Source organism: Vibrio pomeroyi (genome assembly GCA_041879425.1).
Classification (GTDB): domain Bacteria; phylum Pseudomonadota; class Gammaproteobacteria; order Enterobacterales; family Vibrionaceae; genus Vibrio; species Vibrio pomeroyi_A.
In genome coordinates this window covers 1,960,828-2,883,573 of record CP090854.1, presented here as the reverse complement: position 1 = coordinate 2,883,573, position 922,746 = coordinate 1,960,828, and the positions used below count along the sequence as shown (strand labels likewise).

Below are 922,746 nucleotides of genomic sequence, written 5' to 3'. Positions count from 1 at the left end.
ACTTAGATTTTCTCTACCGAATTACGGCGCACCAAAGTTGGCGAGAACATCATTGGTTCTGCTGAGGTGTCTTCACCTTTGGCTAGGTTCAAGGCAAGTCGTGTTGCTTTCTCAGCCATCATTTGAATTGGGTAACGAATCGTAGTCAGCTTCGGATGAACATAGCGAGCAATTAAGCCATCATCGAATCCGATGATCGACATTTTCTCTGGCGCTTGGATTCCGTTTTCATCGAGTACAGACAAAGCACCTGCCGCCATGTAGTCGTTGTAAGCCACAATACCAGTGATTGGCAATGACTTAGTCAGCAGGTTTGTCATCGCATATTCGCCACCATCACTGGTTGGCAGAGCCTGTTCAACATAGCTTTCAGATAACTCAATACCATACTCTTTTAGCGCGGCTTGGTAACCTTCAACACGCTCGTTGGCATCTTCAATGCTTGAAGAAGAGGCGATACACGCAATGTTTTTGTGACCATGTCGGATTAAGTATTCAGTCGCGAGGAAGGCGCCTTTCTTGTTATCTAGAAAGATACAGCGATTGGCAATTTCTTCGATGTAACGGTTGATCAGCACTAAGCCTTTCACTTCTTTAGAGTAAGCAATCAGCTCCTCGTCAGTCAGGCCTTTCGAGTGAATGATTAGGGCGTCACAGCGACTGTTGATCAGTAGCTCAATCGCTTGTTGTTCTTCTTCACGATTGTGAGAACCATTGCCCACCAAGATATGTTTGCCGTTCTCTCTGGCAACGTTGTCGACCGATTTAACTAGCGTGCCAAAGAAAGGATCGGAAATATCACCCACCAACACACCGACGGTATTGGTGCTTTGGCTTACGAGCGCACGGGCATTGGCATTCGGGCGATAGCCGAGTTTAGCCATCGCTTTAGTGACTGACTCAATAGAGCTAGCACTGGCCTTCGGAGATTTGTTGATCACCCGAGATACGGTTGCGACTGATACACCGGATTCTTTTGCGACATCCTTGATTGTTGCCATATTTAACCTCTATATATTGCTGCATCTATTTAACACCGACAATGAGTGCAAGGCAATCAAACTCTCATTTTACTTCCGGTAATGAGATCTTTACCGCTTGTAATTATTAGGCTTAATGCTAGTGTAAACATTTACATTTCACTTAATTTTAGTAAAAGATTTAATGAGTGAAAATCAATCAATATAGGAAGTGAGAAATGGATACTGTCTCTTATGGCGACTTTGCTAAGTTAGAAATGCGTGTGGGTAAGATCATCGAGGTTGTGCGTCATGAAAACGCAGACAAGCTTTACATCGTGCAAGTAGATGTGGGTGAGAAGACGCTACAAACAGTGACCAGCCTAGTCCCTTATTACACAGAAGAAGAGTTGATGGGCAAGCAGGTTGTTGTGTTGTGTAATTTAGCGAAGGCCAAGATGAGAGGCCACACTTCTGAATGCATGTTGCTGTGTGCGGAGACGGATGATGAATCTGAAAGTGTATTGCTGACACCTGAACGTGCAATGCCAGCGGGTATTCGAGTGGTTTAAGCGGTTTATTTTAGTCGGTGAGCCTATTCGTTATAAGCTCATCGATTTTTCTGTTTTCAAAGCTCCAAAGCCCTCAAAGACTAGCTGCGAACACTCAGTATCAAACCATCAATCACACTGTGGTGGTGATCAGATACGCCAGCAAGATTGCCGTATTTGGGCTGGTGGCGATCATTTTCTAATGGGTGGTGCCAACCTTGTGTATGTTTCACAAAGTGCGCCGCAAAGCTTTCAGATACTTCTAGGCATCCTGCCATAACGGTATCGACATAGGTTTGAACTATAGGGCTGTTTTCACAAGGCGCTTGAATCTCGTCTTTGATGTATACCCAGATCGATTGATCCGTTTTAAAGTCAGTTTGGCTCTCTATCTGAACAGCTTTTAATTCGATACGGTGATAACCGCGTTCACGACGATCAAATTCAGCCAATGCCACATCATCCACTTCAAGCAAAACACCGTTCACTTGCCCTTCACCAAGGTTGACGATCAAAGGGGATAACACGTAACTGTCATCGATCTTACTCCAATGGCGCACTAAGCCATGAACAATCGCTGGGATCGCTTGACCTGTTTGACCGGTAAGTTGACGTGAAGATGAGTTGATCAAGCTGCCATAACCAAAAATATACATCGCGTTCCTTGTCTGTTCTTTTGTATTTGAGACTAGTCTTACTATATGTGGCGAGATGGCAAAAGTCAGTAAGTTTCTATTTATACACCTATATGTCTTTATGACTCTTTTGGTTGTGTGTTTTTGACCTGTTTATTGGCTAGTGAATCTCGTGAGTGGCTGTTTTTACTGGCTTTATCGAATTGGCGCGTTTCATGCAATGTGATCTGCATATGGCATCGAATTTGATGCACACCAAATTTGGTTTAGGTAATACCTTGGCCGCTTATCTGAGAATTAGGAGCGAGTTTGTTAAATATCACAGATAAAAGTGTAGAAGACGCGATTCCAGCCTACCTGCGTTTAGGCTTTCGACCTTTCTTCTTTTTGGGCAGTCTCTATGCCGTGATTGCGATTGTGGCTTGGGTCATCATGTTCCAAAACGGTCAGCCAGAGATTTTAAACGTTCCCGCACTGTGGTGGCACGTGCATGAGATGCTGTTTGGTTTTTCGATGGCGATTGTTGTCGGCTTTGTGCTTACAGCCGTGCAAACTTGGACGGGCGTTAATGGCACCAAGCATTATCGATTAGCTGTGCTCGTCGGATTGTGGCTGGCACCTCGCATTCTGTTTTGGACACCGGCTCCATTGTGGCTGATCTCTTCGATTGAAGCGTTGTTCTTAATCTTCGCGGCTTACGAGATTGGTTTTCGTGTCGTGAAGTCGAAAGGTTGGAAGAACCTGTTCTTCGTACCGCTGTTTATATTGGCTATCGTGGCGAACTTTGCGAGCTACGCGACCATTAAAGGTATGCCTCCATTTCCTTCATCTGCGGTATGGCAAGCGATGTTGTGGTGGTTTACGTTGTTGCTGTCTGTAATGGGCGGACGAGTGATTCCATTCTTTACCGCTCGTCGCTTCGACTTTGAGAAAGCGCAACCATTGGTGTGGTTGGAATGGTTGGTAAACTTACCTTTGGTAGGGCTGTTTGTTCTGAGCTTCTTCCCACTCACCTTTGCTCAAGTAGGCAATGAATTAATGGTGTTTGCTGGCGTGACTCAGTTAGTCCGCTTTATCCGTTGGAAGCCTTGGACGACGTTATCTGAGCCTTTGGTGTGGTCACTGCATGCGGCTTACTTGTGTATCCCTCTAAGCTTACTGCTACGTGGTTTGTTAGATAACCCATTTGCGAGTCATAACATGCTGCACCTGTTTGCGATTGGTGGCTTGAGCGGTTTGATTCTTGCGATGATTACTCGCGTGACCATGGGACACACTGGTCGTGCAATTTACAAAGGGCCAAGCATGGCGCTAGCCTTCTCAGCGATTTTTATTGCCGCGTTAGTTCGTAGCTTAGGCGTGACTTTCTTCCCTGCTTATCTGTTTGAGATGGTTAACATCAGCGCAGGTTTATGGACGTTGGCGTTTGGTCTGTTTATCTGGAAATTTGGCATGATGCTATTAACACCACGAGTGGATGGTCATCCGGGTTAAGTTAATCTCAGCCTATTGATTAAAAAAGGGAAGCGTTGAGCTTCCCTTTTTTGATCGTGTTGAAGAGTACGGTCACTCCAATAAATCATTCACTATTCGCTGCAAGATATTGGCGTATTTGGGTAATGAGGTCTTCTTTGGCATGAGGGGAGATGAAGCTCGCCTCGACGGCGTTAATGCTGAACTGCGCTAATTCTTGATGAGTGAGTGGGTGTGTATTGGCCACGGCTAGAAAGTTGTCATTCATGTAGCCACCAAAGTAAGCAGGGTCATCGGAATTGATGGTGACACACAGCCCTTTTCGTAGCAGTTCAACAATGTTGTGGTCTTGCATGGTATCGAAGACTTTTAGCTTGGTATTCGATAGCGGGCAGACTGTGAGTGGAACACGCTTTGCTGCCAGCTCTTCGACTAATTCAGCATCCTCGATACAGCGAACCCCATGGTCAATTCGAGTAATGCCCAACAAGCTCAACGCATCGATAATGTTTTGTGCGGGGCCTTCTTCTCCGGCGTGTGCGACGGTTAGAAATCCTTGATTGATGGCTTCTTGGAAGACATGTTTAAACTTCTCTGGCGGGTTGCCTTGCTCGGATGAATCTAGCCCAACCGCAATGATTTTGTCTTTGTAAGGAAGGGCTTGTTGGAGTATCTCGAACGCGCTGTCTTCATCAAGATGACGCAGAAAACACATGATAAGTTGGCTGCTGATCCCGAGTTCCTGTGTGGCTTGCTCTAGTGCTTGGGTAATGCCGCCTACAATCGTGTCAAAAGCGATGCCGCGTTCCGTGTGGGTCTGTGGGTCGAAGAATATCTCAGTGTGAACCACGTTATCTTGTTGGCATTTTAATAGGTAAGCCCACGTCAGATCGTAGAAATCTTGCTGGTGGATCAGCACGTTGGCACCTTGATAATAGATGTCGAGAAAGGACTGAAGATTGTGGAATTGGTATGCGTCTCGCACTTGGTCTGGGTTTTCAAAGGGAATCGACACGTTATTTCGCTTGGCGAGCTCGAACATCAGCTCTGGTTCTAATGTGCCTTCTATGTGTAAGTGCAGCTCAACCTTCGGTAAATTTTTGATGAAGCTATCCATAGCAACTCCTTAGCTATTTTAATTATGGGCGGAGTAGGTGAGATGTTTGTGCCTAACAATATGAAGTCTTAGGCGGTTCATTTATCTCTGTTTGAGCATAGTTCATTTCATTGTGGTCGATAAAACAGTGCCGAAATTGGTGCTGAACAGAGGCTTGCTAAGGAATTGAAATGAGCCGCAAACGATTTGCAGCATAGGAGTGTGATCCGCTGCAAATATTTGCAGCAATATTCATTGATTTGTGCTCTAATACCGCGCTTACCAAGGGATGGTGTTAAAAGATGCTCACTTAGATGGAGTTATCAAAGTTGACCGATCCCTTAATGATCTCCCTTAGGAAAAAATAGAACATGTCTAAGAACAAAAAATTTGATATCCGCCTTACAGAAAAACGCAACGGTTGGTGTGCAGAGATTACTCGTCAAGTAACGTCTCGCAGCACAACAGTATCTAAGCGTGAGTCTGGTTTCGAAACTGAAGCTCTTGCACAAGAGTGGGCAGAGAAAGAGCTAGCATCTTTCATCGCAAACCAAGCTGAACGTAACGAGCGTAAATCAGAACAGCGTAAAGAGCGTGACGAACTGCGTCACACTAAAGAGCTTAAAGCTGAGCAAGCACGTGAAGCACGCGCTAAAGCTCGTGCAGAAGAGCAAGAAGACGCTGAATAATTCGGTGCACGATTAACTTATAGGTTCCTTAATTTTAAGATAAGGGACTTATAAAAAAAGCCCCAATATAGTCACCTATATTGGGGCTTTTTCGTTTGTGGAGTTCGTTTCTATTTTGCCTAAGACCGACGGTTTTAGCTTGAGCCTTGGCTTGTCGCTTTTAACGTCGATCTCTTAAGCTTTAATCAGTTATTCAGCGCCGTTAGCCAATCGTCTTCTGCTACTTCTTCTATGTAGCTCTCTACAGATTGTCCCACTTCTTCATCGTCTTGCTTGAAGTAAGCGATGTGGAACACAGCATCACCTTCGTTTACTAAAGGCAGAGTCTGCTGACCAATCACGATACCGCCTTTGGTCGTGATCACTTGGCCTTCTTGGTGACCCAGCGGAGAACTGATGTAAGCCAGAGTTTGCCCAGCTTCAACCTGTTCGCCCAGTCTTACCATATTACGCAAGATGCCGTCTGATTCCGCGCGGATCCAGCTGGTTGATTTACTCAATACTGGTTCTGGCAACTTCTTACGGTTCGGGCGCAGCATGCCGATTTCTTTCATTACTTGGTGAATGCCCAAGTAGCCAGCACGAATCGCTAGGTGATCGAAACGCAGCGCTTCACCACCTTCGTAAGTTAATACAGGAATACCAAGTTTTTCTGCTTCGCTACGCAGTGAACCGTCACGCAGTGGAGAATCAATAATCACTGGTGTCGCGAACGCTTTCGCGATGCGCATCGTTTCTGGGTTCGATAGGTTTGCACGAATCTGTGGCAGATTGGTACGGTGAATCGCGCCCGTGTGTAGATCCAAGATGTAATCACAGTGCTTCGCCACGTTCTCGAAGAAAGTGTAAGCGATACGTGATGTTAGCGATCCTTTCTCACTACCTGGGAAGCAACGGTTTAGGTCGCGACGGTCTGGTAGGTAACGAGACTTATGGATGAAGCCGAACACGTTAACGATAGGCACAACAATCAAGGTACCCTTCAGTTTCTTTGGATCGATAGCGTTCGTCAGTTGTCGAGCAATCTCAACACCGTTTAGCTCATCGCCGTGGATCGCCGCGTTTACCATCAGTGTTGGGCCCGCTTGGCGACCGTGAATGATTTCAATCGGGATCGAAAGTGGAGAGTGCGTGTAAAGCTGAGCTGCTTGCAGTTCAATCTCCATTCGTTGTCCTGGCTGAACAGTATAACCAAGTAATTCGAATGGTTGATTAGGTTTTAGTCTTGCCATTTAGGTTGTTCTCAACATGGTGATAATTCGTTAACACGGAATGTATCAATCGTTGATTTTTAGTACGAATCAATCACTTTACGGTCACGATAAAAGTTTTTTATGAAGGGGCTTCAGAATTGGTTTCCGTTTTTGATTTGGTGAATTAGAGGGTGTTTCAAATTGTGAATTTCCTGACAATACATTGATTTAACTCTGATATTTGTTGTTTGCTTACTTGGTATTATCCATCGCCATTTTTTGGCGGCCAAATTCAAATATCGAGATAAAAATGAAAAAAACAATTTCAAAAGTCGTTGCACTGGCGGTGGTTTCTGTCGCTTTATCTGGCTGTGTTGGTAGTAACGCAGTAACGGGTTACCTAATGAAGTTCAACGTTAAGGCTGTTGATAACCGTTACGCACGTGGTGGCTTGAACATGCTACTTGCACCTGCTTACGGTCTAACGGTTGCTGCTGATTACCTGGTATTCAACTCACTAGAGTTCTGGACTGGTAGCAACCCACTGACTGGTTCTCCTCACATCTTTGATACAAAGACTGACACTTACCTAGACATCAACCATCAGTTGGATCCGTCTCTGACGGAAGCACCTGTTGGTCCTATCACGAGTGCAGATGTGATCGAGAAAGGTCAAATGCAGCAGATTGATGAAAACACGATCCAAATGGACATTACTTACCAGTCTGGTGAGCGTGCGACGTTAATCGGTGTTCGTGATGGCGAGATGGTGACGTACTTCATCGATGGCGAAGTTGTGGCACAAACTTCAATTGATGAGCTAGAGAGCTACGCAGCTTCACGCGCTTAATGTTTTAGCTGATCGCAAAGCTTAGATACAAAAACAGGTACTCATTGAGTACCTGTTTTATTTTGTGTCGATGAATAGTATTTACCGTGAAATCCTATCTATCGAAAACACAATGGTTTGAACTATGCTTTTTCTGGAATTGCTTCTAGCAGCGCAACCATTTGGTTCCAGAATAGCTCAACGGTGTCGATCTTCACTTTCTCATCTGGAGAGTGAGGGAACTTGATCGTTGGGCCGAAAGATACCATATCCATGTTCGGGTAAGGTTCTTTGAATAGGCCACACTCAAGACCAGCATGGATAACCATGATGTTTGGTTTGTGACCGTAGATACCTTCGTACATGTCGCGGAAGATGTGCATGATTTCTGAATCAGCGTCTGGCTTCCAACCTGGGTAAGCGCCAGAGAACGCGATGTTCGCGCCTGCTAGTTCAGCAACAGAGTTCAGCATGCCTTCAACTTGCTTACGACCAGAGTCGATCAGAGAACGAATCAGGCAAAGTACAGTGATTGAGTTCTCTTCTGTTGTGATAACACCAACGTTTAGAGAGGTTTCAACAACACCTTCGATCTCGTCACTCATACGAATCACGCCGTTTGGCGCAGCGTTTAGTGCAGCGATAAAGCGAGCTTGGTCTGCTGCTGCTAGAGCGCCCATTTCAACCGAAGCTTCTTCGTTGAAAGTAACAATGCTGTCTTCTACTTTACCTAGCTCTGTTGAAAGAAGCTCTGTGTAGTAGTTGTATAGCGAAGCCAGTTTCTCTTGGTTTGCAGCAGGTACAGCAACCGTTACGAAGCCTTCACGAGGAATCGCGTTACGAAGGCTACCACCTTTGAACTCTACGATGCGTAGGTCTAGTTCTTTCGCGTGACCAGCTAGGAAGCGAGCAAGCAGTTTATTCGCGTTTGCACGACCAGTGTGGATGTCACAACCAGAGTGACCGCCTTTAAGGCCTTTTAGCGTTAGCTTACGTGTTACGAAGCCAGCAGGAACTGCGTTACGTGCCACATCGAATGTCATTGCGCCGTCGATACCGCCAGCACAACCCATGTACACTTCACCTTCTTGCTCAGAATCGGTGTTAAGAAGGATATCGCCTTCTAACCAACCCGCTTCAAGACCGAAAGCGCCTGTCATGCCTGCTTCTTCGTCTACTGTTAGTAGAACTTCGATAGGGCCGTGCTTGATTTCGTTTGAAGCAAGTACTGCCAAACAAGAAGCCATGCCCATGCCGTTATCAGCGCCAAGCGTTGTGCCTTTTGCTGTAACCCACTCATCATCGATGTATGGTTGGATTGGATCTTTAGCGAAGTCATGAACGGTGTCTTCGTTCTTTTGTGGAACCATATCGATGTGAGCTTGTAGCACCACACCTTTTTTGTTTTCCATACCCGGCGTTGCTGGCTTCTTGATGAATACGTTGCCCGTTGGGTCACGACGTACATCTAGGCCTTGCTCTGTTGCCCAAGCAATAATGTATTGAGCAAGCTCTTCTTCATGCTTTGAAGGGTGTGGGATTGAGCAAATCTTATCGAAGAACTGCCAAATAGGGGCAGGGGATAATTTACTGATCTCAGAATGGAATTCAGACACGGATGACTCCTTTTTTATTTAATAACCATATATTTAGGATTTTTATAGGTAAAAACTTAGAACAAAAATCTAAAATATGGGTCTATTTTGATGGCAACAGCATACCACTAGAGTGTTTTGACGAGTAGCACTTCTAAACCTGAAATGCCTCAAATTTTGAACGCCATCTTGGTCATTTGATCTTAAATAAGTGCGTTGATGCTTATAAATGGTGCAAGCAAACGTTTGTTTAAGTCTATTCTGTAATTTAATTACAAAATTAAGTTTGCAAAATAACCATAAATGGCGAAAAGTGTGACCTGAAGCAAAAAATACTTGTAATCTTTTTTCTTTGAGGTATATTAATAACCAACTTCTGAAGTGAAGAGTAAATGCTCAAAGGATGAGTCCGTTTTATCGCCTCCAAGGAACCGAGAAATCAAATTCGTTTTTTATTGATTTATTAAGGTGATAGTTATGAAAGGTTTACCATCTGCAATGTTCTGGCTTAACAGCTCTGTTTACACTAGCAACTTTGCATACCCTACAAGCTTCGGTTACTAATACCGTAAGCATGTAACTCGAACAGTTTTGTTCACCCCTATATATTGGAATTCTTTTACAGCCCTTTTGGTTGACAGATTCTACCGCCACTCAGTTTTGAGTGGCGTTTTTTTTGCCTGCTACTTTTCCAAACCGCTTTATCTTGTCTCTTTTCCTGCTGTTCTGCGTGGTTGTTTTTTAAACGCCAAAATATCAATTTGCGCCTTATTACTGATCCTGTTGAAAAATACACAACTCTTGTGGGTTTGAATTCAGAATTTAATGGCTAGATTCTCTATCAAAATAACCGATGGTCGAAAAAGCAACCAACATTCTTTATTGGGCTAAATGGCTTTAATTAACTGTTTATTATGGTTATTTCTTGGTGATTACTTCGTTTTTAATCGCTTTGTTTCATACGGCATTCTGATAAATATCGATTAGAGCCTTAATTCTATCTGGAATTTGTTATTTGATAACTTTATAATCCACAGCCAATCGATTACGCAACCGTTTACTTTTTACCCTTATAGGATTCGATAATGTTCGAAAAGCTATTCAAACTCAGTGAAAACGGCACCAATGTGCGCACTGAAATCATCGCAGGTCTAACAACCTTCCTAACAATGGCTTACATCATTTTTGTAAACCCAATGATTCTAGCTGATGCTGGTATGGACCATGGCGCTGTATTTGTAGCAACCTGTTTAGCGGCTGCTATCGGCTGTTTCATCATGGGCTTTGTTGCTAACTACCCAATCGCTCAAGCACCAGGTATGGGTTTGAACGCATTCTTTACCTACGCAGTAGTTATGGGTATGGGTTATACGTGGCAAGTTGCTCTGGCTGCGGTTTTCGTATCAGGCGTAATCTTCATTTTCTTAAGTATCTTTAAGATCCGTGAATGGATTATCAACTCGATTCCTATGTCTCTACGTGTTGGTATCTCTGCGGGTATCGGTCTTTTCCTAGCGTTTATTGCACTGAGCAATGCTGGCATCGTTGTTTCTAACCCAGCAACTAAAGTATCTCTGGGCGACATTACTGCGATTGCTCCTATCCTAGGTTCATTAGGCTTCTTCCTTACGATTGCTCTTGTTCACCGTGGTGTGAAAGGCGCAGTAATGATTGCGATTCTAGCGATCACGGCTCTTGGTATTATTATTGGTGACGTTCAATACGGCGGCATCATGTCTACACCACCAAGCCTAGCTCCTACGTTCATGCAGCTTGATTTCTCTGCTGTATTTGAAATCGGTATGATTTCAGTAGTATTCGCATTCTTGTTCGTCGATTTGTTCGATACTGCGGGTACGCTAGTGGGTGTTGCAACGAAGGCAAACCTAATCAAAGAAGACGGTAAACTTCCTCGTCTAAACAAAGCACTGCTTGCTGACTCTACAGCAACGTCTATTGGTGCATTGCTAGGTACATCAAACACAACTTCTTATGTAGAGAGTGTTGCAGGTGTCGCTGAAGGTGGTCGTACAGGTCTAACAGCGGTTGTTGTTGGTATCTTATTCCTACTGGCTCTTTTCTTCTCGCCACTTGCAGGTATGATTCCGGCTTACGCAACATCAGGCGCGCTTTTCTATGTAGCAATTCTGATGATGTCTGGCCTAGTTGGCATTGATTGGCGTGATCTTACGGAAGCTGCACCAGTCGTGGTAACATGTCTGCTAATGCCGCTGACGTACTCTATCGCTGAGGGTATCTCACTAGGTTTCATCGCTTACGCTGCAATTAAGCTGCTAAGTGGTAAAGGTCGCGACGTTTCACCTGCTGTGTGGGTAATGTCGGCTATCTTTATTCTTAAATACATTTTCGCTTAATCGTCTAGATTTCTGCTTAATCGCTGAAGGGGCTATGCACGACATAGCCTCTAATAACATGACAAAATTATTAGGTTTTATACTATGAGCAACAAATTCGTTATCACTTGGGACAACATGCAGACTTACTGCCGTCAACTAGCTGAAAAGCAAATGCCAGCAGAGCAGTGGAAAGGTATCTGGGCGGTAAGCCGTGGTGGTTTGGTTCCTGGTGCAATCTTGGCTCGTGAGCTAGGCATTCGTCACGTAGATACGATTTGTATTTCTAGCTACGACCACGATCACCAACGTGATATGACAGTAGTTAAAGCACCTGAAGGTGACGGCGAAGGCTTCCTAATCGTTGAAGACCTAGTGGACAGTGGTGACACTGCACGCAAGCTTCGCGAAATGTACCCGAAAGCGAAACTGATCGCAGTATGTGCAAAACCATCTGGCGCACACCTACTAGACGAGTACATCGTAGATATCGCTCAAGATACATGGATTGAGCAACCTTGGGATACAAGCCTAAGCTACGTTGAACCAGTAAATCGCAAGTCAAAATAAGCGTAAACTTAGTTTTTTGAGAAATGACCCTTTATAGGGTCATTTTTTTTTATATGATTAGTGACAACCATTTCTTATTAAGTATCCCAATGTCTGAATCAGAAGAAACGAGCTCGAACCTTTCGGAAACCTTGTTTGTAAAACACAAGCAGGCCAAAGAGACCTCAATGCTGACACAATACATGCCAAGCTCTGAAGCGTTATTGGATGAGAAGCGTGAACAGCAAAATTTATCTTGGTATCGAAACCTAAGACGTCTTCAGTGGGTATGGCAAGGCGTTAACCCAATTGAGCAAGAGGCGGTATTGTCGCGAATCGCATCGTCAGACAACTCACGCACAACCGATGAGTGGTTGGATACCGTGATGGGCTACCGCAGCGGCAACTGGGCATACGAGTGGACCAAGCTAGGCATGCAACACCAGAACCGTTCTCATGAAAAGAGCGGTGAAGAGATGGCGGAAGAGTTGTTCTCGGCGTCTTTGTGTTTCAGCATTGCGGGCTACCCACACCTAAAGAACGATAACCTGGCGGCTCAGGCTCAGGTATTGGCAAACGCGGCCTATTCGGAGGCGATTAAGCACACCAAGCTGATCGTTAAGCAGATTGAGGTGCCTTACCAGAACAAGAAGATCAAAGCGAATTTGCACCTAGCGAAAACAGATAAGCCTCAACCGGTTGTTATCGTGAGTGCGGGCTTGGATAGCTTACAAACAGATATGTGGCGTTTGTTTAGGGATTATTTAGCACCTAAGAACATTGCGATGCTGACGGTAGACATGCCATCGATAGGTCATAGTTCTCATTGGCCGTTAACGGAAGACTCTTCATGCTTACACCAAGCGGTATTGAATGAGCTACCGAACATCCCTTGGGTTGATCATCACAAGGTGGGCTTATTTGGCTTTCGCTTCGGTGGTAACGCTATGGTGAGATTGTCGTTCGTTGAGCAACAGAAGATCAAAGCGTGTATATCTCTTGGTGCGCCTATCCACGATATCTTTGTTCATGCCGATAAACTTAAGCAGATGCCGAAGATGCACTTAGATGTGCTGGCTTCTCGCCTTGGTAAAGGTGCGGTGGATATTAATAGCCTTTCTGGGCAGTTGATGGCGTGGTCACTTAAGGTGCAAGGGCTGCTGTCGAACAGCAAAACCCGTGTTCCTATCTTGGCATTAGCCTTAGAAGGGGACCCAGTATCACCACCAATGGATAATCAACTGGTTGCTATTTACAGTGATTACGGTAAAGCGAAGAAAATCAAAGCTAAATCAATTACACAAGGTTATGAGCAATCCCTCGAATTGGCGATAAAGTGGCTTGAGGATGAATTATTTAGATGACATTTCTCCGAAATTAGTTAAGCATGAAAAGTGTACAGATTAAGTACCTGATACTCAGAGAAAATTTATAAAATCCAACTGCGTATTTTCTACGTATTGCAGTCTGAGTAACGTCATTCTTAACATTGAAAACGGAGATTCAATATGTCAGAAGTGACACAAGAACCAACGCATTATCGCTTGTTAAACGTTTTAAAGGCCATTGGTCCTTATTTGAGGGAGCCGCAATCAGAAGAAGGCCACTATCTTTTTGATTGCTTGTCTGTGTGTGTGAACGATAAAAAATCACCAGAAGAACGTGAGTTCTGGGGTTGGTGGTTGGAATTGGATAAGTCGGAAGAGGGATATTCGGCGAAGTACAACATCGGTAAATACAACATTGAAGGCAACTGGGATTCTTTACCACTGCCTAAAAAGGCGGTCGCTGAGGTGTCTCGAACTCAAGAAGCCTTCCACCAAAAACTGGTTGATGAACTTCAAAGTAAGTTTGAAATCAGTATTCAATTAGACGAAGAGTCTGTCGAATTCGTCTGATTTTAAAGGTTACTCTTCTCTATAAAGCAAAAAGGTGCGATTTCGCACCTTTTCTACTTGTGAATTCCCCTGTTGATTGCTAAAACATCACCTCTTATTTGTTTTATCCATAAAAGACTTCATGACAACAAATCATCAAAGCGGGACAACAACACAGCGTAAAACTGTCGTTGTTAAACTGGGTACCAGTGTCTTAACTGGTGGAACATTGGCATTAGATCGTGCTCACATGGTTGAGCTGGTTCGTCAATGTGCTGAATTAAAAAAACAAGGCCACTCTGTGGTTATGGTTTCGTCTGGCGCAATTGCAGCAGGACGTGAGCACCTTGGTTACCCCGCACTTCCCAACTCAATGGCGAGCAAACAGTTGCTTGCGGCAGTTGGGCAAAGCCAGTTGATTCAAGTTTGGGAGTCTTTGTTTGCTATCTATGGCCTTAAAATTGGCCAGATGCTACTGACTCGTGCTGATCTTGATGATCGCGAGCGTTTTTTGAATGCACGTGACACGATCAACGCACTCGTTGAACACGACATTATTCCGGTCGTAAATGAAAACGATGCAGTAGCGACCAACGAAATTAAAGTGGGCGACAACGATAACTTGTCGGCACTGGTTGGTATTTTATGCGGTGCGGATAAGCTTTTACTGCTAACTGACCAAAAAGGCCTGTTTACGGCTGACCCTCGTAAAGATCCGAATGCTGAGCTCATCAAAGAAGTGAAAACGATTGATGACACACTGCGCAAGATCGCAGGCGGCAGCGGTACAACGTTGGGTACTGGCGGCATGGCAACAAAACTGCAGGCGGCGGATATTGCTCGTCGTGCCGGTATTGAAGTTATTATTGCAGCAGGCAGTGCTGAAAACGTGGTGTTCGACTCACTGAGTGACAACCCACAAGGCACACGTTTCCTACCGTTAGCTGAAGCGCTTGAAAACCGTAAGCGTTGGATTTTAGCTGGCCCTGCTTCAGCAGGCGATATTGTGGTCGACGATGGCGCAGTAAACGCCGTTAACACCAAAGGCAGCAGCTTGTTGGCAAAAGGGGTTATTCGAGTTCAAGGCGAGTTTTCTCGTGGTGAAGTCACCCAAGTCACAGACAGTAAAGGCAAGGTAGTGGCGCGTGGTATCGCTAGCTATTCAAGCCAAGACCTAGCAAAAATAGCAGGCAAGCACAGTAAAGATATTGGCGACATTCTTGGTTACGATTACGGGTCAGAAGTCATTCACCGTGACGACCTTGTTGTAATCCAAGAATAGCTCGTGATGAGAAGGCGAATCGCCTTTTTGCATCCAAAGACAGACAGAATTTAGGGAGAGTTAAACGTGGATTTAACTAACATGGGTATCGCAGCAAAAGAGGCTGCTTTCCACCTAGCGACCGCATCTACGGCGCAAAAGAATAAAGCATTGGCGATCATCGCTGATGAGCTAGAAGCAAACGCAGCAACGATTTTAGAAGCGAACGCGAAAGACATCGAATTAGGTCGCGAAGCGGGTTTAACTGACGCACTGCTTGATCGTCTACTTCTTAATGAAGAGCGCTTAACAGGCATTGCTAACGATGTTCGTAACGTGATTAGCCTGAATGACCCGGTAGGTAGCGAGATTGACAGTAAAGTACTGGAAAACGGTATGTCACTGTCTCGTCGTCGTGTACCACTTGGTGTGGTTGGTGTTATCTATGAAGCGCGTCCTAACGTAACCATCGATATTGCTGCACTGTGTCTGAAAACAGGTAACGCAAGCATCCTACGTGGCGGTAAAGAGACCTTCTTCTCGAACATGGAGCTGGTTAAAGTAATCCAGTCTGCACTAGAGAAAGCGGAACTTCCTGCGGCTTCAGTTCAGTACATTGAGAAACCGGATCGTGAATTAGTATCTCAATTGCTTAAACTGGACGACTATGTGGATATGATCATCCCTCGTGGTGGCGCTGGTCTGCACAAGATGTGTAAAGAGAACAGTACTATTCCAGTTATCATCGGTGGTTTCGGTATCAGCCATATCTTTGTTGATGAGAGTGCTGATCTTGAGAAGTCTGTTGATGTGGTTGAAAACTCAAAAGTTCAACGTCCATCTGCATGTAACTCATTGGATACGCTGTTAGTGCATGAAGCGGTTGCTGAAGCTTTCCTTGCTAAGCTAACACAGCGTTTAGCAGGCAAAGTAACCTTGGTTGCTGACTCGAGTGCAAAATCATTGCTCACTGGTTTTGAAGACCAACGTGATGCGGTTGAAGGCGACTTTGATACTGAATGGCTAAGCTACACGCTGGGCGTGAAAGTGGTTGCGGACGTTGCAGAAGCGATTGACCATATGCGCGTACACAACGCGAGTCACTCAGACGCAATCATGACTAACAGTCTAGAAAGCTCTGAGCGCTTCATTAACTCGGTAGGTTCTGCTGCGGTTTACGTGAATGCATCTACTCGCTTTACTGATGGTGCACAGTTTGGTTTAGGTGCAGAAGTGGCGGTATCTACCCAGAAACTGCATGCTCGCGGACCAATGGGTTTAGAAGAACTGACAAGCTACAAATGGGTGGGCAAAGCGAACTATTTAGTTCGAGGTTAACGTTCTCGTTAATTTTCCTCCTCAGCTCATTTAGAAATTGCTATCGCGTAGCAATAATCAATGAATCACCACACAAAAGGGCCTTAATTGGCCCTTTTTCTTTCCTAACGTTTGGCAATTCCGTTACACTGATATTCAATTATTTGGAGGTGATATGCATTGTCCTTTTTGTTCAGAGAACGACACTAAAGTAATCGATTCAAGACTGGTAGCCGATGGCCATCAGGTTCGTCGTCGCCGTCAATGCCTTGCATGTAGCGAACGTTTTACTACGTTTGAATCGGCAGAACTTGTGATGCCTAAAGTCATTAAGTCGAATGGAAACCGCGAACCATTTAATGAAGATAAAATGGTCGGTGGTGTTCAGCGCGCCCTAGAAAAACGCCCAGTGAGTGCTGATGCAATTGAACTTGCGATCAGTACGATTAAGTCACAACTCCGTGCAACTGGTGAGCGTGAAGTACCAAGCGAGATGATCGGTAATCTTGTGATGGGCCAATTGAAAGAATTGGATAAAGTGGCGTACATCCGTTTTGCCTCTGTTTACCGCAGCTTTGAAGACATCCGAGAGTTTGGCGAAGAAATCGCTAAATTAGAGGACTAACCCCTCAATCATGTCTAATTTTACTCCCCTAGATTTTCAAATGATGTCGCGTGCTATTCAATTAGCGAAACGCGGCATTTACACCACTGCGCCAAACCCAAATGTGGGCTGTGTCATCGTACAAACCGATGGTCAGATTGTTGGTGAAGGTTTTCATGCTAAAGCGGGCGAACCTCATGCTGAAGTGCATGCCATGCGAATGGCCGGTGATAAGGCAAAAGGCGCAACAGCTTACGTTACGCTAGAACCTTGTTCTCATTATGGTCGAACGCCGCCATGTGCTGAGGGTTTGATTAAGGCTCAAGTTTCGAAAGTGATTTGCGCCATGCAGGACCCAAACCCTAAAGTCGCAGGGCGTGGCATCAACATGCTACGTGATGCGGGTATTGAGGTTGAAATCGGTTTGCTTGAGCAAGATGCTCTCGATTTGAATCCTGCATTTATCAAGCGTATGCAAACAGGCATGCCTTTTGTTCAGCTTAAGATGGCAGCCAGCCTTGATGGGCAAACTGCATTGGCAAATGGTCAAAGCCAGTGGATCACATCGCCAGAAGCGCGTCGTGATGTTCAGAATTATCGAGCAAAGTCCGGTGCGGTGTTATCAACTAGCCAAACGGTGATTGAAGACAACGCATCGCTGAATGTTCGTTGGGCTGAATTACCAAGCAGCGCTCAAGCTAATTACGCTGAAGACGAGCTACGTCAGCCGATTCGCGTGATTCTTGATCGCCAAAATGAGCTGCGTCCTGAGCTCAAGCTATACCAATCGCCAACACCCGTATTAAGAGTCGCAGAGGCATCGGCTGATATAGAAGTCGGCACTACTGAGACAGGTCAGCTAGATTTGCACGATCTGATGCGCCAATTACCTGCCAATCATATCGACCATATTTGGGTCGAAGCGGGCGCCACGTTGGCAAAAAGCTTGATTGAAGCACAGCTGGTGGATGAGCTAATCCTCTATTTAGCACCTAAACTTATGGGCAGTGACGGACGAGGTTTGATGGGCGCATTAGGGCTCACCTCAATGTCTGATGTGATTGACCTAGAAATTAAAGATGTTCGACAGGTTGGTGTGGATATTCGCATCGTAGCGAAACCCGTATTTCGAAACCGAACGTAACGAAACGATAGTGGAAACAAATCCGCTCACTAGATACATGTCGTTGACAACAAAAAGAGTTTTAAAATGTTTACAGGAATTGTAGAAGCCGTAGGTACATTGAGTGCAATCACTCCCCGCGGAGAAGACATCACCGTAACGGTTAACGTTGGTAAGCTTGATATGGCTGACGTTCAGTTAGGCGATAGTATCGCTACCAATGGTGTTTGTTTGACGGTTGTTGAGTTCAACGACCACAGCTACAGTGCAGACCTTTCGCTTGAAACCCTGAAAAAAACGGGTTTTGTCGATTACCAAGCAGGCGACAAGGTGAACCTAGAGAAAGCGATGCTACCGACGACTCGTTTCGGTGGTCACATCGTATCGGGTCACGTGGATGGCGTGGGCGAGATTGTTGAGCGTAACCAAGTTGGCCGTGCCATTGAGTTCTGGGTAGAAATGCCGGCTGAAATCTCAAAGTACGTAGCTCAAAAAGGTTCGGTAACTGTTGATGGTATTAGTCTTACCGTGAACGATTTACGTAAGAATGCATTCAAGCTGACGATCGTTCCTCATACCTCGTCAGAAACCACCATCGACCAATTCAATGTCGGTCGTAAAGTGAATTTAGAAGTCGATGTGCTAGCACGCTACATGGAGCGTCTACTTCAAGGCCAACAGCAAGAGTCTGAGCCTGAATCTCGATTGACGATGGAATTCTTACAGCAGAATGGTTTTGCCTAATCGTTGAGACAAAGTGCGTTAAGCATCACTTTGTAAAGCGAAGCAATATCATCAGGTTTAAATAGTGTCGGTTCTAGGAAGCAGAACCATTTCAAAGGATATAGAACAATGCCAATTAGTACTCCTCAAGAAATTATTGAAGACATTCGCCTAGGAAAAATGGTTATCCTGATGGATGATGAAGATCGCGAAAATGAAGGCGATCTGATCATGGCAGCAGAACATGTTACGCCAGAAGCTATTAACTTCATGGCGATGTACGGCCGTGGTTTAATCTGTCTAACGCTGACTAAAGAGCGCTCAAGCCGCATGGGTCTTGCGCCTATGGTTCAAGACAACAATGCCCAGTACACAACAAACTTTACGGTTTCGATTGAAGCTGCTGAAGGTGTGACGACGGGTATCTCTGCATCAGATCGTGCTGTTACGGTTCAAGCTGCAGTAGCGAAAGATGCAAAAGCGGCTGACCTTGTACAACCTGGTCATATCTTCCCACTAACAGCGCAAGACGGAGGTGTTCTGACTCGCGCTGGTCACACAGAAGCAGGTTGTGATTTAGCTCGTCTAGCAGGCTGTGAACCAGCATCGGTTATCGTTGAGATCCTTAATGACGACGGCACTATGGCGCGTCGCCCTGATCTTGAAGTGTTTGCTGAAAAGCACGACATCAAGCTAGGCACGATTGCTGACTTGATCGAATATCGTAACAACACAGAAACCACGATTGAGCGTGTTGCACAGTGCCACCTACCTACTGAGTTCGGTGACTTTGAACTCGTGACTTACCGTGACACTATCGATAATCAAATCCACTACGCAATGCAAAAAGGCGACCTAACGGGCGAAGCTCCACTGGTTCGTGTTCACCTGCATGATACCTTCACCGATCTACTTCATTCTGATCGTGGTACTGAACGTAGCTGGTCGCTAGATAAAGCGATGAAGCGTATTGGCGACGAAGGCGGCGTGTTGGTGATTCTTGGCAACGAAGAGTCGTCTGATTCTCTGATCCACAAAGTGAAGACGTTCGAAGCTCAAGATAAGAACGAACAACCAACGATGGCTAAGAAGCAAGGTACTTCGCGTCGTGTTGGCGTAGGCTCTCAGATTCTACAAGACCTTGGCGTTCATGATATGCGTTTATTGTCTTCAAGCACTAAGCGTTACCATGCACTAGGTGGTTTTGGTCTTAACGTGGTTGAATACGTTTGTGAGTAACCACTCACATATTGATTTGTAGCAACACAATCAATGATGACTCTGATTGCTCTTTTGGTTATGAATTAGGCCAAAAGAGCACAGTCGCTAAGCTTAATTTTTCGTGCGTTAAATGCAGATGCTTAGCGACTTGTTGTTCCTATACGCTTGGGAGCAGCACTGCGTTATCATCTTTACATCTCCGGTGTCTGTTCTGCTAAATTAGCATTAGATATTGCTCACAGTTTTGTGCTAGAATCCGGCGATTCTCACTTGATGAAAATAGTTAAAGGAAGGCTTATGAAAGTGATCGAGGGTGGCTTCCCAGCGCCAAATGCAAAAATTGCTATCGTTATTGCTCGTTTCAACAGTTTTATTAACGAAAGTTTACTTTCTGGTGCAATCGATACTTTAAAGCGTCACGGACAAGTAAGCGAAGACAACATCACTGTTGTTCGTTGCCCTGGTGCAGTTGAACTTCCACTTGTAGCGCAGCGCGTTGCAAAAACAGGTAAGTTCGATGCGATTGTATCTCTTGGTACAGTAATTCGTGGCGGTACGCCTCATTTTGACTATGTTTGTAGTGAATGTAATAAAGGTTTGGCACAAGTGTCTCTGGAATACTCTCTTCCAGTAGCGTTTGGTGTTCTTACTGTTGATACGATCGATCAAGCTATTGAACGCGCAGGAACCAAGGCTGGTAATAAGGGTGCAGAAGCAGCACTTAGCGCACTTGAGATGATCAACGTTCTTTCTGAAATCGATTCCTAATGGGGGCCAGTGTGAAACCAGCCGCACGTCGTAACGCACGTCAATTTGCTCTACAAGCAATTTATTCTTGGCAAATTACTAAAGAAAATATTGCTACCGTTGAAGAACAGTTCTTATCTGGTGGTAAGTATGATGAAGAAGAGCATCATGCTGCAGAACCTGCACTTGCTATGCCAGAAACAGACGTTGCATACTTCCGCGACCTGCTAACTGGTGTTGCTCTTAGCCACATGGAACTTGATAGCAAGCTTCGTCCATTCGTATCTCGTCCTATGCAAGATCTGGATCTGATGGAACTAGCGCTTCTACGTTTAGCTATGTACGAGATGACTCGTCGCGAAGATGTACCATACAAAGTGGTTATCAACGAAGCTATCGAACTTGCGAAAGTATTCGCAGCAGAAGACAGCCATAAGTTTGTTAACGGTGTGCTTGATAAAGCTGCACCGCACGTTCGTAAGAAATAAGACGTTCGTATATTGAATCTAAAGGTCAGCTTTTATGCTGGCCTTTTTTGTAACTAAATTTCTGTAATACCAATAATTACAGTGATTTTTATGAAGACTAAAGATAGGGCATGTGATGTCTGGCGAATTTAACCTGATTGAAAAATATTTTGTAAATCGACAACCACAACGTAAAGACGTACATCTGGCAGCAGGCGATGATTGTGCTTTGGTTAAAGCACCGAGCAATGTTGAGATAGCGATCAGCACGGACACCTTAGTCGCGGGCACTCACTTCTTAGCGGAAGCGAACCCGGCTTGGGTCGCACACAAGGCCTTGGCGTCTAACATTAGCGACCTTGCTGCTATGGGCGCGACACCTGCATGGGTTTCATTTGCGTTAACCATGCCGGAAGTTGATGAAGCATGGCTTGCCCCATTTTGTGATTCATTTTTCAAACTGGCTGACTACTTTGGTATCCAACTGATTGGTGGAGACACTACCAAAGGCCCGCTGAGCTTGACGCTTACTGTGCAAGGCTTTGTTCCAGAAGGTCGAGCGCTACGCAGAGATGGTGCGAAGGTTGGTGATTGGATTTACGTAACCGGTAATCTGGGCGACAGCAAAGCTGGGCTAGAGGTGTTATTGAACCCTGAACAGAACAAAGCTAAGCCTTATGCTCTTGAGCTTGAAGAGAGGCACTACATCAGCTCTCCACGAGTGCTAGCAGGGCAGGCGCTTGTGAACCTTGCTTCGTCCGCGATTGATATTTCTGATGGTGTGATTGCTGACCTCAAGCATATCCTGAAGCGTTCAGAAGTTGGTGCAAGCATTGATGTGAGCACGTTGCCTATTTCTCAAGAGTTACGCCAGTTTGCACCTGATATTACTGCAGCGCAGCAGTACGCATTGACCAGTGGTGAAGAGTATGAGCTTTGCTTTACTGTGCCGGAAGAAAATAAAGGTTCACTGGAAAGTGCTTTGTCACACACTGGAACAAAAGTCACCTGCATTGGCCAGATAAGACCTGTAGAATATTTTGAATTACACAATAATGGTGAACCATTAAGTTGGAGCTTAACTGGTTACGATCACTTTAAGGTTAATTGATGACAAACCCACTATCTGCAATCTCTCTTAAAAACCCTTGGCACTTATTAGCAACGGGGTTTGGCAGTGGCTTATCGCCTATTATTCCAGGAACCATGGGCACGCTTGCGTCTATTCCGTTGTACTTATTGTTGGTTCAATTGCCTTTCCCGGTTTATGTTGCCATCGTTGTGGTAAGTTGCATTATTGGTATCAAGATCTGCCAAGTCACATCTGATGATATGGGCGTACATGACCACGGTTCTATCGTATGGGACGAGTTCGCCGGCTTTTGGATCACTATGGCCCTAGTGCCAATGTTGAACATCCCTGCTGATGATTGGAAATGGCTGTTAACTGGCTTTGTGCTATTCCGTTTCTTCGACATGGTTAAGCCTTGGCCAATTGGTTGGTTAGATGCTCGAGTTCATGGCGGTTTAGGTATCATGATTGATGATATCGTGGCGGGTATTATGGCGGCGATTTCGCTGTATGCTGTGGCGCATTTTGCAGGTTGGCTAGTTTAAGAATAAGGCTGTATTTGCTATAAAGATTTAGATATAACGGCTTAAGCTAAAAGTTAAAAAAACAAGGGATTACAATGTCTAAGAAGGTTTACTGCATCGCTCAATTTCAGCCAAAAGAAGGCAAACTGAACGAGCTGTTCGAGGTTTTAAAATCACTGGAGCCAAATACTCTACGTGAAGATGGTTGTATTCAATACACAGTAACTCGTCACATTCAGAGCCCGTTTGCTGAAGGTCAGAGTTTCCCAATTGCTTTCAATGAAATCTGGGCAAATAACGAAGCGTTTGAAGCGCATTGCCAACGCCGTGAGATTCAACAGTTTTTCCAAGAGCAGTGTGTTGAAGAGACTGGCTTAGTTGAGAACTTCAATGTTGCTATCTACTCTGATGAACCAGAGAACTATGATGCACCTGTACTTAAGCCTTGTTGCTAAGCTGGCTTAATTGCTATTAACTACTAAGCTAAACAGCTAAACAGCTAAACAGCTAAACAGCGAATAGTTTATCAGTTAGCAGATACTAAAAAGGTTGACCCTAGGGCCAACCTTTTTTGTTTATCGCTTATGCAGTTTACTTACGAAAGCTATTTAGCAAGGTAGTCAGAGATAGATTTCTCAATACCTTTCGCATCTAAGCCAAGCTCTTCATGCAGCTCGCCTTGAGTACCTTGAGCAATAAACTTGTCTGGCAGACCAAGGTTCAACACTGGCATTAGCAGCTTCTCTTGCATCAAGAACTCAATTACACCCGCGCCCGCACCACCTGCGATGGCGTTTTCTTCGATAGTAACCAGTACATCGTGGTCAGCAGCAAGTTGTTTGATCAGAGCTTCGTCTAGCGGCTTCACAAAACGCATATCTGCAACCGTCGCATCAATAGCGTCAGCGGTTTGCAGTGCGCTCTCAAGGAAGGTACCAAAGCTTAGGATAGCGACTTTCGAGCCATCTTTTGCTTTCGCACTTTCACGAACGATACGACCTTTACCAATCTCAAGCGCAGTAAACTCACTTTGAATTTCAGTACCCATGCCATTACCACGAGGGTAACGAACGGCACTTGGACCTGTGTGTTGGTGGCCTGTGTATAGCATTTGGCGACATTCGTTTTCATCGCTTGGTGCCATGATCACCATGTTTGGAATACAACGCATGAAGCTTAGATCGAACGCACCTTGGTGTGTTTGACCATCGGCGCCGACAAGACCTGCACGGTCAATCGCAAACATCACCGGTAGATCCATGATAGCCACATCGTGGATCAGTTGATCGTAGCCACGTTGCAGGAACGTCGAGTAGATAGCTACAATCGGCTTATCACCCGCAATCGCCATACCAGTTGCTAGCGTCACAGCGTGCTGCTCTGCAATTGCAACATCGAAGTATTGCTCTGGGTATTCTTTCGAGAAACGCACCATGCCAGAACCTTCACGCATTGCTGGCGTGATCGCCATTAGCTTAGGATCTTGCGCGGCCATATCACACAGGAAGTCGCCAAAAATCTTAGAGAAAGTTGGTTTAGAGCTGGTGCTCTTAGGCAGACTTGAGTGTGCAGGATCGAACTTAGGTACACCGTGGTAGCCAATTGGATCTTTCTCTGCTGGCTCGTAGCCTTTGCCTTTCTTGGTCATGATGTGCAGGAACTGAGGGCCTTTAAGGTCTCTCATGTTCTTCAGCGTTTTAATCAACTCATTCACATCGTGCCCGTCGACCGGACCAATGTAGTTAAAGCCTAACTCTTCAAACATGGTGCCAGGAACAACCATGCCTTTTAGGTGTTCTTCTGTACGACGAACGAGCTCTTTAATCGGCGGAACGCCAGATAGCACTTTCTTGCCGCCCTCACGAATAGACGTGTAAAGACTGCCAGAAAGAACTTGAGCTAGGTGGTTGTTCAGAGCACCTACGTTTTCAGAGATCGACATCTCGTTATCGTTAAGGATAACCAGCATGTCATTGTGAATATCGCCTGCGTGGTTCATGGCTTCGAATGCCATACCTGCAGTAATCGCGCCGTCACCAATCACACTCACGACTTTACGATTCTTGCCTTCTTTCTTCGCACTGATTGCCATGCCGAGAGCAGCACTGATCGATGTTGAAGAGTGACCAACAGAAAGCGTGTCGTATTCGCTCTCTTCACGCCATGGGAATGGGTGTAGTCCATCTTTTTGACGGATAGTCGACAAGCGGTCACGACGACCAGTAAGAATCTTGTGCGGGTATGCTTGGTGGCCAACATCCCAAACCAATTGGTCAAAAGGCGTGTTGTACACGTAGTGCAGAGCTACTGTTAGCTCTACCGTACCTAAGCCTGACGCTAAGTGACCACTTGACTGGCTCACTGAGTTAAGAAGATAGGTGCGTAATTCATCACAAAGCTGTGTTAGCGTCTCCTTCGGAAGAAGACGCAAATCCTCTGGCTTATCAGCCAAAGCAAGAGTTGGGTACTTTGATATATCAAGAGTCATAGGTAATGCGCGCTTATTGTCTTAGTTCTTGCGCTCGATGACGTATCGGGCGAACTCTTCGAGTAACTGGGTATTGTATGGGATTGCAGCTAAAGCTTGAAGCGCTTCCTGTAGCAGAGATTGCGCTTTTTCTTGAGCGCCCTCTAAACCTAACAAAGAAGGGTAGGTGCTTTTGTTTAAATCTTGGTCAGAACCCTGTGGTTTACCCAACGTTTCAGTGTCGCTAGTAATATCTAAGATATCGTCTTGAACTTGGAAGGCTAACCCGATGGCATCGGCGTACTTGTCTAATTGAGGCAGCACTTCAAACGCTTTCTCACCAGCAGCAAGTGCACCTAAACGAATCGCACTCTTCATCAGAGCGCCCGTTTTATTGCGGTGAACTTCTTCCAGTTCTTCTAGTGTGACAGCGCGGTTTTCTGCTTCAATATCAAGCGCCTGACCAATACACATACCTTGAGCACCAGAGGCTTCAGCTAGGCGTTGAATCATTCGAACGCGATTGCTTTCCCCGTCAGCACTTAATGTGCCTTCCGCAAGTATAGTAAACGCGAGAGTTTGTAGTGCATCGCCGGTTAAAATTGCGGTCGCTTCATCGTATTTGATGTGACAAGTCTGATGGCCACGACGCAGTTCGTCGTCATCCATTGCTGGAAGGTCGTCGTGAATCAGAGAATAGGCATGAATACATTCGACTGCAGAGGCTGGAGTATCGAGCTCTTCAGCGGTACAACCGAGCATGTCCCCTGTAATGTAGACAAGAAATGGACGTGCGCGTTTACCGCCTAAAAGTAATCCATAACGCATCGCGTTGATAAGATTCTGATTTTGGTGTGGTAGGCGATCAAGCCAAAGGTTCAATTGCTCGTTATTACGTGCTTGATAAGACAATAAAGTCTCGATCATAGGGGATCTCATACAATTCGTTATTCAGGTTGTGGGTTAAAGTCACTCAGCTCTGCATTTTCATCATTTTGCAGTAGGATGCTAACACGTTGTTCAGCATCGTTTAGTTTACTTTGACCGGCACGAGCGAGGGAGATGCCTCGTTCGAATTTTTTCAGCGCATCATCTAAAGCTAGATCACCATTTTCTAGTTGATCAACCAAGCCATCAAGCTCTTCGATTGCTGCTTCAAAGCTCATATTTTCAGGTTTCTTAGTAGCCATAATAAATCTGCGTTTGGAAAGATGAACGAACGTTACCCTAGGCCGCTGATATGGTCAAATGTAACCAATAAATTTTGCTAGAAAGTTCGTTTTTAAGAGGCTTCAAGCCACTTTCATTGAATAACCCCACCTTTATCGAGTTTATGACTGGCTGATAAGAGCAAAGCGGGTAATAGTTGTGATTCAAAAACCAAAAGTGTGATACTTAGGCCAAGAATTTACTAAAAGATCTTATAGTCTTGCCGATAAAAAGATTATCGTCGACATAGAGCTACAAAAAAGCATGAGGAGTGCTCAGTGGATTTAGCAACCCTAATAGGTTTGATTGGTGGATTTGCCTTTGTAATCATGGCAATGATCCTAGGTGGAAGCCTCGGGATGTTCTATGACACGACATCCATTTTGATCGTGGTTGGTGGTTCAACATTTGTTGTTCTAATGAAGTTCACCATGGGGCAGTTCTTTGGCGCGACCAAAATTGCCGGCAAAGCATTTATGTTTAAAGCCGATGAGCCTGAAGATTTGATCGCGAAAGTGGTTGAGATGGCAGACGCTGCTCGTAAAGGTGGCTTCTTAGCACTTGAAGAGATGGAAATCAGCAACAGCTTCATGCAAAAGGGCATCGACTTATTGGTGGATGGCCATGATGGTGATGTGGTGCGTGCTGCACTCCAAAAAGATATCGCATTAACGACAGAACGTCACGAGCAGGGCGCGAAAGTGTTCTCTGCATTCGGTGATGTTGCCCCTGCAATGGGTATGATTGGTACCTTGGTTGGTCTGGTAGCCATGCTTTCGAACATGGATGATCCTAAAGCGATTGGTCCTGCGATGGCGGTGGCACTTTTAACCACACTATATGGTGCGATTCTTTCGAACATGGTGTTCTTCCCAATCGCCGATAAACTTGCGCTGCGCCGTGACCAAGAGACACTCAACCGTCGTTTGGTGATGGATGGCGTGTTAGCGATTCAAGATGGCCAGAACCCACGAGTTATTGATGGTTACCTCAAGAGCTACCTGAATGAAGGTAAGCGCACGATTGATGGTGAACCGGCGTAAGAGGAGTTTAAGATGGATGAAGAGAATCCATGTAAATGTCCTCCTCCGGGGTTACCTCAATGGATGGGGACATTTGCTGACTTGATGTCACTGCTGATGTGTTTCTTCGTACTGCTGCTCTCATTCTCTGAGATGGACGTACTGAAATTTAAACAGATCGCGGGCTCGATGAAGTTTGCGTTTGGCGTACAAAACCGCTTAGAAGTAAAAGATATCCCGAAAGGGACCAGCATTATTGCACAAGAGTTTCGCCCTGGTCGTCCAGAGCCGACACCGATCGATGTGATCATGCAGCAAACCATTGATATTACTCAGCAGACGCTGGAGTTTCATGAAGGTGAATCTGAGCGCGCTGGTGGCACCATGCGTGACCAAGGCAAGATGACCGGAGGCAAGTCGCCAGAGGTTTCGACTCACGACAATCAAAACTCTGAGTCAGACCAACAACAACAACAGGCTGAAGCTCAATCGCAAGAGATGGAAACCTTGATGGAGAGCATCAAGAAGGCGTTGGAACGAGAAATCGACCAAGGCGCGATTGAGGTTGAGAATCTTGGTCAACAGATTGTGATTAGAATTCGTGAGAAGGGCGCATTCCCGTCGGGTTCTGCTTTCTTACAGCCTAAGTTCCGACCTCTGGTGAGACAGGTGGCGGAATTGGTTAAAGATGTTCCGGGTATTGTTCGAATCTCAGGGCACACCGATAACCAAAGACTTGATTCTGAGCTGTATCGTTCGAATTGGGACTTATCATCACAGCGAGCAGTATCTGTTGCTCAAGAGATGGAAAAGGTTCGCGGGTTCTCTCATCAACGCTTGAGAGTACGCGGTATGGCCGACACAGAGCCTGTAGAGCCAAACGATACTGAATGGCAACGCAGCCTAAACCGCCGCGTAGAGATCAGCATCATGCAGGGTGAGCCGCTATACAGTGACGAAGTCCCAGCTATCTCTCAATAGTATCGAGATCTGAGTTATATCGAGTGATTAAATAAACCAGAAAGCCCAACCTTATGATGAGGTTGGGCTTTTTATCTTTTCGTTAGTTCTTAGCTGATCATTATGTTGTGCATCCATCACACTGCCGATAGCGAGCAGAGGTGCTATTTTTAATAAGGTGCGTATTTATTACTGGTGCCTAAGCAAGCACTCTTTTCCTTGTTTCACTTTCTCATGTATAATTCGCGCCCTTAGATTTAGATATGATCTACTCTTGCTTCAAGTGCTGTGTAAATTCTCTAATTTACTTGGCGAAGAGCCTTTTAAAAATTTTGAACATTAATGTTGTGAAAGTACTATGAAATTTATTGTTAAGCCCCATCCGGAAATTTTTGTAAAAAGTGAATCGGTGCGTAAGCGCTTCACAAGGATTCTAGAGTGCAACATTCGTAACGTTATTCAGCATCGCTGTGAAAGTGTTGCGGTATTCAACCGTCGTGACCATATCGAAGTGACCTCTGAGAGTGACCAGTACTACACAGAAGTGTTAGAGGCTTTGACTCACACTCCTGGTATTCACCACTCTCTTGAAGTTCAACAGTCTGAATTCAAAGACTTGCACGATATTTACGAGCAAGTACTAGAACGCAGCCGTGCTGACATTGAAGGTAAGACTTTCTCTGTTCGTGCTAAGCGTCGTGGTAAGCATGACTTTACGTCTATCGAGCTAGAACGCTACGTAGGCGGCGGTCTAAACCAAGCGGTTGAGTCAGCGAAAGTTCGACTTAAGAACCCAGACGTAACGGTTAAGGTTGAAGTGGCTAACGACAAACTTAACCAAGTACTGGCTCGTCACAAAGGCCTTGGTGGTTTCCCTCTTGGTACTCAAGAAGACCTACTAAGCTTGATCTCTGGTGGTTTTGACTCTGGCGTTTCAAGCTACCTGCACATCAAACGCGGTTCTAAGGTTCACTACTGTTTCTTCAATCTTGGTGGCCCTGCGCACGAGATTGGCGTTAAGCAAGTGGCTCACTATCTATGGAACAAATACGGTTCATCTGCAAAAGTGAAGTTCATCTCTGTAGATTTCGAACCGGTTGTTGCTGAGATCCTTGAGAACGTAGAAGACGGCCAAATGGGCGTTGTTCTTAAGCGTATGTTCATGCGTGCTGGTGGTATGGTTGCAGAGCGTTTTGGTATTGAAGCGTTAGTAACCGGTGAGGCACTAGGTCAGGTTTCTAGCCAAACGCTAACTAACCTTCGTCACATCGATAACGTGACAGACACGTTGATCCTTCGTCCGCTTATCAACTGGGACAAAGAAGACATCATCGATCTTTCTCGTATCATCGGTACTGAAGACTTCGCGAAAGTAATGCCAGAGTACTGTGGTGTTATCTCTAAGAAACCAACAGTGAAAGCGAAGAAAGGTAAACTAGAAGCAGAAGAAGCTAAGTTTAACTTTGAAGTACTGGATCAAGTGATCGAGAACGCTCGTGTTATGGATATTCGTGACATTGAGAAAGAGAGCCAAGAGCAAGCACCTGAAGTTGAACAAGTTCAGGCTGTTGCTGACCACGCTATCGTTCTAGATATCCGTAGCCCAGACGAAGAAGACGAAAGCCCACTAGAAATCGATGGTGTTGAAGTGAAACACCTACCTTTCTACAAGCTAGCGACTCAGTTTGGTGACCTTGACCAAGGTAAAGAGTACCTACTGTACTGTGACCGTGGCGTTATGAGCCGTCTGCAAGCACTTTACTTGCAAGAGCAAGGCTTCAAAAACGTTAAGGTTTACCGTCCATAGTTAGCCTTTGATGGTATGACTTCGGTCTGAGAACACATATGAAAAGCCGCTTACTGAAAAGTAAGCGGCTTTTTATTTATCGGTTGATTGTCATTTTGTCGTTGATAAAGTGGTTTGGCTTCCTTGCTCGTACGGTTTTTTGTCGTAAAAACAAGGCTGTGTGATAAAAAGAATTGAGGTGAGAGTTGTTACCAAAATGTGCAATGAAGTGCTTATATTTGTGTGCGTATGATTGTTTACGTAAGCGGGCGTTAAATTTTGTGATTAGAGTGAGAAAATAGTAAGGATTAATTAGCACAGCTATTGATAAACTTGTTGTTACTTTTCTCTGGGCATAAAAAAACACCGCCATATAGGCGGTGTAAACAAATTTGACAGACAGGTCAAAATAAATACAGGAAGTATATGCCTCGTTTCAGGGTATAACTGCAACAAAACATTTGGTAGAACTCTACCCAACTCGAAAAGTACGAGTTTGCAAACACAACATCGCAGGAGCTAAGCCAATTGATTCTAGAGAGAATCAAGCCGTTCAGGCTAGCTGCTGCGGAATGAAATATAGAATTTCTCTGGCCGCTAGGCAATGGACAAATTATAATGTTTCAGATAAAAAAAACTAATGCTTATTTAGAGAGTAACTATGTCTCGTCGATTACCCCCATTAAACTCGTTAAGAGTGTTTGAAGCCGCTGCTCGACACTTGAGTTTTACGCGTGCTGCAGAAGAGTTGTTTGTTACTCAAGCTGCGGTTAGCCACCAGATCAAAGCACTTGAAGAATTCTTATCTTTGAAGCTTTTTCGTCGAAGAAACCGTTCTTTGTTGCTAACTGAAGAAGGGCAAAGCTACTTCTTAGATATCAAAGATATTTTCACATCACTCGCAGAAGCCACTGACAAAGTGCTAGAGCGAAGTGAGAAGGGTGCATTGACCATCAGCTTACCGCCAAGTTTCGCCATTCAATGGTTAGTACCAAGGCTTGCCGACTTTAATCAGCAAGAACCTGATATCGATGTACGAATCAAAGCTGTGGATATGGATGAAGGCTCGCTAACGGATGATGTCGACGTTGCTATCTATTATGGTCGAGGCAATTGGTCGGGTCTAAGAGCCGACAAGCTGTATCAAGAATATCTGATTCCGCTTTGTTCTCCTTCAGTGCTGCTAGGAACAAAACCATTAGAATCTCTAAGTGATTTGGCATGCCATACGCTATTGCACGATACCTCTCGAAAAGATTGGAAACAGTTTGCTAAACAAAATGGCATCGATGGAGTTAACGTAAACCACGGGCCGATCTTCAGTCACTCAACCATGGTGCTTCAAGCGGCAGCCCATGGGCAAGGCATTGCATTGGGTAACAACGTTCTCGCACAACCAGAAATAGAAGCAGGTCGCTTGATAGCGCCGTTTGATGAGGTGTTGGTGAGTAAGAATGCCTTCTATGTAGTGTGTCACGAGAAACAAGCCGATATGGGTCGAATCGCGACCTTCCGTGATTGGATGCTAGCGAAAGCGCAAAGTGAACAAGAGGAGTTGCTGGATGAATAACATCATTATTGATGGTGAAGACAACCCAATCACCTTTATCTTCGCACACGGCGCGGGTGCAGGTATGGACCATGAGTTCATGCAGTCGGTAGCCAAAGGATTAGCCTTTAAAGGGATAAGAGTGATTCGTTTCAATTTCCCTTACATGATCAAGCGTGCTGAAGATGGCAAACGTCGTCCACCTGATAGAGCCCCTAAGCTACTTGAAGCCTACCAAGAGATCATCGAACAAACCAATGCTGACAAACTTGTGATTGGTGGTAAATCGATGGGAGGGCGCATGGCAAGTCATCTGTCTGAAGTGGATAAAGTGGCTGCTATGGCGTGTTTGGGTTTTCCTTTCCATCCGCCGGGCAAACCAGAGAAATACAAAGGCGAACATCTCGCTGAGTTAACTAAGCCGTGTCTTATTTTACAAGGCGAGCGCGATACCTTTGGTAAGCGTGAAGAGTTTGCTGACTTCAATCTGTCGGATTCAATTCGAGTTGAATTTATTCCCGATGGCGACCACAGCTTCAAGCCGCGCAAGAGCTCTGGCTATACGGAACAGCAGAACATCGCGTTAACCGTTGAAAAGCTATCTGCGTTTATCAAAGAGGTGTTGAATGAAAAGTAAGTATTTACTCACTTTCGCAGGCATTTCTGGTGCGATCGCTGTGATGCTTGGGGCATTTGCTGCACACGGTTTGAAAGCCATCTTGCCTGAGTATCTTTTGGGTGTGTTCGAGACGGGTGTTCAGTACCAATTTATCCATACTCTAGCTATATTGGCGTGTGGCGCTCTGCTACAGATGAAACTTGGCGCTAAATCACAAAAATATTTTTTCATTGCGGCAATTTGCTTTATCATCGGCATCCTTTGTTTTAGTGGCAGCCTTTATGGGCTAGCACTGACAGGAATAAAATGGTTTGGCCCTATAACACCGTTTGGTGGTCTACTATTTATCATTGGTTGGGGAGTCTTCTCCTTCGCTGCTTTGAATATAAAAGAGGTAACTCAGTGAAACACGTACTACTTTATTGTCGCTCTGGTTTTGAAAAAGAATGTGCTGGCGAAATTCAAGACAAGGCAACACAACTGGAAGTGTTTGGTTTTCCTCGCCTAAAGAACAATACAGGCTTTGTATTGTTTGAATGTTACCAAGCAGGTGAAGCAGATAAGTTGATCAAAGAGATCGATTTCCAATCACTGATCTTTGCTCGTCAAATGCTAGCAGTAGCAGTTGAAATCAAAGACCTGCCAACCGATGACCGTATTTCTCCAATTCTTGAGGCGCTTTCTGAAAAAGAAGGCTTCCCACGTTGTGGCGATATTCGTATCGAAACGCCAGATACTAACGAAGCAAAAGAGCTATTGAAGTTCTGCCGTAAGTTTACCGTGCCAATGCGTCAAGCAATGCGTGGCAAAGGCTTGATGACTGCTAAAGACAACGCTAAGAAGCCAGTACTGCACTTGTGCTTCATCGCTCCGGGTCACTGCTTTGTGGGTTACTCTTACCCATCGAACAACTCACAGTTCTTCATGGGCATTCCTCGTCTGAAATTCCCATCAGATGCGCCAAGTCGTTCTACATTGAAGCTAGAAGAAGCGTTCCACGTATTCATCCCTCGTGATGAGTGGGATGAACGTCTGGCTCCGGGTATGTGGGGTGTTGATTTGGGTGCGTGTCCAGGCGGTTGGACTTACCAACTGGTTAAGCGTTCGATGTTCGTTCACTGTGTTGATAATGGCATGATGGCAGACAGCCTAATGGAAACGGGTCAGATTAAGCACCACATGGTGGATGGCTTTAAGTTCGAACCAGACCGTAAGAACGTCACTTGGATTATCTGTGACATGGTTGAGAAGCCAGCTCGCGTTGCACACCTTATGGGTGAGTGGATCATCAAAGGTTGGGCACAAGAAGCGCTATTCAACTTGAAACTGCCAATGAAAGGCCGTTACGATGAAGTACTGCAGGATATCGAGAACCTAAAAGTGTTCCTTATTGAGAACAAAGTGAAGTTCAAGATGCAAGCTAAACACCTTTACCACGATCGCGAAGAGATCACGGTTCATATCCAGTCGCTTTCAAACATCTCACCGCACTAATATTTACGTTAGTGCCGGTCTCAGTATCGAGATAAAGAAAATGCTCCTTTAAGGGGCATTTTTTGTATCTGCAGTTTGGCAATTGCTCAGTTAAATCCATTGTTACAGTCGTGAAAAGTCGCATTAATGAGCCAGCTATGGGTGTTATGACTGTCAACACAGCGGGCATGAAAATCGCTAAATATCTTACATCAGCGGTGATTTGATATGAAAAAAGCCGTAAGTGATCGAGACATACGGCTACCTAATTCAGGGGTGATACGAAGAAGGGTTTATTCAAAGATTCAGCAGCAAAACGAAGTAAGTTTTACAGCCAGAACATCCTAATCGAATTCTGTTTTATTAAAAGTAAGGGAACGTAAGTAAAGAATGTAAATGATAAGAATTATCATTCAAATTGTGTAATATTCACGCCTCCTCACTCGAATCTATAAAATATAAAAATAGAATATGAAACTTAAAGCATTGTCAGTGGCCGTTACGGTTGCCTTAACTTCATTTACAGCGCTTGCTGCTGACGAACAAGAAACCGTTGTTGTTATCGGTTCTGCCCTTGATCAACTTGTTCAGACTGAAATCAACTCTGACACCCTTGAAAAGAAACAAGCATCAGACATTAAAGACGTTCTGAATACTATGCCAAGCGTAACGGTAGACGGAAACGCACGTTACTCTCGTAAAGTGTATGTACGTGGTATGGAAGACAAATTTGCCGTAGTGACCATTGATGGTGCGCGTCAAGAAGGCCAACTGTTCCACCACTCGGGTGATCAGGCGATTGACCCAGCCATGCTTAAGCGTGCTGAAATTGAACTAGGTGGTAACTCTGCGCTGTCTGGTTCTGGTGCGATTAATGGCTCGTTTAGCTACGAGACTAAAGATCCAAGCGACCTTCTTAAACCGGGTGAAAGCATTGGCGCTCGAGTTAAAACCAGCTACCAAACCGCTTACGAACGTTTCGCAACCAACGTTGCTGTGTACGCAAAAGTGAACGACAAGCTTCAGTTCATGGGTATTGCAAACTACTCAGAAGATGGCGACCTGCATATCCCAGATCAGGAAGCGGTGACTTCAAAGCAGGGCGAACTGAAATCTGGCTTGGCTAAGATTGTTTTCATTCCCAATGATGCCAACGAATTCAAGCTGACTTTCAACCGATACAACGATGGCGGTAAGCGTCAATTATCAGGTGAGAAGGCCGGTGCTCTGTATGCTGATGATGAACACAACTACCACTCGCTCAACCGCGATACTGTGACTCTACAGCACGAATACGATGCAGGTAGTGACTTGGTACATCTGAAAACCAATATCTACTACAACCGTCAGTACATGGATCGTGATGCGCTTGTTGATACGGCTTGGGATAAAGATGCGAACGGTAACTGGATTAAAGATGGCACGATTGCTATTCCTGATCGCGAATACAATGTGACGACCATTGGTGGTGACATCCGTAATATCTCTTGGGTTGGCGAGCATGAGCTGACTTACGGTCTTGATGGTTATAAGGCTGAGCAGTGGATTGACGCGGGTGACGGTGTTTACCAAAGCGGTTCTAAGCAAGGTGAAACCAAGAAGTACGGCATGGATGGCGGTACGGTCACTGCTTACGGCCTTTACCTACAAGACATGTATGAGTTCAGCGATTTCCGTTTAACAACAGGTTTGCGTTACGACGTTCATAAACTTGGTGGTGTTTACGATGGTGATTTCGATCAGTTGTCTCCGAAATTCAAAGGTGAATACCAAACCACGGATAACCTAAAACTTCGTGTGGGTTATGGTCGTCTGTTTAAAGGTGCGTCATTGCCAGAAGCATTAACGATGAAAGCGGCACCTGATGTTAACCAGTCTGATACTAAGGCGATGACGGGTAACAACTACGAAGCGGGTTTTGATTATGAACTGACGCGCTTGCTTGCTGCTGACTACGCTATCTTAGGTTTCACGGCTTACACCTACAACCTTGATAACCAAATGCACCCAACCAAGAACAACTCAACACTGGCAAACCAGTATGATGTTGAAGTGTGGGGTGTGGAAACAGTATTGAGCTACGAGCTAGATTCTCTAAGCGTATACGCGAACCACTCATACTCAGACGGTGACCAGAAAGATCTAGAAAATGGCAAGACCAGTCATATGAGCAAAACAGGCATTCACAACTTCAAAGCGGGCTTCAACTACAGCCTAAACAGTGAGTTTGTGTTTGGTTGGGATTCTCGATTCGTTCCGGGTAATGACTACATGGACGAAGATGGTGAACAAGTGAAGCGTGCTGGTTTTGCAACACACAACATTTGGGCGGCTTACACCCCTACGTTTGCTAAAGACCTAGAGATGAACATCGGTATCGATAACCTACTTGATAAAAAATACGCAGAGCACACTGGCTTTGGTATCTCTTGGGGCTCTGATAAGTACACCAGCTACGAAGCCGGTCGTAACTTCAAAGCTTCTATCGCTTATAACTTCTAATCATCCGATTGAGTCCGCTTAGGCGGGCGCCGTAAATAACAAAAAGCCTTAGTGTCGACTAAGGCTTTTCTGTATCTGAGGTTTTGTGAAAATAGAGATCTTGTATATGAGAGCTAAGCGTTCGCTTCGTAGCGAATATCTTGCAGGTTAAAACCTAAATCGATGTCTGTTTTCAGCGCTGAAACCAGCTTACATAAACGAGCTGACTCGATGTGTTCATCGAACTTCTTGCGGTATTTTTTCGGCAAGTCTTCTGCTTGATAAGCGCTTTCAATATCTGGGTAGGTGGTTAATATCTCTTTTGCCGCTTTCGGGCCGACACCTGGAATCCCCGGCACTTGGCTAGAGCTGACACCGGTTAAGCCCCAGTAATCAGCAAGCTGCTCAGGCTTTACACCAAACTCCGCTTCGATAAAGGGTTTGTCTAACCAGCGATGTTGGAAGTAATCACGGATCTGGAGTGTTGGTGATAGCAGTTGGCAGTAGCCTTTATCTGTAGAGATAATGGTGACGGTTTCGCCGTGATCAGCCACTTTCTTTGCCAATGTTGCCACTAGATCATCCGCCTCATCACCATCGGACAGTAACGAGTCAATACCTAATTCCCACCAAGCTTGTTGTATCGCATCAAGGCCTTGCATGAGTGGTTCTGGCATCGGTTTACGATTCTGTTTATAAGCTGGCAGTACTTCAGCACGCCAGCCTCGATCTTGTAAGTGATGATCAAACACCGCGATGATGTGGGTTGGCTTAGACTCAGAAAGAATTTTATTGAGAGTACGAGTTGTCGTGGTGATGGTTCTTGCTATATCGGTTGGATCCGGCTGAACAGAGTGCACGCGTCGGATGAGGTTTAAGGCATCGATAATAACAAGATGGATAGACATAAGTTTCCACTAAATAGGCAATAAAAAAGGGGCTGCTAGCCCCTTATAGTAACGTATCAGTTAATGAGTTGAAACGTTAGCGACGTAAACGTCATAACCTGATTAACTTTATGCCTGCCAATTGGTTATCAGTTACTTGGTCAGAACTTGCTTAGTTATCACTTACTCGGTAACCAGTAAATGAGTGTACCTAATCACTGGGTGCAATTTTATAACAAGGCACATAGTCAGTACCGCCCGGCAGTTTCATTCGATGCTGTTCAACAAAGTCATTCAGCAGTTGGTCCATTTTGGTCATTAGCTCTTTGTCGCCATCGATAATGAATGGGCCGTGCTTTTCTATTTCTAGAATACCTTCAGCTTTGACGTTACCTGCAACAATGCCAGAGAACGCTTTACGTAAATTGGCTGCTAGGCTCTCTGTTTTTTGGTCCATATGAAGATCCAGTGCCGCCATAGACTCATGGGTTGGATCGAACGGCAGTTGGAACTCTGGCTCAATATGCAGTGACCAGTTGTAGCTGTACGCGTCGCCAGTCTCTTTACGGTGAGAGCGCACATCTGGCATCGCTTGCTTCATAATCTTCGCTGCGCGTGCTGGGTCATCAATCACGATCTCATAATGTTTTTGTGCATCAGGACCTAAGGTTTCGCCAATGAACTTATCAATCGAACGGAAGTAAGCTTCGCTCTCTTTCGAACCCGTCAACACAATCGGCATTGGCTGTTCAGCGTTATTTGGGTGCATCATGATCCCTAAGATGTACAGCAGCTCTTCGGCCGTTCCTGGACCGCCCGGGAAAATGATGATGCCATGCGCCATACGAACGAAGGCTTCGAGACGTTTCTCGATGTCTGGCATGATCACCAGTTCATTCACGATCGGGTTTGGTGGCTCAGCCGCAATGATCGAAGGCTCAGTAAGCCCTAGATAACGATGATCAGTATAACGTTGTTTTGCGTGACCGATTGCAGCACCTTTCATTGGGCCTTCCATCGCGCCCGGTCCGCAACCCGTACAGATATTCAGTTCACGCAGGCCAAGTTCATTACCCACTTCACGTGTGTATTGGTATTCGCTGGCATTGATTGAGTGACCACCCCAACAAACGATCAGGTTTGGCTCGATGCCCGGAGTCAGCGCGCCTGCGTTTCTCAAAATACCAAATACTAAGTTGGTGATGTGAGTGGCGTTGGTAAGGTTGAGCCTTTGGTTATCAGCCAAGTGCATGTTGACGTAAACAATGTCACGCAACACGGAAAATAGGTGTTCTTGGATGCCCTTGATGATTTCACCATCGACAAAGGCATGCTCAGGTGGGTTGCTCAGTTCGAGCTTGATACCACGCTCACGGCGGACGACTTCGACATCGAACGACAGATACTTGTCGAGCAACTCTTTGGAGTTGTCGGTGTGGCTACCTGAGTTGAGTACCGCTAACGTACAGTTACGATACAGTTGGTACAGATCACTAGACGCGGTTTTCTTAAGACGCTCAACCTCAAGTTGAGAGAGTAAATCCATGCTACCGGCAGGGCTGATATGAGTGATCATAGTGCCTCCTTGTTGAAAAGAGCAGGGGACGTTGAAGTGACCCTCTGGCTCGAGAGTGAGAAGCAAACGTTGAAAGTGTTTGGTTAAGGGTGAGAGAGTTAACCAGACGAAACGGATACGACAGCGTTGCTTAATGGCTTTTGTAAACTTGCTTAATAGCTCATATGTATCGGCTTAAGAGCGACTATACATAGGTTTAAGAGCGACTTTACAGCATTGCTTGCCAAGAATGCTTGTTAAGCGAATGTTAATCATTAGCTTAGCAAACATTGAGGGAAATGGTATGTGATAAGTATTTGAAAAAATGAAATAAATTAAATCTAGGGCAGGTCTAGTTCCAAACCAACTGGTTAGTACCGCGCTGTTTTGCTTTATTTAGCGTCTTATTGAGTCGCTCTAGCACTTCTTCAGGTGTATCTGATTCTTTAAATTGAGTACTCGCAGCGCATAAGGTAATCGTGATTTGTTGGTCACGGAACTTAAACGGTAGGCGACTAACTTGAGTCTGGATGTTTTGAATCACCTGATGGCAATATTCATCGGTTTGCTCGGGTAGCAACAAGATAAACTCTTCACCAGAAAAGCGAGCCACAGTATCGGTGGTGCCGGTTTCTTTGGTGATGGTTCTAGCGATGATCTTGAGTGCCTTGTCGCCTGCGGTATAACCAAAGCTATCGTTAATGGCTTTGAAGTTATCGATGTCTAGCAGTACCACACGCAGTGAGTGCTGCGCGCGAATCCAGCGGCGGTATTCAAGCTCTAAACGATCGGTAAACGCGGTACGGTTGTAGACCTTAGTCAGAGGATCAAGCAGCATACGCTGAGCCTGATCTTCCAAGCGCTTACGGTAATCTTGGGTGACTTCATAGAGCGAGTCTAACTGAGTCTTGCCGTAACTCATTCTCTCTATTAGAGCTTGTTCTTTCTGCTCCGCGTGATTCAATCTCTCTGAAAGCGAGGCGATTTCACTGAGTAGGGGATTAATCGACATCTTTAAGTTATCGACGTCTGTGGCTTTATCCACTGAGCTTTGGCTTTTAGAAACCAACTCATTCAATTCTGAATTCAGACCTTGGCGGTGCTCGAAGTAGCTTTGGCTCTGGTCGGCATTTTGGTCTGCGGTTTTGATGCTAGACGCAAGTGAAGAGTTAAGCTGATCAATAAACTGTTCAGACTTTTTACGTTCTAGATTAGTGCCTTCAATAACCAGCTTGAGAATTTGAAGCGTCAGCTCAAGTAGGTTTTGTGTGGAAACACCAAGCAGTAGTTTTGCTCGAATATCGGTAAGCAGATCACCCGATTCACCTTCGAAGTCGAGTTCAGTGATCAGATGTTGTAATTCGTTTGATAGGTCGGAAAGGAGTTCTTGCTCTGGAGATTGTGCAGCGTCGGCAAAATGGGTGCGTGAGTTGTTCGCCATAATCTTTATGGCACGCTCATAAATACCGAGAAGTTTCATGGCATGGTCGACTTTCTGACTGCCATTGCATTCGGAGAAGCTAAGTAAGTTTCGTAGGTCGCGTTTCAACTGCGCTGGTAAACCAGTGATGCGTTGCAGCGTTTCCCCACTGTGCTTAATGCTATCGTCCAGATATCCGTTCTGTTTATCCATAGCCAACGTTTTCTGCTTAAGCATCCTTTCTAATACTGCCAGCTTTGGGATCATTGAGCTAATGTCTTTTTGCTTTTCTAGCTCTTCCCTAAGGGCAATGAGGTTTTCATCTAAATGGCTGTTACTGCCAACACATGCATCACTTAAAGATGTGACGATACGCTTTAGAACTTTCTGTTCTCGAATAAATTTGAACGAGGTGTCTCTTTGCGTCAAACGGACCTGCTCCAACTGAGATTTCAGCTGGTGGAGTTGCGCCTGAATGTCTTTTTCAAGAATGCCCATAGATGTATTAATTAGCGCCGCGTAGACCGATCTCGATCATTTTGATGAAATTCCGTTACATCGATAATAACAAAACTAAAAATAAGGTCACGACTTGCAAGTCTTAACCGCTCGCAAATCAGTCATCTTTTAGCATTTTTTTGATGTTGTCCTCATTCTGGTACGACGATTGTATTTTTATTAACCCTTGATTAATCGCATGTTTACACGCTTCTCTTATGTTACCGGTTGCAAGGCTTGCCGCTGGTGCATTGTCGATAGCTTTGAGGTATACCCACTGGCTGCTGCGCTCTTTGAGACTTATCTCACGCGCTAGGTTGGTCGACATCAATAACACGTCAAGCAGCTCTTGATCGTTAATCGCGGTGTAAGCTCGTGGTAAGAATGGGTAATCCGCGATGCCCATGCGAACGGTTCGATTGATGTTGCGTTCTGGTTCGAAATTATTCACCCAAGATTGAATCTTCTTGAACATCGCCTCAGGTGACAAATCACGGTCTGAGTTAGGTTCGATATAAAGCAGGTTGGCGTCCGAGAAGTGGTACACACGAGCAGGGCCTTCCAGCTTTGATTTTAAGAACTCACCAAAAGCGTCTTCGAGCTCGAGACCCGCTTTGTAACCATTTTGCGTGTACATGTTGCGTAGGAACGGCAAATCAATCATCACGAAACGTAAACGATCGTTGAGTGGTTCATGAATCAATTCACCCATCTGCCATTGCTCAAAGGTTTGGCTTGTTTGCTCTAATGAATTTGAAAGCTTCGCATTGAGCATTCTTAGGTTCGGAAGTTTTGAACGTGAGTGCGTAAACAGATCGGTGCGCAGCGAGTCCACTTCCTTGGCTAAGGTTTGAATGATGTAGCCGCGACGCAGCACAAAGAAGAACAAGATAATACTGAACAAGAATAGGGCGAACGATATCTTCTGGAACTTGCGATGCTCCAGTTTGTATTTCTCTAGCTCTTGCGCCTGACCAGCGTAGTGTAGGGTTTGTTCGGCAAACTCTTTCTGTTGGCGGAAGGCATCTTCACCAACACGGTTGAGTTTTTGCTGCTCTAAAGAGACAAGACTGTTGTACTGCTTAAGGTTAGCCAACGCCTGTTGCGGACGACCAGCTTGCTCATAACCTAGAGATAGTAAGTAGTATGAACGTTGCGATAAACGCATGTTCTCGACCTGACGCGAGATCTCAAGCGCACGTGTCGCATGCTTGATGACATCTTCGCTCTCTTGCAGGTGATAAGCCAAACCTGCCGATAGCAGTGCAGCGCGGCCTTCCAGTTTCGGAATGTCAGTGTACTCCAGCAGTTCGAGGGCACGGGTTAGGTACTGCTCTGCAAGAGGGTAGTTATAAAGACGTAAGTAGGTTGCCGATAAACTTAGACGAATATCAATGACTTGGTAGATGTCTCGGTCGGTACTCTCGTGATCCAGAACATTGAAAAAGTGTACTAAGGCAAGGTTGTATTTACCTTGGAAGAAGTACACATCACCCATCTTTTTAAGCACTTGTGCTAATACGGGGGAATTTTCAAAGTTGTCATAAAAATCAGCAGCTTGAGATAGGTGTTCTAGTGCTTTATCTAATACTTGTCGTTCAAAGAAAAGCTGTGCCAGTAGACGGTTTACTTTAGCCAAACGAGAGCTCAAGTTGCCTTCTACCGACTTCCAATAGCCATACAACAACTCAGATAGCGCGTGGTTGTACTCTTTGTGGTTCAGGTAAAACTCACCAACTGAGATGTGGTAGTCGATGGTCACTTTTTCAGAGTAACGCTGGTCGAGATAGGTCTTTGCTTCTTGGTAGAACTTTTCCGCTTCATCGATCTTGTTATCGTAAGAGGCGATATCGGCTTTCAACATGATCAAGCGATAGGTAATACCTTCCGTCAGACGTAAGGTTTTATTCACCGATTCTAGGTTTGTTTCAATATTGGCAAGATCTGCCTTTGCTTTGGCTGACTTTCGGTCACTTAGCCAAAGTAAGCGTACTTTTAGGATCTCTAGATCCAGTTTTAGGTACTCAAGCTTATAGGTTTTCGCAAGCTCAGAGGCTTTGTCGATGTGCTGAATTGCAATACGAATGTTGCCAAGGTTGTACTCGGCTTTCGCTAAGATCTTGTAGGCATCGATGCTGCTGTTTGGCGTTCGAATCGAAGAGTCTGTCTCTTCGCGAGAAATCGCCGAAGGGCTTTTCTCGCGCTGATCAGAAAGGACACGAAGCGTTAGGTAGCTGTTGGCCATTTGTTTTGCTTGGCTCGGCTCGATCTCAACCAAGTTATTGGCTTCGTTGAGCAGCGCCGATGAATAGACCGACGCATTAACCGATGTGCTTAAGCTTAAAATAAATAGGCTAACGACGTATAACCAACGCATTTCAATGTCCCTTTAAAGATGAGGTAGTTCCAATAAGTGTGTGTCTTGAGCCTATTATTGGCGAGCCATACGCTTGTTGTGGCTTGGTCTATCTTGCTCTGTTGAACGGTATGGGTTGATATCCAGACCACCACGACGCGTGTAACGTGCGAATACGGTTAGCTTCGATGGGCCACAGTATTTCATTATGTCAGTGAAGATACGTTCAACACATTGTTCGTGGAATTCGTTGTGTTCACGGAAAGAAACTAAATAGCGTAGCAGAGCTTCACGGTCAATTTGCTTACCTGAATATGCGATCTCAACGCTGCCCCAATCCGGTTGGTTGGTGATCAAACAGTTCGACTTCAATAGGTGGCTGTGCAGTGTTTCTTCTACTTCCTGTTCGCCAGCAGCGCCTTCAAGCAGTGATGCTTCAAAGTCGTAGCTAGTGATTTGGATGTCTTGGTTGTCGATACATTCGCCTTCCATCGTTACGATAGGTTGGTTGGTGTAGTCGGTTACTGAGTTTACATTCACAATGACGGTTTCGCCTGCACATGCTGACAAATCTTGGGTCAGTCGCTCAGTTACTTGTTCCCAGTTTTCGAATTGAGTCTGGTTGTAGCTGTTTAGGTACAGCTTGAAAGATTTTGATTCAATTAAGTTTGGGCTCGTTGCTGGGATGAAAACTTCACCCACGGCGACTTGTGGTAGGCCATTCGTGTTTAGCCACGAAAGTTCGTACATCGTCCAAATATCATGACCAACAAAAGGCAGTTCACCGTTTAGCGCAAGATCATCACGATTCAAGCTACGAGGTACTGGTTGCAATAAACTTGCATCGTATTGGTTAGAGTACTCAGTTTTTTGGCCTAGGGTTAAACCCGCTAGCTCTTTTGCGTCAGAATATTTGCTCATACTTTCGTTTCAAATTCGATTAGAATGGGGTCGATTTTACTGAATCCCCATTACCCTGTCATTAAGTCATCGCCTAATCGACACGGAAAGGGCTCGGATTCTATTTATTATTTTGTGTTTAGGAGATTTTCATGACTCAACGTGCTCAAGACGCACTACTTTCTTTTAGTCAGCGATACGTTGACGCGTGGCAACAGCAACACCAAAGCTTACCTCGCAATGAGGAGTTGGTGGACGTGGTATCGCCATGTGTAGAAGAAAAGAGCGGCGATGCCGTGTTATGGAAGCACTATCCACGTGAGCAATTCGCGGATTTCACCAACGTAGAAACGGGCATTGAGTTGACGCTGCACGAAGACATAAAAACCTTCTACGGTGCGCAATACAGCGCAGACATGAACGCGACCTTCGACGGTAATGAACTGACTCTATTACAGATTTGGAGTGATGAAGACTTCGAATGCCTACAAGAAAACATCTTAGGTCACCTTGTGACTCAACGTCGCTTAAAGCTAAAGCCTACGGTTTTTATCGCCGCGACTGATGCAGAGCTAGATGTTATCTCTATATGTAACCTAACGGGCAACGTGATTTTAGAGCGCTTAGGCACCAAAAATCGTGATGTACTAGCCGAGACATTGGCAGAATTTTTAGAAAAGCTACAACCAGCGGTATAAATAGATGTACGTACTAGAACTTCAATTTGAGTGTTTTGATAACACAACGGTAAGCGCTGTCGACAAGGCTGTTAATGGCTTAATGGATGCACTTCGTTATAACGGACAGGTGCTGGGTCGAGAGTTTCCTATCGTGATGGGGGACGGTGAGTTTTATGTTCGTGTTGTCTGCCCTGAGCAAGACAGCTTACATCCGCGTAACCACTCAGATTTCGTAAAAGTGTGTTTTGATCGCTTGTCTAACGCGAGCCTGCTTGCGCCTAAAATGCGTTTGCTTGGCCGAGACCTGAACTCTGAAGAAGTGGCTGAAGACGAAGCGCCTAGCTGGCAGGTATTGTACACGACGTTCGTTCATACCTGTTCACCGCTACGTAGTGGCGACAGCTTGTTACCGATCCCTCTGTACCGCAACCCGCCAACCTTCAATGGTGACCATAAAGCCGTGTTGAAATGGCAGACTGAATGGCAAGCCTGTGATGAAGTCCAAATGGGTGGTGGCTGTCGTGCTGAACACGCAACTCTGACTGAGATCAGCGATACCAAAAGCGTGTTGTTCAAACGCGGTTGGGGCTTAAGAGGACGCATTGAATATCTTACGAAGATCCCGACTTATTACTACTTGTACCGCGTGGGTGGCATCAGCTTAAAAGCTGAAAAAGAGCGTAAATGTCCTCAATGTGGTGGCGAATGGCTGCTAGATGCGCCGATCCACGATATTTTCTATTTCAAGTGTGATGACTGCCGTCTGGTATCAAACATCTCTTGGGATCATCTTAAGTAATCCGTAAAGCTTAATTATCGATTCAAGGTATCGAAGTGTTAGTCAATACTTCGATACTTATACCTCTGTTTTCTCCCTGCTAGCTTCTCGTCTGTTTCTCTTTCTCTTTCTTTGACCTCCATATCGAGCATTAATCAGTATTGGGCTTTGCCAATATTGTCGAACCTATTCAGCTCTTAAATGCACACATTCTGTGCTGTATGTCTCTCTGTAGTCTCCATACATTCACCAGAATAATTCCACACCCATCAACTTTTGATTATTTCAATAGTTAACTGGATCACAGTAATCAATCAGTTCCCTTTCAATTTATATTCCTCTCAATATAAATGGGATCGATCCCATGGGAATGTTCCCATTTATAAAAATAACGTAATTCTAGATCTTAAAGGAATGGACGATGAAACTGTTACCTATTGCTGCTGCACTCTCTACTGCTTTACTTGCACCTAATTTATACGCTGATGAAACCACGCCATTGGAGTTTAATGGCTACATGCGCGGCGGCGTTGGCCTGAGTAATGAAGGCGGTTCAAATAGTAAATGGGAGGTGAGTAAAGTTGGACGACTCGGCAACGAAAATGACCTGTATGGCGAGTTTGGTTTTAGAAAAGAAGTGTATGCTGAGGACGACGTTTCATTTTTAGTTGATTCCATGTTGTCGTACTGGCAAGGCCAAGATGAGAACGCCGCGGATAAAAGCGTTGATGTAGTTCAGCTCAATGTTCAAGCGGTAGGGCTTTTTGAAGACAAAGATATTGGCATTTGGGCGGGTGAGCGCTATTACCAACGTCATGATGTACACATCGTTGATAACTACTACTGGGATGTGAGCGGTATTGGTGCGGGTGTTGAACACATCAATATGGGACCAGGTAAATTATCGGTGGCTTTGATTCAAGACACAGTGATAGGCGATGTGTTTGATGGCAAAGAGACCACAGCCATGATTGCGGATATACGTTATGCGGGTATTCCATTGTGGAACAATGCGGATCTTGAGGTCGGTATTGATATGAACTTTGCCAATGAAAAGCAGGGTCAAACGGTGGACGCAGATGATAGCGTGATGCTGACAGCCAGCCTAAATCAAAACCTAGCGGGTGGTTTCAACAAAACCATTCTCCAAGTGGCTAACTCTGGTTATGCCGAGCAGATGACAACCTTTGGTACAGGTAAGGGTATCGTTCGTGATGCAAATAACAACGATGCGGATGGCTTCCGATTGATTAACTGGGGTGTGCTTGCGATTGGTGAGAACATCGAATTTGGCCACACGGTTCGTTATGCGGCGTCATCGGGTGTTGGTGCGAATAACAGTGATGATGAGTCGTTCAGTGCAGTAATCCGTCCGCTTTATAAGTGGGACAAGCGTATGCGTACCATTCTTGAAATTGGCGGCTTTGTGGAAACCATTGATAACCAAGACGGCGCGGGTGGTAAGTTTACCGTCGCTCAGGCTTGGGTTCCGCAAGTGGGTTTCTGGTCACGTCCTGAATTTCGTATTTTTGCGACTTACCTAAATGATGCGGAAAACGATAATGCCTTCGGTGAAGGTAAGAACAGTGAAATGAGTGTTGGTATGCAAGTGGAAGCTTGGTGGTAAACCGAGCCTTTCTAACTAAATTCGGTACATAAAAACTGCCGTAAATAAAAAAGGGGCTGACGTTGTGTCAACCCCTTCGGGTATCTATACAATGCTGCAGTTTAGGTGATTACCAACCTTTAACTACGCCACCTTGGAAGATATCAGAAGCTGCGTTGTACACTTCTTCAGTTTGGTAAGCTTTAACGAAGTTCTGTACGTTTTCAGCGTTTAGGTTGTCTTCACGAGAAACGATTAGGTTTACGTAAGGAGAATCTTTGTCTTCAACGAATACGCCATCTTTTTGTGGAGTCAGGTTGATAGAACTTGCGTAAGTTGTGTTGATGATAGAAAGCGCTACATCATCAAGAGAACGTGGCAGTTGTGCAGCGTCTAGTTCAACAATCGTTAGGTTTTTAGGGTTCTTGACGATGTCACGAACGGTTGCTAGAAGACCAGCACCTTCACGAAGCTCAAGAAGACCTTGTTGCTCAAGAAGCAGTAGAGAACGACCTAGGTTTGTTGGATCGTTTGGTACCGCAATACGAGCACCGTCTTGGATTTCGTCTACAGATTTTACTTCTTTAGAGTAACCAGCAATTGGGTAAACAAACGTGTTACCAGCGATAGTCAGTTTGTAACCACGGTCAGCCACTTGCTGGTCTAGGTACGGTGCGTGTTGGAATGCGTTGATGTCGATAGAGCCATCATCCAGTGCCGCGTTTGGTGTTACGTAATCCGTAAAAGTAACCAGTTCAACGTCTAGGCCGTACTGCTCTTTTGCTACTTTAGCTGCAACTTCAGCAACCTGAGCTTCAGCACCTGCCATTACGCCAACTTTTACTTTAGAAGTATCCACTTCTTTATCACCACAACCTGCTAGTACTAGCGCTGATGCCGCTGCTGCGATAGTAAGTAAACCTTTAAGGCTAAATTTCATAATAATCTCCTTTTAATAAATCTATTTAATTTGGTTCAGACGACTCTTGTCTTAGAGAGTTTGCGTTTTAACGCTGAGTCTTTATCTGTGGTCAACGCGGCGAACTAATGAATCACCGATTGATTGAATAATTTGTACAAGCACAATCAACATCACTACCGTTACAGCCATGATGGTCACATCGTAACGGTGGAATCCGTAACGAATCGCGACATCACCTAGACCACCGCCACCAACCGTACCTGCCATTGCCGAGTAGCTCACCAGTGTCACTAGCGTAATCGTTACTGAGTTGATAATAGTCGGTAGTGCTTCAGGAAGCAGAACCTTATTGATGATTTGTGTTGGTGTTGCACCCATCGATTGAGCTGCTTCCACTAGACCTGTTGGTACTTCAAGTAGTGCACTCTCGATAAGTCGAGCCACGAATGGGATAGCGCCAATTGTCAGTGGAACAATCGCAGCTGTTGTACCGATGAAAGTACCAATCAGCATCTTAGTCAGTGGGATAATCGCAACCATCAACACTAAGAAAGGTACTGAACGACCCACGTTCACAATCGCACCTAGAATCTTGTTTACTTTGGTGTTCTCTAACAGGCCACCCTTTTTAGTCGTGTGTAGAATCACGCCTAATGGAATACCGACAGCAAAGCCAACAATGCCCGCAACTGCAACCATATAAAGCGTTTCGCCTGTTGCGCCTAATAGAAGGTTACCGTTAAGGCTGATCCAGTCAGCAATCTCGTTGAAACTAAAGGACATAACCAAGCACCTCTACTTTTACATTGTTGTCGCGTAAGAATTGGATAGCAGCATTATCATCTGCTTCATTACCGAACAGTTCAGCAACCATCATGCCGAACTTCACGCCGCCGGCGTAATCAAGGTCAGAGCTTAGAATGCTGACATCGATATTGAATTTGCGTGCAATCTGAGTCATCAGCGGAGCATCAACCGTTGCGCCCGTAAACTCTAGGCGTACCAGTGGGTAGCTGCTGTTTACGCGAGTCTCTTGCAAGCGTGCTTGGTAATCTTCAGGAATCGTCAGATCCAGCGTTGAACGAATGAATTGATGCGCTAGTTCAGTCTTAGGGTGAGCAAAGATGTCACCAACTGTGCCTTTCTCTACCAATTCACCACCACCAATGATCGCCACTTCGTGACAAATACTTTTCACTACATCCATCTCGTGCGTAATCAGCAGGATAGTGATGTTCAGCTTGCGGTTGATTTCACGCAGCAGCTCAAGAATCGATTGAGTGGTTGCAGGATCCAGTGCGCTGGTCGCTTCATCACACAGCAGTACTTTCGGGTCTGAGGCCAGTGCGCGAGCAATCGCAACACGTTGCTTTTGACCGCCACTTAGGTTTGCTGGGTAAGTATCACGTTTATCCGCCAAGCCAACGAGTTCAAGTAACTCACTCACTTTCGCTTCAATAATCGCTTTATCTTTACCAGCAAGTTCTAAAGGCAGTGCTACATTGTTAAATACAGTACGAGAAGACAGCAGGTTGAAGTGCTGGAAAATCATGCCGATGTTACGGCGCGCTTCGCTAAGTTCAGATTTGCTGAGTTTTGTCAGGTCGATACCGTCAACAATCACTTCACCTGAAGTTGGAGCTTCCAACATATTTACACAGCGGATTAGGGTACTTTTGCCTGCACCTGAAGAGCCGATGACTCCAAAGATTTGACCTTGAGGAATGTGGAGGTTGATATCAATTAAGGCATTGATTTCTTTAGTGCCTTGATAAAAAACCTTGTTGACTTGATTCACTTTAATCATAGAGAAACCCGTGCAGGTAGAACAGAATAATATGTCGATAGCTCGCTCGATTTACAGACGATGCTATGGTGTTCTATGATCTAAGTCAATAGATATTTTTACGTCTAGACGGCTAAACGTCGATTGTATGGCTAAGCTGGAAACAAATCGTTAACGAACGCAAAACTAAATAGATAGTGATGAAGCAAATAAAGCGTGTAATAATTAATGATTAATAGAGAGTTGATAGAGAACAAAATTTTGTCTAAACCTGCTGTTTTTTTAGATCGTGATGGTGTGATTAACGTTGATCACGGCTACGTACATGATGAGCATGACTTTGAATACATCGACGGTGTGTTTGAGGCGGCGAAAGCGTTTAAAGATATGGGCTATTTATTGGTGCTAGTGACTAACCAGTCAGGCATTGCTCGTGGCATGTTTAGCGAAGACCGTTTTCTTTCTTTAACGCAGTGGATGGATTGGAACTTTGTTGATAACGGTGTCGAGCTCGATGGCATTTATTACTGCCCTCACCACGCTGAGCACGGCATTGGTGACTACAAGCAAGATTGTGAATGTCGTAAGCCAAAGCCAGGTATGTTCATTTCTGCTCGCGACTTTCTGAAGATTGATATGGCTAACTCTGTGATGATTGGCGATAAGGCTGAAGACATGATAGCTGCAGAAGCCGCAGGTGTTGGCACTAAAGTATTGGTAAGAAGCGGAAAGCCAATCACTGAAAAGGGTGAAGCGCTAGCTAGTGTGGTACTTGATAGCATTAAAGATGTACCTGCTTTCTTAAAAGGCTAAGCGTTTATTTGCCACCTAAGGTATATACCTATCACTAGGCACTTGCTTATCAATTAGGTTTTTCTAACCTGAGTCTAAACTAAGTGTCATTGACTATATAAAGATGAGGAACGAAGTATGAAAGCTATGTTGGTAGCATCTCTATGTACGGTAGCATTGGTCGGGTGCTCTAAATCAGCAGCCCCTGATAGTGCAGCATCGGATAATCAATTCGTGACTTATCAATGTGAGTCTGACGTTTCGTTTGATGTGGCTTACCTTAGTAATGAAAAAGCAGTACTGCGTTTACCTGATAACGAGTACCAATTGACTCAGGTACCGGCAGGATCAGGAACCAAATACATCCTAGATGATGGCACCTCTGAGATGATTAACAGCATCACTTTGCGTACTAAAGGTGACGACGCACGCCTCGAACTTGGCCGTGTGGTCTATCGTAATTGCCAAAAGTAAATCATAGTAAGAACTGCTATAATTTACAAACAGTTAAGTGAGGGAGCCTACCCTCACTTTTTCTTCTCTTCCCTTTAACGTTAGACTTTTTATGAGCAAAAAACTCACTATTCTCGATATTGCTAAGCTGTCCGGTGTTGGTAAGTCAACCGTATCTCGCGTTCTGACCAATGATCCTAAAGTGAAACCTGAAACCCGTGAAAGGGTGGAAAGAGTAATTCAAGAATCTGGGTACACGCCTTCAAAGTCAGCGCAGTCTATGCGTGGTGGCAGTCAAAAAGTTATCGGCGTGATCATCTCTCGTTTAGATTCTCCCTCTGAAAACAAAGCCGTTAGCACCATGCTAGCTGAATTGTATCGAGCGGATTACGATGTGGTGATCATGGAAAGCCAACTCGACAGAGACAAAGCCAACGAGCACCTTCAGGTTCTTAAGCGTCGTAATGTGGATGGCATCATTGTATTTGGCTTTACGGATTGTGACATTCCCGCAATCGAAGCGTGGGAGCACAAGGCCGTGGTTATTGCTCTGGATACCGAGAACGTAACGTCGATTAACTACGATAACCAACAGGTGATCAATAGTGCGTTAGCGCATCTGTCGGATCAGGGGATCTCCGATGTCGGCTTTATTGGTGTTGATCCTAGCGACAAATCAACCGGTGAGCTGCGTCTTAAGGCTTATCTCGATTGGTGCGAAAGCACTGGAGTGATTGCGAACTATCGTACTGGTCAGCTTCATCATGAAAGCGCTTATCAGCTGGTGGATGAAGTACTGACTCCTACAACTCAAGCACTTGTTTGTGCCAGTGACACATTGGCTCTTGGCGTGATTAAGCGTCTACAAGAACTACAACGTGAAGATGTGGTTGTAACAGGCGTTGGTGGCAATGATCTTCTCTCTTTCTTGTTCCCTCGTGTCTTTAGCATTGATCCTGGGTATCAATCTGCAGGTAAATTGGCGGCTAATCTATTGATCTCTCAGCTTTTAGGCAATTCAGAGATCTCTCATCACACCCAATCTCCGATTCTATAATCCACTCAATTAAGCGAAATCGAGCCGCTTAGATTAAAATTAGAGTGTGATCTCTTTCAATTAATGGGACTGTTCCCATTTTAATTTATCATTCATGCGGGCATTATAATAACCGTGATTGGGAATGTTCCCATAAATCTAAATCTTGAGTGGTTATTGCTACATGGTTTAGATGAGTAATTGAATGAAACCAGGGTGGGGTAGTATGAGTAAGATAGCGAAGCAAGACGTTGCGCGTCTTATCGAGTTAGTCGGTGGCAAAGAGAATATTGCGAGTGTCAGCCATTGTCTGACTCGACTGCGTTTTGTATTGAACGATACAGAGCAAGCGAACAAAGCAGAACTAGAAAAGCTGAAGCTGGTAAAAGGCTGCTTTACGAACGCAGGTCAATTCCAAGTCGTGATTGGCACAGAGGTTGATGAAGTGTACGCACTTCTGATTGAGCAAACGGGTAAAGAGGCGTCATCAAAAGATGAGTCTAAGCTTGCTGCTCGTCAGAACATGAACTTCCTTGAGCGTGGTATCTCCCATTTAGCCGAAATTTTCGTACCACTGCTGCCTGCCATCATTACTGGTGGTTTGATTCTTGGTTTCCGTAATGTGATTGGCGACATTCGCATGTTCGACGGCAAAACCCTCGTTGAAATCAGCCAATTTTGGGCAACCGTTCACTCTTTCTTGTGGCTGATTGGCGAAGCGATTTTCTTCTTCCTACCGGTTGGCGTGTGTTGGGCGACGGTTAAGAAGCTCGGCGGAACCCCTATTTTGGGTATCACGCTCGGTGTGACCTTGGTTTCTCCGCAGTTGATGAACGCGTACATGATAGGTAAATCGGTACCTGAGGTGTGGGACTTTGGCTTGTTCGTGATTGAGAAGGTCGGTTATCAGGCACAGGTGATCCCTGCGATGCTAGCGGGTGTGGCTCTGGCGTTCATTGAGACTAACCTTAAGCGTATTGTTCCTTCTTATCTGTACCTTGTTGTCGTGCCATTTGTATCGATTATTTTGTCAGTGATTCTAGCTCATGCCTTCATTGGTCCATTTGGCCGTATGTTAGGCGATGGCGTGGCATTTGCGGCTAAAGCGGCAATGACGGGTGACTTTGCGATTCTTGGCTCTGTGGTATTTGGCTTCCTATACGCACCTTTGGTTATTACAGGTATTCACCACACAACCAACGCAGTCGACCTACAACTGATGCAAGACTTAGGCGGCACACCAATCTGGCCTTTGATTGCGCTATCAAATATCGCACAAGCTTCAGCGGTTGTTGGCATCATCATCTTAAGTAAACGCGAAGGTGAACGAGACATCTCGGTTCCAGCAGCAATCTCTGCTTACTTAGGTGTAACAGAGCCAGCGATGTACGGCATCAACCTTAAATATAAATTCCCAATGCTGAGCGCAATGATCGGCAGTGCTGCAGCGGCAGCAATCTGTGGTAGTGCCGGTGTGATGGCGAATGGTATCGGTGTTGGTGGCTTGCCGGGCATCTTATCGATTCAACCGCAATATTGGTCTGTTTACTTAATTGCGATGCTGGTGGCGATTGTACTACCCGTCACGTTAACACTGTTCTTCTATAAACGAGCACAGATGAAAGGCGAGCTAGAAACCGCTAACGCGTAATGCATTAAATAAGCGATGACTCCAAAGTGAGTCATCGCTTTTTCTCTTAGTTATAGCTTTTTCTTTTAGTTATAACGGCTATTCGACCATGATTCACATGGTGATTTTTATTTTATATTTTCTGGTAAGTGAGTGTTAGAGATGGCGATGACTGAGCATGATGAAAGTTGGTGGAAAACCGCAACCATCTATCAAATCTACCCAAAGAGCTTTTGTGATAGTGGAAGTAAAGGTACTGGCGATATCAAAGGGATCATTTCAAAACTGGATTATCTTAAACACTTGAGTGTGGATGCAATTTGGTTAACCCCAGTTTACGCATCCCCAATGATCGATAACGGCTACGATATTTCAGATTACTACGCGATTAACCCGCAATTCGGCACCATGGAAGACTTCGACCTATTGCTGGCTGAAGCGCACCAACGTGGTATCCGTATCGTAATGGATATCGTGGTAAACCACACCTCAACCGAACATGCGTGGTTTCAGTCTGCATTGGGTGACAAAAACAGCCCATACCGCGACTACTACATCTGGAAAGATCCTGTAAACGGTCAAGCTCCCACCAACTGGCAGTCTAAGTTCGGTGGTAATGCATGGGAAATGGATGAAGCGACTGGGCAGTATTTCCTACACCTATTCGCGAAAGAGCAGGCCGACCTCAACTGGGAGAACCCGGTTGTACGCGAAGAAGTGAAAGACGTCATCAGCTTCTGGGCTGAGAAGGGTGTTGATGGCTTCCGCTTGGATGTGATCAACCTGATTTCGAAACAGCAAGATTTCCCTAACGATGATATCGGTGATGGTCGTCGTTTTTACACTGATGGCCCACGTGTGCACGAATACCTGAAAGAGATCAGCGAAGCGGTATTCCAGAAATACGGCAGCGTGACAGTAGGCGAGATGTCTTCAACGACACTCGAGCATTGCCAGCAGTACTCAAACATTGATAACAGCGAGTTATCGATGGTATTTAACTTTCACCACCTTAAGGTGGATTACACCAATGGCGAGAAGTGGACTAATGCGCCGTTTGATTTCTTACAGCTCAAGTCGATCTTCAATCATTGGCAAACAGGCTTGAACTGCAAGGGGTGGGGGGCATTGTTCTGGTGTAACCACGACCAACCGCGAGTGGTGAGCCGCTTAGGTGATGATCAGCAGTATCGTGTTGAGTCGGCCAAGATGTTGGCTGCGTCTGTCCACATGATGCAAGGTACGCCGTATATCTATCAAGGTGAAGAGATTGGCATGACCAACCCAGGTTACACAGAGATCAGCCAGTATCGTGATGTCGAGAGCACCAACATGTACGACATCATGGTGAACCGTGATGGTGTGGCGCATCAAGATATGATGGCGATTCTGGCGCAGAAATCTCGTGATAACTCTCGCACGCCGATGCAGTGGAACAGCGAAGCGCATGCTGGTTTCTCGCAAGCTCAGCCGTGGCTAGATGTTGCAAATAACTATACTGAGATCAATGCTGAGCAAGCGCTGGAAGACAAAGACTCTGTATTTTACTTCTACAAGAGCTTGATTGAGTTACGTAAAGAAGTGCCAGCGATTACTCATGGTAGTTATCAAGATTTGTTGCCTGAACACCCATCGGTATTTGCGTATTCTCGCGAAAGTGATAACCAGACTTTGGTTTGTATTAACAACTACTACGGTGAAGAAGCGGAATGCGTTTTACCTGAGCGTTTTGAGATGATGAAGGCTAAGAGCCTGTTGTCCAATTATCATGTGAGCGAGAGCTCAGTTAAGTCTCACTACCAAGTGCTACGACCTTATGAGACGCGCATTCTCTTGATTGAAGGTTAACCTTGTTTCACTTCAATAAGCCTAATTCTTATCCCCCTTAAAGGATTAGGCTTCTACAAAGGCTTTGGAGTGCTCCCCAAAGCCTTTTTTATTGCTTGTGGTTAGTCAGCTGCTACGCTCAGGTTCAGTGAATCTAAGTCAGGGCTAGCTAATCGAAGTCAGTACCGCTGCTGATTCATCGATCGTAGATTGTTCTACAGACATCAACTCAATCTGTTCAATTAAGCCGATGCTTGGGTTGAACCAGCGCTCTGATGATGTGCCAAATTCTGCCGAATCCATGCCTTCACAGTTGATGTAGTAGGTGTTTTTCTCTGTAAGGTTAGCCGCTTCGATTGATTTATCAGAGATTTTGAAACTCTTACGTACGCCTGTTTCTTCAATATGTTGTTGCCATGTGACTCGGCATGACGCATTCGTTGGAAGGCTTGAGACCCACGAGTGGTCTTCAAAGTCATTCAGCATGTTAGCGACAGCTTCACCATCTAACGTCATTTGTAATGAAACGGTTTCCTTACTGATATCAATGATTGGGTTACTCTCTTTTACGTCAGCACCTTTTAAACGGAAAAGAGGGCTGCTGTGCATAACGGTTGTGATGTATTGGCTACCAATAAAGTAGGTATTGGTGATTTCGTGTAGACCGCGGTCAGGGCCTGAAAAATAAATGCTGCCGCCTTCTTCTGTACCTTCAACATTCGTCATGATGTCTTCAGAAACATAAAATTCGGTGATGCCGTAGTTGATTAGGTCATTGATAACTTGCACTACTGCTTCATTGCCTGTCTCCTCTTCTAACCCTGCAATGATGAGTTCACCGCTTAAAGGAGTGAAGTTCATTGTCATCACGCCTTCAGTCTGACCATCTTTGGTAAATGAGTAGCTCAATGTTGTTTCTGGTTTAGGGGCAAATATAGAGCTCGCAATTGGGTAATCCACCTGATTACTTGGACCTTTGTTACCATCTGTTGAACCTGAAGAAGAGCCACCTCCGCCGCCACAGCCATAAAGAGCAAAGAGAGAAGTCGCAAGCAGCGTCATGGATTTTTTCATGTTGAGCATTCCTAATATAGTTGGCCTAGAGCGGCCTGATGTTTTTAGGAATGCTATTGGTGAGAGAGTTAATAGGGCAAAAAATGAAGATACATAAGATCTTAATTTATATTTAAGCTTTTGTTTTTAAATGTTTTATATTTCTTTATTCGGAAAGTTGATGACCGACATTCGTGCAGTAGTTAAGCATTAGGTTTTCCCACTGCTTAATAATAAGTGGCTCTTTGATGCTCAATTTTAGATTTTTCCAAGGCTGGAGACAGGTCGATTTCGACTCAGGTTTGGATAAGCGAGCAAACAACTCTTCAGAAGGAACCACTCGCAATAACGCGACTAAGGATTCCATGTAGTTGAGGCGAAACTTATCCATGTCCCCTTGCTTGTAAGCAATATGGGAAATCATCATATAGACAAGTGCGTTCTCAATGGTCGAGTTGCCCGCCGTATTGGTCAGAAATTCCTTCGCGGTTTGCAGGTCTCTTAACTTGAAGTGAATAATCCCAAGCCAGAGTTTTAGCTCGTCGGGAATCAACTTAAAACGCGTTTGTACCAGGCTAGTGAAGCTAATAAGACGCTGGTGGTCAGTCTCAAACAGAGCCAGTTGTCGAGCAAGCAAGGTTGAAGTCATCACGTTGAGTGGCACGCTATCAAGTTTCATTGTTTGCCCGTCAAGCAAGCGGCTCAGCTCTTTATCACTGACAGACCACTCTGGTGATAGGGGAGCAGGCAAAGCGAAATAGTTCGCTAGCTCTCTATTTATCTCCATTAAGTCTTCACTGAGGTTATCAATCTCTATTGAGTAGACACCGCGGAAAGCAAGTTTGCCTGAACTTGGATAAATAAGGCTGACTTTAGCCGCAAGGCGTGTATCTACTTCCTGATCTTTCAATTGAATATTGAGCAGGTAATCACTGGTGCGCATGTTTTTGGCACCCGGAAAGAAGGGCGTGCTGTCTATTGGGTCTACGAAGTAACTTGGTGCGTCTTGATTCGCTAAATCGGTATAAGCGTATTCAATTTGTTGTTGAAGCAGCAACGCTTTAACGGCTTTGCGATGCGTTCTCGCATTGTCTCCAATGGCATCGATACGGTTTAGCAGTAGCTCGACCTTAGGAATCAGCCTTTGTGTGCGTTCAAGCTCTGAGGCTTGGTTTGAAGAATGCCAAAACATATAGCCTAAAGTCGCAGTGCTTATCAGCAACACAACAGAGAGTGACAGTAACAAAAGATTAAACGGTGATGTCTTGTTACTTGGTTGAGGCTGTTCAGTTACCTCAAGGGTTTCGGGCTGTGCATTGGCCAAACTCACAGAGCTAGGGTTAAGGAAGTACCCTTTGCGTGGGTAGGTGACCAAGATCTTAGTCGCATCACTTTCTGGTAAGTACTTCTGCAGCACAGAGCGCAGTGTGCTGATCCTGTTAGTAAGCACATTCTTCGAGATGAAGTTACTTTGCCAAACCGACTCTATGATCTGCTCAGCTGCGAGCGGTTCACCCACGCTAGTCAGAAACAGTTCGAGTAATTCAATAGAACGAGGTTCTAGATCGATGACCTGCTCGTTGCAACTTAAGACACGTGTCGCGGGGTTGAATTCTAAACCTTCAATAGAGATCGAGGTTTGAGTGTCTTTGGCACTAGAGAGGTAATCTTGCATAAGAAAAGAGAGGGTAGCTTATAAAAGCTAAATACTAGCTGTTTTTGTTATGAAAAACAGCTAGTAATTCATTGGTTGGATAGCTGGCGCTAAGACGCGTAGTTCACTGAATAACGCGTAGGCTTGTGATTCATCGCTAATACGATGTTCAATACCGCAGTGCCTAATACAGAAACCGCAATCACCCAAGGCGATACGAAGAAGAATGATGCAAACAAAATACACGCATCAATAGCCATTTGGGTTTTGCCCACTGAGATACCGTAGCGATCTTGAATGAACAAACACAAGACGTTGAAGCCGCCCAAGCTTGAGCGATGACGGAATAAGATCAGCATACCCAAGCCCATCAACAGGCCGCCTGCAACAGCACAGTAAATCTCATTATGAACTTCTAACGAAATCACCAAGTATAAATGATCGGCAAACACAGACACTAAAGCCCCTGATATGGCACTGCTTATTGCGAAGTGACGGCCAAATCGTTTCCATGCTAATAAGTAGAATGGGCAATTAGCAATAAAGTACAAAATACCAAAGGTTACCGGCATAAATTGACTCAAAAGCAGAGCCAAGCCAGTAGTGCCACCAGTAAGCAGGTTCGCTGACTGTAAAAAGAAGACGCCTAACGCCACTAAAAACGTGCCAGTGAGGATTGCTACCCAATCTTCTTTACGTGAGTGTTTTTCCATCGTTTTTATAATTACCTAACCAATAAAGGTGTGCATAGTAGAGAAAAACCTTAGCTTTCGGTAGCTAGAGGGGCAAAATTAAGGTAAACCTATGTAATCTGCGTTTTACAGGGTGTAAATCGTAAAATTGACAGTAAGCGTCATCTTTGGTTGGATAAGCTTAATAACCATGATGAATCTTATTTGTGATTATGAAAAAACTGCATGATAAAATTGCAATTAGCTCTTTATGACCTAGATCAAATTATGTAGAATGCGTCACATCAAAACGGTGACGGAAACGTTTGCTTTCGGTCGTTGTGTGGTTTTTTTGAAACTTTCAGTACAATCTGAGTCAGGAGATACAGATGCTTAAGCGTGACATGAACATTGCTGATTACGATGCGGATCTATTCGCAGCTATCCAAGAAGAAACTCTTCGTCAGGAAGAGCACATCGAACTTATCGCTTCAGAAAACTACACAAGCCCACGTGTAATGGAAGCTCAAGGTTCTCAGCTAACAAACAAATACGCTGAAGGCTACCCAGGCAAGCGTTACTACGGTGGTTGTGAGTACGTAGACAAAGTTGAAACTCTAGCAATTGAACGTGCATGTGAACTATTTGGTGCAGAGTACGCAAACGTACAGCCTCACTCAGGTTCTCAAGCAAACAACGCTGTATACATGGCACTACTAAATGCAGGCGATACTGTTCTAGGTATGAGCCTAGCGCACGGTGGTCACCTAACTCATGGTTCTCCAGTAAACTTCTCTGGTAAGCTTTACAACATCATCCCTTACGGTATCGATGAAGCGGGTCAAATCGATTACGAAGAGATGGAAAAGCTGGCTATCGAGAACAAGCCTAAAATGATCATCGGTGGTTTCTCTGCTTACTCTCAAATCTGTGATTGGAAGCGCATGCGTGAAATCGCTGACAAAGTAGGTGCTTACCTGTTCGTAGATATGGCTCACGTAGCAGGTCTAATCGCTGCAGGTGTTTACCCGAACCCAGTTCCACACGCTCACGTAGTAACTACAACGACGCACAAAACGCTTGCTGGTCCTCGTGGTGGTCTAATCCTTTCTAACGAAGGCGAAGATCTTTACAAGAAACTAAACTCAGCAGTATTCCCAGGCGGCCAAGGTGGTCCTCTAATGCACGTTATCGCTGGTAAAGCAGTAGCGTTCAAAGAAGCTCTAGAGCCAGAGTTCAAAGAATACCAAGCTCGCGTAGTTGCTAACGCAAAAGCAATGGTTGCTGAATTCCTAGCACGTGGTTACAACATCGTTTCAGGTTCTACAGAGAACCACCTGTTCCTAGTTGACCTAATCGACAAGGACATCACAGGTAAAGAGGCTGATGCAGCACTAGGTGCAGCGAACATCACTGTGAACAAGAACTCAGTACCAAATGATCCACGTAGTCCGTTCGTTACTTCAGGTATCCGTATTGGTTCTCCTTCTATTACTCGTCGCGGTTTCTCAGAAGCAGACGCGAAAGAGCTAGCGGGTTGGATCTGTGACATTCTAGATAACATGGGCGATGAGTCTGTTATCGAAGCGACTAAAGCAAAAGTACTAAATATCTGTAAGCGTCTACCGGTTTACGCTTAATTTTTCTTCGTAGTAATTTGAACTTCGTTGTCGAGCATGCTCACTTACATCCGTAAGCTCCGCGTGCTCTCCTAGAATTTCAAACGACTACTTTGAAAAATACTTTTAAAGGGGCTCATTGAGTCTCTTTTGTTTTAGGGAAAGGTGCTGAAAACTCCGCACCTGTTCCTTGAACTTAAGCTATTTGATTGAAAGTACGATTTGAAGGGCTCCTTGTTAGGGGCCTTTTTGGTATCTGTCGGTATGGAGTTGGGTTATCTGAGAATGCAGAAAGGCAGGTACTAAAAAGGGCTGATGTTTGCACATCAACCCTTTGCTGTTTGTTGGTATCGGTTTTACTTTTTGATGCTCAGTAAAGTACCTGACTTACATCTAAACGAGTAGTAGCTGCGGCTCTCGTTGAATTTGCCTAAGCCTTCGCCATCGCAGTAGTCGATGTTGATATCACGCATTACTTCTAGTGTATCTTCGCTGTTCAAAGCGAATTTAGAACCATCAGAACAGACGATACGAATTCGCTCATCATGGCTTACTGAGTAGATATCGACTTCGGTATTACACAGCTCAAAAGAGGCTTCACGAAAGTTGTCTTGCTGTGTATTTGAAGCGCAACCTGCAGTCAGTGTTGCAGCGAAAACTGCCAAAAGTCCGAGTCTTTTCATTGTTAATCCTTCGCTATCATCAGATTGGGTGATGAGTTTTATATGCTATTTGAGGTAGCCTATACAACAATACGCTTCGGTTCAAGGAGCGTTCGTTGACTCTAAGATATAAAAGTATAGATGTAGACAGATAATTTATAACTGGTTAACTACATGTTTATCCAATACGTATCACCAATAAAAAAGACCAACACTGAGGTTGGCCTTTCAAAATCAAGTTTGTTTTAAATGACTATCGAAACTGTTTGGCTTCTGGAAGGAACTCAAAACCAGCAGACGCAAGTTTAGCGATCAATGCTGCTTTGTCGATTTCGTAGAAGTTGACCACTCGATCCAAGTCACCACCGAAGTCGTCACGCAGTTTCATGTTGACGATACTCATCAACATCACTGGATCCATCTTTTCAAAATTAGCGAGGTTCATATTAGTCCTCGAAATCTGAGATCAGCAGATTGGCTGCGGCAAATGCAGCGCGATCACGTGCTTCTTTAGGAAGAGATTCATCTGCAGCAAGGTCATTCAATGTTTTTACCGCGCAGGTGATCGCTTTAGGGATATAGCCTTGGTCGCCACTGCCAATTTGAGAATACAGTTCACGCACCAAATCACAACAATCGTATACTTTCATTTTTATACCTAACCAAATGATAACTGATCTCAATATACACATAGAGATAAGCAAAAACAAAGTGGATCTGATTAAGTTCAGAGTTAGTTTGTTCTTGCTCAATATCTCATTCTGTTAATGCTCAGCGTATCACTTTGCTAGTCTGCTACTTAGCGTGTATTTGCGGCTTAGCATGATATTTATTGATTAGCCTAATATTGACCGCTTAACCAGATATCTGCTGTTCAAGTTGATAAGTAACTTCATCTGCAAGGTTGAGTTGCTTAGCTAACTCTTTGAGGTAGGCCTTCTCCATAAAATTCTGCTCGTCAGCCACAATCAAAGAGGCTAAGTAGATCTCACTCGCTTGTTGAGGTGAAGTTGCGAGCTGAGCAATCTCACTTGGGTCGAGTGGCTTGTGCAGTTCTTCAGAGACCAGTTTAGTCAGTTGATAGTCCGCGCCCATATTTTCGACCGCTTGCTCGATCTTTGCCATCTCCTCCTCATCGACATGACCATCGGCTTTGGACGCAGCAATCATCGATCTTAGAATCAGCACACTATGGTTTGAGTCGTTCTCATCAAATTGAGCTTGTTCGGCATTCGGTGTTTGGCCTTGTTTAGACTGATAGTCGTTGTAGACTTTGTAAGCGAGAGCGCCAAGTGCTGCTGCGCCACCAATACCAACGGCTTTCTTACCCATTTTCTTGGTTTTCTTCGAGCCCATTAACGCACCTAAGAGTCCTCCGCCAACTGCGCCTGCACCGAAGGCTCCGAGTGTACTTTTGTTGATACTCTTGTCATTGCTGCCTTGAGTTAGGCCACTTAAACTTGAAGACCCTTGTGAAAGTTTCTGAGTGCCTTGTTTAACGAGATCTGATTTAAGTGCTTGGTTCAGTAAGCTTTTGATATCCATCGATACCTCCAATGGTGAGCATGTCCAAAAAGTTGATGACACCAATATACGGATTTAAAGATGAACAGGGGATTAACTTACGTTATTTACTCTACTGATAAATAGAAGGGAGTTTGAAGAGAAACGACAGGCACAAAAAAGGCCACCTAATGGCAGCCTTTCAATGTTTATCTAGCGAGTAACCAATTATTTAGTCAATACAGACTTATTCAGTTACTTAATTACTAAGCTAGTTGAGCTTTAAGGTGCTCGATAACCGTGTCCATTGCGATAACTTCTTTATCACCAGTACGACGGTTTTTGTATTCGAAGTTACCTTCGTCCATGCTGCGATCGCCGATAACGATAGTGTGAGGGATACCCACTAGCTCGATATCTTTAAACATAACACCTGGGCGCTCTTTACGGTCATCGAATAAAACTTCGATACCCATAGCCGTTAATTCAGCGTATAGCTTCTCAGCGGCTTCTTTAACACGCTCAGATTTGTGCATGTTCATTGGTACGATAGCAACTTGGAATGGTGCTAGTGCGTCTGGCCAAGTGATACCGAATTTATCGTGGTTTTGCTCGATAGCCGATGCAACAACACGAGAAACACCGATACCGTAACAACCCATTTCTAGGATTACGCTCTTACCATCTGGACCAAGCACGTTACAGTTCATTGCTTTAGAGTAAGTATTACCTAGTTGGAAGATGTGACCAACTTCGATACCGCGCTTAAGTTGGATAGTACCTTGACCACATGGGCTAAGGTCGCCTTCAACAACGTTACGTAAGTCTTCAACTTGAGCAAGCTCAACGTCACGACCCCAGTTAATACCGAAATAGTGCTTACCGTCTACGTTTGCACCAGCGCCGAAGTCGCTCATTACAGCAACAGAGCGGTCAACGATGAATGGTAGCTCTAGGCCAACAGGGCCAAGTGAACCAGGACCTGCACCAACAAGTGCACGGATTTCTTCTTCAGAAGCCATCTCTAGTGGAGAAGCAACCTGTGGAAGGTTTTCTGCTTTCACTTCGTTAAGCTCGTGGTCACCACGGATGATTAGAGCAATGATATCTGCTTCTACTTCATCAGATGCTTTAACGAATAGAGTCTTAACTGTCTTCTCGATTGCTAGACCGTGTTGTTCTACAAGCTCAGCAATTGTTTTTGCGTTTGGCGTATCAACCAGTTCCATCTCTTGGGTTGGCGCTGCAACTTCTTCAGTAGGAGCGAGTGCTTCTGCTTTCTCGATGTTCGCTGCGTAATCAGATTCAGAAGAGAATGCGATTAGGTCTTCGCCGCTTTCAGCAAGAACGTGGAACTCTTGAGAGCCGCTGCCGCCGATTGCGCCAGAGTCAGCTAATACTGGACGGTATTCAAGGCCCATGCGGTCGAATGCTTTACAGTAAGCATCGTGCATCGCTTGGTAAGACTTTTCTAAGCCTTCTTTGTCGATATCAAAGCTGTACGCATCCATCATAGAGAATTCACGTGCACGCATTACGCCAAAACGAGGGCGGCGCTCATCACGGAATTTAGTCTGGATTTGGTACAGGTTTAGAGGTAGCTGTTTGTAAGAGCTAATCTCGTTACGTACTAGGCTCGTCACTACTTCTTCAGCTGTTGGGCTAAGAACGAATGGACGAGAGTGACGGTCTGTGAAACGAAGTAGCTCAGGGCCCATCTTTTCAGAACGGCCAGTCTCTTCCCAAAGCTCAAACGGTTGAACTACGGGCATCAAGATTTCAACGGCACCTGCATTATCGATCTCTTGGCGAACGATATTTTCGACTTTACGCAGTACACGTAGACCAGTAGGTAGCCAAGTATATAAACCTGAAGCTAGCTTACGGATCATACCTGCACGTAGCATCAGCTGGTGGCTGATAACTTCTGCGTCGTTTGGAGTCTCTTTCAGAGTAGAAAGAAGGTAGTTACTGGTACGCATTCTATGGTATCCGTTTCATCATTGATAAAAGAAAATTTGCTGCAGTGAGTGACAACAGCAAATCTGATATAGCCGCATATAATATCAGCCTATTTGGGATCTCAAAAGCGTTCAATGTCAGTTACATTGATGAAAAGCGCTTCAACAACGAATTTCACGTTAAGATCGAACAAATTTACCGCATATTCCTTACTGTCTGGCTTGCCTTTTTTATAGGCAGGACGTGGATCTTGACCAAGCACTTCTTTGATCACCTGAATGATATGGCGTGCCTGCGGGTGTTGTGCCAGTTTTGCTTGGGCTTGCTGTGAAAAGTTCACATCTAGCACTTCTGGTTCATCAGCGGCAAACCCTCCTAATGCATCAGGAATCGAATCCGAGTAGGGGATATAAGGTTTGATGTCGATGATAGGCGTGCCGTCGACGAGATCGACACTGCCCAAGTCCAACCAAGTTTGTCCCTTTTCTTGAGAGACACCTTTGAGCTCAACCGCGGACATACCAATCCCATTCGGTCTGAATGTCGCACGTGATGCGAACACACCGATGCGTTCATTACCACCAAGCCGAGGTGGTCTCACTGTTGGTTTCCAGCCCGATTCAAGATTCTTGTCGAACAGAAACAACAGCCACACATGGCTAAATTGCTCGATGTTACGAACAGATTCAAGGCAGTTTGCCGCGTCAACCAGCCTGACTCTTGAGGTGGATGTTGGCACCAATCTAGGTTGCCTTGGTACTGCGAACTTCTCTTTATAAGGAGACTCTATAAAGCCAATAGGTTCAATGGAGTGCATGATTAGACGCTCTCTAATTACGATCTATGGCGGAAAAATATCATAAATTCGCTTGTTTTTCTTTTGATAATGACTATCATTTGCAATGTTATAACATAGCAAGTTAACTATTTAGGGAAAGACAATGAAACCGAATATCCACCCGGACTACCGCACAGTGGTGTTCCATGACACCAGCGTTGATGAGTACTTCTTAATCGGCTCTACGCTGAAAACAGACCGCACTATCGAATGGGAAGATGGCAATACTTATCCTTATTTCACTATTGAAGTGTCGTCAAAGTCGCACCCTTTCTATACCGGTAAACAGAGAGTGCTACATAAAGAGGGACGTGTTGCGAACTTCACTCGTCGTTTTGGTCAATTAGGTAAGGGAGCGAAATAAATGAAAGTCGTGAAATCACTGAAAAGTGCAAAGAACCGTCACCCGGATTGTCAGATAGTAAAACGCCGAGGCCGCCACTATGTTATCTGTAAAACCAACCCGAGATTCAAAGCGGTTCAGAAATAAGCCGTCAATTTGATGTGACACGTGTGTAAAAAACGAGGGGAAAGTCAAACTTCATTCATTTGCCTGCTTTTCTTTTCCCTCAAGAGGAACCTGATTAAAGATAGAGAGTTTATTTAGCGTGCGATGTGTTTTATTTTCAAGTGAATCAATAGGTTATATCGTTAGTTATATTTGTAGTGAATGCGTAGTTGTGAATTATAAATCTAGATTTTGTATTTAATGTAGATTTATTTGCTAATTAATTGTTCAAATAGAGTTAAAAGTCGTCGTTTGTTACACATTTTGTAACATTTTGAATTTCTAATTGATAATTTTGTCGCGTACCCTTCGCTGGCAATTTGAACATTTTTGTCACAATTGCATAGGAATCACTACAAGGAGGGAACTGATGAGTTCATCAGCTTCAATAAAAAACAACTCGCCAAAGAAACCTATTTTTACCCGTTTTCTCGATGGTGTTGAGTATTTGGGGAATCTATTACCCCACCCGATCACTCTTTTCGCAATCTTCTGTGTCGCTATTCTAGTTACTTCAGGTATCGCTGGATATTTTGAAGTATCTGTTATGGACCCTCGTCCAGAAGGTGCCCCAGGTCGTGCTGCTGACGGCATGATCTACGTTGTAAGCTTACTTAATGCTGAAGGCTTACAGCTCATAGTTACTAATCTAGTGACAAACTTTGTTGGCTTTGCGCCATTAGGTACTGTGCTTGTTGCAATGCTAGGTGTAGCGATTGCTGAGCACTCAGGTCTATTATCTGCGGCGATGCGTGGCATGGTAATGGGCGCATCTAAGCGCATGGTTACGGTAACCGTAGTTTTTGCCGGTATTATCTCTAACACGGCTTCTGAGCTTGGTTATGTAGTACTTATCCCGCTTGCAGCAATGCTTTTCCACTCTTTGGGTCGTCACCCATTAGCGGGTCTAGCGGCAGCATTTGCTGGTGTATCTGGTGGTTACTCTGCAAACCTTCTAATCGGTACGGTTGATCCACTGCTTTCTGGTATTACTACAACAGCAGCACAGATGATCGACCCGACTTATAACGTTGGTCCTGAATCAAACTGGTACTTCATGTTTGTTTCTACTTTCTTCATCGCGATTACAGGTGCATTTGTAACTGAGAAGATTGTTGAACCAAAACTGGGTAAATACAACGACGAAGAAGCGTCTGAAGATTTATCAAATGATTCAATGGGCAAGCTAACAGACGTTGAGAAGAAAGGTCTTAAGCTAGCGGGTATCGCAGTATTAGCGGTTTCTGCTCTTCTTGCATGGACGATTGTTCCAGCTGACGGTGTTCTACGTTCAGCAGCCGGTACGGTTTCGGGCTCTCCATTCCTGAAAAGTATCGTAGCGTTCATCTTCGTATTCTTCGCAGTTCCTGGTTTTGTTTACGGTAAAGTTACCGGCACAATGAAAACAGACCGTGATGTAATTAATGCAATGTCTAAGTCTATGTCTTCAATGGGCATGTACATCGTACTTGTGTTTTTCGCTGCTCAGTTTGTTGCTTTCTTCAAGTGGACTAACTTCGGTCAAGTATTCGCAGTTGCAGGTGCTACGTTCCTACAGGATATCGGCCTAACGGGTCCAATGTTGTTCTTCGCATTCATCCTAATGTGTGGCTTCATTAACCTGATGATCGGTTCGGCTTCTGCTCAGTGGGCAGTAACAGCACCTATCTTCGTTCCAATGCTAATGCTAGTAGGCTACGCACCAGAAACGATTCAAGCGGCTTACCGTATCGGTGACTCAACAACGAACATCATTACTCCAATGATGAGCTACTTCGGTCTTATCCTTGCTGTAGCAACGCGTTACATGAAGAACCTAGGTATTGGTACTCTGATCGCAACTATGCTTCCATACTCAATCGTATTCTTGGTTGGTTGGAGCTTAATGTTCTACGTTTGGGTATTCGTATTTGGCCTACCAGTAGGTCCGGGTGCTGCAACGTACTACACGCCTTAGTAAGCTGTGATGGGCGAACATTTTGATTCGCTATCAACTTAAACTATGAGATACCAAAGAGCCTGCATTGATGCAGGCTCTTTTTATTGGAGTCTGCAAATTCTTCAAGCCTACAAACTTACAACCCCGTAAAACGATAGGTCACACCCAATTCAAATGACCAACCTAAATCTCGCTGGATCAAGTCGCTGTTGCTGTTGTGATGTATTAAGTCAGCTCGTGCGATACCAATCCAAGTGGGTGTGAACTCATAAAGTCCGATTAACCCAGCTTGATAGACAAAGGTTGACCCAGACTCAAACTGTCTCAACCCAGAGGAAGAAGCTTCGGCGTTAGAAATGCCGTAAAGATGATTTGAGAGCTTCTTGTCTCGATAATCGACTTCTAGGTAAGGCGTAATAGTGAATGGCTGGGTCCACGTTTCTAACGTTCTGCCTAAGTGAAGTTGAACTTCGTAGCCGTTATGTTCTGAAGTCACGTCGTGTAAATAGGTGAGACGTGCGCCTACCGTGCCTAAGGTTATCCCTAACTCTCCATTGCCATCTCTGTCTTGAATACCATTAGGCAGATCAACGAAGGTGCCTGACACCTCAGCAAAGCGCCAGTTTCCTGATAACCCCACATAAGGTAGCAGTTGCCAATTGGCGAGGCTGCCATCAATAAAGCCTTTCGGGCCGGAATAGAAGAGGTTGGGTGTTGCACCGAATTGAGGAGAACTTTTAGTGGAGAAAACACTTTCACCATAGGTGATGCTGCCTCCTATGATTCCGTATTCTTCATCGGCAAAGGAAAGTTGAGTGCTGCAAACAAGAATGGATAGCGAGAGGGCGATTCGACGAACCATAATCAATACTCCGTTATTGTAATAAATATCAAGAACGGAGTATGTCGATTAAAATTTCATCTGAGCTACTGCGACTAAGAGATGGCTTTGAACTATCTCTTCATAAGAAAAGTCGAGGTTAGCGTTTTGCTAGCAGGCGATCGAGATGGTTGGCGAACTCACGACGGTCGGTTTGAGAAAGGGTGCTTGGTCCGCCAGTTTGGATGCCACTTGAACGCATGGTTTCCATGAAATCACGAATGTTGAGACGCGCTTTAATGGTTTCTTTGGTGTAAAGCTCACCGCGCGAGCTCAGTGCCAGTGCGCCTTTGGTGATCACTTCGTCTGCCAGAGGGATGTCTGAAGTAATGACAAGGTCGCCTTTCTCTGTTCGTTTTACTATTTCGTTGTCGGCGATATCGAAGCCACTTGGTACTTGAATAGAGTGGATGTTCACTCGTTTTGGTACAGGAACAACGTGGTTTGCGATGAAGGTGCATTCAACACCAGTTCGCTCAGCTGCGCGTACGATGGTTTCTCGGATAACCTTGGGACAAGCGTCCGCATCAACCCATATCTTCATAGTGTTCTATTTCTCAGTTAGCTTATTGTTCAGTTAACTTAGCTTCAAGCGTGGCAACACGAGCGGTAAGTTCTAGGATTTGCTTTTCCAGTTGGCTAACACGGTCTAGTGCTGGCTCTTCTTGTGTCGCGACTTCAACTTTAGGTACGCGATTCGCACTTTTCCAGCTCTTGATGGTTGTGATTAAAGCAGGCATTGGAACCGATGTACTCATGCGAGCTTTTACTAATGCAACAGTCGGCTCTTTGCCTTGTGCTTGCAGTCCTTCAAGCACCGATTTCAACTCTTCAGAAACATCTTTTGTCAGCATGTTGACCTCCATTTTTAGTCTTTGGTCATTTTACTCGCTCCGGTGGATGATAGCGAATCATAAAACATCCCATGGCGTGTGAGAGATCTCTTACAAAGGCTGTGAGATAACACGAATACTTGTCTAGAGAGATTGATATGCATATGGTTAAGGTGTTGAATTTTAATTGTTTTATATAATTAACAACTCGGTTGAATTCAAAGTGTGATGCAAATCTATTGTCCGAAACCCTAAATCGCGTAAATTAAACCTTGTCGGAAGGATTCTGACACGGAACAGGAAAGCACCAAGGATTTGGTTATCTTCAGGATGAAGATTTGGTTACTTAGGATGAGTGATCAAGCATGGAGCGTAAGGACATTGTAGGGATACAGTCAGTTAACAGGAAGTTAGCTGCAACGGAATGACAATGGACACCTTTAGGATTAAAGGGTTGGATTAGCATCAGGACGATGTAAAGGACACCGCTCACGGAACAAGTGATGTGCGCTAACTAGGATTGTTAGCTTTCAGGATGATTGGACACCGCTAGGACGGCGAAGTAAAGGAAAGAGCTGAAGGATTACAGCCACTATTATGGATGATGCATGGAGCATTAATTAGTAGCCGGACTGCTGCGAGTAAGACCCTAGCCCTGACACTTCGGTGTCGGGGCTTTTCTTTTTCTGAAGCTTTCTCTGTCTAGAAGGCTCTTTTTATCAAGAGTTTTTTCATCTAAGAGCGCGACATCTGCTTTTCTGCTAATGGTCAACACAAGGAGTGTTTTATGACGATAGCAACCTCAAGAACGCTGTTGGTACCTTATACTGAACAGCTAGAACTCGACTTTATTAAGTTAAACTGCTGCCCCATTAATCGTGCTGAAATGAACGGGCCGCACTCTGTTGCTTCTGCGAAGCACCTTTTTCAAGAAATACTGCAAGACAACGTCGGCTTCTGCCGTGCGATCATCCATAACCAAACTCGTGAATATCTGGGACATGTCTTTATTTCATCTGATAAAGGCAGGCATGAACTTGGTTTTATTTTGGATAAAGAACACTGGAATAAAGGTCTTGCGAGTGAAGTGCTAAAACCTTTCTTTAGCTTGGTGTGTTTTGAAGAGCACTTAACGAATGTCGTCGCAACCGTTAATGTCGGCCATAACCCATCCATTAAGTTGTTAGAAAAACTCGGCTTTGCATTTAAAGAGACCAAACAAGATCAGTTTGGCCCTTATCATGAATATCGCTATACCGCGTATTGTGACGTTACATTCTATGAGGCTGTAGCTCAAACCGCATAGAGCGGAAGCCAACCATGGTCAGCTTGCCTTGGTACAGGTCATCACCTAATGCTGAAAACTCAAATTGGTACACAGTATGCCAGCGCCAAATCGTGGTTAACTCGTGGCGCATCTTAAGCTTATGACCACTAAAAGCGACACTCAACAACTGTAAGTCCAGTTCTTTACACTTTCTCGCAATGGCAGCCTTCGCAAGCTCTGATTGCCTGCGCTGCTGCCAAAATAAAAAGCAAAAGAAGCACAGAAACAAAATAGCCAATAAGTTATCTATCATTTAATCCATACTTCCTTTTTTATCTCTTCATTCCAATTGTGATAGTTGCGCGTTTTGATGAGTGACAGAGTGAATCTCTTTATTAGCTTATTTAGCTTTAGCCGCTTGCTGCAGTTCGACCAGTGCATTTGCAAGTTCTGGTGATGGGTTTGAGTTCAGTAGCGGTAAAAATACCATTCTCAGAGTTGGAATCATCACTAAATCTGCAAATAACTGATTGAACAAGTTTTGGTTGCCTGTTTGTGCGAGACGCAGCAAGAATTGCTCAGCAATCGCAGGGTCTTGCAGTGCGTGCCAGCTACGACCAGCCAAACCAATTAATACCTCTTGGTGACTTAAACGTGGGCTCGCCAGAACTTGGTTAATTACGGCATTCGTTGTGTTTTGCTCAGCACCAGAAAGGGCACGAACCAATGCAGACAGCAAGAATAAATCCGGTTCTTGACTGTTAATCTCATTTTCAGCCATCTCTTGTAAGCGTTGAGCCAGCTTGTCATTGATTTGCGTGTGCTCAAGCGCCCCTAGTGTTGCGTATAGAGGTTCTGATGGCAGTTTGTTCAATGCTTTGCGAATCGCGACACCGTTTTGTTGGCTGCCTAGGCGAGCACACATATCGGTGATGCCTTGAAGACCAACCGTTTTCCAGTTGTCCCAACCTAAATCGCCAGTGAAGTAGTGTTGAGCGTGTTCGTAGTATTGGCTCGTTGCCAGGTCCAAACCTGCTCTTACTTGGCTATGGAACACGGCCATCTTGTCTTCTGAAGGCTTAAACGTGTATGGGTTGTTAGACAGCTTTTGTTGTTGCTCTTCGCTGATCTCGCCGCTTAGACGTGTGCCCATCGCTTCGATAACAAACTTAAGGAAGTTGCCGACATCGCCTTGATGCAATAGGCCTCTTTCGTCCAGCTTGAACTTTAGGAACCAAATCCAAGGCTGCTTGTGTTCGTTCCAGTAACTAATGGCTAAGTGAGCTTGTTTCTGAAGTGGAAATGGGTACGGCTGTTTCCCTTGCTCAACATCAGAGAATAAAGTGTTGTCGATCTTCTGAATGCGACGACCTAGGTCGTAGATATCGTATTGGCAACCGCTATTCTTGAGTAACTGAGTGAGCGTGTGAATCGTTTCCATAGTAATAAAGCTCCTAACTTTCTTTCCTAAATAGATGGTACTCTATGCCCCAATTTCAAGGTCACTAGATAAATAACTTGGTGAAAAATGACAGCTGCCACAAAGTTACCTCTTTTACTTCAACAATTAGAACAACAAATGCGCCAATGTTCGCTGTGGAGTGATGTTCCACCTTCGGACGAAGCTCTGGCCAGTGTTGAACCTTTCGCGATTGATTCGTTACAACCGGAAGAGTGGTTACAGTGGATCTTCATTGTTAAGATCAACGCAATGATGGATGCACAAATGAGCCTACCCAAGGGCTTCGCGATTCATCCTTACTTTGGTGAAGTATGGAAAAATGAGGCAGACAAGGCCGAACTGCTAGTGACGATTCAGAGCATTGATGAGGTATGCACGTAATGTTAGAGATCATTTATCAAGATGAGTATTTTGTTGCGGTGAATAAGCCTGCTGGCATGCTGGTGCATCGCTCATGGTTGGATAAACACGAGACTCAATTTGTGATGCAAACACTGCGTGACCAAATTGGTCAGCACGTATTTCCTCTGCACCGTTTAGACCGCCCAACGTCTGGCGTATTGGTGTTTGCTCTGTCGAGTGAGGTAGCCTCTGAGGTGATGCCAATGTTCGCTAACCATGAGATGCAAAAGACTTACCATGCAATTGTTCGTGGTTGGATAGAAGAGGGCGATACGCTCGATTACGCGCTCAAGGTTGAGTTGGATAAGATCGCTGATAAGTTCGCGAAAGAAGACAAAGAAGCACAAGAGGCGGTGACAGTCTATGAACCGCTAGCAAAAGTCGAAGTGCCATATTCAACAGGGCGTTTTCCGACTAGCCGCTACTGCTTGGTTGAGATGATGCCAAAGACAGGTCGCAAACATCAGCTGCGTCGTCATATGGCTCACCTAAGACACCCAATTGTTGGTGATACCTCACATGGTGATGGTAAGCACAATCGACTGTTTCGTGATGATTTAGATTCGCACCGTTTGTTACTGCATGCGTCTGAATTACGCTTCATTCATCCTTTTACTAAAGAAGAGTTGGTCATGAAGGCTAGCCTAGATGAAACGTGGTTAAGGTTGTTTGAAACCTTTGAGTGGGACACCAACTTAATCAATACTAAAGCGTGTTCGTCTAAGTAAAAGCACTCGCATGTAAGTAAGCATAGAAAGTAGAGTAAAACAAAGGGCTGATAGTGATATCAGCCCTTTTTAATGTTTGTGAGATCTGAGCATAACAACTAATGGTTGTTAGTTGTCTGTTCTCTGGATCATTTTAGTTTTTCTAGATCGGCTTCGATCTCAGAGATCTTGCTCGATACTACTTTTTCTAGGTGGCGCAAGTCAGTAAGGATCTTCTGCTTCACATCCATCTCAGTGGTTGGTGTCGGTTTGGTGATCTTGTTCAGTTCATCAATCACAAGAGTGAGGTTGCGGTTTATCTCAGTCACTTCTTTGTATTGATTATTGCCACCGCTAACAAGCACACTTTTTACTTGTCGTGGGTACTTAAACTTAACGCTTTTCGCGAACAGTTCACCTTTCTGCTTACGAAAGTAAATCTTCAGGATATCTTTGTGCGCTTCTTGGCGAAGGGAGTAACGTTCAATCTGTTTAGGTTCGTGGATACCTAAGCCAGTGAGGTTTGGATACATAAGCGACCTCTAGTTTATGAATGTAATACTTTTATGTAATTGACTTAATCAATGTAGCAGCCTAACGACGAGCTAGATAGTTGATATCTGGGAATTGATTGTAAGTTGTGGGCAAGATCGCTCTCTATCTTTCCCCACATTTATTCGATGGTTAGATTCTCTTTTTAAGGCGCAAGTTCAGAAACATGTTCCGTTAATCTTTCTCTCAACGCTTGCTCTTGTTCTTCAGAAAGCCTTCCTCCCGCTTCACTGGTCAGAATGAACAAATCTTCTGCTCGTTCACCGATAGTGGTGATTTTTGCGCCGTGCAAATTAATGTCTAACTCAGCAAAAGTCGCACCTACTTGAGCCAATAGCCCTGGTGTATCTAGTGCTCTTAACTCCATTAAGGTGCGCTTTTTGCTCTTGGTTGGTAGGAACTCAACCAAAGTCTTCACCTTGAAGTGCTGTAAGTTACGAGGTGTACGGCGTGTCTTGATCTTCGTTGGACGGCCATCAGCCAGAACATGAGTCAGGTGCTTAGCTACGGCTTTGTGCCTCGCTTCATCAATCGCTTCACCATGTTGGTCAAGTACGATAAAGGTATCCAAAACATGACCATCTTTGCTGACCATGACCTGAGCGTCGTGAACGTTAAAGTTACGTCTATCAAGCTCGGCAACCACAGTCGCGAAAAGTGCTGCTTGGTCTTTGCAGTAAACGAATACCTCAGTCCCGCCACGCGTCGCTTTTTTGCTGATCAGCACGAGCGGTTGGCTTGGGTCTTCTAGGCGAAGTAAGTGCTCACAGTGCCAAGCGATTTGTTTGTGGGTGTGACGTAAGAAGTAGTCTGCTTTGAAGCGTTGCCACAACACTTCAATTTCACGAGCGGTGAACCCCTCTTTACGCAACAAAGCTGACGCCATTTGTTGGTTGTGACGAATACGGTCTCGTACATCGACAGGGTTTTCTAAGCCGCGACGCAATGCACGCTGTGTTGAGTGGAATAGCTCTGCTAACAGGGTGCGTTTCCAACTGTTCCAAAGCTCTGGGTTGGTTGCACAGATGTCGGCGACGGTTAAGCACACCAGTAGCTCTAATGATTCTTCATCACGCACTTTCTTGGCGAACTCGGTAATTACATCAGGGTCGTAGATATCACGACGCTGCGCAGTAACAGACATCAATAGGTGGTTTTGTACTAACCATGCTACTTGCTTCGCTTCTGGCTTCGATAACCCATGTTCAATACAGAAAGAGTAAGCCTCAACCGCGCCAATCTCTGAGTGGTCACCGCCACGTCCCTTACCAATATCGTGGAAGATAGCCGCAAGGATCAGCAACTCTTTCTTCTGCACGCGAGGATACACTTCACAACAGATAGGGTGCTTGTCGTGGTTTTCAACTTGGCTAAAACGATTGATGTGTTTGAGAAGGCGAATACTGTGTTCATCAACGGTATAAACATGGAACAGGTCAAACTGCATCTGACCGACAATCTGGCTCCATTGTGGCAAGTAAGCCGAGAGTACGCCCAGTTTGTGCATCAAGCTAAAGGCTTTGTGCAAAGCATTAGGGTGACGAACCAAGGCCATGAATTTCTCGCGAGCCTCTGGAATCGTATGCAGGAATCGGTTTAATCGACGACGTGCCGTACGCAGCTGTCGCAATGTTGGTGGGCTAACGCCTTCGATAGAGGAGTCATTCGCGATATGGATAAACATATCGAGAATGGTTTCTGGTCTAGCTTGGAATAGAGCAGGCTTGCGTGCTTCAATCAGTGAACCACGGCGCTGGAAGTCATTGTCGAGAATCTCAGCGTCTTGAGTCTGACCACCATTAATGATCGCTTGATCGAATAATTTAAGCAGCATCTTGTTGAGTTCTGCGACACGACGAAGCGTGCGGTAGAACTCTTTCATCATCATCTCGACGCCACGGTTGCCTTCGCCCGTATAACCTAAATGTTCAGCGACTTGAGCTTGATGAGCAAACGTCAGGCGGTTGTCGTAGCGGCGCAATTCAATATGCAGCGCAAAGCGAACACGCCATAGGAAATCTTGGCACTCAACAAGCTCACGATACTCGGCATCAGTCAGAAAGCCGTACTTACTCATCTCAAGCAAAGATGTGGCACCGAAGTGTCGACGCGCAACCCAGCTCAGGGTATGGATGTCTCTGAGTCCGCCCGGAGTCGATTTGATATCGGGTTCAAGATTGTAAGTGGTGTCGTGGTAGCGAGCGTGACGCTCTCTTTGTTCTTGAATCTTAGCCTTATAGAAAGTCTCACTTGGCCAAAATGAATCAGAATGAATCTTCAGTTTTAACTCTTGGAAGGTGTCTTCACTGCCGCACAATAAACGCGACTCTTGCAGGTTAGTTGCAACGGTTAAGTCATCAATGCCGATATCAAGACATTCGGCAATGGTACGAACCGCGTGGCCGACTTCGAGTCTTAAATCCCAGAGTAGGGTGATGAACTGGCTGACTTTTTCACCGAGCGCTGGTGGCAATGTTTTCTGCGAGACGATAAGGATATCAATGTCAGACAAGGGGTGAAGTTCACCACGGCCATAACCACCTACCGCGACGAGTGATATATGAGGCAGTTTGTTGAATCCAAAATGTTCCCATAGTCGATTAAGAAGCAAGTCCATGTATTCGGAGCGCAGTAACACTAAGTCGGTAACTGGGTGATGATTCAGGAATTCATTTTTTTGATACTGCGTGAAGATCTCGAGCTGATTTTTTAATTCGCAGATTTCAATTTGTTCGTCATTGAACGTAAGAGGGCATTGATAAGGCATAGGGTCTGCTATCCGTGCAAGCAAATGAGAATAGTAAACAATTTAACAGAAGCTGATGGAAAATCGAAATTGAGTGGGTAAAAAAAATATCCTCGACAGAGCGAGGATATTTTTAGAAGGCTGATGCGTTCAGTTCGATGAACTAAGCGTTCTTCATGATACGTGGAATTGTATCGTCGCTGCGTAGTGTGAGTACTTCACAACCTGTATCAGTCACAACCAGTGTGTGTTCCCACTGCGCCGAGTTTTTGCTGTCTGCTGTGTACACTGTCCAGCTATCTTGGTCATCAAGACGACAGCCAAACTTACCAGCATTGATCATTGGCTCGATAGTGAAACACATGCCTGCTTTTAGCACAGTGCGGTCGTTGTTTTTGTAGTGAACCACTTGTGGATCTTCGTGGAACTCAGAACCGATGCCGTGACCACAGTAATCTTTAACAATAGAGAACTTCGCACGTGGGTTGTTCTTGTTGTTTGTTTTGATGTACTTCTCGATAGCGGTACCGATTTGGCCAAGTTGAACACCTGGCTTAACTTGGCGCATGCCTTCGTAAAGTGCTTCTTGAGCAACCATGCACAGACGTTTGTTAGCCGGTGATACTTCACCCACTAGGAACATCTTAGATGTGTCACCGTGGTAGCCTTGTGGACGAGTGCTTAGATCTGCGTTTTCGTCATCAGGAACAATCACAGTGATATCAACGTTTAGAATGTCGCCATCTTTCAATACTGCAGGTTTGAATTGACCTGTGCTGCCAGTCTCATCTTGTGACGCTGGAATACCGTGGCACACAATGTGGTTGATAGACGTACAGATTGACTTAGGGAAACCGTGGTAATCAAGTGGTGCTGAGTATGCGCCTCTTTCTAGAGCGTACTCGTGACAGATTTGGTTTAGCTCTTCTGTCGTTGTACCCACTTGAATGTGAGGTTCAATCATCTCTAGAATTTCAGAAGCCAGCTTGCCGGCGACGCGCATTTTTTCAATTTCTTCAGCAGTTTTAATTTTTACAGCCATTGCATATCTCTTAATTTGGTAGCACCTAAGTGTGCATATTGGGGCTATTCTATCAGTGCAGCAATTTAGCGCAACATTCCCATATCCGTACAATGCTGGTGGATACTTCTCAACCTGAGTGAATAATGTTCGGTTTGTTGATACCGAAGCGATTGGAAAGGGACACTATTTATAGAGGAAATTCGCCTTTAGGGATCAGTATAGCAGTCGCCATTTTTAGATTTTTTTCTAGCCATAGATAGACAAAATATGGTATAAAGCGCGCCGGACATCAGGACTGTTTTCTTCAATTGGCGAAACTGACTTTGTGTCTACTAACTTATATCTTTAAATCACACACATTCCGACACATGTTCCGGGGTGCCTCAACAACACGAATAACGGCTGAAAAGTGGTTAGTTGTTAGGGGTCGGATTCATGGGGGATGTGGAGGCCTAACCCCATAGAGGATTTTAAAATGGCAACTGTATCAATGCGCGATATGCTTAAAGCTGGTGTTCACTTCGGTCACCAAACTCGTTACTGGAACCCAAAAATGAAGCCATTCATCTTTGGTGCTCGTAACAAAGTACATATCATCAACCTAGAAAAAACTGTACCAATGTTCAACGACGCTCTAGCTGAAATCGCTAAAGTTGGCGAGAAGAAAGGTAAAGTTCTTTTTGTTGGTACTAAGCGCGCTGCATCTGAAGCTGTTAAAGAAGCTGCTATCAACAGCAACCAGTTCTACGTTAACAACCGCTGGTTAGGCGGTATGCTAACGAACTACAAAACTGTTCGTCAGTCTATCAAGCGTCTGAAAGAACTTGAGGCGCAAGCTCAAGACGGTACTTTCGACAAGCTTACTAAGAAAGAAGCTCTAATGCGTACTCGCGAAATGGAGAAGCTAGAGAAGTCTCTTGGTGGTATCAAGAACATGGGCGGCCTACCAGACGCTCTATTCGTAATCGATGCTGATCACGAACACATCGCAGTTAAAGAAGCAAACAACCTAGGTATCCCAGTTTACGCTGTAGTTGATACTAACTCTAACCCAGACGGCGTTGACTTCGTTATCCCAGGTAACGACGATGCAATCCGTGCAGTACAGCTTTACCTAAACGCTGCTGCAGACGCGGTTAAAGAAGGTCGTAACAAAGATGTTGCTGCTGTAGCTGCTGAAAAAGATGGTTTTGTAGAAGCTGAATAATAGCGGCTCTGAATCACGCTTGGCTTAGCTAATTTAGATTTTGAAATCTTTATTAAATGTAAGCTAAGTTATAGTTAGATCGGGGGCCTCATTTTGGCCCCTGATTTTTACCTTATTTTCGAATCAACCGAGGAATAGAGAATGGCAACTGTAACTGCTGCTCTAGTTAAAGAACTTCGCGAGCGCACTGGCGCTGGCATGATGGAATGTAAGAAAGCGCTTGTAGAAGCAAACGCTGACATCGAACTAGCAATTGAAAACATGCGTAAATCTGGCGCAGCGAAAGCAGCTAAGAAAGCTGGTAACGTTGCTGCTGAAGGCGCAATCATCATCAAAGAAGAGAACGGCGTAGCTGCTCTTCTTGAAGTTAACTGTCAAACTGACTTCGTAGCAAAAGATGCTAACTTCACTGCATTCGCAGAAGAAGTTGCAGCTGCAGCAGTAGCTTCTCAAGCAACTGTTGAAGAGCTACAAGCACAGTTCGAAGAAACTCGCGTTGCTCTAGTTGCAAAAATCGGCGAAAACATCAACATCCGTCGCGTACAATACGTTTCAGGTGTTGCACTAGCTTCTTACCGTCACGGCGAGAAAATCGGTGTTGTTGTTGCTGGTGAAGGCGAAGCTGAAACTCTTAAGCACGTTGCAATGCACGTTGCTGCATCACGTCCTGAGTTCCTAAACCCAGAAGACGTACCTGCAGACGTAGTTGCTAAAGAGAAAGCAGTTCAAGTTGAAATCGCTATGAACGAAGGCAAACCAGCTGAAATCGCAGAGAAAATGGTTGTTGGCCGTATGAAGAAATTCACGGGCGAAATCTCTCTAACTGGTCAAGCTTTCATCATGGAGCCTAAGCAAACTGTTGGCGCTATCCTTAAAGAGAAAGGCGCTTCAGTATCTAACTTCGTACGTCTAGAAGTTGGTGAAGGCATCGAGAAAGCTGCTGAAATGAGCTTCGCTGACGAAGTTGCAGCGGTACAAAAAGGTTAATCCTTAGCGTATTGTTTGAAAAAAGACCGTGGCCATTGCTGCGGTCTTTTTATGAATAGTGAATTATTTTTTGCTCGCAACGTTAGCTGTTATGAATGCGAACTGACATGTTCAGTTTTTATCCATGACTGTTAATCATCAACTCTTTGGAAGGTAAACTCCATGACTACGAACCCTAAACCAGCGTATCAACGTATTCTGTTAAAACTTAGCGGTGAAGCACTACAAGGCGAAGAAGGTTTTGGTATTGACCCGACGATCCTTGATCGTATGGCTCAAGAAGTAAAAGAATTGGTTGAACTAGGTGTTCAAGTAGGTGTTGTTATCGGTGGCGGTAACCTTTTCCGTGGTGCAGGTCTTGCAGAAGCTGGCATGAACCGCGTTGTTGGTGACCACATGGGTATGCTTGCAACGGTAATGAACGGCCTTGCAATGCGTGACGCTCTACACCGTGCTTACGTAAACGCACGTGTAATGTCAGCAATCCCTCTTAAAGGTGTGTGTGACGACTACAACTGGGCAGATGCAATCAGCCAACTACGTCAAGGTCGCGTTGTGATCTTCTCTGCTGGTACTGGTAACCCATTCTTCACTACAGATTCAGCTGCATGTCTACGTGGTATCGAAATCGAAGCTGACGTAGTTCTAAAAGCGACAAAGGTAGATGGTGTATTTACTTCTGACCCTGTAGCAAACCCAGACGCAGAGCTGTATGATACGTTGTCTTACAACACGGTTCTTGATAAAGAACTTAAAGTAATGGACTTGGCTGCATTTACGCTAGCACGTGATCACAAAATGCCAATCCGCGTATTTAACATGAATAAGCCAGGCGCACTACGTCGCGTGGTTATGGGTGAAACTGAAGGTACATTAATCAGCGACGCTGACTAATTTTTCGGGCTTACTGAAGGTTATACTTCGGTAAGCTTATCCTTATCACTCCAAATAAAAAGCTTTCTTGAAGAAAGAACATAATCAAGGTGAAATTGTGATTAACGAAATCAAAAAAGACGCTCAAGAGCGCATGGTAAAAAGTGTTGATGCACTAAAAAACAGCCTGCAAAAGATTCGTACAGGTCGTGCACACCCAAGCCTACTTTCTGGTCTTACTGTTGAGTACTACGGTGCTCCAACTCCTTTGACTCAAGTAGCTAACGTTATCGCTGAAGATGCACGTACACTAGCTATCACAGTGTTTGATAAAACACTGACTCCTCTAGTAGAAAAAGCAATCCTAACATCTGACCTAGGCCTAAACCCTATGTCTGCTGGTACGGTTATCCGTGTTCCACTTCCACCGCTAACGGAAGAGCGTCGTAAAGACCTAGTTAAAATTGTTCGTGGCGAAGCTGAAGGTGGCCGTGTTGCTATCCGTAACATCCGTCGTGACGCAAATGGCGATCTAAAAGCGCTTCTTAAAGATAAAGAAATCTCTGAAGACGAAGATCGTAAAGCACAAGACGAAATTCAAAAGCTAACTGATGCTGCGGTTAAGAACGTAGACGAAGTTCTAGCAACTAAAGAAAAAGAGTTGATGGAAGTTTAATTTTCCCTATTCTTTTCTTTCCGGAAAAACGCTGTACTCACGGTGCAGCGTTTTTTTATGCTACTCTGTTCGACTATTAGAATTTGATTCACTCTTTTATGCATAATTCTCAAGCGTTCACAGACTCTCTTCCTAAACACATTGCTATCATTATGGATGGTAATGGTCGCTGGGCAAAAGCTCAGGGCAAGCCTCGCGTCTTTGGTCATAAAAACGGTGTTCAAGCCGTTCGTAAAACCATCTCTTCTGCAGCCAGACTTGGCATCAAAGCAGTAACTCTTTTTGCATTTAGTAGCGAAAACTGGCGTCGTCCTGAAGAAGAAGTCGGTATCTTGATGGAACTGTTTATTTCAGTGCTATCGAGTGAAGTAAAAAAGCTTCATAAAAATAATCTACAACTTCGTGTTATTGGTGATAAAAGTCGTTTCAATGATCGACTACAAAAGAAGATAGAAGAAGCGGAAGCTTTGACTAGCACCAATACAGGTATGGTTATTAATATTGCAGCTAACTACGGCGGTAAGTGGGATATCCAGCAAGCAATGACCTCTATTGCTCAACAGGTAAAGTCTGGCGATATTAATGTAGATGACATTGATGAAGCTATGATTACACAACACCTGACGATGGCAGATATTCCTGAGGTTGATCTACTTATCCGTACCAGTGGCGAATGCCGCATTAGTAATTTTATGCTTTGGCAGTTGGCTTACGCCGAAATGTATTTCACTGAACAATTCTGGCCAGACTTTAATGAAGACAGCTTAGTAGAAGCTGTGACTTGGTTTGTTAACCGTGAGCGTCGTTTTGGATGCACCGGTGAGCAAATTAAAGCTCTGATGGACAGTTAATAAGGATTTTTTGGTTTGAAACAACGAATTATTACGGCGTTGATTTTGGCTCCCCTAGTTATTCTAGGAATTTTCGAGTTATCACTTCCCACGTTTATTCTTTCATTAGTAGTTATTTCGCTATTGGGATACTGGGAGTGGACTCAATTTGTTGAAAGCAAATCGCGTTATCTAGCGTTGATTCCTACGGTTGTGGTAAGTGCTGCAAGTTTTGCTTTTATCCCTTTTGATGCATTTAGTCTCAATAATTTATCGAGCGCTCACTACGCCATTCTAACGATTGGTTCGATTTGGTGGGTAATCGCAAGTGGCATGGCTGTGACTTATCCTAAGTCTATGCCGGCATGGAAAGATTCCTCTCTTCTTCGTCACGCCTTTGGTGTACTGACCCTGCTGCCATTCTTCTGGAGTGTGGTTATCCTGCGTGCTAATGGTATTGATGTAGACCCTTACCACGGTGCGAAATTGGTGATGTTTGTTTGCTTGCTCGTTTGGGCTGCAGACAGCGGTGCTTATTTTGCAGGAAAGAGTTTTGGTAAACGTAAAATGGCGCCAGCAGTAAGCCCTAACAAGACCATTGAAGGTCTGATTGGTGGCATTATTACTGCGGTGATCGTGGCTTGGATCTTCGCTGATTTATTTGATATCCAATTCACCAGCCCGCTTCACATGATTGTTATTACCCTTGTGACCGTCGTTATCTCTGTTCTTGGCGACCTTGTTGAAAGCATGTTTAAGCGTGTTTCTGGGGTGAAAGACAGTAGTAATCTGATTCCTGGTCATGGTGGTATACTTGATAGAATAGATAGCTTAACGGCTGCATTCCCTGTCTTTGCTCTGCTTTATTTAGCATTCTAATTAAAAGGGCAGTGATTCTGCCCTTTATTACATTTCTACGGTCATATGTGATGCGAAATCTAACTATCCTTGGCGCTACCGGCTCAATTGGTGCAAGTACCCTAAAAGTCGTTGAGCAAAACCCAGATCTCTATTCGGTTGTTGCACTGGCTGCCGGCTCGAATGTTGAAAAGATGCTGGCGTTAGTTGAAAAGTGGCAACCGAGCTATGTTGCTATGGCTTGCCCTGATGCTGCATCTCAGTTGACTGAAATCTTGTCTGCAGATTACCCAAGCGTTAAAGTCCTTTCAGGCTCTGAAGGCATGTGTCAGATTGCTTCTTTAGAAGACGTGGATACAGTAATGGCTGCGATTGTTGGTGCAGCAGGTCTACTTCCTACGATGTCTGCGGTTAAAGCGGGTAAGCGTATCTTGCTTGCTAATAAAGAAGCTTTGGTGATGTCTGGGCAGCTGTTTATCGACGCCGTGGAAAAATACGGTGCAGAACTACTTCCGGTCGACAGTGAGCATAATGCTATTTTCCAATGTCTTCCGCAGAATGTACAAACCAACCTAGGTCGCTGTGACCTTGAAGAAAATGGCATTAACCATATCCTTCTGACTGGTTCTGGTGGTCCTTTCCGTTATACCGACGTGGCTGAACTCGAATCAGTGACTCCTGAACGTGCAATTGCACACCCTAACTGGTCTATGGGTCCTAAGATCTCTGTCGATTCTGCGACTATGATGAATAAAGGGCTAGAGTACATTGAAGCGAAATGGCTATTTAATGCTTCTCAGGAGCAGTTAAAGGTCATCATTCACCCGCAATCCGTGATTCACTCTATGGTCCAGTACAAGGATGGCTCTGTGCTTGCTCAAATGGGCGAACCAGATATGGCAACGCCAATCGCTTTGACGATGTCTTACCCTAATCGTACCGAGGCGGGTGTTAAGCCTTTAGACTTTACTAAAGTGGGCGAGCTTACCTTCTTAGAACCAGATTTTAGTCGTTACCCGTGTTTGAGATTAGCGATTGAAGCGTGCTACTTAGGTCAGCATGCAACAACAGCTATTAATGCGGCAAACGAGATTGCGGTCGATGCTTTCTTGAACAATCAAGTGAAGTTTACCGATATTGCTGTCATTAACGAACACGTTATGAGCAAAGTATGTGAACAACATAACTCTGAGGGCTTAGATAGCTTGGAAAGCCTTCTCGAGCTCGATAATATGTCTCGTCAAATAGCCATTCAATTTATTAAAGAGCAGCTAGCATGAGTGGAATTCTGTGGAACTTCGCATCTTTTATCGTAGCGCTTGGCATTTTGGTCGCTGTTCATGAGTTTGGACACTTCTGGGTTGCTCGTCGTTGTGGTGTGAAAGTTGAAAAATTCTCGATTGGTTTTGGTAAATCAATCTGGAGTAAAGTGGGCCGTGATGGCACTGAATACAGCTTGTCAGTGATTCCACTGGGCGGCTACGTTAAGATGCTCGATGGTCGTGTTGATGACCTTTCTGAAGATGAACAGCAATACGCTTTCGACAAGAAGCCGCTTTGGAAACGAACGGCAATTGTGGGTGCAGGCCCGGCATTCAACTTTATCTTTGCAGTGTTCGCGTATTGGTTAGTATTTTTGATTGGCGTACCCGCGGTTAAGCCCGTGATTGGTGAAGTCACTCCGCAATCTATTGCTGCACAAGCCGGAATTGAAACTGGAATGGAACTTAAATCTATTTCAGGAATCAAAACCGCAGATTGGGAATCAGTCAATATGGGTTTGATATCACACATTGGTGATCAATCGATGACAGTGACGGTTGCTTCTCAAGACGACATCGGCTTTGAGCAACAAATGACATTGGATATTTCAGACTGGTCGTTCAACCCAGAAACTGAATCTGCGATGACAACGCTGGGCTTTAGACCGTATTCTCCAGAGATATCGACGGTGCTCGCTCAAATCATTGATGATGGCGCTGCATACGACGCAGGTCTTGAAGCTGGCGATAAAATTGTCGAGATTAACGGGCAACCTATTGAACAGTGGCAGTCGGTTGTTGAGTTAATTCGTGCAAACCCAATGACATCATTGGACTTGGTGGTATTGCGAAATGGCGCTGAGCAGTCATTGGTTATGACACCGAAAAGTCGAGAGCTTTCTGATGGTTCGACAATCGGCTATGCAGGTATTGCTCCGGAAGTCGCAGAATGGCCAGAAGATTATCGCTTTGAGTTACAATTTGGTGTAATTGAGTCTGTAGGAAAAGCATTTGATAAAACAGGTCAAATCATTGGTTTGACACTGACAATGCTTAAGAAGCTCATCGTTGGTGATGTTGGCTTAAACAACTTGAGTGGCCCTATTTCAATCGCTAAAGGTGCAGGTACAACCGCCGATTATGGTCTGGTTTACTTCTTGGGCTTTTTGGCTCTGATTAGTGTTAACTTAGGGATTATTAATTTGGTTCCGCTGCCTATGCTTGATGGCGGACATTTGCTGTTTTTCGCTATTGAGGCCGTTACTCGTAAACCGGTACCTGAGAAAGTTCAGGAAATGGGATACCGAGTGGGAGGGGCAATCCTCTTCTCATTGATGGCTCTGGCAATATTTAACGATTTTACTCGTCTGTGAATGGTTTCTCACAGGCATTGGTAGTAGCAAGGAATAATTAGAATAAGTATGGCGATTAAGCAAATTCTGTTCGCAAGTCTATTGGCCACTAGTGTGGCTGCGAACGGAGCACAAAACTTTGTAGTTCAAGATATCAAGATCGAAGGTTTGCAGCGTGTTGCACTTGGTGCAGCTCTACTGAAAATGCCAGTACGTATTGGCGATGAAGTGGATGAAAGCGATGTGTCTGAGATCATTCGTGCATTGTATGCTTCGGGCAACTTTGAGGACGTTAAAGTACTTCGTGATGAAGGTGTATTGATTGTTCAAGTTCAAGAACGACCGACCATTGCAAGCATCTCATTCTCTGGTAACAAAGCGATTAAAGAAGAACAGCTTCAGCAAAACTTAGATGCGTCAGGTGTTCGTGAAGGTGAAGCTCTTGACCGCACAACCCTGAGTAACATTGAGAAAGGCCTTGAAGACTTTTACTACAGTGTTGGTAAATACAACGCGACAGTAAAAGCGGTTGTGACGCCTTTGCCGCGTAACCGTTCTGACCTTAAGTTTGTGTTTACTGAAGGCGTATCCGCTAAGATTCAGCAAATCAACTTTATCGGTAACGAAGTCTTCTCTGACGCTGACCTGCTTAGCCGTTTTAACCTCAACGTAGACGTTGCGTGGTGGAACTTCCTGGCGGATGAAAAATACCAGAAGCAAGTTTTAGCGGGTGATATTGAAGCGCTGAAATCGTACTACCTTGACCGTGGTTACCTTAAGTTTAAGGTAGACTCAACTCAGGTTGCGATCTCTCCAGACAAGAAAGGTGTTTATATTACGCTTGGCCTAGATGAAGGCGAAGCTTACACCGTTAAAGATGTGTCGTTCCGTGGTGAGCTGATTGGCCGTGAGGCTGATTTTGATGCTCTAGTACCATTTGAAGATGGTGATACGTACAACGGCTCTTCTGTGACTTCACTAGAAGAAGGTGTAAAACGTATTCTTGGTGAGTCTGGTTATGCTTACCCACAAGTTCGTACTATTCCTGAATTCAATGACGAGACGAAAGAAGTTTCGCTTGTGATCAATGTAGAAGCGGGCAGCCGTATCTACGTTCGTGATATTCGTTTCACAGGTAACAACTCGACAAAAGATGAAGTGTTACGTCGTGAAATGCGTCAAATGGAAGGCAGCTGGCTTAACTCTAAATCGATTGATACGGGTAAGAGCCGTCTTAACCGTTTAGGTTTCTTCGAGACTGTGGACGTACAAACAGTACGTGTTCCTGGCAGTGAAGACCAAGTGGATCTAGTTTACAACGTTAAAGAAGCAAACTCGGGAAGCATTAACTTTGGTGTCGGCTATGGTACTGAATCGGGTGTGAGCTTCCAGGTTGGTCTTCAACAAGACAACTTTGCGGGTTCTGGTAACCGTGTTGGTGTAAGTGCCATGATGAACGATTACCAAAAGAACGTGAGCTTAGACTACCGCGACCCATACTGGAACCTTGATGGTGTGAGTTTAGGCGGTAAGATCTTCTACAACGAATTTGAAGCATCTGAAGCGGGTATCGTCGACTATACCAACCAAAGTTATGGTACTAGCTTAACATGGGGTTTCCCTATGGATGAGCTGAACCGTATCGAGTTTGGTGTGGGCTATACGCACAACAAGATCGGTAACGTACCGACTTATATCCAGGTTGAACAGTTCGCGAGAAGTATCGACCAATACGGTGACGAACATATCTTAACTGATGATTTCGATATCAATATTTCATGGACGCGTAACAATTTGAACCGTGGTTTCTTCCCAACTGAGGGTAACCACCAACGTGCTTTCGCTAAAATGACGGTACCAGGCTCTGATGCTCAGTACTTCAAAATGCAGTACGATGTAAAACATTACATCCCGCTGACCAAAAAGCATGAGTTCACACTATTGATGCGTGGCCGATTAGGCTATGGTAATGGTTATGGTCAAACGGATGGTAACGATAACTTGTTCCCATTCTACGAGAACTACTATGCGGGTGGTTTTACAACCCTACGTGGTTTTGGCTCTAACTCGGCAGGTCCGAAAGCCGTTTATGGAAGTAGCACAGGTAACAACCCAACCTATGATACCGCTACGGATGATTCAGTTGGTGGTAACGCGGTTGCCTTGGCAAGTTTAGAGTTAATCGTACCTACGCCGTTTGCTTCTGATGAAGCACGTAGCCAGATTCGTACCAGTGTCTTCTTCGATATGGCAAGTGTATGGGATACCGAGTTCGTAGACCGTGGCGCACCTAATAGTGGCAGCCAGTACTACTACGATTACTCTGATCCAACGAATTACCGTTCATCTTATGGTGCAGCCCTTCAATGGATGTCACCGATGGGCCCACTGGTTTTCTCTCTAGCGAAACCAATTAAAATTTACGAAGGTGATGATGAGGAATTCTTCACATTTACCATTGGTAGAACTTTCTAATATTTAAAGGACAATATTTTGAAAAATATGATTAAAGCAGCAGGTTTAGGCCTTGTAGTTCTTAGCTCTTCTTTCTTTGCAACAGCTGCTGAAGCTGCGCAAAAAGTGGGTTATGTAAACACTGCACAAGTATTCCAGGCTCTACCTCAGCGTGAAGTTGTTCTTCAAAAAATGCAGGAAGAGTTCAAAGACAAAGCAGCTGAGCTACAGAGCATTCAAGCTGAAGCAAAAACGAAGATTGAAAAGCTTAAGCGTGATGGCGAGCTACTAGGTCCTGACGAAGTTGAGAAGCTACGTATCGAAGTAGGTCAACTAGACAGCAAGTACAAAATCAAAGCTCAAGCACTAGAAAAAGCAAGCCAACGTCGTGAAGCACAAGAGAAGCAGAAGCTATTCAAAGTGATTCAAGATGCTGTAACGAAAGTTGCAGAGAAAGAAGGCTACGACATGATCGTTGATATTCAAGCTCTGCAATACGGCAAGCCAGAATACAACATCTCTGAGAAAGTAATTAAAGCACTGAAATAAGTTTTATGAAGAATCTGACTTTAGCCGAATTGGCAACGATTACCGGGGGAGAGCTACACGGAGATGGTACTATTACCGTTTCAGCCGTCGCTCCTATGGATAAAGCGCAAGAAGGTAACATTACGTTCCTTTCTAACGTGAAGTACAGCAAGCACCTAGGTGACTGTAAAGCATCCGCTATTATGGTTAAAGAGAGTGAGCGTGAACTGTGTAAGACTAACGTGATTGTGGTTAATGACCCTTACGTTGCTTTTGCGAAAGTTGCTCAAGCGCTTGATACTACTCCAGCACCCGCTGCGGCTATTGCTGATTCAGCTTCGATTGCAAGTGATGCGACCATTGGACAAAACGTGTCTATTGGTGCAAACGCTGTGATTGAGTCTGGTGTTGTTCTTGGTGACGATGTAATCATCGGCGCGGGCTGCTTCATTGGTAAAAACGCAAAGATTGGTGCTGGTACTAAGCTTTGGGCTAACGTAAGCATCTACCATGAAGTAGTGATTGGTGAAGCGTGTTTAGTTCAATCAAGCACGGTGATCGGCTCTGATGGCTTTGGTTATGCGAACGAGAAAGGCGAGTGGGTTAAGATCCCGCAAGTGGGTTCTGTTCGCATTGGTAATCGCGTAGAAATCGGCGCGTGTACTACTATTGACCGTGGTGCGTTAGATGACACAATCATTGAAGATAACGTTATCTTAGACAACCAACTTCAAATTGCTCACAACGTTCACATCGGATATGGTTCTGCTCTTGCGGGTGGTACTATCATTGCAGGCAGCACGACGATAGGTAAGTACTGTATTATTGGTGGCGGCAGTGTGATTAATGGTCACATTGAAATCGTTGACGGCGTTACAATCACCGGTATGGGGATGGTAATGCGCAGCATCACTGAGAAAGGCATGTACTCTTCGGGTATTCCTTTACAGCCAAACAAAGATTGGCGTAAAACAGCAACGCGTGTTCATCGAATTGATGAAATGAACAAGCGTTTGAAAACCGTTGAAAAACTTATCGAGAAGAGCGCGGAATCATAATTCCAGCATTTCTAATAAAAGGCTCGCGTACAGCGAGTCTTTTTCGTTTATAATCCTTCTAATTAAATAAAGAATATATATAGGAATACGACTTTGACTACTGAACAGACAACGATGAACATTACTGAAATTCAGGAACTATTACCTCATCGCTACCCATTCTTAATGGTTGATCGTGTGACTAGCTTTGAAAAAGAAAAAACACTGACTGCGATTAAGAATGTCTCTGTTAACGAACCTCAGTTCACAGGCCACTTCCCACAACTTCCTGTATTCCCAGGCGTGTTGATCTTAGAAGCAATGGCACAAGCAACAGGCCTTCTAGCATTTAAATCTTTTGGTGCGCCTTCTGGCAACGAGCTTTACTACTTTGCAAGTGTTGATAAAGCAAAATTCCGTAAGCCAGTCGTACCTGGTGACCAACTGGTTATCGAAGTTGAATTCTTAAAAGAGCGTCGTGGTATTGCATCGTTCAACGGTGTAGCAAAAGTTGACGGCGACGTTGTATGTTCAGCTGAACTTAAATGTGCTCGTAGAGAGTTTTAATATGATTCATGAAACAGCGAAAATTCACCCGGCAGCAGTAATCGAAGGTGATGTAACTATCGGTGCTAACGTGACGGTTGGGCCTTTCACTTATATTGCTGGTAATGTGACCATTGGCGACGACACAGAAATCATGTCGCATGTTGTGATCAAAGGTCACACTACCATTGGCAAAGAAAACCGCATTTTCCCACACGCTGTTATCGGTGAAGAAAACCAAGATAAGAAATACGGCGGCGAAGACACGACGGTTGTGATCGGCGATCGCAACGTAATTCGTGAAGCGGTTCAAATCCACCGTGGTACCGTTCAAGACAAAGCAACCACTGTAATTGGTGATGACAACCTACTTTGTGTTAATGCTCACGTAGCGCACGATGTTATTGTTGGTAACCATACTCACATTGGTAATAACGCTATTCTTGGCGGGCACGTAACGGTAGGCGACTACGCTGGTGTTATGGCACTGTCTGCGATTCACCCATTCTGTTCAATTGGTGCTTACGCATACATTGGCGGCTGTTCTGCTGTTGTTCAAGATGTACTTCCGTACGTACTTGCACAGGGTAACCATGCTGCTCCATTCGGTCTTAACCTAGTGGGCTTGAAGCGTAACGGCTTTGAGAAACCAGAAATTCGTGCACTACAGAAAGCGTACAAAGAGTTATACCGTTCAGGTAAAACGCTTGAAGAAGCGAAAGCGGCTTTAGTTGAAATGGCGAAAGAGTTTACTTCGGTGGCTCCTATGCTAGAAATGCTAGAGAACTCTGAGCGCGGTATTATTCGTTAATACTGGATGTGGTTGTGTACCAATCCGCGCAAGTATGACAATAATTACTTAATCAGATTGGTATAACAAAAAGATCGCTAATCATTAGGCGATCTTTTTTGTTTTAGGCAAGAAGGGAATTGGAAAACTATGGCACAGCAAGAAGCAGCAACCAACAGCAAGGGCTTTGTTTCGAATGAACCACTGCGCGTAGGTATCGTTGTCGGAGAACTCTCTGGTGACACGCTTGGTGAAGGTTTTATCAAAGCGATCAAATCGCAGTACCCGAATGCTGAATTCGTCGGTATTGGCGGACCAAAAATGAAGGCGCTTGGTTGTGAGTCTCTTTTCGAGATGGAAGAGCTGGCTGTCATGGGCTTAGTTGAAGTACTTGGCCGTTTACCTCGCTTATTAAAAGTGAAAGCGGAGCTGGTGAAGTATTTCACTCAAAACCCGCCAGATGTGTTTGTGGGTATTGATGCACCTGACTTCAATCTAAGACTTGAACTCGATCTTAAGAACGCTGGCATTAAAACGGTTCATTACGTGAGCCCTTCCGTGTGGGCTTGGCGTCCTAAGCGTATCTTTAAAATCGACAAAGCGACCGACTTAGTTTTGGCTTTCCTACCATTCGAGAAAGCGTTTTACGATAAATACAACGTTGCCTGTGAATTTGTTGGTCACACGTTGGCTGATGCAATTCCTTTAGAACCAAGCAAACAAGATGCACGTGAGCTATTAGGCTTAGATCAAGACAAGCAGTGGTTAGCCGTATTGCCGGGCAGTCGAGGTGGTGAGATGGGTTTGATCGCTCAACCATTTATCGAAACGTGCCAGCGCATTAAGCAAAAATACCCTGATATCAATTTTGTTGTTGCGCTCGTGAATGAGCAGCGCAAAAAACAGTTTACTGAAATCTGGCAAGCGACAGCACCTGAGCTTGAATTTACGTTAGTCGAAGATACGGCAACCAACGTGATTACCGCTGCTGACTCTGTGCTTCTGGCTTCAGGCACTGTGGCTCTTGAGTGTATGTTACTGAAGCGTCCGATGGTTGTTGGCTACAAAGTGAATAAGCTGACTGGCTATATTGTGAAGAAGCTAGCGATCACTGAGTTCGTATCACTGCCGAATATTCTGGCTGGTGAAGAGATCGTGAAAGAGCACATTCTTGAAGAGTGCCACCCAGACTTCTTGTTCCCATCTGTCGACAAAATGCTATCAGCCGACAATAGTGCATTGATCGAACGTTTTACTGAGATGCACCACTGGATTCGTAAAGATGCTGATAAGCAAGCCGCCAACGCGGTGCTGAAATTGATCGGTCGAGAGTTTGTTGAATCATAAAGTGCCACTCCATCAAGCCTGAATTATAAGTTACAAAGAGAATTGTCATGGCAGTAAAAGAGAAAAAAGAGCTTCCTCCGTTTGAATATCCGCAAGGTTACCAGTTGTTTGCTGGTGTGGATGAAGTAGGGCGCGGGCCATTGGTAGGCGATGTGGTGACTGCTGCGGTTATCCTCGATCCAAATAATCCAATCGAAGGCTTAAACGATTCAAAAAAACTGTCTGAGAAAAAGCGCCTTGCTCTGCTTCCTGAAATTAAAGAGAAAGCCTTGGCGTGGTCGGTTGGTCGTTGTTCACCACAAGAAATTGATGAGTTGAACATTCTGCAGGCAACCATGGTCGCCATGCAGCGCGCTATCGCTGGGTTGAGCGTTCAGCCTGACATGGCACTGATCGATGGTAACCGTGTTCCTCAACTTCCAATGGACGGCCTGGCTATTGTAAAGGGCGACTTACGAGTAGCAGAGATAAGTGCGGCGTCTATTATCGCTAAAGTAGTTCGTGACCAAGAGATGGAAGAACTCGACAAACTACATCCAGAGTTTGGTTTTGCGAAACACAAAGGATACCCAACTAAAGCGCATTTCGAAGCGATTGAAAAACATGGTGTTACCGAGCATTACCGTAAGAGCTTTAAGCCAGTAAAACGTATTTTAGGCATTGATTAAACTCTATATAGTAGAGCTTAGCTTCGAATAAATTTGCTTACTAGCAGTAGAAAAAAATAGAATACACACAGTTGTAACCCTAGGCTCAAACCTAGAATTCAGGAAAAATAATGTCAGATCCAAAATTTGTTCACCTACGCGTACACAGTGACTTTTCTATGGTGGATGGCCTCTCTAAGGTGCCGCCATTAGTTAAGAAAGTCGCTGAAATGGGTATGCCTGCTCTAGCACTTACCGACTTTACCAACCTTTGTGGTTTGGTTAAGTTCTACGGTACTGCTCATGGGTGCGGGGTTAAACCAATTATTGGTGCTGACTTCTTGATGCAGTCTCCAGAGTTCGGTGACGAGTTGACCAAGCTCACCGTCATTGCAACCGACAATAAAGGTTATAACAACCTAACGCTGCTTATCTCAAAAGCGTACCTTCGTGGTCATGTGCAGCATCAGCCTGTTATCGATAAAGAGTGGTTGATTGAGAATGCCGAAGGCCTAATCATCCTATCGGGTGCGAAAGAAGGTGAGATTGGTAAAGCGTTGCTGAAAGGCAATCGTGAACTGGTTGCAAGTAATGTCGAGTTTTACAAAACATACTTCCCAGACCGTTTCTATCTTGAACTGATTCGTACCGGACGTCCGGATGAAGAGTCTTACCTGCACTTTGCGTTGGAACTGGCTGAGCAAGAAGACCTACCTGTTGTTGCAACCAACGAAGTAGTATTCCTAACTGAAGATCTTTTTGATGCCCATGAAATCCGCGTTGCGATTCATGATGGTTTCACTATGGTCGATCCTCGTCGTCCTAAAAATTACAGCGCGCAACAATATCTTCGTAGCGAAGAAGAGATGTGTGAGTTGTTCTCCGATATCCCTGAAGCACTTGAGAACAGTGTTGAGATTGCCAAGCGTTGTAATGTAACGGTTCGTCTGGGCGAATACTTCCTGCCTAACTTCCCAACGGAAGGTTTGGCGATTGAAGACTTCCTGATCAAGAAATCTGAAGAGGGCCTTGAGCGACGTCTCGCGTTCCTGTTCCCAGATGAAAAAGTGCGTGCTGAGCGCAGGCCAGAATACGATAAGCGACTCAAGATCGAGCTCGAAGTTGTCAACAACATGGGTTTCCCAGGTTACTTCTTGATCGTAATGGAGTTCATCCAGTGGTCAAAAGATAACGATGTGCCAGTAGGTCCTGGCCGTGGTTCTGGTGCCGGATCTCTAGTAGCCTACGCTCTGGATATCACCGATCTCGATCCACTTGAATACGATCTACTATTCGAACGTTTCTTGAACCCAGAACGTGTCTCGATGCCCGATTTCGATATCGACTTCTGTATGGATAAGCGTGACCAAGTAATTGATCACGTTGCCGAAATGTATGGTCGTGATGCGGTATCTCAGATCATCACCTTTGGTACCATGGCGGCGAAAGCGGTAATCCGCGACGTAGGCCGTGTACTGGGTCACCCGTTTGGTTTCGTTGACCGAATTTCAAAGCTTGTGCCGCCAGATCCGGGCATGACGCTTGAGAAAGCTTTCCTTGCTGAACCTGCATTGCCAGAGCTTTACGATGGCGATGAAGAAGTTCGTGAACTGATCGATAAGTGTCGTATCCTTGAAGGTTGTACGCGAAACGCCGGTAAACACGCGGGTGGTGTTGTAATCTCACCAACCACGATCACTGACTTTGCACCAATCTATGCCGATGCTGAAGGTAACTTCCCAGTAACGCAGTTCGATAAGAATGACGTTGAAACGGCTGGCTTGGTTAAGTTTGACTTCTTGGGCCTGCGTACCCTGACCATCATCGACTGGGCGCTAGGCCTAGTGAACCCACGCTTGAAGAAAGAGGGTAAAGAGCCGGTTCGTATCGAGTCGATTCCTCTTGATGACCAAGCGTCGTTTAACCTATTACAAAACTCTGAAACCACCGCGGTATTCCAGCTGGAATCGCGTGGTATGAAAGACCTGATCAAACGTCTACAGCCCGATTGTTTTGAAGATATCATCGCATTGGTAGCCCTGTTCCGTCCGGGTCCTCTGCAATCAGGCATGGTAGATAACTTTATCGACCGTAAACACGGACGAGAAGCGGTTTCTTACCCTGATGAAACGTGGCAACACGAATCACTGAAAGAGACACTAGAACCGACCTACGGCATCATCTTGTATCAAGAACAGGTAATGCAGATCGCACAGATTCTGGCGGGCTATACGCTTGGCGGAGCGGATATGCTGCGTCGTGCGATGGGTAAGAAAAAGCCAGAAGAGATGGCGAAACAGCGTGGTACCTTCAAAGAGGGTGCTGAAGCCAATGGTGTTGATGGCGAACTTGCCATGAAGATCTTTGACTTGGTAGAGAAATTTGCGGGCTATGGCTTTAACAAATCTCACTCGGCTGCATACGCACTGGTTTCTTACCAAACGCTGTGGTTGAAAACGCACTACCCAGCGGAATTTATGGCTGCGGTAATGACGGCGGATATGGATAACACTGAGAAGGTTATTGGCCTTGTTGATGAGTGTTTCCGTATGAAGCTCAAACTGCTTCCACCTGATATCAACTCGGGCCTGTACCGCTTTAACGTGGATGAAGATGGCGCGATTGTTTATGGTATCGGCGCTATCAAAGGGGTTGGTGAAGGTCCTATCGAAGCGATCATCGAAGCGCGCAATAAGGGCGGTTACTTTAAAGACTTATTCGACTTCTGTGCACGCCTTGATCTGAAGAAGGTCAACAAACGTGTTATCGAAAAGTTGATTCTATCCGGTGCCTTAGATAGATTAGGTCCTCACCGTGCAGCGATGATGGCTTCATTGCCGGATGCGGTTAAAGCGGCAAGCCAACATCACCACGCTGAGTCCTTTGGACAGTCGGATATGTTCGGCGTGTTGACCGACGCTCCGGAAGAGGTTGAACACAAGTATACCCAAGTGCCTAAGTGGCCTGAGAAGGTTTGGCTTGAGGGTGAACGTGAAACGCTTGGCTTGTATCTAACGGGCCACCCGGTTAACGCTTACATCAAAGAATTAGCTAAGTACACCAGCTGTCGTTTGAAGGATGCCACGCCAACGCGTCGTGATCAGTCATTAACGATTGCAGGTTTAGTGATTGCGGCTAGAGTGATGACCACTAAACGCGGTACACGAATCGGTTTGATGACACTTGATGATCGATCTGGCCGAATGGAAGTGATGTTGTTCTCAGATGCGCTCGATCGCTACGCAGAATTGCTCGAAAAAGACAAAATTGTGGTCGTTTCTGGACAGGTCAGCTTTGATGACTTCAACGGTGGGCTTAAAATGTCCGCGCGCGAGGTCATGGACTTAGGAAGCGCCCGTGAAAAATATGCTCGTGGGGTATCGATATCTATCGACCAATCCCAGATTAATGGTCAATTTTTTGAACGCTTTGGTCAAATCTTAGAACCTTATAGAGCCGGAACGGTCCCAGTCAATGTATACTACCAACGTGCCGACGCTAGAGCGCGGTTAACATTGGGCACAGAATGGCGCGTGACGCCAAGTGATACATTACTAGACGAATTAAAACAGCTGCTTGGAAATAGCCAAGTAGAACTCGAATTTAACTAAAATTTAGCTCCATGACTGTGGAACTGAATCAACAAGGATTCATAGATGAGCCTGAACTTTCTAGAATTTGAAAAGCCTATCGCTGAACTTGAAGCAAAAATCGAAGCGCTACGTGACGTTTCGCGTCACGGTGGTGACACAGCGGTAGATCTAGACAAAGAAATCGAACAACTAGAGAAAAAAAGCTTAGAGCTTAAACAGAAAATCTTTAGTGACTTAGGTGCATGGCAGGTAGCTCAACTTGCTCGTCACCCTCAACGTCCTTATACAAAAGATTACCTGGAGCATGCATTTACAGAGTTTGAAGAGATGGCGGGCGATCGCGCTTACGCTGACGACAAAGCTATTGTGGGTGGTATGGCTCGTCTAAATGGCCGTCCTGTTATGGTTATTGGTCACCAGAAAGGTCGTGAGACTAAAGAGAAAGTGATCCGTAACTTTGGTATGCCAAAGCCAGAAGGTTACCGTAAGGCACTACGTCTAATGGAAACCGCTGAGCGTTTCAACATGCCTATCATTACTTTCATCGACACAGCGGGCGCATACCCAGGTGTTGGTGCTGAAGAGCGTGGTCAATCTGAAGCTATCGCGAAAAACCTTAAGGTTATGGCTGGTCTTTCTGTTCCAGTTATCTGTAACGTTGTAGGTGAAGGCGGTTCTGGTGGTGCACTAGCGATTGGTGTTGGTGACTACGTGAACATGCTTCAATACTCTACGTACTCAGTAATCTCTCCAGAAGGTTGTGCTTCAATCTTATGGCGTGATTCAGACAAAGCACCACAAGCGGCTGAAGCGATGGGCCTAATCGCTCCTCGTCTTAAAGAGCTTGAGCTTATCGACGAAATCATTCCTGAGCCTCTAGGTGGCGCGCACCGTGACCCAGTTCAGACTGCTCAGAACATGAAAGACATGCTAGTTAAACAGTTAGAAGAGCTAGAGCAGTTTGATAACGAAACGCTTCTTGAGCGTCGTTACCAGCGTCTGATGAGCTACGGCTACTGCTGATAAGTTGCCTTAGCGATAAGGTCTGCTTAACGTAACAAGTTGATGAAAGGGTTGGACTCAGTGCCAACCCTTTTTTATTATTAAAACATTCTCTCTTTACACACGACCTCTTGGTTTATTCACCTCATGACACACTTAATTGAAACCTTCACATCCGTACTTAACCAAAGCGCACTTAAGCCTCGTCGGTTAGTCGTCGCTTTCAGTGGTGGTGTCGATTCACATGTGTTGTTGGAGTTAGCAGCCCAATATACCCAAGCGCACGACATTGAGTGCCATGCGGTTCATGTTCACCATGGCCTAAGCAAGAATGCCGATCACTGGGCAGAACAATGCCAAACATGGTGTGGTGCTTTGTCTATTCCACTAGCTATTGAGCGAGTGTCGCTGGATGTTAACTGTGGGGAAAGCATAGAAAAGCTCGCCAGAGATGCTCGATACCACGCCTTCAAACAACACATTCAATACGGCGATGTACTTGTCACTGGTCAACATATCGATGACCAAGTAGAGACTTTCCTGTTAGCGTTAAAACGAGGCAGTGGTCCGAAAGGCCTTTCTTCGATGGCTAAAGTGATGCCGTTTGCTGATGCTCATATTGTTCGCCCACTGCTATCGGTAACCCGAACCGAGATTGAAGCAGCCGCTCATAACATGGGCTTAACGTGGGTAGAAGATGAAAGTAATCAGGACACGCGTTTTGACCGAAACTTTATCCGTCATCAAGTGACTCCGGTGCTGACTGAGCGTTGGCCTAGCTTTCGTGAATCGGTCAGTCGCAGTGCTCAGCTTTGTGCGGAGCAAGAGTTATTGCTCGATGAGTTGCTTGAATCACACTTTCAGCAAGCTTTGGGAGATAACCAGAGCTTAAGTATTAAGGCGTTATCTCAACACTCAGACTTGTTACGAGCACGACTGCTAAGAATGTGGTTGAGTCATTGTAATCAAGCAATGCCGAGTCAAAAACAGCTCAAGCTTATCTGGAATGAAGTAGCGTGTGCTCAGGCTGATGCTAATCCTAAACTGGTGTTGAATGATGTTGAGGTTAGGCGCTTTAATCATCAGCTCTATATAGTGAAAGAGACTAAGGACTTGTCGAGTTGGCATGCCGATGTTGTGCTTGGTGATAGCTTGCAACTGCCCGATGGTTTAGGGAAGCTACATTTCATGCCGTCACAGAGTGATTCTGTATCGAATGGTCGTAACTCGCAAAACTTCAGTTTGAAGGACTCAAGCGGAGCGCTACGGGTGGTCTTCAACCCTGAAAGGTTATCAGCGCATCCTATTGGACGCGGCCATAGTCGAAAGCTCAAAAAACTCTTTCAAGAGTACCAAGTACCCAGCTGGTTACGACGCAGAACGCCAATATTAATGGATGGCGAGCGAGTGATCGCTGTTTTAGGCTTATTCGTAGATAAAAACTACGAAGGTCAAGATTGTGAAGCGCTTTGGAGCAAGTAGAAAAAGTTTGTGTCACAATTCGACGTCACTTTAATAAAAATAATTAATGGAATATGCAATGAAGAAAATTACACTAGGATTAGTTCTTGGATTTGGACTATTGAGTGGTAACGCTCTGGCGGGTGATGTTGCTGCGGGTCAAGCTAAAGCAGCAATCTGTGCGGCATGTCATGGTGCTGACGGTATCGCAGTGATCCCAGGTTATCCAAACCTTAAAGGTCAAAACGAGCAATACATCGCTTCATCAATTAACGCATATAAGAACGGCCAGCGCACCGGCGGTTTGGCCGCTGTAATGCAGGCTCAAGCTTCAATGCTGAATGATGAAGATATTGCTAATCTAGCCGCTTATTACGCAAGCCTTAAGTAAAACCTTCTTAAAGCGCTGATTAAACAAGATGATAAATTTCGAGCCAGAGCTTTAAAGCTCTGGCTTTTTTCATTGAATGTTTACTATAGCTAACCGATAATGAGCCATTCGCACAGTTTAAGGGATGAACATGAAAAAGATTGAAGCCATTATCAAGCCATTCAAACTTGATGATGTACGTGAAGCACTTGCAGAAGTGGGTATTACGGGTATGACAGTATCTGAAGTTAAAGGCTTTGGACGTCAGAAAGGTCATACTGAGCTATACCGCGGCGCAGAGTACATGGTCGACTTTTTACCTAAAGTGAAATTGGAAATTGTTGTGACCGACGAAGTGGCTGACCAATGTGTTGATACCATTATCGAGACGGCGCAAACAGGCAAAATTGGCGACGGTAAGATCTTCATTACTGACGTTGAACGAGTAGTACGTATTCGTACTGGCGAAGAAGACGAAGACGCCGTATAAAAAAACTATTACCCTAAAAGGAGCGTTTATCGCTCCTTTTTCATTTCTGGTAGGGTGCTGTATGTTTAAGAAAACCATCATTGTTATCGTAGTCTTGATAACACTCGCTGTTGCTAGTTTTCATCTTATCTTCGTGATCCCGAATAAACCCAATCTGATCACCTCTTCTCAAAATACCAGCAATGATATCTACAGTTGCTACCAAAATTCTGAGCCGAAAGCGATTGATGTGTCAGATGGGTTAAGCCTCACCGTCTGGAACATCTACAAGCAGAACCGCAACAACTGGCAGAGCGAGCTGAATAAGTTCTCGGCGGGAAGTGATTTAGTCTTATTGCAAGAAGCGAGCATGACGGATGGGCTTCGCCAATGGGTGACGAGTGGTCAATGGGGAAGTACTCGTGTGAATGCGTTTGAAGCTTTCGAACAAAGTGCTGGCGTGCTCAACCTAGCGACTCATTTACCAATAGAAGCGTGTGCTTATACCCACGAAGAGCCTTGGCTTCAACTGCCTAAATCGGCACTTTGGTCTCGTTATCAGTTGAGTAACGGTGAAGAGCTAGCGGTGATCAATATTCACGCGGTGAACTTTACGTTTGGTACGGAAGATTACGAAGCTCAACTCAAAAGCTTGACCGACAACCTGCAAAAATACCGTGGTGCTGTCATCTTTGCGGGAGACTTTAATAGCTGGAGCGAAGCGCGCTTTACGGTATTGAAAGATGCTTTGGAAAAGGTTGGGTTAACCGAGGTGGCGTTTGAACCAGATAACCGAACTCAATTTATGACGGGTTTGGTACTCGACCATGTGTTCTATCGAGGGCTAGAGGTAGAAAAAGCAAAAGCGCCCATGACGGACGCTTCTGATCATAACCCAATGCTAGTGACCTTTAAGGCGAAGTAGCTCACTCAGTCACTCGGTAGGTTTACTAACTTGTTCTATTTTCTGGGTTATTTACGACACTAAAATGTAGATAGCCCAGATTAGGTAGTAACCCACCCACGGCAAGCCTGAAATTACCAATGCTTGCCCGCGTTCAAACTCAGTCCAAGTTAGTACGGCTGCGTAGCCAAGCACGATGTACCAAGGTAATAGCAGTGGTAATGAGCTTGCAAACTGAGACCAGTCGCTGGTTAGAGGTAACTTGATTAAGCCGTTTAAGCTGTTCAGGTCAGCCGCATAGTTCATCACATGGCCGTGCTTGAGAATTAGGCTTGCGTAGCTCGCTACATCACCTAACACAGCAGGGAATATCACAACCGATGCCGCTGCGAACCAGCGCCAAAAGCTATGCTGATGTTGGCTTGGCTTAGTTGCTAGATTAAACCAGAACGCCAACAGAACGATGGTTAATGTTCGGCCAAATACATCGTTGATGATCTCACTTGCGAGTAGGGTATTGCTGTCAAGTAACGCCAATTGGTCAGGGTTAGTTTGAGCCAGTTGTTTTGATAACTCTGAGCTTAACCAAGTAAAATCTACATTCGAAAAATAAGCACCCCAAAATAAAAATGGGCTGAGTATTAATACGACGTAGGGTTGCCATCCCCAAGCGCTTCTTTGATAAAGCGCTAAGAAACAAGCTGTTGGTGATCGGAATATATCCAACAGCATGACGAGTGGGTTACTTGACGGGTTCATACACTTACCTTAGTTACATCAACATACAGCTTCAGTTTTTGTCCTGGCTGTAGGTATTTCTTGTTCTGCAAAGTGTTCCATTTTACAACATCTGCACTTTTTACTTTGAACTTTGATGCAATACCGCTGACTGTGTCACCTGATCTTACGTTATAGAAGATCGTGCGGATGATGGCGCCGTCTGAACCATTCTTCCAAATGACCAGTTCTTGACCAACTCTAAGGGTGTCGCGTGGTCCCATACCGTTCCACTTAGCCAGTGATTGGTGAGATACCTTATTTGCGCGTGCAATCGTCCATAGGCTGTCACCACTTTTTACTGTATGGCTGAGCTTATATTGCCCACGACTTTTAGACTGTGTGCTTGCTAGGCGGTTTGAAGCGCTTAGTGCGTATGTCTTGTCGTCTTTGGTTGAGGTTGGGATAAGCAGGTGCTGGCCAATACGAATATTGTTGTTGCTCAACCCGTTTGCAGAGCGAATCACTTTGCTGGTGGTGTTGTATTTGCTTGCCAGTACGCTGATGCTGTCACCCGACTGAACTTGGTAACGTACCAACTTCATGCCTTTGCCTTTATTCGCTGCGACTTCTTTGTTGAATTTTTCAACTGAGCTGATAGGAAGCAGTAATTGTTGGTGCTTCTCAGGCGATGTCGCCCACTGGTTATAAGCTGGGTTGTAGCCTTGCAGTTCTTTGACTGGAATGCCTGCGTAGTTAGCAGCAATCGCTAGATCAAGTTGCTCTTCAGGGTTAACCAGAGTCAGTACCGGCTTGTTTGGAATCGCTGGGATATCAATGCCGTACTTTTCTTGGTTAGCAATCACGTCTGCTAGTGCCAGTAGTTTAGGTACGTAGCTGCTGGTCTCTTTTGGCAGATCCAGTGAGAAGAAGTCGATTGGCTTACCAAGCTTCTTGTTCTTACGGATAGCGCTGTTTACACGACCACCGCCACTGTTGTAGGCCGCAATTGCGTGTTGCCAGTTACCATCAAAACGCTTGTTAAGATCGGTTAGGAAGTCTAATGCCGCATCAGTAGAAGCAGCAACGTCACGACGGCCGTCGTACCAGAAGTTCTGTTCTAGTCCGTAAGCTTCGCCAGTGCCAGAAATGAACTGCCATAGGCCAGCAGCGCTGCCGTGAGAATATGCAAATGCATCAAATGAGCTTTCAACAACCGGCAACAGTGCCAGTTCTAAAGGCATATCTCTTTCTTCAATCTTAGTAGTGATCAAATAAAGGAAAGGTTCAGCTCGTTGTGAGACGGTTTTTAGATGACTAGGGTGCTTTAGATACCAAGTTCGGTAGTAGTCGACCTTCTTTTGGTCTGGCACTTCCATTTCAAGTTGCATCGCAATGCGTTTCCAAACATCTTCTTGTGTTTGAGGAGTAACGACTGGTGCTTCAACTTTTGGTTCTTCTTTGGTCGCTTCTGATGAAACGTTCGCTTGAGAAACTTCTTTAGTAGGAGATGTGTTGGTTTGCTCGGAAGCTTGGTCTGGATTCTCTGACTGAGTTAATTGGCAACCAGAAAGTAGTAATACCAAAGCCCAGCTGTACTTAACTCGCATGTTACAGCCTTTTTAATAAACGGCCGATGATAATACTTGCCACCCCCTATGAGTGACAAGTCTGTATTTGTTAAAATTCGTTCTTCCACGCACGTAAAGCGGTGAATACTGATAGAGGATCGGTCTGTTCGGTACGATTAGATACTGATTTGACTACACTTGGTTCGGTGTAACGCAAGAAAGGGTTCACAAACTTCTCTTGTCTCAAATTTGTGGGGATGGTCGACTTATTTTGAGCACGTAGTCGGTTCACTTGGTCGCGATATTGCTGCAAATGTTGGTTATCAGGCTCGACGGCAAGTGCAAAAGCGATATTGGCTGCAGTGTATTCATGTGCACAATACACTTCTGTTTCTTGAGGCAGCGCTGTGATCTTATTCAGCGCATCGAACATCTGTTGTGGTGTGCCTTCCATGATTCGGCCACAGCCTGCTGAGAACAACACATCACCACAAAATAGCTTGGCATCACCCACATAGCCAATATGACCTGCAGTGTGTCCACTGAGCCCTAACACGAGAAACACTTCACCAAACAGCTCTAACTGGTCACCATCATCAACCGGATGCGTTAATGTTGGGATAGGTTCATTTCGAGGGCCAACAACATCGACGCCGGGAAATTGTCTTACCAGCTCTGGAACGCCACCAATGTGATCGTGGTGGTGGTGTGTAATCAAGATTGCATCTAAAGTTAGCTCATGGTTCGCTAAGTACTCTAATACTGGAGCCGCATCACCAGGGTCGACGACAGCACAACGACGATCGCTATTTTCAATCAGCCAGATGTAATTGTCGTTAAATGCAGGTATGCTTTTGATATGTAACATTATTGGTTCTCCAGTCACTTTCAGTGCGACAGAATAAGTGAGACAGATTATTGATGAAGCCAGCACGTAGCAGAAAGAAGTTTGAACATCCCTACACTTGGGCACAGTTGCACAATGGGGATTGGTTGAGAGAATCTATTCAAACTCGACTCGATGAGTGGTGCCCAAAGCTGTTTGGTTACCATATGCTCAAGCTCGGCGGCCTCAGTAGTGAGATTTCTAGCTGCACATGCAACATTCAACATCAAGTAAACCTAGATATCCAGAACCCATTACATAATGTGATAGCGGATGGCTATAATTTGCCCTTCTTGGAGAAAAGTTTTGATGTTGTGGTGCTCAGTCATCAATTAGATTATAGCAATGACCCGCATCGATTATTGAGAGAAGTCGACCGAGTGATGATGGACGATGGCTATATCATCATTACCGGCTTCAATCCTTTCAGTGTGACGGGGCTCGCCAGTTTGATGCCTTGGAGAAAGAACAGCTTGCCTTGGAGTGGGCGCATGTACACGCCAAATCGAATTAAAGATTGGCTCGGTGTGCTTAATTATGAAGTGATTCATTGTGATACCTACGCGTTGTTTCCGATGAGTAAGTATCAAGCGATGTGGACGTGGTTGGAGAACGCTTTAGGTGGTTGTGCCTCTTTTGCTGGCAGCCAATACTTTATTGTTGCTCGTAAACGTACTTATCCACTCAAACCTATCAAGCCGCATTGGCACCTTAAGCGACGCTTCTCTCCTGTGGGAGCAAGTTTTAGAACCAACTCTCGTCGTTCAGTGCATTCCACAAAAGCACCATACCCGTTAAAAACAGAAAAAGCCGACTCGTAGTCGGCTTTTCATTTATCTGTCCGTTTAAGAAACTATAAATCTGCTTCGAAACGTACATCTCATTTCAAAAGGTGATTAACTTGGCTGATAACCCGTGTCTTCTTGAGTTGGGTTCTCTGCGGCCGTTCTTGCTAAATCATCACACATTTCGTTTTCTCTGTGTCCGGCGTGTCCTTTAACCCATCGCCAGTCAACATTATGACGTGCCGTTTCTTTATCGAGCCTTTGCCACAAGTCGGCATTTTTAACCGGTTTTTTATCGGCAGTCTTCCAGTCACGTTTTTTCCAGTTGTGAATCCACTGTGTGATGCCTTGGCGCACGTATTGGCTATCCGTGGTCAGAATGACGGAGCAAGGCTCTTTGAGGGTTTGCAGAGCCACGACAGCGGCGAGCATTTCCATACGGTTATTGGTTGTTAGGGTAAAACCTTCCGCTAATGTCTTTTCGACTTTTTTGTAGCGAAGTACGATGCCATAGCCACCCGGGCCAGGGTTACCTAAACAAGAACCATCAGTGAAAATTTCAACTTGTTTCGTCATGATTTGATACTATTACCTCAAGCACATTATCGGCATAGTCTGACACAGTTATCCTTATGAATACCAGTAGCACTCCAGAACAAACCACGAACGAAAAAAACAGTTCGAACGAAAATAAGCGCATCGTTGTACTCGATACCGAAACCACCGGTATGAATACAGAGGGTGGCCCTCACTATATGGGGCATCGCATCGTTGAGATTGGTGCAGTAGAGATCATTAACCGTAGGCTGACCGGACGTCACTTCCACGTCTACATCAAGCCCGATCGTGCGATTCAAGAAGAAGCGATTGGCGTTCACGGTATTACCGATGAATTCTTGGTGGACAAGCCAGAATACCAAGATATACATAAAGAGTTTCTCGACTTTATCAAAGGTGCTGAGCTGGTGGCTCATAACGCACCCTTCGATACGGGCTTTATGGACTATGAGTTTGAGAAGCTTAATCCCGCGATAGGTAAAACGGATGACTACTGTAAAGTTACCGATACCTTGGCAATGGCGAAAAAGATATTCCCGGGTAAAAGAAACAACCTAGATATCTTATGTGACCGTTACGGTATTGATAACTCGCACCGTACTCTCCACGGCGCATTACTCGATGCGGAGATCCTAGCCGACGTCTACTTATTGATGACGGGTGGCCAAACTTCACTGCAATTTAACGCTGGCCAACAAGAAGGCGAAGCCGAAAGCATACGAAGAGTAGAAAGTGGTCGAAAATCCCTAAAGGTTTTACGAGCTACGGCCGATGAAGTAGAAGCGCATCAAAATCGTTTAGACCTCGTCGAGAAAAGCGGAAGCTGCCTTTGGCGTCAGTAGGGAGAAAGTATGTTAAGGGTATTGGCTACCGGTTACTTATTGCTGTTAAGCTTTAGCTTACATGCGGCAATGGAATCCGTAATGAGTTTATTGGACAACCGTTTTCGCGTTGATCCCAGTATTGAACAAGTCACCTTTGTGATTTATCGAGCCGATAACTCTAAACCTGTCGTTTTGGTTCGCCCTGACGGCAAGAAATACTACTCTTGGCGTAATGCTGATAATGTCCGTTGGTACGAAGAGTCGTCCATGGACATTATCTCTATCGACAAGCCGATGCCAGGCCCTTGGCAAGCGGTCGGTAAAGTTTCCCCTAAGAACAACATCAAGCTCCTGTCTCACCTTGTTTTGGACGCTAATGAATTTCCAGACAAGTTGTATCAAACCGAACACATCAAATTTACCGCTCGTTTGACCTCAGACGGTAAACCTCTTGTGCTGCGTGATTTTCTCGATCGCGTGAAGCTTAAGGTGACGTTTACTAAGTTTGTCGAAAACGAAGAGTCTTTAGTGAGAGAAGCCCGCCCTGTACCTGTTGTGATGGGCGAGTTTGCTGACGATGGTGTGGATCTCGACGAGAAAGCGGGAGACGGTGTGTTTACTGTGTCACTGCCGATTGATATTGAGCCGGGTAAATACCGCGCGCGTATTACTTCTGGCAATGGCGTGTTCTTGCGAGCGCAAGAGCAAGAGGTTTTAGTTTACCCAACACCGATTACCACTACCTTAATTCAGTCTCGTAAAGAGGGTTTACCTCACACCATTGTGGTGTCTGGTGAACAAGGTATGATCGCACCGAGCTCTTTAGCGGTTCACGTTGAGCATAAAGCGCCTGATGATTATGTAACGTATAAGCAAGGGCAAGCTGATGTGAATGCAATGAAAGTGCCTTTAGAGGTGCCTTACAATGGTGAGCTGGGGATTTATAACTGGTCTGGGATGGTTTATGCCACTGACGCCTCAAGCCAGCGTCCGCTGATCTTTCCGATTACCGAGCAGTCGTACAGTGTTGTTGAAGATATCGACTTAGCAGAATCTCGACGCCTTCAAGAAGAAGCACTTGCTGAACAGAAGCGTATTGCTACGGAATTAATGATTCTTCAAAAGCGTGAAGATGACAGGCAGCGCAGCATGATCATTATCGGAGTGGGTAATGTGGTCGCCATTCTATTAGGCTTACTGATTTGGTTTGTGATTCGTAAAGTGACAGCCAAGAAAAGATCTCAACCAGAGATGCAACTCAAGGCGCCAAAGTAATTCGCTTAGATGATTAGGTTGTCTAGAGAGGATAAGCCTCTAAAGGTATAGCATTAGAATTTGTGACAACGATGTCATGAACAAAAAAACGGGACTCATAGGAGTCCCGTTTTCGTTTCTATTGCAAAATCTAGGCTACGTTATCAATCGATTGGCCTGGATATTGTGGCTTTGCTGCTAGCTCCTCTGGAGAGAAGTCATCAACATTAATCGTGTACAGTCTGTGTTGTTCTGCACTGATCAGAAGGTCAGCCTCTTCTTGGGTTAAGATGCCTTTTTCTAAGCCTTGCTCAGCAACAAGATCCAGTCTCAGGAAGGCGCGTTTTTGATGCGTCTCTTTGCAGACTTTATCGAACAGAGGTTCAGCTTGAAGAATCACTTCTAGTGCTTTCTCAATCTTACCAACCGCGTTGTATTGAGTGTCCGCTAAGTATTGGCCACGACCGATACGTGAACGTGTTTCGCTTGGTGTTTGCAGGATGTGCGCAACTTGGCTATCCAGCTTGTCGTTTGGTGCGCGACGAATGCGACCAAATGGCATGAGCACAACACGCAGCAGGCGACCAACCACTGGGTTAGGGAAGTTTGCTAAGAACTCATCAATCGCCACCTCAGTTTGACGTAAGCTATCCTGCATACCCCAATGTACTAGCGGTAGATCTTCAGCGTGTCTACCTTCGCTTTCAAAGCGTTTTAGCGTTGCCGAACCTAAGTACAATTGACTCAGGATGTCACCCAGTCTTGCAGATAGGCGCTCTCTGCGTTTCAGTGAACCGCCTAACACGGCCATTGAAATATCAGACAATAGCGCTAGGTTTGCACTGTAACGATTTAGTTGTTGGTAGTAACGTTGTGTTTGTTTGTCAGTTTTATTGGCTGGCGTTGGCGTATCTGAACCACGGCCATCGGTTAAACCAAACCACAAACTGCGGACTAGGTTACTCATCGTAAAGCTAACGTGTCCTGCTAACGCTGAATCAAATTTACCCAGAGCATCGCTGCTTTCAGAATAAGCTGCTTCCATTTCGTTAAGAACGTAAGGGTGACAACGAATCGCGCCTTGACCATAGATGATCATTGAGCGAGTCAGGATGTTTGCACCTTCAACCGTAATTGCAATTGGAGAGCCTTGGTAGCCACGCGCTAAGAAGTTCGATGGACCCAAGCAAATACCTTTACCGCCTACGATATCCATTGCATCAATGATGCTGCGTTGTCCACGGTGAGTACAGTGGTACTTCACGATAGCAGAGATAACTGAAGGTTTTTCACCAAGATCGATACCTGAAACAGTGAGGTTACTTGCAGCATCCATTACATAGGCATTACCAGCTAGGCGTGCAAGTGGCTCTTCAACCCCTTCCATGCGACCAATAGGTTGTTTGAATTGACGACGGATACGAGCGTAAGCGCCAGTAGCAAGTGCGGCTGTTTTGATACCACCTGTTGAGTTTGAAGGCAGTGTGATACCACGACCCACCGACAGGCATTCAACCAGCATACGCCAACCTTGGCCTGCCATTTTCTGACCACCAATGATGAAATCGATAGGGACGAAGATATCGTCACCATGAGTTGGACCATTTTGGAAAGGTACATTGAGTGGGAAGTGGCGGTTGCCAATCTCAACGCCTTTTAAATCTGTTGGGATGAGAGCACATGTGATGCCAAGATCTTTTTGGTCACCAAGTAGGCCATCTGGGTCGCGCAATTTAAAGGCCAAGCCTAAAACCGTCGCGACTGGCGCTAGAGTGATATAGCGCTTGTTCCAAGTTAGGCGCATGCCCAGAACTTCTTCACCTTGCCACTCACCTTTACATACCACGCCGTAATCAGGGATAGAACCCGCATCCGATCCTGCCTCTGGGCTCGTTAGGGCAAAACAAGGGATTTCTTTACCTTCAGCTAAGCGAGGAAGGTAATGGTTTCTTTGTTCTTCTGTTCCGTAGTGTTGTAACAGCTCGCCAGGGCCTAATGAGTTAGGTACGCCAACTGTCGATGATAATACGCTAGACACGCCCGTTAGCTTCTGTAGAACCAGAGATTGAGCGTAAGCTGAGAATTCTAAACCGCCGTATTTTTTCTTGATGATCATGGCGAAGAATTTATGGTCTTTCAGGTATTGCCATACTTCTGCTGGCAAATCAGCAAGTTCATGTGTCACTTGGTAATCGTTGACCATTTCGCACACTTCATTGACTGGACCATCTAAAAACGCTTGCTCTGCTTCAGAAAGTTTCGGATCAGCGATGTTCTGCAGCTTCTTCCACTCAGGCTTGCCCTTGAACAGCTCTGCTTCCCACCATACTGTGCCTGCTTCTAGTGCTTCTTTTTCTGTCTGAGACATCGCCGGTAGAACTTTCTTAAATAAAGAGAGTGCTTTTTGACTGATTAAAGTTTGGCGAATAGTTGGAACTGCAAACATCGCAACGGCTAGCAAGTAGCATAGCCAGCCGGTGACAGCCACGCCGCCAAATAGTGTTAATGCTACCATCGCGCCAGTTAATACGATTAACGCGCGTACCAGACTAACTCTATGGTAAAGACAGACGCCTAAGATGGTTGTCATGCCGAGTAGGGAGAGCAATATGTTCATGATCGATTTCCTTTTCAGAGATCACTTATCGTTATGATTTTAGGTAAGAGGTCTAACCAGTTAAGTGTAAACAAAATATTAAATATTTGTAAAACTCTAAATTGGGTAAAAAGTGATCTTAATAGAGTTAAAATTCTAATTGTGAGAGGTTGGTGGTGAATAATTGGACGGTTCTGCAGTGAGATATTAATTAAGGTGGCAATCTTTGGGCTTAAGTGTCGACACTATTTCATGTTTGTGGGTAAACTCAGGTAAAAGAGGGAAAAATCCTCAGCTCTCATTTCACGTACCTTAAGTTGCGTAAAAAAATATAAGAGATAAGCCTTATGTACCAAGACCTAATCAAAAGTGAATTGAACGAAGCTGCTGACGTTCTTAACAAGTTCTTGAGTGATGATCACAACATTGCTCAAATTGAAGCGGCTGCAAAACTGATTGCTGACTCATTCAAGCAAGAAGGCAAAGTGCTTTCTTGTGGTAACGGTGGCTCACACTGTGATGCGATGCACTTCGCGGAAGAGCTAACAGGCCGATACCGTGAAAATCGCCCGGGCTACGCTGGCATTGCGATTTCAGACCCTAGCCACTTATCTTGTGTGAGTAATGATTTTGGCTACGACCACGTATTTTCTCGTTATGTAGAAGCGGTAGGTCGTAAAGGCGATGTGTTGTTCGGTCTGTCGACTTCAGGTAACTCTGCCAATATTCTTAAAGCGATTGAAGCGGCTCAAGCGAAAGGCATGAAGACCATTGCATTGACGGGTAAAGATGGTGGTAAAATGGCGGGTTGTGCGGATATCGAAATCCGAGTACCACACTTTGGCTACGCAGATCGCATCCAAGAAATTCACATTAAGATCATCCACATTGTGATTCAACTTGTTGAAAAAGAGATGGAATAATAGTTTTACAGACATGGAGCCTAGCTTTATGGCTCCATTGGTTTTAATAGGGAGTAGATTAAACCATGTGTGAATTGCTCGGTATGAGCGCGAATGTGCCAACTGATATTTGTTTTAGCTTTACTGGTCTTATGCAGCGTGGAGGCAATACTGGCCCACATCGTGATGGCTGGGGTATTACCTTTTATGAGGGTAAGGGTTTTCGCACCTTTAAAGATCCGAATCCGAGCTGTGAATCTAAGATCGCTGAGTTGGTTCAAAACTACCCAATTAAAAGCCAAGCTGTTGTCAGTCATATCCGTCAAGCTAACCGTGGTGGCGTTAATCTAGAAAATACACACCCTTTTACCCGTGAGCTTTGGGGACGATATTGGACTTTTGCTCACAATGGCCAATTATCAGATTACGATGATCTGGTGAGTGGGCGTTTTAGATCTGTTGGTGAAACGGACAGTGAGCTCTCTTTTTGTTGGCTACTTAAACAACTAGAAGAACGTTTCCCTGAACCGCCTCAAGACATGGAAGGTATGTTTCGTTTCGTGGCTGAGTGTTGTGACAAGCTACGCGACAAAGGCGTTTTCAACATGTTGTTGAGCGATGGTGAGTACGTGATGACTTACTGTACCAACCATTTGTACTGGATAACCAGACGCGCACCTTTTGGTAAAGCGAGCTTAATTGATGAAGACGTTGAGATTAACTTCCAAGAAGAGACCACGCCGAATGATGTGGTGACGGTCGTTGCAACTCAACCTCTTACGGATAATGAACAGTGGTTTAGAATGAAGCCGGGCGAATACGCACTGTTTCATTTTGGCGAGCTGATTGGCAACAACCATAAAGCGTTGGAAGATGTTGCTTATGCGCCGAAAAAGGTCGCGAGCCAAGCACCGACAGAGCCATTAAGCTAATACTATAAATCGTATTGCTTAAACCCGAACAAGCAAAAGGCCGCTTACTGCACTAATCAGTCAGTAAGCGGCCTTTTTGTTTTTAAGCAATTTATCGCGTGAGAGTCGTTTGACGAATTACTCTTCTGCGTAACCGTGTTTACCTAATGCCTTACCGTCTAACACTGCCTGCCCATTGACCATTGATAAACGCTCTTCCGCGAACCACTTGCAGACTATAGGGTAAATGCAATGTTCTTGAGTCAGTACTCGACTTGCCAGCATATCAGCATCATCATCTTCAAATACCGGTACCTTAGCTTGTAAGATCACAGGGCCGCCATCGAGCTCTTCGGTAACAAAGTGGACGCTAGTACCGTGTTCTTTGTCTTGCGCGTCAATGGCACGCTGGTGTGTGTGTAGGCCTGGGTATTTCGGTAACAGAGAAGGGTGGATGTTGACCATTTTCCCTGCATAGTGACGAACAAACTCTGAACTCAGGATTCGCATGTAGCCAGCGAGTACGATTAAATCTGGCTGGTAAGCATCGATCTGAACCATTAATTCATGGTCAAACTCTTCACGTGAACCAAAATCTTTTGGATTCACTGAATGAGCGTCAACACCTGCGGTTTTCGCTCGCTCTAATCCAAAAGCCTCTGCTTTGTTTGAGAAGACAGCCTCAACTGACGCATCAATCATATCGCTATCGCAGGCATCCAAGATTGCCTGTAAGTTACTTCCGCTTCCTGAAACTAACACAACGATGTTTTTCTGAGAGTGACTGGTTTTATTTGAGTGATTGTTTTTCATAGAGTGGGTCATACGATTGATTAACTCAACTGTTTACAATGTACCTACATAAACTAAGGTTTTCTGCGGGCCAAATAGCAAAATGAGGACCATTAGGTCCTCATTGATTAACTAAGTAAGTGAGCGTATCACTTATTTGATTTCAACTTGCTCTTCGCCAGCTTCAGCGTTTGCGATCTCACCGATAACCCAAGCGTTTTCGCCTTCAGCTTTCAGTAGTTCAACAGCAGCGTCTGCTTGATCTTTAGGTAGAGCAACAACTAGGCCAACACCACAGTTGAAAGTGCGGTACATTTCGAATGTCTCCACGTTACCTTTCTCTTGTAGCCAGCTGAAGATAGCAGGCCATTCCCAGCTCTTACCATCAATCACTGCTTTAGTACCTTCAGGAAGTACGCGTGGGATGTTTTCCCAGAAACCACCACCTGTGATGTGCGAGATAGCATGAATGTCATGCTCAGCAATCATCTTAAGTGCTGATTTGATGTAAATCTTAGTTGGTTCTAGTAGGTGTTCACCGATAGTGCGACCTTCTAGTTCTTCGTTCTTATCAGCACCAGAAACTTCTAGAACTTTACGAATCAAAGAGTAACCGTTTGAGTGTGGACCGCTTGAGCCAACAGCGATAAGTGCGTCGCCTGCTGCTACTTTAGTACCGTCGATGATGTCAGCTTTTTCTACAACGCCAACACAGAAGCCAGCTACGTCGTAGTCGTCGCCTCCGTACATGCCTGGCATTTCAGCCGTTTCACCGCCGATTAGTGCACAACCAGCTTGAACACAACCTTCAGCGATACCAGAAACAACGTCTGCTGCTGTATCTACATCTAGCTTACCTGTTGCGTAGTAGTCTAGGAAGAATAGCGGCTCACCACCTTGAACGATTAGGTCGTTCACACACATTGCCACTAGGTCGATACCAATGGTGTCGTGTTTTTTCAGATCCAAAGCAAGGCGAAGTTTAGTACCAACACCATCAGTACCTGAAACAAGTACCGGCTCTTTGTATTTCGTTGGAAGTTCACATAGGGCGCCAAAGCCACCAATACCGCCCATTACTTCAGGGCGACGAGTGCGTTTAACAGCACCTTTAATACGGTCTACTAGTGCATTACCTGCGTCGATATCAACACCAGCGTCTTTGTAGCTTAGAGAAGAAGTATTACCACTCACGGGATAGTCCTCGAACTTAAGTTGGATGTGAAAACGGCGCTATTCTAACAGGGCTTGATTACGAAGAGCAAACGTTTGCGCGGTTTTTTTTATTAGAATAAAGATTCTGAAATAACCACAAAGTTCGTGTATAATCTACAGGTTTGTTTAAATATTGCCGGAGTTGGAAATGAAAGTTGTTGAAGTGAAACACCCGCTAGTAAAACATAAAATTGGCCTGATGCGTGAAGGTGAGATTAGCACTAAGCGTTTTCGTGAGCTAGCGACAGAAGTGGGTAGCCTTCTAACATACGAAGCGACATCAGACTTTGAAACTGAGCGTGTAACTATTAATGGTTGGAACGGTCCAGTTGAAGTTGACCAAATTAAAGGTAAAAAAGTAACTGTAGTGCCAATCCTACGTGCTGGTCTAGGCATGATGGACGGCGTTCTTGAGCACATCCCAAGTGCACGTATCAGTGTTGTTGGTATCTACCGTGACGAAGAAACGCTTGAGCCAGTACCATACTTCAACAAGCTTGCATCTAACATCGACGAGCGTATTGCTCTAGTGGTAGACCCAATGCTTGCGACAGGTGGTTCTATGATCGCGACTATCGACCTGATGAAAGAGAAAGGTTGTAAGCACTTTAAGATTCTTGTGCTTGTTGCTGCTCCTGAAGGTATCGCTGCTCTAGAAAAAGCGCACCCAGACGTTGAGCTTTACACAGCTGCAATCGATGAGAAGCTAAACGACAAGGGCTACATTGTTCCTGGTCTTGGCGATGCTGGTGATAAGATCTTCGGTACTAAGTAATTCGGTTTCAGCTTAAGTGACTCTAAATCGTTTCTTAACTCGCTGAATTAGCCGTATTAATAAAAAGGGAGAGCATTCAATGCTCTCCCTTTTTTGATCTTGTTGGTTTGTGGTTCTTTTGAATCTAGCCTTACCGATGGATTAATCGATTTGAGCTTTGTCTACCACAGTGTTGTCACCTAGCTCTTCTGGAAGCACTAGGTTAAGTAGAATCGCCACGATACCGCACAAGCTTACGCCCTGTAGGCTGAAGTCACCGATACCAAAGGCCATGCCGCCAATACCAAAGACTAAAGTAATGCCCACAATCACAAGGTTACGTGATTTATGCAGGTCAACGTTGTTCTTGATAAGCGTGTTAAGACCCACTGTTGCGATAGAGCCAAACAGTAGAATCATGATGCCGCCCATTACAGGAACCGGAATCGTTTGAAGTAGTGCGCCTAGCTTACCAACCAATGCAAGAACGATGGCTGTTACAGCAGCCCAAGTCATGATTACTGGGTTGAATGCTTTCGTCAGCATTACTGCGCCTGTTACTTCACTGTAAGTAGTGTTTGGCGGAGCGCCCAGCATAGAAGCTGCGATTGTCGCCACGCCGTCACCTGTGATGGTGCGGTGTAAGCCTGGCTTCTTAAGGTAGTCTTTGCCTGTTACGTTAGAAATCGCAAGCATGTCACCAACGTGCTCAACGGCAGGTGCAATCGCAACAAATACCATGAAGAAGATAGCGTTAATGTTGAACTCAGGTGCTGTGAAGTTTGGCAGTGCCAACCAAGACGCTTGAGCTACTGGTGTGAAGTCTACCGCGCCGTATACCAAGCTAGTGATGTAACCCGCAACAATACCACCAAAGATAGGCAGTAGTTTTAGGAAGCCTTTCGAGAATACACTGATGACAATCGTTACTAGCAGTGAAATCGAAGAGATCCACAGTGCTGCGTCGGCATCAACAAGCTGAACCGCACCATCGCCAGTCTTACCAAGCGCCATGTTTACCGCAACAGGTGCCAGACCTAAACCGATAACCATGATCACAGGGCCAACGACGACGGGTGGAAGTAGCTTATGAATGAAGCCAACGCCTCTTACTTTAATCAGTGCACCCATCAATACATACACAACACCTGCCGCCATTAAGCCACCCATGGTTGCGCCAACGCCCCATGTTTGAATACCAAACATGATAGGAGCGATGAATGCAAAAGAAGACGCTAAGAAGATTGGCACTGAACGGCGTGTAATAAGTTGGAATAAAAGGGTACCGATACCTGCGCCAAAGAGTGCAACGTTAGGATCAAGTCCTGTTAGTAGCGGCACGAGTACAAGCGCACCAAAAGCTACGAACAGCATTTGCGCACCTTGCAAAGCATTTTTCATGATATGTCCTTAAAAATGGTCGTTATATGAAAAGTGAAAAATAAAATTCGCGGGATTCTATCACTTAGCAATCGATTGCTACACCAGATAGATCAAATTTATTTATCTTAGTGATGTTTTATATCCATCTAAGTTCGGAAAATTCAGTTTATAAGTTAGCGATTTATCATGGCCAGGTGATATTTTGTGGTTATTAAACACAGTGGGCGCTATCGACCTTGCCCCTCAATCCATAGTTGCTTATCATCAAGGCACAAGCTTTGAATATTAGGATCAATATGCGCTACATAGCATTGTTGTTGATGGGACTATTAGCCTCTCCGAGTTATGCCTTAACTCAAGTAGATATCTTTAGTGCTGAAGTTGCGATTAACGCTGAAGACAAACAGCCAGAACAAGTGGCAAGAAATACAGGTATGGAGCAGGTATTGATACGTGCGACTGGCCAAACTGATGTCGCTTCAAATGAAACGATTCAAAAGGCCATGCGCAAGAGTGCGCAGTACATGTCTCAAATGAGTTTTGGCGAAAGCAATGACCAATCAACATTGCGTATGCGTTTTAACGGTGCTCAAATCCGTTCTCTATTAACTCAAGCGCAATTGCCGTATTGGCCTGATACTCGTTCAAACATCTTGGTTTGGCTCGTAGAAGAAGACAGCTACGACAAAAATATTGTGTGGGAGCACTCGAACTCACAACTGGCTGCAGGCTTACAAGCGAACGCAAAAGAGCGTGGCTTGCCTTTGACGCTGCCTGTTGGTGATTTTGATGATATTACGGGTATTGCGACTTCTGATTTATGGGGAAGCTTTGTCACGCCAATCAGTAAAGCGAGTCAACGCTACCCAGTTGATGCTGTATTGGTGATTAAGGCTCAATCTTCAGGTCTACGTTGGACTCTGTACGACCAAAAACCAAGTCAATTGACGAGCGCACCAACATCGCCAGTGAGTGGTTCTTTATCGGGTAACAGCGCAACAACGTCTAAGAAGCTCGTCGACCAAATTAGTAACTACTACGCAGGCAAGAGTGCTGTGACGGTAGCAAGTGAATCATCAGAGTCGATTTTAACGCAGTTTATTAGCTTGAATAATGCTCAAGACTTCTTCCAGTTAGAGAACGCACTTAAGCGTCTAAACTCGGTTGCAAGCCTAGATATCCTTAAGATCCAAAACAACGAAGTGACTTTCCGTATTCACTTATTGTCGACTCAACAAGAGTTTGAACAAGAAGTTGAAAGCATCCGTCAAGTCGCGAAAGTTGAAGAGTCTTATATCGAGCCTGAGGTTAGCCCTGAGTTTGAAACGCAAGACAACACTATGTCTGTGGGTGATGACTCAACGAGCACAGTGACAAGCGACGAAACCGACTCAGGCGTGCAAGTGATTAAGGGCAACGAGGTATCTACAGATACTGAGCTAACCAGCGCTTCTGATACAACGTTAGATGAATCCAATACTGAAGAGTTAACTATCACTGCGCCAGTACATGCTAAGCCAAGCTTGGTCTATGAATGGGTTCGTTCGTAATTGTCTGCTGACATCAATGATTAAACCTAAACATTAAAAAAGCCCTGCAAGAGCGATCTTGAAGGGCTTTTTGTTTATCTAACGTCAGTTCAAGAGTAACGAATCAATATTACTGCTCGAATTTCGCTTTCTCTTTCTTTTCTACTTCAGAAAGGCGCTTCAGCTTGATGCCTAACTCTTTTGCACGAAAACGAGTAAATAAGATATTACCCACAAAGCCTAATGTCGTTAGAAGCAGTTCTACAGCCGCTAGCAAGCGTTCACCACCGTCTATATACAAGATGGTTAATGCATGTAGGAAGTAGAGCATTAAGACGAAGTTTGCCCAAGCATGCGTGTAAGGTTTAGCCGCTAGAATGCCCGGTAATGGCAGTAATAGCGGTACCGCCCAAGCAATCGCAAGCGTGGTATTACTCAGATGTGGATGCGGGGAAAGTGTCATCTGCCACGCCACGACCCAACCTAATAGTAATAAGTTGCCAGCTAAAGCAAGGTAGCGAAATAACTTTGTCTTGGGGGACATCGCCCTCTCGGCCATATACATCATTGAGAAATTCCCTTCTGGTTGATGGCGATGCGCGCTAAGCGTTTACCTAGATTCTGTGCCAACTCAATCTCTTCTTTGCTCAATGCAGCACTCTCTCCGGTACTGCTTGCACCGTAAGGTGTGCCACCGGTTTGAGTGGTGTGCAACGCAGGTTCTGAGTAGGGGATGCCTACGACTAACATGCCATGGTGAAGAAGTGGCAACATCATGCTTTGCTGTGTCGTCTCTTGGCCACCATGCAGTGATGAAGAAGAAGTAAAAACACAAGCTGGCTTATCGATAAGATCGCCATTGATCCACAGTGATGTCGTGCTATCCCAAAAGTGCTTCATTGGCCCTGCCATGTTACCAAACCAAACCGGACTGCCTAGCGCTAACCCATCACAAGAGCGTAACTCTTGTAATGTTGCAATTGGGTCGGTTGGCTGATGACGCGAATCGGGCTGCTCTTCTACTGTGTACACGTCGTTCACTGTTCTCAGCATAGCTTCACACTCAGAGATGGACTCCACCCCTCGTGCAATCTGTCTTGCTAAAGCTTGTGTGTTGCCGTGACGGCTGTAATAAAGAACAAGAATGTTAATGCTCATATTGGATTACAGAATCTCTAATACTTGCTCTGGTGGACGACCAATCTTTGCTTTGTTGTTCGCAACAACCACAGGGCGCTCGAACAGTTTTGGATTGGTTGCCATTGCTGAGAAAAGATCTTCATCAGTTACTGATGCATCACCCAAGTTTGCTTCTTTGTAATCCGCTTCTTTGGTACGCATCATCTCGCGAACACTGTCAAAACCCAGTTGAGTGAAAAGCACTTTCAGCTGCTCAACAGTTAAAGGCGTATCTAGGTACTTGATAACTTCAGGCTGTACACCGTTTGTTTCAAGTAGTTCAAGCGTTTGACGGCTCTTTGAGCAACGTGGATTATGATAAATCACGACAGACATGGTTCTTCCTCATTATTATTTTTGATTTCGTTATTCAGTAGAAGTCATTCGAGTGGCTTCATTGTATTCGTTGAGCGTTCTTTTTTTGTTACGAGTCTTTGCTAATCAATCCTACTTATTGCAGTGACAAGAAACGTTCACGCTGAATCATCAGCTGATCAATTCGAGCGTCGTAACGCGCTTGCTTTAGACTGCCTAGTTCTGCGATTTGGCTCGCCTGCGTGTAATACTGAATCGCTTTGTTCCAGTTGGCTTGTAGTGCCAAAATTTCTGCTCGAGCGGCAAGATCTTCGTCGCTGTTCCCAAGACTAGTGTTCGCTTTTGAAAGCAGGTGCCAGCCGTTGGTGTCGTTCGGGTTATCGTGCGTATAACGCTGCAATACGCGAACGGCTTCTGTAAGATCTTCTTTTTCGATTAAGGCATTCGCATAGTTAATGGTCAGAACTGGGTTGTTTGGTTGACGAACCAGCGCAGATTTAAGTTCTTTAATTGCAATCTCAGGCTGTTTTTTCTCAATGTGCAGATCGGAAATAGCATCTAAATAAAACAGGTTGGTCGGATCGCTGTTGATAAGCTTGGTCAGAATAGGCTCGGCTTTGTCTAGTTTCTTAGAGTCGAGATAAACCAGTGCTTGTCCGTATTCTAAAGATGGGACGATCTCTTTTGGTGCCTTTTTCAATTGACGTGAAAACCAGTCAAGTGACGCATCATTGTTGATACCTGCATAGCGCGCCACGATGCGGGCTCTTGCTAGGTGGTAATCCAGTGATGGAGCCAACTTCAATGGAGGATAGCTGCGTGCACGAGCGCGAGAGTCCGTAATACGGTCTTCTGGTAATGGGTGAGTCAGCAACATTGGTGGTGGTGTGCTTGCGTAGCGGTATTCGTCCGCTAAACGGCCGAAGAAACGTGGCATTGCATTCACATCAAAGCCAGCTTTTGCCAGTGTGTTGATACCAAAGCGGTCAGCTTCTTTCTCGTTGCTGCGCGTGTAGTTGATTTGGCTTTGCATGTTACCCGCAGTTGTTGCGGTTAAGGCTGCAATACCTGCTTCAGGGGCTGCAATCGCCAGTAACACTGAAGCCGCAAGTGCAGCGATGGTCGCTGGAGAACGACGAGCTTGATCTTCCATACTACGTGCTAAGTGACGCTGGGTAACGTGCGCGATTTCGTGTGCTAAGACAGATGCGAGTTCACTCTCGGATTGTGCGTGCAGGAATAGCCCTGAGTGCAAAGCCACATAACCACCAAAGAATGCGAAGGCGTTGATGTTGCGATCACGGATCATAAAGAACTGGAAAGGTGTCTTTACGTCATTTGCGTTCGCGACCAAACGGTGGCCCAGTGTATCGATATAAAGGTTTAGAACCGGGTCATTAACAATGGGCTGGCTGCTTCTGATGATGCGCATGTAGGCATCACCATAGATTAGTTCTTGGTCAATAGAGAGTGTGCCGCCAGCAGCGGTACCGATATCTGGTAGCTCCAAACTGTTGGTATTCGCCAACGTTGGGGTGCTTAATGTAGCTGCGATGCATAAGCAAGCAATTGAGCGAGCGCGTTTAAACATATTAGTCAGTAATACTCCGTTTCTTCTGACAGTAAGACAAGTGCGATGCAAATTGGTTCTTTATTTGATTTAACCTTTGCCAAGTGCGTGCGCTATCATGAAGGAAGATGAATGAATGATGGCGCGTTTTCAAAAACAGATTACAATACGACCCTTATAATAAGCATCGGGCTCAAGAATGACACCTAATATTCTAGATTTACGCCGGGAGCGCTGTCCAATGGCGCTATTATTAGCCAAGCGTCACAGTGTAAAGTTAGAAGTAGGGCAAACATTGTCAATTTATGTCTCTGATATCAGCTCGATGAAAGATATTGTTACGTTTTTATCTAAGCAAGCCTATGTCGTCGTCACTGAGGTTTGTTCTAATTACCACCATCTCCTCGTCACTAAAAAGGAATTGCAGTCAAATGCTTGAAATGGTCAATCGTTGGTATAAACGACGTTTCTCTGATCCCCACGCTGTCAGTTTGGTTGCCATCATTCTATTCGGCTTTATTACCATCTACTTCTTTGGTCACCTTATTGCGCCATTATTAGTGGCCATTGTGTTGGCTTACTTGCTTGAGTGGCCTGTTACCCAGCTTCAAAGACTCGGTGTTCCAAGAACTCCATCTGTGATGTTGGTGATCATGATGTTCTTTAGCGTGATGTTACTAGCGCTGTTTGGACTGGTACCAACGATTTGGGAACAAGTGGGTAACCTTATCAATGATATTCCAAGCATGTATGGTGGCTTGCAGAAGTTTATCGCAACCATTCCTGAGCGTTACCCTGAGCTAGCAAACCTGCAGATCGTTGAGTCGATTGTGTCTAACGCGAAAAACAAAGCACTAGGCTTTGGTGAAAGCGTTGTGAAAGGCTCTTTAGCTTCATTAGTGAGCTTGGCAACGTTAGCGGTTTACCTAATTCTTGTACCACTGCTTATCTTCTTCCTTTTGAAAGACAAAGAAGAGATGATCAGAATGGCAAGTGGCGTTCTACCTAAGAACCGCCGCCTGGCGACCAAGGTTTGGGTTGAGATGAACCAACAAATCTCGAACTACATTCGAGGAAAAGTGTTAGAAATTCTAATCGTTGGTGGCGTGAGCTACGTGACCTTTGCGATTCTGGATTTACGTTACTCAGCACTACTAGCTGTCGCGGTGGGTTTCTCGGTTCTAATTCCGTATATCGGTGCTGCGGCCGTGACGGTTCCAGTGGCAATTGTTGGCCTGTTCCAATGGGGCCTAGAGCCTCAGTTCTATTGGCTATTAGTTGCTTACGGCATCATTCAAGCTCTAGACGGCAACGTATTAGTGCCGGTTCTATTCTCAGAAGCTGTGAACCTGCACCCAGTCGCGATTATTGTTGCAGTATTGGTGTTTGGTGGTCTGTGGGGATTCTGGGGCGTGTTCTTTGCTATCCCACTGGCAACGCTAGTGAAAGCGGTTTGGAATGCCTTACCGAGTCATGCATTAGACGATGACCCTGAGCACTCGCACTAATTAGTGTCTTAACTTAAGCACTAACGAATACCCATTACGAAGAAGGCCGAATCTCAGTGAGATTCGGCCTTTTTAATTTGGTGTGTTGCTGAGGTTTATTCAGTTAAAAAGCTTTCTTTAACTTAGTGCTTTAACCAAAATCGACCATTAAGCTTCCTGATTGAAGTACTCTAGAACCACTTCGTGGTGAGTTTTGGTTTTGAACTTGTTGAAGACGTGTTCAATCTGACCTTCTTCATCAATTAGGAAGCTAATACGGTGCAGACCATCGTAGATCTTACCCATGAATTTCTTTTCACCCCAAACGCCAAACTGTTCAGCAACGCTGTGGTCTTCGTCAGACAGTAGTGTGAAGTTTAGAGATTTTTTCGCAACGAAGTTTGGTAGGCGTTTTACCGGGTCAACACTCACACCCAAAACAACCACGTTCAGGTCATCAAGCTGTGCTTTGATATCACGCAGGCCTTCTGCTTGCACAATACAACCTGGAGTCATTGCTTTTGGGTAGAAGTAGAAAAGTACTTTTTTACCTTTGAAGTCACCAAGAGATACGATATTGCCATCTTGATCTGGAAGAGAAAAAGCAGGTGCTGGAACACCAGCCGTTAGCGTATTCATGACATTTCCTTTTTAAAGACTGTTTTTGATAAAGTTGAGCGAGCCTTGGACTGATAGGCTCTGACACAGCGAATTGAATTCTTCTTGTAGCTGCATCAAATTACATTCTGATTGCACAGAAGCGGTAATAGAGATATGGAATTGGTCGTTATCGAGCTGAACCTTGGACTTATTGATGGTTTGCGCGCTAAGCGAATCGAGGCCGATGTTTCGGTCTGCGAAGAACTGAGTGAACTGCTCGGTTAGGCCGAGTTTGTCGTCTGACTCAACGAAAACTTCTAGCGTGTAGGAGTTCTCAATAACATCATGAGGCGAGGTTCGCTTCATAATCGTAATCAAGTCGTGCTCTTGACCAAGCAAGGGCAGGGTGGTTTCAACGCGGGTAATGTTATTTGCCTTTCCAGACAGTAGCATGATAAGCGTAAATTCTTCGCCAAACAGAGCGATACGGCTATCAATAATGTTACAGCCTGATTGGGTGACTAAATGAACCACTTGGTTGCATACACCTGGGCGATCAGTGCCCACAGCTGTGATTACTAGATGTTGAGTCATAAAATCACGTCTCTATATATTCCATTGATGCTTGCATGTTAGCACAGTTAGCCTGAGGAATAAGCGTATGGGCGGGGCTTTTTATGAGGCACCTTGCGTCTAATTGGTAACAAATGATAGGAATATCGAGAGCGTTAAAAACTGAGATGATAAAGTGAGGCGACAGCTTACTTGTTACTGACATCCAGTGATGCGCTATCCGCTAGATTGAGCGCAGGTTACCCAAATTTCAGGTATAACGCCGTTAGAAGTCGTTTTACCTCAAACATACGACAATATTTACTGCAGATGTTGCCGCTAAGCCACTTTAATGTCTTGTGTTTATTGATTGGCTTACAGTAACATGCAAAAAGAATAAATTAAGGGAGATAGACATGTTTTCAGGAAGTATCGTTGCGCTAGTTACGCCATTTAACGCAGATGGCGAAGTGGATTTCGACAGCCTTAAAAAGTTGGTTGATCACCATGTTGCTGCAGGTAGTGATGGTCTGGTTGCGGTTGGCACAACAGGTGAGTCTTCAACACTCACAATTGAAGAGCATGTCAAAGTCGTCAATAAGATCGTTGAATTTGCTGATGGTCGTATTCCTGTTATCGCTGGTACGGGTGCAAACGCAACTCACGAGTCAGTGCTATTCAGCCGTTTACTAAATGGTTCTGGTATTGCTGGTTGCCTGAGCGTAACGCCTTACTACAATAAACCGACTCAAGAAGGTTTGTACCAACACTACAAAGCGATTGCTGAAGTAAGTGACGTTCCTCAAATCCTATACAATGTACCGGGTCGTACTGCTGTAGACTTGTTACCAGAGACGGTTGCTCGCCTTGCTGAGATCGAAAACATCGTTGCACTTAAAGATGCGACGGGTGATCTCGACAGAATTGCAATTCACCGTGAACTTTGTGGCGAAGACTTTATCTTACTAAGTGGTGATGACTTAACAGGTCTAGAATTTGTTAAGCGTGGTGGCGATGGCGTGATCTCTGTAACTAACAACGTTGCAGCCGCTGATATGGCAACCATGTTCAAACTAGCGAAAGAAGGTAAGTTTGAAGAAGCAGAAGCGATCAATGAGCGTTTGATGCCTCTACATAAGAATTTGTTCGTTGAGTCTAACCCTATTCCCGTAAAATGGGCGGTTCATAAAATGGGTCTGATTGCTGAAGGTGGCTTACGTCTACCGCTGACTGAACTGTCAGAACCAGCTCAACCTGTTGTTGCTCAAGCAATGACTGAAGCGTGCATTTACTAAAACGTATGAAGTGATGCCGAAGCGAACCTTCGGCATTTAGGAGTATAAATGAAGTATTCTCACCAGCTAGTGATTGGGTCACTGGCTGTTTTCGTTCTTACAGCATGTTCTGGTAGCCCGACTCAACGTCGCCAAGCCAAAGATGATTTCGAATACTTAGAAACACCTGAGTTTTCACAATGGCAGTTGCCTGAAGATGCTCAGCCTCAGTTCTACCCAAATTTTGATATCCCAAGCGGTGAATTCAGTGGTGGTACAGGTCGTGAAGTGGATATTCGTCCACCACAACAAGTGCTTGAGCTGATCCCAGGGGCTCGTGCTGAGCGTCAAAATGGTGAAGTAACACTATGGCTTCTTCGCGCTGAAGAGGCAGACCGTGTATGGCAAACCGCTGTAGACATGCTAACTCAGCGTGGCATTGGCATTCGTGAGCAATCAGATAATGAGATTGAGACTGATTGGGTAACTTGGGTTTCTGAAGATGAAGATGTAGAGATTGGCAGCCGCTACTCTATCTCTCGCTTCCAAGCAAACAATCGCCACGGCTTCAAGATTAACCTAATTGATTGGCGTGAAGGCTCTGAAGTTAAGCCTGTAACGGCTACCAACAAAGAGCGTTACAACGCGTTCCTAACTAACTTAGTCATGGCTAAGTACGATGAAAACCTTCGTGCTGAAGCGGCGCTGAAAGCGCAAGAGTTGGTGAAGCGTATTCCAATTTCAATTGGTGCTGACCGTAGTGGTTTCCCTGTGATTATTGCTCGTACACCATACAATGTATTCTGGCAGCGTCTGCCAAGCTTGTTGCCTGCTATGGGCTTTGAGCTTGAAGAGCGCAACCAGTCTCAAGGTACAGTGAAAGCTAAGTACGCCGCGCCAGATGATGAGTTCTGGGAAGAAATTGGCCTACAGCCTATCGACTTAGCTCCAGGCACTTACAACTTCCTATTTGGTGACCTTGGCAACCGCACGTCGATCAACGTAACGGATGCATCAGGTAAGCCAGTAGAAGAAGAGCTGCTTAAATCAATGGTTCCGGTACTCGCGCATATAGCTGACCAAACCAAAGATGACAAAGAAGCGAAAGCTGAGTAGTCGCATTTAAGCCGTTTCAGAGCTGAGTAAAATCAGCTCTGTGATTAGCTAAAGCCAATAAAAAAGAGGACACACGGTGTCCTCTTTTTTTTGTATTCGTTTTCAGCAGTCTGTTGAGCAACCAGGCAGGATTTCCAAAGCAAAAAGGCTAAACGTCTTTGCTGTCTTTGGACTCTTCTTTTTGAGCTTTCTCTTGATTCTGCTTATCCAAGCGATTGAGCTTATCTAAGTCTCGCTCTGTTTTACCACGACCAGTCAGATCCATATTGGCGGTCTGTTTGAGAGCTGCGATGTTACCCACCACAACGCTAACCACGATGATGATGATAACCCAAGGGTTTGTAAGCCACTCCAACATAAGCGCTCCTAATGGCTGATGTTCGCTACGAAGCGCGCATAGATCTCGTCTAGCTGCTCCATAATAATCTCATACCCTAATATTGGCTTAGATTGGAGTTGCTTGCCAAGTAAAGTGGGAGATAACTGTGATAAACACGACTCCGAAACTCTACGATGGCTAATATGCCAAGGTTCTATCGCCACACCACCCAAATCTTGGCTGTAAGGAAAGAAGAACCCAAATTGCGCAGCATGAGCCGATAGCCACTCGTAAAACGCTTGCTGGTGGCCAGTTAGGTATTCCCATGGTTCTAATTGCAGCTGTATGCCTTCAGGTAAGTGGTTGCGAGCAAAGACATCGAAGTCACAACCCCAATGGTGACGACTCGCACCGGGAAGCGCAGACCATCTCAGGATAGCCGATAGCTTTTGCTGTTCAGTCAGTGTTGATGGATCAAGAGGTTGGCTTTCTGAATCTAATATCGGAGCTTCGCCAGAAAACTTACGGTTCCAAATCAGAGATTGCCTTTCATAGTCGCGAAAGCCACTGGCAATCTCCATTTTAAAACCAGCGAGCTGAGCAGCTTCAATCAAATTGTGCAGGTCATTTTTAACCTCACTGTGGACCAAGAAGGTCTTGGTGCCGATCAGGCTAGGCTCTAGATGAGAATCTGATTGCCCGGTAAGCTGCTCTGGGGTCATAACGAGCCTCTCAATAATTAGATGCTATGAATCGCTGATGAAAGACTATTTAGCGAACAGGTTCACTAATGTTCTTTCGTACATGTCAGTTAGCTTTTCTAAATCAGCTACTTTCACGCATTCGTTAACCTTGTGAATCGTTGCATTCACAGGCCCTAGCTCAACCACTTGTCCGCCCATACGCGCAATAAAGCGACCATCAGACGTACCACCAGTCGTTAGTAGTGCAGGTTTAACATCATTGACGTGACCCACAGCATCAACAATAGCATCAAGCAGTGAACCTGCGTCTGTTAAGAACGGGTCGCCATTGAATGTCCACTTAAGGTCGTATTCGAAATCATACTTGTCGAGTGTCGTTGTGATGCGCTCAACGATGATGTCGTTGCTTAGTTCGGTACTAAAACGCAGGTTAAACTGAACATTAAACTCACCAGGAATCACGTTTGAAGCGCCAGTACCCGCACTCACATTTGGAATCTGGAAACTGGTTGGTGGGAAGTAATCATTACCTTTGTCCCACTCAGTTGTTGCAAGCTCATTAATAGCAAGCAGAGAGCTGTGTACTGGGTTGTTTGCTAGGTGAGGGTAGGCAACATGACCTTGTGTACCCTTAATCGTTAGATCGCCTGTTATAGAGCCACGACGGCCGTTCTTTACAACGTCACCCACAAACTCAGTACTTGATGGTTCACCAACAATACACATGTCGATGTTCTCACCGCGTGCCATCAGTGTTTCAACAACACGTACGGTACCGTTGATGAATGGGCCTTCTTCATCCGATGTGATGAGGAAACCGATTGAACCTGTGTGGTCTGGATGCTCCGCAATGAACTGTTCTACCGCAACAATCATTGAAGCCAGAGAGCCTTTCATGTCTGCTGCGCCGCGGCCATGTAGGAAACCGTCTACGATAGTCGGTTCGAATGGTTTAGTGTTCCACTGCTCAATCGGGCCTGCAGGAACAACATCAGTGTGGCCTGCAAAGGCAAACAGAGGTGCTTCGGTACCACGACGAGCCCAAAAGTTGGTAGTATCTTCAAATACCATTACTTCGATTTCAAAACCGAGTGCTTTTAAGCGATTAATCATCAGTTCTTGGCAGCCCGCGTCTTCAGGGGTTACCGATTGACGGCTAATGAGGTCTTTTGCCAGAGCCAAAGTTGGGCTATCTGTCATCCTTGAATTCCTTGTTTAAATAAAACGTCTAGTCATTAATTTCAGGCGTTGAACAGAGGGAAGTTCAACGCTTTGTTATCTGTTCTAATATCGCTGATTACGCAAAAATAGCAGCGTATTGGTCTGCTTTGAAGCCAATATGAAGCTTGCCATCGACTTTCAAGATAGGACGCTTAATCATTGCTGGTTGTTCAACAAGCAGAGCGACGGCTTTTTCTTCCGTTAATGTGTCTTTTTGCTCTTGAGAAAGTTGGCGATAAGTCGTACCACGTTTGTTTAGCACAAGCTCCCAACCAAGCTCTGAACAGAAGCTTGTTACTAACTCTTCTGTGATGCCTTGTTTGCGATAATCGTGAAATTCGAACTCGATACCTTCAGCTTCGAGCCATTTCTTTGCTTTTTTGATGGTGTCGCAATTTGGGATACCAAACATAGTGATAGTCATTATTCTTCCTTTGGGTGATTTTATTTCATTGTTATGAGTTGAATCCTATCAGGAAGCAGCAATTCAGACAAAATAGAGTGAGGAATATTTCATTGAGCGAAAAAAAACAGTAAGAAAATGTCACTATTGGAGACTTATTGATCAGCCTCAACATGTTGTCAGCGAAAAAAGAAATAATTGAGTTGCACATATATAGGAGGTGTCAATGGAGTTGAGTCCTGTTTTTGCAAGGCGGCTATATTTAGCATTGTTAGTCGAAAGCCTTGATAGGCCAAATGTGCCTAAACTCATCGAAAAAACGGGTTGGCCTCGTCGTACTATTCAAGATGTACTCAAGGCGTTACCGGGGATCGGTATCGAACTTATGTTTGTTCAAGATGGGCGACGTCATAATGATGGTTATTACCAGTTATCCGACTGGGGACCATTTGACAGTCAGTGGGTTCTAGAACGTAAAGGCGATATAGCAACAAGCCTTGGATTTAGTGCATAAGCCAGCGAAAGCTGGCTTTCTTTTGGGCTTCATAAAATCGAAGCATACCGATATGCCGATTTAATTGCTTACTCACACAGGTAGGCTGTACCGAGCATAGTCACGGAAGTGCTGAAATCTTGAGGTAGGGTAAAGATAACGGTGTCTGCGCCTAGCTCAATGGCATTCGACTTAAGTTCATTCACCGCACCTTGAATCAGGGTGTCATTGGGAAAGAACAAGTAGCTGTACCAGTGGCCTTCGCTACCAGTGACTTCCCCTTTATACTCACACTGCTCGATGTTAATCAGGCCATGGTAATCCATTTGTACCTTGTCCGCTTTACTATGAGGCGTTGATGTGGGTGTGGTACACCCGAGTAACATGCTACTCATAGCCAAAGCGGCTAATTCCTTTTTCATACGTTTACCCTGCTATTGCATCAAATAAATCGCGAAGCCTACCCAGCTTGCAATCAGTAGTAACCACGGCAGTTTATTGGCGTGATTTGATGATGTATCAACACTTATTTCAACCGTGTCTTCTTGGTTTTGGTTAGCTTGTTGAGTCTGCTTCTCTTTCTGTACGCGCTTCTTCGCTTTATCGGCTTGGCGGCTGCGTTCTTTTTGCTGTTTCTTATACAGTGCGATGCCTTTCTCGATACCCTGCGCAATCAGTTTAGTTTGTTCTTTGGTTTGAGCTGGCTTTTGAGTCGCTTTGGCTATCTTCAGTGCTTCTTGTTGAGATTCAACAGACGGCGTATTAGTTTTCTTTTTCATACTGAGTTCGATAATTAAAACGGATTGGCTACTAAGATAACGCAAAGCTAGTTAAGTATGAATGATTTGCGTTAAAGTGTTGGTTTGAAAATAAGTGAAAGTGAGATTTGTGCGGTACTCCATAGAACAATACGACAAGCACGGCTTTTTGAAAGCCCCAATCTTGCTCTGGTTAGGTTGGCTGTTTCTTGCGAAAGCCTTGGTCGTTTTCATTGTTGCAGGCGCAAGCCGAGAATCGGGAACCGATATCCTTGAGATAATCTACCCAGACCATCAGATGTTTTATGTTGGAATTGCATTGAGTGTTCCTAGTTTGCTACTGATGTGGTTATTTGGGCTAAGATCTCCAGATAGAAAACGCCTTAACAAAGTCGTTTCATGGGGACGCGGGGTGACCATTATGGCTATCTTGGCACAGAGCTCCCATACGATTTATTTAATCTATTTGGATAACGGATGGTTTCGTTGGTCAAATGGCATCACCCTATTGTTGCTGCTGTGGTTAGCGCTTTATCTAACTAATAGCCATGCTGCAAGGGATTGCTTTAAAGTGGTTGAGCTCGAAGACTGATTCTCATCAAAACATTTGTCCCATTCACAATTATACTTAGAAGCTAAAACTGGAAGGAATAATCTATGCTTAATGTTTCAAATGAGCAGCCTAACGTTCAAAGTGCTATTTTGCCTGAAGCTGGGCCTTTCGCTCTTTACGTTCAACTTAAAGTGAACGCTAACACTGCTAATGTACTAGCAGAAATTCAAAAGCTTCCGACTCTAATCGACGAGCTAAACCAAACTCAACCTGATGCAAACCTAACGGCGTCGGTTGCGTTCTCAAAAGCTTTTTGGGATAAGTTCGAGCAAGCAGCTCCCTCTGATCTAATTGATTTCCCTGCGCTTGGTGAAGGTGATGTTACAGCACCGAGCACACTGTCTGATGTTTTGATTCACTGTCACTCAAACCGACATGATCTGCATTTCTTCATCCTACGTAAATTGCTATCTGAAGTAGCAGCAGACGTGGAAGTTGTGGATGAAACTTACGGTTACCGCTTCCTAGACTCACGTGACATGACTGATTTCGTTGATGGCACTGAAAACCCGAAAGATGCACAGCGCGCTGAAGTGGCGATTGTTCCTGAAGGTGAATTCGCAGGTGGTAGCTACGTGATGGTTCAACGCTTTGTGCATAACCTACCTGCTTGGAACCGATTAAACGTATCGGCGCAAGAGAAAGTGGTTGGCCGTACTAAGCCAGATTCTATCGAGCTAGATGATGTTCCAGCGGCGTCTCACGTTGGCCGTGTGGATATCAAAGAAGAAGGCAAGGGCCTTAAAATCGTTCGTCACAGCCTGCCTTACGGCACAGCAACGGGCGATCACGGCTTACTGTTCATTGCTTACTGTAACGTTCGTCATAACTTTGATGCGATGTTAGAGAGCATGTACGGCGTAACCGATGGCAAAACAGACCAACTGCTTCGCTTTACTAAAGCCGTTACTGGCGCTTACTATTTTGCTCCTTCAACTGAGATGTTGAGTGCATTAACGATTAAGTAAGTCGTCTCAAAAAGAATAAATAAAGGGAGCCTCAGGGCTCCTTTTTTATTAAAGCTTTATATGAATTGGTCGATATAAGAGCAATCGTGAGTTCTATTCATCTTTTTGTAAGTGAAGGTCTATGGCTATAACTGTTAATACAAATGTCTCAGCGCTGGTGGCTCAGAGAAACCTCTCTAATGCTAACAACATGCTGAACCAATCTTTGGAGCGCTTAGCTTCAGGGAGTCGTATTAACAGCGCTAAAGACGACGCTGCAGGCCTACAAATCTCGAATCGACTTGAAGCGCAGATGAGTGGTATTGATGTCGCAGTTCGAAATGCGAATGATGGCATCTCTATTATGCAGACCGCAGAAGGCGCGATGAACGAAACTACCAATATCATGCAACGCATGCGTGACTTGTCTCTACAAGCGAGCAACGGTTCAAATAGTCAGTCCGAAAGAGCGGCGATTCAAGAAGAAATTACTGCCTTAAACGATGAGCTGAATCGTATCGCAGAGACCACTTCATTTGGTGGTAAAAAGCTGCTTAACGGTAGTTTTGGTAGTACCTCATTTCAGATAGGTGGCAGTTCTGGTGAAGCGGTTCAAATCGGCCTCAAAAACATGCGTACCGATGACATCAACATGGGCGGTTTTAGTTATGTCGCGAACGGCATGGCCAATGACTCGTGGGAAGTAAAACCCAACCAGAATGATATGACGATGTCGTTTACCGATCGTTTTGGTCAGCCTCAAGAGATCACCATTAATGCGAAAGCGGGTGACGACATTGAAGAGTTGGCGACCTACATTAATGGTCAAACGGATCTGGTTTCGGCTTCGGTTAATGATGATGGGCAACTTCAGATCTACATGTCTGGTGAAGATACCGCAGGCACGATTTCTTTTTCAGGTTCGTTAGCCAGTGAGCTTTCGATGTCAGCGGGTTATTACGAATCTGTCGATGACATCAATGTGACCGATGTGGGTGGCGCGCAGCGTGCTGTTTCTATTTTAGACACAGCCATGAAGTATGTGGACAGTCATCGTTCTGAATTAGGCGCAATGCAAAACCGCTTTGATCATGCGATTAATAATCTCGAAAATGTTCATGAGAACTTGGCGACATCAAATAGCAGAATCAAAGATACCGATTACGCCAAAGAAACTACTCAAATGCTTAAGCAACAAATTTTGCAGCAGGTGAGCACCACCATACTGGCTCAAGCAAAGCAGGCGCCGAACCTTGCCTTAACCTTATTAGGCTAGTAAATCACCTCTAATCTTATAAAGACATTTCAGCTTAATCAGTCCATTTGGTTAATTAGAATACAAATTATCGCTCGGCCGACTTCTCGGCAACTTTAGCGTTTTTCTCATCTTTTTTTGATATTTTTACTGCCAGTCACGCTTTTTTCTCCTTAATCGCTATTTCTTTAATTTTGTTGTTTTTTTCCTAAAGGTTTCGCCAATCACGCCGTTATTAAAAGTAACTTAGAGATAACTACTTGGTTTTCCGAGACGTCGGAAACCGCTATACCGGAAAATCAATTGGAGAAGTCACCATGGCAGTGAATGTAAATACAAACGTATCAGCGATGACAGCGCAACGTTACCTAAACAACGCAAACAGCGCACAACAAACATCAATGGAGCGTCTAGCTTCAGGTTCTAAAATCAACAGCGCAAAAGATGACGCTGCAGGCCTACAAATCTCGAACCGTTTGAACGTTCAGAGTCGTGGTCTTGATGTTGCTGTACGTAACGCGAACGATGGTATCTCTATTGCACAAACTGCTGAAGGTGCAATGAACGAGACAACGAACATCCTGCAACGTATGCGTGATTTGTCTCTGCAATCTTCAAACGGCTCAAACTCAAAATCTGAGCGTGTAGCGATTCAAGAAGAAGTAACAGCACTGAACGACGAGCTAAACCGTATCGCGGAGACGACGTCTTTCGGTGGTAACAAGCTGCTTAACGGTACTCACGGTACTAAGTCATTCCAAATCGGTGCAGACAACGGTGAAGCGGTAATGCTTCAACTGAAAGATATGCGCTCTGATAACGCTCAGATGGGTGGTAAGAGCTACCAAACTGAGAACGCGAAAGACAAAGACTGGAACGTTCAAGCGGGTTCTAACGACCTGAAATTGTCGTTCACTGATAACTTTGGTCAAGCACAAGAAATCGACATCAGCGCAAAAGCGGGTGACGACATCGAAGAGCTAGCGACTTACATCAACGGTCAACAAGATTCTGTTAAAGCGTCAGTTACTGAAGACGGCAAGCTACAAATGTTCACAGGCAACAACAAAGTGAGCGGCGATGTGTCTTTCTCTGGCGGCCTTGCTGGTGAGTTAGGTATTCAAGCAGCTAAAGATGTAACGGTTGATACTATCGACGTAACATCTGTTGGCGGCGCACAAGAGTCTGTAGCAGTCATCGATGCGGCACTTAAGTATGTAGACAGCCACCGTGCTGAGCTAGGTGCTTTCCAAAACCGTTTCGACCACGCAATCAGCAACTTAGACAACATTAACGAGAACGTTAACGCATCTAAGAGCCGTATTAAAGATACCGACTTCGCGAAAGAAACGACTCAGATGACTAAGTCTCAGATCCTTTCTCAAGCTTCAAGCTCGATTCTTGCTCAAGCGAAGCAAGCTCCGAACTCGGCACTTAGCCTACTAGGTTAATCGATTGAAAAGCCACGTTGACCAATAGTGTTGACGCAAGGCTTCCACAAATTAGCTCGTGGTGAGAGATGAGCGCTAAACAGACCCAGCTTCGGCTGGGTTTTTTATTGCCTGTAATTTGGCGAAGTGGAGAATTTAGGGCGGTGGTAAAGGCCAAAAGCGAGATTCCCTATCACGTTCGTTCCTCACTGTAGGGAATGACGGGGATAGTGTGGTATTGAGCTTTTGCTTACTTCAATCTAAGCCTTTAGTCGTCATCTCAGAATCGAGTAGAACGAGGTATCAGAGATCTGTTGTTTGTTAAAAATCACAAGTGTAATTCGATGTATGGACGAAATGCATTGAATAGCGCTTAACAACGTTTAGTTAAAACCTAATCGAATAGTAGGGTGTAAACGGACATTGTAGTTGTGATTCGTTGAGAGAGCTTGGAGAGGTATTTCGGTGTGATAGTCAGTAATACTATCTGAGGTCTTGAACAAATACAGCAGGCACAAAAAACGCCACCCTTAGGTAGCGTTTTAATTAAAGCAGATAAGTAATTGAGATTACTTAGTTACTTTAAGAACTGGAGTTTCGCCAACAGTTACAGAACCAGAAAGCTTGTTCAGCTCTTTGATTTCGTCCATGTTAGAGATAACAACTGGAGTAAGCGTAGATTTTGCTTTCTCTTCTAGAAGCGCTAGGTCGAAAGTGATGATAGTGTCACCAGCTTTAACAGATTGACCTTCTTCAGCTACACGAGTGAAGCCTTCGCCTTTAAGTTCAACAGTATCGATACCGAAGTGAACGAAAAGCTCAACACCGTCGTCAGACTCGATAGAGAATGCGTGGTTAGTTTCGAAGATCTTACCGATAGTACCGTTAACTGGAGCTACCATTTTGTCGCCAGCTGGTTTGATCGCGATGCCGTCACCAACGATTTTTTCAGCGAAAACTACATCTGGCACATCTTCGATGTTTACGATTTCACCAGAAAGAGGTGCGATGATTTCGATTGCACCAGCATCAGCGCTGTCATCAGATACAAGCTTTTTCAGTTTGTCAAACAGACCCATTGTGTCATGCTCCTAACGTTTAGTTTTATTCTGTAGAATATACTATACCAATCTAACAAATTAGACGACTATTTTTAGCCGTCTAACGTTATTAAGCGATCGGCGATTACTGAGTTTTCTCAGCGATGAACTTTTCTACGCAAGCTTCAATTTCAGCAGCTGTTGGTAGAGATAGTGCTTCGTCAGCCATAGCTTTAACTTCAGCGAAGTTAGAGTTACGGATTACTTTCTTAACTTTAGGGATAGAGATACCGCTCATAGAGAACTCATCTAGACCCATACCAAGAAGAAGTAGCGTTGCACGCTCATCACCAGCAAGCTCACCACACATACCAGTCCACTTACCTTCAGCGTGTGATGCGTCGATCACTTGCTTGATTACTGTAAGAACAGCAGGAGATAGTGGGTTGTATAGGTGAGAAATCATTTCGTTACCACGGTCTACCGCAAGAGTGTATTGCGTTAGGTCGTTAGTACCGATAGAGAAGAAAGATACTTCTTTCGCTAGGTGGTGTGCGATTGCAGCTGCAGCTGGAGTCTCAACCATTACGCCGATTTCGATTTCTTCATCGAAAGCTAGGCCTTCAGCGCGAAGTTCAACTTTGTACTCTTCGATTGCTTTTTTCAGTTCACGGATCTCTTCAACAGAAATGATCATTGGGAACATGATACGTAGTTTACCGTGTGCAGATGCACGTAGGATGCCACGTAGTTGGTCACGTAGGATTTCACGACGATCCAAGCTGATACGTACTGCACGCCAGCCTAGGAACGGGTTCATCTCTTGTGGAAGGTCCATGTATGGTAGGTCTTTGTCGCCACCGATATCCATAGTACGGATAATTACTGACTCGCCTTCCATTGCTTCTGCTACTTCTTTGTAAGCAACATATTGCTCTTCTTCAGTAGGAAGCGCGTCACGGTCCATAAATAGGAATTCAGTACGGTACAGACCAACGCCTTCACCGCCGTTACGCAGGATACCGTCACAGTCTTTTACTGTACCGATATTGCCGCAAACTTCTACACGGTGACCGTCTAGAGTTTCAGCATGCAAATCTTTTAGTTTTGCTAGTTCAGCCGCTTCTGCTTCGAAATCTGCTTTGATTTTCTTAGCTTCTGCTAATTCAGCTTCAGAAGGGTTGATGATGATCTTGTTGTTCATCGCGTCTAGCACAAGCATGTCGCCGTTCTTAACTTGCTTAGTGATATCGTTAGTACCAACGATAGCAGGAAGCTCAAGAGAACGTGCCATGATTGAAGTATGAGATGTACGACCGCCGATGTCACAAGCGAAACCAAGAACGTAGTCTAGGTTGATTTGTGCAGTTTCAGATGGCGTTAGGTCGTAAGCAACTAGGATAACTTCTTCATTGATGTCTGCTAGAGAAACAATGTTAATGCCTAGTGCATTTTTAACGAAACGAGTACCGATATCACGGATATCAGTTGCACGTTCTTTTAGGTACTCATCATCAAGAGACTCTAGTGCAACAGCTTGCTCTTCGATCACAGTGTGGATCGCGTTGTCTGCGTGCATCTTGTCTTTCTTGATGAGTGCTAAAATCTCTTCTTCTAGCTCTTCATCTTCAAGCAGCATGATGTGGCCTTCAAAGATTGCTTCTTTTTCTTCGCCAAAAGTTTCAAGTGCTTTTTGCTTAACAACTTCAAGTTGTTGAGAAGATTTGTTACGAGCGTCAAAGAAACGCTGTACTTCTGCTTCAACTTGGTCGTCAGAGATAGATTGAGTGTTTAGGACAATTTCATCTTCTTGAAGTAGTAGTGCTTTACCGAAAGCAATACCAGGAGATGCTAGGATGCCTGAAATCATAGCCTTACCTTAGTTGTTCAACTGTAAACGGGAGAGTGTGTGACTTTAAGTCGTCGACTAATGTCGCGCTTATTCCTATCTATTTCGAACAAAGCCACTTTGCTGTGCAAAATGGCTTTGAAAGAAGGAGACCGTATTAGTGTAGTTGATCCATAAGAGCAACTAGGTGGTCTACTGCTTGCTGAGCTTGAGGACCTTCAGCTGAAATAGTAACGTTAGTACCTTTTACTAGGCCTAAAGTTTGTAGTTTGAACAGGCTTTTCGCGCTAGCGCTTTTGCCGTTAGAAGTCACTGTGATGTCAGCGTCGAAAGATTTTGCTTCTTTAACGAACTGTGCAGCTGGACGAGTGTGAAGACCGTTTTCTGCTGTGATTTCTACTTGCTTCTCGTACATTTTATATACCCCAATTAATTTATTTTTTGTAAGTTTGTAACCAGATTAGCTTAACTGCTTTAGCCCAAATGCGCTAGAGGCTAGTACGCCATGTTCGTGTTAGAACTTAGACTGGTTATAAATTTTTATCCAGCCATGGTCGTCTTTTGTTGAGTACTCATGACTTTCAGAATTTGTTTATTGCTTCTTTTATTTTGAAGCGAAAAATAAAACAGACCCGATATTACCAAAGGTGGGGCAGGGATCAACAAAAAAGCCCCTAAACGGGGCTTTTTTGGACGAAAAATTGATTTGACCACATATTATTGTTGGTTCTCTTTTTCCGTAAAGATGCCAGCAAATAGGGCTGTACTTAGGTAACGTTCACCAGAGCTTGGTAGTACCGTTACGATAGTTTTCCCTGCAAATTCAGGGAGTTCTGCGATTCTGTTAGCGGCTACCACAGCTGCACCAGATGAGATGCCAGCAAGGATACCTTCTTCTTTCATTAGGCGTTGAGCCATCTCAATCGCTTCTTCAGAAGTTACCGATTCTACGCGGTCAATAATCTCTAAATCTAGGTTTCCAGGGATGAAACCTGCGCCGATACCTTGAATTTTGTGCGGAGCTGGCTTGATTTCTTCACCTGCAAGCGCTTGTGCAATAACTGGAGACTCAGCCGGCTCAACCGCTACTGAAGTAATCGCTTTGCCTTTTTCACCTTTAATGTAACGACTTGTACCAGTGATAGTACCGCCCGTACCAACACCCGCTACAAACACGTCGATTTCGCCGTCTGTTGCTTCCCAAATCTCAGGACCAGTTGTCTGCTCGTGAATCTGTGGGTTAGCTGGGTTGTTGAACTGTTGAAGTAGTAGATACTTGTCTGGGTCTGAAGCAACAATCTCTTCTGCTTTAGCAATCGCGCCGTTCATGCCTTTTGGTGCTTCAGTTAGCACTAGGTTTGCGCCGAGTGCTTTAAGCAGCTTACGACGTTCTAGGCTCATTGACTCCGGCATAGTTAGCGTTAGCTTGTAACCGCGCGCCGCAGCTACGAATGCAAGAGCAACACCAGTGTTACCACTAGTAGGTTCAACAAGCTCGATACCTGGCTTCAGAGTACCTGCTTTTTCCGCTTCCCAGATCATGTTTGAACCGATACGGCACTTTACACTGAAGCTTGGGTTACGAGCTTCGATCTTAGCTAGGACGTTACCTTTGCTTACTTTGTTAAGGCGGACTAGAGGTGTGTTACCAATCGTTAGGGTGTTGTCTTCGTAGATCTTGCTCATGCGATATTCCTTCATTTAATGACAGAACTAAACGTAGTATATCAATCACTTTACCGTCTAGTGTCTTTCGATGTTTGTTCAGCTTGAATTTAGATTAAACAAGTTGAAAAAAAGGTAAAAGGATTAAAAAGTTATATCATATAGATATGTAGCAGAATTGACGCCTATCTTTATTGAAATCAGAACTTCAAAAAGATAGGCGAAACTAGGAAGTGTAGGCCGGGTTAGAGACGAGAACTTATAGACGTGAGCGTAGAGCTTGGTCTTTAAACTCAGCGACCCACATTGCCGTTGCGCCACAAACGGCAACGGGCATCACAATCAGGTTTAAAATTGGAATAGTAGTGAAAACAGAAACAAGCGCACCGAAGCTGTAGCTCTTACCTTGTTTTTGTTTCAAATTGTTTCTCATGTCATCGAACTTGATTTTATGGTTATCGAACGGGTAGTCAGCGTATTGAATCGCTAACATCCATGCTGTGAAGATGAACCATAAAAACGGTGCAACGGTTTGTCCTAGTGCTGGAATTAACAAAAGTAGGAATAAACCGATCGCTTTTGGCAGAACGTAGACAAGCTTGCGCCATTCTCTCGCTAATATGCGTGGGGTATCTTTGAGAACATCAAGCAAACCATCGTCATTGACTTTTTTACCGCTCAGCAACTCTTCCACTTTTTCTGCGAGTAAACCGTTGAACGGTGCGGCAATGAAGTTAGCGAGCGTACTAAAGAAATACGAGAACGTGGCCAAGACGGTTAAGACAAGTAACGGCCATAAAAGGTATGACAACCAAGACAAGAAACTTGGCAATGCACCAATCCAACCTTCAATCCAAGTGTTTAGATTGGAAAAGATATAAAACAAGGCACCACCAACAAGCAACACGTTAGCGATCAGAGGAAGTAGTACAAACTTACGAATGCTCGGTGATAAAGCGATTTTTATTCCGAAAATAAAATAGCCAAAGCCTGAGCGTGGAACAGATTCAATAGTCATATTTAAATTAGGTCACATGTGAATTTGATTAAATAGCAAACATGTCTAGTGTACTCGACCGAAATTAAGAAAAAAAGCGTGGCGAAAATCACACCATGTAAGGAACTAATTGTATTAAGTTGTTCTAAAACAGTGGCTACTTTTGATAGAGTAGTGAGATTGGCCAAATTAACCCAACTTAGTGACAGCGTCTTTATCGCTAGTTGACTAAGAAAGCTGAGAGCGAAAAATGCAGGAATTGCGATTTGTACTCATTATTGTTGGCGCACTAGCTATCGCCGCATTATTGTTCCACGGTCTGTGGACGAGTAAAAAAGAAGGGAAAGCAAAGTTTGGTGATAAGCCGCTTGGTAAGCTTGATAACGATAGCTTAGATGAAGCAGAAACTATCCCAAATCGTTCATTCGCCCCAGAAGATGATTTTGAGATAATCCGAAAAGAACGTAAAGAACCGGATTTTGCTGTTTCGCCATCTGCGACTGATCCTCTGATCGATTCAGATCCACTTACAGCGCCACAAGTGAAAGAAGCTCACGAAGATGACATCGAATTGAATGATCTTCCTTCTTTCAGTGTTGAAGACCCAATCAAGGTTGAGAGTGAACCGGAAGAGCTTGAGGAAGAGAAGGTTATTGAGCCTGAAGTTCCAAGCTTTGAGTTGACCGACGAACAAAAAGAAAACCATGCAGGCTTTAAAGAGCAGTACGGTTCGTTTGAAGAAACTTCTGAGACGGTTGATGAGCCTCTTGTTCCAAACGAAACGTTCACTCAAAGTGAGCCTGTTGTTGCGAAAGCAGTCGTTACTCCACAAAGTGCACCTGTTGAAGAAACGAAGCCAGATGAAGAACTTGGATTAGAAGTTATCGTTCTTAATGTTCACTGTGCTGGAGAGATCCCATTCGTGGGTACTGAGCTGTTCCGCAGCATGGAAAACAACGGGTTAACTTATGGTGAGATGTCTATCTACCACTGCTTTGCACAATCGAGTGACGAACCAAAAGTTATTTTCAGCGTAGCGAACATGATGCAGCCAGGCACGCTAGAACATGACGATCCTGCTGACTTCACGACGAAAGGTATTTCGTTCTTTATGACGTTGCCTTGTTACGGTCAAGCTGATCAAAACTTCAATGTAATGTTGAGTGCGGCGCAGAAAATTGCTGATGATATGGGCGGAAATGTTTTGGATGAGTCACGTAACTTAATGACACCAAACCGTTTGTCTGACTACCGCAAGCAAATCAGAGACTTTATGACGGCATCGAACGCCTAGCCGTATTGTTTAGCCTTGTAAATAATCTATATTTATAGAAAAGGGCTCCTAAGGGAGCCCTTTTTGATATTTCAATCACGATAGAGAATGATATGAAAGAATCGATTCAAGTTACCTTAGAGCAGTTAAGAGAAACTCTGCATTATCACGCCGTTCGTTATTACGTAGAAGATAGCCCTGAGATCCCTGATGTCGAGTACGATCGATTAATGCAGCAATTGCTAAAGATCGAAGAAGAGAACCCAGAGCTTGTAACGGTGGATTCACCAAGCCAACGTGTTGGCGGTCAGCCTTTAGATGGCTTCACGCAAGTGACTCACGAAATCCCAATGCTTTCTCTAGACAATGCATTCTCTGACGAAGACTTGGATGCGTTTAATAAGCGTATGTCGGATAGAGCACCAACCGCGAACCTCAAAACTTTCTGTTGTGAGCCCAAGCTTGATGGCCTTGCTGTGAGCTTGCTCTATGTGAATGGCACTTTAGTTCAAGCTGCGACTCGTGGTGATGGTGCGACTGGCGAAAACATTACAGAAAACGTACGTACGATCAGTTCGATTCCGCTTAAGTTACAAGGCGAAGGCTGGCCTGAGCGTATCGAAGTTCGTGGTGAAGTATTCATGCCAAAAGCAGGCTTCGACAAATTAAATGAGATGGCGTTGAAGAAAGGCGAAAAAGTCTTTGTTAACCCACGTAATGCCGCAGCAGGTAGTTTGCGTCAACTTGATTCTCGTATTACAGCGAAACGTCCGCTGGCTTTCTATGCCTACAGTGTTGGTGTTGTAGAGGGCGCTGAGCTTTCTAATAGCCACTATCAACGTTTCTTACAGCTGAAAGGTTGGGGTTTACCTATGTGCCCTGAGACTAAGCAGCTTAGCTCACTTGAGGACGTAAAGGCTTATTATCAAGATATCATGACTCGTCGCGATGCTCTGGCTTATGAGATCGATGGTGTGGTTATCAAAGTCGATGATATTGCCGCACAAGAAGTGCTTGGCTTTGTTGCTAGAGCTCCTCGCTGGGCGATTGCTTACAAATTCCCAGCGCAAGAAGAGATCACTCTGCTTAACGATGTTGAGTTCCAGGTAGGCCGTACGGGCGCTATTACGCCTGTTGCTAAACTGGAACCTATCTTTGTTGGTGGTGTGACGGTGAGTAATGCCACGCTACACAACGCTGATGAGATTGCTCGTCTAGGTGTGAAGGTAGGTGATAGCGTTATTATTCGTCGAGCTGGTGATGTAATTCCACAGATCGTCGCGGTTGTACAAGATCGTCGTCCTGAGACAGCGAAAGATATTGTTTTCCCTGATGCTTGCCCTGTATGTAGTTCTGCCGTTGAGCGTGTTGAAGGTGAAGCGGTAGCGCGTTGTACTGGCGGTTTAGTGTGTCAGGCACAGCGTAAAGAAGCACTTAAACATTTTGTTTCTAGAAAGGCGCTAGACGTTGATGGGCTAGGCGTGAAAGTAATTGAGCAGCTTGTTGATCGCGAAATGGTCGAAACACCAGCTGACTTGTTTAAGCTCAGCGCTGGCGTGATTACTGTCCTTGACCGAATGGGGCCTAAATCGGCACAAAACGTCGTGAGTGCGCTGAATAAAGCTAAAGACACGACATTAGCGCGTTTCCTCTATTCACTCGGTATTCGTGAAGTCGGTGAAGCGACAGCGATGAACCTAGCGCAACACTTTAAGACGCTGGAACTGGTTCAAGCAGCGACTCATAAACAGTTAGTCGAAGTGTCAGATATTGGCGACATTGTTGCTAGCCATATCACCAGCTTCTTCTCACAAGAGAAAAACAGAGCGGTCGTCGATCAGTTGATAGAGCTAGGTGTGAATTGGCCAATCATCGAAGAAGCTGCCGATGATCAAGAGCTACCATTAGAAGGCAAAGTCGTTGTTTTAACAGGTTCATTGTCGCAATTAGGTCGAAGTGAAGCGAAAGCTGCGTTACAAGCATTAGGTGCGAAAGTGACGGGTAGCGTATCGAAGAAAACTGATATCTTATTTGCTGGTGAAGCTGCGGGTTCTAAACTAACTAAAGCACAAGATTTAGGAATCGAAATAAGAACCGAAGAAGATCTAATTGCCCTTATATCGTAAGTAAATTCAGATAAAAAAAGCTCAAAGGCACTCCTTTCAAGGGAGTGCCTTTTTAGTTTTTGCTATAAATTAGCAAGCTTTTTGTTTGTTGAGAATTTTGTTCCTATACGAAGTCTCAAATTAGGACAGTGATGGTGCTCAACATTAATGAAATGCTGTTCTAGTTGTACTTAAAATGCGAGTCATATCTATTTTTATAAAAGGCACTTTCATTTAACTTATTGTTTTTATTTGAAATTGCTGTTTTTGGTTGTGAGCTTTTCATTTTATCGATCTGGATCACTAAGTACCTACTAAATTTGCACCAACTCATATTTTTTTAGATGAAAATTAAGTTCTCATTGATCTTTTTGAGGGCGAAGTTAGTCTTAATGCCATGGATGCACGATGTGTATACCCAGAAAGGAAATAGAGAATTCAGTGTTAAGGGTTCTCAAACAAGAAAAGGTATTTCTCTCTACGGCGGCCAACTTTAGGCGGGAAATATTCAAACAGCTATATCCATTTTTAGGAGTTTTATTCCATGGAAAACAAAATTTTCAAACGTACTCTACTAGGTGCATCCGTTGCACTTTTATCGACAGGCGTAATGGCGAAAGAAGTTGGTATCAACTCTGACTTCAACGTTGACGTATACGGTGTTGCAGCTATCTCAATGGTTAACTACAACACGACTGATAACAACAACAACAGCAAGGGCTTTGTCGTAGAGAACGAATCTCGTATCGGTTTCCGTGCTCATAAAGATATGTTTGATGACGTATTAATCACAATGCAGATCGAATCTGGTTACGTAGATAGCACAGACTGGTCTCACGGTGGTGTTTCAGGTGGTGTGCTAGGTTTCCGTGATACTTTCATCGGTGCTTCTGGCTCTTGGGGTAACCTACGTGTCGGTCGTGTTCTGACACCACTATACGAAATCGTCGACTGGCCATTCTCTAACCCTGGTCTAGGTTCTGTATTCGATTGGGGCGGCATCAACGGTCACTACGATCGTCAATCTAACCAAGTTCGTTACGATTCAGCTAAATTTGGTGGATTCTCTTTTGCTGCTTCTGTTGGTCGTGATGACGATAACAATGGTGGTGGTAACGCTACACGTGATGCAAGCTTTGCTGGCGCAAGTGCTAAATACAGCTTTGAAAAAGTAACTTTGATGGGTGCGGTTGAATCTGGTACACGTGTGACTCCTGCCGTTGATGCTGGCTTTGAGTTTAACCCAGAGACGGGGATTGCAGACCCTGTAGCTGCTGCTGCGGAAATTAAAGACGATACATTTGCATACATCGTTGGTTTTGAAGCTAGCCTACCTGCAGGTTTTGGCTTCGCAGCAGCTTATAAAGGCGAAGAGCTAGATAACAGCATCCGCAAAGTAACTCAAGATTCTTACTCAATCATTGGTCAATACTGGAACGGTCCAATCGGTTTCAAATTAGGTTACGCAGCTAACCTTGAGTCTGAAACAAACGGTAAGAAAGACGCTAACTCAGACAGCAACACTATCTCTGGTCAGCTAATGGCTGTTCATAACGGTTTCGTACCTTACCTACGTGTAGCGGGTCGTACTGTTGGTGACGCTGATACAGATATCGTAACTCGCGTTGGTCTTGAATACGGTTTCTAAGCTAGAATCTTCAGCTTAAACAGTTAGATAAAAATCAAAACGCTGGTAAATTTTGTTTGCCAGCGTTTTTCCATAGTGAATATAAGGAATTAGTCATAATGAATAAAGTTAGTGTGGTTGTATTATCATTATTTTTGGGAGCTTGTAGTTCACTCGATTCACAAAGTAATTTTGTAGACTCAGTTGCAGATGTACAGCCAAAAGGTGGCTACATTCAAGTGACTGGCCAATCTTACGTAGCGGAAAGTAAAGCGAATGTCGGGGCAGACATCCTGAAATCTTCACTCTACTTTACATACAACAAAGAAGTAACGCAGAATTCGGCTCCAGAATCTTCCATTACCATGGATGTAAGCTATTTCCAGAGCTATAAAGAATACGAAACCGTTAGCTTTTTTGGTAAGACGATAGACCTTGAAGAGAGACAACTTCCAAGAGAGAGCTGTAGTGAACACTGCACAAAGACTCAATATATTAAATTTCCATTGAGCGAAGCTGACATCCAGCAAGCAAGAGAAAAGAACTTAGAATTTACACTTGATGGACAAAACTCAGTAATGAGTACAACTTTCATTGTGCCGAAAGCGTATATCGACACAATATATAATGGCGCAAATAATCATACAGCTATTGCTGTTGCTCCAGTAGCGGTACCTGTTGCGGCTGTCGTTGCTGAAGAACCAAAGGCGTCTCAAGCTCAAGAGATGGTTAACTATTGGTACGGTGAAGCAACAAAAGAAGAGCAAGCTGCAGTAACAGATTGGGCATTCAAGAACCGTAAGAACGCTAACCCAGCGTCACTAGAAGGCTCAAAAGAGATCGAAATGGTTTCATACTGGTTCAACAAGCTAGACAGTGAAGAAAAATCTCAAACTATGATTTGGTTGTTAGAGCAAGAGTAAGCCTTTAACGTTACGCCCTAACTATGTTTTTCAACCGCAGTATTGTATAACAACAGTACTGCGGTTTTTCATTTTAGGCTTACAGGTAAGATTGTGAATATTGGTGAAGTAGCGAAGCGTGTTGGTACAACAGCGAAATCAATTCGTTTTTACGAAAGTAAAGGCATGATGAGTCCTCCACATCGTTCAGAAAACGGCTATAGGCAATACGGCGAGATTCACATCGAACAGTTAGAGTTTGTACTAAGAGCTAAAATGGTTGGGTTTACCCTTGATGAGTGTAAATCACTGGTTGAGTTGGCAATGAATCCCAATAGAGAAAGCTACGAGGTAAAAAAGAAGGCAACGCAGAAGTTAGACGAAATAGAGTTGAAGCTTGCTGAATTGAACAAGATGAAAGCTCAACTGCAATCTTGGGTTCATGACTGCCCTGGTGATGCTTCCACGGAATGTCCTATCTTAAACAATCTATCTGGCCGCAGTTAGGTTGTGTCAGTTATAAATAATCGTCAGGCCGCAATTACATTACTAGCCTGACTTTAGTCTCCTATCACAGCACTTTTCCGCCGTAATGTTTACAGATCAGTAATGGTACGTGAGTGACGGCATTACCATCTGAACATTTTACAATAGGCCCCATGTTTCCGTTACCAGGAGACTGACTGCTCGCGAGAGCGCTTCCGAATGATAAGCTGAAAATAGCCGTTAGAATTATTAAAAAATGTCTCATACAAACTCCATTAGGTTTATCTCTGATTGAGATAATTGAAAGTATGGACAAGGAAAAGAAAATTTCAAAAATCTGACGGACTTAACATTTTTAATAATTATAATTAAGCGAGAGTCAGGCTAATTATTCATATATATCTTGGGTAAGAAATCTGGCTTTCTTATACCTTTTTAGCTTAATCAAACTTTTTAGCTTTTCGAAATAAGAACTTATTTTTTTTTCAATTCAATCTATCGCAATGATAATTCGAATATTATTAAGGTTCAAAAATAGAAAAAGCCTGCATTTATTGAAAATGCAGGCTCCTTATAGCACTTGATTATAAAGGTTCTACTATTAGAACTATTCCGTCTAAAGCGACAATCTTAATTTCGGTGCCAGATGGAATATCTTGACTCGCCTTCGCAGACCAAGAAGAGTCTCCGAACTTAATTCGACAGCTACCTTTCTTTACGTCTTCACTTAGAATAACGGTTTGACCTACCAGTTGCTTTTCTCTTTGGTTTAACTCTCTCCCTGCATCAGATTGCTTGTCATTCGAGAGTTGTCTTCTCCACCACAACCACGTCGTGATAAGTGAGAAGCTAGCAAAGGATAGCCATTGCATCTGCCAACCAATTGGTAGAGCACCCAAAAGTGCACCGACCAGCATGGCAGATATGCCTATCCATAAAAAGTAACCAGCGGTTCCAACCAGTTCAAGTGCAAGCAGTGCTAGACCAAATGCCAGCCAGTGCCAGTGGTTTACTTGTTCTAGTAATTCGACCATAAATTAGTCCTTACTACCTTTGTCATTCTTATGCGCAAACATCTCTGCAATACCAGCGACAGAACCCATTAGGCCTGTTGCTTCAAGTGGTAGCATGATGATCTTGCCGTTTTCGGCTTGACCTATTGATTTCAGTGCGTCGGTGTAGCCTTGTGCAATAAAGTAGTTTACGGCTTGCATGTCACCTTGAGCGATCGCCGTAGATACCATTTCAGTGGCTTTCGCTTCTGCTTCTGCAGCACGTTCACGAGCTTCTGCTTGAAGTATCGCGGCTTGTTTTTCACCTTCCGCTTTCAGGATCTCTGACTGCTTGTGACCTTCTGCTTTTAGGATCTCTGCTTGCCTTACGCCTTCTGCTTCTAAGATATCAGCACGTTTGTTTCGTTCTGCCTTCATCTGAGCATTCATCGCAGCGGTAAGATCGGCTGGTGGTTGTACGTCTTTAATCTCAATACGTGTAACTTTTACCCCCCAAGGGTTAGTTGCTTCATCGACGATGTTAAGCAATTTGGTATTGATCATGTCACGCTGGCTGAGCATTTCATCCAGTTCCATAGAACCCAATACAGTACGGATATTGGTGAGGGTTAAGTTACGAATCGCGTGCTCAAGGTCGTTCACTTCATAGGCCGCTTTAGGGGCATCGATAACCTGAACAAAACACACCGCATCAATAACTACGTTCGCGTTGTCTTTAGAGATGACCTCTTGAGCTGGTATGTCGAGAACACGCTCCATCATGCTGATGCGTTGTCCAACTTTATCAATAAACGGAATGATCAAGTTTAAACCCGGTCTTAGGGTATGCGTGTAGCGACCGAAGCGTTCTACCGTCCAGTTATTGCCTTGCGGAACGGTTTTTACTCCGGCGAAAATAAATAACAGTGCGACGACGGTAAAGACGCCAATAGTAATCAATGTATCAATAGCCATACAAAATCCTTTGCAAGTTTAAGTTTTTGATAGTTCATTATTGATACTGGCTCATATTTAAAATCGGAGCAAATTTATAAACGAAAAATGGGCCATAAAATATTGATTTTATGGCCCATTTGGCATTATTGTATTCGATAAACTAATTGATTGAATTGTTAGTTTTCGATGTGTTTGACAACGCTTAACTTAACTGGCGTTGACGATTGCTAGTAAAGCAGAGAGTACAACTGTCGACGGTATTTACTCGCAACCGGATTGCCTTGTCCAAGCGCACTCAAGATATCCATGAATTCTTTTTTCATGTCACCATCGAGAGTATTAAGATCTTTTGCTAGGAAAGACCACAGTAGGTCCATTGCTTCTTCGCTACGGTTCACTTGGTGGTATTGCAGAGCTAATTCAGAGGCCGTTTTAGCATCGCTTGGGTTTTGCTGAAGAGCGGATTCTAGTGCTTGAATCTCAGGGCTGTCTGCTGCCTGTTTATGAAGTTCCAGCTTCGCAACTAAGCCTTTGTAGTAGTTGTCTTGGTACTCAAGTGGGATGGTTGCTAGCTGAGTTTCAGCAAGGTCAAACTGTTGTGTTTCTAATAAACACTCTGCTATCGCCAGTTTTACTTCACCTTTGTTTGTAAGCTCTGCAGGAAGCTGTTGCATTGCCGCCAAAGCTTGAGTGTGATCGCCTGCTTGCATTAACTCAAGAGCTTGGCGCAGTGCGAGTTCATCTTGACTAGGAAGGTGTTTGCTTAGCATCTCTACAATCGCGTCTAAGCTTTGAGGACCACCCAGTCCGTCGACAGGTTGACCGTTAACAAACAGTGCAATCGTAGGCAGTGCTTGAACACCAAATTGGCTAGCAATCGCTTGTTCTTGCTCGCAATTCAGTAGGGCTAATGTGAAAGCACCGTTGTATTGCTGAGTTAATGTTTGGAGTTCAGGAATGACTTGGGCGCTCTCTTGGCTCATTGGTGCCCAAAAATGGATGAGTACAGGGGTCTGCATCGAACCTTCTAATACTTGACGAAAGTTCTGCTCATTAAGTTCAACAATATGCGGAGATTGCATTTACGTTCCTTGAGGTTTGTTTTGTGGATACGATGCAAATATGGGGTGAGAAGTCGGTAACTTCAAGATCTAACTCAGTTATCTCAGATAAAAAGCGCCAAAAATAGAAAAACGCCATGCTTCGATGTTGATAGAGTTGTTATCTCAACACGGAAGACACAGCGTTCTCATTGAGGTGGTCAGTGAGGTATTACTTAAGATATTCAAAACAGAATAAACAACGTAATAGCCAAACTCACACCTACCCAATTAAGGCGGTTTAAAGTCATGAAATATCCAGAGGTAGCTTCATCAATTGGGAATAATTGATGATATAGGCTAAATCATGACATCTTATTGTTACGAATAAATTACATCGTTACATTAAAGTTTGCGACTGTGCATTCAAAGTTAGTAATTTATGCTGCTTTTCTCAAAATAGGGTCTAGCAAGCGGCTTGGTAGGAGCCTTTTTAACACTGCGAACACCTTAGTTGGTGTCGTCACTCGGTACCTTAACTTAGGTTTATCGGCTGTCAGCGCGTGAAAAACGGGTTCAATGCAGCTTTCTGCAGGCAAAACAAAAGCGTTATTCGATGACTCTTTTTCAAGTCGGTCTTTTTGCTGTTGGTAAGCTTCTTGGTGGGCACTGCCTTCGATGCGTATCCACTTATTGAAGGCCTTTAGGGCGTTGGTTCTAAACTGGGTTTCGATAGGACCGGGTTGAAGTAATGAAATGTGTATGCCACTGCCATGCAGTTCTAAACGCAGAGTGTCAGTCCAACCTTCGATTGCGAATTTTGAAGCGTTGTAAGCACCGCGATATTTCATAGCGGCGAAGCCTAACACTGAACTGTTTTGTACGATTCGTCCTTCGCCACGTTCACGCATGTGCGGAAGGATCTGGCAAACGAGATGGTGCCAACCGAAGAAGTTGGTTTCGAATTGCTCTCTCAGTCCTTGAGTCGGTAAGTCTTCTAGCGCACCTGCTTGGCCGTAAGCGCCGTTGTTGAATAATCCATATAGCCCGTTAGGTGCGAGTTCAATAGCAAGCTTGGCGCCATGTTCAATACTTTCTTGGTTGGAAAGATCGAGTTGAATGCAGGTGAGACCTTCATCTTGAAGGCGTTGAACATCTTGTGGGTCACGACAAGATGCAATGACATGAAAACCGCGCTGTTTCAGTGCATGAGCGCATGTATAGCCAATACCCGTTGAGCAACCAGTGATAAGAATCGACTTGTTCACGCTTAATCCTTTATTAGAGTCTCTATGACTCTAGGGTAAAGAATTAGTCTTGATGTTGTAACAAGTTTTTTAGTGCAGGCTCGATTCTTGAGTAACTAAAAATGAATCCCATTTCGGTGAGCTTCTTTGGTTTGGAGCGGATGCTATCAAATAGCAAACACGATGATTCTCCCATCAGAAGTGACATTGCCCATTTTGGTGTGAACAAGAAATGCGGTCGGCCCAATTGTTTGGCTAACGTACTGCTGAACAGTTTGTTAGTCACAGGGTGCGGCGCACACATATTAAACTCGCCTTGAGCGTGAGGAATCGACAACAAGTGGTTAATGGCTCTCACCATATCTAGCATGTGAATCCATGGCATGTACTGTTTGCCAGAACCTAGAGGCCCACCTACGCCAAGTTTGTAAGGCATAAGCATCTTCTTTAATGCTCCGCCATTTTCTCCCAATACAATCCCCGTTCTGAGTAGTATCACTCGCGTGTTATCTGACTGAGCTCGCTTAGCTATTTCTTCCCAGTGAGCACAAACCTTATGAGGGAAGCTGTCATCCTCTACTCGTAATGATTCATCAAACGGGTGTTGTTGTTGATCGCCATAATAACCGACGGCTGAACCACTAATGAAAACCTCAGGCGGATTGCTGCTGGCATGAATTAACTCGACCAACTTTTCTGTGATGTGCCAGCGGCTACTGCAGATTCTCTCTTTTTGTTCTTCGCTCCAACGCTTGTCGGCTATCGGTTCGCCAGCAAGGTTAACCACCACATCGAAGTCATTAAGATTGCTCAGTTCGTCAAGGGATTGAATGTAATGAAGGTTGTTCTGGTTCAGGTGATTTAGATTTTGCTTTGCTTTTTCAGGGCTCCGCGTCAGCAATGTCACATCGTCAGTGTTCCAGCTTTTAACCAATTCAGAGCCAATAAATCCAGTACCACCAGTTAACAATATCTTCATACCAATCTCCTTATTAAACATAATTATAGACATGGCTTGTTTTTAATCGCCAATCAATACGAAAAAATCACTATAACGATCAGTTGGTTTCAATCGTGTGATACCCAAATTACGCCTTTTAAAATTAAAGAATGAGTGAAATAAAATTCATTTGGCCAAGATGTGTACCGTTATCACACTTATGGATTTTACTCGGATATGTTACCAACTGCGTAATATTTATCACATAAGGAATGATAAGGATTTGCCATGATTATTAGTAACTAATAACCCGACACAATTTCAGCGATAAGGAGTGGTGATGGCAGCAGTACTTGCTTTGTTTCGAGCCATGCTAGGTAGCCTCCGAGATCTGTTGCCGATTGTCGCGGTGATCGCCTTCTTTCAGCTCGCTGTGTTGCAAGAGCCGCTTCCTCATCTGTTATCAATTCTAACTGGCTTAGTGCTGGTGGTCTTTGGGTTGACCTTCTTCATATTTGGCCTAGAAATGGGCCTATTTCCAATCGGTGAGTCTATGGCTCAAGCCTTTGCTCGCAAGGGGAGTGTGTTCTGGTTACTGACATTTGCTTTTTGTTTGGGCTTTGGAACAACCATTGCAGAACCTGCGTTAACTGCGGTGGCGGCTGAAGCTGCGGAAGTGGCCGCCGAGGGAGGTGTTATCCCCAATAATCTTGATGAAATGGAAGAATATGCAGATGGTCTGCGTTTTACCGTAGCATTGTCGGTTGGTATTGCCATCTTACTTGGGGTATTGCGAATATTAAAAGGTTGGCCAATTCAGTACATGATCATCGGTGGTTATATTGGCGTGGTAGTACTTACCGCTTTCGCCCCTGAAAATATCATTGGGATAGCGTATGACTCTGGTGGGGTGACAACATCAACCATCACCGTTCCGTTGGTCACTGCATTAGGAGTGGGCTTAGCTTCAGCAATCAAGGGCCGTAATCCAATGATCGACGGTTTCGGGTTGATCGCCTTTGCGTCACTGTTGCCGATGATGTTTGTCATGGTCTACGGGATGGTGGCGACATGATCAGTGCTCAGCAGTTTATCGACACCTTTTTAGGCACCGTGATGGATGTGATTCCGATTGCGGTGATCATCTTTGGTTTTCAGTTAGCGGTGCTACGTAAACCTGTGAACAATTTAGCCAAGGTGCTGATTGGTTTTTTCTACGTCATCCTTGGTTTATCTCTTTTCTTGATGGGATTGGAACTCGCGTTGTTTCCCTTAGGGGAGACGATGGCCATGCAACTGACCGAACCTAGCTTTCTGACTGATTTTAAGGTTAGCTCTGGCCTGACATTAGCTTGGTTTGATTATTACTGGGTTTACCTTTTTGCATTCTGCATTGGTTTTAGTACCACGATCGCCGAGCCTTCGTTGATTGCGGTGGCGATTAAGGCAAATCAAGTCTCAGGCGGCAGTATCAGTGTTAATGGGCTGAGAGTCGCAGTTGCACTAGGAGTGGCTATCGGCATCTCACTCGGAAGCTATCGGATCGTTGCGGGCGATCCGATCCATTACTACATCATTTTTGGCTATGTTGTCGTGGTTATCCAAACCTTTTACGCCCCCAAATTGATCATCCCATTGGCCTATGATTCTGGCGGAGTGACGACATCCACCGTGACCGTTCCATTAGTGACGGCGTTAGGGCTAGGCCTCGCTTCAACTGTACCTGGGCGAAACCCTGTGATTGATGGCTTTGGGTTGATTGCTTTCGCCAGCTTATTTCCGATTATTTCAGTGATGGGCTATGCCCAAATAACACAATGGTTAAACCGTTTACACACCTCTAAGGAGAGCAAAGATGCGCTTTAAACTTATCTTAGCGTTTGTAGAAGAGAGCAAGACAGACAGTGTGCTCGATGCCGCGCGTGATGCGGGCGCAACTGGAGCAACGGTGATTAACAATGCCAGAGGGCAAGGCTTAAACCAAAAAACCACCTTCTTTGGCTTAACTTTGGAGGTGCAAAAAGATGTGTTGCTGTTTGTCGTCGAAGAGCATTTGGCGAGACATATTTTAGAAACCATTGGTGAAGTCGGAGAGTTCGACCAAGAGTCAGGACAAGGCATTGCTGTTCAGATCGATGTTGAGGATGCGGTCGGGGTCGCGCACCAAGTCGAAACACTAACCAAGGTTGTGGAGGATGAGCTATGAATACGGGTGAGACAATTCGAGTAAGCGATGTAATGGCTAACACTTATGTGATTATTGATGGGCTAACGACGGTGTTAGAAGCGATTGAGATGGCAAAAAAGCACAAAGTAAAAGCCATCATCGTCGATAAACGCCATGAGGATGATGAATACGGCATCGTGTTGATGAATGATATCGCTAAGAAAGTGTTAGCCAAGAACCGATCGCCTAAGCGCACTAACGTTTATGAAATCATGACTAAACCGGCTTTGAGCGTGTCTGCCGATATGAATGTGAAGTATTGTGCACGCTTATTTGAGCGTTTTGGTATCAGTCGTGCCCCTGTGGTCAGTGACCATAAAATAGTCGGTATGGTTAGTTACAATAATATCGTGATCAACGGTATGGCGAGAGATGACGTGTAGCGGTTAGATACGTACAATAGGCTCACAAATTTTATGGAGAAGTACGTGTGAAATTATTTTTTGCTTCAGACCTACACGGTTCGCTGCCAGCAACAGAAAAAGTACTAGAGCTATACCAAGCCTCTGGTGCGCAATATTTGGTTCTATTGGGTGACATTCTGAATCATGGTCCAAGAAACCCGATTCCAGAGGGATACAACCCGCCGGCGGTTGCAGAGAAGTTGAATGCGTTTTCTCAAGAGATCATTGCCGTTCGTGGTAACTGCGACAGCGAAGTGGATCAGATGCTGTTGTCTTTCCCAATGATGATGGATTACTCATGGGTACTGCTTGAGTCAGGTCAGCGTATCTTCTTAACTCATGGTCACCTGTACAACACAACGAAGCGACCAGCATTGAAAGCGGGCGATATTATTGCTCACGGCCACACCCATATCCCAATTGCTGAATACCAAGATGATATCTTTATTTTCAACCCTAGCTCAGTGACATTTCCACGAGAAGGGCACGCAGCAAGCTATGGTCTATATGAAGACAACACCTTCAAAGTGATTAGCCTTGAAGGTGACCTGATTGTGAGCGGTGAGCTTTAAATGACAAAATCGGTCGCGTGGCTTTACTTTGAATCTACGTGGCCGAGGTCTTTGTCTGGAGCAATGATGTTCCGTACTCTTTGCTTCAGAACTTTAGCCTCAGGAAAACCGCCGTCCGCTTTTCTTTCCCAAATCTGTATCCCATTACAAAAGATCTCGAATCGTCCGCCCGTATCAGGGTGCAGACTGACTTGTTCTATCTCTTCACTGAAGGTGTGTAGCAATTCTTGGCACAACCAACTTGAGCGAAGCATCCAATTGCATTGACGGCAATAGTGTATGGCTATCGTCGCTTTCAATATTGTTGTCGTGGTTGGATTTGATTCCGTATTCATAGCTAATCCTTTTAAATTCTATATCAGTAGTTTGATACCGACGGCAAACGTCAATATTTCAAAAGCGGTTTTGACGAGCTGATTGCTTGAACGGTTGGCAAGAAATGCACCGAGGCTTCCGCCTATAAATGAGCTAAGTAGAAGTATGGGTAGCCACAACCAGTATATCGGTGCACCAGCTTGTACGATTGCGATACCGCCGATGCCATTCCAGAACAGACCAACACATATCATGGTGAGTGCCACTGCCTGCTTATAAGTGAAACCAAACCAGCGAACAAGAAACAAGGTCACCAACAGCCCTGATCCGGCAGTGAGCGAGCCATTGATGATGCCAATCAGCGCAAGCCCAATGCCACCAATAATCCAACCTTTAGTATCTCTATTCTTGAGTTGTTCCTCTTGTCCCAATTGCTTCTTTAGTAGGGAATATATGCCCAGCGCTAAGATCATCGCCCCAAGCAGCTTTTGTGCAATATCATCTGGAATCAGTAAGACGATATTTGCTCCAATAACAACGCCGATGCTGCCAACAAGGATCAGGTAGCAACAAATTCTCCAGCTGAGCGTGCCGCTTTTAATATGCGTATAAGCAGCGCCCAAACCTAGAGCGACACTGGCGACTTTATGTGTTGCTAAGGCGACCGAAAAGGGGAGGCCAAGAAAGATAAGCAGTGGGAATTGAAGTAGCCCGGCACCACCACCCGATAAGGAGGCGAGGGTATTGGCAATCAATGAACCAAAAAAGAGGGCAAGTGAGTTTATCCAATCCATAGAATTTCGTACTTGTAAGTTTTAGATAACAAAAAGGGGCATCATGCCCCTTTTCTATTGGTTTACCGCTTCATGGTATTCAGCTATTGATACACAGTAAATAGCTTTCCAATGTTAGTTTGAAAACAACACTGTTGAACCGTGATTTAAGCTAGTCAATAGCAGTGCTTTCGGGTTAACGATGTCGATACGTCGGCTTTGTTCTGCATCCATCTTAATAACCTGAGTGATCAGTTCGAGCTGCCCTTCCGAAAAATCTTGGCGCTGAGCAGAAGTCACATCTTTAAACTCTGTTGGTGAAACCAAGAGGTAGTTGTCGTTGATATCCCACTGACCCGTTTCCGAAATATTGATGACATTCGCAGGCTCAGTTTGAGTACCATACAGTCTAACCACTGACATTCTCAGATATGTACCATTTGGTAGGTATTTCGCATTCGATGACAGTTCAACTTTGCGAAGTGGGCCGATTGAGTCAGCTTGTTTGTTATCGCTAATCAGAGTGACCATCTTAGATTGCCATTCATGTGCAGTAAGTAGGCGCTCTACTTTTGCATCGCTTCCCCAATATAACCAACCACTCAAAAATGCAGATAGAACCAGTAAAATAATCGATACTTTTAATTTCATGTTACTGACCACCGTTACAAATGTCGTTTACATCCGACTGGTTTGCGTAAATTCTTAGGGTTACATTCTCGCTCGAGTAGTCTTGCGGGTGAATGTAGTTGAGGGCAAGGTTGTTGGTTTGTCCACCAGTTGCAATTACTTCAGTCGGCTTTAGCATGCCAGTGTGATTGGTGTTGTAACGCAATACACATTTCTCTATCGCTGGCAGCCAACTGCTAAGATCTGGGTGGTTAACTGGTGATTGAACCTTTACGCCATCCACTTCAGCTAATGTTTTGAACTCTGATTCTGCCGGGTTAGTAAACGTTAAAACGAGAATCGGCATGATGAAAGCAATAAGCAGCAACCAAAACGTTAACCACTTATTTGTGCTTTTAACCGGAGTTGCAGCAGGAGATCGAGCTGGTTCAGCTTCGACATTGGTTTCTTGAACCTTTGCTACTGGCTCTGATTCAACCGTTTCAGTGATCGCTTCTTCAGTCGCTGTAGGCGTCGCAAACGTCAAGATAGGTTCTACGTCATTTTCGGTAATTTCAGCAGCTACTGGCTGATCATTTGATGAAAGTGGTGCAGAGCGCTCAACGGTTGCAATAAATTGATAACCGCGTTTAGGCACTGTCTTTACGAATTCTGGGGATTTGGTCGAATCTTTCAGCATCTTCCTTAGTGTCGATACTGCTTGCGTTAAGCTAGAGTCATCAACCTCAAAGCCTTGGTCTCGCCAAACATACTCGTGTAATTCATTACGAGTGATAACTTCATTGGGTCTTTCCGACAGCATCAGGAGAATGCGGCTTTCATTGCTGCCAAGGCGTACGACTTCGCCGTCGCTCATTTGGTCAACAAGTGAGTTGCTGTTTGGATCGAAGACAAACCGCTGTGCGAGAATAAACTTTGTGCCGATATTGCTCATTGAATTCTTCTACTTTTGGATGATTTGGGGTGCGAAATAGACAAATCTCAGGTGAAGTTCAGTTAATTCTTCACCAAATCATGGCTTCTTTTATGTTCTTTTATATTTATCAGACTCAAGGATAATAAAAACAGATCAAAAAAACAGTGTTTTTATGATTTTTGACCTTGAATTTACATTTGTCATCCTCATGTTAATGAACATAAGAGTGGCATCAAGTGTTACGCCCCTATGGTTATTCAACATAAAGTATAGATGTTTTGGAGTAAAAATGAGCGAAACGGCAACGCAAAATAAAGAGACTCGTGGCTTTCAATCTGAAGTAAAACAACTACTTCATCTAATGATTCACTCACTGTATTCAAATAAAGAAATCTTCCTACGTGAGCTGATCTCTAACGCATCTGACGCGGCTGACAAGCTTCGTTTTCAAGCCCTATCTAATGGTGACCTTTACCAAGGTGATGCTGATTTAGGTGTAAAACTTTCATTTAATGCTGAAGCAAATACCTTAACGATTTCTGATAACGGTATCGGCATGAGCCGTGACAACGTTATTGAGCATTTAGGTACGATTGCTAAATCAGGCACTGCAGACTTCTTCTCAAAGCTATCTGAAGACCAAAGCAAAGACTCTCAATTGATTGGTCAATTTGGTGTTGGTTTCTATTCTGCGTTCATCGTTGCTGACGCGGTAACGGTTCGCACACGTGCAGCTGGCCTAGCAAACAATGAAGCCGTTCAATGGCACTCTGCTGGCGAAGGCGATTACACCATCGAAGACATCACTAAAGAATCTCGCGGTACTGACATCATTCTGCACATGCGTGAAGACGGTAAAGAGTTCTTAAACGAATGGCGCCTGCGTGAAGTGATTGGTAAATACTCTGATCATATCGGTATCCCTGTTTCTATCTTCACAGCCGTGAAAGATGACGAAGGTAAAGACACCGAAGAGAAGCATTGGGAACAGATTAACAAGGCGCAAGCGCTTTGGACTCGTAACAAATCTGATATCGAGAAAGAAGAGTACCAAGAGTTCTACAAGCACGTATCTCACGACTTTGCTGATCCACTGACGTGGAGCCACAACAAGGTTGAAGGTAAGAACGACTACACAAGCCTGCTTTACATTCCAGCTAAAGCACCTTGGGACATGATGAACCGTGACCATAAGAGCGGCTTAAAGCTTTATGTGCAGCGTGTATTCATCATGGATGATGCTGAACAGTTCATGCCATCTTACATGCGTTTCGTCCGCGGTTTGATTGATTCAAACGATCTGCCTCTGAACGTGTCTCGTGAAATCCTGCAAGATAACAAGGTGACTCAGTCTCTTCGTGGCGCATGTACTAAGCGTGTACTGACTATGCTTGAGCGCATGGCGAAGAATGACAACGACAAGTACCTAGAGTTTTGGAAAGAGTTTGGCCTAGTGATGAAAGAAGGCCCAGCTGAAGACATGGCGAACAAAGAGAAGATAGCGGGTCTACTTCGTTTCTCATCAACGGAAGTGGATTCTGCTGAACAAACTATCAGCCTAGAATCTTACGTTGAGCGCATGAAAGAAGGCCAAGATAAGATCTATTACCTAACAGCAGATAGCTACGCAGCAGCTAAGAACAGCCCACACTTGGAGCAGTTTAAAGCAAAAGGTATTGAAGTGGTTCTAATGTACGATCGCATTGATGAGTACGTAATGAACTACCTAACTGACTTTGATGGTAAACAATTCCAATCGATCACAAAAGCGGGCTTAGACTTAAGCAAGTTTGAAGGTGAAGAAGAGAAAGAGAAGCAGAAAGAGACTGAAGAAGAGTTCAAGTCTGTTGTAGAGCGCACTCAATCTTACCTTGGTGGCCGTGTTAAAGAAGTTCGCACAACATTCAAGTTAGCAACAACACCAGCTGTTGTTGTGACTGACGACTTCGAAATGGGTACGCAAATGGCTAAGCTTCTTGAAGCCGCAGGTCAAGCGGCACCTGAAGTGAAGTACATCTTCGAGATTAACCCTGAGCACGCTCTGGTTAAACAGATGGCCGAGGAAGCAGACGAGCAAGCGTTTGGTCGCTGGGTTGAGTTGCTACTTGGTCAAGCGATGCTGGCTGAAAAGGGCTCAATGGAAGATCCGTCACAATTCTTGGGTGCAATCAACGAGCTACTGACAAAGCGTTAGTCTTTCGACTTTAGGTTAAGCCAACAATTGTAATAAAAAGCTCGCAAATGCGGGCTTTTTTTATGAACGTCGCTGAAAATCTATTAAACGTGGTCAACGTCACCGTTATCGTCACAACAAATGTTGCCGATACATTCTTTAGTCGTAAATTCAGCCAAATTGAATATTAATGTGATAGAATGCTCGACCTAATCAGCTGGAGCTAGGAACTAACTTCTTCCAGTTGTATGATTTTTAAACGTTATACCGAAACTTACCGTTTTGCTTCTGTTTACAGTTTTGCTTAACCTCAGCTGTTACCTAACTTTTCCTGTTTATCTTAAATATGAACGAGGAAGGTGGGATAGTGAGCTTCGGTATAAATCATAATTTTATAAGAGGATTAAACATGCGCATCATTCTTCTAGGTGCTCCTGGCGCGGGTAAAGGTACTCAAGCTAACTTCATCATGAACAAATTTGGTATCCCTCAAATTTCAACTGGTGACATGCTACGTGCTGCTATCAAAGCGGGTACTGAGCTTGGTAAGCAAGCAAAATCAGTAATCGACGCTGGTCAGCTAGTTTCTGATGAAATTATCCTTGGTCTTATCAAAGAGCGTATCGCTCAAGATGACTGTGAGAAAGGTTTCCTACTAGACGGTTTCCCACGCACAATCCCACAAGCTGATGGCCTAAAAGAAATGGGCATCGCTGTTGATTACGTTGTTGAATTCGACGTAGCTGACGATGTGATTGTTGAGCGTATGGCTGGTCGTCGTGCTCACCTTCCTTCAGGCCGTACATACCACACTGTGTACAACCCGCCTAAAGAAGAAGGTAAAGATGACGTAACTGGCGAAGAGCTAGTTGTACGTGATGACGACAAAGAAGAAACAGTTCGTGCACGTCTAGGCGTATACCACGATCAAACAGCTCCGCTTATCTCTTACTACGGTAAAGAAGCTGAAGCAGGCAACACTCAGTACCTTAAGTTTGACGGTACTAAGCAAGTTGCTGAAGTTAGTGCAGAACTTGAGAAAGCACTAGCATAATTGGCTAACAGCCAGTTTTAGAATTTGATATATTGGAAGCGACCTTAAGGGTCGCTTTTTTTGTTTCAATTTTTAGTACGATACCAATCTAGATAATTTGATTGCACATCATTCAAGACGAAACCGTTTTCGATGAAGGTGGCTCACAATCGAGAGTAGATGTTGTGATATCCCATTTAAAGAATGATTATTCAGACATTTAGTGGGAAGCAATGATCTTAAACTTATGCAGATTAGTATATTCCTTTCCAGAAAATCACATATTGGTCTCAGGTATCTATGGAAAATAATAAAAAGCAGGGCGTTTTACTGGTGAACTTAGGTACGCCAGATTCTGCGACCCCAGCTGGCGTTCGTCGATTTTTGAGTGAATTCTTGCACGACAAGCGAGTAGTGAACCTAACTCGTTGGCTTTGGTGTCCTATTCTGCATGGGGTGATTCTTCCTATTCGTTCACCTAAGGTCGCGAAGCTATATCAGTCGGTTTGGATGGATGATGGCTCACCTTTGCTCGTTTACTCGCAGAGACAAGCGGAAAAGCTAGAGAAAAAATTAGAGATGCCGGTTGCATTGGGAATGACCTATGGTAACCCAAGCCTTAAGACGGGTATCGAACAACTGATGGAGCAGGGCGTAGAAGACATCATTGTATTGCCTTTGTACCCTCAGTACTCAGGCACAACAACAGCGGCTGTTTCTGATGGCTTAACCAAAGCTTTTAAGCAGATGCCTGTAATCCCAAGCTATCGCTTTATTCGCGATTACTATTCACACCCGAGCTATGCCAAAGCACTGGCTGAAAGCGTTCGCAGTCATTGGGATAAAAATGGCAGAGCCGATCACTTGGTTTGTTCGTTCCACGGCATTCCGAAGCGCTTAGCTGATGAAGGCGATATTTATCCGCAACACTGTGAAGCTACGACAAAACTGCTTGCAGCAGAGCTAGGTTTATCTGAAGAAGGCATCACCATGACCTACCAATCTCGATTTGGTCGAGAGGAGTGGTTGAAGCCTTACACAGACGAAACGCTAGAGTCATTGCCAGGAAAAGGTATTAAGAAGATTGATATCATGGCTCCTGCATTCTCGGTGGATTGCTTGGAAACATTGGAAGAGATTTCAGACCAGTGTAAAGAGACTTTCATTGACGCTGGTGGTTCTGAGTTTAGCTATATCATGTGTCTTAACGACAGAGACTCACATATCGACATGATGGCTGAACTGGTAGCGCTTCATCGCTAACTGATGTGTCGATTGAATAGATAACAAAAGGGCTGCTCATTGAGCAGCCCTTTTTGATCTTGATGTTTCTTCTTGAAATGGATCTAGAGATTAAGCAACAGAGGTTTCTGCTGTCTCAGCTTTTGGCTCTGCTTCAAGCGTCATGTTGGTTTCTACACCATGCATCCATGATACAAGCTTACCAGCACAAAGAAGCAGTAATACGCCACTAATTGTTGCTGTAATCGCGATACCACCAAAGATAGACATCGCGCCAAGCTCACCAACGTGAGAACCCACTAGGCCTGCTACGTAGTTTGCAACCGCATTGAAGCCGAACCAAGCACCCATCATTAGTGATGCTAAACGAAGCGGAGCTAGCTTAGTGACCAACGACAGGCCAATAGGCGATAAACAAAGCTCACCAAGGGTATGGAAGAAGAATGCACCGACTAGCCATAACATCGATGTTTTCACTGTTAGGTCGCCACCTTGCTCCATTACCGCGCCCATCATGCACACAAAGCCAAGTGCTAAGAAGAACAACGCCATCGCAAACTTAACAGGTGAGTTTGGTTCACGCTTACCTAGTTTCACCCAAAATGCAGCGATGATCGGTGCAAGTGTAATGATGAAGAATGGGTTTAGAGATTGGAACCAAGCAGCTGGAACTTCAAAACCACCAATCATACGGTCAGTATATTGTTGAGTGTAGATGTTCATTAGGCCGCCAGCTTGTTCAAAACCAGCCCAGAACACGATCACGAACAGACCCATAATCAGAATCACTTTTAGTCTGTCGAATTCTTCTTTAGTCAGTGGCGCTTTCTCTTTCGATTTGTTCAGCTCTTTTGCTCGAGCAGCCGCAGGTACAGAACCGATGTTGCCTAACCAAGATTGAGCCATCGTCATTTGCATGATCAAGCTAATAACCATACCAATACCAGCAGCCAAGAAGCCTGCTTTCCAACCGAATGAATCCACTGCTGCACCCGAAATCAAGCCACCAAGTAGTGCGCCTAAGTTGATGCCCATGTAGAAAATGGTGAAAGCACCATCACGACGGTTATCGCCTTCTTGGTACAAGTCGCCAACCATGGTCGAGATGTTTGGCTTAAACATACCGTTACCACTGATAAGCAGTGCTAAACCAAGGTACAGAGCGTTGACTTGGTCTAAGCCAATAAAGCCGTTAGGTAGAGCCAGTGTGAATTGGCCTAGAGCCATCAATACACCACCAATTAGGATCGATTTACGTTGTCCTAGGTAGTTATCGGCAATCCAGCCACCAATTAATGGTGTGATGTAGACTAAACCTGTGTAGATACCGTAGAGATCTAGTGCGTCTTTTGTTGACCAACCAAGGCCACCATTAAGGGTGGTATCAGTTAAGAATAAAACAAGAATTGCACGCATTGCATAGTAGGAGAAACGTTCCCATAGCTCTGTGCTAAATAGTAGAAATAGGCCTCTAGGGTGGCCAAAGATGTTGTGAGTGCTTGGCATAAGTTTTACTAATTTTAGGTATTAAAAGATTTTATAGTCACTTATGTATACAGAGTGGAATAACCATCTGCAATAGGTGTCTTTTATGGTTACGATAACTTATTTTTATAAGTTTATGAAAATAAGGGATTTTCTGTGCGATGTCACCCAGATAATGCGTGCTGCAAACTAATTTTCCAGTTTTGAGCTGGATGCGTAGTGAGCGTTTCAAAAGAATTACCGAATAGCAAAAGTGAAATACATTGGCTTGTTGTATCATTCTTGGCTTTATATGGTATGGTATGTTTTATTGGTATGGCATACATACGCTTACAAGAATGCGCCTTTTTATCTGTAAATGATCCCTGTACAATGCTTAACCACTTTTCGGACCTATGACTTTTTGTTGATAAGTTGGTCTGTTACGCATAATTTCTTGCTTATCAGTCTTCATTTTATTAACGGTGATTAAACCGTTTTAGGCTTGTGGTAAAATGTCCAAAAATAGAAAATGGCTAGTAAAATGAAACGTTGGTATTTGCTCTACTGTAAGCGTGGTGATCAAAAACGCGCTCAACAGCACCTAGAAAATCAGGGGGTAGAGTGCTTTTACCCTCAAATAGAAGTCGAAAAGGTGGTTAGAGGGAAAGAGAAGCAGGTCAAAGAGCCGCTGTTCCCGTCTTACATCTTTGTTCGCTTTGACTATGAACAAGGTCCTAGCTTTACGACCGTTCGTTCAACGCGTGGTGTAGTCGACTTTATTAAGTTCGGCGCAAGACCGCATGAAGTCCAAGGTGACTTAGTTTTTGAACTTAAAGAGTTTGAGAAGTGTTGCAGTAACGAAACTGAAGATTGCTGTGTTGAGTTTGAATCTGGGCAGGTGATTAAGATTAAGAGTGGCCAGTTCGCTGGCATTGAAGCGATTTTCCATCAGAAAGATGGTGAAGCTCGCTCTATTATGCTCGTAAAAATGATCAGCCAAGTGGTTCCTATCAGTATTGAGAACGAAGCACTGCAAGCTCACGCATAAATGCAACAATAAAAATAGGCTTAAAAATAAAAAGGCGCATCATGCGCCTTTTTTAGTACTTAGAATTTACCAATCGTCTTAAGCGTTGTAAGCATCGTTGTGAACGGCTTGTACTGCACGGCCAGATGGGTCAACACAGTTTTGGAAAGACTCATCCCATTCGATAGCTTTTGCTGATGAACAAGCGACAGACGGACCACCAGGTACACACTCTGCTGCTGATTCTAGCGGGAACAACTCTTCAAAGATTTCACGGTAAGCGTAGCCTTCTTTGGTTGTTGGCGTGTTGTAAGGGAAACGGAACTGGGCGGTTTCCATTTGCTTATCCGTTACTTTCGCTTCAGCAGTTGCTTTCAACGTATCAATCCAATCGTAGCCAACGCCGTCAGAGAACTGTTCTTTTTGACGCCATGCGATTGAATCTGGTAGGTAGTCTTCAAAACACTCACGTAGGATGTGTTTCTCCATCTTACCGTTACCACACATCTTGTCCTCAGGGTTCAAACGCATTGCCACGTCGATGAACTCTTTGTCCAAGAATGGTACACGGCCTTCAACGCCCCATGCAGCCAACGATTTGTTTGCACGAGCACAGTCAAACATGTTCAGAGCCAGCAGTTTACGTACTGTTTCTTCGTGGAACTCTTTCGCGTTTGGCGCTTTGTGGAAATACAGGTAACCGCCGAAAATTTCATCCGCACCTTCACCAGAAAGTACCATCTTGATGCCCATCGCCTTGATCTTACGAGCCAGCAAGTACATCGGAGTTGATGCACGAATCGTCGTTACATCGTAAGTTTCGATGTGGTAGATAACGTCACGGATTGCGTCTAGGCCTTCCTGAATCGTGTATGTCATCTCGTGGTGTACAGTACCGATCTTGTCAGCCACTTCACGAGCAGCGATAAGATCTGGAGCACCTTCTAAGCCAACAGCAAATGAGTGCAGTTGTGGCCACCAAGCTTCAGATTGCTCATCATCTTCAATACGCATTGCAGCATAACGTTTCGCTACTGCTGAAGTAATTGATGAATCTAGGCCACCCGATAGAAGTACACCATAAGGTACGTCAGTCATTAGTTGGCGTTTAACCGCTGCTTCTAGTGCTTCAGTAAGCTCTTCTTTGCTTGTGCTGTTGCCTTGAACCGCTGCATATTCGTTCCAATCACGAATGTAGTAACGCTGAGGCTCTGCATCTTTAGAAGAGTAGAAGCTACCAGGAGGGAACTCACTGATTGTTTTACACACTGGAACCAATGCTTTCATTTCTGAAGCAACGTAGTAGTTACCGTGCTCATCGTAGCCTTGGTAAAGCGGGATGATGCCGATGTGGTCGCGGCCTACTAGGTATTCATCTTTCTCTTCATCGTATAAAACGAAGGCGAAAATACCGTTAAGTTCTTCTAGTAGGTCGGCACCCATTTCTTGGTATAGCGCAAGAATCACTTCACAGTCAGAATCTGTCTGGAATTGGTACTTGTCTTCGTAGCGAGCACGAAGTTCTTTGTGGTTATAGATTTCGCCGTTTACTGCAAGAATATGCTTTTTGTCTTGGCTGTATAGTGGTTGAGCACCACTGTTTAAACCAACGATAGCTAAACGCTCGTGAGCAAGGATTGCTTTTTCACCAGCATAAATGCCAGACCAGTCTGGACCACGGTGACGAAGCTTTTTAGACATTTCTAAAGCAATTGGGCGAAGTGCTGCGGCATCACTTTTAATGTCGAGAATGCCAAATACTGAACACATAGAACTTCCTTTTAAATAATTTCTAAATCAACTGTATTCAATTTGCCATTCTGGCTAAAAAAAGCAACCGGATGTAAGCAAAAAAATAATATAAAGGGGGTTAAGTTAGAAATTATCTAATTATTGATTGGTTTTGGTGTTTGATATCTAATTGCAGTTGGTTTTTTATACGAAAACCTCTCAAAAGTGCAAAAATTCGCAATTTTGAGAGGATTTGAAGAGGGCGTTTTAGGCTAGATTTTATTGATGTTTGGGTTTAACTGTTCGCATACGTGGCGAGCAAAACCACTACCCGCTTCACTATAAATATTAAATGCCGCATCAACACCGTTTTCTTTGAGCGTTTCGAGTTGATCCGGATATTCAGCAATCGCCGCAATTTGACCTTTGAAGTTTCGAGATTTCAACTGGTCTAAAGCGGTTTGATTACCTTGGTGGTGAGGCATCGCCAAGATCACTAATTTTACATTGGCAGTATCTAAGATACGTTCCCAGAAGTCTGGGTCAGTCGCGTCGCCAGAAATCACGTTTCTGCCATGGCTTCTGTGGTTGTGTGCTGCTTCTTCACGAACTTCAACACCTAGGCTGACTTTGCCATAGCGAGAGCGTAATTCGTCATAAGCACCAGTACCAATTCGGCCCATACCAAGAATAAGCACTTGTGCTCGGCCCGGGTCAATTCGCTTATCACGTCGGTGAAGCTTTTCTGACGCATGCTCTTTCAGCCATTTACCTGACTGCTGATAAAGCTTGTGACCAGCTCGGTTTAAAGGTGCAGCGATTAGGAAAGACAGTGAAACTGCAATCGCGACGGCAACCAGAATATCACCCGACATCCAACCCATCTTGAAGGCGAGGCCACCAACGATGAGGCCAAATTCGCTGTAGTTAAACAGTGATAATGAGGCGAGTAGAGACGTTCGAACACGGAACTTGAAGCGGTTGAGTACCAAGAAGTAGAGAACACCTTTCACTGGCAGCATCAGTAAGAACAAGATTGCAAGCATAAAGCCTTGAATGGTTGGTTGCTCTGACAAACCAATATTCAAGAAGAAACAGACAAGGAAAAGCTCTTTAAGATTAAACAGCGATTTTGATAACTCTGAGGCTTTTGGGTGACCAGCAAGTAACATACCTAGAACAAGAGCCCCCAGGTCTGGTTTCACACCAACCAAATGGAATAAACCAGCACCGACGACTAATGCGAAGAAGATGCCGGAAAGAACTAGCATCTCGCCGTGACCAACCCAATCGAGCACTTTGTAGAACAGTGGGCGTAGTAAGGGCAGGGCAAACAGAGCAATCGCATACCACTCAGGTATTTTGCCTGTAGAAGCCGTTAGGAATACTACGGCGAAGATATCCTGCATGACCAAGATACCAATCGCCAACGTTCCGTAGGTCGCATTCATTTCACCTTTCTCTTGCAGAGTCTTAACCGCAAATACCGTACTAGAGAATGAAAGAGCAAAACCGAGCAGAACGATCTGTTCTACCGACATGGCAGCCAGCGATGAAATGCCTAAGAACTTAAAACCAAACAGGGCGACGGCGAAAAACAGAGTGGACAAAAGGTTGTGGATTGTCGCGCCAGCCCAGATCTCTTTAGAGAGTAGGGTTTTGATGTCGAGCTTTAAGCCGATAGTAAATAGAAGCAGCGTGACACCAAGGTCAGCTAAAGTAATGATGGTGTCATTGGTTTCAAAGCCAAAGGCAAAAAGCCCAAAGCCTGCAACCAAAAAACCAACTAATGGGGGAAGGTGACATTTTAAAGCAATAAATCCTGCGATAAACGCAGTGGATATTAATATAAGTTCCATAACTTGTTGTTGTAGTTCCCTAGCTTAAAAAAACGGGCCGTGTTTATACAAACACGGCCCGCGGAAAATCAGAATTATTTTTCTTTAATCTTCGAGAAGCTTCTGCAGCAACACACCGTTGAGCATGGCGCGCTTAATCATGGCAAAAGCTCCCATCGTAGGATGTTTATCGATCTGAGATGCTACAATAGGCAAGCCGCTATGGAAAGTCGTTAACGACTGATTCTCTACATTGCGCTTAATTGCAGGGAAAACAATCTCTTGTGCCTTTGTAATATCACCTGCGATGATAACTTTTTGAGGGTTAAATAAGTTAATCGTCATGGCGATCGCCTTACCTAACTGGTTTCCTACTCGAACTAAGCTTTGTTTCGCCAGTTCGTCACCATTGATTGCATGGTCACACACATCTTGAATCGTAATACGGTCAAGCTCTGTTAAAGAAGACTCATAGCCTTGTTTAATCAGTTTTTGAACTCGTTCAACGATTGCTGGGTTTGCTGCTACGGTTTCAAGACAACCGAAGTTACCACACTGACATTGCTCGCCTAGCGGATCGATTTGGATATGACCAATCTCACCTACGTTGCGGTTGTGACCTAAGAAAACCTGACCGTTCACGATAATACCTGCGCCGGTACCACGGTGAACACTCACTAAAATAGAGTCTTGGCTGTCTTTACTTGCACCGAAGTAGTGCTCAGCAAGCGCCATTCCTCGAACATCGTTACCCACAAAACAAGCGACATGGAATGTGTCGCGAATAATGTCGCTTAAAGCAAGGTTATCGATATCCGTGTTTGGCATGTACTCAACAACACCAGTCGTTGGGTTAACCAAGCCTGGAAGAGTAACGCCAATAGCAATCAGCTGATCGATCTTTGGTTGGTGTTCAGCAATGAAAGCCTTCAAATTATTAACCAAGCCTTGGGTAAGGTCTGACTGGTCTGAATAATTCAGGTCTTGCTGTTGGAAAGCCAACTCACGACCGCCTAGGTCATGAAGGCTTATTTGAATATAGTCTCGGCCTAAGCGCACTGCGACAGAATGAAAAGGTTCTACTTCTGTGGTTAGGGAGATAGCGCGTCTACCGCCAGTAGACGCTTGCTGCGCAACCTCTTTGATTAGGCCGCGCTCTAAAAGTTGGCGGGTAATTTTTGTAACACTTGCCGGTGCGAGTTGGCTTACATCAGCCACTTGTATACGACTGATAGGCCCTTGTTGGTCTATTAGTCGGTATACCGCCGCACTGTTTAGTTGTTTAACTAAGTCTACGTTACCTATTTGTCCGCCATTCATACTTAATTGTGCTCGTATTGTCCATTAACAACAGTCGCTTTAACGTTAAAGTCTCGGTCAAATACAGCTAGGTTTGCAACCATGCCTTTTTTGATTCGACCTAGCTTGCTTTCTACACCGATAGCCGTAGCTGGGTATAGCGTAGCCATGCGAAGAGCTTCGTCTAAAGCGATACCAGCGTGCTCAACTGTATTCTGAACTGCTTCAATCATAGTCAGAGCTGAGCCGCCCAGTGTGCCGTTTTCATCAACACACTTACCATCTCGGTAATATACTTTCTTACCGACAAAAATAAAGTATTCCATGTCAGCACCTGCAGGAGCTGTGGCGTCCGTCACTAATACGAGCTTTTCTCCCTTGATTTTGTGCGCAATTCGAATGTTTGCGTAATCAACGTGGAAGCCATCGGCGATGATACCTGCGTATACTTCTGGCGTGTCGTAAATCGCGCCAACAACGCCGGGCTCACGGCCAACCATCGGTGTCATTGCATTGAATAGGTGAGTCGCGAAAGTAATACCAGACTCGAAACCTTGACGCGCTTCTGCATAAGTTGCATTGGTGTGGCCAATAGAAACCACTACGCCCGCTTTCTGAAGACGTTCGATGTGTTCAGGATCGTTAAGCTCAGGCGCTAAAGTTACTTTTGCAACAAGGTCGCTGTTTTCACAGATAAGCTCAATCATTTCGTTATCAGATTTACGAATGTGATCGACGCTGTGGATGCCTTTTTTCGCAACGTTTAGGTACGGACCCTCAAGGTGCAGACCTAAAGACTGGTTCTGGTACTGATTGTGGTATTCACGAGCTGCTGTGATAACCGCACGCATGTCTTCGTCTGAAGAGGTGATAAGCGTAGGTAGGAAGCTAGTACAGCCTGATTTAAGGTTTGCTTTGTGCATGATCTGCATAGTGTCTGCAGTGATCTCATCGTTCAGCATTACACCACCACAACCGTTCAGTTGTAGGTCAATGAAACCTGGGCTTAGGTTTGCTCCGTCTAGGTCGCGAACCTCAATTCCTTCTGGCAATTCAGAGATAGGGCAGACTTTTTTGATCAGTTCGTTTTCGATCACTACAGCATGATCGGTCAGAACATCACTACCAGTGTAAATTTTACAGTTACTTAGCGCGTACATAGTCAGCTAATCCTTATTTCGTGAGATCTTTAAAAATTCTTCGTTACCTAAATGGGTACTTAGTTTGCGAGCATCATTTACGTAACGATTTATCTTTTATGGGCAAACGGCTTCAAAATGGGAAGCGATTTTAAGTGTTTGAAAAATATGTGAACAATTCATTTTATTTATAAGTTCAGGCTCAGAGTTATCAGTGGTTTATCTGGCATTGCTTGCCTCAAATAACCCGCAGTTAGCCCAAACATTAGATCTAGATTTTATCTATAAATGTTCATTTTTTTGAATGATAAAATAAGTTTTATGATCTCGCTAGCAAAAACCTCTGGATTTGGTAAAAACTGGTGATTACGATCACAAATGGTAAGGTTTTAATTTGCGGAGCAAAATTAATTGAATACACTGAATAGGACTAAATTGAGCGACTAAAATAAGTTTCTCAAACGAATTCTAAAAAATCCTATAGGGGGAAACAACTGGTGAATATTCTAGGATATGCACAGAAGCTGGGTAAGGCATTAATGCTACCTATCGCAACGCTTCCGATTGCGGCGCTTCTATTACGTTTAGGTCAAGGCGATCTACTTGATATTCCATTTATGGCGCAAGCTGGTGGTGCTATCTTCGGTAACCTACCATTGCTATTTGGTCTAGGTATCGCGATTGGTCTTTCTAAAGACGGTAACGGCGCAGCAGGTCTTGCTGGTGCAGTTGCTTACTTCGTACTAACAGCTACAGCAACGACAATTAACGCAGACGTTAACATGTCATTCTTCGGCGGTATCTTCGCAGGTATCATCGCAGGTCACTCTTACAACGCTTTCCACGCTACACGCCTTCCTGAGTGGCTGGCATTCTTCGCGGGTAAACGTTTAGTCCCTATCATGGCTGGTCTATTTGCACTTGTTGCAGGTGCTGTGTCTGGTGTGGTTTGGCCTGGTGTTCAATCTGGTCTAGACGCACTGGCTCACGCAGTATCAACGTCTGGCGCTATCGGTCAATTCGTTTACGGTACTCTTAACCGTGCACTTATCCCTGTAGGTCTACACCACGTATTGAACTCATACTTCTGGTTCGGTATGGGTACATGTCAAGAAATCATCGTTGCTGGTCAAGGCGCATTCGCTAACATCACTCAACTTTGTGTTGACCCATCACTAGCTAAAACTCTAGTTGTTGGCCAAGAGCACACATTCACATTCGCTAACTCTGTAACTCCAGAAATTACTACTGTAGTTAAAGAAGTGACTGAAACAGTTAAATCTGGCGACCTACACCGTTTCTTCGGTGGCGATAAAGGCGCTGGCGTATTCATGAACGGTTTCTTCCCTGTAATGATGTTCGGTCTACCAGGTGCTGCACTTGCAATGTACCTAGCTGCTCCTGCTGAAAAACGCAGCCAAGTTGGTGGCGCACTATTCTCAGTAGCATTCTGTTCATTCCTAACAGGTATCACAGAGCCGCTAGAATTCATGTTCGTATTCCTAGCTCCTGCTCTATACGCAATGCACGCTGTATTTACTGGTCTGTCTCTAGTAGTTGCTAACATGTTTGGTACTCTGCACGGTTTCGGTTTCTCTGCTGGTCTAATCGACTTCGTATTGAACTGGGGTCTAGCAACTAAACCATTCGTACTTCTACTAATCGGTCTAGGCTTCGGTGCTCTATACTTCTTCACTTTCTCTTTCGCAATCCGCGCTTTCAACCTGAAATCGCCAGGTCGTGAAGATGATGATGAAGCTGCTGCAGCTCCTGCTGGTGAAGCTCCAAAAGGCGACCTTGCACGTCAATACCTGAAAGCTCTAGGTGGTCACGACAACCTAACTTCAATCGACGCTTGTATCACTCGTCTACGTCTAACTCTTAAAGACCGCTCTGTTGCAGATGAAGTTGTTCTTAAGAAACTAGGTGCTAAAGGTGTGGTTAAACTAGGTGAAAACAACCTTCAGGTTATCCTAGGCCCACTAGCTGAAATCGTAGCTGGCGAAATGAAAGCTATCGGTGCAGGTGAAGACCTATCTGATGTAAAACTTCCATAGTAAGGGAAGTACTTAACTAAGACGTAAAGTTACTCTTAAGTAAGTTTCAAATTGAAAGCCTCCCACATGGGAGGCTTTTTTGTGCCTGCCGTTTAAGGCCAGCGAACACGGTTCGTTCTATTCTTCATCGAATAGCAGAAATAATCGCAATTAACGGACGGTTCTTATTGTGCAAAGGCGAAGAATTGTGGATGATTAGCAACAATGATCTTTCTATCTTTGACTTGCGCTATAAGCGTCCGTTTTCTTGGAGATGAAAGATAACTTTCTCTGACAATACTAAATACATAGAGGTGCTATAGATGAGTGAAGCTGAGGCTCGTCCATCGAATTTCATTCGCCAAATTATCGATAAAGATTTAGCGGATGGTACACACAGTAGCGTGCATACTCGTTTCCCGCCGGAGCCGAACGGCTACCTGCACATTGGCCACGCTAAATCTATTTGCTTGAATTTTGGTATTGCTCAGGACTACCAGGGACAATGTAATCTTCGTTTCGATGATACAAACCCTGAAAAAGAAGACGTTGAATACGTTGAGTCAATTAAGAATGATGTAAGCTGGTTAGGCTTTGAATGGTCTGGTGACATTTGTTACTCATCAAACTACTTCGATACGCTTTACGCTTATGCTGTGGAATTAATTAATAAAGGCTTAGCGTACGTTGACGAGCTAAGTCCTGAGCAGATCCGTGAATACCGTGGCACGCTAAGAGAGCCAGGTAAAGCGAGCCCGTACCGTGACCGTAGCCCAGAAGAGAACCTAGCGTTATTTGAAAAAATGCGTGATGGTGGCTTTGAAGAAGGTAAAGCGTGTCTGCGTGCTAAGATCGACATGAGCTCTTCATTCATGGTGATGCGCGATCCTGTTATCTACCGTGTTCGTTTTGCTCACCACCATCAGACGGGTGACAAGTGGTGCATTTACCCAATGTACGACTTCACTCACTGTATCTCTGATGCGTTAGAAGGTATTACACACTCTATCTGTACGCTTGAATTCCAAGATAACCGTCGTCTGTACGATTGGGTTCTAGATAATATCACGATCGATTGCCAACCTCGTCAGTACGAGTTTAGCCGTCTGAATCTTGAATACACAGTGATGTCTAAGCGTAAGCTGAACCAACTTGTGGTTGAAAACCTAGTTCAAGGTTGGGATGACCCACGTATGCCTACTATTTCTGGCCTACGTCGTCGTGGTTTCACTTCTGCGTCTATCCGTGAATTCTGTAAGCGTATCGGTGTGACTAAACAAGAGAACATGATTGAATTCGGTTCACTTGAATCTTGTATCCGTGACGATCTGAACGAAAATGCACCTCGTGCAATGGCCGTTCTGGATCCAGTTAAGATCGTGATTGAAAACTACGATGCGGATCAAGTAGAGACACTAACGATTGCTAACCACCCGAACAAACCTGAAATGGGCACTCGTGAAGTACCGTTTACTCGCGAAGTGTGGATTGAGCGTGATGACTTCCGTGAAGAAGCAAACAAGAAATACAAGCGTTTGGTTCTAGGTAAAGAAGTTCGTCTACGTGGTGCTTACGTGATTAAAGCTGAGCGTATCGAGAAAGATGCGGAAGGCAACATTACGACTATCTTCTGTTCTTACGACAACGAAACACTAGGTAAGAACCCAGCAGATGGCCGTAAAGTGAAAGGTGTTATCCACTGGGTATCTGCTGATAAAGCATTACCTGCTGAGATTCGTCTTTACGATCGTCTATTCACTGTGGCAAATCCAGCCGCAGCTGATGACTTTGCAGCAACGCTTAACCCTGAGTCGCTTGTTACGCTAAACGGTTTTGTTGAGCCTAGCCTAGCGGAAGGTGCAGCAGAGCAAGCGTACCAGTTTGAACGTACAGGTTACTTCTGCGTAGATTCGAAAGACTCTAAAGCAGACGCGCTAGTGTTCAACCGTACGGTTGGTCTACGCGATACTTGGGGTAAAACTGAAGCTTAATGCTTGAGTGCTTAGCTTGTTAAAAGCAACCCAAGAAAAAACCGGCCTAGAGCCGGTTTTTTTGTGTCTGAATAATATGGGGTAAGCGTTGGAGAATCGTACTTATGTAGTGACCATATAAAAAACGCCGGCCTAAGCCAGCGTTCAGTATTACTTCTTCGGTTTGTGTGCGTCAGGGTTACCTTTGCAATCTCCGGTAATACTTTTTCCGTACAAGTATAAACTGTGGTTAGTCAGTTTCACGTTGTAACGTTCTGCGATTTCTTTCTGTCTCTCTTCGATGATGTCATCAGAGAATTCGATAACTTCGCCACAATCTAGACATACTAGGTGATCGTGGTGGTGCTGTGTTGAAAGTTCAAATACAGACTTACCGCCTTCGAAGTGGTGGCGAGTTACAATGCCAGCGTCATCGAATTGGTTTAATACTCGATAAACGGTCGCAAGTCCGATCTCTTCACCTAGGTCGATCAGCTTTTTATATAAATCTTCAGCACTAATATGTTGGCAGTCTGGTTGTTGTAATACTTCTAAAATTTTGAGCCTTGGGAGGGTCACTTTAAGACCAGCATCTTTTAGCGCTTGATTATTGTCTGACATATACTTTCCTGTTGATGATCTGCAGCAATTAACAGAATTCAATATTAATACCATTATAGTTTAGTCAGGCATAACAATAAACCACGAACTTCAAAGGGTTACTAATCGACATCACAATCTGTTTTGTAAATTGGAAGTATCTCACTTATAGTGGAGGTACGACCAGTCAAGGTGGCGGTAATTCTAATATGAACACGGAATGTTGTTATGAATAAGCAACTTGCAAAAATATACAAACCAAACATCGTAAAATTCGCTCTTAATATTTGGCCTCCGTTCTGGGGAGCGGGCATTAAGATAGCGCATATAAGTTCAGACTTCAGGGTAGTAAAGACAGTGCTCAAGCTACGTTGGTGGAACAAAAATGCCAATCGTACTCAATATGGCGGCAGCATATTTTCCCTGACGGATCCGGTTTACTCATTGATGTTAATGGGAATTTTGGGTGAGCGATATTATGTTTGGGACAAGGAAGCGAGCATTAATTTTATCAAACCTGGTCAATCTGACTTGTATGCCGATTTCGAAATAAGCCAAGGGCAACTGGATGAGATCTATCGTCAGACACAGCTCGGTGAGAAGTGTTTTCCTGAGTTTATTATCTATGTGAAAGATAAGCAGGGAAATGTGGTATCAGAAATTCAGCGTACGCTTTATGTAAGAAAGAAGCCCCAATTTAGAGATGATGACGAAGTACTAGAAGCTGAGTGCTAATTGGTCACCATTGAATAGCAAAAAACCTCCCAAAAGGAGGTTTTTCATATCTACATAGTTGTCATTAATTGTAACAATTAACAACCGCTAGAGAATTAGTCTTCTAGCTCTGCTAGGCACATTTCTTCGTGGATTTGTTTAACCCAGTTAGATACACGCTCATCAGTTAGCTCAGGTTGACGATCTTCATCGATACATAGACCAACGAATTGGCTGTCATCGCCTTCAACTAAACCTTTCGATGCTTCGAATTCGTAGCCTTCAGTTGATGTGTAACCTAGGATAGTACCGCCTTTCGCTTCAACGATGTCACGGATAGTACCCATAGCATCACAGAAGTATTCTGCGTAATCTTCTTGGTCGCCACAACCAAAGATAGCAACAAGCTTAGTTGAGAAATCAATAGCTTCTAGCTCAGGGAAGAAGTCATCCCAATCACATTGTGCTTCGCCGTAGTACCACGTAGGGATACCAAGCAGCAGTAGATCGAAGTTATCGATATCTTCTTTGCTGCTTTTTGCAATGTCTTGAACGTGAACGAGCTGCTTGCTCAATTGCTTTTGAATCATCTTAGCAACAGCTTCAGTGTTACCTGTATCGCTACCAAAGAAGAGACCTACACTTGCCATAGAATCATTACCTTTCATTTTGTCTGTTGTCGGTGTAATAAAGTTCGGAAGGGAATCGTTAGATCCCGGTTCCTTCCCAGCTTAGTTGGATTATCCCTTTGGCGATAAAACCTGCACAGCCAAGGAAAAGTACTAACCACACAATGCGACGACCAAATGGAGGAACATTTCCTTGCTTGAGAACGTCCTTAATTGCCATACCGATTAAAAAGAAAATCGCGGCAAATAGGAGATCTAAACCAACAGATTCAATGATGTTCATGTAGTCGTAAAGCATGGGAACCTTATATACCAATTTTGCTTGGGCGCACTATATCACTGTTGCGAGATAAAGTTAATGTGCAGTGATTACTCAGCTCTCATTTATCTGCATGAAAAAGCGCGCTTAAGCGATGAATTTTCGAATTGCTCTGAGTACTTCTGCTGGCTTTTCTGCGTGTAGCCAGTGACCCGTATTCGCAATGACGTGCGCCTTTGCGTTAGAAAATTGCTGCTGAACCGCGGTTTGGTGTTCAGCCGTGAGATAGTCAGAGTTCCCACCTTTTATTAGCAAGGTTTTGACCGAGGTTTTGTCGATCGGTTCCCAGCCAATGATGTGTGCGTAATTTGCGAGTAGGGATGCGACGTTAAAGCGCCACTCCATGACGCCTTGCTCTGATTTAAACAAAGATTTGGTCAAGAACTGGCGAACGCCGTCTATTTCAATATGTTTTGCGAGTACTTTAAGTGCTTCGGAGCGAGAAACTGGTTTTTCCTCTATCACGGCTTGCAGGCCAGCGAATACGTTATCATGGCGGCTCTGAGTGTACGCAACCGGTGCCATGTCCAATACAACCAACTTACGCAGTTCGAGATGTTGAGTGAGTGCCATCGCGACTTTGCCACCCATAGAGTGACCAATCACAGTCACATCTTCTAGCTCAAGATCATTCAGTAGTTGAGCCACATCTTGTGCCATCGCTTGATAGTTGTGAGTGTCACTATGGAAAGATTGGCCGTGGTTACGTAGATCGATACTAAGCACTTGATGATCGGCTTTTAGATCCCTAGCGAGCAAGCCAAGGTTGTCCAGATTACCGAATAATCCATGGATCAAAACAATGGTGTGACCCTCACCTTCAATTTTATAGTTGAGCTGTACTGACATTTTTATCTTATTCATGGTGGGTTTGACGTAGAGTATCCGCGCGGATCTCGCTATAATCCCCCAGAGTTTAAACATTGAGATTGTGAAAAGCGAATGAAAACAATTGAGGTTGATGAGGACCTATACCGTTTTATTGCGGGTCAGACAGAACGTATTGGCGAAAGCGCTTCAGATATTCTGCGCCGCTTGTTACAGGTTGATAGCCAAGGCATGGTTCCGATCGAAGAGATCGTTGAGCCAAAAGGTATCGTTGTTAGCAAAGAGGTAGGCTTTACTCCAGAGAAATTCGATGGCGTTAAAGAAATGCGCTCACTACTAATATCAGATGAGTTTGCATCACTAAAGAAAGCCATTGATCGTTTCATGCTTGTGTTATCAACACTGCATAAAATCGACCCTTTAAGCTTTTCAGAAGCAACTCAAGTAAAAGGCCGTAAGCGTGTTTACTTTGCAGACAACGAAGCGACGTTGCTAGCAAACGGTAACACCACTAAGCCTAAAGCTATTCCACAAAGTCCTTTTTGGGTTATTACTAATAACAATACAAGCCGTAAAAGACAGATGGTTGAGCAGCTTATGAGCCGCATGAGTTTCCAAGCAGAATTGATAGAAAAAGTAACAGGTTCAATTTAACGAAATCTGATTTAAACCTCATAATATCCATGGATAAGAAGATATTATGAGGTTTTTTTGTTTTTTAATTTTATATATAAGGATGTCGAAAAATGGCTATGCACCCTCGTGCTGGGCAAAAAGCTCAGCAGGAAGATCTTCATAATATTCCGGCTTTAGTGGCTAACTATTTCTTACAGCAACCGGATGCTACCAACCCAAATCACAAAGTACTGTTCGGTACTTCAGGTCACCGTGGTACAGCAGACAAATCAACATTTAACGAAAACCACATTCTAGCGATTGCACAAGCGGTTGCTGAGGTTCGTGCCGAGCAGGGTACAACAGGCCCACTTTTCTTAGGTAAAGATACTCACGCTCTATCTGAGCCTGCGTTCTCTACGGTTATCGAAGTGCTTGTAGCGAACGGTGTTGAAGTTATTATTCAAGAAAACAATGGCTTTACTCCAACACCGGGTATCTCGCACGCGATTCTTACGCACAACCTAGTGAATGATAAAAAAGCTGACGGCATTGTTATCACGCCTTCACATAACCCACCACAAGACGGCGGTATTAAATACAACCCGACACACGGTGGTCCTGCTGAAGCTGAATTGACTCAAGCGATTGAAGACCGTGCGAACGTGATCATTGCTGAGCAAATGCAAGGTGTTAAGCGCACTCCTATCGCACAGGCTAAACAGTCTGAGTTAGTGAAAGAAGTGGATCTGGTTGCTCCATACGTTGCTGATTTGGTTAACGTGGTTGATATGGAAGCGATCCAGAAAGCAAACATCAAGATTGGTGTAGATCCACTGGGTGGCAGCGGTATTGATTACTGGCGCCAAATTGGTAAAGCGTACAACCTAGATCTTACTTTGGTAAGTGAAGCGGTTGACCCTTCTTTCCAATTCATGTCTCTAGATAAAGATGGCGTGGTTCGTATGGACTGTTCTTCTCCATACGCGATGGCAGGCCTACTGGCTCTTAAAGACGAGTATGCACTAGCGTTTGGTAACGACCCTGATTACGATCGTCACGGCATTGTGACGCCAAAAGGCCTAATGAATCCAAACCACTTCCTAGCAGTTTGTATCGACTACTTATACCGTAACCGTGAAGGTTGGGGTCAAGACGTTGCTGTTGGTAAAACACTGGTATCAAGTGCATTGATTGACCGTGTTGTTGCTGACCTAGGTCGCGAACTTTGTGAAGTGCCAGTTGGTTTCAAATGGTTCGTTGATGGCTTATACAATGGTCAGTTTGGTTTCGGTGGCGAAGAGAGTGCGGGTGCATCTTTCTTACGTAAAGACGGAACGCCTTGGTCAACAGATAAAGATGGCCTAATTCTTTGCTTACTTGCGGCTGAGATCACAGCGGTAACGGGTAAGAACCCACAAGAGTACTACGAAGAGCTTGCTGCTAAACACGGCGAATCTAAGTACAACCGTATTCAAGCGGTAGCAAATGGCGCACAAAAAGACGTGCTGAAGAAGCTGTCTCCAGAGATGGTTTCTGCTGAAACACTTGCTGGCGATGCGATTACTGCTCGTTTAACGCATGCTCCTGGTAATGGCGCTGCGATTGGTGGCCTTAAAGTGACAACTGAGAACGGTTGGTTTGCTGCTCGTCCGTCAGGCACTGAAGACATCTACAAGATCTACTGTGAAAGCTTTAAAGGTGAAGAGCACCTAAAAGCAATTGAAGCAGAAGCTCAAGAGATTGTTAATCAAGTATTTGCAGCCGCGGGCCTATAATCGAATCTCGATTACTAGAGTTGCTAAGTAAATAGAAGAAGGGTTGATGTGAAAGCATCAGCCCTTTTTATTTGTCTGTGAGTAAGTAAGCAGCTAAGACTAAGTCAACTCAATGATGAATGGATTAGCCGTGTGGCCAGCTTTGCGGCATTACAAACCAGAATTGACCAGACTGGGTTTGTCCATGAACAAAGCGATCACCAAACTCATTGATAGGTTTACCGCTGAAGTCATCTGTCCCAGCTGCCCATTGTTCTTTGGTGAGCGGGTAGAGCGCTTCAGTGATTAGATGAGCTTGGTTTTGATAGCACCAAAAACCGTTTACTTGGCTTGGATTAATATCGTAACCTAAACATGCAGTAGGTACGTTTTGCTTTAAGAATGGGTTGGTATATAGGCGCCCTTGCATCAGAAGGTGTTTTGAGTCGACCTCGATATCTGGATACTGCTCAATAAAGGCGGCTGAAGATGACATTCCAAGCTGGTGGCTGAGCATTCTATCGAGTTTCTTGTCCAATTGATCATGAGAGTTAGGGCCAAACCATGTCTGCTCATGAAGTAGGTAAAACTTAATCGCGACTTCCCAGTGTTCTAACTTTTGGTTGTTCGCGTCTTCGAGAATAAAGTCGATAGCACCTAGTGTTCTACCCTCAACATTAATCTGAATCTCATCGTGCTTGATTGAATAATTATCCGAAGCAGCGATGACTTGTTCACATAAGTGTTGGTAGAGAAAGCCTAATCTAGGGTTACCATTATAAGTGTGTGATGTATCGAGTGCTTGGTGGCTTGAGAATGCACCGAGATCAGAAATGGGTGGCTTAATTTCCAGTAGTGGTGGTGAGCCAATCACCCATTGGTAAAAACGTTGCAGTTCAGTCATCGGTTCCTCGTAAACTTTAGTCATCTGTTCTTAATAAACAGAGGGCAGGGCTTTCGACATTCTACCCGTAAATTGATATAACGACGTTATTATAAAGGTAAGCTGGAAATAAAAATGAATAACTTACAATTAGAAAAGCTACTGAACGAAAAATTGCAGCCACAGCAGATTAAAGATTACTGCCCTAATGGCCTTCAAGTCGAAGGTTCTTCTGAAGTGAAGCGCATCGTTACTGGTGTAACAGCTTCTCAAGCGCTGATTGATAAAGCGGTAGAATTGAACGCTGATGCTTTGTTGGTTCATCACGGTTTCTTTTGGAAAGGTGAGTCAGAGGCAATTCGTGGCATGAAAGGCAAACGTATTCGTACTCTGATTAAGAATGATATCAACCTGTTAGGTTATCACTTACCTCTCGATATCCACCCTGAACTCGGTAACAACGCTAAGCTCGCTGAACTGCTTGATATTGAAGTAGAAGGTGGCTTGGAAGGGCACCCACAATCGGTTGCAATGTTTGGTAAGTTGAAAACACCAATGACAGGTGCTGAGTTTGCCGAAAAAATCGACCAAGTTCTAAATCGTAAGCCACTGCATATCGCTCCAGAAAATCAAGACAAAATCATTACGACTGTCGGCTGGTGTACTGGCGGCGGTCAAGACTACATTGAGCTTGCTGCCTCTCAAGGTATCGATGCGTTTATCTCTGGTGAAATTTCTGAGCGCACAACCTATTCAGCGCGTGAGCAAGACATTCATTACTTTGCTGCTGGTCACCACGCGACAGAACGTTATGGCGTGAAAGCACTAGGCGAGTGGTTAGCAGAAGAGCACGGCTTGGATGTTGAGTTTATCGATATCGACAATCCAGTTTAAGAACAGATGCGGGATTAGGGATACGTTTAGAGAGTATCCCTTAAACCTTTGGGGAACTTCGTAAGTTTTTCTATACGCTTCGTGAGATCCCCAACTCGCTCGTCCCTCGCTCTCGGGGATGACGGCATAGTTCGTTTCTATCGTCATTCCCTAGACTGACGAAGGAAGGAGTAGGGAATCTTTTCGATAGTACCTTTGACAAGGTGTAATAGAGATTCAAAATGTTGAGTATCTCGTATCTCGTATCTCGTATCTCGTATCTCGTATCTCGCATAAAAGAAAAGGGTTGATGTTAATACATCAACCCTTTTTGATTTCATTCGATTAGAAAATCTGAAACTTTACTATTCGCGCTCGTGTAGAGCTTGGAAATCACGCTGCTCTTGACCAGTGTACAACTGACGAGGACGACCGATACGGTTTGTCGGATCGCTGTGCATTTCGTTCCAGTGTGCAATCCAACCAATAGTACGAGACATCGCGAAGATTACAGTAAACATTGATACTGGAATACCGATTGCTTTCAGAATGATACCTGAGTAGAAATCTACGTTCGGGTAGAGTTTCTTAGAAACAAAGTACTCATCAGACAGAGCGATACGCTCAAGTTCCATTGCTACGTCAAGTAGTGGATCTTGGATGTTTAGCTCTTTCAGTACTTCGTGACACGCTTCGCGCATTACCGTTGCACGTGGATCGTAGTTCTTGTAAACACGGTGACCGAAGCCCATCAAACGGAATGGGTCATCTTTGTCTTTTGCTTTCGCAACGTATTCTTCAATGTTATCTACGCTACCGATCTCTTCAAGCATACGTAGACAAGCTTCGTTTGCGCCGCCGTGAGCTGGGCCCCAAAGTGATGCGATACCTGCTGCGATACACGCAAACGGGTTAGCACCAGATGAACCAGACAGACGTACTGTAGACGTTGAAGCGTTCTGTTCGTGATCAGCGTGTAGTGTGAAGATTTTATCCATTGCACGAGCAACAATAGGGTTCACTTCGTACTCTTCACATGGGTTTGCAAACATCATGTGTAAGAAGTTTTCAGCGTAGCCTAAGTCGTTACGTGGGTAGATAAACGGCTGACCGATTGAATATTTGTAACACATTGCTGCCAGTGTCGGCATTTTTGAAATCAGGCGGTAAGCCGCAATCTCACGGTGTGTATCGTTGTTGATATCAAGTGAGTCGTGGTAGAACGCCGCTAGAGCGCCTACAACACCACACATTACAGCCATAGGGTGAGCATCACGACGGAAGCCGTGGAAGAAACTAGCAATCTGCTCATGCACCATAGTGTGACGTGTCACGGTAGTCTTGAACTTTTCGTATTCAGCTCGAGATGGGGCTTCACCGTAAAGAAGTATGTAACATACTTCTAAGTAATCAGCGTTATTGGCAAGTTGGTCAATTGGGTAACCACGGTGTAGAAGGATACCTTTTCCACCGTCAATAAAAGTGATTTGAGACTCACAAGATGCAGTGGCAAGAAAACCAGGGTCAAAAGTGAAAAAACCATTAGAACCTAGTGTACGAACATCGATCACTGGAGTACCAAGTACACCTTCCGTAATCGGCAGCTCGATTGGCGCTTGACCTTCAATGTGAAGGGTAGCTTTCTTATCCGCCATAACAATCTCCTTTGTTTATTATTAATCCGTCCAGGATGTTTATGTGCCATTTTTTTACTGGTCTTACGTGGGAAAGTCAATTTTTCTACAGCTTTGTGTGCACTTGTTAGTGTTTTTTACATTAAATTCGTTAAAAATCTGGTCTGTGTAGCATTATTTGTTACATCAATTGTATTAGAATGTTGCCAGCCGTATAGTGGCGCTGAAAAGTTTGGTTAAAACCTTATAAATGCAAGGCTAAGAAGAAATGTGAGGTGTCTTTCTTAATCTGGCAGTTAACAATTATTTTACAATTATCTAAGGCTCAACTTCAGTTATTTGTTAAGTTAATGTTAAATTTTGAAGGTTTGCGATCAAATTTTGTCCATAACAATATCATAAGGTTATTTAATGACCATAATGCTCAATGGAGCTGAGTGAGCAAGCCCGTGAAAGAAAGAAAGACAAGACCTGTTAATTTAGATTTACAGACCATCCACTTTCCTATCACTGCAATAGCTTCCATCCTACACCGTGTGTCTGGGGTGATAACTTTTGTCGCGATTGGAATTCTGCTTTGGTTACTATCCACTTCCCTCTCATCCCCAGTAGGCTTTATGGAAGCTAGCGACATTGTCGACGGTTTCTTCGTGAAGTTTATTCTGTGGGGCATTCTAACCGCTTTGGCTTACCACATTGCTGGTGGTATTCGTCACCTTCTTATGGACTTAGGTCACTTTGAAGAGCTGGAATCTGGCGCTAAGAGCGCTAAGGTTGCATTCGCAGCAACGGCGGTATTGTCTCTACTAGCGGGGATCTTAGTATGGTAAACAACGTTTCTACTTTTGGTCGTAATGGTGTTCATGATTATCTACTGATTCGTGCAACTGCCATCATTATGACTCTTTACACTATCTACCTAGTGAGCTTCTGTGCTTTCTCTGGTGATATCTCTTACGCATCTTGGACGCAATTCTTTGGTGGAACCTTCACTAAAGTCTTCACCATGTTAGCGCTTACTTCTGTTTTGGTTCACGCGTGGATCGGCCTATGGCAAGTACTAACTGACTACATCAAATGTGCAAAACTGCGTGTTGGTCTTCAAGTCGGTGTTGTTGCAGTTCTTCTTGGATATTTCTTCTCTGGTCTGTTTATTTTGTGGGGTGCGTAAGTGACTATTCCTGTTCGTGAGTTTGATGCCGTAGTTATCGGCGCTGGTGGTGCAGGTATGCGTGCCGCACTGCAAATTTCTGAGCAAGGCCTATCTTGTGCATTGCTTTCTAAAGTTTTCCCTACTCGTTCTCATACGGTTTCAGCACAAGGCGGCATCACTGTTGCTCTTGGTAACGCGCACGAAGACCATTGGGAACAACACATGTACGACACCGTTAAAGGTTCTGATTACATCGGTGACCAAGACGCTATCGAATACATGTGTAAAAACGGTCCTGAGTCGGTAATCGAACTTGAAAAAATGGGCCTGCCTTTCTCTCGTTTCGAGAACGGCACTATTTACCAACGTCCTTTCGGTGGTCAATCTAAAAACTTTGGTGGTGAGCAAGCGGCTCGTACCGCAGCTGCAGCCGACCGTACTGGTCACGCACTGCTTCATACGCTTTACCAACAAAACATTAAGCACAAAACGACGGTTTTCTCTGAGTGGTATGCACTGGATCTTGTTAAGAACGAAGACGGTGCAATCTTAGGTACAACTGCGCTTTGTATGGAAACGGGCGAAGTTTGCTACTTCAAAGCGAAGGCAACAATCCTTGCTACTGGTGGTGCTGGTCGTATCTACGCTTCGACAACTAACGCACACATTAACACTGGTGATGGTGTTGGCATGGCGATTCGTGCTGGCGTTCCAATGCAAGACATCGAAATGTGGCAGTTCCACCCAACGGGTATCGCTGGCGCAGGTGTATTGGTAACGGAAGGTTGTCGTGGTGAAGGTGGTTACCTTCTTAATAAAGACGGCGAACGCTTCATGGAACGTTACGCACCAAATGCTAAAGACTTAGCAGGTCGTGATGTAGTTGCTCGTTCAATGATGGTTGAAATCCGTGAAGGTCGCGGCTGCGATGGTCCTTGGGGTCCACACATCAAGCTGAAGCTTGATCACCTAGGTAAAGAGACACTTGAATCTCGTCTTCCTGGTGTATGTGAATTGTCTCGTACCTTTGCTCACGTTGATCCAGTAAAAGAGCCAATTCCAGTAATCCCTACATGTCACTACATGATGGGTGGTGTTCCAACACAAGTTTCTGGTCAAGCTATTAAGCAAACTGAAGATGGCACTGATGTTGAAATCCAAGGTCTATTTGCTTGTGGTGAAATCGCATCAGTATCAGTACACGGTGCAAACCGTCTAGGTGGTAACTCACTACTTGATTTGGTGGTATTTGGTCGTGCAACAGGTCTACACCTAGGTGAGACTCTGAAGAAGCAAGACGAAGCGAAACCAGCAACTGAAGCAGATATTGAGCGTTCTCTAGAACGTTACAACCGTTGGGAAAATAGTACTGACGGCGAAGATCCAGCGCAAATCCGTAAAGATCTTCAACAATGTATGCAGAATAACTTCTCAGTATTCCGTGAAGGCAAAGCAATGGCTGAAGGCCTAGAAGAGCTTAAAGCGATTCGCGAGCGCCTGAAGAATGCACACCTATCTGACAAGTCGACAGAGTTCAACACTCAACGTATCGAGTGTCTAGAGCTTGAAAACCTGATGGAAACTGCATTCGCAACAGCGGTTGCTGCAAACTTCCGTACAGAGAGCCGTGGCGCACACGCTCGATTCGATTTCCCTGACCGTGATGATGAGCAATGGCTATGCCACTCTCTTTACAACCCAGAGTCAGAGAGCATGACTAAGCGTGGTGTAAACATGGAGCCAATCCATCGTGAAGCGTTCCCACCAAAAGCACGTACGTACTAAGGAGATATGACCATGAAACTGAATTTCTCTTTATACCGTTACAACCCAGATGTTGACCAGAAGCCTTACATGAAGGAATACACCCTAGAGGTGGATGAAGGTTCAGACATGATGCTTTTGGACGCGCTTATTCTGTTGAAAGAGCAAGATCCAACTATCTCATTCCGTCGCTCATGCCGTGAAGGTGTATGTGGTTCGGATGGTTTGAACATGAATGGTAAAAACGGTCTGGCTTGTATCACTCCATTGTCTGCGCTTTCTGGCCAAGACAAGATTGTGATTCGTCCGCTGCCTGGTCTGCCTGTTGTTCGTGACCTGATTGTAGACATGACTCAGTTCTACGATAACTACGAGAAAGTGAAGCCATTCTTAGTGTCTGATGGCAATGTACCACCGGCACGTGAAAACTTACAAAGCCCTGATGAGCGCGCGCATTTAGATGGATTGTACGAATGTATCATGTGTGCATGTTGTACAACATCTTGCCCATCGTTCTGGTGGAACCCTGACAAATTCATCGGACCAGCAGGCCTACTTGCAGCGTACCGTTGGCTAATTGATAGCCGAGATACAGCGACAGACGAACGTTTGTCCGATCTTGATGATGCATTTAGCGTTTTTCGTTGCCATGGCATCATGAATTGTGTAAGTGTTTGTCCTAAGGGATTAAATCCGACGAAAGCTATTGGTCACATCAAGACCATGTTGGTGAATCGTTCGGTTTAAGTTATATAAAAATTGCCGCCCTAGAAGTTTTGGGGCGGCCTTTTAATAGCTCGGCATAGACCGCAGCAAACGTGAAAACTACTGGTTAAGGGAAAATATGCACAACGGCGTGATGAAGGCATGGCTCGAGTCTTCACACTTGGCTGGCGCCAATGCAACGTACGTAGAAGAACTCTATGAACTGTATCTAAGTGACCCAGATTCGGTAAGTGACGAATGGAGAAGTGTTTTTGAAGAACTGCCTGTGCAAGCTTCAGAGACAGTGGAACAACCACACTCTCGTGTTCGTGAATACTTCCGTCGACTCGCTCAAGAAACAAAGCATTACAGTGTCCAAGTTAGTGATCCAGATGTCGATGCGAAACAAGTAAAGGTTCTGCAACTAATTAATGCTTATCGATTCCGAGGGCATCAATCAGCAAATCTAGACCCCCTAGGTTTATGGAAAAGAGATACAGTTGAAGAGCTGGATCCTTCTTTCCACACTCTTACCGAAGATGACCTCAATGAGACGTTTAACGTCGGCTCTTACGCGATTGGCCAAGAGACGATGGTACTTAAAGATTTATACAAATCTCTAAAGCAGACTTATTGTGGTTCTATTGGTGCTGAATACATGCACATGACAAATACAGAGCAAAAGCGTTGGATTCAACAACGTTTAGAGTCTGTATCTGGTCAACCCTCTTTCAATAAAGAAGAAAAGCAAGCTTTCCTAGAAGAGCTAACTGCAGCTGAAGGTCTTGAGCGCTATCTTGGTGCGAAATTCCCAGGCGCAAAACGCTTCTCATTGGAAGGTGGTGATGCGCTTATCCCAATGACGAAAGAAATTATTCGTCATGCTGGCGGACAAGGCATGCGTGAAGTTGTTGTTGGTATGGCTCACCGTGGTCGTCTAAACATGTTGGTCAACGTGCTTGGTAAAAAGCCACAAGACCTGTTTGACGAATTTGCGGGCAAGCACGATGACACGTGGGGTACTGGTGATGTGAAATACCACCAAGGCTTCTCTGCTGACTTCGCAACGCCAGGCGGCAACGTCCACTTAGCACTTGCATTTAACCCATCTCACTTAGAAATCGTAAACCCGGTAGTTATCGGTTCAGTACGAGCACGTCAAGATCGCCTTGGTGATAGTGATGGTAGCCGTGTACTTCCAATTACTATCCACGGTGACTCAGCTATCGCTGGTCAGGGTGTAGTACAAGAGACGTTCAACATGTCTCAAGCTCGTGGTTTCTGTGTAGGTGGTACGGTTCGTATCGTTGTAAACAACCAAGTCGGTTTTACAACGTCTAACCCACGCGATACTCGTTCTACGATGTACTGTACTGATATCGCGAAGATGGTTCAGGCTCCGATTTTCCACGTTAACTCTGATGATCCAGAAGCGGTTGCGTTCGTTGCGCGTCTTGCATTGGATTACCGTAATACGTTTAAGCGTGATGTTGTTATTGATTTGGTTTGTTACCGTCGCCACGGTCACAACGAAGCCGATGAGCCGAATGCAACACAGCCTCTGATGTACCAAAAAATCAAGAAGCACCCAACACCACGTAAGCTTTACGCTGACGTGCTAATGGAGCGCGGTGAGTTTGGTATTGATACAGCAACTCAACTAGTTAACGAATATCGTGATGCACTTGATCACGGTGAAGTTGTGGTTAAAGAGTGGCGCCCAATGGCACTACACTCTGTGGACTGGTCTCCTTACCTAGGTCACGACTGGAACATCGAATGGGATAACAAGATTGATATCGAGCGCCTGAAAGAGCTTGGTACCAAACTTTGCCAATACCCAGACAGCCATAAGCTGCAAAGCCGAGTCAATAAACTGTACAACGATCGTACTGCCATGGTGAATGGTGAGAAACAAGTCGATTGGGGTATGGCTGAAACTCTGGCTTACGCAACACTGGTTGATGACGGTAAGCGTATTCGTATCTCTGGCCAAGATTCTGGTCGTGGTACGTTCTTCCACCGTCACTCAGTACTGCATAACCAATCAGATGCAAGCACGTATGTTCCTCTTGCGAACATCCATGACAAGCAAGGGCCATTCCAAGTGTTTGACTCGGTATTGTCTGAAGAAGCGGTACTGGCATTTGAGTATGGTTACGCAACAGCAGAGCCAAGCGGTCTAACCCTTTGGGAAGCACAATTTGGTGACTTCGCAAACGGTGCACAAGTTGTTATCGACCAATTTATTTCGTCAGGTGAGCAAAAGTGGGCACGTCTATGTGGTCTAACTATGCTGCTTCCTCACGGTTATGAAGGTCAAGGCCCAGAGCACTCTTCTGCACGTCTTGAGCGTTACCTTCAGTTATGTGCTGAACAAAACATGCAGGTTGTTGTTCCTTCAACACCGGCTCAGGTTTACCACATGATTCGCCGTCAGGTTGTTCGACCAATGCGTCGTCCTCTGATCGTAATGTCACCTAAGTCATTGCTTCGTCATCCTCTGTGTACTTCTTCTCTTGAAGATTTGGCAGAAGGTACGTTCCAACCAGCTATCGCAGAAATTGATGATCTGGCTCCTGAGAACGTAAAACGCGTCGTGTTCTGTTCAGGTAAGGTTTACTTTGACCTGCTTGACCAAAGACGTAAGAACGAGCAAGACGATGTCGCTATTGTGCGTATTGAGCAACTTTACCCGTTCCCTTACGAGGACGTGAGAGCTGCAATTGCACAGTACACGAATGTAGTCGATTACGTTTGGTGTCAAGAAGAGCCACAAAACCAAGGTGCTTGGTACAGTAGCCAACATAATTTCCGAGCTGCTATCCCAGTGGGTGCTGATATTCAATACGCAGGTCGTCCTGCATCAGCATCACCAGCTGTTGGCTATATGTCGGTACACTTGAAACAACAAAAAGCGTTAGTTGACGACGCTTTGACCCTACTTAAGAACTAGAAGTAAAAGGAAAATACGCACATGACAATTGAAATTCTGGTTCCAGATTTACCTGAATCTGTGGCTGATGCAACAGTTGCTACTTGGCACAAAAAACCGGGCGAAGCGGTTGCACGTGATGAAGTCATTGTAGATATCGAAACAGATAAAGTAGTTCTAGAAGTACCGGCTCCTGAAGCGGGTGTTCTGGAAGCTATCATCGAAGAAGAAGGTGCTACAGTACTTTCTAAACAGCTTCTGGCTAAAATCAAGCCGGGTGCTGTCGCTGGTGAACCAACGAAAGATACAACTGAAGATACAGAAGCTTCTCCTGATAAGCGCCACAAAGCGGCTCTTACAGAAGAGAGCAACGACGCACTAAGCCCAGCTGTTCGTCGCTTGCTTGCAGAGCACAACCTACAACCAGCTGACGTTAAAGGCACTGGTGTTGGTGGTCGTATTACTCGTGAAGACATCGACGCACACCTAGCAGCAGCAAAAGCGGCTCCGGCAGCAGCATCTGCACCAGCAGTTGAAGCGCCAGCAGCAGCTCGTAGCCAAAAACGCGTGCCTATGACTCGCCTACGTAAGACAGTTGCAAATCGTCTTCTAGAAGCGAAGAACAGCACAGCAATGCTGACTACTTTCAACGAAGTGAACATGAAGCCAATCATGGACCTTCGTAAGCAGTACAAAGACCAATTCGAGAAGCGTCACGACACGCGTCTTGGCTTCATGTCTTTCTACGTGAAAGCAGTAACAGAAGCGCTAAAACGTTTCCCAGAAGTGAACGCTTCTATCGACGGTACAGATATCGTTTACCACAACTACTTCGACATCAGCATGGCAGTATCAACGCCACGTGGTCTAGTAACTCCAGTACTGAAAGACTGTGACACACTAGGTTTCGCTGACATCGAAAAAGGCATCAAAGAGCTAGCAATCAAAGGCCGCGACGGCAAGCTAACTGTTGATGAGCTGATGGGCGGTAACTTCACTATCACAAACGGTGGTGTATTTGGTTCTCTAATGTCTACGCCAATCATCAACCCGCCTCAAGCGGCAATCCTGGGTATGCACAAAATCCAAGATCGTCCAATGGCTGTTGACGGCAAGGTAGAGATTCTACCAATGATGTACCTAGCGCTTTCTTACGACCACCGTCTAATCGATGGCCGTGAATCAGTTGGCTTCCTAGTGACCATCAAAGAGTTACTAGAAGATCCTGCACGTCTGCTATTAGACGTTTAGTATCGCTAAAACGTCTAGTTAGCCCAGTTAGCTAGACGTAAAAAGTTTCAAAGGCTAGGCTGCTCAACGTCTGGCCTTCACTTGAACTGTAAAGCCATTAGAAAATGGACAGCAGTTTATTTGAGAAGACCCTACAGACGTAACACAGGAAACTGTGTCGTTATGGAAATAATAATCCCTTAAGGGAAAATAAACGGAATATCAAAATGAATTTGCATGAATACCAAGCCAAACAGCTGTTTGCAGAATTCGGTTTGCCTGTACCAGAAGGTTTCGCATGTGATACTGCACAAGAAGCTTTCGAAGCTGCAGGTCGTATCAGTACAGCCAAGAAAGTCGTTAAGTGTCAAGTACACGCTGGTGGCCGCGGTAAAGCGGGTGGCGTAGAGCTACATGACACGAAAGAAGGCGTTAAAGAGTTTGCACAAAAGTGGCTAGGCAAAAAACTAGTAACTTACCAAACAGACGCTAATGGTCAGCCTGTAACAAAGATCCTAGTTGAAGAAGCATCGAACATTGCTAACGAGCTTTACCTAGGTGCTGTTGTTGACCGTGCAACGCGCAAAATTGTATTCATGGCGTCAACTGAAGGCGGTGTGGACATTGAGAAAATCGCTGAAGAAACTCCAGAGTTGATTCACCAATCAGCGATCGATCCTCTAGTGGGCCCTCAAGCTTACCAAGGCCGTGAACTTGCGTTCAAACTTGGTCTAGTTGGCGATCAAATTAAACAGTTCGTTAAGATCTTCATGGGTCTTGGCCAAATGTTCTCTCAGTACGACCTAGCTCTACTAGAAATCAACCCGCTTGTAATTACTGGCGAAGGCAACCTGCTTTGTCTAGACGGCAAGATCAACATCGACTCAAATGCGATGTACCGTCAGCCTAAACTACGTGAAATGCACGATCCATCTCAAGAAGATGAGCGCGAAGCACACGCAGCACAGTGGGAACTGAACTACGTAGCACTAGATGGCAACGTTGGCTGTATGGTTAACGGTGCAGGCCTTGCGATGGGTACGATGGATATCGTAAACCTACACGGCGGTAAGCCAGCAAACTTCCTTGATGTAGGCGGCGGCGCGACAAAAGAACGTGTAGCTGAAGCATTCAAGATCATCCTTTCTGATGACAATGTTAAAGCTGTACTAGTAAACATCTTCGGTGGCATCGTTCGTTGTGACATGATCGCTGAAGGTATTATCGGTGCGGTTAAAGAAGTTGGCGTAACAGTTCCTGTAGTTGTTCGTCTAGAAGGTACTAACGCAGACCTAGGTCGCGAAGTACTTGCTAATTCTGATGTTGATATCATTGCAGCTGAATCTCTAACAGATGCTGCTCAGAAAGTTGTTGCTGCTGCGGAGGCTAAATAATGTCTGTATTAATTAACAAAGACACTAAAGTAATCTGTCAGGGTTTCACTGGCGGTCAAGGTACATTCCACTCAGACCAAGCTATCGCATACGGTACGCAAATGGTTGGTGGTGTTTCACCTGGTAAAGGTGGTCAAACTCACCTAGGCCTTCCAGTATTCAACACAGTACGTGAAGCAGTAGAAGTAACTGGCGCAACAGCAACAGTTATCTACGTACCAGCTCCTTTCTGTAAAGATGCAATCCTAGAAGCGATTGATGCAGGTATCGAACTGATTGTAACGATCACTGAAGGTATCCCTACAACAGACATGATCGACGTTAAAGTGAAGCTAGAAGAAACTGGCGTTCGCATGATCGGTCCTAACTGTCCAGGTCTTATCACTCCAGACGAGTGTAAGATTGGTATCATGCCTGGTCATATCCACAAGAAGGGTAAAGTAGGTATCGTATCTCGTTCAGGTACTCTGACATACGAAGCAGTTAAGCAAACAACAGATGAAGGCTTTGGTCAGTCTACATGTGTTGGTATCGGTGGTGACCCAATCCCAGGTTCAAACTTCATTGATATCCTAAAACTTTTCCAAGAAGACCCAGAGACTGAAGCAATCGTAATGATTGGTGAAATCGGTGGTACTGCGGAAGAAGAAGCGGCTGAGTTCATCAAAGCGAACGTAACTAAACCAGTTGTTTCTTACATCGCTGGTGTTACTGCTCCTCCGGGTAAACGTATGGGCCACGCAGGCGCAATCATCTCTGGCGGTAAAGGCACTGCTGAAGATAAATTCGCGGCACTAGAAGCAGCAGGCGTTAAGACAGTTAAGTCTCTTGCTGACATCGGTAAAGGCCTACGTGAAATCACAGGTTGGTAATCAGCTAACTTTTATCGAATGAGATAGAAGTTAACTGAACGATATTAAAAAGGCTTGGTCACTGACCAAGCCTTTTTTGTATGTTTTCAATGATACGAGATACGAATCGTATGACTACGCTCGGGTCTTCACCATTTGAGATAGCATAAACATCGCAGCTGCACTGATAACCACAGAAGGGCCTGCAGGCGTGTCATAGAACCAAGACAAGCTTAATCCACCGAATACAGAGATAGAGCCAATAATCGATGCGAGGAATGCCATCTGCTCAGGTGTATTGGAGAACTTCCTTGCCGTTGCTGCAGGAATAATCAGTAGCGATGTCATGATCAACGCACCCACAAACTTCATACCGACAGCAATCACGATACCAACAAGCAGCATCAAAATCAGACGCATTAAATCGATGTTGATGCCGTCAACAGCCGCGAGATCTTCGTTAACGGTTGTTGATAATAGTGGTCGCCAAAAGATAGCCAGTACCAGCCCTATCACAGCAGCACCCGCATAGATGAATACTAAATCAGTCGGAGATACCGCCAGCAAGTCACCAAATAGGTAGCTCATCAGATCAACGCGCACATTATCTAAGAAGCTGACAGCAACCAAACCGAGTGATAGCGCACTGTGCGCCAAAATACCGAGTAGGGTATCGGTCGCGACTAGCTTTTGTTTTTGCAATGTCACGAGCAACACAGCCAGCATCAAACAACAGATCAGTAACGCAAAGTACAAGTTAATGTTGAACAGGAAGCCAAGCGCTAAGCCCATTAGAGAGGCGTGTGCAAGCGTGTCACCAAAGTAAGCCATCTTGCGCCACACCACGAACGAACCCAGTGGGCCAGCAATAAGAGCAATGCCTAAGCCTGCAAGAATAGAAGGTAGAAGAAACTCAAGCATTAGTGGTGATGTCCGTGTTTATGGTTGGAGCAGTCGTGCACATCCCCAGAAACTGGCTGGCCTGCCAAGTCATGGTGATGGTGGTCATGTTGGTGGTGGTAGAAAGCCAAACTCTCTTGAACCGCAGTACCAAATAGCGCGATATAAGAAGGATGATGTTTAATATCAGCCGGTGCACCAGAGCAACAGATGTGGTGATGTAAACAGATCACATCGTCTGTTTTTGCCATCACTAAATGCAAGTCATGTGAAACCATAAACACAGCGCAACCGAAGCGGTGACGAATGGAATCTATCAGGTCGTAAAGATCGATTTGGCCTTGTACATCAACACCTTGTGCGGGTTCATCAAGAACGAGCAGATCGGGTCTTTTCAAAAGAGAGCGAGCGATCAGCACGCGTTGGTTTTCGCCACCGGACAATTGATGCATATTACTTTTCATCAGGTGTTCAGCGCCCACTAGCATCAAAGATTCTAGAATTTCTTGTTTGCTGAATTTTCCGGTTAGCTTAAGAAAACGCTCTACATTAAGAGGCAGAGAGTCGTTCAACTTTAGCTTTTGAGGAACGTAACCAATTTTTAGTTTTTTTGATTTGGTGATCTTTCCGGAATATTTGTGCTGGAGCCCTAGTAGTACCTTAACTAAGGTTGATTTTCCCGCGCCATTTGGCCCAATTAGGGTAGTGATTCTGCCACGCTCTAAATTTAGAGAGATGTTGTCTAAAACTTTTCGACCGTCAAATTCGACGCTCACAGAATCTAGTTGGATTAAGTTATCCATGAATAGAACTCATTTGCAATTCGCTAATGTTATAATGTAACATTTACCTCAAGCCTAAGCTACTTTTCTATTATCGAGGGATTATGTCACGTTCATCTTTTATACTTGCTACTTTGCTTTTAGCGCCAAGTGTTGCAAGTGCCAATACTATTTTAACAAGTTTTAAACCAATTCAAATGATTGTGACGGAATTAACGCAAGGCGTTAGTGAACCGGGCGTGTTGATGAACAGCAACGCTTCACCGCACGATTATGCGCTTAAGCCATCTGATGTGAAAAAGGTTCACAGTGCAGACATGGTCGTTTGGTTCGGCCCTGACCTAGAAGCTTTCTTGACGAAAGTGATTGGTTCAAAAGAGAACGTTATCCAGATCAGTGAGATCCCTGGCATTAACTTGAGAGAGTTCGGACATGAAGAGCATGATCACGATGCTCATGAAGGCCATAACCACGGCAGTCATGACCCTCACTTCTGGTTAGGCATCGATCAAGTTGAGGTAGCTGCAAAATACATCTCAGCTAAGTTGATTGAATCTGATCCTGATAACGCAATGGCGTATCAAGAGAACTTAGATTCATTCTTGATTACTCTGAAAGAAAAACAGCAGTCAATTCGCGAGCAACTTGCGCCAGTAAAAGATAAAGGTTACTACGTGTTCCATGATGCGTATGGCTACTTTGAGCAAGAGTTTGAGTTGAATAACCTAGGTCACTTCACGGTAAGCCCTGAACGTAAACCGGGTGCAAAAAGCCTAATTGCTATCAAGAAAACCCTAGTACGTGAGAATGTTCAGTGTGTGTTCTCTGAGCCTCAGTTTACGCCTGCTGTCATCGAATCAGTGACGCGCGGAAGCAATGCGAAGCAAGGTCAACTTGATCCAATCGGTTCAACCGTTGAAGTGAAGAGCGGAAGTTATTTCGATTTTCTTCAACAAGTTACAGACAGCTACACGAGCTGCCTAAGCGCTAAGTAATCGCTAGGGAGTATTCCTTACTCTACTTTGCTCTCGTTAATTTATGAATCATGCCGCTTTTTGCGGCATTTTCGTGACCGCTAAGATAAAACCTTCCAACAAATCGCAAACCTCCTTTCTCCTTTGTTAATTTCCGCTAAAATAGAAAGATAATAATAAGCACAAAAAAACTCAGTTTTTGTTGAAGCAACGATAAGCCGTTGTGGTTAACGAAATTTCACGTGTTGTTGCTGTTCAGGATTAAAAGTTGTATCAGATTATCTTCAGAATGTTCATGTTAATGAGCATTTCATTTAGCGTTCTTGCGGTAAATACATCACCTTCTGTTTTCTACCCTTTGCCCGTTCAAGCGCAAGGGAACTTTCTTGCGGCCAAAAATCTATACCTCGGTGCTGGAGGTGGGCTTTGGGTCCATGATGTTCATGGAAAAGTGCTTTTTTATGATGGACGAACACTGCTTCCGAGAAAGGGCAGTTTGTTGCAGTTTTCCTCTGAAAACGTGGCGTTCCTGAATGATGAGTTTTGGACTTTTTTCGATAATGAAGTGTACCGACACAGTCCGGGCATTGGTAACGAACTGGCGTTTAGCTTAAGCCCAGGCGCTGAGATCTCGAACATAGGTGCGTCCGGCGACCATATATGGGTGACCGATGGCAGTAATTTTTACACCTACAATACTCAAACCTTAGAATTTAATACCTACTCATTGCTCAAGTTGTATCGCTACAACAACAGCAGTGACATTTCGATCAATGACGCTGAGTGGGTACTATCAAAATGGGTGCTAGCGACCAGTTCAGGCGTTTACCTTTCTGAAAATCAAGAATTTACCCATGTCACAGCATCAGAGAAGAATCATATAGAGACGGTCTATTTTTCGAATGCGAGACGTGAGTTAGTGATTGGCACCTTGAAGGGGGCGGTGATCGTCGATCTTGCGAATCCAGAGAAAGAGGTAAAAGTCAGTGGCTCTCATGTTCTTTCACTGGCTGAAACCTCAGACCAATATTGGATAGGTACCGAGCACGGCTTAATTAGTTACAACTTTATTACGGGGCACATTAAGCGATTCGATCAGGCGACTAACCAAGACTTCTCGTTACCGGGTGAGAAAATATACTCATTAATTAACGACCACGCTGGTGGCATGTGGGTGGCGACTAATAATGGTATCCGCTATTTCTCACTGTTCAGTAAGACATTCTCAAGAACACCATTAACCGGAATGGGGATGCACTCGAGCAGTGTGGTGATCAACAAAGTGCAACCTGTTAGTGACCACTTATCTTGGGTTGCTTCTTCAATGGGGCTCTATTTTGTCGATTCTCAAAGCGAAGAGCGTCCGGTTCGTGTCTATTCGAATTCAGTTCAGGATTTTGTCATCTTTGGATCTTCAATTTGGTTGGCGACCGAAGAAGGCATTATTAGCTTTAATACCGATACACTAGAACCTGAAGCACTCGATTTACCGAGAGCGATCGATGGAGTGCACGTTGAGAATTTTGCGCTCCAATCTAACAACCTGCTTTGGATGACCTCTGGGCAGAACCTTTATTCTCTTTCCGTTGATACGATGAATTTAACGGGCTATGGCATTGATTGGTTAGTCGATAAGTTTTTGCCAGCTAAAATCACCGATCTCAATATAGGGTTGCAAGGTCGAGTCTATATAGGCACAGACCACGGTTTCTATTCTTTTATTGATAAGCGAATCAGCTTTAGTCGCTCAAGCGAACGATTTGGCAAAGTCGTCGATATTGAAAAAGCCAAAGATGGGGCGCAATGGTTCGCAGGCAGTTACGGCGTGTATCGAATTCCATATGACAGTTCAGCGATTCAAGAGATCACCCTCGTTGAAGATAACATTAGCCCTAACTGTTTGATCAGCGATGACAATGGCGTGTGGTTAGGGTCTTCGAAAGGCATCAGTTACTACGGTTTAGATGGTCAACTGCATAAACACATCGGCTCTCCTTTTGGATTGATTACCAACGAACTGGCTGAAGGTGCGTGTGCGTTGTTTTACAGTGAAGAGAGTCAATCTTCACGGCTCGTTTTAGGCTCAAAGTATGGTGTGGTGAGTGCATTATCGAATGAGTTATTGGTATCCACGACCCCTCATAGTCGTGCATTGCTGAGTAAGATTAGTGTCGACCAACAAACGGTATCCTTGGGTGGTAAGACTGCCGACTTAGCTGAGATCCCTTATGGTTCATCGATTGGCTTCAAGCTAGGTATTCTACCAGCGACTTTTGCTCCTGCTATGGAATATCGACTGAGTGATGATGAACCCTGGAGTGAGTTTGAAGGGGGCTTGTTAACGCTCGATCATCTTCTCCCTGGGGACTACACACTCGAAGTAAAGCCAGTGAAGGACTCGCATTATCGTTTTGTCTCAACCAATCAAAGCTTCTCGATTGCAGAACCTTGGTATCTGAGTAATTGGGCGGCAGCGAGTTCTCTTATCTTGCTCATCTGTGTCGTGATTATCTTGGTTTTTTGGCGTTCCCGTTATGTTACTTTTGCCAACAGACACTTAAAGGCGCAAGTTGCACTAAAAACGGATCAGCTGAGACATCAGAGTCGTATCTTGTTGACGACCAATCAACAGCTTAAAAAGCAGCTATCGGTTAAAAATGCGCTTGTGTCTCACACCGCTAAAGAACTCTCTTCTGAAGTGAATAATATCGCGGCCATGCTCCCGAATTGGAATGATGAACAAGGGAAGTCACCTATCTTGACCTTGAAGAATGGCTTAGCTCAGTTGAGTAATAGCCAGCAAGGTGAGGGCGCGGTTTGTTATGACATGATTTTAATCTTGGAATCGGTGCTTAAGGCTTGGAAAGATGATTTAGCGAAAGCCGGCATTGAACTGGACATTAAAGTTGAGACCAAGCAGCGACATGTCTCCTTACTGTATTTTAATCTCGATATTATCTTCAATAGCCTAGTGGCGAGCATCATCAAACGTAACTTTAAGTCGCAGAGCATGGTTGTGCTAGTTGAAGAAGTAAAAGGGCACCTTGTTGTTACGATTCGAGATCATGGGATGCCTTTCCCTAAATTAGCGTCAAGCATCAGTGATAACAACGGTAAGTCGACCGACCTTAATATTGAGAAGCTTCCTTTATTGATGAATCAGAGCGGTGGTGAGTTGAACGCCTTTGTGTCTGATTCTCAGAACAAGGTTCAGCTTTCTTGGCCGATTGAATATCAGATGTTGGATGATCTTGAGGCAAGCACCATAGAACAGATTGAAACCATTAAGCTTGCGGCTTCAACACCAGAACAACAAAAGCTGACCGCTGAACAAGAATGGAAAAATAAAGTGTCGCAGCTTGTCAGTGCGCACTACGCTGATGCAGAGTTCGGCACTGCAACTGCTGCTAAGTATCTGTTCATGTCGGAGAGAAGTTTACAGAGGCGATTTAAGTTGGCTTACAACAAGACATTTAAAGAACACTTGAATGAAGTGCGTCTCGAACATGCATGTGAGCGGTTACTTGCAGGAGAGAAGATCTCAGACGTTGCGTTTGACTCGGGCTTCAATGACCCTTCTTACTTTAGCCAAAGGTTTAAGCATCACTTTGGTATGTCTCCGTCTAAGTTTGCTGAAAACAACGAAGAGTAGTGCACGCGGATTCACTCTACTTTCACATCGATAAATATACTCTAAGCCTCGACATTCGTGTCGGGGCTTTTTTATGCTCCTACGAGATACGAGATACGAGATACGAGATACGAGATACGAGATACGAGATACGAGAATTGGGAATTTAGAAATATGTTTGGGATAAACAAGAGGAAGAAAAAAAATATCGTGGTATAGCCGGGGGGACTATACCACGGGTGCCAAAGACACCTTCGCTTGCTGCCGGAGTGATATGGCAAGCCACATCACCTCTGGAATAAAATTAAAGAGAAGGAGTTTCTCTTCGATGGAGTAACTATACGTCTGCCCACTTATTTTACTTATAAAATTAACGACAGATGGCCATGAGAAAACCGACATTATCTTAAGCTGTTGATAATTAATGGTTTGTTGTTGTTTTTGGTAATTTGTACTAGTGAGGTAGTTCTCGTTGTATGTTGAAAGTAACGTTTTTGACGTAAACGTTTTTAACGAAATTTACGAGCATGTATTTTCGAAAACATTGATTTCACACAATAGAATTGTGGTCATGTATGTGTATCATGCTCGTAATAACAATCTTTCTCATTATCAGTCACGAATTGGGTACTTATGAAACTCTCACAACTAGAGCAAGGCAAAGCGGCTTCTATTGTTGCACTAACAGGTTTAACACCAGAAGTTAGAAAAAAACTCATGGTCATGGGCATGTTGCCAAAAACCGAGGTGACTCTGATTCGTCGTGCACCTATGGGTGATCCGCTTCAAGTTGAAGTGAGAGGGGTTTCAATCGCCATTCGTGAAAGCATCGCAGAACAAATCGAGGTTATCTAAATGGATTATCAAGTTCTAACCGTTGGTAACCCGAATAGTGGTAAAACAACATTATTTAATGCACTGACTGGTGCTAAACAGCACGTTGGTAACTGGGTTGGTGTAACCGTAGAAAAGAAGACGGGCGTATATTCGCACGCTGGTGATCAATTCCAGCTTACCGACTTACCAGGTATCTACGCACTAGACAGTGGTAATGACGCGAACAGCATCGATGAGTCGATAGCATCTCGCGCCGTTCTTACTCATCCGGCAGACGTGATCATCAATGTGGTAGACGCAAGCTGTCTGGAACGAAGCTTATACATGACATTACAACTGCGAGAATTGGGTCGCCCAATGATCGTGGTATTGAACAAAATGGATGTACTAAAGCGTGAGCGTCAGGTGATTAACCTTAAAGCGCTTGAGAAAGAGCTTGGTTGTCCAGTATTAAGCTTGTCTGCAAACGACAAAGGCCAAGTGGTTCGCTTTAAAGAACGCCTACATAAATTGCTTGTTCAAGGTGTGAGCCTTGATCCTATCTCTATTGATTACGACGCAGCATTAGAAGCTCTTATCCCTTCTGTTGAATCACAATTTGATGATGCTGATGTTTCTCACCGAGCTCTGGCAATTCGTGCTTTAGAAAATGATTACTTGGTATTGAATGGACTGGCTCCTCAAACTCGTACTCAAATTGATGGCGTACGTCTTGGTGCTGACTTTGATATCGACCTTGCAGTCGCTGACGCGAAATACACATTCTTACATGACCTTTGTAAACGAGTGCGTCGTAGTGAAGGCAAGCTAAGCCGCAACTTCACAGAAAAAGCAGACCAATTCATCCTGAACAAATGGGTCGGTATTCCTTTCTTCTTTGTGATCATGTACCTGATGTTCATGTTCTCTATCAATATCGGTAGTGCGTTTATCGACTTCTTTGATATCGGTGTTGGGGCAATCTTGGTTGATGGTGGACATCACTTATTAGATGGTCATTTGCCTGTTTGGCTAGTCACTATATTGGCTGATGGTATCGGTGGTGGTATTCAAACCGTTGCGACCTTCATTCCGGTTATTGCAGCTCTTTACTTGTTCTTAGCAGTGCTTGAAAGTTCAGGTTACATGGCGCGTGCGGCATTTGTACTTGATAAAGTAATGCAGAAGATTGGTTTGCCGGGCAAAGCGTTTGTACCACTGGTGCTTGGTTTTGGCTGTAACGTACCTTCAATCATGGCAACTCGTACTCTTGACCAAGAACGCGAACGTAAACTGGCAGCATCAATGGCGCCGTTTATGTCATGTGGTGCTCGTCTTCCGGTATACGCACTGTTCGCCGCTGCATTCTTCCCAGGTGCTGGACAAAACGTGGTATTCGCTCTGTACATCATGGGTATTGTTGCTTCTGTGTTTACGGGTCTGTTTCTTAAGAACACCATTTACCCAGGTAGCAGCGATAGCTTAGTGATGGAAATGCCAGATTACGAATTGCCGACAGTGCAAAACGTGATGCTAAAAACATGGCAAAAACTGAAGCGTTTCGTACTTGGTGCAGGTAAAACAATCGTGATGGTTGTGGCAATCCTGAGCTTCTTGAACTCGCTAGGTATGGATGGCAGCTTCGGTAATGAAGACAGCGAGAACTCTGTGTTGTCTAAAGCGGCACAAGTTGTGACTCCTGTGTTCCAACCAATTGGTATTACTGAAGAAAACTGGCCTGCGACGGTTGGTATCATTACAGGTATCTTCGCAAAAGAAGCCGTTGTAGGTACGTTAAACAGCCTATACACAACGCCTTCTGATGAAGAAGCGGCTGAATTTGATTTAGCAGCAAGCTTGCAAGAAGCGGTGATGACGATTCCTGAAAACCTGTCTGGTCTGAGCTACTCAGATCCACTAGGTATTGAAGTGGGTGATTTATCAGACTCTGGCTCAGTGGCTGAAGATCAAGAAGTCGATTCATCTATCTTTGGTAACCTGAAAGACAAGTTTGTTTCTGGCCATGCGGCATTCGCATACTTGATTCTTATCCTGCTTTACACGCCTTGTGTTGCTGCGATGGGTGCTTATGTACGTGAGTTTGGTCAGACGTTCGCACGCTTCATTGCAGTTTGGACGATGGCGCTTGGCTACTTCGGTGCGACTTTCTATTACCAAGCGGCAAACTTTGCTGCACACCCAGTGACAAGTGCTGTGTGGATGGTGGTAATTGCTGGTGGCTTTGTGGTGACATATCGCGTGTTCAAGAAAATTGGTAACAAGCAGAAAGCGCTAGAGGTGCAAGTCGTATGATCTTAACTGAACTTCATCAATACATAGACAGCCAAGGTGTCGCGGCTCGTAAAGAGCTTGCTGCAAAGTTTGGCATGAGTGAAGATGGCGTCGATGCGATGTTGGGTGTGTGGGTCAAGAAAGGGAAAATTTCTCGCTTGGTTGATACTAACAAGCATGGTCATACAACGCGCATTCGTTACACCATTAGCAAACAAGATGGTTTGTCGCTTAACGTGATGATGTAGTTCAGATCTGCATACACTCGTTGAAAACGGCGAGGTTAGAAAATTAAAAAGCCGCTTATCTATTTTAGATAAGCGGTTTTTTGTTATGTGTCTTTTCTGAACTCTCTGGTTTGAAGCTTAACGAGAGGCTCGAATTACGCTTTCTTGAAGATAGAGCTCAGTGACAGCACGTTTTGAATACGGGTCAGAATAGCGGCTTGATCTTCTTCACTGCGTTGCTCGCCTTTGGTGTTACCCCATACAGGACCTGGCCATGCGATGTCATCTTTGAAGCGTGCAATATGGTGAATGTGCAGTTGAGGCACCATATTACCTAGCGCGCCTAGGTTTAGTTTGTCTGGTTTGAATGTGGCTTCTAGAGCTTGGCTTACCGCTTGAGACTCATGTAAGAACTGCTGTTGTTCTTTCATTGGTAAGTGGTGTAGTTCTTTTAAGTTGGCACGTTTTGGTACCAAGATAACCCAAGGTACAGCGTTGTCTTTGTGCAGAAGTGCAAGGCTAAGTGGGAATTCGCCAATAACGGTGGTGTCTTTTGCCAATTGAGGATGAAGTTCGAAGCTCATGATCTTTCCAATTAATTGTTTTACTTGAGTATAAGGTTGGAACAGAGATGTGGCTAGCGCTTCGCTCTCAATAAGCAGATTCCCTATCACGTTCGTCCCTCACTGTAGGGAATGACGGGTGGGGATAGTGACAACGAATTGGTTTGTTGGTGTTACGTGCTTTTAGGATACTCCCTATCGCGTTCGTTCCTCACTGCAGGGAGTGACGTGTTGGGGAGAGTGATAACGATTTGGTTTGCTGTTGTTACGTGCTTTTCGGATATTCCCTATCACGTTCGCCCCTCACTGTAGGGAGTGACGGTTGGGAAAGTGATAACGAATTGGTTTGCTGTGGTTACGCATTTTTGGGAGATTCCCGGTCACGTTCGTCCTTCACTGCAGGGAATGACGGGGGAGGAGAGTGATGGTGCATCATTGATGCTGTCTTGGATTCACGACTCCCATTCCCGTCATCTCCTAGAGCGACGAAGGAGCGTAATAGGAGATCTCTTGTTGAGGATGTTGGTGGGTAACAGAACGTGCTAAGTAAACGTAACCGCCAGATAAAACAAAAGGTTGACGCTTTCACGTCAACCTTTCTAATTATCTCGAATCTCGAATCTCGAATCTCGAATCTCGAATCTCGAATCTCGAATCTCGAATCGCTTACATACGCTCTAGAGTATCGATGCCTAGAAGCGATAGACCTTGCTTGATTGTCTTCGCAGTTAGTGCAGCAAGCTTCAGACGGCTCTGTTTAACAGTTTCATCTTCAGCAACTAGGATAGGGCATGCTTCGTAGAAGCTAGAGAATTGACCTGCTAGTTCGAATAGGTAGCTACACATGATGTGTGGTTGACCTTCACGAGCAACAGACTGTACCGCTTCTTCAAATTGTAGAAGTTTCGCGATAAGTGCTTTCTCTTTCTCTTCAGTGATTTTGATTTCACCTTCAAGAGAGTCCATAGAAACGCCAGCTTTAGCGAATACAGAAGCAACACGAGTGTACGCGTACTGCATGTACGGTGCTGTGTTACCTTCAAACGCAAGCATGTTGTCCCAATCGAACACGTAGTCAGTAGTACGGTGCTTAGAAAGGTCTGCGTACTTAACCGCTGCCATTGCAACTGTGTTTGCGATCGCTTTCTTCTCGTCTTCTGCTAGTTCAGGGTTCTTAGATTCGATCAGCTGTGCTGCACGAACTTCTGCTTCATCAAGAAGGTCAGCAAGACGAACCGTACCACCTGCACGAGTCTTGAATGGCTTACCGTCTTTACCTAGCATCATGCCGAATGCGTGGTGCTCAAGAGAAACAGATTCTGGGATGTAACCTGCTTTACGAACGATAGTCCAAGCTTGCATTAGGTGCTGGTGTTGACGTGAGTCGATGAAGTAAAGAACGCGGTCTGCGCCTAGTTCTTCAAAACGGTATTTTGCACAAGCAATGTCGGTTGTTGTGTAAAGGAAGCCGCCGTCACGTTTCTGGATGATAACGCCCATTGGGTCACCATCTTTGTTTTTGTATTCGTCTAGGAATACAACTTGTGCGCCGTCATCTTCTTTAGCAAGACCTTGCTCTTTCAGATCCGCAACGATAGTTGGCAGCATGTGGTTGTACATGCTTTCGCCCATTACGTCATCACGCGTTAGAGACACGTTTAGACGATCGTAGTTGCGTTGGTTTTGAATCATTGTAACGTCAACAAGCTTCTTCCACATTTCTGCGCAGAACTCGTCGCCGCTTTGCAGTTTAACAACGTAGCCACGTGCTTTAACTGCGAACTCTTCGTCTTCATCGTAAAGCTTTTTAGATTCACGGTAGAAGCCTTCAAGGTCAGCAAGTTCCATTGAAACTTCACCAGATTCAGCCTGAACGCGCTCAAGGTTTGCGATAAGCATACCGAATTGAGTACCCCAGTCGCCGATGTGGTTAGCACGGATAACGTTGTGGCCTAGGAATTCTAGAGTACGAACAACTGCATCACCGATGATCGTTGAACGTAGGTGGCCAACGTGCATTTCTTTAGCAACGTTTGGCGCAGAGTAATCCGCAACAATAGTTTGCGTTTCAGCAACGGCAACACCAAGGCGAGAGTCAGCCAATGCTGCGTCTGCTTGTTTTGCTAGGAAAGCTTCATCTAGGAAGATGTTTAGGAAACCCGGACCTGCGATTTCAACTTTAGACGCGATACCGTCTAGGTTTAGAACGTCCAATACTTTTTGAGCAAATTCTCGTGGGTTAGTGCCTAGTCGTTTAGCAACGCCCATAACGCCGTTTGCTTGGTAGTCACCAAACTGTGGTTTTGCAGATTGACGAACAGCAGCAGGAGAGCCTGCAGGTGCGCCAGCGGCTTCTAGAGCCTGAGATACTTTGTCATTAATAAGTGCTTGGATATTCACACGCGTTTCCTTCAATTCAAGGATGATAAGAGTGGCCGTTAATTCTTGGTCATTAAATTGGTTAATTATGCTTCTAGTTAACGATTTAATGCCAAAATCAGCAGCAGACTCTGTTTAAGTTCACAGAAATGGCGGTAATCATACCAATTTTGTGCGGTTTCTTATAGGTCGAATTGATAGAAAATTAACATTTCCTCAGGGGTTTTTGACAAACAACTTTTGCCAAGCCGAGTTTGAATGTTTAAGGAGTCGAATGAGCATACTTATTGAGTATATTTTGCCAAAGCAACGCTTGTTGAAGAAAGCAAAACTGATAACATGCTGCCATAAATTGGAGAACACAGACAATGACGATGAGCCTCAAGCAAGCCGAACTCGAACCACAACAAATGATTGCCCGCCTTGATACGTTTATGGCGAAAATTGAGAACCTAGGAAATACGCTGGGTTTGGATTTAAGCTTTGCTGAAGCGGATCATATTGCACTAAGAATCAATGAAACTGAGCTGGCGAAATCTGCGCACCAAGCATGGTCTGAGTACGGTTCTACGATTTCAGAGGCGATGATCAACGGTCGTCCAATTGTGGTGATTGCTTTTGATGAACCACTGCAAAGCCTTGGTTGGAAGATTGAATACTTAGAGTTGCCATACCCGGCAGAAGGCAAGATTTACCCGAGCCAAGATTGGGAACACGTTGAGTTCGTGATTCCTTCTCATGCACAAACGGCTGATGAATATTTAGCGGATCTTAAAGAGACTTACCCAGAGTTCGCGGTTAAGTTCGACTCTTTAGCGGAGCAAGGTATTAAGATCAAACTCTCTAGTCCGAAAGGCGAGGGTGAACGTTTGAATAACCCAACGGTTGCATTTAAACATCAAGGGGTTTGCATCAAGCTGCACCCACATTCATTGAAGAAGATTGTGGAGTCAGAGCAGGCTTAGTCGAGAGTTAACAAGAAAGAGATTCCTGATCTCGCTTAGGCTCGTCGGAATGACGGATACGAATTGGACTTGTGCCATGCTGTCACTCGGTTTAGCCGACGTTTTTCGAGTTGTAGCTTTTGTGGATTAGAAAACACGTCATTCCCGATAGCGACGAAGGAGCGTGGTCGGGAATCTCATAAAGCTAGTCTTATCATCAGATACAAAAAACGCGCAATGGGTTAACCCTATTGCGCGTTTTTTATTGGGTGCTAACTGTAAGTCGGCTTTACATAAGCAACTTACAGAATCACAGTCTTGTTGCCGTAAACAAACACGTGATCGTTGATCACCTTGTTTAGCGCTTTACTTAGAACATTCTTCTCTACGTCACGACCCGCTTGCGCCATGTCTTTCGCGCTGAAGTTATGATCCACTGGAATAACGTCTTGCTTAATGATTGGGCCTTCATCGAGATCGTTTGTCACGAAGTGCGCCGTTGCGCCAATGATTTTTACGCCGCGCTCATAAGCCTGCTGGTATGGCTTAGCACCAATGAATGCAGGCAAGAAGCTGTGGTGGATGTTGATGATCTTGTGGTTGTACTTTTCAACAAACCCCGGAGTCAGCACTCGCATGTACTTAGCCAAAACAAGGTAATCAGCCTCGTATTGGTCAATCACTTCTAGCATTTTCTGCTCATGCTCTTCACGGTTCATACCTTCGTGTGAAACATGGTGATAAGGAATATCAAAACGCTCGGTTAGGCTTTGTAGAATGTCATAGTTGCCAACAACGGCTGCGATTTCCACGTCTAAACTGCCATCGAAATTCTTCATTAGAATGTCGCCAAGGCAGTGCGCTTCTTTGGTCACAAGAATCACAACACGTTTGCGAGAAGAGCTCATTAGCTTACGTTTCGCATTCTCTGGCAGCGCTTGGTCTAAATCGGCTAGCAAGGTTTCGTCATTGAAGTAACCCTCTAGCTCCGTGCGCATAAAGAAGTGACCGCTGGTGTTATCTACGAACTCATTGTTGTGCACAATATTGAGTTGGTGTTTGTAACAAATGTTGGTGATCTTCGAGATGAGGCCTGGGGCATCAGTACAATGTGTTAGTAAAGTTTTTCTTTCCATTTGCATCTTACTTCCATGAAATATTTTTATTCTTTAAATTAAATGCAGGCCGTCGAACGGTGAACTGAGCCGCAATATCACCGTTATAATTAATCTATTATCAAGTTGGTTTCAACAAATTCTGCTGCTCATTTATCGCTTTGATAAATTGTTTGATGTGGAAATATCAGTTTTTAGATAGGAAAACAGGCAGAAGCTTCATTTTTAAAGTTTTGACCGTAGTACGCATTTGAACTTCAACCGAGGCATTTACGCCTTGGCCAAAAATAGAGGTGATACTTATGGATAAAGAGTTACTAGCAAAAAAACTGTACTGCAAGCGAGTGAATTCATTGGCGGGTGGTACGGAGTTAGATGGTAATGTTTTAGATGAAATGTGGGAAAGTAAAACCTCACCAACTGATGCTGCGAAAGCCATGCAGCCTTGCGAGAACCAATTTGAAGGCGCCCCTTGGTTGTCGCGTTACCTCAGCCGTAAATAAAACCCTTTCTTTGATTTCTGTTCCTTTCTCTTTTCAGGACGCTCAGACCAAATCAAACTAAACCAAACACCTCCGGTGCGAAGTCATTCTTGATTCGCGCCGGCTCACTAAACCTGCCATAATTCGCCTTCACTTTTTCTAAACTTCGTACTCTATGATATCTAAAACGTTTTCTGCTGATGGCGCTCTGGGCAAAGCAATCCCTGGGTTTCAACCAAGACAAGCTCAGTTAGACATGGCTGAAGCGGTTTCACAAGCTATTGAAAAACAAAGCCAATTGGTTGTTGAAGCGGGTACAGGTACCGGTAAGACGTTTGCTTACTTAGTGCCTGCGCTGCTTAGTGGCAAGAAAACCATCATTAGTACGGGGTCTAAAAACCTTCAAGAACAGCTGTTTCATCGCGATTTACCGCTAATGGTCGATGCGCTTGGCTTTTATGGTCAGGTTGCGTTACTCAAAGGACGTTCTAACTATTTGTGTTTGGATAGGCTGAGTCGCCAAATGATCGAGAGTCATGGCACTCACACCGATCCCACATTGCTAGCACAATTGGTGAAAGTTCGTAGTTGGTCGTCTGCGACACAAACGGGTGATTTAGGTGATTGTGATGATATTGCAGAAGACAGCCCAATTATTCCTACGATTACTTCTACCAACGACAACTGCTTAGGTAAAGAGTGTCCAAGCTATACCGATTGCTTTGTGCTTAAAGCGCGTAAAAAAGCGATGGATTCCGATGTGGTTGTCGTAAACCACCACCTGTTCCTAGCCGATTTAGCGATCAAAGAAACTGGATTTGGTGAGCTAATCCCAGAAGCCGACGTGTTTATCTTCGATGAAGCGCATCAGCTTCCCGATATTGCCAGCCAATACTTTGGTCAGTCTGTGTCGAGCCGACAGATTAATGAGCTCGCTAAAGACATCGAAATCGCCTACCGAACTGAAGCAAAAGACATGCGACAGTTACAAAAGGTGGGTGATAGGCTCGTTCAGTCTGCCGCCGATTTACGCATTGTATTGGGCGATACTGGCTTTCGTGGTAACTGGCGTGAGGCATTAAAATCTGAGTCGATTGCACGAGAACTTGTTCGCCTACAAGATGCGCTGCAACTGGCCGTCGATGTATTGAAATTAGCCTTGGGTCGAAGCCAACTGTTAGACACGGCTTTTGAACGTGCAAACATGATTAAGTCACGCATTGAACGTGTGTGCGATGTGTCGATTACGGGATACTCTTATTGGTATGACACCACGCCAAGGCAATTCGCTTTGCACATCACACCACTGTCGGTAGCGGATAAATTCCACGAGCAAATCGAACTTAAACCGGGCGCTTGGGTATTTACCTCAGCAACCTTGGCGGTGTCGGATGATTTCGACCACTTTACTTCGCGACTTGGCTTAAAGCCGTCGGCTCAGTTTTCACTGCCGAGCCCATTTGATTATCCGAATCAGGCACGTTTATGTGTGCCTCGCTATCTTCCAGAACCGAATAGCCCGGGTTTGGCCGATAAGCTGGTTCGAATGCTGACACCTGTGATCGAGCAAAACCAAGGCCGCTGTTTCTTCTTGTGTACTTCCCACAGCATGATGAAAGAGTTGGGCGAGCGATTCCGAGAAACCCTCACGGTTCCCGTTCTATTGCAAGGTGAGACAAGTAAGCAAAAAACCTTAACCGAGTTCATGGAATTGGGTAACGCATTGCTCGTAGCGACAGGCGCTTTCTGGGAAGGGATAGATGTTAGGGGCGATGCATTAAGCTGTGTTATCATCGATAAATTGCCCTTTACGGCCCCTGATGACCCTTTACTTAAGGCTCGAATCGAGGACTGTAAGCTAAAAGGGGGTGATCCTTTTGCACAAGTACAGTTGCCAGACGCGGTGATTACCTTGAAGCAAGGTGTCGGCCGATTGATACGTGATAAGCGCGATAATGGCGCTTTGATTATTTGCGATAACCGATTGGTGACTCGCGATTACGGTGGCATATTTTTGGCGAGTTTACCGCCTATCCCTCGTACACGTGACTTAGGGGTCATTAAAGAATTCTTAGCTAAAGACCATTCAACCGCTGCCGAATAACTGGCATTGTTGAGTTTAGCCATTATTTCTAGATTAGATAACGAATATTTGAGACACAAATGAGCGCGAAAATTCTTGCAGTAGATACCGCAACTGAAAACTGTTCAGTTGCATTAGTAATTGGTGACCAGGTGTTCGCACGTAGCGAAGAGGCTCCTCGAGACCATACGAAAAAAATTCTACCTATGGTTGATGAAGTACTGAAAGAAGCGAATGTCGCTTTAACCGATATCGATGCTATCGCGTTTGGTCAAGGTCCAGGCAGTTTCACGGGCGTACGTATTGGTATTGGTATTGCTCAGGGCTTGGCTTTTGGTGCGGATTTACCAATGATTGGTGTCTCTACACTGGCAGCGATGGCGCAAGGCAGCTACCGTAAATTTGGTGAAACTCACGTAGCAACAGCGATTGATGCACGTATGAGTGAAGTGTACTGGGCTCGTTATAGCCGTGAAGAAGACGGTCGTTGGACTGCGGTTGATGCTGAGTGTGTTACACCACCAAGCGAATTGGCTGCGCAGCTTGAAGCGGACTCAGAAACATGGGCAAAAGTCGGTACAGGTTGGGAAGCGTACGCAGAACATATGGATACGCTAGCGATCAACACCAAAGGGTGTGAAGTGCTATTCCCAGAAGCGCAAGATATGGCGTTCCTTGCTCAATTTGCTTACGCAGAAGGTAAAGCGGTTGCTGCTGAAGAGTCTGAACCAGTTTATCTTCGTGATAAAGTGACTTGGAAGAAACTGCCAGGTCGCGAATAATTTTTACAAGGTTCTGATGCAAATCAGATCTAAATGCGTATTATTTAGATTTGAGAGGGCAGATATTTAGTCATGGTATCAATTAACAACTTACCTCCTTCTTCGATAGGCAGCACGTCTAAGCCTAATCGAATCAAAAAGAAGGAGCAGGCAAAAAAATCTGATGCTAGCACTGCGGTTGGACAACCAACTAAGGTGGCTAATGCTGTTTCCCACTCTATTCGTCAAGTTAAAGAGTCTGAACTTCATAAGGCTCAAATCCAGTATGATCTTCCAGAAGGCCGAGGACGTAGGGCTATGGAAGAGTATATGGATGTAATGAATCAGGCGAAGAAAGAAGAACTTGCAAAGCTTATCGGTGTCGATATCTACATCTAGAGCTTGTTATTAATGCCTGTTTAAGGACCAGAACCATGTCAAATTACTTATATAAAATTCGCTTAATTGCCCTTTCTCTTGGTATCTTGGTGCTTGCAGGGTGTTCATCACTACCTAGCGAACTCGAAGCAAAATCAGAGCCTGTTATTAGCGATTATCAACAATGGGTCGACCAACTGCCGGATGCCAAAAGCGTTCGATTAGGTGGTGTAATATCTAAAGTAACCAACTTAAAAGATAAGACTCGAATCGAAGTCGCTAATATGCCGATTTCTAGTAACGGTAAGCCAGATCTAGACGCAGAGCCAAGCGGACGTTTTGTCGGTTATATTGAAGGCTATGTTGAGCCTCTAAGCTTTGCAGAAGGTCGCCTGATTACTTTGGTTGGTCAATCAAGCGGAAGTGAAGATGGAAAAATAGGGGAATACCCTTACACCTTCCCTGTGATGCAAGTGGACAACCAAAGACTGTGGAACATTACGGAGCGTGTCGTTGTAAACGATTTTGCACCAACCTACTACTCATGCAGAAGCTTACATTGCCGCAGTTTCCAAACGATGCCAAGACAAGGTCGAGTGATACAGGACGTAGAGTAGCTCACTTTGCTGGCTCTTGATTACTAGAGGTTGATTACGCAACCAGATGGAATTAGATGCTTGATGATTGAAAAGTCATACTCTCTTGCGAGCGGGAAGCTTGCAACACAGCAGATAGGTAACCCAGAAACGACCGCTACGACGGTCGTTTTTATTCATGGGTGGTTAGATAACTCCGCGAGTTTCTCTTCTGTTCTCTCTAATCTCGAAACGCTTTCACCCAACTCTCACTTGGTTGCGATTGATCTCTTTGGTCATGGCTTTTCGTCGCATAAGTCTGGCAGTTACTACCCGTTTCACGACTATATTGATGATTTGCACCAGTTGGTGACTAAATTATCGCCAAACAGACTGGTACTGGTAGGACATTCACTTGGTGCATTGATCGCAAGTTGCTATAGTGCCGCCTTTCCTGAAAAGGTGTCAGGATTAATTCAAATTGAAGGTCACGGACCTCTTTCAGAAGCTCCCCAAGAAACAGTTTCTCGCTTGAGAGATGGGGTACTCAGTCGTCTTCGACAGCGAAGAAAGCCTTCACGTCCTCTGGCAAGTCTTGAGGATGCTATTAAGCTGAGAGCTCACGCCAATCAAATCAATGCTGAATTAATTGCTCCTATAGTAGAGCGAGGAATTGTCGAGTTAGATAACTCTTGGCAATGGCGATGCGACCCTAACCTAAAATGTGACTCGTTATATCGAATGTCACAGGCGCACGCTGAAGCGATTATGGCGGCTATTGAATGCCCTCAATTAATAGTTTTAGGAAATGATGGATTCCGACATTTGCAGCATAATCGCTACAAATCAGCCCATAGTCCTCTAAATATAGAGACTGTTCCTGGCGGACATCATTGCCATTTAGAGAGTCCAGAGTTAGTTTCTGAGCTAATTCTTGGTGTAGTTAACAAAATTTAAACAAGTGTTTGAGCCTTTTAGTGCTCATGCACTAAAGCTGTGCTGTAATACCGCAATGATAAAAAGCGGCGAAACAGTCGTCAGCTGATAAACGAGGAGTAACATAGTGGATAAACCTTGGCTTTCACGTTATCCAAGTGACGTACCAGAGACGATCAACCCAGATCAGTACCCATCTCTTGTTGAAATGTTTGAACAGTCGGTACAGAAGTACGCAGACCAACCAGCATTCGAGAACATGGGCTCAATAATGACGTTCCGTAAGCTTGAAGAGCGCAGCCGTGCTTTTGCCGCTTACCTGCAGAATGATTTGAAACTGAAGAAAGGCGATCGCGTTGCACTGATGATGCCAAACCTGCTGCAATACCCAATTGCACTTTTTGGTGTACTGCGTGCTGGTATGATTGCAGTGAACGTCAACCCACTGTACACACCTCGTGAACTTGAACATCAACTGAACGATTCTGGTGCAAAGGCGATTGTTATCGTATCTAACTTTGCTAGCACGCTAGAGAAAGTCGTTGATAACACGCCAGTTAAACACGTTGTACTCACCAGCCTAGGGCAAATGCTGCCACGCGCTAAAGGTACAATTGTCGACTTCGTAGTGAAATACGTAAAAGGTATGGTACCTAAGTACGATCTACCGGGCGCTATCTCATTCAGAAAAGCACTTCACAAAGGCCGTCGTCTTCAGTATGTGAAACCGTTCATGGCGGGTGATGACATTGCTTTCCTACAGTACACGGGTGGTACTACGGGTGTCGCTAAAGGCGCAATCCTAACGCACCGCAATATGATCGCGAACGTACTTCAAGCGAAAGGGGCATACGGTCCTGTTCTGCAAGAAGGCCGTGAGCTGGTGGTAACGGCACTGCCGCTTTACCACGTATTCGCACTGACCGTAAACTGTTTACTGTTTGTTGAAATGGGTGGTCGCAACCTTCTTATCACCAACCCTCGTGATATTCCTGGCTTCATTAAAGAGCTGCAAAAGGTGCCGTTTACCGCGATTACTGGCGTAAACACTCTATTCAATGCACTTGTGAATAACGAAGATTTCCACGAGTTGGATTTCAGTAACCTGCGCCTATCGGTTGGCGGTGGCATGGCGGTTCAACGCTCTGTTGCTGAGCAATGGAAGAAAGCGACAGGCATCCACTTGCTGGAAGGCTATGGCTTAACCGAGTGTTCACCACTGGTAACGGGTAACCCATACGACCTTAAAGATTACACGGGCGCTATTGGCCTGCCTGTACCATCAACAGAAGTTCGTATTGTTGATGATGAAGGCGAAGTCGTTGCCAATGACCAAGTGGGCGAGTTGCAAGTTCGTGGTCCTCAAGTGATGCAAGGCTACTGGCAGCGTCCAGAAGCGACCAAAGAAGTGATCGACCAAGACGGTTGGCTATCTACGGGTGACATCGTTAAGTTTGATGATGAAGGCTTACTGCACATTGTTGACCGTAAGAAAGACATGATTCTTGTGTCTGGCTTTAACGTTTACCCGAATGAGATTGAAGATGTAGTGGCACTACACGGCAAAGTGCTCGAAGTAGCGGCTATCGGTCAACCTCATGAAGTGTCAGGTGAATTGGTTAAGATCTACGTCGTGAAGCGCGATCCTAGCCTAACCAAAGAAGACATTATCGCGCACTGTCGTGAACACCTAACGGGTTACAAGATCCCTAAACTGGTTGAATTCAGAGAAGATCTTCCAAAGACCAACGTAGGTAAGATCTTACGTCGTGTGCTTCGTGAAGAGAACGATGCTGAATTGGCTAAACGCGCGAGCGAATAATCAGCGAGTTTATGGGTAACCACTACTCGAGAAACCATAGCACGAGAAACTATTGAGGCGCTTAATCTAAGCGAGCGCTGAAAAATGGTGTTAGAATGCCGACAGTTAATGTCGGCATTTTTGTATCCGGCGATCAAATAGAAACCAGTGAGAGTTTTTGTGGATTATCAAATCATTACCCAATTGAAAGACCTTGAGCGAGTTTGCCAACAAGCACGTGAAGCCGATGTCGTTATGCTTGATACGGAGTTCGTTCGTACCAGAACCTATTACCCTCAATTAGGCTTGATTCAGTTATTTGATGGTGAAACTCTGTCACTGATTGACCCTATTGCTCTTGGCGAAATGACACCATTTGTTGGATTGTTGAAAGACGCTTCAGTATTGAAAGTGCTGCATGCGTGCGGTGAAGATTTGGAAGTGTTCCAGAACGCATTTGGCTGCACACCAACACCAATGGTGGATACGCAAATCATGGCGGCTTTCTTAGGTCATGGTTTATCAACGGGCTTTGCTGCTCTGGTTTCAGAGTTTGTTGGTGTTGATCTCGATAAGAGTGAATCGCGCACTGATTGGCTGGCTCGTCCGCTTTCTCAAAAGCAATTGGACTACGCAGCGGCAGATGTGCACTACCTAATGCCAATGTACAACAAGCTTCTTGAAAAAGTGATGGAAGCAGGCTGGTGGGAAGCGGCTCAACAAGAGTCTGACCTACAAGTTGCTAAACGTATTCGTAAAGCAAACCCAGACAATGCTTACCTTGATATCAAAGGTGCATGGCAGCTCAAACCTAAACAGTTAGCTATCTTAAGACCGTTAGCGACTTGGCGTCTAAAAGAAGCAATTAAGCGTGATTTAGCGCTGAACTTTGTCTTCAAAGAACAAGACCTATGGGCTGTGGCTCGATTCGCAATGAAAGATCCTAAGCACATGGAACAGGAAGGTTTTGATTACCGTTCTGTACGTCGCCATGGTGCGAAGATCAGCTCAATCGTGAAATTGGCTGAGCACACGCCAGAAGAAGAGTACCCAGCACCAGTAGAACGTCTAATGGACTTCCCGGGTTACAAGCAAATCTTCAAAGTGTTGAAAGATGAAGTGAAAACAGCATCACAACACAGTGGCCTAGCGACCGAATTTTTGGCATCGAAAAAGCAACTTAACCAAGTGTTAAGCTGGGTTTGGAAACACCAACGTAACCCTGAAAAGCTACCTGATGTCATGCAAGGTTGGCGTTTAGATGTGGTTGGCGAGAAGCTGAATAAAGCGATTAAGTAACCTATTATCGCGATAAAGGTTAGTCAGTTTCAGATATAAAATGCAGACACAAAAAAGAGAGCCTAGGCTCTCTTTTTTATTGGCTCCTCAAAACCACCGCCTAGGGCGGTGGTGATTGTTCCTTGAGGCTATAGCCTGAAGAAGTGCCCATGTTAGAAGTAACCTCTTATTCACCACAAGTAAGAGGAAACAACCACATGGGCGATTACAGAAGTTCATCACATGTCTATTGGCGTTGCAAATACCATATAGTTTGGACTCCAAAGTACAGATATAAGATTTTGAAAGATAAGGTAGGAAAGGAGCTTTATCGTTCAATCTATATTTTGTGCAATATGAAAGACTGCGAAGTTTTAGAATTAAACGTTCAACCAGATCATGTTCATCTTGTTGTCATTATTCCTCCCAAGTTATCAGTATCGAGTTTGTTAGGAGTTTTAAAAGGCCGAACAGCAATTCGACTTTTCAATAGATTCCCACATATACGTAAGAAATTATGGGGAAATCACTTTTGGGCTAGAGGGTATTTTGTAGATACGGTCGGTGTGAATGAAGAAGTCATTCGGCGATATGTACGACACCAAGATAAGCAGGACATAGAGTATGAACAACAATTACAGTTATTGAAGAACTGATAGCGCGGACGCCCCCTTTTAGGGGGTTATAAAGCAAAACCGCCTTCTAAGAAGGCGGATATTTTTTTAAATCTGCTTACTACTTACAAGATAGTGAAGACTACTTATCGTCTTCTGGTAGCTTAACGTTCAACTCTAATACAGAGATGTCGTCATCTTTGTGTTCGAAAGTAAGATCAACCATTGATGGATCCACTTCAACGTACTTTGCAATACACTTCAAGATGTCTTCTTTCAGTTGCGGCAAGTACGATGGAGCAGGGTCGTCATGACTGCGGCGCTCAGCAACAATGATCTGCAAACGCTCTTTGGCTAGGTTTGCGGTCGTCTTTTTCTGTGGTCTGAAAAACTCTAGTAATGACATTGCGTATTAGCCCCCGAACAGTCTTTTGAAGATGCCTTTCTTCTGTTCCGTTAAGAAACGGAAGTCCACTTGGCTACCTAGTAGTCGCTCTACAGTATCATTGTAAGCCATACCTGCGTCGGTTGCTTCGTCAAAGATAACTGGAACACCTTTGTTCGATGCGTTCAGTACCGCTTGGCTTTCTGGAATCACGCCCAGTAGAGAGATGTGTAGGATCTCTTCAACGTCTTCAACACTCAGCATCTCACCTTGAGTTACACGTGCTGGGTTGTAGCGAGTCAGTAGAAGGTGAGTTTTCACTGGCTCTAAACCGTCTTCAGAACGACGAGATTTAGAGTCAAGAATACCTAGAATACGGTCTGAGTCGCGTACAGAAGAGACTTCAGGGTTAGTCGTTACAATCGCTTCATCAGCAAAGTACAACGCCATTAGAGCGCCTTGCTCGATACCCGCAGGAGAATCACAGATGATGAAATCAAAGCCCATTTCATCCAGTTCATCAAATACGCGACGAACACCATCTTTGGTTAGTGCGTCTTTATCACGAGTTTGAGACGCAGGAAGAATGAACAGGTTTTCTGTGCGCTTGTCTTTGATCATCGCTTGGTTCAGCGTAGCTTCACCATTGATAACGTTAACGAAATCGTAAACAACACGACGCTCACAACCCATGATTAAATCTAGGTTACGCAGACCGATATCAAAGTCGATAACTGCGGTTTTCTTCCCTTTTAAAGCCAGACCTGAGGCAATAGCTGCACTAGAGGTCGTTTTGCCTACCCCGCCTTTACCTGACGTTACAACGATAATGCGTGCCATTATTTTTTCCTTTTATTTCTCTTATATTGCGAGGACGTCAACGTGTAATACATCGTTTGCCATACTGAACATGGTTTTCTTCTGCCAGTACTCGCTTTCAATTTGATCGCTGAGCCAGTAATTTCCTGCAATAGAAACCAGCTCGGCTTGTAAATCATTACAAATTATTTTTGCTTCAGTTTGACCACTTGCACCTGCAATTGCGCGGCCGCGTAATGTGCCATGAATATGGATGCTGCCATCGGCAATCACTTCTGCGCCTGCACTCACATGGCTGAGTATCAATAGATCGCCATCTTTCGCATAAACCTGCTGACCAGAACGAATAGGGGTTCGAACCACCTTAATCGGTGCCATCTTAGCGGGTACTTGCGATGGAGACTTACTTGCCGTCATGACTGCAAAGCCTGCTTCTTTCGCTAGATTTTGCATACGCTTATCAGAGCAGCCAGCCACGCCAACCGGGATCATACCCGCTTGAGAGATACCATTTTTCAGTTGCACAAAATCGATATCGCCTGCGACTTTACTGATGTTGATAACAACAGGCGCAGCAGCGAAAAACGTGGGTGCTTGGTCTACCTTCTCCTGAAGAAAAGACACTGCATTTTCGACTTGATCATCGGATAAGTGCAAAACAGATAGCGTAAAGCTGCTACCTTTTAGATCTGGGTTACTAGACATCGAAAAACTACAGGACCTCAATAGCGAATTGGTACAATTTCTTTATCAATAAAATAAAGGGCATTGCCTGAAACTAGGTTTATCATGTTATATTCCCAAACCAAGCACAGCAAGTAATCTTGTTGTCAAATGGACGTTTTGTTCCCAATATTTCCCTAACATAAACTATTGATCTCGCAAGTGAGAGTTTTGTAGTCATAATCAATTAAAAGGTTTGTCATGCTGTGTTCTATATATAAAAGCTCAAAGAAAGAAGGAACATACCTTTATATCCCTAAGAAGGATGATTTTTCACAAGTTCCTGACGCATTGATGCAAATGTTTGGTAAACCTAGTTTTGTAATGGTAATTAAAATGGATGGCCGTAAACTGGCTCAAGTGAACATCGAAAAAGTGAAAGAATCACTGAATACCGATGGTTTCTTTTTGCAGGTTCCGCCACCACCAGTTAACGAACTTGAGCTTCATAAAGAGCGTAAAGCTCAACAGAAATCTCAAGACGAAGAGTGATAGCCACCTCAATTCAAGGAGGAGTGATCGTTGAGTAAATTTTCGAAAACCATATTGGCTGTGTCAGCATTACTATTGGGTAATAGCCTGACCATTAGCTCAGTACACGCTGAAGAATTGAGCTTCGAACAATATGTAGAAAAACTAAAGCAACAAGGCCGTGAAGAAGGCGTTTCTGAAGCGATCATTGATGAAGCCTTTGATGGTGTAACGTTTAAGCCAAGAGCGGTGAAAGCCGACAAAAACCAACCTGAGAAAAAGCTGACTCTGGATGAATACATCCCACGAGCAGTACCAGATTGGAAAGTGAAGCAAGCCCGCTCTCTTTATAAGAAGCATTACACAGCGCTAAAGCGTATTGGTGATGAATATGGTGTTCAACCAAGATTCATTGTCGCGCTATGGGGCGTTGAGAGTAACTTTGGTAAGTTCACCGGTAACTACAGTGTTATCGATGCGCTAACGACCATGGCTTACGAAGGGCGCAGAGAAGCATTTTTCCGTAGCGAAGCAATGGCGGCGTTGAAGATTCTTGATCAAGGCCATATAGCACCAAAAGAGATGAAAGGCTCTTGGGCGGGTGCGATGGGCCAGCCTCAGTTTATGCCAAGCTCATTCTTAGCGTTTGCCGCTGATGGTAATGGCGACGGTAAGAAAGATATCTGGGGCACTGAAGAAGATGTGTTTGCTTCGGCAGCCAATTACCTTAGCCAATCAGGTTGGGATGATAAGTACACTTGGGGCCGTCAGGTTCACGTACCGTCAACCGTGTCTATTGATTTGCAAGGCCGAACTGAAGACAAAGCGAAGTACTTAAAAGAGTGGTCTGAACTCGGTATTAAGCGCTACGACGATCGCCCACTGCCGACACTTGATGAAGACATTAAAGCTTGGTTGATTATGCCGGATGACGAAGCGGGTCGTTCGTACCTCATTTACAACAACTACAATGTGTTAATGAAGTGGAATCGTTCTTACTACTTTGCTTTGGCAGTTAGCCACCTAGCAGACAGAATTAAGTTTGATTAATCGACCTAATTTGATTAATAGATTTAGCTTGCTTTGATAGCAATTGGCCTACCATAGGCAGAACGAACTAAAGGACTCTTCGGAGTCCTTTTTAGTTTATATTTCAGAGATTTAAGAAGGTGGCCTCGTGCTAACAGATAGAGCTGCACAGATGGTGATATTCCATGCGTTAATTAAGTATGAAGGCTTTACCAGTGCTGCAAAAAGCTTGAACGTTTCGGTGTCTCACATCAGTAAGCAAGTTGCTTTGCTTGAAGACTCAATCGGCATCAAGTTGGTACAACGAACCACACGTAGCCTAACGCTGACCGAAGCCGGAGAAGTGTTCTATCAGCACTGTGAACAGCTGTTCAACACGGTAAAAGCGGCTCAAATGGATATGGACAGCCAGCGTGATGACATTTCTGGAATATTGCGTGTTGGGTTGTCACAGTCATTTGGCACTTTACATATCATTCCTGCGATTGATCAGCTCAGACAGCTTTATCCTCAGCTTAGAATCGAGGTTCACTTGTTCGATTACAAAGTGGATATGATTGAAGAGCGATTGGATCTCTGGATCACCAATAACGAAGATTTGCCCGAAGGTTACATTGCGCAGCGATTAGCGGACAGCCAATTTGTGGTGGCAGCATCGCCGGATTATCTGATTAAAGCGGGGACTCCACATGTGCCTTCTGATCTCATTGACCATAACTGCCTTATCTATCGCAGCCGTGAACGAGATTACACATCTTGGGCGTTTGATAATGGCCAAGAGAATCTTAGCGTTAAAGTAGCGGGTGATTACTCGGTGGATTTAGCTGAGGCAGTGCGAGACGCAGCCGTATCAGGATGGGGCGTGGCTTACTTAGCAACTTACCTAGTAAAAGAAGAGTTTAGAACGGGCAAATTAATCCAAGTTTTGCCGGAATGGCGAGCTAGCCAATTAATGCCATTTTATGCTGTGTATCCGAGTCGAAAGAACATGCCGAAGAAGCTTTCTGCGGTGATTGAGTTCATCAAAGATCATATCGGATCGCCGACATACTGGGATGAAAACCTGAAAACTTGCGTTGAACTGCATCGTTAACTGTTTCCAAATCTATAAATATAATTTCTATATGGAAAAAGTATGGTTTTTAATCAAACTTAATTATTAAAATTCAATAACTTAATTTATATCATTACTTAAAGGTGATTACCCCAACATCACGTTAACAACCGCCACTTGCCGCAAACGATTTCCTCTATAGAATGCGTCGCCTTTCCTATCTACAACTTTTAGGTTGACGCACATGGCTTCGCTACTTGGAATTATCACTATTTTAGTTGCCGCTTGGTTACTATCTACGGACAGAAAAAATATTCCACTAAGAACAGTCTCTTTGGCTTTCTTATTACAAATCTCATTCGCGCTGTTGGTTCTATATGTACCAATGGGTAAAGAAGCGTTGAATGCAGCCACAGGTGCGGTATCTAGCTTGATCAACTACGGTCAAGAAGGGATTCACTTCCTATTTGGTGGCCTTACGAATAACGGTTTCGTTTTCGCGATTAACGTTCTGGGCATCATTATCTTTTTCTCTGCACTGATCTCGGGTTTGTACCACATCGGCTTTATGCCAAAGGTGATCAACCTTATCGGTGGCGCGCTGCAGAAGTTCTTGGGCACAGGCCGTGCAGAATCATTGTCTGCAACAGCGAACATCTTTGTGGGCATGATTGAAGCACCATTGGTAGTTAAACCTTACTTGAAGCACATGACAGATTCACAACTGTTTGCTGTGATGGTGTGTGGTTTGGCTTCTGTTGCTGGTGGTACTCTTGTCGGTTATGCATCGCTAGGTGTTGATCTAAACTACCTGATCGCAGCGGCATTCATGTCTGCACCTGCTGGTCTATTGATGGCTAAGATCTTAGTACCAGGTAGCGCAGATGACGCTCAAGAAAATATTGAGTCTGATGTTGAAATTCCACGAGCAACAAACGTAGTTGAGGCAATGGCAGATGGGGCTATGTCTGGACTTCGTATTGCCGTTGCGGTGGGTGCGACACTTCTAGCCTTTATCAGTGTGATTGCAATGCTGAATGGCTTATTAGGTATTGTTGGTGGCTGGTTTGGCGTAAACCTAAGCTTCGAGCTAATCCTAGGTTATGTGTTCGCACCCGTTGCATGGCTGATTGGTGTGCCATGGTCTGAGGCTGTGGTTGCAGGCTCACTGATAGGTAACAAGATTGTCGTGAACGAGTTCGTGGCCTTCATCCAGCTAATGGATGCTAAAGAAGCGCTAAGTGAACACTCACAAGCGATCGTTACCTTCGCACTGTGTGGCTTCGCTAACATCTCAACAATGGCGATTCTGATTGGTGGTTTGGGCAGCTTGGTACCAGAGCGTCGCTCTTTCATCTCACAATACGGCTTTAAAGCAATTTGTGCAGGTGTGTTTGCTAACCTAATGAGTGCAGCGATTGCTGGTGTGGTACTTTCTCTGTAGTTAGATGATAAGTACCGAGTGGATGAGTCAGTCACTTTATTTCCCCATAGTAAAGTAACTGATTAATCACAATAATATTCGGTTAGCACGAAAAAGAGAGCCTATAGTTTAATGACGTAGGCTTTCTTGTTTCAGCAAATAGGTTTGTATCACAGGGTGTGGTACAAATTTTTAGGGGCACAAATGGATTTGTCGATTACTTCTTCTTTGGCGTTAATTGGACTCTTGTCGTTAGCTTGTCAGCTACTCGGCTGGCGTTTGCGTCTTCCCGCGATTCTCCCTCTTCTCATCGTTGGTCTGTTGTTAGGCCCCGGTTTAAATATCCTTAATCCCGATGTTATTTTCGGTGATGTTCTATTTCCGCTGATTTCATTAGGTGTTGCCATCATTCTGTTTGAAGGCGCATTGACCCTGAACTTTAAGGAAATTAGAGGCCACGGCCGGATGGTGACTCACCTCGTGAGTTTCGGCATGTTGATTACATGGGCATGCATTGTTGTCGGTGCTTACTATTTTGTGGATTTCAGCTGGCCGTTAGCCGCACTGTTTGGTGCCTTGGTGGTGGTGACCGGGCCGACAGTGATTGTCCCTATGCTTCGCAGTATTCAGCCTAAGTCTTCTCTAGGCAGTATCTTGCGATGGGAGGGGATAGTGATTGATCCCATTGGCGCTCTGTTTGCGGTACTGGTTTATGAATACATAGTCTCCTCTGCCGACCCGACAGGGCATGTACTTTCAGCTCTGGGGCTAACCTTAGCCATTGGTTTAGGCTTAGGGATCATTGGTGGCCATTTGATTGCCAAGATGCTGCAAGGGCATTGGGTGCCTCACTATTTACGTAATGTGGCGGTGCTGACCCTAATGTTGGCGGCGTTCTCGTTTTCTAATGACTTGAGTGAAGAGTCGGGCTTGCTAACCGTGACCATCATGGGGATCTGGCTTGCCAATGTGAAAGGCTTGGATATCGAAGACATCATCGAATTCAAAGAAACCCTGACCGTATTACTCATTTCTGCGTTGTTTATTTTGCTAGCCAGTCGACTCGATTCGGGGACTTTCCTCTCGATAGGTTGGGGCGGTATTGGTTTATTAGCGGTGGTTATGCTGGTGGCTCGCCCGTTAAGTGTGTGGATCAGCGGGATCGGCACGGATCTTACCTCGGCAGATAAATGGTTTTTGAGTTGGATGGCACCTCGTGGGATCGTTGCGGCCGCGGTTTCTTCTCTGTTCGCGATTAAACTGCAAGAAAAGCAATTGATTGAGGGGGCAGATCTGCTCGTGCCAATGGTGTTCTTAGTCATTATTGGTACGGTTGTGATTCAGAGCTTAACCGCGAGCTGGTGGGCGAGAAGGTTAGGTGTGACTCAAGAGAAAGCGCAAGGGGTGCTCTTCTTTGGCGCAACTCACTTCGCAAGACAGTTTGCCAAGGTGCTAGCGACTCACAATATCAATAGTATGCTTGCCGATACAAACTGGGAGAGCATTCGTTTGGCGAGGATGGATAATTTGAATGTCTATTTTGGCAACCCAGCCTCAAGCCATGCCGAAAATAACCTGGAATTGGACGGGATAGGGCGTGCGATGATCGTCTCGCCTTATCGTCAAACCAACCCGTTAGTCAGCATGCATTACCAAGACGAGTTTGGTGCCAATAAGGTGTTTGAGCTTGAATCGTCAGGGACTAAGCATGAAAGGCATCAAGTGAGTCGCGATGGTAATCGAAGTTTGTTTTCGGAAGGGATTACCTACTCCAAGCTTAATTCGTTAATGGCACAAGGCAGTCAAATTAAGAGCACAGGTTTAACCGAGGCATTTGACCTTAATGAGTTTAATACTCTGTACCCGAAAGCGATTCTACTGGGTGTGATTACTAACGGTGACTTTCGCTTAATTACACAAGGTTCTGAACTGGAAAAACTGATATCAACGGAGTGTGAGATCATCAGTTTGTTGCCACCGTCAGACCAGACAGAAAAAGTTGAGACTCCAGACAAATAGCGAGTCCTCTTTATCAAAAGCGATTAGTTTTGTATCTAAAACGAATCGCTTGATATCAAAAAAGACGCAACGTTCTTCACGTTGCGGCTTTCCATTTATACTGTCATTCGCAGATTTGTCGTTCGCAGATTACTTAGAGTGAAATTGCTCACAAGCGATCATGGTGTTTTCGATTAGGCTCGCAACCGTCATTGGACCAACACCACCTGGTACTGGCGTGATGAAGCTTGCGCTTTCTTTCGCGACATCGTATTCAACGTCGCCCACAAGCTTGCCAGATTCTAAACGGTTGATACCAACATCGACCACAACGGCACCTTTCTTAATCCAAGCACCCGGAATGAAGTTAGGCTTACCAACGGCAACCACAACAACGTCTGCTTGACGCACGTGGTCTTCAAGGTCTTTGGTAAAACGGTGACACGTCGTTGTTGTACAACCCGCTAGAAGCAATTCTAGGGTCATTGGACGACCTACGATGTTTGATGCGCCAACAACAACCGCGTGCTTACCACGTAAGTCGATGTTGTAACGGTCAAGCAGCGTGATGATGCCTTTTGGTGTACAAGAGCGAAGCTTAGGCATACGCTGAGCCAAACGGCCAACATTGTATGGGTGGAAGCCATCAACGTCTTTCTCTGGCGTGATGCGCTCAAGAACGTGAGTGCTATCAATTCCTGCTGGTAGAGGCAGTTGAACCAGAATACCGTCAATCTCTGGATCTTGGTTCAGTTGGTCTACTAATGTTAACAGTTCATCTTCTGTCGCAGTGGCTGGCAAATCGTAAGATTTAGATACGAAGCCAACTTCTTCACACGCTTTACGCTTACTTCCAACGTAAACCTGAGAAGCAGGGTCTTCACCCACTAAAACAACCGCTAGGCCCGGAGCGCGTAATCCAGCTTCAGTACGAGCTTTTACACGTGCAGCAACTTCAGAGCGAACCGTTTGAGAAATTAGCTTTCCATCAATATTTTGAGCAGTCATGAATTTCCTTAGTATTGATATTCAAGTTAGTGGCTGATGTTTTTGGCGCATTATTCCAGAAAATCTTTTTGATTACCATCAAGCAAACGTTTGCTTTGGTCTATTTTCCAACACTTATATGTTTGTTGCCCTTTTTTTACTCACTTAGATCAGAATGTTACATAAAGCCGTTGCTTTACTGATTCGAATTCGTATAATTCGTTCCTGTAGCGCGCCCTTAGCTCAGCTGGATAGAGCACGTCCCTTCTAAGGATGTGGTCGAAGGTTCTTATATTAGGTTAATTCTGGTGTAATGAACTGGCAAGTTTGCAAAGCGGTCGTGATACCAAGTTTGGTGCAATGAAGGCCAAACGAAAAACAATTTGAATTTCGTTTTTTAACTAGTTATAGTTTAAGAACTAAATAATGCGCCCTTAGCTCAGCTGGATAGAGCACGTCCCTTCTAATTGGCTAGTTTATACTAGCATTCAGGTTGGGCCTCTTTTTGGAAACGATAAGAGTGTAAGACGTCAAATTCGGGGAAACCTTACTTTTACGAGTTGGCAATCCCGAGCCAAGCCCAGTTATACTGGGAAGGTGTAGAGACTAGACGGCGTCTACCTAAAGCTTTAAAAGCTATGGTAAAGGGATAGTCCAGCGCACAAAGCCTCTATAGGTGGTAGCGAAAGCTATAGTGTGATGAAGGATGTGGTCGTAGGTTCGAATCCTACAGGGCGTGCCACTTTCGAAAAGCCAGTATCTATTAGTTTAGATACTGGCTTTTTTCGTATGCCTGCTAGAAAATTTCCCATCATTTAAAAACTAATAAGCCAACGAATCCTTGCTTCTCTATGTCATTGCACCAAAGTAAAAATACTGCTAGCTTATATAAAGTTACTTAGGTTAATTATTGGTGCAATGGACTTATGCCTAGAAAAACAAAAAATCTAGCCAAGAGAGAGTTAAGAGATTCAGACGGCGTGGTGTTTTATTCATACAGATCGAATAACACAGGTAGGATTGTTGAGCTTGAAGAGCATATAAATGCAATGATTTTGAGTAGCCAACCATACAATACAGTTAAAGCTAAGGCTTCTGATCTTGCTAAATTCTATGATTACTTTATCGAGGCATCGATAGTGATGCACTCAGAAGAGTACAACAACGCAGTTAGTGACAACCCCGCCATAGCAGCAAGTCATGAACTCAGAAGTACATTGACGTTAATTTTTGCTGGGTACGCCTCATTTCTACTTGATGGGAAGCACTCTAAAAACCCTTTAGCAAGAATATGTGCTGAGAACTTAGACTCTAGTCCTCTAAAAAGAGCTTCTGTCAGTCGCATGATATCTAGTTTGTGTGATTTCGTGTCCGCGTCAAATGCCCTTGAGCATAGTTTGCAACGCCAGCGCAATGTGGATGGGTTAATAGATGTAGAACAAGGATTAACTGCTGTTGGTCAAGAGCTTGGAAAAGTCAGGCACTTATCATACAGAGAACGCGCTACCTTAGTTGAAAGGTCTTACATGGCATCTTGTATATCTGGTGGTGCAAAGGTCACAATGATTAAGAACTTTTTTAAACTTCCATCCACACCAAAAGCAGAACACGATAAGTTCTTTCCCCTTGAATGCGTTGGGCAATTCTATATCAATGTCAAAACCCATCGCGATAGAGCCATATATGCACTTTGTTTTGGAGGTGGATTGCGCATCTCTGAGGCAGCTTCTATCAGGTTTCAAGATATTGACGTAGTAAAAGAACGCGTCAAGCTACACGACAAAGGCACAATCAGTTATTTAGAGTCAATTAGTTACACTAATGTAGCAGGTAAATCCATTGACCATTACTCAGTTCACTTGATTGAGCCGTTTAAGACTCTATTTTTTGAAGAGTTAACACTTTATTTGGAAAATGAGCGCCCGGAATCGGGTTCTGAATATCTCTTTTTACAGTCGCGTGGAGTCAAAAATAAACTCACTGAGGAAATGGTTTACCCTCCATATTTTCACTCAAAAGAGAGCACCATCAGTGAGGCTTGGAATCGTAATCTTACAAGAGCGGGTTTGACAGACGAGATTTTCGATGAACTTGGAACTCACTCAATGCGTCACTTCTATGCGGTCTTTATGCGCAACTTTGCTCCGCGTCCTGAAGGCGGTCAGGGTTATTCAGATCAGGAGATTCAGTACTATATGCGCCACTCTGAATTCAAGAGCACTAAAAAATATTCCAAGGAAAGCTTTGTGAAAATGGCGCAAAAGATTGAAGAAACAAACAAAGCATTGATGGAGCATGAAACCGCCTTTTACGAGGGTAGGCCTACCAACAAGTTCACTATGATCGAAAAGCAGAGTAAAAAATTATGATCTTCAACGATAACTTCACAACAGACAGTTTCAGAACGATTGTTGACTCCTTTAGCATTAAATTAAAGGAGAGTTGCGATAGTGCCTTTCCTGCTTCATACAAACGAAAATTTAAAGGTGCTGACGATGGAAGTGATGATTGTATTGCTACCTTAATTAAAATATCCCAACTGCAACTTGATGAAATTAAAGATTTTTTGGTGGAAATGGAAACTCTGCTGAAAATGGAGGTTCGTGGCGATACTAAAGAAAAATATCTTCCTGTGTTGGACAAACTGGTACCATCATCCAATAAGATTAGACCGAATGACATCTTCAATCGCATGCACAATATGCGCCTCTTTGTGTCTTATCTTGCTTTGCAAAAACTTGTAGCATTGAACCCAATGGTAGGTTCCCACCCTAAATCAGCAAATGCTGCGATACGTATTAGCACTACAGCTATGAGCCAATTTATCCCACCGCTGGCCAGTGATTTCTGGCTTGGTGCGACAACGAAGCGATTTGAAACCAACGTCTCGTGCATACAAGTACCATCATTCAAAAAATGGTATGCGAAGTATATTCAATTGGAAAACTTGTCAACCGATAAGCTCAATCAGTCTTTCAAGCGACTAGCGGACATTATTGTGGCTCATGGAATTACAGACGCAAATGAAATAACCGTGGATGTTTTGCTCAGTTATCATGACGATTTAATGAAGCATCATAACAACAGCCCAGCCAGTTACAATATCAGCCCTGCGATTGACTTGCTAGTTCGCGCAGAACTTATGAGTGAAAACGATATCTACAATGAGTTCATCGATAAGCGAGTTGCAATACAGAGGGTTACAAAGCCAGTATCAAATACAGCAGTATACGGTGAGAAATCGAGCAAGTTATGGAGCTTGGTCGGTAAAAATGTTCAAGGAATCAAAGAGATCGCGGTTCCTACAAGAGATAGAAAAACCCTTATAGATTATGGTTACTGGTCTGGTAAGGGAGGCAGTGATGCAGCATTTTACCCCGAGCAACTGAATGATGATAATTTTTGGATAGCTGCGCAACATGACTATATTCGTGCAACCTCAAATGAAGCTGCAACAGTCAAACAAAAGAAAATGCGACTCAGTATTCTGAATAAGTACCTATTCTCGTATCTACCCGCTTACTTTAATACTGACTTTTTCGGAAAATTTATCTACCCAGAGCGACCAGAAGATTTGCTGCATAGTATTTACGTTCAGCGGAGCAATGTCTTTGAAATTGAAAATCGAGACAAATTTACAGAGGGCTTTCAATACCCAGTAACGCTTCAACAGTTTGTCTATGATATGACCTCTGCTGTTCACCGAGATGATACTAAAAGTAACAACAGTGGTAGGGATGCTTTGCTAATCATCAGCAATTTTTTTGATTATCTTACTACTTTAGATTCGGGGTTGGTGCAGAACTTTAGAAACCCTCTTGTAGGAAAGGCTAAGGAAAAAAAGGGTAACAGGTATGTGAAAAATACCAAGTATGTCTTTGGTTTAGAATATTGGCTTGGTTTGCGTAGTTTTTGTAAAGAGGTCACAAATCAGATTCTAGAGGAGTCACAGAGAGCGATAGAAACAGGCGTAAATTGTAGGAACTATGTTGTAGTAGATCGAAATGTCAATATTGACGGTAGCGTTCCTATGAAAATAGGTAGAGTAAACCTAAGCCAAATGCCTCAGATAAAGCTGGTTAAGAATGATGCGGTCAGGAAGAAATTAGGCACTAAAGATGAGAACGTGTATATCCACAATCACATCGCATGGTCTCTAATGAATTTAGGCCTTCACTCTGGGTTGAGAAGGTCAAATGCTATTTGGCTGGATGATCGAGAGTGCTTCAGTTTATATTCTCCCAATGGTGGTGCTTACCAACAGTTGATAGTGACAAACGATAAGGCAAAAAATGAGTCGTATCCGGTCACTGTATCTAAAGAGACGATGGAGATTTTAGTCAAGGTATATAAGATCAAAAAAAGGGCAATGGAGTCCAACCCGAGTATTTGTGGTGAAATTCCATATGGTGGTTATGAGGACTCTAAATGGGGAAATGTCTCACCATTATTTAGAATAAAAAAGTTTCATAACGACGCCGCGTGTCCTCACTTTTTTAGTGAAATGATCAATGAGTATGAAGCGTTCCTAACCCGAAATGGTGTTAGCTTTGAGCCTACAACACTCTTTACCCCTGCACTTAACTATTCAGTGAATGAGTTCCTACACCTTACGAGTTTAGGCGAGTTTGATACAAAACTATGTGATATTTCAGTTTCATACCATGATTGTCACAAGGCCGTTGCATTTACACCTGTCATTAGAAAGACTCGAGTAACACCGCACTCATTGCGAACTATGACGGTCAGTGTTTTTGCACCAATTTTAGGGTCGAATGTGGTAGGTAAATACTTGACTGGTCAGTCTGAAGCGACAGTAGACTTCTATACAAAAAGTTTACCTGATAGCGCATCAAAGGAACTGATTAATCAGATAGTTACGATCATAGATGATGCTAAGGCAAACGATCAGAATGCCATACTGTCTGTGCGTGATCTGGAAATTAACCAGCAGGCTTTTGAGAAGGAATTGAATGATTCACCAAGTAAGACAATAGATAAGTATAACGCTCAATCGGTAAATTTCGATATGGGAGAAACTGTAATTCAACTCAACGGACTTACCGAGTTGGGGAGAGCTAACACCAACAACATTGCTTACTTCCGTACCCACATTTGCCCTACAGGTGGAGAATGTCCTAAAGAAATTATTAATAGCATTGGTGAGAAAAACTGCCATGCATGTCCATTAACTGTGTGCACAAACAACAACCTCCCTGCGATCAGTTCAACAATTCGTCTTTTGTGTGATGACATTAAAACAATAAATACAAAGTTAGATAACTTTGAAATGCTTGAGACAGAAAGAAAAGAACTCGAAAACGAGAAAATGGAGTGTGTTATCAAAGCATCATATTGGGAAGTGCGTAAGAACGTGATCGAAGATGCTAACGCCAATGTTAACGGTATCTATTATGTGTCTGACGATGGCTTACAACTATTGAATTCAATGAAAGCTCATGGTGCCAGTGAGCAAGAAATGCTCATGTTAAGACTAAAAGAGACGGAGGGGATTCCGCATTTGCATAGTGATAAGCTAAAAATGCAAGCATCAAGACTTAGAAGAAAAATAGAGGTTAGGGCTAAAGATCGAGTGGGCCAGTCTGCTGATGATCTGTCTGATATAGAGTATTTAGTGGCAGTGGCAAAAACGAAGGCTGATCTTCGAGGATTAACCAATAATGAGATATTGGCTCTGATGAGTACCGGAAACCAGAGGTAGCGTTATGGCAACTTTAATAGAGCGGAAACAATCTCTTGCGAAGAAGCGGGTTGAATTTATTGAGAAAATTCTTGATGAGTTAAAAGCATCAAATTCAAGGTTCGCATCGTCGCGTAAACTTTCGGAGTATGTGGCACAAAAAATGACAGAGTATGGGATGCCTGTCGATAGTTCCACATTGAGGAGGTCAGGTAGTCGATATAAGGCTCTGATCGATAACTTTGTTGGTAAGAAAGAGGAAAAGCCTGACGCAAAGGTCAGGCTCGAATTAAAGGTCAGACAGCAAAAGTTGGATATAGAGAGGCTGACCTCACGGGTGGATGAACTCAAGCATGAAGTCGATGGGAAAGAGAATGAAATTCGGTTGCTGTTAGTTGAAGTGCAGGACAAACGAAACAGTGCTATAGCCTCTATTGCTCCACCTAAGGCCACAACATATACACAATCTGAATTAGCTACGATCAAACAATTGCATGAGAGTGACAAAGCGCAGCTAAGTAAGGCTCTTGAAGTTATCGAAAATTTACTAAAACCTGAACTTCGAACAGCGCAAAATGCGGAAGGTTCTTTCGTGGTTAAGAATGGTAAAGTCATTGACTTGCTGACGGATAGCGAGCTTTTCAATATGGAAAACCTACCTGACTATTTCAAGGACAAATAATCATTCCGTATGCTGGCTTTCTTGAAAAACTGTCCATAAAGGTACACTTTAGTTACACAAAAACAGCACCTGCCGAGGTGCTGTTTTTGTGTGTAACATAAGGTCTATTTTTGTTTGTTGACAGCCTGTAACTAAATGCGTAGTGTTTTTGTTACGATACCTCGGCGATTTCATTTATGACAACTCAAAAAGTCGGATACATACGAGTGTCCAGTGCAGAGCAGAACATTGACAGGCAATTAGTCGGTATTGATGTAGACAAACTATTTGTAGAGAGAATGTCTGCTAAGACTGTTCGAAACAGACCCGTACTCACAGAGTGCATTGAGTACCTTCGTTTAGGCGACGAGCTTTATGTTCACTCTATTGATAGGCTAGCTAGGAACCTCCTCGACCTTCAAAGCATTATCGAGATGGTAAACGATAAAGGCGCTTCGGTTATATTTCTAAGTGAAAAATTAGAGTTTTCAACTAAAGAAGATCCTTTTGCCAAATTGACGATGCAAATGCTCGGGGCATTCGCTGAGTTTGAGCGAAAGCTGATTAATATTAGGCAGCGTGAAGGTATGCAAGCAGCAAAAGCAAAGGGAAAAAATATTGGTCGCCCTTCTTTATCTCAAGATGTAGTTCAGGCAATCCGACAAAAAGCCAGTGCAGGTATTCCCAAGTCACAGATTAGCAAAGAGTGTGGTGTATCTCGACAAACAGTGTATCGCGTGCTCGGTGCTAAAAACACGTAAGGAATAGGAATGGCAAACGGTCAACAGTTGGCTCAAGAAAACTTGAACAAGTTCGAGATATGGAAGGCCACTAAGTCTGATTTGGATTATAGGAGCATGATTCATCGAGGTAAGCTCAACCGAGGTGAGATATCAAAGCAAGCTGATATAGGCAAGTCTGCATTTAGACAAAACCCTGCCCTTGCCAAAGCCCTAGAAGATCTAGAGAACTACCTGCGTAGTGTAGGAATTCTTCCTAGTCCGGTTGGAAAATCATCCGCCACTAGAGCATCCCCCAGTAAAGAGCGAGACAAGAGTGCTTCTAAAGTTAGGCATCTAGAGGCTGAAAATAACAAGTTGAGGTCTGAGATATTGGAGCTTAAAGCCAAACTGGCTCGTTATTCCGAGCTGGAAGATGTCATCAATACGATGGGTAATATTTTATGAATGTGTCATCTCGGTATTACGTCAGAGTCACAACAGTATACGGCTTGAGAAATGGTATGTACAGATTCAATGGTATGTTCGTGCGGATCGAGGACTATGTAAACCGTGTACCAGCTAAATCCTATGCTTCGGTAGAAGTAAGCGAAAAGAAGCTCAATGCTGAACCGAGAGCAGGTCAGGTATGGGAGTTGTTAGGAAATGTGGACGAGAAGGCTGTAAACCATCGTGGTTATGAGCTTACACAATATTCTTTTACCCAACCGGAAGCTGTTATGGTGCTACCAGAAACAGTAGAAGAGTTTATTCAATTTGTTTCTAGGGAGCCAGATTTTGAGGGTATTGGAGAGATTAAAGCGCGAAGAGTCTTCGAAGCATTTGGGGTAAAGTTATTTGAGTTACTTGAAACAGGAGAAACGAAGGAGATAAGTGACCTATTCACTCCTCAACTGGCAAGTAAGCTCGCAGAAGGGTATCGAAAATACGAAAACCTAAACGATGCTCTCTATTTTGCAAAAATGGGCATTCCGCCATTAGTTCAGCAAAAGCTTTTTAAGTACCACAAGTCTGAGGCTGTACAACAGATAAAACAAAATCCTTATTTGTTACAGCACTTTGGTGTCTCATTTAAAGATACAGATACATTAGCAACTGAAGCTTTCAAAATAGATCTGTATGACCCGCGAAGAATGAACGCAATAGTTGAAAAGGCAATGCATCAGCACTGTAAGGAAGGGCACACAGTCGCTCAAATTGACGAGCTGTGGCACTTGGTTATGGAAGTTTGTGAGGATGATGAAAATTTGGCTGAGGAGTGTCTTATAAATGCTCACAGCTCGCTCGCTATCTATTACAACGATAAGACTCAGCAGATTCACCATACTGGCCTGTACATCATGGAGAGCGTGATCGCCAAGCGTATAAACTATTTGGTGAACTTAGGGAACGGGTGGCGCTCTGGGGCTGATGAGGCCTACAAAAATGCAGTAGCTCAATTCAAGTTCCCTTTAACTGAGAAGCAAAATGAAGCAATAATTCGGAGTCTTGAGCATCACGTATTTATCCTAACAGGTGGAGCTGGCACGGGTAAAACAACTGTAATGAAGGCAATTGTCGATAGCTATATGGCTCTTGACTTCAAAGTGTACGGAATTGCACTTAGTGGTAGGGCAGCAAAGCGATTGCATGAGTCCATCCTAGTTGAAACTCAAACGATACATAGATTCTTGATGCTGAATGACGCAGATATCAATAGCCATGAGTCAACGTTACTTGTGATTGATGAGGCATCTATGGTTGATGTGCCTAGCCTCTATAAATTAGTTATGAAGCTGCCGAAGAGTACACGAATCATATTCGTAGGAGATGATGAGCAACTACCGCCTATCGGCGCAGGGCTAGTTTTGTCGGAGTTGATACAGTATGGAGATCTACCAAGAACGCACCTTGACGTTGTTCGTCGGCAAAAGGTTGAAACGGGTATTCCTGACTATGCAGATGATATTAGGAATTCGAGAGTTCCAAAGGAACTGAATTATAAGAATGTTTTCTTCACCGAAACCAGTAGGGCTAATATCGTCAACGACATAGTTGATTTATATCTCAAGTTGAAAGCCAGTACTGATGTTCAAGTCATATCACCAACAAGAAAGATTGCCAGTGAGGTTAACCAACTTTGTCAGGCAATAGCGAACCCTTATGGAAAAAAATTTTTGATCATATCTCCCGAAGGGCTAGTTGAAGATATTGGACTCAGGTTGGGTGACCCCATCATCTTTACAAGAAATAACTATGAGATTGACATACAGAATGGGACTTTAGGTAAGATTATTGAACTCCACGATAAGGAGAATAAAAGTATCTTGGCTAGGGCGAAAATTGATACAGGGCGAATCGTTGAGATCAAGTTGGAGATCTTGGATGATATCGAACTCGCGTATGCTATCACGTTGCACAAAGCTCAAGGAAGTCAATTCCCAACGGTAATCGCACCCATCATAGATCACCGACTCATAGATAAGTCGTGGGTATACACCGCCAACACAAGGGCGTCTGAAAATATGTATTGGTTGGGCAGTGAACAGGCATTCGCCAAGGCAATAACGTCTCCGACAAAAGTGAGTAGGAGAAAGGTTTATTTGGCTGAACTATTACGGAACTCATGTTAGTCGGTTAAAGAACGTGTCTGGATGTAAGGCGAATTTATGACGATGTTAATAGGGTTGACGCTATTAGAAAGTCAGTTCTATTTTTCTCAACGACAGCCTTACGCTGTGATTGAATTTCTATCGTTTTAAAAATGTATAGCTGTTAAAAATAAATTTAGTGTGACTAAAAAAGTAAGGCAGATAATAGACTGCCTTGTAACTAAATTTGCTGTTGACTCTTATTTTAATTAATCAGTCATGTTATAGTCTCTGCCTGATAGAAAATTAAGTGCGTCAATTTTTAGCTTCTGATATTCTTCTTTTCTTGGTGATTTTTGAATATCAACATCTAGTCTGGCTCGAACTAAATTATCGTTATCTAATATTTCATTAAGATAGTCTGGTTCGCAGTTAATCAATAGTTGGTAACGCTCTTCTAGTTTTAAAAACCAATTTTTAACATTGTTTTTGTTATGAGTCGCTTCAATCCTGAATAAATCCAAGTTTCTATCTATATTACTGCTCTGATTAATTACTTTTACGTCGATTGCATCAATGTTTCTACCTTCGTCAAAAGTATAGTTAAAGTCAAAAAGTGTATTCTGCTTTATCCCATCTATATATGGATGTACATAGCCGAGCATTGATTTTGCTTTTTTGTACTTTTGATTGCATCGATTACCAGAAGGTATCAGGTTTGAGAGTGTCAATGCGAGAAATGGAAATTTTGATTTCGGGAAAAAGTGGTCTAGGTCTGGTCTTGTTTCCGCGCCTTCCTCATTAATGGTTTCTATATCCTCATTGTTACAATACGGGCATATATCCAAATTCATACTGTTAGTGATCTCTCGCCCAAAAATTTGTGACATTGCATTGTAATTAAACAAGTTAGGAAAATCATTTACCCAATCTGGATATAGCCTTTTAATTTCATCATTCAATATATGATTGCCAGACATCATTGAATTTAGTAAAGTTAATTGCTCCTTAATTTGAGACGCTACAGTTGTACCTTGCATATCATTAATTATTAAAGGTAAGTAGATAGATTGTCGCTCATTTGACAACAGTTGAAGGTCATCAATAACTCTTGTATGGATGGTTCTTATTCGATCTTTATCTACATTTTTTCTAATCGGCATTGACACAACTGATGGGTCTAAGTCGATATCTTTGAGGTAATATTCAAGGCAATATCTTTCTGATAATACGTATAAATGATCGTAAATAGTGAATATTTTCTCATCTAATTGTTCTGCGCCACATAGCACTAAATCATGGATAAATTCCTCAGAGAATATTTCTAATATACGTTCTTGATCTACTTCTGGTGCTGTTAATATCATATTGTTAAATAAAGGGATCAACCTTTCTGTAATAACATTTGTCACATAGCGGCTCAGAAAGTCTTCACTGTAAGTAGGGTTAATTTTTATCATGCGAACCTAATATCAATTTTTGTATATTTTTGCTCTTAATTTTCTTTATCAGTTCGGTGTCTTTTTTGGTAAGTGTATTGTTATTTGAGCGAGTTAACAATTGGTTAATCGCTCTTTTAGAATGCTCACCGAATGTTGAATTAAGGTGCATCCCTTCTACATAAAGATCAGTAATATGAGAAGCAAATCCAAAAGATTCTACCACTTTAGTTTTACCATTAATTCTATCAAGAGAGACTATGTCTTCTGGCAAAAAGTCACTAATTATTATGGGTGAGTGTGTGCTTAAGATGATTTGAACAGTGTCACTTGGAAATTCTACTTTTATGAACTCGAGCAATTCAGAAAAAAAAGTCCTTTGCCAGTCTGGATGTAGATATAGGTCTACTTCGTCCATGACTATTAGATGATTATTAACGTTATGATTTTTTTGGTTATGGATGTACTCATATAACTCAGAGAATATGTTTAATTTTGCAAACTCACCTGTACTAAACCCAATCCATCCATATTTGAAGTTATTTAACAGCAAAGAAGGAAGCGTTGAAATGTTGTTTGCTAGTTCAATTATTAAATCGGCATTAAAGGTCGATAATTCATTTTTTTTATCCAAATTAAATTCATAAATGAACATGTTTATTATATTTGAAATTCTACCAAGATTATCGAGTACTTCTTGGAACTTCAGCATAATAATTGGTGAATCAAATTTAATAATATCATCTCTACTATCGATGCTTGATTCGCCTCTTACTTTATGTAGTATATTTGTTACATAATTTGCACTTAAATCTCCATTTGTCATCCCGATGAGAAGCCTAATAAAAAACTCATCTCTATTGCTCTTTTTAATGATGGTAAGTTTAGATAAATAATTACAAATTGATAAAATATTTGCCCTCATTAATTGAGAGCCGATATTTTGTATTTCTTCTAAGTTGATACTGCAAAAACGGGTTTCGAGGTGATGGCTTAGAATATCTAAATGTTGTTTGGATTGTATATGCTTCGATACAAATTCTTCGTCATTCAATAATGATTTTAAGTAAGCTGTTGAAGAAGCACTAAATTGAAACGTGAATTTGACTTTAGGTTGATCCAAATTATTGAAAGAAGTACTAGTATTGAAATATTGAATTAGCCTGTTTGTACGCTGAGCAATAACTTTTTTGCTTCCTTTTACATACTGTGAAAGGGACATGTCATAAATGAATGAATTGGATCTTCTCTTGATCGAAAATTCATTAGTCTCTACGCCTGTTAAATTGTTTGCTTTAATAAATTTAATTTTATGACGTTTGACAAATTTGGATAAATCTTTTTCTATAGTATAGTTTTTGTTGCTTGAAATTGAACTCTCATTTATATATAAATTGATAGGGAAGATATGATATGTTTCTGTCGTACTTTCGAACCAAACAATAACTCCACTAGAATCAGTGCCTTCATACGCGACTTCTAGAAAATCAAGGATAGTGCTTTTGCCTACACCATTTTTTCCAATTATGGCACTACACTCTAACCCTTGATAGTAATCAAGCTCATTTGAACAGAACTGTAGGTTTAATTGATCGCTTGAATAATTACACTTATGTGATCCATTGATCGGTATATCAATGTTTTCTAGTGCTCTATGGTTTTGAATATGAAGAAAAGCTAATTTCATTCGATCATCGCTATTGTACGTTTTATCAATGAATTAATACTACTAAATTTCAGAGTGTTATTGAATAGGTGGAGATTTTTCAATCCATGTTTTACTAACTTACTCAGTTATCTAAATTAGCTTTGCCCAGTTACTTGTTACGATGAGAGTAGAGCGACTGCACGCTCTAGTCATGGCCTTGTTGTACCCAAAGCGTATTGTTCTCGTTAGTGTCAGCAACCTATCCCTGCTGTCATGTGTTTGCTCACCAAGGCATACCTATTGATTTAATGTGTTCAGCAATCGAGGTTGCTCTAGCGGGGTTCTGAGCTAGGTACTCCAAAGGTGTCGTACCATCAAATGGCTCACTATTATTGTGCATGCCCATGAATTCTTGTTGGTTAACGGGGTTGTTGAATGCCATTAATAGGGACTCATGTATGTGCTCAAGCAAAGCATCATCGATACTTGACGTAATAGTGCTTGCCTGTTGTTTCGTTGCGCCCCATTTGGTCAATAATTGCAGTGTTCTATCCATGTCTCATACCCTGTGATTTAGCTATATAGGAAAGTTCTTCACAAATTGGGGCGTATTTAGCTATATAGGAAAGTTTTACATCATCTTGGTTCCTTTACTATTAACCAGTAGCTCAGAATTATCACTCATTCAAGTACAGCTCAGCCATGCCATCGAGCTTACTTTTTACTTCTTTCCAATGCGGCATAACACTCGTCAGCAAGCGCCAAAACTTCTCACTGTGGTTGTGCTCGGCGATGTGGCAAAGCTCATGCAGAATCACGTAATCAATACACTCCTTAGGAGCTTTGATTAGATGAGGATTGAGCATTAAATTGCCTTTAACGGAGCAGCTTCCCCATTGCTTGGTCATAGGTAGAACACGAAAACTAGGAATGTCTTTTACCCATGTGGCCTGAGGTAGTAGTTCAGATAAGCGTTCATGGAAAATCCGTTCAGCGCGAACTTTGTACCAGTTGCGCACCAATGCTCGAACCATGGCCGTTTTGTCATCGTTAAACCGAGTCAAGGTCACGAGCAATTTGCCACGAGTCATCTTCACCGAAGGAAGAGCTTCTTTGTCTTCTACAATTTTTAAAACATAGCGGCGACCAAGATAAAATTGCATTTCACCGCTAACATACTGTTTAGGTTGGACGTATTCCAGATGTCCACGAAACTCTTTAAGCGCTTCATAAATCCACTTGGCACGTTTCATTACTGCTTGGTGGATATCATCGCGCTCCGCATCTTCTGGAGATGCTACTACCACTTCACAGTTGGGATGAACCTTGATGGTTATTCTACGTTTCTTGCCTTCTAGGTGAGGCTTACGCACAACCTCATAGGGAACAGCCTCGTCGCCATAGACAAAGCTGTACTCCTCTTTGTTACGTTCTTTAGAGCTTACCGATGTCATTAATGGTGGCCTGCTACGCCAAGACGGGTAATCTGAATAACATCAGCAATAATTATCTTAGCTGTATCCATGCCAATGGCTTTAAACAATACAGGCAACAGCTTGCGGCGGATTTGGTTTTCAATCTCTTGTGGGTTGATTGAGAACTCAGCTACAGAAGCCGTAACAACATCATCTATTTGCATCGCATAGTTAAAGCGCTCATCTTCACTCAGGCTATTGCCTTCATCCAAGTGCTTTAGGAACAGACCAAAGTAAGCTTGCACATGGCGCTTAATTTTAGGGTCTAGATCTGAGAAGCGATCCGTTGGTATGCCGTCGACTTTACGCTCTTTCACTTGCTGTTCAAAATCAGCAAATAGCAGGTATTGCTTTACAGGCGCATCGAACATCTCTTTGGCTTGCTGGATCGCCTGTTTGAGCAGCTTCGAGAAATACTCTTGAGCATAAGGGTCATCGGCAAGATCTTGCTCAATCATCTTAGTCACACGGCCCGTGATTTTGTCTTTCTGGTTCCGCGCTTCATCGTCACTGAGCTGTTCTGGCTGGATGTTCTTGCCCATATTACCAACCAGATAAGCACCTTTAGACTCTTGGATCTCAACACCACCGATGTGCTTGTCTAACATTGTGCGGATGTTTTCAGCATATTCATCGTAATCAACCGTTTCCTCGGCATCTTCACGAACTTGCTTACGCAGTTCAGCCATGGACTTGAGTGTTTTCTTGTAGAGTTCACGTTTGTCATCGAAGCTTTTGTCTTCGAAGTATGTCGCCGATTGCAGCGCCACTTTTAAACAGTTAGAGAAAGCTGTTAACGTCGAATAAAAATCTTCTCGCTTTTTCTGATTGGTATCGGTGAGCTGTCCGTCAATAGTATCGATTTTTGGAGCAAGTACTTGGCGCAAAGCCGCACCGTCTTGTTTATTCGCCACTTCAGCAAAAATCGCCCAAAGTTCACTGTATAAACCCGGTAGTTTTTTGTATTCCGTATCCATTCGGCTATACAAACCTTTAAGGTCATCGATATCAAATCCACCTTGGGTACGCTCGGCTAAATCTTGGTAATCGGCGATAGTGGCATCTAGCTCTTTTAAAATACCTCGGTAGTCGATGAGATAACCAAACTCTTTCTTCTGATGCAGACGGTTAACGCGAGCGATAGCTTGGATTAGGTTATGCTGTTTAAGAGGTTTGTCGATGTAAAGCACGGTGTTTTTTGGCTCGTCAAACCCTGTCAGTAGCTTATCAACGACGATCATGATGTCTGGGCCATCATCGTGACCAAACTCTTCTACGATACGTTTGGTGTATTCCTTCTCATCTTCGCTACCAACGTTCTCTTTCCACCAGTTCTGTACCACATCCTTGCTTTCACCATCGACCGTATCGTGTCCCTCACGGGTGTCTGGCGGTGACATGGCAACAACCGAGGTCACTTTGCCAATTTGGTCGAGAAGCTTCTTATATTGGATTGCAGAGGCTTTTGAGTCACAAGCAAGCTGACCTTTTAAACCTTGGCGCTTAAAGTTTTGAAAGTGATCTGAGATATCGTGAGCGATAAGCTCAATACGGCCTTCGGTTTGATATATTTGGCCTTTTTGAGCGAACTTCTTCTTTAAGTCTGTGCGTTGCTTTTCGGTGAGCTTATCAGTGATGCGATCAAACCAAGCATCAAGAGCTTTATCGTTAGTGCTTAACTCGGGCACTCGCTCTTCATATAGCAGTGGGGTAACGGTTTTGTCTTCCACCGCTTGCTGCATGGTGTAAGAGTGGATGATTTTACCGAACTTGTTTTCAGTCTTGTCATCTTGTAGTAGCGGTGTACCCGTGAAGCCGATATAAGCCGCTTTGGGTAGGGCTTGCTGCATACGAATGTTGTTTTCACCGTTTTGGCTGCGGTGTCCTTCATCAACCAGAACAATCATATCAGGGCTGTCGTTGTAGCACTCTTCCAGTTCAATCGCGGTGCCAAATTTGTTGATGATGGAGAAGATAATACGCTCGTTACCTTTACCAATTTGTTCTGCAAGGCGTTTACCTGTGGTTGCCATGGCAGTTTTACGATCTTTTTCTGACAGCGCACCACCGGAGACAAAGGTACGTGCTAGCTGATCTTCCAAATCAACACGGTCAGTAACGACAACAACACGGCATTTGGCGAGTTCTTTAATCCAAATCAGTGCCTTGGACAAAAACACCATGGTAAAAGACTTACCAGAACCTGTAGTATGCCAAATAACACCACCATTACGTGCGCCTTTCTCATCGAATGAGGTAACACGTTCAATCAGGGCTTTAATACCGAAGACCTGCTGATAGCGAGCAACGATTTTCCCTGCTTTTTTATCGAATAGGGTGAAGAGCTGGGTCATTTCCAAAAGGCGGTCATGACGAAGTAGTGATACCAACAAGCGATCTTGGTCAGTCACTACTAATTCACCGCCTGCAATCAGCGATAGGTATTCATCACGTACTTTGGCAGAGCGGTGACCAAATAGCCGATCTAGTTGCGCTGGTGAAAGTGCCGTGTTTTTAAGACGTTCAAAAGTGGCATCGGTTATCTCTTCTTCCTTCCACTTCGCCCAGAATTTGCTTGGTGTACCACACGTACCGTACAAGCCTTCGTGTCCATTCACCGACATCAGCAATTGGCTATAGGCAAACAGGTGTGGGATCTCATCGACTTTTTGGTTGCGGATGTTTTGTGAAATACCCTCGGAAACCGTAGGCTTGCCTTCATGAGAAGAGTCAGGACGCTTGGCTTCAATCACCACCCAAGGTAGGCCGTTCACAAAGCAGACAATATCGGGAATACGATGACCCGTTCCATGAGCATTTTCTACTTCTAGCTCTTCGGTAAAGTGGAACTGGTTGTTCTCAGGCGTTTCCCAATCAATGACATTGATCGTTGGGCTGGCTTTCTTACCATTAACAAACTCGGTTACGCCAATGCCATAGGTCAGGGCGTTATACAGTTTTTCATTGGCCGCTTTCAGCCCTTCGTTCATAGCAGGGTTGGCAAGCTCATGGACAATTTTATCGATGGCCGCTTCTGATAGGTGATGATCTTTCCCCATGAATGAGTAGGTTTTGTGCTTGAGTACATCACGCAGTACATCAGGCAAAATAACGGTAGAAAGATTGCCACGCTTAAGGACACATTCGCTCGGAGGAATGAATTGATAGCCAAGGTTAGTCAGTAAAGTAAGTGCAGGTATTTTGGCGCTTTGCTCTTCTCGGAAGTTGGGTAAATTGCTCTTATCCATTCTTGTTCCCTTTCGTCGCCATACTCATCATCTCTGCCATCGGCATTTTAGGCCCCTGTTCTTGGCTTAAAAGTCCAGTCTCGGAGCGACTAAACAGTGCTTGTAAAACAATGTCGCGAGACTCTTTATCTATCTCCGACTCATGTGTTAGGGATAGGTACAAGTAAGTTAGCTGTTCTCGTTCTTCAGCATCTCTCATTAAGTGAAAAGAACTAAATGTCACTTTAGCTAACACCCGAACAATAAAAGTAAATACTGCTGCAATAGATCCAAAAAGGATCGCACCTTGGAGTGTGTTTAGTTTGAGCTTCAAATCTTGAGCGGATAACCAGTCTTTGAAGAAATCGACACCAACTACTAGAGCTATAACACAGATTGCACCAAGCAAAATTGCCGCAATAAAACCTTGAGTACGATATCTTTCTGCCGCAGTTTTCCAATACTCTGCTGGTTTTTTTAGACGTAACTTCTCTTCGTAAGTTTTCTCTAACTCAGAGATAGTTTCTGCCCAAGTATGTAGATGGTCATCAAACGATTTGTTTTGTTTGCGAATCGCTCTAGCATTTAACTTTTTATTGACTCGATGTAGTTTGGTTGAACTTACTTTTATTTCAGACCCCCACTCTTGAAAGTCAGTTTTTAGCTCCGATACTTCAGAAAACAACTCATCTTTTGAGTCAGCAAAAGCATTGCGCAGATGCCCAAGAGAGACTTTTTCACCATTTCTTCTTCTGGTTATATCGGAGGCTTGATTTAAGAACTCATAGCCTAATAAAGCTCCGTTAAATGCATCAATGTTGTTTTGATTCATCGTGACTTTGTTTCTAATTACAAGGTCAATAAAGGCTTTAGCAACATTAGGGTTATGTTCAAGGAAACACTGAATGTAAGGTTGGACGCTTGGATGCCCACTCCACAGCCAATGCTGTTGGAGTGGTACATAAACATTTTGTCGAAGTTGGTTTAGTTTTTGCTGAAGAGCGTTGTCATCCAATTGGTCAAGCTCATCTAACCAGTTTTCTATGTTTGTGGTAAGGGTATTCAAGTAACTGAACGAATTAACAGTCGCATCATTAAGGTTGTGCTTCGCTTTAATCGTTTCCGACTGCTCTTTCCACATATCTCGTTCTTTTTGAGCGAAGTCATAAAGGGATCGTAGGTTAGTAAACTCTTTACGGAAGCCTGAGATGTCGGTAAGAGTAATCTTAATATCTCTATCTGGGATCATACGACATTACTCCACATGGACGCGACGCTTACCCGTCAACAACTGTTGCATCAACGCCTTTTTCTCTTGCTTAAAGTGAGCAAGCTTGGCTTCGAGCGCTCCAATTTCTTTGTCAGCAATGGTGAGAACTGAGGCGATTTGTTGTTGCTCACCGATAGAAGGTAAAAGTAGATTCATTTTACCTAAATTTGTGCGAGAAACTCGACTCCTAGTAGAACCACCACACAGCGTCGATACAGTGTAAAGGGTATGATCTAGACTGAAGTAATAACTAAGATACTTTGGAGAGGACTTTGCTCCATCAACTCGCATGATGGTTACATCAACAGATGTAAGCATTTTTGCTTCCCCAATATCAGGAACAACGCAAGCTCGACCTGCTGGTTCAGCGAGTCGGCAAATCAATAAATCGTTAACCTTTACTTCATTACATTTCAACTCTATAAAACTGGTCTCTGAAATGAATTTCCTATTTTTGTTTTTAAAGCAGCCAACTCCAATGTTGCCTGTTTGTATTAAACGACAACCTGATTCAGCGATATAAGGCGACTCAATCCAATCACCATCAGTAAAGTTGCCTTTACCTTGTTTAGCTATAGAGGATAACGTAACCTCTTCCCACTTCCCGTCAAACGCCTCGCCCGTTTCAGGATTCACTAAACGCTTCTTACCCGTCAAAAGCTGCTGCATCAGAGCTTTTTTCTGTTGCTTACTGGTTTCAATTAACTTTTCTGTGGTGGCAATCGCTTTGTCCCAAGTTGAGAGGATTTTGGCGATTTTTCGTTGCTCTGGGAGCGGGGGAGTCAGTACAGGAAACTCTTTTAATTGCGTAGAATTGATACTTGCCAAATTTGTACTTCGTTTAGCACAACTCAAAAAATATGTTTTACCGTAATTACTACCTGATAATGCGCCTAAGAAGTACGGTAACAATACTTTCTGATTCGGACGCACAGCAAATACATGATTCTGATTAAGACATGGTGTTATTTGACCTTGCCATACATCACCACGCCCTAACTTGTCAAAGTCCCCCCCCTCAGTCATCAACACATCACCAACTTGCAATGAGTATCTTTCAAGCTGATGGCGTTCAATTTGGATAGTCTTCACCTCAGAAAGATCAATATATCCATCTTGTACGTTCGCTACTCTAAGGTATGGCACTTCAATAGGATCTTTTAAGCCTTTTTTACCTTTGGCTACGCCTGTTTTAATCTCTGCTACTTTCTCAAGAGGCTTCCTTTCCCAACCATTAGGCACCATAACCCAACTCCTCTAGGTAACCCGCCATTTCAGATTCAAGGTCAGCCAGTTCACTTTGTAGCGCCAAACGCTCACTACGCACAGCAACTAGATCAATTTCTTCCTCTTCTTCAAAGGTATCGACATAACGAGGAATATTGAGGTTGTAGTCATTCTCGGCAATCTCTTCGAGCGTAGCTAGGTACGAATATTTATCGGTAGTTTCACGCGCCTTGTAGGTATCAACAATCTTCTGAATGTTTTCAGGTGTTAATTGGTTCTGGTTCTTGCCTGATTTGAACTCACGAGAGGCATCAATAAACAGTACGTTCTTATCATCCTTTTGCTTTTTGAACAGCAGAATTGCAGCAGGGATACCTGTACCAAAAAACAACTTCTCAGGTAGACCAATTACGGTGTCTAGCAAGTTTTCATCAATTAATTGCTTACGGATTTTGCCTTCGCTTGAAGCGCGGAACAGCACACCATGAGGTACTACTACGCCCATTCTTCCAGATTGCGGTTTAAGCGTCTCAATCATGTGTGAGATGAACGCATAGTCACCTTTAGTCTTTGGCGGGATACCACGGCGAAAGCGACCGAAGTGGTCGTTGCCCGCATCTTCAAAACCCCACTTATCAAGGCTGAACGGTGGATTCGCCGTCACTACATCAAAGTGCAGCAGACCGCCTTCTTTGTCTTGCAGTTTAGGATTGCGAATGGTGTCGCCCCACTCAATGCGGTGGTTGTCTTCACCGTGTAGGAACATGTTCATCTTCGCCAGTGACCAAGTAGAGCCTATCGCTTCCTGACCAAACAGCGCGTACTGCTTTGAGCCTGAAAAATTGTTCTGTACTTGCTTACCGCACTTCATCAATAGTGAGCCTGAACCACATGCAGGGTCACAGATGCTATCGCCTTGTTGTGGCTCTAGGATGATAGATAGTAGATCCGATACCTCTGGTGGGGTATAGAATTCACCTGCTGATTTACCGCTGCCAGCAGCAAAGTGTTTGATGAGGTACTCGTAGGCGTTACCAATTACGTCCAGTGACCCAACGCGGCTTGGGCGCAGGTTTAGCGTATCTTTGCCAAAGTCTTCCAGTAAGTGGCGTAGAATGTCGTTTTTCTGCTTTTCATCACCCAACTTATCAGTGTTAAAGCTGATGTCTTGGAACACGTTCTTTAGCTTGGTGCCATTGGCTTCTTCAATCGCGTGCAACGCTTGATCGATACGAGACCCGTTACCTGCTTCGTGGCGAGATTCGTATAAGTCCCAGAAAGTAGCACCTATTGGGATTTGGAATGATTGAGTGCCCATCATCTCAGCGATTAGCTCTGGCTCATCACCGTACTCAGCTTTCAGCTCATCGTATTTGTCTTGGTGGACATCAGAGATGTATTTCAAGAATAACATGGTCAAGATGAAGTCTTTGTAGATAGATGGGTCTACTGTTCCTCGGAAGGTGTCACAGGCAGCCCATACGGCTTTGTTAATCTCATCTTGGTTGATAGGTGTGTGTGGCATAGTAGTACTGACTCAAAAATGCGCTAGTGATAATTGCCGAGATTTTAACACGAAATGTGTTGAAAATGATTGATATGTGTTGTGCTGCCTAGAAAAGTTAAATCACTAAGGGGGAAAGCCTTTTCTTCCCCCTTAGTGCAATATCTATCTAATCTGGATATTGCTTTGTCTTTGAATGGTTCGAGGCGTTTTGCCCTTTGGTACGCATGGAACGGTAAATGGTTCGTTGATGTTACCTGAGGCTGGTAATGGGATGTTATTTCCATCCTCATCCTTCTTGTAGCGTGCAACACGCCGAACGCTGATCTTATTGCCAGCGATTGAGATGCCTAGGTGCATATTCCAACCCTTAAATATTGCTGCTAGCTTGCACAACAACGCATAGGATGTTGACTCATGTACCAATGATTGTAGGTAGTTGCGCACTTGGTATTCAACATCCTCCTCAGACTCTAGACCTATGGAGGAGATCACTCTAGTTAGGTAGGACTCTGGTGTTAGAGGCAGCTCTTTTATCGGTAGCTCTACTAATTTTTTCTTTATGAGATAATGTGCAAACGCGTAAATAGCCTCAGAGGCTTGGCTTTCTAATCTGTGTCGTTTGACCACTTCACTGACAAATGCTACCGAGAGTGCCAGCTCGCTATTTTGTTCTACAAACGCGAGAATTTGTGCTGGAGCAAATGACGTGCCTTGTGTGCCTCGAAATGCAAATGGATTTCTTGTCTCTTCGAATGCCTTGGCAAGCATGGCCACACGCGATAATACCGAAGGGCTAACCTCAACCCCCGCCATTTCGAGAACTTGAGAGCGAGTTCGATTGTTACCTACATCAATGTGGGCAAATGAGAGATCATCCGTTACACCATAGGTGACTGGAGCAATAAATCCTGATTGAGATTCGCATGATGCCTCTAGTCGATGGTGTCCATTTAGGATCTCACCATCACTAGAGATGATGATGGGTTCTCCGGTCAGACACCATTGTTTGTTTTTCATCATCTCAGCATAAGCTTTTACTCTGGCTCTGCTGATTGTTCTATTTTTATGGTCTGGATTGATTGCACCTCGTCTAGAGTGTTGGAGCATATCGCGAGCTAACTCTGGACTTATATAAATATCAACGTGTTTTAGGCCAGTTTTTACGGTTTTGATCCCAGAGTAATATTTCGCCTTCTCTTGAAAGATATCTGTAACTAACTTTGGCGGCATGACTGTACTCGAATCGCCAATCAGATGTCGGGAACTTGCGAGATAGGTGGTTGGATTTGGGGTTTCACCAAAACGATCAAACAGTGTGTCGATAATTGATGCCTCGACATGTTCGTCAGAGATTTCATCTTGTTTAATTTTGGTGGCTTTAGTTGTCATAGGGCAATCCTCACAATGACGTGTGGCAATATAGTGCTCATTAGCAAAAATTGGTTTAATATCGAACTTTAATTATTGATCCGACATGCATGTCGGATCAAGTTTTGATTTTGTTCTAGAGTGGAATTGTCAGTTAAACAGGTCAAAGCATTTGAATCATATAGAGAATAAAATTAGTGGGGTTTTGGTTTCCACTGAAGGGCGAACGCACAAAGTACTCATCACTACTATGCCTACGGTTGAGTTAGCGAACTATTTTTCTACAGATAGGTTATTGCCCAGTCTTAATTGGGTTTCTGATGTTGCGGTAAACGCAAAAAATGCTGAGAGAGTGCAAGCCATTCAAAACCAACTTGAAGCGGTTGTTAATGAAAATGCGATAAGCGCACCGTTGGTATTGACGTTTGCAGTTGTTGGTAAGCCCCGTTTCGAGCGAGCCTCCCATCAACGCATAAACTTATTCTATAGTCCAACTAACACATGTGTAGTTGGTAACCCATTAGGGGTGGTTGCTACTTGTAAGTTGTTGGGACAAAAATCATTTCTATTCAGCTCAAGACTAAGTGTTAAGGAAGCTAATCAGCGCAGTGAGTTTCGACAGAGATTTGCAATGGAGCGTGTTGAGGTTCGAGTGATCTTTGATGACGAAAATGGCTTTGATGAACATCAGGTCGTTAAGTTATTTAAACAGAACCGTATTTTTGATGCTCCGATCAATCTTCCGCATATCAGCGAACGTGAAGTTTTGCTGTCAGAGGATCAGTTTTCCCTAAAGCGTCAGGTCGAGCAGCTAATTCAGCAAACAAGTCTCGATTCTTTTGGTGGTGTTAGTTTTGATTCTAGGCATGTGAAAAAGTCGGATACTCATATCACAACCCAGTACATTTTGTTTAAGTTACTTGTTGGTGCAGTGGCGGGCATTGGTACTCAGGAATACAGCAAAATGTCGAAGGATTTGACGCTACCAAATGGTGAGCAACTTTCTTCGGTTCTATCTCATGATTGTGTCAATCGAATCGCCATTTTTCTAAGAGCATGGTTAGAGCCACTGAAAAATGCATTTGTTGACGACCGTTCTGGATACCATCTGTCCCCACAAATTTGGCAGGCTATCGGTCTGACTTTTTATCACCTCAACCAAGATGGTGTCACCAATGACGACTTGGTTGCCGCAGGTAATACACTAGGTCAACTTGAATACGGCAAGAAAGCTAGACACTGGGAAAACTGTTCTGTCATGGATTTGGATGCTAGGGGGCGTATTTATAAAAACGCTGCTAGTTCAACTCGACTGTTTAGAGCTGGGTTAACTGATTATTTTGTACAGGTTGTGGGTAGTGGTGGACTACGCTAAAAAGGAACATCTAACTAAGGTAGCGACTGATTGAATGCTATCAGCTATGACTTAATGCTATAAAGATAAGCTGAATAGTTATGCAAGGTTTTATTATTCACTATTTTGAATAATTTTTCATTTAGGGATTGTTGAGAACAGTTGCCGAGTTAGCACACGAAATAATGATCATGGCACAGTAAAAGGTAACATTAATTGCACCAGTGGTGCAATTAATGAGGTGTGTGGGTTTGATTGCACTTTTATACAGAAAATCTAGGGCTGACTTATGTTTGGATGAAATTTCCACTCACTCACTCACTAGTTGGGGTTGAGATTAACCTAATATAAGGGTTCGAATCCTTCAGGGCGTGCCATTATTTAAAGAAACCCGATAACTCTCAGAGTTGTCGGGTTTTTTGCATTTCAGAGCGACTTAAAATTCTTTTTACTTGTTCTTCTGCGTACTTGTGTCGACTTCTGCTAAACCGCTACGATCTGTGGAATATATCGAAGTCCCAGCATCGTGCATCCATCTTCTAAGTAATTGTCCGTCACCACATCGAAACCGAATTTACCATAGTAGTCTTTAAGGTGTGCTTGTGCCGAAATAAAAATAGAGCAGTCAGGGTAAATCTTGCGAGTCGCATCGAAGCTCACTTGCATAAGTTGATTACCAACCTGTTTTCCTCGGTAGTCTTTTGCAACGATCACTCGGCCGATACACACATCGTCAGCATCTGAATCGAGTAGAGGAAGAACATCCACTGGGTATCCAAGCTTTTGAGCCATAATACGGCTGTAAGCGACCAGACGTTCGTTCTCATAACCCATGACGTGATAAGTCTCGGGATGGTTATCTTTGCCATCCAAATCACTGTAAGGCGTGTTCATATCCACGATAAAAATATCGACTCTTTGCTGCAAGAAATCATAGAGCTCTTGAACAGACAGATCCGCAAATTTTTTAACTCTCCACTCAATCATTATTCTTCTCCTTATTATTGTGGGCTACAACATAGAGAGTATTTAAAGCGAGTTCATTAACCTTTGTTAATTGGTCAATGTTACTGGTGAAAACGCCCACTTTAAAGCGACGCTCGTTTCCACTCATTATTCATTTCGTTCGACCTATGTAATAGAAAGTTAAAATTGTTCCTTTTTTGGGGTTTACATCATTTGGTAATAAAGCCACTATGAATTCACGAAGAATAGACAAGTAAAGCTGTTCACCAGTGGGTTTAGGAATCAAACCTTCTGCTCAATAGCTGATTTAGAGGAAGTAATGGCAGGAAACAGTATCGGACAACATTTCCGCGTGACCACGTTCGGAGAAAGTCACGGTATCGCACTAGGATGTATCGTAGATGGGTGCCCACCAGGATTAGAAATTACCGAAGCAGACCTTCAAAGAGATTTGGATCGTCGTCGCCCCGGTACTTCTCGCTATACAACGGCTCGCCGTGAAGCGGATGAAGTGAAAATCTTATCAGGTGTATTTGAAGGCCAAACTACGGGTACTTCTATTGGTCTATTGATTGAAAATACAGACCAACGCTCTAAAGACTATTCCGAAATTAAAGACAAGTTCCGCCCTGGCCACGCTGACTATACGTACCATCAAAAGTACGGTGTGCGTGATTACCGAGGTGGTGGTCGTTCTTCAGCTCGTGAAACTGCAATGCGTGTTGCTGCAGGTGCAATTGCGAAGAAATACCTAAAACAAGAATTTGGTGTTGAAATCCAAGCTTACCTTTCTCAAATGGGTGATATCTCAATTGAGAAAGTGGATTGGAACGAGATTGAAAACAATGCTTTCTTCTGTCCTGATGCCGACAAAATACCAGAATTTGATCAACTGATTCGTGACTTGCTAAAAGAAGGCAACTCGATCGGTGCGAAGATTCAAGTGGTTGCGACTAAAGTGCCAGTAGGCCTTGGTGAGCCAATCTTTGATCGTCTAGATGCTGATATCGCGCACGCTCTAATGAGCATTAACGCTGTGAAAGGTGTTGAGATTGGTGATGGCTTCGATGTTGTTAATCAACGCGGTAGTGAACACCGTGACCCATTGACTCCAGAAGGTTTCAGCAGCAATCATGCTGGCGGTATCTTAGGTGGTATCTCTACTGGTCAAGATATTGTGGCAAGCATTGCGCTTAAACCAACATCAAGCATCACTGTACCTGGTGACACAATCACTAAAGATGGTGAAGCAACGCAGCTAATCACGAAAGGTCGTCACGATCCATGTGTTGGTATCCGTGCGGTACCTATTGCAGAAGCAATGCTGGCTATCGTGCTGCTTGACCACTTGCTACGTCATCGCGGTCAGAACTTTGGTGTGACAACTGAAACGCCACAAATCTAATTCTGCTTCTGTTCATTCAGAATAGAATTGAAACTGATTTGATAAAAACAAAAAAGGGTTGCTTCGTAATGAAGCAACCCTTTTTCACATTAGCAGGATTATTCGTCCGGTTAGCGACTTTCGCCATAAAAGACCGCTAGCAACTTAAGGCTCCTAATCCATTAATGCACTGAGCTTTCAGGATCAAGCTGGAACGAAGGCAAACGCCATTTGAATCTTACCGCCGCCATGCGCAGCAAGTAACCAACTACAAGCGTCACAATGGTCGCCGTTACGTCGTTGATGCCAAGCTCAAGTAAACCTAGGTACAAACCTGAAGCGACAAGTGCGACAGAGGCATACAGCTCTTCATGCAACACCAATGGTGTTTGACGACAGATAAGGTCGCGTAATAAGCCACCAAAGACACCTGTCACCAGTGCAGATACCATGCAAATCATCGGGTGCAGACCCATAGTCATCGCTACTTTGGTACCAATGATACTGAATACAATCAGGCCTAAGGCATCTAAACGAATGAATAAGCCTTTCAGCTTGATTACCCATTTAGCCAGTCCGGTTGTAATAACACCTGCGATACAGGTGATTGCCAGATACTGAGGGTTTTCAACCCAACCTAAAGGGTAATGGCCAAGTAAGATATCTCGCACCGTACCGCCGCCAATTGCCGTTGCACTCGCAACCAACATTACACCAAACCAGTCCATTTTTTGTTTGCCAGCACTGAGAGCGCCGGTCATGGCTTCTGCCGTGATGCCAATGATATACAAAACACTTAGTAGCATTGCTGTAGCTCTATGATTTAGGTCTATAAATTTGAGTCTTATAGGCCTTAGGGATATAAAAATGAAGCGCGAGTGTAGTAGTAAAAATGCTTGTTGACGAATGAATATTTGTACCGTGAATGGGCGTTTCAGATTAGCTAAACTAATCATTCACCTTAAAGTGGTGTAATCTGGGAATGGCAATCGATTGTCACTGAAAAGTATAATGATGAACCTGATGTCATTACGCTTGATAGGGCTTTACCGAGCGCTTAAAAAAACGCAAAATGCCCCAGTTCTTTTTACTTAAATTTGATTTTATGACACACCAATATTCAGACATTATCGATATCTTCAATCAGACCTTTTTTGAAAGCTTTAATACCAAACTAGAGCTAGGGGCTGATGAGCCGATCTATTTGCCTGCTGATGACACTATCCCACATCATCGAATCGTGTTCGCACGTGGCTTTTACGCCTCTGCACTCCATGAGATCGCACACTGGTGCGTTGCTGGCCCTGAGCGTCGTTTACTGGAAGATTTTGGTTATTGGTATGAACCTGACGGTCGAACGGAATCGGTTCAAGCTGAGTTTGAAAAAGTAGAAATTCGCCCACAAGCGTATGAATGGATCATTGCGATGAGCGCAGGCTTTCCTTTTAATGTCAGCTGTGACAATCTACACGGCGATTTTGAGCCAGATCGTTTGGCCTTTATGAATAAAGTACACAGCGAAGTTATGGGTATCTTTGAAGTGGGCTTCCCGCCTCGCGTAAAAATGCTCTCTGAAGCATTACGCAGCTTCTACGGTGTAGAACCTTTATGTGCTAGCCAATTTATTGTGAAATAAGAGAATATTATGATTATCGAATTTGAAGAAAAACTACTTGAAGTAATTGATGCTCGCATTGAAAACGCATCAGACGACGAACTGTTTGCTGGTGGTTACTTACGTGGTCATATTTCTCTGTCAGTGGCTTCATGTGAAGAAGAAGGCATTGAAGACGTAGCTGAAGTAAAAGCACGCATCGAGAAGAGCCTTGATGACGCTCGCTCTGAACTAACGCCAGCAGACCGCACTATCGTTAATGACCTATGGGTTGAACTGCAAAACCAAGCTTAATCGCTGGTTATTTATCATTATCCGCTCAGTCCCTTCCTTTTCATTTTGCTGAGCAGTGAATAGTTTGAGACTCATTCGAAATTTTTGAATGAGTCCGTTCAATCCTTGTGATGGTTCCATTTTCTGATTACGTTATTCTAATCCCACTTAACGGAATTACAGAAAAGGTCACGTCATGAAAGTTATCGCATTTGGCGCAAGCACAAGCTCTACCTCTATCAACAAAACTCTAGCAACTTACGCAGCTAACTTGATTGAAGGTGCTGAAGTCAAAGTTCTAAACATCAACGATTACAACGTTCCTATGTTCAGTGAAGACACTGAAAAAGAGATTGGCCAAGCGGAAGGCGCTCAAGCATTCTTGCGTGACCTAGCAGAAGCGGACGCATTTGTTATCTCTTTCGCTGAGCACAACGGCCACTACCCTGCAGCGTACAAAAACCTATTTGACTGGGCGACACGTATTGAACGTTCAGTGTTTGGTGAGAAGCCTGCGGTTTACCTAGCGACATCTCCTGGCCCAGGCGGCGCACAAACAGTACTTGGCGCAGCGACAGGTTCAGCGCCATACTTTGGCGGTAACGTTAAAGCGTCGCTTTCAGTGCCTAGTTTCTACGATAACTTTGATTTTGAGTCGGGTTCAATCAGCAATGAAGAGATTGCACAGCAGATTAAAGAAGCCGTCGCTAAGCTTTAACTCTTATTCGTGCTTAAACCCAGTAAAGTCGTTTGAAAGTTTAAGTCATCAGTTACAAAAAGCCCGAGAGACATAACGTCACTCGGGCTTTTTCATTACAAATACTCTGAATTTACGAACGAGTAGTCCGTCAGCTATTGATTGGCTTTCGCTTGTTTATCTGCAACCCAGCCAGCGGTTAATGCTTTCCCTTTACGCAGCCTGCGCACCCACATTCTGCTCGGGTGAATGGCTTCAAGCACATCAATAGGCAAAGGAAGTGGATCGCCACAGATTTGCGATGCTAATACTTCAGCTAACAATGGAGCAGAGCTTAAACCGCGCGAACCTAGCCCGATAAAGCAGTACAGGTTAGGGAAGCTTGTGACTGTTTGAACATCATCAACCGAGTCACGCTGTGGGTTAAAGTTGTGCAGGTCTTGGTATTGCTCTTTGATTGCTTCGAAATCACCCACATTGCCGACAAATGGCAAGTGATCACGGCTCACACTACGGATACCTTGGCGCGCTAGGTTGCCACTGGTGTCGACATCTTTTGTCCACGCTTGGTCTGGTAGCGATCCGTGCAGGCGCTCACCATTATGTTGCTGAACCTCAATATCAAACTCTTGGTCAATATTGGTTTTGTCGTAGTTAGCGCCGATACAGTGGTGGCCGTTATTTGGATTTTTCGGCGTTAGGTAACCATCAAAACACAACACGGTTTTTAACTTGGTTAAGTTTTCAGTGGTCGGAATATGGCTTACTTGGCCTTTAACCGGCGTTAGAGGTACAGGTTGAGTCTGCTCAAACTGGGTGAACTTGTGGCCGTTCGCAACAACCACTTGGTCGTGCTTGGTTTGAATCTCACCTTGAGGTGTCTCAATAGTGAGTTGCCATTGTTGCTCTGTTTCTAACCACTCAAGTTGCGTCACTTGATGTTGATAGTGCGTACTAACTTGGTTGGTCTCTTCTAACTTTTCGATCAAGCCTTGTGTCAGTTGCAGAGGGCTTAACCAACCACCCAGTGGGAAGTAAACACTCTCTTTATCAACCGGTAGGCCAATCTTTTCATTCGCTTGTTCTGGCGATAAACGCTGAATCAGATCTGTATGGAAATTGCCTTCCAACATGCGATTGAGCTTCTTAGTCGAACCTTTATCCCACATCAGAATGTTCACGCCACACCAGCTGTGGTCAAACTGAATAGACTGCGCCGCCTGATTGATGAACTGGCGAGCAAACAGTAAGCCAGGACCAAACACGCGAGAAACGTTCGATGTCGCTTCGCTTAACAAGGGGTAAATTGCACCTTGGTTGTTGCCTGAAGCATTGCCCGCTGCTTGTGGGTGCTCGCAATAAAGGGTGATGTTTTTACCACGGCGGCTCAACGTTTTAGCGAGTGCTGCACTAGCAACACCACCACCAATGATCGCGATGTCTTTCGAGCCACTGTGTGCTGATAGACCATACCAAGGTTTGATGTTGGTGTGAGCATGCTTTTCGCCCAGTCGGCCAGCAATCATTTCGCGTTTAGTGCCAAAGCCTTTAACCTTCTTCATTTCAAAGCCAGCTTCAATCAAACCACGACGAACAAAACCAGCGGCAGTGAAGGTCGCACAGCTACAATCTTGTTTAGCCAGCTTGGCCATGCCGTTGAATAGGTTTTGATTCCACATCTCAGGGTTTTTGCTCGGTGCAAAGCCATCTAGGAACCAAGCATCTACTAAACCTTGTTTTGGTGTAGGCACGTTAGGCATACAGTCTTTGATATCACCAAACCATAAATCGAGCGTGATAGCGCCATCGCCCAGCACGATACGGTGACATTCCGGCAGGGCGATAGGGTAGTGTTCTTGGAGTTGCGTCGCATACTCGGCTAATTCTGGCCACGATTGATGTGCTTTGATGAGATCCTCTTTATTTAAAGGATATTTTTCAAAACTGATGAAATGTAACTCTTTGGTAATAGCTTGAGGGTTATCTTTAAGGAAAGTATCGAACCATTGCCAAACCGCAAGAAAGTTAAGACCTGTGCCAAAGCCGGTTTCTGCAATGACAAAACGACGTTGTTGATGTTCAATCCAACGCTCTGGAAGGTGGTTTTGCTTTAAAAAGACGTAGCGAGTTTCTTCCAAACCGTTAACATTGGAGAAGTAAACGTCGTCAAATTGGTCTGAAACTGGCGTGCCAGACTCATTCCATTCCAGTTCTGCATTAGTAATTGAAGTCATAAAATCTATCATTTTGTGATTTGAAGCGATATGTTGGTAGGGATTGTACGAATTTCTAGGAAAGCTGACCACTTTTGTTAGGCTTCTTAGTTATCATCTAGCTGAATTTAGAATTATAGGAATGTCACATGAAACGAGTCGTAATCACCGGTATGGGTATTGTTTCAAGTATCGGTAACAACGTCGAAGAAGTTTTAGCATCACTGAAAGAGGGTAAATCTGGTATTACCGCTTCAGAGCAGTTCAAGGAAAATGGCTTGCGCTCTCAAGTTTGGGGTAACCTAAAAATGAACCCAGCTGACCATATCGATCGCAAAAAAATGCGCTTTATGGGTGATGCGGCGGCATTCGCATATCTTTCAATGGAGCAAGCAATTGCTGATTCTGGTTTAACAGAAGATCAAGTATCTAATGACCGCACGGGTATCGTTGCGGGTTCAGGTGGTGCTTCTTCACTTAACCAAGTAAACGCAGTAGACATCATCCGTGAGAAAGGCGTTAAGCGTGTTGGTCCATACATGGTTCCACGTACAATGGCTTCAACGGTTTCTGCTTGTCTAGCAACTCCTTTCAAAATCCGTGGTGTGAACTACTCTATGAGTTCTGCATGTGCAACATCTGCACACTGTATTGGTCACGCAATGGAGCTTATCCAACTTGGTAAGCAAGACGTAGTATTCGCTGGTGGCGGTGAAGAACTTGATTGGTCTCTGACTATGATGTTCGACGCAATGGGCGCACTTTCTACTAAGTACAACGACACACCTGAGCTGGCTTCTCGTACTTACGATGCAGACCGTGACGGTTTCGTTATCTCTGGTGGCGGCGGCATGCTAGTAATCGAAGAGCTTGAGCACGCAGTGGCTCGTGGCGCAAAAATCTACGGTGAGATCGTAGGTTACGGCGCAACTTCAGATGGCTACGACATGGTTGCTCCTTCTGGTGAAGGCGCGGTTCGTTGTATGAAGATGGCTATGCAAAACGTTGATGGCGTTGACTACGTGAACACTCACGGTACTTCGACTCCAGTTGGCGACGTGAAAGAGCTAGGCGCTATCCAAGAAGTATTTGGTGGCAACAGCCCAGCAATTTCTGCAACGAAAGCGATGACAGGTCACGCTCTAGGTGCTGCTGGCGTACACGAAGCGATTTACTCAACGCTAATGCTAGACAACGGCTTTATCGCTCCAAGCATTAACGTTTCTAACCTAGACGAAGCAGCTGCTGGCCTAGACATCGTAACTGAAGCTCGCGAGCAAGAGCTAACTACAGTTATGTCTAACAGCTTTGGTTTCGGCGGTACAAACGCAACGCTAGTAATCAAAAAGTACCAAGCTTAATTTAGGCTTGAGTCAGATATATAAAGGTTAATCGTTAACGGATTACGCGAGTGTAGATTCAACACGCACAGGTAACTCATTAACCATGAACCACAGAACAAAGTTTTTTAAACATAGATTGAAAACCTAGGTTTAAAAGTTGAAAGGTTTCCAGAGCTTGATCAGTAGTAACTTAGTTAGTACTGGTTGAACAGACGCAAGACTCTGTCTCCTGGAGAGCGAGATAGGATCCTTTTGTTCTGGATGTTTGCCCGATTGTTTATTCAATCGGGCATTTTTCGTTTTAGGCTTGGATAATAAAATCAGATTAGGGTAGTTAATCCTCATCTCAACAAGCCTTTAATCATAATGTATTCCATTTGCTACTCGACACCGTGTGTGGAATTTTGCACAATCATTTCAATTCACATTTAGGTCGATAGACCCCAACAAAAGTACTCGCCAAATGAAAATCTTAATCGACGAAAATATGCCTTATGCTGAAGCGCTTTTTAGCCAGCTAGGGGAAGTGACAATGAAGTCTGGTCGCACACTCACTGCTGACGACCTAGTTGACATAGACGCATTAATGATTCGCTCAGTCACCAAGGTGAACGAGTCGTTGATCAGCAAAGCCAATAAACTGAAGTTTGTAGGTACTGCGACGGCCGGTATGGATCACGTCGACCAAGAGTTGATGAAAGAGCGTGGCATTTTCTTTACTGCGGCACCAGGCTGTAACAAGGTGGGTGTGGCAGAGTATGCGTTCAGTTCAATGATGGTGCTTGCGCAGCAACAAGGCTTCTCTGTGTTTGATAAAACGGTCGGCATTATCGGTTGTGGTCAAGTGGGCAGCTACTTAGCAAAATGCCTAGAAGGTATTGGTATTAAAGTTCTACTGAACGATCCTCTTAAAGAACAAGAGGGTGACACTCGTGAGTTTACTGACCTAGATACACTGCTTGAGCAATCAGACGTTATCACGCTACATACGCCAATTACTAAAACCGGTGAGTTCCCAACTCATCACTTGATCAATGAGCAAGTGCTCAACAACTTCCGTGCTGATCAAATCCTGATTAATGCCGCTCGTGGTCCTGTCGTGGATAACCAAGCGTTAAAAGCTCGTTTACAAAAAGCGGATGGTTTTACTGCGGTTCTGGATGTGTTTGAGTTTGAACCTGAAGTCGACATGGAATTACTTCCGTTGCTTGCTTTCGCAACACCTCACGTAGCGGGCTACGGCTTAGAGGGCAAAGCGCGCGGTACGACCATGATCTTCAACAGCTATTGCGAGTTTTTAGGTACGGAACAACGTGCTTATGCAAGCGATCTTCTGCCGACGGCACCTGTGCCTCAAATGAAATTAGATAGAGCTTGGGACGAAGCAACACTGCACAATTTGACTCAGTTGATCTATGATGTGCGCAAAGACGACGCCTTATTCCGTCGCAATATCTCTACGCCGGGTTCTTTTGACAAGATGCGTAAAGAATATTGGGACCGCAGAGAGTACAGTGCTGTCGAGTTAACGGGCGACGAATCTTGCAATTTAACGCCGTTATCTAAACTCGGTTTTATGGTAAAGCCAACTTTATAAAAGAGAGAAACAATGAGCCAAGAATTTAATATTGCTATTTTAGGTGCGACTGGTGCGGTTGGTGAAACCATTCTTGAAGTACTTAAAGAGCGTAAATTCCCTGTCGGTGAACTGCACTTACTAGCAAGTGAACGTAGTGAAGGCAAAACTTCCCGTTTTAACGGCAAAACAATACAAGTACAAAACGTAGAAGACTTCGACTGGTCTCAAGTACATATTGCGTTTTTCTCTGCTGGTAGCGAGCTTTCAGAGCGTTGGGCTCCAATTGCTGCGGATGAAGGTGTGGTTGTTATCGATAACACATCACGCTTCCGTTACGAATACGATGTTCCTCTGGTTGTGCCAGAGGTGAACCCTGAAGCGATTGCTGAGTTCCGTAACCGCAACATCATTGCGAACCCTAACTGTTCTACTATCCAGATGGTTGTAGCACTAAAACCAATTCACGATGAAGTGGGCCTTGAGCGTATTAACGTTTCAACTTACCAATCTGTATCTGGTGCAGGTAAGCCGGGTATCGATGAACTAGCAGGTCAAACTGCTAAGCTCCTTAACGGCATGCCAGCTGAAAATTCAGCGTTCTCACAGCAGATCGCGTTCAACTGTATTCCTCAAATCGATGAGTTTACTGAGAACGGCTACACGCGTGAAGAGATGAAGATGGTTTGGGAAACTCAAAAAATCTTTGCTGACTCTTCAATCACAGTGAACCCGACGTGTGTTCGCGTACCTGTATTCTACGGTCACGCTGAATCTCTACACATTGAAACTCGCGCGCCAATTGGTGCAGAGCAAGTGGTTCAGCTTCTTGAGAACACAGAAGGCGTTGAAGTATTCCAAGCGTTAGACTTCCCAACTCAGGTTCGTGATGCTGGTGGTAAAGACCACGTAATGGTTGGTCGTATTCGTAACGACATCAGCCATCACAGCGGCGTGAACATGTGGGTGGTTGCTGATAACGTTCGCAAAGGCGCAGCGACAAACGCAGTGCAAATCGCTGAAGTTCTGATTCGCGATTACTTCTAAGCTTTACTGCTTTGATAAACAAGCCTCACTCTTTAGTGGGGCTTTTTTAATCGATTGAAAATATTGTTAGCCAAATTGTGTGAAATTGCTGCGAATATTGTCGCTGCAACACATTTTTTGTTTTCATCTCTATAGTTTTACGTCATTTATCCGATATATTTAATAGATCATCACTTTATCCGAATTTAAGCACCTAGCTGAGCCTTTTATGTTTCAAATTTTCAAGCAGTGGTTAATGCCTTTTGCCGTTATCATTGCGACTCAGATTTCCGTTGTTCGTGCAGATTCCATTCGAGTTGTTGGGCCTGATGGCCAAATACAATCAGCGCCTACGTTTTCAGAACCTCTCTCAAGAGCGCAGTCAAATAGCGCTGAGCCTTCTCGTTTCTATGGTCCAACTCGTGGTTCAGAGACGCTGTGGTCTATCGCCTCAAGATTACGTCCGGATAACTCCGTTTCAGTCCAGCAAACCTTGTTGGCGATTTATCGCTTAAACCCGCAAGCGTTTGAAAACCAGAACATCCATAGCCTTTTGCCTGCTAGCAATCTGCGCGTGCCTTCTTTAGAGCAAGCGCGAGCAAGTTCGACGCAGCAAGCCATCAATATCATGAATTCGCACCTAGCGAAGCTTGATGACCCGGCGACGAAACCTGCAGCTTCAAAGCCAAAAGCAGCGCAAGCCTCAAATCAATCGGATACTGGTTCGAAAAATACCCCACAGGCAAAACAAGCCAACTCAACTGAAGCCGCCAAGAAACCGGCCTCTCTTGTTCCATCATCTCCAGCGAAAGAGATGAATAAACTTGAGAAACAGTTAGAGCTTTCAGAAACAGAATTACTTTCACTTGAAGAGAAGAACCATCAACTCCGCTTAATGCTGTCGAATGTACAGTCAGAAGTGGATGTGCTGAAAACAGAACTCAGCGATGAAGACCGTATCCGCAGTGAAGTTGAAAAGTTATTGGCGGAAGAGCGTAGAAAGAACGCTGAAATTGAAAAAATGGCACCAAGTGCGATGGATCAACTGTTGTCTAACGGTTGGTTAGTGGCTGCACTGGCGATTATTCCCGGCCTTCTGCTTGGTTTAATCATTGTTGTGCTATTAGGTCGCCGCTCTAAAAACGATGACCAACAACAAACAACGCAAGATCAACCGATTCAACCTGAAGCAAGCAGTGTTGCGCCTATCACTCTAGGCGACGAGATTGACGACCTTGATAACGAGCTGTCTCTCGATGATGAATTGTTTGGTACGGAAGATGACGCCAATAAGCTGTTTGATGATCAAGCTCTGGCTGAAGAAGACGATGTATTTGCAGGTTTAGACGAATCGGATCTCGATTTCAATCTTGACGGTGAAGATGATGATCCGTTTGCCAGCATTGGCGAAAACGGTGACTTAGACACTAACTTCGATGATCTGGACTTAGACAGCAATAACGGCATCAGTGTTAATGGCGAAGAGAAAGCGCTTGGTCTTGAAGAGATGGAGCGCGCACTCGATAAAACGGCAGAAAGCGCTCTAGATTCTGATGATGTCGATTTTGACCTTTCTGATGATAACTCAATGTCTGCTGACGACATTGAAGCTTTGCTATCTCAAGAAGCTGAGACGGAAGATTTAGGTTCCAATGAGCTAGACCAATCTCTGCTAGACGATCTGTTCGCTCTTGATGACGAAGATGATGATAGCTTCGATATCGATGCTTTGATTTCGGAAGAGCAAAATGACTCGCCTTCGACGAGCACCACTCCAGCTACCGATGATTTCGACATTGATGCGCTTATCTCAGAACAACAGAGTGATGCTAAGCCAGCCGATTTGAGCAATGACGAATTCGATATCGATGATCTGATCTCTGAACAGCAGACTCCACAGCCAGTAGTACAACCCGCAGCGCCAAGTGTAGAAGACGATATTGATGACATCTTTGCTCAGGTTGCCGCTCAAAATGATCAAAACGACCCTTTCAATCTTGATAACGATGATGAAGTTACCAAAGACTTGAATAGCGGTTTGGCATCGGATGATGATATCGAAAACATCCTGTCTCAGTTTGATAAGCCAATCGTAGACGAAGAAACTCAAGACAGCGTTGATCTGCTTGATGAGCAACTGGCAGGCGATGACGTAGACCTAAGTAACTCGACAGACCTTCTTGATGAGATGCTAGGAGACGATTCGGATGATGAGTCTGAAAGCGAACCTCTTGGCTTTGATTCTTTGTCTGAGCTTGAAGAGCTTTCTGGCCTATCGACGGACGATGAGCTAAACATTGCGGAAGATAGCACGGAAACTTTAGATGAGCTGATCGGTGATTCTGACGATGATGACTTTGAACTCGATGAAGATAGCACCGATCTGCTTGATGATTTCCTTGATAGCGAATTGTTAGCTGATGATGCATCAAGCGATGAAGCGAGCGAGAAGGGCACGGAATCTTTAGACCCGTTTGATGATCTACTAACAAGCGGCATTGAAGACGAGCTTGAATCAGAAGAGCAGACGTTTGATAAAGAGTTAGACGCGGCCTTTGATTTTGAAAAAGCCAGTGATGAACCTATTAAAAACTCAGATGCTGAGACAACTCCATTACCGTTAGAGCCTTCTGAAGCCGAACCAGAGCAAGCTGAGGACGTTAGAGAAACATCACAACCTGAACAAATTAACGATGAGTCATTAGATTTAGAACAAGAGCAAGACAACTCTGAGCCAGAAAGCGATGATGTTAAGCCACAAAACGATGAAGCCTTTAATCGTGATGACTTTATCGATGACCTATTTGGTGTAGCACCAGCAACAGATGCTCTTCTTGATGATTCACTAGAAACCACAGACGAAGCATTGATTGATGAATTGATGACGTCTGACGACAGTGATGTATTGGAAGCGATTGAAGAGCCAGTTGAAGACCTAGTTCAAGAGTCAAACGAAAAGTCTCCTGAACCAGAGCAAACATCAAGTTCGGATGCTTTAGATTCATTACCGGAACAAGCAGAACCGTCTGTTGAAGATAACGAACTGGATTTTGATTCGTTATTATCTGAACATTCTGATGTTGAAGAACCCGCTTTCGCTGAGTTAGAACAAGAAGCGCTTGAGCCGAAAGCAACAGATACACCAGACAGTCACGAAGAAATCGCGCCTAGCTATGAAAACCAAACTTCAACTGCGTCATTGAGTGATATATCGGAAGACGAAGAAGAGACGGTTGAAGATTGGTTAGCAGAAGCAATCGACGATGTAGAGTCTCCTGCGAACATCGACTCTGATTTCGACTTTGAGCCGAAAATTCAAGGTAGCGATGAATTTGAAGATGTCGTTGAATCCTTGCCAGAGCCAGAGCCAGAGCCAGAGCCAGAGCCAGAGCCAGAGCCAGAGCCAGAGCCAGAGCCAGAGCCAGAGGCAGAGCCAGAGCCAGAGCCAGAGCCAGAGCCAGTTCGTGCTGCAAATATGCCAGAAATCATTCCAAATGAATTCGGCGTACCAGAAGACGACGATTGGCTGATTGAAGATGAGACGACTGCTCCACAAGCATCAACAGAAAATGACGTAACACCAGAGTCTGTAGCACCTGTTGTTGAACCTAAATTAGACGCTGAACCGCAAGTTGAAGCGACGCCACAAGCGGAAGTAGCAGAACAAGAAAGCGACGAAGAATTCTCGTTTGATGACTTTGAGTTGCCAGAGTTTGGTGAAGAAGATGCACTAGCAGAAGCTGATGCTGTTGCACCACCAGCAGAAATAGCGGAACAAGAAAGCGACGAAGAGTTCTCGTTTGATGACTTTGAGCTGCCAGAGTTCGGTGAAGAAGACGCACTGGCAGAAGCTGATGCCGAATCAACACCAGAACCAACAGTACCTGCTGTTGAGCTTCAACCAAGTGTTGAACCTCAAGCTGAAGCTAAGATTCAAGACGATGAAGAGTTTTCGTTCGACGACTTTGAGTTGCCAGAGTTTAGTGAAGAAGACGCACTAGCAGAAGTTGATGCTGAATCAACACCAGAACCAGTAACACCTGCTATTGATTCTCAACCAAGTGTTGAATCACAACCAATAGCAGAGCCTCAACTAGATACTGCACCACAGGCTGAAACTGCGAAACCAGAAAGCGAAGAAGAGTTCTCGTTTGATGATTTTGAGCAGCCAGAATTCGGTGAAGAAGATGCATTAGCTGAAGTGGTGAGTGAACCGGATGAAGCACAGTTAGAGCAAGACTTATCTGATGGTACTGAGAAGTTCGAATTCGATGACCTTGATCTGCCTGAATACGATGAAGAGAGTGCGAAAGCTGATTCTGTCTTAGACGATATTGAGCAAAGCAGTGCTGAGCCTGTAGCAGAAGATGAAGGTGTAGAGTTCGATGAGCTTGATTTACCAGAATACGGTGAAGATGAAGCCATCTCTGATGCGTTTGCTGAGAAGCCAACACCGCTAACCTCTTTCAGCCCACAAGGCGAAGAGCAAGATGCTTTGCATGATTTGTTCTCAAACCCGCAAAGCTTCAGTCATGCTGATGATTTATCGGATGCTGAAGAGTCTGAACTGGCTGGCTTTACACAGCCAGAGCTATCATCGAATACTCTTTCAGAATCAAACCTAGCGCCATCAGCGCCAACGGCGGTTCAAGATGAACCACTAGAAGGCTTTGATGATTTTGATGAGACTGCGTTGGCTGAGTTGCTTTCGGAAGACGTTCAAGATTCTGTCGACAACATGTTCGACAAACCTCTTGATGCAACATCGATTGATAGCGCAGGGCTAGATATTGATGCAATGCTTGAAGTGGGTGGCGAAGACTGGAAAGGCTTTAACTTAGCGCCAGAGCAGCAATCGAGCATGCACAATGATGTACCTGATGATCAGCAAGAGATTTGGGCATCGGCAGAGCAGCAAGCTGAACCAAAAATCAAAGAAGAGAATTGGGGACAGCAAGACAACTTAACCGAATCAGGAAATGGTCGTGATAAACAATACATGACCATCGATGAACTGATGGCGCAAGTCGAGCAAGAAGGCGAAGAGGTCATTAATCCAGATGATGAAGAATTGAAGCTGGATGTTGGCCTAAATGAATTCCCAGATGTGATCGGCGATATTGGCAACTATGATGTCGATAGTAATGCAGAGGCTGCAGGTAAGCTTGATTTGGCTAAAATCTACATCGAGATGAGTGACCCTCAGGGCGCGATTAAGCTGCTAGAAGAGGCGATTGTTGACGGAAGTGATGACATTCGCCGCGAGGCCAAGAATCTCATCGACACGTTAAACGGTCGATAAGCTCAGCGAAACGAAAAGGGTAGCATTGGCTACCCTTTGTTTTAGGTGAGGGTAAGAGTCGTCGTTTTATTTGGTTTCTTAAAGCTAGCCAAGGACGATGGTGAGTGTTTATTGAAGTTTTAGCCCCATCCTATTTGGGCTAGCACTCATTTCCGTATATACTTCTCGCCCATTTTCAAAGAGAACAAGAACATGAAAATTGCTTTAGGTATTGAATATAACGGTACCCACTACTTTGGTTGGCAGCGCCAACGAGACGTGAAAAGTGTCCAAGAAGAATTGGAAAAGGCTCTTTCAGTTGTCGCGAATCACCCAGTAGAAGTTATGTGCGCAGGTCGTACTGATGCCGGTGTTCACGGTACGGGACAAGTCGTTCACTTTGAAACTAATGTCGATCGTAAAATGGTGGCATGGACAATGGGCGCGAATGCCAACATGCCAAAAGATATTGCGGTTCGTTGGGCGACTGAAGTTAATGAGGATTTCCATGCTCGTTTCTCAGCGACTGCACGCCGTTACCGCTACATTATCTTTAACCACGCACTGCGCCCAGGCATTCTGAATTCAGGTGTGAGCCATTACCATGGTCATCTGGATGAGAAAAAAATGCATGAAGCGGGCCAGTACTTGTTAGGCGAGAACGACTTCACTTCATTCAGAGCGACACATTGTCAATCTCGTAGCCCATGGAGAAACATGATTCACTTAAACGTGACTCGTCATGGTCATTACATCGTAATTGATATTAAAGCGAATGCGTTTGTTCACCATATGGTGAGGAATATTACTGGTAGCCTTATTGCGGTAGGTAAAGGTGAGCAGAAACCAGAGTGGATCCAGTGGCTTTTAGAGGCTAAAGATCGAAAAGTGGCGGGTGCGACTGCAAAAGCGGAAGGCTTGTATCTGGTGGACGTTGATTATCCTGAACATTTTGAACTACCACGAGAGCCAATTGGCCCTCTATTTTTACCGGATAATTTGAACTAAATGTGAGACTTAGGTTCAAAAATTATTACGGTTTAGTGCGTAAGATAGTCCCAGAAAATAGGTACAACCAGTTTTTTATCTACAGTCGCTGTTTTATGTGCTTTAATTCCCACGCATAATTCCCAAATTTATTTCTTTCGCAATCAAGCGGAAGAATCGAAACAAAAAGGTCTTCCATGAGTTGGCTTGAAAAGATTCTAGAAAAAAGCAACATCGTAACATCTCGTAAAGCGTCTATCCCTGAGGGTGTTTGGACTAAATGTACTTCTTGTGAGCAGGTTCTTTACCATGCTGAGCTAGAGCGTAACCTAGAAGTATGTCCAAAATGTGATCATCACATGCGCATGAAAGCACGTCGTCGTCTGGATACATTCCTAGACAAAGGTGAGCGTGTTGAACTAGGTACTGATCTTGAGCCACAAGATAAGCTGAAATTTAAAGATTCTAAGCGTTACAAAGAACGTATCTCTGCTGCACAGAAAAATAGTGGTGAGACAGACGCACTAGTTGCAATGAAAGGCGAACTGCTTGGTTTACCTATCGTAGCGTGTGCTTTTGAATTCTCATTCATGGGCGGCTCAATGGGTTCTGTTGTAGGTGCTCGTTTTGTGAAAGCGGTTGATGCTGCAATTGAAAACAACTGTGGTTTAGTTTGTTTCTCTGCAAGTGGTGGTGCGCGTATGCAAGAGGCGCTTATGTCTCTAATGCAAATGGCGAAAACCAGTGCTGCTCTAGAGCGTTTATCTGCGAAAGGCCTACCGTTTGTATCAGTAATGACTGATCCAACAATGGGTGGTGTTTCTGCAAGTTTGGCAATGCTTGGTGATATCAACATTGGTGAGCCAAAAGCACTGATCGGTTTCGCTGGACGTCGTGTAATCGAGCAAACTGTACGTGAAGACCTTCCTGAAGGTTTCCAACGCAGTGAGTTCCTACTAGACCACGGTGCTATCGACATGATCGTTGACCGTCGTGAGATGCGTCAGCGCGTTGCAAGCCTTGTTGCTAAAATGACCAACCAGCCTTCACCATTAGTAGTTTCTGTGAACGATTCACCGAATGAAGCTACTTATGAAGTACCAGAAGCGCCAGAAAAAGGGTAAAGTACCTTCTAACAAACCAACTTTATTATGGTTATGAGTTAGATGAGTCAACAACCTATTCCTCAAGCCACATCCTCTTTGGAGATGTGGCTTGATTATTTATCAAACATCCACACCAGTGCTATTGATCTTGGATTAGACCGAGTTCAGGCCGTCGCCTCTAAGGCAAACCTCACCAAACCTGCTCAACACGTCATTACTGTTGCCGGAACCAATGGCAAAGGCTCAACGTGTGCCCTGATGGAAGCGATTCTATTGGACGCTGGTTATTCTGTTGGTGTCTACAGCTCTCCTCACTTAATTCGCTATAACGAACGTGTTCGTATCAACGGCCAAGATCTCTCTGATGAGAAGATGGTTCAGTCTTTCGATTTCATTGAGAAAGAACGTGGCGAAATCAGTCTTAGCTTTTTCGAATACGGCACTTTAGCCGCGTTACGCGCATTTCAAACGGAAGCGGTCGATGTCGTGCTATTGGAAGTAGGGCTAGGCGGTCGTTTAGATGCAACGAATATCGTTGATCATGACGTGTCTGTGATTACGAGCTTGGCTGTCGACCACGTTGATTGGCTCGGTGATGATATTAATGTGATTGGCTTTGAGAAAGCGGGTATTTATCGTAGTGGTAAGCCAGCTATCTGTGGTCAACCTAAGCCACCGGCTACGGTTGCAGCGCACGCTGATGATATTAAGGCTGAGTTCTACCAAGTAGGCATTCAATACACCTACGATGTGGATGGCGACACTTGGAACTGGCGCAGCGGTGCATTCCAATTAGAATCTCTACCTATTCCAAGCCTACCGCTACCAAACGCAGCAACCGCGTTGATGGCATTAGGCACTTCAGAACTTAGCATCAGTGATGTGAATGTCGTTAATGGTATGAAGAACGCACAGCTTCCTGGGCGTATGCAGCAAATTAGCGATCATCCTGTGATTGTTCTTGATGTGGCACATAACCCACATTCAGCCGAATACTTTGCACAGCAAGTAACGAAGCAATACGCAGGCAAAAATTTACACGTTGTAGTCGCTATGCTTCATGACAAAGATATTCCAGCGACATTGGAAGTATTAGCACCTATCACAACACATTGGTACCCAGCCTCATTGCAAGGCCCACGTGCGGCAACAGCCGCTGAATTGTGTAAAAGCCTACCTGAAGGAGTAGAGCAGTATTCAAACCCTGTCTCAGCGTTTGAAGCGGCTTTAGCTTCTGTTCAAGGCGACGATGTTGTGTTGGTGGTCGGTTCTTTCCATACCGTAGGCGAAGTCTTGGAGCATTGGCAGAAAAAAGGAAACTAAATGGCAAGTAAATTCCAAAGCCGATTAGTCGGCACCATCATTTTAGTGGCCATTGGCGTGATTGTATTGCCAGATGTGCTCGATGGTAAGAAGCTCCACTATAAAGAAGAGTTTGCAAGCATTCCGATTAAGCCAGAGCTTGATAGTAATGTTGAAGTGTTTGAAGTACTCGATCCCGTTGAAGATCAGATAGCGCTACCGGACTCTCCGGTTGAACGTGTGGTCGAAAGCGGTGTTGATGATAATTCAGATACGCAAACGGCGTCGGTTTCTGAAAAAGAAGCAGACAAAGTGGCAGTGGTGGTTAAGCCGGTACCAGAAAAAAATGAATACCAAGACAGCGCTTGGATCATTCAATTGATGGCTTTAAAGAATGCTGACAACGCAAAAAACGTTGTTAAGGATTTGCAGAAGCGTGGTTACCAAGCTCACACCAAGCAAGAAAAAACTTTTACGCGAGTAATTATTGGCCCGGATGTGTCTAAATCCAAACTTGAGCGACAAATTAAGGAATTAGAAAAAATTACGGGTTCAAAAGGCCAATTGCTCAAATTTAAACCGTTAAATCCATAAGAAAACGTTTGCGTCAGCGTTTTTTCTGTTAAAATGCGCGCCAACTTAAGATGAAGAATTCATGAATTGGTTAGATTTTGTCATTTTAGGCGTGATCGGCTTTTCTGCCGTGATCAGTTTAGTTCGTGGTTTCGCTAAAGAAGCCTTGTCACTCGTAATTTGGTTTGGAGCATTTTTCATTGCTAGCCAGTACTACGCTAAATTAGCGATGTACTTCACCAATATCGAAGATGAGATGTTTCGAAACGGAACTGCGATAGCAGCATTGTTTGTTGCAACGTTAGTTGTTGGTGCCTTAGTTAACTATGTCATCGGTCAATTAGTTCAGAAAACAGGCCTGTCAGGTACAGACAGAATCCTCGGTGTCGTCTTTGGCGGCTTACGTGGTGTTTTGATTGTTTCTGCAGTGTTGTTTTTCATGGATGCGTTTACTGCATTCCCAAGTTCTGAGTGGTGGAAGAATTCGCAGTTGGTTCCGGAGTTTAGTCGAATCATTGCGCCGTTCTTCGAGCATTTACAAGCAACATCTAGTTTCTTATCTGGCGCGCTCTAGCGCCAGTTAATGTCGAAAAATCGAGGATTAGGACATGTGTGGTATTGTTGGAATCGTGGGTTCAACACCTGTAAACCAGTCTATTTATGACGCTTTAACGGTATTGCAGCATCGTGGCCAAGATGCCGCTGGTATTTGTACCATAGAAAGCAATCGTTTCCGTCTGCGTAAGGCGAACGGTTTAGTAAAAGATGTTTTTGAAGCAAAACACATGCAACGCCTCCAAGGTAACGTTGGTATTGGCCATGTTCGTTACCCAACAGCAGGTAGCTCAAGCGCGTCGGAAGCTCAGCCTTTCTACGTAAACTCGCCTTTTGGCATCACATTGGCTCACAACGGCAACCTAACGAATGCAAACGAAGTTCGTGAGAAGTTGTTCGAGAAAGACCGTCGTCATGTAAACACAACGTCGGACTCTGAAGTTCTACTGAACGTATTGGCTCATGAGATCGATACCGTTAAAGGTAACGTGACTTCTGACGACGTTTTCCGTGCTGTATCTAACGTACACCGCACGATTCGTGGTGCTTACGCAGTAACGGCAATGATCATCGGCCACGGTATGATCGCATTCCGTGACCCACATGGCATTCGTCCACTGTGTCTTGGTAAGCGTGAAGTTAATGGTAAAACAGAGTACATGGTTGCATCTGAATCGGTAGCACTTGATGCTGTTGGTTTCGACTTCATGCGCGACGTAGCACCGGGTGAAGCTATCTACGCAACGTTCGACGGTGAACTTTTCACTAAGCAATGTGCAGACAACCCACAACTAAACCCATGTATCTTTGAGTTTGTATACTTTGCACGCCCAGATTCATTCATCGACAAAATCTCGGTTTACAGCGCACGCGTTGAGATGGGTGAGATGCTAGGTAAGCGTATTAAAGAAGAGTATGCAGACTTAGATATTGATGTAGTTATCCCAATTCCTGAAACATCGAACGATATTGCGCTACGCATCGCTCAAGCGATCAATAAGCCATACCGTCAAGGTTTCGTGAAAAACCGTTATGTTGGCCGTACGTTCATCATGCCTGGTCAACAACAGCGTAAGAAATCGGTTCGTCGTAAGCTGAATGCAATCCGTTCTGAGTTTAAAGATAAGAACGTTCTATTGGTTGATGACTCTATCGTTCGCGGTACCACATCAGAGCAAATCATTGAGATGGCTCGTGATTCGGGTGCAAACAAAGTTTTCATGGTTTCAGCGGCTCCAGAGGTTCGCTTCCCTAACGTTTACGGCATCGATATGCCGAGCGCAACTGAGCTGATTGCTCATGGTCGTGACAACGAAACGATTTGTAAGCAGATTGGCGCAGACGCTTTGATCTTCCAAACGCTACCAGACTTAATCTCTGCAGTAGGTATGGGCAACCAAGACATCTCTCGTTTTGATACTTCGGTATTTAACGGGGAATATGTAACGGGCGATATCGACCAAGCGTACCTAGATTTCCTAGACTCTTTGCGTAACGACGACTCAAAGGTTCAACGTGAGATCCAACAAGATCTAGCTAACCTAGAGCTACACAACGAAGGCGCTTAGTTTTCGTTAGTATTGAAAATATAAAAAACCAGAGCATTGGCTCTGGTTTTTTTGTTTTTGGGATAGGGGATTAATCTAATGAATGTGGTACGCGATCACAAAATCAATAAACAATCTAACTTTCTCTGGCAGGTGGTCTTTGTGGTTATAAAGCATGTAAATATCACGAGGGTTAGCGCTCCAGTCTTCTAGGACTTGCACTAAGCTGCCATCTTCAATGTATTCACGAATCATCACGTCAGGCATCAGGGTGATACCTAGACCTTCAGAACACGCTTGTCTCACAACATTTAGCGCGTTCGCATTGAAACGACCTTTCTCGCTGTTCACCACCGTCTCTTCATTCGAATTGCTCAGCTGCCACTTAATCAGTGGGTAGCCTTTTAGAAGAGAATGGTTAGCCAGCTCTTCAGCGTGGCTTGGTGCCGGGTTCTTCGCTAAGTAGTCAGGGCTAGCAATAAGAATATCTTTTACTTCACTGATCTTTCTTGCGATTAGGCTTGAGTCACGTTGTGGGCCTACGCGGAAAATTACGTCCCACTCGGTTGGATCAAGCTGATCGGCTTGGTTGTTCATCATCAACTCAATATTGATATCAGGGTATTGAGTCATGAAGTCGCTGAACATTGGCATCATCATGCGCTTGGTCAGGTTGGAGGGTGCCGTAATACGAATCTTACCGGAAGCTCCTTTACACACGTCCGTGAGCTCTTCTGCAGTAGAAGACAGACGTTGTAATAGCGGAGAGCATTCATTGAAAAAACGTTCGCCAGCCTCTGTTAAAGAGAGTTTACGCGCGTGTCTATTGAGAAGCCTCAGGTTCAGTGAGTCTTCTAAGGCTTGGATGCGTCGTGTAATGGTCGCAACCGGAATCATAGTCTTGCGCGATGTTGCGGTGTAGCTCCCATTTTCAACGACGAGTCGAAAGAGGTTTAAATCATCTAATTTCATAAATCCAGACACATTTGTTTACAATCTCATCTAATTTATACGTAACAGTGAGATCAATGTTTGCGTTACGTCAACTCGTTGCATTATTTACAAGTATTCCAACCCTCGTCACGAATTACCAGTAAAGAGTGCAAATTTGTGTATTTAGCATTTTATTACTAAGTTTTATATTAGTTCTTAGAACAGATAACAATAATAATTCGACTTAGTTTTGTGAGGTTATAGATTATGTACAAAACTCACAGTCAGCCAGTAATGACCTCGGCTCAGGAAGTAATTAACCAAAAATGCGTAATGTTGGTTGATGATGATCCTATTTTTCGCCGTATAACCAGCGCGTATTTAGACAAGATTGGTTATAAAGTGGTTGAGGCTGAAAATGGGCTGGACGCTCTGCAGAAACTTAGAGACTCAGCACCAGATTTAATTGTGTGTGACTTATCAATGCCGATCCTGGATGGCATCGAGCTTGTAGAAGAGCTCAGTTTAGAATATCCGTCACTGCCTATGATCGTCGTGTCTGCTACCGACGACATGTCTGATGTGGCAAAAGCATTGCGATTTGGTATTAAAGACTTTTTGGCAAAACCTCTAGAGGATCACGGTCACTTAGGAAGTGCGATAGCGAATACGCTAAAAGATTCATTCGACAATATTTCAGACCAACGAGATTTTTCAAGCCAATGGTTCTGTGTGGATGACGGAGGAGAGATCCCCGAAGACCAAGAGCTGCATTGGCATCTTAATTACCTACAAGATAACCCGAGCGCGGCAAAAGACTTACTGCATGCCTTGCTCCCTGAAAAAGACACAAGACAAGGCTCATGGCGTTGTAGTTACCGACTGCTGCAATCAACAGAGATGATGCCTCTCGTGTTTGATTACGCTTGGATGATGAATGGGCAATTTGCCTTTTACCTCGTCGATTCGTCTTCTTCTGATAATGGCAGTTCAGCGTCAACACTGCTGGTGAGAGCCTTATTCCACGATTACATAAGAAATCGAAAAGATTTTAATGTTGATCTCAAAGATATCGCGGAGATTCTAGAGAAGGGGATCGAGTGTTCGAAATGTGCCACGCCCGTTAATGCTTTGTTTGGTGTCGCCAATCTTGCCGAGGGTACCATCTCTATTTTGCCGGCGGGTTTAGATGGACGTTGGTCGAATGGTGAGATGAATCAACACATTGCCGCAGGTGAGCGCTTAGGCGAAAACTGTAAGAAGAATTTCATTACGAGAGACTTGCCGATTGAGCAAGGCTGCCAACTTTCATTAAGTCTGCTTGGAGCAGCGAGTTTTAGTTTAGACATACATCAAGGGTCTACCGATTAACCCTATATTTCCTCGGTTTTTGTGAATAATTGATTAAGGTATAGTTGCGCAAATGGTGTGGCTATGCCTTTTTTGTTAAATGTCGATTTAGCAAAGCGGGTTTGGTTCGCCAGATACTTACCTTTACTAACAAAAACAAGAAGCAATCATGGCAGATAACAAAGACTTTCAAGACCCGTTTAATGTATTCTACTTTTTAGGATTTTTAGCCGCATTTTTAATGATTCCATTGCTACCAGCAACACTTACGTTGATCCGTGTATTCAATGGTTACGCAACATTCTAGTTAAGCTGTCATTGCCGATTGGTGATAGCTGACTCAAGGAGGCCACAATTAGCGTTCGAGTTTTAAGCCTGAATATAGCTGGTGGCCTTTGCATATTTCTCGCAGTTCTAGGGATAGTTTTACCTGTTCTGCCAACCACTCCTTTTCTCCTTCTTGCTAGCGCATGCTTCATGCGAAGTAATCCGAAAGTTCATAAATGGATGCACGAGCATAAAACGCTGGGTCCTTTACTGAACAATTGGTACCAACACGGTGCCGTCACCAAACAAGTTAAAGCGCGCGGCGTATTCTTTATCTTGTTGAGTTTTGCATTATCCATCTACTTTGCCCCTATCATTTGGGTCAAGGCTTTCCTAATTTGTGTACTTGTTATTCTTCTCACATGGTTTATGCGACTTCCAACCCATGAGTTGGTTGCTGACAGCAAAGAAAATCACTACCATTAAGCCAATGTGCCTGCTGTTATAGCGGGCGTTTATTATTTCAGCAATCAGGGTTATGACTCTCGTTGCAATGAATACCAATCGTACCTTTCCTTAATTCCAAGCGTTGATGTTTGATTCGTTAACGAGAGTTTGGAAAGCGGCCTAATGAAGTGCATAAGATTATGAACACAGAAAAAATCTCTCTGATCAAAGCAAGTATCAAAAGCATTCCTGATTACCCTAAAGCGGGTATTTTGTTCCGTGACGTAACAAGCTTGATGGAAGACCCAGCCGCTTATAAAGCGACAATCGACCTGCTAGCGGAAACATATAAGGACATGGGCTTTACTAAGATCGTTGGCACTGAAGCTCGTGGTTTCTTATTTGGTGCGCCTTTGGCACTAGAGCTAGGTGTTGGCTTCATCCCTGTTCGTAAACCGGGCAAACTGCCTCGTGAAACTGTGGCACAATCTTATGAGCTTGAGTACGGCACAGATACGCTAGAAATCCATACTGACGCTATCGTTGAAGGCGATAAAGTGTTGATGGTTGATGATTTGCTAGCAACGGGCGGTACGATTGAAGCAACAACAAAGTTGATTCGTCAGCTAGGTGGTGTGGTAGAACACGCTGCATTTGTTATTAACCTTCCAGAAATCGGTGGTGACAAGCGCTTACAAGGCTTAGGTCTAGAAGTGTTTAGCATCTGCGAATTCGACGGTCACTAATCCTTTTCGGAATTATTCATGAGCTATCTTGCGTTAGCGCGAAAATGGCGACCAACCAAATTCAAAGAAGTGGTTGGTCAAGCCCATGTTTTAACAGCATTAGAGAATGCCCTTAGCCAGAATAGGTTGCACCATGCATACCTGTTCAGCGGTACACGAGGTGTTGGTAAAACAACCATCGGCCGTTTGTTTGCTAAGGGACTCAACTGTGAAACAGGCATTACCTCAACCCCTTGTGGTGAATGTGCAACCTGTAAAGAGATCGATGAAGGTCGCTTTGTTGACCTGCTAGAGATCGATGCGGCATCACGTACAAAGGTAGAAGATACCCGCGAGCTTCTGGACAATGTTCAGTACAAGCCGGCACGTGGTCGCTTCAAGGTTTACCTTATCGATGAAGTACACATGCTTTCTAGGCACAGTTTCAACGCGCTTCTAAAGACGTTAGAAGAGCCGCCTGAGTATGTGAAATTCTTGCTCGCAACGACTGATCCACAAAAGCTTCCTGTGACGATTCTGTCGCGTTGTCTGCAGTTCCATCTTAAGCCGATCAGCGTTGATAATATTCACGAGCAGCTCGATCATATTCTTGAACAAGAAGATGTGACGTCTGAGTCTCGTGCGCTTGGAATGATTGCTCATGCTGCTGATGGCAGTATGCGTGATGCGCTAAGCCTTACTGACCAAGCTATCGCATTGGGTAATGGCAATGTCGTAACAGATACTGTTGCTCACATGCTCGGAACACTGGATACCGACCAAGCTATCCACTTGCTTGAAGCAATTAGCAGTAAGCAGCCACAGCAAGCGATGGCGTGTATCCAAAGCCTTGCTGAGAACGGTGTTGAGTGGGATGGTTTGCTGAATCAGCTTGCGGCCCAACTGCATCGTCTTGCGATGTTCCAAGCTCTGCCATCTACATTAGATAAGGCACAGCCTGACGCAGAGAAGCTTGAACTACTGAGCAAAGCGCTTAGCCCACAAGACATTCAACTCTACTACCAGATCGTGTTGAAAGGTCGTGAAGACTTACCATTGTCGCCAACCGCTCGAGTTGGTATTGAGATGGTGGTTTTACGCATGTTGGCATTTAGACCAGCTGAACAAGCAGTTGCTACGGCAATCTCGACTCAGTCGGCAAACCCAGTGCCAGCGCCAGCAGCTCAAGTTCAGAGCGTTGCTCAACCTGTGAGCCAATCTGCGCCAATGGCAGCTCCGAGACAGCCTCAGATACAACAACAGGCGCCTCAACAGCAGTCTATGCAGCAGCAACCCGTGCAACAGGCTCCGCAGCAGAATCCAGCACAGTATTCAGGTTCGCAAGGTTACGCTGATCACTCAGGCAACCAAGGTTATCCAGAACAGGATTACCCGCATAGCCAATATGACGCGCCTCCTGCTTATGATGAGCGTCCAAGCTACGGTGCAGAGCAGCCTCAGCAGCAACAAACGAATTATCAAAACCAGAGTCCGGTTCAACAGCCAAGCGCTGCACCTTCTGCTCCGCAAGGACAATCAGAACGTCCGGCTTCGCCTGTCAGTGGTTTACGCCACCAATTGCGTTCTCAACGTAGAGGCAGTTCGGCAACAGAAAACAAAGGCTCGGCGCCAAAAAAGGCTAAAGCGACACCTGCTAAAACTTCAGTTCTTGATCGAGTTGCTCAGCAACACGGTGGTTCTGAGCGGGTGTCGCAAGCTTCTTTATCATCCTCTTCGACAGAAAATGTGACCAACGATAATGAACCTTATCGCTGGAAACCGTCTAAACCTGTAGTGAAAGAGGTGAGCAAAGAGCTTACACCGACTCAGATCAAGCGTGCGTTAGAACATATTAAGACACCAGAAATGGTCGACAAATTGCTTCAAGAGTCGATTGCTCAAGATGAATGGTCCGCCACGATTCAAAAGCTAGAGACAGCCAAGCTTGTTGAACAGTTAGCATTGAACTCAGTGTTTGCTAAAAACGACACATCAATCACTTTAACGTTAAGAGCGAGCCAAGCTCACTTGAATACGGACCGTGCACAGAGTGAGCTATTGCAGTCTCTCAATACTGTGCTTGGGGAAGAGTGTCATTTGAGTGTTGAAATCGGTGATGGTGGAGAAACGCCGCTAGAATTACGAGAACGATTGTATCAAGATAAGTTGAAAGACGCGTTTACCGCTTTAGAAAACGATGCCAACGTACAGTTCATTGAAAGACGTTTTGCCGCTGAACTCGACAGAGACAGCGTTCGTCCTATCTAGAACGTTTTCTTGTTTAGTGACCGGCGTATCATCCCAGATAAGCAAATCTGAGAACTGAACATCGAGGGGTTGAATCACACTGTTTTAACCCCCATTTAAGCTCGTATAGCTTAATTAATTTTTAATAAACCAATTAGACCAGAGAGTATTAACATGTTTGGTAAAGGCGGTATGGGCAACATGATGAAGCAAGCCCAGCAAATGCAAGAGCGCATGCAAAAGCTTCAAGAAGAAATCGCAAATATGGAAGTTACAGGTGAGTCAGGTGCTGGCCTTGTAAAAGTAACGATCACTGGTAGCCACAGCGTTCGCCGTGTTGATATCGATGAAAGCCTAATGGAAGACGATAAAGAGATGCTTGAAGATCTTATCGCTGCTGCTTTCAACGATGCGGCTCGTCGCGTTGAAGAAACTCAAAAAGAGAAAATGGCTAGCGTAACTGGCGGAATGCAACTTCCACCAGGTATGAAGATGCCTTTCTAAGAAACTATTTCTAAAGGTTTATTCAAGCTGCGGTTTGTCTTGAGTAAATCGTTACTTGAAAATTAGAACGGTTAAATATGCGTACCAGTCATATGCTGGAGCATTTGATGGAGGCCTTACGTTGTCTACCTGGGGTTGGCCCCAAGTCGGCGCAGCGTATGGCCTTTCATTTGTTACAGCGCGATAGAAAAGGCGGCCTACAGTTGGCTGAAGCTCTTAGCCAAGCAATGACCGAAATTGGTCACTGTAATGAGTGCCGTACTTTTACTGAAGAAGATACTTGCCACATTTGTACCAATCCTAAACGTCAGGAAAATGGTCAAATCTGTGTAGTAGAGAGCCCTGCAGACATTGCAGCTATCGAAGCAACTGGCCAATATTCTGGTCGTTACTTTGTTCTTATGGGTCACCTTTCACCACTTGATGGTATTGGTCCAAGTGATATAGGTCTCGATGTGCTGGACTACCGCTTACGACGTGGTGATATCTCTGAAGTAATCCTAGCGACCAACCCGACAGTTGAAGGGGAAGCAACAGCGCACTACATTGCTGAGCTATGTAATGCCCATGAAGTGAACGCAAGCCGTATTGCTCATGGTGTTCCCGTTGGTGGTGAGCTAGAGCTGGTGGATGGCACCACGCTTTCGCACTCATTACTCGGTCGTCATAAGATCTAAAAAAGCCGCTTGGTGATGATTCACCAAGCGGCTTTTTCTTTTATTGCTTTAGACGTTTTTTTCGAGCTTAATCTGACCCTCTCACTGCTTTGTATATCATCGCGCCAATCACGGCACCAATGATTGGAGCAACCCAGAATAGCCATAGTTGCGAAACAGCCCAATCACCAACAAACACAGCCACGCCAGTACTTCGAGCGGGGTTCACAGACGTATTTGTTACAGGGATACTGATAAGGTGGATTAAGGTTAAACAGAGACCGATTGCGATAGGAGCAAACCCAGCAGGTGCTTTTGAATCCGTCGCGCCCATAATCACGAATAGGAATACCATGGTCATCACAACCTCACAAACCAGAGCTGCAGTTAGTGAATAACCACCGGGAGAGTGCTCTCCAAAACCATTCGAAGCGAAACCTGATGAAACGGCATCAAAACCAGCTTGGCCCGAGGCAATGACAAACAATACGCCGCCGGCAATAATACCGCCGAGTACTTGAGCAATGATGTAAGGGACAACATCTTTGGCATCAAAACGACCACCCGTCCAGAGGCCAATAGTGACAGCTGGGTTAAGGTGACAACCGGATATATGCCCAATAGCAAATGCCATGGTGAGCACGGTTAAACCAAAGGCAAGAGAGACTCCAAGCAGGCCAATGCCAACATCGGGAAAAGCGGCGGCTAAGACGGCACTACCACAACCACCTAACACCAACCAAAACGTACCAAACATTTCTGCGATATACCTATTCATAACGATCCTTATTAATCTGTACCAGTATCAATAAGATAGTTTAGATTTATCAAAGTTGTAAAATCTTTGGCATTTTGAAAAAAAATCTTAGGTAATTGCTTCTAACTCAATCAGGTTATCGAGTGCTTCTTGATCGGTTTTGCCGCAAATAACAGGGCAAGCTTTGAATTGATGACACACTTTAGGACGTGAGTCTTGACCAAACAGCTTACAAAGATTCTGTTCGTTTAACTGAATGCAGCGCACACCAGCAGGTTTACCATTTTGCATTCCAGGAATAGCAGATGTAATACTCGGAGCGATACAGCATGCTCCACAACCTAGGCGACATTCCATCAAATTAAACTCACTAAATAACAGGGTGCGCGATAGTAGCAAAAAATAATGGCAGTGACAGCTATTGATTGGATCAAAGAATGAACAATTATTATCCTTGAACTTTTTATGGGCTAGCGGTATAACACGCACCCCAGTAAAAGAGTAAGAAGTAATCCTATGACGAATCCATTTTGGCAAGAAAAAACACTAGAGCAGATGTCCGAGCAAGAGTGGGAATCTCTGTGCGATGGTTGTGGTAAGTGTTGCCTGCATAAGCTTATGGATGAAGATAGCGATGAAGTTTACTACACCAATGTGGCGTGTAGCTGGCTGAACGACAAAACGTGTTCTTGTAAGGACTACCCAAACCGTTTCACTTCAGGTGAAGAATGTCTGAAGCTAACTCGTGACAAAATCGACGAGTTCCATTGGCTGCCAGATACGTGTGCTTATCGACTGCTATCAGAATCTAAGCCGATTCCAGAATGGCACCCATTGATCACTGGATCAAAAACAGAGATGCATGCAGCAGGTGAAAGTGTTCGTAATAAAGTGGTTTACGAAATTGATGTTGTCGATTGGGAAGATCACATCTTAAACCACCCGAACCGTTAGTCGCTGATTAGTAGCAAATGACCTGAATAAAAAAAGGCTCACATTTCTGTGAGCCTTTGTCGTATTTAGGAGGGTCCAAATCAATGGACTGCGTCATGGCTAATGTCAAGCAAGCGGTAAGTCTGCAACCACCTGATTGAACGTGATACGAGCATTCTGAGCTTGCTCAGATAACTCGATCTTTTTCGCTTGTGCGGCACTAAGATTACTCTCGGCCTGCTCAAGTGCTTGTTGTAGGTTCTCTGGTAACTCGTGAGTTTCCATTTGTGAACCTTGCTCTAACACATAAGCGCGAATCTCTTTCTTCACTGCGGCAAGTTCTGTGTAAGCAACACGCTCAAGTTCTGCAGCTTCTTGTGCTGCATCTCTTTCTTTTTCAAACTGAGCCAACGCCATACCTTCTGCAGACCATGGATCCATGTCTGGCAGTTCTTCGATGTTAATCGTTGGTTCGATGTACGCGTCTTGATGGCGCAGGTCGAGGTTAGTTGCACGAACTGCAGAGATCATCAGCATCACAGAGATAGCCAATAACGGTAAACCACCAACAATTGCTGCGGTTTGTAGCGTACTCAAGCCACCCAAGAACATCAGAATCGTTGGTAAGAACGACAGAGTGAATGCCCAGAACATACGGTTCCAACGCATCGGTTCTTCAGTCACATTGTTTTGAACCACAGACGCAAGGATGTATGAGATCGAGTCAAACGTCGTTGCTGTAAAGATGATACAAAGCAGAGTGAATACTGCGATAACTAGAGTGCTCATTGGCAACTGCGCTAGCATCGAGAAGATAGCCTTAGTTGCGCCTTCTGCATTCAGGATAGCAACCACATCTAGCTCACCAGAAAGCTGTAGTGATAAGCCGTAGTTACCTAGAATCATGAAGAATAAGAAACAACCTAGTGAACCGAAGAAGATAGAACCTGACACCATTTGTTTAATGGTTCTGCCGCGAGAAATACGTGCAACAAACAGACCCATACTCGGTGCAAATACTAGCCACCATGCCCAGTAGAAAATCGTCCAGTCTTGCGGGAAGTGGGTGTTTTCAAATGTACCGTAGCCACCAAATGGTTCCGCCCATGTCGCCATCACGAAGAAGTTAGACAGTAGACGACCAATTGAATCTAGGCCGGTCTCAAGCATGAAGATAGTTGGACCCGCAATCAGTACGAAAACCAACAGACCCATCGCACCCCAGAAGTTGATATTACTTAGGATCTTGATGCCTTTTTCCAATCCAGCATAAGAAGAGTAAGCAAAAATCGCAGTACAAACTAAAAGCACCATCACTTGCGTTAGGTTGTTTTTAGGTAGACCGAATAGGTGATTCAGGCCTTCAGTAATAAGAGGAGCGGCTAAACCTAATGTTGTTGCTGCGCCGCCAAGTAGACCGAAAATGAAAAGGATATCGACGATTTTTCCAGGTACGCCTTTACTGCGGTGCTCACCAAGAACTGGCATTAACGCGCTAGAGATTTTTAGAACAGGCTGTTTACGTACGTAGAAAAAGTAAGCAATAGGAATTGCAGGGATCAGGTAGATAGACCAAGCAATTGGCCCCCAGTGAAACAAACCGTAAGTAGCCGCCCAACGAACTGCTTCTTCACTGCCCGGCTCTAGTTGGAAAGGAGGTGATTGGTAGTAGTAAGCCCACTCAATACAGCCCCAGTACAGGATACTTGCACCGATACCACCACAAAATAGCATTGCTGCCCATGATGCAGTTTTGAATTCAGGCTCTTCGTCAGCTTCGCCTAGTTTAATCTGTCCCATATCACTGAACACAACGTAAACCATAAATGCACAAGCCGCGAGACCTAGCGCAAGATATAGAAATCCTAGTTGATCAGTCATGAATGTTTTCGCAACCGCAATCCAGTCTGCGCCCTGAGTTGGGAACAAAATGAGCGGGAAAACTATCGTGAGTAGGAGTGCAATAGCACCAAAGAAGGTTGGCTTATCAATAAGCTCAAAAGTGTTTTTCACGAGTATTATTCCATTAAAATGAGAGAGGAATTATGAAGTGAACTCGTTTTTTAGAACAAATCGGGTCTATTGTCGTGACGACAAATTGCTTTTGGCAAAGAGTAATAGGCAAGGCATGAGGTGCCAATGCAAAAGAGGGCAGTGGAAGGAATAGTGTAGAGTGAGGGTAACGTTATATCAGAGCGAGAAGAATGCCACCAACGGTTGCCGCTGCGGACAGGTATTGCCCTGCTGAATAAGAACCATCGTCTTCTTCTTCAATCTTATCAGGGTGATCCATTCCTAGTGCGCCGTGAGCAAATGACTCAACCTTATCGGTCACGGTTTCGTTTTCCGCTTCGATTTTCTTCGCTTCTTTATCGATTTCTTTAAGAGCAGATAATAGGGCTTTGCCCTCATCAGAGAGCTTAACGGTATTTTTCTCAACCTTAAGAGGGGCGGGCTTTTCAGCTTCGGTACTCTTGGTTTGTGTGTTCATTTGCGAAGGTGAATACAGCTGAGTGTTACTCGTTCCTACTGGCGTCATATCGCTCTCCTTACCTATCCTTAAATATAGTATCGGCAGAGGTGTGAAAAACTTGTGCAATTAATCATCGATAGTGATGTTTTTTATTCGCACATTATATTTTCTTCTGCTTAATCAAAACTGCTTGGTATTTAAGCAATTCCTATGCCGATATTTATATTTGTCTTGGAGCGTTTTTGAGCAAACTCTTAAGGTGTCAGACTTAAACTTAAATACGCTTAAGTCTGACTCGCGAGTTTAATCGCACTTAAGATCGGCGCCACGCTTAGATAGGTGCTTGTATGCTTTCATTCGATTCTCTTTCTGAACAAAGCGCGCCGGTGGAGAAAGCACTTTTAGTTGGTAATCCGTCGTATCCGATGAGAACTCAGCAACTGGGCTGATAACTGCTACTTTTAGATCCGGGTTACGACGTAGAATCGAAGCCGCCGTGCCTAAACCACCTTCTGTGTGGAACTTGCCTGCGACATGAATTACTTGTTTATCTGGGTTCGATGCTAGGTAATCAACGATTGATTCAGCCATGGTCTCATCCCACGTTATCTGAGCGGCAAACTGCTTTTCTGTTTGCTCTGGCGTACCGTGATGCATGGAAGCCATGAACTTTTCTTTGTAAGGGCTATCGCCAATATTAACCTCAGTCGCAACCCAATTTCGTTGTTCTGAAGAAAGCTGCTCTAGGTAAGGCAATCCCTTACGTCCAATACACTGAACGAAAGGCTTTGGAGCGTTTGCTGCGATAACATCTAAATCATTCGCTTTAGCAAACTCAACCAGTGCGCGGTAATCACTTTCGTAATTTGGCCAAGCAGCTGCCTTGGAGATAAGCACTTGCTCACCAATTTCACCGTTTAAGTATTGGTTTAGCGTGTCTTGATGTTCTCGAGTGAATTGTTCCATTGAAAGCGCAATGTTTGATGTTGCGTTGCGGCGCGCTTTTAAGAAGTCGGTTTGGAAACGATGGATTGCTGAGTGAGTGTGCCATTCGCCAATCAGAACTACATCGGCGTCAATCAGCTGCTCGGGTAAAGCATTGAGAGAAAGCGTTTCACCTTGTGGAGAAGCAAACTGGTAATCATAGAATGTGGAAACGGTTTCCGTTTGCGTGTTAGCCACTTGTTGAGAAGTGCTGTTTGAAGGTTGATTAGCACAAGCCGTAAGCAGGGTCGCTAATCCGATAAGAATAATACGTTGCATGAAATGCCTCCTTGAAGAACACGCATATTAAAGGAGGCAAGATGACATTTCAATGCAAACGATAATCAATATCAGTTAAATCTGTTTGCGATACACTCTCAACATAAAGTCCGCTTCACAGTTGAATTGCTCAGCTTCGGTGAGTTGTTGTTTAAACTCCTCAGTCGCTTTCCAAGCAAACGGCGTCATCTGTAGTAGGTCGAATGCATCTGACCCCGATAGTTCCATCATATAGTTTAGTTGTTCTTGGTGCTCAAGCGTAAAACCTTCGATCACTTCTGGATCTTCGTCATGCAAGCGAACGCCATCATAAATAGCATCACGCAGTTGGTATAGGTGTCGACTGGCTGGTGTCACGGTGATCACGACACCATTGTCTTTGATGGTACGTTGCAGCTCTTCAGCCTTGCATGGCGCGTAAATGCGCAGGATTCCGTCTAAGCTGTTTTCAGCAAAGGGTAGGCGATGGCTAGAGGCAACAGAGAAGTCGACAGCAGGGTAGCGCTTAGCGGCGTATTTGATAGCAATCTTAGAAATGTCTAAGCCAAAAATCGCACCGTTATTATCTTGAAGATTCAACGCAATTTCGTTGGTGTAATACCCTTCGCCACAGCCAATATCCAACAGGCTAGGCTCCGTGTCTGGTAGGTAGCTAGAGCATAAGCCAACGACTGCTTGGCGCATTGGATCGTAATGGTTCCCTTCAAGGAAGCGACGACGTGCCTGCATCATCTCTTTGTTGTCACCTGGATCTTTTGATCGCTTGTGGTGTGCAGGCATCAAATTGACATAGCCTTCTTTCGCTAGGTCAAACTGATGGTTCTTTTCACACTTAAACGTACGATCGTGTTGAGATAAAGGTTGGTGACACAAAGGGCATTGGTAAGTCATTGCGAACTCGAGGTAGAAATTTCAAGTCCAAAATTTTAACAGGAAGCATAGTGGGGCGCTAGAATAAACGCAGTTGTCTTAGCTAGTGATAATTCATGAAGAGATAGAGCCAACGATGGTTGGCTCTATTGATACATAGTGAATTGCTTAATGGAACGTCTATTAAAAATTAGCTAAAGAAGTTCACTTGATTTTTCAACGACTCCGCTTGCTTTTGAAGTTCATCAGCACTGCGAGAAGTCTGAGCGCTGGTTTCCCGACTCTGTTGGTTGAGGTCGCTTATCGCATGCGCGTTTGCCGCAATTTCTTGAGAAACCTGAGCTTGCTCTTCTGATGTAGCAGCAATCGTTTCAGCTTGAGAAGCGATCGACTCAACTTGAGAAGCAATAGACTCCAGTGCCGTACCCGCTTCTTGCGCTTTATCGAGTACTTGGTTGGCATTTGATTGGCTTTGTGTCATCAAGTTCACTGCATTGTTGGTTGAAGACTTTAGCTTCTCGATGATGCTTACGACGTCTTGTACTGATGTTTGAGTACGATGAGCGAGTGTTCTTACTTCGTCAGCAACAACAGCGAAGCCTCGACCTTGTTCACCTGCACGTGCGGCTTCAATAGCCGCGTTTAGCGCTAACAGGTTAGTTTGCTCGGCGATATCGTCGATCATCTTAGTGACGGTTTGTATGCTTTCGCTGTCTGCACTTACTTGCTCGATGGCAGATGCAGATTTATCGAGTTGGTCATTTAACTGAGCAACATCGATACAGACTCCCTCAACCACCTCTAGACCTTGTTGACTGTCTTCATTGGCAAGGCGAACGTTTTCAGCAATGCTATTGACTTGCTGTGCTACGGATTCCGCAGAGGTCGCCATCTCTTCGATTGCTGTCACCACTTGTTCCACTTGCGCCTGTTGGCGGTCAGACTGCGTTAAGTTGTGGCTGGCATCTTGTGACACACTGCTCGAGCTGTTTTGGACTTGATCGCTGGTCGCGCGAATCTCGCCTACTAGGGTGTTCAGCTGAGCTGCCATAGTTGCAACGCCAGTATTAAGGTTGCTGATCTCGTTTTTAGTTTGCTTGCCGGTGTTTGGAATGTGCAGGCTGACTTCACCTTTACCTAATCGAAGCATGTATTCGTTTAGAGTCGTTAGTGGCGTGAGCGTGCGATTCAATACGAAGGTTAACGCTACGATTGTCGCGGCGGCAATCAAGGCCGAAATGATCGCGATAAGTTTTAGCAGATCGTCACTGCCCTTAGTCACTTCCTTAATGAATGTACCGCCAAGTAGTTTCCAGTCCCAACCTGGAACTTCGGTATATACCAGGTACTTTTCACCAACCGTTTCTTGGAATTTATATGGGTATCGAATCAATCCAGATGATTGTTCGAATATCTGATAGAAAGGTTTATTGCCGTCGTAGTCAGCTACATCAATTATCGATTTACCGCCGCCAGCGTGAGTAGGGTGCAGTAAGTATTGACCTTGGTGCTCTTGCTCATTATCAACAATGATGGTGTAACCAGTATCGCCCCATGATACCGAGCGTAAAGATTCAAATAGGCTTTGTGTTGCTTCCTCGACCGGTAAGCCGATGAAGGATACACCATTGACCTTACCTTGCGCGTTCATAAGAGGCGCGTAATAGGTAATGTAGCGTTGGCCAAAAAGTTTTACTTGAGCGTAGTATGGTTGGCCACTTTTCAGTTTGCTGTAACCGGGATGATCTTTGCCGAGAGTTGTGGCAACTACACGCTCGCCTGAAGGTTTTTTTAGAGAGGTAGATACGCGGATAAAATCGTCACCAAATGGGGCAAATAGGGTAGCAACGGCTCCTGTGTCTCGGGTAAAGCTATCCACCAGTTTGGTATCGTTGATCAGGCTCTCACCATATTGAGTCATGTTTGGTATGGAGTGACCGCTAAACTCAACATCATAGTTTTCTACGTAAACACCTGCTAAGTAACCGTTGCGAAAGGTAGATTCTAAAACTTTGGCGGTATGCAGGTAGGCGTCAAATTGGCCGGATATGGTTTTGGCCATCGCTTCTACTTTTGATTGATGCTCCTTTAATGTGTTCTCTAAAAGTACCTGTGAGGCGTTACGATAAACGAGGGTCGCTATCGAGCTAAAGGCGATAAGCAAGCACAATAAAATGACCAACTTAAGTTGGAAGCCAACACTTTGATTTTTGTATTTCTCGAGCATGAATTCACTATCCTGTCTTCATTGAGGTGCTGTTAAGTGGTTTTAGTTAAATTTGTTATTGAGTTTTCTATCATAGAAACTTATTTATCGGCAGTAATTGATAAGAATTAATGAATTAATAGTTATATTTATAAATTAAACGAATAAATCGTAAGCTGGCGTTGATTTGAACAGAAGAGGATTCTATTTCTGTGAAAAGATTCAGTTGCTTAGGTGTGAGCGAGATTAGACGGATAAAAAAATGCAGCCAATATGGCTGCATTTTTGTTTCGAACTAGATTACTTAGAAGCTTATTTTTAAGCCTCGTTTGAAGAGATCACCGTAATCAGCTGGTGGCTTTCGCCTGGCTGTAGCGTTTTGCCTGCTTCTAGGCTTGGTGCGTGCAGTGTTGATTCAACACATAGCATGGTTAGGTAACCGTCGTCTTGCATGTCGCCCATACTAGTAGCGCCTTCCGCCCACGGGTTCCACAGTACTGCAGAGTTATGGCCGTGGTTTTCAACCGTTAGAGTACGATCCAGCTTTTTGTCGGCAACAAAGATTTGCGCTTCTGGCTGAGTGTAAACACGGTCAATCGTATCGGTTAGCACAAGCTCAGCTCCACCTTGGCAGATCTTGCCACCTTGTAGGCTATCAATGTACTCAGCGCCCATACCTGTGGTCGTTGTATTGTAGATATCGCCAACGTTGAGGTAAGTGTGTAGCGCGCCAGAGAAAGTCCATGGTTGAGAATCTGTGTTCTTCACATCTAATGTTACCTTCAGCTCATCGCCAATCTCAACATTTAGGCGAGCATCAAACTGATGAGGCCATACTGCCAGCGTCTCTTCACTAGGCTTTAGACCTAAGCTTACAATCACACCAGCTTCGCTTTCGCGGTGCTCAACTAATTGCCATTCGCTTGTGCGAGCAAAGCCATGTGCAGGAGCTGCAATGCGGCCAAACCAAGGCCAACATACTGGAATACCACCGCGCAGTGCTGTTTTGCCATCAAACTTAGCTTGTTGGCTCATCCAAATCAGGTCTTCTTGGCCTTGTGGTTGGAACGACACAACATGGCCGCCAAACAGTGAAATCGCTGCGTTTGCTTTATCGTGGATAACGCGAACCAGTTTTACACCTTCGTGTTCAACGATAGTGACGTTGTCAGAAAGTACAGCCAGTGCAGGTAGAGTTGATAAATCCATTACATGATCCTTCTAAGGAAATTGAATTCAAATGCTGACTAGAACGGTGCTTGTGCTTTTATGGGTAACAAGCAAGAGTCAGTATTAGAATTGAATTTTGCGTTTGGGCTATCTCGATGAACTTAGAGAGACGCGGTTTAAAAGATAGCAGGTATTAAAAAGGCGACACTAAGGTCGCCTTTTTCAAAGTCTGCTCAAAGCAGTCTTCGCTAATGCTTATCTAAAGCTATTTCTAAAAAGAAATTACTTAGAGATGTGAGCGATTAGGTCTAGAACTTTGTTTGAGTAACCGATTTCGTTGTCGTACCAAGATACAACTTTAACGAATTTGTCAGTTAGAGCAACACCAGCTTTAGCATCGAATACTGAAGTTTGAGTTTCGCCGATGAAGTCTTGAGAAACAACTTGGTCTTCTGTGTAACCTAGAACGCCAGCCATTTCGCCTTCAGAAGCTTCTTTCATTGCAGCACAAATTTCTTCGTAAGATGCAGCTTCTTTTAGGTTAACTGTTAGGTCAACTACAGATACGTTAGCAGTTGGTACACGGAAAGCCATACCAGTTAGAAGGCCGTTTAGTTCTGGAAGAACAACGCCTACAGCTTTAGCAGCACCAGTTGAAGATGGGATGATGTTTTGAGAAGCACCACGGCCACCGCGCCAGTCTTTAGCAGAAGGGCCATCTACAGTTTTTTGAGTTGCTGTAGTAGCGTGAACTGTAGTCATAAGACCAGACTCAATGCCCCACTTATCGTTAAGTACTTTAGCGATAGGTGCAAGACAGTTAGTAGTACAAGAAGCGTTAGAAACGATGTCTTGACCAGCGTAAGATGCTTGGTTAACGCCCATTACGAACATTGGAGTTGCATCTTTAGAAGGACCAGTAAGAACAACTTTCTTAGCACCAGCAGTGATGTGCTTACGTGCAGTCTCGTCAGTTAGGAAAAGACCAGTAGCTTCAGCAACAACGTCTACGTTGATTGCGTCCCACTTAAGTTCTTCTGGGTTACGCTCAGCTGTAACACGTACAGTTTTACCGTTAACGATTAGGTTACCGCCTTCAACTTCAACAGTACCGTTGAAACGGCCGTGAGTTGAGTCGTACTTAAGCATGTATGCCATGTATTCAACGTCGATAAGGTCGTTGATACCAACAACTTCGATGTCATTGCGCTCTTGCGCTGCACGGAATACGAAACGACCGATACGGCCAAAACCATTAATACCTACTTTGATAGTCATTGTAGTTGCTCCACAACTTAATTTCTGATTAAAGATAACTGGTAGTAAAATTACAGAATCCAGTATACATCTGCAATAGATAATCCGACTTAACTTGTTTAATGTCAAAAAAAAGCGACGCTTTTCTTAACAATTGGGTGTAAGTGGTTGAAAATTGACCATTGCGAGTGGCTCTGTACCCTTCCAGTTGGGTAAAATACCCCTAAATGATGATTCACTTATGAGTGTATATGTACAATGTTTTCTAGTGAGAAAGTATGTGCTACAAAACGACTCATATGCAAGCCTTTATAGAAAAAAGTAAATATAATAAATGAGAATGTGGAGAGATATTAACGTGATTCAAAAGGGAGAAAATATGATAAAGCCTGATGAATACTGGCGTGAACGCCTATCAGACGACGAGTTTGCAGTGTGTCGTCAACGTGGTACTGAAGCCCCTTATAGCGGTAAGTTACTGCACAACCAAGACACAGGTGTCTATAGCTGCACATGCTGCGAAAGCCCTTTGTTTCTGTCGGACAACAAATACGACTCTGGGTGCGGTTGGCCTAGCTTTGATGCACCAGTGAATGACGAAGCAGTGCGCTATATAGAGGATCTAAGTCACGGAATGAAGCGTGTAGAGATCCGTTGTACCGCTTGTGATAGCCATTTAGGTCACGTTTTTCCTGATGGACCGAAGACAACCGGTGAGCGTTTCTGTGTTAATTCGGTGTCGTTAATTTTCAACAAAAATGACAAAAGTACGAAATAACTTGTAACTATTGTTTAATCCTTACAGGTCGCATTTGCCGATCGACTAAGACTGAATTGCCCAAGACTTCAGAATTCAGAGTTAACTCTAGTACAAATAAAAACAGCTACCATGATGGTAGCTGTTTTTTTATCTATATAGACGGTGCGATCAATAACTCGGGACGATCGCTGGGCTGTAGATCCCATCTTCAATAGCTTCGACAATTTTGTCGGCGTCTTTATTTAACTGTTTGTATTTTGAATCTTCAAAACGATAGAGAACGGCCAGTTCCGCTTCTGATGCAATTGGTACATCAAACTCTTTGGCAACCATCGCCCAGACATACGCTTTTTCCATATGACCCAAACTATGGTTGATGCTGGCCATCGACTTAAAGATCTCAGTATTAACGGCTGAGTTGCTCGACAAAGTTAAGGCATTATTAAGCAGCTTAAGTGTTTTAGTATGATCTCTGGTGGTATAGAAGGTGGCTAGGGCGTATTGCATATCTGCCGTGTTTAATGCCTCTGTTCCTTCTAACTGTAAGAAACTGCGTCTCGCGTTGGTATCGCCAGTTTGCGACCACAGGAAGTAGAGTGTTTCAGGCGTGTCTGATTGAGCGAGCTCTTCAACAATGCGTTCAGACTCTTCAATACTGTGCATTAAAGAAGTAAAGCGGCGTTCTTGCAGTTTAGATTGGTCAATCGTTTCGATCTGTGCGGCAAGCTCTAGGCACTTTTTATAAGCTGTGACTAACTTGAATTCTTTAATCTTGTTGATTTCGGTAGGTTGCTTTTGAACTTCAAAGCGATGCCAGATTAGGTCGGTACGTGCGACACGACATTGCCCATCGTTCATGTTCAATTGTTCGCACTGCAGCCCCGGGTTACTTTGGCATAGTTGATCGGTGTTTTTGTTCCCTTCAAGACACCCAACCAGAGTGAAAGGCAATAGGCTCATCGCCAACCATTTCATAATTTTCATATTCCTTCACTTGTGATCAAATACACTTATTTTCGGTCAGGTTCTTGACTCAATTCTGTTACGGGTTATTTTCTGGTGAAAATTGTTAAAACTAAGGCTCTACCATGGATGCAGAACAACTTCTTAGCGCAATGACACCCGAGGTCTACGAACGTTTAACTTACGCAGTTGAGACGGGTAAATGGCCAGAAGGTACGGCGCTCTCAAAAGAACAGCGCGACTCGTGTATGCAAGCGGTTATGTTGTACCAATCTAAACATAACTCTGAAGCTCAGCACATGACAATTGCAGCTGGTGGTGAGATTAGCTTTAAATCTAAGTCTGAACTCAAGAAACAGTTTAAGTCAGACCAAGAAGATATTGTTAGGGTTAACCCGAATCATTAAGCTTAAATTACAACAAAGGGGTGGCAATGTGCCACCCCTTTTGCTGTTAAGCCGTTTATTTATAAGCAGTAAAACGATTTAGTTCACGTTAAACCGTTTTAATCGCATTCAAGCGTTCTGTTTATTCGAATTTAAGCGAAGGCTTATAAGCTCATCTCACCACGCAACACTTGTTGCATCTGAGTCTTCACTTCTTCATAGCTTAGGTTCTGGCTTAATAGATAGTGTAATTTCGCCAACGCCGCTTCTGGTGTCATATCATAACCGCTAACAACGCCTGCTTCTGCAAGAGCACAACCCGTCGCGTAACCACCCATGTTCACCTTACCCGCCAAACATTGAGTTAAGTTCACCACTATCACACCGCGCTCAGATGCGTCTTTTAGGTGTTGAAGTAATTCTGGGTTTTGTGGGGCATTACCAACACCAAAAGTAAGCAGAATCATTGCGTTAACAGGCTGTAGTAGCGTGTTACGGATTACTTCGTGTGAGATGCCCGGATACATAGTGATTACGCCGATAGGTTGCGGAGTAATGTTATGAACCTTGAACGCACCTTTAGGTTGCTCATTTACCACAACGTTATTGCTAATTTGGATATTGATACCCGCTTCTAGCAATGGGTTAAGGTTTGGAGATGTAAACGCATTGAAGCCATCAGCGTGAGATTTGGTGCTGCGGTTACCACGCATCAACTTGTTGTTGAAGAACAGTGTCACTTCATTGATTGGGTAGTTAGCCGCAATGTGCAGGGCATTCAGTAGGTTTGCTTGTCCGTCTGAACGTAGCTCTGCCAGAGGGATCTGAGAGCCAGTTACAATCACTGGTTTGCCAAGGTTTTCTAACATGAACGACAGCGCAGAAGCGGTGTAGGCCATTGTGTCAGTACCGTGCAGGATAACGAAACCATCGTACTTATCGTAGTTCGCGCGAATGTCATCAGCGATAGTCTGCCAATCCAATGGTGTCATGTCTGACGAATCCATTAATGGAGAGTATTCATGAATGGTGTATTCAGGCATCTCTGGTCGATGGAATTCAGGCATGCCAGCGAGCTGCTTGTCCATGAAACCTGCGACTGGAACATAACCGTGGTCAATAGACTTTTGCATGCCAATTGTGCCGCCGGTGTACGCGATATAGATGTGTTTTCTTTCCATGGCGATTAATACTTAGTGTGATGTAGGGAACAGGTGGGCGATTATAGCGAATTATCATGCAATAAAAAGAGGCGCCTAACACACAGGCGCCTCTTGATTATTGAGTTATTGATTTAACTTATTGAACTTGGCAGTTTAGGCAGAATGCGTAACGGCCTTGTGGGTCGTTAAAGTTGCCTAATAGTTGGCTATCTTGTGCTAACTGCTGCGTAACAGGCTGTAAACTGCTTGGAATCATTGACTGAATATCTAGGCCAATCGACATCTGAACTTGGTTCATAAATTCTTGAATAAATTGTTCAGTTGCTGAAAGTGGCTTTTCTACCCAGTAAATGTTGTAGCTTTCAAGCTCTGCAAGTGACGCCGCTGCTGCAATTGCATCGTCAAAGTCTCCAATCTCATCGACTAAGCCTTTCTGCATCGCATCTTGACCTGTCCATACACGGCCTTGAGCGATCTCATCGACAGCATTAACGTCCATGCCACGATTTTCTCCAACCAAGCTGATGAAACGGCGGTAACCATTTTCAATACCCATTTGGAAAGCGTCTTTTGCCCCATCAGTTAAACCAGTTGTGATACCAAGGCCAGAGAAAGGTGAAGTGCCCACGCCATCGGTGTAAACGCCGATATCGTTCAAGCCTTTCTCAAAGGTCGTGATAACACTGAAGATACCAATCGAGCCTGTTAGTGTGGTCGGTTGAGCTAAGATCTTGTCTGCGCCCATTGAGATCCAGTAACCACCAGAAGCCGCAAGGCTAGACATAGAAACCACTACAGGTTTACCCGCTTGCTTGATCGCTTCGATTTCATTGCGAATAACTTCAGAAGCAAAGGCACTGCCACCTGGGCTGTCTACACGAAGTACAACCGCTTTTACTTTGTCGTCATTACGAGCTTGGCGAAGTAGGGCTGCAGTGGTATCACCACCAACAGTGCCGCGAGGTTGTTTACCATCCATAATGGCACCGCTTGCCACAATCACAGCAACGTCGTGTGATTCACTGTTCATGTCTGGAAGCATAGTTGTACGATATTCGTAGTAACCAAATGCGTTGTAGCTGTCTTGACCGTCACTGCCGAACACGTCTGCAAGCTCAAGTCGAACTTGTTGGCGGGTTGCTAGCTCATCCACTAAGCCCAGTTTTTCGGCCAGTTTCGCAATATCACCATCAACGGACTCAAGCTCTTTTAAGAAAGTGTCCATGCTTGGGTTCAGCGTTTTCGCGTCGATTTGGCGGTTGTGGCTCACATCGTCAACGTAAGCACCCCATAGCTGGCCTAACCAACGAGAAGCGGACTCTTTTGCTGCGTCTGACATGTCATCACGAATGAAAGGTTCGATGGCAGACTTATAAGTACCTACACGGAACACATGGGTGTTCACATCTAGTTTCTCTAATAAGGTTTTGTAGTAAAGCGAGTAAGCGCTGTAGCCTTTGAGAAGCACACCACCATCTGGCGATAAGTATACTTTGGTCGCGTAGCTGGCTAGGTAGTATTGGCTTTGGTTGTAGAAATCACCCACCGCATAAATCGGCTTACCCGCTGCTTTAAACTCGTTCAGTGCCTTAGCAATGTAACGAAGCTTGGTCAGGTTAGTTTCTGGTAGCTCTTTAAGCGCTAACACAATGCCCGTTACGTTCTCGTCATCTTTGGCATAGCGAATCGTTTCAACGATATCAAACAGAACGTTCTCTTTTGGAAGGTCTTTACCAAGCAGTGAACCTGTCACGGAATCCATAGGATTGATGTAGCGGCTTTGCTCTACAATCGGACCAGAAAGGTTCAGCACCAAAGCGGATTGCTGTGGAACCGTTGGCTGAGCCGTATCTGAGTGGAAGTACACAAAGTAGATGATGGCAATACTGAGTAAAAAGATGATGTTAACAAGCGCAAGACGCACAAACGTAATGAGCTTCCAAATCCCTTTAAAGATCATGCCTATAAATTTGAATATTTTTTTCATTCTGTCTCCGCAGTGAGATCACGTCGCTTTAACAAGCAGTAATACCATTAATCTCAATAATATGAACTGCTTAGTATCCTACGATAATTCCCAAGCTCAAACTACACCAAGAATTGTTAATCGATATATATTCTCATTAAGTGTAGTCAGATTAAGGGCTTCTGAACGATTAATACGCTCTGCATTATGATCGGTGTTACAAAAATGTAAACGGTTGTTTGAACTTTTGGTAATTGAACTATACTGTGGTCAGACCACAAGGATAAAATAATAGAAGTGATGTCTGCCATGTACCCACATTTACTTGAACCACTCGATCTTGGATTTACTCAGTTACGTAACCGTGTATTGATGGGATCAATGCACACAGGTTTAGAAGAAAATAAAGAAGGCCTACACAAACTCGCCGCGTTTTATGAAGAGCGAGCAAAAGGAGGCGTTGGTCTTATTGTTACCGGTGGTTTCTCTCCTAATTTACGTGGCAGATTAACCCCATTCAGTGCTGAATTCAGTAAAGTAAAGCACGCTAAAGCGCACCAAGTTGTTACCGAAGCCGTCCACAAGCACGGCGGTAAAATTGCGCTTCAACTATTGCATGCAGGTCGCTATGCGATGCACCCATTCGCGCAAAGTGCTTCTGGCATTAAAGCGCCTATCGCTAAGTTCGCTCCAAGTGAGATGAGCCCTCGCCAAATCAAGAAGACCATTGGTGCCTTTGCCAACAGTGCCGAGCTCGCGCAAGTCGCGGGCTATGATGGCATTGAGATCATGGGATCTGAAGGTTACTTGATTAACCAATTCATTTGTAAACGTACCAATATGCGTTACGACGAATGGGGCGGTTCTTATGAGAAGCGTATGCGTTTCCCCCTGGAGATCGTTAAATCGATTCGTGAAGCCGTGGGTGACGACTTCATTATTATTTTCCGATTGTCGATGCTCGATTTGGTTGAGCAAGGCAGCACCTTTGAAGATGTTGTTCTATTGGCTCAAAAGCTGGAAGAAGCAGGCGTTACCATTATCAATACGGGTATCGGTTGGCACGAAGCACGTATTCCGACTATCGCGACACAAGTACCTCGCGGCGCGTTCTCATGGGTAACCGAGAAAGTTAAACCGCACGTTTCTATTCCGGTGATCACTTGTAACCGAATCAACACACCAGAAGAAGCAGAACGTATTCTTAGCTCTGGGCAGGCTGATATGGTGTCTATGGCTCGTCCGTTCTTGGCGGACCCTGATTTCGTCAACAAAGCAGCTCAAGACCAAGCTCAGTTCATCAATACCTGTATCGGTTGTAACCAAGCTTGTTTAGATAACGTGTTTAAAGGCAAACGCGCGAGCTGTTTGGTTAACCCACGCGCGTGCTACGAAACGGAAATTGTTGTTCAGCCAGCGCAAGCGACTAAAACTATTGCGGTTGTGGGCGCAGGCCCTGCAGGTTTAGCTTGTGCGACAACGTTAGCGCAGCGCGGACACAAGGTTGACTTGATTGAGAAAAATGACCGTATCGGTGGCCAGTTCAGATTGGCAATGCAGATCCCGGGCAAAGAAGAGTTCAGAGAAACGATTCGTTATTTTGCGAACCAAATCGACGCATCGGGCGTGAATTTGAAGCTAGATACCGAAGCAACGTTTGAGATGTTGTTGAAGTACGATGAGGTCGTGATGGCGGCTGGCGTAGAGCCGAGAAAGCTCGATATTGAGGGGATCGACCAAGAAAACGTGGTCGATTACCAAACCTTGATTCGCGAAAAGACACCAGTAGGCGAAAAGGTCGCGATTGTTGGGGCTGGTGGTATCGGTGTCGATGTGGCAACCATGCTGACTGAGCCGACTTCACACAGCCTAGACGATTGGCTGCATGAGTGGGGCATCGATAAGAATATGGAACACCCAGGCGGACTTTACCCTTACCCTGATTCGTTCAGCGATAAAACGGTGTGGGTGATGCAGCGTAAAGCGGGTCGTGTTGGTAAAGGCCCGGGCAAAACAACGGGCTGGATTCACAAGCGCACACTAGAAAAACGTGGTGTGAATCTACTGGGTGGCGTGAGCTACAACAAGATTGATGACCAAGGTCTGCATATCAGCGTTGGTAAGCAAGATCAGGTACTTGATGCCGATTCTGTAATTGTGTGTGCAGGCCAAGTGTCGGTTCGTCCATTCGAAGACATGTGGCAAGAGTTCGGTGGCAAACTGCACGTGATAGGCGGTGCCGATTATGCCGGTGAGCTAGATGCAGTACGTGCTATCCGTCAAGGTGTTGAGCTAGCGATTAAGTTATAGAGTCAGCTATCAAACGGTAATTTTATCGGAAGACATTGTTATTTAGTTTGCTGAGTTAGATTTTGAACAAGGCTCCTAAGTCATCGATTTAGGAGCCTTTATTGTTTCTAATCGAGCCCAAATGGGCAGTGGTTGAGATTTATTATCGTTTGTATTCTGTGCTAAAGTTCAAGTATACAAATAATAAAGAAATAGTAAGGACTTCAAATGGATGCTTTGGATCTATTGCTCAACAGACGCTCTATCGCAAAACTCTCTGATCCGGCACCTGAAGGTGTAGCGTTAGAAAACATCATCAAAGCGGGCTTACGTGCTCCTGACCACGGTGCACTAACACCTTGGCGCTTTGTTATCGCGCAAGGTTCAGGGCTACAAAAACTTTCTGATATCTTGGTTCGTGCCGCTGAAGCGGATGAAAGCGAAGAAGCGGTCATTGAGAAAGTGAAAAAGGCACCGTTTCGAGCACCTATGGTGATTACCGTGATTGCTAAAGTGACTGAGCACGAGAAAGTACCAGCGATTGAACAACACCTTTCTGCAGGTTGCGCGGCGCAAGCGATGCAAATGGCAGCTGTCGCTCAAGGTTTCCAAGGTTTTTGGCGTTCAGGTAAATGGATGTTCCACCCAGAAGTACATCAAGCATTTGGCCTAGAAGGCGACGACGAGATCGTTGGTTTCCTATACTTAGGTACTCCGGGCTGTACACCAATGAAAGTACCTGAGCGTGACTTCTCTAAGTTTGTTGAGTTCTTATAGAGATTATCAAGAAAACAGCCCAGTAAGGGCTGTTGCTTTAGATAGATATTAGTTTGTGATGGTCGACGATAGTTCGACAGCTTTGAAGTAATCATCCCTTGTCCAGATTCTATGATTTCCAACTCCTTTATCTATGAGCTTGCGGAAAACCATTAGTGCGTGGTCGACTCGTTTATCTGACTCAGATTGTATTTGTTGTCGGTTTCTACTTCTATTTGCCACGTTATTGTCATTCAGAACTTTTAAAGCAACATGCCCTTCATTGACCGTAAATTGATTTTGTTGCGGGGTTGACAAGAATTCGTTTACAAACGTCCAAGAAAAATTATACAGGCTTCTTAAATAGTCTAAGTATTGGGCATTATCTGGTTCTAGCTTTTTTAACTCGTTTTGATATTTCACTGTGGAAATTCTAACTATGTCGTCTATTCCAATATTATTTTTCGCTTTAAATTCAGCGCTTAATTGGTATTTTTCTGTCAAGGCTTTCTTTCTTGCGTAGTAACATTCATTGAATTCAATACTGTCGTACTCACCAATAAGTTGCATCAACAATCTGCTATCAAGGTATCGATTTTCTGTATCTAGTTCGTACAAAATGCAAGATTCAAACTTTCTGAAAACCTGCTCCATTCTCCTCAAGGATAGGTTGTACATGATGCTTACTTCATTTAACAAACGACTTAAATAATCGGGTGAATACTCTAGACAATCAAACGTACCGATATTCTGTTTTAGATTCTTTAATATCGTGTCTTGTGCCAGTAGTTTCGCAAAGAGTCCTTTATCTGGTTCAGGTAGGGCTGCGCTTCTATTGAAGAACCTCGATAGGTATTCAGTTCCATCAAATTCTGAACCATATACGGCTTTGATTGAATGGCTTAGTTGGTTTGTATCAGTTGCGACAACAAAGATGTAGTTATCCAAAGAAAAGAAGTGCTTAATTGTTTCAAGCATTTCAATTGCATAGGTAGGGCGACACCTATCCAGTTCATCGACTAATACAAACACCTTTCGTTTCCCTTCCGGAAAACAATTTACATAGTGTGTTAGTGCTAATTTACAGTCGTTTAGTGCACTCAACTGATTCTTGTAATTATCAGTTAGGTTTCTACCTACAACCACTTCTTCTTCATCTTTGAATGTGGCAATCTTGGCTAGATCAACTATTGTGGCATTATCGAACTTTTCTGATGCGTAATTTCCTACTCCAATAGCTGCTACATTCCATAGTTTCTTTGAGTACTTACCAAGTACTTTTAATAGTTTTTGTTCTTTGTCTTCGGCATCAATCATTGGGTTCAATTGTTTGAACTGTTCGATCATTTCACTAATAACGACAAGCAAAGGGTCATTGCTAAAATCCGACTTCCAAGCGTCTATGTAGATAACCGGATATTTATGTTCGAAGCGGAGATCTGAATACACCTGCTTTAAGAAGTGTGTTTTACCTGTTCCCCAAGAGCCATTGAGGTTCAAAACAAGTGGCTTAGTTTGGCTTCTGAGGTATGAAGATAGGTAAGAACCATATTCTTTATTGTTCAGTCCGCACTTATTAAAAGAGTACTTTTCTTTCCAACAATCGAATCTGCTTACTTCTTTCGTCATTACACAACCCTACACAATTAAAATTGGTTCATATTGTGTGGGATTATATAAGAGTAAGTGTGGGTAAGTAACTGATTTAGAGGGTAAGGGAAAAAACAACACACTAGTTGGTTGCTTCAGTCATTAAGTCATTAACGTGTTTGCTAAGCCCCATATGGTTAATGGTACTAGCAAATAATCTGATAACAGGTAGTGAATAGTGGAATGCTAACTGTATAAACAACCAGTTTTTCTTGATTTATTAGGGTCACATTAGATAATGTGGCCCTAATTGTTTGTAGCATCTGGAAAAACATGTCTCGCCTTATTATTGCTGAAAAACCAAGCCTCGGCCGCGCGATCGCCGCTGCACTGCCTAATCCACAGAAGAAAGACCAAGGGTTTATCAAATGTGGCAATGGGGATGTGGTGACTTGGTGTATTGGACACTTATTGGAGCAGGTTGAGCCAGATGCTTATGACGACCGTTATAAGAAATGGAACTTGGCCGATCTTCCTATCGTGCCAGAGCAGTGGCAGCTAAGACCTCGTAAGACATCGAGTAAACAGCTCACGGTGATCCGAAAGCTATTGAAGGACGCTACTCAAATCGTTCACGCCGGAGACCCAGACAGAGAAGGGCAGCTACTGGTTGATGAAGTGATCGATTACTGCAAAGTCTCTAAGGCTAAGAAAGAGTCGATGGACAGGCTACTGATTAGTGACTTGAACTTACCTGCCGTAAAACGTGCGCTCTCTCAAATGCGCAGTAACAGCGACTTTATCCCACTATCTATTTCTGCGTTAGCACGCTCTAGAGCCGATTGGTTGTATGGCATGAATATGACTCGCGCCTATACTTTGCTTGGTCAAAAAGCCGGTTACCAAGGCGTCTTGTCGGTAGGGCGTGTGCAGACTCCAGTACTTGGCTTGGTGGTGAGGCGTGATGAAGAAATCGAGAACTTCATTCCGAAAGATTATTTCACTCTACATGCTTTGATTCCTTATCAAAATAACGGTCAGAGCTTTGATATTCGTGCTCGTTGGAAACCAAGCGAAGCATGTAAGCCGTGGCAAGATGAAGAGGGCCGTGTGCTTAATCGCAAGTTGGTTGAGAACGTTGCTCAGCGTATCGCGAACCAACCTGCAACAGTGACGGAATCAGAGCAGAAGCAAAGCAAACAAGCCGCGCCGCTTCCTTATTCGTTGTCTGCGTTGCAGATTGATGCGTCTAAACGTTTTGGCATGAGTGCTCAGCAGGTATTAGACACTTGTCAGTCTTTATATGAGAAACACAAACTCATTACTTACCCACGTTCTGATAGCCGTTATCTTCCTAAAGAACACTACTCTCAGCGAGAGTCGATCGTAGACGCCATCGCTAACAATGCGAAAGAGCTGCAAAGTGGTGCTCAAGGCGCAGATCTTTCACTTAAATCAAAAGCATGGAACGACAGTAAGGTTGATGCTCACCACGCGATTATTCCTACTCCGAAGAAATCATCGGTAAATGGTTTGTCTGCCAATGAGATGAAAATCTATCAACAAATCGCCCGCCAGTATCTGATGCAGTTCTATCTACCGGCTGTGTTTGCGGATGCTAAGTTAGTGTTTGATATCGCTGGTGGTGTGTTCATCGCGAAAGGGCGTCAGCTTATCAACCCAGGCTGGAAAGTGTTGAAGGGCAAAACGGATACCGAAGAGAAAGGTGATGGTACTGATACGGTTCCTCCGTTAGATAAAGGGACTGTGCTCACCTGTCGTGAAGGTGTGATTGGCGATAAGAAAACCGAGCCGCCAAAACACTTTACGGAAGCGACATTGCTACAAGCGATGACAGGTATCGCGCGTTTTGTTGCGAACAAAGACCTCAAAGCCATTTTGAAAGAGACTGATGGCCTTGGCACTGAAGCGACTCGTGCGGGCATTCTGGATACGCTATTCAAAAGGCAACTGCTAACGCGCCAAGGTAAGAGTATTCATAGTAGCCCTGCTGGTAGAGGCTTGATCCATGCCTTACCTGAGGATTCGACCTTTCCAGACATGACGGCACATTGGGAGCACCAGTTGCAAGGCATGGCAGAACGAAATCAAGCGTATCAACCTTTCATGCAAGCGTTAGAAAGCAAGATTGATGGTTTGATGGGCAAGGTAAAAACGGGCGAAGTTCCTGAATCTCTGCGCCATCTTCCTAAAGTTGAGAGACCCGCTTTTAAACGCCGTAAAGGCGGTGGTGCGAAGAAAGCTTATGCCAAGAAAGGTACCTATGCTAAAAAAGGCACTAAAAGCTAGGAACTGAGAGCAAACAGCTGTTCATTGGCGATACTGGAATTAACGACCGACTTTGCGTCCGCAGCGCTTAAACAGCTGTTGCCAATAATCAACATGGCGGCGAGTGGATGATCGAAAGGCTTGATGCGCATCTTGGATGGGAAAGTAATAACTGTGCAGGTCAGGTTGCGCGTCAAACATCCCTAGTTGCGGGGCTAACTGCTGGTAAAAGCCATCCAGCTGCGCCATGTAAGGCTGAACCTTACCTATGTATTGCTGCTCGAATACATTGTTGAGATAACGAAACTTAGTGGTGTCTCGCTGCTTCCCGCAGATGATGTTGGCATCAAAAGTAGTGAGTTGCTTGGTGATGGTATCAAGCTCAGCTGAGGCACGGGCGAGCGAGTAGTATAAATCCCCGAGCGTAGAGCTCTTCTCTAATACTTCTTGAACCTCAGTAGTCTTGCCTGAAACGAGCGGAACGTTTAACGCTTGATTGATATGTTCTAAGGCATCACCGGTTTGTCTTACCTGATCGCCGATATCAGCACGTAACCACTGACTACCACGCATTTGCGACTGCATCGCTTCACTGGCATAGATTAGATTCCATTGGTGTAGTGGAAATTGTGCGAGTTTCTGTTGCTCGATTTCTCTGAGTAATTTTATGATCTCTGGATCTAAATCATTATTAGATAAACACTTACCAACACCTTCCAGTAGAGCGACTTGATAATCGTAATTCCGGAACTCGTCGGCGACTTTTCCAAGTACGGAATTTCTTTCTGCAATCAGATTGAATAACCCACATTGTCGAAGTTGATAACTGTCGATGAGACCGATAGAAAGTGAGGGCACGTCAAGAAACAGCTCTCGCTTTCTCGGTAGGTTTTCAAACTCCCAGTCATCATTGAGTTCTTTTGCATCTTGTACTCTGGCGACCTTAGTTTGATAGTCGTCGAACAAGTCGCCGGGGCCATCACTGAAACAGCCAGCTAGCATCACTGTCAGACAAAACAGTGTTGAGTGCTTAACTAGGTTTGAGAGAGGCCCTGCATTCATCTGTGGATCACCAGTCTATTTCGCTGCCATCGAAATTGAAGAAGTGACCACTCACTTCGGTATTCGCTGACTCGATGACTTTAATAAGGCCGGATGCTGAAGTGTCGGTGTCGATCAGAGCATTCGGCCCGCCCATTTCAGTCTGTACCCAACCTGGGTGCAGTGCTAACACTGTAAAGCCATTCTCGGTTAAGTCGTTGCTTAGGCTCTTCACCACGGAGTTTAGAGCGGCTTTAGAGGAGCGATAGATATAACCGCCGCCTGAGGTGTTCTCAGTCATACTGCCGACTCTAGAGGATAAACAAGCGACCTTTTTGATATCGCTGTCTTCTAATAAAGGCAATAGCGTTTCGACAAGTTTCAGCGGAGCAATAGTGTTGACTTCAAAAACACGACGCCACTCTTCGACATCGGTATTACCCAGCCCATAACCTTTAGGACCATAGTAGCCAGCGTTGTTGAGCAAGATATCAATCGGTTCCATTTGCGAGGGGAGTTGGCCTACTGCTTGGTAATCGGTTATCTCTAATTGAATGCAGGTTAGGTTGCTGTTGTGCTTTGCGAGTGAGAGCAGTTCTTTTGCTGAATTGGCTTCACGATAAGTCGCGTATACCTTGTGGTTACCTTTCAAGTACTGCTGAGTCAGGCTTAAGCCAATGCCGCGGTTCGCTCCAGTAATAAAAATTACGCTCATGGTGATTCCTTTTCAGTTCAATTAGTTAAGTTTGATGGCTTAACACGAGAAAATCAACGCTCCACCAACTGGCCATTAACATTCCTACAAAAATCATTACTGCTGTTACTGAGCCGCAGATCACCCCAAAGATGAGTATTAGGTTTCTCATTGCTGTCTCTTTTTGAAATTTAATATAATGATAACCATTATCATTAATTAAGGTTGTCGCCTAGGCTGAGACTGTTATGATTTTGAGAAAGATACGCAATTAACCTGATTATGATTCCTTTAATTTACCACCCAATCTATTCGCAGTTACCTTTACCAGAAGGTCACCGTTACCCAATCAACAAATATCAGTTGTTATATAGTGCTGTTGAGAAACGAATGGATAGCGAACCTCGATGGAAGAGCAAGTTTGAAGTGTTTCAACCAAAGCTGGTTTCGGTTGAGCAAGTAAAACAGGTACACGATAGTGACTATGTCGATTTACTTGTGTCTGGTAATTTGCCAGCGGCCAAAATGAGACGCATCGGGTTCCCGTGGAGTGAGCAACTGATCGAAAGGACACTCTACTCAAGTGGAGGAACTTGTTTAGCGGCTGAAATGGCCATAGAGAGTGGTTTAGCGATTCATTTGAGTGGTGGTTATCATCACGCACACCATGATTTTGGTAGCGGATTTTGTTTGTTGAACGATCTGGTTTTAGCGGCAAAACATGCGCTGACCTTTGAACATATCGATAAAGTGCTTATCGTCGACAGCGATGTTCATCATGGTGATGGCACTGCGACTCTTTGCCAAGAGAATGACGACATCATTACTTTGTCGTTCCACTGCGATAAAAACTTCCCTGCACGAAAACCGCTATCTGATTTAGATGTGCCGTTAAGTCGTGAAACAGAAGATAAAGAGTTTCTGCGTTGTTTTGAGCAAGTCACCAAGCTGGCGATTGCTCACCATCAACCTGATCTCATTATTTATGATGCGGGTATCGATATCCATCAAGACGATGAACTAGGCTATTTGAATGTGTCTACACAAGGGATATTTGAACGCGACTGCTTGATGATCGACTTAGCGAAATCAGAATCTATCCCGATGGCATGTGTTGTTGGTGGTGGCTATCGAACACAGCATGAAGATCTGGTTCCTATTCACATGCAATTATTGAAAGCGGCACTAGAAGTGAATGTTTGACGTGACAAACTCGGGTTTTCTCCAGATACAAAAAAGCCGCTGATTTCTCAGCGGCTTTCTTTAATGTGGTGGAGGGATAGGGATTTGAACCCTAGAACCGCTATTAACGGTTGCCGGTTTTCAAGACCGGTGCTTTCGACCACTCAGCCATCCCTCCGATGCCGCGTATAATATAAGGGAGGCTCTCGCTTGTAAATACCCTTATTAACTGACTGCTTTTTTTATGAACGCTTTTCGATGTTTTTGTGTTGAGTGGCTATTTATTATGCTTTTTTGATGGTTTTCTTATTGGTGTTCGCTAAATCGGGCTAAAGCGAGCAGTGCGAACATCTTAGGCTAGCGACATAACGGTGTAATGGTTGAAATGCTGGTGTGGACTTGTGAGTGAGTGACAAAGGAAGTGGAAGTTTGATGGTAATGCTATTGGGCAAGTTCTTTTGGATGATTAAGTTTGGTGATGAAGTACAAAGAGAAGTGATAAACCCCAGATGCAAAAAAGCCGCTGATTTCTCAGCGGCTTTCTTTAATGTGGTGGAGGGATAGGGATTTGAACCCTAGAACCGCTATTAACGGTTGCCGGTTTTCAAGACCGGTGCTTTCGACCACTCAGCCATCCCTCCAGTGGCGTGAATAATATAAGGGGCAGAGGACCTTGTAAACCCCTAATTTTCATAATTTTGTTCTGTTGCTTGTTTTCTAGTCATTAACGGCAATAAAAAAGGGAAGCCACTGGCTTCCCTTTTATTTTTGGTGATCATTTAATCATTTTTTGTGTAGAAACGCTGTAGCTCAGTGAGGCCTTGCATCAACACCGGTAAGCGAGGGCTTACGTTTTTCAGGCGCTTGTAATTCTGATCGTACAGTTTGTAGTTACCAAATTTATCTAACACAGTAGTTTGCTTGTCAGTAATCAGAGCAAGTTCACGAGAGTCACCCGCGAGAATCCACTTTCTCTTACGCTCATTAAACAGGCTGCGACCACTACTGAAATCAGTCGGACTTGAAGATACACCCAATAGCTCTTGCATCAGAGTTACTGATACGTCTAGATGACTAGAACGGTGAGTGTACTCAGAAGCAGACTTACCAGGCCAGCTGATAAACAGTGGTACTTGTAACTGATAACGACTGTAGTTGGAGTTTGCACCCCAGCTATTCGTTTTGGTTTCGTTAAACTCAGTACCGTGGTTAGAGGTAATGATTACAACCGTGTTGTCGGTTAGATCTAAGCGCTCTAGCTCCGCATAGATTGTTGCTAGCTGAGCATCGGCGGCTTGAGCTGATTTTTGATAGTCTGCAGTAAACCGTTCCGCTGTGGTTAATGTTGAGTTTGATTCAGAGCTTGAATCGTAGCTGGCGAAGTTATCCAGTGTGGTCAGTTCAATAAAGTTAAACCAAGGGCGCTTCGCTTGCGGTGATTGAATCCAGTCAGACCAAGCTTGTATTGCACTCTGGTCATCATACGTTGCCTGTTCTGGCATCACATCACGGCCTCGGAAGATGATATCCGAGTAAAGAGCATCGCTAAAGTTGTCGCCACTGAACGCAGCAAACTTGTACTTGTGATTATCTAAAACATCGAGTAATACCGCGCTAGAGCCTTGGGCTTCGATGCTGCTCGCGTAGCTGCTCGGAAGACCATAGAACAAACCGAAAATACCAAACATGTCGTTACTAGAACTGTAGTGGTTGGTGAAGTTGATCGACTGTTGTGCGAATGCATAGCTGCTAGGCATTGATGTTTCGTTCAGTGCGTCAGAGCGAAGGTTGTTCACACTCACCATCAGGATGTTCAGATCATCACTACGACGGTTGTACTGAATTTCTTCTAGTGGGTAGCTAACGAGGTTTACATTGCCTTTGTTCGCTTCCAAACGTTCTAGATATTCTTCACGGTCTAATAGACCATGTTTTTCCATAAAGCTTTTCGCTGTCATTGGATAAGACAGTGGGAAGTTCGCTTTCTGGCTAGTAATTGGGTTATAGAAATACGCATCAGCCCACATGTAGGTCAGGTGGCTGCTGATGAAACACAAGAAGAATACGGCAGTAATTGGACGGCCAATGTGTTTATGAGACAGTTTACGCTGCTTACGCCAAACCCATTCAGATAAGCCAAGCTGTAGCAAGAAGATGAGCGGCATAACAATGAAGAGGTGCTGCAAATCAGACGTGAATGCAGATTCCTCTCCACTGAATAAAACCTCCCACACAACAGGCGTCAGGTGGAGGTTTATATTTTGATACGTTTGGGTATCAATCAGTAGGACAGTTAAACCTATGGTCGCAAAACAAACCGCAACCAAACGTAATAACTTCCTCGACGGAAGAATAAAAGTGAGCGGGAACAGCACTAATAGATAGAGCGCGAACACTAAAAAGCCAAAATGACCAACCCACGATGCAGCCAAATAGAATTGACCTAGCAAGGTTTCTGGCCAAGCAGATTGAGTAATATAACGAGTACCAATCAACATCGCAGCAATGATGTTGAAAAATGCAAACCAGTGACCCCAACCAACCAGTCGAGATACACGATCGCTATATGAGTTTGCGCTGTCTACCATTTATAATTCTTTTATCCGTCAATCAAATTTAGTGAGACTTTTTATCTTCAAGAGAAGAAATTAAAGCCTCGGCAAATTTTTCAGCAATTCCTTTGCGTTGTGAAGCAGCAACATTCTGATTTAAGACATTGGTTGCGATATTTCCAGCGATCATCAGTGAAAGTTCTGGTGAAGCTTTGTGCTTAGATAGTACAGCACCTACTTCAGCTAGGATTTTTTCAACTTGATCATCTGTGTATTTAGATATAATCGGCATAAGGACTCTAATAATGATAGTAAAAGCGGCTTATGATAACCTACTATGCACGACAACTGAAACCTGAACGGTAATATTTTCACTATGAGCCTTCACCTTTCCAACGTAATTTTACACCAGCTGAGCAAGAACGATCAGGATGAACTGATTGTTAACTATCGTGCTGAATCTCTAGAAAACGATGCTTCATCTGAAAGTCTGGTTGCTGAACTTCACCGTGTTTTTAACTCAAAAGCAGGCAAAGGGTTTGGTTCTTTCAAATCTGACAGCGAATTTCAGCAGTGGTTGCACCAACTTCGTGCTGGTGAGACAAACTTTTACGATTTTTCTCAAAAGAGTGCGCAACGTCTAAAAGATGAGCTTTCAAAATACCCATTTGCTGACGAAGGTATCTTGGTAATGGCTGAATATCAGTCACTTGCAACAGATTATCTATTCATTGGTTTGCTGCCTTCAAACCAAAGCCTAAAGGTAACTGAAGGGCTAGATATTAGTGCGACGGATTACCTTGATATCTCAAAAATGGATATCGCGGCTCGCCTAGACCTTTCTACTTATGAGACTGATAAAGAGTCAAACCGTTATTTAACTTACATTAAAGGACGTGTTGGCCGTAAAGTCGCGGATTTCTTCTTAGATTTCTTACAAGCTGAAGTGGGTCTGGATGCGAAACAGCAAAACCAAGTACTGATGCAAGCGGTAGAAGATTTCGTTTCTGACTCTAAATTAGAAAAAGAAGAAGCGATCAGCTACAAAAAGCAGGTTGCGGATTACTGTAACGAGCAGCTTAAAGCGGGCGATGAAGTGCAAGTTCGTGAACTTTCTGGAGAGTTACCAGCAAGCACAGATGGCACAAGTTTCTTTGACTATACTAGTGAGCAAGGTTATGAGTTAGAAGACAGCTTCCCAGCCGATCGTGCAACTATGCGTAAACTAACAAAATTTGTTGGTGCTGGTGGCGGTTTGAATGTTAGTTTTGATAGTCTGCTTCTAGGCGAGCGTATCTTCTACGATCCGGAGACAGACACGCTAACAATTAAAGGCACACCACCGAACTTACGTGACCAGCTGACTCGCAATAAGTCATAGTCCGAAGTTAACGGGTAGAAGCGGCAGCAGGATGTTGTCGCTTGTTTTGTGCTGAGTCTTTTAGCTAACGATAATGGCTGACAGCAAATACGCACAAGGAATATAGATGGAACAATCAGTAGCAAAGCCCAATCGCTTTAAAAAACCAGCCACTTTCTTGGTTGTGCTCTTGGCTCTGTGGCTACTGCCTTCATTAGCACTTCTCAATCTAAGTCGTTCCTACACACATTCTCTTGCTCAAATTGAAGAACTCGGTATTCGCGTTAATGAACTAAGGCAATCGCTTTATTTCTCGGAGCCATTGCGTGTATCTCGAATCAATGACCTCGCACTTGATGCTCAGCTGGTTTACTCGATCAGGCTGCAGATTGAATCTGATTTCCAACACGCTTTCTTTCGTCCTGATGTGAATCAACTGCTTTATGTCGCAGACCAATTCCTAGAAAAATTTGATGAGTTCATCCCAATAGAAAGTCAGGTTCAAGACATTGTCGACAACATCAAGCTCTTGCGTGCCGATACTGAACTTTCTCCTAAGCTAAAACCGCTACTGAATGAATTCGGAGTGGTGGTTTTCGAAGCCATGTATTCTGATAATCAAAGCTCGTCTGCCACTTATCGCGCCTTTGATTCTATTCTTGATAAGTCGTATGCATTAGAAACCGAAGAGCAAGATGCTATTCAACAGTTGCTAGCAGATGCATCTGCATTGTTGAGTGATTACGCTCAGCTTAACTATCTGGTTGATAAAATTAAGAAGAACTCAGTCAACGAGCAGATCATCAAGCTTGAAGCTGAGTTTCACGATCGTCAATTTAACCTATTATTGGTGATGCTTGGTTTAAGCTTAGTGGCGATGATAGCGCTGGTTTTGTGGGGCGCTAGTGCAAAAAAATTGACTAAAGAAACAGGCGAAGAATTCATTCCTGAGCCTGAAATCGAACCAAGTAAGCCAAGTGCTTCCCGAACTTCTCATGCAGAGGTTGAGCTAGGAGAAGCCGCTTCTGGAAATGTTGCTCGCGAAAAAGACAGTGTATCTCATGAATCGAATCATAGTCACAGTGTAGTTTCCTCAGTAAAGCCAGCAGATAACGCTTCTCCTGTTGCAGGCAGCCAACATTCCGATTTTCAATCACAACCGAGTTCTAGTGTGGCGAGTCAGTCTGCTATTCAACAAATTATTGAAGATACGCCAGTAGTAGAGAAACACGTCGCCAGTGTCACGGATTCAAAACCTGCGATTGATATTGAAGACATGCTAGAAACACTCGATGGTGACGCGGAATCTGTGGAATTGTTGCTTGGCGTCTTTGTACAAGATCACGCTGACGATTATGAGAAGTTTAAATCGCTACTGACCAAAGATGAGACCTCCGCTGCTCGTGTTGTGCATAGCCTGAAAGGCGTGGCGGGTAGCATCAAAGCGTCTCGATTGGCGATCATTGCGGCGAGTATCGAAATGACGATGAAGCAAGCAAGAGCCATCAGTGAACATGATTTAACTGAGCTCGAGCAGGCAATAAAAGCCTCGGTAGATTCAGCTCATGCATATTTAGATAATCAACGTTAACTTTTGTAGGAATTTTGACAATACTCTGACGAAGTGCTCATACAATCCGCGCCCTTAGTCTTTGTCAGAGTTTTATATGTTACGAGTTTCGAGTCGAAGTTGGATGGTGTTGGTGCTTAGCATTGTGCTAAGTGGTTGTTCTCTCTTAGAAGTTAAGTTAGATAGTCAGACGACGCCTCTCACTCAACAAGAGCTGAATGCTCGCCTCATGACGCGTGAATACGCCAAGATGTTTTTCACACGAGTAGAAGACTCAGCAGATGTAATCGCACAATCTTACCCGGCTGATGACACCTTACATCAATCTTATGTGTTGCTTTGGAAGATCCACGCAGAGCAGGGCTTACAACAAGCGGCTTACCAAACTTCTCCTATGTCAGCCTTAATTGACTCATGGGTGTTCACTGCGCAAATGAATCAGTTTTACGCTCAAGGCGAGGGCGCAGATTTGTTCGTGACCGATGATGCGGTTGAAACTGCGCGTTTTCTTGACCAAGAAGCTGAGAAGCTAGCAAAGGGCGTATTGAGCTCGAGTGATTTCAAGAAGAGCAAAGCATTCGTTACAGAGTTTGCCGCGAGTAACCAGTTTAAAGATCTCACCTTCAGAAGCACGCCTGCTTATCGCGAATGGTTGGCTTATCTGGGTAAAGACGAATCTCAAATCGTTCAGAGCCTAGGTACTATGCCAGAAGCCATGAGCGATGCATCAGACCGCTTAAGCTTAATGGCTGACCAAACGCCAAAATTGATGACCTGGAAAGCCGAGTTGGTTGCAATGAACAGCTCACTCACGGGTGAAGACTTGTCGATGACACTGGAAAGCCTTCGTCAAACGTCAGCAAGCATGCAGGATTTCATTGAGAACAACCCAGAGTACATGCAAACACTGGCTTCTATTATGTCGACAGAAATGCAGCCTCTGTTAAACGACCTCAGCGATAAAACAGACCAAAAGTTAGCAATGCTGAGTGATGAGCGTGTAGCACTGGAAAAAATGGTGACGCGTGAGAGAGAAGCTCTGGTTCAGATGATTGAGAAAGAGCGTATCGAGATTGCTGGTATCGTGACATCAGAAAGAGAACTGTTCACCAAAGATTTAGATCGTGTCTCTCAAGAGGTGGTCGTGCTTGCGATTGATAAGCTGATGGAGCTAATCAAAGGTGTGATTATCTACTTCATCTTGTTTATCTTAGTGGTGTTCTTTGCCCCGTTAGGTATCGGTTATTGGTTGGGTAAACGAACCGCCAGCAAATAAGTAAATCAGCAGATAAAAAAAGAGCGCCTAGAGCGCTCTTTTTGCATTTATACCATTAACGTTTTGTTTTACGTTCTAACGCCCTAAACGATGAAGTACTAGGCTTGTTGCTTAGTCAGCTCTGCTGCTTCTTCAGTTTCAAGTGCTGGCGCCGTTGGTTCACACTTATCAACGAACCAGCCCATGTAAGACGTTACGATAGTTACGATGATACAGATGAAGCTTAACCACATGAACGGAGCATAAGACAGCGTCGCAACGCCAAGAATACTTGCCATGTATATACCGTTATCACTCCAAGGCACCATACCTGATGTTAGCGTGCCGCCAAACTCAGCGTTACGAGACAGGTTCTTACGTTTGTAGCCTAAACGGTCGTAGTTCTTCGCACAGATTTTTGGCGTAAGGATAAGCGATACGTACATTGCTGAACCGAACACGTTACCCATGAACGCTGTACCAATAGTGCTGGTTGCTAGTGAGCCTGCGCTGTTTACGCGGCGCTCGAATACCTTAGCGATAGTCTCTAGCACGCCGACTTTATCTAGTAAGCCACCAAAACCTAAACCAAACACAATAACCGCAACCGAACCTAGCATTGAAGACATGCCGCCACGGTTAAGAATTGAATCAATGAACTCGACACCAGAAGAGATTGAGAACGGTGCCCAAGCCGTGTTGAATGCCGTTAGGAAGTCGATCTCTTGGATCATCACTGCCCAGATAATACCTAGCAGAGAACCGAAGCTGATCACTGGGAATGAAGGCATGCGGAAAGCCAGTAGGCCAAGCACGATCAACACTGGCACGAATGAATAAGGTGTGATGTAGAACTGTACTTCCATTGCTTTGATTACAGACTCTACTTGGCTCATATCAACGTTGCCCGCGTAGTGGAAGCCAAACGCAGTAAACATGATGCCCGTAATTACGTAGCTGATTAACGCAACTGGCAACATACCCTTAATGTGTTCAACCACTTCAACATTCGACATTGAAGAAGCAAGAATCACGGAATCAGATAGCGGAGACATCTTGTCACCGAAGTAACAACCAGAAAGTACCGCACCTGCCGTGATTGGCGCTGGAACACCAAGGCCTTGGCCAATACCCATCATCGCAATACCCGCTGTACCTGCTGCACCCCAAGAAGTACCGGTAGCCAATGCAGTTAGAGAACAGATGATCATGGTCGCTAAAAGGAAGATAGAAGGGTGGATAGCTTTGAGACCATAGTAAATGATGGTCGGTACGATCCCGCCTGAGATCCAGGTACCAACAAGAGCGCCAACGGCTAAAAGTATTAAAACTGCGCCTAAGCCATTAGATATTCCTTTGAGTGCTGCTTTTTCTAAGTCTTTGTATTGATGACCAAGACGAACACCAAGAACCATGATAATGAACCAGCCAATATACAAGGCAAGTTGGATTGGAAGGTCAAACTTTGCAGTAAAGGAAAAAGCAAGGGATAGAAATAGTCCTAACGCGATGAATACCTGTAATAGGTTCGGTAGGCGAGTTTTACTCTGCTTCATAAAAGCCTCTTGTGATTTCGAGCATTTATAGTGCTTCGTTATAGTGTGTGGTACGAAACGGACACTACAGTAATTAGTTTATTATATCGAAAAAATACGTCTAAGTTGTGATATTTGACTGTTAACTCAATCAATTGTGGTTTCATAATCTAAAATATTGTTAAATTCATGATTGTTACATGTTGATTTCTGTCGCACGTTGTTTTCGTTTTGTAAAATATAATGCTGAGTAACCTTGGTTTAAAAGAGGGAATTACTGTTTGTGATCAGGCTGAATTTCAACGATTTCTACCGTGCAAATGTTTGAATTTGCCGATATTGAGATCTTTATGGGTGATGAGGATATTGAGCGTCGATACAGGGATAACTGCACGATTCATTACGTTCACTTAAAAGAAACGAAAAAGTTACACTTTTTGACAAAAAGCGCTTGAGTTCTGTTTCTGAAAAACTTATAGATGGGGGAGAGCAATTTTTAATTTTATACATGGAGAGTGAGCGATGAGAGTAGGTCTAGTTGGTTGGCGCGGTATGGTTGGTTCTGTACTGATGCAACGTATGGTTGAAGAGAAAGACTTCGACCTGATTGAGCCTGTTTATTACAGCACATCTCAGATTGGTATTCCTGCCCCTGTTCTAGGCGGTAAAGATGCTGGTCTACTTCAAGACGCTTTTGATATTGATAGCCTAAAACAGCTAGATGCCGTGATTACCTGTCAAGGTGGCGATTACACATCAAAAGTATACCCAGCGCTGCGTCAAGCAGGTTGGAAAGGTTACTGGATTGATGCAGCTTCTACTCTGCGTATGGACGCTGATTCAATCATCACTCTTGATCCTGTTAACTTGGCTCAAATCCAACAAGGCATTCACAGCGGCACCAACACTTTCGTTGGCGGTAACTGTACAGTGAGCTTGATGCTTATGGCACTAGGTGGCCTATATGAAAAAGGCATGGTCGAGTGGATGAGTGCGATGACTTACCAAGCGGCATCGGGCGCTGGCGCTAAAAACATGCGTGAGCTTATCTCACAAATGGGTGTGATCAACGATAGCGTAAGCTCTGAACTAGCAAACCCATCAAGCTCGATTCTTGATATTGATAAGAAGGTTGCGGATACGATTCGTTCATCTTCATTCCCAACAGACCAATTTGGTGCTCCTCTTGCTGGCTCATTGATTCCTTGGATCGATGTGAAGCGTGAAAACGGGCAAAGCAAAGAAGAATGGAAAGCGGGCGTTGAAGCGAACAAGATTCTTGGTCTAGATGGTCAGCCAATCCCTATCGATGGTACTTGTGTACGTATCGGTGCAATGCGTTGTCACGCTCAAGCACTAACGATCAAGCTTAAGCAAGACGTTCCAATGGACGAAATCGAAGAGATCATCGCGACGCACAACGATTGGGTTAAAGTGATTCCGAACGATCGTGATATCACTGCGCAAGAACTGACTCCGGCTAAAGTAACAGGCACGATGTCTGTACCAGTAGGTCGCCTACGTAAGATGTCTATGGGTAACGACTTCCTAAACGCATTCACAGTTGGTGACCAACTGCTTTGGGGTGCTGCAGAACCACTACGTCGTACATTACGTATTATTCTTGCTGAGAAAGCGTAACTGCCTCATTTCTGAGAATAATTAAAGAAGAAGCGCCTTAGGGCGCTTTTTTTGTATCTGATGACAGAGGTCTGACTTTAAAACCTTACATTTCGTGCGTCTTAAAGTTGGAGCTAGAAAATGAAAGCAAACCTCAAAGGTTTTACTCTGATCGAGTTAGTTGTTGTTATCGTCATTATTGGTGTTTTAGCGGTTGTCGCAGCGCCTAAGTTTTTAAACATACAACATGATGCTAGGGCTTCGGTTATGGAAGGGTTGGGAGCATCGGTTCACACAGCCTCTGATTTGGCATTCGAAAAAGCCGCTGTTGAGGGTATGGAAGCTCAAGAGTCTTATCTGATCCCTGACTACGGGCGTGTGAAGTTTGGTTACCCCGCAGTTGAGAAAGGGGGAATGGAAAACTTTTTAGCGATTGATTCTGGGTTTCATGACCTAACTACAGAGTGGACGTGGGCTGCGCATAATAATGGTCCTGTAAGTGACCCTGACTTATGGCTGATTACTCGATCGGAATATTTGTCGGATGTTCTTCCAAATGATTTCAACAGCGCGATCGAGAAAACGCAGTGTTATGTAAAGTATACGGCTGCAATGGAAGCGAATGATGATTATAAAGTCGAAGTGTTTACCGACGGTTGTTAGTTGCTTTAGTTTGGTAGTTAAGAAAACAAAAAAGAGCTCTTAGGAGCTCTTTTTTATGGGTATCTATTCTTTCTCTTCAGTAACGACTCGTTTGTCGGGATCGGCCAATTCACTGGCACAGTGTTTACAATAGATGGCATCAGAATCGTGGCCTGAACGGTTGCAGTTTGGGCATTTGACCAACTCTTTGTGCGAGTTCATTTCATTACTGAGTTCTGCGGTAATAATCCCGGTCGGCACGGCTAAGATTGAGTAACCCAAGAGCATAGTCAGAGATGCGATAGCTTTACCTAATGCGGTTTGCGGCACCATGTCACCGTAACCCACGGTTGTGATGGTCACGATTGCCCAGTAGATACTGTGAGGAATACTGGTGAAGCCATTATCAGGGCCTTCTATAATAAAGATCAAAGCACCAAAGATAACAACCAAGATGCCCACTGTGCTGAAGAAGATCAGAATCTTTCGTCTCGCCATCAATAATGAGCGCAGCAATATGTTGGAATCTTGTAGGTAGCGAACCAATTTTAGGATACGGAAGATACGCATCACACGAAGCAGTCTCACCACACCCATAAATGAAGCACCCGGGAAAATGATCGCTAGGTAAGTTGGGAGAATCGCTAACAGGTCAACGACACCATAAAAGCTGGTGGCATAAGATTTTGGTTTTGGAGAGCAATAGAGCCTCAACAGATACTCAAGCGTAAAGAGGGCAGTAAAGCTGTATTCAATGTAACGCAACTGTTGTGACCACTCGGTCATCACATTAGGGATAGACTCTAAGATAAGCACCAACAGCGAAGCCAAGATTGCAACGATCAGTGAAATATCAAATGCGCGTCCGGCTGGAGTGTGAGTGCCAAAGATAATGACGTACAAATGATGCTTAAGTGGCTTACGTGACATAAGGAGAGGTTCATCTTCTGTTAAATGTATTAACAGTCATTATACAAGCTTCATAATAACGAGGCGAGTGAAAGCCCAATCGCTTTACTCGCCTCATCTATATATCAATCTTGATTGCCCGCAATACACGAGCCAATTCCGCTAAACGTTATGCTAACCCTGGGAATAGGTTACGTAAGCCGTTGGCGATGAACTCGATGCCTAGCGCACCCAGGATCAAGCCCATGATACGTGTAATAACGTTGATGCCGGTTTGACCTAGGAAGCGAACGATAACTGGCGCTGAACGGAATAAAAGCCAAGAACAAGTTGCGAAAGCAATAATGCTAATGCCGATGCCTACCGTATCAATAGCAGCAGGGTAGCGAGAACCGTAAACAATCGTCGAGCTGATTGCACCGGGACCCGCCATTAGAGGCATAGCCAGTGGAACCACGCCGATCTGCTCTTTACTGATGTATTCCGATTTCTCTTGTTTGTTCTGCTTATCTTCACCGAGCTTACCGCTCATCATCGAAAATGCGATACTCAACAACAGTAAACCGCCTGCAACGCGGAATGAATCCAACGAGATGCTAAACATATCAAGAAGCATTTGCCCTGCAACAAGCGAGACAATCAAGATAACGGCAACAGCAATGTTGGCTTGTAAGGCTGTCCTGTTTCGCTCTTCTGGTGGCATATGAGCAGTTAAAGAAACAAAAACAGGCATGATGCCGATTGGGTTTACGGCTGCAACAAGCCCAAGGAAGAATTGCATAAAGATTGCGAGTTCTAAACCTTGCATGAGAGCGATCTCCAGTAACGTTAAGTAGGATAGTGGGTTTGATCTGACCTTTGTCAGAGTGCGTAATGTAAGGGACAAATTCAATGAGAGCGAATGAAAAAAACTAACTTGAAGAAGGGGCTATTTTTTAGAAAAACTAATTGAGTGTGAGATGTGTAATGTCAGTGTTACAAAGTGTTTTCTCGTGTTTCGCGTTGTAACGCAATTTGAACTAAATGTTATCTCACGCACGCTTTTAATAAAAATTATGACAGTTTCTAGCTCGTTGCAACGGTATGGATATACTCTCAGTAGCACAGTTTTGGCCGTATACATGTAAGTGAGCTGACTAAAAATGAAACTTTTTTACAGTTTATGACGCAATGTAGAAAAAAATTGTCTGTTTGCTTGTTTTTTGCACGAACGAAAAGTGTGATATTAATCTATATAAATCATAACCTTAGGTTCATTTTTGCGATTGCCTTACTACTTTCTGGTTAATTCTTTTTGGGTAACTGATCTGGGTCAATTTTTTTCACACTGTGAAATAATATACTCAGCCCTGAAAGCAATTTACTAAGAACGCTGGTGTTTAAGGTTAACGGCAAGCAGCGAATTTAATAAAAAGTTTTTAATATTTATTATTTTAGGAGATCCACCATGCCTGTAACTAACTTAGCGGAACTTGATGCTCTAGTAGCTCGCGTTAAAGCAGCACAAGAAGAGTTTGCAACATTCTCTCAAGAGAAAGTAGACGCAATCTTCCGCGCAGCTTCTCTTGCTGCTAACCACGCTCGTATTCCACTTGCACAACAAGCAGTTGCTGAATCTGGAATGGGTATTGTTGAAGATAAGGTTATCAAAAACCACTTTGCATCTGAATTTATCTACAACAAATACAAAGACGAAAAAACATGTGGCATCTTAGAAGAAGATGACAACCTAGGCACAATGACTATCGCTGAGCCTGTAGGTATCATCTGTGGTATCGTTCCAACAACGAACCCTACTTCTACAGCAATCTTCAAATCTCTAATCTCTCTTAAGACACGTAACGGCATCATCTTCTCGCCACACCCACGTGCAAAGAACTCAACTAACGACGCAGCGAAACTGGTTCTAGACGCAGCTGTTGCAGCTGGTGCTCCAAAAGACATCATCGGTTGGATCGACCAACCATCTGTAGAGCTTTCTAACGCGCTTATGAAGCACGACGGTATCGCACTTATCCTTGCTACTGGTGGTCCAGGCATGGTTAAAGCAGCATACTCTTCTGGTAAGCCTGCTATCGGTGTTGGTGCTGGTAACGTTCCTGTAGTTATCGATGAAACAGCTGACATCAAACGTGCTGTAGCATCTATCCTAATGTCTAAAACATTCGATAACGGCGTTGTATGTGCTTCTGAGCAAGCTGCAATCGTTGTTAGCGATGTATACGAAGAAGTTAAAGAGCGTTTCGCTTCTCACAAAGCTCACGTTCTATCTAAAGCTGACGCTGATAAAGTACGTAAAGTGCTTCTTATCGACGGCAACCTAAACGCTAAAATCGTAGGTCAACCTGCTCCAGCAATCGCTGAAATGGCTGGTGTTAAAGTTCCTGCTGATACAAAAGTACTTGTAGGTGAAGGTCTTGGTAAAGTTTCTTACGATGACGAGTTCGCTCACGAGAAACTATCTCCAACTCTAGGTCTATTCCGCGCAGACGACTTCGAAGACGCTGTTGCTCAAGCGGTTACTATGGTTGAAATCGGTGGTATCGGTCACACATCTGGTCTTTACACTAACCAAGATACTAACGCAGACCGCATCCGTTACTTCGGTGACAAGATGAAGACTGCTCGTATCCTAATCAACATCCCTACTACTCACGGTGGTATCGGTGACCTGTACAACTTCAACGTTGCACCTTCTCTAACTCTAGGTTGTGGTTCATGGGGTGGTAACTCTATCTCTGAGAACGTAGGTCCTAAGCACCTTATCAACAAGAAAACTGTAGCGAAGCGAGCTGAAAACATGTTGTGGCACAAACTACCTAAGTCTATCTACTTCCGTCGTGGTAGCCTTCCAATCGCAATGAGCGACCTAGAAGGTAAGAAACGCGCATTCCTAGTAACTGACCGTTTCCTATTCAACAACGGTTACGCTGATGACGTAGTTAGCCTGCTTAAAGCACAAGGCATCGAAGTTCAAACTTTCTTCGACGTAGAAGCGGATCCAACGCTATCTGTTGTTGAGAAAGGCGCTGAAGCAATGAAGAGCTTCCAACCTGACGTAATCCTTGCTCTAGGTGGCGGTTCTCCAATGGATGCTGCTAAGATCATGTGGGTTATGTACGAGCACCCAGAAACTCACTTCGAAGAACTAGCAATGCGCTTTATGGATATCCGTAAACGTATCTACAAGTTCCCTAAAATGGGTCAAAAAGCTGAGCTTGTATGTATCACTACAACTTCAGGTACTGGTTCAGAGGTTACTCCATTCGCTGTTGTTACAGACGACAAGACTGGTGCTAAGTACCCACTAGCTGACTACGAAATCACGCCAAACATGGCTATCGTTGATGCGAACCTAGTAATGAACATGCCTAAGTCTCTAACAGCGTTCGGTGGTTACGATGCAGTAACTCACGCTCTTGAAGCTTACGTATCTGTTCTAGCGAACGAATACTCAGACGGTCAAGCTCTTCAAGCTCTTAAGATGCTTAAAGAATACCTACCATCAAGCTACAAAAATGGTGCGGCTGACCCAATCGCTCGTGAGAAAGTACACAACGCAGCAACTATCGCTGGTGTAGCATTTGCGAACGCATTCCTAGGTGTGTGTCACTCAATGGCTCACAAAATTGGTGCTGAGTTCCACCTACCACACGGTCTTGCTAACGCACTACTTATCTCAAACGTTGTACGTTACAACGCGAACGATAACCCAACTAAGCAGACTGCATTCTCTCAGTACGACCGTCCACAAGCACGTCGTCGTTACGCTGAAGTTGCTGACCACCTAGGCCTAAGCCAAGCTGGTGACCGTACTGCTCAGAAGATTGAACGTCTACTGACTTGGTTAGAAGAGCTTAAGAAAGACCTAGATATCCCACTATCTATCCAAGCTGCGGGTGTTAACGAGTCTGACTTCGTTGCTAAACTAGACGAGCTAGCTGTTGAAGCGTTCGATGACCAGTGTACAGGTGCTAACCCACGTTACCCACTAATCACTGAGCTAAAAGAAGTTCTAACAACTTCTTACTACGGCGAAGCATACGTTGAAGGTGAAACTTTCGAAGGTACTACAGTTATCCTTAAGAAAGCTGACCAAAAACCAGCTGAAGCGAAAGCACCAAAAGCTAAAAAAGAAAAAGCTAACGCATAATAAGTAAGCATTGGTTTTGAGATAAGTTTTCGCTAGCACGATACTTATCTATCGGGAAAAGTTTAAAGCCCCAGTCGAAAGACTGGGGCTTTTTTTATGCGGTTGATTAGTTGATTAGTGATTTGCGCTAAGAGCAGTGGCTTTATTTGAGCATGAATAGGAGAGCCTAAACCTCTGCCGCAACAACTCGCCCGCTGAAGTAATCATTAGAGATAATGTACTCTGCGGTTCTAGTGAGTTCGTCTTGAAGTTGTGCCCAATGACAACGGTTGAACTTACCATCGGCGTTGTGAATCGCGGGAACGACACCGCCAACACGGATCTTAAATGGGGTGAGTTCTTTGGCCCAACTGTGTGTGAATCCGGTGATCATGGAGTTGGCGCTCTCTAAGCCAGATACATCATGAAAATCATCATGAGATATCACGTTCACAATCACGCCTTCTTTCTTTTCATCTCGCAATCTCTCAGCACTGATTTGACCAAATGCGAAAAGGGTCGATGCCATAGAAGAAAGATCATTAATAAAGCTGCTGACGGGCTGATCACCAATTAGGCTTGGCATCGGTGAGCTTATCCAGTTATTGACCAATACATCGGGTGTGGTGTTGAAAGTGGTTTGGATAAAATCAAATACGCTGAGAATCGCTTGGTTGTCATGGCTTTCGAGCGGGTAGTGGTAAACAGAATCAGAGAACCGAGCACACTGTAAATAGGTAGCCTGAAGAGCTTCGGTATCGTTATCACAAAGGATGACTGTGGCTCCAAGGTTTACAAAGTGGTTCGCAATCGTCCCTCCCAGTCGCGAGCCGGCAGATGTCACCAATATGATTGAGCTTTTTATTTCCATCTCAGTACCTAAACAAATCATCCGTGTCGGATAAGAATGGGTCAAATTTCATACAATGGGTGTGAATTGGTTCAAACTAAGGTGCGCCAATTAATAAGTTTTTATGAACTTAGTGGCACGTCACATTTTGTAGTAACTTCAAGCAGTAATCGACAACGGATGTTTTGAGTATGCCCAAGGCTGGTGGTTCATATCACTCACATGAATCATTCAAGAAGGTGAATTGAACAAAGTAGATAGAGATGCAGAAATAAATCGAGAAAGCGGGGCTGAAGTTATACCTGAGCTTGAATTTGATACTGACGTTGGGCAGTAGATAGTTCGTTGTAGAGTGTGGCATGAGGCAAGTCAGGGACATGCTTGTTCGCCAGTTTACGTCGGTCGTGACCTGAAAGGTTTTGGTAAACCTCTTCCGGGAAGTCAGCAGTATCTTCAGGCATAAAAGCTAAGGCTTCGGGTTTCAAGTAATGGCTGAGTTTTGCGCTGGCAAGGCTAGCTTGATGAAAATGATTAGATTGCTGTGCTGAAATCTCATATGAAGATTGGTTTGAACGCAGTTGCTGAGGTTCTGCTACGCCGAATTGTTTGCGTAGGCGATCTTCATTTGTTTCTGTAACTTCAATGGTATCGATGGGCGTGCAATCGCGAACATCATTAGAAAACATAGATAGCAGCAACGCGAAATCTGCACGGCGACCTTGCTCAACCGCTTGGCTGATTCCGATGCCGAACTTCAGTTCGTTGATGATTCCTGCTTTGTCTAAAGTATGTATTTGCATGACGCCTCTCGTTTGATACACCTTTAACGGCATGGAGTCGGCAAACTTTAGTCTTTAATTACAGGCGAATAGAGAATTTATGCAGGGCGATTAAGAAAGGTAAGAATAGGTTAAAAAGCAGTCTTGATTGGCTGATTTGTTTCGTAATGTTCGTATTGATAGGAATACGACAGATACAAAAAAGCTCACGCCGAGGCATGAGCTTTCAATAGGTAACTCGCTATAAATAGCGTAGCTTAAGTAATAGATTACTTCGCTAGGTTCTCTTCTACGAAAGACCAGTTTACTAGGTTCCAGAATGCAGCCATGTAGTCAGGGCGAACATTGCGGAAATCGATGTAGTAAGCGTGTTCCCATAGGTCAACAGTTAGAAGTGGAGTAACACCTTCTTCTGTTAGAGGAGTAGCAGCGTTAGAAGTGTTAACGATGTCTAGAGAACCGTCAGCTTTCTTAACTAACCAAGTCCAAGAAGAACCGAAGTTGTTGATTGCTGAATCAGTGAATTTCGCTTTGAATTCTTCGAAAGAACCGAATGCAGCGTTGATAGCTTCTGCAACAGCGCCAGTTGGTTCGCCGCCTGCTTTAGGAGCAAGACAGTGCCAGTAGAACGTGTGGTTCCAGATTTGAGCTGCGTTATTGAAAACACCACCAGTAGAAGTCTTAACGATCTCTTCTAGTGTTTTGCCTTCAAACTCAGTACCTGGGATAAGACCGTTTAGCTTAACAACGTAAGTGTTGTGGTGCTTACCGTGGTGGAAATCTAGCGTTTCTGCTGAGATGTGTGGTTCTAGTGCGTCTTTCGCGTAAGGAAGAGCCGGTAGTTCAAATGCCATTGCTCAATTCTCCATTGATATGAAAGAGTTAACTCTTTCGATTGCTTCCAGTGATATTATTATTCATGGCTCGCTATACTGCCAACCATGGTCAATTTGCTGACTTGCGATATAGTTTAGCAAGTTTTTACTTTATTAAAAGCTTATTTCATCACTTTTGTGTGAATTGTTAGCTTAGCTCGTTAACCGCTTTTTTTATATGGTTTTTATTCTTTTGGTTTGGGGTAGAATAAAGGCAATAAAAGCCGTAATCCATTAACGAGGAAGCAATGGAAACTATCGATAAAATCAAACAGCAAATTGAAGAAAACACTATTCTACTGTACATGAAAGGTTCTCCTAAGCTACCTAGCTGTGGTTTCTCTTCTCAAGCGTCTCAAGCTCTAATGGCATGTGGCGAGAAATTTGCTTATGTAGATATTCTACAAAACCCTGATATCCGTGCAGAGCTTCCAGCTTACGCACAATGGCCAACTTTCCCACAACTTTGGGTTGAAGGTGAGCTAATCGGTGGTTGTGACATCATTCTTGAGATGTTCCAAAAAGGCGAACTTCAGCCAATCATCAAAGAAGCAGCAGCTAAAGTTGCTGGTGATGACGCTGAGTAAGCTCTAGCCTTTGCGCTGAATAGTTAAAATGAGGGGCCTTAATTAGGCTCCTTTTTTGTTGGAATTGATAGAAGAGTCGACTCGATAAGGAACGAACAATGAACGTAAAACTTCATTATGTGCATGATCCAATGTGCAGCTGGTGTTGGGGATACAAGCCAACGCTTGAGTTATTGAAACAACAATTACCTGCGAGTATTGAGTTTAACTACGTAGTAGGTGGCTTGGCGCCGGATTCTGATGAGCCAATGTCAGAAGAGATGAAAGGCAAGCTGCAAGCGATCTGGAAGCAGATTGAAGTTAAGCTAGGTACCGAGTTTAACCACGAGTTTTGGACTGAGTGTAAGCCTGTTCGCAGCACTTACCCTGCGTGCCGTGCTGTAATTGCAGCAGGTTTTCAAGATCACTATGAAGCGATGCTGGAAGCGATTCAACACGCGTACTACCTTCGCGCGATGTTGCCACACAGCCAAGAAACGCATCTGCAGTTGGCTGAAGAACTAGGCATGAATGTACAACAGTTTGAAAATGACCTTTCTAGCAAGTTATTGGAAAGTGAATTAGATGACCAGTTAGGCTTTAAAGAAGCGATGGGTGTGTTTTCTTACCCAACATTAATGCTTGAAGTAAATGGCATTTTTAGTGAAGTTGAATTGGATTACCATTCAACGGAAGCGACGCTTAAATCTATTCGCGAAATTCTAGTGAATAACGCTCCCGCTGCATAATCCAGCGAGAGCTGTCTGTATTGACGCAACGACTTCTAAGGCTTACTCATAAGAGTAAGCCTTTTTTGTTTGGCGTCGCTAGTTCATTGAGAGTGAGAGGAAGAATGGAATGAATCCCAGAGACAAAAAAAGACCGCACGAGGCGGCCTTTATAAAAGTGAGCGTAGGACTGTTTAACTACAGAATCTAATTACAGAACCATGGCTGCAATCCAACCGAATACGATCAGTGGGATGTTGTAGTGTAGGAACGTCGGTACTACGGTTTCCCATACGTGCTCGTGTTGACCATCAGCATTAAGACCCGATGTTGGACCTAATGTTGAGTCAGAAGCAGGAGAGCCCGCATCACCAAGCGCTGCAGCTGTACCTACTAGAGCGATCGTTGCCATTGGTGAGAAACCAAATGCTGCTGCTAGTGGAACGTAGATAGTTGCAAGGATTGGAATCGTAGAGAACGAAGAACCAATACCCATAGTTACCAGTAGACCAACAATTAGCATAAGTAGTGCTGCTAGAGGTTTGTTATCACCGATGCTGGTTGAAAGCGCTTCAACCAAAGATTCAACGCCGCCAGTTTGCTTCATTACTGCTGCGAAACCTGCCGCTGCAATCATGATGAAACCGATCATTGCCATCATGTGAACGCCCTTGGTGAAGACATCTTGTGTCTCTTTCCAAGCGATTACGCCACCGAAGGTGAATACCATGAAACCAGCAAGAGCACCGATGATCATAGAACCCGTCGACAATTGAACCGTTAGTGCTGCAACGATACCTGCCGCCGCTACTAGGATATGCTTCTTGTTGATCTCTTTTGTCTCAGTTGAAACAATCGTGTGAGATGTTTCTTTGTATTGACGAGGCTTACGGTAAGTAAAGAATACTGCCGTTAGAAGACCGAAGATCATGCCTGCAGCGGGTAACAACATCGCCATTGGTACTTGGCTTGCTACTACGTTTTCAAGACCATTGTCGTGAAGGTTTTTTAGCAGGATGTTGTTTAGGAAGATGCCACCAAAACCAATCGGCAAAACCATGTAAGGCGTAATCAGACCAAAAGTCAGTACACACGCAACCAGACGACGGTCTAGGTTCATTTTTGCGAATACGCCTAATAGAGGTGGGATTAAGATTGGGATGAAGGCGATATGTACCGGAATCACGTTTTGCGAAGACATGGTCACTAAGATCAAAGACGCAAGGATGCCGTATTTTAGACCAGTCGATGCTGCACTGTTCTCTTTGCCGTGAATGCGTTTGATAACGCTTTGAGCAAGTAGGTCTGTGATACCAGAACGTGAGATAGCAACAGCGAATGTACCAAGCATAGCGTAGCTAAGTGCAATCGTTGCACCGCCGCCTAATCCACTTTCGAAAGCCGCGACTGCGTCGTTCAAGCTCATACCAGAGGCTACGCCACCGATAATTGCACTGAACGTCAGAGCAACGACTACGTTTACACGCATCAAAGCTAAAACAAGCATGATGCAAACTGAAATTACAACAGGATTCATATTATTCTCGGGATGTTGTGTTTTTTATGAAGGCAATACGAAAAAACGTTTACCGACTCTATTTTTTATTCTTCGTCAACAAGAGGCCAACCACCAAGGGCTTTCCATTTGTTTACTATGCCGCAAAATAACTCTGTGGTTTTTTGCGTATCATACAAAGCAGAGTGTGCTTCTTTGTTGTCAAATTCCATCCCTGCAGTGCGGCAAGCTTTAGCCAAAACGGTTTGACCGTAGGCAAGACCACTAAGAGCTGCAGTGTCAAAAGTTGCAAATGGATGGAACGGGACGCGTTTAAGCTTACAACGCTCACTTGCCGCATTAACGAAGTTCAAATCGAATGTAGCATTGTGAGCGACCATGATTGCACGACTGCAATCTGAAGCTTTTTGTTCTTTTCTCACTAGCTTGTAGATTTCTTTAAGGGCTTCTTGTTCCGACACAGCACCACGTAATGGGCTAAATGGGTCTTTAATTCCGTTAAAGTCTAATGCTGCCTGCTCTATATTTGCGCCTTCAAAAGGCTCAATGTGAAAATGAAGCGTTGATGCAGGTTGCAGATCTCCGTTCTCATCCATTTTTAATGTAATGGCACAGATTTCTAATAATGCATCGGTTTCTGCGTTAAACCCTGCGGTTTCCACGTCGATGACCACTGGAAAATAGCCGCGAAAGCGTTTTTTTAGGGTCAGAGCTTCGTTTTCTACAGTCATGTTAGCCCAAATAAGTGTGATTAAGGCTGCATTATTGCAGATAATAGCAGTGATAAAAACTAGGGAAGGGCAATAAATCGTAAATTAGCCGACCCATTGCGGCTTGATAATTGCATATTTAAACGCGAGAGAAAAATGCGGCAATTGGCTGCATTGTTAAACGAATTGCTTAAGAGATACTCCACTTTATGAAGAAACAACTCATAACAGGTTCAATGCTATTTTCGCTTCTTATGTCGTCATCGGTAATGGCACAAGAAAAGCGTTACGGAGCATCTCCTCAACAGTCGACGTGGGAGATGGTGGCTAACACGCCACTAGAATGTCGCTTAGTTCATCCAATCCCAAATTTTGGTGACGCTGAGTTTTCATCTCGTGCGAGTAAAAAAATCATTTTGGATTTTGAGCTTAAAATGCGCCGCCCAATGGGTGCGACTCGCAATGTTAGCTTGATTTCCATGCCACCACCTTGGCGTCCGGGCGAAAGTGCTGATCGCATGACAACCATTAAGTTCTTCCAACAATTTGATGGCTACGTAGGTGGACAAACCGCTTGGGGTATTTTGAGTGAGCTGGAGAAAGGGCGTTACCCGACATTCAGTTACCAAGAGTGGCAAAGCCGAGATCAACGTATCGAAGTGTCGTTGTCGTCGGTGTTGTTCCAAGAAAAATACAATGTGTTCAGTGATTGTGTTGCCAACTTACTGCCTTACAGCTTTGAAGATATCTCTTTCACTATCTTGCATTACGACCGCAACAGCGATCAGCTGAATAAGTCGTCACGTAAAAGGCTGAGCCAGATTGCTGATTATGTTCGCTACAACCAAGATATTGATCTTGTGCTGGTGGCAACGTACACCGACTCTGTCGACAGCAAAGGCATTAGCCAAAACCTTTCAGAGCGCAGAGCAGAATCGTTAAGAGAGTACTTTAAGTCTCTCGGTTTGCCAGAAGACCGTATTCAAGTACAAGGCTATGGTAAACGTCGTCCAATTGCCGACAACAACTCGCCAATTGGTAAAGACAAGAACCGTCGCGTTGTTATCTCATTGGGTAGAACGCAGGTTTAGCGCCAATAAAATCTAAAGCTCAAACTAAAAAGCCCGTCGTCATGACGGGCTTTTTGTATCTGAATCAACAGGCTAAATATTTCGCCTGCGAAAGGGGCTTGCTTAGTTTAAGCGGAAGCGAGCAATCATTTCACAGTTGGTCGCGGTATCGATCTTTTCCACCATAGAAGCGATTTTAGGGTTGGGATGGCGTTTCATGAAATCGATAAGTGCTTTTTTACAACAGCCAATAGAATCGATAAAGCTAGAACATTGCGTGTTAGGGCACTGAGGGATCAGAGTCAGTACTTTTTCTGAAGCCAGTTGAAGGTACTTAAGCTCGTATTCAGTATCTCCAGCCCAGCGCCAGAATTGCGCAAGATTGTGACAAGAAATCACTGAGATAAGTAAGCGTTCATCGGCCTGAATATCGGTACGTTCTGTAATTTCTTCGCTTAAGTTCAATGCTTGCTGATAGTGAAGAATACTTCGTACAGGATCATCGAGCTGCAATGCCGTATCGGCGAGTAACGTGTGTTTTTCCCATTCGCTAATCATTGTATTACCTCACTAATCAATAGGTGGTTAATTTAAATGATAATCATTATCATGTAAAGTTTCATTAGTGAGATTGTTAAGAATATATAGGGCATGTTGACCTTTTGAGCTTGTTTTTGCAGCGAGTTGCTGGGTTTATATGGAAGGACGAGGCTTTGATATGTCGTTTGTTTATATGAGAAATTGACAGTGTAGTCGTAAATGACCAGCAAACGCTGCCCAAAGGGTTCGAGCTAGGCGCCCCCGAAAAAAGCGTTTTTCTCTTTGTTGAGGGAGACTTGCTTAAAATGACTAGGCTACTTCTCCCTCGCCGCGATTAAAACGCTTTTATCTCGAACAAAATTCAACCGAAAAACATCAACAGGCCCTAGTAAAGAATATCGATAATGGGGAGAGTGATAAAAAAGAAGCGAGCATAGTGCTCGCTTCTTTGGTTATTTCATCAGGCGTTCTAGCCTAATCTAGCAAAGGTATCTAGGAATTAACCTTCTAGACCTGCGCTTGCTTGTTTGTTCTGAATCAGCTCAATCATGTAGCCGTCAGGATCTTTAACGAATGCGATGTGCGTAGAGCCGCCTTTTACTGGGCCGGCTTCACGAGTCACGTTACCACCTGCTGCTTTAATCGCGTCACACGTTGTGTAGATGTCATCAACACCGATAGCAACGTGACCAAAAGCAGAGCCAAGGTCATATTCAGTCGTGCCCCAGTTGTACGTTAGTTCAATCACAGCACCTTGAGATTCGTCACCAAAGCCAACGAAAGCCAGTGTGTATTCGTACTCTTTGTTTTCGTTCTTACGTAATAGCTGCATGCCCATTACATTAGTGTAGAACTCGATAGACTTGTCTAGATCACCCACGCGTAGCATGGTGTGTAAAATACGACCGTTTGACATGATTTGCTCCTAGCTTGTTATTGGTTGTTTCTTTTATAGCACTATATATGAGCAAGCTCATAAGCAACACCAAAGAGATGATAAGTTTGGTCATATTTCCTTATTCTCATCATCTGTCTTACTCCCCCTCTCTACCTTTTTCTTATTTGTATTACAAAATAAATGAAGGCGACGGCCTTCTTAATTTGTCCGTTACTAGAGCCTAATTCGAAATTTTGCATAAATAGTAAGTTTGAGTGTTGCTCTTTTTCGTGAGATCCAAGAATAGACTTAGTTATTGAATTGTGATTTATATCTCTATTTTGTTACCGAACTTCTTTCGTTTTTACAATTGGCATCTAACTTTTCATTTTATCAATTTATGATTACGTCAATATCTCCCTGTTTATAGAAAGGTTATTCCGATGTTTTACTTCGTTATTAAGGAATTTTCGAAAAAATAAGCCAAAAACCAATGGTTTTTACGAAAGAATAAGAGGTGTTCATTTTTTGCACTTACTTTTATTAAACAATGATTTGAGTTTGTATTGTTGGTTTTATGTTTGATATTTTGGATGGTTATGTTTTTAAAGTGGTTGTCAAGTGTGTATCAAGTGTTTTTTTGTGATCTTTGCTAAATAGAGAATCCTTACTATATAGTTTTTCAAACGCACAAAATCGACTAACTATTCACTTTTGATTTGTGCGATTTTCTTATCACATAAAAATAAGTATTATTTTATTACATTAGCCTCGGTGTGAGGCATTGATGTGGAGTACTCAAATGACGAGTAAATGGTTTACACAACAAAGTTCAGATGTTTTAAACGAACTGAACGCGGATCAAACTACAGGTTTATCAAATTCTGAAGCGGATGCACGCTTAGAGAAGCACGGTACCAACGAGCTGACAGCACAAGAGTCTGCGTCTGCATGGGAACTGTATATTCATCAATATAAAAACCCACTGATTTTTATTCTAGCTGTTGGTGCAATCGTTTCTTGGTCTACTGGCCACAGCATTGATGCTATCGCTATTGCAGTGATTATTCTTATTAACACTGGTATTGCATTCTGGCAGGAGTTTAAAGCTCAGAAAGGAATGGAAGCGCTAAAAGAAATGGCAGCTCCAGAAGCCGAAGTGATGCGAGATGGTAAATGGATCAGTGTTCCAGCGAAAACCCTCGTTCCTGGTGACATCATTAAAATTAATACTGGCGATATTCTGCCTGCTGATGTTCGTATTCTTGAGTCAAACCGTCTGACGGTCGATGAGGCAGCGTTGACCGGTGAATCTGAGCCTGTGAATAAGCAGTCTGAACGCCTTGAAGATGAGACTCTTGGTCTTGGCGATCAGAAGAACATGGGCTTCATGACAACAATAGTGACTACGGGTACAGGCCTTGCTGTTGTAACAAGCACAGGTATGCAAACTGAAGTTGGTCACATCGCTGATATGATGAACCAAACGGAAGAGACGAAAACACCAATGCAAGAGCGTATGGACACTATCGCACTCGCATTATTGGTTGTTGCTCTTGTGGTTGTTGCTATTGTTTGTGCTATCGGTGTTTACCACGGTATGCCATGGTTAGAAATTCTAACAACAGGTATCTCTTTGTCGGTTGCCGCTATTCCTGAAGGTTTGCCAACGGTGGTTACTATCGTATTAACGATGGGCTCGACTAAGATGGTTAAGAATAATGCATTGGCTAAACAGCTAGCAGCAATCGAAACGCTAGGTTCTACAACTGTTATCTGTTCAGATAAAACAGGTACGCTGACACAAAACCAAATGCAGGTAATGAAAGCGTACGATGTGTCTGGTCGTTACTGGGATGTGTCAGGTAAAGGTTTTGATCCAAAGGGTGAATTCATTACCAAAGGTCACAATGTCGAAGCGACAAACAGCCCTGCAATGATGAAAGGTCTTGTCGTTGCAACACTTTGTAATGATGCTGAATATGTAAATGCTGATGGTAAATGGACGGTTCGTGGCAACCCGACAGAAGGTGCACTAATTGTTGCAGCGGCAAAAGCTGGTCTTAAACAAGATGAAATGCTATCAACGGGTGGCTACTCAATCGTTAAGAAGTTCCCGTTCGATTCTGGTCGTAAGATGGCTTCTGTTATCGTTCGTGACCCACAAGGTAAGCACTTCCTAGCATTGAAAGGCGCGCCAGATGTTGTTCTTGGTAAATCAACTAGCTTCATGGTTGACGGTGGTTTCGTACCAACGCTTGGCTGTGGAGTATCAGGCAACTTGGCTCTCGATACTGCACCGTCTCAAGATCTTCATTTAAACTTTGAAGAGGCAATCCAAACCTTTGGTGGTGATGCTCTGCGTACACTTGCCGTTGGTTTCCGTGAATTAAAAGAGGAAGAGCTAGAGTTAGACTTCCCTGAGCTTGAAAAAGACGTCAGTATCCTGGGTATCTATGGCATCATGGATCCACCACGCCCAGAAGTGCGTGATGCAGTAAATAGCTGTTATAGCGCTGGTGTTCGTACGGTAATGATTACCGGTGACCACGCAGTTACGGCAGCAGCGATTGCTCGTGAAATCGGAATCATCCGTAGCGAAGATGATCTAGTGGTAACGGGTACTGAGCTTGATCAAATGGATGACGAGAAGCTGTTGTCTATCTGTTCTCAGGTTGCAGTATTTGCACGTGTTACTCCAGAGCACAAGCTGCGTATCGTAAAAGCGCAGCAAGAGAACAACGAAGTTGCCTCTATGACCGGTGACGGTGTGAACGATGCGCCAGCACTGCGTCGTGCAGACATTGGTGTTGCGATGGGTATTACAGGTACGTCTGTTGCGAAAGACTCAGGTGACCTTATCCTGTTGGATGATAACTTCAGTACTATCGTGAAGGCGGTACGTCAGGGTCGTCAAATTTTCGATAACCTACGTAAGTTTATCCGCCAAGCACTTACAGCGAACGTGGGTGAGGTTTCGGTAATCCTATTTGCATTCCTACTTATGGGACCAGATGTAGTACTTCCGCTAACTCCACTAATGATTTTATGGGTTAACCTCGTTTCTGATGGTCTACCAGCACTCGCACTCGGTGTTGAGCCAGAAGAGAAAGATCTCATGGAGCGTAAGCCTGGCAAACGTGACCAAGGCTTCTTCTCTAATGGTCTGGGCGCTCGTATCCTAACTCGTGGTCTCGCATTAGGTGGTCTAAGCTTTGTGACATTCTCTTACGCACTCGACGGTGGCTACAGTGCTCAATACGCACAAACCGTTGCGTTTTTAACACTGATCTTTGCTCAACTTTGGAGCTTGTTCGATGCACGTACGTTCACAACGATTTATCGTAAGAATCCGTTCACTAACCACTACCTACTCGGTGCGGTGGCAGTATCGGCTATCTTGTCTTTAAGCGTTGTTTACACAAGCTTCGGCCAGCTGGTATTCAGTACAGAAGCACTAGAGTTTGATCACTTAATATCGTTAATCTTCATTGCAGCAATACCAACATTTGTTCTATCTGCTATCAAGGAAGTGACTAAAGTGAAGTTTATCTAAGACAGACTTTTTAGCTAAATAATTGAATCCCGCCATAAAAGGCGGGATTTTTTATGCCTATTATCTTGGGAACGCAGAATTAGAAATGAAAACTGATATAGAGGCGGCTTCTAGAGAGTAATAATAAAAAGCAGCGCTTTAAGCGCTGCCGTATTGATTAATCGTTGTGAACGGAAAGACTAATCTTCGGTCTTCTCTTTGAACTCACATAGGTCTTCAATGATACAGCTGCCACAGCGTGGTTTACGTGCGACACAGGTGTAACGTCCATGAAGAATGAGCCAGTGATGGACATCCAGTTTGAATTCTTTTGGAATGACTTTGAGAAGCTTAGCCTCAACATCATCGACCGTTTTACCCATTGCTAACTTAGTACGGTTTGATACACGGTAGATGTGAGTATCAACGGCAATGGTTGGCCAACCAAAAGCGGTGTTCAATACTACATTGGCAGTCTTACGACCAACGCCAGGAAGGGCTTCTAATGCCGCACGATCTTCCGGTACTTCACCGTTGTGTAGGTCAAGCAGCATTCGACACGTTTTAATGGTGTTTTCTGCTTTTGAATTAAATAGGCCGATTGTCTTGATGTACTCTTTTAAGCCATCAACACCTAGGTCGAAAATGGCTTGTGGAGTATTAGCCACTGGGTAAAGCTTATCCGTTGCTTTGTTGACACTGACATCGGTTGCCTGTGCTGATAAAAGTACGGCGATCAGCAACTCGAAAGGGCTGTTCCAGTTAAGCTCAGTCTCTGGATTTGGATTGTTTTCTCTTAAACGCTCAAGTATTTCTACTCGTTTTACATTGTTCATAGCGACATTACTTTCAAATAGTTAGGGCTTGAGTTCCGGAGTTGGTATTCAATAAACTCTCAATGCTCAGGCTTTATCATCGGTTACGCGCTCTTATGAGCGTCATTATTATGTGTACTTGGTCAATCTAATTACCTGCTGAGCGGTTGAGCTACTCAGCAGGTTTTAAGCTACTGTAACTTATTAAGCATTGGTAACGCGAGCGCGTTCAATGACTGGCTTTTCTTGTTTAGGCTGTCTAGATTTTGCTTGGTTGTCGATGATGTTTTTCAACGCAATCAAGAAACCAACACCAATAAAGGCACCTGGCGGAAGCAGGGCTAGCAAGAAACTGTTATCAAATTGGAATATCTGGATTCGTAACACAGAAGCCCAATCACCAAGAAGCAGGTCTGCACCATCAAACAGAGTGCCGTTACCAATAACCTCACGCATTGCACCCAGTACAACCAGTACCGATGTCATGCCAAGACCCATCCAGAAACCATCTTGAGCAGCAGGTAGCACTTCGTTTTTAGACGCGAAGGCTTCAGCTCGGCCAATGATGATACAGTTGGTTACGATCAGTGGGATGAAGATACCCAAAGACAGGTAAAGGCCATACGCGTAAGCATTCATCAGAAGTTGAACACAGGTTACCAGTGATGCAATGATCATTACGAATACTGGAATACGCACTTCTTTTGGTACGTGGTTACGAACCAGAGATACAGCAACGTTCGAACCTACCAATACAAGCAGAGTAGCAATACCCAGTCCAAGTGCGTTGGTCACCGTTGAAGATACAGCCAACAGAGGACATAAGCCAAGCAGTTGAACTAGGGCAGGGTTGTTAGCCCACATGCCATTTTTGATTAGTGTTTTATGGTCACTCATTATTCACCACCACAATTTAGAGGTTGAGCAAGCAATGCTTGGTTGTTTTGGTTAACGTACTGAACCGCTTGTTTAACTGACTTCACAACCGCTCTTGGCGTAATGGTCGCGCCAGTAAATTGGTCAAAGTCACCACCGTCTTTACGAACCTTCCAACGGTCAAGATTAGAATCTGTGACTTGTTTGCCTGCAAACGAAAGAATCCAATCACTCACACGCAAATCAATCTTATCACCCAAACCTGGCGTTTCTTGGTGAGAAAGCACGCGAGTACCTAAAATAGTACCGTCGATTTTCATCCCAACAATGACTTTAATCGCGCCATTGTAGCCGTCAGGTGCAATCGCTTCGATCGCAATCGCGCTTGGCTCACCATCAAGTTTAGCGATGTAAGCTGGCATCGCTTGCTCAGTACCAAGTTCTTCTGCTTGAACCAGAGTACAGGCTGAAAAGAGTTCATTATCGTGCAGATCGTGCGGGATAACTTGGTTAAGAACAGACAGCAGTTGAGCTTGTTCTTGCTGCTTGATCTGATCTTTGGTCAGGTAGTGAGTTACCGCCACCAAACCTGTTGAAGCACACGCAAAAATCGCGAGTACAAGGCCGTTTTTCTTAATAGCATTTAGCATCGTATCCGCTCCTTAGTGACCGTACGTGCGAGGTTTGGTGTAGTAGTCAATCAGTGGAACACACATGTTGGCTAACAATACAGCAAACGCCACGCCATCAGGGAAGCCACCCCAACTGCGGATAATAAACACCAACGCGCCAATCAGGGCACCAAATACCAATCGACCTTTTACTGTCGTCGAAGCTGAAACCGGGTCGGTTGCAATGAAGAATGCACCAAGCATGGTTGCGCCAGACAATAGATGAATAGTTGGAGAAGCGGTTTCACCTGGCGTTAGGATTAAGAATACTAGGCTAAACAGAGCAAGGCTGCCGATGAACGCCACAGGAATATGCCATTGAATCACGCGTTGCTTGATAAGTACCAAGCCGCCAACGAGGTAAGCAAGGTTCACCCATTCCCAACCTACGCCAGCTAGCCAGCTGAACTGTGGTTGAGATAGAGCTTCAGAAGCGGTGTTACCTGCCGTTAATGCCGTTTTGAATGCATCAAGCGGCGTTGCCATTGTGGTGCCATCAATACCAAGGCGTGCTTGTTGAAGAGACAAACCTTCGTTGTTGAAACCCGTAAAGATCATCAAGAAAGAGTCAACAAAGCTGGTTGCTTCAGCGGTTAGGCTGGCTGGTGCATTCCAACTGGTCATTTGAACTGGGAATGAGATCAGCAAGACAACGTAAGCCACCATCGCTGGGTTAAATGGGTTTTGCCCTAAGCCGCCATATAAGTGTTTCGCAATAATAATCGCGAAGAACATACCAATCACTAGAATCCACCACGGTGAGTGCGGAGGAATAGCGACACTGAGTAGCCAAGCGGTCACAACCGCACTGTAATCACGTAGCGCCATTACTGGCGGACGTTTTCTTAGCAGCATTACAGCTGCTTCAAAGGTAACAGCAAGTGCGATAGCAAATACTAACTGGATGAGCGTACCCCATCCAAAGAAGTAGGTTTGAGCTAGTAGACCAGGCAATGCACAAATAGCGACCCATTTCATGAGATCTGGGGTGCTTCTACGATTGTGTGCGTGCGGTGAGCTGGCGATAAAGAAGGCCACTACTCTTTCTCCTCATTGTTCTTTTTATCTTGCTCTTGCTGCGCTTTTCTTGCTTTAGCACGAGCAATTGCGGCAGCAACGGCTGCTTTCTTAGGACCGACGGGTTCTGATTGAGCCTCAGATTCAACCACAGTCTCTTTTTCAATTAATGGTTCAGCCACGGTTTCAGGAGCGATTTCTTCAGCTTCGACCTGCTTAGCTTGCTGTGCTTTCTTCGCTTTAGCGCGTGCAATAGCGGCAGCAACAGCCGCTTTCTTAGGATCGACAGCTTCTGGTTGAGTTTCAGCTACCACTTCGAGCGCTGGCTCAGGCGTTTCTACTGTCTCAGTCTGCTTGGCTTGCTGAGCTTTCTTAGCTTTAGCGCGTGCAATAGCGGCAGCAACAGCCGCTTTTTTAGGATCGACTGACTCTTGTTGATTTTCAGCTTCAGTTTCAATTACTGGCTCAGACGTTTCTGCTGTCTCAGTCTGTTTCGCTTGCTGAGCTTTCTTCGCTTTAGCGCGTGCAATAGCGGCAGCGACAGCATCTTTCTTAGCATCGCCAGAGCTTCCATTTGGATCTTCACTTTCTGTTTGAATAGCTGATTCCGCTTGCTGTGCTTTCTTTGCTTTAGCACGAGCTATTGCAGTAGCAACGGCATCTTTCTTGGCATCACCAGTACTTTCAGCCAGAGCATCAGAAGCTGATTCCGCTTGTTGAGCTTTCTTCGCTTTAGCACGAGCAATCGCAGCAGCAACTGCATCTTTCTTCGCATCGCCAGTACTTTCAGCTGGAGCTTCAGAAGCAGGTTCCGCTTGATGTGCTTTCTTGGCTTTAGCGCGAGCTATTGCGGCAGCAACAGCGTCTTTCTTAGCGTCGTCAGAGTTATCAGCCGGAGCGTCAGAAGCTGATTCAGCTTGCTGAGCTTTTTTCGCTTTAGCGCGAGCGATAGCTGCTGCGACAGCATCTTTCTTGGCGTCGCCAGAGCTTTCTGCCGGGGTGTCAGCCGCTGATTCCGCTTGTTGTGCTTTCTTAGCTTTAGCACGAGCGATAGCGGCAGCGACGGCGTCTTTCTTGGCGTCGCCAGAGCTTTCTGCCGGGGTGTCAGCCGCTAATTCCGCTTGTTGTGCTTTCTTAGCTTTAGCACGAGCGATAGCGGCAGCGACGGCGTCTTTCTTGCCATCACCAGAGCTTTCAGCTGGAGTGTCAGCAGCTGCTTGTTGCGCCTTGCGTTCTCGAGCTTGACGCTTACGCTCTTCACGTAGCTTCGACATTTCAGAGTTGTCTGGTTCAGCACCGTCTGCTTTCTGAGCCGCAGCTTGTTTCGCTTTTGCTTTAGCAATCGCAGCTGCAACCGCAGGTTTCACTGCTGGCTCTTCACTTGGAGCCTGATCAGCAGCGGCTTTTTGTGCTTTAACTCGTGCAATCGCAGCAGCAATTGCATCGTCACCGTCTGCTGATTTCATGTCTTTGCGACGGTTATCTGCGGCTTTCTTGAAGCGGTTTTCGCGTTCTGCTTTGTCACGCTCCATACGAGCGTTTTTCTCTTCGAAACGAACCTTGGCGCGCTCTGCGGCCGTCGCTTCGTCTTTTCTTGTTTTGATTTCAGCTTTCGCTTGGCGATAGTACTGAACAAGCGGAATTTCACTTGGACACACAAACGCACAAGCACCACATTCAATACAGTCTTTAATATTTAGCTCTTCGCACTTGTCCAGCTCATTGGCTTTCGCGTGCCATTGCAGCTGTTGAGGCAGTAGAGAGGCAGGACAAGCTTCGGCACAAGCACTGCATCGAATACATTCCATTTCGTAAGTGCTTGGAGAAATCTCACGACGCGTTGGCGCTAAAATACAGTTCGACGTTTTAGTGATTGGCACATTGGCATGTGGCAAGGTGAAGCCCATCATCGGGCCACCCAAAATCAAACGCGGCAGCTTTTTATCGGCTTTGTAGCCAAACTCTTCAAGCAACTCATGTACTGGCGTGCCTAGAAGTGCCCAAACGTTACGAGGTTGCTTAAAGGTCTTTCCGGTTAAAGTCACAACGCGGTTAACGACAGGTTCGCCGTCGATTACTGCTCTCTTAATCGAATAAAGAGAGCCGACATTTTGAACCAAAACACCTATGTCCGCAGGAATACCGCCAGCAGGAACCTCTTTATTGGTGAGGATCTTGATGAGCTGTTTCTCACCACCTGAAGGGTATTTGGTTGGAATAACACGAATGACGATATCTTTGTCTTTCGCGGCAATCTCAAGTGCTTTTATCGCGTCTGGCTTGTTGTCTTCAATGCCGATCACGGTCAGTTTTGGTTGAAGGATGTGTTCAACCACTTCGATGCCTTTTAGTACTTCTTCGGCATGTTCTTGAAGCAACTTGTCATCAGAGGTGATGTAAGGTTCACACTCAGCAGCGTTGACGATCAAAATGTCAGTACGACCAAGGCCTGACTGCAGCTTTTTCGCAGTAGGGAAGCCGGCGCCGCCCATGCCCGAAATACCGGCTTGACGAATCACATCAAGCAGTTCGTCTGAGGTCTTTGTTGAAAAGTCTTCAACTGGGTGTTTTTCAATCCACGTGTCTAAGCCGTCAGGTTTAATGACTACACTGAGTTCGCTTAAGCCCGAAGGGTGAGCGGTAGTTCTTGGTTCGATAGCGGTAATCACACCTGATGTTGGTGCGTGTACTGGTAACGTAAAACCCGTGTCCAAGGCTGTCAATTGTTGGCCTTTTAGCACGGTGTCACCCGCAACAACCAATAAGTTACCTGGCTTACCGATGTGTTGTTTTACAGGAAGAACGATTTCTTCAGGAAGCCTTGCATGAACGATGTCAGTGGTATTGGACTGTTTCTTGTTTTCAGCAGGGTGCACGCCGCCTGGGAAGTTCCAAATAGAGCCCGTGCGAATTTGTTCAATTAAAGAGATCATACTAACCCTATGCCTTAGGCTCTGACGCGGTCGCATCAGTTGCTTGGTTAGTGATATCCGTAACAGGAATGATGTTCATCTGCCATTTCCAATTTTCAGTCGTTGTTGCCACTGGAATCATTTCAATACAGTCAGTAGGGCACGGCGCGACACAAAGATCACAACCCGTACATTCATCTTTAATTACTGTGTGTAGTGCCTTTGCACCACCAACTATGGCGTCGACAGGGCAGGCTTGAATACATTTAGTACAGCCAATACACATATCTTCATGAATGAAAGCAACAGTCTTTACTTTGTTATCTAAGTCGTGAGCGGAGTCTTCAACTTCTACGCCCATTAAGTCTGCTAGCTTCTCAATGGTTGCTTGGCCGCCAGGAGGACATTTGTTGATCTTGTCTCCGTTGGCGATCGCCTCTGCGTATGGACGGCAACCTGGGTAGCCACATTGGCCACATTGAGTTTGCGGTAAAATGGTATCGATTTGATCAACGATAGGATCGGCTTCTACTTTAAAGCGGATAGAAGCAAAGCCCAAAATAGCGCCAAAAACAGCGGCTAAAACGGCTAGCGCAATGATCGCAATTAAAATGGTACTCATGCTTATTTCACCAACCCGGTAAAGCCCATAAATGCCAGAGACATTAGGCCTGCTGTGATCATCGCAATCGATGCGCCTTTGAATGGCATTGGAACATCAGCAACCGCAATACGCTCACGCATCGCAGCGAATAGGATCAGAACAAGAGAGAAACCCACTGCTGCGCCGAAACCATAGATGATCGACTGAATGAAGTTGTGGTTTTCATTGATGTTCAAAAGTGCCACACCTAACACCGCGCAGTTAGTGGTGATAAGAGGTAGGAAGATACCCAATAGGCGATATAGCGTTGGGCTGGTTTTGTGAACGACCATTTCCGTAAATTGAACAACCACCGCGATAACCAAGATGAAGCTCATGGTACGCAGGTATTCAATACCCAGAGGGGTAAGGATGTAGGTTTCTACTAGGTATGCAGATACCGACGCTAACGTCAGAACGAAAGTCGTAGCGAGGCCCATGCCAATCGCAGTCTCCAGTTTCTTGGAGACTCCCATGAAAGGACATAGCCCTAAAAACTTCACTAGCACAAAGTTATTGACCAGCACTGTGCCAACCAACAACAAAAGGTATTCGGTCATAATGGATTAATTCTTGAGATTCCGATCCCGATATTATCCTGCTTTGCTCACCTAATAACAACCAAGGATCACTAGGGATTTAGACACTTGGTGAAAAAAACATCAGGTAATCGTTTGATTATTAAAGTCACACTAAGTATAGACGGGCAATTTTTACTTGCTGAGACAAGTTTATGGGAGTGGTTGAGTTGGATCATTGACAAGATCATTCGTGAGTAGAGTGTGCTCTTAGTTCTAATTACAGGGGAGTAATTGTTGGTTCTTGGGTGAGTAGAGTTATCGAAGGAACGGCAAAAAATAGCAAAATGCAAACCAAAAGCACTAAAACGCAAAAAGCCGCATCGAGTGATGCGGCTTCTTTAAATTTGGCTCCCCTTGCAAGACTTGAACTTGCGACATACGGATTAACAGTCCGCCGTTCTACCAACTGAACTAAAGGGGAATTGCTTGTTAGCGACGCGAATTTTAATAACAGTCCGTTTTTCTGTCAATAAAAAATAGCAGAAAAAAGTAAGATAAAAAACTTTACTTTCTGGAACGCCTTATTGGATTTAGCTTTGCTTTAGTTATCCACCAAAATTGTGGATAAGTGTGTGTGTGAAACTTTAACAACAATAATTGGGATAAATCTGAAAATATAAAAAATGGATCTAACTTGATGTATTTAAAGAAATAGTATCAAAATATCACGGTTGTATAACTTTTCTAGATTATAAATTGAACAGTAAAACAAGCGGTATTTTTAGTTTTTTTGGGGAAAAGTAGTGGATTAAAATTCGAGTAATTTAGCTGGGGAAACTTTGCAGGGGCACGTATAATACCAAGTTCTAAAAATAAAAGCTATAACTGATCTCGAATCTCAAGAAGCATTTCTCTAGATAATAGTTGCAACGACACTCCTCCTAGAGTGACAATGACCTGATTAAAAAAACAGTATGGAAATGGCGACCTATGAGTAAACTCTTTGACTTGGTATCGGACTACAGCACGTCCGGTGACCAGCCGACAGCGATAACCAAATTACTAGACGGATTAGATTCTGGTTTGGCACATCAAACTCTACTAGGGGTAACAGGCTCAGGTAAAACCTTTACCCTTGCTAACGTCATTTCCCAATCTCAAAGACCGGCGATCTTGTTAGCGCCTAATAAGACATTGGCCGCGCAGTTGTATGGGGAGATGAAATCCTTCTTTCCCAACAATGCCGTCGAGTATTTCGTTTCTTACTACGATTACTACCAACCGGAAGCTTACGTTCCGACAACAGACACATTCATCGAGAAAGACGCGTCTGTGAACGCCCATATCGAACAAATGAGGCTGTCGGCAACCAAGGCCTTGCTAGAACGAAAAGACGCCATCATCGTCGCGTCTGTATCGGCTATCTATGGTCTGGGTGATCCTAAATCTTACCTGAAGATGATGCTTCACTTGAGTCGTGGTGAGGTCATGGACCAACGCGATATCTTGCGCCGCTTGGCTGAGCTGCAATATTCAAGAAACGACGTTGCGTTCGAGCGTGGCCAGTTCCGCGTCCGTGGTGAAGTGATTGATATCTTCCCTGCTGAATCGGACCAGGATGCAGTGCGCATCGAAATGTTCGATGACGAAGTGGATTGCATCAGTATCTTTGACCCACTGACTGGTGCGGTCAAGCAAAGAGACTTACCGCGCTTTACTGTGTATCCGAAAACTCACTATGTAACGCCAAGGGAGAAAATCCTTGAGGCGATTGAGAACATTAAAGACGAACTTCGAGACCGAGCTCAATACCTCAAAGACAACAACAAGCTTTTGGAAGAGCAGCGTATTTCTCAGAGAACTCAGTTTGATATCGAGATGATGACGGAGCTTGGCTTCTGCTCGGGTATCGAAAACTATTCACGGTATTTGAGTGGTCGTGCCGAAGGAGAAGCGCCTCCGACGTTATTTGATTACTTGCCTGATGATGGTCTGTTGATTATCGATGAATCACACGTGACTGTGCCGCAGATAGGCGCCATGTATAAAGGTGACCGTTCGCGTAAGGAAACTCTGGTTGAGTTTGGCTTCCGTTTGCCTTCTGCATTGGATAACCGTCCAATGAAGTTCGACGAGTTTGAATCGATCGCGCCACAAACGATTTTTGTATCGGCGACACCTGGTAATTACGAGATTGAAAAATCAGATGGCGAGATTGCTGATCAAGTCGTTCGTCCTACTGGCCTGTTAGATCCAATTATTGAAGTAAGACCGGTCGCGACTCAGGTTGATGACTTGTTGTCTGAAATCAGAATCCGTTCTGCGAAAGAAGAGCGTGTTTTGGTGACCACGTTGACTAAGCGAATGGCGGAAGACTTAACCGAATACCTAAGCGAGCATGGTGTTAAAGTACGTTACTTGCACTCGGATATTGATACGGTTGAGCGTGTTGAGATCATCCGAGATCTGCGCCTGGGTGAGTTCGACGTGTTAGTGGGCATTAACTTACTTCGTGAAGGTTTGGATATGCCTGAAGTATCGCTGGTGGCGATTCTTGATGCAGATAAAGAGGGTTTCCTACGTTCTGAACGCTCTCTGATCCAAACCATTGGTCGTGCTGCACGTAACCTTGAAGGTAAAGCGATCTTGTATGGTGACTCGATTACTAAGTCGATGAAAAAAGCGATTGATGAAACCGACCGTCGTAGAGAGAAACAGCAGGCTTACAACGAAGAGCAGGGTATTACGCCACAAGCGCTTAAGCGTAATATCAAAGACATTATGGAGCTGGGTGACATCACCAAGTCGAAACAACAACGACAATCTAAACAAGTTCCATTGTCTAAGGTGGCAGAGCCTTCAGAAAGTTATGCGGTGCTTACACCACAACAGCTTGATAAAGAGATCAGTAAGTTGGAAGCGGCAATGTATCAACATGCTCAGAACTTGGAATTTGAATTGGCGGCACAGAAGCGTGATGAAATTGAGCAGTTAAGAAAGCAATTCATTACCAATAGCTAACTTCACTTAATCGAACTTCTTAACTCAAGAAGTTCGCCTCAAAAGACAACATTTGAGAGTGTTTCAGACAAAAAAACAGCCAGTAGTAATTGTTCTACTGGCTTACGTTTGTGGACACTCAGTCCACTAACAACGTCAGTTGGCTAGGTGACCCGAAGGTCATCTGTATAATTGCATCGTTCGTGCCATATAGATAAAACATTGATTATTTGAAGCAAGTAAAAAAATACAATACAAATATTGTGGCTAATTTGCATAATGCAAAGCGGAATGCGACTATAATAAGAAATGCAAATTATAAATGGCTAGGATATGCAATCAAAAACGCTAGATAACAAATCAAAGTATTTGTTGATGGTGGAGGATACGGCTTCAGTCGCAGCGTTATATCGCTCGTATCTTACACCGCTCGAAATTGATATCAACATTGTCGGCACTGGCCGCGATGCAATTGAGAGTTTGAATCATCGAATCCCTGACCTCATTTTATTAGATCTACGTCTACCTGATATGACGGGTATGGACGTGCTCTTTGCTGTAAAACAAAAATATCCTGAAGTACCCGTTATCTTCATGACAGCGCACGGTTCTATCGATACCGCAGTAGAAGCGATGCGTCATGGTTCTCAGGACTTCCTTATCAAGCCTTGTGAAGCCGACCGACTTCGTATTACGGTGAACAATGCGATCCGCAAAGCGACCAAGCTTAAGAACAGCTCTGAACATCCGGGAAACCAGAATTACCAAGGCTTCATTGGCAGTAGCCAAACCATGCAACAGGTTTATCGAACTATCGATTCCGCCGCATCGAGTAAAGCGAGCATTTTCATTACCGGTGAAAGTGGTACGGGTAAAGAGGTATGTGCAGAAGCGATTCACGCGGCGAGTAAGCGTGGCGATAAGCCTTTTATCGCAATCAACTGTGCGGCAATTCCTAAAGACTTGATTGAAAGTGAGCTGTTTGGTCACGTCAAAGGGGCGTTTACGGGCGCGGCAACAGACCGTCAAGGTGCTGCTGAACTGGCTGATGGAGGCACACTGTTCCTCGATGAGCTGTGTGAAATGGATCTTGAACTGCAAACCAAGCTTCTGCGTTTTATCCAAACTGGTACTTTTCAAAAGGTAGGCTCTTCGAAGATGAAGAGTGTCGACGTGCGCTTTGTTTGTGCGACCAACCGTGACCCTTGGAAAGAAGTACAGGAAGGTCGCTTTAGAGAAGACTTATACTACCGTCTGTACGTGATTCCTCTGCATTTGCCGCCATTGCGTGAGCGTGGTGAAGATGTCATCGAGATTGCATACTCATTATTGGGCTACATGTCGGTTGAAGAAGGCAAGGCGTTTGTACGTTTTGCTCAAGAAGTGCTGGATCGCTTTAACCAATATGAGTGGCCGGGTAACGTTCGTCAGCTACAAAACGTATTGCGGAATGTGGTGGTGTTGAATAATGGTAAAGAGATTACTCTGAACATGCTTCCGCCACCATTGAATCAACCGATTGAAAACAGTCTGCGCCTGAAAGAGAAGCAGAGTGAAGACATCACCGTAAAAGATATTTTCCCATTGTGGATCACTGAGAAAACGGCAATCGAACAAGCCATAAAAGCGTGTGATGGCAACATCCCTCGTGCGGCTGGTTTCTTGGATGTCAGTCCATCAACGATATACCGTAAATTGCAAACGTGGAATGCGAAGCAGTAATCGCCAAACAATAAGAAAGAACGATGATGAAAGTATTAAATCAGCAAAAAGTTGATGAGCTTGCCGGTGAGATTGGGCAAGAGAATGTCCCAGTGTTATTGGAAATCTTTTTAGGTGAATTGAAGGGATACTACGAGCACTTAGAGCTAAACAAAGATACCGATACGTCTAAGTATTTGGCTGATATCAGCCATGCGTTGAAGAGCAGTGCTGCGAGTTTTGGTGCTGATTCTTTGTGTAGTTTTGCTATTAGCTTAGACGCAAAAGTGAAGCAAGCATTGCCCGTAACAGATATTGATTTTCAATATATGCAGGAACTACTGCTATCGACTTATACTGAATATCAACAGTTGATGACGGATCTCTAAAGCGGTTAATCGCTAAATATACAGGTAGAGATACAGAGACTAAAAAAGGAGCATGATGCTCCTTTTTCGTTTTCTGATAGTTGAACTTATAAACTAAGCCAACTGAGCTTCGATTGCTTGTTGGAGCTTCACTCGGTCGTGTCGCCAATCACGATTTGCAGATGCAAGATCCGTGGTCACACAATTCCATTGGCCCTCTAGTTCTGGATGCGGTTCATTACCTAGTACGACGTCTATCTTACGTGCTTTGCAGGTACGTTCACACCAACCCAATTGCTCTTGAAGCGTCATTTTTCCTGCCGGACCGTGTTCTGGAGACAGGTTTTCAACGAAGATAACTTTTGCCTTGGTGTTTCCAGCGATGGCTTTACCAATTTCTGGCAGCAGCAGCGGAGGCATCACACTGGTTAAAAAGCTGCCAGGGCCAAGCACAATACAGTCTGCTTCTTCCACCGCAGCTACGGCTTCTTTGGTTGCTGGCACTTCTGGCGATAAGTCCATCATGCGCAGTTTTTCTGTCATGTCATCAACGTTGGTTTCGCCAGTTACCCAGCGGCCGTCCATGGATAGGGCTGTGAGGTCAGAAGGGTGCTCGGTCATTGGCACGATATTAACGTCGACCTTAAGCATATTTCGAATTAGGTTAATCGCTTCTAGTGGACGAACGGAGAGGTTGTCCAATGCAGTGAGCATCAGGTTACCCAGGTTATGACCATCGAGTTCGCCTTGGCCGCGAAAGCGGTATTCAAACATCATCGAGCTGATTGAAGGTTCAGTGATCAATTGGTTGATACAGTTGCGTGTATCGCCCCAAGCAATACCACCTTGGCAGTCTCGAATTCGTCCGGTTGAACCGCCATTATCCGTTGTTGCAACAATGCCAGTTGCGTTGTTACCAAAGTCTTTTAGTGCAGCAAGCATACGACCTAAGCCATGGCCTCCACCGATTGCTACGACTTTCTTTGAAGAGTAAATATTCATTTTTTGTTCTTGTTAGATTATTACCAACTATAATTTAGGGTAAATGCTTCTCGCTATATACTCAACAAGAGTTATTTTGAGCGTTTGATACGTTTTTTTTGCCGATGTGACCCGTTTTTTACCATCAGAGCTAGATTCACGTACAAATATTAAGTATTTTATTACTCAGCTACTGCATGTATGAATATAACGTGCGGTTGCCATAACTCCGAGCTCTCGCATGCTAAGTCGCACAGTGGTATTTGCTGTACCGATACGCATCAAGAGCCAGTGACATGTTGTCACAAGGGCTTAATTGGAAATGATTATGCCTCCCGTGTTTGGAAAGGTGTTCCGTGGCGCAACAATTCGAAGATAGATTCCATCGCAAGTTTTATTACTTGCGCTTGTCGGTTACAGACGTCTGTAACTTTAAATGTACTTACTGCTTGCCGGATGGTTATAAACCGTCAGGGCAAAAAAACTCGTCTTTTTTAAGTGTTCCCGAGATCAAACGCGTTGTAAAAGCGTTTGCAGATTGTGGTACCTCAAAGATCCGCATTACAGGCGGAGAGCCGAGTCTGCGTAAAGACTTTCCTGAAATCATACATACCGTTGCTTCTACTCCAGGCATCGAAAAAGTAGCCACGACAACGAACGGCTATCGCATGGAGAAACAAGTAGGGCAGTGGCGTGATGCTGGTTTAACCCATATAAACGTGAGCGTGGATAGCTTAGATTCACGTATGTTCCATCAGATCACTGGTGAGAATAAGTTTACTGAGGTTATGCGAGGTATTGATAAAGCGTTTGAGGTTGGCTATGAACAAGTCAAAGTCAACGTTGTATTGATGAAAGACCTCAACAGTCAGGAATTACCAGCCTTCCTTAATTGGATCAAAGACAAACCTATTCAATTACGTTTTATCGAGCTGATGAAAACCGGCGAGATGGACGAGTTGTTTGATAAACACCATGTATCGGGCGTTGCGATTCGCAACCAGCTTATTGCTAACGGTTGGCTGTTAAAAGTCAAAGCCGTGAATGATGGGCCTGCACAAGTGTTTGTCCACCCAGACTACAAGGGTGAAATTGGTTTGATCATGCCTTACGAGAAAGACTTTTGTGAGAGTTGTAACCGCCTGCGTGTTTCTGCGACCGGTAAACTTCACCTATGTCTGTTTGGCGACCACGGTGTTGAACTGAGAGATCTGATTCAAGAAGATCAACAAGAGCAAGAGCTCATTGATCGAATTCAGGCTCAGCTTCAAACCAAGTCCGTTAGTCACTTCTTACATGATGGCAACAGCGGCATGACTCCAAACTTGGCGTCAATCGGCGGTTAATCCGCTATATACTCTAAAGCATTTTATCGCTCAGCTTCTTTAGGCTGGGCGAATCAGTCTAGGGCGTGTTGCTCTTTCGAGCTGATTTTTGCAGCGAGTTGCTGGGTATTTATACAAGGCAGAGGCTTTGATGTGTAGCTAGCCTACATGAGAAGCCGATAACGTAGTAGAAATGACCAGCAAACGCTGCCCGAAGGGTTCGGCTAAAAGCGTTTTACTCTTTGTTGAGGGAGATTTGCTTAGAATGACTAGGCTACTTCCCCCTCGCCGCGATTAAAACGCTTTTATCTCGAACAAAATTTAATCACGAAAGGTCAACACACCCTCATAATTGAAAAATTTATATAGGTGAACAAATGGGTCACGCAGAAAGCAAATTCCAAGCAGCAAACATCGCAGTACTAACGGTTTCAGATACGCGTACAGAAGAAAATGACACGTCAGGTGGTTATCTAGCTGAGCATGCTAAAGAAGCGGGTCACAACGTTGTTGATAAGCAAATCGTTATCGACGACATGTACAAGATCCGTGCGATCGTATCTAAGTGGATCGCTGATGAAAGCGTACAAGCGATCATGATCACGGGCGGTACTGGATTTACTTCTCGTGACAGCACGCCTGAAGCGCTTAAGCCACTATTCGACAAAGAAGTAGAAGGCTTTGGTGAGCTATTCCGTCAAGTATCTTACGAAGAGATCGGTACATCGACAATTCAATCTCGTGCGATTGCAGGCTTTGCTAACCACACAGTAATCTTTGCGATGCCAGGTTCTACAGGTGCTTGTCGCACTGGTTGGACTAAGATCATCAAGCAACAGATGGACGCTAGCCACCGCCCTTGTAACTTCATGCCACACCTTTCTGTATAAGGTGGTTTGAGTATGAGCCAATTTACACACATTAACGCGTCTGGCGAAGCAAACATGGTCGATGTATCGGCTAAAGCTGAGACAGTACGCGAAGCGAGAGCGGAAGCTTTCGTAAAAATGTCTGCTGAAACACTAGAGCTGATTGTTTCTGGTAGCCACCATAAAGGTGATGTTTTCGCAACGGCACGTATTGCTGGTATTCAAGCGGCTAAAAAGACGTGGGATCTGATTCCACTGTGTCACCCTCTACTATTAACCAAAGTAGAAGTGCAGCTTGAAGCTATCGAGTCTGAAAACAAGGTTCGCATCGAATCTGTTTGTAAGCTTGCTGGTAAGACTGGCGTAGAAATGGAAGCGCTAACGGCTGCTTCTGTTGCTGCGTTAACGATTTACGATATGTGTAAAGCTGTTCAGAAAGACATTGTTATCGAGAATGTACGCCTGTTAGAGAAGACGGGTGGTAAATCTGGTCACTTTAAGGTGGAATCATGATTACAGTTCTTTTCTTTGCTCAAACTCGTGAACTTGTTGGTGTGGACAGCGTTGAAGTTGATGCACAGTTCAAGACGATTGAAGCGATTCGCAGCCACCTTGTAGCACAAGAAGGCAAATGGGATATCGCTTTGGAAGAGGGCAAGCTTCTAGCTGCGCTTAACCAATCAATCGTACCTTTGACGACTGAAGTGAAAGACGGCGACGAAGTGGCTTTCTTCCCACCTGTCACTGGAGGCTAAGCATGGATCCAAGAGTATTAGTGACAGCAGAGGATTTCTCTGTAGGCGACGAATACGGCTACTTGGCTCAAGGTACAGCTGCCGGAGCGATTGTGACGTTCGTAGGTAAAGTTCGCGACATGAACCTCGGCGATAACGTGATTGGTTTGTCTCTTGAGCACTACCCGGGTATGACAGAAAAGTCGTTGAGCGAGATTTGTGATCAAGCTGAAGCGCGCTGGCCTATCCAGAAGATGCGAGTGATTCACCGAGTTGGTGACTTAGATATCGGTGACCAGATTGTTTACGTTGGTGTATCAAGTGCGCACCGAGGTGCTGCCTTTGAAGCTTGTGAGTTTGTTATGGACTTCCTGAAAACCAAAGCGCCGTTTTGGAAAAAAGAACGTACCACCGAGGCGACTCGTTGGGTCGATTCTCGCGATTCAGATGCAAAAGCAGCAGAGCGCTGGGAGAAGTAATTTCTCTTAAAGTGATGTTGCTTCAACATTTACTCATTTATATATGAGACAGTCAAAAGCCGACCACTTAGGTCGGTTTTTTTGTACCCGCCACCAATTAATTTATAAACATCCAGCGCTTCAATAAATTGTTAATCACTGCTGTTGCATATAAATTCAACCATCAGTTTTGTCTGAATTAGTGCATCGAATTTTCCGTTTTGGTGCAGTGCATTATGCTGTTTTGTATAAAGTGATAACCCTCACAAATAGTGGAGTCTATTTAGGGGATATGTGATGTGCAATTAGATTTCATGTGGCATTAATGTTAATTTGCTGGCGGTGTTCTAGCATAAGATGCTAAAAAAAAGTATCAATACAGATACATCAACACTAAAGGCTGTTTTTTAATTAATCCTTATGTGTAACTCACTATTCATTAGGTTTTTATTAGAGATTTACACTATTACCTTAAGTAATTCGGAGAATTATCCGATTTTTTGCGACTTGTTTATGGCAAATTACTTCAATGGTTGATAGTGTGTGCCTCAATCTTTGTAAGGTTTTAGATTTTTATGCTTAAATTTTGAGCTAAATAAATCTAAATCACTGCCGTTCAGTGAACCTAGCAAAGAAGTCATGGATGCAATACGGAAAACTTGGAGTTTATTAAATGTACAAGAATAAAATCACTCAGGCCCTTCTTCTAGGTGCTGGTTTGGCAGTGGCTGCCACGTCTACTCTTTCTATCGCTGCTGAAGTTCCAGCAGGTACAGAATTAGCAAAAGTTCAAGAACTTGTTCGCGGTAACGGTACTGAAGTTGCGACTATCGACCCACACAAATCTCAAGGTGTACCAGAATCTCACGTAATCCGTGATCTCCTTGAAGGTCTAGTGAACCAAGACGGCGAAGGTAATACTATCCCTGGTGTTGCTGAAAGCTGGGAAACGACAGACAACAAAACATTCACTTTCCACCTACGTAAAGACGCAAAATGGTCTAACGGCGATCCTGTAACAGCTGAAGATTTCGTATACAGCTGGAAACGTGCAGTCGATCCTGCGACGGCTTCTCCATACGCTTGGTACATGGAATATACCAAGATGGCGAATGCGAAGGACATCGTAGCGGGTAAGAAAGACAAGAGTGAGCTAGGCGTTAAAGCTGTAGATGCAAACACGCTTGTTGTTGAATTAGAAACAGCGGTACCATACTTCGTAATGATGATGGGCCACACAACAATGAAGCCAGTACACCAGGCAACTGTTGAAAAATACGGTGACCAGTGGACTAAGCCAGAGCACTTTGTTGGCAATGGCGCATTCTCTGTTGATAAATGGGTTGTTAACGAGCGTCTAGTACTTAAGCGTAACGACCAATACTGGAACAACGATAAGACGGTTCTAAATAAAGTAACCTTCCTACCAATCGAAAACCAAGTAGCGGAAATGAACCGCTTCCTATCTGGCGAAATCGATTTCACAAACGAACTTCCAACTGAGCACTTCAAGCGTCTTCAAAAAGAGTACGCGGAAGATGTATCTGTAGCGGGTAACCTATGTACTTACTACTACATCTTCAACACGAAGAAAGCACCATTTGATGATGTTCGTGTTCGCCAAGCAATCTCTTACGCAATCGACCGTGATATCGTAACAGGTGCTATCCTAGCGCAAGGTCAAAAACCTGCGTACTTCCTAACGCCTGAAATCACAGCTGGCTTCGATCCTGAGCTACCAGCTTACGGTAAGATGTCTCAAAAAGAGCGTAACGCAGAAGCGGAACGTCTTCTTGAAGAAGCGGGTTACGGTAAAGACAACCCACTTAAATTCAACCTACTTTACAACACTTCAGAGAACCACAAGAAGATTGCTGTAGCGCTAGGTTCTATGTGGAAGAAAACACTGGGTCTTTCTGTAACACTTGAGAACCAAGAGTGGAAAACGTACCTATCTTCTAAAGATTCTGGTGACTTCGAAGTAGCACGTGCTGGTTGGTGTGGTGACTACAACGAAGCGTCTTCGTTCCTAACGCTAATGAAGAGTAACAACACTACCGGTGGTGTTCACTACGACAGCGCGGCTTACGATCAAATCATCGATAAAGCACTTAACTCAACTTCAGAAGAAGAGCGTAAAGCACTTTACCTAGAAGCTGAGGCGCTAATGGCAAAAGACATGCCAATCGCTCCTATCTACCAATACGTTAAATCTCGTCTACTTAACCCGCATGTTGGTGGTTTCCCAATCAACAACGCGGAAGACAAGATCTTCTCGAAAGACCTATACATCAAAGCTCAATAATAAGCTTCGATTCTAAAAAGTTAATATAACTATAACGATACAGGCACTACATGCGCAGGGCGCGCATGTAGCGTCTTTCTAATTTTAATTGTCACAGACTGAAAGAGTGAGTTTATGCTTAAATTCATTATGAAAAGGATATTTGAAGCGATTCCAACCATGTTGGTGTTGATCACTATATCTTTCTTTCTCATGCGTTTCGCACCGGGTAACCCGTTTTCAAGCGAACGTCCATTACCGCCAGAAGTTATGGCTAACATCGAAGCTAAATACGGCTTAGATAAACCAGTATTTGAACAATACACTACGTATTTGACAAATATCTTACAAGGTGACTTCGGTCCCTCGTTTAAATACCAAGATTACACAGTAAATGAGCTGATCGCGGTTGCACTTCCAGTATCTGCGAAGGTAGGTTTCGTTGCCTTTATCTTCACACTATTGATGGGGGTCACCGTCGGGACGATTGCTGCCTTGAAGCACAATACCTGGGTCGACTACACCATAATGTCGACCGCCATGCTCGGGGTGGTGATGCCATCCTTCGTGTTGGCACCGGCGCTTATTTACCTTTTCTCCCTGCACTGGAACATATTCCCAGCAGGTGGTTGGCATGGAGGTACATTCATGTACATCGTGCTGCCTGTTATCGCGATGTCTCTTCTTTACGTAGCAACCTTCGCTCGTATTACTCGCGGTAGCATGATTGAAACATTGAACAGTAACTTTATCCGAACTGCACGTGCAAAAGGCCTAAGCTACCGTTACATCATTCTAAAACATGCACTTAAGCCAGCAATGCTGCCTGTTGTTTCTTACATGGGCCCTGCGTTCGTAGGTATCATCACAGGTTCAGTTGTTGTTGAAACCATCTTCGGCCTACCAGGTATCGGTAAGCTGTTTGTTAACGCCGCGTTTAACCGTGACTACTCGCTAGTAATGGGTGTAACCATCTTGATTGGTTTCCTATTCATCTTGTTCAACGCAATCGTTGATATTTTGCTAGCGCTGATTGACCCGAAAATTCGCTACTAACAGGGACTGGTTATGTTGAAGAAAAAAGAAAATTTAGAAGCGATCGAAAAGTTCTCTGAGAGTTTAGAGATTGAAGGTCGTAGTTTGTGGCAGGATGCACGCATTCGTTTCATGCGTAACAAAGCTGCAATGGTCAGCCTGTTCATCCTTACTATTATGGTACTGGCGGTTATCTTCTTACCGATGCTAGCTCAGTACACTTATGATGATACTGACTGGTACGCAATGCACGTGGGTCCAAACGCCGATCACTGGTTTGGTACAGATAGCTTAGGCCGTGACTTGTACGTTCGTACGCTTATCGGTGGCCGTATCTCATTGATGGTTGGTGTGATGGGTGCCTTCGTAGCTGTACTGATTGGTACGCTTTACGGTGCCGCTTCTGGCTTCATCGGTGGTCGTACTGACCGAGTGATGATGCGTATCCTAGAGATCTTGTACGCGGTTCCATTCATGTTCCTAGTTATCGTTCTAGTAACATTCTTTGGTCGTAACATCATCCTTATCTTCGTTGCTATTGGCGCGATTGCTTGGCTAGATATGGCGCGTATTGTACGTGGTCAAACGCTGAGCTTACGTAGTAAAGAGTTCATTGAAGCAGCACACGTATGTGGTGTGAGCAAATGGAAGATCATTACACGTCACATCGTACCGAACGTACTGGGTATCGTAGCGGTTTACTCTACGCTGCTTATTCCAAGCATGATCCTTACAGAATCATTCTTATCTTTCCTTGGTCTTGGTGTTCAAGAGCCTATGACAAGCTGGGGCGCATTGCTTCAAGAAGGTTCGCAAACAATGGAAGTTGCAATTTGGCAACTGACATTCCCTGCGGCATTCATGGTAGTTACGCTGTTCTGCTTTAACTACGTAGGTGATGGTCTGCGCGACGCGCTTGATCCAAAAGACAGATAAAGAAATAGCAATTAAAAGCTATAAAAGATTAAGGAAGCAATAATGAGCTTATTAGATGTCAAAGATCTGCGCGTCGAATTTACCACGCAAGATGGTATCGTAACCGCAGTAAACGATCTGAACTTCTCACTCAACCAAGGTGAAACGCTGGGTATCGTGGGTGAGTCAGGTTCAGGTAAATCACAAACTGTATTCTCTATCATGGGTTTGCTGGCTAAGAACGGCATCATCTCGGGTAGCGCGAAGTTTGAAGGTAAAGAGATTCTTAACCTTCCAGAGAAAGAGCTGAACAAAGTTCGTGCTGAACAGATCGCGATGATCTTCCAAGATCCGATGACATCACTGAACCCTTACATGAAAGTAAGTGATCAGCTGATGGAAGTACTTATGCTGCACAAAGGCATGGGTAAAGCAGAGGCATTTGAAGAATCAGTACGCATGCTTGAAGCGGTTAAAATCCCTGAAGCACGCAAGCGTATCACTATGTATCCACATGAATTTTCTGGCGGTATGCGTCAGCGTGTGATGATCGCAATGGCATTATTGTGTCGTCCTAAATTGCTTATCGCTGATGAACCAACAACCGCTTTGGATGTAACTATTCAAGCGCAAATCATGGAATTGCTGAACGAATTGAAAGATGAGTTCAACACGGCAATCATCATGATCACCCACGATTTGGGTGTGGTTGCAGGTTCATGTGACAAGGTACTTGTGATGTACGCTGGTCGTACAATGGAGTACGGCACGGTTGATGAAATCTTCTACGAGCCAAGCCACCCATACGCAGAAGGTCTATTGAAAGCGATTCCTCGTTTGGATACAGAAGGTGAAATTCTACCGACTATTCCAGGTAATCCACCAAACTTACTTCGCCTGCCAACAGGCTGTCCTTACCAAGACCGTTGTCACCGTGTAATGGACCGTTGTAAGCAAGAAGCACCTATTTTGACGCCATTTGGTAATGACCGTCAGCGTGCTTGTTTTTCTGACTGGGAGACTTGGACAAAATGAGTGTAGATAAGCAGTTATTATTAGATATTAAAGACCTGAAAGTTCACTTTAGCATCGCAGCTAAATCAGCGTGGCCTTGGGCAAAACCGTCAAACCTGAAAGCTGTTGATGGCGTTGATATTCATCTTTACGAAGGAGAAACGCTAGGTGTAGTAGGTGAGTCTGGTTGTGGTAAATCGACATTTGCTCGTGCAATCATTGGTTTGGTTGAAGCGACAGACGGCGAAGTTATGTGGTTAGGTCAAGACCTGACTAAAATGCAGGAAGTGCAGCGTCGTGAAACTCGTAAAGAGATTCAGATGATCTTCCAAGACCCACTAGCATCGCTTAACCCGCGTATGTCTGTTGGCGACATCATTGCTGAGCCTCTAGAAACTTTTTACCCAGAACTTTCTAAACAGGAAGTGAAGGACCGAGTTAAAGAGATGATGGCAAAGGTTGGTCTACTACCAAACGTAATCAACCGTTACCCGCATGAGTTCTCAGGCGGTCAGTGTCAGCGTATCGGTATCGCACGTGCTCTTATCTTAAAACCTAAGATGATCATCTGTGATGAGCCAGTTTCAGCATTGGACGTATCTATCCAAGCTCAAGTAGTTAACCTTCTGAAGGAGTTACAAAAAGAGTTAGGTTTGTCTTTGGTATTCATCGCGCACGACTTGTCGGTTGTTAAACACATTTCTGACCGCGTGTTGGTGATGTACTTAGGCAACGCGGTGGAACTTGGCGAATCAGATGCATTGTTCTCTGATCCTAAGCACCCGTACACCAAAGCGTTGATGTCTGCAGTTCCAATTCCAGACCCACGCTTAGAGCGCAGCAAAACCATTCAGATGTTGGAAGGTGATCTACCGTCACCAATCAATCCGCCATCTGGTTGTGTGTTCCGTACTCGTTGCCCACAAGCAACAGAGGCGTGTGCGCAAACTAAGCCAACGATTCAAGGCGATGACGTTCACGCAGTATCTTGCTTGCACGTACAAGTCTAGAGCCTATTTAAAACGGTTCAGCCTGTGACAGGCTTAAGCGCGACTAGTTATTAGAGTCGCGCTTTTTTTGTCTTAGGCTTATTGGTTCGCTCAACAAGCTTCATCAAAATATTCGAACAACTAAGCCAACTTCTTCTAGTTTTGAAAAAGTTGGCTTTTTTTATACTAGAGAAAAGTTAGCATCACAGAGGTTTGGATATGGGCAAGTTAGTTGAAGGTGTTTGGCACGATGTGTGGTACGACACCAAAGAAAGCGGTGGTAAGTTCGTTCGTGAAGATGCGGGCTTTCGCAACTGGGTTGAAAATAAAGCCGGAGCGCAATTTGAGCCAGAAAGTGGTCGTTACCACCTATACGTATCGTTAGCTTGTCCGTGGGCGCATCGCACGCTGATCTTCCGTGCACTGAAAGACCTGACCGATCATATTGATGTGACGGTGGTTTGCCCTGACATGATGAGTGAAGGATGGCAAATGGGCTTGCCTGAGCCTCTGTTCGGTCACACTCGCATGCACCAAATCTACACTCAAGCCAAACCTGACTATTCAGGTCGAGTCACGGTTCCTGTTTTATGGGATAAGAAAACCAACACCATCGTGAGCAATGAGTCGTCTGAAATCATCCGCATGTTCAATTCAGAATTTAATGAGTTAACAGGCAACACCGATGATTACTACCCATGGGAATTGGCGAGCAAGATTGATGAATGGAATGACTACATCTATCCGAACATCAATAACGGCGTTTATCGCACCGGCTTTGCGACCACACAAGAGGCCTATGAAGAAGCGTATGACGCGTTATTTGAAGCGTTAGACAAAGTGGATGCCCATCTTAGCGAACACCGTTATCTGGCGGGTAACGAGATTACAGAAGCGGATTGGCGGTTGTTTACGACTTTGGTTCGATTCGATGCTGTGTATGTAGGTCACTTCAAGTGTAACAAGCAGCGAATTTCAGACTACGTCCATATTCAGAGCTACTTAAAAGAGCTGTACCAGATCGAAGGCATCAAAGAGACGACGGATTTTTACCATATCAAACGTCACTATTATTACAGCCACACGGGCATTAATCCAACTCAGGTTGTCCCTAAAGGACCCGCGTTAGATTTAGAATCGCCACATGGCCGAGGCTAGGCTTGACAAGTAGTTCCTTTGCTCTAGCTCCAGACATAAAAAAACCCTAGATATACATCTAGGGTTTTTGCTTTCTACTAAAGAAAAATTAGTTAATTACTTTTTCTTCAGCTTGAGCTGCTTGGTCTGCTTGGATAGCCGTTAGAGCTACTGTGTAAACGATATCGTCTACTAGAGCGCCACGAGACAAGTCATTTACTGGCTTGCGCATACCTTGAAGCATTGGACCGATAGATACTAGGTCAGCTGAACGCTGTACCGCTTTGTAAGTCGTGTTACCAGTGTTTAGGTCTGGGAATACGAATACAGTCGCTTTACCTGCTACTGGAGAGTTTGGTGCTTTAGAAGCAGCAACGTTTTCCATGATAGCCGCGTCGTACTGTAGAGGACCGTCGATCACTAGATCTGGACGTTTCTCTTGAGCAATCTTAGTTGCTTCACGTACTTTATCTACGTCTGCACCCTTACCAGATTCACCAGTAGAGTAAGAGATCATAGCAACGCGTGGGTCGATACCGAATGCCGCAGCAGAATCTGCAGATTGGATAGCGATTTCAGCAAGCTGTTCAGCTGTTGGATCTGGGTTGATCGCACAGTCACCGTATACAAGAACTTGATCAGGCAGAAGCATGAAGAAGATTGAAGATACGATAGAAGCATCAGGAGCAGTCTTGATGATTTGGAACGGAGGAACGATAGTGTTCGCCGTTGTGTGAACAGCACCAGAAACTAGGCCGTCAACTTCACCAGCTTCAAGCATCATAGTACCTAGGAATACTGAATCTTCTAGCTTCTCACGAGCTACAACTTCAGTCATACCTTTAGCGCCACGAAGTTCTACTAGACGAGCAACGTAGTTTTCACGAACTGATGCAGAATCGATGATCTCAACGCCAGCGCCAAGCTCAACACCTTGCTGTGCAGCAACACGACGGATTTCTTCTGGGTTACCTAGAAGTACACAAGTCGCGATACCGCGCTCAGCACAGATAGCCGCAGCTTTAACTGTACGTGGCTCATCGCCTTCAGGAAGAACGATGCGCTTAGCCGCTTTACGAGCGAATTCAGTTAGCTGGTAACGGAATGCTGGTGGGCTTAGGCGACGGATGCCTTGAGTGCCTTCAGATAGAGAGTCAATCCAAGGGCCATCGATGTGGCTTGCAACGTGATCGTTAACGAATTCAATACGTTCTTTATCGTCTGCAGGAACTTCTAGGTTGAAGCTCTGTAGGTTTAGAGACGTCTGCCAAGTGTTACCTTGCGCTTTGAAGATCGGTAGACCTGAAGCGAATGCTGGTGCACATAGGTTAGCAATGCTTTCTGGGATGTCGTAACCGCCAGTAAGCAGGATTGCGCCAATCTCAACACCGTTTTTCGCAGCAAGAGCCGCAGCAACGATAACGTCAGGACGGTCTGCAGAAGTTACTAGCAGTGAACCTGGCTTAAAGTGCTCAATCATGTGTGGTAGAGAACGTGCACAGAAAGTGATGCTCTTAATACGACGAGTTGCGATTTCACCTTCGTTGATGATTTCAGCGTTAAGGTGCTTAGCCATATCAACCGCACGAGTTGCGATTAGGTCGATGCTCCATGGCACACAGCCAAGAACACGGATAGGGCTAGAGTTGAAGATTTGCATTACTTCAAGGTTCGCTTGCTGAGCTGTATCTGCATCGTCGAAGATTTCAGATAGGTCAGGGCGAGTACGGCCAGCTTCATCAACAGGAGCGTTAAGCTTGTTGATGATTACACCTTTGATGTTTTTGTTCTTAGTACCGCCGAAGTTAGAACATGCTACTTCGATACGCTCTTTAAGTTGCGTAGGGTTGTCAGTACCAGGAGTCGCAACGAATACGATCTCCGCGCCAAGTGTCTTCGCGATTTCCGCGTTTACTTGGTTAGCAAATGGGTGCTTACGAGTAGGTACTAGACCTTCGATTAGCGTTACTTCTGCGTCTTTGTTGATCTTGTTGTATTGCTCAACAACAGACTCAAGAAGTACGTCCATTTTTTCGCTACCGATCAAAGCTTCAGCTTTAGTCATTGCGATTGGCTCACCAATCTTAATGTCGCTGTTTACGCTGATAATAGTAGACGTTAGATCGGGTTGATCACCACCGCTGCGAGGTTGAGCGATTGGCTTGTAGAAAGAAACACTTACGCCCTTACGCTCCATAGCGCGAAGAACACCCATGCTAACACTAGTAAGACCAACACCAGCGCTTGTAGGGATAAGCATAATAGTACGTGACATTGACGAACACCTTTGACTATTGGAAATAAAAAAGCTCAACTGCTATTCCCACCGATATTTAAATTGGGGTAGGAATAGAAGTTGAGCCCCATTTTCTTGATATGAAAAACTGACTAGCTTCGAGTGAAGCTAGTCAGGAAAATCAATTAAAGACCTGCTAGTTTCGCAGTGTCTTCAGCAATTACTAGCTCTTCGTTAGTAGAGATAACCATTGCTGGGATACGGCTGTTAGCTGTAGTGATAGTACCTTCGCCGCCGAAACGAGCTTTAAGGTTAGCTTCACCGTCAACTTCGATGCCGAAGATGCCTAGGCGGTTAAGAACCATTTCACGGATTGGGCCAGAGTTCTCGCCGATGCCGCCAGTGAAAGTGATTGCGTCTAGACGACCTTCTAGAGTTGCAGTGTAACCAGCTACGTACTTAGCTAGACGGTGACAGAACACGTCCATTGCACGAGTTGCTTCTTCTTTCTCACCGTAGTTGTCTTCAACGAAACGACAGTCAGAAGTCACTTCAGTTAGACCAGCAAGACCAGACTCTTTAGTTAGCATGTTGTTGATTTCTTCAACAGAGTAACCAAGAGCGTCGTGTAGGTGGAAGATGATCGCAGGATCTAGGTCACCACAACGAGTACCCATTACAAGACCTTCAAGAGGAGTAAGACCCATAGAAGTATCTACAGATTGACCGTTCTTGATAGCACATACAGAAGCGCCGTTACCTAGGTGACAGTTGATGATGTTAACTTCTTCAACTGGCTTGTTTAGTAGGCCTGCAACTTCACGAGTGATGAATAGGTGAGAAGTACCGTGCATGCCGTAACGACGGATGCCGTGCTCTTTGTACAGGTTGTACGGTAGAGCGTATAGGTAAGACTCAGAAGGCATTGTTTGGTGGAACGCAGTGTCAAATACAGCAACGTTTTTAAGGCCTGGGAAGTTCTGTTGAGCCGCTTCGATACCGATAAGGTGAGCTGGGTTGTGAAGAGGTGCGAAAGTCGCAGCGTCTTGAATACCCTTAAGTACTTCATCAGTGATAAGTGCAGAAGAAGTGAACTGCTCGCCACCGTGTACGATACGGTGACCGATAGCGCCAAGGTTAGCTTTAAGCTCAGGCTTAGAAGCAAGAATAGTTTCTACCATGAAAGATAGTGCTTCTACGTGAGCTGCGCCCGCGCCTAGTTGTGCTTCGTGCTTGCCATCAAGTTTCCACTTCATACGAGCTTCTGGAAGACCCAGACACTCAGCAAGACCAGTTAGGTGCTCAGCACCTGTTTCTGCATCAACCACAGCGAATTTAAGAGAAGAACTACCACAGTTTAAAACTAAAACTAGCTTAGACATTAATGACTACCTGTTAATTTTTCTGATCGAAATCAGTTAAGGATGAAAATTAATCTCAAGAATAGACGAAGCACGGTAGCTTGCGTACTAACCTTGGTCAAAAAAACGTTAATTTCCGTATAAAGTGAAAGCGCACTTTTTCAAAAAAAGAGGCTTGTGCATTCCTTGCAGAAGTCTTCTCAAAGTTGCTTAAATTGTAAATAAGGGCAACAATGAGATTGAGGTCTGCAAATAATAGCGATATTGTGCAAATATAACAAAAAAATTTGAAAGAATATTATTTTTCGTCAAATTTTTGTGTTTTTAGTTGATGATTTCAACTTTTTTTTAATGGGAGACTCATATGAGCAATAGAGTTGGTTTAGCTAGCAGTTTAAAAGATGGCCAAAAGTACATGGATCTCTGGCCTGTTCGAAAAGAGTTAAACGCTATTTTCCCTGAGCAACGCATCATTAAGGCGACGCGCTTTGGTGTAAAGGTGATGCCCGCGATAGCTGCTATCAGCGTTCTTACGCAAATGGTCTTTAATAATTATCAAGCGATGCCACAAGCCGTGGTTATGGCTTTGTTTGCTATTAGTTTGCCACTTCAAGGCATGTGGTGGTTAGGTAACCGCTCAAATACACAACTTCCGCCAGCGTTAGTATCGTGGTACCGCGAGCTGCATGAGAAGATCACTGAAACGGGTTTTGCGTTAGAGCCAGTGAAGCCACGCCCTCGTTATAAGGAGTTGGCGATCATTCTGAATCGTGCATTCCGTCAGTTAGACAAATCTTCAATGGAACGTTGGTTCTAAGAAAACCTCACTTCTCCCTATCGTTTGAGAACGGCTACACATCGCTGATAGCACGTTCTCAGATTCGTTCCTCGTGACACTTTTCGTTCATCTTACCTTTGTTGATCGTTTCATTTGCCTCTTGTTATTCACTTCGTTTCCTACCTAGGGATTAAACCCAACCAATCTTTTGACGCATAATTCGAGCTTTGTTGTGTTTTTGTTAAATATCACTTCAAGTTATCAAAACTTACTGGTAATAATATCAATAGTGAATTTAATGTTGTGATCTCTCTAGATCGAGCAATAACAACGAGCGCTTGATGAAGGGAGTATTGATGAGGTCTGTAAGAAAAGTATTAACGGCTGCGTTAAGCGGTTGCCTGTTACTATGGGCTAGTGGTGTGGCAGCAAATATTGCCAAAGTATCGGTGTCACAAGTTGTAGATCATCCAGATCTAAATGCAACACGCTTAGGGCTTCTTGAAGGTTTAAGAGCTAAAGGTTATGAACCCGGTAAGAACTTAGAGTTTTCTTATGAAATGGCGGATGGGAATCCAGCGCAAGCTGCCAAAATTGCCAGAGAGCTCGTCAGTGAAAATCCTCATGTATTGGTCGGTATCGCAACACCGACCTCACAAGCCTTAGTGTCGGCGACTCGCTCGATTCCTATCGTGTTTACCGCGGTTACGGATCCTGTCGGCGCTAGGCTCGTCAAACAATTAGAAAAGCCGGGGCGTAATGTCACAGGGCTTTCTGACTTATCTCCGATCACTCAGCATGTGTCATTAATCAAAGAGCTGCTTCCTGAAGCTAACTCAATCGGTGTTGTGTACAACCCGGCAGAAGCAAATGCAGTTGCCTTGGTTGGACTGTTAAAGAAAGCGACGCGAGACTTTGGCTTTACTCTTTACACAGAAAGAGCACTCACCATTGACGATGTGGAATCAAAAGCAGAATCAGTGGCAAAGAAATCGGATGTTATCTATGCCTTAACGGACAATACTGTTGCAAGCGGCATGGAAGGTCTTATCAACGCGGCTAACCAAGCTGATACGCCAGTCGTTGCAGGCGCTACATCTTATGTAGGAAAGGGCGCTATTGCAGGTTTAGGTTTAGATTACTATGACGTTGGGGTACAAACTGCGGATTATGTAGCAGCTATTCTCAATGGACAAAAGCCTGGAAAACTGAACGTTAAAACCGCACAAAGCTCACAGCTGGTGGTGAATCTAGAAGCTGCTCGTGAGTTGGGTGTGACATTGCCTCAATCAGTGATCGACCGCGCGGTAGTCAGTCGTTAATAGGTCGACTTCAAACGCGATCTACGCTTGGTAACAGGCCTATTCATTTGATCATTTTGAGAGAAATCGTCTTACTGAAAACAAAGTGGGTCTACAAAGCGTGATCTACTTTGACTGACGATATTTTTCTGATTGTCGCCAACAAAAAATTTCATATCTTAAGCAAATTAAACATTGCTCGAGAACCACTATGAAGCCATTTATCTTTCATGCGCAAACCTCCGATTACTTCCACGAAAAAGACGGCATTCTGACCGTTAAATTAATGACTGACCGCAGTGATTGGAATCGGGTTCTGTTGAGGCATGAGCCGGATAACGAAGAGTATCTGCTTGATATGATCAAAGTTGGTGCTGAAGGTCGATTGACGGAGTGGCAAGTCTCTTTTCCAGTTAATTCAGACAGAGACATTACTCATTATGTCTTCAAGTTAGTCGACTCGAAAGGACAGCACTGGCTTGATGCTAGGGGTGTACATAGTCGTGTTCCAAGCCGTGAGTTTCATTTCAAGTTTAATGCCCATCACCGCCCGCCATCTTGGGTCTCGGAGCAGGTCTTCTACCAAATCTTCCCAGAACGCTTTTGCAATGGTAACCCGAGTATCAGTGTTAAAGCCGGGGAATATCGCCTAAAAGAAAACACATTAGATGTCGTTGCTAAAGAGTGGGGTGATTCTGTTGAAGGGCACAATGGAACCGGTGCTGCTGAGTTTTTTGGTGGCGACTTGGCGGGCATTCATAACAAGCTAGACTACTTGCAAGAGCTAGGTATTACCGCTTTGTACCTAAACCCTATCTTCCAATCACCGAGTAATCATAAATATGACACGACCGATTACTATAAGGTCGATCCACACTTTGGCACGAATGAAGAGTTCGCGGCGCTCTCTAGCGACATTCATGCTCGTGACATGAAAATTGTCTTAGATGCCGTATTCAACCATACATCGGTAGAGCACCCTTGGTTTGATAGGCTAAACACCAACATTTCAAGTTCAAGTTCAAATCTCAACTCAGAGAAAGGGGCTTATGGTCATTCTGATTCACCTTATCATGACTACTACTTCTTCAAACCAAGTGATTCGACTCAGTACGTAGGATGGAAAGGGATCTCATCGCTTCCTGTTTTAAATTTCTCTAACGAAGCGGTTCGAGACCATATCTACCAATCCGAAGAGTCAGTGATCAAACATTGGCTGAAAGCGCCTTACCACATAGATGGTTGGCGTTTCGATGTGATCCATATGCTAGGGGAAGGTGAGGGGGCTTATAACAATGCACATTATGTGAAGGCATTCCGTGACTCAGCTAAAGCCGAGAACCCAGAGGCGTATATCTTGGGAGAGCATTTCTTTGAGGCCAGCCAATGGTTACAAGGAGAGCAAGAAGACGGGTCAATGAACTACTATGGTTTTGCTCATCCTGTGCGCGCGTTATTGGCGAAGCAAGATATCGCTTATGAGCCAATCAATATTGATATGTTTACTTTCTCTGATTGGTTAGCAGAAGCAAGAGCTAAGGTGCCATGGTTGAATCAGTTATCGCAACTGAATCAATTGGATAGCCACGATACGGCAAGGCTCTTGACGCTTCTCAATAGCGACGAAGCGAAACAGAAATTAGCTCTGACTTTGTTATTCACTTACGTTGGGACGCCGTGTTTGTACTACGGAACCGAGGTGGGCTTAGAAGGTGGTCAAGACCCGGATAATCGCAGATGTTTTCCGTGGGGAGCAGAGCAAACATCCCATTGGTTCTCATTCCATCAAGCGTTGATAAGTTTGCGAACAGAACGCAGAAGCTTACAAAGTGGTGCTTACTTAGAGTTGTATTGTGATGCTGAAACCTTAGTGTTTGCACGTTGTCTTGGAAGGGAAAAGACCTTAGTTGTACTAAACTTGTCTAACAAAGAAAAGTCGCTAGTTTTACCTGTCTGGATGCTTGGACAAGAGCAAGGTGAAGTAGTCGCTTTGCTTGGTCAAATAGAACGTGTTTTGATCTGTAACGGTACCGCAGAGATTGTTATTCCAGCGATGCAGTCGATGATTTTTGACGTCGACAATAAACTGGATTAAATCACTCAAGACTAGCCCTGCTTAGTCTGGGCTAGTTTTTAAAGCTTTGAGTGAATGGGAAAGATCGATTCATATCAATTTACACTCTTTTACCTCGTGGGAAATGACAATTAATGTAATAATATTAATGGGGTAAATGGAAATAGCTGAGCGCTAAGAGCAAATTATATGAAAGTAAATAGGCACTTTAGCCTTACCTTTATCTTCGGGTTTCCCGCGGTGATCGCGACGATGCTGCTTGGCCTAATCGGAAAGAACCATTTTGATTTGGTTAAAAAAGACATCGACAGCGAGTTTCATCGTATCGAAGAGGTGTTCAAAAGAACCACAAAAGTGGTGACTGCTTTAGACTACAGCTTCTCAAACTACTACAAATCTGGAAACCCTCTCTTTCTCGATCACAACAAACAAGTTGTAGATGGGCTTTGCCAAATCTGGCCTATTGATGTGTTACTCCTCGCGGATGGTAAAACTTCAGACATTCCTTCTGTCGATATCGACTACATGCTGGTCGGCCAAGAATCCCTTTGTTCCGAAACCAGTGATAGCTACAAGAGCGCCTCAGAAAAGATAGCTCTAGCTCCTATTCTTTCATTTTTATCTCAGCTTGATGAATACCACGACGGCGTGCACTTTATTGATACGAGTGGCTATGTGATCTCTTCGCCGGAAGATTTTGCCAAAGGACTGAGTAAAGAACTGCTCTCGACTATAAAGAGTCGTCCTTACTGGCAGAAAACCGCCAACAACCCTGACCAGCTCACGCTCTCTGGCCCTGGCTATCGTTTTGATTCCCTTGACCGCATGATCAGTATGACCATCCCTGTATTCCATAAAGGCGTTCACCAAGGGATGCTGTCGGTGGATATTAATGCTGGCAGGTTGCTTGAGAACTCTAATGAGCATCTGGCTGGTCGAATAGATATTATCGATACCACTCGCTCTGCGCCGATTGATAGTGCGGCTTTCTACCATGAGATTAGCCTCGAAGGTGTCGCATCCCATCATGCCATGTATTACGAATTGGATATTGCCAAAGAGATCGAACATTTTTTCGTGTATGAGAAAGACAGCCTTATCGTTGCTATCATTGTCTATCTTTTCTCTGTAACGATCTTTTTCTACGTCAATTCGACTATTGAACGAGGTTACTTCAAAGAGCTCGCTGCGAAAGACCCAATGACAGGGTTACTTAACCGACGTGGCTTAGAAGCGTTTTGGCGAAGCGACGATCACGATCAATTGTTTGCCTTAACGGTATTTGATATCGATGATTTCAAGTTAATCAATGATACTTATGGGCATGACAAAGGTGATGATGTGATTCGTTATATGTCGCGCCAGATCAGTAACAGTGTTCGAAGCAGCGATGTGGCCGCAAGGTTTGGTGGAGAAGAGTTTGTCGTTTACATGAAAGGTGATGATCGTGAAACTCTGATGAGAACACTAGAGCGCGTGAAAAACGCAATCAGTGCTAAATCAGTCGATATTGTTCCGAATGGATTCACAGTGTCTGGCGGTGTCTGCATTGTAGAAACAGAACAAAGTAAGCTCAACTTTGAAGAGATATTTAAATACGCCGACGAAAAGCTTTACGTGGCTAAGACGACGGGTAAAGACCGTCTCGAATTTTAACCACGTTATTTAATCGGCGTATTGTTAGAAGTAGGGAACAGCCAGCTTGTTCGAAGGTTTAAACAGGTTGGCAGTATTGCTCTTGATAACGTTTAATCTGCTCGACAATTGGAGCCGCTTTTTTGTAGGTTCTGATCTCACGAAACAGCTCTTCAGCTTCCGGGTATTCTTTACGTAGATACACAAACCACTGTTTTACGCGGTTTGGATAATACAGACCTTTATCACCTTCAATTTCAAACTCAGAGTAACGCAGTAGCAGGGCAATAACTTGTTGCCAAGGCATTGGCTGGTGGTTGTGTTTAACGACGTTCCCAAGGTTTGGAACATTGAATGCACCACGACAGACCATCAATGAATCAATACCTGTAGTTTTTATGCAATCTTGACCATCTTGGTAATTCCAGATCTCACCGTTCGCAATCAGCGGCAGAGAGGTTTTCTGACGGATTTGATTGATGTAATCCCACTTGATTTCACTGGCCTTATAACCACCGGTTTTGGTTCTAGCATGCACAGTCAGTTCGTCGGCTTTTGCTTGTTCAATAGCATCGACAATCTCAAAGCATTCATCAGGGTGTTCCCAACCTAAGCGAATCTTTGCGGAAACTGGGATATGTGCAGGCACCGCTTCTCGCGTTGCTTTGACGACTTGGTAGATAAGCTCTGGTTCTTTCAACAGAGACGCACCACCGTTACTTTTGTTTACCGCTTTTGCTGGGCAACCAAAGTTAAGGTCTATGCCTTTCGCGCCAAGACTTGCTGCTTGGATAGCGTTCTCTGCCATCCATTTGGGGTGTTGTCCAAGCAGTTGAACGTGGACAGGAACACCAGCCATGGTTTGTGAGCCTTGGTGGAGTTCTGGACACAAGCGATGGAATACATGCGGTGGCAGTAATTGATCCGTAACGCGGACGAATTCAGTAACACAGAGATCGTAATCATTGATCTCTGTGAGAATTTCACGCATTAGGTGGTCTAGAACGCCCTCCATCGGGCCAAGTATTACTCGCATGCTGATCTACCGAAACATCTCTGTCCTGAAATTAAGAGGCGTGATTGTACGGTGTGCTTACAGGATTGTCACTATGAGCTCGGACTATCTGCAGTAATGGTTACTTCTCCTGTTAGTGGAAAGTAGTTAAGTCTAGGGATATCTTCGCCAAATGAAAAACCACTGGTGTAATAGTAATAGCAGCTTGGATCTGCAGTATACCAGCCGACGATATTCTCTTCAGATGGAAAAACGGAACTTCCATGGGCTCTTATTGTTAGGTCGGTCGTCATTAGTGCATTCCAAAGCTCAACACAGTCGTCACCAGATAATCCTACACCAGCGCTGACTGGAGCATCACCAACGGCGAATGGAAACCCTGAAGAAGAAGGATAAATGTCACCCTGACCGTAATTCACCACTTGATCGAAGCCGGGCTCTCCATCGACAAGCCATTGAGAGTGGTACATATCAATGCTGTTTCTGAACGCAGCAAATGCGCCTTGTGCTAATGCTTCATGAGCATCTCTCTGAACACCAAGAAACCGAGGTGCAGCCGTCACAGCCAATATACCTAGTATAACGATCACAACGACAAGTTCGAGTAATGTAAAACCTTGGGATTTTGATTTCATGTTGACCACGCCTAAATGTAACTAAATGTTTATGGAAGCGTTTTACACCCAAGGTTCTGATTATCAAAGCGAAATAAGTGAAATCTCGCCAATATTTGAATAGCAATGGTTTGCGTATCGTTATCGGTTAGAAAACAGAGGGAAGTGGTTGGCGACATCTTAGCGGGGATAACGTTATAATATCGAAAATGCCCAAATATCCAGAGCTTTCATGACATATCAATTATTAAGCCTACCAGAATCTATTTCAGACATTACGCCGCAGTTTATCGAAGGTGCAATCCTTGCGTCTAACTTAGCGACAAAGCCACTCGATCCTGAAGAATGGATTGCTATCGTAGCTCCTGAAGCGGGCAAAGAGCTTGTAACATTAGTGACGGAACAGATTAATCGACAGCACAACCTAATTCAGCGAAGTGAATACTTACTGACTGATGTGTTTGCAGAAGGTGACTTCAATGAGCAGTTCGCGGATTTTGCGGAAGGTTTTATGATGGTTTGGCCGACAGTGGAAGAGCAGTGGCAAAGCATTACGGTTGCGGACGGCACTCTGCGCATGCTGCAAGCTCTGTTGACGACATTAATGTTAGCGATTGATGAAGAGCAAACTCAACAACAAATGGTTGCGGCTGGGCTTCAAAACCCACCATCGCTTGCCGATTTAGTGGGTCAGGTCGATCTGATGATCTCAGAAGTGGCAATGGCGGCTGATGAGGCGATGCTAGGTAATAAATCGCAGAGCGTGAATCCATTTAAAGATATCGGCCGCAACGATGCTTGCCCATGTGAAAGTGGTAAAAAGTTCAAGCAGTGCTGTGGTAAAAACAGCTAATCGCAGTTTGTTGATGAACATTACTTGAGTCAGTAACAGACTCTCTTTAAATGTTCAAAAGCTTAAGTAATAAAAAAGTCGACCTCATGGTCAACTTTTTTGTTGTCTAAATTTCAACTGCTTACTGTTAGTCGTTTTTCGACTTAACAAATTGAGAAATAACCACAATACCGAAAGCAACCAAGTTACCTGCAAAGATAATCACAAGCCACTGAGGCATAGAAAGATCGAAGAACTGCCACACAACCTTGCTGCAATCACCGTAAGCTTCAAACATCCAAGGTGCCCATTGGTTTAAAGGCGCCCAGCTAGGGAAGGTCACGAATAAGTCGCAGGTTGCGAAAGGGGACGGATTGAACTGGTAATCGACGTGCTCTAAAGCAAGCATCAAACCTTTGTATGCGCCAAATCCCCAACCAGCAAGGCCTAACCAGCGTGATATTGGGTTATTCGGGGCGATAGCACCAATCATGGCTGCAACACCGATAGCGAGCATAGCAACGCGCTCATAGATACACATTACGCAAGGACCAAGCATCATCACGTGTTGGAAGAAGAGAGCGCACGCTTCAAAAAAGACAATAAAAGCCAGCAGTAAAAGCCAAGATAAACGTCCCTTAGAGAAGTCTTTGATCATTGCTAAAAAGTTCACGAATTGAATCCTGTCTATAAAATAAAAAAGCCCTGATTACTCAGAGCTTTTTATCTTGGATAAGTTTCCTAATCAACTAATATTTTTGATTAGTGAGTTACACATTTTATGGTTTGCGACACAGTGTTTAGCTTAGTGACCGCCAGAGATAACTGGAGCAACAGCTTCACCAGTGCGCTGAATGATCCAACCTGCATCGTAGAACCATGCTGTCATCGGTTCTACGAAGAACACGATACCTGCAAGGCCAACCAGTGCTAACACGATGGTGTATGGCAGAGCCATGATAACCATGCGGCCGTAAGACAGTCGAATTAACGGAGCAAGTGCTGATGTTAATAGGAATAGGAATGCAGCCTGGCCGTTTGGCGTCGCAACAGAAGGTAGGTTAGTACCTGTGTTGATAGCAACAGCAAGTAGGTCGAATTGGTCACGAGTGATGATACCCTCTACTAGTGCAGTTTTCACTTCGTTGATGTAAACCGTACCTACGAATACGTTATCTGAAACCATCGATAGAATACCGTTGGCAACATAGAAGAGGGCGAGTTGTGCGCCTTTATCTTCAACGTGAAGTACAGCATCGATTACTGGCTTAAATAGAGCTTGGTCGATGATCACAGCAACAACAGCGAAGAAAACGGCAAGAAGTGCAGTAAATGGTAGCGCTTCTTCAAAGGCCTTACCCATAGAGTGCTCTTCAATAACACCAGTAAACGCTGTTGCTAAGATGATCACAGAAAGACCAATCAAACCTACTTCAGCAACGTGAAGTGCAAGGCCAACAATAAGCCAAACTGCGATGGCACTTTGAACCCATAGTTTTGCTACGTCTTGCTTGGTGCGGTTTGCACGTTCTTTGTTGTCAAATTCAACCAAGATTTGGCGAACATTCGTTGGCAGCTCTGAGCCGTAACCAAATACTTTGAATTTTTCTACTAGTGCACAAGTCACAATACCGCAGAAGAAAACAGGCAGTGTTACTGGCAGCATACGGATGATAAATTCACCGAATTCCCAGCCTGCTTGTTTAGCAATTACCAAGTTTTGTGGTTCACCTACCATGGTCATTACACCACCCAGTGCTGTACCAACACCAGCGTGCATAAGCAGTGAACGTAAGAAAGCACGGTAGTTTTCTAAGTCATCACGAGTAAGTTCAGAGATCTCTTCATCATGCGTATGATCGTGCGCAGACGTTGTGCCTTTGCCCGATGCAACCTTGTGGTAGATAGAGTAGAAGCCGACCGCAACGCTAATAACTACGGCGATTACTGTTAGTGCATCTAGGAATGCTGATAAGAAAGCAGCAGCAACACAGAAGGCAACAGAAAGTAAAATTTTAGATTGGATGCCAAGCAAGATCTTCGTGAAAATGAACAATAGCAGTTCTTTCATGAAGTAAATGCCAGCAACCATGAATACGAGCAAGAGTAATACAGGAAGGTTTGCTTGCAGCTCGTGATAAACCATCTCTGGTTTGGTCATGCCAATGGCGACTGCTTGAATAGCTAATAGACCACCCGGTTGAAGAGGGTAGCATTTGAGAGCCATAGCTAGAGTGAAAATAAACTCAACCACCAATAGCCAGCCCGCAACAAATGGGTCAACTAGGAAGAAAACAAACGGGTTGATGATTAAAAAGGAAATGATGGCAAGTTTATACCAATCAGGAGCTTTACCAAGGAAGTTCTTGATAAAAGCGTTTCCGAGAGACATCGGCATGTTAATACTCTTTTATGTTGATTATGAATAGACAAGCAATACAACATTTTGAGAATCGAGCTATAGAAATTGTTAAAAACTATAACTAACAGTGACTTAGAAAAACTACATTCCATGTAATGTTCTGTGGTCTTGCCAAGTCACTCCCTTAGAAACTCAAGCACTGCTTATTTTTGAGCGCAACTCTACTCTTAGATAACATTTAGTCAACAGGAAAAGCCCTGTAGCACTAAAAATACCTCTTTTTTGTTGAGAAACGCGATCAAAGTAGCGGAAGCATACCACTTAAAATGTGATAAAAACCGACTAGAATCAATATTTCAGCGAAATGATTGAAATTTACAGAATAAAGACGGTTTATATATGATTATTACAACTTAATATTGCAATTTAATGGCTTTAAAATTATGACCAATCTCATTGATTTTAAAGAAAATTTGTTGTGTTAATGATTTGTTGAAATAGTGATTTATAGTCGCTTGCTTTCTAAACCTAGAGTGCAAACGTGTGCTGAACTTTAGAGTTTTAACTCTATTGATGTTTTGAGTGAGTAAAATTTTTGAGGGTGTTTCCGCTAGGTGTTAACTAGTGGTATGATGAGTAAATTAGAACAGAATAATTAAATTGGATTGAAGTGTAGATGGTCATTAAGGCGAAGAGCCCGGCAGGATTTGCAGAAAAGTATATCATTGAAAGTATTTGGAATGGCCGTTTCCCTCCAGGTTCTATCTTGCCAGCAGAGCGTGAGCTTTCTGAGCTAATTGGTGTTACACGTACTACGCTTCGTGAAGTACTTCAACGTCTTGCTCGTGATGGTTGGTTGACAATCCAACACGGCAAACCAACCAAAGTTAATCAGTTTATGGAGACATCAGGTCTTCATATCCTTGATACGCTAATGACGTTGGACGTTGATAACGCAAGCAAGATGGTAGAAGACTTACTTGCTGCCCGTACTAATATCAGCCCGATCTTTATGCGTTATGCATTCAAAGCAAACAAAGAAGCTTCAGAGCGTACTATTAGTAACGTGATTGAATCTTGTGAAGCGCTACTTGCGGCACCAACATGGGATGAATTCTTAGAATCATCGCCATACGCTGACAAGATCAAGCAAGCAGTAAAAGAAGATTCAGAGAAAGATGAAGCGAAACGTCAAACGATCTTAATCGCGAAGACTTTCAACTTCTACGATTACATGCTTTTCCAACGTTTAGCATTCCACTCAGGCAACCAAATTTACGGCCTGATCTTCAACGGTGTACGTAAACTGTATGACCGTATTGGTAGCTACTACTTCTCTAACCCAGAAGCACGACGTTTAGCGATGGACTTCTATAAAGAGTTGTTCGTTATCTGTGAGAGCGGCCAACGTGAAAACTTGCCATTGGTGATCCGTAATTACGGTATCGCAAGTGCGCAGGTTTGGAACGAAATGAAAACAACGTTGCCAACGAACTTCACTGAAGACGATAGCTAATCTTTTGGGCTAACTAAATAGCGTTAAAGAAAGAACAAAAAAGCGGCGAGATAATTCAATTATCTCGCCGCTTTTTATTTATCATGAGTTAGTAAAACTGACCAACGAGTAGAGAGCTATCTTTGGTCAGATTACTTATCTATGAGTAGAAACTTAACCTGTAAACTCTTCTGAATCTGGGCGGTTAGTAAACTGAACGCCATTTAGGAAGTCGCAAAGTAATTGGTCTTCACATACTTTGTAGTTTTTGTTCTCTGGCTTACGGAAGTAGGCACCAATCTCGTATTTACTTAGACTTACGCCAACCACTTCTAACACGTCTAGCACATCTTCTGCTTTCATGTTTAACGCGATACGTAGCTTCATGAAAATCATGTTGTTTGTCAGTGCTACCTCAGGTTTAGGCTGAGCACCTTCTTTTTTACCACGCTTTAGGTTGATGAAACCATTCAGGAAAACCGCTAGCTCTTTATCTTTCATCTTAGAGCATGACTTGTCGTTGTCGTCTTTCAGCCAGTTAATCACTTGGTCATGAGCAACCGTCACATCAGCTTGTTCGATAGCTTTGATGATTTGTGCATTTTTAAGGTTTAGTGCGTGCTGAATACGACGCAAGATTTCATTGTTAGTCACTGAGGTGTCCTAAAGAGGTTTAGAGAGTAAAGTGGATTCAAATGGCGCATTGCCATTGATAAACCATTTCATACTTTACTTAGCATAGTTGAGGGCGACTCTAACAGAGAACGCCTATTTTCGGTAGATATAAAAAATCCCCAATGCTGGTTAACTCTTTCAAGCTAAAAGTGCATTAGGGATTTTGCTATGAGTGCTGTCTATCTGACTGAAGTCAGGATTACATTACACGCATACCAGGTTGAGCACCTTCGTGTGGCTCAAGGATCCATAGGTCGCTGCCGCCAGGGCCAGCTGCTAGGATCATACCTTCAGACATACCAAACTTCATCTTACGAGGTTTTAGGTTTGCTACCATAACAGTTAGCTTACCTTCTAGCTCTTCAGGTTTGTATGCTGACTTGATGCCAGAGAATACTTGGCGCGTTTCACCACCGATGTCCAATTGGAATTTCAGTAGTTTGTTCGCTTTTGGTACTTCTTCACAAGAGATGATACGAGCAATACGCATATCGACTGCAGCAAAGGCATCAAACTCAATCTCATCTGCGATTGGTTCTTTGTCTAGCTCAGTTTGGCTTGCTTGCTCTTTCTCAGCGTCTGCTTTTTCTTTTGCCGCTGCTTCAGCTGCTGCATCTTCTTTAGAAGACTCGATCATCGCTTCCACTTTCTTAGGATCAATACGGCTAAATAGCGCTTTGAACTTAGTGATTTCGTGATCAGTTAGCGGTGTTGCAACACCTTCCCACGTTAGCTCTTCGTTTAGGAAAGCTTCAGTGCGAGCCGCAAGCTCAGGCATTACTGGTTTCAGGTAAGCCATTAGTACGCGGAATAGGTTGATACCAACAGAAGATACTTCTTGAAGCTCTTTCTCTTTACCTTCTTTTTTTGCAAGAACCCAAGGTGCTTTCTCATCGATGTACTGGTTAGCTTTGTCTGCTAGTGCGGTAATTTCACGGATAGCGCGGCTGAACTCACGAGTTTCGTATAGCTCACCGATACGTTCAGCAGCAGCAACGAATTCGTTGTAAAGTTCTGGTTCTGCAAATTCAGCAGAAAGCTTGCCTTCAAAACGCTTAGTGATGAAGCCAGCGTTACGAGAAGCTAGGTTAACAATCTTGTTTACTACGTCAGCGTTTACACGTTGAGTGAAGTCTTCAAGGTTAAGGTCTAGATCATCGATACGGCTGTTTAGCTTAGCAGCGTAGTAGTAACGTAGACACTCAGGGTCTAGGTGGTTTAGGTACGTGCTTGCTTTGATGAATGTGCCTTTCGACTTAGACATCTTCGCGCCGTTCACAGTTACGTAGCCGTGTACGAATACGTTGTTTGGCTTACGGAAACCCGCGCCATCTAGCATTGCTGGCCAGAATAGGCTGTGGAAGTAAACGATGTCTTTACCGATGAAGTGGTAAAGTTCAGCTGTGCTGTCTTTCTTCCAGTATTCGTCGAAGTTTAGGTCGTCACGCTTGTCACATAGATTCTTGAAAGAAGCCATGTAGCCAACAGGAGCATCTAGCCATACGTAGAAGAACTTGTCTTTTTCGCCTGGGATTTCGAAGCCGAAGTAAGGCGCGTCACGTGAGATATCCCACTGTTGAAGGCCAGACTCGAACCATTCCTGCATTTTGTTTGCAGTTTCGTTCTGTAGAGAGCCAGAACGAGTCCACTCTTTCAGCATGCTTTCGAACTGAGGCAGGTCGAAGAAGAAGTGCTCAGAGTCTTTCATTACTGGAGTTGCGCCAGAAACCGCTGATTTAGGGTTAATCAGTTCAGTTGGGCTGTATGTCTCACCACAGTTATCACAGTTATCACCGTACTGGTCTTCTGACTTACACTTAGGGCAAGTACCTTTTACGAAGCGGTCTGGTAGGAACATCTCTTTCTCAGGGTCGAAAAGCTGAGAAATAGTACGGCTAGAAATGAAGCCGTTCTTTTTAAGTTCTAGGTAGATGTGAGAAGCCAGTTCACGGTTCTCTTCGCTGTGTGTGCTGTGGTAGTTATCAAAGCTGATATCAAAGCCAGCGAAGTCTTTTTGGTGCTCTTCACTAACAGCAGCGATCATCTCTTCTGGTGTGATACCCATCTGTTGAGCTTTAAGCATAATTGGCGTGCCGTGAGCATCGTCAGCACAGATGAAGTTTACAGTGTTGCCACGTAGACGCTGGTATCGAACCCAGATATCAGCTTGGATATGCTCAAGCATATGACCAAGGTGAATAGAGCCGTTAGCGTACGGAAGCGCACAAGTTACCAAAAGTTGTCTTGGATCAGTTGCCATACTTAATAATTCGCTTTTTTGATAGGTATAAATTTGAGAGGTAATACTACTTTATAACGTGTGATACGCCAAGGTATCAGACAAAGGATTCCCCTAGTTTTTTAGGGGTTCAGTCTTCATCTCGTGGGTGATAGCATAAATAAAAAAAGGAGCCCCAATGCGTAACTTTACTTCGAAGCAAGATTTCTGTTCATGGTTGAATGAGTTTGAGTCACCAATCCTCATCCCAGAGTGGGCGCTACACCAAAACATTGTCTCTGTTGATCCTCGTGGATCGTTTGTTATTACCTTGCCTTTCGCTGCTAACCAGCTTGCTGTTGATCTTGAAGATTGGATTAATGCCCAAATTGAGCAAAAGCTTGTGAGTGCTTTCCAATTTGAAGTAAAGGTGAAGCCATCTGCGTTAGAAACGACAGTAGCGACGCCATTGAAGGGCGTGAAGAACATCATCGCCGTGACATCTGCAAAGGGTGGGGTGGGCAAATCGACCACTTCCGTCAATCTTGCTCTGGCTTTATCTAAGTCTTGTTCAAAAGTGGGTTTATTGGATGCCGATATCTATGGCCCTTCTGTGCCGATGATGCTTGGACAATTAGATGCGAAACCAGAAGTTCAGAACAATAAGTGGATGATGCCAATCGAAGCGCACGGCATTTTCACTCACTCTATCGGTTACCTTGTTTCGAAAGACGATGCTGCAATTTGGCGTGGTCCAATGGCGGCCAAGGCTTTAGGTCAGCTTGTTAACGAAACCGTATGGCCAGAATTGGATTACCTAGTTATCGACATGCCACCGGGCACGGGTGATATTCAGTTAACTCTATCTCAGCAAATCCCAGTAACAGGCGCGGTTGTTGTTACTACTCCTCAAGATTTGGCATTAGCAGACGCACGTAAAGGTGTCGCGATGTTTGATAAAGTGAGCGTGCCAGTTGCGGGCTTAGTGGAAAACATGAGCTACCATATCTGTAGTCACTGTGGTGAGAAAGAGCATATCTTTGGTGCGGGTGGTGCAGAAGCGATGTCAGAAGAGTTTTACCTCGATATCTTAGCGCAAATCCCACTGCACATTGATGTTCGTGAAGACATCGATGCTGGTTGTCCGACAGTCGTTCGTCGACCAGATAGCGAACATACTCGTCACTATTTAGAGCTTGCAGAGAATGTGGCTGCGAAAATGTTCTGGACGGGTAAAGCCAGGCCGGAAGCGATTAACTTTTCTATGGTTGAATAGCGCACGTTAATCACAAAGTCGTTTAAATATTGTTTGGATTAGATAAATAGCGGTGGATTTAAGTCAATATCCATTGGGCTTGTGCAAATAGTTGTAGGCAAGTTATTTGAAAGCAAACGATTGTCTTAAGTAAATGTATTGAGATCATCAATTTGACTGCAATTAGCTAAAATGGCGACTAGAATCTATGTGCTTTAGCCCCTATAATCAGGCGGTTTATCTATTCCCACCACCAAACCATATCGGGTGCAAAATAATGTCTGATAATAATCAATGTGTCATCGTAGGTATCGCTGGCGCTTCAGCTTCAGGAAAAAGTCTGATTGCTAGTACGATTTATAATGAGCTGCGCGAAAAAGTAGGCGACCATCAAATTGGTGTTATCACGGAAGATTGCTATTACAGCGACCAAAGCCACTTGAGTATGGAAGAGCGAGTTAAAACTAACTACGATCACCCAAATGCACTAGATCATGACCTTTTATGTGAACATCTACAGCAGCTAATGAGTGGCAATGCCGTAGAAGTTCCTGAATACAGTTACACAGAGCACACACGTACTTCTGAAACGACTACACTTACTCCTAAGAAAGTGATCATTTTAGAAGGTATTCTGCTTCTTACAGACCCGCGTCTTCGTGAACTAATGCACGCAAGCGTGTTTATGGATACACCGTTAGACATCTGTCTACTACGCCGTGTTAAGCGTGATGTGGAAGAGCGTGGTCGTACAATGGACACAGTGCTTAAGCAATACCAAGAAACTGTACGTCCAATGTTCATGCAGTTTATCGAGCCTTCAAAACAACATGCAGACATCATCGTTCCTCGTGGTGGTAAAAACCGTATTGCGATTGATGTGCTAAAAGCGCACATTGCGAAGTTGTTGAAGTCTTAATCGAATAAAAATTTGCCTAAGTGACTCACTTAGCTTTATTTTTTACCGAATCAGTGGCACTTTTATAGTGCCACTTTCTTTTGGAATCTAAGCAAGGAATATGCGGATGAAGAAACTACTCATTTTCATAGCTGTACCAGTGTTTGTTGTTATTGCAGCAATTCTGGCACTAGTGCTGTTAGTGAATCCCAACCAATTTAAGCCATTAATTGTCGAACAAGCCCAGAAATACACAGGCCTAGAGCTCGTGATCGAGGGCGATATCAGCTGGCAATTTTTCCCATCTATTGGCTTTGAACTTGGTCAAACTGAATTACGTAACCCAGAAGGGTTTACCCAACCGAACCTATTCAAGGTTGATACCGTTGGCGTTGATGTTTCGGTTACTCCGCTATTTAGCAACCAACTAGAGATCGGCAACATCACTCTAGACGGTGCAGAGTTCTATTTAGAAACGCTTAAAGATGGTCGTAAGAACATAGATGCGTTAACACAAGCGTCAGCGCCTCAAGAATCTGAGACTGCTGTTGCAGACACCAATTCGGAATCAGCTCCTGCACCTGAAGAACAAAGCGCAACGGAAGCATCTGGTTGGACGATTAACCTTGCGGGTGTCACTGTATCAAACGCACTGTTTGAAATGGACGACAAGCAAGCGGGTTCATTCACTAAGTTGTACGATGTGTCTTTGAACTTATCCGAGTTTGCTGTGGATACATGGACAACGGCAACCTTCGCCGCTTCTGGTGAAAACAATCAACAGAAATTCTCTGCAAACGGCAGTGCTGAATTTAAATTAGCGGAAGGTTTCGCAAGTTACGCGCTGCGCAATATTGACCTCAATGCGAAATTCAATGATCCAGCAACGTCGATAGACTCTGCGAAGATTGGCTTGGATACGTTTGAATTCGATAAGGTTAACCAACTGACTTACGCTGTGGTAGGTAAAGCCGCGGGTCTTGACCTAGACCTGAAAGGTAGCGGTGAGCTAACCGTTGATAGCGCGATTTCAAAAGTGACACTGAATAAGTTAACGCTAGACTCAACATTCAAAGGTGACACGCTTCCGCAATCACCAATGAAAGTCGATATGTTATCTGACTTGAGCTTTGACCTCACTAAGAGCCACTTGAGCTTCGTGTTAGAGAAGCTACAAGCAAACTCTATCGCGCTAGATGGTAAAGCTGACGTAACCCTGTCTGAAATTCCAAAGGTTCGTTTCTCTCTTCATAGCCCGAACATCGACCTTGATGAGTTCTTAGGTCTAGGTAACACAACAGAAACGGCGAGCACTGCTCCTTCTGAGTCTGCTGGTGGTTCAACGTCAAACTCAGGTAGCTCTGCACCTGCGAAAGAAGTAGAACCTGATCTGTCGGCACTGAAAACGTTAGACGTTAAAGGTGATATCACGATTGATAAGTTCAAGGCGAGCAATGCGAAAATGCAGAATGTTAAAACAGCATTCTCGGTTAACCGCGGTATCGCAGAACTTACCTCATTCACATCGAACCTTTACCAAGGCTCCATTTCTGCAACTGCTAAGTTAGATGCACGTAAAACACCAGCGACTTACACAGCTAAGAAGAAAATCAAAGGCGTGAAAGTTCAGCCGTTACTGGTTGATGTTGCAGATAACGATATGCTGGAAGGTACTGGTAATATCGATGTTAATGTGAAAGGTAAGAGCCTGACTCCGACGGGTATTAAGAAGAACCTAGTTGGTACTATCGCGATTAACTTTGAAGATGGTGCGGTAAACGGTATCAACGTTGCGCAATTGATTCGTGAGAATTACGCGAAGATCAAAGGCGAGAAAGTTGAAAGCACAAATGAAGCTCAAAAAACGGACTTCAGTGCAATGAAAGCGACGTTGAAGGTCGACAAAGGTTGGGTTTCAACCAACGACTTGTCGGCACAGTCACCACTACTGCGCGTTACTGGCCAAGGTAAAGCTAACTTCATTAATGAAACCGTAGACTTCCTTGTTCGTACATCGATCGTTGGTTCGTTAGAAGGTCAGGGTGGTAAGAGCATTGATGACCTGAAAGATGTGACTATCCCAATTAAGGTAACTGGCCAGTGGGCAGACCCGAAATTTGCACTTGTTTTTGATGATGTATTGAAACAGAAAGCACAGAAAGAGATTGATCGTGGTTTAGAAAAGCTAGACGAAAAGTACGGTGACAAGATCAAAGATGAGAAAACAAGAGACGCAGTAAACGGCCTACTAAAAGGCTTGTTTAATTAATCCTTAGCTCATTTTGAAATGAATAAAGCGCCATTCCTGTTGTAGGAATGGCGCTTTTTATTTTGGCTTCGATAATACTCAAGAGAGATTCCCTATGACACTCGTCCCTCGTTCTAGGGAATGACGATAGGTACTTGTCCTTTTATTCAAGGGCGTGACGTCTTAGTGGTCGTCATCCTCTAGAGGGAAGAGTAACCGAGTCGTGGGATCTCTGGTTGAAGGTGATTACCAATCAACGCCTTGTAGCGCTTTTACACCAGATTCAAATGCGTGTTTTACATTACGCACTTCAGATACGGTATCAGCCATTTCTGTAAGAGTACGGTGCGCCCCACGGCCTGTAATGATTACAGACTGCATTTTCGGACGGTTGTTCAACGCTTCTACTACTTCATCGAGTTCGATGTAACCATAGCTCACCATGTAAGTCAGTTCATCAAACAGAATCACATCAATCGACTCATCAGCCAGCATGCGTTGACACTCTTTCCATACACGCTGCGCAGCTTCAATATCTTGCGCTTTGTTCTGAGTTTCCCAAGTAAAACCTGTGCCCATTACTTGGAACTCTACATCGAGCTTTTGCAGAACGTTTTTTTCGCCGTTATCCCAGGTGCCTTTAACAAACTGAGCAACGGCACATTTCTTACCGTGACCCACAGCGCGAGTAATGGTGCCGAAACCTGATGTTGATTTCCCTTTACCATTCCCCGTAATCACCAATAGTAGGCCTTTGACCTCTTGTGCAGCGGCCACACGTGCATCGACTTGTTCTTTTACTTTCTGTTGTCTTGCTTTATGACGTTGTTCTTTGTTGTCTTCGGTCGACATAACAAATCCTTTTAAGTTGTGATTGCGCCTATCATAGCCTAACTTAACGATAGCAAAAACCATCGGAAGAACAGGTGATTACGGATGAAAAAGATACTCGTGGTTTGCATGGGGAATATTTGTCGCTCGCCAACAGGTGAGGCGGTACTCAGAAAGAAAGCGAAACAGCTGGATATTGATGTTGTGGTCGATTCTGCGGGGACGATTGGCTTTCATCAAGGAAACCCTCCGGATTCGCGCTCAAAGGCAGCTGGCGAGAAGCGAGGCTACAGTTTCAAGGGAATTACTTCTCGTAAAGTGGTCGCGAATGACTTCGAAGAGTTTGACCTGATACTCGCGGCAGATAGGGCGAACTTAGATGACTTAATGAGTCAGTGCCCAGCGCACCTGCAATACAAGCTCGCGCTATTTTTGAGTTTTGGTGAATCTGACTATCAAGAGGTTCCGGATCCATATTATGGAGAGGGTGATGGTTTTGAGCTGGTTTTGGACTTAATCGAAGAGTCGGGCGAAGCGATATTGAGGTCTATTTAACATTAAAGCTATGTTCAGTACTTTACTGGCTAGTTAATAAATACGACGTATAAAAAAGGCCGACATTTAATGTCGGCCTTTTAAATCTAGCTTTACGTTCTGCCTAAGATTACTTAGACATTACTTTGTAGATTGGGTCTTCTGCTACGTTCGCTTCGACTAAGCTACCGGCTTTGTGCAGCATAGCAACACAGTCTTGACTTAGGTGGCGAAGGTGAAGCGTTTTACCTAGTGCTGCGTAACGCTCTGCAATAGTATCAATCGCTTCAATAGCTGAGTGGTCGGTAACACGTGAGTTTGCGAAATCAACGATAACATCTTGTGGATCGTTGTATGCGTCAAACAACTCTAGGAAATTAGCCGTTGAACCAAAGAAGATTGGGCCGTTAACCTTGTACTCTTTAGAGCCTTTGTCGTTTACCGATGTGTCTGCGTAGATATGCTTAGCATGTTGCCATGCAAACATTAGTGCAGATGCAATGACACCCACAAATACAGCAACCGCTAGGTCAGTCATTACAGTTACAACCGTAACAAGAACGATAACGAAGAAGTCTTGCTTAGGTACGCGACGTGCAAGCTTGAAGGTTGCCCATTCGAATGTACCAATTACAACCATGAACATTACACCCACTAGCGCTGCTAGAGGAATCATTTCGATAAGTGCAGAGCCGAATAGAATGAACATCAGTAGTGCAACGGCAGCAACGATACCAGACAGACGACCACGACCACCTGAGTTTACGTTGATCATCGATTGACCGATCATCGCACAACCACCCATCGCGCCAAATACTGAACACGTCACGTTCGCCATACCTTGACCAACACATTCACGGTTAGATTGACCACGAGTGTTTGTCATTTCGTCTAGTACGGTTAGCGTCAGTAGTGATTCGATTAGACCAATCGCTGCAAGAATCACTGCATAAGGCAGGATGATGTATAGCGTTTCTAAGCTAAACGGTACTGCTGGAATAGAGAATGTTGGTAGAGAGCCCGCTAGTGTTGCTGCTTCGTCACCAGACATAGTGCGCAAGAAGTCAACAACAGTACGAGTTTCTAGATCAAGGCCAACAACCAAAGCCGTTACCGTAACAATAGCAACCAATGACGATGGTACTGCTGTTGTTAGCTTAGGTAGGAAGTGGATGATAGCCATAGTCAGTGCTACAAGGCCTAACATCAGTGTCATTTGACCACTTGGTAACCAAGTTAGTGCACCTGTTACATCTGGTGCCTTAAATTGTCCAAGCTGTGCTAGGAAGATAACGATCGCTAAGCCGTTCACGAAACCAATCATTACTGGGTGCGGAACGATACGGATGAATTTACCTAGCTTAAATACACCCGCTGCAATTTGCAGAAGGCCGGCTAGCATAACTGCCGCAAATAGGTATTGAACGCCATGGGTTGCTACTAGGCTCACCATTACAACAGCCATTGCGCCAGTTGCACCAGAAATCATACCTGGACGACCGCCGAAGACAGAAGTAATTAAACCTACGATGAATGCTGCGTATAGACCAACCATTGGGTCAACGCCTGCAACAAAGGCGAATGCTACGGCTTCAGGTACCAGAGCTAGGGCTACTGTTAGACCTGAAAGCACATCATTCTTTACAGAGTGCTTTGAAAATTGTGGGAATTCGAACATGTTTGCTCAGCTATGCTTAAGATGGATTTACCCGACACGAGTGTATTGCGCAGCCAAACGGTGATTGAAAAGAGCGGCAATAGCGAAGTGTCGAAAAGATAAGTGCGCGAATGCTACCCAAAAATGTGATTAAGTTCAAGGTTGAACCTAACTTTGAGTAATATATCTATTAATTTTTATTCGATTAGCAGATATGAAAAAGGCTGCTTTAATAAGCAGCCTTTGATTCGATTTTCTAGTGATTACTTAGCAGTAAACGCTAGTAGTTTGGCTTAGTCATGCCTGCGCCAGCTTTGTTTGACGCTGCTTGACTGCCTGCACCTTTCGGTACAAAACGCTCAGTACGGAATGGAGCAGCAACAACTTCAATCTCTTTGATCTCTTGAGGACCAGGAGCTTTAGTCATTGGCGAACCCGCTTGTTTCTTAGCAACTGCCGCTTTTGGTGCTGCTTCTGAAGCTGGTGCTTCTACCACAGGAGCTTGTTCAACTTTCACACTTTCAGCTTTAGGCGCTTCAACTGCTTTTGTTGTTTCAACGACTGCAGTTTCAACAACTGGTGCTTCAACTACGACTTCTTCTGCTTTCACAGTTTCAACCGGAGTTTGTTCAACTTCCACACTTTCAGCTTTAGGCGTTTCAACTTTTTGTGCTTCAACAACTGGAGCTTCTTCAGCTACAGCAGGAGTCTCAGCTACTTGAGCTTCAACAGCAGCTTCTTCGCGACGGATAATCACTTTGCCCATAGCCAGTTCAGGACATGCAAAGCCGCCTGCCATTGCTACGTTGCTTTGTGGAGCCGTCTCTTGAGCTACGTTTTGCTCTTGTTCTTTAACAGAAACTTGAGCTTCAACTGCTACTTGAACTTCAGCCACTTCAGGTTTTGTCTGTTTGTGGTGAGGTTTTGGAATGAAGCGAGGCATCACTTTACCCATAGCCATCTCAGGAGAAGCTACACCACCTTTACGTAGGCGGAATGGGTTAGGGCGACGATCACGACCGCGACGACGACGTTGACCACTTGCACGCAGGTGACGTGGAGAACGACGGTTACGGCGTTGCTTCGGCTCTTCCTGTTCAGTTTGCTCAGCATTTGCTTGAGTTGCTTCTACTTGTTCCGCAACTTTTTGCTCTTGAGCGACTGATTGTTCTTTTGCAACAACCTGTTCTTTTGACGCGTTGTCTTCAGCTTGAGCTTGTTGGTCTTTAACACGAACTTGCTTGTTCAGTTTACGACGTTGACGACGCTCTTTGATCTTAGCTGCTTTCGCTTCAGGCTTAGCTTTAGGCGCTTCTGGCTTGTCAGCTTGAGCTTCTGCCGCTAGCTGTAGACCTTCTTCTGCTAGTTTAGAAGGCGCTTGCTCTTCGCGTTGCTTCTGCTCATCACGTGGCTTGTTGCGACGATCTTGCTTAGGCTTGCGAGGTTGACGATTCTGCTGTGGAGCAGCTTCTTTCTGCTCTTCAGGCTTCTCGTCACGAGCTGGCTTACGACGGCGCTTGTTGTCACGGTTTTCGTTACGATTGTCACCACGCTCACCACGTTGGTTGCGACGACGGTTATCGTTACGATCACGGCGTTGACGGTTGCCGTTGTTGCGATTGTTCTTAGGTTTCTCTTCTTCTTTCTTCTCTTCTTCTTTCTTCTCTTCTTGAGTTGAAGAGCCGAATAAGAAGCTACCGATAGCTTTGAAGAAACGACCAATTAGACCTGGTTCTTGAGTCGCTGCTGGCTCAGCTTTCTTCTCTTCTACAGCTTTAGGTGCTGGAGCAGGAGTTGGTGCTGATTGAGCAGGGGCTGCGAAGCCTTTCAGAGCTGGCTCTTCGATCTTCTTAGGACGAATAGTCTGTTCTGCTGGTTCTTTGCTTTCTGCTTCTTTAAGAGCGTCTAGCTTCTTAGGAAGTAGGTAAGACAGTAGATCGAACTCTTCGCCTTCACGAACACGGATAACCTCAAAGTGTGGTGTTTCCATGTCTGAGTTAGGAACAACAGTGATCTTAACTTCTTGGTTCTTCTCGATGTGGTTTACTGAGCGACGTTTTTCGTTCAAAAGGTAAGAAGCGATTGGCACAGGCACAACAGCAAGTACTTGCGCTGTGTTGTCTTTTAGAGCTTCTTCTTCGATCAAACGTAGAACAGACAGTGCTAGAGATTCGTTATCACGAACAACACCAGTACCTGTACAACGAGGACAAATGTGGTGGCTTGCTTCTGCTAGTGATGGGCTCAAACGTTGACGAGACATCTCTAGAAGACCAAAGCGAGAAATACGACCAATCTGAACACGTGCACGGTCTAAACGAACAGCATCACGTAGACGGCTTTCTACTTCGCGTTGGTGGCGAACCGGAGTCATATCGATGAAGTCGATAACAACAAGACCACCTAGATCACGTAGACGTAATTGACGTGCAATTTCATCCGCCGCTTCTAGGTTAGTGTTTAGCGCTGTTTCTTCAATATCGCCGCCCTTTGTTGCACGAGCAGAGTTGATATCGATAGAAGTTAGAGCTTCTGTTGGGTCGATTACGATAGAACCACCAGACGGAAGACGAACTTCACGTTGGAAAGCAGATTCGATCTGGCTTTCAATCTGGTAATGGCTGAATAGTGGTACTTCACCATCGTATTTCTTAACGCGATTCATGAAATCTGGGCGTATTAATTGAATGTGCGCTTGTGCACGTTCAAAAATAGTGTTGCTGTCGATTAGAATCTCGCCGATGTCACGACGTAGGTAGTCACGAATCGCGCGAACGATAACGTTACTTTCTTGGTGAATTAGGAAAGGAGCTGCATTTGAATCAGAAGCTTGCTTGATAGCGCCCCAGTGATTCAATAGAACATTCAGGTCCCACTCTAACTCTTCTGCACTTTTGCCAACACCTGCTGTACGCACGATTAAGCCCATACCTTGAGGAAGCTCAAGAGTGCTTAATGCTGCTTTCAGTTGAGTGCGCTCATCACCTTCGATACGACGAGAAATACCGCCAGCACGAGGGTTATTAGGCATAAGAACTAAGTAGCTACCCGCCAAAGAGATGAAAGTTGTCAGTGCAGCACCTTTGCTACCACGTTCTTCTTTCTCTACTTGTACGATTACTTCTTGGCCTTCTTTTAGCACTTCTTTAATGCTAGGACGGCCTTGGTATGTATAACCTTCAGGGAAGTATTCGCGGGCAATTTCTTTAAGAGGGAGGAAACCGTGACGTTCTGCGCCGTAATCAACAAATGCCGCTTCTAGGCTTGGCTCAATACGGGTAATACGTCCTTTGTAGATATTCGCTTTTTTTGACTCGTGACCTGGACTTTCGATATCTAGATCGAACAGTCGCTGGCCATCAACCAAAGCGACACGCAACTCTTCTTTTTGAGTTGCGTTAATTAACATTCTTTTCATTTAGAAATTCTCATTGTCTTTTCTTATTTTCATCATTGTTCTTATCGCTTTATTTCGTTTCTCATGGTGCCAGATCCCATGGCTTTATCGGTGCAGCCTCCCGGCTGGAGAGGGATGCTCTGGGGCACGTCAGTCATCATAGGGAGTTAGCCTATGATCCGCGATGTGGCGGTGAATACTCAACATGAGCGTACGTGAGTAGAGCGATAAGGAACTCAGTTGACCGTGTCTTACGCCGATTGCAGCACTGTCTAATCTGAGTTATCTACTCATTTACTTGCTTATGAATGGTTAGCTGTTTAAATAATAGTCAAACCACTGATAGCAGCTGTGAACTATAGCAGCGGTCGGTAAACACAGCAATCTGCTTTGTCGGAATGCTGTAAAAAAAACAGTTTTTGTTTGGGTTTTGATAGCTCTAACTCACTGTCTATAAATAATTTATCAATTGATATTTTAATTTGCAGGAATCTTGGTGCTTTTTTGTTCGAAGAATCAAAGAAATATAGAACTTCAACGAGCATTTGAGGATAGATCGGTAGGGATTATGGATAAATAAGTTCGGAATCGAGCTAAGAAAATCTCAATTATCAAAAGTGACAGTGATACAATAGCCCAATGAGCGAAATTAGAACCCAAGTCCAATTTGTCGACATTGACGAAGATATGGCTGGTCAGCGTATTGATAACTTCTTACGCAACCAATTAAAAAACATCCCGAAAAGCATGATTTACCGAATCGTGCGTAAAGGCGAAGTCCGCGTAAATAAAAAACGCATCAAGGCTGAGTACAAACTAAAAGCTGGTGATTTAGTTCGTATCCCGCCAGTCACGATTGAAGAGAAAACCGAAGAGAACGTGCCAAGCACGAAACTCAACAAGGTTTCAGAATTAGAACAGTGCATCATTTACGAAGATGATCACATGCTGATTCTGAACAAACCTTCGGGCACTGCTGTTCATGGTGGCAGTGGGCTGAAGTTTGGCGCAATCGAAGCATTGCGTGCACTTCGTCCTGATGCTCGTTTTCTAGAGTTAGTGCATCGTATTGATAGAGATACATCTGGCATTTTGCTTGTTGCTAAGAAGCGCTCGGCGCTAAGACACCTTCAAGCACAGTTCCGTGAAAAAACGGTTCAAAAATATTACTTCGCTTTAGTCATGGGCGAATGGAAGAACAGCTGTAAGGTTGTTAACGCTCCATTATTGAAAAACGAAGTGAACAGTATTGTTCGTGTGAACCCGAACGGAAAAGCATCTGAGACGCGTTTTAGAGTTTTAGAAAAATTCAAAGATGCGACGTTAGTTCAAGCGAGTCCAATTACGGGTCGTACGCACCAAATCCGTGTACATACTCAATATACTGGCCACCCAATCGCTTGGGATGATCGCTACGGTGATCGTCGTTTTGATGCTTACACGGGTAAGGTTGGTCTGGATCGTTTGTTCCTACACGCAGCAAACATTAAGTTTACGCACCCAGGTAGCGAAGAGAAGATGGATATCTCGGCGCCAATGGAAGCAAGACTTGAAAAAGCACTGACCGGATTACGTAAGATCTAAGAAGATACGAGATACGAGATACGAAACGGAGAATTCTTTCGGAATTTACTCTCAGCTATCTGAAAATGATAAAGGTTGACGAATATCGTCAACCTTTTTTGTTTGTGCCTACTTTTTTGTTTGTGCCTACTGTAGAAGCTCCCCAACTCGCTCGTTCCTCGCTCTTGAGGATGACGGCACATTGCATTACTGATGACTAGATAAAAAAAACTCAGACTGCAATAATCATTAGTCTTCGTCATTCTCTAGACTGACGAAGGAAGGAGTAGGGAATCTCTGTAAGTGTGATAAGCGCTAGTTAAAGAACACTCATCCCTTGGGCATCTAACATATCCACTAAATCGATAAGGGGTAGACCAATTAGGGTGTTCGGATCTTTGCCTTCCATCTGCTTAAATAACGCAATACCCAACCCCTCACACATAAAACTGCCCGCGCAGTAATAAGGCTCTTCTTTCTCAACGTAAGAGATGATCTGCTGCTCGGTTAAATCACGGAAATGCACGATGAAGGTGTCGAGACGCGTGTCAGCTTTGTTGGTCTCGCTGTTCCAAACCGAAAGACCAGTATAAAAAGTGATGCTCTTACCACTTTGGCGCGCTAGCTGCTCAATTGCTTTTTCACGAGTATGTGGTTTACCAATGATCTCTCCATCAATCACACAAACCTGATCAGAGCCAATCACTAAGCTCGGTTGCTCTACCGCGCAAGACTTAGCTTTTGTCTCGGCAAGGCGCATGACTAACTGTTGAGGCGTCTCATTTGAAAGCGGCGTTTCATCGCAGTCTGGTTTGGCGGTAATGAAGCTTAACTGTAGTTTTTTGAGGATCTCTTGCCTAAATGGTGATGTAGAGGCTAAAACTAGTTGGTAATTTCTCATTTTAATTTACAATTCAAGGAAGCATTTATCTCAGGATAACGTAACTTGTCCTGCTATTCATAATGCTCTGAATAGGAAAGGCAGGAAAGTACATTTTTTTTGCCATTTCCTTTGACTAAACATGATTTGGAAGATAAGATTCGCGCCCTATGCAAAAGGAAAAAATACCGCGTACAGTTGATCCGGCAAGAACGGCTCAAAAACGACTGGATATGAATGGTATCATTCAAGTCAGTCTTTTAAAGCGTTTAACTGAAGCAACTGAAGGCGTAAAACGTGACGCGCAAGTCTCAATGTCATTTGGGCTTGATGAACAACGATTAGTCGTTATCTCTGGTAAAGCTAACGTCGAAGTCGATTTAGAGTGTCAACGTTGTAATGAGGTTTTCGCACATGAGTGCGATGTCCAATTTACTTATACTCCTGTTTACAGTGAGAAAAGTGAAGAGGAAGCACCGGAAGAGTACGATTTGGTAGATCTGAACGAGTACGGTGAGTTAGACCTGATTCAATTAGTTGAAGACGAGTTCATCCTTGGATTGCCACAAATAGCAATGCACGACGATGCGGACTGTAGCGTTAACTCAAATAATTTGGTGTTTGGCGAACTTCCTGAAGAAATTGAGGAAGATAAAAAGCCGAATCCATTTGATGTTTTAAAAAGCTTGAAGAAGTAACAGCTTCTTTAAGAATTTACATAGGAGTAGGGTCAATGGCCGTACAAAAGAGCAAGAAATCACGTTCAATGCGTGGCATGCGTCGTTCACACGATGCACTAACTACAGCTGCACTTTCTGTAGACGCAACTTCAGGTGAAACTCACCTACGTCACAACGTGACTGCCGAAGGTTTCTACCGCGGCAAAAAGGTTATCAACAAGTAAGGTTGACCTTTGCAAAATCTAACCGTTGCGCTTGATGCAATGGGCGGGGACTTCGGTCCTCGTGTAACAGTGCCTGCCGCCGTGCAGGCACTGTCGTATTTCCCAGAGCTAAAAGTCATTCTCATAGGTGATCGAAATGCGATCACATCTCAATTATCTTCATTAGGTCGAATGCCTGATTCTCGTTTGAGTATCCAGCATTGTGATCGAGTTATTTCCAACTCTGAAAAACCTTCACTAGCCTTACGTAATAGTCAGGGCAGTTCTATGCGTGCCGCTATCGATCTGGTTGCCGAATCACAGGCTGACGCTTGTGTGAGTGGTGGTAACACTGGCGCACTGATGGCTTTGTCCCGTTTCCGACTTAAACTGCTTCCTGGTATTGATAGGCCTGCATTGGTTTCAGCTTTGCCTACCGCATCAGGGAACCGCACATGGATGCTTGATTTAGGGGCGAACGTTTCTAGTGACGCGGATTCACTCTTTCAGTTTGCCGTCATGGGTAGTGCATTAGCGGAACAACATTTAGGTCGCGCTCCACGTGTCGCCATCTTGAATATCGGTGCAGAAGAAATTAAAGGCAATGACCTTGTAAAACGATGCGCTGAAATGTTGTCGAATACTCAGTCTGTGAATTTCATAGGCTATATTGAAGGTAATCAATTACTTCAAGATGCTGCTGATGTCGTCGTATGTGATGGTTTTGTGGGCAATGTCTGCTTAAAAACGTGCGAAGGTACAGCTCAGCTCTTTATTGATAAGCTAAAAACGCGCATGATGGCTTCAACAATAAAGGGTTGGATAGCCAGAATGTTGTTTTCTGAGCTATTTACTGAATTAAAAACCTTGAACCCCGACCAGTATAACGGCGCAAGTTTGTTAGGATTGCGCGGCATTGTCATTAAAAGTCATGGAAGTGCTGATGTGTCTGCAGTCGTCAACGCGATTGGTGAAGCAGTACACGAGGTCAAACGACAAGTCCCCAGCCGCATTAGCGATCGTTTGGAAGCGGTTTTACTCGAGAGGCATTATTAGTCTTCATGTATAGCAAAATTTTAGGTACTGGCAGCTACTTGCCATCTCAGGTGCGTACAAACGCAGACTTAGAGAAAATGGTAGAGACTAGCGATGAGTGGATTGTTGCTAGAACAGGTATTAAAGAGCGTCGTATTTCAGCGGAAAATGAAACCGTTGCTGATATGGCGTTTTACGCTGCTGAAAATGCCATTGAAATGGCAGGTATCGACAAAGAAGATATAGATTTAATCATCGTTGCGACAACCAGCAGTAGCCACACATTCCCGTCTTCGGCATGTCAGGTACAAGGTAAGCTTGGTATTAAAGGCTGCCCTGCGTTTGATTTGGCTGCAGCGTGTTCTGGTTTTGTTTATGCACTGTCTGTTGCTGATCAACACATCAAGACTGGCATGTGTAAGAACGTTTTGGTAATTGGTGCTGATGCACTGTCAAAAACCTGTGATCCGACTGACCGCTCTACTATCATCCTATTTGGTGATGCAGCAGGCGCGGTGGTTGTAGGCGCAAGCGAAGAGCCAGGTATTTTGTCTACTCACATTTACTCTGATGGTAAACACGGTGAGCTTCTAAGCTTAGAAGTACCAGAGCGCGGCGGTGATGCTGACAAATGGCTGCACATGGCAGGCAACGAAGTATTCAAAGTGGCGGTAACTCAGCTTTCTAAGCTAGTTAAAGACACATTAGCTGCGAATAATATGGATAAGTCAGAGCTTGATTGGTTAGTTCCACACCAAGCGAACTACCGTATTATCTCGGCAACGGCTAAAAAGCTGACGATGTCACTTGATCAAGTGGTGATTACCCTTGATAAGCACGGCAATACGTCGGCCGCTACCGTACCAACAGCACTCGATGAGGCTGTTCGCGACGGGCGAATTAAACGTGGTCAAACGCTTCTTCTTGAAGCCTTTGGTGGCGGCTTCACTTGGGGTTCTGCGTTAGTTAAATTCTAACCTCAAGCGATAATCAACAAACAAGGCACATAACTTATGTGCCTTATTCAATTTTTTGCTTTGCTTAAAGGATAATTACAATGAGCAAGTTTGCTATCGTATTCCCAGGCCAAGGCTCTCAAGCTATCGGTATGCTTGCTGACCTAGGCGAACAGTATGATGTTGTTAAACAAACATTTGCTGAAGCTTCAGAAGCACTTGGTTACGATCTATGGGCATTGGTTCAAGATGGTCCAGTAGAAAATCTAAATGAAACTTTCCGCACTCAACCGGCTCTATTAACAGCGTCTGTTGCAATTTGGCGTGTATGGCAAGAGCTTGGTCTAGAGCAACCTGTAAACCTAGCAGGCCACAGCCTAGGCGAATACTCTGCACTCGTATGTGCTGGCGTTATCGATTTTAAAGAAGCGATCAAGCTGGTTGAACTACGTGGTCAACTGATGCAAGAAGCAGTACCAGCGGGTGTTGGTGCAATGTACGCAATCATCGGTCTAGATGATGAAGCGATTGCTAAAGCGTGTGAAGAAGCTGCGCAAGACGAAGTCGTGTCTCCAGTTAACTTTAACTCTCCAGGCCAAGTTGTTATCGCAGGTAACAAAGCGGCAGTTGAGCGTGCAGGTGCACTATGTAAAGAAGCGGGCGCTAAGCGTGCACTTCCTTTACCTGTTTCTGTGCCATCTCACTGTGCACTGATGAAACCTGCAGCAGACAAGCTAGCGGTGGCTCTAGAAGCTCTAGAGTTCAACACGCCAGCATTGCCTGTTATCAATAACGTTGATGTTATTGCTGAAACTGACCCTGCAAAAATTAAAGACGCACTTGTTCGTCAGCTATACAGCCCAGTTCGTTGGACTGAAGGCGTACAAGCAATGAATGAGCAAGGCGTTGAGAAGCTATTAGAATTAGGTCCAGGTAAGGTTCTTACTGGTCTAACAAAACGAATCGTAAAAACTATGACAGCTGCTGCAGTTAATGACACTGCATCACTAGAAGCTGCTAAGTAAATAACCACTTAATAGAGAAGTTATGATGAATTTAGAAGGCAAAGTTGCACTCGTTACAGGCGCAAGCCGTGGCATCGGTCGTGCAATCGCTGAACTTTTAGTTGAGCGTGGTGCTAAAGTTATCGGTACTGCTACGTCTGAAGGCGGCGCTGCTGCAATCAGCGAGTACCTTGGTGAGAACGGTAAAGGTCTTGCTCTTAACGTAACGGATGTTGACTCAATTGCATCTACACTGAAAACCATCAACGATGAGTTCGGTGCGATTGACATTCTAGTTAACAACGCTGGTATCACTCGTGATAACCTTCTTATGCGTATGAAAGACGACGAATGGAATGACATCATCGATACTAACCTAACGCCTATCTTCCGTATGTCTAAAGCTGTATTGCGTGGCATGATGAAGAAGCGTCAAGGTCGTATCGTTAACGTTGGTTCTGTAGTAGGTACTATGGGTAACGCTGGTCAAGCTAACTACGCTGCTGCTAAAGCTGGTGTAATTGGTTTTACTAAATCAATGGCTCGTGAAGTTGCATCTCGTGGCGTTACAGTGAACACTGTTGCTCCAGGTTTCATCGAAACAGATATGACTAAAGCGCTAAATGATGACCAACGTGCAGCAACTTTGGCGAATGTACCAGCAGGTCGACTAGGTGACCCTCGCGAAATCGCTGAAGCTGTGGTATTTTTGGCGTCACCTGCGGCAGCTTATATCACAGGTGAAACACTTCACGTCAATGGCGGTATGTACATGGTGTAAATTATGTGCAACATTTGTGCATGATTTAAGTCAAGATCATACGTAATTTCGGTTAAAATCGTGAAAATTGTGGTTTGACCAGAAAAGTTGACCTTGCAACTTTCAATAGATTGAATAAACTACGGAAAACATCGCATAAAGCGAACTCTGTAAAGGAAAAGAAAAAATGAGCAACCTCGAAGAACGCGTAAAGAAAATCATTGTTGAACAGCTAGGTGTAGACGAAGCTGAAGTTAAAAACGAAGCTTCTTTCGTTGATGACCTAGGTGCAGATTCTCTAGACACAGTTGAGCTAGTAATGGCTCTAGAAGAAGAATTCGACACTGAAATCCCAGATGAAGAAGCTGAGAAAATTACTACTGTTCAAGCAGCTATCGATTACGTAACTAGCGCTCAGTAATAATCTCTCCCAGGCGGTCACCTCGACCGCCTGTGTTTTATCTAACTCATCTATCCTCATCTTAAATCACCTCAATCTCCGGAGTGTAAAATCGTGTCCAAGCGTCGTGTAGTTGTCACTGGCATGGGTATGTTGTCACCGGTAGGCAACACTGTAGAATCTTCTTGGAAAGCCCTGCTAGCTGGTCAAAGTGGTATCGTTAATATCGAGCATTTTGATGCAACCAATTTCTCAACTCGTTTTGCAGGTCTAGTTAAAGACTTTAACTGCGAAGAGTATATGTCTAAAAAAGATGCTCGTAAGATGGACTTGTTCATCCAGTACGGCGTCGCAGCAGGTATTCAAGCTTTAGATGATTCAGCCCTAACTATTACTGAAGAAAACGCTCCACGTGTGGGTGTTGCAATCGGTTCTGGTATTGGTGGTCTTGGTTTGATCGAAACAGGTCACCAAGCTCTAACTGAAAAAGGCCCTCGTAAGATCAGCCCGTTCTTCGTACCGTCGACGATCGTGAATATGATTGCTGGTCACATGTCTATCATGCGCGGCCTACGCGGTCCAAACATCGCGATCTCTACTGCATGTACGACTGGCCTACATAACATTGGTCACGCGGCTCGTATGATTGCATACGGCGATGCAGACGCAATGCTAGCGGGCGGTGCTGAAAAAGCATCAACGCCACTAGGTATGGGCGGTTTTGGTGCGGCTAAAGCACTGTCTACTCGTAACGATGAGCCTCAAAAAGCTTCTCGTCCATGGGACAAAGGCCGTGACGGCTTCGTTCTTGGTGACGGTGCAGGCATGATGGTTCTTGAAGAGTACGAACATGCGAAAGCTCGTGGCGCTAAGATTTACTGTGAGCTAGTTGGCTTCGGTATGTCGGGTGACGCTTACCACATGACATCTCCAAGTGAAGATGGCTCTGGTGGTGCACTAGCGATGGAAGCGGCTATGCGTGATGCTGGCATTACTGGTGAGCAAATCGGTTATGTTAACGCACACGGTACATCGACTCCTGCGGGTGACGTAGCGGAAGTTAAGGGCATTAAGCGTGCTCTTGGCGAAGCAGGCAGCAAGCAAGTATTGGTTTCTTCTACGAAATCGATGACTGGTCACCTTCTAGGTGCTGCTGGTTCTGCTGAAGCTATCATCACGGCTATGTCTCTGGTTGACCAAATTGTTCCACCAACAATCAACCTAGATGATCCTGAAGAAGGCTTAGATATTGACTTAGTACCTCACACTGCGCGTGAAGTTAGCAACATGGAATATGCTGCATGTAACTCATTCGGTTTCGGTGGTACAAACGGCTGTTTGATCTTCAAAAAGATTTAATCATCTTATTAAAGACGCAAACACTCGTAGATAGTCACAATTAGACTTGTTTTTAAACGGCTTGATGCTTTAGCATTGAGCCGTTTCTTTTTATGGGGAAAAACATGTTTTGGGTTGATGGAGAAAGCCAGCAAACTGTCGATATCTTGGACCGCTCGTTTCAGTACGGAGACGGCTGTTTTACCACCATGCTTGTAAAAGGTGGCGAGATTCAACATTTTCACGATCATCAGCGTCGTGTCGATGAATGCCTGAAAGCGTTACGCATTTCTACTCTTGATTGGGATGTGGTTAATGTTTGGCTCGATAGCGCACATCAACATATCCAAAACAATGCGCTTCATGGGACAAAGAGCCTTGATGGTTCAGAGAACCGTAATGAGACAAATAAGCCTCATGATGAAAAAGCTGGGATAAAGCTGCACGTTAGCCGCGGTGCTGGTGGCAGAGGTTATAGCACCAAGAATATCGCTAAACCTACGGTCACTATCAGTACGTTTGCTTTTCCGAGTCATTATTCAGCGTGGCAAGACTCTGGTGTTGAGCTCGGTGTCTGCCAACAAGCTTTAGGCTTGAGCCCATTGCTTGCCGGGCATAAGCACAATAATCGCCTAGAGCAAATCTTGATGAAAGATGAAATGGATCAGGTCAATGAAGTCGATGGTGTGGTGCTTGATATTTCAGGCAATGTCATTGAAACCACCATGGCTAATCTGTTTTGGCGAAAAGGGGATACCATTTGCACACCTCAACTGACGCAGAGTGGCGTCGCAGGGGTTATGCGTAAGCAAGTGTTAACCGCGCTGAATCAAGCTGAACTTTCCGTTACTATTAGTGACTACTGCTTATCTCAACTCATGCAAGCTGATGAGGTTTTCATGACCAACTCCATTTTAGGGGTTGCCCCAGTTACCCGTATTAGTGAAACCCAATTTAACATTGGAACCGTTACTCGTAGCCTTCAAGGACAACTAAACTCGTGATCAAAAAGTTATTTATTTTTCTTATCTTGTGCCTAATCGCAGCGGGCGCTGCTGGGTTCTATGTTTACAACCAAGCGCAAGATAACCTGAAACAAGTCATCCAATTAGAAAAACCACAGGTCGTAACCGTTGCTTCAGGCAGCAGCTTTAATCGTGTTCTGGCACAGTTGATAAATGAGGGGCTATTTGAGGCTTCTCCTTACGAGAAATTAATCCGTAAGTTGCATCCTGAGCTGGTTGACGTAAAAGCGGGTACGTTTCTGCTAGAGCCGGGTTTGACCCTAGAGCAGGCGCTACAAGTGCTTGTTGAGGGCAAAGAACACCAATTCACGATTACCTTCGTTGAAGGCAGTCGCTTTGATGAATGGCTTGTGCAGCTAAAAGACAACGAATTCATTCAACAGACATTGGATGGTGTTTCTGAAAAAGAGATCGCTGAAAAGTTGGGTATTGAAAATGAAAAGCTAGAAGGTCTTTTCTTAGCGGAAACCTATCACTACACCTACGGCACAACCGATTTAGATTTATTGAAACGTGCCCATCGTGACCTAATGAACGTAGTGAATGACGAATGGGAAAACAGAGCGGATAAACTGCCTCTTAAGTCACCTTATGAAGCTCTGATTCTTGCGTCTATCATTGAGAAAGAAACCGCCGTTGCTTCAGAGCGCGAGCGTGTGTCTTCTGTATTCGTTAACCGTTTGAACAAGCGTATGCGTTTGCAAACTGACCCAACGGTTATCTATGGCATGGGCGACAGTTACAAAGGTAATATCCGTAAGAAAGATCTACGCACGCCAACGCCGTACAACACATACACAATGAGCGGTTTGCCACCTACGCCGATTGCTATGGCGGGTCGAGCGTCGATTAATGCAGCTCTGAACCCAGAGAACAGCAACTACCTGTATTTCGTTGCAAGTGGAACAGGCGGTCACGTATTTTCAAAGAGTTTGGCTGAGCACAACCGTGCAGTACGAGCTTACTTAAAGCAATTAAGAAAAAATAAATAAAGAAAGAATTATGAATCAGTCGAAATTTATCGTGGTTGAAGGCCTTGAAGGCGCGGGCAAAAGCACTGCAATCAATGCCATCGTAGAAACATTGAAAGCATCTGGTGTAGAAGAACTCGTCAATACTCGTGAACCGGGCGGTACCGTGTTGGCAGAAAAGATGCGTTCACTAGTAAAAGAAGAACACGAAGGCGAAAAGCTTCAAGACATGACTGAGTTACTGCTGATGTACGCCGCACGCGTTCAATTAGTAGAAAACGTGATTAAGCCTGCACTAGACAGTGGTAAGTGGGTATTGGGTGATCGCCATGATATGTCTTCTCAGGCTTATCAAGGTGGTGGTCGTCAAATTGCGCGCACGACGATGGAATCATTGAAAGCAACCACGCTAGGCGATTTTAAGCCTGATCTAACCCTATACTTGGACTTAGACCCTAGAGTAGGGCTTGAGCGCGCACGTGGTCGTGGTGAGCTAGATAGAATCGAAAAGATGGATATCTCATTCTTCGATCGTACACGCGAGCGTTACCTTGAGATTGCCGCACAAGATGATTCGGTTCTTGTGATTAACGCGCAACAAGAGATAGATCAAGTGGCTGCCGATATTAAGCAAGCGCTTGGTGCTTGGCTCGACAAACAGTAGGTAGTCATGGCTGAAGTGTATTCTTGGCTCACTCCCGTATGGAATGAGTGGAAAAAAAGTCTCGATGCTGAGCGTTTTCCTAATTCGGTGATTGTTAATGCGCCGGAAGGGCTTGGCGTTGATGCGTTGATTGACCAACTTACCGCAGCGTTAATGTGCACCAACTACGAAAGTGAGTCGTGCGGGTTTTGCCATAGCTGTGAATTGATGAAATCAGGCAGTCATCCTGATTTTCATGTTATCTCGCCTGAGAAAGAAGGTAAGTCGATCACTGTTGATCAGGTGCGTGCCAGTAACCGCTGGGCGCAAGAGTCATCTCAATTGGGTGGCTTACGCGTTATCTTGCTTAACCCGGCAGAGGCAATGAATGAGTCGGCCTCTAACGCGTTACTGAAAACGCTGGAAGAGCCATCAAGCAAGTGTATCTTCATTCTTTCTACTCGTAACAGCAACCGTTTGATGCCGACTATCATTAGCCGTTGCCAACAATTTAATGTGGTAAGCCCACAGTTGGAGGCCGGGTCGGCTTGGTTAGATGGTGAAGCTGGTAAGGCTGTGCCAAAATATATTTTAGCGCTCAATGACAACGCGCCTTTAAAAGCAAAAGCGATGTTTGAGCAGGGTGGGGTAGAGGCTTCGACCAAAGCGCTTGATGGCTTTGTTAATGTCATCAAGGGCACTCAACCTGACATGCTAAAATTCTCGACAGAGTTAAGCAAAGACCCTTTGATTCAATTGGGTTGGCTATGGCACTTATTGTCTGACGTACAGAAGCTGCATTTTGGCTTGGCGAACCAGGCTATCACTCCTAGCGCGAAAGCACTGGTTGAGGTGATGTCTTATCAAAGTGCCTATGCAGCATCGAATAAGCTGCTGGTATTGATTGAGCAGTTAAAGCAACACCCTGGGCTCAATACGGAGCTACTCATAATGAATTGGCTGATAGCCACTTGCGAGGAAACATGTTCGTAGATTCCCACTGTCATTTAGACAAATTGGATTACCAAGATTTACACACCAGCGTAGAAGACGTTGTGAACAAGGCGAAGGCAGCAAACGTAGACCAGCTGCTGTCTGTAGGTGTGACACTGGATTCGTTTGAAAATATGCTCGAGATGATCTCGCCGTTTGATAACGTTAAAGCATCTTGTGGAGTTCATCCTCTCGATGTAGAGAGTGATTTTTGCTTAGAGAGAATGCGTGAATACGCGAGTAACCCAAAAGTCGTTGCGATTGGTGAGACAGGCTTAGATTACCATTACCAACCAGAGACGGCGGAATTGCAACAACTGCGATTCAAGCAACATGTCGCGTTGGCCGTAGAGTTGAACAAGCCTTTGATCATCCATACACGTAACGCGCGTGAAGATACTCTCGCGATTCTACGTGATGGTGGTGCTGAGAAGTGTGGTGGTGTGATTCACTGCTTTACTGAAGATCAAGCGTTCGCTGAAGCGGCAATGGAATTAGGTTTCTACATCTCAATTTCAGGTATTGTGACCTTTAAGCAGGCTACAGAGCTTAAAGAAGTTGTTAAGAATCTACCGTTAGATAGGTTACTGATCGAGACCGATTCTCCATACTTGGCACCAATCCCATATCGTGGAAAGCAGAATCAACCTGCATATGTCGTGGAAGTGGCGGCCTATATTGCACAGTTGAAAGGTATGTCGATGAAAGAGGTTGCTGAACAAACGACCAAAAACTATCAAAAACTTTTTTTGCGATAAAAAACTAAGTAAACAAATAAAAGGGAGCGAAAGCTCCCTTTTTGTGTTTTTGATCACCAAAAGTGCGTTTTTTTTTAATGTTTACGAATTATGTTGAACTTGAGAGCGCTAATTATAACATTTGTAATTTTGTTACTAAAAATAACATTCGCTCCTATTTTATTTACCCAGTAAAATAATAGGGCTCTTGAAAAATAATCATATATTTCAATCAATTAAACTCTTGTAAAGCATTGCATTTCTAGATTTGACATGTGATCCAAGACGTGTTTTGAAACTAAATTTCGTAAGTGACTAGAAAGTTAGTTCCCCATCAATATATATTTAGCGGCAGAAAATATAATGCAATACATGGTTACATTTTCGCAGGGTGCTAACATATAGGCTACGGGGGTGTGCCGTTAGTACCCATATAATTATTTTATCTTTATCAGGAGCATAAACATGTTTAAGAACCTTTTTGCTAGCCTGCAGAAAGTTGGTAAGTCTCTGATGCTTCCAGTATCAGTTTTACCAGTTGCGGGTATTTTGCTAGGTGTCGGTGCAGCAGATCTTCCTTTCATTCCAGAAATCGTTTCAAACTTAATGGAACAAGCTGGTGGTTCAGTATTCGGTCAAATGGCACTACTGTTCGCAGTAGGTGTTGCACTTGGCTTTACTAACAACGATGGTGTAGCTGGTCTAGCTGCAATCGTTGGTTACGGCATCATGACTGCTACACTTGGCGTAATGGCTGGTGTAATGGGCGTTGATAAAATCGATACTGGTGTACTAGGTGGTATCCTAGTCGGTGGTGTTGCTGCTTGGGCATTCAACCGTTTCTTCCGTATTCAACTACCAGAGTACCTTGGCTTCTTCGCTGGTAAGCGTGCTGTGCCAATCATCACAGGTTTCTCTGCGATTGGTCTAGCAATCCTACTATCTGTAGTATGGCCACCAGTTGGCGGCGCAATCTCTGCGTTCTCTGATTGGGCTGCTCACCAAAACCCACAAGTGGCGTTTGGTATCTACGGTATCGTTGAGCGTTCTCTGATTCCATTTGGTCTTCACCACGTTTGGAACGTACCTTTCTTCTTTGAAGCTGGTACTTGTGTAAACGCTGCTGGCGAAACTCAAAACGGTGTTCTTACTTGTTACCTAGTTGCTGATGACGCATCTCGTGCAGCGGGCAATGGCTTCGGTCAGCTAGCTGGTGGTTACATGTTCAAGATGTTCGGTCTACCTGCTGCTGCAATCGCTATTGCACACTCAGCTAAGCCTGAAAACCGCGCTAAAGTAATGGGTATCATGGCTTCTGCTGCGTTAACTTCATTCCTAACGGGTATCACTGAACCAATCGAATTCTCATTCCTATTCGTTGCTCCTGTACTGTACGCAATCCACGCTCTACTAGCTGGTTCTGCTTACGTTCTTGCGAACACTCTAGGTTTTGTACACGGTACATCTTTCTCACACGGTCTAATCGACTTCCTAGTTCTATCTGGCAACGCGTCTAAGATGGGCCTAATGGTTGTATGTGGTATTGCTTACGCTGCAATTTACTACATCGTATTCCGCACTGTGATTAAAGCTCTAGACCTTAAAACTCCAGGCCGTGAAGACGAGACTGAAGAAGAGTCAGTTGCGACTGGTTCTGAACTTGCTGGTGAGCTAGTTGCTGCATTCGGTGGCAAAGCGAACATCACTGGTCTTGACGCTTGTATTACTCGTCTACGTGTTGCAGTTGCTGATACAGCAGTTGTTGACCAAGACAAACTGAAGAAACTAGGCGCTGCAGGTGTTGTTGTAGTTGCTGGTGGCGTTCAAGCTATCTTCGGTACTAAGTCTGACAACCTTAAGACAGACATGGATGAGTGGATCCGTAACAACGGTTAATTCACTGGTTCAATAAATTGAAAGGAGGCCGAGAGGCCTCCTTTTTTGTTTTCTGCTTTATGAAAGCCCTTCCTGCACTTATTCTTTTCTACTCAATCGGTTATCGAACAGCTCGATGTTCTGATGCTCAATTTCCCGCTTTGGGTACCTCTTATCTTTAACTTTATGATGACAACACCCGTTGTGATTTAAGTAATCTACCGTTTTTAAACACATTCTGAGAATATTATGAAACATCGTTACTTGATTGGCCTTATGTGCTGCAGCGGAGCCTCGTTTGCTCATGCTTCTGAAGCTCCAGATTTAGAAGTTGGTCTCGCCATTGACCAAGACCTGAGTGTCGTTGTTGAGTTTGATCAGAAGTACCGTGCAACCGTTGGTAATGACGGCGCGGCATTCGACTACATTTGGAAACGTGGTCAGTTCGAAACGGAAGCCCCGTTAAGCTGGTACGTAGGTGCTGGTGCTTGGGCTGAATGGAATGACGATTTTGGCTTGCGTTTGCCATTAGGCGTGAAAGTGAATTTCTACGAAGGCTGGAATGCTTACGCACAAGTTCACCCTGAGCTAGACATGTACAAAGGTGTTGAGCTGCAAGTCGGTGGTGCACTGGGTGTGACTTATAAGTTCTAAAGTGAGCTTAAACCGTTTTTATAATGACAAAGCCAGCATCTCGCTGGCTTTTTCGTTTTATTAGCTACAGTAATTAGAACGTAAAACTCAGCCCGACATTGGCTTGGAATTGATTCATCCAATCAGTATCAAAGCGGATAATACAGTCTTGACCTGTGCTAGGGATATTACACACACCGGATGTGTCGTTATCAACAACCGTACCCAACCAACGAACTTGGGTGTTGAGCGCTAAACTGTCGCTGAATTTGTATTCCAAACCGCCAAAGATAGAGGTTGAGAAGCCATACTTATCTTTCGCCCAGTCAACATCCACGTAAGAAGCACCAAGACCTAATCCGAGGTATCCAGATAATACAGGCGAAGCCGGGTAGTAGATGCTACTTTGCAAGTGCAGGTATTGGATTGAGGAGCTTAGGTTGAGTGTTTCGAGTTCAGAGCTCTGGTTAGAATAGAAAAAGCCGATGCGACCTTTATCAAGTGGTGTTTCAATGGCAAAGGTGTAGTTTTCAGACGCTTTCATGTCGTAGGTTTTGCCATCCTGGTCTTCGACACTACCACCGCCGGTATAACCCACCATTGGGGTAATGATGATCTCCGGCGAAGCATACACGCTCGATACAGAGAAAAGCGCGATAAGCGCCATCATATTTGCTTTGTTATTCATGAGTATATCCTTATCCATACACTTACTAATTGTGATGGTTACATCAATATTGTGCGACTAATTTCGACGATTCTTGAAGATACTTCACACACCTGATAGTACTTAAATAGAGACTCGACAAATTAATAATAAGCCAGAGGTGTCTATGGACCATAATCTGAAAAATGCCCTACAAATTACCGTGTTTATTTACATGATCATTCTTTCATTTGGCTTTATTGCGATTGGTAGTTAATACCATCTATTGCGAGGCTGAGTTTTGATACTCAGGGACTAATGAATAGTGGGCTTGTAAGCAATATTGATACAGCAATAGACTTGGATTACTACGCTAAGTTTATTGCTGGAAAAACAGCACTGGTCGCTCAAGGTGGCGGACAGAGAAGTATTTTTACTTCAGGTGTGCTGGATGCCTTTCTTCTTTCTAATTTTGACCCCTTCGATGAATTTTTTGGTACCTCCGCAGGTGCCCTTAACCTGTGTGCGTACCTTTGCCGCGATAAAGGCCTTGGCCGCTCTTTCGTGCTCGACCTCACCACCTCACCAGAATTCTTCAATATCTTCTCCTATATACGACACAGGAAGAATCTGGGATTAGAGTGGGCCTTAGAACAAATCATGGCTTACCCTTATAAGCTGGACCTTGATTTAGGGCGACAAACCCTAGGTGACCGCCATTTCTATGCAGCAGTGACAGACTCTAAAGATCTACGTGATCACTACTTCCCGTTATTGGGAGAAGATTGGTATAAGGTGATGATCGCCACCTGTGCGATTCCTCGTTTGTACAATGATGAAATCTTCATCGGCGACAGTGCTTATGTTGACGGTGGTGTGTCTGCTTGTATTCCTGTTCAAGAAGCCTGGCGTAGACAAGCTCGTTCTATTGTTGTGATTCGTACTGAACCTGTGGTCGAGGAGGGAAGTGAACTCTTGGTTGAGGCTTCTAATCGCAGCACCGCAGTGAAAGCGCCGAAGCCTATATCTGCGGAAGAGCTAGAATGGTTCAGAGAGTCTTTCGACAGTGTTCAAGATCACTGGCAACAGAAAGTGGAACAATGGAAAACCGATTGGACTTCTTTCTTCCAGCAGCAAATTCTTCGTTCTAAAGAGCAGAAGCGCGATCGTGGACATTTGGATCTGCTCAATGGTGGTCGGTGGTTATTTGGGGCTGACGATATCTACCGCTTAAGTCATTTAATCGGTGATAAGTTCGACTCAGGTTTGGCGGACATGTTGATGGTTCACTATCAAACATACTCCTTAACTCAGGACTTTTTAAACTCTCCTCCGGACGATGCGTTCGTGGTGCAGATAGCACCTAGCAAACCACTAAAGTCGAGTTCATTAATGAGTGATAAAGAAGACTTGTTGCATGATTACGACCTAGGATTAGAAGCTGGTTACCGATTTGTCGAAACCTATACCTCAACAAAGAATGCGCGCAATTCACACATACCAAAGTTAGCAACCAGTGCCGCGGATAAGTGATATTTGAAATTGGCAAATTAACGTGTGGTTAGCTCACTTTATACAAAAAGAAAAAGGGTTATTGAACTTGGTTCGATAACCCTTTTTTGTGTACTTACTAACTTGTTATGTATGTAAACCTCTAGTGTTCAGAGATTAGGTGACCGGTAAGATTCGCATACAGTTGGTTGAGCCCGCGACATCCATAATATCGCCTTGAGTAACGATCACTAAGTCACCAAACTTTAGGTGTCCTGCTTCTTTCAGACAAGCAAGAGTTGATAGTGCGATATCGAAGCTGTCTTCGGCTTCAGTTTCGAAGTAGATAGGTGTCACGCCTCGGTACAGAGTACAGCGATTTAATGTTCCTTCATTACGAGACAGCGCGTAGATAGGCATATCGGCACTGAGTCGCGACATCATCAGAGCTGTGCGCCCTGACTCGGTCAGCGTCACCACGCCCTTGATGCCTTCCATGTGGTTGGCAGAATAGATGGTCGCCATCGAAACGGTTTCTTCTGCCGTCACAAAGGTTCGGTCAATACGGTAATTGGATTGGTTAATGCCCGCCATCTTTTCAGCACCGATACACACTTCGGCCATGGATTTCACGGTCTCGACTGGGTAATCACCCGCAGCGGTTTCACCTGAAAGCATCACCGCATCGGTACCGTCTAATACCGCGTTGGCAACGTCCATCACTTCGGCACGGGTTGGCATTGGCGCAGAGATCATCGATTCCATCATTTGAGTTGCAGTGATCACTGTTCGGTTAAGCGCTCTAGCACGGCGTATAAGCTGTTTTTGTACCCCGACCAACTCTGGATCGCCTATTTCCACTCCGAGGTCACCACGGGCCACCATGACCACATCTGAGGCCATTATGATGTCATCCATGTTCTCTACGGTCGCAACTGTCTCTGCTCGCTCGACTTTAGCCACGAGGTGAGCTTCTAACCCTGCTTCTCGTGCCAATTGGCGAGCATAGTGCATGTCTTCACCATTACGTGGGAAAGAGACAGCTAAGTAATCGACTTGAATTTGAGCGGCGGTGACGATGTCTCGTTTGTCTTTGTCGGTCAGTGCTTCTGCAGAAAGGCCGCCCCCTTTTTTGTTGATGCCTTTGTTGTTGGAGAGAGGGCCACCAATGATCACTTCGGTATGAACGCGACAACCTTCGACTTTGGTTACTTTCAGTTGAACACGACCATCGTCAAGCAACAGGATATCGCCGGCGGACACGTCGTTAGGCAGTTCTTTATAATCAAGGCCAACAGCTTCTTGGTTGCCTTCGCCTAAACCTAGGCTGCTATCGAGAGTGAACAGGTCGCCCACGGCAAGTTGGATTTTGCCATTTTTGAATGTCGACACACGAATCTTGGGACCTTGTAAGTCTCCGAGAATGGCGATTTGGGTGCCGAGTCTTTTTGCTATCGCTCTGACTTTTTCCGCGCGTTGGATGTGGTCGTCGCTGCTGCCGTGAGAAAAGTTCATACGGACGATATTGGCACCGGCTTTGATGATTTCTTCAAGCACGTTACCTTTATCTGTTGAAGGGCCTAGCGTTGTGACGATTTTCGTTTTTCTTAATTCGGCTGTCATGAATACTCCTAGAATGAGACCAAGTAATCTTTTACAAGACTGAATTAAGTATATGCATTAATTGATAATTTATTGGGAGCTAGGAAGATATTTCTGTATTTACTGATATTTATTGAACTTAGTACTCAAGCGCGATGTTTTTTTATGAAAATTAAGTCTCGATTTATCGATGTGGGTGTTAATTTTCCTCGAACTATTTGACTCGATACACAAAGATTCATGTATATACGTGATACTGGTCACGGCGATATACCAAGTGACTTCACAATTACTTCGCAAAGTAAAAAAATTACCTCGTTGATGATTTCTGGAGCGTAAAATGTACATGGCTCAACCGGGCCATATTGATCATATCAAACAGGTCAATGCTGGTCGTGTATATAAACTAATTGACCTTAAAGGTCCTATTTCTCGTATCGATCTGTCCAAGCAAAGTGAGTTGGCTCCGGCGAGTATTACTAAAATTACCCGTGAACTCATTGAAGCTCACCTTATTCACGAAACCACGGTTCAAGAAGCCACGACTCGTGGGCGTCCTGCTGTCGGTCTGCAAACCAATAACGAAGGTTGGCAATTTTTGTCGATGCGTCTTGGTCGTGGTTACCTCACGATAGCGCTCCATGAATTGGGCGGTGACGTGCTTATCGATACCAAAATTGATATTCACGAACGTGACCAAGATGATGTGCTTGCACGCCTTCTCCATGAAATTGATGAGTTCTTCCAAACCTATGCCGAGCAACTCGACAGGGTGACGAGCATAGCTATCACGCTGCCAGGTCTGGTGAATTCAGAGCAAGGTATTGTGTTGCAAATGCCGCATTACAACGTTGAAAACTTAGCGTTGGGTCCGGAGATCTACAAAGAAACTGGTCTGCCAGTCTTTATAGCTAATGACACCCGAGCTTGGGCATTAGCAGAGAAGCTGTTTGGTAACTCACAAGACAACGACAACTCTGTTCTTATCTCAATTCACCATGGTTTAGGTGCTGGGATCATTCTTGATGGCCGCGTTCTGCAAGGGCGTCACGGTAATATTGGTGAACTGGGTCATATCCAGATCGATAAAGAGGGCAAGCTTTGTCATTGTGGTAACCGAGGCTGTTTAGAAACAGTGGCGAGTTCACAGGCGATCCGCGAGCAAGTGAAAGAGCGATTAGCCAATGGTGAAGAATCAACACTGACTGTGTTTGAGGATGTCACGATTGAGCAAATCTGTGCTGCTGCGGCTGACGGTGATCCACTGGCTGTTGAAGTGATTGAACAGTTAGGTCGTTACTTAGGTTCTGCGATTGCGATTGTTATTAACCTATTCAACCCAGAGAAAATCTTGGTCGGTGGTGTTATCAATCAGGCGAAAAGTGTTTTATACCCTGCGATTCAAAAGTGTATCGAAGAGCAGAGTTTATCGGTTTACCATCAAGACTTAGAGCTGGTGGAATCTCGATTCTATAAGCAGGCAACCATGCCAGGTGCTGCGCTTATTAAGCAGGCCCTGTATGACGGTCAGCTGTTAATGAAAGTCATTGAAGGCTAACTCTTTTTCTCTTCTTTTAGCCTTACCTCGAACCTTTCCATGTACTTAAGCTTTGTATAACATCATTTGTTGTACTTAGTTTAAGCATTCTGTGCATTAGCGCTTTGCTTTAACCCATTGAAGTAGGCTATTGTAGCCACAGTTATTATTTGTCACTAAGGTGTTGTATGTCTGGCGTTTTAAATTCGGTTGATCAGAGAACCAAGCTAGTCGGTGAAAACCGTCTGGAACTCTTATTATTCAGCTTAAATAGTCGTCAACTATTTGCGATTAACGTATTTAAAGTGAAAGAAGTCCTAAAAGTGCCAGTACTTACTCGCTTACCGGGCTCTCATCACCATATTACGGGTGTTGCTTCTTTACGTGGTGAATCGGTGCCTGTAATTGACCTACGCAGCGCGATTGGCTTTCCGCCGTCACGTGCAGAGTCTCAAGAGAGCAACCTGATCATTACTGAATACAACCGAACCGTACAAGGTTTCTTGGTTGGGCAAGTGCGTAATATCGTCAATACGACATGGACTGAAATCCAGCCGCCGCCAAAGACTACGGGTCGTGCAAACTACCTAACGGCTATCACGCATATTCAAGAAGAAGAGCAGCACAAAATCGTTGAGATCATCGATGTTGAAAAAGTGCTGGCAGAGATCATCGATTACGATGTGTCGATCTCTGAAGGTGTGTTAGATGAGCAGTTAGCCAACGAAATGATTGGCCGAAACGTGCTGATCGTTGATGATTCTTCAACCGCACGTAACCAGATTAAAGGCACTTTGTCGCAGCTTGGTTTAAACATTATTGAGTGTTGCGATGGCTTAGAAGCACTGAACCTACTTAAGGGCTGGTGTGATGAAGGCAAAGACATCAATCAAGAGATTTTGTTGATGATCACCGATGCCGAAATGCCTGAAATGGACGGTTATAAGCTGACTCACGAAGTACGCACTGACCCAAGAATGCATGACCTGTTTATTACGCTAAATACCTCATTAAGCGGAAGTTTTAATGAGGCTATGGTTGAGAAAGTAGGGTGTAACCGCTTTATTTCTAAGTTCCAACCTGACCTCTTAGTTGAAGTGACTCAAGAGCGAATGCGTCAACTTTTATAATTAATACTGCTGTACGGTTTGTTTTGAGTGACCTGATAGAAAACGTTTGCTAATATTGATGCAGCATATTAATTGACACGAAATATGCTCACTACTAACGTAACTTTTCATGCACAATCTAAGGTAGTTCCTCTTAATGATATGGTTAACGTCTAAAGTCGTTATGACTTTGAGCTTATTACTATATAGGGAATTTAAGAAAAGACGTACGGAAGCTGACGTTGAGGTATAACTCAACAATTTGAAATGAAGGGAAGCTGATGCTTCCCTTTTTCGTTTCTAGCGTTTCTAGGAGGAGGGCGATTTGAAGAGTTAATGAAAATCTCGTGATTTGGTTTTCAACCCAACAATCTCATCGGTAATATCGATGAGCTTCCCAGCAATCACATGCACCACTTCCCCTTCCTTTTCTAGTATTCCTTGTACCTTTAATGCCTTGGCTGTGAGATAAGCTTGCTGTTGAGCACGCGCTGTGGCTCCCCATACCACCACGTTGATATTGCCAGTGCTGTCCTCTAGTGTGACAAAGGTGACACCTGCCGCAGTACCCGGTGATTGCTTACCTGTAACTAGCCCGACAACGGTGACCATGGATTTGTGCCTTTGCTGTATCAAGTCTTTCATATGAGTGAATCGACCTAATCGATTCGCTTCTTCTAGCAAAGTGATAGGGTGCTTGTTTAATGAGATACCGACACTGGTGAAGTCCTCAAGTAAATCCTGCATCTCATTGGGTTTATGCAGTGTGTGTTCGCCATGCTCATTCTCAGTATCGTCACAGACTTGGCTAAACAGAGGTAGGTCAGAAGCGGAATCCATTATCGCCCAGCACGTCTGGAAACGGTCACCCGAAACGTTGTGCAGCGCGTTGGCTGATGCGAGTAGCTCTATGTCCTTCTTATTCATCGATAGCTGTTTTACTTGGCTAGGATGGCGATAACCAGAATGTGGGCGGTTGGCAAGTACGCTCTGAATACCGTGCTCACTCAAGCCTTTGATTTGTCGCAGCCCTAATCGAATCGCTAGACCATTCTGATGAGAGACAACTGTGTGGTCGTTTTGAGAAGCGTTCACACATACCGGAAGTATCGTTACATTGTGTCGCTGCGCATCTTGAACCAACTGCGAGGGGCTATAAAAGCCCATGGGTTGGCTATTCAACAAAGAAGCATAGAAGCACTCTGGGTAATAGCATTTCAACCAAGCTGAACAATAGGCTAATACTGCAAACGAAGCCGAGTGGCTTTCAGGGAAACCGTATTCACCAAAGCCACATACCTGTTTAAATATTTGTTCGGCAAACTCGGTTTCGTAGCCTCGTTTTTGCATGCCTTCGATGAGCTTAGTTTTGAACTTAAAAACGTTGCCATTCTTCTTCCAAGCGGCCATTGCGCGTCTGAGCTGATCCGCTTCACCCCCTGTGAAACCTGCGGCAACCATCGCGAGCTTAATCACTTGTTCTTGAAATATCGGTACGCCTAAAGTGCGCGCGAGTACCGATTCAACATCCTTAGATGGATAGCTGATTGGCTCAATACCATCGCGACGCTTTAAGAATGGGTGCACCATATCGCCTTGAATTGGTCCTGGGCGCACGATCGCGATTTGAATCACTAGGTCGTAATAAGTTCTTGGTTTAAGCCTTGGCAGCATACTCATTTGCGCGCGTGACTCAATTTGGAATATCCCTACCGTGTCTGCTCGTTGAATCATGCCGTAAACCTGAGGATCATCCTTAAGGCGAGTGATCTCTGCGATCGTTAACGAGCGGTCATGAATACGCTTGATCAGGTCGAAACATTTTCGAATTGCAGACAGCATACCCAGTGCGAGCACATCAACTTTAAGCAACCCCAAGGTTTCAAGATCATCTTTGTCCCATTGAATAATGGTGCGATCGTGCATGGCAGCGTTCTCGACGGGAACCAATTCATACAAAGGCCCAGAAGAGATGACGAAGCCGCCAACATGTTGAGACAGGTGACGTGGAAAACCGATAATTTCATTCACCAAATGGATAAACTGTTGCCCCTTCAAAGAGTCTGGTTGCAGCCCTAATTGGGTGAGCTGAGCCTGCCAACCTAGGCTCTTGTCTCTGCGGTTGGTGTTCTTAATGAAGTAATCAAGTTGAGTTTCTTGCAGCCCTAATGCTTTTCCGACATCCCTTACCGCGCTTTTAAAGCGATAAGATATGACCGTAGCAGCAAGCGCAGCACGTTCTCTACCGTATTTTTTGTAGATGTATTGGATGACTTCTTCACGGCGTTCGTGTTCAAAATCGACATCAATATCAGGCGGCTCATCACGCTCTTTACTGATGAAGCGTTCAAACAGCACTGAGATTTGTCTTGGGTCGACAGAGGTGATCTCTAGGCAGTAACAGACCACTGAATTGGCCGCTGAACCTCGACCTTGGTAAAGAATCCCTTGGCTTTTAGCAAACATCACGATGTCGTGAATCGTGAGAAAAAAGAAAGGGTAGTCGAGCTCGCCAATCAGCCCCAGCTCTTTATCTATGATCTGTTGGATGTCATGAGGGACACCTTGTGGAAAGCGAGCCTTTTTTCCTTTCTCGACCAACATGCGCAGATAACTCATGGGTGTTTCACCTTGAGGAATCAGTTCACTTGGGTATTCGTAACGTAGGCTACCTAAATCAAAGTCACACAGCTCAGCGATACGGTTGCTCTCTTCCAACCACTCAGCTTTGAAGATATGAGAGAGCTTATTGATGCTGCGTAAACAGCGCTCTGCATTCGCCAGTAAGTGACTGCCAACTTCGGTCACTGATTTTTGATATTTAATCGCGGTGAGTGAGTGCTGTAAGGGCAAGCGATTAGCATTGTGCATTAACACGCCACCACAAGCAGTGATCGGAAGATGGTGATGTTTTGACAGCTCAACGCAGTAATCTGTGTATTGCTGGTCGGTCTGTTTTAGGTGTCGCTGTAAGCCAATCCACAACCGACCGGAATGATGTTGATAAAGCCACTGTCCCCAATGTGCGTCTTCATTTTTCTGCTGAGGTAACCAAAGAATAAAGCAGTGCTTAGCCGACATAATATCCCATTCAGAGAGCTGATAGTGCCCTTTACTGCTACGACGTCTCGCATTAGTAATAATGCGGCACAGCTCGGCATAGGCTTGTCTATTTGGGCATAATAAGACTACTTGGCACTCATCATTTAACCAAAACATGCTCCCGACAATCTGCTTGAGCGACAGTTTGTGTTGCTTGATTGCAGAGTGGACTTTCACGATGCCCGCGACCGAGCACTCATCAGTAACAGCGAGTGCTCTGTAACGTAAGAAGTCGGCCTGTAAAACAAGTTCTTCTGCGTGTGAAGCTCCCTCAAGAAAGGAGTAATTACTTTGGCAGAAAAGCTCTGAGTATTGCTGAGACATAACGTAATCTCACTTAACCATTGCGAATGAACATGATTGAAAAGGGGCGTTTTAATGGGACAAATGGCAAGAACTACTTACCACACTAACTAGCTGAATAAGCCGTGTAAGAACCACTGCTTATCGGGCGTTCTGAATACCCATAGCCATCGACCGTTGTCACTGTGAGCAATAAAGTAGTCACGAATGATTTTTTCGCCATCCCACCACCCAGAAACAATCCGTTCTGGGCCTTGAGATAAGGTGACGTTTTCGGTTAATGCTTCAGGTTCTGGCAGTAAAATACTGGGTCTGAGTCGCTGTTGGTTAATGTTGTTCGTTGTTGTGGTTTGTTGATCGAGTTCTTGTGGAGCTAGTCCCTTTTTCGCCGTATGACTTAGTGCTGGAAGCGAATATTGATTGGCTTTCTCTGGTCTAGGATCTTGCTGTATTTTCGGCGTTTGAATGCAGGCCTGCCCAAGCTTTGCCTGTAACAATGAAAGTAGATCTAACGCAGCAAGCGTTCCGGTATTGCCATCAAAAAGATCATGGTAGGCCATTTGAGGTTCACCATGACGAGTTAACGAGAGAGTGAGCCCTTGAACGGGTGCCGTGAGCTTCAGTGATTCTAAGGTCAGATGCGTTAGGTTCGCCCATTTGCTGGCAAGATAATCGCCCTGCGCTGAATAGAAAGAGACATGATGATCGTCTTTATCCCTAAGATGCAGAGTCAGCGTTAACTCAAACGCCACTCGGTCACGTAGCTTCAAAAAGCATTCCAGTTGATTCAATAATTTCAGCAGTGGCTTTTCGATAAATAGAATGTTTTCAATATCAAACAACAGCTCCAGATATTGTTGGAAGCTTTCTGGTGGATGATAGAAATCAATTGGGTGCTTGAACTGCCCATTAAGGCGACCAACATAATTGACCAAGTCGATATCAAATCGACGTGCGACCTCTTGCAGAGGCAGTTTCAATAGGTCTTCAACGATATTAATGCCGACACGATTTAAGCGTTCAACTTGTTTAGGCGGCAGCTCGCTAGAACTTAGAGCTTGCTGATTAACCCAAGTCTTCATGTGTTGAACATTGTTCGTTGCTTGGTTGATCGCTTGCTTACCCAAAAGGATCGCAGAAAGCGGTGAGTAACCCGTGGCAAAGTTGAACTGGATATTGAGCGCTTCCAAATGGCTTTTGAGTTCATGCCAGTAATTATCTAGCCCGTTGTAAAGTGACAGCATGTTAGAAGCTTTGATCAACAGGCCATTGGGTGGCAATAGGGCCATATCAGAAGTGACCAGATACGCCCATTGAGCAATCTCTTTCAGCTTGCTTTTCTCTAGCTCAATACTGTAAGGATGGACGTGTAAGTTATGGCAAAGCGCCGCTGCAGACCCTAAACCCATCTCCAGTGTAATACCTGAGTCCAGTGCGGCTTGATTAGCTTGCAGCACACGATGATCTTTTTCATCCACGATGATAATAGGTTGCTCGTGTGACTCTTCGTTCGAACCTAACTCATTAGAGTTAAATAAAGTATCCAATTGCAGAGATGGAAAGTGCAGATAAAGCCACAGCATACGCTAACCTTGCTTCGCAATAGGGAAGGCCAACACAGTATTACCTGACAGATTGTGGTGTGAACTGTCGATGTTGATGACTTTCTCTGTCAGTAACGGCCAATTTGTGGTCATGTCGAGAATAAAGCTGCCATAAGACCAACTGCCTTTTCTCTTCGTGACCTCAACTTTTAATCCCTGCGCGTGAGAAGAGAGCTTCATGCTTAAAGAAACGGGCAGAGATAACTGATTATGGCTGGTGGCTTTAAAGTGAAATTGCAGGCACTTGCCCGTTTCACTTGCGGCTTGTAGGCGTTTGGTTTGGTGGATTTCGAGATCGGCTCCCCATAACAATACAGAATGACAAGCACCACTCTTGAGGCATTGTTCAGCAGCCCACAATGCATCGAGATCGCGTTGAGGCTCGATTACTAAGATGTTATCGAGTTCAATCCCTTGGCTGCTAAAAAACTCGGCACAGATCTTCCCTGGCGGGTTAATGAATATGGCCAGTTTCTGTGAGTTTTGCTGAGCTAAATAGGGGGTAAGCAGGCGTAGTTCGCCAATCCCTTGTTGTGATTCAACTTCAATAACGCCGTGTGTAGGAAAGCCACCATCAAGCTGTTTATCCAATTGCGGATAGCCTGTCGAAGTGGTACTTCTTTGCGTTGTTGATTGTAGCCCTTTCCAGATTAGCTGGCGGTCTTGTAAGCTTTTTATGAGTTCATGCATAATTAAATACCTGTATATTTATACAGTATATTTAACAATGAAAAAGATGCAAAGCAAAATGATGAAAATTAGCGGAAGTAAGTGTTAGATGGTTGATTTAGATACAAAAAAAGCCGCTATTAAAGCAGCTTCCTGTTATTGGTTATAATATCAACTACTTAGGTTGAGCGTCGATACATTGGCCATTAATGTCTGTCACACTTGGGTTCATTAAGTGTAGGTACAGTGGGATGATATCCAGTGGCGTTTTCAGCTTGTTAGCATCTTCACCTGGGTACGCCTTTGCACGCATACGTGTTTGAGTGCCGCCCGGATTGATTGCGTTAACACGGATGTTTGTGTCTTCCAGCTCATCCGCTAAGATCTGCATCATACCTTCGGTAGCAAACTTAGAAATTGCGTAAGTGCCCCAGAATGCACGGCCAGAGTGACCAACAGTAGAAGAGGTGAATACGATACGACCCGCTTCAGCTTTCTTAAGTGCTGGCAGAAGCGCTTGAGTCATCAAAAACTCAGACTTCACATTGATCTGTATAACATCATCAAAGGTCTCTTCATCAATCTGCTCAAACGGGCTTAGAGTACCGAGAACGCCAGCGTTATGAAGTAGACCATCTAAACGACCGAACTGCGATTCAATGGTTTCAGCCATATCAATGTAGTTCTGTTTTGTCGCGCCTTTTAAATCCAACGGGATAATTGCAGGCTGCGGGTAGCCAGCGCTTTCGATTTCATCGTAAATGAATTCTAGGTTTTTTACATTGCGGCCTAACAGAATGACAGTTGCGCCATGTTGAGCGAAGCTTAGTGCGGCTTGGCGACCAATGCCAGCACCGGCACCTGTAACCAAAATTACTTTATCTTTGAGGGCATCTGTAGAGATTGGGTAATCCACTGTGCTTATCCTTCTTTCTTTTATTATGTTCGTCATTCCATTGATGTTTAATCACACAGATAACCGCAGGAATGATGAGAAATTCTTGGTAATCGTGACAAGATGGTTACAATACACTAATTCATACAATAGGGGATATGACATTGGAATTTTTGTTGGACTACGGCTTGTTTTTAGCCAAGATTGCGACCGTTGTAATCGCCATCATTGCAATTTTAGTCATTGCTAAATCTGTGGGTGGAAAATCAAGCGCGATTAAAGGTGAGCTGGAAATCACGAACCTATCTGAACACCATAAACAGACGATTGAACAATTAGAGCACCATCTACACGATGATGCTTTCATCAAAGCCCGTGATAAAGCAGAAAAGAAAGCGGAAAAAGAGAAAGTAAAATCACGCGGTAAAGAAGTGAAGAAAGCAGCGAAAGAGGGTGAGCTTGATAGCAAGCGTGAACCACATCTATTCATTCTTGATTTTAATGGCAGCATTGATGCGAAAGAAGTGGCTTCATTGCGTGAAGAGGTAACGGCGGTTCTGGCTGTGGCTCGTGAAGGCGATGAAGTATTGCTGAAACTTGAATCTGGCGGTGGCATGGTTCACGGCTACGGTCTGGCGTCTTCTCAACTTGATCGTATTAAAGCAGCAGGTTTGCCTTTGACTATCTCGGTAGACAAAGTAGCAGCAAGTGGTGGTTACATGATGGCATGTATCGCAGACAAAATTGTGTCAGCACCTTTTGCTATTGTTGGTTCTATTGGCGTTATTGCTCAACTGCCAAACTTCAACAAACTGCTTAAAAAGCACGACATTGAGTTTGAACAGCTAACTGCAGGTGAGTACAAGCGTACGCTAACCATGTTTGGTGAGAACAGCGATAAAGCTCGTGAGAAGTTTAAAGAAGAGCTAGAAGAGACACACGGCTTATTTAAAGACTTTATTCGTGATCACCGCCCAGCGCTAGACCTTGATAAGGTTGCAACGGGTGAGCACTGGTTTGGTACACAAGCACATGAACTTGGGCTGGTGGATGAGATCCGTACTTCTGATGACTTAGTTGTTGAAGCATGCAAAGACAAGACGGTTCTAGCGATTCACTACGTACAGAAGAAAAAGCTATCAGACAAGCTAGCAGGTGTTGCTGGTAAATCTGCAGACAGCGTGCTGATGAAGCTGATTGAACGCGGTCAAAAGCCGATTGTTTAAGCTTATTTAGTTCTAGTTCTAGTTCTAGTTCTAGTTCTAGGTGAGTGCCTCACGTCTATTTAAAGACGTTTGAGCCTTAAAAAGAAAGCGCATAAGTCATCAGACTTATGCGCTTTTTTATTGCTCCACTTCCGAGCGGGTGACCACTATGTTGTAGGGGGAGCGGAGTTTTATACCCATTATCTACTTACTATGATGGATATTAAATCTTGGCTCCATAATCATTGCGTTTCGGACAAGTAGTCAGGATTTCTCGGTGACCCGTATCTTTGAGCTCCTCAAGAATTACGTCAAAGCCCCACAAACGATAGAGATGCTTCATTACTTCGTCGTAGCCTTTATCAAGCGGGATGCGGTCATGAGGCACATACTGCAGCGTCATTGACCGGTCACCACGTACATCAACATTAAACACCTGAATATTCGGTTCAAGGTTGCTGAGGTTGTATTGCGCTGCAAGCTTCTCTCGAATCAGGCGATAGCCCGGATCATCGTGTATAGCACTCACTTCAATGGTGTTTTTTCGGTCATCATCAAGCACTGAAAACAGCTTAAAGTCACGAATGATCTTTGGAGAAAGATATTGGCTGATAAAGCTTTCATCTTTGAAGTTGTGCATTGCGAAGTGCACTGCCTCTAACCAATCACTTCCGGCGAGTTCAGGGAACCACTCTTTGTCTTCATCGGTTGGCTCTTCACAGATGCGTCGAATGTCTCTAAACATTGCAAAGCCAAGTGCGTAAGGGTTTATCCCACTAAAGTAAGGGCTGTTGTAAGCAGGTTGTGCGACCACACTGGTATGGCTGTGCAGGAATTCTAAGATGAACTTGTCACTCACCAAACCTTCGTCGTAAAGGTGATTCAGAATGGTGTAGTGCCAGAATGTTGCCCAACCTTCATTCATCACTTGTGTTTGTTTCTGAGGGTAGAAGTATTGGCTTACCTTGCGAACAATACGAACACACTCACGTTGCCAAGGTTCAAGCAGTGGGGCGTTCTTCTCAATAAAGTAGAGAATGTTCTCTTGAGGCTCGCTAGGGAAGCGGATTTTAGTTTCTTCTTCCTTACTTTTGTTTTGAGGTACGGTTCTCCAAAGCTCGTTCACTTGAGACTGAAGATAAGCTTCACGTTCTTCTTGTCTTGCCGTTTCTTCTGCAATGGAAATCTTTTCAGGACGTTTGTATCTGTCTACGCCGTAATTCATGAGCGCATGACAAGAATCAAGCAACTGCTCGACTTCAGCGACACCATATTTCTCTTCACAACCACTAATGTACTTCTTAGCGAACAGCAAGTAATCGATGATCGAGCTTGCATCTGTCCAAGTTTGGAATAGGTAGTTGCCCTTAAAGAAAGAGTTATGGCCGTAACAAGCGTGCGCCATTACTAGTGCCTGCATCGTTACCGTGTTTTCTTCCATCAGATAAGCGATACACGGATCGGAGTTGATCACGATTTCGTACGCGAGCCCCATTTGACCGTGTTTGTAGTTTTGTTCGGTTTGAATGAATTTCTTACCAAATGACCAGTGATTATAATTGATAGGCATACCGATACTGGAGTAAGCATCCATCATCTGCTCTGAGGTAATCACTTCAATCTGGTTTGGGTAAGTGTCTAAACGGTAATGCTGCGCCACACGCTTAATTTCCACGTGATATTGCTCTAAGAGGTTGAACGTCCAATCTGGACCATCAGGCAGCATCTTGTCGTTTTTCTTTTGTGCAGCTTTTTTCTCTGCAACGTTTGATTTCGCTGTCATGGCAAGCCCCCTTACGCTGTCTCTTTCTGGAACAGTTCTCTAAACACAGGAAAGATATCATCCACCGTTTTTATGTTTTTCATTGCGAAGTTGTCGAAGCTTGCTTCTAACTTCTCATACTCGTGCCAAAGCGTTTGGTGAGAGCGGCGTGTGATTTCGATATAAGAGTAATACTGACAAGTTGGCAGAAGCGTGTTGACCAACAGTTCTTTACAACGAGGCGAATCATCAGCCCAGTTATCACCATCAGACGCTTGTGCCGCATAGATATTCCACTCATTAGCTGGGTAACGGTCTGCGACAATTTCTTTCATTAATTTCAGTGCACTAGAAACGATGGTGCCACCGGTTTCTTGTGAGTAGAAGAACTCATGTTCGTCCACTTCTTTTGCTTGAGTATGATGACGAATAAACACCACATCGACGTTCTCGTAGGTGCGATTGAGGAATAGATAAAGCAGTACGTAGAAGCGTTTTGCGATGTCTTTAGTTGCTTGATCCATTGAGCCGGACACATCCATCAAACAGAACATGACCGCTTGGCTAGATGGAATAGGGCGCTTCTCATAGTTTTTAAAACGTAAGTCGAAGGTATCAATGAATGGCACGTTTTCAATTTTTTTGCGTAGCTCGGCAATCTCTTCTTTTAAGCGACTCTCTTCGAAGGGTTGTGCTGGTTCGGTCATTTTAACTTGGTCGAGTTGCTCCATCAGTAGGTTAAGCTCACGCTTTTTACCTGCTGTCATCGCGGTTCTACGAGCAAGAGATTGCTGCAGTGAACGAACAATAGCGATGTTGGATGGAATCCCCGCACTTTGATAACCAGAGCGGTGGGTTTTCCATTCGGTGATTTTGTTGACCTGATTTTTCTCTAGATTAGGCAGAGCTAAATCTTCAAAGAGAATATCAAGATACTCATCTTTTGAAATTTGGAAGGTAAATTCATCTTGGCCTTCGCCATCAGGGCTTGCATCACCTTGGCCAGAACCACCACCTTGACCGCCACCTTTAGGGCGCTCAATTTTATCACCAGTGATGAACTGATCATTACCAGGGTGGACACGTTCTCTTACGCCGCCTTGACCTTGGTGAAAGCTTGGCTCTTTGATGTCTTTATGAGGAATAGTGACGTCCTCACCAGTTTCAGTATTGGTGATTGAGCGTCGGTTGACTGCATCGGCCACAGATTCTTTGATTTGCTCTTTATGGCGTCGTAAGAATCGCTGTCTATTTACAGCACTCTTATTCTTGCCATTGAGCCTCCGATCGATAAATTGTGCCATAAGAACTCCCTCTCAGCTGATGTCACGATCCTACTTTTTATTAGGGTATAAGAGTTATTAGGATATAAGAGTTATTGGTTTGTACGAGCTGCTCACGTGAGCAGCTCAATACAGTTTGGTTTATGAGGATTTACGAACTCTTAGATACCACTCAGATAGCAGTCTAACTTGTTTCTCGGTGTAGCCTTTTTCCATCATACGAGCAACGAAGTCGTCGTGTTTTTTCTGATCATCCGTTGAGGTCTTAGCATTGAACGAAATAACAGGAAGCAGCTCCTCTGTATTAGAGAACATTTTCTTCTCAATCACAGTGCGCAGTTTCTCGTAGCTCGTCCAAACTGGGTTTTGACCGTTATTGTTTGCTTTGGCACGAAGCACAAAGTTCACAATCTCATTTCGGAAGTCTTTAGGGTTACTGATACCAGCTGTTTTCTCGATTTTCTCTAGTTCACCATTCAGAGAAGCACGATCAAATAGCTGGCCTGTTTCTGGATCGCGGTACTCTTGGTCTTGAATCCAGAAGTCAGCGTAGGTGACATAGCGGTCGAAGATATTCTGACCGTACTCAGAGTAAGACTCTAGGTAGGCGGTTTGAATTTCTTTACCGATGAACTCTACGTAGCGTGGCACTAGGTATCCTTTCAAGAACTCTAGGTACTTCTCTGCGGTTTCTTGAGGGAATTGCTCACGTTCGATTTGCTGCTCAATCACGTAGAACAGATGCACTGGGTTCGCCGCTACTTCGGCTTGGTCGAAGTTGAACACACGAGACAAGATCTTAAAGGCGAAACGTGTTGATAGACCAGACATGCCTTCGTCAACACCCGCATAGTCGCGATACTCTTGGTAGCTCTTCGCTTTTGGATCGGTGTCTTTTAGGGTCTCACCATCGTAAACGCGCATCTTAGAGAATAGAGAAGAGTTCTCAGGCTCTTTTAGTCTCGACAGGATGCTGAATTGCGATAGCAGATCGAGTGTGCTCGGTGAGCAAGGCGCTTGGGATAGCTCACTGTGCTCAAGCAGTTTCTTGTAGATCTTAACTTCTTCAGACACACGTAGACAGTAAGGGACTTTTACAATGTACACACGGTCGAGGAAGGCTTCATTGTTCTTGTTGTTACGGAAGGTCTGCCACTCGGATTCGTTAGAGTGAGCTAGAATCATACCGTCGAATGGCAATGCAGAAAGCCCTTCAGTACCGTTGAAGTTACCTTCTTGAGTCGCTGTTAGTAGAGGGTGCAATACCTTGATTGGTGCCTTGAACATCTCCACGAATTCCATCAGACCTTGGTTTGCTTTACATAGCGCACCAGAGTAGCTGTAGGCATCAGGATCATCTTGAGAGAAGTGCTCAAGCTTGCGAATATCCACTTTACCTACCAGAGATGAGATATCTTGGTTGTTTTCATCACCTGGCTCTGTTTTCGCAATCGCGACTTGATCGAGAATAGAAGGGCGCAGTTTGATGACTTTGAATTTAGAAATATCGCCGCCAAAATCATGGAGGCGTTTCGCTGCCCACGGAGACATAATCGAGCGAAGGTAGCGTTTCTCAATGCCATATTCGTTCTTCAGTAAGTCGCCGTCTTCGTTGACATCGAATAGACAGAATGGGTGATCGTTTACTGGGCTTCGTTCACCGTCAGCAGACAATACATAAATGGGTAGCTTTTGCATCAGGGCTTTGAGTTTCTCAGCAAGCGAAGATTTACCACCGCCCACAGGGCCAAGTAGGTAAAGGATCTGTTTGCGTTCTTCTAGGCCTTGAGCCGCATGTTTTAGGTAAGAAACAATCTGTTCAATCGCGTCTTCCATGCCGTAAAAATCTTCAAATTCACGGTAGCGAGATATGACTCGGTTCGAGAAAATACGACTGAGATGAGGGTCTTGAGCGGTGTCAATGACCTCCGGTTCGCCGATGGCAAGAAGTAAGCGTTCCGCAGCGTTAGCGTAAGCACTTTTATCGTCTTTACATAGCGCCAAGAACTCTTGCAGTGTCAGCTCTTCTTCCTTGGCTGCTTCATAACGTGATTGATAGTGGTCAAATATACTCATAGTCACATTCCCCTTGTTAACCAGTCAAAACTGACGAGCGATTGAAAAATAGGCTCTCCCTACATTTTAAGGTTAGACCCGCTTCCACAATTTTGCTTAACAATTATGTATTTATTTACAATTTTGCGTGTTGAATGGCTAACGAAAGCAATGGGCAACTTGAACCGAGAGGAATCGAATTATTTTACATTCATGGGGTATCGACGGTTTGTTTTGTGATTTTAGGGGGCTTTCCAATTCTTGCCGTGGATTTATGCGTATTGGATGTATAACGAAGCCTTATTGATTTTTTGGAATGAAATACCATATAATGCGCGGCGTTATCAAAAATCGCTTAAAAAATAGGTAGAAATAGTGAAGAGTCTCTGGTTAAAAATCGCCATTGTTGGAACGACAATGCTCATGGCGACAGCTACACACGCAAAAATATCACAATGGTCATTGGGTGTGGCTGCTTCCTATTCTCCTGCTGTTTATAAAGATACGCCGTCAAACCGCGCAGTTATTCCAATGATTGGTTATGAAGGCGAGCACTTTTTCATGCGTGGTTTTAGTGCTGGCTATCGTTTATTCCCTGCGGGTTCACCGCAAAACATCGTCTTTCGTGCTGTGTATGACTCAAGAACCTTAAAGCCGGGTGATTCTGATAACGTTGATATTCAAAAATTGGATGAACGTGAAGCTTCAGTATTGGGTGGCGTAAGCTATCAAGTGATCACTATGGTGGGAATGTTTGAAGCGACGGCGGGGTCGGATCTAGGCTTTAAACACAACGGCATTTATGCGGAAGCAGCGTGGCGCCTTCCTATTCGTCGTAATGGTTGGGCGATTACTCCATCTATTGGTTACGCTTATAACGTGAACGCTTGAACAACCACTTGTATGGTGTGAGCTCGGCAGAAGCGTCGAGAACGAACTTGAATGAGTTCGATGCAGATTGGGACGGTCAGTACTTTATTGGTTTAGGTGGTTACTTACATGTAACACCGAATGTTCGAGTGACTGGCGGCGTTCGTTACACCAATCTAGAAGGTGATATCGAGAACAGCCCAATCCTTGAAAGCGGGGTTAATATGGCGGCCAACGTCGGTGTTGCCTACGTTTTCTAGTTAAAAAGAAGCGAATACAAAAAAGGGTTACTCATGATGAGTAACCCTTTTTATTTGAAACTTTATAAGCCAAATTAAGGCTTATCTTTTCATGCATTAAGCACTGAAGATTTGAGACAGCTCTGTCGCACATAGGTGATATTGACGAGGGCAGTTGCGCCATGTTGTTAGCATGCGACGGTATTTGTCTAGCATTGGCATTTGGCTATTGAAGTGGTGATCAGCTTTGTCGAATTGAGGGTAAAGACCTTCAGAGTCAACAAGGAAACGCACGTAGTGTACGATTTGCGCTTCAGAAGCGATGTCAAAACCTAAGAACTGTAGGCGGCGTTGATCAACTTCAGCGCGCTCTTGTTCTGCAAGCATTTTGTTTGACTCTTGCATTGCATGATACATCTCCATGATGTCGATAACTTCGCGACATTCTGCTTCAGTCAAACAACCAAATTCTTTGTTAAGCTCACGCATTTGGAGTTCGTAACCACGTTCTACAATCGTTTGTAGACGTTGGTATTTAGCTGAGTTCTCAGGATCCATTTGAGACATTAGGTAGTATTGATTTGATAGAATTAGACGCTGAGCATTGGTCATTTCCATGGGAGAAGCCTCACTAAAAAACTAAATGTTGTATTCTTTTGTTGCAGTAAGAGTAACAGCATTCCTACGAGTGGAAACATGATCTCAACACGGATTTAATATGATTTTTTGAATTGATAAACAAAAGTTGTAAAGAAAAGTGAAAGGATTGTTTGGCTCAAAAAAGAAAACGCCCCAATCGAAATTGAGGCGTTTGAAACAGGCTTTGAAAACCGTAGGTATTAGTATTTTACGTTTGAATGGTACTGACTAAGAACAGCGACAATCTCATCCATTTTTTCTTTACTTGGCGGGTTAACACCATCAAGTGGGTAGTCATGACCCAGCGCTTCCCATTTGTGAGCACCAAGCTTGTGGTATGGAAGCAGTTCTACTTTCTCGATGTTGTCCATGTCTTTAATGAATTCGCCAAGAAGATGCGCATCTTCAGCTGTATCCGTGTAGCCAGGAACAATCACATAGCGAATCCAAGTTTTCTTGCCGATTTTGTGCAGGTAGCGTGCAAAATCCAGAGTACGTCGGTTTGATACACCAATGAAATCGTGGTGAATCTCGTCTCGCATGTGCTTAAGATCAAGCATCACTAGATCAGAGGCTTCAAGAACTTCATCAACCACTTCTGTGTGCTTACGAATGTAGCCATTAGTATCAAGACAAGTGTGAATGCCTTCGGCTTGAGCTGCGCGGAAAAAGTCACGAACAAACTCAGGCTGTAGCATGGCTTCGCCACCTGAACAGGTGATACCACCGCCAGAAGCTTTCATGAAATGACGGTATGATTTTGCTTCGTTAATGATCTCTTCGACCGTTACTTCCTTTCCGTCATGAAGATCCCATGTATCGCGATTGTGGCAGTACATACAGCGCATTAAGCAGCCTTGAAGAAACACAATAAAGCGGATACCAGGGCCATCGACAGTACCACAAGATTCGAATGAGTGAATGCGACCAGTTGTAGACATGAGCTATTCTCGTAGAGGAATTTATACCCTTTATTTTATTACAAAAACGGTACATAAAATAGGGTCAAATGGTAACGAGGTCTTTAAAAACAAGGGCAATCACCTGTGAAGATGATTGCCCTTATAAAACTTGAACGTGAAGGACGAAAGCCCTTGCTGGTGGCTAGAAGAACGCAAACATTGTGATACCGCCAGTGGTGTACACCGACTCTTTTGCTTCTTTGTAATCAGGTGTTTTTGCCGTAAGTGCGAAGGATGCACCAACGTATTGGTTATACCAAGCCACACCTAGCACTGCGGTTGCTTGAACGTTTTCTAATGTCACATCGTAAATAGCAGGATCTTCATTATTTTTATTCGCGTACTCATCCACACCAGAGCGATCGCCTTCGATGGTTAAGTCGTTAAATCGGTAACGACCTTCAAGGCCTGCATAGGTAAACCAACCTGTGTTAGATGCACCGATCATACCGGCTTTGAATGGGTTCTCTGTGCTGATGTTCGCCGCACCAAAGTTACCACCTAGGTCTGTACCCCAACGGAACATGACGCCCGTTGAAATGTCACTTCTAAAGTTACCGACGTTGATTTCTGAAACGTTAGAGATCTCGAAGTCTGTATTTGCTAGTGCTTGGTTACGCATTAAGTTGAAATGGCTTAGGTAACCAACGCTTCCCGCCCATTCATCATCAACTTGATATTCCCAGCCCATAGGCTCATCTGATTTTGTGATTGAGTGAACCAGCTTTTGAGCATCTTCAGACAATGCACGTTCGCCAGTTGTACCAAACGTGATGTTAAAACGCTGAGCTTGTTGTGGGTTCAAGCTGATGTAGTTGAATTCTGTGTGTAGGTAACCTGCATACGGACGATCATTGGCAGATGGAGTTTCCAACTCAATATCTGAAGGCGTATACATCTTGTGGCCAATGGTGATTTCCCACTTATCTAGAGAGCTTGCGCCCCAGTAAGAAAGGCTCAGTGGTTTTACCCAGTTGTATGGCGTAATACTTGATGATGTGTAACCCAGAAATAAGCCGTTGGTATAGTCTTGGTCGACACCAAAAATACCATCATTGTCTAAAGCAAAAGTCAGCGTCGAACGCTCAGATGCTAAAGATGAGAAAGAGAGAAGGATCAGGGGTAAACAACGCAGGTATTTCATGGAGCAGTTACTCTTAAATTATGAACCGCGATATTACCGTAATTTGACAGAATTTGTGGAAAAAAAGTGAATGGCAGGGTGCTTTTTTGCTCAATCTAACACTTCGAGGGATGGGTTAGGCTTGTGCGATTTACAACAGATATAAAAAAGCCCCGCACATTGGCGAGGCTAATATTATTTACTGTCTATTGAGCGGTGAGCTTATAGAGACTCAGTAAATGTACGTGCGATTACGTCAGCTTGTTGCTCTGCAGTTAGAGAGTTAAAGCGAACAGCGTAACCAGATACACGGATTGTTAGCTGAGGGTATTTCTCAGGGTGCTTAACTGCGTCTTCTAGAGTGTCGCGGTTAAGAACGTTAACGTTAAGGTGTTGACCACCTTCAATGCCAGCTTCGTGGTGGAAGTAACCATCCATTAGGCCTGCAAGGTTAGCACGTTGGCTATCAAGTTCTTTACCTAGTGCGTTTGGCACGATAGAGAACGTGTAAGAGATACCATCTTGTGCGTCAGCAAACGGTAGTTTACCTACAGACGTTAGTGAAGCTACAGCACCTTTCTCATCGCGACCGTGCATTGGGTTTGCACCAGGAGCGAAAGGAGCGCCAGCACGACGACCGTCTGGAGTGTTACCAGTTTTCTTACCGTATACAACGTTAGACGTGATAGTAAGAACTGACTGTGTAGGGATAGAGTTACGGTAAGTCTTAAGCTTACGGATCTTGTTCATGAACGTAGAAACTAGTTCACAAGCGATATCATCTACACGAGAGTCGTTGTTACCGTATTTAGGGTAATCGCCTTCGATTTCGAAGTCAGTTGCGATACCGTCTTCGTCGCGGATTGGCTTCACTTTAGCAAACTTAATTGCAGACAGTGAGTCAGCAGCAACAGAAAGACCAGCGATACCACAAGCCATAGTACGACGAACGTCACGGTCATGAAGAGCCATTAGAGACGCTTCGTAGCTGTACTTGTCGTGCATGTAGTGAATGCTGTTTAGTGCAGTCACGTATTGCTTAGCTAACCAGTCCATGAATGTGTCTAGGCGACCCATTACGTCATCGTAGTTAAGAACTTCGTCAGTGATCTTGTCTGAAACAGGACCAACTTGCATCTTAAGTTTCTCGTCCACACCGCCGTTGATTGCGTAAAGCATTGTTTTCGCAAGGTTAGCACGAGCACCGAAGAACTGCATTTGCTTACCAACGATCATTGGAGATACACAACAAGCGATAGCGTAATCATCAGACTCTAGGTCAGGACGCATTAGGTCATCATTTTCGTACTGGATAGAAGAAGTATCGATAGATACCTTCGCACAGAAACGCTTGAAGCCGTCAGGTAGTTGCTCAGACCAAAGAACAGTGATGTTTGGCTCTGGAGAAGGACCCATAGTGTATAGAGAGTTTAGGAAACGGAAGTTCGAACGCGTTACTAGCGTACGACCGTCGATACCCATACCACCCATAGACTCTGTTGCCCAGATTGGGTCGCCAGAGAACAGCTCATCGTACTCAGGAGTACGTAGGAAACGAACCATACGCAGCTTCATTACGAAGTGGTCGATCATTTCTTGTGCTTGTTCTTCAGTGATCTTGCCAGCAGCGATATCACGCTCGATGTAGATGTCTAGGAAGCTCGAAGTACGGCCTAGAGACATTGCAGCACCGTTTTGAGATTTAACAGCAGCTAGGTAGCCGAAGTAAGTCCACTGGATAGCTTCTTGAGCAGTTTGAGCTGGCTCAGAGATATCGAAACCGTATTTCTCAGCCATTTGCTTGATTTGACCTAGAGCACGGTGTTGCTCAGAGATCTCTTCACGCAGTTGCATTGTTTCTGCTAGGTTTTCACCGTTTTCGAATTGCTCTTGAAGAGAAGCAAATTGAGCTTGCTTGTCTTTCATTAGGAAATCAATACCGTAAAGTGCAACACGACGGTAGTCACCGATGATACGACCACGGCCGTAAGCATCAGGAAGACCAGTCAGAACACCAGACTTACGACATTTTAGGATATCAGGAGTGTAGATATCGAAAACGCCAGCATTGTGTGTTTTGCGGTATTCTGAGTAGATTTTTGAAACCATTGGGTCAAGAGTTTCACCGTATGCTTTACAAGAACCTTCAACCATACGTACACCACCGTTAGGGATGATTGCACGTTTTAGTGGCTTCTCAGTTTGTAGACCAACGATAGTCTCAAGATCTTTCTCAATGTAACCTGCATCGTGAGCAGTAATGGTAGAGATAACAGAAGTATCGAAATCTACAGGTGCTTTAGTTGCGTTTTCCTGTTTGATACCTTCCATTACCGAAGACCAAAGCTTGTTAGTTGCTTCAGTACCCTCAGAAACTAGGAAAGACTCGTCGCCTTCATACGGCGTGTAGTTCTTTTGAATGAAATCACGAACGTTTACTTCGCTTTGCCACTCACCTGCAGCAAAATCTTCCCAAGCTTTAGCAAATTGCTCTGCCATGACATACCTACCTTTTTAGTAGAAAAAATACGTACATTAACACTGTTGAGCCAGCGCCCCTCGTAAGGGTAGTACACTCTTATTAATAACAATATATATGAGCATATAAGCGTCATATGGTTATATATATTGTCACTACTTTTTATATGTTGTCTTTACTCTATGAATTCAAGACTACGCTAAAAAATTCCTGCAAACCTTAAACTAAATCAATAAATACCAAAAAAAGTTGAAAAAATTTGAGTGACAGGGGTTGCCACCCAAACTTTTTTTTAATCCGAATGCTACTTTTGTGTAGTAAGGACTATTATAGCCAAGCTTTTAGACCATATTGGCTTTCTAGCATACCAACTGCAAGCATTGCTACTAGACAGATAACTAAAACACCAACTGGGATAACAATCTTGTCTACAAATGATAGACGCTTAGCACGCTCTTTATCACCAATTAGACCGTTGTTATCTAGAAGCATAGTCAATGCCCATGCTAGTACTGGGTTAACAACCGCTGAACCGAAGATACAGATACCAGCCGCTTGAGAATCTTTAGAATCCTTAACCATTTGCATACCCGCTTCAAGTAGAGGTAGAGATACACCTACAAGTAGCGCAACACGCATCACTGGTGGCCATACTGCAACGTCCATTGGGAAACCAAGAATCGCAACAATAATACATAGAGAACCAAGCAAGATTGCGCCGCCAGGAATTGGACGTTTCGCGATAGCTGCTGGGATCATGTAAGTACCCCAAGAAGAAGTGATGTTACCACCACCAACCGCAGTACCAACCATTTGACGAACTGAACACATAGTCATTGTGTCATCTACGTCCATAAGAACTTTTTCAGACTTTTTAGGGTAGTTAAGTTCTTGGAAGATACGGTGACCTAGGAAGTCAGGTGACCACATTGCTACAGCAAGGATTGCAAATGGTAGAGATGCAATGAAGTGTTCAACGTTTGGCAAGCCAAGCATCCAACCTTCAGAAGTAGAACCCCACCAGTAAACTGGGTTTAGGTTTGGAATGCCCATTTCAGTTTCGAATACGATGTCGAAGCCAGCGCCTAATACTAATGCAATAGCAAGGCCTGTGAATGCACACACTGGGATAGCCAACCAACGCTTGTTCACTTTTGCTAGGAAAGCGTAAATAGCAATAGTAATAGCAAGAACGATTAAACCAACGTAACCCATGCTGCCCGCTTCAACAGTAGAAGATTGAAGACCAACCGCCCATTCTTGAATTGAGTTGATTTGGCTCATTGTACCGGTTAGGCCTAAGAAAATGAGCAAGCCACCAGCGGTACCTTCAGAAGTCAGGTTAACCAGCTTGGAGCCGCCTTTTAGGAAACTTAGGATAAGACCAAAGACGCCGATAAGGATTGCCAATGCAAGAGGGTGAGCACCAGCTAGAGCGATGGTACCGATAAGAGGAATCATTGGGCCGTGGTTACCGGCAAGGTTTGCTTTAGGGTTAAAGAAACCAGAAGCTAGGATACAGAACAGCAGTGCAGGGATAAGCATTTCTACACGAGCTACTTCAATCGCAAACTCTTTACCTAGGTTTACGTGATCCCAAGCTTGAGTTAGGCCGTCAGCCCAAGACATCATTACTGCAGAGTACATCGCGATGATACCAATAGTACCAGCAAGTGCAGGAACAAGATCTTCAAGTTCAAAGCGGAAGTCACGACCAGGAAGGTTTAGGCCGAAGCGGCGAGGCTTCATGATTTGAAGCTCGTGATCTAGATAATCTGAGCGGCTCTCAAATTCAGAAGCAGGACGGTGTAGCTCTTTATAGCTTTTCTCTTCTACTTCAGAGTTCGCATTATTCACAACGTCTGACATAGATTCCTCATATTTTTATGTTAGTAATTCTAAAATTGAATTCTATAATTTCGCGTAATTGCGTTATTTCTTAGTTATAACTCATTAACATTATGTTGCACGGTTTTGATGTGCTTTATGCAGCTAAGTTAAAAGAAATGTTTGGCATTTTTAATGCCTTATTCTTTGCTGAGGAGTCTAACAAGCTTACCCTTTAGGGTGATTGATCTTGATCACTTTATGAGTGTATGTGAAAGAAAGCTACAAAATGAAGCGATTCATTAACGTACCATTGATGAATCGTGTAATTAGTTTTCACAAATTGACGTTTACCTATCTTCTTCGAGCCTTTGTCGTCATAGCTCGAGCTCAATGTCCAATTCTTACTGAGTTATTTCACTATTACTTGCTTCCCAACTGTTCCCAGTGAAATGCTTACAATGTAATAACCTTAAAATAATTGTGCCTTATGGTGTGTATGTAGCGTTGAGCGTGCAGATTATATTTTGCAGATCTCGGCCTATCTAAGTTCACAAAACTTGTTTTTCTTGTGAGACATCAAGCTACGGAAATCTCATTTTGGTTAACTTTATTTAAACAATGTAAGGGGTGTAATTACAGCTTATTGATAGAACTCATTCATTAAATTGAGGCGAAAACGCTACCTTTTGCATAATAAGTCAGAGTGAATCGCTATTTATTCCAATTTATTAGGTTAATAATTTGTTGCATGTTGTTTCGTGTGGTGCTAGTTTGTATCGCATGAAAAGGTCGGAGTACCTTGCATTTTCACAAACTTGGGAGAGAAAGCGCATGAAAGATGTACCAGCGCTGGACATAAAGGATCTACACAAAACGTTTGGTCAAAATGAAGTTTTAAAGGGAATTTCACTTTCTGCGCATAAAGGCGATGTTGTATCGATTATCGGATCTTCAGGGTCGGGTAAAAGTACTTTCCTTAGATGTATCAACCTTTTAGAGACACCAACTGCAGGCGAGATTTGGGTTAATGGCGAATTAATTCAAATGAAAAACAACCGCCAAGGTGTATCTGTTCCTGCCAACGAAAAACAAGTACAGCGAATCCGTTCTCGCTTAGCGATGGTTTTTCAAGGCTTCAATCTTTGGTCTCACCTGACCGTTCTCGAAAATGTTATCGAAGCACCCGTTCACGTATTAGGTGTACCTAAAGCTCAAGCGATTGAAAATGCAGAACTACTACTTAAAAAAGTAGGCTTGTATGAGCGCAAAGATTACTACCCAGGTCATTTATCCGGTGGACAACAACAACGAGCGGCAATTGCTCGAGCGTTAGCTGTTGATCCGGAAGTGATGCTGTTTGATGAACCAACATCAGCACTCGACCCTGAGTTAGTAGGGGAAGTGCTTGGTGTAATGCGCGATCTAGCAGAAGAAGGAAGAACCATGCTTGTGGTAACACATGAAATGGCTTTTGCTCGTGACGTATCAAACCATGTGATGTTCCTGCACCAAGGTCTAGTGGAAGAACAGGGCGATCCAGCTAAACTGTTTACTGAACCTGAATCTGAACGTTTACAACAATTTATCTCATCGATTTACTAATCAGAATTGAAACGCCGTTGCCAAGGTAAACAGCGACGGTGTGAACAATAAAACACAACAAGTAAGTTAATAAGTAACAACAAACACAATATTAAAATTAGCAAAACATAAAAACCTAAATCACAGGAGTAGGGATATGAAAAAGTGGTTATTAGTCGCAGCACTTGCTGCAACTGCTGCAACTGCTGCAACGGGCGTAGCTCAAGCAAAAGAATGGAAAACAGTACGCTTTGGTATTGAAGGTGCTTACCCTCCATTTAGCTGGACAGAAGCTGACGGTTCACTGAAAGGCTTCGATGTCGATATGGCTAACGCGCTTTGTACTGAAATGCAGGTGCAGTGTAAGATCGTTGCACAAGACTGGGATGGTATTATTCCTTCTCTACTTGCTCGTAAATATGATGCGATCATCGCGGCAATGTCTATCACGGAAGAACGTAAGAAAAAAATCGACTTCACTGGTAAATACGCACTTATCCCAAACAAGTTCATCGCTAAGAAAGGTGCAGGCCTTAACTTTGATGATCTAAGCGGTCAAAAGATTGCCGTTCAACGTGCAACAACTCACGATAAATACCTAACAGACAACTACGGTGACACTGTAGAGATCGTTCGTTACGGTTCATTCGACGAAGCTTACCTTGATCTAGCAAACGGTCGTGTTGCTGCTGTACTAGGTGATGCATCTGCTCTAGAAGAAGGCGTGCTGAACAAAGCGGGTGGTGAAGACTACGAATTCGTTGGTCCATCACTAACTGATCCTAAGTGGTTCGGCGAAGGCTTTGGTATTGCTCTACGTAAGCAAGACAAAGATCTGACTAAGCAATTAGATGCGGCAATCCTTTCACTACGTGAAAAAGGCATTTACCAAGATATCGCGGCTAAATACTTCAACTACGACGTATACGGTCAGTAATCTTTAGCGTCAATTCTTAAGGGAGAGGTTCTCCTCTCCCTGTCTTACCAACTTTTTCGTAGTTCTGTTGGAATCCATTATGTTTGATTTACAAGGATATGAAGCGTCGATCCTGAAAGGAGCGGTGCTCACAATCGAAGTTGCCTTGCTGTCGCTAATTTTAGCTATGGTTCTTGGTATGCTAGGTGCCTTAGCAAAACTCGCGCCTTATCGCTGGGCTCGTGCTATTGCAACCCTCTACACAACTGTCATTCGAGGCATTCCAGATCTCGTATTGATGATGCTGATTTTCTTTGGTGGACAAATCCTTTTAAACAACAGTTTGTATTCCATCAATGAGTGGCTCAACGAGTGGTTTGCATCCAGTGATCCTAACCACGAATGGACCTCTTACCTACCTGATTACATTGATGTCAGCCCATTTGTTGCTGGTGTCTTAACCATAGGCTTCATCTTTGGTGCTTACATGGCAGAAACATTCCGCGGTGCGATCATGGCTGTCGACGGCGGTGAGATGGAAGCGGCAAAAGCTTATGGTATGAGCCCTGTAAAGGCGTTTCACCGCATACTGTTACCACAGATGATTCGTCATGCATTACCGGGTTTTGGTAACAACTGGCTGGTATTACTTAAAACCACCGCGCTGGTTTCGATTATTGGCCTAGAAGACATGGTACGTGTTAGTGCACTGGCGGCGGGTTCAACCAAAATGCCATTCACTTTCTACATGACAGTGGCGATTATCTTCTTATTCTTCACCAGTGTTTCAACGGGCTTACTTAAGCTAGTTGAACGTAAATTTAGTATCCACGCGAGGTAGTTATGGACTTTTCATTGATAATTGAAAGCCTGCCGATTTACCTTGGTGGTTTATGGACAACGGCTTGGATGGTTTGTGTCGCTCTGATTATTGGCTTATTCGTAGCCATACCATTAGCGATCGCTCGTAACAGCCCAAATATGCTGATTAATGCTCCGGCTTGGTCATTCATCTATTTCTTCCGTGGTACGCCATTACTGGTTCAGCTGTACCTGATTTACTACGGTATGGACCAATTCTTCCCAGTGAAAGACACATTATGGGAAAACGCGTGGTTCTGTGCTTTGGTGGCATTCATTCTTAACACGTCAGCTTATACCGCAGAGATCATTCGTGGTGCGATTAACGGCTTACCGAAAGGCGAAGTTGAAGCAGCAAAAGCTTACGGCATGAGCACACCAATGACTTACCGCCGTATCATTTTGCCAAGCGCTCTGCGTCGCGCATTGCCGGCTTACAGTAACGAAGTCATCTTCATGCTTCACGGTTCAGCCGTTGCGGGTATCGTAACGATTATGGATCTAACCGGTGCTGCACGTTTGGTTAACTCTCGTTACTACGCTCCATTTGAGTCTTTCTTAACAGCAGGTCTGTTCTACATGGCGTTAACGTTCATCATCATCGCGATTTTCAAATTCGCAGAGAAACGTTTCCTTGCTTACCTAAGACCACTTAGCTAATTGCATTTTACATAGTTAACAAAACGGCGCTCATTGAGCGCCGTTTTTTGTATCACAAGAAAAATCAGTGACGACCTTGGATAGGTTTATCTCGGAGAACTATCGATTTTTCAAAACAGTTAACTTGCTTCAAATTGTGCTTACACATTCATTAGAATAATTGCTTTAGATTTAACTATAGATAGACTCGGCGGAATTTTGTTGTTGCATGGAATAATGATGAAAAAGAGTAACTTACTATCCAATTTGGTTCTTTGTGTTATTGCCCTGTCACTTTTAGGATGCGGAGGTGGTAGCGGCGGTGAAAGTGCCCAAACTGGTTCTGGTGGTTCTGGTGGTTCTGGTGGTTCTGGTGGTTCTGGTGGTTCTGGTGGTTCTGGTGGAGAAGGGAGCGGAGGTGACGGAAGCGGTGACCCTGATATTACTCCTACTCCACAAACAGCAGTACAAAAGGCATTGTCCACGGGCGATGCCTCGTATGTGACTGACTCTAATGAATTTATTGAAGCTAGCCAAGCTTTAGTGACTCGATACAACTCGGATTACAATCTGATTAAACAAGCTTTATCTCAAAACTCAGATGGGGAGCCGTTACGCAATCTTCATTGGGATCCAACCCATGACACAGCAATTATCTTACCTACCTATGGCTTTAATGATGTCGTCTTAAAAACTAATAAAGCGATGATTGATGGATATGATGATCAAGAGTTAGTGATAGGTATTGCTGGTTATACATCAGACAACAGTCGCTATGCAGCATTAGCGAGTAACCCTTTTAGAACGAAGCAACGTTTCCCTGATTCTGTCAATGACGAGATGAACACTTGGTTGAAGAACTTGGTGACTTGGGTTTCAGGTACTGATGTACCCCAGAATGTCGTGTTAGCTCAGCTTGATCAGTCTCATTACTTTCCTGATGACCAAGCGACACGAAACTGGTTAACCGACAATGTTAACGCTTCTATGGTTATAAACGCAGACAATACTTGTGATGGCAGTCAGTTAAGCCAGTGCCTTGAAGCCAATGACCCTGATTTGTTGATCGTGTCTCAAAAGCTTAATACTGGCGATAGCATAGACGATGTTCTTAAGGGGGTACGCCTCGCGTTCAGCGAGAACATTCCTGTGTTGTACCTGCATCTTAATGGCGGCATGACGGACTTAGGTAATGCCTTGTTTGCTGAAATGCACATGACCTACGTTGGTGACAACTATTGGCGCAAGCTCGGCCTGTCTAATTGGGATTCTACACAGCTTATTAATCAGGTTCCGGATAACATTGTTCAACAACAAGCACTTTTACAGAGATTGAAAGACGATAGCTTCACTGCTGACTTAAATACCTGTGATGATAAATCTTGCCCTGATGAATCCAATATGGATGAGGAGTTCTATATTGCCGCAAACAGTATTCGTTCCCATCTAACATCGCTTGATAGTAAGAAAGTGGATCTGTTTACAACGGATGATTACGAATATGAAAAGCTGTTACTGCTACTTGCTGACCATTACCGTCAAGATGTTCAGTACCCAATGGGTAAAGGCGTGACAGAGAGGATTGATTTTCTTCGTTCTTATTACAGTGATTACGCGGTATACAACAGTCGCGTGTATAACGCGGCGCAACCAAGTCTAGGTAATTTTAGTACTAAGAGTTTTGAGAACGTTCCGCTAGTCACAAAAACAATTGCTTTGGAGTCCAAGAGAAACTTTCGGTCTGCTGGTGTATATGCCTTGCCGGGTAAGACAATTAAGGTGACTCGCTTAGACAGTAACGAAGTCTCTACGTCTATTGCATTTAATACATTGCGTAGCGGCGCAACACACGAGTTTTCAGGTAATGACGGTTACGCTCGGCCAAAATTTCTCACCTCGGTAACCTATCCAGTGAAACCGGGAGAGACGATTTATCTCACATCAGCCTATGGTGGGACATTACAGGTTCATTTTGATACCAATGATATTGATGTGGAGCTGCGCTTTGAAAATGTCGCGCAGCATCCTGTTTGGCGCAGTGAGGCAGACAACGACAGTTTTGTTGCACAGCTTGAGGAAGGAAACTTTGATTGGACCGAGCTGATTACTCCGGGATTTGAAGTTCACTCAAAGCTAGAAAAAATGCAGGATTCAGTAAGCCCTGCGCGATGGGATAAGCCACAAGATATGGCATTAGCAACAGAGCGTTACGTTCATAACTTACCTCATGCGCTTGCTGGTTTTGAAGGCCCGGGAATTGATGTCATTGATGAAATTCAGCAATACGCAAAAAATCAGGGTTGGCAGGTTGAAACCATTGATATTGTGAAGCATATGAACGCCGACCAAGCGAACTGTGGTTACGGTTGTTCAGGAAACCCTTACGATGCTTATTGGTCTTTTGATCCTCTAGGGCATGGTGATTTACATGAATTAGGGCATGGGCTTGAGAAGAGTCGCTTTCGTTTCTCTGGTTGGGAAGGCCACTCTACGACGAACTACTACTCCTATTACAGTAAGTCTCGTTATTATCAAGAGACGGGAAAGATATCGGCTTGCCAAGGTTTAGACTTCAAAGGTCAATTCGAAATACTTAAACAGAGTCGTTTGGAAATCGACCCGAATGCTTATATGGCTACTCAGAACCAAGCGAATTGGAGCTGGGGTGCACGCATCTATATTCAGATGATGATGTTGGCGCAAGAGCAGGGGATTTTGACTACGGGTTGGCACTTACTGGGACGTTTGCATACGATAGAGCGAGAGTTTAATCGTTTGGCAAAATCAGAAGAACTATGGAGTGCAAATCGAGGCTCGATAGGTTTCTCTGATTACACTCTAGAAGAGGCAAAAGCTATTTCTAGTGATGATTGGCAATTGATCGCGATGAGCTATGTGACTCAACGAGATATGCGAGCGTACTTGGATATGTGGGGCTTTAGCTTTGATAATAAGGCGAAACAGCAGGTGGGAAGTTTGAATTTAACCACCATGCCTCTTAAGTATTTTGCTTCTGAGAATACTGGCTATTGTTTAGATGACTTTGCGAAGTATCCATTGGATGTGGATGGAAGTGCTGTTTGGCCTCTTTGATAGCTCGGTAGCAACCGATTTGCTTTAGCGATAAATATGGATATGAAAAAGGAGAGTGGGTAATTCCAACTCTCCTTTCTTTTTTAATTAGTTAAACAAGAAAACGAGTTAAACGAGCTAATTACTTAAAAGTCGACCAAATTGGCGCGTGATCAGACGGTTTTTCAATGCCACGTAGCTCATAGTCGATGCCAGCTTCAGTGCACTTATCAGCAAGTTTCTGAGTTGCTAGGACTACATCAATACGCAGACCGCGGTTGTCTACGAAACCTTTTGAACGGTAATCAAACCAAGAGTATTGATCGTTTACTTCAGGGTGCAGTAAACGGAAGCTATCTACAAAACCCCAATCCATCAGAGTTTTTAGCCATTCACGTTCTTCTGGTTGGAAAGAACACTTACCGGTTTTCAACCAACGTTTCGCATTAGGTTCACCAATGCCGATGTCAGCATCAATTGGGCTAATATTAATGTCGCCCATTACGATCACTTGTTCATCTTTATTGTGGTAATCGTTTAGGTAAGTCATCAAGTCTTTGTAGAACTCGCGCTTGTACGGGTATTTGGTTTCATGCTTGATGTTATCCCCTTGAGGGAAGTAACCATTTAGTACTGTAACCTTTTCACCGTTTTCATCTTCAAACGTCGCCATGATCATACGCTTTTGATGGTCTTCATTGTCGGTTGGAAAACCTTTCTGAACAGAGATTGGCTCTTGCTTACACAGCATAGCCACACCGTAGTGTGCTTTTTGGCCGTGAAAGTAAACCTTGTAGCCCATTGCTTCAACATCAGAAACAGGGAAGGCTTCATCGTGTACTTTTATCTCTTGCAGACCAATTACGTCCGGTTGGTGTTTGTCGATAACAGCTTGCAGTTGGTGAAGGCGGGCTCTTAGGCCGTTGATGTTGAAGCTAATTACTTTCATTTGTTTTTATACCTCTCGTAAACCTTTGTCACTGCTTGTTTTTAAAGGTTTTTGATTTGGTGGATTTCATGGTTCATCGTATTTAACCATGCTTAATAATTTCTGTCGCCACTTTGTAGAGACAAAATGGCGACATTAAATGATGTGAATACTTACAGTTACGTAGAATCTATTGAGTCTTTAGTAAATCTAAAAAGAACGCGTATTCGAGTGCGTCTTCTTTCAATCGTTTAAATCGACCAGAAGCGCCACCGTGACCGGCCTCCATATCGGTTTTGAACAGCAACACATTGTTGTCTGTTTTCATTTCACGCAGCTTCGCCACCCATTTCATTGGCTCAAAGTATTGCACCTGTGAGTCATGCAGGCCTGTCGTTACCAACATGTTCGGGTAGTTTTGTACCTTAATGTTGTCGTACGGTGAGTAACTCAGCATGTAGTCATAGTAGGTTTTATTGTTAGGATTGCCCCATTCATCGTACTCGTTAGTCGTAAGAGGAATCGACTCGTCAAGCATGGTTGTTACTACATCAACAAACGGAACATGAGCTCCAATGCCTCTGTATAATTCCGGTGCTTGGTTGATAATAGCTCCCATTAATAAACCGCCGGCTGAACCGCCTACCGCGAATACTTTATCTTTAGCACCATAACCTTCTTCAACTAGACCTTTAGTTACATCGATAAAGTCATTGAACGTGTTTTGTTTGGTCAGTTTTTTGCCGTCTTCATACCAAGGTCGCCCTAGCATTTCTGAACCGCGGATGTGAGCTATCGCAAAAACGAAGCCTCTATCAAGCAGGCTGAGACGAGTCGAGCTGAAGGTCGGTTCAATGGTTGAACCGTAAGATCCGTAGCCGTATTGGTAGATAGGGTTAGTACCGTCTTTCTTGAATAAGTCTTTGCGATAAACCAAAGAGACAGGCACTTGCTTGCCATCGCGAGCCGTAACCATGATTCGCTCTGATTGGTAATTATCCGCTTCGAAATCACCTAATACTGGTGTTTGCTTTTTGATTTCAGACTCACCCGTACTCAGGTCGAAATCGTAGTAAGTCCCCGGTGTAGTCAAGCTGCTGTAATAGATTCGAACTTTTGAGTTATCTAACTCATAGTTACTCGTTAGGTAAGCGGCAAAAGCGGTGTCGTTAAATTCAAGTGGGAACTCTTTGCCTGTTGAGAGCTGGCGAACCGTGACTGTCGACAAGCCATCCGCACGTTGCTCGTAAACAAGATGGTCATCAAACAACTCGAAATCAACAAGCTGAGTGTTATCGTCCGCTGCAATGACATCGACCCATTTTGAGCGGTCATGCATGTCTTCAGCTGCGACTTTCATTAAACGAAAGTTGACCGCTTGGTAGTTGGTGTAGATGTAATACCAATCACCCAGTTTAGCGATGCTGTACTCAATTCCAGTCTCTTTTGGGTAGAAAGCTTCGGCTTTAGCCTGTGGATTGTTGGCATCGATGACTGAAACACCACTGGTTTCTGTGCTCGAGTGCCAAATGTAGACCTCTTCACCATCTTTGCTTTTGCTCAATGAGGTGTAGTAAGCGCTGTCGATTTCTTCGTAGATTAACTCATCGCTTGTTTGAGGTGTGCCTAATACGTGGCGGTAAACTTGGTAACCTAGCAGTGTTTGTGGATCTTTCTTGATGTAGTAAAAGGCTTGGCTATCGTTTTGCCACGCGATAGCACTCGAAGCACCTTCAATTTCGTCGTTTAGGTATTCACCAGTGGTGAGGTCTTTAATCTTGATGGTGTAAATGCGGCGACTCAGGGTATCTTCACCATAGGCCAACAAGTTTTCGTCTGGGCTGATCGTTAAGCCACCAATACTGAAGAATTCATGTTCTTTTGCTAGTTCATTAACGTCTAAGATGACTTGCTTGTCCGTGCCTAAAAAGTCTTTTTCACGCAAGTGAACCGGATATTCGTTGTCACCCGTGACTTTATTCGAGTAGTAGTAGCTGCCTTTACGAACCGGTACTGAATTGTCGTCTTTCGCGATTCGGCCTTTGATCTCTTCAAATAACTGTTTTTGTGTTGATTCTGTATGCACCAGCACAGTCTCTGCGTACAGGTTCTCTTGCTCAAGATGCTGCAAGATCTCTGGATCTTGGCGTTCATCATCGCGCATCCAGTAGTAATTATCGATTCGAGTATCACCATGAATCGTCATTGCATGAGGGACTTTCTTAGCAACAGGAGCTTGTGTCTGCTGAGCGACGAGTTGCGATGGAGAGTAGTGTTTCATGGTTGTTATTCCTTGATGGCTGCATCCGGCGACAAGCGCCACCGATACGGCTAATGTGGTTAAAGCGAAACGCATCTGTATATCCTTAGTGTGCACCTTACTCGTTTTAATGCCAGCATCCTTTTCTATCAGAGCCTAGGTATCGTGGTTTTCTTCCAGTGATGTTATTTATAATTGGATTCTGGATATGCACTTTCAAGGTAAGTGTCTGTTATTGTTTTCAAAAAATCAAAGTAATGTTAAATGAAATTGAGGTAGACGTGAGGGTAAGCGTGCAACAAAAAGGGACACACTTTTCAGTATGTCCCTTTTCTTCGTATGGGCAGGACTCGAGTTTTATTTTAGATAGCCAGTGGCATTTCGTTTGAGTGGTCAGGTTTACGATTAACCCAACGTAAACCAAGCATCACGATAAATGACATTGCAATCATCAAACAACCGAGTGGCAGTTGGTCTTGAGCCGGGAAGAACGATGCCAATAGTGTTGCGATACCAGCACCTAGGTTCTGCATACCACCTAAGATCGCGCCTCCTGTACCTGCGTGGTATGGGAATGGCGAAAGTGCACCTGTTGTAGCCGCCGGGAATAAGATACCAGCGCCCAAGAAGTAAATCGCTGCACCGCCAACCAAAGTCAATGCTGTCGTTTGACCAAACAGCCCCGGTATCAAGACCACTGCTGAGCCAACCAAGATCGACACTAAGCCAACATTCAGTGCGCGGCGTTCAGAGCGACGTTGTGCGATGTAACTAGATAAGCCTGCACCCACTAAGTAACCCGGAATGGGTAAGACAAACAGCAAGCTTACTGTGGTTGCAGGTAGACCAAGTACGCCGCCAAGCAGTACGCCTGCCGCTGCTTCAAATACAGCTACGCCAGCAAAGGTTGCGACCAGTATTAGTAAGAAGCCTTGGAAACGTTTGTCAGACAGAACGAATTTGTAGCTGTTTACAACCGACTCGTTTTTGCGTCGTTCTTTAGGCAGAGTTTCCATCATGCTCGTCATCATGGTGATAACAACAGCGATACCAAACAGTGCAAGGAACAAGTAGCTAGAACGCCAACCGAAAGCTTCTGTTAGGTAACCACCTAAAACAGGCGCCATCAGAGGTGAGAAAATCACACACATGCTGATTAAGCTATTTGCACGGTGCAGCTCTGCGCCTTCAAAACAGTCACGAGTCAATGTACGAGACATCGCACCGCCACAACCTATGCCTAAACCTTGGATAAAGCTACCCACTAGGAACCATTGATATTCATGGGCGAACAACGCCACCAAAGTACCTATGATGTAGATGATCAAACCTGCAACGATGATAGGTTTACGACCTAGTCGATCAGAAAGCGGACCATAAACAAATTGCGATAGACCATAAGGGATCAAGTAGCACGCCATCACAGCTTGAAGTGAAGACGCAGAAACCAAGAACTCACCCGCCATATGACCGATAGAAGGCACGTACATCGTTTGAGTCATTTGACCTACGGCTGTCAGGATAGCGATTAAAAAGGTAAGTTTCGCTAATGGAAACGAGGCAGACATTTGCGTATCTCTCCAAAAATTAAAGACGTAAAAAACCTTAGCGCTCCATTAAGGAGAGCCAAATTAATAAAGTATTCAGGGAATCTAGGCGCGAGATATTAGAGCTTGATTGACGACTTAGCAATCAATAAATGTGAAGTTGATCAAGATAAAAATCTATAACTTGAATTAGAAAAAATAATCCGAAATTGCTGTGTTTTAGAGATGCAGAGTGTGTGGGATGGGCTTCCTTGAAATGTCTCTTTGATAAAGCAATATTCCCATTAATAGTGTTAGTTCAAATATCTCTCTAAACCGCGAACACTGCTAGTTGGGCGTTCTAGCTTCAATAGTTTAACTTGGCGTGACAAGCTGAAAGCTCTTGAAATCACAGTAACAAAAGACAAAAAACACGACTTATTAACATTTATGTAAACTTTCGTTTTATATGTGTGCAAATTGTGCTGTAATCATCCGCTAAGCTATTCGTCTAACTCTTTAACATTGTGGACAGCAATTCGTTATCAATGTGGGAGTTATGGTTAAGGAAGTCTTTTGGCTTAAATAAGGATATTAAATGCGCTCTCTATCGGTACAGTGGAAAATAACCCTCTTAGCAGGTTGTTGCCTAATCATTACTTCACTGTCTCTTATTGGTTTCTCGATCTATAACGCGACGAGCAATCAACAAGTCATCAAATCTCAAAGCTCAGAATCAGTTATCAATAAAACTCAGCAGTTGTTGGCGTCTGTTTCTCAGCTTAATGCTCAAGAAACTCAACGTTACGTCGACGAAGCTATTTACCGCGCAGAGATGCTTGCGGCGAATGCTCAGTTTCTAAAAAACAATGCAGATGAAAACTTTACGCCAAGTGAAGAGCTTCGTACTGCGCTGGACGAGATGGTGCGTCGTTCAGTTTTAAACTTCGATTCGATTCAAGGGGCATATTTAGTTTTTAAGCCAGACCTACTCGATAGTGAAGACGCGAACTATGTGGATGCCGATTATGTCGGCTCTAACGAAAAAGGCCGCTTTGCACCTTATTGGAAGGTGGCAGACAACGGTGAGAATGTTCTGCCGAATGTGCTTTCAGAATCGATATTGAGTGATGACAGCAACAGTGAGCGTTTCTACTGTCCTTTGTCATCAGGGCAAACCTGTATTAGTACGCCAAGAGTCGTGAACAGCGGAGGTAAAACCTTACTGACCTCTTCAATCTCTGTACCTATCTTACTCGATGATATGGCGATTGGTTTCTTAGGGATTGATCTCAGACTAGATGGCTTAACCAATGTAGTGACTCAATCTGACCAAAGCTTGTTTGATGGCGCAGGTGCAGTTTACGTGGTGAGCCTAGACGGTTCTGTTATTGCTTCTGATGATTCAAGCATTGCAGTTGGTTCGAGCTTCCAAAGTAACAACACAAACAGCGACTTGATGACCGATTTTATCTTTGGTGGCGAAGTGACAACGCAATGGAGTGAGAACGGTGAGTGGTTACTCGCATTTGCTCCAGTTGTAGCCGCTAACCAAACTTGGGGCGTGTTGTTCGAGATCCCAAGAGAGAGTGTCGTCGCCGATGCAAATAAATTGGATTCCATCATTAGTACTAAGTTAAGCGAAGGCATCAAGACAGAAGTGATCGCAGGTACTGTGTTTATTTTCTTTGGTCTAGCTATTATCGCATTTGCTTCACTGTCTATTGTTAAACCAATTCGACAGGTAGTAGAGAGGTTGAATGATATTGCTTCTGGTGAAGGTGATTTAACACAGCGCTTAGAAGTGAAATCTCAAGATGAAATCGGACAGTTATCGAAAGGGTTTAACCTGTTCTTAGATAAGCTTCAGCACACAATCAAAGAAGTGGTTTTAACAACGGAACAGGTAGTGAGCACAACTAGCCAAGCGAAAGCCTCTGCATCAAGCACTCGTGAAAGCAGTGAATCTCAATTCAAAGAAGTGGATTTAGTTGCAACAGCGGCAGAAGAGATGACTCAAACCGCAGGCTTAGTGGTACAAAACGCAGAGGTTGCCGTGGACGCAGCGTGCGAAGCGAACCGTTCTGCTCAGCAAGGCCAAGAAGTTATCGAACTTTCAGCTGGTGAAATGAGAAAGCTGGTGGAACGCATGTCGAGTGCTGTGCCTATTGTTGAAGAGCTAGCGAAGAATAATGGAAACATCACAGAGATTTTAAGTGTCATTGAAGGGATCTCTGAACAGACTAACTTGTTAGCGCTTAATGCGGCTATTGAAGCGGCAAGGGCGGGTGAGCAAGGACGAGGTTTTGCGGTTGTTGCTGATGAAGTAAGAAACTTAGCAAGCCGTACACAATCATCAGTGGGTGAAATCAGAGCGGTTATTGATAAGGTTCATGCAGGTACTCAAGATGTTGTGGAGGCGATACAAGAAGGTAATATTCTTGCCAACGATACTGCGTTACATGTTCAAAAAGCGGTTGAGGATCTGGGTTCGATCTTTACTTCGATAGAAGCGATCAGTGATATGAACAATCAGATTGTAAGAGCGGCAGAAGAGCAGCAATCGGTGTCTGGTGAAGTGAATCAAAGTGTGGTTAATATTCGAGACTTGAGTGCGAAGATCTTGGAACAAGCCGCGGCTTCTGAACAAGTGGGCAATGAAATTGATCAGCTGTCTCAACAGCAACAGAAATTGGTCAATCAGTTCAAGGTATAATGATTAAAACTTACCAAATTCTAGAATTGAAAAAGGGACAAATGAAATCTTCATTTGTCCCTTTTTATATCTTGCTTCGAAAGCTGACAAACAATGAGCGGTTGGTACTGCTTACTCTTCGATGAACCAGTAGCCTTTGTTCACTAATTCAGTTACGACCGTTACGCCTGAAGGAGATAGGGCAGTAGCCGAAGTGATTACAGTCTCATCGCAAAGTGTGTTGAGTAATGATGAGTCCGCTTCATCAACCTTAATCACTTCACCATTGATGTAAGCTGTGTTGCTTTCGCTTTCGTGGTACAGTGCTTTTAAACCTGACACTCGATGGATTTCACCTTCTGACTCCAAGTGTTGAGCGATCTCTTCTTGAGTCCATAGAGGCTCTGGCGCAACGATATCAAGCTGGTGGCGTGATTGGCTTAGCAGGCAGCCCATGAAGTCATTGATGGTTTCTGGCTCTTCAAGCGCTGACATCAACATCTCCGTTAGGTTATTCATATCAGACGCACGAATCTTGCCGTAGTTATTTTGAGATTTGAATTCAGGATCATGCAGGTGAACGTCACCCATATCATGCGCCAGTACAAAATCCGCAAAGTTGCTGATTAGCTCTTGTTCTTTTGGTGAACGGTAACCAATAGAGTAGCTCATTGAAGGTTCTAAGGTTGTGCCTTCATGAGGAAAACCTGGTGGGATGTAAAGAATATCGCCCGGCTCTAAAGTTTCATCAATGATTGGATCAAAGCCTTCTATTTGGCGTAGAGCGGAAGCTTGTACGGTCTCTTTGTATTGACCAATATCTTTCGCGCCCACTTTCCATTGACGCTTACCTTGGCCTTGAATAATGAATACATCGTATTGATCAATATGAGGGCCAACACCGCCTTCCGGTGCTGAGTAGCAAATCATTAGATCGTCGAACAACCAGTTTGGTAATTGTTGGAACGCTTCAGTCAGTTGATTTGCACCTTGATGCCAATGGTTTGCTGCTTGAACGATCAATTGCCAATGTGTTTCAGTGAGTTCACCAAACTTCTCTTCAGTAAACGGGCCGTGTTCGGCTGTCCATTTGTTGTCGAGGTTAGAAACAAAGCGAGAATCCACTTCTTCTTCCATCGATAAACCAGCAAGTTCTTCCGGCGAAATTGGGTCGACGAAGTTTTGGAAGCCACCTTTTAAGATGGTTGGTTTTTTATGCCAGTAGTTTTCAAGAAACTCGGGCATAGAAAAGCTAAGTTGGTACATGTGAATCCTGTATATTTTTGTGCTAGGTGCTAGGTGCTAGGTGCTAGGTGCTAGGTGCTAGGTGCTAGGTGCTAGATGCTAGATGCTAGTTTGGCTTGTAAATCTTGCTGGACAATCTTAATTGCTTCTAACGCAACCTTTGGGTCGATCTCGTTGCTTTCGAGTAAGTAGATAAGGTCGACAGCTAACTTAACTTCTTCAGGTGCGTTATCCAGTGGTGATGATGTGTTATCAGTGCTCATTTCGCTTAGGGTTCTCTAAGTTAATCAATCTCTCAATGTTCTTCATTGAGTCCTCACAGCGTTCCAATCGTTCTTTTGCGAGTTGCCAAGCCTCTTCCGCTTTTTTCTTATGGTGGCGTGGCGCAGAATCAAACGCTAACTTTCGTGTTTGAACTAAATCGACGAGCCGCTTTTGCCAATCTTGGTGTTGTGCGAGTTCGTTGTACAAGTCGTTTAAGGTTTTCCCTGATTTACTTTTCCTATCTAGGCGCAAATCGTGGTTGGCTAACTCTCGCTGAATCGCTGCAATCTGGTTGGTTAGCCTTTCAGTCAGATAATTTGCTCGTGATGAAGTGAGCTGATTGGTGCTCTGTTCACGAATAATTGTGTTATAAGTCGCCTGAGTTTCAAGGGCATAGGGAAGAAGTGTCGAAGCGCCACACTTAAACAAGGCTCTATCAAACAGTGCTTGATGATAAGCGCCACGAGACTTATCGACCTGAGAGCAATGGCCAATCAAGGTATCGATAACACTTTTGAGCTTTGAAAACTGATTCATTTTTGCTTCCCGTTTACTGGTGGCTATAAGTTCACAAACCACGCTTCATAAGCCAGTTTTATTGCAAGCACGCTAACCACAGTCACAAACACAGGTCGTATAAACGTCGCACCAAAACGAATTGCAGAATGTGCACCTACAAATGCTCCAGCCATTAAGCAAACACCCATGGTTAAACCAAGAACCCAATCAATATGACCAAGAATTGCAAAGGTCACTAAAGAAGTGAAGTTACTGGTAAAGTTCATAGCTTTGGACAGGCCTGAAGCAAGCAAGATATTTAGGCGGTAAAGCGCCATAGAACTTACTGTCCAAAATGCACCAGTTCCCGGACCTGCAACGCCATCATAAAAGCCAAGAATGAAACCTTGGTACTTTTGCTTTTTCTTAAGCACAGGGCAAGGTTTCGGTGACACGTTGTGGTTGGCATTTGGTGTCTTGTGAAAAATGGTATAGATCGCCGCAGCAAGAATCACTAATGGTAGTACTTTCTCTAACCACTCCGTGCTGATTGCATCAACGGTTAAAGTGCCAATAGTCGCGCCTATCAAGGTAGCTATGAATGCGTTAATCCAACACTCGGGCTTAAATAGCTTTTTACGATAGTAAGTAAAGGCCGCGGTCGATGAGGCAAATGTTGCAGCGAGCTTGTTCGTCCCTAGCGCAATATGTGGCGGTAGACCAAGCGACAGCAAAGCTGGGACGGTTAACATCCCACCACCACCGGCGACGGCATCAATAAAGCCCGCTGCAAATGCAACCAGAGCGAGGATAACCAACATGGTTGGCTCAATCATTTCCATAAATAGCTAGTGTTCTCGTTATTGCCTGTTGAGGCAGCCACACGAATAATCGATGGATTAATCATGTTGGGTTGTGAATGCAGGGCCTAGCGATAACTGGCCCATAACTACCTTAAGGGTAGGGAAATTAGTATTTTATTGTTCTTTTAAAAGGCGGTAGTGAGTCGAGTAGGGACTTCCCGTATCGCTTCGTGACTATGCGTCTATCAAGGATCGTGACTTTACCAGAATCTCGTTCTTTACGCAGTAGTCGACCGACAGATTGAATAAGCTTTTTACTCGCTTCTGGAACCGTAATCTGCATAAAAGGATTACCGCCACGTGATTCAATATATTCTGAATGTGCTTGTTCTACAGGTGACGTAGGCACGCCAAAAGGAATCTTGGTAATAACCAGGTTTTCAAGAAGCTCTCCTGGTAGATCAAGACCTTCTGAAAAGCTGCCAGTTCCAAAAAGAACGCTTGTTTTACCTTGGTCTATGAGCTTTTTATGTTTTTTTAGGATTTCGGTGCGTGATGTATCCCCTTGAACCTGCAAAGCCCATGACTTTTTAACGAAACCTGTTGCCAAAGCTTCTGCAACTTTATTCATTTGCCAGTAAGAAGAGAATAGAACGAGATTAGCTTTGTTGTCTTCTATTACCTTAGGCAAAATTTCAATAAGATATTCGGTAAACTGAGGCGCTTGCGGTTCGTATTTCATGGCTGGAACAATCAGCTCCGCTTGATTTTGATAATCAAATGGTGATGCCAAAGCCAGAAATTGCACGCCATCGTCTTCTTTTTGACTGATCCCCGCTTGGTGACAGAAAAAGCTGAACGAGTTGAGTGCTCTCATGGTCGCAGAAACAAGCACTGCACCGACACAACGGCTCCAAATCTGTTGGTCAAGCTGCCAACCAACTTCGAGTGGTGAAACATTCACGACGAAATCGCCTTCACTTTCTTTATTGAGTTCAAGCCAGCGAGCTAAAGGCGCGCCTTTTTCGCGTTTAGGTTCGGCCATTAAGCGCCAAACTTGTGCTAGGTTTTCCGTTCTTTGTATATAGAAGCCGATTTCAGCAAGCGCAGGCTCGGCTAACTTCGCTGAAAGCTCTCCATCTTTAACACGCTCAGCAATAAGGTCTGCAATCTTAGCGACAGCTTGACTCGCTTTTTGACTCAATTGTTTGAGGTCTTTAGATTCGTTCTCTAACCATTCTGGTAAGTCACCGTGTTCAAAACGGTACAACCCATCTTCAAAATGGCTGGCGTCAAACTGCTTGCTTAGTTGAGTCAGAGTCGGAATCAGTTGTTGTACAGAATCCTGCAATTCATTCCTGAATCGACCCACTCGCTTTTCATCCGCCAAGCCCGAAAGCTTGGTGATGGATTGATTCAAACGCTCTAACCATGAAGCGGCACCTTTTAAGCTTGCCGCCGCAGACGAGTGATCTCTCGCTACGTGTGGTAAGTGGTGAGCCTCATCGAATATATAGATGCTGTTCTCTGGCTCAGGTAGTATCACACCGCCACCTAAGTCAGCGTCTGCCATCACCAAGCTGTGATTAGCAATAATCACATCTGCTTTATCTAGCTCTGAGCGTGCTTTTTGGAAAGGACAGTCTCTATGAGTAGGCATGCTGTTATTACAGCTGTGTTTATCACTGACAATCATTTGCCAAATCATGTTGTCGATTGGTTTCGGCCATGAGTCACGGTCGCCATCCCATTTACCTTGAGTCAAGCTACGGTACATGGTTTGCAATTGTTCGATGTCCTTTTGCTTTGGCTTGGATTCGAACATAGCCATCTGACCACCATCAACCCCACAAGCAGCGGCTAGCTTTTCGGCACAGCAATAACGTTGTCTACCTTTGGCGAGTATAAAAGAGAACTCTCTATCTGTAAGTCTTCTATATAGAGGGAGATCTTTATTTACGAGTTGTTCTTGAAGTGCAACTGTCGCCGTTGAAATGACGATTTTTCGATTGTTGAGCACTGCAACAGGAATCGTCGCCATTAAATAAGCAAGTGATTTACCAATCCCCGTTCCTGCTTCAGCAACAATCATGCGATTACTTTTGTGGTATTGACCACAAAGTGTCTTCGCGATTTCTGCAACAAGGTAATTTTGAGCACGTCTAGGTACAAAGTTGTCCAACTGATCTTGGAGGTTTTGATAACTGGTGCGAATAGAATTTTGAATTTTAGTAGTTAGCATACTGTGACCTACGTAACGGAGCGAGGATAGTAGCACATATCACTAGTCGGTACATTTACCGTGAAATAGCTTGCTTTTGAACTAAAGGTAGATCTTGTTCACAAAAAAAAACTGAACCATCAGGAACTTAACGATTTTATTTATCTTGTGAAATATAAATATTAAAAAAGACTGGCTTGTAGGTGTTAAGTTCTGCTTTTTGGTCATTTTGTAGATTGTTTGTGGTTTTTAATTCTGTTTTGTTCTTTTTTTGGATTATTATATTTCCTGATAAAACTAAGGATAACTTGCTCGTAAAACAATGAAAAAAAATGTAAGTTATTGATTTTGATTGGTTTGTGTTTTTTTTAGGTTTGTTTTTAGTTTATTTGACACGCAGGATAATCTTTTGCAATCTAGACCTCGAAATTTAGTGACGGTGATTAACCAACAAAGAGTGGTAATGACCAGTCATAAAAAATAAAAGGGAACCGGGCAAGGATCTCCCATTCTTAGAAAAGGCAGTGGATTTATTATGAAAAAGACTCTATTAGCGCTAGCTATCGCAGCGGTATCAACTTCTGCATTCGCAGTTGAAACAAGTTCTCAAAACTCTAAGCCAGTTTTTGAATTTGATGACATGCATAAAGATCAGTTTTCTGTATCTGGTGCATGGGGTGTTGGTGGTTACTACGACACTGGTACTAAAGCATTCTACGATGATTGGGCTACAGCTCTAACTCTTGCTATTAGCTACAAAAACAACCGTTGGGTTGGTTACTTTGAAACAGACCTAGAGCTAAACTACAGCTCAGATGAGCAAAAAGTTGACATCCAATCTGGCCCAAATACAGACGTAGATAAAGCATGGTTAGGTTTTACTACTGACGCAGGTGTTATCTCTCTAGGTTGGGAAAACGATACTGCTCTAGATAAAGTAGACGGCGCTGGTGACTTCACTTACGAATTTGGTGCTTCAGCTGGTGATGCTTCTGATGGCTTCAATGTAGCTAAATTCCAAGGTGCTACTTCAGGTATCGCTTACGGTATCTCTGTTTTCGATACAGACGACAACCGTGATAAAGGCGAAATCGGCTACAATGGTTACATTGGTGTAGAGCAAGAGATGTTCAACATCTACGCTGGTTACGAAGCGCGCGAAGATTCTGATTACACAGTAACTACTGTTTCTGGTAACGTAACTCTAGACAAACTAAAACTAGGTCTTAACGCTTGGATCGATGACGGTAAAGTTGGTGTTGAAGACAATACAACTGACCTTAAACTAACAGGCTTCTATGCTTCTGCTGGTTACGCTCTAACTGAACAGCTTACTCTTGCTGCTGGTTACGCAACGAACACAACAGAATCTAACGTTGCTTCTGACATCGACCAGTCTTACATGAACGTTGCTGCTATGTACACTCTAAGCGACAAAGTAGACATGGGTATCGATATCAAACAAGAGCTAGACTCTGGTTTCTCTAACGTTGATGAAGAAACTCACGTATTCGCAGCTGCTTACTACTACTTCTAATAGTCTAACTCTTAGTTAAGTAACGCTGTAAAAGCCAGTCTTATGACTGGCTTTTTTGTGTCTGATATTTGTCAACGCATATAAAAATGGCCGCTCAAACTAGCGGCCATTTTTATATTCTCGGTATTTAGACTTTAAATCTCTTTCCACTCACCAGGCTGAAGCTGACCTACGTTCATGTCTCCCATTGAATAGCGAATAAGGCGCAGGGTAGGGAAGCCGATATTTGCTGTCATGCGTCTAACCTGACGGTTACGTCCTTCGATGATAGTAATCGCTAACCAGGTTGTTGGTATCGCAGCTCTAAACCTTACTGGAGGGGTTCTTTCCCAAACAGTAGGCTCGGACATGACTTCCACTTCTGCGGGCAGCGTCATGCCGTCTTTTAGTTCGACACCTTTTCTCAATTTATCTAAATCTTCCTCAGAAGGTGCACCTTCAACCTGCACCCAGTAAGTCTTCGATGATTTTGAGTTCGGCTGAGTCAGCTTAGCTTGAAATATGCCATCGTTGGTCAAGACCAATAACCCTTCGCTGTCACGATCAAGTCGGCCCGCGGCATAAACATCTTTAACTGGAATAAAATCAGCCAGTGTTTTTCTGCCTTCTCCATCAGTGAATTGGCTTAAGGTATCGAATGGCTTGTTGAACAAAATAACCTTGCGATCTTCGAGTGCAATTTTAGGTTTTGCGTTCGCAGGTTTCGCTTTGTATCTGTGTTTACTTGAGTGCGATTTCTTATGCGAATTACCAGTGTTATTTTTACCACCGTTTCGGCCTTGTCTGTTGCCGCTTTGTTTTAATGTGGCGCCAGAACGAGCCGGTTTGTCTGAACGAGATGCGCTGCGTGAGCGAGTAGACATGTTAACTACCTTGCAAAAATGTAAACGAAGTGTGCTGAAAAGTTTTCACTGAAACGGAATTGAGCTATCATTTGCGCGCCTAAAAGACACAAAATAGAACAAGTTTATGGACTCTTAAGCCTGATTTGTTTAATTATACCTACGTGTTTTATTATAACAACGCACTCACGGATTTGGTTCATGCTGTCATTAGATTGCATGAAAAATAAGGTAGAGTACGACTATCGAGTAAGCAGTTTTCACTCATAGAGTAGCTTACTGGTCAATTTATAACATTCTCACTATTTTAAGTGAGCTTGTCAGAACTATAGGGAAATTTCATGCCTACTGAAAAACCAACTATCATCTATACCATTACAGACGAAGCTCCGGCACTAGCAACTTATTCTTTGCTGCCAATCATTCAATCTTTTACGGCTTCTTCTGGTATTGACGTTGATACTCGCGACATTTCACTTGCAGGGCGCATTATTGCCAACTTCCCTGACTACTTGAATGAAGAGCAACGTATTGGTGATGCATTAGCAGAACTAGGTGAATTGGCTAAGACACCAGAAGCAAACATCATCAAGCTTCCAAACATCTCTGCATCTGTACCTCAACTTCAAGCAACCATCAAAGAGCTACAGTCAAAAGGCTACGCACTTCCTAACTACCCAGAAGAAGCAAACACTGACGAAGAAAAAGCAGTAAAAGCGACTTACGACAAGATCAAAGGCAGTGCTGTAAACCCAGTACTGCGCGAAGGTAACTCTGACCGTCGTGCACCACTTTCAGTTAAAAACTACGCAAAGAAAAACCCACACTCAATGGGTGCTTGGTCTGCAGATTCTAAGTCTCACGTTTCAAGCATGGACGACAAAGATTTCTTTGGTAGCGAGAAATCGACAACAATCGAAGGTGCTACTGAAGTTAGCATCGAGTTTGTAGGTAAAGATGGCGCTAAGAAAACACTTAAGCCAGCTTTTGCATTGCAAGATAAAGAAATCATCGACGCATCAGTAATGAACAAAGCTGCTTTGGTTGCGTTCTTCGAAAAAGAGATCGCATCGGCTAAAGAGCAAGGTGTACTGCTTTCTCTTCACATGAAAGCGACGATGATGAAAGTATCTGACCCAGTGATCTTCGGTCACGCGGTTAAGGTTTACTACAAAGACGTATTCGCGAAACACGGTCAGTTGTTTGAAGAGTTAGGTGTTGATGTAAATAACGGCATCGGTGATGTCTACGCGAAGATTGCAGCGCTTCCTCAAGATCAAAAAGAAGTAATCGAAGCTGACCTGCAAGCGGTATACGAGACACAACCACCACTAGCGATGGTTGATTCGGATCGTGGTATTACCAACCTACACGTACCAAGCGATATCATTGTTGATGCATCTATGCCGGCAATGCTGCGTTCTTCAGGTCAAATGTGGGATCCAGAAGGTAAACAAAAAGATACCAAAGCAATGATCCCAGATCGCAGCTACGCGAGCATCTACCAAGCGGTCATTGATTTCTGTAAAGAGAACGGTGCATTCGACCCAACAACCATGGGTAGCGTACCAAACGTTGGTCTGATGGCTCAAAAAGCAGAAGAGTACGGTTCTCACGATAAGACTTTCATCCTAGAAGCTGCTGGTCAGGTTCAAGTGGTTGATGCTTCTGGCGCAGTACTTCTTGAGCAAGACGTAGAGGAAGGCGATATCTTCCGTATGTGTCAGGTTAAAGACGCACCGATTCAAGACTGGGTTAAGCTTGCGGTAACGCGCGCTCGTGCTACAGGTGTTCCAGCTGTATTCTGGCTAGATGCTTCTCGTGCACATGATGCAGAGCTTATTAAGAAAGTAGAAGCTTACCTTCCTGAACACGATACAGATGGTCTTGAACTTAAGATTCTTGCTCCGCTAGAAGCAACTCAATACTCATTAGTTCGTATCAAGGAAGGTTTAGATACTATTTCAGTTACAGGTAACGTATTGCGTGATTACCTAACTGACTTGTTCCCAATTCTAGAACTTGGTACATCAGCTAAGATGCTATCGATTGTTCCTCTAATGAACGGTGGTGGTCTGTTTGAAACAGGTGCTGGCGGTTCTGCTCCAAAGCACGTGCAACAAGTAGAGAAAGAGAACCACCTTCGTTGGGATTCTCTGGGTGAGTTTTTAGCATTAGCTGCATCACTAGAGCACTTAAGCGTAGTAACTGGTAACGCTAAAGCACAAGTTCTAGCTGACGCACTTGATAAAGCAACGGGTGAATTCCTAGACAACAACAAGTCACCTTCACGTAAAGTGGGTGAGCTTGATAACCGTGGCAGCCACTACTACCTAGCAGCTTATTGGGCTAAAGCGCTTGCAGAGCAAACGGTTGATGCTGACCTAGCTGCGGAGTTCGCGGGTGTTGCGAGCCAACTGGCTGAAAGTGAAGAAGCGATTGTTGCTGAGTTGAACAACGCGCAAGGTGTTGCGGGTGATTTAGGTGGTTACTACCTACTTGATGATGCACTGGTTTCAACACTAATGCGCCCAAGCTCAACACTAAACGCATTTATTGATGCATAGTGATGGGACTCATCGTTAGTAAGTCAAGAAAGTGATTTGTTAACGAATTGCTTTAGTCGGATGGCTAAGTAATAGATAAAGTCAAAACGAGAGACGCTTTAACGATAATGTTAAAGCGTCTTTTTTTGTTCTTTTGTTATCCGCCTAAGACCTAACTTAATAGGAACACATCCTCGAACTCATTGTTTAGTGGGCAATCTTAGAACTCTCAAAACGAAAAAACCGCTCACGTAATCCTGTATTACAGGTATTAAATGAGCGGTTTCAATATTCTGTTTACCTGTCAGCCGTTAATTACGACATATGGAGGTCAACATGAGTTGGCATTCGCCTATTTTGCGGCGCTGCCTTCTACAGGAACAACAGAGCTAGCGTGCGAGCCTTTAGGTCCACTTTCTACTTCATAGTCGACCTGCTGACCAGCCTTTAAGGTTCGATAACCTTCCATTTGTATTGTGGAGTAGTGCGCGAAAATATCGCCGTCTTCACCTTCTGGACAAATAAAGCCAAACCCTTTGGCATTGTTAAACCATTTTACTGTACCTGTAGCCATGCTATACATCCCTCATGCATTTTGTTACTAACGTTGTTATATCAATTGTTGTAAGTCAGATTGATATCATTCCTATCACCTAAAGAATTTCAGCTGATAGCTTGAATCTCATACATTGCTTACGGAAATTAACGCTACCCTGCGTAATTATTCCTTATTGTTAAGTTTTAAAGCGTGTTACTGGTTTTAAATCATGTTGCAAAAATGTATTAAAAAACCTTTTAGCTCCAATGTAGCTAATGATTGAGCACAGTCAATAGCAAATTGGTATAAAATTGATCAAATTTAATAACAAATCACATTCGAGATTAACTGCAAACTATTAACTAAATAGTAACTTAGCGGTGATCTTATCGTCAGTGTCAATAGTTATGGCGTCTTTTTAATCAATCACATATGTTAATCCTGTTAATCGAGATCTTTTATTTGCAGCGATGGAAATGGTGGATTAGGCTCAGTATAGAGGAATATTTTTTGGTACTGTTTCTCGGTGCAGTTTCTTAGTACACCGTAAAGCGTGAATGTGGTAAATTTGAATTAGGCAAACACTCACGACTTCCGAAAAATAACCCTTAGCAAAGCGATATGAGCAGAAACTTTGAATGGGCATCTCCAGGCTCAGATTTACTGGAGAAAGAAGCAACAAAAGTAAAGCCACCGGCAATGTATAACGTTGTGTTAAATAACGATGACTACACGCCCATGGACTTTGTAATCGAGATCCTAGAGCGATTCTTCTCACTAGATATCGAAAAAGCAACGGAAGTGATGCTCAAGGTTCATTATGAAGGTAAAGCTATATGCGGCACGTACAGTGCTGAAATAGCGGAAACAAAGGTAGCGCAGGTCACGATGTACTCAAAGGAAAATGAGCATCCGCTACTATGTACAATGGAGCAAGTATAAATTGCTCGAACAACACTGTTGTTCCCTTAGGAGGTACTTATGCTAAATAAAGAATTAGAGTCGAGTTTAAATGGCGCATTTGCTCGTGCGCGAGACAAGCGACATGAGTTTATGACTGTCGAACACCTCCTACTAGCATTATTAGAAAATGATGCGGCCAAGGAAGCGCTCCAAGCTTGTCAGGCTGATCTCGATGCTCTTCGCAATGAGCTCGATATTTTTATCGATCAAACGACCCCGCTTATCCCTGAAAGCGACGAAACTCGTGAAACTCAGCCAACATTGAGCTTTCAAAGAGTACTTCAGCGCGCTGTTTTTCATGTTCAATCTTCAGGTCGCAGCGAAGTAACAGGTGCAAACGTACTTGTGGCTATTTTTAGTGAGCAAGAGTCTCACGCGGCGTATCTTCTTAAGAAAAACGACATCAGTCGCTTAGACATCGTTAACTTCATCTCACACGGCATTACTAAAGCCAGCAACGAAGGCGATAGTGCTTCATCATCAGATTCATTTGGTGGTGCAGAAAATGCTGAAGAAGCGAATTCCGAAGACCGTTTAGAAAATTTCGCGACTAACCTTAACGAAGTTGCGAAGCAGGGTAATATTGACCCTCTAATTGGTCGTGACAAAGAGCTTGAGCGTACTATTCAAGTTCTATGTCGTCGTCGTAAGAATAACCCTCTACTAGTGGGTGAAGCGGGTGTAGGTAAAACTGCCATCGCTGAAGGTCTTGCATGGCGTATCGTTGAAGGTCAAGTACCTGAAATTATTCAAAGCAGCGTGATTTACTCTTTAGATATTGGTTCACTGCTTGCGGGTACTAAGTATCGTGGTGACTTTGAGAAACGTTTTAAAGCGATTCTTAAACAACTAGAGAAAGAAGAAGACGCGATCCTATTCATCGATGAAATCCATACCATTATTGGTGCGGGTGCTGCATCGGGCGGCCAGGTTGATGCCGCAAACTTAATTAAGCCGCTATTAAGCAGCGGTAAATTACGTTGCATTGGCTCAACAACTTACCAAGAGTACAGCAGTATTTTTGAGAAGGAGCGTGCGCTATCTCGTCGTTTCCAGAAAATTGATATTGTTGAACCATCATTAGATGACACGACTAAGATTCTGATTGGTCTTAAGCCAAAATACGAAGCTCACCACGAAGTTCGTTACACCAACAAAGCGTTGCGTGCGGCTGTGGAACTGTCTGCTAAATACATTAACGAACGTCACCTGCCTGATAAGGCGATTGATGTAATTGATGAAGCAGGCGCTCGTAGTCGTTTAGCACCAGCAAGCCGTCGTAAGAAAACGGTAAGTGTGGCTGATATTGAGTCAATGGTTGCGAAAATGGCACGTATTCCTGAGAAGTCAGTATCGTCTTCAGACAAAGATACGCTGCAGAAACTGGATGACCGCATGAAAATGTTGGTATTCGGACAAGACCCAGCTATCGATGTATTGAGCGAGGCGATCAAGCTAACTCGTGCAGGACTAGGTGCAGACAATAAACCTGTTGGTTCATTCCTATTTGCTGGTCCTACTGGTGTGGGTAAAACCGAGGTTACGGTTCAACTGTCTAAACTGATGGGTATTGAACTGCTGCGCTTTGATATGTCTGAGTACGGTGAACGTCATTCAGTGAGCCGTCTAATCGGTGCTCCTCCAGGTTATGTTGGTTATGACCAAGGTGGCCTTCTGACGGACGCGGTAATCAAGAACCCACACTCTGTTGTGTTACTTGATGAGATCGAAAAAGCGCACCCAGATATCTTCAACCTGTTACTGCAGGTGATGGATAACGGTACACTAACTGATAACAACGGCCGTAAAGCGGATTTCCGTAACGTGATCTTAGTGATGACAACCAACGCTGGTGTTGCTGAAACTGAGAAGAAATCGATCGGTCTGATCCAACAAGATCATGCGCCAGATGCGATGGGCGAAATTAAGAAGGTGTTTACTCCTGAATTCCGTAACCGTCTTGATAACATCATCTGGTTCAACAGCTTGGATCCAAGCGTGATTAGCCAAGTAGTCGACAAGTTCATCGTTGAGCTTCAGGTTCAACTGGACGCACGTGGTGTATCTTTAGAAGTTTCTGAAGATGCTCGTCACTGGTTGGCAGACAAAGGCTACGACAAGACCATGGGCGCTCGCCCTATGGGACGTGTGATTCAAGAGAAGCTTAAGAAGCCTCTTGCGAATGAATTGCTGTTCGGTAGCTTGGTTGATGGCGGTACGGTTAAAGTCTCTCTGAAGAAAGACGAACTTGACTTTATCTATGTTGGTGCGAAGGAAGAGGTTATGCATTAACCAATTGATGAATAGCTCAAAAGCTTAACTATAAACGCATGACTTAGGTTGTGCGTTTTTTTATGCTTGCGAGATGCGAGATGCGAGATGCGAGATGCGAGATGCGAGATGCGAGATGCGAGATGCGAGATGCGAGATGCGAGATGCGAGATGCGAGATGCGAGATGCGACGGAAAGGTTTTGTTAAAGGGGCAATGTTCAGGCGATAAAAAACGGAGCATTGAGCTCCGCTTCTTATTGTATTCGCTAATTAATAATTAACGAGCACGGAAGACGATGCGGCCTTTAGAAAGGTCGTATGGAGTCATCTCAACAGTTACTTTATCACCAGTAAGAATACGGATGTAGTTCTTACGCATTTTACCAGAGATGTGTGCTGTCACTACGTGACCGTTTTCAAGCTCAACACGGAACATTGTGTTTGGTAGAGTATCAAGGACAGTGCCTTGCATCTCGATTACGTCTTCTTTAGCCATCTAATCCTCTTTCGAAATTTGGCGGTTTTCAACGGCTTGATTGTGCCGTTAAAATCAAAATATGTAAAGTTGTCGCGTATTCTACCCTTGCCACCGCTGATTTACTAGCCTTTGATGACGTTGAAATCGTACTTTATAGTTCATCGCAGGGCATTCATCGATTTGATAACCCAAATATAACCACTGTTTTTGCTCTTTCTGGGCATGTTGGATCTGGAATAGAACACCAAGTGTTCCCATGGATAATTCAATATCAGGATCGAAGAAGGTATAAAACGCGCTGGTGCTATGAGCCATAACATCGGTCACCGCGATTCCGATTAACTTGTTCTCGTCATAGATATGCATGAACTTTGTTGTAAGCCACTCATTTTGTGAGAATTGTAGAAACTCTTCTTTCTTTGGTGGATACATGGTTCCCGAACGATGGCGAGCGGTAATATAGCGACTATATAAATCAAACCAATTATCATCCATCGTGTCTTTCAGTTCCCAACGAAGTGATTTCGCCTTGTTGAGAACCCGTCGTTGGCTCTTAGAAAACTTAACTTCTGGAATAGAAAGACGAATGGCTTGGCACGCTGAGCAATTATCGCAATGTGGCTTATAGATCGTTGAACCGCTACGACGAAACCCGTTGGCAAGTAGAACTTCATAGTTATCTGAGGTGTGCATGTGTTCATCAAGCGTGACTGCCACTCTTTCTTCGAGGTGAGGTAAGTAGCTGCAAGCGTGATTGTCTGTTAATCCAATTCTGATTTGTTGTAAATCTGGATTCATTAAGGCGTTTCCTCTAGCCATTGGGTTTCAAAGCATGCATCGTCAACGGGCGTTTCTTTAAGTAACTGTAGAGAGCTCAGAAATTCATCTCTCTCGACCTCGATAGCGCCTAAGGATTCCAAGTGAGGGTTCATAACTTGGCAATCGATGAGCTTGCCTCCGAATCGGGTAAAGTGTTCACAAAAGTACCATAGCGCAATTTTAGAGGCATTGGTCTTCAAGCTAAACATCGATTCACCGCAAAAGACTTGGCCTCTTTGTAAGCCATAAAGCCCGCCGATCAGCTCATCGCCTTGCCACACTTCAACGGAATGACAGAATCCTAATGAAGCAAGTTCGCAATAGGCTGACTGCATGTCATTGTTCAGCCACGTTTCTTCTTCCGGCCTTAGTGACGAGCAGTAACCAATCACTTTGTCAGTCGCTTGGTTTATGCTGACACGATAATTGTGTTTTCTTTGAAACTTTTTAAGACTTTTTGACGGTTCAAATGTCTTAGGATTAAATACCGCTCGCGGTGCTGGGCTCCACCAAAGTATAGGCTCACCTGGGCCATACCATGGAAATATACCTTGGCTATAAGCATTTAAAATTCGCATTGGTGACAAGTCACCGCCAAAGGCGAGCAGACCGTTGGGTTCATCAAGCGCGTCGAAGGGCGAAGGAAACTCTATACTAGTAGTATCAAGTTCGGTTAGGTATATAGTCATAAGTACCGCGTTACAGATTAATCACTGACCAAGAGGTCTTTAGGAGTTTTACCATGAAGAAGTTGCTTTGGATTTTACTTGTTTTGCCCATGTTGGCAAATGCAGCTTACAACAGAAACGAAGCTCGACCAGTGAACGAAGTCGTTTATGGTGAGATCGATACGGTTAGATACATCACTCAACAAGAGATCGTTGAATCGAAAGCGAATGGTTGGGAAACCTTATTGGGTGCTGCGATCGGCGGTTTGATCGGTAACCAGTTTGGTGGTGGTACCGGCAAAGAAGTAGCGACGGCTGTTGGTGCCGTGGCTGGTGCAGGGATTGCTCGAAATCGAGGCAATACACAATATAAAATCGAGTACAAACTTGTCGAGTTATTGGTCAAAACCAAAGACAACAAGCTGGTTAACATCATCCAAGATGTCGATAACTCGATGTTGTTTAACCGAGGCGACGATGTGCGAATTCTCTATTTTTCCGATGGTGTACGTGTTGATCTAGTGTACTAGTATGTAAATACGATTGATTGGCTAATTAATCACCTTTATAAGGGGGATTAGCTCTGGAGTTCGTCGGAAAAGTTCGTTAGTCTGCAAGTACGAAGAATTATTCATCACCCGAAAATAAATACGCGCCAGTGACTTCGGGTGGTACAAGGACTATAAGATTTAATGGAAAGCCTTACGTTACAACCAATTCAAAAAGTGAGTGGGGAAGTTAACCTACCTGGCTCAAAAAGTGTTTCTAACCGTGCACTTCTTTTGGCTGCACTTTCAACTGGAACGACTCGCCTAACAAACTTGCTAGACAGTGATGACATTCGTCATATGCTGAATGCCTTGACTCAACTAGGTGTTAATTATCAGCTGTCTGCTGACAAAACTGTTTGTGAAGTAACAGGTGTTGGTGGTGCATTCTCAAGCGATAAAGCCCTTGAACTTTTCTTAGGTAATGCAGGTACGGCGATGCGCCCGCTTGCTGCAGCATTGTGTTTAGGCCGTGGTGAATACGTTCTGACAGGCGAGCCTCGTATGAAAGAGCGTCCGATTGGTCACTTAGTAACGGCACTACGAGAAGCCGGCGCTGAAGTCGAATATCTAGAAAACGAAAACTACCCACCACTGAAGATCACAGGTACTGGTCTTAAGAGTGGGACGGTTTCAATCGACGGTTCTATTTCTAGCCAGTTTTTGACGGCATTTTTGATGGCAGCACCGTTAGCTGACGGCGAAGTGACCATCAAAATTGACGGTGAATTGGTTTCTAAACCTTACATTGATATCACGCTACACATCATGAAACAATTTGGTGTGGACGTGATCAATAACGATTACCAAGAGTTCGTGATTCCGACTGGTCAATCTTACACAGCTCCGGGTGACTTCTTAGTTGAAGGCGATGCATCTTCTGCTTCTTATTTTCTTGCGGCAGCAGCGATTAAAGGCGGTGAGATCAAGGTGACGGGTATTGGTAAAAACAGTATCCAAGGTGATATCCAATTCGCTGATGCCCTTGAAAAAATGGGTGCTGAAATCGAATGGGGTGATGACTACGTTATCTCTCGTTGTGGTGAGCTGAAAGGCATTGATATGGACTATAACCATATTCCTGATGCTGCGATGACTATTGCGACAACGGCTCTGTTTGCGAAAGGCACAACGGCTATCCGTAACGTCTACAACTGGCGTGTGAAAGAGACTGACCGTTTGGCTGCGATGGCAACCGAATTACGTAAAGTCGGTGCTGAGGTTGAAGAGGGTGAAGATTACATCATCGTTAACCCAGTTGCTGAACTGACACACGCGGCGATTGATACGTATGATGATCACCGCATGGCGATGTGTTTCTCTCTAGTTGCTTTGAGTGACACGCCTGTGACCATTAATGATCCTGGTTGTACGTCAAAGACATTCCCTGATTACTTCGACAAGCTGAAAATGCTGAGTCAATAAAATACGAAGTATATAAAGGTTCAGGAAGTAAAAAAGCTTGCCTAAATGGCAAGCTTTTTAATTATTGCTGAAGCGTAAACTCTTTCGAAAGATGGTGCGCTAAGTATTTAAACATGTTAAACACTGCGGTTGTATTCTCTGTCGGCATTCCATTGCTGTCTAGGAAGTATTCACCTTTGAAGATGAGTACATCGTCTTTCTCTACTACGCTGTTTGTGCGCATGCCTTCAATGTAGTCATCATGTGATTGGATAATTTGGTTTGCGATAAGCAGTAAATCAAATTCTGCTATTACTTTCTTTGTCATGAGTTTATCTCTGATAACTGAATATAACGTTGAGTTTATGGTGTCGAACTAGAAATTCAATGATTTCACAACCGATTAAGAGAGTCTTTTCGGATATCCACAATTTATTTTGTGATTTACGGCAAAAATAATTGAATGGGGCTCGCGTTAGATTCGCGGACAAGCTTAGTATGAGCCCGTTTAGACGTAATGCCTGATGAATAGGCTCTTGCAAGTATTCTTAATGAGTACTTTATAGCTTCTTTATATTGTGCCCCTTTTATCTATGAGTCGTCGAATTGTCGAGCGATCAGATCCAATTTTGAAAAAAGCGGTTGATCTTCTAGTAATCTCGCACAATAGTAAAAAAAGAAGCAATGAATTTAGAATATCATGCGTAAAAGCCCACAAGTTAAATTGTTGGTGCTGAAGCATCGTGATTAAGGACGTTAGAGTCAATATGGGTAAATCGCTCGTTATAGTGGAGTCGCCGGCCAAGGCTAAAACTATCAATAAATACCTTGGCAAAGACTTTGTCGTTAAGTCGAGTGTAGGTCACGTACGTGATTTACCAACGGCTGGTCAAAGTACTGGTAAAAAGGCTGCTGCAGTTTCAACAAAGGGTATGAGCCCAGAAGAAAAAGCTCGTATCAAGAAAGAAAAAGATCGCAAAGCTCTTATCAAAAAAATGGGTATCAACCCATATAAAGAGTGGGAAGCGAACTACCAAGTACTACCTGGTAAAGAAAAAGTCGTTGCTGAATTGCAAAAACTGGCTGAGAACGCAGACCATGTTTATCTCGCAACCGATTTGGACCGCGAAGGAGAAGCTATCGCATGGCACCTTCGTGAGATCATCGGTGGCGATGAAACGCGATACAAGCGAGTGGTTTTTAACGAAATCACTAAGAATGCTATTCAACAAGCTTTCGAAACTCCAGGTGAGCTAAATATTGATGGTGTAAACGCACAGCAAGCACGACGTTTTATGGACCGTGTTGTTGGCTTTATGGTGTCACCTCTGCTTTGGAAGAAAGTAGCACGAGGCCTATCCGCTGGCCGTGTTCAATCAGTAGCTGTAAAACTATTGGTAGAGCGTGAGCGCGAGATCAATGCCTTTATCCCTGAAGAGTTCTGGGATGTGCATGCTGATACCAAAACAGCAGAAAAAACCGACTTCAGACTGCAAGTTGCACAGAAAGACGGTGTTGCGTTTAAACCTGAAAATGAAGCGCAGACTCAAGCTGCGGTTAGTGTTTTAGAAAAAGCGCAATACGAAGTATGTAAACGTGAAGACCGCCCAACGAAGAGTAAGCCGTCTGCACCTTACATTACCTCGACGCTGCAACAAGCGGCGAGTACGCGTCTTGGTTACGGCGTAAAGAAAACCATGATGCTGGCTCAACGCCTGTATGAAGCGGGTTACATTACTTATATGCGTACTGACTCGACCAACTTGAGTTCAGAAGCGGTAGAAGCTGCTCGTGAATACATTGGTTCTGAGTTCGGTGCTCAATATCTTCCACCGAAAGCACTGGCATACGGCAGCAAAGAGGGCGCTCAAGAGGCTCACGAAGCGATTCGTCCTTCAAGTGTAGATGTTAAGTCGGAAGACCTAAACGGCGTAGACGCAGACGCACACAAGCTTTATTCGCTGATTTGGAATCAATTTGTTGCTTGTCAAATGACACCAGCTCAATACGATTCAACAACAGTGAGCGTTAAGGCTGACGAATACACGCTAAAAGCGAAAGGTCGTATCCTTAAGTTTGATGGTTGGACTCGCGTTCAACGCCCAATGGGTAAAAACGAAGACACGATTCTTCCAGCAGTGCAGATTGGCGATAAGCTTGACCTGATTGCCCTAGACCCTAAACAGCACTTTACTAAGCCACCAGCTCGCTTTACTGAAGCAGCGCTTGTTAAAGAGCTTGAGAAACGTGGTATTGGCCGTCCTTCAACGTATGCATCGATCATTTCGACGATTCAAGATCGTGGTTACGTGAAAGTAGAACAACGCCGTTTCTATGCTGAGAAGATGGGTGAGATTGTTACTGACCGTCTAGATGGCAGTTTCAATGACTTAATGAACTATGACTTTACGGCTCGTATGGAGCAAAAGTTAGACCAAATTGCTGAAGGCGAAGCTAGCTGGAAAGGTGTGCTGGATAACTTCTTCGAAGATTTTACTGGCGACTTGGAAAAAGCGGATCTTGACGAAGATGCGGGTGGCATGAAGCCAAACCACATCGTAGAAACTGATATCGAGTGTCCGACTTGTGGTCGTAAGATGGGTATCCGTACTGCTTCGACAGGCGTATTCCTAGGCTGTTCTGGCTATGCACTTCCACCAAAAGAGCGTTGTAAGACAACAATCAACCTTGGTGACGAAGAAGGCATTATCAACGTGCTTGAAGAAGACGTTGAAACAGCAGCACTTCGAGCTAAGAAACGTTGTCCTATCTGTGAAACGGCAATGGATGCTTATCTGATTGATGATAAGCGTAAGATGCACGTATGTGGTAACAACCCTAACTGTGAAGGTTATGTGGTTGAGCATGGCGAGTTCAAAGTGAAAGGCTATGATGGTCCGCTTGTTGAGTGTGACAAATGTGGCTCTGACATGGTTCTAAAGAACGGTCGCTTCGGTAAGTACATGGATTGTACCAATGACGATTGTAAGAACACTCGTAAGATTCTGAAGAATGGCGAAGTTGCGCCACCAAAAGAAGACCCTGTGCACTTCCCTGAGCTTCCATGTGAAAACTCAGACGCGTACTTCGTGCTTCGTGACGGAGCTTCTGGTCTGTTTATGGCGGCGAGCAATTTCCCTAAATCACGTGAAACACGTGCACCATTAGTGGAAGAGCTAGTTCGTTTTAAAGACCGTATTTCACCTAAGTTCCAGTACCTGACGTCAGCACCAGTTGCTGACCCTGATGGTAAGCCGGCAGTGGTTCGTTTTAGTCGTAAGACAAAAGAAAACTACGTTCGTACTGAAGTAGATGGAAAACCATCTGGTTGGACTGCTCTGTATATCGACGGTAAATGGGAAGTTACGGATAAACGTAAAAAGCCCAAAGAAAAGTAACTGAAGATTAATCGATTAAAAAAGCAGCCACTGGCTGCTTTTTTTTGATCTCAATATGACTAATTATGCAACCTGTTGAGTTTGTGTTTCGTCTGCGAGAATTTATTAAATTCATACTGCAAAATAAATGACAGCAATTAATCAAATCTTCTTATGCAACTTTAACGAGAATGTAACTTAATTAAAATATTGTAAGTCACAGATCAGTGTTTAGTTGTATACCTGATGTGTGTCCGGTGTTAATGTAATGTTTCGCTCAGACGGTGTAATGTGAGCTGCTTTAAGTCTTAGGAAAGCAATCAGCTTACGTAGCACAGAATGGCGTATTAAAAATTGAAATCGGCAGGAAAGTCGATAACGTATATAAAACCAAGTGCAAAGAATAGTGCACGGACAACAACGTTTGGCTTAGGATATTGTCACTGTATGTGAATGGATATTCGCTAAGTACCGAAATAAGTGTTGGTGCTCATCCCCCAGAGGAAGATACCTCTACGAGCACTGACATCGACAAGCTATAAATATATGGAGAATAAAATGGCTGGTGTATTGGGAATGATTCTTGCTGGTGGTGAAGGCTCTCGCTTAAGACCTTTAACTGAATCTCGCAGCAAACCCTCGGTTCCTTTCGGTGGTAGCTACCGCTTAATTGATTTCGCTTTGAACAACTTCGTTAATGCTGATCTTATGAAGATCTATGTATTAACACAATTCAAGTCACAATCTCTGTTCCACCATATGAAAAAAGGTTGGAATATCAGTGGCATAACAGACCGTTTTATCGACCCAATTCCTGCGCAAATGCGTACGGGTAAGCGTTGGTATGAAGGTACTGCGGATGCTATCTATCAAAACCTTCGCTTCATGCAGTTGGAAGAACCAGATCAAGTTTGTATTTTTGGTTCAGATCATATTTACAAAATGGACATTAAGCAGATGCTTGATTTCCACAAAGAAAAGAAAGCTGCACTAACGGTTTCTGCACTGCGTATGCCGCTTGCTGAAGCATCAGAGTTTGGTGTTATCGAAGTGGATGCGGAAGGTCGTATGATTGGTTTTGAAGAAAAACCAGCGAACCCTAAATCAATTCCGGGTGACCCAGAATCTGCGCTTGTTTCTATGGGTAACTACGTATTTGAAGCAAACGAACTTTTCGCTGAGCTGGTTGAAGACGCAGATAAAGAAGATTCGACGCACGACTTCGGCAAAGACATCATTCCAAACATGGTTCCACGCGGTGATGTGTTTGTTTACGACTTCAGCACCAACCGTATTACTGGTGAGAAAGAAGAAGTTTACTGGCGCGATGTAGGTACGATTGACGCGTACTGGCAAGCTCACATGGACCTTCTTGAAAAAGATGCGCCATTCTCACTATACAACCGCAAGTGGCCACTACATACTTATTACCCGCCATTACCACCTGCGACGTTTACGGATTCGGCAAATGGCCGTGTTCAGATCATCGACAGCTTGGTGTGTAACGGTAGTTACGTGCGCGGTTCTCGTATTGAGAAGTGTGTATTGGGTTTCCGCAGCAATATCGCATCAGCGTGTGATATTAGCGAAAGTATCTTATTGGGCGACGTGAAAGTGGGCGAGGGCTGTGTACTTCGTCGTGTTATCGTTGATAAAGATGCAGACATCGCACCGGGTACTCAGATCGGCGTAAACCTGAAAGAAGATAAAAAGCATTACCACGTCTCTGACGATGGTGTAGTAGTTATTCCTAAAGGAGCACGAGTTGGTTACTAAGACTCTCTCGGTACTTTTTGTAGCGTCTGAAGTTGAAGGCTTGATTAAAAGTGGTGGCTTGGCTGATGTAGCCAAGGCACTGCCGAAAGCGTTACAAACACTCGAACAGGACGTTCGAGTGACCATCCCCGCTTATCGCAACATCCCAAACATTGATTCAGCAGAAGTCATCTTAGCGACTGAGCTCGACCATTGGCCTCATACCGCTTATCAAGTAAAAAAACTGAGTGTAGAAGGCGTTCAAGTCTTTGGTATTGAATGTGCCAAGTATTTTGACCGTCCAGAAATGTACGCAGAAAATAATCAAGCTTACGCTGATAATGGGGAGCGCTTCTCGCTCTTCAGCGCCGCATGCCTCGATATGCTTCCAAAACTTGGTTTCCAACCTGATATCATTCACGCGAACGACTGGCATACTGGCTTTGTGCCTTTCTTGCTTAAATCGCGTTACCAACAGCACGACTTCTTTGAAAATACACGCAGTGTTATCTCAATTCACAATGCGGTTTTCAAAGGTGTGTTCTCTTACGATGAGTTGCAGTCTCTTCCTGAGATGCACAGCCACAATGTTCCAGAAGCTTCGGTAAGTGATACTCATGTCACCATGCTAAAAGCCGGTGTGATGTGTGCAGACAAAGTGAATGCAGTAAGCCCAACCTATGCAGAAGAGCTCAAAACTGAGCTTGGCAGCCATGGTATGGCGGCAGAGTTTCAACACAGGTCTTCTGACTTAGTCGGTATTCTGAATGGCTGTGATTACGGCGCTTGGAACCCTGAAACAGATGCTTTCTTGCCTCGTAAATACAAAGCAACCAAGCACAGCATGGTTCGCGGAAAGTCAGCCTGTAAGCAAAAACTGCAACAAGATGTTGGCCTGCCAGTTATCGATTGCGCTGTGTATGGCATGGTTTGTCGTCTGACGAATCAAAAAGGCGTGCATTACTTATTGCCTATCATTGAGCAGTTTTTGAAGAACGATCTTCAGATCGTGATTGTAGGAACAGGCGATCCGGTGTTGGCGAGTCAGTTGAAAGAACTATCGGCACGTCACTCAGACAAGTTCTCGTTCGTAGAAGCATACAACAACGAGCTAGCGCACTTGGTTGAAGCGGGCTCCGATTTCTTCTTGATGCCTTCCGAATTCGAACCTTGTGGTTTAAACCAGATCTACAGTATGGCTTACGGTACTTTACCGATTGTTCGTTCTGTGGGTGGTTTAAAAGACAGTGTGAATGATTACGATCAGGATCCTGAGGTAGCAACTGGATTTGCTTTTGAAGAGCCGACGCCGCAAGCGTTATTGGCTGTACTGCATCGTTCATTACTGCTTTATGCACAAAACCCATCTGAAATTAAGCGTGTTCAGCTTTATGCTATGCAGAAAGATTTTAGTTGGGAAGATGCCGCAAAAGAGTATCTTGCGATGTATCACTCTGCATTTTAGCGCTCTGTTTTAGCTTCTAAAATTAGCGGATGTACGGCAATTTTCTTTAATGAAAGAGGCGCTCTAATCATAGGGTGCCTTTTTGTTTTCTGGTCAGATCACATCACGTTTACAAAGACAAAGCTTGCAAACTCATTTTAGTCAGGTAGAAAAGATGAGGTTGGTATTCACATGACTAATGACAGGTTTGACACTATTATCACTTAAAGTTCTTAATTGCGTGATATCCTTAGTCATCGCCTCGTGATGAGGCATAGCTCCATTTTAATAATTAAAGCGATAGGTATGTCTGAGAGTTTATTATTTCATAAAACATTTACTCACCCTACGAGCGATGAGTGGGTTGTATTTGTGCATGGCGCAGGAGGCAGCTCCTCTATCTGGTTTAAGCAGATCAAAGCGTATAAGCAGCACTTCAACTTGCTTCTCATTGACCTGAGAGGGCATGGTAAATCAGACAACATACTTAAAGAGCTGATTTCGAATCGCTATACGTTCAAATCGGTCACGCTCGATATTCTTAAAGTGTTAGATCACCTCAAAATCCGTTCTGCACACTTCGTGGGCATGTCTCTTGGTACGATTATTGTTCGTAACGTTGCAGAGCTAGCAGCAGGCCGTGTTCGCTCAATGGTACTTGGTGGGGCGGTAACCAAACTCAACACTCGTTCGCAAGTATTGGTCAAACTCGGTAACCTGAGTAAGCACATCATTCCTTACATGTGGCTGTACAGCCTATTTGCTTACATTGTAATGCCGCAAAAAAGCCAGAAAGAATCGCGTCACTTGTTTATCCGCGAAGCTAAAAAGCTTTGTCAAAAAGAGTTTAAACGTTGGTTCATCCTGACGGCTGATGTAAACCCTCTGATGAAGTATTTCAAAGATAGAGAGCTACCAATCCCAACTCTCTACTTGATGGGAGAGCGTGACTACATGTTCATCAAGCCCGTTAAAGAAATGGTTGAGGCGCATGAGTCGAGTGAACTGGTTGAAATCGCAAACTGCGGTCACGTGTGTAATGTTGAAAACCCTGAAGAATTCAATCAACATTCTATCGAGTTTATCCAAAAACAAATCCAGTGATTTTTAAGTCAGTCATCTACGCTAATGATTGAATAGAATAGAATTGAAATAAAAACGGGAAGCTAAGTTAGCTTCCCGTTTTTATTTAGAGGAGGTATCTGGCTTAATCTCAGGTTGTTGTCGTGAGGTATTATTCAGGAGAGGCTGCGCCACACTGCCAACAAGAACCGAATTGTGCTTCATTGACTTCATGGCACTCACCACAACGCCACTCTTCATAGATGATCGAATCTTGCTGTTTTTGGTAGTCATTGACAATCGTACGGGCTTTACTGGCCAATTCTGGCTCATATAACCATACGTAAGGGTCAGTTTCTTCGGTAAATGGGATTTCCCCCTTTAAACCAAACAAACCTTCACCACGGACTTCACACGCAATATTCTCACTTTCTAACAATCCACAGATGATATGGGCTTCTGTTGGATTCGATGCACTGAAGATTTTCATTGAGATAGAACCTTATTCGGCTTTAGGTGTTAGTTAGCTATATACGTTAGTCAGCGACTGGTGCTGAGCGAAACTTGCTCATCAACCATTTGGCAATAATTGGGAATACACCCAACAATGCAAACGATAGTAGTACTGAAGGTGAAACGATACCTGAAAGTGAATCAATTTCTGCGAGTTGAGTACCAGCATTCAAGAAAACAGCAGTACCAGGTAGCATGCCTATCTGGCTCGTAATGTAGTAACGAGAAACCGACATTGGGGTTAAACCCATCAGTAGATTGATAAGGAAAAACGGGAATACAGGAATTAGGCGAAGCGAGAATAAGTAAAATGCCCCGTCTTTTTCTACGCCCTTGTTAATTGTCGCTAATTTGTCACCAAATTTGGTTTGGATCCAATCACGTAACAGGTAACGGCTACTCAGGAAGGCAAGGGTCGCACCAATAGCGCTTGCGAAAGATACCAGTAGCAAACTGTTCCAGAAGCCAAACAGTGCAGCCCCTAAAAGCGTGACAACCGCAGCTCCAGGAATAGAGAAAGCAGTGATCATTACGTACGCGACAAAATAGATAGCAGCGGCGGCAATAAAGTTGCTGTCAATGTAGTCATTCAAAACGGCTTGTTGGGCCTTGGCGTTTTCAAGCGTTAGGTATTGGCCAAAATTGACGCCTAACAAGATGATGGTTACGACCAACACAATACCCAATATCATTTTCTTACTCATTGATACTTCCTCTAATTTTCAATGCATACCATTAGTATAGATAGACAGGCAAAGCATAGATTAACTTTCAGCAGATATAAAAAAAGCCGCAAAAAATGCGGCTTAGTTATATAAGTAGTTTGAACTGACAAAGTTAATTGACGCGATTGATAAGCTCTTCACGACGCTGCTGCGGTATAACAGACCAATGTGTTCCATTGATCGCACCTTCTAGCGCCCACAGTAATTCAATACTGACAGAGGACGCATGCGATTCCTTGATGGCGTTAAAGGCGTTTACAGAGCCAGATTCATATAAACGTTCAACGGAATCGATTCCTGCTTTTTTCAACATACGCTCAGTAGCGAGTCGAAGATTCGGCAGATCTTTGAGTCGGGTCGGCTTAGCAGAAGACTGTTCAGCTTTTTCTTCTTTAGCGAAACCCAGAGACGTCGTTGCAAGTTCCAATATCTTCTCTTGGTCTTGCCACAAGCCTTCAGGTAAAGCGAAATATTTAGTAACGACAGGGAAACCACGTTTTTTGTAGACGTACGGTTGAAACCCTTGTTGTTCGAATTGCTTCGTTGTGCATTTGTCTGCCCGTATATGCAGCTGGTCATTAACAACCAGAGCAAACATAGTGTCATCAGCAAAAAGACCGAATCCACCAAACATTGAGCGTGACTTAATTTTTCCTAGGGGCTCAAATAACTTCATTGAGTCCTTTAGTATCGGTTTATCCATGTTATTTATCTCGGTGTATTTGAACTACGCCACCAAATAAGCAGGTCCGAGAGATTAGCAAAATGTTGCAATTAAATTGTCAATAGGCTGTAAATTACTAAATTATCAGTAGTTACTGCATTTTGCCATCGGTAACCCCGCTACCATACCAACGAGTGGTTTAGGCCGGAAGCTTTGCGTCCCACTTTTTCAAGTGGTTTGCCCTGTGCGTGACTGATTGAATAGAATAAAGTTTTTGTTGAATGAGGCTCACACTTGTTACTTCAAAATGTGATATTGCTTCAATTAATGATCTTTCTGTTGTGCATATAGGTTCATTATAGTTGTTGATAAAAAAAGCGCACCCAAAGGTGCGCTTAATGAAATAAAACTCGTTTTATCAATTAATTTAACGTTTTAACTGTACTTCGTTCAACAATCTCAGGATGCATTTCGAAGACACGCTTCTCGTGATCTTTGTCTTTTATGCGTTCTAATAAAATCTCGAATGCATTCTTACCAACACGACGTTTAGGTTGGTGAACCGTTGTTAACGGTGGAGAGAAGTACTCAGCCAGTTCGATGTTGTCGTAACCGATCACTGAAATATCTTCAGGGATACGGATGCCTTTTTCTTGCAGTCGGCTCATTAAGCCCAGCGCCATTGTATCGTTGAAACAGAATACCGCTGTTGGGCGATCTTTCATTTCGACGATTTGTTCTGCAGCAAGAACAGCAGTATCACACTCGAAGTTACCTTCAATGATCATGTTGTCATCGGCAGCAATCTTAGCTTCATTGAGTGCGCGTTTGTAACCTGCGATACGTTCTACACAGGCCGCTTTGTCTAAGTGGCCACTTAAACAAGCAATCTTAGAGTGACCGCGCTCAATAAGGTATTTGGTTGCTAGGTAGCCACCTTCTTCAGAGTTATCGATGATCTTGTCGGCTTGAGAACTCTCTGGGCCCCAGTCCATAATCACTTTAGGGATGTCAGCGTGACGATCTAACATCTCTCTTAGTTCTTCAGTTAGGTCTGAACACATAACTAAGATGCCATCTACACGTTTCTCTGCAAGCATTCGAATGTAGTCACGTTGCTTCTCATAGATACCACCCGTGTTACACAGGATCAAAGTGTAACCTTGACGGTAGCAGTAGCTCTCAACACCATCGATAACTTCAGAGAAGAATAAGTTGGTTGATTGAGTAACAAGCATGCCGATAGTGCGTGTTGTATTGCACTTCAAACTACGAGCAACCGCGCTTGGTGCATAGTTCAGTTCATCTACGGCTTTGTTTACTTTTTCTTGAGTCGCTTCTGCAACAAAACGTGTTTTGTTGATTACGTGAGAAACGGTTGTTGTTGATACGCCGGCTAAGCGAGCGACATCTTTTATAGTGGCCATGGTTTTATCCTATTAGAAGCTACTTTCCCAAAGTACGGAATGAAGTAGCCGTTAAGCTACCTAACTAAGAGCTTAAATTTGTAGGGCTCTTTGGGTACTAAAGTGCTAAAAAACAAAAAACCGCTATGAGCGGCTTGTCTTAACACCGAAATGCTCTGAACTTTAATAAGCATAGCATTTCGTGAATGTTTCATATTTTATCGTTTGCGGTCACAATTTTAGACTGACTAGAAATTACTCGCAATAAAATTCACCCAGAAATCCGGGTGAATTGTCACATTCTACTGAATTTATTTACTTAGTCGCCCAATAAGCTATTCACCAGCTAAATATTGAGTGTCCAACTGACAGAATGCGAGTAGCAGAGATGAGACTGAAGCGTAGAAACCGAATTCATCAACGTCATGACATTTAACGTTGAATTTTGGTACCCAAGTTAGGAGTTGTTGCTCGATAAACTGTTGTTGAACAGCAAATGATTTCTCTAGCTCTTCTTCAAGATCTGTTTCGTTAGAGCGAATGATCAAGTTACCAAGGAAGTCGAGTTCGATAGCAATGTGGTCCGCTGGCTCTTTCAGGTCTTGGTTAACCACTAAGTTGTGTTTAGCCATGATATCTTCCATCTCTTTTGCTGGCTTATCATTCAAAAGGCCAGTTTCGCCGATGTACATAGAAGCGTATGGAAGGGCGCCGTGCTTATCTGTCTTTAAGAAAAGGTCACAAAAGTCAGCAGACAGTTCCAGCTGAGCGTCTTCACGTGTTTGCAGACGGTTTAGCGCGTCAACTAAGCTATCAATCGATGGCTTTAGTGTTTCATTTTCACCTAAACCAGTTAGGAAAGAACGAATCTCAACAGAGTGGTAGTGATCGAGTTCTTCTTGAGTGAGCTCTTTGGCGAATAAGCTTGATAGCCACCAGTAGATTTCTGCTCTTTGCTCGTTGAACGCTTTCGTATCTTTCATTTCTTGGATCCTGATTTAGTCTTGCGGCGTTTGTATACTCAATATCGTCAAGTGATTTGGGATATAAACACCAAGGCTGAATAACAAGGTTATTTGCGAAACGCAAAGTTACTCGTTAGTAGTAATGCCTATATTGAATTGCGATGGGCGATAAATAGCAAGGTTTAAGATTGTCTTGTATCAAAAAAGATTCATCTTTCTGGCTTTTATCTTCTGTAACACTAGAATTGTTACTAGTTATGAATAGAATAGTTACTGAAACTATTAAATAAGAAAAGTGGTGTAGATGAGCTATCACGTATTAGTCGTAGAAGATGATGTGGTAACCCGCAGTAAACTGGTTGGATACTTCCAGAACGAAGGTTACACAGTGAGCGAAGCAGAAAGCGGCGCTCAAATGAGAAACGTGTTAGATGAAAACAACGTTGACCTCATTATGCTGGACATCAACTTACCAGGCGAAGATGGATTGATGCTAACTCGCGAATTACGCAGTCAATCAGACATTGGAATTATTTTAGTTACTGGACGCACGGATAGCATCGACAAAATCGTTGGCCTTGAAATGGGCGCAGACGATTACGTTACTAAACCTTTCGAACTTCGCGAGTTATTGGTTCGAGTTAAAAACCTACTTTGGCGTATTTCTGCCGCTCGTAAAACGGCAGCAGGCGCGGTAGAAGAAACATCAGACGAGTCTGTGGTTCGTTTCGGTGAGTGGACATTTGATATCCCTCGTCGTGCGCTAAGCAAAAACGGCGAGCCTGTGAAGCTGACTAAAGCTGAATATGAACTGTTAGTGGCTTTGTCTTCTTACCCTAACCAAGTATTAAGTCGCGAACGTATTCTCAATATGATCAGCCACCGAGTGGACGCGCCGAATGACCGTACGATCGATGTACTGATTCGTCGCATGCGTGCAAAAATGGAATTCGACCCTAAGAACCCACAAATCTTTGTGACGGTTCACGGTGAAGGTTACATGTTCGCTGGTGACTAATATTCTTTGTGAACTTCTAGTTAGCAACGACATATGAACGAAAAAGCCGAGACATCAATGATGTCTCGGCTTTTTTATTGCTTAGTTGTTGTCGTTATCGAATTGACAGCATACGAATTGTTTTACGATTCTGCCTGCCAATAGGCTGAGTTAAACATAAGACAGAGAGAAACATCAGGTTGAGTCTACTGCGCTGCAGAAACTTCACCGTCTTCCTCAATCAAGCTCGAAGGCTCAGGAACAGCAATTGGCTCTTCCGAAAGATCGTTACTGGTGTCTAGCCAGTCACGTAGGCTTTGCCAAACCAATCCCATGGTCTCGTGCCAGTAACGCTCTGTCTGCTCTAGATAGATCGCTTTAGGCATGTACTTATTCCAAGGTTGCAAAACCCCGTTCTGAGCGAGGTAGTTGGTTGGCGCTGGTAATGGTTTCATGCCAGCAGCATGGAATTCATTCAATGCGCGAGTCATATGGCTCGCAGATGTTACCAATACCATCTTTTTGTTTTTAACAAACGCGGCAGCTTGGCGAGCTTCTTCCCAAGTGTCTTTTGCTGTTTCAAGCAAAATGATGTCTGGTTTTGCTACGCCAAGGGCTAGTGCAACCTTAGCCATCATTCTTGCATTACTTACTTCAGTAGCTCCGCCATAGCCAGACAAAATAAGTTTGGCACCAGGGTAAAGACGTAGAATACGAATCCCTTCACTCAAACGCATCAAACCCGTGCGACTCAGTTCTGATGTTGGTGGGATCTGGTCGTCTACGACGTGACCACTTCCGAGAACCATAACGTAATCGACGGTTTCATCGACAGGTAAAAAAGCGGTGTGTTGCCTTTCCATTGGCATTAAAAGTTGGCTAGAAACTGGCTGGAAAGCGATTAGGAAAATACCACAGAGGGCTGAAAGGGTAATTAGGCAACCAGTCTTCCTTTTGGTAGTAAACATCACTAGGGCTAAGCCCAGAAAAGCGAGAATTAACATTGCTGGCAGTGGCATCAATAGTGAAGACACTACTTTTTTCAGCTCAAACATATCCGAATAGTCCGAAAAAACATCACTTAGTAGTAAAAAGAGACATCGCCTCTTTATTCCTGAAATTCCTGTGACAGAATAGCAGGCACGATAGGACATAATAACTCAAGTAGCCGTGACTGAAGACCGTAATTTCGACGATATTGCCCACAAATTTGCAAAAAATATTTACGGCTCTGACAAAGGAGAGATCCGTCAGATCATCGTATGGGAAGATTTAGAACAAGCTTTGAGCAAATTTGAGCATTCAGCGTCACCGCTGCATGTGCTTGATGCCGGAGGTGGTCTTGCACAGATGTCGCAGAAAATCGCCGCGCTTGGACATAAGGTTTCTTTGTGCGACCTCTCTTCTGAGATGCTTAAGCTTGCCGAAGAAAGTATCAACGAAGCGGGTTTGTTAGAGCAGTATCGATTTATCCATTCTCCAGTGCAAAAGGTGTCAGAACACCTCGATGAGAAAGTCGATGTTGTGATGTTTCATGCCGTAATGGAATGGCTGGCTGACCCGAAAGAGGCGCTTGATTTATTGCTTGAACAAGTCAAACCGGGTGGCGTTGCCTCGATAATGTTTTACAACCACCACGGATTAGTCCTGAAAAATGTGATTTGTGGCAACATTCCTCATGTATTGAATGGGATGCCACATCGAAAACGGTTTAAGCTGCAACCACAAAAAGGCTTGAAGCCAGAAGAAGTTTACCAATGGATAGAAGACGCTGGTCTAGAAATCTGTGGTAAATCAGGCATTCGCTCGTTCAGTGACTACATAGGTAATATGGAGTACATGGGCGATTACCAATTTGAAGATGTATTGGAACTAGAAAAACAGCTATGTCGCCAAGAGCCATATCTGTCGCTAGGCCGTTATATTCACGTTTGGGCTCAAAAACCTGCGCAATAACAGCGGTGAATGTGGTAAAAGAAGCCACAACATGCGCTATGCAATCGTAAGAAGCCCGCGTCATAAAGAAATAGGCGTCATATCTAACATGTTCGATATGACGAAGAACAGTAACAGGAACCACAATGAGTGAAATGACTCAAACTGCCGAAGAGCAGCCAATTGATGAGTTGGTGGGCTGGGTCAAGCAGCATGATTTTTCATTAAACTTGCCGCCAGAGCGCTTAGCATTTTTGATTGCTATCGCAGTACTAAGTAATGAAAGGTTCGATGAAGAGTTGGGCGAAGGTGAACTGCACGATGCATTTACCATTGTCACTCGACTGTTTGAAGATACAGGCGAAGCGTCTGCGTTTCGTGCCAACAACGCCATCAATGAGTTGGTTAAACAGAAGCTAATTAGCCGCTTTACTAGCGAAATCACCGATGGTGCGAGCATTTACCGTTTGTCGCCATTAGCGATTGGTATCTCAGATTATTACTTACGTCACCGTCAGTTCTCAAAACTAAAATTGTCTATCCAGCTTTCTATGGTTGCAGACGAGATGGCTAAAGCCATTGAAGCTGCGCAGAAGGGCGGAACTCCAGGACATTGGAGAAAGAACGTTTACGGCGTGCTCAAGTATTCTGTTGGTGAAATTTTCGATCAGATTGATCTTAACCAACGTGTGATGGATGAGCAGCAGCAAACCGTTAAGCAGCAAATTGCCGACCTTTTAAACAAGGATTGGCGAGAGGCGATCAACAACTGTGAAACCTTGTTATCAGAAACCTCGTCCACGCTAAAAGAGTTGCAAGACACCTTGCAAGCGGCGGGTGATGAACTGCAAACACAGATCCTCGATATTCAAGAAATTGTTTACGGTGACGATGAACTCGAGTTCGTTGGCGAAACCCTGTTCGGCTTGCAGATGAAGCTCGACCGAATCACCAGTTGGGGTCAGCAAGCGATCGATTTGTGGATCGGCTACGACCGCCACGTTCACAAGTTTATCCGTACCGCGATTGATATGGATAAAAACCGTGCCTTTAGCCAACGCTTGCGTCAGTCGGTTACCGACTACTTTGATGCGCCTTGGTTATTGACCTACGCCGATGCCGAAAAGCTCACCGATTTGCGTGATGAAGCCTTGGTACTTCGTGATGACGAAGTAATGGGTCAAGCACCAATCGACGTAGAATACGAAGAATTTGAGCAAGTGAATGATCTGCTTTCAGACCGAATTGCAGAGATGTTAAAAGCTCACAAACAGCAAGGTGCGCCAATTGATCTTGGCCTTGTGCTTCGCGATTACCTCGCAGCACACCCTCGCACACACCATTTTGATTTAGCCAGAATTGTTGTCGACCAAGCCGTGCGCTTAGGTTACTCAGAGTCTGACTATCAGGCTATTCAGCCAGATTGGCAGGCAATCAACGATTTCGGTGCAAAGGTACAAGCAAATGTCATTAACAAGTACTGATGATTACATGCCAGAGAAACTGGTAAAAGCGATAGCGAACCCACTGTTCCCTGCGCTAGACAGCATGCTGCGTTCAGGAAAGCATATTTCAACAGAAGACTTAGATAACCACGCGTTACTTTCAGATTTTGAAGTTGAGCTTCAGCATTTCTACCAACGTTACAACACCGAGCTCGTGAAAGCGCCAGAAGGCTTCTTTTACCTACGTCCGCGTTCTACATCGCTAATCGGTCGTAGTGTTTTGTCTGAACTAGACATGCTTGTTGGTAAGGTACTGTGTTTCCTGTACCTAAGCCCAGAGCGTCTAGCACACGAAGGTATCTTTACTAACCAAGAGCTGTTTGATGAGTTGATGTCGTTAGCAGATGAGAAAAAACTCATGAAGCTAGCAACCAACCGTGCGTCGGGTTCTGATTTAGATAAAGAAAAGCTGTTTGAAAAAGTACGTACTTCTCTACGTCGCTTACGCCGTATCGGCATGCTGATTGCGATTGGCGAGACGGGCAAGTTCCGTATCAGCGAAGCAGTATTTCGTTTTGGTGCTGACGTACGTGTTGGCGATGACATGAAAGAAGCTCAACTGCGTCTTATCCGTGATGGTGAAGCTGTGGTGCATACGCAAGAGCCTAACCAAGGCAGCTTGTTGAATGAAGAACAAGCGGAAGCCGCATCAGAAGTTGATGCAGGCGTAGACGAAAACGGTCAACAAGACATTTTTAACGATCAAGCTGACTTTGACCTTGAGTCAAACGACGGCGAACAAACAAAAGTAGAAGGTGAAGCATGATTGAAAGAGGTAAGTATCAATCATTAACCATGGTCAACTGGAACGGCTTCTTCGCGCGTACTTTTGATATTGATGGATTGGTTACAACGCTTTCTGGCGGTAACGGTGCAGGTAAGTCGACCACAATGGCGGCATTCATCACAGCACTTATCCCAGACCAAAGCCTTCTGCATTTCCGTAATACAACGGAAGCAGGCAGCTCGCAGTCATCTCGTGATAAAGGTCTTTACGGTAAGCTTCAACCTGGCGCATGTTATGCCGCGCTAGATGTGGTGAACTCTCGTAATCAACGCCTACTGTTTGCAGTAAAACTGCAGCAAGTTGCGGGTCGTGATAAGAAAGTAGACATCAAGCCGTTCGTTATCCAAGGCCTTCCAAGCCACGTGAAACCAACGGATGTATTGATTCAAAACGTTTCAGACAGCCACGCTCGTGTATGTCAGTTGAACGATGTGAAAGCAGCTGTTGCACAGTACGAAGGCGCTCACTTTAAAGCGTTCTCTTCGATTGTTGATTACCACTCACAGATGTTTGAGTACGGTGTGGTACCGAAGAAGCTGCGTAACAGCAGCGACCGTTCTAAGTTCTACCGTCTGATTGAAGCATCACTTTACGGTGGTATCTCAAGTGCGATTACACGTTCTCTGCGTGATTACCTTCTACCGCAAAATGGTGGTGTGAAGAAAGCATTCCAAGATATGGAATCGGCACTGCGCGAGAACCGCATGACGCTAGAAGCGATCAAGACAACTCAGTCGGATCGTGACTTGTTCAAACACTTGATCACTGAATCTACGAATTACGTGGCTGCGGACTACATGCGCCATGCTAACGATCGTCGTAACAAGTTAGATCAAACCATGAAGTTCCGTGGTGAACTGTTTGGTTCTCGCGAAACCTTACTTGATCAAAACAACCTGTTGAATCGTGTTCAAGAAGAGCTCGAACTGCTGGTGGATCAAGAGTCAGCGCTAGAACAAGACTACCAAGCGGCTTCGGATCATCTTCAATTGGTTCAAACTGCACTTCGCCAGCAAGAGAAAATTGCTCGTTACAGCGAAGATCTAGAAGAGCTTAATGAGCGTCTAGAAGAGCAGATGATGGTAGTGGAAGAAGCTCAAGAGCGAGTTCTTCTGGCAGAAGAGCAGGCAACTATCACTGAAGAAGAAGTGGATAGCCTAAAAACTCAGCTTGCTGATTACCAACAAGCGTTGGATGTTCAGCAGACTCGTGCTCTTCAATACCAGCAAGCCGTGCAAGCATTAGAGAAAACCAAGCAGTTGCTAGGTGATGACTCTATTACTGCAGAAAGCGCGTTAACCTTGGTTTCTGAGCTAAAAGCACAAGAAGAATCAAGCACGCAGACGCTACTGTCAACTAAGCACAAGCTAGACATGTCTTCTGCAGCTTCTGCACAGTTCGACAAAGCACTGTCTTTGGTTAAGAGCATCGTTGGTGACGTTGAACGTAAAGAAGCGTCTCACAGCGCTAAGCAAGCTCTAGAAAAAGGTCGTAACGCTAAACATGTTGTAGAGAACGAACAGCAATGGCGTGCTCAGCACCGCGACATGGCTCGTGATGTAGCGCAGCAGCGTCAAGCAAAAGAGCTGGCGACTGAATACCAAAAGCAACACAACATCTCACTGACTGACGAAGCGGTTTTCGACGAAGAGCGCGAACGTCATGCAATGCAGATCGAAACGCTTGAGTATGCTCAAGAAGAGCTGCGTGAAGCGAAAAGTGAACAACGTCGTGTGCAACAAAACCACGACCAAGAGATTCAAAAGCTTGAGTCTATTGCACCTGTTTGGATCACAGCAAACGATGCGCTTGAAGCATTAAGAGATCAAACCGAAGCTGAGCTAGAAGATAGCCAAGCGGTAATGACTCAAATGCAACAAGTTCTTGAAGACGAGAAATCTCAAGCGGTTGCTAAAGATCAACTGGCAACGCGCCGAGCTGAACTTGAGCAAGAAATTGAGCGTCTAGCCTCTCCAGGTGGTTCGAACGATCCTCGTCTGAAAGGCCTAGCAGACACTCTGGGTGGCGTGTTGCTTTCTGAGATCTACGACGACATCACGATTGGCGATGCGCCTTACTTCAGTGCGATGTACGGCCCGGCTCGTCACGCGATTGTGGTTTCTGATCTTGATGGCATCAAAGAGAAGCTGATTGATCTTGATGATTGTCCAGAAGACCTTTACATCCTAGAAGGTGATGTAGACGCGTTTGATGACAGCTCATTCAACGCCGATGAGTTAGAAGGCGCAGTGTGCGTTCAACTGAACGATCGCCAAATGCGTTACTCTCGTTTCCCTGAGATCCCACTGTTTGGTCGCGCAGCTCGTGAACAACGCCTTGAGAAACTGCGCGAAGAGCGTGATGTTGTCGTTGAGAACCACGCGAAAGCAGCATTTGACTCTCAAAAACTGAATCGCCTATACCAAGCATTCAACAGCTTTGTTGCGAAGCACCTGCACGTTGCGTTCAACGCTGATCCAGAACAGGCGTTAGCGTCTATTCGCGACAAGCGTAACCAAATTGTTCGTTCTCTGGCAGAACTAGATTCTAAAGAGCAACAACAACGCAGTCAGCTTCTACAAAGCAAGCAAGCGCTTGGTGCGTTAGACAAACTGGCACCTATGGTTCGTATTCTTGAAGACGAAACATTAGCTGAGCGTCTTGCTGAATTAGAAGCACAACTAGAGCGTTTAAGCGAAGCTAAGTCTTACTTGAACACTCATGGCAAAGCGCTGACTTCATTAGAGCAAATCGTTTCTGCACTCGATGCTGACCCAGAGCAATTTGAAGCTTTGGAAGCGGAGTACCGTCAGGCAGACAACGCACTGCAAACGCTAAAAGGCAAAGTGTTCGCACTGTCTGACCTGATTGAGCGTCGTCACTACTTTGCTTACGCAGACTCTGTTGACCTGCTTAACAAGAGCAGCGAACTGAGCGAGCAGTTGAAAGCGAAACTGGTTCAAGCGGAACAAGCAAGAGCGAAAGGTCGTGATGGCCTGAAACAAGCTCGTGAACAGATGAACCAGTACAACCAAGTATTGGCAGCACTGAAGAGCTCGCACCAAGCGAAGCAAGAGACGGTTCAAGAGTTCAAGCAAGAGCTTCAAGAGTTCGGTGTAAATGCTGATGAAGGCGCTGAAGAACGCGCTGTACGTCGTCGTGACGAGCTTCAAGAGCGTCTACACACTTCTCGTAGCCGTAAGAGTGAATACGAGCGTACGATTACTTCAACTGAACTTGAGATGAAAGCGTTAGCTAAGCGTCTTAAGAAAGTACAGAAAGAGTACACAGAGCTTCGTACCTTCGTGGTTGCGGCGAAAGCAGGTTGGTGTTCAGTACTGCGTTTAGCTCGTGAGAATGACGTTGAACGTCGTCTACACAAGCGTGAGCTGGCTTACCTAACGGCTGGTGAACTTCGCTCAATGTCGGATAAATCACTGGGTGCACTGCGTCTGGCTGTGGCTGACAACGAAGACCTACGCGATTCGCTGCGCCTATCGGAAGATAACGTGCATCCAGAACGTAAGGTTCTGTTCTACATAGCGGTTTACCAGCACCTTCGTGAGCGTATTCGCCAAGACATCATTCATACGGATGATCCGGTTGAAGCAATCGAAGAGATGGAAGTTGAACTGGCTCGACTAACCGAAGAACTGACGCAGCGTGAAAACCGCCTAGCGATCAGCTCTGAGTCGGTAGCAAGCATCATTAAGAAGACGATTCAGCGTGAGCAGAACCGTATTCGTATGCTGAACCAAGGCTTGTCGAACATCTACTTTGGTCAGGTTAAAGGCGTACGTCTGAATGTTAAGATCCGTGAAAGCCACGAAATCTTGCTATCGGGCCTAGCGACTCAACAAGAGCAGCACAAAGACTTGTTCGAGACGACCCGTTTCACCTTCTCTGAAGCAATGGCGAAATTGTTCCAACGTGTGAACCCACACATCGACATGGGTCAACGTTCTCCTCAAGTTCTAGGTGAAGAGCTACTGGATTACCGTAACTACCTAGAGCTCAGTGTTGAAGTTAACCGTGGCTCTGATGGTTGGTTACAAGCGGAATCGGGTGCACTGTCTACGGGTGAGGCGATCGGTACTGGTCAATCTATCCTATTGATGGTTGTTCAGAGCTGGGAAGAAGAGTCTCGTCGACTTCGTAGCAAAGACATCGTTCCATGTCGCTTGTTGTTCCTTGATGAAGCAGCACGTCTGGATGCGAAGTCTATCTCTACACTGTTTGAACTGTGTGACCGTCTAGGCATGCAACTTCTGATTGCAGCTCCTGAGAACATCAGCCCAGAGAAAGGCACAACCTACAAACTGGTACGTAAGGTCTTCAAAGATCATGAACATGTACACGTTGTTGGTCTGCGAGGTTTTGCTCAAAACAAACCTGCATCGCCAGTGCAAGAGCTGATTGAAGAAGCTGAGCAGTAAGCTTTAAGCCGATTTATCAATTCAAAGCCCCTATTCACTTTATATACAGTGGTAGGGGCTTTTTAATATCTGAAACCTAATCTCCCTGATTACACCTGCCTTCCTAAAATAGTCTTTATCTTCAACTTAATGTTTTCCATATACAGATAAGACCACTCATACCTTGTGGTTATTATCAATGGAACTTGTTTGAGGTCACACGCACAAAACCATAATTAATGTATGGTAATTACATAGATTAAATAATATTAATAATATTGTATTACTTTATTTTTAATTGTTGATAACTCGCAGTGTGCGAAAGGTAAAGGTAGGACAGGCTATGATTCAAATCGTCATTGATGGGAAATTTCGAATCGTCGAACAAGGGCAAACCGTTCTTGAGGCGGCAAAAACATGTGGTTTAGAGATTCCATCGTTATGTGGTTTGAACAAAACAGCGGACAAGGTGCCGTGTGATTTGTGTGTGGTTGAAGTGGATGGGATGGGCGTAACACGTTCTTGTGAGCTTGAGGTAACCAATGGCTTGAACATCACCACTCAATCTAAACAGCTAACGACTCATCGACAAGATGCGCTGAATCGTATCATGGCAGACCACTACGCTGACTGTGAAGCTCCGTGCCAAACTGCTTGCCCAGCGGGAGTCGATATTCAATCTTACCTCCATCATATTGCTCAAAATGATCATACCAAAGCTATCGAAGTGATTAAGAAAACACTGCCGATGCCACTATCGATTGGTCGCGTGTGTCCGGCTTTTTGTGAAACGGAGTGTCGAAGAAACTTAGTCGATGATTCGATTGCGATTCGCCAACTTAAGCGACACGCAGCCGATGCCGATCTAGCTGCTCAAGAGAGCTACATGCCAGCGAAGAAACCCAACAAAGGTAAGAGCATTGCGATTGTCGGCAGTGGTCCTGGTGGCTTAACAGCGGGTTATTACCTCTCTAATGAGGGCTACGACGTCAGTGTTTATGAATCGATGCCTAAAGCTGGTGGTTGGTTGCGTTATGGTATCCCTGAATATCGCTTACCGAAGTCGATTCTAGATAAAGAAATCGAACTTATGTGTCGTAACGGAATGGCAGTAGAGTGCGACAAGAAGCTTGGTGTTGATTTTACCTTGTCAGATCTTAGTCGTGACTTTGATGCGGTCTGCTTAGCCGTGGGGGCGTCACAAGCCGTTGAGATGAATTATCCCGGTAGTGACCTTGGTGGCTGCTACCTAGGTGTTGATTATCTGAAAGACTATGTGACTGACCAACACTTTACTACCGGCAAAAAAGTTGCTGTGATTGGCGGTGGTAACACGGCGATTGACTGTGCTCGAACTGCAGTACGTGATGGTGCGGACACCACGTTGATTTATCGTCGTACACGAGATGAAATGCCTGCAGAAGATTATGAGATCGAAGAAGCTGAACACGAAGGTGTTAAGTTCCACTTCTTGACTAACCCGGCTGAGAATATTGCTGATGAAAATGGACATGTATCTGAGATTCGATTAGAACATATGGCGCTTGGTCCTGCAGATGCTTCTGGTCGTCGTAGTCCTAAACCAACGGGTGAGTTCTTTGTCGAAGCGTTCGATACGGTTATCGCTGCGGTGTCACAGAAACCAGATTTAAGCTTCATGGATAACGAAGAGATTGATATCCCACTAACACGTTGGAACACCGCGGACGCTGATCCGCAAACCATGCACACAGGTACGGGCAATATATTTAGTATCGGTGACTTCCGTCGTGGTCCAGCGACAGCAGTCGAAGCGGTAGGCGACGGGCGTATTGCTGCGCAAGCTATCGACAGATTCTTCAACGGTGATATGGAAAATATTCCGGCTAAACCGTTTAACTCTAGAAAGCACAAGCAGCTCAAAGCCGTTGATCCCGAGCAGTACAAGTCGATACAGCGCATGGCGCGTAAGATTATGCCTGAGCTCACTCCAGAGCAGCGAGAGCAAAGCTTTGAAGAAGTAGAAACTGGCTTTGATAATACTGACGCAATCGCTGAAGCAGCAAGATGTTTAGAGTGTGGTTGCCAAGCCAATACCGACTGCGATCTGCGTGATTACTCGACTGAATACAAGGCAACCCAAACACATCCAGAATACAAAATCGATGTCGCTTCTAATGAGAGCTGGCAAGCTATTCGCGCAGAGGAATCCAAAATTGGTTCGACAAGGCAGAAGTTTGCTGTCGATGACAGTTCTGAATTCATCATCTTTGACGCCAACCGTTGCATCAGTTGTGGTCAGTGTATCCAAGCGTGTCGTGAACAGAATGTTCATGGCGTACTAAGTTTCATGAATCAGGCTGATGGCAAGCCCGCTTCAAGACCTGAGTGTCGTCCGAATTTCGGGACGAATCAGACTTTAATGGGCGACTCTAATTGTGTTCAATGTGGTTCTTGTATTCAGGCATGTCCAACCGGTGCGATGGTGGATGCGAGAGATAGAAAACAAGGCGATACCGACGTTCTCAAGAAGGTCGATACCATCTGCACCTATTGTGGTGTGGGCTGTAAGCTGACCATGCATGTTGACGAAGCGAAGAACAAAATCCGTTATATCGAGGGCGGTGATTCTCTGGTTAACGAAGGCATGTTGTGTGTTAAGGGACGTTTCGGTTTTGACTTCGTCGCTAGTGATGCCCGCCTTACAACGCCGTTAATTCGTAAAGATGGCTGGTTACAACCTGCGAGTTGGGAAGAAGCCATTACGCTGATTGCTGATAAGTTCACGGCAATCAAACAAGGTTTTGGTAGTAATGCTTTAGCTGGTTTCTCGTCGGCTAAAACCACCAATGAAGATAACTATGCATTCCAAAAATTCATTCGTCGTGAACTTGGCACCAACAATGTCGATCACTGTGCTCGTCTTTGCCATGCTTCAACGGTAACTGGGCTTGAAGCTTCGCTAGGCAGTGGAGCGATGACCAATGATATCCCAAGCATTAAACACTCAGATGTCATCTTTATCATTGGTTCTGATACTACATCCGCGCACCCAATTATCGGCTCACACATCAAACAGGCAGTAAGGCATAACGGCGCTCGCTTGATCGTCGCGGATCCTAAGAGAATCGATATTGCCGACCATGCTGAACTTTACCTCGCACACCGACCGGGTACAGACGTGATGCTGATTAATGGCGTGATGCAGCAGATCATCAAGCACGGTTGGTATGACCAAGATTACATTGATGACCGTGTCGATGGCTTTGATACCTTGCTACAAGAGGTAATGTCACCAAGCTACTCGTTAGACAAAGTAGAGTTGGTGACTGGTGTTAAAGCGGAAGACATCTTCGCGATGGCGCGCTTGATAGGTACTGCAGAACGCACTGCGGTGTATTACTCCATGGGTATCACGCAACACACCACTGGCCATGACAACGTTCGCTCGATTGCTAACCTGCAGCTCTTGTGTGGCAACATCGGTATCGAAGGTGGTGGCATCAACCCGCTGCGTGGTCAATCGAATGTTCAAGGTGCATGCGACATGGGCGCGTTGCCAAATAACCTGCCGGGTTATCAGAAAGTCTATAACCCAATGGTTCGCCAAAAGTTTGCGATGGAGTGGGGCGTTGCTGATTTGCCTGCTGAAACAGGGTTAACGCTGACTGAAATTATTGACGGGGCGTGTAATCGAGATGTGCGTGGTTTATACGTGATGGGTGAAAACCCTGTACTAAGCGATCCGAATCAAGCACACGTTATTGAAGGGCTTGAAGCGTTAGATTTCCTTGTGGTGCAAGACATCTTCTTAACCGAAACGGCGCAGTATGCCGATGTGGTTCTACCGTCTTGCTCGTTCGCCGAGAAGTCTGGTCACTTTACCAATACCGAGCGACGCGTTCAGCGTATTAACCCTGCGGTATTGCCTCCAGGTGACGCGAAAGAGGATTGGGTGATTATCCAAATGCTTGCCAACGCAATGGGTGGTGGTTGGTGCTACGATTCGGTTGCGGACATCACCAATGAGATTGCTCGCGTCACGCCACAATATGGTGGTTTACGTTGGGAAAACATCACGGTCAACGGCGTGCAATGGCCAAGCAATAAAAACAACCCTGATGGTACACGTATTATGCACCAGACTCAGTTCACTCGCGGGCGCGGCCAAATGGAAGCGATTCCGTTTCGATATGCGGCAGAGCTGCCAGATGCAGAATACCCGTTAGTATTAACGACAGGGCGTATCCTAGAGCAGTTCCATACTGGCACTATGACACGTAAAACAAAAGGTCTGGATAACTTAGCAGGGCCACGTGCCATGGTCAGTGTGCATGATGCTGAAGCGTTAGGGATCTCGAATGGTCAGATGCTCAAAGTCTCAACACGTCGTGGCGAAATTGAAATCGCAGCGTTTGTAACCAAGCGAATGCAGAAAGGCGTGGTGTTTATTCCCTTCCATTTCGTGGAGTCGCCAGTGAACCGTTTGACGACAACGGCGACAGATCCGCATGCCAAGATCCCAGAGTTTAAGGTAGCGGCAGTGCGTATTGATCCGATTCGTGAGCCTGAAATTGAAGCTACAGAGGCTTAACCTAATCTGCTAACTTCATGGCAGATACTAAAAAGCCGCGTAACTCTCAGAGTTATGCGGCTTTTTTATTGAGCTCTATTAGGTATCAAGTGACCTAGTCAGCTAATAGCTTAGTTTGGAACAATCTCATTACCGTGAACACCGAATTGCTTAGCTGCGTATGCCACGCGCTCTGCAGGTTTCGGGTATTCAGCTGGTGTACCAAGGTTCTCAATATGGTGCAATCGAGGTAGCAGACCAGCACCGTTCGCGATTTGGATAGCCAAACCTGGACGTGCGTTAAGCTCAAGTACCATTGGGCCTTCTTCTTGGTCTAGAACCATGTCAGTACCCATGTAGCCAAGACCTGTCATTTCCCAAGCGCTTGATGCCAGTGTTAGCAGTTTTTCCCAATGCGGTACTTGAAGTAGCGCCAACTCTTTACCCGTATCTGGGTGGTGAGTGACTGGATGGTCAAACTGAACCGCACGAACGGCTTTACCTGTCGCAATACAAATACCTACACCTACAGCGCCTTGGTGCAAGTTAGCCTTGCCGTCTGAAGCCGAAGTAGATAAACGCATCATCGCCATCACAGGGTAGCCCTTGAATACGATGATTCGTACATCTGGCACACCTTCGTAACTGAAGCCATCGAAACACTCATCAAACTTGATGAGGTTTTCAACTACTGCAACATCGTTCTTACCACCAAGTGAGAAAAGACCTGCAAGAGCGTTACTGATGTGACGCTCTACGTCTTCTTCATTGATAGTCGAACCTGATGGCTTGGTATAAACGCCATCCTTGTGAGAAGTCACAACAAGGATGCCTTTACCACCACTACCTTGAGCTGGCTTGATTACGAAACCCGGCCACTCTTTTACCATCTTGTGGATTGTTTTTACTTCAGCTTGGTGACCGATAACGCCAATCAGCTTTGGCACTGTAGCGCCGGCCTGTTCAGCAATGATCTTAGTCTTAAGCTTGTCATCAACGAGTGGATACTTGGAACGATCATTGTAGCGACCAATGTAACTATGGTTGCGCTTGTTCATTCCCATTATGCCTTTGTCTTTCAACCTAAACGGTGAAGTAAACTGATCAAACATAACTTAGTCCTCCGCTAGCGGTTTAAAGCGACGAAGCTCAGTTAGACGGTAGCCTGTGTAGTTACCTAGTAGCAAGATGGTCGCTAGAATAACAAGCTGTAAACCAATAAAGTTAAACGTTAAGTGCTGAATGAACGGGTTAGTCATGCCTAAGTAAACAAGAACCGCAGTGAATAGAGAACCACCACCTTGTAGCATTACTTCTTTCGCGCCTTCTTCTTCCCATAGGATAGACATACGTTCGATAGTCCAAGATAGGATGATCATTGGGAAGAACGTAATCGATAGACCTTCAGTTAGACCGACTTTAAACGCGACCACGGTAAACACGGAGATAATCATGATTACCGTAATGATTACGGCGGATATCCTGGCTACCAGTAGCAAGTTGAGCTTGGATAAGTAACTTCGAATAATAAGACCCGTACCGACGATCAGTAGGAAGCCAACAATACCCGTTACCAGTTGTGTTTGAACAAAGGCCACCGCAATCAGAACTGGCATGAAGGTACCAGATGTTTTCAAACCGATGATGACACGCAAGAACACAACAATAAGCGCACCGATAGGGATCAGCATGATGGTTTTAAACATCGCTTGCTCTTCTAGCGGTAGGCTGTGAATCGATAGGTTTAACAGCTGATCGGCAGAGACTTTACTATTGGTTGCTTCAGTCGGTGAAACCTCTTGAGCAATCATAGAGAAGTGAACTTTACTGTTCTGACCGCCCACTACATCTAGCAGAGACACGTTTGACTCGTCCCAGATCAGTAGGTTTGGTTGAACTTGCTGTTCGCTCGATTCAGGAGAGAATAGGATCCACTCATCATTATCCCAAATCTGAATCATGTTCTGGATAGATTGACGACGACGGCCATCTTCTAGCTCGATAACACCAACCACTTTGTTGTGTATTTTCGCTGCTGAAAGTAGCTTGTGTGTCGCTTCCACTTTGGTCATGTTGTTCAGAATCAGCGCTGAGTTTTGGCTGTCTGGATCATTAAGCGTTTTGATAAGCTCACGAGTGAACGTTAGATTGTCTGCAGAACGCTTTGTCGCTCTATCAATCAGAGCAAGAGAAGCCGCTTCTTCCGGACCATCGAAGCTTGGTTGAACTACTTCACCTTCTGGTGGTGTGTCGTTCACTTTAGCTTGGTTGTCTACGAGGAATTGTGTCTTGTAGTAGATGGTTTGAGGGCCATCTGCGTAACGAATAGACCACTCAGCACGACGACCTGACTCTGTATTTAAGTAAGAAATACCGTAACCTGGTGATGAAGCCGATTCGCCGATAAGTGTGTAGTTAGACTGAGTATGAGGAGCCGCTAAGGAAACTTTTGCTTCTTTGCCTACAGCGTTGAACTCGATACGAGCTTCAACGTCCCAAACCTGTCTGGTTTCCCCTGGAGTCCAAGGTACACCGTAGGTCGTATGTCTGAACATACTCAGTGTTATACCTGCCACGATAAGCAGGAATATAGAGATATAAAATGGAATTCTTGACGTCATAGCTTACCCTACTATTGTTATTTAACTTCCGTTTGTACGTACTTTTTACTTACATCTACTAGCGCTATGTCTTTGATAAATTCGCGCCCTAGTAATACAGGGTGACTCATTTGAGAGCGATCCGCCAATGTAAATTGCGCTTTTTCATGGATTTTTCCAACTTTAACCCATAATTCAATCACAGCTCGACGTTCTGTCTGATCATTCGTTGATTGACGGATTTTTACATAACGTACAACAGGTGCTTCAATCCATTTTTGGTCTTCTGCCGCTTGTCCTTGGTCTTCTAGGTGGAACTTAACCCAGTTCTTACCATTTCGTTCGAATTCTTTGATATCGACTGCATTTAAAGAAGAGGTCGTTGCGCCAGTATCAACTCGAGCATCAAAGCTTTGTTTGATTGAGTCGATAGACACTTTTTCGATTCCGCCAAGGATAGTTGGTTGTGAGGTAGGAGCGATAGGAGCCGCTGCAACTGCCACGGGTTCTTCTTCCTCTAGCTCTTCAATGACTTTGTGTTCCATGCTCGTTAGATGAACATCTAACTGATTTGAAAGGGTGATGATTTCGTCTTCTAAGCTTTCAATGTAATCACTTTGATTACTGACTTGCAGTTCAAGATTTTGAACCTTATTTGCGATGTTTGTCTCTGAGCGGGCAATAGCATCGAGAGTTTCTTGGTGGTAGGCAGCACCGTTAGTAAGGGTACAACCAGAGAGCAAACCAACCGCCACAATAGGCGATAATCGCTTAAACATAAAAAAACCTTTGGAAATTTGAGAATAGTTCAGACTATTTAGAAGTTTAGCCCACAAAAAAGGATGCGTGAAGCATCCTATTGTAAGAGTCTGGTCATATTGAATCGCAATGTGAGCGCTACGCCAATTATTGTAATTTGAAATAGCTCACTTATTAAACATAAGTCAATTTTCGTTCAATTTACGCGCATTTTTGTGAAAGCTCATGGCGAAGCAAAAGGTGGCGTTGTAGCCACCCAAAAGCCATTACTCTGCTATCGGCTAAATAATGGCTTTCAGGCATCACATGTATGGCTTGGTCGCCACAAGAATGGCACGTCTTGGTGCTGGGTGACCTTCAACCGTTTTACTTGGGTCATTCGGGTCTAAGTAATCTGGTAGAGAGTTGTGTGTCATCCATTCTGTCGTGCGTTGTTCGCCGATTGTCGTGACATTCTCATCCACGATACGAACATCTTCAAAGCCAACCTGTTCAAGCCAGCGTTTTAGTGCGCGAGCAGAAGGGAAGAAGTACACGTTTCTCATCTGCGCGTAACGGTCAACAGGAACCAGAACTGCATTTTCATCGCCTTCAATCACTAAGGTTTCAAGCACTAATTCACCGCCAGACACCAATTGGTCTTTCAGTTGAATCAAGTGATCAAGCGGCGAACGACGATGGTATAGCACGCCCATGCTAAATACAGTGTCGTACGCTTCTAGTTTTGGTAGTTGTTCAATACCAAGAGGTAACAGGTGCGCACGTTGGTCATCGCCCATTAACTTACGGATCGCTTCAAACTGAACCAAGAAAAGGTGAGAAGGGTCGATACCTACGGTTAGACGAGCACCTTCGCCAAGCATACGCCACATGTGGTAGCCGTTACCACAGCCAACATCTAACACCGAGCGGTTCTTCAATGGAGAAATATGTGGAAGAACGCGATCCCATTTCCAGTCACTGCGCCATTCCGTATCAATATGAATGTCGTGAACCGTGTATGGGCCTTTTCTCCAAGGGTGGAAAGTCTTCAGTAAGCTTTCTAACTTTTTAAGTTCACCCGTGTGAAACGGTGTAGAGCTGCCGATCGTCACTGAGTTTTTCAGATCAATTTGGTCAGGCACACCTTGTGGAATCTTATTCAGTGCACGTAACCAACGGTCGAAATCGCCGTGTTCTGCATTTTGCCAATCCGTCAGCTGTTGAGGAAGAACGTTAAGCCACGGCTGAAGGCGAGTATCTTGGGCAATAAGTTGATAAAAATTGGCAAAATTAAACATTAGAACAAGTTCCTAAATTTTGTTACTCGATACTATCGTCATCCTCGAGCGCGAGTCGACGAGTGCATCGGGGATCTATAAATAGATGCTAGAGTGTTTTGTTAATGAGCGCTTTCTGAGTCGCTCGACACTCATAAAAATACTAGTGATTACGGTAAAGCAAAAAAGAGAGACTCCCTATCACGTTCGTTCCTCACAGTAGGGAATGACGGGTATCCTTCAGTATCACTTAGCTAGACTATTTAATGGCGAACATCGAACCAAAGTTGAAACACTGAAACCATACTTCGCTGCTAGAGAAGCCAATTTTATTAAAGCGTTCTCTGTGCACAGGGATAGAGTCAGGGCGCATCACGTTTTCGATCGCGCTACGCTTTTGGCTCACTTCTAATTCGCTGTATCCGTTAGCACGTTTGAAATCATGGTGCAGGTCGATAAGCAGTTCATTTGAGCTTTCGTCTTCGAATACGTATTTTTCTGACAGGATTAAGATGCCGCCTGGGCGTAAGCCTGCGTGAATTTTCTCAAGCAAAGCGTATCGGTCGTCTGGAGACAAGAATTGCAGCGTAAAGTTAAGCACCACAACGGAAGCGTCTTTGATTTCTACTTCACGAATATCAGCTTCGATCACTTCTACCGGCGTGTCGCTACGGTAAGCGTTAACGTGCAATTTGCAGCGCTCAACCATCGCTTCTGAATTGTCGATCGCGAAAATTGTGCAGCCTTCTTGTTGGATGTGACGACGCATGGAAAGCGTTGCGGCACCAAGAGAACAACCAAGGTCGTAAATATTTGAATGCGGCTTGACGAAGCGCTCTGCCAGCATGCCGATTGCGGAGATGATGTTGCTATAGCCAGGCACCGAGCGTTGAATCATATCCGGAAATACTTCAGCAACCCTTGCATCAAAGGTGAAGTCTCCAATTTTATCAATAGGAGCGGAAAAGATATTGTCTGTGTTGCTCATGGCATTCTCTCTCGACAGTCAGCGTAATTGGCACAAAATTCGTACCAAATAAAAGGGGACGTATTTTACGTAAAAAAAGGACTGCTGTCACGAAAACTGAGATTACTGCTGAGGATTACGACCTGATGTACAAGAAGACTTAAAACATCGAGATTTGATGGTTGCCTTTCTGAGCTGGAAATTGAGCAAGATCGGGCAATGATAATGACGTATTTTCAGACACTTGCTTTTGCAATAGTTCGTAAATAGCCATCGCGAGTTCAGGTGCATGGTTATTGTCTGGGGTGTGAATCATTAGATACGGTTGTTTGCATTCACTAAGCCAGTTTGGGATTTTGCTAAACCAAGGCTTAAAAAACTCGATGTTCGGCTCTTGGTCTGGGTGGCCAATAAAGCGAATCATCGGGTTGTTGGCAGTCGCTATGGCATGAACGGGCACGCGTGGCTTTTTCTGGTGCGCATCGATCACCGCTTCTGTGGTTGGCGGCGCGGAAAAAACGGGGCGGCTATCCATAATAATGCGATTGATACCTTCTTCAACGAGCCACTGATTAAAGCGTTTTTCAGCATCACCTTTGTCAAAGAAACCTAAGTGGCGGACTTCAACACCCAGCCGCATGTCTTTCGGAAATAATTTGCAAAACTTTTTCAGGGCAGGGAGCATGCTCGGCTCAAAGCTGTGTGGTAGCTGAATCGTCCATTGACCAATGCGATCATGCAGGGGTGACATGGTCATTAAGAACTCTTTGAGTTCGGCTTGGCAGTGTCTCAGTTGTTGCTGGTGGGTGATGAATTTGGGTAGCTTAAAAGTGAACCTGAAATCATCGTGACTGGCGGCTTTCCAATTATGAACGGTAGACATACTTGGTGTCGCGTAAAAGGTCGTGTTGCCTTCAACGGTATGAAAAACTTGGGTGTATTTTTCTAGGCGTTCCGCAGGCTTTGTTCCCTTACCATAGAACTGACTTTGCCACTCAGAGTGAGACCACATGGTTAATCCAAGTCTTAAAGGTAAAGTTTCTGTTGTTATTACACGATCATCCATCTATTACACCGTTAATTATCACGCCATCAGTCATTACAAAAAGTTTTTGGGTTGAAACGAAAATCTACTTTACGAGAGTTTTGCTGATTAAGGTACTTTCGAGATATAATTATCGCAATTTTTTCGGTTTTGATGAATCTTTGCGCACTTGATGGGCTAAAAAGCAGCAAAGCCAGATAAAACACAATAAATTCGAATGTGGAAGGTCGATTTTAACCGAGTTTCCGCGTATAAATGTTTCTTTGCTCTGTTGTGTGGAATGACCACTGACAGCTTGGAAATTAGTAAATAATTAAGAGATTGGGAAATTCATTATGCGTACCCATTACTGTGGTAACCTGAACAAGTCCCTGGCGGGACAAACTGTAGAATTGTGCGGCTGGGTAAACCGTCGCCGTGATTTAGGCGGTCTTATCTTTATTGATATGCGTGATCGTGAAGGCATCGTTCAGGTTGTTGTCGATCCAGATATGAAAGATATCTTCCCGATCGCTAACCAACTGCGTAATGAATTCTGTATCAAATTTACTGGTGAAGTACGTGTTCGTCCTGACAGCCAAGTAAATAAAGATATGGCTACTGGTGAAGTAGAGCTTTACGCGACCGGTCTTGAGATCATCAACCGTTCAGAAGCGCTTCCACTAGACTTCAACCAAACGAACTCTGAAGAGCAACGTCTTAAGTACCGTTACATCGATCTTCGTCGTCCAGAAATGAGCGACCGCATTAAGCTTCGTGCACGCGCTTCTAGCTTCGTTCGTCGTTTCCTTGATGAGAATCTGTTCCTAGACATCGAAACGCCAGTACTAACTAAAGCGACGCCAGAAGGTGCTCGTGACTACCTAGTACCAAGCCGTGTTCACAAAGGCAGCTTCTACGCGCTTCCTCAATCTCCTCAGCTGTTCAAGCAACTGCTGATGATGTCTGGTTTTGACCGTTACTACCAAATCGTTAAATGTTTCCGTGATGAAGATTTACGTGCTGACCGTCAGCCTGAATTTACTCAGATCGATATCGAAACATCGTTCATGTCTTCTCAAGAAGTACGTAACATCACTGAAAAGCTAGTTCATGATATGTGGAAAGAGCTTCTAGATGTTGAACTAGGTCAATTCCCAGTAATGCCTTTCTCTGAAGCGATTCGTCGTTTCGGTTCTGATAAGCCAGATCTACGTAACCCACTAGAGCTAGTGGACGTTGCTGACTTAGTTAAAGACGTTGAATTCAAAGTATTCTCTGGCCCTGCTAACGACGAAAAAGGTCGTGTAGCGGTTATCCGTGTTCCAGGTGGTGCTAAGCTAACTCGTAAGCAAATCGACGGTTACGCAGAACACGTAAACATCTACGGCGCGAAAGGCCTAGCTTGGATGAAGGTTAACGACCGTGCAGCAGGCATGGAAGGTATTCAATCTCCAGTTGCTAAATTCCTAAGCGAAGACGTAATCAACGGTATTCTAGATCGTACTCAAGCTGAATCTGGCGATATCATTCTGTTCGGCGCAGACAAAGCAGGCATCGTTGCTGAAGCAATGGGCGCACTTCGTCTTAAACTAGGTACAGACCTAGAGCTAACAGACACATCTGCATGGGCTCCATTGTGGGTTGTTGACTTCCCAATGTTCGAAGAAGACGGCGAAGGTAACCTACACGCAATGCACCACCCATTCACATCGCCACTAGGTGTGAACGCGGAAGAGCTAAAAGCGAACCCAGCAGCAGCAAACTCTGATGCATACGACATGGTAATCAACGGCTACGAAGTAGGCGGCGGTTCTGTACGTATTCACAACGCAGAAATGCAAACGGCTGTATTCGGTATCCTAGGTATCGAAGCACAAGAGCAACAAGAGAAGTTCGGCTTCCTACTAGACGCTCTTCAATACGGTACTCCACCACACGCTGGTCTAGCATTCGGTCTTGACCGTCTAGCAATGCTACTTTGTGGTACAGAGAACATCCGTGACGTTATCGCATTCCCGAAAACAACAGCTGCAGCATGTCTACTAACAGACGCGCCAAGCCTAGCGAACCCAGCATCACTGGAAGAGCTAGCAATCGCAGTTAAACTAGCGAAGAAAGAAGACTAATCAAACGATTAGCCTAACTTACTAAAGAACTTATTTTTTTTAGAACCTAGTTTTTTAGAACTTAGTTTCGCAGTAGAACAATAAAATGCCCGTTAATTTGACGGGCATTTTTTTTTGCGTTCGATATACTAAGCTCATAAAGCATGTATAAATAATCAGTATTTGAAGTTATGTCTATTATCTTAGGGATTGACCCTGGTTCACGCATTACCGGTTACGGTGTTATTCGTCAAAATGGCCGCCACCTATATTATTTAGGGAGTGGTTGCATTCGCACCTCAGAAAAAGAGTTGCCGGGTCGACTCAAGCAGATCTATGCAGGTGTGAGCGAAATCATTACTCAGTTCCAACCGGATGTGTTTGCGATAGAGCAGGTCTTCATGGCGAAGAATGCGGACTCGGCACTTAAGCTTGGTCAGGCGCGCGGCAGTGCGATCGTAGCGGCTGTAAATGCGGATCTGCCTGTTCACGAATACGCGGCTCGTTTAATTAAGCAAGCGGTGACAGGTAATGGTGGTGCGGACAAGTCTATGGTTCAGAACATGGTGATGAGTATGCTTAAATTGCCTGCCAAACCACAGGCCGATGCAGCCGATGCCTTGGGCGTAGCGATTACTCACGCTAACACCAACAAAACCTTGATTGCACTGGCGGGTAAGGCGACAGGCGCAAGAAAAGGGCGTTACCGTTAATCCCCATTCTCTTGTTAACTCCTCATATAGCTTCTAAACTTATTCCCTCGATGAGCCTCACGCCCTGTTTGGCTCATATCAAAACACTACTCTGCTAAATCCTTGATGAAATGAGATCTTTCGAACACAAACCAAATAATAACATTGCGTATCATTTAACATGTTATTAACATTGGTCGGAGGTCTAACAAGTTAATCAAGGATGATCACTGATGAACCCTATCAAGCTGTGGCGCGCGCTGTTTCTACCCAAAAGTAATGGGTGGAGTAACAACGAAGTCAGACAAGCCGATATCTTATTACTCTTTACCTTTATCGCCTTCTTTGTGGGTGTCTACAGCTTAATCAAATGGACCAAGCACGAAGAGCAACTTCTGATCGCCACATCTGTATTCCTTATCGTGTTTGAACTGATCTCCGCGCTGCTCTTGCGTGTTACCAGTAAACCCAGCCTCGCACTCAATTTTGGTTTTGTTGGTATGGCGGTACACGCGCTTAATATCATCTATCAAAGCGGTGGTGTGGTGGCATCAACACAGGCTTATTGGGTGCCTTTGTTAGTAGTCGCTTTTTTCTTGTCAGGAACACGCATTGTTGCCTTGGTATGGAGTGGGTTAGTGATTGGTGTCTCATTGGTGATGACGTCGGCTCACCTTAACGGCTTTGAATTTCCGCAGTTAGTACTTACTCCGGAAGCGGTGGTGGTTGAAACCTGGTCTGGTGTGATTATGCCGCTGGTGGTGATTTGCATTGCTCAAGCGTTTACTGCTAAGCAAAAAGAGGTCGCAATCGAAATGGCGGAAGAAGCCATTTCAGAAAGCCAACAAATTGCCAATCAAGCAACTCAAAGTGAAGGGCGACTCTCGGTGGTGCTTGACCAAGCTAATTCCAACTCTGAAAGCCTACAGGGTGTGTCTGTGCATCTAGACCAACAGTCGCGAGACTTACATGCCCAAGTTGAAGTGCTGAACATTAACTGTGAATCTCAAGCGAGTGCCGCAGAACAGATGAGCCAACAATTGCATCAAATGACTCAAGGCATCGAAGAGTCCAACTCATTTGTCGGTGAACTGAAAGAACGCAGCGAAGCGGTCGGCGAGAAAGCGCAAAAGAGCTCTGAGTCATTAGAGGCTTCAACCAGTGCAATCACTCAGATCATTCAAAGTAACCAAGAGATCATGAAAGTTGCCGATTTGATTACTTCAGTAGCGGAACAAACCAACTTGTTAGCGTTAAATGCGGCCATAGAAGCGGCTCGCGCAGGTGAGCAGGGAAGAGGCTTTGCGGTTGTAGCCGACCAAGTGAGAGAGCTATCGGCGAAAAGCAGTCATTCCGCAATAGAAATTCGAACCTTGTTGGACCGCAGTAAAGACGAAGTGGAGCATGGCCGAGCGATAATCGAAACCACGGCGAATGAGATGAACGGCATCATCTCAGAGGTTCAAACGATCTCGACTGATGTGAATCAGCTCACCAACATTATGGCAATGCAGATGGATTCCTTGAAAGAGCTCGATCTCGCGAGTTCAGAAGTGGCGCAAAGTGTCGCGGAAACTAAATCTGTCTCAGGCTTAGTGGCAAATTATGGTTCTGAACTCACAGGGCATGTTACCTCTGTCAAAGAGCTGGTCGAAAGCTTAAATAACGTGGTTTCGCAAGCCAAACAAGCGTAAATAAATCACCCGAATAAACACAAAGAACTGGATAAGCATCCAGTTCTTTTATATTCTGTCCCTCAAATTATATTCCATCAAGAGAGTGAATTGTGATCGGACGTCTACGCGGTACATTAATAGAAAAACAGCCACCAGAGTTATTAATTGAAGTGAGTGGCGTTGGCTATGAAGTTCAAATGCCAATGAGCTGTTTTTACGAATTACCAAACGTTGGCGAAGAGGCAATTATCTACACTCACTTTGTTGTTCGTGAAGATGCGCAACTGCTTTACGGCTTCAACACAGTTAAAGAACGTGCGTTGTTTCGTGAAGTCATTAAAGCGAATGGTGTTGGCCCTAAACTTGGCCTTGGCATACTTTCAGGTATGACGGCGAGTCAGTTTGTTCAGAGTGTTGAGCGTGAAGATATTTCTACGCTAGTGAAGCTGCCGGGTGTCGGCAAGAAAACGGCCGAGCGTCTGGTTGTTGAAATGAAAGACCGCTTGAAAGGTTGGGGCGCAGGTGACCTATTTACGCCTGCAACGGATGCAGCACCGATTGACTCTATGCCAACCGTTCACGACGCTGAAGAAGAAGCGGTAAGTGCACTACTTGCATTAGGCTACAAGCCGACTCAAGCTTCTAAGGTTGTTTCTCAAGTAGCCAAAGAAGGTATGACGAGCGAACAATTGATTCGTGACGCCTTGAAGTCGATGGTTTAATTAAAAGCGACACTGAAATCGCGATGTAAGCTCCGTGCTGCATCGCGTTTATCTCTAGCGAGTACTATCTCGTTAGAATATGCTTAGTATTTATATGCTCCAATATTGGTGAGCGACTAAGCAAGAATTAAAGATAACAGAGTTAACACTCTTAAATTGGAACCCTCTATGATTGAAGCTGATCGCCTCATTGCTCCTGATAATCCGGTCTTTAAAGATGAAGATGTTATTGACCGCGCGATACGACCGAAAGCATTAGCCGACTATCAAGGTCAGGATCACGTTCGTGGTCAGATGGAAATCTTCATCAAAGCAGCTCAACTTCGTAATGAGGCGCTCGATCATCTGTTGATATTTGGTCCTCCAGGCTTAGGTAAAACCACCTTGGCGAATATCGTTGCCAATGAAATGGACGTTAACATTCGGACCACTTCAGGACCTGTATTAGAGAAAGCAGGGGATTTGGCGGCATTGCTGACTAACCTTGAAGAAAATGATGTGCTGTTCATCGATGAGATCCACCGTTTAAGCCCTGTGGTTGAAGAGGTGTTGTATCCAGCGATGGAAGATTACCAACTGGATATCATGATTGGTGAAGGCCCTGCGGCGCGCTCAATCAAGATCGACCTTCCACCTTTCACTCTGATTGGCGCGACCACTCGTGCTGGCTCTCTGACGTCTCCGCTGCGTGACCGTTTTGGTATTACCCAGCGTCTTGAGTACTACAAAGTTGAAGACCTGCAAAATATCGTTCAGCGCAGTGCCGATTGCTTAGGTTTATCTATGGAGTCTGAAGGCGCATTGGAAGTTGCGCGTCGTGCTCGTGGTACACCTCGTATTGCTAACCGATTACTGCGCCGTGTACGCGACTATGCGGAAGTGAAAGGGGATGGCCATATTTGTCCTGAGGTTGCCGATAAAGCGCTTAACATGTTGGATGTCGATGCTAAAGGTTTCGACTATATGGATAGAAAGCTTCTACTCGCAATTATGGAGAAGTTTGGTGGTGGTCCTGTGGGTATCGACAACATGGCTGCCGCGATTGGTGAAGAGAGAGACACCATTGAAGATGTGTTAGAGCCTTACTTGATACAGCAAGGTTATCTACAAAGAACGCCGAGAGGTCGAATCGCGACCGACAGAGCGTATTTACACTTCGGCATCGATAAACCCTCCAATCGTTAAATTATTCAATTTTAGAGATCCCAGTTGCATAAGCGCTGGGATTTTTTGCTTTTTACTGAATAACAACTCTTTGAGCGAGTCGATAAAAAGGTCGAAAAGGGTGCTTCAAAAATGGAAACTTTGATTTCAGGTTTGATTTAGATAACAGAAAATGAAATAAGTTGTCATGTTTTTTGTTAATACTTTATAGGTAGTTGTAATTCGGATGTTGAGGCGGTGATGAGCATTTGTCACAGATATCATGCGCTGTTATTAAGACAAGCATAATTGGTGTGATTTTAATCATAATTGTACAAAAATAACTCTAATTTGCTCGAATAAATTTGATACAAATCAACGCAGGGTTCTCCCATAAACCTTTTGAAACATACTGATTTTATCAGTAATATTAGCGCCAGCTATATTAGCTCATGCTTAACAATAATCTAACTATAACGGTACGTTTTTGCTACAAATTTCAATTTGTAATAACAATTACATAAATTGTTTTAACATGGATTTTTGAGGTGAATAATCACACAAGTGTCATTCAGCCGACACAAAGGAGTTACCATGATTGATGTTGTTGATCTGTCGCGATTGCAGTTTGCATTTACAGCGATGTATCACTTCCTATTTGTTCCACTGACTTTAGGTATGGCATTTCTACTTGCCATTATGGAGTCAGTTTATGTAATGACTGGCAAGCAAATTTACAAGGACATGACCAAGTTCTGGGGTAAATTGTTTGGTATTAACTTTGCTCTTGGTGTAGCGACAGGCTTAACCATGGAGTTCCAGTTTGGTACTAACTGGTCTTACTATTCTCACTATGTTGGCGACATCTTTGGTGCTCCGCTAGCTATCGAAGCGCTTGTTGCATTCTTCCTAGAGTCTACTTTTGTTGGCCTATTCTTCTTCGGTTGGGACAGACTGTCAAAGCGTCAACACTTAGCGGTAACTTGGTTAGTAGCACTTGGCTCTAACTTCTCAGCGCTTTGGATCTTGGTAGCAAACGGCTGGATGCAAAACCCAGTGGGTGCGGAATTTAACTTTGAAACCATGCGTATGGAAATGGTGAGCTTCGCTGAAGTTGTATTAAACCCAGTAGCACAAGTTAAATTCGTACACACAGTAGCATCTGGTTACACAACGGGTGCAATGTTCATCCTTGGTATCAGCTCATACTACATTCTTAAAGGTCGTGACCTTGCCTTTGCTCGTCGCTCTTTCGCGATTGCAGCATCTTTCGGTATGGCGGCGATCCTGTCAGTAATCGTACTAGGTGATGAATCTGGTTACGAGCTTGGTGAAGTTCAAAAAGTGAAGCTCGCTGCTGTAGAAGCGGAATGGCACACTGAAGAAGCACCTGCAGCATTTACTGTTTTTGGTATTCCAAACCAAGAGACAATGAATACTGACTACGCAATTAAAATTCCTTACGTAATGGGTATCATCGCAACACGTTCTTTAGATAAAGAAGTAACGGGCTTGCGTGACCTACGTGATGACCACGTTGATCGTATCCGCACGGGTATGTACGCGTACGAATTGCTTGAAAAGCTACGTGCAGGCGACAAGTCTGAAGAAAACATGGCTGCTTTCGACGAAGTGAAAGGTGACCTAGGTTACGGTCTACTTCTTAAGCGCTACACAGACGAAGTTGTTGATGCAACAGAAGACCAAATCCAAATGGCTGCGGATGATTCTATCCCAACAGTTTGGCCTCTATTCTGGTCATTCCGTCTAATGGTTGCTTGTGGCTTCATCATGCTGTTTGTATTCGGTGCTGCGTTTGTTCAAACGTGTCGTCAGAAGATCGAACAGAAACCATGGGTACTTAAAGCTGCGCTATTCTCAATCCCACTGCCTTGGATTGCGATTGAAGCAGGTTGGTTCGTTGCTGAGTTTGGTCGTCAACCATGGGCGGTTGGTGAAATCCTACCGGTTAACGTTGCTGCATCAGCACTAACTATCGAACAGCTTTGGACTTCTCTATTCGCTATCCTGGCACTCTACACAGTGTTCTTGATTGCTGAAGTTTACCTAATGCTGAAATTCGCACGTAAAGGTCCAAGTAGCTTGAAGACAGGCCGTTACCACTTCGAACAAAACGATAACTCTGTTGAAGACAACGTTAGCCGTTCAGTTGAAGTATAAGTGAGGGAATATTATGTTTGATTACGAAAGCTTACGACTTATTTGGTGGGTATTGATCGGTGTTTTACTGGTTGGTTTCGCCGTAACTGATGGCTTTGATATGGGTGTTGCAGCTCTGTCTCCTGTTATCGGTAAGAGCGACACTGAACGTCGTATTATGCTGAATACTATTGCCCCTCACTGGGACGGCAACCAAGTATGGCTAATTACGGCTGGTGGTGCATTGTTCGCTGCATGGCCACTGGTTTACGCGACGTCTTTCTCTGGTTTCTATTTCGCAATGTACGTGACGCTAGCAGCACTTTGGCTACGTCCACTTGCTCTTGATTACCGTTCAAAGATTGAAGAGCCAAAATGGCGTAAGGCTTGGGACTACGCACTTTGCTTTAGTGGCACAGTTCCGCCAATCATCTTCGGTGTAGCATTTGGTAACCTAATGCAAGGTGTTCCATTTGACCTAAACGACCTGATGATGTCTAAGTACCACGGTACGTTCTTCGCTCTGCTAAACCCGTTTGCATTGCTATGTGGCGTGTTGGCTCTAATGTTGTTCGTGATGCAAGGTGCAACATGGCTTCAAATGAAGACAACAGAAGAACTGCACAACCGTGCACGTAACGTTGCTCAGATCACTGGCCTAATTGCTATTGCTCTGTTCGTTATTGGTGGTTTCTGGGTTCAATCTATCGAAGGCTATGTGATTACAAGCACTATCGATACGTTTGCTGATTCAAACCCACTAAACAAAGAAGTATCACTTCAAGTTGGTGCTTGGATGACAAACTTCGAAACCTATCCAGCAATGTGGGCTGCGCCGATTCTTGGTGTGGTAATGCCACTGCTTGCTGTGATTGCATCTCGCTTTGAGCGTGGTGGTTTCGCATTCTTGTTCTCAAGCCTATCTAACGCTGGTGTTATTCTAACGGCCGGTTTTGCGATGTTCCCATTTGTAATGCCATCAAGCCTGAACCCTAACCATAGTTTGACTATGTGGGATTCAACAGCGAGTGAGCTAACGCTTGGTCTTATGACTGCAGTTGCGGCGGTAATGGTTCCTGTGATTCTTGGCTACACAACTTGGACATACTACAAAATGTTCGGTCGCCTAGATAAGAAACACATCGAAGATAACGACGTTTCAGCTTACTAAGCTAGAAGTGAAATAACTTAGGAGAAATTTTATGTGGTATTTCGCATGGATTTTGGGTGTACTTCTAGCATGTGCATTCGGCATCATCAATGCTCTATGGCTAGAGCATTCAGAAATGATGGACAAAGACAGTGAGTAATCTCGCAGAGCAAGTTGCTAAGCTGCATCAACCAATGGATAAGACCCTGTTAAGAGCTTTATCCCTGGTATTGGGTTTCATGCATGTTGGTTTGGTAATGTGGGATCCTGAAGCGTATGCGACGAGCATCGGTGGCTTTAACGCGATCATCGGGCCAATGTTTATCTGGGCAGTATGCTCAAGCATGGTTTACGGTATCGGATTTAAGCCAAGAGCTTGGATGTGGCAGCTGCTGTTTAGCCCGTACGTTTCGCTCACAATTTTGCTCTACCTAACGGTGCTGCGCCTTATCTAAATAAGGTTGTGAATTAGGTTTATAACAAAGTAAACCTAGGTAACTGTTGGGTTTTTAGTCAAAAAGAGGTCATCTTATACAGATGGCTTTTTTTTCGTCTCTAAACTCAAAAAATTCACTGCCATATACTATTAATGATAATGAGTTAGGTTATAGTAATCTCTTTACCGTTTTAGGGTTGTGGAATCAATTTGCAGGGATTATCTAAGCCGTTTACGTGGCCAGTAACCGTATATTACGAAGACACCGATGCCGGTGGCGTGGTGTACCATTCTAACTATCTCAAATTTTTTGAACGCGCTCGAACTGAGATGTTGCGCTCAATTGGCGTTTCTCAGCAGGTATTATTAGAACAAAACATCGGTTTTGTAGTCCGACATATGGACATAGATTTTATTCAAGGCGCGCGCCTTGATGATTCTTTACAAGTCATTACAAATATTTACGAGTTGAAGCGAGCTACCTTGGTCTTCTGTCAAGAGATCGTAAATCCTGATGGCAAAGCATTGTGTAAAGCAATGGTTAAGGTAGCATGTATCGACAATCAAAAAATGAAACCAAAGGCAATGCCAACATTTATTCTTACGGAGCTAACGAATAGTGACTGCTGAAATCTCAATCTTAGGCCTAATTTTAGAAGCTAGTTTACTAGTTAAGGTGGTCATGCTGACTCTTATGGGCATGTCTGTTGTGTCTTGGGCGATGATCATAAAAAGAAGTAAAGTGTTATCTCAAGCTTCTAAACAAACTGAAGTGTTTGAAGATAAGTTCTGGTCTGGTGTTGATCTGGCTAAATTGTATCAAGAGAGCAATAAGCGCAAAGATGAGCTTTCTGGTACCGAAGAGATTTTCTACGCAGGCTTCACTGAATTTGCTCGCCTTCGTAAATCAAACGCAACGTCTCCTGACTTCATCATGGAAGGTACTGGCCGAGCAATGCGCGTTGCAGTAGCCCGCGAAGTAGACGAGCTAGAAACGAACTTACCTTTCTTAGCGACAGTCGGTTCTATCAGTCCTTACATCGGCCTATTTGGTACGGTTTGGGGCATCATGCACTCATTCATCGCATTAGGTGAAGTGAAGCAAGCGACACTGGCTATGGTTGCTCCTGGTATTGCAGAAGCACTTATTGCAACAGCGATGGGTCTATTCGCTGCGATTCCTGCAGTAATGGCTTACAACCGCTTCAGCAGCCGAGTAGGCAAGCTAGAACACAACTACGCGACTTTCTCTGAAGAGTTCCACAGCATTCTTCACCGTCAAGCGATGGCTGGCAGGGAATAATAGATGGCTGGATACCAACCTAAAAAACGCAAAATGACAGCAGAGATTAACGTTGTACCTTACATCGACGTTATGCTTGTTTTGCTGATCATTTTTATGGTGACTTCACCGTTTGTGACTCAAGGTGTCGACGTTGAATTGCCTCAGGCTTCAACGGCTAAGTCTGCACAAGATCTTTTGGGTGACGACAATGCAAGCTTTATTATCGTTGAAGTGAACAAAGACGGTGAGCTTGGTTTGAGCGTGAATGACGAAGAAGTACAACGTGGCTTATCTATGGAAGATATTATCGTCCGAGTAAAAGCTGAGTTGTCTTTGAAGCCGAATTCTCCAGTGGCGGTGGGCGGTGATGCTGCAACGCCATACGCTGAAGTGGTTTTATTACTTGATGAATTAAGCCGTGCAGGTGTGCCAAAGGTTGGCCTTTTAACGGATATAAGGGAATAGCTCCGTAGCATTCATGAAAGCGACTAATAAAAAATCCAATAGTTTCAGAAAACCGCTTCTTATTTCACTTGGGCTGCACGTCATTCTATTCGTTGCGCTCATTTGGGGAGCGGATTTCACGATGTCAGAACCTAAGCCGACAGGGCAAATGGTTCAGGCTGTGGTGATTGATCCTCAGTTGGTTCGCCAGCAAGCTCAACAGATTCGTCAACAACGAGAAGCGGCGAGCAAGAAAGAGCAAGAGCGTCTAGACAAACTCAGACGTGAAAGTGAACGACTGGAAAAGAATCGTAAAGCGGAAGAGGAAAACATTCGTAAGCTGAAAGAACAGCAAGCGAAAGAAGCGAAAGCAACTCGTGAAGCTGAAAAACGTCGAGTTGAGAAAGAGAAACAACGTCAAGCGGAAGAAGCGCGTTTACAGCAAGAGAAAAAGAAAGCCGCTAAAGCAGAAGCTGACCGCAAGTTGAAAGAAGCGGCACTAGTGAAAGCTGAAAACGAGCGTAAAGCCAAAGAAGCTGCTATCGCGAAAGCTGAACAAGAACGCGTGGCAAAAGAAAAAGCCGCGCAAGAAGCTGCAGAAAGAGCGCGTAAAGAAAAAGAGGCCGCTGAGCGAGCTGAGAAGCAACGTATAGCGAAAGAGAAAGAAGCAGCCGCTGCAGCAGAGAAAGCCCGTAAGGCAAAAGAAGCGGCAGCAAGAGCGGAAAAAGAGCGTAAACAGCAAGAAGCGGCATTGAACGACATCTTTGCTGGTCTTGAAACTGAAGCGACTCAAAACTCTTCGGCAAGACAACAATTTATTAGTGATGAAGCACAGCGTTACGGCGCTATTTATACCCAACTGATTCAGCAGAACCTACTGTTAGAAGACAGCTACAGAGGGCGCTCGTGCCGAGTGAACTTGAAGCTTATTCCAACGGGCTCAAACGCGATTTTGGGTAGCTTAAGTATCTTGGATGGCGATAGCCGTTTATGCGCAGCAACCAAGCGTGCGGTGGCACAAGTGCAATCTTACCCATTGCCTAAAGACCCTGACATTGTGAAATCATTGAAAGACATCAACTTAACTGTATCACCAGAGTAAAAGGACGAACTTGTGTTAAAAAAACTATTACTGAGTTTTGTTTTTGTAATAGCGACAAGCAGCCAGTTTGCACATGCGGCGCTGGAGCTGGTTATTACAGACGGCATTAACTCTGCACGACCTATTGCTATTGTACCTTTCCGTTGGGAAGGCGCAGAGCCACTGCCACACGATGTATCAGCAGTTATCGCTTCTGACTTACAACGTAGTGGTAAATTCAGCCCAGTTGCGACAAGCAAAATGCCTCAAACGCCTTACAGCGAAACTGAGGTGAACTTTGATGCTTGGACCAACCTAGGCGTTGACTCACTGCTTACAGGTAGCATCACTAAAAATGCCGAAGGGCAGTATGTGGTGAATTACCAATTGATCGACATTGTTCGAGGTCAACTGACCAAAGGACAAAGTCGTGCACTAAGCGATGAAGGCCAATTGGTTCTTTCTAAAGATCACGTGTTGTTCAACAAGAAGGCTACAGTTCCTGGAAAGCGCTTGAGAGAGTACGCACACCGTATCTCAGATCTGGTGTATGAAGAGCTAACTGGTGAGAAAGGCGCGTTCTTAACTCGCATCTCTTACGTGGTAGTGAACGATAAAGATAAGTACCCGTACCAGCTTCGTGTTGCAGATTACGATGGCTTTAACGAGCGTTTAGTACTTCGTTCTAAGCAGCCTCTTATGTCACCTGCATGGTCACCTGACGGTAAAAAGCTGGCTTATGTGAGCTTCCAAAATGGCCAAGCTGAAATATTCATCATGAATATTTACACCGGTGAACGTGAGAAAGTGACGTCATACCCTCGTCACAATGGTGCGCCAAGATTCTCGCCAGATGGTAAAACATTGGCATTGGTATTGTCGAAAACGGGCAGCCTTCAGGTGTACACACTTGACCTTGCTAGCCGTAAGCTGACTCAAATTACCCGCGGCCGTTCGAATAATACTGAACCATTCTGGCACCCAGATGGCAAGTCTCTAATTTTCACATCGGATCGTGGTGGTAAACCACAGATTTATAATGTAAATTTGTCAAATAATTCGACTTCTCGTATTACTTGGCAAGGTAGCCAAAACTTAGGTGGCCAGATCACACCTGATGGACGATTCCTAATCATGGTAAATCGTAGCAACTCAGGTTTTAACTTGGCTAAGCAAGATTTGGAAACCGGTGCGGTTCAGGTACTAACAAAAACACTGTTAGATGAATCTCCAAGTATTGCACCGAATGGAGGTATGGTTATCTATAGCTCTATTTACAACAAGACAAACGTACTATCGATGGTTTCTATCGATGGCCGTTTCAAAGCTAGATTACCGGCAACCAACGGACGTGTAAGAGCGCCTGCATGGTCACCGTTCCTCTAGTTTAAGTGATACATTCTATTAGCTATTGATAGTGTTAACTATTGTGGCGTTTAACTATCTATAGCACTTAGTCGCTGTAGAAACTAAGTTTGATAACGTAAGGAAAAAAAGATGCAACTTAACAAAGTTCTTAAAGGCTTGATGATTGCACTACCAGTGATGGCAGTAACGGCATGTAGCTCAACTGATGAAGCAACATCTGCAACATCTGGTACTGAAAGCAACCAAACAACTTCAGGTTCAGAAGGCAACGTAGACACAACTGTTGTAACGCCAATTGACGCTAACGGTCAACTGTCTGAGCAAGAGCTTAAAGAGCAAGCGCTACGTGAAACTCAAACAATTTACTTCGCATTCGATAACTCTACTATCGCTGGCGATTACGAAGAAATGCTAGCAGCTCACGCAGCTTACCTAGTTAAGAACGTTGACATGAACGTTACTATCGAAGGTCACGCTGATGAGCGCGGTACTCCTGAGTACAACATCGCACTTGGCGAGCGTCGTGCACAAGCTGTAGCGAAATACCTACAAGCTCTAGGTGTTCAAGCAGACCAAATCTCTATCGTAAGCTACGGTGAAGAGAAGCCACTTCTTCTAGGTCAATCTGAAGATGTGTACGCTAAAAACCGTCGCGCAGTACTAGTTTACTAATTTTAGTAGGCTATATAATTGAGGAATTGCCTCATGTTCAGTAACACAAAGCGAGTCATTTTGCTTTCGTTACTGGCAAGTGCAGCGAACACCGCGTTCGCTGCACCAGCTCCAGTATCCGATCTCAATAGCACCGCAACCAATTCATCATCTTCCTCTCGAGCAGCGTCTGCATCTAACGAATCAGATATTGAGCGTTTAGAACGCCTGCTTCAAAATCGCAACCTTGTTCAGCTTCAAATGCAACAGCAAATCGACGACATGGCACTGGAGATCAGTGAACTTCGTGGTGAGCTGGAACGAAACAGCTACGATATGAAGCAAATGCTAGAGCGCCAACGTGAACTGTTCATTGAACTGGATCGTGTAAGAGGCGAGGTGAAAGCAGCAGGAACCGCAACGGTAGCAGTGGCAGCGAGTGAAGGCTCTAAAGATGCTTCTGGTACGTTCAGTACTGATGTCGATGAGCAAACCGCTTATCAAAATGCTGTAGATATGATTCTAAAGCAACGAGACTACACGGGTGCGATTGCCGCATTCCAAAAGTTTCAAAAAGACTTCCCAGATTCAACCTTCACACCTAACTCACATTACTGGTTAGGTCAGCTTTATTTCGCTAAGAAGCAAGATAAAGAAGCCGTGAAGAGCTTTGCCGCTGTTGTGTCGTACAAAGACTCAAACAAGCGAGCAGATGCACTGGTTAAGCTTGGTGACATAGCTGCGCGCAACAACAACGCGACGCAAGCTAAGAAATATTACCAACAAGTCGTGACCGAGTACCCAAATAGTGCTTCGGCAAAAGTGGCGAAAACCCACTTATAAAACGAAATAGGGGTGCTTAGGTGCCTCTTTTTTATACCCTCTTTAATACTTATCCGTACTTGCTTACAACCAATCCTTTTTGATCCCAATCGCTGTCCTGTGTAGAATACTCGGATTCTCGGAAGAAGTTGCGTAGAGCAAGAGCAATGAGTCATATACTAGATAAAATCGATACAGTTTACCCGTTTCCGCCTAAGCCAGTTCCATTGAGCGACGCTCAGAAACAGGCCCACATCGCAAACATCAAAAAACTACTTCAAGAAAAAGATGCAGTTCTAATTGCACACTACTACACAGATCCTGAAATTCAGGCTCTGGCAGAAGAAACTGGTGGTTTCGTTGGCGATTCATTAGAAATGGCTAAATTCGGTAACCGTCACTCAGCAAGCACTTTGATCATCGCTGGTGTTCGTTTCATGGGTGAGTCTGCAAAGATTCTTACTCCTGAAAAACGCATTCTAATGCCAACACTTGAAGCTGAATGTTCACTTGACCTTGGTTGTCCCGCTGATAAATTCACAGAATTTTGTGATGCTCACCCTGACCACACAGTGGTTGTGTACGCGAACACCTCTGCGGCTGTTAAAGCTCGTGCAGACTGGGTGGTTACGTCGAGTATCGCTTTAGAAATCGTTGAAAGCCTAGACGCTGAAGGCAAACCAATTATTTGGGGCCCAGACCGTCACCTAGGTTCTTACATCGCAAATCAAACCGGCGCTGACATGTTGCTTTGGCAAGGTGAGTGTATCGTTCATGATGAGTTCTCAGCTGATGCTCTGAAGAAAATGAAATCGGTATACCCAGAAGCGGCTATTTTGGTTCACCCAGAATCACCAGCAAGTGTGGTTGAACTGGCTGACGCTGTAGGTTCAACAAGCCAACTGATTAAGAAGGCGAAAGAGCTTCCTCATCCACAGATGATTGTTGCGACAGACAAAGGCATCTTCTTCAAGATGCAGCAATTGGTTCCTGAAAAAGAACTGATTGAAGCGCCAACAGCTGGCGCTGGTGCAACTTGTCGTAGCTGTGCACACTGTCCTTGGATGGCGATGAACGGCCTTGAAGCAATTGAAAATGCGCTTGAGAACGGTGGTGAGCAACACGAGATCTTCGTTTCTGACGAACTACGTGTTAAGTCTCTTATCCCACTGAACCGCATGCTAGATTTTGCTGAGCAGTTAAATGTGCAGGTAAAAGGTAACGCGTAAGCCGTTCTTTTATCTAATCAACGAAAAACCAGCCAATCGTGCTGGTTTTTTTGTACCTAAAAATAGCTCGTTACTATCAATCTTGTGGTCATGTATCTTTTTCTGATGATACATCTTGTTGATATCAGGTATTTTTTCTAGCATGTAAGTAAGATCGAAGGATTTGAGGCTCGAATGATAATCTGGTTACAACTCAAACGTTGGGTCAAAGCAAATATCTTTGTTTTGAATGGAAAAAACTTACTGTTCACCTTCTTAGGCTACGTATTTCTGTCGTGGTCGAGTTTGTATTTAGCGGGTGAAACAGCTCTAACCAGTTCGTTTACCACGTTCGCTTACTACCTAGTCGTGACTGCGTCTACGGTGGGTTACGGTGATTTATCACCCACGACAGAGGCAGGACAATGGATCGTTATATTGTTTGTGATTCCGGGTGGACTGAGTCTTTTCGCGGCCTTGCTTGGTAAGGTAGCGACAGAAGGTGTTGAATATTGGCGAGCGGGCTTGTTAGGAAAAAGGAGAGTTAGAGTGGACAACCACATTTTGATGCTTGGATGGAATGAGCAAAGAACCATTCACCTCATTCGTATGTTGCAGCATGAAGAAACGGGCAAGCGACCAATCGTGTTATGTACTCGTTCAGATATCGAGAACCCGTTACCCGGCGAAATCAATTTCGTTAAAGTAAACAGCTATACAGATGGCAAAGAGATGGAAAAAACGGGCATCGAGTCTGCCAGTTGTATCCTCATTGATAATCCTGAAGATGATATTACTTTATCTGCGGCGCTTTACTGTGCGAACCGTAACCCTAAAGCGCACCTTCTTGTGTACTTTAAAGATGAAGCATTGAGCGATTTGCTACATAAGCATTGTCCTAACTCAGAATGTATTCCAGCTGTGGGTGCAGAAATGCTGGCTAAGGCCGCGGTCGACCCAGGTTCAAGTGCGCTTCACCAAGAGTTATTGAGCTCAACACGGGGCATGACACAGTATTCGACCTATTTCCCTGAGGATTCTGAGCCTGTGACGGTTGCGCCGATTTTCTCAGTGTTTAAAGAGAAGTATCAAGCCACCTTGATTGCGATTGATACGGGAAGTGGTATTGAACTTAACCCAGAACTCGACCAAGTTGTCAGCAGCGGCACTAAGCTGTTCTATATTGCCGATGAACGGATTGATCATTTTGATTGGAAAGGCTTTTAAATCAGCCGAATACCTTCTGAACTAAAAAGGCCTCGTTAGAGGCCTTTTTGTTATTGTCTGATCGAGTTAAGCAGTGAGCTTAATTCTTTTGCAGAGCTTGTTGAGATTATTGAGCTTCTGCCAATGCGATGCCACGCTGCGTTAGACCGCAAAGCATCACAGGAACCGCGTTAAAGATCTCTTCGAACTGCTCTAGACCTTCAATGCCTTGCTCAGCAAGTGTTGTGATTGAGGTTTCTGGATCGTAAAGCATGCTCAGTGAAAGCAGTACGCCGCCAACCAGTGCATTGTCTTCGCTGTCTTCAGGCATCAGTGTTTCCCAATCATCACGGGCAACCTGCCAGCCTTGAAGCAAGCCTTCACAAAAATCGCGAGCCGCTGTGTTAACGACTTCTTCATCATCCAATTGACAAGCTTCAGGCCAAACCCAAGTGCCTTCGATCAGCTCTGGGCGTGTCTTATTCCACAGCGCGATGATAACTTCAATGTAGCTTTCAAGTTGCTCACCATCAGTAAAAGGAGCGACTTCTTCGCCACCCCAAAGGAACGGTAGCCACTCATGCGGGGTTAACACATTAGGTGCCGCTGCCATTGCAGTGACAAATCCGATGGTTTTGTGTTCTGTGATTAGCTTTCCTTCCAACTCTGGAAGCGCAAGAATATCTTGTAAAGTCAAAGTGAGGTACCGTAAAAGGGAACATATTTGCGCTTATAGTACCAATGAACTTGTGCCAATCAAGCTTCAATCTAAAAAGCCTTGATGTCATGGATGATAAACACTAGTTTTAACAGAAAAGAAAACAATAAAAGAATTATGCAGATACGGTCGTCTCTTAAGAAAAAAAGCATGGTAGCGCTTGGGCTGTACCTTGCTATGTTTATTGCCATTGTCGGTAGTGTGACGTATTACGTCGTAGAATCCCCTGTGCGCGCCAAATTACAACAAAACCTCGACTTGCGTACGCAACTGTTATCCGCGCTGATTACAGAGCCACTCAGTAGCTCTCAAGGTTTTGTTGATAGTTTAGTTGGTTTTGCTCAGGCACATCGTAAAGGTGAAGATGTCATCCCGCTATTCAAGTCGATGTTAGCCGCAAGCGATGACACAATTGTTAGTGCTGGTATTTGGCCAGAACCTTATGCGCTGGATTCCGACAAGCTCTTAAACAGTTATTTTTTCAACAAAGCTGACGATGGCACTATTGACCAGCTTTTTTCTTACAACAACCCTAAAAACGCCCCTTATCATGAAGAGTATTGGTATACCTCGGTTGTAGACAAGCCGCAGGGAACCATCTCTTGGAGCGATGTCTATATCGATCCCTATACACACGTTCGAATGATTACGGCTTCGTCACCTTATTACTATGACGGCACCTTTGCCGGTATTGCGACGGTGGATCTCTCGCTCGAAGAGTTGTTGGGTTTCATTAAAAACCACGCAGAAGAGTACAACCTTGGTATCACCCTCAGAGATAAACTCAACCAGGTCTTGGTTTCGCATAACTTCAATCTGGTTGAAGGGATCTACATCAGTAGCAATCAATTTGGTGAGTTTGGCTGGCAAGTGGATGTGGTTAACTCAAAATCACGTGTAGCAGATGAAGTGTTTCGTCAGGTCATGAGTATTGAGGGCGGTATTGTTCCGCTGTTACTACTGTGTGTCATGGCAGGTTATTACTTGCTGAACCGCTACTTGATTAGCCCAATTACCAACATTGCCGCTAAGGTCGGCGGTTCTAAAGCGGGAGAGATCATCGATGTTGAATATTCAAGTGAAGATGAAATTGGTCACTTGATTAAAACCTTCAACGAGAAGACCATCTACCTCGAGGCGGAAAAGGTTAAAGCTCAGGCATCAACCAATGCTAAAACGGCTTTCCTCGCGACCCTGTCACATGAGATCCGAACGCCGATGAATGGCGTATTGGGTACAGCTCAGATCCTGTTGAAAACGCCTTTAAATTCGGAACAAGAGAAACACCTGAAGAGTTTGTATGAGTCAGGCGATCATATGATGACACTGCTCAATGAGATCTTGGATTTCTCGAAGATCGAGCAGGGCAGGTTGGATCTCGATGAAACTCGATTCCCTCTGGACTCGATCATCGGCAGTATTAACAGTGTCTACTATACCTTATCTTCTGAAAAAGGCCTCCAATTCAAAGTGTACTCTGAAGTACCTTCGGGTCGTTGGTACTTCTCGGATAAAGCACGCCTACGCCAAATCTTGTTTAATCTATTGAACAACGCTGTGAAGTTCACTTCTAGAGGCTTTGTTGAAGTGTACTTTAAAGAAATCGTCGAGGGCAGTGATACCTATCTAAGTATTCGAGTGCGTGACACTGGCATCGGTATTTCTAAAGAAGCTCAAAAGCGTATTTTCAAACCTTTCGAACAGGCAGAATCGTCGACCACAAGACGTTTTGGTGGTACTGGCCTTGGCTTAGCGATTGTGAAGAAAATTGCTCAGCTCATGGATGGCAGTATTACCGTCACCAGTGAGGAGGGCATAGGCACAAGCTTTGATGTTCGATTAAAGATTCAACCGTGTCAGCCAGGTGAGATAGAGAGCTTGCCACATAAGAAGTTGGATTATTCTGGCTTGAAAGTGCTGATTGTTGAGGATAACCGAACCAATACAGTTATCATCGAAACCTTCATGAGCAGTAAAGGCTTCACGTGTAAGAGCGTAGAAAACGGTGAGCTTGCCATACAAGCTGTCGTTGCTGAGCACTTTGATTTGGTGTTGATGGATAACCACATGCCAGTGATGGACGGTGTGGAATCAACAACTGCGATTCGCGCTTTGATTGGTGATGTTTCATCCGTCTTAATATTTGGTTGTACTGCTGATGTGTTTAAAGAGACTCGCGAGCGTATGCTCGGTGCGGGTGTCGACTACATCATTGCAAAACCAATCGATGAGCGAGAGCTCGACGATGCTTTATTCCGTTATTCGAATAAGCTTTACCAGTTCCACGAGGAAGAGAGTAATGATGAACAGAGCGATAGTGCCGACTATAGCGATGATCAAACTATTCATGAAAAACAAAGCCAAGGAACAGAAGACCATGAGCTAGGAAGGAATAACGCCAATACTCAAAAAACACACCTTCATGGGCAAAAGAGTCAAAGTCGATCGCTACCTAAGCCTGACCTACGAAACAAAGACAATACTGAAGAGTTGTTAGTAACACTTTATGTGGCTCTTGAAGACAATAATCTTGAGTTAATTCAATTTGCCTTAGAGAGCTTGCGTGTTCATGTCAAACCTATGAACAATGCTGAACTGACCTACCAAGTGGATAAGGCTTTAGAGCAGGTTTCTCAGGGCGCTCCTCCTACTCAAGATGTTATTAATATCATTACTGTCAATCTACCCATGGCCTAGTTGTTGTTTAATTACAGAAAGTAAACAACGAATTGTCCATTATTTGACCTTGATGTGATTTCTTGGTGGAAGTGACTGCTTTTTAAGTGGTTTTTGGTTGTTAATTTACAACTTGATTTTTAATTTGGAATGTATGACTGCCTATCTTGTGATTTAATAGCGACATTATCTGGTAGGGTGTAAAAACACCTTGTTTATATGTTACTAAATCACTAAATAGGTAGTGATATATTTTAGGTTTGGCATCAATGAAGTCTCGTGGTCCATTTTGTATCCGTAACGCAGCGGCGGATACATTTGCTATGGTAGTTTTCTGTTTTATCTCTGGCATGATCGTAGAAGTGTTTATCTCTGGAATGACGTTTGAGCAATCTCTTGCTTCACGAACGTTATCTATTCCGGTAAACATTGCTATCGCATGGCCTTATGGTGTCTTTCGTGATTGGTTCTTGCGCAATGGTGCAAAACTTTCACAAAGTTCGTTGATGAAGAACTTGTCTGATCTTATGGCTTACGTGTTATTCCAATCACCTGTTTACGCGGGTATTTTGTTGGCGGTGGGCGCTTCAAGCGATCAGATCGTGACCGCGGTAACCAGTAACGCAGTTATCTCATGTGGTATGGGCGTGCTTTACGGTTACTTCTTAGATATGTGCCGCAAATGGTTTAGAGTTCCGGGCTATTATCAACAAGCATAAGAAAAGCAACAAGCGTAAGTGTAGCGATAGAATAAAATTTGGTTTGTTTTTGATCTAATGAGTTAATTTGTAATCGAACAAGCTGAAAAAGGCACTTTTTTTGAGAATGCCCCTTGACCAAAGCAAGCAGAATCAATAAAGTAGCGCCTCGTTGAGTGACAAGCTCAACACACAATTTGTGGAAGGATGGCTGAGTGGCTTAAGGCGCTCGCCTGGAAAGCGAGTATACGTTTATAGCGTATCTGGGGTTCAAATCCCCATCCTTCCACCACTATTCAAAACCCTAGCAGAAATGCTGGGGTTTTCTCGTTTTAGAGCCCCTATATTCCGCACTACCTTCATACGTCCCTAATATGACTTTCTTTAATCATTTCTTAGTAGTTATTTCTTCTATTTATACTCACGTGAATTGATCCATATTAGCCGTTTTTGTCACCGATAAATGCTTGATTTTTTGGCCTAGATCTTGATTATTAAGGGTAAGCAACATTATGAATAACCTTACCATTAGGAATCTATTATCTCATGACAGAAACCCTCGTTTCTCCAATGCTCTCCTTTACCATCGCGATCTCTTTACTGTTTATTGGTAAAGGTCTGATCGAGCGATCGGAAGTATTAAGGAAGTACTCACTGCCAGAGCCGGTTATTGGCGGCTTCGTTTGTGCTGCAACCGTAGCAGCGCTTTACTATCTGTTTGAAATTCAGATTACTTTTAGCCTAGATGTCAGAGACTTTTTGCTTCTTTACTTTTTTGCTGGCATCGGACTTCAAGCGGATATTAAAACGCTGATAAAAGGTGGGCGACCGCTGTTCATTTTGTTATGTCTTGCTGCTGTTTTTATCGTGTTGCAAAACGTGGTGGGTATGGCTGTCGCGTCAGGCTTTGGAATGGATGCGAAAGCAGGTTTGCTCTCGGGTTCAGTGAGTTTGATTGGCGGTGTTGGTACTACGCTAGCGTGGGCACCGATGTTCGTTGAAGAGTTTGGTATTGCTAACGCGTTAGAACTGGGTGTGGCTTCGAACACGGTTGGTCTGATTGCTGCGTGTGTTATTGGTGGTCCGATTGCTAATTATCTTCTCAACAAACACAAAGTCAGCCCTTCCAATGAAGAAGAGGTGACGGTTGGTGCATACCAAGAGAGTGAGACCAAAACAGAGCTAAGCCACTACGGCGTTCTATGGGCATGGTTGATTCTTAACTTAACACTGATGCTGGGTTATAGCTTGAGTGAAGTTATCGACTCAATGGGGTTGAAACTGCCACTATTCGTTAGCTGTTTAATTGCAGGTATCCTAATCGGTAACGTTGGACGTGCATTGTTCAAGAAGCGCCGTACACAAGAGAAAATCGCGCAAGGCCGTAAAGGCTTAGCAATGATCTCTGACATCTGCTTGGGCATGTTTTTGACTATGGCATTGATGGGACTGCGTATCTGGGATCTTGACGGCTTGTTTGGCTACATCTCTGTGGTCATGAGTATCCAGATTCTACTTTCACTGCTGTTTACCATCTTTGTCGTTTATTACTTGATGGGAAGAAACTACGACTCAGTGGTGATATGTTCTGGCTTCGGTGGTATCACCCTAGGCTCGACTGCCACAGCGATTGTTAACATGACTGCCGTGACTCATCGTTATGGTGCAAGTCCACAAGCATTTATCGTGGTGCCATTAGTCTGTGGCTTCTTTGTCGATTTGATTAACGCGTTGGTGATCAGTTTCTTTGTTGGTATGTAACACTAATCAGAAGCTGTTTTCTTAAACTTAAAAGCCTAGCGGTGATGCTAGGCTTTTTTGTGGTTTAAGGCTGAACGTCATCTTCGACAAGGTGAATGCTCAGCTCCGAAGGTAATCGGCTGTTGTTGGTATAGATACGATCAAATTGCTCCAATGACGCCACTTTTAGTGCAGCAAAACGACCCCATTTACTGGCATCAGCGACGAGCCAACTTTCACGGCTATTGTTAATTATCGACTTGGATAGGTCGGCCTCAACTTGCTCATGCTCCATGGCGAAATGACTGTCTGTTACAGAGCCACAACCACAAATACCTATGTCAGCTTCAAAGTCGGAAAAGAAGTGGACTACGCTACTTCCCACCATATCTTGGTGTTCTCGCCTGAACAAACCGCCAGCCAAATACACTTCAATTTGCTCATTTGCTTCAAGGATACGAGCGACTTGTAGGTTGTTGGTGATCACTCGCAATGCAGGCTTAGCCAACAAATATTGAGCGATGCGAGTAACGGTGGTACCAATCCCCATCATGACGGTTGAACCTTCAGGTATCGCGTCGGCAACTGCCATCGCAATACTGTCTTTTGTTTCAGACTCAACACCAGCACGGAATCGATAGCTAGTATTAGTGAGCGTAGTGGGTAAGCTCACGCCTCCGTGTACTCTGCGTGCTAGGCCTTGTTCACACAGGTGGTTTACGTCACGACGAATAGTTTGAGTGGTGACAGAAAATAACTCGGCTAAGTGGTCGATTTGTATGTCTTGATTAGCCTTAAGCGTTGCGAGTATTTCTTTCTGACGATGGTTCAGTTCCATAGAAGCTCACTAAAATTGGTTTGGTACGTCGGTGATGATGTTATCGACACCAAGGTTGAAATATTTAGCCGCCAATTGAGGATCGTTCAGTGTCCATATTTTAAGAACGGCGCCGGAAGCTTTGATCGCTTTCGCCGTTTTCTCGTCAAGAATTCGGTGGTCAATATGAATGCTGTAAAGGTCGAGTGATTTAAGTGACTCTAGGCTGAAATTATTCCAAACCTCGCAGATAAAGCCTCTTTTAACTTCTGGCATCATCTGTTGGCAAAGGCTTAGTGCTTCTTTTTTGAAGCTTGAGATGAGTAGCTTTTCAATAGGGAACTGCTTTTGTTCAATCAGCGCGGCAACTTTCTCAACTAAAGGTTGGATAGCCTTATCGTCATAAATTTTGATCTCAAGGTTCAAGGTCACATCGAGCTCTAGGCACTTGTCGAGCGCTTCACTCAACGTAGGAATTGTTGTCCCTGCGAACTCGCTACTAAACCAACTGCCAGCATCTAACGCCTTGAGTGCGGTTAAATCTAAGTCTGCGATATTGCCCGTTCCGTTAGTGCAACGATTTACCGTCTTATCATGAAAAACCATTGGGGTGCCATCAGCGCTTAACTGGGTATCAATTTCAATCCATTTGGCACCAGCCTTCGCTGCTTGTTCAATACTCACTAACGTATTTTCTGGTGCTAAAGATGCGGCACCGCGGTGGCCTGTGATCATAATTCAATCTCGATGTTCATTTGAAAATTCAGGAAACAGTAGCTCTACTTTATTACAGATTTATTATCTATCCGCTATATCTACTTATTTTAAATGAGAGCTAGCTTAAAGGAGTTGTACAGAGTTTATACAATAGTGAGACCTTATACTCACAATGTTCAAGTCGGTAAGATTAATGTTCATATGAATGTAATAATTCACTTGCATACTCTACGAAAACTTAATAACACCCTCTATATTTAGAAAACGATAGCCACGAAAAGGTGATAAAAAATGAAAAAGCTATTAGGTACAGTAATTATGGCGGCAACGCTGCTTGTTGGTTGTGGTGAAGCTGACAAGGCTGGTTCTGAAGCTAAAGATGAGCCGATAAATATCAACATGAGCCTTGTGTTCACTCAAAATGAATTGTTAACACAAGAACTTATTAAAGCGACCGACAAAATTAGAGAAAGAACCGATGGTTCGGTAAACATTAAAGTTTTCCCAGGCGGTCAATTACCTGTTTACAAAGATAACTTGGAACAAGTGGTTAACGGCGCGAACTGGATTGCTGTAGAAGATTTGACTTACCTAGGTGATTACGTACCTGATTTTGCAGCACTGGCAGGTCCAATGTTGTACAACACTTACGATGAATACTTAGCGATGATGGACACTGATTTTGTCGCTGGCCTAAAAGCTAAAGCCGAAGAAAAAGGCATCAAGGTATTGAATGCTGACTACATGTTTGGTTTCCGTCACATGATCACCAATAAAGAGATTGTGAACTCTGAAGACATGAAAGGCATGCGTATCCGTGTTCCACAAAGTCAGCTGTTTATTAGCACGCTTTCAGCAATGGGCGCAGCTCCAGCTTCTCTTCCATTCCCTGAAACCTATGCAGGCGTTCAACAAGGTGTTGTTGACGGTCTTGAAGGTTCTATCCTGACGATGTACTCAACCAAAATTTACGAAGTAGCAAAGAACATGTCTTTGACTAAGCACTTCCTAGGTACTGTTGGCATCTACATTTCACCAACGCTTTGGGACAAGTTTACGCCAGAGCAACAACAGATTATCAATGAAGAGTTAGAAGCGGGTGCTGAATCTAACACTGCTGAGCTAGTTAAACTGGATGTTGAATACACTCAGAAACTTGAAGAGCTAGGCGTTACCTTCAACGAAGTGAATTCTGAAGAGTTCAACCAGCTGACGGCAGATGTGTACAATCAGTTCCCAACATGGAGCGAAGGCATACACGCGACGATCATGAAAGAGTTGGAAACGATTCGAGCGGCACAGTAGTCCTGCACACGTAAATTAATTAGTTAATGATTACGGCCTAAATGTGTTTAGGCCGTTTTATTCCTGAAATACCCACGTCGTATTCGGTATTTCGCTGGAGAAGTCTTTTGTTTTTATTGAAAAATATTGAAGAAATCCTCGCTTCTATCGCTATTTCGATCACCGTTTTGGTTGTTATCGTTAACGTCGTCTTGCGTTATGGATTTGGCTTTGTTGTCCCGTGGAGTGAAGAGCTGTCGGTTATTTGCTTTATCTGGGCTGTTTATTTAGGGATTAGCTCCTGTTACAAACACAAGCTTCACATGGGTGTGGACGTGGTGGTCGCCATGTTGCCAGAAAAAGCAAAAATCCCATTTAGGTTATGTGTTTCCGTTTTCCTACTGGCTCTGAACCTCTTAATGGCGGTTCTGAGTTATCAATATCTCATGCTATCTAACAAGGTAACGCCAGTCATGGGCGTATCATATTTTGTTATCAATGGCGTGCTGTTGCTTTGTTTCTCATTGATGGCGATTCACACTGTTCGATTTATCGCGAGCGATGTCGCATCTCTAAAGCGCTCTTCTAAGTAGGTACGATTTATGGAAAGCTATCTTCCAATCCTTATTCTGTTCGTTCTGTTTCTATTGAACATCCCCATCGCATTTTCTCTGATCGCATCGGCGATGGTTTACTTTCTTTTTATCAATGACTCTATTCCTGTGAGCTTGGTAATGCAGCGTTTTATTAGCTCAGCTGAGTCCTTTCCGCTGTTAGCCATTCCGTTCTTTATCATGGTGGGTTCGGTGATGAACTATGCAGGGATAAGTAAAAGCTTACTTGCCTTTGCCGACTCAATGATTGGCCATAAAACCGGTGGTCTGGCTCAAGTAAATGTAGCTTTGAGCACTCTAATGGGCGGTATCTCTGGTTCTGCAAATGCGGATGCGGCGATGCAATCAAAGATTCTTGCTCCAGAAATGACCAAGCGTGGTTATGATTTGCCATTCACAGCCGCTGTAACCGCTGCGTCATCAAGTATCAGTCCAGTGATCCCACCGGGTATTAACTTAATCATCTTTGCGCTGTTAGCGAACGTTTCAGTTCATCAAATGTTTATTGCGGGTTACGTTCCGGCATTTTTGATGGCGTTGTCGCTCATGGTAACTATTGCCTTCATCGCGCGTAAACGTCGTTACAAACCTTCTCGTTCTGAGCCTGCGTCTGCCAAAGAACGTTTTCATTACTTCCTGAAAGCGATTCCGGCACTGCTGATCCCGTTCGGCATTATTCTGGGCATGCGTTTCGGTTTGTTTACGCCAACCGAAGCGGGGGCAATTGCTGTATTGCTTTGCGCGATTATTGGTATCTTTGTTTATCGTCAACTGGGTTTGAAACACATCCCGCTCATCATGCGCGAAACGGTGCAGGGCACCAGTAGCGTTATGTTCATCATTATCGGTGCAATGGTGTTTGGTTACTACATGACGTTAGAGCAGATCCCACACAATGTTGCTTCTGCTTTGATTGAGCTTACCGACAACAAGTTAGTCTTGCTGTTGTTGATTAACGTGTTGCTGTTAGTGGTTGGCATGTTCATCGAAGGCGGTGCTGCAATGATCATACTCACGCCATTGCTGCTTCCTGCCGTGCTCAACCTAGGCGTTAACCCGGTTCACTTCGGCATTATTGTGATTGTGAATATCATGATTGGTGGTGTGACTCCGCCATTTGGCTCGATGATGTTTACGGTTTGCTCGATTTTAAAAGTTCGTATGGTCGACTTCGTTAAAGAAGTGGCTCCGTTGTTGCTAGCACTACTCACGGTTCTGATGCTGCTGACTTTCTCTGAAAGCTTAGTGATGTTTTTACCGAATTTGCTTTAACACTGTTTAGTGATTGATTATTTAGAGGTGTAGAAATGAATTCGGTATCGAATGAATTGAACCAAAATTGGAAAAAGATAGATTGGGTGTTAACCGATGTGGACGACACCTTAACGTGGCAAGGTCAATTGCCGCCTGAAACCTTGATTGCTTTAAGCAAACTTCGTGATTCGGGAAAAAAAGTGGTTGCGGTAACAGGCGCTTGTGCCGGTTGGTGTGATCATATTGCTCAGCTGTGGCCAGTCGATGCGGTTCTCGGCGAGAACGGCGCGTTCATTATGGAAAAGAAAAACGGTTATCTGACATTGCGTTCTGATATCCCTTTGCCAGAAGTCAGTGCCAATCAGAGTAAGTTGAAAGAACAAGTATTAGCTATTTTGAGCGATTACCCAGAGCTCAGTTTAACGCTGGATCAGTCTTACCGTTTGTGTGAGGTCGCTATCGACATCGGCCAAAACCGTCCAAAAGTCGATGATGCGATTATTGAAGAGGTTGTCTCAAAGATTCACGCGTTGGGTGCTCACGCCACAGCAAGTTCTATTCACATTAATGCTTGGTATGGTGAGCACTCTAAGAAAGCGACATCGACCGCTTTTCTTAAAGAGAAGGGGCTATCTGACCAAGAGATAGTCGAGCGTAGTTGCTATGTCGGTGACTCGATGAATGACCAATATATGTTTGAAATTTTGCCCAACAGTGTCGGTGTGGCAAATATCCAACATTACTGGGAGCGGCTAGAGCATCACCCATCAGTGGTGATGAGCAAGCCCGGCGGGTACGGTTTCTCAGAGTTTGTCGACAAGCTACTTACTTTAAAATAGCTCGCTTCTGTTGGCTTCGAACAGCCGAGAGTGAACATCAAACACAGCTCATTTCTTCGTTGGATTGAGCTGTGTTTTTGTTTTACTAGAGTCGAATACATATTTCTTCTATATGGCGTCTATCGCTCTTCAAGGGCTTGTGTTAGTGACTCAGCCCACAACTTGCAAACTTGCACTGTCGGTATCTCCAATTCCTAGATGGGTAAATGAGAGAACTATGAGACGCTTGCCTTGTGCCAGTAGAATCACAAGGAAGTTGAATGCACCATTTTAATCTCCGTGCGCTTGAGTATCTGAATGCGTTATCAAAATATGGGTCATTGCGTAAGGCATCTAAAATGATGAATGTTGACCCTGCGGCAATGAGCCGAATGCTGACACAGCTCGAAGCACAAGCGGAAATGAAAGTGTGGGAACGCAACAATCGTCTATCACTGCTGACTGAGGCGGGTAATGAATTGTTGAACTACTACCGTTCTATTGTTCGCAGTGAAACGGCGGTACTGGCTCGCCTTACCAAGTTGAAAAACCTCAAGGGCGGTAATGTTAGCATCGCGATTGGGGAAGGATTTATTACTAACTTGGTCTCTAAACCCATGCAAACCTTCATGGCTCGATACCCTGATATCAATTTATCGATTGAAATTGCGGGTGCATTGGATGCCGTAAAAATGTTGGAAGACCAACAGATTGATTTCGCGATCACTTATGCGTCTGCACCGCACCCTAAATTACATTCACACGTCGAGCGTAGCCATCCTCTCGAGCTTATCGCGCCAAAAGGGCATGTATTGACGATGCAAGAGCCACCAGTGACTTTGCGAGATATTAAAGATGCTTCTCTTGCTTTGATCGACAATTCGACAGGTATGGGAAGGCTAGTAAAGCAGGCAGAACAAAACTCCCATCTTACCTTGCAGCCAAAACTTCAAACCAACTCGGTAACCGCGCTCACAAACTTTGTTTCGGCAGGGCTAGGCGTGACCTTTATGCCCAAACTTACGGTGCTCGATGAGATTAAGTCAGGGCAAATAGAAGTGGTTGCGACTGAGCTAGACATATTCTCGAAAGCAACTGTGAAAGTTCAATCTCTCAAAGGCCGAGCTCTTACCCTACAAGCTGAAACCTTTTTAGATTTCCTGCTCGAAAACGCCACTTTCTTAAGCCACGACGCCCACAATATTTAGATTGAAGTGGGTTGGTGTACATAATCACGTCACCTAACTTCATTTCGCTATAGCTTCAGTATTCCTATTTTCATAGAGCGCTTTCTCATAGGGGGAAGCCCGTTCCTTGAAGTTATATAACCTCTCCAACATCACACTTCCAAAACTCATCCTCCCGATTTACCTGTTAATTGATTTTTTATCAACACTGTATGCATTGTTAAGTCAACGCGTGCTGAATAAGTTACAAATTATTAACGAAGGTAGTTTGAAACAGACAGCAGTATTCGACACATTTTGATGTGTCGGATATTAGGGGAAGAGAATGGAAGTAATTGTAATTGGCAGCGGTGTGATTGGGTTAACCAGTGCTTGGTATTTGGCGAAAGAGGGTCATTCGGTGACGGTTATCGACCGCCAGGATAGCAGTGGTAAAGAAACCAGTTTTGCGAATGCTGGGCAAATTTCTTACGGTTATTCATCACCATGGGCGGCGCCAGGCATTCCGTTGAAGGCGATGAAGTGGCTCACCCAAGAGCATGCGCCACTAAAAGTGAAACCGTCACTTTCTCCCGAATTAGTTTCTTGGGCGACTAAGATGCTCGCCAATTGTAATGAAGCTAAATACGCCGTGAATAAGTCACGCATGTTAAGAGTGGCAAACTACAGCCGAGACTGTCTCACTCACCTAAGAACCACTGAAGATTTGGCTTATGAAGGTAGGCAGAAAGGGACGCTGCAAGTATTCAGAAGCGAGAAGCAACTGGACGCGATTCAGCAGGATATGAAGCTACTAACAGAAAGTGGAATCGAGCACTCGCTGTTTGATGTTGAACAGTGCCTGTCGGTGGAACCGGGATTAGTTGACGTGAAAGACAAGCTTGTGGGCGGCTTATACTTACCTCATGATGAAACGGGTGATTGCCACCAGTTCTGTTTAGCCTTAACTGAGAAAGCAAAGGCGCTTGGCGTTCAGTTCGTGTTTGATACTGAAGTGGTGAGTTTGAATCATCAGAACCAAACCATAAAGAGCATTACGACAACTCAAGGTCAATTCAAAGCGGACGCTTATGTGGTGGCTTCGGGAAGCTATTCTCGTGAACTGCTCAAGCAAGTGGATTTAGCGATTCCTGTATATCCCGTGAAGGGCTACTCCCTGACATTGCCGATCGTGAGTGCAGATAAATCACCGACTTCAACGGTTATGGATGAGACCTACAAGGTAGCGATGACTCGTTTCGATGACCGAATTCGTATTGCTGGGACGGCAGAGCTTGCTGGTTTCAATTACCTGATCCCAGAAAAACGCAAAGCAACGATTGATATGGTGATTAAAGATCTTTTCCCACAGGCGGGTGATTTCTCTAAAGCAGAATACTGGACAGGTTTAAGGCCGATGACGCCAGATGGCACGCCTATCATCGGAAAGACGCCAATTAAGAATCTGTTTACCAATACTGGTCACGGGACGTTGGGCTGGACGATGGCATGTGGTTCAGGAAAGTTGTTAGCGAGTGTGGTCAGTGGCTCTGATTGCGATATAAAAGCAGACGACTTGAGTATCCATCGTTATATATAGTGCATCAAAATACTTGGTCATACGAATCAGCCCATGTTCATTATTAAGTATGGGCTGATTTGGTTTGAGTGTTACGGCTTATCGGGTAGTGGTTTCTAACACATGCGTGAATCGTTCCCACGATTTTTGGTCAGCTTCATTTTGGTAATTGTTGGAACTGAATACGGTAAATGCATGTGGAGCGCCACTGTAGGTGATCATTTCATGCGGAACTTTGGTTGTTTCAAGTTCAGCGGCAAGGTTGCCAAAATCTTGCATTGAAATCATGGCATCAGCCGTACCGTGGAATACGACAACCGGAGCTTTAGTTTGCGAATAGTCTTGGCCTTTTGGTGTTGATAAACCGCCATGGAAGGTGACGTAAGCCTTCGAAGGAATGCCCGCACGAGCGGCTTCCAATACAGCGGCTCCGCCGAAACAGTATCCCATTATTACGTTGTTATCTAAGTTGCCGCCAAGTCTTTTCGCTTCCATAGCTCCAGCGTTGAGTAGCGCACGCATTTTCTCTCTGTCTTTATACAGTTCACCCGTGTGTTGTTTTTTGTCTTTCACTTCGGTTGGGCGGATGCCTTTACCAAATAGGTCGATGGCGAACACGTTGTAACCGAGTTCATTGAGCATCTCAGAACGTTTCTTTTCGTAATCGGTTAAGCCATCCCAGTCGTGTATGAGTAGCACCAAAGGCGCTTGGTCGCTGGCTTCACTCCAATAACCTTCGTAGTCCATACCGTCGACTTGGTAAGTGACGTTTTCTCCAGAAATTGCTGAAAAGGGTAGTAAAACTGAAAACAGGCCGAGTGTAGTGAGTTTTCGCATGCGTTATTCCTTCAGATGACAATGACGTTCCAATCGAAAGTATAGATAACGCGATGATTCTTGCCAGATTTCTGTTTCTAATTTGAAGTGTAAGGGTAGAAGTGAAATATGAAAGTGAAATGCTAAAACAACCATCACGTATGAAGTGTGATGGCTGTTTGACGGTGTTCTTAGATTACGGAAATTTGCATATCTAGATCTAGGTGTGGGGGAATGCAATTACCAAGAAGCGTTGGTCGTGCTGCGGCACATATCTGGATATTTTCGCTGGTAGCGTGGCAACATCGATTCGTTACCTAAGATGCCACCTTGGTGAATGTATATGATGGTTTTTGTTGGGTTATCTTCTTGCCACTGTTCTAAGCATTGCCACATCAATGGATCGTAAAGCAGGTCAAACTCGATGTCGGTTTGCTCTTGTAGATCCAACCAAGTTTGATAATCCTGTTGATACAATTTTCCAAAGTGGTGTTTGGTTTCGAGTGATAAGATCTGTGGATGATCGGTTTCACCTAGCTCATTAAATTGCTGCGTTAAATAGTCGCTACCACCAACACAAGCACAGGTTAACACTGGGATGTTGTGCATTTTTAAATGCTTATGAAGATAGAGCGCTGTGCTACCTGTCCCTGCGGGCAGTGCGACCACAAAATCGTGTTGGTTTTCGAAGCGAGTCCAGCTCAGTACTTCCATCGCCAGTTGTTTAACACCATACTCAGCAAGCTGAGAGCGTCCACCTTCTGGTAATACAATGCAATGGGAGTCAGGTTGTCTGACTTGCTCAATATACGCTTGTGGATGAAGTTCAGAGCCTGTCTCTTTGACTGAAATCACCTTCGCGCCAAGATCAATAGCGCCACGGTAATTACCTATTGGGCGTTCTAGTAACCACTCGGGAAGATGATCGACGTAGAACTCAAGCGTCCAACTTTTGATCTTTGCCAGTGCCGCGAGTGAGAACAGAGAGTTAGCCTGCGCAGAACCGTAGCTGATCAAGGTTGTGGCTTCTGGGTGCTCGTCTTCCAGCAGCTTCATGAACTTGCGGGCTTTGTTGCCGCAAAAATGGGAGTGAAGCTGATCGTCACGCTTTAAGAAAAAAGTGTGGCCGTTAAATTGATGCTGAGTTACAGGGCTATTATTTAGTTTCATCGCACTTAAACAAAATGCTGACTAAAGAGCCAGCATTTTTAAATCAAATAGGACGGACGAGTATCTAGTAGCCAGAGGCGGCTGTAAACCAACTAAATCAAGTTTTCGTTCGATATTGACGCGGGTGAATCGGCTTGAAAGGTGATCTTGGCTGTGCATCCACCACAGTTGCGATTGAACAATTCAAAGTCCCAATCAAAACGCTGACACAAGTCATCGACAATCAATAATCCTAGCCCGTGACCATTCGGGTTGTATTGTTCCTGCAGGCCTTCACCTTGGTCTTCAATAACAAGACTGCCTTGGGAGAGGGTGACTGTTACTGTACCGCTATTAGTGGCTGCAATCGCGTTTCTCAACAAGTTTCCGACCAACATATTCATGATCGCGCTGGTGGCTTGAATGGTTGGTTCGGATTGAACTTGCAAGGTTATCTGGACTTCTTTCTCGTTTGCCTGCAATGAATTTTTAGAAACGATCGTCTCTAGCTCTTGCTGGCTGAATAAACGCAGCGGTGCATCGTCACTGTTTCTTTCATAGCGAACCAGACCAAGCAGAGCATCGACCATTTCAGACATTTGAACAATGGCTTCATCAATGCGTTCAACCTGACGAGATTGAAACTCGGTTGTTTCGCTGCGAAGGAGCAGCTTATTCGCCCCGCGAGCAACAGTCAGCGGTGTTCTTAGTTCATGACTTGAGTAGCGAGCAAAGGCTTGTTCACGTTTGACTAACGAATTGATTTCTCGACGATATTGATTGAGTTGATCGGTCAATTGACGAAATTCAACCGCCGCATCATCACTCACACCAAACTCTTCGTTGAGATTGAGCTTATTAGATTCGAGTTGTTCAGACAGAGAGTTGAAAGGCTCAATTAGACGCTTAGATAATCGATAGAGCAGCGCCCCAAAGCTAAAAATCAGAACAGATAGTAGGGTCAGTACAAAGGTGGTCGCGTACACCAATTCGTAAATATCAAATTCAACACGGTCTATTTCAGAAAGCAGGATGATCGGGTGGGTTTCACCTTCATCAGTATACTCACCGACATACACCATGCGTGAGTCGGGTTCTTCACCAACCTCGCCAACAAAGCTCTCTTTGCCTTCAATGTACTTTTTGTATTCTGGAGGTATGAACGATGGGTCGTTGTAGGCGATGGTTAGGTCATCAATTCTTAACTCGCCACTCTCACCGGCTTGGAATAAACCTACGGCGTAGTTACGGTCAATTAGGATACGTCTTTCACCGACTCGGTCTTCTGATAAGTACAGTGCGGCGATAAAAACCACATAGACGAATGCCGACACAATCACGGCCATTAACCCAAAGAAAAGCGCTAGGCGGCCGGTTAAGGTTTTGGTGCTTGTGAGGACATTTAAGATCAATTCGACGACTCCAAACGGAATCCAACTTTAGGTACGGTAATCAACATTTGCGTGTTGAAAGGCTTGTCGAGTTGGTTACGCAGCTGATAGATGTGACTGCGTAACACATCGTTGTTGGGTTCGTCTTCTTCCCACAGCTTGTATGAGATATCTTCGCGAGTGACCACTTCAGGTGCGTTTTGGCAAAGCATCTCAAGTATGGTGTAAGTGGTTGGGTTCAGCGCAAGTAGCTTATCTTGGCGGTAAGCTTTACGTGTCTTTTGGTCGATAGTGAGCTCGTCGAACTGGAGTTTCGAAGAGGCGACTTTTCCGCGGTAACGACGAACTAACGCGTTCATTCTTGCTTCTAGAATATCCAAATCAAAAGGCTTGGTGAGGTAATCATCGGCACCATGTTCAAAGCCTTTCAACATGTCTTCACGGCTATCCAGTGCAGTTAGCATCAAAATGGGTGTCGCGTTGCCTTGATCACGCAGTTTATTACAAACCGTTAGACCGTCCATTCGCGGCAACATCAAATCTAAGATGATGATATCAAATGAATTATCTAACGCGAGTTGCAGGCCAAGCTCGCCGTTGTCCGCGTAATCGAGTTCCATGCCAATACACTCAAAATAATCAAACAAGACACCTGCAATTTCACGGTTATCTTCGACTAATAGAACTCGTTTCATTTTGATTCTCATACAGAAATAGACAGTAACATTATCCTGAGTGAGCGTGAAAAATATGTCAATAACATAACTTTCACTTATGGGAGGGTAGATTGGCTCCAGATTAAAAAATAGAAGAACGTATTATGTCTGAACTTCATATTAGCCGCCCTAAGATATCCACATCGCAGATCAACCCTGCGGTTTCTTTGTCTATCATTGTGCCTTTTTACGATGAACAAGAGGTGTTGGAAGAGTTCCATTATCGCCTCACTAAGGTTCTCGATAGCTTACCGATCACGAGCGAGATTGTTTATGTCGACGATGGCAGCAAAGACAACAGCTTGGACTTGGTGAGTTCATTCACTTCAATCAATAGCTCGATCTCGGTGATTGGTTTAAGCCGCAACTTTGGTAAAGAGTCAGCCATGAGCGCTGGCCTTGAACATTGTCGCGGGCAAGCCGTGATTCTGTTAGATGCAGACCTGCAAGATCCGCCTGAGCTTATCCCGCAAATGGTTGCCAAGTGGCGCGAAGGTTATGACGTCGTCAACATGCAGCGCAGCCAGCGTGACGGTGAAACTTGGTTTAAGAAGTTTTCAGCGGCGAGCTTTTACAAAGTTATGAGCGTGGCTGCGAAGATCGATGTTCCTGAGAATGTCGGTGATTTCAGACTGTTGAGCCGTGAAGTCGTCGACCATATCAATCAACTTCCTGAACGTAATCGCTACATGAAAGGCATTTTCTCATGGCCGGGGTTCAGACAAGCGACGATCCAATTTAAGCGCGACGCTCGCTTTTGTGGTGAGACCAAGTGGAACTACTTGAAGCTGATTGGCTTGGCGATGGATGGCATTACCTCGTTTTCTATCCGACCACTGCGTATTGCAACGGCAGTCGGTGGCCTTGTTGCCCTAACGGCTTTTGTGTATGGGATGGTCATCGTGTTCAAAACCCTGATGTTTGGTGAGCCTATCACGGGTTATCCATCAATGATGGTCGTTCAACTTGCCCTTGGAGGCATTCAACTTCTGAGTATTGGTTTGATGGGGGAATACATAGGTCGTATTTTCATCGAAACCAAGAATCGCCCTTTGTATCTGATCCAATCCGTGGTCGATACACCTGCATTAAAAACACATTTTAAATTAGAGGAGTCAGCATGAGCCTGAACCGAACGCACCTATGGTATTTGTTGGCTTTTGCATTGGTTCTAAGGCTTTTATCTCTGGCAACTTACCCGTTAATGGACACCACCGAAGCGCGCTACGGTGAAATGGCTCGTTTAATGGTGGAAACTGGGAACTGGTTAACGCCTCAGTTTGATTACGGCATTCCTTTCTGGGGTAAGCCGCCGCTGTTTACATGGATGAGTGCGGCCGGTATTGAGTTGTTCGGTTTGAGTGAGTTTGCGGTTCGTGCACCTCATTGGTTAGCGGGTGTCGTAACAATTTTGCTGACGGCTTACATGGCGAAGCGAACAGGGCAAAGCGCTTTAGTCGCAGCCGTAGTGTTGGCGACATGCGGTATTTTCTCTATCGCTGCGGGTGCTGTGATGACAGACATCGCGTTAACCTTGGCGATGACTATTGCCATGTTAGGTTTCTATTTATGTTGGCTAGGAGGAGAGGGTCGGAAAGGAGAAGGGAGTGCGAAGACCAATAGAAATTGGGGTTACGTTGGCTTTATTGGTTTAGCGCTAGGTTTACTTGCGAAAGGGCCGGTAGCGATTGTCATCATGGGTATCGCAGTGTTCCCTTGGTTGGTCTTACAACATGGCTTCTTTGGTGCTTTTAAAGCGCTTTGGCAACGTTTCCCATTGTTGTCTGGCTTAGGTGTGATGTTAGTGATTGCTCTGCCTTGGTACATCATGGCAGAAATGGCGACACCGGGCTTTATTGATTACTTTATTGTTGGCGAACACTTTAAGCGTTTTGTCGTGAGTGGCTGGGAAGGGGATCTTTACGGATCCGCTCACGACGAAACACGAGGCATGATCTGGGTATTCTGGATCCAAGCTGCCGCGCCTTGGTCGATTGTATTGCCAATACTGGCGTTTGCTCGACGTAAGAAAATTGCGGAAATTAACGCTGAGAATAGCGGGCTGTTTTCATTCCTTGTGTGTTGGTTAATCTCACCTCTGATTCTTTTCACCATGGCGGGTAATATTCTTCCTGCTTACGTGTTACCGGGCATTCCAGCGCTTGGTTTGTTGGTTGCTATACTTGTGGTGGAAAAAGATAAGAAGTGGTTCTCGAACGTCGCTTTAGTTCTGCCAGTGTTGCTGATGATAGCGATGGTTTACTTGAATCTAGGTAAAGCGAACGAGAAGAGTGATCGTATCATCTTCGAGCAGATCACCGATTCATCACCGAGTTTTTATGTAGGAAAACGACCGTTCTCTGGGCAGTTTTATAGCCACGGGCAAGCGAAAAAACTGCTTGATATCGAACAACTAGATGGCATCGACAAGTTCTATTTGATTGGTAAAAGAGCGGAAGTAGAAACCAAGATTAAAGACAACGCGTTAACGTGTATTTTGGAACCCACGGTGAAAATAAAGCGCGCTTTGTTTAGTTGCCATAACCAAAACATCAAACCAAATTTGTCGTTGAGCCACATTAGAAGTGCAAGTGATGTTCAGCGTTAACTCAGGGCTGCAAATGTTCAACAACAAGCTTCAGGCACACAGTCAAAGGCTCCAGTCCCAACACAAGATGGTTCGGTTTGCTGTGGTTGGTGTTGGTGGGTTTGTTGTTGATTGTGCAGTATTTGCCTTGTTGCATTACATTGTTGGTTTGCCTTTGATGACGGCGCGAATTGGGTCTTTCATTGCTGCAGCAACGACAACATGGTTTGGTAATCGAGTGCTGACTTTTGGGTTCAAAGGGCTGGGTAGTTGGTCTGATAAACTGATTCAATGGCAAAAGTTCATGTTCTCAGCGTCGATATCTGCAGTACCGAATCTCTTGTGCTTCAAGCTGATGACGGAACTACTGCCAGCGTTTACAGGTGCTGTGTTTATCGCAATGGTCGTTGGTATTTTGGTCGGCATGGTGACGAACTACCTGTTTAGTCAGTATTGGGTCTTTACCCGCTAAACAAGAAAGAGAAAGGCAAGTCTTCTAATGGCTTGCCTTTTTTATTGAATATCTGTGATAGCTATAAGAGTAAATTTAACTCTGCTCTTTGCCTTCGTTTGTTTGTGTAGGTTGAGCCTGTTTTGTTTGAGTCGCTTTTAACTGCCAATTCTTTATCGCGTAGCAAATTAACCCTAAACACAATCCCCAAAATGCGCTGCCGACTCCCGCAAAATTAATCCCAGAGGCAGTAAGTAAAAAGGTGAGGAGCGCAGCCTCCCTATGCGTCTCATCAGCAAGTGCCGTTGTTAGGCAGTTCGCAAGAGTTGGCAATAATGCCAATCCCGCAATGGTTATAATGATGGCTTGCGGAACCGATGAGAACAGAGACACAAAGGTTGTGCCTAATATTCCTGCTAACAGATAGAAACCACCCATCGCTAATGCTGCTTTGTAACGACTTTTCGGATTAGGATCGGCATTTGGGCTCATGCATATTGCACCTGTTAACGCTGCCAAGTTAAAGGCAAAGCCGCCAAAGGGCGCAAGTAATAACCCCGTGATGCCTGTTGTGGTGATAATACGGGACGCTGGTGGGTTATAACCATTGGCTTTCAATACCGCGAATCCGGGCAGGTTTTGAGATGCCATTGTCACCACAAATAGCGGAATGCCGACACTCAACAGCGACGCCAAATCAAAATCTGGGGTGATGAACATAGGCTGAGTCAGCGTTAAGTTCACATCCGATAAATCGAGTTTCCCAGCGACTCCACTCATGATGACGGCAAGCAATAAGATAAACGGAATCAACAAATTACCAAACTTAGGCTTAGCAAAAATATACGCTGCTAACATGGTGCCGATGATAATCGCCTCTTGAGACAGAGAGGTAAATATACCGATACCAAACATCCACAACACACCCGCTAGCATTGCAGAGGCGATCGATGTTGGGATTCGTTTAAGTAGCGTGTCAAAGATACCTGTTAGACCCGTAATAGTGATTAACAGTGAGCTAAATAAGAATATAGCCACAGCTTGCTCTACGGTGAGCCCATCCAATGAGGTGATAAGTAGCGCAGCACCCGGCGTCGACCATGCGGTCACGACTGGTTGCTTGTATCGCCACGAAAGCAAAATTGTCGATACACCCATGCCAATTCCGAGAGCCCAAAACCATGAAGCGATCTGTTGTTGGCTTGCTCCTGCACTGGTTGCTGCTTGGAAGATGATCGCTGCCGCACTCGCATAACCGATTAATACCGCAATAAAACCAGTACTGATGTGAGAAAACTTAATCTGACCCATACTAACCACTCTCGTTGTGCGTTATAACATACATAGAACTTAACTTAGCATTTGTGCGTTATAGCGCACAAGTGTTGTTTGTATAAATTTTGTTCGTGATAATTTTAGTCGTGAGCAAACTTAAGTAGGTAGATGAACGAAAACATGCCGAAGAACATGAATGTAGAAGCTAGCGTTAATCCAAAAGAGAGCTTAAGTGGTCAAGACGAGTTGCAAGTCAGCCACAACCTAAAACGCATTCGTAAAGAGAAAGGGTGGAGCCTAGACGCGACCGCAAAGGCGACGGGAGTCAGTAAAGCGATGCTCGGTCAGATAGAGCGTGGAGAGTCTAGTCCTACCGTAGCCAAGTTGTGGCAAATCGCGACGGGCTTGAACGTGTCATTTTCGAGTTTGATTTTGTCTTGCTCTAGTGATGAATTGGTGAGCTTGTTCCGAGATGCTAATGAACTGCGTGATGAAAGCTTGAATGAGGGGTTCTCGGTCAGTGTTGTTTTTCCGTTTGAACGCTCTATGGGATTTGAAGTTTATGAGCTGGGATTAGCACAAAACTATGAGCACTTTTCTGATCCACACAGTATTGGGGTGATTGAGCATATCTTGTGTATTTCTGGTCGTATGGCGGTGTTCTTCGATGATGACTGGCATGAACTGAGCCCGGGACAAGCGGTGCGCTTTAATGCTGAACAGCTTCATGGATACAAGAACATTGGAACTGAACAAGCGGTTTTCCATAACATCATCCATTATCCTGACCAGTGGCAGCGTTCATAGCTTTACTGACGTAAACGGTTTGGAATATCTTCAAGGCATAAAAAAGCGCAGCTAAGTAGCTGCGCTCTGTATTTTATTATGACTAAGTATATCGGTTCACAATATTAGCGTTGTGTCGCGCGTTGGCGATTCTTTCCGTTGCCAGCAGGTTTACCACCTTGACCATTGCCGGCTTTGTTGCGCTTTCCGCCGCCATTGCCTTGTGATTGACCACCCGGTCCTTTCTTAATAAAGCCTGTCGCTGGCTTACGAGCGTTGCCATTACCGCCACCGTTTTGCTTTCCGTTACCTTGGTTAGCATTGCCTTGGCTGTTGCCGTTAGCATTCGGCTTTTTACCACCAGGCTTATTGCTACCAGATTTGGAATGGTTGCGTGGCTTCTCGCCGCCTAATCCCGGTTGAGATTTGCTGTGCTTCGTTGCAAAACGCTGAGAGCCATGACGACCAGACTTACGACGTTGTGCCGGTGTTTGTGCATCAAAATCTTCTTCTGGAATCAAACAGCCCGGCTTGTCACCGATAAGGTGCTTCTTACCCATATCGATTAGCGCTTCACGGATGATCTTCCAGTTTTCTGGATCGTGGTAACGAAGCAGCGCTTTATGCAGACGACGTTGACGGTCACCTTTAGGCACTGGCACATCTTCACGCTTCTTATATTTCACACGCTTCAGAGGGTTCGTCTCTGAGTAGTACATCGACGTTGCATTACACATTGGCGATGGGTAGAAGTTCTGTACTTGGTCACACTCGTAGTTGTGCTTTTTCAGCCACAACGCAAGATTAAGCATGTCTTCATCTTCTGTGCCCGGGTGAGCTGAGATGAAGTAAGGAATTAGATACTGTTTCTTACCGGCTTCAGCGCTGTACTTCTCGAACATCTCTTTGAAACGATCGTAAGTGCCCATGCCCGGTTTCATCATCAGATCCAGAGGGCCTTTTTCAGTATGCTCTGGAGCAATCTTCAAGTAGCCACCTACGTGGTGAGTCACAAGCTCACGTACGTATTCTGGAGATTCAATCGCTAAGTCGTAACGAACACCAGAAGCGATCATGATCTTCTTAACGCCCGGTACTTTTCTCGCAGAGCGGTACAGGTCAATCGTGTGTTGGTGGTCTGTGTTTAGCTTCTCACAGATCTTAGGGAACACACATGAAGGGCGACGACAGTTAATTTCTGCTTTCGGATCTGAACAACCTAAACGGTACATGTTCGCCGTTGGACCACCCAAGTCAGAAATCGTACCGGTAAATCCAGGTACTTTATCTTTAATGTCTTCGATCTCGTCCAAGATAGATTCTTTCGAACGGTTTTGAATGATACGACCTTCGTGCTCTGTGATTGAACAGAAAGAACAACCACCAAAACAACCACGCATGATGTTCACCGAGGTTTTGATCATGTCGTATGCAGGAATCTTCGCTTTGCCGTACATCGGGTGAGGAACACGCTTGTAAGCAAGGCCAAACACGTAATCCATCTCTTCAGTCGTCAATGGAATTGGTGCTTGGTTAACCCAAAGTTCACGGTCACCGTGACGTTGAATCAAAGCACGGCCTGAATACGGGTTTGTCTCTAGGTGCAAGATACGGCTCGCGTGAGCGTAAAGAATACGGTCGTTGTTTAGCTTTTCGTAAGCTGGGATACGAACTGCTGTTGTTTTTGCATCGTGACGAGAAGGACGAATCGTAATCGGCTGCGCTTTTACTTCTTCTTTCTCATCTTTCTTAGTATCACATTGCGTTTCCACTTCGTACGGGTTTACCGGCACGTAAGCTTTGTTCGGCTTTTCGATACGAGAAGAGTCGATGATTTTGAAGCCTTCAGGTGCTGCAGCAAGATTGATTGCTGTACCGCGAATGTCTGTCAGCGTTGACATGTCCTCACCATCAGCAATGCGGTGTGCTACTTCAACCAGTGCACGCTCAGCGTTACCAAAAAGAAGGATGTCTGCTTTTGCATCAAACAATACAGAGCGACGAACTTTATCCGACCAGTAGTCGTAGTGCGCAACACGACGCAAGCTCGCTTCAATACCACCAAGAACGATTGGCGTGCCTTTGTAGGCTTCGCGACAACGCTGAGAGTAAACCAGAGTTGCACGGTCAGGACGCTTACCACCTTCGTTATTTGGCGTGTAAGCATCATCGTGACGTAATTTGCGATCAGAGGTGTAGCGGTTGATCATGGAGTCCATGTTACCCGCTGTGATGCCGAAGAATAGGTTAGGTTTACCTAGCTTCATGAAGGCATCTTTATTGTCCCACTTAGGTTGAGCAATAATGCCCACGCGGAAACCTTGAGCTTCAAGTAGGCGGCCAATGATAGCCATACCAAAGCTCGGGTGATCGACATAAGCGTCACCAGTTACAATAATAATGTCACAGCTATCCCATCCAAGAGCGTCCATCTCCTTTCTACTGGTAGGCAAAAAGGGTGCAGTTCCGTAGCACTCGGCCCAGTATTTTTTGTGTTCATGAATAGGAGTGATATCGCTGTACATATTTCGACCTCTGATTTTTGAGGCGGGAATTATAGCGACATGCGCCCGGACTAGCCAGTAGAACATGCCCCTGTTAGTTCTGGTGTCTTTCGTGTTATCGCTTTTAAAAGCAGCAAAAGAGCCATACAACAGCATAGTTGAAGCCTTGAATAACGTCGCTAATTTGTGATTTTGATTAGTGTTCGCAGCAGTTTTTGATATTATTCGCGAAAATAAGTCTGAAGAAGTAGATCCACAATGGTCGAAACGTTATTAGTACAATTTGCTCCGATGCTTTTAGGGGCCCAACTGATCTTAACCCTCATCTTGGTGAAAGGGGATATTTGCCCGGGACAACGTGGTCGTATCCACAAGATGTTGCCTGCGATTGGCGTGCTTTGGCTTGCCGTTGCTTCGGTTAAAATTGAAGCATTCCTTGTCGTATTCGCAATCTTTTATTTCTACTCACAAGTTCAAACTAAGAAGACTCGTGATTCTGGCCCTATCTGGGTGATGTATCTTGCTTGCGGTTTAGCGCTGTCATACGTTGCAATTCAAGCGACTGAGCAAGCAACCACTGTTGGTATCATTACAAATTTGTTGTTGGTGGTATTGTTAGGTGCAGCGTTTGGTCACTTACTGCTGACCATCGCAAGAACGCGTTTGCAAGCGTTCCACCGTGTTCTGCCCGTTGTTGGTGTATTGACGGGTATGCTAGTGGTTTTGGCGACGGTGGTGAGTGTTTATTCCCTTTCTGAAGCTCAACTAGAGCCTGTGATTTCAACTTTGTTGTTCAGCTTTGCTTTGTTGATCTCTTCTATCGTGGTGTGGTGTTGGCATCTACTGTTCGTCAAGACACCTGAAAAGCTTCAACTTACGGTTTCATTGCTGATGTTATTAGCGGCTGCTGTTGGTTTAACGCCAGTTTGGGCATTGTAACTTTGAGCATTGTAACCACGTATCTGATTTAAGAAGTGTGATCTGTTTTTTAGCGTGACCTTGGTAAGCGTTCTAAACTTAACTCTAGTCAGTGTGTTCGTAAGGAGTACGAGATGGATTTAAGCAACGTCAAAAGTCTGGATAGCATTATCTTGCTGGGAATAGTGAACGAGAAGCTGCGCTTAGAGTGCGACAGTTTTGAAGAGCTCATTAGTATGTATGAGATGGATATAGAAAGTGTCGTCGGTAAGCTGGATATGCTTGGCTATCAATACGACCCACTGACTAACCAGTTTAAATCTTACGCAAGATAGTCTATTTTTCGCGAATCAACAGGTATCGAAAATCATCGGTACTGAAACTAAAAAGTCACAGGTTATCTGTGACTTTTTTTGTTTCTGGCATTTGTCTCTTGTGCTTGGTGTAAGCGGAGTTAGCTGACGATGGTTATCGTTAAACGACCTCAATACCATCAAGGTGACTCTTGCTCTGCTGTCTTGCGGTACTAAAGAAAGCTTGCAGGTAACGCTTGTCTTTTTCTGAGTTTCTTACCGCTGCAAACAGTCTTCTTGAAAGCCCTTTACCTAACGGTTTACTGGCGATTAAGCCTTGTCTGGAAAACTCACTGATTGCCCAGTTTGGCAATGCCGCGACACCTAATCCTGCCGATACCATTTGGACTAACATCAATGTGTTGTCTGCCTGTTTCCATTTCTTCGGTTCTATGCCAGCAGGTTGTAAAAAGTGCTTCACAACATCCAAACGCTGCTTTTGAACAGGGTAGGAGAGCATAGTGAGATCGCTAAGATCTTGCGGATCAATACTTGGTTTTTCAGCCAAAGGCGAGTTAATTGCAGTGATCAAACGCATCTCGAAATCGAAAAGTGGCTCATAGTGAACCTCTGAACGTGGCTGAATGTCGGAGGTGATCACCAAGTCTAATTCACCAGCCATTAATGCGGGTAGGGGTTCAAAACCAAAGCCTGACGAAAAATCTAATGTCACACTCGGCCAAGCAACTTGGTACTCCTTCAAAGCGGGCATTAACCATTGGAAGCATGAGTGACACTCGATCGCCATGTGCAAACGCCCATTCACATCCTCTTTCAGGCTTGCGAGTTCGTTCTCTGCTTTAGCGATTCTTGGCTGTATCTCATCGGCGAGCTTAAGCAAAATCTCACCTTCAGAGGTGAATTTAACGGGCCTAGTTTTACGTAGGAAAAGCTGACCGCCAATACGCGCCTCAAGGTCTTTCAATTGGTGAGAAAGCGCCGATTGAGTTAGGTGAAGAGAGGTCGCTGTGGCTGTGAGTGAGCCGTTGTCTCTTAAGGTCGTCAATGTTCGCAGATGTTTAAGCTCTATCATGAGTATTCCTCATATTCCCTAAGCCAATTCAATATTTCTTAATAATCACCCTACGGGGTTTTTTATCATTTGTAAACGTCTAGATGTCCAGATGGATTTAATTATGTTCATCTCTGATTCGCTGATGATGAATATTTTTAATAAACAAGATGAATATTTGGACGTTGTTCGTCGAGCTGATTCGGTAGATAGTTTAGCCATCCAGACGCCTTTTTATGAAAGCAAGAACACAATAGGCAGTCTGAAAAGATACTAATAATTATTGAATAAGGAATCGGTTCATGACGACAACAACGCATATTCTTGGCTACCCACGTATTGGTGAAAAACGCGAACTCAAATTCACACTAGAGAAGTACTGGCGCGGTGAAATTGATCAATCTGAACTCAAACAACTAGGCAGCGAGCTGAGAAATCGTAACTGGAATGTACAAGCCGACGCGAATCTAAGCTTTGCAACTGCGGGTGACTTCGCATGGTACGATCATGTGTTAACAACGACTTTGCTTTTGGGTCATGTGCCAAAACGTCACGCTGGTGGAACTGAAGAAGAGAAAGTCTTCCCAGACTTAGATACCTTGTTCCGCGTTGGTCGCGGGCAATCTCAAACTCAAATACAATCTCAAAAGCAGCCAACTTGTTGTGGCGGGAAACATGGTTCAGAAAGTGCCAAAGATGGTGCTGCAGCATCTGACATGACCAAGTGGTTCAATACTAACTATCACTACATTGTGCCCGAGTTCAGTAAAGATGATTCGTTTGAAGTGAGCTGGCCGCAACTGTTTGATGAAGTGAACGAAGCAATTCAAGCTGGGCATAAGGTTAAGCCAGTCCTTCTTGGCCCGCTGTCTTACTTGTACTTGGGTAAGGAAGTGGAAGAGGGCTTTGATCGCTTAACCTTGTTGCCGCGCTTGCTGACTGCCTACCAAGCGATTTTAGCTAAGCTTGCCAAACTGGGTGTTGAGTGGGTTCAAATCGACGAACCTATTCTGTCGCTTGAGCTTGAAAAACAGTGGGCCGATTCATTCAAATTGGCTTATCAAGTGATTCAAGGTGATGTGAAGCTACTATTGACCACTTACTTTGATTCGGTGACAGACACCTTAGACAAAATCGTAAAACTGCCAGTGAATGGTTTACATATCGACTTAGCCGCTGCGCCACAACAGCTCGATGAAGTAGTGAATCAACTACCGGACGAGTGGGTACTGTCTGCGGGTGTCATCAACGGACGCAATGTTTGGCGAGCAGACTTAGCGGCTCAGTTAGCGAAACTGCAACCTGTGAAAGAGAAGCTAGGCGATAAGCTGTGGGTGGCAAGCTCATGTTCGCTGCTACACAGCCCGGTTGATTTAGAGTTAGAAGATTCGCTTAGCGAAGAAGTGAAAAGCTGGTTTGCTTTCGCGAAACAGAAAGTCACAGAGGTGAGTTTATTGGGTGCAGCGCTAGACGGCGATCAAAATGCTATTATAGCGTGTGAGACTTATAGCCAGCCCATTGTTGCCCGCAAGAGCGCGACTCACGTAAACAAGCCGCAGATACAGGCACGGATTAACACTATTACTAAAGCATTAGCAGAACGTAGTGCACCTTACGCAGAACGTGCTGCACACCAATCTGAGGTTTTAGGTTTACCTTTATTGCCAACCACAACGATAGGTTCGTTCCCACAGACTGGCGAGATCCGTGTTCAACGTAGCGCTTATCGCACTGGAAAGTTGAGCGAAGCGGAATACACCACCGCACTAAAAGGTCACATCGCGGATGCGGTGAAACGCCAAGAGGCACTCGACTTAGATGTGTTGGTTCATGGTGAAGCGGAACGTAACGACATGGTGGAATACTTTGCTGAAAACCTAGCAGGCTTCCAAACCACCAAATTTGGTTGGGTGCAAAGCTACGGCTCTCGCTGCGTGAAACCAGCGATTGTGGTGGCAGATATCGAGCGTGAAAAACCGATGACGGTAGAGTGGTCGACTTATGCGCAATCTCTAACTTCTAAACAAATGAAAGGCATGCTAACTGGTCCTGTCACTATCTTGTGTTGGACGTTCCCACGTGAAGATATCTCACGTAAAGAGATCACTAACCAATTGGCATTTGCGCTGCGTGATGAAGTGTCTGACCTACAAGATGCAGGAATCAACATTATTCAGATTGATGAACCAGCGATTCGTGAAGGTTTGCCACTGAAAAAACGCGACCATGCAGAATACTTAGAGTGGGCAGTTGATGCCTTTAAGATCTCAGCCGCGAGTGCTAAACCAGAGACGCAAATTCATACTCACATGTGTTATAGCGAATTCAATGAAATCATTGATTCAGTGGCCGCACTAGACGCCGATGTAATTACCATTGAGACCTCTCGCTCGAATATGGAACTGCTTAAAGCGTTTGAAGAGTTCAATTACCCCAATGCGATTGGCCCAGGTGTTTACGATATTCACTCGCCAAATATCCCATCACAAGACTGGATTATTGGTCTGTTGAAGAAAGCGGCTGAGAAAATCCCGGCAGAACGTTTATGGGCAAACCCAGATTGTGGTCTTAAAACTCGTAATTGGGCAGAAACAGAAGCAGCACTGACTAACTTAGTCTCAGCGACTAAGGCATTGCGTAAAGAGTGGGAGTCAGCAGAAGCTTAACTATCACTAGAGCTAGATGACACAAAACAAAAAGCCTCGCTACTGCGAGGCTTTTACGTTCATATTCGTTCGAATCTCGAATCTAGCTGCTGCTCTGGCAAGTATCTTTGCTGATCAGCTTCTCAACCATCAATTGTCCACGTGTGTTGCGAATCTTGATGTTGTAAGCCAAGCCCATATCTAGGTTTGCTCTTACTTCTGAGTTAGTGCAGTAGCTATTCACACTCATATCGACAACTTGGTTTAAAGGCTTCGCACCTTTAGCATCTTGGTTGTAGATCATCATGATTTCAATCACGGTGTTTTTTGCGAGTACTCGCATCACTGACAGTGGGCCATACTCAATGGGTAGGCCTGCAGATAAAACGCCAGCACGGTGCTGCGCCATCATCTCGAGTTGTCTTTGTTGGTCTTGCTCACTTGAAGCACAGCCTGCAAGCAGAGCCATTGCTAGTGAGCCAATAATCCATTTTTTCACGTTAAAATACTTTCTTGAATGGTTTTACGATGACATTTTGGTAGACACCAGCTTCGATGTACGGGTCTGCATCTGCCCATGCCTGTGCGTCTTCTAAAGAGTTAAACTCAGCAATCACAGTAGAACCTGTGAAACCAGCTTCGCCAGGGTTATCCGAATCAATAGCTGGCATTGGACCTGCTGTCAAAAGTCGGCCTTCATCGTGAAGTGTTTGTAGGCGTTCTAGATGTTGTGGGCGAACACTTAGGCGCTTTTCTAATGAATTTTCGACGTCTTGAGAAAAAATCACGTACCACATATTGAGATATCCTTATTTTACTTCACTGAATTGGGGCGTTTAAATTCGCTATCTTGCTAATTTACGCGAACTAATTGGTATTGGAAGGGCTAATGATAAGAAATTGTGAAATGGTGCGAGAGAGCAGTATGGTCGTTAGGGCGTGTTGACCTTTCGTGGTTAAATTTTGTTCGAGATAAAAGCGTTTTAATCGCGGCGAGGGGGAAGTAGCCTAGCATTCTAAGCAAATCTCCCTCAACAAAGAGTAAAACGCTTTTAGCTGAACCCTTCGGGCAGCGTTTGCTGGTCATTTCTACTACGTTATCGGCTTCTTATGGAGGCTAGCTACACATCAAAGCCTCTGCCTTGTATAAATACCCAGCAATTCGCTGCAAAAATCAGCTCGAAAGGTCAATACGCCCTAGTAATTTCATTTGCTGAAACTAAAGACCACTGACGTATATGACTTAGTGAAAAGTACTATTTGTTGATCGGGCGAGGCTTGCCACTTTCATCAACTGCCACGTAGTTGAAGGTCGCGCCACAAACTTTGTAACGGTCACCGATGCCGTGATCAAGCACAGGCTTAACCCATACTTCTAAGTCGATATTCATCGAGCTACGGCCAATTTTGGTACAGTCGCCATAAACACACACCACATCGCCAACCGATACCGGCTGTTTGAATTCAATGCTTGATACTGAAACAGTCACAATCTTGCCGTTAGAGATCTCTTTCGCCAAGATGCCACCCGCTAGGTCGAGCTGAGACATTATCCAACCACCGAAGATCTGACCCGCTGCATTAGTGTCAGAAGGCATCGCTAATGTGCGAAGAAGTAAAGAACCAATAGGGTTCAAAGTTGATTGAATCGTCATTGTAGTACTCTTGGTGGTATTGATTATCTTAAATAAAAACTGATGTGTTGATTAGTTGAGCACATTGGCAAATGAGTCAATGAACAACAAGAAACCAGATGCCCGCTAATTTAGTGAGATTGTCATTAAATAATAGGCTTTATTTTGACCAGTTTCCGCAACACAAAAAAGCCAGTGGCCAATGATCACGAGTATCATTGGCCACTGTTAAATAGCATATTGATAAGAAGTGTATCAAAAAGGGAATGAGGACTCATCCCTTAGGGTTACTTCTCGTCGGTATTTTTATCCGTTAACTCTTTCTGCTGGTCTTTTGGCAAATGCTGCTCTTTTGGTAAGTGCTTATAGATGTACACACCTGTTAGTAATGTGAACAATAAGGTCGCGATGAGCAGACCAAACACCTTGAAGTTAACCCAAACATCCAACGGCAGGCTGAAAGCAACGTAAACGTTGAGAATGGCGCACAGGGTAAAGAACAGAGTCCAAGCCCAGTTGATTTTTCCCCATACGGCATCAGGCAGTGTGATCTCTTTACCCAACATGCCTTTAATGGCTGATTTGCCCATAAGGTGGCTGACTGTCAGGCCAATAGCGAACAGAGCGTAAACGATCGTTACTTTCCATTTAATGAAGTTGTCGTCGTGTAAGAAGATGGTCATGCCACCAAATACGGCAACCATAAGGAACGTGACCACCTGCATTTTCTCAATTTTTTTATAGATGAAGTACGTCAAAACAATCTGTAGTGCAGAGGCAACAATCAAAGCACCTGTCGCGGTGTAGATGTCGTACATCTTGTAGAGCGCAAAGAAAATAATGAGAGGGATGAAATCAAGAATTTGTTTCATATGGACTGACTATCCAGTTAGTTGAGTTGCAAACAGTCTAACTAAAATTGCCTCGATGCTAAATAGCCCGAGGCAATTGGCTGTAAAACTAATGTTGTTCAGAACTAGTCAGCGGATTGGCGACGTTTGGTAGCGAGGAATCAACTTCTTGATGTCTTCTAAATAGCCTTCGCTTTTCAGATTATCCAAGGTGTTCTCTAATTCTTGTTCGCTCATGGCAAAACACGTAGATTTTCCCGTCGTCAGGTCGAGATACTCGTGATATTCACGCTCAGTAAAGTGACCAACTCTATCCATTAGCAAGGTCTTAATTCCGTGGTGAATCAAGCCGTAATACGTATGTCTTTGTAAGGTCATAGCCTATCCTCCGTGACAAGCTGCATGATAAATATGATGCAACCTGCTGTATATTGGTTGGGTTATCTATGACAAAGCAATTCGAATGCCATTTTCTCTATGAGGGCAGACTTTTTAACCTAACGAAATGATTTGATTTGTATTTTCATCGAGCTAAAAGAAGGTTTCGTCTGCTCTCACCCAAACAATACGTTGTGTAAGAGGAATAGTTTTATTTTGAGAATCGATTTCTTACATCAATTTGGGAATCACTTGTTTCTCATTCTGACGAGTGAGGGCGCTTTCTCTTTACAACACCTTGTTAAAAAGCAAATTTCATTGGATTCATTTCCAGTAACTCTTTAGTCAACAAGCCAATCTACCAGAGTCGATAATGACGCATTTTGACGATTCTTAGGTTGCAGCAAGAAGTAACCGTTGCCTGAGAACACACTGCCTTCACCCACTTTCACCAATCTACCCAAATCGATATCTTGCTTAGCCAGTGTGATATCGCCTATCGCTATTCCAAACCCTTGAATGGCAGCATTCATCGCTTGATCAAGCGTGGCAAATTGCTGGTTGTTCTTACTTGAAAGGTCGTTGCTGCCTATGTGTTCCAACCAAAGTCGCCAATCACTTTGCTCATTGTTGGCATGTAGCCAAGTGTACTGAGCAAGCTTGTGTGGCTTGATGACAGTTGAAGTGCTGTCACTCAGGTGGATTGGAACAATACTCTGTGCTTGGCAGATAGGGGCGAGTTGTTCGTTGAACAGCAGTTGACTAACAATTGAGTGCTGGCTTGGTTTCTTGCCATAGGTGATCACCGCATCGAAGGGATCAAAGCTTGGCTCAAAAACGTGCTTGATGGTCGATGTGAGCTCGACATCAATCTCAGGATAGGCTTGCTGAAATGACATCAACTTAGGTAATAGCCAAGAGGTAATACAACTTGGGGCATTGAGTTTTATCTTAGAGGGAGAGCTCGCGACCTGATTAAGTGCCGATTGCAGTTGTTGAATAGTCCCTTGAATGAGAGGGACCAGTTCTTCCCCTTTAGGCGTCAATGACAAACCACGAGCATGGCGATAGAAGAGATCACACCCAAGGCTTTCTTCAAACGACAACACCTGACGACTCACCGCACCTTGCGTCACGTTGAGCTCATGCGCCGCGCGTGTAAAGTTTAGATGCCTTGCGGTAGACAGGAATGCGAGCAAGGTTTTGGTTGAAGGGAGTGTGTTGTTCATATCATTACCTATGACTTTTTATCATGGCTATTATGTGATTATTTCGATTCATTTATCAATAGTGTTCTGTTTGAATGTAAATACTTACTCATCATTAGTGATTCAATATGTGTATTAATCACATTTTTTGAATATGAAAGCAGTGATGAAGACATTGTGATTATGTGGAAGGGATAGCTTCTTGACATCTTTTATTGATAACTTAGTGCCTCAGGCTGTAAAAAAATTAATACCTTATCAATCAGCAAGAAGAATTGGTGGTGATGGACGTGTCTGGTTAAACGCAAATGAATTGGAAAACTCTCTGTTTCAAGGAGAAGCCAGCCATAATCGTTACCCAGACTTTTTACCACAAGACATTGCAAAGGCTTACCAAGCTTATTGCGGAACTGACGCTGCAACCGTTGCGGTGCGTGGTGCCGATGAAGCGATTGACTTACTGATCAGAACATTCTGCAAACCCGCTCAAGATAATATCCTTATTTGTTCACCAACGTATGCCATGTATGAGTTTTGTGCTGATGCACTAGCGATTGAAACGCTTGATTCTCCTTTACAGGAAGATTTTAGCTTAGACGTTGCAGACATTGTGAATAAAGCTGAGTTGGCCAATATCGTTTTCCTTTGTTCACCGAACAACCCAACAGGTAATGTGATTCCGAAATCGGATCTGATTCAGGTGCTTGAAGGTACTCAGGGTAAATCTTTGGTTGTGGTGGATGAAGCGTATATTGAGTTTGAACCTCAAACATCAGCGGTGAGCCTTATTGAACGCTACCCACATTTGGTTGTGATTCGCACCTTGTCTAAGGCATTTGGACTTGCAGCAGTACGCTGTGGTTTTATCTTGGCGAGTCAAAATGTGATGCAGTATGTCTCTAAGCTTATTCCGCCATACCCAATGCCAGATTGCTCGTCTCAGATAGTTTTAGAGGCGTTATCTAATGAGCGTGTAGCCGTGATGCAAGAAGCAACGTCAAAGTTGGTTGAACTGCGTAATCGTTTTGCTTGTGAACTGAATCAGTTTGATTTCATTGAGCAGGTTTACCCGTCTTCTACCAACTTTGTGTTATTGCGCCACAAGCCTGAACACGAACTGTTTAGTGTATTGGCGAAAGATGGCATTGTGACAAGGAATCAACATCATGAGCCTGCATTACGTCACTGCGTTCGAATCAGCATTGGTAGCCCAGAGAGCATGGCGGAAGTGATAGCGTCACTTACAAGTTACCAAACCGAATTAGAAAAGAAGCAACAAACTCAACAGCTTCAAGATAAAGAACCTCAATTTCAACTCGACAAAGATCATATCTAGGATGGCAATGATGAAAAAGATAATACTAGGACTTGCTTGTGCGGCCGCTTTACTTGGTACAACCGTACAGGCGAAAGAAATCCGTTTGGCGTCAGACTTTACCTATCCGCCATTCAACTACAAAAACAGTGAAGGCGTGCCTGTCGGGTTTGATATCGAGATAGCTGATGCTTTGTGTGAACAAGCCAAACTAGATTGTACTTGGGTATCACAAAGCTGGGACTCTCTAATTCCAAGCCTATTGGCAAGAAAGTCAGATGTGATCATGGCTTCGATGCGTATTACCGAAGAGCGTAAACGCAAAATCTTGTTTACTGATAAGTACTACCAAACACCAGCTGTATTTGTTGCTGCCAAAAGCACAGAGTTTGCAATTGATGAGTCTGGTTTAACAGGCAAAACCATCGGTGTACAACAAGGCACGATTCACGACCGTTACGTAACAGATAAATTTGGCAGTGTTGCCAACATTAAGCGTTACACCGGGCAAGATGAAGTTTATCTGGATCTGCAAAATGGCCGTTTAGATCTTACCTTCGGCAATTCCGATCAGCTGTCACTCGCTTTCTTGGATAAGAAAGAAGGAGAGGGCTTTGAATTCAAAGGTAAAGCGGTAACCGACAAAGCCTACATCGGCGAAGGCACGGCGTTAGCACTAAGAAAGCAGGATTCAAAACTGGCAAAACAGTTCAACAACGCCATCGAAGAGATCAGAGCGAACGGTACTTACGACAAGATTGCTTCTAAGTACTTCACGTTTGATATCTATGGTAGTGATTTGTAATTGAGCTAGCGCCTAAAGTTAAATCACTAAAAACAAAAATCCGAGAGCTGTGAGGCACTCGGATTTTTGTTACAAACAATTCTACCCAGTAAGATCCCCATCATTGACCTCATACCCGTTGATCCACTCTTGTTGCCAAAGCTTTACCTTTATCACCTCTCCCAAGCGCAGTTAACAACACACTTTTCAATTGATGAATCCTTCTTTTTCCATGCTTTGAAATTGGATTTTAAATCTTAAAATAACACAAATTAACTTGTGATCTTTAGTTAAGATCTTGTTCTAAAAGCAGTTGAAAGTGCCCATAATTCCAAATAAACCTCAAATTAGGCTAATTCATGGCTTAAGTAGTGCCAAATATGATTGGTATCACAATCAATTCAAGCATCAGGCTCACATACGAACCTTAGTTCACAAAATGTACAGATGTTATTGTAATACAAAATTCATAGGGTAAGAATATTGTAATGAAGCGTTACACGAGTGAGCGGTATGCAATTGATTTTTAGATCTCAAGCTCGGCTCTAACGTGACATATAAAACTGTACCTCTTACAAAAATGGATTCTGGAGAAGAACATGAAAAAACACCTACTGACGATTGCTGCAGCATCAATTCTCATGACATTTGGAGCTCAAGCAAAAACTTTGACCCTAGGGCATGCAATGTCTCTAGAAAGCGCTGCTCACCAAGGCATGGTGATCATGGCTGATAAAGTTAAAGAAAAATCGAATGGTGACCTTACGATTAAGATCTTTCCGAACGGTCAATTAGGCTCTGAGCGTGACCAAGCTGAGCAAGTTGTTACTGGCGCGATTGATATGGCGAAAATCAATGGTGGATTAGCTGAATCTTTTGAACCAACGTTTAAGGTTAATGCACTGCCTTTCTTATTCCGTGATGTTCCACATATGAGAACGTTCATGCGAAGTGAAGCTGCACAAGAGATGCTGCTTTCAAGCGAAGGTAAAGGTTTCATTGGACTTACATTTTATGATTCAGGTACACGTAGCTTCTACGCTAAAAAAGCAATTAACTCGCCGGCCGATCTAGCCGGAATGAAAGTTCGAGTTCCTGGTTCTCCAACCATGATGGAAATGGTCAATCTATTAGGTGGTAAAGCAACACCTGTGCCTTTCAATGAGGTATACACTGCACTGCAACAAGGCGTAATTGATGGCGCTGAAAATAATATTTCTAGCTTAGTTGAAATGAAACACAGTGAAGTTGCTAAATTTTACTCTATGGACCAACACATGATGACACCTGATGTGATCATCATTTCAGAATATAAATGGGCTTCACTAACGCCAGACGAACAACAAATCTTAAAGGAAGCAGCTGCAGAGTCTCTTGAAGAGCAGATCAAGATCTGGGACGCAACAGATGACATGAACAAAGAGAGAGGAATGAAAGCAGGCGTAACGTTTGTCGAAGTTGATAAAGCCCCTTTCCGTGCAGCTGTTAAACCGATGATTGATGAGGCGAAAAAAGACCCTAAATTAGCTTCATTCATTGAAAAAATTGAAGTTCTTTAACCAGTATTAGTGAAAATAATTTTGCCTTGGCTTTGCTAAGGCAAAATTTTTGAGGTATCACCCCATGTTAGCAACTTTCAGAAACCTACTTGATAGGTTGATTCTTTTTGTCTCTTCTTTTGCACTCATGTTACTTGTCGTGACGGTCACTTGGCAGGTTTTTAGTCGCTATGTGTTGAATGATCCAAGTAACTGGACTGATGAACTTGCTCGTTATGCGATGGTATGGCTGGGCTTATTGGGAGCAAGCTACTTATTTGGTATCAAAGGACACTTAGCGATAACGTTATTGGATGGTTATCTTAAAGGCAAAGCACACATAGCACTGCATTTACTCATCAATGTAATTTCTGGCGCATTTGTCTCTTTAGCAATGCTTCAAGGTGGTATTGCCTTAATGGGAAGAACCACACAACAACTATCCCCAGCACTGCAATTACCGATGTCGACGGTTTATTCAATATTGCCAATTTCAGCCGTTATTATTCTCATCTATTTGGTCATGAATACGTTTGATCTTTTTTGTGAACCCAACAAAAAGTAAGTTATAAAAGGACTCTATATTATGGATTTGTCCATTGGTGTTTGGCTGCTAGGCCTCTTCTTGTTCATGATCGCGATAAGCATGCCCATTGCGATTGCAATTGCTATGTCATCTTTAACGGTCATGTATTTCATCTTACCGTTTGAAGTCGCAAGTATTACTGCGGGTCAAAAAATTATTACCGGTATCGATAGTTTCAGTTTATTAGCAATCCCTTTCTTTATCCTCGCTGGGAATATAATGAATGTGGGTGGTATAGCGAGCCGACTGATCAACCTTGCAAAGCTCTTGGTGGGTTGGATTCCTGGTTCACTTTTTCACGTTAATATCTTTGCAAATATGATGTTTGGTGCCGTTTCAGGATCAGCCGTTGCTGCAGCTGCTGCGGTTGGTAAAACCTTAGGCCCTGAATTAGAAAAAGATGGTTATGATAAAAACCTCGCAACAGCAGTAAACGTTGCATCTTGCCCTGCTGGTTTATTAATACCGCCGAGTAATTCACTGATCGTGTTTTCGGTGGTATCAGGTGGAACATCCGTTGCGGCACTATTCATCGCAGGTTATGTCCCAGGTATTTTAATGGGTTTAAGTTGTATGGTCGTAGCCTATTTCATCGCTAAAAAGAAAGGCTATAAAACAAGTGCCAATGACGGCTTTACAACGAAGGATGTGCTGAATATCGTTTGGCAAGCAACGCCAAGCTTAGGGCTTATTGTTGTTGTTATTGGCGGTATTATTGGTGGTGTGTTCACTGCAACAGAAGGGGCATGTATAGCGGTTCTTTACTCTTTTATACTGTCACTCTGTTACCGAACCCTCAAGTGGGAGCACTTCCCGGTAATTTGTAGAGAAACAATTCAGGTTACTGGCATTATGTTGTTCTTGATTGGTGCTTCTACCATTATGTCATGGGCAATGGCTTTTACTGGTCTACCAACAATGATCAGTGATTGGATGCTCTCTATTTCAGATAATCCGATTATCATCTTTATTCTGATGAATCTGATTCTACTGATTGTGGGTATGTTTATGGATCTGACGCCAGCCGTATTGATCTTTACTCCTATATTTATGCCGATTGCCGAGCATTTAGGCATGCATCCCATTCACTTTGCGATGATGATTATTTTCAACTTATGTATTGGCATTGCAACGCCCCCCGTCGGTACTGCGCTATTTGTAGGTTGTAGTGTCAGTGGTTCTAAAATTGAGAATGTTATAAGAAGTATCATGCCGTTTTGTGCCGTATTGATCGTCACATTGTTGGCCATTACTTTTATTCCAGAAATCAGTTTGGCTCTTCCTCGTGCATTTGGGTTAATCAATTAACCTCTCAAGTACGAGATTAATCGACTCAACCAGAATAAGTATCTAATAAAAAACCGCCTTAAAATAAGGCGGTTTTAATTTATTCATTCAAAGTGAACGACAATATTATGCTTGCTGTTTTTGTAGCTCAGCTTCTTTCGCTTCGTCTTCGATTAGAGAATCAACGATGACTGCACATGCTGCATCACCAGTGATGTTCAGAGCAGTACGGATCATATCGAAGATACGGTCTAGAGCGAACAACAGAGGTAGACCTTCGATAGGGATACCAGCCGCTAGAAGAACCGCAACCACTAGGAAAGAAGGACCTGGAACACCAGCTTGACCAACTGCACCTAGCGTAGACGTTACGATGATAGCAACGTAAGCACCCATAGATAGGTCGATGTTGAATAGCTGTGCGAAGAAGATAGCCACTAGGCCGTAGTAGATCGCGTTACCAGACATGTTGATCGTCGCGCCAAGAGGCAGAACGAATGAAGCAGTAGAGTTACGAACGCCAAGTTCTTTCTCAACTGTTTCCATTGTTACTGGCAGTGTTGCCATTGATGATGCTGTTGATAGTGCAACCGCTTGAGGCTTCTTCATTGCTACTAGGAACTTCTTAGCTGAAGTCTTAGTGAAGATTTGAATCATCAGTGGGTAAGCAACAAAGCCGAAGATCAGGATCGCAGCGATGTAAACAATGAATAGTTTGAACACAACCATTAGTGCGCCAAAACCGAACGTACCTACTGCTTCTGCCATCAGGCCGAATACGCCAAGTGGTGCAATGATCATCACTTTGTTGATCATCCAAACCATAGCGTCAACAATCGCGTTTACGCCATTGATGATAGGGTCACGTTTTTCTTTCGTTTGCTTAGAAAGCGCGATACCAAAGAATAAGCAGAAAACTAGGATTTGCAGAATGTTTGCTTCATTCAATGATTGGAAAACGTTGGTAGGGATCATGCCAGTGATGGTTGCCCAGAACGTTGGAAGTTCGCCTTTCGCAGCGTATTCAGAAGAGAACATGCCTTCTACGCCAGAAACATCGATACCACGACCCGGTTCGAATACTTCACCCATTACAAGCGCTAGTGCTACAGCAAGTGCAGACGTTAGTGCGAAGTAACCCAGTGTTGTTACACCGACTTTACCAGCCGATGAGCTATTACCTAGACCAGCAGCACCTGAAATTAGGGCAACCGCGACTAGAGGGATAACCAGCATCTTGATCAAGTTGATGAAGATAGCACCCAGTGGAGCGAACATAGTTGCGCTGTCACCCATCATCGCGCCGACTACGGTGCCGATGATCATTGCAATAACGACTTGAACGCCGATGTTGCTTAGTAAACTCTTTTCTTTTAACACTTCCATAACCTCTGTGCTACTAAATATAAAAATCCCAGAACTACCTACCAATGTACGATGTACCATTGGATAAATATTTCGCGAAGAGTTTTACACGTATCCTTTACATTTATCAATATGAGCAGAGGTGAAAGACGTCTAAAAAGAGGAGGTCTAATGTTATTTGTCGTTTTTTTGTACCGATGCAAACGTTTGCTTTTGTTTTTTATTGGTTGGTTATTTGTCGAGTTTATAAATGTAAATCTATCTGGTGTTTTGTGAATGATTTCTGCACTTCGGTATTTAGTGGGTTTTGTTAACATTTGTGTTTCATTTTTGCGCTTTTTTTGCTCGTTACGATCGGGGTGAGATTTTGAGCAGTGTGTTGTGCGAAATTCAGCCTGAACTATGCTTAAGGTATCTATTTATTACCAAGATGTTACCTCTACGCTTTAAATAAAACGTCTATCTAGCATCTCAGTTGTAAGGAGAGGGGCTATGACTTTTATATTAAAGTGCTGTTTCGCGTTTCTTCTGTTGTTCGCCTCTGCGAATGTTCAGGCCGATGATGTCTGGGTGATAGAGGTGAATGGAGGTATAGGCCCGGCGACCAGTGACTACCTCACGAGAGAAATAGAACAAGCTCACGACGAGCAAGCTAAGCTCATCATATTGAAAATGAACACGCCCGGCGGGTTAGATACGTCGATGCGCGACATTATCAGATCCATCACCACGTCACCGATTCCGATAGCTACTTGGGTTGGACCTGCAGGTTCACGCGCAGCAAGTGCAGGGACGTATATTCTACTCGCTAGCCACATCGCTTCTATGGCTCCCGGAACCAACTTGGGTGCAGCCACTCCAGTGTCTCTTGGCGGAGGTAAAGGCCCTTCTAATCCGTTATCTCCTCAAGAAGAGGCCAATAAAGACGACAATGCCACAGCCAATGAGCAAAGTTCACCTAAAGAAGAGAACTCCGAGCAAGTAAAAGCCACCACTGCGATGGAGAAGAAGGTGATCAACGATGCGTCCGCTTACATTGTTAGCTTGGCCAAATTGCACAATCGTAATGAAGAGTGGGCAGAAAAGGCGGTAAGAGAAGCGGCGAGTTTAGATTCAGAGAATGCCCTCGAACTTAACGTCATTGATTTCATCGCGAGTGATTTACAGCAGCTAGTGGAAATGAGCAACGGACGCACCATCACTATTAATGGCGTCAGTCAGCAAGTTCAACTTAGTGATGTGGCGTTTGTCGAACGAGAACAAGATTGGCGTTTCAGTTTGCTTTCGGTGATCACCAATCCAAATGTCGCTTACATTCTCATGCTCATTGGTATCTATGGCTTGTTGCTTGAGTTTTATAACCCTGGTGTCGGCTTACCGGGCGTATTGGGCGGCATCTGTCTGTTATTGGCGATGTACTCCTTACAAATGCTGCCTGTGAGTTACGCGGGTCTTGCCTTAATCCTATTGGGAATTGCCTTAATGGTCGCAGAGGCCTTTAGCCCGAGCTTCGGTATTTTCGGTTTGGGTGGCGTTGCTGCATTTACATTGGGCTCTATCATGCTGATGGACACTGAGGTGCCGGGTTACCAAATAGCATTACCACTAATTATCGGAATCAGCTTGTTCTCTGTAGCGTTTATCGTCGTAACAATATCAATGCTAGTCCGAGTGAGAAACAAGCCAGTGACCACGGGGATGGAAGCGGTTGTCGGTGAGATAGGTAAAGTCGTCAGCGGTTTCCCCGGTGCGGGTCGCGTACTGGTTGAAGGTGAGATCTGGCAAGCTAAGTGCGCCAATGAACTGAAAGCAGGGCAGAGTATCAGAGTCACCAAGCTCACCGGGCTTTCTTTGGATGTTGAAGCGCTGCCCGATGAGACACCATCGAAACTTGGTTAGTGCAGACTGTTAGCACGCACTGTTAGCGTGGAATGCTAGGACAAACTTGATTGAATTATTAATTGCTTAGCCATCGTTACCACTAGGGGGCGGTTATGTTTATACACACTATAGGTATTGTCATCGTGCTCGTTATCTTGTTGATAGCCAGCATGTTCAGAGTGCTGCGCGAGTACGAGCGTGCAGTGGTGTTCTTCCTTGGGCGCTTTTACGGTGTGAAAGGGCCGGGGTTAATCATCATCATTCCTTTCATTCAACAAATCGTGCGAGTCGACCTACGAACTATCGTTTTAGATGTACCAACACAAGATTTGATCACCAGAGATAATGTGTCGGTTAAGGTCAATGCTGTCGTCTATTTCCGAGTGCTTGATCCAAAGATGGCAATTAATAACGTTGAGAATTATCTCGAAGCCACCAGCCAACTCTCCCAAACCACGTTACGGTCTGTTCTAGGCCAGCATGAGTTGGATGAGCTACTGTCTGAACGTGAAGAGCTCAACAGAGACTTACAATCGATACTGGATCAACACACCGATAATTGGGGAATTAAGATTGCCAATGTCGAGATCAAGCATGTTGATCTTGATGACAGTATGGTGCGAGCACTTGCGAAACAAGCAGAGGCGGAACGTTCTCGTCGAGCTAAGGTGATACATGCTACGGGTGAGTTAGAGGCATCCACTAAGCTAAGAGAAGCCGCAGAAGTATTGAACAAAGCGCCCAACGCCATTCAGTTACGTTATATGCAGACATTAACCGAGGTCGCGAATGAACGCACCACAACCATCGTATTCCCAATGCCTGTCGACTTGGTGGATAAAATCACTGATCCAATTAAAGCGACACTCAATGAGGCTGCGATTAAGAAAGCGATGAAAGTGGATGATTAGCGAGCTTTTCTGGCAGCAATAAAAAAGGCACCACATCTGTGGTGCCTTTTAGAATCCAAAGTCGTGTTTAGCGAATGCTAAAGATTACTTCTGTGTTGCAGTTTTCATTGGCGTTACAAACTCAGCCAATGCTTTAAGCATTGCTTCTGGTTGTTCAACGTTGTTTTCAATGATTTTCACAACGGCTGAGCCAGAGATAGCACCTGCAGCACCCGCTACAATCGCTTCTTTCACTTGTTCAGGAGCAGAGATACCGAAACCAAGCAGTGCTGGTGGCGCATCAAATTTGTTCAAACGATCAAGTAGGGCAGTCACAGGCATGTTTGCCTTGGTTTCTGCACCCGTTACGCCTGAGCGAGAAAGTAGGTATGTGTAACCGCCACCTAGCTCAGAAACTGATTGAAGTGTTTTATCGCTTGCTGTTGGTGGAGCAATAAAGATTGGGTGAACACCAAACTTCTTCGCTGCAGCAACAAACTCGCCACTCTCGTTGGTTGGTACATCAGCAATCAATACTGAATCGATACCTGCTTTTGCGCAGCGTTCGTAAAAATTTTCTATACCACGTGCGTAAACCAAGTTCGCGTACATCAGTAGGCCGATTGGCAGCTCTGGGTATTTAGCGCGAATTTGACCAATAAGATCAAAACACACATCTGGCGTTACTTTAGAATCTAACGCACGAATGTTTGCGCCCTGGATTGTTGGGCCATCAGCCAGTGGATCAGAGAATGGGATACCCAGTTCAAGCGCATCAGCACCTGCTTCAACCAAAGTTTCCATGATCTTAAGAGACTGTTCAGGGTTAGGATCGCCAACCGTTACGAATGGTACAAATGCACCCTGATTCTTTTCAGCTAAGCGAGTGAATAGTGATTGATAGCGATCCATTATAGTGCTCCTTTCTCTTTAAGGATGTCGTGTACAGAGAAAATGTCTTTGTCACCACGGCCAGACAAGTTAACGACTAATAGTTGTTCTTTTTCTGGTTCGTCGTGAGCCATTTTGATTGCATGAGCTAAAGCATGAGATGACTCTAGCGCAGCGAGGATACCTTCGTTACGTGCGATAGATTGGAATGCTTCTAGCGCTTCGTCATCGGTTACGTTTTCGTATTCAGCACGGCCAATTGCGTTCAGGTGAGCGTGTTGAGGACCCACTGATGGGAAGTCTAGACCCGCAGATACAGAGTAAGACTCTTCTATTTGGCCGTTCTCATCTTGCATCAATGGTGCTTTCATACCAAAGAAGATACCCGTTTTACCGTGTTTAAGCGGCGCACCGTGTTGGTCGGTATCAATACCTTTACCAGCAGGCTCGACACCGATTAGGCGAACCGTTTCTTCTTCAATGAAATCAGCAAACATGCCGATAGCGTTTGAACCGCCGCCAACACAAGCGATAACTGCATCAGGAAGGCGACCTTCACGAGCTAGAATTTGGTTCTTGGTTTCTTCACCGATCATGCGTTGGAAGTCACGAACGATGGTTGGGAATGGGTGAGGACCCGCAGCCGTACCTAGTAGGTAGTGCGCATCTTCATAAGTTGCAGACCAGTCACGTAGAGCTTCGTTACATGCATCTTTTAGCGTTGAAGAACCAGAATGAACAGGGATAACCTTTGCGCCCATCAGCTTCATACGGAATACGTTCGGGCTCTGACGTTCAACGTCTTTTGCACCCATGTAAACGCGACACTTAAGGCCTAACAGAGCACACGCTAGAGCTGTTGCAACGCCGTGTTGGCCTGCGCCTGTTTCAGCAATGATTTCTTGCTTACCCATACGTTTTGCTAGCAATGCTTGGCCAAGAACTTGGTTTGTCTTGTGAGCACCGCCATGAAGTAGATCTTCACGCTTTAGGTACAGTTTAGTTTTTGTACCTTTAGTCAGGTTACGCGTTAGCGTTAGTGCCGTTGGACGACCTGCGTACTCTTGCAGAAGCGTCATGAATTCACTGCGGAACTCAGGATCGGCTTGTGCATCGATAAATGCTTGTTCTAGTTGGTCTAGTGCTGGCACTAGGATCTGCGGTACGTATTGACCACCGTATTCACCGAAGTAGGCATCGAGTTTAGCCATTGTGTTATTCCTTCAATTCTATTGGAGTGTCTTCACACCAAGTCATTTAATCTTGTTTGAGCTTCGCTAAAGCAAAGCTCACAAATATGTTTTTAGTTTCTGCTTTCTAATTCCTAGAGCCGAGCTTGGACTAGTAATTACGAATCGCTGCAAAGGCGTGTTGCAGTTTGTCTGCGTCTTTTTTACCCGGAGCGGATTCAACGCCAGAGTTTAGGTCTAATCCTAAGCAGCCCAACTTAGCCGCTTGGTTAGCGTTTTCTGGGTTTAGGCCACCCGCTAACATGATTGCGCTTTGGTTGTTGATTAGGCTCCAATCGAACGCTTGACCAGTACCACCCGTTTGAGAACCCACTTTAGTATCTAGCAGGTGACGAGTCACATTGCTTTGAAGTAATTCTGGTAGCACACTTTCAGCGCCGTTTTCAGTACTGCAAGCAACACCGTAAGCTTTCCAAATTTCAACATTTTCAGGTAGAGATTGTTTTAACTCATCGACAAACGCTTGAGATTCATCACCGTGCAGTTGCACCGCAAACAGACCGAGTTCAGAAACTGTGTTAGCAACGTCAGCAACACTATGATTTTGGAACACACCCACGTAGTTCAAAGGTGCGCCGCTCATGGTTAAACGAGCTGCCTCGATATCCACATGACGCTTAGACGCTTCAACGAAAATCAAACCACCGAATACTGCACCTGCTTGATACGCTTTCGCGGCATCGTCAGAGTGAGTTAAACCACACACTTTGTTTTCACCGAGCGTCACTTTACGCACTGCAAGTTCAAGGTTCTTTTCAGCCATGAGAGAGCTGCCGATTAGGAAGCCATCTGCAAATGTTGAAAGGTCACGCACTTGTTGGTGGGTGTAGATACCAGACTCTGAAATCACGATAGCGTTTGGAGCCAGTTCGCGAATCAATGGAGCCAGCTCTTTGGTACGATTCAAATCGGTCGAAAGGTCACGTAGGTTACGGTTATTAATACCGATAACCTTAGCGTTTAGAGCCACAGCACGGTGAAGCTCTTCTTCGTTACTGACTTCCGTAAGCACACCCATGTTGAGTGAGTGAGCGACCTTAGCAAGTGCTTTGTACTCTTCATCATCCAATACCGATAGCATCAACAAGATAGCATCAGCTGAATAGTGACGAGCTAGGTAAACTTGGTAGGTATCCACCATGAAGTCTTTACACAGGATTGGCTGCTTAGCAATGCTGCGAACCTTAGGCAAAAACTCAAAGTCACCTTGGAAGTATTTCTCGTCGGTCAGTACTGAAATCGCATTAGCGTGGTTGTTGTAAACCGATGCAATGTAGTCCAGGTCAAACTCGTCACGGATCAAACCTTTTGACGGAGAGGCTTTCTTACATTCAGTAATGAAAACCGTCTGTTCGCCGCTCAATGCATCATAAAAGCTGCGGTCTGTTGCGGTTAACGCTGCTTTAAACTCTTCCAATGGTTGAGTTTGCTTACGCGCTTCAACCCATTGGTATTTATCACGAACGATTTTTGCTAATACTTCCGCCATTTCAGCTTCTTTGACTGAAACGTGGGTCGACAGTTTATCGGTAGTCTGTGTCATGTTCTTTGTCTCAATTCGTCGTTCGTTAGGCGTGCGCAGCAAGCTTTTGTACAAGCTCGTAGGCTTTGCCAGAGTTCATCGCATCAATGGCTTGCTGTGCGTTGGCTTTTAGGTCTTCGTGACCAAATAGACGCATCAGTAGAGCAACGTTCACGGCTACTGCGCCAACTTGGGCTTCAGTGCCTTTACCCGTCAGGATATCAGTTGTGATGGCTTTGTTTTCTTCTGGCTCGCCGCCCTTGATAGCTTCAAGCGGGTGAGTACTCAAACCAAAGTCTGCCGGTGTCACTGTGTATTCGTGAATTGCGCCATCTTTGATTTCTGCAACCATGGTTTCGCCGTGAATCGCGACTTCATCAAGTCCGCTACCGTGAACAACCGCCGCGCGCTTCATGCCCATTTGCAGCATGGTTGCCGCGATAGGGCGTACAAGCTCTTTGCTGTAAACACCCATAAGCTCGATGTTAGGGCGAGCAGGGTTAATCAGTGGGCCAAGGATGTTGAAGATAGTACGTGTTTTCATGGTTTGGCGAACAGGCATCGCGTGACGCACGCCACCGTGGTACTGCGGAGCAAATAGGAATGCGACGCCAAGCTCATCGACAGCCGTACGTGTATCTTCCGCTGTCATCGCTAGGTTGATGCCAAACGAATCCAGTAGATCAGAAGAGCCTGATTTGCTCGATACACTGCGGTTACCGTGTTTAGCGACTTTTAAACCACAAGCGGCTGCAACGAATGCAGATGTCGTTGAGATATTAATGGTGTTATGACCGTCGCCACCTGTACCTACGATGTCTGCAAAATCGTAATCAGGGCGTGGGAACGGGTTTGCATTAGCAAGTAGTGCTTTCGCCGCGCCCGCAATTTCGTCTGGCGTCTCGCCTTTGATCTTAAGTGCAGTCAGAGCAGAAGCCATCAGGATTGGGTCTAGTTCGCCCTTGATGATAACATCAAATAACTGTTGGCTTTCTTCTTGAGTAAGAGACTGCTGTTCGTAAAGTTTATTAATCTGTTCCATGATCGTTTCCTATATTCCAGTCTTCTCAAGGCGAAGAGGTTTCTCAAGAGCCCATTCGATAGCGTTCGCAAGAAGCGTTGCACCGTAGGTTGTCATAATTGATTCAGGGTGGAATTGGAATCCACACACCTTGTCTTGTTCTTGAACCACAGACATGACCAAATCATCGACTTCAGCTGTCACCGTTAGGCTATCAGAGACATGCGTTGCTACTAAAGAGTGGTAGCGAGCAATAGCCAGTGGCGAAGGTAAGCCTTGGTAAGTCGCATGATTTTGGTGTTCCATCATCGACACTTTACCATGAATGATTTCGCCTGCGCCTGCAACGGTACCGCCATAAGCTTCAACGATCGCTTGATGGCCTAAGCAAATACCAATCATTGGCACTTTGCCTTTTAGCAGCTGAATCAGCTCAGGCATGCAGCCCGCGTCTGCCGGAGCGCCAGGGCCCGGTGAAAGTAGGGCAACAGGGTTGTCTAATACGTTGATCGCCGCTTCAACGACCTTTGCAGAGATGTTGTTACGGTAAATTTTTACGTTGTGACCCAATGAGCGGAACTGGTCTACAAGGTTGTAAGTGAACGAGTCGAAGTTATCGATGAATACAATATCAGCCATGATTACGACTCCTTCTTGTTAGAAATGGTTTTAGTGTGTGCAGCTTGAATCGCTGAGATGACCGCTTGTGCTTTGCCGCGAGTTTCATCCGCTTCTGCTTGTGGGTCTGAATCGAACACCACGCCGGCGCCAGCTTGTACTTGTGCCACACCATCTTCAACGTAAGCAGAACGAATCACGATGCACGTATCTAACGTGCCTTCACCTGTTAGGTAACCGACCGCACCGCCATAGCTACCACGACGCGTTTTTTCTACGTCACGAATAAGCTGCATTGCGCGGATTTTTGGTGCGCCTGTTAGCGTACCCATGTTCATACAAGCTTGGTAAGCGTGTAGAGCATCCAAGTCTTCACGTAGCTGACCAACAACACGAGAAACCAAGTGCATCACATGGCTGTAGCGATCAACTTTCAGTAGGTCTGCTACGTGGCGAGTGCCAGCTTCAGCGATACGTGCCACATCGTTACGTGCTAGGTCGACCAACATCATGTGCTCAGCGTTTTCTTTCTTGTCGGTGCGCAGTTCAAGCTCGATACGGCTGTCTAAGTCAAAATCGATTTGACCGTCAGGACGCTTACCGCGACGACGAGTCCCCGCAATTGGGTAAATCTCAATTTGGTTGGTTTCGGTTTCGTATTTCAGCGCGCTTTCTGGAGAAGCACCGAACAGAGTAAACAACTCATCTTGCATGTAGAACATGTAAGGGCTTGGGTTGCTTTGCTTAAGCTCTTTGTAAGCTGCCAGTGGAGCAGGGCAAGGAAGCGTGAAGCGGCGTGAAGGTACGACTTGGAATACATCGCCTTTTACGACGTACTCTTTTAGGTCACGAACCGTTTGGCAGAAGTCTTCATCTGAAACGCTTGGTACAGCGTCAACGTTGTCTAGTGGTGTAACTTCTGTGATGGCTTTCAGCGACTGACATTGTGTTTGAATGTCGGCTAAGCGCTCAGTTAGTTGTGCTTTGATGCTGTCGTCTTGAGCGAACAAGCTTGCGTGTAGCAGGCCTTCGTTCTCTTGGTGATCGAAACGCAACAGGGTTTCAGCCACGTAGAAAACAAAGTCAGGACAATTGTTGGTTGCTTCAGCATCGCCTAGCGGTTCAAAGTTCGCCACGATGTCGTAAGCGAATAGGCCTGCCATGAACAATGCATGCTTATTATCAGCGTCTTGCTCAAAGCTGTGCTGAACCAAACGCAGAGCATCGAAAGAAGAAGCTTCTCTTAAGCGTGAGTCTTCGTCTAATTCGTTGCTCGGCTCAACAAAAGTCAGCGTCAGTAAGTTATCTGTCAGATCAGATTTAATCTCTGCTTTAACGTTTTGAGTCAGATGTTCGATAAGCGCTTGACCGTTTTGAGTCAACGCTTGAAAGGTTACTTCATGTCCGCGACATACGATACGAACAGCAGAGTCGATAAGGAGTAGGCTTGTCAGGTTCTGTTTAGATTCAATCTCAGCAGATTCCAACAGCAAACTGTCTGTTTTGTTCTCACACAAGGTATGAAAAACACTGGTTGGATCTTGCGAGTAAGGAACTGAAGAATTGATGACCTCAATGGTTCCCAGCTTTTTGATTTCAATGGCCTTGTTCACAAGACCTCCTTTATGATTCTTTAAATTTCCTGCCGTACATAGTCGCATAAAGATACCTTTCACCCAATCTAGAATATGGTCAATTCGATGATTTGTTAGTCAGTTGAATGTGAGATGTTCGACAAATTAAAAAGCCCGCTATTAAAGCGGGCTTAGTGATAACTTTTTTATAAACAAACTGTTTAATTAGAAGTACACGTTAGCCCACCAAGAACTTGTCCAAGTGCGCCACCAATTAAGCTCTGAACTTGCTTCTACTGAAGAAAGTTCTAAAACTTTATCTTTATGGTTTTGGTTAAATTCTTGTAACATGGTGAACCTATCAAATGTGATACTTCGTATTTGTGTACTAGTTAACTAGTTTTCCGCTTGCGGGTCAAGTCTGTTGACGCAAATATAACGATAAAAATTGAAAACAATGAAAAAGAATATATGAGAATTGATCTACATAGTCATACAACAGCCTCAGATGGCCGACTTACTCCACCTGAGCTAATTGACCGAGCGCTAAGCTTTAACATCGAAGCGTTAGCGATTACAGATCATGATACGACTGATGGGCTTGCTGAAGCACGTAGCTACATTGCAGATAACAACCTTCCTATTCAGTTGATTAATGGCATCGAGATCTCAACCGTTTGGCAAAACAAAGATATCCATATTGTTGGGTTAAACGTTGATCCTGAATCGCCAGAATTGAAAGCACTGATTGAACAACAGAAGCAACACCGTATCGGGCGTGCCGAGCTCATTGCTCAGCGTCTTGAGAAAGCGACCCGAGAAGGGGTGTTGGACGAAGTGAAGTTGATTGCTGGTGATGCGCCTATCACTCGCGCTCACTTTGCTAAGTGGTTAGTCGACAATGGCTACGCGAAAACCATGCAGCAGGTATTTAAAAAGTTTCTGACTCGCAATAACCCAGGTTACGTTCCGCCAACGTGGTGTTCAATGAGTGATGCTGTCACGGCGATTCATGCGGCTGGTGGACAAGCAGTATTGGCTCACCCGGGGCGATATGGCTTCACAGCGAAGTGGGTTAAGCGCCTGTTAGCGGCATTTGTTGAAGCAAAAGGGGACGCGATGGAAGTTGCTCAACCTCAGCAAGCGCAACAAGAAAGACGCACACTTGCGGATTATGCTATACAATACAAACTATTAGCCTCCCAAGGCAGCGATTTCCATTACCCATCTCCGTGGATGGAACTTGGACGTAATCTCTGGCTACCTTCTGGGGTAGAAGAAGTATGGAAAGATTGGGAGTTTCAAACGGTTTCACCATCTGAATAGTCTTTAGGTGAGCCAGCTCCTTCTGATGATAGAGTCGAGAGATTCGATAACGAGGATCAACAATGAGCCAGTTTTTTTATGTACACCCAGATAACCCACAAGCACGTTTAATCAGCCAAGCGGTTGCGATTATCCGCAATGGCGGTGTTGTGGTTTATCCAACTGATTCCGGTTATGCGCTGGGTTGTCAGCTTGAGAACAAACAAGCACTTGAACGTATTTGTAAAATTCGCCGTATCGACGATAAACATAACTTCACCCTGCTATGCCGTGACTTGTCTGAACTGTCACTGTATGCACGAGTAGATAACGTTGCATTCCGTCTGCTTAAAGCGCATACGCCGGGTGCTTACACGTTTATTTTCAAAGCAACCAAAGAAGTGCCAAAGCGTTTAATGAACGCGAAACGTAAAACCATTGGTATTCGTGTACCAGACAACAAGATCGCGCTAGACCTGTTAGAAGCGATGGGCGAGCCATTGATGTCGACGTCACTGATTCTGCCGGGTAACGAGACAACCGAATCGGATCCTGAAGAAATTCGTGACAGCCTTGAGCACGCCGTTGATGTCATCTTGAATGGTGGCTACTTGGGCGAGCAACCAACGACCGTTATTGACTTCAGTGACGATGATGCCGTGATTCTACGTCGTGGTGCTGGTGATCCTGCGCCGTTTGAATAATCGCTTTACTGATTAACAGTCTGTAACGATACAACGAACCTGCTATAGCAAATAACAAGTGCTTTTTAGCGGGTTCTTTGCGATAATACGCGACCGCGATTTGGTCGCGAAAAAATTCATTCGACGTCTGTGAAGACGACAATTAGGTAGAAAAGAGTAAATGAGCGAAAAATTACAGAAGGTTTTAGCGCGAGCTGGTCACGGTTCTCGTCGTGAACTAGAAGGTTTAATTAAATCTGGCCGTGTAAGTGTTAACGGGCAAGTTGCGAAACTGGGCGAGCGTCTTGAAGACGAGAACTCAGTGATCCGTATCGATGGCCATACTGTTTCAGGCAAAGCTTCAGAAGAAGTGGTTTGTCGTGTACTTGCTTACTACAAACCTGAAGGTGAGCTTTGTACTCGTCACGACCCTGAAGGCCGCCGTACTGTTTTCGATCGTCTACCTAAGATCCGTGGTTCTCGTTGGATTTCAGTTGGTCGTCTTGATGCAAACACATCGGGTCTTTTGCTTTTCACTACTGATGGTGAACTTGCAAACCGCTTAATGCACCCAAGCCGTCAGGTTGAACGTGAGTACCTAGTACGTGTATTCGGTGAAGTGACTGAGCAGAAGGTTAAGAACCTTGTGCGTGGCGTTGAACTAGAAGATGGTATGGCTCGTTTCGAAGACGTGGTTTACGCTGGTGGTGAAGGTATGAACCATACTTTCTACGTAGCGATTAACGAAGGTCGTAACCGTGAGGTTCGTCGTCTTTGGGAATCACAAGAAACAACAGTAAGCCGCCTGAAACGTGTACGTTACGGTGATATCTACCTTGATAAGAAACTGCCTCGTGGCGGTTGGAAAGAGCTAGATCTTGAAGAAGTTAACTACCTACGTCAGCTAGTTGAACTGAACCCAGAGAAAGAAACGTTGTTGGACCTTGATCCTTCAAACACTTCTCGTAAGCGTGAGCGTTCTCGTAGCCAGAAAATTCGTCGTGCTGTTAAGCGTCACGAAGAGCGCGCAAATGCGCCAAAAGGCCGTAGCAACCAACCTAAGCGTAAGAAGCCAGCGACTCGCGGCACTACAACACCTGATTCAGGTCGTAGCGCTCCAGCAGCTAAAGGCAAGCCTCAAGCTAACAAAAGCAAGCCTAAGATGAACAATGGTCGTCCGGCTAAACCAGCTAAGCCAAGAACACGTCAGTAAGTTCTTAACTTAACGCTTCATTAGCTGAAAGCACTGAATACAAAAAAACCTGCTCATAGAGCAGGTTTTTTTACATCTGAAGAATGAAAAGAAGCAGGATGCGAGTAACCGAGTATCGAAAACATGTTGCCATCAACGCAGTCAGCGTGCTTTTCGCATCTCTTATCTCGTGTAGGCGCATCTATAATCTATTCGTATCTCGTATCTCGTATCTCGTATCTCGTTTCTTTTACTTATGATTCGAAAAGTTATCGCCCTTCGCCAATCGATCGTAAAGCACAACGTTCACTGATGCGGCTAGGTTCATACAGCCATTGGTTGGGACGTAAATCGTCTCACGACAGAAGTCGGTGATCTCTTTCTTCAGCGTGCCGTCTTCAGGGCCAAAGATGTAAAACGCGCGTGGTGGATGCTTGTAATCCGGCAGAGGCTTGGCGCCTTCAATAAGATCGACAGCAACAGGTACGCAGCCTACAGGAATAATGTCTTTCAGATCTTCAACACCAATGAGAGGCAGTGCTAGATGCTTCTCTTTGGTATCGGTATGGAATTTTCGCGCGTGGTCGTAGCGTGTGCCCGTGTAAAACACAGAGTTGGCACCGTAGCAGCCAGCCGCTCGCATTACTGAGCCTACGTTTTCAGGCGTCTTTGGGTTAACTAGGCCAATGCAGGCATAGCCTTTCGATTGTGTGTCTGTTTTTGCTTTGGTCATAATCAGTGAATCTAACGTTGATGATGAAAGTGGGTAGTCACGATGAGAATTAGCGCGATAAAAATAGCCGAGCAATGGGCTCGGCTAATTTTTAACTCGCGTACATGAATACTTGTTTACTCATGCAAATGAGCGTCAACAGCGGTATTAGTCGCGTTTCCACAGCATGTGACAGAACTTATGGTCTGGATCACGGCTGATTAGCATGCGAGCAAATACGTCGTCTAGAACGTCATCAGCTTCATTCACAAGACCAATGCGCACTTCAGCGTAGATTTCTTTGTCGACTTCAAAGCCAACATGTTCAACCCAATCATCGCCAGTTTCAACAAGCTCTGCTGCGCCACGATCTTCAAACTGAGCCGTGAAAAGAATCACGTCTGCAGGTTCTAGGTTGTCAGGTGCCATCTCTAGGAAGATGTCGTATGCAGTGTCAATTGCGTCGTCATAAGACATTAGGTCGTTAGCTTCGGTCATAATAAGTATCTTAGCTTGCGCGGTTCATGTATTTACGTTCAGCAGTGTTTACTACTACTTTGTCGCCAGTCGCGATGTACTCAGGTACTTGGATTGTAAGACCTGTAGAAAGACGAGCAGGCTTAGTACGAGCAGACGCTGACGCACCTTTGATTGAAGGGTCAGTCTCTTCGATAACTAACTCAACAGATGTTGGTAGCTCAAGCGTTGCAGCGTTGCCGTCGATAAGGATCGCGTACATACCTTGAGTTTCTTCGTTGATGAACAGTAGTTCGTCTTCGATAGTTTCACCGTTGAAGATGAATTGTGTGTAATCTTCGTTATCCATGAAGATGTACTCGTTGCCATCAACGTAAGAGAACATTACTGCACGCTTAGTTACGTCGATAGTTTCAACGATTTCGTCAGCCTTGTGGCGAACTTCAGTTTTAACGCCAGTTGCTACATCGTTACCACGGAAGCGGTAAATCTTTTGGCCGCCGCGGCCGCCTGGTGTTGTTACTTCGATATCTTTAACGATCACTGTTTTGCTTTCTACTGTGATAGCAAAACCTTTTTTAATTTCACTTGCTCTAGGCATTTTGTGTTTGTCCTTATTGGGTCTATCCGCTGATTATATCTCGGAGATGCTATAAATAGGAATAGCTTGAATCATAAAGTCACCTAAGCGATCATAGAGTCACAGTTAAATCATGATTTTATTTGCCGAAACGACCTATGCAGCTACCTGTTATTGACCCAACACAGCCTTTTCAACCTGAATTCCAACCTGTGGTTAACGATCTGATTACCTTCTTAAAAGGTGGGTTAGGTTCTAATCTACACAGTGTCTATATTTATGGCAGTGTCGCTCGCAAGCAAGCCGTTGTCGGTCGCTCAAATCTTGATGTGGTTGTGGTGACACACCGCCCGTTTCCTGATCAGCGAACCACGCTATTAAATACCATTAAATGGCGCTTTCAAAAAAGCTTCCCGCAGGTTACTCAAGTCGCGATTAAAACCACCTTAGTGAGCGAGATAGTCGACTTCGACAACATCTTCACATGGGGCTTTATGCTCAAGCATTTGGCTGTGTGTGTGCATGGTGAAGACTTATCTGATTGCTATGGTGATTTTGAAACGAGTTGGGAAATTGCCAAGCATTGGAACATGGATGCGGAAAACTGGTTAGCGGTGTATCGCAACAAGATTGCCCGAGCAACGACACCAGAGCAACAAGTGGCCGCGCAAGTGATCATTGCCAAGAAGCTGCTAAGAGCGAGCTACTCTTTGGTGATGTACCGCGATAAGTATTGGTTTGATGACCCTGTGGAATGTGGTCTACAGTTTTTGAAGTATCACCCTGATAGGGAAGTTGAAATTCAACGACTGGGCATCTTACTTTCTGGAAGAGCGATTCCGAAACGTTCGGTTATCGGCATTCTGGATGGCTTTGGAGAGTGGTTGGTTAAGCAGTACCAGAAAACAGAGTTTCGAATCGGATAGAGCTTCGTAATCTATCGATATAAAAAAGCAGAGCGAATTGAACATTCCTCTGCTTTTTTGTTTTGGTGAAACCTCGACAAGAATCTTAAAAAAGACCTAACTGCTGCCCGCTGACTCTCTCAAAATCTAAACCGATGAAGGGCAAAATAGCCTCTGCGACCGGTTTAATCTGTTTGTCGATGTAATGCTGATAATCGATACCACTCTTTAAATACTCTTTCGGCTCAGGGCCACTCAGAGTAATCAGATATTCAATACGCCCTTTGTTCTGGTATTGAAGCGGACGACCGAGCTGAGCGTTGATCTCGTCGGCCAATCTTGCGGCGCGAACTTGTGGCGGAATGTTCTTCTGGTACTCATGCAGTTTACGACGCAGACGCTTCTGATAAACCAATAAATCATCGTGTTTACCTGCTGAAGTCTCATCAACAAACTGTCTTACGTAGTCGGTTGGGTCTTGGTCATGAAACACCATTTCATATAGCGTTTGTTGGAACTGTTGTGCCAGCGGTGTCCAGTCTGTTCGTGCACTTTCGAGCCCTTTGAAAATGATCTTCTCTTGGTCGCCTTGATTGATTAAACCGGCATAGCGCTTCTTCGAGCCTGTTTCTGAACCTCGAATGGTTGGCATCAGAAACTTGCGATAGTGAGTCTCATATTCCAATTCAAGTATCGAGGTTAGGTTGTAGGTCTCTTTGAGATGATTCGTCCACCAATCGTTAATGTAAGCGACAAGTTCATTCCCGATCTCGTCGGCTTGTTTTTGATCATAACTGCCATTCAGAGACACGAAGGTTGAATCGGTGTCACCGTAGATAACTTGATAGCCTTTGTCCTCGATAAGCACTTTGGTCTGCTTCATGATTTCATGGCCACGCATGGTGATCGATGAGGCTAGGCGAGTATCGAAGAAACGACAACCAGACGAACCCAACACACCATAAAACGAGTTCATGATGATCTTAATCGCTTGAGAGAAGGCTTTTTCGTTGTTCTTCTTTGCTACATCACGAGCAGCCCACAAGTTCTCGATCATCTCTGGTAAGAAGTGTTTAGAGCGATGGAATTGACCACCTCGAAAACCATCAACCGCTTGGTCTTCGGCTGGGCCAAGTTCCAACTTCAACCCTTCAATAAGACCCATAGGGTCAATCAAAAATGAGCGAATGATCGATGGATACAGGCTCTTAAAATCGAGAACTAAAACCGAGTCATACAGGTTAGGAATTGAATCCATCACGTAGCCACCGGGGCTTGCAATCCAATTCTCTGGCTCTAAGTTCGGCGCGACATAGCCGGCTCTGTGTATCTGTGGTAGGTATAAATTAGTAAAAGCAGCAACAGAACCGCCAACACGATCAAGTTCCACACCAGTCAATCGCGAGCGCTCAATAGCGAAGTCGAGTAGGTGAGTATGTTCGAAGATTCGGTTTACCAACACACAATCTTGAAGGTTGTACTTGGCGAGTGAAGGCTTATCGAACTTAAACATCCGGTTGATCTCATCCATGCGGTCATGAACATTGTGGATGTCTTTGCCTTCGCCAAGTAGCTCTTGCGATACCGACTCCAGTGACCAAGACCGGAAGTGATAGGTCGCCGTTTTAAGCATATCGATACCATCCAAGACTACACGGCCGGGAATCGTGATAAAGCCTTGTTGGTTTTGTGCAGAGCTACGAAAGAAGCTGGGTTGATTGTCTCGACCAATAGTGAGCTTCACTTCATTCCATTCTGAACGTTTGTGCAACAGCCTAAAGTCGAAATCAATGACATTCCAACCAATGATGATGTCAGGGTCAAACTCGGAGAACCAAGCAATCATGGCCTCTAGAAGAGCTTTTTCGTTGGCAACCCATTGGATATTAGTGCCTGCTTGCTGCGGTTCGCCAACCATGACCACTCGGCTATCCATTGGGCTATCTAAGCCGATGGAGTAAAGCACGCCTTTCTCTGAACACTCGATGTCCAGTGAGACCACCGACAAGCTAGGTAAGTAGTTTCCTGAGCGGCATTTTGCGTTTGAGACTCTGCGATGCTGAATCTTTTGTACGGCTGTGCCTGTGAACTCAATGCTTCCTTTGATAAAGCGTTCCATCAAGAATCGGTCAGCGAGTCGAATGTCGCTTTCAAAGGTTTGGATTTCTTCGTTATGGAAGGCTTGCGCTAAGCCAAAGCTACTTCTTGATAGCGAGGTGTAACAAGCTGCGAGAGGCGTTTGTTCGAAGGTCGCGAGTTCTAAAGGCTTAAATTGGCAGTCTATTGCTTCTTTTTCCGCAATAGCCTGACACGCTTGAACATCAGATTGAGCGACAAAAAATACAGGCTTTTCATTTTGAATGGTCAGCAGAGTAGGGCCTTGAGGGGTACTTAGCCACAAATCGATTTGTGTGCGCCCTGAAAAATCTCTTGCTTGTCTAGTGAGTACAAAGCCTTGCTGAATATCCAATGTAGTAACCTATTGAAACTGGGAATCGAATACTACCATCTAGCACCGGATTCCGCACAATAGGCTGGACAAATAGTCATTAATTTATCGTTAATAGCATTGAATAACGGGACGATATAAGCAAAAAAGTGAAATTGTCACGAATGGTTATTCAATGGTATTGAAAATATCTTTATCTTGTGTAATTTTATTGGGTGTTGTTTTAACTAGTTGATTTTTACCAAAAGCTTGTTGTTTTAGCTGGCTTATTTATAAATAAGTACTTGCTAAAGTTCGTGTTTCAGCACATATTCAACAGAGCTTTTTTTTACTAATTAAGTTAAGATGTACTCAATGCTGCGATCCACTGTTCCTTTGTTCAATTGTTTCAAACAGATGAAACGACACAGTGGTTGCAGAGCCAATTAATAGTGTGGAGATACAAGTTTGATAAATGTTTTCCTTGTAGATGATCACGAGCTGGTTCGCACAGGGATACGACGTATTATTGAAGACGTCCGTGGAATGAACGTAGCAGGGGAAGCTGAAAGCGGTGAAGATGCTGCAAAATGGTGTCGTACTAACAATACTGACGTTATTTTGATGGATATGAATATGCCTGGTATTGGTGGCTTAGAAGCAACCAAGAAAATCTTGCGTTTCAACCCTGATATTAAAATCATCGTTTTAACTGTTCATACGGAAAATCCGTTTCCAACTAAAGTGATGCAAGCTGGGGCTGCAGGTTACCTTACTAAAGGTGCAGGTCCGGATGAAATGGTAAATGCAATTCGAGTGGTTAACAGTGGCCAACGATACATTTCACCAGAAATTGCGCAGCAGATGGCATTGAGCCAATTCTCGCCTGCGTCTGAAAATCCATTCGCAGACTTATCTGAACGTGAACTTCAAATCATGATGATGATTACCAAAGGTCAGAAAGTGACGGATATTTCAGAACAACTCAATCTAAGTCCTAAGACAGTCAACAGTTACCGCTACCGTTTGTTCAGCAAGCTGGATATCAGTGGCGATGTAGAGCTGACGCACTTAGCGATTAGACATGGAATGTTAGACACTGAGACCCTTTAACACTGAGATCGTATAGTGACCAACTTGTTTGACTCAGTCTCATTCCTCAAGACAGTAACAGAACAGCCCGGCGTTTATCGAATGTATAACGCCGAGGCTGTCGTTATTTACGTCGGTAAAGCTAAGAACCTCAAAAAACGCCTTTCCAGTTATTTCCGTAAAAAAGTCGACAGTGAAAAAACACGCGCTCTAGTCAGCAATATTGACAAGATCGATGTGACTGTAACGCACACGGAAACCGAAGCTCTTATTCTTGAGCACAACTACATCAAGCAGTATCTACCTAAATACAACGTACTTCTGCGTGATGATAAGTCGTACCCTTATATTTTCATTAGCGGTCACAAGCATCCTCGTTTGTCGATGCACCGTGGAGCTAAAAAGAAAAAGGGTGAATATTTTGGTCCTTATCCTGACTCCGGCGCTGTGCGTGAGACGCTACACCTAATCCAAAAAATCTTTCCTGCTCGTCAATGTGAAGACACGGTTTATGCCAACCGAACGCGTCCATGCTTGATGTATCAAATTGGTCGTTGCGCTGCGCCATGTGTCAGCTCGATTATCTCTGATGAAGAGTACAGCGAGCTTGTCGACTATGTTCGTCTATTCCTGCAAGGGAAAGATAAGCTGGTGCTAGAGACGCTCATCGAGAAGATGGACACGGCCAGCCGAGAGCTTCGCTTTGAACAAGCTGCCGCTTTCCGCGATCAAATCCAAGCGATTCGACGTGTGCAAGAACAACAGTATGTATCTGACGACTCTATGGAAGATATGGACGTGTTGGGCTTTGCTCAAGAGAATGGCGTGGCGTGTATCCATATCTTGATGATTCGCCAAGGTAAAGTCTTAGGTAGCCGCAGCCACTTCCCTAAGATTCCAAACAATACGGTGCGAGAAGAGGTCTTTTCGAGCTTTTTAAGCCAGTATTATCTAGCGCATAATGAAGCGAGAACCATCCCAACCCGTTTGATTCTGAACGCGGACCTAATGGAAGACGTCACACCGATTCAAGAAGCTTTGTGTGAAGTTGCGGGTCGTAAGATCCACTTCAACACCAACCCTTCCGGTACTCGTGGTCGCTACCTTAAATTGTCGAATACTAACGCGTTAACGGCGATTACGACCAAGATTAATCACAAGATGACCATCAATCAGCGCTTCAAAGAGCTGCAAGAAGTGTTGTCGATGGATGCAATTAAACGCATGGAATGTTTCGATATCAGTCATACCATGGGTGAAAGCACGATTGCGTCTTGTGTGGTGTTCAATCAGGAAGGTCCTGTGAAACCAGAATACCGCCGTTACAACATCACTGGCATTACCGGTGGTGATGATTACGCGGCAATGGCACAGGCACTTGAGAGACGTTATTCGAAGCAGCTTGATGTAGACAAGATCCCTGACATCATCTTCATCGATGGTGGTAAAGGACAGCTTAACCGTGCTCACGAGATTATTTCTCAATGTTGGGGTGACTGGCCGTTTAGACCGAGAATGATGGGTATTGCGAAAGGGGTAACCCGTAAACCTGGTTTAGAGACTCTAGTGACCCTTGAAGGGGAAGAGTTTAATTTACCCAGTGACGCACCAGCGTTGCACCTTATTCAACATATTCGAGATGAAAGCCATAATCATGCGATTGCAGGGCACCGAGCGAAACGCGGTAAAACGCGCAGAACCAGTGCTTTGGAAGGAATTGAAGGGGTAGGACCTAAGCGTCGTCAAGCTTTGCTGAAATATATGGGTGGCTTACAAGAACTTAAGCGTGCAACTGTCGAAGAAATAGCCAAAGTGCCGGGCATTAGTCATTCTTTGGCAGAAAACATTTATCAAGCATTGAAACAATAGTAAAAATCCCGCACCATTAAAGCGCAATTAATAAGAGCCCAATAATATGCGTTTGAATATACCTAACATTTTGTCCTTACTGAGACTATTTTTGATCCCAGTATTCGTTGTTGTTTTTTACCTACCTTATCAATGGGCTCCTTTTGCTGCTGCGATGGTGTTTTGGGTAGCAGGTTTTACTGACTGGCTAGATGGCATGCTTGCTCGTAAGTTAGGGCAAACATCTCGCTTCGGCGCATTTATTGACCCAGTGGCCGATAAAGTGCTGGTGGCTACGGCTCTTATTTTGATTACTGAGCACTATCACTCGATTTGGATAACTATCCCAGCGGTGACCATGATAGCTCGTGAAATTATCATTTCAGCGCTTCGCGAATGGATGGCTGAAATCGGCAAACGCGCAAGTGTTGCGGTATCTTGGGTCGGTAAAGTTAAAACGGTTTCTCAGATGTTCGCTCTTTGGGTACTTATCTGGAGATACGACGACTGGATGGTGTGGGTAGGTTACATTGCACTGTATGTCGCAACCGTTCTTACTTATTGGTCAATGGCGCAATACTTGATGGCCGCCAAAGACGATTTGTTAGACGAAAAACACCATTGATGAAGAAGCGAGCTGAGGCTCGCTTTTTTGATCTTTAACCTAAGGCTAAGTTATCAATACTGGATATCTAATGTGATATAGATCTCCTTTGAATAACCTGCTCACAGTGTCTTTTGCACATAAAGTCAGCTATTTGGCCTGTTTCGTATGAAATCTATTCAAACGAATTAAAAATACAAAAATAATATTGACTCAATCGTCTGAATCCGTAGAATGCATCCCGTACCCAAGAGGATGGCAATGAGCGATTCAGTTGGAGTTACTAAGGCGCCTTGGCAGAGTGGCTATGCAGCGGATTGCAAATCCGTGGACCTCGGTTCGACTCCGGGAGGCGCCTCCATTCTCTCTTTCCTTTTAGAAAGAAGATGAATGAAAATGCGATACTAGCTCAGTTGGTAGAGCGCAACCTTGCCAAGGTTGAGGTCATCGGTTCGAACCCGATGTATCGCTCCAAATTTTGTAATGTTGATTGGCGTCAGCATTAAGATGGTGTTTTACTTTTCAGTAATCGGCATCGCAATAAAGAATTGCGTGCCCTGGTGGTGGAATTGGTAGACACAAGGGATTTAAAATCCCTCGACGTTCGCGTTGTGCCGGTTCAAGTCCGGCCCGGGGCACCATCTATTAAAGTCTTTATCTCGATAAAGCAAATGCGATACTAGCTCAGTTGGTAGAGCGCAACCTTGCCAAGGTTGAGGTCATCGGTTCGAACCCGATGTATCGCTCCAAATTAAAAAGCCCGAACAGAAATGTTCGGGCTTTTTGGTTTCTGCCGTTCAGCGTTTCCATATCTGTGTTCATTTTTCGAACCTGCGCCCAAGCTTCATTTCAATAGCAAAACCTTCGTTATCAAATTCGTTATATCACTTAGCTTTTAAAAGCGAGATTCCCTATGAACTCGCTCCCTCGTTCTAGGGAATGACTTAAATGCGGGCAGGTGATTAACTTTCAATTTCCTTTCCGTGTGGTGAACTGTGTTGGTTTCAGTGCAAGATTCGCTATGAGGTCGTTTCCGATTCTAAGGAGTGACACAAGCATCCAGCTTTAAAGCTTCTTTAGCAACGTTTCTAACCCCACGTCGTCATCCTCGGGCGTGAGGAACGAGCGAACCGGGGATCTCTGTCATGAAAGGCTGTGTTGATGATATTTTCAACGATCTTTCCGTCACTTCCGTTATTTATTAAGCCATCATTAAAAACTATTGATAGTTCGTTTCACTTTATGTTACTTTCCCGCGCAATCTCGGAATGACCGATGCTCAAAAAGAGCCGTGATTGCTTCTGGGGGATACGCGTGATGACCATTCTTGCTGATTGGGACATTACGTAGGGTAGGTATTGGCTAGTCCTTTAGCTGATAGACGGGATACTTATGGCGCAGTTCGCCATGTTAATGGGAAACCCAACATTGAACACACTAACTACAACATTGCTAATCAGCTCTGCATTTCCAAAGGGACCAGCTCCTCATAGCTGCCCGATCCTGCAAAAATGTCCAATTCTTCAAAACAGTAGCATTACTGAACCTTGAGCTTTCGCTAACAATTCTTCGCTGTCTTAAGACGGCCTAATTTCGTATTCGTCATTTGACTTATGCGAGCGTACAGCTATATCTCATTTCTAGACAATACGCGTGCTTCACCGTGAACTCTCTCTAAATCAACAGAGGGTCGGTGTGTAATTGCGTCTGATGGAGGTGAGTATGAACACATTCAAGGGGACTTTTATGACTACCGCCTTTGAAGTCGATATCAATACTATCGCAAATTCATTTTCAACTATGGTTCCTATCGTAGAGGGAACTTACGATCTTACACCTGACGCTATTTTGCTTGAGCAAGAACAGCATGAGTCGGATGTACGTTCTTACCCAAGACGCCTCCCTATTGCTATTAAGCGAGCATGTGGTGCCTTAGTTGAAGATACACGTGGCCAACTCTTTCTCGATTGCTTAGCCGGTGCAGGTACACTTTCTTTGGGTTATAACCACCCGGAGATTAACCAAGCACTTAAGGACCAACTTGATTCAGGTCTGCCATACCAAACTTTGGATATTACGACTCAAGCAAAAGAGACGTTTATCAAGCGAGTTAAAGCTTTTCTTCCTCAAGACTTTTCAGATAACTCGGTTCTTCAATTCTGTGGCCCGTCAGGCGCTGATGCTGTTGAAGCAGCAATCAAGCTAGCGAAGCAAACCACAGGTCGTAACACCATGTTTGCTTTCCGTGGTGCTTACCATGGCATGACCAACGGCACCATGGGCATGATGGGTAACCTCGGCACCAAAGAGCGTCGTAGCGGCTTGATGTCTGATGTGCACTTTATGCCTTTCCCATACAACCTACGCTGCCCGTTTGGCATTGGTGGTGAAGCGGGTGCTAACGCAAGCATTCGTTACATCGAACGTATGTTGAACGATGACGAGTCTGGCATCATGAAACCGGCTGCGATGATCGTTGAGCCTGTGCAAGGTGAGGGCGGTGTTATTCCGGCTCCTGCGTCTTGGTTACAAGGTCTACGTCGCATCTGTGATGAACACGGTATCCTACTGATTTTTGATGAAATTCAGTGTGGTGTCGGCAAAACTGGTCATCGATTTGCGTTTGAAGAGTCAGGCGTTAACCCTGATATCTTATGTTTGTCTAAAGCGATTGGTGGCGGACTGCCTATGTCGCTGCTCGTATTCGATAAGAGCATCGACACATGGAAAGCGGGTGAGCACACGGGTACTTTCCGTGGTAACCAACTGGCAATGGTGTCTGGTGCGAAAGCGTTAGAAATCATCGAGCGAGATGGCTTAGTCGAGCACGCAAACATTGCAGGCCAATACCTACGTCACGGGTTAGAGAAGATTCAATCTCGCGTGAACTGTATTGCTGAGGTTCGTGGTAAGGGCTTAATGCTTGGTGCTGAGATCAAGCAACCAAACGGCGAACTCAACAAATTTGGTGAACCGAAATCAGACGGCGAACTGACCCTAGCGATTCAGCGCGCAGCATTAGAGCGTGGTTTGATGGTCGAGAAGGGCGGTCGTGATGGCTCTGTGATTCGCTTCCTGCCACCGATGATTATCTCTTTTGAGCAGATAGACTTTGCACTGCGCGTGATGGAAGAAGCCATTATTGCTGCTGGCGGAGGTGTTCAAGAAGATCAAGCTTCAAGTGAGCAAGCAAACCAAGAGTGGAACAAGCACTTTATTCACACCGGCCTAGGCGGTAGCGACGAATTCGCTAACGTGATGAACCAAACCACTCAGGCGATGAAAGCGGTTTTCGAGCAGGTTGAAACGCCATACTCAGGTCTAGAACCAAAAGTGCTAGAGGCTGCAATCAAGGCTGTCGACTTAGACAACAACCAACACGCTTTGGTTGACGTTGTAGATAGCACTGCAGACCTTGTCGCTGCTAACTCCATCTTTGTGCAACACCCTGACTGTATTGCACACCTTCATACGCCTCCTCTTATGGCATCAGTAGCAGCGGAATCCATTATCGCAGCTCTGAATCAATCAATGGATTCATGGGACCAAGCATCGGCTGCAACTTACGTTGAACAGCGCGTGGTTGATTGGATGTGTGAAAAGTACCAACTTGGCGAGCAAGCGGACGGTGTGTTCACCAGTGGCGGCACGCAAAGTAACCTAATGGGCTTATTGCTAGCGAGAGACTGGGTTGCGGATAAGCACGATGGTCACTCAATCCAAAAGATGGGTTTACCAGAGTATGCAAGCAAGCTGCGTATCTTGTGTTCAAACAAATCTCACTTCACGGTTCAAAAATCTGCTTCATTGCTTGGTTTAGGCGAGAGCGCGGTGTGCTGTGTTGAGACAAACGCAAACGGCACCATTAAACCTGATTTGTTGGACGCAGAAGTCAAAGCACTTAAAGCTCAAGGTCTGATTCCTTTTGCGGTAGTTGGGACGGCGGGTACAACCGATCATGGTGCTATCGACGACCTTGATGCGATTGCAGATATCGCTAGTCAACAAGGCCTTTGGTTCCATGTCGACAGTGCTTACGGTGGCGCGCTTATCTTGAGTAGCCACAAGACTCGCTTACAAGGTATCGAAAAAGCGGACTCTGTGAGTGTCGATTTCCATAAGCTTTTCTACCAAACAATCAGCTGCGGCGCGGTGTTGTTGAAAGACAAAGCGAACTTTAAGTACCTTCTGCATCACGCAGATTACCTAAACCGTGAACACGATGAGCTGCCGAACTTAGTCGACAAGTCCATTGCAACAACCAAGCGTTTTGATGCATTGAAAGTCTTCATGACGATGCAAAGTGTTGGTCCAAAACAATTGGGCGATATGTACGACCATCTTCTCGAGCAAACGCTAGAAGTGGCAGACCTGATTCAAAACCAAACTGACTTAGAGCTACTCGCGGAGCCTTCACTATCAACAGTGCTGTTCCGATCTAAGCCGTCATCAAACGGTGAGCTAGATTTAGACAAACTGAATCAAACGCTAAGACTGGAAGCGCTGACTCGTGGCGTTGCGGTATTGGGTGAAACGGTCGTGGATGGTAAGAGTGCACTTAAATTTACTATCTTGAATCCGTGCCTAAAGACTTCAGATTTCAAATCTCTAATTAACAAAATTCAAATTCTAGCCACTGAGCTAGCAGAACAACAAGGGTAATTAATACTATGGCTATTCTACAAATTGGTGCAGGCGGCGTTGGTTGGGTTGTTGCACATAAAGCAGCACAAAATAACGAAGTACTGGGTGATATCACAATCGCTTCTCGCACAATCGCGAAGTGTGAAAAAATCATCGAATCAATCAAAGGTAAAAACAACCTTAAAGATTCAACTAAAAAACTAGAAGCTCGCGCTGTAAACGCTGACGATGTTGATGCACTTGTTGCTCTGATTAACGAAGTGAAACCAGACCTAGTCATCAACGCTGGTCCTCCTTGGGTAAACATGGCGATCATGGAAGCGTGTTACCAAGCAAAAGTATCTTACCTAGATACATCAGTAGCGGTTGACCTGTGTTCTGAAGGCCAACAAGTACCACAAGCTTACGATTGGCAGTGGGGCTACCGTGAGAAGTTTGCTGAGGCAGGCATCACAGGTATTCTTGGTGCGGGTTTCGATCCAGGTGTGGTTTCAGTATTTGCAGCGCACGCGGTTAAGCACCTGTTCGATGAGATCGATACGATCGACGTAATGGACGTAAACGCTGGCGATCACGGTAAGAAGTTTGCGACTAACTTTGACCCAGAAACGAACATGCTTGAGATTCAAGGCGATTCTTTCTACTGGGAAAATGAAGAGTGGAAACAAGTACCTTGTCACTCTCGTATGCTTGAGTTTGATTTCCCTAACTGTGGTTCTCACAAAGTTTACTCAATGGCGCACGATGAAGTTCGTTCAATGAAGGAATTCATCCCAGCTAAGCGTATCGAATTCTGGATGGGCTTTGGTGATGCTTACCTGAACTACTTCAACTGCATGCGTGATATCGGCCTTCTTAGCCCAGATCCGCTAACACTGCATGACGGCACTGTGGTTCAGCCTCTACACGTTCTTAAAGCGCTACTGCCAGACCCAACATCTTTGGCTCCGGGTTACACAGGTTTAACGTGTATCGGTACTTGGGTTCAAGGTAAGAAAGACGGTAAAGAGCGCAGCGTGTTCATCTACAATAACGCAGACCACGAAGTGGCTTACGAAGACGTAGAACACCAAGCTATCTCTTACACAACAGGTGTTCCAGCTATTACGGCTGCACTTCAGTTCTTCCGTGGCGAATGGGCTGACAAAGGCGTGTTCAACATGGAACAGCTAAACCCAGACCCGTTCCTAGCAACGATGCCAGAAATCGGTCTAGATTGGCACGTTCAAGAGCTAGAGCCAGGTCAAGGTCTACCTCTAATCCATACTTTGAAGTAATTCTGGCTCTTTGCCCTCGTTGCGTTGTTCATCGTGCTCATTTACATTCGTAAACTCCGCGCGATGTCCTAGCTACAAGGGTAAAGTTCTGCGAATTCAACCCAAAGTCGTCGGAATGACGAGAACATATAATTACAAGCCGATGCTGTTGCGTCGGCTTTGTTCGATTATCATGTGCCTTCGTGAACTCGAGGGCCGCGAGGTATTAACATGCAAAACAACGAACTAAAAACGCCTTATTTCATGATCAACGAAGACAAGTTGATTGCGAACTTAGAGAAAGCCAAGCAGCTGAAAGAAATTTCAGGTGTGAAGCTGGTATTGGCACTGAAGTGTTTCTCTACATGGGGCGTGTTTGACATCATCAAGCCTTACCTCGATGGCACGACAAGCTCTGGTCCATACGAAGTGAAACTTGGTCACGAAACCTTTGGCGGCGAAACGCACGCTTACAGTGTGGGTTACAGCGAAGATGACGTGAAAGAAGTCGCGGATATTTGCGACAAGATGATCTTCAACTCGCAAAGCCAATTCGAAGCGTACCGTCATATTGTTGAAGGTAAAGCGTCGCTGGGTTTACGTCTAAATCCGGGTGTAAGCTACGCAGGACAAGACTTAGCAAACCCTGCGCGTCAATTTTCTCGTTTAGGTGTTCAAGCTGACCACATTAAGCCAGAGATCTTCGACGAGATTAGTGGCGTGATGTTCCATATGAACTGTGAGAACAAAGACGTCGATGCCTTTATTGGTTTGCTTGATTCAATCTCAGAACAGTTTGGTGAGCACCTAGATAAGTTAGACTGGGTGAGCATGGGCGGCGGTGTGTTCTTCACATGGCCTGGCTATGACATAGAGAAACTGGGCCTTGCGCTAAAAGCCTTCTCTGAAAAGCACGGCGTGCAGATGTACCTTGAGCCGGGCGAAGCCATCATCACTAAAACAACAGACTTGGTTGTGACAGTGGTAGATATTGTTGAGAACGTGAAGAAAACGGCAATTGTCGATTCTGCAACCGAGGCACACCGTCTTGATACGCTTATCTATAATGAACCAGCATCGGTATTAGAAGCGTCCGAAAGTGGTAGCCATAACTATGTGATTGGCTCATGTTCATGCTTGGCGGGGGATCAGTTCTGTGAAGCGAGCTTTGATGAGCCACTAAAGATTGGTCAAAAACTTCACTTGTTGGACAGCGCAGGCTATACCATGGTGAAACTGAACTGGTTCAATGGCCTTAAAATGCCCTCAATCTACTGCGAGCGCAGCAATGGCGACGTTCAAAAACTGAATGAGTTTGGCTATGAAGACTTCAAACGTTCATTGTCACAATGGTCAGTTAAATAACGGACTTTATTGTTCAGAAAAATAAAAAGAGCAGCGGATGAGCTGCTCTTTTTGTTTTTAGATAACGTTTAGTTTGTGTCGTTAAGAACTAACCACTAGCCCTCAATCATCACACGAGTATCTTCACTGAGAGTTTCTAGTTCATTGACCACATCATCAATTTGAACTTCGATTGGTAGCTTAACCGCTATTTTAGAAGTGAATAGGCTTGAGCTTACACCACCGCCACCTGCGATAAAGACTCGGTGACAGTCCATATCGAGAATGCTGATACCTTGTCTATCCAGCACATGAGTTACTTCATTAACGATACCTGCTCGGTCGTTTGAGTCGAGTCTTAGGTGATGGATTGTGTCTTGCACATTGTGCGAATGGTCTGAATCAACAAACTGCACGATCAGATCAGGATTAGCGCTGAAGGCCTCTTTAACAATCGATTCGTTGATGGCTGGAAGTTGAACCTTGAGTACGCCTGCGACTTGGTCTTCAATAAAATTCACTTTACTGATGAGCCATTTTCCGTCGTTTTCGTGAGTAACCGCAGCAAGTTGTTTGATTGTTGCTGGTGATGCTTTTCCGATAAAGTTTACGATAAATGTACTGTTCATATCAGCCCCCAAAGTCTCAATAAATCGTTGCTAATTAAATGTTTGATATCACGCGATAAAGTTCTTTAATTTCAGTGTAGAAGGTTACATCGAACAATGTTTGACCTGTGTCAATTTTTGAAACTAAGCTGTGATGCAAAAAAAGAGAATGAAGAGTAGGGCACAAAAAAAGCGGCTAGAGAGCCGCTTTTTAGAAGAGTTTTGTTTTTACGAAAGTAATTAGGTTGCTGTATTAGAAGGTTACTTTAAAGTTCATACCAACAAACTGAGAATCGTAGGGTGCGCCAGCATCGTATGCGAATCGAGCGGCGTCTTGGTTATCCCACCAAGGGTTAGTATTCAGATTAACTTCTGCGTCACCGCCCCAAGCATCACTTACCCAGTAGTGAATGTGTCCAACAGGGTTTAGGAAAAATAGAGACACATCACCCATGGTTTGAGAGCCCATCACTTCGCCGCCTGAAGCAATGATGTCTTGCTCTGCTTCTAGCATCATTTCACCAACAACCGCACCGAAGAATGGAGTGATGAACAGATCTTGCCATGATGGTACTTCAGCAAACGCTTCTACGCCGTATTCCCAGAAGAACGTCGACATAGTCCAAGAGTATAAGAAAGACTCAAACTCATCGTAACCTGCGTGTCGAGCTGCGGTGTAGTAAACACCACCAAAATATGGGTGCATTACGTAGTTTAGGAAGTGTTCATCTCGGTCCCATACTGGGCCATCAGACACGTTATCCTTCCACTTTTTACCTAATGAACTGATGTCACGTTGGTCATCATCCCACTTAGTGATACTTTCAGGGAGTAGAGTCATCAAACCCACCGTAGCGACACTTAAGCCCAAAATGGTGTAGGTTTGGCCCATTAGGTAGTCCCAATCCTTCTCTTGGCTCACCAACATGTGTTTTGGTTGTTGAATTGAGAAGTCGTACTCGTCACTTGATTCGCTCAGTGCGTAATTGGTATTAGGCTTGTAGGTGTACAAGCTATCATTAACACAGTAATCTTGAGCACATTCATCCGAATAAGAAAGGTTGATTGGCTGGTCGAAGTCGTATTGGCTTGCAACCGAGTTAACTGACATTAGCATTGAAAATGCAGCAGTAACCTTTGCTAGTAACGGTGATTTGGCCACAAGGGTCTCCATGAGAAGTTAAGAATTGATCAGAGTCACAATTATCTATTAAACGCCTGATTTAGGGAACTAATAATTTGTCGCTTTTCCTAAGAAAACCTTAGATTTAACATTATTAATATTTGTGAAAAGCTGAAATGTCTCAAATTCAACCATAGACCAGTTTATGAATAATGCAGTGTCTTTTTATGACCACAAGGGATAGAAATATGACGAAAATCGCAATGTTAAGCACAGGTGAAGAAGTTCTTCACGGAGACATTGTAGACACAAACGCAGCTTGGATGTCTGGTGAGTTTTATCAGCACGGTTTTGCTCTTGCGAAACGCTCCACTGTGGGTGACCAAATGAGTGCTCTGGTTGAAGAACTGCTGATGCTGAGCTTTAACTATGATGTGGTTATCGTCAATGGTGGTTTAGGGCCGACAACCGATGACATGAGTGCTGCCGCCGCTGCCGCTGCTTCCGAGCAAAAGTTAGTCATGTTCCCTGAATGGCTGGCTCGTATGGAAGAGATGTTCTCAGGACGCGGTATGCCGATGCCTGACAGCAACCTTAAGCAAGCCTTGCTGCCAGCAAGCTCTGAGATTGTCGATAACCCTGTTGGCACCGCATGTGGCTTTAAGCTGAAAATCAACGATGCGACTTTCTACTTCACGCCGGGTGTACCGAGTGAATTCAAGCGCATGGTGACCTTTGAAATCCTACCTGATTTGTCACGCACGTATCCTCAAGTGGTTGCTTCAGAATGCAGTCGCTTGTTTACGTTTGGCTTATCTGAGTCAGGTATCTCGGATGTATTAGACCAATTAAAACTGCCTGAAGGCTATGAGTTAGGCTATCGCTCTTATCTGCCGTTCATTGAGGTGAAACTATTTGGGCCTAAGTCTGGCTTAGAAACGCGCGTCAAACTGCTACAAATGGTCTACAAGCTGTTAGAGAGCAACGTAGTCAGTGTTGATGAGCCGATGATTGATCATATTGGCCATATCATGGCAGAGAGAGAGAAAACCTTGTCTGTATCTGAAGTGTCGACCAAAGGTGCGCTTTCGGCTTGGTTGCAATCGAATGAGCAGGTTGAAGATTGCTTTGGTCACTCATGGGTAATGGCTGAACCAAAAGAGAGTGAACTCGAAAAGAGCGATCCATTAGCGGCGACTTTTGCCTTGGCGGGTGCAACCAGAGAAAAGTGCGGTACGGAATTGGCCTTGGTGACGGGTAAGTTAGACGGCAATACATTCAGTATTGCGCTATCGAGCGAAGCGGGTGAGTGGGGACAAGTGCTAGAGTTCTATCGCCAATACAATCGTGAAGATGCACGTACCATTATCAAAACTGTTGCGGCGGATATGCTGAGAAGACACTTAGATAGCAAACCTATGTTTGGTGACTATTCTTCACTAAAACGCGTGAAGGATATGTTTATCCCTTCAGCGATCATCAAGTAAGCAGCTCTTGTCGTTAACCAAGTTTTCTTGAGTCAAGACCTCTTGAACTAAGGTTAAAACAGAACAAATAAAAAGGCCCCACATCCATATGGTTGTGGGGCCTTTTGTTTATCTAGCCTTCTAGATAAGCCAACAAGTGGCGAATAGCTTTGTAGCTAGCACTTAAACTGAGTAAGTGATTACAAACCGCTTGTCATGTGTAGGCTGTAGAACAAGCCACGGCCAATTAATTCTGAAGCTAAGAACAGTACCAATGCTAGGCCTAGGTTTACTGGGTTCACTTTTGCTTTGTTTAGCATAGGTAGAATCCAAATCAGTAAGCTTGCCATCAGTAATGCAACTTGAAGAATCACATAGCTGCCTAAACCGTCAACCAACTCAGAGGCTTTTGCTGCTGAAGTTTGGATGTCACCGATTAGGTTCAGTTTGCCTACTGTCACAAGTAAGCTGATCGCAACCGCAATCACAGCCAGCATGGTGATATTACGGTCAACCGTAAAGCGGCTGTCGTTTGCGAACACAATCACGAACTGAGACAGCAGCAAGCCACCCACAACCATCGTCATGATGAAGCTCAGTGGTGTGTAGATGTTGTCCCATGTAGGTACTGTGTTGATCATGTATACGTTGATCATCGCGTACATGAAGATAACACCCAGCACCATAGCGCCGACCATCAGTGCTTTCTGGATAGCCACGCCACCTTTTTTAACTACAGACAGTAGCCACTGTAGGCCGCCTACTGCGAAGAATGCCGCGCCGAAGAACACTTCGTTAGACAACCAAGCAGAACCTAATTGGTTAAAGGCATTAAATGCGCGCAGTGGAGAACCTAGGTGCGTTGTCGAGAACATAAAACCAAGACCCATTAATGCCCACAGAATGAACATTGGAACCTTGTAGCTGTTTAGTTTCTCTTCGTCATGACCAAGTACCAGTGCACGAGCACCAATAAGTAAGTAACCACCTACGGCAGTTTGAGCCAGTACCGTAAAGAAGATCAAAGACCACTCATGAAAAATCATCTTACACCTCCTTCGGGTTTGCTAGGTGACCACTGGTATCTCCAGTCGGCTTCGCGTTTTTGTTCAACTTAATCACGATGTTTGGCAGCGTTTCGGTTGAAGATGGCAGTGGCGCCACATCTGCACCAGAACCGTACTTCTCGCGAAGTGTATTGATTTCACCAAACTCCAATGCACGAAGTGGGCAAGACTCAACACAGATAGGCTGTTTGCCTTCAGAAACACGTTGGTAACAACCATCGCATTTGGTCATGTGACCTTTCTTAGCATTGTATTGTGGTGCGCCGTAAGGACACGCATTGCTACAGTGCTGACAACCAATACACACACTCTCGTCAACCACAACCAAGCCGTCTTCATCACGTTTGTGCATTGCGCCCGAAGGACACACTTTCACACACGCAGGGTTAGTACAGTGGTTGCAAGCGATAGATAGGTAGTAAGAAAAGACATCTTTCTGAACCCAAGTATCGCCATCTTGAGTGAAGCCACCACCTGCGTATTCGTATACGCGACGGTAGTTCGTTTTGATGTCTAGATCGTTATAATCTTTACAAGCAAGCTGACAGGTTTTACAACCCGTGCATTTACTTGAATCAATGTAAAAGCCGTATTGTTTCATTCCAACCTACCTTATGCTTTCTTTAGCGCTTTGATTTGAACTAGGTTTGTATGCTGAGGGTTACCCTTAGCAAGTGGGCTCGGGCGCTGAGTAGTCAGCACGTTGATAGAGCCTGCATGGTCGATCTTCTGACCATCGGGTGCGTACCATGCACCTTCGCCTAGTGCGACAACTCGAGGAAGAATCCTTGGTGTCACTTTCGCTGGAATATGTACTTCGCCACGGTCGTTGAAAATACTCACCATGTCGCCGCTTTCAATACCACGTTCTTTCGCATCGATTGGGTTGATCCACAACTCTTGCGGTGCCGCAGCTTTGATCTCTGCAACGTTACCGTAAGTTGAGTGGGTACGAGCCTTGTAGTGGAAGCCTGTTAGCTGAAGTGGGTACTTCTCTGCTAGTGGATCGTTATGACCTTCAAAAGAATCCGCGTAAATCGGAAGTGGGTGAATCACTTCGTCTTCTTTCAGCTTCCACGTTTTCGCGATATCAGCCAGTTGCTCTGAGTAAATCTCGATCTTGCCACTTGGAGTAGTCAGTGGATTCGCTTCAGGGTCTTTACGGAAATCTTCGTAAGCGATGTAGTGGTGGTCGTAGCTACGCTTGTAGATACCTAACTCTTTCATCTCCTCGAAGGTTGGCAGTGTTGGATCGTTCTTACGAGTTTCCGCGTAAAGGTGCTCAATCCATTGCTCTTGAGTACGACCTTCTGTGAACTCTTTTTCTACGCCCATGCGCTTAGCAAGTTGCGTACACATCTCGTAGATAGATTTCGCTTCAAACTGAGGCTCAATCGCTTTTTGTGCGTAGATAAAGTAAGGCATGTTCGATGCTTTACCATCCATACACCAGTCGTCTTGCTCAGATGTGGTTAAGTCAGGCAGGATGATGTCGGCGTACTTCGCAGAAGAAGTCATATGGTTATCAACCACGACAATCATTTCACACGCACTTTCATCTTGAAGAATCGCGTGTGTCTTGTTGATGTCTGAGTGCTGGTTGATGATGCAGTTACCTGCGTAGTTCCAGATCATCTTGATTGGGTTCTTAAGGCGCTCTGCACCGCGAACACCATCAGTGATGTCGGTCATTTCATGATGACGGTAAATTGCGTCTGTCCACATAAACATTGAAATAGACGTTTCAACTGGGTTTGGCACAGTAGGGAAGCGAACAAACGGAATGTTGATGTCACTCTCACGAGCGCCTGTTGAACCGCCAGATACACCCACAGAACCAGTGAGTAGTGACAGCATTGCGATTGCACGACAAGCTAGCTCACCGTTCGCAGTACGTTGTAGCCCCCAACCTTGGTGGATAGCACACGGTTTCGCTGTGCCCATTTCACGGCCAAGCTTAACGATAGTATCAACTGGAATGCCTGTGATCTTAGAAGCCCACTCTGGTGTCTTCTCTACGCCATCTTCACCTAAACCTAGGATGTAAGATTTGTAGTCACTGTTTTTAGGCGCTGATGCAGGAAGGGTCTTCTCATCGTAACCGACACAGTATTTGTCTAGGAACGGTTGGTCGACTAGGTCTTCAGTGATCATCACGTGTGCGAGACCCGCAACCAATGCAGCATCCGTAGAAGGACGAATTGGGATCCACTGATCTTCACGGCCACCGGCAGTATCGGTGTAGCGTGGATCGATGATTATCGTTCTTGCGTTTGATTTGTTTTTGCTTTCTACGTAGTGGTGGATCAGACCGCCGCCAGACATACGAGTCTCAGCAGGGTTGTTACCAAATTGGATGTTAAGCTTAGTGTTCTCTAAGTCAGAGAAAGAGTTGTTGTTTGCCCAACCACCGTAGGTGTAGCTCAAGCCTTTCGCGATCTGCGCTGTTGAGTAGTCACCGTAATGGTTTAGGTAACCACCACTTAGGTTCATTAGACGCGCAATCAGCGTTTGTGCTGGTGGCCAAGACTTAGTTACTGTACCACCAAGCGTACCTGTACCGTAGTTTAGGTAGATAGTGTCGTTACCGTAATCTTTGATAAGGCGCTGCATAGTACCAGCAACTTCATCATAAGCCTCTTCCCAGCTAATACGCTTAAACTTACCTTCACCACGTTTGCCCACACGTTTCATTGGGTATTTCAGGCGATCTGGGTTGTAAACACGGCGACGCATAGAGCGGCCACGTAGACACGCACGCACTTGGTGATGACCGTATTCGTCAGTACCCGTGTTGTCTGTTTCTACGTATTTGATTTCACCGTTTTGCACATGCATACGCAGTGGGCAGCGAGAGCCACAGTTTACTGTACATGCACTCCATACGATTTTCTCATCCACATTCTCAGCAACCGCAGCCGCTACTGGTTTGGATTTGAAAGGTAAAGCGATACCGCCCGCGAGTGCGGCTGCACTACCTACCGCCGAAGAAGCTTTCATGAAGCCTCTTCGAGTAAGATTCATTACCCCAGATTCTTTCTTATTCGTCATTCTAAGATGCCTATTGTTATTGATATCTAGCACTTTATAGGTAGTTTGGCTTCTGTGTTTTTATTTCTAAATATTGATTGATTGGCATCAAATAAGAGCGAAATTTAAATGTTATGAATCGAATGTATAAAATAGATCAAAGAATCTAATCGTCTTATTTATATAATTGTCGTTAAACCAATTACGGTATAAATAAGAATGATTATTGATACGCATAAATTGCTCGGTTCATTATTTTATCAAGCAACAAATAAAGAACAGTTATTGGATATTGTTCAGGCACTAGTAGAGAGCCAAGTCTTATCAGAAGGTTGTTTACTGGCACTTCAAAACGAACAGGAAGGTGCCCTAGCTGCAGAGTTTAGCCGCTTGTTTGAAGGCGTTGGAGATATGCCGGCTCCGCCTTGGGGTTCTGTGTACTTAGATAAAGACCGTGTGGTGTTTGGTGCATCGACTGTGGAATATCGACAGTTTCTAGAATTAAACCAAATTGAATTGGATACAGGTTTAAGAGAGCCAGAAGATCAATTTGGTTTAATGTTATTCGCCCATGCGTATTTGTTAGAAAATAATAATACTAATTCAGCTAGTGAATTACTTGAGTGCCACTTATTACCTTGGTCTTCTGCTTATTTAGATAAATTAAATACAGCATCAGATTTATCATTTTATAAGAAGCTATCAAGTGATGTAATAAATTGGCTTAATCAATTAACATCTGAATATAATTTAAACGTTGCTACTAAAAAGTTATATATCGACTAATGTCTGAGCAAATAAATTCAAATAGACGTGGCTTCCTAACTCGACTCTCTAAGCCGGTTAAAGCTGCGGCAAGTTATGAAGAGAAATCACAGCGCCTACATGCTAGGCCACCTAGGGCGGTCGATGAGGTGCTGTTTGAGCGTCTGTGTGACGGCTGTGGCTTGTGTGAGCAAGCGTGTCCGAATAGCGTTATTGAGATGCTAGAGGGCAGTGCGCTGCTGAATTTGGATTACAACAGTTGTTCGATGTGTAATAAGTGCAGTGAAGTGTGTCCGACTGGCGCGCTTCATCAAACCGTGACGCCTTATGTCGACCTGAAGCCCAACTTTGCTGATAGCTGCAATAACTTCATGCAAATGGATTGTAATGCCTGCCAAACAGCTTGTTCTGCTAGTGCGATACACATTGAAGTAGGAGAGTTGCCTACGGTCGTTCAAGATAAGTGCAATGGCTGTGGAGAGTGCCGAAGCGCTTGTTACATTGGCTCTGTGACTCTAAACCTGACTCAACAGTAATAAGTATCTGGTTTGGCTTGGTGGTTGAGAGCTAAAGACACGAATAGAAAAAGGGTCCGCATTCCAAGAGGAGGCGGACCCTTTTTAATACTTATCATCTCTGATGAAGCGTTTGAACTTAAATGATTCTATCTAAAGCGAATGCAAATGAAACTAAGCAAGCGAACTTAAATCGAATAGCCTTAGGCGCGCTTCTGTTTGCTTCTGTGAATCACGTTACTTAGCGATAAATCGGTCTTTGCTTTGCAGATGCATGGCAAAATCTCATCGCCTTGTGTGTAAGCCATAGCAAAACCAACGTACTCAACCTCACCAGAATCCAACGTACAGCGGCATGCGCCACAGTGACCATCTCGGCAGTTGTATTCTGGTTCTAACCCAGCTTGTTCCATTGTTTCCAACAGAGTGTTTGAAGGGTTAGATTCAATCGAAGTCAGCTTGTTGATTTTGATTGTGGGCATTACAGCTCAAATCCTTCAAAGTCGTCAGCTTTTACTTCGTTGTCGATCTGACCAACTAGGTAAGAACTGATTTCAGCTTCTTGTGGAGCAACTTGTACGTTATCTGAAGATAACCAAGCGTTGATCCATGGGATTGGGTTCGATGTCGCTGCTGGGTAAGCCGTACCTAGACCAACCGCTTGCATACGGATGTTGGTAATGTACTCAACGTATTGGCAAAGAATGTCTTTGTTCAGACCAATCATAGAGCCGTCTTTGAATAGGTATTCTGCCCACTCTTTTTCTTGCTCTGCTGCTTCTTTAAACAGGTCGAAACACTCTTGCTTGCACTCTTCAGCGATTTGCATGAATGCGAAGTCGTCTTGACCGTTACGTAGCAAGTTGATCATGTGCTGAGTGCCAGTCAGGTGAAGCGCTTCATCACGAGCGATTAGCTTGATGATTTTAGCGTTACCTTCCATTAGCTCACGCTCAGCGAATGCGAATGAACAAGCAAAACTTACGTAGAAACGGATTGCTTCTAGTGCGTTTACCGACATTAGACATAGGTAAAGTTTCTTCTTCAGGTCGTGAAGTGAAATCTTAACGTCTTCGCCGTTGATGCTGTGGTTGCCTTCACCGTAACGGTGGTAGTCAGCCGTTAGCTTGATTAGGTCGTCGTAGTAGAAAGCGATGTCTTTAGCACGCTTAAGGATCTCTTCGTTTTCAACGATGTCGTCGAATACTACGCCTGGATCATTCACGATGTTACGGATGATGTGCGTGTAAGAACGAGAGTGAATCGTTTCAGAGAAAGACCAAGTCTCAATCCAAGTTTCTACTTCTGGTAGTGATACCAATGGAAGTAGGGCAACGTTCGGGCTGCGGCCTTGGATAGAATCTAGAAGTGTTTGGTACTTCAAGTTAGAGATGAAGATGTGCTTTTCATGCTCAGGAAGCTTGTTGTAGTCGATACGGTCGCTAGACACGTCTACTTCTTCTGGACGCCAGAAGAAAGAAAGCTGCTTCTCGATAAGCTTTTCGAAGATTTCGAATTTTTGTTGGTCGTAACGTGCAACGTTAACCGACTGACCCAAGAACATTGGTTCTTTTAGTTGGTCATTTTTTTGCTGAGAAAAAGTACTGTAAGCCATAAATGCCTCAAATCCTTTAAAGACCCGTCATAAAACGGACCCTGTTAATGCTTTAAACCCAGAGAAGATAGCTCTTCTCTGGGGTCTTAATATTTATTGCGGTTTAGATCTTACAACCGCCGCCTTCACAATCTTCTTCCGGCACCTGAACTGCATCGCCTTGGTCGTCTTTAGCACCATCACGAGTGTTATGGTAGTAAAGCGTCTTAACACCGTACTTGTACGCTGTCAGTAGGTCTTGAAGCAGCTTCTTCATTGGTACTTTACCGCTGTCGTAAACACTTGGATCATAGTTAGTGTTTGCAGAGATAGCTTGGTCAACGAATTTTTGCATGATACCCACTAGGTGTAGGTAACCGTCGTTAGAACCAATGTTCCAAAGCAGCTCGTAGTTCTCTTTTAGATTTAGGAAATCTGGAACAACTTGCTTCAGGATGCCGTCTTTCGATGCTTTCACTGATACGTAACCACGTGGTGGCTCGATACCGTTAGTCGCGTTCGAGATTTGAGACGATGTCTCAGAAGGCATAAGCGCTGTTAGCGTAGAGTTACGCAGACCGTGCTCCATGATCTCTTCACGTAGAGAATCCCAATCGTAGTGCAATGGCTCTTCACATACTAAGTCGATATCTTTTTTGTAAGTATCGATTGGCAGTAGGCCTTTCGCGTAGTTGGTCTCGTGGAAAGACGGGCAACGACCTTGCTCTTTCGCTAGTTCAACAGATGCTTTTAGCAAGTGGTATTGAATCGCTTCAAAAGTACGGTGAGTCAGGCCATTTGCGCTGCCATCAGAGTACTTAACACCATTCTTCGCTAGGTAGTATGCGTAGTTGATAACACCTACACCCAGAGTACGACGGTTCATTGTCGATTTGTATGCTGCTGGAAGCGGGTAGTCTTGGTAATCAAGAAGTGCATCAAGTGCACGAACAACCAGTTCAGAAAGCTCTGCTAGGTCGTCAAGTTCATTGATTGCGCCAAGGTTGAATGCTGAAAGCGTACAAAGTGCAATTTCGCCTTCGTCATCTTCTACGTTAGAAAGCGGCTTAGTAGGAAGCGCGATTTCTAGACATAGGTTCGATTGACGAACAGGGGCAACTTCAGAATCAAACGGGCTGTGTGTATTACAGTGGTCAACGTTCTGAATGTAGATACGACCAGTAGAAGCACGCTCTTGCATTAGCAGAGAGAATAGCTCAACAGCTTTTACTGTTTCACGCTTCACTGATGGATCGTTTTCGTACTTAACGTATAGCTCTTCAAAACGGTCTTGGTTTTCGAAGAACGCATCGTAAAGGCCAGGTACGTCAGAAGGTGAGAACAGGCTGATGTTGCCACCTTGAACAAGACGAGAGTACATAAGCTTGTTCAGCTGTACGCCGTAGTCCATGTGACGAACACGGTTCTCTTCAACGCCGCGGTTGTTTTTCAGTACTAATAGAGACTGAACTTCACCGTGCCATAGTGGGTAGAACACTGTTGCGGCGCCACCACGAACACCACCTTGAGAACAACATTTTACTGCTGTTTGGAAGTATTTGTAGAAAGGGATACAGCCAGTGTGGAACGCTTCACCATTACGGATTTCAGAACCAAGCGCACGGATACGACCTGCGTTGATACCAATACCGGCACGTTGAGATACGTAACGAACAATTGAGCTTGCTGTTGCGTTGATAGAATCAAGGCTGTCACCACACTCGATCAGTACACAAGAACTGAATTGACGAGTAGGCGTACGTACACCAGACATGATCGGTGTAGGTAGAGAAATCTTAAACGTAGACGATGCGTCGTAAAAACGTTTGATGTAGTCAAGACGAGTCGATTTCGGGTACTTAGCGAATAGACACGCAGCAACTAAAATGTAAAGGAACTGAGCACTCTCGTAGATTTCTTTCGTTACACGGTTTTGCACGAAGTATTTACCTTCAAGCTGCTTAACCGCTGCGTAAGAGAAGTCTAAGTCACGTTTGTGGTCGATGTACTCGTCAAGCTCGTCGAACTCAGCTTTCGTGTAGTCTTCCATTAGGTGGCTATCGTATTTACCCATATCAACCAGTTTTGCAACGTGGTCGTACAGTGCAGGCGGCTCGTATTCGCCGTACGCTTTTTTACGTAGGTGGAATACAGACAGACGTGCTGCTAGATATTGGTAATCAGGAGTCTCTTCAGAGATTAAATCCGCTGCTGACTTGATGATAGTCTCATGAATGTCAGTAGTGGTGATGCCATCGTAAAACTGAATGTGAGCTTTCAATTCTACTTGTGATACAGAAACATTGTGCAAGCCTTCAGCTGCCCATGTAATCACGCGATGGATCTTCTCTAGATCGATCGTTTCTTTGCGCCCGTTACGCTTGGTAACAGTAAGTTGTTGGTTCATTCTGCTTAATTTCCCTAACAAAACTGAACAAGGCCGTGTTTTTGTGTATTTCTGTGTAATTTTTGTAAATTACGTTTCGGCTTTGTGATCTTGGTCTACCCATACATTGTAGTTCAAACACAACATATAGGGGTCATTTGTTTGTTGGGTTACAAGATAGTGCTACAACTGATATTTTTCAAGGTAAAGAAATTGGGTTGCTTGTGGATAAGTGGTGGATTGAAAAAAAACTGTAAGTGACCACTAACTGATGAGGTTAGATGTGACTTGATTGTATAAAAGTCGGCTTTTAAGGATGCTTTATTTTTGCACTCCCATAAAAAAAAATCCCTTGATCTTTGGACAAAATGAGCGATGGATTTTCGGCGATTAAAATTAAATCTAGGTGGTCAAAATGGAAGCTAGCGCACGAAATTTAGACTGAAAAAAGTCGCAAACTTATGTTAATTGCAACTCTTTTCATTAGTCTTTTTTACAAAAGGTTTTACGGTAGGGATACTGGTAATTATACGAGCAGTTATTGGGCGAAATTTTGAGTGTGAACGATGTAGTTTACATCGACATTGTGGCCCAAACGGTAGCTGTCAGTCAGTGGGTTATAGTGTAGGCCAGTGATGCCTAACTCTTGCAGTGGGGTGTTATCAATCATCTTGATAAGTTCTGCGGGGCGAATGAACTTCTCGTGCTCATGAGTGCCCTCAGGAACAATCTTAAGTAGCTTTTCTGCACCAACAATAGCGAACAGGTAAGATTTGAAGTTACGGTTCAAGGTAGAGAAGAACACGTGACCACCCGGTTTCACTAGTTTTGAACATGCGCTAATCACAGATTGTGGATCAGGAACGTGCTCTAGCATTTCCATGCACGTTACCACATCGTAAGTTTGTGGATTCTGTTCTGCGTGGTCTTCGATGGTGCTCTGGATGTAATCTAGCTTGGTGCCTGTTTCTAATGCGTGAAGACGTGCCACTTCTAGTGGTTCTTTACCCATATCTAGGCCAGTGACTACTGCGCCCTCAACAGCCATGCTTTCAGCCAAAATGCCGCCACCGCAGCCAACGTCGAGTACTTTCTTACCAAATAAACCTTCGGTTTTTTCTAGCACGTAATTTAGGCGCAGTGGGTTGATTTGATGTAGAGGCTTAAACTCGCCTTCCAGATCCCACCAGCGCGACGCCATGTCTTCGAATTTTTTGATTTCTGCTGGGTCTACGTTCTGTGATTTAGTCATAATCGGCATTTCCAAGTTAAATAATGCATCCATGAAATTGCAGGCATTATAACTTGCCTTTTCGCCCTGACCAGAAGATCTACAATTTTGCTAGTTTATTGGATGTAAAGTGACCATGTTTCAGCAAGATATGATGCGGAGGTGCAATTTCTCATCAATTGATTGGCTACAAGGGTCACAAGATGGTAAAAGGAGAGGGAAAGTGATGCCTCCGTAGGTAAATTTGTGTTATATTTTTCGGTCTTATACGTATTCAAAAATACGATCTGACTATAGAGGGAAAATGGCTCTATGAGCGATCTAGCGAAAGAGATCACGCCCGTAAATATTGAAGATGAGCTTAGAGGTTCATACCTAGACTACGCGATGTCCGTCATCGTTGGTCGTGCCCTTCCAGATGTGCGTGATGGCCTAAAACCTGTACACCGCCGCGTTTTGTTCGCGATGAATGTACTAGGTAATGATTGGAACAAACCATATAAAAAGTCTGCTCGTGTAGTAGGTGATGTAATCGGTAAATACCACCCACATGGTGATAGTGCTGTATACGATACTATTGTTCGTATGGCGCAACCGTTCTCACTGCGTTACATGCTAGTTGATGGCCAAGGTAACTTTGGTTCTATCGATGGCGACTCCGCGGCTGCAATGCGTTATACCGAAGTTCGTATGGCGAAAATTGCTCACGAGCTCCTGGCTGACCTTGATAAGGAAACTGTGGATTACGTACCGAACTACGATGGTACAGAACAAATTCCAGCAGTACTTCCTACAAAAATTCCTAACCTATTGGTAAACGGTGCTTCTGGTATCGCAGTAGGTATGGCTACCAACATCCCACCACATAACCTTGGTGAAGTTGTTGATGGCTGTTTAGCATTTATCAATAATGAAGATATCACTATTGATGAGCTAATGGACTATATCCCTGGTCCTGACTTCCCAACAGCAGCACTTATCAGTGGTCGTAAAGGCATCGTAGATGCATACAAGACTGGCCGCGGTAAGGTTTACATGCGTTCAAAAGCGGATATTGAAGTAGAGAAGAATGGTAAAGAAACCATTATCGTTACTGAGATCCCTTACCAAGTAAACAAAGCTCGTTTGATCGAGAAGATTGCTGAACTGGTTAAAGATAAGAAAGTAGAAGGCATCAGTGCACTGCGCGACGAGTCTGATAAAGACGGTATGCGTATTGTTATTGAATGTAAGCGTGATGCAGTAGGCGAAGTGGTTCTTAACAACCTATACGCTCAAACTCAACTGCAAACGACTTTCGGTATCAACATGGTTGCGTTGAATAACGGTCAACCACAGTTGTTCAACATCAAAGACATGCTTAAGTGCTTCGTAGACCACCGTCGCGAAGTTGTGACTCGTCGTACTATCTTCGAATTGAAGAAAGCGCGCGACCGTGCACACATCCTTGAAGCACTGTCTCTAGCACTTGCTAACATTGATGAAATCATTGAACTGATCAAGAGCGCGCCAACACCAGCAGAAGCTAAAGTTGGTTTAGTGTCTCGTGGTTGGGATCTTGGTAACGTTGCTTCAATGCTTGAGCGTGCAGGTACTGATGCGGCCCGTCCTGATTGGTTGGAAGACCAATACGGCATCCGCGATGGCCAATACTTCCTAACGGAAACACAAGCACAAGCTATTCTAGAACTTCGTCTTCACCGCCTAACTGGCCTAGAGCATGAGAAGATTCTAGACGAGTACAAAGCACTTCTAGAAGAGATCGCTGAGCTAATGCACATTCTTGCAAGCACTGAGCGTTTGATGGAAGTTATCCGTGAAGAACTTGAAGCGGTACGTGAAATCTATGGCGACGAGCGTCGTACAGAAATCACAGCTGCAGTTCATGACATCGACATGGAAGAGCTGATTGCTCAAGAAGACGTTGTAGTAACGCTTTCTAACGCAGGTTACGTTAAGTACCAAATCCTAAGCGACTACGAAGCTCAGCGTCGTGGTGGTAAAGGTAAGAGTGCAACTAAGATGAAAGATGAGGATTACATTGAGCGTCTGCTTGTTGCTAATACTCACGATAACATCCTATGTTTCTCTACTCGTGGTAAGACATACCGTCTGAAAGTTTACCAACTACCATTAGCAAGTCGTACTGCTCGTGGTAAGCCTATCGTGAACATTCTTCCTCTAGAAGAAGGTGAGCGTATTACGGCTATCCTGCCTGTTTCTGAGTTCTCTAACGAGAAATTCATCTTCATGGCAACAGGCGATGGTACTGTTAAGAAGACATCTCTGGATCAATTCGCAAACGTACGTGCTAACGGCCTAATCGCTGTTAACCTACGTGACGACGATTCACTGATCGGCGTTGACATCACTAACGGTGATAGCGACATCATGCTGTTCTCTAAATCGGGCAAAGTTGTTCGCTTTAACGAGGACAAAGTGCGTGCAATGGGCCGTACTGCCTCTGGTGTTCGTGGTATGAAGCTTCCAGAAGACGATCAAGTGGTTTCACTGATTGTTCCTTCTAACGAAGGCGATATCCTAACTGTGACTCAAAACGGTTACGGTAAGCGTACTGAGCTAGCTGAATACCCAACGAAAGGCCGTGCAACGCAAGGTGTAGTATCTATCAAAGTCTCTGAACGTAATGGCCCAGTAGTTGGCGCCGTTCAAGTTGAAGAAGGCGATGAAATGATGATGATCACCGACGCAGGTACACTAGTACGTACTCGCGTAGCGGAAGTAAGCCAAGTTGGTCGTAACACTCAAGGTGTAACACTGATTCGTACTGCTGAAGACGAGAACGTTGTAGGACTACAACGTATCGACGAAGTAGAAGAAGCTGAGATTGTAGAAGGCGAAGCTGAAGAAGCAAATGCTGAAGCAGTTAACGCAGAAGGAACAGTGGCTTCTGAATCAAGTGAAGAGCAAGCATCAGATGCTTCTGACTCTGAAAGTGATAGCGAGCAAGACACTGAGTAATCTCGATTACGCTAAGTAATTAAGCTTACCATTGAAAAAAACCGAGCCCTAAGTGCTCGGTTTTTTTATTGCCTGTTCTTTGTGGAGAATCGTTAAATACCAATAGCTATACCTTGATCAAGTTTGCTTCGTGGCGAAAGAGGTAGAGTGAATGGGCGGATAAAAAGGGAGAGTAAAATGGATATCTGGTTACTGGTTGCTTTGTTATTGATGAGCCTGTTTTTGGTGGTGATCGTCGTTGAATCAAACAAAAACAGTAGTAGCCTCAAGGGGAACCTTCTTATCTCACTTACCGCAGTACTAGTCAGTGGCATTATCTGGTTTCAAATGAAGCAAGAACTGCCTCAACCTCCTTCCAGTGACAACGAAAATTACACCACAACAGATTTCCAAGATGAGCTGCAACAAAGCCTTAAGCAAGACCCGAATCAATCAGATTTATGGTTTAAGCTGGGTGGTGTTTATATGCAGAAAGGGGAGTTTGATGCGGCGTTTACCTGCTACGATTACGCGATTCGTTTAGATCCTCAAGCGCCTTCAGGCTTGTATGCCGCGAAAGCCACCGCACTTTATTATCTCAGTTCACAAGCGATGAGTGATGAAGTAAATAGACTGCTAGAGCAATCTATGGATCTTGATCCGAACGATCGAACGGCCTTGATGTTAATCGCGACCGATCACTTCATCAGTATGCGCTATCAACAAGCGATCGATGCGTGGGCTCAAATTCTCGACTCTAATCAGAAGGGGATTGATCGTGTTTCTATTATTCACTCGATCAACCAAGCCAAACAGATGATCCGTTAAGCTTGGCACAATCGCTAGTCGTTAATCGTTTGTTTTTAGCTATTTACTTTCCTGTATTTCAATCAGGCCACCTGCGTTATGGATTTGAGTAAACCCTTGAGCTTGTAAGAATTGATAGGCTTGTCCTGAGCGGTTACCACTGCGGCAATACAACACGATTGGTTGGTCTTTATCTATGCTTGCGAAATGAGTCGCGACCTCGGATAGTGGGTAGTTAATGGCGTTGTCTAGATGCCCTTGTTTGAACTCCTCAGGTGTTCTGACATCAACCACCATTGCACCTTTCTCAATTAAATCCCAACCTATGTCTGCGCGCTCAGACGCATGAACGCCAGAACTTAACAGTGCAACGCACAATGCTGAAAGTGAAAATAAGGTTTTCATTGTTTATTCCTTGAATTGGCGAGTAGATCGGAGGTGGGTATTGATGTGTATTCCTCCAAAACCTAAAAAACCAGCCACACCTCAATAGTGTGACTGGTTTTATTATTATGGTCTATTTGAAGAAACTAGTATTCGTAGTTCGCTTCACGTTTTTCAGCTTGTTCTTCCCACTTAGGAACAACCGTGTCTAAGAAGTGTTGTTTCTCAGCGTTCATCTTATCCATGTCCATTCCTAGCGCTTTTTGAGCTGCTTCTTTGGTCGAGATATCAGGAATTTCAATAGGGTCGGTGATGCCTTTCTTCGCTAATAGACGAATGATCTTAGTACGAGCATCGGCTGCACGGTCAACGGCTGTACCTAGAACCTCAAGAGCCACTTCTGGTGCATGCATGTGAACTCCATGAGACGCGATTGCGTAGTCCCAACGCCATTGAGCGTGACGAATATCCAGTAAGATTGGCTCCATCTCTTGCTCTGTTGCACCCGCTTCCCATGCCGCGCCGGCTTCAAAGTGAGCAGCAACGATTTGTTTCTCAGCTGTCAGCTTCATGTTTAGCACTTGAGCTTTACGGCTTGAAACGATGTTACGCATGGTCTCTTTCGATTGAGTATGACAGTTGGCACACGTATCTTCGAAGCGGTCAAACGGGTTACCTACTTTATGGTCGGTGTAAACTGTGCCGTCTTCTTTGGTGACTTTAGGCATATGACAGTCAGCACAAACGACTTTGTTTTTGCCGTGAATACCTTCACGCCATGTTTCATAGCCAGGGTGCTGCGCTTTTAGCATTGGAGCTTTAGATACCTTGTGCGTCCAATCCTTAAAGTTGATGTCATCGTAGTACTCTTCCATTTGCTCAACACGTGTCCCTTTGTCCCAAGGGAATTTCACGCCTTTGGTTGGGCCGGTAAAGTAGTATTCCACGTGGCATTGTGCACAAACTGAAGCTTGTTGGTCTAAACGGCTCTGCTCATCAAACTTTTTACCAATCGCTTCGAAAGCGCGTTCAACATAGGGGCGCGTCACTTTCAGTGCTGGCTCGCCGTTTTTGAACTCATCGCTTTGGGTGTCATGACAGTCAGCACAACCAATAGGGTTGACGATCTCGTTACCAAGACGTGCCCATTTACCTTCGAAGTAGCCATCTTCACCGCGTTCTTCAATAACACGTGCAACGTCTGGGCTCTTACAGCTCCAACATGCCATTGGCATTGGACCTGAGCTTTCGTCGGTCGGACCGCCAGTACGCAAGGTTTGTCTTACATCGTCAATCGCATAGAAGTGGCCGCGCGCTTTGTTGTAGTCTTTTGCGAACCCGTAGCCAGCCCACATGATCACCATGTTTGGATCTTCTTTTAGCGCATCTTCGATAGTTTCACTTTCTGACGTTTGTCTCCAAGAGTGATATTGATCAGGATGATTTTGCTCGAACTGGTCGTTACGAGGATCACCAATTTCTTTTTGTTCAGACGCAGCAAAACTGGTTGCGCTTGCTAGTGATGCGCTAACCATTAATAGTGCTGTGACGGAATTACGTATCCAGTGCTTTTTCACAGTGATATCTCCAATATACTGATTTTTATACCAAGCGTTGTGAGTTTGCTATTCAAATTAAGAACTGGAGAATTCCTGTTTATATTAATTCATAAATAAACACATTTTGTTACGTGTCGGAAGTTTGCTTGTTTTAGATCAATTAATAGCAGTGACTTTAATCACGTTGAAGTTTATATAACCCTAAAGGGGTATGCGTTAGCTGGTGGAGGGAAGTTTAAGTGATAATTATTATCAAATATAACAAGCAATTACATACTATGCCCTTGTGATAAATAGGGTGATTGTGTTCACATATTAACCTTCGTAAATTTCGCATTACCCAATTAGAGGTATATTCTAAATATAGAAAGCGTTGTGGCTTATCCAAAATAAGAATTGATATCATTTAAACGTTAATAATATCGTTTAAGGGTACTTTTGTTTAACCGGAATATTATTTAGTTGAGAGTTAAATAATGCCGGTATAAGGAAAGGATAAAATGGGCAATATTAAATTGGCCATAGTCATAATGCTTAAATCCCTTCTAGCATTCTGTCTCTATGGTTATTCCATTCATGCTGTTGCTGAGCCTGCTGTTACGCCAGTAGGAGAATCAACAAGACATGAAGTCGAATTAATCCGCGACAAAGACTACAAGTGTGTTCAATGCCACAAAGACTCCAAAGAAACGATATTGGGTTCACACGGTAAGAGCGCACACGCTTTACTTGGTCGTGAAGTGAATTGTACCGATTGTCATACCTCTATTGGCCCCGATCACCGTGAAGGTGCACCTGAAGTGGTGAAGTATCGCGCGGCTCAATCACAGCAGGGAACTGAAAAAGTCTTCCTCGATCCTAGCTTAATTTTAGACGCCAATAGCCAATGTATAGATTGTCATAAACCGGATGATCTGCGTGAAGCGAGCTGGACTCACGATGTTCACGCACAGAACTTAACGTGTTCAAACTGCCATGATGTTCATGCGACCGAAGCTAAGGTGTTGAGCTTAGATAAAAAGCAAACCATTAAGCTGTGCGTGGATTGCCATTCAGACTTCAACCAGAAGAAAGAAGGGGAGTAATCTATGAGCTGCTCAAGAAGAAACTTTTTAGCTGGCGCAGGCGCAGTGATCTTTACGACCGGGGTTGCAGGAACGGCGGCGGTAACAAGCCGAAAAACGTTGGCCAATGTTCAGGAAGATGGCACTAAGCGCTACGGGATGGTTCATGATGAAACCGCGTGTATTGGTTGCACTGCCTGTACTGAAGCGTGTCGTGAAGTAAATAAAGTGCCAGAAGGTGTATCGCGCTTAGAGATCATTAAGAGCGAACCTCAAGGCGAATATCCGAATGTTGATTACCGTTTTACCCGTAACTCTTGCCAACATTGTGATAATGCTCCGTGTGTGATGGTTTGCCCAACGGGTGCAGCCTATAAAGATGAGAAAACAGGCATTGTTGATGTGCACAAAGAGAAGTGTGTGGGTTGTGGTTACTGCTTATTAGCTTGTCCATATCAAGTGCGCTTTTTCCATCCAGAGAATAAATCCGCTGATAAGTGTAACTTCTGCCGTGATACTAACTTGGCTGAAGGGAAGTTACCTGCTTGTGTTGAATCTTGCCCAACTAACGCGCTGATATTTGGCGACCTGAACGACCCTAAGAGTGAGATAAACCAAGTGCTTCAATCGGAAGTGGTTTACAGAGATAAAGCCTACCTAGGGACTCAGCCAAAACTCTATAAAGTGCCACACCAAAAAGGGGAGATTTGATTATGAGTGCATGGGACACAGCTTTTCAGTCTGGTACCGTGGTATGGGACTGGATTATAGCCATCTATCTATTTCTGGCGGGGATGTCGGCGGGTGCCGTCATGATTTCCATTTACCTTAAACGAAAGGTCATTGAAGGCGATCCTGCTCATAATGGTGTGTTAAAGGCGACCGCTTTTCTTGCGCCATTTGGGATCTTTTCAGGCCTGTTGATCTTGGTCTTCCACCTAACAAAACCGTTATCCTTTTGGAAGATCATGATCTTCTATAATCCAACGTCTGTGATGTCGATGGGTGTGATCTTATTCCAAGTGTATATGGTGATCTTATTCCTTTGGATCGGCATTATATTTCGTGATCAAATCGTTGTGTTCTTGAATGACCAAGCTTGGTTAAAAGGACGACTCGATTTTGTCGGAAATTGGATTGGCAAAATAGAGGTGTTTGAAAATGCTTTGGAAATATTCTTAGCTATTCTTGCTCTGATGCTTGCCGCATACACTGGCTTCCTCCTTTCGGCGTTAAATACCTTCCCAATGCTGAATAACCCAGTGTTGCCGATTCTATTCTTATTCTCGAGTTTATCTTCGGGTGCTGCTGCGTGTATTTTGTTTGGCGTTTTGGTCTTCAAAGAATCGCCACACAGCATCAGTGTTTCTTGGATTCACGGATTTGAGCGTCCGGTTGTGATGTTCGAATTATTTGTTCTGGTGACTTTCTTTACTGGGCTGGTATTTGCTGGTGGACAAAGTGAACAAGCGGTGTGGAACGCGATTGGTAGCGGCTTCTGGGCAAGTTGGTTCTGGTACGGTGTTATTGGAGTGGGCATGGTTTTACCCTTGTTACTCAATGCCGTCATGCCAGACTCTATTCGTCATAGTTCGGTGTATATCTTTTCCGTGACGTCTTTGAGCTTAATGGGCGTGTTAATGCTACGAACTTTTGTCCTTTACGCAGGGCAGTTAACGATAGCTTAATTTCGCACTAGTAAGCAGATGCTGGATACCGAGCATCTGCTTACTCATTCTCTGTTTCTTTGCATAAAGAAGCTAACAACGGTTTTACTTGGCTTTGCTTTGGTGGAGCCTTATTGAGGTAATATGGTCGGTTCTTTGGGGCTGTTTAGTTTAGTTGTGGTCGCTGTGCTTAGCAGCATTATCGCTGTGCATTCGATTTACCCAATGCTCGCCAAGCAATCACCGAATCTAGGTTTAATTCGTAGTTTCTCTCTCTCAAGCGCACTATTTTCCATTGGCGCGATTGTTCTGCTTGGCTATGCCTTTATCAGTGACGACTTCTCTATTCTGTATGTCGCAGAACATTCTAACACCCAGTTACCTCCCTTTTTTAAAATGGCCGCCGTGTGGGCAGGGCATGAAGGGTCATTGCTGTTTTGGGTACTGACCATCAGCTGTTGGTCCGGTGTTATCGCGTTGCAAAAACGTTACTCCAGTGAATATCAAAGCCGTGTGTTGTGGGTGATGAATGTATTACTCGCAATATTCGCTTGGTTCACGTTATTCGCATCAAACCCATTTGAATTGAATTCAACCTTGCCGCTTGAAGGACGAGACCTTAATCCAATGCTGCAAGATGTCGGTTTGATATTTCATCCGCCATTACTTTATCTAGGTTATGTAGGGTTTTCGGTTGTACTGGCCTTTGCAGTCGCAGCGCTATTAGTGGATCCGATCGAGTTTGATTGGGTCGCTCATTGTCGAAGCTGGTGTGTAGTTGCGTGGATCTTTTTAACCGCGGGGATCATTCTTGGTTCTTGGTGGGCATATTACGAATTAGGTTGGGGCGGCTGGTGGTTCTGGGATCCTGTTGAGAACGCGAGTTTATTACCTTGGCTCACTTCTACCGCTTTGCTACATACTTTGGGTGTTGCCAAGGGCAAGCAACAACTGTTGAAATGGTCTCTGAGTCTTGCCTTCATTACGTTCTGTTTAAGTATTCTCGGCACCTTTATTGTTCGCTCTGGCGTGCTCACTTCAGTACACGCCTTTGCGGTTGACCCAAGTAAAGGCATCGCACTGTTGCTGATCTTAGTCGTTGTGTTGGTGAGTTCGTTTTCTCTGCTTATCGTGCGAGGCGAATCTTTCGAATCGAGCCCAATCACACGCTTTGCCAGTAAAAGCTTTTTGAGTTTAGTTGCCGTGCTCATCTTCGTTTTGGCAACGGCGGTTGTGGTGTTCGGCACTTTCTATCCAATGGTGTTTGAGCTATTAGGCCTTGGAAACATCTCGGTAGGTGCACCTTACTTTAACCTACTAATAGCACCGTTAGCTCTGCTCGCAATGGGCGTTGTTGGCCTTGCTCCATTGCTCAGCATCAAACCCCAAGCGTCGAAAGGCGTTATGGCGTTAATCGCTCTGCTATCTATTGCTCTTGGTTTTACCTGCTATGTTTTGCAAGTAGAGAAGATTCAAGTGATGGCACTGATGACATGGTCACTCGCGTTTTGGGTTGTGTTGACTCATGTTTATGGCTTAGTGGTCACACGGAGTTCTAAATTCCAACGTAAAGTATGGGTAATGACATTCGCACATGTGGGTGTCGCAGTATTAGCGGTAGGTGCCGCGATGAACAGCTACCATTCGTTTGAACGCAGTTATAAATTGAGCCCCGGTGAACAGGTTGAGTTTATGGACTGGACGCTTTCTCATCGTGATACTGAGCTTTATGTTGCATCGAACTTTACTGCCGAAAGGGCAATGCTTGACTTAGAGGCTAATGAACGAAGCTTTTACATCACACCAGAAAGAAGACATTACCAAGTTAGAGTCATGAACATGAGTGAGCCTGCGATGAAGTGGTTCTGGCATGGTGACGTGTATATCACCATGGGTGAAAAAGTGGATTCAACCGCTTATGCATTCCGCGTGCAATATAAGGCTTATGCTCGTTGGATTTGGTTTGGTGGGTTGATCTCTATTTTAGGTGCGTTGCTCTCATTGATTTATCGTAAAAAGAAAACCGTTAAGGTGTCACAGTATGAATACCAGCGTTCGTAACAAACTCATCACGCTTATTGTATTGGCACTGATAGTGGTGTTGGCGTTTCTATTCGCGCTTGATAACAAGCAGCAAACCACCACAGTATCGACGCAACAGAGATCGTTCCCTGAATTTTCATCGACAGCGTTAGCCAGTAGCGAAGGGACCAAAGGGCAACAAGAACTGACGCGAACGGATATTACTGAGCACCCTTATCAGTTGGTGAATGTCTGGGCGTCATGGTGTGGTATCTGTAAAACTGAACATGCCTTTTTGCTCAAACTCCACAATAAAGGCATTCCTATTGTTGGTCTTAATTACCGAGATAATTCAGCAGCCGCTATTAATGTGTTGTCGAGTGATGGAAACCCTTATTCAAAAGTCATTAGCGATCCTCAAGGGAAGCTGGCCTTGGAGTTAGGAGTCATAGGAACGCCAGAGACGTACTTAGTTGATGCTGACGGTCAAATTATTAAGAAACTACTGGGTGTGATCAATGAATCCGTCTGGCAAAAGGAACTTGCCATGTATTTTGAAGGTGAGATTGGATGATGAAGTCTTTAATACAGATGGTCGTGATCTTGTCTGCAATTGTTGCTATTAGCTTTCCGACCATGGCAGAAGAGTTGTTTACAGCCAGTAATAAAGAGACAAGCATTCAGGTGGAACTGTTTGAGTTTGAAAGCCCTGACCAACAGCAGCGTGCTATTAGCTTGGCAAAAACGCTGCGCTGCCCTCAATGTCAGAATCAAAACCTGATTGAATCGAACTCGCCGATAGCAAAAGATTTACGTCTTGTTGTGTTTAATATGGTGAAAGAAGGGAAGAGTAATAATGAAATCACTCAATATATGACAGAGCGATTTGGCGAGTTTGTGCTTTATAAGCCAGCAATGAACGCTTCAAACCTATTACTTTGGCTTCTACCAAGCCTATTATTTCTCTTATTTATATATTTATCAGTAAAAAGTGTTAGAAAGGGCTCATAAAAAATGTGTATCACTGTTTACCAATTGACCTGTATTTTGTAACATTAAAGGATTATAAAGGCTAAGCACTGTTATATAAGGATGTATCTGTGGATAACGTAATCTCAAATTTAAAGAAAGAGTTCCATACTCATGTCCAGTCAGACAAGTGGGCAGAAAAATACAGTGCGAAGTCGAGCATTTCTACACTTACGCAAGAAGAGCTCACTGAATTAGAAAATGCTTGGGTTCAGCTTGTCATCTGGAAGCAAACTCAAGTAAGTTGAGCGTTCTGTAAAAACACAGTCTTAGTCGCAAGTGATTAATTTATAACCCCACATTGACCACCTCAATGTGGGGTTTTTTCTTATCTGAAAAAATAATTGTTATATTATAACAATTTGTTCGTGGTCGACCTTGAAAAAAATTGTTAACAGCCTCATAGTGTCTATCATTAGATAGTCCACTACAAAATATTGCCTAGACATATCCTGTAGTGTCGTTAAATACATTGAATTTTCAAGTGAGTATAGCTATGGCGGAAGTGCGTGCCAGAATAGATTTCAAAGTAGGGGTAACAAGCAGTATCGATGCTGAACTTCTGTCTTTTCATGGGTTGAAAACAGATAAAGAGCATGTAGCTGTAATATTTAAATCAGCAGACAAGACACAAGACATACCTCTTGTTCGTATGCACTCTGAGTGTCTTACCGGTGATGTTTTCCATTCTTCTCGTTGTGACTGCGGTGAGCAACTGGACGAAACCATTAGAATCATGGGTGAAACGGGCGGTGTGATTCTTTATCTACGCCAAGAAGGTCGTGGTATTGGTCTATATAACAAGATTGATGCGTACCGCCTTCAAAGCGAAGGGATGAACACTTACGAAGCGAATAACCACTTAGGTTTTGGCGACGACTTACGTGATTTCACTGAAGCGGCAGAAATGCTGCGTGCTTTGGGTACCACAAAAATTCGCTTAGTGACCAACAATCCTAAGAAAATCAATGAGCTTAAAGAGTTTGGTATTGAGATTGCAGAAGTGGTGAATACCTCTGCTCACATTAAGTCGGGTAACGAAAGCTACTTGAAGGCGAAAGTCTCACACGGTAAGCATAATCTGGATATCTGATTAGCCATCTTTGTTGCGTATAACACAAAAATGTTCAAAGACCTCACAAATGTGAGGTTTTTTTGTATTTATCTTGCAATAAAATTGTAAGTTTGTATTATTCAAATCCGTAGTGTAAATGATAATGGTTTGCACTATTACTACGAATAATAATTTAAAGCTCAACAAGGATGCTTCATGACCATTAAATCTTTAGTGACAAAAGCCGTAACTTCGTCACTCATTTTTGCCTCTGCTTCTTCTTTCGCAGCAGTAACTCAAGATCAAGTTGTAGAACATTACGCAGATATTGCTCATGCAGTGTTTGCCGATTCAGTAATCACAGCAAAAGCGTTGAACTCTTCTATTGATACCTTCTTAGCTTCTCCTTCTGCTGGCAACTTCGAACAAGTAAAACAAGCTTGGCTTGAGTCTCGTGTTCCTTACCAACAATCTGAAGTGTTCCGCTTTGGTAACGTTGTTGTTGATGATTGGGAAGGCCAACTAAACGCATGGCCACTAGATGAAGGCCTTATCGACTACGTTTCTTCTGATTACCAATATGAGCTTGGTAACGAAGGCGCTAGCGCAAACATCGTTGCGAACAAGACTTTCCAAATTGGTCAGACAACTGTTGATGCAACAAACATCACCCCTGAGCTAATCGCAGACCTTAACGAGATCGGCGGTTCTGAAGCGAACGTAGCATCTGGCTACCACGCGATTGAATTCCTACTTTGGGGCCAAGATTTAAACGGTACTAACAGCGGTGCAGGTGAGCGTGCTTACACTGATTTCGTTGTTGGCGCTGAGTGTACTAATGGTAACTGTGACCGTCGTGGCGCATACCTAAAAGCGTCAGCTGAACTACTTATCCAAGATCTAGAGTGGATGGAAAAGCAGTGGGCTGAAGGCGAGAAAGGCAACTACCGTCAAGAGCTTCTTTCTGAATCTAGCGAGAACGGCCTACGTAAAATGCTGTTCGGCATGGGTTCACTGTCTCTAGGTGAGCTAGCGGGCGAGCGTATGAAGGTAGCACTAGAAGCTAACTCAACGGAAGACGAGCACGATTGTTTCTCTGATAACACGCACAACTCTCACTACTACAACGAGCAAGGCATCTACAACGTTTACACGGGTCTATACAAGCGTGAAGACGGTACTCTACTTTCAGGTCCAAGCCTGTTTGACCTAGTAGAGCAAAAAGATGAGCAAGCTGCGAAAGAGATCCAAAAGCAGTTTGACCTAGCACGTGCACAAGTAGGCGAGCTAGTAACGTCTGCAGAGAAAAACAACCAGCACTTCGATCAGCTAATCGCTGCTGACAACGCTGCAGGTAACGCGCTAGTAAACAAAACAATTGTTGCGCTAGTGTCTCAAACTGCTGCAATTGAGCGTGCTGCTGGTGTGATTGGTATTGATAGCCTAAACCCAGACACGGCTGATCACGAGTTCTAAGAACCCGAGACCAAAACCAATGTAAGGGCTCTCATTGAGCCCTTAATTGTTTGCTACTCAAGAAAGTCACTCCTAAATAAAAACTAAAATCAAAAACACAGCAAGGCAATGTATGAAGTCGTATCTCTCAGCCTCACTATTAACCGCACTGTTTTTCGTATCTCCATTACACGCTCATGAAACCTACTCTGGCGGCAAAACTACCGTGAAGAAAGAGGGAGCGAACGCTTTTTCTCTTCCCGCAGCCAATCTACCTATGAGCAAACGCTTGGATTTCAGCGTGGGTAACAGCTTTTTTAGAAACCCTTGGGTTCCCGCACCGTCATCAACGGATGCTCGTGATGGATTAGGACCGCTATTTAATACTAACGGTTGTCAAAACTGCCACATCAAAGATGGTCGTGGTCACGCGCCAGAAAAAGGCGATGAGAACGCAGTATCCATGTTGGTTCGTTTAAGCATTCCGGCTGAAACGCCAGAGCAGAGACAAGCCTTTATTCGCGATGGTGGTATTCCTGAACCGACTTACGGTGGTCAGCTACAAGATTTCGCACTTCAAGGTGTTAAACCAGAGGGTAAAGTGAACATCAGTTACACCGATGTTCCTGTTGAATTCAAAGACGGTACAGTCGTTACTCTGCGTAAACCGATTTTAAAAATCACTGAACTTGCGTTCGGTGATATGCACCCTAAAACTGAATTCTCAGCTCGTGTTGCGCCGCCAATGATCGGCCTTGGCTTGCTTGAGAGCATTCCAAAAGAAACGATTTTAGGATTTGCTGAGCAACAATTGGCAGACAAACAGGGCGTGTCGGGTAAAGCCAACTATGTTCTTGATGTTCAAACCAATGAAATGACGCTTGGTCGTTTCGGTTGGAAAGCCGGACAGCCAAATCTAATGCAGCAAAACGCAGCGGCATTTAATGGTGACTTAGGCCTAACAAGCAGCTTGTTCCCGAACGAAAACTGCACAGCTGCGCAATCGACTTGTGATGATTTCCCAAATGGTGGTGAGCCAGAAGTTAGCGACAACATCCTAGATTTTGTTGAGTTCTATTCGCAGCACTTAGCGGTTCCAATTCGTCGTAACGTAGATAATCCAGCTGTTGTGCAAGGTAAAAAACTGTTCAAAGACGTTGGCTGTCAAAGTTGTCACCAAGCCGAATTCCGCACGGCAGAGCGAGAAGGTCTGCCTGCATTATCTAATCAGTTAATTAGCCCATATACCGACATGTTGCTACACGACATGGGTGAAGGTTTAGCGGATAACCGCCCTGAGTATCTTGCTAATGGTCAAGAGTGGCGCACCACGCCATTGTGGGGATTAGGCTATACCAAAGAAGTGAATGGTCACACCTTCTTGCTTCATGACGGTCGCGCAAGAAACGTTATGGAAGCGGTGCTTTGGCACGGTGGTGAAGCTGAAATGGCGAAACAAAAAGTTCTGTCTTTGAATGCGACCGAGCGCAAAGCACTGTTGGCGTTTTTGAACTCGCTATAGGCAGTTTGAAGCTTATTGCCTCAACACCTGAGTTAGCACGGATAAAAAGTTAACTTAAAACACACAACCGCTGAACTTGTAGGAATACGAGCTCAGCGGTCGTTTCATATTTATTGAACTCATATAATTAAAAGAAAAAATAGGAAGTAAGGTAACAGCATGACACATAAATTTTTGTTAATGCCTTTGTCGGTATTAATCATGGCAGGCTGCCAATCATCAGGTGAGCAAACGGCTTCATCTGAGGTTAATGGTGTTTCTTATCAAGCAGACACGACTGCTCACATCAGCCGTAACGTGTATCAACAAGAGTTTGATTCAGCCGTGCTATTCGCTAAGCAAGCCAGTGAGCTGGAAGTCTTGATGCAGGGGTACTGTGAAACCAACAATGTTGAGCTGGATGCTTTGAAAAATCAGTGGCAGCTCACGATGAACAGCTGGATGGCACTGCAAGGTCAAGAAAGAGGCCCAACAGCGGCACTGGAAGAGAGCTGGAATGTTCAGTTTTGGCCAGACAAAAAGAACACCACAGGCCTAAAAATGCGTCAGCTGACTCAACAAGATAAAGCTTGGTCACAAGACGAAATCGCACAACAGAGTGTTACTGTTCAAGGACTTGGTGCATTAGAGTGGTCTTTGTACGACGAGCAATCTCCACTGCTTCAAGACAAAGCTTCAGGTTGTCTATCTTCACAAGCTATCGCCCAAAACTTGGCGATGAAATCAGCCTCTATTGCTGAAGCTTGGCAGGTTAACCCGTGGTTAGCTCTGGACGAGATGCGTTGGGAATCTGAATACATCGCTTTGTTAACCAACCAACTTGATTACAGCATGAAAAAGCTGAGTCGTCCGATGGCGAAAATCGGTCATCCGCGCCCTTACTTCTCAGAATCATGGCGTGCACAAACCTCGATGACTCAACTAAAAGCAAACGTAGCAGCACTTCAGAACTTGTACCTCGCTGATGGCAATGGCTTAGACGGATTATTGAGAGAGAAGGGCTTAAATGACCTTGCTGATCGTGTTGCAGACCAGTTCACATTGACGCTAGAGACTTGGCCGACTGATTCAAGCCTGTTCGAGTTACTGCAGAGTAAAGAGGGCTACCGCGAGGTGCTGACTCAATACAACAAACTTGAACGTTTGAAGTACCTGATTCATGAAGAAGTGGCGATCGAGCTTGGCGTGGTAATAGGATTTAATGCTACCGATGGTGACTGATACTACGCGAAGAACGCTACTCAAGGCTGCACTGGGTTGTGCAGCTGTTCCTGTGCTTCCATTTGGCTGTGCGAGTCGAAAGGATGGGGCAACTCGAAAGGATGGTGTAAGTGCATCTAATGATCCTCAGCTGATTGGCTGTGCGCTAAATGGTCGTGGCCAATATTCAGCGGTTGTGGCTGATGAATATGGCATGCCATTGAGCCAGTTGCCAATTCCTGATCGTGGTCATGGCGTCGCTATTTGTCCAACCTCATCGCATGCCGTGGTGTTTGCTCGCCGTCCTGGTGACTACTTTATGGTGTTTGACTATAAAAAGGGCGAGCAGATTAAAATGGTGGTGAAAGGGAGCAACCGCCACTTCTATGGTCATGGCGTTTATTCGTTAGATGGCAAGTTACTGTATGCCACTGAAGGTAAAACCGACAGCAGCCAAGGTGTGATCGGTGTGTACGATGTCGCTCAAGGCTATCGTAAGGTTGAAGAGTTCTCCGATTTTGGTATTGGTCCTCATGAAGTGATCATCATGCCCGATGGTAATCTCGCGATCGGCGTTGGTGGCGTTCATACTGACGGAAGAACACCGAAAAACTTGGATTCAATGCAGCCGAGCTTAAGTTATGTATCCCCTGAAGGTGTACTACTTGATCAGGTTAAGTTGTTGGACAAGAAGCTAAGCATTCGACACTTAGCCCACGATGGCGCTGAAACCGTGCTTTGTGGTCAGCAGTATCGCGGTGAACCGGACGAGTATCCTTCGCTGTTGGCGATGCACACTAAAGGCGGACAGTTTGAGTCTCTGAATGCAGAGCCTGAACAGTGGGCAAGGTTCAATCACTATATCGCAAGTATTGCGGCGTCAGATGATTGGATTATTGCTACCTCACCACGAGGCAATTGCTACGGTATTTGGTCTAAAGAGACGAAAGAGTTAGTGGAACTGTCTGCGCTATCCGATGCTTCTGGTGCTGTGCTGCTTGATGGTGAGTTTAGACTCAGTTCTGGAGCGGGCAGTGTGGTGAGCCAACGCAAGCCATATGAGAAATCAAGCCAGCAATCATCCGTCCAGTGGGATAATCACTGGAGTGCAATCTGATTCATAAAATCCCTTAAAAAATAACATGCTTACTCCCATTTCTTTGCCATACTTATGGAATTACTGGTGACGGAGTTAAGCATGTTAGCGAAATACTTCTGTGGATTATTGGTGTTAGTTTCTGTGCACGCATGGAGCTATACGAGTTCTGACGAGAGCCGTTTCATTCCGGCTGATTCAGAACTCTCTTTTATGCTGATTTATCCAGAGCTCACCCAGAGTATTTATCAAGATTCTTCTCTTCCTATCCTTTGGGATTCACCGGAACTTGTTAAAGCGTTTGAATTCCAACTGTCGCTGTTAGAACAAGCGCAAATGGCGCCGCTGTTTGATCGACAATTAAAGCAAATCCGTCAGTACCAATCTCGTGGTCAATGGCAAGAGCTAGACATCTTACTCACCGACACGTTTATCTATTACTTAAGCTACGTTGAAAATGCGCCACTTGCCGGTAAAGAGTGGTACTTCTCGGGTAAGCTACATTCTAAACTGCCTGCGCCTTCGCCCCATATTTTGATGAGACTGAAAAGCAGTGTCGCCAATGATTACTTATTGGAGATGGTGTTGTCTTACGCGCCACCTGTTGGGGATTTTGATCAATTCAAGGCGACCTATTCAGTGTTAGAAACGGCGTCTGAGCTCAAGATTGATCGGTACAGACAGAAGGGTTTGAAACGCTTGGGCGACCAACTTTCAGATAAAGCCATTCTTGTTGAACGTATTGCCTTGGTTGGCGTGGATACCTCGATGATCGCGGTCGATTTCCCTGAGTTCGATCGAGATCTGCAAACGGCGATTAAGTCCTTCCAACGTATGCACGGTCTTACAGACGATGGGATCGTCGGCCCTGACACGATCAAGTGGATCAACATGGGCTTTGATGATCGATTAACCTCATTGGCTCTGAATGCCGAACGTGTTCGTTTGTGGCCAAGAGATAGAGATTCATTAATTGTGGTGAATGTACCGAGTTTTGATATGAAGTATTGGGAAGGTGGCGAAGAGGTTTTTGAGTCCAAAGTTGTGGTCGGTAGAAAATCAAGAAAAACGCCGCTTCTAGAGATAAATCTAGATTCAGTCATCTTAAATCCGACTTGGAACGTGCCGTGGAAAATCATGGTGAAAGACATTTTGCCTAAGGTCAAAGCCGACGAAAGCTACCTTGAAACGAACAACTTCCAAGTGATTGACGGTTGGCGTTCAATGGAAACGGTCGACACCACAGAGATCGATTGGCAGACCATCAACTTCAATTCGTTCCCATATCGAATGCGTCAACAGGCGGGCTCGCGCAACGCATTAGGTTTGTACAAGTTCAACACACCCAATAAGCGAGCGATTTATCTGCACGATACACCCAGTAAAGGTCTGTTTAATGACGATTTCCGTGCCTATAGCTCAGGTTGCATACGTGTTGAGCACGCAGAAGAACTGGCTGAGCTGTTGTTTGCTACCAAGGTAAGGAAGGTCCCGAATCAGAATGACGACCTTGCTCCTAATACTAAGGTTCGCCTCAAGAAGCGAATTCCCGTACATATCATCTATCAAACCGTGCTGTTTGAAGAGGGCGGCATACAGTACCGCGGTGACATCTACCAATATGATAAAGAGGGTGGCTGAGTAAAATACGACCAATAAAGGTGATCTTGACCAAAAAATGACAACGAAGCTTCTATTGATAAAATTATAATGAGTATCAATAACTAACCGCGCAAAGGTTACAAATACTAACGTTTTGCGTGGTTTTTGTACGTTGACGCAGCAAATACCATTATGTATCGTGCATTTTTCGTTCGATCTAATTGGTTTTTTTGCTGTATGTCTCAAAGTTTATTTTCACGCCGTCAGTTTCTGACTTACGCTGGTGGTACTGCTGTTGTCGCCTCTCTTACTCCTTCTATCGCTTTTGCTTCATACCCTGATCAACCAAGAACGATTAGCATGAACAATCTTCACACTGGTGAACGATTAGAGACTTGTTATTTCGATGGCACTAATTATGTTGGTGACGAGATGGCACGCCTTAGCAAGCTATGTCGCGATTTCCGCCGCAATGAAATTCACCCTATGGATAAGAACCTGTTCGATCAGATTACTCAGATTCAGAATATCTTGGGTATTCAAAAAGAAGTTCAGGTGATCTCTGGTTACCGTTCTCCAGCGACCAATGAAGCTCTTCGTTCTAAGTCGAGCGGTGTGGCTAAAAAGAGTTACCATATGTTAGGTAAAGCGATCGATTTCCGTATTGATGGCGTCGATCTGAAAGAGTTAAGAGACGTAGCCAAAAGCCTGAACGCAGGTGGTGTGGGTTATTATGCGCGTAGCAACTTTATCCATATTGATACTGGTCCAGTACGCAGCTGGTAGCGCTAAGCTGAGTTGAAGGGCAATACGGTAGGCACTTGTCAAAGTAGACATCCAATGTCATAGTTTGCCCAAATTTCAGTTTGCCCTTTAAGGTTTGTATATGTCTCTTAAGTATCAAGTTGTACCTGTTACCTCTTTCGCTCAAAACTGCTCGATTGTGTGGTGTGATGAAACCATGGAAGGCATCGTTGTCGATCCGGGTGGTGATGTTCAACAACTAGCCGCTATCATCGAAGAGCTGGGTGTTAAAGTGGTGAACTTGGTACTAACGCACGGTCACTTAGACCATGTAGGTGGCACTGTGCCTCTTGCTGAGATCTTGAAGGTGAATATTGTTGGCCCACATAAGGCGGATAACTTCTGGTTACAAGGCCTAGAGAATCAAAGCCAGATGTTTGGTTTCCCACTGTGTAAAGCCTTTGAACCAAACACTTGGTTAGAAGAGGGCGATAAAGTGACTTTTGGTAACCAAGTTATCGATGTGATTCACACTCCGGGCCACACGCCAGGTCACGTTGTACTGTTCAGCGAGCAAGCTCGTTTAGCGTTTGTTGGTGATGTGTTGTTTAACGGTGCAATTGGCCGTACTGATTTCCCACAAGGTGATTTCAATACACTTATCGCTTCAATCAAGACTAAGCTTTGGCCGCTAGGCAGTGACGTAACATTCGTGCCGGGTCATGGTCCTGAATCGACATTCGGTCGTGAGCGCGCATCAAACCCGTTCGTCGCAGATGAAATGCCTCTCTACTAAATCTCTGATTTAATAAAAGAACGATTGAAAATGAAGCTTAGCTTTTCTTATGAAAGCTAAGCTTTTTTATTGGGTGTGAGTTTGCTTTTTAACCGATTTTTTAATCTGAAAGGCGCTCGGCCGCTGCCAAGTAGCGTCGAGCCAGACCAACAAATTCTTCTCCACTAATATTCAAATCATGGGTTGATATGAAAATGTCATAACCGTGGAAGCCTCTTTGGTACTTCATTCTGTTGGCAAGCATCGCCTGTAACCCTGAATAGTCCTTGATCACTGCATTTTGATTATTAACTTCGTCGGGTGAATCCGCATCCATTTGCGTTTGTTGAGTGTTGAAATGCACGTCGTCGGTATTCTTTGATTCTTTATATTGGCTTAGTTCAACACAGCCGTTTTCGGTACAACGCGTGTGGTAGTGCGATGAGTCTAAAACCATATCTTCAAAGTTTGACTCTTTACCCGCTTGTTTCGCTCCCAAGTACAAAAGTGCTCGTTGGCTGAGCAATAATTCACAGGTGATCTTAGGGCAGATTGAATCGAGGTAGGGCGAGTAGTCTTTGACCTTAATTCCTACCCAAGGCAAAGGTTGATGCCAACCATCTTGTTCGTAAGTACACAGGCCAATTTTTTGAATGTTGCTCCATTTCAAAACCCAACCGCCTTTATAGAAGTGCTGCTGAAAATGAGTCGGAGTCAGTGTGAACATCACTCGGCTGCGCAGCATCAAATAATAGCCGGTTCCCAGAAGGGCAATACTGCAAAAAGCACCAACGATCAGTAACTTTGGGTTGTCGCTGTAGAGTGCGACGATTAAGCAAATGAAGCCTAAAATAACGGCTAGGATACGGTACGAGCGAGTGAATGAAGGCAAAGAGAAATTAGTAAGATGACGAGTGTCCATAGGCAACACCAATTTTTCATATTTTTGTCTGGATGGATAACCAGTGTATATGACCCTGAATTGATAAGTCGATGTTTAAATAATAGACGCTAGTAGACAATATCGGTATTTTTCGTCGACTTTCGACGCTTCACTCTACAAATAGCTCCTGTTTTTTGGTATAAATCGCGCTTCAAATTTTCACCACTGCGAAAAGAGCAGTGAACTGGAGAAATATTCAATGAGACTTGCTCATAAGCGTAAGGTGCAGGCTAAACTGCAGAAACGCACTAAAGCGGCTGTAGTTAAAGCAGTGGCAACGCCGAAAAAAGCGAAGCCTGTCGCAGAGAAAGTTGTAGCAGAAAAAACTGTAGCAGCAAAACCAGCGGTAGAGAAAACAGTAGCAGCAACTAAAGAAGTTGCAGTAGCACTGACTCCTAAGCAACAACAAGTTCTAGACATCGTTGTTAGCAATGCTGAAGGCATTAACCCTAAAGGTATCGGCCTAGAAGCTGGTCAAGAAGACGCGAAAGCAGCTTCATGGGCAACAGGCGCATTGAAAAAACTTCTTGAAGAAAACCTAGTAGCGAAAGAGCAGCTAGCAGGTAACAAGGTTATCTACAAAGCTATCTAATCCTGTGGGATTACATTCGCTTCGTTAAGTTTTTAAGCCTCGATTATCGAGGCTTTTTTGTATCTGCCATAAACTTCATTGGCCGCTTATTCTCATTTACCGCTTATTCTCATTTACTGGTTATTCTTATTTACTGGTTGCTCCCATTCCAAGCGACCGCCTAACTTGCTATCTCTAATTCCTAGCTTGGCTTCTAATCACCAAGCCCTAAAGTAGGGCGCGTAACTAAAAAGCGCGGGTAACTTTCCCTAAAATGCAGCAATGGATAGAGCTTCATCACGAAATGGGAATCAATTGTTAATAGCGGTTCATTATAACTACTTAGGTATTTATCAATACGCATTGCCTTGGTGAATATCCAAACTCCTTTGAAATCGACACTATTCAATCATCTCCTACGTAGTTCTACTTAATCCTTTGGTCTAATACGTAACTTTGCTCACGCCATGCGTGCGTGCTCTCCCTGATATCTTGTTGCCTCATCACGGTGCACTCTTATGTTGAATCATAAAAAATGCTCATAGAAAGAGTGTTAACCCAACAAAGGACGTGAACATGAGTCTCATTTCTAACTCCCTCACACGAGTTTTTAAAAACGTTGCAGTAACCGCTGCGACTTGTTTAGCTTTGGTCGCTACTGGTGCTACAGCCGCTGATAAGGTTTACCGTTTAAAGCTTGCAGAAACGTGGGGACCAAACTTCCCAGTTTTCGGTGATGCAACTAAGAACATGGCAGCGATGGCTGAGAAGATGTCGAATGGTCGACTTCAAATCAGAATCGATTCAGCGAACAAACACAAAGCCCCACTAGGCGTTTTTGACATGGTTAAGTCTGGTCAATACGACATGGGTCACTCAGGCTCTTATTACTGGAAAGGTAAAGTTCCAAACACTCTTTACTTCACTTCTATGCCTTTCGGTATGACGCCGGCAGAACAATACGCGTGGTTCTATCACGGTGGTGGTATGGAGTTGATGGAGCAGGTTTACTCTCCACACAACTTGATGTCGTTCCCAGGTGGTAACACAGATATTCAGATGGGTGGTTGGTTTCAAAAAGAGATCAACAGCGTTGAAGATCTACAAGGTCTGAAAATGCGAATCCCAGGCTTTGCGGGCGAGATTCTTGCTGAGCTAGGTGCTAAACCGACGAACATTGCCCCAGGTGAACTTTACACGTCTCTAGAGCGTCGCACGATCGATGCACTAGAGTGGGTAGGTCCATCACTTGATCTGCGTATGGGCTTCCACAAAATCGCGCCTTACTACTACACAGGTTGGCACGAGCCGGGTTCAGAGCTTCAATTCCTAGTGAACAAACGCACGTGGAACAAGCTGCCTGAAGACCTGCAAGAAATCTTGCGTGTTGCAATGCGTACAGCAGCTTACGACATGTACACACAAGCAACGCACGAAAGTGGTAAGAACTGGGTTTCAATGAAGACTGAATACCCTGATGTACAAGTGAAAGATTTCCCACCAGAGGTTATGTCTGCTCTGAAAGAAGCGAACGATCGCCTACTTGCTGCACATGCTGAGAAAGATGAGCTAGCAAAAGAGATTCAAGCTTCACAAGCAAGCTACCTAGAGCAAGTCCGTTCATGGACGGATATTTCTCACAGAGCTTATCTAAACAGCCAAGCGAAATAATCGACAGTTGTTGAACTGAATCTAAATGAACCCGAAGCTTTTCTTATTGAGTATTTAAGAGTGAATAAGCCGAGGGTTCATTTAAAACATAATAATTAAATGCCCAAGAATCCTTTCTACGTTGTGCCTATTGCTATCTATAAACTGAATCGTTTTTAGTTGGGTTAGTTGTACTGCGCGATGTCTTTTCAAATTCCATGGAGTCGGGAATGCGAAGTCTAATTTATATTGAACGCCTGTTTAATCGTATCGGTGACGCACTGGGATGGCTTTCCAGTATGTTGTTTATTTTACTTATCGCCAACGTCGTGTATGACGTTGTCATGAGATATGCCTTCAACGATGTCTCTATCGCCTTTCAAGAGATGGAATGGCACCTTTTCTCAGCCGTTTTCCTACTCGGTGTTCCTTATGCCATCAAAGCAGGTGGTCATGTTCGAGTTGATGTGTTCTATGAGCAACTGAGCTTTAAAGCACAAGCGATTATTGACCTGCTTGGCACGCTTATCTTTCTACTTCCGTTTTGTCTGCTGGTGGCTTGGTTTGGTATCGATGTTGCCAAAGAGAGCTATGAACTGGGTGAGACCTCAGGCGATCCCGGTGGCCTGCCGTATCGCTGGATCATCAAAGCCATGATCCCGCTGTCATTCTTCTTAATGGCACTCAGTGGCGTAGGTTTGATCCTGCATTCACTGAACAAGATTTTTAATCCGCACCTTGTCCATGCAAACAATATTCATACAAACAACAAGTAGAGGCTGAACATGATTGGAATAGTAATGTTTTTCGTAGCCTTGTTTGCGCTTTTACTTGGCTTCCCAGTGGCGTTCACCTTTGGTGGTATCGCGTTAATCTTTGGTGTTTGGGCTGAGGGCATTGAAATGTTTGCCTTCATGCCATATCGAATTCAATCCATTATGGAAAACACGGTGCTGATGGCCGTTCCATTGTTTGTTTTCATGGGGCTTGTTCTACAAAAGACCAAGCTTGCTGAGCAGTTGCTTGAGTCTATGGGACGACTGTTTGGTGGCGTTCGTGGTGGTATCGCGATTTCAACCGTATTAGTAGGTTCACTGCTTGCAGCTTCCACTGGTGTGGTTGGTGCGTCTGTTGTTGCAATGGGGCTTATCTCGTTGCCAGTCATGCTCAAGTACAATTACGACAAAGGTCTAGCCTGCGGCACTATTTGTGCGTCTGGTACGTTAGGGCAAATCATTCCGCCATCCATCGTATTGATTTTGTTAGGTGATGTATTAGGTGTGCCAGTAGGGGACTTGTTCCAAGCGGCGATTTGGCCGGGCGTAATGTTAGTAGGCGCGTACATTCTCTACATCTTGATATACGCGAAGCTACACCCTGAAGCGGCTCAACCGATTGAACGAGATGACTCAATCAGCCGTAAGCAAGAAGTGTTGGATGCACTTAAAGCGATTCTTCCGCCTCTAGCGTTAATCATAGTCGTGTTGGGTTCAATCTTTGCGGGTGTGGCAACGCCAACAGAGTCTGCCGCATTAGGTGGCGCGGGTGCGATGGTATTGGCACTGCTGTATGGTCAGTTTAGTTGGTCGATGGTGTATGACGCGTCGAAAGAGACGGTAAAAGTAACAGCGATGGTATTTGCTATCTTGCTGGGTGCGACTGCGTTCTCGATGGCATTCACTTATACCGGTGGTGACTATCTGGTTGAAGAGTGGATGCTACAACTTCCGGGTGAGAAGTGGGGCTTCCTGATCATCACCATGTTAGTGATTTTGATTCTGGGTTTCTTCATCGACTTTGTTGAGATCTGTTTCATCATCGTGCCGATCATTGCACCAGTTGCTGAGCTAATGGGCATCAACATGACATGGTTCGCTATCCTGATTGCGATGAACCTACAAACCTCATTCCTGACGCCGCCATTTGGTTTCAGTCTGTTCTATCTAAAAGGCGTGGCACCAAAAGGCGTAACTACGAAAGACATCTATCGCGGTGTGATGCCATTCATTCTTATTCAAATCCTCGTACTTGGATCACTTCTCGCATTTCCTGCGTTCTATGGAATGTGAGTGACGCCAAGAATGTGAATGATATGTTTCAACGGCTATCTATAAATTGCTAAAATAAAACGGCTTATTGATGTTCAATAGGCCGTTTTTAGTGAGGAAAAGGAATGCCTCTAAAAGCCAAGCTGATTTTGCTGACGCTACTCCCGTTACTGTTAGTAACGGCGAGCATTAGTTGGATCTCGTTACACCAAACCAAAACGTTGGGTGCGAAAGAGGTCGAGATCTTCAGAGACAGCTTAATCAAGTCGCGTGAAAACGCCCTCAAGGACACAGTAGACCTCGCATTCGATGCCATTGAGCACATCTATAACGACCCTGACATTCAAGAAGCCCAAGCCAAAACGGAAGTTCGAGCCATATTGTCTAAACTTAGGTATGGATCAGATGGGTATTTCTTTGCCTACGATCGCCACGGTACCAATTTAGTTCACCCAATTCAGCCTGAACTGATTGGCCAAAACCTACTTGAACTACAAGACGAAGATGGCGACTTTCTGATAGAAGCCCTGTTAAGAGAAGCGCAAACCGGTGGAGGTTTTCACCAATATTTATGGCAAAAGCCATCGACGGGTGAGGTGGTGTCTAAGTTGAGTTACGCCGCTTGGTTAGAGCGCTGGGACTGGATGATTGGCACCGGTTTGTATATCGAAGATGTGCATCAAGAAGTGGCTTCGATGCAGGCCGAGATAAACAAGAATATTGAAACCACGTTCTTTTCTATTGTGGTGATTTTGAGTGTGACAGTCGCGGTTATTATCGTGCTTACCTTAGCCATCAACATGCATGAACATCGCATTGCCGATAACAATCTCAAAGAACTGGCACACAAGACTGTGATGTTCCAAGAAGACGAGAAGAAACACCTAGCGCGTGAGTTACATGATGGTATTAATCAATTATTAGTGTCGAGTCGTTGCCACTTGGAGCTACTTGGTAATAAGTTACAGAGTGAGGACTTAAAAGCGCATCTGAATAAATCACAGCATTCACTGATGCGAGCTATTGAAGAGGTGAGGCATATCTCACACCAACTTCGCCCAAGTTCACTGGATGATATTGGTTTAGAGGCAGCGCTGTCTTCATTGCTGTTAGATTTTCAGGCGCACTCGGGCATAGAAGTCGAGACCATGTTTGCTACGCAACCGGGCAAGTTGAAATCAGAGGCCGCGACGACCCTCTATCGAGTGGTGCAAGAATCACTGAACAACATAGAAAAACACGCACAAGCGACCAAGGTAACGGTCATTGCGCAGCAAATTGGTAACGTGCTGCAGTTACTGATTCAAGATAACGGTGTCGGTTTCAATACCTATAAAGCGATGGAAAAACGAGGGATCGGTCTGCGCAATATGAGAGAGCGAGTGGAATTCATCGGTGGTGACTTTGAACTGATGAGTGAAATTGGCTTCGGAACGGAAATTACAGTGTTACTGACACTAGAAGGATTAGTGAATGAGTGAAGTTATTCGAGTTGTGATCGCTGATGATCACCAAGTGGTAATGGATGGCTTTATGGCGAGATTGGAACTTGAGCCAGATATTAGTGTGATTGGCACGGCCAGTAATGGGCTAGAAGCTGTCGAGATAGTGAAAACGCTGCGCCCTGATGTGGTGTTGATGGATATCAGCATGCCTATCATGAATGGCATTGACGCCACCCACCTGATTAAAGAAGAAGACCCAGAAGCGAAAGTGCTGATGCTGACCATGCATAACAACCGTGAATACATCATGAAGGTGATGCAGTCGGGTGCTGTCGGCTATATGTTGAAAGAGATTTCAGCTGAAAAAATGGTGCAGGCAATCAAAACGGTCAATCAAGGCTCGACCTATTTCTGTGAAAAAGTGACGCAGAATTTGTTTACTCAACCGATTACTCCGACGCAATCTGTGAAGAATCCATTGAGCAGACGTGAAGAAGCGGTGTTGAAATTAGTCGCGAAAGGGGAGAGTAGCAAAGAGGTCGCGAAGGCACTGAATATCAGCTATCGCACGGTAGAAACCCACAGGCAAAATATTAAGCATAAGCTCGACATTCACTCTACAGCAGAACTTGCTAAGTACGCGGTCAGCTCCGGGCTTGTGGACTGATCTTACGCTAAATTACATTAAATGTGTAATTTAATTACTAAATGTGTAATTTAGGCCTCCTTTATGGAGGTTTTTTTAGTATTTTTGCGACAGGTTGATATTCTTCTTTTCGAAATTTAAGCGCCGAATGTAATGTTGCAAACTGTGCGCTGCAAATTAGAGAGGAAGCATGGAGCCTGTAAAAGATAGGTATAGTATTGAAAATACCGATTATACAGTAGGACAAGATAACGTTCAGAAATGGGGTTTTGATGTTCATAACCCAGTATTTGGAATCAGTGCAGGGGCGATCATTATCTTCCTGATTGCACTTCTAGTCGCAGATCCGGAAACCGCAAAAGCGGCTCTTGATGGAATAAAATGGAAAGTCATCGGTAACTTCGATGGTTTCTTCATGTGGGCAGCCAACATCTTTGTTATTTTCTGTTTTGCCCTCATTGTCTCCCCGTATGGCAAGATACGTATTGGTGGCAATGATGCCAAAGCAGAGCACTCCAACCTATCTTGGATGTCGATGTTATTCGCCGCGGGAATGGGTATTGGTTTGATGTTCTGGGGTGTTGCTGAGCCAGTGGCTTACTTCACCGGCTGGTATGAAACGCCATTAGGTGCCGAAGCTTATTCACCTGAAGCGGCTAAGTTGGCACTGGGTGCAACCATCTACAACTGGGGTTTACACGGCTGGTCTATCTACGCGGTTGTTGCTCTAGCACTTGCCTTCTTCACTTTCAATAAAGGTCTGCCTCTTTCAATTCGCTCGATTTTCTATCCTATCTTAGGTGACAGAACTTGGGGTTGGTTTGGTCATATCGTTGATATCGTGGCGGTACTGGCAACCTTGTTCGGCCTTGCGACATCGTTAGGTTTAGGTGCACAACAAGCAACCAGTGGTATTAACCATGTGTTCGGTACCGATGGTGGTATTGGCATGCAGTTGATTGTTATCGCAGTAGTGACTTTCTTAGCGACGATGTCAGTGGTTCGTGGCATCAACGGTGGCGTAAAGGTGTTAAGTAACGTCAACATGCTGGTGGCTTTGGGTCTGCTGATCTTCGTAACCATCGCGGGTGGCATAGCGGGTATTAAAGCCATTCCAACAGCACTGATGGGTTACATTGAGAACTTTATTCCTCTAAGTAATCCACATGGCCGTGATGACGAAACTTGGATGCAAGGTTGGACGGTATTCTACTGGGCATGGTGGATGTCTTGGTCACCGTTCGTAGGTATGTTCATCGCTCGTATTTCTAAAGGTCGTACGATTCGTGAATTCATCGTGGCTGTACTGTTCATCCCAACAACAGTGATCATCATCTGGATGGCTATTTTCGGTGGTATCGCGATTGATCAAGTGGCGAACAAGGTAGGTGAGATTGGCATGAATGGTCTGCAAGATATTACCCTTTCTCTGTTCCATACTTACGATGCACTGCCGATGAGTTCTGTGCTTTCTCTAGTATCGATTGGTTTGATCATGGTGTTCTTTATCACCTCATCAGACTCTGGCTCGCTTGTTATCGATAGCATCACCTCGGGTGGTAAAGTCGATGCGCCAGTGCCACAACGTGTATTTTGGGCGTTGATGGGCGGTGCAATTGCTGCGGTTCTATTGTGGGTTGGTGGTACGGAATCTATCCAAGCACTGCAAGCCGGAACCGTCTCTATGGCGCTGCCATTTGCATTCATATTATTGCTTATGTGCCTAAGCTTATTGCTTGGTTTACGAACCGAAAATCAATTGGTTAATCAGCAAAGTGCTTTGAGCTAAAAGTATTCTTGAAACAATGGTCGACTCGTTCGGCCTTTTTTTCGCCAGTAATTTGAGTAATTACGTGAATATTGGATGAAAACCCATCGAACCGATTCAGGTTTACTGAAAACAATAAGTTAACCTGCTAAACTTCAGACATCCAAGTATTTGAATTATTGTGACAGCACGCTTGTTCTGCTTGGATCGTAGGTTCAAGTTTGTGATTAGGTCACAGGTAAGTAAGGGATACTCGGTCATCAGACCCTATTAGTATTCCGTAGAGAGGGATAATGACTAAAGGTATAGATAAATACAGTATCGACAGTACCGATTACACTGTTGGTCAGGACAATGTTCAAAAATGGGGTTTTGATGTTCATAACCCAGTATTTGGCATAAGTGCAGGTTTAATTACTCTGTTTTTGATTGGTGTTCTGGTTACTGATACTGCATCCGCAAAGGCGGCACTGGATGGTGTTAAAGGTCAAATCATCAATTCATTTGATTGGCTGTTCATCTGGTCAGGCAACATTTTCGTACTCTTCTGCTTAGGCTTGATTGTTTCTCCGTTTGGTAAAATCCGCCTTGGTGGTGTTGATGCAACGGCAGATTACTCTTTCATGTCTTGGCTATCGATGCTGTTTGCAGCAGGTATGGGTATCGGCCTAATGTTCTGGAGTGTGGCAGAGCCAGCGGCTTACTACACGGGTTGGTTTGAAACGCCACTTGGCGTAGAGCCAAATACACCAGAAGCAGCAAAACTGGCACTCGGTGCAACCATGTACCACTGGGGTCTTCACCCTTGGGCTATTTATGGTGTTGTAGCGCTTTCACTGGCTTTCTTCTCTTACAACAAGGGATTACCGCTTTCGATTCGTTCTATCTTCTACCCAATTTTAGGTGATAGAGCGTGGGGCTGGGCAGGTCACATCGTTGATATTCTTGCCGTTCTTGCAACTCTGTTTGGTTTGGCGACATCGCTAGGTTTAGGTGCACAGCAAGCCGCGAGTGGTATTCAACACGTATTCGGTCTTGAAGCTGGTTTAGGGCTACAAGTTATCGTTATTACCGTAGTAACATTGTTGGCGGTCGTTTCGGTACTTCGTGGTATCGATGGCGGCGTTAAGGTTATCAGTAACATTAACATGTTGGTGGCTTTCCTACTGCTTATCTTAGTGGCACTGATCGGCTACGCAGTAACGCTAGGTTCAATTCCAACAACATTGATGGCATACATCGAGAACATCATTCCACTGAGTAACCCTCATGGTCGTGAAGACCAAGCTTGGTTGCACGGTTGGACGGTATTCTACTGGGCTTGGTGGATTTCATGGTCACCATTCGTAGGTATGTTCATCGCTCGTGTATCTAAAGGTCGTACGGTTCGTGAGTTCATCACAGCGGTTCTGATTGTTCCAACTACAGTCACTATCATTTGGATGTCAGTATTTGGCGGCATGGCGATTGATCAAATCGTGAATAACGTTGGTATTCTTGGTCAAGAAGGTTTGACTGATGTGTCATTAGCGATGTTCCAAATGTTTGATGCTCTACCGTTCGGTACGCTGCTATCAATCATTGCGGTTGTATTGGTTCTGGTATTCTTCATTACCTCGTCTGACTCAGGCTCTCTTGTTATCGACAGCATCACTGCTGGTGGTAAAGTAGACACGCCAGTGCCTCAACGTGTGTTCTGGGCGTTCCTTGAAGGTGCGATCGCTGTAGCTCTATTGTGGGTTGGCGGTACTGAAGCAGTACAAGCTCTGCAAGCGGGTGCTATCTCGACAGCATTGCCGTTCACCATCATTCTATTATTGATGTGTGTAAGCTTGCTAATGGGTATGCGTACAGAGAAACGCTAGCTCATAAAGCTCGATTCGACCGTGTTGAATATGCGGTCGAACGACAGATAATAAGAAGGCAGGTGAGGAGACTCACCTGCCTTTTTTACATCTATTTTCTATCTAGATTTTATACCTATTTCCGCACCTATTTTACCGTATTAGATCTGACATATTTACTAATAACCATACACTTAATAGCGCCTTGATTTTGGCGACATGACAACTAATTGGCATATGCTAAGGTTATGGTTTACATAAAAATATATTCCATTATTAAATTGTGAAATCGCTCGAATTTAATACTGATATTGGGTAGTATGCGCGGGATTTCCCACCACTCGTGAACTTTGACATGAAACTAACACTAAAACAGAAGTTAATAGGTGCTAGCCTATCTGCTGTTGTCGTTATGGCTACAGCGTTGACTTGGTTATCAGCAAACCAGTTATTTGAACAGACTCGTAATGGCGTATACCTACGAGCTGAAAGCGTATCAGAAGCAGCATCTGAAGGTATTAAGAACTGGATTGATATTCGTACGGATATCGCTTCAGCATTCAATGACTTTTCACGAGAGGATGATGTTGTTCCTTTCCTTAAGCAAGCTCGTGTAGCGGGTGGCTTTGACGATATCTTTTTAGGTACTCCAGAAGGCGGAATGTACCGTTCACATCCTGAACGTAACCGTGCAGGTTACGATCCTCGTCAACGTCCTTGGTACCAAGAAGCAAACGCTGCAGGTAAGCAAATCATTACTACCGCTTACCAAGATGCGATCACTAAAGCACTTCTAGTAACGATTGCAGAACCTGTTCGCCACAATGGTCAACTTGTTGGTGTTGTGGGTGCAGACGTACTTATCGACCAACTCGTTAACGACGTAATCAGCCTAGATGTGGGTGACAACGCTCACGCAATGCTGATCGATGCGTCTGACGGCACGTTCCTAGCGCACCCAGATTCAGCTCTAAGCTTGAAACCGGTAAGCGATCTTTCAAACGACATCTCTATGCCAATCATCGAGAACGCAGTGCGTACGGGTAGCATCGAGATCATTAAAGAACGTGGCGCTGAGAAGCTGCTTTACTTCACGAAGGTTCCTAACACTAACTGGATCTTCGCGGTTCAGATGGATAAAGCAACAGAAGAAGCGAACCACTCAACGCTACTTACGCAGCTGATCATCACTGCTATCGTGATTACTCTAATCGTAATCGTACTAGTGTCTTGGTTAGTGAGCTTCCTATTCCGCGACCTAAACCGAGTTTCTGCTGCACTTGAAGAGATTGCTTCAGGTGAAGGTGACCTAACTCAACGTCTTGAGCCTAAGAGCGATGACGAGATTGGTCAGCTTGCTACAAACTTCAACCGTTTCGTGGGCAACATGCACACTATGGTTATCAAGCTAAGCGAAGTGTCTGCTGCATTGGGTAACCAAGCGCGCCAAACGGCTTCTCAGGCTGAAGAACGTAGTGCTCGCATCCAGATGCAACAAGACGAAATCAACATGGTAGCGACAGCTGTTAACGAAATGGCTGCGGCAACACAAGAAATCGCAGGTAACGCTGACCACACAGCTCAGAACTCATCTGAAGCGGTTGGCGCGTGTGAGCACGGTACTGGTCAAGTGACACAGACTCAAAGCTCAATCCAAAACCTTGCTCAAGAAGTTCAAATCGCAACAAACGTGATTCTAGAACTTGAAGAGCACGGTAATAGCATCAACGCTATCTTGTCGAACATTCAAGGTATCGCTGAACAGACTAACCTACTTGCACTTAACGCGGCGATTGAAGCAGCACGTGCGGGTGAGCAAGGTCGTGGTTTCGCGGTTGTTGCTGATGAAGTTCGTGTTCTGAGCCAACGTACACACGGTTCAACACAAGAGATTCAACAGACTATCGAACTGCTGCAAGGCACGACAGGTAAAGCGGTTAACATCATGAATGATAGCCGTACGCTTGCTGAAACCAGTGTTGATGACGCTAACTCAGCAGCAGCCAGCCTAACGCAAATTCATGCAGCTGTTGAACGCATCAGCGACATGGCAACACAGATCGCTTCTGCTGCAGAAGAGCAAGCGTCTGTAACGTCTGAGATTACTCGTAACACTGAAGGAATCCGTGACGTGTCTAACGAGCTAGCAGACGAAGCACACCAAGCAGCAGAGCAAGCAGCACAGCTGTCTGAACTGTCTCACGAGCTAGAGAGCGAAATCAGCCGCTTCAAGCTGTAAGCGCTAGTTCGTAAATTTAAAAGCCGAATGTGATTGTCACATTCGGCTTTTTTTGTGCCTGCTCGTTAGAGGCTTACTCAGCTAGAACTAGTTGTTAGGGTAACCTGGGAACTTAGCTTTAAGATTAGTGCGAGTAGGGAAGTATTTTTCCATAAACTTTACCATCTCTGGGTCGTTAGCTTGTAGCTCTGTGAATGTCGCAGAACTTAGCTCTTGAGCACGGTAGCCTTTGTAGTTCACGTCGTAGTAAGCATACAGAGAGTAAGCTAGGTACTCTTGATCGTATGACTCTGCATCTAGATCCGCTTCGACAATCGTTGAGTCTTTTCCGTTTGGAAAGTAAGAACCAGCAAGAATTGCTTTCTCATTGAGTTCATCTAACTCTTTTTGCATCGTCGCCCATTTCGAAGAGGACGATTGTACCGCTAAGTTCATCACACCGTAATCGTGTACAAAGTGGATGATCTCTTCAAACGCAGCGTCTCTCTGAGTCACTAAGTCTGGTTTGTTTTCGCCTTTTGTCGTGTCTGTAGTTTCAGTCGCAAACAGATCTTGGAAGCGGTAATTCTCATCTAAGAAGTCACCTCCATCTCTGTCAGACCAATCTTCATCGTAAAAGAACCCCATGGTCGCTTTACTGTCGTAAATAGCTTTAGTCACTTCAGCGGGGAAGCTATCTAGGTAGTACTGCATGATGTTCTTAACGTGAGCAACTTTTGCTGCACCGTTATTCTTTGACTGGTCTTCAATCAACAGTGGAATTTTATAACCGTGTGCTTCTACGCATGTGTGTTGCTTGATGCCATTAGCGAGCAAATCACCTGTCGTATTTGTGATAACAGAGCAATCACTTGTTGGTACACGTGCAAACGTCTCTGATGCACTTTGAGCAAAGGATGGAACAAATTGAATACCGTTACTCAAAGTGTTGCCCACACGAACATAGAGGTTCATCGGTCTCATTTGATCGATATTAAATTTGACGCCTGTGCTATCAGTAATGAATTGCTTGTTGATAGAGACAGTATCGGTCTGTTTCCATCGAACAACGTTATTTATATTGTTTTCAACTTCGGCAATTGCAAGCTTTTCAAGAGTGCTCGTTGAGTTAAAGTTTTCGTAGTAAATACTGAAGTTTTCAACGTCGAACGTCTTACCCGCTGAGTTTGTTGCCGTCACAGAGAAGGTGATATCTGCGTCGCTTTGAGTCTTGTAATTGCGCTCAGGAATGCCGTGGACTTGCGCGAAACTGCCGCTCGCTTTTTGTGTATTACCGTACTGGGTAATATCAATGTTCACGTTCTTGTCTGTACCCGTTGCAATCGATTTAACACTGAATTGCAATGAGTAATTACTTCCTAAGCTAACAACGGATTTGGCACTTGATGCATCGATGACATTCTTTGATGCGCTCGTGTTATTGCTGTCGCTACTTCCGCCACACGCAGTGAGCATCGTAGTCAGAACTAGAGTTGGAATTGTGAGTTTGTATACCATAGGGGACCAAGTTATCTACAAGCTATAAAGCCAGCATGTTACAAGAAATGGTATTTTCTCTTGGTAAGCTTTTGTAAGTTGTGTATTGATAGTGCTTACAAATGAGTTGGGAATTATTGGCTTGGATTATTGGTTTTGTGGTGAAAGGGAAGAGAATCGGTTTTAAGTGGACAAGCCTAAACTTGCCCACTTGTTTACTTTATTTAGAAGTATTGTTGCGCGACTTCAACAGCTTTATTCAAGTCTGGAATCATAGTCAGCTCTGGAACTCGCTGAATATGAACAATTTTATTGTCTTTATCGACAACGAACGTGCTACGAGCCAGTAATCCCAGTTCGTTGATTTGTGTGCCTGATTCAAAACCAAATACGTGGTCTTTTGCATCTGAAAGCAAAGTTAGCTTGTCGGTGATGCCTTTCTCTTTCTTGAATCGATCAAGTGCGAACGTGGTATCTGCGCTCAAACCAATGAATTCAATATTATTGGTGAGTTCAGGGTTTGCTTTGACGAAGTTCGAAAGGTCCTGAGCCTGTTGGTTACATACTGGTGTATCAATAGACGCTAGTACGCTAAAAATACGAACTTTAACCGTTTTCGCTGTCGTGTCGTATGGCTGATTCTGGTTTGTCATTAACGTAACCGATGGTAGGTAATCACCCACAGACAGGCTGTTACCAACTAGGTTGAAAGTCGTCTCGTAGTATAAAGTCAGCGTGTTGTCTTGCCCTGTCGGAGCGGTATCGCTGGTGGTTAAGTAGTCCGCAGCGCTAACGGTCGATGTAAGAAATAGTGCAGCTAGCGTGATTAGCGTTTTTTTCATGTTTAGTCTCTTGAATTTGTTTAATTAAGCTCAGTTTTAAAGCGGAGCGAACTCTATCTGAGTTACTAAGGTTTTGTTCAAACAAATAGATAATGAAAATGACACCAATCGATGTAATACGCGAATAGCAATCGAATTAACCTGCTAATATCGATGGACGACTCACTATTGAGTTATTGATTAAAAAGACAGTTTACACAAACTGAGTATCTTAGAGATCTGTATTATTCTCACTTCCGAATTGTCATTTCTTACTTTGTAAGAATGTAAGTAATTATGAGCTTTATTTCTGTAAATGATGGAGAAGTCTGTTTCGAAGACGCCATCATCATTTTTAGTTACGGTAATATCAATATGTCGCGCCTTACAACCTTTATAGGAGTTGAATCTTATTATTCCTTCAACGTTATCAAGATCTAATATTCCCGTATGATCAACAAGGTTGTATGAAATATTCTCAGTAGAGACCAAGCGTTGATTCATGTTCTTATTAATATTATTGGTGTTATAGCAGCCCCTGATGAGTGAGAGGGAAGTAATAGCCAATAACAACATCATTACCTTTCTCAGATAAACCCGTTTGTCATTACTTTTTGTTGGGGCTTCTGTTATCGCGCGCTCTTCAACAAGGGGCAATGCTTCAACTTTTACATCGGCCTTAACGCCAGCATTAACATCAGCCTCATCATCAGTCTTAACCTCAACCTCTGCAGGTTCAGCAACCTCGTCGTTAGTAACCACAACATTTGTCGGTTCTTCAAGCACTACGTTCTCAAGTAAGTAGTCAGCTTTACTTACTGTGGTGAGTTTTACGTTCTTTATTTCAAGTGTGCTCAGTGCTTTTCTTAGCGTACTTATTGTATTGGTCAGAGATTGATCGGATACCACTGCGCCATTCCAACATTCATTAAATAGCTCATCCTTACTAATACAAAGGCCACTGTGGGTATGAAGGTAGAGTAAAACGCGAAAGGGCTTTGGCCTTAATTTGATTAAGGTTTTATTTTCAATGTTCATTATTGAACGATCGCTAAGGTTTATATGTAACTCATCATTAATTACAAGTGAATTATCATTATTCATTCTACTTCTCAAAAATTAATTATTGTTGTCGTTATTGCGCATAACCTATTTGCTGTCGATTCTATTTTTTTTCATCGCTTTGGCTATCAAAAATCCAGTTCGTTTGAAAAATGTGTGGAATGTAGATTTGGTGTGTTTTTCATTATTTTTGAATGATGTGGTTTGAGAGGGGCGTAAGTAACATTAAAAACTTATTCACGGATAGAGCATCAACAGAAAAAGGGATAATCAATCGTGTTGTTTGTTTTTGGGAGTGGAAATGAAAGTTGTTTCTAAAGAAAGTGTTACACGTATTCTAGGCAGTATTGAAGAGTATAAACAACTCGCTTGCGTGGAATCGAAAGGGTTAGATGTGATCGGTTTATTGGTGCGCATGTGCCATTTACAGAGCAAAAAAATCTCAACCGATGATCGCCAAATCTTAGCTGATCATATTAAAGAGCTGGTTTCTGAAGAGCTTACTTTCGCTCGGAATATGGAGTTAGAAGAGGCAGAAGCCATCTTATTAGATTCTATTCAGCCTCTGTGCTGCTCTAACCAAACCAAGTGAGGCTCACCTATGCTTGAGTGGAATTCAGAGAACAGTCGATATGATATGACCATACTTGGATTCAAAGTACACAGTGTATTTCAATCCATCAGTGATGATTCTCAGAGTGTGTTTGGCTATGAAGCGCTTTGCCGGATTGAGATGCAAGGCGAAAAAGTTAACATCAAGAGGTTCTTTAAAATACTCGAGGGCTTTGGTGAAAAATCAGAATTCAGGTTTAAGTTCTTTCTGAACATCATGCATTTAAGAAACTTTAGACAATCGAGCATCTACGATCGTGATACCAAGTTATTCCTCAATGTGACACCTTGTTTCTTTAAATACTTTTCACACGGGCATGATTTAAACAATTTATACCTTCCGTTAATCGTAGAAGAGCAGGTCGACCTCAGTCAGATAGTCGTTGAAATTGTTGAAGATTACTGCCCGTTAGCGGATATCGAAAGCTTACATAAGGGCACGGAATACCTAAAGAGTATTGGCATATCTTTCGCGTTAGACGACTTTGGTACAGGTTGGTCTGGTTATAGCCGCATGGCGATCGTACAGCCCAACTACATCAAGGTCAGCAGAGAAATGCTGATCGAATTTGGTATGAGCGAATCAATAGAGAACAATCTGCTTGAAGAGCTGAACACCATCACTAGCCTGCAAGGCATCAAGGTGATCTTTGAGGGCATTGAAAATGTCGAAAGTTATCAGACGGCGGGTCGATATGGAGCTGATTATTATCAGGGCTATTACTTAGATCTTCCTAAGCCATACCCAGTAAACCTAGTGAAACAAGGTGAGACAAAGCCCGATGATAAGTTTCGGTTAAATGCTTATCTGAGTAAGAAAACAAGAGTCACGAGTAGAAGCGCTTAACTCGCTGAGTGATAGAACAGCGTTTAAAAATAGATAATTTTTAGATTTCCCTTAACTGAACTGCCTTTGCTTTTAGTTCACTAACCTCTCGTATGGGAGGTTAGCTTTTTAGCCCGTGAAATCGATAGGGCCGAGTGTTATTTGAATGACTTTGACTAGAAAGGTTTAGGAGGGAAGGGCTATCAGTATTCCAATAGATGATTACAGCTAGCTTTCTGAATTGTGTTCTTTGATTAACTGAATCAATTGGCTTTTGCTGTACGTGCAATAGGCATGGAGAAATCTCTCAACCTCTTCGAGGCCAGCCTGATTCACTCTGCATGATAAATACTCTTCGTTCTGATCAACGCCTAGCTTGATGTTGTACAGCTGGTGTTTTCTATCCACAAAAAGACAAGTCCCTTCACTGGTACAAATACTAACGTTGGCGTTTTCGTTTGAGTCAATCGAAGACCATAAATCATCGAAGGATGCTTTGATTGCATCATAGTCTTTGCGCTCTGCTATTTCGTCTCTTGTAAGAGACATCATGCAAGTCTCGCTCATATTTCTTCCTTAGTGCTAATAGCTTATCGTTAATACCTTATCGCTAATACCTTATCGCTAATACCTTATCGCTAATAGAAATCCTCCCAACATTGTGAGGGTGCCGGGAGAATCATAGTCAGTCTACTTGGATTGCGGTTTATGCTGCCTTAACATCACTTTTTAGCTGTTCGAGGCAACGAATAAACGCACGCAGGTTACGATACACATCCGTTTGGTCATAAAACATGGTGACGTTTTCTAGTTCAATTGGACCTGACACTGCGTTATCAAGCATTAGGTTGTCCACTAAACCAAAGTTTTCTAGGGTCATGCCGATGCCATCCACATAGGTTTGGTCGTCTACTTGTTTTGCATTTGGCAATTGGTCTAGGTTTCGTTTTAAGAAAAGATCGGAATTGTTGCTGTAAGCAAGTACCGTTTTGCCCAGTGCTTTACCAAAGCCCATCTCATAGGCTGTGCCCACATCGCAACTTGCGCCTCTGAAAGGGGTCATGTTAGCAATCACTACGTCACAGCTTTCAATTAACTCTTCGTTTGCTCGGCCAATCTTCAAGCCGTTTTGCTGCGGGCTAGGTTCATTCAACTCTAAAATATTGTCGAGCGGGAAAATACCCTCGAACCCATATGCTTCACAAATCTTCTTCTTTTGATCACCGATAGAGACGGCGTCACTTAGAAATACTTCTGGTCCTGCTAGATAAATACGCTTCAACGTTTAACTCCTGATTAGCAACAGTGCTGGTGTTTGTGCTGATATTTTTATCTATTGGATTGTTTAAGTAATAACCGAAAGTACACGGTTTGATAATGTGTGATTTTGGTGTGTTTTTAGCTTTATGGTTTAAAAAGTAATGGATTCGCTCAGCCTTACTTAAGTTTATGATTTGAATATTGCTTTGGGATTACTTTGTGCTCGGTGAGGCGTGAGTGTCGTGGTGAGTCTAAGCAAATGTGGAATGTTTTAGATGGAACAAGATCGATAGACATAAAAAAGCCCGATAGACATAAAAAAGCCCGAGCATGAACTCGGGCTATGAATGGTTTTTTACAGCTTAAATAGAACCTATGAAGGCACTAGATTGCCTGACGAAGTTGGAAATAGCGTCCTTCTTCGTCCAACAGTGTCTCGTGAGAGCCGTTTTCTACAATCTCGCCTTGTTCAATCAGAACGATAGAATCCATCGATTCCAGACCAATCAAACGGTGCGTAATGAAGATAACCGTCTTGCCTTCAAAGTGCTTCTCAAACAGTGCCATGATGCTCTGCTCAGTTTGCTTATCTAAGCCTTCTGTTGGCTCATCAAGAAGCAGGATAGGGGCATCATGAAGGATTGCACGTGCAATACCAATACGGCGCTTCTCACCACCAGACAGTTGACGACCACCATCACCTAACCAGCTATCAAGTGCAGTATTTTCAAGCAGCTTTTCTAGGCCAACGTCTTTAAGGATGTTCGCTAGGTGATCATCATTGGCATCTGGTTTTGCAATCAACAAGTTGTCACGCAACGTGCCATTTAAGATGTCGACACGCTGGCTTACCACACTGATAGATTCACGCAGTTGTGATTCGTTCCATTGTGTCAGCTCAATACCCGCGATAGAGATGTAACCCTTTTTCGGGTCCCAGTAGCGAGTTAGAAGCTGAATCAGTGTCGATTTACCAGAACCCGTTTGACCCACAATTGCGACTTTATTCGTTGCAGGGATCGTTAGGTCGACAGCGTTCAGAACACTGCGCTCAGAGTCAGGGTAGTTGAACGTCACGTTCGAGAACGTAATATCAAGCGGCTTGTTGATGTCGAGTTTCTCTTCCGCGAACTGAACCTCAGGCTCAGACAGAATAACCTCGTTCAAGCGGCGTGCTGAAGACAGAGTCTGACCTAAATGTTGGAACGCGCCTGCGATTGGCATCAACAATTCAAAACTTGCCATAGTAGCGAATGCCATTAGCGCGATGAACGGGTCTGGAGCATTGCCGCCAACACCATCAGCCGCAAGCCAAAGCATAAGAACAAGCGTCAAACCGTTGAATAGCATTAGCGCTGCTGAAGCCATACCGGTTAGATTAGCGTTCACAAACTGATTCGCCATCAGCTTGTGTTGTGTCTCTAGAATCGCATTACGGTAACGCTCTTCGGCACCGAACAGAGTCAGTTCGCTGTAGCCTTCAATCCAATCTAGAGTGGTAACACGAAGATCTGCTTTGTTCTGTGTTAGCTCACCGCCGTTACGCTTACCTAGCTTGTAGAACAAGACAGGCCAAACTAGCAGCATGATCAGAAGGATAGAACCTAAGATTAAACCAAGCGAACTATCAAACCACATCAAGAACAGAGTCAGGAAGAAGATACCCAACACACCAACCGTTACAGGGCTTACTAAGCGCAAGTACACGTGGTCCATGGCGTCGACATCCGCAACCAAGCGGTTAAGTAGGTCAGCGTCACGAAGGTTTGAAATACGACCTGGGATCAGCGGAGCCAGTTTCTTGAAGAGGAAGATACGCAGATCAGTCAGTAGCTTGAATGTCGCATTGTGGCTCACAACACGCTCACCCCAACGACCCGCAGTACGGCTCATTGCCAAACCACGTACACCGCCACCCGGCAGCATGTAGTTGAAGGTTTCACGCGCAATCGTCAGGCCAGCAACCGCAGAAGCTGAAATGAACCAACCCGATAGTGTTAACAAGCCGATAGAAGCCGACAGAGTAGCAAAAGCCAATAGCATGCCTAGCGATAGGCCAAACCAATGCTTTTTATAGAGTTTCAGGTAAGGCAGTAAATCACGCATCTAAATTACCCTTATTATCTTGTTGAGCTAAGTTCGCGTTTAGCATCTCTTCGAATAAACCACCCGCAGTCGAAAGCTGAGAGTAATGACCTTGTTCCACAAGACCACCATCGCGCATAACCAGAATGTTATCGACCGATTGAAGAGGAGCAAGTTGGTGCGTCACAAGCAGGGCAGTGCGACTTTCGATGTTGCTGTTAATGCCTTTCATTACGAGCTGCTCACTGCGAGTATCTAGGCTGGCAGTCGGTTCATCAAGCAACCAGAATTGGCCGTCTTGAATCATTGCACGAGCCAAAGCCAAACGTTGAGATTGACCAACAGACAGGCCACCTGAACGATCAGAGATCATGTAATCCAAGCCATGTTCGCTGACAAACTCGTTAGCAAAAGATTGCTCTAGTGCGTTTTGAACAGTTTGGTCGGTGATATCTTGCTTACCTAGGGTGACGTTGTCACGAATGCTGCCGTGAAGCAACAATGGGTTTTGACCAACCCAACTGATCGTCTTACGCCAAGATGCCAAGTCTAAGTCACGCAATTCAACGCCATTGATTTTCAAGCTTCCTTCATAAGGCATGAAACCAAGAATGGCATTGATCAAACTTGTTTTACCCGCACCGCTTGGGCCAACTAATGCAGTCGACTGGCGAGTATTCAGTGCAAACGATATAGGGCCAACCAGTTGAACACCTTCAGGGCTCAACACTTTAAGGTCTTGAGCCTCAATATTGATGCCTTGAGTTGGGTCTAGTTGAGTGTCACCTGATTTAACCTTAGTGATGTCAGTTTCTAGGAACTCGACAATACTCTCGGCAGCACCCACCGCTTGTTGCTTCGCGTGGTAGAACGTACCTAAGTCGCGTAGAGGTTGGTAAAACTCAGGAGCCAAGATAAGGATAAACAAACCAGCGAATAGCGTAATGCCAACGCCGTAATGACCGAAGTTAAGCTCACCGATGTAAGTGAAGCCAAAGTAAACCGCCGTCATCGCAATAGAGATAGACGTGAAGAACTCAAGCACAGCGGAAGACAAGAAAGCGATCTTCAAGACATCCATAGTGCGGGTTCTGAACACCTCTGATGCACCTTTCAATACTTCGGTTTCAGCGCTAGTACGATCAAACAAACGAATGGTCGTCATGGATTGCAAACGGTCGTAAAAGTGACCTGAAAGACGCTGAAGCGCTTTGAAGTTTTTACGGTTTGCATCGGCTGCTTTCATGCCAACCAATGCCATGAACATCGGCACCAGTGGTGCAGTCAGCAAGAAGATAAGGCCAGCTGCCCAGTTTACTGGGAATACCACGACCAAAATAATGAACGGAATCATTACCGACAAAGACATTTGAGGTAAGTAACGAGAGAAGAAATCTTGCATGTCTTCAACTTGTTCTAGCAACAAGGTTGCCCACGTACCTGCAGGCTTACCTTTGATGTAAGCAGGGCCAAGTTCGCGTAACTTATCGAGAATGAGTTGCCTAATGTAAACACGGATCTGTTCACCACAGCGATAACCTGCGATTTCACGACCCCATGTACAGCCCGCACGGCCAACGACCGAAAGTGCCAAGCCAGCAAAATGACCAACCAGTTCAGACTTATCGACATTCTCGATGATCAACTGGTGAAGAATAGAGGCGAGAAGAGCTGCTTGAGCAATTAAAAACACGCTTGAAAGTACGCCAAGGCTAATCGCAATCATAAGCCAGCGTTTCGCTAACTTACTCTGTTGCTTAAGCCACTTGTTCAAGCTGCGTTGTTTTTTCTTATCCATTATGAAGGCTTAATGATAATTATTATTTGTTGAGGGCGGCTAGTATACAAAAGAAAGCCCAGTGGATATACCACTGGGCTTTAGGGATTTACAACAAAATGTGATGACGCCCTGCATCTACTGAGGCGAGAGCACCGATAATCAAATCTGCAATCTCAGATTTACTTATCGTTAAGGCCATCTAGGAAGCGTTCAGCATCCAGTGCAGCCATACAACCCGTACCAGCAGAAGTGATTGCTTGGCGGTAGTTGTGGTCCATTACATCACCCGCAGCGAATACGCCTGGGATGCTTGTTTGTGTCGCGTTACCTTCAAGACCAGACTGAACGATGATGTAGTCATCTTTCATATCCACTTGGCCTTTGAAGATTTCAGTGTTCGGTTGGTGACCGATAGCAATGAATGCACCCATTACTTCGATATCTTCCGTCTTATCAGAATGAGTATCTTTAATACGAACGCCAGTTACGCCCATGTCGTCGCCTAGGACTTCGTCTAGTGTGCGGTCAGTGTGAAGAACAATGTTGCCGTTCTCTACTTTGTCCATTAAACGCTTAACTAGAATCTTTTCAGCGCGGAACGTGTCACGGCGGTGAACTAGGTGAACTTCAGACGCGATGTTAGATAGGTAAAGTGCTTCTTCAACAGCCGTGTTACCACCACCCACAACCGCTACTTTCTGGTTGCGGTAGAAGAAACCATCACATGTAGCACAAGCAGAAACGCCGCGGCCTTTGAATGCTTCTTCAGAATCTAAACCTAGGTACTTAGCTGATGCGCCTGTTGAGATGATCAACGCATCACACGTGTACTCGCCAGAATCGCCTTTAAGACGGAAAGGGCGGTTTGAAAGGTCGACTTCGTTAATGTGGTCGAACAGGATCTCTGTTTCAAAGCGCTCTGCGTGCTCTTTCATGCGATCCATTAGAGCTGGACCCGTTAAACCTTCAGCATCACCCGGCCAGTTTTCCACTTCTGTTGTGGTTGTAAGCTGACCACCTTGCTGCATACCAGTAACCAGAACTGGGTTTAGGTTTGCACGAGCAGCGTAAACTGCAGCTGTATAGCCAGCAGGGCCAGAACCAAGAATCAATAAATTACAGTGCTTTACGTCGCTCATGAGGACTCCGAAATTGAATTTGTTTTTATTTATAATCGCTTAGGATTGTATGGAAAATATGGAGGCAATAAAAGTGTAAACAAGGGCTGAAGTGTAATTAATCGTTATAGTTTAGAACTTAATCGAGACAAACGTTTTCGTGGCTGGAAGATCAGTGAAAAGACTCAAAGGTTCCGGGGATTTGGAGTGAGTAGTTATGGCCGCGTTCAGTAAACTAGATGAGGTCTCATTCCCTTCATCAAACTTACCTCTCGTTGGTTTGAAATCGACTTTGAAGAAGCTTGTAGGTTTTGTTGTGAGCGAGAGTGGTCACAGGTTCTTATATTCACAAAACATAACGTGTATCACCGAATTCTTCGAGAGCTCTAGTCTTGGTAGGCTTTTTGTTAAATGGGACAAAATTAATTAAACGAGTTATGAACTCTCAGCCTGAAATATTATGGTTTTGATATGTTTTTAAGGTACCAAAACTTTATACATAGAAAAGACTCCCAACTGGGAGCCTTTTATCGGTGAAAACTTAACTTAGTTTTGGGGGCTGTAGTTGGTACTGCGTCATTAAGTAAAATCCTGCGATAAGCACGGTAGCCCAAACTATACCTCGAATGAATTCTAGGCCAAGTTTTGCTTCGCGGTTAAGTTTATACAGGTTTTTTCTTGTAGCTTCAGCTTGTAATCTAACCTTACTTTCTTGTGCTAAGTTGTCATATTGATCAAATACATTTTCGATATGTTTATCTATGTGTAAGAAAGACTTCTTATAGATAGAAAGACAACGGTCAATAATTGCGGTCGTAAGAACAAGGCCAATCAATACACCAAATGCACTAAGTGAACTTGTCGTTCTTAAAACTGCGGCTATTGCTACCATAGCTCCTGGAATCGCTAGCGCCTTAGTTTGGGCAGAGGAAGTGAATTCATTGATTTTAGTAACGTACTCTAAATCTTTTGCTGTTATCTCTTGAAGTACTTTATTAACGCTAAACTCACTCAAAAACATATCATGATGATCAGTATAAATGCTTTTTAACGGTTCAATCAGAGAAAGCAGATAACCAAACATAGTGCTTTGTTTAGGGGCTTTTGACATTAAACTATCAAGTGCTGACCTCATACAGTTTTTGCGTTCTGAATCTTGTATATCACCTAAGCTAATACGTGATTCTAGTTGTGTGATTACGGCTTCGATATTAGCTAGTTGTTCCGGGTCATTCGGCAATGCAGATTTTAATTCATTCCAGCTAAGCTTCGTCTCTAGCTCGTACTTATTTGCACTGTCACCAGACTTTATAAAGAATACAGTTTTTGTAAAGCCTTCTTTTGGACCGCTTTCAGGCACTGATTGATCACTTAACTTAACTAAAAGTTTAATAAACGAATGAGTAATTTCTAGTTTCTTGTTTAATAACGACGACTCAGAAAGAAGTTCAACCTTTTTAGTAACGGAGTTATAGACTAAAGAACCTGCGCGAATTTTACCTGTATTTAAAAAGTCACAAATCAGTTCATCGTGGCTTACGTAGTAATTTTTTAGCTTATGGTCGGGCCAAAATAGAGCATCGGGTTTTAGCTGAAGAACGTTACCACGAATGATAGAGCCACGAGGTTTGAACCCAAAATTTTGCGCAGCAGATGTCAAATTAATCTGATCGCAATTTTCAGGCAAGTTTATGCTTATAGAACTATTTTCTTTATCTGCTGTAGCAGGGTAGCTCTGTATCAATTCGTAGAAAAGCTGAGACGGATTCATAATTAATCTTTCTTCATCATAGATATTATTCTGTCTTTAAGCGATGGATCGGTTATTCGCCAAGAGATTCGACCTTCTGCTTCATCAAACTCGATTGCTTCACCTGAATGCGGTTCACCGATCTGAGGTCGTAAAGCTTTTGCAATTATCCCTGAGCTACTATCTGAAAAGTCAAACCAACGCTGTCGTTCAATTTGGTTCTTAGTTGGCTCTATAAAATGGTTTATAGGTATTTCTTTCTCGTTAACAAACGTAACGAACGTGCCCTTGAGTTGGGATGAGGTTGGAGATGAAGACTCTATCGCAGTACCTGCTTCCTCTAAAGAAAATGAAGAGCGAGATTTGTCATTAAGTAAATCATCTAGCATTACATCCAGCGACTCATATGCTTTAGACTCAAACGCACTGTCAAGCTTATATTCTACCGCATACTCTTCAATAGCCGAATAAAGATTGTCTAAAGAGTCACCGTTATCTATTTTTTCAACGCAACCGAACGCTTTACGAAAGTACTCGGCAGAAGAGTTTCCACGGATAAATTTCAAGTAAGGCTTGTTCTCTTTGGTAGGGAAGCTATCGTGGAAAACTTGCAAGTCGATCATTACTGCTTGCTTCATTGCACTTAAATTGATGTGTTCAGCCTCTTTAGGTAGAAGTTTGTCATCATCGGTAAAGTCAAAACCACTCTTTTTATCAACCATCACAATTAACAAACGACCAAGGTTCAGGGATGCTTCACCCAATATGGATTTGTAATGAGTGAACACAATTGATGAGCTCTTAGCACTACCTAAGACTTCGAAAAGTTCGTTTTTAAGCGATGCAGTCAAGGCGTTAACTAAGTCATCAAAGCTTTCTAACGAAGCGTTTGACTTTGCATACTTCATCAATGGATCAGTAACAAATGTTGAGTTTTCATCATAAGAACTGTGGAATTTGTTCTTTCTCTTAAATTTGAGCTCAACATTTTCAATAAAATTGTATGACACACTATCCGCTTCAATAGGCCAGTTTCGGCCAATAACTTGTTCAATACTTGCTTTGTTTTCACCTTTGTTTAACTGAACCGTTTTTGCATGAAGAGCAAGAATGCCACCACTTCGGACAATCTCATTTAACTGGGGATCTGCCTGTTTTTGACATCCAGGGCATTCACTTTCTTGTTGGGAGAACTCTAGGTTGCAGTTGATGCAAGTTTGCATATTGACTCACTAAATTTGTGGTTTTTATTTTTCGATAACTATACCGAACAATTAGTCTGAGGAAAAATTGTTTCATATGAATCCATGATTTATTTTAAATAGAGGAAGAAGTTAGGAGGAGCGTTGTAGTTATGTTGAATTCCCCCCCCAGTGATAAAACTCCAGGATTTACAACTAACAGTCTTAGAAGAATGGATAACGTTAGTAAGGCAAAACTCCATGAATTGGACCTGAATTAGTCAAAGGTCAAATGCATTTAAGGGCAGACACGAGTTTCCATATATCCCCCGAATCAGTAAAGCAACACAGTTCCTATAAGAAGTATTGTTCATTCACATAGTCTTATGTAGTAACCAACTTAGTGGGTGTTACTCTTACTGGAATTCATTGACCTAGATTGTTTACTTTTAAAGTAATTAATGTGATTTCCGCTAAGTTGAAAAGTCGTCACAATTGTTTTAAATTGATAATTCGAACTGCAAAACCCGCCACTCAGTTCCCTTTCGGGAGTTGAGTGGCGTTTTTCTTCCCGTTGGGCGACAAACTTATAGGAAGAAACTATGTTTACCACCCTCATTGAAAGTCTCACCGACAGAACACAGCGCTATGAAGTCGAAGTGCTGTGCAAAGGCTCATTGCTTATCTTATCTTTGACTGATCCAACTCAGCATGCCTTTATGACCAGTATAAATCTGCGGACCGGATTAGGGACCACCAGATATGGAAACGAGGTTACCAATACAGTTTTTGTTGCTCGTGAATATTTTCACGAAGGAATATTGGAAGGGCTCGAGTATTGGGATGATTGTCAGAAATACTATGTTGATCTATCTAAGTAATTGAATTTAAAGGGTGTTGATTTCTGAATAAACCGTTGTAGGACAACGATAAGGCTTGTCTAGCAAAATTTTTCTTATGAAAAAGTGGACGAAGCCATTTGGGGCGGCCGAGTTCCCCCCGAACTCGACCTGTTCCAGACGCGCAAGCAAAGGCGTGTGGATTCTGGCGTATTCATAAATTAACCAATTTCAGTTTGTTGTGTAAATAATCAATAGCTTGGCAATTGATAGGTAGGTCGTATTTCGCTGTGCAAAAACATAGAAATGAATAATGACGAGCGTAATGCCTGAACTCATGCAAGGAGGCTGGCGTACTGAAGCGAAAGGGCTGACACAATATGAAACATTACTTGTCAGTTAATAATATCGTTAAATTTAAATTTGTAGGGATTTATAACTAGCTAGTGGAGTGTGCTAGTTTTAAGAGTTGGTCATCTTTTATTCTGGTGTTATACACTGCTTTTGAATTTCAGATTAGATTTAGTATCTGAATTATTAAATCTGACGGGATAAATGATTGTTTAATGTTGATTTGGCAAGATCTTCAAGTATCCTTTATGTAAACAAAACGTTAAATATCGAAAGTTAATTAACAATCATTAAGGAGTCGATGATGTTACATGCTCACGAAAATACCCTACATATTACCCACCTCAGTAACCACGCAGTTGAGGAGTTGTCACCGTCATTCTCTAAGCTTCCAAGCACAGAGCATGCGGATGGTCAGTTTCGATTGAGAAGGTACTCGGTGGTTCAATTCAGTAATGGACAAGTCGTAGAGCTAGACAAACATAACTTTGTTCAGTCTGAAGACATTAATCACTTTCAAGGTGACGTTGTTCGCCAATTCGAGCCAATTGAAGCACCAATCTTAAGCAGCGAAGGCATGCAAGAGATGTGTGAGCTGTTTATTGAAACCAATGGGCTTGAAGACGGACAAGAAATCGAAATCCACCAAATCCGCATCGCTGCCATTTTTGAAGAAACGCAGGTTGCACCAGAAGGTGTTCACCAAGATGGCTTCGACCACATCGCTTTAATTGGTGTTAACCGTCATAACATTGTAGGTGGCGAGATCATGCTGTACCAAGATTCACATGAAGCGCCATTCTTTAGAAAAGTGCTTGAAGATGGTGAAGTCGCAATGCTGGCCGACAGCAAGCTTTGGCACAACGCACAGCCGATTCGTACCATAGACCACGATGAGATGGGCTATATGGATGTGTTTGTTCTAACGGCTAAGGATGCGCGCAATGTCCTTCACTCTTAATGATGTGCGCCAGCAGTTTAGCGCGCTAGGCCAGTACCATAACGGCAAGCCGGTGACCTTTTTTGATGGGCCGGGTGGCTCTCAGGTTCCTGAAAATGTTTTAGCATCCATGACGGAATACCTCGGGCACTTTAATTCAAACCTAGGCGGTCATTACTTTTCTAGCCAAAAGACTACAAGCTTAATGCAGCAAGCGAGAGAAGCGGCACAAGCGCTACTCAATGCTGAGTCTTCTGGCAACGTTGTGTTCGGTGCGAACATGACATCTCTGACCTTCCAACTTAGCCGAGCGATCAGCCGCGATTGGAAAGAGGGCGATGAAGTTATCGTCACTGCGTTAGACCATTACTCAAATGTATCAAGCTGGCAGCAAGCCGCAGACGACAAAGGCGCGATTGTTCGCCAAGTTCGTGTAGACGAGTCGGATTGCAGCCTAGACATGGCGCACTTTGAGTCTCTGTTAAATGAGAAGACCAAGCTTGTTGCTGTGACGTTTGCTTCGAATACCACTGGCTCGATTGTTGATATGGCGAAAGTTATTGAGCTTGCACATCAGCACGGTGCGCAGGTTTATGTTGATGCTGTGCATTATGCTCCTCATCACTTGATCGATGTTCAACAACTGAATTGTGATTTCTTAGCGTGCTCAGCTTATAAGTTCTTCGGCCCGCATGTGGGTATTGCTTACATTGCACCTCAATGGCTGCATACGTTAAAGCCATACAAGGTAGAGCCTGCCACTAACATTGGCCCAGGCCGATTTGAAACAGGAACACAAAGTTTCGAAGGCCTAGCGGGTGTGATTGCGGCGGTGGATTACTTGGCACAGTTTGGTGAACCAACAGATTCACTGCGTTCTCGTTTAGAGCAAAGCTACGCGCTTTATAACAAGCATGAAAGCCAGTTGAGCGAGTACTTCCTAAAACGCTTGGGCGATCTGGAAGGGGCGAAGCTTTATGGTAAAACAGAGTTTGATTCGAACTTGAGAACGCCAACGTTCGCCATCACCTTTGATAATCACTCGCCAGAGTTCATCGCTAAGAAGTTAGGTGAGCACAATATCTGTGTGTGGAACGGACACTTCTACGCGCTAGGTTTGGTGAAGCAGTTGGGTGTAGAAGAGCAGGGCGTGGTGCGTATTGGTTGTATGCATTACAACTCGATTGAAGAGATCGACTTGCTGTTCAATGTGCTTGAAGGGATCTTGCGAAGCGACTAGCAGAAGTAATAAGCAATAAGGCACTAGCACTTAATAGCGACAGAATTAGAAAAGAGCATACTTCTCTCAAGAATATTGAGTAGGAAGTATGCTCTTTTTCGTTTCACCGCGCTTATTTAGTTAGCGCCAGTGACTTAATCAAGACAGCGATTCGACTAAGAAAGCTGCTCAACAATGGCGACACCCACTGCGTGTGCGCTGGTTGGGTTCTGGCCTGTAATGACTCGCTCATCAACAATCACAAGCTCTTGCCAAGGTTGAACCTTGTTGAAACGTGCTGCGCCACGAGCAAGCGACTCTTCCAGTAGGAATGGAATGTCGTTGATGGTGCCAAAGTCGATCTCTTCTTCACGTGTAAAGCCAGTCACCGATTTAGAGCTTAGTAGCTTCTCGCCGTTGCTCAGTACAATAGGAAGTAGGGCTGCAGGGCCGTGACATACTGCCGCGACAATACCACCATCTTCATAATGCTTTGCTGCGATGCTAGCGAATTGTTCGTTGGTTGCTAAGTCTGAAAGCAGACCAAAACCACCTGGGTAGAAGATAGCGTCGTAGCTTTCTGCATTGATTTGGCTTACTGGAATCGTGTTGTTAATGCGGTTTTGGAAATTATCATCCGCCAAGATATCAGCGTTAACTGTATCTCCCTCAATATCCGTTCCGTAGAGCGGGGCTTTGCCACCATTGATAGAAGCGATGTCGTATTCATATCCAGCAGCCATGATCTCTTTCAGAGCGTGGGTAAGTTCTGGAGCGTAAGTACCGTTCGCTTGGTCTGTATCGCCAAGTGTTGCGTGGTTAGTTACTGGAATTAGTATTTTTTTCATGATTCGTCCCTTTGAGCTGCTGTTTTTTTATTTAGGTGCTGACGCTTTTCGTTAAGCGCTGATGCTTTTCGTTAGGCGCTAGGTATCGCGCTGTTACTTAGCTATCGCCGTCTTGTTGTATCTAATACTAGTTCCAAACCAATTAGGTGATAATATGCGAAACAGGCAAAACATTGTTGCTATATAGCAAAGATAAAATGCGAGTAGACTAAGTATGGATAGCTTTGAAGGGATTAATGAATTTGTTGCGGTCGCCGAATGCCACGGCTTTTCAGCGGCCGCCAAGCAGTTAGGTTGCAGTACCAGCCATGTGAGTCGACAAGTTTCAAGGTTAGAAGAGAGAGTTGGGGTGGCTCTGCTTGCGCGTTCAACACGTATGGTTAGCCTGACTGAATCTGGTCACACTTATTACCAACAGTGCAAAGACTTGGTGATTGGGCTGCAACAAGCGAATGAACAAGTTACGTCTCAGCAAACTCAGCTTAGCGGTACTTTACGTGTTAGTGCTGCGGGCGCATTTGCAGAAAACCATGTCGCGGCAGCACTGATGGAATTTGCTAAAGATCACCCTGATCTGACTATTGAAATGAACTTCAACACCAAGATGGTTAACTTCATCGAGGATGGTATCGACTTCGCGATTCGTTATGGTCGATTAGACGATTCAGGACTGGTGGCAAGAAAGCTGGTTGATCGCCCGATGGCAGCGGCAGCAAGCAAAGATTACATTGCTGAGTTTGGTGCGCCAACGAACCCAGACCAACTCAAACTGCACAGCTGTATTATCGCCAACAGTGACCAATGGTTATTCGAGAAAGATGGAAAACCGCTAACTGCAGTCAGAGTTCATGGCCGTTGGAGAAGCAACAATTCAAGCGCGGTACTGAAAGCTTGCGAAGAGGGGCTTGGCATCGTTTATCTTCCTAAAAGCAGCTTCAATGGTGGCCTTAGCAATGGAAAACTCGTCCCTGTGTTAGAAGAGTATTGGGGAGCGGGCACAAGCAGCTGGATTGTTTATCAGAACCGTCGTTTTCTTCCGCAGAGAGCACGGTTAGCTATCGACTTCTTAGTTTCCTATTTCTCTGATTGGAATGAATAGCTCGTAGGTTTAAAGAATAGCTCGTAGATTTAAAAGAATAGTGCGCAGGTTTAAAAGAATAGCGAACAGGATTTGAAGTGGTAGTGAGCGGGTTCTTAGATCAGATTTAACCCAAAAATAGAAAAAGATAATAGTTACATTGGTATAGCTTATCTATTTCTGTTTTTTGACGCGAATAATGGGATTGAGATGCTTGTCTACTTTTACTAACTCGTGTTAGCGATTGAGTTGTAGAGAAGGCCGCAACAGTACGATATACTAGATGGTATATTAATGTCCCTAGCGCGTGATAGATTGTGTGGAAGCGTTGGCAGGATGTGTTGTTATGCTCCAGTTCGTGAAGTATAGCTATAATGCGGAGTTGGCAATGTCTTCAATAAATTTCGAATCCACGTACGGTGTAATAACTATTCAAGATATGAATGTGGTTAGTGTTGACGCTAATTATGCTCGCATCTATGGATACCAATCACCCGAAGAACTACTTTCCAATATAGATAGCTTTCTGGACCTCATTCCAGCAGAGTTTCATGTTCTTGCTTACCAAAACTACCTTGAAACCGTCAGCGGTCAACGCGACCCGAAAGGGCATACCTATACCAATGTTGATTGCAATGGTAGAGAGTTCACTGTGTTCTCTATCGACCATGTGACTGAATGGCAAGGTAGGCCAGCACTGCAAGTGACGGTTATCGATCTTTCTCCTGCGATTCAGTTACAAAACGTGGTGCGCGAGCAAGATAAAATGTACCACGATATGATCATGCAATCCGGTCAAGGCATTTTAGTTCATCGAGATTTTAAGCCGTTAATGGTCAATCAATCTTGGGTGAAACTTCAGGGCGGAGAGTCGATTGAGCAAGCCTTGAAGCTAGACTCTATCCTCGACTTGGTGCCGAAGCAAAATGTCGAAAGCATCTATCAACGCTATCAATCGGTGATTTCGGGTGAGCCTTCAGGCATGAGCAATGTGGTCGAGAATATAGGTTTAGATGGTGTTCATCGCTTCTTCAATATCTACGATAATGCGATCACTTGGAAAGGCCAGCCTGCGGTTCAGGTTGTGCTCGAAGACGTGACTCAGAAGGTGATGCTAGAAAGGCAACTGGTTCACCAAGCGAATTACGATGAAATGACGGATTTGCTTAACCGTAGGGCGATTTATGAGTGGCTGAGAGAACACCTTGTCTCTGAGACTCATCTCGTGTGTATGCTGCTTGATATCGATGACTTTAAATCGATCAATGATACCTACGGGCATATGGTCGGGGATGAGGTGATTTGCGCATTGGCTGATATTACCAAGCGTAATGTTGAGGCTGTGGGCGGTGTTGCAGGTCGATGGGGCGGTGAAGAGTTCATCGTATTTATCCCAAATGCGTCGCCTCAGGTTTCGCGTCAAGTCTCTGATCAGATCCGAGAGCAGTTTAATCAAACCGAATTTAAGATTGATGAGCACGTTCGCTTTAATGTGAGTGTGAGTATCGGTGTGAGTGATAGTCGAGCTTGTGAAGGAACGGTTTCTATCGATGCACTTGTGAACGTGACTGACCAATCCCTTTATCGTGCAAAAGCGGCTGGCAAGAATCGCGTGTGTGGCGATGTGGTCGCGCTTTAGATCTTGTTAGTAAGTAACACAGCTTTGTAATTAAAAATGCCCTGAAGTAATGAGCTTCAGGGCATTTTTCGTTTTGGCTATCAGCGACAGAGCGCTAACAATTAGAAGCGCTCAAGTTCTACAAATTATGCAGAAACTTCAACTTCATAAGAGCCAAATTTACGGATGTTAATCACGCCCGTATCTAAGATTAGGTATTGGCCTTTAATGCCTTGCAGCACACCAGATACCTCAGGGTTCTTATCAAAGTTGTGCGATACAATCTTCACTGGGTGCTGTTCAACTGGGTAGCTCAGTGAAGTGATGTTTTCACTTAGAATTTCGATTGCATCGTCACCAAATTTTGCTCTGATCTCTTGGATTTTATCCTCAACCAATGGCAACAGTTCTTTTGCTTTTTCGACCAATTCCATATCGTCGCCATCGCCTTTTAACAGCGTGCGCCAGTTGGTTTTGTCGGCGATGTGTTTTGCCAATTCAACTTCAATCAGGCCAGAAATCTGACGAGTTTTTACTTTCAAGATAGGTAGGCCTTGAGTCGCACCTTGGTCAATCCAACGTGTTGGGATTTGAGTGTGACGCGTGATACCAACCTTAAGACTAGATGTGTTCGATAGGTAAACGAAGTGATCAACCATGCAGTTCTCTTCACCCCATTGAGGCTCGCGACACGTGCCTTCATCGTAGTGACAAGTCTCTGGCTTCATGATGCACATGTCGCAGCTTGCTAGCTTTTTCATGCACACAAAACAGTGGCCTTGAGAGTAGCTCTTTTTGGTTTTCTTACCACATGAGCAGCAAAAAATGTTGCCAGTGTGAGTGAGGTTGATGGTTTTACCAATCAGAGGGTTTAGCTCTACAAACTCTTCGCCTACAGGCAAACGGTAGGTAACCGCGCCATCAAGGGAAGCACTCATCTTTTTGAGTGTTCCTTTTGCTAATAAAGACATGACATTACTCGTTGTATTTTGATTATTATTTCGTCGACTCGATTGCGCTGTGAGCAGGCAGTACGGTTAACGATGATTATGCGATGAGTATAACAAATAGAGCCTGTTTTTATACGCAATATTACTTGATTCTCGCCGTGAATAATCAACAGCAAATACATGCATAAAAATATAGTATGACATTTTGTTCGGGCGTGATATAACGTTTTTTAGTGATTTGTTGGTATTAAGATCACTAATTTATCTGACTTATTTTTTATCGTGAAATCCCAACTATAGGGACCTTAAGCCGGAAGCTTAGACGTGAAGTGGATCCATAAGATTGTTATCTTTCTCGTTATCGCAACGCTTGCCATTGTGCAGTATTACCGTGTGAGCGGAAATCGTGTGATAACAGCAATAACCCCTGATAAATATGAATTTATCGCGACCAGTGATCGAGTTGATAGGGGCGTCAGTACATCCCAATTATCCTACGAAAATGGGCAGTATATTCTCGACTGTGAACTTAAAGAGTCGGAGTATCCTTGGCCTTATTGCGGCCTGTCGATTCGTATCAACCCAGACATTACCGAAGGCCTTGATCTTTCCCAGTATCACACCTTTAGAGTGAATATTGATTATCATGCGGAAGCGGACTCTAGTGGCCGTTTGAGAACTTACTTACGCAACTACAATCCTGCTTATTCTGTTCCTGATGACGAGTACACACACAAGTATAACGGGATGGAGTTTTCTCCAGGAATCGATGGTGGTGTGATTGAGATTCCGATCAAAAACCTGCAAGTGATGACATGGTGGTTAGCCGATAATGATGTGGCGTTAGAGCACTCTGCGCCTGAATATTCGAACGTGAATATGGTCGAGTTTGCCACCGCATCCGGGGCGAAGTTAGGCCATCATCGAATTGTTATTCGCAGCATTGAGTTTGAAGGCTCGTATATCTCTGCGGAAAGCTTGTTCTTGATCTTGCTATTTATCTGGGTCGGCACGGGCACTGTGTTCTTACTTTCAGAATTACATCGCTCAAGAAAGCGTATGGTGATTGCCGAGAAGAGACACAACCACTTAAAGAACGTGAACCGAGCATTGAGAGAACAGAACTTTGAATTCTCTGAGAAAGCGCATCGTGATGAGCTAACGGGGATCCTCAATCGACACGCAGTTCGTGATTGGTTGAAGATGCAGTCGCAGCACGTGAAGCAAGGCCACGGTAAGCTCAGTATGCTTTATCTCGATATTGACTACTTCAAGAGTGTGAACGACAAATACGGACACCAAATGGGTGACCATATTCTGCGTGAATTCAGCATGGTCGTGGGCAGCTCTATCGGTGCGACTGACAAACTGGTGCGTTGGGGCGGTGAAGAGTTTATCGTTTTTTGCCCAGAGACCGAAGCCGGAGAGGCGCAGATAAAAGCCGAACGCATTCGATTATTGGTTAGCCAGCACCTTTGGGTTCATGGCGACCCGCTCACTTGCAGTATTGGTATCGCCGAGATGAAACAAGAGAGGGTGACTGAGACGATAGCTCGCGCCGATGAAGCGCTCTATCAAGCCAAACACTCAGGACGTAATCAGGTGATCTTGAGTCACTAATCTGCAAATTGTTTTGATTACTTAATAAGCCACACGTGCATATGTGACGTGTGGCGTTTTTATGGGCGCTATATGAGTTTACCCTCTAGAGCCTTTTGTTGGTTTGTTTGGATAACGTATTGAAATGATTTCCCTGTTCTTTAAATGCTTGCTTGGTGCGGCGGCGGTTTTATTGATTGCGCTGTTGTCAAAAAGTAAGAGCTTTTATATCTCTGGCCTTGTGCCGCTGTTTCCTACTTTTGCTTTGATTGCCCACTACATTGTCGGCACGGAACAAACCATGGTGGAATTGCGTACCACAGCACTGTTTGGCTTGTTTTCGCTTGTGCCATACGCCGCTTATCTTGGTGCGGTCTATGTATTTAGTTATCGCTACAACTTGGTGTCGACGTTGTCATTGGCAACAGTCGTGTGGGTTCTGTGTGCATCGATGTTGCTGTTGGGTTGGACGCGTCTAGTCCCAAGTGCAATCTAGTTCTGAGCGCAATTTAGTACCCAGTGCGATTTAGTCATTGGTGAGTTGGTTAGTTGGAATATTGGAAGGTTAGAGGTTAGAAACAAAAAAGGTGGCGAAGAGCCACCAAAAGGGAAAAGCGTTTTATTGTTTTTTTGGATGCCCGCTCAGTGTATGTTTCATGTTGAGCGGGCTTTTTATATTGGCTGAGTGGGGGAACTGCAGCCAGTTTAGGGGAGCATTTATTGCTTACCAGAAAATCCAAGCGAACAGTGTCAGTACTAGGATACAAACTAGGTTTAGTACCATACCGATTCGCATCATCTCTTTCTGCTTGATGTGACCAGAGGCAAACACAATTGCGTTTGGTGGTGTTGCAACAGGAAGCATGAAGGCACAAGACGCAGCTACAGCGATCAGTGCAGACAAGATAACTGGCGACATACCAAGTGCTTCAGCGATGGTTGCGAATACTGGCACCAGAAGTGCTGCACTGGCTGTGTTACTTGCGAATTCAGTCAGGAATACTACGAATGCAACTACCGCTAGAATCGTTAGCAGGACGCCTGCTGTTTCTAGGAAGCCACTCAGTGAGTGTGCTAGGAATACGCTGGTGCCTGTTGCTTTAAGAATGTTACTTAGACAGATACCGCCACCGAACAGGATTAATACACCCCAGTCTGTCGTCTTCTCAACATCTTTCCACTCAACCGCTCTAGAAGCGCCTAATAGTACAATCGCACCAATCGCTACCAAGCTGTCGAACTTAGAGAAGCCGCCGATCATTGCATTAATTGGCTTACCAAATATCCAAAGCGTAACCGTTAACAAGAAGATAGATAACGTGATTTTTTTGCTGTTCGTCCACTCTACCGGTGCATGGTCTAGCTCGAATTTGTGGTCAAGCTTAGGCTTTGTCATCACATAAAGGATGAACATCGCGATTGGCATCAAGATAAGCGAGATTGGAAGACCTAGCGCCATCCACTCAGTAAAGCTCAAACCCACTTCTGCAGCGGCGATTGCGTTTGGTGGGCTACCCACTAAGGTCGCGATACCACCAATCGATGCACAGTAAGCGATACCCAGCAGCACGAACACGTACGTGTTGCGGTCTTCACTTTGGTCAACTTTGTTCATGATGCCAAGAACAAGGGGAAGCATCATTGCAGTCGTTGCTGTGTTCGAAATCCACATCGACAAACCCGCACTCACACCGAATAACATGAACACCGCCACCGACATTCTGCCTTTGGCAATCAACAATACTTTGTCGGCAATCGCCTTATCGAGCTCTTGCTTGTTGAGCGCAGCAGCAAGGGCAAAACCACCCATAAATAGGAAGATGATTGGGTTCGAGAAGTTCGCCAATGCAGCCGATGTGTTGAACACACCAAACAACACGGCTAAGAGTGGAACGAGCAGAGCAGTAATGCTGACGTGAATTGCTTCGGTTAACCATAAAACGGCGACAAACACGAGAATACTCAGACCAGTATTGACTTGTGTTTCGAAAGGAAGGGTATTGATTAACAGAGCAAATAACATGAAATTACCAATTAATATCATGCTGTTGCGGGTGAACAACCAGTGTTTCAGTGTAGTAACAAGTGCCGTCATAAGACGCTCCTTTTGTTATCCTCGTTTTATTGGTGCACGACTTCATTGAGCCGTGCTTATTATTTTCGAGGTATATAGCTTGATGTAGGGTCAGACTTTGTTGGGAGAATGTTACTTAAGTTAATAAAGGCGTGTTGGTGTGTTTTTGTGTAACAGTGGGGAAATGTGAGGCAACAAATTCAAAATGTGTAGTTTTCTACACATCCGTCTCTGCTGGGTCTGCAATAGGGCTTGTTGTAGGATCTACAACAGGGTTTACAGAGGGGTCAGTCATAGGGTTCGGAATCGGAAATGATTCCGGTTTTGGACTCGGTTGAATAGGCTCTTTAGGTCCAAGGAACTTTGGCGTTGTCCCCATAATATACAAGTCTAAGAAGGCTTTGGAACGCGCAAAGACTTCACGTAAACGAATAGACGTGCCTGAATGATGAGTAGGGCCTGAAACCGCCAAACATTGTGCATGAATATCGTAAGAATTAGCGATAAACAGTGCTCTTTCACAGTGGAATTTCTGAGTGATGATCAGGAAGTTGTCAGTGTCGAAGATCTTTTTAGCGCGAACAATCGAGTCTAATGTTCTAAACCCTGCATAATCGAGATTAATACGTTCATCAGGCACACCGGCTTTCAGCAAATCTCGTTTCATCGTCCACGGCTCATTGTAAGAGCGGTGAGCGTTGTCACCACTTAACAGAAACTGGTCGACTTTTTCACGGTCGAAGAGCTCAATCGCGGCTTCAATTCGATACTTATAATAGTCGTTCAGTGTTCTGCCCAAATACTTGCTGGTGCCAAGTACCACCGCAACTTCAAGCTCAGGCACTTCATCAATATCGTAAATGATGCGGTCTTCTGCTTGCCATGAAACCCAATAATCGATCGCAATAACCGAAGCGCTGCCTACTAAGAACACGAGGAAAGCGCCATACAGAAAACCTTGCAGCTTTTTGTATGCTTTTAGTAAGTAGTTTCGGCAAATGTGAGAATTGAATTTCACTCTCGGCATAGTCCTTTGACTGAGCATTAATTTTTGAGTGCTCGATAATACCAAATAAAAATGAGAAAAATCAGTTAAAAAGACAAGACAGTGTAAAGAAAAAAGCCCCTGCGATTGCAGAGGCTCTTGTAAGAGTGCTATTTGAGAACAAGTACGCTCTATTAGAATGCAGTACGCTTGTAGCGACGGTAAACCGGCTGCCAGAAGTGCTGGTCAATCGCTTGCTGTAGCGCTTCTTCAGTGATCTCTAGTGCAACACCTTGTTCAATCGCTTTCTTACCAACAGCGAAAGCGATCTTCTTAGATACTGTGTGGATCTCTTCCAATGGTGGAAGTAGAGCGCCTGAACCGTTGATTGCTAGCGGAGAACATGTTGCAAGCGCGCGGCTCGATTCCATTAGCATTTCGTCAGTAATGCGTGAAGCGTTCACAGCCAGTACACCAAGGCCAATGCCAGGGAAGATGTAGCTGTTGTTACACTGAGCGATTGGGTAAGTAGTACCGTTGTGAACCACTGGCTCAAATGGGCTACCTGTTGCAACAAGCGCTTGGCCATCAGTCCAACGAATGATGTCGTTTGGCGTTGCTTCAACACGGCTAGTTGGGTTCGACAGTGGGAACACGATAGGGCGTTCGCAGTGAAGGTTCATCTCTTTGATAACTTCTTTGCTGAACAGACCCGGCGCACCAGATACACCAACCAATACTGTTGGTTTAGCGTGGCGAACAACGTCTAGTAGTGAGAAGCCAGTGCCATCGCTTTCCCAGTCTTTAGTATTTGCGTTGGTTTGAACTAGGCGCTGTTGGAAATCAAGCAAGTTCTGCATGCCTTCCTGTAGCAGACCCCAACGGTCAACCATGTAAACTTGAGAGCGTGCCTGTGCATCGCTGATACCTTCAGACACCATTTGAGCAATGATAGCTTCAGCAATACCACAACCCGCAGAACCTGCACCTAAGAAGGTGATGCGTTGGTCTGAAAGTTTGCTGTTTGCTGCTTTACATGCTGCAAGTAGAGAACCTACTGTTACTGCTGCTGTACCTTGGATATCATCGTTGAAACAACAGATGCGATCTTTGTAGCGCTCAAGCAGTGGCATTGCGTTCTTTTGTGCGAAATCTTCGAACTGAACTAGTGCATCAGGCCAACGACGCTGAACGGCTTGGATGAACTCTTCAACGAATGCATCGTAGTCAGCACCTGTGATACGAGGGTGACGCCAGCCCATGTACATTGGGTCGGCAAGACGTTGAGGGTTGTTTGTACCTACATCAAGAACGATTGGTAACATGTAAGCAGGGCTGATGCCGCCACATGCTGTGTACAGTGCTAGTTTACCGATTGGAATACCCATGCCACCGATACCTTGGTCTCCCAAACCAAGAATGCGCTCACCATCCGTAACCACGATAACTTTAACATTGTGGTTTGTCGCATTATTCAGTAGATCATCGATACGATCGCGGTTCGGGTAAGAGATAAACAGACCACGGCCACGACGGTAAATATTTGAGAAGTTCTCACATGCTGCGCCAACCGTTGGCGTGTAAATGATAGGCATCATTTCAGAAATGTGGTTTTGAACTAAACGATAAAAAAGCGTTTCATTAGTGTCTTGGATGTTACGAAGGTAGATATGCTTATCCATATCACTTTCGAAGTTACAATATTGTTTGTATGCACGTCCTACTTGCTCTTGGATTGTTTCGGTTGTTTCCGGTAACAAACCTTCAAGGTTGAAAGAACTGCGCTCTTCAGCAGAGAATGCGCTGCCTTTGTTTAAAAGAGGGGTACTAAGTAGAGCAGGACCAGCATAAGGGATATATAGAGGGCGTTTATCGTTGTTCATTGGATGCCTAATATGGGAGAAAGGGTAACTGAAAAATGATAACGGTTTAGTTATTCAATTGTAAATAGTTTCCCTCCGATCTTAGCAAACAAAATGATATTCTTACCCTTGTCCCACACTTATCGAATTTGAACGCCATAATTCGTTATACTTTGCTCACACTTTTTCGCGACGCTTCCTTTTTATGTCTCTACTTCCCATCGATTCTTATCAAAATGTTTTCCATGAACAGATCGCCCATTCTCATCTTGTTGTCGAAGCCGAAACCGGTTCGGGCAAATCAACGCGCTTGCCAATTTGGGCATCTCAACATGGGCGTGTTTTGGTGGTGGAGCCGAGAAGAATTGCGTGTACATCACTTGCGAAATATTTAGCGCAGCAATCAGGTGAAAAGCTGGGTTCAAAGGTTGGTTATGCTATTAAGCTCGAGTCGGAATACAACGATGAAACAGACGTTGTGTTTGTGACTCCCGGTATCGCGCTGCGTTGGTTGTCAGAAGATGGGCTCTCTGGCTTCGATGTGATTGTGGTCGATGAATTCCACGAGAGACGTTGGGACATCGACTTGCTGGTGGCGATCCTAAAGAAAAAAGCGAGTCATCGTTTAGTCATCACATCGGCAACCATTGAGGGTGAGCGCCTTGCTGATTATTTGGAAGCGAATCGAATCAGTTGTGAAGGGCGAACTTATCAGGTCGAGATTGAACACAGAGCGAATGAATCCAGAGCTCTGCCGGATAGTCGACATCTAGAGCAGCGTATCGCTGAAGAGGTGAATCACCAACTGATTGCGTCACATGGCGATATCTTGGTTTTTCTGCCGGGTAAAAAAGAGATTGTGCAATGTGAACAAGCCTTGGCAAAGAATCCAGATATCCAAGTCGTTAAATTGCATGCCTCGGTAAGTGATAAAGAGCGAGATCTCGCATTGTCTGGTCGTAAAATTGGCAACAGCGAAGATGGCAATAGAGACGATGGCTGCGGTTTACGAAAAGTCATTCTTGCTACCAACGTAGCAGAAACCTCATTAACCATTCCTGATATTGGTGTGGTGATAGATTCCGGATTAGAAAGACGCACCGTTCAACGCAACGGCAGAACCACCTTGATGTTGAAATCCATATCACGCGCTAGTGCCAAACAACGCGCTGGCCGTGCGGGTAGGGTAATGGATGGTGTTTGTGTTCGTTTGTATGGCGAACATGCGGCGTTAGAGTTGGTGACGCCTCCTGAATTACAACGAGAAGAGCTAACAGAACCTATGTTGGCGGCGGCATGTTGTAGTGCGACTCTTGAGAGTTTATCTTTCCTCGATCCAATGCCTGAGAAGTCGCTAAACAGCGCAACTCAAACCTTGCTGACGATGGAAGCGATTAACGCCGACCATCAAATTACCGAGCATGGCAAGAAGTTGTATCCGCTGCCGATTGATGCTTTGTATGCCGACATTGTTACCCGAATTAAAACCAAAGCACTAAAAGAGGCGATGGTCGATCTCACCGCTGCATTGTCTGTGCCTGCTCGGTTATATCAGTTACCAAACAATGCAGAACATTTGGAAGCGCTCGCACAACAAGAGAAAGAAGGGTGTGATTTATCCCTGTTAATTCAGATTGTTCGCGGTCGTGATTATCCGCATCTTGAAATCGACCAACAGGCTTTGAATGAAGCCCAAGGTTTGGCGAAGCAAATGCGAGAAGTGTTTGAGCTTCCTCAGTTAGAGGTTGCCTCTCGCTATCAACGTACCGCGCTACTTGAAACTATTATTCAGCTGCATCCTGAGTTGGTGTTTGTTCGCCGACTGAAAAGGAAAGAAGCGTTTGCCAATGGGATGTTAGAAGTCGTACTCGGTCGCCAGAATCGTTTCCCTGAGAATGCGCAAGCGATGTTGGTGTTGGACACTCACAGCTTACCGGGGCGAGGTGTGAAGCAAACACTTACCTTAGCGACGACCACTGCGCCTGTTCCTTTAGAACTCGTTGTTGAAGCAGAATTAGGTGAATGGCAGCAAGGTGACACCGTGGTCAATGACGAGGGCGTGTTCACCGAAATGGCATTGGTTTACGCTGGCCGATCGATTACGACTAAGCTGGTGGCCGCAGAAGGTCAGTTGTCTTTGAAGCCTATCGTTGATCTCGTGGTAAGTGGTGCTCAACTTCCTGGCTTTGCAGAGGCTCGCACTCAAGAGATTAAGCATTGGCAGCTTTACGTGAAACTTGGGCTGGATGAGCAGACTCAATTTACACCAGAGATCGAACAATTGAGCTTTGAACTATGGTTTATAGAGCAACTGGAAGTGTTAGGGGTGACGGATGTCAGTGAGCTGGAAATGTTCGAACATGACGATATTCCCTTTGATGGTATACCTACTTGGCTGTATAACGAGTTCTCGGAAAAATACCCGTTTTCATTGTGCCTTGCCGACTTGCAACTTGAGGTGGAATACCTGACTGGAAGGAAGTTGATTTACGTTCATTATCAATCGGGTAGTCGGAAGTTATCACCAAAACGCTGGGAGCTACCCACATGGTCTGGGTGGCGTATTCAGTATAAAAAAGCGAGCCGAATAATTGATATAAAATAGATGGATAAGTTTTATCTCTAAAATATTAATCAAATAGGCGCATATATTATTTTTCAGTGCTTATTATGTTACGGATTTGATTTTTATATGCCTTTTTAACCAATCAAAAGGTCATAAAAGACTATTCTTCTATATCCTATTGCTATAAAGAAAAAGTTGATAGATATTGAGTATATTGTGTTGCCAAAGTGTCGGGGGACATCATGGATAAACAGAAAGAGACGCGTGTAGAGTTTGATTACACAACATTTCTTGGCGCCTCATGCAGTAAAAAATGGACTTTTCTGGAAGCACTTACCACAATTGCGCCAGTGTTCAGTACCGTCTGGCGAGATAGCATTAAAGAGCTGGGCACCCCAGAGGATCGCTTATGGCAGATGGCATTGAAATCAATGTCGACACGTAAAAGCGATGAATCAAATATTGTTACTTTGCTGAAGCTTGCCAAGCTTGAAGGTATCAATGAACTCAAGGTGGTTATGCCATATTCTCTTGAAGAAGAGCAGATCGAGTACATCGAATCGCGCAGTCATTTAGTGATTGCAGGTAATACTGGAGAAGAGTTTACGATCAAACTGTAATCTCTCAGTATCGCTTAGAGCTTAGAGCTTAGAGCTTAGAGCTTTGGATACAGATAAAAGCTTATTAAAAACGTACATGTAAAAAGGGCCTCAATATTGAGTAATGCCAGTCAGTTAAGCTGACTGGCATTTTTTCTGTTCGTTGCATATTTTTTGGGTTTCAGTTTCACCCAACGAGGGTAACTTCTATCTTCTCTTCGAGGTGGCAGGGTAAACATGGATATTTGCTTGAGTAAGACTTCATAATGTTTAGGAAGTTTTCCAGGACTCGTTAAAGGTAAAGCCGCGAAGTATTGAGTCACAGCCATAGCACTACTCGTAAAGCTTAATTGATTTGGCCAAACGCTATCTAATTGACTCGCAGCCTTTGTCATGACTTGTCTTATAAGGTTATAGGCGAGCAAAATTCCCCAGAGCTCCTGCTTGACCATATCTGGGCGCTTACTGCGTAATGTATACTCACTATCAAGCAAGGTTTGCTTCATTTCCCGATAGCCTAATTCGATTTCCCAACGATAGCGATAAAGCTCTACGATGTCTTCACCAGGAAAGCGCAACCCATCACGCATTGATGTAAGCACCTGATATGTCTTTCCTTTGATAATTTTCGACACTAACCTTGCTTCTATTGTCTCAGGGAGATCACTGAACTTCTTTCTTGCCTGATGTGTCGTTTTTATATCAACGATAGCGTCACTCTGACTGTATTTATGAACGACTTCATACTGGAAGTCTTTTTTCACAGGGAGCATCCAATGCCTTTCTTTGCCTACCTTATTCCAGCGATTAAGTAGCCCTAGAGAGTAGTATCCTTTGTCAAAAATAGTCAACGAATGATCGGGGGTTTGTTCAATGAGTTCTTCTGCAAGGCGCATTTCGCTGGTGCGATAGTCAGAGAATGTACTATCGATTAGTTGATGACTTGTAAGCTCCATCAAGCAAACCATACGTACCTTAGGGTAAATATTCTCAGATGATTGATTGCTTTGTGCTTTAAACTCTTGATGATTTTCAGGTGTATCTGTCGTTCTCCAAACGACACCATCGACGGATAGAAGGTTTAGTCCACACCAAGTTTCGAAGTTAGACGATTGATAGCTATGCGCAGCCATCTTCTTAAAGACTTGCTTAACACCTTCTTCGCCTAATCTCTGTCTCGCTTGAACAACAGCACTTGGGGCAACAAAGCGCTGTTTGTCTGGCAAAACAATATCGAGTTGGTTAGCGATATCCCAAACAGATTGTTGACGAAAGAGACTCATTCCAACAACGGACCAAAGTACAGCCTCCAAAGGTAACCGTCTTCTTCTAACGGTTGCGACGCCAGCTTGCTCAAAACCCTGCTGGATAAGCTCTGGACTAAGAATTTCAGAGTATTTTTCAAAGTGGTGGAAGGTATTACACGACTGAAAAGTATTGGCAAGTTGGCTTTCTAAAGACATAAAAAAATCCGATATTAGTTTCCTAATATCGGATTCTGAAGCCTTTTGAGGATCGGTCAAATGATCTCACAAATTTCTTAACTGATCGGCATTACTCAATATTGAGGCCCTTTTTGTATTTGAGTGTTGCGACAGATTTGGTCTTAATCGATCAGTCCGTAGTCTGCACGTAATACGTCGATGATCTCTTGCTTCGGATTGTCGCTCAATACAATCTCAGCGCCTGTGATTTTCGCTGCGATATCAAGGTAAGTGCGAGAAAGCGACATTAATGCGTCCAAAGGCAGTTCATTATCACGGGCTAATGCTTCACGCTCTGGCATACGTTCTTTGTTCAACAGAATGTCTGCATCAGGGAAGTAGTTCAGCAAGAATTGACGGAAACCCTCTTTCGAGTTTTCGACGATGTTGCCATTGTTGTATTCCTGAGTATCCCAAATACGAGATGAATCTGGAGTACCGACTTCGTCCATGTAGATAAGCTTCTCTTTGCCTTGAGCATCGTTCACGTAACCGAACTCGAACTTCGTATCGACAAAGGTTTGGTCTACTTTCGCCAGTGCTTGACTGATCACGTTGAAGCCTTCTTTTAGCAGCTTCTCGTAATGCGCGATGTCACTTGCTTGAGTAAAGTTGAACGCTGCGAAGTTATCTTCGATGTTGTTACGTGTGATGTTCACATCGTCAGCTTCTGGTACACCAGGAATACCTTTCAGAATCCCTTTAGTAGAAGGCGTGATAAGTAGCTCTGGTAGCTTCTTGTCTTTCTCTAGGCCTTCTGGCATTTCGATACCACAGAATTCACGTTCGCCGTTCGCGTACGCACGCCACATAGAACCTGTGATGTATTGACGACAAATCGCTTCAATCATTACTGGGCGAGCTTTTTGTACAATCCATACGAATGGGTGAGGGATATCAAGGATATGACTGTCAGCAAGGCCGTTGTCTTTAAACAATTTGAACCAGTGGTTAGAGATAGCATTCAGAGCCGCTCCCTTACCTGGAACACCTTTAAGATTACCTTCACCGCGCCAGATACAATCAAACGCAGAGATACGATCACTGATCACCATGATTGCTAGAGGCGCATCGGGTGCTACGTCGTAGCCTTTCTCTTTAATTAGTCGTTGGCTATCTTCTTCAGTTAACCAGTAGACCGAGCGAACCTTGCCACTGTGGACAGGTTTGTCAGTACGGATTGGTAGGTCATCATTTACGGCAAGAACTTGATCAGCAAGGCTCATTTAGACATTCCTATCTTTTATCAAACGTCATACAGAGAAGTGCGGTGTGCACATGATTAGACGGGCATTATACCCAATCTACTGTTTGCTTCCAGAGAAAAAGCAAACGATTGCTAAATCTGTTAATCAAATAAAAACCCCTGCCTAACTATCCGCTTAAAAATTGGCGAATTGTAGGGCAGGGGAAGGCAGTATGTTTGGACTGTGTTTTCGAGCTAAAAAATTAAGCTATGTTTGTTAGCCAAAATGTTAAGCAAGGTAGATCAGTGAATACGCTCTGAATTTGCATCCATAAAGAAGACTTCACATTGAAAGCGCATCCCTAATGTTCTTAGGTATTGCTGGCTGAACTGATCAATCGATGCACTTGCAACAATCGCACTTGCATTTTTAGAGCGGATGGCTTTCTCAACCGTTTCAACTTCCGTCATCTGGTGAGATGCTTTCATGTGAATAACGCGGTCACAGCACACGTTGTGTTGCTTAAGCTGCTTAGCCGATGGTCGTGGCGTTTGAGCTGTAAACAGCAACCACTGATGTTGATTGGACAGCATCGCCATTCTTGCGAACAACGCTTCCTCGTTTGAATTTTTGCTTTTACGAGAAGCTGATGTAAATGCGCAGTGAACTAGCGGGCTAGAGTGTTGGGCTTTAACGTGTGCTTGAATCATTTTGCTGTCCTTATATACATGCTGTATGTGTATACAGTAGTTTTTGTTGCTTATAAGATCAAGCGTTTTTTGTGGGATTATTGGACGATTTTGCACAGGTAAGTGGGTGGGTGTTACTTAAGTTATTGAAAATATTATCTAAATTAAATTAGAATGAATTTGTGCTTTTGTCTCATAAGTTGAAGGAATGTGAGCTTTATACAGGTGTATACAGTGGTTTTTACAGAAAAGTACTGTATACACCTGTATAGAAGATAAGAAGATAAGAAGATAAGAAGATAAGAAGATAAACCCCAGATACAAAAAAAGCGCCTTAGGCGCTTTCTTATATTTCAACGGTGTAACTTATCTCAGTGTTGCTTGGGAGAGTTTTGCTCTCATTTCCATTTCACCAATATTGAACTGGCGAACATCAATGGTTGCAATATCATTGCACTCTTTACATGCATGATGACACTTACCATCTAGGTAGTCGTGTTTTTTTACTAGGCTTGGCTTTTTGCACCAATCACAAACGCCTTCTATTGTGAACATATTCTCTCCTCACCTGTATATGTCAGGTGTATTTTCGGAGCAAATTATGACACAAGTAAGACCCATTAGTTAATAGTTTGTTACCCGTTTTTGAGAAGGTGATCGATTGCAACACCAATAAAATCGATATCTCCGTGAATTGAAAAGTCAAAGGTGTGTGGTTGTTTACGATTTTGTAACACTTTGTAAAATGGTTTTTAGCGCATTGTTCAAACGTTTCATTTCTTCGTCACATCCATGACCATCAGGATGATAGATTTTCGACAGTTGTTTGTATCGAATCTTGATGCTTTTCTGGTCAGGTATTGAACCCGGTGTGTACCCAAAGAGAGCACAAGCCACTTGCAAATGACTCAGGCCTTTGCTGTTTTTTTGCTTCTTCAATTCGTGATAAATGGTTTGAAGCTGACGCTTTTGCTGCTTAATGGTGAAATCCTTCGAGCTAAGCTGCGCTTCAAGAGTCTGTTGTTGCTGATTCAATTCACCAGACTTTAAAACCTGTCTCTTTCTCGAAATCACCAGAGTCGCGCTGATACTCACGATAGCAATCAGTAGGGCCAACGCAGCACCAATCATATAGTCAGAGCTGGTTAGGTTAGAACTGGAGAGGTTAGAGCGTGAGGCTTGGTCAGATAGCACTTGGTTAGATTGCATGTGGCTAGATTGTACTTGCTGAGATAACCCCTGACTGCTGTCTATTTCAGAGTCGATGTTGTCATCGAGCTGTTCTATTGAAGATATCTGCTTAGCACGCTGTTGGTTGAATTGTGCTTCTAAAACGCGGTTGTAACCATCTTCTGCATTCGGATTTTCTTTTAAGGCGGCTTCATACCATAGCTGTGCGGCATCTAGTGGTTGAAGGAGCTCCTTATCAAGTGAGGACTCGTAGATTTTTGCTACCTCAAGAGGCGCTTGCTTGTTGCCTTGCAGTGCCGCTTTGATGAACCACCCTAAGGCTTGTTTGTTGTCTTGCTCGACCCTTGTACCTGCCAAGTACCACTCGCCAAGTCTAAATTGCGCAGCTGCATTGCCATTATCTGCAGATTGCGAGTACCAATAGAATGCGTCGTCGATGTTTTTAGGCACATCCGTTCCCAATTCATACGCTTGCGCCAATTGGTATTGAGAGGCAGGGTCTTGAGGTTGTGAATCTACTGACAGCTGAGGGTTACTTTCTGCATGAACAAGATGTGTTGAGAATAACTGTATCGTGGCAAAGATGAAGGCAAGGAGCAGAGTTCTAATAGGCGATGATGACAGAAAGTTGGATAGGATAAGCAAAAGATAAGTCTCGTAAAAAAGCCCAGTGCCGATAACTCAGTATGAATACGCTATGTGGCTGTTAATTAGGTTGTAACGTTTGAGACAAGCGCTACAACTGACAAACAACTATATAGTGGTTAATTCAATAGATAAAGGCGACTGGGCTTTAATCGTGCTACTTAAGCGGCAAGATTTGAATTTCTACGCGACGGTTACAAGCACGACCTTGAGACGTGTTGTTATCACATAGTGGGTAACGCTCACCGTTACCACGAGCAATGGCACGGCCTGCTGCTACATCTTGAGAGATTAAGAATGCACGAACAGATTCAGCACGACGCTCAGAAAGGATTTGGTTAGTTGACTCACTGCCAGTGCTGTCCGTGTGACCTTCGATCACTAGGCTTGTGTCTGGGTATTCAACTAGGATACGCGCAACACCGCGAAGTGTGTTGTGAATGCTTGATTCCAAAGCATAAGAACCAGAATCAAAACCAATGCCGTTTTCTAGGCGAAGTAGAAGTTGATTCTCACCAACACGTTCTACTTGAACGCCAGAGTTCATTAGCTCTTCACGAAGTGCTGCTTCTTGTCGGTCAAAGTAGTAACCAATACCACCGCCAACAGCCGCACCACCTGCTGCGCCAATAAGTGCACGTTTACCACGGTCTTTAGAGTCACCGGTAGCAGCACCAGCAACGGCACCAGCAAGTGCACCAATTAGAGCGCCTTGAGTTGCAGAGTTCGTCTCAGATTCGCCAGTTGTTGCGTTTTGGCGTTGAGTTGCCTGACAACCCGTTAAAGCGATAGTAAGCGCTAGGGCTAGTGTGATTTTTTTCAACGTATTTTCTCCATCATGTACTTCTGTCAAACAAATGAATTCGCATGACAAACATAGTCCTGTAAATCTTATTGATGGTTTTTATCAATACGTTGAAGCAATGTAAAGCGGCTCTATGATTTAGTTATCTTTTTAGCTGCCTGTGCGCCGGCAACTGGTCGATTAACAGACAATTTACGACCTTTCTTCAGGCCAACTTCATAATCGGCGGTAAGATTTTTCATCGCTTCTCTAAGTTGTTGCTTGAAGGTTTCGCGGTCGATATTTTTGAATTCTTTATCAATGTAGTTGTTGATCTTGTTGTTCGATTCGTCGTCTGGAGTAATAGTCGGCAGCTTCTCAAGCGCACCTTCAACCCAGCCTGAAACAAACGAGTTCACACGACGTGTCACTTCTAAAGAACCCGTGCCAGAACCTGCAAAGCTATTTCTGAATTGGCCTGTGTGCTCGTTCAGTTCGCGATAAATGATATCGAAAGCAAAGGCAGCGAAGATTGCGCGATCGGCTTCACCAATGAACTCAACACGTTTGAGGCCTTTGTGGTTTAGCAATACGGCTTCTACCCCAAATTTGGTGTTGATACCGCGAATAACACGCAGCAGTGTAGAACTGATATTTGCAGGTAACAGGTGAGTGGATTGAGTTTTCCCCATCTTGATAAATTCAATATCGTCTTTTTCGAGACCATATTTCAGCATCAAGTTATGCGCCATTTTTATCGCATTGGCAGCTTCATTGACGTTCGCAGAATTTCCAAGCTCAAGACACTTGGCAATTTTCTTTAGGGCTTTTTTCTTATCCATCGACTACTTAATCATTACCGCAAATTTTTAAAAGTCCGACATTTTACATGTTTTCGCGGGTAACAGAAAGGCAAAACTCGTTTGAGGCGTAAGTGAGGCGGTGAACATAGGAAAGTAAATGGCAGCTTGGTGACATAAACAAAAACGCCATCAAGAAGATAGATGGCGTTAGTGACACAGTTTTTTAGAATGACTAGAGCATTCGCAAACTAGATACCTAGTTCATCGAGCAGATCTGCTGCAGAATCGTTGCCTGAGCTTTGTGTTGGCTCGCTCTCTTGCTGCATTTTTTTCTGAGTCGCTTCTAGGATGCTGTCTGGACACTCGTCTTCTGCAATTTCAAATTCTTCCAATTGGATGAATTCTGTCTTATCCATAGCAAGCTCGAGGTAGAAGATGTTGTTGTTTTGCGTCGAGAAGGTAACACGACGAGCTTGTGGGCGATCCAGGTTGGTATCAACAGAAAGGTTTACTTGCTTGTTCAGTGCTAGCATCTTCGGTTGGTTCTGAGTGATGTTGGTTTGTAGTTCTTTACGGATTTTATTAGTGAAATCACCCACCAATTGGTTCATCAATTCGCCCAAAACATCGCCCACTTCATCTGATGTATGCAGCACGGCGAGCTCATTTTCAGGCATGCCCATGTTACGCATGTAATTGGTATAGATCTCTAGTGCGGCTTTCGACGTAAAATTGATAACAACAAGACCAGAAAAACCGCCGTCAAAAAGAACGAAACAACCGAAATCTGGCTTCAGACTTGTCTTGTTGATCTTTTGAACCATGGCTGAATAGGACACCTGAGAAGCCGTCGCTGAAGTGAGTACGCTTGAGACTGATTGGCATAGCTTAAGAAGAATATCTTCAGTTGTGACTGTTTTGTTTTTTTTCATTGTGATGTGCTCATGGAGATGTCTTAAACAAAATGTTATTCAGTATATTGCTACCGAATTAAGACGAAAGTGACTATTTCTCCATTCTTGCACTGAGATTCTGATTTGATCACCTTTTTATATGATCTTAATAGTAGTAAAGTGACGAAATTCAAAGAAAATTATTAAAAATCTCAGATAACCCAATGCTGATAGGATCAGCGAAGTAGGGGCAGGAAGCAAATGTTACCAAGACTTCAACTCAATGCTGATGTCGATCCAGTTGTCGTACGCTTTTTAGATGAACTAAAAACAGCGGGCTTTACTGGCGACATTGAATCTCAATATTCTAGCCGTTTGGCTGTGGCGACTGATAACAGTGTCTATCAGCAATTGCCGCAGGCGGTCATCCTTCCTAAAACAACTCAAGACGTTGTGCTGCTCGGCAAAGTGGGTTCTAAATCTGCTTACGAGCGCGTGACTTTTTCCCCTCGTGGTGGTGGTACCGGAACCAACGGACAATCTTTGACAAAAGGTGTTGTGGTTGACCTATCACGCTACATGAATAAGGTTCTTGAGATTAACGAGAAAGAAGGCTGGGTAAGAGTTCAGTCTGGTGTCGTTAAAGACCAATTGAACGATGCAGTTCGTCCTTATGGTTACTTCTTCTCTCCTGACCTATCAACCAGTAACCGAGCAACCTTGGGTGGCATGATCAACACCGATGCTTCTGGCCAAGGGTCATTGAAGTACGGTAAAACGTCTGATCACGTGTTGTCGCTGCAAGCGGTATTCGCAGACGGTTCCTGTCTAGAATCTGATTTATCACATGGCTTGCCTGTTGAAGGTGAATTTGCTCACCATGCACTTGCGGTGACTGAGGCTGTTTGTCGTGACAAGCGTGCTCAAATCCTAAATAAATTCCCTCCGTTGAATCGCTTTTTAACAGGTTACGATCTGAAGAATGCAATCAACGAACAAGATGACAGCTTTGACCTGACTCGCGTTCTATGTGGTGCAGAAGGCTCTTTAGCATTCATTACAGAAGCAAAGCTGAACCTAACGCCGATTCCAAAAGCACGTACGTTAGTTAACGTGAAATACAACACGTTTGACTCTGCGCTGCGCAATGCGCCGTTCATGGTTGAAGCGAAAGCACTGTCTGTTGAAACGGTGGATTCAAGAGTATTGAACCTAGCTAAGCAAGACATTGTTTGGCACACCGTGAGCGATTTGCTGACTGATGTTCCAAACAAAGAGATGCTTGGCATCAACATGGTTGAGTTTGCAGGCCAAGATGAAGCGGAAGTTGAACAACAAGTTCAAGCGCTGACCGCACAACTTGAAACCATGGTTGAAAGCGAAGAAGCGGGTGTGATTGGCTTCCAAGTGTGTAGCGATTTGGCGAGTATTGGCCGAATCTACAATATGCGTAAGAAAGCAGTAGGTCTATTAGGTGCGGCGAAAGGCCGAGCTAAGCCTGTCGCTTTTGCTGAAGATACCTGTGTACCACCGGAAAACTTGGCGGATTTCATCTCTGAATTCAGAGTCCTGCTTGATTCAAAAGAGCTGAACTACGGCATGTTTGGCCACGTTGATGCAGGCGTACTGCACGTTCGTCCGGCACTGGACTTGTGTGATCCTATGCAAGAAGCCTTGATGCACGAAGTCTCTGATGAAGTGGTTAAGCTGGTGGCGAAATACGGCGGCTTAATGTGGGGTGAACACGGTAAAGGCTTCCGCTCTGAGTATGGTCCTGACTTTTTCGGTGAAGAATTGTTTACCGAGCTTAGACGTGTTAAAGCGGCGTTCGACCCACACAACAAGATGAACCCAGGTAAGATCTGTACGCCTTTAGAAAGCGACGCTGAGTTGGTAAAAGTGACTGACACCAAGCGTGGCTTTTATGATCGCCAGATCGACGTTCAAGTACGCGATAGCTTTAAGCAAGCGATGGAGTGTAACGGCAACGGCTTGTGTTTCAACTACGATACGAGCTCGCCAATGTGTCCTTCAATGAAAGTGACGGCTGACCGTCGTCATTCTCCAAAAGGCCGTGCTGGTTTAGTGAGAGAATGGCTACGCCAGTTAACGGAACAAGGCGTCGATATTCTCGATTTAGAGCAAGAAGCGCTAAAAGATAACACTCCGGTTAAAACCATGGTGGAACGTGTTCGTAACACGATGAACAAACGCCATGAGTACGACTTCTCACACGAAGTGCACGAAGCGATGAACGGCTGTCTTGCATGTAAAGCGTGTGCGAGCCAATGTCCGATCAAAGTTGATGTGCCGAGTTTCCGTTCTCGATTCTTAAATATCTATTACTCACGTTACCAACGCCCGGCGAAAGATTACTTGGTGGCAAACATTGAAACCATGCTGCCGCTGATGGCGAAAGCGCCAAAAGTAGTTAACGCTGCATTGGGTCAAAAGTGGGTTCAATCTGCAACAGCGAAAACAGTCGGTTATGTCGATGCACCATTGATGTCGGTACCTACGCTTAAGAATCGTTTGGCGAGCAAAGAGCTGCAACTGTTCGATATTCAATACCTAGAAGGGCTTTCTTCGGAAGAGAAGAAGCAGCATGTATTGATCGTTCAAGACCCGTTTACCAGCTTCTATGATGCTGAGGTGGTTGAAGACTTCGTTACTCTGGCTCAAAAGCTTGGCAAAACTCCGGTCTTACTGCCATTTAAGCCAAATGGTAAAGCACTGCACATCAAAGGCTTCTTAAGCCGTTTTGCACGTGAGGCTAAATCGACGTCTGATTTCTTGTCGATGGTCGCTGATATCGGTATTCCTTTAGTGGGTGTCGACCCTGCTCTAGTGCTTTGTTACCGCGATGAGTATGTAGAGATCTTAGCGGATAAGCGTGGTGACTTTGATGTGCTCACCGTGCATGAATGGTTAATGCCATCGTTAGGTGATTTTGAAGCGCGTTCTGCAAGTGAAGAAATGTGGTACTTGTTTGCGCACTGCACCGAGAAGACCAAGATGCCAAACGCTGAAAAAGAGTGGGGCGCTATCTTCAAACACTTTGGCGCTGCACTTACCAGCGTTCCTGTCGGCTGTTGTGGCATGGCGGGTACCTTTGGACACGAAGTCGATAAGCTACAAATGTCGAAAGACATATACGGTCTAAGTTGGAAGCCAAGGATGCAAGACTTACCGAAAGAGCGTTGCTTAGTGACGGGTTATTCCTGCCGAAGCCAAGTGAAGCGTTTTGAGGGTGAGAAGCTTGCCCATCCATTACAGGCGCTCGCAAAAATTCTATAAACTATTTAGCCCAGCAATTGCTGGGCTTTTTTCTAAACTAACAATGGAATTGTTAATAAGGAAAGCTATGAGATTTCTTGAATTAAAAGTACCACCGGTTGCTCTGTTTATGTTGGTAATTGTTGCGTCTTATTTCTGCGCTCAACAACTAAGTACGGCGGCAATAGCATTGCCTTATAAGCTCATCATTTTAGGTGTTGGAATCGCATTGAGTGGCGTGGTCGGATTGTCCGGTATCTGGGAGTTTAGAAAACAGAAAACCACCGTTAACCCGATCAAAGTCGAAACCGCCTCAGCAGTCGTAGACAGCGGCATTTTCGGCTACACCCGAAACCCAATGTATCTAGGGCTATTCATTTTACTATTCTGCGTTGGCTACTACTTTCAAAACATCTTCAGTATCTTACTCAGCTTTGTGTTCGTGATTTACATGAATCAATTCCAAATCAAGCCAGAAGAGCGTGCTCTAGAGCAATTGTTCGGCGCTGAATATGTTGATTACAAACAAAAGGTTAGGCGTTGGATCTGATGTGGATTCAAATACAACCCAGCAATGAGATAAGAATTGTTATCATTTAGTTGAGCTTCATCACAAAACAATATAGCCAATGTTTCATATTGTGTTTTTATAAAATAGCCTGCGCGTCATTATTAAAATGTATAAAAGACTAGGTAATAAAAATGGTTCAGGCTAAATGGTTGTCGTTAGGTATCTATGCAGTGAGTCTGTCTTCAACGTCGGTGTTGGCAGATGTTTCAGCTCGAATTATAAACGGTAAAGAAGCGACAGACGGAAATTGGCCATTTATGGCTGCGTTAGTCTCAAGGAACGTGAACGCTTATGACGGTCAGTTTTGTGGTGCGAGCTTCATTGGTGAGCGATATGTATTAACTGCCGCTCACTGTGTGGAAGGTAATAGTCGTGAAGATCTAGACGTCGTGATTGGCGTATCCAACCTTTCCTCATCACAAGCTGCACAGCATAGGTATGCTGTTGAAAATATTTACGTGCATCAATATTACAACTCTGTAGCGACAGGCAGTGACATAGCTATTATTGAGCTAGTAGAAAAGCCGTCAGAGTCTGTGGTTAATCTCGTTGATGGTTATACTCGTGGCAACTTGAATGACGGCCAAATGCTAACGGTGATGGGTTGGGGTGATCAGGACGCATCCGATGGGTACTCATCGAAGAGTGAATTGTATCAAGTCAATGTTCCTTTGGTTAACCAGTACCAATGTAATAGTGCTCCCTACTATGGTTACTCCTTTATTGGCAATGACGCATTCTGTGCTGGTTACAGTGATGGTGGTTACGACTCTTGTCAGGGAGACAGTGGCGGCCCAATAGTTGTTTCAACCAATGGCGTGTATGAACAACTGGGTATTGTAAGCTGGGGAGAAGGGTGCGCACTAGCTGATGCTTACGGTGTTTATACCAATATTAGTTACTTTGATGATTGGATTGATGAGCAGAAAGTTGGGTTTAGCTACCGTCAAACGGAAATGCTAGGTGCAAGGTTATTAGCTACTATTTCTCATACCTTCGAATTCACAAATAAGTCTGATCAAAACATCGAAGTGAACAGTGTCTATCCAATCTCCGGTTATGATACTGCTATAACAGATAATGGATGTAGCACCTTAACTGCAGGGCAAAGCTGTGAAGTTGTGGTGAGTTATAACCTAAACTCAATCGGTGAGCATGAATTTGGTATTAACGTTGATACTGATTCACTATTAGGCACGGTGACTTCAACGGTTTCTGTTATCGGGACAAATGTTGCACCAAGTAACGTAAACGCTTTAGTTGGGGTACCTCACAGCGGTGTTTATAATACAGAATCTTGGAATGTGGAAGGAAGCACTATAGCCTCTCCAGTTATTGGCAATAGTGAATCTACATCATTTGTTGTTGAGGGCATTCCCACCGGTACGGTTTCTTTCGATCTTACAGCTTCGTCTGAAGAAAAATATGACTTTGTTGAGGTTTACATTAATGGGCAGCAACTCGATAGAGTATCGGGCGAGTTTTCTGGCTCAGTAAATTTACCGATGGTAAGAGATGCTGACAACAGCTTCATGGTTACTTATGTGAAAGATTCGTCAGGTTCTTCAGGGAATGACAAAGCTACGATCAAAAACTTTGCGTATACCGATGAGGTAAAGATATCTAAGTCTGAGGGCACACAGAACGCAAAAAGTTCAGGTGGCAGCAGCGGTGGTTCACTAGGTTGGTATTGGCTGGTGATGCTTTTAGGCGGCGCGATGAGACGTAAGTCATTTTCGTTATTTAAGAGGAAAGGTAGTCAGTAAAGACCTGTGACTGTCATTTAAACCATGGTCTATTGTTAAGAATGAAAAAGCCCAGCTTGAGGATATCAAGCTGGGCTTTATTGATCTTACTCTAGAGCTTATTTACATCGAGATGTGTAAATAAGGATGCTGATTAAGCGGCAGCTGCGAACTGAGCTAGAAACATCTCTTTACGCTCGTTGAAGCGGTTTACTAGGTCGTCTACAGAAGCTTGGTCGTATGGCTTAAGGCCACTTGCTACCATGCGCTTCACGCCTTTACCGACTACTTCGCCATCTTCTTTGAAATCGAAGTTCAGGGTCACGATGCCACGCTTGCCTTCAACATCAAAAGTCGCACCAGAGAATTCAACTTCTGGGTGAGATAGGTCTAGACGAGTAAATTCAACTTCCATGCTCTCGTAAATCACAAGAGGACGTTGGCAGTTGATCATCATTTGTTGTTCTTCCATAAGAGGAACCATGATGTGTGGGAAGTTCATGCCTGAGAACTTAACGTAGTTTGTTACTACGTGTTCGATGAATGCTTGATCGTGGCTCTTTTCACCTTCACAAGACATGTGTAGGTACTCTTTGCCTTTCTCGTCAACCAGTGAGCTTTCTTTCTCACACTTGTTGTCAACGCTTAGTGCAATACCGTTACCAACCATACCTGAAAAATCAAAACGCATTTTTTGGCTGATGCCCTCTTTTTGCAGAAGAACTGCAAACAAAAGATCGCCAGGCACGCAGAAGCGCTTGTTGTCTTCATCGTGAATTGGGTTGAAGTCAGCAGCTACTTTTTTAGCAAAGTGGCTAGCTTGTTCACGAGTGAATTGAAATTGATTGTCTTCAGTAGAAAAGTAAGGAGTCAGAAACATAGTATCGTTATTAGTCATCAAATCTGGGGTGGATTATAGCTAACTAACTTCGTTCTAATGGTCTATCCAGTTAACTTTGCTTATATATCAGTCAATTAGATAAATACGTTGGATGGTATGTGACGATTTTGAGGGGAGTTGAGGTGAATAGGGGCTTGGATTCAATGCAACAAGGGCTAATCAATAGCCCCTGTTTATATGACGTGCTATTTCGCCAAACCTTAGAAGCTACACAGTAGGCCTTCTGGCATTAGATGGTTATGCACTGATAATTTGAGCAGTAGATTTGCTTGCTCGATATCAGGTGAGAAGTAACGGTCTTTGTCGTAGAAGCTGACTTTCTCGCGCAGGATCTGTTTTGCTTCTTCTACTCGAGGAGAAGACAGATTTGGCGCTCTAAAATCCAAACCTTGTGCTGCTGCTAAATACTCAACGGCCAAGATTCCACGAGTGTTTTCTGCCATGTCACGAAGACGACGACCCGCAAAGGTTGCCATCGACACGTGATCTTCTTGGTTCGCGGAGGTTGGCAAGCTGTCTACAGAAGCTGGGTGAGCCAGTGTTTTATTCTCGCTTGCTAATGCTGCAGACGTTACCTGAGCAATCATAAAGCCAGAGTTCACGCCGCCATTATCGACCAAGAAAGGTGGAAGTTTGCTTAGTGCGCTATCAATCAGCAGTGCCATTCTTCGCTCTGACAAGCTGCCGATCTCTGCGATGGCTAATGCAAGGTTATCTGCGGCCATAGCAACGGGTTCTGCGTGGAAGTTGCCGCCCGAAATGATGTCGCCATCGTCAGCGAAAACCAGCGGGTTATCAGATACCGAGTTTGCTTCAACGTTTAACGTTTCTGCTGAGTTACGGATCTGCTGTAGACACGCGCCCATCACTTGAGGCTGACAACGCAGTGAATACGGGTCTTGTACCTTTTCACAGCAAGTGTGTGATTCACCAATTTCACTCTTTTGATCAAGCATATGTCGGTAAGCTAACGCAGCGTCCATTTGGCCACGGTGACCACGAACGCGGTGAATACGAGGATCAAACGGGCGGCGGCTACCTAGCGCAGCTTCAACAGACATAGCGCCACAGACAGTTGCAGACGCAAATAAATCTTCCGCCGCGAATAGGCCTTCTAGTGCAAATGCGGTTGAAGCTTGCGTGCCGTTTAACAGCGCTAAACCTTCTTTAGGTGCGAGCGTGATTGGCTCTAGCCCTGCGATCTTCATCGCTTCTAAACCTGTAATGATTTTGCCGTTGTGTCGTGCTTGGCCTTCACCAAGTAGAACGGTACTCATGTGGGCGAGGGGAGCAAGGTCGCCAGATGCACCAACTGATCCTTTCTGTGGCACGCATGGGTAAACCTGCGCGTTCACAAGATCGATAAGAGCATTAATCACCTTGAGGCGGATACCGGAATAACCGCGAGACAAGCTGTTAATCTTCAGCACCATCATCAAACGTACAGTCTCATCTGACATGAATTTACCGATGCCTGCTGCGTGAGAAAGCACGATACTTTTCTGCAGAACTTCAAGATCTTCTGGTGCAATTTTTGTGTTCGCTAGTAAGCCAAACCCCGTGTTGATGCCATAGACAGTGCGATCTTCAGCGATCACTTGTTCGACAACCTGCATGCTCGCTTCAATATCTGGAATTGCAGCGGGGTCGAGTGATAAGTTCACCGGGCTACGGCTAATCTTGCGAAGTTCAGATAGGCCTAGAAGTCCTGGTTTCAGTAATAAATTCAACATGTTCTCTCCAGACATTAAAGGCGACGAAGTTCTTCGTTTAGCATAGGTAAATCAAGCTTTTGTTCTTTCGCACACTGCTTGGCAATATCGTAACCCGCATCTGCATGACGCATAACGCCGGTTGCAGGGTCATTATGAAGCACGCGAGCAATACGCTGTGATGCATCTTCACTACCATCACAACAAATCACCATTCCTGAGTGTTGTGAGAAGCCCATGCCAACGCCGCCACCATGGTGCAGAGAAACCCAAGTTGCGCCACCTGCTGTGTTTAGTAGTGCGTTCAATAGAGGCCAATCTGATACGGCATCTGATCCATCCATCATGCCTTCTGTTTCGCGGTTCGGGCTTGCAACAGAACCTGAATCTAGGTGGTCACGACCGATGACTACTGGTGCTTTCAGTTCGCCATTTTTCACCATTTCATTGAATGCTTGACCTAAGCGTTCACGGTCTTTCAAACCAACCCAACAAATACGAGCTGGTAGACCTTGGAACTGAATGCGTTCACGTGCCATGTCTAGCCAGTTGTGTAGATGTGGGTTGTCTGGAATCAGTTCTTTTACTTTTTGGTCTGTTTTGTAGATGTCTTTTGGGTCACCAGACAGTGCAGCCCAACGGAATGGACCGATACCTTCACAGAACAGTGGGCGAATATAAGCAGGAACGAAACCTGGGAAATCAAACGCGTTTTCTACGCCTTCCTCCAATGCCATTTGGCGAATGTTGTTGCCGTAATCCACGGTCGCAGCACCACGGTATTGCAGGTCTAGCATCGCTTGAACTTGAATCGCCATGGATTGCTTAGCTGCCTTAACGACTTTCGCTTCATCAATGGTACGCTCTTGTGCTGCTTTCTCCATCGTCCACCCTTGCGGTAAGTAGCCGTTCAGAGGATCGTGGGCAGAGGTTTGGTCGGTCACTACATCTGGCGTGATGTTGCGCTCTACTAACTCAGGGAATACATCAGCGGCATTACCTAGCAGGCCAACAGAAATAGGTGTGTCTGACTCTTTAATCATAGCCATCGCTTCATCTAAGCTGGTGGCTTTTTTGTCGACATAGCCAGTACGCAAGCGGTAATCGATTCGTGATTCATCACATTCAACCGCGATCATTGAGAAGCCAGCCATAGTAGCTGCAAGAGGCTGAGCGCCCCCCATACCACCAAGGCCACCGGTGAGTACCCATTTACCTTTGGCTTCGCCTTGGAAGTGTTTCTTCGCGATAGCCACAAAGGTTTCGTAAGTACCTTGGACGATGCCTTGTGATCCGATGTAGATCCAGCTACCAGCGGTCATTTGGCCATACATCATCAAGCCTTCTTTATCGAGCTCATTGAAGTGTTCCCAGTTTGCCCAGTGTGGAACAAGGTTCGAGTTAGCGATTAATACGCGAGGTGCGTTTTTATGAGTCGAGAACACGCCTACAGGTTTACCTGATTGAACAAGCAGTGTTTGGTCGTCTTCTAAACGCTCTAATACTTCAACAATCTTGTCATAACATTTCCAATCACGCGCAGCGCGACCAATACCACCATACACAACCAGTGCATGTGGGTGTTCTGCCACATCAGGATCTAGGTTGTTCATCAGCATACGTAGTGGTGCTTCTGTTAACCAAGATTTTGCGCGTAAAGTGGTGCCATGAGGTGCGCGAATTTCGCGAGTCGTGTCGAGGCGAGGGTCACTGTTGTGGTGTTCCGTCATTTTGGAATTCCTTCTGTTTCACGTTATATCGTTATATCGTTGTAGTTGTAGTTGTAGTTGTAGTTGTAGTTGTAGTTGTAGTTGTAGTTGTAGTTGTAGTTATCGGTATGGCTGGATTAGTCGCCTGCCATTGCACTGGCTATATCCCAACACAAACGAGCTGCCAATCGAGCCGTTTGGCCATCAACGTCGTAGTCTGGGTTGTATTCCGCAATGTCCGCGATAATGAGTTTTTCACTGTGTTTGAAAATCTGTTCTAGAAAAGGCGCGAGCGCTTCATAGCTAACGCCTCTAGCTGCTGGGGCACTGACACCTGGCGCAGTCGCAGCAGGGAATACGTCAAGGTCAATAGTGAGGTAGAGGTAATCACACTCAGCGATGAATTTTTGCAACTTAACCAGTTGAGCTATTTGGTTTACTTGGGTGATATCGCGATCATGTTCGTACCACACACCGAGTTGATCGGCTTTATTGAACAGTGCTTTGGTATTGCTGGCGGCACTCACACCTAGGCAAGCGTAATGGAATGGCCACTGATGTGTGTGGCAGTAATCGCTGATCTGATTAAATGGTGTACCTGAACTGGGTTTAACGTCAGCGATGTCGCTTTCGAATTCTCGAAGGTCAAAGTGAGCATCAAAATTAACGATGCCTATCTTAGGCTTGCGCTCTGGTTGAGCTTTATGTAGATGTTCAGCTAGGCCTTGGAAAGACGCCCAAGCCACTTCGTGACCACCGCCAAGGGTAATCACTTTGTTGGTTGATAGCGCATTGGCAATCACAGAAGCACACTGTTTTTGGCTCACTTCTAATTGACTGTCGTTACATTCAACATCACCAAGATCAGCAATATGTGCATCACTGTGCCAAGCCATATTGGCCAACGCTTGACGAATCAAATTAGGTGCTTGTTTCGCGCCAACACGTCCTTTATTTCTTGCCACTCCAGCATCGCTAGCAAAGCCAACCAAGGCAACAGTGTTGCCATTAAGTCCGTCATTTAAGTCAGTACTTTGCATTTGCTCGATAATGTGATGAACGCGAGTACCGAGTTCGCCATCTTCAAGGTCATTGCGTCCTGTCCATACAAAGTTGTGAGTAGTGGATACTGTATTAGTGCTGTTGGATTTAGATTGAGTCATGACATACCTCGCCATTAACAATGCGTTTATGCAGGTGCGGAACACCAACTTGATAGCTTAAGTCGGCAGGGTGCTCGATATTCCAAATCGCCAAATCAGCAGCGTAGCCGACTTCGATTTTGCCTCTGTTTTGTGACTCGCCAATGGCAGCGGCAGCATGGCAAGTCACACCACGCAATGATTCTTCTGGGGTTGTGCCAAACAGGGTGCAGCTCATGTTCATCATCAGTGTTAAGTCAGCAAAAGGAGAAGTGCCGGGGTTTAAATCCGTCGCGATTGCCATTGGGATATTGTATTCACGAAGTAAGGCAATAGGTGGCTGTTGAGTCTCTTTCAAGAAATAGAAAGCGCCGGGCAGTAATGTTGCAACTGTGCCTGATTTCGCCAGTGCTTTTACTCCGGTTTCATCTAAGTACTCAACATGATCAACAGAGAGAGCACCGTATTTAGCGGCCAGTGCACTGCCGCCCATATTGGAAAGCTGTTCTGTGTGGCCTTTTATCGCTAGTCCATGTTGTTTCGCTGCCGCAAATACACGCTCGGTTTGTTCTAGGTTGAAGCCGATCGATTCACAGAATACGTCGACCGCGTCGGCTAGCCCTTGCTCTGCAGCTTTGGGGATGATCTCTTGGCATACCAGATCAATGTAACGATCTGGCTGCTCTTTATATTCGGGTGGTACAGCATGTGCTGCAAGGAGTGTGGTGGTGATCTTAATACGACGGTGATTTTCTAAGGCTTTGGCAGCGCGTAACATCTTGAGTTCGTCATCAAGCGTTAAACCGTAACCAGACTTTACTTCAACGCTGGTGACGCCACTTCTTAGAAGTCCGTCTAATCTAGGCAGCGCCATTTCAACCAGTTCGGCTTCTTGTGCGGCTCGGGTCGCCGTTACCGTCGCTAGAATACCGCCGCCTTGCTTTGCGATGTCGGTGTAAGACACACCATTCAAACGCTGTTCAAATTCGTTGGCGCGATTACCTGCAAATACAAGGTGAGTGTGGCAGTCAATCAGGCCTGGGGTGACTAGCTTGTTTTTGCAGTCGTAGGTGGAGTAATCCAAAGAACCATCAACACTTGCTTGTTCTGATTCAGAAGTAAGTGCGCTCTGGTTTGAACAAGAGATGGACACGATTTTACCGTTTTCGATAACGATATCTTGTGGGGAAGAAGGTTGATAACCATCGGCTCCCGAGCTCATCGAGACCACTCGTGCATTTTTGAGGATCAAATTCATAATCACCTAGATCTTTGCTAAATAATAAATGTATATACAAATAAATAGGCTAAATACTGACCCGAATCAAGTTAATGTTGCAAAAATGTGATCGGCGATCAGGATGATATTCTTTAATCTAAAACTATCTTAGAGCTTAATTTGTACTTAGAGCCAGGATGGTAGAGTAATGCAAAGCTGATAAGGCGTTCTTTGCTCCATGTTCTTCTATTAAGAAGAAGGCAAGGCTCTGATTCAGATAGCTTTAGTGACGTTCTGATTTTCGAGTCTGGAATAATGGCTTCAACCGTGTGCTCGATCGCACTCAACGGGCAGCTTTTTGAAAGATATTCATTGGGTGTTGAGGCTGAAAAATCTTGTTCTAAGTATTGAGGAGCCGCTTGTGAGTTTACCCATCGAGCTTCCAATTGTATCGGCGTATTGTCGGCAAAGTGGATGATTTCACTATAGAATACTTCTGCATTGATCATCACGCCTAACCGTGTGGCGGTGCTTTCATCAGCTTTGATACTATCGTGCTTGATCACTTGACTTGTGTAGGTTTGGCCACGGTCTTTGATCTCTTGGGCGATGTTGTTGATATCAAGTAGGGGAGATTGCGCTTTTTCCTCTGGCTCACACACAAAAGTGCCCAGTCTTGGCTTCCTGATGAGCTTGCCTTCAGACACAAGATCTCGAATTGCTTTATTCACCGTCATTCGACTTACATTGAACTGCTCTGTGAGTTCGAGTTCGGTGGTAATTTGATAACCCACCGGCCAGTGACCATTGGTAATTTTGTCGTCTATGAACTGTTTTATCTGAAGGTAGAGCGGCGCTTTCGACATAATGAAACCTTATTTGACTATACAAATAGAGTAGCGGATTTTTTCACGATTTCAACATTTCCTCAGAGGATGTGAGCTTGTTCAACATTGATAGCGCAAATGTCTTGATTCTGTGGGGCAAGTGTCGCAAATTGTCACGCAATAACTATTCGTAAATCAGATAATTAGAAAGGGAAATAATATGTTTAAGAAATTAAAGGCCTCGTTGGGCATAGGTGCGGCAAAGGTCGATACCGTCTTAGATAATATTGACGTTTTCCAAGGTGGCGAGTTGTCTGGCAATGTTCACATCATTGGTGGCGACATTGAGCAACAAATCGACCTGATCAACTTAGTTCTCAACACAGAAGTGAAAGTCGAAACTGAAGACAGCACTAGCTACGAAACCTTTTCTCTTGGTCGTATTCAAGCTGTAGAGCCTTTCGTTATCCAACCGGGCGAAACCAAACTGGTGCCATTCCGTCTTAAGTTGAATGATGAAACGCCAGTCACTGCATTGAACGCACAAATGAATCAATGTCATGTGTGGGTAGAAACCAACCTAGATATCGGCTTCGCGATGGACCCTAAAGATCGCGATTTTATCTCCGTTCATCCACTGCCAACAGTCGCTAAAATCATCCAAGGTGTGGAAGCATCGGGCATGGCAATGGTGAAAGCAGACGTAGAGAAGGGCTTCTTGAAAGGAAACAGCTTTGCATCTCGCTCTGGCTGTTACCAAGAGATTGAATTTCGTAGCGGCGGCTTCATGAACAACAAAGAGATCGAGCTGTCATTCATCGTTGAAGGTTCTATGGTTCAATGCCTAGCAGAAATTGACCGCTCAATGAGCTTCCGTGGCGACCAATACATCTCATTCAGCTTACCTGCTAATGCAGCTGACTCAGACATCCTCAACGCCGTCTCAAGAATCATGAGTGCGTAGTTGCCTCTCTGTTAGTAATAGCTCTGTCTGTTAATAAAGACAATACGATTTCCAAGCCGAACTTATCCGTTCGGCTTTTTTGTTACTACTTTCTTGATCTTAAATAGGCTTACCACTGATGACGATAAGCCAATTGAAAGGCAACATCGGTGGAGTTGTCCATGTTGAAGATGTTCTCGATGATGGATATCTCAATTGCCGAGTGTTGCATCACATAGCGATAGCCAAACATCATCTCATTAGCTGATTCTGAAAACTCAGTTTCGCCATCTTCAGCACCTTCATACCAACGATATTCTAGGTGCAACTCATGATTTTCAAATAATGTGAGTTGATAGCCGCCCATCCATGACCATGTCGTTTTCTTATGTGAAAAACCATTCTCTACCTCTCGATTGGACTGATTCGCTAACCCTAAGCTTGTATAGAAGGTATTGATATCGAGTTGGTAGGCATAGTTGAACTGAGCGCTTTGCTCGGTACTGCTTCCTTCGAATGCACCATGGCTGACATTGTTATGATAGAGGGAGACACCAAAGGATAATCCGTGGTTTTCAAGATCTATGATTTGGTATTGAGTGTAGAGGGTGAAAGCGCTGGTCAGCGTGTCGCCGGAGAAGTCTCGAACATTGATGTCGTGGTCAGGAGCGTAAATATCAAACTGATGTCGCTCTTTACGATCGCGTCCTGCTTGGTCGATGTCGAATAGATCATGAAAGTTGATGGTGATTTTGTCGAGGTGATTGTTGGCAGCGTAAAGGTAACGGTAATTGAATTCTACTTGCCATGCTTTAGTGAATTGCCATCGTAAACCCGTTTGAAGCTGATTCTGATAATAGTCTAAATGGTAGTCGTGGGAATTGGCCCAGATACTCGCGGCCGTTAACGTGGAAAATACTTCAATTTTATTCTCTTCGAGTGGGAAACCAGAGCGAAGTGTTGGAGTGAGACGAACGGACTGCAATGGTGCTTGGGTATAACTGATTAAGGGGCCGTAATCTTTATTGGCCCATGCCTCTGGAGTATACAGAGCAGCAGTTATGATTAACGATAAAGAGGGTATGAACGATATTAAAGTAGCCTGTTTCTCCATATGCACCTCATCCGTAATCCGTTACTTCTCTATAGCTTAGTTCTAAATGGCTAAATCGAAACTGCTATGTTGGATTAGAGTGGGTCAAGAGTGGGTTTGTAGGAGAGGGAAGGTGTTGGTTAGCATGACAAATTCTTATCTATCGGAGTTATAAGAAAGCCGCGAGAGACCCTCTGTCATTGTCATTTTATATTATTTCGTTACAATGCTCGGATACCTACAAATGGGGCATCTGTATTTGCTTCTATGTGGGTATCTTTATTATGCATATATCTCCGGTCAACATACTCGTTGACTGACAAACATATATTAAACATTTTCATGTGTTGCTTGGTGTGCAACACCACTGTAAAGGACAAATAATGCCAATTATTACTCTTCCTGACGGTAGTCAGCGTCAATTTGACAACCCTGTATCAACTCTAGATGTTGCCCTATCAATCGGTCCTGGTCTTGCGAAAGCAACCATTGCTGGTCGTGTAGACGGCGAGCGTGTTGATGCTTGTGATCTTATCGAAAACGATGCAAGCCTAGAAATCATCACAGCTAAAGATGAAGTTGATGGCCTTGAGATCGTTCGTCACTCTTGTGCTCACCTTTTAGGCCACGCGGTTAAGCAGCTTTTTCCAGAAGCGAAAATGGCGATCGGTCCTACCATCGATAACGGTTTCTACTACGATATCGACCTTGAGCACTCTCTAACGCAAGAAGATCTAGAAAAGATCGAAAAGCGCATGAAAGAGCTAGCGAAGACCAAGTACCAGGTTGTTAAGAAGAAAGTTAGCTGGCAGGAAGCGCGCGACGCATTCGAAGCTCGCGGCGAGACTTACAAGATTGAAATCTTGGACGAGAACGTTTCTAAAGACGATCGTCCAGGCCTGTACCACCACGAAGAATACATCGATATGTGTCGTGGCCCACACGTGCCTAACATGAGCTTCTGCCAGCACTTCACTCTACTTAACGTAGCGGGTGCTTACTGGCGTGGTAACAGTGACAACAAGATGCTTCAACGTATCTATGGCACTGCATTCCACGACAAGAAGGCGCTTAAAGCTCACCTTGTGCGCCTAGAAGAAGCGGCTAAACGTGACCACCGTAAAATCGGTAAAGCGCTTGACCTATTCCACATGCAGCAAGAAGCACCAGGCATGGTGTTCTGGCACCACAACGGTTGGACTATCTTCCGTGAGCTAGAAGTGTTTATTCGTCAAAAACTGACTGAGTACGAATACCAAGAAGTTAAAGGCCCATTAATGATGGACCGTGTTCTTTGGGAACGCTCTGGTCACTGGGATAAGTACGCAGAAGCGATGTTCACGACTTCTTCAGAGAACCGTGAATACGCTATCAAGCCAATGAACTGTCCTGGTCACGTTCAAATCTTCAACCAAGGTTTGAAATCTTACCGTGATCTACCGCTACGTATGGCTGAGTTTGGCTCATGTCACCGTAACGAGCCGTCTGGCGCACTTCACGGCATCATGCGTGTTCGTGGCTTCACTCAAGATGATGCTCACGTATTCTGTACTGAAGACCAAGTTCAACAAGAAGTTAAAGCTTGTATTGATATGGTTTACGATACTTACACAACTTTCGGTTTCGAAAACATTGTTGTTAAGCTATCTACTCGTCCAGAACAGCGTGTAGGTTCAGACGAAATGTGGGACCGTGCAGAGGCTGACCTTAAGCAAGCGCTAGAAGCATTAGAGATTGCATACGAGATTCAAGAAGGCGAGGGTGCGTTCTACGGACCTAAGATTGAATTTACTTTGCATGATTGTTTGGACCGCGCATGGCAATGTGGTACAGTGCAGCTCGATTTTGCATTACCAGAACGTTTAGGTGCTACTTACGTAGGTGAAGATAACGAGCGTCACACGCCAGTTATGATCCACCGCGCGATTTTAGGTTCACTAGAACGCTTCATCGGTATTCTTATTGAAGAATACGCTGGTTTCTTCCCAACGTGGTTGGCGCCAGAACAAGCAGTTGTAATGGGCATTACAGACAAACAGTCTGAATATGTACAAGAAATTACGAAAAAACTGCAAAAAAGTGGATTTAGAGTCAAAGCAGACTTGAGAAATGAGAAGATTGGCTTTAAAATCCGCGAACATACTTTGAAACGTGTACCGTTCATGCTTGTGTGTGGTGACCAAGAAATGGAAGCCGGCGAAATTGCAGTACGTACACGTAAAGGTAAAGACCTTGGCAAGTTTAAAGTGGATGACTTTATTTCATACATCCAAGCTGAGGTTTCAAGCCGTAAGCTCAATCTGGAGGAATAGCTATTAAAGGCGGAAGACGTGGCCAACAACCGGCCAAACAAAACCAGCACCGTTTAAACGGTGACATTCGTGGCGTTCGTGAAGTGCGTCTAACTGGCGCTGACGGCGAAGCTGTTGGTGTAGTTTCAATCGCTGAAGCGATGGAAGCTGCAAATGAAGCTGGTATGGATCTTGTAGAGATCAGCCCTAACGCCGAGCCGCCAGTTTGTCGTGTGATGGACTACGGTAAGTTCCTCTTCGAGAAGAGCAAAGCTGCGAAAGAGCAGAAGAAGAAGCAAAAACAGGTTCAGATTAAGGAAGTTAAATTCCGTCCTGGAACTGATATTGGAGACTATCAGGTAAAACTACGCAACCTGACTGGTTTCCTAGAAGACGGCAACAAAGTGAAGGTAACAATTCGCTTCCGTGGCCGCGAAATGGCTCACCAAGACATCGGTGTTGACGTTCTTAATCGTTTGAAAGCGGATACTGAAGAATTTGCAGTAGTCGAATCTTTCCCAACGAGAATTGAAGGTCGCCAGATGATCATGGTATTGGCCCCTAAAAAGAAGTAATTAACGGCTTTGCAAGTAATTGAACCCTGCAGCCTCAGGTTGCGGGGTTTTATTCGCCCTAATTACTATGTTATTAACAACTCAACAATGCGGAGTTATTCATCATGCCTAAGATGAAAACCAACAAAGGTGCTGCTAAGCGTTTCCAGAAAACTGCTGGTGGTATTAAGTTTAAGCACGCTGGTAAACGTCACATCCTGACTAAGCGTACTACTAAGAACAAGCGTCAGCTACGTCCGAACTCGATCCTTCCTAAATGTGAAGTTGCTCAAGTTCTACGTATGATGCCATACGCTTAATTCTTTTTAGTTTATAAATTCGTTTAGTTTAGGAGAAGCATAATGCCTCGCGTAAAACGTGGTGTACAAGCTCGTGCACGTCATAAGAAAGTTCTAAAACAAGCTAAAGGTTACTACGGAGCACGTTCACGTGTTTACCGCGTAGCTTTCCAAGCAGTTACCAAAGCTGGTCAATACGCTTACCGTGACCGTCGCAACAAGAAACGTCAATTCCGTCAACTTTGGATTGCACGTATCAACGCGGCATCTCGTCAAAATGGTCTATCTTACAGCCGTTTCATCAACGGTCTTAAGAAAGCATCTATCGAGATCGATCGTAAGATTCTTGCTGACATCGCAGTATTCGACAAAGCAGCATTTGCTGTTCTAGTTGAAAAAGCGAAAGCATCTCTATAATTTAGAGTTAGCTTAAAGGTTTAAGAAAAGGAGAACTTCGGTTCTCCTTTTTTATTGCCTGCAATTTGGTTGTTCCGTATTCTCTCGCATCTCGCATCTCGCATCTCGCATCTCGCATCTCGCATCTCGCATTTAATTTTTATTCGCTTGAACAAGCATTCTGGTATATAAACATCTACCTAACCTTTAAATGTTAAGCGATAGAGATAAATGACCGCACCTACCACTATGACGTTCTTCGAGCGTTTTGAAACCGATATCCTTTCAGGCAAAAAGACGATCACCATTCGCGATGAATCAGAGCGCGATTACCAGCCAGGTAGCGTTGTGGAAGTATCAACGCTAGAGCAAGGACGTGTGTTCTGTAATCTTAAGATCATCAGCGTTGAGCCAATCTTGTTTGATGAACTGGGCGAGTTCCATGCTCAGCAAGAAAACATGACGTTAGACGTTCTGAAGGGCGTGATTCAAGACATCTACCCTGGAATCTCTGAGCTTTATGTTGTCTCTTATGAGTTGGTAGCTTAAGTCTTATTGGATTGGATTAACTAGCTAGGGATGGCAATTAATGAGTGATAACCAACAGGCACTGCTTCAACTTTACTGCCGCGAACAGCAAGAGCAAAAGTTACTGGATAAACACGACTTAGACAGTGATCTGAGCGAGAGCGCCGATTATTTAAAGTGGTGCGAGAGTAAAAGACACTTTGTTGCAGAGGATGTCTTAGGGCGTACTTGGGTAAAAAGCTGCCCTGCAGGGTACATTACTGAGGTTCACTTTCATTCGGATGGTAGCCTAACGGAATACCGCTTGTTTGATCGGTTTGAAACTCAAGGTCATTGGCTGCTGAAAAGCGGGCTGTTGCACGTTGAAATCAATAAAGGTGACAATCGTTACCAGTTTGATGCGGTTGCATGTAAAGACTTGAATATTCACTCAGCGGTGGAATACAAAAACCAAGAGCTTCACTCTTACCTTAAGCTTGTTCAGGTGGAAGTCAGTTAAGTCTGATTTGATTCATCAAGCTCCAAAAGCAAAAAAGCTAACGTCAAACGTTAGCTTTTTTCATTTCTGTCGAACCTTGATTGAATACTTAGGCTTGGTAGCGCTTATGCGTGATAGTTTTCAAGTTTCTTGTACAGTTCTGAATCTATCTCTTCAGTAGAGCAAACCGTTAATAGGTCTTCAATAAAGTACTTGAGAGCGCGAGCTTCGATGCGTCGAATGCCTTGTTGCTGCTCTTCTGTTAGGTAACCGTAAATAGTCGCTGCGCCAAAATCGCCAAAGATCATTTGGCCTTGCTCATTGACTAGGGTGTTATGCGCATACAAGTCACCGTGGCACACCTTGTTGTCGTGCAGGTGATTAAATACATCAATCATCTGAATAACGATGTTGTCGATTTGCGTGATTGGAAGTTCGAAACCTTCTGGGAAAGTATCACGTGTGCAAGTCTCGAGTGTCGGTGGCAAGCCTAGGTTGTAATAGCTGCTTGGGATAAGCTCCATTACCAACGCAAGGTAATCTTGCTCGTCCACTTGAGCGATAGACTTCACTAAGTTGCTATGGTGACCAGCTTGAAGACACGCTTCCAGTTCATCATGTGGGTAGCCGTCGCTTGTTACTTCGCCTTTGAATACTTTAACTGCCACTTCCTGAGGGAAATCAAAATCACTGTTTAACCAATTAGCATGAGATATCACGCCTGATGCACCTTGGCCAAGCACTTGATTCACTGAGTAACATTGAGAACTCACAGCTGGCACGCTATCTAAGCTGCTAGGGTGTTTACAAAATGGATTTCCCGCAAAGGCTAACCACGCCAGTTTCGGAAGCTTAATAAGGAACTCAGGAAATTCTGTTAATTGGTTTGCAGACAATCGAACCAGTCCGAGGTTGGACAGCTTTTCCATACTCTCAGGTAAAGTACGAAGTTGGTTGCCTGCGAGTGCCAGTTTTTGCAGTCGTGGCCTTTCACCCAGTGAGTTCGGTAGAACTTCGATGGCATTATCCGTCAGAATTAACCAGCGCAATTGAGCGGGTAGAGACTCTTCACTCACGGTTTTGATTTGGTTGGTCTTAAAGCCAACCATTTCAAGCTTAGGAAGCGAACCGAGAACATCAGGAAGGTGCGTAAATAGGTTATTCGACGCAAAGATAATACGCAGGCTAGTCAGCTGTGTTAACTCTTGTGGAAGCTCCGATAACTGATTTCCTGAAAGATCCAGAATCTCTAGTGAATCGGCGAGCTCTAAGATCTCTAGTGGAAACTCGGTGAGACCTTCTGACAGTTTTAAGCGTTTAATACCTTTAAGTTGCCCTGATTTTAGTTGTTCTAGAGTATGCAAACCTTAGCCTTATGAATAGATGTTCGAGGCGCGTAGTGTACTTGTCTCAACTGAGAAAGGCGAGCACCGGAACGATGCTCGCCTAACTAAGCTCATTGAACGAATTGACGAAGTTTAAAGCTGTATGTGATTTTGGCTGACGCCGACCTCCTCAACAAAATCCGCATCATGACTGACTAAGATGAACGCGCCTTGGTATTCACGCAAAGCTGACGCCAATATCTGCTTTGAGTCGATATCTAAATGATTGTCTGGCTCATCAAGCAGCAGTAATGGGGAGTCTTGCTTATGGCTGACAATCAACATCGCTAGTTTCATTTTCTCTCCACCACTCAGGTGAGCGACTTTGCGGTACACAGAATCACGCCTAAAGCCGATGCCTGCTAACAATGTCCGTGCGTCACTTTCTGTCATGCCGCAGCTATGTGTCATGAGGCTATCGAACATAGTGTGCTGGGTATCTAACAAACCAAAGTGTTGATCAAGGTATACAGTAGATCCTAAGCGTTTGATAGTACCAGTGTAGTGCGAGTGCTCGTTGTGAATCGCTTTCAACAGTGTCGATTTACCACAGCCGTTTGCGCCGCTTAGATAACATCGTTCACCTTGTGACAGAGAAAAATTGATAGCAGTACCAGACCCATATTCAAGTCGGCAATCTTCAACAGTTAATAGCGCGTTCTTTTTCTTACTATTACTCTGTTGTAGATACAAGGCCTGCGGTTTCAGTTGCTCTTTTTGTTCTTTAAGAGATTGAAGCTTATCTTGATTTTGCTCCTTTAAGTTACTTTGGCTAGTAGCTGACGCTGCTTGTGTTCGTCCCGCTTTGTCTTTCATCGCATCCAGTAAGATCTTGGGCTGACTGCCTGATTTTCTCAGTCGGTTTCCTTGCGCCTCTCGCTGTTGTGCTTTTTCTTTGTTGGCTTGAGCTTGGCGCTCCAGTCGTTTCTTTTCGGATTGGTGATACGCAATCTGCTTGTCCAATGCTTCACTTTGGCTCGACATTTGTTTGAAGTAATCATCGTAGTTTCCTTTGTAGAAACGTAATCCCAAACTGTTGAGGTAGTAGATTCCTTCCATGTGTCTCAATAAGCTTCGGTCGTGACTGACGATTAGTATTTTGCCTTCAAACAACTGGCACTGCTCTAATAACCAATTACGTCCGTCGCTATCCAAATGGTTGGAAGGTTCATCGAGAATTAAAATGTCGTGATTCGATGTAAATAAGCGATGAAGTTGCAAGAGCGCAAGTTGGCCACCGCTTAATGTGTTGCACGGTGTGGTTAACTCACTGGTTATTTTCAACGTAGCTAAAAGTTGTTGAGTGCTTTCTTGTAAATCCCAATCGTCACCAACGATATTGAAGTGTTGAAGTTCGCAGCTACCTTGCTCGATGGCTTGCAAGGCATCGAGCTTTTCAGTGATACCTAAAAAGTCAGCAATGTTGATTTCGCTATCCAACAGCTCTGAAGGTAATTGTGAGTAAAAGCCGATCGAACCTTGTCTGGAAACACTGCCTGATGTTGGCTGTGTTTTTCCAGTGAGTAACGAAAGTAGCAGTGACTTTCCAGCCCCATTTCTTCCAACTAGGCCTGTAAGGCGCGTGCTCAAATTAAAGGTGATGTCTTTGAATAACCACTCACCAGTATCGAGTTGAAATGAGAGATTATTGGCTAATATAGTAGGCATAAAAATACCTCCCTTTACGTGTAAACGAGTAAAAGGGGTGAGGCGCTTTTCTATCTAGACTCCAATGTAGGACTCTAACAATAGATCGCCAAAGACGTTACTTAGGTAGATGACCAATCAAAAATAGAAAACCTGTGATGAGATGATTTCTGTCTTTGAGGTACAGTTCTGCAAGATTCAGTTTGTCAAAAGACGGATCTTTAAGAACTTGATTTGTCGCGAAAATAGATGACGAAGTAACGCCCACTAACCCCGAGTGTCCAAATGATTTTTATAAAAATAAATCGGATGTCAGGATGTTAGTACTTCATTATGGCGTTATTCTCTTTTGAAATGATGGTGGGATGTTACTGAAAGAGGGTGCTTAAAGTCAATATGGTGACCTGATTAAAATGTATCCAAATAATTAAAGCGCCTACATAACCAAGAGATAACCATGAGGCGCTTTAGAGTATTCTTTGAAAGCAGGAGCTTCGAAGAGTGTGGAGATTACAGGTTTTGTCCGCCGACAGCTCGCCAACACATATCAAAGCTATCATTGATGTACTTGGCTGATTGCTCTTGCGATAACTCGTCCTGCTCGATTAGCCAGTTCGCGCAGATCAAAAAGTGGCTGTGGATGAAATGCCTAACAAGATTGATGTCTAACACCATTAACTCACCGACTTCTTGTCCTTTCAAAATGATATCATCGAGTGATGCGAACATCTGCGAGACAATGACTTCACGAGTTTGAGTTGTTGGGTCAAAATGAACATTGGTGAAGAACTTCATGGCTACAGGGTTTTCTAATGCCCACTCAATCCCTGTCATCCACATGAATTTAAAGGCTTGATAGCGGTTTTGTTCAGCGATTTCTGTGTGCTGGTCAAGGGTAGAAAATAGCTCTATTTTCAGTTCACGAAACAGTTCATCAATCAGTAGAGATTTGTTCTCAAAGTGATGAAACAGCGTCGCTTTTGCTACACCTGCGGTCTTCGCTATCTGCCCAGTAGATGTGCCCTCTAACCCTTGTTGAGAGAAGAGTAGGAGCGCAGCATCTAGGATTTTTTGCCTTTTTGTAATCATCGATTCAGTACTTTGAACATCATTTTCTTGATTGGGTTGTTATATGGAGGGTGCATCAACTTAGTGAAGTTGATCTTGCCTCGAGTCAACACGGTTTTTGCATGGCTAAAGGTCTTGAAGCCTTCAATACCGTGGTAGTGTCCCATGCCTGAAGGGCCAATACCACCAAACGGTGCGTCTTCCGCTGCCACATGCACCAAAGAGTCATTGATACAAACACCGCCAGAGTGTGTATCCGATAGGAATCGGTCTTGGGTTTTCTTGTCGTGACTCATTAGGTACAGCGCAAGTGGACGTTCTCTGGTGGTGATGTAGCTTATCGCTTCTTCAATTGAATCATAAGGCACGATAGGTAGCACAGGACCAAACAACTCTTCTTGCATTGCCACCATATCATCATTCACTTCGGTGAGAAGGTGCGGTGTCATTCTGTGGTTCACGTCGTCTTGTGCCTGCTCGGTAACTGTATGTATCACAGCACCTTTTGACTTCGCATCTTCAACTACACCTTTTAATCGATTGTACTGGCGCATGTTAACCACTGAGGTTAAGTCTTTACTCTCAATTCCCGCTTTATAGAGCTTCTTGAAGTAGCGCTGGTAAGCGGTGATAAATGCATCGACTTTCTCTCGTGGCAGTAAGATGTAGTCAGGCGCAACACAGATTTGACCTGCGTTTAAGCTCTTGGCAAATAGGATACGTTCAACTGCGTCAGCGACATCGAAATCTGGAGCGATAATGGTTGGAGATTTCCCGCCTAGCTCAAGTGTCACAGGCGTTAAGTTATCAGCTGCGGCTTTCATTACGTGCTTGCCAACAGCGGTTGAACCTGTGAAAAGGATATGGTCAAACGGCAGTTGGCTAAACTTAGCTGAAACATCGGCTTCACCTTCGATGATCGCCACTTGATCTTCACTGAAGCCTTCGGCCAACATTGCTTTTAAAACACGGTTGGTCGCAGGAGTAAACTCAGACATTTTGAGCATCGCGGTATTACCTGCTGCTAATGCTGTGATGAGAGGACCCAAAGCGAGCATTACCGGGAAGTTCCAAGGAACAATAATGCCGACAACACCTACTGGCTGATAGTGAACGGTGATTTTAGCCGGGGTTAACATCAAACCTGCTTTACGACGTGAAGGCTTCAACCATTTCTTTAGGTTTTTATCACTGTAATTGATTTGGTGTAGAGAAGGGGTGATATCAGCAATTAAGCTGTCGTGCTTTGCTCGGTGGCCATAATCTTCAGATACCGCTTCAATCAATTGCCGTTGGTGGCGCATTAATAATGCTTTCAAGACAGACAGGTCTTTTCTTCTCTGCTCAAGCGTTGGGTTAACGTTGTTGCGGTAGTGATCTTGTTGTCGATTGAATATTTGATCCATGTCGTTGGTGCTCGACGTGTTTGGTTCAAGGTCTAGATTATGGCTCATAGTATCCCCTAAATTCGAAAGCTGACCGATTGGTTGGTCAGTTAAAATTACAAGAAGTTAGGATCGAATACAAGATATGGACAAGAAAAGTTTATTTTTTGTGCAATGAACTGACAATTAAGTGAGTGGGCGCAATAACGGAGAGGTTGGTCTTGAGGAAGAAATGACAGGGTTGCAGAGAAATGATCGTGTGCCTTTGGTTTAGTTAAAGGCACACGCGATTTGTTTGCGGGTTAGGCAGACACTTTCTCGCAACGCATAAAGATGAAGTTAACGTTTTTCGATAGGCGCTCGTACGTTTCTTCAGAGATGGCTTTGGCTTTCTCGTCAATTGTCCCTTCAGTGATTTGTGAAATCAGCAAGCTAGATTGGCTGACAGCTTGGCAAAGCTCAGTCAATGAACGGCGGTAGAAGCTTACCTGAACCGGTGTGCCGACCGTGCTCCACTCTTCTTGAATGAATTCGCGCTCAAAGTAGTTACCAGAAAGGGAGCACTCAAAATCTGCAAATGGGTGGTGAGTGGAAAATACGATGTAGCCACCCAGTTTCAAAACGCGATACACGTCATCAAAGACAGGTTTTAGATCTTCAATGTAATGCAGTACCAATGGGCACACGATGACATCAGCGCTGTTATCAGCTTCCTTGGGTAAACCAAGAGCAGCATCTTGCGCGTATGCGGTCACGTTGGGGATTTGTTTTCCGTTCACTAGGTCAACCATATCTTGAGACAAATCGGTGCACGTAACTTTGTTGGCACCTTGGTCGATAAACCACTGTGCGTAGATACCTGAGCCGCAACCAAGGTCGACAATATCGAGTCCTTTCACATCGTCTAGTAAGGCTATGGTTGATGGGCGTTCTAACAGGGCATTATAAATATTATCGCGAGCAGCAGAGTCGTATTGTTTTGCGTAGGTGGTGTACATTTCGGACATGATTTAACACTCATCAATAGGCATGGAAGAACAGGATACTGACAATCTTGGTGATAGCGAGAGCTCAGACAGGGAAGTGCCGATATTTGTCACAACCCTGACTTAACATCACCAAATTAACTTGGAATTTTAGGTGTGATTGCTATTTTATTCACCTGATTTTTTGTTAGAAAGTGCTTTAAATTTAATGCGCTCCAGCCTGATTTTTAGCCTAAAACCTTGTAATTCCTTACCTGTCACTTTAAGTCGATCTGTCGATAAAAAAACGTAATCGTAACCACAAATATCAATGGTTGGACTCACTCTTAATAATATCGGTTAATGCAGCCAACAAATCGTTTTCGAGCGTTTTTTGTTGGGTTATACCTCGCTATTCCAAAGAGGTATCTTCTGTCGATGGCCCTATAGTGTGAGGTCTCTAGAATTGGAAAATTCGGTTAATTTGGAACGCATCCGTGCTGAGTATAATGTAAAGCACTGGAGCCAAGGTTTTTATGGAATTGATGACAACGGTGAGGTGTATGTTTCACCGAGCGAAACGGATCATCAAGTTCCTCTAAGTAAGATCGTAAAACAGTTAGAGCAAAGAAATATTGGTTTACCTGCTCTTGTGCGTTTTCCTCAAATCGTGCATCAACGTGTGCACAATATCTGTAACGCATTCAACCAAGCGATCGACGAATATCAGTACGACAATCGTTACCTACTCGTTTATCCGATTAAAGTTAACCAGCAAAAAGAAGTGGTTGATGAGATCTTAGCGAGCCAAGCTCAATTAGAGCAAAAGCAGCTAGGCCTAGAGGCGGGCAGCAAACCTGAGCTATTAGCGGTATTGGCGCTGGCTCAAAAAGCGAGTTCTGTGATCGTGTGTAACGGTTACAAAGACAGAGAATACATCCGTCTTGCGCTGATTGGCGAGAAGCTAGGGCACAAAGTTTTTATCGTTCTAGAGAAACTGTCTGAGCTTGATCTTGTTCTTTCTGAAGCGAAAGCATTGGGCGTGAAACCTCGTTTGGGTTTACGTATTCGTCTTGCTTCTCAAGGCGCGGGTAAATGGCAAGCAAGTGGTGGTGAGAAGTCTAAGTTTGGCCTGTCTGCATCACAAGTGCTTACTGTTATCGAACGTTTGAAAGCTGAAGACCAGTTGGATGTCCTAGAGCTCGTGCACTTCCACCTTGGTTCACAAATGGCGAACATTCGTGATGTGCGTAATGGTGTGAGTGAAGCGGCTCGTTTCTACTGTGAACTGCGTGATATTGGAGCTCAACTGAAGTTCTTGGATGTTGGTGGCGGTTTGGCTGTCGATTACGACGGCACACGTAGCCAATCTTCAAATTCAATGAACTACGGCTTGCTTGAGTACGCTCGTAACATCGTGATGACAGTAGGGGATATTTGTAAGCTCTACAATCAGCCACAGCCTGTGATTATTTCAGAATCTGGTCGCTCGTTGACTGCTCACCATGCTGTGTTGATCACCAATGTGATTGGTACTGAAAGCTACTCGCCGGAAGATATGACAGCACCAGAAGCAGACGCTCCAATGTTGCTAAACAACATGTGGAAGAACTTCTTAGAGCTCGATGCTGGTAATGATGACCGTGCGTTGATTGAGATCTACAACGACACTCAGAGCGATATTGCAGAAGCGCACAACCAATTTGCGACAGGCATGCTCAATCTTCAGCACCGTGCTTGGGCAGAGCAAATGTCTTTGCGTATTAACTACGAGCTTAGCACTCGCATGAGCACTAAGAACCGTTACCACCGTCCAATTTTGGATGAGCTGAGCGAGCGTTTAGCGGACAAGTTCTTCGTGAACTTCTCGTTGTTCCAATCATTGCCAGACGCTTGGGGTATTGATCAGGTGTTCCCTGTATTGCCACTGAGCGGTTTAGACAATGCGGATGAGCGTCGTGCTGTTGTATTGGACATCACTTGTGACTCTGACGGTACGATTGACCAGTATGTTGATGGTCAAGGCATTGAAACTACGTTGCCAGTACCGGCATGGAACCCAGATGAACCATACCTAATGGGCTTCTTCCTAGTAGGCGCATACCAAGAGATCTTGGGTGACATGCATAACCTATTTGGTGACACGCACAGTGTTGTGGTGAATGTTGATGAGAGCGGCGAAGCAAACATCGACTACATCAACGAAGGCGACACGGTTGAAGACATGATGCGTTATGTTCATATCGATATGGACCTAATTCGTCAGAACTACAAAGAATTGGTAACGGCTAAAGTACCATCGCAAGAGCAGCAAAGTGTACTTGAAGAGTTAGAGCAAGGCTTGATGGGTTACACCTATCTTGAGGATTTTTAATGAACGATCTATTTACGAAACCAGATTATTCGCTGTACTCAAATGCGATGACGTTTATGCGTCGTCCATTAGTTCAAAACCCAATTGACAACGACGCTAATGTAGTGGTGTTGGGTGCGCCGCTAGATATGGCGACATCTGGTCGTCCGGGTGCTCGCATGGGCCCTGATGCGATTCGTCGTGCTTCTGTAAACCTGGCGTGGGAAGGCAAAAAATTCCCGTGGGACTTCAATGTATTTGAACATACCTCGGTAATTGATGCTGGCGATCTTGTGTTTGATTGTGGTGATGCAGAAGACCTAACTCAGCGCTTAGAAGCGGCTGCTGATGCGATTTTAAACAGCGGTAAAACATTGCTAGGTTTAGGGGGCGATCACTTCATCACACTGCCTTTGCTAAGAGCGTATGGTAAAAAATATGGCGAGATGGCGTTAATTCACTTCGATGCACATACTGACACCTACAACCAAGGCAGCCGTTACGACCACGGCACCATGTTCTATCATGCACCAAACGAAGGTCTTATCTCGCCAGAACATTCGGTGCAGATCGGCATTCGTACTGAGTACAAACAAGAAGGTCATGGCTTCAACGTCATTAATGCGATGCAAGCCAATGACATGAGTGTGGACGAGATCATTGCTCAAGTGAAAGATATTGTTGGTGATAAGCCAGTGTATCTGACGTTTGATATCGATTGTCTGGATCCTGCTTTTGCTCCGGGTACTGGCACGCCAGTGTGTGGTGGTTTGAATTCAGATAAAGTTCTGAAAATCATCCGTGGCCTGCAAGGCATCAATATGGTTGGCATGGACGTTGTAGAAGTTTCTCCAGCGTACGACCAAAGTGAGATTACCGCATTGGCTGGCGCGACGATTGCGCTTGAATTACTTTATGTTTGGACGGCGAATCGCCTCGCTAAATCATAATCTTTTACAGCTAACAGCATAACGCTGCATACTGATTCAAAAGCCCACCAGGTTTAACTTGGTGGGCTTTTTTGTTTATCACTTCCAGAAAAGAACCTGTGACCAAATTGAATCGGCTAGCAGTTGTTTATCATTTGGTTAAAATTCCGACATATACGCTTTATGCAACTTATTTGATTGTTTTTGGTTCGAATTTCACCACCTTTCCTCTGATTAGTGTCTCATAAATGGGAATTACTTCTGCTTTGCTGTAAACGCATAGTTGGTCTCAATTAATGCCCCATGTTTGCTAATGATTTATCAACTTTATTGCTGTATATATTTATAAATAATGAGGTGCAATTACATTGTGAATTTATTTGCATATAAATCAGCACCATACTAACTTTTAACTAAGTTTTTCAAACCCCAACAAGAGTACCTCGATTTGTGAAAAGACGTCCCTTAGCACAGACATGGCATTTTTTATGGGGAAGACTAGGCTTAAGAGTAAGTAAACTATAAAAAAACAGGTGAAATTCTTTTCTCTTTTCAGGCCAGTTGGACGTGACAATGGATTGCCGTTGATGAGAGTTAAGTCTGCATTCAAATGAAACCTGAAGTTGCTATTACAAATAATTTTCACAGCGCTAGAGAATAGTGTTTTGTGACAACGGGGGATATATGGATATCGAAGTTTCGCGCCAAGTTGCGGTAGTTGAAGCAGCTAGTGGAGATGTCGTCGTAGTTAAGCCAGACGGCAGCGCAAGAAAAATTTCAGTTGGCGATACCATCCGTGAAAATGAGATCGTGATTACGGCCAACAAGTCAGAACTTGTATTAGGCGTTCAGAATGATTCGATTCCGGTTGCAGAGAATTGTGTCGGTTGTGTTGATGAAAATGCAGCTTGGGTAGACGCCCCAATAGCGGGTGAGGTTAATTTTGACTTACAGCAAGCAGATGCAGAAACCTTCACTGAAGACGACCTTGCTGCTATCCAAGAAGCCATTTTAGGTGGTGCCGATCCGACTCAAATCTTAGAGGCAACAGCAGCTGGTGGCGGACAAGGTTCAGCAAACGCTGGCTTTGTGACGATAGACTATAACTACACAGAAACCCATCCCTCGACATTTTTCGAGACCGCAGGTCTGGAAGAACAAACCGTTGATGAAGACAGAGAAGAGTTTAGGTCGATCACTCGTTCATCAGGCGGCCAATCAATCAGTGAAGCTCTTACTGAAGGCTCAATATCCGATAATACTTATCCTCAATCTATCACGACGACAGAAACCATCATTGCTGGTAGTTTAGCGCTCGCTCCAGATTCTTTTGCTCCAGAAACTCTATCCCTCGCCTCATTACTCAGTGAGCTAAACAGTGACATAACCTCAAGTGGGCAGCCTGTCACCTTCACTTACGACGCGACAACTAACTCTATCGTTGGTGTTCAAGGTACCGATACAGTTTTAAGCATCGACATTAATGCCGTCAGTGTTGGAAATAATATTGAGCTTTCTTTAATCTCAACGATTTTTCAGCCGATTGATCATGTAGCGTCTGTCGGTGGTGGCCAAGTTTCCTATACTGGCGATCAAATAGATATTACTTTCGATATTCAAGGCGAAGACACCGCTGGAAACCCATTAGCAACACCTATCAACACGCAAGTTACCGTATTTGACGGGGTAGATCCGTCTGCTGAAAGTGTGAATATCAGTAACGTTGAAACGAGCAGTGCTGCAATCGAAGGCACGTTCTCCAATATCGGAAGTGACAACCTTCAATCAGTAGTCTTTGATGCAAGTGCATTAGAGCAGTTTGATGGCGTACTCAGTGACAATCAGAACACGCTGGCAAGACTTTCTGATGATGGCACGACGATCACTTTGGCTATCCAAGGTCGTGGTGAGGTGGTTCTCACTATCTCACTTGATAGCGATGGCACTTATAAATTTGAGCAGTTTAATCCGATCGAACAGATCGGCACTGACTCACTCTCTTTTTCGCTGCCGATCACGATTACGGATTTTGACCAAGATGTTGTAACTAATACCATTAACATTGAGATTACTGATGGCGATAGCCCAGTTGTGACCAATGTTGACAGTATTGATGTTGATGAAGCCGGTATTGTTGGTGGTTCTCAAGAGGGAACGGCGCCCGTAGCGGGTAGCGGAAGTATCACTGCCGATATTTTTGAAAGCGACATCATCGATCATTACGAGCTTGAACCTACGGAGTTTAATACTGGTGGCTCTTTAACGTCTAATGGCGAAGCCGTATTGCTTGAGCTTATTGATGAAACTAACGGTGTAAGAACTTACGAAGGCTATGTTGAAGTCAATGGTTCTCGAATTACAGTCTTTGACGTTAAAGTTGATAGTCCGTCATTGGGGAACTATGAATTCACTCTGTACGAAGAGCTTTCTCACCAAGGTGCTGAAGACGCGTTGTTGACTTTTGCTCTGCCTATTTATGCCGTTGATGCGGATGGAGATCGCTCTGCACTGTCCGGAGGTTCGAACACACCAGAAGCCGCTGAGATTCTCGTCAATGTCACAGATGATGTTGTTGAGCTCGTTGATAAGGTTGAGTCAGTCACGGAGCCAACTTTAGCGGGCGATACCATTGTTTCGTATAACCTGTTCAATTTCGAAGGCGCAGATGGCTCAACAATTCAATCGTTTAACTATGATGGTGTTGATTACTCACTCGATCAAAGCCTGCTCCCCGATGCTCCCCAGACTTTCAGTTTTACCGAGGGTGTCGTCACTATCTCACTAAACGGTGATTTCAGTTTTGAAGTCGCTCGTGATATCGACCACTCAAGCAGTGAAACGATAGTAAAACAGTTCTCATTTTTAGCTGAAGATGGTGATGGAGATACTGATACCTCAACACTTGAGCTGAGTATTACCGATGGTCAGAACCCAACTATAGATCTGATACCGCCTGTTACTTTATCTGAAACAGATCTTGCTGATGGTTCTACACCAAGCGGAAGTGCAGTGAGCGCAACTGAAACGATTACCTTTACTGCAGGCAGTGATGATGTCGCGAGTTTCCGTATTGAACCAACCGAGTTCAACGTGGGTGGTGCACTTAAATCGAACGGCTTTGCGGTTGAGATAAAAGAAGACTCTGCTAACCCAGGTACTTATATCGGTTTTATTACTGATGGTTCGGGCTCTGAAGTTCCTGTATTCACGATTGCCTTTTCTACAAGTACGTTAGGCGAATACACCTTTACCTTACTTGAAGCGTTAGACCATGTGGATGGTTTAGATAATAACGATCTGAGCTTCGACCTGCCTGTTTATGCGGTTGATACAGACGGCGACGATTCACTGGTGTCTCAACTGAATGTGACCATCGGTGATGATGTTCAAATCATGCAAGACGGTACGTTAGATATTGTTGAGCCAAATCTGGCCGACGGTACGGTGACAACCAGCACTATTGATGTGATGCCAAACCAAAGTGCTGATGGTGCGACGATCTCTCAGTTCACTTATGACGGTGTCGTAAACACGCTAGATCAAAGTATTTCAGGCGAACAGCAATTCAGCTTCACCGAAGGCGAACTGTATATCACCCTTGAAGGGGAATTGCGCTTTGAGCCAAACCGAAATTTAGACCACTCGGTGAGCGAAGACATCGTGAAATCGATTGTTGTAACCTCAAGTGACTTCGATAACGACTCTCTGACTTCAACCGTAACGCTGACCATTACGGATGGTGATAACCCGACGATTGACGTTATTCCAAGAGTTACCCTTTCTGAAACTAATCTGAGCGATGGCTCTGCTCCAAGTGGCAGCGCGGTAAGCTCGACTCAAACTATCACGTTCACTAATCAAAGTGATGACGTGGTTCGTTTTCGTATTGAGCCAACGGAATTCAATACTAATGATGATCTTAAATCGAACGGTTTAGCTGTTGAGTTACGTGAAGATCCTGCAGGTTCGGGTAATTACATTGGTTTTACGACCAGTGCGACAAACGTAGAAACTCAAGTATTCACGTTAAGTTTTAATCCTGGGTCATTAGGTGAATATACCTTTACCTTGCTTGAGGCATTGGATCACCAAGATGCCCGAGGCAATAACGAGCTCAGCTTTGATCTGCCTGTTTATGCGGTAGACAGTGACGGCGACGATTCAGTGATGTCACCGTTAAGTGTGACCATCGGTGATGATGTTCAAATCATGCAAGATAGTACGTTAGATATCATCGAGCCAACCGTCACAGATTTGGCCGCTGGCACAGTGACAACTAACACCATTGATGTGATGTCAAATCAAAGTGCCGATGGCGCAACGGTGACGCAATTCACTTATGATGGTCAGCTTCGAACGCTCGACCAAAATGACACTGGCGAGCAGCAGTTTAGCTTCACAGAAGGTGAACTATTCATCACGCTTCAAGGTGAGGTGCGCTTTGAGCCTAATCGTAATCTAGACCACACGCTGAGCGAAGATATCGTGAAGTCGATTGTGGTGACGTCTAGCGATTCTGATAACGATGTGCTGACCTCAACCGTCACGCTGACCATTACCGATGGTGATATTCCGACCATTGATAATGTACCAACAGTGAACTTGTCGGAAACCAATCTGAGTGATGGCTCTGCACCAAGTGGCAGCGCGGTTAGCTCAACTCAAACCATTACTTACACCACTCAAAGTGATGATGTAACCAGCTTCCGTATTGAACCAACCGAGTTCAATGTTGGCGGTACTCTGACTTCCAACGGATTAGCAGTCGAACTGAAAGCGGACCCAACCACGCCGGGTGGCTACATCGGTTTTGTTACGGATGGTTCGAGTGTTGAAACCAACGTGTTCACGATTAGTTTCTCGGATACCAATTTAGGCCAATACACCTTCACCTTACTTGAAGCGTTAGACCATGTAGATGGCCTAGCAAATAATAATTTGAGTTTCGACTTGCCAGTCTACGCTGTTGATAGCGATGGTGATGATTCACTGGTCTCTCAATTAAACGTAACCATTGGTGACGATGTTCAAATCATGCAAGGTGGTACGTTAGATATCACTGAGCCAAATCTTGCAGATGGCACAATCACAACCAATACCATCGATGTGATGCCAAATCAGAGTGCCGATGGTGCGACGATCACTCAGTTCACGTATGACGGTCAACTACGAACACTGGATCAAACGGACACAGGTGAGCAGCAATTTAGCTTCACAGAAGGGGAGTTATTCATCACTCTTGAAGGTGAAGTTCGCTTTGAACCCAATCGTAATCTAGACCACACGCTTAGCGAAGACATCGTCAAGTCAATTGTAGTGACCTCAAGCGATTTAGATAATGATGTACTGACTTCCACAGTGACGCTGACCATTACTGATGGTGACATCCCAACCATTGATGCCGTGCCAAGCGTGACGCTTTCGGAAACTAATTTAGCTGATGGTTCTGCACCAAGCGGAAGTGCAGTCAGTCAGACCGAAACGATTACTTTCACCAACCAAAGTGATGATGTAGCGAGTTTCCGTATTGAGCCAACAGAGTTCAATGTAGGTGGCGCACTGAAATCGAATGGTTTTGCGGTTGAGATAAAAGAAGACTCTGCTAATCCGGGTACTTATATCGGTTTTATTACTAATGGCTCGAACGCTGAAGTTCCGGTATTCACCATTAGCTTCTCTACGAGTACGTTAGGCGAATACACCTTTACTCTAATTGAAGCGTTAGACCATGTCGATGGTTTAGATAATAACGATTTGAGCTTGGACCTGCCTGTTTATGCGGTTGATACAGACGGCGATGATTCATTGGTGTCTCAACTTAACGTGACCATCGGTGATGATGTCCAAATCATGCAAGACGGCACGTTAGATATCATCGAGCCAAATCTTGTCGACGGTACGGTGACCACCAACACCATTGATGTGATGCCAAATCAAAGTGCTGATGGCGCGACGATCACTCAGTTCACTTATGATGGTCAGCTACGAACGCTTGATCAAAATGACACTGGTGAACAGCAATTCAGCTTCACAGAAGGCGAACTGTTTATCACCCTTGAAGGTGAAGTGCGCTTTGAGCCGAACCGAAACTTAGACCACTCGGTTAGTGAAGACATCGTGAAGTCGATTGTGGTCACTTCAAGTGACTTCGATAATGACTCTCTGACTTCTACCGTAACGCTGACCATTACCGATGGTGATAACCCTACGATTGACGTTATTCCAAGCGTTACTCTTTCTGAAACGAATCTGAGTGATGGTTCTGCTCCGAGTGGCAGCGCTGTAAGCTCTACTCAAACCATCACGTTCACCAACCAAAGTGATGATGTGGTTCGTTTCCGTATTGAGCCAACGGAGTTCAATACTAACGATGATCTTAAATCGAACGGTTTAGCCGTTGAGTTACGAGAAGACCCACAAGGTTCGGGTAATTACATTGGTTTTACGACCAGTGCGACGAATGTCGAAACCACGGTATTTACGCTGAGCTTCTCTAGCACCACATTAGGTGAATACACGTTCACACTCATCGAAGCGTTGGACCATCAAGATGCCCGTGGTAACAACGAGCTCAGCTTTGATCTACCTGTTTATGCGGTAGACAGTGACGGCGATGATTCAATAATGTCGCCGTTAAGTGTGACCATCGGTGATGATGTTCAAATCATGCAAGATGGCACGTTAGATATCGTTGAGCCGAATCTTGCTGATGGTACCGTGACAACGGGTACTGTCGATGTGATGCCAAATCAAAGTGCCGATGGCGCAACGATCACTCAGTTCACTTATGACGGTCAACTTCGAACGCTGGACCAAAATGACAATGGCGAACAACAGTTTAGCTTCACGGAAGGTGAACTGTTCATTACGCTTCAAGGTGAGGTGCGCTTTGAGCCTTATCGTGATCTAGACCACACGCTGAGTGAAGATATCGTGAAGTCGATTGTGGTGACGTCTAGCGATTCGGATAACGATGTGCTGACCTCAACCGTCACGCTGACCATTACCGATGGTGATATCCCAACCATTGATAATGTCCCAACAGTGAACTTGTCGGAAACCAATCTGAGTGACGGCTCTGCGCCAAGTGGCAGCGCGGTGAGTTCAACTCAAACTATTACTTACACCACTCAAAGTGATGATGTGACCAGTTTCCGTATTGAACCAACCGAGTTCAATGTTGGTGGCGCTTTGACATCAAATGGATTAGCAGTCGAACTGAAAGCGGACCCAACCACGCCGGGTGGTTATATCGGTTTTGTTACGGATGGTTCGAATGTTGAAACCAACGTATTCACGATTAGCTTTTCAGATACCAACTTAGGCCAATACACCTTCACCTTACTTGAAGCATTAGACCATGTAGATGGCCTCGCAAATAATAATTTGAGTTTCAACTTGCCAGTCTACGCGGTCGATAGCGATGGCGATGACTCGTTGGTGTCCCAATTAAACGTAACCATTGGTGACGATGTTCAAATCATGCAAGGTGGTACGTTAGATATCACTGAGCCAAACCTTGCAGACGGCACAATCACAACCAATACCATTGATGTGATGCCAGAGCAAAGTGCCGATGGTGCGACGATCACTCAGTTCACTTATGACGGCCAAGTTCGAACACTGGATCAAACGGATAATGGTGAGCAGCAATTTAGCTTCACAGAAGGTGAGTTGTTCATCACTCTTGAAGGTGAGGTGCGCTTCGAGCCAAATCGCAACCTAGACCACACGGTTAGCGAAGACATCGTGAAATCGATTGTGGTGGCCTCAAGCGATTTAGACAACGATGTACTGACTTCCACAGTGACGCTGACCATTATTGATGGTGATATTCCAACCATTGATGCGGTGCCAAGCGTGACTCTGTCTGAAACCAATCTGAGTGACGGTTCTGCACCAAGCGGCAGCGCAGTCAGTCAGACCGAAACGATGACTTTCACGAACCAAAGCGATGATGTGGCGAGTTTCCGTATTGAGCCAACCGAGTTCAATGTAGGTGGAGCTCTGACGTCCAATGGATTTGCGGTCGAGATAAAAGAAGATTCTGCTAACCCAGGTACTTACATCGGTTTTATTACTGATGGCTCGAACGCTGAAGTTCCGGTATTCACGATTGCCTTCTCTACGAGCGTATTGGGCGAATACACCTTTTCTCTGCTTGAAGCGCTAGACCATGTGGATGGTTTAGATAAGAACGACCTGAGCTTCGATCTACCTGTTTATGCGGTTGACACAGACGGCGACGATTCATTGGTGTCTCAACTGAATGTGAACATCGGCGATGATGTTCAAATCATGCAAGACGGTACGTTAGATATCATCGAGCCAAATCTGGCCGACGGTACGGTGACAACCAGCACCATTGATGTGATGCCAAATCAAAGTGAGGATGGCGCGACGATCACTCAGTTTACCTATGACGGTCAACTACGAACGCTTGACCAAAATGATACTGGCGAACAGCAATTCAGCTTCACCGAAGGCGAGCTTTATATCACCCTTGAAGGTGAAGTGCGCTTTGAGCCGAACCGCGACCTAGACCATTCAGTTAGCGAAGACATCGTGAAGTCGATTGTCGTGACTTCAAGCGACTTCGATAATGATCCGGTGACTTCTACCGTAACGCTGACCATTACTGATGGTGACAATCCGATTATTGATGCGGTGCCGAGTGTATCACTTAAAGAAGCGAATCTCGCTGATGGCTCATTGCCAAGTGGTAGTGCGGTTAGCCAAACGGAAACCATCACTTTCACTCATCAAAGTGATGACGTTGAGAAGTTCCGTTTAGAGCCAAGTGAGTTTAATACTAACAATGCACTCAAGTCCGATGGTTTGGTCATTGAGATTCGAGAAGAGCCAACTGGTTCAGGCAATTACATTGGTTTCACGACTGATATTTCGAATGTCGAAACCACGGTATTTACACTCGATTTCAGCAGTACCACTTTGGGTGAGTACACCTTCACGCTTCTGGAAGCGATTGACCACACACCAATTCAAGGCAATAACGATCTAACATTCAACCTGCCGGTTTACGCAGTTGATAGCGATGGTGATGACTCTGTGATGTCGCCACTGGCCGTGACTATCACTGATGATATTCAATTGATGGTTAACGACTCTCTCACAATTGAAGAGCCAACGGTTGCGGATTTGGCAGCGGGTACACCGACCACTACGACGGTTAATGTTCTGGATGAAGAAGGTGCTGATGGCACGACCATTACTCAGTTTACTTACGATGGTGGTGCTGTATTAACGCTTGACCAAAGTGATACGGGCGAGCAGAAATTCGTGGTTACAGACGGGTCATTGTATATCACTCTGCAAGGTGATATTCGTTTCGAACCAAGTCGTAACCTTGACCATACTGGTGGCGATATCGTTAAGTCGATAGTCGTAACCTCAAGTGATTCCGATAGTGATCTTGTGTCTTCAACGGTAACGCTAACCATTACTGATGGTGATATCCCAACCATTGACACAGTGCCAAGCGTTACGCTGTCAGAAACGAATCTGAGTGACGGATCTGCTCCGAATGCAAGTGCGGTAAGCTCAACTCAAACCATTACCTTTACTAACCAAAGTGATGACGTGACGAGCTTCCGCATTGAACCGACTGAGTTCAATGTTGGCGGTACTCTCACATCAAACGGATTGGCGGTTGAGTTGAAAGCAGACCCAACTACACCGGGTGGCTACATCGGCTTTGTGACAACGGCTCCAAATGTTGAAACTAACGTGTTTACGATTAGTTTCTCGGATACCAATTTAGGCCAATACACCTTCACCTTACTTGAAGCACTAGACCATGTAGATGGCTTAGCGAAGAATGATCTGACTTTTGATCTTCCTGTTTATGCCGTTGATAGCGATGGTGATGACTCACTGGTGTCTCAACTTAACGTCACCATCGGCGATGATGTACAAGTCATGCAAGACCAAGCGCTTGATATTATTGAGCCAACGGTTGCTGATTTGGCTGGGGGTACTCCAACCACATCCACTGCTGATGTGATGCCTAGTCAAAGTGCCGATGGCGCTACAATCACTCAGTTTACTTACGATGGCGGGACGGCAATAACACTCGACCAAAACGACACAGGTGAACAGAAGTTTGTCTTTACTGAAGGTTCTCTGTTCATCACCTTGCAAGGTGAAGTTCGCTTCGAACCAAACCGCAATCTTGACCACAAGCTTAGCGAAGACATCGTGAAGTCGATAGTGGTGACTTCAAGTGATTTAGATAACGATGTGGTGACGTCAACGGTCACTCTGACCATTACTGACGGTGATATCCCAACCATTGATGCAGTGCCAAGCGTTACCTTGTCTGAAACCAACCTTAGTGATGGTTCTACCCCAAGTGGCAGTACTGTCAGTCAAACAGAGACGATTACCTTCACCAATCAAAGTGATGATGTAACTAGTTTCCGTATTGAGCCAACCGAGTTCAACGTGGGTGGTGCACTTAAATCGAATGGATTTGCGGTTGAGATAAAAGAAGACTCTGTTAATCCAGGTACTTACATAGGCTTTATTACCAATGGTTCGAGCACTGAAGTTCCGGTATTCACCATTAGTTTCTCGGCAACCACGCTAGGTGAATACACCTTTACTCTGCTTGAAGCGTTAGACCATGCAAATGGCTTAGATAAGAACGACCTGAGTTTTGATCTTCCAGTTTACGCAGTTGATAGTGATGGCGATAATTCTCTGGCGTCTCAACTCAATGTGGCCATTGGTGATGATGTCCAAGTCATGCAAGACGGTACGTTAGATATTACTGAGCCAAACCTTGCAGACGGAACCATCACAACCAACACCATTGATGTGATGCCAAATCAGAGTGCTGATGGTGCGACGATCACTGAGTTTTCTTTTGGCGGTATCGTCAAAACACTTGATCAAAGCATCGTAGGTGAGCAGCAATTCAGTTTCACAGAAGGTGAGTTGTTTATCACTCTGCAAGGCCAAGTGCGCTTTGAACCGAATCGCGACCTTGACCATTCAGTTAGCGAAGATATCGTGAAGTCGATTGTCGTTACTTCAAGTGATTTTGATAACGATCCTGTGACTTCAACCGTAACACTAACCATTACTGATGGTGATATTGCAACCATCGATGCGGTGCCAAGCGTTACGCTCTCAGAAACAAACCTAGCTGATGGTTCTGCACCAAGTGCCGGCTCGGTCAGCTCAACACAGACGATTACTTTCACCAACCAAAGTGATGATGTGGTTCGCTTCCGTCTGGAACCAACCGAGTTCAACACGAACGATGCGCTTAAATCGAATGGCTTAGCGGTCGAACTGCGTGAAGACCCCCAAGGCTCTGGTCAGTATGTTGGCTTTACTACCAGTTCGTCTAATGTGGAGACGACAGTATTTACGCTGGACTTTAACTCCGGAACCTTAGGCGAATATACATTTACTTTAATCGAAGCTCTGGATCATCAAGATGCGCGTGGCAACAACGATTTAAGCTTTAATCTACCTGTGTATGCAGTGGATAGTGATGGCGACGATTCGTTAGTTTCTCAGCTTGGCGTGACCATTGGTGATGATGTGCAATTGATGCAAGACGGTACAATCACCAGTCGTGAGCCGGCATCAAGTGTTGAAACATCAAATACCTTTGATGTGATGCCAAACCAAAGTGCTGATGGAGCCAAAGTCACGTCATTTGTTTTTGACGGTAACACCGCAGAAAGTCTTGATTTGAATGTGAATGGTGAACAAGAGTTCGTCTTCACGGAAGGCTCGGTATTCGTTACGACGGAAGGTGAGATACGTTTCGAACCTGTGCGTAATCAAAACCATGCAGGCGCTGATATTACCAAATCTATAGAGGTGACGTCTGTTGACCTCGATGGCGATATTGTTACCTCGACAGTGACACTTAAGATTGTTGATGGTGATCTTCCTACAATCGACCTTGTTCCTGGAATTACTTTATCTGAAGTGGATCTGGCTGATGGCTCTGCGCCAACGGGTAATCCAGTAACGATGACACAAACCATTACCTATACCGTAGGTAGTGACGACGTCAGTCATTTCAGAATTGACCCTACGCAGTTCAATACTTCAGGAGCTTTGAAATCAAACGGTTTAGATGTCGAGATAAAAGAGCAACCAGCTAATTCTGGTAATTATATTGGCTTCGTTAAAGACAGTTCTAACGCAGAAACCAACGTCTTCACGATCAGCTTCTCGACGAGCAATTTAGGGCAATATACGTTCACACTGCTTGAAGCATTAGATCATGTAGATGGGTTGCAAAATAATATACTAAGCTTCGATGTCCCTGTGTTAGCGGTTGATGCGGATGGTGATGATTCTGCAATGTCGCCAATGACTGTTGCGATCACCGATGACGTACAAGGTGTTCAAGATGGTACCTTGAGTATAACTGAGCCTTCATTAGCTGATTTTGCATCGGGCACGCCACCTACGACACCAATTATTGATGTTATGCCAACGCAGAGTGCTGATGGCGCGAAAGTGACACAGTTTACTTACGATGGTGGCACAGCTGTAACGTTAGACCCAAGCATCGCCACAGAACAAGTTTTTACCGTAACCGATGGCTTGCTGTACATCACTATTGAAGGGGAGGTTCGTTTTGAGCCGAGCCGAGATCTAGACCATTCATCTGGCGATATCGTAAGAACGATTGTCGTTACCACCAGTGATTTTGATAACGATACAGATACTGCAGACGTCACTTTGACGATCAAAGACGGTATCGATCCAGTAATTGACGTGGTTCCAGATGTTAACTTATCGGAAGTTAACCTAGCGGATGGCTCGACACCAACTGGTTCTCCGGTCAGTTCGACTCACACAATTACGTATACAGAAGGAAGTGATGATTTTAGTCACTTTAGAATTGCGGTCAACGAATTCAACCCTGGCGATCTGTTGAAATCAAGTGGTCTTGTGGTTCAACTAAAAGAAGATCCTTCTTCTGCTGGTGATTACATTGGATATACCGATGACGGTATGGGTAACGTTACCGATGTATTTACCATTAGCTTTGATAGTGCAAACAAAGCTCAGTTTACATTTACCTTAATCGAGGCACTCGATCATCTTGATGGCGTGCTTTACAACGATCTCACGTTCCGTTTGCCTATCTATGCCGTTGATACAGATGATTCTGAATCAACGAAACGCGATGTGGTGGTTACGATAGAAGATGACCTCCAGAAAATGCAAGATGGCTTCTTAACCATTACTGAGCCTAATACAGGTAATCCTACAACGGCTACCGTTGATGTGATGCCAATACCAAGTGCAGACGGTGCGACCATTACGCAGTTTACGTATGACGGTGGCTCTGCGATTACTCTGAATCAAAGCATTAGCGGTGAACAAGAGTTTGTTTTCACTGAAGGTGCATTGTTTGTGACATTAGATGGTGATGTAAGGTTTGAGCCAAATCGAAACCTGGATCACTCTGCGGGCGACATTGTTAAATCGATTGTGTTCACTTCTTCCGACTTTGATAACGATATCTTCTCATCAAAAGTCACTCTCACCATTGTTGATGGTGATGGGCCAACAATCGACGTTGTGCCGGGTGTAGCATTGTCAGAAAGCTTACTTGCGGATGGTTCAACGCCTAGCGTAAACCCGGTGAGTATGACTCAAACCATTACTTCACTTGCAAGCAGTGATGATATTGCTGAAATAGTGGTTGAAGTAGGGTTGTTCAATACCAACGGTGCGTTGAAGTCGGATGGTCTTGAATTGAGTTTGCGCGAAGACCCTGCAAATTCTGGCGACTACATCGCATTCACGACGGATGGTTCGGGTGTTGAGAAAGTTATTTTCACTCTAGACTTTGATGACACGAATCCGAGCCAATACACATTTACTCTGCTTGAGCGTTTAGACCATGTTGATGGTTTAGGAAACAACAATCTGAGCTTTGATCTTTCTGTTTATGCAGAAGATACCGATGGTGATATTTCAGCGTCTAAACCGCTTACTGTCACTATTACTGATGATGTCCAACTGATGCAGTCAGGTGCGCTCAACATCACAGAGCCAACCACAGGAACACCGACTACAACAGTCTTTGACGTGATGCCTGCGCAAAGTGCAGATGGCGCCACGATCACTAAATTTACCTATGGCAGCCAACCTGAAGAGTCACTAGTACAAACCGATACGGGTGAACAAGAGTTTATGTTCGCTGAAGGTTCCTTGTTTATCAATCTCGAAGGTGATGTACGTTTCGAGCCTAAACGCAACCTCGATCATTCTGGTGGTGACATTGTTAAGACCATTACGGTGACATCGGAAGATAAAGATGGCGATATTGTCACTTCAACAGTGACGCTGACTATTGCAGATGGTGCTCCACCAGTAATAGACACAGTACCAACGGTTGCATTGGAAGAAGCGAATCTGGTCGACGGCTCTTCACCGGGCTTACCTGTGAGCCAAACTGAAACCATTACTTTCACAGCAGGAAGTGATGATGTGAGCCACTTCCGTATTGATACTACTCAGTTCAACACATCTGGCGATCTGAAAGCGGATGGTTTGGTGGTTCAGCTAAAAGAAGATCCTCTGAACAGCGATAATTATATTGGTTACGTTGAAAGCGGCGGTGTCCAAACGGATATCTTCACTATCACTTTTAGTAGCGTGGTTCTAGGAGAGTACACATTCACCTTGTTGGAAGAGTTAGATCACCTGCCAGTACAAGGTAACAATGATCAAATCTTCACCTTACCAGTTATCGCTGTCGACAAAGACAATACTGATTCAGCAATGAAACCGCTAACGGTGACCATTACTGATGATGTGCCAACCATTACTGATACGACTGTTGCAAGTACGTTTGTGGTTGATGAAGAAGATTTAGGCACTCTGGCACAAGCGACGGGTTCGTTTGTTACCACAGAAGGTGCAGACCAAGTTGAGGTTTACGAGCTGCGTAATATCTCAACGCTGGAAGCAACGCTATCGTCGGGCAATGAAGGTATTAAGATCACCGAAATTACCGGGGCTGCTAATACAACCACCTACCAAGGTGCAACCGACCCAAGTGGAACGCCAATTTTCACATTAGTATTGACTGATGATGGTGCTTACACCTTTACCTTACTTGGCCCTCTCAATCACGCTACGACACCGAGTAACCTCAATACGTTGACAATACCATTTGATGTTGTTGCCGTTGACGGTGATGGCGATGATTCTAATCAATATGTATTGCCAATCGAAGTGCTCGATGATGTGCCTGTGATGACCGCTCCGACCGGCGAAACGGTTGTTGATGAAGACGATCTTAGTGGGATTGGTTCGGATCGTTCTGAAGACACCATTATTAATGGATTGTTCACTGTCGATGAAGGTGCCGATGGCGTTGTGAAGTATGAACTGGTAGATGAAGATTTGGTTCTAGCTGGCTTAACTTCCGATGGAGAAGGCTTAGAGTGGTTAACTGTTTCACAGGTCGGCACAACATTTACCTATACTGCTCAAACGGTGACTAGCAATGAAGCAGTGTTCGAGATTATTTTCGATACCTCGGATAACAGTTATCAGTTTGAATTGTTTAAACCTCTTAAACACCCTGATGGTGGCGATGAAAACAACATCGAACTTGGTTTCTCAGTTGTGGCTGAAGACTTTGACCAAGACCAATCAAACGCGATTGATCTGACAATCACAGTGACGGATGATGTTCCGTTAGTGACAACTCAGTCGATTACTCGTCTTGAAGGTCAGAATTACAATGGTTCTAAAGTCGATATGTTTGCCAATGCGACGGATGTGGGAGCTGATGGCGCAGCACTGACTCGCATAGAGGGTATTACCAGCAATGGTGCCGATATTGTGTTCCGAACAGGAAACAACGGGCCATACAGCAGCGGCTTAGATTTAAGTAGTGGCAGCCAAGTGGTTCGAGTCTACGAGCAGACGAATGGAGGAGCTGATACTCGTCAGCTTGGTCGATTACGTATCGACTCAAATGGTGAGGTTGAATTCAGAGCTAATGGTTATCTAGATCATGGCGGTCTTGATACCATCGACTTCTCGATTAACGTGATTGCGACGGATGGAGACTTAGACACCTCTGAAACTCCGTTAGATATTTCGATTACAGATAGGGACTCTACAAGAATCGCGCTGAAAGTGACGACCTTCGAGGATGCGGGTAGAGACTCAACCATACCTTACGCAACAGGCGAAGAGCCTACTTTTGAGAATGTTCAAGATAACCAGATTGATTTGCCTGATGCACCAGCGCAAGTTGCGCTGCAAGTGAGTCTGTATGACCAAGATAACGCTGAATCTATTGGGCAGTTGACGATTAAAAGCCCGAACGGAGGTGACAGTCACCAAGGTACTTTTTATTACTTGGATGCTGTTAGCTCTAAGTACATTGAATTAGTGCCTGAGCCAAATGGGAGCATTATATTTGGTCCTCCTCAACTCGAACAAAGCTTTGCTCCTAATCCGAATGAACCGAGACAAACTATCGCGACGATAGACAACTTGTTCTTTGTTCCGGACCAACACGCTAGTTCGGATGAAACTGGTGGGCGAGTTCGTTATGAGCTTGAAATTGAGAAAAATGGCAGTACAGATCACACCGTTAATTCAAACTTCAGAATTGAGATTGAAGCGGTAGCGGATATTGCAACGTGGGATGATTCCAACAGCACGTATCAATATCAAGTGAACGAAGATGAAGACGATGTCACGCTGCAACTGAACGCAGTGTCACAAGATGATAGCCAAACTGAAACCATTACCTATGAGCTTGAAGCTGTTCAAGGCGACGGGAAGTTTGAGCTGCTTGACCAAAATGGCACAGTACTTACGCCAGTTAATGGTGTTTATATCATCGCATCTGCTGATATCAATAGCACCGTAGTTAACCCTATTGATAACTTCTCTGGGCAAATTGAGTTCAAAGCGACGGCAATTACGGAAGAGACGCTTAATCCATACGATGATTCAGCCAACGGTGGGGTAGACAAAACGACCGCTCGCTCTGTAGAGCAAAATATTATCATTGATGTGACTGCTGACGCCGACCCGGGCAAATTCAGCGTGAGCCGTATTAGGATTAACGAAGATAATATCGATGACCCTGATTACATTGGTCCTTTGGACAACAAAGACGCATTCACGCTAGACGAAGTCATTACCATGACTGGCTCAGTGGATACCGATGGTTCTGAAGAACTGTTTGTTCGTATCAGCAATATTACGGAAGGTGCGGTACTCTATTTCCTAGGGACGACTACAGTTGTTCCTACAGTCAGTGGTACCAATTACCAAGAAATTGCGTATGCCGATTTGGCTAACGTGGAAGTTGTTCCAACCAAACACAGCAATGTGGACTTTACCTTTGATGTAACAGGAGTGGTTAAAGACACCGCGAATCTTTCTACAGGTGCGCAAGTCGATGAAGAGATCCTAGGTACTAAAACGGTTAATGTCGAAGTTAAAGGTGTTGCTGATATTCCTTACGGCGGTACCAACGGTACGGATTGGACAACGTTTGATGACGGTACGACGAGTGGTGTCCAAACGACTATTGAAGAGAGTCAAAATGGCGATAGGTTTGCTCTGCTGGACTTCACAGTGTTGTCTGGAGAAAGAAAACCTGATACTGGTACTACGCCATTAGCTGACGATGGCTCGGAGTCTATAACGGTTATTCTATCGGGCATTCCAGATGGCGTGATTCTCGAAGACGGCGACGGTACGGTGATCGACCTTAACTTTGTTGGTTACGAAATGGGACCGGGCGGTAGCCCTGATTTATCTAAACCTATCTACGAAGCGAACATTACAGAGGCGGGTAAAACCTCAGGTATTCGCATCAGACCTGTCGACTCATCGACAGAGAATATCCACATTCAAGGTCAAGTGATAGTGACCGAAAACGATGGCCATACCTTAACGTTCGACCAAGAAGTTCGAGTATTGGTTGAGCCTAGGATTGATACCTCTGCAACCTACAATACGGTGACTCGTGGGGATGAAGATACGGCGATCAACATTGATTGGCATCCAGAGGGCACTGATTACATTGACGATGATGAGCATTTCACTTCAATCGTTATCAGTGGTATTCCAAGTGGTGTTGCAAGTGTGGTTGTAAACGGTGATGTGATTTGGAACTACGATGCTGTAGCCGGAACGCTAACCATCACACCTAAGAGTGGACAGACGGCAGAAGAGTTTACTCAAATTGCGCTGAACAATAATTTTATTCAGATAACACCCGAACAAGATTCAAGTACCGACTTTACGCTTAATACGGTTGTCATGGTCGAGGAGCGAGATCATGAATACGTCGACGCTGGCAATCCTGGTCAAGGCATCGTTACCGCGACGATTAACGGTACTATTGATGTTCAAGTGCGACCTGTGGTTGAACCAGAAGATGCTAATAACAAACTTATTGTCGATGATGTTGCTGGGACTGGGGCACTAGCAACCGTAGTTGCTGATGCAAATACTGGCGTGCTTAAGTTCACGACCAATAGCGATAATACATCGGTTACGGATGAGTTCGTCATTCGTTACCAAGAAACAGATGCTTCGTCTGCTATCGAAGAAGTGGACCAGTTAATTATCCAGTTAACAAACGTGGATGACTCGGCTCTATCAGATGCTGTACTTAATCAACTGCTCGTTATTGGTGCTGCTTATGAAGGCAATGGACGCTGGGTTGTAACGAATGAAGACATATTTAGCATCAGTGCACCAAACGGTCTTGTTCTTCCTTCTGGTAACAGTGGGGCTGGAGGGTTCAATGACATCAAGATGGACATCTTCAGCACGGTGATAGACCGAGGTGATGGTGTTGAGGTTGAGTCATCTGTGGACGCTCGTAGAGACGGAGAAGTGACTCTGTCATTCCCTCAAGTGGTGGTTGGGAGTACTAAGGTTGCAGCCGATATTGATATAACACCAGACAGTGTTGTTGATGCGATTGAGGACACCCAGTTAGATCTGGGCACGGCATTGAATGGTTTAATTACGTTCTCTGGCGAAGATGATTCAACTGACCAAGTGACCATCATTATTGATGATAGTGTGACCATTAACCCAGGAGCAGCTAATGAAGTTACCTTCCCAATTAGTTTATCGGGAAGCAGCGACCTCGACTTTGTTAATGGGAAATATGTATTCCAGACTACCGTCGAACAAGGGGTCTCGACCGACTTCTCTGGCCTACTGCTTAACTTACCTGCCGACTACTCTGGCGACTTTAGGTTGCCGTTGACGATAGTAACTAAAGACGTATTGTCGGGTGATGAGAAAACTCTAGTGACAGAAGTGGTCATTAAAGTTGCACCAGATGTTGAAGGCAACCCTGATATCGATGTGACGGTAACAGGCTCACTAGATGATTTGTTTAACCCTGTTGATACTGACGGCCAAGCTGGACAAGATCCTGTCGGTTACGAAGATACCTATATCCAGCTTGATTTCAGCTCAACCATTACTGATCAAGTTAGTGGGGTTGAAGGTGGTGATGAAAAATTCACTTCTATTACGCTGACTTTGGATGATACGAGCGTCGGTGCTTTCTACGATGGAACGGGTACGTTACTTGGCACAACGGTGACCTTTAATGAAGCTCAGATCAGCGCAGGTGCTCTCGATAACGTCTTGTTCCGCCCTGCACTAAATTACCCAACGGATAACGATATTAATCAGGTACAAGTTAATGTTAGCGGTACGATTACCGACACGGCTACCTACAATGACGCCTCGTCTCCTGTTGGCAACGCAACTGACACGGATACCTTCTCTACAAGTGTGAACTTTGAAGTGGTTCCAGTTGTGGATGATGTTCTCGTCACAGGGCCGGGTAGTGACCCTGATGTTATCGAAATTACGGGTAGCGAAGATCAAGAAATCTCGTTGTCTGGAACTAGCCCAATCTCAATTGGTTTGACGGATTTAGATGGTTCAGAATCCTTTGTTTCCATTAAATTTACTGACGTGCCGGATGGTTTCCTATTCCGAGTCGATAACAATTCAGACTTTACTGTGAAGAATAATGGTGGGGGAGTTTGGAGTGTCCAATTACCGCCTAGCGTGTCAACGTCATTTGATCTAAGTGAGATCTCTGTTCTACCGCCGAAAGATTTCAGTGGTACCTTTGAGTTTGGTGTCGAAGTCTTTACTCAAGAGTCTTTGTTAGGAGTTCCTACGAATGCAGGTACGTTGCCGAGCTTTGAAGTTCATGTGCTTCCTGTGGGCGATGATGTTGATACCAATCCAACTGACTCTGTGACAGGCAACGAAGGTCAAAACATTGATATCGAAATCAATGCGACGATTTTGGATAAAGAGCTATCCGCAACAGGCAGTGGCACGTATACCGAGAATGCGCCAGAAACACTTCGAGTTGAAGTGGCAGGCGTGCCTCAAGATGCTTCTATTTTCTACCCTGATGGTACAACCTTAGCGAGCTACGATCCGGTGACACAGCTATGGACACTTGATGTCTCGGCTCAGTCGTTAGATAAGATCGTATTCAACTCAGGTGAACATAACAGCGATGCGGGTAATGTACTTGGCATTAATGGTCCATTACAAATTACAGTTCGCTCGGTGGATACAGACGCTGACAACACTGAATATTTAGGTGCGCCAACCAGCTTTGATGTTGATTTAGTGATTGATCCAATTAACGATCAACCGACGTTTGTGAATGTGACCAACATTGAAACGCCGGAAGATATTAGCATCGCTATCGATAACTTCAGTATCTACGATGTTGACGCTAACTTTGATAACCCAGATGCGCCATACACGTTGACGTTGGAAATTGATCAAACACTGCCGGGAGCGCAGGGTGTGTTTGAGTTTACAAGCTCACCTGACGTGACGTTTGTGTTGCAGCCTGACGGTTCATTGGTGATTACTGGTAAAGAAGCCGACATCAATACCGCATTGACTAATGGAGCGGTGACTTTCAAACCAGACCCAGACCAGAACTATCTCAACCAGAGTGGTTTAGTCACGATCAATGCAACACTCGATGACGGCGGTAATAATGGCTTGATTGATGCGGGTGATCCGAATACCGCACAGACCAACCAAACTACTTTCACCATTAAAGTAACAGAAGTGAATGATGCTCCTGTGGCGACTGATGTTGATTTAGGTTCGATTGCTGAAGATGGTCAAATAGTTATTGTGGAAGGAGACTTGATTGCAGCGAGTTCTGATCTAGAAAATCATAACCTCACTGTAACTGGTGTAACTATTACACAAGGGCAAGGCCAACTAACCCGCTTTGAAAATGCTGGTGGTGCTGATGACGCTGGGGTAACTGGACCATTCTGGATATTCACTGCAGCCAATGATTTTAATGGCGATGTGAAGTTCAATTACGACATTATTGATGACGGTACCACCAACGGTGTGGATGATTTCTTGACCGATAGCGCTGAAATTAGCCTCATCGTAACGGAAGTGAATGACGCTCCTGTGGCACCGGATATTGACTTGGGCACCATGCTTGAAGAAGGTCAGTTGATCATCAAAGAGGAAGACTTGATTTCCGGAACCACTGATCCGGAAAACGACACGATTACTGTGAACAGTCTGGTGCTAGATCAAGGTCAGGGCCAATTACAGCGCTTTGAGAATGTGGGCGGTGCTGATGACGCAACGATCACTGGCCCGTACTGGGTATTTACCGCAGCCAACGAATACAACGGTGACGTTAAGTTCACTTATACCGTTGAGGACGATGGTACAACCAACGGCGCTAATGATTTCTTAACAGACACTGGTGAAATCAGCGTTGTGGTAACGGAAGTGAATGATCAGCCGGTGGCAACGGACATCGACTTAGGCAACATCCTTGAAGAAGGTCAGTTGATCATCAAAGAGGGCGATTTAATTGCTGCTACGAGCGATCCGGAAAACGACACGATTACCGTGACTAATCTGGTGCTCGATGAAGGTCAAGGTCAGCTACAACGCTACGAGAACCTAGGTGGTGCTGATGATGCTATGATTACTGGCCCATACTGGGTATTTACGGCAGCTGATGAATACAACGGTGATGTTAAGTTTACTTATACGGTAGAGGATGACGGGACGACGAATGGCGTTAATGACTTCCTAACAGATACCGCTGAAATCACTGCCGTGGTACAAGGTGTGAACGATACTCCTGTTGTTAATGGTGACAGTGTCACTACTCTTATCGATGAGGATGCTGGTCAACTGTTGAGTGGTATCAATGTCAGTGACCCTGATTATGTAGATGCATTTTCTGATGACTTAATGACAGTCACGCTGACGGTGGATTACGGCACATTAAACGTATCGCTTCCGGCAGTGACGACGGTTGTTGTTAACGGCAACAACACGGGTTCAGTTATCTTAGTGGGGACATTGAGCGACCTGAATGCGTTGATTGATACGCCGACCAGTCCAAATGGTGTTTTCCTTGATGCGAGCCTGTCTCCAACCAATAGCATTGGATTAGAAGTTGTCGCCAAAGACAGCGGCAACCCTTCAGGTATTGCGATAGAGACAGCACCTGTGGTTTACAACATCGCGGTGACGCCAGTGGCGAATGCACCAACCCTGTCTATCGATAGTGCGACTAACTACGTGAGAAACATTACTGCGAGTCAGTCTGTGAGTGCGAGTGGCATTCCTTTGGTTGGGATTATCGCGGCCTTAACGGACATTACAGAAGAGCTAACGCTGCATATCAGTGATGTGCCTGCTGGCGCTCAAATCACCAGTACAGCGGGTTCTGTGACGGATCTTGGAGGCGGTGTGTGGGTGGCAACGGCAGATGCAATCGAAAGCTTGCAAGCGGTTGGGCTTTCTCAAACTCCGGGTAACTACACACTGAAAGTTGAGGCAGTGTCTGAAGAGACTGATAACAACGATACAGCGACCTCTGCATCGATTGACCTGAACTTGAACATTGTGTCGAATGCGGTTGATATCAACTTGGCTTCGGAAACTGATGATGTTCAGTTACTGGCTGGTGCTAATGCGACTGACTTAACGGGTGGTTCAGGTAATGACCGACTGGAAGGTGGTGCAGGTGACGATACGCTCATTGGCGGCGGCGGTTCAGATATTCTAACCGGTGGCGATGGTATGGATTCGTTCGTGTGGCTGAACATCGAAGATGGTGTTGAAGATACGATTACCGACTTTGATTTGTCTGAAGGGGACAGTATTGACTTGAGAGAAGTGCTACCAGAGCTTAAGAATTCATCTCCAGACATGACTGCATTGCTACAACAGATTGACGCGAAAGTGGAAGGGGATGATATTGAGCTTACGATCAACCCAGATGGTATAGGAACCACAGAGCAAGTGATCGTGGTTGAAGACCTTGCTCCTCAGTTAACCTTAAGTGGCACTATGCCTTCGGATATTCTGGATGCATTAGTACAGCAGAATGTGATTACTCACGGTTAACGCGAACCATTAAACCAAAACGAAATAGGCCAGCAATGCTGGCCTATTTTTTTATCTAGAGCGATAGAAGATTATTTCAGAGAGTTGTGGATCAGAAACTCTTCTTCAACGCCTTTCAATTTCATCTCATCCATAATGAAGTTGACAGTGTTCAGCAAGCGCTGCTCACCTTTAGGAATCAAGTAACCGAATTGGCTGTTGGTGAACGGCGTTTCACAGCGTGCTGCTTCAAGGCGCTCATCTGTCACTTGATAGAACAGACCTTCAGGGGTTTCTGTCACCATCACATCAACTTTACCTTCCGCAACGGCTTGCGGAACGTCTAGGTTGTTCTCGTAGCGTGTGAAGCTTGCGTTCTGCAAGTTAGCGTCTGCAAACATTTCGTTAGTGCCGCCAATATTCACGCCTACACGAACCGAAGACAGATTTACTTTTTCAATGCTGTCGTACTGTTCTGCTTTACCTTTTGCAACTAAGAAACACTTACCAAAGGTCATGTATCCCTGAGTTTGTTCTGCGTTTAACTGACGCTGCATTTTGCGCGTAATACCACCCATCGCGATGTCGTATTTATCGCTGTCGAGGTCGGTCAATAGATCTTTCCATGTGGTACGAACAATCTGTAATTCGACACCTAGCTGTTCTGCTATGTGCTGTGCGACATCGATGTCATAGCCAGAGTAGGTTTTACCGTCGAAGTAAGAGAAAGGCTTGTAGTCGCCTGTGGTGCCCACACGAAGGGTACCTGATTTTTGAATGTCTTCTAACTGGTCAGCTTGTGCGACACCAGAAAGTGCCAGAGCAATGGAAGCAAGTAATAGTGATGTTTTTTTCATTGTAATTATCTGTTGTGTTTGTCTAGTTGTTAAAAGTAACAGAAAGAAAAGCAGAAAGAGATCAAACCATTGGAAAGTTAAAAATAAAGTGGGATTTCGATTAATCGGGATAAAAAATCGGCTTGAACGAGCCCTTTGACTGGCGAAATAGAAAGGTTTGGGGAAGGGGATAATACTTATCAAAATGTCACTTAGAGTAAGAGCGACAGTTAAGTTGAGAGGCAAACAAAAAGCCCATGTTATCGAATAACATGGGCTTCATTATTGGTTTGACGTGTTAGCTGCTTTCTTTAGCTATTGAGCTACTTAGCAACTGACTCGTTGTTCATCTTAGCCGGGGCTTTAGATGCGTTAACCAGTAGGATACCAACGGTGAGTACCATCGAACCACATAGTAGGAACAACAAGCGTCCTGTTGGTTCGTTTGGAATCAGAGCCATTGCTAGGATACCGAAACCTGCTGTGCTGATAAGCTTACCAAGCATTGAGCGCTGTTTAGTATCTAGGTTTTGTTGCTCTTCACCTTCCGCTACTAGCGGCGTGTTCCAGTTAGTGAATAGTTGGTCAACTTCTTTCTCACGCTCTGGCGTTAGGCCTTTGTAGAAGCGAGAAGTCATGATGAAGTAACCACCAGTGAACACTACGTGAGCTGCTAGGCTTAGACCAACTTTCAAGTCGCTCCATTCACGGCCAGTAAGTGCTGTTTCTAGACCAAATAGGTTCTCGATGTCTTCTGCTTGAAGAGAGATACCGAAGATGTAAGAAACGAAACCACCAACCACTAGAGTAGACCAACCAGCCCAGTCAGGTGTCTTACGAATCCACATACCTAGTAGGACAGGGATAAGCATTGGGAAGCCAATCAACGCACCTACGTTCATCACGATATCGAACAAGCTTAAGTGACGTAGAGAGTTAATGAATAGACCAATCGCGATGATGATAACACCCATCATGATAGTCGTTAGCTTACTTACAATAACCAGCTCTTTCTGAGTCGCGTTTTGACGAAGAATCGGGCTGTAGAAGTTCATTACAAAGATACCAGCATTACGGTTCAAACCTGAATCCATAGAAGACATCGTTGCAGCGAACATTGCTGACATAAGAAGACCAACCATACCTGCTGGCATTACGTTCTGTACGAATGCTAGGTAAGCAGCATCACCGGCTTTGTCGCCCATTGATGTGTATTGCTCAGCAAACTCAGGCATGAATGCACTTACGTACCAAGGTGGCAGGAACCAGATTAGTGGGCCAACAACCATAAGGATACATGCTAGGCCTGCCGCTTTACGTGCGTTTTCACTGTCTTTCGCACATAGGTAACGGTAAGCGTTGATGCTGTTGTTCATTACACCGAACTGCTTCACGAAGATGAACACAACCCAAAGGATGAAGATGCTCATGTAGTTTAGGTTGTTACCTAACATGAAGTCGCCGTCGAAGTTAGCAACGATGTTAGTTAGGCCACCACCGTGGAAGTAAGCTGCAACCGCACAAGTAATTGTCACGGCCATGATTACAAGCATTTGCATGAAATCAGAAGCAACAACCGCCCAAGAGCCGCCCGTTACTGCCATCAATACTAGAACCATACCCGTTACCACAATGGTTGCTTCCATTGGGATGTTGAATACCGCTGCTACGAAGATAGCTAGACCGTTTAGCCAGATACCTGCAGAGATAAGGCTGTCCGGCATACCTGCCCATGTGAAGAACTGTTCAGACGTTTTACCAAAGCGCTGACGAATAGCTTCGATCGCCGTTACCACACGAAGTTGGCGGAACTTTGGAGCGAAGTACATATAGTTCATGAAGTAGCCAAATGCGTTGGCTAAGAATAGGATTACAATAACGAAACCGTCATTGAACGCGCGTCCTGCGGCACCTGTAAACGTCCATGCTGAAAACTGTGTCATGAAGGCAGTTGCACCAACCATCCACCACAACATTTTGCCGCCCCCTCTGAAGTAATCACTAGTCGACGTGGTGAACTTACGGAACATCCAACCAATAGCGATTAAAAAGAAGAAGTAGGCGAGAACAACAAAAGTATCAATAGTCATCTTTTCAGCCTTTTAAATATCATAATTAACTGGGCTTAGATTAACGCGTCCAAAGGTTTATTTGTACTACAATATGTCTTTAGTATGATCCAGGTCGCATTGATTTTTACTTGCTTGCGTTGTGTTTGTTTAAGTTGTTGTTTTTAAATGACTAAATCGTTCGCCCAATTTATTTTAGATTCAAAATAAATTGGAGTGCAAATGTTTATATGTATTACAATATAAACGGCAAGCTTTCAGTTTGCTTTATTTATAAGATTTTAATTATAACCGTAACAAATATGCTACAACTGGGCGTGATTTTACGATGGAATTCACGTTAAATTTCAATACTCAATCGCTAAGTCATGTTTCCGGATTTTAAGTGTAGCTTATTGTTTTTAAGTCTTTATTTCTGTTTCGCGTTTCCCATTTCTTTTTGATTTGACGACGGCTTTAGCGTTTGGGCTCTTAGCTTGTCTAATGGGCGGAAATAAGAGTGGGAAGCCGCGCTATCTATAACAATAGCTTCAGGTTTAGGCGTTGTGTCTCTTGATGGCGGTTTCTATGATGCTGGATTCTATTGAGATGACTTCTCTGAGCATAGCTTTCTAAGCACAGCGACAGCTCTGTGAAGCGTTGAGATAGCATGCTACGTAAGATCATAGAGTGTGAAGCTGGTGGGTCGTTTGATTAACAGGAAGGTATTGGAGAGGTCTTAATTGGGCGTAAACGTCTGGTGGAGCAGGGGATACCCTAAGCTGCTAGTTTGCTAGTTTGCTAAGTTGCTAAGTTGCTAAGTTGCTAAGTTCTCCAAACTACCGGATATCGATAACGGCAAATATTGAATCTGCGGAACCTTAGAAAACAAAAAGCCCCACCGAGGTGAGGCTTTATCACTAAATCTGAAACAGATTAAGCGTTAACGTGATCAACTGCGTCACGAACAAGTTTGCCTAGCTCGTCCCACTTACCTTCGTCGATAAGGTTAGTTGGAACCATCCAAGTACCGCCACACGCAAGTACAGAAGGGATAGATAGGTATTCGTCTACATTCTTCAAGCTCACACCACCAGTAGGCATGAATTTAACAGGGTAAACCGCTGTTAGTGCTTTAAGCATACCAGTACCGCCAGAAGGCTCAGCAGGGAAGAACTTCAACGTGCGAAGGCCCATTTCCATTGCTTGCTCAACTAGGCTTGGGTTGTTTACACCCGGTACGATTGCAACACCTTTGTCGATACAGTATTGAACAGTGCGAGGGTTGAAACCTGGGCTTACGATGAAATCAACGCCCGCTTCGATAGATGCGTCAACTTGCTCGTTAGTCAGTACCGTACCTGAACCGATTAGCATGTCTGGGAATTCTTTACGCATGATGCGAATCGCTTCGATTGCACATTCTGTACGTAGTGTGATTTCTGCACACGGCATGCCGTTTTCAACCAGTGCTTTGCCTAGGGGGATGGCATCTTCAGCACGGTTGATAGCGATTACAGGGATTACTTTTAGGTTTGCTAGTTGTTCATTTAATGTAGTCATGAATTCTTTCTCACGTTAATAATGGGCCTGCTTTCAACTAAGCAAACCCTTGATTAATAGTTAAAGTGCGCAATTATAGAGACAAATCAGGCGTTGCTTCTAGAGGAATGATAGCACCTGGATGCTGAATCACAGTCCCTGCCACAATATGGCCAGCCAATGCTGCATCACGTGCGTTGCCACCGCTCAAGCGTTTAGCTAAGAAGCCTGCACTGAACGAGTCGCCAGCGGCTGTTGTATCAACAATGTTGTCTACTGGGTTTGGTGCAACGTACTGAGCGCTTTGGCTTTCAACTACTAGGCAGTCTTTCGCACCACGCTTAATGATGATCTCTTTCACACCAGACTCAGACGTACGTGCAATACACTGTTCAATGCTTTCGTCGCCATACAACTCTTGCTCGTCATCGAACGTAAGTAGTGCTGTGTCGGTGTACTTAAGCATTTTCAAGTACCAAGAAATCGCTTCTTGTTGGCTTTCCCAAAGTTTAGGACGGTAGTTATTGTCGAAGAATACTTGGCCGCCTTGAGCTTTGAATTTGTCTAAGAAGTTGAATAGCTGCGTGCGTCCGTTTTCTGTCAAGATAGCAAGCGTAATACCACTTAGGTAAACCGCGTCAAAAGAGAATAGCTTATCAAGTAGAGCAGGCGTGTCTTGCTGATCAAACATGAATTTCGCAGCAGCGTCACTACGCCAGTAGTGGAAGCTACGCTCACCAGTTTCATCGGTCTCGATGTAGTAAAGCCCTGGTTGTTTGTGATCAAGCTGAGCAATTAAGCTCGTGTCGATACCTTCTGCTTGCCACTTTTCCAACATGTCGACACTGAATGGGTCAGTACCTAACGCCGTTACATAGCTTGTTTGGATATCTTGCTCTTTTGTTAAGCGTGACAGGTAAAGTGCTGTATTCAGTGTATCGCCACCAAAACTCTGCTTAAGCCCGTCTTGTTTCTTTTGTAGCTCAACCATGCACTCGCCAATGACCGCGATGTTTAATGATTTCATATGCTTACCTTAGCAACTGAGGTTGCGCTATTCGTTATTTTAGGAAATCTTCACGCGCAGGGTTGAAGATATCAAGAAGGATGCTGTCTTGCTCTAGAGCAACGGCACCGTGCATCATGTGTTTACGAGCAAAGTAAGCATCGCCTTCTTTAAGCACTTTCTTCTCGCCTTCGATTTCAGCTTCGAAGCTACCACGAACTACGTAACCGATTTGGTCGTGAATCTCATGAGTATGAGGGTGGCCAATCGCGCCTTTATCAAAACATAGGTGAACAGCCATAAGATCGTCAGTGTAAGCAACGATTTTACGCTTAATGCCGCCGCCAAGTTCTTCCCATGGGTTTTCATCTAGAATAAAGAAAGAGTTCATTGTGTATCTCCTAATCTGTTTAAATCTTTTAAGTGTTACTTAACTGTGTTCATCATAAGGGAATGACTTCAATTGTAATACAATATATCTAAAATTGTGTGATACCGATCAAGCGATACTTTATATAGCCTAAATAAATCAACAACTTAACAAATGCCTGTTATTTACCATTCGCTATCTACATCAATGACTTACAGTGATTTATGTGATTCTACTCATCATTTAGCACTGAATTGCTATAATTAAAGCTCATATTGTATTACTTTATGTGGAGTTTGAAAATTTAATCAAAGTTTAAGCAGATAAACTCTTTATTGAGGGTGACAAAGAATATGATGACTAAACCAGTATTGTTGACTGAAGCTGAAATAGAGCAACTTCATCTTGAAGTAGGCCGTTCTAGCTTAATGGGCAAAACCATTGCAGCGAACGCGAAAGACCTAGAAGCGTTCATGCGTTTACCTATTGATGTTCCTGGTCACGGAGAAGCGGGTGGTTACGAGCATAACCGCCATAAGCAAAACTACACGTACATGAACTTAGCTGGTCGCATGTTCTTGATCACTAAAGAGCAAAAGTACGCTGACTTTGTTACAGAACTACTAGAAGAATACGCAGACAAATACCTAACGTTTGATTTCCACGTACAGAAAAACACTAACCCTACAGGTCGTTTGTTCCACCAAATCTTGAACGAACACTGCTGGTTAATGTTCTCAAGCTTGGCTTACTCTTGTGTTGCTTCAACACTGACACAAGAGCAGCGTGACAACATTGAGTCTCGCGTTTTCGAACCAATGCTAGAAATGTTCACAGTTAAATACGCACACGACTTCGACCGCATCCACAACCACGGTATTTGGGCTGTAGCCGCTGTGGGTATCTGTGGTCTTGCTCTTGGCAAGCGTGAGTACCTTGAAATGTCAGTATACGGCATTGACCGTAACGACACTGGTGGCTTCTTAGCGCAAATCTCTCAACTGTTTGCACCTTCTGGCTACTACATGGAAGGTCCTTACTACCACCGTTACGCGATTCGCCCAACTTGTGTATTCGCGGAAGTGATTCACCGTCATATGCCTGAAGTGGATATCTACAACTACAAAGGCGGTGTGATTGGTAACACAGTACAAGCGATGCTGGCGACAGCGTACCCGAACGGTGAATTCCCAGCTCTGAACGATGCATCTCGCACAATGGGCATCACAGATATGGGTGTTCAGGTTGCAGTGAGCGTTTACAGCAAACATTACTCATCTGAAAACGGCGTTGACCAAAACATTCTTGGTATGGCGAAGATTCAAGACGCAGTTTGGATGCACCCATGTGGTCTTGAGCTATCTAAAGCTTATGAAGCAGCGTCTGCTGAACAAGAAATCGGCATGCCTTTCTGGCCAAGTGTTGAATTGAACGAAGGCCCTGAAGGTCACAACGGCGCACAAGGCTTTATCCGTATGCAGGATAAGAAAGGCGACGTTTCTCAGTTAGTGATGAACTACGGTCAACACGGCATGGGTCACGGCAACTTCGATACGCTGGGTATTTCTTTCTTCAACCGCGGTCAAGAAGTGTTACGTGAATACGGTTTCTGCCGTTGGGTTAACGTGGAGCCAAAATTTGGCGGCCGCTACCTAGATGAAAACAAATCTTACGCTCGTCAAACGATTGCTCACAATGCAGTAACGATTGATGAAAAATGCCAGAACAACTTTGATGTTGAACGTGCAGACGCAGTACACGGCTTACCACACTTCTTCAAAGTAGAAGACGAGCAAATCAACGGCATGAGTGCGTTTGCTAACGATCACTACCAAGGTTTTGACATGCAACGCAGCGTGTTCATGTTAAATCTTGAAGAGTTGGAATCTCCGCTACTATTGGATCTTTACCGCTTAGATTCTGAGAAAGGTGGCAAAGGTGAACACCAATACGACTACTCACACCAATATGCCGGTCAGATTGTTCGCACTAACTTTGAATACCAAGCGAACAAAGAGCTGACCACGCTGGGTAGTGACTTCGGTTACCAACACCTATGGAACGTAGCAAGTGGTGATGTGAATGGCACGGCACTTGTGAGCTGGCTACAAAACAACACCTACTACACATGGTTAGGTGCAACGTCTAACGACAATGCTGAAGTTATCTTTACTCGCACTGGCGCGAATGACCCAAGCTTCAACCTACGTTCAGAGCCTGCATTCATTCTACGTAGCAAGGGCGAAACAACACTGTTCGCTTCTGTTCTAGAAACGCACGGTTACTTCAACGAAGAGTTCGAGCAATCAGTCAATGCTCGCGGCGTTGTGAAAAACATTAAGGTTGTAGCGCATACAAATGTAGGTTCAGTCGTTGAAATCACTACAGAGAAATCAAATGTGACAGTGATGATCAGCAACCAACTTGGCGCGACTGACAGCACTGAACACAAGGTAGAACTGAACGGCAAAGTATACAGCTGGACAGGCTTTTACTCAGTAGAGACAACGTTACAAGAAACAAATTCAGAAGAACTTAGCACTGCAAAGCAGGGGAAATAATAATGAGCTATCAACCACTTTTACTTAACTTTGATGAAGCAGCGGAGCTTCGTAAAGAACTTGGCAAGGATAGCCTTTTAGGTAACGCACTCACTCGTGACATTAAACAAACTGACGCTTACATGGCAGAAGTTGGCATTGAAGTACCAGGTCACGGTGAAGGCGGCGGTTATGAGCACAACCGTCACAAGCAAAACTACATCCATATGGATCTAGCGGGTCGTTTGTTCCTTATCACTGAGGAAACAAAGTACCGTGATTACATCGTTGATATGCTAACAGCGTACGCGACGGTATACCCAACATTGGAAAGCAACGTAAGCCGTGACACTAACCCTCCGGGTAAGCTGTTCCACCAAACGTTGAACGAGAATATGTGGATGCTTTACGCTTCTTGTGCGTACAGCTGTATTTACCACACTATCTCTGAAGAGCAGAAGCGCCTTATCGAAGACGATCTTCTTAAGCAAATGATCGAAATGTTCGTTGTTACTTATGCACACGACTTCGATATCGTACACAACCACGGTCTATGGGCAGTGGCTGCGGTAGGTATCTGTGGTTACGCGATCAACGATCAAGAATCTGTAGATAAAGCACTTTACGGCCTGAAATTAGACAAAGTAAGCGGCGGTTTCCTAGCGCAACTTGACCAACTGTTCTCGCCAGACGGCTACTACATGGAAGGTCCTTACTACCACCGTTTCTCTCTACGTCCAATCTACCTGTTCGCAGAAGCGATTGAACGTCGTCAGCCAGAAATTGGTATTTACGAATTTAACGATTCAGTGATCAAGACAACGTCTTACTCTGTATTCAAAACTGCATTCCCAGACGGCACATTGCCAGCTCTAAATGATTCATCGAAGACGATCTCTATCAACGATGAAGGCGTTATCATGGCTACGTCTGTGTGTTACCACCGTTATGAGCAGACTGAAACTCTGCTTGGTATGGCCGATCACCAGAAAAATGTTTGGGTTCATGCTTCTGGTAAAACACTGTCTGATGCAGTTGATGCAGCAGACGACATCAAAGCATTCAACTGGGGTAGCCTGTTTGTAACCGACGGCCCTGAAGGCGAAAAAGGCGGCGTAAGCATCCTTCGTCACCGTGATGAGCAAGACGACGACACAATGGCGTTAATCTGGTTCGGTCAACACGGCAGCGATCACCAGTACCACTCTGCACTAGACCACGGTCACTACGACGGCCTGCACCTAAGCGTATTCAACCGTGGCCACGAAGTGCTACACGATTACGGCTTTGGTCGTTGGGTAAACGTAGAGCCTAAGTTTGGCGGTCGTTACATCCCAGAGAACAAGTCTTACTGTAAGCAGACGGTTGCTCACAACACAGTAACGGTTGATCAGAAAACACAGAACAACTTCAACACAGCATTAGCTGAGTCTAAGTTTGGTCAGAAGCACTTCTTCGTAGCAGAAGATCAGTCTCTACAAGGGATGAGCGGCACGATTTCTGAGTACTACACTGGCGTAGACATGCAGCGCAGCGTGATTCTTGCTGATCTTCCTGAGTTCGAAAAGCCTCTAGTGATTGATGTTTACCGCATCGAAGCTGACGTTGAGCACCAGTACGATCTACCAGTTCACCACTCGGGTCAAATCATTCGTACTGACTTCGATTACAACATGGAAAAAACGCTTAAGCCATTAGGTGAAGACAACGGTTATCAACACCTATGGAACGTTGCTTCAGGAAAAGTGAACGAAGAAGGCTCTCTAGTAAGCTGGCTACATGACAGCAGCTACTACAGCCTAGTAACCAGCGCTAATGCGGGCAGCGAAGTTATCTTTGCTCGCACTGGTGCTAACGATCCAGACTTCAACCTTAAGAGTGAGCCTGCGTTCATCTTACGTCAGTCTGGTCAAAACCATGTGTTTGCTTCTGTATTGGAAACACACGGTTACTTTAACGAGTCTATCGAAGCCTCTGTAGGCGCTCGTGGTCTGGTTAAATCAGTGTTTGTTGTTGGCCATAACAGTGTCGGGACTGTTGTGCGCATTCAAACGACATCTGGCAACACTTACCACTACGGTATTTCAAACCAAGCTGAAGATAAGCAGCAAGCAACTCACACGGTTGAGTTTGCTGGTGAGACATACTCGTGGGAAGGATCATTTGCTCAACTGTAAATGATCAATACACATATCGTTTAACGATGGTATGTGCTGATATGGTGCTTTGCGGGAACGAAGCGCCATGTCATGTTCGGTTGTAAGGGTGTTCACATCTAAGTAACTGAACGAAACTAAAGTCGATGACAAAGAATATCGGAAATAAGTCAAACCGAGTAACTCGTTGCGAGTTGCTCGGTTTTTTTATGTCTGCGATTTGAGAGTCATTCTTTCACGCGTACTGGAATTGATCGTAGGTAATTAGAGTTGCTCGAAGATAACTAGAATAAGTCGAAGGTAACCATAGTGGACTAAAGTTTAGATTGGAGATTAATCGACAAGGGAATCAAGCATGAAGGGATTAATGGCGATATTGATGATTTCAAGCGCTGCTTATGTCAATGCAGAAACCGTAATTAAGGACAGCAGCGAGAAATTCGTGCGCTATCAATATCAAGACAAAATCAGTTATGGGAAGTTAGATAAAGACTCTGTGTTACCAATCAGTGGCGACATCTTCGGTGAGTATTCAGTCGCCAAAACCTCAATTCCTCTTGAGTCTGTCGAAGTATTATTGCCGACCAAGCCTGAGAAGGTGTTTGCGGTCGGCATGAACTTCGCCAGCCACTTAGCGTCACCTGCAGACGCGCCGCCCCCTATGTTTCTTAAACTCCCGTCTTCTTTAACCCTCACCGGCGAAGTGATTCAAGTGCCACCGAAAGCGAAGAACGTCCACTTTGAAGGAGAGCTGGTGATTGTGATTGGTAAAGAGTTGAGCCAAGCCAGTGAAGAAGAAGCGGAACAAGCGATCTTTGGTGTCACTGTGGGTAACGATATTACAGAAAGAAGCTGGCAAGGCACGGATTTACAATGGCTACGAGCGAAAGCATCCGACGGCTTTGGCCCAATTGGTAATACGATTGTTCGTGGTGTCGATTATAACAACGTGCGACTGACCACACGTGTCAACGGCGAGGTTGTGCAGCAAGAAAATACCTCGTTCATGATTCACAAGCCTCGAAAAGTCGTCAGCTATTTGAGTCACTATTTTACCCTCAAACCGGGCGACCTAATTTTTATGGGAACACCGGGCAGAACGTTTGCCTTATCCGATCAAGACCAAGTGAGTGTTACCATTGAAGGGGTAGGGACTGTCATTAATGAAGTGCGTTTCTAAGTGTGAATTTGACTGTAAAGTCTTAACAAACAAAAAGCCTACTCACTGAGTAGGCTTTGATCTTATTGACTAGCGAACCGTCTATTTGACGTTGTTTTATTATTTAGATTAAGGCTTTACGTGCTTTGGCTGCCAACCATTCTGAGAAGATAACCGTCACGAGAATCGCGCAGAAAATCACAGTCACTTGAGGCCATGCCAGCATTGCCATTGATTCTTGCAGTTTCAAACCAATACCGCCTGCGCCGACTAAGCCTAATACTGTCGATTCACGAATGTTGATGTCCCAACGGAACAGGCTCGTGCCGATAAAGCTTGGCATGACTTGCGGAAGAATGCCGTAGTTCAACACTTGCAGTGGAGATGCGCCCGTCGATTGAATCGCTGACATTTGTGTTGCGTTTACTTCTTCAATTGCTTCGTACATCAACTTAGCCACGAAACCAATCGAGCGCAGGGCAATCGCGATAATACCCGCCAACAAACCTGGCCCGATGATCGCCACTAATAGCAGAGCCCAAATTAACGAGTTAATTGAACGACTTGCCGCGATGATGAACAGCGCAATAGGTCTGATAAACGTCATGCTTGGCGTTGTGTTACGTGCCGCTAAGAACGCAACCGGAAAGGCCAGTACGATCCCCAATAATGTGCCAAGTGTTGCGATGTTAATGGTGTCCCACAACGGGCTCCAAAGAGACTCTAGGTAGCTCCATCTTGGTGGCCACATACGTGAAGAGATATCAGCAAGTTGATTCGGTGAATCAGTCACAAAGTACCAAATCGTATCCTTGTTCATGACTTGCCATGCAAAAACGCTCAAAGCGACAAAGCAAAGCCAGCCGATCCAAAGCATTAGGCTCTGTTTATTGTCGTAACGCTGCCATTGGGTACGATTCATGGCGCTTGAAGGTGTGTCATTTAGCGTGCTCATTGGTCGTTCCTTACTGCACATGCTTACGGATGATGGTCGATAGGTATTCACACAGCATCACGATCACGATAATAATCAATAGAATAGCGGCTGCGGCGCTGTACTCGTAACGGTCCATTGCTGTATTCAACGTTGCGCCAATACCACCTGCGCCAACAATGCCAATCACGGCAGACTCACGAAAGTTGATGTCGAGTCGGTACATCGAAAGGCCGATAAAGCGGGGCATGACCTGTGCCTGAATCGCGTAATTCACCTGTTGTAACCAACTTGCGCCAGTCGCACGCATTGCAGTGAGTGGTGCTGGGTCAATGGCTTCAATCTCATCAGCAAACAGTTTTGCAAGAAAGCCGATGGTCGCGAAGGTTAGCGTGACAAAACCTGCAAAGGTACCAAAGCCAAACAGTGCCACACACAAAATCGCAACGATGATCTCTTGTAAACTACGAGCGATTGAAATAAACGTACGACAGAACAGGTAAACAGGAGTTGGGGCAAGGTTTTTGGCTGCGCCCAATCCGAATGGGATCGAGAGAATGACACCTGCTACGGTTGATGTGAGCGTCATGGTTAAGCTCTCAATCAAACCTTGCGAGATGTTGTTCCAACGGCCACCAAAATCTGGGTTCATGAACGCCAAAATGAACTGCCAACCTCGCTCGCTGCCTTCGTAGATTCGAGTCCAGTTTATGTGAACTGACTGAGTTGCAAGGTATAAGTACACCGCAACAATGATGATCAAACTCCAACGCAACCATGGGTTAGAAATCAGTGGCGGCTTGGTCCACTGTGTTGGATATTGCTTTGCTAGGCGCTGAGTTTGATTTGGATATGGTTGAGTCATATTGTTGCCTCAGACAAGCGAGGGTTCGTTATGATCAGATCATCTTCCTCTTCTTCTGCTTGTTGGCTCCAATCTTCTTCACCGTAGATCTGTGTCAGCACGTCTTCGGTGAGTAGGTTTGGCTTGTCATCAAACACTACACAACCCGCATTCAGGCCGACAACGCGATCCACAAATTGTTTGGCTAACTGAACATCGTGGATATTGATGATCGCAGGGAGCTGTTGCTCTGAACAAATCTCGCTAATCAAGCGCATGATTTGGCGTGCCGTACGTGGGTCAAGTGCCGCGGTTGGCTCATCAATCAACAGTAATTTGGGTTTCTGAGCAAGTGCGCGCGCAATACCAACACGCTGGCGCTGACCGCCCGATAGAGCATCGGCTCTCTTATTGGCGTGCCCTAACAATCCAACACGGTCGAGCAGGGCATAAGCGGCTTGGATATCTGACTCTGGGAAGCGGCGAGTGAAGCTTTGCCAGAAATTCACATACCCTAAACGGCCTGAAAGCACGTTTTCCATTACCGTTAAACGCTCAATCAGTGCGTACTCTTGGAAGATCATCCCAATCTCACGGCGTGATTGTCTTAGTTGGCGCTTAGAAAGCGTTTCAAGATTGGTATTGGAAAAGATCACTTCGCCGCTGGTGGGCTCGGTGAGTCGGTTAATACAACGAATAAGCGTTGATTTTCCCGCACCAGATGGGCCAATCAATCCAACCACTTCGCCGGCATTCACCGACAAGCTAACGTTGGTCAGGGCTTTATCAGAACTGGAGTAGTGCTTGGTAAGCCCTTTAAGGGTAAGAGTAGACATAGTATTCCTATAAGACCGGTGTACTAAGCGTTCGCCTGAGGCTGAAATGGGAAGTAAACCGCGGAGAGTGGTGAGTAACTGCAGGCACATGTACCTGCAGCTATCTTTATTGTGTGTTACGGGTTTCGCGTTTGAATCGGTTAGCTACAGGTGTAAGACACTTTGTTTGCTGTATCGATAGTACGAATTACTTCCCAATGCTCTTGATAAGTGATTGGAACAAATTTCGCTTCGCCGTTACGCTCAAATTCTTCTTGAAGCTTTGTGCCTTCCCAATCGAAAGTGAAGAAGGCTTTTTGAATCTTCTCTTGCAGCTCTGGCGTCAGGTTGTGCGCTGTGCCGTAAGCGGTAGTCGGGAAGGTTTGAGACTTGTAGATGCTCTTGATTTGGTCTTCTTTCACCACTTCACGTGAAAGCATGCGGTTCAATACAGAGTTCGCTACCGCTGCTGCATCGTAGTCTTTGTGCGCAACACCTAAGATAGAGTTGTCGTGCGCACCAGAGAATGCCGGTTTGAAATCACGGTCAGGTTGAAGTTGGTATTCAGCGTCCAGAATCGCAGAAGGTGCTTTAAAGCCAGAGTTAGAGGTTTGCGCTGTAAATGCTAGGTTTTTGCCTTTTAGGTCTTCTACTTTCTCAATGCCAGAACCTGGGTGCGTGATAATTTCCATTTCGTAACCGAAAGAACCATCTTCCGCAGCCATCATGGTGAATGGTGCGAAGCCTGCACAGTTAACCGCTAGTGGTGTAGAACCTGTGTTGAAACCCGCGATATGAAGGCGACCTGAACGCATTGCTTCGATTTGAGCCGCGTTATTTTGAACAGGGAAGAAACGAACCGTCTTTTCCGTTGTTTTTTCAAGGTGGCTCAAAAACTCGCTCCACACATCAGCGTATACTGCTGGGTCTTCAACTGGCGTATAAGCAAAAATTAGCGTGTTTGGATCCACCCATTGTGATTCATCTTGAGGAACATCGGCGACCAAGTTGCCAGAGCGATCTTCGTATCGTGTATCCATTGCTAATGCAGAACCAGAAAAAATCAGCGCAGCCGTAATAGCGCTTTTAAGCGTGAGATTCGTTTTTGTCGGTTTCATTATTTCAGTCCAATTGAGTGATTTGTTGGGAGGGAGTATAGAAATCGAGGATGACAAAACCGATGCGTTTTGATGACGGATTTATGAATGGTGTAACATAATGTTTCTGGCTGGGTAAGGTTAGACACTTTGTAAGTGTTTGATTAGTTGAGCAAATTAGTGGGTTATTATTCGTTGCCATTTTACTCAATTGGCGATAGGTTGAAATACTGTTATAGTGATCCTTAAATAATACATAAACATAACATATAAAATAAGTGAACTTATGGTTAGCACTTTTAATTCAATTTCGGGCTCGAAGCGCAGCCTGCACGTGCAAGTAGCGCGTGAAATCGCTCGTGGAATCTTGTCTGGTGAACTTCCACAAGGTTCCATTATTCCTGGTGAAATGGCGTTGTGTGAACAGTTTGGTATCAGCCGAACGGCACTTCGTGAAGCTGTTAAACTACTGACTTCTAAAGGTCTGTTAGAATCCCGCCCGAAAATCGGTACTCGTGTAGTGGATCGCGCATACTGGAACTTTCTTGATCCTCAACTGATTGAATGGATGGATGGTCTAACCGACATAGACCAATTCTGTTCTCAATTCTTGGGCCTTCGTCGTGCGATTGAGCCAGAAGCGTGTGCACTAGCAGCAAGATTTGCAACGGCAGAGCAACGTATCGAGCTTTCAGAGATCTTCCAAAAGATGGTAGAAGTGGATGCCGCTGAAGTGTTTGACCAAGAAAGTTGGACAAACATAGATATTCGTTTCCACAGCTTGATCTTCAATGCGACAGGCAACGATTTCTACCTGCCGTTTGGTAACATCCTGACGACCATGTTCATGAACTTCATCGTGCACTCTTCAGAAGAGGGCAGTACATGTATCAACGAACACCGCAGAATCTATGAAGCGATTATGGCTGGCGACAGTGAAAAAGCTCGTACAATGTCAGCTGCGCATCTGCAAGATGCTAACCACCGCTTAGCAACAGCTAGCTAAACACGGTTTTCAGCTTCATTTGAATCACTTACGAGTTCAAATTCACGGTTTATAATTCTAGTTAACTCTTTATGAGCCTAGACAAAGCTTAAAAAAGGTATGCCATGTGCATGCCTTTTTTGTTGGTTGCTGATTACTAAAAAAGCCAGAGACTGTTGTCTCTGGCTTTGAGTTGTTTCAATATTCTAGCTTAAACAAGCGGCTAATCATGATGTTCGTAAGTTTGCTTTTGTTTCTGCTTTTTCTTCATTTTTAACGTTGAATAAACCGAGAATACAGCTAACACGATAAACGCGAGAGCAATAGGGCGTTCATAGAGGAAAGACCAACTGCCGTCGTACATAAGTAAAGACTTTCTCAAATTCGTTTCTGCCATCGGACCTAAAATGATAGCTAGTAATATAGGTGACGAAGGAATATCGAGTTTGGTTAGAACAAACCCCAACAGCCCAAAACTAATTGCAATACCCACATCAAACATCGAGTTGTTGATGGCGTAGGCGCCCACAATCGATAAGAATACAATAATTGGGATCATGATTATTTTAGGTACTTCGATAATGCGGCAAAAGAAACGAATACCGAGTAAACCAATAACTAGCATTACAAGGTTAGCGACCAACATTGAGCTGAAAACACCGTAGACAACCTCCGGGTTTTGAGCGAATAGCAACGGCCCAGGAGTTAAACCTTGAACAATCAATGCACCAAGTAACACCGCGGCAACCGCATCTCCGGGTACGCCTAATGTAAGTAATGGAACAAGTGATCCGCCTGTCACACCGTTGTTTCCTGCTTCAGCAGAAGCCAGTCCTCTTACGGAGCCTTTACCGAATTCTTCAGGGTTCTTAGATGAACGCTTAGCTTCGTTATAACAAACAAACGCTGATATATCCGCACCAGCTCCAGGTACCGAGCCAATAGTTGTCCCCATCAAGCCGCTTTTTACAGCCGTTGGTAACATCTCTTTTAAATCACCTCTACTGAGTAGTTTGTGATCGAATTTTGGTGGTACGACTTTCTTTTCCGAAAAGAGCTTTTCTAATTGATTTAATGCTTCAGACAAAGCAAATAGGCCGATTAGTACAGGAATGACATTGATACCACTGTATAGGTCCATGATGTCAAAAGTAAATCTTGGCACACTGCTGATTGGGTCGAGTCCAACAGTTGAAACCAATAATCCAATGGTTCCCGCAAGTAACCCTTTAAAAATGTTGTTTGAAGAAACACTCGCAATAATCGTTAAACCAAACAAAGCGAGTGCAAAATATTCTGGCGCATTAAAACGCAGTGCAAAGGTCGCTAATTTAGGCGCAATCGCGATGAGGACGATAGTACTTAACAGCCCGCCAATAAATGATGCAACAGCAGAAATACTTAATGCTCTTGCTGCTTGTCCTCTAACAGCCATAGTGTGACCGTCGAGTACACTTGCTGCAGAAGCCGGTGTTCCTGGGGTTTTAAGCAGAATTGCGGCAATTGAGCCACCGTAAATCCCACCAATGTATACACCAATTAACATCACAAGGGCTGAAGTCGGTTCCATACCAAAGGTAAATGGAAGGAGAATTGCCACGCCCATTGTCGCTGTAAGACCGGGTAGTGCGCCTAAAATAACGCCGCCCAGTACGCCAAAAACAAGGACAGGAAGCACTGCAAAGCTAACTGCAGTTGCGAGACCATCGATTAGATATTCAAACATATGACCTCCTAAGACCACGTTGCTTCAGGAAGCGCGATGTAGAACACCTCGCCAAATAGATAGTAAACCGCGAACACAAAGACAACGGCGACAACGTAATAGATTGGCTTCTTCACTTTGAAGTAAACGAGGTAGAACATAAATGCAATCAAACTAGCATAAAGGTAGCCAACTACACTGATGAGTAATGCGTAGCCAATAAGAAAAGCAACGCCGAAAATCGACATCTTGCTTATCATCGCTTCTTGTTGTTCAGAGGCAACTTTTAATTTGTGTTGAACGATGAGAACTATACAGATAGCAATTTGGGCAATCACAATCATCATCGGGAAGAATTTTGCATCGACACTTGCATCTTGGTACATCGGACGATCAAATTGAGTGATCAGCGCGAACGCGATTGCGCTAAGGATAATGATGATAGAAGGGAAAACGACGTTTCGGTTTAAGTTAGAGTGAGCGTTATACATGGAGTTTACCCCTAAAAAGTAAAGCAAGGGAAAGGTACAAACTAATAGTAGAGGCACAACTGATAAAAGCTGTGCCTCCGAACAAAGGTTATTGAATTAATTGAGTCAGTGATTTTGTATCTTCTGCGACAAATTCAGTGAAGGCTTTGTCATCAAGGTTGTGAATCGTCATAGCACCTTTCTCCATGAAAGATTTGAACTCTTCACTTGCCATTGCTTCATCAAATGCAGCACCCAGCTTCTCGATTACTGCATCAGGTGTATCTTTTGGAGCACCAATACCGCGCCATGTACCTGTTACTACATCAATGCCTTGCTCTTTCAAAGTAGGAACATCTGGAATGTATTGAATACGCTCTTCAGACATGACACCTAATGCTTTTAGTTGGCCTGAACGAAGCTGAGCAATAGCTTCTCCTGGTGTAACCATGGTTACGTCTGTGTGATGACCAAGTACGGCAGGGATTGCTTCTGAAGCTCCATTATAAGGAATGGCATTAAGCTTAATATCTTGGTCTTTTTCTAACGACATTAAATAAAAGTTTGGCGCAGCTGTTGAAGCAAACTTAACGCTTCCTGGGTTGTCTTTTGCTTCTTTTATAAGGTCATTAATAGTGTTGTAAGGGCTGTCTGCTGCAACTAACACGACCGCTGGATCGAGGTTTACTAAGCGAATGAGTCTAAAGTCATCAGCGGTATGACGCATCAAACCCATTTGAGGAAGTGAAGCTATTTCACGTGTTACGACTGTCAATGTATATCCATCTGCACGCTGTTGAGCTCCGAAGCTCATACCTACAGCTCCTGCTCCACCAGTACGGTTCATGATCGAAATATTTTGCCCAAGAATGTCTTTCGCGCTATTTGCAAGAGTACGACCAACGGCATCGGTGCCGCCACCCGCGCCAAATGGCACAACTAAGCGAATGTTTTTGCTTGGATAGTCTGCTGCAATTGACGTTGCAGAAACAAGTATACCGGCTGCTAGCATAATGGATTTTAATAGTTTACTCATAATAAGTACCTTCTGTTTCTAATTATTAGCGATATGTTTTTGTAGGGTTTTCTGCTTTTTCGGTTTGGTATTCGTGCATTGCTAACTGTTCAATAGCTACCGCTATCCAGCCACTGATCAGCATGTCATACCATTGTTGTACACCACTGCAGGCAACAACCACGTTTCCGTAAACAAACGAACCATAAAACAGCAAGTCTTCGTCACGTAGTGAAGATGGGTGTTGGGTGTGCAGTGTTAGGTTGCTTGTCGATTCTCGCCACGCTTGTTGTGCTTTCTTACGGGCAAGGTGATCAAACTTGATTGTCCAGTTGTCAGGAGCTCCTAACGATTCTTCATATAGAATGGCGTCTTCAAAAGAGGCTTCCCAAGGCTTGAGGTGTGGATTCATAACGACAATATGCAGTTCTTTTCTATTGGTTCTTTCAAACAGCTTGTCGATAGAGGGTTTAACGATATCGATCGCGTCTTGAGTGATATCTTTCATTGATCGCATTCCACATGTCCTTACGTTTGGTAGATGAATATAGAATATTGTATGACAATAATTCTTCAATTAACGATGACTTGGAAGCGGGGAGCGGTCACAAGTGAAAGTCTTCTAACAAGACTTCGATCTTGTTTTAACCATATTATGTCGGAAATAGTGTGATTCTGGTCTTTTTATGAACTGGGTATGAATGGATACAGATCTAGTTTTATTTTAGCTTGATAATCGATCGCCCTAAAATAGGGGATAAATGCACACATGTCCGCGGTTTTCCTACAAGACGCTAACTACCGTTTAGCAACTGAAAGCTAAACGCGGTTTTGAACTTTCATGTGAACCAAGTAAACGTCCCGATGAACTATTTATAGGTTCATCAAAACCAGTTAAACAGGTATGCCAAGTGCGTGATTTTTTGTTTTTGGGAAGCGTATTGCACCATGTATAGCACTGTTTTGGTTCATTCCCGATTAACTCTTTCTTAAGTCAATTCTTCCTCGTATACGTCTAGCGGTAGTTCTTTACCATCGCAATTAAAAGAATATTGCGCCCGAGATACGTGTCTTAGACACTTGATCTCCCTAAAAAATAATGATGCATCATTTATGAGTTTTCATTTTTTGTATTTTGAATTCACCATAACCTCAACAAGATATGCCGCTTCTATATTGATTAATTTACGTAGAATTCTAATGAAATTAGCTACACTCAATTGATAGGGAATGCTGGTTTATTGTGTGATAAATGAGGGTGATTCAGTTCTAATTTGGCTTTTATTATTTTTGAGAATTTTATATTTATATGTGTTTGGTTGTATTTGTTAATAAGTGTGTAAAGTCTCACTTTTTCGTAAGTTGTTGATTTTTATGGGGTAGGTGTTCTTGTGGTTTGATATCTCATGTTTTTACCTCAAACTCCAATAATTTCCTTAATGGATTGACCATATTCCATCCTATGTCATATATATAATTAACTTAATCAATCAAAATAAGATCACCATCACTTATTTGGATTATTGTACTACAAATGAAGTTTCAGGTTTCCTATAGTGCTCGTAACAAATTACAACGGACAAAGGATACACGATGGAACTCAACACGATTATTGTCGGCATTTATTTCCTATTCTTGATCGCGATAGGTTGGATGTTTAGAACATTTACAAGTACCACCAGTGACTACTTCCGCGGGGGCGGTAACATGTTGTGGTGGATGGTTGGTGCAACCGCCTTTATGACCCAATTTAGTGCATGGACATTCACCGGTGCGGCAGGTAAAGCGTATAACGATGGTTTTGCAGTCGCGGTCATCTTCGTAGCCAACGCATTTGGTTACTTCATGAACTTCGCATACTTCGCGCCTAAATTCCGCCAACTACGAGTAGTTACGGTAATCGAAGCTATCCGTATGCGTTTCGGCGCAACGAACGAACAAGTATTCACTTGGTCTTCAATGCCGAACAGTGTTGTTTCTGCGGGTGTATGGCTAAACGCATTGGCAATCATCGCTTCTGGTATCTTCGGCTTCGACATGACAGCGACTATCTGGATTACTGGCTTGGTTGTATTGGCGATGTCAGTAACAGGTGGTTCATGGGCGGTAATCGCATCTGACTTCATGCAGATGGTTATCATCATGGCGGTAACCGTGACTTGTGCTGTTGTTGCGGTTGTTCAAGGCGGCGGTGTTGGCGAAATCGTAAATAACTTCCCAGTAGCGGAAGGCGGTTCTTTCCTTTCTGGTAACAACATTAACTACCTAAGCATCTTCAGTATTTGGGCATTCTTCATCTTCGTTAAGCAGTTCTCTATTACTAACAACATGCTTAACTCTTACCGTTACCTTGCGGCTAAAGACTCAAAGAACGCGAAGAAAGCCGCGCTACTGGCGTGTGTGCTAATGCTTTGTGGTGTATTCATCTGGTTCATGCCTTCTTGGTACATTGCAGGTCAAGGTGTCGACCTAGCAGCAGCTTACCCAGATGCAGGTAAGAAAGCGGGTGACTTTGCATACCTATACTTTGTACAAGAGTACATGCCAGCAGGTATGGTTGGCCTTCTTGTTGCCGCTATGTTTGCCGCGACAATGTCTTCAATGGATTCTGGTCTAAACCGTAACTCAGGTATTTTCGTTAAGAACTTCTACGAACCAATCGTTCGTAAAGGCAACGCTACTGAGAAAGAGCTGGTAACGGTTTCTAAGATTACTTCTGCCGTGTTTGGTATCGCTATCATCCTGATCGCACAGTTCATCAACTCGCTGAAAGGTTTGAGCCTGTTCGATACAATGATGTATGTGGGCGCGCTTATCGGCTTCCCAATGACAATCCCTGCATTCCTTGGCTTCTTTATTAAGAAGACTCCGGACTGGGCTGGTTGGGGTACGCTGGTTGTCGGTGGTTTCGTTTCTTACTACGTAGGTTTTGTTGTTAATGCTGAAATGGTGTCGTCAGTCTTCGGTCTAGAAGAACTAACAAGCCGTGAATGGTCTGATGTTAAGGTTGCTATCGGTCTAATCGGTCACATTACACTGACAGGTGGTTTCTTCATCCTATCTACTCTGTTCTACAAGCCATTAACTGAGAAGCGTCAAGCTGACGTTGATAAGTTCTTCGGTAACCTAGCAACGCCACTTGTTGCTGAGTCAGCGGAACAGAAGAAATTAGACAACAAACAGCGTGAGATGCTTGGTAAACTTATCGCAGTAGCGGGTGTTGGTATCATGCTAATGGCTCTACTAACTAACCCAATGTGGGGACGCCTAGTCTTCATCCTATGTGGTGTGATAGTTGGCGGTGTTGGTATGCTACTGGTTAAAGCTGTCGATGATGGCGGCAAGCAAGCGAAAGCGGTCACTGAAAGCTAATACATAGAAAATGTTTAATAGAATGTGATGCTCGAGAGGGCATCGCATTTTTTTTGCTTTGCAAAGGTGGAACACTGCTAGGCTAGGAAGCCTGAGTTTCGCTCGCTTAGGGGGAGGGCATTGGCGATTTGATGGCGAGTATTTATGTGGATTGGGTTCGAGTAGGATCACAGGGAGCACTTGCTCTAGAGTGCAACATCAGACCTAAATCACGAAAACTGTAAAAAAGTGTTCAATCGAATCGAAACAGATTTAATTGTCCTACAATAAGACGTATATTGTTGCTAATTCCTTTCAGTCAACTTGAATATAAGTGAGTTAGAATGAGCGACCAAAAATCTCTTGATGCAATCAGGAAGATGAAGCTGGAGAATGACACTTCAGCAGGTAATCTTGTAGACCTACTCCCTATCGAAGTACAAAAACGTGACTTCGACCTATCATTCCTAGACAACTTGAGCGAAGCACGTCCACGTCTTCTTGTTCAAGCTGATCAGCTAGAAGAATTCAAAGCAAAAGTGAAAGCTGATGAAGCTCACTGCATGTTTGATGATTTCTACAACAACTCTACCGTTAAGTTCCTTGAGACAGCACCTTTCGAAGAGCCTCAAGCGTACCCTGCGGAAACAGTAGGCAAAGCTTCTTTATGGCGTCCTTACTGGCGTCAAATGTACGTTGATTGCCAAATGGCACTGAACGCGACACGTAACCTAGCGATTGCTGGTGTGGTAAAAGAAGACGAAGCGCTAATTGCGAAAGCAAAAGCTTGGACTCTAAAACTGTCTACGTACGATCCTGAAGGTGTGACTTCTCGTGGTTACAACGATGAAGCGGCTTTCCGTGTTATCGCGGCTATGGCTTGGGGTTACGACTGGCTACACGGCTACTTCACAGATGAAGAACGTCAGCAAGTTCAAGATGCTTTGATTGAGCGTCTAGACGAAATCATGCACCACCTGAAAGTGACGGTTGATCTATTGAATAACCCACTAAACAGCCACGGTGTTCGTTCTATCTCTTCTGCTATCATCCCAACGTGTATCGCGCTTTACCACGATCACCCGAAAGCAGGCGAGTACATTGCTTATGCTCTAGAATACTACGCAGTACACTACCCACCATGGGGCGGTGTAGACGGCGGTTGGGCTGAAGGTCCTGATTACTGGAACACGCAAACTGCATTCCTAGGCGAAGCATTCGACCTATTGAAAGCGTACTGCGGCGTAGACATGTTCAATAAAACATTCTACGAAAACACAGGTGACTTCCCGCTTTACTGCATGCCTGTTCACTCTAAGCGCGCAAGCTTCTGTGACCAGTCTTCAATCGGTGATTTCCCAGGTCTAAAACTGGCTTACAACATCAAGCACTACGCAGGTGTTAACCAGAAGCCTGAGTACGTTTGGTACTACAACCAACTTAAAGGCCGTGATACTGAAGCGCACACGAAGTTCTACAACTTCGGCTGGTGGGACTTCGGTTACGACGACCTTCGCTTCAACATCCTTTGGGATGCACCAGAAGAGAAAGCGCCATCAAACGATCCATTGTTGAAAGTGTTCCCAATCACGGGTTGGGCTGCATTCCACAACAAGATGACTGAGCGTGATAACCATATTCACATGGTATTCAAGTGTTCTCCATTTGGCTCAATCAGCCACTCTCACGGTGACCAAAACGCATTCACATTGCATGCATTTGGTGAAACGCTTGCGTCAATTACTGGCTATTACGGTGGTTTCGGTGTTGATATGCACACCAAGTGGCGTCGTCACACGTTCTCTAAAAACCTGCCATTATTTGGCGGTAAAGGTCAGTACGGCGAGAACAAGAACACAGGTTACGAGAACCACCAAGACCGTTTCTGTATTGAAGCGGGCGGCACAATCTCTGACTTCGACACAGAATCTGATGTGAAGATGGTTGAAGGTGATGCAACGGCATCTTACAAGTACTTCGTTCCTGAAATCGAATATTACAAGCGTAAGATCTGGTTTGTTCAAGGTAAAGTATTCGTAATGCAAGACAAGGCGACACTTTCTGAAGAGAAAGACATGACTTGGCTAATGCACACAACTTTCGCAAACGAAGTGGCTGATAAATCTTTCACTATCCGTGGCGAAGTAGCGCACCTAGACGTAAACTTCATCAACGAGTCTGCTGATAACATCACTTCAGTTAAGAACGTTGAAGGCTTCGGCGAAGTTGACCCATACGAGTTTGAAGATCTTGAAATTCACCGTCACGTTGAAGTGGAATTCAAGCCTTCTAAAGAGCACAACATCCTAACGCTTCTTGTTCCTAATAAGAACGAAGGCGAGCAAGTTGAAGTGTCTCACAAGCTTGAAGGCAACACGCTACTGCTTAATGTTGATGGTGAAACGGTTTCAATTGAACTGTAATCTGCTGAAATAACAGAAGCGATATATTAAAAACTCCGAGTGAAAGCTTGGAGTTTTTTTGTTTGTAGGGTGAAAAGGGCAACACTGTTAGTTTGGGCGAAACTGGCGATGTTTCATCGCAGTTAAAAGGCATCACAGTTTATACACACCCAGGTTAAACACATCGCAGGTTACACAGCTGCGTCACAAGCCTCTATTAAAGTGTATCCACACTCGCTCAAAGAGCGCGACAACTGCATTTGCTCGGCATTTCGATGCCAAACCAATCGATACAGGAGCAATAGCAGGTAAGGGGTTGATGAATTACGCAGATTAAGGGAGAGGGATGTTCCTGACACGTTTGAGTGCTTGTTTACAGAGAATGCTCTTAGTCCTGGACTGCTTTAATACTAACTACGTTAGTACTGACCGAAAAAGGGCCAGTGAGTTCACAATAGTTAAAGGCGTGGCTTATTCTTAATAATCGTATGACATTTAACGTATGTTATTTCATCAATAGACGAATTTTTGAGTGGGATATCGTTCCTCAAAGTACAAAGCGTGACCATATTCTCTCGTAAAGTGAATCCCCGTCACAACTTGCGTCTAAGCATCGAAGGATTACCCTAAAACTATTGCGTAACGGAAAAGACGTCGTTATTATAATGACCATATAATCATACAATACTATATTTGGAGTTTGAACATGACTAAACCTGTAATCGGTTTCATTGGCCTAGGTCTTATGGGCGGCAACATGGTTGAAAACCTACAAAAGCGCGGCTACCACGTAAACGTAATGGATCTAAGCGCTGAAGCTGTTGCTCGCGTTACAGATCGCGGCAATGCGACTGCATTCACTTCTGCTAAAGAACTAGCTGCTGCAAGTGACATCGTTCAGTTTTGTCTTACAACTTCAGCTGTTGTTGAAAAAATCGTTTACGGCGAAGACGGCGTTCTAGCGGGCATCAAAGAAGGCGCAGTACTAGTAGACTTCGGTACTTCTATCCCTGCTTCTACTAAGAAAATCGGCGCAGCTCTAGCTGAAAAAGGCGCGGGCATGATCGACGCACCTCTAGGTCGTACTCCTGCACACGCTAAAGATGGTCTTCTGAACATCATGGCTGCTGGCGACATGGAAACTTTCAACAAAGTTAAACCTGTTCTTGAAGAGCAAGGCGAAAACGTATTCCACCTAGGTGCTCTAGGTTCAGGTCACGTTACTAAGCTTGTAAACAACTTCATGGGCATGACGACTGTTGCAACTATGTCTCAAGCTTTCGCTGTTGCTCAACGCGCTGGTGTTGATGGCCAACAACTGTTTGACATCATGTCTGCAGGTCCATCTAACTCTCCGTTCATGCAATTCTGTAAGTTCTACGCAGTAGACGGCGAAGAGAAGCTAGGTTTCTCTGTTGCTAACGCTAACAAAGACCTTGGTTACTTCCTTGCTCTTTGTGAAGAGCTAGGTACTGAGTCTCTAATCGCTCAAGGTACTGCAACAAGCCTACAAGCTGCTGTTGACGCAGGCATGGGTAACAACGATGTACCAGTAATCTTCGACTACTTCGCTAAACTAGAGAAGTAATCGACTTACGACCTCGCTAGGGTATTGCCTGTCTGTTAGGCGGCGATACCTCAGCGAGGTTCGTTTTTATCTGCACAAGTCTTATCTATACGCCTGTTTGATCTCAAATCCCGCTTTATCCTCGATACCTGTTTTATCCTTAATACCAGTTTGCTCCCACGGTTTCACTCTCCCTCGTAAAAACCCGCAGCCATCAGTATTGATTTTCTCGTTCTACTCTTTTTGCTTCTTGTTCTACCCAATCAAAACTTTGCCCGTTTCGACTTTCATTTAATCTCGATTTTCAATACTGCTTGTTGATACTTCACGCCTCCAGAAACTCTTCGTTCTAGACGTGCTTTGTTATGTATCCGCTGAATCTCCATTCTCACATGATCAAATACTTAAAACCGCTACTAATACGCGATAGTTCGTAGTGTAGATCGATAACCAAAACCCGAAGCAATAATCACAAAACAAAAAAAAAGCCCACACAGCTGGTGACTATGTGGGCGTATTCGGACGAGCCGTCTGAAAAAACGAATGAACAACCTAAGTGAAGTACCGCTTAACGAGATCCCCCGACAGTTTCTACGTTAAACGTGTTCAATGACCTTAAAGCGAGACGCTTCAATTTCCACTTTGAATTGCACAAAAGCATTCAGAAAGAACTTAAGTTATGATTCAAATACACCATAACTTAAGGCTTATTGTATTACAAATAAATTTTAAGGTTGAATGCCTTGAGTGAATGGTTGGTTAGTGAAAATGTGACTTAAGGCTCACTTTCCTAGTCAGGTGACCGAAAGTGATATGAATAATTTGAGTAGAGGCATTATCGGCGAAGTTGTGAGGTAATCATCTGAAAGTTGATCAGTTTTGGCTGTCTAATCATTCCTTTCTTATCGCGTTAAAAGTTCAAACTCATAAATGATACCTATGTCACAGGGTGGTTTTAACCAGTTTTGATATATCAAGATCGCTCACAGAAAGTGTAGTTAATTAAACATACAATATTAATTAAATTGATGGTTGTGGCGATGGAACGGCATGAACAAGTTTTGCTTCCCGTATCTTCGAAAATCTTAAAAATGACCATTTCATTCGGATGAAAATAATAAACATAGGTTGATATGGATGATGAGTTTTATTAATTCAAAATTGTCTCTAGGGTTTAAAGGAAAATTGATTTTAATGGTGGCGATCGTCAGTTCTAGTGCCTTGGCATTTACTAACTGGTTCACGCTTAACTTGGCGACTGATCAGGTAAACCAAACGATTTATAACGAGATTGATCACTCGCTAACGATAGAAATTAATAAGATTGAAAGTACCGTTCAGCGCACCATAGATACGGTCAATTCCGTTGCACAAGAGTTCATGAAATCCCCATACCAAGTGCCAAATGAAGCTCTGATGCATTACGCGGCTAAGCTTGGTGGCATTGACAAGATTGTGGTGGGTTTTGACGACGGCCGTTCTTACACTTCTCGTCCTTCAGAATCATTCCCTAACGGTGTTGGAATCAAAGAAAAATACAACCCAACGACTCGCCCTTGGTATAAACAAGCGAAATTGAAATCAGGCTTATCTTTTAGTGATCTGTTTTTCACTAAGAGTACTCAAGTGCCTATGATTGGTGTGACTTACTCATACCAAGATCGCGTGATCATGGCGGACATTCGATTCGATGATTTGGAAACTCAGCTCAAACAGCTAGATAGCATCTACGAAGCGAAAGGTATCATCGTGGATGAGAGAGGGATGGTTGTCGCATCCACAATAGAAAACGTGCTTCCACAGAGCAATATCTCTTCTGCTGACGCTCTAATGAAACTCAACAAGGCCATCGAACGACCGGATCAATTCATTGAAGGTGTGATTGATGGTAATCAGCGAATCTTGATGGCTAAAAAGGTCGATATTGGCAGCCAGAAAGAGTGGTACATGATTTCAAGTATTGACCCAGATCTCGCGCTCAATCAGCTGAATGGTGTGATGTCAGATGCTCGAATGTTGATTATCGCCTGTGTATTGGGATCGGTCATATTGATGATTTTACTCCTGAATCGTTTCTACCGCCCAATTGTGTCACTGCGTAAAATTGTTCACGACCTTTCTCAAGGTAATGGAGACCTGACTCAAAGGCTTGCCGAGAAAGGTAATGACGATCTAGGACACATCGCCAAAGACATCAACTTGTTCATCATTGGCCTGCAAGAGATGGTTAAAGACGTGAAATTCAAGAACTCGGATCTTGATACCAAGGTATTAAGTATTCGAGAAGGCTGTAAAGAAACCAGCGATGTACTGAAAGTTCATACCGATGAAACGGTTCAAGTAGTCTCTGCGATTAATGGGTTGTCTGAAGCTTCAAGTGAAGTAGAGAAGAACTCACAGTCAGCGGCAGAAGCAGCGCGAGATGCGGCCGTGTTTAGTGACGAGACTAAGCAAATTAACACGGTGACAGAAACGTACATCAGTGATCTTGAGAAACAGGTTTGCACGACGTCTGATGATATTCGTTCTATGGCTAATGAAACGCAGAGCATCCAGTCGATAGTGTCTGTGATTGGTGGTATTGCTGAACAAACCAACTTGCTTGCGTTAAACGCATCCATAGAGGCGGCTAGAGCAGGCGAGCATGGTCGAGGTTTTGCTGTGGTGGCAGACGAAGTCCGTGCGCTAGCAAACCGAACTCAAATCAGTACCTCTGAAATAGAAGAGGCGCTGTCTGGGTTGCAGTCGAAATCAGATGGCTTGGTCAAATCAATTGAGTTAACGAAGAGCAATTGCGAGATGACTCGTGCTCAAGTTGTCCAAGCGGTAAACATGCTAGCGAAGCTAACGGAACAGATGGAAACCGTGAGTCGTTTCAACAACGATATCTCAGGATCTTCTGTTGAACAAAATGCGCTGATTCAGAGTATCGCTAAGAACATGCATAAGATTGAAAGCTTCGTTGAGGAGCTCAATAAGCTCAGCCAAGATCAACTGACAGAGTCGGCCGAAATCAAAACACTGAATGGCAGCGTTAGCGAGCTAATGAGTAGCTTTAAAGTCTGACGTTTCTATTAATAAACACTAAAAATCAATGTGTTAATTTTGCTTTTTAGCCTGAGAGCCACTCCAAACCTATCGAGTTTAGAGTGGCCTTTCTGCGTTGCTTTTGTCTCTAAATCCTAGGCAAAAACGGTTCATATCATCACATTTGCCGCATCTCACATTCTGATAAATAGATAATTGACATAAAATAGTACAAATATACATTGTCACTCTACTCTTATGGATAAGTGAGATAAATGTGAATAAGCCAATCCTCATCGTCGCGCTCGCTTCACTCACCTATGGCTGCGGTGGAAGCAGTTCAAGTAGCTCGAGTGATAGCGATGACTCTTCTGATAACACTAGTCCGGGCACGTCTTATGGCGTTGTTGCCCCTTATGATATTGCTAAGTATCAAAACATCCTCTCTAGTTCTGACCTCCAGGTATCGGATCCTAACGGCACGGAGGGTAACAAAACCTCTGAAGTGAAAGATGGCGATTTCGATGGTTACATCAGTGATTACTTTTATGCAGATGAAGAGACGGAAAACCTAATTTTTAAAATGGCGAACTATAAGATGCGTTCTGAGGTTCGTGAGGGAGAAAATTTCGATATCAATGAAACGGGTGTAAGACGAAGCTTATATGCGGAAATAAGCTTACCTGATATCGAGCATGCAATGGCGAGTTCACCTGCCGATCATGATGAAGTGACATTGCTACAAATACACAATAAGGGTACTGATGAGAGTGGGACAGGTTACATTCCTCATCCGTTATTGCGTGTGGTGTGGGAGCAAGAGAGGGATGGCCTCACAGGACATTATTGGGCAGTAATGAAGAACAATGCGATTGACTGTAGCAGTGCGGCTGACTCTTCGGATTGTTATGCCACTTCATACAATCGTTACGATTTAGGTGAGGCGGAACTGGATAGATTTACCAAGTTTGATCTTTCTGTTTATGAGAACACACTGTCGATCAAAGTGAACGACGAAGTAAAAGTGAATCAAGATATCGCGTACTGGCAGCACCTGTTGAGCTATTTCAAAGCTGGTATCTATAACCAATTCGAGAATGGTGAAGCGACAGCTTACTATCAGGCGCTCAGGTACACCACAACTCAAATCAATGGGTCAAACGATTGGGACATTAATGATTGGAAGCTGACCATTCCTGCAAGTAAAGATACTTGGTATGGAAGCGGTGGTGATAGTGCTGCTGAGTTAGAACCGGAACGCTGTGAATCGAGCAAAGATCTGCTTTCAAATGATAGCGATGTGTACCACAGCGATATTGATCTTTCTTACTTCAATGCCGATGAAGGAAGAATGCACTTTAGAGCGGATATGGGATATGGCACCTCTACGCAAAACTCTAGCTATATTCGCTCTGAGCTCAGAGAGCTATACCAAAGTAGTGCTCAACCAGATTGCAGCACCAGCGATGAAGATACGAGTTGGTATTTGGACGACACTAGAACCAACGCAACCAGTCATGAGTTAACCGCAACCCTGAGAATCAAGGACTATCCGAACATTAATAACCAAGACCCGAAAGTGGTGCTTGGGCAAATACACGGCTGGAAGATCAATCAAGCCCTAGTGAAGTTGCTTTGGGAAGGTGAGGGTAAGCCAGTACGCGTGATTCTAAACTCCGACTTTGAACGTAACAACCAAGACTGCGGTCATTGCGAACCGTTCAGTGTTGAATTAGGTACTTATTCGGCCAGTGAAGAATGGCGATATACGATACGTGCCAACCAAGACGGTGTGTACTTAGCAACCCATGACTTAGATGGAACCAACACCGTTTCTCATTCAATCCCATGGGGACAAGATTACACCGACAAAGATGGGGACACGGTGTCGTTAACATCAGATTGGACATCGACAGATATTGCTTTCTATTTCAAAGCGGGCATCTATCCACAATTTAAGCCTGATAGCGACTATGCCGGTGAAGTGTTCGATGTGAGCTTTAGTTCTCTTAGAGCGGCGCACTATTGAGTTTCCTGGGAGTTGAATGCGATCACTGATGCTTGAATGGTAGCACTGGTCATTAAATAGCCGCATTAATCCTGAATAGCTAGAACGGTAACTCAAAAGGCCACATTGGTTTACAACGATGTGGTCTTTTTACGTTCTGAGAGGAGGGAAGCAATCGTTGGAGCTTATCGTTGAAAAGAGTGGATTCACTGGATTCAAAACTTGTTATTTCAACTGGGTTGCTTTGGTATTGCTAGCCTATTTCGCATTCAATTTTTTTATATATTGTTTTTATCAATAGGAAGTGTGATCCAGTTAAAGTATGGAAAAATCGGAAAGTGTTCCCAGTCTCATTTATTCAATGAAATGTTTTATTTGTATTATAAGATTACGTAATATTTTCATGTTATCGCAAATACTGAGAGGGGAATCGCCTTATAGCTCGTGTTTGCTGATTTAGCTTTCACTTACGAACGCTGTCTTTGTATTATAATAATGGATTAAATATGAAACAAATTACTCTAAAAACCTTACTCGCTTCTTCTATTCTACTGGCGGTTGGTTGTGCGAGCACCAGCACGACGACTGCTGATTTTCCAAATAACAAAGAAACGGGTGAAGCGCTTCTAACGCCAGTTTCAGTTGCCGCTAGTAGCCATGATGGTAACGGCCCAGATCGTCTTATTGACCAAGATCTAACAACACGTTGGTCTTCAGCGGGTGACGGTGAGTGGGCAATGCTAGATTATGGTTCAGTGCAAGAATTTGACGCTGTTCAAGCATCATTCAGTAAAGGTAATGAGCGCCAATCTAAGTTTGATATTCAAGTGAGTGTCGATGGTGAAACCTGGACGACGGTACTTGAGAACCAACTGAGTTCTGGTAAAGCTATCGGCCTAGAGCGTTTCCAATTTGAGCCTGCAGTGAAAGCACGTTACGTAAGATATGTTGGTCACGGTAACACCAAAAACGGTTGGAACAGTGTGACTGGATTAGCCGCAGTTAACTGTAGCATTAACGCATGTCCTGCTAGCCATATCATCACTTCAGATGTAGTAGCTGCAGAAGCAGTAATTATCGCTGAAATGAAAGCGGCAGAAAAAGCACGTAAAGCAGCGCGTAAAGATCTACGCTCTGGTAACTTCGGTGTTGCAGCGGTTTACCCTTGTGAGACTTCGGTTGAATGTGATACGCGCAGCGCACTACCAGTTCCGACAGGCCTACCAGCAACACCCGTTGCAGGTAATGCACCGAGCGAAAACTTCGACATGACTCACTGGTACCTGTCTCAACCATTCGATCATGACAAAAACGGTAAGCCTGATGATGTGTCTGAGTGGAACCTTGCAAACGGTTACCAGCACCCAGAAATCTTCTACACCGCGGACGATGGCGGCCTAGTATTTAAGGCTTACGTAAAAGGCGTACGTACTTCTAAAAACACTAAGTACGCACGTACTGAGCTTCGTGAGATGATGCGTCGTGGTGACCAGTCTATTAGCACTAAAGGCGTTAACAAGAACAACTGGGTATTCTCAAGCGCACCTGAGTCTGACCTAGAAGCTGCGGCTGGTATTGATGGTGTTCTAGAAGCGACATTGAAAATCGACCACGCAACAACAACGGGTAATGCGAATGAAGTAGGTCGCTTTATCATTGGTCAGATTCACGATCAAAACGATGAGCCGATTCGTTTGTACTACCGTAAATTGCCAAACCAACCAACGGGTGCAGTTTACTTTGCACACGAAAGCCAAGACGCAACAAAAGAGGATTTCTACCCTCTAGTGGGCGATATGACGGCTGAAGTGGGTGAAGATGGTATCGCGCTTGGCGAAGTGTTCAGCTACCGCATTGATGTTAAAGGCAACACGATGACGGTTACGTTAATGCGTGAAGGCAAAGATGACGTAGTACAAGTGGTTGACATGAGCAACAGCGGCTACGACGTTGGCGGCAAGTACATGTACTTCAAAGCGGGTGTTTACAACCAAAACATCAGCGGAGACCTAGACGATTACTCACAAGCGACTTTCTACCAGCTAGACGTATCGCACGACCAGTACAAAAAGTAATCGAACCGAATAACTCTTAATATTTAAGTTATCGCAATAGCCTCCAGCCTCAGGGTTTGGAGGCTTTTTTTTGCTTGTTATTTGAGCTGGGGAAATAGTAGGCCGTTAAATAGATCAAGTAGAGGGGCTGGTGGTTAACCATATTTCTACGTTCTAAATTTGGCCTCTCACCTCTTATTCAATCGTCAACACAGCTTCCCATTCGCCTCACGTGCTTATCTTAGTAAATAGCGGTTACATGCAATGTTACTGGGAACGATAAGCTTAGGTCGCTCGTACGAGCTTGTACTTACATGTTAAGTATTCTCAACCACTCATGGCTAGGTGTTTAAGGTTGGTTTTATATCGTGATTAAATCCTAAACCCTATGCAAACAGGCTAGTTTTCGTGGTCTTGATGTAGGGAGGAGCTTACAGTTGCGACATGATTTATACAGAGCTATTTCTGGCCTTGGTTAAAAGTGATATGTGTCAAAGCAACATAAATAATTGATGACGTAGGGGAATTGAAGGGTGGATTTGTGAGCTTTCGAGGTTTGAATTTGGTATGAAATGACAAGTCTCTTAAAGGAGAGAGTAAGTGGACTATCTGCGAGTTAGTTTTTGCCAAATGAACGATTTGGTTAAGTCGAACACAAATAAAAATGCCGTCACTAAGACGGCATTTTTGACAGAGCTTTAGGTTTATTTAACTTACTACTCAGCGTTCAGAGGATCTTCAGCAACAACCGCAGAGAATGTACTTGAGTTGTATGGCGATGCACTTAAATCTGCGCCAATACTGTAGTTCTCGTAGTCATCAGAAAAGATTTCAGTCGTGCCTGCTGTATCGGAATAAACCTTGTAGTCGTCGACGTATAAAGTTGTATCTGCTGTTCCACCGTTTGATGAGAATTTAATGGTTGTCGCAGTTACTTCCACACCTGGAGTAGTGTTTTGTGACGTATAAGGACCATACTCTGTACCATTGACCTTAACGGTGTAAGTACCAGCAGCGCTCAAGCTTGATGTGTCCCAAGACATCTCAAGGTCAATCCATGTGCCTGGAGTGAATGTCGTTACTTGAGTGCTTTCGCCACGGAGTGTGATTTTCCCTTCATCAATTTTGAATTCTCCGATCAACGAGCTGGTAGAGTTAGCTGTATCAAATAAAGAGACATACGCAGACTCGGTTTCAGCAGCGTCATAGTACATCGAAACTTTATGCGTACCTGTCGTCATGCCTGAATCAAACTTATAACGCAATTCTCCGGTGTCACCTGTATCTTGGTCGGTAATTGCGGCAACTTGGTTGTCGGTTGGCTCAGATGGATCTGGGTCTACTGGCTCTTCACCACTTAAATTAATAACCGTAGCTTCAGAAGTACTGCTGTTATATGGGTTGTTATTTAAGTTATACCCAGCAGAGTAGTCGTTAAAGTTGTCTTTGAACTCTTCAACATACTCTCCAGTAGACTCATCAAGTGAGTATACTTTAAGGTTGTCAGCAATTAGCTCATATGGCGTTACTCCACTGTTTGTACCTAGACGAAGGGCAATAACTTGAACTTCACCTGAGCTATTTGATGAGACCGCTCCAGTATAGGTTTCACCATTGATGGTAAAGGTATGTGACGTTGGCGTCCAAACCACCTCGACAGTTGCATCAAACGTGCTGTTTGCATCAAAAGTACCGCCAGTCGCAGTTAGTGAACCAGAAGCATCGCGGAATTGAATAACACCGTCACCGATCGCTATGTCACCGTGATGATAAGCGTTACTTACTTTATCGTTCTCATCATTGGTTGAATAAAGCGAAATATAAGAGTTGTTCTGACCTTCATCAACTTGAGTGCTATCTGGATTAATCTGGTAGGTTAGATCAACCGTTAACTTACCTGAAGAAATCGTTTTGCCTACCGTAGAACTAGTGTTTAAGATCTTAAGTCTCAACTCACCAGTATCATCGGTTAACGTATCTAAAATTTGAGCGGCATTGTTAACACCTGAAGCTTCATCGGCTGTGTCTGCAGAGCCGGTAACTTCAGTATTATCGCTGTGGTCAGTACCTGAGACCGGAATGTTACCGCCGATAGCAAGACCACCGTCAGCAGCGGAGTAGTCGCCATCTACAGATACCGTACTTACCGTACCGTCATCATTGAATAGCGTAAAGGCGACTTGACCTGAAGTTTCATCTTCAATTGTCTCTTCATAAGTGGTTTCAAATCGTTCATATTCACCAAGTGTGGCATCAGCTGAATTGTCAGTGTAGTAATAAAGTGTCTCACCATCTGCTGAGAAGCGATATACGTTGGGTAAATCAGTACTACTCGATGACGAATAGGCTGCTGAGAATGCTGCGGTATCAGAAAATTCCCAATAACCATTTAATAATGCTGAGGTCGGTGTTGCAGGATCGGTAGAACCATCCGTCGGAATAGGTAAACCATCACTGTTACAACCAAATAATAAGCCTGTCGAAAGGGCGACAGCAGTAGCGACTTTAGAAATCTGCATAAAATATTCTCTTTATGATATTAAATCCATATGTAAATCACATAAGAAATAGATAATGAATAGTCGTTAAATATTTTATTAGGATAAAGCTAATATTAATTAGAACATCCTATTCTTTAAAATAAAGTAATTAAATATGCCCCAAAATTTTACAAGAGGAGAGGGGTGCTTTAATAAATTGACTATTTTCTAATTAGAATGAGTAAGCAACGCCAACACGGTATTTTGCTTCGCGATCTTTAGAAGACGAACTGATATCAGATGACCAGATTTCAGCAAAAGGTTTCCAAGAACCGAATTTGTAGTTAACTTTTAAGCCTGCATCCCATTCCCAGTCATCGCTGTTGTAAAGCAGTACGTTATCCAAAGATTTCACGTAGTTTGCTTCGTAAGAAAGACCAAGTTTAGGCAGAGATTCAATTTTGTAAGAACCCGTTAGTGTGACTTTTGATTTCTGTGCTGATTCTAAACGCTCACCAGTCTCTGAATCTTTGTCACCAAATTGAGTGTGATTACGGAAATCAGCATACTCGTGACGGTAACGAATGGCTGTTGTTAGGCCCATGTCTGCTTTATAGCCAACACGGAATTGAGGTTTGTAAGTGACTTTTTTCATCTTCCAGTCACCGCCGTTGTAGTTCGGCTCATCCCAGTCCCAAGCGATTGGCATACCAACTTGTAGGTACCAGTTGTTATCAACCTTGTAAGTTGCGGTATTTTCGACTTCCATGCCGTAGATGTACCAGTTGCCATCATAGAAGCTTTTACTGTTCGCTGATTTAACTTCGCCAGAGTCTGCGTCGTAGTAAGAGTCGTCAGTATGGAATTTAACTTCAAGGCCAGTTGAGTGCTTCCACTTATCAGATAGCTTAAAGCTGTGGCCTAGTTTCACGCGGTGCTGGTGGCGAGCGTCAACATGAGCTTCATCTCCGTTAGTTTTTGTATAGTCAGTCGCTGCACGATACTCATAACGGTAATCAAGTGTTGTTGCTGATGCCATGCCTGCAAATAAAGTTGTTGCCACTGCGATAGCAACCGTATTCATTTTTTTCATCATTACTCTCATATTTTTAGATTTAAAATTAAGTAAAGGTAGGGTTTTTCTTCCGAGCCACTCAATAACTCATACAATAATCTTATATGTTAAGTTTATGAAAAACCGTGAGCTAGGTTGCAATGCGAATAAATTGGATATTGACTGGTTTGTTAATTAGGTTGTGAGTCACTGATTTTTGGAATGCTATATACACAAAACAGCACAATTTGTTAATTATGGTTGCTTGTGGTTAACAAATTTAACTTTTTACCGCCTGTTTATATCAAAACGTTATGAATATCCCACTTTCAGTGCTGTGTTTAATGTCAATAATGACAGCCCTCTCAATTTTTCAATGTTGCCGAGAAATGCAAAATCCATGTGATAAAATAATACAAATGTTTTATGGGTTAATGTGGCGATATGTGACTCCCAACTATCAGATAAATCGATTTTTTATCTTTTGGGGTGTTCTGTTTTTTGGTCGCCATGCTTTGAATGTTTATCCAATGGATGGTTAAAAGAAAAATGAAAAACCTAGTATGTTTGGCGATAACAGCGTCACTTTCCCTCGGAGCGCATGCTTCTGATATGGGAGCTCCTGCTGATTACAGTCAGTTTCAAGACATTCTCAAACTCTCTAAGTTGCAAATGTCTAATCCAGAAGGCAAACCTGGAAACAAGAAAGATTATGCGAGCAAAGGCAACTTTGATGGCGTTGTGTTTGAACACTTCTATGTAGATGAACCCACTCAAGCACTGGTCTTTAAAATGGCGGGTTACAAGAATCGCAGTGAGATTCGCGTCAATGACAACTTTAAGGTCGATGAGCCTAATAAGTACCATCATCTGAGTGCAGAGCTTATGCCCATTAACCCTCGTGACTCTGTAAAAAACAGCGAAAAAAAACGTGATGAAATGACGTACCTGCAAGTGCATAACAAAGGGACGTACTACGACGGAAAGCCAGGTTCTCATGGTGAAGGGTATATTCCCCATCCTTTAGTTCGTGTGGTTTATGACGCAGACCGAAGTGGTAAGACAGATTGGTATTGGGCAATTATTAAAAATAATGCTGTTAACTGCAGTTCAAAGAGTGGAAATAAAGGCTCAACGGAATGCAAAAAGGCTTATATAAAATTACCACTGGGCCCAATAGCTGAAAAAGGTACAGATAAGTTCGATATTTATGTCGGCAACCAAAGGTTAATTATTAACCATAACGACAGCACTGTTGTTAATCATGACATTAGTTATTGGAAAGATATGGTTAGCTATTATAAAGCGGGCGTTTATAACCAATTCAAGAATGGTGAAAGCGAAGCTCACTTCTACAATTTAGTTTATTCAATTAAAGATTCACCTGTTATTACCAACTAGGTTTCTTACACCTAGTTAATATTAATGGGTTTACAAATACTCGTTTGTTATTAAGGATAATTTGGATGTTCAAAAAAAATATGCTTGCTATAGCTTTGCTATCAGCAGTTCCTATGGTGTCGTTTGCAAATAACGGTGTGTCTTATCCAGTTCCCGCTGATAAGTTTGATATGCGCAATTGGAAAATAACGATCCCTTCAGATATTAATGAAGATGGACGTGTTGATGAAATCGAAGGGGTAGCCATGATGAGCTACTCACACAGCGATTTCTTCCACCTTGATAAAGACGGTAATCTCGTCTTTGAAGTACAAAACCAAGCGATTACCACGAAGAACTCGAAAAACGCACGCTCTGAGTTACGCCAAATGCCACGCGGTGCTGATTTCTCAATCGATACAGCGGACAAAGGAAACCAGTGGGCATTATCGAGCCACCCTGCAGCGAGTGAATACAGTGCGGTTGGTGGAACATTAGAAGCGACACTAAAAGTGAATCACGTTGCGATTAACGCTAAGCACCCAGAAAGGTACCCAGTTCACTCCGTGGTTGTCGGTCAGATTCACGCGAAGAAACACGATGCTTTGATCAAAGCAAAAACAGGTTACGGCCACGGTAACGAACCACTAAAGATCTTCTATAAGAAGTTTCCTGATCAAGAGATGGGCTCAGTTTTTTGGAACTATGAACGTAACTTAGAGAAGAAAGATCCTAACCGCGCTGATATTGCTTACCCAGTTTGGGGCAATACTTGGGAAAACCCAGCAGAACCTGGTGAAGCGGGAATTGCTCTAGGTGAAGAGTTCAGCTACAAAGTGGAAGTGAAGGGTACAATGATGTACCTAACATTTGAAACGGCTCGCCACGATACCGTTAAGTATGAAATCGACTTGAGCAAGGGCATCGATGAACTCGATTCGCCAACAGGCTATGCGGAAGATGACTTTTACTATAAAGCGGGTGCGTACGGTCAATGTAGTGTAAGCGACTCTCACCCAGTTTGGGGCCCAGGTTGTGCTGGCACTGGCGATTTCGCTGTCGATAAAAAGAACGGTGATTACAACAGCGTGACTTTCTCTGCACTTAAGCTGAACGGCAAATAGCACATGTCATAACCAATAGGCTAGCCGGGTTAACAAGAAGCTAGCCATGGTAGATGTTTTCTTAAGACCACTTAAACGAATGTTGAGTGGTCTTTTTGTTTTATATGAGTTTTAAACCAGCGAGAGCGTATTGAAGTTTATTAATGAAAGGTACAGCTAAAACAAAACAACCTTGCCAAAGGACAAGGTTGTATTTAGAAAGCCTAGACAGATATTAGATATCTTTTAGAGATCACTCTGACCCTTAGAGTCAATTTGAGATGAACGACATACCATCACTAGTCATACATCAACTCTTTGGCTTTGTCAGCATCAAACTCTTTAAGAGATTTGCGTGCCAAATGACGGAATGGGAAGGCTTTGACTATTTCTTCGAATGGCTGGATAGCGAAGGCCCAAAAGATAGAGCCGTCTAATCCAAAGATGATCAATGCGCACAATGGAATTGAAATTACCCATTGACCTGTAAAGTTGATTTTGAAGACTGCGGTCGTTTTTCCTAGTGCTCTTAATACATTCCCATGAACCGTGTTGTAGCCACGAACAATCGGCAAGAATATATAGAGTGGGGCGATAACGGCCAATGCTTGATAGGTAGACTCATCTAAGTTCGGGTAAATGTCACCAATGACCAGACTTAATCCTGCGAACAAAAGTGCACAAACAAAAGAAATGACGACTGCAATATCGATACTGGTATCGACGTTTTTAACTAGGTCATCCATCTTTTTGGACCCAATCGCTTGGCTGATAGTGATTGCGGAAGAGTGAGCCCAAGCGGTAATAAATTGAGAGACAGCCCTTATCCAAGGCATCACCAAGGTAATCGCTACGTAAGCGTTGATGTTAAGTTGCGAATACAACAATTGGTATATCGTTGCGCCAATCAAAAGCATGGTCACGTTCGCTGCTACGGGGAATATCTCGATAAAGTGACGGCGAACGTTTGTAAAGAACTCAGATCGCTGAGCATCTAATTTGAGTGAAATCGCAGAGCTTAAATGCACGCACAAAACCAAATACAGCAAGCGGATCGTTATTGCAATGATGCTGCCTAATGCGGCGCCTTGTACACCAATGCCTTCAAAATTGGAGAAGCCATGAATCAGCACATACGAGAGTACAGCATTGATAGGCAGTTCAATTAAGTAACCTTTAAATGGGACTTTGGTTCTGCCTAGCGCATTAAATAAAGCAATGATCACTTGCGTCAATGCTGTGAAAATAACGATGTATTTCGAGATATCTAGATAGCGGCTGATTTCTGAATGAAGAGAAGCGTCATCTGTTAATGCTTGAATCAAGGGTTGTTCGAAAAAAGTAAGTAGAAGCCAAAACAGTGTTGCCACGCCAAGGTTGATAAATAACCCTGCCCAAAATGCTTTAGACAATGACGCGGCGATGCCAGAGCCCACTGCACGGCTTAATACTAACTGAGTGCCGTTTGCCAGCGCCATTTGAATTCCCAGTACAAATGCAACGATAGTCGTCGCAATCCCCATTGCAGCTAAAGGGATTTCACCAAGAGGAGAGACAAGCAGTGTGTCGATCATCAACATCGACTGCATCAAGATACCGTTTAAGGCTAGGGGCCAGGCGAGAGAGAAGTTTTTCCTTACGTACGATTGCGAAGACACAAACAACACCTTATGTGTATAACCGTAAGCTTTCTCTGAGACGACCCGACTTCAAGGTTTAAAGATGAAACACTACGGTATGGGTGATAAAAATTGGACGCTAAAATGTGACTGACTCGTGTATTGAGAAACACGAGTCAGTTTGATAAATCTTGGTTATGCGAAGGCGAGTTCAACCCGAGACAGCTTTTGGTTTTCATCGTCTAGTAACACTTGTGACGCTATTCGAGCCTGCTGAGCGTTACCCGACATAATCGCATCATATATCGCTTTATGCTCTTCTAAACAGAAGCGCCCACCTTCGGCTGAATGGTCGATAAACTGCTTGAAGATTGTCGACAGAATGTTCGCGAATGGGATGTAAAACTGATTACCTGTCGATAAGAAAATCGTTTGGTGAAACAGGTGATCGTTGGTTGTCCACTCTTCATAATCGAAGCTATTGGCCGCAATGGTCATCTTTTGGAACAGAATCGAAAGCTCTTTGCGTTGCTCTACCGTTGCGTTGGCTGCTGCTAGCGCACACGCTTCTGGGTCAATCGCTTTTCTTAAGCCTAAGAACTGAGACAAGAAGGGTTTGGTGTCTTCTAAGTCTTGAATCCAATACAGTAATTGCGGATCTAAGAAGTGCCATTGCGTTCTTGGTTTGATACGAGTGCCAACTTTCGGTTTTGACTCAATCAACCCCTTTGCAGAAAGCAGCTTGGTTGATTCTCGAAGGGCAGTTCTGCTTACTCCAAAGATATCGCACAGCTCCATTTCACTGGGTAACTTTTGATTTTCTTCTAACTCGCCAGATAAGATCTTGCGAGCAATTTGTCGCGCCACTTGAACATGAATTCGGCGGCTTGAATCTTCCACCAATGTAAATATTGACATTTAAACCACCTGAAATTGAAACTTTAAAAACAAAAAAAGCCAGACGAATCTGGCGTTTTGATGTCAGTGTATACGTCTAATATAGCGTGAGGTTTTGCCTCATCTATTAAGGTCTTGTGACCTGATGTAATGTGTAACTTAAAGTGCTGCCTTAAAGCTGATCTACAGCCGTTAAGCTAAGGCGCTATCTGTCCGCCGTTGACATCCAAGATTTGCCCTGTGATGTAACCGCTGCAAGCATGGGATGCAAAGAAAGCAAAAGTCGGTGCAACTTCTTCGATATTGCCAAAGCGCCCCATTGGGATGTTGCTAGCAATGTTCGATTTTAGCTCGTCGCTTTTACCATCGTGAAATGCAGTATCGATAGTGCCCGGAGAAACAATGTTGAAACGGATATTGTCTTTCGCAAACTCTTTCACCCAGTTACGGTGAATATCGTGTAACCACGCTTTTGAAGCTGCATAGATGCCAGCACCCACACCGCCACCTTCACGAGCCGCAATCGACCCCGTGCTGATTACACACGATGTTTGCCCCGACTCAGCTGCAGAAGCGCGTAAGTGGGGGATAGAGAACTTGGTTGTCATTAATGCAGAGCGAACGTTGAGATCCATGACTCGTTCATAAAACTCGTCATCAATACTCTCTAGATTTGCACGACCGCCTAAGCCACCTGCGTTATTGATCAAGACATCCATGCCACCAAAATGCTCGGTGAACTCTTTTACTAATCTTTCGCACTCTGATGTGTCCATCAGATTTGCTGGAAAAAATGCAACATCGCCACCCAGTGCAGTGAGTTCTGTTAGAACGTCATCCACTTTTGGGCTGAAAGCACGACTATTGATGCCAATCTTTGCACCATACTTTGCAAAAATACGTGCGGTAGCTAAGCCCATACCAGCAGTAGAGCCAGTAATTAGAATGCGTTTGCCTTTTAAATCGTTAAACATCAGAGTCGCCTATATTGTAGATTATTTGCGTTAATAAATCATACAATAACACTTGCTATATTCAAGGATGTTCATCTCAAAACCGATCATTAACGACATAAATAGTGAGAGTAAGAGTGGTTTTGTGAGTTCGCGCATACTCAAAAAGTGTAAATAAGAACTATTTGTATGAATAAATGAATTGAAGAGGTCTAATGTGTTGAATAGGTATAAGGTGAGTGAAATATTGCTCTAGACTATATCAAGATTGACCTCACGTTATTCTTAGACTGAGTTGGTGCAGATATAAATCAGTGCTATAGTCCGGGTTAAATAATACATATCTAATAAGTAAGTAGACACATGGCTGGCTCTTTCAATTCGATTTCAGGCTCTAAGCGAAGCCTTCATGTGCAAGTTGCACGTGAAATCGCTCGTGGTATTTTGTCGGGCAATTTGCCTCAAGGTTCTATTATCCCTGGTGAAATGGCTCTGTGTGAGCAATTTGGTATCAGTAGAACAGCATTAAGAGAAGCGGTAAAACTTCTGACTTCAAAAGGTCTACTAGAATCTCGTCCTAAAATTGGTACTCGTGTGGTTGACCGCGCATTCTGGAACTTCCTCGATCCACAATTGATCGAGTGGATGGATGGCCTAGCAGACACAGACCAGTTTTGTCACCAGTTCTTGGGTTTACGCCGTGCGATTGAACCAGAAGCGTGTGCGTTGGCTGCTCAATTTGCGAGCGCTGATCAACGTATTGAACTATCGGGTATTTTCCAACAGATGGTAGAAATCTCGAGTGCCGAAGAATTTGATCAAGAGAGTTGGTTAGATATCGACATGAAGTTCCACAGCCTGATTTTTAACGCAACGGGCAATGACTTCTACTTGCCGTTCGGTAATATTTTAACGACCATGTTTGTTAACTTTATTTCTCACTCTTCTGAAGAGGGAAGTACGTGTATTAACGAACACCGCCAAATTTATGAAGCAATCATGGCGGGTAACAGTGACAAAGCGCGCCAAGCGTCTGCAAGTCACTTGTTAGAAACGAATCACAGACTACCAGTTGCTAGCTGATTGTTTTTAAAAAGCTCTGGTTAACAAGCCTTAGTTTTAAAAAGATCTTGATTTAAAAACAACTTTTACTTTTTGGATCTTAAACAAAACAGAAAGCACTCTTAAAAAAGCACGTTCGATACGTGCTTTTTTTGTATTCAAATTTGATGAAAACCTGACCAGTGTCCAATATTTAATCTATTATTTGCCGTTTTATTAAAATCACTAGTAACCAGTATTTTAAGTTATATAATAATACTAATTAAATTATTGTGAGTGTGATTATGCCCCAGTCTCTGCTGCCAAATATTCTTCAATTCATCGGTCAGATAGACCCTTTCGATAAGATCCCTAAAGAAGCACTTCGTGAGCTTGCTTCTAATGTTCAGATTACTTACCTCAGCAAAGGCGATGTGGTTGATCTGTGTGAGTCGGGTAAAGAGAAGTCGCTCTATATCATTCGAACGGGCTCCATGGAGCAGAGAAAATCAGACGGCGTACTTCGTGCGCGTTTAGGCAGTGAAGATTTGTTCGGCTTTACGTTCTTAGATTCTGAAGTTAACGACGAGAAAGGCTATCGCGCCGTCGCCATTGAAAACACCTTACTTTATGTGATTCCACACTCGGCACTTCAAACGCTGTTCAAAGCATTTCCAAGTTGTGCGGAACACTTTGCATCACAGGCACAAGTTCGTTTGAAGTCGGCGCTTGATGTGGTGTGGTCAAATAAAGAGAAGGGCTTGTTCATTCGTAAGGTTGAAGAGGTGGCAAGCGGGCAGGTGGCCATCGTTAAGTCTGAGCAAACCATCCAATCGGTCGCGGTAGAAATGCTGCATCAACGCTCTCCTTGTGCGGTGATCTATGAAGGTGAAACCATTGTTGGCTTGATCACTGACCGTGATATGACCAAACGCGTGATTGCGCACGGTGTTAGCACAGAAAATTTAATCTCTGAGGTAATGACGCATTCTCCACTCACAGTAAAACCGGATGACCTTGTGTTGCATGCCGCGTCTATCATGATGCAATTCAACATTCGTAACCTTCCTGTAGTGAAAGAGAACAAAGTCGTTGGCCTTTTGACTACCTCTCACTTGGTTCAAAACCACCGTGTTCAAGCGATCTTCTTAATTGAGAAAATCAAATACGCGGGCAGCGTGAAAACCATGTCTTCCTTCACTTCAGAGCGACAAGCAATCTTTGAAGCGCTGGTGGAAGGTAAGGTTGCACCGGAAACGGTCGGCAAGGTTATGACCATGATTATGGATGCCTACACCCGCCGATTGATTCAGATAGCGATTGATAAGTTAGGTCCGCCACCGTGTGACTTCTCATGGATTGTTGCAGGTTCGCACGCTCGTAACGAAGTTCACATGCTGTCTGATCAAGACAGTGCGATCGTACTGGCAGACGATGCAACCGACAGTGACCGTATTTACTTCAAACACTTAGCCATGATGGTGACCAACGGCTTAGCGAGCTGTGACTACCCACTCTGCCCGGGTAAATTCATGGCAGCGACGCCAAAATGGTGTCAACCGCTAAGCGTATGGAAGCACTACTACAAGAAGTGGGTGGCAAACCCTGAGTACGAACGCTTACTCAACATCAGTGTGTTCCTAGAGATTCGTACAATTTACGGCAACAGTGAGTTTGAAGGCATTCTCCGTGATGAACTGCATAACAATATTCGCAGCAACCGTGAGTTCTTAAGCACGCTAGTGAAAGATGCAGTGAACACAAACCCACCACTGGGCATCTTCAATAGCTTGGTACTTGAGAAGTCGGGTGAGAACAAGAAAACACTCAACGTGAAGAAGTATGCCATTAATCTGATCATCGATTTAGCGCGTATTTACGGTCTGGCGGTGGAGTGTGATTTGTCGGCAACGGATGAACGTTTCGCTGCTGCTAATGAAAAAGGCATGTTGAGCGATGATGCATTCAAGAACATCCTTGGCGCGTATCAATTCATTCTGTCTTTCCGTTTCGGGCACCAATTAGAAGCCTTGAAGAACGGGGAAGTGCCAGACAACAATATCAACCCAGACAGCTTTGGTAGCTTTGAACGTAAGCACTTGAAAGATGCCTTTAGAATCATTGCCGACCTTCAAGAAGCGGCAAAAATTCGTTTCGGAGCGCGTTAATGAAAGCCTTGTTGAACTACTTTCACCCGCTTGAGCGAATTAAACGTAAGCGTAAGCAATATCTGGGTACAGTTAAGCTGCCAGAAGCGTTACATGATCTGGTAGAACAGCCTTGTCCGGAAATGACGGATCTGGCTAAAGACAGCGACTATATTGTGTTGGATCTTGAAACCACAGGCTTAGACAGCGAGCAAGATCTGATCTTGTCTATGGGATGGGTCGATGTGGTGAAAGGGCGAATCGATTTGGCATCTGCCAAGCATATCTACCTGAACAATGATTCTCAGATTAACGCTGAAACCGCGGTGATTAACCACATCACACCACAGATGTTGGAAGAGGGCGCGTCTATTCATGATGCGATGCTCACTTTCTTCGAAGCAGCGAAAGGCAAGATCATTGTCGCGCATGCTTGTGTAGTCGAAGAGAAGTTCATAAGCCAGTATCTGCTGAGATGTTATGGCTTAAGGCAGTTGCCTTTACTTTGGTTGGATACACTGTGTATTGAGAAGAGCATGGAGAAAGCGATCAGCAACCATGAAGAGGTGGACTTAACTTTGGCGGGTACGCGAGAAAGATATGGGCTTCCAGAATACAACAGCCACAACGCGTTAGCAGATGCCGTCTCTACAGCTGAGTTACTATTGGCACAACAGAAACGAGTGGTGCCCAACGATGAAGTGACACTTTCATTTCTATATCGAATCAGTCACTAGGGCAGTAACTTCAAATACTCGATGCTTATTGGATGAACGGATTTCCCCGGAAAGCCGCGATGAACCAAAAAAAGCCAGCGATTAAGCTGGCTTTTGTTTAGGTCTTAGAAAATTAGGACAGTAATTATCTTAGATTGTTCATGTAGCGTGCTGCTTAGAAGCTGTAAGTGATACCTACACGGCTACGCAGTTGACGGTCACGGCTGTCTTGAACGTTACCGAACTCAACGTATGGACGCCAGCTCCAGTCAGCCTCTTTGTAACCCACTTTAAGGTTGTAATCCCACTCGTTGTCAGCACCGCCGCCGCCAGTCCACTCATTATCAATGAAGTCTTCTGCGTAGTTAGCTTCGAAGCCGAACTGCCAAGCATTCCAGTTGTAATCGATGTTACCTGTTACTTTACTGCGGTTCTTGTTGTCGTTTGAAGAATCAGAGGTGTAGTCACGGAACTCGTGACGGTAGCGCAGCTTCGCTTTTACACCTGAATCGAAAGAGTATTGAACACGTACTTGTGGTTTGTAGGTGACGCTATCAGAACCAAATGTTACTGGCATACTTGGTTGGATTAACCAGTGATCGCTGATTTTGAATTTGTAGCCGTATTCAAATTCGTTGTCCGCTGCTTCCCACTCAGAGAAAGGCTTACCTTTTTGCTTCATTTCAGCACCGAAGAAGTGGTTATCTACCGAACCGCTCATCTTGATACGGCTTGCCCAGTCTTCTGAACCGTGTTTGTACTCTTGGCGGGCATCAAGTGATGCTGCTGAAACGCTGCCTGCAAATAGAGTTGCAACGACAGCTAAAGCGATTTTATTATTTTTTAACATTGTTTTGTTCCACTGTTTTTAATTAAAAATGGTTTTTCAAGGGGCGGGTACATGCCCCTTTCGAGCGTTTGGATTAAAGCTTCGGGTAAAGCAGTTCTACATCTCGTTGAGCCCAAACTTCCGCTAGGTTCTTCTTAACCGTGAACTCACTGAAGTCAGTTTCTGTTGCCAGTTTCACCCACTCAGGGTTTTCCATAGCAACACCGGCTTTCAGGTAAAGCGGAGTCATGCGTTCAACGCGACGACGTTCATCTTTTTGTGTGTATGGCCACTCTTTAGATAGGTCGTTGTAGTCAGCCATTAGCTGAATGCCTGTGTCTAAAGAGCCACCTTTTTTGTTTGTGTAGTTCCAAAGGTCGATACCGACTTTGTCACCGATCTGAGCCATACCGACCAATGGATCTAGGCTGAAGTAGTGGTAGTGGTAAGCACGTGTACGCTCGATTTCGTGAGGCTGAGAGCCGTCTTTCTCGAATTGTGTGTCGATACGCATTTTGCCTTTCTGAACCATCTGCTTAGCCAGTGCGTCGTTACCAATAAAGTAAGAAACGCCTGCTACTTGATAGTCGTACCAAGTGCCGTGGTTGTTTTCTGCGTAAGCTTCGCCTTTAGGACCACCAGACAGATCATCGATGATTAACCAATCTAGGTATTCGCTGTACCACTGAGTGATTTGCGTTTCATCAGACTCAGTCCACGTTGGTGATTGAGACAGAATGGCGATTGAATCCAGCATGCGATCAGTCAGTGTTCTGGTATCGATGATTCCACCGCGGCGACCTTCAGCAACGCCAGGTACACCTTGTCCGTAGTTTACGTTCGGGTTCATCTTCGTATCTTCATTGAAGAACCAAGTTCTTACATATTCGATACCTTGCTGAGCGTATTTTTCGTCTTGGCTAAAGTAGTAGGCGATCGCTAATGCGCGAACAGAACGGGTAAAGTGGCCAATACGTTTTGAGTCAGTTTCGTCAGTTTTTGATGCTGGGTTAGTTTTTCCGTCATGGCGTACCCACGGAAGCCCATCTTCTTTTGATTCATCAGGCCACCAGTAAGGGCTGATGCTCATGTAATCATTTTTGCTGCCGCTTGGTGGAACCATGCCTTTATCAGCAACGCTGAAAGGACCATCGTTCATTGCTAGTTCTGCTTCTTCAATCAGCTTGGTGTAAGCATCTTTCATTGAATCAGAAGCTTTATCTGACTGAAGAAGAGTGCGGTTCGCTTCTAATGTTGCTTCATCGAGGAAAACGAATTCAGCGGCCATAGCTTGTGAACCGAAAGTGATAGCACCAATACAGGCAGCCAGATGTAGGAGTCGGGGGGCTTTCATATTTACGCCTTTTGTTTTGAATTAAAATAATACAAATATGGTAGCGATCCGAGGCGTGATGATCTGTGAATTAGATCGTGTTGTAGTGACAAAACCACTATTTACAAAGGGTTACAAAGTTAACTATTTCTATAAGTTGTTGTTTTTTAGTGTTTAATTATCTTGGTGAGTCTGTTTATAAAGTTCTTGTTTATCAATAAATGTGCGCTACAGCAAAAAATTGAATCTTTAGATGTTATTTTTATTTGTAATACATTATTATTTACTAACTTTATGTAGCAACACTTATCTTTCGTATGTTGAATGTATGTAGATTCAACAAAGATCTGTTAAGTAGTGAAGTAAAGTGGATAGTAGAACGGATAGTTCAAAGGACGAGGCATTTGCTTGAGGTGATTAAAGCTTCAATCAGAGCAGGTTTGAAATGTAGTAGGCAAGGCAGTGACATCGCCTGCTATATAGAATCGAATTTAGTTAAGACGGTTAACGTTTCTCTAAATCGATGAAAAGAAGAAATCGTTGAAGTGCTTGCAAGAGCATTTTGATTATTGCTCCCAACTATTCTAATTATAACTTCTGCTTTCATTTAGAAAGGTAGGAGATGGTAGTCGAAGATCTGCCCTTGCGCTCATGTTGATACAGGCAACATGAGCGTTTTTTTATCTGGAATTTGAGTAAAGAGCCGTTTGAGGCTCAATAAGCTTTTAAACCGCGGTTTAAAAGCTAGGCTCTTAGGTTGATGACAGCTCGCTCAAGTGAGTCGGTTTGTTCAACCACAGACGTTGCAGAAGCGGCGTTTTTCGACGCTCCCGTTACATTGGCTAATGTTAGCTGCTTAATGGCACCCACGTTTTCAATGATCTCTGAGGTAACAGCGCTTTGCTCTTTCATTGCATTCGCTACTTCCAAACTGTTGTTTAAAATCGTTTCCATGTCTGCGATAACAGAAGTGATTCTTGAATGTACATTCTCACAAGAGTCGACACTACGGTTGCCTTTCTCACAACAACTTTGAATCGTATTTACGACCATTTGTGTTTGGTCTTGAACGCCTTGGATTATCGTTGAGATCTCTTCAGTAGAAAGTTGTGTTCGGCCAGCCAACGTTCTTACTTCATCAGCGACCACCGCAAAGCCACGGCCTTGTTCTCCTGCACGGGCTGCCTCGATGGCTGCATTGAGAGCAAGCAGGTTGGTTTGTTCTGCGATGTCTTTAATCACCTCTAACACAGTATTGATCTTCTCTGAGTGAACAGAAAGGCGATTCACTTCTTCACTGGCACTGACAAGATCAGTCGAAAGGGTATTGATGGTGTCTCTGGTGAATGCCACATCATTCAGACCTTCGTTTGCCGTAGCGAAACTGGTTTGCGCATTGGATGAAGCGTTTTCACTGTTGGTCGCTACGTTTTGAATATTGCTGCCCATCTGGTTTATCGCGGTCGCAATGTTCTCGGTCTGTTGCTGCTGTTTGTTTAAAGCACTCTCAACTTCCATTCCGTCGTGTTGTAGCTGGTTCGAAATGTTGCCGAGCTCTTGAATAGAGCCTTGAACTTGGCCGACAAGCTGACGGATATCGGTGAGGACTGTGTTAAATGCCTTTGCGATATCGGCAATCTCGTCCGATCCCTTGTCTTCGGCTCTTACGGTAAAGTCGCGTTGTTGAGCGACGAGCATCATGGTTGAGTTCAGCGAGGCTATTTTCTTTGCTACACGAGATGAGATGCCAAAAGACAGCGCCATCAATAACGCAGCGACGGTAATAATGGAGCTTACAATGAAGGTGGTAATGGTTTGCTGAATCGATTCGACTTGTTGTTCTAATCGACCTTCAACGTTGATGAATATAGAGATGATATCTTCAAACAGCATTTTCATTTCTGATTTCAGTTCTGCGACCTCTGCGGGGTTGTGGTCGATGGCATCGACCATTAACGAAAAGCCTTTGTTGTATTGCTTTACTTCAAGTGTCAGCTTTTCTAACTCCGGGACTGCGATATCAGACTCTTTAAGCAAGACAGAGAAACTGCCCATCAGTTGTTGAAAGTGAGTGTACTCTTGAGCAAACACAGGCTTAAGCGTTTTATCGTGGCTTATTAGAAACTCTAATTCTGTTCGATTGAGCTGAAGCATAGAGACTTCGAGTGACTTTACTTTGATCAGCGTTTTCTCAAGTTTGATCAGTTTTAGATTGGCCAGTTCTGTGAATGACACAACAACCAATAACGAAATAATCGACAAGCAAGTAAGGCAGAAAAGGGAGGTTTTAATTTTCATAGAGGGGCACCAAAGCAAAACAATATGACTCAACAACGTATTTAGAATCGTGTTTCTCTTATTTGCGTGTAGATAGCTTACGGGGTCTGTAATTGAGATCTGACTCGCAACGGAAACGTTTGCTAACAGTATTTTATAAAATGATTATTAACAAGTTAAATATTTATTATTTCAATGACTATTGGTGATTGCTTTGTCATTAAGAGGTTGTTTGTCACTAAAAGATTGCTGGAAGGCCGCTGGAAGAGAAAGGAATACAACAAGCAGGAAAGGGAAGGCACGGTCTAAAGACAAAAAATACGAGCATTCACGTTGATTTGCATGAATGCTCGTTTCTAGTGTCGATTTATTTGAGAGAAAGGTTATCTAAGAACCATAGTATGAGTTTTTGTGGCTATGTTTTAGGCTACGCATCTCTCTATAAGCGACACAAAGTAGGCTTAGTTTTTATGAAGACCTAGCTATTAAGCCAATCTAACTTTTATGCGAATCTAGCTACTCAGCAGATCTAGCTTTGAGTCGGCATCCACACTTGTTTTGACGTGATTTTTTGGTCTTTGAACGTCAGTTCTTCAACCTTGTCGCCATTAGAGTTCCAGCGAGTCAGTTTCCCGTTCGCCATTTCACCGTCACTGAACTTCGCTTGACTCGCCTTATTGCCATTCGGGTAGTAGTCGGTGACCAGACCATCTTTTTGTCCGTCACTGTATTCTGCCGTTAGGCTTTGTTCGCCATTTGGATACCATCGAGAGGCAACACCTGACAATTCGTTGTCTTTATAGTTGAGCTCGGCTTTCTTTTGGCCGTTGGGATACCAGGTTTCTGCCTTGCCTTGTAATTCACCTTTAACGTAATTCACTTTAGAAGCGACTTGGCCATTTGGATACCAACTGGTTTCTAAACCAAGTTCTAGGCCGTCGGCAAATTGAGCTTGGGTTGCGACTTGGCCGTTATCGAACTTCTCTTCAAACTGACCAGTAAAGGGTTTTGAATGGTTTACTTGATAAGCCAAGCCTTTACGCATCTGTAGATAGTCGACAGCATCTTCACGTGGTGTGGCTGCATAACTCATAGAAGACATCGTACTAAGAGCAATCAATATAGGGATGTATTTCTTCATAATGACACCTTTTTATTGGACAGGGGAAAGTGTAACCGGTGTGTTAAAAGCATTTCACTTCAGTGGCTGACTGTCAGCATCTAATAGTGGTTTTCAAGTTTTCATTATTAGCGGTCTAATGAAGGGAACTTTTCAAATCGAAATTTGACTATAAATTTGTGATATTTGTAATACAAATGTGTCCGGTTTATTCATTTTCATAAGCTATATCTAGCGGTATTTCCGTTGTTCGCATATGAAAATTTGCCGTCACGATTAACTGTTTTTAACGACTGTTATCAATATTTTAGTGATTTTGTTCTTGTTTTTCGGCGTTTTGATGGGTTTTTGGCGCTGTGGACTGCACTAAGTTGATGAAAAGTGCTCGCAGGTGGTGCAAATTTGAACTTGATCACTTGTATGATTAATTGAGGGTCAGACTGTAAGATCACTGTCACGCATTTAAATTATTGTAGTACAAATGTGCTTGCCATCTATCTATAGTGACCCTAACAAAAAACATAAATAAAAAGGTCTTAAAGATGGAACTCAATACCCTGATAGTTGGCATCTATTTCCTATTCTTAATTGCGATAGGGTGGATGTTTAGAACGTTTACAAGTACGACAAGTGATTACTTCCGTGGGGGAGGTAACATGCTGTGGTGGATGGTAGGTGCAACAGCATTTATGACCCAGTTCAGTGCGTGGACATTTACCGGTGCCGCAGGTAAAGCTTTTACCGATGGTTTTGCGGTAGCGATTATCTTCATTGCTAACGCGTTCGGTTACCTAATGAACTACCTTTACTTCGCTCCGAAGTTCCGCCAACTGCGTGTTGTGACGGTAATTGAAGCGATTCGTATGCGTTTTGGTAAAGTGAATGAGCAAGTATTCACTTGGTCTGGTATGCCAAACAGCGTTATCTCTGCAGGTATCTGGTTGAATGGTCTAGCGATCATCGCATCGGGTATCTTCGGCTTTGATATGACAACAACGATTATCCTTACGGGTCTGGTTGTACTGATCATGTCAGTGACGGGTGGCTCTTGGGCGGTAATCGCATCTGACTTTATGCAGATGGTTATCATCATGGCAGTAACGGTGACATGTGCAGTCGTTGCTATTTACCACGGTGGCGGTGTTACGCAGATCGTTAGCGACTTCCCAACAGATTCGTTCATCACGGGTGACAACCTTAACTACATGAGCATCTTCAGCATCTGGGCTGTGTTCATCTTCTTAAAGCAGTTCAGCATCACCAACAACATGCTTAACTCTTACCGCTACCTTGCTGCGAAAGATTCAAACAACGCACGTAAAGCCGCTCTACTTGCATGTGTACTAATGACGCTTGGTCCAATCATCTGGTTCATGCCTTCTTGGTTCATGGCAGGTCAAGGTGTTGATTTAGCAGCAGCTTACCCTGAAGCTGGCAGCAAAGCCGCTGACTTCGCTTACCTGTACTTCGTTCAAGAATACATGCCTGCTGGTATGGTTGGTCTTCTGATTGCCGCTATGTTCGCAGCAACCATGTCTTCAATGGATTCAGGTCTAAACCGTAACTCAGGTATCTTCGTTAAGAACTTCTACGAGCCGATTCTTCGCCCTAAAGCGACAGAAAAAGAGCTAATGGTTGTTTCTAAACTAACGTCTACTTTCTTCGGCATCGCGATCATCTTAGTTGCTCTGTTCATCAACTCTCTTAAAGGTCTGAGCCTTTTCGACACCATGATGTACGTGGGCGCATTGATCGGCTTCCCAATGACGATTCCAGCATTCTGTGGCTTCTTCATCCGTAAAACACCGGATTGGGCAGGTTGGGGCACGCTAGTTGTAGGTGGTGTGGTTTCTTACTTCGTAGGTTTCGTTATCACTGCTGACATGATCCAAAACTGGTTCGGTCTAAACGAGCTAACAGGCCGTGAGTGGGCTGACCTGAAAGTAGCTATCGGCCTTATCGGTCACATCGTATTTACTGCTGGCTTCTTCGTACTATCAACACTGTTCTACAAGCCTCTTGCAGAGCACCGTGAGAAAGACGTAGACAAGTTCTTCAACAACCTAGCGACACCATTGGTTGCTGAAAGTAACGAGCAGAAGAAATTGGATAACAAGCAACGTCGTATGTTGGGTTCACTTATCGCAGTTGCAGGTGTGGGCGTAATGACAATGTTCGTACTGCCTAACCCAATGTGGGGACGCATGGTGTTCGTTCTTTGTGGCTTGATTGTATTCTCTGTTGGTTTGCTGCTTGTTAAAGCGGTAGATGACAAGGTCGAAAAGCAAGACGAAGTAACACCAGCTGAAAGCTAAGTCTTCTATTTACATAGAGATACGCTTTCGACAAGACGACAAGCCTTAAGAAATTATAAGTTCAAACAAAGAAAACTTTAATAAAACGGTCACCAGTTTGGGTGGCCGTTATTTTGGTAATCCAGTATTTAATGTGAGATGTAAGATGAAGAAAAAATTAATTTCGGTAAGCATTATTAGCGCGTTTACGTTAGCTTTCGCGACAGGCTGCACGACTCAAGAAAAAGCAGCACCCGTGATCAGCGCGGCTGAGCAAGCGGTACCTTCGATCAGCGAAATCGATCGTAGTTACTTACTAACTAGTGACCGCTTAACGGAAGTTGATGGCAATACACTAGACGTTGCTTCAGAAGAACAAGTGGCTGCACTTAAAGCACAATTTGAAAACCTAAAAGATGGCGACGAAGTTGTTATCCCTAACGGTAAATACGCGAACTTAGGTCAAGTGACGATTACCGCGAATGACATCACCATCAAAGCTGAACAAGCAGGTTCTGCGTGGATCACTGGCTTGATCCAGTTCGAATTGAAAGGTGATGACATCACGCTTGATGGCCTAGTGTTTACCGAAGGTGGTCCAAACGAACGTTTTGGCGCAGTACGTATGATGGGTAATGGCAACACGCTGCAAAACTCAACATTCTACTACTTCAACCACGATTACACGTACGAGCCAGATGAGCGTCGCTCTGAGTATCCAAAGTACCTTTGGGTTTCTCTATGGGGTAAAGACGGCAAAGTGATCAACAACCGTTTCGAAGGTAAGCAAAAGCGCGGTACTTTGATTGGTGTTCAAAAGGATGACACATCAGACAACCACCTGATTGCTAACAACATCTTCATGGATCAAAAGCCGAACCAATTTAATGAATTCGATATCAAAGAAGCGATTCGTTACAACGGCAACAGCTGGGAAGCGATCCGTATCGGCGATTCTAAATCTTCACAGTGGGATTCAAGCTCTAAGTTCGTGAACAACCTAATGATCGATATGGATGGTGAGCGTGAACTGATCTCGATTAAGTCGGGCGACAACACGATCTCAGGTAATACTATTTTCCAAAGCACGGCGCTTATTTCACTGCGTCACGGAAAAGGCAACACGGTTGAGAACAACATGATTCTTGGTAATGGAAAGCGCCTAACCGGCGGCGTCCGTATTTACGATGAAGACCATGTGATTCGTAACAACTACATTGCAAACACTCGAGGCCGCGATGGCTTGATTGAAGGCAACGCTGACCTACGTGGCGGCATTGTTATTAACACTGGTATCATCGACGTAGCGAATGGCGAGCAGCTAGATCAATCGGTGAAAGGCAAAGAGCTTAACAAGCAGTGGACACCGAAAAACATCACGATCGAAAACAACTCGCTAGTCGATACTGAGTGGGGCATTGTTTACGGCAACCAAAGCCACCGTGTAAGTTTGTTTGATAACGCAGAAGTGGAAGGCATTTACGCAGGTGTGGACGTGGCGTTCAAACACAACGTGGTTGATAACTCGCAATCACCTGAGTTTGTAAGTGTGCGTGCAACTCACGACTTCCCATTAGTGGGTGCGACTTACACAGACGAAACTTACGTGGGTCAAGTGACGGATTCTGAGCTGATTGAAAGCTACTCGGTTGAACTACCAAAAGTAGCGGTAGAAAACGGCATGAACGCTTACCAAGGTGAAGGTGCAGATGTGTCTAAACTGGCAGTGGTAACGGCTGAAACAGCAGGTCCAAATTACGTGCTTGAAAACACAAAGAAGTAACGCAGAATAAAGTCTGTTTTTAACTGGCAACGATAAAAATGAGCCCCAGAACGTGTCAGCGTTCTGGGGCTTTTTAGGTTCTAGGCTAAATATCTTAGAAGCTAAGTTGGAGGCTCAAACTAAGATTTATATTTATGCAGCAGATCCCAAGGGATATGGCATAAGTGATGATCTTCAGGAAAGTGGCTCAGGTGATGCTGGTGGATATCGTCACTGGCGACGTATTTGGTCAACGGCAAAACCTCTAGAGCGATTCGGTCTGCGTCTTCACGTGATGCAATGTAGCGCTCGGCTTCTGCTAAGTGTTGAGCGTCGGTGCTGTAAACTCCGGTTCGATACTTCTCTCCCACATCGACACCTTGTTTATTTACGCTGTAAGGGTCGATGATCTCAAACAGATGCTCCATCAGAACCGTGACTGACGTGATGCTCGGGTCAAACTCAATCTGCACACACTCTGCGTAGCCATCATAAGCGTTTTGGGTGTCATCACTTTGTGTTGTGTCGTTTTCTGTTGGCTGGGCGCTACCATTGGCACGACCTGCTTCTGTGCTGATCACGCCAGGCACATACTTGATGAACTCTTGCACACCCCACAAGCATCCGCCTGCTAAATAAATTTGTTCCATACTTCTCTTTGGGCTCTCTGTGTTTGTTGCTAGCTTCTAATTGATAACTGTAGATTACTGATAGGCAGCCTAATCTGTTACAGCTTCAAGCATTCAATAGCTTGGAGCATGCTTAAATACGTGATAGAACCGTATATAAAACAGGCTTATAAAAACAAGTGCTTAAGCATTGTAAATCAGCACGACTGAACAAACGCGTCACTGAACAAACTTAAGCTAAATGCGATAACCCGATTATATAAGTCATCGCACCTTGTCACCAACCCGAATCTCAACATCTAGTGAGCGTTAGTCTAACCATGTTTGATCAAATTAAAGACTTCATTAATCCGAGCAAGAACCCCGATCTCACTCAGGCTCATGAATATCAGCGTAAGCATCTGCCGACCTTGTGGCTGTTGGGCAAAACGGGTGCGGGCAAGTCATCGTTTATTCAAGCGGTCACGGGGGACTCCTCTGTTGAAGTGGGTAATGGTTTTGCGCCATGTACCATGACGGCAATGTCGTATGCGTTTCCTCAAGACAAACCGGTCATGCGATTTCTCGATACTCGAGGTTTGGGTGAAGCCGATTACGATCCGGCAGACGATCTTAAAGAGATCGGCCAAGCGGGTAATGCGCTCGTCGTAGTGATGAAAGCCGATGAGCCTGAACAATCCGCCGTGCTTACCGCTCTACAACAGATTAAGAAGCAAAAGAAGATTAAGCACTTACTGCTTGTTCATACCGCTGTGTTGTCTTCCAGTGAAGCAGACCGCGCAAGGCAAATTCAATTCAACACCAATCAAATAGAAAAGGTGTGGGGAAAGGGATTTGAATCGGTCGCAGTGGATTTTGAAACGGGTGACGAGAGCAACAACACTGGCGCAATCTACAATTATGAAGCCTTGATTGAACAGCTGACTAATATGCTTCCTGTTATCGGAATGATGGTGGTCGACAAAGAGCATTCCACCCAAGAAGAAGCCAACTTTGATCAAGTCGAAAACGAAGTGCTTTGGTACGCAGGAAGTGCAGCGGCCAGTGACTTGATTCCGGGCGTTGGCTTGGTGTCTGTACCTGCAATTCAAGCGAAGATGCTCCATAGTTTGGCAAACCAATATGGGGTTGAATGGAACAAGAGAGTCTTTAGCGAGTTGATAGGTACCTTGGGAAGCAGCTTTGCATTACAGTACGGAATGAAGCTCGGAACTCGACAGCTGATCAAGCTGATTCCGGTTTATGGTCAAACGGTCGGCGCGGTTGCGGCCGCAGCCATGAGTTTCGGCACCAGTTATGGTTTAGGTCGAGCGGCGTGTTTTTACTTCTATCATAAGAACAAAGGCGAAGAAGTGTCTGAACAAGAGATGCAAAAGATCTACAAAGAATCCCTGAAAAAAGGTAAGGCGGCGTCGGGCTATGAAGAAAATTAGAAACCTATTTCGATTACTGGCCGTCCTATCGAGCGGACGTTGGGGCATTGCGCTGATTTCGGCGATCTTCCCAAGCCTCATCATGATGGGCTTTGGTCTGTTTTTGGCGGTCAAATACGGCTATCTGTTGGAAATGTCGATTGCTATTGCCGTGAGTACCTTGGTGTTCACCATTCCTTTATACATTTCTAGCCGCTCTTCTCGCGAACCAACTTATAGCAATGCGTCTGCTAATTCAGCAAGCGAGGGTGAAGCCGGATCATCGCCTAAGAGTGCTGACATCAATCATGCGTTAGTCAATGATGCGATGGTCAAAGCGTCTGATGAATGGTCGCAAGCTGAGTTGTTGATTTGGAACGACTCGAAACACTATGTCCGTCAGCAATTAAGTAGCGAGATAGAGTGGGGCAACCTCGACCAAACTGGTTTAGAGGTTCTTGAGTTTGTCGCCAAAAAGTTTGATAAGAAATCGCTCGATTTTTCGATTCCTGAAGGGCTTAAGCTATTTGAAGAGGTTAGCCGCCGCTACAAGTTGGTGGTGAAAGAACACATTCCTGGCATTGAATACCTTAAGGTTTCTTACATTAAAGCGGGCTATGAAGCCTACGACAAGTATGGTGAGCTAGGGCAGAAGATCTTCAAAGCGGCTATTTGGGGTAACCACCTTAAAAACTTGTATTTGAATCCGCTCAAGGTGATTTCTGATTTAGGTCGAGAGCAAGCGACATCTACCATGACTAAAGGCGTAGTCGATGATATGCAATACGCTGCCAAACAAGCTTTACTGGATGAAGTGGCTGCGGTAGCAATTGATCTCTATAGCGGTCGATTCAGCATTGAAGATGAATCTCTGAGAGCGTCTGATGTTTCAGAAGTCGACGAACAGCGTTTTGCTCCTGAATTAGAACCTGTACGAATTGTGCTGGTGGGGCAAACAAGTTCGGGTAAATCCTCACTGATTAACGCCCTTAAGCAGGAGTTGGTTGCCGAGGTCGACGTTCTGCCATCAACCGATACTTCAACCGTTTACAAGGCGTTTGTCGATGGCAATGACGTTCGAGTAGTAGATCTACAAGGGCTTGATGGCAATGCAAAAACCGAAGCCTTGATGCTTAAAGAAATGACCCAAGCCGATGTGGTGCTTTGGGTGCTTAAAGCCAATCAATCGGCTCGTGAACTGGATAAACAGTTGAAGGTTAAGTTTGATGCTTTCTATGATGATCCAAAGAACATCTCACGTAAGAAACCAATACTTGTGTCGGTTGTTAATCAGGTCGACAGACTAAAGCCTGTTGATGAATGGCAGCCACCTTATGATTTGGGTAACCCGACATCGGGCAAGGGGAAGATCATTGCTCAGGCTCTTGAATACAATCAAACCTTACTACAACCCGATATTGTATTACCGCTGGCGATTGCTCCTGAAAAGGCACAGTTTGGTTTAGATGCTTTAAGGCAGACGCTGCTTGAGCGTATCGCTGACGCAAACAACGTGCAGAGAAACCGTCAACGTTTTGAAGCTATGAAAAGAGGGACGTCGGTTAAAGGACAGCTGAACAAGCGGTAAAAGCCGGTAAGAAGGTGGCACCCAGTGCTCTAAAAGCCGCGACACCGAAGTTAGCTGAAATAGCGATTAAACAAGTGGTTAAGAAGAAGTAAGTCATTCACTGCGAATACGGTTCTGGTGAGGTTTGAGCCTCATCAGAGCTTATCTTTTTTAGCACAGTAGATATCCAGAAAACAGCGACCTTCATCCTATATTGGATAAGTGATTAATTCAAAAGTAGCCGCTATTATTAAGGTTCTCGTTGAACTAGTTTAATAGTATATAAACTGACGATATTCACAGTTTATATAACACGCTATCGTATTTAATCACCATTCTAAATATTGATCACATTTATACTTTCTTTCGCTGTATTTATAAAACAATTGCACTATATTTAAATTTCGGATCACCTTGATTTCAACGTAGGGATATATTGTGAACATGTATCTGAAATGGCAATCAACAACATGGCTAACCTTGTTAGCTTGGTATACTTTAGATCATCAGCTCTCGTTCCACCTTTCTTCAGAGTAGTACGCCTCTAGGCGTCACGCGCCAGCAGAGCTCTTGCGCTTTGCCCAGTCCTATTAAATTTGTCTTTAAGATATGTCGTAACTCATGCGTTTTCTGTTTGTATTGTTGTGCATGGGGTTCTTGTCTCTTAGTCATTATTAATTGGAAACTAATCAATACGTCATTGATTAAATAATATATTTCTAGCTATTAATTTTTATCGTAATTATCACGAGTGTGATCGTGCGTGAAATAAAATTAATGGTGATGACTCGTGACATCTAAAAATAATGAATTTGGCTTTTTCGCCTTAGGCTGAATTTGTTGAAAGGTACTATTATGGAAAATTTCAAACATCTACCAGAACCGTTTCGTATTCGTGTTGTAGAGCCAGTAAAAAGAACGACTCGCGCTTACCGTGAACAAGCGATTGTCGAAGCGGGCATGAATCCGTTTCTACTCGACAGTGATGATGTGTTCATCGATTTGCTGACCGATAGCGGTACAGGTTCAATCACACAACGTATGCAAGCAGCGATGCTGATGGGTGACGAAGCCTACAGTGGCAGTCGCAGTTACTATGCACTGTCGAATGCGGTGAAAGATATCTTCGGCTATGAGCTGACTATTCCGACTCACCAAGGGCGTGGCGCAGAGCAGATTTACATTCCTGTTTTGATTAAGAAGCGTGAAATGGAAAAGGGACTCGATCGCAGCAAAATGGTTGCCTTGTCGAACTACTTCTTCGATACCACGCAAGGGCACACTCAAGTGAATTGTTGCGTGGCGAAGAACGTTTATACCAAAGAAGCGTTCGATACCTCAGTGAATGCCGACTTCAAAGGCAACTTTGATATCGTGAAATTGGAAGAAGCGATCTTAGAAGCGGGCGCAGCCAATGTTCCTTACATTGTGAGTACCATTACTTGTAACTCTGCTGGTGGACAGCCAGTGTCTGTCGCCAACTTAAAAGCCGTGTATGAGATTGCTCAAAAGTACGATATTCCAGTTATCATGGACTCTGCTCGTTACGCTGAAAATGCTTACTTCATTCAGCAGCGTGAAGCCGGTTACCAAGATTGGACTATCGAACAAATCACTCGTGAGTCTTACAAATACGCGGATGGTTTGGCTATGTCGGCCAAGAAAGATGCGATGGTACAAATGGGCGGTTTGTTGTGCTTTAAAGACGACTCTTTCATGGATGTGTACACAGAATGTCGCACCCTGTGTGTCGTGCAAGAAGGTTTCCCAACCTATGGGGGCTTAGAGGGCGGTGCAATGGAACGCCTTGCTGTTGGCCTATACGACGGCATGCGTCAGGATTGGTTGGAGTATCGCATCGGTCAGGTTCAATACTTGGTTGATGGCTTAGAAGCGATAGGCATCGTGTGTCAGCAAGCGGGCGGTCATGCTGCGTTTGTCGATGCGGGTAAACTGCTTCCTCATATTCCAGCGGGTCAATTCCCAGCGCATGCTTTGGCGTGTGAACTGTACAAAGTGGCAGGCATAAGAGCGGTTGAGATTGGCTCGTTATTGCAAGGTCGTGACCCGGTAACGGGGGAGCAACATCCATGTCCTGCAGAGCTATTGCGCTTAACCATTCCACGCGCGACTTACACACAAACCCACATGGATTTCATTATTGAAGCGTTCGAAAAAGTGAAAGAGAACGCAAGCAAAGTGAAAGGGCTCGACTTTACCTATGAACCGCCAGTGTTAAGACACTTTACTGCGCGCTTGAAAGAGGTAGAAATAAGCGAGAAACAAGCAGGAAAAAAGAATGAACAAACGCTCGAAGAAGCATTTTAAAATAAAAACATAAGCGAATAGTCACTAGAAACATAATCAAAGGCTCCCTCGGGAGCCTTTTCTTTTTTGGATGGTAGTGGAGTTAGGCAGTTAAGCCTTTAAGCAGTTAACCCGTTAAAAGCTGAACTACGCTTGTTTGTTTTTCAGGGTAGATTTCAACATTTGGAATAACCACTGATTCAAAGGTGCGTCTTTTTGTGAACGGCGACAACTCATCACATAGCTCACATCGAAAGTGAGTCTTTCAGGTAGTTCTATACTACGGCAGCCTTCTGGGACGCTACCACTGAGCGTAATTCCAAAATAGTCTGAATTGAGCATGATATCGTGAATCATCGCAGGGTGATCGATATCTGCTCTAGGGTTTATTTCAAAGCCAATGTTTCTGAGGCGCTCCAGAATTGGGTACTTATTGTCATTCCATCCAGGTGTTTTAAATAAAACAGTCGGATAGTTGGCGAGCGACTCAAAGTCTTTCGCAGGGTGATCGTCTCTTACAAAGAACACCACTTTCCCTTTTCCGAAGTCCATTTGAGAAATCGACTGCGGCAAGGTTTCATCAAAGTAGTGCACCGCTATCGCTTCTTCACCATCTATGAGTTGGTTTCTGGTATTGCTACCCCATCGCACGAATGAGTAGTGAGCATTTGGGGCTTCTTTACTGAGAGCGAAGTAGAGCTTCGATCCAAAACGTTCCCAAAACAGCGTATTCGCGTAGATTTTGATATTGCCTCGATAAGATTCTGGAGAGAATTCTTGGTGTTTGATGGCCTCAATACTGCTCAGTATTTGCTCGAAGTTTTCGATATTGGCTTCGACAAAAGTTGTGGGTTCGAAGCCGTGTTTTGTCTGAATGAACAGTGGGTCGTTGAGCTGTGTTTTTAACTTTGACAGGTTTTTACTGATCGCCCCGGCGGTTTTTCCTAGCGATTCTGCTACCAGTCCAACATTACGAAGCTCGTACATGCGCTTGATGACGAGGATATTTTGAATATCGAGATTGATGTCCACAGGCTCTCCAAATCGTTCCTTTTATAAGCAGCAATTTCTGTGTGACAAGTAGCCAGAAATTATGTGACTCTAATATCATAGTGGCAATCCAATGTTTTTAAGACAGCACAGCGTCAGAAGTTCACTAATCCCTTGATTTTCCATTTGGTAAATCTCGCTTTTCCTCGTGTTGTTATCGCTCCATCGCTACAGTTATCTCATCAAAGCAACACAGATATCAGACGAACAAATAGTTAGAAATACAACGAGGTGATGTATGAATAAGTTAATTGCACTTGGCTTGATGGCACTTTCAATGAATACTGCTTTTGCTGCTGATGGAACCTATACAGGCACCATCGATATGACAAGAAGTGAAGGTAATCAAGTTAAGGCTGAACGTGTAGAATCAGACTTAGTGCTTGAAGGAAGAAATGAAGCTTCTAACGGTGGAATCCAATTCCAAAAGGATGTGGATCAAAACCAAACGATCAAGCTTACAGGTCGTCGCGACTAACGTTTAAAATGTGCTTACCACTTTAAATGAGCTTACCATGTCCATGGAAAATGCTGTGTCTTCGGGTGCAGCGTTTTTCGTTTTAGAGTCTTTTATAAAATTCAGTCATCTAGCCTTGGCAGTATCTGTAACCTGTGGCATTTTGTCTTTCTATTAACGTTAGTTTGCGACTGGTGTGGGCTCGAATGACACACAAATACACGAAGACTCGAAAAGGACTAGCAATGAATCGAACAGAAACGGGAATGATTCGTCATATTTTGCTGATTAAGTTTAAAGAAGATGCAGAAGTTTCTGAAATAGAGAAGCTGAAAGGACTGTTTGTAGCGATGCCAAGCAAGGTGGAAGGCGTGACTTCAGTCGAGTGGGGGCTCAATGACAGCCCTGAAAACAAAAACCAAGGTTATACCCATTCGGTACTAATGACGTTTGCTGATGAAGAAGGCCGTCAGAACTACCTTCCACATCCAGAGCATGATGCGCTGAAAGATGTGTTTCGTCCGCTTCTAGACGACATCATTGTGTTTGATTACTCCCTGTAATTAGCTTCTCAGTACATCTCTTATGTTTTACCCACCTTCGATAATGAAGAGTTAGGGCCTAGCGATTAAGCCCTAACTTAATAAAGAACGATTTACTCTGTCGGTGAAATGGTGACAGGGGCGAATGAAGCAACCGCATTTCCGCCAGCGCCCGGGCGATCAACATAAGGAGTGTTTTGCATTAAGGTGTAGTACACGTCTACAAAGTCATCATCATTCACTAATACGCCATCAGGAATCACATCAATGATCTTACCTGTGATCTGAGCAATGATCGCATAGCCTTGAACTTCTGGGTCAGGAATCATCTTCAAGATCTCTTCTGCAGCTTCAACCAGCAGTTTTGCTAATGCTTTATAATCGGTGCCGTCATCGTGTTCCATTAAAATCATATCGGCAGCGCCCCAACGGTAACGAGGCCAGAAGATCACGGTTTGATTTGGGTAATACGTCTGTTTGTCGTAGTCCAGATAAGGCATCTCAACGAGATCAATCTGTGGCTCTACACGACTTGAATCGACACCCGTCACTATGGCATAGATTTCAGCTTTGCCAGAGATCCACGGTTCTTGGTCGACAGCCAAACGGATTTTCGTTAACTGTGTGGTGTTCAATGGCTCAGGTTCAGACATCGTCATCGAGCGAGTCGCTTTACCCATAAACGTTTGTTTCTGAACCTTACTGTTTTTACTCCCTATACTGTCTTCACTGTCGCTGGTGGTTTTGGCGTCGGAATTGATTTGTGTTGCAGTACCCAGTTTGTTCATCTCAGCCTGCATTGCCATTAAGCCTGCTTTGAGTTCTTCTGATCCGTTGCTATCAATAATAAACACAGGAACGTCGGGCATTTGGTACACGTCTAGCTCATGAACTTGTCCATACACATCGTACGCTTCGATGTATTGCCAATTTGAATCATCACCAGAGGGCTCGTAAGCGAACAGTGGGCTTGCACCATTTTTCCAAGCTTCAATCATCGCTTCATCGGCCATGCGAATCTCTAACACCGAGTCACTGAAGTCGTTGATCCCTTTCATTTTTCGGTAGCTAAGATCAGCCTTTTGCATTTTGCTTGCAAACGCGGAGTAGGGCTTGTCTGAGTTAAGCTTGTCTATCGGTGTAGACAGCTGTTTTTCTGTTATCTGGTCTTTTAAAGAAAGCTCAAGGTCCGAGTAGCGGGCACTGATTTGCAACGCCAAAGATTGCTTTTGTGTTGAGGAGTTCTCTGAAAGAGAGCGTGCGTCTGTCGTGTCGATATTGTTTGCATAGGACTGGAAGCCAACCACTGTTGTTGCAAGCACCATACTGATAGAGAAAGATGGTTTCATAAATAATCCTTATTTTAATTTTTATCATTAATAGAGCATTTGCCCTATAAGGATTAACCTATCAGTAAGGTGAATATGTTTAAAAGTTAGACAGCTGATTTTTATTTCGTTGTGCAGCACAGGATCTCAATTTAAATAATTTATAAAATATTAAGTGTGTGACGACTTGATATATCCAAATTTATAAACCAATCAGTAGTCAATTAACAAAATTATTAACTATATAGTTTATGTTTATAGGTGCAAAAGAGCGCGCTTAGGTATAAGGGTATCTGTTGGCTGGCGTAGGGCCGATAAGAAAAGGACTAGCGCTTGGCTAACCCTTTTATTTTTATAAGCGAACGGCAATGCTTATAAAGACTGACTGTTGTTGGTGTATCGATTATCTCATTACAGAGCGCGTTATCTAAGCGCTGTTAGCCCTGTGATTGCTCTGCGGATGCCATGTACATCTGCATCTCTTCCAGGCTTGTTTTTGCGATAACTTGGTTATCAATAGAGTAGTGAACTTCATCACCGAAACGTTGACCCGTTAGAGTCGCGCGAGTACCGTCGTTGTAGGTTAGCTCAATTGCGATTTCGTCTTGGTTAAGTACTTTCATTTCGCTGTGGTCAATCACATGCTTTGCCAGCGGGTCGATCGGCGCTTCAGTTAGGCTGTCATCCAATTGGTCATTAACATCAATGTAGGTATCAACTTTGCTATCAAAGATGTGTGGTTTCTTGTTGATTGGGTTCTTACCCGTCCAGAATTCCAGCGAGTTAAATACGATGTAATCGGCGGCAACGGTAATACCGTAAGCAGGGGCAAGTAACATGTTTAGGCCACCACGAGCGTAACGGTTATCAACGGCTTTAACGTTAAATTCCATTAGTTTTCCGGTTACGGCATTGCTGCCCACACAACCAAATAAGGTCACAAGGCTCATTGAGATTATTATCGGTTTTGCAAATCGGTTCATCATTCTCTGTTTCTACATGTGTATATTTAGGAACCGGGAATTATGTCAAACTCAACCGTCTTCTAATATAACGTCACGCCTATACTAGATATCAGGAAAACCTATATCTTTATAAAAACCAATCTGTTACATATTCTTTGGCTCTTGCTCCTTAAATACTACCGTACTAGTTCGCTTAATTTTTATTTGCCGTTTTAACAATGTTCTGTCATAACCATAACTAAAATATGGGAATGGAAAGCGATAATTCACAGTCATTTAAACGATATTATTTATATCGCTTATTTAAATACATGACTGCCTGAAGAGCTCGAATGAAACGATTTAACCTCAACCTCATCTATTACTTTATTGCGATATATGAAGAAGGAAACTTAACGTACGCAGCAGAGCGGCTCAACATCTCACAACCCAGCCTCAGTGCTCACTTGAAGCAACTTCGAGACGAGTATCGCGATCTGCTTTTCGTTAGAAAATCGTACACGCTTGAACCTACGCCTGTTGCTAACGACTTGTACCCAATCTTCAAGCAAGCGCACAAACTTGTCTCTCATTCGTTGCCTGAAACACACGACTTTGAACCCAAAGAGTGCAGTTACACGTTTCGAATTGCCGCTATGAGCATTTCAAGCAGTGTGACGCTGCCGCAAGTTCTGGATAGGATTCAAAAAGAAGCACCAGACTGCGTGATTGAAATAGTGAACATCAAAGAAGACATGGCGACCGACATTCGTGAGAAAAAGATCGACCTTGTTGTCGACTTAACTAGCGCCCATCCAACGTTATTAAGCCAAGAGGTATGGAGCGATGAGTTATGTATCGTGTGTAGCCAAAACCACTCTACCATCGGCGAGCAAGTCAGCTTAGAGCAATACCTTTCAGAAAAGCATGTGGCGCTCACGCATGATAACTACCGAGTAAACCAGCTCTCCGAGTTTCACAGCCCAATCTTTTCAGAGCGGAAAGTAGCAAGAAAGCTGAATTCGATCGCTGACTTCTCTGAAACCATCTACAACAGTGATTGGATCGCAACCTTCCCCAAAAGTGTGGCGAAAGCGTATTTTGATGAAGAAAAAATAAAGATGTTAGATCTGCCGTTCGAGTACACCAAACCGTCACTGAGCGTGTATTGGCACAGTAACCGTAACGACGACATCGTAAACCGATGGCTAAGAGAGTTGTTTACCAGTGAGATCTTAAAACTGTCTGCGTGATCAATTCGGCATCTTAAGAGGTCGTCTCAGTCTATAGAACAATCCATCGCTTAATAAACAATGAAGCCTACTCATGTGAGTAGGCTTTGTTATTGGTTGCTACCTTCAGCATTACGTTCTAACTCAATCTAAACGCAATGTGAGGCCAGAGTAGTTCGAGTATCCACGCAGCAACACATGATAAGTCACGCCCGGTTGCGCGCTCACACTGCACTGCTCATTGTTGCCAGCACGATAGGGGCGACAGTCGTAACTGGATGTGGTTGGTTTGCTGCCTGATTTCACGTAAAGGTCGGCATCGCCTGAACCGCCAGACATTGAAACCGTCACGCTTGATGCAGAATCTACAGTGAAGGTGTAGAAGCTCTCTGAGGATTGGTTTCCGCTTAGGTTCGCAATCGGTGTGCCTTTCGTTAGCACATTGCCAGTTGGAGGTGTTACACCACAGCTTGCATTCACGCCTACGGTATTAAAGGCATCTTCAACATCGGCAACCACATAACCCATGTCTGCTGCAGCTTTCGCTACGCCACACGCACCGGCATCAAAGGTGCTGTTTGCTGTCCAATACAATTGGTTTGCGACTGTGAATATTTCAAAGCCCTTACGTACATTCCAACCCGATTTGTTCGCTAAAAGGTAAAAGGCGCGGTTATAAACACCGCTAGACAAGTGAACGTTCAAACCGTCGTAATATTGCGAGGCATGGTCAATCGAGCGGCCATCTTTTGATGGTTGATCAAAGTAACGCAAACCGCCTTCCGATTTGAATATATCGCTACCAACAATCCAATCCACATTGCCACGCAAGTAATATTCGGCCGCTTCACCTGCAATATCGGAGAAGGCTTCGTTAATACCGCCCGACATGTTTCTGTAAACAAGCCCCGAGTTCTGTTCTGTGAACCCGTGGCTGACTTCGTGAGCGCTCACGTTAATATCGACCAACGGATAAAAGGTGCTGCCACCATCGCCAAAGGTCATTGATGAACCATTCCAAAATGCATTCTCGTAATTCGAGCTGTAGTGAACACGCATCGTTAGCTGGAAAGTTAACGGCGAGGTGTTCATCCACTCTTTGTACATATCAAACACGACATTACCGAAGTAGTGCGCATCGTTAAGAGGCGAGTAAGCACCGTTAATGTATTTATGATCGGTGTAGTTGGTTCCATCGGCACAGTTGTAACTGTAGGCTGCGCTGCCAGATGTTCCGTGGTTCAAGTTGACCGTCTTAACCGAATCGTTTTCTAACTTACACGTCGTGCCTGTTTTGTCGATGGGAAAGCTAGGGAAGTCACTGCCATATTCATATCGAGTGGTTTTGAGGTTACCACCCGGGCCAGTACCAGACGATTTAGCATGGTTTAATCCATTCCATTTTTGGATTACCTCGCCAGTCATGGCATCAATAAAGTAAAAAGGGCGCTCTGGATAAGAGGAAGCGATAAAGAAATCGACCAGATACACCATTTGTGCGGTTTGGTTCTCATCCAATCTCACCATGAGTTTTGCATTTTTGTTCTCAATCGACTTTTTGCCGACAGTAAACGTGCGGTGAGCAGACAGTGCGGCTTCAATCGCTTGTTCCTGATTCAGCTTTGGCGCGATGCTAGATAGGTCACCACTGATCCCTTGTGCCATTGAGCCAAATACCTGAGTGGGTTGGTTCTTAGAAAGGGTGGCGACAACGGAGGTATCAAAGACGGGTAAACCTAGGTGAGTTTGTTGATAGCGGACTTTCGTTTTCCCATTGGGTAACACCACCCGTTTTATTTCAGAAAAACCTAATTCTAGTGGGGCAACACTCTTCGACTGCGCGACGAGGCTTTGTTGTAGCAGTGTATCGTTATCGACTCTGACCATTTCTGCAGCGTGTGCATTAAAGCCAAAAGATGTACCTAGAATAGCTGCTATTTTCCAGCTTAGTTGACGTTGTTGGTTCATTTTTCGTTCCTGATTTTAATATAAACTCCTTCTTCCCAACGGCTTTATAGGAAGTCTATATGCAACACACTAATGCCATGTGTTGCGAATCAAGATTGGAAGAGCATTTGGATTTATGACAAGTTTATCAGGGAGATTTATTTTTAGAGTATGTAATTCAAAGTTTACAAAAACCCTTATTGATCAAATTGTTTTTATAAAATGTAATTTTATTATTTATCGTAAACATATGAAGAGGAGGGAGTTATTAAAATCCGCTTTGTTTGAATCTAGAGAATAATTTTCTCTAAGTTAATCTCGATATTTTTCTGTTTTTATCTTAATTACAAATGAGTAAATAACCAAATTTTTATAAGTTAAATATTGTCTTTATTATCAATAGCAAACTTGTTTTAACAATACTACTAAGCACAGCTCTCAACTTTTCTACATTTAATTCTGTTAGATAGAAAAATTCTACATTTTCTCGTTCAATCACAAACTAAGAATGATAAGTTGTTGTTATAAATAAAGTAAGTCGATTAAGATAGATTACATCAGAACTAGACAGCATTGAGGGATTTTCGTGGCTGATTACATAAATAAAAATATTCTGAGTCAGGCTTATATTCACGTGGAGCCAACGGGAATTGAGACTGAAGAACAACTTGAAGCATTCAAAGAAAACCTAAGAGCGTTTGCGCTTAGTCGTACAGAGTTTTTCTTATCTGATGGTCTTGATATAAATATTGAGTTTGAAGAAGGATCAATTAAAGCACGAGTTACGGTAATTGGTACGTTAATGCTTTTACTACAAGGTATTAGCTCATACAAAGACTTCAGAGAAGGTCTTCAATTACTACATTCGGATGCCAAATGGTTGTCAGATGCAATCATTTCGGAGTCTTTGTATCAAACTAAAGCAAAACATCATGATGTTATTCGAGTAGAGGCAAGGACTGGAATAATTGGTTCTGTTCATAAAGTTATGAATCAACTAGAGAGAATAAAAAGTGGTGCTAACGGCGCTATGCTTGCTTCCGATATTGTTGAAAAAATTGATGATGTTCAAGATGAACTATCAAAGTTAATGGACAATATCTGCGACCTAAATGATCGCAACTTAGTTGCTAAAGAGTGCAAATATCGGGTTCAAGAGTTACCTGATATTCCGGTTCCGCCAAAAGATAAAACCAATAGCGAGCATGCTATCAATGAATATCGACGCAAAAAGTCGTCACTAAGCTCCTCTATAGATATTCATTTATTCATAGAGCAATAAGGTGGAAGTATACTGTTAACAAAGCGTATGAGAAAGATTTCCAACGCTTGGTAATTTAGATTTATTTGCTTAGTTTTTTTAAGGTTCAATGAGTTAGTCTGGCGCTAGTGACGATCACTACTTGATTCGGAGTCAGCCATATCATGACCACTTTAGAGTGAACTGGTTAAAGTTACCTAGTTTGTTGAAAGCCTTTGGATATAGAATTGCGGCCGAATCTTTGTTAACCATTTCTATTGATATACAGTCACCAAAAAATAGAATGCCTGCTTTATCGTCTTGATAATCGAAGTTTTTGGTAGTGATGTCTTTCACACTGATGTTTTCGAATTTCTCGATGATAATTTGTTTATTTTGGGAGTAGCTAAATCGCACAATTGAAATTATGGACTTTGGATCTTCAATATTTGCACGTTCTACTTGAGCGTTATTTGCGTCCATAATAATTCGGTTATAGCCGTATGCTTTTTTTGTGGTCGAAGTTTCGAGTGTTAAGAACCATTAGCATAGGATTTATCCTCCAAATGTACTTTTGAGTATGATATACCATTAATTAGTGTATGGCTAATAAGTAGTTTGCTTGGTTTGCAGACTCAGTATTTTGTGCATAGAGAGTAACAAGGAAAGCTCACATGAAAAACATAGCTATGGCGGTGGTTGTAAGAGAAGGAAAAGTCTTAATCCAAAAGCGTTTTAGACATCGCCAAGGTATGGCCTTTGAGTTCCCTGGGGGTTCAGTTGATCCCGGTGAGTCGGGTAGCCAAGCCGCAATTAGAGAGTTGTGGGAAGAAACAGGTCTTAAAGATTTACAACTGCTCGGCACTCATAAAGGTCAGAGCGATTTCAGTGGTGAGATTCACTACGTCGTTTTGCGTGCTGATCTAAGTAATGAACCGAAAATGGTCGACGCAGATAGACAGCAAACTTTCTATTGGCTAGAGCCCTCAGCGAATACCTCTTGGTGATTTTTATCGTGCAGATATAGAGTTTATAGAGAAGTATTTGAGTAGATTACATAGTTCAAAGTTGGTTTGAACATTGAATTTACTATGTAGTAAACATATTACTGCATGAGCTGTTATTTAAGTTCCTCTAGATGTTTTAAATGGGATTTTTACGTGCAGCGGTTTTGTACAAGTTAACATGGAGAATAAATTGAAAGATTATGAAGTTTATCTGTTCGATATGGATGGAACATTAGTAAATTCAGAGCCGTTAAAGGGCAAAGCATTAGCACTAGCTTGTGCAGATTATGACGTTCAAGTGGACTACAACATATACAAAGATGTCATGGGAGAAAATTGGCAGGTAGTGACTGGGCACTTTTTCGACCATGTGGGGATTTCCCCAGACCTAGCTGAATTTAACCGTTGTTTTCGAACCCACTACGAACGGATGTTAGGTGAAGAGCTAGAGCTAAATATTGGCGCTAAATCGTATATTGAACATCTTAAAAAAGAAGGTAAGAGATGTGGTGTCGTAAGCTCGGCTGCGACATGGATGGTCGATAATATTTTAACTTCGTTACAACTGGACAATGTTTTTGATCTTGTAATCACTCAAGAGCACGTAACTAAGCACAAGCCAGATCCTGAAGCGTATAACCTTGCACTCCAAAATCTAAACGTATCAGCTGAACATGCAGTCGTGTTTGAAGATTCAACTGCTGGTATTTGTGCTGGTAGATCTAGTGGTTGCGACGTTATTGCTGTTAAGCATGAGTTTAATACGAGAAATGACTTAAGTGGGGCACTAAAATCAATCAGTACTTACGATGAAGTGTTGGTGTAACAAAGTTATCTAGTGTGATTCTCAATACCTAACTTTTTGAATTAAAGGTTGGGTTCATTGCTTTGGGTACAATTTTCAGACAGGAGCGTTTTATTTACTTCTATCCAGAATCAGTTTCAAGGAGGAAACATGACAAGCGACCAACTACTGAAAAAGGCACTTTATAGTAGTGCCAGAATCCACCACCTCATTCTTTAAAGCTTATTTGACTGCGAATTATCTGAATGGGTATTTCGCTAAATCAGACAATGTCTGGCGTAAAACGAGTGAGCCGATAGACCAAACTGAGATTGAAGTTTTAGGCGAGTTGTCTGCAACGGTGCAAGCGCCGAAGTTTACGGGTCTCCCACGTAAAGGCGAACGTTTGCCTTTTGTTTCTCGGAATTTAATTGCAACAATAAATGACATACAAACGTAGAGGTAGCGCACAGAATCGAAAAAGGGGATGTTGTGATCACGTAATCATTGATCTAGCCGAGAGTGAGATAGTGACAAGAGTTCGATAATTCGTTGTCGGATCCAAATTAGAACTGTAAATCTAATTTCTAAGTAGTTGTTATCTCAGGAAGAGTTTTTGTGCTATGCGCCCCTATATTAAATACATTATCCCTATTTTAATTCCTTTCATTATCCTCGTAATGCCGCTATCAGCGTTTCCATTTGAAGGCCTTACGATTATTCAACAACGCGTTATCGCGATCTTTTTATTAGCGGCATTGTGCTGGGTGTTCGAGCCTATCCCGATTTACGCGACGTCTGTTGTTATTATCGTTCTGCAATTGTTGATGTTGTCAGATAAAGGGCTGATCTTTTTAAGGTTTGAGCATGGGGAAGAACATTTTGGTGAGCTGTTAAAATACAGCGATATCATGGCGACATTCGCTAGCCCAATCATCATGCTGTTTTTAGGTGGTTTCTTCTTAGCAATGGCCGCCACTAAATATCGATTAGACGTAAACTTAGCTCGCGTGTTGTTGAAGCCATTTGGACAAGACCCAAAGTTTGTGATGCTCGGCTTAATGTTGATCACTGGTATCTTTTCGATGTTTATGTCTAACACGGCAACAACGGCAATGATGCTATCTATTTTAACGCCGGTACTGGCTGTGTTTGGTCCGAAAGACCCCGGTCGTGTAGCGTTTGCGCTTTGTATCCCTGTTGCCGCTAATATCGGTGGCATTGGTACCCCGATCGGCACCCCTCCGAACGCTATCGCACTTAAATATTTAGTTGGCGATAACCTAATTACGTTCGGCGAATGGATGGCATTTGGTGTGCCGTTTGTCGTTATTATGATGGCGTTAGCGTGGTTTTTAATCGGCTTTATGTACAAAGCTGACCAAAAGAAAATCGAGCTAAGCATTAAAGGTAAATTCCTTAAAACGCCCAAAGCCATTGCGGTATACGTCACTTTTGCGCTGACCATCATTCTTTGGTTAATGGGCTCAAGCCATGGCATGAACTCTTATACCGTCGCTTTGATTCCTGTCGCTGTGTTCTCACTCACAGGGATCATCAATAAAGAAGACCTGAAAAAGATTTCTTGGGACGTACTGTGGCTTGTATCAGGTGGTATTGCACTTGGTTTAGCTCTCGATAAAACTGGCTTAGCAAGGCTCGTGGTACACAGCATTCCGTTTGATGCTTACTCACCATATGTGGTGTTGTTCGGAGCGGCGTTCTTGTGTTTGGTAATGGCAAACTTCATGTCTCATACCGCAACGGCTAACTTGTTGATGCCAATTATGGCTGCATTAGGTTCGTCTATGGCTTCACTCACGCCACTAGGCGGTGAGTTAACGTTAATTCTGGTTGTGACTTTTGCCGCTTCATTAGGTATGTCGCTGCCAATCAGTACGCCACCGAATGCGTTGGCTCACGCCACAGGTCATGTGCAAAGTAATCAAATGGCCAGAATCGGTATTATTTTAGGTGTGGTTGGTGTGCTACTGAGTTTTGTTATGGTGTGGGTGCTACATTCAATTGGTCACATAGGATAACGATACGTGTATCAACAAAAACTAGAAGCACTTATCGATCGTTATTTTAATCAGACAGAGCGTCGGGTGACGTGCCGTGCCGGTAACACCATTATTGAACAATCAGCGTTAAACACTCGTTTATATTATGTGTTTAGTGGAGAACTGGAAGGATTTTATTCCGAAGCGAATACACCGCAAGTGCGAGTGTTTAGCGCGGGTAGTGGGGCTTTTATAGGCGTTCATAGCTTCTTTTCAGGTAATTGGACAGCATCTTCAACGGTTGTTGCTAAAACCGATGTTGAGTTAGCGTGGATCGATAAAGACACGCCGGCAGAAGATGAACGTAAATTTGGTCCTCTTACCGCACAGTTCACACCTGTGATTGTCAATGAGTTGTCGCGTCGTCAACGCCGCGCTACACAAGAAGCGATAGCGAAACAAAAAGCGCTAGAGAAGTTACATACTGCTGAGCAAATGACGACTTTGGGTCAATTAGCTGCAGGGATAGCTCATGAACTTAACAACGCTATTGGTGTAGTAAATAGTAAATCTGGCCGACTTGAAACGGTCATCATGGATCTGCTTGAAGAAGTCCATCCAGAAGCCAGTCAATTTTTCGATTTTGGGTTAATGCATGGTCAGAAAACGTCTTCGTCAGAAGCACGAACACGTGGGCGACAATTTGAAAGAAAATATGGTTTAGACAAAAACATAGCTCGCTCTCTTGCCAAAGCGATTCCAATTGACGCTTTATCTGCAACAGACGTTATTTCAAAACATTGGCTGAAAAAACCAGAAGAAGCGATTCGTTTTTGGCAGATGGGCTGTGATTTACATGATTTACGTTTGGCATCTAGACACACCGTTGGCATCGTAAAATCGGTTAAACAACTTGGCAGAGTTGATATTGACACCGAAGAAGCGGTTGATATTAACGACTCCATTAACCATGCCTTATCGTTGTTACAAAGTGAGTTACGTAGAGTGTCTGTGCGATTGAGCCCTGCGGATTTACCGTCTTTTAAAGGCTCGAAAACAGAGCTCGTTCAGATTTGGGTCAACATTGTAAAGAATGCTTGTGATGCAATGTCGAATTCAGACGATGCTGCAATAGAGATTCAAACCAGATTAAGTAAGAAAAGAATATTAGTTACGATCACGAATAACGGCCCTGAGATAGACGAGGTGACTCGTAGAAAGATATTTCAGCCGAACTTCACCACTAAAAAAGGTGGTTTATCGTTTGGATTGGGCTTGGGTTTATCAATAGTTAAGCGGATTGTGGCGGGTTATGGCGGAAGTATCATTGTGAAAAGTGATGCTTCTAAAACTGTATTTAGAATCAAGTTACCAGTAGAGGGTGAACATGGAGAAGCTTAATTTAATCTGTGTCGATGACCAGAGAGAAGTACTGAGCGCAGTGGTACAAGATTTAGAGCCGCTGGCGAGTTGGCTGAATATTGAAGATTGTGAATCAGCGCAAGAAGTGCTTGATCTCATTGATGAACTTGACGCAGAAGGCGAACACATTACCGTCATCGTGTCTGATCATGTGATGCCAGGGAAAACGGGTGTGGAGTTACTCACTGACGTGTTCCATGACAGCCGCTTTCCGAATACAAAGAAAATTCTTCTTACGGGGCAGGCCACTCATACTGATACCATCAATGCGATTAATGCAGCAGGTATCGACCGTTACTTTGAAAAGCCTTGGCAAGCAAGCACGTTAGTTGAGTGCATTCGTACTCTTGTCACTGAGTACATATTTGATCAAGGGCTTGATTACACGGACTATCAGAATGAGCTCGACCAACAGGTTGTGTTGAGACGCTTACGTTAGTCTCTTATGTTAGCGACTTACTTTAGTCACTAATGTAAGTCGCTTGAAATCATATGCACCGAAGGATGCTTTCTGAAGGGTTTTGTCTTTGAAATATGTAATCTTTTGGTGCATATATTGCCTATCTCTTTTAGTCGTCCAGGTTTTAGTACTCAGTTAATAACACACTGGTTGTTGGCTTAAGTCTAAAACTCATACGCTACGCCAGATCAAGAGCAAGACCAACGGATGCATTGTGTCTTCTTCACGAACGATTCCCTGAACATGCAGCAGAACCAAAATGTGTCGCAGAGTCCCAGTGTCGTTTTGTAGAAAAGTAAACTCGGAAACCTCACCAGAGTTATTCAAACAGTCTGACATCTAACACTTGGCAGGCAATCTTTAAACTAGGCTTTGTGTTCATATCTTAATGGGTTAAGTTTATTGTCTGCGTTGTACCACTTGTTTAGTCGGCGCAGTATTCTTTTTCGAAAATAGGAGACTTCATGGTTGGCAACGCAGTAGAGCAAGCAATCGAAAATATCCGATTGAAATCACAAGGCACGGATTGTTTAACGAGTTGCGCGGTGACGATCAACTTCCACCCCGATCGTTATACGTCTGACAATATACCTTTGCTCGAAGCGATGGCTGACGATGGATGTTTGAAGTCTCAATTTGAAACAGGTACCAGTAATGGTGGTATGACGGCTTACCCCGGTGGTGATCGTTGGTTATGGGAAAAGCGTGTGTTCGACGGCGCGTATGACAATGCTCCGAACACGCTTAGGCCGAAATATGGCGCACTGAACTACCGTAACTATGAGACAGGCGCTTCATCCCGCTTTGGATCCTCTTATTTCCAGCTGAAAGCCGACACCTTGGCACGAACTACGTTTTGTTATCCAGACAGTTTCTTTGAGCCAGAAGACTTCGCGGTTTCTAGCCGAGTAAAAGCGTTAATTGATAAGGCATCGTCATCGAATGTCGATTTACTTGATGATTATATCGAGGCACATGTTCATGGGGTTATCTCTTTGAAGGACGATATTGAATGTCTTGTATTAGACCCTATTTACCGCTCGACGATTATTGAAGAACGCGCGGTGAAATTGGGCGTTCCGATAAAGTGGCACAATGGCTACGAGTTAAGCCTAGAAGAGATGAGCCGCTACCCAGATTATCGCGGCCAGTCGTTTATAGAACTCGCAAAAAAGTTAGCAGTAAACGGCAAGATCAATGCGAAAATACTGGGGCTAGCCGTGACAGAGCAAGGTTATGACCAACAAGACGTAAAGAAGATCTGGCATTACTTGGCTCGGTTTGGTTATCGATCAGAATAAATCTCTAATAGCATCAGTGGGCTCTTCTGAGATTTTAACCGCAACTCCCAGTATTTAGCGGAAACCCGCAAGCAAAATATAATCGGTAGGATTTTAAAAATGAGTGAGATTGCTCGCTTTATCTCTGGTGAAGTGCCAGACAAATTTGGTCGTAATATTGAACAGTTGTTAGCTTATAATCACTTTTGGTTGGAACACGACCATAAGTACATCCAAGTGTTTTTTCCAATCGATGAAGGGACTAAGTTTAATCAACATGCCCCGTTGGTGACTCAAGAAGATAGGGCGATTTTTGCTAATTCAGAAGAGCTTCGTACTGCTCATCTACAAGTGCTTGACCTGATGCTTGAGTTTTGGGGAATGCAGCGAGATGGAAGTGAGATATCGTCTTTGTTGCCACTTAGCTCAGCCAACCATGTATGGTTGAAGAATCATGATCATAACCAGCTTCGACTAACACGAGCCATTCGCAGTTTATATTTGTTAGGCAATGAGGACGTTGCGGCCAACTTATGTGACTTCTTGATCGCAGCAGCGAATGAAACTGGTTCTGTGTCTGATAAAACAGTGCAATATTGGCGTAATGCGTTAAAGGGTTAGGAGCCCACAATAACCAGTGGGTTAACACACTGTATGAAAGGGAAGGAGACTCAGGATGAGTGCAGTTTTTAAAGGTTCGTGTTTGTGTGGCAGTGTTCGTTTTTCTGTTGAAGGGTTCAGCGAAAAAGCAGCAAACTGCCATTGTTCAATGTGCCGAAAATTTCATGGTGCCGCTTTCGGGACGTTAGTTGGTGTAAAAGGCTTAAACTGGCTTTCTGGCAAAGATCGACTCAAAGAGTTTGTCGCATCAAACGGCACGACACGAACATTCTGCTCTAACTGTGGTTCAAGCCTTGGCTTCAGAGTTCAAGGTGAACCTCTTGAAAATATCGAGTTGGCGATATCAACGTTCGATGTCGATATTCCTGTCAAAATTGATGCGCAAATTTATACAAACTACAAAGCGAACTGGTGTGAATTGCAGGCCGAGTTAAGCGTTTTTCCAGAAGGGCGCTTAACCTAAGGTGCGGAATCCGTTCGTCGGTTGAACAAAGATCCAACTCCAATCTGTGTTATACATCAAATTTGATATTATTTTGTCTAACTCATTACTTTTCATTATGTTAGGGTTCTTCTGGTTTTTATAAGAAGGCGACTAGATTATGAAAAAGGGATTTGTCATCGCTGTCTCAATTGGCTTTGTTGTCTTCTTCCTCGCTGGCCGTGAACTTCAATGGTTCGGGTCCAGTAACTCCGAGTCGTTCCCTAAACTTCCTAATAGTCCTCAATTTGTGCCTTCTACTGATTTTGACGGTGAGTGGCTAGGTCGCCGTATTAACACTACTGGCAATAATATGTGTGAACGCACAACCATCACCGGAACCATTCGTGAGGGTAAAGCCACACTAAGGCTTACCTACAACGGAACACCATTAGAAGGTTGGGTTACAGAAAGCGGCGACTTACGGTTATATGCCAAACATCGCCAGTGGGACTATCGTTTTTCAGCGACTGGCAACAGCAAGCGATTTGATGGCCGTTGGCATTTAACCAATGGCCCGTGCCAAGGGACTTGGTTTATAGAAAAAGCCAATGACATGTAGGGCCGTAAACGCTTTATATACTTGGAATAACTTAAACAATTTCCACACGCATGTGTACGATTTAGTTTAAAGATATAGATAGGAAAACCCATGAGGATTGTGATTTTTATCGTTACAGTGATTTTAGTTAAATCAATTGAAGCAAAGTTTGGGCACACCTATAGCATCTTTTCAGATCCACTTGATATCAAGTTAGCCGCTCTTGATTTTGTCTTGTGGGTTTCAGTCTACTTTGGTTTATCTCTTGTTTATGAGAAGGGCAAAGGCATCCTGACTAAAATGGGTAAAGTTAAGAACCCTTAATGGGTTGTATGAATTAGCCGAACAAGATGTTTATGGTAAATTCTAATTATTAATGAAGTTGTACATGGAGGTGCAATGAACATCGGAATTTATATTTATAATCAAGCAGAAGTTCTCGACTTCTCTGGCCCGTTTGAAGTCTTCAGTACAGCAAAGCGCTTAGGTGCTGAAGATCTAAATGTATTCTTAATCTCCGAAACTGCAGAACCGGTTATAGCTCGGGGTGGTTTTAAGGTATTGCCTGACTACTCGTTAAATAACCACCCCAAAATAGATTTGTTGATGGTCGTTGGTGGTGTACATACTGACGAAATGAACAAGCCAAATGTGCTCGATTGGATATCTTCTGTTTCAGAATCGGCCTCACAAGTCGTGTCTGTTTGTACTGGTGCATTTCTTTTAGCTAAAGCAGGTTTACTTGAGGGGTTAACAGTAACCACTCATTGGGAAGACATCTCCAACTTAGCGCAACAATTCCCAAGTTTAAATGTGATCAGTGATAAACGGTGGGTGGCGTCAGGTAAATTCACTACATCTGGCGGTATCTCGTCAGGTATAGATATGAGCTTACATTTGGTATCAGTACATAACGGCCTACAGTTTGCCAAGAAAGTTGCGCGTCAAATGGAGTACAGTTGGCAGGAATGTAAATAGCTAACCATCAACAATGATTCAAGATATGTGGCATTTTCCTACGCAGTATTCAGGTGTGGTTTGAAAACAAAGGGAAAAATATGAAAGTAAAGCTGGTCAAAGGTTCAGACCCTCAATTCGCTGAGCTCATCACCAAAACGAATATGGCGAGTTACTATCAGGCTCGTGACATCGCTTGGGGTCATAGTCAGTTTTTACGAAGTTGGGATGAGTTGGATAACTATGAAGTTTATGTTGGTGGCAACCGTATTGGAGTTATTCGATTCAGCTATACCAGTAACACCACGTTTCTCAGAGACTTTCAGATATTAGCTGAACACCAAGGTAAAGGTCTTGGCTCAAAGTGTTTAGATTTAGTGATCGAACATGCAAGCAATCAAGCATCGACTCAGTTAGTGCTACGCGTGTTCAGTGAGAACCCCGCTATTAAGCTTTATCAATCAAAAGGCTTCACCAAACTTTCAGATGTTAAAGGCTTGGTTGAAATGGAGTTACGTTTGGATTCACTACAAGGAAGTCATCATGGTTAGCCGTATCCGATTAAATTTTGTTAAATACCTATTTTCAGAGTTGCTGTTTATTGCTATTGCATTAGGCCTTGTCTATTGGATATCAGGCGGTGATCGTTCATCGCTGCTAACCATAGGGCTGATAATTTGTGTTCCACCACTAATAAGAATTCTAATGTTGTGGTGGAAGCTTCGCGATAGCTCATTTGAAATCTCGAACGGTTATTTACATTTAAATGGAGTTGCTTGTGATGTGACTTTACAGCGCAGCTTTCTTCCGTTTGAAATTGGTTCATTCATCAAGCTTTCCTACACGAAAGGTGCGATGCAAAAACGCAATATCTACCTTCCGAAAGGGGCAATGAACCAAGATGAATGGCAGCGTGTATTGGCTTGCCGTGTATAGTTCCACTACTTTGGTTTGTGTTGTGCGCCAGTTTGTATTTCAGGTTCTGTTAGTGTGCTAGTATCCCTTTTTTGCACTGAGCTAGTATATGACTAACGACCATTTCCAAGGTAAGTACGAAGTCGAGCTTAAATATCGCCTCGATTCTAAATCAGAATTCTTGAAGACATTGAGTCTTATTCCCCATGAAGTGATGCTCCAAGATAACCTTGAGTGCGATTGGTATTTCGATAGCCCAGACAGAAGCTTACACGCTCAAAACAAAAGCTTGTGCATTCGCACAATGGAACCGTCGGGTATTAAGCTATGGATTGTAAAAGGCCCAGAGTCTGACCGATGCGAAGCGACAAACATCACCGATGCGTCGAATGCTAAGAGTATGCTTGAAAACTTGGGTTACGAAGTGATTCTAAAAGCGCAGAAGACGCGCAGTATTTACTTTGTGGGCGAATTTCATATTACTGTCGACTCATTAACGGGTATCGGTGATTTTGCAGAGTTCGCTATCATGACGGACGATGAGTCTAAGTTATCGGTTTATAAAGATGAGTTGGAGTTCTTAGCCAGTCGGTTTGGGCTGACCCAATCAGCACTGCAAACTCAATCTTACAAACAGATGTTCGAGGAAATGAACGCCTAGCACAGCGCTTAAGCGTCAGGGAGAGTTATGGACACCATTATCAAACAAGCCATCGAGTTGCGTAAAGAAGCCAAGTATCAAGAGTCACGAGACTTGCTGGCGACACTGCTCGATGATGAAAAGTATGCCGCGAAAGCGCACTTGCAGATAGCTTGGTCTTACGACAACCAAGGTAAAGAACAGCAGGCTATCGAGCATTATTTGCTGTCTCTTTTGGGCGAACTTACTTCTACAGAACGCTTTGATGCGCTTTTCGGGTTGGCGAGTACTTATCGAAGCCTAGGCCTTTATGCAGAAGCTTTAAGCTATTTCGAACAGACGATGGCAGAGTATCCTGAGTCCCTTGAAGTTCAGCCTTTCTACGCGATGTGTTTGTATAATTTAGGTCGCCATAAAGAGGCAACATCTCTGTTACTTGAGTTGTTGGTTTCTACGACCAATAGCGATGCGATCAAAGAGTACCAAAGAGCGATCTCCTTATACGCTCAAGATTTAGATAAAACGTGGTAAACAGCCGACTAAGAAGCTCATCTGTTTGCTTAAAAACGATGAGTTTAGCTTTGCTTTACCTTCTTAGGACGAAACTTTCTGCCGTCCATAATATTCAAAGACATCAGTGTTAGGTTGGTCGCGCCAGCTATCAGTTCTAAAACCTGAACGCCATAAAACACTGAGTCGAACTCTCCTAAACTTGCCCACTGATTCAAAAAGTACGCGGCCGGAATCAAAATAACGATCCCGTTGAACGCGATAATTGGCATGCGTTTACTTTTACGCTCAACTATTTTCCCTTTGCGTTTTTTTGCCATAGCCGCACCGGTTGCACCAGTGATAGCAATGGCTGGGACAAGAATAAACAAGCCCGGAAAAACGATCATCGACTTGACTAGTTTCACTGATTCCAAAGTACCAAACAGCTCTACAAGTAATGTGCTGGTAAAGAATGTAGCGACACACAGTGTTGCTGTTAATGCCGCTATTCTGTGAATTATTGGTTTCATATCATTTGCGCCTTTATTTTGGTAACATGTTGTCAATTTGGTTTAAGTCTAATTTAATGACAGCATGTTGTCAAAGTGGGTGTTATGGATACGAATGGAGAAGTTTTCACAAAGATCGCACTAGAGATCTTTAAGGTCAGTGGTCTATTGAATGCTGAGGGTGATAAATTAACTGAAGAGTTAGGGCTAAGCAGTGCCAGATGGAAGGTGATGGGGGCGATCGAAAAGTCCGATGATCTGGTCACGGTTTCTCAAATTGCTCGTATTATGGGGCAAAGCAGACAAGCGACACAGCGTGTTACCGACATCATGGTGAAAGATGGCCTGCTAACTTGGCTTGATAACCCGAATCACAAAAAAGCGAAGTTGGTTAACATGACTGAAAAGGGCAAGGAAGCGTATGCTCTATTAGATAAAAAACAGGAAGTATGGGCAGATAGTGGCGCAGAAGGCATTGAAAGAGACGAGCTTGATAAGGCGCTAATCACTTTGAAGAAGATGGCTACCTTCCTAGATAGATAAGAGATGAGACAAATAGAGAATGGCAGTTGAGAAGAGTACGGAAGCCTAAGCATCATTCGATACTTAGGCTTCAAGATTTAGCTTTTCTATTTAGATTAGCCGTTACGCTGAAAGCTCTTTACGAACGATCTCTGCGCCAGCGCTGAGTGCATTCAGCTTAGCTGAGGCAATTTCGCGAGGTAGGGGAGCCATACCACAGTTAGTGCAAGGGTAGAGCTTGTCGGCATCAACATACTTAAGTGTTTCTCTTAGAGTGCTAGCCACTTCTTCCGGTGTTTCAATAGAATCTGTAGCAACATCAATAGCGCCAACCATCACTTTCTTGCCGCGAACAAGCTCAAGCAGTTCAAGTGGTACATGAGAGTTGTGACACTCTAATGAGATGATATCGATATTTGATTGCTGCAGCTTAGGGAAGACTTCTTCATATTGGCGCCACTCAGTGCCTAGTGTCTTCTTCCAATCTGTGTTTGCTTTGATGCCGTAGCCATAGCAAATATGGACTGCGGTTTCGCATTTAAGGCCTTCAATGGCTCTTTCCAAACAAGCGATACCCCAATCGTTCACTTCATCAAAGAACACGTTAAATGCGGGCTCATCGAACTGAATAATATCAACGCCTGCAGCTTCAAGTTCTTTCGCTTCTTCGTTGAGGATCTTTGCAAATTCCCACGCCAGTTTTTCACGGCTTTGGTAATGCGCATCGTAAAGTGTATCTATCATGGTCATAGGACCCGGCAGAGCCCATTTGATCGGTTGGTCGGTTTGCTGGCGCAAGAATTTGGCATCTTCAACAAACACCGATTTCTGACGAGAAACTGGGCCAACTACTGTAGGTACACTCGCATCGTAGCGGTCGCGGATTTTAACGGTTTCACGCTTCTCGAAATCGACACCATTCAGGTGTTCAATGAAGGTCGTCACAAAGTGCTGGCGGGTTTGTTCGCCATCACTCACGATATCAATTCCGGCTTGCTGTTGCTCATGAAGCGACACGCGCAGTGCGTCCTGCTTGCCATCCGTTAATTCGTTGCCTTCCAGTTTCCATGGAGACCAAAGTGTTTCTGGTTGTGCTAGCCAAGACGGTTTCGGCAAACTGCCCGCAGTTGAAGTCGGTAATAGTGTTTTCATAATAATTCTGCCTGTCCTTAGATTCCCAAAGTGGATCGTATGTTTCCTAATGCGCGTAAAATAGAACGATTACAGCGCGTAGTTGGCAGACCAGTTCTCTAGTACCGACTGATATGGCTTAATGAAGTTTTCTTCTGCGAACTTACCTTGTTCAACAGCTAGCCTGCTTCGTTCTTCTCGGTCATACACGATTTGAGTCAGTGAGTGATCCAAGTTTTTCAAGTTTGGTTGGTAGCAGTTGCCTGCAACAGCGTTCGCGTTGTAAATCTCAGGTCGGTAGATCTTCTGGAAGGTACCCATGGTGCTAATGGTGCTGATAAGCTCTAGGTTAGAGTAATCATTCAGCAGATCACCAAAGAAATAGAAAGCCAGAGGAGCAACACTATTTGGCGGCATGAAATAACGAACCTGTAAGCCCATCTTCTTGAAATATTGTTCAGTTAAAGAAGACTCATTCGGTTGATATTCAAAACCTAATACAGGGTGTTGATTTTCTGTACGGTAATAAGTTTTATTATCTGAAACACTCAAACAAATAACCGGTGGTTTTTTAAAGTTTTCTTTGTACGCTTGAGAGTTAACGAAATATTTAAACAGCTTGCCATGTAAATCACCAAAATCGGCTGGAATACTGAATTTATCTTGGCCTTTATTATGATCTAATAGTAATACACTGAAATCATAATCACGAACATAAGACGAGAAGTTATTCCCGATTATACCTTCAATGCGCTCGTTCGTTTTGTGGTCCAGAATGTTGGTTTTCAGTACTTCAATCGAAGGGAAGGCCTCGCCGTTGCTTTCAATGTCCATATCAACAGAAATGATTTCAAGCTCTACAGAGTAGCGGTCGCCCTTTGGGTTGTCCCAATGTGCTAAAGCATTGAAACTGTTGTCAATCATCTGTAGTGCGTTACGTAAGTTCGCTTGACGGCTGTCGCCGCGAGCCAAATTAGCAAAGTTAGTTGTGATACGCGTGCTGTCTGCAGGCTGGTAGTTTTCGTCGAGGCTAATGCTCTTAATCGTAAAGTTAAATTCATTATTCATGTTGATCTAGTATCCCAATTCGTTGTCTGATTCTCTTGGTCTTTAATATTTAAATGCTTTATTTTTGCGTGTGACCGGATTAAGAATCGAGGCTGTCTTCACTAAAAGTGTCGTATAAATTTATTTGCTTAAGGTTTTTATACGTTGATGGGAGTGGGATTAATAATGGTATTACTTCACATTCATCATGAAGAATCTTCATGATCTATATGTTTGAATATTCAAGTCGGTGTCAGTTATATTAATTAGCTTAATGGAAATATAACCACATTAATACTGTGTTATTTAAGATAATTAATTGAATAAGAGATGGATGAAATGAGTGAATTGCTGTTGTTGATTTTCTACTGTGCGTTACTAGGCAGTGGTGTTGGTTTTCTTGCCGGGCTTTTGGGCATTGGTGGAGGGCTGATTATTGTTCCTGTGTTAAGCAGCATTTTACTTTATTTAGACGTTCTACCATCTGACCAAGTTGTTGTCGCTGCGATTGCGACCTCGTTGGCTTCAATTCTATTTACTTCAACCTCTTCTGCACTCGCTCACCACAAGAACGGCAACGTGCCTTGGGATTTAGCTCCTTGGATCATGTTGGGCGTCGCGCTTGGTGCTTTGGTCAGTGGTTTTATGGCGGCGTTACTACCGGAAAAGGTTGTTCGTATCGTGTTTGCTGTGAGCGTGGTTCTTATCGCGATTAAGATGTTCTTAAGCAGCAAAAGCGACGCGCCTAAAGAACGAAAGCTACCGAATAAAGGTGTATTAACGGCTCTGACAACCATTACTGGTGGTTTGTCTGCAATGATCGGGATTGGTGGCGGTGCGTTGCTCGTTCCATTGCTCACGTTCTTTTCCGTCGATATGAAAAAGGCGATCGGTTGTGCGTCTGCGTGTGGCATTGTTATCGCGTTATTTGGCTCTATCGGCTACATCACGTCGGGCAGTAACCACTTTGCTCTAACTGATGGCTTTGCAGGTTTTGTTTATTTACCCGCGTTATTGGGTATTGTGTGCACGTCTTGGTTCACTGCACCTTTAGGCGCAAAAGCGACAAACCATTTACCCGTTCCAACCATCAAGAAGATCTTCTCAGTACTGTTGGTTGTTATAGCGGCAAGCATGGTGGCTCGTTAATTTCAGACAGTTCATGACCTATTCGGCTGATGCCTTAATTAGATATTTATGTGTGAAACACCACGTAAATGTCTAATAGCGATCTGAGCCCTTCAATAGTGTAATTCATCCCTTTAAATGCATCACTACTCATAATAAACTTGTCCCGTTTCATAAATATCTCGAATATGCTCAAGCGCTTACCCTAAGGAATCTATGATGGCACGGGAAATCTCATTTAAAACTAATGGGCCGCGATGGAACGTTGTTTTATCAATGACGGTAACCTATGCGATCGTATCTCTGATGATCAGTTTCTTTTATCAAACTGAATTTCAGCTTTTTCCTTTCATCACCTCAATTACCCTCATGACTTTGGTTTACATGTTTGCCTCAAGGCTCACGAAAAGCCATTTGTCTTTAGACGATGGAAACGTGTATTTGCATGGTATTAAGGCGAACCTAGTGGTTAAAAGGTCTTTGTTTGGTCATTCTTTTATTGAAGTGAAATCCTTAACCGAAAAAGGTTACCACAAGGTGAATATACGCAAAGGGCAGGTTGAGCTATCCGATTGGGAGCTATTGCTGAGTAAGACGACACAATCACGTTGATCAGATACGAGTAATGAGAACCTAATAGGAGCAGTCATCAGGCTGCTCTTTTTTGTTTGTCAGTCTACATTTATACGATTATGTCTATGAGTATGTTGACAAAATCTTGTTGTTTAACTGGATTCACTGCTATAGCTAAATGTACTTGTTCAGTTCAAGGGAATGCTAAAAGTGGGTGATTTATGGATCCGTTAACGCAGGGCGTGCTAGGCGCTTCTTTGTCACAATCGGCGAGTAAAAAACAACATTTGGTGATCGCTGGGGTTTTAGGTTTGCTCTCTGGAATGGCGCCAGATTTAGATGCGTTTATTCGATCGGAGAGTGATCCTTTACTCGCATTGGAGTTCCATAGACAGTTTACCCATTCACTCCTATTTATTCCTATTGGCAGCTTGATTTGCGCTCTGGTTTTGTATCCTTTGATTGCTAAAAGGCGGGGTCTCTCGTTTAAACAGAGTTGGCTGTATTGCGCGTTAGGCTATGGTACACATGCTTTACTCGACTCTTGTACTACGTATGGCACTCAACTGTTCTGGCCGCTCACCAACGAACGTTACGCTTGGAATACCATTTCAATTATCGACCCTGTCTATACACTCCCTATCTTGATATTACTTGTGTTTGCGACATGGAAGCGAGCCCCTTGGTTGGCTCGTATTGCGTTTCTATGGGCTTTAATTTATCCAACGTTAGGCATGATTCAAAGGGATAGAGCAGAAGCAATAGGATGGCAGTTAGCACAAGAACGACAACATGTGCCTATTCGGTTAGAAGCCAAGCCGAGTTTTGCAAATATCTTAGTGTGGAAAATAGTGTACGAAACAGAATCTCGATACTACGTAGATGCTGTTCGAGTCGGCACTGCCGTTAACACCTATCCTGGAGACTCTATTGCTAAACTGAATGTGAGTCAGGATTTCCCTTGGCTTGATCCTAATTCACAGCAAGCAAAAGACATTGAGCGTTTTCGCTGGTTCTCAAATGGTTATGTGGCACAAGATCCAATGGATGATTTGCGTGTTATTGATGTTCGATATTCTATTGTTCCGAACCAACTCAACGCGCTTTGGAGCATCAAGTTGTCTCAGTCTGCCGATGCAGAGACACACATCAAGTACGAAACCCACAGGGATAACACACCTGAATCGAGACAGACCTTTTTTAATATGTTGAAAGGCGATTAATGGTTAGAGGTCTTGAGAGTAAAAAGGCTGAGTCAGTAATCTGCTCAGCCTTTTTTATTTATTTAACAGGTCGATGTTACATTGCCTTACATCACATATATTAATAAAACCCATAATGCATACATTTATAAATGTGATGTATATCGCCATTCAGTTTTTGATTACTTTCTAAGCTTAGTTGGTTTTTATCCAATTAAACAGAAGGTTATATGATAAATAGAATAATAACACTAAGTGGCGTTGCATTACTTTGTTCAACGAGTGCGCATGCGCAAATGCAAAATGGAAGTTTCGAAAACTGGGAAGGAAACGTACCATCTGGTTGGAGTGTGATTGACTCCGGCATTGCACTTTCGCTCTCTACGGCTCCTGTAAATAACGGCAGTTTTTCAGCACAAGTAACAGTGAATACAAGTACTCAAAGTAATACCGATTTTCTTCAAACGATACGTGTTGAACAAGGGAAAACTTATGATTTCTCTGTCGATGTTTACCACACGGAAGGCAACGTGAAAGCTCGCCTTTTTGTTGATGGCTATTTAGGTTACTCGAATAATGGTTTAACGAATCAGTGGCAAGCATTGACTCACTCGTACAACGCTACGAGCACTAAAGATATCGTTGTGGGCGTACGATTTTATGATGATGCAGGTTTTGAAGGTTCGGAAGTGGTGTATTTAGATAACTTTCAGCCTACGGAGACTCCACCAACACAAAGCTGCAATGACACAAGTGCCGCACTCACGCTAGCGACGGATAACTATGGTTCTGAAACCAGTTGGTCTCTCAAAAACTCAGTTTCTCAAACTCTTTTTTCTGGTTCAGATTATCAAAGTAACACCATCAATGAAGTGGAAATGTGTTTAGCGGATGGTAGTTACACTCTAGAAGTCTCAGACTCTTATGGGGATGGAATGTGCTGCAGTGTGGGGAATGGTTCATACAGTTTGTCGGTAAACGGAACTGTTGTGGCATCTGGCGGTGATTTCCAAGCAAGTCAGAGTACAGAATTTACGATTGGTGGTTCAACCACACCACCAACTGAACCACCAGTTTTAGGTGAGTATTACAAAGACGCTGAAGGCAAAGTGGGCTTTGCGTTAAAAACGGCCTTGTATCAAATTATTGATAATCATAGTAGTCAGGGTTACACCGCTATTTGGACGTTGGTGTCTGAGGCTGACCTAGACGCATACTATGACACTGATGGGGCAATTCTCGATATGTATTCGGAGAAACCTTCAGGCTTAGATTCAATCCAATTTACTAAGGTGGCCGATCAATGTGGTCAATACAGCAAAGAAGGTGATTGCTACAATCGTGAGCACTCATTCCCGAAAAGCTGGTTTGGTGGGAAAGTCGAACCAATGAACTCTGACGGTCACCATTTATTTGCCACTGACGGCTACGTTAACTCGAAACGTAGTAACTGGCCATTTGGTGAGGTAAGTAGCGCGACATACACATCAAGCAATGGTTCTAAGTTAGGCAGTGCAGCGAACTCCCTTGGTTATGTAGGTACGGTGTTTGAGCCAATTGATGAGTTTAAAGGTGATTTCGCAAGAGCGTATTTCTACATGGCAACACGCTATCAAAATGAAATCGCTAATTGGGAAGGGAACTCTACAAGCTCTGATGCCGTTCTAGATGGAACCAATACAACTGTTTTTGAACCTTGGCTACTTACTATGCTAAAGCGTTGGCATTCTGATGACCCAGTAAGCCAAAAAGAAATCGATCGAAATAAGGCGGTACATGATTTTCAAGGGAATCGTAATCCGTTTATTGACCATCCAGAGTTTGTAAGTCAAATCTGGGGAAATTAATCGGAATATAACCACCGAGACAATGGTTTCATGATTATTGAATTGAGCCCAACCCTTTGTTTGGGCTTTTTTATTCAGAGGGCAGTAGAGAACATGATTTTAAATATTTTAAAAAAGCATATTGTCTGAAGGCCCGTATACTTGTAAGTGATCTGCACCATCAATACTGGACGCTTCGTTAAGCGACTTTCCATACCTTTAGTTATCTCTGAATTGTTAATTTAGGGGAAGTTGTAGCTCATTTATGCCCCATTCCGCGTTAGAGTGATTATTCGTTGGTGAATCGTGCCACTGAAATCAGATTATATTTTCTCATGATTGGCGCTCTGTATCACTCATATAGATTAAAGGCTTTTCATTGCGGTTGATAGTTCAGTTATGGCTTTAACCATTTCAGCTACTTTTTCTTCCCCAACCGTATCAATTAGTTGCTCAGCATATGCTTTATGAAATGGTCTTATTTTTGACAGAGCATTATGACCTTTTGGCGTTAACTGAAGTAGCATAGCCTTTTGATGAGATGGATTTTCTAATGTTTCTAACATACCTTCATTGATAAGCTGTTTGCTGGTTCTCTGAACGCTTTGACGTGTGATCCCCATTTGACGTGCGACTTCAGCTTGTGTAAGAGGATCATTAACAAGAGCCCCCAACACTTGCCAGCGAGTTGCAGTGAGATCTGCCCGAGAAGCAATATTCTCGGCTATTGATAAAAACTGACCATTTAAAGAAAAAACAGTTAGGGCTAAAGTACTGAGGTCATGTCTTGGGTCACTCATTGAAGGGAATTCTCCATTAACTCGTAAAAACCAGTTATGTCCCGCTGTTCGAATAATTTCAACCAAGAATCTAGCGTAGTTTCAGAATAGATCTCCAACTTCCTGAATATCTCTGCCGCAAAAGCAATAGGTTCAATACCCCCTGCGGTGATCAAATAGTCTGTCGATACAACGGGTTCTTGGATATAGTTCTGGCTACCTGCATATCCTGTCATTTCCAGAAATTCTTTTGCATTACTAGTATGCGGAACATTATCTAATATACCTTTTCTCGCTAAAGCAGCGGTTGCACCACAGATAGCTGCAACACAAACACCATTGTCGATAAAACGCTTGGCTGCATCGACAAAATCATCGATGCCGCCTGAAGCAGCATTATCTGAACCACAAAGAATAAGCATTTTACCATCAGAGGGATTTAGCTTATCGAGAGATAAATCTGGCACGACAGTTAATCCACCTTTAGTTCTAATCGATTCTTTATTTCGCCCAACCGTCTTTATTACAAACCTGTCAGGGAAAGCTTGAAACTCTTGAGAGTTGATATGAGCCAAGACATACCCGTACTCCCAATCAGAGATACCGTCATATACAGCTAGATAAATAGACTCCTTCATAAATTACACCTCAAAATGACAACAGACTTACATTGTGTCAGCGTGCTGTCACAATTACAAGAAAATAAATTCAATGGGAGTTTCATACAATTTCACAAACTTTACATTAATTAAGTTGATATCACAGAGTTCAGCCTTTCAGTTTCTGTCCACCGACATTTAAGAGCTTCCTAAACCCTACTAAATTTGACGGCCAAACTTCATGTTGACCAAAACACTGAGAGGAGGTCATCATGAGAAAGTTATCTTTTGGAAAATGCAGTGGCATCAAAAGGCCATTTAAGCTTGAAGAGATCTGGCGGATCAGAACTAGGCTGGAGATTGAAAATGATCTGATGCAGCTCGCATTACTGAACCTAGCTATAGATAGCAAATTAAGAGCGAGTGACTTACTAAAGCTACACGTTTACGATGTTTCTTCGCAAGGGGTTATCTATGAAAGGGTTCAGTGCATCCAGCAAAAAACTGGCACCGATGTCCACTATGAGATTACTCCGAGAACACAGCAAAGTATTAGCCGATGGATTTTTGCAGCATCCCTAGAGGCAAGCAGCTTTCTATTCCCGAGTGGCCGACGCTTTGGGCAACCTATCAGCTACTCATTCTATCGTTCAATTATCAGGAACTGGGCTGTAAAACTGGGACTGAATGCTGACTATTACGGCACTCATTCCATGCGCCGCACCAAAGCCACGTTAATATATGCCAGAACGAAAAACATCAGGGCCGTACAGATTTTACTTGGACATTCGAAGCTAGATAATACAATTCGATACCTTGGCGTTGAACTAGAAGACGCTCTGAGGTTGTCTGAGAAAACAGACTGCTGACAGGTGATGAAACAGGCTTTTCTTCTGAAAAGCCTGTGCCCCATAATACTTTAGTTCAAATACTCTACATATTTTAAGGGCGTGCTTTTCCCCTAAAAAATCTAATCCTATATATCCCAACTTAGCAACGTCACTGATTCACAAATACGCACACACTTTTATTACAGCACCGGCGAGAAAAATTATTCATCACATTTATCTTGAGATGTTGCAAACTTCTCTAAAAGCCCCACAGAACCTCTCAGTTTCATTTTCATTATTGAGCCACAATATACGTAGTCAGCACTATTTTCCTTGTAATCTTCAACTTTTAAATAATAAAGAGCAGATAGTGATATGGCGATAATAAAATAAGTGCCGATACGATGATTTTCAAATTGGTATTTGTCATCTCTATTTTTTATTATTAGTACTAGCTGTACGATAGTGTATGTTAATAAAAAAAATGCAATAAATGAGCTTATTACAGAAAAAAAGTAAATTCTATCTGAGTCATACTCTCCTGAAGGGAAGTATATGAACGGGTAACTGCATACAGTAATGGTTGCTAAGCATATTATTGAGTACTTATATTTTGATGTCTTCATCTAATATCTCTTTTGTAAATTAATTCTTCAATAAAGCCCTCGCAATGAGGGCTTTTAATTTTATGGACATTGGTGCTATGTGTTCTCTGAAGCAGTACTAGAAGTTCCTTCATTTGTAGAGTCATTAGAAGTACCTGTAGTACTTTCTGTGTTTGTTTTACTAGCCGTATCTACTCCCTTGCCATTACTTGAACGATCGCCATCATTTTCATGTTCAGTATTAGAGGGACCAGATAGGTTAGAAGCAGCCCAAGATGCAAGACCAACAGCATTACCAATGGCTGCTTTCTTGGGATTTGTAGACTGCGCAAACTCATGTCCAATAATAGAAGCCGCACTCAGGGTTGCTTTGGATTGATTCAGGGAGTTGGATACATAACTAGCACCTACTTCGCATACGGTGGCACCAAACGAAATTCCACCAGTCAGGGCCGCATTTGCTAACGCTAAATCTGACACTGGGTTTAGAAATCCCCCTGCAGTAAATGTTGCAGCACCAAAAATGGCCGAACCTGCAGATATATGCCCAGCAACATTAGCAATGTTACCACACCCACTTTGCAAAGCACTGGCAGCATTACTCACTTGCTTAGACGCTTCATGGTAAGCAACCTCTGCCGCTTGTTTTGTACTAGCTTTAGCGTTACTTATTGTTTCTGCATGGGCTTTAGCCTCAATACTTTCCATTTTTGACATCGTTTCATGATAACCCACAGTACCTAAATCGTACCGCCCATTCGCAATGTCACTGATGAATTCCCCCGTAGGGTCGCTATACCTCAGCGGGTTGCCTCGCCCATAGGCGTAAGGTGACCAGCGTTGAGGATCCGTGAATCGGGCCTCTCTTGCAAACACAGGATCGGGGGTGATGAATTGCCCGTAGCTATGGTTCATATAGCGTTGCGAGAAATAACCAAGTCCAGATTCTTTGTCTTGCTCTTTATCGGTAAAACGATAAACCGTTTGATCGGATTGACCAAACTGAGCTTCCACATCACCAAATGGTTCGTAATTGAACGCATTAATGACTTGAGCAGAAGTGTCCACAGTCAATTCTGTTGAGCCAAGGTGCTGTTTAATATAATAAACTTCTGGAGTGAAGGTGTCATCACTTTTGCTTGTCTTGGCCACACGGTGGCTACCTAAACGAGCAAACTTGATCAGCTGACCTTCACGAATCTCAGCATCATCACTGATATACCAAGTTGTTGTGAGCTTTCCTTTACTGTCTTTAACCACCTTGAGGCGTCGTTTGTTGTTGTGGTCATAGGCGTACTTTGCTTGGTTTTTCGGGTTATCGACTTGTTTCAAGCGGTTCGCATGATCCCACTGAAATTGTTGATTCCCTGAGCGTAGCTGGTTACCTACCGCATCATAACTGATACCTACATCAGCATGGGTGAGCGCTTGTGGTCCTGCTGTATCGGTTATGCGTAACCCTTGTCGGTTGTAGCGTTTATCTTCTCCAGTGCCTGTGTTTCCGCCGTAGCGTAAAGTTAAGTTGTTGTCACCTAGGATTGGACCGTTGGTGTTTTTAGCAATAAGGTTGCCAATTGGATCAAAACGGTATTGAGTGAGCTTTAACTTATTTTGTTCGAGTGCAATTCGATACCAATCGTCATAGTCATAAAAACGCGTTTGGTCGAGCTCAGAATATTGATTCTCGATCCCTAGTTCTTTGGCAATGGTCTTTTTATCTTGCTCTGTTCGTTGGTCGGTGATGCCGAGTAAGTTCGATACCTCATCATACTGATAATTGAGTGACTGAAGATGTGTTCTGTCCGAATGACGAGTGGTCTCTCGGCTCTTGAGTCGGTTCAGCGCATCGTATTCATAATCACTTCGCATGCCATTACCGTATTGAACATGGCTTAATTGCGCAGAGGCACTATAGGAAATGTTGTTTACAATGTTACCCATCGCCAATAATTCACCGCCTTGACCATATTGGTAGTCAAGATGAGTACTGTCTGGGTAAGTCAGTTGTGTTAGTTTACCGGCGCTATTAAACGCGCGCTTAGTTGTATAAATATCCGATTGTTGACCAAAGGCTTTGATTTGGCGTTTTTCAACAGTACGACGACCATTTTGATCGTAACCAAACCAACTGCTCCCTGATTCATCGATAACTTGTGCAAGTCGGCCTTTTAAATGATGGAGTTGTTTATCTTGGTTATTATCGTATTGGTACTGCTTAGAGATACGGCCTTTGGTTGGATCGAGAATCAGCGAATGAAAACCTGTTGCAGGGGTAGCGCTTTGGTCTTGATAGAAACGCTCTTCAAGTTGTCGGCTAAGGCCATCATAAAGATAAGTGTGTGCCATGCCTCGTGAATCTATGGTACCAACTAAATTACTCGCAGCATCATAGTTAAACCACGCTTGTCCACGGTTTGGGTCGTCTCGATACGTTTGGCGACTTAAACCGTCATAAAGCATAGTACGGGTATTGCCAAACGCATCGGTTAAGCGGGTAAAATTATCGAGAGCATCATATTCATACTGGGTGGTCCAGTCTTGCAGAGTGCTTTGCTCACCATTGACATCAACACCAACGTATTCTTTTACCTCTCGTAATTGACCAAGACCATCAAATATTAACCATTTACCGGCTCCGCTGTGTTGGCCTCCGATAACAGTTTGTGCGGTATCTTGTACCCATGACTTAAGAGGCAAGTACTCGTTGTAGGTAAACGTTTCACCTTGTGAGTCAGTGGCTGGCAGGTATTTACTGATTGTGCGGTTAGTTGCATCGTATTTGTTTCGAATGACTTGCGACCCCGTCCCTGAATGAAAAGCCATATTCGCCGAAAAGTAAGGCATGCTTTCACTGGCCAGTAATCCACGGCTATCGAAATTATTCTTCAAACTGACTCGTGGGCCTTGTTCCGTTTGGCTTACGTTCATTAGATTACGCCCACCACCATCATAATACTGGCGGCGTTCAATATGGCGGCCATCTTTTTCAAGGCGCTGTAAACTGCGGATCCAGTTAACCATGACGCCATCAAAATTTTGCTGGTAATGATATTCAAACGATTGAGTTGGCGCACTAGTACTGTCACCCGGAGCTATGATATCGGTGACTCGACCAAGGCCGTCATACTGTATGTGAGTTTGCTGTTGGTTAAAATCTTCGAATTGGGTCATCACGCCCAATGAAGAGTTGTAACTCGCACTGGCAACCAGGCTCTGGCCACCCAAATGTAGCCTCTCTTTTATTGGGTATATTCCCTCTTGATAAGTCACGCTAACCTTATGCCCTGGTTGCTCGCCATAAAGAGGGCCAAAGAATTCTGTAGCGTTACCGTAAGAGTCGTAGCGTGAACGTTGACTAAAAACAGATTGGTTATTCTTACTTGGTGAAATCCATTTTTTAGTTGCGGTTAGGTTGCCCGTTGACACTTCACCTAAGTTACCGGCATTAAAGCTTTCATCGTCATAAAACCACTGAGTTTTTGCAACAAGCTTGCCCTGTGCATTTTTGATGGTCTTTTCAATTGGGCGATGTAATTGCCAGTTGGCCAATGACGTTGCATTCTCCGCACTGTAGCGCCAATGGGTTTCACGCTGATCTTGAAAGCGCTCATCAAGGCGTCCATGTTCATGCTCATAGATCAAGTTACCAAAATCATCGTAAGCGTAATCCCAAGCAAGAGTAATAGGGGTTCCACGCCCTTGTTCAATCAGCGTTTTCTCTTGGCGTGTTTTACTTGCAAATGAGACGAATTTGTCATCGTTGAAACTGTCAAATAAACGCTTTGAAGACCACTGATAAGTTTCTCGCCAGAATAGACGTCCTTCCGCATCTTTCTTTTCTATTTTCGATATCTTTCCGCGCAATGCTTCGTCTTTAAGACCCAACAAAAAAGAATACTGAGTTTGACTTTCCGGTGCTGATTTTGAAGCGAAATCGCGTTGTGTTGCGTCGCGAAATCCAACAAATTTACGCTCTTTTGCAAAGTAAAAGCCGTCACGGTATTGATAACTTTTTATCGATGCTTGGCCGGGTCGACTGGCATCGTTTGTGGTGACTGACTTGACGACTTGCATCGCCATAGGCAGGGTATGTTGCCACGGGGTGTTTTGCTCTTCATCACGTAACATCTCAGAAGCAACGGTTGTGTATTGTATGCTTGACGTTTGCCCTATGCCATTATCGACAGAAAGCAATTGGTTCGGTAAATTTCCTGGAATTACTGATAAATAGGTAAAGGATTTTTCATATTTTCCAGGACGAAACCACACTATGTCGACAACACCATTGCCATCAATATCAGCCAGTTTGGTTTTAGAAGGTGCGATTTTATCGGGGTGCGTAAACTCGATAGGGCGACCGAAAGCTAATGTTTCTTGAGGCCCTGATAGTCCTTTGCTTGGCCAAATAGTGACTTTGAAACCATTAAAGTAAACAAGGTCAGCAAGGCCATCATGGTTTAAATCGGCAAACTGAACTTTATCCGTATTGTGGATACTTTTCGCAATTTCGCGAATGTTATCAACCTGAATGGCCTCTGAATAGCCGCCCGTTCCCTTGCCAGCGAAAAAGTACATCGACTTTTGATCCATATGAACTAAGTCGTTGAGTCCATCTCCATTCATATCGGCCATATGAGAGGTAGATTTTGCTAGTGGAACCCCCACACTGAGCTCGGGCATTGGCATACTGATAGGCGTATCCCAACCGTTCCCGTTATTTATCGCAACTGTATGTTCAAAAACGCCATTTCTTGAATTACTGTTGGTCACAAAGACATCGGCTAATCTGTCATGGTTAATGTCAATTAATCGAGCGTTAGGGCTATTAATCGATAATGTTTGATTGCCTAAATTGCCCTGTTGTTGCCAATTGTAGTTTTCATCTAATCCATAAACATAACTGTTGCGTCGGATCGCATTCAGCATATTGATTTTGCCGTCACCGTTTAAGTCCCCCCATTTAACATATTGGCTGGAGAGTTTATTTCTAGAGTGGCTGCTCATTTTCACCATTTTAGAGAATTGAACTTCCCCCTGTGGGTTTTTGCCTTGGTTAAGTGCATAGCGATGAGGTGAAAAGCCCGTGTTAATAACATCGGGTAAACCATCAGCATTGATATCAATAAAATCAACATCTGGGCTCTTTAAAGGAAACAACTTAGCGGAAGGAACGTAATGCGACGCCGCGAGCGTTGGGTCAAAGTTGGTATACTGGAAGCGGGTTGGAGGGGCGCTATCTTGTCCGTTAGCCGCGACTTTTGATACTTGTGATAAGCGAGATAGAGTCTGCCAATCTGAAGCTGCCTCGTAGTCAAATTGATAAGACATTACCGGATTTTGCTTGTTAAAAGTGGCTATCTTTTTTAAGCGGAGCGCTTTGGTCAATTCATACGTTGGTAAGTAAGAAACGATGGGGTCGGGTCTTGGTTCATAAGACAGCTCAACCACACTCGCGCCGTCATTGTAGTCAATTTGCGTTAAGTATACCGCTTGGCTGCTATCAAGTGAGTCATAGTGGTAATTAATTCGGTTACCATTAGTATCGGTCATGCTCTCGATAAACCACTGAAAAACCTTGTTTCCACTTTTGTCATGGTGTTGTGCGTTACTGTTTTGTCCTAATAACCAGACACTGCCATTGGCTAAAGTCATTCGCCAGCCATCAGGTAATTTTTGGTATTTTACAAATTGCCCTTCAATTTTGGCGCGGTATTCATTGCTTCCAATATGAACGAGCTCTTGCCCTTCATGATTCACAAAAACATCGGGGTTGCTAGCGTCGTAACTTGGCAGGCCATCCACGGTTTGACGTTGTATATAAGGCATGCTCAAGCGTCGCCCAATGCCGACCAAACCATTGCCATAACCACTGTCGTAAGTAATCGACAATTCAGGCGTCACCTGGTTACGGCCCGTTGGTAAGCTAAAATTCAGTTTGTCTTGGCTAGTACCCGTGTTTAATTGGGTATTAAATCCCTCTCCAAGCCCTTGTATCGTTCCGGGGCCGGTTGGCAAAGAAATAACAGTAGGTGATACCGCACTTGGTTCATTGGCGAGAGCGCAAGTCGTTAAACCAGCCAACATCATTCCTATCGAATAGGCTAAAATTTTCATTTATATCTCTGAGTTTATAAAAGTCAGGGAAATATAAATTCCATCAATTAAATATACAAGCAATTGCATATAAAGTGTGAGTTGTATACTGAGTAAGTATTGTTTTCTGGCGTTTTTTAAGAATTTTAGGAACCGTCAGTAAGTTACTATGCTTGAGTGGTTCCGTTCTTTAGCGTGCATTGAGATTGATTCATCTGTTGCTAAGCCAAGCTAGAAAAATATGCGTTCAAGTTAGCTGTTTTTGATGCTGATCCTTAGGGTGGTTTTATTTTTAGTGAATTTATAAAACATAATGATTGTATATTGGTTGTGGTGTAATATCCATAATTAATATAAATCTGATTTTGTTATTTATAGGGGGTTTCTTGTATTGAGCTTTTTGTTATTTAACAGGGTTCTTTAGTGATGTTTTTATAGAGGGAGAGACAGGGCAGGGTATAAATAAGGCAACTTTAAGATATGACAGAGCTAATGGTTTTGTCTTTATTGTTTCAATCGTCAATAAATAAAAGAATAATTATGAATTATATTAAACGCAGTTTGGTAGGGCTTTTTACGCTCTTAATAATACCATCAGGGGGGGCTCAGGCCGCCAATAATACACCTTATCCATTTGGTGATGAGTTTGTTTATCACACTTGTCCTTCTGGGTTTGATAAACAAGGGTTAAGTTGTACAAAAAAAATCACAAAACCAGTTTTAGCTAAATGTGATAATGGATATAACCTTAGTTCAGATAAGCAACGCTGCTCGACAAGTATAAATCAAAGCGTAACGTACTCTTGTCCTTCCGGGTTTCGAATGCAGAATAATTCGTGCCGAGGGACCATTATTGAAAAACACTATGGAAGCTCCAGTATAGAGCACGTTACTCCCCCCCCCTAGTCGTGACCAAGATCGCCCTAGCTACTATCGTATCAAGTGGAAGGGATCGCGAATTACTAATTATGTGCGCCATTTACCTTATCGACACTCTGATGGATGGAGTTATGATAGAGGGCAGGGAGCTGAAGTTGTTAGAAAAAAAGAAGGCAACAAACCCCTGTTGAGTCATTGTCCTAGCGGATATACCAAAACGGGAAGTACATGTAATAGAATTTTAACTAAGGCAGCAGTCAAGTATTGTCGTGAGGGCAGTTTAACTAATAACCATTGTCTAGTTACCTTATCCCAGTCTGCGTTAAGAAGATCTCCTATCGAAGAGACGATGGCGGCGTTGTACCCGCGTTATTCTAATGACACTGAACAACAACAGTCAGCTGCATTCCGATACCTGGATAGCATGTTTACCTCAGATCCAGCATCAGGCGAGATTGTGTCTGCGATGAGCTCTGAGCAGCAGAGCCAAGATTTTTCGAAGCTATGGGCCAGTGAAGACAAATCGACAGCCGACAATACCCTTGAGGTGGTGGAAGGCTTTGCAGCACTGCAGCCTGATTTAACTTACCTTAAAGAGATACTGTTTGATATTTACTACGACCGCGCGGCTGCCGAATTTATTTTAGCTAATCGTTCGATTGACCAAGCCAGAATTTATTGGATAAGTGATGATAAGTTTTCAGCGATTATTCTTGAACAGCATCGCCAGAACGCCGTTGATATTTTACAGCGTAGCTTGAATGAGTACTGGTCGCTTATCGATAATCACCCACAAGCGTATGTGACACAAGTACCGCAGCGTGATTTACACAGTGCGCGATATCTCAATGCTCAAGGTCTATACGTTCCAATTTATGAAGATGAAGCCTTGGTGGTGGGGTACAAAGACGCTCTGCTGGTGTATCAAATGATGAACACCCTGCTAGAGCAGCAATTGCACCTGAGTAAGCTCAAAGCGGTGGACGCGAATACCGACACAATGCAAGCGTTAGCGGTAGAAGCGCAAACTCTGCTCAACAGTGTGATGTCGAAAGCCACGCAGCTTGAGCTGTTATTAGGCAGCGATGCGCAAGTAAGCGCAATGTTGGTTGCAGAGCAGGCGAAGCTGAATAGCCTTGCGATGAAACTGGGCTCAGTGATTCAGTGGTTAAAAGGCGAGGGTAACTACCTAGGGCTTCCGGATGATTTTATCTTGTTCCTGCAAGGGTACAAAGATCAAGGCAACACCGTTTATGACTCGTTTGATGCGATTAAAATGTTACTCAAAGGCAGCGCGTATGACGTAGTACCATCGGCAGAGAAGGCGCTGCAAGAGGCGAAAAACGCGACCGCGAACTACCGCTACCAACGTGACCAGTTCAGACAGACCTTTACCAACGAGCAGCAAGCGCTGAATAACCAGCTGTTTAAGCTGCTGGGTTGTACTGTGGGGCAAGGCGACAATCTGTGTGCGAGTCAGACAAAAGCGCAGAGAAAAGGCAGCTTAATAGCCCAACAGCAACAAAGCATTAAAGCGGCGAAGCTGGGCGTCGAAAGAGCACAAAAAGCACGCCAGACCATCACAGGCAATATCACCATTGAGATGGAGCGTCTTGAGCAAGAGAAGCAAGTTAATGATGCGATTGATAAAATCATGGTGCAGTTTGGTCAGAATGAGTTGTCGTTGAGTCAGTTGCTTGAAGCGAAACGAGATGCGGAGCGCGATGGTTCATCGTCAGGCAAAGTCACTGTCGATATTAGTGAGTTATTGAAACAGGAAGATTTAGATACTCTGGATAACTTTGTTACCGAAACGGGCAACGTAGATTTGTCATTGGTGCAAGCAGCGCTGGCCAGCTTAAAAGAGGACCTAAAAGACGTGCCGCGTGATGACGCCATTCAGTACACACAAACTTTGGCGGTGTTAGAGCGTGCAACCATTCGAGGCCTTGAGCGCGGGTTACTTGACGTTAATTCTAAGGCGCGCATCAAAGCGCTTATGTTAGAGTTAAAAACGGCAGAAGTAGACATCGCGAAGTCGATGAGCTACCTGGCTTATGAAGTTGAAAGGTTAGCAGGGTTCAGTGCGGATGCTGAGCGACTGATTGCGCAACTGGGCGAAAACCAGCAACAACAGGCGGACCGTTACTATGCTAACCCAGTACATTACAGTGTACTGACAAAAGAAGCATTGAACGCCGAGTTGGCGTTTGCAGAGCTGCAAGAGTGGATGTTTTATGCCGTTCAAGCGCTAGAGTACAAATGGCAAGAAGCCTTTATTTCCCCAGAGCAAGGGTTTAATCGCGCGTCGGTATTTAAAATTCAAAATATCCCACAGCTGATTGAATACTTCAAGGAATTACAGCGTTTTGATGACATTCGTAATCTAAGAAGCAGTCAAGAGGCGACGGATATTCTGTCTGTTAAAAAGCACATCTTCGGTTATGTGGATAAGCTTCGAGGCAAAATGATGTGGTACCCGGCTTTGGATGGCAGCGGTGATATGTTGACGGCGGATGAAGCGTTTAAAGCCAAGTTAACCCAACTGACTCAACGTATCGGTCAAGACCAATGGTTAACGGTAGAGTTCAGTACAGTGAAAGAGTTACCACGCTCGAACTTCTTCCAAGGGCCAGTCGTTGCAGGCAATGATGACCTAACCTGTTTATCGGATGCGGGCACTTACTTGGATAAGTTGGATGGCATTGGTATTAACTTGCAGGTGAGTATGGACATCTCTGGTGAAGACGTTACTCCAGCTTACTTGACGTACGGGGGCAACAACTATATGCGCAGTCGTACACCGGGCTCGTTAACCGATGGTGAGACGGGCATTAAAGATGAACTGGTGTCGTACTCAACGCGTTTCTGGGATGTGTCGAATGGTAACTTCTTCGCAAAAGATAGCTATCGTCAGCAAATGAAGGCCAACATCATGACAGACGAAGAGAGTCAATCGGCGTTTTTGAACCCGACGTATGCCTTTAAAGAGAGAAGCGTCGCGGCTTCTGGTTGGAGGTTGTCAGTGAAGTTGGGTGACCGATACGGTGAGATAGTAGACCTTGAAGGTTTGGATGATATCGAGCTTGTTATTCAGCACCGATACTACTCACGAAATGCAGAGACGTGTGGCGGGGGAGGCACTGGCCCGTTGCTGCTTCTAAGATAATCTAACGTGAGCCTCATAGTTTTATGAGGCTCTTTTTTATATCGAAAAATCAATTTCTCATTCTAAGTTAAATTTGAAGAATAACCTTATTTCAACACTGAGTGTTGTATATCAATACCCAGTCCTTCCTAATAGTAAATATCTCCATAAAACATTAATACATGAGTTCAATATCAGTATTGTGTTCTGGTTTTTATTGTTTTATCTATCATTTTTATCGTGAATAAATGCAACAAAAGTCATGTTAATGATAATCATTATCAATAATTATTGATGCGTTATTTAGTTGTGTGGATAATTTGCAATCTATTAAATGTAACTCGATTGTTTTTAGTTATTGTTTTGTTGTTGGGTGTTCATCCCATAAAAATACTCGGTTAACTATTCTTAAGCCTCCTATTATGGTTTTCGACTTAGTTGGCCAAGAGAGGATGAATGCCTAATTAAACCTGTTGGCATACTTAATAAATGATGGGGCGTTTTAATGGAGCAAGCAGTAGCCGATGATTTAAAGTTACTTAACCATAATTAAATATAAAAAGAAGAATGATGAAATATACTAAACGCAGTTTGGTAGGGCTTTTTACGCTCTTAATAATACAGCCGGGGTTGGCTAGGACCACTGATAATAATGCGCCTTATCCATTTGGAGAGGAGTTTGTTTACCATACTTGCCCCTCTGAGTTTGATAAACAAGGCATTAGTTGTTTAAAACCAGCATCATTAAAGTGTGATGCCGGGTACAGTATGAGCCCCAACAAACAGAGTTGTATTAAAAAAATAACTAAACAAGTAAGTTATCGCTGTCCATCAGGTTATTCATCTATTAATTCAACCAAGTGTAAAAAAGATCTGCGCGAGACGAATCTAGCAAATACGTTTTGGGCGTTCGATGCCATGGAGATGGATCCTTATATTCCTTATTCACTTTTCATTAATAATAAGCTGACGGTTGATCTCGATTCTAGGACGAAAATTCCATATACACACAGTGATGGATGGAGTTATAGGATAGGAAGCTTTAGCCATCATCCCCACGTCCTTGATACTTATAATGTTATTCGTACAAAAACAGTTTACAAAACTATGCTAACTGTTTGCCCTAGTGGATACACTAAGTCGGGCAGTCGTTGCACAAAAACAGTGACCAAGCCTGTCGTGAAGCATTGTCCTTCTGGTAGTTTAAACAGCGGTCGTTGTGTGGTGTCACCGCTACGACATTCCCCTATCGAAGAGACAATGGCAACCTTGTACCCGCGTTATTCTAATGACGCTGCGCAACAAAACGCCGCCGCATTCCGCTACCTAGATAACATGTTTACTTTAGACCCAGAGCTAGGTGATATTGTGTCTACGATGAGCTCTGAGGGGCTGAGCCAAGATTTTTCTAAGCTATGGGTCAATGCAGACAAATCGACAGCCGACAATGCCCTTGAGGTGGTGGAGGGCTTTGCAGCACTGCAGCCTGATTTACCTTATCTTAAAGAGATACTGCTGGATATTTACTACGACCGCGCGGCTGCCGAGTTTATTTTAGCCAATCGCTCGATTGACCAAGCCAGAATCGATTGGGTAAATGATGCAGACGTATCGGTGGCTAGCCTTGAGCGAAGTCGTCAAAACGCCGTTGAGATTCTACAGCGTAGCTTGAATGAGTACTGGTCGCTTATCGACAACCACCCACAAGCGTATGTGACACAATTACCGCAGCGTGATTTACAGAGTGCGCGATACCTTAATGGTCAGGGCCAACATTCTCCTATCTTTGAAGGTGAAGCTTTAGTGGTGGGGTACAAGGATGCCCTGCTGGTGTATCAAATGATGAACACCCTACTAGAGCAGCAAGTGCACCTGAGTAAGCTCAAAGCGGTCTACGCGAATACCGATACAATGCAAGCGTTAGCGATAGAAGCGCAAACTCTGCTCAACAGTGTGATGTCGAAAGCCACGCAGCTTGAGCTGTTATTAGGCAGCGATGCGCAAGTAAGCGCAATGTTGGTTGCAGAGCAGGCGAAGCTGAATAGCCTTGCGATGAAACTGGGCTCAGTGATTCAGTGGTTAAAAGGCGAGGGTAACTACCTAGGGCTTCCGGATGATTTTATCTTGTTCCTGCAAGGGTACAAAGATCAAGGCAACACCGTTTATGACTCGTTTGATGCGATTAAAATGTTACTCAAAGGCAGCGCGTATGACGTAGTACCATCGGCAGAGAAGGCGCTGCAAGAGGCGAAAAACGCGACCGCGAACTACCGCTACCAACGTGACCAGTTCAGACAGACCTTTACCAACGAGCAGCAAGCGCTGAATAACCAGCTGTTTAAGCTGCTGGGTTGTACTGTGGGGCAAGGCGACAATCTGTGTGCGAGTCAGACAAAAGCGCAGAGAAAAGGCAGCTTAATAGCCCAACAGCAACAAAGCATTAAAGCGGCGAAGCTGGGCGTCGAAAGAGCACAAAAAGCACGCCAGACCATCACAGGCAATATCACCATTGAGATGGAGCGTCTTGAGCAAGAGAAGCAAGTTAATGATGCGATTGATAAAATCATGGTGCAGTTTGGTCAGAATGAGTTGTCGTTGAGTCAGTTACTTGAAGCGAAGCGCGATGGTTCCTCGTCAGGCAAAGCTTATGTCGATATTAGTAAGCTATTGAAACAGGACGATTTAGACACGCTGGATGACTTTGTTAGCGAAGCGGGCAACGTCGATTTATCCGCGGTGCAAGCGGCGTTGGCTAGCTTAAAGGAAGACCTGAAAGACGTGCCACGTGATGACGCTATTGAGTACACACAAACTTTGGCGGTGTTAGAGCGTGCGACCATCCGAGGTCTTGAGCGCGGTTTACTTGACGTGAATTCTAAGGCGCGCATTAAAGCGCTCATGTTAGAGCTCAAAGCGGCGGAAGTGGACATCGCGAAGTCGATGAGCTATCTGGCTTATGAAGTGGAAAGGTTGGCAGGGTTCAGTGCTGAAGCTGAGCGACTGATTGCGCAGTTGGGTGAAAATCAGCAACAACAGGCAGACCGTTATTATGCTAACCCAGTGCATTACAGCGTACTGACAAAAGAAGCCTTGAACGCTGAGTTAGCGTTTGCAGAGCTACAAGAATGGATGTTCTATGCCGTTCAAGCGCTTGAGTACAAGTGGCAAGAAGCCTTTGTTGCGCCAGATAAAGGGTTCAATCGAGCGTCAGTTTTTAAAATTCAAACAATCCCGCAGTTGGTTGAATACTTTAAAGCGTTACAGCGTTTTGATGACATTCGTAATCTGAGAACGAGCCAAGAGGCGACGGATACTCTGTCGGTGAAAAAGCATATTTTCGGTTATGTGGACAAGCTTCGCGGTAAAACGATGTGGTACCCAGCCTTGGATGGCAGCGGTGAGATGCTGACGGCGGATGAAGCGTTTAAAGCTAAGTTAGCGCAATTGACTCAACATATAGGGCAAGACCAATGGCTAACGATAGAGTTCAGTACGGTGAAAGAGCTACCACGCTCGAACTTCTTCCAAGGACCAGTGGTTACAGACAACGATGACCTAACCTGTCTAGTGGATGCAGGCACTTACTTAGATAAGCTGGATGGTATCGGCATTAACTTGCAGGTGAGTATGGATATCTCTGGTGAGGAGGTGACCCCAGCTTACTTGACGTACGGTGGCAACAACTACATGCGCAGTCGCACACCGGGCTCGTTAACCGATGATGAAACGGGCATAAAAGATGAGCTGGTGTCGTACTCTACGCGCTTCTGGGATGTGTCGAATGGTAACTTCTTTGCTAAAGACAGCTATCGTCAGCAAATGAAGGCCAACATCATGACAGACGAAGAGAGTCAGTCGGCGTTTTTGAACCCAACCTATGCCTTTAAAGAGAGAAGTGTCGCGGCTTCAGGTTGGAGATTGTCCGTGAAGTTGGGTGACCGATACGGTGAGATAGTGGATCTTGAAGGTTTGGATGATATCGAGCTGATCATTAAGCACCGATACTACTCACGAAATTCTGAGACTTGTGGTGGGGGAGACTCAGGCCCACTGATCTTGCTAAGGTAACCAACAATAGAGCCTCATGATGTCATGAGGCTCTTTTACTTTTACATACTTTTGAATATCATCATGTCACCCATATTTTGCCCACTTTTTTCACTCCTGATAGTGGGCTTTTTCTGCTTGCCATACCTGTAGTTATTCATGATTTGCTAATGTTCGATTTGCCGAAACGCATTTTTGTCCAATTCCGTGCTAGTAGATACCAGAATATTCAGTGATTGTTAAGTTCGATGAAGGGATAAAGCCTTCAAATCAACCTAAGTATGTTTTGAAAATGTGATTAAAAAGGCTGAATCAACAAACTGATCAGCCTCTATCGATTTATTCTATTAAAGGTAACGGCTTCTCAAGTGATCCTTGAAGTACTGTGCATTCAAGGTTTCGCCAGTTGCGCTTTTCACTAAATCATCAGTGGTGAGTAGGCTGCCTTTGCTCCAAATGTTCGACTCTAACCAAGTGAAGATAGGTGATAGGTCACCGCTTTCAATCACTGAGTTCACATCGACCGTTTTCTTCATTGAAGCCATGAACTGAGCCGCGTACATCGCGCCTAGTGTGTAAGATGGAAAATAGCCGAATGCGCCATCTGTCCAGTGGATGTCTTGCATACAGCCATTAGTGAAGTTGCCTTGAGTGCTTAAACCAAGGTAAGACTGCATTTTAGTATTCCAAAGTTCAGGAACATCAGTGTGCTTGATTTTGCCGTTAATCAGGTCACGCTCAATCTCGTAACGTAAAATCACGTGCGCTGGGTAGGTTAGCTCATCGGCATCAACACGGATGAAGTCTTTCTTCACGCGAGTGTAGATCTTTTGGAAGTTATCTTTCTCAAATTCAGAGCCTGAGAACTGTTGTCCTGCTAGGTTGGCTAAGTGTCCGATGAACGGGTCGCTGCGGCCAACTTGCATCTCGAAGAACAAGGACTGAGATTCATGGATACCCATAGAGCGAGCTTCACCTGCTGGTTGGCCTGCTAGGTGTTTAGGTAAGCCTTGCTCATAACGTGCGTGACCTGTTTCGTGGACGATGCCCATTAAGCTTTGAACGAATTCAGCTTCATCGTAGCGAGTCGTGATACGCACGTCTGAAGGAACACCACCACAGAATGGGTGAACACTTTCATCTAATCGGCCGTGTTCGAAATCGAATTGAAGCAACTTCATCACTTCTAGGCCAAGTGCTTTCTGTTTCTCTGTCGAGTAGATACCCGATGGCGCGTTAAATTGCTCGCTCGATTGCTTTTCGATCACTTCGTCAATCAGGCTTGGCAGCCATGTTTTAACGTCTGCAAATAAGATATCCAGTGAAGCAGAGCTGGTGCCCGGCTCATAGATATCCAGCATCGCATCATAAGGAGTTAGGTTTGCGGCATCTGCACGGATTTGTGCTTCTTCACGTGATAGCTCAACCACTTCACGCCAGTTCTTTTCAAAACCAACCCAGTCGTTTTCTCCACGTTGGCTACGCCATGCATGTTCACATTTTGAACCCGCTAGAGATTTCGCTTCAACCAGTTTTTCTGGAAGTAGGTTAGCTTGTTGCCATTGGCGTTTTATTTCACGAAGTGACGATTGTTGCTCGTTGTTTAGAGCTTCGTTTTCAGCGTCTGCAATCCAATCGCCAAGTTGTGGCTGAGTCATTAAGCCGTGAATATGAACAGAAAGCTCAGCCATCGCTTCGCTGCGTGCTTGGTTACCGCCAGCTGGCATCATGGAAGCTTGGTCCCAACCACAAATAGAGGCTAGGTGTTGAAAGCGTGAACATTTTTGAGAGTGTTCGACTAGTTTTTTGAATGCGCTCATTTGACTACTCTTAATTTGGTTTCTTTAAATGACCCATAAGGCTGCATCAGTTTAAGGGGCATCTCGATGTTTAGTACTTTGAACTTGGTCACTTCACTTTGTTTCTGAGGCTGTTTTTCTCAGTAGAAGATATAGCCTAAACAAGGTAGGGCAGTGATATGCCAGTAATTTACTATTTGTTAACAAATTAAACTGTACCATTGTGCACAAAATCAGTGAGTTGTATAGCTGATGGCAATTGTTGCTTGCGAATTGTTCAGATACACGGTATTGATGATAGATCGCTGAACAAGAATGACAATGATATGGATATTTTGAACTTTGAGGCATTTCTGATTGCCATCACTATTTTAACGCTAACGCCGGGTTTAGATACGGCATTGGTGATTCGCAATACCAGTCGATCTGGCTTATCTGACGGTGTGATGACCAGCTTTGGTATTTGTAGCGGCTTGTATGTGCACGCCTTTTTCTCTGCAGTGGGGATCTCTGCGATTCTTGCTCAATCAGCTGAACTCTTCCAAGCCGTTAAAATGGTGGGTGCGGTTTACCTGATTTGGCTTGGTTTAAGCAGTTTACGCGCTTTGATGAAAAATGGCGGCGGGTTGAAGGTGGGTGAGCAAGCTCATCAAGCCTACAGTGCCAAACGTTCTTTGCGTGAAGGTTTCTTATCTAATGTTCTTAACCCGAAAACGGCGGTTTTCTACTTGGCTTTTCTGCCTCAGTTCGTAAACCCTGAGGGCTCGCCGTTATTACAATCTATGCTGATGGCTTCGGTTCACTTTATGATTGCGATGGTGTGGCAATGTGGCTTGGCTGGTGCGCTTAACTCGGCTAAAAACTTGCTTAAGAATGCGAGCTTTATGAAGTGGATGGAAGGCGTGACTGGCATGGTGCTGGTGGGGTTAGGTGTTAAGCTTCTGATGGAAGAACCTGTGTAGTTCCTCTTTTTTAATAGAACATATGAAAGCCCACGACGTGTCGTGGGCTTTTGCGTTTTATTGCTTGTAGATCTTTGTACTGCTTTTACTAAACAACGTAGTTATTTACAGTCTAGCTATTCACAACCTAATTATTCAACGACGCTGATGTTCATCTCAGCACCTTCGAAACCTAAGTCACTCAACTCATCGGCATTGAAGTTGGTGGTGACTTCGATATCGCCAATGCGCTCAGTCGTTTCATTGACGGAATCTGTACTTCTTTTGCTGCGTAGATTGTTGGTAATCGGTGTCGCTTGGCCAATCTCAATAGTACCTGCAAATTGAGAGTCTGCGTAGAAGTCACCCGATACGTAAGAGTGGAACGGACGTAAGCTTCCGCCAGTCGCGTATTGCATGCTTGATAAGCCAGCTTCTTTAATAGCCCAGCCCCAATCCCACCATTTGGTTTCGCCTGGAATGTATCGGTGATCCCATTGGTAGCGAATGTCTGCAGATTTATCACTGCCGCGACCCATAGTGAAGGTGTGAGCTCTGTAAGGGCGATTGTCTGGATGTGTGTGCCATGCGTTGCCACCCCAACGTAGGAAGCCGTTAAACTCAACATCGTAGCTAATGTCGGCGTTGAATCGATACGGGTAGGAGATGCTTGAACGATACAACTCGACTCGAATCGGAAGCTCTGAGTTTGCTGGAACCATTGGGCGCGCTTGAAGTGTTACTTGCTCGCTAGTAGAGCCACCATTTGATTTAGAGAAGCTTTGGTTGGCTTCAAACTTAATGGTGAGCTTAGTTTCACCAACAAGAGGCCACTTAAACGTATTCTCTGTTTGAACGCTTTGTGAGAATCCGTAGCTGTTCGTTTTTGACCAGTTTGTTGATTCATCCACTTTCAGGTCGACAACCACTTGTTGCGCGATATTACTGTTGTTTCTTGCCGTTGCATAAACCGTCTTCACTAGTTCACGATCTGATTCGACAACATCGCCATGCCAAAAATTATCGTCGTTAACGGTGTAGGCAAAGTTGTCGACGGTGATTTTAGTTTTTTCCCCACAGCGATAACCACTACAAGAGCCACCATTGTTTCCTTGTATCACCCAGCTGTCGCCAGAGCGGTTGATCGTCATGTCTTCACCTACGTACTGACTATTATTACCGCCAACCCATGCGTAACCTAGGTTGTGAGCTAAATAGCTTAACGGACGAACAAAATCGTTACGGTTATTGACCAGCTCATATTGGACATCCAACTCACTGCCTTCTGGAACCGATTTAGCAGAGTAGTTTGGAATTTCAGACTGGTCATTGTTCGGATAACAAAACGTTTTGCCGTTGGTTGTGTCTTGTTTAATAAGGCCATTGTATCCCGGGCCCATGATCACCCAGTTTCCTTTTAAGCCTGTGATCTGCCAAGTGCCCATTCTAGCCAGCAAAGCACTCTTTTGCTCTTCGGCTTCAAAACGGTCTAACGGGCGATAGCCAGAGCGACATACATCGTCACCAAGTTGGTCATGGACTATTTGGTCTGGGTAAATTTTTGCGTTTACGCCAGTAGATAGAACAGACAACACTGCGGTTGCTAAGAGACTTCTGTTTATTCGGATCATTAACAATTCCCTCATTTGTAATTTTTCTATTTTGATAATGTTTTTTGTGCCGTGCAGTTAACAAGACAAGTTCACTTTTTCATGTTGATAAATAGATAGATACTGAAAAGGGTTGAATTAAATTTCCCTTTTAATTCAATGATTTGTATTGTTTCATTTGTTTGTTCGGTGAAAGGGGCTGTAACTGAAAAGAAAATGTTTGATAGGGCTCAAACCGTTTTTAGAAAAATGAGGCGTGATGATTGATACATTCACGTCAAATAGTTTTTAACGTGGTCTATTGCGAGTGAAATGAATGGTTAAGTACGAGAGGAGACATATTATTCACATCGTTTTTATTTGATGTAAATATCAACAGGAAAGCGATAAATGAGACTTGGATTTTAAAATTTAATCCAGTGCTTTAAACATTCGATTAATTGAATGCTCAGAAACAAGAGATGTTTATTGATGCAGTAATAAATATAACCATCCGTTTTTTATGTGTAATATTCAGAACGGTGTTAATTAAAACGAAGTGAATTCAGCTGGTGGCCAAACGGAGATAAATTATCGTTTAGCCAAAAGTTGTGTTCTTCCTGTATTACATGTCCGAATGATGGCAAATAAATCATTTGAACTTAATATATCAACCTTCAATGTTAAAGGGTCATTGTTGATAAGTAGGTAGGGCGACAATAAGCTGTCATTCATGGTTTTATTTATTTTTTGCACGGAGACTAAGTCGATAGTGCCAGCTATTGAAAAGAATAGGGATTGAGAAGGACCAGCTTCTCCTCTAAATCGAAGAACAATCGGGTCGGGCATATTGTCATCTTGGACGGACATAAGATGCAGAACCTTGTTATCACTTATTTTGGTGAGCCCATCGGTTCGTAATACATTTCCATCTAACACAAGATCTACCACGCTATGTTGATAACGGTGCTCTTCTTGGGGAGGAGGAGAAGGGATACTCCATATGCCAATCAATAACGCTAGCGAGGAAAACAGAGCTACAAATGGCATCATAATTGGCCTCTCTTTAGGAATAATTCTATCTCTTGACTGGCTCGATCTAATTGCGTGGCTGTGTAAAAGATATTGATGGACTGACGTGTTGTCTTGTTGAGCATGGAGAGTTCTGAATAGCCGGGTTCGTTGCTGATGTAGGCCACGCAATCACATTGGTATTTGTAGAGAATGGCCTCGAGTTCTGGGCTCAAAGACATCTCTGTTTCCTGAAAAACTTGTACCTGCCCAACCCATTGTTCATTAAGTCGGTTAAAGGGGGTGATATCACCGAGGCTTTTATCGTGAACCTTAGCAAATGCCAACAGTGCCGAGGACAACAGCAAACAGCCCGTTATGAAGTAACACAGCCTGTTTTTGTATAAGCTGACTTGAGAATAGCTAAGTGGAGAATAGGTAAGTGAAGCCGATTTGGATTCAGGTGTATCTTTGCTCGCAATAGAGGAAGCAATATTACTTTGACCGAGCGGGACTTGCTCACTCACAGGAGTGAGAGGAACAGTGGTTTCGCTTTGTGGTTGCGAGTCAATAAAGACGCATTCATCAATAAGGCGGTAACCGACCTTTGGCACCGTGACGATGGGTGTTTCTCTGATGCCAAGCTTAACGAACCCTTGGCGAAGTAAGCTGATACACTTCGCCAATGATGTATCCCCAATGAACTCGCTTCCCCATGCGAAACTAATAATATCTTGCTTGTTCACAATCTCGGGCGAGTTTTTAAGTAATAACTCTAAAACGCGAGTCTCACGATATCCTATTTTAATAGAACGTTCATCGTTATAAATACGGTTTTTAATCGGGTCGAATCTGATCATATAGCCAACGTTTTATTTTTATTATAATTCTCTCAACAATTTAGATGACTATAAACTGACTATTATATGAATTAAAGTCACATGTTTTATTCTGGTGTGTTTTTGAGTGGTCAAAACAAAAGCGTTCTTTATTTGTTTATGAAAGAAACTCTGCCATTTAGTCACAATCTGTTAAATATAAGTAACATCTAATTAAGTGTTGATTTTATTAGCGAGCTTTTAATTAGAGAGTTTTGGAACAATCTTTACCTATAAATTAATTAGAACAGTGGTCTAATTAAAATCTTATTTTATTGGCTCCTCAAAACCACCGCCTAGGGCGGTGGTGATTGCTCCTTGAGGCTATAGCCTGAAGAAGTGCCCATGTTAGAAGTAACCTCTTATTCACCACAAGTAAGAGGAAACAACCACATGGGCGATTACAGAAGTTCATCACATGTCTATTGGCGTTGCAAATACCATATAGTTTGGACTCCAAAGTACAGATATAAGATTTTGAAAGATAAAGTAGGAAAGGAGCTTTATCGTTCAATCTATATTTTGTGTAATATGAAAGACTGCGAAGTTTTAGAATTAAATGTTCAACCAGATCATGTTCATCTTGTTGTCATTGTTCCTCCCAAGTTATCAGTATCGAGTTTGTTAGGAGTTTTAAAAGGCCGAACAGCAATTCGACTTTTCAATAGATTCCCACATATACGTAAGAAACTATGGGGAAATCACTTTTGGGCCAGAGGGTATTTTGTAGATACGGTCGGTGTGAATGAAGAAGTCATTCGACGATATGTACGGCACCAAGACAAGCAGGACATAGAGTATGAACAACAACTGCAGTTATTGAAGAACTGATAGCGCGGACGCCCCCTTCTAGGGGGTTATAAAGCAAAACCGCCTTCTAAGAAGGCGGATATTTTTTTTGTGGGTATACGATAGTAATAATTTAGTAGTTTAAGTATCGAATGGATATAAAAAAGCCCGCATTTGAAAGCGGGCTTTGGTTCAATCAATTTTGATTATGCTTTAACAGCTTCACAATTGTTTGAAGACGTTAAAGGTTTGAAGAATAGTTTTGTTTCTTCGATAACCACGTGGCGTAGCAAGATAAGGCCGATTAGGTTTGGAATTGCCATTAGGCCGTTCACGATATCTGCCATTATCCAGATCATGTCGAGCTTCAAGAATGCACCAGAAGCCACCAATGCAATGAAGATGATCTTGTAAGGTAGGACAGCTTTAGTACCTAGCAAGAAAACAACACAGCGCTCGCCGTAGTAGTTCCAACCTAAAATCGTAGTAAATGCAAAGAAGATTAGGCCAACAGAAACCAGCATAGGGCCAAGCGTGTCTGCATTCAGACCAACAGCAAATGCATGAGTGGTCATCGCAGCACCTGAAAGGTCAGTCTGCCACGCGCCTGTTAAGATAAGCGCCAAACCAGTCATCGTACAAATGATGATGGTGTCGAAGAAAGTACCTGTCATAGAGACAAGGCCTTGCTTCACACATGAATCTGTTTTTGCAGCCGCCGCAGCCATAGGTGCACTACCTAAACCAGATTCATTAGAGAATACACCACGAGCAATACCCGATTGGATAGCAAGCATGATGCTCGCACCAAAGAAACCGCCTGTTGCCGCTGTATTAGTAAACGCAGAGGTAACAACAAGGGTAATGGCATTCAGTAGTTGGTCTGCATTTGAAACCAGAACGCTCAAACACGCAACGATGTACATAACCGCCATGGTCGGAACCACTTTTCCTGCAACCTTAGCGATAGATTGAATACCACCAAGTGTCACTACTGCAACCAATATCGTTAGAACAACAGCAGACATCTCACGTGAAGCGCCAAATGAGATTTCAGTAGCGTCTAAGATCGCGTTAACTTGTGGGAAGGTACCAATACCGAAACAGGCAACACCCAAAGCGAACACAGCGAACATTACCGCCAAAATTCTTGAGCCAACACCGTATTGAAGGTAGTACATAGGGCCGCCAACCATTTCGCCGTTGCTATCGGTTCTACGGTATTTAACAGCAAGTAGGCATTCTGCGTATTTGGTCGCCATGCCAAATACAGCGGCAAGCCACATCCAGAATAGGGCACCAGGGCCACCAATCTTGATTGCGGTCGCTACACCCACGATGTTACCTGTACCAATGGTCGCTGAAAGCGCGGTACACAAGGCGGCAAAACTGGATACGTCACCCGTACCGGATTTGTCTTTGCTGAATACCATTTTTAGCGCGGTTGGGAGGTGTCTAAACTGGAGTAAGCCTAAGCGAAAAGTAAAGTAGATACCTGTACCCACTAGCAGAATAAGCAGTGGTGGTCCCCAAACGAATTGGTTGATGGTTTGTAGTGTAGCTTGTAGGTGGTTCATAGATTCCCCTTAATAAATTAAAAAATTTAAGGAGAAGAGGGAAGGCAGTGCAGATCACAGGGATCGGTAGCACTACTTAATACATACGGATTTCTAGATAGAATTCTTTTGTTAATTAAGGCTTGTTGCTTTCCACTCCTCTGTCCTTTTGCCTGAGAGTTTCACTTAGCGAATCACTTATAGATAAGTAACGGGCACTAAGCTTGCTCCTTCGGCGACCGATCTAACGGTTCTCTCCAGAGGTTCCTCCAACGACAGTCCTCACTTTTCTGGATTTCTCCAGCATAAAGCACCTGAAAGATTTACTTCTTCGGCGGGTCAATCTAACTAAATGTTAATATTTAGTTAAAAACCACTCTCCTGCAGTCTTCATCGGAACAATTACCTAAATAATTAGGTAATCTGTAGGCGTATCCTAAATCATATAAAATGTGATGTCAGCTACAAAATATCTGTTTGCACAAATGTTGTTCAACTAAATGATCAAACAACGCGACTCTGACGTAACTTGCTTATTTAAATGGTATAAAATAGGGAAACAAGGAGGAGTTATGACTCGACTAATAGCGATTGTTTTTTTATTGGCTTTGGCATTTGTATTGTTTCGTTACCGGACCAACGAAAAACTGCAAAAATGGGTAGTGATAGTTATCGTCAGCAGCTTCCTTTTGTATACTGCCAGCTTGATGATTTCGGAGTTAACTCGTTAAGCCGTCTGTGAGCAGATGGGATGAGCGTGTTAGTAAAGCTCAAGTGCTTGTGACTTGAGCGACAGGTTTAACTGAACCTACACAATCAGTATTGGCATTAGTGCCAGTGACCGCGTAACGTTAAACATATTTTTGGGAGTACCCGCTAGTGAACCAGCAATCTGGACAAAGCGAACAAGATGAAGTGGTTGTTATTGAAGAACGCGATAAGCGCAGTCAGCTCTATATCGGCATTGCGGCGGTTATAGGGTTAGCTCTGGGTGGCTTAATCGGTTCTACAGTGACGGCTTCGAAGTGGGAGTCCACTTATCAGGTACTCGAAACCCGTTATCAAGAAGTGCGCGACAGCAAAACAGAATTGATGACGTCGGTTGAAGCAAAGGTGGCAAAAGTCGATACCGAGATCGACGCCAAAGTAGAAGTTGCGTTAGCGAAACAGGCTGAAGAGCATCAAAAAGAGCTCCAAGAGTTAGCGAAACAATCTGCGGTTTTAGAGAAAGCGAATTACTCGTTAGAGCAGCAGTTAAACGAACAAAAGCAAACGCTAGACAAAACAGAGCAAGATAATCAAAAGCTAAACCGTCAGGCGGATATGCAGTCGACCTTGTTTGAACGCTCTCGTGAACTGTTCCGTAAAGAATTACAAATATCTCAAGAACTTGAAAAGCTTGAGAAAGAAAGAGACGAACTCGAACAGAACCTTGGTTCACTTAAGAAAGCGTGTGATGTTTTCTTAGATGGCACTTCATGGGATGCAAAATCTGACGCGTGTGAGAAGCAAGACAACGCGAACTCTCGTCTAAGTGACATCAGACAAATGATTGAAGTCCACACCATGGATCTCAAGCAAATCAAAACGCTAACCGAAGAGATGGGCTTATAAGCTCAAACCTTTAATTCATCCGTCTTTAGCTGTAACTATTCAAACGCCCACATCATGTAAATGGTGTGGGCGTTTTTCGTTCCAGGTTATTTTTGTAGGTGAGCTGCGCAATGTATGACTCGCTAGGAGAGTCATACAGTTAAGAACCGTTTCACACCATTACCAAGCTATTCGTGATTAGAGCCGTAAAATAGTTTTAATATGTGCTTAATTGAATATTTGGTGACAGTGCACGCATATTTATAGGGTTGAGAAACAGCATAATAGCGTTGTTCTAGGATGAACACGCAGTCTGTTGTCATTCTTTGATTAGATCATCTCAATGGACAGGGATTAAACCATGAATGAATATCAGTGTGAGAACTGCACCGTAGCCTATTGCTTCGATGATTGTAATTCGCCACTAGCGCAAAGAGATATGATTGAAGTAGAAGAGCTGGTGGATCGTAAAAAACTAAGCCAAGATCCTGAACGGCTTGAACAAGCGAATCCAGATACAAAAATCCCTACGAGCTAAACCATAGCCAGTAGGGATTTTAGATTAATTGCAGTACTGTTCTCGCTTTCTCAAGCAAAGGGTATTACAAAAATTTTTAGAACAGTGTTATTTGACGATAAGCACTGAAGAGAAGTTATTTCTCGTAAGTTTTGATTTCGCCAGATTTCACGCGAGCAACAAATGATTGCAGTTCTTTCTTAACAACAGGCATCAAGAAGTATAGACCTAAGATGTTAAAGATAGACATTGCAAAGATAGCTGCATCAGAGAAGTCGATTACCGCACCAAATTGAATGGTCGCACCAATCACAACGAACACACAGAACATCACTTTGAAAATAAGCTCTGTTGTCTTGCCTTCACCGAATAGGTAAGTCCATGCTTTAAGACCGTAGTACGACCAAGAAATCATGGTAGAGAACGCAAACATGATAACGGCTAGGGCTAGTGTGTACTTGAAGAAGCCTGCAGTTTCAGTGAATGATGCCGCAGTTAGGGTTACACCCGTTAGGCCTGTACCATCGAATGGACCTGTGTTTAGGCCTGCGATAGTGATAACCAATGCTGTCATTGTACAAATGATTACCGTATCAACGAACGGTTCTAATAGTGATACTAGACCTTCAGTGATTGGCTCTTTTGTTTTAACCGCTGAGTGAGCAATAGCGGCTGAACCAACACCTGCTTCATTGGAGAACGTTGCACGTTTCAAGCCTTGAATTAACGCACCAATGAATCCACCAACGACACCTTCGCCAGTAAATGCACCTGTAAAGATTGCGCTGAACGCAGGACCAACTTGATCAAGATTAGAACCGATAACAATCACTGCCATACCGATATATAGCGCAGCCATCCAAGGAACGACTTTTTCGGTTACCGATGCAATAGAAGGCATACCACCAACAATTACAGAGAAAACTAAAGCAGCGAGCACAAGGCCAGTGATAACACCGTATTCGCTAGGAATATCAAAAGCGTAAGTTAACATTGCATGAGCTTGGTTGGCTTGGAACATGTTACCGCCACCCAAAGAGCCCAAGATACACATCAGTGCGAAACCGATAGCCAGCACCTTACCGAGTCCACCTAAACCTCTTTCACCAAGACCTTGGCTTAGGTAGTACATAGGACCACCTGAAACAACGCCTGACGGTAAGATAGTTCGGTATTTCACACCTAAGGTACACTCACAGAACTTAGAAGCCATCCCGAGGATGCCACATAAGATCATCCAGAATGTTGCCCCAGGGCCACCAATCGCAAGTGCAGCACCCACACCAGCAATGTTACCAAGGCCTACCGTTCCTGAAAGAGCGGTTGTTAGAGCTTGAAAGTGAGAAACCTCGCCATCTTCTTTCGATTTAGGGTCGGTGTACTTACCTTTAATGATGTCGATAGCCATGCCGACACGTTTAAATTGAACGAAGCCAAAATAAACAGTAAAGATGAGTGCAGCAAGTAATAGCCACCCAACAATTATCGGGAAGTTGGCTTCACCTACTGGCACGCTTTTAAATATTAATCCAACGAACCATCCTGTGTACTCGTTGAAAAATCCATCAACACTTTGGCTTAAGTTGCTAATGGCTTGATTAAATGACCCTTCTTCTGCAAATGCACTGGAACTAAACAATAATATAAACCCAAAAAATAATTCTCTTATGTTTTTCATGGTTTTCCCTGCTTTTTATTAAATTATGTTTGTTGCTGTTGTGTTTGTTTTGTATTTCAATAGCTTATATATTTCTTTGGTAGCGACAAAAGCTCTGTTGCTAAGTCAAAATACGAAATAAATATAACTACTAATCACGTTTTATATGGAGATCCTTTCGGTACGTCCAACAATCAGACTATGATATTCGGCCTATCAAGTCTTATTGATAACCCTATACATAAAAATAATGTCATCAAAGAAATTTTTACAATAAATTTACAATTATTCGGGTTTTGTCATCATTTTGGAATAAGTAGATGGTTTTCGAGTTTGAAAAGGCATATGCAGTGGTGGCAATAGCGGCAGGTGAATTCTGTTAGGTAGGCGGTTTATTCTTGTTTAAAACGAATCCATGGATCTTGAGGCGTGATTTACGATCAAAGCGCTCTAAACCTGATAGCTGTGGGTGAAGGGGATTTGAATACTTGATATGTCTTTGGCGCCTTCTAACCATTCGATGGTAAATGGTCACCAAGTTTGGAGGCGTTAAAAAAGCCCTTTATCAGAGCTTTTTAATGGTTGTCGATGAGTCAAACAGCTTAATGACTGTTGCTGTTGCTGTTGCCGTTGCTATGGTTGGTACTCGTACTGCTGATAACGACGCTTTTACTCGATTTGTGGTAGAGCTTAAGTGCCAGCAACGAACCCCATAGAGCAACCTGTCCCCATAACAGTGTCCATTGAGGTGCAACTTCTTGCCAGGAAGCGCCCATCTGATTCAGCGCTAAGAAACCTTGAATTGCAGGGGTACTTGGGAATAGCTCTGATAGCAGTACTAACCACTGCGGCATCATTTCAACAGGCCAGATAAATCCAGACGAGAAGATAAGCGGCATTGAGCTGATTAATACCACAACCGTGACTAGCTCTCTTCTTGGTACTAGCTCACCGATAAAAATTCCGATTAAACAACTGGCCAATAAGAATGGCAACAGCAGAGTTAGAATTTGAGTCATAGAGGCAATCAAGTTAATCCCATACATCGAGAAGCTGGCGCCGAAGTAGTACATGGACAGCAAATAATAAATGCCGACTAAGGTACAACAACGAGCAAGGATCAACTTGGCTGGTGGTGTTCTACTCCAATATCCAAATGTTGATTGAGCGTTTTGGGTTGCGCCAACTAAACCAGAAGCCATGGCTAAGGTTTGTTGCAGAATCAACACAAATACAGCAGGAACAACATAATCGATGTATCCCATGCGACTATTGAAGGTTGGTTTTAGGTTCAAGCTAAACGCGCTGTAGCCTTTGGTTGCGGACTCTAACGGCACACCTTCGACTAGCAAGTGACTGACCTTAACTTGTGCGGCTAACGTGCCTCCGGCTTTGGCTAACCCTTCAACAATGGTTCCGTACACCAAGAAGTAAGACGCATCGCCTGCATAAGAGAGTGTAGGGCTCTTTCCAAGAAGCAGATCTTTATAGAAATCTTGTGGGATGACGATGAACCCGCCTATCTCTTGGTTCAGCACAGCTTGTTTCGCATCTTCGATGGTTGAATCTCGACGAACCAAATCGATTTGAGAGGTTGCATCGACCATTCTTTCTAACTGGTAGCTGCTTTGGGTCTTATCCAGGTTCACCACGGACGCTTTCAATTGCTGAGGCACTTGATTGGCGTAAGGTAGTGGATACAAGAATGAGTAAAAGACCACGCCACCAAATACGGTGAGCAATACAACCGGGTTGCGAAGTACCGCTAACAGTTCTTGTTTCAGCAGTTGAGTAAAGCTCATTGATTTACTCCTTGATGTTCTGCCTGTGTCGCTTGCGCTAAGTGCTTATTAATCAATAAGATCACCACAAAAGCAGGAACAACATACCAAAACATTGAAGTGAGGTTTATCAGCGATTGCGCCGCGCTCACACCGTAACTGGACTGAGCCGTTTGTACTTCAATGTAGTGACTGACTGGCAGTAAGCTTCTCCATACTTGAGCCGCCGTGTTCATGTCGGTTACCGGGAAAGTAATCCCCATGAAAGCGAAGCTTGGTGCCGTAAACGCACCAGCGAAACTCATCGCTCTTGCTGGATCGAGTGTTAAAAAGAAGAACAAACAACCCATGATGATACAACTGATCACAGTCAGCAGTTGGGCAACTGTCAATGCCATGAAGCTTCCGTTAAATGGCCAGTCGAGCAGACGATAGAACCAAAAGCTAAACGCAATACCAAACGCTAAAAACAGAACCACGTAAGGAGTTAATGTTGAGACTAACGACTTTACAGGGGAGTGTGAAAGCCATGCCTTTAGCCCACGAGCTCTAACGTTTGCGGTTAACACCAGTATCGTGCCGACCACAATCATGATTTGCCATAAAGCAGGAATAACAGCAGACACCAAGAACTGTGCGTAGCTGGTGTTCTTGTTAAACAATGGCGTGATCTGACTTTGTACCGTGACTGCTTGGCCTAATGCTGATTGGACCGTGGTATCACCGTGTGAAAGCTGTTTAACCACTTCAAGCTGAGCGTTAAAAGTACCTTGAGCCTGCAACAGTGCTGAGTTGACCAGTTTACCTATCAAGATGAATTGACTGTTGTAGAACACAGACACTTGCGGGTTTAAACCTAGGTAGAGATCACGGTCGAAGTGTTTTGGTATCACAACGTAACCGTAGATATCGCGCTCAATCATCGCCTTAGCTGCTTCACTCACTGAGCTGTATTTTTGAGTCACTTGTAGGGTCGGTGACGCATCAACAAGACGAGTGAATTGTTGCGAGATTTGGCTATGTTCAAGATCAACCACTGCAACGGGTAAATCGCGGGCGATGCCTTGCGAGAAAATCAGCCAAATACTTGCTGCAAGCAGCAAGGGTATCCAAGTTAGACATGACAACAACCACCTATCTTTACGGACTATCGCCCACTGTCTAAGCAAATTGCTTTTCGCTTTGTGATGCTCTGGTAAGTGAGAATTAGCAGACATAAGTCACCTAAAGCTCAACCACAAGGCTCATACCCATGCGCAGTGTTTCGTCCGTGTCGACAGGGCGTGCTTCTACTTCGAATGTACGTAAGTCAAAGCCTTGCGCTGCATCGGTTGAACGCCAAGTCGCAAAATCACCCATTACGGCAATATGAGTTACTTTAAAGGTCAGTGATTTGTCTAAAGCAGGAAGGTAAGCATCAAACTGCGTGCCTTTTTCAAAGTGCTTCAACATGTCTTCACGAACGTTAAGTACCGCCCACGCGTCTTGAGTATCGATTACGGTAACAACAGGGAAACCTTGCGGCGCTAATTCACCACTGCTTAGCAATACTTGAGACACTTCACCACTAAACCAGCTGTGGATCTGTGTGTCTTTTGCGTAGGCTTCAACTTCTGCCACGGCACCTGCAGCCATTAACGCTTTTTGAGCTGCGGCTACTTTGGTTTCATCACGAGCACCTTCTTGTGCCAGCTGGTACATCTGGAAGGCAGCACTTTCTGTGTATTTCGCGGCTTGCCATTGTGTTTTGGCTTCATCACGTTTTTGTTCAGCGACAACACCATCGTTATAAAGGTTGTTTACACGTTGGTAGGTTTTGTTCATCAGATCGGCAGCAGCTTTAGCTTTTAACCATTGGTCTTTAGCGGCTTGGATTTGCTGAGTACGTGCGCCATTCTCGGCTTCTTGAGCTAATGCGCCAGCGGCTTTCTGGCCAGCTTTCGCTTGTTCTAATTTCGCGTCGATCTCAGGGCTAAGTAGAGAGAAGATCAATTCACCTTTCTCGACAGAGTCACCTTTGCGCACGAATACTTGGTCAATTCGGCCAGGTACTTTAGAAGAGATGCTGTATTGCTGCGCATCGATTTGGCCTTGAAGCTTAATAGGTTGAGGCTGATATGCTTGGTAAAAACTGTATCCGACCCAGCCAATAATGCCGATACCAACTATAGATAAAAGAAGGGGCTTAATAGGTTTCATGAATTATCCTTTTGACTGGCTAGCGGTGTCTGTTTTTGAGTCGAAATCAGACGTAACAGAAGAAGTTAAGTAACTTGAGTAAGCATTCATTTCGCTGGTAAGCGCCAAAAGCTTGTTGAGAGATATAAGATATTTGAATCGCGCAGCAGATTGCTGTGTCTTAATGCTCGCAAGGTATAGTTCAGCATCAACCACTTCTAACGAGTTAGATAAGCCTTGAGTGAACGCTTTTTTGCGAAGTGATAGGTTCTCTTGAGCTAACGATAAGCTAGAGTTGAGCCCTTGAACTTCTTCAATCGCTTGGTTTGCTTCAAGGTAGGTTTTTTGTACCAACACGGTTAAGTCTTGTTTGGCTTGTGACTTAAGGAATTGAACCTGTGAAACTGCACTGTGCGCAGCGGCTACCTTATCAGAGCGACCAGAAGTATCGATCAGAGGTACGTTCACACCAATGCCGACTAACCAATCTGGTTTCATTTCACTCGCTAGCGAATCGTCTTCGTAAAGGCTGTAATCACCGTAAAGGTACACTTCTGGGTAGTATTTGCCTTTTTCCGCTTTGATTAAGCTGCTCGCTTGTTTCTCTTTCGCATCAAGGATCTTAAGGCCGGGGTACGTCATCAGTGTTTGATCAATGAACACATCCATATGGGGTAGGTTCTTGTTGATAAACAGTTGCTCTGAAGGTTCAACACTCTGGCTTTGGCCAAGAATTTGAGTCAGTGCTAGCTGAGCAATCTTGAGGTCATTCTCAGCCTTGGTGCGTTCAACGACCGCTTTATCTAAAGAAGCATCCGCTTGTAAACGTTCAACTCTTGCGATTTGCCCTTGTTGTTCCATCTTGATAGCGAAATCTCGGTGCTGAGTTAAGCCAGCTTCTACGGCTTGACGCGTTTTCACGACGTCTTCCGCTAAGATCACCGAGAAGTAGTATTTGCTTAAGTCTTCGTAGCGAGCCTGCTTTTCCATCAAGAGTTGGCTTTGCGCTTCTTCGCTTTTACCTTCAGCTGCGGTTTGTGCCGCATTAATTCGTCCGCCAGTAAAGATAGGCCAAACTGCGCGAATGGAAGAGCTGAAAATGTCTTGTTCGGTGATGGTGGAGGTGATACCTCCGAGAGATGAAACTAGCCCGGGAGCAATGGCTCCAATACCAGATAAGCCAGCTGGTACGCCACTTAGGCTATCTGCAAACTGTTCGCCATTAATGGTCACGTCACTATCAAGGTGAGTGTAGTTAGCGCCTAGCGTTACAGAAGGCAGGTTAAGGCTTCCAGTTGCATTTTGAAGGTGTTGATAACGCTCAACGTTAGCTTGTTGAGCCGCAAGAGAGTTGTTGTTCTCTTGGAGTATTTGCCACGCCTCAGAAAAAGTGAGTGGGGCAGCATAGCTTGGCGAACTGATAGCACCGATAAGAATACTGGCAATCGCAAGGCGTCGGAATGTCGGTTTGGTCATCTGCATTAAATACCAAATTAGAGTATTAGCTCTAATGTTAACAGGGGGATAATCATTTGTCTTGAACAGATTACCTCATATGAACAATTAGCATAGCCGCTCGTTAATATAATGTGAATACTATTAAGGGTTTAATGGCTGTCGGCATAGAAACAAAAAGAGCACGACGAATCGTGCTCTTTAAGTTCAGTATAGAAGAGGTTACTACATATTGATTGGCGCTATTTAAAGCTTGGACAATGATGATCGGCGCGCCACACCAATTGTCTTGAACCTTGCATCGTTTGTAGTAAATCTCTACCTGACATTTGCGGGAAAGCTAACAATACTTTTAGATCGAGCGGGGATGTCTCGTTCTTCTCATATGCTCTGACATGAGTGAAAGTAGATTGTAAGTTTTTGAACAACATAGCCTTTGTTAGACAGATTCCAAAATTATCGCGTTTCATTGCCTGGTTTCCTTTTCAACAATGTTTATACGTTATGTTTTTTATCCTGTTTCTATTGGACGTTGCCACTGATCGATACTTCCTGCTCATCAATGCTTTATTATTGGGCGCTGCTTTTATCAGTCACCTCTTCGTTGTCTAACTAGCCGGTTGTCTAACTATCCGAGTGTCAAATAGCGATGGATGAATAGGGGAGAATACTTAATCCGTTTGTTCATCATTCGTAACGGCGAGCGCGCAACTTTTACTTATCGATACGTCCAGTGAGTGAAGAGTTGTTGCTTTTGTGTTAACCGAAACTTCGGTTTAAAACGCTGCCTTAAAATTGCAACGTATAGCTTGGCAACAATAAACTCCTTCATATGCAACCATTATAATTGTGTTTATTTTAAACAACCTAAAAAACACCTAAAAGCTTAGTGATCTAGCTCAATATTTATTCGCTTATTTGTCTTTTTAAGCTAATCCGTTCTAAAAGTGAGCGATTGTTTGGGCCGTATAACGTAAAGGAATATCAATTAATAATCTGGTCAATTATTTAGTTGAGTAACAGTCACAAATTCGTATAAGCGCAAAGGTCATAAGATTAACTTGGTGTTAACATTAATCGTTAAGCACTAGGGACGGTTTTATATGAAATGGAGTAGCATCAGTTTCCGTAAAAGGTTACTGATTATCATGACGGTCACTGGCCTCGTTGAGTTGTTGATACTCTCAGCGGCAGGTTTTTCTTATATCAAACAATCTCAAGAGCAAGAGATGGGTTTGAAAGCGTTAGGTGTTGCTGAATTTCTATCTGAATCGCCACTTGTCACCCGCATTATTCAAGAAAATGGAACGTTGGATGCTGCTGGCATTCCTCACGTTTTATCTGAAGAGACCCAAGTTAAGTTTCGAAACCTCACGCAGTTAATTGGTGCGGCGTTTATTGTGGTTGGTGATGAGAAAGGCATTCGCTTAATTCACCCATACGACGACAGGTTGGGGAAACCCATGCGCGGCGGTGACAACCAGAAAGCACTGGTACTTGGTGAGTCTTACGTATCGACGGCAAAAGGTTCACTCGGGTTTTCGGTACGTGGTAAATCGGCCGTCAAAGACTCGAACGATACTGTCATTGGCGTGGTATCAGTGGGTTATCTCTTAGATTCACTGCAAGACAGAATAGAACCTTATTTAGCCTTTTTGATTGTGATGGCCTTGCTGGTGGTTGCCGTTAACGCATTGATTTCAAGTTATGTTTCTCGTCGCTTTCAGCGTGCTATTTTGGGCTTTGAGCCAGAAGAAATTGGTCGCTTATACGTTGAGCTTGATGTGACTATGAGTACCGTGAAAGAGGGTATTTTAAGTATCGATAAGAACGGTATTTTGCGCTCAATAAACAAAAGTGCTTGTGACATCTTGTCTATTGATAGAGATAAAGCGCTCAACCAGCAACGCCTTTCTGATGTGTTAGCTGGCAGTGATTTAGAGCAGCTGTTATCGACGGGTGATACCGATCATGATGTTGAGCTTTACCTGAATAACAAACGAATTATTGCCAACCGAAGTCCGATTATTGTGGCTGGTGAAGTGGTTGGCGCGGTGTCCAGTTTCCGTTTACGAGATGAGATTAATGACTTAACGGATCAGCTATCTCAAACTAAAGAGTATGCGGATCTATTGCGTTCACAAACACATGAACACCAGAACAAGTTGAATACCATTAGCGGCTTGATTCAGATGGGTGAGTTGGAATCTGTTCAGCAGTTGATTGGACAAGAAACGGCTCACTATCAAAGTTTGATCGAGTTCTTGAGAGAAACAGTCAAAGACCCACTGATTGCGGGCATGTTGCTGGGTAAAACAGAACGTGCACGTGAGATTGGTTTAGAGCTCAAAGTCGAAGAAGGCTCAAGACTTGAGGCGCTGCCAAGCCGTTTAAATGCGGATGACGTTGTCACTATTCTCGGTAACCTGATTGATAACGCGTTTGATGCCACCATGATGGCGATTAAACAAGAAGGGCAAATAGCCCCGGCGCGCCGTGTGATTGATGTGTCTATTAGTGATTTTGGCAATGAGATTATTGTTGAAGTAGAAGACAAAGGCTGTGGTTTGCCCAAACACTTGGCAACCAATGACCTCACTGAAAAAGGCGTATCGAGCAAAGCGAAACAGAACCGTGGTGTCGGCTTATATTTGATTAAGCAGTTAGCCGACCGCTATCAAGGGCAATTAGAAATGGTTGATAACCCTGACTTTGGCTCGCGCATGACGGTGTATCTACCAAAAGAAGAACAATAATAATTAAGCACGAAGCGATCGAGTGACGATCATCGTGACAGGAATACAATGGTTAAAGGAAGAACATAAATGAACGCAATCACGAGAGTCATGGTCATTGAAGATGATATTGCGATTGCAGAGCTTCACCATCGTTATTTAGAACAGATGGGAGGCTTTGATGTGGTTGGCATCGCGACCACACAGTCTGAAGCCTTAATGCAGCTTGATATTTTGAAGCCTGACTTGGTGCTTTTGGATGTTTATCTGCCGGATGGGTGTGGGCTCGACATTCTCAACCACGTTCGCGGCAGCAATCAAGGTTGTGATGTTATCTTGATTACCGCAGCACGTGACGTCGACACTTTGCAGCAAGCAATGCGTGGCGGAGTGGTCGACTATCTACTCAAACCTGTGATGTTTCCTCGTTTGGAAGCGGCATTGAAAAAGTACCAATCGCAGCAGCAAGAGTTTGAGAGCGTATCTGACCTTAACCAAGGCTTGGTCGACAAGATGTTGCAAGCCAATGCGAAAGCAGACTCAGCGAAAGTATCGACGTTACCCAAAGGGATCGATGGTGTGACGCTCGATAAGATTCGTGCGGTCTTTCAACAAGCTGACGCGACGAATATTACGGCTGATGAGGCAGGTGAACGTATTGGTGCAAGCCGAACCACTGCCAGACGCTACCTAGAATTCTTGATCACGACCGGTGAGTTGGTTGCCGATTTAAACTACGGCACCGTTGGTCGTCCTGAACGTTGTTATAACAAAGCGAAAAGATAAGGGCGCTCAAGAAGCTCTCTTCATCCGAAGATACCTTTACATTCCAAATAAACTGTAAAACCAGTTGAATAAGCTGGTTTTAGTTTCCCTTTTAACATCCACAAGTCACTCCACAGACCAGATGCCATTCTTTCTTGACTACAATGTTTGAGAATGCCGATTTGCTGCTATTTCTACCTTTGTGAACTCAGCTATCGATTAGAATTTGTTCGAAATGAGTCAATATTTAATCGATTGCTTTCACAGTGGTTGATGTAAATCAAATACTCATAGACAATACTGTCCCGAATAGAGGTGATAGCATTCACCCTCGTTTACCAAACGCATTCTCAAGTGTAATAGGCACTCGCTATTGATGTAATAGCTAAGACCTATTATCTATTTTCGTATGTCGCTGATACCGTTGGCGAATACTAAAAACCTTGTTTTTATAGGAAAGATGATGGTAATACCTGAAAACAGCAGCATCGTTATTTTTGGTGCGTCGGGAGATCTAACTTACCGCAAGTTAATTCCTGCTTTGTACCACCTGTATGCTAGCAATCAACTACCAGAATCCTTTGCGATTCTTGGAGTGAGCCGTACTGAGTACAGCGATGAGTCTTACCGTGAGAAGCTGAAGAAGTCTCTTCAGGAAATGGAACAAACTGAACCTGAGACGCTGAATGCATTTATTGAACATTTGCATTACCAAGCGATCAACACTTCAGATGTCGAAGATTACGCTCGTTTAGCACAACGTCTAGACAAGCTTGAGCAAGACTACCAATTCGAAAACCATAACACACTGTTCTACTTGGCAACGCCACCAAGCCTATACGGTGTGATCCCAGCAAACCTTGCTGCGCATGGCCTGAACGATGAAACGAACGGCTGGCGTCGTCTGATCATCGAGAAGCCATTTGGTTACGACCTAGCTTCTGCTCAAGCATTAGATGAAGAGATCCATCATCACTTCCAAGAACACCAGATCTACCGTATTGACCACTATCTTGGTAAGGAAACGGTACAAAACCTTCTAGTGCTTCGTTTCTCAAATGCGATGTTTGAACCACTGTGGAACCGTAACTTTATTGAATACGTTGAAATCACAGGTGCTGAGTTCCTTGGCGTTGAAGAGCGTGGCGGATACTACGATGGTTCTGGCGCAGTTCGAGACATGTTCCAAAACCACCTGCTGCAAGTGCTAGCGATGGTTGGTATGGAGCCACCTGCTCAAATCAATGCTGATTCTATTCGTGACGAAGTGGTTAAAGTACTTCAGTGTCTGAAACCTCTTGAGGAAGATGACCTGCGTAAAGATCTCGTTCTTGGTCAATACACAGCTTCAGACGTTCGCGGCCAGCACTTGCTAGGCTACCGTGAAGAGCCGGGTGTAGCAGACGATTCTCGTACTGAAACCTACATCGGCTTGAAAGCGCACATCAACAACTGGCGTTGGAATGGTGTTCCTTTCTACGTTCGCACAGGTAAACGCTTACCAACGCGCGTAACGGAAATCGTGATTCACTTTAAGAACACGCCACACCCAGTATTTGGTCAAGATGCACCAGAGAACAAACTGATTATCCGTATCCAACCGGACGAAGGTATTCAGATGAGTTTTGGCTTGAAAGAGCCGGGCGCAGGCTTCAAAGCAAAAGAAGTGAAAATGAACTTCTCTTACTCTGACTTGCCTGAAACTCAAATGCTAACGGCTTACGAGCGTCTTCTTCTTGATGCACTTAACGGTGATGCAACTCTGTTTGCACGTACCGATGCAGTAGAAGCATGTTGGAAGTACGTTCAACCAATCTTAGACTTCAAGCAAGATCCTCAAGCACTGTTTGGCTATGCTTGTGGTACTTGGGGCCCACAGGAAGCGGATGAACTTCTGCAACGTGATGGCCGCGCATGGCGTTTCCCATGCAAAAACTTAACAGACACGGATTACTGCGAACTATGATCAATCACAAGATCTTTGCAACGCCAGAATTGGTTGTTGAAACTCTAGCAAACGAAATGAAAGCGTACAGCGAGCAGGGTAAACCTGTTCACATTTCATTGTCTGGTGGCAGCACGCCAAAAATGCTTTTCAAGCTTTTAGCTCAAGCACCATACGCAGAAGGCATTCAATGGAATAACCTTCACTTCTGGTGGGGCGACGAACGTTGCGTTGCACCAGACGACGCTGAAAGCAACTTCGGTGAAGCTAACGCGCTCTTGTTTACTCAAGTGAACCTTCCTGCTGAAAACATCCACCGCATTCGTGGTGAAGATGAACCTAAAGCAGAAGCAGAGCGTTTCGCAAAAGAGATGGCAGACGTAATTCCAACTGAAAACGGCACGCCAGTTTTCGATTGGATTTTGCTAGGTGTTGGCGCAGACGGTCACACAGCTTCACTATTCCCGGGTGCAACCAACTACCAAGATGAGAACCTGTCTGTACTGGCTTCTCACCCTGAGTCTGGTCAAATCCGTGTTTCTAAAACCGCAAAAGTTTTAGAAGCAGCAAAACGAATCAGCTACCTAGTACTGGGTGCAGGTAAAGTTGAGATCGTTAAAGAAATTCATACTACCCCTGCTTCAGAGTTGCCTTACCCGGCAGCGAAAATCCAGTCTAAAACTGGCGAGACAGAGTGGTTCCTAGATTCAAATGCAGCAAGTGCTATCGCATAAGTGCGACTAGCCGCAAGGAGATATAAATAATGAAAGGTGATATCGGTGTAATTGGCCTAGCAGTAATGGGTCAGAACCTTATCCTAAACATGAACGACCACGGCTTCAAAGTTGTGGCTCACAACCGTACTGCTGCGAAAGTAGACGAGTTCCTAGAAGGCCCAGCTAAAGGTACTAACATTGTTGGTGCTTACTCTCTAGAAGAGCTAGTTGAGAAGCTAGAAGCGCCACGTAAAGTGATGCTTATGGTTCGTGCTGGTGACGTTGTAGACACGTTCATCGAAAACCTAATCCCACTTCTAGACGAAGGCGACATCATCATTGATGGTGGTAACACTAACTACCCAGACACTAACCGTCGTGTAGCGCATTGTCGTGAGAAAGGCATCCACTTCATCGGTACTGGTGTATCTGGTGGTGAAGAAGGTGCTCGTTTCGGTCCTTCAATCATGCCAGGCGGCGCAGCTGAAGCTTGGGAAGCGGTTAAGCCAATCTTCCAAGGTATCTCTGCAAAAACTGACGCTGGTGAGCCTTGTTGTGACTGGGTTGGTAACGACGGTGCTGGTCACTTCGTTAAGATGGTACACAACGGCATCGAATACGGTGACATGCAGCTTATCACTGAAGCATACCAGTTCATGAAAGATGGCCTAGGTATGTCTGCTGACGAGATGCAAGCAGTATTCGCTGACTGGAACAAGACTGAGCTAGACAGCTACCTAGTTGAAATCACTGCTGACATCCTTGGCTACAAAGATGAAGACGGTGAAGCGCTAGTTGAGAAGATCCTAGACACTGCAGGCCAAAAAGGTACTGGTAAGTGGACTGGTATCAACGCGCTAGACCTAGGTATCCCGCTAACTCTAATCTCTGAGTCTGTATTCTCTCGTTGCCTGTCTGCTCTTAAAGACCAACGTGTTGAAGCTGAAGCTTTGTTTGAGAAAACAATCACTCCAGTTGAAGGCGACAAGCAAGAGTGGGTTGATGCACTACGTCAAGCTCTACTGGCTTCTAAGATCATCTCTTACGCTCAAGGTTTCATGCTAATGCGTGAAGCGTCGAATGAAAACGGCTGGGACCTAAACTACGGTAACGTAGCACTAATGTGGCGTGGTGGTTGTATCATCCGTTCTGCATTCTTAGGCAACATCCGTGATGCGTACGAAGCAAACCCAGACATCGCGTTCCTAGGTTCTGACGAGTACTTCAAAAACATCCTACAAGGTAGCCTAGTAGCATGGCGTAAAGTAGCAGCGAAATCTCTAGAGTCTGGTATCCCAATGCCATGTACGATTTCTGCGTTATCTTTCCTAGACGGTTACACAACAGCACGTCTACCAGCTAACCTGCTTCAAGCTCAACGTGACTACTTCGGTGCTCACACTTATGAGCGTACTGACCGTCCACGTGGTGAATTCTTCCACACAAACTGGACTGGTACAGGCGGCGACACTGCTTCTACAACTTACGACGTATAATCGTTAGTTAGAATCAGTAAAGAACACGTTTGTTCTTTCAGCTGAAAACTAGAAAATAAAAGGATGCCAATTGGCATCCTTTTTTATTGGCTCGCGTTTTCTTTGGTCTACACAACCAAAGCGTTACAGTTCAAGGCATCACAGTTCAAGCCATTATGGCCTGGGGTTTTACATCGTCGTTATATTGCTCCCGAATTGCCATAAAGCCGTCTAGGTTCTGTTTAAGCGCCTCAACACATTCAGGGTCGAACATCGAACCGTTGTGCGCTTCAATGTATTCCATGACTTCATCCAATGACCATGCGTGCTTGTAAGCTCTTTTGCTCATCAGCGCATCAAACACATCCGCGAGCGTTACAATTCGTGCTTCAAGTGGAATCGCAGTATCACTCAGACCATCAGGCAACCCCGAGCCATCAAATCGCTCGTGGTGATGACGCACAATATTCTTAATGAACTGAATTTCATCAGAACACATAGAGCAATGATGGGAGAGGGACACCACATCGTTAATCATCTCTTCGCCATATAAGGTGTGATTGTTCATGATGGCTCTTTCTTCTGCTGAGAAACGACCGGTGCTAAATAACACGTTATCTGGGATTCGATATTTTCCTATATCGTGGAAGGGGGCGTATAAACGAATACGATGAATGAACTGGTGTGTGATTTCATTATTACTCTGGGACATCGTTCTGGCGATCTGTTCACTGTATTTTCCCATGCGAATCAGATGCTCTTTGGTTTCAGGGTCGCGAGCGTGTCCCATGTTTAAGGCGATGGCTAATGACGACTGAAAGTGACGTTGCCTTTCAAACAGTTGAACAAACAAACTCGAGATAAGCTGAGAGAGATAGGCAATATCACACTGGATATATTCCTTAGCAAAAAAGCCCGTTGACGATGCATTGATAAACACAAATCCAAGGTTACTTTCTTGATAGCGAATGGGCGTTGTATAACTGCTTTGGTGTCCAAGCTGGAGTAAGTGTGAAATTTGTTTGGTCGGTTTGATCGAGGTGAGATCGTGGATGATTCGAATATCGAGAGATTCAGCCATTCGAGACAAAGCTGATTCTGGTTTAAGTTCTTGTTCTATGTAGCGATGTTCTGCTTCTTGGCACAGCGTGTCTGAAACAAAGTAATTCGATGCTCTGTTTTCGCTGCATAGTACAACGGAAAGCCGAGATAATATGGGGTAATGCTCGCGAGCTAGCCTAAAGAGATCATCAACGATGGCGATAATATCTTTATCTTGGGCGGCTACTCTGCTGATTTGGGAGTAGTCAAACATGGTCAAAGCCAACCTTTATTTATATTTATATCATTGTTTAATATCGTTATTTGTAGGTTTCTATACCACTTCTAACATAGCACCGTGCTGTAAATTCGCAACACTGCGTTCTAATAAATTCAAATTTCATTAGTTTAAATAGGGATATTTCATGCTTCTATCATGGTTTTTGTTAACTTGCGCGAGTTTGCTGGATCTCTGATGAGAAGAACCTTCGTCGGGAGAGGGATGGCTGTATTACACGCAACATCAGGATGGTAAGTGACCATTTTTAAATTAAATTGAAAGATAAATAGGATAACGAGTATGCTTTATGCCATCATAAAGGCATAAATAAGGGCAAGGGATGTAATGCCCAAGTGATTGAGCTAGAAGCGGTCAGTGATGACGGTGTTCTAGAGTATATTCAAGGCCGTGAGCTGCCTTGAAAAAGGTAATGTTATGACTGAAGAAGAAAGAATCGAACTGCAACAAAATAACCCTTTACACGGCTTAAAGCTTGAGACCATGATCACTGAGTTAGTGGATCACTATGGTTGGGAAATTTTGGATGCAGCAATGCGCATGAACTGCTTTAATACTAAGCCGACTGTAGCAAGCGCTGTTAAATATCTGAAGAAGACGGAGTGGGCTCGTGAGAAGGTTGAAAACTTCTACCTTTATCGTTTTAAGCGTATGCCTAAAGCATCAGACATCGAATACCAGATGCCTCCGCGTTCACGTACATTCCGCCACGGTTTAGAACCTCGTGAGCCAATGGAGTTAACGGTTGAGTCTATCCAGGCTTCTCAAGCTAAAGCGGCATCGGCATTTAAAGCACGTCGTGGTGGCAACGGTCGTAACTTTCGTCGTTAAGAACAAGGCGTCGCTAATAAAGAAGCGTCATTAATAACGCCGTCTAATCAGCCAAAAGCATAAAATACAAAAGGAGCCTAAGTGCTCCTTTTTTAACGTGTGTACTTTATTCAAGCGTGTACAGCTTGTTGTACTTGAGTCTTAAGCTTCGCGGTTCTTTCTTTGATTCTTCCAAAGATCGGTGACATAAACGATGGCACTGATAAGTAAGAAGAGCGCTGACACAGAAAACAGAGCGGGCATTTTGAGAATCCACGCGAATGTGGCAGCGAGAAAAGCGACAAAGCAAATGAGTCGACTTGATGACATGACATGACCGAGCTTAATGTTCATAACGCCTCCTAATGAAGTCTCACTTTCGACAGGAGAATTATCCCACTTTCCGCAAAAGAAAGGCTAAAAAATAGTCTAAATTGTTATCAAATTTACTAATTAAAGGACTCGTCTCACACATATCGACACGGCTATTTTATAAGCAATAAAATAGCGAGATAGGTAATGTGAGAGTCAGCTTTCCCGCTGTGTTTTCCAGTTAGGATTAGATTCAGTCTCGGGTTTAATTAGTGTCAAACCGACTTAGCATAAAGCCTAGTTAGTATAGAAAAAGTAAGCGGTGATTAAGAAACTCGCGATGATCACTGTGTTACGAACATACTGTTGTGGGATGCGGCGAGAGATTTTTGCTGAGTAATATCCACCAACCAAGGTCCCCATCAAAACGGCCATGCCTGATGGCCAATCAATCGAGCCATTTACGATAAAAAACACGATCGCCGCAAGTGATGCACAAGCGGAAACAAGCAGCTTAATCCCATTCATCACGTTGATATTGGTGTAACCCGCCAGAGCTAAGTAGCTCAATGTGACGATTCCTAGTCCGGCATTAAAGTATCCGCCATAGATACATACGATCAAAAGCAATAAAGCGGAAAAGAAGGCGCCAGCGTTGGTGGCGTGTTTGTGTTTTGCTGTTGCTTGTTTCAACCATTTATTGAGCGTTCCACCAAAGGTGAAAAGAAGGGCTGCGAACAGTAACAACCAAGGTACAGATTGAGTAAACAATGCCTCTGGTGTGTGCAGCAATAAGAAGGCACCAATGCCACCGCCAATCACACATAAAGCAATGGTCAGTTTAAGTTGTTTGGTACCCGATTGGATCTCATGACGCAGTGCATAAGCGCCACTGATGTAGCCTGCACAGGATGCAAAGGTATTGGTCGCGTTGGCTGCGATAGGAGGCACGCCAGCAAACAATAGAGCGGGGAAGGTGATGAAGCTGCCACCTCCTGCAATAGAGTTCAGCACGCCGCCAATTACGCCTGACAAGAATAGAATCAACCAATCCATAGTTTTAGAATCCAATGCGTTAAATGACTGGTTACCTTACTTGATTTTGTTATGAATATCAGAGCTGTGGGGGCTTGAAAGTGCGAGTTTGTGAGTTTGCTACCATCTTAGAGTTGTGTTTGTTCTTGAGAGCGGGTATGAAAAAAGGAGCCTGAGGCTCCTTTTGTTTAGTTTAAAGTAAGTGATGTTCGCTTGCTTTATCTGAGTCTAAACTTCAACTGGTTTTGCTCTAAAGCTCTTGAACAGCTTAACCAGAATCGGGCTAGAAAGAACCAATACAGCCAAGATGGTGAACGTCATAGTGATAGGGCGTTCCCACAAGAAGCTAAGCTCTCCATCGCTGATCATCAGTGCTCGTCTTAAGTTTTCTTCCATCAAGCCACCTAAGATAAAGCCAAGCAATAACGGGGCGAGTGGGAAGTTGGCAAGTCTTAATGCTATCGCCGCCATTGCCACTAGTAGCATCACAAATACGTCCATGGTGTTAAATGACACCAAGTACACACCAGTGATTGAGAAGAAGATAATCATTGGTAGTAGCACTGTTCTTGGTACTGCCAGCAACTTAGAGATGTAAGGAATAAGCGGCAGGTTCAAGATCACCAGTACGATGTTGCCAAAGTACATAGAGATAATCACCGACCAGAACACATCTGGATGCTCAACGAACAGGCGAGGACCCGGTTGGATGCCGTAAGCGATCAATGCACCTAGCATGATTGCGGTAGTACCAGAGCCCGGAATACCTAGCGTCAGTAGCGGAACGAATGAACCACTTGATGCTGCGTTGTTTGCCGATTCTGGAGCAACAAGACCACGAATGCTGCCTTTACCAAACTCTTTCTGTTTGTCTTTCGGTGCAAGGCTGCGCTCCATACCGTAACTTAAGAAAGCAGCGATGGTTGCACCAGCACCTGGAAGTACACCAGTAAAGAAGCCAAGGATTGAAGAACGAATTGAAACCGGAGCAACCTCTTTGAACTCTTCTTTGGTCACTTTCATGCTGCCAATATCGGACATCTTTTTACTTTCTTCAGCGCTGTTGTCTTGCTCAGGTTTAAGAATGCCCATTAAGGTCTCACCCAGTGCGAACGTCGCCATCGCCAGCAATAGGAAGCTGAAGCCATCCATCAGATCTGTTAGGCCGAATGTGAAACGCTCAACACCAACGCCTTTGTCGATACCTACCGTTGAAAGCATCAAGCCTAAGATGGTCATCATCCACGCCTTGATAACCTGTCCTGGGCCTGCAAACGCCGCGACAGCTGATAAACCTAATAGCATCAGTGCAAAGTAGTCAGAAGACTGGAAGCTCAGTGACACGCTTGCTAGAGCGGGCGCAGCGATCAAAAGCATAATTGCTGAAAGCGTACCGCCAGTAAAAGAAGAGTAAGCTGCAAGGGCTAGTGCTTTACCTGCTTGGCCTTTTTGTGCCATTGGGTAGCCGTCGAACGCCGTTACCACAGTAGAAGAACAACCCGGAGCGTTGATTAGGATTGATGACGTTGAACCACCAAATACCGCGCCGTAGTAAACACCTGCCATCAAAATAAGACCAGAAGATGGGTCTAGGCCGTAAGTGATAGGGATCATCAGAGCAATGGCTGAGATTGGACCTAGCCCCGGCAGCATCCCGATGAAGGTACCTACGAAACAGCCCACGATTACCATCATGATGTTCATTGGCATCACAGCGGTCGAAAGTCCTTGTAAAATTCCGTCTAACATAATGTTATCCCTACCAAAGAGTGAAGATTAAACCAGGCTCTAGGTAGATATCTAAGCCTTGAGTTAAAAGAAGAAAGAACGCGATAACGAAAGGAAACGACGCGCCAAATAAAATAGATTTACGGCGCTCACCCAGTAGGTAGAAGCCCGCAAATAGGAAGAAGCTTGTTGCTAGAACGAAGCCAAGGTATGTCAGTCCAACGCCATAAAAAGCCATTAGTACTAAGAAACCAATCAGCAGCTTCCAGTTTAAAGGTGCGGTTTCACACTTGAGCTTTTTGTCTGGCTGACCAGTCACAAGCAGAATCAGCGACAACCCGATACCGATAAAAGTCAGCAGGGTAGGCAGTGTTCTCGCGGTAAAGGGTTCATATTCATCACCAGGAAACAGCGGTATCAGAGTGGTTTGGTAGCCGTAGCACAAGCACGCCAGCATAAAGATCAGAGCTCCGAGACGATCGCCTGAAAGCAAAGATTCCTTACTGAAAAATTTGGTTGGTAAGTCCGACATATCCAACTCCATTTGGGTGGTGTAGAAAAATAAAAAAACCGTACATGAGCGAGTCAATGAAATGTCTGGGATCACTAACCGAAGGTAAGCGAATTACGATGCTTGAACTGAGCAAGCCACTTGCATTTACAACGAATCAGCAAGCGTGAGTAATACGTCTACGAATAAACAAAGGAGTTTGAAGTTAACTCATGTACGGCGAAACAAGGAAAGAGTAAGAGGGCACAAAGTCCCTCTATCGTTGTTGGTTATTTCAAGAAACCAAGCTCACGCATTAGGTCGCCCATCTGTTTTTCTTGATCTTCTAGGAAGGCGTAGAAATCTTTGTCCGCTTTGTAGTTATCGATCCAACCGTTACGGTCACGAACCACTTGCCACTCATCGGTTTTGTACATTTTGCCTAGTGCTTCATTCCACTCATCGATTTTCGCTTGACTAGTATTTGGAGCCGCGAAGAATCCACGCCAGTTAGAAAATACTGTTTCGTTGCCGTATTCGGTTAGTGTTGGAATGTCTGGTGCTGCTTCAAGACGTTTTGGTGCTGTTACCGCAAGTACTTTTACCTGTCCAGATTTAGACATCTCTAGTACTTCACCAAGGCCAGTTGAAAGCAGTTGGGTTTCGCCAGAAAGCAGTGCAGCCATCGCTTTACCGCCCGCATCGTAAGCAATGTAGCGAACCTTTTTCGCATCAAAACCTTCGCCTTTAAAGGCTGCTGCAACCACAAGGTGATCCATGCTGCCACGAGCTGAACCGCCAGCAATTTTTACTTTACGAGGGTTGGTTTCGAATTCTTTTACTACGTCTTCCCACGTGTTGTATTTAGAATCTGCAGAAGCAACGATTGCGCCGTAATCGGCAATGGTTGCAGCAACTGGTGTTAGGTCACGGAAAGACTGTGGGAAAATACCCGTTAGAGAGCGCACAACGATAGGTGTTGAGTTCACCATCAGCGTATCTTCTTGGCGTTGAGCCGTTTCAATTAGGTGTGCAATGGCTTTACCGCCGCCGCCACCAGATAGGTTTTGGAAAGAGACATTTTCTACGATGTCTGATTTCACCAGTACATCACCAGTACCACGAGCTGTCATATCCCAACCGCCACCAGCGCCGCCAGGGATTAGGAAGTGGATTTTCTCTACGTCAGCAGCAAAAGTGTTGAAAGAAAAGGTTGCTGCGATGATAGAAGCCGCAAGAGTAGGTTTCAGTGCCTTGAACATGGTTCACGTTCCTTATGTAGGGGATCTCTTCAATGGAGAGAAACTTATGTTTATATCCAGCTACTAAACACACGAGTAGGGTATTGCTTAGTAGATGAAGCTAAAGTTAACGGTGTGTTAACGAATTGTCTGCAATGCGGCGATATTGAGGATAAAGAACATTGGGTGAATAAAGTTCATAAAGTTCACGGCAAGGTGAGGGGAGTCGCTACTGTCAGAGGTAGATAAAAAAAGAGAGCCACTTGGGCTCTCTTTAACAGCTTGTAATTTATGACATATTTAGTATTTAAGGCTCATGATGAGTTGGCTAGTGTTGAGCCTTTTAGCAGTTCAGTCGCTGTATCGAAGTCAAACTCTTCTAACGAGCTTTCTAATCTCTTGAACTCAGAAGGTGTTAACCCAACCTCGGTGCCATCTTCAATGTTAAGAATGATGTTGAGTGCTTCAGTGTCATCATTGGCAACGGCTTCTAACAACTGATGGTACAAAACAGTATCTGGCTGATTTGTTGCTGAGTCAGTACCCGTAACTTGTTCATTGGAGTTGTCGGTTGTGTTTGTTGTTTGGAATACTGCGTTGGAGATCCCCTGACTGATCTCGATCGTGGTTTTAATAACGTTCTGTTTTAGTTCGTCATCGGTAAGCTCGGACTCCAGTTTTTCACACAAGCTATGTAAATCGCTCGCACCTAGATTACCAGCCACACCTTTAAGGGTGTGCAAGTAGCGCTGCTGGGCACTGCTTGATAGCTCAGCAGTTAAGGTATCTTCGTCAGAATATGCTTCAACAAATCGCTTCAATAACTTCATGTAGAGCTTGTGATTGTTACTTGCTCGTATCAATCCCATGTTGGTATCGAGACCATTAATGGCAGGCAATGTCTCTGGTTCACTCTCTGAACGGTTGTCATCTTGTGGAGTTACACTCGACTCTTGCAACAAAACATTGAATTGTACTGGGTTAGACGGTGAAACCCAATTAGCTAAGGTTGCGAACATAGAGCCTACATCAATCGGTTTCGCGATGATGTCACTCATACCACAGTTGAGTGCTTTCTCTTTATCTCGTTCCATCACGTTTGCGGTCATTGCGATGATAGGGGTTTGGCTGTCTTTTATCTCGTTACGAATATGCTCTGTCGCCTCGTATCCATCCATAATCGGCATCTGGCAGTCCATCAAAATACCATCGAAAGGGGTCTCGTCAGTGATGGCTTGCTGATAAAGCTCGATGGCTTGTTGCCCATTCTCTGCAATAGTGACTTTAATCTGCTGCCCCTCTAACAGCTCAGTGGCTAGTTCTTGGTTTATCTCGTTGTCTTCAACCAACAAGAGGTTAGCACCTGCGAGTTGTTGAACATTGGCAAGCTGGTTCTGTTGTTCCAATTCGCTGCGAGATACTCGATCTGAGTCCAGTCCATAAAGGGATACGATAGAGTCGTAAAGGTGAGACGAAGTAATCGGTTTGTCCAAAATACTTGGAACTTCAAATCCTCTTTGGGTAATGGCCTCGGCTAGTTCTTCACGACCATAAGCGGTGAGCATCATTATTTTCGGCTCTTTACTCAATGATAAGCCGTGATTGAGCGCTTCTAACAGGTCAACACCATCGCGCTTAGGCATTTTCCAATCAGAGATAATCAGATCAAAGGGCTTGTTGTTAACATCTGCAGTGTGGAGTTCTACTAAGGCTTCATCAACAGAGGCACTTAACGTTGGAGTCAGCTTGAGAGACTCGAGAATATCGCCAACGATCAAGCGCGCACTGGAATTATCATCAACAACCAGCACTTTCAAATGATTAATCGAAGCAGGAACCACGACTCGGTTTTGAGTAATAGAGTGGCTGACTTGTGTTGAGATGGTGAAGGAGAAGGTTGATCCTTTGCCAAGCTCAGTCGTCACTTGGATGTCTCCACCCATTAGTTGGCTTAGTTCTTTACTGATCGCCAAACCTAAGCCAGTACCACCATATTTTCGGGTGGTAGAGCTGTCGGCTTGCGTGAATTTGTTGAACAGCTTAGCGGCTTGTTCTTGTGTCATACCAATGCCACTGTCTGAAACAGCAAAGTTCAGCTTGATGTCATCGCCATTTCTTTCTTCGACAGAGATTGAAATTTTCACTTCGCCTTTCTCTGTGAACTTAACAGCGTTGTTACTCAGGTTAATCAGGATTTGACCAAGCCTTAACGGGTCACCAATCAGATTGGTCGGTACGTCTCGGTCTACTTGGATAAGGAGCTCTAGCCCACGCTCAGAAGCACGTAAACCAACTAGATTGGTGATGTTATCGAGTACGTTCTCAAGGTGGAAATCAACGTTCTCTATGTCCAATTTACCCGCTTCGATTTTAGAGAAATCGAGAATGTCGTTGATAAGGCCGAGTAGGGTGTCTGAAGAGAGTTTTACTTTGTGGATGTAGTTACGCTGCGCCTTGGTTAAATCAGTTTTCAGTGCCAAGTAGCTCATACCAATGATGGCATTCATTGGCGTTCGAATTTCATGACTCATGTTAGCGAGGAAGTCCGATTTTGCTTGGTTTGCGGCATCAGCTTCGTCTCTTGCTTCGGCTAGACTGTGTGCGAAAGCTTCTAAAGCTGAATGCGCCTTGTTAGCGAGTAAGCCCATTAACAATATGATGACGAAGAAGATCACACCGCCAACAGCTAAGTGAAAAGTGACACTAGACGAATCTTTTACATTGACGCTCTCCGCTAAGTGGCGTTGGGATACAAAATCTCGAAGTTCTATAAAGGAACTGTCCATAGCTTCAAGCAATTGGTGGCCGCGCATCTGGGAGTTGACCAACTCACTAAATTGAGATTCATAGACACTAATATGCATATCAAAGGCGGTTATTTTTATATTTGGCGCGTACAAGCGAATAAGCTGTTGAGCGTTGCTTGACTTAGCTTGCATTTCATTGATGACGTCGGAGACTCTGTTGGCAATGAGTTTCTGCTCCTCTGAGCTAGTCAAAAGGAAATCGCGATCTAATCGACTTGAACGACTTAATAGTGTACGAATCTCCAGCAGTTCTTGCCCTATGAGTAATTGAGATGAGAGTTCGGCTTGGGATTGGGATACGAGATGATTCAGCTCAGCCACTTGGCTCTGCTTTGCTTGATAGAGTAACCCAACCGAACGCGAAAATTCAGAACCACTGAGTGTGACTTGACTGATGAGTGAAGCTCTTAATTTAGTAGAAGAAACTGGCACGCCTTGGAGTTGAACTAAGTTGGTGTAGTAGCGGTTCTTCGCTTTATCGATGATGTCTAAAAGTTGTTGCCCGTTGTCATCTGAGATCTGTTGTTGCAGTTCCAAAACTAACTGTGAAGCTTTTTGCATCTCAAATTTGACCAACGAGTAGGTTTTTAGATCACCGTTGAGTAGGTATTCTTTTTCGAGATTTTGTATATTGACCGCAAGAGTGGCAAGTTGACTGGTTTTTAAGGCAACGTTGGTTAGGCCTTCGCTGGTTAGTCTTAGTGCTCTTATATTCTGACTGTTTTGGTTAATGGCTTGGTTATGTAAATCCCTCATGTCCCGTAACAGCTTTGTTGCGGCGTTTGAGCGCTCGTCCATGAGTGCTCTAGTTGATTGGCTCAACTTGATGATGTCGACATATTCTTTGAATTGAATCAGGTACTTGGTGAGCGAATCAACAGGTAGTGATGCTGCATATTCGCCCTCATAATCGTTGGCGAGCTGAATGGTGTGCTTTGCTTCTTGATCAAAGTCTTCGATAACTTGTTCGTTGTAATCGTTGCTGAAGGAGAGTTCGTAAACGCGCAGTTTATCAAGGGAGGTCAATAATCTAGTACTAGAGGCGTACTCTTCAACACCAATGAATCGATTATTGAGGTTGATCCAAGCGCCAACAGCGACGGAAAACACCACGATGGCCGCAATAAGAAACGAGATTAAGATTATTTTTGAATCAGTAGCGAATCTAGAAACAGTATTCATAAAGTACCTGTGTGTATAAAGTACCAGCGTACTTAATGTTCTTGTTCATCAGTAAAAGAGTCTTTGACGGTGAGCATCTCGTCGAGCTTACTAATGAAGATAGGGACCAAGTTAGGGTCGAAGTGTTGGCCAGCTTGTTCTTGTATCAGTCCAATTGCTTTTTCGATCGGCCAAGCTTCTTTGTATGGACGTTCGCTGGTTAGGGCATCGAACACGTCTGCAATGGCAACAATGCGTGCACTTAGAGGGATATCTTCACCTGACAGCTTATGAGGGTAGCCACTGCCATCCCATTTCTCATGGTGGTAAAGGGCGATTTCTTGGGCAAGTTTGAGCAATTTAGAGTCATTGTCTCCAATAATATCCCCACCAATGGTGACGTGTGTTTGCATGATCGCCCACTCATCTGCATCAAGCTTACCGGGTTTACCCAATATGCGGTCAGGAATACCGATTTTACCAATATCGTGCATCGGCGCTGCTTGGAATAATAATTCTACCCACTCTTCACTGACGTCTAACTGCTGAGCAAGAATCTTGGAGTAGTAACTCATTCTTACAACGTGCATACCAGTTTCGTTGTCCTTATATTCAGCGGCGCGACCAAGCTTGCGGATAATCTCAAGGCGGCTCATCGCTAATGCCTCTGTTCTCTGCCTAACCTTACGAGAGAGCGCTAGGTTTTGGTCGTACAGAGAAATGTGTGTCACTACACGAGCCTTCACAATGGGTGGGCTGACGGGTTTGGTGATGTAATCCACGGCTCCGAGTTCAAAGCCTTTTTGTTCGTCGACCACATCGGTTTTAGCGGTAACGAAGATAACAGGGATATCAGATGTGACTGGGTCACTTTTAAGCCTGCGGCAAACTTCATAACCATCCATTTCTGGCATCATGATATCAAGAAGAATGAGATGGGGCTTTGGCGATGAGGCGGCGATTTTCAAAGCCTTTTCACCGGATGTCGCTGCTTTGATTTTAAAGTCGTCGTTAAGGATCCCCGAGAGGGTATGGATGTTATCCGGGATGTCATCAACAACCAGAATAATCGGTTTCTCTGTCGTAATTTGATTCATTTTTCGTCCCTAAAAAATTTAATCAGATTGCTATGTTCTATGCTAATAAAGCGTAGTGGAATTTGGTGGAAATGCATGATTTCTGGAGGGTTAATTGTTGGTTTTGGAATCTAAAAGGAAATAATGGCGAACCTTTCTATGAATAGATATTTTATATGTTAACCTTTATTTAACAAAGAATAACTACATGGATAGTGTAGTAGTGCGATCAAGGTTGAATAGTTCACGTTTTAGTTCGCTAAGACCGAATGATTCAGGGGTACTTAGTCGTTCAAGTAACTTCTATCGTGGATTTGTTACAGGGAGAACGTACGATGCCGAATACAGGGCTGACCCTCATTCAGAAAGACATGCTATCGCTGTTTGCGAATGCTGATTTGGTGGGTGTCACTAAAGTAGATAAAGTTAAGATTGCAGTTGCCGCTGCAACAGAAGTAGACAGCTTAACAGGTACCATTACTGAGGGCGTCACAGGAAGTGGAACCAGCCTCGCGGGTATGATTGAAAACATAACCGAGCAGATCAAAGAGAAATTCCTCGATTACGCTAAGAGCATAACCAGTATCGCGATGGATGATATTAAGGCGCAGATACTGAGCATGATTCCAAGCTTAGTTAAGCGGATTTTTGCAGACTTAGCACCTGCTATCGACGACATAAAAGAAGCCGCCACGCGGATTTACTCGGCGTTAGGTAAAGCTGTAAACAACCACAAAACTCGTCACTTGAGCTCTATGAGCACAACGCGTGTTGGTGCTGATGTGATTGATAAAATCCGTGGCGAGATTCGTGCGGTTGCTATCCAAGATTCAATGATCGCATTGGCTCATGGTGGTGTGATTGCGATTAACCTTGCGAGCTCAGGTATTGGCGCAACGGTGACCAGTATTGTTAAAGCCGTACTTTCTATCTTCAACTTTTTCCGCGGTTTATACGACAAGTGGGTAATGGAACGTAAGTTTCGCAAGTTTAAGCAAGAGTGTGTGATGCTTAATCAAAAGCGAGACGTTATTGGCGCGAACTTCTTCCGCGACTGGTTCAAAATGAAGATGGAAGAGATCCCTGTGATTGCTTCCTATATGGTTTGCATGCCTTGTTACAGTTCGCCATATAACTTCTTATCTATCACAGACATTACGCCACCACCTCCGAATATGAAGACGCGATTAACTCGAAGAATTAAGCGAAAGTTTGGCTTTAAGGTGAACACTGATCCTTCTGTGATTAAGTTGTCTTTCCAGAAGTCGACATTGAGTGCTTACGCTACGCTACAAGAAGAAGCCAAGGCGTTCATTGCTAATAGTGAAATCTCGTTAGAGAGTAATAAGCCCGGAGTGAAGCAGGTGTTGAACGCAGCGCGTGGTGAGCCTAACTTTATACCGGGAACGGATGAAAAAGCGTTTACCAAGGCAGTAAGAAAGCAACAGGTTAAGAATTTCTTCAACGGCACAACGATCAAAGAGAGTGTAAAAGAAAGCCTAGCGCCTAAAGCACTCGCAGCGACGGTTGCTGGTGGATTGGAATCGCTTTTAGTGCCTGAATAACTCTTTGTGTTCGAATAACTCCTAGCGCCCTAAAAAATCCTAGTGCACTAAAAACTCCTAGTGCACTAAAAACTCAGCCACCAAAGCTCAAAGTAAGACTTAACGTGCTTAAAACGAATGCAAAAAGCGGATGATTGATCATCCGCTTTTTGTTGTCTGCAGATCTGTAAAACTGTAGATATGGCCGGTTTATCTATGCTGCTTTAATAGAATCTGATATCGACTTGGCAGTGCTGCAGCATCTAATAGCTCTTCTAATATGACAGCGAGCGCGAACCAATCATCCAACTTGTTTGTGATTGATTGGTGTCTAGAGTATCGAGGTGTGTAGCTGTCAAAGCGAAGCACAGAGCGTTCCGTCCCTATTTTAGTGACAGAGCCAAAGTCGATGAGTTGAGCTTTACCTTGTGGATTACAAATAATGTTGGAAGGTTTGATATCACCATGAACGAAACCTAACGTGTGGACTTGGTTTATGACCTTTTCTAGCGCGTTCAGCCAGTGATAAAGCAAAGGCTGTGTGGGCTGTGAATTGGTTTGAATTTCCAATAGTGTCTGACCATCAATGTAAGAAAGCACTAGGCAGTCACTCTTGTGGCTAGAAAAGTAATCACAATATTGCAGCCAGATGTCTTGTTTATTAGAGTTGGTATTGAAATTAGTATTGGAGTAGAGAAACTCCGCCTCTTGTTTTAGAAAGTGGCGGTGCTTTAGCTCTTGAGCGTACTTGATCGTTACCAGTCCCCAATTAGGGTGCTGGGCTCTGAAAACTCGCGAACTTAAACGAGTGAGTTCAGTGTAACCATGATGCTGGAGCACTTGCTGAAGCTTTTCATCATTCAAATTCCTCTGATTAGAAGAGGCAAGATCTTCGGAGAGTTGAGCTCGCCTCGATAGGGAAGGCGAGCTATTTGAAGAAGCGTTATTAGATCCCACTTGGTAGAGAGAACCCAGAGAAGAAGCCCGGAACAAACGGATTCGATTGACCTTGAGTTTTAATGGTCAGTTTCACCTTGCTGTCGCCGTAAACAAACTCAACCTGAGTGTCTTGTGCCGAGGTAAAGTTCACGTTTGGTTCGAACAAGCGGAACCAACTCCATGTGCCTTTCACAGTGTTCTGCCCAATTGTAGAGTCCTGCGCATTGAGTTGAACGCCTAGCTTCTCAATAAACTTCGCGTCACCTTGCCACGATTGTTGGCTCCATAGCGTTGGACCATGACGATAGGTAAAGATTGGCTTATCTGAAATGATCGAAAACTCCGTGATGTTGGGCGTCATATCGACGGCTTTCAACTGGAAGTTAATCAGGATATTGGATGGATCGGCTAAGAATAGGGCGCTCTTTATATCAGCAGCCTTATCCATCATTGTCCAAACATCGGGTGTGATCGATAAGCCCGTACCTGGAAGTAGCCCCGGTAAATAAGGCGCTTCGTCGCTGTCTTTTACGAATCCATTCAGGCGAGTTTGAGAGAACTTGTCGACAATCCCGTTGGTCACGAAGAAGGCTTTAACATCTGCCACACTCACGTCTGATTTAGATTTTTGATTGAATGGATAGAATGAAGCTAAACGCTGTTGATAAGGCTGATAAATTTCATTTGACCATGCTGTATTCAGGAAGTCGTGAGCCAGTGACATTACCGTCTCATTGCTTTGGTGTACCACCTTATTAATCAGCTCTTCAGCGACCTCTAAATGACTGTTGGATAAGCTGGATAGTGAAGCAATAGGGTTACCAGCTTGCAACGTAACGGACAGCGTATCAAAGGCGACCTTTTGTGGCTCCTTAGTTTCGTAAAACTTGTCTCCCCATTTTTTAGCATTGATAAACGCCGTAAGAAGGTTATCTATTGGCTTCTTACCTTGGTCATTGGCCGATACCTGTTTCTTATATGCTTGGAAGCTAAGAGATATCTGGCGAGCAGATTCCTTCTTGTCAGGATCTTGAATCGGCATGCTTGCAGGATCTTGCTCTTTGTCATCCTTCGCAGGGATTTCAAGCTCTACATAGGTATATTTAGCTATGGTCGAATACAAACTGACGAGTGGGTTATTGCTTGCTTCTGATAGGCTCGTTAGGGCACTTTTCAGTTGCGTTGGATCGGCTACTTCTTTGACCTCGACATTACGAACTAAATCACGCCAATAGTTGATGTAGTCGTTCTGATAAGTCTGCTTTAACTCTCTACTGATGCGGTGAAGTTCTAATGCGCTAGGATAAGCGCCAGCCACACCTTCATAGGACTGCAAAGCGGACTTGAGAGTAGGAGAGTTCACCGATAAATCGAGTTCGTTAAAACCGGTTGGTGTGTAGATATACGGAACCAAGTAGCCAGCGTAGCTTGGCGAAAATTGAAGTACTGAGCCAAAGTTGTCACCTAACTCACCGCGAATATCGACGCGTTTGGCATAGGCTGTCGAACTTTGGATGTGTTCGTACAGCAGGGTTTCAATGCCTGTTTGAGTGATGACTTTCTTGGCAAGACTTTCTAAATCATGATTCGATTTTATCGGCGTCAGGTTACGCGCAAAGATGTCATTAAGCAGCACGTCTAATTGAGCGATGTTGACGCTATCAGCTTCACCTTGATCTTGCAGAGTACGAACGTAGTAGTTCTTAAGCTCTTGGACGTTGGTTCTGTCTTTGCTAAACAGTAAACGATAGTTATTAAGTAAAGAGAGAGTCTGTGACTGATCTTCTAAGTTCACATAGACGAAGAGATCTTTCTCGAGTGTGTTCTCCATAGAAGGAATCAGGACTTGTTGTAACTCGGTGAAGTATGCTTCTTCGACTTCTTCCTTGATACTTGGGTTTGGCATAAACGGCAAGCTATACCAAGGCTCCGGCTGATTGTAGAGGTTGTAGATTCGCTGCAGTGAGAACAGGTTCGGAATATTGTCCGCCATGTTTTCGATGTCATAAGGCGATGCCGAGATGGCTTCTTTATAACGTTCCAACATCACATCGGCTCTAGTCTCACGTTGGTTCTGGAAATCGAAGTCGAACTTAATCACCAGCAATACGGCGGCAAGTAAGCCAATCCAAGAGAGTGTGAACAGCACTTGATTCACGAGTAAGGTGTTCTCTTTGCGTTTGTTTACGCCGACAAGTTCGTGCTCAGATAGGATCACGTGAGTCATCAGGTATTGGGCAAACAGGGTTTGGTTTACCGGGATTTGCTCATTCTGCTGATAATGCTCGTGGCCGACGGAGTAAGAGACAGCGCTCGCCAATAAGTCTGATTGAGCAGAGCTTTGACCATCATGAGTGAAGTAAAAGCCTCTAAACTGCAGTGCATCGCTGAGTTGCTCTCCACGATACAAGCGATTTAGGAACAGCCAAAGGTTCTGTTTTAACAAGCCGAATTGGAAAGGGGCACTAGCAATAGAGTTCCGGTAATCTTGATTCAATTGACCTGCTAATGCATTGCTCATGTTCGCGATCAATTCACTGATCAAATGATCGTATTCATCATTAAACCAGTTTGCATCGATGCCACCGTGTATCGAATAAGGAGCGGTAGCACCGAATACTTCATCGCGTTTCGACTCATCAAAAGCGGAGAAGAACTGACAAAAATCACTGATGCTGCCCATGTTCGATATAACGTTATATATCGGCAAGCTGACACCAAATGCTTGATTAAACGTCTTTATTGTTGATTTGAGTTCGTCAGCTTGCTGTGTGATTTGTTCATTGTTTGCTAATAGTGAGGAAACGTCAGTAGTAAGCAACAAGCCATTGGCCGCTTGTCTTGGGCGCCAAGCGGTTAAGGACTGACACAGTGTTTTCAGGTATTCAGGATGTTGGTCTTCCCCCATGCTGATAGATACCAAAATTGAATGCTCACTGACCCAAAATAGGATAGGGAATTCGATGTCATTACCGAAATCATCAAGCTTATAAGCCTCGTAACCCATCTGCGTGATGATGCTTTTGTCTTTGTTCGGGTTTTGGCTCAATAGCAAATAGATAGGCTGGTCGTAACGACTAGTTAAGCGAGTTTTGCGCTTTTGCCCGCTGATCATACGCTTGAAATGGTTTGCTAGTTGCTTTTGTCTTTTCTGAATCAGTTCTTTGTCTAACGACTCTTCTTGTGATTTTGCGCTGCGCTTAATGAGCACCCAGTAGCAAATAAAGCCGATAAGCGTGGATATAATGGCGATAGTCGTCAGTGCCCACACCAAATAAGCATTGAGTGGTGTTAATAGAATAACGCTAGAGGCGACGGTAAAAAAGGCGACAGAGGCCAGGGCAGAAATGCCTACTGTTTTCTTTACATTGCCTGACTTGTTTGATTTGGCATCCGGCATAATCAGTTAGACTCTTCCTTGTTTAAGTCATGCGCAGAAGTGCGAACAATAATGGCGTTTATTTGGCCGTTTTCTACGTACCATGCTTTGGTCGTTCTCGCTTCTTCTGAGGTGTTTGCTCTCAATATCACTCGGTAGTATTTTTTGTAAGGTGAGATAATTGGCTCATAAGCGGACGGAGATAGGTTATTAATGAACGCCTGAGCATTTTTCTTACTTGAGAATGTCGCGAGCTGCACTAACCAATTGGCTGTGCTTGGTATGAAGTTGGTGGTTTGTGAGGCTTCTACCGCGTCGGCTTTACTCGCGTGACGAGGTGGGCTCTCCAAGTCGTTATCTTGGCTGATGAAGACGATGTCTTTGATTTCACCAGACAAAACGTAACGCTGGCTAAAGTTTGGTAAGAAGGTGAAATCTCGAGCTCGTTGCTCATGAGTCTTGGTATACCAAAATTCCGTTAAGCCAATACTGGTCGCTATCAGGCAAAAGAAAAACAAACTGGTGATAAAGTAACGCTTGCGTCTGGTCGGTTTTCTTACTTCGGGTAGCTTTACCTTAGTGCGGCAATGAACGCCACTGGCGGTACGATATTGGCTGATGGTTTGTTCTAATTGATGAACGAACACTTTTAACTGTTCAGCGCCGCCTTCACGGTATTGGCCTTTGAAGCCAATATTGATGAAAAGGTAGATGATCTCCAGAAGATCGATCAGCTTGTGTGGTTGTCTTGCTGCTTTTTCTGCGACAGAGAAGAACAGTTCGCCACCGTTACGCATACCAAACAGTTCACTCAGTAGGGTTTTGTTTTCCCAGCCTCGCTTCTCTCCCCATTCGGTGTAGATGATGAACTCATCGATCACCACTGCATACAAAAAGCAGAGCTTGTCGATAACGGCTATAGGGTAGGTAAGCTCGGTCGCTTGAGCCTTTATGTCGTTAATGCCCTGAATAAACTGCTCTCGGAAAACGGTTAAATCTTCTGGCTCAGACAGTGTCGATATCTTGAGTGTCTTAGTCAGCAAATCACTACTGATGTTGATAAGTTGATTCTCTGCCTTATCAAAGTGACGCAGAAACTCTTCTTGGGTGCTGGTGGAGTGTACCGCCACCAATTTAGAAAAAGCCTGGTCAGAATCTGTATTCGCAGAGCCTTTTGACGCTTTATCGATGACCAGTGTTTCTTCGTCTAAATAGTCCATAGCCATTATCTCAACGCGTATAGAACGACTTCGAGAGCAGGTATGCGAGCATCGACGTGCAGCGCAATCGCATCACGAGTATCAAGCATATCGAGCCAGTTTCTGTCTTTGGTATCGACCTCAAAATAAGCGACGCCTTGCATCGGCTTCAGCTCACTTGGCGCGATAGGCAGTGGCGTTAACGAGATACCAGACAGTGAGCTTCGAACGAGTTCTACAATCTTGTTGTTACTGCTGAGCTTAGCGGAAATAGGGAATAACTCATTTAGCTCTGTGCTGCTGATGTCAGACTTAACACTCAAAACGAAACGGCGGTTATAAACGCTGCTTGGATCTTTGATTAGCGTGCGAAGTAGGCGACGTTTTTCAAACAGTGAAATATCCCACTTGAACTCGATAACCGAATCTTGTTGAACGAGTGTCAGTAAGTTTCTTAAGCTCGAAAACAGCGGATTAAAGTTGTCGTAAAGCTTGTCATATTTTAACGGTTGGCACTCATCAGGAATCGCAGGTGTTAACGCCATGACTTGAGCTTCAAACTGTTTTAATTTCGAATACAGTTCGTGCGTCGGGTATTTGGTGTTACTGATGGTTAATTCAAACCACGGCAGCCAAGTGTTGAGCGTTTGAAGCCACAAGAAATCTTGCATCATAGACTGAGGACTCTTTTGTCCTTGTCCAGCTTCGATGCGTTTCAGAAGGTTTTGAGCTCGATTACTGACCAGCGCATGAATTTCTTTGACTCGTTCGCTAAGGAGAGTTGAGGCACCGTAATGTAGGCAAGCTGGAATGAAGGCTCTATCAAGCATCACTTCATCAGAATCACTGATTTCTAAGATCTTAGCGACGGGAATTAACGTAAAACCAGACGTGTCTTCTCCCGCGAATTTGAGGCCAATATTAAGCTGCGCGACATCAACTTCAACACTGGCGTTTTCAGAGGTTGAGGAATCGAATACGTTGATTGAACGGGTGATGTAGCGGCTCTGTTCTTGACCGTCTTCACTGTAGTCATTGTTACCTTGCAAAGAGATTGGAAGAGCAAGATAAACAATGGTTTCAATCGTACCCTGCGGAATATCGACGACGATTTCTTGCTTGAGGTTAAACTGGGTTCCATCAGGGAACACACCAGAACAACTTGGGATAGATAGCTTACCGATCTTCAATAGATCGTGGTTCAGCACTAATTCGGTGATGCCAAAGAAAGGGGCAAAACCAGCCAGTGTTTCGATGTTCTGACGAATGTAGTTTTGCACATAGCGATCTTGCTGCTGAAAGTGCTGAGGCGCAATAAACATCCCTTCTTGCCACACTACTTTTTTGAAAGCGTCCACGTAAAATCCTTTTCTATTATTTTTATATATTGGCTTTTTTATTAAAAGATTTGCCACCAGCTCGAGTCAGGCTGTATCACGGCCAACTCTGCTTTCTTCCCTGTAATTGTTAACTCTAACGTTTGCTCTGGGTCGGAAGGCATCATCAAAACGGTTTTGGTCGTGCCGTTTTGGTAATCCGCGAATTCGACCAGTGCTGCAATGTATTGAGTGTTCTTATTGATATCTAACGTCAGTTTTTGTTCTGAGCTCGGTAGTACAATGGGTAATACCTGTTTTGAAACTAGGTTGGCTGCCAGTAACTGCAAGTCATTGTTGTATAAATCAATAAACGGAAGTTGTTTAAACAGTTGTTGATCCGTTAATTGATAAAGCCTAACCACTACAGGATTGGCTTGGTCGTCATTGTATTGGTTGACTGTCGCATCCGCTTTAACGGTCAACGAGTATTGAGTGACCACAGGAGCTGGATCCGATGAAGAGCATGCTGCGATCAGTAAACAAAGCGATAAGAGTATGAGACGTTTCATTCTCTCTCCTCGCTTTGCTTTTGCATATTCTCCATAAACAGCGCTTTGAACTGACGTCTGAAATCTCCGTTGTCTTGGCGGTGTTGGAAGTGCTTTCTGTAGATCTTCCAATACTTTTTATCTTTGTTGGTAAAAATACCGTTACTTACATACTCACTAAACTGATTCTCAAGTTGCTTTGGTGCAAATTCATTGAGGAACTGATCAACAGTCTGTTCTAACGCGTCGAACAGTGCTTTTTGCTGCAGTTGTGGATTCTGTAAGTACTGTTGGTTTTTCTCAGTTAAGGTAATGAGCTTGTCGATCGACTCTTCTATACGTGTGTTGTTATCAACATTAACCGGTAAGTACTCTAGTTCAGCAGAAGAGAGGGCGTTACTATCGCCATGAGCAATTTCGTCCACTTCAATGTTGGGTATGACTTTGTCTTCGTCTAAATCTTCAAAAGGGTCAGACGAGAAGGGGTCGTTACTCAATACGTTCTTCGACGAGAAATTTGAGGCTTTCTTAACGGTTGCGACTTCTGGAGCGTCATCTAAAAAGTCTGTGTCGCTGTCGTCTAGTTTTAAGTTGAAAGGTTCTATAAAAGTATCATCCTGTGTGGTGTTATTGGCCGCGCTCACTTTTGGGTCACTTAATAGGCTCACTAATAGTGTGTAACCGCCCAGTTTGATGATGTCACCATCGGTAATGACGTACTCTTTCTCTTTTGCCAGTGATTTGTCGTTCAACGAAACGCCGTTGTTACTGATGTCTTTAATCACGTAACCACGGTCAGTGGGGTAGAGTTGGCAGTGAGTTCGAGATATCCATTTCGTTTGATCGGGTAGTGCAATATCACATGATGGGGAACGGCCTAAGCTTCCGCCACTTTCTGGCAGATACGACACTCTAGAGGACACAACCTCTTCAGCAGGTACAGAAATCATGTGGACACTGATGGACAATGGCTACTCCTTGCACTTGGATATGGCTGAGTTAAAACTATCTAGGAAACCTGAGTAGGTTTTAAGGAATCGATTCGAAAAGTAGACCCCCATATCCTTGGTATCTAAATTCGTCGAATTGAAGTAATCGAGTGGTAAAGAGGCTTTATCCAATTCTCTTTTAAAGACCAACTCATCCTCTAAAACAACATCAATTTCCCTTTGTTTTAAAAGTCTTAGTAATACTTTAGCATCTCGTGGCTGCTTAACGACGTTAAATCCATTACGTTTTAGCCAAAACCATTTGTTTGAGCCAAATTTGGCAGAAAAGTTAAGGTTTAACTTTGACAATTCATCAACCTTCGGTTCCACTCCTGGGCCAAAATACCAATTCAAAGTTTGCTTCGCGATAGGCGCAGAGAGCGTTGCGTATTCATCTCGTTCAGAGGTTTTGGTTGCCACGAAGAAACCGTGTTGACTGCCGCTATGAACACGCAATTGCGCATCAGACCAAGTGGTCATTGTCAGCTGATAAGGTTGTCCCATCATACCTAAGGCGCATTTAACCTTGTCTAAGGCGATTCCTTGCATTGAGGCATTTTCATAGGTTTGGTACGGCGGCCAATCTTGCGTAGTCAGCATTAGGCGAGATGGCCCAATTTTGACTTGAGCAGAGGCACTCACCGACCAAAACGTCGAGATGAGTAGGGTGATTAACGATAATCTGATGGTAGAGGCTCTAGTTAACATCATTAGAGTGTCCTATCACTTCAGAGATCTTCAATATTGACACTGGCGGGTAATAGTCGAGCTTATGTGCGGCCTCGATATTAACAATATAGGAATATTGGCTCAGTGACTCTATCGGAATGTCTGAAGCTTTTTGAGTTCCTTTCAATATGTTCTTCGCTTTGTATCCAGCGAATTGACCAACATTGTAGTAACGGCTAACAATGCCAAACAGGGCCTTATGTTTTCTTATCGGACTCTCGGTCGCCGAAAAAGTAGGTATACCTGCGGAATGTAGCCCCGATACGACGTCCCCGCCTTGGGTGATAATGTATGAATCCGGGGGTAAATAAGCCATATCGATACCATCACGTTTCATATTGTTTATCGTGATGTTAATTAAGTCGCTGTTTGACTTGGTTTTATCAATGTTTAATGGGTACAACATAACACGCTTGTTATAAATTTCCGATAACTCCATCATTTTATTTGCGGTGATAATCGAATTATTTTCGTCAGCGTTATATATAACCCCAAGGCTTGAAATGTTATTGAGCTTTTCTATCGCTTTAAACTGTATTTCATGGGGTACGATGTGCGATACACCAGTAAAGTTTCTGTCTGTTGAAGATAAATCAGTGATTAACTTAGAACCCACAGGGTCGGTCACGATACTGAATACAACGGGCGTCGTGTTGTTTATTCTAAATTCGCTAGGTTCAGTGTAAGTTCCTAATAAATTCAGTGTGATAGTGGTACCAAATGAATAAATGAGGTCGGCTTCTTTATATTCTAGATCTCGAATATGTTGTTTGAGCTGAGCTTTATCTCGGCTAGCATCAAGAACGGTAAATCTCACATCAATATGTTGGGATAAATAATCCATGAAGCCTTGTTCAGCATCCGTTACTCCCCGCCATAATAAAAGAATGACGTGTTTTTCATCACTCTTAGCAAATGAAGATGGGGACATTAAAATAAAGCTGAGAACGAACACTATAAATCTCATGATTGAACCCCTAGCTTCTGTTTATCAGACTTCAGGAATATCGAGAAAAACACAATTAAACTAAAGGAGCTCGCGAGAAGCGACGCGCCAAATATAAGAATGGTTTGGTCGTAACCGAAGATACTCAAACAAACCCCAGCCAGCATTGGCCCCGCGATATTACCGATACGCTCTGTAAGTCTGAAAATACCAATGATTTTTCCTTTCTCGATTCCTTGACCGGAAAGCAGGTCGATAACCAAAGGTATTTGTGGAGAAACACAGATGCCGTGAGCAATACCGATAATTATCACGATCAGCAGTAACCCTAATGTGCCTTGGAAGAAATAGAAATTAAGCAAGGCGAGGGATGAGAGTAGTCCACCAATAAAGATAAAGGCCATTTTGTTTTTGAGTTTGTCGACCAGAATGGAACTCAATGGCGAAATTAATATGATGGCGAGACCGTAAGCCATAATCACACGCCCAGAAACAGAGCTGCTTTCGCCAAGGAATTGCAGGTAAACAGGGCAGATGTAGTAAAGGAATCCTGTGAGGACGATCTTCGCGGGTATCGCACTGAATATCGTGATTAAGGCGAAATACTTATTGCTCAACAGCAGCTTAAAGTCTTTTAATTTAACTGGCTTGCTTGAATTACTGGTGTTCGATTTTTCGAAAAACACATACACGAGTAACACACTGAGCGTTGCCAATAACCCCGCAAGCATAAACGTTTCTGAATAGCCCAATTTTTCCGCGAGAATTCCACCAATCGCGGCACCGCATAAAGATCCAGAGAAGAAGGCTGACAAGAAAGTTGCCATGCCCTTGGTGCGGTTAGTGTCGTTTGTGGTATCGGACACATAGCCTTGTGCTGAAATGAATACAATGCCGTAGCCAACCGCAGTAAAAGCTCGAGCGACGAGTAACAGTTCAAGGGACTGAATGAAAGCAGTCGCGACTAAGCCGATACAGGTGATGAGACCACCTGTCATCAATGAGTGTCTTCTGCCTACTTTGTCTGACCAATAACCCGCAAACGGTAGCGAGATAGCCCAACACAGCATGAATAGGGAAATGGGTAGGCTAGTGACAAGGTTTTCAGGAATCCAGCCGGTGGTGTTTTCTAGCGAAGAGACAAATCTAGGAAAAAACGCTAGCGAAGACGCTTCTGAGAACACCAATAAAAACAGCGGTAAGCGAATGAATCGAAAGTCTTGTTTGTCGATATCTTGCGATGGCTGACTTGGGTTGAGCTTTGTGATCGCTTGGTTGGTGAGGTTAAGCAGTTTGCCAATTTCATCGCGGGTCGAGATCTTCGCCAAATGATTAACAATGTCTCGATTGACCAACATGAATACTTTCTTTACTTGGTTCCATGGCGAAATAATCATGAAATTACACATAAATAGAATGATTTCAGCCACTACAAGGCAAGAGGCAACCAGCACGGTAATCATATCCATGACGCTCTCTTTGAGCAGGTTGATGATCAAGTTGTTGTCGGTAGTGACGTTCAATTGAATCGTGTGGCTGTTGTTGAGTGAGAACGTCGACTCTCGAATTGAAGGATGCTCAACGTGCTCTGCTGGGTAACGATAAGAAGTGCCAGACTGTCCTTCGAAGTTAATCGAGAGAATTTCGCTATGATGATCAACGAAGAAAGCAAACTCCTCTTCTAAGCCATGTAGCTTGTCGTCAGGAACTCCTTTATCAAGTAACCCTTTGATCATTTGATTTAATGAGTCGCCAATTAGGTTGGATTTTTGCTCGAGTTTCACTTCGTAGAGTTGGGAGAACTTGTCTAGAGATTGATACGAAACCCCAAGGTTGGCAATGATCGTCAGAAGGATAGCAAGTGAGATGATAAACACTGGGAAATGTTTGGTTTTGAGTTTTTCAAACTTAGACAGTGAGTTTGGCGATTGCAGTGCTTTGTGAGCCTGGGTAATGGTCAGAAGCAATTCATCCGAATCCGCGGCGGATTCAAATATCGCGGTTGCACCTTTTACTCGGCCAACAATACCTTCTAATAGATATTTCAAGGCGACAAACGCGAATAAGCAAGAGAGCAGTATCCAAATCGCCGAATAGAGAAACTGAAGCTTGAGCAAGAAGGTTTTTTGTTGCTCTAAAAGAGTTGTGGAGTAATAGAGCTTAACTTGGCCCTCTACTAATCCAAAGGAATTGGTGATGTCTAGTGATAGCTGACGGTCACTTTCTTGATTTCCCTCTCCTGTACCAAACAGTCGTTCGCCCGAAGTTGAGACGACCACCAAAGCGGTAATGCCATCGACGATTTTTAAACGGCGGTCCAACATGCTTTGTATGTTTGATATTGCTGAGAGAGGTAAGCCTAAACTGATCGCTTGATTGATGTCGTTATGTGTTTCCTCCAACACAATCTCATAGATGGAATCGGAGGTTTCAGTCAGCCTTTTTTCGAAATTGAAATAGTTTAGTGTTGCATTTAAGGTGATGGAAAACAGCAAAACCGCCATGATGGCCAGCATCAACTTAACCCGAAGAGACAGGTTAAGTAGTGAAGGTTTGGTCAAGGTTTGGCTGGCTTTGCTGTTCATTGGTTAAGACCTACTTAATAGATAAATCAAAGTCGGCACTGTTGTTCGTCGCGCTAACAGTCACTTGAGTAATCGGTTCGCTACGGCTGAGTCGACCAATACATTCTTCAGCTAATCTCGGCATCAATGAACGATTAATGATTTGCTCAACGGCACGGCCACCGGTCGTAGGGTCGGTATTACGGTCAACCACGAATTGAATGAAATCTGCGTCCCAAGTAAAGGAAGCTTGATACTGTTCTGCGAGTTTCTTCTTGATTCGATTTAGCGAGATCTCAGTGATTTTCGCTAACTCTTCATCGTTAAGCGGGTAGTAAGGGACAATGGTTGTTCGTCCTAAGAAAGCGGGTTTGAAGTATTGCTGTAAGTCCGGACGAATCGATTCAAGTAGCTCGTCGTTGTCGATACGATCTGTTGTCTTCGCGCACACATCACAGATAGCTTGGTCAGCTGCGTTCGACGTCATGATGATGATGGTGTTTTTGAAATCGACAGTTCGACCTTCACTGTCTTTGATGTGGCCTTTATCGAAGATTTGATAGAACAAGTCATGTACGCCCGGGTGCGCTTTTTCCATCTCATCCAATAGTAGTACTGAGTAAGGATTACGTCGGATTGCTTCTGTTAACACACCACCTTCACCAAAGCCGACATAACCTGCTGGTGAGCCGAGCAACATAGATATCTTATGTTCCTCTTTAAACTCGGTCATGTTGATCACGGTAAGGTCGTTGCTACCTCCGTACAGTTGTTCCGCAAGTGCCATGGCGGTTTCGGTTTTACCCACACCACTTGGGCCACACATTAAGAACACGCCGATAGGTTTACGATTATCCGTCAAACCAGCACGGGAGATGCGAATCGCTTTTGCAAGCTCGTTCTTCGCAACGTCTTGACCAATAACTCGAGTATTGAGCTCGTCTTCTAAGGTCAGAAGTTTAGCGATTTCATCACTCATCATGTTGCCAACTGGGATCCCTGTCCAATTGGCAATCACTTGCGCGATGGTGTTGTCGTCAACCATCGCATAAACCAAAGGCTCTTCACCTTGCAAGTCTGCTAATTCGGTTCGCAGAGTATCAAGTTGCTTTTGCTTGGTGGCATCTACTGCATCTTGCTCTTGTTCTTCAGTGATCTCTTGTTGAACTGTTTTGATTTGATCGACCAATTCAATCTCTTTTTCCCAACGTGTGTAATACGCAGCTAATGCTTGTTGGTTTTCTTCGATAGATTGAGCCAGTTCCTTGATGACTTCTGCGCTGTTTGAGAATAGGGCATCTTCTTTTTCGAGCGCTGATTTTTCATTTTCTTGGTAACGAATAGTTTGTTCTAGCGTTTCCAGTACCTCAGGTTTAGCACCTTGAGTCAGTGCGATTCGAGCACTGGCGGTATCAAGCAGGCTGATCGCTTTGTCTGGTAGCTGGCGACTTGGTAGGTAACGAATAGATAGATTAACCGCAGCTTCAATTGCGGATTCAGCGATAAATGCACCATGGTGAGCTTGCAGTGAAGCGGCTACACCACGAAGCATTTGCATTGCATCTTCGGCGTTAGGTTCTTCAATGGTCACAACTTGGAATCGACGTGTGAGTGCAGGGTCTTTTTCGAAGTACTTCTTGTATTCTGCCCACGTTGTTGCAGCAATGGTTTTGAACTCACCACGTGCCAGAGCTGGCTTTAGAAGGTTGGCTGCATCGTTTTGTCCTGCAGCACCGCCAGCACCAATAAGCGTATGAGCTTCATCGATGAACACAATGATCGGTACTTCAGAGCTTTTCACTTCGTTGATGACATCTTTCAGGCGGTTTTCAAACTCGCCCTTAACGCTTGCCCCCGCTTGAAGTAGCCCAAGATCCAGAGAGTGGATTTGTACGCCTTGTAGTGCGCTTGGTACTTCGTCTGCTGCAATCCTTAGTGCTAATCCTTCAACAACAGCGGTTTTACCTACACCGGGTTCACCGACCATGATTGGGTTGTTTTGGCGTTTACGACACAGGATATCAATCGCTTTTCTGACTTCGGCATTACGGCCTGAAATAGGGTCAATATTTCCGTCAATCGCTTGCTGAGTCAGGTTAACAGTATATTTGCTTAATGCGTCGTTACCTGCTGGGGTGGTATCAACTGAACCGTTAGCAGAAGGAGCGGCTGTGTTACGTGCAATCGGGGTCTTCTTGATCAGGCCTTGCAGAGACTCTAGTGACACGCTACTCAATGCTTCAAGTTGTAGTGTGCTCACACCGAGTACATTCTGTTGCATCAAAGCTTGAATAAGGTGCAAGCTGACTATCTCACCGTGGCCGTAGTTTACGGACGCGATCATCCAAGCATCTTTGATTAACTCAGTTAAGCTGTGGCTTAATGTTGGCTGCCCTTCATTGCCTTTAGGCAACATAGATATTTTCTTTGTCAGTTCATTTACTAGCGCGTCTAATGAAAGCTTTTGAGACTCGCACAATGCCATGATCTTTGGATCTTTCTGGGAGATGAGTTGAAGAATCCAGTGTTCTGTTTCTATCGCTCCAACACCTTGGTTCATCGCCGCGCCCGCAGACGCTTCCAGCGCTTGCTTAAGCTCGGGAGATAGCTTTCCTACTAAGTTAGTGAGAGTTACTTGTGTCATAGTCAATTCCTTGTATCTCTATAATCTATACATTCCGTATTACGAACTACAAAAGCAAAATCTTTACGGTTTCATTGGGGTTTCGTTCAGGGGCTAGGTAGTCAATCTCACCCAAACGAGCAGCCATAGAAACGTTGCTTGATAAACGGGGTCTGGTTAAATATGAACGCTTAACGTTCAGGTAAATAGCAACGGGTGTGCTGTCTTTTAAATAATGCTGCGTCAAAGACAACACCGCTTTAGCAAACTGGTCATCTCGCTGAATCTCGAGAAACTCATTTCTGTTTTTTGGGGTAACAAAAATACTCAAATTGTTGAAATGGGCGAGGCAGGTTTTGCCAACTAAAAAACCTTGGCCTAGACGACTGTTGAAGTCGCGATTAGTACCGATTCGAGTCAATGAGTCTGAAGGTAGCAGGCGTCGTTCAAAGGCTTTACATTCAACCTCAATCGAATGTGGAAAAAAGTCATTTAAGATCTTTTTCAATGTGGTTAGGCTGCGACTTTGTTGGCTCAGAAGAAGCGAGTATTGCAGATACTCTTTATGTTCTTTCCCTAGCGCAGCAAAGTGATTCAATAATGCTGTTTTCTTTGGGTTTTGTTCGCTTTCAACCAGCAACCAACGTCGTGCATTGGTTCGATAGGTAATTTCGAAATGTCTTTGGTTGAACACGTCCAGAAAATCTTGAAGAGAATGGTCTTCGTTGTGTATCGCCGCTAACAGTTCTTCGTAAATATAATTCGGTATCACGCCTTTAACGCCAGAGAGCGCTTGTTTCGCCAGTCTGAGCTTGGCTTTATTTCCCTTTAACGAAAAATATTGAATCTCCTGAGGATTGCCCGTTGGCATTGCCTCAGACTTCAATTGAATCTGTAACGGCGTGATACTCTGAGACTGAAGTTGCTCCAACAATCTCATCGCCTGTGAGAAGTCGTACTTCCCAGGCTGAGTCGTTAAATCTTCGATGAAGTGCTTCATATCATCTCCCTATGACTATCGCTTGGGCTATCTATAGTTGACGGCGCTACCGATATTCGCTGCGTTATAGGCACAATTGACTACCGTGAATTTTCGGGTACTTTTTGACGATACCGTCTCGTCCGTAAATACGGATCTTGAGCTGGATGTATCGGTCAAAACTACAAAATTGTTGGAAGAAGCGGTTCAGCACATCGGCAAATGCAAGGTAGGGTGATGTGGCATCAAGCGTCAATTCAATCTCAGTACCGGGAGAGAACACGTTTTTGCCCAACACACGAATAGCCGATACTTGGGAGTTAAATGTGATCGAGTGAATCATCTGAATTTCAGCACTTGATACCTGTTCTCGGCTGCACAAACTCAACATGTGTTTGAGGTCCGTGACTGGGTTGCTCGATTGCACCAAAGACGAAAAGTTGGTGTTCAACAAACTAATGAACTCCCAATGGATGTTTTGGTCAACTTCCTTGGTAATGGGCGCTGAAGGTGGATAAATAGGTGAAAACTCACCTGGTAAGTCGATGCTTTCTAGGCATTCTAACGTACCGCTTACTCCACAAGCTTGCTTGCCGTTCGTGCACAGTAAGTTGGTGCCGAGCAGCTTACTAAATTCAGTATTGGGCGTTTCCGATAATGAGATTGCGATGCTCATTTCACCGAAGTGATTATGTTTACTTTGCCAGTAGTCGTATTGTTGGTTGTGAGAGTATTTCTCTTTAAAAAGCGGGACTAAAGGTATCTCGCCATTGGGCTTAATATCATAAACATTCTGAATTTCAATGATTTCGATATTGTTGTCGCTGTGTGCGTCAGCATTGACTGGAACAGACAGGGTTCTGTGATCGTAAGGGATCGGCTCGCCTGTTTGTTCGAACAAGTTAATTGCGGGCATCACGTTCAGTTTGAAAACATCTTTGTTGAACAGGCGGATAAACTCAGACGGTAATGAGGACATGAACAAATTGATGACGATTTCAGATTCGTCAAATTGGCTCGCGTATTCGGCAAAGTTCTTAAGTCTGAAGAACTGTCGTTTCTCTTTGAAAAAGAAGAACTCGTTGATCAGTTGGTAACCCGTAAATTGATTACCGTGTTCAGGCAGAAACTTAAATTCAAGGTCGCTGATTCGATTCTTGAGCTGGTGGCTATCGACAGTGACGTGTCGAGCGCATTCACTGTCTGAAATTGAAATCGATAAGGTATTGTTGAGAAGAAGTTCGACTAACGAATCCGCATTGTTCTCAAAACCTTTAACGAAGAAGTCGAGGTCGTTCAACTCCAAATGGCTGAAATGCACTTCAGGATCGCCAGTGCTTAAAGAGATTTGAACAACGGCAGAGCTTTGATTGGCCGATTTCGGTCTATTAAAGCTAAATGGAGCGCTTAAAGCCTTGATGTTACTTAAATTAAACGGAGCTATTTTGAGTTCATCAACGGTTCTAAATAGGCATTCGTTTTTGGTATTGGTGCTCGAAAACAGCGAACCTTTCGGTAAGGTGCTCGACTCAATTGGACCATCTTCGGCAAGCAACTCCAGATAGGCAACGCTTGGAACGGTTTGAATGTAAGAAGGGTAGAGGACACTTAAAATGCCTTCAATAACCTCAGGAAGTTGCTCAGAGAGCTTCTTTTCCACTTTCGCATTCAAAAGTGCTACGCCATCTAATAGACGCGCCATACTTGGGTCTTCGATCTTGCCCTGATGAATGTTGAGTTTTTCAGCGTGCGTCGGATATTCTTGACCAAACTGCCCCAATGAACGGCGCACAAAAGCCAGTTCTTGCTCGAAGTAACGCATAATAGGTTCAGTCATAGTTATCTTCTTCTAAAGAGGTCGTTAAGTCGCTTAATGCGATTTTGGAATCGAAGATCAGGTCTTGTTCGCCATGGCTGGTTTTTACCTTGGCAATGATGTTGAACGAAAGCGAGTTGTCGCCTTCTTTACGCTTTCCGAGTTCAACGGAAATATCATGTAATCGTGGTTCAAAACTCTTGATCCAGTTTTCTATGCGCAAAGTAAGTTGTGTTTTTTCTAAGGTTGCGCTGAGTAACTGAATATCTTCGATACCAAATTTCAAGTTAGAGCGATTAACTTCAATCAATCTGTTATCGATATCTGTCAGTGATGCCTCGGCTTCTAACAGTTTGGTGAGATGGAACTTGATGTCTTCAATCTCAGCATCCTGATAAGGTTTCGAATCGCTGATAAAGGTTGTCCAAAAGCTCATTACGCCACCTCATTTAGGTCGGTGGTCAGAACTACTTCGCCACTGAAGTAATCAAACTGGTATTGAGGAACGATGCGTAGAGTGCAAGCAAAGCTGCCAGCTTGAGCGCTAGACTCAGTGACACTAACTTTAGCGAAGCTTAATGGGTATTTAGATAAGGTCTCTTCATTGGCAAACGACACATTGCTCGAGAATTTTTCAATCCAGTGCGTCAAAAACAACTCACATTCTGTAGCATTGTTGAAGCTGCCGATCATTTCTCTTACCTGAACTTTTAAGTAGTGAGCAATTCGGCAAGACATCAATGTCGTTTGAATCTGGGTAAGCACTTTGTCGTTGTCACTTTGCCCGCATTGCCAAATCGAGTTGTTACCATTGAAGTAAAACTTGTCGGTTAAAGGGCTTTTCGCTAATGGGATAAAACCACTTTGCGCGTAGAAATTCGATAGTTGTCCGAACAGGCTAATGTCGGTGACTGGCTTTTGCAGGTGGCTATCGAAATAGTGGTTCGCAGGCAGATTGATAACAGCACCTTGAAGCTTGTCGTTCCAACGAGATTTCAAAAAGCCAAACCAGTTAACGCGGTGAAACTCTCGTATGATAGTGGTCGCCAGCACCATATTGGCTAAACCCCAAGCACCTTTACCTTGCTCGTTATAAATAAAGCCAGCTCGTCGGTTTTTGTAGGCATCACGCAGGCGCACTTGAGGAAGTGCCATGCCGATAAAGCGAGAGCTCGGTTTGCTGCGTAAATCCTGCCACGCTTTAAAGTCGGGGCCAGAAAGTATTTTGTTGATACGTTCAATGTCTGATAGCCAATCAGCGCCGCTTTCACCAAAGAAGGTCGAAACTGGGGAAAAGAGCATAGGGCAGAGTGTTGCTTCGCCTAATTTCCCTAATAGTTCTACGGTAAATAGATCGTCGTAATCGGCATCAAAATCGATGTCCATCGAGATAGGGTGACTAAACGAGATGCAACCAAACGGGTGACCACCTAAGGTATTGAGTTCGTTATTACCAATTTTGTTATACAAGTCACTGGATTTGGTCGAATAAGCTTGGTTGACGTCACTGGAGATCTCCGCCCAATTCATATCGAGTAACTTTACATGAGCTCTTTGATAGCTTACGGGTAGGGATACGAGTTGTTGAAGGCTTAACCAGTTGCGCTCTAGCTTTTGAAATTCAGGTTCATGCAAGATTTCATCAAGCTGCAAACTCAGTTCATTATCGATTGTTGATATAAGTGTTGATATCAATGAAATTAGTGAGGATTTAGAGCTTAAGGAGTGTTTGTCTAACTCAGATAACAGAGATAAAGCCTCTTTCATAAAGGTATTATCTGTGTCATCTAATTGATTGAATTTGTTTTGCCATTCTGTATTTAACTTCATACAAAATTTTTGGCCGGATTGCTCCGGCCAAATCCCTATTAGCCTGGAATCTTCGCAACCATTCGAACTGAAGTTGTCAGTTCTTCAAGTTGTAACCAAGGTCTTAAATGAGCGACTGCTGAGTAGGCACCCGGTTTACCAGGTTGCTCAACCACTTCAATGCGAGATTCACAAAGAGGGGTTTTTGCACGTTGCTCATTGCCAATTGCACCAGCGTTGGTGTATTGGTCGATCCAAAGTTGTAGCTCGCGTTTGATGTCCGGAGCTTCTAGGTTCGAGCCTAATTTGTCTCGACCCATTACTTTCAAGTAGTGGGCGATACGGCTACTCGCCATGATGTAAGGTAGGCGGGCAGAGATTGCAGCGTTCGCTGTTGCATCAGGGTCAGTGAAGGTTTTAGGCTTCTGTGTGGTTTGACCGCCGATGAATACAGCGTAGTTGGAGCTCTTGTAGTGAACCAAAGGAAGGAAACCAAGGTCAGAAAGCTCTTTCTCACGCTCATCTGTTAGGTTAACTTCTGTTGGACATTGCTGAAGTAGATCGCCAGCTTCAGACTTGTACGTTAGGTTTGGAAGATTCTCGACCTTACCACCGTTATCTAAACCACGAATAGAAGTACACCAGCCAGAAGCGGTATAAGCTTGAGTCATTTTAAGACCCAGATCATACGCTGCATTTGACCAAACTAACTGATCATTGCTGGTTGGCTTAGGATTTCCATCCATGTCAGTGCCAAGTTCTTCATAAGCAAAGACATCCGTGCTTAGGCCTTTGTCACCATAAGGTAGACGAGCCAGAGTACGAGGCAGAGTTAGTGTTACGTAACGTGCGTCATCACTCTCACGGAAAGAGTTCCATGCTGCGTATGCAGGAGAGTCAAAACCAGCGGCTACTGGCTTGCCTTCAGAGAAGGTTTGGAAGTCGTTAAACTCAAACATCTCAGCGTTTGCGGCGGCAATGAATGGTGCGTGACATACTGCAGCAACTTCACCCATGTAGCGAAGTAGGGCAACATCTTCATCTTTCGCGCTAAACTCGTAGTCACCAATGAAGGTACCGTAAGGTTCACCACCAGCAGTACCGAATTCGCCTTGGTAAACGGCATTGAACAGCGGGCTACGGTCAATCGCAGGCGCATCTTCAAATTGGTCTAGCAGTTCTTCTTGAGTGTAATCGACCATTTTGATCTTCAGATCTCGGCCAAGCTCACTCTCTTTAACCAGTTTTTGCAGACCACGCCAAGAGCCTTCCAGCTTTTGTAGGTCTTTCTGTTGCATGACTTCAGATAGCTGTTGAGACAGTTTCTTATCAATTTCAGAGATTGCGTTTTCAATGGTTTTTGTAACGTTCTTATCCCACGTCACCGTGCCAGAAAGTGCTTGCTCTGTAAGTACAGAAAACAGCTCTTTGGTGGTGTCTGCAGGAGTTTGAGTGGTTGCTTCAATCGCACGGTCTAGGAAGCTCAGTGAGCCTTCCGCCGCCTCCGGTTGCGCTTGATTCTCAGTTTCAGTACTCATTACTCAGCTCCTTCTTCTTTAATACCAAGCTCATCAGAAAGAGCATTAATCGTATCTGCACTTTGTAGAACTTCTTTAAGTAGCTTCTCTAGGTCGCGAGAACGATCGGCTTTAGAAAGAAGTACCTTCAGTTGATTGCGGGTTTCGACTAGCTTCTTAAGCGGTTCAACTTGCTCGATGATTGCTTCAGGTTCGAAGTCTTTCATTGAGTCAAACTTAAGGCTCGCTTCGAATTGGCTGTCATCGCCTGCAAGTACGTTGTCTACTTTTAGGGATAGTTCAGGGCCAACGCGCTTCATTACAGTGTCGAAGTTGTCTTTATCAACGTTATAGAAGGTACGATCTTCCACTTCTTCTTTGTCTTGCTTATGGCCTGAGTAGTCACCAATAACCCCAACAACAAAAGGGAGCTCTTTGGTTTCTACAGCGCCATTAGTCTCAACGTCATAGGTAATACTTACGCGGTTCTTACTTACGCGTTTATGTTGGGAATTTAGTGCCACGGTAACTCTCCTTGTTTAATTACTTAGCAGTGGAAGTAACTTTAGCTGTAGTAGCATCGAAGCCAACCTCAGGGCCTTTCTCGATCTTACCGCCGTCTGCTTCAATGTAGTAAGCCTTCGAAATTTCTGTGTAAGTTAGGCTGAAAGATTCGCTTGGCAGTGAACCATCCGTACCAGACATGTTGTAGCTAGACATACGAGCCATTTTTAGCGTTAGAATCAGGTATGGATCAGCACCAGAACCTTCACGGTTTGGTTTTGTCATAACGATTTCAACAGTGCGACCTTCAGGGCCCGGCGCATATAAGAATGTGGTTAGATGTGGTGTTGCACCATCACAGCCACGAGTCATGTTGACTTCACCAAGAGCAACCATGCCTTGGTCCGCATTGTTTGCATTACCTACATCGATACCAACACCACGAACAGCGCTCCAAGAAATACTATCAAGAGCAAAGAAACCATCTTTGCCTCCGATTTTTTCTACAGTTGCCGCACCTTTTGGTGTCGTACCATCAATTCTCATAAAAATAGAAGCCATTACTTTCTCCTTGCTTGACGCATTAATGTGCTTTACCACTCAAAATCTTGCAGGCTGCTCGATGATGAGTCGGAAGTAGATTCAGATGTTTGGTTTGTATCTGTCGTGCTATTTGAACTATCGGGAACTGACGTTGCTGTCGCGGGCTCTTCAATAGTCGGTTTCGCTACCGGCGTTATCTCCGGAGCGGAAGTCATTACAGGAACCGACTTTCCAGACAAGTCCATCTTGTCTAGGTTGTCCATTCCCGTCATTTGATTAATTTGAGCAATCACATTCTGTTCATTGCCAATCATTTCTTGCAGCAGCTCTGGGAAGCTCATGTACCCCCAACGAATTGAACGCTCAAGTAAGAAGGCGATAGGGCTGTGAGGTTCAGTTTCTTTGAAGTATTCGGCGATTTTTCGAATCTCTTGAAATGCATGGTCACGATTCACAATGCCGTTAATGCTCGATACATTTTGTACAACTGTTTGAACTTGACTCGAAGCTGGCTGAACACTTGACGCATGAGATTGCGCTGGGTTTGCTAGGGGGTCTTGCCCTAGGTCTTGGTTGGTTGCCGTCGCAGGATTAGCGTTGCTGGCAGTATTATTCGCTTGCTCTGATGCCGCAGGTGTTGAATCGCTTTGCACTGAGGCGTCTGCAGTGTTCTGAATAACATGGAACTCATCATCTAAAGGCCAAGGAGTGAACTTTTCACCCACTAAGAAATGTATCGCCTTGATAAGATCACGAACGTTGGTTTTGATGAAATTGAAACTGATTACTGTTGCGCCAACGGCTTGGCATTTTGCCGCTAAGTTTTTTTCTACAATCTCCAATTCGCTGTAAATGCTAGCCAATTGAAAAAGTGTTTCTGAAACGCTTGGGTCAAATTCGCCTAAAGCTGACTCTTTTAACTCTGTAATATTGCCTTTGCGCTCTGCCGTGAGGTAGTCACCAAAAGTGACACCGGCACAAAAATCAATCATTTGAAAAGGAATGTAGAAGGAGCTTGAGTCAATAGACTCACCAACCAATTGAAGTAGGGGTTTAGTCCTAAACTCAGTAATTTCCTTTGCTTTCCCTGCATCGTCAGAAGCTTTGAGTTTTGCTTCTGGTGGCATTGGGTTCAACGTGTCCCAAAATTGGTCGATGAAAAGGTTTAACGCTGGGACTGCACTAGCAAGGTTATGAAATGGTTGCGAAGTAAAGAGTTGGCTAGTGATGTACCAACCCAATATCTCTAAGTCTTTCGATTGGGAAGTCAGCGTTTCTTCCGAAACCTTTCTCAACTCAGCCCAATTGTCTGTATTGGCATCTACGATTGCGGGATCAGACGAAGCGTCAGGCGTTTCAACTAACTGTCTAAATGAAGATTGAGCACTGTTATAAACATTTCTCAAACTGCGATAGGCACTTCGATCTAACTTCAAATAAGTGCCTGATGGCGCATCATCTGAGATTGGAACAAGTAAGTGGTCGATTTCTGTCATATACATCCTGTAAAAATCTATTGTTATCCTAATCGCACCAAAGTGTCATGTTTGATACATAATCCTTATGTTTCGTAAACACTTGTTAACATTTATTAATTCTAGAGCTTTTTCGTGAAAAGTCTCATGCAAAATAGATATTTACTTAAAACTTTGAACTTCATCTAAGAAAGTGGACCGATGTCACGGTTTTTTGAAACCCTATGAAAAGTAAGGTATTTAACCTCCAATCATCACGGTTGGCATACCAAGAACAATCGTGCCGCCATGGCTCGTTGTATCACCCATACGCGCAGCGGGTTTGCTCATTATGAGTACGGTAGCACTGCCCTTAATGATGCTGTCTGGAGGCCCAACACATACGCACATATCACCAAGGGTTGCTGCTGGCATATTACCTATAAGCACTGTTGGGACTCCGGGACCACTAATCGGGCCGCCAACGTGCGGGATAGGTGGGACAGCAGGTGTCTGCATTGGGCAAACGTGCATGTCAGTTAATCGTGCGGCTAACGTCATTAGTTACTCCTGTCATCTATAACTTTATGCTTTACTACCTTTGGCAAGCTCAAGTGCAATGCCAATGGACTTTTTATAATACTCGTTGGTTTTATCCCAGTTAGGCAGTGCCGCAGAGTGGTTGATCGCGCCTGCTACCGCCTTAGAGTATAAGAAAGGATCGGGCAGAACGTTGGGTAGATCTGGCGCTACAATGCTGCCAGAACCATTCCAGAATACGGCTTGAGCTAACCAAGACGGGCCGCAATTGAGCTTGAGCTTGTTGGAAAAGAGTTCGCTCTTTCGCCTCTGTTCCTCTGAAGGAGACTTAACCCAAGCCTTGGCGGTTGAAATACATTGCTTTTGCATTGTAGACCACACATCATTTCTTGCATCGAGCGTATGTGCGCCCCACCAAATGGCTTCACGAACGGGCAGCCCGTGAGCAAGAAACTGAACCAAGTCGAAATAGAGTTCGTCTTTCAGCAAAGCTTCTATAGAGTCAGCGATGTTGAGCTCTTCATCTATCAGAGTTTGAGCTTCGTCTGAGCTTGAAAACCTATCGAGTAGTTGCCTACCCGTTTGATATGGAATCTTTTTATACATCTTTTCTTTCTACCTAAATTTTGTTCGTGGTGGCTCATGAGCTTGATGAGTGAGTTTACTTGAACGTTATTAATTCACCTTCACGATCGCGCCTTTGAGTTCGCCCATCACACCGCCATCGAAAGTACCTTTTAAGCCAGACTTAAACTCGGCACTCAATGACCCTTCGGCTGAGAGGGTAGTATCTGCTTTAATCGCCACACTCAGGCCTTTAATACTGTTAGAGCTGGTAGCTTCGAGAGCTGTGGTCACCCCTGAGATTTTGTTGGCCGATGTTGCTTTACTTGTGACGTTCATCCCTTCGAGATTGAGTGCGCTGCTCGCTTTAATGTCGATGTTACTGGCTTCGATACTGATGGAAGATGAAGACATGGTGATCTTGCTAGAGCCTACCGTTAACTCTATTTTGTCGTCGGCTTCTAACGAGATGGATTTACCTTTCTCACTGATCGCTTTGTCTGAGGTAAGCGTGTAGTTATCTTCTGTAGAAACCGTCACTTGCTTGGTCGTCTTCTGAAGCAGTTCGCCTTTAATCGTTTCAGTCAGGTTGTTTTCTACTTCTTTGGTGAAGTCTTTTGTTGCGTGCATGTACATAAGCTCATTGTCTTTCTTATCATCGAAATAGAGCTCATTCGCCAATCCACTTAACTTAGTGCTGATCCCTGTTTTAGTAGAGTTGGCTTCTTTGTAAGGGGGGGCGTTTTTACTGTTATAGACACTGCCTGTGATAATCGGTTGGTCTGGGTCGCCATCAATAAAGCTAACCAGTACTTCTTGTCCCACTCTCGGAATGAATTGAGCGCCATAGCCACTACCTGCCATCATTTGAGCGACTCGCACATAGCAACTCGTCTTGTCTCCGGATGCTTCGGTATCCCAATGAAATTGAATACGAACTCGGCCTTGGTCATCTTGATTGATTTCACCAGCCGTACTGCCTGCGACAACTGCACTTTGTAGACCGTGTATTCTGGCTTTATCTCGCGGTGTCGGATAATTAGGAATTGAGGTATCGAGTAGGGTGAGGCGAGTATCACAATGGTTCTCAGTGCTGTATCGGATATGAAGCTCAGTGACGAGGTAGTCGCCCAGTTGAGCTTTGTCTAAATGGGAGGCTAATGAAAACCAAGTGCCCAATTCGAATGAGTCGTGCTGCGCTTCTGCGTCTACGGTTTGATAGTTTTGCTCGAGTTGCTCAATACGTCGCTTAACTAGATTGCTGGCGAGATCTTCCATCCCACCTGTGATGCCAAGGTTTGGGTAAAACTGTTTGGTTAACTTGGTGTTGTTAGCAATTGTGTGGCTGGATTTCTTCTCTTTACTGCTCACTAATTTGGTTTGTGAGTAGTCATAACTGGTTAGTTCGATACTGGCACCATGAAACTGACCTTGAGGCATCCATTTATCGATCAATGGATTACTCCCCGAGGGGACTTCAATCATGTCAAATTTGCTGGCATCTGATTTTTGGAAAGGACTCTGTGCATCTTGCAACATCATCAGATGGTCTGAATCGCTGTGTTGGAAAAAGTAATGCACGCCTTCTTCAGCAAGCAAGCGTGTTACAAAATCAAAGTCGCTTTCATTGTATTGAACGCAATATTCGCGTTTTGATGAAGGCATGGTTCCTGCTTTGAAGGAGCCACTGAAACCAGCTTGAGTTAGTACGTCTGAAACAATGTCTTTGGTCGATTGGCTTTGGTAAACACGAAACGAGTGAGTGTGTTTCAATAACCAAAACCAGGGTCTTAGAGTGACGCGGTAACTGGAGTATTGCAGATTACTGTCCATACCCAGTAATTGAACTTGTGTGACTATACCGTTGAATACTCGCGTTGCGGTCAAATTGTCGGTGTCGTTAACAAAGCGGGTAATAGAGAGTTTTTGACCTAGTTGGTCATCGGTAACAAAGTTCTTAGAGATAAGAGTGAGTTCGATTTTAAAAGGCTTCGATAAGTACTCAGAAATGGCAAAATCGCTGACTGCATGCTCGTTGCTTTTAGAATCTTTTGCCACGATCGTGCTGGCAGAAGGGGAGAAATTATCCGTCATAGGCTCGCCTGATAATGCTCGAAGATGTTCAGACATACGATTATGTCGATACTAACGAACTGACTTGATGTTAAAATTTTATATCTAAATTTATAGCATAAAGTAAATAATATAATAAGCCTGATAACAAAGGCGTGAGGTGTTTCCATTTTATGGAAACAAATACCATTAATTTAATTAAGGAAATTGGCGGTCAATTTATATTGTTAAATATCATTAAAATATAAGGTTATTGCGACGTAGAAGGGAGATATAGGGATAACTTAAATAATATATAGAATAATGTGTTGCTAGCGACAGTATGCCGTAGTAATAATAGAAATATTGCTAGCATGTTACATTTCTTCGCTAGTGGTTATTCAAGGACAGAATAATGAAAAACACAAAAATCTCGTTACGGTTTACCGTTGGAGGGATGTTTTTGCTTGCGACGGTACTGACGGCGATCGTTGCGGTTTCACTTCAATACTATTTCAGCAAGAAAATGGCGACTGAGCACACCTTGTCGAAACTGACTATGGCATCTCAAGATCTCAGTGACTATATCGGTAACATCGATTCTGATGCGATAAACACTGCACGATTGCTCTCCTCTGTACATCGTTCTATCAGCCATCAAATCTCTCGTGAAGAGTCGCGTGGGATCCTTTCTGAAGCAATAAAAGACAACCCTCTGTTTTACAGTATCTACATTGGCTCATCTAATGAACGCTTCTTCCAAATTATCAATCTAGAATCTTCTCCTTTTGTTCGTGATAAAATCGGTGCTGATAGTACCGACCGATGGGTTGTAATAGAGATAAGTGACAGAGAAGCTGGCCGTATCCGAACGACCAAATACTATGACCTTGAATTTAATCTTCGAGATTCAAAAACAGAGCCGAGTAATTACTTTCCCACGACAAGACCTTGGTACATAACAGCGAATACTGAGACTGTTGAAAAGACGCAGCCTTACCTTTTCCAACATCTCCAAATCACCGGACAAACCTATTCTTTAGCCTTTGAATCAAAAGCGGTAAGCGACACACAACACGTTATAGGCATTGATATTGTTCTCTCTTCGTTAGCGAGCAAGTTATCTGCCAGTGCATTGGACTTGGATGAAGAAAGCGAGGTCGAGTCTTTCTTGTATTCCAAATCAGGAAACATTATTGCTTCAAACCGCGACGTCGATACGACACATGAACTTCCACAATCCGATCAAATCAATTGGTCGCCTAAGCAGCAAGCCATAATAGAAGCTACGCAGCCTTTGTTGTTCTCGAATCAAACGGATTGGGGTCCAATGGATTTCTCTGTTTCTGGACAACCTAATGGCTACGCGATTGATCTTCTAAAGATGGTCGGGGAGACGAGTGGAATCCAGTTTGAATTCGTAAACGGATTTTCTTGGAAAGAGCTAACAGACAAGTTTCATGAAGGAAGCATCGATGGCCTTCATTCCATCCAGAACTATGAGAGTAATGGTGTAAAAGGTTTATATACCGATGCTATTTATGATTTGCCGTTTTCGGTGGTGACTCGCAGTGATGTTCAAACCGTATCAAGCTATGGCGAGCTGAGTGGTAAAAAGGTCGCGATTCTATCTGGATGGTCTATTACACCTCAGTTAATACAGGATTTTCCAAACATTGATCTTGTTGAAGTTCCTAATATTGAGTCTGCGCTTGATGCCGTAGACAATGGTGAATACTTTGCGGTACTGGATGCCAAGCCTGTCCTCGCTTTTTCTCTGGATAAGTTCTTTCATGCCAACTTGAAGGTGAATGACGCGTTATCTGACCTAAAAGCAAACTACCCAAATCAGTTCCATATTGTGCTGCAGAATAAGCATCAGGAGCTCTTGCCGATCATCAATCAAGGGATTGGTGCACTGACTGTTGAACAGAAAGAAGCGCTAGCGCAAAAGTGGTTTCATCATCAGGCGCTAAACACTGGAACCACCATTCCCTATACCGAACTCTACGAGAAAACTGCGACAGCTACGACTGAAGGCGAAATGCTCGAGATGGTGCTCAATGGAGAGACTAAACACCTTTATCTGAAAAAGATTGAGACGGGTGAGCATTATTCAGAATACTTTGCTGTGGCTATACCTGAGGCGGAAATTTACAGCGCGGTAAACAAGCGTGTGGCGACTTCGATTGGCGTTACTGTGCTGCTCATGAGCCTCACATTGCCTGTGGCTTGGATCTTTGGTGCGCCGATTGTTCGACCGATACGTCAGCTCAAAGCTGAAACAAATAAGATTAAACAACGTGATTACAACAGTGTGAATGTGCTTGATACTCGTATTAAAGAAGTATGGGAGTTGTCTGCCGCCGTTAAAGACATGTCTGCTGAAATCAAGCAACATGAACAAACTCAAGAGGCGTTTGTTGAGTCGTTTATTAAGCTTATTGCTCAAGCGATCGATGACAAGTCTGCCTATACAGCAGGGCACTGTCATCGTGTTCCTGAACTTGGCTTGATGCTGGCGGAGGCGGCGGAAAAATCACAATCTGACCATTTCAAAGACTTTAAATTTGAGAATGACGATGAGCGTCGTGAATTTAGAATTGCAGCGTGGCTTCATGATTGTGGCAAGATCACTACACCGGAACACATCGTTGATAAGGGTTCGAAGCTTGAAGCGAACTACAACCGAATTCACGAAGTAAGAACACGGTTTGAGGTGCTTTGGCGTGATGCAGAGATCGCCGCATTGAGAAAACAACTGGAAGGCACGCTACCAACACAGCAAATCGTCGACGAACTTGCGGCGACCAAGCAACAGCTACAAGATGACTTTGCATTCGTCGCTAAGTCAAACGTTGGTGGTGAGTTTATGAGCGCTGATAAAGTCGCACGTATTCGTTCTATTGCTGAAACCACTTGGACGCGAAATTTTGATGACCAACTTGGCCTATCACCAATTGAAGCACTAAATAGGACTCCTAGCTCAACCTTACCTGCGACAGAACTACTTCTGAGTGATAAGCCAGAGCACATAGTGAAAAGAGACAGGCCGTTAGAGTTTGACCCAAAACACAAGATCAAAATGGACGTTCCTGAGCACTTATATAACTTAGGTGAGGTTTATAACCTGAGTATCGCTCGCGGCACCTTGACCGAAGAAGATCGATTCAAGATAAATGAGCACATGCTTGGCACCATTAAGATGTTGGAGAACCTACCATTCCCTAAAGAGTTAAGTCGCGTACCTCGTTATGCCTCAACCCACCATGAAACGCTTAAAGGTACAGGTTATCCAAGGAAGCTGACTGCTGAGGAGCTTTCGATTCCAGAGCGTATTCTAGTGATATCCGATATTTTTGAGGCATTAACTGCAGCCGATAGACCGTACAAGAAAGCGAAGCCAATTAGTGTGGCTGTCGACATCATGCACAAGATGGCGTTGGACGAACATATCGATATCGAGCTATTTAGGTTGTTCTTGACCAGTGGCACACATGTTCGTTATGCAGAAGAGTATTTGAAACCAGAGCAAATCGACTTTGTGGATATCAATAAATACCTTGAAGTCACTCGTCATATTGCTTGACCAAAGGTTGTTTCGTTAAAGCGAATACAGCCTCGTCCTAAAAGACATTGAATAAAAGGCGCACATGAGTGCGTCTTTTTTGTGTCCGTTTATCGTTGAACTCACTGACAGGTATAGGTGAAGCGGTGTTTGGCGACTTAACTTGACTAGTTGTCGACACATTAATTTGACTGGTTCTAAGGTAAGTAAGGGTTGAGAGGGGCGTAGGTTTGCTAAATTGATTAATTAACAGGGGCTTAATTCAATCTGGTGCTTGATTTTACCATTTGTTAGCTGGATAAGGAAAATACTACCTTAGTCTAAATTGTCGACAATTGGCTTGATTGTCGACAATTTAATCGTGTATTTTATATTCATGTTATGAAATTGTTGACAATTAACGTTCAGCAATCAGAAGTGAGCAGCGTGAATATGAATACTGCGATAAAAGATCTCACCTTAAGTACAAATACGAAAACTCGTGTGAGCGATAAAGAGAACACTAAATCAGAAAACCTGACGGAATACCTCGTTGAGGCGATTGTTAACGGTGAATTACCTCCTGGCAGTAAGATCTCTGAGCCTGAGTTAGCTAAACGCTTTGAGGTAAGCCGAGGTCCTTTGCGTGAAGCGATCATGCGTGTCGAAGGGTTAGGGCTGATTGAGAGAATTCCTCATGTCGGGGCACGAGTGATTACCTTTTCTGCTGACAAGTTACTTGAGCTTTACGCGGTTCGAGAGGCTCTAGAAGGCATGGCTGCAAGGCTAGCAGCAAGACATATCACACAAGAAGAGCTTATCGGCCTTGAAGGATTATTGTCGACACATTCAAAACATATCGATGAAGTAGAGGGTTCTTCCTATTTCCATCAACACGGCGATTTCGATTTCCATTATCGAATCATTAAAGCCAGCCGAAACAGCAAACTTATTTCTCTACTTTGTGATGAGCTTTACCACTTGCTACGCATGTATCGCTACCAATCGCCTAGAGCGCAGTCTCGACCAAAAGAGGCGCTTGATGAACATAAATATATCCTACAAGCAATTCGTAACCGTGATGAAGAGCTAGCAGAAATGCTAATGCGACGACATATCTCTGGCAGTCGTCTGCTTATCGAACAACAAATTCAATCCAAAGGTATGGATTAAAAAACATACAAATCAACATTTAACAGGGAGCGTCATTATGAAGTTATCAGCGGGAGCAAAGTTCCGACAAGCTGTGCAAGACAACGATCCACTGCAGATCGTAGGCACGGTGAATCCGTACTGCGCGATGATGGCAAAGAACTTGGGTCATCAGGCTATCTACTTGTCTGGTGGAGGTATCGCCAATGCGTCTTATGGTTTACCTGATTTAGGCATCACTACATTGAATGATGTGCTAGTGGATGTGGAACGCATTACCAACGCGTGTGATTTACCTCTGCTGGTGGATATCGATACGGGATTTGGCGGTGCTTTCAATATTGCACGAACCATTCGAGCGATGGAAAAAGCGGGTGCTGCTGCAATTCATATGGAAGATCAAGTGGCACAGAAGCGCTGTGGTCATCGTCCTAATAAAGCGATTGTTAGCCAACAGGAAATGGTCGATCGAGTAAAAGCGGCAACCGATGCGAGAAGTGATGAGAGCTTTGTGATTATGGCTCGTACCGATGCTCTGGCCGTAGAAGGCATAGACAGTGCGATTGAACGCGCAATTGCCTGTGTCGAGGCGGGTGCTGACATGATCTTCCCTGAAGCGATGAATCAGCTCGACCAATACGTGAAGTTCTCGGCGGAGCTGAAATCAGCAACCGGTAAGCATGTGCCTATCTTGGCCAACATCACCGAGTTTGGACAAACACCACTCTACAACTGCAAAGAGCTGGCGCAATCTCATGTCGACATGGTGCTTTATCCACTTAGTGCATTCCGTGCAATGAACAAAGCGGCGGAGAACGTTTACAAACACTTGTTAGTTGAAGGCAATCAAGAAGCTTTATTGGATTCCATGCAAACCCGTAAAGAGCTTTATGAACACCTGAATTACCACGACTACGAGAACAAGCTTGATCAATTGTTTTCGAGTGAAGAATAAAACCAGTTTCAAATATTAAAACATCAACTTAATCCAATAACGTGAATGGTTAGTCAGCCACATCGAGTCCGTGCAATCGAGTGAGATAATCGTGGTCATCGAACACAAATATTTAGCACCAAAGAGTGCAGGGCGGCTAACCCAGAGAAGGAGTTCATCATGTCTGTATCTTTGAGTGATAAAGCAACTGTCGATAATGCTTCAACAGTAAACCGACAAGAGAGTACCAAACTGTCTAGCGCACCAGCGATTGGCGGTGCAGGTCTGCGAGGGCAAAGCGCTGGGTCTACTGCGCTGTGTACGGTAGGAAAATCAGGAACAGGTTTAACTTACCGTGGCTATGATATTACCGACCTTGCGAATCACGCCCAGTTTGAAGAAGTGGCGCACCTGCTATTGAGAGGCCATTTACCAAGCGAAAAAGAACTAGACGATTACAAAACATTGTTGGTTGGCTTACGTGGCTTGCCTCAACCGTTGAAAGCGGCGTTAGAGCTTATCCCTGCAGACGCTCACCCTATGGATGTAATGAGAACAGGCTGCTCAATGTTGGGTAACTTAGAGCAAGAATTAGACTTCTCTGAGCAATTATCAGCAACAGAACGTATGCTTGCACTTTTCCCTGCCATTATCTGTTATTGGTATCGCTTCAGTCACGATGGCGTGCGAATTGATACACAAGACCAAAGCGAAGCATGCTTGGGTGGTTACTTCTTGAAGATGCTAACGGACAAAGCGCCGAGTGAACTGCATAAGAAGGTAATGCACTGTTCGCTAACGCTTTACGCAGAGCATGAGTTTAATGCCTCTACCTTTGCAGCTCGTGTTTGTGCGTCAACGTTGTCGGATATTCATTCGTGTGTAACAGCAGCAATTGGCACATTAAGAGGCCCTCTACATGGCGGTGCGAATGAAGCGGCAATGGAAATGATCCAAGATTGGAAAACTGCCGATGAAGCTGAAGCAAACATCATGAAGATGCTTGCGAACAAAGACAAAATCATGGGCTTCGGTCATGCCATTTATCGTGAGAGCGACCCACGCAACGCGCTGATTAAACGTTGGTCAAAAGAGCTAGCACAAGAAGTTGGCGACGAGCAGCTTTACGCGGTATCTGAACGTGTTGAAGCGGTCATGAAGCGTGAGAAAGGCCTGTTTTGTAATGCGGATTTCTTCCATGCTTCTGCCTATCACTTCATGGACATCCCAACCAAACTGTTCACGCCTATCTTTGTGATGAGTCGGCTTACCGGTTGGACGGCGCATGTGTTTGAGCAAAGAGAAAACAACCGCATCATTCGTCCAAGCGCAGACTACACCGGGCCAGAGCATCAAGACTGGCTACCTATACATCTACGTTAACCCTCTATATCGAGTCGACTTATGTCTTGAGGTGATTTCTGTCTCCATAGGACAAGACCTCAAGAAACAACGAATAGAATTTAACAGATAATGGTGGATGTATGTCTGATGTGAAAATTGAGAATAACCCGAACCTTGATAAAAATGCAGGCCTTGAGAATAGCCAATACAGAAAGGCTCTACCGGGATCTTGCTTAGAATATTTCGATGCCCGTGAAGCGGTAGATGCGATATCTCCGGGCAGCTATAAAACCTTGCCGTATACGTCGAGAGTATTGGCGGAGCAATTGGTAAGACGCTGTGATCCAGCTGCTCTAGAAGATAGCTTAAAACAGATCATTGAGCGTAAGAGCGACTTAGATTTTCCTTGGTATCCAGCGCGTGTCGTGTGTCATGACATTCTGGGTCAAACCGCTTTAGTAGATTTAGCGGGCTTACGAGATGCGATTGCTGACCAAGGTGGAGACCCTGCCAAAGTAAACCCAGTAGTCGAAACCCAACTGATTGTAGACCACTCTTTAGCCGTGGAACATGCTGGTTTTGATAGCGAAGCGTTTGATAAAAACCGCGCGATTGAAGAGCGTCGAAACGAAGACCGTTTTCATTTCATTGAATGGTGTAAAACGGCGTTTAAAAACGTCAGTGTGATTCCTGCGGGTAATGGAATTATGCACCAGATTAACCTCGAAAAGATGTCTCCGGTTATTCAATCCAAAGCAGGTATCGCGTTCCCAGATACCTGTGTTGGTACCGATAGCCATACTCCTCATGTTGATGCGTTGGGTGTTATTGCAATTGGTGTGGGTGGATTGGAAGCGGAGACGGTAATGCTCGGTCGCCCGTCGATGATGCGTTTGCCAGATATCGTGGGCGTTAAACTAACCGGTCAGCGACAGGAAGGCATTACAGCAACCGATATTGTGCTCGCAATTACTGAGTTTCTTCGTAATGAAAGGGTGGTTTCAAGCTACTTAGAATTCTTCGGTGAAGGTGCTCGTGCACTGACTATTGGTGACCGTGCGACTATCTCAAACATGACGCCTGAATACGGTGCGACGGCAGGCATGTTCTACATTGATGAGCAGACAATTCAATACCTTAAGTTGACGGGTCGTGATCCTGAGCAAGTTGAATTGGTCGAGCTTTACGCTAAGCAAACAGGACTATGGGCGGATGATCTCGATTCTGCTCATTATGAGCGTGTACTCGAGTTTGATTTATCTAAAGTTGAGCGAAACCTCGCAGGGCCTTCGAATCCTCATCGCCGCTTACCAACCAGTGAACTTGCCCAGCAAGGCATCAGCCAAGCTTCTTGGAAAGAGCAACACGCTGAACAATATAGCGATGACCAAATGCCAGATGGCGCGGTTATCATCGCGGCGATTACCTCATGTACCAATACCAGTAACCCAAGAAACGTAGTGGCGGCAGGGCTAGTAGCTAAAAAAGCCAATCAACTTGGTTTGGTTCGCAAGCCATGGGTGAAAACGTCATTTGCTCCGGGTTCTAAGGTTGCTAAGCTCTATTTAGAGTCAGCAGGTTTGCTCCCTGAGCTGGAACAGCTGGGTTTCGGCATTGTCGGCTATGCATGCACAACTTGTAACGGTATGAGCGGGGCGTTGGATCCTGAAATTCAACAAGAGATCATTGACCGCGACCTCTATTCCACAGCGGTACTATCAGGAAATCGAAACTTTGATGGTCGAATCCATCCCTATGCCAAACAAGCCTTTCTAGCCTCACCACCATTGGTGGTTGCTTATGCCTTAGCAGGTACGATTCGCTTTGATATTGAGAAAGACAGTTTGGGTACAGACAACAACGGTAAGCCAATCTACCTAAGTGATTTGTGGCCAAGTGATGCAGAGATCGATGCGGTTGTTGGCGAGCATGTTAAACCACAACAGTTCCAACAAATTTACGTGAAAATGTTCCAGCCAGATAATGAGCAGTTAAGCAGTGATCCGCTGTACGATTGGCGACCTAAGAGCACTTATATTCGTAGACCGCCTTATTGGGAAGGAGCACTGGCGGGTGAACGAAGCCTTTCTGGTATGAGACCGTTAGCGATCTTAGGTGACAACATCACCACCGATCACCTATCGCCATCAAATGCGATTCTAGCCTCAAGTGCGGCAGGTGAATACCTCGCCAAAATGGAAGTACCAGAAGAGGACTTTAACTCTTACGCGACTCACCGAGGCGACCATCTAACAGCACAAAGAGCGACCTTTGCTAACCCGAAATTGTTCAACGAAATGGTCACAGAGTCAGGAAGCGTGGTGCAAGGTTCATTGGCACGAGTTGAGCCAGAGGGACAAGTAACTCGCATGTGGGAAGCGATAGAAACCTACATGAACCGTAAACAACCTTTGATTGTTGTTGCAGGTGCAGACTATGGACAAGGTTCATCACGCGACTGGGCGGCTAAAGGAGTCCGCTTAGCGGGTGTTGAAGTGATTGTTGCTGAAGGCTTTGAACGCATCCACAGAACTAACTTAGTCGGTATGGGCGTCTTGCCTTTGCAATTCAAAGTAGGAACAGATCGCAACACCCTAGAACTCGACGGTACCGAACTTTACGATGTATATGGCGACATCCAAGCGGGTTCAGATTTGGCGTTGGTGATTACTCGTAAAGATGGTCAAAAACTTGATGTGTCAGTGACCTGCCGACTAGACACGGCAGACGAAGTAAATGTGTATAGCGCTGGTGGCGTATTACAACGCTTTGCTAAAGACTTTCTTGCGCAATAGGAGCCTGTGATGAATATGAAACAGATAAAAGTCTCGGCAACTTATATGCGTGGAGGAACCAGCAAAGGTGTTTTCTTCTGCTTGAATGACTTACCAGAAGCGGCGCAAGTTGCGGGGCAAGCGAGAGACGAGTTTCTTCTGCGTGTGAGTGGCAGCCCTGATCCTTATGGTAAGCAAACCGATGGCATGGGCGGTGCGACGTCCAGTACCAGTAAAACCGTCATTGTGTCGAAGAGTGGTAAAGCTGGTCACGATGTTGATTACCTCTTTGGGCAGGTAGCTATTGATAAGCCATTTGTCGATTGGAGTGGTAACTGCGGGAACTTGTCTGCGGCGGTTGGTCCATTTGCTATTCATAGTGGTTTGGTGAATTCAAGCCGTATTCCGAAAAACGGTGTGGTTGAGGTGCGAGTGTGGCAAGTGAACATAGAGAAAACCATCATTGTTCATGTGCCTATCGTGGATGGTGAAGTCCAAGAATTGGGAGATTTTGAACTCGATGGTGTTACTTTTCCCGCTGCTGAAATCCAAGTTGATTTCCTAGACCCAGCAGACGCGAGTGGGTCGATGTTTCCAACAGGGAATGTTGTCGACTTCTTAGATGTTCCGGAGCTAGGTTGCATTAAAACGACTTACATTAATGCTGGAATACCGACCATTTTTGTTGATGCGGAATCGGTTGGATATCAAGGCACTGAGCTTCAATCAGATATCAATAGCGATCCAAACGCTTTGGCATTGTTTGAATCTATCCGAGCGCATGGCGCGGTTGCGATGGGACTTATTGAGTCGTTAGAACAAGCCGAATCACGCCAGCACACCCCAAAGGTTGCCTTTGTTGCTAAACCTCAAGCGTATCAAGCTTCAAGTGGCAAGTCAGTTGCTACGGATGATACTGATTTGTTGGTCCGTGCTTTGTCTATGGGGCAGTTGCATCACGCCATGATGGGTACTGCTGCGGTTGCGATTGCTTCAGCAGCGAGCGTTCCGGGTACGCTAGTGAATTTAGCGGTGGGAAGTGGACCCCGCGACTTTGTGACTTTTGGTCACCCATCAGGAACGCTAAAGGTCGGAGCTAAAGCGCTAGAGACAGAAAGTGGATGGAAAATCGAGAGGGCGATTATGAGTCGTAGTGCCCGAGTGATCATGGAAGGTGCCGTTCGTGTGCCTTTTCCCAAGTAAAGCGATTGTCGTGAACGGTTAAAGGTTCTGAAAACAACGCTGAGAAAAGAGTGCAACCAAGTGCTACTGCCAGAGACTAGGCGCTTGGGAAATGGATAAATCATGGAGGAGGCACTATGTCTGCTACAAATCGAATGACTAGAAAAACGGATTACATCACCGAGTATCAATGGGCGAGGGAAGACCCAAAATCGTTCTGGGAAACACAATCACAAGCCATTGATTGGTTTGAGTCTCCAAAAAAAATATTACAAACGGACGATAACGGTATTGAACGCTGGTTTCCTGATGGGGTGATGAACACTTGCTGGTTGGCGTTGGATTATCATTGTGAAAATGGCCGTGGTGATAAGGTCGCACTGATTTACGATTCGCCAGTCACGGGTATTAAGTCTTCTTACAGCTACAATGAGCTTCGCGAGCAAGTGGCGAAGACCGCTGGTATGTTGGCAGAACAGGGCGTCACCAAAGGCGATCGTGTAGTCATCTACATGCCAATGATTCCTGAATCAGCTATGGCAATGTTAGCCTGTGCTCGGTTAGGAGCAGTGCACTCTGTGGTGTTCGGTGGGTTTGCTCCTCATGAGCTTGCGGTTCGAATTGAAGATGCTGAACCTAAAGTATTGATTACCGCCTCATGTGGTATCGAAATTAACAAGGTTTTACCGTATAAGCCGATGGTTGATAGAGCAATCATGGATAGTCGTTGGAAGCCTGAAAAAGTCGTAGTGTTCCAAAGAGAGCAATGCCTTGCAGAGTTAAACAACGAGCGTGATTTGCATTGGCAACAAGCCGTTGCAGGCGCGGAGCCTCATGAGTGTGTACCTGTTTTGGCAACCGACCCGTTATATATTCTCTATACCTCGGGTACGACAGGCAAACCAAAAGGCGTGGTTCGTGATAATGGCGGTCACGCGGTCGCGATGAAATACTCGATGAGTACCATCTATGACATGCCGCAAGATGGTGTGTTTTGGGCGGCTTCCGATGTGGGTTGGGTCGTTGGGCATTCCTATATAGTCTACGCACCATTGATTCATGGCTGTACCACGATTCTGTTTGAAGGTAAGCCAGTCAGAACACCTGATCCGGGTGCGTTCTGGCGAGTGTGTGAAGAGTACAACGTCAATGTGTTGTTCTCGGCGCCAACGGCATTCAGAGCGATTAAGAAGGAAGACCCAGAAGGTGAGTTGCTCATCAAGTATGACTTATCATCACTCAAGTCGATCTTCATGGCTGGCGAGCGTTTAGATCCGCCAACATTGGATTGGGTTGAATCTCATACGAGCAAACCGGTTATTGACCATTGGTGGCAAACCGAGACAGGGTGGGCTATCTCCGCTAACCCGACAGGACTTGAGTCTCTACCTGTGAAAGCGGGCTCTTCAACCAAACCTGTGCCGGGTTACCAAGTGGAGATCCTCAATGAGTTGGGTGAGCCTGTTGTCGCTAATCAACAAGGCTTCGTCGCACTCAAACGACCGCTTCCACCTGGTTGTTTACCTACCGTATGGCGCAACCATGATAGGTTTGAATCGGGTTATTTAAGTCAATTCCCAAGTTATTATGTCTCGGGGGATGGTGGTTATCTCGATGAAGAAGGTTATCTATTTATCATGGGACGAATTGATGATGTTATAAATGTCGCAGGGCATCGTTTGTCTACTGGTGAAATGGAGGAGATTGTTGGTGGCCACCCTGCCATCGCTGAATGTGCCGTGGTTGGTATTCACGATGAATTAAAAGGTCAGCTTCCTCTTGGGTTAGTTGTTCTGAAAGATGGCGTGAAAGTGGATGGCGAAGATCTTCAAGCTGAGCTAGTGGGTAAGGTTCGAAATGAGATTGGTGCTGTCGCATGTTTTAAGCAAGCCTTAGTCGTCGAAAGGCTACCAAAAACTCGCTCTGGCAAGATCTTACGAAGAACTATCCGACAAATAGCCGAAGGTGAACAATACGTGGTGCCTTCAACCATTGATGACCCAACAAGCTTAACGGAAATTGCAGAAAAGCTCGGCAAGTAAAGGTGAGGTTGAGTCTGGGTGTGACTTGGCTTTTCAATTAGCCCTTGGTTTGGTGAAGTATAACTAGGCGTGATGTTTCGTCTAAACTCTGCTTTATTCATCTCACTATTCATCGCATTTACTATGACCTCATTATGAAATACAAATAATGAGGTCTTTTTATGCGAGCTTACTTTTTGTTGATTACTTTACTGGTTAGTGGTGCTGCAAACGCCGGTATTTCAAAGGATGAAGCGAGTCGAGCTTTGTTAGAGCCTTTAAGCCACCCCAAGATATTTAAGTGTGTCTCCAAGACGGGTGTCAATTTGTATCAAGCCGTGTTTGATATTGGTGTTGGCTATGAGGCAGACCCAATTAACTCCAAGATGATTGTGAATTCAAGGAAAGGCCGCTTTGAGTATCAAATTTTAGGCGCAGTGAAATCGCAAAGAGCGGGCGAAACCGTTGTGCTGACTCGTCATGTCGGTGACGGTGTTCAAGTTGCGGCCATGATTGATGAGGAAAATGGTAAGATTCTCGGAATAGGTGATAAACATCATTATCGAGATTGTGGTGTAAGGCCGCCTGCTAGCGTAGTGGATATGAAAAGCTTTTGGTCGCAAGGTTAAAAGCTAAATCTGAATGTTATAAAGAAGAACTATCGAGGCGACCTTAATGGTCGCTTTTTTGTTTTGTATGTATCAAATTTTATTCAAGGTATATGTCAGGTTTCAACTATGTGTTGGTTGAATGATACATAGCTGAATATTATGTATCGTCTAAACTTGGCTTTATTTATCTCGATAACGCTTCTATTTAAGATGGCTTCATTCCAAACGAAGAACTAAGCGAGACTCCTATGAAATTCACTAAACCTTTCCTTTTAGCGACACTGATTGTGACTCTTTCTGGTTGTGCATCACCAGCAATGGATAACGAAAATGAAAACGCAGCACGTAACCGTGGCGCAGTTGGTGGTGCTTTACTAGGAGCGACAGCTGGCGCGTTGACTGGAGACGCGAGCCTAGCCGTGAAAGGCGCTGCGTTGGGTGGTGTGACTGGCGGTGTTGCGGGTTCTATGAAAGATACAGACGACGCGAGAAATGCTCAACGAACTCAAGTGACGGCAGACGGCCTAGCACAAGACAATCGTACTGACGCTGAAAAGCGAGTTGCAGAAGTCGAAGCAGAAATTAAGCTCATTGAACTGGAGCAGCAGCTTGCTGACCTCAAAGAAGAGAAAGACGACAACGGTGCATAAAGTCAGCTTTCTGATTCACGCTTAATTAATTAAATCAAAAATGGTCACTTTATGTGGCCATTTTTGTATTTAAAACACTCAGTTCAAACAACGAATTAATTCAATAACTTGTATAGATACTCACTGCAAGTAAACTAGACTCTGTTTAGATATTAATTGGGTTTAAGAAGCGTACTTGTCATGAACGTCACTTTAAGGGCTGCAAAGCATACCGATCTCGAACAACTTAACGAGTTAATGTTCGATCTTCATCACCATCATCACATTGCTTGTCCTGAGCATTTTAAAACAGCAGAAGAGATAGAGCAGGAGAAGAGTATTGCAAGATACTTAGATGATCCTGAATGTTTGGTGTATGTGGCGTTAAGAGGTGAACTGATTGTTGGTTTCATTTCGGGGCATTTTTGCGAGCTTATCTCTACTGTGAGTAAACCGGTTCAGATGGGCAGTGTCGATGAGCTTTTTGTTTTGCCAGAATACCGAAAAGCAGAAGTCGCCCAGATGCTGTTTAATCGTGTCGAGTCTACTTTTGAAGACTACGGCGTGACTCAGGTTTTTGTTGAGGTTTGGGACTTTAATTCACCTGCCAAGGACTTCTATCGAAAAATGGGGTTCACACCTCACATTCAGTGGATGAGGAAGGCTTTGAACAAAACATAGACAGCGATTTTATGTGGATTTAATTACAATAGGGTCTGTTGACCTTCCGCGCTGATTTTTGCAGCACTTTGTGGGGAATTCATACAAGGCAGCGGCTTTGATATATAGCTAGCCTAGATGAAAACCGATAATGCATTAGAAATGAACCACAAATGCTGCCCGAAGGGTTCGGCTAAAACCGTTTTATTCTTTGTTGAAGACTATTTGCTTAGAATGACTAGGCTACATACTCTTCGCCGCGCCTAAAACGATTTTATCTCGAACAAAATTTCACCACAAAAGATCAGCAGACCCTAGGCTCGATGCATTAGCAGTCTTTATTTTTTTCTATTATTTTTAGGTAAATTCGTTGGTTATTCGATATTTATTAGTTCTTATTATTTCTCTTTTGAGTACTACTTCCGCTTGGGCGAGCAACAACTTGCCTGATCATATTGCGGGCGCCTTATGTGTAGTGCGTGCTGATAACCAAATTGTGTTGGTTGATGAACTGATCACAGGTCAATTATCTCTACCGGGTGGCACGGTTGTTTCTGGTGAGCCGCCAGCGATTGCAGCGCAACGTGAAACTTGGGAAGAGGCCGGTTTGTCCGTTACTGTTGGTGATGTGCTGGGTTACACCGATAGCGCCGTTGTGTTTGATTGTGTCTCTGATTCTGAAGTGATCAGCTATCAAGCTCGAAATGAGCTAGGTGGTTTTGAACTTCCTATCTGGTTTGCTCCTCACTATGGAGTCGAGGTCAGCAGAGCGATGTTACTTCCTCCTACTGAGTTGGAAGCAAACCAGTATCGTTACCCAGAACAGTGGTCTGAGATTAACGAACTGTTTCTTTCCGCGACTGATCAACCAGTGACTTATGTTACTGAGCTGGTGGGCGCTGCGCCGAAAGTTCACCAAGTTGAATTGAACTGGATTGTTTCACTTCAAAACACGTTCGATAATTTACCGAGTGTGTTTTCTAACACGGTACTTCTGACTGACTTACTCGCAAAGCCTTGGGTTTTCATCATCATCTTGCCGTTAATTGCTTGGCATTTTGGCCGTAATTTCGCATTGAAGTTTGGTTTCACGTTGATATCTGTGACACTGCTTACGCTAATCGCGCACCAAGGCTTTGGTTTCCCACGTCCGCACGCTTATCTTCCAACGTTGAAATTGGTGATGAGCAGTGGCTATAGCTTTCCAAGCCAACTAGCGGCTCTATGGGTTAGTTTAACTTTGTTGGTGCTTTGGAAGCTTAAACGCCTGTTTGAGCAAAAATCCTTGTTGATTGTGCTCGCAGGTCTGCTTTGGATTATGTTGTTTAAGTCTTACTCAGGCAGTGCTTTCTTTAGCGATGTCTTGATGGGAGGCATATTAGGTGCCTTAACAACGTGGCATATCGTGAGGTTAGATACCAAGCCTGATGTTGATATCAGTGTGTTATTGAGCTCTAAAGGCGTCTGGTGGGGGCTGTGCCTACTATCAATTGTTCTAACCGTTATCTGGCCACTGCCAACCTTCTCATTCTGGGTAGCTATTTTGATGACGATTGCTTGTTTGGTGACGTTAACGGATTCAAAACCTTTGGTTGGTCAGTTCTCATTCAAGGTCGTGGTTGGGGTTATTGCGATGTTACTTGCTGGTAACCTGTTGATCAGTTGGGCTGGGAGCTTTGTCTCTTTTAGTGGCATCGCTTCATTTCTTGTCGAAACGTTACGTTTTCCAATATTGATTCTATTTGGTGTTGTCGCATTTCGTCTACCTTGGGCTAGGAAATAGCTAAACTACTCGTGTTAAATAAAAGAAGGCTGTGCACTGCACAGCCTTCTTTGTTTTAACGATACGATATCGAATGCTTACGAGTTGAAGATAAACTTTTCAATCGCAACAGCTACGCCATGGTCATCATTGCTTGATGTAATATAGTCAGCTAGCTTCTTGGTTTCTTCCATTGCGTTATCCATTGCAATCCCAAGGCCCGCGTATTCAAGCATATGGTGGTCGTTCTCAGCGTCTCCCATACAGATCACTTCTTCTGCTTTAATACCCAAGTGCTTAGCGATTGCTTCAATACCCACACCTTTGTTCGAATTTGGATTTAAGAACTCTAAGAAGAAGGGTGCACTTTGCACGATGGTAAACTGAGTCTTAAGTTCTTGTGGCAACTTGCTGATGATTTCGGTCAACTTGCTTGGCTCAGCAACAATCATGGTCTTGATGATTTCGTGATCGTCTTCTAGTTGAGAAAAGTCGAACTCGGTAATTTGTAAACCATTAATGCGCGCTTCAATGCCGGTGTATTCGTTGTTCTCTGGCGTAATTAAACCATGAACCTTGCTGAATGCATGAACGTAACCACCAAGTTGCTTAGCAAGTGCTGCGATTTCTTTCGCGGCTTTACCATTGCTGATCTCGCTGTGAATGATCTCTTTTGTCGACACATTCTGAACCATAGAGCCATTGTAGAAGAGTACAAAGTCATCTTCGCCGTTGATTGATAGCTCATCTAGCTTACTCTGCATGCCTTCTAAAGGGCGACCAGAAGCCAAAACCACTTTCACACCTGCAGCACGAGCTTTAGCAATCGCATCTTTGTTTTCTTGAGAAATCACTTTTTCACTGTTAAGCAGTGTGCCATCCATATCAAGAGCAATCAGTTTGTACATGTTGTTCCTTACTAAAAAATTAAAAGCTAACGAAATCTAATGGGCGAAAGGATAAGGGAACTTGAAACTTCAGGCTAGGGCTTTGATCAACTGATTTATCAGTACTCATTTGTTTGACCAAAAGAGGTAAGTGCTTTAAGGTCTGCGGTTGATTAATTTCATCAAATGATTGAGCTGAGGGAAAGTTGTACAAGATTAATGAAATGTTTGAAACCATCCAAGGCGAGGGCGTGTTTACTGGCGTTCCTGCTGTTTTTGTTCGTCTGCAAATTTGCCCAGTTGGCTGTTCTTGGTGTGACACCAAACAGACTTGGGAAGCATTGCCAGAAGATGAAACTAGCCTTGGTGATATCATGGTTAAGACAGAGGATTCACCAACTTGGTCAGCCATTGATGCCCAAGGAATCGTCAATGAATACATCAAGCAAGGTTACACGGCTAAGCACATTGTGATTACTGGCGGTGAGCCGTGCATTTATGATCTTGTCCCTCTCACTGAAGCGTTTGAGCAACACGGTTGTCGTTGTCAGATTGAGACCAGCGGTACGTCAGAAGTGAAAGCAACAAGTGACACTTGGGTTACGGTGTCACCGAAAGTGGCAATGAAAGCGAAACTGGAAATTTTAGACAGTGCCTTACAACGCGCTAATGAGATTAAACACCCAGTAGGTACCGGAAAAGACATCGAACAGCTAGATGGTTTATTAGAGCGAGCGGATGTTTCGAGCGACACTGTGATCGCATTGCAACCGATTAGCCAAAAAGATCGTGCGACGCAGCTTTGTATTGATACCTGCATTGAGCGCAATTGGCGCTTATCAATCCAAACTCACAAGTATTTGAGCATCGCGTAGTTGGTTAGATCGCATAGTTGGTTAGATTTCGTCAGTTTTAGGTAGGAATGAAAATGAAAAAAGCAGTTGTAGTATTCAGTGGTGGTCAAGACTCAACAACATGTCTTGTTCAAGCATTAAAAGAGTATGACGAAGTTCATGCAATTACATTTGATTATGGTCAGCGCCACCGACTAGAGATTGAAGTGGCTGAGTCATTGTCAAAAGAACTGGGTGTGAAAGCACACAAAGTGATGGATGTGACTCTGTTGAATGAGCTAGCGATCAGCTCTCTAACACGTGATGATATTCCTGTATCACACGAGCTTCAAGAGAATGGTTTACCGAACTCATTCGTTCCTGGTCGTAATATTCTTTTCTTAACGCTGGCAGGTATTTACGCGTACCAGATCGGCGCTGAAACTGTGATTACCGGTGTGTGTGAAACAGACTTCTCTGGCTATCCTGATTGTCGCAATGACTTCGTGAAGGCGATGAATTCTGCGTTAGTGCAAGGCATGGACAAGCAACTTAATATCAAAACACCACTGATGTGGCTGAACAAGGCTGAGACATGGGCGTTGGCCGACCAATACTCAGCACTTGAGCTTGTTCGCAACAAAACCCTGACTTGCTACAACGGCATTATTGGTGATGGTTGTGGCGATTGTCCTGCGTGTGAATTACGTAAAGTCGGCCTTAATGATTACCTCGGTGACCGCGAAAGCATCATGGCTGAGTTGGTTCGCAAACAGGCTGAGAATAAATAAAATCAGGTAAGTCTATTGGGTCGTTATAGGCATCGATGATACAGTTCCGGCCATTACTCTTCGCTTGATAAAGTGCTTGGTCAAGAACTGAGTACAAGTCATCAAAGTCACTTAATGCGTTTGAGGTTGCTAGGTAAGCAAAGCTCGCGGTCACATTAAGTGGCTTTTTGCTTTCTGATAAGAAGACAGTGCTTGATATGGCGTAGTGCAACTCCTCAACACGCTCCCGTACTTCAGAAGGCTTTGTATCGGTCAGCATGATGACAAACTCTTCGCCGCCTAAACGGCCAAACAATTCACCATTCATTAAGTGCTTTCTTATTTGCTGACTAACATGAACCAGTGCTTTGTCGCCAGTAGGGTGGCCATGTTGGTCATTTATCTTTTTAAACTTATCTAGGTCGAGCAAAACAAGCACGTGTTGCTTTTCCTTTCCTGGACAGCGTTTTACTCGCTTAATTCTCCGTATTATTTCGGTGCGACCGTACGCTTTTGTCATAGCGTCAATGGCTGCCTTCGCTCGAACGGTTCTGTTTACCAATACCGTAAAGCTCGCAGCACATAACAACAGAATCACAATGATGTTGTACATCCACCTTTGATGTTCCATCTTTTCAATTTGAAGGCGGTCGAGTTTCGTCTGATGTGTCAGAAAGGAGCTTTCTAACTCTTGCTCATATTTTGCGTGCGTCAGGTCCAGTGCTTCAAAGGCTAATCGGTTATCAATGTCTCGTGCTTCCATCTGTATGGACGAGTAGCGTTGGTAGAAGTAAAACGCTTGCTGGTAATTGCCCAGTGATTGATGAATATCAGAAAGTTGAAGAAGAGCTCCTGCGATGTGTTTATGTCTAGTAACTTGTTCAGCTAACTCTAACGCTTGTTGCGCATAATTGAGCGCTTCTTCCACTAGTTTTTGCTCTTCGAACATATCGCTGATTGCCAAATAAGCGTTGATTCGAATGACATCGTTGTTGAGCTCGTTGGAAGCAGAAAGAGAGTCGACTAAATAGTTTCTTGCTAGATCATAGTCATTGGTTTGTGTGTAAGCCTTACCCAAACCAAGGTTGGTTAGAGCGATACCGTAGCTATGAGATGATGCACTCAGTAACACTTTAGCTTGCTTAAAATGGGTAATCGCTAAATCATTTTGACCTTGATTTAGATACAGGTCAGCTAAGCTATGATGCACTTGAGCTTTCATTAAATCGGAAGCATCAGCCCTGAGTACCAGCGCTTCTTCTAAGTACTGCGCCGATTTATCGTATTGCTTTAGTTCTTTGAGTAAATTGCCCACATCATTGTATATTCCTGAAATATCGTGCCCTTGTGGGAATACATTAATCAATGAGAGGTAGGTGTTCAGCGCTGCTTGATAGTCACTGCGGAAATGGTGATTGTTGGCGATGACTCGATAAGTCCCAAATTTTGGCAATACTGGGTCGGCAATGTCATGCAGATCGGATTGAAGAGCGGAGCAGTAGTAGTTCGCTTGATGGTATTTCGCTTGCTCGTTTAGGGATCGGCATAGTTGGTATTTCAGTAGCGCTCTTCCCGTTAAATCGCTGCGCGATTGCATCTTCGCTAATAGGGTCAAAAAGCCTTGTTGTGCCTCTTCATATTGACCTTTGCCGTCTTTCATCAGAGCAGAAATAAACGCTTCTTCAATTGCTTGATATTCGCTGTCATTTGAAGCTATGCCATAGAATGGTTGATCGCGGTGGCTCATGTATTGGTACAAAAGAGACGATAGGTAAAGTTTATCTCCGTAAGCCGTTGAGCTCGTATAGCGTGTTTGCAGCATGTTTAACGCGCGCTCAGGGGAGTGGCTTAAAGTCGAAAGGTAAAGCGCATTCCAATCAGCGTTTGGAGTTGCGTTAGTGTCTAAATTGGAAGAATAAATGGATGACTTGTGGTCACGATCTGAAGTCGATACTTGGCTATAAGAATTAAAACTAATGAGAAGAAGAAAGGTAACGAAAGCAGAGTGAATCACAAGAAAGTATCAATCAGATAAAGAACGATATTCTATGACTAATTTGATGTTGCTTCAATTTTTGGGTGGCGTATGTAGGAGGTTGTGCGAGGTGGATCTCTAATTTAACCAGTATTATCAGAGGTATATCGGCCGTACGTGTTCGCACGACCGATATTTGAAATTAGATGTATAATTTCGCTAGATCAGAAGGCTCAAGCTCTTTGCCTTCTAGTGTTGCATTCCAGTTAATACCAACAAGAACGCCATCTTCAGCAAGAGTCAGTAACCAATCTTCTACAAAGATATCTAGTGGAATTTCTAGTACTTCAAAGTCAGCCCACTCTTCAACGTTGTGAGTTTGAGCGTCTTCTTTCGAAGACCAGAAAGGCATCACTTCGCTGTTTTCGAATTCACTTGAGTCACATGCTAGCCAACCTTCTTCATTGCGAAGGCCCCATACCAGTTTAGTTTCTTGTGTTTCAGAAACGAAAAGTTCTAGATTTGCTTGAGTATCAGCTGTTAGTTTGCTCATGGATTAATTCTCTATGTTGATAACGAGGCAAGATTAACATTATAGACGGCTTAGGTATATGCTATTCAAGGAATTATCACCATACTGAAACGTTAACTTAAGATAACGTTTCGGTATGGTAAAAGTAGTATTGAAGCTACTTTTTAATTTTAGTGAAGATATGCCATTCTTCTTTGATGTTACCTTTGAATCCAGCCACAGAAGCGACCACTTTTCGGTGAAGCGCATGGTTGATTTCGGTGTCATCACTACTAAATTCAACATCACCATGACCAACGATGTTGACTCTCGAAGGCTGAATACCATTACTGATCAGAGCGCGCCTTACATTCGATGCTCGTTGTTTAGAGAGCTTCAAGTTGTGTGCGGCATTACCCACCTTGCTGGCATAACCTTGTAACTCGATGGTCGTGCTTTCGTAACGCTTCAAAAATGCAGCCATCTGGCGTATCTGAGTAAGGAAAGCTGGGTTAATTTCCGTAGAGTTATTGGCGAAGAGTATGTGGAGCTCTTTCTTCTCAGATGACTCGACATATGAACCACAACCGTCGTTATCTATCTCGGCACCAATTTGCGTATCTGGGCATAAATCACGTGCATTGATTACGCCATCGTTGTCATCATCTTGCAGGTCGTAAATTTGAGTGACAGGCGGGAGAGCGCGATATTCAAATTCGTCTTCATTGTTTTCAGCCAAAGCATGGGTAGATACAACCATGAAGCAAAGCGATAATACTGTGTTTGTAAGCTTCATTAATATTCCACCTTCTCATTCCATTCTTCAGGGATTTCAACTCGCAAACCGATCAACAGGTTGCCCGTTGCGTTCATTACGCGATATTTTGCGTATTGTTCGTCATACTTAGCATCCAAATAGCCTTTGCGAGCTTCAAACAACTCATTTTCAGTGTTAAGCAAATCGAGAAGGGTTCGCTTACCGATTCGGTATTGTTTCTCGTACGAGATAACCGTATCTGATGCTGAGTCTACGTGGTCAGATAGGAACTCTTTCTGTTGAACGGTCAAATCCAATGCGCTCCATGAAAGACGCAAGCTCTCTTCTACATTGCGGTAAGTGCTCTCGCGAAGGTCTTTGGCCTTGTTGAGTTGGTAAGCGGCACTTTCCGCACGGTCTTGATCAGAACCGCCGTTGTAAAGGTTGTACCTTAAACGAACCATGGCAGAAAACTCGTCGCTACTTCCTTCTGTGCCGCCAGCATCATCGCGCCAGGTTTGAGCCGCTTCAAAAGAAACTGTCGGGTAGTTGGTGCTCTTCGATTGTTTGTATTGAAATTTTGCTGAATCAACGTCGGCTTGAGCTATCTTGATTACTGGATGTTGATTGAAAGCTTTTGCTAGGGCCCCATCGACCGTGTATGGAATAGCTCCTGCATCAGCGCGAGGGAAGGTTAGCCCTAGCGGAGATTGACCAACAAGTCTCTTGAATTGAGTGTGGGTATCAAACAGGTTATTTTGAGCCGCGAGTAGGTTGCCGTGTGCTTTTGCAATACGAGCCTCTACTTGAGACATATCTGCTGTTGAACCAATACCTGATTCAACGCGTTTACGAATATCGCTGTATATCTCTTTGTGTGTCGCTAGATTGTTCTCAGAAAGCGAAAGCACTTCGTATGCTTTTACTGCATCGAGGTAAACTTTAGTCACTTCTAATGCGATATCTTGCGCATTAGACAACAATTGGTAACGCACAGATTCTGCATCAGCCGCGGTACGATCTATATCATTTGACGTATTCGCGCCATCCCAAATCAGTTGGGTGAGCGTAATCGTTGCTTCTTTTCGAGTAAGGTCTGTTGTGTCTGCATTAGTTGCTAGGTCGGTATGTTCATAACCGATCCCACCATCTAAATCGATACTTGGACGGTAAGCACCGCCAGAGGCATCGTTCAGGTAGCGTTTACTAATGTATTCGTTGTAAGCACTTTTAATTTCAGGGTTACTTTCTAAAGTAAACGCTACGGCCTGCTCTAAGGTTTGTGCTGTAGCTGGAAAGGTCAGTGCTATAGCTAGCCCTATGGTCGTCGTTTGAATCCTGTTCAATTTGCATCTCTCCAAAATTAATCACATCTGAGTCTTAATTTTGCACGATAATATACAAAATTCAGATGAACCGCCAAAAAATTTACGTTCGCTACAATTGGCGCTCGTAAATAGTTGTAAAGTTGTTAACTGATCGCTGTGCGTATTGTGATGTTTTGATGCACTTTGAACTCTATTAATATGTCAATTATTTTTCGTTAGCACAATAACTTATGTGGAACTTGAGAGCACTTTCCATATTAATGTGTGTGACCGTTGTCATCATGGTGTATATGACCTTGTTAAAATATGCATTCATAACTATGAATTATATCCTGTTAGGTGTTATATTTTGTCTAATATTATAAATACAGTGTCACTATTTTGACGTTTTGATTGAAAATGGGTTTTAGGGGTTTATATGGACATGACAGTATTGAATGTGAGCGGTGCATTAGCACTTGGCCAACGCATTGTTATTTCGGTAGATGGTACAATTAAAGTCCTAGAAGACGGCCAGCCATTGCAAGCGGGGGATGTCATTCTTGAATCCCTAAATGCCCCTAATACTCCGGAAGTATCAGCGAAGCGTTTTTCACCGGAAGAAGGTGGGGAAGTTGAGCTTGACCAAGATATAGCAAATATTTTTGCCGCATTAGAAGAAGGTGAAGATCCAACAGAACTCGGTGAAGAGTTCGCGACCGCTGCAGGTCAGAATGGTTCTAGTTTAGGTACTAGCGGAACCATCGAACGTGATGGTGAAGAAACTATTCCAGGAACCGAATTCGTAACCACAGGTTTTGAAGCGCTAGGTATGTCTCGTACTCAGAGCCTCAGCCTCCTCGATGCCTTCCGCTCGTTCGAGCAACCTAACAATGAACCTATTTTTGTTGATAACAATAACTCTCCAGCCGGTGACACTGTCTCTTTTACAACAAATGAAGACACACCAGTAAACGGAATCCTTTCAGCCTCAGACGAAGATGGTGACTCTCTATCTTTCACCAAAGCGACAGATCCATTAAACGGATCTGTAGTCGTCGATGACAATGGCGATTGGAGCTACACACCTAATGAAAATTACAACGGCGATGACAGCTTCACGGTTGTTGTATCCGACGGCCAAGGCGGTACCGATACAATCACAGTTAATATTGGTGTAGCTCCTGTCAACGATGCCCCTGTTGGCAATGACGTTTCAGTAACCACCAATGAAGACACCCCAGTAAGCGGAACGCTAAACGCAACTGATGCCGACGGTGACTCGTTAACATTCACTAAAAGCACAGATCCGTCAAACGGCTCTGTGGTTGTCGATGAAAATGGTAACTGGACTTACACACCAGATGAAAACTACAACGGTTCTGACAGTTTTACAGTCGTTATCAGTGATGGTGAAGGCGGTACTGATACTATTACCGTTGATGTTGGGGTTACGCCTGTAAATGATGACGCTTTATTCACAGACCAGGAAGTAAGCTACGCGGAAAACCAAGTGGCGGACGCGGTGGTTGGCACCTTGTCAGGCAGCGATCTGGATGGCGTGACCAAATACGAGTTCAAACACAGTGACGGCACCTTAAGCACCACCAGTGAAGACGGCTTCTACAGTGTGGATGCGGCCGGCAATATCAGCATCACGGCAGCGGGCGTGGCGGCGGAGGTGAACGACTTCGAGCAAGGCACGAACAGTGGCGATTACCAAGTAGTATTAACAGATGATTTAGGTAATGTTTCAGAAGCTACTGTGACGCTGAAAGAAACGAACGTGAACGACAACGACACGGTCATCGATAAAGCGACAGATACGTTCGAGTATGCGGAAGGCACGGCAGCGGGCGTAACGCTGGGCACGGTCACGGCGACCGACGCCGATGGCACCAACATCGAGTACAGCATCGCTGACGCAAACAACGTGTTCCATAATGGCGAAGCGCTGTATACCGTGAATGAGCAGACCGGTGAGGTCAGCCTGACGGATGCGGGTTATGCCGCGTTCACCAACGACTACGAGTTGGATGACAACAGTCATACAATCACAGTGACGGCGACGGGCACGGACGGTTCGGGCGATAACACGGTTGATACGATCGAGGTGACGCTGAAAGAAACGAACGTGAACGACAACGACACGGTCATCGATAAAGCGACAGATACGTTCGAGTATGCGGAAGGCACGGCAGCGGGCGTAACGCTGGGCACGGTCACGGCGACCGACGCCGATGGCACCAACATCGAGTACAGCATCGCTGACGCAAACAACGTGTTCCATAATGGCGAAGCGCTGTATACCGTGAATGAGCAGACCGGTGAGGTCAGCCTGACGGATGCGGGTTATGCCGCGTTCACCAACGACTACGAGTTGGATGACAACAGTCATACAATCACAGTGACGGCGACGGGCACGGACGGTTCGGGCGATAACACGGTTGATACGATCGA

The 922,746-nt window shown here is 44.3% G+C and carries 754 protein-coding genes, 8 tRNA genes, 3 pseudogenes, 3 riboswitches and 1 other annotated feature (1 of these 769 only partly in view); of the genes and pseudogenes, 420 read left to right on the top strand and 345 right to left on the bottom strand.

Going from position 1 to position 922,746, the window contains the following annotated elements:
* Window positions 1-2: 2 nt before the first annotated feature.
* The gene (locus L0992_12605) at window positions 3-1,001 is read right to left on the bottom strand and encodes a substrate-binding domain-containing protein (GenBank protein XGB66555.1); all 999 of its coding nucleotides are present in this window, start codon (window positions 999-1,001) and stop codon (window positions 3-5) included.
* A gap of 197 nt (window positions 1,002-1,198) precedes the next feature.
* On the opposite strand from L0992_12605, the gene L0992_12600 reads away from it, so the two are divergent.
* Window positions 1,199-1,531, top strand: a complete 333-nt coding sequence (locus L0992_12600) for a tRNA-binding protein (GenBank protein XGB66554.1) — start codon at window positions 1,199-1,201, stop codon at window positions 1,529-1,531.
* Window positions 1,532-1,611: 80 nt separating this feature from the next.
* Here the strand turns inward: L0992_12600 and L0992_12595 are convergent, their stop codons facing one another.
* A complete protein-coding gene (locus L0992_12595) occupies window positions 1,612-2,166 on the bottom strand; it encodes a gamma-glutamylcyclotransferase (protein XGB66553.1) in 555 nt (184 codons plus the stop codon).
* 288 nt (window positions 2,167-2,454) lie between these two features.
* Between L0992_12595 and L0992_12590 the strand changes: the two genes are divergently transcribed.
* Window positions 2,455-3,639, top strand: coding sequence for an NnrS family protein (locus L0992_12590; protein ID XGB66552.1), 1,185 nt, complete (start codon window positions 2,455-2,457; stop codon window positions 3,637-3,639).
* Window positions 3,640-3,724: 85 nt separating this feature from the next.
* Here the strand turns inward: L0992_12590 and L0992_12585 are convergent, their stop codons facing one another.
* Complete coding sequence (locus L0992_12585; GenBank protein XGB66551.1) at window positions 3,725-4,735, bottom strand: adenosine deaminase; 1,011 nt, start codon at window positions 4,733-4,735, stop codon at window positions 3,725-3,727.
* A gap of 350 nt (window positions 4,736-5,085) precedes the next feature.
* Between L0992_12585 and L0992_12580 the strand changes: the two genes are divergently transcribed.
* Entirely contained in the window at window positions 5,086-5,403 is a 318-nt protein-coding gene (locus L0992_12580) for a DUF3622 domain-containing protein (protein ID XGB66550.1), read from the top strand.
* A 185-nt stretch (window positions 5,404-5,588) separates the two neighbouring features.
* Here L0992_12580 and L0992_12575 read toward each other — a convergent pair whose 3' ends face one another.
* Window positions 5,589-6,635, bottom strand: a complete 1,047-nt coding sequence (locus tag L0992_12575; protein ID XGB66549.1) for a succinylglutamate desuccinylase/aspartoacylase family protein — start codon at window positions 6,633-6,635, stop codon at window positions 5,589-5,591.
* Between the two features lie 271 nt (window positions 6,636-6,906).
* Here L0992_12575 and L0992_12570 point away from each other — a divergent pair, with 271 nt between their 5' ends.
* A complete protein-coding gene (locus L0992_12570) occupies window positions 6,907-7,446 on the top strand; it encodes a DUF3332 domain-containing protein (protein XGB66548.1) in 540 nt (179 codons plus the stop codon).
* A 122-nt stretch (window positions 7,447-7,568) separates the two neighbouring features.
* Here L0992_12570 and L0992_12565 read toward each other — a convergent pair whose 3' ends face one another.
* The gene (locus L0992_12565; GenBank protein ID XGB66547.1) at window positions 7,569-9,041 is read right to left on the bottom strand and encodes an aminoacyl-histidine dipeptidase; all 1,473 of its coding nucleotides are present in this window, start codon (window positions 9,039-9,041) and stop codon (window positions 7,569-7,571) included.
* Between the two features lie 1,064 nt (window positions 9,042-10,105).
* Here L0992_12565 and L0992_12560 point away from each other — a divergent pair.
* The 15 genes from L0992_12560 to L0992_12490 all read left to right on the top strand — a co-directional run bounded on the left by L0992_12560 (window position 10,106) and on the right by L0992_12490 (window position 23,314).
* Window positions 10,106-11,395, top strand: coding sequence for an NCS2 family permease (locus tag L0992_12560; protein XGB66546.1), 1,290 nt, complete (start codon window positions 10,106-10,108; stop codon window positions 11,393-11,395).
* A gap of 84 nt (window positions 11,396-11,479) precedes the next feature.
* A complete protein-coding gene (gene tet(34), locus L0992_12555) occupies window positions 11,480-11,944 on the top strand; it encodes an oxytetracycline resistance phosphoribosyltransferase domain-containing protein Tet(34) (GenBank protein XGB66545.1) in 465 nt (154 codons plus the stop codon).
* Between the two features lie 89 nt (window positions 11,945-12,033).
* Window positions 12,034-13,287 carry an esterase FrsA gene (gene frsA, locus L0992_12550; protein XGB66544.1) on the top strand — a complete coding sequence of 418 codons (1,254 nt, stop codon included), beginning with the start codon at window positions 12,034-12,036 and terminating at the stop codon, window positions 13,285-13,287.
* Window positions 13,288-13,431: 144 nt separating this feature from the next.
* A complete protein-coding gene (crl, locus tag L0992_12545) occupies window positions 13,432-13,821 on the top strand; it encodes a sigma factor-binding protein Crl (GenBank protein ID XGB66543.1) in 390 nt (129 codons plus the stop codon).
* Between the two features lie 76 nt (window positions 13,822-13,897).
* Window positions 13,898-15,082, top strand: coding sequence for a glutamate 5-kinase (proB, locus tag L0992_12540; GenBank protein XGB66542.1), 1,185 nt, complete (start codon window positions 13,898-13,900; stop codon window positions 15,080-15,082).
* A 66-nt stretch (window positions 15,083-15,148) separates the two neighbouring features.
* On the top strand, window positions 15,149-16,399 hold the full coding sequence (locus L0992_12535; protein ID XGB66541.1) for a glutamate-5-semialdehyde dehydrogenase: 1,251 nt from the start codon (window positions 15,149-15,151) through the stop codon (window positions 16,397-16,399).
* Between the two features lie 154 nt (window positions 16,400-16,553).
* Complete coding sequence (nrdR, locus tag L0992_12530; protein ID XGB66540.1) at window positions 16,554-17,003, top strand: transcriptional regulator NrdR; 450 nt, start codon at window positions 16,554-16,556, stop codon at window positions 17,001-17,003.
* A gap of 40 nt (window positions 17,004-17,043) precedes the next feature.
* Complete coding sequence (gene ribD / locus L0992_12525; protein XGB66539.1) at window positions 17,044-18,126, top strand: bifunctional diaminohydroxyphosphoribosylaminopyrimidine deaminase/5-amino-6-(5-phosphoribosylamino)uracil reductase RibD; 1,083 nt, start codon at window positions 17,044-17,046, stop codon at window positions 18,124-18,126.
* Between the two features lie 66 nt (window positions 18,127-18,192).
* Window positions 18,193-18,849 carry a riboflavin synthase gene (locus L0992_12520; protein XGB66538.1) on the top strand — a complete coding sequence of 219 codons (657 nt, stop codon included), beginning with the start codon at window positions 18,193-18,195 and terminating at the stop codon, window positions 18,847-18,849.
* Window positions 18,850-18,957: 108 nt separating this feature from the next.
* Entirely contained in the window at window positions 18,958-20,067 is a 1,110-nt protein-coding gene (gene ribB, locus L0992_12515; protein XGB66537.1) for a 3,4-dihydroxy-2-butanone-4-phosphate synthase, read from the top strand.
* A gap of 279 nt (window positions 20,068-20,346) precedes the next feature.
* Window positions 20,347-20,817, top strand: a complete 471-nt coding sequence (gene ribE, locus L0992_12510; protein ID XGB66536.1) for a 6,7-dimethyl-8-ribityllumazine synthase — start codon at window positions 20,347-20,349, stop codon at window positions 20,815-20,817.
* On the top strand, window positions 20,817-21,284 hold the full coding sequence (gene nusB / locus L0992_12505) for a transcription antitermination factor NusB (protein ID XGB66535.1): 468 nt from the start codon (window positions 20,817-20,819) through the stop codon (window positions 21,282-21,284). Before ribE ends, nusB begins: the two co-directional genes overlap by 1 nt.
* Window positions 21,285-21,399: 115 nt before the next feature.
* On the top strand, window positions 21,400-22,374 hold the full coding sequence (thiL, locus tag L0992_12500) for a thiamine-phosphate kinase (GenBank protein XGB66534.1): 975 nt from the start codon (window positions 21,400-21,402) through the stop codon (window positions 22,372-22,374).
* Window positions 22,374-22,880, top strand: coding sequence for a phosphatidylglycerophosphatase A (pgpA, locus tag L0992_12495; GenBank protein ID XGB66533.1), 507 nt, complete (start codon window positions 22,374-22,376; stop codon window positions 22,878-22,880). Before thiL ends, pgpA begins: the two co-directional genes overlap by 1 nt.
* A 74-nt stretch (window positions 22,881-22,954) precedes the next feature.
* Window positions 22,955-23,314, top strand: a complete 360-nt coding sequence (locus tag L0992_12490) for an antibiotic biosynthesis monooxygenase (GenBank protein XGB66532.1) — start codon at window positions 22,955-22,957, stop codon at window positions 23,312-23,314.
* A gap of 149 nt (window positions 23,315-23,463) precedes the next feature.
* Here the strand turns inward: L0992_12490 and dxs are convergent, their stop codons facing one another.
* The 3 genes from dxs to xseB are packed head-to-tail and all read right to left on the bottom strand — an operon-like array spanning window position 23,464 to window position 26,516.
* Window positions 23,464-25,347 (bottom strand): 1-deoxy-D-xylulose-5-phosphate synthase, encoded by a 1,884-nt coding sequence (gene dxs / locus L0992_12485; protein ID XGB66531.1) that lies wholly within the window; start codon window positions 25,345-25,347, stop codon window positions 23,464-23,466.
* Between the two features lie 21 nt (window positions 25,348-25,368).
* Complete coding sequence (ispA, locus tag L0992_12480) at window positions 25,369-26,253, bottom strand: (2E,6E)-farnesyl diphosphate synthase (protein ID XGB66530.1); 885 nt, start codon at window positions 26,251-26,253, stop codon at window positions 25,369-25,371.
* A 20-nt stretch (window positions 26,254-26,273) separates the two neighbouring features.
* A complete protein-coding gene (xseB, locus tag L0992_12475; GenBank protein XGB66529.1) occupies window positions 26,274-26,516 on the bottom strand; it encodes an exodeoxyribonuclease VII small subunit in 243 nt (80 codons plus the stop codon).
* A 297-nt stretch (window positions 26,517-26,813) separates the two neighbouring features.
* Here xseB and pomA point away from each other — a divergent pair, with 297 nt between their 5' ends.
* The 8 genes from pomA (at window position 26,814) to L0992_12435 (ending at window position 36,446) form a co-directional block, all read left to right on the top strand.
* The gene (gene pomA, locus L0992_12470) at window positions 26,814-27,578 is read left to right on the top strand and encodes a flagellar motor protein PomA (protein XGB66528.1); all 765 of its coding nucleotides are present in this window, start codon (window positions 26,814-26,816) and stop codon (window positions 27,576-27,578) included.
* 12 nt (window positions 27,579-27,590) lie between these two features.
* The gene (locus L0992_12465; protein ID XGB66527.1) at window positions 27,591-28,538 is read left to right on the top strand and encodes a flagellar motor protein MotB; all 948 of its coding nucleotides are present in this window, start codon (window positions 27,591-27,593) and stop codon (window positions 28,536-28,538) included.
* Between the two features lie 337 nt (window positions 28,539-28,875).
* Window positions 28,876-30,324: a tRNA 4-thiouridine(8) synthase ThiI gene (thiI, locus tag L0992_12460; GenBank protein XGB66526.1), complete on the top strand. Its 1,449-nt coding sequence runs from the start codon at window positions 28,876-28,878 to the stop codon at window positions 30,322-30,324.
* Window positions 30,325-30,964: 640 nt separating this feature from the next.
* Entirely contained in the window at window positions 30,965-31,873 is a 909-nt protein-coding gene (locus L0992_12455; protein XGB66525.1) for a transcriptional regulator GcvA, read from the top strand.
* Window positions 31,866-32,489, top strand: a complete 624-nt coding sequence (locus L0992_12450; GenBank protein ID XGB66524.1) for an alpha/beta fold hydrolase — start codon at window positions 31,866-31,868, stop codon at window positions 32,487-32,489. The genes L0992_12455 and L0992_12450 overlap by 8 nt, the downstream gene beginning before the upstream one ends.
* Window positions 32,479-32,877: a DUF423 domain-containing protein gene (locus tag L0992_12445; protein ID XGB66523.1), complete on the top strand. Its 399-nt coding sequence runs from the start codon at window positions 32,479-32,481 to the stop codon at window positions 32,875-32,877. Before L0992_12450 ends, L0992_12445 begins: the two co-directional genes overlap by 11 nt.
* Complete coding sequence (gene rlmM / locus L0992_12440; protein XGB66522.1) at window positions 32,874-33,965, top strand: 23S rRNA (cytidine(2498)-2'-O)-methyltransferase RlmM; 1,092 nt, start codon at window positions 32,874-32,876, stop codon at window positions 33,963-33,965. Before L0992_12445 ends, rlmM begins: the two co-directional genes overlap by 4 nt.
* Before the next feature lie 450 nt (window positions 33,966-34,415).
* Window positions 34,416-36,446 (top strand): TonB-dependent receptor, encoded by a 2,031-nt coding sequence (locus tag L0992_12435; protein XGB66521.1) that lies wholly within the window; start codon window positions 34,416-34,418, stop codon window positions 36,444-36,446.
* Between the two features lie 113 nt (window positions 36,447-36,559).
* On the opposite strand, the gene xni is transcribed toward L0992_12435, so the two are convergent.
* The 5 genes from xni to queF all read right to left on the bottom strand — a co-directional run bounded on the left by xni (window position 36,560) and on the right by queF (window position 44,062).
* Complete coding sequence (gene xni / locus L0992_12430) at window positions 36,560-37,333, bottom strand: flap endonuclease Xni (protein XGB66520.1); 774 nt, start codon at window positions 37,331-37,333, stop codon at window positions 36,560-36,562.
* Window positions 37,334-37,523: 190 nt separating this feature from the next.
* The gene (gene ppnN / locus L0992_12425) at window positions 37,524-38,888 is read right to left on the bottom strand and encodes a nucleotide 5'-monophosphate nucleosidase PpnN (protein ID XGB66519.1); all 1,365 of its coding nucleotides are present in this window, start codon (window positions 38,886-38,888) and stop codon (window positions 37,524-37,526) included.
* A 331-nt stretch (window positions 38,889-39,219) separates the two neighbouring features.
* Window positions 39,220-40,785 (bottom strand): GGDEF domain-containing protein, encoded by a 1,566-nt coding sequence (locus L0992_12420; GenBank protein XGB66518.1) that lies wholly within the window; start codon window positions 40,783-40,785, stop codon window positions 39,220-39,222.
* A 118-nt stretch (window positions 40,786-40,903) separates the two neighbouring features.
* Window positions 40,904-43,162: a tetratricopeptide repeat protein gene (locus L0992_12415; GenBank protein XGB66517.1), complete on the bottom strand. Its 2,259-nt coding sequence runs from the start codon at window positions 43,160-43,162 to the stop codon at window positions 40,904-40,906.
* Between the two features lie 54 nt (window positions 43,163-43,216).
* Complete coding sequence (gene queF / locus L0992_12410) at window positions 43,217-44,062, bottom strand: NADPH-dependent 7-cyano-7-deazaguanine reductase QueF (GenBank protein XGB66516.1); 846 nt, start codon at window positions 44,060-44,062, stop codon at window positions 43,217-43,219.
* 131 nt (window positions 44,063-44,193) lie between these two features.
* Here queF and syd point away from each other — a divergent pair, with 131 nt between their 5' ends.
* The 3 genes from syd to L0992_12395 all read left to right on the top strand — a co-directional run bounded on the left by syd (window position 44,194) and on the right by L0992_12395 (window position 47,126).
* Window positions 44,194-44,739, top strand: coding sequence for a SecY-interacting protein (gene syd / locus L0992_12405; GenBank protein ID XGB66515.1), 546 nt, complete (start codon window positions 44,194-44,196; stop codon window positions 44,737-44,739).
* Window positions 44,740-44,743: 4 nt separating this feature from the next.
* A complete protein-coding gene (locus tag L0992_12400; protein ID XGB66514.1) occupies window positions 44,744-45,520 on the top strand; it encodes a Zn-ribbon-containing protein in 777 nt (258 codons plus the stop codon).
* Window positions 45,521-45,920: 400 nt separating this feature from the next.
* Window positions 45,921-47,126, top strand: a complete 1,206-nt coding sequence (locus L0992_12395; GenBank protein XGB66513.1) for a carbohydrate porin — start codon at window positions 45,921-45,923, stop codon at window positions 47,124-47,126.
* 109 nt (window positions 47,127-47,235) lie between these two features.
* Here L0992_12395 and L0992_12390 read toward each other — a convergent pair whose 3' ends face one another.
* From L0992_12390 to metN, 3 genes are all read right to left on the bottom strand, one after another.
* A complete protein-coding gene (locus tag L0992_12390; GenBank protein ID XGB66512.1) occupies window positions 47,236-48,045 on the bottom strand; it encodes a MetQ/NlpA family lipoprotein in 810 nt (269 codons plus the stop codon).
* Window positions 48,046-48,126: 81 nt separating this feature from the next.
* Window positions 48,127-48,810 (bottom strand): ABC transporter permease, encoded by a 684-nt coding sequence (locus L0992_12385; protein ID XGB66511.1) that lies wholly within the window; start codon window positions 48,808-48,810, stop codon window positions 48,127-48,129.
* The gene (gene metN, locus L0992_12380) at window positions 48,800-49,834 is read right to left on the bottom strand and encodes a methionine ABC transporter ATP-binding protein MetN (GenBank protein ID XGB66510.1); all 1,035 of its coding nucleotides are present in this window, start codon (window positions 49,832-49,834) and stop codon (window positions 48,800-48,802) included. The genes L0992_12385 and metN overlap by 11 nt, the downstream gene beginning before the upstream one ends.
* Before the next feature lie 207 nt (window positions 49,835-50,041).
* Here metN and gmhB point away from each other — a divergent pair, with 207 nt between their 5' ends.
* The 5 genes from gmhB to treC all read left to right on the top strand — a co-directional run bounded on the left by gmhB (window position 50,042) and on the right by treC (window position 55,572).
* Window positions 50,042-50,626, top strand: coding sequence for a D-glycero-beta-D-manno-heptose 1,7-bisphosphate 7-phosphatase (gene gmhB, locus L0992_12375; GenBank protein ID XGB66509.1), 585 nt, complete (start codon window positions 50,042-50,044; stop codon window positions 50,624-50,626).
* Window positions 50,627-50,743: 117 nt separating this feature from the next.
* On the top strand, window positions 50,744-51,079 hold the full coding sequence (locus L0992_12370) for an MliC family protein (GenBank protein XGB66508.1): 336 nt from the start codon (window positions 50,744-50,746) through the stop codon (window positions 51,077-51,079).
* 91 nt (window positions 51,080-51,170) lie between these two features.
* Window positions 51,171-52,115 carry a trehalose operon repressor TreR gene (gene treR / locus L0992_12365; GenBank protein ID XGB66507.1) on the top strand — a complete coding sequence of 315 codons (945 nt, stop codon included), beginning with the start codon at window positions 51,171-51,173 and terminating at the stop codon, window positions 52,113-52,115.
* A gap of 205 nt (window positions 52,116-52,320) precedes the next feature.
* The gene (gene treB / locus L0992_12360; GenBank protein ID XGB66506.1) at window positions 52,321-53,745 is read left to right on the top strand and encodes a PTS trehalose transporter subunit IIBC; all 1,425 of its coding nucleotides are present in this window, start codon (window positions 52,321-52,323) and stop codon (window positions 53,743-53,745) included.
* Window positions 53,746-53,886: 141 nt separating this feature from the next.
* Entirely contained in the window at window positions 53,887-55,572 is a 1,686-nt protein-coding gene (gene treC / locus L0992_12355; GenBank protein XGB66505.1) for an alpha,alpha-phosphotrehalase, read from the top strand.
* Between the two features lie 144 nt (window positions 55,573-55,716).
* On the opposite strand, the gene L0992_12350 is transcribed toward treC, so the two are convergent.
* From L0992_12350 to L0992_12340, 3 genes are all read right to left on the bottom strand, one after another.
* Entirely contained in the window at window positions 55,717-56,625 is a 909-nt protein-coding gene (locus tag L0992_12350) for a hypothetical protein (protein XGB66504.1), read from the bottom strand.
* Window positions 56,626-56,770: 145 nt separating this feature from the next.
* On the bottom strand, window positions 56,771-58,279 hold the full coding sequence (locus tag L0992_12345) for a winged helix-turn-helix domain-containing protein (GenBank protein ID XGB66503.1): 1,509 nt from the start codon (window positions 58,277-58,279) through the stop codon (window positions 56,771-56,773).
* 89 nt (window positions 58,280-58,368) lie between these two features.
* Complete coding sequence (locus L0992_12340; protein ID XGB66502.1) at window positions 58,369-58,971, bottom strand: YitT family protein; 603 nt, start codon at window positions 58,969-58,971, stop codon at window positions 58,369-58,371.
* Window positions 58,972-59,318: 347 nt separating this feature from the next.
* On the opposite strand from L0992_12340, the gene L0992_12335 reads away from it, so the two are divergent.
* Window positions 59,319-60,569, top strand: coding sequence for a serine hydroxymethyltransferase (locus L0992_12335; GenBank protein XGB66501.1), 1,251 nt, complete (start codon window positions 59,319-59,321; stop codon window positions 60,567-60,569).
* A 335-nt stretch (window positions 60,570-60,904) separates the two neighbouring features.
* On the opposite strand, the gene L0992_12330 is transcribed toward L0992_12335, so the two are convergent.
* From L0992_12330 to tsaA, 6 genes are all read right to left on the bottom strand, one after another.
* Window positions 60,905-61,231 (bottom strand): hypothetical protein, encoded by a 327-nt coding sequence (locus L0992_12330; GenBank protein ID XGB66500.1) that lies wholly within the window; start codon window positions 61,229-61,231, stop codon window positions 60,905-60,907.
* A 232-nt stretch (window positions 61,232-61,463) separates the two neighbouring features.
* On the bottom strand, window positions 61,464-61,655 hold the full coding sequence (locus tag L0992_12325; GenBank protein ID XGB66499.1) for a DUF4250 domain-containing protein: 192 nt from the start codon (window positions 61,653-61,655) through the stop codon (window positions 61,464-61,466).
* A 1-nt stretch (window position 61,656) separates the two neighbouring features.
* A complete protein-coding gene (locus L0992_12320; protein ID XGB66498.1) occupies window positions 61,657-61,860 on the bottom strand; it encodes a YaeP family protein in 204 nt (67 codons plus the stop codon).
* A gap of 205 nt (window positions 61,861-62,065) precedes the next feature.
* Window positions 62,066-62,755 carry a tellurite resistance TerB family protein gene (locus L0992_12315; protein XGB66497.1) on the bottom strand — a complete coding sequence of 230 codons (690 nt, stop codon included), beginning with the start codon at window positions 62,753-62,755 and terminating at the stop codon, window positions 62,066-62,068.
* 224 nt (window positions 62,756-62,979) lie between these two features.
* Window positions 62,980-64,695 carry a proline--tRNA ligase gene (locus tag L0992_12310; protein ID XGB66496.1) on the bottom strand — a complete coding sequence of 572 codons (1,716 nt, stop codon included), beginning with the start codon at window positions 64,693-64,695 and terminating at the stop codon, window positions 62,980-62,982.
* Between the two features lie 101 nt (window positions 64,696-64,796).
* Window positions 64,797-65,492, bottom strand: a complete 696-nt coding sequence (gene tsaA / locus L0992_12305; GenBank protein XGB66495.1) for a tRNA (N6-threonylcarbamoyladenosine(37)-N6)-methyltransferase TrmO — start codon at window positions 65,490-65,492, stop codon at window positions 64,797-64,799.
* 124 nt (window positions 65,493-65,616) lie between these two features.
* Between tsaA and L0992_12300 the strand changes: the two genes are divergently transcribed.
* The 3 genes from L0992_12300 to L0992_12290 all read left to right on the top strand — a co-directional run bounded on the left by L0992_12300 (window position 65,617) and on the right by L0992_12290 (window position 67,978).
* A complete protein-coding gene (locus L0992_12300) occupies window positions 65,617-65,877 on the top strand; it encodes a type B 50S ribosomal protein L31 (protein XGB66494.1) in 261 nt (86 codons plus the stop codon).
* Window positions 65,878-66,003: a type B 50S ribosomal protein L36 gene (gene ykgO / locus L0992_12295; protein ID XGB66493.1), complete on the top strand. Its 126-nt coding sequence runs from the start codon at window positions 65,878-65,880 to the stop codon at window positions 66,001-66,003. It begins immediately after the preceding gene.
* A 388-nt stretch (window positions 66,004-66,391) separates the two neighbouring features.
* On the top strand, window positions 66,392-67,978 hold the full coding sequence (locus L0992_12290) for an AbgT family transporter (GenBank protein ID XGB66492.1): 1,587 nt from the start codon (window positions 66,392-66,394) through the stop codon (window positions 67,976-67,978).
* Window positions 67,979-68,096: 118 nt separating this feature from the next.
* On the opposite strand, the gene L0992_12285 is transcribed toward L0992_12290, so the two are convergent.
* The 3 genes from L0992_12285 to L0992_12275 form a co-directional block, all read right to left on the bottom strand.
* Complete coding sequence (locus L0992_12285; GenBank protein XGB66491.1) at window positions 68,097-68,822, bottom strand: MipA/OmpV family protein; 726 nt, start codon at window positions 68,820-68,822, stop codon at window positions 68,097-68,099.
* Between the two features lie 118 nt (window positions 68,823-68,940).
* Window positions 68,941-69,384, bottom strand: a complete 444-nt coding sequence (locus L0992_12280; GenBank protein XGB66490.1) for a YaiI/YqxD family protein — start codon at window positions 69,382-69,384, stop codon at window positions 68,941-68,943.
* A gap of 22 nt (window positions 69,385-69,406) precedes the next feature.
* Window positions 69,407-69,694 (bottom strand): hypothetical protein, encoded by a 288-nt coding sequence (locus L0992_12275; protein ID XGB66489.1) that lies wholly within the window; start codon window positions 69,692-69,694, stop codon window positions 69,407-69,409.
* A gap of 766 nt (window positions 69,695-70,460) precedes the next feature.
* Here L0992_12275 and L0992_12270 point away from each other — a divergent pair.
* On the top strand, window positions 70,461-70,979 hold the full coding sequence (locus L0992_12270; protein XGB66488.1) for a GNAT family N-acetyltransferase: 519 nt from the start codon (window positions 70,461-70,463) through the stop codon (window positions 70,977-70,979).
* On the opposite strand, the gene L0992_12265 is transcribed toward L0992_12270, so the two are convergent.
* On the bottom strand, window positions 70,945-71,253 hold the full coding sequence (locus L0992_12265) for a DUF3301 domain-containing protein (GenBank protein ID XGB66487.1): 309 nt from the start codon (window positions 71,251-71,253) through the stop codon (window positions 70,945-70,947). The genes L0992_12270 and L0992_12265 overlap by 35 nt on opposite strands.
* A gap of 87 nt (window positions 71,254-71,340) precedes the next feature.
* On the bottom strand, window positions 71,341-72,381 hold the full coding sequence (locus L0992_12260) for a DUF3549 family protein (GenBank protein XGB66486.1): 1,041 nt from the start codon (window positions 72,379-72,381) through the stop codon (window positions 71,341-71,343).
* 87 nt (window positions 72,382-72,468) lie between these two features.
* Here L0992_12260 and L0992_12255 point away from each other — a divergent pair, with 87 nt between their 5' ends.
* Window positions 72,469-72,783: a YqcC family protein gene (locus L0992_12255; protein XGB66485.1), complete on the top strand. Its 315-nt coding sequence runs from the start codon at window positions 72,469-72,471 to the stop codon at window positions 72,781-72,783.
* Window positions 72,783-73,532 carry a tRNA pseudouridine(65) synthase TruC gene (gene truC / locus L0992_12250; protein XGB66484.1) on the top strand — a complete coding sequence of 250 codons (750 nt, stop codon included), beginning with the start codon at window positions 72,783-72,785 and terminating at the stop codon, window positions 73,530-73,532. The genes L0992_12255 and truC overlap by 1 nt, the downstream gene beginning before the upstream one ends.
* A gap of 128 nt (window positions 73,533-73,660) precedes the next feature.
* Here the strand turns inward: truC and L0992_12245 are convergent, their stop codons facing one another.
* From L0992_12245 to map, 3 genes are all read right to left on the bottom strand, one after another.
* Complete coding sequence (locus L0992_12245) at window positions 73,661-74,044, bottom strand: DUF3461 family protein (GenBank protein ID XGB66483.1); 384 nt, start codon at window positions 74,042-74,044, stop codon at window positions 73,661-73,663.
* Between the two features lie 164 nt (window positions 74,045-74,208).
* Window positions 74,209-76,830, bottom strand: coding sequence for a bifunctional uridylyltransferase/uridylyl-removing protein GlnD (glnD, locus tag L0992_12240; GenBank protein XGB66482.1), 2,622 nt, complete (start codon window positions 76,828-76,830; stop codon window positions 74,209-74,211).
* Window positions 76,831-76,972: 142 nt separating this feature from the next.
* Complete coding sequence (map, locus tag L0992_12235) at window positions 76,973-77,851, bottom strand: type I methionyl aminopeptidase (protein ID XGB66481.1); 879 nt, start codon at window positions 77,849-77,851, stop codon at window positions 76,973-76,975.
* A 457-nt stretch (window positions 77,852-78,308) separates the two neighbouring features.
* Between map and rpsB the strand changes: the two genes are divergently transcribed.
* The 21 genes from rpsB (at window position 78,309) to L0992_12130 (ending at window position 101,047) form a co-directional block, all read left to right on the top strand.
* Window positions 78,309-79,040, top strand: a complete 732-nt coding sequence (gene rpsB, locus L0992_12230) for a 30S ribosomal protein S2 (GenBank protein XGB66480.1) — start codon at window positions 78,309-78,311, stop codon at window positions 79,038-79,040.
* Window positions 79,041-79,181: 141 nt separating this feature from the next.
* The gene (gene tsf, locus L0992_12225; GenBank protein ID XGB66479.1) at window positions 79,182-80,027 is read left to right on the top strand and encodes a translation elongation factor Ts; all 846 of its coding nucleotides are present in this window, start codon (window positions 79,182-79,184) and stop codon (window positions 80,025-80,027) included.
* Between the two features lie 162 nt (window positions 80,028-80,189).
* Entirely contained in the window at window positions 80,190-80,921 is a 732-nt protein-coding gene (gene pyrH / locus L0992_12220; GenBank protein ID XGB66478.1) for a UMP kinase, read from the top strand.
* A gap of 97 nt (window positions 80,922-81,018) precedes the next feature.
* Entirely contained in the window at window positions 81,019-81,576 is a 558-nt protein-coding gene (frr, locus tag L0992_12215; protein XGB66477.1) for a ribosome recycling factor, read from the top strand.
* 98 nt (window positions 81,577-81,674) lie between these two features.
* Window positions 81,675-82,427, top strand: coding sequence for an isoprenyl transferase (locus L0992_12210; GenBank protein XGB66476.1), 753 nt, complete (start codon window positions 81,675-81,677; stop codon window positions 82,425-82,427).
* A gap of 15 nt (window positions 82,428-82,442) precedes the next feature.
* Entirely contained in the window at window positions 82,443-83,285 is an 843-nt protein-coding gene (locus tag L0992_12205; GenBank protein ID XGB66475.1) for a phosphatidate cytidylyltransferase, read from the top strand.
* A 50-nt stretch (window positions 83,286-83,335) separates the two neighbouring features.
* Window positions 83,336-84,544 (top strand): 1-deoxy-D-xylulose-5-phosphate reductoisomerase, encoded by a 1,209-nt coding sequence (gene ispC, locus L0992_12200; protein ID XGB66474.1) that lies wholly within the window; start codon window positions 83,336-83,338, stop codon window positions 84,542-84,544.
* Window positions 84,541-85,899, top strand: coding sequence for a sigma E protease regulator RseP (gene rseP / locus L0992_12195; protein XGB66473.1), 1,359 nt, complete (start codon window positions 84,541-84,543; stop codon window positions 85,897-85,899). The genes ispC and rseP overlap by 4 nt, the downstream gene beginning before the upstream one ends.
* A 48-nt stretch (window positions 85,900-85,947) precedes the next feature.
* Window positions 85,948-88,353: an outer membrane protein assembly factor BamA gene (gene bamA / locus L0992_12190; GenBank protein XGB66472.1), complete on the top strand. Its 2,406-nt coding sequence runs from the start codon at window positions 85,948-85,950 to the stop codon at window positions 88,351-88,353.
* Between the two features lie 27 nt (window positions 88,354-88,380).
* Entirely contained in the window at window positions 88,381-88,881 is a 501-nt protein-coding gene (locus tag L0992_12185; protein XGB68731.1) for an OmpH family outer membrane protein, read from the top strand.
* A gap of 5 nt (window positions 88,882-88,886) precedes the next feature.
* Window positions 88,887-89,918 (top strand): UDP-3-O-(3-hydroxymyristoyl)glucosamine N-acyltransferase, encoded by a 1,032-nt coding sequence (gene lpxD / locus L0992_12180; protein ID XGB66471.1) that lies wholly within the window; start codon window positions 88,887-88,889, stop codon window positions 89,916-89,918.
* A 93-nt stretch (window positions 89,919-90,011) separates the two neighbouring features.
* Complete coding sequence (gene fabZ / locus L0992_12175; protein ID XGB66470.1) at window positions 90,012-90,464, top strand: 3-hydroxyacyl-ACP dehydratase FabZ; 453 nt, start codon at window positions 90,012-90,014, stop codon at window positions 90,462-90,464.
* Window position 90,465: 1 nt separating this feature from the next.
* A complete protein-coding gene (gene lpxA / locus L0992_12170; GenBank protein XGB66469.1) occupies window positions 90,466-91,254 on the top strand; it encodes an acyl-ACP--UDP-N-acetylglucosamine O-acyltransferase in 789 nt (262 codons plus the stop codon).
* Window positions 91,255-91,383: 129 nt separating this feature from the next.
* The gene (gene lpxB / locus L0992_12165) at window positions 91,384-92,580 is read left to right on the top strand and encodes a lipid-A-disaccharide synthase (GenBank protein ID XGB66468.1); all 1,197 of its coding nucleotides are present in this window, start codon (window positions 91,384-91,386) and stop codon (window positions 92,578-92,580) included.
* Window positions 92,581-92,627: 47 nt separating this feature from the next.
* Window positions 92,628-93,248: a ribonuclease HII gene (gene rnhB, locus L0992_12160; GenBank protein ID XGB66467.1), complete on the top strand. Its 621-nt coding sequence runs from the start codon at window positions 92,628-92,630 to the stop codon at window positions 93,246-93,248.
* Window positions 93,249-93,358: 110 nt separating this feature from the next.
* Window positions 93,359-96,838 carry a DNA polymerase III subunit alpha gene (gene dnaE / locus L0992_12155; GenBank protein XGB66466.1) on the top strand — a complete coding sequence of 1,160 codons (3,480 nt, stop codon included), beginning with the start codon at window positions 93,359-93,361 and terminating at the stop codon, window positions 96,836-96,838.
* Between the two features lie 45 nt (window positions 96,839-96,883).
* Window positions 96,884-97,843, top strand: a complete 960-nt coding sequence (gene accA / locus L0992_12150; GenBank protein ID XGB66465.1) for an acetyl-CoA carboxylase carboxyl transferase subunit alpha — start codon at window positions 96,884-96,886, stop codon at window positions 97,841-97,843.
* A gap of 126 nt (window positions 97,844-97,969) precedes the next feature.
* Window positions 97,970-99,304, top strand: coding sequence for a tRNA lysidine(34) synthetase TilS (tilS, locus tag L0992_12145; protein XGB66464.1), 1,335 nt, complete (start codon window positions 97,970-97,972; stop codon window positions 99,302-99,304).
* 58 nt (window positions 99,305-99,362) lie between these two features.
* Window positions 99,363-99,674, top strand: a complete 312-nt coding sequence (locus L0992_12140; protein XGB66463.1) for a cytochrome c — start codon at window positions 99,363-99,365, stop codon at window positions 99,672-99,674.
* A 130-nt stretch (window positions 99,675-99,804) separates the two neighbouring features.
* On the top strand, window positions 99,805-100,143 hold the full coding sequence (gene glnB, locus L0992_12135; GenBank protein ID XGB66462.1) for a nitrogen regulatory protein P-II: 339 nt from the start codon (window positions 99,805-99,807) through the stop codon (window positions 100,141-100,143).
* 61 nt (window positions 100,144-100,204) lie between these two features.
* Complete coding sequence (locus tag L0992_12130) at window positions 100,205-101,047, top strand: endonuclease/exonuclease/phosphatase family protein (protein ID XGB66461.1); 843 nt, start codon at window positions 100,205-100,207, stop codon at window positions 101,045-101,047.
* A 51-nt stretch (window positions 101,048-101,098) separates the two neighbouring features.
* Here L0992_12130 and L0992_12125 read toward each other — a convergent pair whose 3' ends face one another.
* The 3 genes from L0992_12125 to gloB form a co-directional block, all read right to left on the bottom strand.
* Entirely contained in the window at window positions 101,099-101,785 is a 687-nt protein-coding gene (locus tag L0992_12125; GenBank protein XGB66460.1) for a YIP1 family protein, read from the bottom strand.
* Window positions 101,782-103,353 carry a LysM peptidoglycan-binding domain-containing protein gene (locus L0992_12120; protein XGB66459.1) on the bottom strand — a complete coding sequence of 524 codons (1,572 nt, stop codon included), beginning with the start codon at window positions 103,351-103,353 and terminating at the stop codon, window positions 101,782-101,784. Before L0992_12120 ends, L0992_12125 begins: the two co-directional genes overlap by 4 nt.
* A gap of 70 nt (window positions 103,354-103,423) precedes the next feature.
* On the bottom strand, window positions 103,424-104,182 hold the full coding sequence (gene gloB, locus L0992_12115) for a hydroxyacylglutathione hydrolase (protein ID XGB66458.1): 759 nt from the start codon (window positions 104,180-104,182) through the stop codon (window positions 103,424-103,426).
* Between the two features lie 53 nt (window positions 104,183-104,235).
* Here gloB and L0992_12110 point away from each other — a divergent pair, with 53 nt between their 5' ends.
* A complete protein-coding gene (locus L0992_12110; GenBank protein XGB66457.1) occupies window positions 104,236-105,021 on the top strand; it encodes a class I SAM-dependent methyltransferase in 786 nt (261 codons plus the stop codon).
* Between the two features lie 75 nt (window positions 105,022-105,096).
* On the opposite strand, the gene rnhA is transcribed toward L0992_12110, so the two are convergent.
* Window positions 105,097-105,561, bottom strand: coding sequence for a ribonuclease HI (gene rnhA, locus L0992_12105; protein XGB66456.1), 465 nt, complete (start codon window positions 105,559-105,561; stop codon window positions 105,097-105,099).
* A 56-nt stretch (window positions 105,562-105,617) separates the two neighbouring features.
* On the opposite strand from rnhA, the gene dnaQ reads away from it, so the two are divergent.
* On the top strand, window positions 105,618-106,385 hold the full coding sequence (gene dnaQ, locus L0992_12100) for a DNA polymerase III subunit epsilon (GenBank protein ID XGB66455.1): 768 nt from the start codon (window positions 105,618-105,620) through the stop codon (window positions 106,383-106,385).
* A gap of 9 nt (window positions 106,386-106,394) precedes the next feature.
* Window positions 106,395-107,642 (top strand): TIGR03503 family protein, encoded by a 1,248-nt coding sequence (locus tag L0992_12095; GenBank protein XGB66454.1) that lies wholly within the window; start codon window positions 106,395-106,397, stop codon window positions 107,640-107,642.
* Window positions 107,643-107,772: 130 nt separating this feature from the next.
* Here the strand turns inward: L0992_12095 and fadE are convergent, their stop codons facing one another.
* Complete coding sequence (fadE, locus tag L0992_12090) at window positions 107,773-110,238, bottom strand: acyl-CoA dehydrogenase FadE (protein XGB66453.1); 2,466 nt, start codon at window positions 110,236-110,238, stop codon at window positions 107,773-107,775.
* Between the two features lie 326 nt (window positions 110,239-110,564).
* On the opposite strand from fadE, the gene lpcA reads away from it, so the two are divergent.
* Both lpcA and L0992_12080 read left to right on the top strand, forming a co-directional pair.
* Window positions 110,565-111,140 (top strand): D-sedoheptulose 7-phosphate isomerase, encoded by a 576-nt coding sequence (gene lpcA / locus L0992_12085; GenBank protein ID XGB66452.1) that lies wholly within the window; start codon window positions 110,565-110,567, stop codon window positions 111,138-111,140.
* 65 nt (window positions 111,141-111,205) lie between these two features.
* Window positions 111,206-112,051: a class II glutamine amidotransferase gene (locus L0992_12080; GenBank protein XGB66451.1), complete on the top strand. Its 846-nt coding sequence runs from the start codon at window positions 111,206-111,208 to the stop codon at window positions 112,049-112,051.
* Window positions 112,052-112,168: 117 nt separating this feature from the next.
* Here L0992_12080 and purN read toward each other — a convergent pair whose 3' ends face one another.
* Window positions 112,169-112,843, bottom strand: coding sequence for a phosphoribosylglycinamide formyltransferase (gene purN / locus L0992_12075; protein ID XGB66450.1), 675 nt, complete (start codon window positions 112,841-112,843; stop codon window positions 112,169-112,171).
* A gap of 132 nt (window positions 112,844-112,975) precedes the next feature.
* Window positions 112,976-114,016 (bottom strand): phosphoribosylformylglycinamidine cyclo-ligase, encoded by a 1,041-nt coding sequence (gene purM, locus L0992_12070; protein ID XGB66449.1) that lies wholly within the window; start codon window positions 114,014-114,016, stop codon window positions 112,976-112,978.
* Window positions 114,017-114,185: 169 nt separating this feature from the next.
* On the opposite strand from purM, the gene upp reads away from it, so the two are divergent.
* Complete coding sequence (gene upp / locus L0992_12065; GenBank protein ID XGB66448.1) at window positions 114,186-114,812, top strand: uracil phosphoribosyltransferase; 627 nt, start codon at window positions 114,186-114,188, stop codon at window positions 114,810-114,812.
* 141 nt (window positions 114,813-114,953) lie between these two features.
* On the opposite strand, the gene L0992_12060 is transcribed toward upp, so the two are convergent.
* Window positions 114,954-116,192, bottom strand: coding sequence for a uracil-xanthine permease family protein (locus tag L0992_12060; protein XGB66447.1), 1,239 nt, complete (start codon window positions 116,190-116,192; stop codon window positions 114,954-114,956).
* Between the two features lie 278 nt (window positions 116,193-116,470).
* Between L0992_12060 and L0992_12055 the strand changes: the two genes are divergently transcribed.
* A complete protein-coding gene (locus tag L0992_12055) occupies window positions 116,471-117,724 on the top strand; it encodes a DUF2066 domain-containing protein (GenBank protein ID XGB66446.1) in 1,254 nt (417 codons plus the stop codon).
* Between the two features lie 109 nt (window positions 117,725-117,833).
* Here the strand turns inward: L0992_12055 and L0992_12050 are convergent, their stop codons facing one another.
* The 4 genes from L0992_12050 to L0992_12035 form a co-directional block, all read right to left on the bottom strand.
* Complete coding sequence (locus L0992_12050) at window positions 117,834-118,271, bottom strand: DUF2069 domain-containing protein (protein ID XGB66445.1); 438 nt, start codon at window positions 118,269-118,271, stop codon at window positions 117,834-117,836.
* The gene (wrbA, locus tag L0992_12045) at window positions 118,268-118,861 is read right to left on the bottom strand and encodes an NAD(P)H:quinone oxidoreductase (protein ID XGB66444.1); all 594 of its coding nucleotides are present in this window, start codon (window positions 118,859-118,861) and stop codon (window positions 118,268-118,270) included. The genes L0992_12050 and wrbA overlap by 4 nt, the downstream gene beginning before the upstream one ends.
* A 6-nt stretch (window positions 118,862-118,867) precedes the next feature.
* Window positions 118,868-119,218 carry an arsenate reductase (glutaredoxin) gene (gene arsC / locus L0992_12040; protein XGB66443.1) on the bottom strand — a complete coding sequence of 117 codons (351 nt, stop codon included), beginning with the start codon at window positions 119,216-119,218 and terminating at the stop codon, window positions 118,868-118,870.
* 115 nt (window positions 119,219-119,333) lie between these two features.
* Window positions 119,334-120,788, bottom strand: a complete 1,455-nt coding sequence (locus L0992_12035) for a M48 family metallopeptidase (GenBank protein ID XGB66442.1) — start codon at window positions 120,786-120,788, stop codon at window positions 119,334-119,336.
* Window positions 120,789-120,966: 178 nt separating this feature from the next.
* On the opposite strand from L0992_12035, the gene L0992_12030 reads away from it, so the two are divergent.
* Window positions 120,967-121,206: a sulfurtransferase TusA family protein gene (locus L0992_12030; GenBank protein XGB66441.1), complete on the top strand. Its 240-nt coding sequence runs from the start codon at window positions 120,967-120,969 to the stop codon at window positions 121,204-121,206.
* On the top strand, window positions 121,199-122,275 hold the full coding sequence (locus tag L0992_12025; protein ID XGB66440.1) for an AI-2E family transporter: 1,077 nt from the start codon (window positions 121,199-121,201) through the stop codon (window positions 122,273-122,275). The genes L0992_12030 and L0992_12025 overlap by 8 nt, the downstream gene beginning before the upstream one ends.
* 147 nt (window positions 122,276-122,422) lie before the next feature.
* Here the strand turns inward: L0992_12025 and bcp are convergent, their stop codons facing one another.
* Together bcp and L0992_12015 are read right to left on the bottom strand one after the other, a co-directional pair.
* Entirely contained in the window at window positions 122,423-122,893 is a 471-nt protein-coding gene (gene bcp / locus L0992_12020; protein ID XGB66439.1) for a thioredoxin-dependent thiol peroxidase, read from the bottom strand.
* A 12-nt stretch (window positions 122,894-122,905) separates the two neighbouring features.
* Entirely contained in the window at window positions 122,906-123,448 is a 543-nt protein-coding gene (locus tag L0992_12015) for a glycine cleavage system protein R (protein XGB66438.1), read from the bottom strand.
* Window positions 123,449-123,822: 374 nt separating this feature from the next.
* Between L0992_12015 and dapA the strand changes: the two genes are divergently transcribed.
* Together dapA and bamC are read left to right on the top strand one after the other, a co-directional pair.
* Window positions 123,823-124,701: a 4-hydroxy-tetrahydrodipicolinate synthase gene (gene dapA / locus L0992_12010; protein XGB66437.1), complete on the top strand. Its 879-nt coding sequence runs from the start codon at window positions 123,823-123,825 to the stop codon at window positions 124,699-124,701.
* Window positions 124,702-124,749: 48 nt separating this feature from the next.
* Window positions 124,750-125,796, top strand: coding sequence for an outer membrane protein assembly factor BamC (gene bamC, locus L0992_12005; protein XGB66436.1), 1,047 nt, complete (start codon window positions 124,750-124,752; stop codon window positions 125,794-125,796).
* Between the two features lie 148 nt (window positions 125,797-125,944).
* Here the strand turns inward: bamC and L0992_12000 are convergent, their stop codons facing one another.
* The 4 genes from L0992_12000 to L0992_11985 form a co-directional block, all read right to left on the bottom strand.
* On the bottom strand, window positions 125,945-126,154 hold the full coding sequence (locus L0992_12000; GenBank protein ID XGB66435.1) for a DUF2897 family protein: 210 nt from the start codon (window positions 126,152-126,154) through the stop codon (window positions 125,945-125,947).
* 8 nt (window positions 126,155-126,162) lie between these two features.
* Window positions 126,163-126,837 carry a M15 family metallopeptidase gene (locus tag L0992_11995; protein ID XGB66434.1) on the bottom strand — a complete coding sequence of 225 codons (675 nt, stop codon included), beginning with the start codon at window positions 126,835-126,837 and terminating at the stop codon, window positions 126,163-126,165.
* Between the two features lie 45 nt (window positions 126,838-126,882).
* A complete protein-coding gene (dapE, locus tag L0992_11990) occupies window positions 126,883-128,019 on the bottom strand; it encodes a succinyl-diaminopimelate desuccinylase (protein XGB66433.1) in 1,137 nt (378 codons plus the stop codon).
* Window positions 128,020-128,116: 97 nt separating this feature from the next.
* Window positions 128,117-128,464, bottom strand: a complete 348-nt coding sequence (locus tag L0992_11985) for an ArsC family reductase (GenBank protein ID XGB66432.1) — start codon at window positions 128,462-128,464, stop codon at window positions 128,117-128,119.
* 205 nt (window positions 128,465-128,669) lie between these two features.
* Between L0992_11985 and L0992_11980 the strand changes: the two genes are divergently transcribed.
* Window positions 128,670-128,957 carry a helix-turn-helix domain-containing protein gene (locus tag L0992_11980; protein XGB66431.1) on the top strand — a complete coding sequence of 96 codons (288 nt, stop codon included), beginning with the start codon at window positions 128,670-128,672 and terminating at the stop codon, window positions 128,955-128,957.
* A gap of 68 nt (window positions 128,958-129,025) precedes the next feature.
* Here the strand turns inward: L0992_11980 and L0992_11975 are convergent, their stop codons facing one another.
* The gene (locus tag L0992_11975; GenBank protein ID XGB66430.1) at window positions 129,026-129,358 is read right to left on the bottom strand and encodes a DUF4156 domain-containing protein; all 333 of its coding nucleotides are present in this window, start codon (window positions 129,356-129,358) and stop codon (window positions 129,026-129,028) included.
* 12 nt (window positions 129,359-129,370) lie between these two features.
* On the bottom strand, window positions 129,371-129,715 hold the full coding sequence (locus L0992_11970) for a DUF2956 domain-containing protein (GenBank protein XGB66429.1): 345 nt from the start codon (window positions 129,713-129,715) through the stop codon (window positions 129,371-129,373).
* A 109-nt stretch (window positions 129,716-129,824) separates the two neighbouring features.
* Here L0992_11970 and L0992_11965 point away from each other — a divergent pair, with 109 nt between their 5' ends.
* The 4 genes from L0992_11965 to L0992_11950 all read left to right on the top strand — a co-directional run bounded on the left by L0992_11965 (window position 129,825) and on the right by L0992_11950 (window position 133,960).
* Window positions 129,825-130,286: a DUF2919 domain-containing protein gene (locus tag L0992_11965; GenBank protein XGB66428.1), complete on the top strand. Its 462-nt coding sequence runs from the start codon at window positions 129,825-129,827 to the stop codon at window positions 130,284-130,286.
* A gap of 65 nt (window positions 130,287-130,351) precedes the next feature.
* Window positions 130,352-131,275 (top strand): Dyp-type peroxidase, encoded by a 924-nt coding sequence (locus tag L0992_11960; GenBank protein XGB66427.1) that lies wholly within the window; start codon window positions 130,352-130,354, stop codon window positions 131,273-131,275.
* A gap of 121 nt (window positions 131,276-131,396) precedes the next feature.
* Entirely contained in the window at window positions 131,397-132,530 is a 1,134-nt protein-coding gene (locus tag L0992_11955; protein XGB66426.1) for a flagellin, read from the top strand.
* Between the two features lie 296 nt (window positions 132,531-132,826).
* The gene (locus tag L0992_11950) at window positions 132,827-133,960 is read left to right on the top strand and encodes a flagellin (protein ID XGB66425.1); all 1,134 of its coding nucleotides are present in this window, start codon (window positions 132,827-132,829) and stop codon (window positions 133,958-133,960) included.
* A 548-nt stretch (window positions 133,961-134,508) separates the two neighbouring features.
* On the opposite strand, the gene crr is transcribed toward L0992_11950, so the two are convergent.
* The 5 genes from crr to cysZ all read right to left on the bottom strand — a co-directional run bounded on the left by crr (window position 134,509) and on the right by cysZ (window position 139,511).
* Window positions 134,509-135,018: a PTS glucose transporter subunit IIA gene (gene crr / locus L0992_11945; protein ID XGB66424.1), complete on the bottom strand. Its 510-nt coding sequence runs from the start codon at window positions 135,016-135,018 to the stop codon at window positions 134,509-134,511.
* A 106-nt stretch (window positions 135,019-135,124) separates the two neighbouring features.
* Complete coding sequence (ptsI, locus tag L0992_11940; protein ID XGB66423.1) at window positions 135,125-136,849, bottom strand: phosphoenolpyruvate-protein phosphotransferase PtsI; 1,725 nt, start codon at window positions 136,847-136,849, stop codon at window positions 135,125-135,127.
* A 136-nt stretch (window positions 136,850-136,985) separates the two neighbouring features.
* On the bottom strand, window positions 136,986-137,243 hold the full coding sequence (locus tag L0992_11935) for an HPr family phosphocarrier protein (protein XGB66422.1): 258 nt from the start codon (window positions 137,241-137,243) through the stop codon (window positions 136,986-136,988).
* Window positions 137,244-137,545: 302 nt separating this feature from the next.
* The gene (gene cysK / locus L0992_11930) at window positions 137,546-138,514 is read right to left on the bottom strand and encodes a cysteine synthase A (protein XGB66421.1); all 969 of its coding nucleotides are present in this window, start codon (window positions 138,512-138,514) and stop codon (window positions 137,546-137,548) included.
* 238 nt (window positions 138,515-138,752) lie between these two features.
* On the bottom strand, window positions 138,753-139,511 hold the full coding sequence (gene cysZ, locus L0992_11925) for a sulfate transporter CysZ (GenBank protein ID XGB66420.1): 759 nt from the start codon (window positions 139,509-139,511) through the stop codon (window positions 138,753-138,755).
* Window positions 139,512-139,740: 229 nt separating this feature from the next.
* On the opposite strand from cysZ, the gene zipA reads away from it, so the two are divergent.
* The 5 genes from zipA to cueR all read left to right on the top strand — a co-directional run bounded on the left by zipA (window position 139,741) and on the right by cueR (window position 145,904).
* Window positions 139,741-140,784: a cell division protein ZipA gene (zipA, locus tag L0992_11920; protein XGB66419.1), complete on the top strand. Its 1,044-nt coding sequence runs from the start codon at window positions 139,741-139,743 to the stop codon at window positions 140,782-140,784.
* Between the two features lie 92 nt (window positions 140,785-140,876).
* On the top strand, window positions 140,877-142,889 hold the full coding sequence (ligA, locus tag L0992_11915; protein XGB66418.1) for an NAD-dependent DNA ligase LigA: 2,013 nt from the start codon (window positions 140,877-140,879) through the stop codon (window positions 142,887-142,889).
* A 523-nt stretch (window positions 142,890-143,412) separates the two neighbouring features.
* Window positions 143,413-144,516 carry a porin gene (locus L0992_11910; GenBank protein XGB66417.1) on the top strand — a complete coding sequence of 368 codons (1,104 nt, stop codon included), beginning with the start codon at window positions 143,413-143,415 and terminating at the stop codon, window positions 144,514-144,516.
* Window positions 144,517-144,614: 98 nt separating this feature from the next.
* Window positions 144,615-145,418 (top strand): DUF2057 domain-containing protein, encoded by an 804-nt coding sequence (locus L0992_11905; protein ID XGB66416.1) that lies wholly within the window; start codon window positions 144,615-144,617, stop codon window positions 145,416-145,418.
* 93 nt (window positions 145,419-145,511) lie between these two features.
* The gene (cueR, locus tag L0992_11900) at window positions 145,512-145,904 is read left to right on the top strand and encodes a Cu(I)-responsive transcriptional regulator (protein ID XGB66415.1); all 393 of its coding nucleotides are present in this window, start codon (window positions 145,512-145,514) and stop codon (window positions 145,902-145,904) included.
* Window positions 145,905-146,467: 563 nt separating this feature from the next.
* Here the strand turns inward: cueR and L0992_11895 are convergent.
* The 5 genes from L0992_11895 to L0992_11875 form a co-directional block, all read right to left on the bottom strand.
* Window positions 146,468-146,917, bottom strand: a complete 450-nt coding sequence (locus L0992_11895) for an NfeD family protein (protein XGB66414.1) — start codon at window positions 146,915-146,917, stop codon at window positions 146,468-146,470.
* A 3-nt stretch (window positions 146,918-146,920) separates the two neighbouring features.
* A complete protein-coding gene (locus L0992_11890; protein XGB66413.1) occupies window positions 146,921-147,850 on the bottom strand; it encodes an SPFH/Band 7/PHB domain protein in 930 nt (309 codons plus the stop codon).
* 209 nt (window positions 147,851-148,059) lie between these two features.
* Window positions 148,060-148,914 carry a co-chaperone YbbN gene (locus tag L0992_11885; GenBank protein ID XGB66412.1) on the bottom strand — a complete coding sequence of 285 codons (855 nt, stop codon included), beginning with the start codon at window positions 148,912-148,914 and terminating at the stop codon, window positions 148,060-148,062.
* Between the two features lie 398 nt (window positions 148,915-149,312).
* The gene (locus L0992_11880; protein XGB66411.1) at window positions 149,313-150,140 is read right to left on the bottom strand and encodes an SDR family oxidoreductase; all 828 of its coding nucleotides are present in this window, start codon (window positions 150,138-150,140) and stop codon (window positions 149,313-149,315) included.
* Between the two features lie 43 nt (window positions 150,141-150,183).
* The gene (locus L0992_11875; protein ID XGB66410.1) at window positions 150,184-151,098 is read right to left on the bottom strand and encodes a TIGR01777 family oxidoreductase; all 915 of its coding nucleotides are present in this window, start codon (window positions 151,096-151,098) and stop codon (window positions 150,184-150,186) included.
* 301 nt (window positions 151,099-151,399) lie between these two features.
* On the opposite strand from L0992_11875, the gene L0992_11870 reads away from it, so the two are divergent.
* The 5 genes from L0992_11870 to yfcE are packed head-to-tail and all read left to right on the top strand — an operon-like array spanning window position 151,400 to window position 154,262.
* On the top strand, window positions 151,400-152,134 hold the full coding sequence (locus L0992_11870) for a DUF1538 domain-containing protein (GenBank protein ID XGB66409.1): 735 nt from the start codon (window positions 151,400-151,402) through the stop codon (window positions 152,132-152,134).
* The gene (locus tag L0992_11865; protein ID XGB66408.1) at window positions 152,131-152,925 is read left to right on the top strand and encodes a DUF1538 domain-containing protein; all 795 of its coding nucleotides are present in this window, start codon (window positions 152,131-152,133) and stop codon (window positions 152,923-152,925) included. The genes L0992_11870 and L0992_11865 overlap by 4 nt, the downstream gene beginning before the upstream one ends.
* On the top strand, window positions 152,915-153,265 hold the full coding sequence (locus L0992_11860; GenBank protein ID XGB66407.1) for a P-II family nitrogen regulator: 351 nt from the start codon (window positions 152,915-152,917) through the stop codon (window positions 153,263-153,265). Before L0992_11865 ends, L0992_11860 begins: the two co-directional genes overlap by 11 nt.
* Entirely contained in the window at window positions 153,262-153,669 is a 408-nt protein-coding gene (locus L0992_11855; protein XGB66406.1) for a CBS domain-containing protein, read from the top strand. The genes L0992_11860 and L0992_11855 overlap by 4 nt, the downstream gene beginning before the upstream one ends.
* A 47-nt stretch (window positions 153,670-153,716) precedes the next feature.
* Window positions 153,717-154,262, top strand: coding sequence for a phosphodiesterase (yfcE, locus tag L0992_11850; GenBank protein XGB66405.1), 546 nt, complete (start codon window positions 153,717-153,719; stop codon window positions 154,260-154,262).
* A gap of 23 nt (window positions 154,263-154,285) precedes the next feature.
* On the opposite strand, the gene L0992_11845 is transcribed toward yfcE, so the two are convergent.
* The 4 genes from L0992_11845 to L0992_11830 form a co-directional block, all read right to left on the bottom strand.
* Window positions 154,286-154,597 carry a SelT/SelW/SelH family protein gene (locus tag L0992_11845; protein ID XGB66404.1) on the bottom strand — a complete coding sequence of 104 codons (312 nt, stop codon included), beginning with the start codon at window positions 154,595-154,597 and terminating at the stop codon, window positions 154,286-154,288.
* A gap of 18 nt (window positions 154,598-154,615) precedes the next feature.
* On the bottom strand, window positions 154,616-155,371 hold the full coding sequence (locus L0992_11840) for a sulfite exporter TauE/SafE family protein (protein XGB66403.1): 756 nt from the start codon (window positions 155,369-155,371) through the stop codon (window positions 154,616-154,618).
* A 114-nt stretch (window positions 155,372-155,485) separates the two neighbouring features.
* The gene (locus L0992_11835; GenBank protein XGB66402.1) at window positions 155,486-156,001 is read right to left on the bottom strand and encodes a regulatory protein ToxS; all 516 of its coding nucleotides are present in this window, start codon (window positions 155,999-156,001) and stop codon (window positions 155,486-155,488) included.
* A gap of 1 nt (window position 156,002) precedes the next feature.
* Complete coding sequence (locus tag L0992_11830) at window positions 156,003-156,914, bottom strand: transcriptional regulator (protein XGB66401.1); 912 nt, start codon at window positions 156,912-156,914, stop codon at window positions 156,003-156,005.
* A 271-nt stretch (window positions 156,915-157,185) separates the two neighbouring features.
* Between L0992_11830 and htpG the strand changes: the two genes are divergently transcribed.
* The 3 genes from htpG to hemH all read left to right on the top strand — a co-directional run bounded on the left by htpG (window position 157,186) and on the right by hemH (window position 161,365).
* Window positions 157,186-159,090, top strand: coding sequence for a molecular chaperone HtpG (gene htpG, locus L0992_11825; GenBank protein XGB66400.1), 1,905 nt, complete (start codon window positions 157,186-157,188; stop codon window positions 159,088-159,090).
* Between the two features lie 388 nt (window positions 159,091-159,478).
* Window positions 159,479-160,123, top strand: coding sequence for an adenylate kinase (gene adk, locus L0992_11820; GenBank protein ID XGB66399.1), 645 nt, complete (start codon window positions 159,479-159,481; stop codon window positions 160,121-160,123).
* 279 nt (window positions 160,124-160,402) lie between these two features.
* Window positions 160,403-161,365 (top strand): ferrochelatase, encoded by a 963-nt coding sequence (hemH, locus tag L0992_11815; GenBank protein ID XGB66398.1) that lies wholly within the window; start codon window positions 160,403-160,405, stop codon window positions 161,363-161,365.
* A gap of 90 nt (window positions 161,366-161,455) precedes the next feature.
* On the opposite strand, the gene L0992_11810 is transcribed toward hemH, so the two are convergent.
* The gene (locus L0992_11810; GenBank protein XGB66397.1) at window positions 161,456-162,850 is read right to left on the bottom strand and encodes a peptide MFS transporter; all 1,395 of its coding nucleotides are present in this window, start codon (window positions 162,848-162,850) and stop codon (window positions 161,456-161,458) included.
* Between the two features lie 502 nt (window positions 162,851-163,352).
* Here L0992_11810 and rfaH point away from each other — a divergent pair.
* Window positions 163,353-163,859 (top strand): transcription/translation regulatory transformer protein RfaH, encoded by a 507-nt coding sequence (gene rfaH, locus L0992_11805; protein ID XGB66396.1) that lies wholly within the window; start codon window positions 163,353-163,355, stop codon window positions 163,857-163,859.
* Window positions 163,860-163,937: 78 nt separating this feature from the next.
* Here rfaH and asnB read toward each other — a convergent pair whose 3' ends face one another.
* The 4 genes from asnB to nagA form a co-directional block, all read right to left on the bottom strand.
* Window positions 163,938-165,608 (bottom strand): asparagine synthase B, encoded by a 1,671-nt coding sequence (gene asnB / locus L0992_11800; protein XGB66395.1) that lies wholly within the window; start codon window positions 165,606-165,608, stop codon window positions 163,938-163,940.
* A 233-nt stretch (window positions 165,609-165,841) separates the two neighbouring features.
* On the bottom strand, window positions 165,842-167,428 hold the full coding sequence (locus tag L0992_11795) for a cation:proton antiporter (protein XGB66394.1): 1,587 nt from the start codon (window positions 167,426-167,428) through the stop codon (window positions 165,842-165,844).
* 84 nt (window positions 167,429-167,512) lie between these two features.
* The gene (locus L0992_11790; protein ID XGB66393.1) at window positions 167,513-168,727 is read right to left on the bottom strand and encodes an ROK family transcriptional regulator; all 1,215 of its coding nucleotides are present in this window, start codon (window positions 168,725-168,727) and stop codon (window positions 167,513-167,515) included.
* A gap of 2 nt (window positions 168,728-168,729) precedes the next feature.
* The gene (gene nagA / locus L0992_11785) at window positions 168,730-169,866 is read right to left on the bottom strand and encodes an N-acetylglucosamine-6-phosphate deacetylase (protein ID XGB66392.1); all 1,137 of its coding nucleotides are present in this window, start codon (window positions 169,864-169,866) and stop codon (window positions 168,730-168,732) included.
* Between the two features lie 518 nt (window positions 169,867-170,384).
* On the opposite strand from nagA, the gene nagE reads away from it, so the two are divergent.
* Together nagE and glnS are read left to right on the top strand one after the other, a co-directional pair.
* Entirely contained in the window at window positions 170,385-171,902 is a 1,518-nt protein-coding gene (nagE, locus tag L0992_11780; GenBank protein ID XGB68730.1) for an N-acetylglucosamine-specific PTS transporter subunit IIBC, read from the top strand.
* A 302-nt stretch (window positions 171,903-172,204) separates the two neighbouring features.
* On the top strand, window positions 172,205-173,872 hold the full coding sequence (glnS, locus tag L0992_11775) for a glutamine--tRNA ligase (protein ID XGB66391.1): 1,668 nt from the start codon (window positions 172,205-172,207) through the stop codon (window positions 173,870-173,872).
* Window positions 173,873-174,022: 150 nt separating this feature from the next.
* Here the strand turns inward: glnS and fcrX are convergent, their stop codons facing one another.
* On the bottom strand, window positions 174,023-174,472 hold the full coding sequence (gene fcrX / locus L0992_11770) for a ferric iron uptake transcriptional regulator FcrX (protein XGB66390.1): 450 nt from the start codon (window positions 174,470-174,472) through the stop codon (window positions 174,023-174,025).
* A 207-nt stretch (window positions 174,473-174,679) separates the two neighbouring features.
* Between fcrX and L0992_11765 the strand changes: the two genes are divergently transcribed.
* Window positions 174,680-175,186, top strand: a complete 507-nt coding sequence (locus L0992_11765) for a DUF4442 domain-containing protein (protein XGB66389.1) — start codon at window positions 174,680-174,682, stop codon at window positions 175,184-175,186.
* A gap of 95 nt (window positions 175,187-175,281) precedes the next feature.
* On the opposite strand, the gene fldA is transcribed toward L0992_11765, so the two are convergent.
* From fldA to L0992_11750, 3 genes are all read right to left on the bottom strand, one after another.
* Window positions 175,282-175,815: a flavodoxin FldA gene (gene fldA, locus L0992_11760; protein XGB66388.1), complete on the bottom strand. Its 534-nt coding sequence runs from the start codon at window positions 175,813-175,815 to the stop codon at window positions 175,282-175,284.
* Window positions 175,816-175,873: 58 nt separating this feature from the next.
* A complete protein-coding gene (locus L0992_11755; GenBank protein ID XGB66387.1) occupies window positions 175,874-176,092 on the bottom strand; it encodes a DUF2788 domain-containing protein in 219 nt (72 codons plus the stop codon).
* A gap of 108 nt (window positions 176,093-176,200) precedes the next feature.
* Window positions 176,201-176,962 carry an alpha/beta fold hydrolase gene (locus tag L0992_11750; protein XGB68729.1) on the bottom strand — a complete coding sequence of 254 codons (762 nt, stop codon included), beginning with the start codon at window positions 176,960-176,962 and terminating at the stop codon, window positions 176,201-176,203.
* Between the two features lie 93 nt (window positions 176,963-177,055).
* Between L0992_11750 and seqA the strand changes: the two genes are divergently transcribed.
* Together seqA and pgm are read left to right on the top strand one after the other, a co-directional pair.
* A complete protein-coding gene (gene seqA / locus L0992_11745; protein ID XGB66386.1) occupies window positions 177,056-177,595 on the top strand; it encodes a replication initiation negative regulator SeqA in 540 nt (179 codons plus the stop codon).
* 92 nt (window positions 177,596-177,687) lie between these two features.
* Window positions 177,688-179,334 carry a phosphoglucomutase (alpha-D-glucose-1,6-bisphosphate-dependent) gene (gene pgm, locus L0992_11740; GenBank protein XGB66385.1) on the top strand — a complete coding sequence of 549 codons (1,647 nt, stop codon included), beginning with the start codon at window positions 177,688-177,690 and terminating at the stop codon, window positions 179,332-179,334.
* Window positions 179,335-179,458: 124 nt separating this feature from the next.
* Here pgm and L0992_11735 read toward each other — a convergent pair whose 3' ends face one another.
* Window positions 179,459-180,217, bottom strand: a complete 759-nt coding sequence (locus L0992_11735) for a DUF1853 family protein (GenBank protein ID XGB66384.1) — start codon at window positions 180,215-180,217, stop codon at window positions 179,459-179,461.
* Between the two features lie 114 nt (window positions 180,218-180,331).
* Between L0992_11735 and L0992_11730 the strand changes: the two genes are divergently transcribed.
* On the top strand, window positions 180,332-181,090 hold the full coding sequence (locus tag L0992_11730; protein ID XGB66383.1) for a Nif3-like dinuclear metal center hexameric protein: 759 nt from the start codon (window positions 180,332-180,334) through the stop codon (window positions 181,088-181,090).
* A 344-nt stretch (window positions 181,091-181,434) separates the two neighbouring features.
* Here the strand turns inward: L0992_11730 and L0992_11725 are convergent, their stop codons facing one another.
* A complete protein-coding gene (locus L0992_11725; protein ID XGB66382.1) occupies window positions 181,435-182,724 on the bottom strand; it encodes a citrate synthase in 1,290 nt (429 codons plus the stop codon).
* A 416-nt stretch (window positions 182,725-183,140) separates the two neighbouring features.
* On the opposite strand from L0992_11725, the gene sdhC reads away from it, so the two are divergent.
* The 8 genes from sdhC (at window position 183,141) to sucD (ending at window position 192,756) form a co-directional block, all read left to right on the top strand.
* The gene (gene sdhC, locus L0992_11720; protein ID XGB66381.1) at window positions 183,141-183,533 is read left to right on the top strand and encodes a succinate dehydrogenase cytochrome b556 subunit; all 393 of its coding nucleotides are present in this window, start codon (window positions 183,141-183,143) and stop codon (window positions 183,531-183,533) included.
* A complete protein-coding gene (sdhD, locus tag L0992_11715) occupies window positions 183,527-183,874 on the top strand; it encodes a succinate dehydrogenase, hydrophobic membrane anchor protein (protein XGB66380.1) in 348 nt (115 codons plus the stop codon). The genes sdhC and sdhD overlap by 7 nt, the downstream gene beginning before the upstream one ends.
* The gene (gene sdhA, locus L0992_11710; protein XGB66379.1) at window positions 183,875-185,641 is read left to right on the top strand and encodes a succinate dehydrogenase flavoprotein subunit; all 1,767 of its coding nucleotides are present in this window, start codon (window positions 183,875-183,877) and stop codon (window positions 185,639-185,641) included.
* Window positions 185,642-185,653: 12 nt separating this feature from the next.
* A complete protein-coding gene (locus L0992_11705) occupies window positions 185,654-186,367 on the top strand; it encodes a succinate dehydrogenase iron-sulfur subunit (protein ID XGB66378.1) in 714 nt (237 codons plus the stop codon).
* Window positions 186,368-186,464: 97 nt separating this feature from the next.
* Window positions 186,465-189,281 (top strand): 2-oxoglutarate dehydrogenase E1 component, encoded by a 2,817-nt coding sequence (gene sucA / locus L0992_11700; GenBank protein ID XGB66377.1) that lies wholly within the window; start codon window positions 186,465-186,467, stop codon window positions 189,279-189,281.
* Between the two features lie 21 nt (window positions 189,282-189,302).
* Window positions 189,303-190,511, top strand: coding sequence for a 2-oxoglutarate dehydrogenase complex dihydrolipoyllysine-residue succinyltransferase (odhB, locus tag L0992_11695; protein ID XGB66376.1), 1,209 nt, complete (start codon window positions 189,303-189,305; stop codon window positions 190,509-190,511).
* Between the two features lie 206 nt (window positions 190,512-190,717).
* On the top strand, window positions 190,718-191,884 hold the full coding sequence (sucC, locus tag L0992_11690; GenBank protein XGB66375.1) for an ADP-forming succinate--CoA ligase subunit beta: 1,167 nt from the start codon (window positions 190,718-190,720) through the stop codon (window positions 191,882-191,884).
* Entirely contained in the window at window positions 191,884-192,756 is an 873-nt protein-coding gene (sucD, locus tag L0992_11685) for a succinate--CoA ligase subunit alpha (GenBank protein ID XGB66374.1), read from the top strand. The genes sucC and sucD overlap by 1 nt, the downstream gene beginning before the upstream one ends.
* A 114-nt stretch (window positions 192,757-192,870) precedes the next feature.
* Here the strand turns inward: sucD and znuB are convergent, their stop codons facing one another.
* Both znuB and znuC read right to left on the bottom strand, forming a co-directional pair.
* Entirely contained in the window at window positions 192,871-193,656 is a 786-nt protein-coding gene (gene znuB, locus L0992_11680) for a zinc ABC transporter permease subunit ZnuB (protein ID XGB66373.1), read from the bottom strand.
* Window positions 193,656-194,438, bottom strand: a complete 783-nt coding sequence (znuC, locus tag L0992_11675; GenBank protein XGB66372.1) for a zinc ABC transporter ATP-binding protein ZnuC — start codon at window positions 194,436-194,438, stop codon at window positions 193,656-193,658. The genes znuB and znuC overlap by 1 nt, the downstream gene beginning before the upstream one ends.
* A gap of 83 nt (window positions 194,439-194,521) precedes the next feature.
* Between znuC and znuA the strand changes: the two genes are divergently transcribed.
* The 5 genes from znuA to L0992_11650 all read left to right on the top strand — a co-directional run bounded on the left by znuA (window position 194,522) and on the right by L0992_11650 (window position 202,378).
* Window positions 194,522-195,412 carry a zinc ABC transporter substrate-binding protein ZnuA gene (gene znuA, locus L0992_11670; GenBank protein ID XGB66371.1) on the top strand — a complete coding sequence of 297 codons (891 nt, stop codon included), beginning with the start codon at window positions 194,522-194,524 and terminating at the stop codon, window positions 195,410-195,412.
* Between the two features lie 247 nt (window positions 195,413-195,659).
* Window positions 195,660-199,043, top strand: a complete 3,384-nt coding sequence (locus L0992_11665) for a helix-turn-helix domain-containing protein (GenBank protein XGB66370.1) — start codon at window positions 195,660-195,662, stop codon at window positions 199,041-199,043.
* Between the two features lie 612 nt (window positions 199,044-199,655).
* Complete coding sequence (locus L0992_11660) at window positions 199,656-199,877, top strand: ferrous iron transport protein A (protein XGB66369.1); 222 nt, start codon at window positions 199,656-199,658, stop codon at window positions 199,875-199,877.
* The gene (gene feoB, locus L0992_11655; GenBank protein ID XGB66368.1) at window positions 199,878-202,151 is read left to right on the top strand and encodes a Fe(2+) transporter permease subunit FeoB; all 2,274 of its coding nucleotides are present in this window, start codon (window positions 199,878-199,880) and stop codon (window positions 202,149-202,151) included.
* The gene (locus tag L0992_11650) at window positions 202,148-202,378 is read left to right on the top strand and encodes a FeoC-like transcriptional regulator (GenBank protein ID XGB66367.1); all 231 of its coding nucleotides are present in this window, start codon (window positions 202,148-202,150) and stop codon (window positions 202,376-202,378) included. The genes feoB and L0992_11650 overlap by 4 nt, the downstream gene beginning before the upstream one ends.
* Window positions 202,379-202,512: 134 nt before the next feature.
* On the opposite strand, the gene L0992_11645 is transcribed toward L0992_11650, so the two are convergent.
* Together L0992_11645 and argS are read right to left on the bottom strand one after the other, a co-directional pair.
* Window positions 202,513-202,941, bottom strand: coding sequence for an HIT domain-containing protein (locus tag L0992_11645; protein ID XGB66366.1), 429 nt, complete (start codon window positions 202,939-202,941; stop codon window positions 202,513-202,515).
* A gap of 645 nt (window positions 202,942-203,586) precedes the next feature.
* Window positions 203,587-205,320 carry an arginine--tRNA ligase gene (gene argS / locus L0992_11640; GenBank protein ID XGB66365.1) on the bottom strand — a complete coding sequence of 578 codons (1,734 nt, stop codon included), beginning with the start codon at window positions 205,318-205,320 and terminating at the stop codon, window positions 203,587-203,589.
* Window positions 205,321-205,667: 347 nt separating this feature from the next.
* Between argS and L0992_11635 the strand changes: the two genes are divergently transcribed.
* On the top strand, window positions 205,668-206,264 hold the full coding sequence (locus L0992_11635) for a VOC family protein (GenBank protein ID XGB66364.1): 597 nt from the start codon (window positions 205,668-205,670) through the stop codon (window positions 206,262-206,264).
* 281 nt (window positions 206,265-206,545) lie between these two features.
* Here L0992_11635 and purU read toward each other — a convergent pair whose 3' ends face one another.
* The gene (gene purU / locus L0992_11630) at window positions 206,546-207,379 is read right to left on the bottom strand and encodes a formyltetrahydrofolate deformylase (GenBank protein XGB66363.1); all 834 of its coding nucleotides are present in this window, start codon (window positions 207,377-207,379) and stop codon (window positions 206,546-206,548) included.
* A 281-nt stretch (window positions 207,380-207,660) separates the two neighbouring features.
* On the opposite strand from purU, the gene L0992_11625 reads away from it, so the two are divergent.
* From L0992_11625 to tnpA (L0992_11585), 9 genes are all read left to right on the top strand, one after another.
* Window positions 207,661-207,861, top strand: coding sequence for a hypothetical protein (locus L0992_11625; protein ID XGB66362.1), 201 nt, complete (start codon window positions 207,661-207,663; stop codon window positions 207,859-207,861).
* 154 nt (window positions 207,862-208,015) lie between these two features.
* Window positions 208,016-209,944: an ATP-dependent DNA helicase gene (locus tag L0992_11620; GenBank protein XGB66361.1), complete on the top strand. Its 1,929-nt coding sequence runs from the start codon at window positions 208,016-208,018 to the stop codon at window positions 209,942-209,944.
* A gap of 59 nt (window positions 209,945-210,003) precedes the next feature.
* Window positions 210,004-210,705, top strand: a complete 702-nt coding sequence (gene tsaB / locus L0992_11615) for a tRNA (adenosine(37)-N6)-threonylcarbamoyltransferase complex dimerization subunit type 1 TsaB (GenBank protein XGB66360.1) — start codon at window positions 210,004-210,006, stop codon at window positions 210,703-210,705.
* A gap of 72 nt (window positions 210,706-210,777) precedes the next feature.
* Window positions 210,778-211,083, top strand: coding sequence for a chromosome partitioning protein ParA (locus L0992_11610; GenBank protein XGB66359.1), 306 nt, complete (start codon window positions 210,778-210,780; stop codon window positions 211,081-211,083).
* A 35-nt stretch (window positions 211,084-211,118) separates the two neighbouring features.
* Window positions 211,119-211,679, top strand: a complete 561-nt coding sequence (locus L0992_11605; protein ID XGB66358.1) for a Slp family lipoprotein — start codon at window positions 211,119-211,121, stop codon at window positions 211,677-211,679.
* A 63-nt stretch (window positions 211,680-211,742) separates the two neighbouring features.
* The gene (locus tag L0992_11600; GenBank protein ID XGB68728.1) at window positions 211,743-212,594 is read left to right on the top strand and encodes an alpha/beta hydrolase; all 852 of its coding nucleotides are present in this window, start codon (window positions 211,743-211,745) and stop codon (window positions 212,592-212,594) included.
* Window positions 212,595-212,700: 106 nt separating this feature from the next.
* Window positions 212,701-214,395 (top strand): long-chain-fatty-acid--CoA ligase FadD, encoded by a 1,695-nt coding sequence (gene fadD, locus L0992_11595; protein XGB66357.1) that lies wholly within the window; start codon window positions 212,701-212,703, stop codon window positions 214,393-214,395.
* Between the two features lie 159 nt (window positions 214,396-214,554).
* Complete coding sequence (gene rnd / locus L0992_11590) at window positions 214,555-215,673, top strand: ribonuclease D (GenBank protein XGB66356.1); 1,119 nt, start codon at window positions 214,555-214,557, stop codon at window positions 215,671-215,673.
* Window positions 215,674-215,870: 197 nt separating this feature from the next.
* The gene (tnpA, locus tag L0992_11585) at window positions 215,871-216,308 is read left to right on the top strand and encodes an IS200/IS605 family transposase (protein XGB68727.1); all 438 of its coding nucleotides are present in this window, start codon (window positions 215,871-215,873) and stop codon (window positions 216,306-216,308) included.
* 100 nt (window positions 216,309-216,408) lie between these two features.
* On the opposite strand, the gene minE is transcribed toward tnpA (L0992_11585), so the two are convergent.
* The 3 genes from minE to minC are packed head-to-tail and all read right to left on the bottom strand — an operon-like array spanning window position 216,409 to window position 218,175.
* Window positions 216,409-216,672 carry a cell division topological specificity factor MinE gene (gene minE, locus L0992_11580; protein XGB66355.1) on the bottom strand — a complete coding sequence of 88 codons (264 nt, stop codon included), beginning with the start codon at window positions 216,670-216,672 and terminating at the stop codon, window positions 216,409-216,411.
* A 6-nt stretch (window positions 216,673-216,678) separates the two neighbouring features.
* Entirely contained in the window at window positions 216,679-217,491 is an 813-nt protein-coding gene (gene minD, locus L0992_11575; protein ID XGB66354.1) for a septum site-determining protein MinD, read from the bottom strand.
* 21 nt (window positions 217,492-217,512) lie between these two features.
* Complete coding sequence (gene minC, locus L0992_11570) at window positions 217,513-218,175, bottom strand: septum site-determining protein MinC (GenBank protein XGB66353.1); 663 nt, start codon at window positions 218,173-218,175, stop codon at window positions 217,513-217,515.
* A gap of 219 nt (window positions 218,176-218,394) precedes the next feature.
* Between minC and L0992_11565 the strand changes: the two genes are divergently transcribed.
* The 5 genes from L0992_11565 to L0992_11545 all read left to right on the top strand — a co-directional run bounded on the left by L0992_11565 (window position 218,395) and on the right by L0992_11545 (window position 224,189).
* A complete protein-coding gene (locus L0992_11565; protein ID XGB66352.1) occupies window positions 218,395-218,685 on the top strand; it encodes a YcgL domain-containing protein in 291 nt (96 codons plus the stop codon).
* A 30-nt stretch (window positions 218,686-218,715) separates the two neighbouring features.
* On the top strand, window positions 218,716-219,714 hold the full coding sequence (locus L0992_11560) for a lytic murein transglycosylase (GenBank protein XGB66351.1): 999 nt from the start codon (window positions 218,716-218,718) through the stop codon (window positions 219,712-219,714).
* 151 nt (window positions 219,715-219,865) lie between these two features.
* Window positions 219,866-220,786: a LysR family transcriptional regulator gene (locus L0992_11555; GenBank protein XGB68726.1), complete on the top strand. Its 921-nt coding sequence runs from the start codon at window positions 219,866-219,868 to the stop codon at window positions 220,784-220,786.
* 205 nt (window positions 220,787-220,991) lie between these two features.
* The gene (locus L0992_11550) at window positions 220,992-222,191 is read left to right on the top strand and encodes a NupC/NupG family nucleoside CNT transporter (protein ID XGB66350.1); all 1,200 of its coding nucleotides are present in this window, start codon (window positions 220,992-220,994) and stop codon (window positions 222,189-222,191) included.
* 183 nt (window positions 222,192-222,374) lie between these two features.
* A complete protein-coding gene (locus L0992_11545) occupies window positions 222,375-224,189 on the top strand; it encodes a sodium:proton antiporter (protein XGB66349.1) in 1,815 nt (604 codons plus the stop codon).
* Window positions 224,190-224,318: 129 nt separating this feature from the next.
* Here the strand turns inward: L0992_11545 and folD are convergent, their stop codons facing one another.
* Window positions 224,319-225,176: a bifunctional methylenetetrahydrofolate dehydrogenase/methenyltetrahydrofolate cyclohydrolase FolD gene (gene folD, locus L0992_11540; GenBank protein ID XGB66348.1), complete on the bottom strand. Its 858-nt coding sequence runs from the start codon at window positions 225,174-225,176 to the stop codon at window positions 224,319-224,321.
* A gap of 905 nt (window positions 225,177-226,081) precedes the next feature.
* On the opposite strand from folD, the gene L0992_11535 reads away from it, so the two are divergent.
* From L0992_11535 to L0992_11510, 6 genes are all read left to right on the top strand, one after another.
* Window positions 226,082-227,524 (top strand): site-specific integrase, encoded by a 1,443-nt coding sequence (locus L0992_11535; GenBank protein ID XGB66347.1) that lies wholly within the window; start codon window positions 226,082-226,084, stop codon window positions 227,522-227,524.
* Window positions 227,521-230,877, top strand: a complete 3,357-nt coding sequence (locus L0992_11530; protein ID XGB66346.1) for a hypothetical protein — start codon at window positions 227,521-227,523, stop codon at window positions 230,875-230,877. The genes L0992_11535 and L0992_11530 overlap by 4 nt, the downstream gene beginning before the upstream one ends.
* 4 nt (window positions 230,878-230,881) lie before the next feature.
* Entirely contained in the window at window positions 230,882-231,538 is a 657-nt protein-coding gene (locus L0992_11525; protein ID XGB66345.1) for a hypothetical protein, read from the top strand.
* Between the two features lie 176 nt (window positions 231,539-231,714).
* On the top strand, window positions 231,715-232,278 hold the full coding sequence (locus L0992_11520; GenBank protein ID XGB66344.1) for a recombinase family protein: 564 nt from the start codon (window positions 231,715-231,717) through the stop codon (window positions 232,276-232,278).
* A 9-nt stretch (window positions 232,279-232,287) separates the two neighbouring features.
* Window positions 232,288-232,704: a hypothetical protein gene (locus L0992_11515; protein XGB66343.1), complete on the top strand. Its 417-nt coding sequence runs from the start codon at window positions 232,288-232,290 to the stop codon at window positions 232,702-232,704.
* A 56-nt stretch (window positions 232,705-232,760) separates the two neighbouring features.
* The gene (locus tag L0992_11510) at window positions 232,761-234,869 is read left to right on the top strand and encodes an ATP-dependent RecD-like DNA helicase (protein ID XGB66342.1); all 2,109 of its coding nucleotides are present in this window, start codon (window positions 232,761-232,763) and stop codon (window positions 234,867-234,869) included.
* 227 nt (window positions 234,870-235,096) lie between these two features.
* Here L0992_11510 and L0992_11505 read toward each other — a convergent pair whose 3' ends face one another.
* The 9 genes from L0992_11505 to L0992_11465 all read right to left on the bottom strand — a co-directional run bounded on the left by L0992_11505 (window position 235,097) and on the right by L0992_11465 (window position 248,009).
* Window positions 235,097-236,287, bottom strand: coding sequence for a hypothetical protein (locus tag L0992_11505; protein XGB66341.1), 1,191 nt, complete (start codon window positions 236,285-236,287; stop codon window positions 235,097-235,099).
* Window positions 236,274-237,953: an ATP-binding protein gene (locus L0992_11500; GenBank protein ID XGB66340.1), complete on the bottom strand. Its 1,680-nt coding sequence runs from the start codon at window positions 237,951-237,953 to the stop codon at window positions 236,274-236,276. Before L0992_11500 ends, L0992_11505 begins: the two co-directional genes overlap by 14 nt.
* A gap of 244 nt (window positions 237,954-238,197) precedes the next feature.
* Window positions 238,198-238,470, bottom strand: a complete 273-nt coding sequence (locus L0992_11495) for a hypothetical protein (protein ID XGB66339.1) — start codon at window positions 238,468-238,470, stop codon at window positions 238,198-238,200.
* Window positions 238,471-238,591: 121 nt separating this feature from the next.
* On the bottom strand, window positions 238,592-239,368 hold the full coding sequence (locus tag L0992_11490) for a M48 family metallopeptidase (GenBank protein XGB66338.1): 777 nt from the start codon (window positions 239,366-239,368) through the stop codon (window positions 238,592-238,594).
* Window positions 239,368-242,637, bottom strand: a complete 3,270-nt coding sequence (locus L0992_11485; GenBank protein XGB66337.1) for an HsdR family type I site-specific deoxyribonuclease — start codon at window positions 242,635-242,637, stop codon at window positions 239,368-239,370. The genes L0992_11490 and L0992_11485 overlap by 1 nt, the downstream gene beginning before the upstream one ends.
* Window positions 242,630-243,757, bottom strand: a complete 1,128-nt coding sequence (locus L0992_11480; protein ID XGB66336.1) for a DUF6161 domain-containing protein — start codon at window positions 243,755-243,757, stop codon at window positions 242,630-242,632. The genes L0992_11485 and L0992_11480 overlap by 8 nt, the downstream gene beginning before the upstream one ends.
* A gap of 114 nt (window positions 243,758-243,871) precedes the next feature.
* Complete coding sequence (locus L0992_11475) at window positions 243,872-245,131, bottom strand: restriction endonuclease subunit S (GenBank protein XGB66335.1); 1,260 nt, start codon at window positions 245,129-245,131, stop codon at window positions 243,872-243,874.
* Window positions 245,121-246,638 (bottom strand): type I restriction-modification system subunit M, encoded by a 1,518-nt coding sequence (locus L0992_11470; protein XGB66334.1) that lies wholly within the window; start codon window positions 246,636-246,638, stop codon window positions 245,121-245,123. The genes L0992_11475 and L0992_11470 overlap by 11 nt, the downstream gene beginning before the upstream one ends.
* 144 nt (window positions 246,639-246,782) lie before the next feature.
* Window positions 246,783-248,009: a chromosome partitioning protein ParB gene (locus L0992_11465; GenBank protein XGB66333.1), complete on the bottom strand. Its 1,227-nt coding sequence runs from the start codon at window positions 248,007-248,009 to the stop codon at window positions 246,783-246,785.
* Window positions 248,010-248,160: 151 nt separating this feature from the next.
* Here L0992_11465 and L0992_11460 point away from each other — a divergent pair, with 151 nt between their 5' ends.
* Complete coding sequence (locus L0992_11460) at window positions 248,161-249,363, top strand: hypothetical protein (GenBank protein XGB66332.1); 1,203 nt, start codon at window positions 248,161-248,163, stop codon at window positions 249,361-249,363.
* Window positions 249,364-249,825: 462 nt separating this feature from the next.
* Here the strand turns inward: L0992_11460 and L0992_11455 are convergent, their stop codons facing one another.
* Window positions 249,826-250,329: a GNAT family N-acetyltransferase gene (locus L0992_11455; protein XGB66331.1), complete on the bottom strand. Its 504-nt coding sequence runs from the start codon at window positions 250,327-250,329 to the stop codon at window positions 249,826-249,828.
* 298 nt (window positions 250,330-250,627) lie between these two features.
* Between L0992_11455 and aroC the strand changes: the two genes are divergently transcribed.
* Window positions 250,628-251,713: a chorismate synthase gene (aroC, locus tag L0992_11450; GenBank protein XGB66330.1), complete on the top strand. Its 1,086-nt coding sequence runs from the start codon at window positions 250,628-250,630 to the stop codon at window positions 251,711-251,713.
* A gap of 161 nt (window positions 251,714-251,874) precedes the next feature.
* Here aroC and L0992_11445 read toward each other — a convergent pair whose 3' ends face one another.
* Window positions 251,875-252,498 carry a trimeric intracellular cation channel family protein gene (locus L0992_11445; GenBank protein XGB66329.1) on the bottom strand — a complete coding sequence of 208 codons (624 nt, stop codon included), beginning with the start codon at window positions 252,496-252,498 and terminating at the stop codon, window positions 251,875-251,877.
* Window positions 252,499-252,797: 299 nt separating this feature from the next.
* On the opposite strand from L0992_11445, the gene L0992_11440 reads away from it, so the two are divergent.
* The 3 genes from L0992_11440 to L0992_11430 all read left to right on the top strand — a co-directional run bounded on the left by L0992_11440 (window position 252,798) and on the right by L0992_11430 (window position 254,298).
* A complete protein-coding gene (locus L0992_11440) occupies window positions 252,798-253,328 on the top strand; it encodes an elongation factor P hydroxylase (protein ID XGB66328.1) in 531 nt (176 codons plus the stop codon).
* Between the two features lie 9 nt (window positions 253,329-253,337).
* Window positions 253,338-253,601 carry a YfcL family protein gene (locus L0992_11435; protein ID XGB66327.1) on the top strand — a complete coding sequence of 88 codons (264 nt, stop codon included), beginning with the start codon at window positions 253,338-253,340 and terminating at the stop codon, window positions 253,599-253,601.
* Between the two features lie 175 nt (window positions 253,602-253,776).
* Window positions 253,777-254,298, top strand: coding sequence for an NAD(P)H-dependent oxidoreductase (locus tag L0992_11430; GenBank protein ID XGB66326.1), 522 nt, complete (start codon window positions 253,777-253,779; stop codon window positions 254,296-254,298).
* 134 nt (window positions 254,299-254,432) lie between these two features.
* Here L0992_11430 and mnmC read toward each other — a convergent pair whose 3' ends face one another.
* Window positions 254,433-256,583 carry a bifunctional tRNA (5-methylaminomethyl-2-thiouridine)(34)-methyltransferase MnmD/FAD-dependent 5-carboxymethylaminomethyl-2-thiouridine(34) oxidoreductase MnmC gene (gene mnmC, locus L0992_11425; protein ID XGB66325.1) on the bottom strand — a complete coding sequence of 717 codons (2,151 nt, stop codon included), beginning with the start codon at window positions 256,581-256,583 and terminating at the stop codon, window positions 254,433-254,435.
* 56 nt (window positions 256,584-256,639) lie between these two features.
* Here mnmC and fabB point away from each other — a divergent pair, with 56 nt between their 5' ends.
* From fabB to purF, 10 genes are all read left to right on the top strand, one after another.
* Complete coding sequence (fabB, locus tag L0992_11420) at window positions 256,640-257,851, top strand: beta-ketoacyl-ACP synthase I (GenBank protein XGB66324.1); 1,212 nt, start codon at window positions 256,640-256,642, stop codon at window positions 257,849-257,851.
* Window positions 257,852-258,296: 445 nt separating this feature from the next.
* A complete protein-coding gene (locus tag L0992_11415) occupies window positions 258,297-259,430 on the top strand; it encodes a 4-phosphoerythronate dehydrogenase (protein ID XGB66323.1) in 1,134 nt (377 codons plus the stop codon).
* A gap of 12 nt (window positions 259,431-259,442) precedes the next feature.
* On the top strand, window positions 259,443-260,456 hold the full coding sequence (locus L0992_11410) for an aspartate-semialdehyde dehydrogenase (protein ID XGB66322.1): 1,014 nt from the start codon (window positions 259,443-259,445) through the stop codon (window positions 260,454-260,456).
* A gap of 208 nt (window positions 260,457-260,664) precedes the next feature.
* Entirely contained in the window at window positions 260,665-265,737 is a 5,073-nt protein-coding gene (locus L0992_11405; protein ID XGB66321.1) for an ATPase, read from the top strand.
* 192 nt (window positions 265,738-265,929) lie between these two features.
* Window positions 265,930-266,724, top strand: a complete 795-nt coding sequence (gene truA, locus L0992_11400) for a tRNA pseudouridine(38-40) synthase TruA (protein ID XGB66320.1) — start codon at window positions 265,930-265,932, stop codon at window positions 266,722-266,724.
* Window positions 266,725-266,900: 176 nt separating this feature from the next.
* Window positions 266,901-267,827 (top strand): acetyl-CoA carboxylase, carboxyltransferase subunit beta, encoded by a 927-nt coding sequence (gene accD, locus L0992_11395; GenBank protein ID XGB66319.1) that lies wholly within the window; start codon window positions 266,901-266,903, stop codon window positions 267,825-267,827.
* Between the two features lie 42 nt (window positions 267,828-267,869).
* Window positions 267,870-269,132 carry a bifunctional tetrahydrofolate synthase/dihydrofolate synthase gene (gene folC, locus L0992_11390; GenBank protein ID XGB66318.1) on the top strand — a complete coding sequence of 421 codons (1,263 nt, stop codon included), beginning with the start codon at window positions 267,870-267,872 and terminating at the stop codon, window positions 269,130-269,132.
* Entirely contained in the window at window positions 269,133-269,705 is a 573-nt protein-coding gene (locus L0992_11385) for an SPOR domain-containing protein (GenBank protein XGB66317.1), read from the top strand.
* Window positions 269,706-269,766: 61 nt separating this feature from the next.
* Window positions 269,767-270,258 carry a CvpA family protein gene (locus L0992_11380; GenBank protein XGB66316.1) on the top strand — a complete coding sequence of 164 codons (492 nt, stop codon included), beginning with the start codon at window positions 269,767-269,769 and terminating at the stop codon, window positions 270,256-270,258.
* Between the two features lie 34 nt (window positions 270,259-270,292).
* A complete protein-coding gene (gene purF, locus L0992_11375) occupies window positions 270,293-271,807 on the top strand; it encodes an amidophosphoribosyltransferase (GenBank protein ID XGB66315.1) in 1,515 nt (504 codons plus the stop codon).
* A 75-nt stretch (window positions 271,808-271,882) separates the two neighbouring features.
* On the opposite strand, the gene L0992_11370 is transcribed toward purF, so the two are convergent.
* A complete protein-coding gene (locus L0992_11370; protein ID XGB66314.1) occupies window positions 271,883-272,758 on the bottom strand; it encodes a LysR family transcriptional regulator in 876 nt (291 codons plus the stop codon).
* Between the two features lie 228 nt (window positions 272,759-272,986).
* On the opposite strand from L0992_11370, the gene L0992_11365 reads away from it, so the two are divergent.
* The 7 genes from L0992_11365 (at window position 272,987) to recR (ending at window position 278,936) form a co-directional block, all read left to right on the top strand.
* Window positions 272,987-274,090, top strand: a complete 1,104-nt coding sequence (locus L0992_11365) for a response regulator (GenBank protein ID XGB66313.1) — start codon at window positions 272,987-272,989, stop codon at window positions 274,088-274,090.
* Between the two features lie 148 nt (window positions 274,091-274,238).
* Window positions 274,239-274,376: a hypothetical protein gene (locus L0992_11360; protein ID XGB66312.1), complete on the top strand. Its 138-nt coding sequence runs from the start codon at window positions 274,239-274,241 to the stop codon at window positions 274,374-274,376.
* Window positions 274,377-274,450: 74 nt separating this feature from the next.
* On the top strand, window positions 274,451-274,822 hold the full coding sequence (locus tag L0992_11355) for a YbaN family protein (GenBank protein ID XGB68725.1): 372 nt from the start codon (window positions 274,451-274,453) through the stop codon (window positions 274,820-274,822).
* A gap of 161 nt (window positions 274,823-274,983) precedes the next feature.
* The gene (apt, locus tag L0992_11350; GenBank protein ID XGB66311.1) at window positions 274,984-275,529 is read left to right on the top strand and encodes an adenine phosphoribosyltransferase; all 546 of its coding nucleotides are present in this window, start codon (window positions 274,984-274,986) and stop codon (window positions 275,527-275,529) included.
* Between the two features lie 18 nt (window positions 275,530-275,547).
* The gene (dnaX, locus tag L0992_11345) at window positions 275,548-277,776 is read left to right on the top strand and encodes a DNA polymerase III subunit gamma/tau (protein ID XGB66310.1); all 2,229 of its coding nucleotides are present in this window, start codon (window positions 275,548-275,550) and stop codon (window positions 277,774-277,776) included.
* Between the two features lie 153 nt (window positions 277,777-277,929).
* Entirely contained in the window at window positions 277,930-278,259 is a 330-nt protein-coding gene (locus tag L0992_11340; GenBank protein ID XGB66309.1) for a YbaB/EbfC family nucleoid-associated protein, read from the top strand.
* Window positions 278,260-278,336: 77 nt separating this feature from the next.
* Window positions 278,337-278,936: a recombination mediator RecR gene (gene recR / locus L0992_11335; protein XGB66308.1), complete on the top strand. Its 600-nt coding sequence runs from the start codon at window positions 278,337-278,339 to the stop codon at window positions 278,934-278,936.
* A gap of 67 nt (window positions 278,937-279,003) precedes the next feature.
* On the opposite strand, the gene aqpZ is transcribed toward recR, so the two are convergent.
* Both aqpZ and L0992_11325 read right to left on the bottom strand, forming a co-directional pair.
* Entirely contained in the window at window positions 279,004-279,693 is a 690-nt protein-coding gene (gene aqpZ, locus L0992_11330; GenBank protein XGB66307.1) for an aquaporin Z, read from the bottom strand.
* A gap of 87 nt (window positions 279,694-279,780) precedes the next feature.
* On the bottom strand, window positions 279,781-280,029 hold the full coding sequence (locus tag L0992_11325) for a YkgJ family cysteine cluster protein (protein ID XGB66306.1): 249 nt from the start codon (window positions 280,027-280,029) through the stop codon (window positions 279,781-279,783).
* 159 nt (window positions 280,030-280,188) lie between these two features.
* Here L0992_11325 and L0992_11320 point away from each other — a divergent pair, with 159 nt between their 5' ends.
* Window positions 280,189-280,626 (top strand): YcgN family cysteine cluster protein, encoded by a 438-nt coding sequence (locus L0992_11320; GenBank protein ID XGB66305.1) that lies wholly within the window; start codon window positions 280,189-280,191, stop codon window positions 280,624-280,626.
* Window positions 280,627-280,731: 105 nt separating this feature from the next.
* Here L0992_11320 and L0992_11315 read toward each other — a convergent pair whose 3' ends face one another.
* The 7 genes from L0992_11315 to gap form a co-directional block, all read right to left on the bottom strand.
* Window positions 280,732-282,618 (bottom strand): BCCT family transporter, encoded by a 1,887-nt coding sequence (locus tag L0992_11315; GenBank protein ID XGB66304.1) that lies wholly within the window; start codon window positions 282,616-282,618, stop codon window positions 280,732-280,734.
* A gap of 172 nt (window positions 282,619-282,790) precedes the next feature.
* Window positions 282,791-283,144 (bottom strand): hypothetical protein, encoded by a 354-nt coding sequence (locus L0992_11310; protein XGB66303.1) that lies wholly within the window; start codon window positions 283,142-283,144, stop codon window positions 282,791-282,793.
* Window positions 283,145-283,381: 237 nt separating this feature from the next.
* On the bottom strand, window positions 283,382-284,341 hold the full coding sequence (locus tag L0992_11305) for a ChaN family lipoprotein (GenBank protein ID XGB66302.1): 960 nt from the start codon (window positions 284,339-284,341) through the stop codon (window positions 283,382-283,384).
* A gap of 75 nt (window positions 284,342-284,416) precedes the next feature.
* Window positions 284,417-285,232: a 23S rRNA (guanine(745)-N(1))-methyltransferase gene (gene rlmA, locus L0992_11300; protein XGB66301.1), complete on the bottom strand. Its 816-nt coding sequence runs from the start codon at window positions 285,230-285,232 to the stop codon at window positions 284,417-284,419.
* Between the two features lie 169 nt (window positions 285,233-285,401).
* Window positions 285,402-287,438, bottom strand: coding sequence for a methyl-accepting chemotaxis protein (locus L0992_11295; GenBank protein XGB66300.1), 2,037 nt, complete (start codon window positions 287,436-287,438; stop codon window positions 285,402-285,404).
* Between the two features lie 297 nt (window positions 287,439-287,735).
* Window positions 287,736-288,626 carry a D-hexose-6-phosphate mutarotase gene (locus tag L0992_11290; protein XGB66299.1) on the bottom strand — a complete coding sequence of 297 codons (891 nt, stop codon included), beginning with the start codon at window positions 288,624-288,626 and terminating at the stop codon, window positions 287,736-287,738.
* A gap of 243 nt (window positions 288,627-288,869) precedes the next feature.
* Window positions 288,870-289,865 carry a type I glyceraldehyde-3-phosphate dehydrogenase gene (gene gap, locus L0992_11285; protein XGB66298.1) on the bottom strand — a complete coding sequence of 332 codons (996 nt, stop codon included), beginning with the start codon at window positions 289,863-289,865 and terminating at the stop codon, window positions 288,870-288,872.
* A gap of 319 nt (window positions 289,866-290,184) precedes the next feature.
* On the opposite strand from gap, the gene msrB reads away from it, so the two are divergent.
* The gene (gene msrB / locus L0992_11280; GenBank protein XGB68724.1) at window positions 290,185-290,622 is read left to right on the top strand and encodes a peptide-methionine (R)-S-oxide reductase MsrB; all 438 of its coding nucleotides are present in this window, start codon (window positions 290,185-290,187) and stop codon (window positions 290,620-290,622) included.
* 150 nt (window positions 290,623-290,772) lie between these two features.
* Here msrB and L0992_11275 read toward each other — a convergent pair whose 3' ends face one another.
* On the bottom strand, window positions 290,773-291,579 hold the full coding sequence (locus L0992_11275; protein XGB68723.1) for a DUF2989 domain-containing protein: 807 nt from the start codon (window positions 291,577-291,579) through the stop codon (window positions 290,773-290,775).
* A 113-nt stretch (window positions 291,580-291,692) separates the two neighbouring features.
* Between L0992_11275 and L0992_11270 the strand changes: the two genes are divergently transcribed.
* Window positions 291,693-291,974 (top strand): DUF1315 family protein, encoded by a 282-nt coding sequence (locus L0992_11270; GenBank protein XGB66297.1) that lies wholly within the window; start codon window positions 291,693-291,695, stop codon window positions 291,972-291,974.
* Window positions 291,975-292,117: 143 nt separating this feature from the next.
* Here L0992_11270 and ansA read toward each other — a convergent pair whose 3' ends face one another.
* The gene (ansA, locus tag L0992_11265; protein XGB66296.1) at window positions 292,118-293,134 is read right to left on the bottom strand and encodes an asparaginase; all 1,017 of its coding nucleotides are present in this window, start codon (window positions 293,132-293,134) and stop codon (window positions 292,118-292,120) included.
* Between the two features lie 118 nt (window positions 293,135-293,252).
* Window positions 293,253-295,103 (bottom strand): signal peptide peptidase SppA, encoded by a 1,851-nt coding sequence (gene sppA, locus L0992_11260; protein XGB66295.1) that lies wholly within the window; start codon window positions 295,101-295,103, stop codon window positions 293,253-293,255.
* Between the two features lie 279 nt (window positions 295,104-295,382).
* Here sppA and L0992_11255 point away from each other — a divergent pair, with 279 nt between their 5' ends.
* The gene (locus L0992_11255; GenBank protein ID XGB66294.1) at window positions 295,383-297,392 is read left to right on the top strand and encodes an NADPH-dependent 2,4-dienoyl-CoA reductase; all 2,010 of its coding nucleotides are present in this window, start codon (window positions 295,383-295,385) and stop codon (window positions 297,390-297,392) included.
* A gap of 207 nt (window positions 297,393-297,599) precedes the next feature.
* Entirely contained in the window at window positions 297,600-298,148 is a 549-nt protein-coding gene (locus L0992_11250; GenBank protein XGB66293.1) for an NAD(P)H nitroreductase, read from the top strand.
* A gap of 48 nt (window positions 298,149-298,196) precedes the next feature.
* Here the strand turns inward: L0992_11250 and L0992_11245 are convergent, their stop codons facing one another.
* The gene (locus tag L0992_11245) at window positions 298,197-299,756 is read right to left on the bottom strand and encodes a KAP family NTPase (GenBank protein ID XGB66292.1); all 1,560 of its coding nucleotides are present in this window, start codon (window positions 299,754-299,756) and stop codon (window positions 298,197-298,199) included.
* Window positions 299,757-300,050: 294 nt separating this feature from the next.
* On the opposite strand from L0992_11245, the gene L0992_11240 reads away from it, so the two are divergent.
* Window positions 300,051-302,027, top strand: a complete 1,977-nt coding sequence (locus tag L0992_11240; protein ID XGB66291.1) for a DNA topoisomerase III — start codon at window positions 300,051-300,053, stop codon at window positions 302,025-302,027.
* A gap of 39 nt (window positions 302,028-302,066) precedes the next feature.
* On the opposite strand, the gene L0992_11235 is transcribed toward L0992_11240, so the two are convergent.
* Both L0992_11235 and L0992_11230 read right to left on the bottom strand, forming a co-directional pair.
* On the bottom strand, window positions 302,067-303,068 hold the full coding sequence (locus L0992_11235) for a DUF3080 domain-containing protein (GenBank protein ID XGB66290.1): 1,002 nt from the start codon (window positions 303,066-303,068) through the stop codon (window positions 302,067-302,069).
* A 7-nt stretch (window positions 303,069-303,075) separates the two neighbouring features.
* Window positions 303,076-303,762, bottom strand: a complete 687-nt coding sequence (locus L0992_11230; GenBank protein XGB66289.1) for an SDR family oxidoreductase — start codon at window positions 303,760-303,762, stop codon at window positions 303,076-303,078.
* A 261-nt stretch (window positions 303,763-304,023) separates the two neighbouring features.
* On the opposite strand from L0992_11230, the gene L0992_11225 reads away from it, so the two are divergent.
* On the top strand, window positions 304,024-304,944 hold the full coding sequence (locus L0992_11225) for a histone deacetylase (protein ID XGB66288.1): 921 nt from the start codon (window positions 304,024-304,026) through the stop codon (window positions 304,942-304,944).
* A 66-nt stretch (window positions 304,945-305,010) separates the two neighbouring features.
* On the opposite strand, the gene L0992_11220 is transcribed toward L0992_11225, so the two are convergent.
* From L0992_11220 to L0992_11205, 4 genes are all read right to left on the bottom strand, one after another.
* Window positions 305,011-305,101, bottom strand: a tRNA-Ser gene (locus tag L0992_11220).
* Between the two features lie 372 nt (window positions 305,102-305,473).
* Window positions 305,474-305,564: transfer RNA gene (locus L0992_11215), tRNA-Ser, on the bottom strand.
* A gap of 138 nt (window positions 305,565-305,702) precedes the next feature.
* The gene (locus tag L0992_11210) at window positions 305,703-307,511 is read right to left on the bottom strand and encodes a DUF3413 domain-containing protein (protein XGB66287.1); all 1,809 of its coding nucleotides are present in this window, start codon (window positions 307,509-307,511) and stop codon (window positions 305,703-305,705) included.
* Window positions 307,512-307,539: 28 nt separating this feature from the next.
* Window positions 307,540-307,767 carry a YejL family protein gene (locus L0992_11205; GenBank protein ID XGB66286.1) on the bottom strand — a complete coding sequence of 76 codons (228 nt, stop codon included), beginning with the start codon at window positions 307,765-307,767 and terminating at the stop codon, window positions 307,540-307,542.
* Window positions 307,768-307,851: 84 nt separating this feature from the next.
* Between L0992_11205 and yejK the strand changes: the two genes are divergently transcribed.
* The 3 genes from yejK (at window position 307,852) to L0992_11190 (ending at window position 311,681) form a co-directional block, all read left to right on the top strand.
* Window positions 307,852-308,856: a nucleoid-associated protein YejK gene (gene yejK, locus L0992_11200; GenBank protein XGB66285.1), complete on the top strand. Its 1,005-nt coding sequence runs from the start codon at window positions 307,852-307,854 to the stop codon at window positions 308,854-308,856.
* 106 nt (window positions 308,857-308,962) lie between these two features.
* Complete coding sequence (locus L0992_11195; protein ID XGB66284.1) at window positions 308,963-310,426, top strand: Hpt domain-containing protein; 1,464 nt, start codon at window positions 308,963-308,965, stop codon at window positions 310,424-310,426.
* 76 nt (window positions 310,427-310,502) lie between these two features.
* Window positions 310,503-311,681, top strand: coding sequence for a chemotaxis protein (locus L0992_11190; GenBank protein XGB66283.1), 1,179 nt, complete (start codon window positions 310,503-310,505; stop codon window positions 311,679-311,681).
* 98 nt (window positions 311,682-311,779) lie between these two features.
* Here L0992_11190 and nhaC read toward each other — a convergent pair whose 3' ends face one another.
* Entirely contained in the window at window positions 311,780-313,216 is a 1,437-nt protein-coding gene (gene nhaC / locus L0992_11185; protein XGB66282.1) for a Na+/H+ antiporter NhaC, read from the bottom strand.
* A 501-nt stretch (window positions 313,217-313,717) separates the two neighbouring features.
* Between nhaC and asd the strand changes: the two genes are divergently transcribed.
* Complete coding sequence (asd, locus tag L0992_11180; GenBank protein XGB66281.1) at window positions 313,718-314,836, top strand: aspartate-semialdehyde dehydrogenase; 1,119 nt, start codon at window positions 313,718-313,720, stop codon at window positions 314,834-314,836.
* A gap of 120 nt (window positions 314,837-314,956) precedes the next feature.
* Window positions 314,957-315,478: a prepilin-type N-terminal cleavage/methylation domain-containing protein gene (locus L0992_11175; GenBank protein ID XGB66280.1), complete on the top strand. Its 522-nt coding sequence runs from the start codon at window positions 314,957-314,959 to the stop codon at window positions 315,476-315,478.
* Window positions 315,479-315,541: 63 nt separating this feature from the next.
* On the opposite strand, the gene L0992_11170 is transcribed toward L0992_11175, so the two are convergent.
* Together L0992_11170 and L0992_11165 are read right to left on the bottom strand one after the other, a co-directional pair.
* Window positions 315,542-316,387, bottom strand: coding sequence for an ion transporter (locus tag L0992_11170; GenBank protein ID XGB66279.1), 846 nt, complete (start codon window positions 316,385-316,387; stop codon window positions 315,542-315,544).
* Window positions 316,388-316,535: 148 nt separating this feature from the next.
* Entirely contained in the window at window positions 316,536-317,174 is a 639-nt protein-coding gene (locus L0992_11165; GenBank protein XGB66278.1) for a YchE family NAAT transporter, read from the bottom strand.
* Window positions 317,175-317,813: 639 nt separating this feature from the next.
* Here L0992_11165 and adhE point away from each other — a divergent pair.
* On the top strand, window positions 317,814-320,519 hold the full coding sequence (gene adhE / locus L0992_11160; protein ID XGB66277.1) for a bifunctional acetaldehyde-CoA/alcohol dehydrogenase: 2,706 nt from the start codon (window positions 317,814-317,816) through the stop codon (window positions 320,517-320,519).
* Window positions 320,520-320,685: 166 nt separating this feature from the next.
* Here adhE and L0992_11155 read toward each other — a convergent pair whose 3' ends face one another.
* The 3 genes from L0992_11155 to sodB all read right to left on the bottom strand — a co-directional run bounded on the left by L0992_11155 (window position 320,686) and on the right by sodB (window position 322,981).
* Window positions 320,686-321,369, bottom strand: a complete 684-nt coding sequence (locus L0992_11155; protein XGB66276.1) for an SDR family oxidoreductase — start codon at window positions 321,367-321,369, stop codon at window positions 320,686-320,688.
* 275 nt (window positions 321,370-321,644) lie between these two features.
* The gene (locus tag L0992_11150; protein ID XGB66275.1) at window positions 321,645-322,181 is read right to left on the bottom strand and encodes a hypothetical protein; all 537 of its coding nucleotides are present in this window, start codon (window positions 322,179-322,181) and stop codon (window positions 321,645-321,647) included.
* Window positions 322,182-322,396: 215 nt separating this feature from the next.
* Window positions 322,397-322,981, bottom strand: a complete 585-nt coding sequence (sodB, locus tag L0992_11145; GenBank protein ID XGB66274.1) for a superoxide dismutase [Fe] — start codon at window positions 322,979-322,981, stop codon at window positions 322,397-322,399.
* 269 nt (window positions 322,982-323,250) lie between these two features.
* Between sodB and L0992_11140 the strand changes: the two genes are divergently transcribed.
* Together L0992_11140 and L0992_11135 are read left to right on the top strand one after the other, a co-directional pair.
* Window positions 323,251-323,589, top strand: coding sequence for a Grx4 family monothiol glutaredoxin (locus L0992_11140; GenBank protein ID XGB66273.1), 339 nt, complete (start codon window positions 323,251-323,253; stop codon window positions 323,587-323,589).
* Between the two features lie 98 nt (window positions 323,590-323,687).
* A complete protein-coding gene (locus L0992_11135; GenBank protein XGB66272.1) occupies window positions 323,688-324,317 on the top strand; it encodes a DsbA family protein in 630 nt (209 codons plus the stop codon).
* A 190-nt stretch (window positions 324,318-324,507) separates the two neighbouring features.
* Here the strand turns inward: L0992_11135 and L0992_11130 are convergent, their stop codons facing one another.
* Both L0992_11130 and rnt read right to left on the bottom strand, forming a co-directional pair.
* Window positions 324,508-325,833, bottom strand: a complete 1,326-nt coding sequence (locus L0992_11130) for a Na+/H+ antiporter family protein (protein ID XGB66271.1) — start codon at window positions 325,831-325,833, stop codon at window positions 324,508-324,510.
* A gap of 65 nt (window positions 325,834-325,898) precedes the next feature.
* Window positions 325,899-326,543, bottom strand: coding sequence for a ribonuclease T (gene rnt, locus L0992_11125; protein ID XGB66270.1), 645 nt, complete (start codon window positions 326,541-326,543; stop codon window positions 325,899-325,901).
* Between the two features lie 188 nt (window positions 326,544-326,731).
* On the opposite strand from rnt, the gene L0992_11120 reads away from it, so the two are divergent.
* The gene (locus tag L0992_11120; GenBank protein ID XGB66269.1) at window positions 326,732-327,613 is read left to right on the top strand and encodes an OmpA family protein; all 882 of its coding nucleotides are present in this window, start codon (window positions 326,732-326,734) and stop codon (window positions 327,611-327,613) included.
* A 102-nt stretch (window positions 327,614-327,715) separates the two neighbouring features.
* Here L0992_11120 and L0992_11115 read toward each other — a convergent pair whose 3' ends face one another.
* Window positions 327,716-328,150, bottom strand: coding sequence for a DUF2753 domain-containing protein (locus L0992_11115; protein ID XGB66268.1), 435 nt, complete (start codon window positions 328,148-328,150; stop codon window positions 327,716-327,718).
* A gap of 481 nt (window positions 328,151-328,631) precedes the next feature.
* A complete protein-coding gene (gene gloA, locus L0992_11110) occupies window positions 328,632-329,048 on the bottom strand; it encodes a lactoylglutathione lyase (protein ID XGB66267.1) in 417 nt (138 codons plus the stop codon).
* A gap of 763 nt (window positions 329,049-329,811) precedes the next feature.
* Between gloA and L0992_11105 the strand changes: the two genes are divergently transcribed.
* On the top strand, window positions 329,812-332,565 hold the full coding sequence (locus L0992_11105; protein ID XGB66266.1) for a cation-transporting P-type ATPase: 2,754 nt from the start codon (window positions 329,812-329,814) through the stop codon (window positions 332,563-332,565).
* A gap of 179 nt (window positions 332,566-332,744) precedes the next feature.
* On the opposite strand, the gene nth is transcribed toward L0992_11105, so the two are convergent.
* From nth to L0992_11065, 8 genes are all read right to left on the bottom strand, one after another.
* Window positions 332,745-333,380 (bottom strand): endonuclease III, encoded by a 636-nt coding sequence (nth, locus tag L0992_11100; protein XGB66265.1) that lies wholly within the window; start codon window positions 333,378-333,380, stop codon window positions 332,745-332,747.
* A gap of 183 nt (window positions 333,381-333,563) precedes the next feature.
* Entirely contained in the window at window positions 333,564-334,256 is a 693-nt protein-coding gene (locus L0992_11095; GenBank protein XGB66264.1) for an electron transport complex subunit E, read from the bottom strand.
* Window positions 334,256-334,885: an electron transport complex subunit RsxG gene (gene rsxG / locus L0992_11090; protein XGB66263.1), complete on the bottom strand. Its 630-nt coding sequence runs from the start codon at window positions 334,883-334,885 to the stop codon at window positions 334,256-334,258. Before rsxG ends, L0992_11095 begins: the two co-directional genes overlap by 1 nt.
* Window positions 334,886-334,897: 12 nt before the next feature.
* Window positions 334,898-335,944 carry an electron transport complex subunit RsxD gene (gene rsxD, locus L0992_11085; GenBank protein XGB66262.1) on the bottom strand — a complete coding sequence of 349 codons (1,047 nt, stop codon included), beginning with the start codon at window positions 335,942-335,944 and terminating at the stop codon, window positions 334,898-334,900.
* Window positions 335,944-338,856 carry an electron transport complex subunit RsxC gene (gene rsxC, locus L0992_11080; protein XGB66261.1) on the bottom strand — a complete coding sequence of 971 codons (2,913 nt, stop codon included), beginning with the start codon at window positions 338,854-338,856 and terminating at the stop codon, window positions 335,944-335,946. The genes rsxD and rsxC overlap by 1 nt, the downstream gene beginning before the upstream one ends.
* A gap of 7 nt (window positions 338,857-338,863) precedes the next feature.
* On the bottom strand, window positions 338,864-339,457 hold the full coding sequence (rsxB, locus tag L0992_11075; protein XGB66260.1) for an electron transport complex subunit RsxB: 594 nt from the start codon (window positions 339,455-339,457) through the stop codon (window positions 338,864-338,866).
* A gap of 2 nt (window positions 339,458-339,459) precedes the next feature.
* Window positions 339,460-340,038 carry an electron transport complex subunit RsxA gene (rsxA, locus tag L0992_11070; GenBank protein XGB66259.1) on the bottom strand — a complete coding sequence of 193 codons (579 nt, stop codon included), beginning with the start codon at window positions 340,036-340,038 and terminating at the stop codon, window positions 339,460-339,462.
* A 366-nt stretch (window positions 340,039-340,404) separates the two neighbouring features.
* Window positions 340,405-340,480: transfer RNA gene (locus L0992_11065), tRNA-Asn, on the bottom strand.
* A gap of 509 nt (window positions 340,481-340,989) precedes the next feature.
* Here L0992_11065 and uvrB point away from each other — a divergent pair.
* The 3 genes from uvrB (at window position 340,990) to L0992_11050 (ending at window position 345,089) form a co-directional block, all read left to right on the top strand.
* Window positions 340,990-343,020 (top strand): excinuclease ABC subunit UvrB, encoded by a 2,031-nt coding sequence (uvrB, locus tag L0992_11060; GenBank protein XGB66258.1) that lies wholly within the window; start codon window positions 340,990-340,992, stop codon window positions 343,018-343,020.
* Between the two features lie 312 nt (window positions 343,021-343,332).
* Window positions 343,333-344,721, top strand: a complete 1,389-nt coding sequence (locus tag L0992_11055) for a sigma-54 dependent transcriptional regulator (GenBank protein XGB66257.1) — start codon at window positions 343,333-343,335, stop codon at window positions 344,719-344,721.
* 23 nt (window positions 344,722-344,744) lie between these two features.
* Window positions 344,745-345,089, top strand: coding sequence for an Hpt domain-containing protein (locus L0992_11050; protein ID XGB66256.1), 345 nt, complete (start codon window positions 344,745-344,747; stop codon window positions 345,087-345,089).
* Between the two features lie 93 nt (window positions 345,090-345,182).
* Here the strand turns inward: L0992_11050 and L0992_11045 are convergent, their stop codons facing one another.
* Entirely contained in the window at window positions 345,183-346,070 is an 888-nt protein-coding gene (locus tag L0992_11045; protein ID XGB66255.1) for a YvcK family protein, read from the bottom strand.
* 194 nt (window positions 346,071-346,264) lie between these two features.
* A riboswitch (molybdenum cofactor riboswitch) is annotated at window positions 346,265-346,417 on the top strand.
* Here L0992_11045 and moaA point away from each other — a divergent pair.
* The 11 genes from moaA (at window position 346,406) to L0992_10990 (ending at window position 356,830) form a co-directional block, all read left to right on the top strand.
* On the top strand, window positions 346,406-347,395 hold the full coding sequence (gene moaA, locus L0992_11040; protein ID XGB66254.1) for a GTP 3',8-cyclase MoaA: 990 nt from the start codon (window positions 346,406-346,408) through the stop codon (window positions 347,393-347,395). Its footprint overlaps the riboswitch before it by 12 nt.
* Window positions 347,396-347,751: 356 nt before the next feature.
* Window positions 347,752-348,264 (top strand): molybdenum cofactor biosynthesis protein B, encoded by a 513-nt coding sequence (moaB, locus tag L0992_11035; GenBank protein ID XGB66253.1) that lies wholly within the window; start codon window positions 347,752-347,754, stop codon window positions 348,262-348,264.
* A gap of 12 nt (window positions 348,265-348,276) precedes the next feature.
* Window positions 348,277-348,756, top strand: a complete 480-nt coding sequence (moaC, locus tag L0992_11030) for a cyclic pyranopterin monophosphate synthase MoaC (protein XGB66252.1) — start codon at window positions 348,277-348,279, stop codon at window positions 348,754-348,756.
* On the top strand, window positions 348,753-348,998 hold the full coding sequence (gene moaD / locus L0992_11025; protein ID XGB66251.1) for a molybdopterin synthase sulfur carrier subunit: 246 nt from the start codon (window positions 348,753-348,755) through the stop codon (window positions 348,996-348,998). The genes moaC and moaD overlap by 4 nt, the downstream gene beginning before the upstream one ends.
* A 2-nt stretch (window positions 348,999-349,000) precedes the next feature.
* Window positions 349,001-349,456 (top strand): molybdopterin synthase catalytic subunit MoaE, encoded by a 456-nt coding sequence (gene moaE, locus L0992_11020; GenBank protein ID XGB66250.1) that lies wholly within the window; start codon window positions 349,001-349,003, stop codon window positions 349,454-349,456.
* A gap of 652 nt (window positions 349,457-350,108) precedes the next feature.
* Window positions 350,109-351,740 (top strand): ABC transporter substrate-binding protein, encoded by a 1,632-nt coding sequence (locus L0992_11015; protein XGB66249.1) that lies wholly within the window; start codon window positions 350,109-350,111, stop codon window positions 351,738-351,740.
* Window positions 351,741-351,854: 114 nt separating this feature from the next.
* Window positions 351,855-352,775, top strand: a complete 921-nt coding sequence (gene oppB, locus L0992_11010; GenBank protein XGB66248.1) for an oligopeptide ABC transporter permease OppB — start codon at window positions 351,855-351,857, stop codon at window positions 352,773-352,775.
* 12 nt (window positions 352,776-352,787) lie between these two features.
* Window positions 352,788-353,690, top strand: a complete 903-nt coding sequence (gene oppC / locus L0992_11005) for an oligopeptide ABC transporter permease OppC (GenBank protein XGB66247.1) — start codon at window positions 352,788-352,790, stop codon at window positions 353,688-353,690.
* 42 nt (window positions 353,691-353,732) lie between these two features.
* Window positions 353,733-354,704: an ABC transporter ATP-binding protein gene (locus tag L0992_11000; protein XGB66246.1), complete on the top strand. Its 972-nt coding sequence runs from the start codon at window positions 353,733-353,735 to the stop codon at window positions 354,702-354,704.
* Window positions 354,701-355,693, top strand: coding sequence for a murein tripeptide/oligopeptide ABC transporter ATP binding protein OppF (gene oppF / locus L0992_10995; protein ID XGB66245.1), 993 nt, complete (start codon window positions 354,701-354,703; stop codon window positions 355,691-355,693). The genes L0992_11000 and oppF overlap by 4 nt, the downstream gene beginning before the upstream one ends.
* Before the next feature lie 198 nt (window positions 355,694-355,891).
* Window positions 355,892-356,830, top strand: a complete 939-nt coding sequence (locus L0992_10990) for a glutathione S-transferase family protein (protein ID XGB66244.1) — start codon at window positions 355,892-355,894, stop codon at window positions 356,828-356,830.
* 88 nt (window positions 356,831-356,918) lie between these two features.
* Here L0992_10990 and pta read toward each other — a convergent pair whose 3' ends face one another.
* Together pta and L0992_10980 are read right to left on the bottom strand one after the other, a co-directional pair.
* The gene (pta, locus tag L0992_10985) at window positions 356,919-359,084 is read right to left on the bottom strand and encodes a phosphate acetyltransferase (GenBank protein ID XGB66243.1); all 2,166 of its coding nucleotides are present in this window, start codon (window positions 359,082-359,084) and stop codon (window positions 356,919-356,921) included.
* Between the two features lie 146 nt (window positions 359,085-359,230).
* The gene (locus L0992_10980) at window positions 359,231-360,427 is read right to left on the bottom strand and encodes an acetate kinase (protein ID XGB66242.1); all 1,197 of its coding nucleotides are present in this window, start codon (window positions 360,425-360,427) and stop codon (window positions 359,231-359,233) included.
* Between the two features lie 343 nt (window positions 360,428-360,770).
* On the opposite strand from L0992_10980, the gene L0992_10975 reads away from it, so the two are divergent.
* The 4 genes from L0992_10975 (at window position 360,771) to L0992_10960 (ending at window position 366,215) form a co-directional block, all read left to right on the top strand.
* Complete coding sequence (locus L0992_10975) at window positions 360,771-361,223, top strand: DUF412 domain-containing protein (protein ID XGB66241.1); 453 nt, start codon at window positions 360,771-360,773, stop codon at window positions 361,221-361,223.
* Window positions 361,224-361,540: 317 nt separating this feature from the next.
* Entirely contained in the window at window positions 361,541-362,506 is a 966-nt protein-coding gene (locus L0992_10970) for an ABC transporter substrate-binding protein (protein ID XGB66240.1), read from the top strand.
* A 190-nt stretch (window positions 362,507-362,696) separates the two neighbouring features.
* Window positions 362,697-364,580 (top strand): maltodextrin glucosidase, encoded by a 1,884-nt coding sequence (gene malZ, locus L0992_10965; protein XGB66239.1) that lies wholly within the window; start codon window positions 362,697-362,699, stop codon window positions 364,578-364,580.
* A 168-nt stretch (window positions 364,581-364,748) separates the two neighbouring features.
* A complete protein-coding gene (locus L0992_10960) occupies window positions 364,749-366,215 on the top strand; it encodes a GGDEF domain-containing protein (protein XGB66238.1) in 1,467 nt (488 codons plus the stop codon).
* Window positions 366,216-366,273: 58 nt separating this feature from the next.
* Here the strand turns inward: L0992_10960 and dusC are convergent, their stop codons facing one another.
* Window positions 366,274-367,230 (bottom strand): tRNA dihydrouridine(16) synthase DusC, encoded by a 957-nt coding sequence (gene dusC / locus L0992_10955; GenBank protein ID XGB66237.1) that lies wholly within the window; start codon window positions 367,228-367,230, stop codon window positions 366,274-366,276.
* A 71-nt stretch (window positions 367,231-367,301) separates the two neighbouring features.
* Window positions 367,302-367,844: a type II secretion system GspH family protein gene (locus L0992_10950; protein XGB66236.1), complete on the bottom strand. Its 543-nt coding sequence runs from the start codon at window positions 367,842-367,844 to the stop codon at window positions 367,302-367,304.
* 211 nt (window positions 367,845-368,055) lie between these two features.
* On the opposite strand from L0992_10950, the gene L0992_10945 reads away from it, so the two are divergent.
* Window positions 368,056-368,676 (top strand): YecA family protein, encoded by a 621-nt coding sequence (locus L0992_10945; protein ID XGB66235.1) that lies wholly within the window; start codon window positions 368,056-368,058, stop codon window positions 368,674-368,676.
* A gap of 127 nt (window positions 368,677-368,803) precedes the next feature.
* Here the strand turns inward: L0992_10945 and dsbB are convergent, their stop codons facing one another.
* A complete protein-coding gene (dsbB, locus tag L0992_10940) occupies window positions 368,804-369,313 on the bottom strand; it encodes a disulfide bond formation protein DsbB (protein ID XGB68722.1) in 510 nt (169 codons plus the stop codon).
* Window positions 369,314-369,460: 147 nt separating this feature from the next.
* Window positions 369,461-371,053, bottom strand: coding sequence for a Na(+)/H(+) antiporter NhaB (nhaB, locus tag L0992_10935; protein XGB66234.1), 1,593 nt, complete (start codon window positions 371,051-371,053; stop codon window positions 369,461-369,463).
* A 640-nt stretch (window positions 371,054-371,693) separates the two neighbouring features.
* On the opposite strand from nhaB, the gene fadR reads away from it, so the two are divergent.
* The gene (gene fadR / locus L0992_10930) at window positions 371,694-372,533 is read left to right on the top strand and encodes a fatty acid metabolism transcriptional regulator FadR (GenBank protein XGB66233.1); all 840 of its coding nucleotides are present in this window, start codon (window positions 371,694-371,696) and stop codon (window positions 372,531-372,533) included.
* Window positions 372,534-372,686: 153 nt separating this feature from the next.
* On the opposite strand, the gene L0992_10925 is transcribed toward fadR, so the two are convergent.
* A complete protein-coding gene (locus tag L0992_10925) occupies window positions 372,687-373,166 on the bottom strand; it encodes a DUF1456 family protein (protein XGB66232.1) in 480 nt (159 codons plus the stop codon).
* Between the two features lie 220 nt (window positions 373,167-373,386).
* On the bottom strand, window positions 373,387-375,447 hold the full coding sequence (gene metG / locus L0992_10920) for a methionine--tRNA ligase (GenBank protein ID XGB66231.1): 2,061 nt from the start codon (window positions 375,445-375,447) through the stop codon (window positions 373,387-373,389).
* Window positions 375,448-375,604: 157 nt separating this feature from the next.
* Between metG and apbC the strand changes: the two genes are divergently transcribed.
* The 3 genes from apbC to L0992_10905 all read left to right on the top strand — a co-directional run bounded on the left by apbC (window position 375,605) and on the right by L0992_10905 (window position 379,827).
* Complete coding sequence (apbC, locus tag L0992_10915; protein XGB66230.1) at window positions 375,605-376,681, top strand: iron-sulfur cluster carrier protein ApbC; 1,077 nt, start codon at window positions 375,605-375,607, stop codon at window positions 376,679-376,681.
* Window positions 376,682-376,937: 256 nt separating this feature from the next.
* Window positions 376,938-377,579, top strand: coding sequence for a uridine kinase (gene udk / locus L0992_10910; GenBank protein ID XGB66229.1), 642 nt, complete (start codon window positions 376,938-376,940; stop codon window positions 377,577-377,579).
* A gap of 106 nt (window positions 377,580-377,685) precedes the next feature.
* Entirely contained in the window at window positions 377,686-379,827 is a 2,142-nt protein-coding gene (locus L0992_10905; protein XGB66228.1) for an AsmA family protein, read from the top strand.
* A gap of 225 nt (window positions 379,828-380,052) precedes the next feature.
* Here L0992_10905 and cobO read toward each other — a convergent pair whose 3' ends face one another.
* Window positions 380,053-380,658: a cob(I)yrinic acid a,c-diamide adenosyltransferase gene (gene cobO, locus L0992_10900; GenBank protein ID XGB66227.1), complete on the bottom strand. Its 606-nt coding sequence runs from the start codon at window positions 380,656-380,658 to the stop codon at window positions 380,053-380,055.
* A gap of 84 nt (window positions 380,659-380,742) precedes the next feature.
* Between cobO and L0992_10895 the strand changes: the two genes are divergently transcribed.
* Complete coding sequence (locus L0992_10895) at window positions 380,743-381,192, top strand: low molecular weight phosphotyrosine protein phosphatase (GenBank protein XGB66226.1); 450 nt, start codon at window positions 380,743-380,745, stop codon at window positions 381,190-381,192.
* Window positions 381,193-381,301: 109 nt separating this feature from the next.
* On the opposite strand, the gene L0992_10890 is transcribed toward L0992_10895, so the two are convergent.
* Window positions 381,302-382,849 (bottom strand): SulP family inorganic anion transporter, encoded by a 1,548-nt coding sequence (locus L0992_10890; protein ID XGB66225.1) that lies wholly within the window; start codon window positions 382,847-382,849, stop codon window positions 381,302-381,304.
* A gap of 259 nt (window positions 382,850-383,108) precedes the next feature.
* Window positions 383,109-386,246 (bottom strand): ribonuclease E, encoded by a 3,138-nt coding sequence (gene rne / locus L0992_10885; GenBank protein ID XGB66224.1) that lies wholly within the window; start codon window positions 386,244-386,246, stop codon window positions 383,109-383,111.
* Between the two features lie 618 nt (window positions 386,247-386,864).
* On the opposite strand from rne, the gene rluC reads away from it, so the two are divergent.
* Window positions 386,865-387,809, top strand: a complete 945-nt coding sequence (rluC, locus tag L0992_10880; GenBank protein ID XGB66223.1) for a 23S rRNA pseudouridine(955/2504/2580) synthase RluC — start codon at window positions 386,865-386,867, stop codon at window positions 387,807-387,809.
* A 298-nt stretch (window positions 387,810-388,107) separates the two neighbouring features.
* Here rluC and L0992_10875 read toward each other — a convergent pair whose 3' ends face one another.
* A complete protein-coding gene (locus tag L0992_10875; GenBank protein XGB66222.1) occupies window positions 388,108-388,689 on the bottom strand; it encodes a Maf-like protein in 582 nt (193 codons plus the stop codon).
* 149 nt (window positions 388,690-388,838) lie between these two features.
* Here L0992_10875 and yceD point away from each other — a divergent pair, with 149 nt between their 5' ends.
* The 15 genes from yceD to L0992_10800 all read left to right on the top strand — a co-directional run bounded on the left by yceD (window position 388,839) and on the right by L0992_10800 (window position 401,942).
* Window positions 388,839-389,366 carry a 23S rRNA accumulation protein YceD gene (yceD, locus tag L0992_10870; GenBank protein ID XGB66221.1) on the top strand — a complete coding sequence of 176 codons (528 nt, stop codon included), beginning with the start codon at window positions 388,839-388,841 and terminating at the stop codon, window positions 389,364-389,366.
* A 35-nt stretch (window positions 389,367-389,401) separates the two neighbouring features.
* Window positions 389,402-389,572, top strand: a complete 171-nt coding sequence (gene rpmF / locus L0992_10865; GenBank protein XGB66220.1) for a 50S ribosomal protein L32 — start codon at window positions 389,402-389,404, stop codon at window positions 389,570-389,572.
* Window positions 389,573-389,581: 9 nt separating this feature from the next.
* The gene (gene plsX, locus L0992_10860) at window positions 389,582-390,607 is read left to right on the top strand and encodes a phosphate acyltransferase PlsX (GenBank protein ID XGB66219.1); all 1,026 of its coding nucleotides are present in this window, start codon (window positions 389,582-389,584) and stop codon (window positions 390,605-390,607) included.
* Between the two features lie 5 nt (window positions 390,608-390,612).
* Window positions 390,613-391,563: a ketoacyl-ACP synthase III gene (locus tag L0992_10855; protein XGB66218.1), complete on the top strand. Its 951-nt coding sequence runs from the start codon at window positions 390,613-390,615 to the stop codon at window positions 391,561-391,563.
* 80 nt (window positions 391,564-391,643) lie between these two features.
* Window positions 391,644-392,567: an ACP S-malonyltransferase gene (gene fabD / locus L0992_10850; protein XGB66217.1), complete on the top strand. Its 924-nt coding sequence runs from the start codon at window positions 391,644-391,646 to the stop codon at window positions 392,565-392,567.
* A 25-nt stretch (window positions 392,568-392,592) separates the two neighbouring features.
* Window positions 392,593-393,327 carry a 3-oxoacyl-ACP reductase FabG gene (gene fabG, locus L0992_10845; protein ID XGB68721.1) on the top strand — a complete coding sequence of 245 codons (735 nt, stop codon included), beginning with the start codon at window positions 392,593-392,595 and terminating at the stop codon, window positions 393,325-393,327.
* A 166-nt stretch (window positions 393,328-393,493) separates the two neighbouring features.
* Window positions 393,494-393,727 (top strand): acyl carrier protein, encoded by a 234-nt coding sequence (acpP, locus tag L0992_10840; protein ID XGB66216.1) that lies wholly within the window; start codon window positions 393,494-393,496, stop codon window positions 393,725-393,727.
* A gap of 93 nt (window positions 393,728-393,820) precedes the next feature.
* On the top strand, window positions 393,821-395,065 hold the full coding sequence (gene fabF, locus L0992_10835) for a beta-ketoacyl-ACP synthase II (protein XGB66215.1): 1,245 nt from the start codon (window positions 393,821-393,823) through the stop codon (window positions 395,063-395,065).
* 104 nt (window positions 395,066-395,169) lie between these two features.
* Window positions 395,170-396,048: an aminodeoxychorismate lyase gene (gene pabC, locus L0992_10830; GenBank protein XGB66214.1), complete on the top strand. Its 879-nt coding sequence runs from the start codon at window positions 395,170-395,172 to the stop codon at window positions 396,046-396,048.
* Window positions 396,045-397,061 carry an endolytic transglycosylase MltG gene (mltG, locus tag L0992_10825; GenBank protein ID XGB66213.1) on the top strand — a complete coding sequence of 339 codons (1,017 nt, stop codon included), beginning with the start codon at window positions 396,045-396,047 and terminating at the stop codon, window positions 397,059-397,061. The genes pabC and mltG overlap by 4 nt, the downstream gene beginning before the upstream one ends.
* Window positions 397,062-397,071: 10 nt before the next feature.
* Complete coding sequence (gene tmk / locus L0992_10820; protein XGB66212.1) at window positions 397,072-397,704, top strand: dTMP kinase; 633 nt, start codon at window positions 397,072-397,074, stop codon at window positions 397,702-397,704.
* 6 nt (window positions 397,705-397,710) lie between these two features.
* Window positions 397,711-398,676 carry a DNA polymerase III subunit delta' gene (locus L0992_10815; GenBank protein ID XGB66211.1) on the top strand — a complete coding sequence of 322 codons (966 nt, stop codon included), beginning with the start codon at window positions 397,711-397,713 and terminating at the stop codon, window positions 398,674-398,676.
* On the top strand, window positions 398,667-399,434 hold the full coding sequence (locus tag L0992_10810; protein XGB66210.1) for a YchF/TatD family DNA exonuclease: 768 nt from the start codon (window positions 398,667-398,669) through the stop codon (window positions 399,432-399,434). The genes L0992_10815 and L0992_10810 overlap by 10 nt, the downstream gene beginning before the upstream one ends.
* A 444-nt stretch (window positions 399,435-399,878) precedes the next feature.
* Window positions 399,879-401,309 carry a PTS glucose transporter subunit IIBC gene (gene ptsG / locus L0992_10805; GenBank protein ID XGB66209.1) on the top strand — a complete coding sequence of 477 codons (1,431 nt, stop codon included), beginning with the start codon at window positions 399,879-399,881 and terminating at the stop codon, window positions 401,307-401,309.
* Between the two features lie 228 nt (window positions 401,310-401,537).
* Window positions 401,538-401,942 carry a hypothetical protein gene (locus L0992_10800; GenBank protein XGB66208.1) on the top strand — a complete coding sequence of 135 codons (405 nt, stop codon included), beginning with the start codon at window positions 401,538-401,540 and terminating at the stop codon, window positions 401,940-401,942.
* 73 nt (window positions 401,943-402,015) lie between these two features.
* Here the strand turns inward: L0992_10800 and L0992_10795 are convergent, their stop codons facing one another.
* A complete protein-coding gene (locus L0992_10795; GenBank protein ID XGB66207.1) occupies window positions 402,016-402,609 on the bottom strand; it encodes a porin family protein in 594 nt (197 codons plus the stop codon).
* A gap of 145 nt (window positions 402,610-402,754) precedes the next feature.
* Here L0992_10795 and L0992_10790 point away from each other — a divergent pair, with 145 nt between their 5' ends.
* Both L0992_10790 and L0992_10785 read left to right on the top strand, forming a co-directional pair.
* Window positions 402,755-402,844 (top strand): YnhF family membrane protein, encoded by a 90-nt coding sequence (locus tag L0992_10790; GenBank protein XGB66206.1) that lies wholly within the window; start codon window positions 402,755-402,757, stop codon window positions 402,842-402,844.
* A gap of 41 nt (window positions 402,845-402,885) precedes the next feature.
* The gene (locus L0992_10785; protein ID XGB66205.1) at window positions 402,886-404,100 is read left to right on the top strand and encodes a DUF6363 domain-containing protein; all 1,215 of its coding nucleotides are present in this window, start codon (window positions 402,886-402,888) and stop codon (window positions 404,098-404,100) included.
* A gap of 135 nt (window positions 404,101-404,235) precedes the next feature.
* Here the strand turns inward: L0992_10785 and pyk are convergent, their stop codons facing one another.
* Entirely contained in the window at window positions 404,236-405,681 is a 1,446-nt protein-coding gene (gene pyk / locus L0992_10780; GenBank protein XGB66204.1) for a pyruvate kinase, read from the bottom strand.
* A 319-nt stretch (window positions 405,682-406,000) separates the two neighbouring features.
* Between pyk and L0992_10775 the strand changes: the two genes are divergently transcribed.
* Together L0992_10775 and L0992_10770 are read left to right on the top strand one after the other, a co-directional pair.
* Window positions 406,001-407,218 (top strand): ROK family protein, encoded by a 1,218-nt coding sequence (locus tag L0992_10775; GenBank protein XGB66203.1) that lies wholly within the window; start codon window positions 406,001-406,003, stop codon window positions 407,216-407,218.
* A 167-nt stretch (window positions 407,219-407,385) separates the two neighbouring features.
* Window positions 407,386-408,327 (top strand): chemotaxis protein CheV, encoded by a 942-nt coding sequence (locus L0992_10770; GenBank protein XGB66202.1) that lies wholly within the window; start codon window positions 407,386-407,388, stop codon window positions 408,325-408,327.
* A gap of 312 nt (window positions 408,328-408,639) precedes the next feature.
* Here L0992_10770 and L0992_10765 read toward each other — a convergent pair whose 3' ends face one another.
* The 4 genes from L0992_10765 to L0992_10750 all read right to left on the bottom strand — a co-directional run bounded on the left by L0992_10765 (window position 408,640) and on the right by L0992_10750 (window position 414,900).
* Window positions 408,640-411,732, bottom strand: coding sequence for an error-prone DNA polymerase (locus L0992_10765; GenBank protein ID XGB66201.1), 3,093 nt, complete (start codon window positions 411,730-411,732; stop codon window positions 408,640-408,642).
* Between the two features lie 89 nt (window positions 411,733-411,821).
* On the bottom strand, window positions 411,822-413,294 hold the full coding sequence (locus L0992_10760) for a DNA polymerase Y family protein (GenBank protein XGB66200.1): 1,473 nt from the start codon (window positions 413,292-413,294) through the stop codon (window positions 411,822-411,824).
* Window positions 413,295-413,297: 3 nt separating this feature from the next.
* Window positions 413,298-414,005, bottom strand: a complete 708-nt coding sequence (gene imuA / locus L0992_10755; protein XGB66199.1) for a translesion DNA synthesis-associated protein ImuA — start codon at window positions 414,003-414,005, stop codon at window positions 413,298-413,300.
* 154 nt (window positions 414,006-414,159) lie between these two features.
* A complete protein-coding gene (locus L0992_10750; GenBank protein XGB66198.1) occupies window positions 414,160-414,900 on the bottom strand; it encodes a YciK family oxidoreductase in 741 nt (246 codons plus the stop codon).
* Between the two features lie 137 nt (window positions 414,901-415,037).
* Between L0992_10750 and sohB the strand changes: the two genes are divergently transcribed.
* Complete coding sequence (gene sohB, locus L0992_10745) at window positions 415,038-416,105, top strand: protease SohB (protein XGB66197.1); 1,068 nt, start codon at window positions 415,038-415,040, stop codon at window positions 416,103-416,105.
* A gap of 202 nt (window positions 416,106-416,307) precedes the next feature.
* Here the strand turns inward: sohB and L0992_10740 are convergent, their stop codons facing one another.
* From L0992_10740 to L0992_10730, 3 genes are all read right to left on the bottom strand, one after another.
* On the bottom strand, window positions 416,308-417,867 hold the full coding sequence (locus tag L0992_10740; protein ID XGB66196.1) for a SpoVR family protein: 1,560 nt from the start codon (window positions 417,865-417,867) through the stop codon (window positions 416,308-416,310).
* Window positions 417,868-417,878: 11 nt separating this feature from the next.
* Window positions 417,879-419,150: a YeaH/YhbH family protein gene (locus L0992_10735; protein XGB66195.1), complete on the bottom strand. Its 1,272-nt coding sequence runs from the start codon at window positions 419,148-419,150 to the stop codon at window positions 417,879-417,881.
* 120 nt (window positions 419,151-419,270) lie between these two features.
* Entirely contained in the window at window positions 419,271-421,205 is a 1,935-nt protein-coding gene (locus tag L0992_10730; protein ID XGB66194.1) for a PrkA family serine protein kinase, read from the bottom strand.
* Window positions 421,206-421,601: 396 nt separating this feature from the next.
* Between L0992_10730 and L0992_10725 the strand changes: the two are divergent.
* Window positions 421,602-422,314, top strand: a pseudogene (locus L0992_10725) (MipA/OmpV family protein).
* Between the two features lie 96 nt (window positions 422,315-422,410).
* Here L0992_10725 and L0992_10720 read toward each other — a convergent pair.
* From L0992_10720 to L0992_10700, 5 genes are all read right to left on the bottom strand, one after another.
* The gene (locus L0992_10720) at window positions 422,411-422,911 is read right to left on the bottom strand and encodes a YfbU family protein (protein ID XGB66193.1); all 501 of its coding nucleotides are present in this window, start codon (window positions 422,909-422,911) and stop codon (window positions 422,411-422,413) included.
* Between the two features lie 221 nt (window positions 422,912-423,132).
* Window positions 423,133-423,873: a pyruvate formate lyase 1-activating protein gene (gene pflA / locus L0992_10715; GenBank protein XGB66192.1), complete on the bottom strand. Its 741-nt coding sequence runs from the start codon at window positions 423,871-423,873 to the stop codon at window positions 423,133-423,135.
* 163 nt (window positions 423,874-424,036) lie between these two features.
* A complete protein-coding gene (locus tag L0992_10710) occupies window positions 424,037-425,038 on the bottom strand; it encodes a lipid A deacylase LpxR family protein (GenBank protein XGB66191.1) in 1,002 nt (333 codons plus the stop codon).
* Between the two features lie 201 nt (window positions 425,039-425,239).
* Window positions 425,240-427,516: a formate C-acetyltransferase gene (gene pflB, locus L0992_10705; GenBank protein XGB66190.1), complete on the bottom strand. Its 2,277-nt coding sequence runs from the start codon at window positions 427,514-427,516 to the stop codon at window positions 425,240-425,242.
* 307 nt (window positions 427,517-427,823) lie between these two features.
* A complete protein-coding gene (locus tag L0992_10700) occupies window positions 427,824-429,365 on the bottom strand; it encodes a DUF3360 domain-containing protein (protein XGB66189.1) in 1,542 nt (513 codons plus the stop codon).
* A 792-nt stretch (window positions 429,366-430,157) separates the two neighbouring features.
* Between L0992_10700 and L0992_10695 the strand changes: the two genes are divergently transcribed.
* The 5 genes from L0992_10695 (at window position 430,158) to L0992_10675 (ending at window position 436,416) form a co-directional block, all read left to right on the top strand.
* A complete protein-coding gene (locus tag L0992_10695) occupies window positions 430,158-430,928 on the top strand; it encodes an ABC transporter ATP-binding protein (GenBank protein ID XGB66188.1) in 771 nt (256 codons plus the stop codon).
* A 136-nt stretch (window positions 430,929-431,064) separates the two neighbouring features.
* A complete protein-coding gene (locus tag L0992_10690; GenBank protein XGB66187.1) occupies window positions 431,065-431,844 on the top strand; it encodes an ABC transporter substrate-binding protein in 780 nt (259 codons plus the stop codon).
* Window positions 431,845-431,923: 79 nt separating this feature from the next.
* Window positions 431,924-432,664, top strand: coding sequence for an ABC transporter permease (locus L0992_10685; GenBank protein ID XGB66186.1), 741 nt, complete (start codon window positions 431,924-431,926; stop codon window positions 432,662-432,664).
* A gap of 2 nt (window positions 432,665-432,666) precedes the next feature.
* Window positions 432,667-433,344 carry an ABC transporter permease gene (locus tag L0992_10680; GenBank protein ID XGB66185.1) on the top strand — a complete coding sequence of 226 codons (678 nt, stop codon included), beginning with the start codon at window positions 432,667-432,669 and terminating at the stop codon, window positions 433,342-433,344.
* Between the two features lie 219 nt (window positions 433,345-433,563).
* Window positions 433,564-436,416, top strand: coding sequence for an ImpA family metalloprotease (locus L0992_10675; protein XGB66184.1), 2,853 nt, complete (start codon window positions 433,564-433,566; stop codon window positions 436,414-436,416).
* Window positions 436,417-436,537: 121 nt separating this feature from the next.
* On the opposite strand, the gene xthA is transcribed toward L0992_10675, so the two are convergent.
* From xthA to emrD, 3 genes are all read right to left on the bottom strand, one after another.
* The gene (gene xthA / locus L0992_10670) at window positions 436,538-437,344 is read right to left on the bottom strand and encodes an exodeoxyribonuclease III (GenBank protein XGB66183.1); all 807 of its coding nucleotides are present in this window, start codon (window positions 437,342-437,344) and stop codon (window positions 436,538-436,540) included.
* A 169-nt stretch (window positions 437,345-437,513) separates the two neighbouring features.
* Window positions 437,514-439,604 carry a S9 family peptidase gene (locus L0992_10665; protein ID XGB68720.1) on the bottom strand — a complete coding sequence of 697 codons (2,091 nt, stop codon included), beginning with the start codon at window positions 439,602-439,604 and terminating at the stop codon, window positions 437,514-437,516.
* Window positions 439,605-439,945: 341 nt separating this feature from the next.
* Window positions 439,946-441,151, bottom strand: a complete 1,206-nt coding sequence (gene emrD, locus L0992_10660) for a multidrug efflux MFS transporter EmrD (protein XGB66182.1) — start codon at window positions 441,149-441,151, stop codon at window positions 439,946-439,948.
* Window positions 441,152-441,707: 556 nt separating this feature from the next.
* Here emrD and L0992_10655 point away from each other — a divergent pair.
* The gene (locus tag L0992_10655; protein ID XGB66181.1) at window positions 441,708-443,825 is read left to right on the top strand and encodes a methyl-accepting chemotaxis protein; all 2,118 of its coding nucleotides are present in this window, start codon (window positions 441,708-441,710) and stop codon (window positions 443,823-443,825) included.
* A 111-nt stretch (window positions 443,826-443,936) separates the two neighbouring features.
* Here the strand turns inward: L0992_10655 and L0992_10650 are convergent, their stop codons facing one another.
* From L0992_10650 to dinG, 5 genes are all read right to left on the bottom strand, one after another.
* Window positions 443,937-445,070 carry a cupin domain-containing protein gene (locus L0992_10650; GenBank protein ID XGB66180.1) on the bottom strand — a complete coding sequence of 378 codons (1,134 nt, stop codon included), beginning with the start codon at window positions 445,068-445,070 and terminating at the stop codon, window positions 443,937-443,939.
* 71 nt (window positions 445,071-445,141) lie between these two features.
* Complete coding sequence (gene rsmS, locus L0992_10645) at window positions 445,142-445,312, bottom strand: pleiotropic regulatory protein RsmS (GenBank protein ID XGB66179.1); 171 nt, start codon at window positions 445,310-445,312, stop codon at window positions 445,142-445,144.
* Complete coding sequence (locus tag L0992_10640) at window positions 445,302-445,850, bottom strand: primosomal replication protein (protein XGB66178.1); 549 nt, start codon at window positions 445,848-445,850, stop codon at window positions 445,302-445,304. Before L0992_10640 ends, rsmS begins: the two co-directional genes overlap by 11 nt.
* Window positions 445,851-445,873: 23 nt before the next feature.
* Window positions 445,874-446,653: a TSUP family transporter gene (locus tag L0992_10635; GenBank protein ID XGB66177.1), complete on the bottom strand. Its 780-nt coding sequence runs from the start codon at window positions 446,651-446,653 to the stop codon at window positions 445,874-445,876.
* A 127-nt stretch (window positions 446,654-446,780) separates the two neighbouring features.
* Window positions 446,781-448,856 (bottom strand): ATP-dependent DNA helicase DinG, encoded by a 2,076-nt coding sequence (gene dinG / locus L0992_10630; protein XGB66176.1) that lies wholly within the window; start codon window positions 448,854-448,856, stop codon window positions 446,781-446,783.
* Between the two features lie 514 nt (window positions 448,857-449,370).
* Between dinG and L0992_10625 the strand changes: the two genes are divergently transcribed.
* On the top strand, window positions 449,371-450,372 hold the full coding sequence (locus L0992_10625) for a porin (GenBank protein ID XGB66175.1): 1,002 nt from the start codon (window positions 449,371-449,373) through the stop codon (window positions 450,370-450,372).
* Window positions 450,373-450,506: 134 nt separating this feature from the next.
* On the opposite strand, the gene L0992_10620 is transcribed toward L0992_10625, so the two are convergent.
* Window positions 450,507-451,235, bottom strand: coding sequence for a pseudouridine synthase (locus L0992_10620; GenBank protein XGB66174.1), 729 nt, complete (start codon window positions 451,233-451,235; stop codon window positions 450,507-450,509).
* A 320-nt stretch (window positions 451,236-451,555) separates the two neighbouring features.
* On the opposite strand from L0992_10620, the gene L0992_10615 reads away from it, so the two are divergent.
* Window positions 451,556-453,781 (top strand): NADP-dependent isocitrate dehydrogenase, encoded by a 2,226-nt coding sequence (locus L0992_10615; GenBank protein XGB66173.1) that lies wholly within the window; start codon window positions 451,556-451,558, stop codon window positions 453,779-453,781.
* Window positions 453,782-454,112: 331 nt separating this feature from the next.
* On the opposite strand, the gene cspD is transcribed toward L0992_10615, so the two are convergent.
* Entirely contained in the window at window positions 454,113-454,334 is a 222-nt protein-coding gene (cspD, locus tag L0992_10610; protein XGB66172.1) for a cold shock domain-containing protein CspD, read from the bottom strand.
* Between the two features lie 585 nt (window positions 454,335-454,919).
* Here cspD and clpS point away from each other — a divergent pair.
* Window positions 454,920-455,240 carry an ATP-dependent Clp protease adapter ClpS gene (gene clpS, locus L0992_10605; GenBank protein ID XGB66171.1) on the top strand — a complete coding sequence of 107 codons (321 nt, stop codon included), beginning with the start codon at window positions 454,920-454,922 and terminating at the stop codon, window positions 455,238-455,240.
* Between the two features lie 39 nt (window positions 455,241-455,279).
* Entirely contained in the window at window positions 455,280-457,553 is a 2,274-nt protein-coding gene (gene clpA, locus L0992_10600) for an ATP-dependent Clp protease ATP-binding subunit ClpA (GenBank protein ID XGB66170.1), read from the top strand.
* A gap of 257 nt (window positions 457,554-457,810) precedes the next feature.
* On the opposite strand, the gene infA is transcribed toward clpA, so the two are convergent.
* The 3 genes from infA to aat all read right to left on the bottom strand — a co-directional run bounded on the left by infA (window position 457,811) and on the right by aat (window position 459,519).
* Entirely contained in the window at window positions 457,811-458,029 is a 219-nt protein-coding gene (gene infA / locus L0992_10595) for a translation initiation factor IF-1 (GenBank protein XGB66169.1), read from the bottom strand.
* 81 nt (window positions 458,030-458,110) lie between these two features.
* Window positions 458,111-458,809: an arginyltransferase gene (locus L0992_10590; GenBank protein ID XGB66168.1), complete on the bottom strand. Its 699-nt coding sequence runs from the start codon at window positions 458,807-458,809 to the stop codon at window positions 458,111-458,113.
* Window positions 458,809-459,519: a leucyl/phenylalanyl-tRNA--protein transferase gene (gene aat, locus L0992_10585; protein XGB66167.1), complete on the bottom strand. Its 711-nt coding sequence runs from the start codon at window positions 459,517-459,519 to the stop codon at window positions 458,809-458,811. The genes L0992_10590 and aat overlap by 1 nt, the downstream gene beginning before the upstream one ends.
* Window positions 459,520-459,572: 53 nt before the next feature.
* On the opposite strand from aat, the gene L0992_10580 reads away from it, so the two are divergent.
* Both L0992_10580 and aroA read left to right on the top strand, forming a co-directional pair.
* On the top strand, window positions 459,573-460,028 hold the full coding sequence (locus tag L0992_10580) for a glycine zipper 2TM domain-containing protein (protein XGB66166.1): 456 nt from the start codon (window positions 459,573-459,575) through the stop codon (window positions 460,026-460,028).
* Window positions 460,029-460,190: 162 nt separating this feature from the next.
* Window positions 460,191-461,471, top strand: coding sequence for a 3-phosphoshikimate 1-carboxyvinyltransferase (gene aroA / locus L0992_10575; protein ID XGB66165.1), 1,281 nt, complete (start codon window positions 460,191-460,193; stop codon window positions 461,469-461,471).
* Window positions 461,472-461,532: 61 nt separating this feature from the next.
* Here the strand turns inward: aroA and L0992_10570 are convergent, their stop codons facing one another.
* Window positions 461,533-461,778, bottom strand: a complete 246-nt coding sequence (locus L0992_10570; GenBank protein XGB66164.1) for a YciN family protein — start codon at window positions 461,776-461,778, stop codon at window positions 461,533-461,535.
* A 439-nt stretch (window positions 461,779-462,217) separates the two neighbouring features.
* Between L0992_10570 and topA the strand changes: the two genes are divergently transcribed.
* The 4 genes from topA (at window position 462,218) to L0992_10550 (ending at window position 469,130) form a co-directional block, all read left to right on the top strand.
* Entirely contained in the window at window positions 462,218-464,848 is a 2,631-nt protein-coding gene (topA, locus tag L0992_10565; protein XGB66163.1) for a type I DNA topoisomerase, read from the top strand.
* A 537-nt stretch (window positions 464,849-465,385) separates the two neighbouring features.
* A complete protein-coding gene (glgC, locus tag L0992_10560) occupies window positions 465,386-466,603 on the top strand; it encodes a glucose-1-phosphate adenylyltransferase (GenBank protein XGB66162.1) in 1,218 nt (405 codons plus the stop codon).
* On the top strand, window positions 466,593-468,047 hold the full coding sequence (gene glgA, locus L0992_10555) for a glycogen synthase GlgA (protein XGB66161.1): 1,455 nt from the start codon (window positions 466,593-466,595) through the stop codon (window positions 468,045-468,047). Before glgC ends, glgA begins: the two co-directional genes overlap by 11 nt.
* A gap of 285 nt (window positions 468,048-468,332) precedes the next feature.
* Window positions 468,333-469,130 carry an alpha/beta hydrolase gene (locus L0992_10550; GenBank protein ID XGB66160.1) on the top strand — a complete coding sequence of 266 codons (798 nt, stop codon included), beginning with the start codon at window positions 468,333-468,335 and terminating at the stop codon, window positions 469,128-469,130.
* A 130-nt stretch (window positions 469,131-469,260) separates the two neighbouring features.
* Here the strand turns inward: L0992_10550 and L0992_10545 are convergent, their stop codons facing one another.
* The 5 genes from L0992_10545 to torD all read right to left on the bottom strand — a co-directional run bounded on the left by L0992_10545 (window position 469,261) and on the right by torD (window position 473,379).
* On the bottom strand, window positions 469,261-469,578 hold the full coding sequence (locus L0992_10545) for a DUF2007 domain-containing protein (protein ID XGB66159.1): 318 nt from the start codon (window positions 469,576-469,578) through the stop codon (window positions 469,261-469,263).
* A 46-nt stretch (window positions 469,579-469,624) separates the two neighbouring features.
* Window positions 469,625-470,305, bottom strand: a complete 681-nt coding sequence (locus L0992_10540; protein XGB66158.1) for a TVP38/TMEM64 family protein — start codon at window positions 470,303-470,305, stop codon at window positions 469,625-469,627.
* A 133-nt stretch (window positions 470,306-470,438) separates the two neighbouring features.
* Window positions 470,439-471,029 carry a TfoX/Sxy family DNA transformation protein gene (locus tag L0992_10535; GenBank protein XGB66157.1) on the bottom strand — a complete coding sequence of 197 codons (591 nt, stop codon included), beginning with the start codon at window positions 471,027-471,029 and terminating at the stop codon, window positions 470,439-470,441.
* Window positions 471,030-471,156: 127 nt separating this feature from the next.
* Window positions 471,157-471,242, bottom strand: a riboswitch (cyclic di-GMP riboswitch).
* Window positions 471,243-471,412: 170 nt separating this feature from the next.
* A complete protein-coding gene (gene purR / locus L0992_10530) occupies window positions 471,413-472,417 on the bottom strand; it encodes an HTH-type transcriptional repressor PurR (protein XGB66156.1) in 1,005 nt (334 codons plus the stop codon).
* 314 nt (window positions 472,418-472,731) lie between these two features.
* Window positions 472,732-473,379 (bottom strand): molecular chaperone TorD, encoded by a 648-nt coding sequence (gene torD, locus L0992_10525; GenBank protein XGB66155.1) that lies wholly within the window; start codon window positions 473,377-473,379, stop codon window positions 472,732-472,734.
* Window positions 473,380-473,665: 286 nt separating this feature from the next.
* On the opposite strand from torD, the gene torR reads away from it, so the two are divergent.
* Window positions 473,666-474,379: a two-component system response regulator TorR gene (gene torR / locus L0992_10520; GenBank protein ID XGB66154.1), complete on the top strand. Its 714-nt coding sequence runs from the start codon at window positions 473,666-473,668 to the stop codon at window positions 474,377-474,379.
* 185 nt (window positions 474,380-474,564) lie between these two features.
* Here the strand turns inward: torR and elyC are convergent, their stop codons facing one another.
* A complete protein-coding gene (elyC, locus tag L0992_10515; GenBank protein ID XGB66153.1) occupies window positions 474,565-475,413 on the bottom strand; it encodes an envelope biogenesis factor ElyC in 849 nt (282 codons plus the stop codon).
* A gap of 115 nt (window positions 475,414-475,528) precedes the next feature.
* Between elyC and cmoM the strand changes: the two genes are divergently transcribed.
* The 5 genes from cmoM to fdhF all read left to right on the top strand — a co-directional run bounded on the left by cmoM (window position 475,529) and on the right by fdhF (window position 487,573).
* Complete coding sequence (gene cmoM, locus L0992_10510) at window positions 475,529-476,314, top strand: tRNA uridine 5-oxyacetic acid(34) methyltransferase CmoM (GenBank protein ID XGB66152.1); 786 nt, start codon at window positions 475,529-475,531, stop codon at window positions 476,312-476,314.
* Between the two features lie 125 nt (window positions 476,315-476,439).
* Window positions 476,440-477,777: a chromosome partition protein MukF gene (gene mukF / locus L0992_10505; protein ID XGB66151.1), complete on the top strand. Its 1,338-nt coding sequence runs from the start codon at window positions 476,440-476,442 to the stop codon at window positions 477,775-477,777.
* Window positions 477,758-478,564: a chromosome partition protein MukE gene (gene mukE / locus L0992_10500; protein ID XGB66150.1), complete on the top strand. Its 807-nt coding sequence runs from the start codon at window positions 477,758-477,760 to the stop codon at window positions 478,562-478,564. The genes mukF and mukE overlap by 20 nt, the downstream gene beginning before the upstream one ends.
* The gene (gene mukB, locus L0992_10495; protein XGB66149.1) at window positions 478,561-483,021 is read left to right on the top strand and encodes a chromosome partition protein MukB; all 4,461 of its coding nucleotides are present in this window, start codon (window positions 478,561-478,563) and stop codon (window positions 483,019-483,021) included. Before mukE ends, mukB begins: the two co-directional genes overlap by 4 nt.
* Window positions 483,022-483,343: 322 nt before the next feature.
* Window positions 483,344-487,573 carry a formate dehydrogenase subunit alpha gene (fdhF, locus tag L0992_10490; protein ID XGB66148.1) on the top strand — a complete coding sequence of 1,410 codons (4,230 nt, stop codon included), beginning with the start codon at window positions 483,344-483,346 and terminating at the stop codon, window positions 487,571-487,573.
* A gap of 110 nt (window positions 487,574-487,683) precedes the next feature.
* Here the strand turns inward: fdhF and L0992_10485 are convergent, their stop codons facing one another.
* The 6 genes from L0992_10485 to L0992_10460 form a co-directional block, all read right to left on the bottom strand.
* A complete protein-coding gene (locus L0992_10485) occupies window positions 487,684-488,664 on the bottom strand; it encodes an alpha-L-glutamate ligase-like protein (GenBank protein ID XGB66147.1) in 981 nt (326 codons plus the stop codon).
* Between the two features lie 3 nt (window positions 488,665-488,667).
* Window positions 488,668-490,173 carry an inactive transglutaminase family protein gene (locus L0992_10480; GenBank protein XGB66146.1) on the bottom strand — a complete coding sequence of 502 codons (1,506 nt, stop codon included), beginning with the start codon at window positions 490,171-490,173 and terminating at the stop codon, window positions 488,668-488,670.
* A 17-nt stretch (window positions 490,174-490,190) separates the two neighbouring features.
* Window positions 490,191-490,931 (bottom strand): ATP-dependent zinc protease, encoded by a 741-nt coding sequence (locus L0992_10475; GenBank protein ID XGB66145.1) that lies wholly within the window; start codon window positions 490,929-490,931, stop codon window positions 490,191-490,193.
* Between the two features lie 282 nt (window positions 490,932-491,213).
* On the bottom strand, window positions 491,214-492,191 hold the full coding sequence (cmoB, locus tag L0992_10470) for a tRNA 5-methoxyuridine(34)/uridine 5-oxyacetic acid(34) synthase CmoB (protein ID XGB66144.1): 978 nt from the start codon (window positions 492,189-492,191) through the stop codon (window positions 491,214-491,216).
* Between the two features lie 238 nt (window positions 492,192-492,429).
* Window positions 492,430-493,158, bottom strand: coding sequence for a carboxy-S-adenosyl-L-methionine synthase CmoA (gene cmoA / locus L0992_10465; protein XGB66143.1), 729 nt, complete (start codon window positions 493,156-493,158; stop codon window positions 492,430-492,432).
* A gap of 139 nt (window positions 493,159-493,297) precedes the next feature.
* On the bottom strand, window positions 493,298-494,203 hold the full coding sequence (locus tag L0992_10460) for a DUF72 domain-containing protein (GenBank protein XGB66142.1): 906 nt from the start codon (window positions 494,201-494,203) through the stop codon (window positions 493,298-493,300).
* A 314-nt stretch (window positions 494,204-494,517) separates the two neighbouring features.
* On the opposite strand from L0992_10460, the gene aspS reads away from it, so the two are divergent.
* The 18 genes from aspS (at window position 494,518) to L0992_10370 (ending at window position 512,334) form a co-directional block, all read left to right on the top strand.
* Window positions 494,518-496,290 (top strand): aspartate--tRNA ligase, encoded by a 1,773-nt coding sequence (aspS, locus tag L0992_10455; protein ID XGB66141.1) that lies wholly within the window; start codon window positions 494,518-494,520, stop codon window positions 496,288-496,290.
* Window positions 496,291-496,460: 170 nt separating this feature from the next.
* The gene (gene ruvC / locus L0992_10450) at window positions 496,461-496,982 is read left to right on the top strand and encodes a crossover junction endodeoxyribonuclease RuvC (protein XGB66140.1); all 522 of its coding nucleotides are present in this window, start codon (window positions 496,461-496,463) and stop codon (window positions 496,980-496,982) included.
* Window positions 496,983-497,194: 212 nt separating this feature from the next.
* On the top strand, window positions 497,195-498,655 hold the full coding sequence (locus L0992_10445) for a methyl-accepting chemotaxis protein (protein ID XGB66139.1): 1,461 nt from the start codon (window positions 497,195-497,197) through the stop codon (window positions 498,653-498,655).
* 92 nt (window positions 498,656-498,747) lie between these two features.
* Window positions 498,748-499,359, top strand: coding sequence for a Holliday junction branch migration protein RuvA (gene ruvA, locus L0992_10440; protein XGB66138.1), 612 nt, complete (start codon window positions 498,748-498,750; stop codon window positions 499,357-499,359).
* Between the two features lie 168 nt (window positions 499,360-499,527).
* Window positions 499,528-500,544, top strand: a complete 1,017-nt coding sequence (gene ruvB, locus L0992_10435) for a Holliday junction branch migration DNA helicase RuvB (protein ID XGB66137.1) — start codon at window positions 499,528-499,530, stop codon at window positions 500,542-500,544.
* 552 nt (window positions 500,545-501,096) lie between these two features.
* The gene (gene cydA, locus L0992_10430; GenBank protein ID XGB66136.1) at window positions 501,097-502,683 is read left to right on the top strand and encodes a cytochrome ubiquinol oxidase subunit I; all 1,587 of its coding nucleotides are present in this window, start codon (window positions 501,097-501,099) and stop codon (window positions 502,681-502,683) included.
* Window positions 502,684-502,696: 13 nt separating this feature from the next.
* Window positions 502,697-503,833 carry a cytochrome d ubiquinol oxidase subunit II gene (cydB, locus tag L0992_10425; GenBank protein ID XGB66135.1) on the top strand — a complete coding sequence of 379 codons (1,137 nt, stop codon included), beginning with the start codon at window positions 502,697-502,699 and terminating at the stop codon, window positions 503,831-503,833.
* A 31-nt stretch (window positions 503,834-503,864) separates the two neighbouring features.
* Window positions 503,865-503,972, top strand: coding sequence for a cytochrome bd-I oxidase subunit CydX (gene cydX / locus L0992_10420; GenBank protein XGB66134.1), 108 nt, complete (start codon window positions 503,865-503,867; stop codon window positions 503,970-503,972).
* Window positions 503,965-504,267: a cyd operon protein YbgE gene (gene ybgE, locus L0992_10415; GenBank protein ID XGB66133.1), complete on the top strand. Its 303-nt coding sequence runs from the start codon at window positions 503,965-503,967 to the stop codon at window positions 504,265-504,267. The genes cydX and ybgE overlap by 8 nt, the downstream gene beginning before the upstream one ends.
* Window positions 504,268-504,458: 191 nt before the next feature.
* On the top strand, window positions 504,459-504,878 hold the full coding sequence (gene ybgC / locus L0992_10410) for a tol-pal system-associated acyl-CoA thioesterase (GenBank protein ID XGB66132.1): 420 nt from the start codon (window positions 504,459-504,461) through the stop codon (window positions 504,876-504,878).
* Window positions 504,868-505,551, top strand: coding sequence for a protein TolQ (gene tolQ / locus L0992_10405; protein XGB66131.1), 684 nt, complete (start codon window positions 504,868-504,870; stop codon window positions 505,549-505,551). Before ybgC ends, tolQ begins: the two co-directional genes overlap by 11 nt.
* A gap of 3 nt (window positions 505,552-505,554) precedes the next feature.
* On the top strand, window positions 505,555-505,998 hold the full coding sequence (gene tolR, locus L0992_10400; GenBank protein ID XGB66130.1) for a protein TolR: 444 nt from the start codon (window positions 505,555-505,557) through the stop codon (window positions 505,996-505,998).
* Between the two features lie 13 nt (window positions 505,999-506,011).
* Window positions 506,012-507,079, top strand: coding sequence for a cell envelope integrity protein TolA (gene tolA, locus L0992_10395; GenBank protein ID XGB66129.1), 1,068 nt, complete (start codon window positions 506,012-506,014; stop codon window positions 507,077-507,079).
* 12 nt (window positions 507,080-507,091) lie between these two features.
* Entirely contained in the window at window positions 507,092-508,444 is a 1,353-nt protein-coding gene (gene tolB / locus L0992_10390; protein ID XGB66128.1) for a Tol-Pal system beta propeller repeat protein TolB, read from the top strand.
* Window positions 508,445-508,555: 111 nt separating this feature from the next.
* Window positions 508,556-509,098 carry a peptidoglycan-associated lipoprotein Pal gene (gene pal / locus L0992_10385; protein ID XGB66127.1) on the top strand — a complete coding sequence of 181 codons (543 nt, stop codon included), beginning with the start codon at window positions 508,556-508,558 and terminating at the stop codon, window positions 509,096-509,098.
* 33 nt (window positions 509,099-509,131) lie between these two features.
* Window positions 509,132-509,920, top strand: a complete 789-nt coding sequence (ybgF, locus tag L0992_10380; GenBank protein XGB66126.1) for a tol-pal system protein YbgF — start codon at window positions 509,132-509,134, stop codon at window positions 509,918-509,920.
* A 146-nt stretch (window positions 509,921-510,066) separates the two neighbouring features.
* Window positions 510,067-511,128, top strand: coding sequence for a quinolinate synthase NadA (nadA, locus tag L0992_10375; protein ID XGB66125.1), 1,062 nt, complete (start codon window positions 510,067-510,069; stop codon window positions 511,126-511,128).
* Between the two features lie 174 nt (window positions 511,129-511,302).
* Entirely contained in the window at window positions 511,303-512,334 is a 1,032-nt protein-coding gene (locus tag L0992_10370; GenBank protein XGB66124.1) for a potassium channel family protein, read from the top strand.
* A 106-nt stretch (window positions 512,335-512,440) separates the two neighbouring features.
* Here L0992_10370 and L0992_10365 read toward each other — a convergent pair whose 3' ends face one another.
* The gene (locus L0992_10365; GenBank protein XGB66123.1) at window positions 512,441-513,010 is read right to left on the bottom strand and encodes a UPF0149 family protein; all 570 of its coding nucleotides are present in this window, start codon (window positions 513,008-513,010) and stop codon (window positions 512,441-512,443) included.
* A 171-nt stretch (window positions 513,011-513,181) separates the two neighbouring features.
* Here L0992_10365 and L0992_10360 point away from each other — a divergent pair, with 171 nt between their 5' ends.
* The 4 genes from L0992_10360 (at window position 513,182) to gltS (ending at window position 518,166) form a co-directional block, all read left to right on the top strand.
* Complete coding sequence (locus L0992_10360) at window positions 513,182-515,728, top strand: ATP-binding protein (GenBank protein XGB66122.1); 2,547 nt, start codon at window positions 513,182-513,184, stop codon at window positions 515,726-515,728.
* Window positions 515,729-515,976: 248 nt separating this feature from the next.
* Window positions 515,977-516,426 carry an L-alanine exporter AlaE gene (locus L0992_10355; protein ID XGB66121.1) on the top strand — a complete coding sequence of 150 codons (450 nt, stop codon included), beginning with the start codon at window positions 515,977-515,979 and terminating at the stop codon, window positions 516,424-516,426.
* Window positions 516,427-516,606: 180 nt separating this feature from the next.
* Window positions 516,607-516,697, top strand: a tRNA-Ser gene (locus tag L0992_10350).
* A gap of 254 nt (window positions 516,698-516,951) precedes the next feature.
* Window positions 516,952-518,166 carry a sodium/glutamate symporter gene (gene gltS / locus L0992_10345; GenBank protein XGB66120.1) on the top strand — a complete coding sequence of 405 codons (1,215 nt, stop codon included), beginning with the start codon at window positions 516,952-516,954 and terminating at the stop codon, window positions 518,164-518,166.
* A gap of 64 nt (window positions 518,167-518,230) precedes the next feature.
* Here the strand turns inward: gltS and L0992_10340 are convergent, their stop codons facing one another.
* Both L0992_10340 and L0992_10335 read right to left on the bottom strand, forming a co-directional pair.
* Entirely contained in the window at window positions 518,231-518,983 is a 753-nt protein-coding gene (locus tag L0992_10340; protein ID XGB66119.1) for a DeoR/GlpR family DNA-binding transcription regulator, read from the bottom strand.
* A gap of 9 nt (window positions 518,984-518,992) precedes the next feature.
* Window positions 518,993-519,697 carry a glycerophosphoryl diester phosphodiesterase gene (locus L0992_10335; GenBank protein ID XGB66118.1) on the bottom strand — a complete coding sequence of 235 codons (705 nt, stop codon included), beginning with the start codon at window positions 519,695-519,697 and terminating at the stop codon, window positions 518,993-518,995.
* A 273-nt stretch (window positions 519,698-519,970) separates the two neighbouring features.
* Here L0992_10335 and L0992_10330 point away from each other — a divergent pair, with 273 nt between their 5' ends.
* The 6 genes from L0992_10330 to L0992_10305 all read left to right on the top strand — a co-directional run bounded on the left by L0992_10330 (window position 519,971) and on the right by L0992_10305 (window position 526,415).
* Window positions 519,971-520,984, top strand: a complete 1,014-nt coding sequence (locus L0992_10330; protein XGB66117.1) for a C4-dicarboxylate TRAP transporter substrate-binding protein — start codon at window positions 519,971-519,973, stop codon at window positions 520,982-520,984.
* Window positions 520,985-521,091: 107 nt separating this feature from the next.
* Window positions 521,092-521,556, top strand: coding sequence for a TRAP transporter small permease (locus L0992_10325; GenBank protein XGB66116.1), 465 nt, complete (start codon window positions 521,092-521,094; stop codon window positions 521,554-521,556).
* Window positions 521,557-521,565: 9 nt separating this feature from the next.
* Complete coding sequence (locus L0992_10320) at window positions 521,566-522,849, top strand: TRAP transporter large permease (GenBank protein ID XGB66115.1); 1,284 nt, start codon at window positions 521,566-521,568, stop codon at window positions 522,847-522,849.
* Window positions 522,850-522,884: 35 nt separating this feature from the next.
* A complete protein-coding gene (locus tag L0992_10315) occupies window positions 522,885-523,670 on the top strand; it encodes an HAD-IIB family hydrolase (GenBank protein XGB66114.1) in 786 nt (261 codons plus the stop codon).
* Between the two features lie 260 nt (window positions 523,671-523,930).
* Entirely contained in the window at window positions 523,931-524,857 is a 927-nt protein-coding gene (locus L0992_10310) for a LysR family transcriptional regulator (protein XGB66113.1), read from the top strand.
* A 304-nt stretch (window positions 524,858-525,161) separates the two neighbouring features.
* Window positions 525,162-526,415 (top strand): D-amino acid dehydrogenase, encoded by a 1,254-nt coding sequence (locus L0992_10305; GenBank protein ID XGB66112.1) that lies wholly within the window; start codon window positions 525,162-525,164, stop codon window positions 526,413-526,415.
* 78 nt (window positions 526,416-526,493) lie between these two features.
* On the opposite strand, the gene L0992_10300 is transcribed toward L0992_10305, so the two are convergent.
* The 4 genes from L0992_10300 to L0992_10285 form a co-directional block, all read right to left on the bottom strand.
* Window positions 526,494-527,231 (bottom strand): dienelactone hydrolase family protein, encoded by a 738-nt coding sequence (locus L0992_10300; protein ID XGB66111.1) that lies wholly within the window; start codon window positions 527,229-527,231, stop codon window positions 526,494-526,496.
* A gap of 219 nt (window positions 527,232-527,450) precedes the next feature.
* Complete coding sequence (locus L0992_10295) at window positions 527,451-528,380, bottom strand: 1-aminocyclopropane-1-carboxylate deaminase/D-cysteine desulfhydrase (GenBank protein ID XGB66110.1); 930 nt, start codon at window positions 528,378-528,380, stop codon at window positions 527,451-527,453.
* A gap of 92 nt (window positions 528,381-528,472) precedes the next feature.
* On the bottom strand, window positions 528,473-529,771 hold the full coding sequence (locus L0992_10290) for a HAMP domain-containing histidine kinase (protein ID XGB66109.1): 1,299 nt from the start codon (window positions 529,769-529,771) through the stop codon (window positions 528,473-528,475).
* Window positions 529,768-530,445, bottom strand: a complete 678-nt coding sequence (locus L0992_10285) for a response regulator transcription factor (GenBank protein XGB66108.1) — start codon at window positions 530,443-530,445, stop codon at window positions 529,768-529,770. The genes L0992_10290 and L0992_10285 overlap by 4 nt, the downstream gene beginning before the upstream one ends.
* A gap of 125 nt (window positions 530,446-530,570) precedes the next feature.
* Between L0992_10285 and L0992_10280 the strand changes: the two genes are divergently transcribed.
* Genes L0992_10280 through L0992_10270 form a run of 3 tightly spaced genes read left to right on the top strand, consistent with a single transcriptional unit; the run spans window position 530,571 to window position 533,525 of the window.
* Window positions 530,571-531,590, top strand: a complete 1,020-nt coding sequence (locus L0992_10280) for a glycosyltransferase family 2 protein (GenBank protein ID XGB66107.1) — start codon at window positions 530,571-530,573, stop codon at window positions 531,588-531,590.
* Entirely contained in the window at window positions 531,587-533,074 is a 1,488-nt protein-coding gene (locus L0992_10275) for a glycosyltransferase family 39 protein (GenBank protein ID XGB66106.1), read from the top strand. The genes L0992_10280 and L0992_10275 overlap by 4 nt, the downstream gene beginning before the upstream one ends.
* On the top strand, window positions 533,061-533,525 hold the full coding sequence (locus tag L0992_10270; GenBank protein ID XGB66105.1) for a GtrA family protein: 465 nt from the start codon (window positions 533,061-533,063) through the stop codon (window positions 533,523-533,525). The genes L0992_10275 and L0992_10270 overlap by 14 nt, the downstream gene beginning before the upstream one ends.
* Before the next feature lie 75 nt (window positions 533,526-533,600).
* Here the strand turns inward: L0992_10270 and L0992_10265 are convergent, their stop codons facing one another.
* Window positions 533,601-534,815: a benzoate/H(+) symporter BenE family transporter gene (locus tag L0992_10265; GenBank protein XGB66104.1), complete on the bottom strand. Its 1,215-nt coding sequence runs from the start codon at window positions 534,813-534,815 to the stop codon at window positions 533,601-533,603.
* Between the two features lie 132 nt (window positions 534,816-534,947).
* On the opposite strand from L0992_10265, the gene L0992_10260 reads away from it, so the two are divergent.
* Window positions 534,948-535,586, top strand: coding sequence for an XRE family transcriptional regulator (locus tag L0992_10260; GenBank protein XGB66103.1), 639 nt, complete (start codon window positions 534,948-534,950; stop codon window positions 535,584-535,586).
* A 104-nt stretch (window positions 535,587-535,690) separates the two neighbouring features.
* Here L0992_10260 and L0992_10255 read toward each other — a convergent pair whose 3' ends face one another.
* Window positions 535,691-538,090, bottom strand: coding sequence for a YgiQ family radical SAM protein (locus L0992_10255; protein ID XGB66102.1), 2,400 nt, complete (start codon window positions 538,088-538,090; stop codon window positions 535,691-535,693).
* A gap of 237 nt (window positions 538,091-538,327) precedes the next feature.
* Between L0992_10255 and L0992_10250 the strand changes: the two genes are divergently transcribed.
* Both L0992_10250 and L0992_10245 read left to right on the top strand, forming a co-directional pair.
* Window positions 538,328-539,008: a hypothetical protein gene (locus tag L0992_10250; protein ID XGB66101.1), complete on the top strand. Its 681-nt coding sequence runs from the start codon at window positions 538,328-538,330 to the stop codon at window positions 539,006-539,008.
* A gap of 113 nt (window positions 539,009-539,121) precedes the next feature.
* Window positions 539,122-539,322 carry a DUF4250 domain-containing protein gene (locus L0992_10245; protein XGB66100.1) on the top strand — a complete coding sequence of 67 codons (201 nt, stop codon included), beginning with the start codon at window positions 539,122-539,124 and terminating at the stop codon, window positions 539,320-539,322.
* Window positions 539,323-539,461: 139 nt separating this feature from the next.
* Here the strand turns inward: L0992_10245 and L0992_10240 are convergent, their stop codons facing one another.
* Window positions 539,462-540,373: a LysR substrate-binding domain-containing protein gene (locus L0992_10240; GenBank protein ID XGB66099.1), complete on the bottom strand. Its 912-nt coding sequence runs from the start codon at window positions 540,371-540,373 to the stop codon at window positions 539,462-539,464.
* 281 nt (window positions 540,374-540,654) lie between these two features.
* Between L0992_10240 and metE the strand changes: the two genes are divergently transcribed.
* Entirely contained in the window at window positions 540,655-543,018 is a 2,364-nt protein-coding gene (metE, locus tag L0992_10235) for a 5-methyltetrahydropteroyltriglutamate--homocysteine S-methyltransferase (protein XGB66098.1), read from the top strand.
* Between the two features lie 82 nt (window positions 543,019-543,100).
* Here metE and L0992_10230 read toward each other — a convergent pair whose 3' ends face one another.
* The 6 genes from L0992_10230 to L0992_10205 form a co-directional block, all read right to left on the bottom strand.
* Complete coding sequence (locus tag L0992_10230) at window positions 543,101-543,496, bottom strand: GspS/AspS pilotin family protein (GenBank protein ID XGB66097.1); 396 nt, start codon at window positions 543,494-543,496, stop codon at window positions 543,101-543,103.
* Between the two features lies 1 nt (window position 543,497).
* Complete coding sequence (locus L0992_10225; GenBank protein XGB66096.1) at window positions 543,498-543,794, bottom strand: YciI family protein; 297 nt, start codon at window positions 543,792-543,794, stop codon at window positions 543,498-543,500.
* A 459-nt stretch (window positions 543,795-544,253) separates the two neighbouring features.
* Entirely contained in the window at window positions 544,254-544,652 is a 399-nt protein-coding gene (gene yciA, locus L0992_10220) for an acyl-CoA thioester hydrolase YciA (GenBank protein XGB66095.1), read from the bottom strand.
* Window positions 544,653-544,918: 266 nt separating this feature from the next.
* Entirely contained in the window at window positions 544,919-545,503 is a 585-nt protein-coding gene (locus L0992_10215) for a septation protein A (protein XGB66094.1), read from the bottom strand.
* Between the two features lie 108 nt (window positions 545,504-545,611).
* The gene (locus L0992_10210; protein XGB66093.1) at window positions 545,612-545,860 is read right to left on the bottom strand and encodes a hypothetical protein; all 249 of its coding nucleotides are present in this window, start codon (window positions 545,858-545,860) and stop codon (window positions 545,612-545,614) included.
* A 341-nt stretch (window positions 545,861-546,201) separates the two neighbouring features.
* Window positions 546,202-547,089, bottom strand: coding sequence for a LysR substrate-binding domain-containing protein (locus L0992_10205; protein ID XGB66092.1), 888 nt, complete (start codon window positions 547,087-547,089; stop codon window positions 546,202-546,204).
* Between the two features lie 181 nt (window positions 547,090-547,270).
* On the opposite strand from L0992_10205, the gene hisC reads away from it, so the two are divergent.
* The 5 genes from hisC (at window position 547,271) to L0992_10180 (ending at window position 552,599) form a co-directional block, all read left to right on the top strand.
* Window positions 547,271-548,404 (top strand): histidinol-phosphate transaminase, encoded by a 1,134-nt coding sequence (gene hisC, locus L0992_10200; protein ID XGB66091.1) that lies wholly within the window; start codon window positions 547,271-547,273, stop codon window positions 548,402-548,404.
* A gap of 10 nt (window positions 548,405-548,414) precedes the next feature.
* Window positions 548,415-549,188: an ABC transporter substrate-binding protein gene (locus tag L0992_10195; GenBank protein ID XGB66090.1), complete on the top strand. Its 774-nt coding sequence runs from the start codon at window positions 548,415-548,417 to the stop codon at window positions 549,186-549,188.
* Between the two features lie 578 nt (window positions 549,189-549,766).
* Window positions 549,767-550,726: a TRAP transporter substrate-binding protein gene (locus tag L0992_10190; GenBank protein ID XGB66089.1), complete on the top strand. Its 960-nt coding sequence runs from the start codon at window positions 549,767-549,769 to the stop codon at window positions 550,724-550,726.
* A 64-nt stretch (window positions 550,727-550,790) separates the two neighbouring features.
* Window positions 550,791-551,270, top strand: a complete 480-nt coding sequence (locus L0992_10185) for a TRAP transporter small permease (protein XGB66088.1) — start codon at window positions 550,791-550,793, stop codon at window positions 551,268-551,270.
* Between the two features lie 21 nt (window positions 551,271-551,291).
* Entirely contained in the window at window positions 551,292-552,599 is a 1,308-nt protein-coding gene (locus L0992_10180; GenBank protein ID XGB66087.1) for a TRAP transporter large permease, read from the top strand.
* A 105-nt stretch (window positions 552,600-552,704) separates the two neighbouring features.
* Here L0992_10180 and L0992_10175 read toward each other — a convergent pair whose 3' ends face one another.
* The gene (locus L0992_10175; GenBank protein ID XGB66086.1) at window positions 552,705-553,964 is read right to left on the bottom strand and encodes a dicarboxylate/amino acid:cation symporter; all 1,260 of its coding nucleotides are present in this window, start codon (window positions 553,962-553,964) and stop codon (window positions 552,705-552,707) included.
* A 471-nt stretch (window positions 553,965-554,435) separates the two neighbouring features.
* On the opposite strand from L0992_10175, the gene L0992_10170 reads away from it, so the two are divergent.
* Together L0992_10170 and L0992_10165 are read left to right on the top strand one after the other, a co-directional pair.
* Window positions 554,436-555,842, top strand: coding sequence for a nodulation protein NfeD (locus L0992_10170; GenBank protein ID XGB66085.1), 1,407 nt, complete (start codon window positions 554,436-554,438; stop codon window positions 555,840-555,842).
* A gap of 95 nt (window positions 555,843-555,937) precedes the next feature.
* The gene (locus L0992_10165) at window positions 555,938-556,735 is read left to right on the top strand and encodes a slipin family protein (GenBank protein XGB66084.1); all 798 of its coding nucleotides are present in this window, start codon (window positions 555,938-555,940) and stop codon (window positions 556,733-556,735) included.
* A gap of 84 nt (window positions 556,736-556,819) precedes the next feature.
* Here L0992_10165 and trpA read toward each other — a convergent pair whose 3' ends face one another.
* From trpA to L0992_10130, 7 genes are all read right to left on the bottom strand, one after another.
* Entirely contained in the window at window positions 556,820-557,626 is an 807-nt protein-coding gene (gene trpA, locus L0992_10160) for a tryptophan synthase subunit alpha (GenBank protein ID XGB66083.1), read from the bottom strand.
* Window positions 557,626-558,816 carry a tryptophan synthase subunit beta gene (gene trpB, locus L0992_10155; protein ID XGB66082.1) on the bottom strand — a complete coding sequence of 397 codons (1,191 nt, stop codon included), beginning with the start codon at window positions 558,814-558,816 and terminating at the stop codon, window positions 557,626-557,628. Before trpB ends, trpA begins: the two co-directional genes overlap by 1 nt.
* A gap of 130 nt (window positions 558,817-558,946) precedes the next feature.
* Window positions 558,947-560,398 (bottom strand): bifunctional indole-3-glycerol-phosphate synthase TrpC/phosphoribosylanthranilate isomerase TrpF, encoded by a 1,452-nt coding sequence (gene trpCF, locus L0992_10150; protein XGB66081.1) that lies wholly within the window; start codon window positions 560,396-560,398, stop codon window positions 558,947-558,949.
* Between the two features lie 25 nt (window positions 560,399-560,423).
* Window positions 560,424-561,419 (bottom strand): anthranilate phosphoribosyltransferase, encoded by a 996-nt coding sequence (trpD, locus tag L0992_10145; GenBank protein XGB66080.1) that lies wholly within the window; start codon window positions 561,417-561,419, stop codon window positions 560,424-560,426.
* A gap of 9 nt (window positions 561,420-561,428) precedes the next feature.
* Window positions 561,429-562,037, bottom strand: a complete 609-nt coding sequence (locus L0992_10140) for an aminodeoxychorismate/anthranilate synthase component II (GenBank protein XGB66079.1) — start codon at window positions 562,035-562,037, stop codon at window positions 561,429-561,431.
* Between the two features lie 2 nt (window positions 562,038-562,039).
* The gene (locus L0992_10135; GenBank protein XGB66078.1) at window positions 562,040-563,629 is read right to left on the bottom strand and encodes an anthranilate synthase component 1; all 1,590 of its coding nucleotides are present in this window, start codon (window positions 563,627-563,629) and stop codon (window positions 562,040-562,042) included.
* A gap of 125 nt (window positions 563,630-563,754) precedes the next feature.
* Window positions 563,755-563,869, bottom strand: a sequence feature (Trp leader region).
* Window positions 563,816-563,941 carry a Trp operon leader peptide gene (locus tag L0992_10130; GenBank protein ID XGB66077.1) on the bottom strand — a complete coding sequence of 42 codons (126 nt, stop codon included), beginning with the start codon at window positions 563,939-563,941 and terminating at the stop codon, window positions 563,816-563,818. It overlaps the preceding feature by 54 nt.
* Before the next feature lie 120 nt (window positions 563,942-564,061).
* On the opposite strand from L0992_10130, the gene L0992_10125 reads away from it, so the two are divergent.
* From L0992_10125 to rluB, 3 genes are all read left to right on the top strand, one after another.
* Entirely contained in the window at window positions 564,062-564,916 is an 855-nt protein-coding gene (locus L0992_10125; GenBank protein ID XGB66076.1) for a PHP domain-containing protein, read from the top strand.
* A gap of 62 nt (window positions 564,917-564,978) precedes the next feature.
* Window positions 564,979-565,599 (top strand): threonylcarbamoyl-AMP synthase, encoded by a 621-nt coding sequence (locus L0992_10120; GenBank protein XGB66075.1) that lies wholly within the window; start codon window positions 564,979-564,981, stop codon window positions 565,597-565,599.
* Between the two features lie 160 nt (window positions 565,600-565,759).
* Window positions 565,760-566,791, top strand: a complete 1,032-nt coding sequence (rluB, locus tag L0992_10115) for a 23S rRNA pseudouridine(2605) synthase RluB (GenBank protein ID XGB66074.1) — start codon at window positions 565,760-565,762, stop codon at window positions 566,789-566,791.
* 229 nt (window positions 566,792-567,020) lie between these two features.
* On the opposite strand, the gene L0992_10110 is transcribed toward rluB, so the two are convergent.
* The 3 genes from L0992_10110 to yeiP form a co-directional block, all read right to left on the bottom strand.
* Window positions 567,021-567,503, bottom strand: coding sequence for an RNA methyltransferase (locus L0992_10110; protein ID XGB66073.1), 483 nt, complete (start codon window positions 567,501-567,503; stop codon window positions 567,021-567,023).
* A gap of 147 nt (window positions 567,504-567,650) precedes the next feature.
* Window positions 567,651-567,980 (bottom strand): HI1450 family dsDNA-mimic protein, encoded by a 330-nt coding sequence (locus tag L0992_10105; GenBank protein ID XGB66072.1) that lies wholly within the window; start codon window positions 567,978-567,980, stop codon window positions 567,651-567,653.
* A 10-nt stretch (window positions 567,981-567,990) separates the two neighbouring features.
* A complete protein-coding gene (yeiP, locus tag L0992_10100; GenBank protein ID XGB66071.1) occupies window positions 567,991-568,560 on the bottom strand; it encodes an elongation factor P-like protein YeiP in 570 nt (189 codons plus the stop codon).
* 137 nt (window positions 568,561-568,697) lie between these two features.
* Between yeiP and L0992_10095 the strand changes: the two genes are divergently transcribed.
* Window positions 568,698-569,465, top strand: a complete 768-nt coding sequence (locus L0992_10095) for a nucleotidyltransferase domain-containing protein (protein ID XGB66070.1) — start codon at window positions 568,698-568,700, stop codon at window positions 569,463-569,465.
* 85 nt (window positions 569,466-569,550) lie between these two features.
* Here the strand turns inward: L0992_10095 and L0992_10090 are convergent, their stop codons facing one another.
* Window positions 569,551-571,914: a DNA polymerase II gene (locus L0992_10090; GenBank protein ID XGB66069.1), complete on the bottom strand. Its 2,364-nt coding sequence runs from the start codon at window positions 571,912-571,914 to the stop codon at window positions 569,551-569,553.
* 426 nt (window positions 571,915-572,340) lie between these two features.
* On the opposite strand from L0992_10090, the gene uvrY reads away from it, so the two are divergent.
* The 10 genes from uvrY (at window position 572,341) to nspC (ending at window position 582,681) form a co-directional block, all read left to right on the top strand.
* Window positions 572,341-572,985 carry a UvrY/SirA/GacA family response regulator transcription factor gene (gene uvrY / locus L0992_10085; protein XGB66068.1) on the top strand — a complete coding sequence of 215 codons (645 nt, stop codon included), beginning with the start codon at window positions 572,341-572,343 and terminating at the stop codon, window positions 572,983-572,985.
* A gap of 81 nt (window positions 572,986-573,066) precedes the next feature.
* Window positions 573,067-574,833 (top strand): excinuclease ABC subunit UvrC, encoded by a 1,767-nt coding sequence (uvrC, locus tag L0992_10080; protein ID XGB68719.1) that lies wholly within the window; start codon window positions 573,067-573,069, stop codon window positions 574,831-574,833.
* Window positions 574,834-574,879: 46 nt separating this feature from the next.
* Window positions 574,880-575,437, top strand: coding sequence for a CDP-diacylglycerol--glycerol-3-phosphate 3-phosphatidyltransferase (gene pgsA, locus L0992_10075; GenBank protein ID XGB66067.1), 558 nt, complete (start codon window positions 574,880-574,882; stop codon window positions 575,435-575,437).
* A gap of 266 nt (window positions 575,438-575,703) precedes the next feature.
* Window positions 575,704-575,777 (top strand) — tRNA-Cys (locus tag L0992_10070).
* Between the two features lie 37 nt (window positions 575,778-575,814).
* A tRNA-Gly gene (locus L0992_10065) sits at window positions 575,815-575,890 on the top strand.
* Between the two features lie 80 nt (window positions 575,891-575,970).
* Window positions 575,971-576,057: transfer RNA gene (locus L0992_10060), tRNA-Leu, on the top strand.
* 32 nt (window positions 576,058-576,089) lie between these two features.
* Window positions 576,090-576,165 (top strand) — tRNA-Gly (locus L0992_10055).
* A 973-nt stretch (window positions 576,166-577,138) separates the two neighbouring features.
* On the top strand, window positions 577,139-580,078 hold the full coding sequence (locus tag L0992_10050; protein ID XGB66066.1) for a pyridoxal phosphate-dependent class III aminotransferase: 2,940 nt from the start codon (window positions 577,139-577,141) through the stop codon (window positions 580,076-580,078).
* 8 nt (window positions 580,079-580,086) lie between these two features.
* Window positions 580,087-581,337 carry a saccharopine dehydrogenase family protein gene (locus L0992_10045; protein ID XGB66065.1) on the top strand — a complete coding sequence of 417 codons (1,251 nt, stop codon included), beginning with the start codon at window positions 580,087-580,089 and terminating at the stop codon, window positions 581,335-581,337.
* 210 nt (window positions 581,338-581,547) lie between these two features.
* Window positions 581,548-582,681 (top strand): carboxynorspermidine decarboxylase, encoded by a 1,134-nt coding sequence (gene nspC, locus L0992_10040; GenBank protein ID XGB66064.1) that lies wholly within the window; start codon window positions 581,548-581,550, stop codon window positions 582,679-582,681.
* 95 nt (window positions 582,682-582,776) lie between these two features.
* Here nspC and L0992_10035 read toward each other — a convergent pair whose 3' ends face one another.
* Window positions 582,777-583,289 (bottom strand): transcriptional regulator, encoded by a 513-nt coding sequence (locus L0992_10035; GenBank protein XGB66063.1) that lies wholly within the window; start codon window positions 583,287-583,289, stop codon window positions 582,777-582,779.
* A 232-nt stretch (window positions 583,290-583,521) separates the two neighbouring features.
* Window positions 583,522-584,430, bottom strand: a complete 909-nt coding sequence (locus L0992_10030) for a DUF3943 domain-containing protein (protein ID XGB66062.1) — start codon at window positions 584,428-584,430, stop codon at window positions 583,522-583,524.
* Between the two features lie 209 nt (window positions 584,431-584,639).
* On the opposite strand from L0992_10030, the gene L0992_10025 reads away from it, so the two are divergent.
* A complete protein-coding gene (locus tag L0992_10025) occupies window positions 584,640-585,878 on the top strand; it encodes a CinA family nicotinamide mononucleotide deamidase-related protein (GenBank protein ID XGB66061.1) in 1,239 nt (412 codons plus the stop codon).
* 179 nt (window positions 585,879-586,057) lie between these two features.
* Here L0992_10025 and L0992_10020 read toward each other — a convergent pair whose 3' ends face one another.
* From L0992_10020 to L0992_10010, 3 genes are read right to left on the bottom strand one after another with little or no spacing between them, the layout of a single operon-like run.
* A complete protein-coding gene (locus L0992_10020) occupies window positions 586,058-586,903 on the bottom strand; it encodes a dimethyl sulfoxide reductase anchor subunit (protein XGB66060.1) in 846 nt (281 codons plus the stop codon).
* A gap of 1 nt (window position 586,904) precedes the next feature.
* Window positions 586,905-587,525, bottom strand: a complete 621-nt coding sequence (gene dmsB, locus L0992_10015; GenBank protein XGB66059.1) for a dimethylsulfoxide reductase subunit B — start codon at window positions 587,523-587,525, stop codon at window positions 586,905-586,907.
* An 11-nt stretch (window positions 587,526-587,536) separates the two neighbouring features.
* Window positions 587,537-589,975: a dimethyl sulfoxide reductase subunit A gene (locus tag L0992_10010; protein ID XGB66058.1), complete on the bottom strand. Its 2,439-nt coding sequence runs from the start codon at window positions 589,973-589,975 to the stop codon at window positions 587,537-587,539.
* A 198-nt stretch (window positions 589,976-590,173) separates the two neighbouring features.
* Between L0992_10010 and L0992_10005 the strand changes: the two genes are divergently transcribed.
* On the top strand, window positions 590,174-590,740 hold the full coding sequence (locus L0992_10005) for a molecular chaperone TorD family protein (protein XGB66057.1): 567 nt from the start codon (window positions 590,174-590,176) through the stop codon (window positions 590,738-590,740).
* Window positions 590,740-591,255 (top strand): ferredoxin-type protein NapF, encoded by a 516-nt coding sequence (gene napF / locus L0992_10000; protein XGB66056.1) that lies wholly within the window; start codon window positions 590,740-590,742, stop codon window positions 591,253-591,255. The genes L0992_10005 and napF overlap by 1 nt, the downstream gene beginning before the upstream one ends.
* A 182-nt stretch (window positions 591,256-591,437) precedes the next feature.
* Here the strand turns inward: napF and yfaE are convergent, their stop codons facing one another.
* The 4 genes from yfaE to ubiG all read right to left on the bottom strand — a co-directional run bounded on the left by yfaE (window position 591,438) and on the right by ubiG (window position 596,499).
* Window positions 591,438-591,716 (bottom strand): class I ribonucleotide reductase maintenance protein YfaE, encoded by a 279-nt coding sequence (gene yfaE / locus L0992_09995; GenBank protein ID XGB66055.1) that lies wholly within the window; start codon window positions 591,714-591,716, stop codon window positions 591,438-591,440.
* On the bottom strand, window positions 591,716-592,849 hold the full coding sequence (gene nrdB / locus L0992_09990; protein ID XGB66054.1) for a ribonucleotide-diphosphate reductase subunit beta: 1,134 nt from the start codon (window positions 592,847-592,849) through the stop codon (window positions 591,716-591,718). The genes yfaE and nrdB overlap by 1 nt, the downstream gene beginning before the upstream one ends.
* A 103-nt stretch (window positions 592,850-592,952) precedes the next feature.
* Complete coding sequence (nrdA, locus tag L0992_09985; protein XGB66053.1) at window positions 592,953-595,235, bottom strand: ribonucleoside-diphosphate reductase subunit alpha; 2,283 nt, start codon at window positions 595,233-595,235, stop codon at window positions 592,953-592,955.
* 517 nt (window positions 595,236-595,752) lie between these two features.
* Window positions 595,753-596,499, bottom strand: a complete 747-nt coding sequence (ubiG, locus tag L0992_09980; protein XGB66052.1) for a bifunctional 2-polyprenyl-6-hydroxyphenol methylase/3-demethylubiquinol 3-O-methyltransferase UbiG — start codon at window positions 596,497-596,499, stop codon at window positions 595,753-595,755.
* A gap of 258 nt (window positions 596,500-596,757) precedes the next feature.
* On the opposite strand from ubiG, the gene gyrA reads away from it, so the two are divergent.
* Window positions 596,758-599,427, top strand: coding sequence for a DNA topoisomerase (ATP-hydrolyzing) subunit A (gene gyrA / locus L0992_09975; protein XGB66051.1), 2,670 nt, complete (start codon window positions 596,758-596,760; stop codon window positions 599,425-599,427).
* A gap of 177 nt (window positions 599,428-599,604) precedes the next feature.
* Entirely contained in the window at window positions 599,605-600,234 is a 630-nt protein-coding gene (locus L0992_09970; GenBank protein XGB66050.1) for a tetratricopeptide repeat protein, read from the top strand.
* 39 nt (window positions 600,235-600,273) lie between these two features.
* Here the strand turns inward: L0992_09970 and L0992_09965 are convergent, their stop codons facing one another.
* The gene (locus L0992_09965) at window positions 600,274-600,618 is read right to left on the bottom strand and encodes a rhodanese-like domain-containing protein (protein ID XGB66049.1); all 345 of its coding nucleotides are present in this window, start codon (window positions 600,616-600,618) and stop codon (window positions 600,274-600,276) included.
* Window positions 600,619-600,743: 125 nt separating this feature from the next.
* A complete protein-coding gene (nrfA, locus tag L0992_09960) occupies window positions 600,744-602,174 on the bottom strand; it encodes an ammonia-forming nitrite reductase cytochrome c552 subunit (protein XGB66048.1) in 1,431 nt (476 codons plus the stop codon).
* A gap of 482 nt (window positions 602,175-602,656) precedes the next feature.
* Between nrfA and nrfB the strand changes: the two genes are divergently transcribed.
* The 15 genes from nrfB (at window position 602,657) to L0992_09885 (ending at window position 617,407) form a co-directional block, all read left to right on the top strand.
* On the top strand, window positions 602,657-603,241 hold the full coding sequence (nrfB, locus tag L0992_09955) for a cytochrome c nitrite reductase pentaheme subunit (GenBank protein XGB66047.1): 585 nt from the start codon (window positions 602,657-602,659) through the stop codon (window positions 603,239-603,241).
* A gap of 3 nt (window positions 603,242-603,244) precedes the next feature.
* The gene (gene nrfC / locus L0992_09950) at window positions 603,245-603,931 is read left to right on the top strand and encodes a cytochrome c nitrite reductase Fe-S protein (GenBank protein ID XGB66046.1); all 687 of its coding nucleotides are present in this window, start codon (window positions 603,245-603,247) and stop codon (window positions 603,929-603,931) included.
* A gap of 2 nt (window positions 603,932-603,933) precedes the next feature.
* Entirely contained in the window at window positions 603,934-604,908 is a 975-nt protein-coding gene (nrfD, locus tag L0992_09945) for a cytochrome c nitrite reductase subunit NrfD (protein ID XGB66045.1), read from the top strand.
* A gap of 123 nt (window positions 604,909-605,031) precedes the next feature.
* Complete coding sequence (locus L0992_09940; GenBank protein ID XGB66044.1) at window positions 605,032-606,948, top strand: heme lyase CcmF/NrfE family subunit; 1,917 nt, start codon at window positions 605,032-605,034, stop codon at window positions 606,946-606,948.
* Window positions 606,929-607,483 (top strand): DsbE family thiol:disulfide interchange protein, encoded by a 555-nt coding sequence (locus L0992_09935; protein XGB66043.1) that lies wholly within the window; start codon window positions 606,929-606,931, stop codon window positions 607,481-607,483. The genes L0992_09940 and L0992_09935 overlap by 20 nt, the downstream gene beginning before the upstream one ends.
* Complete coding sequence (gene nrfF, locus L0992_09930; GenBank protein ID XGB66042.1) at window positions 607,480-607,920, top strand: heme lyase NrfEFG subunit NrfF; 441 nt, start codon at window positions 607,480-607,482, stop codon at window positions 607,918-607,920. The genes L0992_09935 and nrfF overlap by 4 nt, the downstream gene beginning before the upstream one ends.
* Window positions 607,921-608,009: 89 nt before the next feature.
* Complete coding sequence (locus tag L0992_09925; protein ID XGB66041.1) at window positions 608,010-608,186, top strand: hypothetical protein; 177 nt, start codon at window positions 608,010-608,012, stop codon at window positions 608,184-608,186.
* Between the two features lie 248 nt (window positions 608,187-608,434).
* Window positions 608,435-609,031: a GTP cyclohydrolase II gene (locus L0992_09920; GenBank protein XGB66040.1), complete on the top strand. Its 597-nt coding sequence runs from the start codon at window positions 608,435-608,437 to the stop codon at window positions 609,029-609,031.
* A gap of 177 nt (window positions 609,032-609,208) precedes the next feature.
* Window positions 609,209-610,468, top strand: coding sequence for a peptidase (locus L0992_09915; GenBank protein ID XGB66039.1), 1,260 nt, complete (start codon window positions 609,209-609,211; stop codon window positions 610,466-610,468).
* Between the two features lie 112 nt (window positions 610,469-610,580).
* A complete protein-coding gene (locus tag L0992_09910; protein XGB66038.1) occupies window positions 610,581-611,969 on the top strand; it encodes a c-type cytochrome in 1,389 nt (462 codons plus the stop codon).
* Window positions 611,970-612,128: 159 nt separating this feature from the next.
* Window positions 612,129-613,190 (top strand): iron-regulated protein A, encoded by a 1,062-nt coding sequence (locus L0992_09905; GenBank protein ID XGB66037.1) that lies wholly within the window; start codon window positions 612,129-612,131, stop codon window positions 613,188-613,190.
* Window positions 613,180-614,286, top strand: a complete 1,107-nt coding sequence (locus tag L0992_09900; protein ID XGB66036.1) for a DUF1513 domain-containing protein — start codon at window positions 613,180-613,182, stop codon at window positions 614,284-614,286. The genes L0992_09905 and L0992_09900 overlap by 11 nt, the downstream gene beginning before the upstream one ends.
* An 81-nt stretch (window positions 614,287-614,367) precedes the next feature.
* Entirely contained in the window at window positions 614,368-615,906 is a 1,539-nt protein-coding gene (locus tag L0992_09895) for a L,D-transpeptidase family protein (GenBank protein XGB66035.1), read from the top strand.
* 198 nt (window positions 615,907-616,104) lie between these two features.
* Complete coding sequence (locus tag L0992_09890) at window positions 616,105-616,653, top strand: DUF882 domain-containing protein (GenBank protein ID XGB66034.1); 549 nt, start codon at window positions 616,105-616,107, stop codon at window positions 616,651-616,653.
* Window positions 616,654-616,753: 100 nt separating this feature from the next.
* On the top strand, window positions 616,754-617,407 hold the full coding sequence (locus tag L0992_09885; GenBank protein XGB66033.1) for an MBL fold metallo-hydrolase: 654 nt from the start codon (window positions 616,754-616,756) through the stop codon (window positions 617,405-617,407).
* Between the two features lie 100 nt (window positions 617,408-617,507).
* Here the strand turns inward: L0992_09885 and L0992_09880 are convergent, their stop codons facing one another.
* Complete coding sequence (locus L0992_09880; protein ID XGB66032.1) at window positions 617,508-618,308, bottom strand: DUF2982 domain-containing protein; 801 nt, start codon at window positions 618,306-618,308, stop codon at window positions 617,508-617,510.
* A gap of 220 nt (window positions 618,309-618,528) precedes the next feature.
* On the opposite strand from L0992_09880, the gene L0992_09875 reads away from it, so the two are divergent.
* From L0992_09875 to L0992_09835, 9 genes are all read left to right on the top strand, one after another.
* Entirely contained in the window at window positions 618,529-618,921 is a 393-nt protein-coding gene (locus L0992_09875) for a MarR family transcriptional regulator (GenBank protein ID XGB66031.1), read from the top strand.
* Window positions 618,922-619,476: 555 nt separating this feature from the next.
* The gene (locus tag L0992_09870) at window positions 619,477-620,571 is read left to right on the top strand and encodes a TRAP transporter substrate-binding protein (protein ID XGB66030.1); all 1,095 of its coding nucleotides are present in this window, start codon (window positions 619,477-619,479) and stop codon (window positions 620,569-620,571) included.
* A 209-nt stretch (window positions 620,572-620,780) separates the two neighbouring features.
* Window positions 620,781-621,326, top strand: coding sequence for a TRAP transporter small permease subunit (locus L0992_09865; protein XGB66029.1), 546 nt, complete (start codon window positions 620,781-620,783; stop codon window positions 621,324-621,326).
* Between the two features lie 9 nt (window positions 621,327-621,335).
* Window positions 621,336-622,619: a TRAP transporter large permease subunit gene (locus L0992_09860; protein XGB66028.1), complete on the top strand. Its 1,284-nt coding sequence runs from the start codon at window positions 621,336-621,338 to the stop codon at window positions 622,617-622,619.
* 104 nt (window positions 622,620-622,723) lie between these two features.
* Window positions 622,724-624,079: a cache domain-containing protein gene (locus tag L0992_09855; protein ID XGB66027.1), complete on the top strand. Its 1,356-nt coding sequence runs from the start codon at window positions 622,724-622,726 to the stop codon at window positions 624,077-624,079.
* The gene (locus L0992_09850; GenBank protein XGB66026.1) at window positions 624,072-624,710 is read left to right on the top strand and encodes a response regulator transcription factor; all 639 of its coding nucleotides are present in this window, start codon (window positions 624,072-624,074) and stop codon (window positions 624,708-624,710) included. Before L0992_09855 ends, L0992_09850 begins: the two co-directional genes overlap by 8 nt.
* A gap of 169 nt (window positions 624,711-624,879) precedes the next feature.
* Complete coding sequence (locus tag L0992_09845; GenBank protein ID XGB66025.1) at window positions 624,880-626,478, top strand: BCCT family transporter; 1,599 nt, start codon at window positions 624,880-624,882, stop codon at window positions 626,476-626,478.
* A 272-nt stretch (window positions 626,479-626,750) separates the two neighbouring features.
* A complete protein-coding gene (locus L0992_09840; protein XGB66024.1) occupies window positions 626,751-628,322 on the top strand; it encodes a BCCT family transporter in 1,572 nt (523 codons plus the stop codon).
* A 334-nt stretch (window positions 628,323-628,656) separates the two neighbouring features.
* The gene (locus tag L0992_09835; GenBank protein ID XGB66023.1) at window positions 628,657-630,540 is read left to right on the top strand and encodes a methyl-accepting chemotaxis protein; all 1,884 of its coding nucleotides are present in this window, start codon (window positions 628,657-628,659) and stop codon (window positions 630,538-630,540) included.
* Window positions 630,541-630,627: 87 nt separating this feature from the next.
* Here L0992_09835 and L0992_09830 read toward each other — a convergent pair whose 3' ends face one another.
* From L0992_09830 to L0992_09820, 3 genes are all read right to left on the bottom strand, one after another.
* The gene (locus L0992_09830; protein ID XGB66022.1) at window positions 630,628-632,037 is read right to left on the bottom strand and encodes a hypothetical protein; all 1,410 of its coding nucleotides are present in this window, start codon (window positions 632,035-632,037) and stop codon (window positions 630,628-630,630) included.
* A gap of 203 nt (window positions 632,038-632,240) precedes the next feature.
* Window positions 632,241-632,858 (bottom strand): redoxin family protein, encoded by a 618-nt coding sequence (locus tag L0992_09825; GenBank protein XGB66021.1) that lies wholly within the window; start codon window positions 632,856-632,858, stop codon window positions 632,241-632,243.
* A 180-nt stretch (window positions 632,859-633,038) separates the two neighbouring features.
* Window positions 633,039-633,941: a winged helix-turn-helix domain-containing protein gene (locus L0992_09820; protein XGB66020.1), complete on the bottom strand. Its 903-nt coding sequence runs from the start codon at window positions 633,939-633,941 to the stop codon at window positions 633,039-633,041.
* Window positions 633,942-634,200: 259 nt separating this feature from the next.
* Here L0992_09820 and L0992_09815 point away from each other — a divergent pair, with 259 nt between their 5' ends.
* Both L0992_09815 and L0992_09810 read left to right on the top strand, forming a co-directional pair.
* Window positions 634,201-634,491, top strand: coding sequence for a hypothetical protein (locus tag L0992_09815; protein ID XGB66019.1), 291 nt, complete (start codon window positions 634,201-634,203; stop codon window positions 634,489-634,491).
* Between the two features lie 9 nt (window positions 634,492-634,500).
* Window positions 634,501-635,358, top strand: coding sequence for an EAL domain-containing protein (locus L0992_09810; protein XGB66018.1), 858 nt, complete (start codon window positions 634,501-634,503; stop codon window positions 635,356-635,358).
* A 207-nt stretch (window positions 635,359-635,565) separates the two neighbouring features.
* Here the strand turns inward: L0992_09810 and L0992_09805 are convergent, their stop codons facing one another.
* The 7 genes from L0992_09805 to L0992_09775 all read right to left on the bottom strand — a co-directional run bounded on the left by L0992_09805 (window position 635,566) and on the right by L0992_09775 (window position 644,553).
* Window positions 635,566-635,904, bottom strand: coding sequence for a hypothetical protein (locus L0992_09805; protein ID XGB66017.1), 339 nt, complete (start codon window positions 635,902-635,904; stop codon window positions 635,566-635,568).
* 139 nt (window positions 635,905-636,043) lie between these two features.
* Window positions 636,044-636,619, bottom strand: a complete 576-nt coding sequence (locus L0992_09800; GenBank protein ID XGB66016.1) for a nucleoside 2-deoxyribosyltransferase — start codon at window positions 636,617-636,619, stop codon at window positions 636,044-636,046.
* 362 nt (window positions 636,620-636,981) lie between these two features.
* Window positions 636,982-638,703 carry a cysteine/glutathione ABC transporter ATP-binding protein/permease CydC gene (gene cydC / locus L0992_09795; GenBank protein ID XGB66015.1) on the bottom strand — a complete coding sequence of 574 codons (1,722 nt, stop codon included), beginning with the start codon at window positions 638,701-638,703 and terminating at the stop codon, window positions 636,982-636,984.
* Window positions 638,696-640,480, bottom strand: a complete 1,785-nt coding sequence (cydD, locus tag L0992_09790; GenBank protein ID XGB66014.1) for a cysteine/glutathione ABC transporter permease/ATP-binding protein CydD — start codon at window positions 640,478-640,480, stop codon at window positions 638,696-638,698. The genes cydC and cydD overlap by 8 nt, the downstream gene beginning before the upstream one ends.
* 161 nt (window positions 640,481-640,641) lie before the next feature.
* Window positions 640,642-641,601, bottom strand: coding sequence for a thioredoxin-disulfide reductase (trxB, locus tag L0992_09785; protein ID XGB66013.1), 960 nt, complete (start codon window positions 641,599-641,601; stop codon window positions 640,642-640,644).
* Window positions 641,602-642,121: 520 nt separating this feature from the next.
* The gene (locus L0992_09780) at window positions 642,122-643,351 is read right to left on the bottom strand and encodes a hypothetical protein (GenBank protein XGB66012.1); all 1,230 of its coding nucleotides are present in this window, start codon (window positions 643,349-643,351) and stop codon (window positions 642,122-642,124) included.
* 2 nt (window positions 643,352-643,353) lie between these two features.
* Entirely contained in the window at window positions 643,354-644,553 is a 1,200-nt protein-coding gene (locus L0992_09775) for a nucleoid-associated protein (GenBank protein ID XGB66011.1), read from the bottom strand.
* 560 nt (window positions 644,554-645,113) lie between these two features.
* Here L0992_09775 and L0992_09770 point away from each other — a divergent pair.
* From L0992_09770 to L0992_09760, 3 genes are all read left to right on the top strand, one after another.
* Entirely contained in the window at window positions 645,114-645,392 is a 279-nt protein-coding gene (locus L0992_09770; protein XGB66010.1) for a hypothetical protein, read from the top strand.
* A 613-nt stretch (window positions 645,393-646,005) separates the two neighbouring features.
* On the top strand, window positions 646,006-646,662 hold the full coding sequence (locus L0992_09765; protein XGB66009.1) for a 2OG-Fe dioxygenase family protein: 657 nt from the start codon (window positions 646,006-646,008) through the stop codon (window positions 646,660-646,662).
* A complete protein-coding gene (locus L0992_09760; protein XGB66008.1) occupies window positions 646,646-647,881 on the top strand; it encodes a cysteine desulfurase-like protein in 1,236 nt (411 codons plus the stop codon). Before L0992_09765 ends, L0992_09760 begins: the two co-directional genes overlap by 17 nt.
* Window positions 647,882-648,036: 155 nt before the next feature.
* Here L0992_09760 and L0992_09755 read toward each other — a convergent pair whose 3' ends face one another.
* Window positions 648,037-648,708, bottom strand: a complete 672-nt coding sequence (locus L0992_09755) for a type 1 glutamine amidotransferase domain-containing protein (protein XGB66007.1) — start codon at window positions 648,706-648,708, stop codon at window positions 648,037-648,039.
* A gap of 214 nt (window positions 648,709-648,922) precedes the next feature.
* On the opposite strand from L0992_09755, the gene L0992_09750 reads away from it, so the two are divergent.
* Window positions 648,923-649,807, top strand: coding sequence for a LysR family transcriptional regulator (locus L0992_09750; GenBank protein ID XGB66006.1), 885 nt, complete (start codon window positions 648,923-648,925; stop codon window positions 649,805-649,807).
* 325 nt (window positions 649,808-650,132) lie between these two features.
* Window positions 650,133-651,425 carry a sensor domain-containing diguanylate cyclase gene (locus tag L0992_09745; GenBank protein ID XGB66005.1) on the top strand — a complete coding sequence of 431 codons (1,293 nt, stop codon included), beginning with the start codon at window positions 650,133-650,135 and terminating at the stop codon, window positions 651,423-651,425.
* Window positions 651,426-651,550: 125 nt separating this feature from the next.
* Here L0992_09745 and L0992_09740 read toward each other — a convergent pair whose 3' ends face one another.
* Window positions 651,551-652,375, bottom strand: a complete 825-nt coding sequence (locus tag L0992_09740; protein ID XGB66004.1) for a DUF2797 domain-containing protein — start codon at window positions 652,373-652,375, stop codon at window positions 651,551-651,553.
* Window positions 652,376-652,678: 303 nt separating this feature from the next.
* Between L0992_09740 and L0992_09735 the strand changes: the two genes are divergently transcribed.
* Both L0992_09735 and L0992_09730 read left to right on the top strand, forming a co-directional pair.
* Window positions 652,679-653,974 carry a GGDEF domain-containing protein gene (locus L0992_09735; GenBank protein XGB66003.1) on the top strand — a complete coding sequence of 432 codons (1,296 nt, stop codon included), beginning with the start codon at window positions 652,679-652,681 and terminating at the stop codon, window positions 653,972-653,974.
* A 124-nt stretch (window positions 653,975-654,098) separates the two neighbouring features.
* The gene (locus L0992_09730) at window positions 654,099-654,449 is read left to right on the top strand and encodes a GlpM family protein (GenBank protein XGB66002.1); all 351 of its coding nucleotides are present in this window, start codon (window positions 654,099-654,101) and stop codon (window positions 654,447-654,449) included.
* A 228-nt stretch (window positions 654,450-654,677) separates the two neighbouring features.
* On the opposite strand, the gene L0992_09725 is transcribed toward L0992_09730, so the two are convergent.
* The 3 genes from L0992_09725 to L0992_09715 all read right to left on the bottom strand — a co-directional run bounded on the left by L0992_09725 (window position 654,678) and on the right by L0992_09715 (window position 658,895).
* The gene (locus L0992_09725; protein ID XGB66001.1) at window positions 654,678-656,048 is read right to left on the bottom strand and encodes a DASS family sodium-coupled anion symporter; all 1,371 of its coding nucleotides are present in this window, start codon (window positions 656,046-656,048) and stop codon (window positions 654,678-654,680) included.
* Window positions 656,049-656,244: 196 nt separating this feature from the next.
* Complete coding sequence (locus L0992_09720) at window positions 656,245-657,045, bottom strand: YdcF family protein (protein XGB66000.1); 801 nt, start codon at window positions 657,043-657,045, stop codon at window positions 656,245-656,247.
* Window positions 657,046-657,206: 161 nt separating this feature from the next.
* Window positions 657,207-658,895 carry an NAD-dependent malic enzyme gene (locus L0992_09715; protein XGB65999.1) on the bottom strand — a complete coding sequence of 563 codons (1,689 nt, stop codon included), beginning with the start codon at window positions 658,893-658,895 and terminating at the stop codon, window positions 657,207-657,209.
* Window positions 658,896-659,079: 184 nt separating this feature from the next.
* On the opposite strand from L0992_09715, the gene L0992_09710 reads away from it, so the two are divergent.
* The gene (locus L0992_09710) at window positions 659,080-661,479 is read left to right on the top strand and encodes a DEAD/DEAH box helicase (GenBank protein XGB65998.1); all 2,400 of its coding nucleotides are present in this window, start codon (window positions 659,080-659,082) and stop codon (window positions 661,477-661,479) included.
* A 203-nt stretch (window positions 661,480-661,682) separates the two neighbouring features.
* Window positions 661,683-662,060, top strand: a complete 378-nt coding sequence (locus tag L0992_09705; GenBank protein ID XGB65997.1) for a transporter — start codon at window positions 661,683-661,685, stop codon at window positions 662,058-662,060.
* A 110-nt stretch (window positions 662,061-662,170) separates the two neighbouring features.
* Here L0992_09705 and L0992_09700 read toward each other — a convergent pair whose 3' ends face one another.
* The 8 genes from L0992_09700 to L0992_09665 form a co-directional block, all read right to left on the bottom strand.
* On the bottom strand, window positions 662,171-663,502 hold the full coding sequence (locus L0992_09700; GenBank protein ID XGB65996.1) for an IS4 family transposase: 1,332 nt from the start codon (window positions 663,500-663,502) through the stop codon (window positions 662,171-662,173).
* Window positions 663,503-663,645: 143 nt separating this feature from the next.
* A complete protein-coding gene (locus L0992_09695) occupies window positions 663,646-664,749 on the bottom strand; it encodes a phosphoribosylaminoimidazolesuccinocarboxamide synthase (GenBank protein XGB65995.1) in 1,104 nt (367 codons plus the stop codon).
* A gap of 263 nt (window positions 664,750-665,012) precedes the next feature.
* Window positions 665,013-665,420, bottom strand: a complete 408-nt coding sequence (locus L0992_09690; protein ID XGB65994.1) for a hypothetical protein — start codon at window positions 665,418-665,420, stop codon at window positions 665,013-665,015.
* 345 nt (window positions 665,421-665,765) lie between these two features.
* On the bottom strand, window positions 665,766-665,954 hold the full coding sequence (locus L0992_09685; GenBank protein ID XGB65993.1) for a hypothetical protein: 189 nt from the start codon (window positions 665,952-665,954) through the stop codon (window positions 665,766-665,768).
* 165 nt (window positions 665,955-666,119) lie between these two features.
* Entirely contained in the window at window positions 666,120-667,235 is a 1,116-nt protein-coding gene (locus L0992_09680) for a J domain-containing protein (GenBank protein ID XGB65992.1), read from the bottom strand.
* 157 nt (window positions 667,236-667,392) lie between these two features.
* Complete coding sequence (locus L0992_09675) at window positions 667,393-668,058, bottom strand: OmpA family protein (protein XGB65991.1); 666 nt, start codon at window positions 668,056-668,058, stop codon at window positions 667,393-667,395.
* 113 nt (window positions 668,059-668,171) lie between these two features.
* Complete coding sequence (locus L0992_09670; GenBank protein XGB65990.1) at window positions 668,172-668,861, bottom strand: DUF2786 domain-containing protein; 690 nt, start codon at window positions 668,859-668,861, stop codon at window positions 668,172-668,174.
* 209 nt (window positions 668,862-669,070) lie between these two features.
* Window positions 669,071-669,754: a DUF3334 family protein gene (locus L0992_09665; protein ID XGB65989.1), complete on the bottom strand. Its 684-nt coding sequence runs from the start codon at window positions 669,752-669,754 to the stop codon at window positions 669,071-669,073.
* A gap of 222 nt (window positions 669,755-669,976) precedes the next feature.
* On the opposite strand from L0992_09665, the gene L0992_09660 reads away from it, so the two are divergent.
* The 3 genes from L0992_09660 to L0992_09650 all read left to right on the top strand — a co-directional run bounded on the left by L0992_09660 (window position 669,977) and on the right by L0992_09650 (window position 675,328).
* The gene (locus L0992_09660) at window positions 669,977-673,012 is read left to right on the top strand and encodes an FAD-binding oxidoreductase (GenBank protein XGB65988.1); all 3,036 of its coding nucleotides are present in this window, start codon (window positions 669,977-669,979) and stop codon (window positions 673,010-673,012) included.
* 67 nt (window positions 673,013-673,079) lie between these two features.
* Window positions 673,080-673,541 (top strand): isoprenylcysteine carboxylmethyltransferase family protein, encoded by a 462-nt coding sequence (locus tag L0992_09655; protein XGB65987.1) that lies wholly within the window; start codon window positions 673,080-673,082, stop codon window positions 673,539-673,541.
* Between the two features lie 152 nt (window positions 673,542-673,693).
* A complete protein-coding gene (locus L0992_09650) occupies window positions 673,694-675,328 on the top strand; it encodes a trypsin-like serine protease (protein ID XGB65986.1) in 1,635 nt (544 codons plus the stop codon).
* Window positions 675,329-675,461: 133 nt separating this feature from the next.
* Here the strand turns inward: L0992_09650 and L0992_09645 are convergent, their stop codons facing one another.
* From L0992_09645 to hutC, 6 genes are all read right to left on the bottom strand, one after another.
* Window positions 675,462-676,187 (bottom strand): DUF3581 domain-containing protein, encoded by a 726-nt coding sequence (locus L0992_09645; GenBank protein ID XGB65985.1) that lies wholly within the window; start codon window positions 676,185-676,187, stop codon window positions 675,462-675,464.
* A 221-nt stretch (window positions 676,188-676,408) separates the two neighbouring features.
* Entirely contained in the window at window positions 676,409-677,941 is a 1,533-nt protein-coding gene (gene hutH / locus L0992_09640; protein XGB65984.1) for a histidine ammonia-lyase, read from the bottom strand.
* 14 nt (window positions 677,942-677,955) lie between these two features.
* The gene (locus L0992_09635) at window positions 677,956-679,650 is read right to left on the bottom strand and encodes a urocanate hydratase (GenBank protein XGB65983.1); all 1,695 of its coding nucleotides are present in this window, start codon (window positions 679,648-679,650) and stop codon (window positions 677,956-677,958) included.
* Window positions 679,651-679,766: 116 nt separating this feature from the next.
* Window positions 679,767-680,792: a formimidoylglutamase gene (gene hutG, locus L0992_09630; protein XGB65982.1), complete on the bottom strand. Its 1,026-nt coding sequence runs from the start codon at window positions 680,790-680,792 to the stop codon at window positions 679,767-679,769.
* Window positions 680,779-682,029 carry an imidazolonepropionase gene (hutI, locus tag L0992_09625; GenBank protein XGB65981.1) on the bottom strand — a complete coding sequence of 417 codons (1,251 nt, stop codon included), beginning with the start codon at window positions 682,027-682,029 and terminating at the stop codon, window positions 680,779-680,781. The genes hutG and hutI overlap by 14 nt, the downstream gene beginning before the upstream one ends.
* Before the next feature lie 113 nt (window positions 682,030-682,142).
* Window positions 682,143-682,856 (bottom strand): histidine utilization repressor, encoded by a 714-nt coding sequence (gene hutC, locus L0992_09620; protein XGB65980.1) that lies wholly within the window; start codon window positions 682,854-682,856, stop codon window positions 682,143-682,145.
* A gap of 181 nt (window positions 682,857-683,037) precedes the next feature.
* Here hutC and L0992_09615 point away from each other — a divergent pair, with 181 nt between their 5' ends.
* Entirely contained in the window at window positions 683,038-683,781 is a 744-nt protein-coding gene (locus L0992_09615; protein XGB65979.1) for a sporulation protein, read from the top strand.
* A gap of 109 nt (window positions 683,782-683,890) precedes the next feature.
* Here L0992_09615 and L0992_09610 read toward each other — a convergent pair whose 3' ends face one another.
* Complete coding sequence (locus L0992_09610) at window positions 683,891-684,874, bottom strand: DUF3187 family protein (GenBank protein ID XGB65978.1); 984 nt, start codon at window positions 684,872-684,874, stop codon at window positions 683,891-683,893.
* Window positions 684,875-685,236: 362 nt separating this feature from the next.
* Here L0992_09610 and thrS point away from each other — a divergent pair, with 362 nt between their 5' ends.
* From thrS to L0992_09580, 6 genes are all read left to right on the top strand, one after another.
* Window positions 685,237-687,165, top strand: coding sequence for a threonine--tRNA ligase (gene thrS / locus L0992_09605; GenBank protein XGB65977.1), 1,929 nt, complete (start codon window positions 685,237-685,239; stop codon window positions 687,163-687,165).
* Window positions 687,166-687,167: 2 nt separating this feature from the next.
* Window positions 687,168-687,719: a translation initiation factor IF-3 gene (infC, locus tag L0992_09600; GenBank protein ID XGB68718.1), complete on the top strand. Its 552-nt coding sequence runs from the start codon at window positions 687,168-687,170 to the stop codon at window positions 687,717-687,719.
* Window positions 687,720-687,823: 104 nt separating this feature from the next.
* On the top strand, window positions 687,824-688,018 hold the full coding sequence (gene rpmI, locus L0992_09595; protein XGB65976.1) for a 50S ribosomal protein L35: 195 nt from the start codon (window positions 687,824-687,826) through the stop codon (window positions 688,016-688,018).
* 42 nt (window positions 688,019-688,060) lie between these two features.
* The gene (gene rplT / locus L0992_09590; protein ID XGB65975.1) at window positions 688,061-688,414 is read left to right on the top strand and encodes a 50S ribosomal protein L20; all 354 of its coding nucleotides are present in this window, start codon (window positions 688,061-688,063) and stop codon (window positions 688,412-688,414) included.
* 210 nt (window positions 688,415-688,624) lie between these two features.
* On the top strand, window positions 688,625-688,942 hold the full coding sequence (gene yqfB / locus L0992_09585) for a N(4)-acetylcytidine aminohydrolase (protein ID XGB65974.1): 318 nt from the start codon (window positions 688,625-688,627) through the stop codon (window positions 688,940-688,942).
* A gap of 40 nt (window positions 688,943-688,982) precedes the next feature.
* Window positions 688,983-689,420 (top strand): hypothetical protein, encoded by a 438-nt coding sequence (locus L0992_09580; GenBank protein XGB65973.1) that lies wholly within the window; start codon window positions 688,983-688,985, stop codon window positions 689,418-689,420.
* A 104-nt stretch (window positions 689,421-689,524) separates the two neighbouring features.
* Here L0992_09580 and L0992_09575 read toward each other — a convergent pair whose 3' ends face one another.
* The 5 genes from L0992_09575 to L0992_09555 form a co-directional block, all read right to left on the bottom strand.
* On the bottom strand, window positions 689,525-690,763 hold the full coding sequence (locus L0992_09575; GenBank protein XGB65972.1) for a leucine-rich repeat-containing serine/threonine-protein kinase: 1,239 nt from the start codon (window positions 690,761-690,763) through the stop codon (window positions 689,525-689,527).
* Between the two features lie 114 nt (window positions 690,764-690,877).
* On the bottom strand, window positions 690,878-692,452 hold the full coding sequence (locus L0992_09570) for an ATP-binding cassette domain-containing protein (protein ID XGB65971.1): 1,575 nt from the start codon (window positions 692,450-692,452) through the stop codon (window positions 690,878-690,880).
* A gap of 489 nt (window positions 692,453-692,941) precedes the next feature.
* Window positions 692,942-693,520, bottom strand: coding sequence for a TetR/AcrR family transcriptional regulator (locus L0992_09565; protein XGB65970.1), 579 nt, complete (start codon window positions 693,518-693,520; stop codon window positions 692,942-692,944).
* Window positions 693,517-694,953: a coniferyl aldehyde dehydrogenase gene (locus L0992_09560; GenBank protein ID XGB65969.1), complete on the bottom strand. Its 1,437-nt coding sequence runs from the start codon at window positions 694,951-694,953 to the stop codon at window positions 693,517-693,519. Before L0992_09560 ends, L0992_09565 begins: the two co-directional genes overlap by 4 nt.
* Window positions 694,954-695,186: 233 nt before the next feature.
* A complete protein-coding gene (locus tag L0992_09555) occupies window positions 695,187-695,891 on the bottom strand; it encodes a class I SAM-dependent methyltransferase (protein XGB65968.1) in 705 nt (234 codons plus the stop codon).
* A gap of 442 nt (window positions 695,892-696,333) precedes the next feature.
* Here L0992_09555 and speA point away from each other — a divergent pair, with 442 nt between their 5' ends.
* The 3 genes from speA (at window position 696,334) to L0992_09540 (ending at window position 722,603) form a co-directional block, all read left to right on the top strand.
* Window positions 696,334-698,223 carry an arginine decarboxylase gene (gene speA, locus L0992_09550; protein XGB68717.1) on the top strand — a complete coding sequence of 630 codons (1,890 nt, stop codon included), beginning with the start codon at window positions 696,334-696,336 and terminating at the stop codon, window positions 698,221-698,223.
* Window positions 698,223-699,152, top strand: coding sequence for an agmatinase (speB, locus tag L0992_09545; protein ID XGB65967.1), 930 nt, complete (start codon window positions 698,223-698,225; stop codon window positions 699,150-699,152). Before speA ends, speB begins: the two co-directional genes overlap by 1 nt.
* Window positions 699,153-699,815: 663 nt before the next feature.
* Window positions 699,816-722,603: a retention module-containing protein gene (locus tag L0992_09540; GenBank protein XGB65966.1), complete on the top strand. Its 22,788-nt coding sequence runs from the start codon at window positions 699,816-699,818 to the stop codon at window positions 722,601-722,603.
* Window positions 722,604-722,674: 71 nt separating this feature from the next.
* Here L0992_09540 and L0992_09535 read toward each other — a convergent pair whose 3' ends face one another.
* From L0992_09535 to L0992_09515, 5 genes are all read right to left on the bottom strand, one after another.
* Window positions 722,675-723,439: a transporter substrate-binding domain-containing protein gene (locus tag L0992_09535; GenBank protein XGB65965.1), complete on the bottom strand. Its 765-nt coding sequence runs from the start codon at window positions 723,437-723,439 to the stop codon at window positions 722,675-722,677.
* A gap of 302 nt (window positions 723,440-723,741) precedes the next feature.
* Window positions 723,742-725,508, bottom strand: a complete 1,767-nt coding sequence (locus tag L0992_09530; protein ID XGB65964.1) for a Na+:solute symporter — start codon at window positions 725,506-725,508, stop codon at window positions 723,742-723,744.
* 894 nt (window positions 725,509-726,402) lie between these two features.
* Complete coding sequence (locus L0992_09525; protein XGB65963.1) at window positions 726,403-727,029, bottom strand: bifunctional 4-hydroxy-2-oxoglutarate aldolase/2-dehydro-3-deoxy-phosphogluconate aldolase; 627 nt, start codon at window positions 727,027-727,029, stop codon at window positions 726,403-726,405.
* A gap of 73 nt (window positions 727,030-727,102) precedes the next feature.
* Window positions 727,103-728,035: a sugar kinase gene (locus L0992_09520; GenBank protein ID XGB65962.1), complete on the bottom strand. Its 933-nt coding sequence runs from the start codon at window positions 728,033-728,035 to the stop codon at window positions 727,103-727,105.
* 34 nt (window positions 728,036-728,069) lie between these two features.
* Window positions 728,070-728,405, bottom strand: a complete 336-nt coding sequence (locus L0992_09515) for a cupin domain-containing protein (GenBank protein XGB65961.1) — start codon at window positions 728,403-728,405, stop codon at window positions 728,070-728,072.
* A 332-nt stretch (window positions 728,406-728,737) separates the two neighbouring features.
* Here L0992_09515 and L0992_09510 point away from each other — a divergent pair, with 332 nt between their 5' ends.
* The 3 genes from L0992_09510 (at window position 728,738) to L0992_09500 (ending at window position 734,260) form a co-directional block, all read left to right on the top strand.
* Entirely contained in the window at window positions 728,738-730,945 is a 2,208-nt protein-coding gene (locus L0992_09510) for a heparinase II/III family protein (protein ID XGB65960.1), read from the top strand.
* 2 nt (window positions 730,946-730,947) lie between these two features.
* On the top strand, window positions 730,948-733,101 hold the full coding sequence (locus L0992_09505; protein XGB65959.1) for a heparinase II/III family protein: 2,154 nt from the start codon (window positions 730,948-730,950) through the stop codon (window positions 733,099-733,101).
* A 358-nt stretch (window positions 733,102-733,459) separates the two neighbouring features.
* Window positions 733,460-734,260 carry a fumarylacetoacetate hydrolase family protein gene (locus L0992_09500; GenBank protein XGB68716.1) on the top strand — a complete coding sequence of 267 codons (801 nt, stop codon included), beginning with the start codon at window positions 733,460-733,462 and terminating at the stop codon, window positions 734,258-734,260.
* A gap of 103 nt (window positions 734,261-734,363) precedes the next feature.
* Here the strand turns inward: L0992_09500 and phnE (L0992_09495) are convergent, their stop codons facing one another.
* The 4 genes from phnE (L0992_09495) to phnD all read right to left on the bottom strand — a co-directional run bounded on the left by phnE (L0992_09495) (window position 734,364) and on the right by phnD (window position 737,950).
* Window positions 734,364-735,194 carry a phosphonate ABC transporter, permease protein PhnE gene (phnE, locus tag L0992_09495; protein XGB65958.1) on the bottom strand — a complete coding sequence of 277 codons (831 nt, stop codon included), beginning with the start codon at window positions 735,192-735,194 and terminating at the stop codon, window positions 734,364-734,366.
* A 10-nt stretch (window positions 735,195-735,204) separates the two neighbouring features.
* The gene (phnE, locus tag L0992_09490; GenBank protein XGB65957.1) at window positions 735,205-736,038 is read right to left on the bottom strand and encodes a phosphonate ABC transporter, permease protein PhnE; all 834 of its coding nucleotides are present in this window, start codon (window positions 736,036-736,038) and stop codon (window positions 735,205-735,207) included.
* Window positions 736,035-736,853 (bottom strand): phosphonate ABC transporter ATP-binding protein, encoded by an 819-nt coding sequence (gene phnC, locus L0992_09485; GenBank protein ID XGB65956.1) that lies wholly within the window; start codon window positions 736,851-736,853, stop codon window positions 736,035-736,037. Before phnC ends, phnE (L0992_09490) begins: the two co-directional genes overlap by 4 nt.
* 140 nt (window positions 736,854-736,993) lie before the next feature.
* Window positions 736,994-737,950, bottom strand: a complete 957-nt coding sequence (gene phnD, locus L0992_09480) for a phosphate/phosphite/phosphonate ABC transporter substrate-binding protein (protein XGB65955.1) — start codon at window positions 737,948-737,950, stop codon at window positions 736,994-736,996.
* Between the two features lie 265 nt (window positions 737,951-738,215).
* On the opposite strand from phnD, the gene L0992_09475 reads away from it, so the two are divergent.
* On the top strand, window positions 738,216-738,935 hold the full coding sequence (locus L0992_09475) for a FadR family transcriptional regulator (GenBank protein XGB65954.1): 720 nt from the start codon (window positions 738,216-738,218) through the stop codon (window positions 738,933-738,935).
* Window positions 738,936-739,137: 202 nt separating this feature from the next.
* Here L0992_09475 and L0992_09470 read toward each other — a convergent pair whose 3' ends face one another.
* From L0992_09470 to L0992_09455, 4 genes are all read right to left on the bottom strand, one after another.
* Window positions 739,138-740,640: a tripartite tricarboxylate transporter permease gene (locus tag L0992_09470; protein XGB65953.1), complete on the bottom strand. Its 1,503-nt coding sequence runs from the start codon at window positions 740,638-740,640 to the stop codon at window positions 739,138-739,140.
* An 8-nt stretch (window positions 740,641-740,648) separates the two neighbouring features.
* Window positions 740,649-741,110, bottom strand: a complete 462-nt coding sequence (locus tag L0992_09465; GenBank protein ID XGB65952.1) for a tripartite tricarboxylate transporter TctB family protein — start codon at window positions 741,108-741,110, stop codon at window positions 740,649-740,651.
* An 88-nt stretch (window positions 741,111-741,198) separates the two neighbouring features.
* Complete coding sequence (locus L0992_09460; protein XGB65951.1) at window positions 741,199-742,125, bottom strand: tripartite tricarboxylate transporter substrate binding protein; 927 nt, start codon at window positions 742,123-742,125, stop codon at window positions 741,199-741,201.
* A gap of 25 nt (window positions 742,126-742,150) precedes the next feature.
* Window positions 742,151-742,621 carry a hypothetical protein gene (locus L0992_09455; GenBank protein XGB65950.1) on the bottom strand — a complete coding sequence of 157 codons (471 nt, stop codon included), beginning with the start codon at window positions 742,619-742,621 and terminating at the stop codon, window positions 742,151-742,153.
* A gap of 1,076 nt (window positions 742,622-743,697) precedes the next feature.
* On the opposite strand from L0992_09455, the gene L0992_09450 reads away from it, so the two are divergent.
* The 6 genes from L0992_09450 (at window position 743,698) to L0992_09425 (ending at window position 756,534) form a co-directional block, all read left to right on the top strand.
* Window positions 743,698-745,476 (top strand): transporter, encoded by a 1,779-nt coding sequence (locus L0992_09450; GenBank protein XGB65949.1) that lies wholly within the window; start codon window positions 743,698-743,700, stop codon window positions 745,474-745,476.
* 323 nt (window positions 745,477-745,799) lie between these two features.
* Window positions 745,800-747,878, top strand: coding sequence for a DUF4962 domain-containing protein (locus L0992_09445; GenBank protein ID XGB65948.1), 2,079 nt, complete (start codon window positions 745,800-745,802; stop codon window positions 747,876-747,878).
* Between the two features lie 685 nt (window positions 747,879-748,563).
* On the top strand, window positions 748,564-749,445 hold the full coding sequence (locus tag L0992_09440; GenBank protein XGB65947.1) for an NAD(P)-dependent oxidoreductase: 882 nt from the start codon (window positions 748,564-748,566) through the stop codon (window positions 749,443-749,445).
* 1,173 nt (window positions 749,446-750,618) lie between these two features.
* Window positions 750,619-752,490 (top strand): methyl-accepting chemotaxis protein, encoded by a 1,872-nt coding sequence (locus L0992_09435; GenBank protein XGB65946.1) that lies wholly within the window; start codon window positions 750,619-750,621, stop codon window positions 752,488-752,490.
* A gap of 238 nt (window positions 752,491-752,728) precedes the next feature.
* Window positions 752,729-754,480 carry a polysaccharide lyase family 7 protein gene (locus tag L0992_09430; protein XGB65945.1) on the top strand — a complete coding sequence of 584 codons (1,752 nt, stop codon included), beginning with the start codon at window positions 752,729-752,731 and terminating at the stop codon, window positions 754,478-754,480.
* A gap of 485 nt (window positions 754,481-754,965) precedes the next feature.
* Window positions 754,966-756,534 (top strand): polysaccharide lyase family 7 protein, encoded by a 1,569-nt coding sequence (locus L0992_09425; protein ID XGB65944.1) that lies wholly within the window; start codon window positions 754,966-754,968, stop codon window positions 756,532-756,534.
* Window positions 756,535-757,229: 695 nt separating this feature from the next.
* On the opposite strand, the gene L0992_09420 is transcribed toward L0992_09425, so the two are convergent.
* Window positions 757,230-759,032, bottom strand: a complete 1,803-nt coding sequence (locus tag L0992_09420) for a hypothetical protein (GenBank protein XGB65943.1) — start codon at window positions 759,030-759,032, stop codon at window positions 757,230-757,232.
* A gap of 193 nt (window positions 759,033-759,225) precedes the next feature.
* Complete coding sequence (locus L0992_09415; GenBank protein XGB65942.1) at window positions 759,226-760,086, bottom strand: oligogalacturonate-specific porin KdgM family protein; 861 nt, start codon at window positions 760,084-760,086, stop codon at window positions 759,226-759,228.
* Window positions 760,087-760,596: 510 nt separating this feature from the next.
* Here L0992_09415 and L0992_09410 point away from each other — a divergent pair.
* Window positions 760,597-761,448 (top strand): polysaccharide lyase family 7 protein, encoded by an 852-nt coding sequence (locus L0992_09410; protein ID XGB65941.1) that lies wholly within the window; start codon window positions 760,597-760,599, stop codon window positions 761,446-761,448.
* A gap of 65 nt (window positions 761,449-761,513) precedes the next feature.
* The gene (locus L0992_09405; GenBank protein ID XGB65940.1) at window positions 761,514-762,551 is read left to right on the top strand and encodes a polysaccharide lyase family 7 protein; all 1,038 of its coding nucleotides are present in this window, start codon (window positions 761,514-761,516) and stop codon (window positions 762,549-762,551) included.
* A 278-nt stretch (window positions 762,552-762,829) separates the two neighbouring features.
* Here L0992_09405 and L0992_09400 read toward each other — a convergent pair whose 3' ends face one another.
* The 3 genes from L0992_09400 to L0992_09390 all read right to left on the bottom strand — a co-directional run bounded on the left by L0992_09400 (window position 762,830) and on the right by L0992_09390 (window position 766,020).
* Window positions 762,830-764,119, bottom strand: coding sequence for an MATE family efflux transporter (locus L0992_09400; GenBank protein ID XGB68715.1), 1,290 nt, complete (start codon window positions 764,117-764,119; stop codon window positions 762,830-762,832).
* A gap of 225 nt (window positions 764,120-764,344) precedes the next feature.
* Window positions 764,345-765,067 (bottom strand): FadR family transcriptional regulator, encoded by a 723-nt coding sequence (locus L0992_09395; GenBank protein XGB65939.1) that lies wholly within the window; start codon window positions 765,065-765,067, stop codon window positions 764,345-764,347.
* 176 nt (window positions 765,068-765,243) lie between these two features.
* Window positions 765,244-766,020, bottom strand: a complete 777-nt coding sequence (locus tag L0992_09390; protein XGB65938.1) for an SDR family oxidoreductase — start codon at window positions 766,018-766,020, stop codon at window positions 765,244-765,246.
* Between the two features lie 342 nt (window positions 766,021-766,362).
* Here L0992_09390 and L0992_09385 point away from each other — a divergent pair, with 342 nt between their 5' ends.
* The 3 genes from L0992_09385 (at window position 766,363) to L0992_09375 (ending at window position 769,924) form a co-directional block, all read left to right on the top strand.
* Window positions 766,363-767,082: a FadR family transcriptional regulator gene (locus L0992_09385; GenBank protein XGB65937.1), complete on the top strand. Its 720-nt coding sequence runs from the start codon at window positions 766,363-766,365 to the stop codon at window positions 767,080-767,082.
* Between the two features lie 263 nt (window positions 767,083-767,345).
* Window positions 767,346-769,208, top strand: a complete 1,863-nt coding sequence (locus L0992_09380; GenBank protein ID XGB65936.1) for a DUF294 nucleotidyltransferase-like domain-containing protein — start codon at window positions 767,346-767,348, stop codon at window positions 769,206-769,208.
* Entirely contained in the window at window positions 769,208-769,924 is a 717-nt protein-coding gene (locus tag L0992_09375) for a 3'-5' exonuclease (GenBank protein XGB65935.1), read from the top strand. The genes L0992_09380 and L0992_09375 overlap by 1 nt, the downstream gene beginning before the upstream one ends.
* A 154-nt stretch (window positions 769,925-770,078) precedes the next feature.
* Here L0992_09375 and L0992_09370 read toward each other — a convergent pair whose 3' ends face one another.
* The 4 genes from L0992_09370 to L0992_09355 all read right to left on the bottom strand — a co-directional run bounded on the left by L0992_09370 (window position 770,079) and on the right by L0992_09355 (window position 775,483).
* Entirely contained in the window at window positions 770,079-770,753 is a 675-nt protein-coding gene (locus tag L0992_09370; GenBank protein ID XGB65934.1) for an oligogalacturonate-specific porin KdgM family protein, read from the bottom strand.
* Window positions 770,754-770,826: 73 nt separating this feature from the next.
* Window positions 770,827-772,086, bottom strand: a complete 1,260-nt coding sequence (locus L0992_09365) for an alginate lyase family protein (protein ID XGB65933.1) — start codon at window positions 772,084-772,086, stop codon at window positions 770,827-770,829.
* Window positions 772,087-772,809: 723 nt separating this feature from the next.
* On the bottom strand, window positions 772,810-774,363 hold the full coding sequence (locus L0992_09360) for a methyl-accepting chemotaxis protein (protein ID XGB65932.1): 1,554 nt from the start codon (window positions 774,361-774,363) through the stop codon (window positions 772,810-772,812).
* Window positions 774,364-774,871: 508 nt separating this feature from the next.
* Window positions 774,872-775,483 (bottom strand): toxin-antitoxin system YwqK family antitoxin, encoded by a 612-nt coding sequence (locus L0992_09355; protein ID XGB65931.1) that lies wholly within the window; start codon window positions 775,481-775,483, stop codon window positions 774,872-774,874.
* Between the two features lie 521 nt (window positions 775,484-776,004).
* Between L0992_09355 and L0992_09350 the strand changes: the two genes are divergently transcribed.
* Both L0992_09350 and L0992_09345 read left to right on the top strand, forming a co-directional pair.
* Window positions 776,005-777,777: a transporter gene (locus L0992_09350; GenBank protein XGB65930.1), complete on the top strand. Its 1,773-nt coding sequence runs from the start codon at window positions 776,005-776,007 to the stop codon at window positions 777,775-777,777.
* Window positions 777,778-777,922: 145 nt separating this feature from the next.
* Window positions 777,923-779,539, top strand: a complete 1,617-nt coding sequence (locus L0992_09345; protein ID XGB65929.1) for a polysaccharide lyase 6 family protein — start codon at window positions 777,923-777,925, stop codon at window positions 779,537-779,539.
* A 119-nt stretch (window positions 779,540-779,658) separates the two neighbouring features.
* Here the strand turns inward: L0992_09345 and L0992_09340 are convergent, their stop codons facing one another.
* A complete protein-coding gene (locus tag L0992_09340; GenBank protein ID XGB65928.1) occupies window positions 779,659-780,168 on the bottom strand; it encodes a peptide-methionine (S)-S-oxide reductase in 510 nt (169 codons plus the stop codon).
* Between the two features lie 299 nt (window positions 780,169-780,467).
* Here L0992_09340 and L0992_09335 point away from each other — a divergent pair, with 299 nt between their 5' ends.
* From L0992_09335 to tnaA, 3 genes and pseudogenes are all read left to right on the top strand, one after another.
* The gene (locus L0992_09335) at window positions 780,468-781,580 is read left to right on the top strand and encodes a GTP-binding DUF697 domain-containing protein (protein XGB65927.1); all 1,113 of its coding nucleotides are present in this window, start codon (window positions 780,468-780,470) and stop codon (window positions 781,578-781,580) included.
* Window positions 781,567-783,239, top strand: a pseudogene (locus L0992_09330) (50S ribosome-binding GTPase). Before L0992_09335 ends, L0992_09330 begins: the two are co-directional and overlap by 14 nt.
* A gap of 742 nt (window positions 783,240-783,981) precedes the next feature.
* Window positions 783,982-785,454 carry a tryptophanase gene (tnaA, locus tag L0992_09325; GenBank protein ID XGB65926.1) on the top strand — a complete coding sequence of 491 codons (1,473 nt, stop codon included), beginning with the start codon at window positions 783,982-783,984 and terminating at the stop codon, window positions 785,452-785,454.
* Window positions 785,455-785,580: 126 nt separating this feature from the next.
* Here tnaA and L0992_09320 read toward each other — a convergent pair whose 3' ends face one another.
* Window positions 785,581-786,465, bottom strand: a complete 885-nt coding sequence (locus L0992_09320; GenBank protein ID XGB65925.1) for a LysR family transcriptional regulator — start codon at window positions 786,463-786,465, stop codon at window positions 785,581-785,583.
* A gap of 256 nt (window positions 786,466-786,721) precedes the next feature.
* Here L0992_09320 and L0992_09315 point away from each other — a divergent pair, with 256 nt between their 5' ends.
* Both L0992_09315 and L0992_09310 read left to right on the top strand, forming a co-directional pair.
* A complete protein-coding gene (locus L0992_09315) occupies window positions 786,722-786,961 on the top strand; it encodes a hypothetical protein (GenBank protein ID XGB65924.1) in 240 nt (79 codons plus the stop codon).
* A gap of 224 nt (window positions 786,962-787,185) precedes the next feature.
* Window positions 787,186-787,503: a Dabb family protein gene (locus L0992_09310; GenBank protein XGB65923.1), complete on the top strand. Its 318-nt coding sequence runs from the start codon at window positions 787,186-787,188 to the stop codon at window positions 787,501-787,503.
* Window positions 787,504-787,595: 92 nt separating this feature from the next.
* Here the strand turns inward: L0992_09310 and L0992_09305 are convergent, their stop codons facing one another.
* A complete protein-coding gene (locus L0992_09305) occupies window positions 787,596-788,831 on the bottom strand; it encodes a DUF3103 domain-containing protein (protein ID XGB65922.1) in 1,236 nt (411 codons plus the stop codon).
* 416 nt (window positions 788,832-789,247) lie between these two features.
* On the bottom strand, window positions 789,248-789,796 hold the full coding sequence (locus L0992_09300; GenBank protein XGB65921.1) for a DUF3332 domain-containing protein: 549 nt from the start codon (window positions 789,794-789,796) through the stop codon (window positions 789,248-789,250).
* A gap of 311 nt (window positions 789,797-790,107) precedes the next feature.
* On the opposite strand from L0992_09300, the gene L0992_09295 reads away from it, so the two are divergent.
* Window positions 790,108-791,007, top strand: coding sequence for a LysR family transcriptional regulator (locus L0992_09295; protein ID XGB65920.1), 900 nt, complete (start codon window positions 790,108-790,110; stop codon window positions 791,005-791,007).
* Between the two features lie 123 nt (window positions 791,008-791,130).
* Here the strand turns inward: L0992_09295 and L0992_09290 are convergent, their stop codons facing one another.
* Complete coding sequence (locus tag L0992_09290) at window positions 791,131-792,954, bottom strand: M4 family metallopeptidase (protein XGB65919.1); 1,824 nt, start codon at window positions 792,952-792,954, stop codon at window positions 791,131-791,133.
* 565 nt (window positions 792,955-793,519) lie between these two features.
* Here L0992_09290 and L0992_09285 point away from each other — a divergent pair.
* Window positions 793,520-794,215, top strand: coding sequence for a hypothetical protein (locus L0992_09285; GenBank protein ID XGB65918.1), 696 nt, complete (start codon window positions 793,520-793,522; stop codon window positions 794,213-794,215).
* A 141-nt stretch (window positions 794,216-794,356) separates the two neighbouring features.
* Here L0992_09285 and L0992_09280 read toward each other — a convergent pair whose 3' ends face one another.
* The gene (locus L0992_09280) at window positions 794,357-794,656 is read right to left on the bottom strand and encodes a hypothetical protein (GenBank protein ID XGB65917.1); all 300 of its coding nucleotides are present in this window, start codon (window positions 794,654-794,656) and stop codon (window positions 794,357-794,359) included.
* A 191-nt stretch (window positions 794,657-794,847) separates the two neighbouring features.
* On the opposite strand from L0992_09280, the pseudogene L0992_09275 reads away from it, so the two are divergent.
* The 15 genes and pseudogenes from L0992_09275 (at window position 794,848) to L0992_09205 (ending at window position 805,815) form a co-directional block, all read left to right on the top strand.
* Window positions 794,848-795,250: pseudogene (locus L0992_09275) on the top strand (NUDIX hydrolase).
* Between the two features lie 108 nt (window positions 795,251-795,358).
* Window positions 795,359-796,006: an HAD family phosphatase gene (locus L0992_09270; protein XGB65916.1), complete on the top strand. Its 648-nt coding sequence runs from the start codon at window positions 795,359-795,361 to the stop codon at window positions 796,004-796,006.
* 581 nt (window positions 796,007-796,587) lie between these two features.
* Window positions 796,588-798,006 (top strand): SLC13 family permease, encoded by a 1,419-nt coding sequence (locus L0992_09265; protein ID XGB65915.1) that lies wholly within the window; start codon window positions 796,588-796,590, stop codon window positions 798,004-798,006.
* Window positions 798,007-798,012: 6 nt separating this feature from the next.
* Window positions 798,013-799,368 carry an ATP-binding protein gene (locus L0992_09260; GenBank protein XGB65914.1) on the top strand — a complete coding sequence of 452 codons (1,356 nt, stop codon included), beginning with the start codon at window positions 798,013-798,015 and terminating at the stop codon, window positions 799,366-799,368.
* Window positions 799,355-799,828, top strand: a complete 474-nt coding sequence (locus L0992_09255; protein ID XGB65913.1) for a response regulator — start codon at window positions 799,355-799,357, stop codon at window positions 799,826-799,828. Before L0992_09260 ends, L0992_09255 begins: the two co-directional genes overlap by 14 nt.
* 485 nt (window positions 799,829-800,313) lie before the next feature.
* Entirely contained in the window at window positions 800,314-801,150 is an 837-nt protein-coding gene (locus L0992_09250) for a DUF3626 domain-containing protein (GenBank protein ID XGB65912.1), read from the top strand.
* A gap of 99 nt (window positions 801,151-801,249) precedes the next feature.
* Window positions 801,250-801,750 (top strand): hypothetical protein, encoded by a 501-nt coding sequence (locus L0992_09245; protein XGB65911.1) that lies wholly within the window; start codon window positions 801,250-801,252, stop codon window positions 801,748-801,750.
* Window positions 801,751-801,805: 55 nt separating this feature from the next.
* Entirely contained in the window at window positions 801,806-802,213 is a 408-nt protein-coding gene (locus tag L0992_09240) for a GFA family protein (protein ID XGB65910.1), read from the top strand.
* 139 nt (window positions 802,214-802,352) lie between these two features.
* A complete protein-coding gene (locus L0992_09235) occupies window positions 802,353-802,793 on the top strand; it encodes a hypothetical protein (protein ID XGB65909.1) in 441 nt (146 codons plus the stop codon).
* 90 nt (window positions 802,794-802,883) lie between these two features.
* Window positions 802,884-803,096, top strand: a complete 213-nt coding sequence (locus L0992_09230) for a hypothetical protein (GenBank protein ID XGB65908.1) — start codon at window positions 802,884-802,886, stop codon at window positions 803,094-803,096.
* 75 nt (window positions 803,097-803,171) lie between these two features.
* Entirely contained in the window at window positions 803,172-803,750 is a 579-nt protein-coding gene (locus L0992_09225; protein XGB65907.1) for a DJ-1/PfpI family protein, read from the top strand.
* Window positions 803,751-803,830: 80 nt separating this feature from the next.
* Entirely contained in the window at window positions 803,831-804,280 is a 450-nt protein-coding gene (locus L0992_09220) for a GNAT family N-acetyltransferase (protein ID XGB65906.1), read from the top strand.
* Window positions 804,273-804,665: a hypothetical protein gene (locus L0992_09215; protein ID XGB65905.1), complete on the top strand. Its 393-nt coding sequence runs from the start codon at window positions 804,273-804,275 to the stop codon at window positions 804,663-804,665. Before L0992_09220 ends, L0992_09215 begins: the two co-directional genes overlap by 8 nt.
* Window positions 804,666-804,753: 88 nt before the next feature.
* The gene (cyaB, locus tag L0992_09210; GenBank protein XGB65904.1) at window positions 804,754-805,305 is read left to right on the top strand and encodes a class IV adenylate cyclase; all 552 of its coding nucleotides are present in this window, start codon (window positions 804,754-804,756) and stop codon (window positions 805,303-805,305) included.
* A gap of 27 nt (window positions 805,306-805,332) precedes the next feature.
* Window positions 805,333-805,815: a tetratricopeptide repeat protein gene (locus tag L0992_09205; protein ID XGB65903.1), complete on the top strand. Its 483-nt coding sequence runs from the start codon at window positions 805,333-805,335 to the stop codon at window positions 805,813-805,815.
* Between the two features lie 44 nt (window positions 805,816-805,859).
* Here L0992_09205 and L0992_09200 read toward each other — a convergent pair whose 3' ends face one another.
* The gene (locus tag L0992_09200) at window positions 805,860-806,306 is read right to left on the bottom strand and encodes a hypothetical protein (GenBank protein ID XGB65902.1); all 447 of its coding nucleotides are present in this window, start codon (window positions 806,304-806,306) and stop codon (window positions 805,860-805,862) included.
* Window positions 806,307-806,390: 84 nt separating this feature from the next.
* Between L0992_09200 and L0992_09195 the strand changes: the two genes are divergently transcribed.
* Window positions 806,391-806,828: a MarR family transcriptional regulator gene (locus L0992_09195; protein ID XGB65901.1), complete on the top strand. Its 438-nt coding sequence runs from the start codon at window positions 806,391-806,393 to the stop codon at window positions 806,826-806,828.
* Between the two features lie 102 nt (window positions 806,829-806,930).
* Here the strand turns inward: L0992_09195 and L0992_09190 are convergent, their stop codons facing one another.
* Window positions 806,931-807,959, bottom strand: coding sequence for a methionine synthase (locus L0992_09190; GenBank protein XGB65900.1), 1,029 nt, complete (start codon window positions 807,957-807,959; stop codon window positions 806,931-806,933).
* A gap of 69 nt (window positions 807,960-808,028) precedes the next feature.
* A complete protein-coding gene (locus L0992_09185) occupies window positions 808,029-809,006 on the bottom strand; it encodes a DUF1852 domain-containing protein (protein XGB65899.1) in 978 nt (325 codons plus the stop codon).
* A gap of 318 nt (window positions 809,007-809,324) precedes the next feature.
* Between L0992_09185 and L0992_09180 the strand changes: the two genes are divergently transcribed.
* The 3 genes from L0992_09180 to L0992_09170 all read left to right on the top strand — a co-directional run bounded on the left by L0992_09180 (window position 809,325) and on the right by L0992_09170 (window position 813,735).
* The gene (locus L0992_09180) at window positions 809,325-810,134 is read left to right on the top strand and encodes a sulfite exporter TauE/SafE family protein (protein XGB65898.1); all 810 of its coding nucleotides are present in this window, start codon (window positions 809,325-809,327) and stop codon (window positions 810,132-810,134) included.
* A gap of 773 nt (window positions 810,135-810,907) precedes the next feature.
* Window positions 810,908-811,909: a metal-dependent hydrolase gene (locus L0992_09175; GenBank protein ID XGB65897.1), complete on the top strand. Its 1,002-nt coding sequence runs from the start codon at window positions 810,908-810,910 to the stop codon at window positions 811,907-811,909.
* A 209-nt stretch (window positions 811,910-812,118) separates the two neighbouring features.
* Window positions 812,119-813,735 carry an endonuclease gene (locus tag L0992_09170; protein XGB65896.1) on the top strand — a complete coding sequence of 539 codons (1,617 nt, stop codon included), beginning with the start codon at window positions 812,119-812,121 and terminating at the stop codon, window positions 813,733-813,735.
* A 344-nt stretch (window positions 813,736-814,079) separates the two neighbouring features.
* Here L0992_09170 and L0992_09165 read toward each other — a convergent pair whose 3' ends face one another.
* Together L0992_09165 and L0992_09160 are read right to left on the bottom strand one after the other, a co-directional pair.
* The gene (locus L0992_09165; protein ID XGB65895.1) at window positions 814,080-814,514 is read right to left on the bottom strand and encodes a MarR family winged helix-turn-helix transcriptional regulator; all 435 of its coding nucleotides are present in this window, start codon (window positions 814,512-814,514) and stop codon (window positions 814,080-814,082) included.
* Entirely contained in the window at window positions 814,511-815,131 is a 621-nt protein-coding gene (locus L0992_09160) for a DJ-1/PfpI family protein (GenBank protein XGB65894.1), read from the bottom strand. The genes L0992_09165 and L0992_09160 overlap by 4 nt, the downstream gene beginning before the upstream one ends.
* A gap of 233 nt (window positions 815,132-815,364) precedes the next feature.
* Here L0992_09160 and L0992_09155 point away from each other — a divergent pair, with 233 nt between their 5' ends.
* Window positions 815,365-815,961 (top strand): tyrosine-type recombinase/integrase, encoded by a 597-nt coding sequence (locus L0992_09155; GenBank protein ID XGB65893.1) that lies wholly within the window; start codon window positions 815,365-815,367, stop codon window positions 815,959-815,961.
* A 182-nt stretch (window positions 815,962-816,143) separates the two neighbouring features.
* Here the strand turns inward: L0992_09155 and L0992_09150 are convergent, their stop codons facing one another.
* Window positions 816,144-816,548, bottom strand: a complete 405-nt coding sequence (locus L0992_09150) for a hypothetical protein (GenBank protein XGB65892.1) — start codon at window positions 816,546-816,548, stop codon at window positions 816,144-816,146.
* Window positions 816,549-816,623: 75 nt separating this feature from the next.
* The gene (locus L0992_09145; protein ID XGB65891.1) at window positions 816,624-822,641 is read right to left on the bottom strand and encodes an FG-GAP-like repeat-containing protein; all 6,018 of its coding nucleotides are present in this window, start codon (window positions 822,639-822,641) and stop codon (window positions 816,624-816,626) included.
* Window positions 822,642-823,848: 1,207 nt separating this feature from the next.
* Here L0992_09145 and L0992_09140 point away from each other — a divergent pair.
* Together L0992_09140 and L0992_09135 are read left to right on the top strand one after the other, a co-directional pair.
* Window positions 823,849-826,668: a hypothetical protein gene (locus tag L0992_09140; GenBank protein ID XGB65890.1), complete on the top strand. Its 2,820-nt coding sequence runs from the start codon at window positions 823,849-823,851 to the stop codon at window positions 826,666-826,668.
* Between the two features lie 1,086 nt (window positions 826,669-827,754).
* Complete coding sequence (locus tag L0992_09135; GenBank protein XGB65889.1) at window positions 827,755-830,715, top strand: hypothetical protein; 2,961 nt, start codon at window positions 827,755-827,757, stop codon at window positions 830,713-830,715.
* Window positions 830,716-831,041: 326 nt separating this feature from the next.
* On the opposite strand, the gene L0992_09130 is transcribed toward L0992_09135, so the two are convergent.
* Window positions 831,042-832,514, bottom strand: coding sequence for a carboxypeptidase M32 (locus L0992_09130; GenBank protein ID XGB65888.1), 1,473 nt, complete (start codon window positions 832,512-832,514; stop codon window positions 831,042-831,044).
* A 305-nt stretch (window positions 832,515-832,819) separates the two neighbouring features.
* Between L0992_09130 and L0992_09125 the strand changes: the two genes are divergently transcribed.
* On the top strand, window positions 832,820-833,455 hold the full coding sequence (locus L0992_09125; GenBank protein XGB65887.1) for a LysE family translocator: 636 nt from the start codon (window positions 832,820-832,822) through the stop codon (window positions 833,453-833,455).
* A gap of 131 nt (window positions 833,456-833,586) precedes the next feature.
* Here L0992_09125 and L0992_09120 read toward each other — a convergent pair whose 3' ends face one another.
* The 3 genes from L0992_09120 to L0992_09110 all read right to left on the bottom strand — a co-directional run bounded on the left by L0992_09120 (window position 833,587) and on the right by L0992_09110 (window position 836,894).
* Window positions 833,587-835,065, bottom strand: a complete 1,479-nt coding sequence (locus L0992_09120; GenBank protein ID XGB65886.1) for an aerolysin family beta-barrel pore-forming toxin — start codon at window positions 835,063-835,065, stop codon at window positions 833,587-833,589.
* A gap of 549 nt (window positions 835,066-835,614) precedes the next feature.
* Window positions 835,615-836,076, bottom strand: a complete 462-nt coding sequence (locus L0992_09115; protein ID XGB65885.1) for a hypothetical protein — start codon at window positions 836,074-836,076, stop codon at window positions 835,615-835,617.
* On the bottom strand, window positions 836,073-836,894 hold the full coding sequence (locus L0992_09110) for a winged helix-turn-helix domain-containing protein (GenBank protein ID XGB65884.1): 822 nt from the start codon (window positions 836,892-836,894) through the stop codon (window positions 836,073-836,075). Before L0992_09110 ends, L0992_09115 begins: the two co-directional genes overlap by 4 nt.
* A gap of 411 nt (window positions 836,895-837,305) precedes the next feature.
* Between L0992_09110 and tnpA (L0992_09105) the strand changes: the two genes are divergently transcribed.
* Window positions 837,306-837,743, top strand: a complete 438-nt coding sequence (tnpA, locus tag L0992_09105; GenBank protein XGB68714.1) for an IS200/IS605 family transposase — start codon at window positions 837,306-837,308, stop codon at window positions 837,741-837,743.
* A gap of 164 nt (window positions 837,744-837,907) precedes the next feature.
* Here the strand turns inward: tnpA (L0992_09105) and L0992_09100 are convergent, their stop codons facing one another.
* On the bottom strand, window positions 837,908-839,278 hold the full coding sequence (locus tag L0992_09100) for a sodium:alanine symporter family protein (GenBank protein XGB65883.1): 1,371 nt from the start codon (window positions 839,276-839,278) through the stop codon (window positions 837,908-837,910).
* 130 nt (window positions 839,279-839,408) lie between these two features.
* Window positions 839,409-839,528: riboswitch (glycine riboswitch) on the bottom strand.
* Window positions 839,529-840,136: 608 nt separating this feature from the next.
* On the opposite strand from L0992_09100, the gene L0992_09095 reads away from it, so the two are divergent.
* Window positions 840,137-840,871, top strand: a complete 735-nt coding sequence (locus L0992_09095) for a chromosome partitioning protein ParA (protein XGB65882.1) — start codon at window positions 840,137-840,139, stop codon at window positions 840,869-840,871.
* 340 nt (window positions 840,872-841,211) lie between these two features.
* Entirely contained in the window at window positions 841,212-841,388 is a 177-nt protein-coding gene (locus L0992_09090) for a hypothetical protein (protein XGB65881.1), read from the top strand.
* 115 nt (window positions 841,389-841,503) lie between these two features.
* Here L0992_09090 and L0992_09085 read toward each other — a convergent pair whose 3' ends face one another.
* From L0992_09085 to L0992_09060, 6 genes are all read right to left on the bottom strand, one after another.
* A complete protein-coding gene (locus L0992_09085) occupies window positions 841,504-843,045 on the bottom strand; it encodes an alanine:cation symporter family protein (protein ID XGB65880.1) in 1,542 nt (513 codons plus the stop codon).
* A 581-nt stretch (window positions 843,046-843,626) separates the two neighbouring features.
* Entirely contained in the window at window positions 843,627-844,826 is a 1,200-nt protein-coding gene (locus tag L0992_09080; GenBank protein ID XGB65879.1) for an ABC transporter permease, read from the bottom strand.
* Window positions 844,823-846,022 carry an ABC transporter permease gene (locus tag L0992_09075; GenBank protein XGB65878.1) on the bottom strand — a complete coding sequence of 400 codons (1,200 nt, stop codon included), beginning with the start codon at window positions 846,020-846,022 and terminating at the stop codon, window positions 844,823-844,825. The genes L0992_09080 and L0992_09075 overlap by 4 nt, the downstream gene beginning before the upstream one ends.
* A gap of 7 nt (window positions 846,023-846,029) precedes the next feature.
* Complete coding sequence (locus tag L0992_09070) at window positions 846,030-847,004, bottom strand: biotin/lipoyl-binding protein (protein XGB65877.1); 975 nt, start codon at window positions 847,002-847,004, stop codon at window positions 846,030-846,032.
* A 3-nt stretch (window positions 847,005-847,007) separates the two neighbouring features.
* Window positions 847,008-848,465, bottom strand: coding sequence for a TolC family protein (locus L0992_09065; protein ID XGB65876.1), 1,458 nt, complete (start codon window positions 848,463-848,465; stop codon window positions 847,008-847,010).
* Window positions 848,466-848,680: 215 nt separating this feature from the next.
* A complete protein-coding gene (locus L0992_09060) occupies window positions 848,681-848,908 on the bottom strand; it encodes a hypothetical protein (protein ID XGB65875.1) in 228 nt (75 codons plus the stop codon).
* A 633-nt stretch (window positions 848,909-849,541) separates the two neighbouring features.
* Between L0992_09060 and L0992_09055 the strand changes: the two genes are divergently transcribed.
* The 5 genes from L0992_09055 (at window position 849,542) to gnd (ending at window position 856,095) form a co-directional block, all read left to right on the top strand.
* Window positions 849,542-851,194 (top strand): sensor histidine kinase, encoded by a 1,653-nt coding sequence (locus L0992_09055; GenBank protein XGB65874.1) that lies wholly within the window; start codon window positions 849,542-849,544, stop codon window positions 851,192-851,194.
* 69 nt (window positions 851,195-851,263) lie between these two features.
* Entirely contained in the window at window positions 851,264-851,959 is a 696-nt protein-coding gene (locus tag L0992_09050) for a response regulator (protein ID XGB65873.1), read from the top strand.
* A 442-nt stretch (window positions 851,960-852,401) separates the two neighbouring features.
* A complete protein-coding gene (zwf, locus tag L0992_09045; GenBank protein XGB65872.1) occupies window positions 852,402-853,904 on the top strand; it encodes a glucose-6-phosphate dehydrogenase in 1,503 nt (500 codons plus the stop codon).
* Complete coding sequence (pgl, locus tag L0992_09040; GenBank protein XGB68713.1) at window positions 853,901-854,617, top strand: 6-phosphogluconolactonase; 717 nt, start codon at window positions 853,901-853,903, stop codon at window positions 854,615-854,617. The genes zwf and pgl overlap by 4 nt, the downstream gene beginning before the upstream one ends.
* A 29-nt stretch (window positions 854,618-854,646) precedes the next feature.
* Complete coding sequence (gnd, locus tag L0992_09035) at window positions 854,647-856,095, top strand: decarboxylating NADP(+)-dependent phosphogluconate dehydrogenase (GenBank protein XGB65871.1); 1,449 nt, start codon at window positions 854,647-854,649, stop codon at window positions 856,093-856,095.
* Window positions 856,096-856,240: 145 nt separating this feature from the next.
* On the opposite strand, the gene L0992_09030 is transcribed toward gnd, so the two are convergent.
* Window positions 856,241-857,401 carry an HD domain-containing protein gene (locus tag L0992_09030; protein XGB65870.1) on the bottom strand — a complete coding sequence of 387 codons (1,161 nt, stop codon included), beginning with the start codon at window positions 857,399-857,401 and terminating at the stop codon, window positions 856,241-856,243.
* 429 nt (window positions 857,402-857,830) lie between these two features.
* Between L0992_09030 and L0992_09025 the strand changes: the two genes are divergently transcribed.
* Entirely contained in the window at window positions 857,831-858,244 is a 414-nt protein-coding gene (locus L0992_09025; protein XGB65869.1) for a VF530 family DNA-binding protein, read from the top strand.
* A gap of 141 nt (window positions 858,245-858,385) precedes the next feature.
* Here the strand turns inward: L0992_09025 and L0992_09020 are convergent, their stop codons facing one another.
* The 7 genes from L0992_09020 to L0992_08990 form a co-directional block, all read right to left on the bottom strand.
* Complete coding sequence (locus L0992_09020; GenBank protein XGB65868.1) at window positions 858,386-858,577, bottom strand: hypothetical protein; 192 nt, start codon at window positions 858,575-858,577, stop codon at window positions 858,386-858,388.
* Between the two features lie 255 nt (window positions 858,578-858,832).
* Window positions 858,833-859,591: a sulfite exporter TauE/SafE family protein gene (locus tag L0992_09015; protein ID XGB65867.1), complete on the bottom strand. Its 759-nt coding sequence runs from the start codon at window positions 859,589-859,591 to the stop codon at window positions 858,833-858,835.
* A gap of 207 nt (window positions 859,592-859,798) precedes the next feature.
* The gene (locus L0992_09010; protein XGB65866.1) at window positions 859,799-861,319 is read right to left on the bottom strand and encodes a tripartite tricarboxylate transporter permease; all 1,521 of its coding nucleotides are present in this window, start codon (window positions 861,317-861,319) and stop codon (window positions 859,799-859,801) included.
* A 10-nt stretch (window positions 861,320-861,329) separates the two neighbouring features.
* Window positions 861,330-861,830, bottom strand: a complete 501-nt coding sequence (locus L0992_09005; protein ID XGB65865.1) for a tripartite tricarboxylate transporter TctB family protein — start codon at window positions 861,828-861,830, stop codon at window positions 861,330-861,332.
* Between the two features lie 248 nt (window positions 861,831-862,078).
* Complete coding sequence (locus L0992_09000; GenBank protein XGB65864.1) at window positions 862,079-863,050, bottom strand: tripartite tricarboxylate transporter substrate binding protein; 972 nt, start codon at window positions 863,048-863,050, stop codon at window positions 862,079-862,081.
* 293 nt (window positions 863,051-863,343) lie between these two features.
* On the bottom strand, window positions 863,344-867,018 hold the full coding sequence (locus tag L0992_08995; GenBank protein XGB65863.1) for a response regulator: 3,675 nt from the start codon (window positions 867,016-867,018) through the stop codon (window positions 863,344-863,346).
* 32 nt (window positions 867,019-867,050) lie between these two features.
* Window positions 867,051-868,094, bottom strand: coding sequence for a two-component system response regulator (locus L0992_08990; GenBank protein XGB65862.1), 1,044 nt, complete (start codon window positions 868,092-868,094; stop codon window positions 867,051-867,053).
* Between the two features lie 314 nt (window positions 868,095-868,408).
* Here L0992_08990 and L0992_08985 point away from each other — a divergent pair, with 314 nt between their 5' ends.
* Window positions 868,409-869,638 (top strand): hypothetical protein, encoded by a 1,230-nt coding sequence (locus L0992_08985; protein XGB65861.1) that lies wholly within the window; start codon window positions 868,409-868,411, stop codon window positions 869,636-869,638.
* A gap of 189 nt (window positions 869,639-869,827) precedes the next feature.
* Here the strand turns inward: L0992_08985 and L0992_08980 are convergent, their stop codons facing one another.
* The 21 genes from L0992_08980 to vgrG form a co-directional block, all read right to left on the bottom strand.
* Window positions 869,828-870,481, bottom strand: coding sequence for an AarF/UbiB family protein (locus tag L0992_08980; GenBank protein ID XGB65860.1), 654 nt, complete (start codon window positions 870,479-870,481; stop codon window positions 869,828-869,830).
* An 82-nt stretch (window positions 870,482-870,563) separates the two neighbouring features.
* On the bottom strand, window positions 870,564-873,956 hold the full coding sequence (gene tssM / locus L0992_08975) for a type VI secretion system membrane subunit TssM (protein ID XGB65859.1): 3,393 nt from the start codon (window positions 873,954-873,956) through the stop codon (window positions 870,564-870,566).
* Between the two features lie 2 nt (window positions 873,957-873,958).
* A complete protein-coding gene (icmH, locus tag L0992_08970) occupies window positions 873,959-875,155 on the bottom strand; it encodes a type IVB secretion system protein IcmH/DotU (GenBank protein XGB65858.1) in 1,197 nt (398 codons plus the stop codon).
* Between the two features lie 5 nt (window positions 875,156-875,160).
* A complete protein-coding gene (gene tssK, locus L0992_08965; protein ID XGB65857.1) occupies window positions 875,161-876,492 on the bottom strand; it encodes a type VI secretion system baseplate subunit TssK in 1,332 nt (443 codons plus the stop codon).
* Window positions 876,493-876,533: 41 nt separating this feature from the next.
* On the bottom strand, window positions 876,534-877,022 hold the full coding sequence (gene tssJ / locus L0992_08960; GenBank protein XGB65856.1) for a type VI secretion system lipoprotein TssJ: 489 nt from the start codon (window positions 877,020-877,022) through the stop codon (window positions 876,534-876,536).
* Complete coding sequence (locus L0992_08955; protein ID XGB65855.1) at window positions 877,019-877,969, bottom strand: FHA domain-containing protein; 951 nt, start codon at window positions 877,967-877,969, stop codon at window positions 877,019-877,021. Before L0992_08955 ends, tssJ begins: the two co-directional genes overlap by 4 nt.
* Before the next feature lie 3 nt (window positions 877,970-877,972).
* The gene (locus L0992_08950; protein XGB65854.1) at window positions 877,973-878,701 is read right to left on the bottom strand and encodes a transporter substrate-binding domain-containing protein; all 729 of its coding nucleotides are present in this window, start codon (window positions 878,699-878,701) and stop codon (window positions 877,973-877,975) included.
* Window positions 878,688-879,686, bottom strand: coding sequence for an ABC transporter substrate-binding protein (locus L0992_08945; GenBank protein ID XGB65853.1), 999 nt, complete (start codon window positions 879,684-879,686; stop codon window positions 878,688-878,690). Before L0992_08945 ends, L0992_08950 begins: the two co-directional genes overlap by 14 nt.
* Window positions 879,683-882,250, bottom strand: coding sequence for an MFS transporter (locus L0992_08940; protein XGB65852.1), 2,568 nt, complete (start codon window positions 882,248-882,250; stop codon window positions 879,683-879,685). The genes L0992_08945 and L0992_08940 overlap by 4 nt, the downstream gene beginning before the upstream one ends.
* A 10-nt stretch (window positions 882,251-882,260) precedes the next feature.
* Window positions 882,261-884,873: a type VI secretion system ATPase TssH gene (gene tssH, locus L0992_08935; protein XGB65851.1), complete on the bottom strand. Its 2,613-nt coding sequence runs from the start codon at window positions 884,871-884,873 to the stop codon at window positions 882,261-882,263.
* 46 nt (window positions 884,874-884,919) lie between these two features.
* Window positions 884,920-885,852 (bottom strand): type VI secretion system baseplate subunit TssG, encoded by a 933-nt coding sequence (locus tag L0992_08930; GenBank protein XGB65850.1) that lies wholly within the window; start codon window positions 885,850-885,852, stop codon window positions 884,920-884,922.
* 64 nt (window positions 885,853-885,916) lie between these two features.
* Entirely contained in the window at window positions 885,917-887,668 is a 1,752-nt protein-coding gene (gene tssF / locus L0992_08925) for a type VI secretion system baseplate subunit TssF (GenBank protein XGB65849.1), read from the bottom strand.
* Window positions 887,661-888,083: a type VI secretion system baseplate subunit TssE gene (tssE, locus tag L0992_08920; GenBank protein XGB65848.1), complete on the bottom strand. Its 423-nt coding sequence runs from the start codon at window positions 888,081-888,083 to the stop codon at window positions 887,661-887,663. Before tssE ends, tssF begins: the two co-directional genes overlap by 8 nt.
* Window positions 888,083-889,477, bottom strand: coding sequence for a type VI secretion system contractile sheath large subunit (locus tag L0992_08915; protein ID XGB65847.1), 1,395 nt, complete (start codon window positions 889,475-889,477; stop codon window positions 888,083-888,085). Before L0992_08915 ends, tssE begins: the two co-directional genes overlap by 1 nt.
* A 38-nt stretch (window positions 889,478-889,515) precedes the next feature.
* On the bottom strand, window positions 889,516-890,994 hold the full coding sequence (gene tssC / locus L0992_08910; GenBank protein XGB65846.1) for a type VI secretion system contractile sheath large subunit: 1,479 nt from the start codon (window positions 890,992-890,994) through the stop codon (window positions 889,516-889,518).
* Window positions 890,994-891,497 (bottom strand): type VI secretion system contractile sheath small subunit, encoded by a 504-nt coding sequence (gene tssB, locus L0992_08905; protein ID XGB65845.1) that lies wholly within the window; start codon window positions 891,495-891,497, stop codon window positions 890,994-890,996. Before tssB ends, tssC begins: the two co-directional genes overlap by 1 nt.
* A gap of 19 nt (window positions 891,498-891,516) precedes the next feature.
* Entirely contained in the window at window positions 891,517-892,038 is a 522-nt protein-coding gene (locus tag L0992_08900) for a type VI secretion system tube protein Hcp (protein XGB65844.1), read from the bottom strand.
* Between the two features lie 32 nt (window positions 892,039-892,070).
* On the bottom strand, window positions 892,071-893,516 hold the full coding sequence (locus L0992_08895) for a type VI secretion system ImpA family N-terminal domain-containing protein (GenBank protein XGB65843.1): 1,446 nt from the start codon (window positions 893,514-893,516) through the stop codon (window positions 892,071-892,073).
* 219 nt (window positions 893,517-893,735) lie between these two features.
* A complete protein-coding gene (locus L0992_08890; protein ID XGB65842.1) occupies window positions 893,736-894,035 on the bottom strand; it encodes a PAAR domain-containing protein in 300 nt (99 codons plus the stop codon).
* A 24-nt stretch (window positions 894,036-894,059) separates the two neighbouring features.
* Window positions 894,060-894,620, bottom strand: coding sequence for a hypothetical protein (locus L0992_08885; GenBank protein ID XGB65841.1), 561 nt, complete (start codon window positions 894,618-894,620; stop codon window positions 894,060-894,062).
* Between the two features lie 69 nt (window positions 894,621-894,689).
* A complete protein-coding gene (gene vgrG / locus L0992_08880; protein ID XGB65840.1) occupies window positions 894,690-896,672 on the bottom strand; it encodes a type VI secretion system tip protein VgrG in 1,983 nt (660 codons plus the stop codon).
* A 373-nt stretch (window positions 896,673-897,045) separates the two neighbouring features.
* Between vgrG and L0992_08875 the strand changes: the two genes are divergently transcribed.
* The 11 genes from L0992_08875 (at window position 897,046) to L0992_08825 (ending at window position 913,267) form a co-directional block, all read left to right on the top strand.
* Window positions 897,046-900,219, top strand: a complete 3,174-nt coding sequence (locus L0992_08875; GenBank protein XGB65839.1) for a transporter substrate-binding domain-containing protein — start codon at window positions 897,046-897,048, stop codon at window positions 900,217-900,219.
* 411 nt (window positions 900,220-900,630) lie between these two features.
* Window positions 900,631-901,350 carry a GntR family transcriptional regulator gene (locus L0992_08870; GenBank protein XGB68712.1) on the top strand — a complete coding sequence of 240 codons (720 nt, stop codon included), beginning with the start codon at window positions 900,631-900,633 and terminating at the stop codon, window positions 901,348-901,350.
* Between the two features lie 37 nt (window positions 901,351-901,387).
* Window positions 901,388-902,284, top strand: a complete 897-nt coding sequence (gene prpB, locus L0992_08865) for a methylisocitrate lyase (GenBank protein ID XGB65838.1) — start codon at window positions 901,388-901,390, stop codon at window positions 902,282-902,284.
* 159 nt (window positions 902,285-902,443) lie between these two features.
* The gene (gene prpC / locus L0992_08860) at window positions 902,444-903,646 is read left to right on the top strand and encodes a 2-methylcitrate synthase (GenBank protein ID XGB65837.1); all 1,203 of its coding nucleotides are present in this window, start codon (window positions 902,444-902,446) and stop codon (window positions 903,644-903,646) included.
* A 101-nt stretch (window positions 903,647-903,747) separates the two neighbouring features.
* Window positions 903,748-906,402, top strand: a complete 2,655-nt coding sequence (acnD, locus tag L0992_08855) for a Fe/S-dependent 2-methylisocitrate dehydratase AcnD (GenBank protein ID XGB65836.1) — start codon at window positions 903,748-903,750, stop codon at window positions 906,400-906,402.
* A gap of 9 nt (window positions 906,403-906,411) precedes the next feature.
* Window positions 906,412-907,584, top strand: a complete 1,173-nt coding sequence (gene prpF, locus L0992_08850; GenBank protein ID XGB65835.1) for a 2-methylaconitate cis-trans isomerase PrpF — start codon at window positions 906,412-906,414, stop codon at window positions 907,582-907,584.
* A gap of 116 nt (window positions 907,585-907,700) precedes the next feature.
* Window positions 907,701-909,605, top strand: coding sequence for a propionyl-CoA synthetase (locus tag L0992_08845; protein XGB65834.1), 1,905 nt, complete (start codon window positions 907,701-907,703; stop codon window positions 909,603-909,605).
* Window positions 909,606-909,766: 161 nt separating this feature from the next.
* The gene (locus L0992_08840) at window positions 909,767-910,213 is read left to right on the top strand and encodes a hypothetical protein (protein XGB65833.1); all 447 of its coding nucleotides are present in this window, start codon (window positions 909,767-909,769) and stop codon (window positions 910,211-910,213) included.
* 230 nt (window positions 910,214-910,443) lie between these two features.
* Complete coding sequence (locus tag L0992_08835; GenBank protein ID XGB65832.1) at window positions 910,444-910,845, top strand: glycine zipper domain-containing protein; 402 nt, start codon at window positions 910,444-910,446, stop codon at window positions 910,843-910,845.
* A 180-nt stretch (window positions 910,846-911,025) separates the two neighbouring features.
* The gene (locus L0992_08830; GenBank protein XGB65831.1) at window positions 911,026-911,505 is read left to right on the top strand and encodes a GNAT family N-acetyltransferase; all 480 of its coding nucleotides are present in this window, start codon (window positions 911,026-911,028) and stop codon (window positions 911,503-911,505) included.
* A 349-nt stretch (window positions 911,506-911,854) separates the two neighbouring features.
* Entirely contained in the window at window positions 911,855-913,267 is a 1,413-nt protein-coding gene (locus L0992_08825) for a phosphatase PAP2 family protein (protein XGB65830.1), read from the top strand.
* 77 nt (window positions 913,268-913,344) lie between these two features.
* Here the strand turns inward: L0992_08825 and L0992_08820 are convergent, their stop codons facing one another.
* Window positions 913,345-914,154, bottom strand: a complete 810-nt coding sequence (locus tag L0992_08820) for a Cof-type HAD-IIB family hydrolase (protein ID XGB65829.1) — start codon at window positions 914,152-914,154, stop codon at window positions 913,345-913,347.
* A 203-nt stretch (window positions 914,155-914,357) separates the two neighbouring features.
* Between L0992_08820 and queE the strand changes: the two genes are divergently transcribed.
* Together queE and queC are read left to right on the top strand one after the other, a co-directional pair.
* Window positions 914,358-915,008 carry a 7-carboxy-7-deazaguanine synthase QueE gene (gene queE, locus L0992_08815; GenBank protein XGB65828.1) on the top strand — a complete coding sequence of 217 codons (651 nt, stop codon included), beginning with the start codon at window positions 914,358-914,360 and terminating at the stop codon, window positions 915,006-915,008.
* A 53-nt stretch (window positions 915,009-915,061) separates the two neighbouring features.
* Window positions 915,062-915,757 (top strand): 7-cyano-7-deazaguanine synthase QueC, encoded by a 696-nt coding sequence (queC, locus tag L0992_08810; GenBank protein XGB65827.1) that lies wholly within the window; start codon window positions 915,062-915,064, stop codon window positions 915,755-915,757.
* Here the strand turns inward: queC and L0992_08805 are convergent.
* From L0992_08805 to L0992_08790, 4 genes are all read right to left on the bottom strand, one after another.
* Window positions 915,717-917,750, bottom strand: a complete 2,034-nt coding sequence (locus L0992_08805; protein XGB65826.1) for a diguanylate cyclase — start codon at window positions 917,748-917,750, stop codon at window positions 915,717-915,719. The genes queC and L0992_08805 overlap by 41 nt on opposite strands.
* Window positions 917,751-917,913: 163 nt before the next feature.
* Window positions 917,914-918,264, bottom strand: coding sequence for a DUF2750 domain-containing protein (locus L0992_08800; protein ID XGB65825.1), 351 nt, complete (start codon window positions 918,262-918,264; stop codon window positions 917,914-917,916).
* 136 nt (window positions 918,265-918,400) lie between these two features.
* Window positions 918,401-919,018: an OmpA family protein gene (locus L0992_08795; protein XGB65824.1), complete on the bottom strand. Its 618-nt coding sequence runs from the start codon at window positions 919,016-919,018 to the stop codon at window positions 918,401-918,403.
* Complete coding sequence (locus L0992_08790; GenBank protein XGB68711.1) at window positions 919,018-920,283, bottom strand: TolC family outer membrane protein; 1,266 nt, start codon at window positions 920,281-920,283, stop codon at window positions 919,018-919,020. The genes L0992_08795 and L0992_08790 overlap by 1 nt, the downstream gene beginning before the upstream one ends.
* Before the next feature lie 442 nt (window positions 920,284-920,725).
* On the opposite strand from L0992_08790, the gene L0992_08785 reads away from it, so the two are divergent.
* Window positions 920,726-922,746, top strand: the 5' end (the start) of a protein-coding gene (locus L0992_08785) for an Ig-like domain-containing protein (protein XGB65823.1). The gene runs 18,031 nt beyond the window's last position; the window shows 2,021 of its 20,052 coding nt (coding positions 1-2,021); it begins with the start codon at window positions 920,726-920,728; its stop codon lies beyond the right edge, outside the window.

Bases quoted from the DNA above. Each gene is read 5' to 3' on its own strand.
- tnpA (XGB68714.1), top strand. From the start codon at position 837,306: ATGGGCGATTACAGAAGTTCATCACATGTCTATTGGCGTTGCAAATAC.
- purF (XGB66315.1), top strand. From the start codon at position 270,293: ATGTGTGGTATTGTTGGAATCGTGGGTTCAACACCTGTAAACCAGTCT.
- L0992_11290 (XGB66299.1), bottom strand. From the start codon at position 288,626: ATGGATTTATCAACTCTACCTGCACTGGCTGTACTTTCTGACAACGTC.
- L0992_09520 (XGB65962.1), bottom strand. From the start codon at position 728,035: ATGAAATCATTAAACATCGCGGTCATTGGCGAGTGCATGGTTGAGCTA.
- L0992_11380 (XGB66316.1), top strand. From the start codon at position 269,767: ATGAATTGGTTAGATTTTGTCATTTTAGGCGTGATCGGCTTTTCTGCC.
- aqpZ (XGB66307.1), bottom strand. From the start codon at position 279,693: ATGAATAGGTATATCGCAGAAATGTTTGGTACGTTTTGGTTGGTGTTA.
- arsC (XGB66443.1), bottom strand. From the start codon at position 119,218: ATGTCTGTCGTGATTTATCATAATCCACGTTGCTCAAAGAGCCGTCAA.
- L0992_10690 (XGB66187.1), top strand. From the start codon at position 431,065: ATGAAAAAGTGGTTATTAGTCGCAGCACTTGCTGCAACTGCTGCAACT.
- L0992_10285 (XGB66108.1), bottom strand. From the start codon at position 530,445: ATGAAACGAGTTCTATTAGTCGAAGATAACCGTGAAATTGCAGGTGTC.
- sdhD (XGB66380.1), top strand. From the start codon at position 183,527: ATGGTAAACAACGTTTCTACTTTTGGTCGTAATGGTGTTCATGATTAT.
- L0992_10305 (XGB66112.1), top strand. From the start codon at position 525,162: ATGGAAGTAATTGTAATTGGCAGCGGTGTGATTGGGTTAACCAGTGCT.
- L0992_09890 (XGB66034.1), top strand. From the start codon at position 616,105: ATGTCTCAAAGTTTATTTTCACGCCGTCAGTTTCTGACTTACGCTGGT.
- ptsI (XGB66423.1), bottom strand. From the start codon at position 136,849: ATGATTTCAGGCATCCTAGCATCTCCTGGTATTGCTTTCGGTAAAGCA.
- L0992_09780 (XGB66012.1), bottom strand. From the start codon at position 643,351: ATGAATCCGTCTCAGCTTTTCTACGAATTGATACAGAGCTACCCTGCT.
- phnE (XGB65958.1), bottom strand. From the start codon at position 735,194: ATGAGCACGCTAAATGACACACCTTCAAGCGCCATGAATCGTACCCAA.
- L0992_09050 (XGB65873.1), top strand. From the start codon at position 851,264: ATGAACGCAATCACGAGAGTCATGGTCATTGAAGATGATATTGCGATT.
- L0992_12435 (XGB66521.1), top strand. From the start codon at position 34,416: ATGAAACTTAAAGCATTGTCAGTGGCCGTTACGGTTGCCTTAACTTCA.
- L0992_10740 (XGB66196.1), bottom strand. From the start codon at position 417,867: ATGACAGCGAAATCAAACGTTGCAGAGAAAAAAGCTGCACAAAAGAAA.
- nth (XGB66265.1), bottom strand. From the start codon at position 333,380: ATGAACAATGTAAAACGAGTAGAAATACTTGAGCGTTTAAGAGAAAAC.
- L0992_11245 (XGB66292.1), bottom strand. From the start codon at position 299,756: ATGACGAAAGAAGTAAGCAGATTCGATTGTTGGAAAGAAAAGTACTCT.
- L0992_12015 (XGB66438.1), bottom strand. From the start codon at position 123,448: ATGACTCAACATCTAGTAATCACAGCTGTGGGCACTGATCGCCCAGGT.
- L0992_08940 (XGB65852.1), bottom strand. From the start codon at position 882,250: ATGAACAGCAAAGCCAGCCAAACCTTGACCAAACCTTCACTACTTAAC.
- L0992_09390 (XGB65938.1), bottom strand. From the start codon at position 766,020: ATGTTTAACGATTTAAAAGGCAAACGCATTCTAATTACTGGCTCTACT.
- L0992_12345 (XGB66503.1), bottom strand. From the start codon at position 58,279: ATGCAAGATTACCTCTCTAGTGCCAAAGACACTCAAACCTCGATCTCT.
- L0992_12290 (XGB66492.1), top strand. From the start codon at position 66,392: ATGAGTTCATCAGCTTCAATAAAAAACAACTCGCCAAAGAAACCTATT.
- gloA (XGB66267.1), bottom strand. From the start codon at position 329,048: ATGTCAAACGGTCGTATTTTACACACCATGCTACGCGTGGGTGATCTA.
- nspC (XGB66064.1), top strand. From the start codon at position 581,548: ATGCAAAACAACGAACTAAAAACGCCTTATTTCATGATCAACGAAGAC.
- L0992_10195 (XGB66090.1), top strand. From the start codon at position 548,415: ATGAAAAAGATAATACTAGGACTTGCTTGTGCGGCCGCTTTACTTGGT.
- dinG (XGB66176.1), bottom strand. From the start codon at position 448,856: ATGCTAACTACTAAAATTCAAAATTCTATTCGCACCAGTTATCAAAAC.
- L0992_11055 (XGB66257.1), top strand. From the start codon at position 343,333: ATGCAATCAAAAACGCTAGATAACAAATCAAAGTATTTGTTGATGGTG.
- L0992_11165 (XGB66278.1), bottom strand. From the start codon at position 317,174: ATGCAAGGTTTAGAACTCGCAATCTTTATGCAATTCTTCCTTGGGCTT.
- L0992_11960 (XGB66427.1), top strand. From the start codon at position 130,352: ATGCTTAATGTTTCAAATGAGCAGCCTAACGTTCAAAGTGCTATTTTG.
- pflA (XGB66192.1), bottom strand. From the start codon at position 423,873: ATGTCTACAACTGGTCGCATTCACTCATTCGAATCTTGTGGTACTGTC.
- rplT (XGB65975.1), top strand. From the start codon at position 688,061: ATGCCTCGCGTAAAACGTGGTGTACAAGCTCGTGCACGTCATAAGAAA.
- udk (XGB66229.1), top strand. From the start codon at position 376,938: ATGTCTGATAATAATCAATGTGTCATCGTAGGTATCGCTGGCGCTTCA.
- L0992_11155 (XGB66276.1), bottom strand. From the start codon at position 321,369: ATGGAAATAAAAAGCTCAATCATATTGGTGACATCTGCCGGCTCGCGA.
- L0992_08990 (XGB65862.1), bottom strand. From the start codon at position 868,094: ATGAATCAAATTACGACAGAGAAACCGATTATTCTGGTTGTTGATGAC.
- rsmS (XGB66179.1), bottom strand. From the start codon at position 445,312: ATGAGCACTGATAACACATCATCACCACTGGATAACGCACCTGAAGAA.
- trpA (XGB66083.1), bottom strand. From the start codon at position 557,626: ATGGATCGCTATCAATCACTATTCACTCGCTTAGCTGAAAAGAATCAG.
- L0992_10125 (XGB66076.1), top strand. From the start codon at position 564,062: ATGAGAATTGATCTACATAGTCATACAACAGCCTCAGATGGCCGACTT.
- sppA (XGB66295.1), bottom strand. From the start codon at position 295,103: ATGAAAAAAATATTCAAATTTATAGGCATGATCTTTAAAGGGATTTGG.
- L0992_10265 (XGB66104.1), bottom strand. From the start codon at position 534,815: ATGGGTCAGATTAAGTTTTCTCACATCAGTACTGGTTTTATTGCGGTA.
- L0992_09445 (XGB65948.1), top strand. From the start codon at position 745,800: ATGAGCGACCAAAAATCTCTTGATGCAATCAGGAAGATGAAGCTGGAG.
- L0992_11875 (XGB66410.1), bottom strand. From the start codon at position 151,098: ATGAAGATATTGTTAACTGGTGGTACTGGATTTATTGGCTCTGAATTG.
- rseP (XGB66473.1), top strand. From the start codon at position 84,541: ATGAGTGGAATTCTGTGGAACTTCGCATCTTTTATCGTAGCGCTTGGC.
- L0992_12600 (XGB66554.1), top strand. From the start codon at position 1,199: ATGGATACTGTCTCTTATGGCGACTTTGCTAAGTTAGAAATGCGTGTG.
- L0992_08795 (XGB65824.1), bottom strand. From the start codon at position 919,018: ATGAAGCTTACAAACACAGTATTATCGCTTTGCTTCATGGTTGTATCT.
- L0992_11095 (XGB66264.1), bottom strand. From the start codon at position 334,256: ATGAGTGACCATAAAACACTAATCAAAAATGGCATGTGGGCTAACAAC.
- L0992_09535 (XGB65965.1), bottom strand. From the start codon at position 723,439: ATGAAAAAAACATCACTATTACTTGCTTCCATTGCTCTGGCACTTTCT.
- aroA (XGB66165.1), top strand. From the start codon at position 460,191: ATGGAAAGCCTTACGTTACAACCAATTCAAAAAGTGAGTGGGGAAGTT.
- L0992_09830 (XGB66022.1), bottom strand. From the start codon at position 632,037: ATGGTATACAAACTCACAATTCCAACTCTAGTTCTGACTACGATGCTC.
- queC (XGB65827.1), top strand. From the start codon at position 915,062: ATGAAAAAAGCAGTTGTAGTATTCAGTGGTGGTCAAGACTCAACAACA.
- moaB (XGB66253.1), top strand. From the start codon at position 347,752: ATGGGTCACGCAGAAAGCAAATTCCAAGCAGCAAACATCGCAGTACTA.
- L0992_08800 (XGB65825.1), bottom strand. From the start codon at position 918,264: ATGAGCAAACTAACAGCTGATACTCAAGCAAATCTAGAACTTTTCGTT.
- lpxA (XGB66469.1), top strand. From the start codon at position 90,466: ATGATTCATGAAACAGCGAAAATTCACCCGGCAGCAGTAATCGAAGGT.
- L0992_08840 (XGB65833.1), top strand. From the start codon at position 909,767: ATGCGAGCTTACTTTTTGTTGATTACTTTACTGGTTAGTGGTGCTGCA.
- L0992_09350 (XGB65930.1), top strand. From the start codon at position 776,005: ATGGAACTCAATACCCTGATAGTTGGCATCTATTTCCTATTCTTAATT.
- purR (XGB66156.1), bottom strand. From the start codon at position 472,417: ATGGCCACTATAAAAGATGTCGCTCGCTTAGCCGGCGTATCAACAACA.
- L0992_08995 (XGB65863.1), bottom strand. From the start codon at position 867,018: ATGAATACTGTTTCTAGATTCGCTACTGATTCAAAAATAATCTTAATC.
- L0992_10260 (XGB66103.1), top strand. From the start codon at position 534,948: ATGAACGAAAACATGCCGAAGAACATGAATGTAGAAGCTAGCGTTAAT.
- tsf (XGB66479.1), top strand. From the start codon at position 79,182: ATGGCAACTGTAACTGCTGCTCTAGTTAAAGAACTTCGCGAGCGCACT.
- L0992_11205 (XGB66286.1), bottom strand. From the start codon at position 307,767: ATGCCGATTATATCTAAATACACAGATGATCAAGTTGAAAAAATCCTA.
- cspD (XGB66172.1), bottom strand. From the start codon at position 454,334: ATGGCTACAGGTACAGTAAAATGGTTTAACAATGCCAAAGGGTTTGGC.
- L0992_11705 (XGB66378.1), top strand. From the start codon at position 185,654: ATGAAACTGAATTTCTCTTTATACCGTTACAACCCAGATGTTGACCAG.
- L0992_09615 (XGB65979.1), top strand. From the start codon at position 683,038: ATGTTTAAGAAATTAAAGGCCTCGTTGGGCATAGGTGCGGCAAAGGTC.
- L0992_09875 (XGB66031.1), top strand. From the start codon at position 618,529: ATGAGACTTGCTCATAAGCGTAAGGTGCAGGCTAAACTGCAGAAACGC.
- tnpA (XGB68727.1), top strand. From the start codon at position 215,871: ATGGGCGATTACAGAAGTTCATCACATGTCTATTGGCGTTGCAAATAC.
- L0992_09220 (XGB65906.1), top strand. From the start codon at position 803,831: ATGAAAGTAAAGCTGGTCAAAGGTTCAGACCCTCAATTCGCTGAGCTC.
- L0992_11175 (XGB66280.1), top strand. From the start codon at position 314,957: ATGAAAGCAAACCTCAAAGGTTTTACTCTGATCGAGTTAGTTGTTGTT.
- L0992_09370 (XGB65934.1), bottom strand. From the start codon at position 770,753: ATGTTAAAAAATAATAAAATCGCTTTAGCTGTCGTTGCAACTCTATTT.
- L0992_11440 (XGB66328.1), top strand. From the start codon at position 252,798: ATGACACACCAATATTCAGACATTATCGATATCTTCAATCAGACCTTT.
- L0992_10245 (XGB66100.1), top strand. From the start codon at position 539,122: ATGGATTTAAGCAACGTCAAAAGTCTGGATAGCATTATCTTGCTGGGA.
- L0992_09765 (XGB66009.1), top strand. From the start codon at position 646,006: ATGTTACATGCTCACGAAAATACCCTACATATTACCCACCTCAGTAAC.
- fadE (XGB66453.1), bottom strand. From the start codon at position 110,238: ATGAACATATTGCTCTCCCTACTCGGCATGACAACCATCTTAGGCGTC.
- L0992_11950 (XGB66425.1), top strand. From the start codon at position 132,827: ATGGCAGTGAATGTAAATACAAACGTATCAGCGATGACAGCGCAACGT.
- L0992_09885 (XGB66033.1), top strand. From the start codon at position 616,754: ATGTCTCTTAAGTATCAAGTTGTACCTGTTACCTCTTTCGCTCAAAAC.
- fadR (XGB66233.1), top strand. From the start codon at position 371,694: ATGGTCATTAAGGCGAAGAGCCCGGCAGGATTTGCAGAAAAGTATATC.
- L0992_09190 (XGB65900.1), bottom strand. From the start codon at position 807,959: ATGAAAACACTATTACCGACTTCAACTGCGGGCAGTTTGCCGAAACCG.
- metN (XGB66510.1), bottom strand. From the start codon at position 49,834: ATGATTAAAGTGAATCAAGTCAACAAGGTTTTTTATCAAGGCACTAAA.
- L0992_12490 (XGB66532.1), top strand. From the start codon at position 22,955: ATGTCTAAGAAGGTTTACTGCATCGCTCAATTTCAGCCAAAAGAAGGC.
- uvrC (XGB68719.1), top strand. From the start codon at position 573,067: ATGTATAACGCCGAGGCTGTCGTTATTTACGTCGGTAAAGCTAAGAAC.
- rnhB (XGB66467.1), top strand. From the start codon at position 92,628: ATGGCAGTAAAAGAGAAAAAAGAGCTTCCTCCGTTTGAATATCCGCAA.
- L0992_09365 (XGB65933.1), bottom strand. From the start codon at position 772,086: ATGAAAGCCCCCCGACTCCTACATCTGGCTGCCTGTATTGGTGCTATC.
- nrdA (XGB66053.1), bottom strand. From the start codon at position 595,235: ATGAACCAACAACTTACTGTTACCAAGCGTAACGGGCGCAAAGAAACG.
- hemH (XGB66398.1), top strand. From the start codon at position 160,403: ATGGAAAATAATAAAAAGCAGGGCGTTTTACTGGTGAACTTAGGTACG.
- L0992_11115 (XGB66268.1), bottom strand. From the start codon at position 328,150: ATGATTAGCGAATGGGAAAAACACACGTTACTCGCCGATACGGCATTG.
- L0992_10335 (XGB66118.1), bottom strand. From the start codon at position 519,697: ATGATCACAGGCCACCGCGGTGCCGCATCTTTAGCACCAGAAAATACG.
- accD (XGB66319.1), top strand. From the start codon at position 266,901: ATGAGTTGGCTTGAAAAGATTCTAGAAAAAAGCAACATCGTAACATCT.
- L0992_09910 (XGB66038.1), top strand. From the start codon at position 610,581: ATGAAGTCGTATCTCTCAGCCTCACTATTAACCGCACTGTTTTTCGTA.
- L0992_08830 (XGB65831.1), top strand. From the start codon at position 911,026: ATGAACGTCACTTTAAGGGCTGCAAAGCATACCGATCTCGAACAACTT.
- pgm (XGB66385.1), top strand. From the start codon at position 177,688: ATGGCTATGCACCCTCGTGCTGGGCAAAAAGCTCAGCAGGAAGATCTT.
- ispC (XGB66474.1), top strand. From the start codon at position 83,336: ATGCGAAATCTAACTATCCTTGGCGCTACCGGCTCAATTGGTGCAAGT.
- syd (XGB66515.1), top strand. From the start codon at position 44,194: ATGACTCAACGTGCTCAAGACGCACTACTTTCTTTTAGTCAGCGATAC.
- L0992_09685 (XGB65993.1), bottom strand. From the start codon at position 665,954: ATGTTCACAATAGAAGGCGTTTGTGATTGGTGCAAAAAGCCAAGCCTA.
- tsaA (XGB66495.1), bottom strand. From the start codon at position 65,492: ATGCACTCCATTGAACCTATTGGCTTTATAGAGTCTCCTTATAAAGAG.
- L0992_09715 (XGB65999.1), bottom strand. From the start codon at position 658,895: ATGAACAACGATAAACGCCCTCTATATATCCCTTATGCTGGTCCTGCT.
- odhB (XGB66376.1), top strand. From the start codon at position 189,303: ATGACAATTGAAATTCTGGTTCCAGATTTACCTGAATCTGTGGCTGAT.
- accA (XGB66465.1), top strand. From the start codon at position 96,884: ATGAGCCTGAACTTTCTAGAATTTGAAAAGCCTATCGCTGAACTTGAA.
- L0992_10130 (XGB66077.1), bottom strand. From the start codon at position 563,941: ATGTTACAAGAATTTAACCAAAACCATAAAGATAAAGTTTTAGAACTT.
- L0992_09750 (XGB66006.1), top strand. From the start codon at position 648,923: ATGGATAGCTTTGAAGGGATTAATGAATTTGTTGCGGTCGCCGAATGC.
- L0992_10020 (XGB66060.1), bottom strand. From the start codon at position 586,903: ATGATTTTTCATGAGTGGTCTTTGATCTTCTTTACGGTACTGGCTCAA.
- L0992_09300 (XGB65921.1), bottom strand. From the start codon at position 789,796: ATGATGAACCGATTTGCAAAACCGATAATAATCTCAATGAGCCTTGTG.
- L0992_11485 (XGB66337.1), bottom strand. From the start codon at position 242,637: ATGGATAAGAGCAATTTACCCAACTTCCGAGAAGAGCAAAGCGCCAAA.
- L0992_11955 (XGB66426.1), top strand. From the start codon at position 131,397: ATGGCTATAACTGTTAATACAAATGTCTCAGCGCTGGTGGCTCAGAGA.
- L0992_12420 (XGB66518.1), bottom strand. From the start codon at position 40,785: ATGGGCATTCTTGAAAAAGACATTCAGGCGCAACTCCACCAGCTGAAA.
- clpA (XGB66170.1), top strand. From the start codon at position 455,280: ATGCTAAATAAAGAATTAGAGTCGAGTTTAAATGGCGCATTTGCTCGT.
- L0992_09515 (XGB65961.1), bottom strand. From the start codon at position 728,405: ATGAACTCTTTCTTTATTCTAGATGAAAACCCATGGGAAGAACTTGGC.
- thiL (XGB66534.1), top strand. From the start codon at position 21,400: ATGTCTGGCGAATTTAACCTGATTGAAAAATATTTTGTAAATCGACAA.
- L0992_09080 (XGB65879.1), bottom strand. From the start codon at position 844,826: ATGAGCTTTACTCAACTGCTGAAACAAGAACTGTTAGCGGTACTTCGC.
- oppF (XGB66245.1), top strand. From the start codon at position 354,701: ATGAGTGTAGATAAGCAGTTATTATTAGATATTAAAGACCTGAAAGTT.
- L0992_09655 (XGB65987.1), top strand. From the start codon at position 673,080: ATGAGATTTCTTGAATTAAAAGTACCACCGGTTGCTCTGTTTATGTTG.
- L0992_10535 (XGB66157.1), bottom strand. From the start codon at position 471,029: ATGGATAAACCGATACTAAAGGACTCAATGAAGTTATTTGAGCCCCTA.
- L0992_10250 (XGB66101.1), top strand. From the start codon at position 538,328: ATGGTCGAAACGTTATTAGTACAATTTGCTCCGATGCTTTTAGGGGCC.
- L0992_12390 (XGB66512.1), bottom strand. From the start codon at position 48,045: ATGAAATTTAGCCTTAAAGGTTTACTTACTATCGCAGCAGCGGCATCA.
- seqA (XGB66386.1), top strand. From the start codon at position 177,056: ATGAAAACAATTGAGGTTGATGAGGACCTATACCGTTTTATTGCGGGT.
- ppnN (XGB66519.1), bottom strand. From the start codon at position 38,888: ATGATCACTCATATCAGCCCTGCCGGTAGCATGGATTTACTCTCTCAA.
- ubiG (XGB66052.1), bottom strand. From the start codon at position 596,499: ATGGATGCATTATTTAACTTGGAAATGCCGATTATGACTAAATCACAG.
- xthA (XGB66183.1), bottom strand. From the start codon at position 437,344: ATGAAAGTAATTAGCTTCAACATCAACGGCCTAAGAGCCCGCCTTCAC.
- L0992_12415 (XGB66517.1), bottom strand. From the start codon at position 43,162: ATGCGTTGGTTATACGTCGTTAGCCTATTTATTTTAAGCTTAAGCACA.
- L0992_10905 (XGB66228.1), top strand. From the start codon at position 377,686: ATGAAGAAACTACTCATTTTCATAGCTGTACCAGTGTTTGTTGTTATT.
- L0992_11150 (XGB66275.1), bottom strand. From the start codon at position 322,181: ATGCCGTTAAAGGTGTATCAAACGAGAGGCGTCATGCAAATACATACT.
- L0992_10735 (XGB66195.1), bottom strand. From the start codon at position 419,150: ATGGCACAATTTATCGATCGGAGGCTCAATGGCAAGAATAAGAGTGCT.
- L0992_11250 (XGB66293.1), top strand. From the start codon at position 297,600: ATGGATGCTTTGGATCTATTGCTCAACAGACGCTCTATCGCAAAACTC.
- gmhB (XGB66509.1), top strand. From the start codon at position 50,042: ATGATTAATAGAGAGTTGATAGAGAACAAAATTTTGTCTAAACCTGCT.
- L0992_10580 (XGB66166.1), top strand. From the start codon at position 459,573: ATGAAGAAGTTGCTTTGGATTTTACTTGTTTTGCCCATGTTGGCAAAT.
- asnB (XGB66395.1), bottom strand. From the start codon at position 165,608: ATGTGTTCAGTATTTGGCATTCTCGACATTAAAAGTGATGCCGCAGCA.
- hutI (XGB65981.1), bottom strand. From the start codon at position 682,029: ATGAATTTGATCCTCAAAAATGCACGAGTGGTCTCGATGAGCTCGGGA.
- sucD (XGB66374.1), top strand. From the start codon at position 191,884: ATGTCTGTATTAATTAACAAAGACACTAAAGTAATCTGTCAGGGTTTC.
- L0992_10655 (XGB66181.1), top strand. From the start codon at position 441,708: ATGCGCTCTCTATCGGTACAGTGGAAAATAACCCTCTTAGCAGGTTGT.
- L0992_09395 (XGB65939.1), bottom strand. From the start codon at position 765,067: ATGTCAATATTTACATTGGTGGAAGATTCAAGCCGCCGAATTCATGTT.
- L0992_09420 (XGB65943.1), bottom strand. From the start codon at position 759,032: ATGCAGATTTCTAAAGTCGCTACTGCTGTCGCCCTTTCGACAGGCTTA.
- fldA (XGB66388.1), bottom strand. From the start codon at position 175,815: ATGGCAAGTGTAGGTCTCTTCTTTGGTAGCGATACAGGTAACACTGAA.
- rluC (XGB66223.1), top strand. From the start codon at position 386,865: ATGAGCGAAATTAGAACCCAAGTCCAATTTGTCGACATTGACGAAGAT.
- L0992_12110 (XGB66457.1), top strand. From the start codon at position 104,236: ATGAAGCCAGCACGTAGCAGAAAGAAGTTTGAACATCCCTACACTTGG.
- L0992_10175 (XGB66086.1), bottom strand. From the start codon at position 553,964: ATGGAAGTGTTAAAAGAAAAGAGTTTACTAAGCAACATCGGCGTTCAA.
- tssJ (XGB65856.1), bottom strand. From the start codon at position 877,022: ATGAAACGTCTCATACTCTTATCGCTTTGTTTACTGATCGCAGCATGC.
- L0992_11890 (XGB66413.1), bottom strand. From the start codon at position 147,850: ATGGCTATTGATACATTGATTACTATTGGCGTCTTTACCGTCGTCGCA.
- ligA (XGB66418.1), top strand. From the start codon at position 140,877: ATGAAAGAATCGATTCAAGTTACCTTAGAGCAGTTAAGAGAAACTCTG.
- L0992_10730 (XGB66194.1), bottom strand. From the start codon at position 421,205: ATGAGTATATTTGACCACTATCAATCACGTTATGAAGCAGCCAAGGAA.
- ispA (XGB66530.1), bottom strand. From the start codon at position 26,253: ATGATCGAGACTTTATTGTCTTATCAAGCACGTAATAACGAGCAATTG.
- L0992_11555 (XGB68726.1), top strand. From the start codon at position 219,866: ATGGTGATATTCCATGCGTTAATTAAGTATGAAGGCTTTACCAGTGCT.
- prpC (XGB65837.1), top strand. From the start codon at position 902,444: ATGTCTGTATCTTTGAGTGATAAAGCAACTGTCGATAATGCTTCAACA.
- L0992_09265 (XGB65915.1), top strand. From the start codon at position 796,588: ATGCGCCCCTATATTAAATACATTATCCCTATTTTAATTCCTTTCATT.
- yeiP (XGB66071.1), bottom strand. From the start codon at position 568,560: ATGCCTAGAGCAAGTGAAATTAAAAAAGGTTTTGCTATCACAGTAGAA.
- L0992_11725 (XGB66382.1), bottom strand. From the start codon at position 182,724: ATGGCGGATAAGAAAGCTACCCTTCACATTGAAGGTCAAGCGCCAATC.
- L0992_09825 (XGB66021.1), bottom strand. From the start codon at position 632,858: ATGAAAAAAACGCTAATCACGCTAGCTGCACTATTTCTTACATCGACC.
- bcp (XGB66439.1), bottom strand. From the start codon at position 122,893: ATGAATACGCTAACGGCTGGTGTTCCAGCACCTGCTTTTTCTCTTCCA.
- L0992_10355 (XGB66121.1), top strand. From the start codon at position 515,977: ATGAAGTCTCGTGGTCCATTTTGTATCCGTAACGCAGCGGCGGATACA.
- L0992_12055 (XGB66446.1), top strand. From the start codon at position 116,471: ATGCGCTACATAGCATTGTTGTTGATGGGACTATTAGCCTCTCCGAGT.
- L0992_11320 (XGB66305.1), top strand. From the start codon at position 280,189: ATGACGAATCCATTTTGGCAAGAAAAAACACTAGAGCAGATGTCCGAG.
- L0992_09340 (XGB65928.1), bottom strand. From the start codon at position 780,168: ATGGAACAAATTTATTTAGCAGGCGGATGCTTGTGGGGTGTGCAAGAG.
- moaE (XGB66250.1), top strand. From the start codon at position 349,001: ATGGATCCAAGAGTATTAGTGACAGCAGAGGATTTCTCTGTAGGCGAC.
- truA (XGB66320.1), top strand. From the start codon at position 265,930: ATGAAAATTGCTTTAGGTATTGAATATAACGGTACCCACTACTTTGGT.
- L0992_11810 (XGB66397.1), bottom strand. From the start codon at position 162,850: ATGCCAAGCACTCACAACATCTTTGGCCACCCTAGAGGCCTATTTCTA.
- crl (XGB66543.1), top strand. From the start codon at position 13,432: ATGTCAGAAGTGACACAAGAACCAACGCATTATCGCTTGTTAAACGTT.
- L0992_09160 (XGB65894.1), bottom strand. From the start codon at position 815,131: ATGAAGGAGTCTATTTATCTAGCTGTATATGACGGTATCTCTGATTGG.
- L0992_11530 (XGB66346.1), top strand. From the start codon at position 227,521: ATGATCTTCAACGATAACTTCACAACAGACAGTTTCAGAACGATTGTT.
- L0992_10370 (XGB66124.1), top strand. From the start codon at position 511,303: ATGATAATCTGGTTACAACTCAAACGTTGGGTCAAAGCAAATATCTTT.
- tolA (XGB66129.1), top strand. From the start codon at position 506,012: ATGAAAGCGACTAATAAAAAATCCAATAGTTTCAGAAAACCGCTTCTT.
- L0992_10190 (XGB66089.1), top strand. From the start codon at position 549,767: ATGAAAAAACACCTACTGACGATTGCTGCAGCATCAATTCTCATGACA.
- L0992_09940 (XGB66044.1), top strand. From the start codon at position 605,032: ATGGTCGGTTCTTTGGGGCTGTTTAGTTTAGTTGTGGTCGCTGTGCTT.
- L0992_10815 (XGB66211.1), top strand. From the start codon at position 397,711: ATGGCTGAAGTGTATTCTTGGCTCACTCCCGTATGGAATGAGTGGAAA.
- L0992_10340 (XGB66119.1), bottom strand. From the start codon at position 518,983: ATGGAACTGAACCATCGTCAGAAAGAAATACTCGCAACGCTTAAGGCT.
- znuB (XGB66373.1), bottom strand. From the start codon at position 193,656: ATGCTTGAGTTTCTTCTACCTTCTATTCTTGCAGGCTTAGGCATTGCT.
- L0992_11970 (XGB66429.1), bottom strand. From the start codon at position 129,715: ATGAAAAAGAAAACTAATACGCCGTCTGTTGAATCTCAACAAGAAGCA.
- glnS (XGB66391.1), top strand. From the start codon at position 172,205: ATGAGTGAAGCTGAGGCTCGTCCATCGAATTTCATTCGCCAAATTATC.
- L0992_09710 (XGB65998.1), top strand. From the start codon at position 659,080: ATGTCTCTACTTCCCATCGATTCTTATCAAAATGTTTTCCATGAACAG.
- L0992_09280 (XGB65917.1), bottom strand. From the start codon at position 794,656: ATGGACGCAAATAACGCTCAAGTAGAACGTGCAAATATTGAAGATCCA.
- ykgO (XGB66493.1), top strand. From the start codon at position 65,878: ATGAAAGTCGTGAAATCACTGAAAAGTGCAAAGAACCGTCACCCGGAT.
- L0992_09060 (XGB65875.1), bottom strand. From the start codon at position 848,908: ATGAAACGCGATAATTTTGGAATCTGTCTAACAAAGGCTATGTTGTTC.
- gap (XGB66298.1), bottom strand. From the start codon at position 289,865: ATGACTATCAAAGTAGGTATTAATGGTTTTGGCCGTATCGGTCGTTTC.
- L0992_11500 (XGB66340.1), bottom strand. From the start codon at position 237,953: ATGAAATTAGCTTTTCTTCATATTCAAAACCATAGAGCACTAGAAAAC.
- pabC (XGB66214.1), top strand. From the start codon at position 395,170: ATGTTTTGGGTTGATGGAGAAAGCCAGCAAACTGTCGATATCTTGGAC.
- L0992_09345 (XGB65929.1), top strand. From the start codon at position 777,923: ATGAAGAAAAAATTAATTTCGGTAAGCATTATTAGCGCGTTTACGTTA.
- hutC (XGB65980.1), bottom strand. From the start codon at position 682,856: ATGTCGAAAGCGCCGCTCTACCTTCAGATAAAACAGTTCATAGACGAC.
- L0992_09015 (XGB65867.1), bottom strand. From the start codon at position 859,591: ATGGATTGGTTGATTCTATTCTTGTCAGGCGTAATTGGCGGCGTGCTG.
- L0992_09405 (XGB65940.1), top strand. From the start codon at position 761,514: ATGTTCAAAAAAAATATGCTTGCTATAGCTTTGCTATCAGCAGTTCCT.
- dnaE (XGB66466.1), top strand. From the start codon at position 93,359: ATGTCAGATCCAAAATTTGTTCACCTACGCGTACACAGTGACTTTTCT.
- wrbA (XGB66444.1), bottom strand. From the start codon at position 118,861: ATGAGCATTAACATTCTTGTTCTTTATTACAGCCGTCACGGCAACACA.
- L0992_09180 (XGB65898.1), top strand. From the start codon at position 809,325: ATGAGTGAATTGCTGTTGTTGATTTTCTACTGTGCGTTACTAGGCAGT.
- L0992_12140 (XGB66463.1), top strand. From the start codon at position 99,363: ATGAAGAAAATTACACTAGGATTAGTTCTTGGATTTGGACTATTGAGT.
- queE (XGB65828.1), top strand. From the start codon at position 914,358: ATGTTTGAAACCATCCAAGGCGAGGGCGTGTTTACTGGCGTTCCTGCT.
- L0992_10275 (XGB66106.1), top strand. From the start codon at position 531,587: ATGAGCCTGAACCGAACGCACCTATGGTATTTGTTGGCTTTTGCATTG.
- L0992_11470 (XGB66334.1), bottom strand. From the start codon at position 246,638: ATGCCACACACACCTATCAACCAAGATGAGATTAACAAAGCCGTATGG.
- L0992_10680 (XGB66185.1), top strand. From the start codon at position 432,667: ATGGACTTTTCATTGATAATTGAAAGCCTGCCGATTTACCTTGGTGGT.
- L0992_11865 (XGB66408.1), top strand. From the start codon at position 152,131: ATGATCAGTGCTCAGCAGTTTATCGACACCTTTTTAGGCACCGTGATG.
- aroC (XGB66330.1), top strand. From the start codon at position 250,628: ATGGCAGGAAACAGTATCGGACAACATTTCCGCGTGACCACGTTCGGA.
- L0992_09775 (XGB66011.1), bottom strand. From the start codon at position 644,553: ATGCAAACTTGCATCAACTGCAACCTAGAGTTCTCCCAACAAGAAAGT.
- L0992_10280 (XGB66107.1), top strand. From the start codon at position 530,571: ATGTCTGAACTTCATATTAGCCGCCCTAAGATATCCACATCGCAGATC.
- nhaC (XGB66282.1), bottom strand. From the start codon at position 313,216: ATGAAGCAGAGTAAAACTCGCCTACCGAACCTATTACAGGTATTCATC.
- nusB (XGB66535.1), top strand. From the start codon at position 20,817: ATGGGGGCCAGTGTGAAACCAGCCGCACGTCGTAACGCACGTCAATTT.
- dusC (XGB66237.1), bottom strand. From the start codon at position 367,230: ATGCGAGTAATACTTGGCCCGATGGAGGGCGTTCTAGACCACCTAATG.
- L0992_09660 (XGB65988.1), top strand. From the start codon at position 669,977: ATGTTACCAAGACTTCAACTCAATGCTGATGTCGATCCAGTTGTCGTA.
- L0992_12370 (XGB66508.1), top strand. From the start codon at position 50,744: ATGAAAGCTATGTTGGTAGCATCTCTATGTACGGTAGCATTGGTCGGG.
- L0992_09500 (XGB68716.1), top strand. From the start codon at position 733,460: ATGATTTCAAGCGCTGCTTATGTCAATGCAGAAACCGTAATTAAGGAC.
- minE (XGB66355.1), bottom strand. From the start codon at position 216,672: ATGTCATTACTAGAGTTTTTCAGACCACAGAAAAAGACGACCGCAAAC.
- L0992_10270 (XGB66105.1), top strand. From the start codon at position 533,061: ATGTTCAGCGTTAACTCAGGGCTGCAAATGTTCAACAACAAGCTTCAG.
- fabB (XGB66324.1), top strand. From the start codon at position 256,640: ATGAAACGAGTCGTAATCACCGGTATGGGTATTGTTTCAAGTATCGGT.
- L0992_11515 (XGB66343.1), top strand. From the start codon at position 232,288: ATGGCAAACGGTCAACAGTTGGCTCAAGAAAACTTGAACAAGTTCGAG.
- L0992_11750 (XGB68729.1), bottom strand. From the start codon at position 176,962: ATGTCAGTACAGCTCAACTATAAAATTGAAGGTGAGGGTCACACCATT.
- adk (XGB66399.1), top strand. From the start codon at position 159,479: ATGCGCATCATTCTTCTAGGTGCTCCTGGCGCGGGTAAAGGTACTCAA.
- L0992_12340 (XGB66502.1), bottom strand. From the start codon at position 58,971: ATGGAAAAACACTCACGTAAAGAAGATTGGGTAGCAATCCTCACTGGC.
- moaC (XGB66252.1), top strand. From the start codon at position 348,277: ATGAGCCAATTTACACACATTAACGCGTCTGGCGAAGCAAACATGGTC.
- L0992_10710 (XGB66191.1), bottom strand. From the start codon at position 425,038: ATGAAATACCTGCGTTGTTTACCCCTGATCCTTCTCTCTTTCTCATCT.
- fabD (XGB66217.1), top strand. From the start codon at position 391,644: ATGAGCAAGTTTGCTATCGTATTCCCAGGCCAAGGCTCTCAAGCTATC.
- L0992_09170 (XGB65896.1), top strand. From the start codon at position 812,119: ATGATAAATAGAATAATAACACTAAGTGGCGTTGCATTACTTTGTTCA.
- L0992_10945 (XGB66235.1), top strand. From the start codon at position 368,056: ATGACATATCAATTATTAAGCCTACCAGAATCTATTTCAGACATTACG.
- L0992_11170 (XGB66279.1), bottom strand. From the start codon at position 316,387: ATGTCACGTAAGCCACTTAAGCATCATTTGTACGTCATTATCTTTGGC.
- L0992_11625 (XGB66362.1), top strand. From the start codon at position 207,661: ATGGATAAAGAGTTACTAGCAAAAAAACTGTACTGCAAGCGAGTGAAT.
- recR (XGB66308.1), top strand. From the start codon at position 278,337: ATGCGTACCAGTCATATGCTGGAGCATTTGATGGAGGCCTTACGTTGT.
- L0992_09005 (XGB65865.1), bottom strand. From the start codon at position 861,830: ATGTCGGACTTACCAACCAAATTTTTCAGTAAGGAATCTTTGCTTTCA.
- map (XGB66481.1), bottom strand. From the start codon at position 77,851: ATGGCTGTAAAAATTAAAACTGCTGAAGAAATTGAAAAAATGCGCGTC.
- L0992_10320 (XGB66115.1), top strand. From the start codon at position 521,566: ATGGAAAGCTATCTTCCAATCCTTATTCTGTTCGTTCTGTTTCTATTG.
- L0992_12445 (XGB66523.1), top strand. From the start codon at position 32,479: ATGAAAAGTAAGTATTTACTCACTTTCGCAGGCATTTCTGGTGCGATC.
- L0992_09510 (XGB65960.1), top strand. From the start codon at position 728,738: ATGATGACTAAACCAGTATTGTTGACTGAAGCTGAAATAGAGCAACTT.
- L0992_09195 (XGB65901.1), top strand. From the start codon at position 806,391: ATGGATACGAATGGAGAAGTTTTCACAAAGATCGCACTAGAGATCTTT.
- prpF (XGB65835.1), top strand. From the start codon at position 906,412: ATGAATATGAAACAGATAAAAGTCTCGGCAACTTATATGCGTGGAGGA.
- gnd (XGB65871.1), top strand. From the start codon at position 854,647: ATGAAAGGTGATATCGGTGTAATTGGCCTAGCAGTAATGGGTCAGAAC.
- L0992_12120 (XGB66459.1), bottom strand. From the start codon at position 103,353: ATGCGAGTTAAGTACAGCTGGGCTTTGGTATTACTACTTTCTGGTTGC.
- oppC (XGB66247.1), top strand. From the start codon at position 352,788: ATGTTGAAGAAAAAAGAAAATTTAGAAGCGATCGAAAAGTTCTCTGAG.
- fcrX (XGB66390.1), bottom strand. From the start codon at position 174,472: ATGTCAGACAATAATCAAGCGCTAAAAGATGCTGGTCTTAAAGTGACC.
- dnaQ (XGB66455.1), top strand. From the start codon at position 105,618: ATGAATACCAGTAGCACTCCAGAACAAACCACGAACGAAAAAAACAGT.
- dnaX (XGB66310.1), top strand. From the start codon at position 275,548: ATGAGCTATCTTGCGTTAGCGCGAAAATGGCGACCAACCAAATTCAAA.
- ansA (XGB66296.1), bottom strand. From the start codon at position 293,134: ATGGAAAGAAAACACATCTATATCGCGTACACCGGCGGCACAATTGGC.
- L0992_09385 (XGB65937.1), top strand. From the start codon at position 766,363: ATGGCTGGCTCTTTCAATTCGATTTCAGGCTCTAAGCGAAGCCTTCAT.
- L0992_09305 (XGB65922.1), bottom strand. From the start codon at position 788,831: ATGAAACCATCTTTCTCTATCAGTATGGTGCTTGCAACAACAGTGGTT.
- L0992_10980 (XGB66242.1), bottom strand. From the start codon at position 360,427: ATGTCTAAGCTAGTTTTAGTTTTAAACTGTGGTAGTTCTTCTCTTAAA.
- L0992_12025 (XGB66440.1), top strand. From the start codon at position 121,199: ATGCTTGAAATGGTCAATCGTTGGTATAAACGACGTTTCTCTGATCCC.
- rnhA (XGB66456.1), bottom strand. From the start codon at position 105,561: ATGACGAAACAAGTTGAAATTTTCACTGATGGTTCTTGTTTAGGTAAC.
- L0992_09770 (XGB66010.1), top strand. From the start codon at position 645,114: ATGTTTACCACCCTCATTGAAAGTCTCACCGACAGAACACAGCGCTAT.
- zwf (XGB65872.1), top strand. From the start codon at position 852,402: ATGGTAATACCTGAAAACAGCAGCATCGTTATTTTTGGTGCGTCGGGA.
- L0992_10615 (XGB66173.1), top strand. From the start codon at position 451,556: ATGCCTACTGAAAAACCAACTATCATCTATACCATTACAGACGAAGCT.
- L0992_09255 (XGB65913.1), top strand. From the start codon at position 799,355: ATGGAGAAGCTTAATTTAATCTGTGTCGATGACCAGAGAGAAGTACTG.
- L0992_09425 (XGB65944.1), top strand. From the start codon at position 754,966: ATGAAACAAATTACTCTAAAAACCTTACTCGCTTCTTCTATTCTACTG.
- L0992_09895 (XGB66035.1), top strand. From the start codon at position 614,368: ATGTTAGCGAAATACTTCTGTGGATTATTGGTGTTAGTTTCTGTGCAC.
- purU (XGB66363.1), bottom strand. From the start codon at position 207,379: ATGGAAAGAAAAACTTTACTAACACATTGTACTGATGCCCCAGGCCTC.
- L0992_12585 (XGB66551.1), bottom strand. From the start codon at position 4,735: ATGGATAGCTTCATCAAAAATTTACCGAAGGTTGAGCTGCACTTACAC.
- L0992_10035 (XGB66063.1), bottom strand. From the start codon at position 583,289: ATGAACAGTACATTTATCGTAAACTTTATCGGAAAAGCATCACCAGCA.
- mukE (XGB66150.1), top strand. From the start codon at position 477,758: ATGTCATTAACAAGTACTGATGATTACATGCCAGAGAAACTGGTAAAA.
- L0992_10650 (XGB66180.1), bottom strand. From the start codon at position 445,070: ATGTACCAACTTAGCTTTTCTATGCCCGAGTTTCTTGAAAACTACTGG.
- L0992_08820 (XGB65829.1), bottom strand. From the start codon at position 914,154: ATGTACAAACTGATTGCTCTTGATATGGATGGCACACTGCTTAACAGT.
- L0992_08885 (XGB65841.1), bottom strand. From the start codon at position 894,620: ATGTATAAAAAGATTCCATATCAAACGGGTAGGCAACTACTCGATAGG.
- lpxB (XGB66468.1), top strand. From the start codon at position 91,384: ATGGCACAGCAAGAAGCAGCAACCAACAGCAAGGGCTTTGTTTCGAAT.
- L0992_10050 (XGB66066.1), top strand. From the start codon at position 577,139: ATGAACACATTCAAGGGGACTTTTATGACTACCGCCTTTGAAGTCGAT.
- L0992_09315 (XGB65924.1), top strand. From the start codon at position 786,722: ATGAATAAGTTAATTGCACTTGGCTTGATGGCACTTTCAATGAATACT.
- torR (XGB66154.1), top strand. From the start codon at position 473,666: ATGAGCTATCACGTATTAGTCGTAGAAGATGATGTGGTAACCCGCAGT.
- L0992_12285 (XGB66491.1), bottom strand. From the start codon at position 68,822: ATGGTTCGTCGAATCGCCCTCTCGCTATCCATTCTTGTTTGCAGCACT.
- L0992_12325 (XGB66499.1), bottom strand. From the start codon at position 61,655: ATGAACCTCGCTAATTTTGAAAAGATGGATCCAGTGATGTTGATGAGT.
- L0992_10800 (XGB66208.1), top strand. From the start codon at position 401,538: ATGAAACATCGTTACTTGATTGGCCTTATGTGCTGCAGCGGAGCCTCG.
- L0992_09465 (XGB65952.1), bottom strand. From the start codon at position 741,110: ATGTATAACGCTCACTCTAACTTAAACCGAAACGTCGTTTTCCCTTCT.
- pgpA (XGB66533.1), top strand. From the start codon at position 22,374: ATGACAAACCCACTATCTGCAATCTCTCTTAAAAACCCTTGGCACTTA.
- trpB (XGB66082.1), bottom strand. From the start codon at position 558,816: ATGGCTAAACTCGATGCCTACTTCGGTGAATACGGTGGTCAATACGTA.
- tmk (XGB66212.1), top strand. From the start codon at position 397,072: ATGAATCAGTCGAAATTTATCGTGGTTGAAGGCCTTGAAGGCGCGGGC.
- L0992_09460 (XGB65951.1), bottom strand. From the start codon at position 742,125: ATGAGTAAACTATTAAAATCCATTATGCTAGCAGCCGGTATACTTGTT.
- yceD (XGB66221.1), top strand. From the start codon at position 388,839: ATGCAAAAGGAAAAAATACCGCGTACAGTTGATCCGGCAAGAACGGCT.
- L0992_11135 (XGB66272.1), top strand. From the start codon at position 323,688: ATGAACGTAAAACTTCATTATGTGCATGATCCAATGTGCAGCTGGTGT.
- L0992_09410 (XGB65941.1), top strand. From the start codon at position 760,597: ATGAAAAACCTAGTATGTTTGGCGATAACAGCGTCACTTTCCCTCGGA.
- L0992_08985 (XGB65861.1), top strand. From the start codon at position 868,409: ATGCCGAATACAGGGCTGACCCTCATTCAGAAAGACATGCTATCGCTG.
- L0992_09915 (XGB66039.1), top strand. From the start codon at position 609,209: ATGACCATTAAATCTTTAGTGACAAAAGCCGTAACTTCGTCACTCATT.
- znuC (XGB66372.1), bottom strand. From the start codon at position 194,438: ATGGATAACTTAATCCAACTAGATTCTGTGAGCGTCGAATTTGACGGT.
- L0992_11790 (XGB66393.1), bottom strand. From the start codon at position 168,727: ATGAATGGCGGACAAATAGGTAACGTAGACTTAGTTAAACAACTAAAC.
- treC (XGB66505.1), top strand. From the start codon at position 53,887: ATGGCGATGACTGAGCATGATGAAAGTTGGTGGAAAACCGCAACCATC.
- L0992_11765 (XGB66389.1), top strand. From the start codon at position 174,680: ATGAATAAGCAACTTGCAAAAATATACAAACCAAACATCGTAAAATTC.
- L0992_11480 (XGB66336.1), bottom strand. From the start codon at position 243,757: ATGTGGAAAGAGCAGTCGGAAACGATTAAAGCGAAGCACAACCTTAAT.
- L0992_09240 (XGB65910.1), top strand. From the start codon at position 801,806: ATGAGTGCAGTTTTTAAAGGTTCGTGTTTGTGTGGCAGTGTTCGTTTT.
- thrS (XGB65977.1), top strand. From the start codon at position 685,237: ATGCCAATTATTACTCTTCCTGACGGTAGTCAGCGTCAATTTGACAAC.
- L0992_10460 (XGB66142.1), bottom strand. From the start codon at position 494,203: ATGGATGATCGTGTAATAACAACAGAAACTTTACCTTTAAGACTTGGA.
- tolR (XGB66130.1), top strand. From the start codon at position 505,555: ATGGCTGGATACCAACCTAAAAAACGCAAAATGACAGCAGAGATTAAC.
- L0992_10720 (XGB66193.1), bottom strand. From the start codon at position 422,911: ATGGAAATGACCAATGCTCAGCGTCTAATTCTATCAAATCAATACTAC.
- L0992_12185 (XGB68731.1), top strand. From the start codon at position 88,381: ATGATTAAAGCAGCAGGTTTAGGCCTTGTAGTTCTTAGCTCTTCTTTC.
- dxs (XGB66531.1), bottom strand. From the start codon at position 25,347: ATGACTCTTGATATATCAAAGTACCCAACTCTTGCTTTGGCTGATAAG.
- L0992_12280 (XGB66490.1), bottom strand. From the start codon at position 69,384: ATGAAGATATGGGTTGATGCGGACGCTTGTCCCAAGGTTATCCGAGAA.
- nhaB (XGB66234.1), bottom strand. From the start codon at position 371,053: ATGCCGATGTCTCTCGGAAACGCTTTTATCAAGAACTTCCTTGGTAAA.
- L0992_10140 (XGB66079.1), bottom strand. From the start codon at position 562,037: ATGGCTGATATTGTATTCATCGATAACTTCGACTCGTTCACTTACAAC.
- L0992_09970 (XGB66050.1), top strand. From the start codon at position 599,605: ATGGATATCTGGTTACTGGTTGCTTTGTTATTGATGAGCCTGTTTTTG.
- L0992_09705 (XGB65997.1), top strand. From the start codon at position 661,683: ATGGATAAACAGAAAGAGACGCGTGTAGAGTTTGATTACACAACATTT.
- lpxD (XGB66471.1), top strand. From the start codon at position 88,887: ATGAAGAATCTGACTTTAGCCGAATTGGCAACGATTACCGGGGGAGAG.
- L0992_10170 (XGB66085.1), top strand. From the start codon at position 554,436: ATGACTTTTATATTAAAGTGCTGTTTCGCGTTTCTTCTGTTGTTCGCC.
- gltS (XGB66120.1), top strand. From the start codon at position 516,952: ATGACAGAAACCCTCGTTTCTCCAATGCTCTCCTTTACCATCGCGATC.
- L0992_11650 (XGB66367.1), top strand. From the start codon at position 202,148: ATGATCTTAACTGAACTTCATCAATACATAGACAGCCAAGGTGTCGCG.
- L0992_09065 (XGB65876.1), bottom strand. From the start codon at position 848,465: ATGCAGATGACCAAACCGACATTCCGACGCCTTGCGATTGCCAGTATT.
- rpsB (XGB66480.1), top strand. From the start codon at position 78,309: ATGGCAACTGTATCAATGCGCGATATGCTTAAAGCTGGTGTTCACTTC.
- L0992_09290 (XGB65919.1), bottom strand. From the start codon at position 792,954: ATGAACCAACAACGTCAACTAAGCTGGAAAATAGCAGCTATTCTAGGT.
- L0992_11905 (XGB66416.1), top strand. From the start codon at position 144,615: ATGAATAAAGTTAGTGTGGTTGTATTATCATTATTTTTGGGAGCTTGT.
- L0992_12035 (XGB66442.1), bottom strand. From the start codon at position 120,788: ATGTTTAAACGCGCTCGCTCAATTGCTTGCTTATGCATCGCAGCTACA.
- nrdB (XGB66054.1), bottom strand. From the start codon at position 592,849: ATGGCTTACAGTACTTTTTCTCAGCAAAAAAATGACCAACTAAAAGAA.
- L0992_10330 (XGB66117.1), top strand. From the start codon at position 519,971: ATGAAAAAGCTATTAGGTACAGTAATTATGGCGGCAACGCTGCTTGTT.
- L0992_10640 (XGB66178.1), bottom strand. From the start codon at position 445,850: ATGAATCAGTTTTCAAAGCTCAAAAGTGTTATCGATACCTTGATTGGC.
- aspS (XGB66141.1), top strand. From the start codon at position 494,518: ATGCGTACCCATTACTGTGGTAACCTGAACAAGTCCCTGGCGGGACAA.
- L0992_09145 (XGB65891.1), bottom strand. From the start codon at position 822,641: ATGAAAATTTTAGCCTATTCGATAGGAATGATGTTGGCTGGTTTAACG.
- ruvB (XGB66137.1), top strand. From the start codon at position 499,528: ATGATTGAAGCTGATCGCCTCATTGCTCCTGATAATCCGGTCTTTAAA.
- L0992_11995 (XGB66434.1), bottom strand. From the start codon at position 126,837: ATGACCCCAGAGCAGCTTACCGGGCAATCAGATTCTCATCTAGAGCCT.
- L0992_11190 (XGB66283.1), top strand. From the start codon at position 310,503: ATGTTACGAGTTTCGAGTCGAAGTTGGATGGTGTTGGTGCTTAGCATT.
- L0992_09665 (XGB65989.1), bottom strand. From the start codon at position 669,754: ATGAAAAAAAACAAAACAGTCACAACTGAAGATATTCTTCTTAAGCTA.
- L0992_09230 (XGB65908.1), top strand. From the start codon at position 802,884: ATGAGGATTGTGATTTTTATCGTTACAGTGATTTTAGTTAAATCAATT.
- pta (XGB66243.1), bottom strand. From the start codon at position 359,084: ATGTCACGTACTATTATGCTTATCCCTACAAGCGCTGGTGTTGGTCTT.
- ribB (XGB66537.1), top strand. From the start codon at position 18,958: ATGCCAATTAGTACTCCTCAAGAAATTATTGAAGACATTCGCCTAGGA.
- L0992_12385 (XGB66511.1), bottom strand. From the start codon at position 48,810: ATGTCCTTTAGTTTCAACGAGATTGCTGACTGGATCAGCCTTAACGGT.
- L0992_10790 (XGB66206.1), top strand. From the start codon at position 402,755: ATGGACCATAATCTGAAAAATGCCCTACAAATTACCGTGTTTATTTAC.
- L0992_12320 (XGB66498.1), bottom strand. From the start codon at position 61,860: ATGAAAGTATACGATTGTTGTGATTTGGTGCGTGAACTGTATTCTCAA.
- L0992_09380 (XGB65936.1), top strand. From the start codon at position 767,346: ATGCCCCAGTCTCTGCTGCCAAATATTCTTCAATTCATCGGTCAGATA.
- minD (XGB66354.1), bottom strand. From the start codon at position 217,491: ATGGCACGCATTATCGTTGTAACGTCAGGTAAAGGCGGGGTAGGCAAA.
- L0992_09645 (XGB65985.1), bottom strand. From the start codon at position 676,187: ATGTTTCTGACTCCTTACTTTTCTACTGAAGACAATCAATTTCAATTC.
- L0992_12270 (XGB66488.1), top strand. From the start codon at position 70,461: ATGACGATAGCAACCTCAAGAACGCTGTTGGTACCTTATACTGAACAG.
- L0992_09860 (XGB66028.1), top strand. From the start codon at position 621,336: ATGATTGGAATAGTAATGTTTTTCGTAGCCTTGTTTGCGCTTTTACTT.
- L0992_11835 (XGB66402.1), bottom strand. From the start codon at position 156,001: ATGAAATTAAAAGTATCGATTATTTTACTGGTTCTATCTGCATTTTTG.
- L0992_08845 (XGB65834.1), top strand. From the start codon at position 907,701: ATGTCTGCTACAAATCGAATGACTAGAAAAACGGATTACATCACCGAG.
- L0992_10970 (XGB66240.1), top strand. From the start codon at position 361,541: ATGAGGTCTGTAAGAAAAGTATTAACGGCTGCGTTAAGCGGTTGCCTG.
- L0992_10765 (XGB66201.1), bottom strand. From the start codon at position 411,732: ATGTCTCAGCAATACTCAGAGCTTTTCTGCCAAAGTAATTACTCCTTT.
- nagE (XGB68730.1), top strand. From the start codon at position 170,385: ATGCTACCTATCGCAACGCTTCCGATTGCGGCGCTTCTATTACGTTTA.
- L0992_11405 (XGB66321.1), top strand. From the start codon at position 260,665: ATGTTTCAAATTTTCAAGCAGTGGTTAATGCCTTTTGCCGTTATCATT.
- yqfB (XGB65974.1), top strand. From the start codon at position 688,625: ATGACCGCACCTACCACTATGACGTTCTTCGAGCGTTTTGAAACCGAT.
- L0992_11360 (XGB66312.1), top strand. From the start codon at position 274,239: ATGGCAGATAACAAAGACTTTCAAGACCCGTTTAATGTATTCTACTTT.
- rne (XGB66224.1), bottom strand. From the start codon at position 386,246: ATGAAAAGAATGTTAATTAACGCAACTCAAAAAGAAGAGTTGCGTGTC.
- L0992_09415 (XGB65942.1), bottom strand. From the start codon at position 760,086: ATGAAAAAAATGAATACGGTTGCTATCGCAGTGGCAACAACTTTATTT.
- L0992_11490 (XGB66338.1), bottom strand. From the start codon at position 239,368: ATGACATCGGTAAGCTCTAAAGAACGTAACAAAGAGGAGTACAGCTTT.
- glnD (XGB66482.1), bottom strand. From the start codon at position 76,830: ATGCCTTATCAATGCCCTCTTACGTTCAATGACGAACAAATTGAAATC.
- L0992_09530 (XGB65964.1), bottom strand. From the start codon at position 725,508: ATGACTATTGATACTTTTGTTGTTCTCGCCTACTTCTTCTTTTTAATC.
- purN (XGB66450.1), bottom strand. From the start codon at position 112,843: ATGAAAAACAATCACTCAAATAAAACCAGTCACTCTCAGAAAAACATC.
- lpcA (XGB66452.1), top strand. From the start codon at position 110,565: ATGTACCAAGACCTAATCAAAAGTGAATTGAACGAAGCTGCTGACGTT.
- L0992_11455 (XGB66331.1), bottom strand. From the start codon at position 250,329: ATGATTGAGTGGAGAGTTAAAAAATTTGCGGATCTGTCTGTTCAAGAG.
- L0992_09835 (XGB66023.1), top strand. From the start codon at position 628,657: ATGAAACTAACACTAAAACAGAAGTTAATAGGTGCTAGCCTATCTGCT.
- L0992_12465 (XGB66527.1), top strand. From the start codon at position 27,591: ATGGATGAAGAGAATCCATGTAAATGTCCTCCTCCGGGGTTACCTCAA.
- L0992_08915 (XGB65847.1), bottom strand. From the start codon at position 889,477: ATGAAGTTAAATACAGAATGGCAAAACAAATTCAATCAATTAGATGAC.
- L0992_09360 (XGB65932.1), bottom strand. From the start codon at position 774,363: ATGAAAATTAAAACCTCCCTTTTCTGCCTTACTTGCTTGTCGATTATT.
- L0992_11600 (XGB68728.1), top strand. From the start codon at position 211,743: ATGATTGAAAAGTCATACTCTCTTGCGAGCGGGAAGCTTGCAACACAG.
- L0992_11340 (XGB66309.1), top strand. From the start codon at position 277,930: ATGTTTGGTAAAGGCGGTATGGGCAACATGATGAAGCAAGCCCAGCAA.
- L0992_11830 (XGB66401.1), bottom strand. From the start codon at position 156,914: ATGAGCAATATCGGCACAAAGTTTATTCTCGCACAGCGGTTTGTCTTC.
- mukB (XGB66149.1), top strand. From the start codon at position 478,561: ATGATTGAAAGAGGTAAGTATCAATCATTAACCATGGTCAACTGGAAC.
- malZ (XGB66239.1), top strand. From the start codon at position 362,697: ATGAAGCCATTTATCTTTCATGCGCAAACCTCCGATTACTTCCACGAA.
- tssE (XGB65848.1), bottom strand. From the start codon at position 888,083: ATGAGCTTTTGGACAACCTTTATCAGCGATTCGAAACCTTATCAGGAT.
- L0992_11050 (XGB66256.1), top strand. From the start codon at position 344,745: ATGATGAAAGTATTAAATCAGCAAAAAGTTGATGAGCTTGCCGGTGAG.
- yciA (XGB66095.1), bottom strand. From the start codon at position 544,652: ATGACGATTCAATCAACTTTGAACCCTATTGGTTCTTTACTTCTTCGC.
- L0992_10550 (XGB66160.1), top strand. From the start codon at position 468,333: ATGTCTGAGAGTTTATTATTTCATAAAACATTTACTCACCCTACGAGC.
- L0992_09690 (XGB65994.1), bottom strand. From the start codon at position 665,420: ATGATTCAAGCACACGTTAAAGCCCAACACTCTAGCCCGCTAGTTCAC.
- fabG (XGB68721.1), top strand. From the start codon at position 392,593: ATGAATTTAGAAGGCAAAGTTGCACTCGTTACAGGCGCAAGCCGTGGC.
- L0992_09855 (XGB66027.1), top strand. From the start codon at position 622,724: ATGCCTCTAAAAGCCAAGCTGATTTTGCTGACGCTACTCCCGTTACTG.
- nrfC (XGB66046.1), top strand. From the start codon at position 603,245: ATGAGCTGCTCAAGAAGAAACTTTTTAGCTGGCGCAGGCGCAGTGATC.
- truC (XGB66484.1), top strand. From the start codon at position 72,783: ATGTTAGAGATCATTTATCAAGATGAGTATTTTGTTGCGGTGAATAAG.
- L0992_10895 (XGB66226.1), top strand. From the start codon at position 380,743: ATGAAAAAGATACTCGTGGTTTGCATGGGGAATATTTGTCGCTCGCCA.
- L0992_11605 (XGB66358.1), top strand. From the start codon at position 211,119: ATGTCAAATTACTTATATAAAATTCGCTTAATTGCCCTTTCTCTTGGT.
- tilS (XGB66464.1), top strand. From the start codon at position 97,970: ATGACACACTTAATTGAAACCTTCACATCCGTACTTAACCAAAGCGCA.
- L0992_09165 (XGB65895.1), bottom strand. From the start codon at position 814,514: ATGAGTGACCCAAGACATGACCTCAGTACTTTAGCCCTAACTGTTTTT.
- L0992_10635 (XGB66177.1), bottom strand. From the start codon at position 446,653: ATGGAAATGATTGAGCCAACCATGTTGGTTATCCTCGCTCTGGTTGCA.
- L0992_09435 (XGB65946.1), top strand. From the start codon at position 750,619: ATGGTGGCGATCGTCAGTTCTAGTGCCTTGGCATTTACTAACTGGTTC.
- nrdR (XGB66540.1), top strand. From the start codon at position 16,554: ATGCATTGTCCTTTTTGTTCAGAGAACGACACTAAAGTAATCGATTCA.
- ruvC (XGB66140.1), top strand. From the start codon at position 496,461: ATGTCTATTATCTTAGGGATTGACCCTGGTTCACGCATTACCGGTTAC.
- L0992_10180 (XGB66087.1), top strand. From the start codon at position 551,292: ATGGATTTGTCCATTGGTGTTTGGCTGCTAGGCCTCTTCTTGTTCATG.
- L0992_11795 (XGB66394.1), bottom strand. From the start codon at position 167,428: ATGGAACTTATATTAATATCCACTGCGTTTATCGCAGGATTTATTGCT.
- ribE (XGB66536.1), top strand. From the start codon at position 20,347: ATGAAAGTGATCGAGGGTGGCTTCCCAGCGCCAAATGCAAAAATTGCT.
- dapE (XGB66433.1), bottom strand. From the start codon at position 128,019: ATGACAGATAGCCCAACTTTGGCTCTGGCAAAAGACCTCATTAGCCGT.
- L0992_09540 (XGB65966.1), top strand. From the start codon at position 699,816: ATGGATATCGAAGTTTCGCGCCAAGTTGCGGTAGTTGAAGCAGCTAGT.
- dmsB (XGB66059.1), bottom strand. From the start codon at position 587,525: ATGAAACAATACGGCTTTTACATTGATTCAAGTAAATGCACGGGTTGT.
- trxB (XGB66013.1), bottom strand. From the start codon at position 641,601: ATGAGCGACGTAAAGCACTGTAATTTATTGATTCTTGGTTCTGGCCCT.
- rsxC (XGB66261.1), bottom strand. From the start codon at position 338,856: ATGATCTCTTTAATTGAACAAATTCGCACGGGCTCTATTTGGAACTTC.
- bamA (XGB66472.1), top strand. From the start codon at position 85,948: ATGGCGATTAAGCAAATTCTGTTCGCAAGTCTATTGGCCACTAGTGTG.
- emrD (XGB66182.1), bottom strand. From the start codon at position 441,151: ATGTCTGCCTCGTTTCCATTAGCGAAACTTACCTTTTTAATCGCTATC.
- L0992_10695 (XGB66188.1), top strand. From the start codon at position 430,158: ATGAAAGATGTACCAGCGCTGGACATAAAGGATCTACACAAAACGTTT.
- gyrA (XGB66051.1), top strand. From the start codon at position 596,758: ATGAGCGATCTAGCGAAAGAGATCACGCCCGTAAATATTGAAGATGAG.
- L0992_10625 (XGB66175.1), top strand. From the start codon at position 449,371: ATGAAAAAGACTCTATTAGCGCTAGCTATCGCAGCGGTATCAACTTCT.
- L0992_11140 (XGB66273.1), top strand. From the start codon at position 323,251: ATGGAAACTATCGATAAAATCAAACAGCAAATTGAAGAAAACACTATT.
- L0992_10210 (XGB66093.1), bottom strand. From the start codon at position 545,860: ATGACCTTACAAAGACATACGTATTACGGCTTGATTCACCACGGAATT.
- L0992_11840 (XGB66403.1), bottom strand. From the start codon at position 155,371: ATGGATTGGATAAACTCACTTGCCCTCTTTTTTGGTTCATTGATTGCC.
- L0992_11370 (XGB66314.1), bottom strand. From the start codon at position 272,758: ATGAAATTAGATGATTTAAACCTCTTTCGACTCGTCGTTGAAAATGGG.
- L0992_10240 (XGB66099.1), bottom strand. From the start codon at position 540,373: ATGATAGAGCTTAAACATCTGCGAACATTGACGACCTTAAGAGACAAC.
- L0992_08875 (XGB65839.1), top strand. From the start codon at position 897,046: ATGAAAAACACAAAAATCTCGTTACGGTTTACCGTTGGAGGGATGTTT.
- metE (XGB66098.1), top strand. From the start codon at position 540,655: ATGACGACAACAACGCATATTCTTGGCTACCCACGTATTGGTGAAAAA.
- xni (XGB66520.1), bottom strand. From the start codon at position 37,333: ATGTCTATCCATCTTGTTATTATCGATGCCTTAAACCTCATCCGACGC.
- L0992_10025 (XGB66061.1), top strand. From the start codon at position 584,640: ATGACGAAAATCGCAATGTTAAGCACAGGTGAAGAAGTTCTTCACGGA.
- L0992_10485 (XGB66147.1), bottom strand. From the start codon at position 488,664: ATGTTTGATCAGTTTACTTCACCGTTTAGGTTGAAAGACAAAGGCATA.
- L0992_12125 (XGB66460.1), bottom strand. From the start codon at position 101,785: ATGAACCCGTCAAGTAACCCACTCGTCATGCTGTTGGATATATTCCGA.
- L0992_09670 (XGB65990.1), bottom strand. From the start codon at position 668,861: ATGGATAAGAAAAAAGCCCTAAAGAAAATTGCCAAGTGTCTTGAGCTT.
- L0992_11120 (XGB66269.1), top strand. From the start codon at position 326,732: ATGAAGAAACAACTCATAACAGGTTCAATGCTATTTTCGCTTCTTATG.
- L0992_10225 (XGB66096.1), bottom strand. From the start codon at position 543,794: ATGTGGTACGTGATTTTTTCTCAAGACGTCGAAAATTCATTAGAAAAG.
- L0992_11755 (XGB66387.1), bottom strand. From the start codon at position 176,092: ATGCTTTACGACTACATGAACATCATTGAATCTGTTGGTTTAGATCTC.
- rnt (XGB66270.1), bottom strand. From the start codon at position 326,543: ATGACTGTAGAAAACGAAGCTCTGACCCTAAAAAAACGCTTTCGCGGC.
- L0992_08930 (XGB65850.1), bottom strand. From the start codon at position 885,852: ATGAAGCACTTCATCGAAGATTTAACGACTCAGCCTGGGAAGTACGAC.
- L0992_11410 (XGB66322.1), top strand. From the start codon at position 259,443: ATGAGCCAAGAATTTAATATTGCTATTTTAGGTGCGACTGGTGCGGTT.
- clpS (XGB66171.1), top strand. From the start codon at position 454,920: ATGAGCAGAAACTTTGAATGGGCATCTCCAGGCTCAGATTTACTGGAG.
- L0992_09085 (XGB65880.1), bottom strand. From the start codon at position 843,045: ATGAAAAACATAAGAGAATTATTTTTTGGGTTTATATTATTGTTTAGT.
- rfaH (XGB66396.1), top strand. From the start codon at position 163,353: ATGAAACGTTGGTATTTGCTCTACTGTAAGCGTGGTGATCAAAAACGC.
- L0992_11870 (XGB66409.1), top strand. From the start codon at position 151,400: ATGGCAGCAGTACTTGCTTTGTTTCGAGCCATGCTAGGTAGCCTCCGA.
- L0992_09650 (XGB65986.1), top strand. From the start codon at position 673,694: ATGGTTCAGGCTAAATGGTTGTCGTTAGGTATCTATGCAGTGAGTCTG.
- sucA (XGB66377.1), top strand. From the start codon at position 186,465: ATGCACAACGGCGTGATGAAGGCATGGCTCGAGTCTTCACACTTGGCT.
- L0992_09810 (XGB66018.1), top strand. From the start codon at position 634,501: ATGCTTGAGTGGAATTCAGAGAACAGTCGATATGATATGACCATACTT.
- sodB (XGB66274.1), bottom strand. From the start codon at position 322,981: ATGGCATTTGAACTACCGGCTCTTCCTTACGCGAAAGACGCACTAGAA.
- L0992_12315 (XGB66497.1), bottom strand. From the start codon at position 62,755: ATGGATATCAAAAGCTTACTGAACCAAGCACTTAAATCAGATCTCGTT.
- moaD (XGB66251.1), top strand. From the start codon at position 348,753: ATGATTACAGTTCTTTTCTTTGCTCAAACTCGTGAACTTGTTGGTGTG.
- L0992_10105 (XGB66072.1), bottom strand. From the start codon at position 567,980: ATGACCGAAGCTAACGACCTAATGTCTTATGACGACGCAATTGACACT.
- L0992_12265 (XGB66487.1), bottom strand. From the start codon at position 71,253: ATGATAGATAACTTATTGGCTATTTTGTTTCTGTGCTTCTTTTGCTTT.
- L0992_12560 (XGB66546.1), top strand. From the start codon at position 10,106: ATGTTCGAAAAGCTATTCAAACTCAGTGAAAACGGCACCAATGTGCGC.
- L0992_11545 (XGB66349.1), top strand. From the start codon at position 222,375: ATGGATTTGTCGATTACTTCTTCTTTGGCGTTAATTGGACTCTTGTCG.
- L0992_09965 (XGB66049.1), bottom strand. From the start codon at position 600,618: ATGAAAACCTTATTTTCACTTTCAGCATTGTGCGTTGCACTGTTAAGT.
- L0992_09055 (XGB65874.1), top strand. From the start codon at position 849,542: ATGAAATGGAGTAGCATCAGTTTCCGTAAAAGGTTACTGATTATCATG.
- pgl (XGB68713.1), top strand. From the start codon at position 853,901: ATGATCAATCACAAGATCTTTGCAACGCCAGAATTGGTTGTTGAAACT.
- L0992_11620 (XGB66361.1), top strand. From the start codon at position 208,016: ATGATATCTAAAACGTTTTCTGCTGATGGCGCTCTGGGCAAAGCAATC.
- L0992_11415 (XGB66323.1), top strand. From the start codon at position 258,297: ATGAAAATCTTAATCGACGAAAATATGCCTTATGCTGAAGCGCTTTTT.
- L0992_12335 (XGB66501.1), top strand. From the start codon at position 59,319: ATGCTTAAGCGTGACATGAACATTGCTGATTACGATGCGGATCTATTC.
- cydA (XGB66136.1), top strand. From the start codon at position 501,097: ATGATTGATGTTGTTGATCTGTCGCGATTGCAGTTTGCATTTACAGCG.
- L0992_09400 (XGB68715.1), bottom strand. From the start codon at position 764,119: ATGCAGTCGATGTTGATGATCGACACACTGCTTGTCTCTCCTCTTGGT.
- L0992_09880 (XGB66032.1), bottom strand. From the start codon at position 618,308: ATGGACACTCGTCATCTTACTAATTTCTCTTTGCCTTCATTCACTCGC.
- oppB (XGB66248.1), top strand. From the start codon at position 351,855: ATGCTTAAATTCATTATGAAAAGGATATTTGAAGCGATTCCAACCATG.
- L0992_11895 (XGB66414.1), bottom strand. From the start codon at position 146,917: ATGGTCGAATTACTAGAACAAGTAAACCACTGGCACTGGCTGGCATTT.
- L0992_09805 (XGB66017.1), bottom strand. From the start codon at position 635,904: ATGAGCGAGACTTGCATGATGTCTCTTACAAGAGACGAAATAGCAGAG.
- L0992_09470 (XGB65953.1), bottom strand. From the start codon at position 740,640: ATGTTTGAATATCTAATCGATGGTCTCGCAACTGCAGTTAGCTTTGCA.
- L0992_10810 (XGB66210.1), top strand. From the start codon at position 398,667: ATGTTCGTAGATTCCCACTGTCATTTAGACAAATTGGATTACCAAGAT.
- glnB (XGB66462.1), top strand. From the start codon at position 99,805: ATGAAAAAGATTGAAGCCATTATCAAGCCATTCAAACTTGATGATGTA.
- L0992_10890 (XGB66225.1), bottom strand. From the start codon at position 382,849: ATGTTCGAATTCCCACAATTTTCAAAGCACTCTGTAAAGAATGATGTG.
- gloB (XGB66458.1), bottom strand. From the start codon at position 104,182: ATGTTACATATCAAAAGCATACCTGCATTTAACGACAATTACATCTGG.
- L0992_09270 (XGB65916.1), top strand. From the start codon at position 795,359: ATGGAGAATAAATTGAAAGATTATGAAGTTTATCTGTTCGATATGGAT.
- cysZ (XGB66420.1), bottom strand. From the start codon at position 139,511: ATGACTATTGAATCTGTTCCACGCTCAGGCTTTGGCTATTTTATTTTC.
- L0992_09100 (XGB65883.1), bottom strand. From the start codon at position 839,278: ATGAACCACCTACAAGCTACACTACAAACCATCAACCAATTCGTTTGG.
- L0992_09200 (XGB65902.1), bottom strand. From the start codon at position 806,306: ATGAAACCAATAATTCACAGAATAGCGGCATTAACAGCAACACTGTGT.
- rpmI (XGB65976.1), top strand. From the start codon at position 687,824: ATGCCTAAGATGAAAACCAACAAAGGTGCTGCTAAGCGTTTCCAGAAA.
- L0992_10475 (XGB66145.1), bottom strand. From the start codon at position 490,931: ATGTTTAAGCGATTATCGCCTATTGTGGCGGTTGGTTTGCTCTCTGGT.
- L0992_10950 (XGB66236.1), bottom strand. From the start codon at position 367,844: ATGAAATCAAAATCCCAAGGTTTTACATTACTCGAACTTGTCGTTGTG.
- ribD (XGB66539.1), top strand. From the start codon at position 17,044: ATGATGTCGCGTGCTATTCAATTAGCGAAACGCGGCATTTACACCACT.
- tsaB (XGB66360.1), top strand. From the start codon at position 210,004: ATGAGCGCGAAAATTCTTGCAGTAGATACCGCAACTGAAAACTGTTCA.
- phnC (XGB65956.1), bottom strand. From the start codon at position 736,853: ATGTCTACTCTTACCCTTAAAGGGCTTACCAAGCACTACTCCAGTTCT.
- dsbB (XGB68722.1), bottom strand. From the start codon at position 369,313: ATGATCAAAGACTTCTCTAAGGGACGTTTATCTTGGCTTTTACTGCTG.
- tnaA (XGB65926.1), top strand. From the start codon at position 783,982: ATGGAAAATTTCAAACATCTACCAGAACCGTTTCGTATTCGTGTTGTA.
- pal (XGB66127.1), top strand. From the start codon at position 508,556: ATGCAACTTAACAAAGTTCTTAAAGGCTTGATGATTGCACTACCAGTG.
- L0992_09565 (XGB65970.1), bottom strand. From the start codon at position 693,520: ATGATTACAAAAAGGCAAAAAATCCTAGATGCTGCGCTCCTACTCTTC.
- L0992_08870 (XGB68712.1), top strand. From the start codon at position 900,631: ATGAATACTGCGATAAAAGATCTCACCTTAAGTACAAATACGAAAACT.
- L0992_09075 (XGB65878.1), bottom strand. From the start codon at position 846,022: ATGTCTGCTAATTCTCACTTACCAGAGCATCACAAAGCGAAAAGCAAT.
- nrfF (XGB66042.1), top strand. From the start codon at position 607,480: ATGATGAAGTCTTTAATACAGATGGTCGTGATCTTGTCTGCAATTGTT.
- cysK (XGB66421.1), bottom strand. From the start codon at position 138,514: ATGAGCAAGATCTACGAAGACAACACCCTAACGATTGGTAACACACCT.
- L0992_09235 (XGB65909.1), top strand. From the start codon at position 802,353: ATGAAAAAGGGATTTGTCATCGCTGTCTCAATTGGCTTTGTTGTCTTC.
- L0992_08890 (XGB65842.1), bottom strand. From the start codon at position 894,035: ATGACGTTAGCCGCACGATTAACTGACATGCACGTTTGCCCAATGCAG.
- L0992_12030 (XGB66441.1), top strand. From the start codon at position 120,967: ATGACACCTAATATTCTAGATTTACGCCGGGAGCGCTGTCCAATGGCG.
- L0992_12275 (XGB66489.1), bottom strand. From the start codon at position 69,694: ATGCTGACAAAAGATGTTTCTGAAGAGTTGAAATCGGTGCTTGAAGGA.
- L0992_09000 (XGB65864.1), bottom strand. From the start codon at position 863,050: ATGTTCAAGGCACTGAAACCTACTCTTGCGGCTTCTATCATCGCAGCA.
- L0992_09570 (XGB65971.1), bottom strand. From the start codon at position 692,452: ATGCCTACTATATTAGCCAATAATCTCTCATTTCAACTCGATACTGGT.
- L0992_09865 (XGB66029.1), top strand. From the start codon at position 620,781: ATGCGAAGTCTAATTTATATTGAACGCCTGTTTAATCGTATCGGTGAC.
- prpB (XGB65838.1), top strand. From the start codon at position 901,388: ATGAAGTTATCAGCGGGAGCAAAGTTCCGACAAGCTGTGCAAGACAAC.
- L0992_11985 (XGB66432.1), bottom strand. From the start codon at position 128,464: ATGACTATCACTATGTTTGGTATCCCAAATTGCGACACCATCAAAAAA.
- L0992_11310 (XGB66303.1), bottom strand. From the start codon at position 283,144: ATGACGCCAGTAGGAACGAGTAACACTCAGCTGTATTCACCTTCGCAA.
- apbC (XGB66230.1), top strand. From the start codon at position 375,605: ATGCGTAACTTTACTTCGAAGCAAGATTTCTGTTCATGGTTGAATGAG.
- L0992_09820 (XGB66020.1), bottom strand. From the start codon at position 633,941: ATGAATAATGATAATTCACTTGTAATTAATGATGAGTTACATATAAAC.
- L0992_10315 (XGB66114.1), top strand. From the start codon at position 522,885: ATGAATTCGGTATCGAATGAATTGAACCAAAATTGGAAAAAGATAGAT.
- dapA (XGB66437.1), top strand. From the start codon at position 123,823: ATGTTTTCAGGAAGTATCGTTGCGCTAGTTACGCCATTTAACGCAGAT.
- L0992_09730 (XGB66002.1), top strand. From the start codon at position 654,099: ATGATTTCCCTGTTCTTTAAATGCTTGCTTGGTGCGGCGGCGGTTTTA.
- L0992_09355 (XGB65931.1), bottom strand. From the start codon at position 775,483: ATGAAGAAATACATCCCTATATTGATTGCTCTTAGTACGATGTCTTCT.
- pflB (XGB66190.1), bottom strand. From the start codon at position 427,516: ATGGCAGAGCAATTTGCTAAAGCTTGGGAAGATTTTGCTGCAGGTGAG.
- L0992_10545 (XGB66159.1), bottom strand. From the start codon at position 469,578: ATGAAAATCTTCAGTGCATCGAATCCAACAGAAGCCCATATCATCTGT.
- L0992_11230 (XGB66289.1), bottom strand. From the start codon at position 303,762: ATGAGCGTAATTTTTATTACTGGAGCGAACCGCGGCATTGGCTTAAGC.
- L0992_10005 (XGB66057.1), top strand. From the start codon at position 590,174: ATGATTATTGATACGCATAAATTGCTCGGTTCATTATTTTATCAAGCA.
- elyC (XGB66153.1), bottom strand. From the start codon at position 475,413: ATGTTTGAGCTGAAAAAAGTAGTGTCTTCACTATTGATGCCACTGCCA.
- L0992_12310 (XGB66496.1), bottom strand. From the start codon at position 64,695: ATGCGTACCAGTAACTACCTTCTTTCTACTCTGAAAGAGACTCCAAAC.
- L0992_09555 (XGB65968.1), bottom strand. From the start codon at position 695,891: ATGTCCGAAATGTACACCACCTACGCAAAACAATACGACTCTGCTGCT.
- thiI (XGB66526.1), top strand. From the start codon at position 28,876: ATGAAATTTATTGTTAAGCCCCATCCGGAAATTTTTGTAAAAAGTGAA.
- L0992_09525 (XGB65963.1), bottom strand. From the start codon at position 727,029: ATGACTACATTAAATGAACAACTAGCAAACCTAAAAGTAATCCCTGTA.
- L0992_09450 (XGB65949.1), top strand. From the start codon at position 743,698: ATGGAACTCAACACGATTATTGTCGGCATTTATTTCCTATTCTTGATC.
- L0992_09335 (XGB65927.1), top strand. From the start codon at position 780,468: ATGTTTGATCAAATTAAAGACTTCATTAATCCGAGCAAGAACCCCGAT.
- cmoB (XGB66144.1), bottom strand. From the start codon at position 492,191: ATGTTTAATTTTGCCAATTTTTATCAACTTATTGCCCAAGATACTCGC.
- L0992_11975 (XGB66430.1), bottom strand. From the start codon at position 129,358: ATGAAAAAGGAATTAGCCGCTTTGGCTATGAGTAGCATGTTACTCGGG.
- L0992_09010 (XGB65866.1), bottom strand. From the start codon at position 861,319: ATGTTAGACGGAATTTTACAAGGACTTTCGACCGCTGTGATGCCAATG.
- L0992_11435 (XGB66327.1), top strand. From the start codon at position 253,338: ATGATTATCGAATTTGAAGAAAAACTACTTGAAGTAATTGATGCTCGC.
- L0992_11385 (XGB66317.1), top strand. From the start codon at position 269,133: ATGGCAAGTAAATTCCAAAGCCGATTAGTCGGCACCATCATTTTAGTG.
- icmH (XGB65858.1), bottom strand. From the start codon at position 875,155: ATGGACTATTTAGACGAAGAAACACTGGTCATCGATAAAGCGTCAAAA.
- L0992_09025 (XGB65869.1), top strand. From the start codon at position 857,831: ATGACTGAAGAAGAAAGAATCGAACTGCAACAAAATAACCCTTTACAC.
- minC (XGB66353.1), bottom strand. From the start codon at position 218,175: ATGTCTAGTAACCCAGATCTAAAAGGTAGCAGCTTTACGCTATCTGTT.
- rsxA (XGB66259.1), bottom strand. From the start codon at position 340,038: ATGACCGAATACCTTTTGTTGTTGGTTGGCACAGTGCTGGTCAATAAC.
- L0992_10875 (XGB66222.1), bottom strand. From the start codon at position 388,689: ATGAGAAATTACCAACTAGTTTTAGCCTCTACATCACCATTTAGGCAA.
- nrfB (XGB66047.1), top strand. From the start codon at position 602,657: ATGGGCAATATTAAATTGGCCATAGTCATAATGCTTAAATCCCTTCTA.
- L0992_09175 (XGB65897.1), top strand. From the start codon at position 810,908: ATGGATCCGTTAACGCAGGGCGTGCTAGGCGCTTCTTTGTCACAATCG.
- L0992_10620 (XGB66174.1), bottom strand. From the start codon at position 451,235: ATGTCTACTCGCTCACGCAGCGCATCTCGTTCAGACAAACCGGCTCGT.
- adhE (XGB66277.1), top strand. From the start codon at position 317,814: ATGCCTGTAACTAACTTAGCGGAACTTGATGCTCTAGTAGCTCGCGTT.
- metG (XGB66231.1), bottom strand. From the start codon at position 375,447: ATGGCAACTGATCCAAGACAACTTTTGGTAACTTGTGCGCTTCCGTAC.
- yejK (XGB66285.1), top strand. From the start codon at position 307,852: ATGAGCCTTCACCTTTCCAACGTAATTTTACACCAGCTGAGCAAGAAC.
- L0992_12245 (XGB66483.1), bottom strand. From the start codon at position 74,044: ATGTATCCAAACCTCACTGGCTTAGGTATCCACGAACCTAAACAGATT.
- L0992_10360 (XGB66122.1), top strand. From the start codon at position 513,182: ATGGTAGCGCTTGGGCTGTACCTTGCTATGTTTATTGCCATTGTCGGT.
- L0992_10310 (XGB66113.1), top strand. From the start codon at position 523,931: ATGCACCATTTTAATCTCCGTGCGCTTGAGTATCTGAATGCGTTATCA.
- L0992_09695 (XGB65995.1), bottom strand. From the start codon at position 664,749: ATGAGCCTTGCTGATCAAGTTCTTGCCGTAAATGATGACCTACCAATC.
- aat (XGB66167.1), bottom strand. From the start codon at position 459,519: ATGACTATATACCTAACCGAACTTGATACTACTAGTATAGAGTTTCCT.
- vgrG (XGB65840.1), bottom strand. From the start codon at position 896,672: ATGACGGATAATTTCTCCCCTTCTGCCAGCACGATCGTGGCAAAAGAT.
- apt (XGB66311.1), top strand. From the start codon at position 274,984: ATGAACACAGAAAAAATCTCTCTGATCAAAGCAAGTATCAAAAGCATT.
- trpD (XGB66080.1), bottom strand. From the start codon at position 561,419: ATGGAACAGATTAATAAACTTTACGAACAGCAGTCTCTTACTCAAGAA.
- L0992_10205 (XGB66092.1), bottom strand. From the start codon at position 547,089: ATGAACAACACACTCCCTTCAACCAAAACCTTGCTCGCATTCCTGTCT.
- L0992_09140 (XGB65890.1), top strand. From the start codon at position 823,849: ATGGCGGCGTTGTACCCGCGTTATTCTAATGACACTGAACAACAACAG.
- acpP (XGB66216.1), top strand. From the start codon at position 393,494: ATGAGCAACCTCGAAGAACGCGTAAAGAAAATCATTGTTGAACAGCTA.
- L0992_12255 (XGB66485.1), top strand. From the start codon at position 72,469: ATGACAGCTGCCACAAAGTTACCTCTTTTACTTCAACAATTAGAACAA.
- cydB (XGB66135.1), top strand. From the start codon at position 502,697: ATGTTTGATTACGAAAGCTTACGACTTATTTGGTGGGTATTGATCGGT.
- L0992_11885 (XGB66412.1), bottom strand. From the start codon at position 148,914: ATGCAATCTCCGCATATTGTTGAACTTAATGAGCAGAACTTTCGTCAA.
- L0992_09725 (XGB66001.1), bottom strand. From the start codon at position 656,048: ATGACGGCACTTGTTACTACACTGAAACACTGGTTGTTCACCCGCAAC.
- L0992_09205 (XGB65903.1), top strand. From the start codon at position 805,333: ATGGACACCATTATCAAACAAGCCATCGAGTTGCGTAAAGAAGCCAAG.
- mukF (XGB66151.1), top strand. From the start codon at position 476,440: ATGAGTGAAATGACTCAAACTGCCGAAGAGCAGCCAATTGATGAGTTG.
- L0992_11015 (XGB66249.1), top strand. From the start codon at position 350,109: ATGTACAAGAATAAAATCACTCAGGCCCTTCTTCTAGGTGCTGGTTTG.
- L0992_11505 (XGB66341.1), bottom strand. From the start codon at position 236,287: ATGATAAAAATTAACCCTACTTACAGTGAAGACTTTCTGAGCCGCTAT.
- L0992_09185 (XGB65899.1), bottom strand. From the start codon at position 809,006: ATGAATAATGAATTTAACTTTACGATTAAGAGCATTAGCCTCGACGAA.
- feoB (XGB66368.1), top strand. From the start codon at position 199,878: ATGGATTATCAAGTTCTAACCGTTGGTAACCCGAATAGTGGTAAAACA.
- L0992_09130 (XGB65888.1), bottom strand. From the start codon at position 832,514: ATGAGCGCATTCAAAAAACTAGTCGAACACTCTCAAAAATGTTCACGC.
- L0992_11270 (XGB66297.1), top strand. From the start codon at position 291,693: ATGGATGCAGAACAACTTCTTAGCGCAATGACACCCGAGGTCTACGAA.
- L0992_09440 (XGB65947.1), top strand. From the start codon at position 748,564: ATGACTAAACCTGTAATCGGTTTCATTGGCCTAGGTCTTATGGGCGGC.
- L0992_11235 (XGB66290.1), bottom strand. From the start codon at position 303,068: ATGAATGCAGGGCCTCTCTCAAACCTAGTTAAGCACTCAACACTGTTT.
- pyk (XGB66204.1), bottom strand. From the start codon at position 405,681: ATGACAGCCGAATTAAGAAAAACGAAAATCGTCACAACGCTAGGCCCT.
- treB (XGB66506.1), top strand. From the start codon at position 52,321: ATGAGTAAGATAGCGAAGCAAGACGTTGCGCGTCTTATCGAGTTAGTC.
- L0992_10110 (XGB66073.1), bottom strand. From the start codon at position 567,503: ATGACCAAAGCAAAAACAGACACACAATCGAAAGGCTATGCCTGCATT.
- L0992_11195 (XGB66284.1), top strand. From the start codon at position 308,963: ATGGAACAATCAGTAGCAAAGCCCAATCGCTTTAAAAAACCAGCCACT.
- xseB (XGB66529.1), bottom strand. From the start codon at position 26,516: ATGGCTACTAAGAAACCTGAAAATATGAGCTTTGAAGCAGCAATCGAA.
- cydX (XGB66134.1), top strand. From the start codon at position 503,865: ATGTGGTATTTCGCATGGATTTTGGGTGTACTTCTAGCATGTGCATTC.
- L0992_12000 (XGB66435.1), bottom strand. From the start codon at position 126,154: ATGTTGGAGTGGCTTACAAACCCTTGGGTTATCATCATCATCGTGGTT.
- L0992_12580 (XGB66550.1), top strand. From the start codon at position 5,086: ATGTCTAAGAACAAAAAATTTGATATCCGCCTTACAGAAAAACGCAAC.
- L0992_12450 (XGB66524.1), top strand. From the start codon at position 31,866: ATGAATAACATCATTATTGATGGTGAAGACAACCCAATCACCTTTATC.
- L0992_09135 (XGB65889.1), top strand. From the start codon at position 827,755: ATGCTAACTGTTTGCCCTAGTGGATACACTAAGTCGGGCAGTCGTTGC.
- L0992_09110 (XGB65884.1), bottom strand. From the start codon at position 836,894: ATGATCAGATTCGACCCGATTAAAAACCGTATTTATAACGATGAACGT.
- L0992_12095 (XGB66454.1), top strand. From the start codon at position 106,395: ATGTTAAGGGTATTGGCTACCGGTTACTTATTGCTGTTAAGCTTTAGC.
- L0992_11610 (XGB66359.1), top strand. From the start codon at position 210,778: ATGGTATCAATTAACAACTTACCTCCTTCTTCGATAGGCAGCACGTCT.
- zipA (XGB66419.1), top strand. From the start codon at position 139,741: ATGCAGGAATTGCGATTTGTACTCATTATTGTTGGCGCACTAGCTATC.
- L0992_08900 (XGB65844.1), bottom strand. From the start codon at position 892,038: ATGGCTTCTATTTTTATGAGAATTGATGGTACGACACCAAAAGGTGCG.
- L0992_11645 (XGB66366.1), bottom strand. From the start codon at position 202,941: ATGAGCTTCGAACTTCATCCTCAATTGGCAAAAGACACCACCGTTATT.
- L0992_09610 (XGB65978.1), bottom strand. From the start codon at position 684,874: ATGGAGAAACAGGCTACTTTAATATCGTTCATACCCTCTTTATCGTTA.
- tssF (XGB65849.1), bottom strand. From the start codon at position 887,668: ATGACTGAACCTATTATGCGTTACTTCGAGCAAGAACTGGCTTTTGTG.
- L0992_09850 (XGB66026.1), top strand. From the start codon at position 624,072: ATGAGTGAAGTTATTCGAGTTGTGATCGCTGATGATCACCAAGTGGTA.
- L0992_09755 (XGB66007.1), bottom strand. From the start codon at position 648,708: ATGAAAAAAATACTAATTCCAGTAACTAACCACGCAACACTTGGCGAT.
- L0992_09225 (XGB65907.1), top strand. From the start codon at position 803,172: ATGAACATCGGAATTTATATTTATAATCAAGCAGAAGTTCTCGACTTC.
- acnD (XGB65836.1), top strand. From the start codon at position 903,748: ATGTCTGATGTGAAAATTGAGAATAACCCGAACCTTGATAAAAATGCA.
- L0992_09870 (XGB66030.1), top strand. From the start codon at position 619,477: ATGAGTCTCATTTCTAACTCCCTCACACGAGTTTTTAAAAACGTTGCA.
- folC (XGB66318.1), top strand. From the start codon at position 267,870: ATGAGTCAACAACCTATTCCTCAAGCCACATCCTCTTTGGAGATGTGG.
- bamC (XGB66436.1), top strand. From the start codon at position 124,750: ATGAAGTATTCTCACCAGCTAGTGATTGGGTCACTGGCTGTTTTCGTT.
- L0992_11045 (XGB66255.1), bottom strand. From the start codon at position 346,070: ATGAATATTTACTCTTCAAAGAAAGTCGTAGCAATCGGTGGAGGCCAT.
- L0992_12595 (XGB66553.1), bottom strand. From the start codon at position 2,166: ATGTATATTTTTGGTTATGGCAGCTTGATCAACTCATCTTCACGTCAA.
- L0992_11520 (XGB66344.1), top strand. From the start codon at position 231,715: ATGACAACTCAAAAAGTCGGATACATACGAGTGTCCAGTGCAGAGCAG.
- L0992_09115 (XGB65885.1), bottom strand. From the start codon at position 836,076: ATGATGCCATTTGTAGCTCTGTTTTCCTCGCTAGCGTTATTGATTGGC.
- L0992_09840 (XGB66024.1), top strand. From the start codon at position 626,751: ATGACTAAAGGTATAGATAAATACAGTATCGACAGTACCGATTACACT.
- L0992_11550 (XGB66350.1), top strand. From the start codon at position 220,992: ATGGCTTCGCTACTTGGAATTATCACTATTTTAGTTGCCGCTTGGTTA.
- L0992_10760 (XGB66200.1), bottom strand. From the start codon at position 413,294: ATGCTGTGGCTTTATCTGCACTTTCCATCTCTGCAATTGGATACTTTA.
- L0992_10120 (XGB66075.1), top strand. From the start codon at position 564,979: ATGAGCCAGTTTTTTTATGTACACCCAGATAACCCACAAGCACGTTTA.
- L0992_09815 (XGB66019.1), top strand. From the start codon at position 634,201: ATGAAAGTTGTTTCTAAAGAAAGTGTTACACGTATTCTAGGCAGTATT.
- L0992_11980 (XGB66431.1), top strand. From the start codon at position 128,670: ATGGAGTTGAGTCCTGTTTTTGCAAGGCGGCTATATTTAGCATTGTTA.
- rluB (XGB66074.1), top strand. From the start codon at position 565,760: ATGAGCGAAAAATTACAGAAGGTTTTAGCGCGAGCTGGTCACGGTTCT.
- phnE (XGB65957.1), bottom strand. From the start codon at position 736,038: ATGACTCAACCATATCCAAATCAAACTCAGCGCCTAGCAAAGCAATAT.
- L0992_10570 (XGB66164.1), bottom strand. From the start codon at position 461,778: ATGACAAAGAAAGTAATAGCAGAATTTGATTTACTGCTTATCGCAAAC.
- L0992_11255 (XGB66294.1), top strand. From the start codon at position 295,383: ATGTCTGCCATGTACCCACATTTACTTGAACCACTCGATCTTGGATTT.
- L0992_11730 (XGB66383.1), top strand. From the start codon at position 180,332: ATGAATAACTTACAATTAGAAAAGCTACTGAACGAAAAATTGCAGCCA.
- cobO (XGB66227.1), bottom strand. From the start codon at position 380,658: ATGTCGACCGAAGACAACAAAGAACAACGTCATAAAGCAAGACAACAG.
- L0992_12060 (XGB66447.1), bottom strand. From the start codon at position 116,192: ATGAAAAATGCTTTGCAAGGTGCGCAAATGCTGTTCGTAGCTTTTGGT.
- L0992_12330 (XGB66500.1), bottom strand. From the start codon at position 61,231: ATGAAAAGACTCGGACTTTTGGCAGTTTTCGCTGCAACACTGACTGCA.
- L0992_11305 (XGB66302.1), bottom strand. From the start codon at position 284,341: ATGCAACGTATTATTCTTATCGGATTAGCGACCCTGCTTACGGCTTGT.
- ptsG (XGB66209.1), top strand. From the start codon at position 399,879: ATGTTTAAGAACCTTTTTGCTAGCCTGCAGAAAGTTGGTAAGTCTCTG.
- L0992_10215 (XGB66094.1), bottom strand. From the start codon at position 545,503: ATGAAACAAATTCTTGATTTCATCCCTCTCATTATTTTCTTTGCGCTC.
- napF (XGB66056.1), top strand. From the start codon at position 590,740: ATGTCTGAGCAAATAAATTCAAATAGACGTGGCTTCCTAACTCGACTC.
- L0992_12080 (XGB66451.1), top strand. From the start codon at position 111,206: ATGTGTGAATTGCTCGGTATGAGCGCGAATGTGCCAACTGATATTTGT.
- L0992_09700 (XGB65996.1), bottom strand. From the start codon at position 663,502: ATGTCTTTAGAAAGCCAACTTGCCAATACTTTTCAGTCGTGTAATACC.
- L0992_11735 (XGB66384.1), bottom strand. From the start codon at position 180,217: ATGACTGAACTGCAACGTTTTTACCAATGGGTGATTGGCTCACCACCA.
- L0992_11910 (XGB66417.1), top strand. From the start codon at position 143,413: ATGGAAAACAAAATTTTCAAACGTACTCTACTAGGTGCATCCGTTGCA.
- L0992_09845 (XGB66025.1), top strand. From the start codon at position 624,880: ATGGAGCCTGTAAAAGATAGGTATAGTATTGAAAATACCGATTATACA.
- nagA (XGB66392.1), bottom strand. From the start codon at position 169,866: ATGTACGCGCTAAGTAACTGTAAAATTTACACTGGTAGTGATGTTCTG.
- L0992_12520 (XGB66538.1), top strand. From the start codon at position 18,193: ATGTTTACAGGAATTGTAGAAGCCGTAGGTACATTGAGTGCAATCACT.
- znuA (XGB66371.1), top strand. From the start codon at position 194,522: ATGTCACGTTCATCTTTTATACTTGCTACTTTGCTTTTAGCGCCAAGT.
- L0992_10295 (XGB66110.1), bottom strand. From the start codon at position 528,380: ATGAAACTAAATAATAGCCCTGTAACTCAGCATCAATTTAACGGCCAC.
- frsA (XGB66544.1), top strand. From the start codon at position 12,034: ATGTCTGAATCAGAAGAAACGAGCTCGAACCTTTCGGAAACCTTGTTT.
- L0992_09740 (XGB66004.1), bottom strand. From the start codon at position 652,375: ATGTCTTTATTAGCAAAAGGAACACTCAAAAAGATGAGTGCTTCCCTT.
- L0992_12260 (XGB66486.1), bottom strand. From the start codon at position 72,381: ATGGAAACGATTCACACGCTCACTCAGTTACTCAAGAATAGCGGTTGC.
- L0992_11445 (XGB66329.1), bottom strand. From the start codon at position 252,498: ATGCTACTAAGTGTTTTGTATATCATTGGCATCACGGCAGAAGCCATG.
- torD (XGB66155.1), bottom strand. From the start codon at position 473,379: ATGAAAGATACGAAAGCGTTCAACGAGCAAAGAGCAGAAATCTACTGG.
- L0992_10445 (XGB66139.1), top strand. From the start codon at position 497,195: ATGAACCCTATCAAGCTGTGGCGCGCGCTGTTTCTACCCAAAAGTAAT.
- speB (XGB65967.1), top strand. From the start codon at position 698,223: ATGAACGATCTATTTACGAAACCAGATTATTCGCTGTACTCAAATGCG.
- L0992_11105 (XGB66266.1), top strand. From the start codon at position 329,812: ATGACGAGTAAATGGTTTACACAACAAAGTTCAGATGTTTTAAACGAA.
- L0992_10960 (XGB66238.1), top strand. From the start codon at position 364,749: ATGAAAGTAAATAGGCACTTTAGCCTTACCTTTATCTTCGGGTTTCCC.
- L0992_10855 (XGB66218.1), top strand. From the start codon at position 390,613: ATGTATAGCAAAATTTTAGGTACTGGCAGCTACTTGCCATCTCAGGTG.
- nadA (XGB66125.1), top strand. From the start codon at position 510,067: ATGAGTCATATACTAGATAAAATCGATACAGTTTACCCGTTTCCGCCT.
- imuA (XGB66199.1), bottom strand. From the start codon at position 414,005: ATGCATGAACTCATAAAAAGCTTACAAGACCGCCAGCTAATCTGGAAA.
- L0992_09935 (XGB66043.1), top strand. From the start codon at position 606,929: ATGAATACCAGCGTTCGTAACAAACTCATCACGCTTATTGTATTGGCA.
- crr (XGB66424.1), bottom strand. From the start codon at position 135,018: ATGGGTCTGTTTGACAAACTGAAAAAGCTTGTATCTGATGACAGCGCT.
- L0992_12400 (XGB66514.1), top strand. From the start codon at position 44,744: ATGTACGTACTAGAACTTCAATTTGAGTGTTTTGATAACACAACGGTA.
- L0992_12455 (XGB66525.1), top strand. From the start codon at position 30,965: ATGTCTCGTCGATTACCCCCATTAAACTCGTTAAGAGTGTTTGAAGCC.
- L0992_10045 (XGB66065.1), top strand. From the start codon at position 580,087: ATGGCTATTCTACAAATTGGTGCAGGCGGCGTTGGTTGGGTTGTTGCA.
- L0992_11465 (XGB66333.1), bottom strand. From the start codon at position 248,009: ATGACAACTAAAGCCACCAAAATTAAACAAGATGAAATCTCTGACGAA.
- L0992_08950 (XGB65854.1), bottom strand. From the start codon at position 878,701: ATGATGTTAACTAGAGCCTCTACCATCAGATTATCGTTAATCACCCTA.
- L0992_10990 (XGB66244.1), top strand. From the start codon at position 355,892: ATGGGCAAGTTAGTTGAAGGTGTTTGGCACGATGTGTGGTACGACACC.
- L0992_09560 (XGB65969.1), bottom strand. From the start codon at position 694,953: ATGAGCCATAATCTAGACCTTGAACCAAACACGTCGAGCACCAACGAC.
- L0992_12350 (XGB66504.1), bottom strand. From the start codon at position 56,625: ATGAAAAAATCCATGACGCTGCTTGCGACTTCTCTCTTTGCTCTTTAT.
- hutG (XGB65982.1), bottom strand. From the start codon at position 680,792: ATGACTCAATCTAAATCCAACAGCACTAATACAGTATCCACTACTCAC.
- L0992_10795 (XGB66207.1), bottom strand. From the start codon at position 402,609: ATGAATAACAAAGCAAATATGATGGCGCTTATCGCGCTTTTCTCTGTA.
- tssM (XGB65859.1), bottom strand. From the start codon at position 873,956: ATGCCGGATGCCAAATCAAACAAGTCAGGCAATGTAAAGAAAACAGTA.
- infA (XGB66169.1), bottom strand. From the start codon at position 458,029: ATGGCTAAAGAAGACGTAATCGAGATGCAAGGCACTGTCCTTGATACT.
- topA (XGB66163.1), top strand. From the start codon at position 462,218: ATGGGTAAATCGCTCGTTATAGTGGAGTCGCCGGCCAAGGCTAAAACT.
- L0992_12300 (XGB66494.1), top strand. From the start codon at position 65,617: ATGAAACCGAATATCCACCCGGACTACCGCACAGTGGTGTTCCATGAC.
- L0992_11475 (XGB66335.1), bottom strand. From the start codon at position 245,131: ATGGTGCCTAATGGTTGGGAAAGGAAGCCTCTTGAGAAAGTAGCAGAG.
- L0992_10700 (XGB66189.1), bottom strand. From the start codon at position 429,365: ATGTCAGACGTTGTGAATAATGCGAACTCTGAAGTAGAAGAGAAAAGC.
- L0992_12050 (XGB66445.1), bottom strand. From the start codon at position 118,271: ATGATGTATATGGCCGAGAGGGCGATGTCCCCCAAGACAAAGTTATTT.
- L0992_10975 (XGB66241.1), top strand. From the start codon at position 360,771: ATGAGCAATAGAGTTGGTTTAGCTAGCAGTTTAAAAGATGGCCAAAAG.
- asd (XGB66281.1), top strand. From the start codon at position 313,718: ATGAGAGTAGGTCTAGTTGGTTGGCGCGGTATGGTTGGTTCTGTACTG.
- L0992_10775 (XGB66203.1), top strand. From the start codon at position 406,001: ATGTACATGGCTCAACCGGGCCATATTGATCATATCAAACAGGTCAAT.
- L0992_11525 (XGB66345.1), top strand. From the start codon at position 230,882: ATGGCAACTTTAATAGAGCGGAAACAATCTCTTGCGAAGAAGCGGGTT.
- L0992_11935 (XGB66422.1), bottom strand. From the start codon at position 137,243: ATGTACGAGAAGCAAGTAGAAATCACAGCAGAAAACGGTCTTCACACT.
- nrfD (XGB66045.1), top strand. From the start codon at position 603,934: ATGAGTGCATGGGACACAGCTTTTCAGTCTGGTACCGTGGTATGGGAC.
- L0992_09125 (XGB65887.1), top strand. From the start codon at position 832,820: ATGGATATTTTGAACTTTGAGGCATTTCTGATTGCCATCACTATTTTA.
- L0992_08945 (XGB65853.1), bottom strand. From the start codon at position 879,686: ATGAGATTTATAGTGTTCGTTCTCAGCTTTATTTTAATGTCCCCATCT.
- rpmF (XGB66220.1), top strand. From the start codon at position 389,402: ATGGCCGTACAAAAGAGCAAGAAATCACGTTCAATGCGTGGCATGCGT.
- L0992_09155 (XGB65893.1), top strand. From the start codon at position 815,365: ATGAGAAAGTTATCTTTTGGAAAATGCAGTGGCATCAAAAGGCCATTT.
- L0992_11365 (XGB66313.1), top strand. From the start codon at position 272,987: ATGTACAAAACTCACAGTCAGCCAGTAATGACCTCGGCTCAGGAAGTA.
- L0992_09580 (XGB65973.1), top strand. From the start codon at position 688,983: ATGAGTGATAACCAACAGGCACTGCTTCAACTTTACTGCCGCGAACAG.
- L0992_12605 (XGB66555.1), bottom strand. From the start codon at position 1,001: ATGGCAACAATCAAGGATGTCGCAAAAGAATCCGGTGTATCAGTCGCA.
- L0992_09905 (XGB66037.1), top strand. From the start codon at position 612,129: ATGACACATAAATTTTTGTTAATGCCTTTGTCGGTATTAATCATGGCA.
- sucC (XGB66375.1), top strand. From the start codon at position 190,718: ATGAATTTGCATGAATACCAAGCCAAACAGCTGTTTGCAGAATTCGGT.
- L0992_10785 (XGB66205.1), top strand. From the start codon at position 402,886: ATGAATAGTGGGCTTGTAAGCAATATTGATACAGCAATAGACTTGGAT.
- L0992_09150 (XGB65892.1), bottom strand. From the start codon at position 816,548: ATGAAGACATCAAAATATAAGTACTCAATAATATGCTTAGCAACCATT.
- L0992_10590 (XGB66168.1), bottom strand. From the start codon at position 458,809: ATGAATCCAGATTTACAACAAATCAGAATTGGATTAACAGACAATCAC.
- L0992_11635 (XGB66364.1), top strand. From the start codon at position 205,668: ATGACGATGAGCCTCAAGCAAGCCGAACTCGAACCACAACAAATGATT.
- L0992_10480 (XGB66146.1), bottom strand. From the start codon at position 490,173: ATGACGTCAAGAATTCCATTTTATATCTCTATATTCCTGCTTATCGTG.
- trpCF (XGB66081.1), bottom strand. From the start codon at position 560,398: ATGACACAGACTACCGATAAACTGTCGACCCACGTTTCAGTCAAAGAA.
- pgsA (XGB66067.1), top strand. From the start codon at position 574,880: ATGCGTTTGAATATACCTAACATTTTGTCCTTACTGAGACTATTTTTG.
- L0992_09475 (XGB65954.1), top strand. From the start codon at position 738,216: ATGGTTAGCACTTTTAATTCAATTTCGGGCTCGAAGCGCAGCCTGCAC.
- L0992_09295 (XGB65920.1), top strand. From the start codon at position 790,108: ATGAAACGATTTAACCTCAACCTCATCTATTACTTTATTGCGATATAT.
- L0992_11130 (XGB66271.1), bottom strand. From the start codon at position 325,833: ATGAATCCTGTTGTAATTTCAGTTTGCATCATGCTTGTTTTAGCTTTG.
- upp (XGB66448.1), top strand. From the start codon at position 114,186: ATGAAAGTTGTTGAAGTGAAACACCCGCTAGTAAAACATAAAATTGGC.
- treR (XGB66507.1), top strand. From the start codon at position 51,171: ATGAGCAAAAAACTCACTATTCTCGATATTGCTAAGCTGTCCGGTGTT.
- fdhF (XGB66148.1), top strand. From the start codon at position 483,344: ATGATTCAAATCGTCATTGATGGGAAATTTCGAATCGTCGAACAAGGG.
- L0992_11275 (XGB68723.1), bottom strand. From the start codon at position 291,579: ATGAAATGGTTGGCGATGAGCCTATTGCCTTTCACTCTGGTTGGGTGT.
- L0992_11495 (XGB66339.1), bottom strand. From the start codon at position 238,470: ATGGATAGAACACTGCAATTATTGACCAAATGGGGCGCAACGAAACAA.
- tssC (XGB65846.1), bottom strand. From the start codon at position 890,994: ATGAGTACTGAAACTGAGAATCAAGCGCAACCGGAGGCGGCGGAAGGC.
- rsxG (XGB66263.1), bottom strand. From the start codon at position 334,885: ATGCTAAATGCTATTAAGAAAAACGGCCTTGTACTCGCGATTTTTGCG.
- L0992_10675 (XGB66184.1), top strand. From the start codon at position 433,564: ATGAAAAAGAGTAACTTACTATCCAATTTGGTTCTTTGTGTTATTGCC.
- L0992_12395 (XGB66513.1), top strand. From the start codon at position 45,921: ATGAAACTGTTACCTATTGCTGCTGCACTCTCTACTGCTTTACTTGCA.
- L0992_09920 (XGB66040.1), top strand. From the start codon at position 608,435: ATGGCGGAAGTGCGTGCCAGAATAGATTTCAAAGTAGGGGTAACAAGC.
- L0992_09120 (XGB65886.1), bottom strand. From the start codon at position 835,065: ATGATCCGAATAAACAGAAGTCTCTTAGCAACCGCAGTGTTGTCTGTT.
- L0992_10300 (XGB66111.1), bottom strand. From the start codon at position 527,231: ATGCGAAAACTCACTACACTCGGCCTGTTTTCAGTTTTACTACCCTTT.
- L0992_10165 (XGB66084.1), top strand. From the start codon at position 555,938: ATGTTTATACACACTATAGGTATTGTCATCGTGCTCGTTATCTTGTTG.
- L0992_09455 (XGB65950.1), bottom strand. From the start codon at position 742,621: ATGCGATCAATGAAAGATATCACTCAAGACGCGATCGATATCGTTAAA.
- L0992_09900 (XGB66036.1), top strand. From the start codon at position 613,180: ATGGTGACTGATACTACGCGAAGAACGCTACTCAAGGCTGCACTGGGT.
- L0992_11510 (XGB66342.1), top strand. From the start codon at position 232,761: ATGTACAGATTCAATGGTATGTTCGTGCGGATCGAGGACTATGTAAAC.
- L0992_09245 (XGB65911.1), top strand. From the start codon at position 801,250: ATGAGTGAGATTGCTCGCTTTATCTCTGGTGAAGTGCCAGACAAATTT.
- L0992_11565 (XGB66352.1), top strand. From the start codon at position 218,395: ATGCTGTGTTCTATATATAAAAGCTCAAAGAAAGAAGGAACATACCTT.
- L0992_11845 (XGB66404.1), bottom strand. From the start codon at position 154,597: ATGAATACGGAATCAAATCCAACCACGACAACAATATTGAAAGCGACG.
- L0992_09020 (XGB65868.1), bottom strand. From the start codon at position 858,577: ATGAACATTAAGCTCGGTCATGTCATGTCATCAAGTCGACTCATTTGC.
- L0992_10665 (XGB68720.1), bottom strand. From the start codon at position 439,604: ATGAAACACTACTCTCCATCGCAACTCGTCGCTCAGCAGACACAAGCT.
- L0992_11210 (XGB66287.1), bottom strand. From the start codon at position 307,511: ATGGTAGACAGCGCAAACTCATATAGCGATCGTGTATCTCGACTGGTT.
- L0992_11325 (XGB66306.1), bottom strand. From the start codon at position 280,029: ATGGAATGTCGCCTAGGTTGTGGAGCATGCTGTATCGCTCCGAGTATT.
- L0992_09635 (XGB65983.1), bottom strand. From the start codon at position 679,650: ATGACGGAACACCACAACAGTGACCCTCGCCTCGACACGACTCGCGAA.
- L0992_09375 (XGB65935.1), top strand. From the start codon at position 769,208: ATGAAAGCCTTGTTGAACTACTTTCACCCGCTTGAGCGAATTAAACGT.
- L0992_09070 (XGB65877.1), bottom strand. From the start codon at position 847,004: ATGAAACCTATTAAGCCCCTTCTTTTATCTATAGTTGGTATCGGCATT.
- queF (XGB66516.1), bottom strand. From the start codon at position 44,062: ATGAGCAAATATTCTGACGCAAAAGAGCTAGCGGGTTTAACCCTAGGC.
- glgC (XGB66162.1), top strand. From the start codon at position 465,386: ATGGCTGGTGTATTGGGAATGATTCTTGCTGGTGGTGAAGGCTCTCGC.
- L0992_12570 (XGB66548.1), top strand. From the start codon at position 6,907: ATGAAAAAAACAATTTCAAAAGTCGTTGCACTGGCGGTGGTTTCTGTC.
- rsxB (XGB66260.1), bottom strand. From the start codon at position 339,457: ATGAGTACCATTTTAATTGCGATCATTGCGCTAGCCGTTTTAGCCGCT.
- msrB (XGB68724.1), top strand. From the start codon at position 290,185: ATGTGGAGAGATATTAACGTGATTCAAAAGGGAGAAAATATGATAAAG.
- L0992_10540 (XGB66158.1), bottom strand. From the start codon at position 470,305: ATGAGTAAGAAAATGATATTGGGTATTGTGTTGGTCGTAACCATCATC.
- L0992_10255 (XGB66102.1), bottom strand. From the start codon at position 538,090: ATGTACAGCGATATCACTCCTATTCATGAACACAAAAAATACTGGGCC.
- L0992_09250 (XGB65912.1), top strand. From the start codon at position 800,314: ATGGTTGGCAACGCAGTAGAGCAAGCAATCGAAAATATCCGATTGAAA.
- folD (XGB66348.1), bottom strand. From the start codon at position 225,176: ATGACTGCTCAAAATATTGATGGAAAGCTAATTTCTCAAACGGTTCGC.
- htpG (XGB66400.1), top strand. From the start codon at position 157,186: ATGAGCGAAACGGCAACGCAAAATAAAGAGACTCGTGGCTTTCAATCT.
- cydD (XGB66014.1), bottom strand. From the start codon at position 640,480: ATGGATAAGAAAAAACAACGCAGCTTGAACAAGTGGCTTAAGCAACAG.
- L0992_11430 (XGB66326.1), top strand. From the start codon at position 253,777: ATGAAAGTTATCGCATTTGGCGCAAGCACAAGCTCTACCTCTATCAAC.
- L0992_10185 (XGB66088.1), top strand. From the start codon at position 550,791: ATGTTAGCAACTTTCAGAAACCTACTTGATAGGTTGATTCTTTTTGTC.
- sohB (XGB66197.1), top strand. From the start codon at position 415,038: ATGACATTGGAATTTTTGTTGGACTACGGCTTGTTTTTAGCCAAGATT.
- L0992_10685 (XGB66186.1), top strand. From the start codon at position 431,924: ATGTTTGATTTACAAGGATATGAAGCGTCGATCCTGAAAGGAGCGGTG.
- L0992_09505 (XGB65959.1), top strand. From the start codon at position 730,948: ATGAGCTATCAACCACTTTTACTTAACTTTGATGAAGCAGCGGAGCTT.
- L0992_08895 (XGB65843.1), bottom strand. From the start codon at position 893,516: ATGACAGAAATCGACCACTTACTTGTTCCAATCTCAGATGATGCGCCA.
- L0992_10010 (XGB66058.1), bottom strand. From the start codon at position 589,975: ATGACGAATAAGAAAGAATCTGGGGTAATGAATCTTACTCGAAGAGGC.
- cmoA (XGB66143.1), bottom strand. From the start codon at position 493,158: ATGAGCAACACAGACAATATCTTTTCCGCTCCTATTGATAAAATTGGA.
- pyrH (XGB66478.1), top strand. From the start codon at position 80,190: ATGACTACGAACCCTAAACCAGCGTATCAACGTATTCTGTTAAAACTT.
- L0992_09745 (XGB66005.1), top strand. From the start codon at position 650,133: ATGCTCCAGTTCGTGAAGTATAGCTATAATGCGGAGTTGGCAATGTCT.
- L0992_11000 (XGB66246.1), top strand. From the start codon at position 353,733: ATGAGCTTATTAGATGTCAAAGATCTGCGCGTCGAATTTACCACGCAA.
- L0992_10770 (XGB66202.1), top strand. From the start codon at position 407,386: ATGTCTGGCGTTTTAAATTCGGTTGATCAGAGAACCAAGCTAGTCGGT.
- L0992_11855 (XGB66406.1), top strand. From the start codon at position 153,262: ATGAATACGGGTGAGACAATTCGAGTAAGCGATGTAATGGCTAACACT.
- L0992_10095 (XGB66070.1), top strand. From the start codon at position 568,698: ATGCAGCTACCTGTTATTGACCCAACACAGCCTTTTCAACCTGAATTC.
- L0992_11225 (XGB66288.1), top strand. From the start codon at position 304,024: ATGATTCCTTTAATTTACCACCCAATCTATTCGCAGTTACCTTTACCA.
- tssH (XGB65851.1), bottom strand. From the start codon at position 884,873: ATGACACAAGTAACTCTCACTAACTTAGTAGGAAAGCTATCTCCCGAG.
- L0992_09090 (XGB65881.1), top strand. From the start codon at position 841,212: ATGAATGAATATCAGTGTGAGAACTGCACCGTAGCCTATTGCTTCGAT.
- L0992_12130 (XGB66461.1), top strand. From the start codon at position 100,205: ATGTTTAAGAAAACCATCATTGTTATCGTAGTCTTGATAACACTCGCT.
- L0992_08835 (XGB65832.1), top strand. From the start codon at position 910,444: ATGAAATTCACTAAACCTTTCCTTTTAGCGACACTGATTGTGACTCTT.
- cyaB (XGB65904.1), top strand. From the start codon at position 804,754: ATGACTAACGACCATTTCCAAGGTAAGTACGAAGTCGAGCTTAAATAT.
- L0992_11295 (XGB66300.1), bottom strand. From the start codon at position 287,438: ATGCTCGAGAAATACAAAAATCAAAGTGTTGGCTTCCAACTTAAGTTG.
- cydC (XGB66015.1), bottom strand. From the start codon at position 638,703: ATGCGTGATTTACTGCCTTACCTGAAACTCTATAAAAAGCATTGGTTT.
- uvrB (XGB66258.1), top strand. From the start codon at position 340,990: ATGAGTAAACTCTTTGACTTGGTATCGGACTACAGCACGTCCGGTGAC.
- yfaE (XGB66055.1), bottom strand. From the start codon at position 591,716: ATGCCCACAATCAAAATCAACAAGCTGACTTCGATTGAATCTAACCCT.
- L0992_09760 (XGB66008.1), top strand. From the start codon at position 646,646: ATGTCCTTCACTCTTAATGATGTGCGCCAGCAGTTTAGCGCGCTAGGC.
- L0992_09310 (XGB65923.1), top strand. From the start codon at position 787,186: ATGAATCGAACAGAAACGGGAATGATTCGTCATATTTTGCTGATTAAG.
- ybgF (XGB66126.1), top strand. From the start codon at position 509,132: ATGTTCAGTAACACAAAGCGAGTCATTTTGCTTTCGTTACTGGCAAGT.
- L0992_11535 (XGB66347.1), top strand. From the start codon at position 226,082: ATGCCTAGAAAAACAAAAAATCTAGCCAAGAGAGAGTTAAGAGATTCA.
- L0992_11240 (XGB66291.1), top strand. From the start codon at position 300,051: ATGTCTCGCCTTATTATTGCTGAAAAACCAAGCCTCGGCCGCGCGATC.
- L0992_11660 (XGB66369.1), top strand. From the start codon at position 199,656: ATGAAACTCTCACAACTAGAGCAAGGCAAAGCGGCTTCTATTGTTGCA.
- L0992_12575 (XGB66549.1), bottom strand. From the start codon at position 6,635: ATGGCAAGACTAAAACCTAATCAACCATTCGAATTACTTGGTTATACT.
- rlmA (XGB66301.1), bottom strand. From the start codon at position 285,232: ATGACTTACCAATGCCCTTTGTGTCACCAACCTTTATCTCAACACGAT.
- L0992_09215 (XGB65905.1), top strand. From the start codon at position 804,273: ATGGTTAGCCGTATCCGATTAAATTTTGTTAAATACCTATTTTCAGAG.
- phnD (XGB65955.1), bottom strand. From the start codon at position 737,950: ATGAAACCGACAAAAACGAATCTCACGCTTAAAAGCGCTATTACGGCT.
- L0992_12210 (XGB66476.1), top strand. From the start codon at position 81,675: ATGCATAATTCTCAAGCGTTCACAGACTCTCTTCCTAAACACATTGCT.
- hutH (XGB65984.1), bottom strand. From the start codon at position 677,941: ATGTTGAATTTATTACTGAAACCAGGACTTCTAGGCCTATCTGAACTT.
- L0992_11860 (XGB66407.1), top strand. From the start codon at position 152,915: ATGCGCTTTAAACTTATCTTAGCGTTTGTAGAAGAGAGCAAGACAGAC.